Genomic DNA, 920,520 nt, shown 5'->3' on the forward strand with positions numbered 1-920,520 from the left:
GGTCACACTCACGCAGGTAGGCGACCTGGTGGCGGCGCAGGATCCGGGAGATCGTGCGGGCCGGCACGCCGACGATCGTGGTCAGGACATCGGGCCCAGCTCGGTGGGTGGCCCGCGCGGCCAGCACGCGCTCCTCAAGAGCCGGACTGGTCTTGGTGGGAGTCGTGTGTGGTTTCGAAGAGCGGGTCTCCAGGCCTGCCAGCCCCTCGGCTGCGTACCGGTCCAGCCACGTGCGCACGCACTTGCGGGACACCCCCATCGCCGCGGCGATCTGGGACTGGGGCCAGCCGGCCTGATGACGTTGCACGATCAGCAGCCGACCGTGAACGGTCAACCGGGCACTACCGTGGGACATGGAACCTCCGTGGTGGATGTGGGCCTTCGACAAGCCACACCCCACCCGGAGGTTCCCCTCACGTCAACACCCCCGAACTGCCACCAACGTCCTGGCCGGGTACACCTAGAGCCTGTTACGAAAGTCGTTTGAGCCATCCGTTGATCACGGTGATGTGGGTGGTGGCGGTGAAGCGGACGGCGAGTTTGTCGTAGCGGGTGGCGAATGCGCGGTGGTGTTTGAGCTTGTTGATGCCACATTCGACAGCGTGGCGGTCCTTGTAGGCGCTGGGGTCGAACGCGGGTGGGCGACCGCCTTTGCTCTGGACCGTTCCCGCTTTGGTGGAGGGTGGGGCATATTCCGCGGGTTCCTGAACTTGGGAGGAACCGACGATGGGATCGACACGGAGGGCGTTCACGGAGGAGTACAAAGCCTCGGCGGTAGAGTTCGTGATCAATGACGGGCGCTCGGTCGCCGATGTGGCGCGCAGTATCGGCGTGCATGAGATGACCTTGGGGAAATGGGTGAAGAAGGCGCGAGACGCGCAAGATGGTGAACCGGTCCGGCCGTTGAACGAGGACGAGCGGGCCGAGCTGGAACGGCTCCGCTCGGAGAACCGACGGTTGAAGATGGAGGCTGAGTTCGCAAAAAAAGTTGCGGCCTGGTTCGCGAAAGACCAGCAGTGATCTTTGCTGGCTCTTCCCAATCGAGGGTGGGTGGGTGACGGCGCGGGCTGAGCGTTGAGGAGCCTTGTCGCCGCGAGGATGTGGGTGTCGAATCCCATCCAGCAACAACAAGGCCCATGTCTGACGCTACCTCAACGACGCCCGCCTGCCCGCCGGTCACCAGCCCGGATCTGACCACCTTCGCTCGGGTTGACGCCCTCGGGCTGCGGGTCGACGCCCAGCAGATCTGGCCGGACAAGGCGATCCTGTTCTGCTCGCTCGTCACCGTCGATGACCGATGTCCCCGCTGCGGCGCTGGGGGCCGGGTGCACGACCAGGTGCTACGCCGGTTCACCCACCTGCCCGTGGGCCGACGGCCGACGTGGCTGTCGGTCCGGGTGCCCCGGTTCCGCTGCGATGGGTGTGGGCGGGTGTGGCGGCATTCGCTGAAGACGGTGGCCCGACCGCGGTCGAAGCTGACCAGGGCCGCGGACTGGTGGGCCCTGTGCCAAGTCGTGCTCGATCACACCCCGATCAGCGGTGTCGCCGCCGTGCTGGGCATCAGCTGGGACACCGCCCACATGGCCGTGACCGACGTCGGGACCCAGCTCCTCATCGACCACCCGGGACGGCTCGACGGCGTCGAGGTCGTCGGCGTCGACGAGCACGCTGTGCGCCACGAGGCGCTGTTGTTTCGGATGGAGGTGAGAGACCTGCATCGCCCCGCTGTCGTAGCAGTGGGGTGAAGCTGGCGGCAGCCTGACTTCGGGGAACGCCGGGGTTGGGTGGGAGCAGCCGCGACAAAGTCAGGACGGTCCAGCACTACCGGATGGGCCGGGTCTGGTGAGCAAGACGGGAAGGTGTACGAGAGGAACCGGTGTCGTAAAGCCTCTTGATCGTCGACCAGCTCGAACCCGGTGGATGCGGGCTGGAGTGCGGTGCGTAACCGCCGTGGGGGTCGTCAGCCAGACGGCCGTCGGGGTGGGGAACTGTCGGAACGGTGAATGTGTCGGGTCCGGCAGGTCGTGGTGAAGGTCTACGGCGTAGCCACGACGATGCCGCAGGGGCAAAGCCGGGCGCCTCGCCCGTCAACCGAACAGCAGTGAACGTGGGAACCCTCCGCACTCCGTTCCCCACCACCTTGGTGGGGATAGGCGCGTTGCCGGCCGAAGGGTGTGGGTGGGGGCGGAGCCGTCGTAGTACTCCGAGGTCGGGAAAGCCGACCGCATGGGAAAGGGCGGCAGCGAGAGGAAGCAGGAAGGAACTGTGATGTCCGAAGACGCACCGGTGAATACCGGTGCCACTGGGTGGCCGAGCGATGCTCGCGCCTTTCTGGCGGTACGGAGGATGCAGACCAAACTGCATGGTTGGGCGGCCGCGGATCGCGGCCGCCGGTTTGATGATCTGTACAACCTGGTCTGTGACCCGGCGTTTCTGACGATGGCGTGGGAACGCGTCGCTGGGAACAAGGGGGCACGGACACCGGGGGTGGACCGGGCCACGGTGGCCCACGTTACCTCCGGGATGGGGGTCGAGGCGTTCCTGCGGCAGGTACGGGACGAGTTGAAGTCCCGGACCTTCCAGCCGGTGCCGGTGCGGCAGGTGATGATCCCGAAGGCCAGCGGCAAGCTGCGCAAGTTGGGCATCCCCACCGTCACCGACCGGGTGGTGCAGGCCGCCTTGAAGCTGGTACTGGAACCTATTTTCGAGGCGGACTTCCAACCGTGCTCGTACGGGTTCCGCCCCAACCGGCGCGCTGCTGACGCGATCGCCGAGATCCACCACTTCACCAGCAAACGGTATGAGTGGGTGTTGGAGGCCGACATTGAGGCGTGTTTCGACATGATCGACCACACCGCGTTGATGGACCGCCTGCGAGCGAGGGTTTCGGACAAGCGTGTGCTGGCGTTGGTGAAGGCGTTCCTGAAGGCGGGGGTGCTCACCACGGTGGGTACCACCGAGGGAACGGTGACCGGCACCCCGCAGGGCGGAATCTTGTCTCCGTTGCTGGCCAACATCGCTTTGTCCGTGTTGGACGACGAGTTCGCACGGCGCTGGACCCAGGAGATGGGAACGGCGAACCAGCGGAACCGGCGCCGCTATCACGGCGAGGCGACCTACCGGCTCATCCGGTACGCCGACGACTTCGTGATCGTGGTCAAAGGCGAACGGGCTGATGCCGATCAGTTGCGCGAGGAGGTGGCAGTCGTGTTGGCCCCGATGGGGCTGCGACTGTCGCCGGACAAGACCCGAGTGGTCCACATCGACGACGGGTTCGACTTCCTCGGCTTCCACATCCGACGGATGCGGAAACGCGGGAGCCACAAGTCGTTTGTGTACACCAAGCCGTCGACGAAGGCGATCGCCTCGATCAAGGCACGGGTGAAGGCCATGACGTACAGAGCAACCCTGCACCGCGACCCGGGCTACCTGATGGCCTACCTGGGTCGAGTGTTGCGTGGGTGGGCGAACTACTTCCGGCACGCGTGGCCAAACGAGCCTTCAACGCGGTCGATTCCTACACGTGGGAACGGATCACGTCGTGGCTACGGAAGAAGCACCGTCGTATCGGATGGCCAGAGCTCCGGCGCAGGTACTGTCTGCCGGGCAGTTGGCGGCTCGCCCACGACGGGGTCAGGTTCAAGGGCGCAGCCAGCGTCCCCATCGTCCGGTACCGCTACCGCGGCTACCAGATCCCGACCCCGTGGACCCCATCGACCGTCACAAGCTGACCGACCCCCTCACGTGGAGAGCCCGGTGCGGTGAAAGTCGCACGCCGGGTTCGGCGGGCGGGCTGTGGAAACCCACCACGGGTAACCGTGGCAGGGCGCCACAGCCCGACCCAACTGGCGACACACCCGCAAGGGCGACAAGTACGTGACCGTGATCATCGACCTCACCCCGATCCGGGACGACACCGGCCCCGCCCGGCTGCTGGACCTGGTCGAGGGTCGCTCGAAGAAGGCGTTCAAGACCTGGCTGGAGGCTCAGACCGACCAGTTCCGGGCCCGGGTCGCCATCGTGGCGATGGACGGCTTCACCGGCTTCAAGACCGCCGCCGCCGAAGCCGTCCCCGACGCCACCGCCGTGATGGACCCCTTCCACGTGGTCGCGTTGGCCGGCGACAAGCTGAACGCCACCCGACAACGCGTCCAACGTGAACTCACCGGCGGCCGCGGCCGAGCCGATGATCCGCTCTACAAGGCCCGACGTACCCTGCGCACCGGCCGGGCGCTACTCACCGACAAGCAGAAGGCCCGCCTGTCAGCACTGTGGGCCATCGATGAAGCAGTCCCCCTCGAGGTCACCTGGCTGACCTACCAAGACATCATCGACGCCTACCGACACCCCGACGCCGACGTCGGGAAGAAGCTGCTCACCTCGGTGATCGACCGGATCAAGACCGCTGTCCCGGCCGGGCTGGAAGAGCTCGCGCAACTCGGCAGGACACTCGAAAAGCGACGCGACGACATCCTGGCGTGGTTCGACCACCCCGGCTCCAGCAACGGACCCACCGAAGCCATCAACGGCCGGCTCGAACACCTCCGCGGCATCGCGCTCGGCTTCCGCAACCTCGTCAACTACCGGCTCAGATCACTCCTCGAAGCAGGCGGATTCCGACCCCTCATCCACTCTCTTTCGTGAAGAGCCGGATTCTCGGCCCACCAGCCTGTCTGCGCAGCGCTGCCGGGCCAGCCTCCCTGCCGTTGGGACCGCCTCCCTGCCGTTGGGACCGCCCCCCTAGCGGCGCAACGGCAGGGCGGTGCGAATCGAGCAGGGGGGCGTGGGCAGGGGCAGGGTGGCGGTGACACGGGCAGGGTGGCGGCGTGCGGTCACGTCCGCCGGGTGCGACGGGTGAGGGACGAGTACGGTGGGGGCATGCCAGTGAGCAGGGCCGCCATCATCGGCTGGGGCGACGTCGCCACCGTTCATCGTGAAGCCATCGACGCCATCGCCGGGGTCGAGCTCGTGGGGATGGTCGACACCGATCCGGCACGACGCGAGGCTGCCGAGCGTGACCTCGGCGTCCCCGCCTTCGACACCGTCGATGCGCTCGTGAATGCCGTCGACCCCGACGTCGTGCACGTCACCACGCCGCACGATCAGCACGTGTCCGCCTCGCTGGCGGCGCTGGCGCTGGGCGTCCACGTGGTGCAGGAGAAGCCGATCGCCGCGTCGCTGGCCGATGCTCAGCGCCTCGTCGACGCCGCCCCGGGCGCGCGGGCGAAGATCGGCATCTGCTTCCAGAACCGCTACAACGTGAGCAGTCAGGAGCTGCGCCGGTTGCTCGACTCGGGCGCGCTCGGCGCCGTCCGGGGGGCGTACGCGTCGGTGGTGTGGACGCGCACCGCCGACTACTACGCCGCCAAACCGTGGCGCGGCAGCCGCGCCCGGGCAGGCGGTGGCCTCCTCATCAACCAGGCCATCCACACTCTCGACCTCGTGCAGTGGTTCCTCGGCGACGTGGTCGACGTCAAGGGACACGTGGCGCAGAACAAGTTCGGCGACGTCATCGAGGTGGAGGACACCGCCGAGATGCTGTTCACCCACGCGAGCGGCGTCCAGAGTTCGGTGTACGCCACCCTCACCGCGCCCCAGCACCGGGCCGTCGAGATCGAGCTCGACTGCGAGAACGCCTACGTGAGTCTGCGCAACGGCCTGACCGTCACCTGGGCGGACGGCCGCGTCGAGACCTTCGACGAGCGTCGTGCCAATTCCGGGGGGCGCTCGTACTGGGGCGTCTCGCACGAACTCCTGATCCGCGACTTCTACACCCGCGTCGACGATCCGGAACCCTTCTGGATCGGGCCGGCCGAGGCCATGAAGAGCCTCGAGATGCTCAAGCGCACTTACGAGGTCTCCGGCTTCTGACGCACGCCGGCGCTGCGCGACTGGCGCCTGCGCGGTCACTGCATCCCGGCCTCCTGCACTTGGCGGAGCGCCGTGAGGGACGCCTCATCGCCCTCGGTCGCCGGCTCCGGCCCGCGGCCCCACAGCCACAGCGCCAGCTGTTCGGCCGTGCCGGTGGCCGACGCGGCCGGCGCCGCGGCGTCCCGCTCGGCCATGAGCAGAACGCCCGGCTCGTCGTATTCCTTGCCCGACTCACCCGTGCCGCGCCAGCGGCCACCTTGGACGACCAGCGTGGCGTCGGCGTCCGTCGCCACCAGGGCGACCGGTTTCGCGACCGGGGTGAAGGTGAAACCGGGGAGCGTGCCCCACCACGCCCACATGACGTCGAAGGCGTGCCGGATCGCACCGAGGGCGACCTCGACACCGATGCGGGTGGGGTCGAGCCCGGCGGCCACCTCGGCGTCCACGCGGTGCATCGTCGCCTCGAACGCCTGCATGCGGCGCGTCGCGCCGACGCTCTGGTCGCTCCCGAGCCAGAACCAAGCGGGTTCGTCGTCCGCCCGGCCCGCCAGCGCCTCGGCCAGGGCGTTGGTCTCGGCGGCGAACAGGTCCAGCAGCGCGGCGCGGTCCTCCGGCCGCGCGGGGCCGGCCGCCTCCGCCGCTTCGACGTCGGCGTCGCTCTGGGCGCCCGTCGTCAGGATGCGCGTCCAGAAGCCGTGCACGTCGGTGAGGTGCCACAGCAGGTCGTCAACGGTCCAACCGGGGCACGTGGGGACGGGGGAGTCCGGATCGGACTCGGCCACAACGGCGGCGAAGCGGGCCGACTCGTCGGCCAGGACGCTAGCGTGATCGATCATGGGCCGATCCTCGCACCCGGCTCCGACAGTTCGGTGGACCCCGCGTCCGGGTCCCCGAGACAACTGGCGGTCAATCGCCGCCGAGCCCCCTCCGGGCGCTGTCGTGACGCACTAGGGTGGACACCGAACCACGAGCAAAGGAGCGGGCATGGGTGACACGGTGCGACTGGGCATCATCGGGCTGGGAGCCGAGGGCGGCATGTACGCCAAGCTCATCAGCGAGGGCAAGGTGCCCACCATGACGATCGGCGCGATCTGCGACATCTTGCCCGAGAAGAAGCAGGCGGCAGACGACCTGGGGGTGCCGTTCTTCACCGACTACACCGAGATGGTCGCCTCCGGCGAGGTGGACGCCGTGGTCACCACGGTGCCGCACTACCTCCACCCCGAGATGGGCATCCATGCGTTGGAGCACGGCGTCCACGCCTTGGTGGAGAAGCCGGTCGGCGTCTACACCAAGCAGGCGCGCGAACTCATCGATTTCGCCGCCAGCAAGCCCGACCTGCAGTTCGGGGTCTTCTTCAACCAGCGCACCAACCCGCTCTACCAGGACCTGCGCGAGCTCATCAGCTCCGGTGAGCTGGGCAAGCTGCGGCACACGAGCTGGACCATCACGACCTGGTGGCGCCCGCAGCCCTACTACGCCCAGTCCGCGTGGCGCGCCACGTGGGGTGGCGAGGGTGGCGGCGTCCTGGTGAACCAGGCACCCCACCAGCTCGACCTGTGGCAGTGGGTGTGCGGGGTGCCGAGGTCGGTGTTCGCCAAGGTTGGCTACGGCTTCCGGCGGGACATCGCCGTGGAGGACGAGGTCAACGCCCTGGTCGACTTCGGTGAGGGGGCCACCGGCTCGTTCATCACCTGCGTGCACGACCTGCCAGGCACCGACCGCCTCGAGATCCTGTGCGACCGGGGCAAGGTCGTCGTCGACGACTCGAACACGGTGACGATCACCCGCCTCGTCCAGGACGAGAAGGAGCTCTCGGCGAGCATGGACGTGGACGCCGTTCGCCGGCTGTTCACCGGGCAGCTCGACCGCGCCGAGCTGATGACCACCGAGACGAAGGACTACGGCTCGGTCTGGGGCGCCCAGCACGCGGAGGTGTTGCGGAACTTCGCCGCGGCCGTGCGGGGCGAGGAGGAACTGCTCGCGCCCGGCGCGGACGGCATCCACGGCGTCCGTCTCGCGAACGCGATCCACCTGTCGAGCTGGCTGGGCCGTGAGGTCTCGATCGAGAACTTCGACGAGGACACGTACCTGAGCGAGCTCAACGCGCGGATCACCGCCGAGGGCACCTTCGAGACGAGGAGCTGAACCATGGCCACCCTGGGCGTGATGATGATGATGCTCAAGCAGCAGGTCGCGGATGAGGGGATGTTCGCGGTGCTGCAACGCATTGTCGCGATGGACCTCACGGCGGTCGAGGTCTCCCAGATTCCGATGGACGCCGCCACCACCGCCGATCTGGAGCGCGGCGTCCGCGAGCTCGGCATCGACGTGGGTGCCCTGTCGGTCGCGCTCAAGCCGGGTCGCGTGGCGACCGGCGACAACCTCGAGGAGAGCTACGCCAAGATCGTCGACGATTGCGGCCGGCTCGAGACGCGGTTCGTGCGCATCGGCATGATGCCGTTCGAGGCCATGATGGCCAAGGACGCCGCGGAGGCCTGGGCCGCCGAGTGCCAGAGCGCCGCCGAGCGGCTGGCCGCCGACGGCATCACCCTGTGCTACCACAACCACCACGTCGACCTGACCCGGTTCGACGGCGAGCTGCTGTTCGACCTCGTGCGTCGGGTGGCGCCTGCGTTGAACTTCGAGGTGGACCTGCACTGGGTGCAGCGCGGCGGCATGGCCCCGTTGGACATGCTCAAGCGCTACTCCGGGGTGTGCAAGATCATCCACGTGAAGGATTTCCGGGTCACCCCCGTGCCGGCCTCGGCGATGGAGTTCTTGAGCGCCGGGGACTTCGCCGGCTGGCAGAGCGCGTTCAACGACATCGTGCAGTTCGCCGAGGTGGGCCAGGGCAACATGAACTGGCCCGAGCTGTTGCCGGCTGCCGAGGCCGCCGGCGCGGAGTACTTCTTCATCGAGCAGGACGACACCTACGGCCGCGACCCGTACGACTGCATCGCCGACTCCCGTCGCTACCTCGCCTCCATCGGCTACTGACCCCGGGCCCGCGGTGGCCGACACCGCTCGCTGATTCCCCACATTCATCGAATGTGGGGAATTTGCCTGTTCGGACGCGTTGCGGGCGATGGTGAATTAGTCCCACGCGGCATTTCTCGTGTCCCCTCTGGGGGGCCTTTTCGCCCCCCTCCGCGCGGCGTAGTGTTCAGTCATCGCCCGGACGGGGCCGTGTGCATGCGCTGATTGAACAGCGCGGGGGGAATGACATGAATACGTCTGTTGCGCGTCGTTTTGGTGCGCCCGAAAAGCGCCGCCGCCGGTGGGCCGTGGCCTTGATCTGCGGTCTGCTCGGCCTCGGCCTGGTGCTGGGCGGGTTCTACGCGTGGCGCACCTGGGCCTCGGTCAGCGCCATCTCGCGCAATCCCGAGCTGTTGCCCCTGGCGGACGCGGGGGGCGCGGCGGCCCCGGCCGGGGCAGCCGATGCCGCCGACCCGCCCCGCCCGGCGCCCGACGCGTCCGAACCCGGGTCGCTCACCTACCTGCTCATCGGCAGCGATGCCCGCAACGAGGACGAGCGGGGCCGCAGCGACGTGTTGATGCTGGCCCACCTGACGCCGGCGCGGGACCGGTTGTACCTCATCTCGTTTCCCCGCGACCTGTGGGTCGACATCCCGGGGTATGGCGAGGCCAAGATCAACGCTGCCTTCGCGCACGGGGGCGGGGCGCTGGCCGTCCGCACCGTGGAGGGGCTGGTCGGCGTCCGGACCGACCATGTCGTGATGATCGACTTCGACGGATTTGCGGGCCTGACCGAAGCGCTCGGTGGGGTGACGGTGGACAACACCATCGCGTCGTCGTCACGGGGGTACTCCTGGCCCGCCGGCCCCATCACCCTCCGCGGGGACGAGGCCTTGGCCTACGTCCGGCAGCGCTACGAGCTGCCCCACGGCGACCTGGATCGGGCGGCCCGGCAGCGCGCCGTGGTCACCGCCGCGCTCGACCAGTTGTTCTCCTCCGGGACGTTGGCCAACCCGAGCCGCTTCAACGACGTGGCGGGGCTGCTGGGGCAGTACGTCACCGTGGATGCCGGGCTGACGAACTCCGAGCTGCTCGCCACGGCCATGAGCCTGCGGTTGGGCGGGGCGACCGACATCGTCAGCCTGCAGGCCCCGGTCTCCGGGCTGGGGACGTCGGCCGACGGCCAGTCCATCGTGGTGATGGACGAGGCCGGCATGGCCGACCTCGCCCGGGCGATCCAGACCGAGTCGCTGGACGCCTACCTGGCCGCGCGGGCCTGACACCGGATCAGCAACCGCCGGGCCAGGGGCAGTCCTGCGCGAGCGCGTCGTCGAAGAACGGCTGGAGCTCGGCGAGGGCGTCGGCGTCCAGCGGGTCACCCACGTATTCACCGAAAGTCAGCCCCGTGTAGACGGCGCGGCCCTGACGGACGCTGACGCTCAGCGACCCGCCCGGGGCGTCCGCCCACGTACCGTCGACCTCCGCCTGCGTCCACCAGCTGAGGCCGATCGCGTCGTCGCCGAGATCGTTCAGCTCGGCGAGTGCCCACTGGTCGCGCCACCCCGGCGTCTGCTCATCGCGGCTGCACGCCTCGTCGGAGTACTCATACGATCGCACCTGGTCCAGGAAGTCGATGGCCGCCTGCTCGGTGCGGAACACCAGGACGGACTCGTCCCAACCCATCCCCGCGGGGCCGCGGGCCTGGATGTGGCGGCCCGCCTCGACCTCGACGAGGGCGCCCGGCGCCTGGTCGCAGAACCGCACCACGGGCGACTCCTCCTCCCATGCCGTCACCTCGTCCGTTGCCGGGGTGCCCTCGTGGAGCAGACGGAACCCCCCGAGGTCACCGAAGTCGGCGGGGAAGATGCCGTTGTCCGTGTAGTCCGGCCAGGCGGGGGTGGCCGATGCGGGCGGGTCGGCGGGCGGCGTCTGGTCGCCGGCCGGCGTCGTGGCGGACGTCGGCGACCCCGGGGTCGGCGTCGTCCCGGGCGACGTGCTCGGGGTGGGCGAGGGCGATGCCGTCGTCGTCGCCGTGGGCGTCGGCGAGACCTCGCTGACCGGGACGCCGCGCTGGGTGGTGTTCTCCAGCAGGGAGCCGATGCCGAAGGTGGCACCGCCCAGCAGGACGACGGCGGCCAGGCCGCCCGCGATCGTGCGGTTGCGGCGCACGGTCCGACCGCGCTGGAGGACGCTGGCGGTGAGACGGTCGGTGTCGGGTTCGGCTCCGTCGTGGGCGTACCACAGCTCGTTGCGAAGTTCGTTCTCGTTGATGGGGCTCATGACTTGCTCCTGGTGGCTTCGGCGGCGTCGTTCCGGCTGCGGAGCCGGCTGAGCGCGCGGGAACAGGTGGACTTGACGGTGCCGACGCTCACGCCGACGTGCTCGGCGACCTCGGCTTCGGAGAGATCCGCGTAGTAGCGCAACACGACGATCGCGCGTTCGCGGGCGCTCAGGTGGGAGAGTTGGTCGACGATGAAGTCGCGATCCTCGGTGGCCGAGAACGCGGCGGCGGCGTGCGCATCGGGTTGCCAGTCGCCGAGATCGGCGCTCACCGTTTCGTAGCGCTTGCGGCGCCAACGGTCCGTCGCGAGATTGACCATGATGCGGCGCGTGTAGGCCCAGGCGGTCTGTGGCTCCACACGCCGCCAGTGCAGCCAGGTGCGCAGGAGTGCGTCCTGGAGCAGGTCATCAGCCCCGTCGCGGCTGCCGGTCAGCAGGTGGGCGACGTGGCGCAGCGACCCGCCATGGGTCGCGACGAACGCGGAGAACTCCTCCTCGCGCGTCGTGGTGCTGGTTGTCATGCACACAAGGACGGCGCGGGTGCGCCGCGGGTTGCACGAATCTTCACAGACGCCCCGCGAGGTCGACGGCAGGCCACGCCCCCATGCTCGCCGGGCCGACCACGGGTTGGCAACCGGTGGCCTTCGCCCGCCCGGTCACGCACAATGGGAGCGGTCCGACACCAGAAGGGGTTTCCCGACATGCCCAAGCACCACGTCGTCATCATCGGCTCCGGCTTCGGTGGTCTCTTCACCGCCAAGGCGCTCCGTTCGGCGGACGTCGACGTCACCATCATCTCCAAGAGCCCCGAGCACCTGTTCCAGCCCCTGCTCTACCAGGTGGCGACCGGCATCCTGTCCGAGGGTGCCATCGCGCCCTCGACCCGCGAGATCCTCAAGCGGCAGAAGAACGTGCGCACCGTGACCGGTCTGGTGACCGACGTCGACGTCGCGAACAAGGTCGTCCACTACCGCTTCCACGACGCGCCCGGCACGCTCACGTACGACTCGCTGATCGTCGCCGCCGGCGCCGGGCAGTCGTACTTCGGCAACGACCAGTTCGCCACGTTCGCGCCCGGCATGAAGACGATCGACGACGCCCTCGAGCTCCGCGCCCGCATCTTCTGGGCGTTCGAACACGCCGAGCAGGCCACCGACCCCGAGCAGCGTCGCATGCTGCTGACCTTCGTGGTCGTCGGTGCCGGGCCCACCGGCGTCGAGATGGCGGGTCAGATCCGCGAGCTGGCCTCCCGCACGCTCGTCGGCCAGTTCCGGCGCATCGATCCGCGCGAGGCGCGGGTCGTCCTCATCGACGGCGCGCCGCAGGTGTTGCCGCCCTTCGGGCCCTCGCTGGGCGCCAAGACGCAGAAGTCGTTGGAGGAGGCGGGCGTCGAGGTCATCCTCAACGCCATCGTGACCGGCGTCGATTCGACGTCCGTCACCTACCAGCCGAAGGACGGCGCGCCGGTCACCATTCCGGCCGCTGCGAAGGTCTGGGCCGCCGGCGTCCAGGGCAACGCCATCGGACGGACCATCGCCGAGCAGGCCGGCGCGGAGGTCGACCGCTCGGGCCGCGTCGTCGTCCAGCCCGACCTGACCCTGCCCGGGCACCCCGACGTGATGGTGATCGGCGACCTCGCCTCCGTGCCCGGCGTCCCGGGCGTCGCCCAGGGCGCGATCCAGGAGGGGCAGTACGCCGCCCGCCGCATCGCCAACCAGGTGGCCGGGACGCCGGACGGCGAACCGTTCAAGTACCACGACAAGGGATCCATGGCGACGATCGCCAAGTACGAGGCGGTCGTGAAGATCGGCCGCATCGAGCTGACCGGCTTCATCGCCTGGGTCATGTGGTTGATCCTGCACCTGTTCTACATCGCGGGCTTCAAGGGCCGCGTGACCACCCTGCTGCACTGGGCCATCTCGTTCCTCGGCACCGGCCGCACCGAGCGCGTGACCACCAACCAGCAGATGGTCGGACGCCTCGCGCTCGAGCAGCTCGGCCAGCGCGTCACCGGGCGGCTGCTCAAGGGCGAGAACCCCCGCTCATCGGAGAAGCGCACCACGCGGTGACGCCCCGCCCGGCGACCCGCGGGCGGGTCGCCGAGCCGGGCGTCCGGGTGCGGCGTCAGGCCGTCAGGCCGGGCTCACACCGGGCGCTTCTGCGGACCGTTCTGCGCCGTCATCGCCGGGTCGGACACGACCACGTCGCCGAGCGCCTCGTCGATCGCCCGCATGGCGTCGGCGGGGATCTCGACGCCGGAGGCCTTGACGTTCTCGGTGACCTGCTCGGGCCGGGAGGCGCCGATGATCGCTGCGGCGAGGTTCTTGTTCTGCAGCACCCAGGCCACGGCCAGCTGCGCCATGGAGAGGTCGAGCCCCTCGGCGATCGGCTTGAGTTTCTGCACCCGGCCGAGCACGTCGTCGTTCATGAACCGCTTGATCATGTCGGCGCCGCCCTTGGTGTCGGTGGCGCGCGAGCCCTCCGGCAGATCCTCGCCCGGCACGTACTTGCCGGTGAGCACCCCCTGCGCGATGGGCGACCACACGATCTGGCTCACCCCCAGCTCCTCGCAGGTGGGCACGACCTCGGACTCGATGACGCGCCACAGCATCGAGTACTGCGGCTGGCTGCTGATGAGCTGGATGCCGAGGTCGCGGGCCAGCTCGTGACCGGCGCGGATCTGGTCGGCCGTCCACTCGCTGACGCCGATGTAGAGCGCCTTGCCGGCGCGCACGACGTCCGCGAACGCCTGCATGGTTTCCTCCAGCGGCGTCTCGGTGTCGAACCGATGCGCCTGGTAGAGGTCGACGTAGTCGGTCTGCAGCCGCTGCAGCGAGCCGTCGATGGACTCCATGATGTGCTTGCGGGACAGGCCGCAGTCGTTCGGCCCCTTCGGCCCGGTCGGCCAGTAGACCTTCGTGAAGATCTCCAGCGACGCCCGGCGCTCGCCCTTGAGCGCCTCGCCGAGCACCTCCTCGGCGACGGTGTTGGCGTAGACGTCGGCGGTGTCGAAGCTCGTGATGCCGGCGTCCAGCGCGGCCCGGACGCACGCCGTCGCCGCCTCGTTCTCGACCTGCGAGCCGTGGGTGAGCCAGTTGCCGTACACGATCTCGGTGATCTTCAGCCCGGAGTTGCCCAGGTAGCGGTACTTCATCGTCACTCCTTGTGGTGGGGAAAGGTTGCTGTGGACAGATGGGGTGGGGGCAGGTTGACCCCACCATGTCTACCACCGGCGCCTGACAGTGCGCCCCGATGCTCTCGGCCGAGCCCCGCCGCATCCGGACAAGCAGGTTTGCCCGATCAGTGACAATCGCGCCGTGACCGAGCACGTCTGGCCCGTGAACCTCCCCCGCACGCCTGTGCTCGTGCTGCGGGGGCAGCGTTTCGACGCCGCTCACCCGGCGGTGATGGCGATCCTCAACCGCACGCCGGACTCGTTCTGGGCGAGTTCCGGCAGCCAGGGGGTGGACGAATCGCTCGCAGCGCTCGACGCCGCCGTGGCTGCAGGGGCGGATCTGGTGGACGTCGGGGGTGTCCGGGCCGGGCAGGCCGGTGACTGGGTGGACGCCCGGACCGAGATCGGGCGCATTCAGCCCCTGCTCGCGAAGGCCAGGGAGCGACACCCGGATCTCGTGCTCAGCGTCGACACGTGGCGCAGCGAGGTGCTGGCCGCCGTCGCCGATCTGGGGATCGACCTCGTGAACGACACGTGGGCGGGCCACGACCCCGATCTGGCGGCGGCCGCAGGCGACCTCGGGGCGGGTTACGTCGTGTCGCACACCGGGGGGCTGCCGCCGCGGACGGATCCGGTCGCCGTCTCCTATGGCGAGGATCCGGACGCCGTCGTCGCGTCCGTCATCACCGGGCTGCGGGAAGGAGCGCGCCGGGCGATGGACGCCGGCGTTGCACCCGAGGCGGTGCTTGTGGATCCGACCCTGGATTTCGGCAAGACGACCCGCCACTCGTTGCGCGTGCTGCGCGCCACCGCACAGATCGCCTCGCTCGGCCACCCGGTGCTCCAGGCCATCTCGCGGAAGGACTTCGTGGGGGAGACCCTTGGCCTGCCCGTGGCCGATCGGCTGGAGGGGTCGCTGGCGGCGACCGCGGTGGCGGCCTGGCTGGGGGCGACGGTGTTCCGCACCCACGACGTTGCGGCCACTCGGCGCACTCTCGACATGGTCGCGTCCGTGCGGGGTGACCGACCCCCGGCCCGGGCCGAACGGGGTGAGCCATGAGCGGCCCGAGCGGGTTCGAGAGCTGGATCGACCGCCAGATCCGGGAAGCGATGGAACGTGGCGCGTTCGATCACCTGCCCGGTGCGGGCAAGCCCCTGCACCTTGACGACGACCCCGACTGGTGGGTCAAGAACAAGATGCGCGCCGAGAACCTCGAACCGGTGCTGACCGGGCCGGCCGCGCTGCGCCGCGAGGTGGCCGACATCCAGAGCGCGCTCGCCGACGCCCGTACCGAGGTGGAGGCCCGCGAGCGCTGCGAGGACCTCAACGGTCGTATTCGTGCGTACTACGCCGCCCCCCAGCGCGGCCGGCAGCTGGTGGTGCGGCTGGTCGACGTGGACGCCGAGGTGGCGCGCTGGCGCCAGAGGCGGTCCGGCTGAGCGCCGGCGGGTGGCCCGGCGAGCCGCCTGCCACTGCGGTCGGATGGTTGAAGGTGCAACTTCAGACCCAGGTCGCAGCAACCAGCTGGCTGGTAAATGGTTTCCAGAACTAAAATTGCTCGGTGAGCACGACCACTTCCCCACGCCCAACCCTGGAGCTGTCACCCACCGCCATCACGGCCGGTGCCCTCTCGTCCGTCACCGCCTCCGTCCTCGGCTCGACCCTCGGCACGGCGGGCACGCTCGCCGGTGCCGCCATCGGATCGGTGGTGGGTGCCGTCGCGACCGCGCTCTACTCCTTCGGCATCCGGCGGACGCACTACTCCGTTTCTTCCATCTCCGACCGCTTCCGCGGTGACTCTCCCGACGCGGGTGTCGCCGACGTCGCACCGGCCGGCACCACCGACGCCGACATGGAGGCAGCGCACTTCCAAGGGGATGTGCCGGACGCCGTCCTGTTCACCGGTCTCAGCTCCGGGGTGCACCCGGACGCCCCCGCTCTCGACGGTGTCGCGCCCGGGCTGGTCCCGACCGGTCCCGATGGCGCGGTCGGCGAGCCCGCCGGCATCGGCCCGACGGCCACACGCGGCGGATCGGAGGAGCGAACGGGTGCGGATACAGGCGTGGCCCCGGGTGCGGAAGCGACCGCCGCCGGTACCAGCCGACGCTCGGGGCTGCGCTGGGCGGCGGCGGGGGCGCTCGCGTCCGCCGGTGTGGCGTTCGTCGTGGGCCTGGGGGTGATCACGGGCGTCGAGGCCAGCACGGGCCGAGCGCTCTCCGGCGGCGAGGGCACGACGGTGGGCAACGTGACGACGGTCGAGAGGGCCGAGACCTCCGACGCTGCGACCGGGGCGTCCGATGCGTCGACGCCGGCGCCCACCGCCACGCCGACCGAGCCGACACCCGCCGCCACGGCCACGCCGACCGCCACGCCGTCACCGACGGCCCCCACTCCGACGGCAACCCCCGTTCCGACCGCGACACCCGCGGCGGCCGGGTCGACGCCGTCGGCCGTGAGCATGGCGACCAACGAGGCCGTCCCCACCCCCGCCACGCCTGCGCAGTGACCGTCGCCGGTCAGGCCCGCGCCGGGGCGTCCGCGTCCGGCAGGGTGTGGCGGTAGGTCCACGAGGTGAGGGCGGTGCCCAGCATCACGATCAGCACCCCGACGAAGATGTGGAGCGACACCTGGTGGGTCTCACCGAGCGCGACCTGGATGCCCACGGCTGCGGCCAGCGCCACGGCGAGGGTGAGGTTCACCGGCCCGGCGGAGCGTCGGAGCGCCACGTACACCAGCGCGTTGGCCACGCACACCGCGAGGGTCACCCAGGCACCCCAGACGTGGTAGGGGCGGAACTGCGCCTGCCCACCCAGGAACGCCGAAGCCCACCCGGCCTGGCCGAGGAGGCAACTCAGGGCCACCGTGACGCCCGAGCGCAGCGCGATGAGGTGGGGGTGGGGCAGACGCGGCATCGGCATCACCCCATCGTGGCAGATGCCTGGTCGCCCGGGCAGTGGGCGTTAGCATGGGCGCCGTGACCCCCGCGACCGACGCCTCCGCCACGGCACCCACCAGCCGGACCACCCCGGACGCCCCCGGGCGCCGTCGGTTCTCGCCGGCCCGGGCGGGTTACGCCCTGCTGGCGCTGCTGGCGCACGCGGCCGTCGGGCTGGCGTGGCTGGTGACGGCCTTGGCTGTGATGGGGTCCTTGGGCGTGCTGCGGCGGATCGCCATGAATTCCGAGTTCGCCTGGGACACGGGGCGGTTGCCACAGCCGTGGGTCATCGTGGTGGGGATCGTCGCGATCCTCGTCAGTCACCTGTTCTTGCGGTGGGCGATGCGCGGGGCCGGCGGCGGTCACGCCGCCTGGGGGCCGTCCGTCATCGCCTGGTGCGGGGCCTTCCTCGGCGTCGCCCTGGGTGCCTATTTCTGGATTCCGCCCGTGGTGGTGGGGGAGCAGGTGGGGCCGGCCTCGGGCGAGTCGACGCCGTGGGGCATCCTCGGCTGGGTGGCGCACTACGCGCGCCTCGCGTTGCCGGCGGCGGTGGGCCTCGTGACGCTGGTGTTGCTCCTGGTCAGCCGCAATTCTCCGCTGGTGGTGCTGTGGCGTTGGTGGCGCTCGCGCCCGCGGCGTCCGTTCGGCCGACGCGCCGAGCGAGCCTGAGCGCGCGCGGGCCCGCACCGCCCGCCGGCGAACGGATCCCGAGGGCTTTCCCGCCTGTACACAAGGCGTTCACCCCGGCATGATCGGCTGCAGGGACGCCCCCGACCCGCGACGCCGCATCACTCATCCGGAGGAACCATGAACCGCACCCGACGCGCCGTGGCCCTGGCCGCGACGCTCGGCCTGCTCGGCGCCGGCAGCATCGCCGGCTCGGCCCAGGCCGCGACACCCGTCGACGCCATCAGCGAGGGCCTCACGCCCGTCACGCTGCTCAACTTCAACGACTTCCACGGCCGCATCGACGACGGCCTCGCCCTGACGGGCGTACTCGGCAAGAACTTCGCCTGCACGATCCAGACGGCACGGGCCACGTACGGCGCCGAGCAGACGGTGCTGCTCTCCGCCGGTGACAACGTCGGGGCGTCGTCGTTCGCCTCCAACATTCTCGGCGACCTGCCGACGCTGGAGTACCTCAACGCGCTGGGCGTCACCGCCTCCGCCGTCGGCAACCACGAGTTCGACCGCGGCTTCCCCTGGTTGCAGGGTGAGGCGATCCCGGCCGCCGGGTTCCAGTATCTGGGCGCGAACGTCTACGAGCGGGGCACGACCACCCCGGCGCTCGAGGAGTACCGCCTCACCGAGGTGAACGGGGTGATGCTCGGCATCATCGGTGCGGTCACCGACGAGACGCCGTCGTTGGTCGGGCCCGACGGCATTTCATCGATCGAGTTCGGCGACCCGGTCGCAGCCGTCAACCGGGTGGCCGCCCAACTCTCCGACGGCAACGCGCTGAACGGCGAGGCCGACGTCCTCATCGCCGAGTACCACGACGGTGCCGCCGTGGCGACGAGCCTAGGCGCAGCGGAGGACGCCACCGAGATCTTCGACCGCATCGTCAACGACACCTCCCCCGCGGTCGACGTCGTCTTCAACGGCCACACCCACCTCGCCTACCAGTGGGACGGCCCGGTGGAGTCCGGCACGCGCGTCATCAGCCAGTCGGCCAGCTACGGCGCGCGGCTCGGCGTCGTCCAGCTCGGCTACAACGCCGAGACCGGCGAGGTGGAGGAGTACATCGCCAGCCAGCTCGCGACCGCGCCCGTCACGCCCGCCTGCGAGGCCGACCCGACCTATGCGGCGGCTGCCGAGATCGTCGACGAGGCCGTGGCCAACGCCAAGGAGATCGGCACGCAACCGGTGGCCGAGATCAGCGCCGACATCACCACGGCCTACGGCGACGCCCAGGTCGTCCAGGGTGTCTACTGGGGCACGACGCGCGATGATCGCCTCCGCGAGAGCGCGTTGGGCAACCTGGCTGCCAACGCGTGGGCGTGGGCGGCCAACCAACCCGGCCGGACTGGCGCCGACATCGGCATCATGAACCCGGGCGGCCTGCGGGCCGATCTCTTGTTCGATCCTTCCGACGCCGAGGGCGACGGGGTGGTCACCTACGCCGAGGCTGCCGCGGTGAACCCCTTCGCCAACACGCTGCAGAGCATCGACGTCACGGGTGCCGTGTTCCGCCAGGTGCTCGAGCAGCAGTGGCAGCCGGCGGCGTCGTCGCGTCCGTTCCTCAAGCTCGGGCTCTCGGACAACGTGCGCTACACGTACGACCCGGACGCCGCCGCAGGCAGCCGCATCCTCGATGTGTGGGTCGACGGCGCGCCGCTGGACGAGGCGGCCACCTACACCGTGGCGGCGGGCAGCTTCCTGATCGGCGGCGGGGACAACTTCACCGCGCTGCAGCAGGGGACGCAGGTGCGTGACCTCGGCCTGATCGACATGGATGCGTTCATCAACTACCTGGCGGCGCAGGACGTGGTGGAGCCGTCGTTCGAGAAGAACGGCGTGGCCGTCACCGACGGCGCCCTGCCGGTCGCGCGCGGCGAGCAGGCCACGGTGCGCGTCGATGGGGTCGACCTGACCAGCCTCGGCGCCCCGGCCAACACGGAGTTCGACGTGGTGGTCGACGGCTTCACCATCGGGACAGCCGCCATCACGACCGCGCGGACGCCCGGCGTCCCGACGCGCGACGGGGCGGCCACCGTCACCCTGACGGTCAACCCGGCGTACGTGGCCGACACCGTGCAGCTCGTCGCCAAGCCATCGGGGACGGTCGTGACCCTGCCGCTGGCGGCGCTGCCCACGGCGTCGTTCTCCGACGTGACGCCGGCCACGCAGTTCCACGACGAGATCGCGTGGCTGGGCGGGGCCGGGATCGCGCAGGGCTGGCCCGACGGCACGTTCCGCCCGGTGACGGCGATCCATCGTGACGCCATGGCGGCCTTCCTGTACCGCCTCGCCGGGAGCCCCGAGTTCCCCGTCCCGGCCGAATCGCCGTTCAGTGACGTGCCGACAACCCACCAGTTCTACAAGGAGATCGCGTGGCTGTCGCAGCGCGAGATCGCCAACGGCTGGAGCGACGGCACCTTCCGCCCCGACCTGTCGATCGGCCGGGACGCCATGGCGGCCTTCCTCCACCGCGCCGCGGGCAGCCCCGCCTACACGCCGCCGGCGACCTCGCCGTTCAGCGACGTGACGGTCGACTCGGAGTTCTACACCGAGATCGCCTGGCTGCACTCGACGGGGATCACGACCGGTTGGCCGGACGGCACCTTCCGCCCGACCGATCCGGTGAACCGTGACGCGATGGCGGCGTTCCTCCACCGCTACGTCGCCGAGTTCGGGGTGCCCGAGCTGGGCTGACGTCCATCCTCGCCTCCGGGCGACACGCCGCGGGGCGCCTGGTCACCTGACCGGCGCCCCGCTTCGCTGCGTGTGACAAGGTGGGATGCATGGAAACGCGACGGATGGAACGGCTCGGGCTCGAGACCTCGGTCATCGGCATGGGTTGCTGGCAGATCGGAGGCAGCTGGGGTGAGGTCGGGCAGGACGACGCGCTCGCCACGCTGCACGCGGCGGCGGACGCCGGTGTCACCTTCTTCGACACTGCGGACGTCTACGGTGACGGCCGGAGCGAACAGCTGGTGGGCCGGTTCGTGAAGCAGCGGCCGGCGGGGTCGGTTGTCGTTGCCACGAAGATGGGGCGGCGCGCCGATCCGCACGAGGCGTCCGCGTACACCCTGGACGCCTTCCGCCGCTGGATCGACCGCAGCCGGGAGAACCTCGACGTGGCGGTGCTCGACCTGGTGCAGCTGCATTGCCCGCCCTCGGAGGTGTTCGCCTCACCGCAGGTGTTCGAGGCGCTCGAGACCCTCGTCGCGGAGGGCCGGATCCGCGCCTATGGCGTCTCGGTCGAGCGGTGCGACGAGGCACTGACCGCCCTGGAGCACCCCGGCCTGGCGAGCATCCAGATCATCGTCAACGCCTTTCGCCACAAGCCGCTCGAGCGGGTGCTGCCCGCCGCGGCGGAGGCGGGCGTCGGCGTCATCGCCCGCGTGCCGCTGGCCTCGGGCCTGCTGAGCGGACGCTACGACGCCGACACCACGTTCGCCGCGGACGACCACCGCAGCTTCAACCGCCACGGCGAGCAGTTCGACCGGGGCGAGACGTTCTCCGGCGTGCCCTACGACGTCGGCGTCGCCGCCGCCCAGGAGTTCTCGGCGTTGGCGCCCGAGGGCGTCACCCCGGCGCAGTTCGCGCTGCGCTGGCTGGTGGACACCCCCGGTGTCAGCGTCGTGATCCCGGGGGCGCGCAACCCTGAGCAGGCGCGGGCCAACGCCGCGGCCGGCTCGCTGGCCCCGGTCACCGACGCGCAGCGCGCCGCCGTGGCTGCGCTGTACGAGGAGCGGATCGCCGAGCACGTGCACGCGTCCTGGTGAGGCGGATCAGCGTCGCCGCCAAGCGCCCTCCAGGCCCGTGGGGGTGAACCCGAGGGCGTCGTTGATCGCCAGCATGTGGGCGTTCTCCGCCGCGTTCCAGGTGTGGACGCGCAGGGCGTGCGGGTTGGCCCGTCTGAGCCGCAGCAGGTTCGCGGCCTTCACCAGCATGCCGAGGCGGTGGCCGCGGTGGTCGGGGTGCACCAGCGTGCCCTCCTGCCAGACCCCGGCCGGGTTGTGCCCGGGCCACTCCACCAGGGTGAACGCGACCAGCTCGCCACTGCCGCGGTGGCGGGCCGCCGAGGTCACCCACCCGCGCTCACGCGCCAGCATCCGCTGCTCGGCCGAGCGCAGACGGGCGACATCCCAGGCCTGCGCCTCGCCCAGCTCCTCGGCCATCGGGACGTCGGTGCTCATGCGGCCCTCCAAGAGGGCGCGCCCTTCGGCGAACGCATCGGGGGCCGGGCCGTCCCAGCCCACCAGCTCGTAGTCGTCCTCGGAAGCCACGCGGGCCATCTCGGCGTGCCGTTGTGCCGCGGTGAGGGCGGCCTCGTCGAGGGTGAGGGTGGATGGGCGCTCAACCTGTTCGAGGGTGAAGCCGTGACGGAGCAGGAAGGCGTTGGAGGGTCGGCGCGGGTCGACCGCCCCCGTTCCGGAGGAGGCAGCGACGCCGTCGTCACCGTCGGGGCCGAGCCCTGGTTCGAAGGCCCAGGCCAGCAGCGTGGTGCGTCCCTGGGCGGCCAGGGCGGCGGCGGCGGTGTTCAACAGCGCCGTCCCCACCCCGCGGCGGCGCGCTGCCCGGGTCACCGTGAGGTCCAGGCTGGCGGTGTCCGGGTCCTCCCGCAGGGGCTGATCGGCACCCACGTACCCCAGCACCGGGTCGCCGACCTCCCCCGCACCGTCCAGCGCCACCCACACGTCCTGGCTCCAGTAGGGCGACCCGCGCAGGCTGAGGACGCGGGCGGCGACGCTGTCGTTGAAGTCGTCGTGCCCGTAGAGCTCACGGCAGGTCGCGCCGTCGAGCGCGGCCATTGCCTCCACCCACGGGTGTGCGGTGTCGTCACCCGGCGCGGGCGTGGGGACGGGCTTGATCGTGAGCATGGTCGGACCTTTCGGGCGCTGGGCAGCCTTTCAGGATGGCGGACCGCGCGGTGGGGCGCAAGCGAGCGGGTCAGGAGCCGACGGCGTCCGGGGCCGTCAGCGCCGCACGCACCGCGGTGAGGGTCTCGGAGGTGCCCGCATCGACCGTGAGGGCGGCCAGTTCGTCGGCGCGGGTGGCGCCATGGTTGACGATCACCACCGGCGTGCCCGCCTTGGCGGCGTGGCGCGCGAAGCGCAGGCCCGACATCACGGTGAGCGACGACCCGGCGACCAGCAGCACCTCGGCGGCGTCGACCAACGCGTAGGAGCGGGCCACCCGCTCGCGCGGCACGTTCTCCCCGAAGAAGACCACGTCGGGTTTGAGCACCCCGCCGCAGCGCAGGCACGGCACCACGACGAAGTCGGCCGGGTCGGCGATGTCGGCGTCGCCATCGGGGCGCAGCTCGGCGGTGCCGGCCGGAATCTGGCCGGTGACCTGTGGGTTCGCGTCCTCCAGCCGCTCCTGGAGGGTGCGCCGCGGCGTCAGGTCGCCACACTCGAGGCACGCGACGCGCTCGATGAGGCCGTGGAGGTCGACCACGTCGGTCGAGCCGGCCGCAGTGTGCAGGCCGTCGACGTTCTGCGTGATGATCGGGACGCCCAGCGCCGCCAACGCCGTGTGCCCCGGGTTGGGCGGCGCGGCGCCGAAGCTGCGGTAGCCCTGCATCGACCGGGCCCAGTAGCGACGCCGGGCGTCGGCGTGCCGGATGAACTCGCCGTACTGGATGGGACGGGTCGGGCGCGCATCCGGGCCCCGGTAGTCGGGAATGCCCGAGTCGGTGCTCAGCCCTGCGCCGGTCAGCGCCACCCAGCGCCGCCCGGCCAGCAGGTCAACGATGCTCGCGACCTGGCCCGGAGTGGGGTGGGGCTTGGGCGTGGGCACGGAGCCGAGCCTACCGACCCCCGCTCTGCGCCAGCAGCCTCATCGCGCTCGCCGCGTGGCTGGGGCTGACCTGATCTGCGGCGTCGTACCGGTACAGTTCCCTCGAGCGCCGCCTGGTGAATTGGGCCGCTTCTGTCGTGACGCGTCGAAGGAGGGACGGCCATGCCCGACACCACGCCCCAGAGCGCGCTGCTCGGCGCCCTCGCGGCCGCGCTGATCGGCGCGTTTGCGGCGCACTTCCTGGCCCCCGATCCACGCCTCGGCCCCACCGAAACCGGTGACCCGGCGTTGGCGGCCGATCTCGCTGCCGTGGTCGGGGAGGGCCGCGGGATGTCCTCGGTTGCCGTGGCCCGCGTCGAGGGTGACGCGGTGCGTTACGCCGCAGCGGGTGACACCACCGGCTCAGCGGCGGACGGCTCGCCGGAGGACGGCCGCGACGCCTTGTTCGAACTCGGCTCGGTCACGAAGACCTTCACCGGGCACCTGCTCGCCGACGGGGTGGCGCGCGGTGAACTGGAGCTGGACGCGCCGCTCGCCACCTATCTGCCCGAGCTTGCCGACACCCCGGCGGGGGCGGCGACCCTGGAGCAGTTGGCGAGCCACACGAGCGGGCTGCCCCGCGTGCCCGGCGAGCTGGTGCGTTTCCGCGGGGCGCTGGGGACGGGCGACCCCTACCGCGACTGGACGGTGGACCGCGTGGTCGACGCCGCGCGGACTGCCCCGACCACGGCCGTCGGCGAGGAGAACTACTCCAACTTCGGCGTCGCGCTGCTGGGCATCGCAGAGGCGCGCGCCGCCGGCGTCCAAACCTGGTCGCAGCTCGCGGAGGAGCGGCTGTTCCAGCCGCTCGGGATGGACGACACGACCGTCGTGGAGGCCGGGGAGTCGGAGCCGGACGGGCTCGTGTGGCCGCGGACGGCGAACGGGCGGGCGGTGCAGCCGTGGACCGGCGACGGCTTCGCCGCCGCCGGGAGCGCCACGCGCACCACGACGGGCGACCTGGCGCGGTTCGCCACGGCGGTGCTCGACGGCACCGTGCCGGGCGCCGGGGCCGTCGAGCCCGTCGTGACCGGACCCGATCACGGGCGCGGGCTCGGCTGGAGCGTCGACACGAGCCAGACCCCCGTCCTCCTCAGCCACGGCGGCGCCACCGGCGGCACCTCCACCCACCTCGTGCTCCAGCCGGACGCCGACCGCGCGGTCGTCGTGCTGGCCGCCACCGACGCGGACGTGGGCCCGATCGCCCGCCATCTGCTGCTCGACCCCACCCAGAGCGTGCACTTCGGGCCCAACGCGGCGGGGGTGGCCAGCGTGCTGGCCGCGATTCTGGTGCTGCTGCTCGTCCTTCTCAGCCTCAACCAGCTCCCGAGCCGGGTGGGCGCCCTGGCGGCGGTCGTCATGGCAGCCGCGGCGGGCGTCGCCCTGACGCTGCTGGGGCCCTGGCAGTGGGCCCTGCGCTGGGCGATCGGTTTTCTCCTGGGGGCCCTGGTGGGGGCGGCCTGGCTCGCGGTGCTGCGGGCCCCGTCCGCGCCGTGGCTGCCGCAGCGGCGGCCCTACCAGCCCGTGGTGGCCCTCGCCCTGGCCGCGGCGGGCAGCGCCATGCTGGGCTGGCTGCTCGTCTAGCGCTTGGGGACGCTCCGGTCGCCGGCCCGCGGGCCCGGCATGCCAAGATGGCCCCATGCGTGCGCTGGCGAAGATGCGGCCCGGGGCGGGGCTCGAACTGGTCGAGCGGCCCGAGCCGGAGGCGGGGGACTGGGAGGTGAAGGTCCGCGTCCAGCGGGCCGGCCTCTGCGGCACGGACCTCCACCTGCAGCAGTGGGACGACTGGGCGGCGTCCCAGATGAACCTGCCGCAGACGATCGGCCACGAGTTCTACGGCGAGATCGTGGCGGTCGGCCGCGAGGTCAAGGAGCTCGTGCCGGGCGACAAGGTCTCCGGCGAGGGGCACATCGTCTGCGGTTACTGCCGCAACTGCCGCGCCGGACGCCGCCACCAGTGCGTCCGCACGGTCGGGCTCGGCGTGAACACCGACGGCGCGTTCGCCGACTACGTGGTGCTGCCGGTCGAGAACGTGTGGAAGCACCCCGACTGGGTCGATCCCGAGCTCGGCGCGTTGTTTGACCCGCTCGGCAACGCCACCCACACCACCCTGCAGTGGCCCCTGGTGGGGGAGGACGTCTTGGTCACGGGTGCGGGGCCCATCGGCGTCATGGCCACGGCGATCGCCAAGCACGCCGGGGCACGCCACGTCGTCGTCACCGACCTCTCGCCGGAACGTCTCGCGCTCGCCGAGCGCGCCGGGGCCGATCTGACGGTCAACCCCCGCACCACCCGGCTGCGGGAGGCCCAGGCCCAGCTCGGCATGCGGGAGGGGTTCGACGTCGGCCTGGAGATGTCCGGCGCGCCGGCCGCGGTGGCCGAGATGATCGACAACATGAACCACGGCGGCAAGATCGCCATGCTGGGGCTGCCGGCGTCCGGCTACGCGGTCAACTGGGGCCGCATCATCACGCACATGCTCACCGTGAAGGGCATCTACGGCCGCGAGATGTTCGAGACCTGGTACCTGATGACGTCCATCCTGTCGACGTCGCCCCAGCTGAAGGACGCCGTCCGCTCGGTCGTCACCCACCGCTTCGCCGCAGAGGACTGGGAGGACGCCTTCGCCACGGCCCGCTCGGGCCAGTGCGGCAAGGTGATCCTCGACTGGAGCTGACCCGCCGACCCCCGCCCCGGCCCCGGGGAATCCCTGTGAGAGGAAATCATGACCGACGCATTCGCAGCCCACGTCCGCGCCACGCTCGACGAGATCGACGCCGCCGGGCTCACCAAGCGCGAGCGAGTGATCACCACTCCGCAGGGCGGGCAGATCGGCGTCAGCACGGCGGATGACCGGGTGCTGAACTTCTGCGCCAACAACTATCTCGGCTTGGCCGACGAGCCGTCCGTGGTCGCCGCCGCGCGGGAGGGCCTGGACGCCTGGGGCTTCGGCATGGCGTCGGTGCGGTTCATCTGCGGAACGCAGGCGCCCCACCGCGCCTTGGAGAACCGGCTCAGCGCGTTCCTCGGCACCGACGACACGATCCTGTTCTCGAGCTGCTTCGACGCCAACGCCGGCGTCTTCGAGGCGCTGTTCTCGGCGGAGGACGCGATCATCTCCGACGAGCTGAACCACGCCTCCCTCATCGACGGCATCCGGCTGTGCAAGGCGCAGCGGTTCCGGTACCGCAACGCCGACATGGCTGACCTGGCGGCCCAGCTGGAGGCGGCGGCGTCCGCCCGCTTCCGCATCGTCGTGACCGACGGCGTCTTCTCGATGGACGGCGCCTACGCCCCGCTGCGCGAGATCTGCGACCTCGCCGACGCCCATGACGCGCTCGTGCTGGTGGACGACTCCCATGCCGTCGGGTTCGTCGGCGAGGGCGGTCGTGGGACGTCGGAGCTGTTCGGCGTCGCCGACCGGGTCGACCTGCTGACCGGCACGCTCGGCAAGGCGCTCGGTGGGGCGTCCGGGGGGTACGTGAGCGGCCGGGCGGACGTGGTCGAGCTGCTGCGTCAGCGCGCGCGGCCCTACCTGTTCAGCAACTCGGTCGCCCCGAGCGTGGTGGCCGGCTCGTTGGCGGCCCTCGACCTGGTGGACGCCTCCGCCGACGCCCGCGCGCGCCTGCGGGAGAACACCGAGCTGTTCCGCTCGCTGATGACCGAGGCGGGTTTCGACCTGGACCCGTTCACCGCCGGCCCGCAGGGGGCCCCGGCCGCCGGGCGGGTGATCCCCACCGACGTGCCGCCGCACCCGATCACTCCGGTGATGTTCCCCGGGGAGGACGGGGCGCGGCTGGCGGGCCGGGTCGCGGAGCACATGCTGGCCCACGGGGTCTACGTGATCCCGTTCAGCTTCCCCGTCGTGCCCCGCGGCAAGGCGCGGATCCGCGTCCAGCTCTCGGCGGCGCACACGGGCGACGACGTCCGCGCCTGCGTGGACGCATTCGTCGCCGCCCGTGCGGCGTCCCAGGAGACGGAGTAAGCCTCAGCCCTGCGGCCGCGGCGTGCCGAGCTTGCTGACCGACCGGTTCATGAACGCGGCCATGGCGTCACGGCGCACGGGCTCGGTCGGGCGGAAGGAGCCGTCCGGGTAGCCCGTGGCGATGCCGCGCTGGGTCAGCCAGGCGATCTCACGGTAGAACTGGTTCGAGCGGGCGATGTCGTTGTAGGACACGGTGCCCGTGCCCGAGGGCCGGTTGTACATGCGGTAGAGGTAGGCGGCCATGGCGTCGCGGTTCGTGGTCGCGGCGGGGCGGAACGTGCCGTCCGGGTACCCCTCCGCGACACGCGTGGCGGCGAGCCAGGCGATCTCCTTGTAGTACATGTGCGAGGTGGGCACGTCGGAGAACGGGGAGGTGGCCGGGGGCGTGTAGGCCGGCGAGCCGGCCATGCGGTAGAGGAAGGCGGCCATGGCCTCGCGCGTCACCGGTTCCCACGGGCGGTAGGTGCCGTCCGACCAGCCGGTGGAGATGCCGGTGGTCGCCATCCAGCGGATCTCCGGCTCGAACTGCAGCCCGATCGGCACGTCGCGGAAGCGCGGGTAGCGGGTGGTGTTCATCAGCGTCTGGACGCGGGAGCGGATCGTGCCCATCCGGGAGTAGACGTACCGCCCCGGGCAGGAGGTGGCGTTCTCGTCGCGGTGGCCCGAGATGGCGGGCAGGAAGGTCGAACCGCCGTCCTGGCCGCCCGAACCCCACGTGCTGCCGTAGGGGTTCACGTTGTGCATCTGGAGCTTCCAGGCGATGACCTGGTTCATCGTCTCGATCATGGCCGACGACGGCGTGGCCGTCTCGTAGTTGCCCATGAGCGAGATGCCGAAGACGCGGCGGTTGGTGACCCCCCAGGCGTGGCCGCCGGCGATGGGCTGGTTGACGCCGCCGCCGCGCCCCTCCCAGGCGCGGCCGAACTTGTCGACCAGCACGTTGTAGGCCGTGTCGTTCCAGCCGCGCCCGTTGACGTGGAAGGCCTGGATCGAGCGCAGGATCGCGGGCACCTGCGCGGAGGTGTAGCTGTTCGTGCCGGCGGTGTGGTGGATCATCGCGCCGGTGACCTCGCCGCGGGAGTAGCCGTAGCGGACGAGCGACTCGTCGGCGCCCCAGGCGGCCCTGCTCAGGATGCGCGGGTTGTCCCACGCGTACGAGGAGGCAGTGGCGGACGCCGTGGCGTCCGCGGCGGTGACCACCGAGGAGTACACCTGCAGCTCGGCGCCGACCGGCTCGCCGTCGGCCGACACCACGATCGCCTCGACCTCGTCCTTCGACGAGATGATGACCGGCTCGCTGCTGACCGTGCCGCTCTGACCGTCGTCGGTGGGGTCGATCTGGATCTGCTCCCAGGCCTCGGGCTGGCCGTCCGCGGTGCTGCGTACCCACAGCGAGGCGGGGTCGGCGTCCGCGGGCAGGATGAGCGCGGCAACCGCAACCTCGTCGGTGAGGGGCTGACTGGCCGTCTCCACGGCCAGGTCGGAGGTCGTCTCGAGCTCGGACGCCACCTCCTCCGGCAGGTCGGACAGCTCGGACAGCTCGGCGGAGGGCAGCTCGGCCAGAGCCACCTCCGTGCTGCCCACCTCGGGCGCAGGGGTGGTCACCGGCGGTGCGGCGAGCGCCGTCGGCGCTCCCACGAGGGTGAGCGCGAGGGCGAGCACGGGGATGTGGGTACGGAAGGGCATCGGTCAGCTCCCGGACGGTTGGGGGATCCGCGGAATTACGGCACGCCCACTATGGCTCATCATCCGGCTTGGTTGAACCCGATTCTCGGCCAATCTTAAGGAAAGGTTGAGACTTCACTTTCAAGCCTCGGGGAATTCATGGTGACGGGTCATCGGGCCTTGTCGCGACGCCTTCGGGGAGCAGTGTGGGGGTCGGGTGGCGCGGCGCCAGCTCACGTGACGCACCGTGTCGCCACGTGGCGCACTTCAATCCACGTGGCGCACCCCGACACCACGTGGCGCAGCGCGGCTCACAAGGCGGCCCGTGCACGGCCCGCCGGGTGAGCTCCCCTGCGCCACGTGCATGTCAGCTGCGCCACGTCGCCCGTCCGCCTCCAACGGTGGCGGAGGATCGGGCCACGTTCTGGGCTCCTGCGATGGTGGCGGGCGGCGTTCTAGGTTGGGTCACCGAGCGAGGGGAGCGGACGATGGAGTACGCGAAGTTGGGCAACACGGGTCTGGACGTGTCTCGGATCTGTTTGGGCACGATGGGGTTCGGGGACCCGGAGAAGTGGATCCACTCGTGGGTGCTCCGCGAGGACGACGCCCGCCCCGTGGTGAAGCACGCCGTCGAGCAGGGGATCAACTTCTTCGACACCGCCAACGTCTATTCCCTCGGCACGAGCGAGGAGATCCTCGGCCGGGCCCTGGCCGACTACGCCGATCGCGACGAGATCGTCATCGCCACCAAGCTGCACGGCCGCATGCACGAGGGGCCGAACGGTGCGGGCCTCTCCCGCAAGGCCGTGTTGAGCCAGATCGACGCCAGCCTGCGCCGCCTCGGCACCGACTACGTCGACCTCTACATCATCCACCGCTGGGATCCGGAGACCCCGATCGAGGAGACCATGGCGGCGCTCGACGACGTCGTCCGCTGCGGCAAGGCCCGCTACCTGGGGGCGTCCGCGATGTGGGCGTGGCAGTTCGCGTCCGCCCTGGCCGCCGCCGACCTCAATGGCTGGACGCCCTTCGTCTCGATGCAGAACCACTACAACCTCCTCTACCGCGAGGAGGAGCGCGAGATGCTGCCGCTGTGCCGCTCCCGCGGCATCGCGTCGACGCCGTACAGCCCGCTTGCGTCCGGACGCCTCACGCGCGACCCCGGCACGAAGACCGAGCGGTCGGAGTCGGACGCCGTGCAGCGCAGCAAGTACGACGCCACCGCCGAGAAGGACGGCGAGATCATCGCCATGGTTGCCGAGATCGCCGCGGCGCGCGGCGTGGAGCGGGCCCAGGTGGCGCTCGCGTGGCTGCTCGCGAAGGATCCGGTCGTGGCCCCCGTCGTCGGCGCGACCAAGCTGTCCCACCTCGACACGGCGATCGGCGCCCTCGACGTCGAGCTGACCGAGGACGAGATGGCGGCCCTGGAGGAGCCGTACGTGCCGCACCCCGTCGTCGGCCACCAGTGAGCCGGCCCGGGCGTCCGGCACGGGCGCGGCCGATCCTCGCGTTCGCCCTGGGAGCCGGGGCCTGGTTCGGCGTCCGCACCGCGCTGGCGTCCGCACCGGTACGGGCGCTCGGGCGGGTGGCTCCCCGCTGGCGCACGCCGTTGCTGCTGCTCCCGCCGGACGCCACCCGGCGCCCACCGCGCCGCGGCGGGCTGGCGGCGGTGCTGCCCCGTCTGCTGCCGCCGGGCCTCGGTGTCCCGACGATGTTCGACGACCCGGGCGCCGGCGTCCGCGTGGGGGGCTACCTCTACGATCCGCCCACGCGGAATCGGCCGTCCGGGGCGGTGCTCTGGTTGCACGGCGGCGGCATGATCACCGGCGGGCCCTGGATGAGCCATGGCGTCGCCAACCGGCTCGCGCGCGAGCTCGGCGTCCTCGTGATCGCGATCGACTACCGGCTCGCTCCCGAACACCCGTTCCCCGCCGCGCTCGACGACGCCATGACGGCCCTTTGCTGGCTGCACGACCACGCGGAGGAGCTGGGTCTCGACCCGGCGCGCATCGCGGTTGGCGGCGAGAGCGCCGGCGGCGGGCTGGCCGCCGTGCTCGCCCAACGGGCCCACGACGAGGGCGTCCCGCTGGCGTTCCAGGTGTTGATCTACCCCATGCTCGATGACCGGACGGTGCTGGCCGACCCGGCGGGGCGGGGCGAACTGGTCTGGACGCCGGCGCAGAACCGGATCGCGTGGACGTGGTTCCTCGGGCACCCGCCCGGCCGGGCCGAGCCCCGGCCGTACGCCGCGGCGTCCCGACGCGAGGACCTCACCGGGCTGGCGCCGGCGTGGATCGGCGTCGGCGATCTCGACCTGTTCCACGACGAGGACGTCGCGTACGCGCACCGACTCGAGCAATCCGGGGTGCCGGCCGAGTTGGTCGTGGAGCCAGGCATGCCCCATGCGGCCGACATGCTCCCCGTGCCGGGGGCGCGCGCGTTCACCCGGGCCTGGACGGCAGCGCTCGCGCGCGCCCTGCGCGCGTGAGACTGGCCCCGACGCCGAAGCGTCGGGGCCAGTCCGGAGTGCCTCACACGGAGGTATCTCAGAAGGCGGCGCCGGCCGCCTCCGCGCGCTGCGTGGCCTTTGCGGAACGGTCGAGCGCGTCCTGACGCACCTCGGCGCCACGCCCGGTCACCTGCTCGGCGCTGCGCTCGGTCACCGTCTCGGCCACGCGCCCGTTCGCGCGCTGCGCGGAAACGGCCGGGCCGGTCGGTGCCCCCATGGCGGTGAACTGGCCGCCCAGCTCGCCCCGGACCCGGTTGCCCGCGCCGACCGGAGCCGGATCGTTGCCGGTGCCGGTCAGGCCGCCCCGAATGATGTTGCCGACGACCCAGACCCCTCCGGAGGTGTTGTCCACGGTGACGTTGCCGCCGAAGTAGTTCGACCCGTCGCAGTTGGACAGGGCGCCGTGGGAGAGGTCACCACCGAGCTGCACGCCCGTCTGGTTGCCCCGCCACGTGGCCGGACCGTAGACCTCCGAGTCGCAGACGACCGAGCCGACGGTGTTGCCGTCGACCTGCAGGGCCCCCTCGATTACCGCGTCGTAGACGTCGGTGTACTCCGTCCGGATGCCCTGGACCTGGCCGGCGACGGTCGAGGAGGAGAGGTCCAGCGCGCCGCCGGTGGAGCGCACGCGATCGGCCAGGTGCGATTCATCGATGATGATGAAGCCGGTGCCGGTGGTGTCGTTGACCGTGGTGACGGCGCCCGCCACGGTGCTGCCGTCCAGCACGTTGCCGAAGCTCTGGCGCGCGGTGAGGGCGCCCTCCAGGGTGGAGTCGACGGCCTCCAGGTAGCCGTCGTCCCGCACGACGGTGTCACCCGACACGGTCACCCCGGTCATCACCAGGTCGGCGCCGCTCTGGACGCGGACGTTGCCCTGGATCACGGTGCCGTTGAGGTAACAGGCCTGGCCGGCCGGGACGACGAGGTCGCCCGGAATCGTGACGGCGCCGCCCTCACCCACGCAGCGGGTCGTGAAGGCGGCAGAACTGGTCTGGGTCGTGAGTCCGATCGAGGTGAGGGCGAGCAGGCCGGCAGCGGCGATGGACAGGCTCTTCTTCATGTGATTCCTCCAGTCAGGGGGCCGCCGACGCGGACCCACACCACGACCCGAGCGCATCAGGATGGGAGGCAACGCGACGAACGGTTGGCGAGCAGCCGAGGTCCACCCTGCCCGGGGTTGGTGGCGACGGTCAAGGGGTTCAGGACGTCGCTCCTCTGACCAACGGGTGTCACGCGGGTGAAGTCCCGGGGTCAACCATCGCTCCGGAATTCACCACATGGCGCCCTGGGTCCAGTTCGACGGGTTGTGCACCCGGCAGCATGACCTCGGCGACCGACCCCTCGGGCACCGTGACCTCCGCGCGGAGCACGTCCCCGTCGGCCTCCCAGCGCACCGCGATGCGCCCCTGCGGGGAGTCGAAGGACGCCTCGGCCCACGTGATGCCGCCACCCGGCACGGGTGCGACGGCGAACCGCGTCCACCCCGGCTCGAGACGCCGCAGGCCCGCGATGTGGCTGTGGAAGAAGTCGATCACGCCACCCTTGCTGTAGTGACTGAGCGAGGCGGACGCGATGCCCTCGGGGTCCACACCGTCCCAGTTCTCCCACACGGTCGTCGCGCCGCGCTCGGGCATGATCAGCCAACCGGGGTAGTCGCGCTGACCCAGCACGCGGTGCGCGAGGTCGGCGTGGCCCGCGTCGGCCAGCGTCGGCAGCAGCCACGGCGTGGTCAGGAAGCCGGTGCCGAGGTGGTCGTCCGCCTCGTGCACCAGCTCGACGAGCCGGGACGCGGCGGCCGCGCGATCGGCGTCCGGTACCAGGCCGAGGGTGAGGGCGCGCACGTAGTTGGCCTGCGACTCGTGGGTCAGGCGGCCGTCACGCCAGTACTCGGTGCGCCAGGCGTCGGTCACCCGCTCGGCCAGGGCGGCGTGCTCGGCCGCGGCGTCGGCGTCCCCCAACACGGTGGCGACCTGGGCCATGAGTCGCGCGGTCCAGGCGTAGTAGGCGGTGGCGACGATGCCGTGGTCGTCCATCGGGCTCCACTGGCCGCCCGGCTCGAGCCACTCGCCCCAGTGGAACCCGGCGTCCCATAGGTAGCGCTCGTGGGGTTGTGTCGGCCCCGTCCGGGCGTGGTGGCGGAACCGCTCGGCGACCTCGCTCACGTGGGCGAGCCAGCGGCGCATCGCCGGGTAGGTGCGCTCGAGAACGCCCACGTCGCCGTAGGCCTCGTACAGCCGCCACGGGACGATCGCGATGGCGTCGCCCCACCCCGCGGACCCCTCGAAGCTGATCGGCAGCGTGCACGATCGGGACGTCGTCACCGATGACGATCTGGTACTGGCCGCCGGCCTGCACCACGGTGATGACACCGTCGAGATCCTTGATGGCCTGCGTGGCGGCCTTGCCTTCGTCGCGTAGGTCGAGCCGCAGCCGGGTGGCGCAGTGCTTGGCCGAGCGAATGTTCTCCTTGCCGCCCACCTTGGCGACGATGTCGGACGCCAACGTGTCGTAGTCGACTGCCATGTCGACCCCCTTTCGATCCGCTCCCCGGGCACAAAAAAAGCCCGGGACGACGCATCGTCCCAGGTCTTGCCTCTGCGGCGAGGAGAGTAACAACCCTGAATGAACCAACTGGCTCGCGAAGAAAGTAACCCATGGCGCCACCCCACGGCAAGCATGGGGTGGGCAATGCGTGGCAACCGACGACCCGGGGAGAGCGACTCGGGGTCCCCGGTCGGGGGTCCCCTAGCCGGCGGAGGAGCCGCCCACTCTGGCCTTGTCGAGACCTCCCTGCCAAAGCGACCGCCTCCCTGCCAAAAGCGACCGCCTCCCTGCCAAAGCGACCGCCTCCCTGCCTATGCGGCCGCCGTCCTGCCGTTCGTGCTGCGACCCTGTCGCTCGTGCGCAGGAACCCCCGGTGTCTGGTGCGGCCTCCCTGCCTATGCGGCCCCCGCCCTGCCGTTCGCGCTGCGACCCTGTCGCGCGTGCACCACCCTGCCGTCGCAACGGCAGGGTGCTGGGCTTCTGGCGGGGAGGCGGCGAGAAGGGCAGGGTGGCGGCGAGAAGGGCAGGGTGGCGGGGCCAAGAGCGAGGCGGTCAGCGCAGCGGGGCAGTGGCACTGGCAGGGTGGCGGCGCGACGGGCAGGGGGGCGCCAAGGTCGGGGCCGCTGGCTCCGGGTGGCGGGGCAGCGTGGCGGTGGCCCCCACGGCGGGGTGGCCGTCGGGGCTCGTCCGCCCGTGGTCGGACCGGGGGGCGGCAACGTCCGACCGGGGCGGGTCGTCCAGTCGGCAGCGACAGGGGAGGATGGGCCCATGCAGGCCAGCCGATCCGAGGGTGCCAGCGACCCCGCTGAGCGCGACGCCCATCGCCCCGACATCGGGGGGGACGCCCACGACCGCGACGCCCACGCCCACGACCGCGACGCCCACGCCCACGACCGCGACGCCCACGACCGCCACCTCGTTGGCCCCAACGACCACGACCCCGGCGTCCCGGACGCCGAGGATCCCGGCCAGCACGCGATCGTGATCCGCGGATTGCGCAAGACGTATCGGCGCGGACGCGTCGCAGCGGTTTCCGATCTGGATCTCACCGTGCCGCGCGGCGGCGTCCATGCGTTTCTGGGGCCCAACGGCTCGGGCAAGACGACCACGCTGCGGATGCTTCTCGGCCTGACGCGGGCGGACGCCGGCACGATGACGATTCTCGGCACGCCGGTGCCGGACGGGCTCCCCGACGTCATCGACCGCGTGGGTGCGATCGTGGAGCAGCCAAAGCTGTTCCCCACCATGAGCGGCCGCGACAACCTCGTCGTGTTGGGGCGTGGCATCGGGCTGCCGCGGCAGCGGGTGGACGCGGTGATCGATCAGGTCGGTCTCGGGCCACGGGCGAAGGACCTCGTCCACGGATACTCGCTCGGCATGCGGCAGCGCCTGGCGATCGCCGCGACACTGCTGAAGGATCCGGAGGTGCTCATCTTCGACGAACCCACCAACGGGCTCGACCCGGCCGGAATGCACGAGGTGCGCGTCACGCTGCGCGGGTTGGCGGAGGCGGGGCGCACGGTCGTGATCTCGAGTCATCTGCTCGCCGAGGTGCAGCAGGTGGCCGACACGGTCAGCATCATCGGACGCGGCCGGTTGCTCCGCGAAGGCACCGTGGCGGAACTGCTGACGTCGTCCGGCCGGGTGCAGGTGCGCGTCCGGCCCGTGGAGGACGCCGCGCGCGCGCTCACCGACGCGGGTTACATGGTCGCCCTCGATGGTTCCGACCGTGTCACCGTCAGCCACCCGGACGCCGCCCCGCGGCCGGACGCCATCGCTCGCACCCTGGGTGAGGCCGGGCTGTGGCCCACCGAGTTGATCCGGGCGACGCCGAGCCTGGAAGACGTGTTCCTGGCCCTCACCGCGCGCGAACACCTGACGGCCACGTCCGGCCAGGGCATCGTGTTCCCCGGCGACCCGAGCGGGGCACGGGAGGGAGCGGCATGAGGCACGTCATCGCGGCCGAGGCGCTCCGGTGGTTGCGCCGGCGGGGCCTGTGGGCCACCGTTGCCGTGTTCCTCCTGCTCGCCGTGATGAGCGGCGTGGCCATGGCCGCGAGCGCCGAGCCACCCGACGAGGCCACCGTGGCCCAGGCCAAGGTTGACTACGCCTCCTACCTGGCCGACTGGAACGAGAATCACCAGGAGTGGTACCAGGACTGCCTGGACGCGACGCCGGAGGATGAGAATCCGCAGGCCATGTGTGCGGAGACACTCGCGGCCCCCGTGAAATCTGACTACGTCCCCGCCCCGCTCGCATGGGCGGACGGGATGCGCAGCGCGGCGATCTTTGCGGGAATCCTGGGCGGGATGCTCGCCATGCTGGTCGCGGCGAGCTTCTGGGGGGCGGAGTTCCGGCACGGCACCATCGCCACCTGGCTCACCTTCGTCCCCGACCGCACCCGCGTCTGGACCGCCAAGAACGTGGTCGCGGTACTGATGTCCGCCGTGGCAGCCCTGGTGATGAGCGCGGTGGTGCTGGGCGTGACCACCATCGGGTTCGTCATGTTCCAGGGCCCGGCATCGGTGGGCGATTGGGGCCCACCCCTCGGCATCGCCGCCCGCGGACTTGGGTTCGCCGCGCTGGCCGCGCTGATCGGGGCGGCCATGGCCGTGCTGTTCCGCAACACCGTCGCCGCGGCCGCTGTGCCGGTGGCCTACCTGGTGCTGACGTCGATGTTCGGCGCAGTCACCTACGTGCCCGGCCTGGAATTCCTCGCCACCCTGATGCCCGAGACCAACCTGATGGCCTACCTCGCTCTGGGCACCACCTACTGGGTGCCGGCCCTCGAACCGGGCGAGGGCATGGTGGAACGTCACCTGCCATTCGCCCACGGTCTCACCTATCTGCTGGTGCTGACCGGCGCGCTGGCGGTGGCGTCCCTGATCGCGTTCCAGCGCCGCGACGTGGCCGAGTGACGCCTCAGCTGCCTTGGTCGTCGTCGGTAGGCACGTCGGCCACCGGGGCGGCGGGCTTGCCCGAGGGCGTGCCGTCGGCGCTGATCTGTCCGGTCGGGCCCTCCGCCACCGGGGCCGGACGGTCGGCGCCGCGCCGGATGCGGTCCAGCACCTCGCCGAACCGGCCCCGCAGGTAGGGGATGCCCCAGCGGTCCATCTGCAGACCGCCGCCGCGACCCCACAGGTTGCCGGGCACGGGATCGGGCACCCTGGTCGGGCGGGCTTCGAGCACGACGATCGACCACGGTTCGACCGTGTACTCGCCCGTGACGTGGAGGGCGTCCTCCTGCGACCAGCAGTTGAACTCGGACTCCGCCCACGGCGCCGTGTCGATGATGCGGTACCAGTCGTGCTGGGTGTCCTCGTCCTCGGTCCACTCCGCCAGGTCGAACCGGGCGGGCTGGTCGTACATGTTGATGAGCACCCAGAAGTCGTCACCGTTCGTCGCGCCGGAGTCGATGGCGACGGCGATCTGACGGTCGCCCGGCGAGGGCGGATCGTTCAGGTCGGTGCTGAAATACACGTAGGCGACGTTCTCGCCACCCCGCTCGGTGTCGCCCCAGGTCCGTTGCCGGAACGTCTCCTGCGACTGCCGCAGGTGCGCCACGAAGCGCGCGAACACCAGCAGCGGGTTGACGCCCTCGGGGGCGTCCGTGATGCCCATGGCGTGGTTGTAGCCGGTCAGCTCGGGGTCACGCGGGTCGACCGGGACGCGCATCGGCGCGTTCGAGGCGGCCTGGGCCCAGTTGTTCCAGATCCCGACCGTGTTGAGCGACCACGGGTTGTTGTTGCCGTTCTGCGAGCGGCCGTACTCGTCGCCCGAGACCACCATGGGGACGCCGCGCGCCAGCAACGTCAGGAGCCAGAAGTTGCGCCACCGCGTCCGGCGCAGGGCCAGGTCGCCGCCCGAATCCCACGACAGGTTGTTGTCCGAGCCACCGTCGGAGGGCCCGAACGGGAACGGCTGGTCATTGTTCTTCTCGTTGTAGGCCACCAGGTCGAACATGGTGAAACCGTCGTGCGCGGTGACGAAGTTGACCGACTTCTGCGGGCCGTCGTTGCTGTTGAAGTGCAGGTAGTCGCCGTTGAAGAACGCCATGAAGTCGTCGGTGTTGGCGTCGCCCTTGCAGTAGGCGCGCATCGCGTCGCGGAACCGCCCGTTCCACTCGCCCCAACCGGAGGGGAAGTTGCCGACCTCGTAACCCCACAGGTCCCACGCCTCCGCGATGACCTCGAACTCGTTCTCGGCGGCGAGCCGGGCGACGTCGTCCAACAGCGGGTGGTTGGAAAAGAAGCGGCGTTGGGCCACCCAGTCCTCGGCCTGCGCGGACTCGGGGCGGCGTCCGAGGACGGGCGCGAGGTCGAACCGGAAGCCGTCCACGCCCATGGTGTCGTGCCAGTGCACCAGCGAGTCGAGCACGAGGTTGCAGGTGATCGTGGAGCTGAAGTTCATCTGGTTGGACGTGCCGGTCGCGCCGTCGATGAGGCCGCCGTCCGAGGTCAACACGTAGTACTCGGTGGTGGCGAAGCCCCCCAGCGTGGTGAAGCCGGCGGCGTCCAGCTCGCCGTTCCAGTTGCCACCCTCGGCGGAGTGGTTGTACACCACGTCGAGGAACACCTCGATCCCCGCCTCGTGGAAGGCCAGCACCATCTGCTTGAACTCGCGGGTGGGGCCGCCCAAGGACTTGTCGTGGGCGTAGTCGCGGTTGGGCGCGAAGAAGGCCAGGGTCTGGTAGCCCCAGTGGTTGGTGGTGCCGTTCTGGTCGCCCACCTGGTCGGAGTCGGTCTCGTGGACGGGCAGCAGCTCGATGACCGTGAGCCCGAGCGCCTTGAGGTAGGGCGCCATGAGGGCCGCGCCGGCGTAGGTGCCGCGCAGCTCGTCGGGGATGTTGGGCAGGCCGGCAAACCCGGGCACGCCGGCCAGGAGGTCACCGAGCTTGGCCGAGCTGGGGTGCATCGTCAGGTTCTTGACGTGCGCCTCGTAGATCGCGTTGTCCTCCTCCGGGTGGCGGGGGTGGACGCCGATGCTGGTGTCATCCTCGATCACCACGCCCTTCGGCGCGTAGCGCGCCGTGTCCACCTCGCGTCCCGGGCGGCCCCGCCATTCCACCGGGCCCGAACCGAACACGCCGCGGTCGCCGCCGGCCTCCTCGACCCGGGCGCTCATGGTGTTGTGCGTGACCTCGCGCGCGTAGGGGTCGAACAGCACCTTGTTGGGGTTGAAGTGGTTCAGCTCCTCGTCCCGGTCGGAGACGAAACCGGCGGTGGAGCCGGGGGTCCAGGCCTCGTCGAAGGTCCAGTTCTCACCCCAGACGCGGAAGCCGTAGAGGGTGCCGTGCCGGGCGCCGTCCACCTCCGCGCGCCAGAGGCCGTCCGCCCCCTGGCCCATGGCGAACGTCGCGTGGGCGTCCGCACCCACGGCCTCGGGGTAGAACTCCAGCTGCACGCGGGTGGCGCGCGGTGCGGCGACGGCGAACGTCGTGGTGCCCTCGCTGCGGCGCAGGAGGGCGCCGAGGGGCCACTCGGCCTCGCTCCAGCGGGATTCTTGGACGGCACGGGGTGCAGGGCTCACGTCGGCCCAGAGTGCCATGTTCGACCAAGTCAGGCCAAGACGGCCCGCCGGGCGGAACGGTCACACCAGGGGCACGCGGTGGGTCCGCAGGTGGTCGAGCTCGGCGGAGAGGTTCGCCGTGGCGGCGTCCGCCCAGGCCTGGGCGGACGCCGAGCGGTAGAGCGGGTCGAGGGCCAACAGTCCTTGCAGGACGGCCGTGCGGCCCGCCACGAACGTCGGTTCGGCCACGGCGGCGTACTCCTGCCGCACGTCGCGCGCGTACACGTGGTAGCGGGCGGTGGGCAACGCGAGGACGGAGAGGTCGGCGTCCACGAGCGCGGCGCCGCGGACATCGCCGGGGTCGGGGTCGTGGGTCGCTGTGAGCAGCACCAGCCGTTGCACCTCGGCCACGTCGGCCACGGGCAGGTGCGGCGCCAGCAATGCGCCGGCCAACGCGGCGGAAGCCCGCTCGTCCTCGCCGGCCCTTCCCTCGTACACGGCGTCGTGGAACCAGGCGGCCAGCCGCACCCGGGGGTCGGTCGCGCCGAGGGCGTCCAGCGCGTGTAGGCACTGGGCCAGGTGACGCACGTCGTGGTAGCGCCGGTGGGGCTCGCCCCAACGGGTGAGCAGCGCGTCGCGGACGCCCGCCGTCGCAGGTGGGTCGGCGTCCCAGTGGCGACGGGCGGACGCCGCCGCCGCGGCCCGGCGGGGGCCCTTCTGGGCGGGCCGGACGCGCAGCCCGCCGGCGACCAGGCGGCGCAGGAGCTCGCGGGAGTCGACCGGGGTGGCGCCGGCGTCCACCAGGGCGGCGTGGCGCTCGGCGGGGGCGTCGTAGTGGTCGTGGTCGAAGGCGCCCGGGTGGAGCCCCGCCCGGCGGGCGAACAGGTGCAGCTCAGGCAGCGAGGCGTCCGACACGACGTGGCAGAACAGCGTGCCGTGCGCCGGCCAGCGGGGCGGGTCGATCCAGATCACGGGGAGTCCGGGCCGCTCAGGCCAGCGTGAGCTGCCACACGAGCGTGGCGGCACCCAGCAGCACGCCCAGGCCGGCGAGCGCCCCGATCTGGAGCCGCTCGCGGCCGCGGCCCCGCAACGCGATCAGCAGCAGCGCGACCACCGCGCCACCCACGAACCCGCCGAGGTGACCCTGCCACGAGATCCAGGAAGCGCCGAAGACGGTGATCGCCACGTTGAGACCGAGCCACATCAGCAGGCTGCGGACGTCGCCGCCCGCCCGGACGGCCAGCACCAGCAGCGCGCCGAGCAGGCCGAAGATGGCCCCGGACGCCCCCGCCGTCTGCGAGAGCGGATCGGAGAGGAACAGCACGAACACCGAGCCGCTCAGCGCTGCCAGGAGATACAGCGCGAGGAACCGGCCGCGACCCAGCGCCCGCTCCAGGCTCGGGCCGAGGAACCACAGCGCCAGCATGTTGAAGGCGATGTGCATCAGGTCCACGTGCACGAAGGCGCTGGTGAGCAGCTGCCACCACGCGCCGCCGGAGACGCCCGGCACGTAGGTGGCGCCCGAGGCCGCGCATGCCGCCCGGTCGAACCCCGGGTAGTAACTGTTGCCCGCCAGGCAGATGCTGGTCGGAGAGAGCGACAGGGTGCTGAACAGGGGGCTCCGGACGCCGCCGGTGAGGAATCCGACGACCCAGACCAGCACGTTGACCCCGATGAGCACGATGCTCGTGCGCGTCGGATCGGCCGAGCGGCGTCCGCCGTAGGGCAGCGTCGCCTGCCGCGTCTCGGCGGTGCCGCGGGCCACGCACTCGGGGCACTGGTGCCCCACGGGGGCCTCCACCATGCAGGCACCGCAGATCGGACGCCCACACCGCCGGCAGCCGACTCCGGCCGGGACGCCGGGGTGGCGGTAACAGGAGACGACGTTCATCCCGGCCTGCTGGGGCGCCAACGGGTACGGCTGGGGCGGGTACGGCTGCGCCGGCGGGTAGGGCTGCGCCTGCGGGTAGGGCGGCTGCGGCGCGCCCGGGGGGTAGGGCTGCTGGGGCTGCGGGGCGTGACCGGGGGTGGGCGGCGGCGTGGCGGAGTTGGGGAAGGAGGGCTGCGCGGCGCCGGCGTCCGGCGCGAGCCACTCGTCGGGTCGCTGGTTCGGGTCGGTCACGAGAACCACCTCCTGCCCGCCAGCTTAGAAGGGGCGTCCCACCGACCACGGGGGAGCCGGCGGGCGGCTGCCACCAGAAAGTAGCTGCAACCAGAAAGTAACCGTTCCGCGACCTCACCGTGCACCCGGCCTCGCTAGGGTGCCGCCCATGACCGACTCGCCTGCCGCTGCCCAGCCGGTCGTGGAGATGGAGCACGTCGACAAGTTCTTCGGCGATCTCCACGTGCTCAACGACATCAACCTCACCGTCCGTGCCGGTGAGGTGGTCGTCGTGATCGGACCCTCGGGCTCGGGCAAGTCGACGCTGTGCCGCACGATCAACCGGCTCGAGGGCATCAACTCCGGCACGATCAAGGTGGCGGGTGAGGTGCTGCCCGAGGAGGGCAGGGAGCTCGCCCGGCTACGGTCGCGGGTGGGCATGGTGTTCCAGTCGTTCAACCTGTTCGCCCACAAGACCGTGCTGGAGAACGTGACCCTCGGGCCGGTGAAGGTCAAGAAGTCCGGCACCGAGGACGCGAAGAAGCGCGGCATGGAGCTGTTGGAGCGCGTCGGGGTGGCGAACCAGGCCGCGAAGTACCCCGCCCAGCTCTCCGGGGGGCAGCAGCAGCGTGTCGCCATCGCCCGGGCCCTGGCGATGGACCCGATGGTCATGCTGTTCGACGAGCCCACCTCGGCGCTCGACCCCGAGATGGTCAACGAGGTGCTGGACGTCATGGTCGGCCTGGCCCAGCGCGGCATGACCATGATCGTCGTCACCCACGAGATGGGGTTCGCCCGCAAGGCCGCCGACCGGGTCGTGTTCATGTCCGACGGGCAGATCGTCGAGGAGGCCGACCCCGAATCGTTCTTCACCCGCCCGCAATCGACCCGTGCCCGGGACTTCCTGAGCAAGATCCTCACCCATTGACGCCCGGCGTCCCCCAGCCCCGGACGCCGCCGGCGTCCGGCCCCGCACTCCCGACGACACACCCCTGAGAGAGGACCGACCATGACCCGATCCACCACCTGGGCACTGGCCGCCAGCGCGGCCGCCTTCGCCCTGACCCTGTCGGCCTGTGGCGGCAGCGCGGCCGCACCCGGCACGGACACGACGGCCGGGGGCGACGCGGCCCCGTCCGGCCCGATCCGCATCGGCATCAAGTACGACCAGCCCGGGCTGGGCCTGCAGGAGGGCACGAACTTCACCGGTTTCGACGTCGAGGTCGCCACGTACGTCGCCGGGGAGCTGGGCTACCCCGAGGACCAGATCGAGTTCATCCAGGCGCCCTCGCCGCAGCGCGAGACCATGCTGGAGGGCGACCAGGTCGACCTGATCTTCGCCACGTACTCGATCACCGACACCCGCAAGGAGCGCATCAGCTTCGCCGGGCCGTACTTCATTGCGGGCCAAGACCTGCTGGTGCGCGCCGACGACACCTCCATCACCGGCCCGGAGACCCTCACCGGCAAGCGGCTGTGCTCGGTCGCGGGCTCCACCCCGGCGGAGAACGTCAAGAAGGAGCACCCGGACGTCGAGCTGATCGAGTACGACACCTACTCGCTGTGCGTCTCCGCGCTGGACTCCGGGGCCGTGGACGCCCTCACCACCGACAACGTCATTCTCGCCGGCTACGCGGCGCAGCCGCAGTGGGAGGGCAAGTTCCGCGTCGTCGGCAACCCGTTCAGCACCGAGCGCTACGGCGTCGGCGTGCCGAAGGGGGAGACCGAGCGGTGCGAGGCCGTCAACGCCGCGCTGGAGAAGATGATCGAGGACGGGGCGTGGCAGACCGCCCTGGACGAGACCGTCGGACGCTCCGGGTTCGAGCCGGACGACCGCAACCCGCCCAGCGTGGACGAGGACTGCGCCTGACCCTCGGTTCGGCCGACCGGCCGCCCCGCCCCTCGAGACCGGGTGCGGCCGGTTCGGTCCCTTCCACCCCCGGTTCGCGATAGGAGGCGACGCCCGTGGAGCGCCTGATGCAGATGCTCAGCGACTACAACGTGCTGGCGGCGTTCTGGACGACCATCCAGCTCACGGTCTACGGTGCCATCGGGGCGCTGGTGCTCGGCACGATCGTGGCCGTCATGCGGGTGTCGCCGGTGGCGGTGTTCAGCAGGGCTGCGGCCCTGTGGACCAACGTCATCCTCTACACGCCGCTCACGCTGATCGCGTTCTTCTTCGCGTTCGGAGTGCTCATCAAGATGAACATCCGGCTGCTCCCCGAGCCGCCGGCGACCCTGCTCGACCAGCACTTTGCGATGGGGGTGGTCGCCATCGCGGTGTACCACTCCTCGCTGGTCGCCGAGGCGCTGCGCTCGGGCATCAACACGGTGCCGCTCGGCCAGGCCGAGGCGGCGCGCGCCCTCGGGCTGGGCTTCGGGCAATCGCTGCGCGAGGTGATCCTGCCGCAGGCGTTCCGCGGCGCCATCGCGCCGCTGGGCAGCACGCTCATCGCCCTGTGCAAGAACACCACCGTCGTCGCCACCATCTCGGTGACCGAGGCGGCGGCCCTGATGAAGTCGATGATCGAGTTCTACTCCGACCTGATCGTGCCGATCTTCGTGATCATGGTGACCGGCTTCGTCATCCTCACCCTGCCGCTCGGCATGTTCTTCACCTGGTGGTCCAAGCGGGCGGCGGTGCTGCGATGAGCGCCCAGAACCTGCTGTTCGACCTCCCCGGCCCCCGGGCCCGGGCGCGGCACCGCGTGCTGGCCGTCGTCGGCGTCCTGCTGATCGCCGCCCTCGTGGCCGGCGCCGTCTACCTGCTCCGCAACGAGCTGCGGTGGGCGATGTGGCGTCCGTTCATCGACCCTGTGACCTGGACCGCCTACCTCCTGCCCGGCCTGCAGGCCACGCTCACCGCCGCGGCGATCTCGGTCGTGACCTCGCTCGTGGTCGGCCTGCTGCTGGGGGTGGGACGCCTCGCCGCGCAGCCGGTGGTGCGTGCGGCGTCCGGCGTGCTCGTGGAGTTCTTCCGCGCCGTGCCCGTGCTGATGATGATGGTGTTCGCGTACTACGCCTTCATCTACTCCGGCGTGCTGCGCGGCCAGGCGGCCTCGTTGGCCGGCGTCGTCGTCGGGCTGACGCTGTACAACGGCGCCGTGATCGCCGAGCTGGTGCGCTCCGGCGTCCACGCGCTGCCGAAGGGGCAGACCGAGGCCGGCCTGGCCGTCGGGCTCACGCCCGGCCAGACGCTGCGCTCGATCCTGCTGCCGCAGGCGATCCGGGCGATGCTGCCGGCCCTGGTCAGCCAGCTGATCGTCGTGTTGAAGGACACCGCGCTCGGCTACCTGATCGTCTACGCCGAGCTGCTGCAGCGCTCACAGAACCTGGCGGCGAACTACGGCAACATCATCGTGGCGTTCTTCGTCGCCGGCGTGATCTTCGTGCTCATCAACTGGGCGCTGGCCACGCTGGCCCACCGGCTCGAGGCCTGGCTCTCGACGCGCCAGGCCGGGCACGTGCTGCACGTGGCCGAAGGTGGCGCTGTGCTGACGGGCGACGAGACCCCCGCCGTGCGCTGAGCGGGTCTCAGTACCAGCCGTTGGCCTGCTTGAACGACCACGCGCTGCAGGGGGTGCCGAAGCGCTCCTTGACGTACTTCAGACCCCACTTGATCTGGGTGGCCGGGTTGGTCTCCCAGTCCGCACCCTCGCTGGCCATCTTGCTGCCGGGCAGGGCCTGCGGGATGCCGTAGGCGCTGGAGGTCGGGTTGTCGGCGAAGGTGTCCCACATCGACTCGCGCATGATGATGTTGTTGTAGCAGGTGAACTGGTCCTCACCCCAGCCGTAGGAGTTGGCCGCGATCTGGCGGGCGATCTCCTTCGGCTCCGTCGTCTCGGGGGTGTAACCCTGCGTCGCGATGAACGCCGCCCGCTCCGCGGCCTGGCGGTCGATCTCGGCCTGGCGCTCGGCCTCGATCGCGGCCTCGCGATCGGCGATGGCCTGCGCGGTGGCGGTGAGCTGGGCGCTGCGCGCGTCGGCGGCCGCGGCCGGGTCGGTGCGGTCGCTGCTGCGGGACGCGAGCTCTCCGGCCAGTCGGCTGTCCACCAGCTCGGACGCCGTCGCGTCCGCCTGAGCGGTCGTCGCCACGGCGGGCACCGGGTTGGTCGCACCCGCCGGGGCCGCGGTGAGGGTGGTGATGCCGCCCAGGGCGACGCACACGGCGCCGGTCGAGAGCAACAGGGTCTGGATTCCACGCTTCACACCTCCAGAGTGGCAGGTGAGAGTCCTCAGGAAAAATTAAGGAAGGTTGTTGCCGCCGCACGGGTGGGGCCGAGGTGCCACAATCTGCCCGTGAGTCTGCGCGAGGCGCCCGTGGTGGCGGAAGTGGTCCGGAACGGTTTCGTCGAGTCGGTGCACCACGGCATCGCGGTGGTGACGGACGCCGACGGTGCGGTGATCCGGGCCGTGGGCAACCCCGCGACGACCGTGCTGCCCCGCTCGTCGCTCAAGCCGGGGCAGGCCCTCGGCATGCTGCGGGCCGGCGCCCCGTTGGCCGGGGAGCACCTGGCGCTCGCGTGCGCGTCCCACTCCGGCGAGCCGGCGCACCTGGCCGGCGTCGAGGCGATGCTGGCGGCGTCCGGCCTGGGGGTGGCCGACCTGCAGAACACCCCCGACCTGCCTCTGGGCGAGGCGAGCCGGGCCGCGTGGCTGGTGGCCGGGCGCGGCAAGGAGTCGCTGGCCCAGAACTGCTCGGGCAAACACGCCGGCATGCTCGCGGCCTGCGTGGCGGCGGGGTGGCCGACGGCCGACTACCTCGGGGTGGCGCACCCCGTGCAGCGCCTCATCGTCACCACGGTCGAGGACCTGACCGGCGAGAAGGTCTCGGTCACAGCCGTGGACGGCTGCGGGGCGCCGCTGCACGGGTTCGCGTTCGCGGGGTTGGCGAGGGCGTTCGGGCGTCTCGCTGCGGCGACGGGCGGCCCGGAGCGGCAGGTGGCGGACGCGATGCGCGCGCACCCCGCCTTCGTGGGCGGCGACGGACGCCCGGACACCGAGCTGATGCGGGCGGCGCCCGGCGTGATCGCCAAGGAGGGTGCCGAGGGCGTCTTCGCCGTGGGGTTGCCGGACGGACGCGGCGTGGCCGTGAAGGTCGGGGACGGGTTCCGGGCCGGACGCACCGTGGCGGCCGCCGTGCTGCGGAGCCTCGGCGAGGACGCGTCGGCCTGCGACGCGCTCGGCCTCGTGCCCGTGCTGGGGCACGGCGAGCGGGTCGGCGAGGTGCGCGCCGTCGGGTTCTGAGCCGGGTGCCCCCGCGGTCGGGCGGCACGGACGTGAATTCCGACCGCGGTTCGATGGTGAGGGCGGGTGGGGCCCGTACGGTGGACGGGTGACGCGAAACGACGACGAGGACTGGCTCTACCGCCGCGGCCGCTATGCCGACGGCGACGCCGAGGCGACCCGCCGGCGCGACGACGGCGGCCGCGACCGGGCTCCGTCGCAGCGCGCGTCCTTCGATGGGGGGCGCAACCCCACTGCGCAGGATCCCTATGCTCAGGATCCCTTTGCGCAGGACCCGTACGGCCTGAACTCGGACTCACCGCCCGTGCGCGCCCCGAGGCCATACGCGCCGAACGCGTACGAGCAGGAGGTCGACGCGCCGGCCGTTCTCGGCGACGGGCGGGGGAGGGCCCCGCAAGCGGGGCGCAGCGGCGACACCCGGTACGGAACACCGACGCCCGTGGCGCACCACGGCTCGCGGGGCACCGCCGGGCCGGCCGGGCGACCGACCGGCGCGGGTGGGCGTCCACCCGGCATCCCGGGTCGCCCGCCGGGCCCGCCGCAGGGTTCGCGTCCGATGGCGACCGGCGGCTCGATGACCGCGGCGGCGTCGCGGGGCCGCGTGCGCCGGGGGAGTCGGCGACGCGTGGGGGTGACGATCGTGGCCGTCGTGCTCGCCTACCTCCTGGGCATCCCGCTGGTGACGTGGCCGTTCATGCCGCGCGTGGATGCGACTCCCGAGGGGGAACGGCCGGCCTCCCAGCCGGGGCAGGTGTTCGTGCTGGCCGGGTCGGACTCGCGGGCCGGCCTCAGCGAGGAGGAGCAGAACCGCCTCGGCACGGGCAACGATGCCGGGCAGCGGACCGACACGATCATGATGCTGTACCTGCCGCGCGACGGCCGGGCGGCGCTCATCTCAGTGCCGCGCGACAGCTTCGTGACCATCCCCGGGCACGGCAAGAACAAGATCAACGCGGCCTACTCCCTGGGAGGGCCCGAACTGCTCGTGGCGACGATCGAGCAGAGCACCGGCGTGCAGGTCGATGGGTACGCGGAGATCGGCTTCGGTGGCTTCGTGAACGCCGTGGACGCCGTGGGCGGCATCGAGATGTGCCCGGCCGAGGCCATCAACGACCGGGACTCGAACCTCGACATCCCCGCCGGCTGCCAGCAGATGGACGGGGTGACGGCGCTCGGTTACGTGCGCATGCGCAAGGCCGATCCGCGCGGGGACCTCGGCCGCGCCGAACGGCAGCGCGAGATGCTCGGTGCCCTGGCGAAGAAGACCGTGTCGCCCGCCACCGTGCTGCTGCCCTGGCGCTGGTGGGGGGTCAACCGGGCGCTGTCGCAGTCGGTCACGGTCGGCCGCGACACCGGCATCGGCCAACTCGCTGGGTTGGGGACCGCCGCCGTCCGCATCGCCGGCGGCGACGGCGTCCAACTGTCGGTTCCGGTGGGGAATGCCAACGCGCACACGTCCGCGGGGTCGAGCGTGTTGTGGGACGAGGCGCGCGCCAAGGAGATGTTCGCCGCCATGCAGGCCGGGCAGTCCGTGGAGTCGTTCGCCTGACCCGCAAGGCCGCGCTGCTCTCGTGGCTTGGGGCCAGACCTCAGGCGCCGGCGTCCCGGGGCGGCGCTGGGGGCGATGAGGGCTTGGGGGGCATCGGAGCCGTGGAGCAGCGCTCGGCGAGGTGGGTCACGATGGGTTCCCGCGTCGGCGCGTCCCGATCGGTCAGCAGGGAGAGCACCGCCTCGGCCGTGCGGCGTCCGAGGTCGCGGTGGTCGATCCAGACCGACGTGAGCGCCGGGACGACGAGGTCGCACAGGGGCGCGTTGTCGTGCCCGACGACCGAGAGCTCGGCCGGCACGGCCACCCCCGCCAGCGCCGCCGCCCCGATCAGCGCGGCGGCCACATCGTCGTCGTAGGCCACGACGCCCGTGGCGCCGGCGTCCGTCACCTCGGCCAGGGCCGCCACCGCCTCCGTCGCCGACGCCGGGGTGTCCACCACCACCAGCTCGCCGCAGCCGGCGTCGCGGGCCTCCTGCTGCGCCGCCGTCGCACGAAGCCCGGCCAGGCCGGCCAGCCGCGGGTCGCCGGGCCGTGCGAACGCCAGCCGGCGGTGGCCGAGCCCGGTCAGGTGACGCACCTGGTGGCGCGTTCCCTCGACCAACCCGTAGGCCGCCTCGTCGACCGCGGCCGTCGGTGCGACCACCCGGGTGATGGTCAGGGTGGCCAACGCGCGCGACTCCTCCTCGGAGAGCGGGACGGGCTGGACGACCGCGTCCGGGTCGACCACCTCCCACAGCGGCCGCACGGCGGGTGCTGCGGTGATGGTCTCGGTGACGACGGCGTAGCCCGCCTCACCGAGCAGGCGGGTGAACTCGGCCAGGTGGAGCCGCATCGCGTGGCCCATCGGCCAGTCCGGGAGGCGGTAGAGCACCACGTGGCTGGCGCCGCGGGCCAGGGTTTGCGCGCCCCGGTGGGGCCGGTAGCCCAGGCGCTCCGCGGTGGCCCGCACCCGGTCCTGCACATCGGGTGAGATCGACTGGCCCGGCGTCCGGTTCAAGACGAAGCCGACGGTGGCCCGGGAGACGCCGACCTCGTCGGCGATGTCGCGGGCGGTGATGCGGCGAGCCATGGGGGTCCTTTCACGCGGGGTGTGCAACCGGTTGGCCGCTCCCGCCCCCCATTCTGCCTTCGCCCACTTGCACGCGCTAGTTTGCCGTGTTACCTTTTCATCGATTCAACTAGCACGCTCTAGTGAGGAAGTCCCGATGATGTGGCACGCATCCTTTGTTGCTCCGGCCGGCACGTCTGCCCCGGATGACCCCGCGGCATGGTTCCGCCTCGCCTTCGTGGTGGACGAGGCCCCGATCCGCGCCACCCTGGCCGTCACCGCTCTCGGTGTGGTCGAACCCTGGCTCAACGGCGCCCGGGTCGGTGACGAGGTGCTCGCCCCCGGCTGGACGTCCTACCGCCACCGGATCGTCGTCAGCACCCATGACGTGACCGATCGCATCCACACCGGTGAGAACGTGCTGGGCGCCGTCGTCGGCCAGGGCTGGGCGCGCGGACGCCTCGCCGACTGGGATGCCCCCGGCAGCAAGTTCAACCTGTTCGCCGACCGCGCCGCGGTGTTCGCCGAGCTGGAGCTCACCTACGCCGACCGCACGGTGCGCGTCCTCTCCGACGACTTCCGCGTCACCCGCGAGGGCCCTCTCCTCGCCGACAGCATCTACGACGGTGAGGTCTACGACGCGAGGCGCGAGCTGACCGGTTGGTGCGAACCAGGGTACGAGGACGGAACCTGGGCCCCGGCCGAGCGCGTCCCCGTGGACCTCGGCCGGCTCGTGCCCCGCACGTTCGAACCGATCCGCGTGGTCGAGAACCTGGCACCCGTGGCGATCACCACCTCGCCGTCCGGGCGCACGGTCGTCGACGTCGGGCAGAACATCTCCGGGTGGGTGCGGCTGCGGGTCGAGGGCCCGCGGGGCACCACGATCACGCTGCGGCACGCGGAGGTGCTCGAGCACGGCGAGCCCGCCTACGCTCCGCTGCGCTCGGCCCGCGCCACCGACAGCTACACGCTGCGCGGCGGCGGGGTGGAGGAGTGGGAGCCCCGGTTCACCTACCACGGCTTCCGCTACGTGGAGGTGGAGGGCTGGCCGGGTGAGCTGGCGGCGTCCGACCTGACCGCCCGCGTCGTCCACAGCGACATGCCGCGCCTCGGCCACTTCACGTCGTCCAGCGATCTCCTCAACCGCTTCCACAGCAACGTGGTGTGGAGCATGCGCGACAACTTCGTCGGCCTGCCCACCGACTGCCCTCAGCGCGACGAACGCCTGGGCTGGACCGGCGACATCCACGCCTTCGCCCCCACCGCCGCGTTCTTGTACGACGTCCGCGGTGTCCTCGGCTCGTGGCTGGACGACCTCGCCGCCGAGCAGGCCGACCGCGGCTTCGTCCCGTGGGTCGTGCCGGACTGCTTCGCCTACGACTCCTCGCCCACGGCCCTGTGGAGCGACGTCGCGGTCGGCCTGCCCTGGGCCCTTTACCGCGCCTACGGCGACCCGGCCATCCTGGAGCGCCAGTACGACTCGATGGTGGCGTTCATCCGCCAGGTCGAGGGGCTGCTGGACGCCGACGGCCTGTGGTCGTCCGGCTTCCAGTTCGGCGACTGGCTCGACCCGGACGCCCCCGCCGACCGGCCGACCGAGGGCAAGACCGACCCGCATCTGGTCGCCCAGGCGTTCTTCGCCCGCATGACGCGGATCATGGCCGACACCGCCGGCGTCCTGGGGCGCGACGCGGACGCCGCGACGTTCACGGCACTGGCCGAGCGCGTCCGGGCGGCGTTCCGCGCCGAGTACGTGACGGCGCACGGCCGGCTGGTGAACGAGTCGGCCACGGCGTACGCGCTGGCGTTGAGCTTCGAGCTGCTGGACGCCGACCAGGTCGAGCGGGCGGGACGCCACCTGGCGCAGATCGTGGCGAAGGACGGCTTCCGCATCGCCACCGGTTTCGCCGGGACGCCGTTGGTGATGGACGCCCTCACCCGCGCCGGGCAGGTGGACACCGCCTATCGCATGCTGCTGTCGACCCAGAGCCCGTCGCTGCTGCACCCCGTGACGCTCGGGGCCACCACGATCTGGGAGCGCTGGGATTCCCTGCTGCCCGACGGCACGGTCAACCCGTCCGGGATGACCTCGTTCAACCACTACGCGCTCGGCGCGGTGGCCGACTGGCTGCACCGCATTGTCGCCGGGCTGGCGCCGGGGGAGGCCGGTTACCGGACGCTCGACGTCGCGCCGCAGCCCGGGCCGGGGCTCGACCACGCCTCGGCGCGGCTCGAGACGCCGCACGGTCCGGCGTCCGCCGGTTGGCGGCGCGAGGGCGACACCGTGACCGTTGACGTGCTCGTCCCGGAGGGCTGCACCGCGCGCGTCGTGCTGCCCGACCACCCGGAGGGCGTCGTGCTGGACGTCGGTGCTGGCGAGCACAGCTGGACCTACGCGATCCCGGTGGTGTCCGCCGTCGAGCTGTCGATGGATTCCACCCTGGCCGACGTCGGCGCCGATCCCGATGCCTGGGGGCGCGTCCGCGCCGCGCTGGACACCTACCTGCCCGGCATCCCCATCGACCCGACCGACCCGCAGGCCGGGTCGGTCACGCTCGCGGGGCTGCTCGGCTTCATCCCCGGTGTGCCCGCCGGGCTCGAGGACGCCCTCCGCGCCGCCGTCGCCGGCGACGAAACCAGCTCCTGACCCGACCGCTCCCCACCCCGAACCACCGCGGCGGTCCGCGCCGCCCGACCCATCCGCACGGCGTCCACGCCGCATCACGAGAGGAACCTCAATGAAGAAGATCCGTTCCACCACCGACAGCCTGGGCGTCGAGAAATCCGTGCGGCCGGGCAACTACCTGGCCGACGCCTTCGCTCAGGTGGCCATGAACTCGATCACCGGCCTTGTCGGCCTGCTCGTGTTCGTCTACACCGACAAGGTGGGCATGGCGGCCGGCACCGCGGGCCTGGCGATCTTCCTCGCCAAGATCGTCGACGCGTTCACCGACCTCGTCATGGGCCCGCTGGTCGACCGGACCAACACCCGCTGGGGCAAGGCCCGGCCCTGGTTCCTGTGGATGGCCCTGCCTGCGGCCGTGGTGGTTCCGCTGCTGTTCACCGTGCCGAGCGGCGCCTCGGACGGCACTCAGCTCGCCTGGGCGCTGGGCACGAACATCTTGGCCACCGGGGTGGTGGCGACCGCGCTCGGCATCCCCTACGCCGTGCTGATGGTGTACGCCACGAAGAGCTCCCAGGAGCGGGGGTCCAGGGGGCTGTTCCGCGCCATCGCGGGTTTCCTGGCAGGGGCGGTGCTGTCCATCTTCGCCGTGCCGTTGTCCAACATGCTCGGCGGTGACCAGGCGGCCTGGCAGAAGCTGGGCATCGCCTTCGGTGTGATCGCGGGGCTGGCGTCCCTCATCGTCTTCCTCGGCACCCGCGAGCGCAACGAGGTGGCCGCCGAGTCGTCGACGGAGGCGGCGCCCCCGGTCCGGGAGGGCCTGTTGTTCCTGCTGCGCAACCCCTACTGGGTGAAGCTGCTGATTTTCGGTCTGCTCGCCAACATGGTGTGGGGTCTCGGCGGCGCGTCGGGTGTCTACTGGGCCAAGTGGGTGATGGGGGATGAGAACATCGTCGCCCTGCTCGGCACCGTCGGGCTGCTGCCCTACGTTGTCGGCTTCGCCGCCATCGGCCCGCTCAACAAGCGGTTCGGCCTCACCAATGTGCTGCGCTGGAGCCTGGTGCTCACGGTCGTGTCGTTCGTGATCCGTTCGCTCGCGCCCGCCAACCTGACCGTCGTGCTCGTCGGCGGCGCGCTCGGTGGGCTCGGTGGCATCGCCATGATGGTGAACACCATCGTGCTGGTGTCGCTCATCGCGGAATGGAACGAGCTGAAGTTCGGCCACAACCTCGCCGGCCTGAATGCCAGCGCCAGCAACTTCGGTGGCAAGATCGGCGCCGGCGTGGGCGCGGCGATGATCGGCTGGATCCTGGCGGCCACCGCCTACGACCCGTCCCTGCCCGCGCAGGAGACCCCGGCCTACCTGGGCATCCTTGCGTTCTCGATGTGGATCCCCGGACTGCTGGCGCTGATCCAGTGGCTGCTGCTGTGGCGCTTCGACCTGGAGAAGATCTACCCGGGCGTCATTGCCGAGCTGGAGGAGCGTCGTGCGGCAGCCCGGGCGGACGCCGCCGCCGTCGCAGCGGAGTGACGCCGCCCCGGCACTGGTGAGGAGCGAGGACGCCCGGCCGTCACCGGGTGGGACCGGCCAACGGGCGTCTCGCGCGGGGTACACCTCGCTCCCCTGGGGCCGCGGGGCTCCCTTGTCGTAGCGCTGCTCCCCGGCTTGGGACACTTCGCTCCCCGAGCATGGCGATGCTCTCGCAGCACAAAGGGCAGCGCTACGGGCGGGGAGCGAAGTGGGGTTCAAGCGGTCACCTGCGGCTGACGACGGCGTCCTCACCCCAGGACGTCGGCCAGGTCATAGGCCGGGGCGCGCTCGATCTGGTCGAGCAGGCAGGATTCCGGGTCGCGGTCGGGACGCCAGCGCCGGAAGGTCACTGCGTGGCGGAACCGGGCTCCCTCAAGCTGGTCGAAGGCGACCTCGACCACCAGCTCGGGGCGCAGCGGAACGAAGTCACGGACGCCGGCGCGGGTCAGCTGCGCCGGTGCGGGCGCGGCGTCCGCCTCGGATCCGGTGAGCACCAGGGGGGCGAGGGCGTCCACCAACTGGGCGCGCGCGGCGTCCGGCAACGCGCCGATGCCGCCCACCGGCACGAGCACCCCGGAGGTGTACAGCCCGAGGTGCAACGAGCCGACCCCGTGGCCCGACCGTGAGCGGCCGTAACCGATCACGACCGCCTCAGCCGTGCGCTCGTGCTTGACCTTCAGCATCGTTCGACGGCCCGGGGCGTACGGAGAGGCGGTCGGCTTGGCGACCACCCCGTCCAGCCCGGCGCCCTCGAATCGCTCGAACCAGGCCCGGGCCTCGGCCGCGTCGTTCGTCGTGCGGCTCAGGTGGACGCCGGCGTCCGCCATCCCGCCCACCACCTGGGCCAGCGCGTCGCGGCGGGTGGCCTGGGGCAGGCTGGTGAGGTCGACGTCGGCCAGCGCCAGGAGGTCGAAGCAGACGAGCTCGGCGGGGGTCAGCGCGGCCCGCTCGACCACCCGCTTCCGGGCGGGGTGGATGCGCAGGCTGAGGGCCTCCCAGTCGAGACGCTCCGCCCCCGTCGCACCTGTGCGGACGATCAGCTCGGCGTCCAGCACCACCTGCGGCGGCAGGTGGCGACGCGCGGCGTCCGCCACGTCGGGGAAATACTCGGTGAGGCGTTTGCGGCTGCGGCTCCACAGGTCGACGTGGTCGCCGTCGCGGGCGACGATGCAACGGAAGCCGTCCCACTTGGGCTCGTACGCGAATTCTCCGGGGCGGCCCTCCGGGATGTTCGGCACCGACCGCGCCAGCATCGGCTCGATCGGCAGGGCGAGGGGGAGGGCCATCAGGAGATGGGGGCGTCGGCGTCCGTGGATCGCCGGACGACCAGGGTGGGCGTCAGCACGACGTGTTCGCGGGGGCGCTCCGGATCGTCGGACTCGGCCAACAACAACTCCATGGCGCGCGTGCCGATCTCGTGGCTGGGCTGCGCGATGGACGTGAGCGGCACGGCGGCGCCGGCCGCGAAGTCGATGTCGTCGTACCCCACGAGCGCCATGTCCTGCGGCACGCGGACGCCGGCGCCGAGCAGCGCCTGCAGCAGGCCGAGGGCAACGAGGTCGTTGGCGGCGAACAGGGCGGTGGGGCGTTCGGCGGCAGGCCGGTCCAAGAGGCGGAGCCCCGCCTCGCGTCCACACCGCAGGTGCAATGAGCTGACCTCGAGGTGCTCCAGGCGCACGCCGCGCTCACCCGCGGCGCGGCAGGCGCCTTCGAGCCGGTCGGCCACCTGGGGGAGGGAGGACGGCCCACCGACGAAGCCGACGTGGGTGTGGCCGAGGTCGGCGAGATGGGTGAGGGCGAGCTGGCCGCCGAGCACGTCGTCGACCGAGACCGACGAGAAGCGTCCGCCGGTGTGGTCGCGGTCAACCAGCACGCCGGCGATGCCCAGCTGGCGCATGCGGGTCAGGCGCCCGGTGACGTCGCCCACCGGGCTGACGAGAATGCCGCGGACGCGCTGTTGCTCGAACAGCTCGAGGTAGTGATCCTCGCGGGAGGGATCCTCGGCCGAACTGCCGGTGAGGATCGAGATGGCGTGCTCACCGGCATACTGCTCGGCGCCCTCGGCGATGTCGGTGAAGAAGGGGTTGGCGGGGTTCAGCACCAGCAGACCGACCGTGCGGCTCAGGCCGGCGCGCAACTGCCGGGCGGCCTCGTTGCGCACGAACCCGAGCTCGGCGATGGCGTCCAGCACCTTGACGCGCGTGGCTTCGGCGACCTTCTCGGGGCGGTTGAGGACATTCGACACCGTGCCCACGGACAAACCGGCGTGCGCGGCCACGTCCTTCACGCTGACAGCCACGAAGCCTCCCTTGAACCGATCCAGCTGGGGTGAGCGTACCTGACGCGGGGGTGCGGGTGGCGCGTGACCAGGGGGGCGCCGACACGCTGCCTCCGGTCCCGAACTCCGGTTCGGAGCTGGAGTTTGAGACCGAAGTGAGCGTGTCGCGGCACCCCTGGGCGGCGGGGTGCATCATGTGGGCGGTGCGGTGCGCACCGTCGAGAGGGGAGGGACGCGTGGAGGCCCTGCAGATCGTGGTGGCGCTGGGCGTGGCCCTGCTGGTCGGGAGCGTGGTGGCGCGGCGCACCGGCATCGCCTCCCCGATCACGCTCGTCGTGGCCGGGTTGGCGCTGGCGTTGGTGCCCCAGCTGCGCGGCATCGAGTTGCCGGCCGAGGCCGTCCTGGTGCTCTTCCTGCCCATCTTGTTGTTCTGGGAGGCGCTGACCTCGTCGGGACGCCTGCTGCGCCGGTTCTTCCGTGGCATCCTGCTCTCCGGAATCCTGCTCGTCGTCGTGACCGCCGCCGCCATCGCCTGGGTGGCGCACCTGCTGGGCCTGCCCTGGGAGACGGCCTGGATCATCGGCGCCGCCCTTGCACCCACGGACGCCACCGCCGTCGCCGCCCTCGGCCGCGACCTGCCGAGCCGGACGGCCGGCGTCCTGAAGTCGGAGTCCCTGATCAACGACGGCACCGCGCTGGTGCTCTACGCCCTGGCCCTGTCGCTGACGACGCACGAGGAAGCGATCACGCCCGGGCACGTGACGGTGCTGTTCTCCGTCTCGTTCTTCGGCGGCCTGGCCGTGGGGCTGGCGGGTGGGTGGCTGCTGTTCCAGATCCGCCGTCGGCTCACCGATCCGCTGCTCAACGCCGTGTTCATCGTGCTGACGCCGTTCATCCTCTATCTGGTGGCCGAGGAGATGGGGGCCTCCGGGGTCCTGGCCGTGGTCGCCTGTGGTTTGCTCTGGGTGCGGATGTCGCCCCTCGTGGTGAACGCCCAATCGCGCCAGCACGCGACACCGTTCTTCACCCTGACCACCTTTCTGCTCAACGGCGCTCTGTTCGTGCTGATCGGGCTGGAATTGCCCATCGCCGTGGGGGGACTCTCCGCAGCCAGCATCGGCACCGGCATGCTGGTGACGGTGGCGGTGTACGTCGCCATGACAGCAGTGCGGTTCGCCTTCCTCGTGACGAGCGCCTACCTCATCCGGTTCCTCGACCGACGTCCCCACCAGCGGACGCTGCGCACCACCAATCGCGCCCGTGTGGTCAGCACGGTGGCCGGGTTCCGCGGCGCGGTGTCGCTGGCCGTCGCCCTGTCGGTGCCGCTGGCGGCCGACGGTGTGGGCGTCTGGCCCCACCGCGACATGATCGTGTTCGTGGTGGCGGGCGTCGTGGTCACCTCGATCGTGCTCCAGGGTCTGGCCCTGCCCGCGGTGGTGCGGTGGGCCCGGTTGCCACAGGACACCTCCGCCGAGGACGAGCTCGCCCTTGCCCGACGCGTCGCCAGCCGTGAGGCGTTCGACGCGTTGCCGTCCCTGGCCCGGGAGCTGGGCATCGCGTCCGAGGTCATCGACGACGTCACCGCCGAGATCCGCACCCATCTCGAGCAGATCGACCCCGAGGACGAGGAGTTTCGCACCCGGGTCGCCGACGCGCACAGCCAGTACCGGGCCTTGCGCGTGGCGGTGATCGGGCACAAGCGCGCCACGGTCGTCCGGCTGCGCAACGAGGGCACGATCGACGACGCCGTGCTGAGACAGGTGCAGGCGAGCCTCGATCTGGAGGAGGTGCGCCTCACCGGCTCCGGCGCGGTGGAGTGACCGCCACGATGGGCGGACGGTTGACACCGGGAGGCGCATCGCCTAGGCTGCCCATGAATCGTTTCATGGAATGAACCATCGGAATGAGCCACGACGCCAAAGGGGGACGAATGGCCCGCATCTGCTTCCGCTCCCAGGTCAACCCCGCGCTGCTCGACGCCTACAAGGACGCCCACGCGGCGGTCTGGCCCGCCATGCTCGAAGCCCTGCGCGACACCGGCTGGCGCGACTACTCCCTCTTCCTCGACGACGACGGCCTGTTGATTGGCGTCGTCGAGGTGGACGACAGCCTGGACGCGGCGCAGCGCCGGATGGCTGCCACGGAGGTCAACGCCGCCTGGCAGGCAGAGATGGGCGCCCTCTTCGCCGATGCCGACGCGCCTCCCGACGAGGGGTTCGTCACCCTGCCTGAGGTGTTCAACCTCGACGCACAACTCACCGCCGCCGGTCTGCCGACCCACGCCAACTACCCGCCCGCCACCACGTCGACCAGGACAGGAGCCTGACATGACTTTCACGACCGACCAGCTCGCCCAGCTCGAGAAGCTCGCCATCGAGGTCCCGTCGTGGGCCTACGGCAACTCCGGCACCCGCTTCCGCGTGTTCGGCACGCCGGGCACGCCGCGCGACCCGTGGGAGAAGATCGCGGACGCCGCCAAGGTGCACGAGCTGACCGGGCTCGCCCCGGCCGTCGCCCTGCACATCCCGTGGGACAAGGTCGACGACTATGACGCGCTGAAGCAGCACGCCGCCGACCTCGGCGTGAAGATCGGCACGATCAACTCGAACACGTTCCAGGATGACGAGTACAAGTTCGGCTCGCTCGCCAACTCGGACGCCGGCGTCCGGCGCCGCGCGATCGACCACCACCTCGACTGCATCGAGGTGATGAAGGCGACCGGCTCGACCGACCTGAAGATCTGGCTGGCGGACGGCACCAACTACCCGGGCCAGGACGACCTGCGAGCCCGCCAGGACCACATGGCCGAGGCGCTCGCCGAGATCTACGCCCAGCTCGGTGACGACCAACGCCTCGTGCTGGAGTACAAGTTCTTCGAGCCGGCGTTCTACCACACCGATGTGCCGGACTGGGGCACCTCGCTCGTCCAGTGCCTGGCGCTGGGTGACAAGGCGCGGGTCTGCCTCGACACCGGCCACCACGCGCCGGGCACGAACATCGAGTTCATCGTCATGCAGCTCCTGCGGCTCGGACGCCTCGGCAGCTTCGACTTCAACAGCCGGTTCTACGCCGACGACGACCTGATCGTGGGTTCGGCGGATCCGTTCCAGCTCTTCCGCATCATGTACGAGTGCGTGCGCGGTGGTGCGCTGGACGCCGACTCCGGCGTCGTGTTCATGCTCGACCAGTGCCACAACCTCGAGCTCAAGGTGCCCGGCCAGATCCGCTCGGTGCTCAACGTGCAGGAGATGCTCGCCCGGGCGCTGCTCGTCGACCGCGAGGCACTCGGCCAGGCGCAGCAGGACCACGACGTGCTGGCCGCGCACGGCGTCTTCATGGACGCCTTCTCCACCGATGTGCGGGCCGACCTGGCCGCGTGGCGGGAGTCGAAGGGCCTGTCGGCCGACCCGATGGCGGCCTACGCGGCGTCCGGTTACCAGGAGAAGATCACGGCCGAGCGCGTCGGCGGCACGCAGGCGGGCTGGGGCGCCTGAGGCAGCCCTCGCGGACGGGAGACACCATGACGCACCACGCCTTCGCGGCGGCTGATCTCGGCGCCTCCAGCGGGCGGGTGATGCTGGGCCGGTTGGAGGACGGCCAGATCACCCTGGAGGAGATGCACCGCTTCGAGAACGGGCCGGTCCGCTCGCGCGACGGCGCGCTCCATTGGGCGTTCGACGAGCTCGCGGCGGCCGTGCGGGAGGGGTTTGCCCGAGCGCTGGCGGCCGAGCCGGAGCTGGCGAGCGTCGGCATCGACACGTGGGGCGTCGACTACGGCCGCCTGGACGCCGAGGGGCGCCTGCTCGAGCAGCCGTGGTGCTACCGCGACGGGCGCACCGACGGCGTCCCCGAGCGGTTCTTCGCCGACTTCCCGGCCGATCGCCTCTACGCCGAGACCGGCGCCCAGGTGCAGCAGTTCAACACGGTGTTCCAGCTGGCCGCTTCGGGTGCTGAGGGCTGGGATGAGACCGAGACGTTGCTGTTCATCCCCGATTTGCTGAATTATGGGCTGACCAGTGTGGCCGCGTCGGAGGTCACCTTCGCCTCCACGGCGGCGGTGCTCGACGTGGCGGCCCGGCAGTGGTCCGAAGCGGTGTTGGCGCACCTCGAGTCCCGCTACGGGGTGCCCGCCAGCCGCGTCCTGCCGGCGCTCGTGGAACCGGGGACGGTGCTGGGCCCCACGGCCGATGGGGTGCTGGCCCGGCCGGTGCCGGTGGTGGCGGTCGGGTCGCACGACACAGCGTCCGCGGTCGTGTCCGTGCCCGCCACGACCGAGCGGTTCGCCTACATCAGCTCGGGCACATGGTCGCTGGTGGGTCTGGAGCTGGCCGCACCCGTGCTGACGCCGGAGAGCGCGGCGGCGAATTTCACCAACGAGCTCGGCGTCGACGGCACGGTGCGCTACCTCAAGAACGTCATGGGCCTGTGGGTGCTCCAGGAGTGCGCCCGCACCTGGCGCGAGGCCGACATCGAGATCAGCTGGGCCGAGCTCGTCGACCTGGCGGCGGACGCCCCTGCGCTCGCCTGCGTCGTCGACATCGATGACCCCCGGTTGCTCAAGCCGGGCAACATGCTCGGACGCCTCACCCAGCTCGCCCGCGAGACCGGCCAGTCGCTGCGGCCCGACCCGGGGGCGGTGGCGCGGTGCATCCTGGATTCGCTGGCGCTGGCCTATCGGGACGCGATCCGGTCGGCCTGCGCGCTGTCGGGCCACGCGGTCGACGTCGTGCACATCGTCGGGGGCGGATCGCAGAACCAGCTGCTGTGCCAGCTCACCGCCGAGGCGACCGGCCTGCCCGTCGTCGCGGGCCCGGCGGAGGGCACCGCGCTGGGCAACCTGCTGGTGCAGGCGCGGGCCGTCGGCGCCATCGAGGGCGGGCTGGACGCCCTGCGCCGCGTGGCGATCGCGTCCTCGGACGTGCGGCGCTATCGGCCCGGCGTCCTGCCGATCCCCGCGCACCGCTGGGACGAGGCCCGCAGCCGTTTCTGACCGGCGCTCGTTGGTCGGTGCCGGCGGTCACGGCGCCGGGACGGTGACCTCCCGGTCGCGTTTGGCGACCCGGCCGCCGCGTTTGAACGACACCCACGAGCGGACGGAGTCGGCGCTCAGACAGAGCAGGACGAGGACGCCCACCGAGCTGGTGAGCACCGAATCCAGGTTGGCGCGGGCGACGCTGACATCGATGAGGTCGCTCACCGTGGTGACCGCGATCAAACTCATCACGATGAGCTTCGCCCAGCGGCGGCGCAACAGGATGAGCGTGCAGAGGCCGAGGAGCAGCAGCATGAAGGCGACGGCCGCGAGGTTGACGGCGAGTTCGATCTCGTCGTCGGCGGCCAGGGTGCGTCCGGCGCCGGTCACCCACCACCAGACTCCGAACCAGACGGTCTGACCGAGCAGGAGGGTCAGTGCCACGATCAGGGGCAGGGGGGGGACGCCGTGGCTGCGGGCGGGTCGGTGGGCGGGGAGGCGGGTCGGCTCCTCGCGGCGGGTCTCGGCGCCGTGGACGTTGAGGATGGGGAGGTCACCGTCGGTGCGGATGCGGTCGCCGCCGCCGTTGCGGGCGTGGTAGGAGGTCGAGAAGTCTTGGATGACGTCGATTCCCACCTCCGGGTCGGCGTAGCGCACCGAATTGACGATGTAGTCGCGCTCCAGGTCGATGTTCTCGTCGATCTTGTGCGTGAACTGGCCGGTGAACATCGACAGCCCGACCGACCGGTCGAAGGTGCCGGCCGCGAGCCACTCGACGCCCCGCCCGCCCGGCAGGAGCCAGCCCGGCGGCGTCCGCCAGAACCGGACGTGGTGGCGCTGGGAAACGGTGTTGTCCACCTCCTGCTGGTTGGCGAAGGCATGGCGCTCGCCGAACAAGAACAGGCTCGACACCGGCGCTTCGGGATAGGAGCGCCGCAGCAGGGCGGACGCGATCATGCCCCCCGCGGACCGGACGGTGATCTCGTCGGCCAGCACCCAGCCGGCGCCCTGCAGGGCCGCGTGGATGTCGCGCTCGTCGCCGTTGAGGGCGAGGTTGATGGGGTCGCCGAGCAGGCCGTCGCCAGTGCGGGTGCGGCCGATGAAGTACTCGGGGACGTACAGCAGGGTGAAGAACTGGTGCAGGCGGGGCAGGGCGAGATAGGTCAACAATGCCCAGAACACGACGAGGTAGAGCAGCCGCGACCACGACAGCGAGATGCCCTGCACGAGCAGGACCGCTGCGAACCACAGGGTGAGCACCATGGCGACGGCAATGAAGAACGAGTCGACCACCCGGTGCACGGACACGCGACGCTCCGCGCTCACCTTCTGCGGCGCCACCTCGCCGTAGGACGGTGGGCGGGCGGGAACGGGGTACCGGGCGACCACGCGTCCATCATGCCGGATCCCTGGGGGCCGGACGCCGGGGCGGCCTTGTGTTCGCTGCGGGTGAGGCGCGGGGGGAACCCCCGCCGTCCCCGCGAGACGCGCCCTGTTTAGTGGGGAATGGGGACGGGTGATCGAAAAGTTGTCCACAGATCCTAGTGATCTCCCTGTGATGGAAGGAAAAGTGTCGGCGGCTGCTTGTAGCGTTCTCGGTATGGAACAGGAGGAGTGCGCGGGGTTGGGCGACGCCGAGCTGGTGTCGCTGATCGGGGGTGCGGTGGACGCGCTGACCGCGGACCGGCTGCGCCTTCGTTCGGACGCCGAGCAGCTGGTCCTGCTGCTGGACGGGTTGCGTCTGGCCGGGCGGTTGCATGGCTGGATCGCCAGGTTGGCGGCCCAGGTGGAGGAGGATTCGGTCGCCTGGCGCGAGCACGGCACGTCTGCGTCGACGTGGTTGATGGACGCCGCTCGGCTGACGCGCGCCGAGGCGGCGCGACTCATCGGCAGCGGGCAGCGGCTGGCGCGGTTCGTCGAGGTCGGGGCAGCCGTGGGGTCGGGCACGGTGTCGCCCGGTCAAGCCGAGGCCATCACCGCCGTGTTGGAGGCGCTGCCGGAGGACATGCCGTGCGCGCTGGTGGATGAGGCGCAGGAGATGATGATCGGCTTCGCGGCGACCCACAACGCGACCGAGCTGCGCCGGCTGTCCGGGCGCTTGCTGGAGCTGCTGGCACCGGAGATCTGTGAGGAGCGGGAGGCTGCCAGGCTCGAACGCGAGCACGCGATGGCGATGCGTGCCCGGCACCTGACCTTCACCGACGACCATCGGGGGTCGGTGCTGATCAAGGGTTCGCTGCCGGTGGGGCAGGCAGAGCCGCTGGTGGCGATGGTGGACGCCTGGGCCGAGGCGCAACGCCGCGGGCTGGAGGCGCTCGATCCGGCCGCGACGCCGGTGTCGCCGGCCATGCGCCGGGCGGACGGTCTGATCGCGATGGTGGACGCCCTCGCGCGGACGCAGCTGTCACCCAAGCACGGCGGAGACAGGCCGCGGGTGGTCGTCACCCTGACCTGGGAGGATCTGCGCCGCGCCGCCGGCATGGCGACGGATGGCGGACCACTGCCGGGGCAGGTTGCGGCATGCGGCGTCCGCCCGCTGCGGGGGAGGCTGGTGGGCTCGGGCGTGCCCATCGACGCCGGCACCCTGCGGCGCTGGTTGTGCGACTGTGAGGTGCTCCCTGTCGTGCTCGGCGGCCGCTCGGAGGTGCTCGACCAGGGCCGCGCCAAGCGGCTCGTGACCGACGAGCAGCGGGTGGCGCTGGCGGTGCGCGACGGTGGCTGTGTCTTCCCCGGTTGTCCGGCTGCGCCGCAGGCGTGTCACGCGCACCACATCGTGCCCTGGTGGGCCGGGGGTCCGACCGACCTGTCGAACCTCGTCCTCGTGTGCCCCCATCACCACGCCACCGTCGAGCCGAGCCATGATCCCGACGCAGACCGGTGGCAGGTGCGCCTGCCCGAACACGGCCCGGCCGAGGTGATTCCCCCGCGACGCGTCGACCCCACCGGCCGCCCGCGACGGCACGCCCGGTTCCTCACCCCGCTGCGGACGTGAGGGGCACCCCAGCGTGCCGCACGGGTGTGGGTGAGGGACAGCTTGGCCTGGGCGTTTCAGGTGTCGAGGGCCAGGGCTCGCCGCACGAGGGGCACGAGTTCGGGTACGGCGAGGTCCAGGTGCTCGACCTCCGCCAAGGTAAACCAGCCGATCTGGTCGTGCTCGTGGGGGGCCATGTTCATCGGCTCGCCCGACCAGGCGCGCGCCACGAAGGCGTGCGTCTCGGTGCCGGGCACGTCGACCGGCACGCGGAGAAGTTCCAGCTGGGTGGCCACCACGCCCACCTCCTCGGTCAGCTCCCGGCGGGCGGCGTCGGAGGGGTCCTCACCCTCCTCGAGGTGGCCACCGGGGAGGTCCCACACGTCGGGGTACCAGCGCCGGTCGGGGTGGCGGTGAACCAGCAGGGCGGTGTCGTCGCGGACGAGGACGCAGAACGCGACGCGGTGATCCATGGGGCCATCCTCGCCGGGGGAGGGTTCGGCGACAAGCGATGCAGAGGAGGGTCTCGACCGGGCCGGGAAGCTGTGATAGATTTTGTGACAAGAACAACATCTCACACGCGCTGGTGGGGAGAGGGTGGCATGTCCGTCGGATCGCTGGGAGCGCAGGTGCGTCGCGGGCGCATCCGCGACCTGCTTGCGTCCGGGGGCTCGCTCGATCTGAGCTGGGCCGCCGATGAGCTCGGCGTCAGCGAGATGACCATCCGGCGTGACCTGCTGGAGTTGGAGCGTCAAGGGCTGGCGCGCCGCGTCCGCGGGGGAGCCGTGGCCGTGGCGCCGGAACTGTTCGAACGCCGCGCCGCCCAACACCACACGGCCAAGCTGCGGATCGCCATGAAGCTGCGCACCCTGCTGCCGGCCCAAGGCGTGGTCGCGATGGACTCCTCCTCCACCGTCCACCGCTTCGCCCTCGAGATCGCCGCCCCCGAGATCACCGTCCTCACCCCCGGGATCGAGACGTTCCAGGCTCTGCGCGGACGGGTGGGACGCGCGTTGCTCACCGGCGGGGAGTGGGAGGAGGCCACCGGGTCGTTCATCGGCCCGCTTGCCGTGCGCGCGGTCGACGCCCTGCACGCGGACGTCACGTTCCTGTCCGCCTCGGGCCTCGATCCCGAGCGCGGCGCGCTTGAGTCCACTCTGGAGAACGCCGAGGTCAAGCGCGCCCTGCGCCGCTCCAGCGCCACTGTCGTGCTGGCCGCGGACGCCTCCAAGCTCGGCCAACCCGCCGCCGCCCTCGCCCTGACGCTGGCCGAGATCGACGTCCTCGTCACCGACCTCGACCCGGCCGACCCGGTCCTCGACCCCTACCGCGCCCATCTGGACCTGCTGTGACCCCGGCCAAAGAACTGCCACTCACCGAGCAATCACTCAACGAACAGTCACTCAACTAATCAGTCACCGAAGAAGGAGCCATGAGCGACCTCCCCGTCGTCAACACCCATGTCCACGTCCCGCCCAACTTCTCCGCGTTCGGCACGCCGACGGAGGTGATCGAGGCCGCCGTCGCCCAGGGCGTCCGGGCGCTGGGCATCTCGAACTTCTACGACCAGCAGGTCTACGCCCGCTTCGACGCCGAGGCCCGCGAGGCCGGCATCGTGCCCCTGTTCGGTCTCGAGTTCATCACCCTCGACCCGGCGTTGGAGGCCGACGGCGTCCGCGTGAACGACCCGGCCAACCCGGGTCGCATCTACTTCTGCGGCAAGGGCATCAGCCCCTTCAAGGACAAGTCGGACGCCGCTGAGGCCACCGCCACCGAGATCCGCTCCGGCAACGACGCCCGCGCCGAGGCCATGGTCAGCCAGCTCACCGAGCACTTCACCCAGCACGGCGTCCCCACCGAGCTGGACGCCGCCACCGTCGCGGCGGCTGTCGCCGAACGTGGCGACGTGCCCCCGGAGTGGGTCTCCCTGCAGGAGCGTCACGTCGCGCGCGCCTACCAGGAGGTCATCGCCGATCTGCCCGAGGCCGAGCAGGCCGACGCGGTGGCCCGCGTCTACGGCGCACCCGCCAAGGCCCACCCCGGTGACGCCGTCGCCACGCAGGGCGAGATCCGCAGCCGCCTCATCAAGGCCGGCACGCCGGGCTTCGTGCCCGAGGTGCCGCTGTCGTTCGAGGACGCCTACGCCTACGTCCTGGCCATGGACGGCATCCCCACCTACCCGATCCTGGCCGACGGTGCCCCCGAGCTGAGCCCCTTCGAGTGGCCGCCGGCCACGCTGGCGTCCCACCTCGTCGAGCGCGGCGTCTACGCCGCCGAACTCATCCCGGCCCGCAACCGCAGCGAGGTGGTCACCGCCTACGTCGAGGAGCTGACCGCCCACGGCATCATCGTCATGGGCGGCACCGAGCACAACACGCTCGACCGCATTTCGCTCGACCCGGCCTGCGCCGACGGACCCCTGCCGGACGCCGCCCGCGCCGCCTTCTTCGAGGCGACCTGCGTCGTCGCCGCCCACCAGCACTTGGTGGCGCAGGGGGAACCCGGCTACGTGGACGCCACCGGCGGCATCGCCACCGGCACGGCCGCCGACGCCGCAGCACGCCGCGCCGAACTCGCCGAGCTGGGTGCCCAGCTCATCGGACGCTGAAGGGAATCCGCCATGACGCAGACCACCGACACCACTCCCACTGACACCACTCACCCCGACATCACCCGCGCCCACCGTGATCACCGGCTGACCGCCGAGCTCATCGAGCTCTCGAACCGCTTCGGCGCCGACCCGGCCTACGTGCGGGCCGGTGGGGGCAACAGCTCGGTGAAGATCGACGGCATCCTCCACATCAAGTCCTCCGGCACCCCGCTCGCCACCCTGACAGCCGACGACCTGGTGCCGCTGCGCAACGACGTCCTGCTCCAGGCGCTCGCCTCGGACGAGGAGGTGGAGGGCGACCCCGTCCGCGCCGCCGCCCAGAGGGCCCAGGTCGGCAACCCGACGCGGCGCCCCTCGGTGGAGATCCTGTTCCACGCCCTCATCGACGATCCGCTGGTGCTGCACCTCCACCCGGTCACGGCCAACGCCCTCACCTGCAACGAGGACGGGGAGTCGCTGGCCGCGGAGCTGTTGGGTGACGATGCCGTCTGGGTGCCCTACATCGATCCCGGGGTGCCGCTGGCCGTTGGGGTCCAGGAGGCGCGCGCGGCCTACACACAACGCATGGGCAACAAGCCGCCGAAGGTGACCCTGCTGGGCAACCACGGCATCATCGTCGCGGGCGCCAGCGCCGCGGACATCACGGCCGAGACCAAGCGCGTCACCGCGCTCATCGCCGGTGCCATCGACGCCGCCGACCCCGTGCCCGCGGCGCCCGAGCAGGACGCGGCCCGGACGGCGTCCGTCATCAACGCCGTGGTTCCGCGCCTGCGCGGCCTGCTCGGCTCGGACGCCGGCCCGGCCGTGGTCACCGCCGACACGTCCGACCTCGCCCGCTCGATCACGGCCGAGGACGCGATCGTGACCGGGGGTCCGATGATCCCCGACCAGATCGTCTACGCCGGCTCGTTCCCGCTCGTCGTCGACCTGCCGGACCCCGAGGCTGCGGCCGACACCCTCGCGACCGCCCTGGCGGCCCATCGCGCCGAACACGGCCGCGACCCCGTCGTCACGGTGCTGCCGGGCATCGGCGTGCTCGGCGCCGGAACCGACCTGGCCAAGGCTGACAACGCCCTGCGCGTGTACCTCGACCACGCGGTCGTCGCCCGCGACGCCGACCGCATCGGCCGCGTCCGGGCCATGGACGCCCGCGAGCGCCGCTTCATCGAGACCTGGGAGGCCGAGGCCTACCGTCAGGCCCAGGCCGCCCAGGGCGCGGTCGGACGCCTCGCGGGCCGGGTCGCCCTGGTCACCGGCGCCGCCCAGGGCTTCGGCCTCGGCATCACCGAGGCGCTGCTGGCCGAGGGGGCGTCCGTCCTGCTCGCCGACCTCAACATCGAGCTGGCGACCGCCAACGCCGAGCGATTGGCGTCCGAGCACGGCGCGGGGCGGGCCCGCGCGGTCGCGATGAACGTGGCCGACGCCGACTCCTGCGAGGCGGCGGTCGCCAAGGCCGTCCAGATCTACGGCGGCATCGACCTGCTCGTGTCGAACGCCGGCATCGTGCGCTCCGAGGGCGTCATGAGCCAGCCGGTGGCCGACTTCGATCTGGTCACCAACGTCAACTACCGCGGTTACTTCCTGTGCGTGCGGGCCGTGGCGCCCGTCATGGCGGCCCAGCGCGGGGCCGATCCGTCGCGCTGGCTCGACATCGTCGAGGTCAACAGCAAGTCGGGCCTGGAGGGTTCGAAGCGCAACTTCGCCTATGCCGGCAGCAAGTTCGGCGGCATCGGCCTCACCCAGAGTTTCGCGCTCGAGCTGGTCGAGTACGGCATCAAGGTCAACGCCGTGTGCCCCGGCAACTTCCTGGACGGGCCGCTGTGGTCCGATCCCGAGCGGGGGCTGTTCGTCCAGTACCTCGCCGCAGGCAAGGTGCCCGGCGCCACGACGGTCGAGGACGTGCGGCGCTTCTACGAGGCAAAGGTCCCCATGGGCCGCGGCTGCACCCCCGCCGACGTGGCCCGCGCCATCGTCTACATCGTCGAACAAACCTACGAGACCGGCCAGGCCGTGCCCGTCACCGGCGGCCAGAACATGCTCAACTGAGGAGATCGTCATGAACCAGACCCCTACGGGCACGCCCGCCCAGCCGATTCCCGCCACCCAGCACGCCGTGCAGATCGTCGGCGTCGACGAGATCGTCGTCAACACCGCCAAGCCGGTCGACCCGGTCGGGCCGACGCAGCTGCTGCTCCAGGTCGAGGCCTGCGGCATCTGCTTCTCCGACACCAAGCTGCTGCACGCCTTCGAGACCCACCCGCGCAAGGTCGACGTCGTGTCCGGCCTCACGCCCGCACAGCTCGCCGAGATCCCCTCCTACCACCCCGGTTCGGCGCCGACGGTGCCCGGGCACGAGCCCGTGGGCCGCATCGTGGCCATCGGGGACGCCGTCGAGCACTTCTCGGTCGGCGACCGCGTCCTCGTGCAGGCCGACTGGAAGCACCTCAAGACCGCCCGCTCCAACGGGGCCTTCGGCTACAACTTCGAGGGCGCCCTGCAGGAGTACGTCGTCATCGACGAGCGGTGCGTCGTCTCTCCCGACGGTGAGGAGTTCCTGCTCCACGTCGCCGAGGAGCCCTCGGCCGCCGCCGTGGGGCTCATCGAGCCCTGGGCCACGGTGGAGGCCGCCTACGCCGCAGCCGAGCGCCAGGGCCTGCAGCCCGGCGGTCGCCTGCTCCTCGTGGCCGACGCCGACACCGAGACCTCCGGTGCCCACGCGCTCAGCGAGGCCGCCGGATGTGAGGTGACACTGGCGACGGCCGACGGGCTCGACCTGATCGCCGGCCAGACCTTCGACGACATCATCTACTACGGCTCGGACGCCGCCACCCTGGGTGAGCTCGGCCAGCTGCTGGGTCTGCGCGCCATCCTGAACGTGGTGCTCGACGGGGCGAGGATCGACGGGCCCGTGCAGGTCGACGTCGGCCGCGTCCACTACGACTACATCCGCTACTGCGGCACCACCGGCTCCGACCCGGCCGAGGGCTACACCTGGCTCCCGGCCACCGGCGAGATCCGGGCCGGGGACGCCGTCGCCGTCGTCGGCGCCGCGGGTCCGATGGGGCTCATGCACACCATGCGGGCCGTGACGCTGGGATCGGAGGGGATCGACGTGGCCTCCGTCGTCGCGACCGACCTCAACGACGACCGGCTGGCGCACCTGGCGTCCGAGATCGATCCGGTCGCGGCCGAGCGCGGCGTGAAGGTCAGCTACGTCAACACCGGCGAGGAGCAGCTCCAGCCGGGGTTCGACTACCTCGCCTGCATGGTGCCCGTGCCGGCGCTCGTGGCCCAAGCCGTCGAGCTGGCCGGCCCCGGCGGCGTCGTGAACGCCTTCGCCGGCATCCCGGCTGGCACCTTCGGCGAGGTCAATCTGCAGCACCTCATCGAGAACCGGGTGTTCCTGTTCGGCACCTCCGGGTCGGACGTGAAGGACATGGCCACCGTGCTGCGCAAGATCGAGGCCGGCATCGTCGACACCACGATCTCGCTGGACGCGGTCTGCGGCATCGCCGGCTTCGACGACGCCATCAACGCGGTGATGAACCGCACCTCGGGCGGCAAGATCATGGTCTTCCCGCAGCTGCACGACCTGCCGTTCACCCGGCTGGTCGATCTCGCCGGAATCCGGCCCGACGTCGCCGACAAGCTGGCCGACGGCCGCTGGACCGTCGAGGCCGAGAAGGCGCTGCTGGGCCGCTGAACACCGGCCGGGCCACCCCTGGTCCACGCCACCTCGGTCCACGCCACCTCGCTCCCCGGCCTCCGCGCCGCTCTTCCTGCACGAAGGGCACCGCGGCGGCCGGGGAGAGCGGTGCGCCGGCTGCAGGGCGCGCGCTGCGCCGCCGACCATGAGAATTTGCGGCCCAAACTGCTGTGAACAGGCTTTTTCCCCTCGCTCGTCATGAGGGGCGCTAACATCACCTCCTGTGGGTGATCCCTACGCCACAAAGACAGCAACTGCAGGACGCAGGCCCACCCGCTCGGCGTCCTCACCGGGACGTCGAGGAGGATGTCATGAGCTCCCTGCACACCATGGGGCAGCAGCAGGACCGCCGCAGCTGGGCCGAGCCGTACAAGATCAAGGTCGTCGAACCGCTGCGCACCACCACCCGCGAGGAGCGTGAGGCGGCCATCGCGGACGCCGGGTACAACACCTTCCTGCTCCCCAGCAAGGACGTCTACATCGACCTGCTGACCGACTCGGGCACCAACGCGATGAGCGACCGGCAGTGGGCCGGCATGATGCTGGGCGACGAGGCCTACGCGGGCTCCGGCAACTACTACCGGCTCGAGGACACGATCCGGCGCTTCTACGGCTACCGCCACGTGGTGCCCACCCACCAGGGCCGGGGCGCGGAGAACCTGCTGAGCCAGTCGCTGATCTCGCCCGGCCACCACGTCCCCGGCAACATGTACTTCACCACCACGCGCTTCCACCAGGAGAAGGCGGGCGCGACCTTCCACGACATCATCGTCGACGAGGCCCACGACCCGACTCTCGACGCCCCGTTCAAGGGCAACGTCGACCTCGCCAAGCTTGCCGCGCTGATCGACGAGGTGGGCGCCGAGCGCATCCCGTACGTGTGCGTCGCCGCCACGGTGAACATGGCCGGCGGGCAGCCGATCTCGATGGCGAACATGCGCGCGGTGCGCGAGCTGACGCAGCGCCACGGCATCGCGATCTACCTGGACGCGACCCGCGCCGTCGAGAACGCCCTGTTCATCCGCGAGCGCGAGGAGGGCTACGGCTCCACCTCGCTGGCCGACATCCTGCTGGAGTTCTGCTCCTACTCCGACGGCTGCACCATGAGCGGCAAGAAGGATCCGCTCACCAACATCGGCGGCTGGCTCGCCACCAACGACGAGGCCCTGTTCGAGGAGGCCCGCAACCTCGTCGTGGTCTACGAGGGGCTGCACACCTACGGCGGCATGGCGGGCCGCGACATGGAGGCCATGGCCATCGGTATCACCGAGTCGGTCGAGCTCGCCTACATGAAGTCGCGCGTCGGGCAGGTGCGCTACCTCGGCGAGCTGCTCGACCAGTGGGGGATCCCGTTCGTCCGCCCGGTCGGCGGGCACGGCATCTTCCTGGACGCCCGCGGGTTCTATCCGCACCTGGACCAGGAGCAGTTCCCGGCCCAGACCCTCGCCGCCCAGCTCTACCTGGAGGCCGGCGTCCGCGCCATGGAACGGGGCATCGTCTCGGCCGGCCGGGACGCCGCCACCGGCGAGAACCACCACCCGAGCCTGGAGCTGGTGCGCCTCACCATCCCGCGGCGCGTCTACACCCAGGCGCACATGGATGTGGTGGCTGAGTCGGTCAAGGCCTGCTACGACGACCGGGAGGCCGCCCGGGGCCTGCGCATGACCTACGAGCCGAAGTACCTGCGCTTCTTCCAGGCCCGCTTCGAGCCGCTCGGCTAAGGGTGCTCCCTATCCTGTGGGGGTGCGACGCCGAGCAGCATCCGGGCATCCGGCACGGCCCGGTGGCGCCGGTGTGACGCCGTCGCCTCCCAGCCACGCCGAAGCGGTGGCGGACGCCCTCGCCGCCCGGCTGGCGGCGCGCGTCGCCGCGTGGGTCGTCTGCGGAGCGCTGGTGGTGGTCGTCTTGGCGTCCGGGATCGGCGTCGCGGCGGGTGTCCGCGAGGCCGCCGCGGGCCTGGTCGTGGGCCTGGTGTTGCTGGCAGCCGTCGCCGTGGTGGCCAGGCGCCTGGGGCAGCGGGCCGCCGCAGAGCCGGTGCCCAGCCGCGTGCGTCCGGGTGACACCTGGGGCATGGGGTCGGACCGGGCCACGCTGACCTCCTGGGCGGCCGTGACACTCATCTTCGGCGGCCTCCTGGCTCTGATGGGGCCCCACCTGCCGCCGTCGGCGCTGCTCGCGACCGCCCTGCTGGGCCTGGCGGTCCTGGCCCTGCTGGTGGCGACCGGGTTGCCGGGCATCCTCATCAGGCGCCGCAAGTGGCAGCTGCTGGATGACGCCCTCAGCGCCCACCCCGTCCAGGCGCGGCAGTTCGACGAGGAGCGGCGTCGCCGGGGCGAGGCGCCGCGCTGAGCGTCCCGCTGGGCACACTGGTTCTGCTGGGTGCACTGTCCTGCTGGGTGCACTGTCCGGCTGGGTGCACCGATGCGCGGGTGTCGTCGAGGTGATCCGTCGCCGTGCGGGCACCGGCTGAGTCGGGCGCCGCCACCGGCGGCGTCAGATCACGTCCTCCATGAATGCCTCGAAGTCGCGCACCGCGTTCGCGGTGAGGTCGTCGGCGAAGAGATCGGCGATGATGTCGGGGGAGATCGTGAAGACGCGCACACCGATGTCGGTGAGGGTGACGAGGTGCTGCGCCGACTTGATCGACGCGGCCATGATCATCGGGCCCGAGCCGTCCTGGGGGATGGCGCGGGTCATGTGCGCGATCTCGTCCGGCGCATTGCGTCCGGCCCGGAACATGCGGTTGAAGTAGGGAGCGATGTACTTGACGCCCAGGGCCGATCCGATCAGAGCCTGCTTGGCGGAGTAGACCGCCGTCATGAGCACCGGGATGTCCTGGTCGCGCAGCCGCGAGATGACCTCGGCCCCGACGGGCGTGACGGGCACCTTGATCGTCGATCCCGGAGCCGCCTCGCGGATCTGCATGGCGCTGCGGTACTGCTCCTCGACCGTGGCACCCCACGTCTGGAAGCAGATCTCGCGGGCGCCGTTGTCGCGCGCCCAGTCGTAGATGGTCGGGATGTCGGCGACCCGCTGACCCGCCTCGCGCAGCAACTGCGGATTGGTGGTCACCCCGGAGAACATGCCGGTGCGCAGCCACGGTTCGGCGGCCGCCCGATCGGCGGAATCGATGTAGAGCCGGATGGCATGCGGGTTGTCGAGGGTGACTGGCTGGTGGGGCATGAGCTACTTTCGAAACGTTTGTGAGTGTCAGCATTACGAAAGTAACATGACAGAGCCTCGGCCGGCAAGGCCGGGGCAACACACGCCGTGACGCTGCCGGACGCCGGCGCGCCTCGACCGGGCCACGGGCCCGGTGGCGGGGGTGCCCGGTGGATACACCCCGCGGACGATCTTGGCGGACGGAGCAGCACGCGGCGCAATCCGGAAGGACGTGGCGCACCCCTGAGCGACGTGGCGCGCTGCTGAGCGACGTGGCGCGCTCCAGAGCGACGTGGCGCAGTGCAGCTCACGTGGCGGGCCGCGCACGGGCCGCCGCGTGACGTCCGCTGCGCCACGTTGTTCCGAGGTGCGCCAGGTCGTCCCGAGGTGCGCCAGGTCGTCCGGGGAGTGCGCTCGGGCGTCCCGAGATGTACCGCGTCCTCCCGCGCGTTGCCGCGGTGGGTGGGACGAGCGGGACCCGGCGGGGCGGCTTGCGACCGGTGGGCCTGGATGTCGACTCCGTTGCGCCTCCGGGCCGCAAGCGCTACGATCGCAAGCCAAACGAAAGGTGGGCGGGATGCCTGTGGTGGATCGCCGGGGGCGCGAGGCGCACATCCTGGACGTCCTGACGCGCGACGGCGTCCTCTCGGTGGCCCAGCTCGCCCGGGAACTCGAGGTTTCCGAGGTCACGATCCGTACGCAGTTGCGGGATCTCGAGTCGCGCGGGCTGCTCACCCGCACCCACGGTGGCGCCCAGTCCACCTCGGTGCACAACGTCCTGGAGCGCCAGCGCCTCCGCGAGGCCGAGAAGGACCGCATCGCCCGGGCGGCGGCTGAGCTCGTCCGTGACGGCGACCGCATCATGGTGGAGGCGGGCACCACGACGTCGCGCCTGGTGGCGCACCTGGGCCAGCGCCGCGGCGTCCAGATCGTCACCAACTCGACCCTCGTCTTCGCCCACGCCCGCCACAACACCGCGCTCACGGTGATCCTCACCGGTGGCACGTTCCACCGCCCGAGCGAGTCCCTCGTGGGGCCCGTGGCGCTGCGGGCCATCCGGGACTTCCACGTGCGGCTGGCCTTCGTCGGCACCGATGGCTTCACGCCCCGCCGAGGCCTCACGACGCAGTTCGCGGAGGGGGCTGAGGTCATCGCCGCCATGGGTGCGCAGGCGGATGAGACCTGGCTGCTCGCCGACTCCTCCAAGTACGGCGCCGCCGGGTTCGTGCGCGTGCTGGATCTCGCCGACCTGGCAGGCATCGTCACCGACAACGCCCTCACGGGGGACGCCCGCAGCGCCGTCGGCGACGTCGTGCGCGACCTGCGCGTCGTCTGACCCGGGCGCCATCCCATGCTGACCGGGCGTCAGCCCGGGTCAGGAGACCGGTCTGTCCGCTCGGTGTCGGTGGCCCCCGGCGGGCGGTCGCGGAGCACGTCGATTGGTCAGCAACTCTTGCCGCCCACCGCGTTGGTGCCTTAGGATTGCACTTGACGATCAATCGTAAGTGAATCGAAAGCGTCGTGGATGCGGGGCATCGTCCCGCACGACGAGAAGAAGGAGCCAACGATGGCCCAGATCATCGTGATGCCCGCCCTGGGCAACACCGTTGAGTCGTGCCTCATGTCCGTGTGGTCGGTCTCCGTGGGCGACACCGTCGACGAGGACACCAACCTGTGCGAGATCGAGACCGACAAGTCCACGATGGACGTCCCCGCCGGCGTGTCCGGGACGGTGTTGGCGCTGCTGGTCGAGGAGGGCGACGACGTCCCCGTCAAGAGCCCGATCGCCGTCGTCGGTGGCGCCGACGAGAACGCCGAGGCGGTGCTGGCCGAGCACGGCCTCGCCCCGCAGACCACCGGTGAGGGCGGCGAGGTCGATGAGGGTGGTGAGGACGACCTCACCCCGTCCGCCGACGAATCTGGCTCCGGCTCCGCCACTTCCGGCAGCTCCGACTCCAGCAGCTCCAACTCCACCGCCGCCCGGTCCGCCGCGTCCGGCCGCGACAGCAACCGCCCCGGCGGCTCGGAGACCAGGACCGACGCCCACGGCGCCCCCGCCGAGGCCAGCGACGAGGAACTCGCCGCCGGCGTGCCCGAGGTCACCGGCGAGGGGGGCGAGGTGGACGAGGACGGTGAGGATCCCCTCGCGCCCTCGGTCGATGCCGACGCCACCCAGGGCTCCGGCTCCACTCAAGGCTCCTCGGGCTCCGCCGCAGGCGCTCCCAGCGGCGCCGCCTCTCCGCGGGCCCGTCACCGGGCCGAGGCCGAGGGCGTCCGCCTCGAGAATGTCGGCGAAGGCACGGGCCCGCACGGCCGCATCATCGAGCGCGACGTCGAAGCAGCCCTGGCCGCCGGCCCCCGGCCCACCGCCGGCACCAAGGGCGAGGACCTCTCCGGCGTCGCCCAGGGCACCGCGATTGGCGGCCGAGTCGGCCAGGCCGATCTGGCCGCGTCCACCGCGCCGACGCAGCCTGCCGCCCCGCAGCCCGCCAAACAGCAGCCGGCCGCCCCGCAGTCGGCCGCCCAGGCTGCACCCGCGGCCGGTGAGTACACCGAGACTCCGCTCAAGGGCGTCCGCAAGATCATCGCCGAGCGCATGATCAACGCGCTCGCCACCTCGGCCCAGCTCAGCTACGACGCCTCCGCGGACGCCGCCGGGTTGCTGGCGCTGCGGAAGAAGTTCAAGGCGTCCCCGCCGGAGCTCGGCTACAACGGCATCACGCTGGGCGACCTGGTGTGCTTCGCGACGGTGCAGGTGCTGCGCAACCACGCGAACCTCAACGCCCACCTGGTCGACGGCGCGCTGCGCACGTTCACGCCGGTGCACCTCGGCCTCGCGGTCGACACGCCCCGCGGTCTGCTCGTGCCGACGATCCGCAACGCGGACGGCCTCAGCGTCCGCACGCTGTCGGACACCACCAAGGAGCTCGCCGGCCAGGCCCGCGAGGGCAAGATCGACCCCGCTCTGCTCAGCGGTGCGACGTTCACGGTCAGCAACCTCGGCAGCTTCGGCATCGAGAGCTTCACCCCGATCGTCAACGTGCCGCAGACCGGCATCCTCGGCGTCAACACGATCACCAACCACGCCGTGCTCACCGACGACGGCACCGTGGGCGTCCAGCAGCGGATCAGCTTCTCGCTGACGGCCGACCACCAGGTGGTCGACGGGGCGGACGCGGGCCGGTTCCTGGCCGACCTCGTGCGAGCCATCGAGCACATCGACCTGACGGTCCTGGGGTGAGCGGGGTGGGTCATTACGACGTCATCGTCATGGGCGGCGGCCCCGGCGGCTACATCGCCGGGGAGCGGCTGGCCCACGCCGGGTTGAAGGTGCTCGTCGCCGAGGCCCAGGCCCTCGGCGGCACGTGCCTCAACGTCGGCTGCATCCCGACCAAGTCGCTCCTGAACGGCGCCAAGCTCTACGCCCATGCGCTGTACGGCGAGAAGTTCGGCGTCACCGCCACGGGCGTCTCGTACGACTGGGGCGCCATGCAGGCCTGGAAGACCACGACGGTCGACACCCTCGTCGGGGGCGTCGGGGCCATGCTCAAGCGGCTCAAATGCGAGGTCGTGACGGGCCACGCCACGCTCATCGGGCCCGGTGAGGTCGAGGTGGACGGCACCCGTCACACCAGCGAGCACGTCATCATCGCCACCGGTTCGGAGCCCGTCATGCCGGCCTTCCCTGGCACGCAGGGCAACCCGAAGGTCATCGACTCCACGGGCATGCTGGCCGTCGAGCAGGTGCCGCAGCGCCTCGCCGTCATCGGCGGCGGCGTCATCGGTGTGGAGTTCGCCTCGCTGTTTGCCGCGCTCGGCTCGCAGGTCACGGTCATCGAGATGATGGACGAGATCTGCCCCTTCATGGACGCCGACGTGGCCGCCGCGCTGCGCAAGGGCATCGAGGGCGACGTCACGTTCCACCTCGGCTCGACCGTCACGGCCGTCGACGACGCCACCGTCGTCTTCACCGCACGCAACGGTGAGGAGCAGCGCGTCGAGGCCGACCTCGTCCTCATGGCCGTCGGACGCCGCCCGCTCGTCTCCGGGTGGGGTGCCGAGGAGGCCGGCCTGGACGTCTCGCGCTTCGGCGTCGTGGTGGACGACCAGATGCGCACCAACCTGCCCAACGTCTGGGCCGTCGGTGACGTCACCGGACGCAGCCTGCTCGCCCACGCTGCCTACCGCATGGGTGAGATCGCCTCGGCCCACATCATCGACACCGCCGCGGCCACCAAGGCGGGTCAGGTGATGCGCTGGCACACCATCCCCTGGGCGGTGTACTCGCTGCCCGAGGCGGCCGGCGTCGGCCTGACGCAGGCGCAGGCGTCCGAGCGCTACGGCGAGATCCTGACGGCGACCGTGCCGTTGGCACTCAGCGGCCGCTTCGTCGCCGAGAACGGCGTCAAGGCGCCCGGCCTGGTGAAGGTGGTGGCCGACGCCGCCACCCGCACCGTCCGCGGCGTCCACATGCTCGGCACCTACGCGCCCGAGACCATCTGGGGCGCGGTCGCCGCGCTCGAGACCGAACTGAGCATCGACGACCTGCGCCAGGTCGTCTTCCCGCACCCGACCGTCTCCGAAGGCATCCGCGAGGCCGTCTGGGCCGTGCGGGGCTGACCGAACCACTTGTAGAGGAAGAGAAACCATGACCAAGTCACTCGTCGTCAACCCGGCCGACGTGCGCGCGGCGTCCGTGATCAGGACGCCGGACATCCCCGTCAACGCCTACGAGATGGACTTCGCGCCCGAGAAGCGGCGTCACGGCGCCGACGGGCTGACGAACATGCTGCACGACATGATCGTCATCCGGACCTTCGAGTCGATGCTCAACTCCATCAAGACCACCGGTGGGTGGCAGGGGATCGAGTACAACCACAAGGGGCCCGCCCACCTGTCGATGGGCCAGGAGGCGTCCGCCGTCGGGCAGGCCGCCGAGCTGACGGCCGACGACTTCGTGTTCGGCAGCCACCGCAGCCACGGCGAGATTCTCGCCAAGAGCCTGTCGGCCGCCCGCACGATGGACGCCGACCGCCTCTCCGGCATCATGGCGGGCTTCCTGGACGGCGACACCCTGCGGCACGCCGAGAAGGTGGACCACACCGACGCGGCCGACCTCGCCGAGAACTTCATCCTGTTCGGCACGCTGGCCGAGATCTTCGCCCGCCGCGACGGCTTCAACCGGGGCATGGGCGGCTCGATGCACGCCTTCTTCACCCCGTTCGGTTCGATGCCCAACAACGCCATCGTCGGTGGCTCCGCGCCGATCGCCCAGGGCTCGGCGCTGTTCAAGCGGATCAACGACAAGCCCGGCATCGTGATCGCCAACATCGGCGACGCCTCCATGGGGTGTGGCCCCGTCTGGGAGGCCATGATGTTCTCCGCGATGGACCAGTTCCGCCAGCTCTGGCGCGAATCCGACGGTGGCAACCCGCCGATCCTGTTCAACTTCTTCAACAACTTCTACGGCATGGGTGGCCAGACCGACGGCGAGACGATGGGCTACGACCTGCTCGCCCGCGTCGGCGCCGGCGTCAATCCCGAGGCCATGCACGCCGAGCGTGTCGACGGCTACAACCCCCTCGCCGTGGCGGACGCGATCCGCCGCAAGAAGGAGATCCTCGAGTCCGGACGCGGCCCCGTCCTGCTCGACACGATCACCTACCGCTTCTCGGGTCACTCGCCCTCGGACGCCTCGAGCTACCGCACCAAGGACGAGGTGGCGCTGTGGGAGGAGGTCGACTCGATCACCACCTTCGCCGACCTGCTGGTCTCCAAGCGCGTCGTCAAGAAGGGCGACGTGGACGACATGTTCGCCTCCGTCGCCGACAAGCTCGGCCACGTGCTGAAGCTCGCCATCGACGACGACGCCTGCCCGCGCGTGGACGCCCAGTTCATCGAGTCGGTCATGCTCAGCAACGGCAACGAGCCCACCATGGACGCCGACCGCGAGCCCGAGTTGTTGACGCCGCTGGAGGAGAACCCGCGCGTCCAGGCCATCGCGAAGAAGGTGCGCACCGCCACCGACGAGAACGGCAAGCCCGTCTCGAAGGTGAAGATGTACCAGTTCCGCGACGGCCTGTTCGAGGCGATGGCCCACGGCTTCGCCACCGACCCGACCATGGCGGCCTGGGGCGAGGAGAACCGCGACTGGGGTGGCGCCTTCGCCGTCTACCGTGGCCTCACCGAGCTGCTGCCGTACCGGCGGCTGTTCAACTCGCCGATCTCCGAGGCGGCCATCGTGGGCGCCGGCGTCGGCTATGCCCTGAGCGGCGGCCGGGCCGTCGTCGAGCTGATGTACTGCGACTTCCTCGGCCGCGCCGGCGACGAGGTGTTCAACCAGATGGCCAAGTGGCAGTCGATGTCGGCCGGCATCCTCACCATGCCGCTGGTGCTGCGCGTCAGCGTCGGCAACAAGTACGGCGCCCAGCACAGCCAGGACTGGTCGGCGCTCGCCGCCCACATGCCCGGCCTGAAGGTCTACTTCCCGGCCACCCCGACCGACGCGAAGGGCATGCTGAACCTCGCCCTGCGCGGCACCGACCCGGTGGTGTTCCTCGAGTCGCAGCTGCTCTACGACAAGGGCGAGGAGTTCGAGGCGGACGGCGTCCCCGAGGGCTACTACGAGACCCCGGAGGGCGAGCCGATCGTGCGCCGCGAGGGTTCGGACGTCACCATCGCGACCCTGGGCGCCACGCTCTACCGCGCCATGGAGGCGGCCCAGGAGCTGGAGGAGAAGCACGGCGTGTCGGCCGAGGTCATCGACCTGCGGTTCGTCGCCCCGCTCAACCTCGAGCCGGTGGTGGCCTCGGTGCGCAAGACCGGCCGGCTGGTGCTGGCGTCCGACGCCGTGGAGCGCGGCTCGGTGCTGCAGACGATCGCCAACCAGGTGCAGACGGTTGCGTTCGACGCGCTGGACGCCCCGGTCACCATCGTCGGCGCCCGCAACCATGTGACGCCGGCGCCCGAGCTGGAGGACCTGTTCTTCCCCCAGCCGAGCTGGATCATCGACGCCATCCACGAGCGCATGCTGCCCCTGAAGGGCTACACGCCGACCTCCAACCAGACCGAGGGTGAGATCCTGCGCCGCTCCCGGCTGGGGGTCTGACCCTGGCCTTCTGGACCGCCCACCCGGTGGAGGTCGTCGCGGCGGTGCTCGCGCTCGCCTTCATCGGGGCGGTGGTGCAGGGGGTGCTCGGCTTCGGCCTGGGCGTCGTGGCCGCGCCCTTCGTGGCGTGGCTCGCGCCCGAGGTGCTACCCGCCGCCCTCGTCCTGGCCTCGTTGCCGCTGCCCTTGCTGACGCTGGGGGGCGAGTGGCGCGCCACGGACTGGCGGGCGTTGGGCTGGGCGTTGGTCGGACGCCTGCCCGCCACGCTGGTGGGGGTGTTCATCGTCGCCGTCGTTCCCGTGGCCGGGCTGCAGATCCTGGTGGCCGCGTCGGTGCTGCTCATGGTGGGGCTGACGCTGTTCCGGGTCGAGGTGCCGCGCACCGGCGTCACGCTGGCCGGGGCCGGCGTGCTGTCGGGCATCACCGGCACGACCACCGGCATCGGCGGCCCGCCCATCGCCATCGTGCTGCGCAACGACGAGCCCGCCGTGGCCCGCGCGACCATGGCCGCCTACTTCATGATCGGCTCGCTGCTGACCCTGGGCGCGCTGGCCAGCGTCGGCCGGGTGTCGGGGGTGCCGCTCGCGGCCGGGCTGGCGATGCTGCCGGCGTCCGTGCTCGGCTTCGTCGTGGCCCTGGGGGTGCGCCGCCACGTGACCGGCGCCCGGTTCCGGGGCGCCGTGCTGGCCGTGTCGAGCATCGCCGCCGTAGCGCTGCTGGTGCGGGCCCTCTCGGGCTGACCCCTCTCACGTGGCGCACCCCGAGCTCACGTGGCGCACCGCGAACCCATGTGGCGCACCGCGAACCCACGTGGCGCATCCCGAACCCACGTGGCGCAGCGCCGCTCACGTGGCGGCCCGTGCAAGACCCTCCACGTGAGCTCCACTACGCCACGTGCTGGTGAGGTGCGCCAAGTGACCGCACATGGCGCCACGTGATCCCCAAGGCCCGGGGCCCGGCCGGCCATCCCGCGGCCACCACGGAGAGGAGCCAGCAGCCAAGGGGGCACGGGCGGCTTCGATGAAAACGCGACAGTGAGTGCGCACTCACTCCGGCAAGCACGCTCACGACGCGACGTGGGCGAAATCGAGTGTCATCTTTTCGTCGGGCCTGTCTGTTTCCTGGTCGTCGAGGGTGCTCCGCCCCGGCCGAGGTCTGTTGGGCCTTCACCGCTGGCTAGGGTGAGCGGCATGTTCGACGTCGCGATCGCAGGGCTCGGCCCCGCCGGGTGGTCGCTGGCGTCCGCCTGCGCCGCCCGGGGGATTTCCGTGCTCGCCGTCGCCCCCCACCCCGACGCCCCGTGGACCCCCACCTACGGGGTCTGGGCCGACGAGCTCGGCGACCTACCGGCGAGGGTGGTGCGCGCCCGGGTGGAGAACCCCGAGCTGCGCGCCCACGGATCCCACCCGCTGCGGCGGCCCTACGTCGTGCTCGACAACCCGGCCCTCCGTGACGCCCTGCCCCTGACCGGCGTGGACGTGCGTGCCGCCCGGCTCGACGACGCCGGTGTGGCGGCCCTGTGCCGCGAGGCGCGCGTGGTGGTGGACGCCCGCGGCGCCCGCCCCGACGGGTACCCCGCCGACGACCCCGCGCCCGCCCAGACCGCCTGGGGCCTGGTGCTGGACGCCGACGCCGCGGCCCCCGCCCTGGCAGGAGCCGAGGCCCTGCTCATGGACTTCCGCACCGACTGGGCCGAGGATCCTCAGCACCCCCGCGGCCCGGCCACATTCCTGTATGCGATCCCCGTCGGCGACGGCGGCGTCCTGCTGGAGGAGACCTGCCTCGCCGCCGCCCCCGGCCTGCCCACCGCCGAACTCAAGGAGCGCTTGGCCCGCCGCCTCACCCGCCGCGGGGTCGCCCCCGCAGCCCTGACCGAGCCCCGGGCGCGCGAGGTGGTCCGCATCCCCATGCGCGGCCGCGGCTCGCCTCCCGCCCCAGGCGTCCTGGCCCTCGGCACCGCCGGCCGCGGGGGACACCTCGTCACCGGCTACTCCGTTGCGCACAGCCTGCGCACCGCAGCACCGCTGGCCGACGCCGTTGCCCGCGCCGTCGCCACCGGGCGCCCGCCCCGCCCCGTCGACCCACCCGGGCCCGCCGACCTGTTCCGCGAAGCCGGGCTGCGCGCCCTGCTGCGCCTCGACGTCGCCGGCACCCTGCACCTGTTCGACGCCTTCGGCCGCCTGTCCCGCGCCAGCCAGGCCGCGTTCCTCTCCCGGGACGCCGCCGCGCTCGACCTCGCCCGAGCCATGTGGGGCATGTTCACCCGGATGCCGCCCGCGGGGCGCCGCGAGCTCATCCACGCCACCCTTGGCCGGTGAGCAGGCAGAAGGCCGGGCCGTTGGGCAAGCAGCACGCCGGGTCGGTGAGCAGCCAGCGGATCTGCCGCAGGGGCTGGTCAGCCACCGATCGGGATGATACGTTTAAGTGAGTCCACGACACGCGGCACGCAGCGGTGCCCGCCGAAGGAGAACCCGATGACCGATCTGCCCTACCGCGACCCCAGCCTCAGCACGGCCGAGCGGGTCGACGACCTGATGTCCCGCCTCTCGGTGGAGGACAAGGCCGGCCAGCTCACCCAGTACTTCTACATGGCCAGCTTCGGCGAGCTGCCCGTCGATTTCGACTTCGAGGCCCTGCCGCCCGAGGCGCAGTCGTTCGCCAAGCAGCCGCTCATGGTGAAGGACGCGATCGCCGCGGGCAAGGCCGGCTCGGCCCTGTTCGTCAAGGACGCGGCCACCGCCAACATCCTGCAGCGCAAGGCGGTCGAGGAGAGCCCGCACGGCATCCCGCTCATCTTCGGCTACGACGTCATCCACGGCTTCCGCACCATCTTCCCGGTGCCGATCGCGCAGGCCGCATCCTGGGATCCCGAGGCCGTCGAGGCCGGCCAGCGCATCGCCGCCCGCGAGGCCCGCGCGGTGGGCATCCACTGGGCGTTCGCCCCGATGGTCGACATCGCGCGCGACCCCCGCTGGGGCCGCATCATCGAGGGTGCCGGCGAGGATCCTTGCCTCGGCTCGGCCATCGCCGCCGCCCAGGTGCGCGGCTTCCAGGGCGGCGTCAAAGGCAACGCCATCGGCGACGAGAGCATCCTGGCCGGCCCCAAGCACTTCGCCGGTTATGGCGCCGCCGTCGGCGGCCGCGATTACGACGACGCCGACATCTCCGACTCCGAGCTCCGCAACGTCTACCTCCCGCCCTTCAAGGCGGCCGTGGACGCCGGCGCCGCGAACCTGATGAGCGCCTACATGGACCTCAACGGCGTCCCCGCGTCGGCCAACCGCTGGCTGCTCAACGACGTGCTGCGCGACGAGTGGGGCTTCACCGGCTGGGTCGTCTCCGACGCCAACGCCATCCGCTCGCTCGAGACCCAGCACCACGCGAAGGACCTCACCGACGCCGGCGCCCGCGGCCTGCACGCCGGCAACGACATGGAGATGTGCATGTTCGACCCGGCGTTCAACCGCCTGCCGGACGCCGTCGCCGCCGGCTTGGTCAGCGAGGAGGAACTGGACGCCTCGGTGCGCCGCGTGCTCACCGCCAAGGTCGAGCTCGGCCTCTTCGAGCACCCCTACGCCGACGAGGACGCCGTGGCCGCCGTGCTGGACGCCGCCGAGCACCGCGACGCCGCCCGCGCCTCCGCCGAGAAGACCCTCGTGCTGCTGCGCAACGAGGGCGCCGCCCTGCCGCTGGACGCCGACGCGCTCGGCTCGATCGCGGTCATCGGCGAGCTCGCCGACTCCCCGCGCGACACCCTGGGCCCGTGGGTGTTCGACCACGACACCGACGAGGCGGTCAGCATCCTGGCCGGCATCAAGGAGCGCGCCGGTGACGGCGTCACCGTCGAGCACGTCCCCGGCGTGAAGGTGGAGCCGCGGCACTTCCCGTCCATGTTCGACCGCATGGATCCGACCACCCCGCAGACCCCCGAGGGCCACGACGACGACGCCGAGCTCGCCCGCGCCATCGAGCTGGCCGAACGCTCGGACGTGGCGGTCGTCGTGATCGGCCAGCGCCAGAACCAGATCGGTGAGAACGCCTCGGCGGGCACCCTGGAGCTGCCCGGACGCCAGCTCGAGCAGCTGCAGGCGCTGGTTGCCACCGGGACGCCGGTGGTCGCGCTCGTGATGTCGGGGCGTCCGCTCGACCTGCGCTGGGCCAACGAGCACGTGCCGGCGATCCTGCAGGTCTGGTACCCCGGCACCCGCGGCGGCGAGGCGGTGGCGTCCGCGCTGTTCGGCGACGTCAGCCCCGCCGGACGCCTGCCCATCACCTGGCCGCGTCACGTCGGCCAGGTGCCGATGTACCACAACCACTACCGCACCTTCCAGCCCGAGGCGCAGGGGCAGCGCTACTGGGACGAGGAGTCGACGCCGCTGTACCCCTTCGGCCACGGCCTGTCGTACGCCGCGTTCAGCTATGCCGACCTGCGGACCCCCGGGACGGTTGCGGTGGGGGAGACGGCCACGGTGTCGGTGGCGGTCACGAACGACTCCTCGGTGGACGCCGAGGACGTCGTGCAGCTCTACGTGCACCAGCGCCACGGCACCTCGACGCGGCCGATCCGGGAGCTGAAGGGCTTCCGGCGGGTGCACGTGCCGGCGGGGGAGACGGTCACGGTCGAGTTCGAGCTCGGCCCCGACCAGCTCCGCTACTGGAGCGCCGTCACCCGCGAATGGGTGCAGGACGCCACCGTGCTGGATGTGTGGGCGGGCGGCTCGTCGGTGGCGGAACTGGCGACCACCCTCGAGATCACGGGGTGAGCAGCCGGGTGAAGGACAGCGACGCCAGCTGCCACCGCTCGTCGGTGCGCACGTAGACCTCCGTCGTCACGAACGGGTTCGTCACCTCCTCACCGCCCACGACGGCCACGAGCCGCAGGGTGGTGAGGAGGACGGCAGTGTGATCGCTGAGGAGGGGGACGGTCACCGACTCCACGTCGACAGTCTTGTACTGGATGTCGCCGCGACGGATGACCTCCAGCTCCTGATCCTTGGTCATGGTCGCGCCCATGTGGACGAAGACCGCGTCGTCATGGACGCCTTCGGCCAGGGCGTCCGCGTCGCGCTCGGACATCTGGCGCCACGTCCGGGCCGACAGTTCGATGATCTCCTGCTGGGTCGTCACGGTCGCCATCCTCTCTTCGAGCACTGGGGACGCCTCGTGGCGGCCCGGGTGGATGCCAGCCTACGGCCGCCGGGGGCGCCGGGGGCGCCGGGGGCGCCGGGGGCGCCGGGGGCGCCGGGGGTGACGTCGAAACCCCTGGCATCTGTGGGACGACTGTTGACAGACCGGGCCGCGGGCGGGTCTAATGAACGCGGGCACTGAAACCTTTAAACGCGGTTCTCGACGAGGAGAAACATGACCGACAGCAACGATCCCTCGAAGGGGTCCACCGATCCCTGGAAAAAGTCCGGCGACGCTTGGGATCGCTCGACGAATCCATGGGAGCAGCCGGTCGACCCGGCCCCCCACGTCGCCGCCGTGGGCGTGCCCGGTGCGGTGGCCGCCCAGCCCGGCACCGTGGTCGACATGGTCGAGCCCGACGAGCCCGGCACGTCCGCCAAGTACACCGGCGGCTCGAAGTACCGCTCCTACCTGTTCATGTACGCCCTCGCCAGCCTCGGCATCTTCGCCATCTGGGGCTCGATGGGCGGCATCATCCTGCCCAACCACGTGCAGCTCGTCGAGTTCGGCAACTTCTTCACCGGGGCGGACGCCGGCGTCGACCTCGCCGCCCTGCAGAACCTCCGGGCCGCCGTGGAAGCGGGTACCGCCACCCCGACCGCCGAGGAGCAGCGCCTGCTCGGCCTGCTCGCCGGCTTCGACGCCGCCCGCGCCCAGGGTCTGGCCACCGTCACCGCCGTCGGCGTGTTCGTGACGATGTTCATCCAGCCCATCGTGGGTGTGCTGTCGGACCGCACCCGCTCCCCGTGGGGGCGTCGCGCGCCCTACATCGCCGGTGGCGCCGTCATCGGGGCGCTGCTGCTCATCGCGCTCCGCTACTCCAGCTCCATCGTGCTCATGGCCATCTTCTGGGCTCTCGCCCAGGTGGTCATCAACTGCGCCCAGGGCCCGCTGACGGCCACCGTCGCCGACCGTGTCGTGCCGGAGAAGGTCGGCTCCGCGTCCGCCATCTCCGGTCTCGGCCTCATGGCGGGTGCCGTGCTGGGTTCCGTGGCCGCCGGCATGCTGTTCGGCGCCATGGGGCTGGACGCCTACTACCCCTTCGCCATCGCGTTGGCTGCGGGCGCCATCTTGTTCGTACTGGTCTGCCGGGACCGGTCCTCGACGGACCTCCACAACGAACCGCTCAACATCGGCCAGTTCTTCCTCTCCTTCCTGATCCCGCTGCGCGACCCCGACTTCCGGTGGGTGTGGATCGCGAAGATCGTGATGATGTTCGGCTACACCGTCGGCACCGCCTTCGCGTTCTACATGCTGCAGGGCTACATCCAGCCGGCCCTCTCCCCGGAGGAGGCGACCGCGACGGCCCCGCTGCTGTCCCTGGCGGGCTTCCCGTTCATGCTGGTCGCGATGGTCGCCGCGGGCCGGTGGTCGGACCGCATCATGCGCCGCAAGCCCTTCGTGTTCTGGGCCTCGATCATCGCCGCGGCCTCCTACCTGGTGCCGATCTTCTGGCCCGCCCTGCCGGCCCTGTTCATCCAGGCCATCATCGGCGGCGCAGCCATGGGTACCTTCCTCGTGGTCGACCAGGCGCTGTTCATCGACGTCATCCCCGACAAGCGCACCGCCGGCCGTGACCTCGGCATGGGTGCCCTCGGCGGCAACCTCGGTCAGGCCCTCGGCCCGATCGTGGGCGGCTGGATCGTCGCCTGGTCCGGCTACCAGATGGTGTGGATCGCCGCCGTGGCCATCGTGCTCGTCGCCGCCTTCGCCATCCTGCCCGTCAAACGCGCCAAGTAGCCCCACGCGCCGTCCGACCACCACAGCCCACCCCACCACAGCCCCCCCCACCACAGCCCACCCACCGAGCCCGTGCCCGCGGCACCCCGCCGCGGGCGTCCACCCCTGACCCGTTCCACGCACAAGGAGAGAACAGATGAACGACGTCCCCGTGACCCGCAAGATCGCCCTCACCGGTGGCCTGAACTTCTGGAACACCCAGCCGATCCCTGAGGCGGACCTGCCGAAGATCCAGGTGTCGGACGGCCCGCACGGCCTGCGCATGCAGGACACGGAGGTGTCGGGGGACCACGTGGGCATGGGCGGGTCGGCGCCGGCCACCTGCTTCCCGCCGGCGGTGGGGCTCGCGTCCACCTGGAACCGTGAGCTGGCCGGCGAGGTCGGCGCCGCGCTGGCCGAGGAGGCGAAGGCCCTCAACGTCGGCGTCCTGCTCGGACCCGGCATGAACATCAAGCGCGACCCCCGCTGCGGCCGCAACTTCGAGTACTTCAGCGAGGATCCGTACCTCACCGGCGAGCTGGCCACCGCGTTCGTCCAGGGCGTGCAGGGCGCCGGCGTCGGCACCAGCCCGAAGCACTTCGCCGCCAACAACCAGGAGACCGACCGCCTGCGCCGCGACAGCCAGATCGACGAGCGGCCCCTGCGCGAGATCTACCTCAGCGCCTTCCGCAAGGTGGTCACGCAGGCGCAGCCGTGGACGATCATGTGCTCCTACAACAAGCTCAACGGCACCCAGGTCAGCAACCACCGCTGGCTCCTCACCGATGTCCTGAAGAACGAGTGGGGCTTCGAGGGACTCGTCGTCTCCGACTGGGGTGCGGTGGTCGACCGCGTGGGCGCCCTGAAGGCCGGCCTCGATCTCGAGATGCCCGCCAACGCCGCGGCCGAGCGCGCCACCGTGGCGGCCTACGAGGCCGGAGACCTCGACGAGGCCACCATCGACGGTGCCTACCAGCGCGTGGCCCGCATCGTCCGCAAGGCCGTCGACTCCCTGGCCGACGCCCCCGACAGCTTCGACGAAGAGGGCCACCACGCCCTCGGACGCCGCGCCGCCGAGCAGGCGATCGTGCTGCTGGCCAATGACGGCGTGCTGCCGCTGGCGAAGGACGCCGACGTGGTCGTCATCGGCGAGTTCGCCCGGACGCCGCGCTACCAGGGCGCCGGCTCGTCGCGGGTCAACCCGACGAAGGTGGACAACACGCTCGACCGGATCAACGAGCTGGCCGGTTCGGACGTGCCGTTCGCTCCCGGCTTCTCGACGCAGCCGAACAAGCCGGCGCCGCAGAACGCGCACGCAGAGGCCGTCGAGCTGGCGCGCGGCGCGGGGACGGTGCTGCTGTTCCTCGGGCTGGGCGAGGCCCACGAGTCGGAGGGTTACGACCGCGACGACATCGACCTGCCCGCCGAGCAGCTCGCGCTGCTGGACGACATCCTGGCCGTCAACGACAACGTCGTGGTGGTGCTGAGCAACGGCTCCTCGGTGCTGCTGCCGTTCCGCGCCAAGGTGCGCGCCATCGTCGAGGGCTGGCTGCTCGGCCAGGCCGGCGGCCCGGCGCTCGCCGACGTGCTGTACGGCGAGGTCAACCCGTCCGGCAAGCTCACCGAGACGATTCCGGAGCGCCTCGAGGACGTGCCCAGCTTCTACAACTTCCCCGGTGACGTGAACGGCGTCCGCTACGGCGAGGGCCTGTTTGTCGGCTACCGCGGCTACGACAAGGCCAACCGCGACGTCGCCTACCCGTTCGGCCACGGCCTAAGCTACACGTCGTTTGCCTACGCGGACGTGTCGGCGACGGCGTCCGGCAACGCCATCACCGTGGAGGTGACGGTGACGAACACCGGCGAGCGGGCCGGCCGCGAGGTCGTCCAGGTGTACGTGTCGAAGCCCGAGTCCGAGGTCGTGCGCGTGCCGCGCGAGCTCAAGGGCTTCGCCGACGTGACGCTCGAGCCCGGGGCGTCCGAGACGCTCACCATCGAGATCCCGGCCGAGGAGCTCGGCTACTGGGAGGTGCGCGACGCCGCGCACGTCATTGAGGGCGGAACGTACGTCGTCGAGGTCGGCGCGTCGAGCCGCGACCTGCGGGGCCGCGCCGGGGTGGAGCTCGAGGGCGACGCCCCCGTGCGTCCGCTGACGATGCAGTCGACCATGGGCGAGGCGCTGTCCGTGCCCGGCTTCGCCGATCGGCTGCAGGCCATGATGGCCGACCTGTTCGGTACGGGGGACCAGGACGGCGAAGGGCTCGGCAGCGACGCCATGCGGATGATGCAGGACTTCCCGATCCGGGGCATGGCCGGCTTCACCGGGCGCGAGCCCGAGGAGCTGCAGGCGATGCTCGACGAGGTGAACGCCAGCCGCGCGTCGGGCGCGGATCGCTGACGTGCCCCCCACCGTTCGGGGCGTGCTGCGCGACGACTTCCTCTGGGGCGCGGCCACGGCCGCGCACCAGATCGAGGGCAACAACGTCAACGCCGACTTCTGGGCGGCGGAGCACGCCGGGCTGCCGCACCTGAAGGAGCCCAGCGGGGACGCCTGCGATTCCTACCACCGCTTCGGCGAGGACATCCGGCTGCTCGCCGAGGCGGGGCTGAAGGCGTACCGGTTCAGCATCGAGTGGGCGCGCATCGAGCCCGAGCGCGGCCACGTCAGCCGGGCCGAGCTGCTGCACTACCGGGACATGATCGACACCTGCCACGCGTTCGGTGTGGAGCCGGTGATCACGCTGCACCACTTCACGAGCCCGCACTGGTTCGCGGCGGCCGGCGGTTTCATGGCCGCCGACGCCGTGGAGCGGTTCAGCGCCTACGTCGCGGCCGTGTGCCCGATCCTGCACGACGTGAACTGGGTGGTGACCGTCAACGAGCCGAACATCCTCGCGCTGTTCAGCCGCATGACGGCCACGCCGGAGGGGGCGGCGTCCGAGGGGGCGGCGTCCGAAGCGAACGGGGCAGGGGAGGCCGGGTCGGACCAGACCGCGACCGTGGCGATGGCGCAGCTCCCGATGCCGTCGCTGGAGTTCGCGGCCCGCATCGGCGAGGTCCACCGGGCGGCCGTCCAGATCGTGCGCGAGCGGACGGACGCGAAGGTCGGCTGGGCGATCGCCGCGCAGGCGTTCACGCCCACCGAGGGCAACGAGGCGGTGTTCGAAAAGGTCTTCCACGCGTGGGAGGGCGCCTACTACGAGGCCAGCGCGGGCGACGACTTCGTCGGGATCCAGGCGTACACGAGCCAACCGGTGGACGCCAACGGCCCCGTGCCCCACCCGCCGAGCCCGGAGAACTCCCTCGCCGGTTGGGCCTACCGCCCGGACGCCCTGGGCATCAACGTCGCCCGGGTGTGGGAGAAGTACGGCCTGCCGATCTTCGTCACCGAGAACGGCATCGCCACCGACGACGACACCCGCCGCATCGCCTACACCACCGGTGCCCTGCAGGGCATGAAGGACGCCGTCGCCGACGGCGCCGAGGTGCTCGGCTACACCCACTGGTCGCTGCTCGACAACTACGAGTGGGGCAGCTACACCCCGACCTTCGGGCTCATCGCGGTGAACCGGGCCGGGGACTTCGAGCGGACGCCCAAGCCCTCGCTGGCGTGGCTCGGCCGGGTCGCGGCGTCCAACGGTGAGGATCTCGGCTGAGGGCTGAGGGCTGAGGGCTGAGGGCTGAGGCTGGGGCTCAGGCCCGCAGCCCGGCGAGCGTCGCCTCGACGCGCCGGGCGCGGGTCTCGGGCCGCTTCGCGCCCTCGATGGCCTCGGCGGCCTCGCGCCGCTTCGTGTAGCTCCACGCCTCCCAGGTGCGCTGCAGGGCGGGCTCCGCGGCGAACGCCTCGGCCAGCTCGGCGGGCACCTCGACCGTCCGTTCGGCCGTGTCGAGGGTGATGTTGAGGGTGTAGGTGCGGCCAGCCTCGACCCCGGTCAGCGCCTTGTTGGCCTTGCTCAGCCCGATGAGGAAGCACCCACCCATGGGGGCGATGGAGGTGCGCAGCGTCGCGTCGCCCACGGTGACCACCACCTTGGGGCGCTTGCCGCCGCCGAGTTCGGCGATGACCGACTCGGGCACCCGGAAGCCGGTGTTGGACGCCGTGATCGCCTCGGCGGTCAGCTCGATCTGCATGGCGCGTGGGGCTCAGGCGCCGACGTCGTGGGTGTGGTGCACGAGGTCGTGCGCGAAGTACTGCCCGAGCGTGGCGGCGGTGAACACCGAGCCGTTCGAGCGGACGCCCTGCCAGTTCCACTGGTCGCCGACCGGCTCCGACCAGGCCTTCTGGGCCGCGGCACCGCGCTCCTTCACGAGAATCGCGGTCACGTGCCCGTTGGCCTGCCAGTACTCCTTCTCTGCGGCGGCCGCGTCGGCGTCGAAGTCGTCGAAGCGGGCGCCGGCCCCGACACTGTCGAGGATGAGGCGCAGACGGTCGCCCATCACCTCCATCAGGTCGGCCACGTGCTGGGCGTACTCGATGGTGGACCAGGTGCGCGGCGCGGGGCGCAGGGCGGCGTCTGGCCGCTCGACCGCGACGGTGAACCGCTCGGTGACGTCGGCGATGACGGCGGGGATCTGCTCGGGGGCCAACGCGCCGGCGTCGAAACCGCACTCGGGGCAGGGGCGGTCGAGCACCCACGTCCAGTCCTTGGCGTCCGGGGTCGTGGGTTCGGGCGGGGTGGTCTGCTCGGTCACGGGCCGAGCCTAGCCGCGGCGGCGCCCTGCGGCATGATGCAGCCATGGACGAACGTCGTGCCCCGCTGCGGTGGGGGATCCGCGGGCGCATCACCACGGTGGCGACCCTGCTCGTCGGGGTGGCCCTGCTCCTCGGCATCGGGGTGTTCGCCAACGTCCTGTTCCGGGTGCTCGCCAACCAGCTGCAGGCGTCGGCCATCTCCCAGGCCGGCCTCGTGGCCCGGGCCGTCGCCGATCGCGGGCCGGCTTCCGTCCGCGGCACCGACGTGACATCGGCCTTCGACGTCCAGGTGGTCGACCCGTACGGCAACGTCGCCTACACCACCAGCGACAGCACGCCGCTGGCCGCGCTGCGACCGCTGCCGGGTGGGGTGCTCGCCGAGGGCGGCGGGGGCTGGTGGTGGCCGTTCGTGGCGGAGGAGGCCCCCATCGTCGCGGCGCAAGGGGTCGAGTACGACGGGGCGCCGTGGGCCGTTCTGGTGGCCACGCCCCTGGGCCGGCCGCACGAGACGGTCTCGATCACCGTGGGTGTGCTGCTGGCGTCCCTGCCGCTCGTGCTGGCGCTGGTGGCCGTCGTCGCGTGGTGGGTGGTGGGCCGCGCGCTGCGGCCGGTGGAGGATCTCCGCGCCCAGGTCGAGGCGATCGGCGCGACCCGGCTGGGCGAGCGCGTGCCGGTGCCCGACTCGCGCGACGAGATTGCCGCGCTGGCCGTCACCATGAACGCCATGCTGGCCCGCCTCGCGGCCGCCCGCGAGGCCCAGCTGCTCTTCGTCGCCGACGCCAGCCACGAGTTGCGCTCGCCGGTGACCGCGCTGAGCGGGGCGCTGGAGCTCATCGGGGACGGGTCGGACGGCCAGGTCGTCGGCGACCTCGTGCCGCTCATGCGCTCCGAGACCGAGCGCCTGGGGACGCTCGTCGCCGGCCTGCTCTACCTCGCCCGGGCCGACGCCCAGCCGGCGCCGACCCGGGTCGACGTCGACCTCGACGACCTCGCGCTGGCCGAGGTGACCCGGCTGCGGGCGGGTTCCGGGCCCCGGTCCGGGGCGGGAGCGGGCATCGAGGTGCGCGGCCACATCGCGCCCGTCCGGGTGGTGGGGGATCCGGAGGCGCTCACGCACCTGCTGCGCAACCTCGGCGACAACGCGGTGCGGCACGCCGCGAGCCGCGTGGTGGTCGGCGTGGGTGCCGCCGACGCCGTCGCCACCCTCACGGTCGAGGACGACGGGGCCGGCGTTCCGCCCGCCGAGCGGGGCCGGATCTTCGAGCGCTTCGTCCGGCTCGACGCGGCGCGCTCCCGCGACGCGGGCGGCGCGGGCCTCGGGCTCGCGATCGTCGCCGAGATCGCCCGCTCCCACGGGGGCACGGTGCGGGTCGACGACTCGCCAAGCCTGGGGGGTGCCCGGTTCACCGTGACGGTTTCGTGACAGTGAGTGCGCGCTCACTCGCGCGCTGAGGCGGGACAAGGCGCGGGTGCGCGATCGAGTGTCACGTTTTCCTCGCTCGGGCCCGATCACGGGCACCCCAGCGGTGGGCAGCGGCGCGGAGGGTCAGCCGTCGTCGCGCAGCCGGTAGCCCACGCCCCGCACCGTTTCGATCGAGGTTGCGCCGAAGGGTGCGTCCACCTTCCTGCGGAGGTAGCCGATGTAGACCTCGACGACGTTGGGGTCCCCGTCGTAGGCGCTGTCCCACACGTTCTGCAGGATCTGCGTCTTGCTCAGCGCGGCGTTCGGGTGCCGCAGCAGGTATTCGAGCAGCGCGAACTCCCTCGGGGTGAGGCTCACCGGGGTGCCATCCCGGGTCACGGTGTGGGCGCCCGGGTCGAGCTCGATGCCCGCCGCGCTGACCGTCACCGGACGCTCTGGCGTGCCGCGCCTCTGGAGCGCACGCAGCCGGGCCTTCAACACGACGAGGCTGAACGGCTTGGTCAGGTAGTCGTCGGCGCCGAGGTCGAAGGCGTCCTCCTGGTCGTACTCGCCGTCCTTGGCGGTGAGCATGAGCACGGGGGTCCACACTCGCCGGCTGCGGAGGTGCTTCAGCACGTCGTAGCCGTTGAGTCGCGGCAGCATGATGTCGAGGACGATGACGTCGTAGGAGCCCTGCGTGGCGGCCACCAGTCCCTGGGCACCGTCGCGCTCCACGTCCACCACGTGGCCCTCGCCCGTCAGCCCGCGGCGCACGACCTCCGCGATGGCCGGGTCGTCCTCCACGACGAGCACCCGCATGGTTCCCTCCTCAGCAACGCTGCCCCCATCCTGCCGGGTCAGGGCCCGGCGCGCGCCTGAGCGCGCGCTGAGAGCGGCGCCCGTCCTTCGCGTTCTCTCAGCCGGCGCGAGGCACCCTCTCTGTGTTGATCGTCCCGAAAGGAACTCCCGTGAGCACCCAGACCCCCCACCCCACGCAGCACCCGTACCCCCAGCAAGACCAGTACCCCCGGCAGGACCAGTACCCCCAGCAGGGCCAGTACCCCGAGCAGGGCCAGTACCCCCAGCAAGGCCAGTACGCCGGGCCGACCGCGTTCCAGGCGCCTATCCCATCTCCGGCTCCGGCCCCCACCGGCTCCGGGGCCTCCCGCGGCGGATGGGCGCGGCCGGCGGCAATCGGGCTGGCGGCGGGGGCGCTCAGCTCCCTGCTGACCATCGGCGGCATGCAGACACTCGCGCCGGTGGCCACCACCGCGCCGACCGCGGCGGCCCCCGCCGCCGTCTCGGGCAGCGCGTCGACCACCGGCTGGGCGGCCGTGGCCAGTGCGGTGGCGCCGAGCGTCGTCTCGATCGGTGTCACCACCGCCCAGGGTGCGGGCGCCGGCTCGGGCGTCGTCTGGGACGCCGCCGGGCACGTCGTCACCAACGCGCACGTGGTGGCCGGTGCCGGCACCGGCGCCACCATCACGGTCACCCTCTCCGACGGTCACCGTTACGACGCCGACGTGGTGGGAACCGACCCGACCACCGATCTGGCCGTGCTCCAGCTCCGCAACGCCCCCGACGGGCTCACCCCGATCGACCACTCCGCCACCCAGGTCGGGGTGGGGGACGCGGTCATGGCCATCGGCAACCCGCTGGGGCTGGCGGGCACGGTGACGACCGGCATCGTGAGCGCCATCGACCGCCCCGTCGCCACGTCGGCGTCCGAGGTGGGCAGCAGCCAGCCGGTGGTGACCAACGCGATCCAGACTTCCGCGGCCATCAACCCGGGCAACTCCGGCGGCGCGCTCGTGAACGACGCCGGCACCCTGGTGGGCATCAACAGCTCGATCGCGAGCCTCACCCAGGGCTCGGGGCAGGCGGGCAACATCGGCATCGGCTTCGCGATTCCCACCGCCGAGGTCGACCTGATCGTGCCGCAGCTCATCAGCACCGGCACGGCGCAGCACGCCTACCTCGGCGTGGGCAGCCGGGACGCGGTGGCCACGACCGACGGTGCCTCCGTGACCGGCGCGGGCATCGAGCAGGTGGTCGGCAACGGCCCCGCCGCGTCAGTGCTCCAGCCCGGTGACATCGTGACCGCGATCGATGGCGCGCCGGTGACCGGCACCTGGTCCCTCATCGGCCACGTCCGGGCGCTCCCGGTCGGTCAGCAGGTGATGGTGTCGTTCGTGCGCGGCTCCCAGCCGATGTCGGGCCAGGTCACGCTGGGTCAGAACCCGAACAGCTGACGCGGCACTCTCAGGCGTCGCACTCGAAGCGCTGGTCCATCTCGAGGGCCGGGAACGACTCCTTGGGGAACGCGATCAGCTTGGCGGGCACCCCCGCGACGGTCGAGTGCGCCGGGACGTCCTCCAACACGACGCTGCCCGCCCCGATCTTGGCGCCCTCGCCGACGCGGATGTTGCCCAGCACCTTCGCGCCGGCGCCGATCATCACGCCGCGGGCGATCTTGGGGTGGCGGTCGCCCCCCACCTTGCCGGTGCCGCCCAGGGTCACCTCGTGCAGCATCGAGAAGTCGTCCTCGATGACCGCCGTCTCGCCGATCACCACGGACGTGGCGTGGTCGAACATCACGCCGCGCCCGATGCGGGCACCGGGGTGGATGTCGACCGCGAACACCTCCGAGATGCGACTCTGCAGGAACAGGGCGAGCGCCTGGCGGTCGCTCACCCAGAAGTGGTGCGCCATCCGGAACGACTGCACGGCGTGGAAGCCCTTGTAGTACAGCAGGGGCTGGCTGTAGCCGCGCGTCGCGGGGTCGCGGGTCACGACGGCCTGCAGGTCGGCCAGCACCGACTCCTCGATCCATGGGTCGCCGTCGAAGGCCTGGTGGGCCAGGTCGAGCACCGTGAGGGCCGACATGGTGGCGCCCGACAGCTTGTGCGCGAGCAAGCTGCCGAGCGCCCCCATCAAGCTGTTGTGCCGCAGGATCGCCTCGTTGAGGAAGCCGGCCAGGCACGGTTCCCGCTCCGCGTCCCGCGCCGCCTCGGCGCGGATGGCGGGCCAGATCTGGTCGTCGGGGACGGGCTGGGTCATGGCGGTTCCTTCATCGGATCGGCGGGCGCGCCCCAGCCTAGACTCATCCGGCCCGACGCCATCAGGCCCGACGCCATCAGGCCCGGACCGAACAGGCCCGGACCGTTCAGGCCCGGACCCCTCGGGCCCAGCCTCATCCGGCCAGCGCGTCGATCTCCTCCAGCAGGCGGGCCCGGGTGGCGGCGTCCGCCACGTGGCGCACGACCGCGTTGCGAAGGCGCCCCCAGTCCTCCTTCTGGACCGCGGTGAGCATCTGCTGGAGCTGGCCGAGGCTGACGTCCGCCGCGATCAGGCGTCCGCGCAGCCCCTCGGCGGTCACGACCACCTCGAACGTGCTGGACGCCGTCGCGGTGCCACCCGCCCCGCTCGCCGTGGCCGTCACCGTGTGCCGGCCGAGCGTGAGGGCGGACGCCTCGATCGACCCGGACGTCACCGCCGCGCCGTCCAGGGTGACGGTCACGTCCGTGGCGTCGGTCGTGCTCGCCGCCACCGCGAACCGCTCCCCGCGCTCCACCGTGCTGCCGTCGGCCGGCGCCACGACGGTCACCGTCGGGGCCGGAGCCGGGGCGGGGGCCGGGGCCTGCTCCCGGGCCGTCAACCACCCGCCGAGCGCGCCCGGCCGGTTCGTGATGATGCCGTCGACGCCGGCGTCGGTGAGCCACGCCCAGTCGGTGGCGGCGTCGGCGGTCCAGGCGAACACGGCGACTCCGGCGGCGTTCAGCTCGCCCACCAGCGACGGTCGGTTGCGCAGCGCGCCGAAGGAGGGGTTGTACGCCACCACGCCGAGGTCGCGGCTGACGGCGACCGGATCGGCGTCGAGCTGGCCGCGCAGCAGGCCCAGGCGGATCGACGGGTCGTGCGCGCGTGCCGCCCGCAGGACGGCCTCGTCAAAGCTCTGCACCAGCGTGCGGTCGGCCATGCCGGCCGCGCGCACCGCGTCGAGGGTGCGGGCCACCTCGGCGGGCGTCTCGGGGCCCTTGATCTCGAGCAGCAGGTCGCTGGTGGAACGTGCGGTGACCTCCAGCGCCTCGTCGAGGGTCGGCACACGCTGCGCGGCGAACGCCGCGTCGAACCACGAGCCGGCGTCGAGGCCGGTGAGGGCCGGCCCGGTCAGCCCACTCGCACGCCCGCTGCCCGGCGTCGTGCGGTCCACCGTGTCGTCGTGCATGATCACCGGGACGCCATCGGCGGAGGTGTGCACGTCGGTCTCGACCCAGGCGGCACCCGCGCGCGCCCCGGCCACCAGGGCGGCGAGCGTGTTCTCGGGGTTCACGGCGCTGTAGCCGCGGTGGGCGGCGATCGCCGGGAGCTCCCCGTCGCCCTGGTTCAACGTGGCGGGTTCGATCTCGGTGACGACCACATTGTCGAAGCTGACGGTGGAGCCGTCGGCGACCAGCCCTTGGACGCCGTCCGCCGTGCGTTGCACCCGCCCCTCCAGCACCGGTGCGCCGTCGAAGAACCAGCGCACCTGCGTGCCGCGCACCTCGATCGACACGGCCACGTCACGACCGACCCCGGCGTCGGTGGGCGCGGACGCGGTGAAGGGGACGTTCCACCCGTTGGACGGCGTCCGCTGGGCGATCTCGATGCCGTTGGCCGCGGTGGACGTCGTGCGCATCACGGCCTGCCACCAGGGCACCGCGCCATCGGCGGGGGCGTCCACCAGCACGCCCGCCCAGCGGGTCGCGTTGGCGACCTGCTCGAACCGGACGTCGGCGTCCAGGCGGTAGTTGGTGAGGTTCTCCCCGAAGGTCATGCGCGAGATCTGGCCGCCGCTCACCACCAGCCGGCCGTCGACGACCGACCAAGGCCCGGAGACCGCCCGCCAGCCCGCCGGCACCTGGCCGTCATCGAAGTTCTCGCTGATCACGACATCGCCCGGCGCCGCCTGCGCGGTGGGCGCGGCGAGGCCGAGACCCAGGGTGGACGCCCCGAGCAGCGCGGCGAGCGCGCCGGCGGTGAGGCGATGGGGGGAACGGGGCATGGGGGGCTCCTTCGACGACGGCGGATCAATGCCGCGTCGACGCTAACCGCCCGGTGTGACATTCCGGGGCCCCCGGGGTGACGCGACGGCGGCACCCGCACGAACGTCCGCGCCCTCAGACCCCGGCCAGCTTGGCGTACAGGTCGCGCATCATCAGCGCGCAGTCGAGGCGGTGCCACACCCGCACCGTCCGGCCGGGCACCGGCGCGTCGGAGTACGAGCCGTCGTCGTTGATCGCCGGCATCGGTAGCACCGCCGACTCCGACGAACTCGGCCACGCCTCGAAGCTCGACTGCAGCGCGGTGAGCAGCACCAGCGGCGAGTCGCCGAGGATGTAGGTCTCGCCGATGTCGAGCCCGAAGGAACGGATGCGCTCCTGCAACGATTCCAGCACGCCCACGAGGTCGCGCCCGACCGGCCCGGTCAGGTGCGCCTTCATCTCGGTGAAGGACGCCAGCGTCTGCCGGTAGGACGTCCGCGGCACCTGCCACACCTGGAGGTCGGAGTCGTTGAGCACCACCTGCGCGGCGATCGGGTCGATGGCGGTGTTGTACTCCGCGGCCGGTGCGCCGGGCGGCGACTCGACGCCGGGGTGCTCCGCGCCGCCGATCCACACGGCGGTCAGCTTGCCCGCGATCGTCGGGTCGAGCAGCCAGGCGGACGCCAGCTCCGTCAGCCCGGCGCCCAGCGTCACGTACAGCGGCCGGGGGTCGTCGGCGTGGACGGCCGCGATGATGGCCCGGGCGCCGGCCGAGTCGTGCGGCGTCCGCCGATCGGTGAGCGCGACGTTCGAGCCCGCCACGACGGGCACGTCCCCGCGCCCGACGCGGCCGAGGTAGTCCGACGCCAGCGCCGCGGCGTTGTCGGCGGTCGTCTCGGACGGGTCGAAGGCGTCTCCCTCACGCAGGTGCGAGCCGATCACGGTCACCAGCTCCGTCGAGGGGCTCAGCGCGTGGTGCACCAGCTGGAACAACCCGTCGGGGTCGCCCGAGTAGTCGTTGTCGGAGACGATGCGCAGCCGGCCCTCAGCCATGGTGACCCCCCAGCAGCGCGTCGATCTCACCCTCGAGCCGGTAGCGTTCCTCGACCCGGGTGGGGGTGTCGTACACCTTCGCGAGCGACTCCGCGGGCGTCCATTGCTGCCACGGCATGGCGCCGGTGCTGATGAACCCCACCCAGTCGGCGTGCATCTCGTTGGCCAGCTCCTGCGGCGCGTCCGGGCCCGAGGAGGTCTCGACCTGCGGGGCGTCCAGCAGGTCGAACGCGAACGGGATCTCCGCGCAGTGCGCCACCAAGCCGTTGCTGGCGTTGGGCCAGCGGAAGTCGTAGGCCCAGCTGGACGCCGCCCCACCGGACGCCCGCGCCGCCAGGAACCGCACGAGCGGGCCGCGGAACATCTTGTCCGTCATCAGCTGGCCCACCAGCAGCGGGCCCGACAGGTCGGGGTGGGCCGCCACGTGGGCGTCCGCCACCGGCCCCACGACGCTGCCGCGCAGCAGGTCGGGCACGTCGGCGTCCCCGAACAGCGGCGCCATCATCTGGCCGATGAAGGTGAACTCGTGCGCCACCGTGCCCATGACGAGCGGCACGTCGGACGCCGCGACCGCGGCCACCGGATCGGTGAGGGTCGCGTCGTCGAGGTACGGGATGAACGTGATGCCGCCGAACGCCGGGCCGGTGAGCATGGCGTCCACGACCTCTCCCGGCGGCAGGCCGGCCCCGGCGGGCGGCGCGGCCATCGCGTCGGTCGCGTCGAGGATCGCGTCCTCGCTCACGCTGCGGAACCCCGCGAGGGTGGGTTCGACGCTGAGCGCCGCGGCCAGCCGCTCCGAGCGCTCGCGCGCCTCGTCGGCGGGCAGTGGGTCGAGCGCGCCGGAGTGGCTGATCGCGCCGCTGAACAGGCCGGACGCCGGCGGGCAGGCGAACATCGCCAGCACCGAGCCGCCACCGGCGGACTGGCCCGCGATCGTCACGCGCCCGGGGTCACCGCCGAAGGCCGCGATGTTGTCCCGCACCCAGGCCAGGGCGGCCGCCTGGTCGAGCAACCCCCGGTTGGCCGGCGCGCCCTCGATGAAGCCGAACCCGTCGAACCCCAGCCGGTAGCTCACGCTCACCGTCACCACGCCGTCCCGGTTGAACGCCGCGCCGTCGTACCAGGGGCTGCTGGGGGAGCCGGCCTTGTAGCCGCCGCCGTGGATCCAGACGAGCACCGGCAGGGCGTCCTCGCCGCCCGGCGCGGGCGTGAACACGTTGACGTTGAGCGTCGCGTCACCCGGGTACGAGGGCTCGGGGATCGACGTCACCTCCGCGAACGGGCGCCGCTGCGGGGTCGGGCCGGGCTCGACGGCGTCGCGGACGCCCTCCCACGGCTCGGGCGGCACCGGGGCCGCGAACCGCAGCTCGCCCACCGGCGGCGCCGCGAACGGGATGCCGAGGAAGGCCGCCGAACGCTCCCGCCCGGCCCCGCGCCACACCCCCCGGACGGCGCCGTGGGTCGTCCTCACCACGGGGGCATCGGCGGTGGTGGTCGAGTCGTCAGTCATGGGTGGCCTCCAGGTCGAGGGTCAGGGGTTCGGCGGATCCGGTGCGCACCGTCACGGTGATCGCGCCCGGTCCGGTGGGGCGCACGACGGCCAGCGCCCGGCCGTCGAAGGTGCGCCACGTGTCGGCGTCGAAGCGCTCGGCCGTCTTCGGGTTGGCACTGCACATCCCCGCCAGGACGCCGGCGCCGCTCACCTCCACGGTCACTTCGGCGTCCGCCGCGGTGGCGAGGACGCCGTCGGCGTCGCGCCACTCCAGGGCGACGAAGGCGAGATCGGTGCCGTCGGCGCGGAGGGTCGTGCGGTCCGCGGACGCCGTCAGCACGGCTTCGCCGGCGGTGACCAGCTCGGTGCGGCCCACCTGCTCGCCCCCGCGGTACGCCACGGCGGTGAGCGTCCCCGGGCTGTAGGTGGTCTCGAGGGTGGCCTGCATCGGACGGACCTCGCCGACGGGGCCGCGCGCGACCTCCGCCCCGTTGCACAGCAGCGCGACCTCGTCGGCGTCGGCGTACACCTCGATGACGACCGGGCGGCCCTCCGAGCCGGGCCACGTCCACGACGACACCGAGTCCGACCACGACCACGGCGAGGCCATGGCGATCTCCCGGCCGTGGTGCTCGGGGCGGAGCACGGCGATGGACGGCTCGGTGCGCAGCCCGAACACGATCTCGCGGTAGAAGCTCACCGGGCGCCGCCAGCCCGTGATGTCGAGGTCGCCGCACCAGGCCGTCAGGAACGGGTACTCCCGCTCCAGGGCGGGCGTGGCGTCCGGGTCGTCGGCGTAGGAGGTCGCGCCGATGCCGACCTCGCCGAGGTAGTCCCATCCGGTCCAGGTGAAGTCGCCGATGACGTGCGGGTGCTCCAGCACCATCGGCCACAGGTCGCCGATGCGCTGCGGGAACGTCTCCGAGCCCACGAGGACGCGGTGCGGGAACGTCTCGGCGTCCAGCGCGTAGCGGCCCTCGGCGTAGTTGAGCCCCAGCACGTCGAGGGCCGCGCTCGACTCCGCGGTGCGGCGGGTGACGTTCTCGCCCGAGCCGAGCGCGTTCATCCCGTCCCCGGGGTCGGACGCCGCCCCGGCCATCAGCTCGTTGAGCCCGCCGGGGGTGTTCTTCGCCTGCTCGGCCAGCTCGTCGAGCACCGTCAGAGCGGCGTTCACGCCGTTGGTCACCAGCCGCGTCGGGTCGAGCGCGCGCACGTGCTCGGCCATCTCGCGGGCGAGGACGGCGCCGTGCGGCATGCCGACCTCGGCGATCTCGTTGCCGAGGGAGTACATGATGACGCTGGGGTGGTTGAGATCCTTGGCCACCATCGACGCGAGGTCGTCGCGCCACCACTGCGGGAATTCCATGGCGTGGTCGTAGGGCGTCTTGAAGCGCACCCACATGTCGAAGGCCTCGTCCATGACGAGCATGCCGAGGCGGTCGCAGGCGTCCAGCATGGCCGCCGACAGCGGGTTGTGCGCGGCCCGGACGGCGTTGAAGCCGGCCGCGCGCAAGAGTTCGATGCGCCGCTCCTCGGCGCGGGGAATCGCGGCGCCGCCCAGGGGGCCGTTGTCGTGGTGGATGCAGGCGCCCCGCAGCAGCACCGGCTCGCCGTTGATGAGCAGCCCGAGCCCTGGGTCGGCCGTCACGGTGCGGATGCCGAACGTCGTCGTCCGGGTCGCCCCCTCACCGCCGGACCCCGGCGTCAGGGTCGTGTGGGCCGTGTAGAGCCGCGGTGATTCCGGCCCCCACAGCGCCGGGTCGGTCACGACGAACCGCTGCCGGACCCGTTGCGGGCGGCCCGGCGGCAGGGTCACGGGCGTGGCGTCCCGGTCGACCTCGACGCCGTGGGGGTCGACGAGCACCGTCGTGAGCGTGGTGGATGCCGTGGTCAGCCCGGCGTTGGTCAGCTCCGTGGCGACCTCCACGGTCGCGCGCGGCGGAGCATCGCCCGCCCCGGCCGGGATGTTCTCGAGGCGCAGTGTCGTCACCCGGACGCCGTCCGGCAGCACGTGCGCGGGGGCGTCCACGTGGCAGAACACGCCGCGGTGCAGGCCGGCGCCGGAGTACCAGCGCGAATCCTGGCCCGTGCGGGTCTCGACCCGCACCCGGTTGGGCTCGCCGTACCGCAGGAACGGGGTGGCATCGACGAAGAAGCGGGCATAGCCGTCGGCCCAGTTGCCGGCGAACTCCTCATTGACGAACACCTGGGCGTGCCGCATGGCCCCGCCGAACTCCAGGCGCACCACGCGGCCCTCCCAGGCCGCCGGCACGTCGAAGGTCTTCAGGTAGGTGTGGTTGCCCGGCGGGTAGTAGGCGTTCGCGCCGGCCGCGGGGGGGTCCGGCGTCCGCTGCGCGTCGCGCAAGGCGTCGTGGGGCAGGGTGACCGGCGTCGGCTCGACCGCTGCGGCGTCGAAGGCGGCGAACGGGCCCTGCGGCGCCCGGACGGCCCAGCCGTCGTTGAAGGGGATACGCATCGGGAGCCGTCCTACGTTGGAGGGGAGCCTGCGTCACACCGTGAAACACATGCGTGCTGTGACATGCCCGCTGTGACGTGTCAGCACGCTACCGACTCCCGCGAGGCCCCGCAAGCAAACGGGGGCGGACGGTGACCCCGCCGCGCGGAATCCACGCGGTGGCGTGCATCACGTGAGCCCGAGACGACCCGCCACCAGCGCGCTGACCTGCTCGGCCTCGGCCAGGGTCGGCATCTCGCAGAAGACCCGCAGCACGGGCTCGGTGCCCGAGAAGCGGATCGTTACCCAGCCGTCATTGGCGAAGTAGACCTTGCACCCGTCGTCCCAGCGCACGCGGCTGATCGCATGGCCGAAGTCGGGCAGATCGTGGTCGGTGAAGAGGCGGTGCTCGAGCTCGGCCTTGCGCTTTCCGGCGAAGGAGTAGGCCGCCTCGACCATCTCGAGCCGGCCGTAGGTGGCCAGGATGTCGGCGTAGAGTTCCGACAGCTTCTTGCCGGACGCCGCCACCATCTCCAGCAAGAGGCTCCCGGCGTAGACGCCGTCCTTGCCGGCGATGTGACCGCGGACGGTCAGGCCGCCGGAGGACTCGCCGCCGATCACCGCGTCCGTCTCGTCCATCTTCGCGGAGATCCACTTGAAGCCCACCGGCACTTCGTGGCACACCTCGCCGTGGGCCTGCGCGACCCGGTCGAGCAGGTGGGTGGTCGACATGTTGCGCACCGCCGGCCCGTGCCAGCCCTTGGTGGTGAGCAGGTAGTGGTACAGCAGCACCAGGATCTGGTTGGGGTGCAGGAACGCCCCCGTGTCGTCGATGATGCCGAGGCGGTCTGCGTCCCCGTCGGTGGCGATGCCGAGATCGGCCTTGCGCTCCAGCACGGCCTGCTTGAGCGGCTCCAGCGTGGCGGCGGTGGGGGAGGGCATGCGTCCGCCGAACAGGGCGTCGTGGCGGTCGTTGATGACGTCCACCTGGCAGCGGGCGGTCATCAGGACGGTCTGCAGGCTGGTCTGGGCGACGCCGAACATCGGGTCCAGCACGATGTGGAGGTGCCGGTGCCGGATGGTCTCCATGTCCAGCTTCTCGATGATGGCGTCCAGGTACCAGTTGAGGGACATCTGCACGGTGAGCAGCGGATGGTCGGCCACGGCCTCCGGGGCCACGGCGACGATGTCGGCCTCGCCGAGCGCGTTGGCCCGGGCGGCGATCGCGTCGGTGACGGCCACCTCGGCGTCGCGGCCGCCTTCGGTGAACACCTTGATGCCGTTGTAGAGCGCCGGGTTGTGGCTCGCCGTCACCGCCAGGCCGTAGGCGCAGCCGAGGTTGCGGACCGTCCACATGAACATGGGCGTGGGGGCCGGGCGTTCGATCAGGGTGACGGGGATGCCGTTGCCGAGCAGCACCTCCACGACCCAGCGGGACGCCTCGAGTGACAGGAACCGCCGGTCGTGGCCGACCACCACGCCCGATTCGTCCACCCCCTCGGCCGCCATGCGATCGCACAGGGCCTGGGTGATGCGTCGGACGTTGGCCCGGGTGAAGCCGTCGCCGATGATCTCGCGCCACCCGCCGGTGCCGAAGTGGATCGTGCCTGAGTCGGTCATGGCCCCAGCCTAACGGCGGCGCGCCACTTTGGAAAGAGTCTATCCAAAATGGGTCAGGCGCCCTACGATGGGGGGGTGGAGAACGCACAGACTGACCTCACGACCGCGGTGTTCATGGCGCGCGGCCTCGGCACCCGGATGCGCAAGGAGGCCGCCGGCGTCGAGCTCAGCTCAGCCCAGTCCGGCATGGCCGACCGCGGCCTGAAGAGCATGATCGACGTCGGACGCCCCTTCCTCGACCACGTCATCGGCGCCGCCGCCGACGCCGGGATCAGCGACGTCGTCCTCGTCATCGGCCCCGAGCACGAGGAGATCCGGCGCTACTACGGCGAACTCCCGCGCCACCGCACCGAGATCCGTTTCGCCGTCCAGGAGCGTCCCCTCGGCACGGCGGACGCCCTCCTCGCCGCCCGCGAGGCGGTGGGTGACCGGCAGTTCCTGTTGTTGAACTCCGACAATCACTACCCGACCGAGGCGCTGGCCGCCCTGCGGCGGACGCCGGGCCACGGCCTGGTCGGCTTCGACCCCCGGGGTCTGACCGAACGCGGCAACATCCCCGCCCAGCGGGTGCGCGCGTTTGCGCTCATCGAGGCGCGCGACGGTCAGCTCGTCGACATCGTCGAGAAACCCGATGACGCGACGCTGGCCCGCCTCGGCGATGCACGCGTCAGCATGAACTGCTACGCGTTCGCGCCGTCGATCTTCGATCACGCGGCGGCCGTCCAGCCCTCCTCGCGCGGGGAGTACGAGCTCACCGACGCCGTCCGCGGGGCACTCGCCGCCGGCGAACCCTTCGCCGTCATCGAGAGCGATGCCGGCGTCCTCGACCTCTCCCAGCGGGGGGATGTCGCCGCCGTGGCGGCGGCGCTGGCCGGCCGGGAGCCGGTGCTGTGACGGCCTGGTTCTCCCCCGGCCGCATCGAGGTGCTGGGCAAGCACACCGACTACGCCGGCGGGCGTTGCCTGGTCATGGCGCTCGATCGGGGCGTGACGGCCACCGTGACCGACGGGCCGGGTCGGGCCCTGACGGCCACGAGCGGCTCCCTGCCCGGCGAGGTCGACCTGCGCGACGGCGCCTCACTGCCCGCCGGGCACTGGGGCCACTACCTGCGCACCGTCGTGGGACGCCTGGAGCACAATTTCGGCCCGGTCCGGGGCGGGCACGTGGCCATTGACGCCACGTTGCCGCTCGCCAGCGGCATGAGCAGCTCGTCGGCGATGATCGTGGCCACCGCGCTCGCGCTCGCCCACCACAACGGCTTCCCGGCCACGGACGCCTGGGCCGCCACCCTGACCTCTGACGAGGCCCTCGCCACCTACCTCGCCTGCGTGGAGAACGGCTCGGGTTTCGGCCCGCTCACCGGCCTGCGCGGCGTGGGCACCCGGGGCGGTTCGGAGGACCACACGGCCATGATCTGTTCGCAGCCCGGCACGCTCGGCCTGTTCGACTTTGCCGGGCTGGTGCCCGTGCGGGAGCGGAGCATCCCGCTCGACCCGTCGCTGCGCTTCGTCGTCGTCATGAGCGGCGTCCTCGCGGAGAAGACCGGCTCGGCGCTGGAGCACTACAACCGCTCCTCGGAGCTGGCACGGGCGCTCACGCAGGCCTGGAACGGCGCGACCGGACGCGAGGACGCCAACCTCGGCTCGGCGCTGCACGCGGTGCCGGACGCCCGCGCCCGCCTCACCGCCCTGGTGCGCGACGACGCTGAGCTGACCCGCCGGCTGCAGCAGTTCCTCACCGAGTCGGAGGACCTCATTCCGGCGGCCGCCGAGGCCCTGGCCCGGGGCGACCTGACGCGCTTCGGTGAGCTCGTGGACGCCTCCCAACAGGGCGCCGACGCCGGCCTGGGCAACCAGATCCCCGAGACGCGTCGATTGGCCGGGTCCGCGCGCGAGCTCGGCGCGCACGCCGCGTCCGCCTTCGGCGCCGGGTACGGGGGCAGCGTCTGGGCCCTGGTCGACGCCGAGGACGCGGACGCCTTCGCCGCCACGTGGTTCGAGCGTTACCTCGCGGCCTTCCCGCAGCACGCGGACGGGGCCAGCGTGCTGGTCACGGAGCCCTCCGCTCGGGCCCGGCCGGTGGCGGGTTGGACCGTGGCATGATGCCCCGGTGAGCGACCACCCGCCGGCCAGCGCCGATCCCTCCTCGGTGCGCCAGTGGAACGAGCGGGTCGTCGTCGCCACGTTCACCGACGGTCAACCGCACCGCGTCTCCGACACGGCTGCCGCCACGGGCCTCACGCCCGCGTCGGTACGCGCCGTGCTGGGCACCCTCGGCGCGAAGGGGTGGATCGCCGCGCGCGACCCCGCCCCGGCCGGCCTGGGGCGTCCGGCCCGCACCTATCAGCTCGCGACCCCCGACGCGGTCGTGCTCGGGGTGGACCTCGGCGGCCACGCGGTGCGCGTGGTGAGCGCCGATCTCGCGGGGCAGGTGCAGGTGGTGGGGGAGGCCGCCGTGCCGCCGGGTGACGTCGACGGCACGCGCGCGGTGATCGCCGAGCTGCTGGTCGGCGTCCCGGTGGAGCGCGTGTGGACGACCGGCCTGGCCGTCTCCGGCGCCCTGGGGGCGGACGGCACGCTGGTGCGATCCCTGGCGCTCGGCCATCTGGCGAACAGCCGGCCGGCGGAGGTTTTCGCCGACGTGCTGCCCGGCGACGTCCTCACCTGCCACGACACCCGGTCGGCCCTGTGGGCCGAGCACGAGTCGGGCGCTGCCCGGGGCGTCCGCGACGTGATGCTCGTCAGCCTGGGCCGCCGCCCGTCGATCGCCCTCCTGCTGGACGGGCAGCTGTACGTCGGTGCCCACGGCAGCGCGGGCGAATTGTCGCTCAACGAGCTGCTGCCCGCCACGAGCAGCGACCACGCCGCGGCTCCCGAGACAGCCCGCGCCTTCCTGGCCGGCATCACGCCGCAGATCGCCTACGCCGTCGGCCTCGTCGACCCCAGCCTCGTGGTGGTCGGCGGCGCGCCAGCGTCGGTGTTCGCGCCGAGCCTGCCGGGTTTCGGTGCGGCGCTCGCGTCGCGGCTCCAGTCGCCACCGGAGGTGGTGGCGTCCGCACTCGACCAGTTCGCCGCGGCGACCGGCGCGTGTCTGTTGGCCCGCCGACGGGTGTTCGCCGTGCTGCTGCACGCGCCCGACGGCGTCGCGGCGCTCACCCAGGAGGGCTTTCTCGCGGCAGCCCGGCCCTGAGCCCCTCACCGACCGAACCGGTCAGTGCTCCTGCAGGGCGCCGCGCTCGATGTCGCGCCCGGCGTAGTCGATGCGCTCGACGTAGACGGTGCCGCTGCGGGCATAGGGCCCGACGACGCGCCCGGTGAAGGACTCGGCGACATCGCTGGAGAGGTACCGGCCGTCGGTCCGGCCCACGCCCACCCACTCCCCGCCGTCGAACACCTCGGCGCGGAGCAGGTCGCAGCCCACGGTCACGCCCAGCTGGCCGGACGCCGCGGGCTTGGCCACGATCCGCAGCCGGACGACCGGGTCGGCGTCCGCGCGCGTGTGCGTCCAGGACTGCCGCAGCAGGTTGGCCGCCATCGTCGCGGTCACCTCGGAGCCGTCGACCTCCACGTCGAGGTGGAAGTTCTCATCAAAGCGCATGCTGAGCCCACCGACCCCGTCGGAGACGTCCAGGGTGACCTCCACCGTCATGCCCTCAGTGCACTGCCGCACTCCCAGGAACACCGGGCGGAACGCCTCCATGCCCTCCCCGGCGCCCAGCAGCCGCGCCCAGCCCGGCCGGGTCGCCAGGTCGGCCACCTCGCGGGGGAACTGTCGCACGGCGATGATCTCGGGGTCGAAACCGTCGAGAGCCGCGGGCGCGTCGCTGGGGAACGTGAACGACCGCTCCACCGCATCGTGCCGTTCCCCGAGGTGCACGGGCTCGGCGTGCGGCCAGTCGTCCTGCCAGGTGACCGGGGTGAGGAACGTCTCGCGGCCCATGGGCGCGAACGCCCGGGTCATCGAGCGCGGCCGCGTGCCGAGCAGCACCATGGCCCAGCCGCCGTCGGGGGTGCGGACGAGGTCACCGTGGCCGGTGTTCTGCGCGGGGCGGTCGGAGCCGCGGGCGGTGACGATCGGGTTGTGCGGGCAGGGCTCGAACGGGCCGTCGATCGCCGGGCCGCGGGCGATGGTGACGCTGTGCCCGCGCTCGGTGCCGCCCTCGGCGATCATCAGGTACCACCAGTCGCCGATGTGGTAGACGTGCGGTGCCTCGGGGAACATCCCCCCGGTGCCCGACCAGAGGTGCTTGGGCTCGGACAGCGCCGCGCCCGTCTGCGTGTCGAGCTGCACCTGCGTAATGCCTTGGTGGGTCAGCGTGCCGTCGTCGGCCAGGGTGAAGCCCGACATGGTGACGTGGCAGACGCCGTCCTCATCCCACGCGATGTCGGGGTCGATGCCGAGCACGTCCATGACGACGCCGTCGCTCCACGGCCCCTCGGGCCGCTCGGCGGTGAACAGCACATTGCCGCGTCCGCCCATCATGTCGGGGATCACGAGCCAGAAGCGGCCATCGTGGTGGCGGATGGTTGGGGCCCACGCCCCGCCGCCGGTGCGCGCCTCGTGCGAGCCGAGCTGGCCCTCGCGCACCGCGACGTGACCGATCAGCTCCCACTGAGTCAGGTCGGTGGAGTGGAAGATCGGAATGCCGGGGTAGTACTCGAAGGTGGAGTTGGCGAGGTAGTAGTCCTCACCCACCTGCACGACGCTGGGGTCCGGGTGGAAGCCGGTGATGATCGGGTTGCGGATGTCCATGGTCACGTCCTTTGCGGGATCGGGTCACCGCGGTCCGGGTGGGCGGCGGGGACGGTCGGATGGCTCAGCGCACGCCCTTGATCGGGAACACGAGGAAGGCGGCGAAGATCGCGAGCACGATGGCCCACGGGAACAGCGCGACGTAGCCGATGTTGGCGATCAGGACCGCGTTGACGATGGGGGCGAACATCTGGGGCACGTTGTTGGCGATGTTGATGACACCGAGATCCTTCGCGGCCTCCTCGGGGTTGGGGAGGATGTCGACGACCAGCGCCACGTCCACGGCCATGTAGGCGCCGAAGCCAATGCCGGCGAAGGCGGCCAAGAACAGGATGCCCATGACGTTCGGCATCAGGATGGGGAAGACACAGCCGACGGCGACGAAGAACGGCGCGACGAACACGAAGATCTTGCGGCGGCCGAGCTTGTCCGACAGCGGCCCGGCCAGGAACGTGGCGGCGATGGCGAAGCCACTGTTCACCATCTGCTGCAGCGCCATGATGGGGCCGGCCTCCTCCGTCGTGAGGCCCACGTACCCGGTGAGGATGTACAGCATGTACCCGACGATGCCCATGTAAGAGAGGAACATGACGAAGCGCTGCGCGAAGGCCCAGCGGAAGTCGGCGCTGCGGAAGGGGCGTCCGAAGCCCTTGGCGAACTCGAGCCAGCTGAAGGCGGGCAGCGCCATGCCCTTCGACGACTGATCCTGATTCAGGAACACGAGCAGGCCGACGAGGACGATGACGGCGATGCCGAAGACGGCGTAGCCCAGGCCGAGCTGGGTGACCATGAAGCCGGCGCCGACGACGCCAACCATGGTGCCCAGCGTCATGCCGACACCGAAGAAGGCCGACGCCGTGCCGCGGTAGGTGGGCGCCAAGCGGTCGGCCACCAGGGCGCTCATCGGGCCCTGGACCGAGTTCAGCGAAACCTGGGCGAGCACCCACATGACCGCCACCAGGGCGACGTTGACGCCGATGTGTGGGATGAGGGTGAGCATGATGCCGCCCAGCACGGCACCGCCGAGCATCCAGGGCGCGCGGCGTCCGAGCCTGCTGCGCGTCCGGTCCGACAACGCCCCGACGATCGGCTGGACGAAGAGCGTGGCGAAGCTGGAGAGCGAGGTGACGATCGCAAGGTTCGTCTCGCGGTTCGCCGGGTCGAGGTTCTCGACCTGGATCGGCAGGAGCACCGAGCCGGCGGCCAAGTAGCACGCGAACAACGCCGTGGACGAGATGAGGATCGACCACACCAGTTTCTGCCGGGCGGGCCCCTCAAGATAGGTGCTGGGGTTGTCCGCGGGGGATTCGACCCCACGGGGGGAAGGAACAGGTGAGCTCACGACGATCCTCGAAGACCACGTCCGGTCACGGCTCCGATTGCTGTGACCACGCTGTGACGTATAAGTCCGACGAGTGTCACGTTAGTCGCGGTCATCCGGCGGTGTCAACGGGCGACGAGTGGCTCACCACGCGGCCGGGTAGCCGTCGGCCCGCGGTTCGGACGCCGCGACGAGCGTGCCGTCCTCGCGCCGCCAGATCGCCTGGCCGCGGCCGAAGGTGGCGGCGCTCGCTGCGACCCGGGCCGCGTGACCGCGCGCCGCGAGGTCGGCCACGACCGCCTCGCCCGCGGCCGCCTCGACCTCCAGGCGGCCGGTCTCGGCGTCGAAGAACCAGCGGGGCCGGCCGAGCGCGGTCTGGGGGTCGTCGCCGCCGTCCACCGTCGCGAGCACCACCTGCACGTGCCCCTGGGCCTGCATGTGCCCGCCCATGACGCCGAACGGGCCCACGGGCTGGCCGCCGCGGGTCAGGAACCCCGGGATGATCGTGTGGAACGGACGCTTGCCCGGCGCCAGCTCATTGGGGTGCCCGGGCTCGAGCGAGAAGCCCCAGCCCCGGTTCTGCAGCGAGATGCCGGTGCCCGGCACCACCACGTGGGAGCCGAAGCCCGCGAAGTTGGACTGGATGAAGCTCACCAGCTGCCCCTCGCCGTCCGCGACCGACAGGTAGACCGTGTCGGAGCCCCGCGGGTCGACCGCGACCGGCGGCACCGCCCGCTCGCCGATCAGGGCCCGCCGCCGGTTCACGTGGGCGTCGCCGAGGAGCTCGGCCACCGGCACGTCGGCGTGCTGGGGGTCCGCCACCAGGGCGTGGGTGTCGGCCAGGGCGAGCTTGACGGCCTCCACCGCCCGGTGCCAGGCGGCGGGGCGCGGGGCGCCGTCGGGTCCGGGGGCGAAGGGGAGGACGTCGTCGGCGTCGAAGCCCTCAAGTACGCGCAGCGCGATCAGGGCTGCGATGCCCTGGCCGTTGGGCGGGATCTCCCACACCTCGTGGTCGCGGTAGGCCGCCGAGATGGGCGTGACCCACTCCGAGCGATGGGCGGACAGGTCGGTGGCCGCGAGGTCGCCGCCGCTGGCGGCCGCGAACGCCACGATGCGTTCGGCCAGCTCGCCGTCGTAGAACGCCTCGCCCCCGGAGGCGCCGATGGCGCGCAGGGTGGCGGCGGTGGCGTCCGAACGCCAGAGCGCGCCCACCCGCGGCTCCCAACCGTCCGGGGCGAAATGGGGCAGGAAGCCGGACGCCGAGGCGTCCGCGGCGTCGCGCAGCCGCCCCCGCACGGCGGCGACGGTGCGCCCCCAGGCCCAGGCCACCACCGGCGACAGCGGGAAACCCTCCTCAGCCAGCCGGGCCGCGGGTTCCAGCAGGGCGGCGAAGTCGAGGCGTCCGAACCGGCCGTGCAGGTCGGCCCACGCCCGCACCGCACCCGGCACGGTCACGCTGGGCCAACCTAACCGCGGCATCGCGGTGAGGCCCGCGTCCCGCAAGCGGCCGGCGTCCGCGGCCGCCGGTGCCCGGCCCGAGCCGTTGAGGCCGTGCAGCGTCCCGCCGTCCCAGACGAGGGCGAAGGCGTCCGACCCGATCCCGTTGCTGCACGGCTCGACCACGGTGAGCGCGGCCGCGGTGGCGATCGCGGCGTCCACCGCGTTGCCGCCCTCCTGCAGCACCCGCAGCCCCACTTGCGCGGCGAGTGGCTGGCTGGTGCACACCGCGCCGTGGCGAGCGAACACCGGCACCCGGCGTCCCGGGAGGGCGAGGGCCTCAAGGTCCATAACAGTGTCTCCTCGGTGCTGGCGGCGGACGCCCGCGGACGGTCGTTGGTCTCACTCCATCACATCAGACGGGCGGGTGGCTGATCACGTCTACGATCCCTTGTCATGGCCACGACCGACGATCTCGACGCCCTCGGTGCCCTGCCGCGCCGGCGCCTCGACCCGGTCGAGGTCGCCGCCGAGCACCACGCCACCCTGCTGCCCGAATTCGCCGGCCTGCGCACCGCCCGCATGCTCGAATCGCCGTTCGCGTGCTTCCGGGGCAGCGCGGCCCAGATGGCGTCCGACCTGGCCCGGACGCCCTCCAGCGGCACCGCGGTGATCAGCTCGGGGGACGCCCACCTGTCGAACTTCGGGTTCCACGCTGCCCCCGGGCAGGCGTGGCTGTTCGACCTGAAGGACTTCGACGAGGGCGGGCTCGCGCCGTGGGAGTGGGACGTGAAGCGCCTCGTGGCGAGCGTGGTGCTGGCCGTGCGGGGCAGCGGCGGCTGCGAGGAGGTGGCCCTCGACGCCGCCCGCGTCACCGCCCGGGCGTACCGCAAGACGATCCGGCGGCTGCACCAGATGGCGCCGATCGACCGGTTCCACCAGCGCATCTCTGAGCGCGACCTGGAGCGGCTGGCGTCCACCCGGGACCAGCGCCGCCGCCTCACCAGCCCCGCCGCGCGGGCCGGGGCGCCGGCGTCGGCCCAGACCCTGGAGAAGTTCACCGTCTCGGTGAGCGGAGGGCGGCACCGGCTCGTCGACCAACGACCGCTCGCGCGCCACACCGACCACCTGGCCCTCGCCGATGTCGAGCGTCTCTGGAAGTCCTACCTCGCCACCACGCGGGAGGACGTCCGGCAACTCCTGAGCGGCCACCGCGTGGTCGACCACGTGCTGCGCCTCGTCGGGGTCGGGTCGGTGGGGGAGCGCTGTTTCATCGTTCTGCTCGAGGACGACCACGGCGACCCCCTGCTGCTGCAGCTGCGGCGGGCGACGCCCACGGTGCTCGCCCCGTGGGGCGGTGTGGAGCAGCGCCTGGGCGCCCTGGGATCCCCCACCGGCGACGGCGCCCGCGTCGTCGCCGCCCAACGCGTCCTCCAGGCCCACCCGGACCCCTTCCTGGGCTGGGTCGCCGACACGACGGGGGAGCACTACTGGCGCCACGTCCGCGAACTCAAGGGCTCGGCCGACCTGTCGCGCCTCGACGCCGAGGGGATCGCCGCGACGGCGCGGGTCTGCGCCGCGCTCGTGGCCCGGGCCCACGCCCAGTCGGCCGGTTTGGACGCCATCGCGGAGGTCTGCGCCCGCGGCGGCAAGGGGCTCGACCGCGTCTTCGCCCGCTTCGCCGGCCGCTACGCCGACCTGGTGGTCGCCGACCACGCCGCCCTGGTGCGCGCCGCGGCCAGGGGTGCCCTGCCGGTCGCGGACGCCTGAACGGCCGCCCGGTCGGCCTAGCCCGGGCGCTGCGTCGCCGCGAGGGCGTCCTCGGCGGACGCCAGCGCCTGCGTGGCCCGCTCGGCGGCGCGGGCGGCCCGCTCCCGGCGGGCCAGCGCCAACCGCACCTGCCGCTGGGCCTCGGCGAGGTCGGCCTCGGTCTGCTGCACGTCGGCCTCGGCCTCGGTCAGGCCCGCCGTCGCGCGATCGAGCGCTGCTCGGGCGTCGTCGCGCGCCTGCACCAGCTCCGGTGGCGGGGGAGCGGGCCGGGGCGGGGGAGCGGGTGGGAGTGGCTCGGGCGGTCCCGACTGCTGCAGCGCCGCAGCGTCCTCGGCGCGGGGGGTCTCACCGGCGGCGGCCAGGGCACCCAGGGCGGCGGAGAGATCGATCTCGCCGAACCCACCGTAGGTCAGCGGCCGGGCCAGGCGGCCCTCGGCGACCGCTCGGGCGGCGTCGGGATCGGCGAGGGCGGCGCGCAGGGTGGCGCGCACCTCGTCCAGGGCCGGGGCGGCCGCGGTGAGGCCCAGCGCGGCCAGGTGGGCCACGAGGTCGGCGATCACCCGCGCCTCCAGCGCCGAGCGGCGGCCGGACAGCTCGCGGACGCGTGCGGCGTCCAGCGCCGACTGGGCCCCGCGCAACTCCTCGCCGAGGGTCAGCCACTCGCGCAGCGACACCAGGGACGCCCGGGCCGCCACGTTGACGTACCAGGCCGACAGCGTGGGACGCCGCAGCGCGCGGAGGGCCGTGGCCAGCTCACGGTCGCCGGCACTCCGCGCCGCCCGGGCGGCCGCATCCCGCGCCGCGGTGAAGTCGGCGGGATCACCCGCGTACAGGCCGTCGGCGAGCTCGATGAGCCGGGCGGCGTGGGCGAGCTGCGCGGTCTGGGCGGCTGGGTCGCGCGCGCCCGCCGCGTCCGGTGTCAGTCCCACTCCCAGGTCATGGCGTGCACGCCCGGGGAGGTGTCGGCGCGCACGAACTGCGCCTCGTTGTCGGTGAGCTCGAGGTCGGTGAACTCGGTCGGTTCGGCGCCCATCGTCGCCGAGTAGCCCCCCCGCACGCGGCGGGGCAGCTCGTGCGGGTCGAACCGGGTGCACAGGGCGACCGTTCGCACGGGATCCATCGACGAACGGGTCAGCCGGAACGACGGGGCCGACGTGGGGGCGAAGAGCACGCGGTACTCGCTCAGGACGTGCTCGCCGCGCTGCACGACGCGCGGGGCCAGCATCTCGGCGACGATGAGATGGCGCTCGGGCACCTCGACGACCTCGCCGACGCGGCAGCCGAACGTGGCCTCCAGGGTGGGCACCCCGCTGTCGCCGTCGGCGTCCTGCTCGAACACCAGGGGCCAGCGGTGCAGGCCGTTGCGGTCGGCGCGCCACAGGATCCGGCCCTCCTGCATGGCCTCGGTGCGGTCGGCGTTGATCGTGAGCCGGTCCACCATCGAGACGCGCGCCAGCTGGCCCTGCATGTCGATGCCGAGATCCGCGATGATCTGGGTCACCAGCTCGCCGACGGGCATCACCGACTGCCAGGGGAACAGCTCCCGACGGGTCCGCCCGTCGGCGGTGTGGGTGTGGCGCGTCAGGTGACCGGACGGCAGCTCCAGGATGTCTTCGAGCGCCACCAGCGTGTGGTAGGAGCGGGCCCGCGTCGGGAGTGAGCGCCCCGACTGCCAATAACTCAGCGTGGCGATGCTCACGGGCACGCCCATCTCATCGAGGCGGGAGCGCAAGCGCTCCAGCGAGAGGCCGCGCGACTGGACGGCTGCGGTCAACACCTCCGCGAACGACGACCCGGGGCGATTTTCGGCATTCACCCCCTCATTGTGACGCGTGCTGCCGCTCCACGCGAGATGAAGTTGCCGTCACTCGGCGCGATCAGAGCCGCTCGACCAGCCCCCACTCATAGGCGCGGACGACGGCCTTGAGCCGCGAGGTCACCTGCAGTTTCAGCATGATGGCCGAGACGTGCGATTTCACCGTTGATCCTGAAACCCGTAGTTCCTCGGCGATCTCGCCGTTGGAGTAGGCGTCGCACAGCAGACGCAGGATCTGCAGCTCGCGCGGGCTCAGCCCCACCTCCTCGGCCGTGCGTTGCGGACGCCGCCCGTTCGGCTGGCGCTGCACCAGGCGGGTCATCGGCCCCGGCGAGACGACGGAGGACCCGCGCATCACGGCGCGGACCGCCTCGGCGAGCCCGCCGGGGGAGGTGTCCTTCAGCAAGAACCCGTTCGCACCGGCGCGGAGCGCCTCCTGGACGGCTTCGTCCTCGTCGAAGGAGGTGATGACGAGGATCTTGGTGCCGGGGAGGCGGCGGCGCAGTTCGGCGGTGGCGCCGATGCCGTCGAGGCGGGGCATGCGGACGTCCATGATCACGACATCGACCGGTTCCGCAGTGATCGCGGACACCGCGTCGGCACCATTGGTGAGTTCGTGGACGATGTCGAACCCACCGGCCCGCAGGTAGGACGACAGGGCGGAACGGACGATCGCGTCATCGTCGACGATCGCCACCGTGATGCCGTCGGGGACGGTGGTCATGGCCCTCATTCTCCCCCGATCGGCAGTTGTGCGCGCAGGATCCACGTGCCGGACACCGGAGTCACCTCGAGTTCGCCGCCGAGAGCCTCCACGCGTTCGGCGGCGCCGAGGAGCCCGAGCCCGCGCTCGGCGCCGTCGCCGTGGGGTGTCCGCTGCCGGTTGGTGAACACGGCCTCGACGAGATCGTCGTGGGTTTCGATGATGAGGCGGCATGGGCCGGGCGCGGCGTGCTTGACCATGTTCGAGGTGGCCTCCACGACGAGCTTCGCCAGGGTTTCACGGACCGATTCGGGCAGGCCGTCCAGGTCGGCCTCCAGGCTGGTCGACAGAATCAGACCGTGGCCGGCCAGCTCCCGCCGGCGTGACTCGATCACCTCCGTCACCGGCATGGTCCGCCACGGCGAGGCGTGGGTGTCGGCGTCGAACGCAGGATCGGTGCGGCGCAGGGTCTCGAGCATGCCCCGCAGGTCGCGGACGGAGCGGCGTCCGGTGGCGATGATGAAGTCGAGGTCGGCGACGAGTTCGGCGTCGCCGGCCGAGCGCAGCTTGATCTGCTCCGCGCGCATGATCATCGTGCTGGTGGCGTAGGCGACCGTGTCGTGGAGGTCGCGGGCGATGCTGCGGCGCTGCGCCTGCAGGGAGGCGAGGCGGCGCTCCTCCGCGTCGGCGCCCTGCAGCCGCAACCGGCCGATGGAGCGGCCGGCGCCCCAGGCGCCCAGCATGAGCGCGCCCAGCACGAGAATGGACTGCACGGCATCGTCGATGGTCAAGGAGATCTGGAACGACAGGGCGGCCAGCAACACGGTGTACCAGATCGCGCACAGGTCGCGCAGACGCCGCAGCCCGCGCACCCCCGTGGACACGACCGGGATGTAGACGCTGAGGGCGGACACGGGCAGGCTCTCGCCGTGGAGGAGGACCAGCACGACGAGCGCCGCCCCGGTTCCCAGCGCGCCGATGACAGGCCAGCGGCCGGACGCCCCGGCGAACAGGGCCAGCACCACCTCGACGACGATGTGCTGCCCGGTCGGCGTCGCGCCCGCGCTGAACAGTGACAGGCTGAGCAGCACCAGGGCCACCAGCGACTCCGGCACCCCGGCCGACCCCAGCGTCCCCACCCACGTGGGCAGGCGGCGCCGGCCCCCCGCCTCCTGCGACATGGCGGCAGTCTCTCACGGCGCTGACGGGAACCGACTTGTGGCGAACGGACTCGTGGTCAACCGGTGGTGATGGGGCCGTCCCGAAGGGTGTGGTTTCCGCGCGGTGGGTGGTACTTAGGTGCCGGCCGGCGGGGTACTTTCTGCCGATGCGCGCCGGCGGACGATGGCCTAGCGTGGTCTGCGTGTCCACCCCCCGCACTGGCGCAAAGCAGTCGGTGAAGGGCGCCCCCGATCTCATCGTGGTCATAGCGGTCGTGACCGGGATCGTGGGAGGCGCCCTCATCGGCCTCTGGGTCGGTGATGCCCGGACCTTGGGGGCGGTGGGCGCACTGGCCGGGTTGGTCGCGGGATTGGCGTTGCCTGTCCTGTCGCCCCAGAACAGGGGACGCCCCGCGACCCCCGGCCGCCACCATCTTCTCGAGCGCAGGTACCCCGCGCACGGCTCCGCACCACGTTCTCCCGCCCGGCCCGCGACCGAGGCTGATCACACCGCCCGCCCGCGCTGAGCCCGTGCTCCGCCGAACGTCAGTCCGCGCGCGGCGTCCTGCGCCCGCCGCGTCCTGCTGCGCCCGGTGTGTTCAGCGCGCGCAGAGCACCGGGATCAGGTTGCACATCCACGGCGGCAGATCCATGGTCTCCTGGACCGACGACACCAGACCGGCGTTCAACAGCCCGAACGCGACTGCGGCGGCGAGTGTTCTCTTCATGGTGGGTCCCCCTCCGGATTCACGCGGTGCGATTTCAGTTCAACACCGTGGTGACCATAGTAGGTTTCACCGATGCCGGTGTCACTCGCGTCCCGCAGCGGGGGCCGTGCCACCCGCCGCCCCACGCTCCGCGGTGGGGCGTGGGTCACTCGACGCAGATGCGGGCGAGGAAGTCCTCGACGTTCTCACGCAGGCGGGCGATGCGGTGCTCGGTGGACACGGTCTCGGGCATCGTGCCCCCGCCCACCGAGCGACGCAGCCCCCGCACGTAGAGCGAACAGGCGAGATCGGCGCAGATGTAGGTGCCCACAGTGTTGTGGTTGACGCCGGCCCGGCCCGCTCGGCGCGCCACCATGAGCACCGCGCCCTGCGTCTGGTGTTGCGTCCAGCAGAGGTTGCACAGGGCGCGACGGCCGTGCGGACGGTTCTTGGGCAGGCGGAGCACGGCGCCCACCAGTCCGAACGAGGTCTCGGCGACGAAGTAGCCGCGTTCGGGCGTCTGCGGGTCGGTCCAGCCCAGGTAGTCCAGCGAGTCCCACAGCGTCGCGTCGTACCACCACGGCAGGTGCAGGCGTTCGCGCTCGGCGTCCGTCGCGTTCACGAAGCTGGCGAGGATCGTCTCCCCGGCCAGCGACTTCATGGTGCCGTTTCTACCCCACCGCGGACGGTCCCGGGGGGTGCCCCGCCGCAAACTTCAGGGGGAGATGGGTGGGAGCCGCCGGGGGGAACGGTTCTGGGGCGTCCTCGCGCGCCGATATCCTTCTCGGAGGAGGGCTGTTGATCCAGATGCAGGACGAGCAGGTGCCGCCGGACTCCGACCGCGAGCGGCAGATCTTCGTGACCCTCTCGACCGTCTTCGCTCTCGTCTCGGCCATGGTCGGCCTCGGCCTGCTCGGCAGCCCCGTCGACGTCGTCGCGAGCGGGGCGCTGGCCTCGGACGCGACGCTCGTCGCGCCCGCCCAGTGGGCGTTCCTGCTGTGGCGTCCCATCTACCTCGGCATGCTCGCCTACGCCGTCCTGCAATGGCTGCCCGGCCAGCGGACGCGCCCCCTCCACCGCGAGATCGGCTGGCAGGCGGGCTGGTCGATGATCCTCGCCGGGGCGTGGGTGTTGGTGACCCAGCGCGGCTGGCTCTGGATCGGTGTGCTCTTCCTCTTCGCCATCGTGTTCGTGCTCGCCCTGGTCAACCTGACGCTCGCCTCCGGGGCGGTCGAACGGCGCCGGGCCGGCAGTTGGCTCGCCGTGGACGCCACGTTCGGCGTCTACCTCGGGTGGGCCAGCATCGCCACCATCGCGATGGTGACGGCGACCCTCAAGAGCGTCTACATCACCTACGGCAACCTCGATCCGCTCGTGGCCGTCATCGTGCTCCTCATCGGGGCGGGCGTCGGCGTCCGGCTCGCACTCCACACCAAGGCCTCCCTGACGATCCTGTTCGGGTTCGTGTGGGGGTTCGTCGCCATCGCCTGGGGCCGCCTCGCCGGGCCACTGGAGTCGCCGTTCGTCGCGGGGGGCGCCATCCTCGCCGCGGTCGTGGTGACGGGCGGCACGCTGGCGGTCGGCTGGGCCGGTCGGCGCAGCGCCGCGGGCATGGTGGCCGTCGCCGAGTAGGCGCTCAGCCGCCCCCGTCGGACGGCGAGGGACGCGACCGGTTCGCCTTGGTCTGTGCCCGGTGGCGTTTGGCGGTGAGCCGACGTTCCACCGCCCCGCGGCCGGGACGCGTCGCCCGGCGGGCCGGCGGGGGTGGCGCGAGGGCGTCCCGCAGCAGGGTGGCGAGACGGCCGCGGGCGGCAGTCCGGTTGAGCCGCTGCGACCGATGCTCGGAGGCGTCCACCGTGAGCACCGTGCCCGTCAGCCGCGAGGTGAGGCGCCGGAGCAGCCGGACGCGTTGCGCGTCGGTGAACGGGCGCGCGGTGGCCAGGTCGATCGAGAGCTGCACCCGGGAATCCGTCGTGTTCACGCCTTGGCCACCCGGCCCCGAGGAGCGCGCGAAACGCTCGCTGAGATCTGCGGCGGGGACGACGAGACCCTCCGGCACCCCGGGCCCGGGCGGGATGGTCAGGTCGGACATGGCGCCAGCCTAGGCCCGAGGCGCCCCCGGTGTCCGCACCGCGGGCCGGAGGTGGCCGCGCCGTTGTCCACAGGGTTGTCCTCAGCTGGGGATGAATGACACCGGTGTAAGTCGGCCCGCCGCCGCGGGGCCGCCACTAGAAGGGATCCTCGCCGCGCAGCGCGGCGTGCAGCATGTCGCGCAGGCCGGCGTCGGTGAGGCCGGAGCCCTCCAGCCGACCGTCGGGCAGGGAGCGGAGGAGCCCCACGTGGGCGCGGCCGGCGTGGACCACCGCCGTCGCCACCCCGGTGCGGCCGTGATGGCGCAGCGCGAGGGAGGCGACGCCGCCGTCCTCGTCGAACGGGGCCGGCCACGCCGTCAGCGAGGCAAACGCGTCCGCGCCCCACACGACGGGCGCGTGCTCCGCCCCCGGGGCGTCCTCGGGATTGGCCAGTGCTCGCAGGTACTCGGCGGCGCCCGCGGCGGTGGTGGCGCCGAAGGCGTGCAGCCCGTTCGGGTCGACGTCCTCGATCAACACACCCCGGCCGTGGTGGGCGTAGGCGAACACCCACCGCGCCCCGGCGTCGCCCTCACGAGACAGGTGCAGCACCGTCTGGGCGGTGCGCCGCAGCATGAGCACCCCGGTGATCTCCCGGCACGCGGTGAGGCGCAGCTCCCCGGTGGGGGAGCCGTCCGCGGCCTCGGCGGGTCCGAGCGCGACCATCGAACGGGCGATGAGCCCGCGCAGCGCGATGCCGCCGAGCTGGGCCGCGGTGAGGTCCTGCGCGTCCAGCCACGGGGTGGGGGACGGTTGCTCGTTCTGGAGTCCGTCGAGCGCGACGATCTCCTCATCGGTCAACACCACGACGTCGCGCGGCACGTCGGGCGGATCGGCCAGGACGGCCAGGGCGGCGTCCGCGTCGGCCCGGCTCCAGGTGAAGCCGGGCGGCGGCAGCGCGTCCGGCGCGGTGGTGGCGGTGAGCAGGCGGGTCACGAGAAGAGTCCCTTGGCCCAGGCAGCCACCCGGGTGGCGGCGTCCGACACCCCCGACCCCACCGCGGCGGCGGCGTCCCCGGCCCGGCGCCCCGCGTCGTGCAGGAAGGCGCCGATGTCCTGGCGGTGGTCGTACACCAAGTTGCCGAGCGACCAGGCCCCCGCCACCACCCCCGCGCCCACGGCCACCGCCACGAGGGCCGTCGCCGCGACGGGGGCCAGTGCCGCGCCGGCTCCGAACGCCAACGCGATGGTCGCGGCCCCGCCGGCGATGGAGAGCGCCCCGGCAATCCGGTCTCCGGTGCCGCGCCAGCCGTCGTGCGTGGGGTCGATCAGCTCCTGCGCGCCGCCGGCGATGGCGAACAGGCCGCCGATCGGCCCCAGCCAGCGGCCGACCGCTCCCAGTGGCCCACCCAGCCGGGCGAGCTGGTTGGCGAGGAGGCCGTTGCGGCCGAGTGCCGTGTCGACCATGTCCCCCATCACGAACACCCGCGCCGATGCCGCCGCGGTGTTGACCTCGGCGAGGGCATCTGCGGCGGTGTGGATCCGCATGAGGTCGGTGACCTTCTTCAGGGTCAGGGCACCCTGGACCGGCTTCTTCAGCGCCGAGACCCACTCCGCCGCCGAGGCCAAGGTGGCCAGCGCGAGGGCACCGCTGGCGATGCCGCCGTGGTCGGAGGCCTGCGCCTGCTCGTCGGCGTGGTGGCCCAGCGCGTCGGCCGCCTCGGCCAGCACGCGTGACGTCTCCGCCAGGCTCGGCGCGTGCTGGCCCGCCCACTGGTGGCGGAAGCGGTCGGCGTCCGGCCCCTGCCAGGCCCCGCGGGCGATCACCGGGCCGAGGGTGCGGGCCACGCCCTCGAGCGACCGCGCGGCCGCCCGGGCGTCACCGGCGAGGTGGCGCAGCGACTCCACGTCGGCGCCGACCATGACGGTCATGTACTCCCCCCTCCACCGGCCCGGGCGGACCGTCAGGCAGGACGCTAGTGCCGTCGAGCCGACCTGCCCCGAAATTTCTTGCTGGCCTGTGGACAACCCGCTCCCCGCCCCGGCGGATTGTGAATTGGACCCGAGAAAATGGCGCCATGGCACCCTTTCCTCGGGTCCAAACGGTCGAGACGGGGCCCGGACGCCACCGCTCCCGCCTTGTGCGGTTCCCACAAGTGGACGCGGCCCATCGTTGGGTTTCGCCCGGTGGACTTTGGTGACTTCCTCGAAACGCGGCCGTTCGTGTCGCACGGCGCCCCCGCGCGTGGGAGATTGCGATACGGCCCCGGAACGGCGGGGTCCGCCGACCGTGCCCTCAGGGAGGTTCCGTGTTCCAGCGCATCGCGATCGTCAACCGCGGGGAGGCCGCCATGCGGCTCATCCACGCCGTCCGCGACCTCAACGCCGAGCGTCCGGACGCCCCGCCGATCACCACGATCGCGCTGTACACCGACGCCGAGCGCACCGCGATGTTCGCGCGCGAGGCCGACGAGGCGTACGCCCTGGGGCCGGCCTCCGAGCGGCCCTACCTGAACCACGACCTCCTCGCCGACGTCCTCACCCGGGCGGGGGCGGACGCCGTGTGGGTCGGCTGGGGCTTCGTCGCCGAGGACGCCGCGTTCGCCGATCGCGTCGCCGAACTCGGCATCACGTTCATCGGCCCCTCCGGCGACGCCATGCGCAAGCTGGGCGACAAGATCGGCAGCAAGCTCATCGCCGAGGAGGTCGGCGTCCCGGTGGCGCCCTGGAGCCGCGGCGGCGTCGACTCCCTCGAGGACGCCCTCGCCGCGGCCGACCGGATCGGCTACCCGCTCATGCTCAAGGCCACCGCGGGCGGCGGCGGCCGCGGCATCCGCCGGGTCGACTCGGCCGACGACCTCTCCGACGCCTACCAGCGCACCCGCGACGAGGCCGAGCGCGCGTTCGGCTCCGGCGTGGTGTTCCTGGAGAAGCTCGTGACCGGCGCCCGCCACGTCGAGGTGCAGCTCATCGCCGACGGCCAGGGCACCGCCTGGGCGTTGGGCGTCCGCGACTGCACCGTGCAGCGCCGCAACCAGAAGGTGATCGAGGAGTCGGCCTCGCCGCTGCTCACCCCCGCCCAGACCGACGAGCTCAAGGCGTCCGCCGAGCGGCTCGCCCTGGCCGTGGACTACGCCGGCGCCGGCACCGTCGAGTTCCTGTACCACCCCGGCGAGCAGCTGTTCGCCTTCCTGGAGGTCAACACCCGCCTGCAGGTGGAGCACCCCATCACCGAGATCACCAACGACTTCGACCTCGTGAAGGCCCAGATCCGCGTCGCCGCCGGTGAGCGCCTCACCGAGCGGCCCGACGAGACCGGCCATGCCATCGAGGCCCGCCTCAACGCCGAGGACCCCGACCGCGACTTCGCGCCGGCCCCCGGCCTCATCACCCGCCTCGACCTGCCCGTCGGCCCCGGCATCCGCGTCGACACGGGTGTCGCCGAGGGCGACACGATTCCCGCCGACTTCGACTCCATGATCGCCAAGGTGATCGCCGTGGGCCGCACCCGCACCGAGGCGCTCGGACGCCTGCGCCGCGCCCTCGCGGAGACGACCGTCCTCATCGAGGGCGGCGCCACGAACAAGAGCTTCATCCTCGAGTTGCTGGGACGCCCCGAGGTCGTCGGCCCGCGCGACGGCGAGCAGGACGGCGCGGTCGGCTGGGCCGACACCGGGTGGATCGACCGGGCCCGCGCGGCCGGTGAGCTCGTCGCGGACGCCCATTCCGGCGTCGCGCTGGTGGCCGCGGCGATCGAGGCCTACGACGAGGCCGAGCAGCTCGAGGTGGCCCGCCTGCTCGAGACGGCCCACGGCGGACGCCCCCAGGCCGCGCACGCGTCCGGGCTGTCGGTGGACCTGAAGCTCCGGGGGGAGTCCCACACCCTGACCGTCTACCGGACGGGGCCGCACCGGTACCGGGTGCGCGTCGGCGACGTGACGACCGACGCCGAGGTGGAGCGCCTCGACGACGTCCACGGCCGCCTCACCGTGGGCGCGCAGCGGTTCCGGATCGTCACGCAGACGCACGGCCCGGTGCACCTCATCGAGGTGAACGGGGTGACCCACCGCGTCTCCCGCGACGAGGGGGGCGTCCTGCGCTCACCCGCCCCGGCGCTCGTCGTCGCCACGCCCGCCCCCGTCGGTGCCGAGGTGGCTGCCGGTGCACCCGTGGTGGTGCTGGAGTCCATGAAGATGGAGACCGTCATCGCGGCTCCGTTCGCCGCCCGCGTCCGGGAGCTGCTCGTGATGACGGGCAGCCAGGTCGAGTCCATGGCGCCGCTGGTGCGGCTGGAGCCGGTCGGGGAGGGCGAGGAGGAGGCCGCCACGCCCGCCGCCCGGGTGGAGCTGCCGGCCGCGGCGTCCGACCCGAGCGTGGCCGCCCGCCCCACGCAGCTGCGGGAGGAACTCGCCGCGCACCTCATGGGTTACGACGCCGACCCCACCGTGGGCACCCTCGCGGCCTACCTCGCCGCCCGTGAGCGGGCGCTCGCCGAGGGTGCCGGCGTGGCCGCCGACGTGGTCGCCGGGGAGATCGAGCTGTTCGCCCTCTTCGCCGATCTCGCCGAGCTGAGCCGCAACCGGCCCGCCTCGGAGCAGGCCAACACCGAGCTCCGCATCCACTCCGACCGCGAGCACTTCCACGGCTACCTGCAGAGTCTGGACGCCGCGCGCGCCGACCTGCCGCAGCAGTTCGTGGACCGTCTGCAGCGGGCGCTGGCCCACTACGGCGTGAGCGAGCTGGACCGGACGCCGGCGCTGGCGGACGCCGTGTTCCGCGTCTTCCTCGCCCAGCAGCGCGTGGCCGAGGACGTCCAGGTGGTGCTGGCCATCCTCGACCGGTGGATCGCCGAGCCCGCCCCCGAGGCCGCGGTCGCCACGTCGGCCCGCGCCCAACTGGAGCGGCTGGTGCGGGCGACGCAGCGGCGCTTCCCGGCGGTGGGTGACCTGGCCCGCTCGGTGCGGTTCCGGTGGTTCGACCAGCCGCAGGTGGACGCCGAGCGCGAGGCCGTCCTTGCCGGGGTGGACGCCGAGGTGGCCGACCTGGCCGCCCACCCGGTCGCCGCCGACCGCGTGGAGCGCCTCACCGCGCTCGCCGCGATCCCCGAGCGGCTGGTGCCGCACCTCGCGGAGCGGCTGACCGCGGGCCTCCACCCGCACGAGCCGCTGCTCGAGGTGCTCCTGCGCAAGCACTACGGCGAACACGAGTTGACCGACGTCAACGCCACCGTCGTCACCGGCCCCGGTCACGGCGCGGGTCGGCCGCTCGTCACCGGGGCGTACCTGCTGGAGGGTCAGGCCTGCCAAGTGGTCACGACCGCCTGTGGCGCCGACGAACTGGGCCCCGACGGGCCCGTCGCGCGCTTGGTGGCCGAGCAGCTCGCCGCCCGCGCTGGCGGGGAGGACGCCGTCGTGGAGATCTACGTCGCGTGGCCGCAGCGACCCGACCATGCGGAGCTCTCGGCCCAGCTGCAGCCGGTGTTGTCGGCCTGGGCGTGGCCCGGCGGGCTGCGGCGCTGCGTGATCGCCACCTGCGCCCCCAACGGTGACGTGGACTACTTCACGTTCCGCCCCGCCCAGGGAGGCGGCCTGGCCGAGGACGTCCGGATCCGCGGCGTCCACCCCATGATCTTCCGCCGGCTCAACCTGTGGCGGCTGCGGGAGTTCGACGTGACCCGGCTGCCGGCGCCGCGCGGCGTCCTGCTGTTCGACTGCGTCGCGCAGGCGAACCCGTCCGACCGGCGGCTCGTCGCGATGGCTGAGGTGAGCCAGCTGGCCGCGGTGCGGGACGCCGACGGGCGCCTGATCGGCCTGCCGCACGCCGAGCGGGCGGTGGAGAACTGCCTGGAGGCCATCCGCCGGACGCGGGCCGCCCGCGGCCCCGCCGGCAGCACCCTCGACATGAACCACGTCTGGGTCACCGTGTGGCCCGAGATCGACCTCGAACTGAGCGACATCGCGGCTCTGCAGCACAAGATCACCCCGCTGTCGGACGGCGCGGGCATCGAGGAGGTCGTCGCGCAGGGCACGCTCGCCCGCCCGGGGGAGGCGGCCGTGCCGGTCGCGGTGCGGTTCCACGCCCGGGCCGGCGGCGGCGTCACGGCGTCCGTCGAGCCGCCGCCCAGCGAGCCGTTGCGTCCGCTCGACGACTACGCGGCCAAGGTGCTCCGGGCGCGCCGGCGGGGGCTGGTGTACCCCTACGAGCTCTCCCAGACCCTGGCGGGGCCGGGCGGGTCGTTGGAGGAGCTGGACCTCGACGCGTCCGTCGCGCCCGGCGAGCCCGACCGGCTGGTGCCGGCCGAGCGGAGCCCGGGTCGCAACAGGGCCGGCATCATCGTCGCCCGCGTCAGGACCGTCACCCCGCTGCACCCCGAGGGCATCACGCGGATCGTGCTGTCGGGCGACCCGACGCGCGGGCTGGGCGCGGTCGCCGAGCCGGAGTGCCGCCGGATCATCGCCGCGCTCGACCTGGCCGAGGCCGAGGGCGTCCCGCTGGAGTGGTTCACGCTGAGCTCGGGCGCCCGCATCTCGATGGACTCCGGCACGGAGAACATGGACTGGGTGGGCGCGGCGCTGCGCCGCATCGTGGAATTCACCCAAGGGGGCGGGGAGATCAACGTCGTGGTGGCCGGCATCAACGTCGGCGCCCAGCCGTACTGGAACGCCGAGGCGACGATGCTCATGCACACCAAGGGCATCCTGGTGATGACGCCGGACTCGGCGATGGTGCTGACGGGCAAGCAGTCACTCGACTTCTCCGGCGGCGTCTCGGCGGAGGACAACTTCGGCATCGGCGGGTACGACCGGGTGATGGGGCCGAACGGGCAGGCGCAGTACTGGGCGCCGGATCTCGGGGCGGCGTTCGCCATCTTGATCCAGCACTACGAGCACACGTGGGTGGCGCCCGGTGAGTCGGGGCCCCGGCGGGCGCCGACGTCCGACCCGGCCGACCGCGACGTGTCCGACCACCCGCACCACCTGGCGGGCTCGGATTTCACCACCGTGGGCCAGATTTTCTCCGCTGAGCACAACCCGGAGCGCAAGAAGGCCTTCGACATCCGCACCGTGATCGCCGCGGTGTGCGACGCCGACCACCCCCGCCTGGAGCGCTGGGCGGGTATGGCGGACGCCGACACCGCGGTGGTGATGGACGCCCGCGTCGGCGGCCACGCGGTGTGCGTGCTGGGCATCGAGTCCAAGCCCGTGCCGCGCGCGGGATTCCCTCCCACCGACGGCCCCGACACCTACACCGCGGGCACGCTGTTCCCGCGCTCCAGCAAGAAGGTGGCGCGGGCGATCAACGCGGCCTCGGGCAACCGACCACTGGTCGTGCTGGCCAACCTCTCGGGCTTCGACGGCTCCCCGGAGTCGATGCGCAACCTGCAGTTGGAGTACGGCGCCGAGATCGGCCGGGCGATCGTGAACTTCGACGGGCCCATCGTGTTCTGCGTGATCTCGCGCTACCACGGCGGCGCCTTCGTGGTGTTCAGCAAGCAGCTGAACCCGTCGATGACGGTGCTGGCGATCGAGGGGTCCTACGCCTCGGTGATCGGCGGGGCGCCCGCGGCGGCCGTGGTGTTCGCCGGCGACGTCCGGACGCGCACCGCCGCGGATCCGCGCGTTGCCGATCTGGAGGCGCGGCTACGGACGGCGCGCGCGGAGGACAAGGCGGCGCTGCAGGTCGAGCTGGCCGACGCGCGCAAGGTCGTCCGGGCGGAGAAGATCAGCGAGATCGCCGCCGAGTTCGACCGGGTGCACAACATTCACCGCGCCGTGGAGGTGGGGTCGGTGGATCGCGTGATCACCCCGGCCGAGTTGCGGCCCGCGATCATCGCGACCATCGAGGGGCACCGGGGCTGAGCCGGCCTGGGGGGCTGGCCGCGGGCGGGGGCGTCCGGCCGCTACGCTGCCGCCATGCCGACGCCCGCGCACGCTGCTGATTCCCATGACCTGATCCGCATCAGCGGGGCGCGGGCGAACAACCTCAAGGACGTGAGCCTGGAGCTGCCGAAGCGGCGGCTGACGGTGTTCACCGGGGTGTCGGGCTCCGGCAAGAGCTCGCTGGTGTTCGACACCATCGCCGCCGAGAGCCAGCGGATGATCAACGAGACCTACCCGGCGTTCGTGCAGGGCTTCATGCCGACGTTGGATCGGCCCGACGTGGACTCCCTCGACGGCCTCACCACCGCGATCATCGTCAGCCAGGATCGGCTCGGCGCCAACGTGCGATCGACCGTCGGCACGGCGACGGACGCCAACGCGCTGCTCCGCGTCCTGTTCAGCCGCCTCGGTGAGCCGCACATCGGCCCGCCCCAGGCGTACGCCTTCAACGTGCCGTCGGCCACCGGCGGGGGAGCGATCACCGTCCAGCGCGGTGAGAAGACGATCGCGCAGAAGGCGTCCTACACGGTGGTCGGGGGCATGTGCCCGAAGTGCGAGGGCATCGGGCACATCTCCGACGTCGACCTGGCTGCGATCTTCGACCCCGAGAAGTCGCTGGCCGACGGGGCCCTGCTGGTGCCGGGCTACTCGATGGACGGGTGGTACGGCCGCATCTTCGCCGGCTCGGGCTTCTTCGACATGGACAAGCCGGTCGGCCAATTCGGCAAGCGCGAGATGCACGACCTGCTGTACAAGGAGGCCACCAAGATCAAGGCCGAGGGCATCAACGTCACCTACGAGGGCGTCCTGGTGAAGATCGGCAAGTCCATGTTCAACCGCGACCCCGACGAGCTCCAGCCGCACATCCGGGCGTTCGTGCAGCGGGCTGCGGTGTTCAAGACCTGCCCCGAGTGCGACGGCACGCGCCTGACCGAGGGGGCCCGGTCGTCCCGCATCGAGGGGCTGTCGATCGCGGACGCCTGCGCGATGCAGGTCTCCGACCTGGCTGCGTGGGTCGCGTCGCTGTCCGCACCGGCGGTGGCCCCGCTGCTCTCGGGGCTACGGGACCTGCTGGATTCGTTCGTCGAGATCGGGTTGGGTTACCTCAGCCTCGACCGGGCCTCGGGCAGCCTGTCGGGGGGCGAGGCGCAGCGGATCAAGATGATCCGCCACCTGGGCAGCGCGCTCACCGACGTCACCTACGTCTTCGACGAGCCGACGATCGGCCTGCACCCCCACGACATCGCCCGCATGAACGACCTGCTGCTGCGGTTGCGTGACAAGGGCAACACGGTGCTGGTGGTGGAGCACAAGCCCGAGGCGATCGCGATCGCCGACCATGTGGTCGATCTGGGGCCCGGTGCGGGCAGCGGCGGCGGCGAGGTGGTGTTCGAGGGCACGGTGGCCGGGCTGCGGGCGTCCGACACGCTGACCGGTCGCCACCTGGACGACCGCGTGTCGCTGCGGGAGCAGGTGCGGACGCCGACGGGCGCCCTCGAGATCCGGGGTGCCAGCACCCACAACCTGGCCGACGTGGACGTGGACATCCCGCTGGGGGTGCTCGTGGTGCTGACGGGGGTGGCCGGGTCGGGCAAGTCGTCGCTGATCGCCGGTTCGGTGGCGAAGCGGGAGGGCGTGGTGGTGATCGACCAGGCGCCGATCAAGGGCTCGCGGCGCTCGAACCCGGCCACGTGGACGGGCGTGCTCGAGCCGATCCGCAAGGCGTTCGCCAAGGCCAACGGGGTGAAGCCCGCGCTGTTCAGCGCCAACTCCGAGGGCGGTTGCGGCGTGTGCAACGGGGCGGGGCTGATCTTCACCGAGCTGGGCTTCATGGAGACCGTCACGTCCACCTGCGAGGCCTGCGAGGGGACGGGGTTCCAGGCGTCGGTGCTGGAGTACACGTTGGCCGGGCGCTCGATCCACGACGTGCTGACCATGCCGGTGGCCGAGGCGCTGACGTTCTTCGCCGACGGCGAGGCCCGGACGCCGGCCGCCACCAAGGTGCTGCAGCGGCTGTGCGACGTGGGTCTCGGCTACCTGACGCTGGGGCAGCCGCTCACGACGCTGTCCGGCGGCGAGCGCCAGCGGCTCAAGCTGGCGGCCCGGATGGGGGAATCGGCCGACGTGTACGTGCTGGACGAGCCGACCACCGGCCTGCACCTCGCGGACGTGGCGCAGCTGCTCGGGTTGCTGGACCAACTCGTCGACGCCGGCACGTCGGTGATCGTCATCGAGCACCACCAGGCCGTCATGGCCCACGCCGACTGGATCATCGACCTCGGCCCCGGCGCCGGCCACGACGGCGGGCACGTGGTGTTCACCGGCACCCCGGCCGAGCTCGTGGCGTCCGCCTCGACGCTGACGGGCCAGCACTTGGCGCAGTACGTCGGCGCCTGAGGCCCGCGGCGTCCCACGGCCGTGACCGTGTGTCCACCCTGCGGTGGGGGCGCCTCCCTGCCCTTCGGACCGCCTCCCTGTCCGTGAGGTCGCCTCCCTGCCCGTGGGGCCGCCTCCCTGCCCGTGGGGCCGCCTCCCTGCCCGTCGGACCGCCTCCCTGCCCGTGGGGCCGCCTCCCTGCCCTTCGGACCCCCTCCCTGTGCGAAACGCACGGCCCTGCCGTTGCAGCGCTGGGGAGGAGGGCTTCGAGCAGGGTGCCGTCGACAACGGCAGGGAGGCGAGCTGAACGACAGGGGCGTGGCGCCCTGGCGAAGCGTGGCTCTCCGGCGTGGGGCACTTCCCCCGTCCGCCGTAGCGGTGCTCTTCCGGCACGGGGAGCCCCGCTACGGCAGGTTAGCGAAGTGGTCCCGGATGCGGGGCCGCGGCGGGGCCACAGAGCTGAGATCGGGCCAGCGTGATCGGAGCCGCCTGGCCCCCGAGCGGGATCGGCGCGGGTCAGGCTCCCGGCTGGATCGCCGCCAGCTCGGCGTCGATGGTCTCCGGGCCGAGGATGCCGACGCGGGTCGAGCGCACCACGCCCTCGGCGTCCACGAAGTAGTGCACGGGGATGCCGCGGACGCCGTACAGCGCGGAGAGCTGGCCGTCGGCGTCCGGGATCTGGCCGAACGTCAGGCCCATGCGCTGGGCGTAGGGGGCGACGGTGGCGCCCGGTTCGCCCATGTACACGGCGAGGATCTCCGCACGCCCGTCGTGGGCGGCCTCGATGTCGGGCGCCTCGACGCGGCAGGGCGCGCACCACGTGGCACCGAAGGTCAGCCACACCGGGGTGCCGCGCAGGGACGCCAACGACACGGTGCGGCCGTCCAGCGTGGTCGCCGTGAAGTCCGGCGCCTCTTGGCCCACCGTCGGGGCGGGCCGGGCGTTGGCGCCGGGGTCGACGCTGGCCGAGGACGGGGCGGGTGGCAGCAGCAGCCACACCGCGAGCACCACCACCGCCACGAACCCGGCCAGGTAGAGCAGCCCAGGGACGCCGCCGCGCGCGGAGCCGCTCCCCCCTGCGGCACCTCGCCCGGCATCGGTCACGCTTGCACCGGTCACACCGGCATCGGTCACACCGGCATCTCTCCCCCCTCCATCGGCCGGGCCCGCATCGGTCACACCGCGACCACCCGGCGGCCGGGCCACACCGGCCCGCGACCCGGAGTCCGCACCCTTGCGAGTCGGCATCAGGCGTAGGCGTGCAGCCCGCCGAAGAACAGGTTGCCGTAGTAGGTGAACAGGATGGCCACGAAGCCGAGGATCAGCAACCCGGCGGATCGGTTGCCGCGCCAGCCACGGGACACCCGGGCGTGCAGGTAGGCGCCGTAGATGAGCCAGGTGACCAGAGAGGCGGTCTCCTTCGGGTCCCAGCTCCAGTAGCGGCCCCACGCGATGTCGGCCCACACGGCCCCCAGGATGATCATGATGGTGAGCATCGGGAACGTGATGACGACGGCGCGGTAGCCGATCTCGTCCAACAATTCCTCACTGGGCAGGCCGCGCAGCTTCAGGTGCGGGCGGATGAGATAGAACACCGCCGCGCCGAACGCGACCGCCGCCGCGCCATACCCCAGGATGGCCGTGGCGACATGCAGCGTGAGGAGCAGGTGGTTGTCGAGCGCCGGCATGAGCGGCACGGCCTCGGAGCCCACCGTGGCGGCGTACAGCAGCATCAGCACCGGCAGCGGCAGGATCGCCAGCGAGAGCGTGCGCAGCCGGTAGCGGTGGTTGAAGAACACGTACGCCAGCGTCATGCCCCAGGCGAACGAGCAGGCGAACTCGTACTGGTTCGCGAACGGCGCGTGCCCCGTCGCGAAGGTCCGCGCCGCCAGCCCGACGGTGAGCAGCACCAGCGAGATCTCGATGGTCCGGTCGGTGTACCACCCGAGCCCACGGCTGGGCGACTCCACCACGGCGGGGGACGCCGCGAGTCGCTCCGGTTCCGCCCCACCGGCCCCGGACGCCCCCACGAGCGCCGCCTCCTTGGCCGCTGCCTTTCGGGCCGCGGTGTTGCGGGTGAGGACGATGACGACGTTGCTGACCAGCGCCAGGGTGAGCAGCACCGTGGCCGCGGCGAGGCAGATGCGGGACAGTTCGAGCATGGCGGTTACCTCCTGGGAGCGTCGGCCGGGTCGGCCAACTGGGCGGCGAGGGTGCGGATGGAATCCTGGAAGACCGAGTCGTGCCGGTCGGGGGACGCGAAGGTGACGGTGGTGGTGCCGTCGTCGTTGGGGGTGACACGGGTCCACACGCGGTGGTGACGCAGGAACATCGTCCAGCAGGTGCCGATCATGATCAGGGCCGCGCCGATCCACACCCACAGCGCCCCCGGATCGCGCGACACCATCAGGCCGGTGTACTGCGCCTCGCGCTCGAACGTGAAGGTCAGGTCGGCGATCGTCGCGGTGGCACCGGGGGTGAGGAGCTGCGTGTCGATCGGGGTGTTGTCGGCGTCCAGGGCGTACACCTCGAGCTGCGCCTCACCGGGGCGGATGTCCGGCGTCACCTGCCCCGATGCCGGGGTGATGACGTAGAACACGAGGTTGCGGTCGGCCAGCTCGACGCGTCCGTAGCTGTACAGCTCGTCCGGCGTGGCGTACTGGAGCGGGATGCCCCCCTCGTGGACGACCGCGCCGGCGGCGTCCGTCACCGCGAACATGGCCGCGATGCCGAACGAGGCCTGGTTGACCGAGTAGCCGCCCCACCGGAGGGGGGTGTTGACCCGGACGTCCTGGTGGGCCACCTCCACCCCGTCGTGCCACAGCACCAGCTCGGAGACGTAGTCGGCCGGGCGACCGTCGGGGTGGTAGGTGTCGGAGAACGCCCGCGCCTCGACCGCCAGCCCCGTGTCGTAGCCCACGGCGCGCGTGGTGCCGATCGTGACCGGAAAGTTGTTCAGCTGCAGCCCGAACTGGCCCGTGATGAGCACGCCGGCGAGGATCACGACGAACGCGGTGTGCGCGATGATCGTGCCGACCGGGGCGAAACGGTTCTGGTCGGCGTAGAGCCGCCCCGGGGTGGTCTCGTCGGCCAGCACCCGGAACCGCCTGCCGAGCAGCCGGGCACGCACCTGCTCGATCGCCTCGTCGCGCCCGACGGGCAGGACGGCTGCCACGCTGAGGCGCGCCCGGTCGAAGAACGTGTCGCGCACGTGGACGCGCGTGTTCATCGACTGCTGCCACAGCAGCGGCATGCGGTGCGTGGTGCAGGCGATGATCGAGAGCACGAGCAGCGAGACGACCGTCACGAACGCCGGCGAGCTGAACATCGAGAAGATGCCCAGCACGGCCAGCGGAGTCGTCCAGCCGCGGAACGTGGGGCGCACGGTCTCCAGCCAGGACGCCATGAGCTCCGGGTCGCTGCGCACACCGTCGGGCGCTTGCGGGAACAGCACGCCCAGCAGCGTCAGCACCATCATCGCGAGGATCAGGAACAGGCCGAACCGCTTGTTGTGGAACAACCGGTAGATGCGGCGAGCGACCTCGCCGACCGAGATGTCCGGTTCCCTGCCGTGGGGGCGGCGCACGACGAGATCGTCGGCGGTGTCGTCCACCGCGCGGTCGACCGGGTCGTCCGGGTCGACCGGCTGGCGTCGGGGGGAGGTGTCGATGCTCATCGCGTCCCCCTCACGGCGTGGTGGCCGGGGTCGGTTCGGACGCCGGCGGCGTGGGCGTCGGCGACCCGACGGCCTCGCTCGCCAGCAGGCGCTCGCGGTGCTCCTGGGCGGACGCCGCGATGCCCGATCCGGGTGCCAGCTCACTCACCCTCTCCCAGGCCGCCACAGCCCCCGTGACGTCCGGCGGATCCTGCGCCATGCGCGCGAAACCGAGGTTGAACCACGGGTGCGGGCTGATGGGTGAGATCTCCGCGGCCCGCTGCCACTGCGCCTCGGCGTCCGCGACGCGGTTCACGTTGAAGTACGCCACGCCGAGCACCAGGCGGGAGTCGAGGTCGTTCGGCTGCTGCTCCACGAAGCGCTCCAGCCAGGTGGCCGACTCGGCGAACTGCTCGCCGCGGAAGTAGACGTCGGCCAGGGTCCGCATGCTCACCACGTCGGACGGATCGGCCTCGACCTTGGCGGTGAGAGCCGCCACCTGGGCCTCGTCCAGCGCCGGGGTGGTCGGGGCTGCCGCCGGCATCGCCGTCGTCTGGGCGATGTCGGGGTGACCGTCGGGCAACTCGGCCGCGGCCGGTGCCGGGTCACCCATCGTCCAGACGGCGAAGCCCAGCCCCACCGCGAACGCGAGGCCGGTCAGCATCAACAGCGCCTTGCGCGGGCGTCGCCGCACGCTCGAGCGCGTGGGTGGATCGGTCGTCGTCGCGCCGTCTGCGGCGGAATCGGCGGGGTCATCGACAGGGATGGCCTGGCCTTCGGCGACCGGTTCGTTCGAGGATTCTCGGACCATCATTCCCCTCCGTACCGGATGTCCCTCCAGTCTCGGCGAGCGGGTGTGGGCGAACCATCCCGCCGGCGGCATGATTCCGGCACAGCGGGGTACAACGAGGAGGACCCCACCCCTACCCAACGGTAGGGATGGGGTCCGGACGGGAGCCCGGGTCCGAGGCGGGCTTCCGGCTCTAGGGGGTCGCCGAGGCCGTCTCGGGGGCGGCCGGACGGGTCGGCGTCGGCGAGGCGGGCGGCGGGGTGTAGGGCGGCACCGGGGCCGGTGTCGGAGCGCCGGCGGCCGGGTAGGTCTGGCCCAGCAGGGCCAGCTGGCCGCGGCGGGCGGCGTCCGTGGCGTCGGCGAGCAACCGGTTGGTGTACGCCGGGGCGTGGAAGCCGTGGCTGTTCTCGCTGACCACGTAGTCGACGAAGAACTGCGCCTTGCGCTGGTAGGCCCAGGCCTCCTCGATGCGTGCCTGGTCGGTGCCGTTGGTGCGGGCCGTCTCGATGTCCCCGATCAGCTGGACGAGGGCGTCGAAGGCGGTGTCCTTGACGTGTTCGTAGCGCTCCTGGATGCCGCCGACGCGCTCGCGCATCTCCTGCTCGGTCACCGCGTGGCAGGTCAGGCAGCTGGAGTTGATGGACGCGTCCGAGCGCATCGGGCTGGCGACCTGGTGGTCGGTGATCTTCATCGCGCCCTCGCGCTGGTACGGCATGTGGCAGTCGACACACGTGACGCCGGACTGGGCGTGGACGCCCTGGCTCCACGTCTCGAAGTCGGGGTGCTGCGCCTTCACGACCGGGGCGCCGGTGAGGCGGTGGGTGAAGTCGGAGAACTCGTTCTCGTCGTAGTACTGCAGGGCGTCGTCGGCCGTCAGGCCGTGGTCCCACGGGAAGGTGAGGGTCTTCCCCTCGCCGGCGAAGTAGTACTCCACGTGGCACTGGGCGCACACGTACGCCCGCATCTCCTGGGCGGTGGCCTGCGTGTTGACGTCGTAGTCGCGGATGCCCTGGCCCGCCTTGTACTCCTTGATGCCCGCCACGAACGCGGGGCGGGTGACGCGGAGTTCCATCGTCTTCGGGTCGTGGCAGTCGATGCAGGCCACGGGGTGCTGGGCGAACTGGGTGGCCTCGTTGTAGGGCGTCCGGTTCATGATGGCCCACCCCTCGTCGGGGTCACCGTCGCCCATGGTGTTCACGATCTCGGGCAGGGAGGCGTGGCAGTTCAGGCAGGCGCCGGGCTGGTTGAACTGCGTGACGCGCTGCACGAGGCGCTGGTCCTCCAACATGTACGCGTGGCCGCGGGGCCGGTTGTACTCGACGGAGAACGCGTAGCCCTGCCACATCGTCACCATGCGGGGGTCGTTCTCGAGCTTGCTCTGGGTCTTGACCGTGCGCGGATCCTCGGCGGTGGGCTCCCGGGTGACGGTGTTGGCCGGATCCATCTCCTGCGTCCGCAGCCAGCCCTCGTACTGCAGCGGGTAGTTCTGGCCCCACACCTGCGGGTCGTACGTCTCGTCGGTCAGCTCGACGACCTGGAAATAGGGCTGCTGCGCCTCCGTCTGGCGCGTGAAGATGTTCACCAGCAGCGCCAGGACGCCGACGGCGATGACGCCGCCCAGCACGATGACCAGGGCGAGCAGACCCCACTTCGGGCGTCCGCTGCGCGGAGTCGACTTCTCATCAGTGGCGGCGGTGGCCATCGTCATCAGTCCCTTCCGTGACCGACGCCCGCGTGGCAGGACAGGCAGTCGATCTGTTGGTCATCGGTGCGCAGGGCGCGGATGTCGTGCGTCATCGTGTCGTGGCACGTCAGGCAGGCTTCCTGGGTGATCTGCCGGTTGTGGTCGCGGATGTGCATGTTCATCGGGTAGTCGCCCGTCGTGAACTTCAGGGCGTGCCAAAAACCGTTGTCGGCCTTGTTCACGTAGTAGTAGACGACGTTGTCGTGGGGGGAGTGGCAGTCCTGACACGTCGCGGCATTGGCGTGGACGCCGCGGCTCCAGCGGTCGTACTGGCCGTTCATGGCGTGGCACTGGTTGCAGGTCTCGGCCTCGTGGCCGAAGTAGTTCAGGCCGCCGGCGTAGCCGAACGTGAAGATGAGGATGCCGACGAGGATGCCCGTGAGCCCGGCCACCAGCGGCAGGAACCAGCGCCAGGACGCACCGATGGCGTCCCGGATCCAGCCCAGCGTCGCTGTGACGGCCCTGCGCATGGCTCCTCCTCCCGTCGACAGATGTCCCCTCCCGGCCATCCTTGCCCGCCCCCCGGGCGTCAACCATCCCGCCTGGGGTACAAAAGGGGCACAACGGAGATACAGCGGTCGGTGCCAGCGGTGCCAGCGGTGCCAGCGGCGTCAGGGGTGCCAGCGGCGTCAGGGGCGGCGGGGCAGACCGATCCCGTGCCGGACGACGTAGGTGGCGGCCTGGATGCGGTTGTCCATGTCGAGCTTGGCGAGCGCGTTGTGCACGTGGTTCTTCACGGTGCCCTCCGTGATCGACAGGCGCACGCCGATCTCCTTGTTCGACAACCCGTCGGCCACCAACCGCAGCACGTCCAGCTCGCGCTGGGGCAGGGCGGGACCCTCGGCGTCCGCCCGCTCCGGACGCGGCGGCGGCGTCCCCGCGCGCACCGCGGCGAGCAGGCGTCCGACCAGGGCCGGGGACACCGGGTTCTCGTTGCGCATCGCGGCGCGGATCAGGTCGAACAGCTCGGCGGGGGCCAGATCCTTCAGCAGGTAGCCGTGGACGCCGAGGCGGACCGCCTCCAGCAGGTGGTCGTCGTCCTCGCTGACGGTCAGCATGACGACGCGCGTCTCCGGCAGCGCCGCCAGGATGCGGCGCGCCGCCTCGATGCCGTCCATCACCGGCATCTCCACGTCGAGCACCGCCACATCGGGCTTCAGCGCCAGCGCCGCCTCGACCGCGAGCAGGCCGTTGCTCGCCTGCCCGACGACCTCCAGGTCGGCCTCCTCCTCGATGAGCTGGGCGATGGCGCGGCGGAAGAGGATGAGGTCGTCGGCCAACAGCACGCGAATGGGGTCGGGGGCCGTCATGCGCTCAGCGCCTCGGGCAGCACCTGCGCGGCGGGCACCGTGACGACGACGGTGGTGCCGCGGCCCGGCGCGGAGGTGACGGTGAGGCGTCCGCCGAAGCTCTCGGCCCGCTCGCGCATGGCCGCCAGCCCGTAGCCGTGGCCGTCCTGCGGGCACGCGGCCAGCGGGGTGAAGCCGCAGCCGTCATCGGTCACGGTGAACGTCGTCTGCGGGGCGGTGCTGCGCACGGTGAGGGTGGCGCGGGTGGCGTCCGCGTGTTTGCGGACGTTGCTGAGTGCCTCCTGGACGATCCGGATGACCTGCACCTCGGCGTCGGGGGTGAGGGCGAGGCCGGGGGCGTCGGCGTCCAGTGCGGTGGGGACGCCGGAGAGGCGGGTGTAACGCTGCAGGTAGCTCTCGAGGTGGTCGAGCAGGGCCGGGCGGGGCTGGTGGGAGTCCTTGAGGCCGAGGATGGCCTCGCGGACGTCGTGGTAGCCGTCGGAGCACAGTTCGGCGAGCTCGCCGATGTCACGCGAGAGGCGATCGGAGCCGCGCACCTCCGGGCGAGCGGCCAGCGCCTGCAGCTTGAGGTGGGCGACGCCCAGCACCTGGGCCAGCGAGTCGTGGAGCTCGCGGGCGATGCGGTCGCGCTCGGGGAGGGCGGCCGTGTGGCGTTCGGCGTCCACGCGGCGCTGGGCCTGGGCCTGGGCCAGCTCCTCCTCACGGAGCAACACCTCCGCGTGGGCGCGTCCGATCAGCCGGTACATGAACCAACCGAAACCGGCGGCGGCGACCACCATGACCAGCCCGACGACGTTGAGGCCGTGCTCGTGCCCCACGGTCTGAGCGACGAAGGGGTAGCCCGCGATCACGAGGGCGATGAAGACGACGGGGGCGACCATCCCGAGCAGGCGCAGGTTGCGCAACCGGTCCTCGGACGCGGTGCGGCGCGGGTGGTGCGGGCGCGCGGTCAGGTTCGGCGCCGACATCGCGACCTCCTCGAGTTGCGGTGTGCTGGCCGAGCGACCCCCGGACCGAGTCCCTCCCGCAGGAGTCTAGGAAGAATGGGGCGCGGATGCGGGCAATCCGTCGTATGGCAACGGATTTCGTCGGCCCCGCCCGATAGCGTCGGGTGCGACGGCACGGACGCCGAGAACGACACGAAGGAGTGGTCATGGCTCTGCAGCAGCTCGACACGGCACGGCACGGCTCCCTGCGGGGGGAGGTGGACGAGCGGGTGGTGGAGATCGCGGACACCGTGGCCACCCACCTGGGCACGGATCCGGACCTCTCGGTGCAGGTCGCGGCCTTCCACGACGGGCAGAAGGTGCTCGACGTCTGGGGCGGGCCGCACCTGGGTGAGGATTCCCTGATCGTGCCGGCCTCGGTGTCGAAGAACGCCATCGGTGTGGCCGTCGGACTGTTGGTGGAGCGTGGTGCGCTCGGGCTCGACGACCTGGTGGCCGACCACTGGCCCGAGTTCGCCGCCCGCGGCAAGGGGGCCGTGACCGTGCGGCAGCTGCTCTCCCACCAGGCCGGGCTGCCGTTCGCGACGGATCCTCCGCTGATTTGGGACGACCTGCTGGACCCCCACCGCGCCGCCCGGGTGTTGGCGGCGCAGCGGCCACAGTGGGCGCCGGGCAAGGCGTTCGGCTACCACGGGGTCACCATCGATGACCTGGCCGGGGAGCTGGTGTACCGCGTGACCGGCCAGACGTTGCAGGAGTTCCACGAGGCCGAGGTGCGGACGCCATTCGGCACCGAGTTCTTCCTCGGGCTGCCGGCGGGAGCCGAGGAGCGCCTGGTGGCGCCCCTGCCCATGATTCCGCCGGTGGCGGCCGGGGGCGCCGACGGCCCCGGCCCGGACCGCGGGCGGTTGTACTGGGTCGACCCGGTCGGGGACCCCATCGACATCGTCCGGGACGAGCGCTCCTGGCGCTTCGGGCACGCCGCGGTGTCCGCGACCGTGTCGGCGCGCGGCATCGCCGGGCTGCTGGCGTCCGCGGTGACGGGCGTGGGGGAGCGGCCCGCCCTGTGGTCGGCCGACACCGTGGAGCAGATGGCCCAGTTGCAGTGCCGCGGCTACGACGAGGTGTTGGGGCTGCCGGACCGGGCCCACTCGATCGTGTTCCAGAAGCAGTCGGGCACCTTCGCGTGGGGCGGCCCGCGCTCGTTCGGCCACGACGGGGCCTTCGGCTGCCTCGGCTGCGTCGACCCCGACACCGGCGTCGCGTTCGGCTACACCATCGCCCGCGGGCCGTGGCCCGGTGGTGCCGACCCTCGGGCCGTCCGGCTGGCCCGGCGCCTGGGGCTGCTGCTGGCGCGCTAGGGTCTGCGGGGGCCACGTGGCCAGAAGAGGGCCACGTGCCCGAAGGGGGCGAGCGTGACACCACGGCAGACGACACGCGGTGCCTGGCTGGCGGTCGTCGCGGTGGTGGCGGTGTCGCTCAACCTGCGCCCCGGTGCCACGGTGGTGGGGCCGCTCATGGCCGAGATCCTGGCCGATCTGGGCCAGGGGTCGACGTGGGGTGGCCTGCTCACCGCGATGCCGGGGTTGTGCTTCGCCGCGTTCGGGGCGCTCGCCGTCGGCCTGGCCGTCCGCGTCGGGCTCAACCGCGCCCTGTGGCTGGGCGCCGCGGTGACGGCCGTCGGGCTGCTGGCGCGGGCGTTCGTGCCGGACGCCGCCGCCTTTCTGGCGTTCACCGCGCTCGGTTACGCGGGGATCGCCGTGGGCAACGTGTTGCTGCCCGCGTTCATCAAGCGCCGATTCCCGGGGCACGTTGCGGGGATGATGACGCTCTACAGCTGCCTGCTCGCCGTGGGGGCGACGCTGGCCAGCGCGGCGGCGGTGCCCCTCGCGTCCGTGCTGCCGGGGCAGTGGCGCGGGTCGCTCGCCGTGTGGGGTGGGGTGGCCGCGCTCGCCGTCGTGCCCATGCTGGCGGTGGCGCTCACCGAGGGCTCGGCGCGCGTCCGTGGCCCGCGCCCCGAGCGTGGCCCCTCGCTCGTGCGGTCGCGGCGCGCGGTGGCCCTGGGCATCTTCTTCGGCGTCCAGTCCATGCAGGCCTACACCCAGTTCGGGTGGGCCGCGCAGCTGTACCGCGACGGGGGCGTCGACGCCGCGGACGCCGGGTTGCTGGTGTCGCTCATCGCGTCGTTCGGCATCGTGACCGGGCTGGTCATGGCCACGGTGGTGGAGCAGGTGCGTGATCTGCGCGGCGTGGTGGTCGCGCTCGGCGTCCTGCTGGTGGTGGGGTACCTCGGCATCCTCTACGCGCCCACGACGGTGCCGTGGCTGTGGGCGGTGTCGCTCGGGCTGTCCGGGGCGGCGTTCCCCATGGCGCTGGCGCTCGTCACCGCCCGATCGCGCGACCCGCACGTCACCGCCCGGTTGTCCGCCTTCGGCCAGAGCATCGGGTACGCCCTCGCGGCCCTCGGCCCGTTCGCGGTCGGCGTCATCCACGGTCGGACGGGCAGCTGGACCCTGCCCCTGTGGTTGCTCATCGGCAGCGCCGTGGTGATGGTCGCGGCGGGGTTGGTCGCCTCCGCGCCCGGCGACGTCGATGACGACCTCTCCGGTGTGCCCGGGCGTGCCCCCGGCCGCTAGGATTGACCCCGTGAGCCAGCAGCAGAACGTTCCCGGACGCGACCGGCGCGCGGTGCGCATCCCCGGCCCCCGGGGCACGCAGATCGTCTCCGGGGAACGGCACGTCGCCGTGGTCGGCGGTGGCATCGCCGGCATCGCGGCCGCGACGGTGCTGGCCGAGCGTGGGGTGCGCGTCACGTTGCTCGAGGCGTCCGAGAGGCTCGGTGGCCGCGTGGCCGCGTGGGAGCTCGGGGACGGGCGCACGATGAGCCGCGGCTTCCACGCGTTCTTCCGGCAGTACTACAACCTGCGCGCCCTGCTGCGACGCGCCGATCCCGGGTTGAGCCGCCTCCTGCCGGTTGAGGACTACCCGCTGCGGCGTCCGGACGGCGTCACCGACACGTTCGCCGGCCTGCCGTTGACGCCGCCGCTGTCGGTCGCGGCGTTCGCGCTCCGCAGCCCCACGTTCACGCTGCGCTCGCTGACGAAGGTCGACGTGCCGGCGGCGCTGGAGCTGCTCCAGGTGCGCTTCCCGGGCACCCACGAGCGCTACGACGGGGAGTCCGCCGGGGCGTTCCTGGATCGCCTGCGGTTCCCGCCCGCGGCGCGTGACCTGGCCCTGGAGGTGTTCGCCCGCTCGTTCTTCGCCGACCCGCAGGATTTCTCCGCCGGCGAGCTCGTGGCCATGTTCCACACCTACTTCATGGGGTCGGCGGAGGGGCTGCTGTTCGACGTCCCCGACGACGACTACGACACCGCCCTGTGGGGTCCGCTCGGGACGCACCTGGCCGCGCTGGGGGTGACGGTGCGGACGTCCGCGCCCGTCAGCGCGCTGGTCGTGGAGGAGGGACGCGCCGGCGTCCGCGTCGGCGAGGAGCAGGTCGACACCGACGCCGTCGTGCTGGCCACCGATCCGCGCGCCGCCCGCGCCCTCGTGGCCGGCCTGCCCGACGACGGGCACCTCGGCGCCTGGCAGGACGCGGTGGCCGCCACCCGCAACGCCCCGCCGTTCGTCGTGCTGCGGCTGTGGCTGGGCCAGCGCGTGGACGCCGAGCGCCCCGCCTTCCTGGGCACGAGCGGGTTCGGGCCGCTCGACAACATTTCGGTGCTGGAACGGTTCGAAGCGGGGGCCGCCGCGTGGTCGGCCGAACACGGCGGCTCGGTGGTGGAGCTGCACGCCTACGCGTGCGACGCCGAGGTGGCCCTGGAGCCGGCGGCCGCCGAACGAGTCGCCGACGCCCTGCTCGCCGAGTTGCACCGGGCGTTCCCCGAGACTGCAGCGATGAGCGTGGTGGAGCGCGAGCTGCTGGTGCGCGACGACTGCGTGGTCATCGGCCCCGACCAGCCGTGGGCCGAGCGGCCCGGCGTCCGGACGCCCGCGCCGCGGCTGGTGCTCGCGGGCGACTGGGTGCGCTGCGACCTCCCGGTGGCGCTCATGGAGCGCGCCGCGACCACGGGCTTCCAGGCCGCGAACGCGCTGCTGGACGGCTGGGGCGTGGCGGGTGAGGACGTCTGGACCGTCCCCCTCACCGGCGTGCTGGCCCGCTGATCGGTCCGTCGCGGGCTGTGCCGGGCGGCGTGCTCAGGCGCGGGCGCCTGCGGTGGGTGGCCCCAGGGTGAGGCTGCGGAGGGTCACGCCCAGTCTCTCCGCCGTCGGCACGCGGTGGCGTCCGGAGAACACGTCGTAGCCCGACGCCTCGATCCGATCCAGGATGCGCCGGTAGAGCACCAGCGCCGTGCCCACGCAACGCCGCGACGCCGGTGGCAGCATGCCCAGGCCGGGTTCCGCCTCGGTGTACAGGGCCCGGTTGCGCGCCACCTGTTCGGCCATCATGGCCTGCCAGGCCGCATCCGGACGCCGCCGCCACGGGTCGGCGCCGTGCCGGGCGAGGTCGTCCTGGGGGACGTAGACGCGGCCGCGGTCGAGATCCTCGGCAACATCGCGCAGGAAGTTCGTGAGCTGGAAGGCCAGGCCGAGCGCCCGGGCCGGGGCCTTGGCGTCCGGGGTGTACGGCTCGAGCACCGGCAGCATCATCTCTCCGATGACCGCGGCCGAGCCCTCCATGTAGCCGTCGCGCAGCTCCGGCCACGTGGCCCAGGTCGTGCGGGACAGGTCGAGCGCCATCGCGGCGAAAAACCGCTCGAAGCACTCCGGGTCGGTGCCGCGGCGCCGGATCGAGTCGACGATCGCCGCCATCACCGGCTCGTCGGCATCCCCCGCGGTCAGCGAGGCGAAGAAGTAGGACGCGAACGCCGACAACCGCTCTGCCGGATCGCCGGGCAGGTCGAGCGGCAGCGCCACCTTCTCCGGCTCGTCCACGATGTCGTCGGCCAGCCGGCACAGGGCGTACACGGTGTGCACGTCGCGCCGCTGGCCGGGCGGCAGCAGGCGTGCCCCCCACCAGTAGGTGGTGCCGTGGGCACGGGTCAGCCGGGCGCAGGCGGCGTAACCGGCGTTGAGATCTGCGCTCACCGCAGCAGCTCCCTCACTCGTTCGGCGGCGAGCTTGCCCGAGATCAGCACCATCGGAATCCCGACGCCCGGCGTCGTCCCCGAGCCGGCGAACACCAGCCCCGGCACGCGGCCGTCCACGTTCTTGGGCCGGAACGGCCCCGTCTGGCCGAACGTGTGCGCCAGCGCGAACGGCGTGCCCGCCGCCATGCCCTGGGCCTCCCAATCCGGCGGCGTCACCAGCTTCTCGGTGACGATGTCGGTGGGGTAGCCCGCCTCGCGGAGGAACTGCAGCATCCGCTCGCGCAGACCGGGGGTCTCCTTTGCCCAGTCGATCCGGCCGACCGCCAGGTTGGGCACCGGCTCGAGCACGTACAGCGTGTGGCAGCCCTCGGGCGCGGCTGCCGGATCGTCGATCGACGGGACGGCGACGAACCGCGACGGATCGGCCATCGGACGCCCTCGCACCAGCAGGTCGTCGAACGCCTCGTCCCACGCGGCCCCGAAGTGGATGTTGTGGTGGCCCACGTGCTCGGGCAATGCGCCGCGGACGCCGAGGTGCCACACCATCGCCGATGGCGAGAACGACCCCTTCCGAGCGGCGCGGGGGGCCTTGAGCTCGGGCAGCAGCTCGGCGTAGGCCGTCGGCAGGTCGGCGGTGACGACCACGGCGTCCGCCGCCACGACCTCACCGGACGCCAGCGACACCCCGGCGGCGGAGCCGTCGGCGTTGCGGACCACCCGTTCGACGGTCGCGTCGTAACGCACGGTGCCACCGGATTGGGCGACGGCATCCGCCATGCCGCGGGGCACGGAGTGCATACCGCCGACGGGGAAATAGGTGCCCTCGATGGAGTCCATGTGGGCGATCACGGCGTACAGGGCCAGCGCCTGGGCCGGCGCGAGCCCGGCGTACATGGCCTGGAAGCTGAAGGCCTTGTGCAACCGCTCGTCGTCGAACCAGCTGGCGATCTGCGGGCCGAGGCGTCCGAAACCGCGCAGGCCCAGCAGCTGGAGGGCGGCGACGGGGTGGCGCAGCAGGTCGAGCGGCGTGTCGAAGTTGGCATCGATGAAATGGGGCAGCTCGACGTCGTGGAGCGCCTTCAGCCACACCACGAAGCGGTCGAAGGCGGCCGCGTCCTTGGCGCCGCACTCCCTCTCGATCTCCGCCCGCATGGCCGCGTGACCGTGCCGGATCAGCAACCGCGACCCGTCGGCGTAGAACGTGTGGTAACCGGGGTCGAGCAGCTTCAGCTCGACGTGATCGGACGCCGTCCGCCCCACCGCGGCGAACGCCTCCTCCAACAGATTCACCATGGTGAACACGACCGGCCCGGTGTCGAACCGGAACCCGTCCTGGCTCCACGTGCCGTTGCGGCCGCCGGGCACGGAGGCCCGCTCCAGCACCGTCACCCGATGCCCGTCGCCGAGCAGGTGCAGGGCCGCGGCGAGCCCGGACAGCCCGGCCCCGACCACCACGACATGCGCCGGGCCGCTCATGCGTCCCGCCAGGCGATCGTGCGGGCGGCCTCGGTGAGCCCGGCCACGCCGGCCCGGGTCAGCGCGCCCTCGGCGAGGGCGGCCAGGGCCGCATCGTGGGCCTCGGAGATCAGACGCTCCACCTCGTCGGCCACGCCGAACGTCCGCAGCGCGGTGGCGAGCGCGGCGGCGTCCGCCTCGCTGAACTCCGGCGTGCCCAGCCGCGCCAGGCGGGCGGCGTCCGGGCCGGTCAGCCGGCTCTCGGCGAGACTCACCAGCACCGTCGCCTTGCCCTCCCGGAGGTCGTCCCCGGCTGGCTTGCCCGTGCGTTCGGGATCCCCCCACACGCCGAGGGCGTCGTCGCGCAACGCGAACGCCCGGCCGATGTGTTGGCCGTAGCGCTGCAGGGCCGCGCTGGCGTCCGGGCCGGCCTCGGCAGCCAACGCACCGAACGCGAGCGGTCGCTCGATCGTGTACCGGCCCGACTTGAGGCGCGCCACCTGCTCGGCGTGGGCGCGGTCGCGCCGCCCGGCGGCCGCGCCGGTCAGGTCGGCGCGCTGCCCGGCGATCAGCTCGACGCACAGGTCGTACCACAGGCCGCGCACCGGCCCGGGCAGGCCGTCGGCCAGCCGGTCGGCGAGCGCATGGGCGAGGTCGCCGAGCAGGATCGCCAGGTTGCGCCCGAATGCCTCGGCGTCACCGCGGGCGTCCGCAGCCCGGTGCCACGCCGCCGCCTGGACGTGCGCGGACGCATGCCCGCGGCGGGCGTCGGAGTCGTCCATCACGTCGTCGTGCACGAGCGCGAAGAGGTGCAGGGTCTCCAGGGCGGCCGCCACCCGCACCATCGTGGCGTGCGCGGCGCTCTCCGGCCGCCCGCCCGCCGCCACGAACCCCCAGTGCGTCATCGCGACGCGGATGCGCTTGCCCTGACCGACGAGGAGGGACCCGAGCCAGGCGGTCAGGTCGCCGGGAACGACGTCCACCCCGATGCCCGCCAAGTGGTGCTCCCAGGCGGCGGACAGGTCGGCGAGCTCGGTGCGCAGCAGCCGGTCGACCTCGGCGATGGTGGCCGCCAGGTCGTCGGCCCCGTCCGCCGTCGGGCAGGCGCGGTTGCGCACCAGCGGCACGAGGGCGGGTACCTGCAGCGCAGCCCAGGGGCTGTACACCTGCGGGGTGGCGAGGACGGCGGCGGCGAACTTGTCCCAGTCGATCCACGCCCACTCGGCCACCTCGGCGGGGTCCGGCGCGGGGATGTCGTCGATGACGAAGCCGGCGTAGACGGGGCAGATCTCGTTCTCGACGATCCCGGACGCGTCGGTGGCTCGGTAGCGGAACTCGGGCAACAGCGGGGTGAGCGGGCCGACGGCGAGCCCCAGCTCCTCCCGGATGCGGCGGCGGGCGGCGTCCTCGAGGCCCTCACCGGGACGGGGGTGGCCGCAGCAGGAGTTCGTCCACACGCCGGGCCACGTCTTCTTGCCCAGGGCGCGGCGGGTGACCAGCACCTCGCCGCGCGTGTTGAACAGGTAGGTGGAGAAGGCCAGGTGCAGGGGGGTGTCGGCGGTGTGAACCATCGTCCGGTCCGCCCGGCCGTGCGGGGTGCCGTCGTCCTCGACCAGGATGACATCGTCGGTCCACCCGGTGTCAGGTGGCGTCCGACCCGAGGTTGGGCCGGTGCGGGGCTCAGCCATGTGTCGTCCCGGTCTGTCGTAGGAGTCGTGCATTCTGGCCCAGATGATACCAGTGGGCCCAATATGTTCGCGGACGCCCCGCTGACAAGGCGTCCTTCTCGATCACCGCTGCCCGCGCTCCGGGTGCGGGGCGCCTGGGCAGCCATCGGGTCTGGCAGGCTTGGGGGGTGAGTTCCTTCTTCCCGACCCGTGACCACGCGGGGGACGCCTGGTTCCGCCTGGGCCGCATCGAGATGACCACGACGAACGTGGCCGTGCTCGTGGGGGCCGTCAGCATGCTGGTCACCTTGTTCGTGCCCGGGCTGGGCGCGGCGCTGGCGTACGTGCCGTCCCAGGTGCTGCTGGGCCAGGTGTGGAGCCCGTTCACGTGGCCGCTGGCGAACGGCTTCGACCTGTGGGGCGTGCTCTCCCTCTTCATGCTCTGGTACTTCGGCAACGACCTCGAACGCATGGTCGGGCGGCGCTCGATGCTGTGGCTGCTGGTCGGAATCTGGGGGTCCCTGACCCTGACCACGACGCTGCTGGGTCTCCTGGCCACCGACAGCATGCTGGCGGGGCTGCGGATGATCCAGTTCAGCGTGCTGCTGGTGTGGATCGCCGAGTACCCCCAGCGTCGCTTCCTGTTCAACATTCCGGCGTGGATCTTCGGGGCGGTGCTGGTGGCGCTGCAGGTCTTGCCCCAGCTCGCGGCCGGCCAGTTCGGCTCGCTGCTCAGCTTCCTGCTCAGCCTCGTGCTCATCGCCGTGGTGGCCCGGCGGGTGGGGCTGCTGGGGGAGCTCGCTTGGATCCCCGGGCGCGGGCGTCCGCGCGCGTCCCGGCCGGCGCCGGCGCCGAAGCCGTCGCGCGCGCAGCAGCGTCAGACGCGACGACGGGTGTCGGACGACGAACGGATGGACGAGCTGCTGGGCAAGATCAGCGCCCAGGGCATCCACGCGCTGTCGAAGTCCGAACGGGCCGAGCTGGAGAAACTTCGGGAGCGTCGCCGGCGCTGACCCCGGTGCCGCCCGACGTGCTGGTGCTCGTCGTGCTGGGTCTCAGCGTGCCTGGGCGTTGGAGTCGTCGGGCTGCAGGGCCAGCTCGCCGCGGCGAATGGCGAGCAGCAGTTCCCCCACACGCACCAGGCGGGGAATGGTGATGATCAGCAGGCCGCCGACCATGTTGGCCGGGATCACCCACGCGAACCAGGCGAGCCAGTCCGCGTAGCTGTAGTCCCAACCGGCGTGCATCGCCGCGAACATGATGATCGAGTTGAGCGCGCCGTGCAGCATCCCCATGCCCACCACGAGCATGCCGCTGATCAGGGCCATGACCATGCCCGCCACGTCATTGTCCGTGCCCTGCTGCATCCGCGTGATCAGAGTGATGGTCGACCCGGCGAGCACCGCGAGCGCCACCGCCGCCGGCCAGGGCCGGTCGACGACGTAGGCCTCTGCCGTGGAGATGAAGACGTCGTGGTAGTGGGGAAAGGCGATCACCAGCAGCCAGGTGAAGAACCAGCCGCCGGCGAGGTTGGCGAGCAGGGTCACCAGCCACAGGCGCGCGAGCTGGAGCAACGTGCCCTGGCCGGCGACGATCGCGTTGATCGGCATGAGGAACTCCTCGGTGAAGAGCTCGCTGTGGGCCATCTTCAGCGCGATCAGGCCGACCCCGAACGCCATGCCCGCCAGCAGCTGGGAGCCGGTGGCGTCCTTGACCAGCACCATCGCCATGATTCCGAGCCCGATGTCGATGCCGCCGAACAGCCCGGTGACCACCAGGGCCCGCCACGTGCGGTTGAGTCGTTCGGCGCCGGTCAGGGCGGTGTCGCGTGCCTCGGCGACCAGGGCGTCCTCGACGGGGGCGTCGGAGTCGCCGTACTCGCGGCGTCGTTGCTCGGGGTCGCCGTCATCGTGCAGCACGTTCAAGTCGGTCACGCCGCGGAGTCTAGGCCGCCGCGATGGGGGTGGGCGGCACCGATCCCACACGATTCCAGCACGGGATCACCCGGGAGGCGCGCGCAGGTGGCGTGAACGCCAACGTGTGCTGGAATCGTGTGGATTCGGCCCGGCCGGGCCACGAGGCTCTGGGTAGGCTCGGCGCATGACGACGACGCCGCGGATTCCGGGTCCGGCCCCGCTCTCGGTGCTGCGCGGCCTGTCGCGCCGCGGCTTTCTCGATGAGATGGGTCACCAGTGGCGCACCCACGGCGACACGTTCGCGGTGCGCCTGGGGCCGCAGTCGATGGTGCTGGTGGTCCACCCCGATGCCGTGCGTGACGTGCACCTCACCCGGCGCCGCAGCTTCGACAAGCGCAAGTCCTACGACGGGGTGCGCCGCTACCTGACGGGTGACGGTCTGATCGCGAGCACCGGAGAGTTGTGGAAGCGGCAGCGGAAGCTGATGGCGCCGTTCTTCACACCCCGTGCGGTGCAGACGTACGCCGACCTGATGCTCGCCGATGCCGACCGGGTCGTGTCCCACTGGCGGGGGTTGGCCGCCTCGGGGGTGACGGTGGACATGGGCGAGGAGATGATGGAACTGACGGCCTCCATCATCCTCCGTGCCGTGTTCAGCACGGCCGCTGAGGAGGACATCGTCCGGCTCAAGAGCCGCGTCGAGACCATGATCAGGTACACGACGCGGCGCGCCGTCCTCCCCGTTCCGGACTGGGCGCCGACCCCGGCCAACCGACGCTACCGGGAGGCGCGCGACGAGGTGCACGCCTACATCGACGACCTGATCGCGCAGCGGCGAGCCCGCGAGGCCGCCGGAGAGCCGGTGCCCGACGACCTCCTGGGCCACCTCATGGCGGCCCGTGATTCCGACGGCGGCGCGATGAGGGAGTCGCTGCTGCGCGACGAGGCGATCACGATGTTCTTCGCCGGCCACGAGACCACCGCCCGCACCCTCGCCGCCGCCTGGGCGGCGCTGGCGGCCCACCCCGACGTGGCCGACCGGCTCCACGCCGAGCTGGATGCCGAGTTGGGGGAGGGCCCGGTGACCCTCGAGGCGCTCAAGCGGCTGCCCTACACCTTGCAGGTCACCAAGGAGGTGCTGCGCCTCTACCCCGCGGCACCGTTCTACATGCGCGACGCCGTGGAGCCGGTGGAGATCGGTGGGTGGGATCTGACCCCCGGCACCGCCGTGATGCTCACCCCCTACTGGACCCACCGCCACCCCGATTTCTGGGGCGATCCCGAGCGTTTCGACCCCGACCGGTTCACCCCCGAGGCGGAGGCGACGCGGCATCCCCAGGCCTACTTCCCGTTCGCCACGGGCGAGCGGGTGTGCATCGGCAACCACTTCTCGCTGCTCGAGTCCCACCTGCTGCTCGCCGTGCTCGCGCGCCGGTTCGCGCCGGTCGTGGTGGGGGACCCGCCGCGCTGGCTGATGGCGGGCGTGCTGTCGCCGGAGGGCGGCCTGCCGACGGTGATCCGGGAGCGCTGAGCCGTGCTCAGCATCGACCCCGGGTCGGCGACGCCTCCCTTCGAGCAGATCAGGGCGCAGGTCACCGCGCAGCGCGCCTCCGGGGAGTTGACCGCGGGCCAGCGGTTGCCCCCGGTGCGCCACCTCGCATCGCAACTGGGGGTCGCCCCCAACACCGTGGCCCGCGCCTACCGCGAGCTCGAGGCCGCCGGGGTCATCGAGACCCGCGGCCGCCACGGGTCGTTCGTGCTCGGTACCGGGGCATCCGCCGAGAAGGAGGCCCGGGCAGCCGCCGAAGCGTGCGCGGCGCGCCTGCGTGCGCTGGGGCTGACCGCCTCGGACGCGATCCGCTTCGTCGAGGACGCGTTTGGGCCTAGGCTCGGCACATCATGACCGCCATTGGCTTCCTGCACACGTCACAACAGCACGTCGAGACCTTCGACGCCTTGGTCAACGAGGCGAACCCCGACGTCCAGACGATCCACCACGTCGCCGCCAACCTGCTCACCCTGGTGCGTCAGGCCGGTGCCGAATCCGTCGCCGACGAGGTCGCCGCCGAACTCGAAGAGCTCGCGGCCCAGGGCGCCAACGTGATCGTCGTCACGAGCCCCGCCATCGCTGGCGTCGCCGAGCGGGTGGACGTCGGCATCCCCGTGCTGCGTGTCGACCGTCCGGTGGCCTTCGACGCCGTCCGCGCCGGTCGCCGGATCGGCGTCGTGGCAGCGTTGGCCTCCGCCCTCGTGCCCACGACCGAGCTGCTTCAGCAGGAGGCGAAGGCCGCCGGCGTCGAGATCGAGATCGTGCCGGTCATCGTCGCCGGCGCGTGGATCTCCTTCGAGCAGGGCGAGGAGGACGAGTACGCCCGCGACGTCGCCAAGGCCACCATCGAACTCGCGGAGCGCACCGACATCGTCGTGCTCGCCCAGGCCAGCCTCATGGGCGCCACCCAGTACCTGCCCGACGACCTCCCGGTGCTGGTCAGCCCGCGGAAGGCCGTGGCGGTCGCCCTGGAGAAGGCCGGCGCATGACGCAGGCAGGGCCTCCCACCCAGCCGTTGTCGGTCGCCATTCGCGTGCCATGACCTTTCGCACGGGCGACCACGTCTCCTGGAACACCCCGCAGGGGAAGACCTCCGGCACGGTGGTCGAGAAGCGCACCTCGGATTTCCAGTTCGAGGGCCAGAAATTCACCGCGAGCGACGACGACCCGGCCTACGTCGTTGAATCCGACTCCTCCGGCAAGCAGGCGGCGCACAAGGAATCCGCGCTGTCGAAGAAGGCGTGAGCCGTGGCGACACCACCCAAGGGCGTGCAGGAGGCCGCGGCGCGGGCCGTCCGTTGGATTGACGAGGGCCGAGCCGGCCGCAATTTCACCGACGTCGGCCGTGACCGGGCGCACCAACTCGCCCACGGCGAGGACGTGAGCGATGAGGACCTGACGAAGATGAAGGCGTACTTCGCCCGCCATGCCGTCGACCGTGACGCCGAGGGCTTCCGTGGCGGCGAGGAGAGTTTTCCCTCGCCCGGGCGGGTGGCCTGGGATGCGTGGGGCGGCGACGCCGGCCGACGCTGGGCCGAGCGCGAAGCGGGCTGACGGCGACCGAGTCGCTCAGGCGTCGGTTCCGGCGAGGAGGCTGACCCTCCCGGTGTCATCGCTGCCGGGGGCCGACGCAATGGTCACGTGCGGTGTTGGTGGCACCGCGATGCCGCGCCTGCGACGGGAGTCCTGAGTTCGCCAGTGCCTGCCACTCCTCCCGCAGCCACCGCTGGGAACGTGGTCGAGCAGCAACGCGAGGGAGTGAAGTGGCACGGCCAGCAGCCTAGGAGGGCGCTCGGACGCGCACGACAGCACGCTGCCTGTGCACACTGGGGGTGGTTCCACTTCTGGGAGGTTGGCGTGTTGGACGCCCTCGCGGCACACCCGCTGCTCGTGTTGATGATCACGATCGCGCTCGGTGGCCTGTTCGGTCAGATCCCGTTCGGCCCGGTGCGGTTCGGCGCCGCCGGGGCGCTGTTCATGGGGCTGGTGGTGGGTGCGCTGGATCCGCGCTTCGGCCAAGGGCTCGAGCTGGTGAAATCGTTGGGCGTCGTGTTGTTCTGCTACACCGTCGGCCTGGCCGCCGGCACGACGTTCCGCTCCGACCTGCGCCGCCAGTGGCACCTCATGGTGGCGGGAACGGCGGGGCTGGTGGTCATGGCCGTCGGCGGCGCCCTGCTCGCGGCGGCTCTCGGGCTGACGCCGGCCCACGTCGCCGGGTTGTACGCCGGCGTCCTCACCTCGCCCGCCATCGACACCGCCATCGCGGTGACGGACGCCAGCCCCGACACCCTCGTCGGGTACGCGCTCGCCTACCCGACGGGCGTGGTGGTCGGGATGGTGCTGGTGGCCCTGTTGGTGGGACGCCGTTGGCCCGGACGCCGCGACGCCCCCTCGCTCGCCGAGGCGGGCCTGGTGGCGCGCAGCGTCCGCGTCGAGCGCGCGACGGAACTCACCGAGATTCCCGGCTACGCCGCGCAGGCGATCAAGCTCAGCTACCACGAGCGCGACGGCGACATCCGCGTGCTCGCGCCAGGGCAGGCGCTGCGGCCGGGTGATCGGGTGCTGTGCGTCGGCGCGCCGGACGACGTGGCGCGTGCCGCCGCCGTCCTCGGGCACACCAGCACTCGGAAGCTGACCCACGACCGCCGCGACGTCGACTTCCGCCGCTTCGTCGTCTCCAACCCGGCACTCTTCGGGCGCACCGTGGCCGACCTCAACGTCACCGGCGCGCTCGAGGGCATCGTCACGCGCGTGCGGCGCGGCGACATCGACATGCTCGCCCGCGACGACCTCATCCTCCAGCCCGGGGACCGCGTGCTCGCCGTGGTGCCGCGCGCCCAGCTCGAGGGTGCGGCGACGTTCTTCGGCGACTCCGAGCGGCGGGTGTCGCAGCTGGACGCCCTCTCCCTCGGCGTGGGCATCTGCCTGGGGCTGCTGGTCGGCTACGTGACCGTGCCGCTGCCGGGCGGCCTGCAGTTCGGGCTCGGGGCCGCGGCCGGGCCGCTTGTCGTCGGCATGGTGCTCGGCGCCCTGCACCGCACCGGCCCCGTCCGCTGGGACCTGCCCCACGCCGTCAACGCCACCACGCGGCAGGTGGGGTTCATGGTGTTCCTGGCCAGCGTCGGGCTGGCGTCCGGCACCTCGTTCGTGCAGGACGCGTTCACCCTGACCGGGCTGAAGGTCGTGGGGCTGGCGGGCCTGGTGCTCGTCCTCGGCGCGGCCGTGCTCGTCGGTGCCGGACGCCTCCTCGGCCTCTCCGCCCAACGCACCGCCGGCGCCCTGACCGGTTTCATCGGGCAGCCGGCGATCCTCGCCTACGCCAATAGCCGGGTCAACGACGAGCGCATCGACTCGGCCTACGGCGCGCTCTTTGCGCTCGGAACCATCGTGAAGATCCTGCTGGTGCAGCTCATCGTCGTGCTGTGACGTGGCCGCCGGACGGCCCCGAGGCGTTGCCGGCGGGCCACCTGGGGGGCGCCGCGGCGTCACCTGGTGGACGCCCGCGGCTGGCAGGTTCGCCCCGTGGGCACGCGGATCACGGTCGTCGGGTTGGGGTACGTCGGGCTGGCGGTGACCGTGCTGCTCTCACGGCGTCACGCCGTGACGGCCCTCGACATCGATCCTGGCCGCGTGGCTGAAGTGAATGCCGGAGTCAGCCCGTTGGACGACCCCGACCTCAGCGCCGCGCTGGCCGGGGGCGGCCTCGCGCTCACCGCCACCACGGACGCCGCGGCCGCCTACGCGGATGCGGAGTTCGTGGTCATCGCGACCCCCACCAACTACGACGACGAGATCGGCGCGTTCGACACGACCTCGGTGGAGGCGGTGCTGGAGGCGTCCGGGGTGACCCCGGGGGCGGCGGTGGTGGTGAAGTCGACGGTGCCGGTGGGGTTCACCGAGCGGATGCGCCGGCGCCACCCGGGGCGGGAGATCTTGTTCAGCCCGGAGTTCCTCCGCGAGGGGCGGGCGCTGGAGGACAACTTGAATCCAAGCCGGATCATCGTGGCCGACCCGGGGCCGGCGGCCGAACGGTTCGCAGGACTGCTCGCCGAGGCGGCGTTGAACGACCCGCCGGTGCTGGTGACGCGGGCGTCCGAGGCCGAGGCGATCAAGCTGTTCGCGAACACCTACCTGGCCATGCGGGTGGCGTTCTTCAACGAACTCGACACCTATGCGTTGCAGCGGGGGCTGGACACGCGGGCGATCATCGACGGGGTGGGGCTCGACCCGCGCATCGGCGTCCACTACAGCAACCCGTCGTTCGGGTACGGCGGCTATTGCCTGCCGAAGGACACCCAGCAGTTGTTGGCGAACTACCAGTTCGTGCCGCAGAACCTCATCCGGGCCATCGTGGATTCCAACACGACCCGCAAGGACGTCATCGCCCACGACATCGTGACCCGCGATCCGGGCGTGGTGGGCATCCATCGGCTGGCGATGAAGGCGGGGTCGGACAACATCCGCGAGTCCTCGGTGCAGGGCATCATGAAGCGGCTGAAGGCGAAGGGGATCCCGGTCATCGTGTACGAGCCGCTGATCGAGGAGGCGGAGTTCTTCCGCTCCGAGGTGGTCCGCGATCTCGGGGAGTTCAAGCGGCGCGCCGACCTCATCGTGGCGAACCGGATGACGGACGAGCTCGCCGACGTCGCCGAGCGCGTCTACACCCGCGACCTGTCCGGGAGCGACTGACCCGATCGGCCGGGCCCGAACCGGCTGGGGCGGCGTCCGGCGTGCGTGAGACGCCCGGTGGCGGGGCCGGACGGGAGAGTAGCTTGTGCGCCGCACGTTCGTCCCGAAAGGACCCCCATGTCCACCCAATCGGCCGCCCCGGCCCGGGAGCAGTTCTCCGGGCAGTACGGCTTCCTGATGTCCGCGATCGGCTCCGCCGTCGGCCTGGGCAACATCTGGCGCTTCCCCGGCGTCGCCTACACCAACGGGGGCGGCGCCTTCCTGATTCCGTACCTGGTGGCCCTGCTCACCGCCGGCATCCCGATCCTGATGTTGGACTACGCGCTCGGCCACCGCTATCGCGGTTCGGCCCCGGCGGTGTTCCGTCGGCTGGGCAAGAAGTTCGAGTTCGTCGGCTGGCTGCAGGTGGCCGTGTGCGTCGTCATCATGAGCTACTACGTGGTCGTGCTGGCCTGGGCTGCGTCCTACGTCGGATTCTCGACCACCGTCGCGTGGGGAGACGACCCGGCCGGCTTCTTCACCGGCGAATACCTGAACGTCAGCGATCCGGCCTTCACCCTGCAACTCGACTGGGCCGTGTTCTGGCCCGTGGTGGTGTTGTGGGTGCTCGTCTTCGCCGTCATGGCCGGACGCGTCAGCCGCGGCCTGGAGCTCGTCAACAAGTTCGCCATCCCGGCGCTGCTGCTGATGTTCCTCACTCTCGTGGTGCGCGCCCTGTTCCTGCCCGGTGCGCTGGAGGGGCTGAACGCCTTCTTCACCCCCGACTGGGCGGCGCTGGCGAACCCGGCCGTGTGGGTGGCCGCGTACACGCAGATCTTCTTCTCGCTCTCCGTGGCGTTCGGCATCATGCTCACCTATTCGAGCTACCTGAAGGCCCGCTCGAACATGGTGCCCACCGGCCTGGTGGCCGCCTTCGCCAACAGTTCTTTCGAGCTGCTGGCCGGGTTCGGGGTGTTCGCGACCCTCGGGTACATGGCGCACACCCAGGGTGTCGCCGTGGCGGATCTCGACAGCATCGCCGGCGTCACCTTGTCGTTCATCACGTTCCCGCAGGTCATCGGCACGATGCCCGGTGGGCCGCTGTTCGGCATCATGTTCTTCGGATCGCTGTTGCTCGCCGGATTCACGTCCCTGGTGAGCATTCTCGAGGTGATCGTGGCGGCCGTGCGCGAGAAGTTCGCGCTCAGTCGGCCGGCGGCCGTGGGCCTCGTGATCGGGGCGGGGGCCATCGGTTCGGTGGTGCTGTTCTCCACCACGAACGGTCTCAACGCCCTCGACATCGTCGACGCCTTTGCCAACAACATCGGCATTCTCACCGGCGCGGTGCTGGAATGCATCGTCGTCGTGTTCCTGGCCCGCAAGCTGCGCGAACTGCAGCTGCACCTGAACCAGGTCTCCACCCTGCGGCTGGGGGACTGGTGGCGCTGGGCCGTGGGCATCCTGAACCCGATCGTGCTGCTGTACGTCCTGGTCGTCACGGTCTTCCGGTACGCGACGGTGGGCTACGACCCGGCGTCCTACCCCGCGTCGTTCAACGCCCTGTTTGGGTGGGGCACCGTGGTGTTCATCCTCGCCGTCGCCGCGGTGGCCACGGCGATGACGTGGCGCACGCCGGTGGACCGGTTCACCCCGGTGCCTCTCGATGACCCGGCCCGCCCTGTCGGAAGGGGGGTGTCCGCATGACCCCCGTCGCGCTCGTCATGATGATCGTCGCGATCGTCATCATCTGGGGAGGCCTGGTGTTCTCCACCGTCTTCCTGATCGTCCGACCGCTCTCGGCCGAGCCGCACCCGCTCGACGACCACGACTACGACCGGTACCCGCCGGAGTACGAGGTCTAGGCTCCGGTGCCATGAGTGACGCCCGCACGCTGCTGGACGCCGCCCGGCGGGTCCTGTTCGTCCACGCCCACCCCGACGACGAGACCCTCGCCACGGGCGGGCTGATCGCGGCGCTGGCCGAGCGCGGCGTCACCATCGCCGTGCTGACCGCCTCCCGGGGCGAGCAGGGCGAGCTGGTGCCGGGGTCGGTGCCCGCCGGGGTGGACCTCGTGACCCACCGGGAAGCGGAGGTGGCGGCGGCGTGCCGCGCCCTCGGCGTCCGGCACCAGACCTTCTTGGGCGGTGTCGGTGCGCGCGGTGCCGGCCGCGAACCGCGTCGCTACACCGATTCGGGCATGGTGTGGCTGGACCAGGCGGAGACAGTGGCCGGCCCGGGTGCCTCCGCAGGGCCGGACGCGCTCAGCCTCGCCGACCCCGACGAGATCGCCGCCGACATCGCGGCCTACGCCCGCGGCTTCTTGGCCGATCTCGTCGTGTCCTACGACGACGGCGGTGGGTACGGACACCCCGACCACGTCGCCCTCGCGGCACCCAGCCGGGCCGCTGCGGCCGAGGTGGGGGTGCCGTTCCTGGAGGTCGCCTCGGAGCTCGGCGCGGCGGGCTGGACCGTGAGGACGCCCGAGCAGCTCGGACGCGTCCAGCAGGCGTTGAGTCACCACGCCAGTCAGGTGACGGTGGAGGGCGCGGATGTCGTCCACGTCGGCGGGCAGCGCCAGCCGATCCAGCTGGCGTTCACCCTGCGGGTGCCCGGCTCCTGAGCCGGTGGGCCGGGCCTGGGCGGGGCCGTCCACCGACGGTTGGCCGCCTCGCCACGGGCTCAGACCAGGGCGTCGCGCAGCACGTCGAGGGGCAGCGAGCCGAGATTCAGCGCGCGGGTGTGGAACTCCTTGAGGGAGAACTCCTCACCGCGGGCCTGGGCGGCGGCCGTGGCGTCCGCCCGGATCTGTTCCCAGAGGCGTTGACCCACCTTGTAGCTCGGCGCCTGGCCGGGCCAGCCGACGTAGCGGTTCAACTCGAAGCGCAGGGAGGCCTCGTCCATGTTCACGTTGTCGGTGAGGAGCTGCCAGGCCTTGTCGTAGTCCCAGGTGCCGCCGCCGTAGCGAGCGAAGGCGGGCTTGCCGAGGTGCACGCCGAGGTCGATCACCACCCGCGTCGCGCGGAGGCGTTGGGCGTCGAGCATGCCGAACCGGTCGCCCGGGTCGTCCAGGAAGCCGAATTCTTCCATGAGGCGCTCGGCGTAGAGCGCCCAGCCCTCGCCGTGGCCGGAGAGCCAGCACACCTGGCGGCGCCAGTGATTGAGTTCGTCGGCGTTGTGGACGGCCTGGCCGACCTGCAGGTGATGGCCGGGAACGCCCTCGTGGTAGACGGTCGTCTTCTCGCGCCAAGTGTTGAAGGCGGTGACACCGGCCGGGACGCTCCACCACATGCGGCCCGGGCGCAACCAGTCGTCCGTGGGGCCGGTGTAGTAGATGCCGCCGCTCTGGGTGGGCGCGATGCGGGCCTCGATGGTGCGCATGCGCTCGGGGATGTCGAAGTGGACGCCGTTGAGGGCCTCGACGGCCTCGTCGGCGGTGGTCTGCATCCAGCGCTGGAGGGCGTCGGTGCCGTGCAGGGTGCGGGTGGGGTCGGCGTCCAGGGCCGCCACGGCGTCGGCGACGGAAGCGTCCGGGCCGGCGATCTCGCGGGCCAGGGACTCCTGCTCGGCGGTGATCCGGGCGAGCTCCTCGACCCCCCAGTCGTAGGTCTCGTCGAGGTCGACCGTGGCGCCGACGAAGTCGCGCGAGGCGCGGGAATACCGCTCGCGTCCGGCGGCGTCGTCGGCTCGCGCGTGGGGGGCGAGCTCTTCGCGCAGGAAGGTGGCCAGGGTGCCGTAGGCGTCGCGCGCCGCGGCCGCGCCGTGGGTCAGATCTGCGACGAGGGCGTCGGCGGGCTCGGCGGCGTCCGGCCGGGCGCTGGCGATGAACGACGTGAAGAAAGAGGAGTCGGGGTCGGCGAGCCCGGTGGCTTCGGCGATGCCGAGCTCGACCTGACGGATCGCGGGCACCGTCCCGCGCCGCACGCCGTCGGCCAGGCAGGCGGCGTAACCGGAGAGCGCGTCGGGCAGGGCGGCCAGGCGCGCGGCGATGGCGGCCCACTGGTCGGAGGTGTCGGTGGGCATGAGGTCGAAGATGTCGCGCAGGCCCTGCAGCGGGGAGGCGATGTTGTTGAGGTCGGCGAGGTGGTCACCGGCCTCGTGACGCTCGAGCTCAAGGCCGAGGCGGTCCCTCATGGCGGCGACGGTGACCTCGTCCACGGCGTCGGCGGGGGTGAGCCGGTCGAGCGTGGCGAGGGTCTCGCGGTTGAGTCTGGCCAGGGCGTCATGGGCGTCGGGGGAGCAGTCGTCGAGGAGATGGTCGTGGCCGGGCACGCCCAGGTGCGTCGCGAGGATGGGGCTGAGCTCCACCAGCCGCGCGGTGTGGTCGTCGGCCAGATGGTCGATGGCGGTGCGTTCTCTCACTCCATGCACGCTACCGCGTCGGGGAGGGGAGACCCGGTGTCGGGCCGGTGTCGACGAGCCCAAGCGCCCAGTCGAGCACCTGCTCCGTGGGCAACGCCGCCAGCTCGCCTCGGGAGAACCACGCGGCGCGCAGCGTGGAGCCACCGACCTCGTCGGTGAGCTGCCCGCCCGTGATGGTGGCGCGGGAGAGGAAGCGCACCAGGCGCAGCGGGCCGTCACCGGGGGCGATGCGGTCGTCGGCAGTGAGGTGAATGACCGTCACCCCGAGAAGTTCAGCCGGCTCGACGTCGAAACCGGTCTCCTCGCGCACCTCGCGGATGGTGGCCTCGTGGATCTGCTCGTTCCACTCGACCCCGCCGCCGGGCAGACCCCAGTGGGGTTCGATGCCGCGTTCGGGTGCACCCTGCCAGAGGGTGAGCAGCACCATGCCGTCGCGTTCGATCCAGGCATAGGCGCCGAGCCGGGCTTCGGTGATCATGGTCCATCCTGACACCTCGTCCGGGGCGGGGTGACCCACCCCTGTTCATGGTCGCGTCCTTCCCCCGCTGTGCCCTTTCCCCGCTGTGCCCCTTCACCGCTACGCCCCCTGTCAGGAGTGCGATGGCCGGTCACCTCGCACGCTCGGGGTGGTTGCGCACTGGCTGGGGGGCCCGCGGGTGACGAGCCGTGGGCACCGGCACCCCGAGCAGCAGGGCGCGTTGGCGCACCATGGTGCTCACGAAGGCGGCGAACTCTGCCGGATGGTGGAGGACCCAGGCCGCAGCGACGCGCACCACCTGCCAGCCGTGGCGGCCCAGGTCCACGTCGCGGGCGCGATCGGCCTCGAAGGCGCTGCGCGAACCGTGGTGGGCGTAGCCGTCGATCTCGATCCCGAGGGAGAGGGAGCCGAAGGCGACGTCCAGCTGGGCGAACACGCCCGGGCTGCGCTCAACGGGAAGGTTGGCCGACCAGCCGGTCACGCCGCACGCACGCAGGGCGACGTGCCCGGCACGCTCGGCCGGCGACCACGGCTCGTCGCGCGAGTCGTGCAGCAAGGCGCGCACCGTGTGGTTGCCGCGGGTGGGGTGGCGGAGCAGGGCAGCCCAGAGGGCGCGCAGGGGAACGCGGCGCCGCAGGGCGTCGTCGAGGGAGGCGCCGTCGCCGCCGCGGGCCAGGTCGACAGCGGTCAGCGCCGGTGAGGTGCACCGCACGGCGGGGCCGGCGGCTCCGGTGGCAGCCGGGCCGAAGGGGTCGAGGGCGGTGTGGACGTCCTCGGGGTGGATGCGGCGGCGCGTGAGGCGGTAGCCGCGCGGCTTGCTCTGGATGCGGCGGCTGGCGGCCACCAACTCCTCACCGGGCTCGGGCTCGCGCCACCCCAGCGCCACGGCGGCCGACCGCTCCAGCAGGATCGCATCGGGGTCGGCGATGAGGAGCGCGAGCACCTTCACGCCGAAGCCGGCGGCGTGGCTGGGTGTGGTGTAGATGCCCCGCAGCACGGCGACCAGCTCGCCCCGCTGTCTGGCGGCACGGATGTGCCAGGCCAGCTGGGGATGGTTCCGCCCGACCACCACGCCGGATCCGTCGGCCAAGGCTTGCGCAAGAGCTTCCTTCACACCTGGCACATTCGGCCCGCTGGCCCGCCATCTGTCACCGTCCACAGGAAGCCAGCACAACCGGCGCAGTTGATCGTTTCAAGGGGTAGCGGGAAGCATCGTGCGCTGGATTCCTGTGGACAACCGGGGTCATCGGCACGGCGCCTCCCCTCGATGGCCCCCACCGGCGCGGCCGGGCGACTGTCCGGATCGGTCCGCACGGTCTGTCGTGGGCCAGCGTCGCCAGACCGTCAGGTGCCGCGGGATCAAGCGCCGCTTCCGCGGGGGGGTGTCAGACCGCGCGCCCGGCAGGTTAACGCTTGCCGAACGGCGCGCGCCCCCGGCGGCCCCTGCCGTGGCCACCTGCCACGATGGCCCCATGACCATGGTCTGGGCCCACCGCGGCGCGAGTGGCTACGCCCCCGAGAACACCCTGCCCGCGATCGAGATGGCCCTCGAACAGGGCGCCGACGCCATCGAGATCGACGTCCAGCTCACCCGCGACGACGAGGTGGTCGTGATCCACGACGAGACGCTCGAGCGCACCACCTCGGGCAACGGCTGGGTGGCCGACCACAGCCTCGAGGCCCTGCGTGCGCTCGACGCCTCCGCCGGCGACGAGCGTTACCGGGGTACCCGCGTTCCCACCCTGCAGGAGGTGCTCCACCTCGCCGGCGATGCGACGGTCAACGTCGAGCTCAAGAACACCCGCATGCGCTACCACGGCCTGGAGGAGCGCGTTCTCGCCATCGTCGCGGAGCTGGGGGCCGCCGACCGGGTGGTGGTCTCGTCGTTCAATCACTACTCCCTGCGTCACCTGCTCCACCTGGGCACCCCACTCCCGTTGGGCGCGCTGTACTCCGACCCCCTCTTCCAGCCCTGGAAGTACGCACGCCGGTTGGGTGCCACCGCCCTGCACCCGCCGCTGCGCGCGACGCGACGCAAGCTCATCGACGCGTGCCACGACCTCGGCATGCCGGTTCACGTCTGGACGGTCAACGAGCCCGACGACATCAAGAAGATGGCCAAGGTGGGCGCTGACGCCGTGATCACCAACTACCCCAATCTGGCACGGTCGATCATCGGGTGATGGTGCCGCGAGCGCCCCGGCCTGATCAGCGGTCCAGCCCGATGAACCGGCGCATGGGCTCCACGCCGGCCACGGAGATCGGTTCGCCGCGGACGAAGTCCTCCCGCAGGAGCAACAGGCGTCGGTTGGACGCGGCATCACCGCGCCGCGATTGCCACGTCACCCCGTTGTCCTTGTAGCCCAGTTTCTCGCTGACCCGCAGCGAGGCCGCGTTGTCGGCGAAGGCCGCGGACGTGATGAACTCGAAGTCCAGGTGGTCGAAGAGGAATGCGCACATGGCCTGCCGCATCGCCGTGCCGATCCCCCGGCCCTGGAAGCGCGAGCCCAGCCACGAGCCCGTCTCCCCGTAACGCAGGGTGAGGAAGTCCTGCGTCGCCACGCCCTGGACGCCGACCACCTCGCCCTCCCACCGCACGCAGAGGTCCAACGCCCAGGCGTCCTGCGACCACGTCGCCATGCCGCGCCACCACCACTGGAGATAGTTCAGCGGCAGCTCGTCCTCCGGTGCGTCCGTCCAGGGGAAGGCGAAGGGCATGAAGTGGCGGGGGTGGACGCCGCCCCGCACCACGTCGAGCAGGGTGAGCACCTCGGCGTCGCCGATCCCGCACAGCTCCAGCGGGCCGCACGTGATGCGCAGCCCCAGCGGGGGGAAGATCTCGGCCAAGCGAGGGTCGCTCATGGCCTGAACGTCCCACAACCCGCGCCACGTCGCAAGGCCGCGCTGCGTGGCAGGATGGCCGTGCCGCTCAGCCCGCTGCTGCGGGCTGCCTGCTCGATCTCGCCAGGAGGACCCGCATGAACGACATCTTCGGACGCCTCGACCCGCTGCCCGCCCGCGAGCATCCAGAACTCCTCGCCGAGCCCGTGGCCCGCGCGCTGGCCGGGCAGGCGCCCAGCGCCGTGGTCGCCCCGATCGACCCGCAGTTCGCCGACACCGAGGCGCTGTGCGCCGAGTACGGCATCCCGCTCGAGGCCAGCGCCAACGCCGTCGTCGTGCGCGGCACGCGGGCGGGGGTCGAGCGGTTCGCGGTCTGCATGACGTTGGCCCACCGCCGTGTGGACGTGAACGGCGTGGTCCGCCGCCGGCTGGACGCTCGCAAGGCGAGCTTTGCCCCCATGGACGTCGCGGTCGAGGCCACCGGAATGGAGTACGGCGGCATCACCCCGGTGGGGGTCCCGCAGGACTGGCCCGTCTGGGTCGATGCCGCCGTCGCGGAGGCCAACTGGTTGTGCATCGGCTCGGGGATCCGCGGCTCGAAACTCTTCCTGACCGCGACGGATCTCCTCGCGCTGCCGGGCGCCGAGCGCGTCGAGAATCTCGCCCGCGACGCGGGCTGACGCGCTCGGCGCGGGGCTCACCAGCCCCCGCCGCCACCGCCGCCGTTGCCGCGCCCGGCGCGGACCTCGTCGGCGTCCAGCTGTTCGGGCTCGCCCACGGGGCCGCCCTCGGCGATCATGCGCTTCTCGGCGGGAGAGGGGACGTCACCGTCCGGGTCGGTCGCCCCGCCGTCGGTCAACTCGTCGCTGGGGGCATCGGATTCGTCGTCGTCATCGTCCGAATCCTCATCGTCGGAGCCGCCATCCGAGCCGCTCTCATCGGAGTGCAGCATCTTCTGCGCCTTCTCGTCGGAGACCGGTCCGTCGACCTGGGTCTCGCCGAAGCCGGAGGAGATGTCGCCGCCGTCCTTCTTCTTCTCGTCCTGATCGCTCATGGGAGGTCCTTCCTGCATCGGTGAATCCGGGCGCAGCCCACCCTAGTCAGCGGATCGATGCCGGCACAGTCCCGGGTGTGACCAAGATACTTGTGGTGCAAGGTACCCGGTTGTACCGTGGTTCCATGAGCCGACCCGATCCACGCGCCACCCAGCTCCGCCGCGGTGTCGTCGAGCTCGCCGTGCTGGGGCTGCTCGCCGACGGGCCGCGGTACGGCCAGCAGATCGTCGACGAGCTCGCCGGCCTGCCGGGCCTGGCCCTCACGGCCGGCACGGTGTACCCCCTGGTCTCCCGCCTGCTCAAGGCGGGGGAGATCGCGTCGACCTGGCAGGAGTCCCCGGTCGGGCCGCCCCGCAAGTACTACCGCCTCACCGCGTCCGGGCGGGCCTCCCTGGCCTCCCAGACGGCCGCGTGGCGCCAAGTGCGCGATGCGGTCGATCACATCCTGAAGGAGTCCCGATGATCACCTCGTTCACCGATCTCACCCCGGCCACCCGTGGCGCTGCGCTCGCCTGGCTCGACGCCGCCACCGCTCCCCTCGACCCCGAGCTGGCGGACGCCGTCCGTGACGAGTTGGCCGCAGCCCTGTGCGCCGAACTGAACCCTGACGCCACCCCCGCGGACGTCGCCGCGTTCGCCGCAGCCGTCGGCCCGGTCGGCGGCGAGGAGGGTGACGATCGGCCCGGCACCCACCCCGGGGCCGGAACCTTCGCCGGCATCCCCTACGACGTCCGGCCCCCGACGGCCGATCGGCTCAAGCGTGCCTGGTGGAACCCGGCCAGCGACCGCCTCTGGAGCCCGCGTGTCTTCGGCGCCGGGTGGGATCTCAACGCCGGCGCACTCGCCGTCCGCCTAAGCCTGATCGAGCCCGATGCCGAGGACGAGCCCTTCACCCACACCCCCGACGCCGCGCTCACCGCCGGCGCCGCCGTGCCGCTGGCCCTGGCGGCATCGGTGGTGGCGCACTACGCCGTCCGTGGCCGGTCGCTCCCGGCCGAGCTGCCCGCCCACTGGAACCTCTGCGGCACGCCCGACCGCTGGACGCCGAAGCGCCGCGCCGCGACCACCGATCTGGCTCTCGCGGTGACCGCTGCCGGGGCGGCGGTGGCAGGGGTCGCGAGCCGCCGGCCCCGCCCGATGCGCGCCGGGACGCTCGCCGCCACCTCCGGGGCCGCTGCGCTGGCCGCCGGCCTCACCGTGGCACGCAGCCTGCGCGGTGGGTGGTGGATCGGGCCGGGCCTGGCCGCGCTGGTCCTCGGAGCCCCGGCGGCCGTCCTGGTCGGCCTCGCCCGCGCCGGACGCGCCGGTGAGCAACGTCGCGACCTCGGCCGAGGCGGCCTCGGCCGGCGGGGCGGCGCGGCGTGACGCGGGTCGTGTGGCGCCGCGTCGCCCTGTTCTACGGCATCGCCCTGGCGGGCCCCGTTGCCATCGCGCTCCTGGTGCTCGCGACCGGTCAGCAGTGGGGCGCCGGGCCGGTCACGATGCTGCTCGGGGCGGTCACGATGCTGGTCCCGCTCCTCGCGGGCTGGGTCACCGAGCGTGTGGCCGGACGCCCCCACCTCCTCACCCGGGGGTGGGCAGCGTTCAAGACGCGGCCCGGAATCGCGATCGCCCGCATCTTCGGGTGGGCCGCGCTGGTCTACGCCGCCGTCGTGGCCGCGCTGTTCGGCGTCGCGGCGCTGGGATCATCGCTCGCCGTGCCCGGCATGGGCCGGTGGGCCACCCCGGCCGAGGTGGGGGATGCCATCGCCGCCCTCGCCCCGGTGGGTTCCACCACCCCGCCCGAGCTTGCTCTGCCCGTCGGCGTCCTGGTGGCCCTCGCGATCGGCCAGGGCCTCCTCGCCGGACTCACCGTCAACGCCGTGTTCGCGTTCGGCGAGGAGTACGGCTGGCGCGGCGTCCTGGCCGAGGAGCTCGCGCCGCTGGGCCGCGTCCGGGCGACGCTGCTCACCGGCATCCTGTGGGGGCTGTGGCATGCGCCGCTGATCGCCCTCGGCCACAACTACGGTGCCGACTGGGGGTGGGGCGTCCCGCTGTTCTGCGCGATCACGGTGCCGTTGGCCTTCCTCCTCACCTGGGTGCGGGAGCGGTCGGGGTTCGTCTGGGCGGCCGCGATCGTGCACGGCGCGTTCAACGGGGTGGCCGGCATCTTCATGTTGGTGCTGGTGGACGCCCACCGGCTAGTCGCGCCGCCGGTCGGCTTGGCGGCGGCGCTGGCCCTGGGGGTGGTCGCGGCGGCGCTGTGGGCCGTCCCGAGGCGCTCAGGCGGGCAGGATCAGTCGGCCAGGCCGTAGAGCCGGTCGCCGGCGTCGCCGAGGCCGGGCACGATGTAGCCGTGCTCGTTGAGGCGCTCGTCGACGGCCGCCACCACGAGGGTGCAGGGGACGCCGACGGGGTCAACCAGGCGGCGCATGTTGTCGATGCCCTCCGGGGCGGCCAGCAGGCAGATGCAAGTGATGTGGTCGGCGCCGCGATCGACGAGGAACTGCACGGTGCCGCCGAGCGAGCCGCCCGTGGCGAGCATCGGGTCGAGCACGTAGCACTGGCGGCCCGAGAGATCCTTCGGCAGCCGCTCGGCGTACGTGAACGGCTCCAACGTCTCCTCGTCGCGCACCATGCCGACGAACCCGACCTCGGCGGTCGGCATGAGCTTCATCATGCCCTCGAGCATCCCGAGGCCCGCGCGCAGGATCGGCACGACCAGGGGCACCGGGTGCGACAGCTGGATGCCCCGCGTGGTGGTGACGGGCGTCGTCACCTCGACGGTGTCGACGCGCACCTCGCGGGTGGCCTCGTACGCGAGCAGCGTGACGAGCTCCTCCACGAGGGCGCGGAAGGTCGGCGAGTCGGTGTCGACGTCCCGGAGGAGTCGGACCTTGTGGGCGACCAGTGGGTGATCGGCGACGATGAGTTCCACAGGTGCATTCTTGCAGATGACCACCGTGCGAAGCGGGGCCGAGTCTGACACGATGGGCTGTGCCGGAAGGGGGCGCCATGCCAGATCGTGACGACGAGTACGACGCCGAGCTCGCCGAACGCGGTGACGATCGCGCCGGGCTCGACGACGTCGATCTCGATCCGTTGACCGACGCCGCCGACGACCTCGACGAGGACGATGACGACGACGACGTGGACGACGAGGACGAAGACGACGACTACCCCGACGACGCCACCGAGGACGAGATCGACCTGGTCGTAGCGCTCTACCGCGAGGAGGGCGTGCCGAGCGCGCTTGCGCTGCCGGTGGAGCTGGCCAACGATCTCGACGGGCTGATCCAGGAGCTGCGCCGCGTCCCCGGTGACGCCGGCGCGATCGGTGTCGTGGCGATCGAGAACGAGTTCTTCGTGTTCGTCCGCGTGCGCGGGAAGGTCGTGCAGGTGCTGCTGAGCGACTCCTTCGCGGCCAACGACTGGCCGGTCGCGCGGGACGTGGTGGACTTCCTGGCCCTCGACCTGCCCGAGGACGAGGACGACTCCGAGCCAATCGGCGACCTCGACCTGTTCGCCGACGTGGGCGTCTCCGAGCTGGAGATCGAGGCCTTGTGCGAGGACCTCGACTCCGAGCCGCTGGAGGTCGTCGAGGCGATCGTCGAGAAGCTCGGCTACGCCAAGCCCTACGACCGGGTGGCGGCCGAGTTCGACCTGTGACGGGCGGCCGCCGCTGGCAGCCGGCGATGGCGCGGGCGTTGGACGCCGCCCGCGCGGCCGGGGCGGCCGGTGACGTGCCGATCGGCGCCGTGTTGGTCGGCCCCGACGGCGTCGAGCTGGCCGTGGCCGGCAACGAGCGCGAACAGACCGGCGACCCCACCGCCCATGCCGAGATGCTCGTGCTGCGCCGGGCCGCGCCGGCACTGCGCGACGGGTGGCGCCTGGCCGACTGCACGCTCGTGGTCACGCTCGAGCCCTGCGCCATGTGCGCCGGTGCGCTGGTCAACGCCCGGGTGGGGCGGCTGGTGTTCGGCGCGTTCGATCCCAAGGCGGGGGCCGTGGCGTCCCTGTTCGACCTCGTCCGCGACCCCCGGCTCAACCACCGCGTCGAGGTGGTCGCCGGGGTCGAGGCGGACGCCTGCGCCGCGGTCCTGCAGGACTTCTTCGCCGGCCATCGCTGACTGCGACGGGAGACGTGGGCGGCGTCGGTCTCGCCGGCCCCCACGCCTGCCCGATTGGCCCCCACCGGGGATCGCGCGCTAGCCTTTTCCGCGGTGGCGTGTCCGAGCGGCCGAAGGAGCGCGCCTCGAAAGCGCGTGTGGGTTCTGCCCACCGTGGGTTCAAATCCCACCGCCACCGCCACGGGTGAAGGCCCTGAAGCCGCAGGTCAGACCGGGTTTCAGGGCCTTTCGCCTCTCACCGTCCGACCCGTTGCCCCTCGACCTCGATGGGCCGACGCCGGCGCCCGTCGTCGCCGGACTGTCACACGGCACCGATATCCTCCGCCCAAGGAGGGTCGCGATGAGCCTGGACGACATGTTGCTCTTCGGAGCCGCCGTGGTCGTCGCCGCGGCGCTCGCCGCCCGGCTGGGCTCGCGCCTCGGGTTGCCGTCGCTGCTGTTGTTCCTCGGGCTCGGCATCGCCCTGGAGGTGGTCGGCGTCCGCATGACCGACGCCGGCCTCGCCCACGCCCTCGGCTTCGCCGCCCTGGTGTTCATCCTGGCCGAGGGCGGGTTGACGACCCGCTGGGTCGACATCCGCGGCTCGCTGACCGTGGCAGGCCTGCTCGCCACGGTTGGGGTCGGCACCTCCATCGGGCTGGTGGCCCTGTTCTGTCACCGCGCCCTGGGGATCGACTGGCCAAACGCCGTGCTGATCGGCGCCATCACGGCGCCCACCGACTCGGCGGCGGTGTTCTCCGTGCTGCGCGGGCTGCCCCTCCCGGCGCGGGTGCGCGCGGTGCTGGAGGGGGAGTCGGGCCTCAACGACGCCCCCATCGTCCTGCTCGTGGCGGCGGCGACCGCGTGGTCGCTCGGCGAATTGCCCGAGGCCGGCCCGGCGGCCCTCGCCGGCACCATCATCCTGGAGCTGGCCGGGGGCATCGCGTTCGGGGCGGTGATCGGCTACCTCGGCGTCCGGCTGCTGCGCTCGGTGGCGCTGCCGGCGTCCGGGCTGTACCCCCTGACGATCATGGCCGTCGTCGTGCTCGCGTACGGCTTGGGCGTGGTGGCGCACGTGTCGGGATTCGCGGCGGTCTACGTCGCCGCCGTGCTGCTCGGCAACGGCCACCTGCCACACCGCAACGCCACCCGGTCGTTCGCCGAGGGTGTGGGCTGGATCGCGCAGATCGGCCTGTTCGTCATGCTGGGCATGCTCGCCAGCCCCGAACGGCTGACCTGGCGGATGGTGGGCGAGGGGCTGCTGATCGGCACGGTGCTCACCTTCGTGGTGCGGCCGATCTCGGTGGCCGTCTGCGCGACGTGGTTCAAGGTGCCGTGGCGCGAGCAGGCGTTCATCGCCTGGGCCGGGCTGCGCGGTGCGGTGCCGATCATCATGGCCACCGTCCCGCTGGCCGCCGGCGCACCCGGCGCCGAGACGATCTTCGAGGAGGTGCTGGTCTTCGTCGTCGTCTTCACGTTGCTCCAGGCGCCCAGCCTGCCGTGGGTCGCCCGCGTGCTCGGCATCACCGGGGACGACTCCGGCGCCGACATCGAGGTCGAGGTCGCCCCGCTCGACCGCGCGCAGGCCGATTTCATGACGATCCGTGTGCCGGAGGCCTCGCGGCTGCACGGCGTCACCATCAAGGAACTGGGGCTGCCGAAGTTCACCGTCGTCGCCGTGATCATGCGCGACGGACGCCCCATCTCCCCGGTGCCGCTCGACCGGATCTGCGAGGGGGACGAACTCATGGTGGTGGTGCCGGCGCGGCAGCGGGACGCCGTCGAGCACCTGTTCGGCGCCATCGGACGCGGCGGCCGGCTGGCCCGGTGGGCGGAGGAGTGGGACGACGGGGACTGACCCCACCACGTCAGCCCTCGCTGTTCACCACCGTGATCTGGGCGAGGCATGCCTGCTCGTCGGGCAGCGGCGCGCTGAACGTGACGCCCGTCGCGGCCACGGGCTGTTGGGCGCCGATGATGACGTCCACGGTGGCGTTGTCGCGACCATCGGCGCGGAACGGGATGTCGGTGAACGCCTGCCGCACGAGCACCACCTCGGGGGCCTGCTCGGAGCTGCCGACCACCTCGGAGACCTCATGGTCGGTGGTGGGGGCGTTCGTGGTGCGGTAGACGTTGAAGCCGTCGGCGCGCAGCAGGGCGGCGAGGCGGCGGGCCAGGCCGCTGGTCGGCGTCCCGTTCAACACCTGCACGTAGACGCGATCGGGCGTCAGCTCGGGGCCGACGTTGGTCACCACGCAGGCGGGCAGCGCACGTTCTTCGATGGGCTCGCGCACGGCGTCCCACGCCCAGCTGGCCGCCCACGCGACGAACGCGACGAGCAGCAGCAGCGTGACGGGCGTCTTCAGTGCCCGCACCACGGTCTGCGCGTCCATTCGGTCTCCCCTCGGCGTCGCGTCGGGCCAGCTTAGGCGAGTTCGAGGACGCGGGCGTGCACCGACTGGCGCTGCTGCAGCGCGGCGCGCAGGGTGCGGTGGAGGCCATCCTCGAGATAGAGGTCGCCCTGCCAGGCCACCACGTGGGCGAACAAGTCGCCGTAGAAGGTCGAGTCCTCCTCCAGGAGGGCCTCCAGGTCGAGCCACCGCTTGGTGGTGACGAGCTGGTCGAGCCGCACCTGTTGGGGCGCGATCTGGGCCCACTGCCGGTGGGTGTACCCGTGGTCGGGGTAGGGGCGCTCCTCACCCACGCGCTTGAAGATCACGCCTGACAGTCTAGGCCCATGCGCGGCGTTACCCTTGGGCCATGAGTGACGCCCTCGAGGCCATCCGGGCCGGTTACACGTTCGACACCCCGTCCGTCGAGCTCGGGGTGCTCGTCGACGACGGCGCCCCGGTGCCCGACGTGCCCATCCGGTTGTCACTGTCGATGTTGAACCGCCACGGCCTGGTGGCGGGCGCCACCGGCACGGGCAAGACCAAGACCCTGCAGCTGATGGCCGAGCAGATCAGCGCGGCCGGCGTCCCGGTGTTCGCCGCCGACATCAAGGGCGACCTGTCCGGCCTCGCGGCGCCGGGGGAGACCTCGGAGAAGCTGCTCGCCCGGACGCAGGCGATCGGGCAGGACTTCACCCCCCAGGCATGCCCGGTCGAGTTCTACGCCCTCGGTGGCGAGGGCGTCGGCATCCCGCTGCGCGCCACGGTCAGCTCGTTCGGCCCCTTGTTGCTGAGCAAGGTGCTGGGGCTCAACGACACCCAGGAGAGCACGCTCAGCCTGGTGTTCCACTACGCCGACACCCAGCGGCTCCTCCTGCTCGACCTCAAGGACCTCGGCGAGCTGCTGGCGTTCCTCACTTCCCCGGAGGGCAAGCAGGAGCTCTCGGGCCTGGGCGGGGTGAGCAAGGCGACGGTCGGGGTGATCCAGCGCCAGCTCAGCGCGCTCGCGGCCCAGGGCGGCGACACGTTCTTCGGCGAGCCGGAGTTCGACACCGCCGACCTGCTGCGCGTCGACGCGGACGGCCGCGGGCTCATCTCCCTGCTCGAGCTGCCCGACCTGGCGAGCCGGCCCGCGCTGTTCTCGACGTTTCTCATGTACCTGCTCGCGGAGCTCTACCAGGAGCTGCCCGAGGCCGGCGACCTCGACCGGCCCAAGCTGGTGTTCTTCTTCGACGAGGCGCACCTGCTGTTCGCCGACGCGTCCAAGGCGTTCCGCGCCTCGGTCGAGCAGACGGTGCGCCTCATCCGCTCCAAGGGCGTCGGGGTGTTCTTCGTCACCCAGACGCCGCGCGACGTGCCCGAGACGGTGCTCGCGCAGCTGGGCAGTCGCGTCCAGCACCAGCTGCGGGCCCACACGCCCAACGACGCGAAGGCGCTGCGGGCCACGGTGAACACCTACCCGAAGACGGAGTACGACCTCGCCGAGCGCCTTCAGGCTCTCGGCATCGGCGAGGCCATCATCACCGTGCTCAACCCCGACGGCGCGCCCACGCCCGTGGCCTGGACGCGCATGCGCGCACCCCAGGCGTCCATGCAGCCGTGGGAGGCCGCGACCATGGCGGCCGCCGTCGCCGCGTCACCGCTCCAGGCCACCTACGGCACCGCGGTCGACCGCGAATCGGCCTACGAGGTGCTGAAGGCCCGGCTCGACGCCGGCGCCCAGGCCGCGCGGCGCGAGGAGGAGGAGCGGACCCGCCGGCAGGAGCAGGAAAGGGCGGACGCCGCGGAGCGGGCAGCCGATCGGACGGCCGAACGTGCCGCCCCGCGCTCGCGGCGGCAGGAGAAGTCGCTGTTCGAGCAGATCACGTCCAACACGATGGTGCGCCAGATGGCCCGGACGGCCGCGCGCGAGATCACCCGGTCGATCTTCGGCACGGGTCGGCGGCGGTGACGGCGCCGGCAGCGGGGCGGCGCACCGTCCTGGTCACCGGTGGGACGCGCGGCATCGGCCGCGCCATCGTCGCCGCCCTGGCGCCGGGCTGGCGGGTGCTGGTCGGCGGCACGGACGCCGACGCCGTCGCCCGGGTGGTCGCCGAGGTGGCCGCGGAGTGCCCGGACGCCGCCGGTTTCGTCGCCGATCTGGCGGACGCCGACGCCACGGCCGCCGCCGCGGCGGGCATCGACCGGCTGGACGCCGTCGTCCACAGCGCCGGGGTGCTCGCGTACGGGCCGGTGGCTGAGGCGTCCCGGGAGGAGTGGCGCCGCGTCCTGGAGGTCAACGTCGTGGCCGTCGCCCACCTGACCGGGGAACTGCTCGGGGCGCTGCGGGCGGCGCGCGGCCACGTCGTCGTGATCAACTCCGGTTCGGGGTTCAACGCCGGGGCGGGCTCGGGGGTCTATGCGGCGTCCAAGTTCGCGGTGCGGGCGTTCGCGGACGCCCTGCGCGCCGACGAGCGGGGCCGGATCCGGGTGACGTCGGTGCACCCCGGCCGGGTCGCGACCGACATGCAGGTGGCGCTGCGCGAGGCCGAGGGCGAGACGTACCGCGCCGAGGACTACCTCACCCCCCAGGCCGTCGCCGACGCTGTCGCCGGCGTGCTGGCGTCCGAGGCGTCCGCGTCGGTGGACACCCTGTCGATCCGGCCGTCGGGGCTGGCGTCCGACTGAAGGGGCCTCCAACTACGCCGAACGCCCGCGCGGTGGCGCCGATGCGCCTAGGATCGGGGGGCAACAAGGCCGTTCCCACGGCGAACCCGCCCGCACATCGACGTTCCGCGTCTCCCCCGCCCCGCACCGCGAGGGGCGACGCCGAGGGCGTCCGCCCGGGTGGGGCCGAGGGACCAGACGAAGGAGTCTCACGTGGACAGACGCACGTTCCTGGCCCTCGCCGGCGGGGCCGGAGCCGCCGCGGGGCTGGCGGGGTGCACGCCCCTCATCGGCTCCCCGGAGGAGGGGAAGGTGATGATCTTCTCCCTCAACCAGACCACGGACCACCCGTCATACGCCGCGCTCAACGCGTGGAACGACGACCTGGCGGCGGTCACGGGTGAGCGGTGGGGGATCGACGTGTACGCCAACGCCACCCTGGGCGGCCAGCAGGAGGTGGTGATGCTGGTGGGCGACGGCGCGGTCGACATGGCCGTGATCTCCGGCACCGCCCTGGAGAATCTGAACCCCGACTACCGCACGATGAACCTGCCGGGCGTCTTCGACGGCATCGATCACCAGGTCGCCGTCACCAACAACCTCGCGATCATGGGCGAGCTGTACTCCTCCCTGGAGGAGTCGCACGGCATCACGGTGGTCGGCATGTTCACCCAGGGCGCGCGCAACCTGTACACGACTGCCCCCGTCGAGACGCCCGAGCAGCTTTCCGGCATGCGGATTCGCGTGCAGGAGTCCGACGTGGCGATCGACATGATCAACGCGATGGGCGGCGCGGCGACGCCGATGCCCTACGGAGAGGTGTACACGGCCCTGCAGTCCGGCATCCTCGACGGCGCGGAGAACAACGAGGTCTCCTACGTCACCCAACGCCACCTCGAGGTGGCGCGGCACTACACGCTGACCGCCCATCAGGTGGGGCTCGACTTCATCGTCGTGCACAGCGGCCTGCTGGCCGGCATGCGGCCGGCGGACGCCGAGGCCTTCCGGGCGTCGTGGCTGCGGGCATCCGCGAATCACACCCAGCTGTGGAAGGACGAGACCGCGGCGGCGACCGAGCAGATGCTCGCCGAGGGCGTCACGATCCACGAGATCGACCGCACGCCGTTCGTCGAGCGTCTGCAGCCCGTGGCCGAGCGCTACCTGACCAGCGACGTCGCCCGCAGTCTGTACGAACGCATCCGGCAGGAGGCCTGAGATGGAAGCAGTGAAGCGCGCGCTCGACACGGTGTTGGGGTGGTTCTGCATCGCCCTGTTCACCGCGCTCGTGGCGGTGGTGAGCTGGCAGGTGTTCACCCGCCAGGTGCTCGCCTCGCCCTCGACCTGGTCGGCGGTCGCCGCGCAGTACATCTTCGTGTGGCTGGCGCTGTTCGGCTCCGCCTACGTGTTCGGGGAGCGCGGCCACATCGCGATCACGTTCATCATCAACCGGTTCGGCCGCTCCGGACGCCGCGGCGTCGACATCTTCGTCCAGCTCTGCACGCTGGCCCTGGGGATCTTCGTGTTCGTCTGGGGTGGGCTGCGGGCCGTCGGCATCACGTGGGACCAGAACGTCTCGGGCCTGCCCTTCACGGTCGGCCAGATGTTGATCGCGCTGCCGGCCGCCGGCGTCCTGGTCGTGTTCTACGCGGTCTACTACCTGGTGGAGCTGTTCTCCGGGCGCGAGTTGGAGCCGGAGCCGGTCGATCCGGAGGGCAGCGTCCGCGGCATCGAGGATCTGGACGAGCCGTCGATCGCCCCCGCCCCACCCCGGGAGGACCCTCACCATCCGGGGCCGGTGACCGGCCCCGGCCGAGGCGGACGTGGGACGCCCCGCGACGCGTCCGGAGCCACCGCAGCGCCGAAGGAGAACTGACATGTCCGCCGCCCTGCTCGCGGGGATCATCCTCGTCGTCTGCATCGTCGTCACCCTGGCCCTCGGCGTCCCGATCTCGGTGTCGGTCGGGCTGTCGAGCTTCCTTGCGCTGGCCGCCGTGCTGGGCGCCGAGAGCGCCGTGTTCGTCGGCAGCCTGCAGATGTTCACCGGCATCAACTCGTTCACGTTGCTGGCGATCCCCTTCTTCATCCTGGCCGGATCGCTGATGAACTCCGGCGGCATCGCCGGGCGCCTGATCGACGCGGCGAAGGTGCTGGTGGGCAAGATGCCCGGCGGCCTCGCGGCCACGACCGTCGTGTCGAACGCGTTGTTCGGGTCGGTGTCGGGGGCGGCGGTCGCGTCGTGCGCGGCGGTCGGCAAGGTGATGATCCCCCGCATGGAGGCCGACGGCTACTCGCGTCCGTTCGCGACCGCGACCACCGTGGCGTCCGCCCCGTCGGGCATGCTGATCCCGCCGTCGAACACGCTGATCGTGTACTCGCTGGTGTCGTCCACCTCCATCGCCGCGTTGTTCATGGGCGGCTACGGGCCGGGCATCGTCTGGATGTTCGCCTGCTTGGCGGTGGTGGGGTGGTACGTGTTCCGCAAGCCGGAGCTGCGCGCCGCGAAGAGCCACGAGAAGCTGACCCTCGCGGTCGCGCTGCGGGCGCTGTGGCGGGCCGTCCCGTCGCTGCTGATGATCGTGATCGTGATCGGCGGCATTTTGACGGGCGTGTTCACCCCGACGGAGTCCGCCGTGATCGCGGTGCTGTACTCGCTGGTGCTGGGCTTCCTCTACCGCGAGATCACGCTGGCTGACCTGCCGGCCATCATCCTGGACGCCACCCGCACCACGACCATCGTCATGCTGCTCATCGGCGTCAGCTCGATCATGAGCTGGGTGATGAGCTACTCGAAGATTCCCGAGGGGGTCGCAAACGGCATCCTGGGCCTGACCGACAACCCGACGGTCATCCTGATCCTGATCATGGTGATCCTGCTGATCCTCGGCACGTTCATGGATCCGACCCCGGCGATCCTGATCTTCGGACCCATCTTCCTGCCGATCGTCTCCGAGCTCGGGATCCACCCCGTCCACTTCGGCATGATGATGGTGTTCAACCTGTGCCTCGGCACCATCACCCCACCGGTGGGCACGGTGCTGTTCGTCGGGGCCCGCGTTGGCGACATCGCGGTGGAGCCCGTGGTGCGCCAGCTGCTGCCGTACTTCGCGGCCCTGGTGGTCGGGCTCTTCCTGGTGGTGTTCGCTCCCGGACTGTCGATGTGGCTGCCGGAGCTGATGGGTCTGGTCTGACCTGCGCCGCTTCGGACGCCGCCCAGTTGGGCTGAGTGGGGGGCGGGGCTCACGTGGCGCAGCTGGCGACCACGTGGCGCAGTGGAGCTCACGTGGCGCAGCTGGCGATGACGTGGCGCAGTGGACCTCACGTGGCGCAGCTGGCGATGACGTGGCGCAATGGAGCTCACGTGGAGGGTCTTGCACGGGCCCCCAGGTGAGTGGCACTGCGCCAGGTGGAGTTGGGGTGCGCCAAGTGAGCAGCACGGCGCCACGTGGAGTTGGGGTGCGCCAGGTGAGCAGTACGGCGCCAGGTGGAGTTGGGGTGCGCCAGGTGAGCTGCATGGCGCGAAGTGGGGGTGCGGCGTCCTGTCTCACGACACCAAGTGGGTGGGAAGCCCCGTTGTCGGCGCCGTTTGACGGCGTCCCCGAGGGCGGCCCGTCTCGGAAGGGTGCCGACACGCACACTTCGGTCTCGAGTGCACCGGCGCCCCCGCCGTTGTGGCCGCCCCCCTGCTGATGCTGACGCCTCCCTGCCGTTGCCGTCGCGTCCCTGTTGTTGTGGACGCCGCCCTGTCCGCGCTGCTCCTCCCTGCTGTTGCAACGGCAGGGGGGTGGGTTTCGAACAGCAAGACCCGGAACAACCAGCAAGACCCGGAACAACCAGCAAGACCAGGACAGCTTGATGGATTCCGCTGCCTCGGCCGACGAAGGCCGACCGGCGGAAGGAGTCGAAGGAGACCCGTGTCGTCGAACATCTACCACGTGGCCGAGAGGGCGGGCGTGTCGGCGTCCACCGTCTCGCGGGCCCTGCGTGGTGATCGACGCATTCCCGAGGCGACCCGGCAGCGCGTGGAGCGGGCGGCGTCCCACCTGAACTACGTGCCCCGCATGGCCGCCCAGGTGCTCGCCGGCCAGGGGTATCGCACGCTGGGCATGGTGCTGCCCCACATCGAGGGCACCTACTACGCCGAGCTCGCCGTGGGTTTCGAGATGCGCGCCTCTGAGTTGGATCTCTCCGTCGTCGTGCTGCAGGCCAATCACCACGCGGCGATGTCGGGGGCGGTCCGGCGCCTGGTGGGGCAGTGCGACGGGCTCGCGTTCCTGGCCAAGAGTGCCGCCTCGGACGAGCTCGTCGCGGAGGTGGCGCGCACGCGTCCGACGCTGACCGTCGCGCGCACGCACATGCCCGGCATCACGTCCATCTACGCCGAATCGGCCGGGCCGAGCCAGCAGCTCACCGCTCATCTTCTCGAGCTCGGACGCCGCCGGCTCGCCTTCGTCGGCCCTGTCGACCCGGGCTCCGACATCGAGGCCCGCCACCGGGGCTTTGGACGCGCCCTCACCGCCGCCGGGCTCGCCGTGCCCGAACCGATCACCGTGCCCATGGACGAACCTGCCGGGCGCGCCCTGGCCCGGCAGCTCGTCGAGGAGGACCTCCCTTACGACGCCCTCGTCTGCGGCAACGACGAGATCGCGGTGGCCCTCGTCCACGAGTTGCAAGAGTTGGGCGTCGCCGTCCCGGATGACGTGGCCGTGGTCGGGTGGGACGACATCCGCGTCTCCCGCTACCTCCGGCCCGGGCTCACCACCGTGGCCCAGCCCCTCACCGAACTCGGCGGGTTGGCCGCCGAACACCTCCACCAACTCCTCCAGGGGCAACCCGTCCCGGAGAAGACGGTGCTCGACACCGTCCTGGTGCACCGCCAGTCGTGCGGATGCATCACCGCGAACCACCCACCTCTGCAGCAACGAAGCAACCACAGCAAGGGAGCGAGAACACCATGAAAACACGCAAGCGGGCCCTCGTCGGGCTCACCGTGGCCCTGGCCCTGTTCGGGACGGCCGCCTGCGGCCGCGCCGAGACGACCCCGGGCGACCAGGCGCCGGCCCAGGAGGTCACGGAGGGGGCGGCCACCGGCACGCTCACCGTCTGGGCCATGGGCGTCGAGGGCGAGGAGCTGCCCGGTCTGGTCGAGGGATTCAAGGCGGAGAACCCGGACGTGACGGTCAACGTGACGGCGGTGCCGTGGGATTCGGCGCACGACCGCTTCACCGCGGCCATCGCCGCCGGCACCACGCCGGACGTCGCCCAGGTCGGCACCACCTGGATGGGCGAGTTCGTGGGCCTCAACGCCCTCGACCCGACGCCCGACCTGATCGACCCCAGCATGTTCTTCGAGGGTGCCCAGAGCACCACCGAGGTCGACGGCACCTCCTACGCCGTGCCGTGGTACGTCGAGACGCGGCTCCTCTACTACCGCACCGACATCGCCGAGGCCGCCGGCATCACCGAGGCGCCCGCCACCTGGGACGACCTGAAGGCCATGGCCACCGCGATGAAGGGCGCCGAGGGCGTCCGCTGGCCCATCAGCCTGCTGCCCGGTGGCACCGGCTCGTGGCAGACGGTGCTGCCGCTCATGTGGTCCAACGGTGGCCAGGTCGTGAACGACGACCAGACGGCGTTCACGTTCGACACCCCGGAGAACGTCGAGGCGCTGCAGTACTACCAGTCGTTCTTCACCGAAGGGCTGGCCAACACCGCACCCACGTCCGGCACCACGGAGGCCGACTTCGTCTCCGGCGCCGTGCCGATGTTCATCTCCGGGCCGTGGATGATGTCCTCGGTCGAGAACCTCGGCGGCGAGGGCTTCGCCGACCAGTACGCGGTGGCTGAGATGCCGACCAAGGTGACGAACGCGTCCTTCATCGGCGGTTCCAACCTCGCAGTGTTCAGCGCGAGCGAGAACCGGGACGCGGCCTGGAAGCTGGTCGACTACCTCACCCAGGAGGAGACCCAGATCGAGTGGTTCGACATGACCTCGGACCTGCCGTCGGTCCAGTCCGCTTGGGACGACGCCGCCCTGCAGTCCGATGAGAAGCTCGCCACGTTCGGCGCGCAGCTCGAGACGGCCTACGCGCCGCCGGCGATCCAGACGTGGGAGCAGGTCGCGAACGCCTTCGATGCCGAGGTCGAGCGCGTCACGATCACGGGGTCGGACGCCGCCGCAGGCCTGTCCGCCCTGCAGCAGGAAGCCACCTCGATCGGCATGGGCTGATCGGAATGGCCGCCTCCGCTCCCGCAGCCGCGGGGGCCCCGCGCAAGCCTCGCTCGCGTTCCGTCACCCGGCGGAACGCGAGCGAGGCCCGGGCGGGCCTCCTGCTCGCGACACCGTTCCTGCTGCTCTTCGCGGTCTTCACCGTGTGGCCGGTGCTCCAGTCGATGTTCATGAGCTTCACCGACACCCGGATCACCGACATCAGGACGCCCTTCGCGGTGAACTTCGTCGCCTTCGACAACTACGCCCAGGCGCTCAGCGACCCGGTGTTTCGCCGGGCCGCGCTCAACACCGCGATCTTCGTGGTGGTCGGCGTCCCCCTCACCATGGCCGCCGGTCTGGCCGCCGCCGTGGCGCTCGACAAGGGCATCACCCGCTTCCGCAGCGTGTTCCGCATGGGCTTCTACACCCCGGTCGTCACGAGCATCGTCGCCGTCGCCGTCGTGTGGCGGTTCCTGCTCGAACCCGATCGCGGGCTGGTCAACAACGTGCTGGCCTGGGTGGGCCTCGACGGGCCGAACTGGCTCGGCGACACCCGCACGTCGCTGCTGTCCCTCATCGTCATGGCGGTGTGGCGCAACTTCGGCACCAGCATGATCATCTTCCTGGCCGGCCTGCAGGCGGTGCCGTGGTCGCTGCACGAGGCGGCGATGCTGGACGGGGCGTCCCCGTGGCGCCGCTTCCTCAACGTGACCCTGCCGATCCTGCGGCCCACCTTGTTGTTCGTCATGGTCACCACCACGATCGGCTATCTGCAGTTCTTCGAGGAGCCGTTCGTGATGACCCAGGGCGGCCCGCTCAACTCGACGCTGTCGGCGTCCATGTACACCTACCAGCAGTTCGGCTTCGGCAACTACGGCCTGGCCGGCGCGATGGCGTACCTCACGTTCCTCGTGATCGTGGTCGTGACGATCATCCAGTTCCGCATCACCCGGGAGTCATGATGCAGCGCACCCGTGCCCGAGCCTGGCTCTACGTCGTGCTGACGATCTTGTTGCTGATCGTCATGACGCCCTTCATCTGGATGGTTCTCGGCAGCCTCAAGTCCCAGGCGGAACTCCTCCAGGTGCCGCCCACGTGGCTGCCCGAGAATCCCTCGCTCGACAATTTCACCCGCCTGTTCGACCGGCTGTCGTTCGGCCGCTACTTCTTCAACTCCACCTTCGTGGCGGTGTGCGTGACGGCGGGCAACCTGCTGTTCTGCTCAATGCTCGGCTACGCCCTGGCCCACCTCAATTTCCCGGGAAAGAAGATCATCTTCGGCGCCGTGATGGGCACCCTGATGATTCCGGGCCTGGTCGTGTTCATCCCCCAGTTCGTGCTCGTGGTGAACCTCGGCCTGGCCGACACCCTGGCCGCGCTGATCCTGCCGTTCCTGGTGGGGCCGTTCGGCGTCTTCCTCATGCGGCAGTTCTTCCTCGGCCTGCCGCGCGACCTGCTGGAGGCCGGCCGCATCGACGGGGCGAGCGAGCTCGGGATCTTCTTGCGGATCTTCCTGCCCCTGGCCGGCCCGGCCATGGCGACCCTGGGGATCCTCACGTTCCTCGCGTCCTGGAACAACTTCCTGTGGCCGTTGGTGGTCGCCGCCACCGAGCGCACCTACACCCTGCCCGTCGCGCTGGCGTTGGTGTCGACGGGGCAGAACCAGACGGACTACGGCCTGCTCCTCGCGGGTGCGTGCGTCGTGGTCCTGCCGATCCTGCTGGTGTTCCTCTTCTTCCAGCGCTTCTTCATCGAGGGCATCGCCAGCACCGGCATCAAGTGATGCAGTCCTTTCGCACGCAGTCACATCAAAGGAGACAGACATGAGTGCACACCTCACCCGCCGCACCCTGCTCGGCGCCGCCGCCGGCGCGGGCGCAGCCATGGCGCTCGGCGCGACGCCGGCGTCCGCCAACCCCGGGGGCCGTGGCCGTCCGGGCCGCCACGACGCCCAGCTGATGCGGTGGGCGTCCGACACCTGGACCTCGATCGCCGCCATGGCCGACGAGAGCACCGGGTTGGTGGCCGACAACATCGACGCCGACCTGACGACGCGCAGCGGCTACACCTCGCCGACCAACATCGGCGGGTACCTGTGGAGCTGCGTCGTGGCCCGCGACCTGCGCATCATCAACCCCGGTGAGTGTCGTCGGCGGATCGCGCGCACGCTCGCGACGCTGGATCGGATGGAGAAGCACGAGCCCAGCGGCATGTTCTTCAACTGGTACGACGAGGCGACCGGCGACGTCCTGCGCGTCTGGCCCGACGACGGCAACGCGGTGCACCCCTTCGTCTCCAGCGTGGACATGGGGTGGCTCGGGGCGGCGCTCTACCTGGTCGCCCAGGCCGATTCGTCGAACCGCAAGGCGGCGCTGCGCCTGTACGACGCCATGCGGTGGGACATCTTCTACGACCGGGGCTGGTGGCGGCCCGGCGGTGCCAACTATGGCGGTTTCTGGGTGGAGGATCCCGGCCGCTCGGACGCCGGCCTGCTGCCGCCGACGACCGGTGAGGGTCCCGATCTGTGGTACCACGTGGGCCACCACTACGACACGGCGATCTCCGAGGCGCGCATGGTGAACTACCTCGGCATCATCCGGGGCCAGATCCCGCCCGAGGCCTACTTCGCCACCTTCCGCACCTTCCCGCCGGACTGGGACTGGCAGGAGATGCCCCCGGTCGGGCAGCGGGAGGAGTACGTGGGCATCCCCGTCTACGAGGGGGCCTACACCTACCGCGGCATGCACGTGGTGCCCGGTTGGGGCGGCTCGATGTTCGAGGAGCTCATGCCGGATCTGTTCGTGCCCGAGGCGGCCTGGGCGCCGAACAGCTGGGGCCAGAACCATCCGCTGCACGTGCGGGCCCAGCGCGAGCACGGTCTGGACGACGCCCGCTACGGCTACTGGGGCTTCTCGCCGTGCTCGAACCCCGCCGGCGGGTACCGCGAGTACGGCGTCGACGCCCTCGGCCTGAACCCGGACGGCTACTTCTCCGACCAGGAGCGCACCAACTACGACTGGCGCAACCCGCCCACGGCGTACGGCGACGGGGTGGTGACGCCCCATGCCGCCTTCCTTGCCATGATGTACGAGCGGGACGCCGCCATCGACAACCTCACGCGGTTGGAGGCGAACTTCGACGCCTACGGCCCCGGCGGCTTCCACGATGCCGTCGCCGTGCGCAGCGGCCAGGTGGCCCACCGGCACCTGTCGCTCGACCAGTCGATGATCATGGGGGCCCTGGGCAACGTGATCCGGCCCGACGGCATGCGGCGCTGGTTCGCCACCACCGAGGTGGAGCAGGCGCTGCGCCCCGTGATCGGCCTCGAGTCGTTCAGCGCGGAGGCCTGAGGTGAGCGCGAGGCCGACCGGAACCGCCACGCCCGCCTGGCGTGACCTGAACCACAACGGGCGCATGGATCCCTTCGAGGATCCGTCGCTTGGCATCGAGGAGCGGGTGGACGACCTCCTGCCGCGCCTCAGCGCTGAGGAACTGGTCGGCCTCCTGTTCCACACCGTCATCGAGTGCGGGCCTGATGGCTCCCTGCTGGAGGGCCCCGGACGCATCGCCAAGTCGGCCACCCGCGACGTCGTCGTGGGCAAGGCGATGAACCACTTCAACGTGCACGCGCTGGCCGACGCGCGCACGGCGGCGGCGTGGAGCAACCGGCTGCAGGAGCTGGCCTGCGAGCAGCCCCACTCGATTCCGGTGACCATCTCCACCGACCCCCGGCACGCGGCGGCCCAGAACGCGGGCACGTCGTGGGCGTCGGTGTTCTTCTCCCAGTGGCCCGACCCGATGGGGCTGGCGGCGCTGGACGACCTCGAGCTCATCGGCGCCTACAACGACGTCGTCCGGCGCGAGTACGTCGCGGTCGGCATCCGCGCCGCCCTGCACCCGACGGCGGACGTGGCGACCGAGCCGCGCTGGGGCCGGCAGCGCGAGACGTTCGGCCAGGACTCCGGCCGTGCCACCGCCTTCACCCGCGCAGCCGTCCGGGGACTGCAGGGGGACGCACTGGGGCCCGACTCGGTCAGCGCGACCACCAAGCACTTCCCCGGCGGCGGCCCGCAGGCCGGCGGTGAGGACGCCCACTTCCCCTACGGCCGCGACCAGGTGTACCCCGGCGGCCGGTTCGTCGATCACCTCGAGCCCTTCCGCGCCGCCATCGCGGCGGGGACGGCGGCGATCATGCCGTACTACGGGCGTCCGGTCGGGCTGAGCATCGACGACGAGGCGATCGAGGAGGTCGGCTTCGGCTACAACCGGCAGATCCTCACCGGGTTGCTGCGCGAGCAGCTGGGGTACGACGGCGTCATCCTGAGCGACTGGGAGCTCGTCAACGACAACCACGTGGGCGATCAGGTGCTGCCCGCCCGCGCCTGGGGCGTCGAGCACCTCGACCCCGCCGAGCGCATGCTGCGCCTGCTGGACGCCGGCATCGACCAGTTCGGCGGTGAGGAGTGCACCGACCTGTTGCTCGCCCTGCTGGCCGAGGGACGCGTCACGCGCGAGCGCCTGGAGGCGTCCGCCCGGCGGTTGCTGCGGGTGAAGTTCGCGCTCGGCCTGTTCGACGACCCGTTCGTCGACGTCGACGCGGCCCCGAGCCTCGTCGGGGCCCCGGACGCCGTGGCCATGGGGCTGCGGACCCAGGCGCGCTCGGTGGTGCTGGCCGCCGTGGGCGACGCGCTGCCGCTGCGCGCCGGGGTGCGGGCGTACTGCGAGGGGTTGGACGCCGCGGCGGCGGCCGGGCACGTCACGGTCGTCGAGCGACCCGAGGACGCCGACGTCGCCCTCGTCCGGCTCCGGGCGCCGTTCGAGCCGCGGTCCGACCTGTTCCTGGAGCAGTGGTTCCGCGCGGGGAGCCTCGACTTCCCGCCCGGCCTGGCCCACCGGCTCGGCCGGATCGCCGCCCACTGCCCCCTCGTGGTGGACGTGTCCGCCGACCGCCCGGCGGTCTGCACCCCGCTGCTCGCCGTGGCGGACTCCCTGACCGTGACGTTCGGCGTCTCCGACGCCGCCTGGCTCGATGCCGTCACCGGGCGGGTGCCGCCGGAGGGCCGCCTGCCGATCGACCTCCCGTCGTCGATGGACGAGGTCCGGGCGTCGGCCGAGGACGTCCCCGGCGACACCCCCCACGCGCTCTTCCGTGCCGGGCACGGGCTCCGACTCCCCACGAGGTGACCGCCATGCTGCCCGAAATTCCCTCCCCGACCACCGGGGCTCCGACGATCAGGGCGTCGTTCACGCCGGCCGGGGCGCTGGCGTCCCTCACGGCCGACGACCTGAGCCTCGTGCAGTACCCGGCCAGCGAGCACGAGGCCGGCCCCCACCAGGTGTGGTTGCGGGTGCGGCGCGACGATGGCACCGATCCGCTGCCGCTGACCGGGCCGGCGTGCGGGGGGCGGATCCGGCGCAGCGACGACGGTGTGATGCTGGCCGGCGACCACGGCGGCGTGGCCTGGACGCTGACCTGGCGGCAGCCCGCCCCGGGGGTGTTCGGGTGGGTGGTGGGCCTGGTCAACAGGGGTGCCGACCCCGTCGTGGTGGACGCCGTGTGGACCGTGGATGCCGCCCTCACCGAGCTGGACGCCCTGCAGCGCAGCGAGAACTACGTGGCTCAGTACCTCGACGTCACGCCGCTGACCGACGCCGAGGGGTTCGCGCTGGCCGTCCGACAGAACATGCCGGGCGCCGTCCACCCCTGGCTCGCGGTGGTGGCATCGGTGCCCGTGGTGGGGTGGTGCACCGATGCGCTCCAGTTGCGGGGGGCCGTGCCGGGTACCGGGCTCGACCTCACGCGCGACCTGCCGGCCGAGCGGCTCCAGCACGAGCACACGCTGCTCGGCCTGCAGACCGAGCCGGTCACGCTGGCGCCGGGGGAGGCGACGACGCTCTGCTTCGGCGGCCTCGCGGTGGCCGACCATCCCGAGCGCTCCTCCGACGCCGACCTGCCCGCCGTGCGCGCCGCGCTGGTGGACTCCCTGTTTGTGCCACCGCGGGAGGCGGAGCCCGAGGCTGGGGGAGCGGGGACGGACGAACGGGACGCGCCCCACGCCCTCGACACCCTCGACACGCCGGACCCCCTCGACCCCCTCGACACTGGCGAGGAACCCGTGGGGACCACGCTGTTCAGCCCCGTGACCTTCGCGCACGGCGAGGACGTGCCGGATGGGGAGTTCGCGGCCTGGACCGGGGGTGCCGAGCTCGAGGCGGACGCCAATGGCCGGCCCTGGGCGGCGCTGTCGGGCCGCCGCCACGTGGTGCGGGGAACCAAGGAGCACGCCGTGCTGCGGCCGCACGGGCACGTGCAGCGCGTCGCGGCCGGCCCGATGCCCACCGACCTCACGGTCGCCTCCACCGCCTGGATGGCGGGCACCTTCGCCGCGCAGGTGACGGTGGGGCACGCGTGCGCCGCGCCGCTGGTGTCGGTGCGCCGCAGCTACCTTGGGCTGACCCAGGCCGAGGGCGTCCGGATCTTCGTGCGCGACGGCGACGACTGGCGGCTGTTGGGCGTCCCCAGCGCGTGGGCGGTGGAGGACGAGCGGTGCACCTGGTGGTACCGCTGGGGCGGCCGGCTGCTGGTGGTGCGCTCGGAGCTGGGCCTGGCGGGGTTGACGGTGTCGATCGAGGTGGCGGAGGGCGACCCGCTCGACCTGCGGCTCTTCGCCCGGGCGAGTGGCGGCGACGTGATCCGCACCGAGGAGAGGGCCACCGCGCTCACCCACACCGTGGCGTTCGACGATGAAGCGGACCACCGGGACGCCCCCGCGGAGACCGGTGCGGCGTGGCCGACCGTCACGCTGGCGTCCGACGACGCCGGCGCCCAGCGGTTGAATCGCATGCTCCCCTGGTTCACGGACAACGCGCTGGTGCACTACCAGGCACCGCGTGGGCTGGAGCAGTTCACCGGCGGGGCGTGGGGCACGCGCGACGTGTGCCAGGGCCCGGTCGGTCTGTTCGTGGCGACCGGCCGGTGGGACGTGCAGCGCGCCGTGCTGCTCGCCACGTTCGCGGCGCAGCAGGACGACGGCGACTGGCCGCAGTGGTTCCAGTACCTGCCCGAGCATGCCGGGCCGGGGTACCGGGAGAGCCACGGCGACGTCGTGTACTGGCCGCTGCTCGCGCTGGGGGAGTACCTGATGGCGACCGGCGACGGCGGGATCCTGGACGAGGAGGTCGGCTGGGTGGCCGACGACGCGCTGCGGCCGGCGTCCAGCGTGCGCGCGCACGTCGAGGCGGCGCTGGGCCACCTCGCGGGCGAACGCTCCGCCGATCCGCGGCTGCCGGCCTACGGGCACGGCGACTGGAACGACGCGCTGCAGCCGGCCAGCCCGGCGTTGGCGCGCTCGCTGGTGTCGGCGTGGACCGCCACGCTGGAGATCAAGGCACTGCGCGCCCTGGCCGACGGGCTGCGGGCCGCAGGGCGGGCGTCCGACCCTGCGGTGGAGCAGGCGACGGTGCAGGCGTCCGCCACGGCCGACGCGCTGCGCGAGCGGCTCGTCGTGGACGGCGAGCTGTGTGGATACGCGGTGGTGAGCGACGACGGTCTGGAGCCGCTGGTGCACCCCGCGGACACCCGGACCGGGCTGCGGCACGGGTCGCTGCAGATGATCCATGCGCTGGCCGACGAGTTGTTGACGCCCGAGGAGGCCTCGGCCCACCTGGCCGTGATCGACGAACACCTCGACGGGCCCACCGGCATCTACCTGTTCGACCGGCCGGTGGAGTACCACGGCGGCGAGACCCACACGTTCCTGCGCGCCGAGGCGGCGTCGTTCTGGGGCCGCGAGATCGGGCTGATGTACATGCACGCGCACATCCGCTGGGTGGAGGCGCTGTTGCGCCTCGGCCTCGCCGAACGGGCCTGGGCCGCGCTGCAGCTGGTGCTGCCGGAGGGGTTGCGGGCGGCGGTCCCCGGGGCGGTGCCGATGCAGTCGAACTGCTACCACTCGTCGGTGGACGCCCTGTTCCCGGATCGCTACGCGGCCCAGGACGAGGCCGAGCGGTTGTTCGACCCGACGTTCGGTTTCGCGGGGGGCTGGCGGGTGTACTCGTCGGGCTCGGGGCTGGTGCTCCGGCTGGTGACCGAGGGATTCCTCGGGGTGCGGGTGGTGGCCGACGGTGTGGAGCTGGATCCGGTGCTGCCCGCGGCGCTGGACGGGCTGCTGGCCACCGTGCCCCTGGGGGATCGAGTCGCCCGCGTCCTCTACCGGGTGGGCGAGCCCGGCTGCGGCGTCCGCCGGGTGGAGGTGAACGGCCGCGTGGTGTTCCCGGCGGACGGGATCGCTCCGGTGGAGCGGCGGTACCGCGCCGGCGGCGTCCGAATCTCCCGCGAAGGCTGGGGTGCCGGTGACCTCGCCATCACGATCGAGGTCGGCGCGAGCTGACGCTGTCCCGCGCTCCACCGGGGCGCGTCGCACGATCACGTGGCGCAGTTCCCTGGCACGTGGCGCGGGGGAGCTCACGTGGCGGCCCGTGCAAGGCCCTCCACGTGAGCCGCGCTGCGCCACGTGAGTTGCGCTGCGCCAGGTGGCTCGAGAAGTGACTCGGAGGGCGCCGACACGCACACTCCGGACTCGAGTGCGCCGGCGTCCCTGCCGTTGCCGTCGCGGCCCTGCCGTTGGCGTCACGTCCCTGCCGTTGTGGATGCCGCCCTGTCCGTGTTGCTCCCCCCTGCTGTTGCAACGGCAGGGGGGTTGGTTTCGAACAGGGCGGCGACGCCGACGGCAGGGGGGCGCGGGTCACACGAGTTCCGTCACGTCACCGTCCATGACCAGAGCCTGCCCGTCGCGCAACCCCCAGAACGGCTGGCCGGCGCGCGCGTAGGCGGAGGCGACCTCGCCCAGCACCACCGATTCGGGATGGGTGGGCGTGTCGAGATGGGGCACGACGGGCCGATCGAGGATCCCCAGCCCGTCGAAGCGCACCTCGCTGTAGGCACGCTCGCAGTCGCTGACGGGGTCGCACTTCTCCAGGCCTCGTAGCGACGGCGCCAGCACGCAGGGCCCGGCGCTGAAACCGGCGTAGACGAGCCGGTCGTCTGCCAGCGCGTGGACGAGCGCCTCGTCGGCGCCCGAGCGGGCCATCGCCATGCGCAGCGTGAACACGTTGCCGCCACGCACCCACACGAAGTCGACCCCGGCAAGCCGCGCGGCGAGCTCGTCACTCCGGGTCACCCGCAGGTCCAGATCGACGGCGTCGAGGCCGAGCGAGCGCAGCGCGGCCACCTGCGCGGAGAGGTCCCGGCGACGCCGGTCCTCGTCGTGTCCGTCCAGCGCGTTCATGATCACCGCTCCGCGTCCGTCCCCACGCACCAGCCCGGTGAGGCGCTCGGGGTGGTCACCGAGTTGGTAGGAGGAGAGGTAAAGACGCATCGGCCCAGTATCCCCACGTCCGCCCGCTCGCGACGTTCACCTGGCGCATTTCACGTTCACGTGGCGCACGTCCTTGACACGTGGCGCGGGGGAGCTCACGTGGCGGCCCGTGCAAGGCCCTCCACGTGAGCCGCGCTGCGCCACGTGGGGTTCGGGTGCGCCAAGTGGCTCGAGAAGTGACTCGGAGGGCGCCGACACGCACACTCCGGTCTCGAGTGCGCCGGCGTCCCTGCTGTTGTGGGCGCCGCCCTGTCCGTGTTGCTCCCCCCTGCTGTTGCACGGAATGAATCAAGCTGTTTGGGACAGTTGGGTTGGGGGTTGGTTGATCCAGACGTGGTCTGGGGGTGTGGGGGTTTTCGGGGGTTTGGGGTGGCGGGTGGGGTGTTTGGCGGCGTAAGCGGTTTTGGTGGTGGTCCACAGGTCGTGGGTGGTGGGCCAGGTGCCGTCATGGACGCGGGCGGGGGTGTGACCGGCCAGGCCTGCGTGGTGATGGTGGTTGTTGTAGTGGTCGAAGAAGGCGGTGAACCAGGCTTGGGCCTGGTCGATGGTGTCGAACCGGCCGGGGTAGGCGAGGTCGTACTTCACGGTTTTGAAGACGGCTTCAGCGAACGGGTTGTCGTTGGACACTCGGGGCCGGGAGTGGGACGTGGTGATGTGCAACAACCTGAACATGTCGGTGAGGGTGCCGGCACGCATCGGGGAGCCGTTGTCGGCGTGGATGACCGCAGGAACGCAGTGTTGGTCGGTGAACGCCTTTTGGAACATGTCTTTGGCCAGGTCGGGCCGTTCGTGGTGTTCGACCCGGTGCGCGACCACGTAGCGGGAGTACAGATCGATCGCGACATACAGCTTGAACCAGATCCGTCCCGGGCCCTGCACGTTGGTGATGTCCCAACACCACACCTGCCGGGGCGCGGTCGCGTGCAGGCGTGGCGCATGACGCCGGCCCCTGACACCGGTCCGGGTCCGTTGTCGACGACGATCGGTGGACTGCCCGGCTCGCCGCATGATCCGGTGCATCGTGGCCAGCGAGCACAGGTACTCCCCGCGATCGAGCAGATGGTAGAACCCTTCCCTGATCGACATGTCGGCCACGTCCTCAGCGTTCAACCTAGCCACGACAGCTTCAGTCTCGGCAGGGGCGAGCCGCTGGGGATAGTTCCGCTCCGCGTGCGGCACCACCACCCCACCAGCCGGGTTCGGGTTGCGATACCGATACAGCGTGGACCGCGACACCCCGAGCCAGCGACATGCCTGGACCACGCTCACCCCAACCCCTTCGAGGGACGTGGCGGTATCGAGGGCAAACTCGAGGTATCGGAATCGGCCAGCCACGCCGGCCGGCCCGGCACCGGTGGAGGCTCCGGTTGGGTCTGGTTCTGATCCGCGTTCTTGGCCAACCCCTCCAAGAACGCGGCAGCTTTTCCCAAGATGTCAGCAGCCGCTCTGGACTGCTCCAACTCCACCTTGAGGCGTTCATTCTGCCGGCGGAGCCGTTCCAGCTCCTGCCGCTCCTCATACGTCAACACGCCCCTCCGATCCCCACGCGAACGAGCCGGGTCAGGCTCCGTGATCAACCCAGCCGCCCGCTGCTGCACCCACGAGTTCATCGTGTACGACGACACCCCGATTCGCCGACAAAACGCCACCCGACTCCCTCGTTCCAGACACTGGTCATACTCCAACAACAACGCCCAACGCTGCTGCGGGGTGAACTTGCTCGAACGAGACGGCCGGAACGGAACATCATCGTTATCCATCATCAATCCTCTCCACCACCCCGCTGTCCCACAACAGGCTGACACGCAGGGTGCAACGGCAGGGTGGTTGGTTTCGAACAGGGCGGCGACGCCGAGGGCAGGGAGGCGCCCGCGACGGCAGGGAGGCGGACACCCCGGGGGAGGGGGGTGCTGACAGGGTCTGGCGCGGCCCGGGATCAGGCCGTTGAATGGAGGCATGACTGAGTTCGAGCAGATGTTCCCCACCGGCGAGCCCAACGACGCCTACGCACAGTACTTCTCCGGTCAGAGCTACCTGGCCCCCTTGGCCAGCGGTGACGCCAACGTCAACAACGTGACGTTCGAACCCGGGTGCCGCAACAACTGGCACATCCACCACGGTGCCCAGCAGGTGCTCATCTGCACCGCGGGAACGGGCTGGTACCAGGCCGAGGGCGAGCCGGCGCAGGAGCTCCAGCCCGGCACGGTCGTGACCGTTCCGGCCGAGGTGAAGCACTGGCACGGCGCCGCGGCGGGCAGCTGGTTCTCCCACCTCGCCGTCATGGTGCCGAAGGACGACGCCTCCAACGAGTGGCTCGAGCCGGTCAGCGACGAGGAGTACGACGCCCTCTGACGCCACCCTCGGACGCCGGCCGCCCAGCCGCCCTCGGACGCCACCTGCAGTCGCCCCGCCGCCCCCGCCCCGGCAACCCGGTGCGCGCACGTCACCCTGATTGACCCGGTTCCGGCGCCGGGATAGCGTGGGTCGGCCATGCGTGACTTCCCGCCCGAGGTGGACGCCTCGGATTCTCCTCCCACTGCGAACCCCAGCCGCTTCCTCGGCCAGATGGCCGCCGAGCAGGCTGGGGTGCTCGCGTGGACGTCGGCGCTGCTCGTCGCGTGGCAGGTGCCGAGCGTGGTGTCGCCGTGGTTGCTGGGCCGGGCCATCGACACCGGCGTCATCGACCGCGACATGTGGGCCACGCTCGGGTGGGCGGGCCTGCTGTTGCTCGCGATCCTCATCGGGGCGGCCGGCGGCATCCTGCAGCACACGATGGTCGTCCGCAGCTGGCTCATCGCGCTCTACGCCACCCAGAAGCGGGTCGGTCGGACGGCGGGGCGGCTCGGGCACGTTCTCGGACGCCGCGTGCCGACCGGGGAGGTGCTGTCGGTCAGCTCCTCGGACTCCGACACCTTCGGCGCCACCCTCGAGGTGCTGGCCCGGCTGATCGGCTCGCTGGTCGCGTTCGGGTTGGTGTGTGCCCTCATGTTCACCACGTCGCCGCTGCTGGCAACGGTCGTTCTGCTCGTCTCGCCGCTGATGCTCGCGGCGTCCCTCCCCGTGCTGCGCCCGCTCAGCCGGGCCCAGCGCGCCGAGCGCACCCAGAACGCCGAACTCACCAGCCAGGCCACCGACATCGTCGCCGGCCTCCGCATCCTGCGCGGCATCGGCGGCGAGGCCACCTTCGGCGCCAACTACCGCACCCAGAGCCAGCGCGTGCGGTTCCTCGGCGCGGCGGTCGCCACGTGGCAAGGCGTGGTCGAGGCCATCTCGGTGCTGCTCTCCGGGGCACTCCTCGTGCTGCTCGTCTGGCTCGGCACGCACGAGCTCGCGGCCGGACGCCTCACCGTCGGCCAGCTGATCAGCTTCGTCGGCTACGCCCTCTACATGCTGTTCCCCCTCCAGACGTTCTTCGACTTCGCCCAGAAGTGGATCGCCGGCCGCGTCGCCGCCGCCAAGTCCGCCACCTTGTTCGCCCAGCCGTCGCCGTGGCGCCCCACCGGGAGGCCGGTCTCCGCCCACCCGACGCTGCGCGACGCGGCGTCCGGCGTCGTCGTCGAGCCGGGTCGGTTCCTCGGTGTCGTCTCCGCCGATCCGGACGCCGCCGCCGCCCTGGTCGATCGGCTCGGCCGCTACCTGCCGGCCGGCGCGCCGTCCGAAGAAGAAGAGGACGTCGACGAACTCACCGGACGCGCCCGCCGGCGCGCACTGGCCGCGCGCGCCACCCGTCGCGACGAGATCGCCCGGGCGGACGCCGAGCGTGCGGCCCAGGCCTGGGGGGTCACGGCGGACGGCCTCGACCTCGCCGACGCCGACTTCGCGAGTCTCCGCGAACGCATCCTCGTGTCCGACACCTCTTCGATGCTGTTCGCCGGCACCCTGCAGGAAGCCGTCGACCCGTGGGGCACCCACACGCGCGCCGAGGCCGAGGCGGCGCTCGTCGCCGCCTGCGCCGAGGACGTCTTCGAGGCCCTCCCCGGCGGGTGGCAGGGCCGGATCGACGAGCGCGGCCGCGGCCTGTCCGGCGGCCAGCGGCAACGGGTCGTCCTCGCCCGCGCGCTGGTGGCGGACGCCGACGTGCTCTGCCTCGTCGAGCCGACCTCGGCCGTGGACGCCCACACCGAGGCCCGCATCGCGCCCCGGCTCGCCGCGCACCGGCAGGGCCGCACCACGGTCGTCACGACGGTGTCGCCGCTGGTGCTCCACGCCGTCGACGAGGTGGCCCTGCTCGTGGACGGCCGCGAGGTGGCCCGCGGCACGCACACCGACCTCTGGCAGCGCGACGACTACCGCCGCATCGTGGCCCGTGGGGAGGAGGGTGACGATGACTGACCGCACCGCAGTGGTCGGCGCCGCCGACGAGCTGCTGCCCGGGTCCGCCGCGACCTGGCGGCAGGAGCCGGAGGCCGCGCGCATCCCCGCGTCCCTGCACGTGGACCGCACCCTGCCACCCCGGCACCGCCTCGACCGGTGGGTCGCACGGCACCGCGAGCGGCAAGACCATGCGCGCGCCGTGTTCGCCGCCTCACGCAACCCCGAGCGCGGGTTGCCGGTGGCACGCATGCGCAGCGCCCTCGGCTTTATCGGATCCCTGCTGGGCACCCGCCGGCTGGGCGTGACGGCCATGATCGTGTTCAACGCGCTGGCCGCCGTGGCCGCGCTGGTGATCCCGCGTCTGCTGGGCGATCTCGTCGACGACGCGACCGGCGGCGGCGCCACGCTCCGCGAGACCGACACGGTGCTGCTGTTCGTCCTCGGCGTCGTGCTGGCGCACGGGGTGCTCACGTTCGCGGCCCGGCGGGCGTCGGCGGTGGTGGGGTACGACCTCCTGGCGGCCGCGCGCGAGCATGTCGTCGAGACGGTGCTGCGCCTGCCGCTGGGCAAGGTCGAGGCGGCCTCGAGCGGCGACCTGATCACCCGCATCACGTCCGACGTCAACAAGATGAGCAACGCGGTGCGTTGGTCGCTGCCCAACCTCATGACGTCGGCCACGATGGTCGCCCTCACCGTGGTCGCGCTGCTGCTGAACTCGCCGCTGCTGACGCTGCCCTTGGTCCTGAGCGCAGTGATGCTGTTCTTCTCCGTGCGTTCCTACCTGAAGCGGGCCATCGCGGGCTACATCACCGAGTCGGCGACCTACTCGCGCATCAACGCGACCGTCACCGAGACGGTGGAGGGGGCGCGGACCGTCGAGGCGCTGCGCCTCGCCGCCCACCGCCAGCAGCGGCTGGACGACGACATCGCCGAGTCGTCCCAGGCCGAGCGTTACACGATGAGCCTGCGGAACCTGCTCTTCATCTGGCTCGACTTCGCCTTCCAGGTGCCGCTGGTGTTCGTGGTGCTCCTCGGCACGTGGGGCTACAGCGAGGGCTTGGTCACCGTGGGCCAGATCACCACGGCGGCCATCTACCTGCAGCAGCTCGTCTCACCGATGGACCGCCTCATCCAGGTGCTGGACCACCTCCAGGTGGGCATCGCGGCCACCTCGCGTCTGCTCGGTGTCGCCGAGGTGCCGGACGACCGCACGCCCGGGGAGGTCACGCCCGCGGCGTCCGATCTCGTGGGCCGCGACCTGCGGTTCGCCTACCGCGAGGGCCACGACGTGCTGCACGGCGTCGACGTGGCGCTGCGCCCGGGGGAGCGGTTGGCGATCGTCGGGCCCTCCGGCTCGGGCAAGTCGACGCTCGGACGCCTCCTCGCCGGCATCAACCGGCCGCGGACGGGCGCGGTGACGGTCGGCGGCGTCGACGTCATGGACCTGCCGCTACCCGTGTTGCGCGGCGAGGTGTGCCTGGTGTCGCAGGAGCACCACGTGTTCGTCGGCACGCTGCGCGACAACATCGTGCTCGCCCGCGAGGGCGCGGCCACCGACGCCGACGTCCGCGCCGCGCTCGCCGCGGTGGATGCCCAGGGCTGGACCGACCGCCTGCCCGACGGGCTCGACACCCGCCTCGGGCAGGGCCGGACGGGGCTGACGCCGGCGCAGGCCCAGCAGGTGGCCCTGGCCCGGCTGGTGCTGGCCGACCCGCACACGCTCGTGCTGGACGAGGCGACCTCGCTCATCGACCCGCGCACCGCCCGTCACCTCGAGGGCTCCATGGCTGCCCTGCTCAGCGACCGCACGGTCGTCGCCATCGCGCACCGCCTGCACACCGCGCACGACGCCGACCGCATCGCGGTGGTCATCGACGGCCGGATCGCCGAGCTCGGCTCCCACGACGACCTGTTGGCCGCCGACGGCGAGTACGCCCACCTGTGGCGCACCTGGCGGAGCTGAGCCCGTCGGGTCAACGGTCAGCGGTCGACGGAGCTGACGGCGACCGGTGTCAGCGGATGCGGACGGCGTGGATCTTCGCGTCGTAGCCGGCGAACACCATCGTGTCGCCGAAGACGCTGGGGGTGGACTCGATGTTGTTGCCGTCGGCGACGTCGAGGGTCGCGACGTCCTCCCCCGTCTGCGGGTCGAAGAGGTGCAGCACCCCGCCCGAATCGGGCAGGACGCCGTACTGCTGGCCGTCCTCCGCGGTCACCAGCACGGGCGAGCTCCACGAGTAGTTCGAGAGGTGGCGTCGCCACACGACCTCCCCGGACGCCTTGTCGAGGGCCACCATCGTGCCCTCGCGCGGCGCGGTCGTCCGGGCGATGTTGAAGAACACCAGGTCGGCGGTCGGGCCGCTGCCCATCATGGGGGACCCCATGAGGCCGCCGTTGATGGCCTGGAAGTAGGTGGGGATGTCGTACTGCCACACCTGCTCGCCGGTCAGGGCGTCGAGCTTGCGGATGTTCGTGATGTGCTCGCCGCCCTCGGAGCCGCGCCGGTCGACCTCGTTGCCGGTGTAGACGAAGACGCGGCCGTCGGCCTCCTCGTCGAGCACCAGGGACGCGTCGGTGTCGTCGCCGGCGTTGACCATCCAGACGATCTCGAGCGTCGTGGCGTCCCAGCAGAAGACGTTGCCGTCGTTGTCGGCGGCGAACATGAGGTTGCGGTAGGCGACCGCGGAGTTCTCGATGCCGAACTTGTCGCTCGTGCTGGCCGCGTAGCGCAGCCGCGTCACCTCGGGGTCGACCGACACCGTGCCGGCCGCCGGATCGTAGGCGGAGTTCAGCTTGACCTTGTAGATGAGGCCGTTCTCGGCCGGAGCGATGACGGTGTCGGTTTCGGCATTGACGAGGGCGGAGGAGTCGAACGCGCCCCAATCCGCCCGCGGCGCCGCGGGGTCGAGCCCGGAGAGGTGCCACACCTCCTCGTTGCGGATCAGGTCGAACACGCGCCAGCGCCACGGGCCGATGGTGCCGTTGGTGTCGTTCAGGCCCTGGCCGGCGTAGAGCAGGGGGTAGCCGCGCGGGTCGACCGACGCCGTGCCCTTGAATCCCCAGCCCACCTCGATGGGCGGACGCGTCGGCTCGCCCGTCGCGAGATCGAAGCGGTAGATCTTGCCCTCGAACACCGGGTAGATCACCTCGACGAACGCGTCGTCGTCGACGAACTGCTGCGCCAACCCCATGGCCACCTTGGTCTCCCGGGGCCACTGGACGAGCAGGGGCTGGCCGGTCCAACCGGCGCCGGGCCAGTAGGACCCCTCGCCGCGGATCGACCCGATCTGCTGCTCCCACACCGGCTCGAGCGTGTGCTCGGTGACGGCCGGCGTCCCGTACGCCCCACCGGTGCGCCACGGGTTGCCGCGGAAGGTGAGGACGCCCGGCAGCTGCGCGTATGTCGCAGGGTCGCCGAATGCGATCTCCTCGTCCGGCGCGTAGTCGGGAATCACCGCGCCGTCGCCGTCCAGCACCTCCCACGTCACCACGCCCGAGCCGTCGGCCATTGGCCGCTCCCAGCGGCCGTCGCCGAGATCGGTGGGGGGCTCATAGCCGGGCAGCGACTCCAGCGCGATCGACAGCGCGGCCGGGTCGGTCTCGGGGTCGACGGTGCGCGTCACCGGCGCCTCGGGGCGGTGGGGCCGATCGCCGGTCGCCACCACCGCGTCGGTCGAGCAAGCGGTCAACCCCGCGAGGGTCAGGGCGAGGCCGATCGCGGCCAGGCGGCGGGGCTGGTGCATCGCGCTCCTCGGGGGTCGGATCGGGGTTCGGGCTCGTGCCGGACGGGGGCGGCCCCCAGCCTACTTCTCCGTTAGCCTGCACCCGTGCCCACCCCGCCCACGAGCCCCGGAATGCGTCCGGACGCCCCCGCCCGGTGGGGCGTCCGGATGACGCCCGCCGTGCGGATGGGCGCGTCCATCGCCGTGGCGGTCGGGCTCTACGGGGTGTCGTTCGGGGCGCTGGCCGTGGCGGCCGGGCTGGATGTCTGGCAGGCCGTGGCGCTCAGCGCGCTGATGTTCACCGGCGGCTCCCAGTTCGCCTTCATCGGCGTGCTCGGCGGTGGTGGCACCCTGGGGGCCGCATTCACGGCCGCGTCCCTGTTGGGCGTCCGCAACGCTGTCTACGCGGTGCAGCTCAACGCGCTGCTGCGGCCACCGCCACGGGTGCGGCCCCTGCAGGCGCACCTGACCATCGACGAGTCGACGGCCACCGCCGTCGCCCAGGACGACCCCGACGAGCAACGCCGCGGCTTCTGGACGGCCGGCGTCGGCGTCTGGCTGCTGTGGACCCTGTTCACGCTGGTCGGGGCCCTCGCCGGTGAGGCCCTCGGGGATCCGACCGTCTGGGGGTTGGACGGCGCCGCAGTGGCCGCGTTCCTCGGCCTGCTGTGGCCCCGGTTGCGCGACCGCGACCCCGTCGTCACCGCGGTGGCCGCCGCCTTCGTGACCCTCGTCGCCGTGCCCTTCGTGCCGCCCGGCGTCCCGATCATCCTGGCCGCGCTCGTCTCGGCCGCGCTGTCGCTCGTCCACCACCGGAGGAACCCGTGACCGATCTGTGGGGCTGGCTCCTGGCCGCCTGCGCCCTCGCCTGGCTGACCAAGCTCTCGGGCTACCTGCTGCCCGAGACCTGGCTCGACCGGCCGTGGGTCCACACCGTCAGCACCGGCATGACGGCCGGGCTGCTGGCCTCCCTTGTGGTCACGAACACGGTCGTCTCCGGGCAGTCGCTCGTGGTGGACGCCCGCGTGGCGGCCCTCGCGGCCGGCGCCGTGGCGCTGTGGCTGCGGGCGCCCTACTTGGTCGTCGTGCTCGTCGGCGCGCTCGCCGCGGCGCTGGCGCGGCTCGCCGGCCTGTGAGGTCCCGGCGGGCGGGCCGGTGAAGCTCAGGAGGACGGGGGCACTGCCGGTACCGGTGCCACGGGGCCCTTTCCACGGGAGGCGCCGGGGCGGTTGACTGGACGTCGGAACGGAAAGGAGCACCTCATGACCGAGGTTGTCGTCGTCATCGGAGCCGGGCTCATCGGCCAGGCCATCGCCCGCCGCGTCGGAGCGGGTCGCCGCATCATCCTGGCCGACCTGCGCCAGGAGAATGCGGACGCCGCCGTCGAGACGTTCCTCAACCACGGCTTCGACGCCGAGGCGGCGACGGTGGACGTCTCGTCCCGCGACGATGTCGCCGCCCTGGCCCGCCGCGCCGCCGAGGCGGGCGCCGTCAAGGCCGTCATCCATGCCGCCGGGGTGTCACCGTCGCAGGCACCGGTCGCGGCGGTGCTCCACGTCGACCTCTACGGCACCGCCGTCGTCCTGGAGGAGTTCGGCGAGGTCATCGCGCCCGGCGGCTCGGGCGTCGTGATCGCCTCCCAGTCGGGGCATCGCCTGCCCGCGCTCACCCCGGAGCAGGATCGTCTGCTCGCCACCACGCCCGCCGACGAGCTGCTCGGCCTGCCCTTCCTCGCCGAGGACGCCGTCACCGACACCCTGCACGCCTACCAGCTCTCCAAGCGCGCGAACGCGCTCCGGGTGAAGGGCGAGGCCGTCCGCTGGGGCGAGAGGGGCGCCACGGTGAACGCGATCAGCCCCGGCATCGTCATCACCCCGCTGGCCCGCGACGAGCTCACCGGGCCGCGCGGCGAGGGTTACCGGCGCATGCTCGAGCTCTCCCCGGCCGGCCGCGCCGGCACCCCCGACGAGATCGGCGACCTCGGCGCCTTCCTGCTCGGGCCCCAGGGCCGCTGGATCTCCAGCAGCGACTTCCTGGTCGACGGCGGGGTCACCGCCTCCTGGTTCTACGGCCCGCTGCGCCCGCAGGAGTGAGCGGACGCCTCAGGCCGCCAGCGCCGCCACGGTGATCAATCCGGGCCGACGCCGCGGCGCGAGGCGTCCGGTGCGCGCGAGGTCGCCCCAGATGCCGCGCACGGTGCGGCCGGCGACATCCACGTCGCGCCACGTGCTGCCGGCGAGGATCGCCGAGCCGCGCCAGGCGTCCTCGTCGCCGAAGAGCAGCGGCAGGTCGATCGTGTGGGCGGCCCGGTACGGGTTGCGCGGCGGCCCCCAGTCGAGCACGTACTGGTAGCCGTGCCCGCCCGCGCGGTGGTGGCGGCGGCCGAACGCCCGCGCACCGCGTCCGTACACCACCTCGGTGAGCGACCGGACGGCCGCCTCCCGGACGCCGCGCCCCAGGCCCGGCACGGTCCCGGCCCGGCGCAGCGCCGGCACCTCGTCGGTGAACAGGGCCACCTCCCGCGCCGTCCAGCCCACCAGCACGTCGACGTCGTGCGCCACGTCCGACCACGCCTCGTCGCGCTCGCCCTCGGCGGGCAGCGGGTCGAACCCGTACTGGACGCCGAACGGCATCGCCGCCCGGAGGCCGAAGGGGCGGGCGGCGGCCTCGACATGGGCCTGGGCGGCCACGATCTCGTCGGCCGAGGAGTCCTCGTCGATGCCGGACGCCTCCTCAGCCATCGCCGCGCTCATCGCCGCCCGCTCCAGCGTGAGGCCGAACGGGGCGCTCGCGATGATGGCCCGCTGGAACAGCCCGCGGGTGCCCTCGGCGATCATCAGGTGCGCGACCGAATCCCCGCCCGCCGACTGGCCGAACAGCGTCACGTTGCCGGGGTCGCCGCCGAACGAGGCGATGTTGCGGTGCACCCACGCCAAGGCCTCGACCTGGTCCAGCAGCCCCAGGTTCGCCGGGCGCCACGCCTCGGCGCCGAGGTAGCCGAACATGCCGAGCCGATAGGTCACCGAGACCACCACCACCCGCTGCTCCATGACCAGCGGGTAGGGGTCGAAGATGCTGATGTCGCCGGCCCCGGTGGTGTAGGAGCCGCCGTGGATCCACACCATCACCGGCAGACGGTCCGACGGCGACGCGTCGATCGGCAGGGTGATCGACAGGTTCTGGCAGTGCTCGCTCACCGGTTGCGGCTGCAGCGTCGGCGGCAGGATGACGCTGGGTTGCTTGATCGGCACCTGCGGGCACGACGGCGACCAGCGCGTCGCCTCGAACGGACGCCGCAGCGTCGTCACCGGCCGGGGACGCTCGTGGCGGCCGGCCTTCGCGTACGGGATGCCGGTGGCCCGGGCGACACCCCGATCGGTCCAGCCGCGGATTTCACCGGCCGGGGTCGTCCACACCGGCGCGTCCAGCCGCGACGGCTCGGAGGCGTGCGCCGGGGGAGGGGGAATGTCCATCGTCAGCCTTCTGCGTGGTGCGGTCGAGAAGGGACGCGGCGTCCCGCATCAAGGCTAGCCAGCCTCGGCCGCCACCGGGTCACTCGCCTGGTTGCCCACCCAGCTGGCGAGCAGGCCGAGCGCTTGGGCGTCCGCCGTGCCCGGCTCGGCCATGTAGGCGTTGAGGGTGAGCCCTTCGTCGGCGGTGAGGGTCATGGCCTCGTAGCTGAGCGTCAGCGACCCGACGACGGGGTGGTGGATCCGCTTGGTGCCGGTGCGGTGCTGGCGGACGTTGTGCGCCGCCCACCGCTGCGCGAACGCGTCGCTGCGCGTCGAGAGCTCGCCCACCAAGTCGTGCAGGCCGCGGTCGTGGGGGTACTGGCCGCCGAGCGTGCGCAGCAGCGCGGCGGAGGCGTCGGCCACCTCGTCCCAGTCGGTGAAGAACTCCGGCGCCGCCGGATCGAGAAACACGAACCGTGCCACGTTCGGACGCCGCATCTCCCAGATCGGCGCGTACAGGGCCCGGCCGGGTGCGGCCGGACGCGTTGGCCGTGGCCGCCAGGTCGGCGAGGTGGGCGCGCTCGGCCTCGTCGAGCTGCAGGGCATCGGCCAGCGCGGTCAGAACCCCCTCGGAGACGCCGGCCAGGTTCCCCCGCTCGAGCCGCGTGTAGTAGTCGACACTCACGCCCGCGAGCATCGCGACCTCCTCGCGCCGCAGCCCACTGACGCGCCGATTGCCGCCCCACAGCGGCAGTCCGGCCCGCTCGGGGGTCAGCCGGTCGCGGCGGGTGCGCAGGAAGTCGCTGACCTCGGCCTTGGTGTCCATGCGTTCACCGTACGAGCCGACGCCTCCGCGAGGGAGGGTTTGCCAGTACCCCGATCGGCGGGGCCTTCCCCGCGCGGGCGGGCGGGGTGTGGAATGGAGGCATGTTTGGAGCTGTCATCCACGCCCCCGGCGACGTCCGCCACGAGGAGCGCACCGACCCCGTCATCGAACACCCCACCGACGCCGTGATCCGCACCGTCGCCGCCTGCGTCTGCGGCTCCGATTTGTGGCGCTACCGCGGCATCAGCGAGGTGACCGAGCCCACCCCGATCGGCCACGAGTACGTCGGCGTCGTCGAGGAGGTCGGCGGCGACGTCACCACCGTCGCGCCCGGCGACTTCGTCGTCGGCGGCTTCACCCACAGCTGCGGCACCTGCGCCGCCTGCCGGGCCGGCGCCACCTGCAACTGCCTCAACGGCGGCGGCTACGCCGGCTGCCAGGCCGAGAAGATCCGCATCCCGAACGCCGACGGCACCCTGCTCACGGTGCCCGGGCCGGTGGACGACGACCTCGTGCCGAGCCTGCTCGCCCTCTCCGACGTGATGTGCACCGGCTGGCACGGCGCCGTCAGCGCCCGCGTGGAGCCCGGCGCGAACGTCGTCGTCGTGGGCGACGGGGCCGTGGGGCTGTGCGCCGTGCTCTCCGCGGCGACGATGGGCGCCGGGAAGGTCATCGCGCTCAGCCGCCACGCCGATCGTCAGGCCGTGGCCACCGAGTTCGGCGCCACGCACATCATCGCCGAGCGCGGCGAGGAGGCGATCGCCCAGATCAAGGAGCTCACCGACGGCATCGGCGCGGACTGCGTCATCGAGTGCGTCGGCACACAGGACGCCCGCCTGACCGCCGTGGACGCCTGCCGGGTCGGCGGCGACATCGGCCTGCTCGGGGTGCCCCACGGCGATCTGCCGGTCGACCAGCTCTTCTGGCAGAACAAGGGCCTCAAGGGTGGCCCCGCCCACGTGCGCGCCTACCTGCCGCACCTGCTCGAGCTCGTGCTCAGCCGCCAGATCAACCCGGGCCGCGTCTTCGACCTGGAACTGCCGCTCGCCGAGATCGGCGAGGCCTACGCCGCCATGGACGAGCGCCGGGCCATCAAGACGCTCGTGCGCCCCTGAGCCCCCACCCTGAGCGGCGCTGGCAAAGTGATCCGGAAACGGATCACTTCGCCAGCGCGTCGCTCGGCCTCACCGGGTGGCGCGGTGCTGCCGGAGGTCGAGCACAGCGAGCAGCAGCGCACCGGTGAGGCACACCGTCACGGCCGCGAAGGCCGCGATGAAGGCGTCCGCCCAGTCGGCCAGGCCGACGGTCAGGAAGAACACCCCGGTGATCGCCGCGTTGCCCATGGCGGTGGCCGTGCGTTCGACGGTCTGCTTGAGGCCGGACGCCGCGCCGCCGTGGGCGGGCGGGATGTCCTGCATGCTCAGGGTCTGGTTCGCCGAGCCCAGGGTCCCCATGCCGAGGCCGATCAGTGCCAGGGGTGCCGCCAGCCACCAGAACGAGATGCCGGCGGCCCCGATGAGCCAGCCGACGACCAGGCTGAGCAGCGTGGCGCCGATCATGACGCTGATGGCGACCACGACGAGCCGGCGGCCGTGCTCCATGACGAAGCGGACGGTCCAGATCGCCGCCCAGCCCGACAGGATTGCGTTCGGCAGGCCGATCAGGCCCGCCGCCAGCGCGCCCACGCCCAGGCCGGACTGCAGGAAGAGCGCGACGACGACGAACGTGCTCGTCACGCCCAGGAACACCGCCCCCGAGACGGCGATGCCGTTGCGGAACGACCGGTAGGCGAAGAGGTCCAGGTCGATCAACGGCTCCCCGCCGCGCGCCGCGTAGCGGCGCTCCCACCGCGTCCACCCGAAGCCCAGACCCAGCGCGAGCGGCAGCAGCAGCCAGGCCCAGGCCGCGCGGGCCATGAAGGGATACATGAGGCCCAGAACGGTCAGCGTCGCCAGCGTGGTTCCCACGGGGTCGAGGTCGACGCGGCGGCGGTCGGGCCCGGCCGTCGCCCGCCGCGTCCGCTCGGTCTCGAAGGGGAACCACCGCCACGCGAGCACGATGCCGGCCAGGCCGACCGGCAGGTAGGTGAAGAACGTCCAGCGCCAGCCGGACGTCGGCCCCACGGCCTCGATGATCGCCCCCGACAGCACCGGGCCCACGGCCACGGACGCCGCCACCACCAGCCCGAGCAGCGCGAACGCCCGGGCACGCCCGCCGCCGGAGAAGTATTGCTGGATCATGCCGGTGACCTGCGGGGAGTACAGCCCGGCGCCCAGGCCCTGCACGAGCCGGGCCGCGTTCAGGGCCAGCGGTGAACCGGCCAGGCCGCACGCCAACGAGGCCACGACGAACACCGCCATGCCGACGCAGAAGAGCGAGCCGCGGCCGAGGACGTCCCCGGCCCGGCCGGCCGGGATGAGGGTGACACCGAGGGCCAGCGCATAGCCGGACAGCACCCACTGGATGTCGGACGGGCTGGCGCCCAGACCCTCCTCGATGGTGGGCAGCGCGACGTTGACCGACGACACGGCCATGAGCGACATGGCCATGGCCAGCAGCAACACGAAGAGGATCCGCCGCCGGTCGAAGGTGCGGGCCGTGCCGGGCACGTGGATCGCGTTGCGGTCGGTCATGCCGTCGTTCTATCACGCGGGTGGTGTCAGCACCCCCGCGACGTAGTGGTGGTCGGGGCCCTCCGGGGGCGGCAGGGCGACTGTTGCGGCCTCTGCGAGATCGGGCAGCGTCCGGGTGGACAGGCGTGCCGGCCCCTGCTCGACCTGCGTGACGACGAACAACGCCGTGGGCGTGGCGGCCGCCGTCAGCAGCCCCTCGCCGACGTCGACGCCGCTCACCGCGCCGTCGGCGCCGACGCGGCTCACCGTTTGGTAGTCGCGCGTCGGGCGGAAGGCCGGATTCATGAAGGTGTGGGTGACGTACAGGTCGCCCGCCACGTCGAGGAGCAGGCTCGGCGCGGGCGCATCCAGGGCCACCCGGGCCTCCTGGCCGGTGGTCGGCACGACCGAGATGAGCGCATCGCCCTCGACCTCCGCGTCGCCGGCCTGGCCGAGCGTGCCGGTGAGGTGGAGGGTGTCGCCCTGCACGACGGCGCCGCCGAAGGCCACGGTGTCGGGCCACTCCACCCGATCACGCTCGGCGAGCGTGGCGGCGTCCAGGGTGAGCAGGACGCCGACGTCCCGCGCGCGCCCCATCGTCCGCCCGAGGGCGTACACCACCTCGCCGTGCGCGACGAGGTGGGTCAGGTCGAGCTCGGCGAAGGACGCCTCGGCCACCACCGCGCCGGCGGTCGTGCGCCGCCGCACCTCGGCGGCGCCGTTGCGGGTGTTGGTGGTGACGACGTCGCCGTCCACCTCGACGATCGCGCGGATCACCGGTTCGTCGACCGCCAGCGCCGCGGAGGTGCAGGCGGCCGTGTCGTAGCGCACCAGCTCGGTCCTGCTGCGCTGGGCGTCGCCGTTGGCGGCGAGCCACACGTGGCCGTCGCCGCGGGCGATGACCTCACCCGGCGCCGCCTCCAGCCCCTGGTGGGGCAGGGACTGCTCCCCCACGACGGCGCCGTCGCGGACGAACACCACCGTGCTCGTCCGGGCGTCCTGGCTCGACCAGAGCAGCGCGGCGTCCCAACCACCCGCGGGGCAGCCGGCGTCGGCGGCCGCCGTCGGGGCGGCCGGCATGATGCCGCAGGACGCGGTGAGCGTCGCCGTCGCGAGGGCGACGGCGGCGCCTAGGGCGCGGGCGAGGGAACCCGGGGTGCTCATGGGGGCGTCCCCGTTCAGGACTTGCGCCAGAGCAGCGACACCTGGCTGTTGTTGACCAGCTCCATGGGGTGCACCGCCCCCCAGTAGGCCGAGGTGTTCAGGTCGATGCCGAAGTTGTCCTTGTAGGACGCCCACACGAGGTGGGAGCAGTAGAAGCTGTTGCGGGTGCCGGTGTTGAAGTAGTTCCAGTTGTAGGGCTTGCCGCGCTGGCCGTAGGCCCACCCGGCGGCCGTCGCGTCCTGGGCGCTCGAGGTGGCCTTCGTGGTCACGGCGTACGCCTGCGACTTCGTGGAGTTCCAGTTGTTGGAGCCGGTGACGACGCCGCCGGACACGGCCTCCACCACGGTGGAGGAGCTGTAGATGATGGCGGCGTGACCGGTGGGGATCAGGTTCTTGAAGGCGTCCGGGGTGACGAGGATGACGCCCTTGCGGGTCGGGTAGCTGCCGTAGGAGGCCAGCGGCGAGGCGGCTCCGGTACGCACGGACGCCTTCGGGTCGATCGAGACGGGCAGCGTGTCGGCGCGGGCCACCAGGGCGGCGGTGGTGGCCGCGTCGCTGGCGCTCATCGCGTTCGGTGCGGGGGCGGCATGCGCTGCGGCGGGGAGGGCCAGGGGGGCGGCCAGGGCCAGCCCGAGGCCGACAGTCAGCTTGGCGAGGAATTGCTTCATGGAGGGCTCCGTTCGGGTGTTCGCAGGTGGGGGACGTCGGCGGGACGACCTGCGAGCACGCTAGAACGGCTCCGACCGCAGCCGGAAGGGCTGCGGTCGGAGACTGGCTGAAAGCTAACGAGACGCCGGAACGGGGCTCACAAGGGCTGGCGACCCAGGGTGCCGACGAGTCGCTGACGGTAGTCCGAGGACTGCCGGTCGGCCAGGAACGCGCGGGTGTCCTCGAGCCGTTCGGCGAGCCCGAGCCGCTCGGCGGCCTCCTCGTTGTCGGGGTTCTCGAGGAAATCCTCGAGCGCCCCCACGGCCCGGTCGGAGCGACGGACGTCCTCGGCCTGCTTGGCGTCCAGCCGCGCGGCGTACCAGTCGCTGGACGCGATGGCGTCGCGCTCGAACTGGGCCCGGAAGGCGTCGTCGGCGAGCGTGAGACCGTCCGCCGTCGCCCCGTTCGCCATCACCTCGAGCAGCGCCCGCAGCGGCGGGATCGCAAACTCGACGGTTCCGTCATCGAAGTAGGCGCGCGCGACCCGCTCGTGGGTCTTCACGATCGTGGCCATCGATTCGGCGAAGGTGTCGACGTCCTGCAACTCCGGCTGCAGCATCTCCGGGGTGAAGACGACGTTGGGGTGCAGGAAGATGCGCCCGAAGTAGGTCGTCGCGAACGCCTCGTTCATGCGGTAGCCCAAGCGGCTCGCCGCGACGGTCGCCCCCTGGTGCTCGAAGTCCGTCAGGCGCTCGAGGAAACCGTGCTCGATGAGGTTGGCGGCCGTCCGCTCCTGGGGTGTCATGCGGCTGAACAGCTCGGGCACGAGCATCGAGAAGTCGTGGTCGATGCGCATCTTCGGGCCGATGTACCCCGCGGAGCTGAGCCAGCCGTCATAGCCGGTCAGCGCGAAGGACAGGAAGGCGGCGTTGAGGTCGAAGATGGCCGGCAACGCGTTGAACGGGGCCTTCGTCATGGCGCCCTCCGAGCCGGCGCCCGTCGTCGAGGGCGACTTGCCGGTCATCGAGCTGATGAACTCCATGAAGAGCTCCGGCAACTCCATGTAGTGCAGCGGGTTGTAGGTGCACAGCGGCGGGACGCCCGGCTCGGCCGGGTTGTTCCGACGCCCGGCGGCCACCACGTCCACCGGTGCCGGGCAGGGCTCCGAGGTCGGACGCCGCAGACCCATCGCCAGCGACGTGACGGCGCTCGCCGTGCCCGTGGGGTCGGTGAGGTCGGGCCGCGTCTGCAGGTAGCGCGGGTTCTTCGAGCGCTGGCCGTTCACCAGCCGCGGGTTGGCCGAGCACACGAAGTAGGTGGGCCCCTCACCCTCCGGGCGGTTCGCGACGTCGGCGATCAGGTCGGCCATGGGCTCGGTGAACTCGCTGAACGCCTGCACGTCCTGCACCATCGCCCGCGCGTCGTCGGACGTCAGCGGCTGGAAGTTCGAGATGAACGTCCCCGGCTCCGCCATGTCCTTCTCGGTCTGCTTGTCGTAGCCGCGGTGGATCGCGTCGTCGGGGCGCTGGAACAGCTTCATCTCGCAGTTCTGCAACACCTTGCGCGGGCGGTCGGACGCCGAGGCGTCCACGGTCGACACCGAGCCCGCGGGCACCACGACGGACGCCGTGATGTCGTCCTCGGTCTGCACCTTGTACGCAGCCGAGAAGTCCGGCCGCAGGCTGAACAGGCGCCAGCTGCCGTCGGCCTCGAAGCCGACGCGCAGGTAGTTCGCGACGATCTCCTCCCCGTCCAGCCGCAGGGCGTTGCCCTCGCGTCCGTTGAGCATGCGCACGCTGAAGTGCTCGCGCCAGTCCTCACCCCACTCGGGCCGGTGGAACCGCTTGACGGTGAACAACAGCTCCTTGATGTGCGCGGGGATGCGCTCGAGACGCTTGTTGTGCGCGTCGGAGAACGCGGACGAGGGCGTCATCAGCTTGATGACCGAGCCCAGGCTCCGCTCGGTGCTGAGGACGCCGCGGTGGTCGACGCCGTTGGCGGCCGCATCGGCGAAGCGCTGCGAGTAGTCCCGGTCGATGAGGGCCTGGACGGCGTCCATGTCCTCCTCGAAGTCGGACACGAAGCTGGTGCCGAACACGAACGCGTCGAGGATGGACTTGCTGATCTCGCTCTTGCCGCCGCCGGAGACCGTGGCCGGCTTGTGGCAGTGCGTCGGGCTGGGCGTGGTGCCGACGAGGTGCCAACTCGTCTTGTCCGTCTCCCGGTGCTTGGCGTGGATGCGGTAACCGTTCGGCAACAGGTAGTGGTGATTGGCGAGCAGCGGGATCTGACCCGCGCCCTCGGCCGTGTCCCAGCTGATCGTCTGGTCGCCCATGGAGAAGGTCGCCCGCGCGGGCACGATGGTGATGTGCGGCCAGTGCGCGTCCAGCGCGTGTCCTTCGGGCTGGAGCTGGAACCGCTCCGGATCCCGCGCCACGACGTCGGCGACCGTGTAGTCCTCGGGCGTGCGGTCGTCGGTCCAGGTCGTCCCCAGGTTGTAGGCCGGGAAGCACAGGGCACCGCCGGCGTGCTCCTCCTCCGCCGCACCCAGCAGGTTCGCGGAGTAGGAGATCTGGGTCTTGACCTCCTTCTTGCAGTAGCCGAAGTAGTTGTCGGCGATCACGGTCGCGATGACGCCGCGCTCGTCGCGGATGCACAGCTTGAACGCGCTGCCGTTGTTGTACAGCTCGTCCTCGGACTCCCAGCACTGCCCGTCGCGCTGCTGGCGCTCGGTGGCCTCGCTGACGTGCGGCAGGCCCAGCTCCTTCTTGGTCAGCTTCGTCAGGTGCGGCGCGAGCACGACCAGGCCGGTGTGGCCGGTCCAGTGCCGGGGGTCGAGGGAGGCGTCGTTCTCGGGGAGGTAGGGATCCCCGGCGTTGCCGAAGATCGCCTCGACGAAGTCGAGGTTGGAGACCAGGCCGCCGGGCACGATGAACCGCACCTCGAGGCGACGCTCGTGCATGACCCCGGGCACCTCGGGTTGCACCAGGGGGCGCAGCAGCAGGGAGACGAAACACTCGGCCGGCTGGTCGGTGGCGGACGTCCAGGGCAGGCGCATCCACTCGGCGGGGGCGTCGAAGGCGGCCTCGAAGATGCGCGAGGCGGCGTCCTTGCTGACGGCGATCTTGTCGTCGGGGATCGGCAGGCCGCCCTCGGCGATGTGGAAGACGCCGGCCGTGGTGCGGCGGTCGTTGGCCGGGTTGTGGAGGACGCCATTCACGAGGCGGTAGCTGGAGAGCAGGCTGGAGTTGAACTCGTCGGCGTCCAGGGGCAGGGACAGTTCGCGCGCCAGGCCCGGCTGGTCGAGCACGAGGGTGCGGCGGGGGAGCTGGGGCGAGCCGGAGGCGTCCGCCAGGTAGTCGTCGAGGAAGTGCTGGATGCGGCCGTCGGTGGGGGAGAGTCGCTCGGAGAGGCGCCGGGCCATCTCGCGCTGGCGGGCCAGCAACGGGGCCACGACGTGCTGACCCTCGTCCCCCTCGGCGTTCACCGGCGACTGGCCGATGAGGGCGAGGCGGAGGTTCAGGGCGGCGGTGGAAGCAGAGCTCATGCGTCCATCCTCCCTTCTCGGCGCCGGCTCCGGGCACCGTTGGGCGGATTGTCATCGAACAGTCACACGGGCCGCGGCACCGATGCCGCGAGCCGCGCGGCACCGGTGGTGCCGGGCGGGGCGACGGGTCTGGGAGGATGGACGCGTGCCCGGGCCGGCAGGCCGCGGGTGGGGGCCGGGAACGAGAGCAGGCGAGGACAGGCATGGCGGACGGACGCAGCATCGTGGTGTTCCACCCGACGTCGTACCGGGATTCGCGCCCCATCGGGGAGCGGTTCCGCGACGGCGACGTCGTCCTGTGCGACCTGAGCTGGTTGGAGCCCGACGAGGCGCACCGCCTGGTGGACTTCGTCGCCGGGCTGGTGTTCGGCCTCGGTGGCAACATCGACAAGGTGACCACGCACGTGCTCGTCCTGGCGCCCCCGGGGGTGACCGTGCTGGACGACGCCGAGCACCTCACGGGCTCCTTCTACAACCAGAGCTGAGTGACGCGGGGGAGCCGGGAATCCTTTCCTGAGAAAATTCCCCAAGGGGTGCTCGGCATGCCGGCCGAGCGGAGCAGGTGGGACGAGGGCGTGGCCCGGCCGTGGCAGGGGGCTGTGGCTAGGGGCTGTGATGGGAGCGGGGGTTGGCTGCTGACGCCCCGGGTGTCGAGGAGGCCCGGATTGCCTGAGAGATTCTTGGCGAACTCTTGCATCGCGTCGCCCGGCCCCGTACCGTCAGCGGAAACCGCCGCGACCGTGTGCCCCCGCACCGCAGCAGCCGCCGGACCGGGACTGCAGGGACGCACCGGAGCGGGACCTCGACGGAAGGATGACGACGATGAGCATGCGCAGGTTCGTGACCCGCACCACCGTGACCGCCGCGGCGACGGGCGGGCTGGTGTTGGGCGGCATGGTGGCCGCCCCCAGCGCGCAAGCATTCGACCTGGCGGTGTGGGATCGGGTGGCCCAGTGCGAGTCGACCGGCAACTGGGCGATCAACACGGGCAACGGCTACTACGGCGGGCTCCAGTTCTCGGCGTCGACCTGGCGCGCCTACGGCGGCGCCGAGTACGCGTCCTACGCCCACCAGGCGAGCAAGGCCCAGCAGATCGCGATCGCGCGGCGCACGCTGGCCGCGCAGGGGCCGGGGGCCTGGCCGACCTGTTCGCGACGCGCCGGCCTGACGCGTGACAACGGTGGGGCCGACCGCAACGCCGTGCCGGTCGACTCCGGCAGCGCGCCCAGCCGGGGCGTCGACCCCCCCCGGTGCCCGCACCGGCCCCGGCGCCGGCCACCGGCAAGCTCGCCGAGGACGGCAAGCTCGGCCCGGCGACCACCCGGGCGCTGCAGCGGTGGGTGGGCGCGAGCCCGGACGGCCGGTGGGGTCCGGCGACCACGCGGGCCCTCCAGGCGAAGGTCGGCGCGCGCGTCGACGGACGCCGCGGGCCCGAGACCACCCGCAAGACCCAGGCGTTGATCGGCCACCCGCAGACCGGCGTGTGGGGGTCGAGCACCACCCTGGCCCTGCAGCGCTACCTCAACCAGCAGGGCTGACCCGGACGCCCGCGGTGGCGGGCGGCATCAGGGCCGCCCGGAGCGATCCCTGAAAGCGGGCCCACCCCCTGTTGGCTCGACAGGGGGTGGGGGAGGATCGAGCCATGACGCAGTCACAGCCCCACCCGCACGACCCGCAATCGCCCGATCCGGAACACGGCCAGCAGCGGCGCCCCTCGGCGCAGACCGCTTGGCAGAATCCCGCGGACGCGCCGCCCCCGTTCCCGCAGCCGCAGTACACGCAGCCGCAGTCGACGCAGCCCCCGTTCGCGGCGGGGCACCCGGGCAACCTGTACGCGGGGCGTCCCCTCGCGGGGCGCCAGCCGATCGACGCCCAGGAGCGGACCTGGGCCGTGGTCGCCCACCTGTCCTCGGTGATCGCCTGGGCGGTCTCGGCGGGCTGGCTCAGCTTCGTCGGCCCGCTCGTCATCTACCTGCTGCAGAAGGACCGCTCGCGGTTCGTCCGCAACGCCTCGTCGGGGGCGTTCAACTTTGCGGTGAGCATGGCGATCGTGTCGATCCTCGGGTGGATCCTCACGTTCACGTTCGTGGGCGCGGTGATCGGCATCCCGATGATCGTGGTCGGCGGCCTGGGATCCCTGGTGCTCGGCATCATCGGCGCCCTCCGCGCCGCCAAGGACGAGCCCTACACCTACCCCCTGCAGATCCGCATCCTCTCCTGACCGCCCCTGGCGGCCGCGACACGCTCGCTTGTGTCTCAAACTCCAGGTTCGGTAGCGGAGTTTGAGACCCAAACCGGAGTGTGAGCCTGGAGGCGCGCGACGCAGGACCGCAGGCGCGTCGACAACCCATGCACGTGCCCGCGTTGTCGACGCGGCGCCCCGGATCTGTGTCGACAACCCATGCACGTGCCCGCGTTGTCGACGCCGGCCGGGCGAGCGTCGTCACTCCCTCAGCGCGGTAGATGCGTGCGCGGCGCCATCCGGGCACCGTGGCGCGGGTGGTGGTGGCCCGCGAGCTCCAGCAAGCGCTGCACCCGGTACCGCTGACCCAGGTACGGCTCCAGCAGTTCGAGCAGGGCGTCGTCGTCGATCTGCTCCCCGATGAGCGCCCAGCCGATGTTCCGCGCCACGTGGTAATCGCCGAAGGCCACGGCGTCCGGATCGCCGTGGGCGCGGGAACGGACCTCCGCCGACGTCCACACCCCGATGCCCGGCACCGTCCGCAGCCGGGCATCGGCGGCGCTGAACGAGCCGGCCAGCGTCCGCTCCAGCCCGGCGCTCACGGACGCCGCCCGCAGCACGGTGGTGCTCCGCGCATGATCGATGCCGAGGCGGAGCCACTCCCAACTCGGAATGTGCCGCAGCTCCTCGGGCGTCGGGGGGAGCCACAGGTCGATCTCCTCCGGAGCCCCGGGCGCGTGCGTCCCGAAGCGGCGCACCAGCCGCCGGAAACCGGCGAACGCCTCCTGGCCCGTCACCTTCTGCTCGATCACCGCAGGCACGAGCGCGGCCATCACGACCCCGCCCCGGCCGACGCGAAAGTGCGGGTGTGCCCGGTGCGCCGCGACGAGCAGCGGATGCCGCGGCGTGAAGCCCGTCGGGTCGTCGTCCGCCCCCAGCATCGCCGGCACGTGCTCCAGCGCCCAAGCCGCGCCCTCACCCCAGGCGGACGCCTCCACGACGCCCTCGCTGCCCCGCACCCGGACGGCCAGCGTGGCCGCACCCTCCGGCGTCCGCAGGCCGCGCCAGTGGTGCCGGACGCCGTCGGCGCCGGTGATGCGGTACGTCGGGTCGCCGGCGCCGCGCCGCCACGTCGACCACACCTGCCCCACCGGGCAGGGCCACGCGGGCGTCCAGATCCGGGTGGCGACCATCAGCGCGCCACGGCCGCGTCGCACGGGGGGACCGTCATGCCCACCATTGTGGAACACCCCCCGACGCCCGCGCGAGCGGGTATGATTGAGACGTCAATCAAATCTGGGGGAGCAAAGCATGAAGATCGGGATCATCATCGGGTCGATCCGGGAGGGACGCGCGGGGGAGTCGGTGGGCGCCTGGGTGTTCGAGGACGCCGAGAAGCGCGAGGGTGCCTCCTACGAACTCATCGATCTGAAGGACTTCGACGTCCCCCTGTTGACCGACCCCCGCCACCCGATGTCGATGGGCAAGTCCTACGACGACGAGCGGGTGCAGGCGTGGAGCGACGCGATCGACGCCTGCGACGCCTACGTGTTCGTGACCCCGGAGTACAACCACGGTGTGCCGGGCGCCTTCAAGAACGCCGTCGACGTCCTCGGTGGGGAGTGGATGGGCAAGGCCGTCGCGTTCGTCGGCTACGGCTCGGTGGGCGGCGTCCGCGCCATCGAGAACTGGCGCACCGTGCTCGCCAACTTCCAGATGTACGACGTGCGCCCCGAGGTGAACCTGAACCTGTTCACCGACTTCACCGACGGGCAGGCCACCCCCGACCCTCGGCACCGTGAGAACCTGGCCGGACTCTTCGACGCCCTCGAGGAGGTCGGCGGACGCCTCGCGTCCTGACCCGAGCCGGGCGGGCCGTCTGCCCCCGCGGTGCGGGGGCGCCGGGCGGGGTTACATTGCAGGGGTGATCCCCACGCTGACCCTCGCCCACGGCACGCCGATCCCGCAGCTGGGGTTCGGCACATACAAGATCGATCCCGCGGACGCCGAACGGGCCGTCTCGATTGCGCTCGAGCTCGGCCATCGTCACGTCGACACCGCGGCCATGTACGGCAACGAGCGCGATGTCGGACGCGCGCTCGCGGCGTCCGGTCTACCTCGTGATGAATTGTTCGTCACGTCCAAGCTCGACAATCCCCACCACGCGCCGGACGCCGCCCGCGCGGCCTTCGAGCGCTCGCTGGACGACCTCGGCCTCGACGTGCTCGACCTGTACCTCATCCACTGGCCGCTCGCGGCGACCACGGATTACGTGGCGACGTGGGAGACCCTGGTGGAGCTGCAGCACTCGGGTCGCGTCCGCGAGGTGGGGGTCTCGAACTTCCAACCCGCCCACCTGCGGGCCGTCATCGACGCGACCGGCGTTGTGCCGGCCGTCAACCAGATCGAGATCAACCCCTACCTGACCCAGGAGCCCCTGCGTGCGCTGCACGCCGAGCGCGGCATCGTCACGCAGGCCTGGTCGCCGCTGGCGCGCGGCCGGGTGTTGGACGATCCGGTGGTGCGGCGGGTCGCCGACGCATGCGGGCGGACGCCCTCCCAGGTCGTCCTGCGGTGGCACCTGCAGCGCGGCGACGTCGTGTTCCCCAAGTCGACGCACCGCGAGCGCATTGCGGAGAACCTGGACGTCTTCGGCTTCGAGCTGGACGCCGAGGCGATGGCCTCGATCGACGCCCTCAACCGCGACGAACGCAGCGGCAGCGACCCCGACGTCGTCGAGCTGGGCCGGGGGCGCTGACACACGGGCCAGCCACTTCGCTCCCCGGCCATAGCGGTGCTCTCGTTCCACGGCACCTCGCTCCCCGGCCGTAGCGGCCCCCTTCGTGCACGAGGAGCCCCGCAACGGCAGGGGAGCGCAGTGCCTCGGGGTGACCATTCAGCCCCCCCCCCCCCCCCCTCACCCCCCAGCCCCGCCACCCCCGGGCAGCCCGGCGCCCCGGGTGCCCAGCACCCACCCCCGCACCTCGGTGGAAATATTGGCCCGATGTCGCCGCGAAACGGTTGATCATTGCGTCAGACCGCCGCTACTGTGAACAAATGCTCGCACCGATCGCTGCTGACCGGGTTCACGAAACACTGGGTCGCCACCTGCTCATCGACGGCATGCCGTTGGTCCTCGATCTCACGGCCTCGCACGGCACCACCCTGGTGGACGCCGAGACGGGCACGGAGTTCCTCGACATGTTCACGTTCTTCGCGTCCAATGCCCTCGGCATGAACCACCCGGCGTTGGCGCAGGACGAGACGTTCCGCGACGAGCTGCTCGAGGCGTCGCTCAACAAGCCGAGCAACTCCGACATCTACACCGTCGCGATGGCCCGGTTCGTGGAGACCTTCGCCCGCGTGATGGGTGACCCCGGGCTGCCGCACTACTTCTTCATCGAGGGTGGGTCGCTCGCGGTGGAGAACGCGCTCAAGACGGCGTTCGACTGGAAGTCCCGCCACAACGAGGCCCACGGCCGCGATCCCGAGCTCGGCACGCAGATCATGCACCTCACCGAGGCGTTCCACGGCCGCTCGGGCTACACGATGAGCCTCACCAACACCGACCCGAACAAGATCGCCCGCTTCCCGAAGTTCGCCTGGCCGCGCATCGACACCCCCTACTGCGCCGACGGCCGCGACATGGACGCCGTCGAGGCCGCCACGCTCGCCCAGGCGGCTGCCGCCTTCGAAGCCCACCCGCACGACATCGCCGCGTTCATCATGGAGCCCATCCAGGGCGAGGGCGGTGACCACCGCTTCCGGCCGGAGTTCCTGCAGCGGATGAAGGCGCTCTGCCACGAGCACGACGCCCTGTTCATCCTCGACGAGGTGCAGACCGGTGGCGGCATGACCGGGACGCCCTGGGCCTACCAGCAGCTCGGCGTCACCCCGGACGTGATGAGTTTCGGCAAGAAGCTGCAGGTCTGCGGCATCACCGCCGGCGGACGCCTCGACGAGGTGCGTGACAATGTTTTCGCCGTGCCCAGCCGCATCAACTCCACCTGGGGCGGCAACTTGGCCGACATGGTGCGCTCGCGGCGCATCCTCGAGGTCATCGAGGCCGATCACCTCATGGAGCGCGCCCGCACCGAGGGCGTCCACCTGCTCGGACGCCTGCGCGAGCTCCAGGCGCGGCATGCCGGCGTCACCAACGCCCGCGGGCTGGGCCTCATGTGCGCGATCTCCCTGCCCGACACCGCGACCCGCGACGAGGCCATCCGCCGCCTGCAGACCGACGAGCGCGTCCTGATGCTCGGCTGCGGACGCCGCTCGCTGCGGCTCCGTCCGCCGCTCACCGTGACCCGGGCGGCGCTCAACCACGCGCTCGACGCCCTCGACCGCGTCCTGACCGCCATGGACCGGTGAGGAGGCCCGCCATGTACGACACCCACGCGCTGCGCGCCGCGTTCGCCCGCTCGCTCTCGGCGATGTACGGCACCGAAGTGCCGGCCTACACGACCCTCGTGGAGGTCTCGACGGCGGTGAACTCCGATCACCTCGCCGCCCACCCCGACACCGCCGAACGCCTCGGCCGCATCGATCGCGTCACGGCTGAACGCCACGGTGCCATCCGCGTCGGCACGGCGTCCGAGCTGCGCCGGGTCGCCCAGGTGTTTGCCGCCCTGGGCATGGAGCCCGTCGGCTTCTACGACCTGCGCGGGGACGCCGCGACCTCGCTCCCGATCGTGTCCACCGCCTTCCGCCCGACGACGCCGGAGGCCCTGGCGATCAACCCGTTCCGGGTGTTCACCTCGGTGCTCGTCACCGACGACCGGCGCTACTTCGACGCCAAGCTCACCCACGAGCTGGACGCCTTCCTCGGCTGCCGTGAGCTCTTCGACGACGCCGTGGTCGAGCTCGCGGCCCGCGCTGAGGCCGACGGCGGGTTGCCGGACGCCGACGCCGAGGAATTCCTCCGGCGCGCCACGGCGTGCTTCGAGCTCTCCGACGAGCCGGTCGACCGCCGCTGGTACGACAAGCTCGCCGAGATCTCCGGCGTGGCCGCCGACATCGGCGGCGTCACCACCACCCACATCAACCACCTGACGCCGCGCGTGCTCGACATCGACGACCTGTACGCCCGCATGACGGCCCTCGGCATCACGATGATCGACGAGATCCAGGGCCCGCCGCGCTGGGAGGGCCCCGACGTGCTGCTGCGCCAGACCTCGTTCAAGGCCCTGGCCGAGCGGCGCCGCTTCCGCGAGCCGGACGGGTCGGTCGTCGACGGGACGCTGTCGGTGCGCTTCGGCGAGGTCGAGCAGCGCGGCATCGCGCTGACCCGCGCCGGGCGTGACCGCTACGACCGCATGCTCGCCGAGGTGGACGCCCGCTCCGCCGGGCTCACCCCGGAGCAACGCAACGACGTGAAGCTGGACGTCTGGCGCACCCACCTGCCGGTCACCGAACAGGGCCTCGCCGACGCAGGGCTCGCGTACTTCACCTACAGCGTGACCCCGGGGGCCGAGGCCGGTGGCGGGACGGGGCCGGTCGGTGACACCACCACGCTGTCGGAGCTGGTCGCGTCCGGGGTGCTGGAGCGCACGCCGATCGTCTACGAGGATTTCCTGCCCCGCTCGGCGGCGGGTATCTTCGCGTCCAACCTGGACTCCTCGGGCAGCCGGGACGCCTCGCGCGAAGGATCCGCGCGCGACGAGGCCTGGCTCGCCGAGGCCATGGGACGCCCCGTGCACGACCCCCTGGCGCTGTACGCCGCCCAGCAGGAGGCGTCCATCGAGGCCGCCGCGGCCGCCCTGGGCACCACGATCATCAAGGAGAGCTGAATGCGGACCACCGCTGACCTGACCGCCCTGGCCCTCGGCGCCCTCGAGCGTCTGGGCGTCGACCCCGCGCGCACCACCCCGCTCGACGACCCGTCGGCCGGCCGGCCCGGCGACGCGGCGCACGGGCTCGTCGCGCGCTCACCGATCACCGGCGGGGCGCTGTGCGGCGTCCGGGTCGACGATGCGGACGCCGTGGCCGCGGCCGTCGCGGCGGCGTCCGATGCCTTCGTCGCCTGGCGCGAGACCCCGGCGCCCCAGCGCGGCGCGGTCGTGAAGCGCCTCGGCGAGCTCCTCACCGAGCACAAGGAGGATCTGGCCGCGCTCGTCACCATCGAGGCCGGCAAGATCCACACCGAGGCGCTCGGCGAGGTGCAGGAGATGATCGACATCTGCGACTTCGCCGTCGGGCTCAGCCGGCAGCTCTACGGGCGCACGATGCCCTCGGAGCGCGCGGGCCACCGGCTGCAGGAGACGTGGCAGCCGCTCGGGGTGGTCGGGGTGATCTCGGCGTTCAACTTCCCCGTCGCCGTCTGGTCGTGGAACACCGCCATCGCGCTCGTGTGCGGCGACCCGGTGGTGTGGAAGCCCTCGGAACTGACCACGCTGTGCGCCCTCGGCTGCGACGCCCTGCTGCAGCGCGCGCTGCGCGAGCACGACGCCCCCGCCGGGCTCCACGCCGTGGTGCTCGGCGAGCGCGCGGTCGGTGAGGCCCTGGTGGACGACCCCCGCGTCGCCCTGGTGTCGGCGACCGGCTCGACGCGCATGGGCCGCGAGGTGGGCCCGCGGGTGGCGTCCCGCTTCGGCCGCTGCCTGTTGGAGCTGGGCGGCAACAACGCCGTGATCGTCACGCCGTCGGCCGACCTCGACCAGGCGGTCAGCTCGGTTGTGTTCGGCGCTGCGGGCACCGCGGGGCAGCGGTGCACGAGCACGCGGCGGCTGCTGGTGCACGCGTCCGTGGCCGACGAGGTGGTCGGACGCGTCGCGCGCGGCTTCGACTCCCTGCCGGCCGGCGACCCGTTCGACGACGGCGTCCTGCTCGGCCCGCTGATCCACGACGCGGCGTTCGACGCGATGCAGGCCGCGCTCGACCGGGCGCGCGCCCAGGGTGGCGAGGTCGTCACCGGTGGCGAACGCATCGTGCCGGGGGACCAGCCGGACGCAGACGCCGACGCAGAGGCAGAAGCAGAGACCGGCGCGGACGCGGGCGGCGTCTGGGTACGCCCCGCGCTGGTGCGGCTGCCGGCGCAGGACGGCGTCATGCTGGCCGAGACGTTCGCGCCGATCCTGTACGTCGTCACCTACGAGGACTTCGACGAGGCCCTGGCGCTGCACAACGCCGTCCCCCAGGGGCTGTCGGGTGGGCTGTTCAGCAATGACGTCCGCGAGGCCGAGCGCTACCTCGGGGCGTCCGGTGCGGACACCGGCATCGCGAACGTCAATGCGGGCACCTCGGGCGCGGAGATCGGCGGCGCGTTCGGCGGGGAGAAGGAGACCGGCGGCGGGCGCGAGTCAGGCTCGGACGCCTGGCGCGCCTACATGCGCCGCGCGACCAACACGATCAACTTCTCCGGGTCGGTGCAGCTTGCCCAGGGCGTCGACTTCGGCTGACCCGGCCCCCTCACCCCCGGTCAGCGCGGCGTCACCCCGGGCCAGCGCGGCGTCATTCCGGAACCGTGACGACGACCCGGCCGTCCTCGACGCGCGCGTCGAACCGGGGCAGGCGGAAGTCGCCGTTCACGCAGGCGCCGGTGGCGAGGTCGTAGCCGAACGCGTGCAGCGGGCACCAGACGACCGCCTCGTCGCACTGGCCGTCCGCAATCGGGCCGCCGCGGTGGGGGCAGACCGCGCCGAGGGCGTGCACCGTGTCGTCGCGCATGCGGAACAGCGCGAGCTGCTCGTCGGCCACCACATACGTGCGGCCCTCCTCCACGGCCAGGTCGCCCAGGGCGCAGACGTCGATCTCGATGGCGTCGCTCATGCGTCACCGCCCCGCACCGGCACGAGCGGCAGCGCGACCAGGGGCAGCGCTGTGCGGAACTGACCCGGCGTGGCGGGGGCGTCCCGGTCGAGCCAGGGGTCGGCGTAGTTGTCCACCGACTCCTGCAGCCGCGCGTCCAGCCCGGCGCACACCCCGTCGCGGTCGGCGATGAGGATGGCCTGCAGCTCCTCCAACCCCACGCGGGGCACGAACGTGTAAGTGCGCTCCAGCCACTTCGCGTTCTCCCGGTAGTACTGGATGAAGCGCCCGGCGAGGAGGATGGCCTCCTCGCGCGAGTCGACGGTGACGAACAGGTCGCCCTTGCGGATGTGGGCGCCCGCGGCGCCGCCGATCCACAGCTCCCAGCGGCCACCCTCGACGGCGACGACGCCCACGTCCTTCACCAGGCTCTCCGCGCAGTTGCGCGGGCAGCCCGACACGGCCAGCTTGATCTTGGCCGGCGCCTCCAGGCCTTGGAAGCGGGTCTCCATGGCGATGCCCAGGCTGGTCGAGTCACCGGTGCCGAAGCGGCAGAACTCCTGGCCCACGCACGTCTTCACCGTCCGGAACGACTTGCCGTAGGCATAGCCGCTCGGCATGTCGAGGTCGGCCCACACCTTCGGCAGGTCCTCCTTGCGGATGCCCAGCAGGTCGATCCGTTGGCCACCGGTGAGCTTCACCATCGGCACGTCGTACTTCTCGGCGACGTCGGCGATGCGGCGAAGCTGCTCCGGCGACGTGACGCCGCCCTTCAGCTGGGGCACCACGGAGAACGTGCCGTCCTTCTGGATGTTGGCGTGCACCCGGTCGTTGATGAAGCGCGCGTCGCGCTCGTCCACGTAGTCGGGCCCCCACATCATCTTCAACAGGGAAGCCAGCCCCATCTTCGAGCGGGCGTCCGGCTGGCCCTCGGGGGCCAGCGCGGCGAACACCGACGAGACCGAACGCAGGTTCTGCTCTCGGATCGCCGCCATCAGCTCCGGCTTGCCCATCGGGACGCCCGGCACGTACCAGTTCGCCGAGGCGTCCACCGTGACGGCGTCGCCGGCGGCCCACGCGAGGATCGCGCAGACCTGCTCCTTGCACGACCCGCACCCCTTGCCGGCGCGGGTGGCGTCCATCACCGCACCCAGCGAGGTGCAGCCGTCGTGCACGGCCCCGACGATCGTGCCCTTGGTGACGCCGTTGCAGTTGCAGATCTGGGCATCGTCGGGCAGGTCGGCCACCGACTGCTCGGGCGCGGTGCCCAGGTCGAACAGCAACTCGGCGCGGGTCTCGGGCAGGTCGAGGCCCTGGTCGAACGCGCGGGTGAGGAACGGGACGCGGCTGGCGTCGCCGAGCATGGTGGCGCCGATCACCTTGTTCTCACGGACGATCACCGACTTGTACACCCCACGCTTCGGCTCGGAGAACACCACCTGCTCGTCCCCCTCGCGCTCGGGGGTTCGGACGCCCATGGAGGCCAGGTCGATGCCGGCGACCTTGAGCTTCGTCGTCGTCTTCGTGCCGCTGTAGCGGGCGGACGGGTCGGTGCCGGTGATGTTCGCGGCGAGCACCGCGCCCTGCTCCCACAGGGGCGCGACCAGCCCGTACACCTCGCCGCGGTGCTGGACGCACTCGCCGACGGCGTACACGTCGTCGTCGTCCACGGTGCGCATCAGGTCGTCCACCACGATCGCGCGGGCGACGGTGAAGCCCGAGATGAGCGCGACGGACGTCTCGGGCCGGATGCCGGCGGTGACGACCACCATGTCGCACGGAATCGGATCCTGGCCCTCCACCTGCACGGCCTGAATGCCGACGCGGGGCACGTAGTCGACCGCCACGGTGCGCGCGTTGGTGATGACCCTGATGCCCATGTTCTGCAGGATGCCGGCGAGCACCTCGCCGCCCGCGGCGTCCAGCTGTTGGTTCATGATCGTCGCCGAGCGCTGCAGCACCGTGACCTCGGTGCCCTGCTTGTGCAGCCCGTGGGCGGCCTCGAGCCCGAGCAGGCCGCCGCCGATCACGACGGCGCGGCGCTCGCCGCCGCGCGCGTGCTCGAGCATGGCGCGGGTGTCCTCGATGGTGCGGAAGCCGAAGACGCCCGAGCGCAGCTCGCTGTAGCGGTCGCGGATGCCCGGGATGTCGGGGATGAACGACCGGCTCCCGGTCGCGATGATGAGTTTGTCGTAGGACGTCTCGGAGCCGTCGTCGGCGTAGACGACCTTGGCGAACCGGTCGATCCGCTTGGCCCGGACGCCGGCGTGCAGCGTGATGCCGTTCGCCGCATACCACGCCAGCGAGTTGAGGAAGATCGAGTCGAAGTCCTCCTCGCCCGCGAGCACGTGGGAGAGCGCGATGCGGTTGTAGTTGCCGTGCGGTTCCTCGCCGAACATGGTGATGTCGAACAGGTCCGGCGCGCGCGTCAGGATCTCCTCGACCGTCCGGGCCCCGGCCATGCCGTTGCCGATGACGACGAGCCGCTGGCGCTCCATCAGTACTCCACCAGGCCCAGGTCGACGACGACGGCGCCGCTCACCCCCGCCGGGGCGGCAAGCTGGAGCTCCAGGACGGAGTCGCCCATCACGTCCTCGACCACGCGCAGCGGCACGTGGGTGTCCGCCTTCGCGCCGATGGGGAAGTAGCGCATGGGCTCACCGTCCTTCAGCAGCACGGCGAGCACGAGCTCGTCGGTGCTGTTGCCGCCGCGGAAGTACAGCGCCTGGGCCGTCGATCCCCCCGCCACGGTGTGGGTCAGCGGGGGATTAGCGGGGGCGGGGGCGTCCAGGCCGGCACCGGTGACGGTGCGCACGCCCTGGAGGAAGACGTTGGTCGATTCCATGCGGTTCATCGTGCTGGGTACGCGTTACGCGGCGGGGGCGTCCGTGTTGTGTGCGTGTTACGGGCGGCTCACACCCCGCCGGCGCGGGGAGTGATGCCGCCCCGGACGAGGACGCGGCGCACCGGCGACCCGCGGCGGCTAGGCTCACTGGCACACCCCTTCACCGCCGAGGAGAGGACCCGCCGTGGCCAAGCCGCGCACCATCGTGACCACCGATCCCGAGCTCGACGACCTGAACTCGATGCTGCGGTTCCTGCTGTACAGCAACGAGGTCGAGATCCTCGGGCTGGTGTACGCGTCGAGCCGCTTCCACTACGCGGGCGATCCGGACGCCGGCGTCGCGCCCCACCGCTGGCCCGCCGAGGGTGACCGGCTGCACATCGACGAGGCGGTGGACGCCTACGCGCAGGTGTACGACCGGCTGCGCGTCCACGCCGAGGGCTACCCGAGCCCCGGCCACCTGCGCTCGCTGATCGCGATGGGCAACGTGGCGCAGGAGGGCGAGTACGCCACCGACACCCTGGGTTCGTTGCTGATCCGCGAGGCGCTGCTGGCCGACGACCCGCGGCGGCTGTTCGTGCAGGTGTGGGGCGGGCCGGCCACGCTGGCGTCCGCGCTGCGCTCGATCCAGACCGAGTTCGAGGGCACGGACGGCTGGGACGCCCTGCATGCGCGCATCAGCGCCGCCCTGGTGATCACCGCGTTCTGGGAGCAGGACGCGTCCTTCGCCGAGTACATCCGCCCGAACTGGCCCGCCGTGGAATTCCGGGACATGGCGACCATGGCCTGGGGGTACGGGACGCGGCGCAGCGTGCTCGCCGAGCACCACCACTACCTGGCACCGGACTGGACGCGGCAGAACGTCTCCGAGGTCGGCCCGATGGGGGCCGCCTACCGGGTCTGGGGCGACGGGAAGTTCATGGCACCGGGCGACACGGAGGACTACTTCGGCCACGCGGGGAAGACCGCCGATGAGTTGCGCGCGCAGGGTTATGAGGTCTGGATCGACCCCGAGCCGGCGGGGGCCTTCATTTCGGAAGGGGACTCCTCGACGTTCGCGCTGCTCGTCGACAACGGCCTGCGCGCCCACGAGGACCCGACGTGGGGCGGGTGGGGCGGGCGACAGGTGCGCAGCGACACCGACCCGCACACCTGGACGAACCACCTGGTTCTGGGCCCGCCGGACGCCGTGCCGGAGCCGCCGGCGGCGTCCCTGGACGCGGGGCCGGACGGCGAGCCGCGGCGGGACTACGCGGCGGCGCGCTGGTGGGAGTTCATCCAGCGCGACTTCGCGGCGCGGCTGCGCTGGAGCGTCACCGAACGGTACGCGGATGCCAACCACCATCCCGTCGTGGCGGTGCAGGGGGATCTTGACCGGACGGTGTCGGCCGGGGACGAGGTTCGGGTGGTCGCGGAGGCGTCCGACCCCGACGGCGATTCGCTGAGCGCGCGCTGGTGGCAGTACCGCGAAGCCGGCACCTACCCGGGTGAGGTCTCCCTGGAGACCTCGTGGGGCGCGGCCGGGCTGACGTGCGCCTTCACCGTGCCGGAGGATGCCGAGGCGGGGCAGACCATCCATGTGCTGCTGGAGGTGAGCGACGTCGGCGCCCCGGCGCTCACGCGCTGGCAGCGCGTCGTGGTGACGATCGGCTGAGCCGCCCCGCCCGCGGGGACGGCGCGGGGCGCGCGGGGCGGGGGTCGGTCAGACGCTCGAACCCGGTTCGAGCCGGGCGCCGGCGTCCACGACCGATCCGCCGGAGATGCGGCTGTCGCGCCCGACCAGCGCGATGTCGGCGTCGCGGACGCGGGTGGCCGCCGGGGTGGCACCGACCTGGGCGCCGCGTCCGACCCAGGTGGACTCGTCCAGGATGGCGGTGCGGACGTGGGCGTCCCCGCAGACGCGGACGTGGGCACCGAGAATGCTGTCCCGCACCACCGCCCCCGCCTCGATGACGACGCCCGGGCCGAGCACCGAGCGCACCACCTCGCCGCGCACGACGCAGCCCGGCGACAGCAGGCTGTCGGTGACGTCGCCCTCCGCGCGGACCATCGCGGGCGGCAGCTCCGGCCAGCGCGAGCCGATGGGGTAGCCGGGGTCGTCGAAGACGTCGACCCGCCCGGCCAGCACGTCGCGGTGGGCCTGGTAGTACTCCTCGGGGCGGCCGAGGTCGCGCCAGTAGTGGCCGATCGGGTGCGCGAACGTCTTGCCGCGGGCGACCAGGGCCGGCACCAGGTGCTCGCCGAAGTCACCCAGCCGCGAGCCCTCGTCGTCGCACCCCTCGTCCGCGGCCTCGTCGTTGTCGTGCGCATGGGCCAGCTCGTGCCGCAGCCGGGTCAGCTCGCTGAGGAGCACCTCGGGGTCGTAGACGAAGATCTCGGTGGCGACGGTGCGCCCCTCGGGCTCGTCGGGCTTGTAGTCGAACCCCGTGACGCGGCGGTCGTCGCCGACCTGGACGACGGCCTTGGTGGAGGCCTGGGTCGCGGTCGCCTGCGCGGTGACGATGGTGCACTCGGCACCGCGTTCGAGGTGGTCCGCGATGACGTCCGCGAGGTCGAGCCGGAAGACGTGGTCGGCGCTCATCACGATCACGACGTCGGCCTCGAAGTCGCGGATCTGGCCGGCGACCTGGACGAGATTGTCGGCATTGCCGCTCGCGAAGCCCGATTCGCTGCTCGCCCGGCCCTGCTCGGGCACGAGCCGACGGTAGCCGCCGCGGGTGCGGTCGAGGTTCCAGGGCCGGCCGTGGCCGATGTGGTCGTCGAGCGTCGAGGCCAGGTAGGCCACCGAGACCCACACGTCGGCGATTTCCGCGTTGGCGAAGCTCGACAGGGCGAAGTCGATGAGCTTGTACGAACCGGCGAAGGCCAAGGCAGGCTTGGCGCGCTCCCGGGTCAGCACGTCCATCCGGCTGCCGCTGCCGCCCGCCTGCACGATGCCGAGTACCCGTCCGAAGCCACGCATGGGTTCCAGATTAGGCGGTTGCCCCTCACGGGGACGCCCCGCCGCCCGGACGCCGCCGCTCAGCCCCGCAGCTCCAGCAGCGCCTGGGGGATCTCCCCGGGGAGCTCGCTGGCCAGGTAACCGGTGGCCCCGTAGCGGGAGGCGAGGCGTCCGCCGACGGTGCCGTGCAGGTAGGACGCCCACACGGTCGCCTGCGCCGGGTCGGCACCCCGGGCGCACAGGCCGAGGATGGTGCCGGACTTCACGTCGCCCGAGCCGCTCACACCCAGGCCGGCGTTGCCCTCGTCGGTGCGCCACAGGCGGCCGTCGGGGGTGCCGATCCACGTGCTGCTCGACCCCGAGGTCACCACCGCGCCCGTCTTCTCCGCCAGGCGGAGCACGGCGGCGGCGGGGGTGTCCTCCACCTCGTCGGGGTCCTCGCCGAGGGTCAGGGCCAACTCGTTCAGGTTGGGCGACAGCACCAACGAGCCGAACCGGCCACCACGGGAGAGATCCTCGGTCAGCCAGGCCAGGGCGAGGGCGTCCAGCACCACGATCTCGGGCAGGTGGTCGGCGATGGCCTCGACCAATGCGGGTGCGCCGCGGGCGTCCAGCATGCCGGGGCCGACGAGCGCGGCGTCCACCTTCTCCGCGCAGGTCTCCACCGCGGCAGCGGCCGCGGGCGTCAGGTCACCCTGCGGGGAGTGCGGCGCCCCGCGCACCAGCGACTCCGGCATGGCCACCGCCAACGCGACGGCGACGGGCTCGGGCACCACGAGCTGCACCTTGCCGGCACCCGCGCGCATCGCCGCGCGCGCCGCCAGCAGCGCCCCGCCCGGGTTCGGCACACTGCCGCCCACCACGAGGGCGCGGCCGCGGGAGTTCTTGTTGTCCGCTCCGTGCGGCAGCGGCCAGTCGCGCAGGACGGCGGGCGTGACGACGGTGGCGGACCCGGCGATGTCGGGCATCAGGACGCCCCGGCGGCGCGGTCGGGGGCGTCGGCGTCCGGCTCGCGGGCCGCGCCCTCCTCGTGCGTGACGTCCGCACCACCCTCCTCGACGGCGGAGGTGTCGTCCCGCGTCACCAGGGTGAGCGCACCGTCGGTCAGCACGTAGCGGGTCATCGAGCAGTTCGCGATCGGCTCCTCCTTCTGCAGCGCGACCACGCGGGCGGCGTCCAGCCCCTCGATCACGTAGCGGAACGCCATGATCACGGCCTCATGGCTGAACAGCCACACCCGCTCGCCGGGGTAGCGGGCCTGCAGCTCGAGCAGCAGGCTGCGGATGCGCAGGACGACGTCGGCCCAGCTCTCGCCACCCGGCGGGCGGTAGTAGAACTTGCCGACGCGGTCGCGCCGGTCGGACTCCTCGGGGTGGTCGGCCTTGATGCCGTACCAGGTGATGCCGTCAAAGATGCCCAGCTCGCGCTCGCGCAGCCGCTCGTCGAGCAGGACGTCGATCGGGTGCTGCGCGAGGGCGCGCTCGGCGGTGGAGCGCGCGCGGCGGTAGGGGGAGCTGACGACGACCGTGGGGCGCTCGTCCTCCGGGAGGGACGCGACCCGCTCACCGAGGGCGTCCGCCTGGGCCTCACCCTCCTCGGAGAGGGCGATGTCCTCGTCGCTGTCGGTGACGTCGAGGCGGTGGGCCTTGGCGGCGATCGCGGCGCGGTCGGCGACGTTGCCGAGGCTCTCGCCATGACGGACCAGGACCAGCTCGACGGGGCCGTGGGCCGTGCCCTCGCTGGCGACCGTTTCGGGGCTCATGGGGGTTCCTTTCGGTGTCAGTGCTTGCCAGCACAGCCTAGGCATGGCGCGCCCCGGGCGGGTGTGTTCCGCGCGTCCCGGGGGGTTCGGATCAGGTGGCCGCGGGTTCCGGCGCGTCCTCGGGGGACGCGGCGGCCGCGAGAGACGCGTCGCGCCGGGCTGCCGCCCGCCGGGACAGGCGTTCGACCACGGGGCTCAGGAAGAGCACGAAGAGGGCGAAGTAGTTGATCTGCGGGGCGATCATCGCGATGACGAAGGCCAGTCCGAACAGCGCCGCGACGGCCGCGTTGGCCCAGACCCTGGCCCGGGGCAGCGGGTGGCCCGGCTCCTGGATCTCGGGGTGGGCGTGGACGTGCGCGACCAGCAGTGTGAGGACGACGGCGCTGACCGTCATGGTGCCGATGTAGAGCCCGATGACCGAACGTGTGCTCGGCAGGCTGTAGACCATCGCGCTGGGCAGTTGGAGGAAGCAGATCGTGAACATCCAGGCGAAGTTCAGCCCGACGAGGCGCCGGGTGTAGGCGCGCACGTGCTCGAACAATCGGTGGTGCTCGGCCCAGAACGACGCCACGACGCCGAAGCTGACGGCGAACCCGATCAGCTGGGGCAACCCCACCTCCAGCCACTCGCCGCCGGTCATGTGCTCGGCGGCCGCCTCCGGAATGGACTCCAGGAGGGGCAACACGAGCAGCGTCATCGCAATCGCGACGACCGCGTCTTGAAGAACTTGATGCGCTCGGCGCTGAAGAGCTCGGGGGTCCCGGAAGCGGTGGGGGCGGTGGCGTCGTCCATGGCCGGCAATCTAAGTCAGGAGGAGGGGGTCGGCCCAGAGCTGTCCACCGCCGTTCACGTCACCCCTTGTCAGGGGGTGCGGCGATTCGCCATGCTGGAGCTCCACCTGCGGAGGAGGCGGCCATGACCGGACGTGACAGCGAGGCATGGGCCGACGGGCCCGCCACGGACCAGGAACTCGGGATGGGCGGCGACACAGCGCCGGCCGCTCGCCGAACGGATGCGGATCTGCCCGACCCCCTGGTGGGTGATGAGGACGTCACCGCCGCGGATCAGGACGACGCCGAGGACGGCCTCATCGACGACGAGACCGGTCACGGCGACGGAGGCCCCCTCGGCAAAGAGGTCTGAGGGCTCCTCAGCGCCTCAGACGTCGCGGCGGAAGTCCGCCGTGCGCGTCTGGGCGGTGTCGGCCAGCGGAGCGGTGTCCGCGTGGCTGTCGGGAACCGCGTCGCGCCCGAAGCCGGCGTCGTCGACGCGGGCATTGTGGTCGGCGTGCGCGAAGCGCTCCAGGTACTCCGGCTGACGGCGCACGAACGCGGCGCGCTCCCCGGTCGGCGCCTCACCGCCCGGCAGATCGGCGTCCTCGCCGAGGCGGACGGTCTCGATCGTGAGATGACGGGCCTCCGGGGACAGCCCGGCCCACCAGGCTGCGTCGTCGTCGTGGCCGGGTTCGTACGCGGTGCTCATGCCGGCCAGTCTAGGACCGCGAGAACCCGCCGGGGGGCGCCGTCACCCTCCGGTACCCGGGGTGGGCGACGAAAACATGACACTCGATTGCACGACGGTCGGCCGCTGAGCGTGCCCGTGCGCACGCACATGAATCGAGTGTCATGTTTTCGTCGCGGCAGCCCCGGTCCTCCGCCGAGTCCCCGGCGCGGCGAAGAGGGGCCATCCCAGCCGAGATGGCCCTGATCCCCGCCGGTCCCGGCGCCAGCCCAGGCCGGGGGACTAGGGTCGATGGGGAAACCGACGAGAGGATGCACGATGCAGTACACCCAACTCGGCCGCACAGGTCTGACGGTCTCCCGGCTCGTTCTCGGCACCATGAACTTCGGCCCGCACACCGATGAGTCCGACGCCCACGCCATCATGGACGCCGCGCTCGACGCGGGGATCACCTTCTTCGACACCGCCAACGTCTACGGCGGCGCGGAGCATCGAGGCTGGACGGAGGAGATCATCGGCCGCTGGTTCGCCGCCTCGGCCCGACGCGACGAGATCGTGCTCGCCACCAAGGTGTACGGAGAGATGACCAAGCGACCCAACGAGTCCAAGCTCTCGGCGTTCAACATCCGCCGCGCCGTCGACGCCTCGCTGAAGCGGCTGCAAACCGACCACATCGACCTCTACCAAATGCACCACGTCGACCGGAACACGCCGTGGGACGAGATCTGGCAGGCCATGGACACCCTGGTCGCCCAGGGCAAGATCACCTACGTCGGCTCGTCGAACTTCGCGGGCTGGCACATCGCCGCCGCCTCCGAGGCGGCCCGCGCCCGGCACGGCCTCGGGTTGGTCAGCGAGCAGTCGCTGTACAACCTGACGGCCCGCACCATCGAGCTCGAGGTGCTCCCGGCGGCGCGCCACTACGGCCTGGGCGTCATCCCCTGGTCGCCGCTCGGTGGGGGCCTGCTCGGTGGCGTCCTCAAGAAGGCCGCCGAGGGCCGCCGCAGCGCCGAGCGGATGGCGAAGGAGGTGGAGGAGAAGCGTGAGCAGCTCCAGCGCTGGGAGGACTTCTGCGACGACCGTGGCCAGCAGCCCGGTGACGTGGCCCTCGCGTGGCTGCTCCACCAGGACGGGGTGACCGGCCCCATCGTCGGCCCGCGCACGATGGAGCAGCTCGAGGGCAACCTCCGTTCGCTCGACATCGAGCTGGACGACGACGCCCTGGCCGAGCTCGACGACATCTTCCCCGGGCCGGGTGGCGCCGCTCCGGAGGCCTACGCGTGGTGACCGCCCGCCGGGCCGTCGTGGTCAGCGGCTCGGGCCGGTACGCCGACCCCTGGCACCCCTTCGGCGAGACCTCGGCGGCGCTCGCCGAGATCGCCCGCGAGCTGGGGTGGGAGGCCGAGGTCCGGCCGAGCGAGCCGGCGTCCCTGCTCGACCTCGGCGGTGTCGACGTCGTGGTGGTGAACTCCGGCGGCGGCGATCCGGACGCCCCACCCGCGCCCGACGCCGCGTGGGCGCAGGCCCATGCGGCGCTGGGCCGGTTCGTCTCCGCCGGCGGCGGGCTGCTGGGCGTCCACACCGCGGCCAACACCTTTTCCGACTGGCCGGCGTGGCCGTCGGTGCTGGGCGGGCGCTGGGTGCGCGGGGAGTCGTGGCACCCGGAGCGGTCGCTCGCCACATTCGAGGCGGTTCCTGGCACGGCCAACCACCCCCTCCTGGCGGGCATCGACCCGCCGGTGGGGCTGCCCGCGCTGACGGACACCCCCTGCATCACCTGCTTCGACGAGCGCTACAGCCGGCTGACGCTGGCGGCGGCGTCCGAACCGGTGCTGCGGCACGAGTTGGGGGAGGCGTACGAGACGTGCGCCTGGACGCTCGGCCGCGTGGTGTACGACGGGCTCGGCCACGACGCCCGCTCCTATGAGTCCGCCGCGCGACGCCGGTTCGTCGCCAACGCGCTGCAGTTCGTCGCCGCCCGGTGAGGGTGCGTCGCCCGGCGGAGGGACAGGGGGCGGGCGTCACCCCCATTAGGCTGGAGCCATGGACTGGGACGACTGGAACGCAGCCCTCTTCGATCTGGACGGGGTGCTGACCCCGACCACCGATCTGCACCGGCGCGCGTGGGGCGAGATGTTCACCGCCTTCGGTGAGCGGCACGGCCTCGCGGAGCCGTACACCGAGGACGACTACTACGCCCACGTCGACGGCAAGCCGCGCTTCGACGGGGTGCGGGCGTTTCTCGCCTCCCGGGGCGTCCGGCTGGCCGAGGGCGGCGTGGACGACGGGCCGGAGGCCCAGACCGTCCACGGCTTGGGCAACGCCAAGCAGGAACTCTTCAACGACCTGCTCACCTCCGGTGGCATGGATCCCTACCCCGGCACCCTCGACCTGCTCGACGACCTGGCGGCGCGCGGGGTCGCGCGGGCCGTCGTGTCGTCTTCGCGCAATGCCACGGCGGTGCTCGCCGCGGCGGGGCTCTCCGACCGGTTCGCGTTCGTCGTCGACGGCAACGTCGCGGCCGAGCGAGGCCTGCCCGGCAAGCCCGATCCGGCCACCTTCCTCGCCGCCGCCACGCAGCTGGACATCCCGGTCGCCCGGTGCGTCGTGCTGGAGGACGCCCTCGCCGGCGTCGCGGCGGGCCGTGCCGGCGGGTTCGGACTCGTGATCGGCGTCGACCGCGGCGCGGGGGCGGACGCCCTGCGTGGCGCCGGGGCCGACATCACCGTCAGCGACCTCACGCAGTTGCTGGAGGATCGACGTTGACCCGTCACCCCGCCGGCCCCGACCCGCTCGACCGGCTCCGCTTCCCTGCCGACCCCTGGCGCCTCGTGGAGCGGGAGTACCGCTCCGACCACGATCACCTCGGCTGGTCCGAGACCGTGTTCGCCGTCGCGAACGGCTACCTCGGCATGCGCGGTACGCCCGTCGAGGGCCGGGACGCCCACACCCACGGCACGTTCGTCAACGGCTTCCACGAGACCTGGCCGATCCGTCACGCCGAGAACGCCTTTGGCTTCGCGCGCACCGGCCAGACGATCGTCAACGTGCCGGACTCGACCGTGATGAAGCTCTACGTCGACGACGAGCCGCTCGTGCTGTCGACCGCGGAGTTGGAGCAGTACGAGCGGGCGCTGGACTTCCGCGACGGCGTCCTGCGCCGCTCCATCGTCTGGCGGACGCCGGCCGGCAAGCGGGTGCAGATCACGGCCGAGCGCATGATCTCGATGACCGACCGCCACCTTGCGCTGATGGTGCTCGAGGTCACGCTGCTCGACGGCGACGCCCCGGTGGTGATCAGCTCCCAGGTGCTGAACCGGCAGGGTGGACGCACCGAGATGGATCCCACCGGGCAGGGGGCCATGAGTGACCCGCGCCGTTCCAGTGGCAACGGCCGCGTGCTGCACAGCGAGAACCACTGGCACAGTGAGCGCCGGATGCTGCTGGGGTTCCGCACCAAGAACTCGCAGATGACGCTGGCCGTCGGGGCCGACCACACGATCGACACCGACAACGAGTACGAGGCGCTCATGGCCACCGAGCCCGACGTGGGCAAGCGTGTCTACCGGGTGGACGCCAAGGCCGGCCAGACCATCCGGGTCACCAAGGCCGTGGCTTACCACACGTCGCGCGTGGCCCCCGTCCGGGAGCTCTTCGACCGCTGCCGCCGGACGCTGGACCGCGTGCGTGAGCGATCGGCGTCCAGCTACTTCGAGAGCCAGCGCGCCTGGTTCGACGAATTCTGGACCTACGCCGACATCGAGCTGCCCGGGCAGCCGGCTGAGCAGCAGGCCGTGCGGTGGAGCCTGTTCCAGCTCGCGCAGGCGGCCGCGCGCACCGACCAGTTGGGCATTGCGGCCAAGGGGCTCACCGGTGACGGGTACGAGGGGCACTCCTTCTGGGACACCGACATCTACGTCGTCCCGTTCCTCGCCTACACCCATCCGCGGCTGGCCCGCAACGCCCTGCGCTTCCGCATCGGCCTGCTCCCCGCGGCGCGACGCCGTGCGCGGGAGCTGAACCAGCGCGGGGCCCTCTTCCCGTGGCGGACGATCAACGGCGAGGAGGCGTCCGCCTACTACGCGGCCGGCACCGCGCAGTACCACATCGACGCCGACGTGGCGCACGCCCTCCTCACCTATGCCCGCGCCAGCGGTGATGTCGAATTCCTGCATGGAGATGGCGTCGAGGTGTTGGTCGAGACGGCCCGCATGTGGGCCGACCTCGGGTTCTGGCGCGAGAGCGACGAGGGGCGCTGGTTCCACATCCACGGAGTCACGGGCCCCGACGAGTACACGACGGTCGTCGACAACAACCTGTTCACCAACGTCATGGCCCGGGCGAATTTGCGCGAGGCGGCGTCCGTCGTGCACCAGCTCGCCGAGGACGACCCGGACGCCCACGCCCGCCTGTGCGGGCGGCTGGGCCTCGGATCTCACGAGGTGGCGGAGTGGGAGGCGTGCGCCGAGCGCATGGTGATTCCCTTCGACGCGCGTCAGGGGATCCACCCCCAGGACGAGCACTTCCTGAGCCGGGAGTTGTGGGACGTGCCCAACACCCCGGACGACAAGCTGCCGCTGCTGCTGCACTTCCACCCGCTCGTCATCTACCGGTTCCAGGTGCTGAAGCAGGCCGACGTGGTGCTTGCGCTGTTCCTGCAGGGCGACCAATTCTCCGCAGCGGAGAAGAAGGCCGACTTCGACTACTACGACCCGATCACCACAGGCGACTCGTCGCTCTCGGCCGCCGTGCAGGCGATCATGGCGGCCGAGGGCGGGTACCCCGACCTCGCGCTGCGGTACTTCTGGTCGAGCCTGTACGTCGACCTGGCCGATCTGCACGCCAACGCCGTCGACGGCGTCCACATCGCCGCGGCGGGCGGCACCTGGGCCGCGTTGGTGCACGGCTTCGCCGGCATGCGCGACCACGGCGGACGCCTCACCTTCGACCCGCGTCTGCCGGGGGAGTGGGAGGGGCTGCGCTTCAGCCTGCGGCTCCGGGGGCAACGGCTCGGGGTCGACCTGGCGCCGGACGCCATCACCTTCGACGTGACCGGTGACGCGCCGGTTCCGCTCGCGGTGCGCGGGGTGGCCCACGTCGTCGAGCCCGGGACGCCCCTGCGCGTGGCGTTGGCCGACCAGGGCCCCGTCCGCCGGGCACCGTCCGAGGTCGGCCCCGGCGTCCGCGCCGACGGGTCGACCATCGTGGCCAACGTGCCCACCGTGCCCGCCGACGAACCGGTCGTGCACGCCTGAGCGCTGCGGGGGGCCCTCGCTGTCGGCAACCCATGCACACGCATGGGTTGTCGACGGCACAGCGCAGATCTGCGTCGACAACCCGTGCACAAGCCCGGGTTGTCGACGCTGCGGCGCCCGGTCCGCCGTCGAGGTGCGATCACCGAAGCGGCTCCACAGCAACTGGAACGTTGTCGACAACGTTTGACAGCAATCGCTGCGACGGCCGACTTTGTTGCCTGGGTGAACACTCGCACGTCGACGCACCACTCCCGTGCCGTCACGAGAGAAAGCCGAAGTTCGCCGTAGAACTACATGCTGGGTTTGCTCGAGACTCGCAGCCCTGGCCACAGGGTTCCGCGTCGATGACACAAGCGGATTCGTCCGGTGCCATGGCGCGTCGACAACCCAGGCACATGTGGCCCTTGTCGTCGCCCAGGGGTGTGAACGTGTCGAGTACCCATGCACATGTCGGACTTGTCGACGCCGGCGGGCGCTGGGTGCCCGTCCGGAGCTGGCCGCCTCCCTACCGCATCTGGCGCCACCCCATCCCAGCCCGACGACCCTGCCGGTGCAACGCTGGGGTCGTCGGTTCCGGACAGGGAGGTGACCGGTCCGGCAGGGAGGTGACCGGTCCGGCAGGGAGGTGGCCACTCCGGCAGGGAGGCAACCACTCCGGCAGGGAGGCAGAGATCGCCGGCGGGGGTGGGGCGTCGCGGCTCTTGCCAGGTCAGCTTTGGGCGATGGCTGCAGCCCCACAACGCACCACGCCCCGGCCGAACCGAAGTTCGACCGGGGCGGGCCCTTTGGGAGGGCTCAGTATGCACCGCTGGAGCCGAGGACGGCCTTGGCGGTGCGGGCCATGATGGTCACGTCCTGCATGAAGCACCAGTTGTCGACGTAGTAGAGGTCGAGGCGCACCGTCTCCTCCCACGACAGGTTGGAGCGGCCGGAGACCTGCCACAGGCCGGTCAGCCCGGGCCGCACGTCGAGGCGGCGGCTCGTGTCCTGGTCGTAGCGGGCCACCTCGGTGGGCAGCGCGGGGCGGGGGCCTACGAGGCTCATGTCGCCGCGCAGGACGTTCCAGAACTGCGGCACCTCGTCGATGGAGAAGCGGCGGATGAACGAGCCCACCTTGGTGATGCGGGGATCCTTGGCCATCTTGAACAGGACGCCCGCGCCCTGGTTCTGCTGCATGAGCTCAGCCTTGCGCGCTTCGGCGTCCACGACCATCGAGCGGATCTTGAGGCAGTTGAACAGCTCGCCGTTGCGTCCCACGCGCACCTGGCTGAAGAGCACGGGGCCCCCGTCTTCGATCTTGACCGCCAGAGCGACCAGCGCCAGGATCGGCGACGCGAGCAGCAGGAACAGGGCGGAACCGACCACGTCGAAGAGGCGCTTGACCCACCGGCCCGCCTGCTGGGCCTGGGGCCGGTCGATCATGACCAGCGGCAGACCTGCGATGGGGCGCGGCGTGATGCGCTCGGCGCTGATGTCGGTCATGGCCGGGACGACCATCATCTCGACGTCCATCTGCTCGAGCTGCCACGCGGTGCGCCGGAAGCTGTTGCTGCCCTCGGGGAAGGCGCCCTCGGTGAACACGACGCCGTACATGTCGGTGCCGCGCACGATGTTGGCCACATCGTCGACGCGGCCCAGGACGGGCAGGCCGGCCGGGGTCTCGTCGACCGCGTCCGCCGTCAGCGCGCCCACGACGCGGTAGCCGAGCCAGCGCTCGCGGCGCAGGACGTTGGAGATCTCGTCCACCGACGTCGGCGAGCCGGCCACGATGATGGGCGATTGCAGGTGCCCGCGGCGGCGGGCGTTGTTCATCACCTGGCGGCGCAACAATCGTCCGAGCAGCAACAGCGGCACGCCGACGATGAAGAGCAGCAGGAAGAATCCGCGGGCGAAATCATTCTGGGTCAGGTAGCAGAACGTGCCGATCACACCGAAGAGCAGGGCACTGGCGCTGATGACGCGGCGGTACTCCTCGGTGCCGGACTGCAGCAGCTGGAGCCCGTAGGAGCCCATCACCCACAGGGTGACGAGCCAGCCGGCGGCGATGCTGGCGTAGTGCCAGCCGGTGACCTCGCCGCTCACGGTGTGGATGTACAGGTCCATCCCGAAGCGGCCGACAGCGGCCAGCGTCACGGAGACGGCGATGATGATGAGATCGATGGCAGCGAGCGCGGACTTGCGAAGTGCCTTGCTCGGCCACAGCAGGCGGGCGTCGAGCTGACGTAGCCAGCGTGACTGGCCCGACTTCCCCCGGACTGATGCGGTCGTCATGAAATTGGATTCCCCCCCAAAATTGAGAACTGCCCCCCAGCAACTCTCCGCGAACGATTCTTTCACGCACCCACTGGGGGAGCAAACTGTTTCCACCAGTTGGGCAGGGCGCGGCAACACGTGGCAACCGGGCCTGGATCTGTGGGACGGCGCCCGTCGGATTGACGGACGGTCCCGTCCGACAGCAAGCTTGGCTCGTCCCGCGCCACAGCGGAAGACCTCAGGCGGGTGACCGACGTCGCCGCTCGCTGAATCCCCCTGCGAGGCACGCCGCGCGTGTGAAAAGTGATGAATGTGAAGGAGCCCCCCCGTATGCACATCGGCCTGATCGGCACCCGCGGCGTCCCGGCCCGGTACGGCGGTTTCGAGACGGCGATCGAGGAGGTTGGCTCACGCTTGGCGGACGCCGGGCACCGGGTGACGGTGTTCTGCCGTCACGGCGACCCCGCCCAGCGCGAGCACAAGGGCATGGAGCTGGTGCACCTGCCGGCCGTGCGTCGTCGGAGCCTCGAGACGCTCTCCCACACGGCGTTGTCCCTTCTCCACCCGGTCATGGGGTCGCTCGACTGCGCCATCGTCTTCAACGCCGCCAACGCCCCGTTGCTGCCGCTCATCCGCGCGCGGCGCATCCCGGTGGCCACGCACGTGGACGGTCTGGAGTGGCGCCGCGCGAAGTGGGGGCCCACCGGGCGTCGCTACTACCAGCGCGCCGAGGCGCTGGCGGTGCGTTGGTCGGACGCCCTCATCGCCGATGCCCAGGGCATCGCGGACTACTACCGCATCGAGTTCGGTGCCGACACCCGCCTCATCGCCTACGGGGCCCCGATCCTGGCCGAGCCGGGGGCCGACCGGCTCGCGACCCTGGGCCTGGAGCCCGGTGAATACCATCTCGTCGTGGCCCGGTTCGAGCGGGAAAATCATGTGCTCGAAATCGTGCGTGGTTATGCGGCGAGTTCGGCGCGGCGCCCCCTCGTCGTCGTGGGTAGTGCACCCTACTCCGACGACTACACGAACGCCGTGCACGCAGCGGCTGACGATCGCGTCCAGTTCCTGGGCGGGGTGTGGGACCAGATTCAGCTCGACCAGCTGTACGGCAACGCTCTCACCTACCTGCACGGCCACTCGGTGGGGGGCACCAACCCCTCGTTGCTGCGCGCCGGCGGTGCCGGGGCGCCCGTCATCGCCTTCGACGTCCCCTTCAATCGCGAGGTCGTGGACGGTGATGGTGAGTTCTTTGCCGGATCCGAGGCCGTGGCCCGGCTCGTCGAGCAGGCCGAGGCCGATGTGGACGCCACCGTGGCTCGCGGGCACCGCCTGCGCGAGCGCATCGGGCGTTACGACTGGGATGTCGTGGCAGACGAGTACGAGGCGCTCTGCCGGGACCTGGCCGAAGGTCGGCTCCGCGGCAAGCGACCCTCGGGCAGGCGGCTGCTGAGCCCCGACGAGCTCGAACGCGCCTTCCCCAGCCGGCCGCACCCCGAGCCTGTCTGAGTCCTGATCCACCGTCTGTGTTTTCTGGGGTTGCCCTTGGCCGTCTTGAGATGTCTGAGAAGCGGAAGTAGTACGACCGGGAGTTCCTAGAGGGTGCTGTCCGGATCGTCGAAGAGACCGGGAACCTCATCGCGCGACCTGGGCGCGGTTGAGGGCACGCTGGGTAACTGGGTCGGGCCCGGGAGGCGCGTGGGGGGTCACCGCGAGCTGACGAGGGACCGCCACGGGGAGCTCAAGCGGCTCCATGCTGAGATTGCTGAGGGTGACGTCTTGGCGCACGGCGCGGGCATCCCGCTATTCGTCGGTGCCCCGCGCTTGTTGGAGAACGTGGGGAACGCTGGTCCCCTCGCGGCTCCTGCTGCTCGTGCTCTGGTACCTCTGGGGGCGCCCCGCCTGCCGTTCGGGTGCCGTGGAAGCTCCGAGGGTTAGGATGAGCCACTATGCGTGAACCGGAGGGCGACGGAGCCGTCGCCGCGCCTGCGGGGTCGGGGCAGGCCCACGGCGCCATCGTGGTGGTCAACTACGGCGCTTCCGCGCTAATCGCGGCCAATCTCACCCCGCAGGCCGTCCAAGCGAGCGGGTGTTTGGTCGTCATTACCGACAACTTCTCCTCTGCCGGGGAACGAGACGCCATCCAGCGCCTGTGCGCCGAACGGGGCTGGCATCTGGTCTCGAGCGCGGGCAACGATGGCTTCGGAGCTGGCGTGAACCGAGGCGTCGAGGCCGCGATTGCCCTGGGCGCGACCACCTTTGTAGCCCTGAACCCGGATGTGGAGGCGCGGGGGCCCACGCTCCGCCGGCTCGTCGAGCGCGTCGAGCAGTCCCCGTCCTGCATCCTCACGCCCATCATCAAGGACTCTTCCAAGCGCGTCGTGTTCGAGGGCACACAGGTGAACCGGGGGACCGGCGCGATCAGGAGGGGATGGCGCCCGGACGATGACGATCCTGAGTGGGCGAACTGGCTCTCCGGTGCGTGCCTCGTGTTCAGTGATCGCGTCTTCCGCGTGTTAGGCGGGTTCCGCGAAGACTACTTCCTGTACTGGGAGGACGTGGACTTCAGCCGGCGCGCAGCCGAGGCCGGGTTCAGCCTGTCCGTCGCTCGCGACGAGCAGGTGATCCATGACGAGGGGGGCACGCAGCGCAAGTCGGGGTCGCGCGCCAAGTCGGACCTCTACTACTACTACAACGCCCGAAACCGCCTGGTGTTCGCTGTGGACCACGTCTCCGGTGATCGGCTCCACTTTGCGTTGAGCACCCCGCGCGAGTCACTGGCGATCTGGCTGCGGGGTGGTCGCCGGCAGTTGCTCACCCAGCCGTCCGGGGTGTGGGCGACGGCCAAGGGCGCGGCGTCCGGCCTCCTCTACTTCGGGCGCACGCGCCCCCCACGCATGGCGCCCGATCGAGGTGTGTCGGCCGAGGCGTCCCGGACGATTCTCGTCGCCCATCCCAGCCCCGACCTCTATGGGTCCGACCGGGTACTGCTGGAGTCGGTGGCCGGCATGGTCGAGGCGGGACATCGCGTCGTTGCGGTCCTCCCACAGGATGGCCCCCTGGTTCTCGAGTTGCAGCGGCACGGTGCCGAGGTGGTCTTCTGTCCCGCGCCTGTCCTGCGCAAGAGTGCGCTGAGTCCGACGGGGTTCGCGCGCTTGCTGAAGGAGACCGCCGCCGCCCTGCCGCGAGCGCGGCGCGCCTTGCGCGAGACGAGCGCCGACGTCCTCTTCGTCAACACGATCACCAACTTCGTGTGGCTGGCGGTCGGTCGCAGCGCCGGTGTGCGCGTCGTGTGCCACGTCCATGAGGCCGAGCGGTCCGCCGCCACGCTCGTGCGCAAGGGCCTGTACGCCCCCCTACTGGTCGCTCACCAGCTCGTGGTCAACAGCAGCTTCGGCCTTCGCGTGATCGCGGACACGTGGCCGGCGCTGGCGAAGAGGGCCACGATCGTGATGAACGGCGTCCCGGGGCCGACGTCGCCGTCCCTGCCGCGCGCCGAGCTCGATGAGGTTCAGCTCCTGTTCATCGGCCGGCTCTCTCCGCGCAAGGGCCCGCAGGTGGCGCTGGAGGCGCTCCGAATCCTGCTGGGCGAGGGACGCCGCGCGCACCTGTCGATACTCGGAGCGGTCTTCGAAGGATATGAGTGGTTCGAGCGAGAACTGCGTGACTTTGTGGACGCCTACGGCCTGTCCGACAACGTGACGTTCCTCGGGTTCCACCCTGAGGTCTGGGAACACCTGGACTCGGCCGATATCGTCCTGGTCCCGTCGACGGTCGACGAACCGTTCGGCAATACCGCCGTCGAGGCGATGCTGGCGCAGCGTCCGTTGGTGGTTTCCGCCACGAGCGGTCTGCTCGAGGCGGCCGACGGATACGACACCGCGCGACGCGTACCGCCCTCCGATGCCCGCGCCATCGCCGGCGCGGTCGAGGACCTGCTCAAGCACTGGGGTGATGTCCGCCGGCAGACCGAGACGGACCGCGAACGCGCCTTGGCCAAGCACGCACCCAGTGTCTATCGGCGTGCCCTGGTCGCGTGCCTGTTCCCGAATTCCGCCGACCCCATGGAGGCAGCGCGCTATGTCGCCTGATCGTCAACCCCTGATCGACGCGGACGCCCCCTGGGGGAAGGTGCGGGACGCGCTCCGAGGCGTCCAGAAGAGCAATCGCAACGCCCCCGCGTACTCGCGCTGGGTGAACCGTCCCCTGGGCCGGATCTTCGCGGCGACGGCCTACAAGTTGGGCCTCTCGCCGAACGCCGTCACGGCGATCAGCGCCGTCTTCACGTTCACCGGCATCGGATTGCTGGCCTCGGCGAAGCCGAGCGTGATCGTCGGTGTCACGATCGCGGTGCTTCTGGTATTGGGCTACGCCTTGGACTCGTCCGACGGACAGGTCGCGCGTCTCCGCGGCGGCGGATCGTTGGCCGGGGAGTGGCTCGACCACGTCGTCGACTCGGTCAAGACCGGCAGTATGCACCTCGCAGTGGCCGTCATGTGGTTCCGGAACCTGGGTGGCTGGCCCGCGGAGAGCACACTCGTCCCGCTGGTGTTCACACTCCAGGCGACAGTCTGGTTCTTCGCGATCATCGCCACGGACCTCCTGATGCGCAACGCCGGTGCCAAGAACGTCACGCTGGCGGCGGAGGAGGGAAAACCCTCCACGCTGAACAGTCTCCTCGGAATCCCCGCGGACTATGGGTTCCTGTGCCTGATGATGGCCCTGCTGGGATGGTTCGATGTCTGGCGCTGGCTTTACGGGCTTCTCATGACGGTGAACGTCGCGATCCTGATGATCCAGTGCGTCCGGTGGTTCCGCAGGGTGTCAGCCGTCGGGCGGTAACGCTCAGCGCACCCAGAGGACCACGTCGGTCTCAGGTCCGTCCCACTGGAACCACTTCCGGTAGCCCGCATCCACGAAGACCGACTCGTCGGCGTCCCGCTCCGGGTCGCGCACCGACCACATCGCCCAGATGCGCGAAGGCGCGCCCCGTACCGATCCCGACGATAGGGCCTCGGACGTCCCGTCCAGCGAGGCCTCCTGCGCCGGGGTTTCCCTGAGGAGGAAGTCATCCACCCCGCGGAAGCCCTTCGGATACGCGATGGAGGCCATGCGGGCCGGAGGCGAGTCACCGAAGTAGACGCCGTCGCCAGCCCGTGAGCCCTCCACCGCGGCGGCCGCATCGCGGTAGTCGTAGCCGGCTTTGGCATGGGGCGTCCGTTGGGACACCATCACGGGCAGGGTCAGGGTGAGAAGGACGAGCGCGACGACCACCCTGCCTCTGGGAATCGCCACGAGCCCAGCGGCCAAGAGCAGCGCGAACGCCGGCGCGCCGAAGGAGAAGTAGCGGGGGTGGTACACGTTGCCACCCACCATAGACAACGCCGCCACGACGATGGTGGGCACCAAGACCCAAGGCAGCCCCCAAGCAGCCACGGTTGAGCCGACCGACGGGCGCCGCCGCGCGGACCATAGGCCAATCGCCACGACGAGCCAGGATAGGGTGCCGAGCGCAAGCGCAGAACCGAGCCACAGGAGGCGTGGAACCCAGTCGTCACCGGGGGTGTCACCCAAGGTGAACTGCTTCGTCGCGACGTCCACCAGCCAGGAGAGCGGTGTGAGGGAGGCTCGTTCGCCCAGCTGCCCCCGTTGGCCGGAGGCGCGCAGGATCACGGGTGCCCCGATCAGGCCTCCCGCTGCTGCCGCGAAGCACCACAGGGCCACCCGTCGCCACGGTGTGCGCAACATCAGGAGCGTGACGCCGTGGCCCACCACTAGGAACGCCATGTAGATGTTCACCGACACGCCCAGACCAGCCATCGCCGCATAGAAGACGAGGAGTGCGGGACGTCGGGAGTCCGTCCACCGCACCAGGAGGAGGGTCGTCAGGGTTGCCACCAGGGTCCCGAGGGCCCAGGAGCGCCCCTCGATGGCCATCCAGGTGGTCCTGGGCAACGCGATGAAGGCCACGGAGGCCAGGGCCGCTGATCCACGGGACAACCACGTCCGGGCGAGGAGGTAGAGCGTAGACGCCGTCGCTGCCGAAGCCACCAGGCTCGGCAGGCGGAGCGTCAACTCGCTGTTCGGGAGCACGTCCAGCCAGACCTTCACGGTGGCGTAGTACACGCCATGAACGGCGTCGATGTTGCCGGTGAGCCGGACCAGGTCCGGCCACGACCGCCCCACCGCGCTCAGGGTCGCAGCCTCGTCAGCCCACAGCGACGGGACGCTGATCCCTGGGGCCCACCACAGGGCCGCACACAGAGCCAGCAGCACAGCTCCCTGCCACTCATGGGCACTCCGGAAGCGGCTCGCGGTCCGCGTGCGCCACGTCATCGACGGCGACTCGTTCACGACCGGCCGGGGCCCTCGGCGATCGCCGCGTCGTACCAACGCTCGACCAAGGCGGGCAGACGATCCTTGGCCCACCGGTTGTGCCGGACGCCACGAGCGCCGCCCGCTTCCTCGAGTTTGGCGGCGACGTTCGCCACGATGTCGCCTTCCAGGTCGGCGACGAAGCCGTTGGGTTCCGCCAGGACCGGGGGACCCCCCAGCGGAAGACACACAACCGGGCAGCCCACCGAACTGGCCTCCGCTGCGACCCACCCGGCTTGATCGTGCATCGACGGGAAGAGCAGGGCGTCCGCGGTCTCGAAGGCGGCCAGAACCTCGGGGCGAGGGCGGTGCCCGAGAAACGTGACGCGCTCGACGATGCCCAAGTCCCGGGCCCTCTCCTCAAGGGCCTCACGGTCGTAACCGTCACCGTAGAGCACCAGGCGCCAGGCGTCCGGCTCCGTACGCGCCAACGCATCGAGCGCGAGCCGGACGCCCTTGAGGCCGATCAGGCGTCCGACGTAGACCGCCGTTCGAGGGCGGTCCTCGCTCTGCTGTCGGGGTTCTTCGGCGTCGATCCGGTCGAGGGACGCGTTGGGGTGGACTTCCACGGTGCCGAAGCAGGCGAACCGCCGGGCGACATCGTTATTCTGGGCCACGATGAGGGCCGCCCGGCGCGCCGCAGTCTCGCCCCACAACCGACGTGGAGCCGCGGTGACCACATCGCGCACCACCTCATTGACCACCCCGCGCCAGCCCAACCAGCGGCGGAGGCGCCAGTAGGGGATCAGGCTGGCGCCTCCGACAGGCCCCCAGATGAACGGCACGCCTCGCAGGTCGGTCAGGCCGGACGGCAGCCAGTCGTTGGCGAAGGTGACGTGGTGGGCGACGTCGAAGTCCAGGCTGGCGTGCAGGCGCTTTGCCGTCTTCGCGAGGAGGCGCTGCCACAGGGCGTAGTACCAGTACATGTCCCAATCGCGACGCCACTGTCGGCGGACCCAGTCCGGAAGATCGATGTGCACCATGTGGAGCCGCTCACGAAGGAGGGGATCCTGGTCGATGGCGGCCTGGGCAGACTCCGCGAACCTTCGCCTCGTGATCACCCACACTTCGGCGTGCTGACAGGCCGCAGTCGCGAAGCCCCACCCCGCGCTCGCCTCCGGTTCCTCGAGAGGTCCACAGGCGTAGGCCCCGATCACGACGCGTCTTGGATGCGCGGCAGCGTCAGGCACGGTGCGGTCTCCTTCGTTGCGGTGGTGCGCCCACCGCGTCGCGCCGTGGGGTGGACTTCACCGCCTATACTACGACCGAGATGGGTCCACCCCTCGTTGTAACACGGAGGTACTCCACGTGACCGAGCGTGCCCGCAGCATTGCGGTGGCCCTGGCCACCTATCATCGCCCCGCGAACCTGGTCCGGTTGGTTCCCAGCATCCTCGAGCAGTTCGACGACGTTGCTCGCACCTTCGAAGAGCGGGCCGAGTTTCGCGTGATCATCGTCGACAACGACCCGCAGGGCAGCGGTCGGGAGACCGCCCTCGCCACGGGGGACTCACGCGTCACCTATGTGATCGAGAGTTCGCCAGGCGTGACCAGCGCACGCAACCGGGCGCTCCGCGAGGCGGGGGATTGCGACTTCCTGGTCTTCATCGATGACGACGAAATCCCCCAGGACGGGTGGCTGGTAAATCTGTTGACGGCACAGAAGCGATATCGAGCCGATGTGGTGAGCGGGCCTGTGCACTCGGTCTTCGAGGGGCCTCTGGACCCGTGGGTAGAGGCCAGTGACGCCTATCTCCGCGCGCACCGCGCCGACACAAAGACCGGGGAACCGATCAAACGGGCAGCGACCAACAACCTGCTGCTGGACATGCGTCGCCTCCGGGAGTTCGGCGTAACTTTCGATGAACGGTTCGGCCTGACGGGTGGGGAGGACTCGTTCTTCACCGGCCAGCTCCATCAAGCCGGGGCGAAGATGGTTTGGTGCGCGGAAGCGGTCGTGGATGACTTGGTGCCATTGTCGCGAGCCAACCGGGACTACAACTTGCGCAGGCGGTACAGCCTCTCCAACGCGAGCGGCCGTGTCGACATCCTACTCGCTTCGCGAGGCCTGCCTCGGGTCAGGCGCCGTGTCGTTTGCGCGGCCCGCGGCGTCGGGCAGATCCTCTACGGCGCTGCGTTGACGGCGTCCGGCGTCGTGGGCCGATCCCTCAAACGGCGCGCCTACGGGGAGCGCTTCGTGGTTGGAGGAGCGGGCGCTCTGGCCGCCAGTCTTGCTGTCGCAGCCGAGCCGTATCGGCGCTGAGCGTGGGAGAGAACATGCAGCAGCCAGTGTCCGAACGTCGCCCGTCACGGCGATGGTGGATCAGCGGTGGACTCGCGGTCGCGGTCATGGCCATGGTGCTCGTGCCCTTCGTCCTGAACCAGCGCCCTTCTGGTAGCACTTCCCCCAGGGCCCCCGGCGGGTCCACGGGAACGCAGACCCCCGACCCCACACCTGCGACGAGCGGGGTCACCGGCACCTCATCCGATGCGCTGAGCCCGGCTCCCCAGAGCGTGGTTCCTCCTGTGTCCGGCGAGATGGCCCCGGTGGATCTCAAGGCCGCATCTCGTCGTCCGTCGGGTGTCGTCGTGGCGATTTCCTCGATCGAAGCTGTGGACGGCAATGCGATATTGCCCGGAGAGGTGGCGGCACCCGCCGTGCGTGTGACTATCGTCCTGAGGAACGAAGGGTCCACTCCTGTTTCGTTGGGTTCGGTTGTGGTGAACGGATACTCGGGGACCGAGAGAACTCCGATGGAGTCGCTCGTGTCACCGGGTGGCCAGCCGTTCGCCGGAAGCCTGCAACCGGGCGCCGAAGCCATGGGTGTCTACCTGTTCTCCATACCGGTTGCACAGCGGGGAGATGTGACGATCACGGTGGACCCGAAGGCCGGGGAGCCGGCGTCGGTCCTGCGCGGCGACGCCACTCGCTGAGCCTGTTCACCGGAACCTGGGGATGGGTGTCACCCCTGCGGGGAATAGCGCGTCCTGCCGACTGCTCTAAGATTGATCCAAGCGAGCGCGCGGGTTCCGCGCCTGTCTGCGCTGCTGCTCCAGCTCGGGGCTGGCGGATGCACGCATCCGATCGTGAAACAGGGGAAACAAGATGAAGTTGCGGAGCGCGCGCGCGTCGGCCTGGCTAGGTGGGGCACTCGCCTTCGGTCTCACATTCACCTCGTTCATCGGCGGGCTCTCGCCCGCCCCCGCGGTTGCTGCGGAGGCGCCCGGCCAGATCATCTACGACAGCGCGCCGGTAAGCGCGGACCCATTGCCGACCACTCAGATCGACGGCGTCGCCTGGGATCAAGTCATCTCCGGTGGCAAGGTTTTCGTCGGTGGTGAGTTCTCGAACGCACGCCCAGCTGGTGCGGCCCCAGGAACGAACCTCACCCCCCGCACGAACCTGCTCGCCTACAACCTCGAGTCGGGTGTGCTCGACTCGGCGTGGGAGCCCACGGTCAACGCGCCTGTCCGTACGATCAAGGCGTCCCCCGACGGGTCGCGCGTCTACATCGGTGGGCAGTTCACATCGGTGAGCGGCGTCACCCGGTACCGGGTGGCCGCCCTTGACCCGCAGACCGGTGCCGTCATCACCTCGTGGGCACCGCACGTGAACGGGCGCGTTGACGGGATCGCCGTCAAGGGCGACGTCGTCTACATGGTTGGTCAGTTCTCCGAGGTCGCCGGCGCACCCCGCAACCGGGTGGCTGCCGTCAGCGCCAGCACCGGAGCAGTGCTGCCCTTCGCGGCCGACGCCACCGGTGGGTACGGTGTCAAGGGCATCGTTGTCTCTCCCGATGGCTCCAAGGTTGTCATCGCGGGTGACTTCACGGCCGTGGATGGGTCGACGAACCCGGGCCGTGGCCTCGCCGCCCTGGACGCCTCGACCGGCGCGCTCATGCCGTGGCTGGCGAACAGCGTCGTGCGGAACGCGGATACGCGTGCCGGCATGTACTCGATCTCCTCCGACGGCGACTCGGTCTACAGCACCGGATGGGACTATGGAGGCGGCGCCGAGGACGGCTTCGAGGGCACGGTCCGCATGTCCTGGGAGGACGGCTCCATCGTGTGGCTCGAGGACTGCCACGGCGACAGCTACGATGTGGCGTCCTCGAATGACACGGTCTACTCGATCGGGCACGATCACTACTGCGGCAACATCGGTGGCTTCCCACAGACGCAGCCGTGGACCTTCTCGCACTCGGTTGCATTCACCAAGGCGCCCAGCGGCCAGCTTGTCACCGCGGATATCTACGGCTACCGAAGCTTCACCGGCATGCAGGCCCCCAGGCCCCTCAACTGGTACCCCCAGTGGGTTCCGGGGACCTACACCGGCCAGTCCCAGGCGGGCTGGACCATCGAGACAAACTCCGACTACGTAGTCATTGGCGGGGAGTTCCCCAAGGTCAATGACCTGACCCAGCAGGGTCTAGTGCGGTTCGCCACGCGGGCCAAGGCGCCCAAGAAGATGGGCCCGCGCACGCGCGGCGGCGCTTGGCCCCTCGGCGTCTCTTCTTACCGGCCGGGCGAGGCCCGGCTGGTTTGGAAGGCGAACTACGATCTGGACGACTCGGACCTGAAGTACGAGGTTTTCCGTCAGGACAAGGGCTTCGACGCCCCGCTCACCACATTCCAGCAGTTAAGCACGTTCTTCAAGATGCCCGCCCTGACTTACACCGACAAGGGCCTGGTGCCCGGCCAGACGTACAACTACACGGTCCGCGTGACCGACCCAGACGGAAACAGCACCCGGACCGACTGGATGCCGGTGACCATCGCGGCCAGCGACATCGCAACGCCCTATACCGACGCCGTGACGGGGTCGGCGCCGGTCAGCTATTGGCCGCTGAACGACGACTTGGCGACCGTGGCTTTCGACTGGGCGAACGGACAAGACCAGACGGTGAGCAACGCCACACGCCGTGTCCCGGGGCAGCAGCTGAACGCCACCAGCTTCGCGACGACCTTCGCCGGAAACAGCACGTCCTTTAGTGCGACAGGGAATGCTGTGACTGCGCCCCAGGTTTTCACCATTGAAGCCTGGTTCAACACCACGAGCACCTCCGGTGGCAAGGTAGTAGGCTACGGTTCTGCCAAGTCAGGCAATTCGGGTAGCTACGACCGTCAGGTGTACCTCAACGGCCAAGGGACGGTCTCCTTCGGGGTCTACCCCGGTGCCGCCAAAGTGGTATCCAGTGCGCCCGGCTACAACGACGGCCAATGGCACCATGTGGTCGCCAGCCTTGGCGCGGATGGGCAGACCCTGTGGATCGACGGCAGGCTCATTGGCCGTGACTCCACCGTGACCAGCGCCCAGGCTTACGACGGATACTGGCGCGTGGGCGGTGACAACCTCAGCGGATGGCCGAACCTGGGGACAACCACTTATTTGGCCGGCTCCATTGCCGACGTCGCCGTCTACGACCGCGTCCTCACGATGGACGAGGTCGACGCTCACCGGATCGCCTCCGGTCGCACCTCCGCCATCCCGCCGAGGCCCTCGGACGCGTACGGCGGCCTGGTGTACGACCTGCAGCCGACTTTGTACTGGCGTCTTGGCGAGTCGGCGGGTCCCACCGCGAACGACGCGGGACGCAACTGGTCCACCGGCACCTACGGCGGCAACATCGTTCGGTACGGCGTGCCTGGCGGACTGGCGAGCGTGACCGACACGGCCGTGGAGTTGACCGGATCGTCCTCGCGCGTGATCGGTGCCCAGAAGCTCACCGCCCCTGCGGCCTTTGCCGTCGAGACGTGGATCAAGACCACCAGCAGCACCGGCGGCCGGATCGTTGGCTTCGGGACCAGCGGCACGGCGACCCTCAGCACGCAGTGCGACCGTCACCTCTACATGGACAACCGCGGAATCGTGTCCTTCGGTGTGACCAGTGGCGGAGTGCGCAAGATCATCAATAGCAAGTCTGCACTCAATGACGGCGCCTGGCACCACTTGGTGGGTCAGCTCTCACCAGATGGCATGCAGTACTACGTGGACGGGATGCTGCAGGGAACGGATGCCACACAGACGGCCGACTCCTACCTCGGCTTCTGGCGGGTGGGGGGCGACAATACCTGGGCCGGCGACCGCTACTTCGACGGGTTCGTCGACGAGGTGGCCGTCTACCAGGCATCCTTGAGCGCCCCGCAGATCTGGGAGCACTACGACCTCGGGCGCACCGGCGTCCTGAACCAGCCGCCGGTGGTCTCCTTCACGCCCACGATGAGCAACCTCACACTGTCTGCGGACGCCTCCGCGTCCGCAGACCCCGACGGCTCGATCGTCTCCTACCAGTGGGACCTCGGCGATGGGAGCACGGGCAGCGGTCCGGTGCTGACCAAGGAGTACGCACAGCCTGGCATCTACCAGGTGACGCTCACGGTCACCGACAATCGCGGTGGCGTCGCGGTGCAGACCATTCCTGTGATGGCCAAGCTGCCTAACGTTCTTCCCACGTCGTACTTCGTTGCCGCTCCGCAGTTCTTGAGTGTCGACTTCGACGGCTCGCCCAGCACCGACTCCGACGGGACCATCGTGTCCCACGCGTGGTCCTTCGGCGACGGCACCGCTGCTACCGGGGCGAATGTGAACCACGTGTACTCCGCTCCGGGCACCTACGAGGTGACTTTGACGGTGACGGACGATCGTGGGGACAGCTCGATCTCGACGCAGTCGATCACCCTCGACCAGGCACCCAACCAGTTGCCCACGGCCACGCTCGCCACCTCCGTGGAGGGCCGGGCCCTGTCCGTGGACAGCGCTGGATCGCACGATCCTGACGGCACGCTCCAGTCGGTCGCGTGGGACTTCGGGGACGGGGGGACCGCATCTGGCCCCACGGCGACCCACACCTACGCCGCCGACGGCCGGTACACGGTCACCCTGACCGTCACGGACAACCGCGGGGGTGTGGCGACGGCCACCAAGCAGGTCGAAGCTCGGGGCTTCGTCGTGGTGGCGGCCGACTCCTTCAGCCGGTCTCTCGCGACGTCGTGGGGCAACGCCGACCAGGGCGGGACGTGGATGCCCACGTCCGGCACGGCGTACAGCGTCTCCGACGGTGCCGGGCGCCTCGCGCTGCAGCCCTCGTGGGTGCGGGAGGTTACTCTGCCCTCGGTGAGCTCCAAGGCGACTCGGACCTCGGTGGCTATCTCTTCCGATTCGGCGTTCAACGGGGGCGTGCAGTCCTTCACGGTGTTCGGCCGCCAGGTGGGGAGCTCCAGCTACGCGGCACGCGTCCGGATCGAGTCGGGCGGCATCCGGCTCTACATCCTGCGGGATGAGATGGCGCTGAGCGGTCGCAGCTACATGATCCCGAACTACGTCTATCAGGCGGGGGACGCCATCAACGTTCGCCTGGACGTGGTCGGCACCAGCCCGACCACCGTCGAGGGGCGGATCTGGGTGAATGGGACGCCGATGCCGACGACCCCGAACCTGTCAGCCACGGACAACACCGCCGCGCTCCAGGTTCCTGGTCGGGTCGGGCTCAAGGCCTCGCTCTCCAGCGCCGCGGTCAGCAACGCCACGATCTCGTTCCGGGACTACTCGGTGATGGACCCCACCCCCGCGCCCGCGAATGTGGCGCCGGTGGCGGTGTTCACGCCGTCGGTGACGGGTCTGTCGGTTGCGGTGGATGGGTCGGCGTCGTCCGATTCGGATGGTTCGATCGTGTCGTATGCGTGGGACTTCGGTGATGGCGCTTTGGGTACGGGTGCGACGGTGTCGCATGCGTATGCGGCGGCTGGGACGTTCCAGGTGAAGCTGACGGTGACCGATGATCGTGGTGGTGTGCACTCGGTTACCAAGCCGGTCACGGTGGTGGCTCCTCCGGCGAATGTGGCGCCGGTGGCGGTGTTCACGCCGTCGGTGACGGGTCTGTCGGTTGCGGTGGATGGGTCGGCGTCGTCCGATTCGGATGGTTCGATCGTGTCGTATGCGTGGGACTTCGGTGATGGCGCTTTGGGTACGGGTGCGACGGTGTCGCATGCGTATGCGGCGGCTGGGACGTTCCAGGTGAAGCTGACGGTGACCGATGATCGTGGTGGTGTGCACTCGGTTACCAAGCCGGTCACGGTGGTGGCTCCTCCGGCGAATGTGGCGCCGGTGGCGGTGTTCACGCCGTCGGTGACGGGTCTGTCGGTTGCGGTGGATGGGTCGGCGTCGTCCGATTCGGATGGTTCGATCGTGTCGTATGCGTGGGACTTCGGTGATGGCGCTTTGGGTACGGGTGCGACGGTGTCGCATGCGTATGCGGCGGCTGGGACGTTCCAGGTGAAGCTGACGGTGACCGATGATCGTGGTGGTGTGCACTCGGTTACCAAGCCGGTCACGGTGGTGGCTCCTGAGGTGCTGCCCATCGTCAAAGACTCCTTCGAGCGGACCGTGGCGGGTGGTTGGGGAACCAGCGATCTGGGTGGGGACTGGACCCTCAGCGGCGGATCGGCCGCCTTCGCGGTCGAGAACAGCCAAGGCGTCATCTCGTTGGCCCCGTCGCACAACCGTGAGGCCCGGCTGAACGGCGTCACCTCGACGGCGACCCTTAGCCAGTTCGACCTGACGGTGGACGAGGCCCCGGCCACCGCAGCCATGCATGTCACCCTGATCGGGCGCCAGGTGGGGTCGTCGTACTACGGTGGTCGGGTCCGTCTGGAGACGTCGGGCGCCGTCCGACTCTACGCTCTCCGCGGTGAGACCGCGCTGGCCAACAGCTATGTCCTGCCGGGTCGCACCTTCGTCGCCGGGGACCGCCTCCGCGTGAAGGTTCAGGTCAGCGGCACCCAGCCGACCGTCGTCAAGGTGAAGGCCTGGTTCGTGGACCAGCCGGAGCCGACGACGTGGCAGATCGATACCAAGGACTCCACCGCCGCCATGCAGGCGCCGGGGACCGTGGGGATCAAGGCGGTCGTCGGAAGCTCCTCGACCGTCCCGGTGACGCACGTTCGGATCGACGACCTGACGGTCAATCCGGTCTGATCCTTGTCGATGGCGCCTGGGTGGACTCCCTCCACCCAGGCGCAGCCGCATTCAGCAGTGCTACCACGGGGTGCAGAGCGTCCCGCATGCTGCGGTATGCACGACGGTAGGCCCACCGCGATCGACCGTGCGGATCCGCGATCGATTCGTCTCCAATGGCTGCGGCTCCCGAACTGCGGAAGCGATCGAACACCCTCACCAAGTCGGCGAGCGACCCGACCGTCAGGTTGCGGGCGCCAGTAACGCCGGCGGCCAAGCGGGCGAACTCCGTCAGGGTGAAGGCTCGAGATCTGCTGGAGCGGTCGAGCCCCACGACCTGGGAGCGGTGCGTCGACTCCATGGTCAGGATGAGGGTCGCCGAGGAGAGGTGGGCGGTCTGGAGGCGCCGACTGCGGTGACCGGTGGTGTCGGTGATTCCGTCACGAGCGAGGAAGGGCTCCATCCTGGGGTCGAGGGCGATGCCGTCAACCGCCTTCGTCCCTACACTGTGGATGTGCAGCCTTGAGCATGCTTCGACATCGAGCGCGGTGCGCAGGAGGTACTCGGCGGTCGGGGAGCGGGTCACGTTGGCTGTGCAGACCAGCAGTACGTGCTCCTTGTCCGCGCGTTCCGCAGTCACGTTCCACCACCTCCCCATGGCTCCAACACGTGCAACCCCCCCTGGTGCCAATAATGGACCGACGAGTACATGATAGGAACAGATCACATGAGCTTTCGCCAGGCCGTCTTCACACTCAAGGCACGGGCGGTGCGTCCACGCACATTACAGCTCTACCGCGAACTCCTCGCGAATCAGGCCAAGCCCGAGCATGAACTCGCGTGGCTGTCTCAGTCCCGTGCCAGGGCGATCGCGTCCTTTGCGATCCAGAACACGGCCTTCTACCGCCAGGTGTACTCAGAGCAGGGGATCACGACGTCCGACCTGGACGCGCCGGAGACGTGGACCCAGCTGCCGATTGTCGATCGCAGCATGATCAAGGACCGTCCCCAGGACTTCCAGTCGAACGAGTTCTCCCCAAAGACGGCCAGGCCAGCGCTCACCGGCGGCAGCACAGGGCAACCGGTCAAAGTCGCCCACGACTCCCGGGTGCCGACGCTGGCGCTGGCCTGGCGGATGTACTCCTGGTGGGGTGTCCAGCCGTGGGACGATCTCGCTCGTGTCGGGCGCTGGGGTTTCGGACGGTTGGACAACGTCAAGAACGTACTTTCCTGGTGGCCGACCAAACAGTTCTATCTCGATGCAGGCCTGATCGAGCCTTCGTCGATCGACGAGCTCCTCACGTGGGTGGCCAAGAACCGTCCGCCGCTCTTGGAGGGGTACGTCGGCGCTTTGACGGAGGTGGCCGCCCACCTGGAGCGGCGTGGTGACCGGCTGTCCGGCCTGACGGCCGTGGCGACTACGGCTGCACCGCTCACCGAGGAGACCCGCCTCCGGCTGCAGGATGCCTTCGGCGCGCCGGTCTACGACGAGTACCGGGCTGCCGAGGTCGGGTGGCTAGCAGGCGAATGCCGCGCGCAGGAAGGTCTGCACATCAATTCCGACATGCGCCTGATCGAGGTGTTGGACGACAACGACCAGCCCGTCCCGCCCGGAGAAGTCGGCAGCATCGTCATCACCGACCTGGCCAACCGGGTCTTTCCTCTCATCAGGTACAGGAATGGGGACCGGGGACGCCTGTTGGAGGGGGGGTGCAACTGCGGGCTTGGACTGCCCCGACTCGGCAAGCCGGAGGGACGAACGACAGACATGCTGCGGACGCCGAGCGGGAAGGCGCTCGGCCACCGACTCATGGCCATGTTCAGCGCTCAACCTGACGCCGTCCGCCTCTTTCAGCTTCACCAGGCGGCTGACTACTCCATCACCGTTCGGGTCGTCCTGAACGACCAGGCGGCTGGAGCCGCCCCGTTCGTGGAATCCGTGGTCGAGGGGTTGCGGAAACGTGTCGACTACGAGGTTCCTGTCCTGATCGAGTACGTGGACGCCCTGCCCTATACCGGCGGGAAGCTCAAGTACGTCATCAGCGAGGTCCCGTTCTGACGCAGGGTCTCGCGCATCTGAACGGGGTGTGGCCCCGCCTCCCGAGCCCGGAGGCGGGGCCACTCGCCCGCTGGAGGTGGATCAGTCAGCTCACCGTGAAGTCGTCGACCCGCACAGTGACGGTGGAGGCCGCAGAGGACCCGTAGTGGGTTTTGATACCCACCTGGCCGGCCGTCTGCAGCCCGGCCGCCGAGTCGGAAGCGCTAATCTGCCAGTTGGTGGGCTCGGGGGAGCCGACCAACCACGCCTTCACGCGTACCGCCGTGGGGGCGGTGCCGCTCACGTCCACCTTGACCCAGACCTGCTGGCCTGGGGCATAGCGAGCAAAGGGGCGGGCCGCGTCGGCCAGCGCCGTCTCGTCGCGCAGGGCGTACAGCAACGTCGAGCCGTCGGGGGCCACACGGAAGCGCGCCCCGTAGTAGGACGCACCCACGCGGCGTCCGATAACGGTGGTGCTGACCCCGGTTCCCGTAGGGAGCTTGTCTAGCGAGACCATCGTCTGCGCCGTGGAATCAGTGGACTTGTACGGCAGCAACGCCTCGCGGTTCGATTGGGGCGACAGAATGACGGTGCCCTGTCCGCTACTGACACCGAATGAAGTATTGCCACCGGAAACAGCCCAGTCGCCGCCCCAGCCGCCGCTCACCGTGCGCGAGAAGTCGTCCGTGGACCCGTCAACTGGGGTGACCGGCGCGGGGGCGGGTGCCGACGGGGCCGACACCCGAACGGGGGCGGTGACCGAGTGGGTGCCGCCAGCGTTGTCGGTGACGGTGAGAGTCACGGTGTAATCCCCAGCGGCGCCGTAGGCGTGCGAGGGCGTTGCGCCGGTCCCCGACGTTCCGTCGCCGAACGTCCACTTGTGGTTGACGATGATCCCGTCAGCGTCCGCCGACGAGGAGCCGTTGAAGGATACCGACAGGCCGTTGGTCGACGAGGTGAAGCGGGCGGTCGGTGCTTGGTTTGAGATGGGCTGGTCCAGCAACCCAATGACACGCGTGCCGGACGGGACTCCGGCAGCGGAGGCAATGGCGGTGGGAAGCGGCACTGCGACGCTTATCTGCTTGGCCCGATCGGTCGTGGTCTCGGGGTTCACCACGCACCCGTTGTGCTGAAGGTTGATCCAGCTTGAGTTCTTGGCGGTGAGGTCTCCCAAGGTCTTCAGGAACTGGAACCCGTTGTTGGCCAGCCCCCACCCTGCGAGGTTGAGCTCGGGGGAGGAGCTGCTCGCGCTGAACAGGTTGCCCTTGATGGTGAGGGCGAAGTCGTCCACCGGACGTCCGGTGGAGAGGTCCCGTCCGAACAACTGGAACCTCGTGCCGCACGCCATCACGTTGTTGGCGATGGTGATGTTTCTGATCTTGAGGGCGAAGTCAGCCGGAGCGTCCGCGGGCCGGTTCACCGAGCGATCGTCCTGCGGCATGTAAATGCCGATCAGCGTGTAGTCGCTGATCTTGTTGTTGTAGATGTCAACCGACTCAGAGTCGAGCAGATCGATGCTCTTGAGGCCGCCCTTGATTCGGTTGTTGACGATGGTGCCCCGACGCGAGATCTCGAAGTTGATCTGAGACTCGCCGTTGTTGGCGAGATCGTTTCCGGCGATGGTGATGTCAGAGTTGAAGCCGTCCAACCACAATCCGTTCGCGAGCTTGGTGCCCTCGATCGTGTTGTTGCGGATGACGCCCCCACTGGTCTTGGTGATCTTGATCGCGGCCGCTTGCGGCAGCGTCGGAAAAGTCTCGAAGTTGTTGTCCCTGAAGATCGAGTTCGTGATCGAGACCCCGGCGGCCTCGTTCATCCCCAGGCCAATCATCCCGTTACGCTCGACGACCACGTTCTTGATGGTCTTGTTGGCGCCGCTTAGGGCCAAGCCGATGCTCGCGTTGTCGGAGACGACCAGGTGCTCGAAGGTTCCACCGGCCGGGTCCATCACGACAGCGCCACGGCTAGACTGCGTTGTGGCATACCGTCGCACGCCGAAGCCGCGGAGGGTGACGTCACCCGAGATGTGCATTGCGTGGGTGAGGTCGCTGGCGCGCACCTCACGGCCGGACGGATCGGTCCCTATGATGAGCCGGCGATTCGCGGCGTCGGGGAAAAACGTGCCGCTGCGTACCTCGGCTGCGCTAGCGACCTCGGCCAGGGCTGCCCCACCAATGAACACCTGGGCGGGACGGTTCGCGTTCGGGAAATTGCTCCGAACACCGCCCGTGTAGTTCTGGGGAGAGAAGAAGGTGGACCAGGGAGCGACCCAGACCGACCCGGACTTGCTCCACCCACCGACCTGACTGGACCCATCGAACCAAACGGTCTCACCTGGGTAGTTCTGGATGGTCACCTTTTTGGTGATGTCCATGGACTCGTGATAGGTGCCGGCGCGCAGCACCACGGTGCCGCCCAAGGGCGTCTTGTCGATGGCGTGCGCGACCGAGCGCATGGGGCTAGCGACCGTCCCGGAGTTGCTGTCCGAGCCTGTGGAGCTGCTGACGTAGATGGCTCCGGCGGGGACACCGTATGCGGTGGATCCGAGCGTGGTTCCCCGAACAGGCTGCTCGGCGGCGTGGGCAGGGACTGTGGGAACGATGGTCGCCGCGGTCGTAGCGACGGTTACTGACAGGACAAGCGCGGCGGCGCGCTTGCGCGAGAGGAGGGAAGTACCCATGATGTGGAGTCCCAAGGAGTTGGCGACAGGGGGATTGGGCGGTGCAAGCCCGCCCCCCGGAATTTATCAGGGAAGACTCAGGGGTCTCAACTGATTCTCAGGTTTGTTGCCAAATTGTGGCCCCTCAACGCTCAGCCCCAACGTGACGGCCAGCACCTGCACCGCTGTCACATAGAGCGGACTGAAGAGGGCATCCCAGCACACCAACAGCGTCAGGATCACCAGCAACGCGGGTGCTTCCCCTTCGGCCAGTCGTGTTGCCAATCGGCTCACGATGACGGCAACCAAGGCAAGTCCCAGTGCGGCCCCCAGAGGCCCGCAGCGGAGCCACAGGTCCCCCAGCACGGAGTGGACCTCCATGCCACCACCGAACATGTACTTCTCAACGTAACCGTTGTCAGGTTCGTAGTTGAGGCTGGACATGCCGGTCTTGGCGATCCATACGTCGTGACTGTCAGGAATGATGCCCAACCCGTACCCCCAGGGAGACGCCTCTAGAAGGGCTCGCGTGGCGCCGAGCTCGGGGCGTCCCCCGAGGATGAGCGAGCCGGCCGCACGCATTTGTGCCTGACTCCTGGCCTGGGTCGCGGCACCCAGATAGCCCTCCAGGATGAAGGTCTGGATCAGCAGGTACATAGTCATGCCCAAGAATCCCAAGGTGACGAGGATCCGGAAGCGTCCGGTCCGGACCTTGAGGTGTGCCTGGGCCCACTGCCACACGAGAGCGACCAGGCCGACTGCGGCGATTGATGCCGCAGACCGGGAGTCGTTGATGATCGACAGGAGTGCGATGCCGAGCAGTGCGACCATTTCCGGGCGTCGAGCACCGCGGGCCCAGGCCGTGCCCAGAAGGATGAGGGTCACCGGGATGAAGAGGTCATACTTCCAGGGGTTGTCGCTGCTGAGGCCCAGTCGCGCCTGCCCGATCAGCATGCCAACACCAAACGTAACCGCCACCCAACCACGGTTCAACAGATGGCTGGCCCAAACCACGGTGCCTGCGCCGAGGACGATGCTCAGCACCATGAGCGACTGCGAGACGGCCAAGCTGGTGGACGAGATCCGCGCCCCCGTAGACATGAACTCCGCGGTTATCAAGCCACCTCCCACCGCCAGACAGGCCAGCGTCGCGAGCCAGCCCACCGCAGTTCTGCGGGCTCGTCGAAGCCACAGGGGCGAGAGAAGTAGGGGTACCGCGGCGGCACTCGACACCGGCCCGGCCAGCGGCAGGAAGGCGGCCACGGCGATCACTCCGAAGAGAGCTGCCCAACGGTCAAGCTCTCCCGAGCCGTAACGTAGCGCTGGGGTTGTCACGCTCTTACCCACAGTCGAGCGCGATGCCGGTGAATGTACACGGAGAAAGGGATGATCTGGCACACGATTACGCAGAAGCAGTTGCTCAGCACCGGGCCGACCACGCCCCAGCTCGGAGTCAGCAGGATAGCAAGAATTAGTGAGGACACGGCCATCGTCAAGGTCGGGATGACCTGGAAACGTATTCCCGGCTTGTCCATGATGAACATGCCCAGTGGGTACAGCGCCGCCTGGAGCACCACCATCAGCCCGAACGCAGCGACGATCTCGCCGCTGACGTGCAACGCGCCGTTGGTCGTGAAGGCGAACAGTGGATCGCGCACGAGCCATACCGCGCCGCATACGGCCGAAGCACCGGCGGCCATCAACGCACTGAACTTGTAGGGCCCCTGAGTGAGGGTTCCCTGCATGCGTTGACGCGCGAATCGCGGCCACAGCGCCACCCCGGCCGCACTGATCACCCCCAGAAAGGCGACGAATACCTGGAAGGCGGCGGCGTACACAGCCACGTCGTCAGCCGGAGCGTTCTGGGCAAGGACGTAGCGTTGAGCGGTCAACGACAGCGGCGCTGAGAGCATCTGGGCCAGCATCGGCCAGCCGACGTCCATCACGCGGGCTCCGGGCTGGCGGCGCACCTGCGCAAGTCGGAGCGCGGCCCACGACAAGACCCCGGGCAGGTGGCGGGCTGCGAAGGCGAGACCCAACATGGCAACCGCGAGTCCCCCGGCGTAGGCGCTGAGCGAAAGATACGGATAAGCCTCGTCACCAGTACGTATCAATAACCAGAGGATGGTCAGGTTGAGGGGTGCCAGCACCCCTTGGATGAGGACAGTCAGGTGGTTCTTTTGCAGGCCCAACAGGATGCGAATCCAAACGCCCAGCGGAATGGTCAGTCCCCACAGTGTCAGTCCGAGAAACACCACTAGAGGGCCTTGTTCGACGGTACCCGCTGTGCCGAGCAGGAGACGCCAGCCCCCGGAGAACAGGAGAAGCAGGTTGACCACAAATAGACAGGTGGCGAACGTAAAGGTGACCCGCCACACCGACAGGAGCGCCCGCCGCACAGGTTCCCGGTCATGGTTGGGGGATGTGGCGATGGCGTTCACGAGGGCCGCCCCCGATCCCAGGTCCTGGAACTGGAGCAGAGAAGGCAGGGCTGTGATGAGCCCATAAAGCGCAAAGTACTCAGGGCCGGCCTGGCCCAGAATAAGACGGGCTGCGAGGATCCCGAAGACGGCGGACGTGAGAGTGGTGAGGCCGCGGGCGCTCAGGGCCTTCAACACGATGCGCGCTACCTCGTTCGTCTCGGAGACGACGCCCTCCGGGTCATGCCCAGCGAATTTTGGCGGCGTGCGGAGGTCTCCCCATAGACTGCGCCGTGGTAGCGGGAGTCGGCCGAGGCCCTCACGGCGTTCACCACCAGGCCGAGCACGGGCGTCCGTGTAGTTGTGACAGCCTCGATGGCGTCACGGACCGCCCGAATCGGCGTCTTGCCGGCACGGGCGACGATGATGACCCCGTCGGTGGAGGACGCCAGCCAGAGCGCGTCACTGACAGGGCCTATGGGGGCGGTGTCGATGATGACCATGTCGTAGTCGTCGCGGGCCTCCGCGATGATGTCGGAGAGTTGGCCAGAGGAGATCAGCTGGCCGGGGTTCGGTGATTTGACCCCCCCGGTCAGCACCCACAGGTGCTCGTGTCCCCACTGCTGTACGGCCTCGGAAAGAGGGGCTTCCTCCAGCAAGACTGTGGTAAGACCGAGAGCCCCCTCCACCTGGAGCAGGTCGGAGACGCGCGGGCTGCGCAGATCAGCATCGATGAGTAGGGTGCGGCGTCCGGCGGCGGCGATCGACAAGCCCAGTCCTGCCGCTATGGACGTCTTGCCGTCGCTCGCCTCGGCCGAAGTCACGATCACGACATTGGTGGGTCGATCCACTGACACGAACTTCAGGTTGGCCGCGATGGCCCGGACGGCCTCCGCCACCTGCCCTGCTGGCTGCCCAAGGATCTCATGGGGCACGTCTTGGCCGCGCTGCAAGCGCGGAACCTCGCCCAGGGCGGGGAGATCGGTCAGCGCAGCAATATCGGCGGCATTGCGCGGACGGGACCGCAACTGCTCGCGCAGGAAGGCGATGGCCAACGCGAGGGCCAGACCAGCAGCGACCCCAACGATGAGGTACAGCCGGCGGTCGGGTGAGACATAGGAGACGGGGAGGGAGGCCGGCGCGATCGTCTCGAGGCGCACGGATGCGCTTCCGGCAACGGTGGGGGCGAGATCGTGGACGGCTTGCGTCAGCGAGGCCGTGACGGACTCAGCGATGCGTTGCGCCTGCTCGGGCGACTGGTCGCTCACGGCGATCTGCATGATCGTCGTGTTGAGGGGAGTGTCGATCGAGATCCTGCGGCCCAGTGCCGCTGCCGACTCTTGGAGGCCCAACTGGTCAACGACTGGCTGCAGGACGTAGGGGGATGCAGCGAGCTGGGCGTAGGTCTGCACGTTGTTCTGGACGTAGTTTGAGCCTTGCACCAGTTCAGATGTCGACCCGCCCTGCCTGGGGATTACCATCGTCGAGGCGTACGATTGGTAAAGCTTCGGTTGGGTCTCGGAGTATAGAAACAGCGAGGCGCCGCCGAGGATGGCCAAGATGAGGATTAGGCCAAGGTTTCGTCGGATGATGGCGAAGTACTCAGCAACAGACATGGCGCCGCCAGCCCTGACCCCGGCGGCCGGACCGCTCGCCCCCTGCTCGACCCATCATGTCCCCTTCTGCGAACCGCTCAGAACACTCTACCCGGACGGAGTATCTGCTCCGCGACCTCGACCCGGATCCACGGCGAGCAGATGACATGACTGGGTTGGTCGGCAGTACGTGGGGGTCGGCCACATCGATGTGGACCTGGTTGTTCATGACGGTCACCGGCGTGCTCGGGGGATCACCATAGGCGACGGTGTTGCTCCGCGCTTGCGTCTCAGCCGTGGGCACGAAGATTGCGCCGGTCTCCGGGGGATCCGTCCACGGATGGCCGTCAGCGCACGCCCGAGGGCTGCGGCATCGAGTTGGCCGTTAAACCGCTGCACCCACGCCACACCGACTTCCACCGCTAGCTGTGCGTTCACTTCGTTGCCGGAACGAGGACGGGTTGATCGAGCGACAGCACCGCGAGAACCGTCCCGGGGTTGTGCATCTCCGGGAAGGGGAGACCCATCAAGTCCACTTCGGTGAGAGTCTTCACGAAGTCGAATGCTCGATGTAGCCGGGCACATCACTGTCGATGGTGCAGTACTGCTGTGACTGGGGCGGCGTGCTGGTCTGGCATGGGGGTCGAGGCCTCCCAATGATGGGAGTTCTCACACCGGCCAGCCGGAAGACCTCGACGTGCCTCACGCTGCCTCCGGTCGTCATGATCCGCCCTCGTCCGCTCGCTTGGGCGGGCTGAGGCTGGGCGTCGTCGGCCAACACGTGGGACGCGAGCGGGCAGTGTTGGCGTGTCGTGACGTCGATGTCGACCAGCGGTGGCGTCGGTGCGGCTGCAAGGGAACACCGCGTGGCACCGCGGTCCGTTGCCTGGCCCACGAGCCGTTAGGCTGGCGCCCCACCCACCTGCTCGTCACGGTGACACCGCTACCGGTGCGCCGCGTGCGGCCACGAGCGGCTTCATGGGTATGAGCAAGGCCGCCGAACCTCGGGCGAAGAAACGCGGTGACCGCTGCTGCCAGGGCGCATTATGCTGCACGAGCAGCTCGCGCAGGCCGCCAAGGACCTGCAGCCTGACCTGCTGGGCACCTTCGGCAACGCGAGGCTGTCGGATCAGGCGGACGTGGTGTGCGGCGGACCTTGCGACGAGCTGGTCAACCCCCGCAATGGCTACCGCCATCGCAACCTCGACACCCGGATCGACGCCCTCGACGTGGCGGTGCCTACGCTGCGCCGGGGCGTAGCTCCGCGGCATCCATGATCTTGCCCTTCTGTAACCGCATGCATAGTCGGGGATGGATCGTTGGCACGCACGTCACGAAGACACCCCGCCGCTAGGGCGGGCCGTGTTCTATCAGCGATAAACCCACGCCACCGAGCCCCGCCCCCGCATCATCAACGACAGGGGCAGCCAGTCATACCGAGCCCGGGGACCAGCAACCCCGGCCACCGGGGTCACCTAGGAGGCAAAGGGGCGTCAGCGCGTCCCGAAATCGGCCGACGGCGCCACCGGGGTGGCGCAGTAGGTGAATTCTCCCTGCGCTGCGGCGTGGTAGCTGGCTGGCCGGCCGTCGACGGTGAGCACCAGCTGGCGTCCGGGCACGAGCGCCTGGGTGTACATCATGCCGGGTTGGGGGCAGCCGAGGCTGCCATCGCGCCACGTGACGTCGGCGTAGCCGGCCACCGTGACCTCATCCTCCGGGACGCCTGCCCGCGCGGCCTCGTCGGCCACCGCCTGGCGCACGTCCGCGTCGTCGGTGACGCCGGCCGGCACGGCCGTGGGCAGCGCGCCCGGATCGGGCGCGATCGTGAGGTCGGGCATGGGCGTGAACTCGGGGCGCACGGCGGTCTCCGTCGGGTCAGGCGTGGGCGAGGTGGTCGGGTCGGGCGAGACGCCCGGGTCGGGCGCCAACGTCACCGGGGCGTCCGGGGCCGGGGTGGTCGACGGCTCACCCGAGGCGCACCCCGTGAGGGCCAGGCCGCAGGCGAGCACGACGGCGAACGGGGTGGTCGGCTTGGCGCGGGGCGTCATCGGTGCCTCCTGTTCGTGGATCCTCCAGTGTAGGTCTGCGGGTTCCACGCAACGGCTGACGCCGGCGTTGCAGCCGCGTGGCCGGCGCCCTGAGGGAGGATGTGCTGAGGCCCCCTCCCGGGTGGGAGGGGGCCTCGGCGGTGTGGCGTTCAGCCCCGCACGGGGGTGGTCGTCACGGGTTGACGGTGATGAGCGTGCTGCCCGCCACCTCGCCGCCGTTGAGGTAGTTCACCTGACCCAGGTAGCGGCTGCCGGCGGTCAGTCCGTTCCAGGAGGCGGCCAGGGTGACCGGCGTGCCTTGGGTGACCTGGACCGGGGAGGGCGTGACCGTCAGGTTGCCAGCATCGGCATCCGTCAGGTTCCACACGTGCACGGGGGTCCGGACGGTGGCCTCGCCGCTGTAGACGTCGACGGCCGCCACGTAGGTGCCGGGCGCGAGGTCCCGCAGCGTCACCGACTCGGTCGAGTCGGCGTTGCCGCTCGAGCCGATGTTGGTGACGGTGCCGTTGGCGTTGTAGCGGTACACGTTGAGGTCGACGTCCTGCGCCGGGACCTCCTCGGTGTAGGTGGCGACGCGCGTCACCTTGGTGCCCTCGCCGACGGTGAAGAAGGCGTACCCGTCCAGCGGCGTGCCGTCACGGCGCACCGCGTTCACCGGAGTCACGGTGGAGGCGAGCAGGCCGTCCACGTCCGTGCCCAGCGTGCCGGTGAAGCCCGGCGTGACCGTCAGCTGCGTGGAGCCGTCGGCGATCGTCGCGGTGTTCTCGGCGGGCGCGGCGAGGGCGACCGGCTTGACGACGATCGGGCTGCGCACCGCGTTGAGCTTCGGCGAGTTCGGCACCCAGGTCAGCGACCCGAAGGTGTACTCGTCGAGCGCGGCGTCGGTGCGGGTGATCGTCACCGTGTACGTCGCGCTGCCGCCGGGGCGGACGACGAGACGGCTCGGGTTGACGCTCACCGTGGTGCCGGCCGGGGCGTCCACCTGGACGCGGTACTGCATGGCCGACTTGTTGACGTTGGTCACCGTGCGGGTGACCGTCTGGGTCCCGGCGAGCTGCCCGATGGAGATGCTCGGGTAGTTCAGGTCGCTCGGGTCCTTCTCGGGCAGCTGGTCACACACGCCGGCACCGCCGACGAGCTGCAGCTGGCCGATGCCGCAGGCGTAGGTGTACCAGTCGGTGACGTTGCTGTCGTATACGAGGCCGGGCTCGTACGACTTGGCGGGAACGACCTCGCCGGCGCCGTAGTTGAGCGGCGTCGCGTCGCCCTCGGCCCACTGGATGGGTTCGCCGGCGTCCGTGGTTTGACGGGCCGTCGTCATCATGGCCGACTTGATGGCCATCGGGCTCCAGTCGGGGTACTTCTGGGCCAGCAGCGTCGCCAGACCGGCGATGTGCGGGGCAGACATCGAGGTGCCCGACAGCGAGTCGAAGCGGGGCTCGGCCGTCTCCGGATCCTGGCTGTAGGCGGCAATCACGTCCACACCGGGGGCGGTGATGTCGGGCTTCAGCAGGTCACCGTCGCCGGCCAGGGCCGGCCCGTAGGACGAGAACCCGGCCATGCTCGGGGCGTCCACCGGATCTGTCGAGACGGCCGAGATCGTGGCCGTCGGGTTGGCGTCCGCGGCCTCGTAGGCCTTGATCGCCGCACCGTCGGTGGCGTTGACGTGGATGCTCGGCACCGCGTGGAAGTCAGCGTTGAGCGACTGGGCGTCGGTGACGTTCGTCTGGATCATGCCGATGCCGCCGGCGAGCGCCACGGCGGCGCTCTTGTCGACGCGGGCCACGGTGCCGCGATCGCAGATCACGATCTTGCCGGCCGCTGCGGCCGGGTCGAGGCTCGGCTGCTGGCCGGGGGTGGCGGTGTCGGCGTCCAGCCAGCACTCGCGTGCGGCAAGGGCGGACGCCCCCGGCGCGGCGATGTCGGCGGCGTTGACGAGCGGGGCCGGCCCGACGGCCTCGCCGACACCGACGCCGGAGTAGGTGGCACCGTTGCCGAGCGTAACGGTCTTCTCCGCGCCCCGGCTGTGGGTGGACGCCGCCACGGTCATCGTCCACGGCGCGTTGTGCGCCACCGAGGAGACGCCGACGGTGTCGCCCGAGTTGCCGGCCGAGGTGGAGACGAAGACGCCCGCCTCCGCGGCCGCCATGAAGGCGAGCTCGTCGGCAGTCACGACGTACTGGCTCGACCCGGAGACCGAGTAGTTGATGACATCGACGCCGTCGGCGACCGCGTCGTCAATGGCGGCGACCAGACCGGCGCTCGCTCCCGATCCCTGGCCGTCCGCCGTCTGCCACAGCGCCTTGTACACCGACACCTGGGCCATCGGCGCCATGCCGGAACCCTCACCCATGTTGGTGCCCTGAATCGTCATCGTGACGCCGTGGTTGCCACCGGCCGTACCCGCGGTGTGCGAGCCGTGGCCGTTGGTGTCACGCGGGCTGTTGAAGTCGTAGCTGATGTCGTTGCCGTAGTCGGTGCCGTAGTAGCGGGCGCCGACGATCTTGTTGGTGCAGTCGAACGTCGGGTCGTTCTCCGTCTCACACACGAACCCGGCGGGCGCCGCCGGGCCGGTGGCCAGCGGGGCGAAGCTCGGGTTGTTCGGGTCGATGCCGGTGTCGATGACGCCGATGACCATGCCCTTGCCCGCCTGGTCGTACCCGCCGAACTGGCGGGCCCAGACCCCGTTGCGCCCGGTCAGGCCCAGGTAATCGGGCGTGGTGACCGTGTCCGCGTAGCGGATCTCGTCCTCCCACACGTTGGCGACGCCAGCCGACTTCGCGAGCTCCGCGGCCTCGCCCGCCGTGAGCTGCGCGGTGAAGCCGTTGAAGGCGACGGTGAACTCGTTCGTCTTCGCCGTGTCGGTGACGCCGGCCTCGCGGAGCGCCTTCCGCTGCTCGTTGCGCAGGTGCGCCTCGTAGGCGCGCGCATTGCGGGAATGGACGTTGACCTTCTTGCCCTTGGCCGGCGCGGTGGCGCCGATGCCGGAGACGCCCCCGGAGTAGGTGGCGATCGGGTCGGCGTCCAGCTGAACGATGTAGGTCTTCTTGCTCTGGTCGAGCTTTAGCTCAGGGGCTGCCTGCGCGGTGAGGCCGAGCGGCGTCACCACGGTGAAGGCGGCCGCCAGTGCGGCGATGCGCACACCTCTGCGGGATGTCAGGCTCACGTGAACTTCTTTCAGTTGTGAACGGTCGGTCGGTTCGGCTGGGGGACAGGGAGCCGGACGGAGGCCCCTCGAGCCTGCGGTGATCTTGGCCCGGCACCGGTGCCGGCGTAAAGGTCTCCGCGCGATGGTTTACCTGAGTGTGACCTGAGAGGGCCATCGCAAGTTAAAGTGAAAGGCGTTGTGAATGCAGGTTTGTCGGTGGTGATGAAATTCATCTTCGCGCTTGGGGTGACTGGGAGGCCGCGCGTCAGGGGCAAGGTTCCGAGCCGGCGGCGCTCGATCTGCCGTCTCGCACCTGTGCCCCTGAGCCTGCCGGCCTGCCCGGGTCGGCGAGATGGCCCCGGCCTGGCGCGCACCTCCGGGATGCTGACTGTCAGGGGGGCGGGCGTCCCTGGGGACGGCCGTCGCCTGGATGACTAGGGATGCGGCAGATGTGGCCGCGGGCCGGCGGGGTGGCATTGGCGCGAGGTTCGGGGCGACGTGTCCGACCGGCCCGCTGAAGCGTGCGGCAGCCTCGACTGGTTCGTACAGTGTGGCGGAGGATACGAGATTCGAACTCGTGAGGGCGTGAACCCAACCCGGTTTCCAACCGAGCGCCATAGGCCTCTAGGCGAATCCTCCGCCGGACAGCGTACCGGACACCCTCGCCCCCTCTCCAATCGGGCCCCGGACGGGTCCCGCCGATGCCGCCGCCCCGGCCCCGCGTTCCGGCCCGCCCCGCCCGCCGTTTTGGACCCGAGGTTGTGGCGCCATGGCACCGATAACTCGGGTCCAAACGGGCGACACCGCCTCCCAGCTGCGCCAGCACCACCGCCCACGGCGGTAACCCACACGAACCCACAGTCCGATGTGGTGTTATCTCTTGACTCCGTGTCCGGTTGGGCGGCAGGATGCTGCGCATGGACCAACGGCGTCCACCTGGATCACACGCAGCCCCCGCTGCCCGACATGGAGGTCGACGTGACACTTCCTGACGCTCGCGCGAACAAGAACCTCGAGGGCCCCGGCGTCCGGGCCCGGGTTCAGCGCTTCGGCGGCTACCTCGCCGGCATGATCATGCCGAACATCGGCGCCTTCATCGCCTGGGGTCTCATCACGGCCCTGTTCATCCCGGCCGGGTGGTGGCCCAACGCCACCCTGGCCAGCCTCGTGGCCCCCATGCTGTACCTGCTGTTGCCGATCCTCATCGGCTACACCGGCGGACGCATGGTGCACGGCCAGCGCGGCGCGGTGGTGGGCAGCATCGCCACCGTCGGCGCCGTCATGGGGGGCATCACCGACTGGGCCACGATGACCGGGACGCCGATGTTCCTCGGCGCCATGATCATGGGACCGTTGGCCGCCTACCTGCTCCGCCTGTTCGACCGCGCGATCGAGGGCAAGGTGCCCGCCGGCTTCGAGATGCTCATCGACAACTTCTCCCTCGGCATCCTCGGCGGCCTCATGGCCATCGTCGGCCTCCTTGGCGTCGGCCCGGTGCTGGCGGCGCTGATCCTCATCCTCTCCGGGGGCGTCAACGCCCTCGTGGCGGCGAACCTGTTGCCGCTGGCGGCGATCTTCGTCGAGCCCGCCAAGGTCTTGTTCCTCAACAACGCGATCAACCACGGCATCTTCACCCCGCTCGCCGCGATCGACGTGCAGCAGCACGGCCGCTCCATCCTCTACATGGTGGAGTCCAACCCCGGCCCGGGCCTCGGCCTGCTGCTGGCGTTCCTCTTCTTCGGGCCGCGGGCGCAGCGCCCGACGGTGCCGGGCGCGATCATCATCCAGTTCTTCGGCGGCATCCACGAGATCTACTTCCCCTACATCCTCATGAAGCCGGTCCTGCTGCTGGCGACAATCGCCGGGTCGATGTCGGGCCTCTTCGTGGCCACCGCGATGAACGCCGGCCTCGCGGCCTCGCCCGCGCCGGGCTCGATCATCGCCTACTTCTTGGTCACGCCCGCCGGCGGGCACGTGGCCATGATCGCGACCGTGCTCACCGCCGCGGTGGTCTCGTTCCTGGTCGCAGCGGCCCTGTTCAAGTTCGGGCGCGGTGCTGACGAGGCGGACGCCGCCGCGGCCGCGGCCGCCCCCTCGGAGAGCCTGCCGGGCGCCGTCGCTGCGGACACGGGCACCGGCGCCTCGGTGGCCGGCTCGGACGTGCGCAAGCTCATCATCGCCTGCGACGCGGGCATGGGCTCCTCGGTGATGGTGGCCTCGACCATGCGCAAGCGCCTGGCCAAGTACGGCGTCGAGGTGGCCCACACCCCGGTCGACCAGATCCCGGCCGACGCCCAGGTCGTCCTCACCCATGAGGGCCTGGCCCCGCGGGCGGGCAAGGCGGCGCCGGCGTCCACCGTGGTCGTGCCGTTCAGCTCCTACATGGGTGACCCGGCGTTCGACCGCGTCGAGCAGGCCATCGCCGAGGGACGCGTCCTCACCCCGACCGGGTTGGCGGACGCCCCCGCCGCGGCCGGGGTCGCCGCCGGTACCCGCGAGGGTGCGACGGCCGCCACGCTCGGCACGGCTGCTGCGGGGGCGGCGTCCGCCGGAGCTGCGGCGCCGGCGTCCGCGCCCCGGAAGAGGCGGCGCAAGAAGCTGGACGCGGGCGTCCTGCCGCGGGAGAACGTGCGGCTCGGGCTGCACGCGGCCACGAAGGACGAGGCGATCCGGCTCGCCGGGCAGGTGCTCGTGGACGGCGGGGCCGCGGAGCCCGGCTACGTCGACGGCATGTTTGCGCGCGAGCTGCAGACCTCGACGTTCCTCGGCCAGGGCGTCGCGATCCCGCACGGCACCAACGAGGCGCGCACGCACATCCGGCACGCGGCGCTGGGTTTCCTGCAGTTTCCCGACGGCGTCGACTGGGACGGCAAGACGGCGCACGTCGTCATCCCGATCGCGTCGAACTCCGACGAGCACGTGAGCATCCTGTCGGCGCTCGCGAGCACGTTGGCCGACAAGAGCAACGCCGAGCGGCTGCGCACGGCGTCCAGTATCGACGAGGTGCTTGACCTGCTGACCCCCGACGAAGAGGAGTGAACACATGAAGGCACTGAGGTTCCACGCCCCCGGTGACGTGCGCCTGGAGGACATCCCGGAGCCGGTCTGCGGGCCGCGGGAGGTGAAGATCCGCGTCCGCAACTGCTCGACCTGCGGCACGGACGTGAAGATCCGCAACAACGGGCACGTCAACATCACCCGCGAGACGACGATGGGCCACGAGGTGGCCGGCGAGGTCGTCGAGGTGGGGCCGGACGCCGCCGGCGGCTTCGCGGTGGGTGACCGCGTGCAGTGCATCGCAGCCGTGCCGTGCGGGGAGTGCCACGAGTGCCGCAAGGGCTGGATGGCCGTGTGCGCCAACCAGACCTCGGTGGGTTACCAGTACGACGGTGGCTTCGCCGAGTACATGATCGTGCCCGAGGCGGTGCTGAAGGTGGACGGGCTCAACCGGATCCCCGACGACGTGGGCTTCGACGAGGCGTCCGCCGTGGAGCCGTTCGCGTGCGCGATCAACGCCCAGGAGCAGTTGGGCATCGAGCCGGGGGATTTCGTGGTCGTCTTCGGCGCCGGACCCATCGGGTGCATGCACATCCGCATTGCCCGCGGCGTACACGAGGCCGGCACCATCGTGCTGGTCGACATCAACGCCGAGCGGCTGGCGATGTCGGCGGCGGCGGTCTCCCCGGACGCGACGATCGACTCCTCGAGCGTGAACGTCGTGGAGGAGGTGATGCGCCTGACGGAGGGTCGCGGCGCCGATGTCATCATCACCGCCACCCCGGCGAACATCACCCAGGAGCAGGCCATCGCCATGGCGGCCCGCAACGGGCGGATCTCGTTCTTCGGCGGCCTGCCGAAGACGAATCCGACGATCGTGTGTGACAGCAACCTGGTGCACTACCGCCAGCTGCACATCCACGGGGCCAACGGGTCCGCGCCCGAGCACCACAAGCGGGCGCTGGGGTACATCTCCAGCGGTCAGATTCCGGTCAAGGACCTCATCACCCGGCACCTCCCGCTCGAGGAGGCACTGGACGCCTTCGACATCGTGGCCAAGGGTGAGGCCATCAAGGTCACTGTCGAGCCCTGACGTCTCTCGAATCGGTGGACCACCGGGCGGCCCGGACCGGGCTGCCCGCTGGTGCGTTCGGGCTCCGCCGCGTCCGCAAGGGCGAGGACGAACGGGGCGCTGACGGACAGGGCGGGGGTGCGCGGAACAGGGCGAGGACGATGGGCGCCGACGGACAGGGCGGGGGTGCGCGGAACTGGTGGTGCGCGTGGCGGTTGGTTCACTTCGCTCCCCCGGCGTAGCGACGCTCCTCGCGCATAGCGCTGCTCTTCCCCCTAGGACACCCCGCTCCCCGCCCGCAGCCGTGCTCTCCGTGCAGGAAGAGCGCGGCTACGGGCGGGGAGCGAGGTGAATCGTGGGCCTCGACGGGGCCGGCCACGACCGCAGGCACTCCTGACGCGTCGGCGATCCGTGCGCCGATCTGTCACCGTCCACAGCAGCTGAGGCAGAGCGGGAAGTTGTCCACATCCGTGGGATGAGGGGGTGTGCTGCGGCGTCCGAACTGCTGCCATGGGGCCATGGAACAGTTCGATCTGCGCACCACCGCGGCGTTCCTGGGCGAGGGATGGTCGTCGGCTGAGCTCGCGGGGGCAGTCCGGGCCGAGGAGCTCGACAAGATCCGACGCGGCGTCTACGGGCCCCGAGGACACCGGGACGCCGCCGCACGCCATGCCCTGGAGGCAGCTGCGGCCTGTGTCGTGCGGCACTCCGACAGCGTCGTCAGCCACACCTCCGCAGCCGTGCTGCACGGGCTGCCGGTGCGCCGCGCCGCCTTGGCCGAGGTCGATCTCACCCGGTGGGGGCCGGAACACGGCAAGAAGCAGGCCGGCATCCGGCTGCACCGCACCCGGGTGGAAGAGGACGAGGTCGTCGAGATCGGTGGCGTCCGGGTGACGTCGTTGGAGCGCACCCTCGTCGATCTCGGGCGCGTCGAGCCCTACGAATGGGGGGTCGTGGCTGCGGACGCCGCACTGCGTCGCCAGGCCGATCCGGCCGTGCTCACCGACTACGCGGCGCGGGGCAACCGAGTACCGGGCAACCGCCGACTCCTCGCCGTGCTCGACTTCGCCGACCCCCTCGCGGAGTCGCCCCTGGAGTCCATGAGCCGGGTGTCCCTGGCCCGAACTGACCTCCCCAAACCGGTCCTGCAGCACCAGGTGCTGGACGCGACCGGCACCTGGGTGGCGACCGGCGACTTCGGCTGGCCGCAGTGCTCCCTCATCGGGGAGGCCGACGGCAAGGGAAAGTACGTGGACGACCCGGGCCGAGGTCGGACGGCGGCCGACGTCATCGAGTTGGAGAAGCAGCGCGACCACCTCATTGAGGGCTGCGACTGGTGGGTCATCCACTGGGGCTGGGCCCTGGCGTGCGATCACGTCGCCCTGGGCGCCCGGTCGCGCCGGGCGTTCCGGTGGCGGGGTTCGATGGTGGCCTGAGTCCGTGCTGGGCGCTGCGGTCCGGGCCCCGTCCGGGGACCTCGCTCCCCGGACGCAGGACGGCTCCTCGCCCATGGTCCTGCTCTTCTCCCAGAGACCCCCAGAGTCACTTCGCTCCCTTGCCGTAGCGGGGCTCTCGTTGCAGGGAGAACGCCGCCACGGCAAGGGAGCGAAGTGCTTCCGGCGTCCGGTCCACACGCAGTGGGGTCAGGACGCAGTGGGGTCAGCCCAACAGCTTGGCCGCCAGCTCCTTGGCGTCGCGGCTGTTGCGCGCGTCGATGACCTGCGCGGCGGCGTCCTTGCACTGCTCCAGGGTCACCTTGCCGAGCTGGACGCCGACGCCCGGGATGGCGCCGGTCGCCATCGACAGCGACGTGATGCCGAGGCCGATCAGGATGCACGCGAGCAGCGGGTCGGCCGCCGCCTCACCACAGACGCCGACCGGCTTGCCCATCTTCTGGCCCGCCGCCGCCGTGTTGGCGATGAGCCGGAGCACACCCGGCTGCCACGGATCCGTGAGCTGCGCGAGCGCCGAACCCATCCGGTCGGCGGCCATCGTGTACTGGGTGAGGTCGTTGGTGCCGATCGAGAAGAACTCGACCTCCTCGAGGAACTTCTCCGGCAGCATCGCCACGGCCGGAACCTCCACCATGATGCCCGGCTTCAGGTCCCGCTCCCGGCACTTCTGGGCGAACTCATAGGCCTCGTCGACGGTGGCGATCATCGGCGCCATGACCCACGCCTCGGTCACCCCGTTGTCCTCGGCGGCCTGGGCGATGGCGTCCAGCTGCCGGTCGACCAGGCCGGGGTTCGTCCACCCGAGCCGGATGCCGCGGACGCCGAGGGCCGGGTTCTCCTCCTCGCCGTGATTGGCGAAGGGAACCGGCTTGTCGGAGCCGGCGTCCAACGTGCGCACGACGACCTTCTTGCCACTGAACGCCTCGAACACCTCGCCGTAGATCTTGGCCTGCTCGTTCACCGACGGCTCGGTCTGGGCGGTGAGGAAGCACAGCTCCGTGCGGAACAGCCCGACACCCTCGGCGAGGCTGAGGGACGCCTTGCGCGCGGCGTTGCCGTCCTGCACGTTGGCCAGCAGCTGGACGGCGTGACCGTCCGACGTCTGCGCCGGGCCGGACCATTGCCGAATCTCCTCGCGCAGCGCCTGGTCCTTGGCCACGAGCGACTCGGCCTCGGCGGCGTCCGGCTCGAGGGTCACCAGGCCGCTCGTGCCGTCGACGAGAATCGGGACGCCCTCGTGCACCTGGCGCAGCGCGGACGCCGCGACGATGCACGGGATGCCGAGCTGACGCGCGATGATGGCCGTGTGGCTCGTCGGCCCGCCGAGGCGGGTGACGAGCGCGCGGACCAACTTCGGGTCGAGGCCCGCGGTGTCGGCGGGGGCGAGGTCGTCCGCGCACAGGATGACCGGCGACGTCGGCTGCGGGACGCCCGGTTCCGGCAGACCCATGAGCTCGGCCACCACGCGGTTGCGGATGTCGCGAAGGTCGGTCGTCCGCTCGGCCATGAGGCCGCCCAGCTTCTCGAACTGCGCCACGAACGTGGCGATGGCCTGGGTGGTGCCGGCCTCGGCCGACGCCCCGCCGTTGATGGCCTTGATCGCCGCGCGATTCCAGCCGCGGTCGGCCGCGAGCTTCGCGGTGGCGCCGAGCACGTTGGACGCCGCCCCCGTGGCCGCGCTCGCGCGATCCTCGAACCGCGAGGAGACGACCGACGACGCGCGCTTGAACCGCTCGACCTCGGCCGGGCGGTCCTCTTCCGTGATCGGAGTGGTGTTGCTGGGCGGTACGGGGGCCGGTCGCGTCCAGGCTGCCGGGGCGTAGGCGTAGCCGGCGACCACGCCGGTCCCGCGCACGGTGGTGGGTTCCATGGTGTTCCTCCGCGATGAGATGGAAGTGGCTCTCTCGGATCATATCGGCCCACCGGGCTTGCCGGGCCCACACAATCTAGGTATACAAAATCGAAGGTTCGTGCCCGAACGGTTTGGATCGCAACGAAGGGGTTGGTCGGATCATGTACGCCGAAGAGCGGCAACACGAGATCGTCACGCGCGCCCGCGAGCTGGGGCGGGTGTCGGTGGCGGAACTGGCCACCCGCTTCCACGTCACCCCCGAGACCATCCGGCGCGACCTCGACACCTTGTCGGGCCGCGGGCTGCTCAGCCGCGTCCACGGCGGGGCCGTGCCCGCCGAGAAGCTGCGCCTGGCCGAGGCGCCCGTCGGCGCGCGGGACGCCTCGTCCACCGAGGAGAAGCTCGCCATCGCCCACCGCGCCATCGGGCTCCTGCCGCGGCGCGAGGGGCTGACGGTGCTCCTGGACGCCGGCACCACCACCGCCCGGCTCTGCTCCCTCCTCCCGCCGTGGATCAGCCTGGCCGTCACCAACTCGGTGCCCACGGCGGCGGCGCTCTCCTCCCGCGGTGACCTCGAGGTGGTGCTGCTCGGCGGTGAGGTGCGTGGCATCACGCAGGCGACGGTGGGTGCCGACGCGCTGCACACGCTCGGACGCCTCCGCGTCGACGTCGCCTTCCTGGGCACGAACGGCTTTTCGGTCGACCACGGCTTTTCCACGCCGGATCCGGGCGAGGCCGCGATGAAGCAGGCCATGGTGGCCTCGGCCCGGGAGGTCTACGTGCTCGCCGACTCCAGCAAGCTGGGCGTCGACCACCTCGTGCGCTTCGCGTCCGTCGATGACGTCGACCTGCTGGTCACCGATGGCCACCTGCCCGCCGGGGGAGCCGCCGAGCTGCGGGACGCGGGTCTGCGCATCGAGCTGGCGTGAGGGACGCCGTGACCCTCCGCCTCGCGGTCGCCCAGATCGCCGCGTCCACCGAGCCGGACGCCAACCTGGCGCTCGTGCGCGAGCAGGCTGGCCGGGCCGCCGCCCAGGGGGCGGAGCTGGTGGTGTTCCCCGAGGCCACGATGGCGTCGTTCGCGACGCGCTCGGCCGCCGTCGCCGAGCCGCTGGACGGGCCGTTCGCGACCGGGGTGCGGGCGGTGGCGTCCGAGCTGGGCGTGACGCTGGCCGTGGGCCTGTTCACGCCCGGCCGCCCGAGGGTGGGCGACGACGGGACGCCGCGCGTCCGGGCCCGCAACACCCTGCTGGTGACCGGGCCCGGCGTCGAGGCGTCCTACGACAAGATCCACCTGTTCGATGCCCTGGGGTTCACCGAGTCGCGGCACGTGGAGGCCGGTTCGGACGCGGTGGTCGTGGACGTGGCGGGCGTGCGCATCGGGCTGTCCATCTGCTTCGACGTGCGGTTCCCGGAGCTGTTCAAGCATCTGGCCGGGCGGGGCGCCGAGGTCATCCTGGTGCCCGCCTCGTGGGCCAATGGCCCCGGCAAGGCGAAGCAGTGGGAGGCGCTGGTGCGGGCCCGAGCCCTGGATTCGACGTGCTTCGTCGTGGGCGCGGGTCAGGCCGATCCGATGACGGTGGGGCAGGAGGTGGAGCCGGGTGCGCCCACCGGGGTGGGACACAGCCTCGTCGTGGGGCCGAACGGAGACGTGTTGGCCCGCGCCGACGCCGCGCCGGAGCTGCTGGTCGTCGACCTCGAGCCTGCCGACGTCGCCCGCGCCCGGGAGTCCCTCCCCGTGCTCGCGGGGGCGCGCTTCATGATCAGGCCTCCGCACGCCCCCGAGCCCTGAGGCGTCCGAGACCCTGAGCCCGACGATTGGGGCGGGCCCGCGGCGTCCGGTAGCATGGCCGTCGGGTCCCCGCGCGGTGGTACCTCGCCCAACCCCCCCCGGGCCGGAAGGCAGCAAGGGCAAGTGAGCTCTGTCAGGTGCGCGGGGGCTCTTTCACGTCCTGAGCCGGTCGCGTTTCAGCCGGATGAGCCCCAGCCGGGCCGAGCCCGGCCGGGGCAGCCGGTCACTCCACCAGCGTCGCCGCGGACGCGGCGATGCCCTCGGGATCGAGGCCGAAGTGGTCGAGGATCCAGGCGTCCGAACCGGTCGGCGCGAACGTGTCCGGCAGGCCGAGGCGCACCAGCCGCGCCGGAGCGTGCTCGGTGAGCACCTCGGCCACCGCGCCGCCCAGGCCGCCGGCGGCGAGACCCTCCTCCACCGTGACGAGGCCGCGCGTCTCGCGGGCAGCGGCGACCACCACGTCCACGTCGATCGGCTTGACCGAGCCCATCGACACCACCCGGGCGGCGATTCCCCGCTCGGCCAGCAGGTCGGCCGCGGCGAGCGCGCGGTGCAGCACCGTCCCGTTGGCCAGCAGGGCGACGTCGTCACCCTCGCGCAGCACGGTGGCCTTGCCCGGGGCGAACGCGTAGTCGTCGGGGTGGACGGCCGGCACCTTGGCCCGCGAGATTCGGACGTAGACCGGCCCGTCGTGGCCGACGGCCCAGCGCAGCGCCTGCTCGGTCTCCGCCGGATCGGCGGGCACCAGCACGGTCATGCCGGGCAGCGTGCGCATCCAGGAGACATCCTCGATGGAGTGGTGCGTGGCACCCAGGCCGCCGTAGGCGACGCCGGGGCTCTGCGCCGCGAGCACGACGTGGTGGCCGCTGTAGGCCAGGTCGGCCTTGACCTGCTCCATCGCGCGCGCGGAGAGGAAGCAGCCGGCGGCGGACACGAACGGCACCTTGCCGCCGTTCGCGAGCCCGGCGGCGACGCCCACCATGTTCTGCTCGGCGATGCCGACGTTGACCATCTGGTCGGGCAGCTCCTTGCGGAAGCCGCCGAGCTTCGACGACCCGACGGAGTCGTTGACGACCACGACCACGTCGCGGTCGGTCTGGGCGAGGTCGAGCAGCGTGGCCGCGTAGGTGTCGCGGCAGTCGAACAACTCGGTCACTTCGAGTCCTCCCGTCCGGCCGGGGCGGCCAGTTCGTCGAGCTCGGCCAGGATCGCGTCGATCTCCTCCGGGCTGGGTACGTGGTGGTGCCAGGCGACGTTGTCGGACATGAACGAGATCGGGTGGCCCTTGTGGCTGTGCGCGATCACCAGGGTCGGACGCCCCTCGCTCGGCCCGGCGGCGAACACGTCGAGGATCGCGTCGTGGTCGTGCGCGTCGATCTCGTGGACGGTGAACCCGAACGCCCGGCCCTTGTCGGCCAGCGGCTCGAGGCTCATGGTGTCGGCGACCGCGGCGCCCTGCTGGAGGCGGTTGCGGTCCACGACGGCGGTCAGGTTCTCCAGGCCGAAGTGGGACGCCGCCATCATGGCCTCCCAGTTCGAGCCCTCCTGCATCTCGCCGTCACCCAGCAGCACCACGGTGCGACGCGACGAGCCGTCCATCTGGGCGGCCAGCGCGGAGCCGACGGCGATCGGGAACCCGTGGCCGAGCGGCCCGGTGTTCGCCTCGACGCCCGCCACGTAGCGGCGGTTCGGGTGGCCGTTCAGCTTGGAGCCGGGATCCATGAACGTCATGAGATCCTCCGGCGGGAACCAGCCGCCCAGCGCCATGGCGATGTACAGCGCACCGGCGGTGTGGCCCTTGGACAGGATCAGCCGGTCGCGGTCGGCCGCCAGGGGATCGGCCGGGTCGACGTTGAGCTCGTGCAGCAGCAGCGTCAGCAGGATGTCGGCGATGGAGAAGTCGCCGCCGATGTGGCCGTTGCCCGCGTGGTCGATCATGATCGGGTCGCGGCGGCGCAGCTCGATGCCGGCGCGCTCCAGGAACGCGACGACCTCCGCGCGGGGGGCGTCCTTACCGATGCGGCCGAGGACGGGGGTCTCGAACTCCCAGCCGCTCCTCATCGCTCACCGGCCATCGAGCTGAGCAGGGCGTCCTGCACGATGCGCTGGGCGGCCAGCGCGTCCTGACGGGACTGGGCCTCGGCGAGGCCGTCGTCGTCGAGGGCGTCCAGCGCGCGGTGGATCGCCTTGAGGAACCGGATCGACAACGCGGCGTTCTCCACGGCGTCCTCGCGGAACGGGAACTGGTCGAGGTTCCACACCCCTTCCCACCCGTTCCTGCGCAGCACGTGGAAGAACTCGAACACCTCGACGAGGTGCAGCGAGCCGACCATCATGTCGTCGTCCCAGCCGCGGTAGTTGTCGTTGACGTCCATGCCCCACAGCAGGCCGGCGTCGATGAGCATCTGCGCCGATTCCGCGGGCGACTCCCCGCCGAACATGGCGTGGCCGAAGTCGAGCAGAACGCCGACGTTGTCGACCCCCATCTGCTGGATGCCGAGGATGGTCTTGGCCGCCGAGCCCCAGAACATGTGGGTGCGCGGCTCGCGGGGCTTGTACTCGATGACGAACTTGAGATCCGGGTGCCCGGACGCCAGGTCGCGCATGCCCTCGACCGCGAGGCGGTTCAGCTCGTGGTAGTCGACCTGGAAGGGGTAGTCGAACCCGTCCTGCCCCGGCCAGATCTTGACGTATTTGGCGCCCAGCTCGCGCACGACGTCGGCCGCCTCGTTCATGATCGCCAGGGCCGAGGCGCGCTTGGCCGGGTCCGGGTTGGTGAACGCGCCCTTGGCGTGCTCGCGCAGGTAGATGTCGGGCGTGATGCCGATGGCCTGGATGTCGTGCTCGGCGAGCTTCGCCTTCACGTCGTCCACCGACACCCCGTCGCTGAACGGGAAGTTGAGGTCCACCCAGCCGATGTCGCCGACCTCGGCGGCCAGGTCGATCTGCTCCAGCGTGCCGCGCGGCGGGCCGTACCCGTCCGTGGCATACCGGTCGACGTACGTGGCGAAGTTCCACAGCCCGGCTCCGAACTCCGGATAGCTCATGTCATCTCTCCTGTGTGGTGGTTGCGAGTGGTTCTGGGTGGGCGGGCACGCCGGCTCGGGTCAGGGCGTCGCGCCAGCGACCGCGGGTGGCGCGCCGGTCGTCGGCGCTGAAGGCGTCCGAGGGGTGGACGACGCGGGGGGCGAGGGTGGCGTCCGGGACGAGGCGGCTGCCGGCGGCGTCGAACGCGAGCGCGGCGGCTCCGATCGCCGAGATGTCGGCGTGGGAGGAGACCAACAGGGAGCGCCCCAGCAGGTCGGCCTGGATCTGCATGAGCGCGGCGGACGCCGTCGCCCCGCCCCCCGCGTGGAGCTGGCGCTGGGTGGCGTCCGGATCCATGGCCTCGACGACGTCGCACACCTGGTGGGCGACCGATTCGAGCCCGGCCCGGGCGATCTCGGCGCGGGTGGACGCGGCGTCCAGCCCGGTGAGCGTGCCCACCGCGCCGGCCTCCCACCAGGGGGCGCCCAGGCCGTTGAGCGCGGGCACGAACACCGCGCTGCGGCTGCCGGACGCCTCCGCGGCGAGCGCGCTGAAGTCGGCCCCGGGGCGGACGCCGAGGGTGCGGGCCAACCAGTCCATGCCGGCGCCGGCGTAGAGGATGTTGCCCTCCAGCGCCCACAACGGCGCGGGGGCCTGCCAGGCGAGCGTGGTGGCGATGCCATCGAGACGGGCGCCGGGGTCGTCGACGGGCAGCATGATGGACGACCCGGTGCCGTAGGTGGCCTTACCGACGGCCGCACCGGGCTCGAGGGCCCAGTGGCCGAACAGCGCGGCGTGGCTGTCGCCGAGCACGGCCAGGATGGGCGTCGCGTCGGGCAGGCCGGCGAAGTTCCGCGTGGTGCCCCACGGGCCGGTGGAGGGGCGCACGGCGGGGAGGATCGCGGGGTCGACGCCGAACAGGCCGCAGAGGTCGGCGTCCCAGTTGAGTCCGGCGACGTTGAGCAGCAGGGTGCGCGAGGCGTTGCCGGCCTCGGTGGCGTACGTCGCGCCGCCGGTGAGGCGGTCGAGCAGCCAGGTGTCGACCGTGCCGACGCGGAGATCGGCGCCGGCGTCCGCGTGCTGGGCGAACCAGGCGATCTTGGACGCGGAGAACATCGAGCCCAACTCGAGGCCGGATCGCTCCCGGACGAGGGCCTCGGTGGTCGGGGTCGCGAGGGCGCGGCAGGCGGCGTCGCCGCGCTGGTCCTGCCACGAGATCATGGGGCCGACGACGTCGCGGGTGCGGGCGTCCCAGGCCACCACCGACTCGCGCTGGTTGGAGATCGCGACGCCGAGGATGTCGACGGTGCCGGCCTCGTCCAGCGCCCGGCGGGCGGCGACCTCGACGCTGTGGGCGAGCTCGGTGGCGTCCTGCTCCACCCAGCCGGGCCGGGGCGAACCGATCCCGACGGGGCAGGACCCCGTGCCCAGCACGCGCCCCGAGGGCGTCACGACGAGCGCCTTGCTGCTGGTGGTCCCCTGGTCAAGCGCGAGGACGGATGGGACGCGCACGATCACCTCTGCATGGATATTCACCACTGAGTATTCTTTAATGCTAGGGGGTGGGTGGGGTGCCGTCAAGGGTTCCTGACCGGGCTCTGCCCGCCCCGCAGCCGCGGCCGAGCGGAGCTCGCCCGGCTGGGTCACGTCGCTCCCCGGCGGGGCGCGTGCCAAGATGGGCACGCTTTCCCCGGGTCGCCGGGGCTGGGAGGTGCGATGGACAGGCCGACACTGGGACGGCGTGCGGGTGCGGCGGTGGGCGTCGACCTGCGCCTCGTCACCAAGGTCGCGTGGATGTACCACGAGGAGGGGCGCAAGCAGACCGAGATCGCCGAGGAGCTCCACATCTCGCAGTCGCGGGTGTCGCGGCTGCTGAAGAGCGCGGTGCAGTCCGGCATCGTCCGCACGCTGGTGCAGCCCCCGCCCGGCGTCTTCACCGCGCTGGAGGGCGCGATCGAGAAGACGTTCGGCATCGCGGAGTGCCTGATCGTCGAGGCGCGGGAGAGCGAGCAGGCGATCACCAACGACCTCGGGCTGGCGGCGGCCGACTACCTCATGGCGTCGCTGCTGCCCACCGAGACCATCGGTCTCTCGTCCTGGAGCGCCACCTGGCTGGGTGCCACGCGGCACCTGCGCCCCTTCAAGGAGCCGGTCGCGGATCACGTCGTGCAGCTCGTCGGCGGCGTCGGCAGCCCGGCGGTGCAGACGCAGGCGACCCTGTTGCTCGACCGCCTGGCGCGCGCGACGGGCGCCGAGCCGCTGTTCCTGCAGACGCCGGGCATCGTCGGTGACGGCCGGGCCCGGGAGGTGATCATGGCCGACCCGGCCATCCGCCGGGTGGTCGACGTCTGGGACCAGCTGACCGTTGCCCTGCTGGGCCTCGGCTCCATCGACCCGTCACCGCTGCTGCGCGACAGCGGCAACGTGGTGCCCCGGGCCCTGCTCGACGAGATCCGCGACAAGGGGGGCGTCGGCGACATCTGCGCCCGCTACTTCGACGCCGAGGGCCGGCCCGTGGACGCCGACCTGGACGGCCGCATCGTCGGCATCAGCGAGCAGCAGCTCCGCCGCATCCCCCGGCGCGTGGTGGCGGCCGGTGGGCTCCGCAAGCTGCCGGCGATCCGGGGCGCGCTGCGTGGCCACTGGCTCGACGTGCTCATCACCGACAGCGAGACGGCCGCCCAGCTCATCGAGGACGCCCCGGACGCCTGAGCCGCCGCCCCACACCCGGCCGCGGCGCAGGCTCAGGAGAAGGGGATGCGCGCGTCGGCCGGCCAGTGGGCGCGCAACTGCTCCACCTGCGCCGCGACGCCGGGCCGCTCCTGCAGGAACTGAGCCAGCAGCTCCGGGCCGCGCGCTCGCGTCCGGATGCCGATCAGGGCGCTGACGAGCACGACCAGCCACACCGGCACCAGCACGAGGGCGCCCAGGAGGGCCAGGTCGGCGCCGCCGGTGCCCACCACCACGGCCAGCGCGGCGACCACCAGCACCGCCGACCCCGCGACGAGCAGCCAGGAGCCCCGGTCGGAGTTCAGGCCGCGGCGGCGCGGCCGGACCAGCCCGTTGGGCAGGGTCTCCGGGTGGTAGCGGCGCCGGCTCGCGAGCAGCACCACGAGCAGCAGGACGCCGAACGCGCCGAACACCACGCCCACGGCCCGGATCGGGCCGAGCCCGAGGGCGGCCACCAGCGCGCCGTAGCCCAGCACGAAGACGACCAGCACCCAGGCGCGCAGGTACTCCGCGCGCAGCAGGGCGAGGTGCGCCTGGGCGTTGCCGAGGTACGTCTCCTGCGCCACGGATCAGGCCTGGGGCTCGGCCAGGGCCGCCAGCACGTGCGGCCAGACCTCAGCCGCCGTGCCGGTGTGGGTCAGCAGACGACCTCGGGGCATCGACCAGGTGCCGTCGGCGTCGATGGTGAACAAGACGTCGTCGGCGTCCGCACCCTGGCTGCGGCGCACCCGCACCTCCAGCGGACGCTCCATCGCGTCGTTGGCGGCGTAGGCGTCGATGAGGAGCTTGAGCGGCTCGGTCAGGGGGATGTCGGGGCGCAGCGGGGCGACCTCGTGGACGCCGACCGGGCCGAGGGCGATCGTCACGGCGCCGACCGGGGCGGACGCGAGCACGGTCCGGGCCCGCACGTTGGGGCCCTCGACGGCGAAGGCCAGCCAGTCCGTGGCGCGGCCGAGCACGGCGCCCACCACCTGGGCCGGGCCGACGGCGTCCAACCGGTCACCGTCGGTGAGGGTGGCCAGGCCACGCACCAGGAGGGACTGGATGCCGGCGCGGCGCAGGTCGGCGTTCTCGAGATGATCGGCGAGGCCGAGGGCGCGCGCGCTGGTGGCGGCGGGGTCGCCCGGGGTCATGCCGAGGAGCTGGACGAGCTCGGTGTCGGTGACGAAGAAGCGGTCGGGTGCGTCGGTCACGGTGTTCACCTTAGGTGGGAGAGGGAAGGGTCGGGGGCGCAGCTTTGGGCATTTGGACCCGAGGAAATGGCGCCATGGCGCCATTTCCTCGGGTCCAAATGCCCCTGGGGTGGGGTCACCGGAACCAACCCGCGATGCGTTCGGTCACCGGCACGTCGCCGGAGAGGAGTTGGGCTCCGCCCCACAGCAGGCCGGCGCCGGCAACGGCCCAGCCGACCGGGGTGCCCACGGTGAAGAGGAACCCGGCGGCCCCCAGGCCGAGGGAGATGACGTCGTCCGCGGCGCCGAACCCGTCACCGTCCACGATGTTGTCGATCAACGACGCCCCGTCGAGCACCATGCCGACGCCGCCGGCAACGTCGCCGACCGTCCCGAGCACGTCCGCGGCGGCTCCCAGGCGCGACCCCGTCTCCGCCAGCTCGTCGGCGTGGGCCAGGGCCTGGGGGAGGTCGTCGAGGTCCGTGGCGCCGCTGAGGGCGTTGACCAGGCTGACCGACTGCATGAGGTCGCCGGCCCGGCCGTACCACTGCGCGAGCGGATCCAGCACGGCATCGCCCAGGAAGCTGGCCACATCGACCCCGTAGAAGCCCCAGTCGACTGCGGCGTGGTCGAGGATGCCGGTCAGGTCTGCTGGTCCCTCGCCAGGGCCGCCCCGGTCGAGGGGTGCGCCCGGGTCGGACGGCGAACCGTCCCCGCACGAGCCCCCGCCGAGGGTGCCGCCGGAATCGCTGGCCTGCTCCTGCTCGCAGGCCTCGGCCACCAGCGCGCGCCCTGCCTCGGCCAGCAGATCGCCCGCCTCGCCAAGACGCGGTCGGTGGCGCGTGGCCCACTCCGAACGGAAGCGGGTGGCGTCCGACCCCGTCCACGCGGAGCGGGCGAGCGCAGCGCTCAGGTCCACGCCCGTGCGCTCGAACAGCCGCCCGGTGTCGCCGAACTGCTTGCCGAGTGCCCTGAGTTGGGACACGTCGGCTCCGACCATCGTCATGGGGCTCACCTCCTGGGCGCCGACGCTAGGGCCACTCGGCCGGTGCCGCCATGGGGAGGACTCCCCAGGGTGGTGGGGAGGTGCGTGAAAAAACGTCGGTACCTCCCCGTAAGGTGGCCTGCGTGGTAGATGAACCGCTGGATCTGTTCGAGGGGGACGAGGGGGGCGCCCCCGAGCCCGCGCTCGTGCCCTTCGACCAGGAGGGCCCCGACCTGTTCGGCATGGAGCCCGACGAGCTGATCCTGCCCACCGAGCCGGAAGCGGTCGACGACCCCGAGACCGACGTCGAGTACGACACGATGGACGAGATCCCCATTGAGCCGCCGGACCCCGACGACGGTGAGGACGACGACGATCCGGACGCCGTGCCCGCGATTCCGCCCGCGCAGCCGCAGCCCCCGGTAGCGGCACAGCCGCCCACCCCGGCAGCAGCACAGCCGCCCACCCCGGCAGCAGCACAGCCGCCCGCCCCCGTGGCCCCGGCGGCGTCCGAACGGGAGTCCCGCCCCGAGGCGCCGCTGGCGCTGTATCGCCGGTATCGCCCGGACACGTTCGCCGACGTCATCGGCCAGGAGCACGTGACCGCGCCGCTGCAGCGCGCCCTGGAGAACAACCGGGTCAACCATGCCTACCTGTTCAGCGGCCCGCGCGGGTGCGGCAAGACGACGTCGGCCCGCATCCTGGCGCGGTGCCTGAACTGCGTCGAGGGTCCCACCTCGAAGCCGTGCGGGGTGTGCGCGAGTTGCCGGGATCTGGCGCGCGGCGGAGCGGGCAGCATCGACGTGATCGAGATCGACGCGGCGTCGCACGGCGGCGTCGACGAGGCGCGCGACCTGCGGGAGCGCGCGTTCTTCGCCCCGGTCAACAGCCGCTACAAGATCTACATCATCGACGAGGCGCACATGGTCACCAACGCGGGGTTCAATGCCCTGCTGAAGGTGGTCGAGGAGCCGCCGCCCCATGTGAAGTTCATCTTCGCCACCACCGAGCCGGAGAAGGTGATCGGCACCATCCGGTCCCGGACCCACCACTACCCGTTCCGGCTCGTCCCGCCCCGGACGCTCTCGGCCTACCTGGGCGAGGTCTGTGCCACGGAGGGGGTGCGGGTGGAGGACGCCGTCCTGCCCCTGGTGGTTCGCGCGGGCGCCGGTTCGGTGCGTGACTCGCTCAGCGTGCTCGACCAGTTGCTGGGCGGCGCCGGCGAGCAGGGCGTGACCTACGCGCAGGCCACGGCGTTGCTCGGCTTCACGCCCGACAGCCTGCTCGACGAGATCGTGGACGCCTTCGCCGCCGGCGACGCCGAAGGGGTGTTCGCGGCGATCGACCGCGTCATGGAGGTGGGGCAGGATCCGCGCCGGTTCGCGGAGGACCTGCTGCGCCGGTTGCGTGACCTCATCATTGTCGCCGCGGTGCCGGACGCCCTCGCCTCCGGCTTGGTCGACGTCGCCGGCGACCAGGCCGAACGCCTGACCACCCAGGCCGCGGGGATGGGCGCGGGTGAGCTGACGCGGGCCGCCGAGGTGATCGCCCAGGGGCTCACCGACATGCGTGGCACCACCGCCCCGCGCCTGCACCTCGAGCTGATGTGCGCCCGGGTCCTGTTGCCGGGGGCCGACGTGGACGCCCGGGGAATCCATGCCCGCCTGGATCGCGTCGAGCGTCGCCTCAACATGGCCGCCGGAACCAGCGCCCAGCGGGCGGAGTCAGCCGCGGTCGAGCCCACCTCGCCGCAGCCGAGCTCGGCGCCCCCCGCGGAGCGGGCAGCAAGCAGGGCCCCCTCGGCCGAGCCGGAACCCACGCCGCCCGCTCCCCGGCCGAGGACCGACGCCCAGCCGGCGCCGGCCCGTCCGATGACCGACGCCCAGCCGGCGCCGGCCCGCCCGATGACCGACGCCCAGCCGGCCCGCCCGGCGGCCGACGCCCAGCCAGATCGCCCGGCGGCCGACGACCCGTGGGCGGATCCGAGCGGCCCGTCGGCCGGCTCCGCCGACGGGCCCGCTGCGCAGCCTGCTGCCCGGGCCGACGCACCGCCGGTCTCGGGCACACCCACCGCCGGGGACGGCGAACCCGAGCTGGCGCGCGCGGAGGCGGCCGCGTCCGACCCCGGGACGGTCTCGACCGCCGACATCCGCTCCATGTGGCCCCATGTGCTCGACGCGGTGAAGAACCGGCGGCGGGTGACGTGGATCGTGCTGCGCGAGAACGCGCAGGTGCACGCGTTCGCCGACGACGTCTTGACCCTCAGCATCGACAACCCCGGCGCGCGCGAGAGCCTGGGGCGGGGCGGGAGCATGGACATCGTTCGCGAGGCCGTGCTCGAGGTGCTCGGCATCGCGCCGCGGATCGAGGCGATCGCGGGTGACGCCGAGCCGCCGTCGTCCACGCCCGCCCAGGCGGCACGACCGCGTCCGGAGCAGCCGACGCCGCGGCAGGCCGAGACCGAACAGGTCCAGGCGGAGCAGGCCCGGGCGGAGCAGGATCAGGCGGGGCGGGCGAGGGCGGAGCGGGCGCAGCGCGAGGGTGCGGCCCAGGCGCGCCAGAACATCACCGCGATGCAGCCCGGCCCGGTGGCGGAGGACGACGGTGAGGAGACGGCCTCGCGCGACGATGCCGACCTGGACGCCGACCCCCTCGGCAGCGAGGAACTGCTCGCGACCCAGTTGGGCGCCGAGCTGATCGGCGAGGAGACGCCGTGAGGCCATCCGCGACCGGCACGACCGCAGGTTTCGGACACGCCTCGCCTACGATGAACCCACAGCCGAACCCCACCGTGCTGATCCCCACCGAGCTGATCCCCACACAGCAGAACCAAGGAGAGTGACAGCCATGTCGATGTTCAACACCGAGGGCGGCGGGTTCGACATGAACGCGCTGCTGCAGCAGGCCCAGGCCATGCAGGAGCAGTTGGCCAACGCCCAGGCTGACCTGGCCAACCAGACGGTCACCGGCAGCGCCGGGGGCGACCTCGTGGTGGTCACGATGAGCGGGACGGGGGAGGTCACGCAGGTGACGATCGACCCCAAGGCCATCGACCCCGAGGACGCCGAGACCCTCGGCGACCTCATCGTCGCCGCCATCCGGGACGCGTCCACGCAGGTGCAGACCCTCGCGTCGGCGGCCATGCCCCCGATGCCGCCCGGTCTCGGTTTCTGACGCGTGTACGAAGGGCCGATCCAGAACCTGATCGACGAGCTGGGCCGCCTGCCCGGCGTCGGGCCGAAGAGCGCGCAGCGCATCGCCTTCCACATCCTGCAGTCCGACCGGGAGGACGTGGCCCGGCTCGCGGACGCGCTGCGCGAGGTCACCGAGAAGGTGCGGTTCTGCGAGATCTGCTTCAACATCGCCGAGGAGGCGACCTGCCGGGTCTGCCGCGACCCGCGCCGGGACCAGTCGCTGGTGTGCGTGGTGGAGGAGAGCAAGGACGTCCAGGCCATCGAGCGCACCCGCGAGTTCCGCGGGCTCTACCACGTGCTCGGCGGGGCGATCAGCCCGATCGACAACGTCGGGCCGGAAGATCTGCACATCGCCGAGTTGCTGCGCCGCCTGAGCGCGCCGGTGATCACCGAGGTCATCCTCGCCACCGACCCGAACCTGGAGGGGGAGGCGACCGCGACCTACCTGTCGCGCATCCTCGCCAACACGGGCATCACGGTGTCGCGGCTGGCGTCCGGCCTCCCCGTCGGGGGTGACCTGGAGTACGCCGACGAGGTCACCCTGGGCCGCGCGTTCTCCGGGCGACGAGCGGTCGGCTGACGATCGGGACGCCGACCCCGCGCCGGTTCCCCTCCGCCGCCACCCGTCCGGACGCCCCCGCCCCAACCGATAGCCTGAGGCCGTGATCCGACTCCTGGCGACCGACGTCGACGGCACCCTCATCCACAGCGACCACGTCACCATCAGCGCCCGCACCCGCGAGGCGTTCCTGGCGGCGTCCGAGGCCGGCATCGTGGTCACGGCCGTGTCCGGACGCCAGCCGTACTCGATCGCGGCCCTCGTGCGCGGCACCGCGCTGGAGGGGCCGGCGATCGGCAGCAACGGGTCGGTCGCCATGCACCTGTCGACCGGTGAGCTGTTCTTCGAGGAGATCCTCGACGTGGACGCCCAACGCACCCTCGTCGAGGCGATGCGGGCGCGGTTCCCCGGGGTGAGGGCCGTCTCGGTGCGCGACGGCGGCAACACCTACCTCGCCGAGCACGGCTACTCCGGCCCGCAGGATCCGGGAGCCCAGAGTGCGGCGTGGGAGGTCGTCCACCGCTTCGCCGACCTCGACGAGGTCCTGGCCGCCGGGTCGGTGAAGCTGGTGCTCAAGCACGACGACGTCGAGCCGCGCGCGCTGTTGGCTGCCGCCCGCGAACTCGCCGTCCCGGGCTGCCACCCCACCATCTCGGGCGCCCCCTTTCTTGAGGTCGCCCGGGAGGGCGTGACCAAGGCGTCCGGGTTGGCGTCCGTGTGCACCCACCTCGGCATCGACGCCAGCGAGGTGATGGTGTTCGGTGACAACGTGAACGACGTCGAGATGCTGCGCTGGGCCGGCGTCGGCGTGGCGATGGGCAACGCCACCCCCGAGGCACTCGCGGCGGCCGACCGGGTCACGCTGACCAACGACGCCGACGGCGTCGCCCAGGTCATCGAGGGCCTGCTCGGGGACGCCGCGCACGGCACTCCCCGGGCGTAGCGCCGCTCTCGTGGACACGCACGTCGCTCCCTTGCCGTAGCGGTGCTCTCGCTGCAGGGAGAGCAGGGCGCTGTGCGGGGAGCGAGGTGGTCGCGCTGAGGTCGGGCGGCTCGTACGACCCCGCCGCTTGGCGTCCGGGCGGCGCCGTTCGTAGAATGGGCGGGTCCGCACGGCGACGATGGGGCCATCACCCCGGAGCTGCCGGAAGAACGGCGTCGAGAGGCGCTCACTAGAACCGGCGGCGGACGAGTCTGAGCGGGGCTCCCCGCTCCCGACGCGCCACGGCCGTGGCGTCGACGGGGCAGAGTCCAAGGAGGGTGGTACCGCGGGTCCGCCGGAGCAGTCCGGTGCGCTCGTCCCTTCGTCCCACCCGAGCCGGACGCCCCGCGTCCGGGAATGACAAAGGAAACCCATGAGCAACCCGGCCGGCTATCGCGCCGTCGCCCCGCAGGTCGACCTGCCCGCGATGGAGCGCGAGGTCATCGCGCTGTGGGACGCGCAGCACACGTTCGAGGCCTCGCTCGCGCGGACCGCCGACGGCCCCACCTGGACGTTCTACGAGGGGCCGCCCACGGCCAACGGCATGCCCGGCACCCACCACATCGAGGCGCGGGCGTTCAAGGACGTCTTCCCGCGCTTCAAGACGATGCAGGGCTTCCGGGTCGACCGCAAGGCGGGCTGGGACTGCCATGGCCTGCCGGTCGAGCTCGCCGTCGAGAAGGAGCTCGGCTTCAACGGCAAGCCCGACATCGAGGCCTACGGCATCGCCCCGTTCAACGAGCGATGCCGGAGCTCGGTGACGCAGTACGTCGACCAGTGGACCGAGCTGACCCGCCGCATGGGCTACTGGGTGAACCTCGACGAGGCGTACTGGACGATGAACACCTCCTACGTCGAGAGCGTGTGGTGGTCGCTGAAGCAGATCCACCAGCGCGGCCTGTTGGTGGAGGACCAGCGGGTCGCCCCCTACTGCCCGCGCTGCGGCACGACGCTGAGCGACCACGAGCTGGCCCAGGGCTACGAGGAGACCGCCGACACCACGGTGTTCGTCCGGTTCCCGCTCACGTCCGGCCCGTACGCCGGCACCGCGGACCTCGCGATCTGGACGACCACGCCCTGGACGCTCGTCTCGAACACCACGGTCGCCGTGGGCCCCGACATCGAGTACACCGTCGCGGTGTCGGACGCCGGCGCCAAGCCCGTCGTCGTGGCCGTCGACTCGGTGACCAGCGCGCTGGGGGAGGGCTGGCGTCCGACCGACACCTTCACCGGCGCCGACATGCTCGGCTGGACCTACGAGCGCCCCCTCGATGTGATGGACCAGCCCGGCCCGGCCTGGTTCGTCGTGAACGAGGACTACGTCGCCACGGGCGAGGGCACCGGCCTGGTGCACCAGTCCTACCCGTTCGGCGAGGACGACTTTGCCTCCAGCCGCCGCAACGGCATCGCGTACGTGAACCCCATCGGCCCCGACGGCTGCTTCCTGCCCGGCAACGGCTTCGTGTCGGACGTGTTCTTCAAGACGGCCGACCCGCTGATCGTCGAGCGCCTCCGCGACACCGGCCTGTTGCTGCGCACGCTCGTGCACGAGCACCCCTACCCGCACTGCTGGCGGTGCCACACGCCGTTGATGTACTACGCCCAGCCGAGCTGGTACATCCGCACGACGCAGGTCAAGGAGGCGCTGCTCCGCGAGAACGAGGCCACGTCCTGGCACCCCGAGCACATCAAGCACGGCCGCTACGGCGACTGGCTCGACAACAACATCGACTGGGCGCTGTCGCGCAAGCGCTACTGGGGCACCCCGCTGCCCATCTGGCGCTGCGAGGACGATCACCAGGTGTGCGTCGGCTCGCTCGCCGAGCTGGGCGAGCTGGCGGGGGAGAACCTGTCGGCGCTCGATCCGCACCGCCCCTTCGTCGACGACGTCACGTTCGCCTGCCCCACCTGCGGCAAGCCGAGCGTGCGCGTCCCCGAGGTGATCGACGCCTGGTATGACTCGGGCTCGATGCCGTTCGCCCAGTGGGGCTACCCGTGGGCGCCCGGCTCGGCCGAGAAGCTCGAGCAGGCCTACCCGGCCGATTTCATCTGCGAGGCCATTGACCAGACCCGCGGCTGGTTCTACTCCCTCATGGCGGTCGGCACGCTCACGTTCGACGCGAGCAGTTACCGCACCGTGCTGTGCCTCGGCCACATCCTCGCCGAGGACGGCCGCAAGATGAGCAAGCACCTGGGCAACATCCTCGAGCCGATCTCGCTGATGGACACCCACGGGGCGGACGCCGTCCGCTGGTTCATGGTCGCGGGCGGCTCGCCCTGGTCGTCGCGTCGCGTCGGGCACACCACGATCACCGAGACCGTCCGCAAGGTGCTGCTGACCTACTGGAACGCCGTCAGCTTCCAGTCCCTCTATGCGCGCACGAACGGGTGGACGCCGGCGCCCCCGCCCGCCGACACGACGCTCGGGGTGCTGGACCGCTGGCTCGTCAGCGTCCGCAACGACCTGGTGGCGCAGGTCACCGACGCGCTGGAGCACTTCGACACCCAGCGGGCCGGCTCGCTGCTGGCCGACTTCGTCGATGACCTGTCCAACTGGTACATCCGCCGCAGCCGGCGCCGCTTCTGGGAGGGTGATCCGGGCGCGTTGTGGACGCTGCACGAGACCCTCGACGTCGTCACCCGTCTGATGGCCCCCATGGCGCCCTTCGTCACCGAGCGGGTGTGGCAGGACCTGTTCGTGGCCGCGGTGCCGGACGCCGCCGCGTCGGTCCACCTCGCCTCCTGGCCGGTGGCGGACGCCGCCGCGATCGACCCCGACCTCAACGCGTCCATGCGCACCGCGCGCCGGCTCGTGGAACTCGGTCGCTCGGCCCGCTCGGAGGCCCGCGTCAAGACCCGTCAGCCGCTGCAGCGGCTGTTGGTGCCCTCGGCGTCCTTCGCGCGGCTCGGCAGCGAGCTGATCGACGAGATCGCCGCCGAGCTCAACGTCGGAACCGTCGAGTCGTTCAGCTCGGCGGGCGACCTGGTCGACCACGTCGCCAAGGGCAACTTCCGGGCGCTTGGCCGCCGGTTCGGCAAGGACACCCCGCGCATCGCGGCGGCCATCGCGGCCGCGGACGCCGCGGCGCTGGCGTCCGCCCTGGCCGCGCACGGCGAGGCCACGGTGGACGTCGACGGCGGCACGGTGGTGAGCGCCGAGGAGGTGCTCATCAGCGAACGGCCCCGCGAGGGCTGGTCGGTGGTCAACGAGCAGGGCGAGACCGTCGCGCTCGACCTCGAGCTGACGCCGGCCCTCGTCGCCCAGGGGCTGGTGCGCGAGGTGGTGCGGTTGGTGCAGGATGCCCGCAAGGCGTCCGGGCTGGAGGTGTCGGACCGCATCGAGCTGGTGTGGAACGCCGACGCCGAGCTCGCCGAGGCACTACGGTCGGGAGCTGACGACGTCGCCCGCGAGGTGCTCGCGACGACGATGACCGAGGGCGAGCCCAGCGGTGACGTGACCACGGACGACGAACTGGGGTTGAGGTTCGCGATCCGCAAGGCGTGAGAGGAGCCGGCGTGGCCGATTCGATGGAGCGGCTCTTCCCGGGCCGCGTGTTCATCAGCACGGTGCTCGAGGCGCTGGACACCAAACATGTCATGACCGGCGAGGTCGCCCGCATCTTTCTGCAGCGGGCGGCCATGGCCGGGATCATCATCGGGGTCTTCTACCTGACGAACTTCTCCATCGTCTCCGTCTTCGCCGGGCTCGAGGTGGGCGGGGAGCCGCTGACCGGCGTCGGACGCCTCGTCGGCGGCCTCGCGTTCGGCTGGGCCCTGGTGTTCATCTACTACACCAAGTCCGAGCTGCTCACCTCCAACATGATGGTGGTCACCGTCGGCATGTACCACCGGCGCACCACGCTGCTGCGTTCGCTGCGCATCATGGGGCTGTGCCTGTTCGGCAATTTCCTCGGCGGCCTGGTCATCGCCCTCCTGATGATGGGCAGCACGCTGGCCGGAGGGGGCGTGGGGGAGCAGATGGCGTCCTCCGTCGCGCACAAGCTGGAGTACATCACCCTGGGTGTCGGGGGATGGAGTGACCTCTTCATCCGCGCCATCCTGTGCAACTTCATGATCAACATCGCCATGACGCTGATCTGGAACGGGTTCATCAAGGAGGACCTGACTCGGGCGCTGGCGATGATCACCGCGGTGTTCATCTTCGCGTTCCTGGGGTTCGAGCACTCGGTGGCCAACACGGTGCTGTTCACGATCGTGGGCCTCACCCAGGGCATCGACGTCGGGCTCGCCGCGGCCAACGTCGCGATCGCCCTCGTGGGCAACTACATCGGCGGCGGCCTGCTCATCGGGCTCTACTACGCGTGGGCCAATGACCACCGGCGCTATCTGCGCCTGCACCCCGAGCTCGCCGAGGAGCCTCCCGTCGCCCAGTGACGGGCGTCGAGGCGATCCTGGGGCATCGGCTCGGTAATCCCTGCGGGGTGCCGGGGGGTTCGCCATACTTCCCAGCGAGGAGCCGGCACCGAACGCCACACGATGCCAAACGACATACCGGCTTCAGAGTTGTGGAGCCACGCAAACCCAGCTATAAACAGATGACCCCACATTGACCCCGAGGGAGTGGACGTGGACCTGAATGTTCAGGAGCGGGGCGGTGGCCAGCGGCCGCCGTCCGCACGACGCGTCGTGACATTCACGGCGAATCCCAGCATCGACAAGACGGTCGCCCTCGGCGGCCCGCTCGCGCGGGGGGAGGTGCAGCGCGCGGTGTCGGTGACCGAGCAGGCCGCCGGCAAGGGGGTGAACGTCGCCCGCGTCGTGGCCGAGGCGGGCGTCGAGGCGACGGCCGTCCTCCCGTTCGACGACACGGCCTACCGGGCGATGCTCGATGCGGCCGTGCCCACGGCGATGGCGGTGGACGCCCCCGGCGTCCGCCACCGCCCCCGCACGAACACGACGATCACCGAGCCCGGCGGCACGACGACCAAGGTGAACGAGCCGGGGCCGACGCTCTCGGCCTCCGACCTCGACGCCGCCACCGCCCAGGTGGTGGCCGCCGCCGCAGGAGCCGCGTGGGTGGCCCTGTCCGGGTCGCTGCCGCCCGGCGCGCCGGACGACTGGTATGCCCAGCTGGCCGCCGCGCTGCGTCCGCTGGGGGCGAAGGTCGCCATCGACACCTCCGACGCGGCGCTGGACGCGGTGCTCGCCGCCCTGCCCGCCAGCGCGTTCGACCTGGTCAAGCCCAACTCCGACGAACTCGCGCAGCTCACGGGCGGGGACGCCGCCGCCTTCGAGGCGGCCGCGGCCGCGGGTGACCTCGCGGACATCGTGGCCGCCGCGAAGCGGCTCCACGAGCGCGGCATCACCCACGTGCTCGTCACGCTGGGCGGCTCGGGCGCGGTGCTCGTCAACGCCGCCGGCGCCTGGCACGCCGCGGCGCCGGCAATCCGGGTCGCCAGCACCGTGGGCGCGGGCGACTCCTCGGTCGCCGGCTTCATCCTCGGCGACGTGACCGGGCTCGACCCGGCCGACTGCCTGGCGCAGGCCGTCGCCCACGGTTCCGCGGCGGCGTCCCTGCCCGGCACCACCCTCCCGACCCCCGACGACCTGCCCCCCGGCCGCGTCGTCGTCACCCACCTCACCGCCTGACCCGACGAAGGGAAGTCCCCATGTCACTCATCAACGAACACCTGGTGCGGCTCGACGCCGACCTGGGTTCTCAGAAGCAGGACGTGATCGCGTCCCTGGCCCAGGTGGTCGCCGACGCCGGCCGCGCCGATGCCGCCGGCCTGACCGCCGACGCGATGGACCGCGAGGGCAAGGCCGCCACCGGGTTGCCCGGCGGCTTCGCCATTCCCCACTGCCGCTCGGCGGCGGTGTCGGAGGCGTCGCTGGCCTTCGCGCGGCTGTCGAACCCGGTCGACTTCGGCGCCAAGGACGGCCCGGCCGACCTCGTGTTCCTCATCGCGGCGGCGGCGGACGGCGACGCCGACCACCTCAAGCTGCTCACCAAGCTCGCCCGCGCGCTGGTGAAGAAGGACTTCCTGGCCTCCCTGCGCGCCGCCCAGAGCCCGGCCGACGTCGTCGCCCTCGTCGACGGTGTGCTCAACCCGCCGGACGCCGCCGCGTCCGGCGCCGCGGGAGGAGTCGCCGCGGCCGGTGCTGCGGGCGCCGCCGGGACCGGGGCCACAGCCGTGTCTGCCGCCACCCCGGATGCCGCCACCCCGGATGCCGCCACCGCGGGGGAGGCGGGGGCGGACCGTCCGGTCATCGTGGCGGTCACCGCCTGCCCGACCGGCATCGCCCACACCTACATGGCGGCCGACTCGCTGGTCGCGGCCGGGCAGGAGGCCGGGGTCGACGTGCAGGTCGAGACGCAGGGCTCCGGTGGCGTGACGCCGCTGCCCGCGTCGGTCATCTCGGGCGCCGTCGCGGCGATCTTCGCGACCGACGTCGGGGTGAAGGAGAAGGAGCGCTTCGCTGGCCTGCCGGTGATCGAGTCCGGCGTCAAGCGGGGCATCAACGAGCCCGCGAAGATGATCGAGGAGGCGCTGGCGGCGTCGAAGAACCCCAACGCGCGGCGCGTGTCCGGCGTGGCGGGGGCGTCCGACGGCGCCGGCGAGGGCGCCCAGCTCGGCTGGGGCAAGCGCATCCAGCAGGCCCTGATGACCGGCGTGTCGTACATGATCCCGTTCGTCGCGGCCGGCGGCCTGTTGATCGCGCTCAGCTTCCTCGTCGGGGGCTACGGCATCGCGCTGACACCCGACTGCGCCAACCTGCCCGCCTGGGCGGCCGGCGCCACCGCGGAGCAGTGCGCGTCCGCGGGCAGCTATGCCGCGCTGGCCTACGACCTGGGCCCGGCGGCCGGGCTGGGGCCGTGGCTGGGCGGCATCCTCAACCTCGTCGGCTCGGCGGCCTTCGGCTTCCTCGTGCCCGCCCTGTCGGGCTACATCGCCTACGCGCTGGGCGGACGCCCCGGCATCGCCCCCGGCTTCGTCGGCGGCGCCATCTCGGTGACGCTCGGCGCCGGCTTCATCGGCGGCCTGGTGACCGGCCTCATCGCGGGCCTGCTCGCCATGTGGCTGGCGTCGCTCAAGCCGCCGCGCTGGTTGGCCGGCCTCATGCCGGTGGTCATCATCCCGCTCACCGTCACGCTGATCGTCGGCGGCCTGATGTACCTCCTGCTCGGCGCGCCGCTGGCGGCCATCACCAACGGCCTGTACGCCTTCCTCGGCGGCATGACCGGCGGCTCGGTCATCCTGCTCGGCATCATCCTCGGCCTGATGATGTGCTTCGACCTCGGCGGGCCCGTCAACAAGGCGGCCTATCTGTTCGCCACCGCGGGTCTCTCGGCGCAGACCGAGGCGTCGTTCCAGATCATGGCCGCCGTGATGGCGGCCGGCATGGTGCCGCCGCTGGCGATGGCCCTGGCCACGACCGTCCGCAAGCGGCTCTTCACCGATCCCGAGATCGAGAACGGCCGGACGGCCTGGCTGCTCGGGGCGTCCTTCATCTCCGAGGGTGCCATCCCGTTCGGTGCCGCCGACCCGCTGCGCGTCATCCCCTCGATGATGCTGGGCGGAGCGGTGACCGGCGCGCTCACCATGGCGCTCGGTGTCGGCAGTCGGGCCCCCCACGGCGGGATCTTCGTGCTGTTTGCGATCGACAACCCGATCGGGTTCATCATCGCTATCCTTGCTGGCATGATCGTCGGCGCGGTCGCCGTCATCGCCGCCAAGCAGTTCTTTGGTGGCAAGAAGGCCGTGGCCGCCTGACGACCCGAATCTCTCGAAGGAGAAAAGCATGGCTAGCAAGACTGTCACCGTCGGCTCGTCCGTGGGCCTGCACGCCCGCCCGGCCGCCATCATCGCCGAGGCCGCTGAGGGCTACGACGACGAGATCACCCTGACGCTCGTCGGTGGCGACGACGACGAGGGCGTCGACGCGGCGTCGAGCCTCATGATCATGACCCTGGGCGCCGAGAAGGGGGCCGAGGTCGTCGTCGAGTCCGACAACGAGGAGGCCGTCGAGGCCATCGCCGCCCTCATCGAGAAGGACCTGGACTCCGAGTGAGCCCTGCCTGACCCGTTCGCCCACGGGGCCCGCTCCGATCGGAGCGGGCCCCGTGTGCGTCTCGGGCGTGCCGGGGTGCTCAGCGCTCGAGGTGGGGCGGGGGCTTGCGCTGGTCGGGGACGAGCTGGTTCAACACGATGCTGCCGATGATGGCGATGGCGATGAACAAGAACCAGTTCCCGAACATGATCGCGGACAGGATGCAGGCGGGCCACAGCAACGCCCGGCCCATCGGCAACCACTGGGCGATCTGCGGTGGCACCCGAGGGCCGGAGGTCACCACCTCGTCCCCATCGGGGTGCGGCCGACCCGCGGAGGCGACCGGCTGGCGCGTCGGCGTCCGGCCGGGCGTCGAACCGGGCACCAGGGACGCACCGGCGGCCGAACTGTCGAGATGCGGGCGGGGCTCGGGCAGGTCGGAAAACAGCGGGCCGAAGTCGGACGCGAAGCGTGCGGAGAGCGCCGCAGTCATCCGCTCGGCGAACTCGGTGTCGTCGAGGCGCCCGGCCTCGAAGTGCTCGCGCAACATCGCGGTGGCGGCGTCCCGATCGGCGTCGGAGAGACGCTGCGGGACGGGCTCGTGGCTCATGGCGCCCCAGTGTAGGACGACGGCGCGCGGGACGGCGGGGTGGCGCGACGTTCGCCGGCCCCGCGCCGTGGGATGAGCGGGCGTGCGGGCGGCGTCCGTGGCAGAGTGGATCCGGTTCGCAACACGAGGAGGTCGGAGCACCAGTGCGGGTCGTGCAGAAGTTCGGCGGATCCAGCGTCGCGGACGCCGCGAGCATCAAGCGGGTGGCGCAGCGCATCGTCGACGCGCAGGCGCAGGGCAACGAGGTCGTGGTCATCGTGTCCGCCATGGGCGACACGACCGACGAGCTGCTTGACCTCGCCCAGCAGGTGTCGCCGCAGCCGCGGCCCCGTGAGCTCGACATGCTGCTCACCGCCGGTGAGCGGATGAGCGCGGCGCTGCTCGCCATGGCGATCAACGATCTCGGCTACACCGCCCGGTCGTTCACCGGCAGCCAGGCCGGCGTCATCACCACCGAGAAGCACGGCGACGCGCGCATCATCGACATCACGCCCGGCCGCATCGAGACGGCCCTGGGGGAGGGTGACGTCGTCATCGTCGCCGGGTTCCAGGGCGTGTCGCAGACCACCAAGGATGTGACCACGCTGGGGCGGGGGGCGTCCGACACCACCGCCGTCGCGCTGGCCGCCGCCCTGGGGGCCGGCTACTGCGAGATCTACTCCGACGTGGACGGGGTGTTCACCGCCGACCCGCGCATCGTGCCGGGTGCGCAACGGATCCCCGAGATCAGCTACGACGAGATGCTCGAGCTGGCCGCGAACGGCGCCAAGATCCTGCACCTGCGCTGCGTGGAGTACGCGCGGCGCGAGAACGTCGAGGTGCACGTGCGCAGTTCGTTCTCGACCAAGCCCGGCACCTGGGTGAAGCACATCAGCGAGGAGGAGTCCGTGGAGAACCCCATCATCACCGGCATCGCCCACGACCGGTCCGAGGCCAAGGTCACGGTCGTCGGCGTGCCCGATCGCGTCGGCGCGGCCGCGGACGTCTTCGACACCGTCGCCGCCGTCGGCGTCAACATCGACATGATCGTGCAGAACGTGTCGGTGGCCGACAACACCACCGCGATCTCCTTCACCCTGCCGCAGGCCGACGGCCCGCGGGCGATCGCGGCGCTGGAGGCGGCCCGCGAGCGCATCGGGTTCACGTCGACCGAGTACGACGACCACGTGGGCAAGGTGTCCGTGGTGGGCGTCGGCATGCGCAGCCACCCCGGTGTGTCGGCGACGTGCTTCCGTGCGCTGGCCGCCGCCGACATCAACATCGCGATGATCTCAACCTCGGAGATCCGCATCTCGGTGGTCGTCGACGTCGACGACGTGGACGCCGCCGTCCGAGCCTGTCACACGGCGTTCGGCCTCGACAGCGAGGGCCAGGCCGTCGTGTACGCGGGGACCGGCCGCTGAGCAGCCCACGCCCCCTGGGCCCGTGGACGTCGGTCGGGCTGTGGCTGGTGCTGCTGGGGTGGCCGTGGCTGCTGCTGTTCGTGGTGGTGCGGCCCTCGCTGAGCGTGCTCGGTTGGGCCACCGCGTGGCTGTGGCTCTCGTGGCTCCTCGGCCTCGCGATCCAGGGCCTGTCCCGCTCGGTCAACCTGATGCTGGCGCGCAGCCTGTACCCGCTCGGCGTGGTCGCTGTGGTGGCCCTCGGCCTGCAGCTGCTCGTCTTCCCCGCCGAGGTGCTCTTCCTCTTCCCCACCACCTGGTACCCGTGGGTGCAGCTGGCCGCCGTGGTGGCCGTGGCGGTCGGGGTGGTGGCCCTCGTGGGGGTCGTACGCGACACTCTCCTGCCCCCGCGCCCGCCCCGCACGCTGGCGGACGCGCTCATGGCCGCCGCTGAGCCGGGAACCGGAGCGGCCGGGCGGCCGGGCGCGTGGGGACGCCGGCTGCGGCGTGAGCTGGCGGCGACGCTGCCCCACGGCGTCCCGTTGGTGGATCGGGTGCGCGTGGCCGTCGCCCACCGGGCGGCCGTGCTGCTCCGGTACGCGGCGACCGCGGCCGTGGTGCTCGTGTTCGGGGTCGTCGCGCTGGTGTGGGTGCGCGGGGCGTTCGCCGAGGGCTGGGTGGCGCTGCTGGTCGCCCTGGCGTTGGCCGCCGAGACGCGGCTCCACCGGTGGCGCCGCGAGGGGCTGCTCGACGGGTTCGCCGAGCCCGACCCCTGGGCGGGGCGGGGGCGTTACGACGCCTGGTGGGGGCTGTCCGCCGGGCTGGCCCTCGTCGTGACGCTGCGGACGACCGCGGCCATGGGAGGGCTGCGCGACGACCCACTGTGGTGGTACGGCGCCGCGGTGGTGCTCGCCGCTGTGGCCGCCGTCGTTCCGTTCCGCTGGGCGAACACCCATCAGGGCGAGATCTTCGCCGCCTGGCTCGAGCGTCACCCCGAGCGCGTGGCCGAGCTCGAATCCCTCCGGGCGAGCTGGCCGGAGGACTCCGACGCGCCGTTCGGGGAGCTGCCCGCTCAGGCGGCGCGGCGTCCGACCGATCGGCGGTAGTCGTCCAGTCCGCCCAGGAGGCGGTCGACGTCCGGTGTGGGCCGGACGACCAGGCGCAGGAACTGGCTGGTCAGGCCCAGCTTGTTGCCGCACTCGCGGACGTAGACACCGTGCTCGGCGAGGAGGAAGTCGCGCAGCTCCGGGCCCGACCAATGGTCCGGTAGCTTGACCAGGACGAAGTTGGTGCTCGTCTCGAACACCGACAACGAGCCGAAGGTGCGCAGCCGCTCGGCCATCGCGCGCCGGTCGCGGGCGGCCAGCGCCAGACTGTGACGGTAGGCGTCCCGGTGTTGACCCAACATCCCGACGACAGCCTCGGCCAGGGAGTTGAGGTTCCACTTCGGCAGGGCCTCACCGACGCGGCGGGCGAGCGCCGGGTTGGCGACGAGGTAGCCGAAACGGACGCCGTGCAGGCCGAAGTTCTTCCCGAGCGACTTGAGCACGATGACGTTGCTGCGCAGCGGCGCGACGTCGACGACGGAGCGGGCCTCCGCGTCGTCGACGAAGTCGATGAAGGACTCGTCGACGACCACGAGGTCGAGATCGGACAGTTCGTCGAGGAACGCGAGTCACCTGGTCGCGGGCCACGATGCCACCGTCGGGGTTGTTGGGCTGGCAGATGACGGCCGCCCGCGAACCGCGCTCGCGGATGAAGCGGGCGTAGTCGGCCAGGTCGAGGGCGAACCCGTCGGCCTCGCGCAGCGGGTACAGGTCGACGCGCTTGCCTGTCTCGAACGGCTGGTCGGTCCAACGGCCGAAGGTCGGTATCGGCACGGCGATGCTCTCGGTGACCAGGAGGTGGTCGATCCAGGTGATGAGTTCGGTGGAGCCGTTGCCCATCGCCACGGTCTGGGGGTGCAGGCCGAGCAGGTCGCTGAGCCGCCGGGTGGTGGCCGCGGCGTCGCTGGGGTAGTAGGTCAGGAGCTCGGGCAGCGCGGCGGACAGCTGGTCGAACATCGCCGGGGTGGGGAAGTAGCTGTTCGTCGGGATGCAGAAGTCGACGACGGTGCGCCCGGAGCCCGCCGCCTCCTGCACCTCGAAGAAGGAGGCGGAGTGGGCGGCACGGGTGAGGGAGCGGACGTTCATGCTGGTCTCCTTGGTGGTGGTGGTGGTGGTGGTGATGCGGCGGTCGTGGTGAATGCGTGTTGGGGGTGCGGCGTCGGGATGGTGCGGGCAGGGGTGGGCGTCAGGCGGCGCGGGAGGCGCGGCCGGTGGTGCCGGTGAGGTGATCGGTGAGCTTGCCCGCCACGTGGGCGGCGATGGCGGCCTGGGACTCCTCGGTTGATCCGCCGATGTGCGGGGTGAGGATGACGTTCGGCAGGCCCTGCAGGGCGGAGGCGAAGGCGTCCGAACGGCCCGACGGTTCGTCGGGGAAGACGTCGAGCGCGGCCCCGGCGAGCTGGCCGGACGCCAGCGCGTCCTGCAGCGCGGGCAGGTCGACGACCGGGCCGCGGCTGAGGTTGACGAGCAGCGCGCCGGGCCGCATCCGGCCGAGCTCGGCGGCGCCGAGGAGGCCGGCGTTGCCCGCCCGGCCGTCCACGTGGAGGCTGACGATGTCGGATGCCCCGAGCAGTTCGTCGAGCGTCCGGGTGGGCGTGGCGTGGCCGATCGGCTGGCGGTCGGCCAGGTCGTGGAACAGCACGCGGAGGCCGAGCGCCTCGGCGACGACCGACAGCTGGCTGCCGACGTTGCCGTAGCCGACGATGCCCAGGGTCCGGCCGCGCACCTCGCGGCTGCCCTCGGCGGTCTTGTGCCAGCGGCCCGCGTGGACCGCCCGGTCGTGGACGGTGAGGCGGCGGCTGAGGGCCAGCAGGTTCGCCACCGCGAGCTCGACCACGCTGCGCGTGCTGGCGTGGGGGGCGTTGAAGACGGCGATGCCGAGTTCGTCGGCGACGGCCAGGTCGATCTGGTTGGTGCCGACACAGAAGGCGCCGACCGCCTCCAGATGTTCGGCGCGCTGCAGGACGCGGCGGGTCAGGCGGGTGCCGGAGCGGATGCCGAGCACCCGGACGCCGGACAGCGCCCGCGTCAGGGCGACGTCGTTGAGCGCCTCGGCGCGGTGGTGGACGGTCAGGCCGGCGTCGCGGAGCGGGGGGATGGCGTCGGTGTGGACGTTGTCCAGCAGAAGTGCCTGGCCGGCGGTCCCGGGTCGGGGGGCCGTGTGGGTCATGTCAGTTCCTTCGCGGTGTCGGGCGACCCGTTCGGGGCCGTGAAACCACCGTGTCGGCCGCGTCTGTGGCCCTGCTGTGTGCCGGGGCGGGGGCGCGCTGTGACCCTGCGGGTGGTCGCGGGGCCACGCACGCTAGGGTGGGGAATGAAGACAGGGGAGCGCCCGCAGGGGCGCTGAGAGTGCGGAGCGCCGCAGACCCTCGCACCTGATCCGGTTCGCACCGGCGGAGGGAGTCGAGCTCTTCGGCCCACGGCGGGCCGACCCCTCCTACGAACGGGAGGACCATCGCATGACCGATCGCCAGCACCCCGGACGCCCCACCTCGCCCGGCTGGGGCCGCCGGACCGCGATGCTTCTGGTGCCGGGCCTGCTCGCGCTGGCGGCCTGTACCGGCCCGGCGGCCACCCCGACGCCGGCGGCGTCCGACACGGCCCCGACGCCCACCACGTCGCCGACGCCCACCGCGTCCGAGTCGACCACCCTGACCGTCGTGACGCACGACTCCTTCGCGTTGAGCCAGGAGCTGCTGGACGAGTTCGCGGCGCAGACCGGCTACACCGTCACCTACGTCGCGCCCGGGGACGCCGGCAGCCTGACCAACCAGCTGGTGCTGACGAAGGACTCCCCGCTCGGTGATGTGGTGTTCGGCATCGACAACACGTTCGCCGGGCGGGCGCTGGACGAGGACGTCGTCGTGCCCTACGTCGCCGAGGCCCTGCCGGAGCAGGAGGCGGCGACGTTCGCCGCGGACGACACCCATCGGTTGACGCCGATCGACTTCGGGGACGTGTGCATCAATGCCGATCTCGACTGGTTCGCCGAGCGCGGTCTGGGGGTGCCGACGACGCTGGAGGATCTGGCCGACCCCGCCTACCGGGATCTGTTGGTGGTGTCCAGCCCCGCCACCAGCTCGCCGGGCCTGGCGTTCCTCATCGCCACCGTCGAGTCCCAGGGTGAGGACGGCTACCTCGACTACTGGCAGCGGCTCCGCGACAACGGCCTGCTCGTCGCCCAGGACTGGACGGAGGCCTATACGGTGCAGTTCTCCGGCTCCTCGGGGCGGGGGCCGCGGCCGCTCGTGCTGAGCTACGCCACGTCGCCGTCGTTCGAGGTGGTGGACGGCGCCACGCACACCGGGGCGCTGCTCGGCACGTGCTTCCGGCAGGTGGAGTACGCCGGCGTGATCGCGGGGGCGCAGAACGAGATCGGCGCGCAGAAGTTCATCGAGTTCCTGCTGAGCGAAGCGGTGCAGGCCGACATCCCTGAGCAGATGTACATGTACCCCGTGCAGCGCTCGGTGGAGCTGCCGGCGGAGTGGGTCGAGTTCGCACCGCTCGCCCAGCGGCCCTACACGATGACGCCCGAGGCTATCACCGAGGGGCGCGACACGTGGATCCGTGACTGGACGACGACGGTCATCGGCTGAGGTGAGGCTGCGCGTCGGGCCGGCGCTGGGCTGGGGAGCTGCCGCCGGCGTCCCGCTGGCCTTCCTGGGGGTGTTCTTCGCGTGGCCGGTCGCCGCGCTGGTGGGGCGGGGGCTGTTCCCCGACGGCGCCCTCACGCTGGATGGGTTTGCCGCGGTGCTGGCGTCCCCGCGCACCGGCCGGGTGGTCACGACCACCCTGGCGCAGGCGGTGGCCGGGACGCTGGCGTCCCTCGCGCTCGGCCTGCCGGCCGCGTGGGTGCTGTACCGGACGCGGTTCCCCGGCCGCGGCATCGCCCGGGCCGTCGTCACCATCCCGTTCGTGCTGCCCAGCGTGGTGGTCGGCGTCGCGTTCAAGTCGCTGGTGATCAGCACCGGCCCGCTCGGGTTCCTCGGCCTCGACGGCAGCTTCGCGATCGTCGTCGCCGCCCTGGCCTTCTTCAACATCGCCGTCGTCGTGCGCACCGTGGGGGGGATGTGGGCGGGGCTGGACGGCCGTCCGGCCGAGGTGGCGGCCGTGCTCGGCGCGACGCCGCGACGGGTGTTCGCGACCGTCACCCTGCCGGCCCTCGCGCCCGCGATCGCGTCCAGCGCCGCGTTGGTGTTCCTGTTCTGCGCGTCGGCCTACGGGGTGGTCATGGTGCTGGGTGGCCCGGCGTACGGCACGATCGAGACCGAGATCTGGTTCCTCACCAACCAACTGCTCGACCTGACGGCGGCGGCCGCGCTCTCGGTGATCCAGCTGGTGGTGGTGACGATCAGCCTGGTGATCTCGGAGCGGCTGCAGAGCCGGTTGACCCAGGCGCAGCGGCTGCGCACCGGGGAGTCCGGCATCCCGCGCTGGCGGTGGCGCCGTGACGGCTGGGCGACGCTCGTCACCGGTCTCGTCGTGGTGCTCGTCGCGCTGCCGCTGGGCAACCTCGTGGTGCGCTCGCTGCGGACGGCGTCCGGGTGGGGCCCCGACCACTACGTCGCGCTGGTCGCTGGGCCGTCGGGGCCGCTCTCGATCCCGGTGGGTGATGCCATCGGCAATTCGCTGCGGACGGCTGTGCTGGCGACGGTGTTGGCGCTGGTGCTGGGCGTCCTGGTCAGCCTGGTGGTGTCGCGCCGGCCGCGCTCGCGGGTCGGACGCCGCGCGCTCGGCGTCCTCGACCAGGTGTTCATGCTGCCGCTCGGGGTCTCGGCGGTGACGGTGGGGTTCGGCTTCCTCATCACGCTCAACCGGCCGCCGCTGGACCTGCGGAGCTCGATGGTGCTGGTGCCGATCGCGCAGGCCATCGTCGCCCTGCCGCTGGTGCTGCGCGTGCTGCTGCCCGTGCTGCGGGCCATCGACCCGCGCCTGCGCGAGGCGGCGGCCGTGCTCGGTGCGGGCCCCGGCCGGGTGCTGGCCAGCGTCGACCTGGCGATGGCGTCCCGGGGGCTCGGGTTGGCGACGGGGTTCGCGTTCGCCACCTCGTTGGGGGAGTTCGGCGCCACGTCCTTCCTCGCGCGGCCGGACGCGCCGACGCTGCCGGTGGTGGTGTTCCGGCTGATGGGGCGTCCGGGGTGGGAGAACCAGGGCACGGGCATGGCGGCCGCGGTGCTGCTGGCCGTGATGACGGCCACGGTCATGGCGTTGGCTGAGAGGATGAGACCCATGGAGGCGACCACATGGTGACCGGGCTGACCGTGCGCGACGCCGTGGTGCGCTACACCACGACCGAGGGGGACACGCGGCGTCCGCCCAACCGCCGGCCGATCCTGAGCTGGGTGCCGCCGCCCCGGCCGAAGCCGGGTGCCACGCGCACCATCACGGCGGTGGACGGGGTGTCGCTCGACGTCGGACCCGGGGAGATCGTCGCGCTGCTGGGTGCCTCGGGCTCGGGCAAGTCGTCGCTGCTGCGGGCGATCGCGGGGCTGGAGCCGCTGGCGTCCGGATCCGTCGCGTGGGACGGGGCGGATCTCGCGCGCGTGGCCGTGCACAAGCGCAACTTCGGGCTGATGTTCCAGGAACCCGCGCTGTTCCCGAATCTCGACGTGGGCGCCAATGTGGCGTACGGGCTCCACGCGTTGCCGCGGGCGCGGCGGTCGTCGGTGGCCGCGGAGTTCCTCGAGCTGGTGGGGCTGCCGGGCTTCGCGCGGCGCCGCGTGACCGAGCTGTCAGGCGGGCAGGCGCAACGCGTGGCGCTGGCGCGCTCGCTGGCGCCGCGGCCGCGGTTGATGTTGCTGGACGAGCCGCTCTCGGCGCTCGACCGAGCGCTGCGGGAGCGGCTGGTGGAGGTGCTCGGCGAGGTGCTGCGCGCCACCGGGACGCCCGCGGTTCACGTGACGCACGACCAGGACGAGGCGTTCGCCTTGGCCGACCGGGTGGCCGTGCTCGCCGACGGGGCGCTGCTCCAGGTGGGCACACCCGCGGAGCTCTGGCGCCAGCCGGCCTCGGCCGCCGTCGCGCGGTTCCTGGGGTACGGCACGTTCCTCACCGACGCAGACGCTGCGACGCTCGGGGTGGGGCGGCCCGCCGCGTCCGGTCTGATGGGCCTGGGGCCGGCGAGCCTGGTGCTGGACGCCGGCGGCGTCCGCCTGCCGGTGCGCGCGGAGAACGTCCGCCGGGGATACGTGTCGATCAAGGTCGAGCTGCCCAGCGGCCAGGTCGCCGAGGTGCGTGCCCCGGAGGCGACGGGGCTGGACGCGGTGGGCGTCCGCCTCGATCCGGACGCCGTGGCGGTCGTCCGGGACGCGGACCCCACCGCCCGCTGAGGCGTGTGATCTGGCATTTGGACCCGAGGAAATGGCGCCATGGCGCCATTCCCTCGGGTCCAAATCGGCGTCGCGGGTGCCCGGCCGCGGTTCACCGGCAGGGCACCCCGCGCCGGTCGCCCCCGCCGTATGCTGAACCGGATGGCCATCGCGCGTCGGTGAGGCCTTCCCCACCACTGGGCCGGCGCTCCATCCCCCAGCGCAGGGGGGTGCCCGACGAGGCCGGGCGCGGGTGCCGGGGCCAGCACTCCAGGAAGAGGGAACACCGTGGACTTCGCCAGCACCGTGACGGGCTTCGCCGAGCCGACGATCGAGTACCGGCCCGACCAGCGGTGGTGGCTCGCCGAAGGCCTCCACACCGATGCGACGCTGCGCACCGAGATCGCCGCGATGCACCGCCTCGGCTTCGGCGGCATCGAGTTCCTGGCCATGGACGAGGAGGGGGTCGACCACGCCCGCTACGGCTGGGGCGCCGAGGAGTGGGTGCACGACTCGCAGGTGGTGGTGGACGAGGCCACCCGGCGGGGGATGGCGGTCAGCTTCACCTCGGGCACGAACTGGGCGAACGCGAACCTGCCGACCATCACGCCCGAGAGCCCCGCGGCGGCCAAGGAACTCAACGTGACGGTGGAGGAGGTCGCGGGTGGGGCCACGCGCACCGGCGCCCTGCGGCGCGTCGATCTGGCCGCGTTCTCGCCGTCGGTGCTGGGGCACCGGGGAGCGGTGTCGGAGCAGACATTCGTCGCTGTGGTGGCCGCGCGGGTGCTCGGCACGACCGAGCTGGGCAACGTGCTGGACGTCGACTCGGTCGTGGATCTCACGGCCGACGTGGTGGACGAGACGCTCGACTGGACGGCCCCCGAGGGCGACTGGCGGTTGTACGCCCACTGGATGCACGGCACCGGACAGACGGCGTCGCCGTCGGCGAGCGTCAACTACACCGTGAACTACCTCGACCGCGACGGCGTCGACGCCGTCACCGACTACTGGGAGCACGAGGTGCTGACGCCGCAGCTGCGCGCGCAGATCGCCGCCAACCCGCGCGCCCAGATGTACATGGATTCGATGGAGCTCACGGCCTACGGCGAGGGCGGAATGTTCTGGGGCCGGACGGTGGCCGAGGAGTTCCGGGCCCGCCGCGGCTACGACATCACCCCGTGGTTGCCGTTCCTGACCCGGCGGGTGGCGATGATGGCCTCCCAGACCATCTACCGCAACGAACCGGACGCGGCGCACGCCGGGGCGGTCGAGAAGGTGCGCTTCGACTACGTCGCCACCCTGACCGACCTCTACATCGAGAACATGCTGCGCCCGTTCGCGGCGTTCCTGCACCACCACGGCATGACGTTGCGCGCCGAGATCAGCTACGGGCTGCCGTTCGAGCTGACGCGTCCGGGGCCGGAGGTCGACGGCATCGAGACCGAGTCGCTGGAGTTCGGCGCGCAGATCGACGCCTACCGGCTGATGGCCGGCCCGGCGCACCTGTTCGGCAAGCAGTACAGCTCCGAGACGGGCGCCACGACACGCAACTACATGCTCGACCACCGGTTCTACGACCAGATCATTGCCACCCAGCTCGCCGCCGGCATCACCCGGACGGTCCTGCACGGCTGGGCCAGCCCCGCCGGTGCAAGGGAAACCACCCGGTGGCCGGGCCACGAGGGCATGTGGCCGGAGTTCTCCGAGCGGTTCGACACCCGCCAGCCCGGCGCCGAATTCTATCCGTGGTGGACGACGGCGCTGGCCCGGTGCCAGTTCCTGCTGCGGCAGGGGCGTCCGCGCATCGACGTGGGCATCCTGCGCACCGACCACTTCACCGACAACGTCTCGGGCATGCGGTTCGTCGACGACGACGGCACCCGGGTGGCCGACGAGGTCGCCTACGGCATGTGGTGGATGCGCAACCGGCAGAACCACTGGTGGGCCGACCTCGGCATGCAGGACGCCGGCTGGACCTACGAGTTCTTCGACGGCTCCCTGCTGCTGCGCGACGACGTGCGCTTCGCCGACGGGGTCGTCCAGCCGGACGGGCCGGGCTACCAGGCGCTGATCGTGTACCAGGACGCCCTCGATGCGGACGTCGCCCGGCGACTGCTGGGCTGGGCGCGTGCGGGGCTGCAGGTGTTGCTGGTGGACGGCAGCCGCGAGCTCGTGGAACTGCAGACCCGGCGCTACCGGACGCACGGGGCCGCCGCCGCGCGGACCCACGGCCTCGACGGGCGCGACGACGAGCTCACCGCGACGATCGCGGAGTTGGTGGCACTGCCGAGCGTGGCGCGGGTCGGCGACCCGGCCGACACGGTGGCGGCGCTGCGCCGGCTGGGGGTGACCGGCCGGGCGGAGTTCGTCGAGGACAACCGCAGCGTGCTGACTCACCTGCGCGAGGACGGCGACCTGCTCCACCTGTACGCCTACCACTTCCTCTACGACACTGGCGAGCCCGTCGACGTGGACGTCACCCTGCCGGGCTCGGGCCTGGTGCACCGGCTGGACGCGTGGAGCGGCACGACGCGTCCGCACGCCGGGGTGCGGGTTGAGCGCGCGGACGCCGCGGGTGACCGAACGGTCGTCACCCTCCGGCTCCACCCGGGGGAGACGGCGCTGCTCACGCTGGACCGGTCCGCGGACGCCGCCGCGTCCGAGCCGGCGGAGCTCGAGTGGGTCGCCGACCTGCCCACGTGGGACGTCACGGTCAAGAGCTGGGACGCGGGGCCCGACGAGACCATCACCGAGGATCGCGGCCTGGGCTACGTGAGCGAGGAGGTCCGGCCCACGACCACCGTGACGGTGATCGAGGTCGGGCCGACCACGCTTCGGCCCTGGCACGCGCTGCCCGGCGTGGGCGGGGAGGTGTCCGGGGTCGCGGAGTACACCGCCACGGTGCGCGTCGACGACGCCCAGCCCGGGCAGACGTTCGTGCTCGACCTGGGCTCGACCTGCGGTGGGCTCGGTTGGGTACGCATCAACGGCGGCACACCGGTGGGCGTCGACACGTCGCGCCCGGTCGTCCGCACCACGGAGCTGCGCGCGGGGGAGAACACCGTCACCGTGCGCGTGGCCAGCTCGCTCAACAACCGGCTTCTGGCGCGTGGGTACTACGACACCCTGCGCGACGTCCTGGGCAACTCCGAGGGCTGGGCGGAGCCGCGCATGCAGCAGACGCACGTCCGCGACCATGGCCTCCTCGGCCCGGTGCGGCTGTTCCGGGAACGTACCTGAGCGGACGCCGCCGGCTCAGGCTCGCCGTTGGGTCAGCCCGCGGGGCACGGGCCAGAGGCGGACGCGCGTCCCGGGCTGGGCGGCGCCGGCGATGGCGACGGCCCCGACCAACACCGTGACAGGCCCGAACAGGGCGAGCCACACCAGGGCGTCGGGCCAGGGCCACTGGCCCAGGAGTGTGGCCAGGAGCCACCCGGCCAGGTTGGCGAGGACGAGGAACGGCAGCGCGACCAGTGCGCGCGCCCAGAAGCCGGTGGGCCACACCGCGTGGGACCGTTCGGTGAGTTGGCCGGCCATGGGCTGCTCCTTTGCGATGCGTTGCGATCCGGGGCGTTGCGGGGCGGGGCGGCGTCACGGTGCCCCCGCGGGGGTGGGGCTCTCGAGGGCAGGGTAGCGGAGCTCCCGGGGGGCCAGGCGCTCCGAGCGCCACAGCTCTCGTGTCTGCCGCGAAACCTGACGGGCACGCCGGGCGTCGTATCAGGGTGAGACGCTGCTCGCTCCTGAGAGCGTCTCCACACGAAAGGGGCCTCTCATGTCCATCTCGATCCTTCGCCGGTTGGCCGTCGCCACCGCGTTCAGCCTCACGGCGGTGCTCGTGCCGCTCTCCGCGGCGACCGCCGACGCCGCCTCCTGCTCGGTCGTGTGGGGTTCGGTGCCGCGCAGTGCCGGCACCATGCAGCAGCAGAACCTCGTCGACGTCCGCTCGGGCCAGCACGCATGCTTCGACCGGATCGTCGTCGACCTGGCCGGGGGCACGCCGAGCGGCTACGCCGTCCGCTACGTCCCCGAGGTCCGTGCGCAGGGCACCGGCGATGTCATCGCGCTGCGGGGTGGCGCCCGGCTGGAGGTCACCGTCCTCGCCCCGGCGCACGACGACCGCGGGCGGGCCACGTACGTGCCGGCGAACCCCAACGAGCTCGTGGACGTCACCGGCCATGCCACGCTGCGCCAAGTGGCGTGGGGCGGTTCGTTCGAGGGGCAGTCCACCCTCGGCGTCGGCGTCCGCGCCCGGCTGCCGTACCGCGTGTTCGTCCTCGATGACGGTGCCACGAGCCGCCTGGTGATCGACGTCGCACATCAGTGGTGAGACGACGCCGCTCGCTTCCCACGCAGCGGCGCGCACGTCACTGGGCAGCGGTGCATCGGCCGAACTGCGCTGCGGTCGTCTCCACGGGAAAGCCGCTCCGACCGGGCTGTGTGCCTGGGTCGGAGCGGCTCTGTGGTGGTCGGGGTGACAGGATTTGAACCTGCGGCCTCTTCGTCCCGAACGAAGCGCGCTACCAAGCTGCGCCACACCCCGATGGCCCTCACGAGCCGACGAGCAGTCTAGCCGATCCGCGTCCTGATTCTCACATCGGGTCGGGCGCCGGGATCAGCGTCAGCAGGGTCGCCTCCGGCGGGCAGGCGAACCGGTAGGGCGCGAAGGGCGACATGCCCACCCCGGCCGACACGTGCACCTGGGCCGTCCTGTTGCCCACCTTGTGCCCGAACATGCCGCTGGCGTGCTCGCGGGGGAGGTCGCAGTTGGTGACCAGTGCGCCCTTGCCGGGCACGCACACCTGACCGCCGTGCGTGTGGCCGGCCAGGATCAGCTCGACGCCGTCCGCCGTCATGGCGTCGAGGATGCGCCGGTAGGGAGCGTGTGTGACGCCGAGGTTGAGCACCCCGGGTGTGGCTGGTCCGGCGACGGCGGGGTAGTCGTCGCGGTGGTGGTGGGCGTCGCCGGTGCCGCGGACGTGCACCGTCCGGCCCGCCACCTCGATCTGGGCACGCTGGTTGTCGACGTCGACCCACCCCACGCTCTCGAACGCGGCGCGAAGTTCGTCGGTGGGCAGGTCGGACGCCTCGCCTCCAGCGTCGCCCAAGGAGCGCCCCGAGTGGCCCAGCAGGTAACCCACGGGCAGCTTGAACCGCGGCCCCTCGTAGTCATTGCTCCCGAACACGAACACGCCGGGCACGTCGGTCAACCGGGCGAGAGACTCCATCAGGGGCCCGACCGCCTGGGGTGAGCTGATGTTGTCACCCGTCGTGACCACCAGGTCGGGCTCCAACCCGCCCAGGCCGCGCAGGAAGTCACGTTTGCGCGCCTGCGAGGGCACCAGGTGAATGTCCGACACGTGCAGCACGGTGAACGGATCGGCCCCCCGGGGCAGCACCGGCACCTGGTAACGGCGCACCCGGAAGTCATGGGCCTCGATCAGCGCGCCGTACGCCACGCAGGCCGCGCCCGCGCCGAGGACGCCCGCGGCTAGTCGCCCGATCATCCGTTGCCGCCCGGGGCGGCCGGGGGTTGGTCGCCCGGGGGCTGTGCGGGCGCCGGTTCGGCTGCGGGTGGTTCGGCGGGAGGCGCCGAGGTCGCTGCGGGGGCCGGGGCCGGGGCCGGCGCCGGCCCGCTGGACACGCGCAGGGTGATCGTCGACCACTGGGGCGCGGTGCCCCGGGGCGAGATGCCGAGGAACGTACCGGAGGGGCGGTCACTCTCGACCCGGGAGATGCGGGTGCCGAAGCCGGCCTCCTGCAGCCGCGCCCGGCAGGCGTTGACCCCCAACCCGGAACAGCTCGGCACGTCGATCTCGGGTGGGGTGTAGCGGGTCGGGGCCACGAACTCGCCGCGCTCGTACCCCTCCAGGGCGACCTCCATGGCCGGTTTCCACAGGTGGGCGCCGGCCTCGCCGCCCGAACTGCCGCGCAGCCGGATCCGACCGTTCTGAATGGGCGCGCCCTCGAGGGACGGTTCCCTGCGGCCCACGAAGCGCTCGGCCCGCTTGTCCACCGTGATCATGGCGGCGGTGGCGAGCTGGGGTGTGTAACCGAGGGTCCAGATCGTCGGCGCGTTGGTGTCCGTACCGGTCTTGCCGGCGATGCTGTAGCCGGGAATGTTGGCCGCCCGGGCCGTGCCGCTGCGGAAGGGGCCGCGCATGACGTCGGTGATGCGGTCAGCCACCTCGGGGGCCATCACCTGCTGGCAGTCGGCGCTCGGCACGTCGTACGTCTTGCCGTCGGGCCCGGTGACCGACTGGATGATGATCGGGTTGCACCGGGTGCCGCGGGCGGCGATGGTCGCGTACGCGTTGGCGAGCGAAATGGGGGAGACCTCCGCCGTACCCAGCGTCAGGGATGGGTTCTGGATGTTGATGACCCCGGGGCCCGTGTTCTCCGCGTCACTGATACCGAATCGCTGGTTGCCGGAGAGCTTGAGGCCCAGCTTCTCGGCCATCTTGGCTACGTCGCACAGGCCGACGTCCTGCTCCAGAGCGACGAAGAAGTTGTTCACCGAGTTGGTGGTTCCCGAGTACAGGTCGAACGACCCGCCGACCCCGTTCACCTCCCAGTCCTTCGCCGTCACCGTGCCGTCGCAGGTGCGGAACGTCTCGCCCGACCAGTCCTGGGACCGCTCCACCTGGTAGGTACGCCCGGTCGGCATGCCCTTCTCGATGGCCGCCGCCACGACGAACATCTTGAAGGTCGAGCCGCCGAAGTAACCCTCCGCACCGCCGAGGCTCGGCTCCATGGCGTAGTTCCAGTAGGTCTGGCCCGGGCCTTCACCCCTCTCGGGGCGGCTCTGCGCGATGGCCTTGATGAGACCCGTGCCCGGCTCGATGGTGGCGATGACACCAAGCACCGGATCGGTCGGGTAGATGTAGTTCGATACCGCAGCCTGCGCGGCGTCCTGGGTGCGGGGATCGATCTCGGTCTGGATCGTCAGGCCGCCCCGCTTGAGGAAGCGCTTCCTGCTGTCGGAGTCAGGCCCGAGGCTGTCCATCTGCAACAGCGTGCGGTACACGATGTCGCACAGCTGCTGGTACCGGGCCGCGTTGCAGCCATGCGGCGTCTCCGTCACCAGGGCGCGGTCGAAGCCCTCGGCCTTGGCGGCCTCCGCATCCTCCGGGCTGATGACCCCCTGGAACTGCATCACGTCGAGGACGTTGTTGCGCCGCTCCAGGGCGATCTTCTCGTTGCTGATCGGGTCGGTCGTCGCAGGGTTGCGGACGAGGCCCGCCAGCATCGCGGACTGGCTGAGCGTCAGGTCCTTGGCCGTGGTGCCGAAGTAGCGGCGGGCCGCCGCCCCGACGCCGTAGGCGCCGGCGCCGTAGTAGGACAGGTTGAGGTAGCGCTCGAGGATCTCATCCTTGCTGAGCTTCTGCTCCAGCGCGATGGCGTACCGGAGCTCGAGCAACTTGCGGGCGAACGTCCGGTCCCTAGCCGCGCTAAGCGCGTCCTCGTCGTTGTCGGCGACCGCCTTGTCGATCAGTGCCAACTTCACGTACTGCTGGGTCAGCGTCGATCCGCCTTGGGTGTTGCCGCTCGTGGTGCGGACGAGGGCGCGCAGCGTGCCGCGCAGGTCAAGTGCTCCGTGCTCGTAGAAGCGCTGGTCCTCAATCGAGATCTGGGCCTGCCGCATCGTGGGTGAGATTTCGTCGAGCGGAACGTAGACGCGGTACTCCTCGAAGAAGTTCGTCAACAGCGAGCCGTCGGCCATGAGCACGCGCGAGCCCTCAGCCGGGGGTGGCGTCTCCACCTCGGCCGGGATCGAGTCGAGCGCAGCGGCACCCAGCTTCGACACCTCCGACGCGACACCGGCGGTCGGCACGGCCAGGCCGGCGACGAGCACACCGCCCAGCACGCTGACGGCGAGGAACATCAGGCTCGAGTAGAGCTTTCGTCCCAGCGAAGGTTCACCCATGGAAACAGAGTACGTCACCCCACCGACGATTCCCCGGTGGGGCGCCGGCGAGCACGGCGCCGCCCCGGCGAGCGGGAGGCGGGGATTGGCGCAGGACCGACCGTCTACGACACAATGTAGGAGGTGCTGGACGGTGGTCTTGCGCAACGGATGCCCGCCCTCATAGAGTGCGGACACATGCGCGGTTCCCCCGGCCAGCGAGGTTTCGGCTCGGGTGGGCCGTGCCGGCAATGGACAGCCAGGTGGAAGGACGTGCGATGACGGTCCTGGAGACGGAGCACTGGACGCTCAAGGCGCGCTGCCGCGGGATGCAGGACCAACTGTTTCCCGAGGGGGCCGATCAGAAGCGGGCCAGAGCCGTGTGTTCCGGGTGCCCCGTCCGCTCCGAATGCCTCGCCGAAGCCCTCGACAACCGCATCGAGTGGGGGGTGTGGGGTGGCATGACCGAGCGGGAGCGACGCCAGCTGCTGCGCCAGCGCGCCGACATCACCTCGTGGCAGTCGGTGCTGTGCGAGACCAGGCCCGACGGCCACTGAGCTTTTCTGTCGGAGGCATCATCTAGGCTCGGGTCCATGACCAAGTGGGAGTACGCCACCGCGCCCGTGCTGGTGCACGCGACGAAGCAGATCCTCGACACCTGGGGCGCCGACGGGTGGGAGCTCGTCACCATCGTCCCCGGCCCCAACCCCCAAAACATGGTGGCCTACTTCAAGCGGCCACTGACCTCGGCATGAGCCCCACCAGGCGGCTGGCCGAGCTCGGGCTCACGCTGCCCCCCGTGGCCGCGCCCGTCGCTGCCTACGTCCCCGCCGTCGAGGCCGGTGGGCTCGTCGTCACCTCGGGCCAGCTGCCCACGCGTGACGGGGCCCTGGTGTCCGTGGGCAAGGTCGGAGCCGAGGTCAGCGTGGCGGACGCCGTGGCTGCCGCGCGGGTGGCGGTGCTTAACGCGCTGGCGGCCGCGTCCGCCGTGGTGGGCGGCCTGGACGCGATCGGTCGCGTCGTCAAGCTCGTGGTGTACGTCGCCAGCGCGCCCGACTTCACCGGGCAACCGCAGGTCGCCAACGGCGCCAGCGTCCTGCTGGGGGAGATCTTCGGTGCGGCGGGGGAGCATGCTCGCAGCGCCGTCGGCGTGGGCGTCCTGCCCCTGGATGCGCCCGTCGAGATCGAACTCACCGTCGCACCCGCCGGGTCGTAGTGGCTGGCCCCGGCCAGCCGCAGGCCATCGACGCGGCGCTCGGTGAGCTCTACCCGGATGCGGACTGCGAGCTCGACTTCACCTCCCCGCTCGAGCTGCTCGTCGCCACCGTCCTGTCGGCCCAGTCGACCGACCGCCGGGTGAACGCGGTGACGCCGGCGCTGTTCGCCCGTTACCCGGACGCCGCCGCGTACGCGGGTGCCGACGTCGCCGAGCTGGAGGCCCTGATCACACCCACCGGGTTCTTCCGGGCCAAGGCCGGGCACCTCATCGGCATCGGCGCCGCGCTGGATGAACGCTTCGACGGTGCGGTGCCCGGCACGCTGGCCGACCTCGTCACGCTGCCCGGTGTGGGGCGCAAGACCGCGAACGTGGTGCTCGGCAACGCCTTCGACGTCCCGGGCCTGACGCCCGACACCCACTTCATCCGGCTCGCCAACCGATTCGGCTGGGTCGCGTCCACCAAACCCGACGCCGTGGAGCAGGCCGTCGGAGAACTGTTCCCGCCCGAGGACTGGGTCCAGCTCAGCCACCGTGTCATCTGGCACGGACGCCGCCGCTGCCACGCGCGGCGTCCGGCCTGTGGCGTTTGCCCCCTGGAGGGGCTGTGCCCGAGCTACGGCGAGGGCCCGACGGACCCGGCCGTCGCGGCCACACTCGTCCGCGAGCCGCGCGGATGAGGCGTCTCGCCGCCCTGGCTGCGTGCGCGCTGGTGCTGAGCGGGTGCGCGGCGTCGGGCGCCACCGCTCCCGCCGCGTCCCCGCCGCCGCTGGCGGTGGCCCCCGAGCTGATCTCTCAGCGCGAGGCAGCAGGGATTCCTGACTGCCCAGCCACTCCGCTGGAGGCCGAGGCCGTGGCCGGCGGGTTGCCCGACGTGGTCGTCGGCTGCCTGGGCAGCGGGCGGCAGGTGAACCTGGCCGCCCTGCGCGGCACCCCGATGGTGCTCAACGTGTGGGCGCAGTGGTGCGGCCCCTGCCGCGCCGAGGCGCCCCACCTGGCGGAGTTCGCGGCGGAGGCGGCGGCGTCCGAACAGCCCCTGGTGGTGCTGGGCGTCGACTACGACGACCCCGAGCCGGCGCTCGCGCTGGAGTTCGCGGGGGGCGCCGGCTGGACGTATCCCCACCTGCACGATCCCTCGAAACGGATCGCCGGGCCGCTGCGCATCGACGGCATCCCCGTGACGCTCTTCGTCAACGACCGCGGTCAGGTCGTCTACCGGGTGGTCGGGCCAGTGGCGTCCACCCAGCAGCTGCGTGACCTGGCCGCCGCGCACCTGGGGGTGACGCTGTGAACGCGCTGCCCCCGGGGCTCGCGGCCCTGCGCGGCGTGCTGGCTGAGGCGGACGCCGGTGCCGGAGTGGTCGGCTCCCGGGCGACGGGCCGGGGCCGACGCGCCGCCGTCCTCATCCTGTTCTGGTGGGACGCCGACGTGCCGCCGGGGGGCGGCATCGACGGGCTGCGGCTCGCCCTCGTCGAGAAGTCACCGCGGCTGCGCTCGCACGCCGGCCAACTCGCCTTCCCCGGCGGCGGGGTCGACCCGGCGGACGCCGACGACGTGGCCGCTGCGCTGCGTGAGGCGGAGGAGGAGGTGGGCATCGCGCCGGTCGAGGTCGAGGTGCTGGGCGTGTTGCCGGCCGCGTCCGTCCGCGTCTCGGGCTACCGGGTGACGCCCGTGGTGGGCTGGTGGCGGACGCCGCGTCCGCTGCTGGTGGCCGACACCGACGAGATCGCGGCCGTCCACGCCGTGGCCGTGACCGAGCTGTTGGAGCCGGCGAACCGGGTCACCTGGGAGCACCCGCTGGGTTATGAGGGGCCGGCGTTCGTGGTGGACGACCTGTTCGTGTGGGGATTCACCGGTGACCTGCTGGCCGGTCTGGTGCGGGTGGCCGGGTGGGAGCGGTCCTGGGATCCGGCGATGCGCACCCCCGTTCCCCGCCGGTTCCTCCGCGACACCGGCCAGTAGCGCCGCCCGGCGTGGCAGGATCGACGCATGGAGCAGCCCCTCAGCGACCCGTGGTGGTCCGACGCCGTCGTCTACCAGATCTACCCCCGCTCGTTCTGCGACAGCAACGGCGACGGCGTGGGCGACCTGCAGGGCATCATCAGCAAGCTCGACTACGTGGCCGATCTCGGCGTCGACGTGGTGTGGCTCTCCCCGATCTATGCCTCCCCGCAGGACGACAACGGGTACGACATCGCCGACTATGAGGAGATCGACCCGCTGTTCGGCACCATGGGCGACTTCGAGGAGCTCGTGGCGGGGCTGCACCGGCGCGGCCTCAAGCTGGTGATGGATCTGGTGGTCAACCACACCTCGGACGAGCACGCCTGGTTCCAGAGCTCGCGCGACCCACAGTCGCCGAAGCGCGAGTGGTACCACTGGCGTCCGGCGCGCGAAGGCTTCGAACCGGGCACGCCGGGTGCCGAGCCCACCAACTGGGGGTCGTTCTTCGGCGGGTCGGCATGGGCGTATGACGAGGCGTCCGGTGAGTACTACCTCCACCTGTTCAGCCGCAAGCAGCCGGACCTCAACTGGGAGAACCCCGAGGTGCGCGAGGCCGTGTACGCGATGATGAACCGCTGGGTCGAGCGGGGCGTCGACGGGTTCCGCATGGACGTCATCAACCTCATCAGCAAGACCATGCCGCTCGCGGACGGCCACCAGCGGCCCGGAGAGCCGTACAGCTTCGAGGTGGAGCGGGTGGCGAACGGCCCACGCATGGTGGAGTTTTTGGAGGAGATGAACGCCGCGGTCGGCATCGACGCCCGGCAGCTGTTCACCGTGGGGGAGATGGTCATGTGCACGGCCGAGCAGGCCCGGATCTACACCAGCCGGGCCCATCCGCGGTTGGGCATGGTGTTCACGTTCGAGCACATGAGCCTCGACCAGGGGCCGGGCAGCAAGTTTGAACTGAAGCCGCTGCACCTGCCCGACCTCAAGACGAACCTCGCCCACTGGCAGGAGCAGCTCGGCGAGGAGGGGTGGAACTCGCTGTACTTCGAGAACCACGACCAGCCGCGCGTCGTGAGCCGGTTCGGTGACGACTCACCCGAGCACCGCGTGGCCGCCGCAAAGGCTTGGGCGACCGTGCTGCACCTGCACCGGGGGACGCCCTATGTCTACCAGGGCCAAGAGATCGGCATGACCAACGCCGGCTTCACGCGCATCAAGCAGTACCGCGACATCGAGTCGCTCAACTACTTCGCGGACGCCACCGCCGCCGGTGTGCCGGAGCAGACGGTGTTGGCGGGGCTGGCGTTGAAGAGCCGCGACAATGCGCGGACGCCGATCCCGTGGGGCGCCGGCCCGCAGGGGGGCTTCACGCGCGGGACGCCGTGGCTGCCGCTTAACGCCAACGCCGACACCGTCAACGTGCAGGCCGCGCTCGCCGCGTCCGACGGGGTGCGGGCCCACTACCAGCGGCTGATCGCGCTGCGGCACGAGCTCGAGGTGATCCAGAAGGGGCGCTTCGACCTGCTGCTGCCCGAAGACCCGAAGTTGTGGGTCTTCACGCGGACGCTGACCAGCGAGCAGGTGCTGGTGGTCGCCAACATGAGCGCGCACCTGGCCAGCGTGCCGGTGCAGCAGCTGCCCGACCTGCGTGACGCGGAGCTGCTGCTCGGGGGCAGCGGTGCCGACATCCAGACGCTGGAGCCGTGGGAGGCGCGGGTCTACTTGGTGCGCGGCTGAGCGGGGCCCTCGCCCGGGGTGTACACCGAGGCGGCGGTGGCACCGCTGCCGGAGCCATCGACGACGGTGGCTCCCGCGCCGGTGGTGCGGTTCGCGGCGCGCAACGGGTCGTGACCGGCGACGATGGCGCGGACGTTGGCCTGGCCACGGTTGATCGCGGTGGTGACGGCGTCCACGGACTTCTCGGCCTCGGCGACCGTCTTCTCCGCCCCCTCGAACTTGATCTTGGATTTGCCGATCAGGGCCAGGATGCCGGCGATGACCAGCAGAATCACCGCCATCGTGAGGAAGCCGAGGGTGAACGCCCACACGATGCTGACGAGGCCGGTGTACAGGGCCGTGAAAGCCAGGCCGCCGCAGATGAACAACAGGGTGACCGCCTGGAGGGCGAAGTAACCCGCGGCACCGAACAGGCCGGCCCCGATGCCGAGGCTCTTGGCCTGCGGGATCAACTCGGCCTTGGCGAGCTCGATCTCTCCCTTGACGATGGTCTGGACGTCCGACGTGATGTCGGCGATGACGTCACCGATCTCGGGCTCGGCCATGGCGGTCTCCTCCTGGTGTGGAACGCTGGTGGGCGGCGCAGCGCCCGACGCCATGCTAGCCCGCTCGCGTCCGGCGCGCTCTACAGGCGGATCGCGAGCCCGTCGTCGGGCGGGGTGATCGAGTCGTTCGGCAGGGCGGAGTGGTTGACCTCCGCGCGCCAGCACGCCACCTGGTAGGGCAGCAGCAGCGGCTCGGGGGGGGGGGCGGACGACTCGTACAGCTCCCCGACCTCGCGCATGAGCTGCGCCAGCCGGTCGGCGGGCAGGTCGGGGAACCGGTGGGCGACCATCTGCATGAGGTCGACCCGCGCAATGGGCACCCAGAGCCGGTGGTTGCGCCGCTCGACGGTGGGGAACCACGGCACGTCGGCCAGGGCGGCGACACTGTCGGTGCCGTAGTTGCCGGTCATGGCCTCCGGATCGACGTCCTGGAGCAGCGCGGCCAGCCGGCGGACCCACGGCACCGAGTCGTCACGGATCATCCACGACAGGGCCAACCGGCCCCCCGGGGCCAGCACGCGTGCGAGCTCGGGGAGGACGGCGTCGGCCTGGAGGTGCTGCAGCGACTGGTGGACGAACACGGCGTCGAAGGCGTGCGCGGCGAACGGCAGGCGTTCGGGGCGCGCGACGGTGGGCAGGGCCCCGGGTGCCCGGTGCACCAGGGCCCGCAGGCCGCCGCGGCTGGCGTCGCAGGCGACCAGGGCCGCACCGCTCCCGGCCAGCTGCTCGATCACGGGAGCTCCCGATCGGCCCAGCACGAGCGCCCGCGCCTGCCCGAGGGGACGCGGGACGAGCCACGTGAGGGCGGCGTCCGGGAACGCCGGGAGTCCGGGGCTGGTCATGGGCTCGATGGTAGCGAGCCGCCCGGCCGGGGCCTGTGCATGACCACGCACGGCTGTCCACAGGGCCCGGGCCGGTGACCGGATCGGCCGGTGGCGGCCGAATGTGGGGGTGTGGGAACTTCGAGCGCGCCCGTGGTGCTGGCGACGGCTGAGGCGGCGGTGGTCGACGCGGTCGAGTCGGTGGCGGCGGCGCTCCGGGTGGGTGTCACCGTCGTCACGACGCCGGACGCGGCCCTGGCGGCCTGGGCGGGGGCGCGGGTGGTGTTGGTGGGGCCCGACATCGCCCCGGCGCTGGCGTCGGAAGGGGTGAGACGCCGGCCGCGGGCCTACCTGCTGGGGTTCGATCCGTGGGGCGTCGCGCCGTGGTCGGTGGCGTTGGGGGCAGAGGTCATCGTGCTGCCGCAGGCCGTGGCGTGGCTCACCGACATCCTCGGCGCCGACGACGCCGACGCGTGCCCCGTGGTGGCGGTGGTGGGGGGCAGCGGCGGGGCGGGGGCGTCCACGCTGGCGGCCGGCCTGGCGCTGGCCGCGGCGGAGCGGGGCGTCGCGTCCGCCCTGGTGGACGCCGACCCGGTGGGCGGTGGCCTCGACCTGCTGCTCGGGGCGGAGCGGCTGCCCGGCCACCGGTGGGGCCGCATGGCGGGCGCGCAGGGCGAGGTGGGCGACGTGCGCGGGCTGCTGCCGCGCGTCGAGGGGGTGACGCTGCTCTCGATGGCGCGCGACGCCGGTGAGCTGCCGGGCGCCGGTGCCGTGGCGGCGGTGACGCGCTCGCTCGCGCGGCACCACGGCCTGGTGGTGCTCGACGCGGGCCGGACGCCGTGGCCCGCCGCCCGTGCGCTGGTGCGCAGCGCCTGGCCGACGATGCTCGTGGCCAGCGCCGGCGTCCGGGCCGTCGCGTCGGCACGGGCCGTGGTCACCGCGCTGGAGCTGGACGGGGCCGGAGTCGTGGTGCGCGCCGTGCCCGGGGTGCGGGTGCCGCCCGAGCTGGTCGCCGAGGCCCTCGGCCTGGAGCTGTGGGGTCAGGTGCCCTTCGACCGGGGCGTGGTCGCCGCCGCGGAGGCGGGGGAGCCCCCGTGGCTCGGCCGCTCGCGGTGGGGCCGCGCCGTGGCTGGGCTGCTGGAGACGGTCTTGGCGAGGGCCGGCGATGACGATCGATCTTGACGCCGTCCGGGCCCGGCTCAGCGCCGCGGGGTTGGGGGCCCGACCCGCCGAGGTGGCCGGTGTGCTGGCGGACCTCGGGCACGTGGTCAGTGATGGGGCCTTGCTCGCCACCGTGGACGCGTTGCGCCGCGAGAGCACCGGAGCCGGTCCGCTGGACGAGCTGCTCCGGCTGCCCGGCATCACCGACGTGCTGGTCAACGGCCCGCACGAGGTGTGGATCGACCGGGGCCGCGGCCTCGAGCGCAGCGCCGCCGCGTTCACCGACGACGCCTCCGTGCGGCGGCTCGCGGTGCGGCTGGCGGCGCTCGTTGGGCGCCGGCTCGACGACTCCTCGCCGTTCGTGGACGCCCGCCTGCCCGATGGCACGCGGGTGCACGCGGTGCTCGCCTGCGTCGCGGGGCAGACCTGCCTGTCGCTGCGGGTGCCGGCCCGTACCGCACTGACCTTGGCGGACTGGGAGGCCGGCGGCGGCCTGACGGCACAGGGGCGTGCGGTGCTGACCGGGCTGGTGCGGCAGCGCCGCGCTGTGCTGGTGACCGGTGGTACCGGTTCGGGGAAGACGACGTTGCTCGCCTCCCTGCTCGGGGTGGTGGACGCCGGTGAGCGCCTGGTCATCGTCGAGGACTCCCGCGAGTTGTGCCCCGACCACCCCCACGCCGTGCGGCTGGAGGCCCGCTCGGCCAACGCCGAGGGCGCCGGACGGGTGGGGCTCACCGACCTGGTGCGCAACGCCCTGCGGATGCGTCCCGATCGGATCGTGGTGGGCGAGGTGCGCGGCGCCGAACTCGCGGATCTGCTGGCGGCCCTCAACACCGGCCACGAGGGCGGGCTCGGCACGGTGCACGCCAATGCACCCGCCTCGGTGCCCGCCCGGTTGGAGGCGCTCGGCGCGCTGGGTGGGCTGGGCCGGCATGCGCTGCACGCCCAGGTCGCCGCCGCCCTGGACGCCGTCGTGCACGTCCGACGCGCCGGGGACGGTCGCCGCTTCGTCAGCACGATCGGTGTCGTTCGGGCCGGGTCGGACGGCCTCGTGCGGGTCGAGTCGGCCCTGACCTGGGACGACGCCGGCGTGGCCCGGGCGGGGCCCGCGGCGGCCGACCTGACCGTGCTGGCGGGGGCGTAGCGCCGTGGGCCTGGTGGTGGTGGCCGCGGGCGCCGCGGCGCTGGCCGCGTGGTGGTGGACACCCAACGGACGGGCACTGCGGGCCGGCGCCACCGTCCCCGGGGTGCGCGGTGGACGCGGCCGCACGCAGGTCGGACGCGGCGGCCGGCGGGCGCGGAGGCTGTTCGTCGGTGCCGTGGCGGTGGTGGGACTGGTGCTGGGCGTGGGTCTGGGGGTGGGGTGGGCTGGCGGGGGAGCCCTTGTCACCGTGGCGCTGGTGGGTGCCCTCCTGACCGGCACCGGGGCGCGGCTGACCAACCGACGCCGCGAGCGCCTGCGCCGAGTCGCTGCGCGGCGCGGTGTGGCCGCCGCGGCCGAGAGCGTCGCCGCGCTGATGCGCGCCGGCCGGATGCCGACGCAGGCGCTGACGCAGGCGGCGTCCGACTGCCCGGTGCTGCGAGAAGCAGCTGCCGAGCTGGCATCCGGCGGGGAGGTGGCCGACGCCCTACGACGCTCGGCGCTGGCGCCCGGGCAGGAGGGACTGCGCCAGCTCGCCGACGCCTGGCAGGTCGCGGTGCGCACGGGAGCGGGGTTGACCGAGGCGTGGCAGGCGGTGGCGGAGAACCTGGAGGCCGAGGAGGAGGTGGCGCGGTCGGTGCTGACCGAGATGGCCGCCGCCCGCGCCGCGGGCCGCGTGATGGGGGTGTTGCCCGTGGCCGGCGTCGGGTTGGCGTACCTGTGGGGTGGGGACCCGGCCGCCTTCTGGCTGGGCAGTGTGGGAGGTGCCGCCACCGCCGTGACCGGCGTGGCCCTCGGCTGCCTCGGGGTGGTGTGGACCGACGTGGTGGTCGAACGGGCGGGGGGACGATGACGGTGCTGGTGGGTGTCGCGACGCTGGCGTGGGGGCTGGCCGTGTGGCTGCTGATCCCACCGGCCGGGGCAGCACGGCTCCGCGCGGCGCCGCGGGCACCGGACGCCGGGCGCTCCCGGTGGGATGTGTGGGCGGCCGAGGTGCGCGCCCGCCTGCCCGAGAGCAGGGCGGAGCGACGCCGCCGCGAGGCGCTGATGGCCTCGGTGCCAGTGGTGTGCGGCCTCCTGGCCGTGTGTGTGGAGGCGGGGGCGCCGGCCCGCTCGGCCGTGGCGGTGGTGGCCGCAACCGTCGCGGAGCCGGTCGCCACCGAGTTGCACGGGGTGGGCCAGCGCATCGCGCTCGGCATCGATGAGCCGGCCGCCTGGGCGGCGCTGGCTGCTGTGCCCGGCTACCGCGCCGTGGCCCGGGACCTGGCCCAGGCCGTCGCGCGCGGCACGGGCGTGGCCGAGCTCTTGCGCCGCCACGCGCGAGAGGCGCGGCGTGACGCGGTGGGGGCCGCCCAGGCCCGGGCGCGGACGGCCGGGGTGTACAGCGTGATTCCGTTGATGCTCTGCTTCCTGCCCGCCTTCCTGTTGCTCGGGGTGGTTCCCGTGCTGGCGGCGATCCTCGGCTCGGCGCTCGGGTGAGGCCGATCCGCCCGGGTGGTCCGGGGTGCGGCTGGCCGCCATTGGATCCGCAGGCGTCGGTTCATCCACAGGCGTCGACCATCCCGCAGCGCCGTCCACAGGCGGATGAGGGCGGTGACGGTTTGGGGCGGCGGCGGCCGAATGTGGAGGGTGTGCCGCGCGGGGCGGTGCGAGGAGAAGGAGGAAACAACCATGGACGACCACAACAACTCCGGCGTCAGCACGCTCGCCGGCGGCACGGTGCTGGCTGACACGGTGCTGGCTGACGCGGTGGTGCACGAGACGGTGCTGCCCGAGACGGTGCTGCACGAGATGGTCTTGGCCGACGCGGGCGTCGTCAGTCAGGGCACGGACGGCTGCGCCCGCGACGAGCGGGGGCTCACCACGGTGGAGTACGCCGTCGGGCTGGTCCTGGTCATCACGATCGTCGGGCTGCTCATCACCGCCGCGAACCAGGGCTGGTTCATGGATCTGGTGAAGGTGCTCGTGCGTGCGATCTTCGCCGCGGTGACCGGTGTCGTGACGGGGTGAGGCCGGCGCGGGGCCGGCGTGGCGCCGGCCCCGCACTCGCCGCTTGACGCAACAAAGGAGGAGACGTGCACGACGTGACGACAGGGGCCGGTGGGCCACGGCGGGGAGGGTGCCGCCGCGGCCAGCGGGGCATGGTGACCGTGGAGGTGGCGTTGGCCAGCATCGGCCTGGCCGTTCTCGTCGGGGGCGGCTTCACCGTGGCCCACGCGGGGTTCCGGATGGTCGAGTGCCAGGTGGCCGCCAATGAGATCGCCCGGCAACAGGCCCGGGGGGACGCGGCGGCGGTGCGGCGCGCCACGGCGGACGCCCCGGAGGGGGCGTCGGTGGCGGTCCGCACGGTTGACGGGCGCGCCGAGGTCGAGGTCGGCTGGCGCGCCGCGTGGGGCCCGGTCGTCTGGCCGGTCGCAGCCCGGGCCGCGGTGATCGAGGAGCCCGGCCCGTGACCGGCCCGGGCGCGCGCGACGAGCGCGGGGCCGGCACGCTGCTGGTGGCCCTGGCCGGGGCGGCCCTGTGCCTGGTGCTGGCGGCGGCCGTGCTTGCGGCCGCGTTCGCCTACGCCCGGAGCCGGGTGGAGGGTGCCGCGGATCTGGCGGCGCTGGCCGGGGGGCGCTCCCAGGCGATGGGCCGGGAGGCGTGCCCCGCGGCGGAGGAGTCCGCGCGCGCGAACGGCGCGCGGATCACCGGCTGCACCGTGACGGGGGATGAGGTCGAGTTCGTCGTCGAGGTCAGCACCGCACTGCCGGTGGCCTGGGGGCCGTGGGATGCGCAGGTGCAGGGGCGTGCCTGGGCCGGCGTGGTGACGGGCGCCCCGGAATGAGCGCGGCCACCACCAGGGCGGCGGCGTCCTTGTCGAGCGGGTTGTTGCCGTTGCCGCACTTCGGGCTCACGACGCAGGCCGGGCAGCCGGTCTCGCAGCCGCAGGTGAGCAGGCGATCCAGCGTGGCGGTCCACCAGCGTTCGGCGGCGTCGAAGCCGGCGTCCGCGATGCCGGAGCCGCCCGGGAGGCCGTCGTGGACGAACACTGTGGTCAGGCCCGTGTCGGGGTGGAGGACGGTCGAGAGACCGCCGATGTCCCAGCGGTCACAGGGCACGAGCGCCGGCAGCAGGCCGATCGCGGTGTGTTCGGCGCCGTGCACCGCCCCGGGCAGCGCGGCGTCGGCGAACGGCAGGCGGGCGACCACGTCGGCGGGCAGCGTCCACCACGTGGCGCGCGTGGTCATCCGCCGAGGCGGGAACTCGAGCGGGTTCGAGTCCCACACCTTCCCGGTCTCGGCGTCGCGGCGCAGGTATCCGGTGACCTGCCCGGCGAGCTCGACGGTGCCGACGTGAACCGTCCCGAGGCCGAGCGGACGCGTCCGGTCGGTGGTGAGGATCCGCACGTCGGAGACGGACTGGGCCTGCGTGAAGTACTCCGGCCGCGCGGCCCGCACCAGCGCGACCCGGTCGTGTTCGTCGAGTTCGTCGACGACCCACGTCTCACCCTGGTGCACGTAGACGGCCTCGGGGTGCACCGTGCGGTCGGCGGCCGCCGGGTCGACCTGCCCGATGACGCGGCCGGTCGCGCGGTCCACCACCTCGACCGCCTTGCCGTGCATGGCGCGCAGGTCGATCGAGTCGACGGCCCGCTGGGCGTGCGTCCAGAACCATCCCGCCGGACGCCGGCGCAGCACCCCCTGCCGGGTGAGGGCGTCGGCCAGCTCGACGGTCCGGGGGCCGAACCAGGCGGCGTCCGCACCGGTCAGCGGGATCTCCTGGGCTGCCGCCGCCAGGTGGGGGCCGAGCACGAACGGGTTCTCGACGGGCACGATGGCGCGCTCCACCGGGGCGTCGAAGATCAGCTCGGGGTGGTCGACCAGATAGGCGTCGAGCGGGTCGTCGCGGGCGGCCAGCACGGCGAGCGCCTCGCGCCCGGAGCGTCCTGCCCGGCCCACCTGTTGCCAGAACGCGGCGAGCGTGCCGGGGAACCCGGCGGTCACCACCGCATCCATGCCGGCGATGTCGACCCCCAGCTCGAGGGCGTTGGTCGAGGCCACGCCACGCAGCCGACCCTCGGTGAGGGCCGCCTCGATGGAGCGACGGTCCGACGGCAGGTAGCCAGAGCGGTAGGACGCGATCGCCTCGGGCATGGGGCTGAGTTCCCGGGCGCGGATGGCGACCAGCTCGGCCTGGAGCCGCGAGGTGGTGAACGCGAGCGTCTGACCCTCCTGGCTCAGCTGTGTGAGCAGGGACGCTGCGGTCTCGGTGAGGTTTCTGTCGGGCCGCAGCAACACGATGTCGCGTGCCGGACGCGGCGAGCCGTCGGCCACCACGGGCACGACGTCGGGGTCACCGATGAGGGCGGCAGCGGTTGCTTCGGGCTCGGTCATGGTGGCCGAGGCCAGCACGAACACGGGGTCGGCGCCGTAGTGGTGGGAGAGGCGGCGCAGCCGCCGCAACACGGCGGCGAGGTGGGCGCCGAACAACCCGCGATAGCGGTGCGCCTCGTCCACGACCACGTAGCGCAACCCGCCCAACAGCCGGGCGTGACGGCCGTGGTTGGGCAGCACCGAGCGGTGCAGCATGTCGGGGTTGGTGAGGACGAGATCGGCGAAGTCGCGCGCGAAGCGGCGCTCGTCGTCGTCGGAGTCACCGTCCAGGGTCCCGGGTTTCCAGCCGCTCGGCCCGAGGAGGCGGCTGGCGCGGAGCTGGTCGTGCGCGAGGGCCTTGGTGGGGGCGAGGTAGAGCGCCGTGGCACGGCCGGTGAGGCGCAACCCGCCGGCGCGGGCCAGCGGCGGGCGTCCACCGGCCCCGGAGAGCGTGGCGGCCAGGATCGGCAGGAGGTAGGCCAACGACTTGCCCGAGGCGGTGGGCGTCGCGACGGCGACGTGGTGGCCGGCGAAGGCGGCCTCGGCGGCCTCGGCCTGATGGGTCCACGGACGGTCGATCCCCAGCTCGGCGCACGTCTCGACGACGCGCGGGTCGACCCAGGTGGGCCACGGGGCCGTGGCGCCTGCCGTGGCGGGGAGGCGGCGGGTGTGGGCGACGCGTGGGTCGGCGCTGAGCCAGGCCGGGATGCTCATGCCGTCGGCCCCTCGGTGGTGTGGGTCAGGCGGCCGGCGCACACGGTGGCGACCACGCCCACCGTGGGGCCGGGAGCCGAGTCGAGGACGGCCAGGTCGCCGGGCGCGCCCGGCGTGAGGCGGACGCCGTCCACCGATGCGGCCAGCGCCTCGCGCCACGACACGCACTGCTCGGGGTGCCAAGGCCCACGGGCGTCGTCACTGCGGCGCACCGCGGCGGCCATCGCCGCCCAGGGGTCGGGGCGTGCCACGGGGGCGTCCGAACCGAAGGCCAGGCGCGCCCCGGCGTCCAGCAAAGAACGGAAGGGGTACATCCGGCCGGTGCGTCCCGGCCAGACGGCCTCGGCGGCGTCCCGGTCGTCGGGGAGGTGCAAGGGCTGCACGCTGGCGGTGACCCCGAGCGCAGCGAACCGGTCGATGTCATCGGTGCAGAGCAGCTGCGCGTGTTCGACCGAACCCTGGGCGCCGGTCGCCGCGAAGGCGTCGAGCGCCGCGCGGTTGGCGCGATCCCCGATCGCGTGGACCGCCGCGCCGAGACCGGCGGCGTGGGCCCGACCCAGCAGGCGGGCCAACTCGTCCTCACCGACGTTGGCCGCGCCCGCCCAACCCTCTCCCGGCACCGCGTCCAGGGGGCTCGGGGCGTACGGGTCGCAGCACCATGCCGTCCGGGTTCCCATCGACCCGTCCGAGATCACCTTGAGTGGGCCCATCGTGACCAGGCCGGAGTCGTCCAATCGGTCACCGGTCCGCCACCCTGCTGCAATGACGTCGTCGAGGGCGTCGGGGTACACCGCGGCGCGGACGCGCACCGCGTCCCAACCGACCGCCGTGCGGGCGGGCCAGGCGCGCCACGCCGCGCCCAGCTCGAAGTCAACGATGCCGGTGACGCCGCGTGCGGCCAGGCGCCGGGCCGCGTTGCGCCAGTCGGAGGCTGTGGGATCGGCCCCGGGCAGCTCACCGATCCGGGGGAACACGTCGAACCACTCCTGCTCGGCCAGCACGCCCCGGCGGTGGCCGAGCCCGAGCGCGGACAGGGCAGCCGAGTTCAGCCAGCCGCTGTGCACGTCACCCGCGATGAGCACCACCGGGGTGCGCCCGCTGGCGGCGTCCAGGTCGGCCACCTGGGGGCGGGAGGGCCAGATGGCCAGGCGGTGCCCGAACCCGATCAGCGCGGGGACTGGATCGGCGTGTGCGAGGTGGCTTTGTTGGTCGACGCGGCGTGTCACTGCCTGCGCGACGCGCGCGCAGGCGTCCGCCGCCGACGCGGTTCCCGCCATCGGCAGCCAAGTGGTCGAGCGCACCCACTGCTCGGCGTGCACGTGGGCATCCCACAACCCCGGCACCACCCACCGACCCGCCGCGGCCCAAGTGGGCTCGCCCGCCGCGGCCAGACCGGGGCCCACCTCGGCGACCACCCCACCGCGGATGCGCACGTCGACGACCCCACCCGGGGGATCATCGGGGTCCAGTGGCACGGGGCGCACGTCGCGCACCAACAGGTCTCCCGTCACTGCGCCCTCCTTCCCCTCGCCTGCGGATCCGTCACCGGGGGGCGTGCCGTGACAGGCTGGAGCCATGGATCCTGCCGCGGACGCCGCCGCCCTCGCCCGCCACCTGACGGATGCTGGCTACACCCTAGATGCCGTCACCGACAGAATCGGCGAGGCGGCGACGGCGGCCTTGGCGCGCAACACGACCCTGGCCACGCGCGACGCCCTGGGCGACGCGAGCGACCCCCAGGCCGCGCTCGTGCGGGCGTTCCTGATGCAGGACGCCGTGCCCGCCGCCGCGTTGCGGGGCGCGCTCGGCAACCTCGACCGGTGGGCGGGGCAGGGTCTGCTCACGGTGGAGGGGGACAGCGCGCGCGCCACGGTCGAGATCCGCCCGTACGCCTCCGCCGGGTCAGCCGGGCAGACCGTCGCTCCGGGTGGGGGCAGCGGGCCGGGCGGCGCCGTGGACGGGTGGGTGGTGCACGACCAGATCCCCACCCTGGATGGCCGGATCGCCCCCAGCCGCCCCGACTTCGTGCTCGGTCTGTCGCCGGCGTCCACGGCCCTGGCCCAGATGACGGCGCGGCGTCCGGTGGGGCGGGCGCTCGATCTCGGCACGGGCTGCGGGGTGCAGTCGCTGCACCTGGCGGGGCACGCCGGGCGGGTCACGGCCACCGACCTCAACCCGAGGGCGCTGCGGCTGGCCCGGTGGACGGCTGGCTTGAACGGTGTCGACCTCGATCTGCGGGAGGGGTCGCTCTACGAGCCGGTCGCCGAGGAGACGTTCGACCTCATCGTCACCAACCCCCCGTTCGTGCTCGCCCCGCCCACCGACAAGCGGCTCGTCTATCGCGAGGGCAGTGAGCGAGGGGACGACCTGATGCGTCGGGTGGTGACCGAGGGCGGGCACCGGCTGGCCGCCGGCGGCATGCTGCAGGTGCTGGGCAACTGGGCGATCACCGACGACCAGGACTGGGCCGAGCGCCTCCGCGCCTGGGTCGAGCCGACCGGTTGCGACGCCTTGGTGTTGGAGCGCGAGCGGCTCGACCCGTACGCCTACATCGAGGTGTGGCTCGCCGACGCCGGGCTCGTCGGCACCGACGCGTACGGCCCGCGCTACGCGGCTTGGCTGGCCTACTTCCGCGCGCCCGGGATCGCCGAGATCGGGATGGGGTGGATCGTCCTGCACCGGCCGGTCGAGCCAGGGCGGGCACCGGACGTCCGCTGCGAGTCCTGGCCCCACGCCGTGCACCAGCCGGTGGGCGAGGCGTTCGAGCGGTATCCGGACGCCCTCGCGCTGGCCCGGTTGCCGGACGCGGCCCTGGCCGCCACGCGCCTGCGCCTGGATCCGCGCGTGGACGCCGAGACGCTCGGCCGGCCCGGCGCCGCCGACCCCGAGCACCTGGTGTTCCGGCAACGGTTCGGCCTCGCCCGCGCGGTCGAGGCCGACACGGCGCTGGCCGCGGTGGTGGGGGCCTGCGACGGCGACCTACCGCTGGGGGCGCTCACCGCGGCCGTGGCCCAGCTGCTCGCGGTGGACGCCGACGCGCTCGCCGCCGAGGTGCTGCCGCGGGTGCGCGACCTGGTGCGCGAGGGCTACCTGCTCGCCGCGCCGCCGGCGTCCGACGCGCTCAGTTGACGGGGCTGCTGCCCAGGGTGACGGTCTCGGTGTTGCGCACGCCGGACGCGTCCAGCCACGTGACGCTGACCCGGTCGCCGGGCTCGAGCGCGTCGAGCACCTCGGAGAGTTCGGCCTGGCTCGCGACGGTGGTGCCGTCGAGGGCGGTGATCCGGTCGCCCGCGGCGATCCCGACGACCTCGGCCGGGCCGTCGGCCACCACACCGGCCACGGTCAGGCCGCCCGCGCCCACGGAGATGCCCAGGTAGGCCCGGGCGCCGATCTGCACCGTGCCGGTCTCGGCGCCGTCGCGGATCTGCTCGATCACGGCCAGGGCGTCCTCGATCGGGACGGCATAGGCGGTGGTGGTGACGGTGGCGCCGGTCACGGCGCCCCGCCGCCCGCGCCCCCCGGGACCCCCGGGCCCGGCCGTGACGGTCTGGCCGCCCGCGGTGGTCATGCCGGCCACCTCGCCCTCGGCGTCGAACATGGGCCCGCCCGAGTCGCCGGGCTGGGCGCCGGCGTTGGTCTGGATGACCCCCGACAGGTCCTCGGTGCCCTCGTTGCCCGAGACGGTGACCGACTGCTCCAGGGCCGTGACCTGCCCGGACGCGGCCACGAGCTCTCCGCCGCCGTTGGCGTTGCCAACCGCCGTGAGGGCGTCCCCGACGGCCAGGGTGTCGTCGTCGAGCGTGACCGTCGCGAGCCCGGAGGCGCCCTCGAGTTGCAGCAGCGCGACGTCGGCCGTGGCATCGTGCCCGAGCACCGTGGCCGCGTAGGTGTCACCGGTGCTGGCGATGGTGACCTCGACGTCCGTGGTGCCCTGGACGACGTGATAGTTGGTGAGCACCTGGCCGTCGGACGTCAGCACCATGCCGGTGCCGGCACCCTCCCCGCTGGTGGTCGTCACCGTGATGAGCGCGACGCCGCGCGCCAGGTCGTCGTCCACCGTGCCGGTGAGCGAAGCGGTGGCGCCCGCACCGGTGCTGCCGCTGGCCGGGGTGGGGGCCGGGGCCGGATCGGTGGTGACGGAGGGGGTGGGGGTGAGCGTCGGGGTGGTGGCGGGGCGGGGGCTCACCGGGGCTGGGGTCGTGATGGCGACGGGTGTGGCAGAGGTGGCCGTCTCGGCCGCGGCGGGCGCGAGATGGGGGGCGATGGCGGGCACACCGAGGGCGAGCGCGGCGGCTCCGGCGATGGCGGCGATGGTGGTGCGTGGGTTCGACATGGCGGGGCTCCTCGGCGCAAAGTTCGATGTGCCCTCAGTCGACCGCTGGCACCTGTGCCTCACCTGTGCACCGCGTCCGAAGCTCATGTGAGCCGGGGGCGGAGGGGCTCCGACACGCCTGCTTCGGTCTCAAACTCCGCCTTGCAAGGCGGAGTTTGAGACCGAAGTGAGCGTGTCGCCGCCTCACCGGCGCCGCCGGCGCAGGCGCCGCCCCGCAGGCGCCGATGGCCCCCGTTGCCGAGGCGGCTGGGTCAGTTGAGAGGACTCTCCGCCGGGGTGATCTCCCCGGACTGCGCGCGTCCGCCCTGGGTCTCCCACGTCAGCGGCACGCCCGTGCCGGGGCGGATCTCGTCCAGTAGGTGCGCGAGGGCCAGGCGGGACGGCGTCGGACGGCGGTTCAACGTCAGGATGCGGTCACCGGCCGCCAGCCCCGCCCGCTGCGCCGCCGAACCGGGCTCCACGCGCTGCACCACCACGCCGTCGGAGTCGTCGGCCTCGACCACGATGCCGAGGTACGCCTTGGGGCCGATCACCACCGAGCCCGAGTCGTCCCCGGCGCCGATGCGCTCCACCACGTCGAGCGCCTCGGCGATCGGGACGGCGTACACCTGACGGTCCTCAACATCCTCGGCGCCGCCGGCGGTCGTCATGCCCAGCACCTCCAGGTCGGCGTCGTACATCGGCCCGCCGGAATCGCCCGGCCACGCCGGCGCGTTCGTCTGAACGAGGCCCGACAGGGTCTCCGGCGGATCCTCCGGCAACGGGCCGCTCACCTGGATCGAGCGGCCCAGCGCCTGCACGTTGCCGCGGTGGGCGGTGACATACCCCTGGCCGTTCGCGTTGCCCGCGGCCACCACCACGTCGCCGACGTCCACCGGGTCGCGGTCGATCGTGACCACCTCGAGGTCCCGCGCGCCGTCAAGGCGCAGGAGCGCGATGTCCGCCGTCGCATCGCGCCCGACCAAGGTCGCGTCGTAGCTCCGCCCGGTGGACGCGACCGTCACCGTGAGCGACGCGGTGGACCGCACCACGTGGTAGTTCGTGAGCACCAACCCGTCGGGGGTGAGCACCATGCCCGTGCCGGCCACGGAGTCGGCCGGCGTCTGCCCCGCGATGAGGACGACGCCGCGCTGCACCCGGTCGTCGACCGGGACGGGCCCGACCGTCTGCTCGGGCGTCGGGCCCTCGGGGTCGTTCCCGCTGGGCAACGGGACCGGCGTCATGACCGTCCCCGGCGCCACCGGGCTGGGAACCGGGGCCCGGCTCACCGCCCACGCCCGCAGCGACACCACCCCGACGAACGCCACCGACAGGCTGAGCAGCAGGGCCAGCACGGCCCGCGCGAAGACGGTCACGGTCGGCGTCCGGCGCGGCTCGGGACGCCGCACCACCGGCGGTGGCGGGGCGGGCCAGGGCGGGGTCACGGGCCCAGTCTAGGCACCGGCCACGTCGCGGCCGTGGCGTGGGACCTTGCCCGGAACCGCTAGCATCCGATTCTGGCGGGTGCCGGACGGCCTCCGCCCACCCAGAAGGAAAGCAGGACGTGGCCACCGCAGCGCATCGCCGCCTCGTGATCGTCGAGTCACCCACCAAGGCGCGCACCCTCACCCAGGTTCTCGGCACCTCCTACGTGGTCGAGTCGAGCCGCGGGCACGTGCGCGACCTGCCGACGGGCGCGGCCGAGGTGCCCGCCAAGTACAAGGGACAGAAGTGGGCGCGCACCGGCGTCAACGTGGAGGACGACTTCGAGCCGCTGTACGTCGTCTCCCCCGAGAAGAAGGCCACTATCCGCGACCTGAAGGAGAAGCTCAAGGGCGTCGACGAACTCATCCTCGCCACCGATGAGGATCGCGAGGGCGAGGCCATCGCGTGGCACCTGCTGCAGGAGCTCAAGCCGAAGGTTCCGTACAAGCGCATGGTCTTCCACGAGATCACGCCCGAGGCGATCCGCGCGGCGGCCGACAGCCTGCGCGACCTCGACACCGATCTCGTCGACGCCCAGGAGACCCGCCGCATCCTCGACCGTCTCTACGGCTACGAGGTCAGCCCCGTGCTGTGGAAGAAGGTCATGCCCAAGCTGTCGGCCGGCCGGGTGCAGTCGGTCGCGACGCGCCTGGTGGTCGACCGCGAGCGCGAGCGCATGGCGTTCCGCTCGGCCAACTACGCCGACCTCACGGCTCTGCTCGATGCGGGGCCGGACGCCGACCCGCGCCAGTTCAGCGCCCGCGTCAGCGCGGCCGCCGGGCTGCGCATCGCCGGCAGCCGCGACTTCAACGCCGGTGGTCAGCTCACCGCCAAGCAGGCGCTGCACCTCGACCTGGCGGGGGCCGACGCGCTGGCGTCCGGGCTGCGCGCGGCGTCCGTGGTGGTCGATGGGGTGGAAGCCAAGCCGTACACGCGGCGTCCCTACCCGCCCTTCCGCACCACGACGCTGCAGCAGGACGCGGGCCGCAAGCTCGGGTTCACCGCGCAGCGGACGATGTCGGTGGCCCAGGAGCTCTACGAGGGCGGTTTCATCACCTACATGCGTACCGACTCGGTGACGCTTTCGGGGACGGCGATCGCGGCGTCCCGGGCCCAGGTGACCGAGCTGTACGGGGCGAACTTCCTGCCCGAGAAGCCGCGCACGTACACCTCGAAGGTGAAGAACGCCCAGGAGGCGCACGAGGCGATCCGGCCGGCCGGTGACCAGTTCCGGACGCCGCAGGCGACAGGCCTGGCGGGTGATGCCTACCGCCTCTACGACCTGATCTGGAAGCGGACGATCGCCTCGCAGATGCGTGACGCCGAGGGCCAGACGGTGACGATCACGATGACGGCGAACCTGGGGGAGCCGGTCGAGGTGGCGAACGTCACCTCCGGCGAACTGGTGTCGGTCGGCGATGCGACGCTGACGGCGTCCGGGCGGACGATCACGTTCCCGGGGTTCCTGCGCGCCTACGTGGCCGGCACCGAGGAGGGCGACGACTCCGACGACGCCACCGCGCGGCTGCCGCAGCTCGCGTCCGGCGCCGCGTTGGCGGTGGAGGACGTGACGGCCGAGGCCCACGACACCCGTCCGCCGTCGCGCTACACCGAGCCGTCGCTGGTGGCGAAGTTGGAGGAGCTGGAGATCGGCCGTCCCTCGACGTACGCGTCGATCATCCGGACGATCACGAGCCGTGACTATGTGTACAAGAAGGGCTCGGCGCTGGTGCCGACGTGGCTGGCGTTCGCGGTGACACGGCTGCTCGAGGAGCACTTTTCGCGGTTGGTGGACTACCAGTTCACCGCGCAGATGGAGGAGATCCTGGACGAGGTGGCGGCCGGTGACGCCCAGCGCCTCGACGTGCTGAAGGACTTCTACTACGGCTCGGAGGGCTACGAGGGGCTCGAGAAGCTCGTCGGCGAGCTGGGTGACATCGATGCGCGGATGCTCTCGACGTTCCACCCGGTGGCCGGGCAGGACTCCGGCATCGCGGTGCGCGTCGGCCGTTACGGCACCTACATCGAGGACGCCGAGGGGCGCCGCGCGAACGTGGACGACGACCTGGCTCCTGACGAACTGACGGTCGAGAAGGCCCTGGAGCTGTTGGCGACCCCGGCCGGCATGGAGCGCGAGCTCGGCGTCGACCCCGACTCGGGGCACCGCGTCGTGGCCAAGAACGGGCGTTTCGGCCCCTACGTCACCGAGGTGCTGGACGAGGACGCGCCGAAGGCGGCCAAGCCGCGCACGGCGTCGCTGTTCTCCGACATGACGCTGGACGGGGTGACGCTCGAGGACGCGCTGCGGCTGATGAGCCTGCCGCGCGTCGTCGGTGAGATCGACGGCGAGCCGGTGACGGCCCAGAACGGTCGTTACGGGCCCTACCTGAAGAAGGGCACCGACTCGCGTTCGCTGGCCACGGAGGAGGAGCTGTTCACGGTCACGCTGGAGCAGGCGACCGCGATCTTCGCCGAGCCGAAGACCCGGGGACGCCGTGCCGCGGCTGGCCCGCTGAAGGAGCTGGGGGCCGATCCGGCGTCGGGGAAACCGGTGGTGGTGAAGGACGGCCGCTTCGGGCCGTACGTGACCGACGGCGAGTTCAACGCCACGCTGCGCAAGGTGGACTCGGTGGAGGACATCACCCTGGAGCGCGCCGCCGAGTTGCTGGCGGAGAAGCGTGCCAAGGGCCCGGCCCCCAAGAAGACCACCACCCGTCGCCGGACGACGAAGAAGTAGCCTCCGCGGCGGCGTAGGGGCGCCAGCGGGGCGCCAGCGGGGCGCCAGGGGGGCGCCGACACGCTCACTTCGGTCTCAAACTCCGCCTTGGGAGGCGGAGTTTGAGACCACATCGAGCGTGTCGCCGCTGTTGGGTCCGCGGACGTACGATGCGGCCATGACTGACGCCCTGCCCCGCGGAATCACCCACATCGGCATCACGGTGCCGGACCTGGAGGAGGCGACGCGGTTCTTCAAGGCCGGGTTGGGCGCGAAGGTGGCCTACGACGGTCTGACGCGCGACGACGAGCCGCGGTGCGGGGCGCAGACCGAGGAGCAGCTGGGATTGCCCCCGGGGGCCAAGATCCGCCGGCAGCGCATGATCGTGGCCGGAACCGGCCCGTCGCTGGAGCTGTTCGAGATCGAGGGCCCTCAGCGAGCGGCGGTCGGGTTGGCCGACCTGGGGCTCAACCACCTGTCCTTCTATGTGGATGACATCGAGGGCTCGCTGCGTCGGCTGGTGGACGCCGGCGGTCAGGCACTCTCTGCCGTGCACCCCAACAGCCGCTACGAGGACACCCCCGGCAACGGAAGCGTCTACGTGCGGGCACCCTGGGGGACGTTGATCGAGCTGCAGACGATCCCGTCCGGGCACTACTACCCCGACGACAGTGAGGCCGAGGTCTGGACGCCTCCGCGCGCGGGATAGCGCCGGTGACGCTGGTGGCGCCGGTCAGGTGACGGTGAGGCCGGCCCGCTTGCGGCGGTTGCAGGGGCCGCACAGCACTTGGAGATTCTCGGCGTTCGACGAGCCACCCCGGGAAACGGGGATGACGTGGTCGAACTGCAGTTCCACGTCGGAGCCGCAGGCGCGGCAGCGTCCACCGTCGCGGCTCCAGACGTAGTGCTTGACGTCGTCCGGGATCGCGGATCGACGTTGCGGGGGAGACGTCCTCGATTGAGCGACGCTCTGTTGGGCGTGACGGACGCGGCGCTCCTGCTGTTCGCGGCGCGTCACCAGCAGCGCGTGGACGCCCGCGGCGGTCAGGCCGTCGTTGTCCCAGTAGAAGCGGTTCTCGAACATCCAGTAGGAGCGATCACCCCAGGAGCCGATCTTGACCGGGTAGGTCTGCTGCTGGGACATGTAGCGGTTGAACTCGTCGCGCGTCATCAGGCCGACCTCGAAATTGCGCTGGGGTGAGGCGCTGAACACGACCCGACCTGAACTGCTCAAGAAGCGCTTCTCAAAGTAGATCTGTGCGTTCTCCTGGCGTCGCAGCGACACGGCGTCCCTCCGGTGGATTTCATCGATTCGTGGTTTGGAGAGCTTACCTGGGGGGTGGGTCGGGTGCTGGCCTGCGCCGACACGCTCACTTGGGGCTCAAACTCCGCCTCCGGAGGCGGAGTTTGAGCCCCAAGTGAGCGTGTCGCGGGGCCCGGTGCGCCGCCCGAGGGCCGCCAACACATGCTGGGTCAGCAGTGGCGCCAGGGGGACGCCGGCGCCCGGGTCGGCGTCCAACGAGACCCAGGCGATCTCATCGATCTCTGCGCAGGCCCGTGGCTCACCCGGCAGGGGAGCGGTGAAGACGTCGGAGGTGATCGTCCACCCCGGCTCGTTCGCCGCCGGCGCCGACCACGTGCCGAGCAGCGCGACGGCGTCCGCCTCGAGGTCGAGACCCACCTCCTCGCGCACCTCCCGCAGGGTCGCGGCGAGGTGGGTCTCACCGGCCTCGACCTTGCCACCGGGCAGCATGAACACCGACGTCCCCCGCTTGCGGACGACGAGCAACTCACCGGACGGATTCACCAAGGTGCAGGACACCACGAAGATGTGCACACCTCGACCCTAGACGGCGAGGAGGCGACCGGGTCACAGGACGGACGGGCACCCTCGTCGTCGAGGCGCCGGCACCGGCCGGTGATCGTCTCGCGAGGGCATCGTGATGATGGACGGGGCGCGTGGCGCACCTCGACGCCACCTGGCGCACCTCCACCCCACCTGGCGCACCGGCCACCCACGTGGCGCACCGGCCGCCCACGTGGCGCAGTGGAGCTCACCTGGCGGCCCGTGCAAGGCCCTCCACGTGAGCTGCACTGCGCCACGTGCGGTTCAGGTACGCCACGTGCACGGCACTCCGCCAGGTGGGGGGCCGCCACGGCGCTCGCCATCGTCGCCGAGCCACTCCCAGCAAGACGGCCCAGCGCACACCCCCCACGCCAACGGCCCCCACCCGAAACCGGGTGGGGGCCGCTCTGGCCAACCTCAGCCCCGGACGCGATCTGCGGGTCGCGCCCGGGGCAAGCAGGTCAGCCCTGGACGTTGGCCTGCACGCGCGAGGCGACGCCGGGGTCGATGGAGGTCCAGTACCACATGAAGCGGTCGGCAACCCCCTCGTCGGTGATCGCCTTGAGCTGCCCAGTCAGCGTTTCGACGAGCCGGTCGCGCGCCGCGTCGTCGAAGACCTCACGCACCAGCTTGCCGGGCTGGCTGAAGTCGTCGTCGTCCTCCCGCAGCGTGTACGCGGCGCGCACCATCGCACCGTCGGACTCCCAGCCCTCGGCTACCTCGCCCTGCCACTCGGAGTACGAGCGGCCGAAGGAGTTCGGGGCGTAGACGGGCTGGTCACCGCTGTGGTGGTAGGTCATGTTGCCCTCGAACATCCAGTGGTTGGCCCCCTCGATGCCGCCCTCGACACCGAGCGGCTGGTTGACCGGCAGCTGGTGGAAGTTCGTACCGACCCGGGCGCGGTGGGCGTCCGCGTAGGCGAACACCCGGCCGAGGAGCATCTTGTCGGGGGAGTACCCGATGCCCGGCACGATGTTCGACGGCGCGAACGCCGCCTGCTCGATCTGGGCGAAGAAGTTCGTGGGGTTCTCGTTGAGCTCCAGGACGCCCACCTCGTGCAGGGGGAAGTCCTCGTGCGGCCACACCTTGGTGAGGTCGAACGGGTTGATGCGGTAGGTCTTGGCCTCCTCGTACCCCATCACCTGCACCGACATCGTCCACTTCGGAAGCTCACCACGCTTGATGGCGTCGAACAGGTCGCGCCGGTGGTAATCGGCGTCGCCGCCGGCCACGGCCTCGGCCTCGTCGTTGGTGAGGAACTCCATCCCCTGCTGGGTGTGGAAGTGGTACTTCACCCAGAACCGCTCGCCCGCCTCGTTGACCCACTGGTAGGTGTGCGAGCCGTAGCCGTTCATGTGACGCCACGTTCGCGGCAGGCCACGGTCACCCATGAGATAGGTCACCTGGTGTGCGGACTCCGGCGACAGCGTCCAGAAGTCCCACTGCATGGTGGCGTCGCGCAGGCCACTGTCGGGCAGCCGCTTCTGGCTGCGGATGAAGTGCGGGAACTTCATCGGGTCGCGCACGAAGAAGATCGGGGTGTTGTTGCCGACGAGGTCGTAGTTGCCCTCGGTCGTGTAGAACCGCAGCGAGAAGCCGCGGACGTCGCGCCAGGTGTCGGGGGAGCCGAGCTCACCCGCGACGGTCGAGAAGCGCAGCAGCGTCTTCGTCTCGGTGCCGGGGGCGAAGACGGCGGCCTTCGTCCACCGCGACACGTCCTGCGTCACCGTGAACCGGCCGAATGCCCCGGCGCCCTTCGCGTGCGGACGCCGCTCGGGCACGTTCGCGCGGTTGAAGTGGGCGAGCGTCTCGACGAGGTGGACGTCGTGGAGCAGGAGTGGGCCGTTGGGTCCGACACTCAGGGAATGGGCATCGCTCTCGGCGGGTGCGCCGCCCGTGGTCTGCGAGTGCGTCATCGATGGGTCCTCTCGAATCGGGTCCGGCTGGCCGTGCGAACCAGCCCTCAACCAGTGAACACCCCCGCACCGACATTCCTTCCCCCTCGTGAGCTTAGGATGGCCTGCGTGCGGGGCATCTTCATCGTGTTCGAGGGCGGCGACGGCGTCGGCAAGTCGACCCAGGCCGAGCTGCTGACCGCCTGGCTCACGAGCCGGGGACGTGAGGTCGTCCGCACCTTCGAGCCCGGGGACGGCCCGGTCAATGCGCAGATTCGCCGCATCCTCCTCAGCCGCGCCACCGAGAACCTCTCACCGCGTGCCGAGGCGTTGCTGTTCGCCGCAGACAAGGCCCAGCACGTGGACGCCCTCGTCCGGCCCGCCCTCGCGCGCGGGGCCGTCGTCGTGTCGGACCGCTACGTCGACTCGACCCTGGCCTACCAGGGGGCCGGCCGCGTCCTGGAGTTGGCGGAGGTCGAACGCGTCAATCGCTGGGCCACCGACGACCTGCGCCCCGATCTCACCGTGTTGCTCGACCTCGACCCCACCCTCGGCCTGGCCGGCATCGCGGACGCCGATCGCATGGAGGCCGCCGGCGGGGACTTCCACGCCCGCGTCCGCGCCGGGTTCCTCGCCCTCGCGGAGCGCGACCCCGCCCGCTACCTCGTCCTGCCCGCGCGCGACTCCCGCGAGGCCATCGCGGACGCCGTCCGCGTGCGCGTCGCCGCACTGCTCGGCCCGGACGCGTCCGGCCGGGCGGCGTCCGACCCGAAACTGTCGGACGCCCCCGGCAGACTCAGCACATGAGCACATCGACGGTCACACCAACCGCCACGCCACCGGTCGGGGAGGGCGTCTGGGCCGAGCTCGTGGGGCAGGAGCGGGCCGTGGAGACCTTGCGGCGCGCCGTCGCGGGCGAGCGGCACGCGATGACCCACGCCTGGCTCGTCACCGGCCCGCCCGGTTCCGGGCGTTCCAACGCGGCGAAGGCGTTCGCCGCAGCGCTGCAGTGCGAGCGGGGCGGGTGCGGGGAGTGCCGCGCCTGCCGCACCGCGTTGTCCGGCGCGCACCCAGACGTCACGCTCGTGCGCACCGAGCAGCTCTCGATCGGTGTCGATGACGTGCGCGAACTGGTGCGACGCGCCGCGATGTCGCCCACCCTGGGGCGGGCCCAGGTGATCGTGGTGGAGGACGCCGACCGCGTCACCGAGCGCGGCGCGGACGCGCTCCTCAAGGCCGTCGAGGAACCCGCGGCCAGGACGGTGTGGGTGCTCTGCGCCCCCACCCCGGACGACGTGGTGGTCACCATCCGCTCACGGTGCCGCCGCGTGGAGCTGGCGACGCCCTCGGACGAGGCGGTCGCCGAACTGCTCACGCGCCGGGACGGCATCCCGTACGAGATGGCCGCCCACGCCGCCCGCGTGGCCCAGGGGCACATCGGGCGGGCCCGCGTGCTGGCCCGCAATGAGGACGCGCGCCGCCGCCGCGCGGAGGTGCTCCGCATCCCCGCCGCGCTGACGACGCTGGGGGAGTGCCTGCAGGCCGCGGCCAACGTCGTCGACGCCGCGAGCGAGGAGGCCGGGCAGGCGACCCAGGACGTGGACGCCCGCGAGAAGGCCGAGCTGTCCGAGGCGCTCGGCGTCGGCACCCGTGGCACCAGGCCCCGCAATGCGGCCGCCGCACTGAAGGACCTGGAGGAGCAGCAGAAGGCGCGCACGAAGCGGTTGCAGCGTGACGCGCTCGACCGGGTGCTCACGGAGTTCACCAGCTACTACCGGGACGTGCTGGCGCTGCAGACCGGCGGCACCGCGCGCCTGATCAACGCCGATCTGCTGACCGATCTGCAGGCCCTCGCCGGGCGCAGCACCCCGGTGCAGACGATTGGGCGGTTGGACGCCATCCTGGCTTGTCGCGAAGCTCTCGAGACCAACGTCGCCCCCCAGCTGGCGCTGGAGTCGTTGATGATCAGCCTGCATGCCCCCTGACCGGCCGTGTCGCTGCGGGGGATCGCCGCCCACGTTTGGGACGATGGAAAGGCTTCTGACCCGCAGCGAAGGACTTCCCCATGGCCGACGAACGCCACCCCGCCAGCCCGTACGAGCCCGGCGATGAATCGCACGTGACGTACGAGAGTGAGTATGCCGAGACGCCGCGTGAGCACCAGGACTCCGACGCCACCCAGGAATACGCCATGACCGATGCGTTCCGGGACGAGCGCGACGCCCACGCCGGCGCGCACGCGCACGGGACGTTCGAGGACGCCGCCCCACAGGGCGACGACCCCGACCATCGCGACCACGAGCCGCGGAGCCTGGACGACCAGCCCGTGTGGGACGACCGCGATGACACGTTCTACCGCAGCGAGGGGGGCGCCACGGCGGCGTCGGTTCCCGCGGGGGAGGGCGACGTCGCCCCGGCGGTTGCCGGTGCCGGTGCGGTGCCGCACGCGAGCAGCGAGTCTGTTCGCGCCGAGCGGGAGCGGCTGCAGGCGGAGCGCAACGCCCGGCGTGAGGCGCGGCTGGCCGCCCTGGCGCCCGCCCCCCAGCCCGATCCCGGGCTCGCCGCCCAGCGCTCGGAGGCGGCTGGTGTGGCACCCGTCGTCACGGAGCAGGTCGTCACCGAGCGCATCGTCACCCGCCGCAGCACGGACCGCTTCGGCCCCTCGCTCGGGCTGTTCCTGCTCCGCCTCGTCGTGGCGGCCATCATGGGCGTGCACGGCGTCCAGAAGTTGCTCAACCTGCCGGGCACGACGGCGATGATCGGCCAGACGATGATTCCGTACCCCTCGATCATGGCCATCGTGATCGGCGCGGCCGAGGTGGCCATCGCGATCGCGCTCGTGTTCGGCCTGATGACCCGGATCGCTGGCCTCGGCGTGCTGCTGATCGCGGGCGGGGCCCTCGCGTTCGTGCTGTGGGGCAGCTGGAACCCGTTCGTCCCTGGTGAATCCGGTTTCACCGGCGAGCTGGAGCTGCTGCTCGCGGCGGTCGGGGTGTTGCTGTTGTTCACCGGTGGTGGCGGCTGGGCTGTCGATCGCGGCTTCCGCGCCCGGCGTGCCGCCGAGCGCGAAGCGCGCGAGGTCTGATCCGGTGCCCGCGCTGCGGGCACGCACGAGCGCGGCCCTGGTGGCCGCGCTCGTCGCGGTTGCGGGGTGTACCGGCACCTCGCCCCAGCCGGCATCCCAACCCAATACCCCGGCCAGCCAGCAACCCACGCCCTCGGCCGAGCCCGCGGCATCCGCCCCCACGCCGGTGTGGGAGCCGTGTTCTTACGGTGAGTGCGCTGCGGTGGACGTTCCGCTCGACCACGCCGCCCCGGACGGACCCGCGATCACGCTGGCGCTGACGCGCGTCCCCGCCAGCCGGCAGCCCGCCGTGGGCACGCTGTTCGTCAACCCCGGCGGGCCGGGTGGTTCGGGCCGGACCTTCGCAGCCGGCTTCCCGACGGCCGGTCTCGAGGGCTACGACATCGTGGGCTGGGATCCGCGCGGGATCGGTGCCTCCACCCCGGCCCAATGCCCCTCTGGCGCGGCTGCGGACGCGTACCTGGGGCTCGACGGGTCGCCCGACAGCCCCGAGGAGGTCGACGCGCTGGCAGCCGGCAACGCGGCGTTCGCCCGCGCCTGCCGTGACCTGACGGGTGACCTGATCGACCACCTGTCCGTCCGTGACACCGCGGCGGATCTCGATCTGCTCCGCGAGGCCCTCGGCGAGGAGCGGCTCACCTACTACGGCGCCTCCTACGGCACCGCGATCGGCGCGGCCTATGTGGCGCTGTACCCCGACCGCGTTGGCCGGTTGGTGCTGGACGCCGGCGTCGAGCCGCGGCGTCCGCCGGGCGTGCCGCAGGCGTTCGCCTTTGAGAGCGGCTTGGCCGCGTTCTCGGCGTGGTGCGCGGCGTCCGGCTGCCCCCTCGGCCCGGACGCCTCGGCTCGCGTCGCTGCCCTGCTGGGCGACCTGGACGCCACCCCGCTGGCCGTGGGAGACCGCACCCTGACCCAGAGCCTCGCCACGAGCGGGATCGTGACGATCCTCGGTAGCGGCGAGGGCGGCTGGTCGACGTTGGCGGACGCCCTCGCCGCGGCCGAGGCGGGCGACGGCGCGCCGCTGCTGCAGGCGGCCGACGCCCAGACCGGACGCCGCCCCGACGGCACGCACACGAGCATGCTGGCCGGGTTCACTGCCACGTACTGCGCCGACGACGACGTGCGCTCCGCCACGCTCGCGCAGGAGCGGTGGGCCGACGAGCAGGCCGTGGCGCCCATCCTGGGTCACGCGATGGGCTCGCCGTTCCTGTGCGTGGGGTGGACGGCGGCTCCGGCCGAGCCGCTGCCCCTGCCCGCCACACCGGGGGGTGAGGTGGTGGTCATCGGCGCCCCCGGCGACCCGGTGACGCCATTCCCCTGGTCGCAGGAGCTGGCCGCGGCGTTGCCCGGATCGGTGCTCGTCGAGGCACCCGGCCACGGTCACGTGGCGTTCCGGCGCGGTTCGGCGTGCGTGGACGCCGTGGTCGTGGGGCTCCTGGCCGACGCGGCGGTGCCCGGCGAGGGAACGAGCTGCGCCTGACGCCCGTCGCCACCTCGCCCCGGTTTCACCCGGGGCGACCTCACGGCTATAGTTGTGCACCGGCCCGGCGGGCCGCGCCACCTTAGCTCAGTTGGTAGAGCGACGCACTCGTAATGCGTAGGTCAGCAGTTCGAATCTGCTAGGTGGCTCTCTTCATGCCCTCCCACGCGGTGAACCTGTTTGTCGCGGAACCGGCCCCGGCCGATCTGGACGCCGCCCGCCGGTATCGCGACCGGTTGCAGCCCCTGGCCGCGCCGGCCGGACCGGTCGCGTCCCCCGGGGAGAAGTTGTCGCCCTGAGGAAGGCGCGTGTCACCCTGAGACGTGCGACGTCCCGGTGCCCTCAGGGCACCGGGACGCCTCTCACGGCTGGGTGCCCCTCGGGGTTCCGTCACCGCCGGGACCGCCGCCGGCGGCGGGAGCGCTCGCAGCCTCCTGCTCGGTCGTGGTGTCGATGGGTACGTCGATGCTCATGGTGTACCCGTCCGCCACGCTGCCGCTGATCGTGGGCAGCTGCATGTCCCACCCGTCGGAGAACACGTTGTCCGTCGCGAGCGTGACGTTGGCGAAGTTGGCCGGCGACTCGGTGTAGCGGGAATCCTCGTACACCGCCGAGCACTCGTCCTCCGGCATGGCAATCTGCGAGGTGAGGACATTGTTGGTCGCGTCGGTGATGGAGGCGACATCGGGAAAGACCTCGAAATGCATGTGGGGCCAGCGTCCGTCATAACACCCGGGAAAGATCGTGGTGAAGGTCACGGTTCCCTCGGCACCGGCCACCTGGACGCCGCGGAGATAGGTTTCTTCGGTGACGGCGTCGGAATACATGGAGTACTGGCCCAAGGCGTCCGCCTGCCACAGGTACACAGCGGCACCGGTGAAGGGGGCGTCGTCGTTGGCCATGTCGATGATGTTCATCGTGAGGGTGACCGTCACCCCGGCGGCGACGCCGTTGCCGTCGATGCTCGACCGGATGTCGCTGCGCTCGACCCCGGTGATGTCGAGGACGTCGGGGCCGTTTGAGCCGTCCCCCGGGTAGGGGCCGGCCGTCTCGGTCGGCATCTCCTCATCGGTGCTGGACGCGGTCGTGCTCGCCGTGGCGTCCGGGGTGGTCGTGGTCTGCGCGGTGGACGTTCCCGCAGTGGTCGTCGTGGCCGTGGTGCCGCTCGTGCACGCAGCCAGGACGGTGGTCGCCGCTCCGGCGCCGATGACACCGAGGAAGCGACGGCGGGTGGCCAAGGTGGCGATGTCGAAGGTGAGCCCCTGGTCCACCAGCTCCTCCTGGGGGCGGGTGAGGCGGCGGCCCTCGTACGTGCGATCGGTGTCGGTGGTGGGCTGGCCCTCATGCTCGGAGGCCGGCGGGAACGGGCGGGTCGGTCGGGAGAACAGGGGGCTCATCACGGGTCCTTGTTCCTGTGGTGTGTGCTGACATCCCCCACGCTAGGGTGCGAACCTGCGCGCCGGCTGTGCGGCACCTGTGGATGCTCCGGGCAGGGCGGACGCCGCGCACGGCGGGCCCGCCCGAAGCCCGGCGGGTAGGGTGCAGAGCGTTGCCGCGAGCGTCCCGCGGGGAGCCGTGACCGGCGGCGTCCGAGGGATGGCTCGCATCGTCGCCCGAGGGGAAGTTCCGCATGGCCACGCCCGATTTCATCATCGACCTGCGCGAGAAGATCGGGACGATGCCGCTGTGGCTCTCGGGGGTGACGGCCTGCGTCCACCGTGAGACCGACGCTGGTACGGAATGGCTGCTGGCCCGCCGCGCCGACAACGGCTCCTGGACGCCGGTGACCGGCATCATCGATCCGGGGGAACACCCCGGCGATGCTGCCCTCCGCGAGGTCGCCGAGGCGGCCGACGTCGTCGCCGAGATCGAACGGCTGGTGTGGGTCGATGTGACGGACGTGGTCACGTACGCCAACGGCGACCAGACGCAGTACATCAACTTCACGTTCCGCTGCCGCTACGTCTCGGGCGAGCCGGCCCCGGCCGATGGGGAGAACACCGAGGTCGGCTTCTTCCCCGAGGACGCCCTCCCCGCGGTCGAGGGGCGCCACGCCGCCGTCCTCGCCGCCGCCATCCGCAACAAGCCGGAGTGCGGCCTCGGGCCACTCCCGAGCTGAGACCGGACGCCGCGCCGGGTCGGCGGCCGACCGCGGCGCCGTCAGATCCGTTCCAGGCACGCCTCGCCGCGAGCGAGGGCGTGGAGCATGGCGTCCCCGTCGGCGTAACGCTGCACCTCGCGGCGGGTCAGCGCCTCGATCTGCCAGAACGACCCCTCCTCCTTCATTCCCCAGACGTGGTCGCGGTTGGCGGCGACGACGAGGAAGCGGTGGGGCAGGCGGGTGGTCAGGCGGGCCCGTTCGTGGGCCCGGTTGGTGGCCAGGCAGCCGGCGAAACCGGCGGCGGCGAGCGGGGAGGTGTCGGCCGCGATCTCGGCGTCCACCCCGAGGACGTGGAATCCACCCACGCTGAAGCCGTTGCACTCGGCGAGGAAGGAGGCGTAGGAGCGGGGCAGGCAGACGCCCAGCTCCAAGCGCACGGCTTGGCGCAGGTGCTGGATCTGCGCGGCACAGGCGGCGGGACGCACCACGTCCCCGCTGCGCGCCCGGCGGCGCAGCGTCGCGAGATCGGTGGTGAACGTTCCCATGGCGGGATGCTAGGAGCGTCCGGGGCCGAATCGGCCGGCCCTCACACACCCGCCATGCGATTGTCACACCCCCGTCACACGGCCCTCTCGCCCGCTTGCGCGGGCGGGCCCGGCCGCCATTCCCCTCAGAGGTCGTGCACGCGCACCAGCAGGGCATGGTCGGTGCCCAGCTCACGGCCCTGCCCGGCCAACATCTCCGGCAGGAATTCGTCGGGGGAAGGATGGTCCGGGAGGTCGGCGAGATAGGCCCGGTGGGCCGCGAGCGAGGCGACGGCGGCGGCCACGTCGGCGTCCGACACGGCGATGCCGTGGCTCAGCGGGGAGCCGCCGGCGACCACGAGGCGGGAGACGTGCCACGGCTCGAGACCCTCCCGATCCACCAGCTCGCGGAAGACCCAGGGGTTGCCGGCGTCGCGGGCGCCGTCGACGGCGGCGAGGCCCGCGACGCGGTGGTCGGCCTGGTTGAGCCCCCAGGGTGCCTCGTCGGCCCACGTCGTGGTGAGCACGACATCGGGGCGGAACGTGCGCACCTCGCGGGCGACGTCGCGGCGCAGGTCGAGCGAGGGCTGCAGCACGCCGTCGGGATGGTCGAGGATCGTCAGGCGTTCGACGCCGACCGCGGCACACGCCTCGCGCTGCTCGGCCGCACGCAGCGGCCCCACCTCCTCCGGCGGCGCCTGCATGCCGGCCTCGCCGGAGGTGAACAACAGGTACGCGACCTCGATGCCGGCGCTCGTCCAGTGGTGGACGGCCGCGGAGGCGCCGTACTCGAGATCGTCAGGGTGCGCGACGACGCACAGCACGCGCCGGATTCCCTCGTCGGAGAAGCGTTCGATGCCCATGGGGCCACCCTAGATCAGGCCTCCGACAGTACGGCCTGGTCGAGACCTTCGACGAAACCGGAGTCGGACGCGGACTGTCGGAGGGCTGGTCTACCGTGGACGCATGACCCGCACCCTGCGCGCCACCGTCCTGGGCATCCTCGCCGCCGTCCTCGGGCTGCTCGTGTTCGCGGGTGCCCCTGCGACCGCCCGTGCCGACGAGGACAACTGGGCCATCAACCGGTACGACGTGACCGCCCGCGTGGACGCCGACGGGACGGCCCACGTCACGGTTGACCTCGATTTCGACTTCGCCGATGAGCCCGGCCACGGTCCCTTCGTGGCGCTCGTCGAACAACAACGCGTGGAGGGGAACCCCGACGTCTGGCGCAGGGTGAGCTACGACCTGGGCGAGGTGACCAGCAGCACCGGCGCTCCCACCGACGTCGAGACCTCGCACGAGGACGGCTCGCTGCTCGTCCGTATCGGGGATGAGGACGTGGAGGTCGGCGGCGTCCAGAACTACCGCCTCGAGTACACGGCGCGCGGGCTCATCGCGCCCCAGCAGGCGACGAGCGGGCTGGACGAGGTGAACTGGAACGTGGTCGGCACCGGGTGGCAGGTGCCGCTTCGCAACGTGAGCCTCACGCTCTCGGGGCCGACCAACATCCAACGGACGGCCTGCTTCTGGGGCTCCGGGTTCACCGAGCCCTGCACCCACGACGCCACCGCCGCCACGGCCACCTACAGCCACGACCTGCTGGAGCCCGGCGAGGGTCTCCAGGCCGTGGCAGGCTTCCCGTCTGGCACGTTCGTCGGAGCCGGGCCGGTGTTCGAGAAGCGCTACCACCCGGGCAACCTGTTCCCCCTCACCCCCGCCACCGGTCTCGTGACGGCCGCCCTCACGGTGCTGGGCGTGGGCGCGGTGCTGCTGCGGACGCGGCGGGGCGCCCGCGACGAGGCCTATCTCGGCCTGACGCCCGGCGTCCGGCCCGCGCCCGGCCAGGAGGCCGCCGTCGGTGCCGCGTTGGCCAAGGCGCCCGTGACCGTGGCGTTCACCCCGCCCAAGGGCGCGCGCCCGGGCGAGGTCGGCGTCCTGCTGGATGCCACGGCCGACGACGTCGACGTCACCGCCACGATCATCGATCTCGCCGTGCGCGGGCACGTCCAGATCAGCGAGGCCGGCCGGGGCTGGCGTTTCACCGAGCGTCGCACCGACGACCCCCTCACCGGCCCCGAGGCGCACGTGCTCAACACGCTGTTCTCCGCCGGCAACCAGGTCACGACGAAGGAGCTGGAGGACAAGCGCTACCACGACCTGCTGCCCGGCACCCGCGGGCGGCTGTACGCCCGGGTGACGCGCGACCTGCACTGGTTCGCCGAGCAGCCGAACCACAGCCGCACGATCGCCGCCTTCGCCGGGGTGGCCATCGCGGTGGCCGGCGTGATCCTCGGGGCGATCCTGGCGGTCGCCGCCGGCTGGGGTCTGGTGGGGCTGGCGCTGTTGATCACCGGTGTGCTCGTCATGGCGCTCAGCAATCGGTTCGGACGCCGCACCGCCGAGGGCTCCGCGGTGCTCGCCGAGGCCAAGGGCTTCGAGTTGTACCTGCGGACGGCCGAGGCCGACCAGATCCGCTTCGAGGAGGGCATCGACATCTTCTCGCGCTACCTGCCGTACGCCATCGTGTTCGGCGTCGCGGACCGGTGGGTGAAGATCTTCTCCGACCTGGCGGCCCGGGGTCAGTACACCCCGGACGACTGGTACATCGGCCCGTCCGGCTTCTTCTACGGCGCCTCGTTCGGCAACGCGTTGAACTCGCTGTCGGGCAACCTCAGCTCGGCGATGCAGGCCTCGGTCGCCAACCAGACGCAGGCGACGGCCGGCTCCTCGGGCGGGTCGGGGTTCTCCGGCGGCGGCGGGTTCGGCGGAGGCGGTGGCGGCGGCTGGTGAGGTGCCGGTTGCCGCGCCGGGCCCTCGACCGGGCCGCAGGGGCATGGCACGCTGGGCGCATGTGCCGCAACATCCGTCCGCTGTTCAACTTCGAGCCCCCCGCCCACCCCGAGGAGGTGGAGGCGGCCTCGCTGCAGTACGTCCGCAAGGTGAGCGGCATGACCAAGCCGTCGCAGGCGAACCAAGCCGCCTTCGATGCTGCGGTGGCCGAGGTCGAGGCGGCGACGCAACGGCTGCTGGACGCCCTGTCCACCGCCGCTCCGCCCAAGGACCGCGAGACCGAGGCCGCGAAGGCGCGTGCCCGCAACGAGGTGCGCTTCGGGACGCCGGCAGCGGCGTCCGCGTGAGGTCGGACCCGCTGGCTCCGGGCCCTGCGGGGCCGGGGGCGGGGGTTGGGGACGCGCCCGTCCCGCCCGATGTGTCGCGGCGTGCGCTCGAGGTGGCGCCGGAGCTGCTCGGCTGCGTGCTGTGGGCCGACGGCGTGGGCGTCCGGCTGGTCGAGGTGGAGGCCTACGAGGGCGCCGACGACCCGGCGTCCCACGCGTGGCGCGGGCCGAGCGGACGCAACGAGGTCATGTTCGGCGAGGCGGGCCACCTGTACGTCTACCAGATGCACGGCCACGCCTGCTGCAACATCGTCTGCGGGCCGACCGGTGTGGCGAGCGCGGTGCTCGTCCGCGCGGGTGAGGTCGTCGCCGGGGTGGAGCGAGCGCGCGAGCGGCGCCCGGGCGTCCGGGACGCGTGGCTGGCCCGTGGCCCAGGAAACCTGACCCGGGCGCTCGGCCTGGCCGCGGCCGACAACGGCGCGCCTTTGTTGGGCGGCGGACGCGTCCGGCTGGAGGCCGGGTCGCCGCCGACCGCAGTGGGCCGGGGGCCGCGCGTGAACGTGTCCCGGGCGTGGGAGCGCGACTGGCGCTTCACCGACCCGTCATCGGCCTCCGTGTCGGCCCTCAAGCTGCACGCCAACGCCCGGACCCCGCGGCCCGCCGGCCGCTGAGGGCTCACTCCTGGACGGAGGCGTCCTCCTGGACGGAGGCGTCCTTCATGGGACGGCACACGACCGTTCCGTCCTGAAACACGTGGCACTCGAACGTGGCTGCGTTGGCGGCCGTGGCGCCGAGCAGCGAGACGCCGGCGCCGATGAGCAGGGCGGTGGCCCAAGCGGTGATCCTCTTCATGGTGGGTTCCTTCCGGTGGTGTGCGTCACGAATCTCGTGACACCTCCCAGGAGGCCGGCAGGCCGGTCCGTGATACGCCGCCGCCCGACCGCGCATCCGGGTGTGGGTGGGGGCGTGACGATGGGTGGAGCGATCAGGTCCCGGCGTCTGGCTCGTCCGCGAGCCAGGTGTCGACCTCGGTGCGCCAGGCCTGCTTGTCGTGGTCGGCAGCGAAGCTCGCGTCGATGGAGGCACGCGCGAGCGCGGCGAGCTCGGCATCGGTGCAGCCGTGGACGTGGCGGGCGGTGGCGTACTGATCGTTGAGCCGGGAGAGGAACAGCAGGGGGTCGTCGGCGCCGAGCGCGACGCGGGCGCCGGCGTCCAGCAACCGGCGCAGGGGCACGGCCCCCAGGTCGGGGTAGACGCCGAGGTGCACGTTGGAGGCCGGGCACACCTCGAAGGAGACGCCCGCGGCCACGAGTTCGTCGAGCAGGGCCCGATCCTCCGTCGCGCGGACGCCGTGACCCAGCCGGGTCGGTTCGAGGTGGCGAAAGACCTGGCGCACGTGCTCGGGGCCGCGCAGTTCTCCGCCGTGGGGCACGCCGGGCAGACCGGCACGCCGGGCGATGCGGAATGCCCCGTCCCACTCAGCGGTGTCGCCCTCCCACTCGTCGTTGTTGAGGCCGAAGCCGCACACATCACCGGGGCCCTGGCCGGCGTGCCGGGCGGCGAGGCGGGCCAGCGTCCGGGCGTCGAAGGGGTGTCGGATGCGCGAGGCGGCGACGATGACCCCCACCTGCACCCCGGCGATGGCGGACGCGACCCGGGCCTCGTCGCAGATGATCTCGAGGGCGGGCTGCAGCCCGCCGACGGAGGCCGCGTACGAGGTCGGATCCACCTGGATCTCGAGGCGGCGCGACCCCTCCTCGGAGTCCTCGACGGCGGCGGCCCGGACGACGGTGCGCAGCGCGTCCTCGCCCTTCACCACGGCGCGAGCGATGTCGTAGAAGCGCTGGAAGCGGAACCAGCCGCGCTTGTCGGCCGGCACCTCGAGGGCGACGGAGTCCACGAGCGCGCTGGGGAGTTCGACGCCCTGGCCGCTGGCGAGCGTGACCAGGGTGGGAATGCTCATCGACCCGGTGAAGTGCAGGTGGAGGTGCGCCTTCGGCAGCCCGGTGAGCGTGCGCATCCGTCGATGCTACCCAGCCGCCGCCCCAGCGGGCAGGATGGGGGCATGACCCAGCAGATTCCCTTGACCGACTTCATCACCCGCCACGCCGAGGGCGCCGTCGTGGTGGACGTGCGCGAGGCCGACGAGTACGCGCAGGGCCACGTTCCGGGCGCGGTGTTCGCTCCGATGAGCGACATCACGTCCCACCTGGCCGACCTGCCGCGGGGCCGCGAGGTCTACGTCATTTGCGCCGCTGGCCGCCGCAGCCTCGCGATGGCCGAACTGATGGAGGCCAACGGCATCCTGGCGATCTCCGTGGACGAGGGCACCCAGGGCTGGGTCGCCGCCGGTCAGCCGGTGGTCACCGGGTCAGACCCGCGCTGATCCCCGGCGCCTGCGAGTCGCGCGCGGGCGTCCGCGCTGCTGATGGAGGGGTGGACGCCCTCGCCGCGGGCCAGGGGCACGGCCGTGACGACGAAGGAATCCTCGAACAGCTCGACCAGGGAGAAGCCGGTGTTGGCGTCCTGGCCGCGCAGGTCGGGGCTGAGGCCGACCTCCTGGGTGTAGGTCAGCGAGGACGCCATGGCCACCGGGACGCCCGCCACCGTGCCGAACCCCGTCTGGTGGAAGTGGCCCGAGAGGATCAGGCGGGTGTCGGTGCCGCGCACGACCTCGGCGAGGGCACCGGGGTTGCGGAGCGGCCACAGTTCAGTGGCGTCCTGGGGCTGGGGGAGCGGGCAGTGGTGGACGACGAGAACGGTGCCAGCCTCAGCGGGGTGCTCGAGCCGGGCCGAGAGCCAACTGAGGGCCTCATCGCTGAGCTGACCCGCCGGCGTCCCGGGGACGTTGGAGTCCACCGTCAGCACGCGCAGCCCGCGGAGGTCGTGCTCGCCCAGGATGAGACCTGAAGGTCCCACGCCGTCGCCGATCCCGAGGCCGGCCCGGAAGGCCGCGCGTTCGTCGTGGTTGCCGTTGCCCCAGATCACGCGGACGCCTGCCGTCGCCGCTGCGGCGCCGACCTGTTCGGCCAAGAAGGCGTAGGACGCCGGCGAGCCGTCGTCGGAGAGATCCCCGGAGAACACCCATGCGTCGCAGCGCACACCCCAGGTGGTGAGTACGTCCAGGGCGGCGGTGAGACGGGCTCGGGCGTCCACCACGCCGTCGATGCGGGAGCCGTCGCCGGTGAGGTGAAGGTCGGACAGGTGCGCCAGCACGTGGCGGGGCCGCGGCCGGGAGAGCGGGGGTTGGGGAGTCGCTGCGGACGCGGTGCTATCGGTGGACGCGGTGGTGGCGGGCGCCGGGCCCCGCGGGCTCGATGGTGTTCCGCCGGTGGCGGAAGGATCCAGGGGTGGTGGGGTCATCGTGTCCTCCTCAGTCACTGCCTCAGGGTAGGGGCTGGGGCTGACAATCGAGCGCGTCGAGGTGCACCGGACCCAGCCGATCAGGCAGCGACCTCGGGGCGGGCGGGTTTGTCGCACCGGCGGCGTCCGACAGCGGGGCCCATGCTGCGTTGGCGTCGAAGCCAGGGATGGTGTTCGGGTCCACAACCGGCAAGTCCGGATCCGGTGTGGGTGTCGCGGTTGCTCTGCCGGGGGTGTCGGCCCCACATGGCGCGCCCTGCGATCACGTGGCGCGCTCAGTGATCACGTGGCGCAGGGGAACTTACGTGGCGCAGGGGAACTCACGAGGCGCAGCGGAACTCACGTGGCGGGCCTTGGACGGGCCTCCAGGTGAGGCCCGCATCGCCATGTGAGGTCGGGGCGCGCCACGTGAGCTCAGGGTGCGCCACGTGAGGTCGGGGTGCGCCAGGTGCAAGGGGAATGCGCGACGTGAGACGAGCTGAGCTGATCGAGATCAGGCTGACTCCGGAGGAACCGACGGCCCTGCTCACACTCCGGTTCCTGCCTCAAACTCCGGCTCCAAACCTGGAGTTTGAGACCCAAGCGTGCGTGTCGCGGCCCCACCGGGGGCCGGTGCTCAGCCCTCCGCGGGCTTCTCGTCGTGGAGGCCGCCGATGGTGTCGCGGGCGTCGCCGCCCTGGGGCGGGGTGAACTCGTTCTCGAAGTCGGTGCCGCGGGCGCGATCCCAGCTGGCGCGGATCTCGTTCTCCGCGTCCTCGCGGGCGACCCAGACGGCTCCCTCGACGGACTTGCCGGGCTCGAGATCCTTGTACACCGAGAAGAAGTGCTCGATCTCCAGCAGCGCGAGGTCGGCGAGGTCGGTGAGGTTGCGCAGTCCCTGCTGACGGATGTCGGCGATCGGCACGCACAGCACCTTGTCGTCACCGCCCATCTCGTCCTGCATCCGGAACATGCCGATGGCGCGGCACTCGATGAGCGCCCCGGGGAACGTCGCCTCGGGCAGCAGCACCATCGCGTCGAGCGGGTCGCCGTCCTGCCCGAGGGTGCCCTCGATGAAGCCGTAGTCGTTCGGGTACTGCGTGGAGGTGAACAGCGTGCGATCGAGGCGGATCCGGCCGTTGTGGTGATCCATCTCGTACTTGTTCTTGGTGCCCTTGGGGATCTCGACGGTCACGTCGAAGCGGAGTTCAGGCTTCATCTTGGGACGTTCGAACGCGTGACGCATCGGGGTTCCTTCGGCTCGTGGGTCAGAACAGGTTTGAGCGTAGCGGGTGGCAGGATGGGGGTCACCCTCCCGGCGTCACCTCCGGGAGTGACGACAGGAGGTGCGCGTGGCACGTCGCCGGGGCTGGGTCTGGCCGACCGTCACCTGGATCGCCGTGCTCACGGTCGGCGTGGCCGTCTGGGTGGTCCGGTTCCCCGTGGCGCAGGCGCTCGACACCGACCCCCGGGTCGGCGTCGGCCACGTGGCGGCGCGTCCCGTGGCCGACGCCCCGCACGCCGTCCTCCCCGTCCTCCCCCCCCCCTCCGTCACCCCCACCTCCGACCCCGCCACCCCCGTCCCCACCACCCCCGTTCCCGATCCAGGCACCCCCGACCCAGACACCTCCAATCCCGCCGCCGTCGCGGCCCGGCTGGCCGCGATCCCCAACCCGGGCGGGGGCGACATCGTGGGCGTCGTGCTGGATGCCCGCACCGGGGCCGAGATTCACCGGATCGGCGACGGGGTGCGGACGCCGGCGTCCAGCATGAAGGTGCTCTCGGGGGTGGTGGCCCTCGACGTGCTCGGCCCCGAGACCCGCTTCGCGACCACGGCCCTCCTCACCGCCGACGCCGGCACGGTCGTGCTCCGCGGCGGGGGAGATCCGCTGCTCACCACGGCCCCGGCCCCCGCGGACACCCACCCCCAGCCGGCCTCGCTGCAGGAGCTGGCCGCGGCGACGGTGGCCGCGCTGCAGGCGCGCGGCATCAGCACGGTCGCCCTTGGCTTCGACGCCACGCGCTTCGGCGGCCCGGCCTGGAATCCACAGTGGCCCGACATCTTCGCCACCTCGGTGGCGCCCATCACCGCCCTGACGGCCGACCACGCGCGCCCCGACCCGGCGAGCGCCGTGCGCGACCCCGACCCGGCGCGCTTCGCCGCCACCCGCTTCGCCGAGGCCCTGAGGTCGGCCGGCATCGCCGTGACCGCCGTCAACCCCGCGGCCACGCCCGGTGATGCCGTCGAGCTCGCCCACGTGGAGTCCCCGCCGGTGCGCGCCCTGGTGGGGGAATCGCTGCTCCGCTCCGACAACGACACCGCCGAAACCCTCACCTGGCAGGTGGCGGTGGCGCGCGGCCGCCCCGCGACCCCGGCGGATGCCGCCGGAGTCCTGGCCGAGGAGCTCCAGCGCCTCGGGCTGTGGACCGACGGCATGGTGGTGCACGACGGCAATGGCATCGCCGGCACGAACCAGGTGAGCCCGGACGCGCTGGCCCGCGCGGTGGCCCTGGGCATCGCCCGCGACGACCTCCGCGCCCTCGCCACCGGGTTGCCCGTCGCCGGCGTCACCGGCACGCTCGCGGAGCGCTACACCGCGCCCGATTCCCTCGCCGGCCGCGGCGTCGTGCGGGCCAAGACCGGCACCATCCGCGGGGTCAACACCCTCACGGGGTACACGGTGACCGCCGACGGCCATCCGCTGGTGTTCGCGTTCATGGTGTCCGGCGGGGCGGGGCAGACCTCGGCCCGCGCCTGGCTGGACGCGGCGAGCGCGGCGCTCGCGTCCTGCGGCTGCTGAGCGCGTCGACCCGGCCAGGCCCGCCTACGCTGGGCGGCATGGGATCGGTTCCGCACGTCGACGCCGGCGCCGCCGTCGCGACCGGGGTGCGACTGATGCCCCCCGGCCCGGCCCGATCGCCGGCGCAGGCGCGCGCCCTCGTGTCCTCCTTGCGCCGGGCCGCCGCGGCGTCGGTGCAGCCCGTGGCCGACGTCACCCGGCTCGACGCCACCGCCGCGGGGCCCATGCGCATCGTCGACCGGGCCTCGTGGCTCCAGGCGAACGTGACCATGGCGGTCGCGATGGTGGCGGAGGCCTCCGCCGAGCACCGCGCGCCGCAGGGCCTGCGTGAGCGCCTCGCCGCCCGCGCGAACGGCGCCCAGCTCGGGGCGGTGCTGGCGGCGTTGGGCACCCGCATCCTCGGCCAGTGGTTGCCGTTCGCGCCGGAGCCGCAGCTCCTGCTGGTGGCACCCAACGTGGCCAAGGTGGAGGCGTCGCTCGGCGTCCGGCCCCGGGACTTCCGGCTGTGGGTCTGCCTGCACGAGCAGACCCATCGCCTCCAGTTCGCGCGCGCCCCCTGGTTGCGCGACCACCTGATCGGCGAGATGGCCCTGCTGCTGGCCGACGGGGACGCCGCCGCCGGGCCCGAGCGCCCGCACAGCCTCGTCGAGGCCGCGCTGAGCCCCGATCAACGCGTGGTGTTCGCCCGCGTCGGGGCCGTGATGGCCCTGCTGGAGGGGTACGCCGACGACATGATGGACCGCGTGGGTCCCGACGTCGTGCCCACGGTCGCCCACATCCGCCGCACGTTCGAGGCGCGGCGCCACCGCGGCGGCGCCGTCGCAGTGCTCAACCGTCTGCTGGGCATGGACGTGAAGCTCGCCCAGTACCGCGACGGCGCCCGCTTCTGCCGCGCCGTCATCGGTCGGGTCGGCGTCGACGGACTCAATGCCGCCTACGACGCCCCCGCGCACCTGCCGAGCGCCGCCGAGATTGCCGACCCCGCGCGCTGGGTGCGCCGCGTCCACGGCTGATGGCCCGGCGCGCCCTGGGGCCGGCCACGCTGCGCGTCGTGCAGGCGGTGGACGCCCTCGCCCCCGCCCCCTGGCTGGTCGCGTGCTCCGGGGGAGCGGACTCCCTGGCGCTCGCCTGGGCCGCCCACCACGTCGCGACCCGCCGCGGCACCCCCGCCCGGGCCCTCGTCGTCGACCACCAGTTGCAGGCCGGGTCGGACGCCGTGGCCGCCCGCGTGGTCGCCACGCTGGCCGCGTTCGGGCTCGATGCCCACGCCGTCCCCGTCGTCGTCGGCCACGACGGGGCCGGGCCCGAGGCGTCCGCCCGGGCAGCGCGCCACGCCGCCCTCGCAGCGGGCCTCGCCCCCGACGAACGCGTCCTGCTGGGCCACACCTTGGACGACCAGGCCGAGACCGTGCTGCTCGGCCTGGCGCGCGGCTCGGGTCTCGCGTCGCTGGGTGGCATGGCGGCCGCGCGGGACCATCTCAGCCGGCCCCTGCTCGGGTTGCGCCGAGACACCACGCGCGCCTGCTGCGACGAGCTCGGTCTCACGCCGTGGGACGACCCCATGAACGCCGACCGCCACTTCGCGCGCGTCCGCGTCCGCGACGTCGTGCTGCCCGTGCTCGAGGCCGAGCTCGGCCCGGGCGTCGCCGAGGCCCTGGCCCGCACCGCCCAGATCGCCCGCGCGGCGTCGGAGGAGTTGGACGCCCGCGCGCCGTTCCCCGACGCGCTCGCCGCAGACTGCGCCCACCTGGCCGGGCTCGCTCCCGGCCAGCGGCGCCGCGCGCTGCGCGCCTGGCTGCTGCGGATGGGTGCGGTCGAGGCGCAGGCCGTGCACGTGGCCGCGGTGGAGCGGCTGGTCACCGCCTGGCGCGGCCAACGCGGGGTCGACGTGCCGGGCGGCCGGGTGGCCCGCCGGGACGGGCGCCTGACCTGGACGCCCCGTTCCGCGTTAGGCTGAGCAGGTGAAGGCCTCCCAGATCCCCGCGGAACTGACCCAGGTGCTGTACACGAAGGAGCAGGTGGACGATCGCCTGCGCGACGTGGCGGCCGAGATCGACGCCGAGTACGGCGACAAGGACCTCCTCCTCGTGGGCGTCCTCAACGGCGCCGTCATGGTGATGGCCGACCTCTCCCGGGCGCTGCGCAGCCACGTGGAGATGGACTGGATGGCGATCTCGTCCTACGGGTCCGGCACCCAGAGCTCCGGCGTCGTGCGCATCCTCAAGGACCTCACCACCGACATCGAGGGCCGCCACGTCCTGGTGGTGGAGGACATCATCGACACCGGCCTCACGCTGGCCTACCTGATGCAGAACCTCGCTTCGCGCAAGCCCGCCAGCCTCGAGATCATGACGATGTTCCGCAAGCCGGAGGCGCTGAAGAACCCGGTGTCGGTGAAATACGTCGGTTTCGACCTGCCCGACGAGTTCGTCGTGGGCTACGGCCTCGACTACGCCGGTCGGTACCGCAACCTCACCGACGTGGGCACCCTCGCCCCCCACGTCTACGCCTGAGGCGGGGCAACCCCCGGCCGGGGGTTGGAGCACCGGCGAACGCGGTACTAGTCTGAGGGACACAAAAGGTCGGCCCGGCGCCGGCCCCGCAGTACGGGAGGTTATCGTGGCGCGTCGCGTGCCCATGGTCCGGCAGCCGTTGGCCTGCTGGTCGCGCCGCCACATCGACATGATGCGGGCGAACTCCGACCGCTGTCGCTGACGCCTTCTGCGTCGCGGACGCCGCCCCGAGCCCGCCGCCCCAGAGGCCCAGTCCCCCGGGCCGGTGCAGGCCGGGGATGCCACTCCACACCCGACGCTCGCGCACCGCGCTCTTCAGCACCGCACTCCCCAGCACCGCACTTTGACCTGACGAACGAACTCTCCACCCACCTGTCTACCCGAAGGCCACCACCATGCGTTTCACCAAGCCCGCCGCCGCCCTCGCGGCCACGTTCCTGTTCGCCCTCGCCGGCTGCGGGTCGCCCAGCAGCGATACCACGGCCGCGACCGCGGACGACGCCGTGATCTCGGTCGGCGTCGTCGGCGCCAGCTCACCGGAGTGGACCGTGTTCACCGACAAGGCCGCCGATCTCGGCATCGACGTCGAGATTCGCGACTTCACCGACTACACGACGCCGAACCCGGCCGTGTCCGACGGTTCGCTGACCGCCAACCAGTTCCAGCACCTGCTCTACCTGGCGCGCTACAACCTCGACAACAACGCCGATCTGGTGCCGATCGCGTCCACCGCGATCTATCCGCTGGCGCTCTACAGCAGCTCGTTCACCTCGGTCGACGCGATCCCCGAGGGTGCCCAGATCGCCGTCCCGAACGACGAGACCAACAAGTCGCGCGCCATCCACCTCCTCGCCGAGAACGGTTTGCTCACCCTCACCGAGGGCACCGGGATCATCGCCGCGGAGGAGAACATCGACACCGCGGCCTCACGCGTGAGCGTCGCTCCGATGGACGCCCAGCAGACCGTCACCGCGCTGCCGTCTATCGCCGGCGCGGTCGTCAACAACGACTTCGTCAACGACGCCGGGCTCGACCCCGCCGATGCCCTCGTCGAGGACGACCCCGCCGACCCCTCAGCGCAGCCCTACATCAACGTGTTCGTCGTCCGGGCCGCGGACGCCGACAACGAGCGTCTGGCCCAGCTCGCCACCATCTTCCACGACCCCGACTTCACAGCGGCGCTGGCGGAGCAGTCGGCCGACTCGGCCGTGATCGTGGACGAGACGCCCGAGGAGCTCCAGGCGATTCTCGCCGACGTCCAGTCCTCGCTGGCGGGCTGACCGAGGGCTCCCGATGGCTGAACCCATCATCGCGTTCGACGGCGTGCACAAGGTGTTCGAGGGATCGAACCGGGTGCACGCCGTCGACGACGTCTCGCTCACGATCGACGCCGGGGAGATCTTCGGCGTCATCGGGTTCTCCGGGGCCGGCAAGTCGACCCTCGTGCGTCTCGTGAACGGCCTCGAGCCGGTGACGTCGGGCCGCCTGGTCGTCGACGGCCACGAGGTGTCGGCCCTGTCGGAGAAGCAGCTGCGCGCCGTGCGGCCCGACATCGGCATGATCTTCCAGCAGTTCAACCTGTTCGGCTCCAAGACCATCGCGGAGAACGTCGCCTACCCGCTCCGCCTCGCGAAGTGGGACGCCGGACGCCGCGCCGCGCGCGTCGCCGAGCTGCTCGCCTTCGTGGGCCTCACCGACAAGGCGGACGCCCACCCCTCCCAGCTCTCCGGCGGTCAGAAGCAACGCGTCGGCATCGCCCGCGCGCTGGCGACCAGCCCGAAGATCCTGCTCGCCGACGAGTGCACCTCGGCGCTCGACCCCCAGACCACCCGCGAGGTGCTCGACGTCCTGCGCCGCGTCAATGCGGAGCTGGGGGTCACCATCGTGCTCATCACCCACGAGATGGACGTCGTCCGCTACCTGTGCGACCGCGTCCTCATCATGGAGAACGGCCGCGCCGTGGAGCTCGGCGACGTCTACCAGGTGTTCGCCCGCCCCCGCGCGCAGGTGACGCAGCGGTTCGTGGCGGCCACGATGCGCGACAAGCCGAGCGCGGACGCCCTGGGTCGCCTCGCGGCGACCCACCCCGGGCGCCTCGTCACCGTGCCGATCGTGGACGACGCCCACACCGACGCCGAGCGCAGCTCGGTCTTCGCCCGCCACGGCCTCGAGGCGCGTGTGATCTACGGCGGCATCATCGAGATCTCCGAGCGCCCGTACGGGTCGCTCACCTACGCCGTGACGGGCGCGGACACCGCCGTGGACGCCGCGCTGGCCGACCTCGCCGGTTCCGGCGGCTACACCGAGCACGACCGGGCCACGCTCCCGAACTCGGAGGGTCACCGATGAAGTTCGACTTCGCCGCGAACGGCGGCATCTTCCTCGAGGCGATCGGCACGACGCTCTACATCGTCGCCGTCGCGCTGGGCGTGGGCGGACTCGTCGGGCTCGGCCTCGGCGTGCTGCTCTTCGTGACGCGTCCGGGCGGCCTCCGGCCGAACGCGATCCTGTTCAACCTGTTGAACCTGCTCATCAACTTCTTCCGGCCCATCCCGTTCATCATCTTCATCGCAGCGATGGGGCCGCTGACGCTGGCCGTGGTGGGTTCGAGCATCGGCACCAACGCGTTCATCTTCCCCGCCGCGCTGATGGTGAGCTTCGCCTCGGCCCGTCTGGTGGAGCAGTCGCTGGTGTCGCTCGACCCGGGCGTCGTCGAGGCGGCCCGCTCCATGGGGGCGTCCACCTGGACGATCATCCGCACCGTCGCGATCCCCGAGGCGCTGGCGCCGCTGATCCTGGCCTACACGTTCCTCTTCGTCGCCGTGGTCGACATGTCGGCCCTGGCGGGCATCGTGGCCGGCGGCGGGCTGGGCGCGTTCGCGCTCAGCTACGGCTACCAGCGCTTCGACTGGGCGGTGACCTGGCTCACGGTGGCCGTCATCGTCGTGCTGGTGCAGTCGGTGCAGTATCTCGGCAACTGGTTGGCCCGCAAGGCGCTGCGGCGCTGAACTCTGCCCGCGCCCGCCGGGGGCGCGGGCGCGGTCAGGAGCCGGCGATCTCCCGCAGGGCGGCGAGATGGGCGTCCCAGGTGCGGCGTCCCTGCGCGGTGAGGGAGAACCACGTCCGGGGCCGCTTGCCGACGTAGCCCTTGCGGATGCGAACGATCCCGGCCTCCTCCAGCGCGGACGCCTGCCGGCTGAGCACGGAGTCGCTCACCTGCAGGTGGTCGCGAACGGCCGCGAACTCGATCTCATCGGTGGCGGCCAGGGCGGCGACCAGGGAGAAGCGGACCGGGTGGGTCAGCTGGTCGGCGAGGTGGTGGCGCGGGTGGGCTGCTGAATCGGAGGTCACTGCCGTGCCTCCCGCCAGGCGCCGGCGACCGTCACGATGGTGAGGGCCGCGATGGCGGCCAGGGTGAACCAGAGCTCGCCCTTCCACCACACGGTGGAGCCGATGATCGCTACCGCCCAGGTGATGCCCCAGGCCGTCATGGCGGTGCGCCACCGCTTTCCGAACCCCGCCTTCGTCGAGCGGGAGAAGACAGCCATCATGCCCATCAGGATCGCGAGCCACCCGGCCATGGTGACCATCGGCAACCAGATGAGGCGCTCGTCGGCCCGGGTGAGCAGGTAGACCGCGACGATGAACATGGACGACACCCCACCCAGCCCGAGCAGGCAGGCGATCTGCGGCCAGCCGGCCCCGGAACGTGCGGCGCTGCCCACGTGGGCGGCGCGGTCGAGCAGGTCACGGGCGCGCTGGGCGTCGAGCTCGCCCGCCCTGGCATCTCCGTCGGCGCTCATCGGGCGTCACGCCCACGGTGCTGCGACGCCACGGCCGCGGCCCAGCCGGCGCCCAGGGCGCTGGCGGTGCTCGACGCGATGACCATGAGTTGTGCCGAGCCCTGGACGGCGCCCACGACGAACAGCACGACGAGGACGGCGATGCCGAGGCCGAAGCCAAGGCCGGCCAGTCGCAGATTGCCCTGCTGGCGGGGGAGGGTGGTGCTGGTGGTGGCGGCGGTGGTGTTCATGGGAGGTCTCCTTCTGGATCGAACCGATGTCAGAACCCTAGCAACAACTTTCCAAAGCTGCAAGCACTTCCGAAGAGAATCTCGCGGCGGTCGTGTTGGGGGTGTGCAGTACGCTCAACCGCGCAACCCGACCGCCCACCGACAGGGAGTGGCATGAAAGCTCCTCGGCTGCTGCGCAGCCCGATCCTGTGGATCCTCGGCATCTTCCTGGTGCTCATGCTGGGCATGAACCTGCTGAACACGTCCAGCCGCTACTCGCTGACGCCGACGTCGGAGGTGATGAGCGTGCTGCGCAGCGACGAACCGCTGCGCGAGGTGGTGCTCGTGGACGGCGACCAGGAGATCCGCGTCGAGACGACGGACGGGGACCGCCTCCGCACCAACTGGGTGGGCGACCAGAGCCAGGACGTCATCGAGCTCCTCCAGCAGCGTCAGGCGGCCGGAACACTCGAGACCTGGACGGGGGAGAACCCCGATCGCAGCATCTGGTCGTTCATCTTCCTCGGGATCGTGCCGTTCCTGCTGATCGCGGGCCTGTTCATCTACATGATGAACAACGCCCAGGGCGGCGGACGCGGCGTGCTCGGCTTCGGCAAGAGCCGCGCGAAGGTGGCCAGCAAGGACACCCCGAAGACGCTCTTCGCGGACGTGGCCGGCTGCGAGGAGGCCATTGAGGAGCTCGGCGAGATCCGGGAGTTCCTCTCCGAGCCGGCCAAGTTCACCGCGGTGGGGGCGAAGATCCCCAAGGGCGTGCTGCTGTACGGCCCGCCCGGAACGGGCAAGACGCTGCTCGCCCGCGCGGTGGCCGGTGAGGCCGGCGTCCCCTTCTTCTCGATCTCGGGTTCGGATTTCGTCGAGATGTTCGTCGGCGTCGGCGCGAGCCGCGTCCGCGACCTGTTCGAGCAGGCCAAGGAGGCCGCGCCGGCCATCGTGTTCATCGACGAGATCGACGCCGTCGGACGCCACCGCGGCGCGGGCATGGGCGGCGGCCACGACGAACGGGAGCAGACCCTCAACCAGCTCCTGGTCGAGATGGACGGCTTCGACGTCCGGGGCGGCGTCGTGCTGATCGCCGCCACCAACCGACCCGACGTCCTCGACCCCGCGCTGCTGCGTCCGGGCCGCTTCGACCGGCAGATCCCGGTCGAGGCACCCGACATGAAGGGCCGGCTGCAGATCCTGCGCGTCCACGCCGCAAACAAGCCGATCGGCCCCGAGGTGGATCTCGCGTCCGTGGCGAAGCGGACGCCGGGGTTCACCGGTGCCGACCTGGCCAACGTGCTCAACGAGGCCGCCCTGCTGACCGCCCGGCAGAACCGGCAGTGGGTCACCAAGGAGAACCTCGACGAGGCGATCGACCGCGTCATCGCGGGCCCGCAGAAGCGCACCCGGGTGATGAACGAGCGCGAGCTGCTGATCACCGCCTACCACGAGGGCGGCCACGCGCTGGTCGCCGCCGCGATGCCGGGCAACGACCCCGTCCAGAAGGTGACGATCCTGCCGCGCGGCCGAGCGCTGGGCTACACGATGGTGATGCCGGACGCCGACAAGTACTCCCAGACCCGCGGGGAGCTGCTCGACCAGCTGGCCTACATGCTGGGTGGCCGGGCCGCGGAGGAGCTCGTGTTCCACGACCCGACCACCGGGGCGTCCAACGACATCGAGAAGGCCACCAAGGTCGCTCGCGCCATGGTCATGGAGTACGGCATGACCGAGAGCCTCGGTGCGGTCAAGTTCGGGTCGGGTGACCACGAGCCGTTCCTCGGACGCGACATGGGCAGCACGAGTGCGAACTACTCCGACGAGGTCGCCGCGTCGATCGACCAGGAGGTGGCCGCGCTCATCCAGACGGCCCACCAGGAGGCCTTCGACGTGCTCGACGAGAACCGCGAGGTGCTCGACGAGCTGGTGCGCCAGCTCTTCGAGAAGGAGACCCTCGACAAGGACGAGGTCGCCGCCATCTTCGCGCCGTTGAAGCGGCACCCGAAGCGCCCGGCGTGGACCGGCTCGCCGACGCGCGTGCCGAGCGACGTGCCCCCGGTCGACCCGCCCCCGCGCCCGACTCCGCCGGTCAGCCCGGTTCCGCCGCCGCAGGCGGTCGGCCCCGGTGCGTGGCCGCAGCCGGTTCCACCGTCCGGGGCGTGGCCGCAGGGCCCCTACCCGGGGCAGCAGGGCCCCTACCCGGGGCAGCAGGGCTCCTACCCGGGGCAGCAGGGCCCCGGCCCGCAGGGCCCCTACCCCCCGCAGGGTCAGCCCCAGCCGGGTTCCGGCCCGTGGGGCGCGCCGCCCCACGCCGGGCAGCCCGGCTCGACGCCGCAGCCGACCCCGCCGGGTCCGCCGCCCGGCACCTGGGGTGGCCCCGGCTCGGGGGAGGCCCCGCAGCCGCCGTCGTCCGACCAGGGGTTCGGCCGGCCGTCCGGGCCCGGCCCCCAGCCCCCGGCGACGGGCCCGGGCAAGGATCTCTGAGGTGGCGGTCGACACCGGCCGCGTCGAGGCCGCCGTCCGCGAGATCCTGCTGGCGATCGGGGAGGATCCTGATCGCGACGGCCTGCGCGAGACGCCCGCCCGGGTGGGTCGGGCCTATGCCGAGATGTTCGCGGGCGTGGGGGCGGACCCCGCCGAGCTGCTCGGCGCCACCTTCGACCTTGAGCACCAGGAGATGGTGCTGGTGAAGGACATCGAGGTGTGGAGCACGTGCGAGCACCACCTGCTGCCGTTCCACGGCGTCGCGCACGTCGCCTACATCCCGAGCCCGCACGGCCAGATCACGGGGCTGAGCAAGCTGGCCCGCCTCGTGGACCTGTTCGCGCGGCGTCCGCAGGTGCAGGAGCGCCTCACCTCGCAGGTGGCCGACGCCCTCGTCGACCACCTCCACCCCCAGGGGGTCATGGTGGTGTTCGAGTGCGAGCACCAGTGCATGACCATGCGGGGCGTGCGCAAGCCGGGGTCGAAGACGATCACGTCGGCCGTCCGGGGCGTCATGAACCACGCCGCGACGCGGGCCGAGGCCATGGGCCTCATCATCGGGTGACCCCGTGACCCGCCCGCATGTCATGGGGATCGTCAACGTCACCCCCGACTCGTTCTCCGACGGCGGTCTCTGGGCCACCCCGGACGCCGCCGTCGCCCGTGCGCACGCCCTGGTCGCCGACGGGGCCGACGTCATCGACGTCGGCGGCGAGTCCACGCGTCCGGGCGCGCCCCGCGTCGAAGCCGACACCGAGCTGGCGCGGGTGCTGCCGGTCGTCGCCGCGCTGGCGGCCGCCGGCGTCACGGTGTCGGTGGACACCACGCGGGCCACGGTCGCCGCCGAGGCGCTGGCCTCCGGGGCATCGGTCATCAACGACGTCTCCGGCGGCCTGGCAGACCCGGCGATGCTGGCCACCGTCGCCGAGGCCGGTGCGACCTACATCGCGATGCACTGGCGGGGGCCGTCGAGCACCATGGCCGCCCAGGCGTCCTACCCGCGCGGCGTGGCCGACATCGTCGACGAGCTGGCCGCCCGGCGCGACGCCTGCCTCGCCGCCGGGATCACGCCCGAGCGCCTGGTGCTGGACCCCGGCATCGGCTTCAGCAAGACCGCCGAGCACAACTGGGCGGTGCTGCGGGAGTGGGGTCGGTTCGAGGCGTTGGGGCACCCCCTGCTGCTCGCCGTCTCCCGCAAGCGCTTCCTGGGTGCCCTGCTCGGGGAGCCGGACGCGCCGCGTCCCCCCGAGGGGCGTGACGCCGCCACCGCCGCGCTCAGCGCCCTTCTTGCCCACCGCGGCCTGTGGGGGGTGCGCGTCCACGCCGTCCGCGCCACGGCGGACGCCCTCGCCGCCGCCCGGGCACTGGCGGGTGACGGCCATGGCTGAGCCGGTCACCATCACCCTCACCGGCGTCACCGCGACGGGTCACCACGGGGTGTTCGCCCACGAGCGCCGCGACGGCCAGGTGTTCGTCGTGGACGCCGTGCTGCAGGTGGAGCGTCCCCGGCTGGCCGACGAGCTGGCCACCACCGTCGACTACGGCGCCCTCGCCGCCGCGATCGTGGCGCGCATCGAGCGTGACCCGGTGGACCTCATCGAAACCCTCGCTGTCGAGATCGCCGACGCGTTGGCCGCGACCCCGCTCGTCGTCGCGGCCAGCGTCACCGTCCACAAACCGCAGGCGCCGATCGCCGTTCCGTTCGGGGACGTGGCCGTCACCGTCACCCGCCGGAGCGCCCCGTGAGCACATCGCCCCCCGCCGTGTCCGACACCCTGTCTACGCTCCGGCCGCTGCGCCGGGTGGTGTACTCCCTGGGCGGCAACGTCGGCGACGTGGCCGAGACCCTGCAGGCCGCCGTGACCCTCCTGGCCCAGACCGGGGAGTTCATCGTCACCGGCGTCTCGGCGGTGTACCGGACGGCGCCCTGGGGTCGCGCCGACCAGCCCGACTTCCTCAACATCGCGCTGCTCGCGGAGTCGACCCTGCCCAGCGCGGTGCTGCTGCAGCGCGGCCTCGCGATCGAGGATGCCCTGGGCCGGGAACGGACTGTCCGCTGGGGCCCGCGCACGATCGACATCGACCTGATCCGCGTCGGCGCCCGGATGCGCAACGATCCGCACCTCGTGCTCCCGCACCCCCGCGCCCACGAGCGCGCGTTCGTGCTGGTGCCGTGGTTGGACGCCGACCCGGCGGCCGAGCTGCCCGGTCACGGCTTCGTCGCCGATCTGGTGGCAGGGCTGGACACGTCGGGCGTCCACCGCGTCGCCGACGTGCGGATCGATCTGCCGTGAGCCGGCCGACCGTCGCTCCGACCTCCCCCGCGCAGGTGGTGACGGCCGCGGTGGCCGGCTTCGCGGTGGCCTGGGTGACGCTCACGACCATCCAGGGCCTGGGCCGGACGCTGCCGCTCCTGGGGGTTCCGGCGTGGGGGTCCGTGGTGCTGATCACCGCCGGGATCGTCTGGCTCGTGGTGCGCACCCGACGCGAGCTGCGGCGGCGGCCCGACACGCTCGAGGCGTCGGTGGCGCTGAACCGGTTGGTGCTGGGCAAGACGTCGATCCTCGCCGGGGCCGGGCTCGGAGCCGCCTATCTGGCGCTGGTGGTGCTCGTGTGGCCGGCGCTGCCTGCGCCCCTGGCCGTCGAGCGCCTGGTGCACGGCGGCGCGGCCGTCGCCGCGTGCCTGGCGTGGGCCGTGGCGGGTGTGGCGCTCGAGCGTTCGCTGCGCATCGATGAGGGTCGCGATGAATCCGCCAACACCCCCGGTGCCGGTGGGCCCGGTGACGGGGTGCCGCCGCTATCCTGACGGGCGTGACTGCCTCCCGCGCCGCCCTGACCCACCGCCGCCGCCGTGCCTTCCTGGTGACCCTCGTGCTGGGCACGGTGGTCTCCGTGGCCCTCCTGGCGGCCGCGACGTGGGTGCCGCTGTTGGCCGTCGCCGCGGTGGTCGTCGCGCTGGCCGCCGGCTGGCTGGCCACCGCCCTCGTGCGCGCCGAGGTCCGTGACGAGCGCGAGCGTGCCGCGGCCGAGGCGTCCCGCGAACGGGCGGACCACCGCGCCACGGTGCAGCGGCTGCACGCCGGTCAGCGCGAGGTGCTGGCCGTGGTGGACGCTCGCAACCGCACCCTGGCGGGCGATCTGAGCAGCGCGCGTGGTGAGGTCACGCAGACGCGCGGTGAGCTGACGCGGGCCCACGAGGTGCTCGCCGGGACGCGCGACGAGCTCAGCGGAGCCCGGGCGGAACTGTCGGACGCCCGCGTCGAGATCGGCCGGCTGGAGGACGAGAACACGACGCTCCGCCACGAGAACGGCGAGCTGCGCGAGCGCCTGACCCGCGCCCAGGTGGAGGACGAGTTCGCCGAGGTGCTGGCGCTGCCGCGTCGGCGGGCGTCCGGTGACCCGGCCGGGCTGGGCGACATGGGCGACCTGGGTGACATCGCCCGGTTGGCCACCCCCTTCGTCGAGGAGCTGCGCCGCAGGCACGCCAACTGAGCGCCGCGGCGCCGCTCACTTGTCGAGGTCGCCGGCGACCCATGGCAGCGACGCCAGTGCGACCGGCAGATCGGCGACCCGCGTGCCCGGCACCACCTGCGGCCATGCGCTGACGTTGGCGAAGGAGGGCGTCCGCAGCCGCAGCCGCCACGGCGTCTTCTCCCCGCGGCTGGTGACCTCGACGCCGGCGCGGCCCAGGGGGGCCTCGACCGTGGCCGTGAAGTCGCCCTCGGGCAGCTTGAGCACCTTCGGGAGGTGAGCGGTGAGCGGGCCGTCCGGCAGGCCTGCCAGGAGCCGTTCGACAGCGGCGGCCGACTCCGCCACCTCGGCGCACAGCCAGGCGAAGCGCGCCGCGGCGTCACCGTCGGTCGGGGCCGTCGGCGGCGCACCCAGGGCGTCGGTCCACGGCCCCTCGGGACGCGAGCGCCGTAGGTCGGTCGGGACGCCGCTGGCCCGGGCGACGGGGCCGGCGAGGCCGTGGGCGTCGACGGCCGCCCGGTCGACGACGGCGACGCCCGCCCCGAGGCTGCCCGCGGCCTCACGCAGGCGCCCGGCGAGGGCTGCTGCCGACGCCGCGGTGGCGCTTTCGGCGCGAGCCCACGCCGCGTCCGGGGCGCAGGCCACCCCGCCGATCCGCACCGCCATGGGGTGGACGCGGTTTCCGGTCAGCTCCCCCGTGCGGCGGCGCAGCTCCTCGCGCACCGGGTCGGTGGCCAGGTCGGGGTCACCCAGCCGCCAGCCGACGAAGCTGAGGTGGCCGAGGTGGCTGAGGATGCGGAAGTGCTCGGCCAGCAGCGCGCGCACCCAGACGGCGCGTGCGGGAACCTGAATGCCCAGGCCGTCCTCGACGAGGCGGGCGAGGGCGAGTTCGCCGAAGAACGGCGCCTGCCAGTCGTGCCGATTCGCCAGGCTCAGCGCCTGACGGAAGTCACGCGCGGTGAAAATCATTTCGGCGCCGCGATGCAGCGCCCCGGGTTGGGCATCGATCTCGACCACCGTGGCGTCCCGCTCCGTGAATGTTCCGCGCAACAGGCCCGCGGTGGCCGGGTGGGTCGGGCCGAGATCGATGATTTGGTGGTCGGGATCGTCCAGCCCACCGATACAGAACCGTCTCGAGTGCTCCGTCACCCGCATGATGTTAGTGCGTGGAAGATGTCCGCGGTGCCGAGCTTCCCTCCCGGTCCGGTTGACATTTGTTGGTGTGTGGTCACCCGGTCGAGACAAAGGCGCCGTCATGTTGAACTGCGCAGCGAGAAGCGGTACAACTTGAGTGTCAGTGCCCACCGTCGGCCCGGATCCCCGGGTAATCCGGCAGGCGACATTCCTGAAAGGACACCCATGGCTCAGCGCGTGCACATTTCCCTGACCGACGATCTCCTCGGCGACGACACCGTCGCCGACGAGACCCTGACGTTCGGTCTCGACAACACCACCTACGAGATCGACCTCTCCAGCGAGAACGCGTCGCAGCTGCGCGACGCCCTGGCCCCCTACATTGCGGCCGCCCGCAAGTCGGGGTCGGCGCGCAAGGCCGCCTCCGGCGGTGGCCGTCGTTCCGGACGCTCCGGCGGGAGCGCGTCGGCCAACGACATCCGCGTCTGGGCGCGCTCGCAGGGCATGGAGGTCTCCGATCGTGGCCGTGTGCGTGACGACGTGCGCCAGGCCTACGAGGCCGCCCACAACTGATTTGCCACCGCGACCGCACGCGACGAAAGGCCCCGGCTCTGCGCCGGGGCCTTTCGTCTGCCCGCGGCACCGGACGCCGGAGCTGCTGGCCCGGGTGCGGTGCATTGCGCCGGGGGCGAACAGGGAACACCGGGCGGGTGGTGCGGCGTTGTCTAGACTGAAGACGTCCCCGGACTCCGTCGGGGGCACCCCGACCTTGGTGGGTCGGAGGAGAAGGAGAGCTCATGTTCGACCGGTTCACCGACCGCGCGCGGCGCGTCATCGTCCTGGCCCAGGACGAGGCCCGCATGCTGAACCACAACTACATCGGCACCGAGCACCTGCTGCTGGGCCTCATCCACGAGGGTGAGGGCGTGGCCGCGAAGGCGCTCGAGTCGCTCGGCATTTCGCTGGAGGCCGTCCGCGCCCAGGTGGAGGAGATCATCGGGCACGGCGAACAGGCGCCCATGGGTCACATCCCGTTCACGCCGCGGGCCAAGAAGGTGCTGGAGCTGAGCATGCGCGAGGCGCTGCAGCTCAACCACCCCTACATCGGCACCGAGCACATTCTGTTGGGCCTGATCCGCGAGGGCGAGGGCGTCGCCGCCCAGGTGCTCATCAAGCTGGGCGCGGACCTCAACCGCGTGCGCAACCAGGTGCTGCAGCTGCTCAGCGGCTTCCAGGGCAACGCCGGGGGCGAGAAGCCCTCCACCGCGGGCGCGCCGGAGGCGCCGCCGCAGCAGGGCAACCAGACGATTCTCGACCAGTTCGGCCGCAACCTGACCCAGGCTGCGCGCGAGAACAAGCTGGATCCCGTCATCGGCCGCGAGACGGAGATCGAGCGCGTCATGACCGTGTTGTCCCGCCGCACCAAGAACAACCCCGTGCTGATCGGCGAGCCCGGCGTCGGCAAGTCGGCCTGCGTCGAGGGGTTGGCGCAGCAGATCGTGCGCGGTGACGTGCCCGAGACGCTGCGCAACAAGCAGATCTACACCCTCGACCTCGGCGCGCTGGTCGCCGGGTCGCGGTACCGCGGCGACTTCGAGGAGCGCCTGAAGAAGGTGCTGAAGGAGATCAAGACCCGCGGCGACATCGTGCTGTTCATCGACGAGATCCACACGCTCGTCGGCGCCGGTGCCGCCGAGGGTGCCATCGACGCCGCGTCCATCCTGAAGCCCATGCTGGCCCGGGGTGAGCTGCAGACGATCGGTGCCACGACGCTGGATGAGTACCGCAAGCACATCGAGAAGGACGCCGCGCTCGAGCGCCGCTTCCAGCCCATCCAGGTGGCCGAGCCGTCCATCGCGCTCACCATCGAGATTCTCCGGGGATTGCGTGACCGGTACGAGGCGCACCACCGGATCACGATCACCGACGGCGCGCTGACGGCCGCCGCCCAGATGGCCGACCGGTACATCTCGGATCGCTTCCTGCCCGACAAGGCGATCGACCTGATCGACGAGGCCGGCGCCCGGCTGCGCATCAAGCGCATGACCGCGCCGCCGGATCTGCGCGAGCTGGACACGAAGATCGCGGAGGTGCGTTCGGCCAAGGAGGCGGCGATCGACGGGCAGGACTTCGAGCGGGCCGCGAGCCTGCGCGACGACGAGAAGAAGCTGCTCGGCGAGCGCCAGGCCAAGGAGGAGCAGTGGAAGAACGGTGACTCCGGTGTGCCCGCGGAGGTCGGTGAGGAGGAGATCGCCGCGGTGCTCTCCAGCGCCACCGGCATCCCGGTCTTCAAGCTCACCGAGGAGGAGTCGAGCCGCCTGCTGAACATGGAGGCGGAGATCGGCAAGCGCTACATCGGGCAGGACGACGCGGTGAAGGCGCTGTCGCGTTCCATCCGCCGGACGCGGGCGGGTCTGAAGGACCCGCGTCGTCCGTCGGGCTCGTTCATCTTCGCCGGCCCCTCGGGTGTCGGCAAGACCGAGTTGACGAAGGCGCTGACCGAATTCCTGTTCGGTGACGAGGACGCGCTCATCACCCTCGACATGAGCGAGTACTCCGAGAAGCACACCGCGTCGCGGATGTTCGGCTCGCCCCCCGGTTACGTGGGGTACGAGGAGGGTGGCCAGCTGACCGAGAAGGTGCGGCGCAAGCCGTTCAGCGTGGTGCTGTTCGACGAGATCGAAAAGGCGCACCCCGACATCTTCAACTCGCTGCTGCAGATCCTCGACGAGGGGCGTCTCACGGATGCCCAGGGTCGCGTGGTCGATTTCAAGAACACGGTCATCGTCATGACCACCAACCTCGGCACGCGCGACATTTCGAAGTCGGTCAACCTGGGCTTCAGTCGCAGCGACGACCCGGTCGGCGGCTATGAGCAGATGAAGGCCAAGGTGTCGGACGAGCTGAAGCAGCACTTCCGCCCCGAGTTCCTGAACCGCGTCGACGAAATCGTCGTCTTCCACCAGCTGACCCAGACCGACATCGAGCGCATCGTGGATCTCATGGTCGCCGAGATCGAGGGTCGTCTGAAGGATCGCGACATGGGCATCGTGCTGACCGATGCGGCCAAGTCGCTGATCGCGAAGCGCGGGTTCGACCCCGTTCTGGGTGCCCGGCCGCTGCGTCGCGCGATCCAGCGCGACATCGAGGACATCCTGGCCGAGAAGATTCTGTTCGGGGATCTGCACCCCGGCGAGATCGTGGTGGTCGACGTGGCCGAGGAGGGCGCGGAGCTGCCGTTCACCTTCGCGGGTGAGCCGCGCGGCGAACTGCCCGATCACGCCCCGGCCGAGTTGGCCGGCCCGAACGAGGGCTGAGGGCGCGGAAGCGCTGGACGTCCGGGCATGACGAGGCCCCCGGCACCTGTGGGTGCCGGGGGCCTCGTCGTGGTCGGGGGACGCGGTGGGGCGCCCGCGAGGATCAGCCGTTGGCGGCGAGCAGCCCGAACGACACGATCATGAGCACCAGGAACAGCGCCATGACGGCGAGGTAGATCGAGGAGATGATGCCCAGCACCCACCCCACGGTGAGGCTGGTGCTCGGAGCGAACTGCCCGGCGGCGACCTCGCGGCGGGCCTTGTTGCCCATGACCCACGCGAACGGGCCGGTGACCGCCACGAACAAGCCGACGATGCCGAGAATCAAGATGGTGGTGGCCTGCGGGTGCTCGGGCTGTGCGTAACCGCCGGCGTAGCCCTGCGGGTAACCCTGACCGTAGGCCGGGGCGGGCTGGTAGCCCTGCTGCTGCTGCCAGGCCGCGGGCGCCTCGGGCTGCTGCCAGGCGCTGGAACCCTGCTGTTCCTCGGACGGCTGATCCGGCTCGGCGTAGAGCTGCTCGTCGTGGCGATCGCTGTAGGGGTTGGTCTCCGCGGGGCGGAAGGTCGGCGAGGCGTGCTCGTCGGCAGGACGGTCCTGCGGTTCGTTGCTCATGGTGGTGCAGACCCTTCAGTCGGAAGGCGCCCCCGGGGGCGGGGACGCTCGGCGTGGACGCCCCCAGCCTAACGGCCCGCGTGCCGGGGCGCGTGAAGGCGACCCGCGGCGGGGCGTCAGAGGCTGATCGTGCCGTCACCGCGGGAGCGGGCCAGCCCGTCGGTGATCAGGGACGCCAGCGCACGCTCGGCCTGCGCGGCATCGGCCGGCCACGCCGCCAGCAGCTGGGCGCGGGGGACGCCGGCGTCCGCCGCGCGCAGCACCCCGAGCAGGACGCCGCGGCACTGCCGGTCGGTGCCGGCGTAGGTCTGACCCCGGCGCGGTGGGCCGTCCCACGCCGGCCGGCCCGCCCGCAGCCACGCGCAGGCGTCCGCCACCGGGCACCGCTCGCAGGCCGGGGAGTCGGCCGTGCACACGAGGGCACCGAGTTCCATGGACGCCGCGGCCCAGGCCGCCGCCTGCGCGGGGTCGTCCGGCAGCCACGACTGGGCCCGCGTGACCTCGGCCCGGGTGAGCGAGGCGGGCGGAAAGGCCTGGCCGCCCTCGAGCCGGGCGAGCACGCGGCGCACGTTGGTGTCGAGGACGACGTGGCGCTGCCCGAACCCGAACGAGGCGACCGCCGCCGCCGTGTAGGCGCCGACTCCGGGCAGGGCCAGCAGGGCGTCGTGGTCGGCGGGCACCGCGCCGCCGTGGTGGTCGCGGATCGCCGTGGCCGCGGCGTGGAGCCGCTGGGCCCGGCGCGGGTAGCCGAGGCGACCCCAGGCGCGCACGGCGTCCGCCGGCTCGTCGTCGGCCAGCGCGGTGGGCGTCGGCCAGCGTTCCAGCCAGGCCGCGTACTGCGGCAGCACGCGTGCGACCGGTGTCTGCTGCAGCATGAACTCGCTGACGAGCACGGCCCACGGGCCGGCATCGGGCTCGCGCCAGGGCAGGGGACGGGCGTGGGCGGCGAACCACGCGATGACGCGGGCCGCGACGTCGGCGCGGTTCACTGGGCCGACAGCACCCGTTCGGCGATCGTGGCGAGACCGTCGCGCACCGCCCGGGCGACCTCGGGCGTCACCTCGTCGACCCCCAGCAGCTCGACCTGTGAGGCCGCATACACGCCCGCCAGGTCGCCGAACCGCTCCACGATGCGGGCGCTGACGCCAGCCGGCAGCTTGCGGATGCCGGCGAGCTGCCGGTAGCCCTTGGGGGCGAGCGGGGAGTCGAGGTGCACGGCATCGGGGAAGCCGAGTGAGCGGCCCACCAGCACCACGTCGAACAGTTCCGGGTCGTGCAGGGTGCCCAAGCCGGCCAGCAGCAGCGACTCGGACCCGTCGGGGACGTAGTCGCGTTGCACGAGGGACGCCAGCGGGGTGAGGTCCTCGGTGAGGTCGCGCAGCTGCAGCGAGACGAGGCGGCCATCGGCACCCAGGCCGCTCACGAGCGCGGTCGCCTCGTCGGCCACCCGGTTGATCATCTCGAACCGCTGGGCCACCTGCGCGAGGTCGCGGAGCGTGACGGCATGGGTCACTTCGCGCGCCGTGAGGCGATCCAGGGAGTCGAAGAGGCGGACGCGGTGGGCCGCCAGCGCGCCGATGGCCTGCGTGGCGCGGTCGATCAGCTGGTCGGGGCGCGGCACGAGCTCACGGCCGGAACCGGCGAAGACCGAGATCGTCCCCATGGACGCCGACACCGTCACCACCTCCAGGCCGGTCTCCAGGGCCACCCGCTCGGCCGTGCGGTGCCGGGTGCCGGTCTCGGTGGTCGGGGGGTCGGCGGAGGGGGAGAGGTGTACGGCCGCGGCCAGGATGCGGTCGAGCCCGGTGGAGAGCACGATCGCGCCGTCCATCTTCGCGAGCTCCCGCAGGGCGGTGGAGGTCAGGGGCACGTCGATCGTGAACCCGCCGGTGGAGAGGGCCTCGAGCGCGGGATTGCTGCCGAGCACCACGAGGGCGCCGGTGTGACCGTGGACGATGCGGTCGAGCCCGTCGCGCAGCACGGTGCCCGGGGCGAGCGAGGGCAGGACGCGGGGCAGGGGGGCGGTGCTCAGCGGTGCCACCTCCTCAGGGGGTCGGTGCCCGCCATCCTACCGGGCACCACGGCGCGGCCTGAGGGGGATGACGGCGCCCCCCTCCGGCGCCAGGGCCGCGCGGAGGGCGTCCGCCAGCGTCGCGACCTCGACCACCCGCAGGCCGCCGCCGGGCTGGACGCGGGCCGCCCCGGCGCCCGGCGGAACCAGGGCGAGGCCGATGCCCAGGCGGGCGGCCTCGTCGAGGCGACGGGCCAGACCGGGGACCGGGCGGATTTCTCCCGCGAGGCTCACCTCGCCCAGGGCCACGAGGCGCTGCACCGTCGACTCGTTGCGCACCGCCGAGGCCACCGCGAGCGCGGTCGCCAGGTCGCCCGCCGGGTCGTCGACCCGCCCGCCGCCCACCGTTGAGGCGTACACGTCACGCGTGTGCAGTTTCACCTGCCCGTGACGCTGCAGCACCGCCAGCGTCATGGCGAGCCGGCCCGGGTCGACGCCGGTGCTGATGCGACGCGGGCTCTGCAGGTGCGAGGGCACGACGAGCGCCTGCACCTCGGTGAGCAGCGGACGCCGGCCCTGCAGCGTCACCGTGGTGCACGTGCCGGGGGCCACCGCGCCGTCCGACGTGAACAGCCCCGACGGGTCACTCACCTCGCGGATGCCGTCGGCGGCCATCTCGAAGCAGCCGACCTCGTCGGCCGGGCCATAGCGGTTCTTGGTGGCCCGCACCATGCGGAACGTGCCGTGGGTGTCACCGTCGAAGGACAGCACCACATCCACCAGGTGCTCCAGGGTGCGGGGCCCCGCGAGCGACCCCTCCTTGGTCACGTGGCCGATGATGAGGACGGCCATCCCACGCCGCTTCGCGACGCGGACGAGGGCGGACGTCACCTCGCGCACCTGGGTGACACCGCCCGGCACCCCCTCGGTGCCCGGGGCGGTCACCGTCTGCACGGAGTCGATCACCAGCAGGGTGGGGGCGAGCTCCTCGACGTGCCCCAGCACGACGCCGAGGTCGGACTCCGCCGCGAGATACAGCTCGGGGTGCAGGGCGTCCGTCCGGTCCGCCCGCAGCCGCACCTGGGCCGCGGACTCCTCGGCGGTGACGTAGAGCGTCCGGCGCCCACCGGCCGCCCAGCGGGCCGCCGCCTCCAGCAGGAGGGTGGACTTGCCGACGCCGGGCTCCCCGCCCAGCAGCACGACCGAACCGGGCGTCAGGCCCGCCCCCAACACGCGGTCGAGCTCCCCGATCCCGGTGGGAATGCCGCGCGCCTCCTGGGCAGTGACCTCGGTGATGGGCCGCGCCGAGGTGGCGGGGCGGCTCGTCGCCACCCGGGCCGTGGCGGCGGGCGCCACCTCGCTGAGGCTGCCCCACGCCTGGCAGCGGCCGCAGCGCCCGGCCCACCGGGGGGTCTCCCACCCGCACTCCGAGCAGCGGTGGATCGTCGCGTTCTTCGCCATGCCCCCCACGCTACGGGGCCCCTGTGACAAAACGCGTCGGCGGGCGGCCCGTCCTGCCGGGCACGCCGGGCGGGGGTCAGATGGTGACGATGCCCTGGGGGCAGCGGAACGTGACCGCCTCGATGCCGGGCATCCCGTGGGGGGCGTCGAAGGTGAGGGTGACGCCGTCGAAGGTGTCGGCCAGATCGGTGCCCAGCCACTCGGCGACCCGCTCGGAGCTGCCGGAGAGTCGGATCTCGACGATCTCGACGTCGGCGGCGGGCAGGGCGCTGGGGCGCAGTTCGGGCTCGCTCACCCAGGAGACGAAGAAGGGGAGCTGGGAGTCGGCCATCAGGCCGCGGACGCCGATCTGCTCCCACTCCAGCCGACGGCCGTCCGGGAACTGCCGGCTGCCGTGGGCCGCCTCACGGCCGAGTCGACTCTCCACCGAGGCCATGTCGTCCACCTCGATGACCCAGGCGAACCAGCCGCCACCCATCTCGGTTCTCGCCCGCACGGCCTGGCCGAACACGGCCTTCTCGGCGGCGGGGTGCTCGAGCACCTCCACGACCTCGAGGTAACGATGACCCTGGATGGGGAGGATGTTGTTGCGCGTGCCGAAGCTCGGGTGGAAGCCGCCGTCACGGAAGGGCGTGCCGAGAGCGTCCTCCAGACGTGACACGGCCGCCGCGAGACCCTCGGGTCCAGCGGCGAAGGACAGGTTCGACAACCGCATGAGTTCATTGAAGACCATGCCCGGCTCCCCGCCAAATCGACGCCGAACCCCTCAGTGGGAAGGGGTGTCACGACGTGGAGACTTCTGATCGGTCACCCCGGTCGGGCCGGACGCGGCCGGCCCCCCGAGGTCGGCTCTATGCTGGGCGCGTGACGCACGAGCGCGAGACGAGCGACGGCCGCACCACGAGCCAGGACCCGCGGACGAGCGGTGATGCCGTGCCCCCACCCGCGCAGGAGTCGCCGGCCCCGCGGAGCCTGGTGGGCCTGTCGACCTCCTCGGTCTACCCGGAGACGACGGCCAGCTGCTTCGAGCTGGCCGGACGCCTCGACTACGACGGCGTGGAGGTGATGGTGGGCATCGACCCGGTCTCCCGCGACGTGGACGCCCTCGTCGACCTGCGCGACTACCACCAGGTCCCCGTCCTGTCCGTCCACGCCCCCACCCTGCTCGTCACGCAGGGGACGTGGGGCAACGACCCCTGGGAGAAGCTCGAGCGCTCGGCCGTCGCGGCCGGACGCCTCGGGGCCGACACGGTCGTCGTCCACCCGCCGTTTCGCTGGCAACGGGGCTACGCCAAGGGCTTCGTCGAGGGCGTCCGACGCCTGGAGCGCACGACCGGCATCATCTTCGCCGTCGAGAACATGTTTCCGTGGCGCGGCCCGGGCGGCAGCGAGGTGCGGGCCTATTCGCCGAGTTGGGATCCCACGGAACGCGACTACGACCACCTCACCCTCGACCTGTCCCACGCCTCCACGAGCCGGCAGTCCTCGCTGGAGCTGGTGGACGCTTGGGGCGACCGGCTGGCCCACGTGCACCTGACCGACGGGGACGGCACGGTCAAGGACGCCCACCTGTTCCCCGGTGAGGGCGATCAGCGGGCCGCGGAGTTGCTGGAAGGGTTGGCCGCGCGCGGGTTCGCCGGGCACGTCGTGCTCGAGGTCAACACCCGCACGATCGGCTCGCGCCGCAACCGCGAGGAGGCGCTGGCCGACGTGCTGGCCTGGACGCGCGCCCACCTGGGGCAGACGGTGCCCGCGTGAGCGTGCCCCCCGTCGATCCGGCCGGGACGCCGACGGCCGCGGCGTCCGGGCCCGCCGCGGTGGCGTTCCAACCGCAGGCGTGGCGTCCGGGCCTCGACGTGCTGTTGGTGCTCGGGTTCTCGTTGGGCCGCTCGGCGGTCTACTCGATCCTGTCGATCATCGAGAAGTCGACGCGCGACGTCCCGCTCAACCAGCAGACCACCACGATCAACAACTCCGTCACGCCCGACCGGAGCTGGCTCGACCTGGCCTACCAGGTGGCGGGCATCGGGTTCCCGCTCGTGGCCGTCGCGGTCGCCCTCTACCTGCTGCGGCTGACCGGCGACCGGGACTCGATCGGCTACGACCTGCGCCGCCCGGGCCCCGACCTGGCCCGCGGCTTCGGGGCCGCGGCCCTGATCGGCATCCCGGGGCTGGCGTTCTACGTCGCGGCCCGCGAGCTGGGCATCAACACCAACGTCGCTCCGGCGAACCTCGCGGAGAACTGGTGGACGGTGCCCGTGCTCGCGGGCTTCGCGGTGATGAACGGCGTGCTGGAGGAGGTCGTCATGCTGGCGTTCCTCCTGCGGCGCTTCGACCAGCTGCGGTGGTCGCCGTGGGTGGGCATCGCGGTCAGTGCGGTGATCCGCGGGGCCTACCACCTCTACCAGGGGTTCGGTGGCTTCCTCGGCAACATCGTGATGGGCCTGGTGTTCGGCTACCTGTACCGGCGGTGGGGGCGGGTGATGCCGCTGGTGGTGGCCCACACGATCCTCGACCTGGTGAGCTTCATCGGCTACGCGCTGCTCGCGCCGTATCTCGACTGGCTCTGAGACCGGTTCAGACCCCTCACTCGGCGGCGTCCGCCGCCACCGTGCCGGGCACCGCCGCGCGACGCTCGGCCAGGATGGCCTCGTTCTCGCGGACGACGTTCTTGCGCAGCGGGTACCAGAAGATCAGCACCAGCAGCGTGCCGAGCAGGAACAGCGCCGGCACGAGGTTGAACAGCATCCAGATGCCCTCGATGGTCTCGGGGGTCTGCTGGGCGGCGGTGGCCTGGTAGCCGATGGCCGTGAGGCCGATGCCGCCGAGCAGCGAGGACGCCGCCTGCCCCATCTTGCGGGCCCAGCTGTACAGGGCGTACACGGTGCCGTCGTCGCGCTGGCCGGAGCGGACCTCCTGGTAGTCGATCACGTCGACGATGAAGGCCCAGATGAGGAAGTTGAACACCGCCAGGCCGAAGGACGCGATCGCGAACAGCACCACGAAGACGGGGAAGGCGGGGCGCAGGAAGTAGTTGGCCAGCATGCCGCCGACATAGAGGGCCACGCCGACGATGCCCATCTCGGTCTTGCCGAACCGGCGCACGAGCGGGGCGGTGACGACCACGAGCACGAAGGCCGGCAGCGTCGCCGCCAGCGACGCGATCGATTGGAGCTGGCCCTGGCCGAAGTAGTCGAGGTAGAGGAACGAGGCGACCTGGCCGTTGAAGAGGTTGCCCAGCAGCAGGAGCAGGGCGGCCACCACGATGGCGAGCAGGGCGCGGTTGGTGAACAGCGAGCCCATCAGCTTGAAGAAGCCCATTCGCTCGCCGGCGGGCTTGGGGGGCACGACCACCCGCTCCTCGACGTTGAAGTAGAGCAACGCGTAGAAGACCACGGCCATGACGGCCATCAGGATCGCGGCCAGGCCGAAGCGGTCGGCCAGCACGTTCGGGCCGTCGAACACGACGAGCGGCATAGCGGTGGAGACCAGCAGGAAGGCGAGCTGGGCGCCGGTGGAACGCCACACGGACAATTCGGCCCGGTGCTCGGCGCGATCCGAAATCACCGAGGCCATCGAGCCGTAGGGAATGTTGATGGCGGTGTAGAAGACAGAGCCCCACAAAATGTAGAAGCCGATCATCCAGGCGAGCTTCGCGCCGTACGCCCAGTCGGCGATGAACGGCTGGAACAGCAGCGCCGAGCTGAGCGCGACCGGGATCGCGATCCGGCGGATCCACGGCTTGAACTTGCCGTCGCGGGCCGGGCGCATGGTGTCCACCAGCCGGCCCATGCCGACGTCGGTGAAGGCGTCCAGCACGCGGACGCCGGCGACCAGCGCGCCGATGTGCAGCGGATCGATGCCCACCACGCGGGTGAAGTACACCAGCATGAAGAAGGCCTGGATCATGAAGGTCATGTCGTTGCCGAAGTCACCGAACATGTAGCCGACCTTGTCCCGCATCCCGAAGGGGCGGACGTGGCGCCGCTCGGGGGCCACGGTGGAGCCTGTCTCAGTCATCTGAATCTCTCTCCTCGGGCCAACGTTGGCCCCGTTCAACTTTGATGTTTCGACCCTAGGAGATGTGCCGGCCCGAGCGCCCGCCCATGACTCGGGTTGCACGGTGCAAGTCCGCCGTCGACTTTCCTCATGCGTTTCAGTGGAGCGCTGGTGCGATTCAGCGAATCCGGGGGACGCCCCCGGCGTCGGTGGAACCCGGAGCAACCGGACGACGGTCCGGCGGTAGGCTGGCCGCCATGCGTGTTGGTGTTTTCGGTGCGACCGGCCAGGTCGGACAGGTCATGCGGACGCTCCTGGCGGAGCGCTCCTTCCCCGTCGACGAGATCCGCTACTTCAGCTCGGCGAAGTCGGCGGGCACCACCCTGCCGTGGCGCGACACCGAGATCATGGTCGAGGACACCGCCACCGCCGACTTCTCCGGGCTCGACATCGCCGTGATGTCGGCCGGGGCCACGATGAGCCGCGACTACGCCCCCCGGGTCGCCGCGGCCGGCGCCGTCGTCATCGACAACAGCTCGGCCTGGCGCAAGGACCCCGACGTGCCGCTGGTCGTCAGCGAGGTCAACCCCGAGGACGCCGAGAACCCGCCCAAGGGCATCATCGCCAACCCGAACTGCACCACCATGGCGGCCATGCCGGTGCTCAAGCCGCTGCACGACCGCGCCATCCTGACCCGGCTGACCGTGGCCACGTACCAGGCCGTCTCCGGCTCGGGGGTGAAGGGCGTGGCCGCCCTCGCCGACCAGATCGGCGCGATCGAGGACCCCCGGGTGCTGGCCCTCGACGGCTCGGCCCTCAGTGAGGGTGACCCGGCGCCCTACGTCGCACCCATCGCCCACAACGTCGTACCGCTCGCCGGCAGCATCGTCGACGACGGCTCGGGGGAGACCGACGAGGAGCAGAAGCTCCGCAACGAGTCCCGCAAGATCCTGCACCTGCCCGAGCTGGCGGTCTCCGGCACCTGCGTGCGCGTGCCGGTGTTCTCGGGCCACAGCCTGAGCATCCACGCCGAGTTCGCCGAGCCGATCACGCCCGAGGACGCCCGCGCCCTGTTGGCGGACGCCCCCGGCGTCGTGTTGGCCGATGTGCCGACGCCGCGCCGCGCGGCCGGCGCCGACCCCGTCTTCGTGGGGCGCATCCGGGCCGACCAGGCGGTGCCCGACGGACGCGGCCTGATCCTGTTCGTCTCCGGCGACAACCTCCGCAAGGGCGCCGCCCTCAACGCGATCCAGGTGGCCGAGCTCGTGGCGGCCCGGCTGGGGGCGGCGCAGCTGGGTGCGGCGCGGTGAGCACGCTCGCCGTCATCGGCACCGGTGTCATGGGCGAGACCCTGTTGGCCGGTCTACTCCGCTCGGGCTGGCACCCGACGGACCTGGTGGCCGCCGATCGCCGCGAGGCCCGCCGCCAGGAGATCGAGGGGCGCTACGGCGTCAGGACGCTCGACAACGGCCCGGCCACGGCGCTGGCCGACACGGTCGTCCTCGTGGTGAAGCCGCAGGACGTGGGCGAGGTGCTGCCCGAGATCGCGGAGTCGCTGCGCCCCGGCGCCCTCGTGGTGAGCCTGTGCGCGGGCGTCACCACGGAGAAGCTCGAGGCTGGCCTGCCGGACGGCACCCCGGTCGTCCGGGTGATGCCCAACACGCCCGCGCAGGTCTCGGAGGGGATGGCCGCGGTGTCGGCGGGGGCGCACGCGTCGGCGTCCGACCTCGACCAGGTGGTGGGTGTCATGGGGGCCGTCGGCCGGGCGCTGGTGGTCCCCGAGCGCTACCAGGACGCCGTCACGGCCATCTCCGGTTCGGGACCGGCCTACATGTTCTTCGTGGTGGAGGCGATGATCGACGCCGGGGTCCAGCTGGGCCTGCCGCGCGACACGGCCACCGCCCTGGTGACGCAGACCGTCTTCGGCTCGGCGAAGCTGCTCGTCGAGACCGGCGAGCACCCCAACCTGCTGCGGGAACGCGTGACGTCGCCCGCCGGCACGACCGCCGCAGCGCTGCGCCATCTCGAGGAGCGCAGCGTCAAGGCCGCGTTCATGGCGGCCATGGAGGCGGCGCGGGATCGCTCCGCCGAGCTGGGCCGCCAGGGCTGACCGGGCCGGTGCGGCCCCCTCGGACGCGGTTTTGCCGCCCGCGCCGGGGCCGGTAGGATTGGGCTTCTTGGCCGGCCACTGGGGCCGGCGATCAACTGGGATTTCACAGCCGTCCGGCGCGCCCGCGCCGCGGCACGAGGAGACACACGTGGGTTCGGTCATCAAGAAGCGTCGCAAGCGGATGGCGAAGAAGAAGCACCGCAAGCTGCTGAAGAAGACGCGCATCCAGCGCCGCCGCGCTGGCAAGTGAGGCCGTGCACCCCGCACTGACGTCCGCCCGCGTGGTGGTCGTGACGCGCGAGGGGTGCCACCTCTGCGACGATGCGCTCGTCGCCGTCGAGACGGTCTGTCGGGAGAGGGGAATCTCCTGGCAGGCCGTTGACGTGGATGCGGACCCCGAACTGCGGGCCCGCTACACCGATCACGTGCCCGTCACCTTCGTGGACGGCGCGCAACACTCCTTGTGGTTCGTCGATGCCGGACGCCTGCGCGAGGCTGTCGGATGAGCCCGCTATCCTGTGAGGCATGACCTCCACCGTCGTCCACGTCTGCCGTCACGGGCAGGTGGAGAACCCCGATCACATCCTCTACGGCCGCGCCGAGGGCTACGGCCTCAGCGCCCTCGGCCACCAGATGGCCGCGGCGCTGGGGGAGCACTTCGCCGACGTGCCGCTCGCCCACCTGCGCTGCTCGCCGCTGCAGCGGGCCCAGGAGACGATCGCGCCGATCGCCGCCGCGCACCCCGAGCTCGAGATCGTCACCGATCACCGCGTCATCGAGGCCGAGAACCTCCTCGAGGGTCAGAGCTTCGGCCGGTTCAACCAGCGTCTCGCGCTGCCCAAGAACCTGCGCTACCTGTGGAACCCGCTGCTCCCGAGCTGGGGTGAGCCCTATCGGGACGTCGCCACCCGCATGCGCGCAGCCATCGCCGACGCCGCCGTAGCGGCCGGTGAGGGGGGCCAGGCGGCCATCGTCGCGCACCAGTTGCCGATCTTCATCGCGCGCCTGGCGGCCGAGGGACGCTCGTTCGTGCACAACCCCATCACCCGCGAGTGCCGCCTCGCATCGGTGACCAGCTTCCACTTCCACGGCCCGCGCGTCGTCAAGGTGTCCTACGCCGAGCCGGCCGACCACCTGTACCCGCCGAAGGCACGGATCTTCCGGCCGGGCATGTGAGCGCAGCCACGGTGGGGCGACGCAGGGGGGCGCGAGCGGCGTCCGTGGTCGCGCTGGCGCTGCTGGCCGGTTGCGGGGCGGGGCCGACGGCGTCCGGTGGATTCGTGGGGGGTGACGGGTCGCTGACGATCGTGCCGGTCGAGCAGCGGCAGCCGGCGCCGCAGATCACCGGCGAGCTGCTCGACGGCACGGCCTTCGACTCCGCCGAGCTGGCAGGCACCGTGATCGTGTACAACGTGTGGGGCAGCTGGTGCAACCCCTGCCGCAAGGAGGCGCCGGCCCTGGTGGGGGCGGCGGAGGAGACGGAGGGCACCGCCGTCTTCGTCGGCCTCAACACCCGCGACCCCGACCCGGCCCAGGCGGAGGCGTTCGTGCGTGCCTTCGATGTGCCGTACGTCAATGTCTACGACCCCGACGGACGCGAGCTGCTGAAGTTCGGGGCGCAGCTGCCGGCCAGCGCGATCCCGTCCACGCTGGTGGTGGACGCGGAGGGGCGCGTCGCCGCGCGCGTCCTCGGTGAGACCACCCAGAGCACGCTGACCGGGCTCGTGGCCGACGTGGCGGCCGGCCGGTGACGCCGCTCGACCTCGGGGGCTGGTTCGCCTCCGCCGCCGGTGGATCGATGGTGCTGGCCCTGCCGGTGGCCGTGGTGGCGGGGGTGGTGTCGTTCTTCAGCCCGTGCGTGCTGCCGCTGCTGCCCGGTTACCTCAGCTACGCGACCGGGCTGGCCACGACGGAGGTCACCTCGGGGCGGGGGCCCCGCGGCCGCCTGCTGCTCGGCACCACCCTGTTCGTCGCCGGGTTCGCGCTCGTGTTCGTGAGCACCGGCGCGCTGTTCGGCGGGCTGGGCGCGCTGCTGTTGCAGTGGAGCCGGCCGCTGACGATCGTGGCCGGCGTCGTCTCGATCCTGCTCGGGCTGGTGTTCGCCGGGGTCGTCCGGTTCGGTCAGAACACCATCCGCATCTCGACCGCACCCGGTATCGGCATCGCCGCGGCGCCCGTGCTCGGCATCGTGTTCGGCATCGGCTGGACGCCGTGCATCGGCCCGACGCTCGCCGTCGTGCTGACGCTGGCGCTCAACGAGGGCACGGCGATGCGCGGGGCCGTGCTGGCGTTGGCCTACGCGCTGGGGCTGGGGCTGCCGTTCCTGGCCGCGGCGCTGGCGTTCGACAAGATGGCCACGACGATGGACTGGGTGAAGCGAAACCACGGGGTGCTGCAGCGCCTCGGTGGGGCGCTGATGGTTGCGGTCGGCGTCCTGCTGATCTCCGGGCTGTGGGACCGCCTGATGGGCGTGTTCCGGCAGTGGGCGAGCGCCTTCGGGTTGGTGATCTGATGGCGGGGCTGCGCTGGTTCTGGACGCAGTTGACCTCGATGCGCACCGCACTGATCCTGCTGTTCATCCTCGCGCTCGCGGCCATCCCGGGGTCGTTCATCCCGCAGCGACCCGTCAACCCGATCCGCGTGAGCGACTTCATCGCCGACAACCCCGGCCTGGGGGAGTGGTACGAGCGGCTCGGGCTGTTCGACGTGTACGGCTCGCCCTGGTTCGCGGCGGTCTACCTGCTGCTCTACACCTCCCTGGTGGGTTGCATCATCCCCCGAATCGCCGTGTACGCCCGCGCCGTGCGGACGCCCCCGCCGCGCACCCCGGCCCGCCTGGACCGCCTGCCCGCCCACGCCGAGGGTGTCACCACCGCTTCGGAACCGGACGCCCTCGCCGCGGCAGAGCAGTGGCTGCGGGCCCGCCGGTTCCGGACGCGGCGCGAGGAGGGCGCGGTGGCCGCCGAGCGCGGTTACCTGCGCGAGTTCGGCAACATCGTGTTCCACCTCAGCTTCGTGCTGCTGCTGGGCGGGCTGGCGTGGAACACCCTGGCCAGCTACCGCGGCGAGGTGATCGTCGTCGAGGGCCAGGCGTTCAGCAACAACCTCACCCAGTACGACGACTTCCGCGCGGGGGCGGCGTTCAACCCGACGCAGTTGCGGCCCTTCACGATCTTCGTCGACGCGTTCACGGCGTCCTTCGAGACCGGCCCGGTGCAGCGCGGCGCGGCGCGCGAGTTCCGCGCGGACGTCCGGACGGCCGACCCGGGGGCCGAGCCGCAGGCGTCCACCATCGAGGTCAACCACCCGCTGCGGGTCGACGGCACCAACGTCCACCTGATCGGTCACGGTTACGCGCCGGTCATCACGATCACCGATCCCCAGGGCAACGTCGCCACCTCCGGGCCGGTGGTGTTCCTGCCCCAGGACGGCAATTTCTCCTCCCTCGGCGTCGTCAAGGCGCCGGACGCCCGGCCCGAGTACCTCGCCCTCGAGGGCTGGTTCCTGCCCACCGCGGTGGTGGACGAGCAGGGCCCCCACTCGGTGTTCCCCGACGCGTTGGTGCCCGAGCTGTTCCTCACGGTGTGGGCCGGCCCGCCCCGGGAGGAGACGTCGGCGCCCGAGTCGGTGTACTCGATCAACAAGGACGACCTGGCGCAGATGACCACGGCCGAGGGTGCCCCCGTGGCGTTCCGGCTCGCGCCCGGCCAGATCGTCGACCTGCCGGACGGCTCCACGGTGGAGTTCTCGGACTGGCGACGCTGGGTGAAGCTGCAGGTGAGTTCCGAGCCGGGGTTGTGGCTGGCCGCGGTGTCGATCCTGCTCGCGATCGCCGGGCTGGGGCTGAGCCTGTACGTGCGGCCACGCCGGCTCTGGGTGCGGGTGGCGGACGCCGACGGCACCACCCGCGTGGTGGCCGGCGGGCTGGACCGCACCGACACGGCCCAGGGCCTCGGGGACGATGTGGTCGCGTTGGCCCGGGCGGCGGGCGTGGCCGAGCTGGCGGAGACCCCGGCGGTGACGGACACTGGTGCGGAGTTGTTCGGCAAACAGGGAGTGGGCTGATGGAGAGCTGGTCGAACTTGGCGATGGTGACGTCTTGGGTCATCTACCTGCTCGCCATGTGCGCGCACGCCGTGGAGTGGGCCTCGGCGCGCAGCGCGGCGCCTGCGGCGGAGCCGGTGCTGGTCGCGGCAGGATCGGGACGCGCCGCCCCCGAGCCGGAGCACGGCGCGTCCGAACCGGCCCGGTCCCCCTCCGAGCCGGTCCGCGTGGACCTGTTCGGTCGCATCGGGCTGGCGCTGACGTTCATCGGCCTGCTGACGCACCTGATCGGCGTCGTGCTGCGCGGGGTGGCGGCGGACCGCTTCCCGTGGGGCAACATGTACGAGTTCACCACCACGACGCTCCTGCTGGCGGCGGCCACCCATCTGCTCCTGGCCACCCGGTTCGGCATGCGCTGGCTGGGGCTGCCGGTGACGCTGCTGCTGACCGTGGGTCAGGGGCTCGCCGTGACGGTGTTCTACGTCGCCGTGGCGCCTCTGGTGCCGGCCCTGCACTCGGTGTGGTTCATCGTCCACATCATTGCGGCCGCCATCGCGGGCGCGGCCTTCAACCTGGGGGCGATCGCGTCGATCCTGTACCTGGTGCGCGACCGGGCCGAGCGGCGCGGACGCGTGGGGGGATATGTCGACAAGTTGCCGTCGGCGCGGGCCTTGGACGTCTTTGCGCACCGCATCCACGCCTTCGCGTTCCCGCTGTGGACCTTCACCATCGCGGCCGGCGCCGTGTGGGCCGACTACGCCTGGGGCCGGTTCTGGGGCTGGGACCCGAAGGAGACCTGGTCGCTGATCACCTGGGTCGTCTACGCCGCCTACCTGCACGCCCGCGCCACGGCCGGCTGGAAGGGGCGCCGCGCCGCGTGGCTCGCCGTCCTCGGCGTCGCGACGTTCTGGTTCAACTTCGTGGGCATCAACCTGCTGGTGACCGGCCTGCACTCCTACGCCGGCATCTGAGCCTCCCCTGTTCTGGCTGTTGGACCCGAGGAAATGGTGCCATGGCGCCACGTCCTCGGGTCAAGAGCCCAGCGCGGCGTGACACACTGGGACGGTGCGCCACTTCGACCTCTGTGTGATCGGGACCGGTTCGGGCAACTCCATCGTCGACGAACGGTTCGCCGACTGGGACGTGGCGATGCTGGACGACGGCGTCCACTTCGGGGGCACGTGCCTCAACGTGGGCTGCATCCCCACCAAGATGTTCGTGATCCCGGCCGACTACGCTCGCGCCCCCGAGGAGGCGGCCCCCCTGGGCGTCCACCTGGGCAGCCCCCGCGCCGACTGGCCCGCCATCCGCGACCGCATCTTCGGACGCATCGACGCGATCTCGTCCGGGGGCGAGTCGTACCGGCAGTTCGCCGACAACGTCACCCTCTACCGCGCCACCGGCCGGTTCGTCGGCGAACGGACCCTCGAGGTCGCCGGGGAGCAGATCACGGCCGACCGGGTGGTGGTGGCGGCCGGGTCCCGGGCGACCATGCCGTCCATTCCGGGTCTGGCGGACGCCGTGGCGGCGGGCCGGGCGCACACCTCCGACACCGTCATGCGGCTGGACCGGCTGCCGGCCAGCCTCGCCATCATCGGCTCGGGTTTCATCGCCGCCGAGTTCGCCCACGTGTTCGCCGCCTACGGCACGGCCGTGACGGTGCTGGCCCGCAGCGGCACCATGCTCCGCGATCTGGACGAGGACCTCTCCCGCCGCGCCACCCGCGCCATCGAGGGGTACACCGACTTCCGCGGCACCTTCAGCACGCAGCGAGTCGAGCTGGTCGACGGCGGCGTCCGCCTGCACGGCTCGGACGACGCCGGGCGGGCCTGCTCGGTGGACGCCGAGGTCGTGCTCGTCGCGACCGGCCGCGTCCCCAACAGCGACCGGTTGGACGCCGAACGCGGCGGCATCGCCGTCGGCCCGCGCGGCTTCATCGAGGTGGACGCCCACCAGCGCACCACCGCCGAGAACGTGTGGGCGCTCGGCGACGTGAGCTCGCCCTGGCTGCTCAAGCACGTCGCCAACCACGAGGCGCGCGTCGTGCAGCACAACCTGCTTCACCCCGACGACCCCGTGGAGTCCAACCACCACGCCGTGCCCCACGCCGTGTTCGGCCACCCGCAGATCGCCGCGGTGGGCCTGACGGAGGAGCAGGCCCGCGCCGACGGCCGCGACATCACGGTGGCCGTGCAGCCCTACGGCAGCGTGGCCTACGGCTGGGCGCTGGAGGACACCGACAGCGTCTGCAAGGTCATCGCCGACCGGCAGACCGCAGAGATCCTCGGCGCCCACCTCATCGGCCCGCAGGCCGCCACGCTCATCCAGCCGCTCATCCAGGCCATGGCGACGGGGCTGGACGCTCGCACGATGGCCCGCGGCCAGTACTGGATCCACCCCGCGCTCACCGAGGTGATCGAGAACGCGCTGCTGGCGCTCGACCTGGCCTGACCCCAGCGGGGCCGGCCGGCGCCCCGGGCGTCAGGACTCGACCCGGAGCTGCTCCTGCAGTTGCCGCGCGGTCGTCAACAGCTCGGGGCGGCTGTCGGGGATGGAGGCGTAGAAGATGGACGACGACTCCTCGCTGGTCGACACGATGAGGACGATGGCCGTCTCGCCGGTCTCGCGGAGGTTCGGGATGCTGAAGGTGAGGTGCATCTCGACCAGCCACGCGTCGTAGCCGTCGAGCGTCGTCGCCTGGTTCACCCTGTCCTCCCGCCCGACGCGGGCGTCGCCGTAGAACGAGCCGAGGATGCACCGGGTGACGATCTCGGAGCCCTCCTGCGGGCTGAAGAAGCCGTCCCCGGCGACGAGCTCGCCCACCAGCACGGAGGCCACCCAGCTGTGCACTCCGTCGTAGTTGGGCTCGACCGGGACCAGCTGGCCGTAGACGTCGCGGCCGAATGCCAGCCGGTCCTCCTGCTGCACCGTGCCCCACGGGCTGCCGAGAAGTGGGTAGGAGAGCTTGCCGCCCTGCACCCGTCCGGCCGGATTGATGTGCGGGGCGGGGGACTCCTCGTCGAGGGTCTGGGTGGGGCAGACGTCGAGCGTGGGGTTGGACGCCGGCTGCGCCCCGGTGAAGGGGTTGCCCACGATGCGGGTCAACAGCGTGACGCCACCCCAGAGCAGCGCGACGACCAGCAGCCCGACCAACACCAGCACCACCAACGGCCGACGGCTGGACGGACGCTGCTGGGTGATCTGGCCGTAGTCGTGGCTCAGCTGCTGCGCGGAATGGATGGGGAGGGAGCCCGGCTGCGGCCCCCCGCCGCCCCGGTACGACTGCCCGCCGGCGGCCTCCCCCCGGAACTGGCCGGTGGGGTCGGGGGTGACCATCGTGGTCCACGTCGTCCCGTCCCACCAGCGGAACATGCCTGGCTGGCCACTCGGATCCGGGTACCAGCCTGGCGCAGTGCTCATGCGGCGATTCTAGTCCGTGGCCCCAGCCCCGCCGGGGGCTGGGGCCGCGGGCGGCTCAGCCGAATCGGCCGGTGATGTAGTTCTCGGTCTCCTGCTTCTCCGGGGTGGAGAAGATCTGCTCGGTGGGGCCCATCTCGATGAGCTTGCCGGGCGCGCCGGTGCCGGCGATGTTGAAGAACGCCGTCGAGTCGGAGACCCGGGCGGCCTGCTGCATGTTGTGGGTGACGATGACGATCGTGTAGTTGGCCTTGAGTTCCTGGATCAGGTCCTCGATGGCCAGCGTCGAGATCGGGTCAAGGGCCGAGCAGGGCTCGTCCATCAGCAGCACGTCGGGGGCCATGGCGATCGCGCGGGCGATGCAGAGGCGCTGCTGCTGACCGCCGGAGAGGCCGGAACCGGGCAGGTCGAGCCGGTTCTTGACCTCCTCCCACAGGTTCGCGCCGCGCAGGGCCTTCTCGCACACCTCGTCCTGCTCCCGACCCGGCATGCGCTTGTTGTTGAGGCGGAGGCCGGCGAGCACGTTCTCCTTGATCGACATGGTGGGGAAGGGGTTGGGCCGCTGGAACACCATGCCGATCTGACGACGGACGTTCACCGGGTCGACCCCCGGGCCGTACAGGTCGTGCCCGTCGAGCAGCAGCTCGCCCTCGACGTAGGCGCCGTTGATGACCTCGTGCATGCGGTTGAGGGACCGCAGGAACGTCGACTTGCCGCAGCCGGACGGCCCGATGAAGGCGGTCACCGCCCGGGGCTCGATGACCATCGAGACATCCTCGACGGCCTTGAACTTGCCGTAGTAGATGTCGAGGTTCTTGGCTTCGATGCGCTTGGACATGGGTCTCCTTACTTGCGACCGGTCTTGGGAGCGAACCGCTTGGCGATGAATCGGCCGGCGAGGTTCAGCAGCATGACGATGAGGATCAGGGTGAGGGAGCCGGTCCACGCCCGGTCCCAGAACGGCTCGCGCGGGATGCCCGGGCGGGCGTAGGAGTCGAACACGAACACCGGCAGGGTCATCATCTGCCCTGAGAAGGGGTTCGTGTTCATGCTCTGGGTGAAGCCGGCCGCGATCATGAGCGGTGCGGTCTCCCCCATGATGCGGGCCAGTGCCAGGATCACGCCCGCGACGATACCGGAGACGGCCGTCGGGATGACGATGCGCATGATCGTCTTCCACTTGGGGACGCCGAGGGCGTAGGACGCCTCGCGCAGCTCGTTGGGGACGATGCGCAGCAACTCCTCGGTCGAACGCACCACGACGGGGATCATCAGCACCGACAGCGCGACGGCACCGGCGATGCCGTTGATGGTGCCGGGCCCGAACACGAGGGTGAACAGCGCGTAGGCGAACAGGCCGGCGACGATGGACGGGATGCCCGTCATCACGTCGACGAAGAAGGTGATCGAGCGGGCCAGCGCGCCGCGGCCGTACTCGGCGAGGTACACGGCCGTGAGCAGGCCGATCGGCACCGAGATCAGGGTGGCGATGCCGGTGATGATGAGCGTGCCCCACACGGCGTGGGCGGCACCGCCCCCAGCGCCGACGACGTTGCGCATCGAATAGGTGAAGAACTCCGGGTCGAGCCGGTTGATGCCGTGGGAGAGGGCGGTCCACGTCACCGAGATCAGCGGGAGCAGGGCCAGCAGGAACATGGTGACCACCACGTGCTTGGCCAGCCGGTCGACGGCGCGGCGCGACCCCTCCACGGCCAGGGAGATGATGTGCATGACGACGAGGAACAGCACGACGGCACCCACGACGATGAGGGCGATGCCGCCGGTGTCGAGGAGGGTGAAGACGAGCGCGCTGACGGCGAGGGCAGCCACGCCGACGGCGATGGTCACCCACGAAGGCAACTGGCCGGCGGTCAACGGGTTGTCGACGGGCGCCTGGGCGCTCTGGCGCGGTGCGGTGGCGGTGGACATCAGTTGGCTCCCGAGTACTGGGCCCGGCGCGCCACGATCCAGCGCGCGAGCATGTTGACGGCCAGGGTGATGACGAACAGGACCAGGCCCGAGGCGATGAGCTGGTTGATCCGCAGGCCGTAGGCCTCGGGGAAGCTGAGGGCGATGTTGGCGGCGATGGTGTTCGGGTTCTCCGCCGTCAGCACCTGGAAGTCGACGCGGTTCTGACCCGACAGGACGAGCGCCACGGCCATCGTCTCACCGAGCGCGCGGCCGAGGCCGAGCATGATGGCGGACACGATGCCGGCGCGGGCGAACGGGAGCACCGCCATGCGGATCATCTCCCAGCGGGTGGCGCCCAGGGCGAGGGCCGCCTCCTCGTGCAGGTTCGGCGCCTGCAGGAAGACCTCGCGGCACAGCGACGTGATGATCGGCAGGATCATCACGGCCAGCACGATGGAGGTGGTGAAGATCGTCCGGCCGGTGCCCGACGGCTGGCCGCTGAAGAGCGGGAACCATCCGACGTAGGTGGTGAGCCACACGTGGAGGGGGATGAGCGCCGGTGCCAGCACGAAGATGCCCCACAGGCCGAACACGACGCTCGGCACGGCGGCCAGCAGGTCGATGGTGTAGCCGAGGCCCTGCGCCAACCGGCGCGGCGCGTAGTGCGAGATGAACAGGGCGATCCCGATGGCCACCGGCACGGCGAGCACGAGGGCGCCGATGGCGGCCCACACCGTGCCGAACGCGAGCGGCAGCACCCAGGACCAGAACTCCCCGTAGCCCTGGGCGGCCAGCGTCGCGGGGTCAGTGGTGAGTGCCGGGAAGGCGCGCAGGACGAGGAAGGCCGCGACGAGGGCGAGGATCACCAGGATCGCGATGCCCGAGCCCGTGGACAGGCCCTGGAACACGCGGTCGCCGATACGCGGCTTGGTGGGGACGAGGCCGGCGCTCGCGGCGCTGCTCTCGGCCGCCGGGGCGGTGGAACTCACGGCTTCCTCCTAGACAAGGACGGGGGAATGAGGGGGAGCGGGTGAGTGCCCGCCCCGCGTGGAGCGGGGCGGGCACCCGGAGTGGGGTGGGCGGGGCGACGACTCAGGAGATCGAGTCGACGGCCGACTGCAGGCTCTGCTGCATGGTGGACGACAGCGGGGCGCTGCCGGCTGCCTCCTCGGCCGCGGCCTGGCCCTCGTCGGAGAGCATGTAGGTCATGTACGCCTTGACCAGCTCGGCCGTGGCGGCGTCCTGGTAGGTCTCGCACACCAGGGCGTAGGAGACGAGCGCGATCGGGTAGGCGCCCTCGGCGGTGCGGTTGAGCTCGAGCGCGTAGTCGTGCTCGGGGCGGCCCTCGATGCGCGGGGAGGCGTCCACGAGCGCGGCGGCGTCCTCGGCCGTCGGCCCGACGAACTCGGTGCCCGACTCCACGGAGGCGACACCCAGGCTGCCCGCCTGCGAGGCGTCCGCGTAACCGATGGTGTTGACGCCGTTGGTGACGGCGTCCACCACACCGGCGGTGCCCTGGGCGGACTCGCCGCCGAAGCCGGCCGGCCACTCACCGTCGGCCTCCTCGGTCCAGACGCTCGGGGCGGCCTGGTGGAGGTAGTCGGTGAAGTTCTCGGTGGTGCCGGAGTCGTCGGAACGGTGCACGGCGGTGATCGCGGCGTCCGGGAAGGTCACGCCCTCGTTCGTGGCCGCGATGGCCGGGTCGTTCCAGTTGGTGATCTGGCCGGCGAAGATGCCCGCGACGGTGTCCGGCGTCAGCTGCAACTCGTCGACGCCCTCGACGTTGAAGATGATGGCGATCGGGGAGATGTAGACGGGCAGGTTCAGGGCGTTCGAGTCGGCGGTGCAGCCGGCGAACTTGCCCGCGCCCATCTCATCGTCCTTGAGCGCCCGGTCCGAGCCGGCGTAGCCGACGGCCCCGGAGATGAAGCTCTCCCGGCCGGCGCCCGAGCCGTCAGGGGAGTAGTTCACGGTGACGCCGGGGTTCGCGGTCTGGAAACCGGCGATCCAGGTCTGCTGGGCGACGCTCATCGAGGACGCGCCGCGCCCGGCGAGCGTGCCCGACAGGGTCGAGGTCTGGGCGGCCGTCGTGTCGCCGCCGGCGGGGGCGGCGGAGGTGCCCTCGTTCGCGGCGCAGGCCGTCAGGGAAAGAGCGGTGGCGGTGAGGACGGCGAGCGGGGCGCCGATGGTGCGCATGGTCAAGGCAGTTCCTTCGTCTCGTTCACGGGGCTGTCTGCCCCGCGGACTGGTCGGTCCCAATCTCAGGTGTGACGCTAGGCACCGACCGTGACGAGAGTCGGCCGCCAAGGTGAACAGCGCGTGAACGAGCCGTCTCGATCCGGGCACGGGCTCGGCGAACACGGCGAAACCCGTTGTCAGTGGGCCGTGGGTGACCGCACCCGCGGGAGTGACAGGGCGTGGCAACTGATGGCTTCCGCGGGTCCGTCGCTGTTCAGGCGCGGGGCCGGTGGAACTCGGTGGCGACGACGGCACCGGCGGCGTCCAGGTGGATGATGATCGCCGCGGCGGTCTGCATCGCGCGGTTCTCCAGGCCGAGGGCCTCCAGCATGGTCGGCAGCACCGGCCGGTGGCCGCACACCGCCACCACGGTGCCGGAGGCCACCGCCTCGGCCGCCAGCCGCCGCATGAACGTGGTGACGCCCTTCGGGTTGTCCTCCCCGATCTCCTCGCTCAGCACGGTCCAGCCCTCGACCTCGAGGCCGGACGCCTTGCCGAACGGCGCGAGCGTCTGCATGCACCGCACCGACGACGACGAGGTGAGCCGGTCGACCCCGAACGCACGCAGCAGCGGGATCAGCGCCTTGGCCTGCTTGCGGCCCCGCGCCGTGACCGGACGTGCCTGGTCGCGGCCCGACCAGTGCTTGCGCAGCATCGCCTTGCTGTGCCGCACCACGAGGACGGCGGTCGTCGGCTCCGCGGCCAGGGCCCGGCGCACCACGTCTTTCTCGTGCTCATAGCTCATGCGGGCGAACGCGGCCCGGGGCGAGAGCCACACGACCTTGTCCACCTCCTTGTCCGGCTTCCGCTTCTTCTGCTTCTGCGGGCTGGCCAGCCAGTAGTGCACGACCTTCGCGCCGCCATTGATCTCGTAGCGCATCTGGTCGAGCGGCTGGTGGAGGTGGACCGTGACGCCGGTCTCCTCCAGGGTCTCGCGGGCGGCCGCCACGGCCTCGTACTCGTCGGGCTCCAACTTGCCCTTCGGCAGCGTCCAGTCGTCGTAGGCGGGGCGGTGGACGAGCAGCACCTGTGGCTCCTTGCCCCCGCTGCGCCGGAGGGTGACGGTACCCGCCGCCACGGTGACCTTCCTCGGACTCATCGTTGTTCTCCTCGTCGTGCCGGCAGCGTCGCCATGAGGTGCGACTGCAGATCGGTCAGGGCCTCACCCTCCGCGTCGGTCAACCGCGGCTCCCAGGCGGCGTCCCGCAGCACCCACACCGCGGTGCCGTCGTCGAAGGCGAGGTCGAACAGGCCGCCGATCTGGGCGACGTGGCGCGGGTTGGTCAGGGACACGAGCACCTCCACCCGACGGTCGAGGTTGCGGTGCATGAGGTCAGGGGAGCCGAGCCCGACCGCCGGCTCCCCGCCGTTGGCGAACCAGAACAGCCGGCTGTGCTCGAGGAAGCGGCCGAGGGTGCTGTGCACCCGGATGTGGTCGCTCAACCCGGGGACGCCGGCCCGCAGGGCGCAGATGCCGCGCACCCACACGTCCACCGGGACGCCGGCGGCCGAGGCGCGGTACAGAGCGTCGATGAGGGCCTCGTCGACCAGCGCATTGACCTTGACCCGGACGCGGGCCGGCCGCCCGGCGCGGTGGTGATCGATCTCGGTGGCGATCCGCTCCAGCAGACCCGTGCGGACGCCCTCGGGCGCCACCAGGAGGCGCCGGTAGTTCACCTCGGCGGTCATGCCCGACAGGTGGTTGAACAGCCGCGCCACGTCCTCGGTGATGACCGGGTTGGCGGTGAGCAGGCCCATGTCCTCGTACGTGCGTGCCGTCTTGGGGTTGTAGTTGCCCGTGCCGATGTGGGCGTAGCGGCGCAGGCCGTCCGGCTCGTCGCGGACGACCAGGCACAACTTGGCGTGCGTCTTGAGGCCCACCACGCCGTACACGACGTGGCACCCGGCCCGCTCGAGGGTGCGGGCCCACCCGATGTTGGCCTGCTCGTCGAAGCGGGCCTTGATCTCGACCACGACCAGCACCTGCTTGCCGGCCTCCGCGGCCTCCACGAGGGCGTCCACCACGGGCGAGTCACCCGAGGTGCGGTAGAGCGTCTGCTTGATCGCCAGCACGGCCGGGTCGGCCGCGGCCTGTTCCACGAAACGCTGCACCGAGGTGGCGAAGGAGTCGTACGGGTGGTGGAGCAGCACGTCGCGCCCGCGGAGTGCCTTGAACAGGTCGGCCGGCTGGGCCGTCTCGACGGCCGCGAGCTCGGGGTGGGTCTTCGGCAGGAAGGCGGGGAACGACAGGTCCTCGCGTTGCACCGCAGCGGCGAGCCCCATCAGGGCCGAGAGGTCCAGCGGGGCGCCCACGGCGAACACCTCGCGGGGGTCGACGTCGAGCTCGGCGACCAGCACCTCGCGCAGTTCCTCGGCCATGGAGTCGTCCACCTCGAGCCGAACCGGCGGACGCCCCACCCGGCGGCGCAACAGCTCCCGCTCGAGGGCGTGCAACAGGTTCTCGGCGTCGTCCTCCTCGACCTCCAGGTCCTCGTTGCGTGTCACGCGGAACGTGCTCCACGTCAGCACGTCCAGGCCGGTGAAGACGAGGTCGAGCTGGTGTCCGATCACGTCCTCGACGGGCACGAAGCGGCCGCCCCCGAGGTCGAGGAACCGGGTCAGGTTCGTCGGCACCTTGATCCGCGCGAACTGACGGGCGCCGGTGGTGGGGTTGCGCACCCAGACCGCGAGGTTGACCGACAGCCCGGAGATGTAGGGGAAGGGGTGGGCCGGGTCCACCGCCAGCGGGGTGAGGATCGGGAAGATCCGCTCCGCGAACAGGGTCTCCATGCGCGCCCGTTCGTCGTCCGTCAGGTCGGGCCAGCCGACGATCCGGATGCCGGCGTCGGCCAACTCGGGGGCCACGACGTCGGTGAAGGTGGCCGACTGGGCGTCCACGAGCTCACGCACGCGTGCGAGGATTCCCTCGTGCGCCTCGCGGGGCAGGATGCCGGACGCCCCCGCCACGGCCACGCCGGCGCGGATGCGACGCTTGAGGCCGGCGACGCGCACCATGAAGTACTCGTCGAGGTTGGAGCTGAAGATCGCGAGGAACCGCACCCGCTCCAGCAGCGGCACGCGCCGCGCGTCCCGCGCCAGGTCCAGCACCCGGGCGTTGAAGTCGAGCCAGCTGAGCTCGCGGTCGACGAACCGGCCCGGCGGCAGATCGGTGGGCGCCGCGCTCATCTGGTCGCCCCCGCGGGCGGCGACCCCGGGCCCGGTGTGCCGTCGGCCGGGCCGTACAGGGTGTCGGCGTGGTGGCGCGTGAACCCGGCTCGCTCGTAGAGCCGGACGGCGGTGGCGTTGGCGGCGTCCACGTAGAGAATGACGCGGGGCGACCCCGCCGCGGCCAGATGCGCCAACCCGGCACGCAGGAGGACGCCGCCCAGGCCGCGCCCGCCCGCGCGGGGGTGGACGCCGAGCACGTACACCTCACCCGTGCCGTCGTCGTGGCGTTTGGTCCAGTGGAAGCCGGCCACCCCCTCGTCGTCGACGGCGAGAAGGAGGCCCGCCGGGTCCCACCACGGCTCGGCCTGCCGCGCCGCCAGGTCGGATGCGGCGAAGTGCCCCTGCTCGGGGTGGCCGGCGAACGCGGCGGCGTTGGTCGCCAGGAAGCCCTGGGCATCGGCGGCGGTGTAGCCGCGCAGCGTCACCGACGAGGGCGCGCCCGGTGCGGGCGCGGCGGACGCGTCGGCCGGGGTCAACGGGCGCTCGAGCACCAGCAGGCTGCGCACGCCTCTCAGCCCGGCGGCGCGCGCGAACCCCTGGGCCGCCGCGGTGTCGCCGAACGCCCAGACGGCCGCCTCCGGGTGCCGCTGCCGGAGCGCGGCGAGCAGCGCGGTGCCCCGGCCGGCCCGGCGGTGCTCGGGGTGCACGACGAGCTGGCCGGTGGCGGCGGCGTCCTGCCACTGGGCATAGCCCACGACGGAGCCGGCGTCGGTCGCGAGCCAGTGGCTCACCCCCGTCGCGGGCCCGGCATGGCGGACGTGCAGCAGCGCCTCCTCGTTGAGGGGTGCCGCGCCGTCGACGCTCGTCGCGGCGGCGACGAGGGCCTCCACCTGACCGCGATGGTCGGGGCTCAACTGCGTCTCGGGCTCCACCCGGCCAGCCTAGGGCAGGTGTCGCGCCCGGGGTGTCGGAAGCCGACCGGCACCAGCAGCCCGGAGGGCCGGGATCCGGGAGCCGCGGGGCGGGATCAGTCGCGGCGGCGCGCGTCCGGGCTGAAGCGGTAGCCGACGTTGCGGACGGTGCCGATGAGGTACTCGTGCTCGACGCCCAGCTTGGCGCGCAGGCGGCGGACGTGGACGTCGACCGTCCGGGTGCCGCCGTAGTAGTCGTAACCCCAGACGTCGCTCAACAGCGTCTCGCGGGTGAACACGCGCCCGGGGTGCTGCACCAGGTACTTCAGCAGTTCGAACTCGGTGTAGGTGAGGTCGAGCGAACGGCCGTCCAACGAGGCGTGGTAGGCGGACTCGTCGATCGTGATGCCACCACTGCTCGTGATGCCGTCGCTGCGCGTGGCGAGCAGCAGCCGGAGGCGGGCGTCGTACTCGGCCGGGCCGGCGGACTCCAGCACGATGTCGCCGACGCCCCAGTCGGCGTTGAGGGCCGCGAACCCGCCCTCGGCGACGATCAGCAGCACCGGGGTGGCGCTGCCGGCGGCGCGCAGGAGGCGGCACATCTGGCGTGCGGTCGGCAGATCGGTGCGCCCGTCCAGCACGACGGTGTCGTAGCGGTCGGCCTCGGCCACCACGGCGGCGTCCGGGGGCATGAGCGTGAGATCGTGCGACAGGAGGGCCAGGGCTCCCACCGGGGGCTCGTCGGAGGTGCCGGCCAGGGCAGCGGGGCTCACGACGAGCAGGTGTCCCATGCGTCCCCCCAGGTGTCGGTCGAATCGGCAGCAGTCTAGTGCCGCGCCGCCGGGTCGGTTCCGGACGACCACATCGCGCTGTCCAGCACCAGCGTCACCGGCCCGTCGTTGACGAGCTCGACGCGCATGTGCGCCCCGAAGGTGCCGGTCGCCACCTCGGCGCCCCGCGTCCGCAGGGCGTCGGCGAACGCATCCACCAGCGGCTCGGACACCGGACGCGGCGCCGCCGCGTTCCACGACGGCCGCCGCCCCTTGCGCGCGTCCGCGTACAGCGTGAACTGGCTGACGACCAGGACGGGGGCGCCCAGCTCGGCCGCCGAGCGTTCGTCGGCCATGATGCGCAGGTGCCACACCTTGTCCGCCAAACGCTCGGCGTCGGCGTCCGTGTCGCCGTGCGTGACGCCCACCAGCACGCAGAGTCCCGGGGTGTCGATGGCGCCCACGACGCGCTCATCGACCGTCACGGCGGCGCGCGTGACGCGCTGGACGACCACCCTCACCGCAGCGCCCTCACCGCACTGGCTTCCGCAGCACTGGCTCCCACCGCACTGGCTCCCACCGCGGCGGCGTGCGGGTCATCGGCGCGGGCGCTCACTGGTAGGAAATGAAGTGCGGGGTCGGGTGGACCTGCGCGACCGTCTGGGCCGGGGTGAGCATCGGCACGTCCTCGTCCTCGAAGTTCTTCCAGCCGAGGACGGTGTGGGCCGGCAGATCGCGCTGGAGCACCTGCCAGGTGCTCTGCTTGGCCGCCTGGCCCCCCTGGCCGTCGACGTGCATCAGGTGCTGCACCTCGGGCCGCGAGACGTCCAGGCGTTCCCGGTCGACGATCATGCGGGTCTGGAACTGGTGCAGGGTGAGCACCTTCGGCGGCAGCTGGTTCTCGGCGATGAAGTCCGCGAGCCAGGCCGTCACCTCGTTGATCTCGTCGACGCCGACCTGGCCGACCTGCCGCAGGTGGCGCTGATCCGGCTTCAGCCGCCACTCCGGGTCGAGCGCCAGCCCGACGTGGGGGTGGAGCAGCAGCTCGCTGTACTCCTTCGCCTGGGTCAGGAAGTCCGTGCGGCCGGGCTGCAGGTCCAGCACCACGTAGAGGTCGTTGGCCTCGGCCGCCTCCACCCAGGGCAGCAGCGTCGCGATCGGCGTCCGGTAGGAGTAGTCGCCCTGCTCGCCGGCCGCCGCGGAGGCGACCGTGCCGATGATCTCGAAGGCGCCCATCACGTTGTCGTCCGGCAGCAGCTCGCGGTACTCCGCGACCAGCCGGTTGAGCCGCTCGACCGCCTGGGCCGGCGGCTGCTCGCCCATCATGCCGAGCGCAGGCGTCTCCGGGTGGCCGTAGAGGGCGATCATGCGGCGGGCCGGGAAGGGCGCGACGCCGCCGCCCGGGAACTCCGCGGCGGTGCGCGTCACCGCCACCTGGCCCGAGAACTGCGCGTCGGTGCCGAAGCCGTCGCCGAACGCGACGACCGGGCCGGTGTGGTCGCGGACGGCCGCCGTGGACGCCCCGTCCGCACCCGGGTGCGGCGCGATGAGCGCCGTTGGTTCCGCGATGCCGGCGGCGGCGAGCGTCACCAGTTCGGGAGTGGAGAGGTCGCCCCAGGCCAGGGCGAGGACGCCCGCGGGCTCGGCCGTGACGACCGGCAGGTCCTCCAGGTCGAGTTCGGCTGCGCTGGCCGGGCCGGGCACGACCGTCCGCTCCCCGACGGACAGGTCGGGCACGTAGGAGATGACCGTGCGGGTCTGCAGCCGGTCGAGCTCGGCCGCCAGCTCGGGGCCCTCGACCAGCAGCGGGACGCCCAGCTCGCGGGCCACGCCCGCGCCGGCCTCGGGCGACGCCGCCGTCGGCGCCGGCGTGGCGGACGCCCCTGGCGTGGCCGTGGTGTCGGCGGTCGTGGCCGCCGGGCTAGGCGTGGGGCTGGGGGAGGGGCTGGGGGTGGCCGTCGGCGTGGCCTCGGGCGACGCCGCCGCGGCGGCGTCCGCGGGCACCACCACGACCAGCGTCGCGGCGCCGAGCAATGAGCGGCTGACGGCGAGGGCGTCCCCGGCGGGCAGCACGAGGTCGCCCGCGGGGGTGGCGGCCCGCACCTGGTGGCGGTGGTCGGGCACCGCGGCGGTCTCGCCGGGGGTGACGGGGGCGGTGGGCACCTGGGCGGGGCCGCTGCACCCGGCCACCACCAGGGCGATTCCGGCCGTGGAGCCGGTGAGGAACTGACGTCGGTTGATCACCCCACCACCTTGTCACAGGCCGTCCACCGGGCCGTGGCTGCCATGCCGCCCGCCGCCGGGGCGCGGGTGGGTTGGTGTGTCATGGGAAGATGGCGACGCCCCGTCGCGTTGGGTGTGTGCAGACCACCGAAGGAGTTCCACCGTGTTCGAGATCCCGTCCGACCTCAACCCCGCCCTCGCCGGCCTTGCCTGGTTGCGTGGCCGCTGGGAGGGCACCGGCTACCGCGAGTGGCCGGGTGAGGAGAAGGTGCAGTTCGGCGTCCAGATCGACTTCGCCGACAACGGGAGCGACTACCTGCACTACCTCGCCCAGATGTTCACCCTCGATGACGAGGGACGGCCGCTGGCGCCGCTCACCATCGAGACCGGCTTCTGGCGCGCCTCGGCCGACGCCGAGGTCGACGTGGTCATGTGCAGCCCCGAGGGCTACTCCGAGATCTGGTTCGGCCAGCTCACCCCCGGCCGGGTCGACCTGACCACCGACGCCGTCGTGCGCTCCCCGCTCGCGACGGTGGAGTACACCGCCGGACGCCGCCTCTACGGCACGGTGGAGGGCAAGCTGATGTACAGCTTCGACCGGGCCACCACCGACGAGTCGCTGCGCCCCTACATGTGGGCGACGCTGCAGCGGGTGCAGGGCTGACGTGGGCGATCCCGTCATCGCCCACGAGGGGCCGGACGCCGGCGTCCCCCACCACTACGGCGATCCGCTGCGCGAGCAGCGCTGGCTGGAGGCGGGGCAGGCGCGCGTCGACCTGTCCCACCGCCCGGTGTTCGCGGTCACGGGGCCGGACCGGCTCACGTGGTTGCACGCGCTCACCAGCCAGCGGTTCGAGGGGCTCGCGCCCGGCGTGTGGACGACCGCGTTCGTCCTCGACCCCCAAGGCCACATCGAGCACGTGCTGGGCGGCGTGGACGACGGCGCGACTTTCTGGGCCACCACCGAGCCGGGGCACCTCGACGCGCTGCTGGCGTGGCTGGGGCGCATGGTGTTCGCGTCCCGCGTCGAGCTGGCCGACGCCTCAGCCACCCACGCGATGGTGCTGGCCGACGGGCCGCGCATCGTGGAGCGCCCGGCGCTGGCCGCGACGCTCGGCGAGCGGCGGGCCGGCACGTGGGCCGCCGAGGCGCTGCGGATCGCGGCGGGCCAGCCCCGCGTCTTCGTCGACACCGACGCCCGCACGATCCCCAACGAGGTGGCGGTGCCCGACGGCGACGCGCTCGGCGCGGCCGTCCACCTGCAGAAGGGCTGTTACCGCGGCCAGGAGACCGTCGCGCGCGTCCACACGCTCGGACGCCCCCCGCGCCGGCTCACGCTGGTGCACCTGGACGGGTCGGAGGAGCGGTTGCCGGCCGTCGGCGCCGACGTGCTGCTCGGTGAGCGCGTCATGGGCCGCATGGGCAGCTCGGCGTTCCACCACGAGCTGGGCCCCATCGGGCTCGCGCTGGTGAAGCGCGGCACGCCCGTCGACGCGGCGCTCACGGTGGAGGGCGTCCCGGCGGCCCAGGAGGTCGTCGTGGATCCCGAGGTGGGGCTCCACGTGCGACCGAACCTGCGCTAGGCGCCCGCCGGGCTCAGGCGTCCTTCTTGGCCCGGTTGCGCAGCTTGGCGCGCTCGTTCGCGTCCAGCACCGTCTTGCGCATGCGGACGGCGGCCGGCGTCACCTCGAGGCACTCGTCCCCACGGCAGAACTCCAGCGCCTGCTCGAGGCTGTGGACGCGCGGCGGGACGAGCCGCTCCAGCTCGTCGCCGGTGGAGGAGCGGACGTTGGTGAGCTTCTTCTCCTTGGTGGGGTTGACGTCCATGTCGTCGCCGCGGGCGTTCTCCCCGACGATCATGCCGGCGTAGACGTCCTCGCCCGGGGCGACGAACAGCACGCCGCGCTCCTGCAGGTTGAACAGGGCATAGGACGTGACGGAGCCCTGGCGGTCGGCGACCAGCGAGCCCGTGGAGCGGGTCTTGATCTCGCCCGCCCACGGCTCGTAGCCCTCGAAGACGTGGTTCATGATGCCGGTGCCGCGGGTGTCGGTGAGGAACTCGGTGCGGAAGCCGATCAGGCCGCGCGCCGGCACCGTGAACTCCAGGCGCACCCAGCCGGTGCCGTGGTTCACCATCTGCTCCATCCGGCCCTTGCGGGTGCCCATGAGCTGGGTGACGGTGCCGAGGTGTTCCTCGGGGACGTCGACCGTGAGGCGCTCGTACGGCTCGCTCAGGACGCCGTCGATCGTCCGCGTCAGCACCTCGGGCTTGCCGACGGTGAGCTCGAACCCCTCGCGGCGCATCATCTCGACGAGGACGGCGAGCTGCAGCTCGCCACGGCCCTGCACCTCCCAGGTGTCCGGGCGGTCGGTCGCCAGCACCCGGATCGACACGTTGCCGATGAGCTCCTGGTCGAGCCGCGCCTTGACCAGGCGGGCCGTGAGCTTCTTGCCGGCCCGGCCCGCGAGCGGGGAGGTGTTGATGCCGATCGTCATGGAGATCGACGGCTCGTCGACGTGGATCAGCGGCAGCGCCGCGGGCCGCGCCGGGTCGGACAGGGTCTCACCGATCGTGATGTCGGGGATGCCGGCGATGGCGACGATGTCGCCGGGCCCGGCCGACTCCGCCGGCACGCGCTCCAGGGCGTTGGTGATCAACAGCTCCGACAGCTTCACCGAGCTCACCGAGCCGTCGCGGCGCATCCAGGCCACCTGCTGGCCACGCTTGAGCTCACCCTCCACGACGCGGCACAGCGCGAGCCGGCCGAGGTAGGGGGAGCTGTCGAGGTTGGTCACGTGCGCCTGCAGCGGGGCGCCCTCGGTGTAGGTGGGGGCGGGGATGTGGTCGAGCAGCGTCGCGAAGAGCGGCTCGAGGTCCTCCGCATCCGGCATGCCGCCGTCGGCCGGCTGGGTGAGCGACGCCCGCCCGGCCTTGGCCGCGGCGTAGACGATGGGGAAGTCGAGCTTGTCGGCCTCGTCGTCGTCCACGAGATCCATGAACAGGGCGTACACCTCGTCGACGACCTCGCTGATGCGGGCATCGGAGCGGTCGACCTTGTTGATGACCACGATGATCGGCAGGTGCTTGGCCAGCGCCTTGCGCAGCACGAAGCGGGTCTGGGGCAGCGGGCCCTCGCTGGCGTCCACGAGCAGCAGGACGCCGTCGACCATCTCGAGGCCGCGCTCCACCTCACCGCCGAAGTCGGCGTGGCCCGGGGTGTCGATGATGTTGATCGTGACGGTCTCGCCGTCCGGGGTGCTGTGCTGCACCGCGGTGTTCTTGGCGAGGATGGTGATGCCCTTCTCGCGCTCGAGATCCATCGAGTCCATGACGCGGTTGTTCACGTCCTGGTTTTCGCGGAAGGCGCCGGACTGCCACAGCATGGCGTCCACCAGCGTGGTCTTGCCGTGGTCGACGTGGGCGATGATCGCGACGTTGCGCAGGTCGTGGCGCTGGGCCATGGAAGGATCCGATCGGGCGGAGACAAAGGACGATCCATCCTACGCGGTCCGCCGAGGGCCCCCGACCACCGGCCGCAGGGCTGGCACTAGGCTGGGCAGCGTGACGCAGTTCTTCACCGAGTCGTTCCGCTCGGAGTTCGAGAAGCAGGCGGGCCTCATGGGCCGCTTCAACCTCGGCGTGTTCGGCAAGACCGGGGTGGGCAAGTCGACGCTCATCAACGCCGTGTTCGGCGAGGAGGTCGCTGCCACGGGCATCGGCGCCCCCGTCACCCAGGGCTCGCACCTGTACGTCGGCGTCCACGGCTCCCTCGGCCTGATCGACACCCAGGGCATCGAGCTGGGCCGCGACGACCGGCAGCTGGCCAAGGAGGTGACGACGTTCGTCACCCAGCAGCGCAAGCTGCCGCTGGACGAGCAGATGCACGCCGCCTGGTACTGCGTCCGGGCGCTGGACCGGCGCTTCGAGGAGTCCGAGGCCGCGTTCATCCGCACCCTCGCCGGGCTCGACGTGCCCGTCATCGTGGTGTTCACCCAGGTGCCCGTGCGCGACGGCCAGTTCCACCCGGACGCCCTCGCGCTGGCCGACCACCTCGAGAGCCTCAGCCTGCCCATCGTGGCCGGCCGCCCGTTCATGACCCACGCGTTGAGGGACCAGTTCACCGGTCAGCCGTCCTACGGCTTGGTGGAGCTCGTCGATGCCACCTTTCTGGTTGTGCCAGATGCGGTCCACTCAGCGCTCGCGACGGCGCAGAGGGTGGATCGGACCGCGAAGGCGCGGCAGGCGAACAAGCACATAGCCGGCTCCGTGGCCGCCGCCGCGACCGCGGCGGCCGTGCCGATCCCGTTCAGCTCCGCCGCGGTGCTCGTGCCCATCCAGCTCGCGATGATGGCCCGCATCGCGCAGCTGCACAACGTGCCGTTCGACCGGGCGGCGCTGCTCGCCGTCGCCTCCACGTCGCTCGCCACGGCCACGGGACGCCAGGCCGCGACGAGTCTGCTGCAGCTCATCCCGGGGGCCGGGCAGGTCGCCGGCGGCGTCATCAACGCCTCGGTCGCCTCGGGCTTCACCCTCGCCATGGGGCAGGCGTGGCTCGCGGTCTGCCAGCGCGCCTCCACCGGCGGGCTGGACGACGTCAACGGGCTGTTGGACTCCGCGCTCGTCAAGCGCCTGTTCGACGAGGAGCTGCGCAAGCGCGTCCCCCACATCCGCCGCGAGCGCCCGGTGGGCGAGGACTAGGGGACGGGCGGCCGGGCCTCCGGCTCAGGCCGCGGGAACCTCCGCTGGCCGGGTGCGCACCGGAATGGTGAGGATCGCGCCGAAGAAACTCATCATGATCGTCTGGAACCCGATGATCATCAGCATGGCCGACGGGGTTGCCGCCCGAATGGCGGCGCGGGCGTCCAGGGGGCCAAAGCCCGTGGAGCCCCAGCCGACGACGTGCACGACACCGATCACGAGACCGAGCACGAACAACACCACCCCGATGATCACACCGCGCTCCAACGTCCACCCCTCGGCGACGGTGCGGTAGGTCGAGCTGGTGGGCAGGAAGCCCTCCCTGGTGGCGTACATCTTCGTCAGCCACCAGAACAGCAGCGCCTGGTACCCGATCACGCCGAGGGCCGAGGCGTAGACCAGCGTCGAGACGTCGAAGCCCACCCCGCCCACGACGATGGGCGTCACCGACAGGACCGCCGCCAGCCCGAAGCCCACCACGAGCGCGACGATGCCGGGGTACAGGAAGAGCCACCGCGGCGCGAACATGAGCAGGAACCGCAGGTGGCGCCACCCGTCGTGCCAGGAGCGCAGGTGCGGCGGACGGGAGCGGCCGTCCTTGGCCAGGGTCGTCGGCACCTCGACGATGTCGTATTTCGCCAGCGACGCCTTGACGACCATCTCGGACGCGAATTCCATCCCGGAGGTCTGCAGGCCGAGCGCCTGAATGCGTTCCCGGTTGAAACCCCGCAGGCCGCAGTGGAAGTCGCGCACGCCGGGGCGAAAGAAAAGCCGGCCGATTCCGGACAGGACCGGATTGCCGAGGTACTTGTGCAGCGGCGGCATGGCGCCCGGATCGATGCCACCGGCGAAGCGGTTGCCCATCACCAGGTCGTGACCCTCGCGGAGCTTCGCCACGAACGGCGCCAGGCCGGCGAAGTTGTAGGAATCGTCGGCGTCGCCCATGATCACGTAGGTGCCCCGCGCCGCATTGATGCCGCCGATCAGCGCGGCACCGTAGCCGCGCATCGGCACCGGCACCACCCGGGCGCCGTTGCGGCGTGCAATCTCCTGCGAGCCGTCAGTGCTGCCATTGTCCGCGATCACGATCTCGCCGACCACGTCGCTGCCCTCCAGATAGCCCCGGGCCTTCTGGATGCACACCTCCAGCGTCTCGGCCTCGTTCAGGCAGGGCATGACGACGGTGAGTTCGACGTCCGTGTTGTCGTTCTCGGTGACGAAGGGCATGAAGTCCTACCGACTTTCTCCGGCAGTGAACCGGTCCGGGCACGCGCAGTGGGATGTGGAGAGGGCGCGTTCGGAGCCTATCGTGGCCACCCCGGCGCGGAGGCGTTGACAGCTCGGTGTGCCGTGGGGAGGATCGCCCGGTGAGCGAGCAACCCCACGTCACCGCCGTGCTGTCCCTGTTCCGTCCCCCGGCCGACCTGCCCGCCCGGGTGGCCGACCTGCTGGAGCAGGTGGACGCCGTGGTCACCGTCGACGACGGCCCCGATGCGGACGCCTCGGCCGAGGTCCACGCGGCGCTCGCGGCCGCGGGTGCCGAGGTGATCGTGGTGGGGGCGAACCGGGGGATCGCGCACGCTCTCAACCTCGGCATCGAGCGGGCGCGCACCACTCGGAGTGACACCTGGGTGCTCACCCTCGACCAGGACTCCACCGTGCCCCCGGGTTACGTGGCCGCTGCGCTCGCCACGTTCGGTGCGGCCCAGGGGGCGGGGGTTCGCGTCGGCGCGGTGTGCCCGTGGTTCCTCGGGGACGCGCCCACCCCCGAGGAGGGCGCCGAGCACGGTTTCTCGCTCGCTTTCGACCCCATCACGTCCGCGCTGCTCATCGCACCGGAGGTGGTGGCCGCCTGCGGCCCCTTCCGCGACGACTACTTCATCGACGCCGTCGACAGCGAGTACACCTTGCGCATGCGCCGCCACGGCTGGGTGGTGGTGCGGGTGCCCGACACGCGCCTGGAGCACGCGATGGGGACGCCACGCCCGATGCGGCTGCTGGGGCGCCAGCTCACCCGGGGCGGCCGGCCCGCACACGTTCCCTACCAGCGTCCGTTCCGGATCTTCTACATCACCCGCAACATGATCGCGATGAGCCGCGAGTATGGCGCGCAGTTTCCCGGCTGGCTGGCCCGACGGTGGCGCGCGGAGATCCTGCACGGCGGGGTCCGGTTGCTGTGGGGCCCGCACCGGAGCCGTATCGCCCGCGCCCTGCTGGCGGGGGCGTGGGCCGGCGTCCGGGGTCGGTCAGGCCCGATCCCGCCCCGGCTGGCCCGCGCCCTCGCGGTGTGACGCCAGCACCTCGCGGGTCGCGGTGAGCAGCAGCCCGGCCATCACCACCTCGCTGGCGAACAGACCGGCGGCGGCCCCCACCGGGCCGACGGTGACGGCCAGCACCGCCACCAGCACCGAACCGCTCACGCCACCCAGGAGCGTCGAGCGCAGGATCACGGCCACCCTTCCGGCCGGGAACAGCACCAGCCGCGTGATGCCGGTGCGGACGGCGTTGACGGCGAACGCGAGGCCCAGCACGAAGCAGATCTCGCGGGCCGCGACGACGGCCTCGCCGAACAGCAGGGCCGACGCGAGCGGCCCTGCCGCCGTCAGGATCACCAGCCCCAGCACCCCCAGCAGGGCGTGGTAGCGCAGGGCGCGGCGCAGGCGGGCGCCGATGTGTTCGGGGCCCGCCTCGATCACCCACCGCTGGAAGATGTTGGCCAGCGCCCCCGGCACGAACAGCCCGTAGCGGTACAACTTGTCGGCCGACGCGTACGCGGCGGAGACGTCCGCGGCGGCGACCTGGTTGACCAACGGCAGCGGAAGGGCGGCGTAGCCGCCGGCCGCCAGCTCGTTGAGGGCCGGCACCACGTCGCGGCGCAGCAGGGTGCCCACCGAACGCAACGGGGGCCACGGGCCCGGTGAGGCGTGCAGGAGGCGTATCGAGAACAGCGTCATGCCGACCAAGGGGACGACGGTCGCCAGGATCGGGTAGACGTACAGCCACCCCGTGGCGACCATCACCGCCGCCGACACCGCCGCGGCGCCGACCCGCGGGAACGTCTCGTAGAGCGCGATGTGGTCGGCCCGGCCACTGCCGACCGCGAACCACGACAGCGACAGCGGCACCGTGGCGGTCGACAGGGCCATGAGCAGGGTCATCACCTGCCAACCGTCCCGCGCCGTGACCCAGGCGACGACACCGAGCACGGGCAGCACGGCCGCGGCGAGCGTCAGGCGCACGACCAAGCTCTCCCGGTAGAGGGTCGCGCGTGCCGCGTCCGTGGTGAGCGGGGGCACCCGGGCCGGGCCGATCGAGTGCCACCCGTACGAGATGACCAACCCGAAGAGCGCGCCCAGCGCCTCACCGGCGCCGATGCTCGCCCAGCCCGCCGGGTCGACGCGCCGGGCCAGCAGCGGCATGACGAGCAGCGGCGTCACCATCGACAGCAGCGGCAGCCCGCCGAAGCCGACGATTCGGCCCCACAGCGAGGGAGTCGGCGGTTCGACGTCGCTCATCGCGGGCGGGCCACCGCGTCCAGGCGGGCCACGATCTGGTCCACCGCCTTGTCGATGCGGCGGCTCACGAGGGCGTCGTCGTACCAGGCGCGGGTGCGTGCACGCAGTGCCGAGCCGCCGCGCACGGCGCGGACGATGGCGGCGGCCAGCTCCTCCGGTGCGGTCGAGGCGGCGACGAACCCGTTGACGTCGTCGGTGACGAGCTCCACGGCCGCGTTGCCGGGATCGGTGACGAGGACGACGGGGGTGCCGTGGCCGGCGGACTCCACGACGACCAGGCCATAGCCTTCTCGGCGGGACGGGTTCACCAGCACCGCGGCGTGGCCGACGATGCGTGTCAGCTCAGCCTCGCTGACGAAGCCGGGCAGGTCGACGGCGTCGCCGACACCGGCGGCCCGGATGGCCGCGGCGACGGCGTTCCGCTCCGGACCGTCGCCGAGGATGACCGCCCGCAGGTCGGGGATCTCCCGGCGCGCCACGGCGAGCGCGGCGGGGAGGGCGTCCACCCGCTTGTCCTGGATGTGCCGGCCGGCGTAGACGAGGTAGGGCGGGTCGTCCGCCTCCGGGACCGGGGTGACCTCGGTGTCGACGGCGACGAGGCCCGGGCTGACGATGGGCTCCCCGCGCAGCCCCTCACGGCGCAGCCGGCCGGCGCTCAGGCCACTGTGGCACGACGCGAGCGGGCTGAGCCGCACCGCCGCCCGCTGCAGAGCCCAGGCCACGGTGCCCAGGACGGGCCCGTTGTAGGCGACCCACTGGTGGCGCGGCCAGACCTCGAGGTAGTCGTACACCTGCGCCGTCCGCGTCCCGGCGAGGGCGGCGCGGGCGGCGAACACGTTGAGCACGGGCAGGGCGCTGACGATGACGGCGTCGTAACGGCCGCGGTGCCGCAGCAGGTGCCGGCCGAGCCCCGCGGCGAAGGTCGCGGCCGCGGCGGGGCGGCGGACGCCGTCGGCGTCGTACAACCGCAGGCGGCCGGTGACCGGGACGACCGCGAAGGACGCCGACGGCACGGAACCGTCCCACTGCCGGGCCGTGAGATAGGTGACGTCGTGGCCGTCGGCGGCCAGCAACTCGGCGAAGTGTCGATACTGCCGCTCACCCCCGCCCGTGGTGTGGGGGAACAGGCAGTCGTAGGCCACCGCGACGCGCATCGGGGTTTCCTCCCCTGAGTCCGAAAAAGCGTCGCGACTGTATCATCAGCGTCCATGGAGCAGCCCCCACGCCCCGCGCACGTCGGCATGGCGGTCGTCAACTACCACTCCGCACCGGACGTCGCCGGGCTCCTCGCGTCGCTGCCCCGCGGTGACGACGTGCGGCTCAGCGTCGTGGTGGTCGACAACTCCACCTCGGCGGAGGAGCTGGCGCGGTGCACCGTTGCGGCGCGGGAGGCGTCCGGCCTGGCGCTCGAGGTGGTGGACGCGGGCGCCAACCTCGGTTACGCCGGCGGGAACAACCGGGCCGTGGCGCACCTGTTGGCCCTCGACGACCCGCCCGGCGTGCTGGTCGTCGTCAACCCCGACGTCCGTTGGGTCGCGGGCAGCCTCGCCGAGCTCGCCGCCTACTGCCTGGCCCACGACGATGCGATCGTCTCCGTGCCGACCCGGCAGGACGGTCAGATGGGCACGGGCATCGTGCGGTACCTACCCCTGACCGGGTACTTCCGACCGGACGCGGCGGGGTCAACCCACCGCTTCGCCTATGCGGCGGGCCACTGCTTCGCCCTCACGGCTGATCGCTGGCGGGCGCTCGGCGGGCTGACCGAGGCGTACTTCCTCTACTGCGAGGAGATCGATCTCGCGCTGCGGCACCGCGCCGCGCAGGGACGACTCGCCACCTTCGACGCCGGCGCAGTGGAGCACGAGGGTGGTGGTGCCATCAACGGCGAAGCATCCGGCCGGTCCCTGACGTCGTACTTCCACGGCACTCGTAGCCGCGTGCTGCTCCACCGCCGGTTCCCGTCGCTGTGGCCCTCCCTGGCCCCCCTCGTGGTGCTGCGCACCGGTTGGGCGGTCTCCTTGCTCCTGACCGGCAGGGTGGCCGAGGGGCGCGCCGTGCTGCGCGCCCTGGCCGCCGGCCTGCGGGACCCGCGTCCCCGGCGCTGAGCCCGGGCCGGGTGGGGCTGCTCAGCAGCCCTCGATGCGGAACAACCGCGCCTCCGGGCCCTCGGCGTCGACCAGCACGAGGTGCGCGGAGGGGACGAGGTCGGTCATCCCCTTCCACTGGGAGGCCTCGTAGTTGTCGTGCACGTCCTGCTCACCGAAGTCGAGAACGTGATCGACACCCAGATCGTCCACGACCTCGCACACCCGGGGGTCAGCGGTGATGTCGCGCAGGTGGGCGTCCAGGTACTGCTCCTCGGCGCCCGGCTGGCCGAAGACGTGCTTGCGAAGAACCTCCCGGTCGGCGAGGGCGTAGGCCAGCGATGTGCCGGCGCGCGGGCTACCGGCGATGAGGGCGTCCGACGGTGTCGTGGTGTCGAGCCGCTCGAGCAGCGCGTACTCCTCGGGGCTGAGCAGGGGCGATTCCTCGGTGAGGAGGTAGGACTTCCGAGCTCGCTCGACCCCCTCGAGGGCATTGGGACCCTGGCCGGTGAGGGCGATCGCTGCGGTGGCCAGCACGGCCAGCACACGGGTGGGCCAGGCCCCTGGTCGCGGCCAACGAACGGCCAGCGCCGCGAGGGCGTCCCAGCACGCGACGGCGCCGGCCGTGGCGACGGGGATGGCCCCCGCCGGCAGCAGGGCAGCGAGCCGGAAGGAGTCGTTGTACCAAGGATTGGTGACGGCCTCGCGCACGGGGCTCTCGACGGGGAAGCCGGAGGCGAGCACGAACAGCGCCAGGGCGGCGCAGAACGGCCAGAGCGCCACTGCGCGGCGTGGGCGGCGGGCCAGGGCGATCCAGCCTGCGCCGAGGAGGAACAGCACGGGATAGGTGAACGGCAGGTGGGCCGGGGAGACGAGGAACCCCTCGCCGAAGGCCTGGGCCGGCGTCTGCCACGGTGGCCACCGCGACATCACCTCGTTGGTGCGCGAGAAACTCCACAGTTGGATGGTGAGGACGGTCAGCACGGCCACCACGAGTGCGGCGACGAGGGAGCGGACGAGCGTCCAGCGCGCCACCAGGCGGGCGCCGATGTGGACGAGTACGACGCCCGAGGCGAGGGCCCAGAGGGAGAGGAACGCATTGGGGTGGGCCAGGCCCAGGCCGGCGCAGGCGAGCAACACGCCCAGCACCTCCCGCGTCACCGGGGGGAGGCCACGCGTCCGCAACGCCACCACCAGCCACCCGAGCACCGCGGGCAGCAGCGCGTAGCCGAGCGCGTTGGGGTACAGCACGCCGAAGTCGAGCAGCAGCAGGGGGAACGCGCCGAATGCTCCGGCGAGAGCACCGGCCGCGACGAGGACGGCCGGCCGTCGTCCCAGCAGCGCTGCCGACAGCGCCAGGCAGGACGCGGGCCACACGAATGCGGCGATCGCGATGCTCGTGGCGTTCACCGCGACGGGCACGCTCGTGCCCAGGAGGCTCATCACCAGCGAGGGGACGACGTGCCAACCGTTCGGGTAGAACGGCGCGTCGGATGTCAGCCCGATGTGGAAGGGGGAGGCGTCGGCGGTCTCGACGATCCACCGGATGGTGTTGAGGTGCGCGATGCCGTCGAAGGTCTGCGACACGGCACCGGGGGCCACAAACGCCGTCAGGCAGTGGGCCGTGAGGGTGACGGCCGCGATGAGCAGCCCCACGCAGGCACCCCACCAGGCCGCGCCCCCGGCCGGCGCATCCGCCTCGGTGCCGGCCACCGAGGCGCCGCCCGGCGAGGACGATGTCGGGCCAGGGGTGAACCAGCTGCCCGTGACCCAACGCCGCACGGCGAGGGCGATGGCAGCGATCAAGACGGCGAGGACCAGGACGGGCAGGGGTGACCAGGCGATGCCGAGCCGGGGTGCCAGCGTGGCGGCGACCGCCCCGACTCCGATCGAGACGGCGGGGGCCACGAGCACGTGGTGGAGTGACCAGCGCCAGCCGGCGATCAGCACCAGGAGGCCGGGCAGCCAGTACCACGCCACCGCGAGGGCGACGGCGGGGACGGTGGCCAGCCAGCTCTCGGTCATGGCGCCAACTCTAGAGCGGATGCGTCCCGGTGCGCCCGCGCCGTCATTTGTGGGGATTCAGCGGGCTCCTACGTCAGGTAGGAGATTTGGTGGAATGATGGAGTCCATGAGTCCCCGTACGATCGGCGTGACCGAGGTCGCGCTGCGCGACGCCCACCAGAGTCTCATGGCCACCCGGATGGCCCTGGAGGACATGGTGGACGCCTGCGCCGACATTGACCGAGCTGGCTACTGGAGCGTCGAATGCTGGGGTGGAGCCACGTATGACTCCTGCATCCGCTTCCTCAACGAGGATCCCTGGCAGCGGCTCCGCACCTTCCGCGAGCTGATGCCCAACAGCCGCCTGCAGATGCTGCTGCGCGGCCAGAACCTCCTCGGCTACCGCCACTACGAGGACATGGTGGTCGAGAAGTTCGTCGAGAAGTCCGCCGAGAACGGCATGGACGTGTTCCGCGTCTTCGACGCCCTGAACGATCCCCGCAACATGGCGCACGCCATGGCGGCGGTGAAGAAGGTCGGGAAGCACGCCCAGGGCACGATCTGCTACACGATCTCCCCGCTCCACACGACCGAGGGGTACATCAAGCTCGCCGGGCAGCTCCTCGACATGGGGGCGGAGTCGATCGCGCTCAAGGACATGGCGGCCCTGCTGCAGCCCCAGCCGGCGTACGACATCGTCCGCGGCATCAAGGAGACCTACGGCGAGGACGTCCAGATCAACGTCCACTGCCACTCGACCACCGGCGTCACGCTCGTCAGCCTCATGAAGGCCATCGAGGCCGGCGCCGACGTGGTGGACACCGCGATCAGCTCGATGTCGCTCGGGCCGGGGCACAACCCCACCGAATCGCTCGTCGCGATGCTCGAGGGCACGGACTACACGACCGACCTCGACATGGACGCCCTCCTGCGGATCCGCGACCACTTCGCCGCCGTCCGTCCCAAGTACAAGGAGTTCGAGTCGGCCACCCTGGTCGACACCGACATCTTCTCCAGCCAGATCCCCGGCGGCATGCTCTCCAACATGGAGAGCCAGCTCCGCGCCCAGGGCGCGGGGGACCGCATCCGCGAGGTGATGGCGGAGGTGCCGCTGGTCAAGGCGGACGCAGGCCACCCGCCGCTGGTCACCCCGTCGTCGCAGATCGTCGGCACCCAGGCCGTGTTCAACGTGCTGATGGGGCGCTACAAGGTGCTCACCGGCGAGTTCGCGGACCTGATGCTCGGCTACTACGGCGAGTGCCTCGGCGAGCGCAACCCCGAGGTCGTCGAGATCGCGCACGCGCAGACGAAGAAGGAGCCCATCACCGAGCGCCCGGCCGACTTGCTGGAGCCCGAGTGGGACAAGCTGGTGGCCGAGGCGTCCGCCCTCGACGGGTTCGACGGATCCGACACCGACGTCCTGACCTACGCGATGTTCCCCTCGGTCGCGCCCGGCTTCCTCGCCTCCCGCGACGAGGGCCCGAAGAACGTCGGCAAGACCCCCGAGCAGCTCAAGGCCGAGGCCACGAGCAGCTCCGACGCCGGCCGTGCCGTGCAGGGGCCGATCACGTACAAGGTGTCCCTCGGTGGACGCGAAAACACCGTCACCGTCGAAAGGGCGTGACATTCCATGGCCAAGAAGCCCCAGCTCCCCTCCATGGCCGAGCAGGTGGAGACCGTCCACCAGCGTCGGCTGGCGGACCGCCTCGGCGGTGGTGAGGACCGGCTCCAGAAGCAGCGCGACAAGGGGAAGATGACGGCGCGCGAGCGCATCGACGCCCTGCTCGACGAGAACAGCTTCCAGGAGATCGGGCTGTTCCGCCGCAACCGGACGGTCACGTTCGGCATGGACACCGCCAACATGCCCGCGGACGGCGTCGTGACCGGCACGGGGGCCGTGTTCGGCCGCCCCGTCCACGTCGCGAGCCAGGATTTCACCGTCGTCGGTGGTTCTGCCGGCGAGACGCACAGCAAGAAGGTCGTCGAGATGATGGAGTCCGCGCTGAAGTGCGGCACGCCGTTCGTCTTCATCAACGACTCCGGCGGTGCGCGCGTCCAGGAGGGCATCGACTCCCTGTCCGGCTACGGCCAGGTGTTCTACTCCAACGTGAAGCTCTCCGGCGCGGTGCCGCAGATCTCGATCATCTCCGGCCCGTGCGCCGGAGGCGCCGCCTACAGCCCGGCGCTGACCGACTTCATCATCCAGACGCGCAAGGCCCACATGTTCATCACCGGGCCCAACGTGATCCAGCAGGTGACGGGGGAGAAGGTCAGCCAGGACGACCTCGGTGGCGCGGACGCCCACATGGGCGTCTCCGGCGTCAACCACTTCGTCGCCGACGACGACGCCCAGGCCATCCTGATCGCGCAGAAGCTGCTCAGCTTCCTGCCGCTCAACAACACCGAGGATCCGCCCGTCGTCGACCCCGACCCCTACGTGGAGCCGGACGACTCGCTGCTCGACATCGTGCCCGTCGAGGGCACGCGCGGGTACGACGTGCGCGAGGTGATCGCGAAGATCGTCGACCACGGCGACTTCCTCGAGGTGCAGGCCGGGTACGCGAAGAACATCGTGGTCGGGTTCGCCCGCATCAACGGGCGCAGCATCGGCGTCATCGCCAACCAGCCGAACGTGATGGCCGGCGTCCTCGACATCAACGCCTCGGACAAGTCCAGCAAGTTCATCCGGTTCTGCAACGCCTTCAACATCCCGCTGGTGACGCTCGTGGACGTTCCCGGCTTCCTTCCGGGGGTGGCCCAGGAGCACGGCGGCATCATCCGCCACGGCGCGAAGATGCTGTACGCGTACTCCGCGGCCACGGTGCCGAAGATCACCGTGGTGCTCCGCAAGGCCTACGGTGGTGCCTACCTCGCGATGTGCTCCAAGGATCTGGGGGCCGACCAGGTGTTCGCCTGGCCCACGGCCGAGATCGCGGTCATGGGGGCCGAGGGGGCGGCGTCGGTGGTGTTCAAGCGCGAGATCGACGCCGCGGAGGATCCGGCGGCGCGGCGCGCCGAGCTGGTGGAGGAGTACCGGACCACCTTCTCGACGCCGTTCGTCGCGGCCTCCCGCGGCCTGGTGGACGACATCATCAACCCGGCGGACACCCGCCGCAAGGTGGCGATGGCCCTGGAGATCCTCATCAACAAGCGCGAGCTGCGGCCGGCCAAGAAGCACGGCCTCGGGCCGGCGTGATCGGGGGAACGATGTCCGACGACGTCAACGCTGAACTGCTCGCCGCCGTCAAGGCACTCACCGAACGGGTCGAGAGCCTCGAGGGCGAGATCACGAGCATCAAGCTCATCAACGCGCAGAACGTGCCGGAGGAGGTGGTGGTCGCCATCGGCGCGGCCGTCGCCGCCTACCTCGGCCACCGGGCGAAGCGACGCCAGTCGCACTTCACGCGGTCGGTCTCCTGGCAGTCCACCACCCGCCGCTCGCAGCACGTCCACGCGCCGCTGCACCTGCGGTGATCCGTTCCCACCTCGCCGGTGCTCGCCGGTCACGCCCGGGCACCGTCACTCGAAAGGCACACCAGTCATGAAGTTGAAGGTCACCGTCAACGGGATCCCCTACGACATCGAGGTGGAGGTCGAGGAGGCCGAACGAGTGTCTCCCTCGATCGTCATCGGTGGGGGTGGCGGGATGAACACCCCGGTCGCCAGCACCGCGTCCGTGCAGGCCACGTCCGCCAACGCCGTCACCGCGCCGCTGTCGGGCTCGGTGGCGCGCATCCTCGTGGAGGAGGGCGCCGCGATCGAGGCCGGTCAGGTGCTGCTCGTCCTCGAGGCCATGAAGATGGAGACCGAGATCACCGCGCCGGGCGACGGCACGGTGGCGCGCATCCTCGTCAGCCAGGGCGACGCCGTCGCCGGCGGCGAGGCGCTGATCGAGCTCGGCTGAGTCGGCGGTCGCACCCGACTCGCACCCCAACGGGATCGAGCGCATCCCCCGCGACGACCTGTGCCCGCGGCACAGGTCGTCGTGTCGTGCGCGGGGCGGAGCGCGGCCGACGGACGGCTAGGGTGACGGATGGCCCCGGGGGCGGAATCGCCCGGGAACGCGCAGCTGACAAGGAGGCACTGCCATGACCGTGCGCGGTTGGAACGACTTGGTCGACGGGCTCGCCTACGGCGGCGACTACAACCCCGAGCAGTGGCCCCGCGAGGTGTGGGACGACGACGTCCGCCTCATGCGCGAGGCCGGGGTGAACCTGGTGAGCCTCGCGATCTTCTCCTGGGCGACGATCGAGCCGTTGGAGGGCCAGTTCGACTGGGCGTGGCTCGACGAGGTGATCGAGAAGCTGGACGCCGGGGGCGTCCGGATCGCCCTGGCGACGGCGACCGCGTCCCCACCGCCGTGGCTGACGGCCACGCACCCCGAGATCCTGCCCGTCACGCGCGAGGGGGTCGTGCTGCACCAGGGCGGACGCCAGGCCTACCGCATCTCCTCCCCGGTGTACCGGGAGTACGCCACGGCGATGACGCGGCGCATGGCGGAGCGCTACGGCTCCCACCCGGCGCTCGCGCTGTGGCACGTCGACAACGAGATCGGCTGCCACATCCCCGACGACTTCTCCCCGGACGCCACCGAGGCGTTCCGCGGGTGGCTCCAGCGGCGCTACGGCACGCTCGAGGCGCTCAACGAGGCCTGGGGCACCGCCTTCTGGTCCCAGCGCTACGGGTCGTTCGAGCACGTGCTGCCCCCGCTGCCCGCCCCGACCTTCCCCAACCCCACCCAGCAGCTCGACTGGCGCCGCTACACCTCCGACGTCCACAAGGAGTACTACCTCGCCCTGCGCGCGGTGCTCCGCGAGGTCACCCCCGAGGTGCCCATCACGACCAACTTCATGATCGGCACCGGCAACCGGCACGCCGACTACGCCGACTGGGCCCCGGAGACCGACGTCGTCGCCAACGACCACTACACGCGCTCCCACGACCCGGAGCGCCACGTCGAGCTGGCCTTCGCGGCCGACCTCACCCGGGGCGTCGCCGCCGGTGACCCGTGGCTGCTGATGGAGCACTCGACCTCGGCGGTGAACTGGCAGCCCCGCAACCGGGCCAAGGATCCGGGGGAGATGGTGCGCAACTCGCTGTCCCACGTGGCCCGTGGCGCCGACGGGGTGATGTTCTTCCAGTGGCGCCAGTCGCGGGCCGGCGCGGAGAAGTTCCACTCCGGCATGGTTCCGCACGCCGGCACCGACAGCGCGGTGTGGCGCAACACGGTGGAGCTCGGTGAACACCTGCAGCGCCTGGCGCCGGTGCGCGGCAGCCGGGTGGCCTCGAGCGTCGCCGTCGTGTTCGACTACACCAACCTGTGGGCCGTGGAGCTGGACAGCCACCCGACCAACGACCTCTCCTACCCCGACCTGGTGCTCGACTGGCACCGCGCGTTCTTCCACGAGGGCGTCCAGGTCGACGTGGTGCCGCCCCAGGCCGATCTGAGCGGTTACGACCTGGTGGTGGCGCCCAACCTCTACCTGGCCGACGACGAGCGGGTCGCGAACCTCACGGGGGTTGTCGAACGCGGGGGCGTGTTCGCCACCACCTGGTTCTCCGGCATCGTGGACGCCCACGACCACATCCACCTGGGTGGCCACCCCGGGGCGTTCGCCGACCTGCTGGGCATCCGCACCGAGGAGTTCTGCCCGCTGCAGCAGGGCGAGCGGGTCGGCGTCCTGCTCGACGGGGTGGACGCCGAGGGCGTCCGGTGGACAGAGCGGACCGAGCTGCGGGGGGCGTCGGCGCACGCCACGTACACCGACGGCGTCCTGGTGGGGCTCCCGGCGGTGACCGACCATGCCGTCGGCGACGGCCACGCCTGGTACGTAGGCACCGACCTGCCGGGAGAGGGCAAGCGCGCCCTCGTGCGGACGTGGTTGGCGCAGGCGGGGATCGAACCGGTGCTGGCCGATCCGCAGCCGGGGGTCGAGGCCGTGCGCCGCAGCGGTGAGGGCGGCTCCTTCCTCTTCGTCTTCAACCACACGCGCGGCGAGGTCCGCGTGCCCGCGACCGGCACCGAGCTGCTCACCGGCGCGCGCGTGTCCGGCGCGCTCACCCTGCCCGGCGGGGGCAGCGCGGTGGTCCACGAGGACGCTTGAGCCGGGCGGCGGCGGGCCGCCACGGGAGGGCCGGCCGGCGCGCCCGGGTCGAGGGGTGCGGCTAGGGTGGCGGGCATGGCCGGACCGCGCGATGCCCACGGTGACGACGAGGCGACGCGGGCGCGGCGCTGGCAGCTGCCCGACTGGTCGGTGATCGGCTCGCTGGTGGTGGTGAGCCTGCTGTCCTTCGGGGCGTTCTTCACCGGCGTCGGCTGGCTGGCGGGGCTGGCGTCCGGAGTGGCCCAGGTGCGGCGCACGGTGTCTGGCCGCTCGCACACCGTGGGCGACTTCGCCTCCGGCGCGCTCGCCGCCGTGCGCGGCAACTGGCTCGTGGCGCTCGGCGGGCTGGCGGTCGCGGCGCTGCTGTACATGAACGTGGTGTGGCTGACGGGTGGGTTCGTTCCCGGGGGCACGCTGGTGCTGGCCGTCGTGATCGCCATCGCCGCGGTGGTGTGGGTGGTGCTCGTGCGGGCCGCCGCCCTGTGGTCGCACGGCTCGGGCGAGATGGCCGGCGGCGTCCGCTGGGGTCAGCTCGTGCGGCGCGCGGCGCAACTCACCGTCGACGACCTCCCCGGCACCGCGGGCCTGTTCGCGGCGCTGGCGCTCACCGTCGGGTTCGTGTGGGTCTTCCCGCCGATCTTCATCCTCGTCCCCGGGCTGTGGGTGCTCGCCGTGACCGTCGTCGAGTCCCGTCGGCTGGGCGCGTGAACGCCCCGCTGCGCGTCGCCCTCGACGTCGACACCGGCGTCGATGACGCCTGCGCGTTGCTCCTGGCCGCGCTCCATCCCGGGCTTGACCTGCGGGCTGTGACCTGCGTGGCGGGCAACGCCGGCCTGGTCGACGTGACTCGCAACACCCTGACCGTCCTCGAGACGGCCGGACGCCGCGACGTGCCCGTCGGTGTCGGGGCCACCCGGCCGCTGCTGGAGCAACCGCGCGACGCCCGCCACGTCCACGGCGCCGACGGCATGGGCGATCTGGGCCTGCCCGCGCCCCGCGGGGGGCCGGATCGACGGCATGGGGTCGACCTGCTGCGTGACACGGCGGATGCCGCCGCCGACGCGGGCCAGCCGCTCACCCTTGTGCCGCTGGGGCCGCTGACCAACGTCGCGCTGTTCGCACGCCTGTACCCGGACGCCTTCGACCGCCTGGGCCGCGTGGTGTTCATGGGCGGCGGGGCGCAGGTGAGCAACGCCACGGCGGCGGCGGAGTTCAACGTGTTCCACGACCCGGAGGCGGCCGCCCTCGTGCTGGACGCGTGCGCGGAGCACCGGGTGCCGGTCACGATGTACGGCCTCGACGTCTTCTACGCCCCGCGCGTGAGCGCGGCCCAGGCGGCCCGGCTCGCGGGCCTCGGCACCCCGGTGGCGGCGCTGGCGTCCGGGTTGGTCGACTTCCAGTGCCGCCGCTTCGACGCCGCCGACGCCACCATCGGGGACGCCGGCGCGGTGGCCCTGCTCGTCGACCCGGACGCGGTGCTCACCCGCCGGCTGCCCGTGCGGGTGGAGCTGGCCGGCACGTGGACGCGCGGCCGCACCATCGTCGACCAGCGCGACTGGGGCGGCGACCTCGACCACGACCCCCACGGCCTCGCCCCGGCCCAGGTGGACGTCGCGCTCGAGGTCGACGGCCCCCGGCTGGCCGAGGTGTGGTTGGCCACGATGGCGTCCGCCGGCCCCGACGCCGTCCGGGCCTGAGCCCGGACCGGCCGGTCGTCGGGTCAGTCGCGGAACTGGCTGGCCTCGAACTCGTCGGGGTTCGGGAACAGGCGGTTGGCACGCTCGAGCCCGGTGAGGGCGTCCAGCTGGCCGGTGGTCAGCTCGAAGCCGAACACGTCGATGTTGCTGCGGATGCGCTCGGGGGTCGCGGACTTCGGGATCACGATGCGGCCCTGCTGGAGGTGCCAGCGGATCACCACCTGGGCGGGAGAGACGTCGTGGGCCTGGGCGATCGCCTCGACGGCCTCCTCGGAGAGGTCCTCGCCCTTGCCGATCGGGGCGTACGCCTCGACGGCGATCCCGGCCGCCCGGGAGGCGTCCTGCACCGCGGGCTGCTGATGGGTCGGGTGGATCTCGAACTGATTCACCGCGGGCGTGACCCCGGCGGTCTCCAGCAGGCGACCCAGATGATGGGGCAGGAAGTTGGACACGCCGATCGCGCGCACCGCGCCGTCGGCGAGCAGCTTCTCGAACGCACGCCACGTCTCGGGGGCGAGCCACCGCGTCGGCGTCGGCCAGTGGATGAGATAGAGGTCGACGACGTCGACGTCCAGCGCCTTCCGGCTGGCCTCGAAAGCGGCCAGCGCGCTGTCGTGGCCCTGGTCGCCGTTGCGGAGCTTGGTGGTGAGAAACACGTCGTCGCGCGCGAGGCCGGACGCCTTGAGCGCGGCACCGACGCCGTCCTCGTTGTAGTAGCCGGCCGCGGTGTCGATGTGGCGGTAGCCCGCCTCGAGCGCGGTCTCGACGATGCGCTGGGTCTCGTCGGAGTCGACCTGGAACGTGCCGAACCCGAGCTGGGGGATCCGGACGCCGTTGTTGAGTTCGATGGCGGGCTGGTCAGTCATGGACTCCAACCTAGCGCGGCCCTGCTCAGGGAGTTGCAATGCGGTGCACCTTGTGGTTGGCCGCTTGGGCCCGGGGGCGAATCGTCAGCTGGTCGATGTTGACGTGCGGCGGGCGCGCGGCGACCCAGCAGATCGCCTCGGCGACATCCTCGGCCACGAGCGGGTCGGGGACGCCGGTGTAGACGGAGTCGGCCCGTTCGGCGTCACCGTCGAAGCGGGTGAGGGAGAACTCCTCGGTGTGCACCATGCCCGGGGCGATCTCGCACACGCGGACGGGCTGGCCGCACAGCTCCAACCGCAGCGCACGCGCCAGCATGCGCTCGCCGGCCTTGGCGGCGTTGTACCCGGCGCCGCCCTCGTAGGCGGCCTCGGCCGCGGTCGAGGTGACGAAGACGACCGTGCCCTCGGCCGCCAGGAGCGCCGGCAGCAGCGCCTTGGTGACGCGGCCGGTGCCCAGCACATTGGTGGTGTACATCGTGTGCCACGCCTCGAGGTCGGCCTCGCCCAGCGGCTCCTGGCCCACCGCGCCACCGGCGTTGTTGACCAGGAGGTCGAGGTGCCCGCCCACCTCGTCGGCCAGGAGGGCGACGTCATCGGCGTTGGTGATGTCGCAGCCCACGGCGACCCCGTCGATCTCGGCGGCCAGCTCGTGCACCCGGGCGAACCGTCGGGCCGCGCAGAAGACGCGGTACCCGTCGGCGGCCAGGGCCCGAGCGGTGGCGGCGCCGATGCCGCTCGAGGCGCCCGTGACGACCGCGACGCGCTGCTCCGGGCTGCGCTGTTCGGGGGGTGCGGGCTGCGGGCTGCGCTGATCGGGGGTCGTCTCGCTCATGGCGGGAGTCTAGGGCCCGGGGCGGCCGGGGAGAGCGACGAAAAGGCGACACTCGATGCGTGGACGGACGCGCGATTGAGCGTGAACGCGCGAGTGAGCGCGCACTCACTGTCGGCTTTTCGTCGCGCCCCGCCGGGCACGGCACGGAAGCGGTGTCGCCACGGGGCGGGGCACGGTGGTGTGACGTGCGGACGGGGCTCCGGGGAGGGGGGGTTGGGCGGGGTGCCTCGCGGCGATCACCCCGGCCGGGCAGGATGACCCCATGGCTGCAGACGACCAGATCCTCGAGGTGCCCGGACCGGGCGGCGTGCGCACGGTGAAGCTGAGCAGCCCGGGCAAGGAGCTGTGGCCCGCCACGGAGCAGGGCCCGGCTGTCACGAAGCGCGACCTGGCCGGCTACCTGCTGTCCGTCGCCGAGCCGTTCCTCCACCTCAACGGCGACCGGCCGATGACGCTGCAGCGCTTCCCCGAGGGCATCGACGGGGAGGAGTTCTTCAGCAAGCGCCCGCCGCGGGGCGCCCCCTCGTTCCTCCGCACGGTCACCTGCACCTACCCGTCGCGCCGCCGCCACGACCAGCTGGTGTTCGACGAGCCGGCGTCCCTGGCGTGGGCGGCCCAGATGGGCACAATCACGTTCCACCCCTGGCCGGTGCGTACCGCGCACCTCGACCACCCCGATGAGCTGCGCATCGATCTGGACCCCCAACCCGGCCGCGGGTTCGCCGACGCCGTCACCGCGGCGCTGGCCCTGCGGGAGCTCATGGCCGAGGTGGGCCTCACGGCCTTCGCCAAGACCAGCGGCAACCGCGGCGTCCACGTCTATGCGCGCATCGCGCCGACCCACGAGTTCCACGACGTGCGGCACGGCGTCATCGGCATCGCCCGCGAGCTGGAGCGTCGCCTGCCGGAGCTCGTGACGACGAGTTGGTGGAAGGAGGAGCGGGGGGAGAAGGTGTTCGTCGACTTCAACCAGGCCAACCGCGACCGCACCATCGCCGGCGCCTACGCCCCTCGGCCGTTGCCCGGAGCTCCGGTGTCGATGCCGCTCACCTGGGACGCGCTGCCGGACGCCGACCCAGCCGCCTTCACGGTGTGGACCGTCCCCGCGTTGGTGGCCGAGCACGGCTGCGCGTGGGCCGGGATCGACGACCGTGTGGGCGACGTCGCCGCCGCCCTCGCGCTGTGGGACGCCGACGTCGAGCGCGGGCTCGGCGAGCTCAACTTCCCGCCCGACTACCCCAAGATGCCCGGCGAGCCGCCGCGCGTACCGCCGAGCAGGCGCAAGAAGGACCGGGCCGAGGAGGACTACCTCGCCCCCAAGGCCGAACGGGACGCCGAGTGGGGCACGCCCATCACGCCGCCGTACGGGCCGATGCTCGCGAAGCTCGTCAAGGACTTCCCGACCGGCGATGTGCTGTTCGAGCCCAAGTGGGACGGGTTCCGGACGCTGATCTGGCGCTCCGGCGACAACGTGGAGCTGGGGTCGCGCAACAGCAAACCGATGACCCGGTACTTCCCCGAGGTGGTCGAGGCCGTGAAGCAGAACTTCCCCGACCCGTGCTGCATCGACGGCGAGATCATCCTGGTGGACCCGGCCGCCGGCGACCGGCTGAACTTCGACCTGCTCCAGCAGCGCATCCACCCCGCCGCCTCGCGCATCGCCAAGCTCGCCGCCCAGACCCCGGCGTCCTTCGTGGCCTTCGATTTGCTGGCCCTCGGCAGCACGAACTACGCGGAGAAGCCGTTCCGGGAGCGCCGCGCCGCGCTCGAGGAGGTGCTGGCAGGCGTCCGCCCACCCATCCATCTCACCCGCGCCACGAGCGATCGCGAGGAGGCCCGCCGCTGGTTCGAGCAGTTCGAAGGGGCGGGGCTGGACGGCGTCATCGCCAAGCCGATGGGGGAGCCGTACGCCGAGGACAAGCGGGTGATGTGGAAGATCAAGCATGAGCGGACGGCCGACTGCGTGGTCGCCGGTTACCGGCTCTACCGCACCGAGACCGACGCGATCGGTTCCCTCCTGCTGGGCCTGTTCGACGACGTGGGGGAGCTGAACTCCGTCGGCGTCATTGGTGCCTTCCCGATGGAACGGCGCCGCGAGCTCTTCGCCGAACTGCAGCCGCTGGTGACCGACTTCCGCGGCCACCCCTGGGCGTGGGGCGAGCCCGAGGAGACGCGGGAGGACCTGCGCGACCAGTCCTTCCCCCGGACGCCGACCGCCGCGGCCCACTCGCGGTGGAACGCCACGAAGGACCTGTCGTTCACCCCGCTGCGGCCCGAACGCGTCGTCGAGGTGCGCTACGACCACATGGAGGGTGTCCGGTTCCGGCACACCGCGCAGTTCGTGCGGTGGCGGCCGGATCGCGAACCGTCCTCCTGCACGTATGCCCAGTTGGACGAGCCGGTGAGCTACGACCTGGCCGACGTGCTCGGCGGCGCTCCGTCACGCTGACGCGTCGGCGCCACCCACGTGCCTCGGCGTGCGCCACCCTGCCGGAATGCGCGCCACCCTGCCGGACGGCCACGACCCTGCCGTCGCAACGCTGGGGAGGTGCGGTTCGGACAGGGGGGCGGTGGCAAGGGCAGGGGGGCGGCGGCAACGGCAGGGAGGCGGCGACAGGACTAGGGAGGTTGGAGGGCAGGTTCGCGCCCGGACGCGACCCGGATCGGAACTTCCCGCGGCACAGCGCGGGGGATCGCCCGGCACGCCTGCCGCCGGCGGCGTCCGTGGCTAGGCTGGAGCCATGACCTACCAGTTGATCCTGCTGCGCCACGGCGAGAGCGAGTGGAACTCCAAGAACCTGTTCACCGGCTGGGTGGACGTGGACATCAACGAGAAGGGTGTCGGCGAGGCACGCAAGGCCGCCGAGCTGCTCAAGTCGGAGGACCTGCTGCCCGACAAGCTCCACACCTCCTTGCTGCGCCGCGCGATCCACACCGCCTACCTGGCCCTGGACGGCTGCGACCGGCACTGGATCCCCGTCCAGCGCTCCTGGCGGCTCAACGAGCGTCACTACGGCGGCCTGCAGGGCCTGGACAAGGCCGAGACCCTGCAGAAGTTCGGCGAGGAGCAGTTCATGCTCTGGCGCCGCAGCTACGACACCCCGCCGCCCGTGCTCGAGCAGGACGCCGAGTACAGCCAGTACCACGACCCCCGCTACGCCGACGTGCCCGCCGACGAGCGCCCCCAGACCGAGTGCCTCAAGGACGTCGTGGCCCGGATGATCCCCTACTGGGACTCCGACATCAAGGCCGACCTCGCCGACGGCAAGACGGTCCTCGTCACCGCCCACGGCAACTCGCTGCGCGCGCTGGTGAAGCACCTCGACGAGATCAGCGACGACGACATCGCCGGGCTGAACATTCCGACCGGCATCCCGCTGCTCTACGAACTCGACGAGAACTTCAAGCCCGTCACCCCCGGTGGCCGCTACCTTGACCCGGAGGCAGCGAAGGCGTCCATCGAGGCGGTCAAGAACCAGGGCAAGAAGTAGTCCCTGGGGGGCTTCGCCCCCCAGCCCCCCCACCGCTGGTGGCGTGGGGGCTTTGCCCCTAGCCCCCTACCGCTGGTGGCGTGGGGGCTTTGCCCCCAGCCCCCTACCGCTGGTGGCGTGGGGGGTGCGCCCCCCGCCCCCCTACCGCTGGTGGCGTGGGGGGGGCGCCCCCAGCCCCCCTACCGCTGGTGGCGTGGGGGGTGCGCCCCCCAGCCCCCCCTACCGCTGGTGGCGTCGGGGCTGCGCCCCCAGCTGGCGTTGGGGCTTCGCCCCACACACACCGCGGCCGCTCCCTGACGGGAGCGGCCGCGGTGTCCGTGCGTGGGTCAGGCGATGGACCAGTTGTCGCCCTCGGGGTGCAGGCCCGTGACGATGTAGATCACCCGGCTGCCCATGATCACCGCGTGGTCGGCGATGCGCTCGTAGTAGCGGCCCAGCAGGGCGCAGTCGACGGCCGCCTGGACGCCGTGGGCCCACTCGTCGCCCAGCAGCTCGGTGAACTGCATGGTGCGCAGGGTGTCCATCTCCTCGTCGTCGTCGGCCATCTTCTCCGCGTCGAGGATGTTGCGCTCCCGCAGCGTCCGGCCGGCGATCTCGGTCATCTCGGTGGCCAGCACGGCCATGCGCTGGAAGTTCGGCTCGATCGACTCGGGCACGGCGTGCTTGGGGTACCGCATGCGGGCAATCTTCGCGATGTGCGCCGCGAGGTCGCCCATGCGAGCCAGGTCGGCCACCATGCGCAGCGCCGCGACGATCGTGCGGAGCTCGCCGGCCACCGGTGACTGCCGGGCCAGCAGCACGAAGCAACGGTTCTCGACGTCGTCGTGCAGCCGGTCGAGGTCGGCGTCCTCGCTGATCACCTTCTCGGCGGCCGTGAGGTCGGCGTCCAGCAACGCCACGGTGGCGCCGTCCACGGCCGTCTGGACGCGGTTGGTCATGGACACGAGGTCGTCGACGACCTTGCTGAGCGCCTCGTGATAGGTCTCCCGCATGGGACGCGGATCCATCGTTGTCTCCTCCCGGCGGACCGACCACGATCAACGCCGAGCCCAACCCTAGGTTGGCTCGGAAACTCCGGCCCACGCACACATGAACTTATCGTGAACAGCCGGCCGGTTCCCGCCGACCGGCCGTGGCCGGGGGGCGCTTCGCCGCGCGGTCACCCGGGTCGTCGGCCCTATGATCGGCGGCGTGGACCCGCTTCTGACCGCCTGCCTCGGTGCCCTCGTCGGCGCCCTGGGGGGGTGGGTGGCGTCGTGGGTCGTCCGACACCGCGCCGACCCCGAACCCGTCCTTGAGGCGGATCCCGTCGGTGAGCTGCGCGAGGTCGTCGCGGCCCTCGAGTCGGCAGCGGTCGTCGTGGGCAGCGCCGACGACGTCCGCGCCACCAACGAATCCGCCGTCACCGAAGGGGTGGTGATCGGCGACCGGGTGGGCATCCCCGGCCTGCTCGATCTCGTGCGGCAGGTGCGGCGGACGGGGGAGCCAGCCTCGGTGCACCTCGAGGTCCCCCGTGCGGGACGCCCCCCGCGCCCCCTGGCCGCCCGGGTCCTGCCCCTCGGGGACGGGTTGGTGTTCGCCGTCGTCGACGACCGTGCCCCCGGCCTGCGCGTCGAGGAGGCCGCCCGTGACTTCCTGGCGAACTCGACCCATGAGCTCAAGACGCCGATCGGCGCGGTCATGTTGCTGGCCGAAGCCGTCGAACAGGCCGCGGACGACCCGGTCGCCGTGCGCCGCTTCTCGTCACGCATCCAGGCGGAGGCCTCCCGGCTCGGTCAGCTCGTCGCCCAGATCATCCAGCTCTCGCGTCTGCGAGGGGAGCTGCCGAGACGCCCCGATGTCGTCGACGTGGACGGTCTCGTCCGCCAGGCCCTCGACCGGAGCCGCTCGTTCGCCGAGCAGCGGTCCATCACCCTCACGACCGGCGGCGCGTCCGGCCTGCACGTCCTGGGCGACACCGCCCAGCTCGTCACGGCGCTCACCAACCTGGTGCAGAACGGGGTGGCGTACTCCGACCAGCGCGGTCGGGTCGTGGTCACCACCCGTCAGGCGGACGCCGGAGCCGTCGCGATCGCCGTCTCCGACAACGGCATCGGCATCGCCCCGGACGACCTCGAACGCGTCTTCGAGCGGTTCTTCCGCGTGGACTACGCCCGCAGCCGCGAAACCGGCGGCACCGGCCTGGGGCTGTCCATCGTCGCCGAGATCGCCGAGGGCCACCACGGCACGATCGATGTCTGGAGCAAGCCGGGCAGCGGGTCGACGTTCACGCTCACGCTGCCCGCAGCGCCCTCACCTGCCCCCACGCCCCCACCCGCTGCGGCGTCCGCCGCCGGAACGCCCAACCAGGAGGAACACCCATGACCGTGGTCCTGATCGTCGAGGACGAGGAGAGCTACCGCGAGGCCCTGGACTTCATGCTCACCCGCGAGGGGTTCGACGTGGTGACCGCGGCGGACGGCGCGGAGGGGCTCGCCCAGTTCGACCGCCACGGTGCCGACATTGTGCTGCTCGATCTCATGATGCCGGGTCTGTCGGGCACCGAGGTGTGCCGCAGGCTCCGGCAGAAGAGCTCGGTGCCGATCATCATGGTGACGGCGCGGGACGCCGAGATCGACAAGGTCGTCGGGCTCGAGCTGGGGGCCGATGACTATGTCACCAAGCCGTTCAGCCACCGCGAACTGCTCGCCCGCGTGCGGGCCGTCCTGCGGCGGGGCCAGGAGGGCGAGCTGCTGCCCGACGTGATCGAGGCGTCCGGCGTCCGGATGGACGTCGAACGACACGAGGTCTTCGTGGACGGCGAACCCGTGCGGCTCGCGCTGAAGGAGTTCGAGCTGTTGGAGATGCTGTTGCGCAACAGTGGCCGGGTCATGACGCGAGGCCAACTGATCGACCGCATCTGGGGTGCCGACTACGTTGGCGACACCAAGACCCTTGACGTCCACGTCAAACGACTGCGCGGCAAGATCGAGGCGGACCCGGGGCGTCCCGAGATCCTGCTCACCGTGCGCGGGTTGGGCTACAAGTTCAACGGCTGAGCCGCGCGCCGGCCCGGCCGTCGCCCCTGACCGCGACGGTCAGGGGGTGGTGGTGGGCGTGGTCGCCGGCACGGCAGCCGTGGTCGGCGCGGCAGGGCTGGCGATGGGCGTCTGCGTCGCGGTGGTCGGCGGCGCGGTGGGGGAGAGCGGGGCATACATCGCCTGGTCGAACGCCATGACCGGGGCGGTGACGGCGGCCTCCGCGCCGGACTCGAAGGTCAGCACGAACCGCGCCGTCAGCCCGGGGCTCAGATCCTCACCGCTCACCTGCACCTGCTCGCCCTCGGTCGACAACGCCACGAGGCGGTTCGCGGGCAGTTCCACGTCGTCGGCGCCGTACACCTCGAGCGGCGTGCCATCGGTGTCGTCCATGAGCACGGGGGTCACGTTGATGTCGGTCACGCGGTTGTCCACCGAGCTGAGCAGGCTGCCCGAGATGATGCCGCCGCCCTCGCCGTCGGCGACGATGAGGAGGTTGCGCACCAGGACGTCGCCGGCATCGACGTTCACCCCCTGGGCGGGGGTGTAGGGCTGGAGGGTCTGGACGGCGAAACCACATCCGCTGAGCAGCAGAGCGGCGCCGATGCCGGCGAGTGCGACGCGACAGGAACGGCGGGCGGTGGTGCTGCGGGGCATCGTGGCTCCTCGGGACAGGTTCAGACGTCGGCCACAGGATAACCAATCCAGCCCCCCACGTCGCCCCCCGCCACACATGTCGCGCGCCCGGGCATACGCCACGGTGATTTGTCAACCCTCCCAAGTGCCTCTGGCTAGTGTCTTTGATCGGGCTGCGGTCAGATCACCGTGCTACAATCGATCACGGGAAGGGGTCAGCGAATATGACTTTTACTGTCGGCGAAACGGTTGTGTACCCCAATCACGGTGCGGCCGTCATCGAAGACATCGAGACGCGGACGATCAAGGGTGAGGAACGCCTCTACCTCGTTCTGCGCATCGTGGGCCAGAACGACCTCGTCGTCCGGGTGCCAGCGTGCAATCTCGATCTGGTGGGGGTGCGGGACGTCGTGGACGCCGACGGCCTCGAGCGGGTGTTCGGCGTGTTGCGCGCGGCACACGCCGAGGAGCCGACCAACTGGTCGCGGCGCTACAAGGCCAACCTCGAGAAGCTGCACTCCGGCAACGTGATGAAGGTGGCCGAGGTCGTCCGTGACCTGTGGCGCCGCGAGCGGGAGCGTGGCCTCTCCGCCGGAGAGAAGCGCATGCTGGCGAAGGCCCGCCAGATCCTCGTGTCCGAACTCGCGCTGGCCGAGAAGGTCGCCGAGGAACGCGCCGAGGTGCTCCTCGACGAGGTGCTCGCCTCCTGACCATGGGTGAATCGCCGCACACCGCTGCACCGGTCGTCGCCATCGTGGTGGCGGCCGGTTCCGGTTCCCGCCTCGGCGGAGAGCACCCCAAGGCGCTGCGCGAGGTGGCCGGCGTCCCGCTGGTCGCGCGGTCGGTGCACCAGCTCGCCGCCGGCGGCGTGGGCGTGTGCATCGTGGTCGTCGCCGCCGGCACCGAGGACGCCTTCGAGGCCGCCCTCGGGGACGCCCCCGTGCCCTGTGCCATCGTGGCCGGGGGAGCGGAGCGGCAGCACTCGGTCGCCAACGGCCTCGCCCTGCTCGACCTGCACGGGGGGCTGGCCGGCGCCGAGGTCGTGCTCGTGCACGATGCGGCCCGCGCCTTCGTGCCACCCGACGTCGTCGTACGCGTGATCGCCGCGGTGCGCGCGGGGGCGGACGCCGTGGTGCCCGCCCTGCCGGTGGCGGACACGATCCGGGAGGTGACCGACGACGGCCCGTCGGCCCTGGTCGACCGGTCGTCCCTGCGGGCCGTCCAGACGCCGCAGGGGTTTGCGCGGGCCGTGCTGCTGGACGCCCATGAAGCGCTCGAGGAGTCGGGGACCCTGGTCACCGACGACGCGGCGGCCGCGGAGTACCTCGGCCACGAGGTGACCCTCGTGGCCGGGGCGCGGGAGGCGTTCAAGGTCACCGATCCGTTCGACCTCGTGATCGCCGAGGCGCTCGTCGCCCGGGGCCAGCTCTGATGCGGGTCGGCCTCGGCACCGACGTGCACACCCTGAGCGCGGGCGTCCCGATGTGGTGCGCCGGGCTCCACTTCCCGGACGAACCGGCCGGGCTCGCCGGCCACTCCGACGGCGACGTCGCGGCCCACGCCGCCTGCGACGCGCTGCTCTCGGCCGCCGGGCTCGGTGACCTCGGGGCCCAGTACGGCACGGCCGACCCGGCGTGGGCCGGGGCGTCCGGCGTCAGCTTTCTCGCCGAGACCGCCCGCCGGGTGCGGGCGGCGGGGTTCGAGATCGGCAACGTGGCCGTCCAGGTCATCGGCAACCGGCCACGGATGGCCGCGCGTCGGGCCGAGGCCGAGCGGGTGATGACGGACGCGCTGGGCGCCCCGGTCAGCGTGTCGGCCACCACCACCGACGGCCTCGGCCTCACCGGCCGGGGGGAGGGCGTCGCCGCGATCGCGACCGCCCTGGTGCGGGACGCCACCGACTGAGTGGGGGGACATGGCGATCGAGTTGCCCCTGGTCACGCAGCGGCTGACGCTGCGCGCGTTCCGGCCCGACGACGCCGGCCCGCTGCTGGCCGTCTACGACGACCCGGATCTTGCCCGCTACCTGCTCGACGAACCGTGGACGCCCGATGTCGCCCGTGAGCGGGTCAACCAGCGCCTGGGCCAGACGGGGCTGGACACCGAGTCCCGCACGCTCTGCGTCGCCGTGGAACACGGCCCCACCCTGATCGGTGACGTGACCTGCTGGCTCAACGACGCGACGGGCCGCCGCGCCGAGATCAGCTGGGTGCTGGCCACCGCATCGTCCGGCCACGGCTACGCGGCCGAGGCCACCACGGCGGTGCTGGACGCCGTGTTCGCGGCGGGGATCCACCGGGTGGAGGCCCAGATGGACGCCCGGAACGAGGCGTCCGCCGCGCTGGCCGAGCGGCTCGGCATGACCCGCGAGGCGCACCTGCGCCAGAACTGGTGGATCAAGGGCGAGTGGACCGACACCCTCGTCTACGGGCTGCTCGCCGACGATCGCGCCTGAGGCGTCCCGCCCGGCTCAGCGCACCTCGGTGGCGTCGGCGACGAAGCTGTTGCAGACCGCGAGGTCGGCGCTGCCGAGCCCACGGTTGAACCAGTCCTGCCGGGCAGCTCCGGTGCCGTGCCCGCCGTCGATGTTCGGCTGGCCGCTCAGCACGTCGTCGCCCAGGTTGTGGGCAAGCGCGCCGAGCCCGGCCAGCTCGGCCGAGCCCATCTGTTGGCTCTGCGCGACCGACGAGACGTACAGCCCGGCCAGGCAGTCGGCCTGCACCTCGGTGCGGCGGGAGAGTTCGAGCGCCGCCGACTCCGAGCGGGCCTGCTGCTCGAGCATCTTCTCCGAGACGAGCACGGCCGTCCGTGCCTGCACGGCGTGGCCGAACTCGTGCGCGATGATCATCTCCGCGGCGTACGGCGTGCCGGACACCTCGGCCGGGAAGGACTGCAGCAGGGGTTGGGCGTAGTAGATGCGCTGGTCACCGGTGCAGTAAGCGGCGTTGACCTCCCCGAAGTCGCCGCAGGCGGTGCGGATCGGGCGGTCGTAGACGGTCACCGGCGGGCGGGGCATGGTGAAGTCCGCGGCCTCCACCGGGGCGGCGAACACCCGCATCAGGCAGCCCATCTGGTCGTTCAGGTGGTCCTCCATGGCCGCGCGCCCGGCCGTCCGCATGTCTAGGTCGGTCATCGGACAGTTGGTGGGTGTGGGCACGCTCTGGTCGTAGACCGGGTTGGCCGTCACGAGCGACTCGGCGGCGTTCAAATTGCGCGGGCCCGGCACCGGCGGGGGGTTGAGGTCGGCCGCCGGCGGGCTGTAGCTCTCGTTCTCATAGCCCCCCACACCGCCGCTCGGGGTGGACGCGGAGCCCGAGCTGCCCGGCGAGGAGGGCTGTGCCGGCTGGACGAAGTCACGCAGCCCGGAGGACACGGTGGTGAACCCCCAGAACAGCAACACCAGCGTCAGCAGCGAACCCAGGCCGCCTCGGCGCCGGCGACGTGGGGGACGCCGCGGGGGCGCGGGCCAGCCGGGGGGCGCGCCGAACGGCACCCGCTGCACCTGCCGCGGCACCGGGCGCTGGCTCGGCCACGGCGCCTGGGCGGGCCAGGCCGCCTGCGGCCACGGCGCCGCCGGGCGGCCGGAGCCGCTGGGCGCGTACTGGGGCGTCTGCCAGCTCGGCTGTCGGCCCGACGGCCCGGATGGGTACTGACTCACGGCCCCAGCCTAACCAACGCGCCGAGGCGCCGGGCCGCGGCCCCGGCCGCAGAAATGTCGGGGTGGTGCTGTAGTTTCTCTGACGTGAGAAGCCTGCGTCCCCGCCGCCTCGTCGCGTCGCTGCCCCGCGTGACCGCGCGGCTGGCGGCCACGGTGCTCGCCGCCACGGTGCTCAGCGTGCTGGCCGTCGCGCCGCCCGCGCAGGCGGCGACGGTGGTGGAGTCCTACGAGGTCGCCGCCACGGTCGAGCCCGACGGCGCGCTGCGCGTCGAGGCGACGATCACCCCGGACGCCGCCCCGGGCGACCTGGTGCAGCGCTTCGCGACCACCCTGGCCGTTCCGGATCGCCGGGCCTACCACTTCACGGTGACCGACATCGCGGTGACGACGGCCGACGGTGCCGACGCCGGCGCCACGGTCACGCAGGAGGCGGGAGCGACGGTGGTGACGATCCCCAACCCCACCGCGCCGATCCGCCTCGGCTACACCGTGCGCGGGGCCGCCTTCGCCACGCAGGACACGACGACGGTGTCCTGGCGGCTCCTCCAGGGCCTGAACGTCGGCGTGACCTCCTTCGACGCGACCGTGGCCGCCCCGGGCCCGTTCGTGATGGTCGACTGCGCGGCCGGGCCGCCCGCCAACCCCGGGGCGTGTGGCTGGTACAGCGGCGGCACCCACGACCAGCAGGTGCCGGCCTTCCACGACGGTCCGCGCGGCCCGGGTGAGGTCGTGCAGACGGTCGTCCGGTACCCCGCCGCGGTCGTCGCCCCGAACGAGGATCTCGAGACGCTGTGGTCGCTCGACCGGGCCTTCTCGACGCGCCCCCTGCCGCTCGCGCTGGCCATCGGCCTGGGGCTGCTGGGGTTCGCCGCACTGTGGCTCGTGCACCGTCATCTGGGGCAGGACGCGGGTGGTGCGGACGCCGCCCCCCGCCCCGTCGCGACCTTCCGGCCCGTGGGGGAGGGGCAGAGCGCCTTCACGGTCGAGGAGCAGATTCGGCCCGGCCACGTCGGCACGGTGGTGGACGAGCGCGTCGACCCGGTGGACGTGGCGGCCACGGTGGTCGACCTCGCGGTGCGCGGTGCCCTGCTCATCCGCGAGCTGCCGCGGCCCACGCCGTTCGCCCGGACGGACTGGGAGTTCGTGCCGCGGGGCGGTGTGGCCGAGCTGCGGCCGTTCGAGCAGCGGATCCTGGCGGCCGTGACGCCGGGTGGACGGGTGGGACTGCTCTCCGAGGTGGGGCACGAGGTGGCCGGAGCCCTGGGCGACGTCCAGTCCGCCCTGTACGACGACGTCGTCGAGCGTGGCTGGTTCGTCCAGCGCCCGGACGAGACCCGGACCCTCTGGACGACGGGCAGCCGCATCGCCCTCGTCGTCGCCGTGCTCCTGACGGTCGTGCTCGTCGCCTTCACATCGTTCGGCCTGCTGGGTCTGGTGCTCATCGCGCTCAGCCTGGGTGCGGGCATCCTCGGTCAGGAGATGCCGGCCCGCACCGCGGAGGGCTCCTCGGTGCTGGCGGGGCTGGGGGTGCTCCGCGGGCAGCTGCTGACCCAGCCCACCCACGAGATGCCCCACGGCCACGAGGTCGATGAGCTGAGCGAGGTGCTGCCGTTCGCCATGGTGCTGGGCGGCACCGAGCGCTGGCTCGACGGTCTGGTGGCCACCGACATCGACGACGCCACCGACGAGGTCGACCTCGCCTGGTACCACGGCCCGCAGGGGTGGCAGCTCGCCGACCTGCCGGATTCCCTGCGCAACTTCGTCACGACCCTGGAGGGCACGCTCGTCGAGCGCTGAGTCCACCAGCCTGCGCAATGTCAACCAAAAGTTGACAAGAACGGAGGCGTGGCCGAGGGTGGAGCCATGAACAAGCGCTTGTGGTCCCTGTTCGCCGGCATCTCCTTTCTCACCGCCGCCGTGTTCCTCGCATCGCTGGAACAGGGCCTGGGATGGTCCCCGATCCTGGTCGCCGCCCTCTCCGCCCTGGCCCTCTTGGTGGGTGCGCTGATCGCACCGACGCGCTGGCGGACGTCCGAGGAGGACAAGCTGCCCCAGCAGGAGTGGGAGCTCCGCAAGCTCGCACAGGTCGTGGTCGCCGCGCTGGTCGCCGTGGTTGCGGCGTTCTTCTTCTCCGTGAGCCCGGGGCTGGCAGGGATGATGGGCATCGTCGCCGCGATCATGGTCGGAGCCCTACCAAGGCAGCGGGTCCGTGGGACAGACTCCTGATCCGTTGGCCGCGGTGGTCGCGGCCCGGGACGCCGCCCTGGCGGCCGACCGTGCCCTGGCCGCCGCCGTGCTGGACGCCCGCGGGGCGGGCTGCTCATGGGCCGAGCTGGGGGATGTCCTGGGCGTGAGCCGCCAGGCCGCGTTCAAGCGGTTCGGCCGCCCGGTGGATCCCGACTCGGGGCGGACGTTGGGCACGGGCCCGCACGTCGACCCCGCGGCCCTCGCCGAGGCGGTCTTCCGAAGCATCGCGGCCGCCGACTACGCGGCCCTGCATGCGGCCATGACCAGCCATTGCGCCCGCGAGCTGAGCCGCGGCCGGGTAGCTGGCGTGTGGCGTGAGGTGTTGGCGGCGGTGGGCGAGGTGGAGTCCTACTCGGGCCACGGCGTCCGCACTCTCGCCGGGGAGCTCCTTCCGCTGGAACCCCAGCCGGGCCCCCTCGTGGCCCGCTTGGTGCTGGAGCACGAGGCCGGCCGGATGGTCGGGCACGTGGCCGTCAATCACGCCGGCAAGGTCACCGGCGTTCTCGTCGCACCCCTGGAGCACGAGGACGCGATGGCCTTCTGAGGGAGGGCCGACGTCGTGTTCTCCGCGAACCGGCCGAAGCTCAGAGGGTGAGGCCCGGGTAGAGCGGGAACCGGTCGAGGAGTTCCTCGGCGCGCGCCCTCGTCCGATCGGCCAGACCGTCGGTGAGCGTGTACTTCGCCTTGCCGGGCTTGCCGGTGGAGGCCGTCACCGGCTCGGCCCCCGTCAGGACGCCCACGATCATGTCGGCGACCTCGTCGAAGTCGTCGGCGCCGAGGCCGCGGGAGGTGAGCGCCGGCGTCCCGATGCGGACGCCCGAGGTGTACCAGGCGCCGTTGGGGTCGGCGGGGATCGAGTTGCGGTTGGTGACCACGCCCGATTCGAGCAGCGCCGACTCGGCCTGGCGCCCGGTGAGGCCGAACGTGGTGGTGTCGATGAGCACGAGGTGGTTGTCGGTGCCGCCCGTCACCAGCCGTGCGCCGCGGCGCAGCAGCCCGTCGGCGAGCGCCTGGGCGTTGTCGGCGACGGCCTGGGCGTAGCTTTGGAACGCCGTGGTGCGTGCCTCGGCGAGCGCGACGGCCTTGGCGGCCATCATGTTCGACAGGGGGCCGCCCAGCACCATGGGGCAGCCCTTGTCGACGGCGTCGCTGAACTCCTTCGTGGCGAGCACGAGCCCGCCGCGGGGGCCGCGCAGCGACTTGTGCGTCGTGGTCGCGACGACGTCGGCGTAGGGGATCGGGTTCTCCTCGCCGGTGAACACCTTGCCGGCGACCAGACCGGCGAAGTGCGCCATGTCGACGAACAGCACCGCGCCGACGGCGTCCGCGATCTCGCGCATCCTCGCGAAGTTGACCCGGCGCGGGTAGGCGGAGTAGCCCGCCACGAGGATCAGCGGCTTGAACTCCCGGGCGTCGGCCAGCAGCTTGTCGTAGTCGATGAGACCGGACTCGGGGTCGGTGCCGTAGGAGTGCTGGGCGAACATCTTGCCCGAGATGTTGTGGCGGAAGCCGTGGGTGAGGTGGCCGCCGGCGTCCAGGCTCATGCCCATCACGCGCTGGCGGTTGAACTCGGCCCTGAGGTCCTCCCAGTCGCTCTCGGCGAGGTCGTTGACCGTCTTGGCGCCGAGCCGCTGCAGGGTCGGGGATTCCACCTTCGCGTTGAGGATGGCCCAGTAGGCCACGAGGTTCGCGTCGATGCCGGAGTGCGGCTGCACGTAGGCGTACTCGGCGCCGAACAGCTCCCGGGCGTGCTCGGCGGCCACGGACTCGACGGTGTCGACGTTCTGGCAGCCGGCGTAGAAGCGGTGGCCGATCGTGCCCTCGGCGTACTTGTCGGAGAGCCAGTTGCCCATGGTGAGCAGCGTCGCGAGCGAGGCGTAGTTCTCCGAGGCGATGAGTTTCAGCGAGCCGCGCTGGTCGGCCAGCTCGGCGCGGATGGCGTCGCTGATCCGGGGCTCCACGGAGGCGATGACGGTGAGGGCGTCGCTGAAGGCGCGGGACGCGGTGGCAGTGAGATCGGGCACGGAACGGACTCCTTCACGAGGGCGCGAGGCCTCCAATCTATTGCACACCCGCCGGGGGCGTGCCCGGCGACCACCCCGGCGGTGGGTGCGCGTGCTGGCGGTGGTCGGCCCTAGGCTGGGGGCCGACGGTGGCCCCGAGGAGTTCCATGTTCTGTTCGCACTGCGGTTCGCGCCTGTTGGAGGGCTCGAACCAGTGTCTGCACTGCGGCCGCATCGAGCCGTCGGTGCGGGTGGCGGAGCCCGCGCGTCCCGAGCTCGGCGAGGAGCGTCGGCGACGCCGGGCCCCGTGGGTGGTCGGCGCGCTCCTCGTGGTGGTGAATCTCGCCCTGGCGCTCGGGGTCGCCAGCCAGGCCTTCGTGGTGCCGGACGCCGCCCCCACCCCTGCCGGTCCGCAGCGCCCCGCCGAGCCGCCGACCGAGAAGATCCTCCCCGCCGCGGAGCGGCCGCTGGCCGAGGGCTGGGCCCTGTCCGTGGCCGAGTTGCAGCCGGAGGGGTTCGCGGCCCCGGTGTTCGTGTTCCCCGGCGAGCTCAACCCGGAGCGGGCCGATCTCGCCGTGGTCGTGTCGGCGTCGGACGAGGCGTCCTACGTGCGCGGGCTCAGCCTGACGCAGGGATCGGTGCTGTGGGTGGCCCGGCTGACCGGCCGCCTGGTCTGCAACCACGACCGGCTGGACGCCGTGGTCTGCGTGTCGTCGGATCGCAGCATCAACACCGTCCGGCTCGTCGACGGCACCGTCCTCACCACCCACACCGGCAGCGTCGAGGCGCCGCAGCAGGTGTGGGTCTCACCCACCGGCGGGCTGTTCGTGTTGTCGTACGTCGATCCCGGTGGCGAGGGCGTCCGCGAGCTGGGCGTCACGCTCACGCGGGTGGGGGACGACGGCGTCACGCTCGCGACGACGACCGGCACGCTGCCGTCGCGCGCGGGGGCCCCGGTGAGCCTGCACGGCGCCGGGCCGCTGGTCGCGGTGACGACGCAGGCGGACGCCCCGTACGGGCCGACCACCCCAACGCTGCTCCGCACCCAGTCCGACCTCGGGCGGGTGGGCGCGCTGGTGGACGGCCTCGACGTCACCGTGCTGCCCGACGGCCGCCTCGGCGTCCGGACGGACCTGAACAGCGCCACCCTCTACGACGCCAGCGGCAAGGAGCTGTTCCCCGTCGCGGCGCGCCTGGTGACGCTGCCGGGGCGCGACGTCCCCTCGGCCGAGACGCCCACCCTCGGCCTCGTCGCCTCCACCGACGAGACGGCGCCGCAGCCGCCGACGCTGCTCGGCGTCCAGCCCAACGGGGCGACCGCAGCGCTGGGCCAGGGCACCCCCCAGCTGGTCTGCGGTGGGCTGCTCGTGACGCACGACGCCGTCAGCCCGCAGCGCACCTTTCACGCCCAGGAGCGGGAGGGCGGGTCCGAGGTGTGGCAGGCGCCCCAGCATGGCGAGCTGGTCGACACGGCCTGCGACGGACGCCGCCTGCTGGCGCTGACGTGGGAGAACGAGATGCCGGTGCTGCGCGGATACGCCCTCACCACCGGCGACACGCTGTGGCAGGTGCCGTTCGAGCGGCGCAGCGTCGTCGCCGAGGTGCCGGGCCGGGGATGGCTGCTGCACGACCCGCAGGAGAACCGGATCGTCATCGTCCGCCCCTGAGATCGACCTTCGGCTGCCCCGGGCCGCGGGCGGGTCGACCTTGGCAGGACGCGGACCCCGGGGGCCGCCCGCTAGCCTCGAGGACACCACCTCGAGAAAGGTTGTCCATGTCGGACCAGACTCCTTCCCAGCCCACCTCGCCGAGAACACCCGCGCCGGAGCAGGCCGTTCCGGGGGGTTCCACGCAGGCCCCGGGCGTTCCCGGCGCCGGTGATCCGCGCGCGGGCGCCCCGTTCCCGCCCGGTGGTGCCGCGCCCGCCGTCGCGGGCGGGCGGCCTCCCGTCCCGCCGCCGTACGCCGCCGCGCCGCCGGCCCCACGCCGCGAGGGCGGGTTCAAGCGCGGCTTCGGCATCGGTTCGGGCGTCGGCCTCGGCCTGGGGGCGGCCGCCGTGGCGCTGAGCCTCGTCGGCGGCGTCATCAGCGTCGCCAGCATGGCGGCGTTCGCCGGCATGGCGTCCTCGATGGCGGGCGTTGGCCAGACGCAGCTCGAGACCATGAACACCGTGTGGGGCCCGGAGACGGCGACGAACACGCTGCGGGCGATCCCCATCGAGGGCACGATCATGGCGCACGGGTCCGACGGGCTCGGGCTGACCGGCGGCACGTACGGCTACGAGGTGGCCGACCTGCTCGACGACCTGACCGCCGAGGACGCGGGGGGCGTGGTGCTGCTGATGAACACCCCCGGCGGGTCGATCAGCGGTTCCGCGGCGATGTCGTCCGCCATGGAGCGCTACAAGGAGCGCACCGGCAAGCCGGTGTACGCCTACGTGCAGGACATGTCCGCCTCGGGCGGCATGTGGACGATGGCGGGGGCCGACGAGATTCTCGCCGACCATGGCTCGCTGGTCGGCAGCGTCGGCGTCATCATGGGCCCGATCGCCCAGTACACCGATGTGGTGGCCGTCGACGGCGGCATCTTGGGCGGTGGGGTCACCACCACCGGGGGCGTCACGCAGGAGTACATCACCGCCGGCCGCGGCAAGGACGTGGGCAACCCCTACCGCCCGCTGACCGACGAGGAGCGAGCCGACCTGCAGTCGTTCATCGACCAGGAGTACGCCGCGTTCGTCGACCACGTCGCCACCGCGCGCGACATCGCGCCGAGCGTCATCGTGGACGACCTGGGCGCGGCGATGCTCGGCACCGAGCGTGCCCAGGAGGTCGGCTACATCGACGGCGTGATGGGTCGCCCGGAGGCGTTCCGGCACTTCGCCGAGGCGGCGGGGCTGGATCCGGACGACACGAAGGTCGAGCAGTCGGCCGGGCCGGACATGTGGGGGTCGCTGTTCGGCATCGAGCGGGCCTTCGGCACCGCCCCGGCGGCCCAGCCGGTGGACGGCCAGCCCGCGCGGGTCACCTCGACGCTGTGCACGAGCTCGCGGACCCCGCTGGCCTGGGATCCCCAGGCGGCGGCGTCCTTCTGCGGCTGAGGCACAGAGCCGGCCCCCGCGGGGCGCGCCCCGTGGGGGCCGACACGCACACTGATGGCTCAAACTCCACCTTGCAAGGTGGAGTTTGAGCCAATAGTGAGCGTGTCGCGGGGCTCAGCCCCGGAAGCGGGCCAGCTCGTACAGCGCGATCGAGGCCGCCACGGAGGCGTTGAGGCTCTCGGTGTCGGCGCCGATCGGGATGGACGCGAGCACGTCGCAGTTCTCGCGCACCAGGCGGGCCAGCCCGTCGCCCTCGGAGCCAACCACGAGCAGCACCGGCCCGTCCGCTCCGGGGACGTCCGCGATGTCGATCTCGGCCTCGCCGGCCAGGCCCACCACCGTGAACCCCGCCTCGGCGTACTCGCGCAGCACCCGGTTGAGGTTGCCGGCCAGCGCGACCGGCACGCGCGCCGCGGCCCCGGCCGAGGCCTTCCACGCCGTCGCCGTCATGTGGGCCGAGCGGCGCTCCGGCACGATGACGCCCAGCGCGCCGAAGGCGGCAGAGGAGCGGATGATCGCGCCCAGGTTGCGCGGGTCGGTGATGGAGTCGCAGGCCACCACGATCGGGTCGTCGGTCTCCAGCGCCTCGGCCAGCAGGTCGCCGGGGTGGGCGTACTCGTACTCCGGCATCTGCAGGGCAACGCCCTGGTGCACGGCCCCGCCGGTCAGCCGGTCGAGCTCGCGGCGGGACGCCTGCAGCAGCGTCATCCCCTGCTCGGCCGCCAGCCGCAGGATCTCGGTGACCCGCGAATCGCGCTCGGTGCCCTCGGCGATGAACGCGCGGCGGATCGGCAGCCCGGCCTGCAGGGCCTCGTGGACGGGGTTGCGCCCGATGATCCACTCCGCGCCCGCACCCTTGGTGTTCTCTCGGACGCGCTGCTCCCCGGGCGGGGTGCGGCGCCCGCGCGGACGCTCGTCGGAGATGGGCGACTCGCTCGCCCTCCGTTTCCGATAGGCCTTGTGGTACGGACGATCCTCGGCCTTGGGGGTCGGCCCCTTGCCCTCCAACCCGCGGCGGACGCGTCCGCCCGACCCGGCGGTGCGGCCGGTGTTCCCGACGCCCTTGCCGCGCTTGCGGACGGCTCCCTTGCGCTGACTGTTGCCCGGCATCGGATCAGTTCCTCTCGAGGGACCAGCGGGCCCCGTCCTTGGTGTCGGTGACCTGCAGGCCGGCGGCCGCGAGGGCGTCGCGGATGGCGTCCGCGCTCGCCCAGTCCTTGCGGGCGCGCGCCTCGGCCCGTTGGTCGAGCAGGGTGCGGACGAGGGCGTCCACGACGCCGGTCAGGTCGTCGGCAGCGGACGCGGACGCCGCCGCCCACTCCGGGGCGTCCGGCGCGAGGCCGAAGACGGCCAGCATCGCGCGGACGTCGGCGTCCACCTCCGCGAGCGCGTCGGTGTCGCCGTCGGTGAGCGCCTGGTTGCCCTCGCGGACGGCGCCGAACAGCACGGCGAGCGCCCCGGGCGTGCCCAGGTCGTCGTCCATGGCGGCTGCGAACCGCGCCCAGCGATCGGTCGCGTCGCCGCCGGTCGCACCGACCCGGGGCGCGCGACCGGCGCCCAGCGTCTCTGCGGCGCGGGTGAGGAACGAGTCGATCCGCTCGAGCTGGGCCGACGCCTCGGCCAGGGACTCCTCGCTGAGTTCGATCGCGCTGCGGTAGTGCGGCCCGGCCAGGTACAGCCGGACGGCCCGGCCGCCGTGGCGGGCCACGGCCTCGTGCACGTCGGCGGTGTTGCCCAGGGACTTCGACATCTTCTCCCCGGCCATCGTCACCCACGCGTTGTGCATCCAGTAGGTGGCGAACGGACGCCCCGCCGCCTGGCTCTGCGCCATCTCGTTCTCGTGGTGGGGGAACCGCAGGTCGATGCCGCCGCCGTGGATGTCGAACGCCGGCCCGAGGTACTTGCCCGCCATCGCGGAGCACTCGATGTGCCAGCCCGGACGCCCCCGCCCCCACGGCGCGTCCCAGATCGCGGTCTCGGGCTCGCCGGGCTTGGCGCCCTTCCAGAGCGCGAAGTCGCGCGGATCCCTCTTGCCGCGGACGTCCACGTCGGCGTCCGGCTCCATCTCGGACGCCTTCTGACCCGACAGCGAGCCGTACGCCGGCCAGCTCGCCACGTCGAAGTAGACGTCGCCGGAACCGTCGGCGGGCGCGTAGGCGTGGCCCGCCTCGATGAGCTCGCCGATGAGGGCGATCATCTCGGGGATGTGCCCGGTGGCGCGCGGCTGGTAGGTGGCCGGGGCGTTGCCGAGCGCGGCCATCGCGGCGTGGAACTCGGCCTCGACGCGGTGCCCCAGCGCCCACCAGGGCTCACCGGCCTCCTCGGCGACGGCCAGGATCTTGTCGTCGATGTCGGTGACGTTCGCGACGAACGTCACGGCGTAGCCGGACGCCGTCAACCACCGGCGCAGGACGTCAAAGTTGACCTCCTTGCGCACGTGACCGAGGTGGGGGGCCTTCTGCACGGTCGGGCCACACGCGTAGATCGAGACCTCGCCCGGCACCAGGGGCCGGAACTCCGTCTTCGTCCGCGTGCGACTGTCGTACAGGTGGAAGCTCACGGCCCCATCGTATCGGTGCCCCGGAGACCCGTGTTTCACCCCACCACCGACCCCCCGCCGCGCATTTGGACCCGAGGAAATGGCGCCATGGCGCCATTTCCTCGGGTCCAAATGCCAGTCAGGGGGCGCCGCCGCCAGCCGTCGCGCCCCACGGGCGGGTGGGATCAGCCCTTCAGTTTGCGCAGCGCGTCGATGTCGAACACGGCGGGCAGGCTCTCGAAGTCCGGGTCGGACGCCGCGGCCTCCCACGGGTCGAACGGGGCCTCCTCCTCCTCCTCGTCGTCGGCGAACCCCTGGGACGGGTCGTAGGGGTTGAGCAGCGTCCGGGAGCCCGCGCCGACGAACTCGTTCGAGATCACCTCGTCGGGCAACACGGCGAGCACGTCGTGGATGTAGCCGTGCACCGCCTCCGTGAGCGGCACCTCACGCTGGGCGCGCTGGCTGGCGTACCACCGGTAGTCCAGCACCTCGTGGAAGATCTGGGCCTGCTCCCGCTTGCCCGTCAGCTCGGGCGGCACGGCGTGGACGACCGGCTGGAACGACTCGGTGAGCCAGCGGTGGGCGACGACCGACTCCTCGACGTGCCCCAGGCCGTAGCGCGCCCGATAGGTGTCCAGGTCGTTGAGCAGCCGCTGGGCCTGGTGCTCCTCGGTGTCGAGGCCGGTGAGCCGCAGCAGGCGTCGGCTGTGGTGGCCCGCGTCCACCACCTTGGGCTGGATCGTCACGCTCGAGCCGTCGCGGGCCGTGCGGATGTCCAGCTCCGCCACATCGAAGCCCAGCTGGTTGAGCCGGCGCACGCGCGACTCGATGCGAAACAACTCGTCGCCGGAGAACTCCTCGACACCCGTCAGCTCCCGCCACAGGGCGTGGTAGCGGCTCTCGATCTGCTGCACCAGCTCCAGCGGGTCGAGGCTCTCGTCGAGCAGCTTGCCGGCCTCCAGGTCGGAGAACTCGCCGAACAGGTTCACGATGGCGATGTCGAGGTCGTGGGCGCGCTGGCCGGTGGTGAGGACGTCGTGCATCTCTGCCGTTTCGGCGTCCACGAGGTAGGCGGCGAACTCACCCGCGTCGCGCCGGAACAAGATGTTGGACAGCGACACGTCCCCCCACAGGAAGCCGATCAGGTGCAGCCGGGCCAGGAGCACCACCATCGCGTCCAGCAGGCGCGACACCGTCTCGGGGCGGACCCCTGTGGAGAACAGCGACCGGTAGGGGAGCGAGAACTGCAGGTGCCGGGTGAGCAGGATCGGGTCGAGCGGCTGGCCGTCCGGACCCACCCGGTCCGTCACCACCGCCACGGGTTCGACGGCCGGCGCGCCCACCCGGTGCAGCTCCTGCAGGGTGCGGTACTCGTGCACCGCAGGGCTCTCCAGCACCTCCTTGGCGGCCAGCACACCGTCCCCCACCTGGATGAACCGCACCACGTGCCGCGAGATGCCGCGCGGCAGGGCGACGAGGTGCTCGGTCGGCCACGCCGCCAGGGGCACACTCCACGGCAGGGGGATGAGGCGGGCGTCCGGCTGGGCCGACAGGAAGCGAGGCACCTCCCCATTGTCGCACCGTGACCCGCGGCGAGGCATCAGCCTCAGGTGGCCACAACGAGCGGGGCCCGCGGCATGCGCCGCGGGCCCCGACCCGGTCAACGGGAGCGACTCAGGTGAGGCGATCGCCGGTGGCGTTGCTGAACACGTGCATCCGGTCGTAGTCCGGCTGCAGGCGCACGGTGTCGCGCTTGGTCAGCGGGTGGCGCGACTCCAGACGGGCGACGATCTGCGTCGCGGTGAGCTTCTCGTCCTCCGCCAGGCCGGCGAGCGTGCCGTACAGGTACGAGTCCGCACCCAGCTCCTCGACCACGGCGACGTCGACGCCGATGCCCTGGCCGTCCTCACCGGTGGTGAAGTGCTCCGGGCGGATGCCGAGGGTCAGGTCGGTCTCCCCCTTGGCCTTGGCCAGCACCTCGCGGCGCACGGGCACCACGTAGTCGCCCACCTGGACGCCGTCGGCGGTCGCCCGGCCCGTGATCAGGTTCATGGCCGGGGAGCCGATGAAGCCCGCCACGAACAGGTTGTTCGGCGAGTCGTACAGGTTCAGCGGGCTGTCGACCTGCTGCAGGACGCCGTCCTTCATGACCGCCACGCGGTCACCCATCGTCATGGCCTCGACCTGGTCGTGGGTCACGTAGACGGTGGTGACGCCGAGGCGGCTCTGGAGAGCCGCGATCTGCGTGCGGGTGGAGACGCGCAGCTTGGCGTCCAGGTTGGACAGCGGCTCGTCCATGAGGAACACCGAGGGGTGACGCACGATGGCGCGGCCCATGGCGACGCGCTGACGCTGACCACCCGAGAGGGCCTTCGGCTTGCGGGAGAGGAAGGACTCCAGACCCAGCAGCTTGGCGGCCTCCATGACGCGCTGCTCGCGCTCGGCCTTCGGCACGTTCTGCATCTTCAGGGCGAAGCCCATGTTGTCGGCCACCGTCATGTGCGGGTAGAGCGCGTAGTTCTGGAACACCATCGCGATGTCCCGGTCCTTCGGCGGCAGGTCCGTGACGTCACGGTCCCCGATGAAGATGTTGCCGGCGTTGACCTCCTCCAGGCCCGCGAGCATGCGGAGCGAGGTCGACTTGCCACAACCCGACGGGCCGACGAGCACCATGAACTCGCCGTCGCCGATCTCCAGGTTGAGCTTGTTGACGGCCGGATGCTCCGACCCCGGGTAGACGCGCGTGGCGTCCCGGAATGAAACTGTGGCCATAGGGGCCACCCCCCTTTCCACGGGCAGGTACGTGCCCGACGATCCGTAGTGGAAGGGCCGCAACCGTTGCGACCCGCTTCCATTGAACCACCCTGTGCCGATTTGCGCACTGCTTCGCCACGGGTTGTCCGCGCCGAACCCTCCTGGCGCGGCGGTCCCACGGTGGCCCGCAGGTAGGCTCGCGGCCGTGACCCAGCCCGATCCCGACCGCGTCGACCGCGACCGCGTCCCCCCCGACCTCGCCGCCCCCGGTGGCGGCCCGGGCGAGGGCGACGGCGACGGCGAGCAGGAGTGGTGGGCCGACCCGTCGATGCCGTGGCAGACCAAGCCGACCCGCGCCGACCTCGCCTGCCTCGTGGCGATGAGCGTGCTGGGGCTGTACTCCCTGGCGATGATTCCGCTGCGGCCCGTGCTGCTCACGTCCGCGCCCTTCCTGCTGGCCGGCCTCGGCTATGGCGCCGGGCTGGCCTACGTGGGAGCGCTGGCCGCGACGGGCAGCCCGTGGTGGCCGCTGGTCTGGGTCACGGGGACGCTCTTCTCGCTCGCGATCGCGTCGGTCTACTACTGGGCCGGGCGGCTGTGGGGCCGGCGCATCGTGGACGTGTGGTCATCAGCCAAGTCGCCGCGCACCCAGCGCCGGTGGGACAGGGCGTGGGACGTCACGCACCGGTTCGCCATCCCGGCCACCCTCGTGTCGTTCCTGCCGCTGCCCCTCCCCATGAACATCATCCTCGTCGCGGTCGGCGCGGCCGGCGTCCGGTTTCGGACGTTCGCGCCGGTGGCGGCCTTCGGCGCGCTGGCCGTGAAGGGAGGCTGGCTCGCGCTGGGGTACTGGATCGGTGAGCCCGCCGTCACCGTCGTCGAGACCTACGCCTGGGTGCTGTGGATCATCTCGGTGGTGCTGCTGGTCGCCATGCTCGTCAGCTACTTCTGGCGGCAGCGCACCCAGGGGGCCGGGCCGGCCTCCTGACCCGCGCACCACGCGTTCTCGACCAAAGTCGCGCCCGCCGCGACCTGCGGCGGCGGACGCCGGCGCCGCGGCTCCCTAGGCTGGTCGTCAGTGTCAGGGTGATGGCACCGCTGTTGCGGTGGTTGGATCCTGATCATCAGTCGGCTGGCTCTTAGGCTGGGTGCCGGGAGCTCCGTTGGTGGGGTGTGGCGTGCATGCGTTTTGCCGTCGACTGGTGGGAAGGAACCGGCCGGCGTGGCTTGATAGGAGCGTGGCATCGCCCCCACTGAGATGTGTCCGCCGACCGGTCCCGACCGTCCCTCCACTGATCAGGTGAAAGGAGGCAACCACCATGGTTGTCGTTGGTGCGGATGTACACAAGCAGACCCATACGTTCGTCGCGGTTGACGAGGTCGGCCGCCAGGTGGGGCAACTCACGGTGAGGGCCACCAGCGAGGGGCACGCGAAGGCGTGGGCGTGGGCGACGCGGGAGTTCGGGGGCGAGTTGGTGTGGGCGATTGAGGATTGCCGGCACTTGTCGGCCCGTTTGGAGCGGGATTTGTTGACGGTTGGGCAGCGGGTGGTGCGGGTGCCGCCGAAGATGATGGCTGAGCAGCGTCGGGTCGCGCGGACGAGGGGTAAGTCTGATCCGATTGATGCGTTGGCGGTGGCGCGGGCGTTCTTGCGGGAGCCCGAGCTGCCGGTGGCGTCTCATGATGAGGGGTCGCGGCGGTTGAAGCTGCTGGTTGACTACCGTGAATCGTTGGTGTCGACCCGGACCCGGATCATCAACAGTTTGTTGTGGCGGATCCATGAGCTCGACCCTGAACGGGCGCCGGCGCCTCGATCGTTGGATCGTCAGGTGACCCAGCGGGTTTTGCGGGACTGGTTGGTGGGGCTGTCGGGGTCGTGGCCGAACTTGCGTTGGCCGAGCTCGACGATGTGGTCGCGCTCACGGGTCGGGTCAATGAGTTGGAGCGCCGGATCGCTGCGATCGTGGTGGTGGCGGCGCCGTCCTTGGTGGCGTTGCCCGGGTGTGGAGTTTTGACCGCGGCCAAGCTGGTCGGGGAGGCGGCCGGTGTCGGTCGGTTCGTCACCGAGGCCAAGTTCGCTCGACATGCTGGGATCGCGCCGATCCCGGTGTGGTCGGGAAGGACGGAAGGGCGGGTTCGGTTGACTCGGTCTGGGAACCGGCAGTTGAACGCCGCTCTGCATCGGATCGCGGTCACCCAGATCCGGTTGGCTGGCAGCCTCGGGAAGACGTACTACGACAAGAAGAAGGCCGAGGGCATGTCCACATCCGAAGCCCTACGCTGCCTGAAACGACGCCTCGCCCGCATCGTCTACCAAGCCCTCAAGACCGACCACGAAGCGGCACTCGGGACTCACCTCCCGATGGCCGCTTGACATAGGAGAAACGCGTGACCCCCGCCGCCGCCCGCACGCCCGCCCGCCGGGCCCGCGCGACGTGGCTGGCGATGTTCGAGCCCGAGCGGTACCCGCCCCCGCGCCTGTCGGGGGCGTCGTTGGCGTGGCGGTACCTGCTCTGCCTGGCGTGGTTCGCGCTGACCGCGCTGGCCTACGCGCTCGCCCATCAGGTGGGCACGGGCACCGGGGATGCGGCCGCCCCGATCCCGGCCGAGGGTGAGCTGGCCGACCTGCGCCTCCCGGCGGTCGTCATGGCGCTCGACGGCGTCCTCGGCGTCGTCAGCCTGGCCATCATCCACCTGCGGCGCCGCTTCCCCCTCGCGATCTGCCTCGTCATCCACGGGTTCATGCTGATCTCCGCCACCAGCGCCCCGGTGGGCGGGTGGGCGCTCATCTCCCTCGCCTCACGGCGCCAACTGCCGCGCACGCTGATCGCCCTCGGCGTCGGTCTGGCGGTCGCGTTGGGCTCGTACCTGTGGCCGTGGTCGGCCGCCCTCAGCGCGCCGGTGATCGTGGCGGCGTTCGTCGGTCAGGCCCTGTTCGCGCTGCTCGGCGCGTACCTCGGCGTCCGCCGCGACCGGCAGGCGTCCTTCCACGCACGGGTCGAACAGGCCGACCGCGACCGCGAGTTCGCCGTCCTCGCCGAGCGCAACCGCATCGCCCGCGAGATGCACGACGTGCTCGCCCACCGCATCTCGCTGGTCTCCATGCACGCGGGCGCCCTCGCCTACCGCACCGATCTGCCGCCCGAACAGACCCAGGAGATCGCCCGGGTCATCCAGGAGAACGCCCACGCCTCGCTCACCGAGCTGCGCAGCGTGCTCTCGACGCTGCGCGAGGGGCCGAGCCTGCCCGGCGACGCGGCCCAGCCGGTCGCCCCCCAGCCCACCCTGGGCGACCTGCCCGGCCTGCTGGCGGACGCCCGCGCCCTCGGCCAGGTCGTCGACCTGCGGGGCACGCTCGCTCCCGGCCTGCCGCTCGTGCAGCAGCGCCACCTGTTCCGCATCGCGCAGGAGGCGCTCACCAACGCCCGCAAGCACGCCCCCCGGGCGCGCGTCGCGATGCTGCTGGAGGGCGCCCCGGCCAGCGGCGTCCACCTCCGGGTCACCAACGACGTGACCCAGGTGGGCGGTGGCGTCCCGGGGGCCGCCCTGGGGCTCGTGGGCGTCACGGAGCGGGTGCAGATGCTGGGCGGACGCGTCGACGCCGGCGTCCACGAAGGACGGTTCGTGCTCGACGCATGGCTGCCCTGGGACCATCGACGCTGAGACACCACACCAGGAGGAACCGTGACCGACACCATCCGCATCGTGCTCGTCGACGACGACCCGCTCGTCCGCGCCGGGCTCCGGCTGATCCTGGGGGGCGCGCCGTCGCTCAGCGTCGTCGAGGAGGCCAGTGACGGCCAGGCAGCCCTGGAAGTGGTGGCCCGGCAGCGGCCCGACGTCGTCCTCATGGACATCCGGATGCCGCGTCTGGACGGCCTAGCCGCCACCGCCGAGATCCTCGCGCGCCCGGATGCGCCCCGCGTCATCGTGCTGACGACGTTCGACTCCGACGACATGGTGTTGCGGGCCCTGCAGGCCGGCGCGTCCGGGTTCCTGCTGAAGGACACTCCGCCGGACCAGATGGTCGCGGCCATCGTCGCGGTGGACGCCGGCGAGACGATCCTGTCGCCGAGCGTGGTCGCCCAGGTCGTCGCCGTCGCCACCCGGGCGGCGGGGGACACCCGGGGTGACGAGGCCCGCGCCCAGCTCACCCAGCTGACCGAACGGGAGCGGGAGGTGGCCGTCGCGATCGGCCAGGGCAAGGCGAACGCCGACATCGCCGCCGAGCTGTACATGAGCGTGGCGACGGTGAAGGCGTACGTGACGCGCATCTTCTACAAGCTCGGTGTGGACAACCGCGTCCAGGTCGCGATCCGCGTCCACGACGCCGGCCTGGCCCAGTGAAGACCCACCGGTGAGGCCCCGCCCGGCACGGGTTTCCGTGGCAGCGGAAGGCAACCGGTTGGTGTGCGCCGCGCTGGGGCCTCACACTGGGAGGTGCCCCTCCCGCCCCTTCTCCGAAGCGAGTCACGCATGGACTGGACCCTCCTCGTCGGCTGGATCGCCACCGTCACCGGCGTGATCCTCGGCATCCCCCAGGCGTGGCGCATCGGGCGCACCCGTGAGGTAGAGGGCGTCTCGGTGTGGACGTGGCAGACCATCCTCGGCATCAACCTGGCGTGGGGCATCCACGGCCTCCGGACGGGTCAGGCGAACCTCATCGTGGTGAACGTCCTCAGCATCGCGGTCACGCTCACCATCCTGGTCCTGCTGGCCCGGGGCAACCGGCGCTCGGTCGCGGCGGTGCTGGCGCCCGGCCTGGCGATGGGCCTCGCGATGGTGGCCGTCGCCGTGCTGCTGGGCAGCGAGGCGTTCGGGCTGGTCGCGATCATCCCGGGCGTGTGGGGCCTGGTGACCCAGGGCATGGAGCTCGTGCGGGCCCCCAGCGTGGAGGGCGTCTCGGGGTTCTTCCTGGTGCTGGCCAGCGTCAACTTCGCCCTGTGGGGCACCTGGGGCTTCCTGGTCGGCGATCCGGCCCCCGTCATCACCAACGGTGTCGTGACGGTGGTCTCGCTGGTGAACCTGGCGCTCTACCTGAGCCGTGTGGTGCGTGAGCGCGGTGCGGCTCAGCCGGCGTCCGCCCCCGCGGGTGCGGTGGCCGGCGCCGACGCGGTCAGCACCGCCACGAGGAACTCCGACGAGGCCGAGAAGGGTCGCAGGTCCCACGTGGACCAGCGCTGCTCGACGGCGAGCCCCGCTGCCGCGGCGTCCGCCTCGAAGTCCGCCTGCGCGTAGCCCCGCGCGAGGCCGAAACCGACGACGGCGCGACCGCCCTCGGCCAGCCAGCCGGCGAAGCGGGCCAGCACCGGGCGGCGCGTGCCGGGGTGGAGGAACGTCAGGACGTTCCCCGCGCACAGGATGAGGTCGAACCGCTGCGGCCCCTCGGCCGGCAGCTCGACGGCGGCGAGGTCGCCCACCACGTAGGTCGGGCCGGGGTCGTCGGCCTCGGCGGCCTCGAGGAGGATCGGGTCGAGGTCGACGCCCACCACCGTGTGCCCCGCGCGGTGGAGGTGGCCGGCGTGACGGCCGGGTCCGCAGCCGGCGTCCAGGATGGTGGCCCCGCGCGGCGCCATGGCGTCGACGAGGCGGGCCTCGCCCACCAGGTCGGCGCCGGACGCCGCCAGCGCCCGGAAGCGCTCGACGTACCAGCGCGAGTGGTCGGGGTTGGCCGCGGTGGCGTCGGCCCAGCGGCTGCGCAGCCCGCCCGCGACGGCGGCGGCGGCGCGGACGCCGAGGGAGGTCGGGGCGATTGAGCGTGGATCCACGAGCCTCCGACAGGATTCGAACCCGCGACCATCCGCTTACAAGGCGGGCGCTCTACCAACTGAGCTACGGAGGCGTGACCCGGAAGGGTCCGCGGACCATTGTGTCACGGGTGCAGATCCAGTCCGCCAGCGCGCGGGGCCGGTGCTCGCGCCAGTGGGCGCGCTCCTGGGCGGCCCAGATCGCCCAGTGGGCCGCGAAGGTCTCGCCGTCCCGGCCGAGGGCGCGGGCGCGCCGCAGCGCCGGGGGCGCGCTGACCCACAGCCCGCCGGTGGCCAGCGCCCGGTTGGCCGGGGTGAGGGTGCCACAGCCCTCGACGATCAGGGCCTCCGCCGGGTCGAGGTCGACCCAGCCGGCAGCCCGGCCCCGCTCCCAGTCCCACCGCTCGAAGCCCGGACGCCGCGGGTGCAGGATGTCGCGCGCCACGGCGTCCGAGCCGGCGCGCAGACCCTCCCAGCCCGGGTAGACGTCGTCGAGACTGACGAGCCGTACCGGGCCGGGCCAGTCGTCGGCGAGCGCGCGGGCGAGGCTCGTCTTGCCGGCGCCCGAACCCCCGTCGATGAGCACGACCGGGCGCGCGGGCGCCGCAAGGGCGTCCCGGACGCGGGCCCAGCCGGCGGGTCTCACGGGTGCCCGGTACCGTCGGGATGCGCCGCGCCGTTGGGGTGGCCCGCGCCGTCGGCCAGGTCGGACGCCGTGGGGTGCGGGTCGGCGGCGTGCGTGCCGCCCCGGCGGGGGATGAGGTGCATCACGGCGACGATGACGGCACCCACCGCGAGGCCGGCGAGGAACGAGAAGAAGGTGTTGGTGAGCCAGCCGAGGAAGCCGCCCAGGGCGCCGGTCGCGTGCGCGACCTGCTCCTCGAGGTGGTGCACGAAGCCGTACGGGGCATGCCAGCCGAGCTCGTCGACGCCCACGAGCAGGATGTGACCGCCCACCCAGAGCATGGCGATCATGCCGATCCAGGACAGCGCGGTCAGCACGATCGGCATCCCCTTCACGAGGCCGTCACCGAGGCGTCGCCCGAAGCCACGGCCGTTCTCGATGAGGTGCAGGCCGATGTCGTCCATCTTCACGATGAGCGCCACGACGCCGTAGACGCCGATGGTGATCGCGATGCCGACGACGACGAGGATGATGAGTCGGGACCAGAAGGTCTCGTCGGCGACCTCGTTGAGGGCGATCACCATGATCTCGGCCGACAGGATGAAGTCGGTGCGGATGGCGGAGGCCACCATCGTCTTCTCGTGGTCGCCACCCTGGAGGGGGGCCGGCGTCACGGGGGCGTGCTTGTCGTGCCCGGAGACCTTCTCCCACAACTTCTCGGCGCCCTCGAAGCAGAGGTAGGTGCCACCCACCATGAGCAGCGGGGTGAGCACCCAGGGAGCCCACTGGCTGAGCGCGAGGGCGAGGGGGAGGATGAACAGCAGCTTGTTGCGCAGCGATCCGACGGCGATCTTCTGGATCATCGGCAGCTCGCGGGCGGGGTTGAAACCGGTCACGTAGCGCGGCGTCACGGCGGCGTCGTCGACCACCACTCCTGCGGCCTTGGCGCTGGCGCGGCCCGCTGCGGCGGCCACATCGTCCACGGACGCCGCGGCCAGGCGCGCCATCGCGGCGATGTCGTCCAGAAGGGCTGCCAGTCCGCCGGCCATCGGTGTCCCCGTTTCGTCCGTGCCCCCGCCGGGGCTCACTCCGCCGACGTCGTCGGCCCGCAGGTAGTCTGCCACGCCCGGCTCCGAGGGGCCGTGACCCACCCGGCGCCCGGGGCGTCAGCTCGCGGGACGCGCCGTGGCCAGACCGGGAGCGGAGAGGAACACCTGGGCGTCCCCGCGGAGCGTCACGTCGGCGTCCGCCGCGCCGAGGAAGGCCGCCTCGCCGCGGGCCAGGGTGAGGTCGCCGGCGGCGGAGGAGAGGTGGGCGTCCCCCCGCGTGACCAACGCGATGCGCGCGTGACCGTCGGCCGGGACGCGCAGCGAACGCCCGGAGGTCGCCTCGAGGCGCCACACGTCGAACTCGTCACAGTGCGTGGGGTAGTCGAAGACGCCGGGGGCGGTCTCGTCGCCGTGGAGCACCTCGGGGGTGCACCAGGCGAAGTCCACCACGCGCACGAGCTCGTCGACGGCGATGTGCTTGCTCGTGAGCCCGCCGCGCAAGACGTTGTCGGACGACGCCATGACCTCGATGCCCGTGCCGGCCAGGTGGGCGTGCATCACGCCGGCGGGCACGTACACCGCTTCGCCCGGTGCCAGGATCAGCCGGTTCATCAACAGGGCGGCGAGGATGCCGCGGTCGGTGCCGAAGACGGCCTCCAGCTCCACGGCGGTGCGGGCGAGATCACCCACGGGGCCCTCGTCGCGGGCGTGTTCGCGGGCGCAGGCCAGCACGTCGGTGACGATGCCCATGCGGTCACCCTCGATCGTGAGGACGTCGAGGAAGACCTCCTGCAGCGCCGCCTCGCCGCCGCGCGCGTTGAGCGGGCCGAGCAGCCGCAGGGTGTCGGCGCCGACGCCGAGCTGGTGGAACAGGTGCCAGGTGAGCAGCGGGCTGCGGAAGCCGAACAGGGTGTGGAACGGCTCCAGCGCCACGAGGATCTCCGGCTTGGGCCAGTCGTCGCGGTAGGTCCGGTGGGGGTCGTCCCGGGCGATGCCGGCGGCCTCCTCGGCGGCGAAGCCGCGCTCGGCCTCGTCGCGCGACGGGTGCGCCTGCAGCGAGAGGGCGTGGCGCGCCGAGAGGATCTTCATGAGGAACGGCAGCTGCGGTCCGAACGCGGCCTGCGAGGCCTCGCCGAGCGCGGACGGGTCGGCTGCCAGGGCGGCGTCCAACGTCGTGTCGCCCAGCCGCGCCGGAGCCGAGGGGTGGGCGCCGAGCCACAGCTCGGCCAGCGGCTGGCCGTCGGGCTCCTTCCCCAGGATGCCGGCGATGGCGTCGTAGGTGCCCCAGGGGTAGCGGATGAGCGTGCCCTCCAGGAACTGCATGCTGCCTCCGGCGTTGGATGGGGTGACGGACCCACCCATTGAACCTGCGGAGCCCCACGCGGGCAACCGCCCGCGCGGGTGACTCGGCGCCTTCGGTGAGGCGTCAACCGATCGATGGGGGAGAGCCAGTGAATGACAGCCGTGTGATTCGCCGGTACGCTGACGCCATGTCCGATGCCTTGCAGAGCAGCCCCACCGCTGGCGGCCTCACCAAGCTGGAGGCCGGCATCCTCGACTTCGAGGACGCCTGGTGGGCGGCCGACGGCACCAAGGACGCCGAGATCCACGCACGATTCGGGCTCACCCCGCCGCGCTACTACCAGATCCTCAACGCGCTGCTCGATCGAGAGGACGCGCTGGCCCACAAGCCCCTGCTGGTGCGCCGCCTGGCCCGCCTGCGGGCGTCCCGGCAGCAGAGCCGCTCGGCGCGGCACCTCACGGTGCGCGTCGGCGGCTGAACTTCCGGGCGCGGACGCGTCCCGTCGGCTGGCCCGTGACCGGGTGGACGTAGCCGCCGGCCACCAGGCCCGCATGGCGCTCCAGCGGGTTGCGCAGCGCCGGGTTGCCTGTCCGCAGCCACGACCATCCGGACGCCAGCGCGTAGGTCGGGAAGAACCAGACCCCGCCCACCGCGTACTGCCACGCGTGGCGTCCCTCGTGGCCCCACGTGCCGGGCACGCGCGCCTCCAGGGTCGCGATGTCGGACGCCGTGGCCACCACGTTGCCTACCGTGAAGGCCCCGGCCAGCGGGTACCGCAGCCGGTAGCCCTCGGCGACGATGATGCCCTCGGGCCCGCGACGCAGCCGGGCGCGGCCCGTGAGCGCCACCGCGAGCCCGAGCGGCGTGGTGAGGTTGAGCCAGTTCGCCGCGGCGCGGACGCGGTGGGTGGCGGTCATGGGCATGGGCCCATGGTGGGGGATGGGTCCGGATCGCTCAAGCAGCGGTCGGATCGTTTGCACTCGCCTGCATCGAGTGCTAAACATGGATTGGCACTCGACTGTGTTGAGTGCTACCCGTCCGGTGCGGTGAGACCTGCCGATCAGGTCGTCCGTCGCGGGCACCGATCCGGGCGAACCCAGACATCCGAAAGGATTGCCGACAGTGGCAAAGCTGATTGAATTCAACGTGGACGCGCGCCGCGGCCTCGAGCGGGGCATGAACACCCTCGCCGACGCGGTCAAGGTCACGCTCGGCCCCAAGGGCCGCAACGTCGTGCTTGAGAAGAAGTGGGGCGCCCCCACCATCACCAACGACGGCGTGTCGATCGCCAAGGAGATCGAGCTCGAGGATCCCTTCGAGAAGATCGGTGCCGAGCTCGTCAAGGAGGTCGCCAAGAAGACCGACGACGTCGCGGGCGACGGCACCACCACCGCCACGGTCATCGCCCAGGCGATGGTGCGTGAGGGTCTGCGCAACGTCACCGCCGGTGCCAACCCGATGAGCCTCAAGCGGGGCATCGAGAAGGCCGTCGCGGCGATTTCGGAGGAGCTCGCGCAGCAGAGCAAGCCGGTCGACACCAAGGACCAGATCGCGCAGACGGCGTCCATCAGCGCCGCCGACAGCAACGTGGGCGAGATCATCGCCGAGGCGATGGACAAGGTCGGCAAGGAGGGCGTGATCACGGTCGAGGAGTCCAACACCTTCGGCCTCGACCTCGAGCTGACCGAGGGCATGCGCTTCGACAAGGGCTACATCTCCCCGTACTTCGTCACCGACACCGAGCGCATGGAGGCCGTCCTCGACGACCCCTACATCCTCATCGTCAACAGCAAGGTCTCCTCGCTGAAGGACCTGCTGCCGGTGCTCGAGAAGGTCATGCAGGCGGGCAAGCCCCTGCTGGTCATCGCCGAGGACACCGACGGCGAGGCCCTCGCCGGCCTGATCGTGAACAAGATCCGGGGCACCTTCCGCTCCGTCGCCGTCAAGGCGCCGGGCTTCGGTGACCGCCGCAAGGCCATGCTGGGCGACATCGCGATCCTCACCGGCGGCCAGGTCATCTCCGAGGAGGTCGGCCTCAAGCTGGACGCCGTCACCCTCGAGCTGCTCGGCCGGGCGCGTTCCGTCCGCGTCACCAAGGACGAGACGACCATCGTTGACGGCGGGGGCGACTCCGACCAGATCGAGGGCCGCGTGGCCCAGATCCGTCGCGAGATCGAGAACTCCGACTCCGACTACGACCGCGAGAAGCTCCAGGAGCGCCTCGCCAAGCTGGCCGGCGGCGTGGCCGTCATCAAGGTCGGCGCGGCCACCGAGGTCGAGCTCAAGGAGCGCAAGCACCGCATCGAGGACGCCGTGCGCAACGCCAAGGCGGCCGTCGAGGAGGGCATCCTCGCCGGTGGCGGCGTCGCGCTGCTCCAGGCTGCTGCTGCGGCCAAGGGCAAGGTCGAGCTGACCGGTGACGAGGCCGTGGGTGCGCAGATCGTGTTCACCGCGTCCAGCGCTCCGCTGAAGCAGATCGCCGAGAACGCCGGCCTCGAGGGCGGCGTCGTGGCGGAGAAGGTCGCCGGTCTCGAGCCGGGCAAGGGCCTCAATGCCGCGTCCGGTGAGTACGTCGACATGCTCGAGGCGGGCATCCCCGACCCGACGAAGGTGACGCGCTCGGCGCTGCAGAACGCGGCGTCCATCGCGGCGCTGTTCCTCACCACCGAGGCCGTGATCGCCGACAAGCCGGAGAAGGCCCCGGCCATGCCGGCCGGTGGCGGCGACGAGATGGGCGGCATGGGCTTCTGAGCCCGAGGCACCGACAGCACCACACACCCCAGCCCGAGGGCGTCCCGCACACGCGGGGCGCCCTCGGTGCTGGGCGGGGCGCGTGCCCGGCAGCTGGTGGTGCGGGGAGGTGTTGGTGCGGGCGGCGGGCCCCCCGAAGTGGCTTTTGGACCCGAGGAAATGGCGCCATGGCGCCATTTCCTCGGGTCCAAACGCGCCCCGGTGAAGCGCTTGAGGCGCACGTGGCGCACCTTGAACCCTCGTGGCGCAGCTTGAACCCACGTGGCGCACGGGGACTCCACGTGGCGCAGCGCAGCTCACGTGGCGGCCCGCCGAGAGGCTGTCGCGTGGAGTTGGTTCTGTCGGTGGGTCGCGACTGTGGGTGGGGCGGTGCCGGGTCGATATCGATCTGTTGCGGCGCTGGGGGTGGTGCTTTGGAGCCGGCCGGGCCTGTGGCCAGCTGCTGGTGGTGATTTAGCAGGTGGCGGGTTGTGTGTGGAAGACCTTGAGGAGGTTCGCGGTCAGGGCGAACAAGGTGAGTTCGGTTTGTGCGGCGTGGTGGCCTCGTCGAACGAAGCGTGTGATGCCGCGATTGTGTTTCAGTTGCGCGAAGACGGGCTCGACCATGCCGGAGCGTTTCTTGTACAGCGCACGGCCGGTATCGGTTGCGATCCGTTGGTTCATTTCCATGAGCTGTTCGTTGCTGCTGCCCACACGGAGCCGTTTCCGGCGCCGGTAGGCCCGTGAAATGACGCCGTACACGGTGGTTCCCAAGAGGTCGGCGGCTTGTATCGCGGTGAGTTCATTTTTCTCGTAGCGGTTGAGGACGTCTTCGGCGTGTTGACCGTCCGCGGCCCGGGCGGCGAGTTTCTCGGCGGTGTTGTCCCGGCGCTTCCCGGCGGGAATGATTGGTGTGATGTGACTCAGGGCGGCATTGTCAGCGGAGTAGTAGCCGGCATCGGCCAGCACCACGGGAGTGGTGGGGGTGTGGCCGGTGGCTTGCTGGTAGCAGTCCAACGCCCGGCGGGTGACGGGGTCGAGCAGCCACACGTCGGTGGGTTCTTGGGCGGCGATCGCGGCCACGATGACCTGGCTGGCGGTCACCGCGACTTGGGCGTTGTAACACTGCCCATAGCCGGTCTTGGTGTGCATCACCCGACTGTCGGGATCGGTGATGTTCGCCCGGGACCGCGGCTTGCTCGACCGCGGGGCCGTGGGGGTGGTTACGGCGTCGGGGTCTGCCTGTGGCCCGGGGACGGCTCGGGTGAGCGCGGCTTGTTCGGCTTTCCAGGTCGGCCAAAGCCCGCCGGATCCGTTCCTGTCGTGACGCGCCGGGCCGGCGCAGGTCCGGATCGCCACCCGTCGTCGGGCCCTCGACAACCGGCTGTTGTGATTCCTCTGCGGCATCGACCAGTGCGGCTTCTTTGACCAACAACTCGGCCAGCCCTTGCGGGGTCCGTGATGCTGACAGGCTCGCGTTCGCGGCGATCTTGGTGCCATCGACAGCGAGGACGCTCATGTCGACCAGCCCGGCTCGGGCGCACACGCCCAACACCTGGCAGAACAGCCCGGTGAACGCTTGCGCGTGCCCGGCGCGCCACCGGCAGATCGTGGCGTGATCGGGAAACACCCCGCCAGCCACGATCCTGAACGCTACATCTTCTCGGCACCGTTTCTCGATCTTTCGGCTGGATAACTCTCCACACATGTACGCGTAACACAACAATGCGATCATCGTTGCGGGCGGATACGACGCGCCCCCAAGTCCATCAGTGCGCCGGTTCGTGAGGAACTCGGACAGGTCAAGTTCGCTCACAATGTCGAGGACGAAAAAAGCCAGATGGTCATCCGGCAGCCATTCGCGCATCGACATGGGCAGCAGCAAATCTTGGTCAAACGACACACCACGACGATATTTCACGGCCACACCATCAGGATATCAACAACACACCGCCACTACGCCCGCGACACGATAAAACGAATCCAACACGCCGAAAAGACCGATCAAGTCCACGCGACAGCCTCCCGAAGGCCCGCCACGTGAGCTCCACTGAGCCACGTGATCGCTCGCCGCGCCAGGTGTCGCCGGAGTGCGCCACGTGTGCCGCGCACCCCCGGGCCGTGCCACCTGACATCATGGGGCCCATGAGCGGGCTGCTGGAGGTGCGGATCCTGGGCGCCCACGACGCCGCCCCGGCCGAGGCGGGCGGGGCCGACCGGCTGGAGCTGGTGACCCTCGACGGCGAGGAGGCACTGTCGCCCGAGCCGCGCGAGATGGCCGCGGTGCGGTCGCGGACGACGCTGCCGGTGCGCCCCGTCCTCCGGCTGCGGGAGGGGTTCTCGACCGACGGCGGCGAGGCCGTCCGGCTGCGCGGGCTGATCTCCGCCTACCGGGACGCCGGCGCCGACGGCTTCGTGCTCGGCTTCGTCAACGGGCTCGGGGAGGTCGACGTCGAGGTGCTCGGCACCCTGCTCGAGGACACCCCGGGCCCCTGGACCTTCTCTCGCGCCGTCGACTCCTGCTTGTCCACCGACGACGCCTGGGACGTCCTGCGCCGCCTCCCCGGGCTCGACTCGGTGCGCACGGCGGGCTCGGCCCGCTCGCTGGAACACGGCTTGGACGACCTCGTCCGGCGCGCCTCGGCGGACGCCGCCGTGGCCGCCCTCGTCGTCGCCGACGGCGACCTCCACCCCGACCATGTGCCCTGGCTGGCGCGCGCGGGCGTCCGGCAGTTCCACGTGGACGACCAGGTGCGCCCCGGCGGTTCCCGCAAGGCGTGGGCCGACGAGGCGCTCGTCGGGTCTTGGCGTCGGCTCATCGACACCGAGGTCACCCACGCCCGCTGATCTCAGATGCTCGGGTGATCCGGATCGGTCGGCCCGGCTGCAGTCGGCAGGTCGGACGGCCCGGGTTCCAGGTGGACCACGGTGACCGTCTCGGGCAGGGCGCGGGCGACGGCCAGCTCGATCTCGTCGGCGAGGTCGTGGCTGCGCTGCACGGTCCAGTGACCGGGCACGACCGCGGTCACCTGCACGAAGCGCTGGCGTCCCGACTCGCGGGTGAGCAGCTCGGTGACGATGACGCGGGGGTCGTCGGCCATCGCCTCGTCGAGGCTGGTGCGGATGATCGCCACCTCCTCGGCGGGGAGGGCGGCGTCCAACAGCCCCACCGTGGAGCGACGCAGCAGGCGTGATCCGGTGAGCAGGATGTTGAGCCCGACGACGAGCGCGACGAGAGGATCCACCCAGTGCCAACCGGTCAGCAGCAGCAGCCCCATCCCCACGAGGACGCCGACCGACGTCCACACGTCGGTGAGCAGGTGGTGCCCGTCCGCCTCAAGGGTGAGGGAGCGATGGGCCTTGCCCTGGCGCACCAGCACGAGCCCCACCACGAGGTTCAGCACCGAGGCGCCCAGCGACAGCAGCAGGCCGATGCCGAGGGATTCCACCGGTTGGGGGTCGATGAAGCGGCCGATGGCGGTGGCGATGATGGCGGCCGCAGCGACGAAGATCAGCGCCCCCTCGACCAGAGCGCTCATGTATTCGGCCTTGCCGTGGCCGAAGTCGTGGTTGTGGTCGGCGGGTTTGTCCGAGAGCCGCAGCGCCCAGATGGCGACGGCCGCTGCGACCAGGTTCACCGTCGACTCCAGCGCATCGGACAGCAGGCCCACCGAGCCGGTCAGCAGCGCCGCCACGCCCTTGATGACCACGGTGGCGACCGCGGTGGCGAGCGACAGGTACAGGAACCGCAGCAGGAACGCCCCGCCCACCGGGGTCGCCGGGAGCGGTTGGGCGGACGCGGCGTGTGCCATGGGGAAGGTCCTTTCACTCGAGCCCGACAAGGGTACTCCGCCACTCCCGGCAGGATGGCCCGGACCAGGGGAGCCGGTTTCACACCGGGACGGTGGACTCCTCGACCTCGCCCATGTCCCACACCGGCATGTCGCCGACCCGGGTGGGGTCGGCCGCCCGTGCGATGAGCTCGGGAAGCACGGCGGGCCACACGGGGTCGGTCAGGTCGGCCAGCCCGGCCAGCGGCACCCAGGCGTGGCCGGCCAGGGTCAGTTGTTCGTCGGCGGTGTGCCCGGCCGTGTCGACCGTGAACCGGTCGGTGGTGAGGACGTAGAACGACTCGGTCTGCGCGCAGATCTGGTCGGAGTACCCGTGGACGGCCACGCGGCGCATCACCGGGCCGACGAGATCGTCGGCCCGCACGCCCAGGCCCGTCTCCTCGGCCAGCTCGCGGACGGCCGCGTCCCGCTCGGTCTCACCCGGGTCGAGCCCGCCCCCCGGCGTCGTCCACCAGCGCGAGCCGGGCAGCCCCGGGTCGGTGTCGGCGAACAGGAGCACCGCCTCGCCGTCGGTGACGACCACGCGGACACCTCGCCGCGTCCGACGCGGCCGGTCCTGGGGTGCGGTCGGGACGAACGTGCGGGTGCGGAAGGGCTCGCTCACCGCGGGTCTGGCCGCTCACCCCGGCGCAGGGCGTCGCCGACGGTCAACAGCGTGAACGCAACCATCACCCAGCACGCCAACCCGGCCCAGCCCAGGATCGCGTCGTACCAACGGAACGGGTCCCACGACCCGTAGGCCAGCAGGGTGCTGACGAGACCTGCGGCCAAGATCAGGAACACCCCGATGCTGAACGCCCGGGCGATGCGCTCCCGGCGGTGGTCGATGCGCTGAGCCAGCACCGACGCGACGACGTAGAGCGGCAGCGCCAGCACCGGCACCAGGCCGCCCACGACGAGGGAGATCAGGACGCCGGGGGTCACGGCCCGCGCCATGTCGGCCAGCGTCACCGGGCGCAGCGCCGGTGGGCCGGGTGGGGGCTCCCAGGGCGCCGGGGCGTGGGGCGGCAGCCACGTCGAGGACGGCCCGGGCAGGTGCTGGGTCGGCTGTGGCGCGGCGGCCGGGAAGGGCTGGTGCGGCGTCCGTACCGCCCCGGGGTGGGGACCCGTGGTGGACGCGTGTGCCGCACCCCACGCCGAGGGGGTCGGCGCGTGCGGCAGCCCCGGGGGCGGGCCGTCGACGGGTGCACCGGGTGGAAGGACACCGGGTGGAACAACACCGGGTGGAAGGGCACTGGGTGGGACGGCGCCGGGTGGAACACCATCGGGCGGGGCGGCATCGAACGACGTGGGGGGCGCCCAGGACGTCACGGGCGTGCTGGCCACGTCGAACGGCTCGCGGGGGTCGCGCTTGGGCGGCGCGGGCGGGGCGAGGGACGCCAGGGCGACGCCTGCGGCGTCCGCGGTGAAACCGGGCGTCGGGCGCAGGTCGGGCTCGCTGGGAGACGCGGGGGGGGGGGGCTCGGTGGGGAGCGGGGCGGCGTCCGGCGCGACGAACACCTCGGGCCGCGCCAGGGGGGCGTACTCGGGTCCGTCGGTCCAGCTGGCCATGGTTCCCATGCTAACCCGGTAGGCTTGGGGCGCCATCGAGACCGATCCAGGAGTTCTGACCATGCCGACAGGCCGCGTGCGTTACTTCGACGCCGAGAAGGGCTTTGGCTTCCTCTCCAGCGACAAGGGGGGCGACGACGTCTACGTCCGCACCACCGCGCTGCCCGAGGGAGTGACCACCCTCAAGCGCGGCCAGAAGGTGGAGTTCGGGGTCGTGGACGGCAAGCGGGGCCCGCAGGCGCTCTCGGTGCGTCTGCTGGACGCGCCCGCGTCCCTGTCGAAGGCCACGCGCAAGAAGCCGGAGGACATGGCCGTCATCGTGGAGGACCTGATCAAGATGCTCGACGGCATCGGCAACGGTTACCGCCACGGCCGCCACCCCGACGCCCGGCACGCCGAGAAGACCGCCCAGGTGCTGCGCGCCGTCGCCGCCGAGCTGGAGCTCTGAGCCATGCCGATACGTGCCCTGGAGCTGGACGCCGCCTGCGTCGAGGCCGTCGACCTGGCCCGCGAGGCCGCGATCGCCCAGGCGGGCGTCATCGCGGTGGGGGAGCACCTCGGCGTCCGCGCCGAGGATTCCCGCGTGGCCACCCACCTCTTCGCCTCCGAGCACCCCGGGTACACCGGGTGGCAGTGGGCCGTCACCGTGGTGCGCGCCGCCCGGGCGCGCGTGGTCACCGTGAGCGAGATCTGTCTCCTCCCCGGTGACGGCGCCCTGGTGGCCCCGGCGTGGGTGCCGTGGGCCGAGCGCGTCGAGGCGGGCGACGTCACGCCCGGCATCATGCGGCCGACCGCCGACGACGACCCGCGCCTGGAGGCCGGCTTCACCGGCGGTGACGCGGCCCGCGAGGCCGATCCGGCCGAGTGGCAGCAGACCCGCGCGGTGGTGGCGGAGCTGGGACTCGGCCGCGAGCGGGTGATGAGCGGGTACGGCCGCGACGAGGCCGCCGACCGGTGGATCGACGGCGACGGCGGCCCGCACAACCCGATGACCAAGCAGGCCCCGGGGCCGTGCCAGACCTGCGCCTACTTCGTGCGGCTCTCCGGCAGCCTCGGCCGCCAGTTCGGGGCGTGCGCCAACGGGTTCTCGCCGTCCGACGCCCAGGTCGTGTCCGTCGATCACGGCTGCGGCGCCCACAGCGACGCCGTCGAGCCCGAGCGCGGAGTCGACCTCCCGCGTCCGGTGTGGGACACGGTGACGACCGAGGAGCTCCTCTTCGACTGACGCCCGCAGGCACATCCGGCGTCCCGCGTGCGCGGCGTACGGTGGGTGGACACGGGCGGGTGCGCGACCGTGGCGGCCCTACAGTCCCGCCCATGTCGACCTCCACTGTCACGCCACCGTCCTCCGGGTTGGACCGGTGGTTCGAGATCTCCCACCGCGGTTCGACCGTCGCGCGCGAGGTGCGCGGTGGCCTCGTGACGTTCTTCACGATGGCCTACATCATTGCCCTCAACCCGCTGATCATCGGGACGACCGCTGACGTCAACGGCAACCTCATCACCGGTCAGCCGATGCTGGACGCCGCCGGCACCGTGATCGACGCCAACGTGGGCGCGTCGATCGGGGCGGTGGCGGCCGCGACGGCGCTGATCGCCGCCGTGATGACCGCGCTCATGGGCGTCGTGGCCCGCTTCCCGCTCGGTCTGGCCACCGGCCTGGGCCTGAACGCGATGCTCGCCTACGTGGTCGCCCCCCGGGTGACGTGGCCGCAGGCCATGGGGCTGATCGTGTGGGAGGGCCTGCTCATCACGATCCTGGTGTTCACCGGGTTCCGCGAGGCGGTGTTCCGCGCCGTGCCCCGGGCCCTGCGCATCGGCATCAGCGTCGGCATCGGCCTGTTCATCACCCTCGTCGGGCTGGCGGACGCCCGCGTGGTGACCGGGGGCGGCGGCACGCCGCTGCAGCTCGGCGCCACCGGCCAGCTCATGGGGTGGCCCGTCGCCGTCTTCGTGACCGGCCTGCTGCTGCTGATCGTGCTGTACGTCAACCGCGTGCGGGGCGCGATGCTGATCACGATCGTCGTCATGACGGTCGTGGCGGTGGCGATCGAGGCCCTCCGCACCGTGGGCTCGTCGGCGGTCGAGGGCAACACGTTCGGCTGGGCGCTGAACGTGCCGGCCGTGCCCGCCGAGGGGCTGTTCCGGCTGCCGGATCTGTCGCTGCTCGGCCGGGTCGACCTTCTCGGCGCCTTCGCCGGCGGCCCCACGGTGGTCATCGCCATGCTGATGACGGTGTTCGCGCTGCTGCTGGCCGACTTCTTCGACACGATGGGCACGATCGTCGCCGTCGGGGCCGAGGGGGGTCTGCTCGACGCGGACGGCAACCCGCCCCGCACGCGCGAGATCATGCTGGTCGACTCCCTCGGTGCCGTCGCCGGTGGCCTGGGTTCGGTGTCGTCCAACACGTCCTACATCGAGTCGGCCGCCGGCGTCGGTGAGGGGGCACGGACGGGGCTGGCGTCCGTCGTGACCGGCCTCGCCTTCCTGGTCGCGATGTTCCTGACGCCCCTGGTCAACATGGTGCCCTCCGAGGCGGCCGCGCCGGTGCTGGTGTTCGTCGGCTTCCTCATGATGAGCCAGGTCGTCCACGTCGACTGGGAGAACCCGGACGAGGGCATTCCCGCCTTCCTCACGCTGGTCCTGATGCCCTTCACCTACTCGATCACGGTGGGCATCGGCGCGGGCTTCATCGTGTACGTGCTCATCAAGGTCGTGCGCGGCCGGGCCTCCCAGGTGCACCCGCTGCTGTGGGTGGTCGCCGCCGCGTTCGTCCTCTACTTCGCCCAGGGGCTCGTCAACGCGGCGATCGGCTGAGCCGCCGGATCGTCAGGACGCCGTCGGTGTACCCCACCTGCTGACCCGCCAGGGGCGGCAGCGGCAGTTCCACCGGCTCGCCCAGCCCACCCCCCGGCCCGTCGTCGGCGTCCGTCGCCTCGCGCACGGCGTGGGCCGTGGCCACATGGTCCAGCCACAGCTCGACCAGTGCCCACGCGGCGCTGACGCGTCCGGGGGCGATCGGGCGGCGGTGGACGAGGTCGGTGACATCGCCGCGGGTCGGGACGCCCGGGCGGACGACGGGCGCACCGCCCACGGGGTGGCGGCTGAACGGCCCGAGCCGGTCGAGGTTGCCGACGTGGGCCGGCTTCGGCGGCGGCGGCCACGCGGCCGCCGCGAGCCCGAGCAGGGTGGCGGCGACGGCGTCCGAGCCGGAGAACAGCGCGAGCACGTCGTCGAGATCCACCGACCAGGTCGTCACCGTCGCCACATTGGGAGCCTACGCGCAGCCGGCGCGACGCCGCCCCCTCGCCCCGGACGCCGCCGCGCCGCGTAGGCTGGCGGGGTGAGGCAGCGCACCCGGAACGTCATCGTCACGTCCGCGCTGGTGGCGTTGCTCCTCATCGTGTGCATCGGCGCGTTGCTCCAGCAGCAGTAGGCTCACCCCGTGACCCGCGACCGCTCCCACCGCGACCGCTGCCCCCGCCGCGCGCGACTCGCTGCGGCCGTCGCCGCGCTCGCGCTGGTGGGGCTGGCCGTGCCGGGCGCCACGCCGCCCGCCGCGGCGGAGCCGACGATCACCCTGACCGACGCCGACGCCCCCCTCGGCCTGGCGACCGACCACGCCCGCAACCGGTTCTGGGTGCTCTCCGAGGAGTCCGGCACCCTGCGCCTGCACGCGTTCACCGGCGACGGGCAGGCCGAGGGAACGATGAGCGCGCGCGACCGGTTGGTGGACGGCCAGGCCCTCGCGTTCGTCGACGGCGAGGCCTACGTCGGTGACATCGGCGGCAGCCGCGGGGAGGTGGTGGTCTACCGGGTCACCGAGCCCTGGCCCGGCACCGAGATCAACCACGCGGCCGCGCTCACCCTGGCCTACCCCGACGGCGCCCACGACGCCGCGGCCCTCTTCGTGGACGCGAACCACCGCATCGGCGTCGTCACCCGGGGTGACGCCCCCGGCGTCTATCTCGCCGACGAGGGCGCAGCCGCGGGCCAGACCGCCGGGCTCACGCGGGTGGCGGACGCCCCCGCCGACGTCACCGACGCCACGGCCCTCGTCGACGGCCGCGTCGTGCTCCGCACGGCGACCGAGCTGGTCGCCCTCGACCCGGCGTCCTGGACGGAACTGGGCCGGGCGGGCATCGAGGGGGAGCAGAGCGGTCACGCCGTCACCGAGACGGTCGCGTCCGGCCGCGTCCTCACCGGGCTGGCGGACGACACCGCCCTCGTCGCCACCGACGTCCCGGGCCCCGCGCCGGCCGATCCGACCGCCGAGCCCACCCGCGAGCCGCCCGCGCCCGCCGCGTCCACCGACGGGGAGACCGAGGCAGAGAGCACCCGCACCTTCGCCCAGACCGGCACCACCACGGCGATCGTGGCGGCCCTGGCCGTGAGCGCTGTGGCGGCCATGGTGGTGCTGCTGCGGCGGTGACCCCGGCACGACCGGCCGCCTGGGCGATCACGGGGGCGGGCTGGTTGGCCGTAGGCTGGGGCCCGACCGAGGGAAGGAGCGCCGGGGTGAGCGACCTGATCGACACGACCGAGATGTACCTGCGCACCGTGTACGAGCTCGAAGAGGAGGGCGTCCCGCCCCTGCGGGCGCGCATCGCCGAGCGGCTGTCGCAGAGTGGGCCCACCGTCTCGCAGACCGTGCAGCGCATGGAGCGCGACGGCCTGCTCGTCGTGGCGGAAGACCGCCACATCCAGCTCACCGAGCTCGGACGCCGGCGCGCGACCAGCGTGATGCGCAAGCACCGGCTCGCCGAGGTGCTGCTCACCCGCGTCATCGGGCTCGACTACGAGCTCGTCCACGACGAGGCTTGCCGGTGGGAGCACGTCATCAGCGACGCGGTGGAGGATCGGCTGGTCGCGCTGCTGGACGACCCGGGGGAGTCCCCGTTCGGCAACCCCATCCCCGCCCGCCACGCCGTGGGGCTGCCCCCGGCGCCGGCCGAGGGGGGCGTGGTGCTGCTCGCCGACGTCCTGCCCCCGTCGGGGGCGGTGGAGGTCGTCGTGGCCCGCCTCACCGAGGCCGCGCAGGCCGACCCCGAGTTGATCGCCGTGCTGGCCGAGGCGGGCGTGCGCCCCGGCACCACCCTGGGGGTGGAGCGGACGCCCCAGCGGCTCCGGTTGACCGCGGCGGAGCGCGTGGCCGTCGACCCGGCGGTCGCGCACATGCTGTTCGTCCGCACCCCGTGATGGCGAAGCCCCCCATCGACTGGGCCGCCTATCTCGCCGCCTTCCACGCCCACCGCCCCGGGATCACCGAGCGGGTGCTGCAGCGCACCCTGTCCGGCGGGCACACGCCCTACCGGTGGCTGGCCCGCGCCGTGTCGCCGCGGGCCCACCGCGTCGTCGACGTGGCGTGTGGCACCGGGGCGATGGGCCGCGAGCTGGCCCGGCCCGACCGGACCGTCATCGGCGTCAGCCTGTCCACCGACGAGCTGCGCCTGGCCCGGCGGAAGACCCCTGGCCCCTGGCTGTGCGCCGACGCGCGGGCCCTGCCGCTGGCCGACGGCTCGGTGGACGCGGTCGTGAGCATGATGGGTGCCATCGTGGTCCAGCCCGTGGAGGAGTTCTTTGCCGAGGTGGGGCGGGTGCTGCGCCCCGGCGGGATGTTCGCGTTCATGGCGCCCACGGTCGTGCCGCTGCACCCCCGCGACCTCGCAACCTCGCTGGGGGTCGTGGCCCGGCTGCGCAGCCTGCCCCGGTTCCCGGGGCCGACCGAGATCACCGGTTACGTCCCCGCCCTGGTCGGCACCGGTCTGCGCAAGGTCGAGGACGCCCGCGAGCGCTACCACTTCGCGGTGCGCACCGCGCAGGATGCCGTCGACGTCGTCGATGCCCTCTACCTGCCGCTCACCACCGCCGAGCGCCGGGAGCGCGCCGTCGCCTGGCTGGTGGAGCGCACCGAGCGCGACGAGGACGTTCGCATCTCGATCGCCATGCGACGCTTCGTGGCGCTGAAACAGGGCACTTCGCCCGAGGCGACGCCTCCCGCGTGACCGGGACGCGACGCCGTGACGGAATACGGCAGGCGTCCGAGCCGTTGCACCGGTGACACCGATCGAGAGGAAACGGCGCATGGCCACCCTTGAACTGACCAGCGAGAACTTCGCCACCACCATCGAGAACAGCGACACCCTCGTCATCGACTTCTGGGCGGCCTGGTGCGGCCCGTGCCGCATGTTCGCCCCGGTGTTCGAGGCCACCAGCGAGAAGCACGGCGACGTGACGTTCGCCAAGCTCGACACGGAGGCGAACGGGGAGATCGCGGCGGCCCTGGAGATCTCGTCCATCCCGACGCTGATGGCCTTCCGCGGGGGCGTCCTGGTCTACCGCAACGCCGGCGCCATGAACGCCGCGGGGTTCGAGCAGCTCGTCAACGCCGTCAAGGAACTCGACATCGACGAGGTTCGCGCCCAGGCCGAGCAGGCCAAGGCGCAGCACGAGAGTGAATAGTTGAGCAAGTCCGACGGCCAAAAGACGGAAACCGTCTCGCGCGGACGTCCCCCGTGTGGGTAACATAGTTGATGCGGTCCCTGCCCATCCCCCCGGGCAGGGACCGCATTGCTGTTCCATCACCTCCCGAAAGCGGCGTCGTTCTGATGAGTTGCCGACCTGCGCGTCGCACGGGGTGCGCCCCGCGCTGACGTGGAGCGAGGTGGTGACGCCCCGCTTGGTGGTCTCGTCCATGATGATTTGGCGGCTGCCTGCCCGATGAGTTGGCGTCCAGCGGTGTGCCGCCGGTCGGACGCGGGTGGGGGCGCGGCCGCCCGGTGCGGCGGGCGCGGCATCGATGCCACCGCTACCGGCCGGACGCGGGGCCGGGGAGCGCGGGCCGCGAAGTCGTTCGGTGCCCGCCGCCGTCCGGCCGCAATTCGCCGTTGCGCGGGGGTGAGCGGAGGGAGGTCGGCTTTCGGTACGGTTGGTTGCCATGGCGACCAAGGACTCCGCGCAGGTGCCGCCCGACGAGGTCGATCGCGACCTCGAAGAGGTGATTCCCGAGATCAGCTACGACGCCCAACGCTACGAATCGCGTCCCGCCCGGCTGCGCCCGCGCGCGCGGCGTCGGCGGCTGGAGAAGGTCGTCCCCGCCCCGCCGTTCGCCGCCGACGGCCGCAACCCCGCCTACGTCACGTGGCTGGTCGAGCAGTCGATGTTGGGCGATGCGAAGATGATGGGCCGCCAGCTCACCGGCGACCACGCGATGTGGGCCAGCCCGTATGCGGCGCCCGACCCGCGTTCGGCCGTCGACACGGCGTCGGTCTGGTACACGGCCTACCCGCTGTCGCTCATGACGCGCCCCGGCCACTCGTTCCTCGCCGCGCTCGGGGCCGAGGATCTCTGGGCGGCCTTCGCCAAGATCGGGATCGAGGCCGTCCACACGGGCCCCGTGAAGCTCGCGGGGGGCATCTCGGAGTGGGAGCCCACCCCGAGCGTCGATGGTCACTTCGACCGCATCAGCATGGTCATCGACCCGCTGTTCGGCACCGAGGACGAGTTCCGCGCCATGTGCGAGGCCGCCGCGGCGCACGGCGGCACGATCATCGACGACATCGTCCCGGGTCACACCGGCAAGGGGGCGGACTTCCGCCTCGCCGAGATGAACTACCGCGACTACCCGGGCGTCTACCACATGGTGGCCATCCCCAAGGAGGGCTGGCACCTGCTGCCGGACGTGCCCGAGGGTCAGGACTCGGTGAACCTCGACAGCGAGGCGGAGCGGGCCCTGGCCGACGCCGGGTACATCATCGGCGCGCTGCAGCGCGTCATCTTCTACGAGCCGGATGTCAAGGAGACCAACTGGTCGGCGACGCGTCCGGTGTACGGCACCGACGGCGTCGAGCGCCGCTGGGTGTACCTGCACTACTTCAAGGACGGCCAGCCGTCGATCAACTGGCTCGACCCGACGTTTGCCGGCATGCGCCTGGTGATGGGCGACGCGCTGCACTCCCTGCTCGACCTCGGGTCCGGCGGGCTGCGGCTGGACGCGAACGGCTTCCTGGGCGTCGAGAAGTCGGTCGGCGGCATGCTGCCCGCGTGGTCGGAGGGCCACCCGCTGTCGCAGGCGGCCAACCAGCTCATCGGCTCGATGGTGCGCAAGGTGGGTGGCTTCACGTTCCAGGAGCTCAACCTCACCGTCGACGACATCAAGAACACCGGCGCGGTGGGGCCGGACCTGTCCTATGACTTCATCACCCGCCCGGCGGCGCAGTACGCGCTGGCGACGGGGGATTCGGAGTTTTTGCGCCTGATGCTGAACGAGTCGCTGCTCGCGGGGGTCGACCAGGCGTCCCTGGTGCACGCGCTGCAGAACCACGACGAGCTCACCTATGAGCTGGTGCACTTCGAGACCCGGCACGCCGACGACACCTACAGCTTCGGCGGGCAGGAGTTGACGGGCCGCGAACTGGCCGAGCAGATCCGCCAGACGCTGCGCGACCGGCTCACCGGCGAGGCGGGCCCGTACAACGCGGTGTTCACGCAGAACGGCATCGCGTGCACCACGGCGTCCGTCATCACGGCGACGTTGGGCCTCACCGACCTCAGCGCGCTCACCGACGCCGACGTCGCGACGATCCGCGACATGCACCTGCTCATCAGCATGTACAACGCCTTCCAGCCCGGGGTGTTCGCGCTGTCGGGGTGGGATCTCGTGGGCGCCCTGCCACTCGATCGCTCGCAGGTGAAGCGGCTCATCAGCTCCGGCGACACGCGCTGGATCGAGCGGGGCTCCTATGACCTGATGGGGTGGGTGCCGGACGCCGACCAGTCGACCGCTGTCATGCCGCGGGCGACGGCGTTGTACGGGCCCCTGCCCGAGCAGTTGGAGGATCCGGACTCGTTCGCGTCGCGCCTGGCCAAGATCCTGCGGGTGCGCAAGCGCCACGGCCTAGCGACCGGTCGCCTCGTCGCGGTGCCCGAGGTGGGCCACAAGTCCCTGCTCGTGATGGTCAACGAGCTTGCCATCGGCGCCACGCAGGTGACGGTGTTGAACTTCTCCGGTGAGCGGCTGTCGGCGCGGGTGCAGAGCAACGCCATTCCCACCGGCCGGGTCATCGACCTCACCACGCGCCGCAAGGTCGACGTGGTGGACGACCTGGGGGGCTTCACCGTGACCCTGCCGCCCTACGGCGGCGCGGCGCTGATCGTGAAGGAGGACCTGCCGGCCTCCGAGTGACGGCTCAGCCCCGCGCGAGCAGGGCCTCGATGGCCACGGCGAGCCCGTCGTCGTCGTTGGTGCCCGTGACGGCGTCCGCGGCGTCCTTCACCTCGGGCAGCGCGTTGCCCATGGCGACGCTGTGCCCGGCCCACTGCAGCAGGTCGAGGTCGTTGAGGTGGTCGCCGAACGCGGCGACCTCGCTCGCGTCGATGCCGAGGCTGCTGCACAGCCGGGCCAGGCCGGAGGACTTCGTGACGCCAGCCGCCGCGACCTCCAGGAACGACGCCCCCGAGATGGTCGGCTGCGTGCCCGGGATCGCCAGGTCGAGCGCCAGGGCGAGCAGGTCTTCGGGCGGGAGCCCCGGCTGGCGGAGGATGAACTTGGTCGACGGCGTCCCCAGCACGGCGGCGAGGTCGTTCTCGGCGTCCGGCTGGTCGAGCGGACGCCCGTGGTCGCCCGGATCCATCATGCCGGTGTAGCCGCGCTCGGGGACGAACACGAACCCCGCCTCGCGCACCGACACGCAGCGGACGCCGGGGTACACCGCGCGGACGGCGTGCAGCAGCTCGGTCTGCGCCGCCACCGCCAGCAGCTCCTCGAACAGCACCTCCTGCCGGCCAAGGTGGTACCCCACGGCGCCGTTGGCGCAGATCGCCGGGCCGCTCAGCCCGGCCTGCGCGGCGATCGGGGCCAACACCGGCGCCTGCCGCCCGGAGATCAGCACCACCGGCACGCCCGCGTCCTGCGCGGCCGCCACGGCGGCGCGGGTGCGGTCGCTGACCGTGTGGTCGCTGCGCAGCAGCGTGCCGTCGATGTCGCTCGCGATGAGCCGGACCCGGGGGTGCGCCATGCGGCCGACCCTACTGCCTGCCGCAGCGGCTCGGTCGCCGCGGGCCCAGCCCGGTGGGCAACCGGTGGGGGGTGTCGGGGCGTGGGGAACAATGGGTCCCCATGAGCTCCCCAGACCCCCAGCAGCCGGCCCGGCGGCACGCCCACGTCGTGACCGTGTCCGACCGGTGCGCCGCGGGCATGCGCGAGGACGCCTCGGGCCCGGCCGCCACGGCGGCCCTCGAGGCGGCGGGGTTCCGGGTCACCGGGTGCGTCGTCGGCGACGGTGAGGCGTCGGTGGCCACCGCCCTGGCGGAGGCGCTGGCGTCCGGCGCCCGGCTCGTGGTGACCTCGGGCGGCACGGGGGTCGGCCCGCGCGACCGGACGCCCGAGGGCACCGCCGGCCTGCTCGACCTGACGATTCCCGGCATCCCTGAGCTGCTGCGCAGCGCGTCCGGCGCTCCGCACGCGTGGCTGAGCCGGGGGCTGGCGGGGGTCAGCGGCGCCGCGCTGGTGGTCAACCTGCCCGGCTCGCCCCGGGCCGTGACCGAGGGGCTCGGCGTCCTGCTGCCCCTCGTGCCGCACCTGCTGGACCAGATCGACGGGGGCGACCACTGATGCCGGTCGTGCACACCGCCGTCACCGCCGAGGTGCTGGACGCCGACGCCCACCACGCGTGGGTCGTCGGCCCCTCGGCCGGCGCCGTCGTGGCCTTCCACGGCGTGATCCGTGACCACGACCCCGAGGCCGCCGGCGTCGTCACGGGCATCGACTACACCGCCCACCCGGACGCCCCGGCGATCCTGGCGCGGCTGGTGGAGGAGGTGCTCGCCACCCACGATGCCGGGGGCGAGGCGCGGGTGGCCGTCTCGCACCGGGTGGGGCACCTGGGCGTCGGCGAGCTCGCCCTCGTGTGCTGCGTCGCCAGCGCCCACCGCGCCGAGGCGTTCGGGGTGTGCGGTGCGGTGGTCGAGGCCGTGAAGGCGGGCCTGCCCATCTGGAAGCACCAGACCGAGGCGACGGGGCGCCGCGTCTGGTCCGGCCTCGGGTTGGCGGAGTCGTGAGGAGCCTGCCGCTGCTTTTGGACGGCCATGGGCGCGAGCACCGCGACCTGCGGATCTCGCTGACCGACCACTGCAACCTGCGCTGCACGTACTGCATGCCGGCTCAGGGCGTGCCGTGGCTGCCCAAGCCGACCCTGCTGACCCGCGCGGAGCTGTTCGTGCTGGCCGGCTGTGCGGTGCGCGCCGGCGTCACCGAGCTGCGATTGACCGGCGGGGAGCCGCTGCTGCGCACCGACATCGTCGCCGTGGTGGCGGGGCTGGCCGCCCTCGAGGGGCCGGCTGGGCGCCCCGAGGTGTCGATGACCACCAACGGCATCGGGCTGGAGCGGCTGGCGGCCGACCTGGCCGGTGCGGGTCTCGCCCGGGTCAACATCTCCCTCGACACGCTGCGCCGCGACCGGTTCGCCCAGCTGGCCCGCCGCGACCGGCTCGACGACACCCTGGCGGGCATCGAGGCCGCCCGGGCGGCCGGCCTGGGGCCGCTCAAGCTCAACGCCGTGCTGCTGCGGGAGGTGAACACCGACGAGGCCGTCGACCTGCTCGGCTTCGCCCTCGCGCGGGACGCGGAGATCCGCTTCATCGAGCAGATGCCGCTGGATGCGGGGCACACGTGGACGCGGGAAGGCATGGTCACCGCCGAGGAGACCCAGGCGCTGCTCGAGGCGGTCTACCACCTGACCCCGCTGCCGGGCCGGGGCGCCGCCCCGGCCGAGCGCTACGCGGTGCGGCCGCACGGGCGTCCGGACGCCGATCCGCTGGGGACGGTCGGCATCATCGCGTCGGTGACCCGCCCGTTCTGCGGCACCTGCGACCGGTTGCGGCTCACCGCGGACGGCCAGTTCCGCACCTGTCTGTTCGCCACGACCGAGACCGATCTGCGGACGCCGCTGCGCGCCGGGGCGTCCGAGGAGGAGCTGGCCGGGCTGATCCGCGCCGGGCTGGCCGCCAAGCTGCCGGGCCACGGCATCAACGACCCCGGCTTCCTGCAGCCGCCCCGGCCCATGAGCGCGATCGGGGGCTGATCGCAGGGGGTGGGCGGCAGGGCGCTCAGCGCGCGTAGAGCGTGACCTGGGCGGCCTTGACCACCAGCCACACCCGCCGGCCGGGGGTCAGCCCACCCTCCGCGGCGGCGGCGAGGGTGAGGTCGGCGGCGACGGGGGAGCCGTCGGCCAGCACGCACCGCAACCGCACCAGCGCGCCGCGGGGCTCGACGGTGGCGACCGTGGCCGCCCAGTGGTTGCGGGGGCTGCCCCCGGGCGGATCGGCGTGCACCGCCACCGCGGCGGGCGCGAAGCAGGCGAAGCCCGTCGCGCCAGGGGCCTGCGCGGCGTCCGGCGCGTTGCCCAGCTGGGAGCCCGGCCCTGGGCTCGGGTGGGGGCCCGGGTGGGGGCCCGGCCCGGACGCGAGCCCCGTCACGTGGTCGCCGCCCGGCAGGTCGAGCCGGTCGGGGGCACAAAGGCGGCCGGGCAGCAGGTTGACGTCCACGAGGTCGGCCACGAAGGAGCCCCGGGGCCGGGTCAGCCGGTCGACGACGGGGCCGGCGTCCACCACCCGGCCGTCCTCCACGAGGGCGAGCGCGTCGGCGAGGGCGAGGGCGTCGAGGGCGTCGTGGGTGACGAGCAGGGTGGTGCGGTGCTCGGCCCGCAGCCGCTCGCGCAGCAGGGAGCGCATCGCGGCCGCCACGGAGGCGTCCAAGGCGGCCAGGGGCTCGTCGAGCAGCACGACCTGGGGGTCAGTGGCCAGGGCGCGCGCGAGCGCGATGCGCTGGGCCTGCCCGCCGGAGACCTCCCAGGCGCGTCGCGCCGCGAGATCGCCGCACCCCACGGCGTCCAGCTCGGCCCGGGCGCGGCGCCGGGCCGCGGCGGGCCGGACGCCACGGGCGCGGGGCCCGAAGGCCACGTTGTCGAGCACGTCGAGGTGGTCGAAGAGCAGGGCGCGCTGCTCGAGCACCGCGACGCGGCGCCGGTGGGTGGGCACGTGGACGCCGGGGACGGCCACCAGCGTGTCGCCGAGGCGCACCTCGCCCGCGCTGGGGCGCAGTTGCCCCGAGACGAGTTGGAGCAGGGTGGACTTGCCGGCGCCGTTCGGCCCGACCACCGCGGTGATCGAGCCCGGCTCGGCGCTGAGCTGGAGGTCGGCGGAGCGGGTGGCGACCTGCGCGGCCACCGTGACGGCGGTCACGCGACGCCCCGGCGCGGCGTCCGGCGGGAGAGCCAGGCGGTGAGCGCGACGGTGACGGCGGCGACGGCCACGAGCACGAGGGAGAGCGCGAGCGCGGACGCGGTGTCGAGCTCCCGCACCTGGTAGATCTCCAGCGGCAGCGTCCGGGTCACCCCCTGCAGCGCGCCGGCGAAGGTGATCGTGGCGCCGAACTCGCCGAGCGCGCGGGCGAACGTGAGCGCGGTGCCGGTGGCCAGGGCCGGCGCGGTCACGGGCACCGTGACGTGCAGCAGCGTGTGGGTGGGGGACGCCCCCAGGCTGGCCGCGATCCGCTCGCGGGCGAAACCGGCGGTGCGCACCGCCCCCTCGACCGACGTGACCAGGTAGGGCATGGCGACGAACACCTGGGCCAGGACGACGGCGAGCGTGGTGAACCCGATCTCGATGCCGAGGGCCGACAGGGGCGCGCCCACGGTGCCGCGGCGTCCGAAGGTGATGAGCAGGGCGAGCCCGGCGACGACCGGGGGCAGCACCATCGGCAGCGTCACCAGGGTGCGCACCACCCCGGCCAGGGGTCCGTCGCTGCGTGCGAGCAGCAGCGCCAGCGGCAGCCCGAGGAGCACGCTCACGACCGTCGCGGCGAGGCAGGTGACCAGGCTGAGACCCAGGGCGTCCAGGGCGGCGGGGGTGGTGAGCAGCGCCGGGAGGTCGGCCCACGCCACGCGCAGCGGGATGCCGAGCAGGGGCAGGGTGAGGAACGCCAGCGCGGCGGCGGCGGGCAGGTACAGCCAGCGCGGCGTCACGGGAGCGTGAACCCGTGGGCGGCGAGGACGTCGCGCCCGTCCGGCCCGGTGATCAGGGCGACGAACGCGGCGGCGGCGTCCGGGTGGGGGGCGTCGTGGACGACCGCGATCGGGTAGGTCGTGGCCGCCTGCGCGGCGCCGGGGAGGGGGAGCGTCTCGACGGCGTCGCCGGCCGCCAAGGCGTCGGTGGCGAACACGATGCCGGCGTCGGCCTCGCCGGAGGCCACTTTGCCGCGCACGTCGGTGACCTTCTGTTCCTCCGACACCGGCCGCAGGGTGACGCCGGCGGCGTCCGCGATCGCGTGGGCGGTGGCCCCGCAGGGGACCGTGGGCGCGCACACCACGAGTCGCCGGCCCTCGAGCGAGACGTCCAGGCCGGTCACGGCGCCGGGGTTGCCGCGCGGCACGATGAGCACGGCGGTGTTGGCGGCGAACGTGACCGGCTCGCCCGCCAGCAGCCCGGCGTCGCGGGCGCGGGTCATGGTGGTGACGTCGGCGGTGGCGAGCACGTCGGCGGGGGCACCCGCGGCCACCTGGTCGACCAGCGTGGGGGAGCCGTCGAAGCTCAGCGTGACGGCCAGGGCCGGGTCGAGCGCGGCGATCTCGGTGAACGCGGCCGTCAGCGACGCGGCGGCGAACACGGTCACGGGGGCGGGGGCGGGGGCGTCGGACGGGGCCGCGGGGGCAGCGGGGGAGAGGCCGGCCGCGCAGCCGGCCAGGGCGGTGGCCGCCGCCAGCGCCGCGACGAGGATGGCCCGGCGGGCCCGCTGGGGGCGGCTCATCCGCCGGCGAAGGGGGGCAGGACGTCGACCAGCGCGGCGTGCGTCAGCGGCGTCGTCGGATCCTCGGTGTGGACGCCGTCGACCAGCACCGAACAGCGGGCCAGGACGCGCTCGAACCCGGCACCGTGGGCGTCGACCAGCCGCGCGCGCAGGGCGCCGAGCGTGGGTGCGTCGAGCGTCTCGGACGCCACCCCGGCGGCCTCGGCCGCGGCGGCGAAGTAGCGGACCTGGGGCATCAGGGCTCCTCGGGGATCGGGGCGGACGCCAGAGCCTCGGCCAGGCGGGCGGCGAGGTCGGTCGGGTCGGCGTCCGGGTGGGTGGCCAGCGCGCTGCCCCACAGGTGGGCGGCCACGGGCGCCATCGGGCGGGCCCCGGCGTGGGCGACCCGCCGCGTCAGGCGGAGCACCGCTCGCTCGTCGACGCGCGCCGCATCGAGCCCGAGGTGGGCGCAGGCGTCCTCGACGAAGGCCCGCCACGCCGCCGGCTCGGCCACCGAAGCCTCCCAGCGGGCGAGCTGCTCGGGCGTGTCGACGTCGTCGGGGCGCGCGGCACCGGGCGCCACCGGCAGCAGGGTCAGCCCGTCGAGCACGCTGCGCATCGAGCGGCCGGTCGGGTCGCCCGCGGCGGCGAAGGCGCGCCGCAGGGACGCGGTGCGGTAGAGGGCGGCCAGGTGCTGCGGGGTGCTGGTCGCGTCAGTGAGCACGAGCCCGTCGGCGTCCGGCGGCGCGGGGGGCAACGCCGCGCGCAGGCGGGCGGTGATCGCGACGGCGTCGGGGAGGTCGCAGGCCAGCGCGAGCGTCCAGGGGGCGGGCTCGGCCACGGCGTCGAGCCCGGCGAGCAGGCCGGCGGCGGGCCCGCCGAGCGGGGGCCGTTCGCGGGTGAGCCGGACCCCCGGGGGCACGGCGACGCCGCCGACGACCACGGTCGTGGCCGCCCCGGAGGCGGCGCGCAGCGCGCGGTCGAGCAGCCGTTCGCCCCCGACGCGCAGGTCGGCCTTGCTGACCCCGCCGAGCCGCGCACCGCGGCCGCCGGCCAGGATGACGGCGTCGTGGGGTGGCGTCGTCATGCGTCCTCCCGGCGCCAGTGGCCCGAGCGGCCGCCCTGCTTCTCGAGGAGGCGGACGTCAGTGATGTGGGCGGACCGGTCGAGGCCCTTCACCATGTCGACCACCGCGAGGGCGGCCACGGCGACGCTGGTCAGGGCCTCCATCTCGACGCCGGTGCGGTCGGCGGTCCGGACGGTGGCGGTGATGTCGACGCCGTGGTCGGCGATCGTGAGCGCGACCTCGCAGCCGTGGACGCCGATCACGTGGGCCAGGGGCAGCAGGTCGGGCGTCCGCTTGGCCGCCTGGATGCCGGCGATGCGGGCGACGGCGAGCACGTCGCCCTTGGGCACCTCGCCGGAGCGCAGCAGGGCCACCACCGCCGGAGCCACCCGCACGGTGCCGGCCGCCGTCGCCGCGCGGGCGGTGGGCTGCTTGGTCGTGACGTCGACCATCCGGGCGGCCCCGGCCTCGTCGAGATGGGTGAAGGGGTGCTGGGTCACGGGAGCCTCCTGATGGCGACGAGGTCGCCGACGGCGACGGCGGTGACGTCCTCGGCGACGGCGGCCAGGGCGTCCGCCGCCGCGAGCGAGGTGATCATGTGGGACGCCGACCCGTGCCGGTGGGCGGGCCGGACGAGCTGGCGTCCGGACGCGTCCACGTCGAGCAGCACAGGCACGAGCTGCCGGCGCCCCGCCGGGGACGACCACGCGGCGGCCGCGACGGCGGGCGTCCAGGCCGGGGTTGGGCGGCGGTGGAACCGGTCCAGCACCGGGGCGACGAAGGTCTCGTAGCTGACGGCGGCCGAGAGCGGGTTGCCGGGCAGGGCGATCACGGGCAGGCCGCGCCCCCCCCAGCGCGCCCAGCCCTGCGGCTTGCCCGGCTGCAGGCGCACGTGGCGGAACCGGGCCCCGGCGCGCTCGAGGACGATGCGGGTCACATCGGCGTCCCCGACGCTGACCCCGCCGGAGACGACGACGAGGTCGCAGGTGGCGGCCAGGCCGTCGAGCGCGCCGGCGAGCGCCGCGTCGGTGTCACGGACGGCCGGCAGCACGGTCGCCTCGCCGCCGTCGCGGGTGAGCGCGGCGGCCAGGAACGTGGCGTTGGATTCGAAGATCTGCCCCCGGCCCAGATCCCCGCCGGGTGGGACGAGCTCGTCACCGGTGGCGATCACGCCCACCCGCGGGCGCCGCACGACGCGCACGGTGGCGTGGCCCGCGCCGGCGGCGGCGGACAGGGTTCGGGCGCCCAGCCGGACGCCGGCGTCCAGCACCATGGCGCCTTGGCGGACGTCCTCGCCCGCGGCCCGCACGTGCTGGCCCGCCGCCACGGGGGCGTCGATGCGGACGCCCTGGGGCAGGAGGGTGGTCTGCTCGACCGGCACGACGGCGTCCGCCGCCGTGGGCAGCGGGGCACCCGTCATGATGCGGACGCAGGCGCCCGGGCCGAATGCGGGGTCGGCGGACGAGCCGGCCAGCACCTCGGCGTCGATGCGCAGCACGGTGGGTGGTGCAAGGTCGGCCGAACGGACGGCGAAGCCGTCCATCGCGGAGTTCGCAAACGCCGGGACGTCGCCGCGGGCCACGACGGGCGCGGCCAACGTGCGGCCGGCGGCCTCGCGGAGGGGCAGCTCGTCGACGTCGGCGGCGCCGAAGGGCTCGATCAGCGCGAGGACCTCGGCGAGGTACTCCTCGACCGTCAGCAGGGCCCGGGTGTTCGTCAGCGCCATGGGAGCGTGTGCCTTCCGCCGGGTGGACAGGTGTTCAGTATGCGGGTTGGGACGGGTCGACCTCGCGCACCCACGCGAGGATGCCGCCGGCGAGCACCCGGACGCGGGACGCCCCCGCCTGCGTCAGCGCGGCCGCGGCCGCCTCGGCGCGCGGCTGGACCTTGCAGTGCACGACCACGTCGGCGTCCGGGGCCAGGCCGATGGCGGTGGGGTCGGCGAGGACGTCGGCGAGGGGGACGCGCAGCGATCCCGGGATCGCGGCGATCGCCACCTCCGCGGGTTCGCGGACGTCGAGCACCACCGGCGGGGTTTCGGAGGTGAGCTCGGCGGCGAGGTCTGTGGGGGTGACGAGCGGGTGCTGGTGGGTGGGGGGCGTTGCAGGGGCGGGGGATGCTGTGTGGGCCGGGCGGGGGGCGAGGGGCAGGTGGGTGACGGTGGCGTCCGCCAGGTCGACGAACGCCACGCGGCCCAGCAGGGGCGTGCCGATGCCGCAGATCAGTTTGACGGCCTCGCCGGCCATCGTCGAGCCGACTTGACCGGTCAGGGCGCCCAGGACGCCGGCGTCCCCGCAGGTGGGCACGGTGCCGGGGGCGGGCGGGGCGGGGAAGAGGTCGCGCAGGTCGGTGCCGCGGTGGGGGGCGGGCGGGTCGGCCCAGAAGACCGACACCTGGGCCTGCAGGCGGTACACCGACGCCCACACGCAGGGCAGGCCGAGCGCGGCGCAGGCGTCGTTGACGGCGTAGCGGGTCTCGAAGTTGTCGGAGCCGTCGAGGACGAGGTGGGCGCCGGCGAGGAGTTCGGCAGCGTTGCCCGGGGAGAGGCGGGCGCGGTGGGTGATGACGTCGACGTCGGGGTTCAGCGCGCGCACGGCCGCCGCCGCGGAGTCGACCTTGGGCTGGCCGACGGCGGCGTCGGGGTGGATCACCTGGCGCTGCAGGTTCGTGACGTCGACCACGTCGTCGTCGATGATCGTGAGCCGTCCCACCCCGGCGGCGGCGAGGTAAAGCAGCGCCGGCGATCCGAGCCCTCCGGCGCCGATCACGGCCACGTGCGCCGCGCGGAGGCGGCGTTGGCCGAGCTCACCCACGGCGGGCAGCAACAGGTGCCGGGCGTACCGCTCAGTGGCCCCCCGATCCAGCGGGGGGCCGGGGTCGACGAGTGGGGGGAGTGGGGGGATGGGGGGGAGTGGAGCGTCGGGTGTCCCGGAGGTGGGTGTCGTGGGCTCGGTGGGCGTCACGGGCGTCCGCTCCGGTGGGCGGCGTCGAGGATCGCATCGTGCAGCGCGGCGGCGTCCACGCCGGGCATCCCGGCCCCGGCCAGGCCCCACAGGTGGGCGGCGACGGGAGCCAGCGGCCGAGTGGAGGCGTCCGCCACCTCGCCCGCCAACGACAGGATCGCGTCGACGTCCACGCGGGTGGGATCCAGCTCCAGCGCCGCGCAGACGTGGTCGAGCCACGGCTGCCAGAGCGCCTGGTCGACGGGTGGTCGGGTCACCCGGCCCACCCTAGTCACGCCCGGCCGGGTCGCCGGAGGCTCTCACCCCTCAGTTCGGCGTCACGAGGGGTGGGGAGTCTTGCTGGCGGCCCCGGGAGGATTCGAACCTCCGACACATAGTTTAGGAAACTACTGCTCTATCCCCTGAGCTACGAGGCCAGCGGTCTCGTGTTGACGATGAACAGTGTACGGCGAGCCCGAGGGCGGCCGGTCTGCGTGGTCCGGGACCCGACGGGAGAAGCAGGCGCCGAGGAAAAGTGAAGGGGCTACTCGTCCTAAAGTACGAGAAGTCACCCTTTTGGGGGACTGGTGCTCCGTGACGATAGGGCTATAGTTCTACCCACGAGAGCGACGCCAGGTTGTTGATGTCTCCTGGGGGTGGGTAGACGGCTTTTCAGCCCTTCGACCGGCGTCGCTCTCGCTCTGTGTTCTCAGCCCCCCTCGCCAGGCGAATCGTGGCAACCGGTGCGCCCGGGTGCGGCGTCCGGGCCTAGCCTTGAGTCATGACCAACGGACTCGACCGTGCACGCACCAAGATGCAGGACGCCGGCGCGTCCGGCGCCGCCATCGACGTGTTCAGCCACTACTACCGTCTCGTCGCGGAAGGGAGCGGGGGCTTCTACATCGAGGAGGACTCGATCGACCCCCTGCTCGAGCCGCCGCAGCTCGCGTCCGTGCAGGTGGACGCCGACGCCGCGCGTGAGGCACTCGAAAAGACCGTCATCATCAAGCTGAACGGTGGGCTGGGCACCTCGATGGGCCTGGACGGCCCCAAGACGCTGCTGCCCGTGCGCGGTGACATGACGTTCCTCGACGTGCTGGTCGAGCAGGTGTTGCGGGCCCGCCGGGAGACCGGTGCGCGGCTGCCGCTGTTGTTCATGAACAGCTTCCGCACCCGTGAGGCGACGTTGGCGCACCTGGAGCGCTACCCCGACCTGGCCGTGGACGGCCTGCCCGTCGACTTCCTGCAGGGCTTCGAGCCGAAGCTGACCGCGGACACCCTGGAGCCCGTGGAGTGGCCGGCCGACCCCGACCTGGAGTGGTGCCCGCCCGGCCATGGTGACATCTACACCTCGCTGGTCGGCACCGGGTTGTTGGACGCGCTGCTCGAGCGCGGTTTCCGCTACGTCAGCATCGCCAACGGGGACAACCTGGGCGCCGGTCCGAACGCCACGCTGGCCGGCTGGTTCGCGGCGTCCGGTGCGCCGTATGCCGCGGAGGTCTGCACGCGCACGGCGAACGACCGCAAGGGCGGGCATCTCGCGGTTCGCAAGGCGGACGGGCAGCTCATCCTGCGGGACACGGCGCAGACGCGCCCCGAGGAGATGGACTACTTCACCGACGAGCACCGCCACCCGTACTTCCACGCCAACAACCTGTGGGTCGACCTCGCGGCGCTGAAGAACCTGATGGAGGAGCGCAAGAACGTGCTCGGCCTGCCGCTCATCCGCAACGAAAAGACGGTCGACCCGAGCGACAAGGCGTCCACCCCGGTGATCCAGCTGGAGACCGCCATGGGCGCGGCGATCGAGGTGTTCCCGGGGGCGCAGGCGATCGCGGTGCCGCGCGACCGCTTCCTGCCGGTGAAGACGACCAACGAGTTGCTGCTGGTGCGTTCCGACGCCTTCGAGCTGGACGCCGACGCGCGCCTGGTCGCCGCGGTCGAGAAGCTGCCGACCGTGTCGCTCGACAAGCGGCACTACACGCTGCTGCCCGATTTCGACGCCCGGGTGCAGGTGGTGCCGTCGCTGGTCGGCGCGTCCTCGCTGACGGTGGAGGGTGACTGGACGTTCGCGTCCGAGGTCACTGTCGTCGGCGACGCGCATCTCGAGGACGCCGGCGCCCCGGCCACCGTCCCGGGCGGCGTCCTCGGGGACTGACCTCGTGACGGAACCCTGGCACCGCGCCATCGCGTATGCCCTGGTGGGGGAGGATCTGGAGCTGGGGCTCCAGGCGCGTCCCGATGTGCCGGCGCTGCTGAGGGAGTTGGCGTCGCGTGGCTGGACGGGCGGCCGGATCGCTGACTTGGCCCGTGGTGCTGCTGCGGCGGGGTGGCCGTTCGTCGTGCCGGACGCGCTGCGCCGCGGCCTCGGCGCCGCGCAGCTCCACGCCGCCATCGGCAGTGCCCGGACGGAGCTGGGATTGGACGTACTGGCCGTCCTGCCACCCTCGCGTCGCACGACCCTCACGGCCGACGAGCGGCGCCTCCGCGCCGACGTACCGCCGCACTGGTGAGGTGGCCCGGGTGGGCCGGGGCGATCTGGGTCACTCTGGCTGGCCGGGTTGTCTTGGCGGGCTTGGCCTCGGGGTGACGCGAGGCGTCCGAGGGGTTGGTGTCCCGGTGAGTCGGCGTCCGGGTGCTGTGAGGACACTGGGTCCGTACGTTGCGCACCGGGGACGCACGTGGCGCAGTGCAGCGCACGTGGCGCAGTGCAGCTCACGTGGCGCAGTGCAGCTCACGTGGCGCAGCGCAGCTCACGTGGAGGCCCTTGCACGGCCCGCCACGTGAGCTGCACTGCGCCAGGTGAAGCCACGCTGCGCCAGGTCAAGCAGAGCTGCGCCGGGTAAAGCTGGTCACGCGCGATGTCGATCGGGTCGGCGTCCCACCGGGGGCCAGGAGGGAACCGCCGAGTCGAAAAGCGGCACCGGGCCGGATTCGCACCGCGCCTCGGTGCTCAAACTCCACTTCATGGCTCAAACTCCGCCTCCGAACCCGGAGTTTGAGACCGAAGTGTGCGTGTCGCGGGGGAACCGGCGCAGCCGGGGCAGCGAAAACCCCGCCGCCCGGGGGGCGGCGGGGTTCGTGTGCGGTGGCTCAGAGGGCGCGGTTGGCCTTGAGCAGGTCGCGGATCTCGGCGAGGAGCTCGTCGGTGGTCGGGGCCGGGGCGACGGCGTCCGAGTCAGCCTTGAGGCGCGCGTCCGCGGCGGCCTTGACGGCCTGGTACGGCTTGATCACGAGGAAGTAGATCACGGCCGCGACGATCACGAACGAGATCACCGCGTTGAGGAAGATCCCCAGCGGCAGGCCGGCCGGCGCCCAGGCGCTGAAGTCCGGCACGCCGCCGAACATGCCGACGAAGCTCAGCAGGATGTTGGTGAACGTGGAGACGACCGTCGCGAACGACGTGCCGATGATGACGGCGGTGGCAAGCTCAATGAGGTTGCCCTGCATCAGGAAGTCCTTGAAACCCTTGATGGTTGTTTCACACCTCTCATGGTTGGGGGCAGTGCCTGGGTGAGGCGTGGGGCTGCCACACGAGAACAGTAGCGATCCGAGCGCAAAGGTTGCGAATTCAAGTGACATTATTGCGCAACAGATTCACAGAGCTTGCAGTCGCGGTGGGGGCGCAACCGCCGCAGGACTAGCCCCTTAACACCGCAGGACCCTGTGGCGCCTCAGCGCAGGGCGATGGCAACTCCGCCGGTCTGGGCGGCCACGGTGAGGCGGGCCGCCACGTCCGGCGTCACCTCCACGAGCGCCGCGCCGGCACCGGACGCCCCGAACGCCCCCGTCGCCGGAGCGGGCACCGCCACGACACGGACGTTCTGGGCCAGGGACTCGGCATCACCGCCGGTGCTGAACAGGTCGACCCGCGTGCCCGGCTGGACGAGCGGTGCGATCGCCGCGTCGGCCAGGGGCAGGGCGGCCACGACGAAGCCGTCCCGGGCCAGCCGTTGGCCCTCGGCCAGAGCCGTCGCGGTGATCGGCGTCCGTGCCGAGGCGGGCCCGTTCAGCGTCCGCCCCACGGCGGTGGCGGGGTCGAGCAGCACGTCATCGGGGAAAGTGCCCGGCGTCGCGGGCAGGGTGGTGAGGTCGGACGCGACCAGCACCGTTCCGCCCGGCAGGTCCCGGGTGGCGACCACCACGGACGTCAGCTCCGGTGGGCGGGGGGCCAGCACCGACAGGGTCGCCAGCACGGCGACCGCCGCCGCCAGCGCAGCCAGCGATCGGCGCCGCAGGTGCAGGAAGCGGCGCAGCGGCCAAGGAACCACCGCACGGGACATTCCGGGTCGTCTCACGCCCAGACATTAGGACGCCGGTGTCACGCCTTGTCCGAGCCGAATGGCTCCTGAGGGGTGTCCGGCCGTGGGGTCAGCGCGACCCACTCCCCGACGCAGGGGTCGACGTGGAGCCCGAGCCCGACGCCGAGCCCGAGCCGGACGCCTTGGCGTCACCGGTGCCGGACGTCGAACCCGACTTCTCCTTCGCGGACCCCGACGAGGCCGAAGACTCTGAGCCACCCGAGCCGCCCTCGGCCCCGGAACCCTTGGCGGCCTCGTTCTTGCCGCGGGTGCGGTTGTCGGTGGCGTAGAAGCCCGAGCCCTTGAACACCACGCCGACGGCGCTGAACACCTTGCGGAGGTTCCCGTCGCACTGCGGGCACACGGTCAGGGCGTCGTCGGTGAAGGCCTGGACGGCCTCGAGCTCGGCGCCACAGTCGGCGCAGCGGTACTGGTACGTGGGCATGGGCGCTTCCTTCGCGAACGGAACAACCGCCGATGATAACGAAGCCGGGCACCCTCGCCATTCCCGGTCCGCCCCGCCGGCAGGTGAGTCAGCCGCCCGCGGGTCGGGTCGGCACGAGCCCGTGTTCGGTGACGAGCACGTCGACCGTGACGTCCCACGGGTCACGGGGGAGAGTGTCGAGGACGGCCTCGGCGTCCAGCACCGCCGCCGTGACGCAGCCCGCGGCGGCGCTGGGCAGGGCGCGGTCGTACCAGCCGCCGCCGACCCCCAGCCGCACGCCCTCGACGGTCGCGGCCAGCGCCGACGTCACCACCAGCGTCACCGACCCCAACGACACCGACCCCAACGACACCGGCTCCAGCGCCACCGGCCTCTCCGACGCCGGCCCCGCGAGCCCAGCCGACGCAGACGCGTCCGGCCCCGGCTCGGGAATCCCGCGCCACCCGGGCACCAGCGTTCCCGGGCCGGCGTACCACGCCCAGGCGGGCGTGCGGCGTCCGCGCAGCAGGGGCAACAGCACCCGCACACCCCGGGCGTGGAGGGCGTCGACGAACTCGGTGGTGTCGGGCTCCGGCGGCACGGAGAGATAGCACGCGACGGCACTGTGACCGCTGGCCAGCTGCAGCAAATGGGTCAGGCGCGCCCGGTCCCGCGCCGCCCGCTCGGCGGGTGTCGCGCGCTCACGAGCTGCGCGGAGCTCGGCCCGCAGGGCGGCCTTCGACGGCATGCCCGCCGGGGTGGGCGTACCGGGGGCAGCGCCCGGGGCAGGGTTGCCGATCGGGTTGCCATTTGCCCGGGCTCGCCGGGTCGCTCCGCTCGGCTGCCCAGTCACCCGTTTATCGTAGTTTCATGGCCCTTTTCGGACGCAAGAAGACCTCGGAGCCCGACGCGGACGCCGCGCCGGCTGCCGAGACCCCTGCCGCACCTGTTCCCCAGATCACCCGTCGGTCGGTGACCGAGCAGCGCGCGTTCCTGCTCGACCAGGTCGGGGCGATCCGTCCGTTCGGCATGCAGATCTTTGACGTCCCCGGGCTCACGCTGTGTGAGGACATCCGCTCCGACCTCGACCTGCCGCTCGTCACGACGGCGCGCGTCGGCGGCTGGGCCGTCCGCGGCTCCGACCTCGTGGGGGCCACCCCGGAGGTGCCCAAGGAGCTCTACGTCGTCGACCAGATCGCCGCCGGCGAGGCGCCGGGCGCCCCGCTCGTCGCGGGCGCCGCGATTCGCATCGAAGAGGGCGGCATGATCCCCGAGGGGGTCGACGCGGTCGTGCCCGACGCGTACGGCGTCCTGGGTGAGGACGGCTACGTGCGCATCGGCACCGAGACCCGGCTGTACGACAACCTCCGCCGTGCCGGCTCCGAGCTGGCCGACGGGACGCCCCTGCTGGCGGCCGGCGACGTGCTGACGCCGCGGTCGGTGGCGGTGCTCGCCGAGGTGGGCCTCGACAAGGTGCTGGTGCGCCCGCGTCCGCGCATCGTGGTGTTCACGGTGGGCGACGGTCTCGTCGCGCCCGGCCAGGCGCTCACCCAGCCGCAGCAGCGTTACGACGCCGCCACCACGCTCATCACGGCGGCGGCCCGCGCGGACGGCGCCACGGTCTACCCGCTCGGCATCATCAGCAGCGACGCCCGCGAGATCCGCCAGACGATCGCCGACCAGCAGATCCGCGCCGACCTGATCGTCGCGGTCGGTGGCGGCGAGCTGATCCGCGAGGTCGCCGAGGGCATGGGCGAGCTCGATGAGGCCGTCGTGGCCCTCAACCGCGAATCGCGGTACGCGTTCGCCGCGCTGGGCAACGACCGGACGCCCATGGTGATCCTGCCCGCCGGGGTCGTCAGCGCCTATGTCGGTTACCACGCCTTCGTGCGTCCGGTGATCCACAAGCTCAACGAGTCCGACCCGCTCGCGGCCCCGCGCGTCGATGGCTTCGTCGCCGAGCGCCTCGAGGTGCCGGACGGCATCACGCAGTACATCCCGGCCGTCTGGTCGTCGGACCAGACGGTGCGCCCCGTGAGCGGCGTGGACTCCGAGCTGGCCTGGGACCTGGCGCGCGCCAACGTGCTGCTCGTCATTCCCGAGGGCTGGGCCGGGGCCGACGCGGGCTCCCAGGTGGAGTGCATCGTGCTCGACGACGCCGGCGCGCGGGGCGACGAAGCGGTCCGGTGACCCTCTTCGGGTCGCGCCGCTGGCCCGTCACGCTGCGGCACGGCCCGGTGCTGCTGCGCCCGCTGCGCCGCCGCGACGAGGCCGAGTACCACGCCGTCCGCGCGCTCAACACCGAGTGGACCCGGCCGTGGGACTCCACCCGACCGCCCGGGTCGTCCGGTCAAGGCATCACCTACGCCGAGATGGTGCGCAGCTTCGCCGCGGACGCCCGCGCCGGCCGTTCGCTGCCGTGGGCGATCATGTGGGCGCCGGAGGGGGAGCGCCCCCGCCTGGCGGGGCAGATGTCGATCACCGGCATCGTCCACGGCTCGGCGCGCTGGGGCATGGCCGGCTACTGGGTCGCCCAGGGGCTCGCGGGCCGCGGCATCGCCCCCACGGCGCTCGCCCTGGCCGCCGATCACATGTTCGAGGCCCTCGAGCTGCACCGCCTCGAGGTGGCCATCCGCCCCGAGAACACCAAGTCCATCCGGGTGGTGGAGAAGCTCGGGCTGCGGCTGGAGGGCATCCGGCCCGCCTTCATGCACGTGGACGGTGCCTGGCGCGACCACGCGGTCTACGTGCTGCACGCCGAGGAGGTCGAGCCCGAGGGGGTCATCGGACGCCTCGCCGGCCCCTGAGATCGCGCGCCAGCAGCGCCCCCGCTCTGACCTGCGTCCTGGATCGGACGGGACGCGGCGCGTCGCCCGGAGCGCCCGCCGAGCCGCCCCCTACCCTCGACGCATGGGTGTGGAGGGTCTGGTTTTCGGGTTCGTGGCGGCCTTCTGGCTGATCTACCTGATTCCGCTGTTCCTCAACCGCCGCGACAACGGGCTCATGGACGAGGTCGAGCCCGGCGACCCCTTCACCGGCACCGTCACGATCGTGCGTCGCGGCACCCCCTTGGACTCGGCGGAGGACGCCAACGCCGTCGTCTCGACGCCCCTCAACCGCCGGGCCGCGCTGCGTGAGCTGGCCGCCATCGACGCCGGCGCCGCCCGCCGCCGGCGCCGCGTCCTGACCTTCCTCGTGCTGGCCACGCTCACCGTGGTCGCGTTCGCCGCCTTCGGCCTCACCGCGTGGTGGGGGGTGCTGGTGCCGGTCGCCCTCGTGGTCGCGTTCCTGGGCGTGGCGCGCTTCTCGGCGCGCGCCATGCGGCGTGACCTCGACCGCCGTGCCCGCATCATCCGCGGCGCGGACGCCGAGGAGGACACGATCGCCCTCGTCCTCACCGACGAGGCCCCGGACGCCGACGACGCGTCGGTCGAGCTGTCGGTGCCCGTCGAATCCACCGGCTCGCTGTGGGATCCGGTGCCGATCACCGCCCCCACCTACGTCAGCCGCCCGCTGGCCCCCCGCACCGTGCGCACCATCGACCTCTCGATGCCGGCCCCCACCACGGCCGCCCTTCCCGTCACCGCGGACCTGCCTTCCGACGCTCCGGCGGAAGACACCCGCGAGGAAGCCGACCTGCGTCGCGCGGTCGGCGAATAGTCACCGGCCCTCACCACCCGGCCCCGAAGCACACCAGCGGCGGCGCGTCGGGCCCGAACGCCGCGACGCTCGCGGCGAGGGCGTCCGCCGGCGGGCTGCCGGACGCCAACCGCGCGTGCAGATCGGGCATGAGCCGCGCGGCGGCCTCGTCGGAGAGGGCCACGGGGGAGGCCAGCACGGTGCGGACGCCGGCGTGCAGCAGCGCCGTCGCCAGCCCCAACGGGTCATCGCCGGCACCGACCGCCCCCAGCTCGCAGGCCGACAGCACCACCGTGTCGGGCAGCGTCACCAGCCGGTCCAGCTCGTAGCCGAAGGCGGGGCCGTCGGCGAGGTCGACGTGGCTGAACAGCGGGTTGAGCGCGTGGTGATGGCCGTGGGCGGCGACGTGCACCACGTCGCTGCGCAGGGTGGCCGTACCCACCGCCATCACCGTGGCGTCCGGGCCGGTGAGCACCTCCGGGTCGCCCCAGTGGGTCGCGCAGGCGCCCACCTCGTCGGCGGCCCGGCGCAGCGACGGCCCGGCCACGAGCAGGGGGCGGGTCAGGGCGCGCCGCGCCGGGGCCCGGGCCCAGGCGGTGGCGCTGCGCGGCACGGTGACCGCCCGGTCGCGCAGGCTCGGGAGCAGCGGCCACGGCACCAAGGAGAACAGGCCGGGGGTGACCAGCACCACGCGGCGGGTGGTCACGCGGGCGAGTGCCGGGGCCAGCCAGCTGGCGTCCAGCTGGGCCAGCCGCTGGGCGAGCCCGGCCCGGACGCGGGGCGCGAAGGGGGCGGGGAGGTCGGCCGCCGCCACGTCGAGATCGGCCCGCAGCCCCGCCAGTTCGGACGCCAGCCCGCCGAGCGGCCCGAGCCGCACCAGCGTCCCCCCACCCGCGCCGTCCACCACGACGGCGTCCAGCTCGGCGTCGCTGACGAACAGGCACACCGACGTGGCGTCTGCGGCCGCGAGCGCGGCGCCCAACTCGTCCCGCGTCGCGACGGGCTGCGTCGCGCCGGAGCCGCCCGCCTGCCAGGCCCGCTCCCGGATGCGGCGGCGCAGCTCGCGCTGCCGGGCGGGGTCGCCGCCGAAGGCGTGCAGGGCGCGGAGCTCGGTCAGGTCGTCGGCCTGCGCGGCGTCCGTCGGTGGCCGGACGCCCACCACGCGGGAGGACGCCGCCCGCGTCCGCTCGGACCACTCGAGCACCAGGTCGACGTCGGGTCGCGCCAGCGCCACCGACAACCCCAGCTGTCCGAGCCGGGTCAGCGCGCCGGAGAGTGAGGTCTGCAGTTCCAGGCTGCCCAGGGTCGAGGCGAGGGCTTGGACGCCGTCGAGCGTGGTGCGCAGCGTGCGCAGGGCGTCGGCGCGGCGTCCCAGGGCGATCTGGCGTTGCGCGGCCACCGCGGCGGCCCACGGCTCGTAACGCCGGGGCGTCGACGGGGGCAGCGGCACGCGCCGGGCCTCCGTCAACCGCCCCTGGGCGAGCAGCCAGCCGCACCAGGCGATCGCGAGGCGGCGGGCCTCATCGGCGAGCCCGCGGGCGCGGAGCTCGGCCAGGAGGCGCTCGACATCGGGCAGCCGGCGACGGCCTGCCGCGCACGCGCAGACCGCGGCGGCGGCGTCCGCCCGCAGCCGGGACAGATCGGCACCCATGGCGGCGAACCGGGACGCCGCGTGGCGCGCGAGCCGCAGCCCCTCGGCCGGATCGTCGGTGACCACCAACCGGGCCAGCAGCAGCTCGGCGGATGCCGCCGCGCGCCGTGCGCGGCCCGCGCGGAACTGGTCGATGGCACGCCGCAGGTCGGCGACGGCGTCGTCGCGGAGCCCCGCCGCAGCCAGCACCTCGGCCCGGTCCTGCAGCCAGACGGCGTGCAGGGCCGGGGCCTGGCCCGCGAAGAATGAGGCCACGGAGTCCATGGCCGTGAGCGCGCGGACGTGGTCGCCCAGCAGGAAGGCGGCGTAACCGGCGTTGTGGCGGGCCTTGGCCAGCAGGGACGCGTTGCCCGTCCGCTCGGCGTGCGCGGCGGCGCGCTCGAAGTCGACCAACGCCCGGCGGGCGTCCGCCGCCTCGAGGCGGAGGTTGCCGCGGTTCAGCAGGTTGCGGCCCAGTGCCTCGTCGTCGGCGGCCAGGGTGCGGATGGCGGAGCTGAACTCGGCCAGGGCGTCCGAGGGCAGGCCCAGCCGCAGCAGCACGACAGCGCGCTGGCCGTGCGCCGTGCCGCGGGTGTGGTCGTCGACGCCCGCGAGCGCGAGGGCGTCGCGGCACAGGCCGTCGGCCAGGTCGAGGTGGCCGAGCTCCGCCTCGGCGTAGGCGAGGGTGGTGAGCAGCAGGGCGCGTTCGACGGGGGTGGGGTGGCGCTCCAGCCCCTGGCGCGCCCACGAGCACGCCCGGGTGTGGTGGCCGGCGTTGGTCGCCGTCCGCGCCCGGGCGTGCAATTCAGCAGCGCCCAGCATGCTCCTAGGGTGACACCAGCCCCGTCACGCGCGCCACCGCTTCGCGGGCCCGGGCGACCGGATCCTCGGGCAGGCGCCGGCCGTCGAGCAGCTCGGCGGCAATCCTGCCCGCCAGCAGCGGCGCGGCGAACGACGTGCCGCTCCACACGCCGAAGCCGGCGCTGAAGTCGTCCGGGTCGACCGATGCCCGCTTCCGGCCGAACGCCATCGACTCCGCCTGCGCCTGCATGCCGCCCTGGAACGTGGTCGGCATGGTGCTCACCACCGCCGCCCCGGGCGCGTGGGTCCGCACCCACGGGCCCACGTTGCTGAAGAGCGCGTCGCAGGTTCCGTTCGGGTTGAGCGCGCCGACGCTGACCAGTGGGGCCCAAGATGCGTCCGAGGAGTCGTCCCACGGGATCGGCCCGCCGCCGCCCTCCCACGGCCCGAAGGCCGCGGGGAAGCGGGGCCGCGCCGTGGCGTCGTTGCCGGCGGCGCAGACGACGACCACGCCGAGCGCCAGCAACCGCGCGAGCGACGACCACAGCGGGCCGTCGAACAGCGGGTCGTCCGGCAGCTCGTGGTAGTACCCAACCGAGAGGCTGAGCACGTCGATGAGCAGTCCGTCCGGGGCTCCCTCCCGGCCCCGGCGAACCAGCTCGGCGAGGTCGTCGAGCGCGTCGATGAGGTCGGCCTCCACCAGGGCCCCCTCGGCGGGCAGGATGCGCCACGCGTGGATGTCGGCGTCCGGCGCCGCCTGGTGCACCAGCCCGGCGCTGAACGTGCCGTGCCCGGCGTAGGCGTCCAACCCGCCATCCAGGGGCCCGACCGTGTCGGGGAGCATCTCGGGGCCGTGGGCGGCGTCGAGGCCGATCGGCAGGCCGTCGATGGTCCGGTTGCAGGTGACCACGTCGTCCAGCCACGGGTGTCGGCCACAACCCGAGTCCAGCAGCGCCACCACCGGACGCCGCCGCGTCAGCTTCGCGCGCCGGTGCGGCGGGCGGCCCACATAGGCGACCGGTTGGCGTCCGCCCCACCCCGGCGTGGCGTAGCCGCCCAGCGGCGAGGAGTGGGTGAACGGGCTCGATTCGGTGAAGGGACTGGACTCGGTGAACGGGCTGGAGTGGGTGAAGGGGCTGGATTCGGTGAACGGCGAGAGGGTGAGGATGTGGTTCAGCGACGCCCGCGCCGCCAGCTCGGGCTGGGTGAGGCGGACGTTCTGCAGGAGGTCCCAGGCGTCGGGAGCCTGGGCGGCCACGCCGGGGCGTGGCGCGATCTTCACCCGCTTGATGGAGCGCCACGGCCGTGGGTCGGGCTCGGCCTCGGGTTCGGGCTGCCAGGCGTGACCGATGGCCACGTCTCCCAGCGCGTCGATGCTGGCGGCGTCGTTGGCCGGGACGAGCAGGGTGTCGGGGATGTACGCGGTCGCGCGGACGTCCTGGCCGGCCAGGACGACGTCGCCCTGGGGGTCGAGGACCTTGCCGCGCAGGTCGTCCAGCAGCCCGCCGGGCAGGAGGGTGGGTTGACGGTCGAAGTCGTGCCAGGAGGTGGTCATGGTGCCTCAGATCTCGAAGAGGGTGGTGCGGAACTCGGCACCGGCGCTTTCGGGGGCGTCGGCGTCCGAGGTGGGGCTGACGACGAGCCGGGTGAGGCCGCGTCCGGAGCTGGGGACGTCGAAGCGGCCGTGGGCGTCGAGGGTGGCGGTGGTGGACGCCTCGCCCTGCACCACCGTGACCGTGCCGCCGGTGGCCGGGGTGACCCAGCCGTCGATCCGCTGCGCCCCGCCCTCGCTCGAGACCCGCACCAGCACGGCCAGCGACGCGGACCGGAACTCGATGAGGACGCGGCCCGCGTCGCCGGCCCCCGTGCGGGTACCGGCCAGGTGGTCATGGCGGTTGACGAGGGTGAGGAGTTCGTACTGGGCGTCCAGGTCCTCCATCGCGAGGGCCACGAGGATCGTCTCGGCCAGGTCGGGCGGGGGCGGATCCCACCGGTCCCACGCGCTGCGCAGGGTGGCGAAGAGGGGCTCGGGCGCGGGCGTGCCGGTCATGCGGAGGCCCCTTCCAGGAGAGAGCGGAGCTTGTCGAGGCAGCGGCGGCGCGTCGGGCCGATGCTGCCGATGGGCGTGCCGGTGGCCGCGGAGAAGGCCGCGTAGTCGGGCCGGTCGGCGAACGCGATGATGCGCAGCAGGCGTTGGCACCGGGCGTTCAGCGAGGACACCGCCTGCCAGAGCCGACGGGCCTCGAATCCGGCGATGGCGGCGTCCTCGGGGGTGGGTAGCTGGACAGGGGCCGTGGGGGCGAGTTCGTCGACGGGGATCTCGCGGGTCCGCGTCGAGCGCCACGCCAGGCGCCGGGCGGTGGTCATCATCCACCCGGTCACCGCTTGGGAGTCGCGCACCTGACCGGGGTCGCGCACCAGGCAGAGCCAGGCGTTCTGCAGGACGTCCTGCGCCGCCTCGGCCGAGAGCCCGTAGGAGCGGACGGTGTGCCACAGCACCGGGGTGAGGACGCGGACCAGTTCGTCGAGCGCCTGCCGCTCGCCGTTGGCCCAGCGCGCATGGGCGGACGCCGCGGCGTCCCAAGTGGTGGGGACGCCGTCTGCCCGGCTCGTGGGGGGCGCGTCCGACATGAGGTCATTGAACTCCACGTCGGTCAGGAGGCGACAGGGGTGGGCGGTGATACATGTGGTCGTGGGGGATTGGGGGATTGGGGGGATGGCGGGAGGACACGGCGGTTTTCGCCGCGGGGGGGCAGCTGGTAGGGTGGCACCCGCTCGATGAGCAGGGGGCTATGGCGCAGTTGGTAGCGCGTCTCGTTCGCAATGAGAAGGTCAGGGGTTCGAATCCCCTTAGCTCCACGTAATCGGATACGTTCGAACCCTGCCCCGCCTGATCGCGGGGCAGGGTTTGCTCGTTGTGTGGGCTTCAATCGCTGGCGGGATCGTGGCGATGAACTGCTTGGGTGTGATGGTCACGGTGTCGGCGTCTTCGAAAGTGATGCCGTCGAACAGGGCCTGGTTGAGCATGCGCCGTTCGCCGGGTTCAGCTCTAACGGCTCATCACAGCCAGGGTGCAGTCGCTGTCTGAACCCGCCGGTCTCAAGCAGACAGTGCGTCATGCAGTTCGTGAGGATCCGGAAATGGCGGCGCCTACTTTGCTGGGCTGGGCCGCCGAGAGGATGGACCTCAACCGAGCGGAAGCCCAGCCCGACACGCGCACCGAAGCCTCAGCACAGGTGCTCAAGGCGCTTGAGTTCGTTCTGAAGGGCACCTGCGCGAGCACATCTCCTTCGAGGCGGGTCTCCGGCGCCTTTGGCTACCCGCCCCACCGGCGACGTGGCCAATTCTACCTAGAAGAGGTAGACTGATCCTGTGCCAACGATGAACATCAAGGACCCGGAGGTGCGTGAGATGGCGCTCCGTCTGGCTGCACGGCAGGGGACCACCGCGACTGGAGCTGTCCGGCGGGCGCTGGTGGAGGCTCTGGAGCGCGAGGACGCCCAACGTGCAGGAATGGCGGACCGCCTCATGGAGATTGGGCGCCGTTCTGCGGCGCGGAGTGAGGCGTTCCTCACCGATGCCGATCTGTACGACGAGGAGGGGAGGCCTCGATGATCGTCGATTCCTCCGCGCTCGTCGCCATCTTGAAGGCGGAACCCGAGGCGTCCTCGTTCGCTCGCGCGCTGGAGGAGTCGAGCCACACCTCCATCTCGGCCGGCACGCTGATCGAGACCGGCATCGTCGTCGGACGGACTCGTCAGGAGGACCTTGACGAGCTACTGCGGGCCGCAAGTGTCGAGGTGGTTGCGGTCGATGCGCGTCACGCGGCGGCGGCACGCGACGCCTGGTACCGCTACGGACGCGGCAGCGGCTCGGCGGCCCGGCTGAACTTCGGCGACTGCTTCGCCTACGCCGCCGCGAAACTCACCGGAGAGCCTCTGCTCTTCAAGGGGGATGATTTCATCCACACCGACGTGCCACGTGCAGTGTGATGTGGCGCCGTGCCGGCGAACCCGGTGCCGATGGCGGTGCCGGTGTTGGACGCGCCGACGCTCAGGGCCAAGCCCAGGGTGGCCTCCCGCCCGCACCAGCAGGCGGAAAGGTGGATCAGCACGCTGTCCGCGCTGAACCCGAGGAGACCCAACAGCATCGCCAGCGCCACGGCCACCCAAGCCGCCGGAGACCTGGGAAAGGTCACGCCCGACCGGGCGTGAGCGGTGGATGCCAACCGGGTCGGCCGATCGGACATCCGCCGAGCTGAAGGCCCGCTCAGGTGGAGGCGCGTGGTACGGCGTGCGCCTGATCGGGCAGCGGCGGCGGCTCCGCGGCCTCGCCTGCCGCGAGTTGGGCGACGTGGGCGGCGAACTGGGTGACGAAGGCGTCCACGTCGGACTCGACGGTGGACAGGGCCGGGCAGGTGAGCGGCCCGAACGGGTGGTTGTCGACACCGATGACCGCGATCCGCGCCGGGACGGGAATGCCGGAGTCAGCTGCAGCCGCGAGCACCGCGAACGCCACCTCGTCGTTGAACGCGCAGATGCCGTCCAGTTCCGGGTGCGCCTCGAGCTCGGCGCGGAGGGCCGCGCCAGCCGCAGCCCGATCGTCCGGCACCTCGAACCGGTGGGGGAGGGGGATTCCCGCTGCCGCCGCAGCGGCGTTGGCCGCGCGGTGCCGGATCGTCGCGGTCGCTCCGAGCTCCGGCCGGGCGGGTGCCGCGAAGGCGAGCCGCCGGCGTCCGCGGGCAACCAGGTGTTCGACCTGCGCGGACGCGGAGGCGGCGAGGAAGGCGTCCAGGTGGGGGAAGGCTGAGGCGACCGGAACGGAGAACTGCTCCGACAGTTCGCCGATCAGCGGATCGCCGTCAGGAACCGACGTCAGCACCACCGCCGGGGCGAGGTCGATCGCCGTCTCGAGCTCCTCGGCCCCCAGCTGCCAGACGAGGTGCAGGCCGTGGTGGCGCGTGGCCGCGCCGAGGCTGGTGATGATGCCCGCGGCCACGAAGTCCGAGGCGTGTTCGAGCCCGGGGGTGAGCATCAACACCACGCTGCTCCGGGCGCCGCGCAGCAGCCGGGCGGGCCCGTAGGGCCGGTAGCCGAGCCGGGCGCTGGCGTCCAGCACCTTCTGGCGGGTGACGTCGGGGATCGATTGACGGGAGTCGCGGTTGAGGACGTAACTCACCGTGGCGCGCGACACGCCGGCCTCCCGCGCGACGTCGGTGCTGGTCACGCGACGCCGTGCGGGGTCTGCCCCTGGGCTGGACATGGCGACACCGTAGCGCACGAGTGGACCGTGCCGGGGTTGATTTGTGACACGTGCCAGTTGCGTCATTGACACGTGCAAGTAGAACCTCTTACGATCCTCGTGTTCGAGACGACGGGTGTCTCGACAGGTTCATCAGGAGGCCATCATGCGGCTCAGAATCGCCGCCGCTGCCGCCGGCACAGCTCTCGCCCTCGTCTTCGCCGGTTGTGCGTCCGGCACCGGGACGACGACCACCACGCCATCGGCCGAAGAGCCCCTCGCGATCTCGTTCATGACGGGATCGGCCGAGGGTGCGGGCAGCAACCACACCATGCAAGCGCTCGTCGACTCCTACGGCAACGGAGCGACCCTCGAGATGGAGCAGCTCGACGCGTCGATGGATCAGCGCATCCAGTTGCTCGCGTCGCAGGATCAGCTGCCGACCTTCTTCCAGATCGGGACGCCCTCCCAGCTGATCGAGCTCCACGAGGCCGGCTTCGTCGCCGACCTGGAGCCGGTGCTGGAGGAGCTGGGGGTGCTCGACAACCTGACGCCGTTCTCGGTCTCGGTGATCAAGGGGCTGTACGGCGGCAAGCTGCTCGGCCTGCCCCTGGAGGTCGGCGCCGAGGGGTTCTGGTACAACACGGAGCTGTTCGCCGAGCACGGCATCGAGCCCCCCGAGACGTTCGCCGACCTCGAGGCGGCGGCCGCCACGCTGCAGGCCGCGGGCGTCCAGCCCTTCGCGACGGCCGGCAACGCCGGGTGGCCGGTGACCCGCCTCATCGCGGGCTACCTGCACCGCGACCTCGGCCCGGACGCCCTGCGTGCGGTCGCCGACGGCGAGGCCTCGTTCACCGACCCGGAGTACGTGGCGGCCGCCCAGGTCGTCCGCAACTGGGCCGACGCCGGCTACTTCGGCCCGGCGCCGGGCGCCCTGGAGTACGGCCCGGCGCAGGACATGTTCCTGCAGGGTGAGGCGGCGATCTACTACAACGGCACGTGGGTGCTGTCGGACTTCACGAACCCCGAGGTCAACCAGATCGGCGAGGAGAACATCGGCTGGTTCCCGATCCCGGCGGTCGAGGGCGGCGCCGGTGAAGTCACCCAGACCCCGGCCAACGTGGGCCTGCCGATGGCGGTCAACGCCAAGACGCTCACCCCCGAGGTGAAGGAGTTCCTGAAGTACCTCGTTGAGAACTACGGCACGGTCGCGATGGAGGATCTGGACATCATCACCGGGTTCCAGACCGACGCGGTCTCCGATTCGCCCCTCGTGGCCGAGTCGGCGGAGACCATCTCGGGGCTCACCGAGTTCGTGCCGTGGTTCGAGGCGCTGCAGTCGCCCGAGGGCACGGCCGCCTCGCAGGAGGGTGGTACCGCGCTGGTGTCGGGCGGTCTGACCGCCGAGCAGTTCATGGAGCAGGTGCAGGCGGCCCAGTAGGGCCAGACGGCGGGCACGTCGTGGGGCCGGGGGAGCACCCCGGGCCCACGGCGGCCCGCCGTTCGCACCGGGCACACACCGCAGCCAAGGAGGTGGCATGGAGAAGGTTCTCGGCGATCGGCGCGCCATCTGGTTCTTCGTCGCGCCGGCGCTCGCGCTCTACACGGTGATCATGGTGGTGCCGATCCTCTGGTCGATCGGCTACACCTTCTTCGGCGGCAACCCGATCCGCGGGTTCTCGTGGGTGGGGTTCGAGAACTACACGACCGTGGCGTCCGACCCGCTGTTCTGGCAGGCCACCTGGTTCAGCGTGCAGTACGCGCTCGTCGCCACGGTGCTCCAGGTAGGTGCCGGCTTCGCGCTGGCGCTGCTGTACGTCTTCGTGCTGCGCCGGTCCTCGGCGCTGATCCGCACGCTGGTGTTCTTCCCGATGGTGCTGCCCACCGCAGCCGTCGCGCAGTTGTTCGTCAAACTGTTCGAGATCGTGCCGCAACCCGGGCCGGTCAACCTCGCGATGGACGCCTTCGGCTTCGACATGATGCACTGGCTGGGCCAACCCGGCCCCGCCTTCTGGATCATCGTCATCATGGACGTCTGGCGCTCCATGGGTTTCTACGCCGTGCTGCTGTACGCCGGCCTCGTCGCCATCCCCGACGACGTGATCGAGGCGGCTCGGCTGGACGGCGCCCACCGCCTGTCGCTCGTCCGGTACATCGTGCTCCCGGCCGTCCTGCCGGTCGTCATCTCCAGCCTGATCTTCAGCATCAACGGCACGATCAAGGTGTTCGACTCCGTGTACGCCCTCACCGGCGGCGGCCCCAACGGGGCGACCACCCCGCTCACCCTGCTGATGTTCCGCACCTCCTTCGCCTACGGCGAGTACGGCGAGGGCAGCACGATCGCCATGGCACTCACGCTGTTCTGCCTGGCGATCACCGTGGCAATCTTCCGCGGCGCACGACGGGACCTCACCTCATGACCGCGCTGACCTCGACGCACGGACGCCCCCGCGTGACGGTGGGGCGCCTGCTCGGCCTGGCCGGGCTCACGCTGCTCATCGCCATCGAGGTCGTCCCCCTCGTCTGGCTGTTCCTCTCCTCGGTCAAGGCGCCCACGGAGTTCTCCGGTAACCCCATGTGGGCGCTGCCGGAGGGTCTGTACTGGCAGAACTACGCCGACGCCTGGACGCGGGGCAACATGGCGCGCTACATCACCAACAGCGCCGTGGCCACGTTCCCGTCGATCGTCTTGTTGCTCCTGCTCGGCGTGATGGCCGGCTTCGGCCTGGAGGTCATGCGCTGGCGCGGACGCGACGGGGTGTTGCTGCTCTTCCTCGCCGGCCTCATGGTGCCGCTGCAGATGATCCTGCTCCCGCTGTTCGCGATCTACGTGCGCAGCGGCATCCTGAACACCCCGCTCGCCCTCATCGTGACCTACACCGCCACGGGCCTGCCCATGACGGTCTTCATCATGGCCGGCTACTACCGGTCGCTGCCGAGGGAGATCATCGAGGCCGCCGTGATCGAGGGGGCGAGCATCTACCGGGTGTTCTGGAGCATCTCCCTGCCCATGTTGCGCAATGCCATCTTGACCATCGCGGTCGTGCAGTTCCTGTTCTTCTGGAATGACCTGCTGTTCGCGATCACCTTCACGACCACCAATGACTCCCGCACGATCCAGGCCGGCCTGCTCAACTTTGTGGGCACCTATGGGCAGACCGAATGGGGGCCGACGTTCGCGTCCATCTGCATCTCGGTGGTCCCCACATTGCTCATCTTCCTGCTGCTCAACCAGCAGGTGATGAAGGGCCTCACCGACGGGGCGCTCAAGGGCTGAGAAAGGACGCGGCGCCCCCGATTCGACATCGGGGGCGCCGCGTTGTTTCTGGGTGCAGACCGACAGCTCAGTCGTAATCCTCGATGCGCCATTCGTCGCGCCAGTCGATGAACACCTGGTCATCCTCGAAGGTGAGGGGCAGCCACACGTAGTCGGCCTGGGCGGTGTCGATGGCCGCGAGCTCCGCCATGGGCGTCGCGTCGCCGCCCTCGGGGCGTCCGAAGTGCTCCTCGAAGGCGGCCAGCGCCGCGCTGCTGTCGTCGAGGTAGTGCGGCAGCCAGCGGTCGCCCAACGCGATGTACAGGTCCTTCTTGCCCGGATGCTTGAAGACCGATGAGATCTGGGCGTGGTAGGACGTGCGGGAGGCGTCGCCCCGGTGGGGGTCGCCGAGCACGGTGAAGGGGCCGTGGTAGGTGGGCGCGACGGCCACCTCCGACGGGTTGGGGTAGTAGCCCGTCGTGCCCGAGGTGAGCAGGTAGTGCAGGCCGTTGCGGGTGAAGTAGGACGGCGCCTCCCGCACGAACGGGGGCTGCAGGCGGGGGAAGTGGGTCGAGTAGTACCCCGTCACATCGGTGTAGTCGTCGGTCAGGTCGGCGCAGATCAGCTCCGAGTGCACGCGCCCGAAGTAGTAGTAGCCCTTGCCGTCGGCGGGGTGCGTCACGAGGTCGAAGTCGCCGGCGTTCATGCCGAGCGGCTTCAGCCAACTGCGCACCATCGTGTAGGGCCCCGTGATGGCGTCGGCCACCAGCACCGTCGAGCGCTGCGTGGGCTCCCCGGGTGTCATCACCTTCACCCAGCACACGAACTTCCGGGTGGTGGCGTTGTAGAGGATGTGGGGGCGGTCCAGGTACTGCTCCGGATGCAGCGGGGAGGTGGGGTCGTCCTCGTCCGGGGGAATGATCGTGCCGAGATCCTCCCAGTTGTACAAATCGGTGGAACGGTAGCACCGGACGCCCCAGTGCCAGATGCTGCCCCCCGGTGTCGTCTTCTCCTTGTTCTCCCCGTACCAGTAGTACACCCCGTCGACGGTGATGATGGATCCACCATGGGTGTGAATGCGTTCTCCCTTGGTGTCCAACCACACCTGCCCCGGAGTGATTGATTGCCTTTGTTCCTGCACCATCCCGTTCTCTCCTCTGATTCGCTGGCCGCAGCTGCCGATCAGTCTACTGGCACGTGTCACCAACAGGCCAGAGGTGAGCCTGTAAAAGGCGGCCCGTGTCGAAAGAAAATGTGCCGGGCCCGGGCCGCTCCCGTTCAGGCGAGGACGTGCACCTCGCCGACGCTCCACCACGCGGTGTCGCTCGAACCGGTCTGCCGCACTTGGACGTAGCGCACCTGCTGGGGGTCGAACTCGGCCAGCAGCACCGGCCCGTACCCCTGGCCGGTCGCCACCTTGGCCCACCCGTCGCCGTTCGACACATAGATCTCGTAGCCGCGCGCGTGGTCCCGTCCGGCCTCCATCGGGCCGGAGGTGATGACCTGCACGGCGCGGGCCGTGCGGGTGGCGCCCAGGTCGATCTGGAACCACTCGCCACCCGCAGTGGCAGCCCCGGACGCCCAGCGGGTCGTGAGCCGGTCGTCGATCCCGTTTGCCGGGTCGCCGTCGCCGACCGGTTGGGTGGTGGCCGTCCACCCGTGCTGCGGCATTCGCGTCAGGCGGGATGTCGTCTCCCGCGGTCCGAAGACGTCCACCTCGGCGATCGACCAGAAGTTGGACGCGGCCGGCAGCGTCTGGACGGCCCGGATGAAGCGTGCTTCGGACACAGGGAACAGCACGAGGTTGGCGGCGGCCAGGCCCTCGACGTCGGCGACCGTGCGCCACCGGACGCCGTCGTGCGACAACTGCACCTTGGTGGCCCGGCCCCGGTCGCCGGCGTATGGGCCGCTGTCGAGCCGTAGCCCGTTCACCCATCGGTTCGCCCCCAGATCCACCTGGAACCAGTGGCCGTCAGCCTGGGCGACCCCGCTCGTCCATCGGGTGGCCGGATCGCCGTCGAGCGCCGCGTTCGGGCTCGTGGCGTCGCCGCTGTGGGACGCCGCGGCCGTCCACCCCTGGCGCGTCAGCGGTGGCTCGGCGAGGCGGAGCAGCCGGAACTCGTGGATGGTCCACGGGTTGGCCTCCCACGCCACCTGCAGCGTGATGCGGAGGTGGCGCGCCGTCCGCGTCCCGAGCCAGACGTGGGAGTCGCCCGTCTGCCCGTTGCCGCGCGCGACGACATCGCTCCACGTGGTGCCGTCGTCGGAGGTCTGGACGATGTAGGCCCGTGCGAAGTCTCCGCTGTCGACGTCGGAGTCCAGGTGGATGGCGTTGAACGTGCGCGGTCGGCCGAGGTCGACCTGGAACCACTGGCCGGGTTCCTGCGGCACGCCCGTGGTCCACGCGGTGGACGTCGAGCCGTCGAGGGCCTGGGCCGGCGCGTGGCCGGCCGCCGTGTGCGAGGCCGACGCGGTGGTGGTGAGGCCACCGGCGAGCGGGAGGACGCCGCGTCCGGCGTTGAACACCGACACCTCGCCGATGGACCACCACCGGGGGGCACTCGCCGTGAGGCTGATGCGCACGTGGCGCGCCGACTGCGGTGGAAGGGTGATGGTGGTCAGCGCCGGCGTGCCGGCGCCCCGGGCGACGACTGGCCCCCAGGTCGTCCCATCCACCGACGTCTGCACCGCGTACCCAGCAGGGAAGTGGGAGGGGTACTCCATCTGGTTCAGCGTCACCTGGTCGAAGGTCCGGACCGCGCCGAGGTCGACGACGAACGACTGGCCGGGCGCCTGGTCGACCCCGGACATCCAGCGGGTGGCCGACTGGCCGTCGATCGCCTGCCGCGCGGTGTAGGCGTCATGGGTGTGGGACGCCGTGGCGGCCCACCCCGTCCGGGGCACGGCGTCACCCACCGTGGGGGAGAAGACGTAGGTGGCGATCGTGTCGCCGGGGAGGGTGTCGGTGAAGGCGCCATTAGGCGTGGCGACCCGCACGGTGGCCGGCGGCGTGTTCTCCACGGTGGTGATGTAGCGGGTGTCGGGGCGGTTCACGACGATCACCACCACCGTGCCGTCGGGGTTGCGAAAGGCCACGTTGGTGAAATTCCCGATGCGACCCGGGCTGTCGATCCGCTGGGCCCCGAGCTGCAGGTACCGCGAGAACGCCCCGTGGATGTAGTAATACGTGTTCAGCTCGAAGTTGCTCGGGTCGCCCGGCTTGGGCCAGATGACCGGGGGCGTGTCGGCGTCCGGGTCGGACCGGTTGACGGGCATGTCCTGCCACCAGCCCGGCCCGGCGTTGTACAACACCCCGTCCCGCATCGAGAACTCGAACATCATGCCCCAGCCGTTGTAGGAGCTCAGCCCGGCCCGGAGGTACTCGATCAGCTTGTTCGCGCCCTGGGTGATCTCGGTCAGGTGGCCCGATTCGGTGGGCCACTGCGCGTGGACGGCCTCGGCCGTCCACAAGGGTTGGCCGTCGTAGTTGTGGTAGCCGACGCCGTCCACGTCGTCACGCCCCTCTGGGGTCGTGAGCAGCTCGTCGACGACGCCGAAGGCGGTGTGCTGGTTGTCGTCGATGCCCCAGATCTGCGTCGTGATGCCTGCCGCCCGGAAGGCGTCCTTGAGGACGGCGGCGAATTCGGACCCCTGCTCGGGCGTCCAGCAGTTCGTGGGATAGGTGCGCGCGATGTCCGGCTCGTTCTGCAGGGACACGACCGAGATGGGGATGCCGAGGGCGCGGAAGGCCTCGATGTACTTGACGTAGTACTGGGCGAGCGCGGGGTAGTAGTCGACGCCGGAACCCGTGGCGGCGCCGTGGTGCACGGTGTGCCAGTTGGCCGGCATCGCGTGGCAGTGGGCGTTGTCGGGGGCCACGATGCTGTTGCTGGTCTTCATCCAGGCCGGCGGTGACCACATCGAGGCGAACAGGCGCACCTCCGGGTTGATGCGCAGGATGTCCTGGATCACCGCGATCTTGCCGTCGTCGATGTCGCGTTGGATCGAGAAGCTGGCGAGGGTGGGGTCCGGGACGCCGCCGTTGTCGGCGTACGTCCAGAACCCGGTGGTCTTGGCGGTGCGGCAGAAGTCGGCGCACCCGATCGTGGTGCGCATCAGATTGAAGTTGTTGCCGTTCGCCTCCGAGAACAGGGCCTGGAGCGCCGCCTCCCGGTTGGCCGGGCTCAGCCGCATCAGGTGGTAGATCGTCGTGTCCTCCAAGGTGGAGCCGAAGCCCTCCCACGACTGGTGGGTGATCGACGGGTCGACGATGAGCGTGGTCGTGGTGGCGTCCGTCACTGGGCCGAGCGTCTTGTCGGGCTGCGGGCTGAGCCGGTACGGGCCCTCGTCCTCGTTGTACGAGGTGTAGGTGACCGCGACCCTGCCGCCCGCGGCGGTGCTGGCGTCGGCGTCCGGCACGGGGTGGACGCAGCCCAGCACGGTGCCGAGGAGCGCACCGAGGGTGACCAGGGAGGCAACAGGCTTGAACTTCACGACGCTCCTTTGCGCGGGCTCGGTGATGAATGACCGCCACCGTGGGTGGCACGTGTCAGTGCTGAGTGTGGAGGGCAGGCGTGGCGCGCGTCAAGGGTGCTGCTGGTCGGGGTCGTCCGGGGTCTGTCGAGGCCGAAGGTCTCGTGGCCGGGCTCGACGGCCTCGTGGTGCTCCTCGGCCCTATGATGCGCCGGTGAACATTCCCGAGATCAACTACTGGGCCGTCCTCGCCGCGGTGATCGCGTCGATGGTGGTGGGCTTCGTCTTCTACCACCCCAAGGTCATGGGCAACCGTTGGATGGCGGCGGTGGGCCACACCGACGCATCGGTGAGCGCCGGACCCAAGCCGTGGGTGTACCCCTCGATCATGGTGGCCAGCTTCGTCACCGCGTGGGTGCTGGCCGGCGCGGCTTGGCTGGCCCAAGAGTTCTACGGCGGCTCGTTTCTCGTGAACGCCCTCGTCACGGCTCTGATTCTGTGGGTGGGGCTCACCGCCTCGCGCTTCTTCGTGCACGACGTGTTCGAGCCCCGTGGCCTCCGAGTGACGCCCTACACGCTGCTCAACGAGTTCGTGACGATCATGGCGATGGCCTTGGCCATCGGGTTGCTGCCACCGGGCTGAGCCCTCCGGGGCGGCGTCGAGGTGCCCGGCCCGCCTGAGCGCCGGGAACGACGACCACGTCCGGCCGCACCTGGAGGCACCACGGTGGGCACCCTGGTGATTCACTGGGCGTGTGGAGATCATCGAGGTCGACGAGCGGGACAGCTCGTGGGAGAACGACTGCCCGCGCTTCCGGGTCTACCTGCATGGCAGCGGTCCGGACGCCACCCACGGCTGGACCTCCACCCACGACCTCACCGACTGCGACCTGCTGCAGGCCCTCGACTGGGCGCAGCGCGAGGCGAACGGGCAGCTCACCTATGCCATCGCGTTGGTCGTGGACGACGGCGAGCTCGCCCGGCACGACCCGGAGCATGGCCGAGGTCTGGTCTGGCTGATCGGTCGTGATGGCAACGACGACCCGGGCGACGCTGACACGCGCGACCTTCGCCTGGCGGACGCCCAGCGGCGCATGCTCGCGCGGCGGCGCGACCCGGTGGGCGTCCCCGTGGCCGATCGGTGCTGAGCGCGGGCGCACCACGACCGTGACGCCCGAGGCGGCGTCCCGACCGCCCGGGATTGCTCTGGCACCGACGACGCTGCCAGACTGGCGGGGTCGCATCCCCGAGGTGAGGATCTCCTGTGACCGATCGCAGCAGCCGCTGACCCCGCGCTGACCCTGAGCGTCGCCTGCTGCCCGCGGGCCCGCGTCAGCGCCCCTGCTGACGATCGGAGACCCGCATGCCTCACCCCATCACCTTTCATCACGTCCGGCTGGTCTGGCCGGACAGCACCGTCCAATTCAACGATCTCACCACGAGCTTCTCCGACGGCCGCACCGGCATCGTCGGCGACAACGGTTCCGGCAAGACCACGCTCGCGCGCCTGGTGACGGGTGACCTCACCCCGACGTCGGGCACCGTCGACGTCGTCGGCGACGTCGCCCACCTGCCGCAGACCGTCACCACCACCCCGGGTGCGACGCTGGCGGACCTGCTCGGCGTCCGCGCCACGCTCGACGCGTTGGCCGCCATCGAGGGCGGTTCGGTCGACATGGCGCACTACGACACGGTCGGCTCCGACTGGGACCTGCCCGAACGCACCCACGCCGAGCTGGACGCCGTGGGCCTCGCCATCGAGCTCGACCGACCCGTGGCCGCGATGTCAGGAGGGGAAGTGGTGCTTGCCGCCCTCGTCGGCCTGCGGCTCGCGCGGACGCCCGTCGTGGTGCTCGACGAACCCACCAACAACCTCGACCGCCCCACCCGCCGAGCCTTGTACGACCTGGTGGGACGCTGGTCGGGCACCCTGCTCGTCATCTCCCACGACGCCGAGCTGCTCAACCACATGGACGCCATCGCTGAGGTCCGCGACGGGGCCGTCACCGTGTACGGCGGCACGTTCGACGAGTACACCGAGCAGGTGGCCACCGAGCAGGCTGCGGCGCAGCGCGCCGTCCAGACCGCGCAGGGCGCGCTGCGCGTCGAGCGGCGTCAGGTGGCGCTGGCCGAGCAGCGCATCGCCCGCAACGAGCGCATCGGCCGATCCCGCCGGGCCGAGGGTCAGGGCAAGGCCGCGGCCGACTTCTACCGCAACCGCGCGGAGAAGAAGTCCGGACGCCTGCGCGCCGAGGCGTCCGAGAAGGTGGAGGCCGCCCGGGCCGCCGTGGACGCCGCGGAGGACCGGTTGCGCGACGACGAGGGCGTCCGCATCGACCTGCCCGACCCGGGGGTCGGGGCGGGCCGGCGGCTGGCCGAATTCATCGTGGGGGACGTGGTGCACGCGATGGTGGGCCCCGAACGGGTCGCGCTCGTGGGCCGCAACGGGGCCGGAAAGACGCTACTGCTCGAGAGTCTGCTCGGTCGACGGGCGCCGTCCGGGCCGGTGGTGCCGCGGCTGCTGACCGACCGCGTCGGCTACCTGCCCCAGCGTCTGGCCGCGGCCGCCGGCACGACCGCCCTGGAACGGGTGGCGGCCTTGGCGCCTACCGTGCCCGCGGGAGAGTTGCGCAACCGGTTGGCGCGGTTCCGGCTGCGGCGCGATGACGTGTTCCGGCCGCTGAACACCCTGTCTGGTGGCGAGCGGTTCCGCGTCGAGCTGGCCGCCCTGCTGCTTGCCGAGCCCCCGGCGCAGCTGCTGGTGCTCGACGAGCCAACCAACAATCTCGACCGCCGTACCGTCGACGTGCTGGTCGAGGCGCTGGCGTCCTATCGCGGGGGCTTTTGGTGGTGAGCCACGACGACGATTTCCTCACCCGGCTGGGGGTCACACGTCACCTGGAGCTCGGCGACGGGGCCCTCAAGGACGTCGGCGTCGACCCGCCGGCCGGAGGTGAGGCCTGACTTGCCGGCCGCGACCCTGCCGCTGGCGCTGCGTCCCTGCTGTTGGCGCCGCCCCCCTGCCGCTGGCACCGCGACCCTGACGAGAACGCACGACCCTAGTGTTGCAGCGCTGGGGTGGTGGACGGACGGCAGGGCGGCGGCGTTGGGGGCAGGGAGACGGACTTACGGGGCAGGGTGGCGACGCGTCCCTGGCGCTGGAACCGCGACCCTGCCGCTGGCACCGCGACCCTGACGAGAACGCACGACCCTAGCGTTGCAGCGCTGGGGTGGTGGACGGACGGCAGGGCGGCGACGTTGGGGGCAGGGAGACGGACTCACGGGCAGGGTGGCGAGGCGTCTGCCAGGGAAGCGGCGTTAGGGGCAGGGAGGCGGACTTACGGGCAGGGTGGCGAGGCGTCCGCCAGGGGAGGCGGCCTTACCGGCAGGGCCCCTCAGCCGACGCCGCGCCCGCCGCCGCAGCCCACGCCGCACCCCGGCTCCCTACGCGCTGCCGCCCTCAGCCCGCCGCGCTCATTCGGCCCCTCAACCGGCCAGACCCCCAGCTACCTGGTCACGGCCGCGGTCGCCGGGCCGCCCAGTGGGCGAGCTCCCTTGTGTCGGGCCGGAAATCCTCGGGCGGGGCGTCGAGGTAGAACCAGCGCAGATCTCGGGATTCTTCGCTGCGGACGGCCACGGCGTCCGCCGGCGCCCAGGCGACGAAGCGCACGTCGAAGTGGCGGGTGGGCGGGGAGTTCTTGCAGGTGATGGGATGCACCGACAACTGCACCGGCTCGGGGTCGATCACCAACCCCTCGATGCCGGATTCCTCGGTCGCCTCGCGCAGCGCCGCCGCGAGCAGCGAACCGTCCTCGGGCTCGATGTGCCCCCCGAGCTGCACCCAGAGGCCGATGCGCGGATGGAGCGTGAGCAGCATCCGAGTACCGGTCGCGTCCAGCACGATCGTGGACGCCGTGATGTGACCCGGCGTGCAGGTGCGGGCGCAGGCGTCCGGGCGGGCCAGGAGCAACCCGACGTAGGCCTCGCGCAGGGCGGCCTGCTCCCACGTGGGTGGCTCCCAGGTGCGCAGGGTGGCCAGGACGTCGTCGTGGATCGGCATGCGCGCCATCCTTCCACGGCGCCTTCCCCCACGGCGTCCTCCTGCTCCACAGCGGCATTTGGACCCGAGCACATGGCGCCATGGCGCCATTTCCTCGGGTCCAAATGCCGGTCAGGGGTCGCCGTGGGGGATCGTCCTGCGGGTGTTGTGCTCCGGGGCGGCACGGGCCTAGGCTGGGCCTCCGCAGGTTTCACCGGATCCCTCTCCCAGGAGTTCGCAATGTCGCGTCCCCACCGTGTTCTCGCTACGTCGTTGGCCGTCGCGCTGGCCGTCGCCACCGCGTCTGCGGCCCTCCCGACGTTCGCCACCGCGGCGCCCGCCAGCCCGGCGCCCGCAGCCCCCCGAACCGTCACGCTGGTGGGCAACCTGCAGGACGAACTCGGCTGCAGTGAGGACTGGCAGCCCACCTGCGCGGCCACCGCGCTCACCCTGAAGCCCGACACCACCACCACCTACGCCGCGGACTTCGCCGTCCCGGCCGGCACGTGGGAGTACAAGGTGGCGCTCGACGGGGCGTGGGATGAGTCCCACCCGAGCACCAACCTGCCGCTCGTGCTGCAGGGGCCGGCGTCCCTGACGTTCAGCTACGACGACGAGACCCACGCCGTGGGCGTCCGGCCCGCCGAGCTCTCGGGCCCGGCCACGGACGCCGACGCGGCGCTCGCGCTCACCTCGCTGCGCGAGCCCGTGACGCGCGAGCAGTTCTACTTCGTGATGGCCGACCGGTTCGCCAACGGCGACCCCAGCAACGACACCGGCGGCCTGACCGGCGACCGGCTCGCCACCGGGTTCGACCCCACCGACAAGGGTTTCTACCATGGCGGCGACCTCGCCGGCATCAGCGAGCGGCTCGACTACATCGAGGGTCTCGGCACCACGGCCATCTGGCTCACGCCGAGCTTCAAGAACCGCCCGGTGCAGGGCAGCGGCGCGGACGCGAGCGCCGGCTACCACGGCTACTGGATCACCGACTTCACCCAGATCGACCCCCACCTCGGCACCAACGAGGAGATGAAGCAGCTCATCGACGCCGCCCACGCGCGCGGCATGAAGGTCTACTTCGACATCATCACCAACCACACCGCCGACGTCATCGACTACGCCGAGGGCCAGTACAGCTACCTCACCAAGGAGGCCGCGCCGTACACCGACGCCGCCGGCACCGTCTTCGACGACCGCGACTACATCAACCAGCCGTTCCCCGCCCTGGATCCGGCCACCTCGTTCCCGTACACCCCGGTCTTCCGCACCGAGGCGGACGCCGGCGTCAAGGTTCCCGCCTGGCTGAACGACCGCACCCTGTACCACAACCGCGGCGACAGCACGTGGTCGGGGGAGTCCAACACCTACGGCGACTTCGTGGGCCTGGACGACCTGTTCACCGAGCGGCCCGAGGTGGTCGACGGCATGATCGACATCTACTCCACATGGGCCGACTTCGGCATCGACGGGTTCCGCATCGACACCGTCAAGCACGTGAACCTCGAGTTCTGGCAGGAGTTCAGCCCGCGCGTCCTGGCGGCCGCCCGCGAGAACAACGAGGACTTCTTCATGTTCGGCGAGGTGTACGACTCGACGCCGTCCTACCTCTCGGAGTTCACCACCGCCGGCCAGCTGCAGGCAGTCATCGACTTCGGCTTCCAGGCCCGCTCGATCGGGTTCGCGCGCGGCAACGCCACCACCGAGCTGCGTTCGTTCTACGCCGCCGACGACTACTACACCGACCCCGACAGCAACGCCTACCAACTGCCCACGTTCACCGGGAACCACGACATGGGACGCGCCGCGATGATGCTCGCCGGCGCTGGCCACACCGGCGACGACCTCCTGCAGCGCGTCGAGCTCTCCAACGAGCTGATGTTCCTCACCCGCGGTCAGCCGGTGGTCTACTACGGCGACGAGCAGGGCTTCATCGGCTCCGGCGGCGACAAGGACGCCCGCCAGGACATGTTCGCCACCCAGGTCGCCCAGTACGCCGCCGAGCCGGTCGTCGGCGGGCCGTCCGGGGCGCGCGACCGCTACGACACCACCCACCCGCTCTACCGCCAGATCGCCGCGCTCGGTGACCTCACCGAGCGCCACCCGGCGCTGGCCGACGGCGCGCAGATCCACCGGTACGCCTCCAACGACGCCGGCGTGTTCGCGGTCAGCCGCATCGATGCGACCGAGAACGTCGAGTACCTGGTCGTCGCCAACAACGCCCCCACGGCGCAGGACGTGACCCTGGCCACCTACTCCCCGCGCATGATGTTCCGCGGCATCTACGGCACCAACGGTCGGCTCTTCAGCGACGCGGACGCCCGCGTCCACGTCACCGTCCCCCCACTGTCCGCCGTGGTCTATCGCGCCGCACGCGCCCTGGCCCCGCGCCAGGAGGCACCGGCCGTGGCCCTCACCACCCCGTCCGCCGGGGCTGTCGTGGGCGGCCGGGCCGAGGTCGCGGCGTCCGTGCCCGAGAACGCGTTCGTCCAGGTCACCTTCGCCCAGCGGCCCGTCGGCACCACCGACTGGACGGTGCTGGGCACCGACGACAACGCGCCCTACCGCGTCTTCCACGACGTGAGCACCCTCCCGCAGGGCACGCTCGTGGAGTACCGCGCGGTGCTGCGCGACCACGCGGGCAACGTGTCGGCGTCCTCGACCTACGGCATCGTCGGTGAAGCCACCACGCCCGGCGGCGACGGGGGCCCCGGCCCGGTCGGCCCCGTCGAGCAGCCCGGCGCCGTCTCGGTGCCCGGCAGCCACAACGCCGCGATGGGCTGCGCCGGCGACTGGCAGCCGGCGTGCGCCGAGGCCCAGCTCGCCCTCGACGCGAAGGACTCGGTGTGGAAGCGCACCTACGACGCCGGCACCCTCCCGGCCGGCGACCACGAGTACAAGGCGGCCATCGACAACGGCTGGGATGAGAACTACGGCGCAGGCGGCGTCCCCAGCGGCGCGAACATCACCTACACCGCCGACGGCGGGCCGGTGACCTTCTATTACGAACACGCCCGCCACTACGCCACCTCGGACGCCGAGGGCCCGATCATCACCGCGCCCGGCTCCCTGCAGAGCGAGCTGGGCTGCCCGGGTGACTGGGACCCGAGCTGCATGCTGCCCTGGCTGATCGACCCCGACGCCGACGGCACGTACACCTTCGCCACCACCGCGCTGCCCGCGGGGAACTACGAGGTGAAGGTCGCGCACGGCCTGTCGTGGGATGAGGACTACGGGGCCGGCGGCGAGCCGGGCGGGGCCAACATCGGCTTCTCCGTGCCCTCGGCCGGGCTGCTGGTGACGTTCAGCTACGACCTCGCGTCCCACGTCCTCACCGTGACCAGCGCGGAGGCGGGCGTCGCGCCCGACCTCACGTCAGCCAAGGCGCACTGGCTCACGCGGGATCTCATCGCGTGGCCGGCCGACGGGATCGCCGACCCGGCGCGCATGAGCTGGCGGATGCACTGGTCGCGCACCGGCGGGCTCGCCATCGACGCCGAGGACATCACGGGCGGACGCTCCGCCCTCCTCACCCTCGACCCGGCCGGCCTGCCGGCGTCGGTGCTCGAGAGCCACCCGCACCTGGCGGGTTACCTCGCGCTGCGCCTCGACCCGCGTGCGGCTCGGCAGGCCGCGGAGCTGCTGCGCGGGCAGGTCGCCGTCGGCATGTACGACGACCTCGGACGCCTGCGCGACGCCTCGGGCGTCCAGATCCCCGGCGTGCTCGACGCCCTCTACGCGGCGCCCGCGCAGCGAACCCGGCTGGGTGTCGCGTTCACCGGGCGCACCCCGCGGCTGACCGTGTGGGCGCCCACCGCGCAGCAGGTCACCCTGCTGACGTGGCCGGCCGGGGGTGACGGCGACCCGGTGCGCGTCCGCATGTGGCGCTCGGGTGACGGCACGTGGAGCGTCCGCGGCGCGGCCGACTGGGTGGGCCGGGAGTACGTCTACGAGGTGTCGGTGTTCGTGCCGGCGACCGGTGCGGTCGAGACCAACCTCGTCACCGACCCCTACGCCGTGGGCCTCACGCTGAACAGCCAGCGGTCGGTCGTCGTTGATCTGCGCGACCAGCGGTGGCAGCCCGAGCAGTGGCGCACGGCGTCTGCCCCGGCGCTGCGCGACGAGGTGGACCAGACGATCTACGAGCTGCACGTGCGCGACTTCTCGATGGCCGACCCGGACGTGCCGGACGAGCTCCGGGGCTCCTACCTGGCGTTTGCCGAGAACGGCTATGGGCGGCGTCACCTGGAGGCGTTGGCGGACGCCGGCCTGAACACCGTGCACCTGCTGCCGACGTTCGACATCGCGTCCATCGAGGAGGATCCGGCGCGGCAGACGACGCCAGACTGCGACCTGGCGTCGTTCGCGCCCGACAGCTCGGAGCAGCAGCGGTGCGTGACCGCGCAGGCGGACACGGACGCCTTCAACTGGGGCTACGACCCCTGGCACTTCATGACGCCGGAGGGGTCGTACGCCTCCACGGCCGCCGCGGCGGACGGCGGCAACCGCGTCGCGGAGTTCCGGACGATGGTGGGTGCGCTGCACGACTCCGGGCTCCGGGTGGTGCTCGACCAGGTGTTCAATCACACCGCCGAGTCGGGTCAGGGGGCCAAGAGCGTCTTCGACCGCATCGTGCCGGGCTACTACCACCGACTCAACGCGATGGGGCAGGTCGAGACCTCGACGTGCTGCCAGAACGTGGCGACCGAGCACGCCATGGCGCAGAAGCTGATGGTGGACGCCGTGGTGCTGTGGGCGCGCGACTACAAGGTCGACGGGTTCCGGTTCGACCTCATGGGGCATCACTCGCAGGCCAACATGGCGGCGGTGCGCGCGGCGCTGGACGCCCTCACCCCGGCCCGCGACGGGGTGGACGGCCGCGCCGTCACGCTCTACGGGGAGGGGTGGAACTTCGGCGAGGTCGCCGATGATGCCCGCTTCCCGCAGGCCCGGCAGGGGGCGCTCGATGGCACGTCGATCGCCACGTTCAACGACCGGCTGCGCGACGGCGTCCGGGGCGGCGGGCCGTTCGACGACGACCCGCGCACCGACCTGGGGTTCGCCTCGGGTGGGTCGAGCGCCAACGACACCGATCTGGTGCAGATCGGGCTCGCGGGCAACCTGCGCGAGTTCGGCCTGCGCAGCCAGGAGACCGGCGAGCTGACCACCGGGGCGGGCATCTCGTACAACGGTGACCCCGCCGGGTACGCGAGCGACCCGGACGAGATCGTCAACTACGTCGACGCCCACGACAACGAGACGCTGTTCGACATGCTCACCTACAAGCTGCCGGCCGACACCCCGATGGCCGAGCGCGTCCGGCTGAACAACGTGGCGCTGGCGACGACGTCGCTCTCGCAGTCGGTGAGTTTCTGGCACGCGGGCACGGATCTGCTGCGCTCCAAGAGCCTCGACCGCGACTCCTACAACAGCGGCGACTGGTTCAACCGGCTCGACTTCACGATGACCGACAACGGGTTCGGGCGTGGGTTGCCCCCGGAGGGTGCCAACGGGGGGAAGTGGGCGATCATGCGTCCGCTGCTCGCCGATCCGTCGCTGAAGCCGACCCCGGCCGACATCCAGACCAGCGCGGCGATGGCGGAGGACCTGCTGCGGCTGCGGTTCTCGACGGACCTGTTCCGGCTCGGTGATGCGGACCTGGTCGAGCAGAAGGTGTCGTTCCCCGTCTCGGGCACCGATGCCGGCGACCCGCAGGTGATCGTGATGCGCATCGACGACACGGTTGGCGTCGACGTCGATCCGCGGCTGCGGAACGTGGTCGTGGTGTTCAACGCGAGCGGCGCGGCGATCGAGCAGCCTGTGCCCGGGCTGGCGGGCGCGTCGCTGCGGCTCTCCGACGTGCAGGCCAACGGCGCGGACCCGGTGGTGCAGACCGCGACGTGGGACGCGGCGTCCGCCACCGCCCACGTCCCGGCCCACACCGTGGCCGTGTTCGTGCAGCAGCAGAGCTGACGCGGGCCAAGTCGCGTTTGGACCCGAGGAAATGGCGCCATGGCGCCATTTCCTCGGGTCCAAATGCCGCTCAAGGGGTACCGAGGGGGCCGAGGGGTGCGGGGCAGGGTCAGGGGAGCACGCCGGGCAGGCTCATCGGCGGCAGGCTGAGCACGCCCGGCACGGCGAGACCGCGGCCCAGCGGCGTGCCGGTGAGCTGGCCCAGGAACAGGCGCCACAGCCGGGGGCCCTCGGCGGCCGGTGCGAGCGCCATGGCCGCGGCCACGGATTCTGAGCTCTCGGGCGGCTGGAACGCCGCCAGCGGGTGCGGGCGGGGGTAGGTCATCACCGGCACGGTCGTGCCGGAGCGGCCGAGCAGGCTGCACACCTCGTCGATGGCGTCCCCGAGGCCGCCGAGCCGGTCGGCCAGGCCGCGCTCGGCGGCGTCCGCCCCCGACCAGACGCGGCCCCGGGCGACGGCGCGCAGGTCCTCGACGGCCATGCCGCGGTCGTGGGCCGCCTTGGCGGTGAAGTCGTCGTAGACGCGGTCGAGCCAGGCGTCCAGGATCGCCCACTCGTCGTCGTCGAACGGCCGGTCGGAGGAGAGGATCGCCGCGCGGGGCGAGCCGGCGATCAACGCATGGTTGACACCCACCTTGGCGAGCGCGTCGCGCACCACGAACTTGCCCGCCAGCACGCCGATCGAGCCCGTGAGCGTGCCCGGCGCCGCGACGATGCGCTCGCAGCCCATGGCCAAGTAGTAGCCGCCGGACGCCGCGACCGACGCCATGGACGCCACGACCGGCTTGCCCGAGGCCCGGAGCTGCAGGATGTCGCGACGCAGCGCGTCCGACGCCACGGCCGAGCCGCCGGGGCTGTCGATGCGCAGCACCACACCGGCGACGTGGTCGTCCTGCGCCGCCGCCCGCAGGACGGCACCGAGGGTGTCCGAGCCGATGCTCCGCTGGTTGGGCGAGGTGGACGCGTGGCCGATCTCGATGGCGCCGATGGCCTCGATCACGGCGATGCCCGGCTTGACCGACGGTGTGGGCAGCTGCGCCGCCAGCGCGTGGAACCGGCTCACGCCGTGGCGCTCCACGTAACGCAGCGTCGGCTCGGCGGCCGAGACGCGCGTCCGCAGCGCCGCATAGGCCTCGTCGCGGTAGCCCACGTGGTCGATGAGGCCGCGGGCGACCGCGTCCTCGGGGGTGAGCGGCGCGTCGGCCAGGGCGCGGCGCACCTCCTCGGCGGGCACGTCCCGGTCGGCCGCCACGTCGGCGACCAGCCGCTCGGTGAGTGAGTCGACCAGGCGGCCGAGCATCTCGGCGTTCGGCTCGGTCAAGCCGGTGCGGGTGAAGCGGTCGGCCGCGGTCTTGTACTCATACCGCTGCCCGAACTCCGGCTGCACGCCCAGCTTGTCGAACGCGCCGCGCAGAAACACCTGGCTCACGGTGAACCCCACCAGCCCCAGCCCGGAGGACGGCTGCAGCCAGATCTCGTCGAACGCTGCGGCGAGGTGGTAGCCGACGTTGCCCTCGCCCAGCTCGCCGAACGTGGGGCTGAACGCGAGCGTCGGCTTGCCGCTGCGCGCGAAGGACGTCACGGCCGCGCGCAACTCGTCGGACTGCGCGAACGTGAGCCCACCGCCGGGAAGGACGCCGACCAGTCCGACCACCGTGGCGTCGGTCTCGGCCTTGCGGAGGTGTTCGACCAGCGTGCGGAGCTGCGGCGTCCGCAGCCCGCGGATCGCGTCGATCGGGTTGTTCGGGGCGGCCTCCGCGACGCCGCGGCCGAGATCGAGCTCCAGGATCACCTGTTCCCCGGGGCCGCCCGGAATCTGGTCGGCCAGGGGCAAACGGGAGAGCAGCGCGTGCACGGCGGAGGGCAGCTTCATGGGGCCCAGCGTACGCGTGCCCCCGCCGGCCGGCAGGCCCGGGAGGCCCCCATCTCGACCGTCGCGCCGCGGGTGACAAGGGTCGATGTTAGGTTGGAGTGACATCGACCCAGGAGGACCCGTGCCCGTTCCCGACAGCATCGACCGCTTCGTCCTGCAGCGCTACCTCTCCGATCACCTCACCGGCGCCACGGCCGGCCTGGGACGCTTCCAGCGGATGGCCAAGGCGTATGGCGACAGCGAGATCGGCGCGGAGATCACCCAGCTCGCCGAGGAAATCCAGGAGGATCACGACCACGCGCAGCAGCTCATCGGGCGGCTGGGGCTGAACCAGCCGCGGATCATGCGTGCGCTCGCCGGCGCGGCCGAGGTGGTCGGACGCCTCAAGCCCAACGGACGCGGCCCCTTCGCCTCGCCGATGACGCCGCTCCTGGAGTTGGAACTGCTCCGCGGCGCGGTGAACGCCAAGCAGGGGCTGTGGGAGACGCTGGAGCACTATGCCGATGAGCTGGGGCTCGATCCCGCCGAGTACCGGCGCCGCGTCCACAACGCCGAGGACCAGTTCTCCCGGCTCAAGGAGCTGCACGCCCGCCTCGTGCCGGACGCCCTACGCCCGGGCCAGGCCGGGGTGCTCTGAGCGGTTCGGGCGCGCGCGGTGCGCGGCCACGGGGTGTTGTTGGTGCCGGTTCCCGCGTTGGAGCCGTGGGTGGCGTGGCGCACGGCCCAGTACGACGCCGCCTGGGTGTCCGACGATCCGGCCTTCGCCCACGCGCACGTGACGGTGTTGGCTCCCTTCCCCGTCGACCGGACGGACGTGGCGGCCCGCGTAGCCCGGGGCGTCCCCCCGTTCTCCTACCGCCTGGCTCGGATCGGCGTCTTCCCCGACGGCGTGATCCACGCCGTACCTGAGCCGGCGGACGGCTTCCGTGCCCTGACGGACGCCTGCCGCGCGGCTCTCCCCGACGTGGCGCCGTACTGGGGCCGCGTCCCGGACCCCACCCCGCACGTGACGCTCGACCGCGTGGGCGAGGGGGTCTCCGCCGCCTCGACGCGGGCACTGCTGGGCGCCGCTCTGCCCGCATCCTGCCGCGCCGACAGCCTGGTGCTGACCTGGTGGGAGGCCGGCGCCTGCCGCGTCCTGGAGCGCTTCGAACTGGGTCGGTGGGCCCACTGACGTTGCCCCGGGCCTCACTGTCTGTGAGGCGCGGTCGAGGGAACAGCGACCGGCCCCGAAATCGGTAGATCTCGGGGCCGGTGGGGGAGCGCTTCGGGTCATGACAGCGCGACGAACACCTCGTCGGTGAACAGGCCCGGGGTCACGCGCAAGCTACCGGCATCGCCTTCTGGGATCAGGAAGACCAGGTTTCCGGTCACGGTCGCTCCTTCGTAGAGCTCATTGCTGTCCACCGCGTCCGGCGCGACAGCCGGGTTGTCCCAGGAACCGATGACGTTGCCGCTGGCGGTCACGTACTCGACCGTGACCATCATCGGGGTCTGTGCCTCCGCGGCGACGCGCGTGATGGTCACGTTCGCCAGCGCGTACGTTTCTCCCGCCGGCGGCTCCACGTTGAACTCGTTCTCGGCCAGGACCTGGTCGGTCGCCGCGGCGTCGAACGAGTTCACCACGACGCTCCACTCGTCGTACGCGATGGCGGTACCCAGCGGGTAGGGGTTCTCGCGCGTGCCTTCGTCGCTGGACTGGGCGGCCGCCTCCGTGGTGGTCGTGCCCGCCTCGGAGGTGGCGGCCGGAGGCGCAGCAGTGACGGCGCCCCCGCTCGCCTCGGTGAACGCGTTGCTGATGGCAACGAGTGTCGCGAGCGCGCCGGCGATCGTGCCCACGATGGACACGATGAGCGCGATGATGGCGAGCACCTTCTTCTGGTCGCGCAGGAAGAAGGTCACAATCGCGAGGATGAAGGCGATGGGCAGCAGGATCCACCCGATCACCATGGCACCGGGGACGAGGGCGAAGATGAACCCCGCGATGGCAATGACCAAGGCGATGAGCCCGAGCGTGCCCTTGCGGGCCGGCCCCGGTGCTGCGGCAGCCCCGCCAGGCCCGGGGGGATAAGTGCCGGGCTGGAATCCGCCCTGGGGGTGCTGATAATTCTGCGCTGGCGGCTGGTTGTACGGCTGGTCGGGGGGCGGTGGCGTCTGGTTGGTCATGGGGTTCTCTCTGTGGTTCGGGCTGGCCGTCATGCTTCGGCAGCGGCAGAATACGGCTGGCGGCGAGGGTGTGGCCGAAGGCGGAGTGGCTTCGGTTGGCAATGATGCGAAATCGTTATCGTTCACTTTCTATTTCAGCAATACGGTGATTGAGTGCGCGCGAGCATGCCTGGTGGGGGAGGCCGCTCCGCTTCCGTGGGGCGTCCGGAACTAGGCTGACCGGGTGAACCTGTACGGGCGCCTGCTGATGCTCCTCCTCCGGTGGCGGCGCCGCGCGCCCGTGGGGTTGTGGGACGCGGTGGTGACGCGGTTCCGCGTGGTCCCGACCGATCTGGACCTCATGGCCCACATGAACAACGGCAAGTACCTGACGCTCATGGATCTGGGCCGCATGGACCTGATGCTCCGCTCCGGGTTCTGGGGCACGGTGCGCGCCCAAGGGTGGTACCCGGTGGTCGCGGGGCAGACGATCACCTACCGGCGTTCGCTGCGGCTGGGGCAGCGGTTCGAGCTGCACACCAAAGTGCTCGGTTTCGACGAGCGGTGGATCTTCGTCGAGCAGACGTTCCGCCGGGGTGAGGTCGTGCATGCCCACGCCGTGGTGCGGGCCCGGTTCCTGAAGGAGTCGGGCGGGTCGGTCGAGCACGACGAACTGTTCGCGCTGGTCGGGGACCGGCCGGCCCTCGACCTCCCAGCCTGGCTGGTCGACTGGACCGAGTCGACCAAGATCCCCGGCTGAGCCGGGAGAGCTGTCTGCATGGGAGTCGTTCTGCTGGCGCTGGGGTCGCGTGGCGACGTGCAGCCCATGGCGGTGCTCGCCGGGGCCCTCCACCGCCGCGGAATCGACGCCCGCGTGGTGGCCCTCGCGGAGTACGCCGATCTGGTCGCCGACCACGGGGCCGGCTTCGTGCCCGTGCCGGGCCGGCTCGCGGACGCCCTCACGCGCACCCCCGCCGCCGAGTGGCTGGCCCGGACGCCGGCCGGGCAGGCCCGCCTGCTGCAGCAGTGGGTCGCGCGGCTGGCCGAGGGCCTGACCTCGGCGACGCTCGCCACGGTGCGACGCGACGATCTCGTGCTGACCGGCGTGCTCACCCGAGGCCTGGCCCAGGCGCTCACCGAGGCCCACGGCGTCCGCATGGCCACGGTGGTGTTCACGGCCCAACCGCCGACCCTGCAGCGGGAGAGTCACTTCTTCCACCGCTGGTTCACCGGGTGGACGCCGTATGACCGTGCGGGCGTCCGGCTGAGCTGGCTGCTCTCGACCAACGTGGGTCAGGCCGTCACCCGAACGGTGCGTCGGCGTCTGGGCCTGCCGGGGCGCGACGTGCTCCGCGAGACGCGGGCCGCGGACGCCCACCCCACCCTCGTCGCGGCCAGCCCGGTGCTGGTGCCACCCGCCCCTGACTGGCCAGGCGGCGTCCACCAGACCGGGTGGCTCGCCCCGGGGCCGTCCGCCACCGAGTTGGACGCCGACCTCACCGCGTTCCTGGACGCCGGTCGACCCGTGTTCGTCGGCTACGGGTCGTTCAGCGACTTCGCCGGCGAACGCGACCTCGGCCTCGTGGTCGCCGCGGCGGAGGCCAGCGGTGTGCGCGTGGTGACGCCGGCGATCCCGGGGGTGTCCGCCGGCAGCATCTCCCCCCAGGTGTTCGCCACCGGCCCCGTCCCCCACGACCGGCTCCTGAACCGCATGGCTGGCGTCGTCCACCACGGTGGGGCGGGCACCACCCACGCCGGCCTTGCGTCCGGGCGGCCCAGCGTGGCCGTCCCCTTCGGCGTCGACCAGCCCTACCACGCGTGGCGGTTGCACCGGCTCGGCGTCGGCCCCGCGCCCGTCCCCATCCACCGCCTGACCGCCGCACGTCTGGCGCGCCTCCTGGACGCCCTCACCTTTGGCGCGTACGATGCCCGGGCCGCCGAGGTCGGTGGCAGGCTGCGTGCTGAGGACGGTGTGACCGCGACGGTCACGCTGCTGCAGCGGCGGGGTCTGCTGCACTGACCAGGCCTGCTGGACTGACAGGGGAGGGTGCGATGCCACGCAGCGTGGTGGTCGTGGGCTCGGCGAACGCGGACCTCGTCCTCGAGGTCGGGCGCCGGCCGGCCGCGGGGGAGACCGTGCTGGGCTCGGACGTCGTCACGACCCCGGGCGGCAAGGGCGCGAACCAGGCGGCCGCGGCGGGTCGCGCCGGGGCGGACGCGACCCTGGTGGGGTGTGTCGGCACGGACGCCTCCGGCGACCTGCTGGTCGGCTCGCTGGAGGGCGCCGGCGTCCGCACCGACGCGCTGCGCCGGGTGGACGCTCCCACCGGCACCGCCGTCATCGTGGTGACCCCCGACGGGGAGAACGCGATCATCGTCGCGCCCGGCGCGAACCGGCAGGTCACGCCGGCGCTGGTCGCCGATCTCGCGGACGTGTGGCGCGGCGCCACGGTGGTCGTCCTCCAACTGGAGATTCCGCTCGAGACCGTCGCCCACGTCGCGTCGGCGGCGTCGGCGGCCGGCGCCCGGGTGGTCGTGAACCTCGCCCCGGCGGCGGACGTCGCCCCCGAGGTGCTGGCGGCGGCCGACCCGCTGGTGGTCAACGAGTCGGAGGCCGCCTTCCTGCTCGGCACGACCCCGGGCGCCCTCGCCACGGATCTCGACGCCGCCATCGCCGACCTCCTGGCCCGCGGCCCGCGCAGCGTCGTGGTGACGCTGGGTGCCGCCGGGGCGTGGGTGGCCGAACGGGACGGCCGCCCCCAGCACGTACCCGCCCTGGCGTGCACGGCCGTCGACACGACGGGGGCGGGGGACGGCTTCGTTGGGGCGATGGCCGCCCGGCTCGCGGCCGGTGACTCCCTGGCGGACGCCGCGCGGGTGGGGGCGCGCTTCGCCGGGCTGGCCGTGCAGCGGAAGGGTGCCCAGGCCTCGTACCCGACGCCCGAGGAACTGCACGCCCCGCGCCGCTGAGCAGCGCGGTCCCACGCAGCGGGCGCCTTCGCGCGGCCGTAACACGACTGTGGCAGCGTTCCTCCGTCGGCTCCGCCACCCCCGTGCGGAACCCTGTGTGAAAGGAATCGCCCATGGAGGCGTTGCAGTCGTTCCTGAACGAGGTCAGTGGGTTCATCTGGGGGCCGTTCTTCCTGATCCCGTTGCTGTTGGGCACCGGGCTGTGGCTGACGATCCGCCTGGGCGGCCTGCAGTTCCGCAAGCTGTTCTCGGCCCTGCGGCTCGCCCTGATCGACCGGCGGGACGCGGGCACCGATGCCCGCGACGGCGACATCTCCCAGTACCAGGCCCTCACGACCGCGCTGGCCGCCACCGTGGGCACCGGCAACATCGTCGGCGTCGCCACCGCCCTGTCCCTGGGCGGCCCGGGGGCCCTGTTCTGGATGTGGGTGACCGGTCTGCTGGGCATGGCCAGCAAGTACGCCGAGGCGTTCCTCGCCGTGCGGTTCCGCCACCGCGACGTCTCCGGTGAGATCTCCGGTGGCCCGCAGTACTACCTCAAGGACGCCGTGGGTGGAAAGTTCGGGACGTTCCTGGCCACTTTCTTCTCCATCGCCGCCATCATCGCCACGTTCGGCATCGGCAACGGCACCCAGGCGAACTCGATCGCCGGGAACGTCGAGAACAGCTTCGGCGTCCCGACGTGGATCACCGGCGTCGTGCTCGTCGTCATCACCCTCGCCGTGCTCGTCGGCGGCATCAAGTCCATCGGCAAGGTGACTGCCGCGTTCGTGCCGTTCATGATCGTGATCTACGTCGGTGCGGCCCTGGTGATTCTCGGCATGAACGTCGCGGCCATTCCGGCGGCCTTCGCGCAGGTGTTCGGCGACGCGTTCACCGGCAGCGCCGCGACCGGCGGCTTCGTCGGCTCGGCGATCATGCTGGCCGTCCAGATGGGTGTGGCGCGCGGCATCTTCTCCAATGAGTCCGGCATGGGATCGGCGGCCATCGCTGCGGCCGCCGCGCAGACCACCCATCCGACGCGCCAGGGCCTGGTCTCGATGACGCAGACGTTCATCGACACCCTCATCGTCGTCACGATGACCGGTCTCGTCCTCATCATCACGGGCACGTGGACGGGCGGCAGCGCCAACGCCTCGACGCTGACGTCCCAGGCCTTCGACGCGGGGCTCGGCGTCGGCTGGGGCCACTACATCGTCACGATCTCCCTGGTGATGTTCGCCTACTCGACCATCCTCGGCTGGTGCTACTACGGCGAGCGGAACGTCGAGAAGCTCATCGGGCGGGCGTTCGTCATGCCCTACCGGATCGTGTTCTCGTTGGCGGTGTTCCTCGGCGCCACGCTGTCGCTGGACCTGGTGTGGACGTTCTCCGACATCGCCAACGGCTTGATGGCCACCCCGAACCTCATCGGCCTGCTGCTCCTCTCCGGGCTCATCGCCCGCGAGACGAAGTACTACCTCGACAACGACCCGCACCTGCGCGCCGATCGGGAGCAGGTCGACACGTTCATGGCCGGCCGCCCGGGCGCGATCGATGCCCACTGGGACGACATCAAGCACGACGCCGGGCACCGCTGAGCCGCCCGGCCCGGGGGGGGCGGCGGTCAGTCCTGCGGCGCGGGCCGCACCGCGATGACGAGCGCCCACACCGCCTGCACGAGCAGCATCCCGACGGCGAACCAGCCGATCGGACCGCCCGCGACCGCCACCCGGCAGTCGCCGTGGTAGCAGGTGCCGCTGTTCAGGACGGCCACGGTGACCGCGGCGGCGAGGGCGGCCAGCGCGAGCAGGACCCACCCCCAACTCACCCGCGCCTGCGCCGGGCGGATTCCCCGCGGGGGCTGCGGACGCCCCATCGGCAGGTCGGTCGGGCGGCGGAGCGAGGTGGTGGTCACGGTGGCCTCCTGGGCGCTGGGGGTGGATCGGACACGACACCGGTGAATCTAGGCCCGCCCCCGGGGCGGCCGCGTCCGCCATCGGCAGCGACCTGCTGCGACGCAGGGATGAGCCGGGCGACGCTCAGGCCAGACCCACGTCGAGCACGGTGCGACCGCGGACGGGCTCAGCCAGCCGATCGGCCATGGCGGCCACGGTGATCCGGGACGCCGCCGCCCCGCACGCCCGCGCCGCGGCCACCACGTCGAAGCCCTGCGGGGTCGTGAAGAACCGCCGGAACAGTTCAGGCTCGGCCGCCCCGTGCTCCAGGCCGGCGAAGATGCTGCCGCCGTGGTCGTTGAGCACGACGACCTGCAGGTCGGCCTCGGGCTCGGTGTCACCCCGCACCAGCCCGCCCACGTCGTGCTGGAACGACAGGTCACCCAGCACGAGCCGCACGGGCTCACCCAGCCCGGCCGCCAGGCCGTGCGCCGTGGAGACCAGCCCGTCGATGCCGGCCAAACCGCGGTTGGCGGCGACCCGGGTGGCCCGCTGCGCACCCGGGACGCACCGGTCGAACGCGCGCACCGTGGTCGACGAGCCCAGCACGAGCCAACCCGGCGCGTCCCACAGCGCGCGGGCGGCGCGCTCCCTCGGGCCGGGTACGAAGGCGCGGGCGGTGGCGGCGTCCGCCTCCTGCCATTCCTGAAGCCAGACCGTGTCGGACGGGGTCGGCGGGCTCACCTCGAGGGCGGGGGTCACCACGGCGGCGGTGCCGGCCACGTCGGTCCAGCGGGCGGTGGGGGAGACGACGACGATCTCGACGTCGCGGCGCGCCAGCAGGGCCGACACCGGCCGGCTCAGCGTGGGGTGGCCGAACACCACGATGCGCTCGGCGCGGGCGGCCCGGCCGTCGGCGGTGGCGTCCGCGAGCACCGAAACCGGGTGGGTCAGGGCACCGGGCAGCCGGGCGCCCGACGACGGTTCGGCGAGCAGCGGCCAGCCGGCCGCGACGGCCAGCCGGGCGGCGTCCGGGCCGGCACCGTCACCGGCCACGGCGAGCGTGCGGCGCCCGGCGGGCAGCGCCGGTTCGGGGGCGGACGCGACCGGCGCGACCACGGCCAGGGGTGGTGGCGGATCGCCGGGCGCCCATGGCCCCGGCGGCACGAGGGGTTCGGCGAAGCCCACGTTGACGTGCACCGGGCCGGGGTCGCGCGTCAGCGTGCCCAGCGCCGCGGCCTCCGCGCGGGCGGCCAGGCCCCGAACGGCCGCCGGATCGGTGCCGGCGGGCAACTCGACGGCCGCCCGGGTGGCCGCACCGAACAGGCCGGTCTGGGTGGTGGTCTGGTTGGCCCCGGTGCCGCGCCAGGCGTGGGGCCGGTCGGCCGAGAGCACGAGCAGAGCGACGCCGCCGTGCGCGGCCTCCAGGACGGCGGGGTGCAGGTTGGCGACCGCGGTGCCGGAGGTGACCACGACGGCGACCGGACGCGGCGTCCCCCGCAGGGCGGCCGCCTTCGCCAGACCCAGCGCGTAGAACCCCGCCGTCCGCTCGTCGGCCCGCACGTGGGCGCGCAGCCAGCCGGCGGCCTCGGCGTCCGCCACGGCATAGGCGAGGGGGGCCGAGCGCGAGCCGGGGCAGACCACGACGTCGCGCAGCCCGGCGGCCACGAGCCCGGCGACCAGGGCCCGGGCCAGGTCGGTCGCGCTCACTGCAGCACCGCCGCGAGGTCGATGCCGGCCAGCCGCGCGACGCGCCCCAACCGCTCGTGCCACCGGGCGGTGAGGGCCGGGTCGGCCGGGGGAATGCGGTCGGGCGTCACGCGCACGATGGGCAGGTACCCGTCGGTGGGCAGCAGCGGCTCCGACGTGACGGGCGTGGCGAACAGCTGCACGGTGGCCAGGCCGGAGGCCAGCCCAATGCCCGGCAGCGCGGCGGCCAGCGCGACACCCGCAGCGATGCCGACCGAGCTCTCCAGCGCCGAGGAGACCACGACGGGAATCCCGATGTCGTGGGCCAGCCGCAGGCACGCGCGGACGCCGCCGAGCGGCTGCACCTTGAGCACCACCACGTCCGCGGCGTCCAGCCGTTTGACCTCGTACGGGTCCGCCGCGCGTCGGATGGACTCGTCGGCGGCCAACGGGACCCCCACGGCGCGCCGCAGCCGAGCGAGGTCGGCCACGGCCGCGACCGGTTGCTCCGCGTACTGCAGGCCGCGCGCGGCCCGGTCGAGGGCGGGGAGCGCACGCTTGGCGTCGTCCAGCGACCAGGCGGCGTTGGCGTCCACCCGCAGGTGGCCGGCGGGGCCCAGGGCGTCACGGACGGCCGCCACCCGATCGAGGTCGTCGGCGAGGCTCTGGCCGGCCTGGGCCACCTTCACCTTCGCAGTGCCGCAGCCGGAGCGGGCGACGATACCCCGGGCCGTCGCGGCGTCCACCGCCGGCACGGTGACGTTGACGGCCACCCGGTCGCGCAGCGGGTCGGGGAAGGCCTGCGTCGCCGCCTCGACCGCCGCGCGCAGCCAGGGCACGCAGGTGGCGTCGTCGTACTCCCAGAACGGCGAGAACTCACCCCAGCCCGCCGGCCCGCGCAGCAGGACGCCGTCGCGCGATGTCAGCCCGCGGAACGGCAGGGTCAGCGCGGTGGAGTAGACGGCGATCACGGCCGCGCCACCGGGGAGAGGGCCTCGTACATCGGCAGGAACTTCTGCGCGGTCTCGGCGAGCTCGGCGCTGGGCGAGGACGCCGCCACTACGCCACCGCCGGCGAAGAGGCGCACCGAGCGGCCGTCCGGGGCGACCTGCCCGCAGCGCAGGGCGAGCGCGAACTCACCGTCGCCCGCGGCGTCCACCCAGCCGACCGGGCCGGCGTAGCGGCCCCGGTCGAAGCCCTCCAGCTCGGCGAGCAGGGCGGCCGCCACGTCGGTCGGTGCCCCGCAGACCGCCGCGGTCGGGTGCACCAGCCCGGCCAGCTCGAGCACGCCCAGGGTGCTGCCCGGGTGCAGGGTTCCGGACACGTCGGTGGCCAGGTGCCAGATGCGCGGTTGGCGCAGGACGGCCGGCCCGGCGGCGGTCACGTCGGCCACCTGCGCCAGCGGGTCCACCACGGAGCGGGCGGCGAAGGCGTGCTCGGCGCGGTCCTTGGGTGAGGCCGCCAGCGCCGCGGCGGCCGCGGCGTCGGCGTCCGGATCGCCCGTGACGGGGGCCGACCCGGCCAGCACCCGCGAGCGGACGCGGCCCTCGTGCAGCGCGACGAGCAGCTCCGGGCTCGCGCCGACCAGGCCGTCGACGTGAAACGTCCAGGCCTCGGGGTTCGCCTCCTGCAGCCGGGCCACGACGGCGGGCACGTCCACGGGGTCGGGGGCGACCGCCTCGAGGTCGCGGGCGAGCACGACCTTGGCCACCTCGCCGCCGCTGATGCGGCGCACCGCCTCGGCCACCGCGCGCCGGTAGGCCTCGCGCGAGAGCTGGCCCGGCCGCACGTCGAGCTCCTCGAACTCCGCGGGCGCCGAGGGTTCGGGGAGGACGTCCTCGGCGGTGGTCAGCACGCCGCCGGCCCACCGGCCGACCACCTCCGGAACGATCAGGGTGGACGCCTCGGCGGACTCGGCGGCGAAGGTGAGGGTGACGAAGGCGACCAGCTCGTGCGGGTCGGCGTCCGCCGCGGCGGCGAAGCGTCGGAACTCCCGGGCGAGGGTGGCGAACCGATCAGGCCCGGCGGCGGTGGCGCGGAACCGTTCGCCCCAGCCGAGCAGCGCCGTGAGATCGTCTCCCGCGCCGGTGGCCCAGACCAGCGGGACGCCGCGCCGCACGGACGTGGCGAACGGCTCGCGGCGGCGGGCGCGCGCCGGCCGCGTCGATCCCGTTCGCCCCGTGGTCACGAGGGTGAAGGTTACCCGGCGCCGTGCAGGGGCGCGGCTAGGGTGGTCCACCATGGAGAACCCGTTCGATCCGTCCCGTTGGCGTGCCGTCGAGGGCTTCGACTTCACCGACATCACCTACCACCGCGCCGTCAACGCCGCGGGGGAGGATCTGGGCTGCGTCCGGGTCGCGTTCGACCGGCCCGAGGTGCGCAACGCGTTCCGCCCGCACACCGTCGACGAGCTCTACCGCGCCCTCGACCACGCCCGCATGACCAACGGGGTGGGCACCGTGTTGCTGACCGGCAACGGGCCCTCACCCAAGGACGGCGGCTGGGCGTTCTGCTCCGGCGGGGACCAGCGGATCCGGGGCCGCGACGGCTACCGCTACGAGGCCGACGGGGCGGACGCCCGCGCGGCGGCCGAGCAGCGCCGCGAGCAGATCGACCCCGCCCGCGCCGGACGGCTCCACATCCTGGAGGTCCAGCGGCTGATCCGCACCATGCCGAAGGTCGTCATCGCGGTGGTGTCGGGCTGGGCCGCGGGTGGGGGGCACTCGCTCAACGTGGTGTGCGACCTCTCGATCGCGTCGCGGCAGCACGCGCGCTTCATGCAGACCGACGCCAACGTCGGCTCCTTCGACGCCGGCTACGGCTCGACGCTGCTGGCCCGGCAGGCCGGCGACAAGCGCGCCCGCGAGATCTTCTTCCTGGCCCGGGAGTACTCCGCGGCGGACGCCGAGCGCTGGGGCATCGTCAACGAGGTCGCCGACCACGCCGAGATCGAGGAGCTCGCCCTGGAGTACGCGCGGATCATCGCCACCAAGTCGCCCCAGGCCCTGCGCATGCTGAAGTTCGCCTTCAACCTGGCCGACGACGGCCTGGCCGGGCAGCAGGTGTTCGCCGGGGAGGCGACGCGGCTGGCCTACATGACCGACGAGGCCGTCGAGGGCCGCGACGCCTTCCTGGAACGTCGCGACCCCGACTGGTCCGCCTTCCCGCACCACTTCTGAGCGCCGCGATGAGGGGTCTGCGCTGGGGACGCGGCGGCGTCGACGCCGACGCCGTGCGCGGCTTGTACCGTCAGCTCGAGGACTGGCGGGGCGACGTGCTGCTCATGGCGCCGACCCGCGCCGAGTTCGAGGCGTCCGCCGCCCGGATCGACGGGGAGCTGGCCGGTGTGGACGTCGTGCTGCGCACCTCGGGCTCCACCGACGGCACCGGGCGGCTCGTGGGGCTCTCGCGGGCCGCGCTCACCGCGTCCGCGCGGGCCACGATCGACCGGCTGGGAGGTGTTGGCCGGGGGGTGGGCGGGCAGTGGGTGACGTCGCTGCCGGTGCACGCGGTCGCCGGGTTCCAGGTGGTGCTGCGCAGCGTGCTGGCCGGTCATGAGCCGGTCGTGTGCCCCGAGCTGCGGGCCGCCCCGCTGGCCGCGGCGGTCGCGCGCCTGACTCGCGGGGTGCCGCACCACCTCTCCCTGGTGCCGACCCAGCTGCACCGGCTGCTCGCCGAGGCGCCCGACCTCGTGGCGGGCTTCGACGCCGTGCTCGTCGGCGGCGCCGCGCTGGCCCCCGACCTGGCCGACCGCGCCCGCCGCGCCGGCGTGCGCGTGGTCACCACCTACGGCATGACGGAAACCTCCGGCGGCTGCGTCTATGACGGCGTGCCGCTGCCGGGCGTGCGGGTGCGCACCGAGGGGGGCCGCGTCCACGTCGCCGGTCCGGTGCTCGCGACCGGTTACCTCGACGCGGGCGACCGATCGGCCTCCTCGGCAGCACCGTTCCGCACGGACGCCGAGGGCGTCCGCTGGCTCGTCACGGGAGACCGGGGGAGCTGGGACGGCGAACGCCTGGTGGTGCGGGGCCGGGCCGACGATGTCATCATCTCCGGCGGCGTGAACGTGGATCCCCACGTCGTCGAGACGGCCCTGGCCCGCGCGGGGGGAGCCTGGGTCGTCGTCGGCGTCCCGGACGCGGAGTGGGGTCAGCGGGTGGTGGCCGTCACCACGGGCGACGCCGACCTCGCTCGGGCGCGGGCCGCCACCGCACACCTGGCCCCGGCTGAGCGGCCCAAGGCGGTGCTGCGCACCGACGCCTGGCCGCTGCGCCCCTCCGGCAAGGTCGACACCCGCGCCGTGCGGGCGTGGGCGCAGCAGGCCGAGCGTGCTCGGGCGTAGCCTGAGACGCGGCCCCGCCCCCGCGGCGCGGAGGGCGCCGGACGGCCCGTGACGAGGGAGGACGCCATCGCGACGCAGCGCACCGATCGGACGCGGCGCCGCGCCCTGGTCGCCGGAACGGTCGGCAACCTCGTGGAGTGGTTCGACTGGTCGGTCTACGCCTTCTTCGCACCCTATGTCGCCGACTCGTTCTTCGCGGGGGAGGATCGGGCGACCCGCCTGCTCGCCGCCTTCGCCGTGTTCGCGGTTGGCTTCTTCTTCCGTCCGCTCGGGGCGGCCGTGCTGGGCTCGTACGCCGACCGCCACGGCCGCCGGGCGGGGATGACCCTGGCCATCGCCATCATGGCCGGCGCGAGCGGGCTCATCGCGGTGCTGCCCACGCCGGCGACGCTCGGCGTCGCCGCGCCCGTGCTGCTCACGCTGGCCCGGTGCGCCCAGGGCTTCTCCGCGGGCGGGGAGTTCGGCACGTCCTCGGCCTTCCTCGTCGAGAACGCGCCGGCCGGACGCCGCGCCTGGGCCGGCTCGTGGCAGCAGGTGTCGGTCGGGGCCGGCACGCTGCTCGCCTCCGCCCTCGCCGCGGCGATGTTCGCCACGCTGCCGGAGAACTTCCTGATGGCCTGGGGATGGCGCATCGCGTTCGGCGTCGGCGCGGTGCTCGGTCTGCTGGGGCTCTGGCTGCGCGTCAGCGTGCCGGACACCGAGGCGTTCGCCCAAGTGCGCGCGAGCGGGCAGGTGGAGCGGCGCCCGCTGACCGCGGTGCTCCGCGAGCACCCCCGCGCCGCCCTGCGTGTCGTTGGGCTCGTGGCGGCCGGCACGGCGTTGGTGCAGTTCTGGTTCGTCTCGCTGCCCTCGATCATGACGCTGCACACCGGCGTTCCGGTCGCCGCCGCCCAGCTCGCCGCGGCCCTCGGCCTGGCGCTGTTCACGGTGCTGCAGCCGTTCTCCGGTGCCCTGTCCGACCGCATCGGACGCCGACCGATGCTGCTGTTCTTCGCGCTCGGCTCGGCGGCGACGTTCGTGCCGCTGACGGGCCTCATCGGCACGTCCGCGGCGAGCGTGGCGCTCGCCGCGTCCCTCAGCGCGGTGTTCCTCGCCGCCTACGCGGGTTCGCTCGCCGCGGTGATGGCCGAGCAGTTCCCGCCGCAGGTGCGCACCGCGGGCATCTCCCTGCCCTACGGCGTGGCGGTCGCGGTGTTCGGCGGGCTCGCGCCGGTGCTGGCGACGGCCATGGTGATCGCCGGCACGTTCTGGGTGTTCCAGGCCGTCGTGATCGCGCTGTGCCTGATCTCGGCCGTTGTCTTCTGGCGCATGCCCGATACCCGCGACGCCACCCTGTGACCCTCCCGCCCGGGTGAACCGCCCGCGGGGGCCGTGGCGTGCAGGACGCCGCGCGGGTCAGGCCCGCTCGTAGGCCTCGCGTGCGGCTCGGGCCGCCCGGTGCACGCCGGAGCGCTCGGCGAGAAAGCCCCCGGCCGCACCCACGACGGGCAGGTTGCTGAGGGCGCGGGCGAACAGTCCGCCGCGCTGCCGCTCGCCGAGGGAGGAACGCAGCCGGTACAACCGGCCGGCGACGTCGCGGACGAGCCCGGCCGTCGCGCCGATTCGGCCCACGACGCCGCGCCGCGCCGCCTCCTCGCGCTCCGCGCCCTCCCCACCGTCCGCCGCGTCGGCGTCGATGTCTCCCGCCAGGACGGCGTCGATCTCCTCCGGCGTCGCCTCGGCACCGAGGGCCACCTGCGCGGCCACCCGGATCTGTTCGCGCTCCGAGGCGCCCAGCTCCTTGCCCACCGCGCAGGCCATGATGATCTGGCCGGCGGCACCGATGGCGTCCACGACCCCCAGCGCCGAACCGATGCGACCCGTCGCGCTCGGCACCGCCGCGGCACTGGCCGCCGCGATCGAGAGCCGCGTGCGCCACCAGGCGATGCGCTTGTCGGCCGAGAGCTTGCTCCAGCCGCGGGCCGCCGGGTGCGTCCGTCCGGTCACCAGCCGGGCTCCGAACCGCGCCGCGCCCAGCCCGAGCCGTGCCGCGCCCACGACGGTGCCGACGGCCGCTCCCACCGCTCCGCGCAGCAGGCCGCCCTTCTTCGCCGCGTCGTCGCCGTTCGTCGTCGCGTCATCGGCGGCCTCGCCCGCTGTGTCGGTGACTTGGTCGCCGTCCTCGGCGAGATCGGCGTCGTCGGGAACCGGCTCGTCGCTGCGCACCAGGGCGTCGTAGAGGCGGTTGAACTCGCGGGTGGCGAAGGCCACCGTCTGGATCACCGTTGCATTGCTCACGCGCGCTCCTGTGGTGGGACGGGGGTCGGGCGGGTCGAGCTCCCACCCTAGTGGGGCCTGCGGCGGGGACGCCAGCGGCGCGGTGACGTTCAGCGGCTGGGGTCGGCGCGACGTAGGCGCGTGGAGTTGGAGACCACGAACACGCTCGACAGGCTCATGGCGAACCCGGCGATCAGGGGGTTGAGCAGGCCGAGCGCGGCCAACGGGATCGCCGCGACGTTGTAGGCGAACGCCCAGACGAGATTGCCGCGGATGGTGCGCAGCGTGCGGCGGGCCAACACGATCGCGTCCCCGATCACGCCGAGGTGGCGGCGGACGAGGATGATGTCGGCCGACTTCATCGCCACATCGGTGCCCGAGACGACGGCCAGGCCCAGGTTCGCCGAGGCCAGCGCCGCGGCGTCGTTGATGCCGTCACCGACCATCGCGACGACGCGGCCCTCCGCCTGGAGCCGTTCGATCACGGCGGTCTTCTCGGTGGGGAGCACGCCGGCGATGACCTCATCGACCCCGACGGCGTGGGCGACTGCCTCCCCGGCGGACGCGTTGTCGCCCGTCAGCAGCACGGTGCGCAGGCCGAGTGCCTTGAGCCGCGCGATGGCCTCGGCCGCGGACTCCCGGAGCCGGTCGGTCAGCACGACGGTGCCGAGCACCACCGCGTCCACGGCCACCAACACCGGCGTGCACCCCTCCTCCTCGGCCGCGGCCACCACGGCGGTCACCGCCTCCGGAACCGCGACGTCGTGCTCGGCGAGCAGCGAGGCATTGCCCACCAGCACCCGCTGACCGGCCACCGTGCCGGACGCCCCCCGGCCTGGCACTGCGCGCACCCCGTCGGCCGGTGCCGCGTCCACCCCCACCTGCTCGGCGTGGCGGCCGATCGCGCGCGCGATCGGGTGCTCGGAGCGGGCCTCCACCGCCGCGGCGGCCGCCAGGACGGCGGCGGCGTCACCCCCCGCGGCCGGAACCACCTCGCGCACCCCCATCTCCCCGGAGGTGAGCGTGCCCGTCTTGTCGAGCACCACGGTGTCGATGACCCCGGACGCCTCGAGCGCGTCGGGGCCCTTGATCAGGATGCCGAGCTGGCCGCCGCGCCCCACGCCCGCCATGAGCGCCGTCGGCGTGGCCAGGCCCAACGCGCACGGGCAGGCGATGATGAGCACGCTCAACGCTGCGCTGAACGCCGCGCGCGGCCCGCCACCGACCGCGAACCAGGCGACGAGCGTCACGAGTGCGATCACCAGCACGGCGGGCACGAACCACGCGACGATCCGGTCCACGTGCGTCTGGACGCGCGACTTGCGCGCCTGGGCCTGCTCGGCCGTCGCCGCCATCTGCGCGAGCTGGGTGTGCGCGCCCACCCGGTCGGCCCGCACGATGAGCGCGCCGGTGGTGTTGATGGTGCCACCCAGCACGACGTCACCCTCGGTGACCTCCCGGGGCACGGGCTCGCCCGTCATCATCGAGGTGTCCAGCGCGCTCGAACCCAGCACGACCGTGCCGTCGGTGGCGATCCGCTCGCCCGGCAGCACCGCGAACCGGTCGCCCACCACCAGCTCGCCGATGCCGATCACCGACTCCACACCGTCGCGCACCACGCGCACCGTGGTCGGGGCCAGGCGCCCCAGCGCGGAGAGCACGCTGCGCGCGGAGCGTTTCGAACGGGCCTCCATGTAGCGGCCGCCCAGGAGGAACGTCGTGACCGCGGCCGCCACCTCGAGGTACAGGGAGTCCGCCCCGGCGGGGGCGATGCCGTAGCCCAGCCAGTAGCCCGAGGCGTCCGCTGAGCCGGTCACCACGGCCACCAGCGACCAGGTGAACGCGGCCAGGATCCCGAGCGACACCAGCGTGTCCATGCTCGTCGCACCGTGGCGCAGGTTGCGCCAGGCCGCCTTGTGGAACGGCCATGCGCACCAGAACACGACCGGCAGGGACGCGACCAGGAGCACCCACTCCCACCCGGGGAACCGCATCTGGGGGGCGAGCGCGAGCACGATCGCCACGTCGCCCAGGGGGACGGTGAGGAAGGCGGCCACGATGAGCCGGTTGCGCAGCAGCCGGACGCGGTCGGTGTAACCGGTCGACTCACCCTCGCCCACCGGGCTCGCGCCGTAACCGGCGGCCTCGACGACCGCGACCGCCTCTGCGGCCCGCTCGGGTGCCAGGCCCAGCACGACCGCGCGTTCGGTGGCGTAGTTGACCGTGGCGGTCACGCCCGGCATCTTGCCGAGCCTCTTCTCGATCCGGGCGGCACACGCCGCGCACGTCATGCCGGCCACGTCCAGCTCCACGCGTTGGTCGAGGCCGCTCGTCGGCGCGGCCGGGGCGGCCGGGTCCGCGTGCGTGGAGGCGGGGGCGGCCGGGGGAGTGCCGGTCATCGCTCGGGGGGCCGCAGCGCGGCCGCGCGACGCTCGCCGGCGTCCCGACGGGCCAGTTCGGCCAGCATGTCGTTGTAGGCGTCGAAGGAGTCGTCCTCACCCGCGTCGGCCGCCGTGTCGATCCGCTCGGCGTCCGCGGTGTCGGAGCGGAACCACTGCGCTGCCAAGGACACCAGCACGATGAACAGCGGCACCTCGCCGAGGATCCAGGTGGCCTGGCCGGCGGTGCTCTGGTCGGCCATCAGGTCGGGCAGCCAGGGCATGGCCAGCGTCTGGTAGAAGTCGGCGCCGATGAGGGCGCCGGAGCTGAGGATGCCGACCGCGAACATCGCGTGGAACGGCATGATCGAGATCACGAGCGCCAGCTTGATGAGGTGGGGGACCTCCCAGGCCGTCTTGTCGTGGCCGATGATCAGGTTGAAGAACAGATAGCCGGTGGTCGCGAAGAACAGCAGCATCAGCTGGTGGGCCCAGTGGTAGCGCATCAGCCACGGGAACAGCGGTGTGAAGTACACCAGGAACAGGCTGCCGACGTACGCCAGCCAGGCAACCGGCGGGCTGGTGGCCAGCTGCCAGGCCCGGTTCTGCTCGATCGCGACCAGCAGACCGCCGGGGCTCGTCGGCGCCGGGTCGGGCCCGGCGGCGGCGTGCGCCAGGCTGAGCGGCGCCCCGAGCACGGCGAGCACCGGCACGAGCATGTTGACGGTCATGTGCACCACCATGTGCCAGCTGTACATGACCGTGGAGTACTCCCACAGCCCGCTGAGCGCCAGATAGGCGAACAACAGCCACGCCGCGCACCAGGCCACGAGGCGTCCGAGGGGCCAGCGGACGCCGCGCAGCCGGGCCCGGCGCATGCCCCACAGGTACCAGCCCACCGCCGCCAGCCCCAGCACCACCCACAGGAGGTTCGGACGCCCCAGCCCCAGCAGACGTTCGAGGGTGGGGGCCACCGCCACCTCGTAGCCGAGGTAGTTGATCTGGATGTTCTGCGGCTCCAGGAACCGGGGGGTCGGAATGTGGTTCTCCGCGGCGGCGAAACCGAGCGCGAGCACGACCAGCACCACGTCACGCGTCACCGACCACAGGGCCCGGGCGGGACGCGTGGCGTCCAGCTCGCCGGTGAGCTGGCGCACCAGCCAGCTCACGAGCAGGGCGCCGAGCACCACGAACAGGCCGCCGATGCCGAGCCCGTAGAGATGGTCGGTGAGGCGTTGCCCGGCCAGCTGCTGCCACGCGACGACGAGCAGGCCGGCGCCGGTCAGGGCCACCAGGGCGGGCACGGACCGGTGGTGGCGGGCGACTGCCTCCGGGGTGCCGGCGACCAGCGCGGCGAAGGCGCCGGTGGCCAGCGGCACGAACGCCAGGGTCAGCACGACCGTGGCGTCCGTCGCCCAGTCGTGGTTCAGCCCCACCGTCACGTTGCCGGTGACGGCCACGAACAGCTGGGACAGCACCCCGGCGGCGAAACCGAGCGCGAGCGCACCGGTGTCGCGCCGGGTGTAGCTGACGAGCACGATGCCCAGCGCCACGAACGCGTTCGAGAGCCACGCGAGGGCGGAGGGGGTGGCGCCGAGGAACGTCCACCAACTGGCGGGCGTGAGCACCGTCCCCATCGGCACACCGTTGACGTAGGCGGGGTTGGTCACCGTGTTGAGCAGCGCCGCGGCGAACCAGACCTGCGCGGCGCGGCCCGCCACCCGCACCAGGCGCTCGTCGCGGCGGTGGACCAGCCGGGCCAGCACCGACCCCAGCGACACGAGCGCCGCGAGGCGTCCGGTGAGATCGGCGAGCAGCGAGGCCATGCCCGTGACGTGGTCGGCCTGGATGCGCGCCGGCAACGGCGGCCGGTCGCCCAGCACCAGGCCCAGCCACCACACGAAGACGTAGGCCACCACGGCGGCACCGGCGACGCTGCCCAGCATCGCCGGGCTCGGCAGCGCGGGGGTGCGGCGGCTGGGATGCGCTGCGGTGTGGGGCACCTGCGACTCCTCGGTCGGGTTCGGACGCGGGCGGGGGAGCCCCGAGTCTACTCCCGCCCGGGCACCCGGCGTCGCTAGGCTGGGTTCGCGCCGCGGCCGCGGCCACCAAGCGAGGAGGGCATCGTGCAACTGGGACTCATTGGGTTGGGCAAGATGGGCGGCAACATGCGGGAGCGTCTCCGCCGGGCGGGCCACACCGTCGTCGGGTTCGACACCAATCAGGAGATCTCCGACGCCACCGACCAGGCCGACATGGTGGCCCAGCTCACCGACAGCCCCCGCGTCGTGTGGGTGATGGTGCCGGCGGGGAAGATCACCGACAAGGTGCTCGAGGAGCTCGCCACCCACCTCGGCGAGGGCGACATCGTCATCGACGGTGGCAACAGCCCCTACACCGACGACGCCCGCCACGCCGAGCACCTGGGCAGCAAGGGCATCCACTTCATCGATTGCGGCGTCTCCGGCGGCGTGTGGGGCCTCGAGAACGGCTACGCCCTGATGTGCGGTGGCCCCGAGGAGGCCGTCGAGACGGTCATGCCGATCTTCGAGGCGCTCAAGCCCGAGGGCGACTTCGGCTTCGTCCACGCGGGCGACGCTGGCGCCGGCCACTTCGCCAAGATGGTGCACAACGGCATCGAGTACGGCCTCATGCAGGCCTACGCCGAGGGCTGGGAGCTGCTCGAGAAGGCCGGCATCGTCACCCACGTGCCCGAGGTGTTCGAGAGCTGGCGCGAGGGAACCGTCATCCGCTCGTGGTTGCTCGATCTCATGGTGCGCGCCATGGACGCCGACCCGCACCTGGCCGCCATCGAGGGCTACGCCGCGGATTCCGGCGAGGGCCGGTGGACCGTCAACGCCGCCGTCGACCTCGGCGTCCCGGTGCCCACCATCTCCGCGGCGCTCTTCGCGCGCTTCGTCAGCCAGCAGGAGGACAGCCCCACCATGAAGATGGTGGCGGCCATGCGCAACCAGTTCGGCGGCCACGCCGTCCGGGCCGAGGAGCCGAGCGACGTCAGCGTGCCCGTGGGCGACGCCTCCCCGCAGGACGCCGGCGCCGCCACGACGGCGGAGGTCGCCAACCCGAACTGAGCTCACGCCCGGTGCTCGAGGATGCCGATGGCCTCCATGAGCGCGTAGGCCGTGACGGGGCCCACGAACACGAAGCCGGCCTTCTTCAACGCGGACGCCAGCGCCCGGGACGCCGCTGACTGGCTGGGGCGGTCCGGGCCCGCGTCGGACTCCTCCGTCGGGTCGTCGGGCCGGAACGACCAGACGAGCTCGGCGAGGTCGACCCCGGTCTCTCGGAGCGCCACCGCGGCGCGGGCGTTCGTGATCGCCGCCTCGATCTTGCGGCGGTTGCGGACGATGCCCGCGTCGCCCAGGAGCCGTGCGACGTCGGTCTCGTCGAACCGGGCGACGACGTCGGGATCGAACCCGGCGAACGCATCCCGGAACGCGGGCCGCTTGCGCAGGATCGTCGCCCAGCTCAGGCCGGACTGGAACCCCTCCAGCACGATGCGCTCGTAGACGCCCGCCGCGTCGGTGACGGGGAGACCCCACTCGGTGTCGTAGTAGTGGCGCAGGAGGTCAGTGGCCTCGGCCCACGCAGGTCGCTTCATGCCCAGACATTAGGCCGCGCCTGTCACCCCTGGTCAGCGCCGGGTGACGGGGAATCGGGGCCGGCGTCCTCGGCGTAGGCCCCGGGTCGGTCGACGATGAGCACCGCGCCCTCGTGGCGGTTCTTCAGCTCCGCGGGCGCCAGCGCGCGCGCCAGGTGGTAGACGGCGACGGTCACGATCGTGCCCAGCGCGATGCCGCCGAGGGTGAAGCCGCCGCCGAGATCGAGGGAGACGTTGCCCACACCGATGATGATGCCGGCACTGACGGGCACCAGGTTGAGCGGGTTGCCGAAGTCGACGCCGTTCTCCTTCCAGATCTTGGCGCCGAGCAGGCCGATCATGCCGTAGAGCACCACGGTGATGCCGCCGAGCACCCCGGGCGGCGTCGCCGACACGATCGCCCCGAACTTGGGGCTGAACCCGAAGCCGATGGCCACCAGGGCCGCCACGACGTAGGCCGCCGAGGAGTACACCCGGGTGGCCGCCATGACGCCGATGTTCTCGGCGTAGGTCGTCGTCGGGCCCGCGCCCACGGCCGTCGCGAGCACGGACGCGGCGCCGTCGGCCCCGATGGCCCGGCCCATGACCGGGTCGAGATCCGCACCCGTCATCTCGGCCACCGCCTTCACGTGGCCGGTGTTCTCCGCGATGAGCGCGATCGTCACGGGCAACGCGATCAGCGCGAACGCCAGGTCGAACGTGGGCAGGTGGAAGCCCACCACGTTCGTGGTCGCCCCCAGCTGCCACGTGGCCAGGTCGGTGACCGGCGGCAGCCCGAACCAGTCGGCCGCCGCGACGCCCGACCAGTCGACCCGCGGCTGCGTCACGAGCTCACCGGCGTCGTTGGGGGCGGTCACCGGCCCGAACATGAGATCGAACAGCCAGCTCAGCACGTAGCCGGTGATGAGTGCCAGGAAGATCGCGATGCGGCCCGCGAACCCGCGCAGCCCCACGCTCAGCACCACCACGACGAGCATCGTGATCAACGCGACCCACTGGTCGCGCGGCCAGTAGGCGCTGGCCACGACCGGCGCGAGGTTGAATCCGATCAGCATCACGACCGCTCCGGTGACCACCGGCGGCAGCCAGCGGTGGATGACCCCGGAACCGGCGACGTGGATCACGACGCCGACGACGGCCAGCGTCACGCCCACCCAGAGCATCGCGCCCGTCACGTGGCTGGGGTTGCCGCCGGCCGCGTAGATCGCCGTCGCGACGCCCACGAAGGACGCCGAACTGCCGAGATAGCTCGGCACGCGGCCGCGGACCAGGGTGAGGAACAGCAGGGTCGCCACCCCCGACATCATCACCGCGAGCTGGGGGTTGAGGCCCATGAGCAGCGGGAAGACGAACGTGGCGCCGAACATGGCCACCACGTGCTGCGCACCTAACCCGATCGTCCGGCCCCAGCTCAGTCGTTCGTCCGGCGCCACCACCGCCCCCGGCCGGAGGTTTCCGTCACCGTGCAGCTTCCACAACGCCATCGCGCCCGCCTCCGCCTTCGTACCCCGTCTGAGCCGGCCCACCAGGAGCCGACCGCAATCTAGTGGTCCCCGGGTGGGGGTGGTTCACCCTGTCCACGGCGACCCGCTCAGGACTGCCAGCCGACGTCCTCCCACGCGGTCGTGGCGAACCCGCCGGCGCCGACGTTGGCCAGCCGGTTCCGCACCGCCACGACCTGGGGTTCCTGGTACAGCGGGATCGTCGCGACGTCCTCCCACAGCAGCCGCGAGAGCTGGTTCGCCTGGTCGACGCGACGCACCACGTCGGTCTCGGACGCCACCTTCACCACGTGCTCGGCCAGCGCCGGATCGGCCGCGGCGGGGAGGTGGGCCAGCGGGAACGCACCCACCGTGTGCTCCACCGGCACGATGTCGACGTCGGCAGCGGCGGCCGCCGCCGCGTCCGCGGTCTCGACGGCCTCCAGCCGGACGCCCAACGCGCCCCACTGCTCGGCCAGCAGCTCGAATTCCGTCGCCGCCCCCGGATCGTCGGCCGGCACGGCCATCGTCAGCGCCAGCACGTCACCGTCCCTCGCCAGCCCGCCCGCACCGGTCAGCGTCCAGCCCGCCGCGGCCAGTTCGGCGCGGGCGCGTTCGGCGTCCCACCCGAGCCCCGTCGCCAGGGCCTGGTCGGCGTAACCGGGCTGGTTGGGCAGCAACAGCGGGTCGGACCACACCCGCACGGGTGCGGCCAGCCCCGACACCTCGGTGCGGGCCAGAGCGTCACGGTCCGTGCCCAGCAGCAGCGCCCGCCGCACCGCCGCCTCCCCGAGCGGCCCGTCGCGGTCGAGACGCAACAGGCGGCCGGTCGGGGCGGGTGCCTGGCGCACGGTGGCATCGGTCGCCCCCCGCACCTTCTCACCGACCGCCTCGTCGGCGCCCACGTCCAGCAGGTCGAGCTCGTTGTTGCGGAACGCGGCGGGGGCGACCGCATCGCCGAGGGTGCGGAAGACGATGCGCGTCAGCCGCGGCGCATCACCCCACCACTGCGGGTTGCGCTCCAGGGTCACGACCCCCTGGTGTGCGTCCACGTGGGTGATCGTGAACGGCCCGGCGTGGCGCGCCGGGTCGAACGATGACCAGGCGAACGCCTCGGCGTCCGTCACCGTGGCTGCCCGCAGCACCCCCGGGGCCAGCGGCTCGGCCCAGTCGGGCACGTGGCCGTCGAAATCCACGACGACGGTGTGGGAGTCGCCGCCCTCGGCCACCGCGGTGACGTCCGCCCAGCGTCGGGTGGCGGACGGGGTGACGCCCGGCGTCCGCCCGGACAGGGCGTGCCACGTCGCGATCCAGTCCTCGGCGGTCACCGGGGCGCCGTCACCCCAGCGGGCGGCCGGGTTGAGGTGCAGCGTCACGCGCGTGTGACCCGCGTGGCTCACCTCGGCCGACGCGAGCACGTCGGGGTTGGGGGTCGCCCGGCCCGCCGCGTCGAGCACGAACGTGGGGCTGGTGAGCGGCCCGGTGAGGGCGCGCAGATCGGCGGTGGCGCCGTCCGGGTGGTCGGGGTTCCACTGGGCCGGGATGTCCCGCAGCCGCAGCCGCAGGGTGCCGCCGTCGCTCAGCGTCTCGCGTGCCGTCGCGTTGATGTCGGCGGGCGCGTCCGCGGTGACGGTCGGCTCCGGGGTGGGCGGGGCGTCCGGCTCGCCGGAGCAGCCGGCGAACACGGCAGCCAGGAGGGCACCGGCCACTGCGACGCGCCACGGGGGCATGGCCGGACCTCCAACAGATCAATCACACGGTGGGTGGGCGCCCCACGCTACCGGCCGGGACCCGGCCATCGGACGCGGCCAGATCACGGTTTCATCGCGGTTTGGGCACGACGCCCCCGCGCTCTGCTCGGCGCCCCCGCATGCTCAGATCCAGCTGCGCAGCCACATCCGAGCCAACCAGTCGGGGTGGGGCAGCAGCTGGTCGGTCAGGACGGGGTAGAGGTAGGCGAAGTTGGCCACCACCAGCCCGACGGCGACCCCGGCGATGATGCCACCGCGCCGGCGTCCGGGCCCGTCGACCGGGCCGACGACCAGCCCCAGCACCATCGCCAGGGCGATGCAGGTGAACGGAATGATGGTGATCGCGTAGAAGAAGAACGTCGGCCGGTCGGTGGAGGCGAACCACGGCAGATAGGTGGCCAGGGCGCCCAGCACGGGGACGCCGAAGCGCCAGTCACGCCCGGCGACCCACCAGACGATCGCCACGACGAGGGCGATCGCCGCCATCCACCACAGCACTGGGGTGCCCATGCCGCTGATGACGCGCAGGCAGTTGTCCGGGCCCAGGCACCCGTCCGTGCCGGGCGCGATGTCGTTCACCGCGTCGATCCCCGTCGGGCGCAGCATGAGCAGCCAGCCCGCGGGGTGGGCGTCGTAGGGGTGCGTCTGTTCGCGGATGTAGGAGCCGGTGTGGAAGTTGAAGATGTCGCGGTGGTAGTTCAGCAGGGACGCCAGCCCCTGGCCGAACGCCGAGACCCACGGGTCGTCGGGGTGGTCGGCTCCCCAGCCGCGGCCCCAGCCGCCGGTGGTCTGCAGCCAGCGCGTCCAGGTGGCCAGGTAGGTGAGGGCGGCCGTGACCACCATCGCGACGAAGGCGGGCAGGCCGTCGAGCACCAGCGCCAGCCACGACCGGAACCCCGCGCCCGCGAGCCGCCGGGCCCCGACGTCCCACAGCACCGACACGATCCCGAACACCGCCAGCACGAAGATCGAGTTCCACTTGCACGCCGCGGCGCAGCCGAACAGGACGCCGGCCGTCCACCGCCACGGCCGCCACCACACCATCGGGCCGAACGTGCCGGCGAGCGACGTGAGCCCCCGGCGCTCCATCGCGTCGGCGAGGCGGTGGCGGGCGTGGTCCCGGTCCGCCACCACCGCGGCCACCGCCATGACGAGGAACGTGGCCTGGAAGATGTCGAGCAGCGCGATGCGGCTCATGGTGAACGCCAGGCCGTCGAAGGTGAGCAGAATGCCCGCGGTCGCGCCCACCAGCGTCGAGCGGGAGACGCGGCGCGCCAGCCGGATGGTCGCGGCGACCAGCAGGGCACCGAACACCACCGCCACGATGCGCCAGCCGAAGCTGTTCATGCCGAACAGGTACTCACCGAACGCGATCAACCACTTGCCGAGTGGTGGGTGGACGACGAAGGAGGCCCGATCGCTCAGCCCGGAGAGGTCGCCGGTGAGGATCTGGGCGTTGGCGCCCTCCGCCCACGTGCCCTCATACCCGTACTGCAGCAGCGACCACGCCTCCTTGGCGTAGTAGCTCTCGTCGAACACCAGCTTGTTCTCCGGCCGCGCCACGTTGACCAGCCGGAGGAAGAACGCCAGCGCCGCGATGCCGATCGTCACCCCCCAGGACGCGAGCTCGTCGGTGGGCTGCCAGGCGCGCAGTCGCTCGATCGCGGCCGGACGCCGACGCTCCGGCAGGGTCGCGCCGGCCAGTGCGTCGGCCGGTGGGACGACCGGTGCCGAGGTGCTGCTCACCGGGCCATGCTAACCACGGGGCACCAGCCGCGGGTGGCGGACGCCCGCGGCCCGGGCGCTGTCGGTGGGGTGGGCCATACTGGGCCGGTGACCTCCTCCCAGACCCCCGACGGGCTGCTCGTGCTGGCAGCCACCCCCATCGGGGACGCCGCGGACGCCAGCCCGGCGCTGGTGCGCGCGCTCACCGGGGCCGATGTCATCGCGGCGGAGGACACCCGACGGCTCCGGGACCTGTGCCGCCGGCTGGGGGTCGAGTTCTCGGCCCGCGTCGTGTCCTACTTCGACGGCAACGAGGCCTCCCGCGTCGGTGGGCTGCTGGACGCGTTGTCCGACGGTGCCACGGTGGTGGTGGCCACCGACGCCGGCATGCCCAGCGTGTCCGACCCCGGGTTCCGCATCACGGCCGCCGCCATCGAAGCCGGGGTGCGCGTCACGGCCGTTCCTGGCCCCTCGGCCGTGCTGACCGCGCTCGCCCTGTCGGGGTTGCCCACCGATCGCTTCTGTTTCGAGGGCTTCGCCCCGCGCAAGGCGGGGGAGCGGGCGCGCCGGCTGGCGGGGTTGGCGTCCGAGGAGCGGACGATGGTGTTCTTCGAGGCCCCGCACCGGCTGGCCGACTTCCTCGCCGCCGCCCGCGACGCCTTCGGTGACGAACGCCCCGCCGCCGTGTGCCGCGAGCTCACCAAGACCTACGAGGAGGTCGTTCGCCTGCCGCTGGGCGAGCTGGCCGCCTGGGCCACCGGCACGGTGCGCGGCGAGGTCACCGTGGTCGTCGCCGGGGCGTCCGGCCCCGCGATGACCGAGGCGGACGCCGTCGAGGCCGTCCTCGCCCGCGTCCGCGACGGCGAGCGGATTAAGGACGCGGTGGCCCACGTCGCGGGGGCCGCCGGCCTGGCCAAGGGCGATCTCTACGCGGCCGCCGTCGCCGCCCGGAAGGAGAACGCGTGACCGACAAGCCGCTTCCCCAGGCCCCCGAGGCGCTCCCGGTGCCCACCACCGATGCGCACACCCACCTCACCACCACCGCGCGGGCGACCGGCCTGGCCCCTGCCGACGCGTTGGCGCACGCCCGGGCCGTCGGCGTCCACCGGGTCGTCGACGTGGGGTACGACCCGGCGTCATCCGCCGCGGCCCTGGCGCTGGCCACCGAGCACCCCGAGGTGGTGGCGACCGTCGCGATCCACCCCCACGACGCCGTCGAGCTGGGGGAGGGGCTCGATGAGGCGCTGCGGGAGGTCGAAGCGCTGCTGGGCGCCCCCGGTGCCGTGGATGCCACCGCCACCGGGGCCCGCGGCCGGATCCGTGGCGTGGGGGAGACCGGCCTCGACCATTACTGGGTGAAGGACCCCGCCGAGCGGGCGCGCCAGCGCGACGCCTTCGCCACCCAGATCGGTTGGGCGCACGCCCACGACCTGGCGCTCGTCATCCACGACCGCGACGCCCATGCCGACCTCGTCGACGTGCTGGACGCCCAGGGCTGGCCCGCCCGCGTCCAGATGCACTGCTTCTCCGGCGACGCCGCCTTCGCCCGCCGCTGCCTGGACGGCGGCGCCCACCTCTCCTTCCCCGGCACCGTGACCTTCAAGGCCAACGAACACCTCCGCGAGGCGCTGCGCCTCACCCCGCTCGACCGCCTCCTCGTCGAGACCGACGCCCCCTACCTCACGCCCGCGCCGCTGCGCGGGCGTCCCAACGCCAGCTACCTGCTTCCGCACACCGTGCGGTTCATCGCGGATGTGCGCGGCGTCGACCTCGCCGAGCTCTGCGCCCAGCTGGACGCCAACGCCACCGCCCTGTTCGGGGACTGGGGCACTGCTGCCGAGAACACTGCTGTCGAGAACACTGCTGTCGAGAACACTGCTGTCGGGCGCACTGCTGACGGCGCAACCGGGGGAGGGCGGGGCTGATGCTGTTGGATCCGCGCACCATCCGCGAGCTCGCTGCCTCGCTCGACCTGCGGCCCACCAAGCAGCGTGGCCAGAACTTCGTCCACGACCCCAACACCGTGCGCCGCATCGTCGCCGCCTCGGGCATCGGCGCCGACGACGTCGTGCTCGAGATCGGCCCCGGCCTGGGCTCGCTCACGCTCGGGCTGCTCGAGGTGGCCCGCCACGTGAGCGTCGTCGAGATCGAGGACGCCCTCGCCCAACGCCTGCCCCGCACGGTCGCGGAGCGGATGCCCGAGGCGGCCGAGCGGCTCACCGTCGTCGCGGCGGACGCGCTGCGCGTCGACACCCTGCCCGATCCGCAGCCCACCGCGGTGGTGGCCAACCTGCCCTACAACGTCAGCGTGCCGGTCATCCTGCACGTGATGGAGCGGTTCGACTCCGTGACCCGGGGCCTGGTGATGGTGCAGCTCGAGGTCGCCGACCGCCTGGCCGCCCCGCCGGGCAGCCGCACCTACGGCGTCCCCAGCGCCAAGCTCGCCTGGTATGCCGAGGCCCGCCGCGTCGGCACCGTGCCGCCCACCGTGTTCTGGCCGGTGCCGAACGTCGACTCCGGTCTCGTCGCGCTGACCCGCCGCGAGCCGCCGGACACCACGGCCGCGCGCCGGGACGTGTTCACCGTGATCGACGCGGCCTTCGCCCAGCGGCGCAAGATGCTGCGCGGCGCCCTGGCCGGGCTGTTCGGTTCGTCGGCGGACGCCGCCGCCGCGCTGGAGCGGGCCGGCGTCGACCCCCAGGCCCGCGGCGAGGTGCTGGGCGTCGCCGACTTCGCCCGCATCGCCGAACAGCTGCCCCCCAGCCGCTGACGGGGCCCCGATTCGGCCCCCCTGTTCCCACCCGGGGTGCGCGACTGGTAGGAAAGGCCCATGACTCCGCTGAGCACCCTCGCCCCGGGCAGTGGCTGGGTGAAGGTGCGCGCCTCGGGCAAGGTGAACCTGGCCCTGCGCGTCGGGGCTCCCCGGGAGGACGGCTACCACCCGCTCGCCACGGTCTTCCAGGCGCTGAGCCTGTTCGACGACCTGGGCGTCCGGGCCGCGGCACCCGGTCACTACTCGGTGCGCGTCGCGGGCGCGCAGGCCGATCGGGTGCCGACGGACGCCAGCAACCTCGCCGTGCGCGCCGCCCGCCTGCTGGCCGAGCACCACGGCGGGGCGCAGGAGCGCGGCGTCGAGATCGTGATCCGCAAGACCATCCCGGTCACCGGGGGCATGGCGGGTGGGTCCGCGAACGCCGCGGCGGCGCTCGTCGCGTGCGCCGAGCTCTGGGGCATCGACGTCTCGCCCGACGAGTTGGCCGGCCTGGGCGCCCAGCTCGGGGCGGACGTGCCGTTCTCCCTGCGCGGCTCCACCGCCCTGGGCACCGGACGCGGCGACGAGCTCGTCCCCGTCCTCAGCCGCGGCAGCTACCACTGGGTGCTCGCCCTGCCCGAGTTCGAGCTCTCGACGCCCGCGGTGTTTCGCCGCTTCGACGCCCTCTTCCCCGGCGCGCCCGCGGCCCCGCCCCCGGTGCCGGAGGCGTTGCTCGAGGGGTTGGCCTGTGGTGACCCGGCCCGCGTGGCCGAGCATCTCGTCAACGACCTGCAGCCCGCGGCGCTCGACCTGCAGCCGGCCCTGGGGGATCTGCTGGACGCCGGGCTGGAGCGGGGCGCCCTCGCCGGCATCGTCTCCGGTTCGGGGCCGACGTGCGCCTTCCTCGCCCCGCACGAGGACGCCGCGGTTCGGTTGTCGGTCGCCCTCGGCGGGCTGGGGCTGTGCCGCGAGGTGCGGCGGGCGTCCGGCCCCGCTCCGGGTGCCCGATTGCAGGCCGGCTGAGCCGAGCCGCGGCACGATCCGGGTGGAAGTAACGCCCTTGTAACCCGCCGATCCCTATTGTGATCCCATGGCGCTGTTCGACACCTACCCGCAGGGGCGGGCCTGGGACGAGATGATCGACCGCGAAGGCGGCCCGCGCCCGCAGTACGAGGTCATGTTCGACACGCTCAGCAGGCTCGGCCCCGAGCACCTGGCGTCCCGCGCCGACCAGCTCGCGCGCAGCTATGTCGACCAGGGTGTGACCTTCGACTACGCGGGCGAGGAGCGGGCGTTCCCGCTGGATCTCGTCCCCCGGATCATCCCGGCCGAGGACTGGGACGTCATCGACCGCGGCGTGCAGCAGCGCGTCCGGGCCCTGGAGTCCTTCCTCGACGATGTGTACCTCCGCGAGGGCGGCCTGCCGCGTGTGGTCAGCGACGGCATCCTGCCCCACGAGATCATCGTGTCCTCCCACCACTTCCACCGCGCGGTCGCCGGCATCCGCCCCCACAACGGGGTTCGGGTCCACGTGTCGGGCATCGATCTCATCCGCGACGAGCAGGGCACGTTCCGCGTGTTGGAGGACAACGTGCGTGTGCCCTCCGGCGTCAGCTACGTCATCAGCAACCGCCGCGCCCTGACCAACACGTTCCCCGAGGCGTTCAGCACCCTGCGGATCCGCCAGGTGCACGACTACCCGCGGACGCTGCTGCGCGCCCTGCGCGCCGCGGCGCCCGACGGCAACCCCAACCCCACCGTGGTCGTGATGACCCCGGGCGTCTACAACTCGGCCTACTTCGAGCACTCCCTGCTGGCCCGCATGATGGGCGTCGAACTCGTCGAGGGGCGCGACCTCATCTGCACCGGTGGCACCGTCCGCATGCGGACGACCCGGGGCGACCAGCAGGTCGACGTCATCTACCGCCGCGTCGACGACGACTTCCTCGACCCGGTGCACTTCCGCTCCGACTCGCTCCTCGGCTGCCCGGGCCTGCTCAACGCCGTCCGTGCCGGACGCGTCACGATCGCCAACGCGGTCGGCAACGGCGTGGCCGACGACAAGCTCGTCTACAGCTACGTGCCCGATTTCATCTCCTACTACCTGGATGAGGATCCGATCCTCCCCAACGTCGACACGTTCCGGTGCAACGAGCCCGCCGCGCTGAGCCACGTCCTTGCGAACGTGGACAAGATGGTGGTGAAACCCGTGGACGGCTCCGGTGGCAAGGGGCTGGTGATCGGCGAGACGGCCGACCGAGCCACCCTGGACGCCCTCTGTGACCGGCTGCGGCACGATCCGCGGGGCTGGATCGCCCAGCCCATCGTGCAGCTCTCGACCGTGCCGACCCTCATCGACGGCGACCTGCGCCCCCGCCACGTCGATCTGCGCCCGTTCGCCGTCAACGACGGCGAGACCATCACTGTGCTGCCCGGCGGCCTCACCCGCGTGGCGCTGCCCGAGGGCCAGCTCGTCGTGAACAGCTCCCAGGGCGGCGGGTCGAAGGACACCTGGGTGCTCGAGCCGGACGCGTCCGCCGCCGAGCCGGTGGAGGAGGACTCCCTCGAGACCAAGGAGGTCATCGTGATGACGCCGCCCGCCGTCTACACCGAGGGCCCCGTCCGGTCGGTGAAGGAACAGACGAAGCAGCAACAGCAGGCCGAGCAGTACCCGCGGAGCGGGGCCGCAGCGGCGGGGGTGGCGCCGTGCTGAGCCGGATCGCCGAATCCCTGTTCTGGATCGGCCGCTACGTCGAGCGCGTCGACGGCACGGCCCGCCTCGTCGACGTCGTCCGGCTCGACCAGCTGGAGGGCGGCTACGGTGCCCACGGCCAGTCGGTCGGCAGCGTCCTCGGCGTGCTCGGCGGCGAGGTGGGCGACGACTTCGTCAGCTACGACGCCCTGCGTGAGAACCTCGTGTTCGACGCCGCCAACCTCAGCTCGATCACCGGCTCGTGGAACGCCGCGCGCGACAACGCCCGCCGCGCCCGCGAGACCGTCTCGACCGACCTGTGGGAGGCCATCAACACCGCCTGGCTGCGGTGGGGGAGGTTGGGCCCGCCCGACGGCACCGCCCGTCACCTCGCGTGGGCGCGCGAGCGTGCCATCCTGGTCGCCGGCATCGCCGACTCCACGATGAGCCACGACGACGCCTGGGACTTCCTGGTGCTGGGCCGCTACCTCGAACGCGCCGACATGACCGCGCGCATCATCAGCACCGGAACGTTGCCGACCGGCGCGCTGTCGTGGCAGTCGGTGCTCAGCTCCTGCGGCGGCAACCAGGCCTTCATGCGCAGCGCGTCCGGGCTGTTCACCGACCGTGCCGTGGCGACGTTCCTCGTCCTCAACCGCGAGTTCCCGCGCTCCGTCCTCCACGCGCTCGTGCAGGCCGAGGACGCCCTCACCCGCCTGGAACCCGAGCACCTGAACGTGGGCTTCGGCAACGATGCCCGGCGGCTGCTCGGCCGGATCCGCACCTCGCTGGAGTACCGCCTGCCCGAGAACGTCATCAACGAGCTGCCCCAGCAGATGGTGCGCGTCCAGCAGATGGTCTCCGCCGTCGCGGACTCCGTCGCCCACCGCTACTTCCCGAGCGAGGCCGAGCAGACGTGGATGGAGGAGATCCGATGAGCACCCGGCGCTACCGCGTCGTCCACACCTCGACGTACGCCTACACCGGCCCGATCAGCGCCTCGCACAACGAGATTCGCATGACGCCGCTGACCGAGGAACACCAGGTGACCCTCGAGAGCCGGTTGCGCATCCGGCCCCTGACCTGGAGTCATACCTACAAGGACTACTGGGGCACCAGCGTCACGGCCCTCGAGACGGCCGGGCTGCACGAGTCGCTCGAGCTCGAGGCCATCTCGACCGTGGAGTGCTCGGACGCCGACCGGCCGCAGCCCGACACGTCGTGGGAGGAGCTGCGCTCCGAGGAGACGCGCGACCGCTGCTGGGAGTGGCTCTCCTTCCGCGCCCGCACGGCGCTTCCGGACGACCTGCTCGCCTGGTTCTCCGAGCAGGTGGAGGGCCTCGACCCCGTCGCGGCCGTCGCCCGCGCGGTCGACCTGATCCACGAGCATCTCGCCTACGAGGCCGGCGTCACCGTCGCCACCACGAACGCCGCCGAGGCGTGGGAGGCGCACAAGGGCGTCTGCCAGGACTTCGTCCACATCACGCTCGGCGTGTTGCGCCACCTCGGCGTCCCGGCCCGTTACGTCTCGGGGTACCTCACGCCCGACTCGGACGCCCCCGTCGGCGAGGCGATCGTGGGGGAGAGCCACGCGTGGGTCGAGTGGTTCGGCGGGGCTTGGCTCGGGATCGACCCCACCAACCTGCGCGCCGTCGGCGTCGACCACATCGTCGTGGCGCGCGGCCGCGACTACGACGACGTCGCACCGTTCACCGGGGTCTACCTCGGCGACGAGGAGGGCGAGCTCTCCGTCGAGGTCACCGTCACGCGGTTGAGCTGAGCGGCGCGTCGTCCACATCGGCCTCGGACGCGTCCGCGGGGAGCTTGAGGGACGGACGGGAGTCGAGGCCCCGCAGGCCGTTCCAGGTGAGGTTCACCAGGTGCGCGGCGACCTCCGGCTTCGTCAGCGACGTCGTCTCGCGGGCGTCCACCCACCACTGGCCGGCCAACGCCACCAGACCCACCAGCATCTGGCTGTACAGGGGCGCCGTGTTCGGGTCGAACCCGCGGCGGGCGAACTGCGCCGCCAGCAGCCCCTCCACCCGGCTCGCGATGCCCGACAGGATCGTCGTGAACGTGCCCCCCGCCGAGTAGGGCGAAGAGTCGCGGCTGATGATGCGGAACCCGTCCGGGTTCTCCTCCAGATAGTCGAGCAACGCGAGCGTGCCCAGCTCGATCAGCCCCCGCGGGCTCACATCCGGTCGTGAAATGGCGTCATGGATCGAGTCGTGCAGCGTCCGAACCTCGCGGTCGACGACCACGGCGTACAACCCTTCCTTGCCGCCGAAGTGCTCGTAGACGACCGGCTTGCTGACCCCGGCGTGCGCCGCGATCTCCTCCACGCTGGTGCCTTCGAGCCCCTTCTCCGCGAACAGCCCGCGCGCCACCTCCACCAACTGCTCACGCCGCTCGGCCCGCGTCATGCGGACGCGGCCGCGTCGCGTCCTGCCGGGGTGGGGAGCGTTCGTCACCCCCCCATTCTCTCGCGTCGAGGCAAGCCAGCGCCAATGGACCGACCCGGGGCCGCTAGACTCGACGGGTCCGCGGGATCGCGGGCGAACCCCGGTTGGTCTTTCGGCAGGGCCCGCCTGACTTTGAATCAGGATCAGCGCAGTAGGTTCGACTCCTACCCGGGGTGCTGGATGCCGCACTGCGGGCCTGGTGAGCAGGGCAGCCTTCCGCTCCCCTCGGGTTCCCGCTCGGCCGTGTGGTGCCGGGTCGCAAACGCCGACGTTGACCCAAGCCGGAATTCAGCATTCGTGACATGGCGCGTTCACCAGAGCTCGCAGTGGCTTACCCCTAGGCTGGGCAGGCGTGGGCGCTGGGCGATCGCGCTGGCCGGTATCAGGACGACCATGGAGCAGGGTCGCAAAGGAGGAATTATGGGTGCTGTGGCGGGATGGTACGACGACGGCTCGGGGCGTCCGCGGTGGTGGGATGGCGAGCAGTGGACGGATCGCTATGCAGATCAAGAAGGTGGTGTGGCCGGTGCGAGCGGCGCCGCCCGGACGATGATGGGCAACCTGACCGAGAAGCGCGATCCCGCCCAGGAGCCCGACAATCTGTGGTGGGCTGTTGGGAAACCCGTCAGCGGGATCGGGGGCGGGCGGTACCGCCTCACGCAGGACTACCTGATCTTCGAGAAGGGTGTGCTCTCCACGCGGAGCCAGCAAATCCGGGTTCACGAGATCTTTGATGTAGACGCGACGCAGACGATGACGCAAAAGGCCCGGGGAGTGGGATCCGTCGCGCTCTGGGCTCAACGGCCCGGCGGTTGGGAGCGCGTCGTCTTGGAGGACATTGACAATTTCCGCGAAGGCGTCAGCGTGATCAACCAAGTCGCAGACGCGGCCCGTCAGCGGATGCTGACGCGACAGAACACCCAACACCTCAACTACAACGGCAGTACGCCGCCGGCGTCTGCTGGGCCCGCACCGGCAGCCGCGCAGCCCACGGTCTCAGCAAGTACGGGGCTGAATGATGAGATTGCCAGACTCGCTGATCTGCATGAGCGAGGCATTCTTGACGATGCTGAGTTCGCCGCAGCCAAGCGCAAGCTGCTCGGTCTGTAGGAGACTGAATCGGCAGCTGTTGATAAGGGGGGCGCGGAGCGGGCGGACGCCGGCCTGGTACCTGTCCGACGGCTTGCGAGGACATCTGCTCCGGGCTCCGCGTCGTCGACCGTCGCAGCGGGCTCCGCGGTGACCACGCTCGTCGGTTCTCGTGCCGGCTTCGATGAGCCTGAAGCGCCAGGAGTTTGTCACTGGCGGGCCGCCAGCGCGTCCGCCGCTGCGGCGCGGACGCCGCCGGTGACGATGATCTGGGCCAGGTCGGCGACGCGCTCGACGAAGGCGCCGTGGGCGACCAGGTCGTCAGGCAGGGAGGCCTCGGCGATGGCGCGTGCGTGGGACGCCACGTTCGTCGCGCCCTGAGCGACGGCCCGCAGAGCGTCGGCCTTGGGCTCGATCATGGCCGCGGCGACGGGTCCGGGGTCGAAACCGGCGGGCGGGCAGACGCAGCAGATCCACCCCGCGACGGTGAGCGCCAGCTGGTGGGGCATGCGTCCTCGGTCCAGGGCCGCCACCGCCGGGATCGGCACGCGCTGGACGAGCTTCGTCGAGCCGTCGGAGCCCACGCGGGCCGTCTTGTCGCCGAGCACGGTGTTGCTCCAGCGGGCGAAGAGTTGCTGCACGTAGGCGTCCGCGTCGAAGCCGGTCGGCTGGTCGATCGACGGCAGGTATTCCTGCATCAGACAGGCGCGGACGCAGTCTTCGATGAACGGCTGCTGACGCGATGCCGGGATGGTGTCGCGCCGGTACAGCCCGCCGAGATAGGCGATGAGGGAATGTCCGCCGTTGAGCAGGCGCAGCTTGACCTGCTCGTACTTCTCGACCTCGTCGGTGAAGATGACGCCGGCGGCCTCCCAGCGGGGGCGTCCTGCCCGGAAGTCGTCCTCGATGACCCACTGGGAGAACTTCTCGGCCGGAACGGGGCTGGCGTCCTCGACCCCCAGCACCCGAGCCGCAGTCGCACTCGTCTCGTCGGTCGGGGCGGGCACGATGCGGTCCACCATCGCGTTGGGGAACGACACCGAATCACCCAGCCAGCCCAGGAAGTCCTCCGACGCCTCCGCCTCCTGTGCGAATTGCGTCACGGCCGCCCGGGTGGTGTGGCCGGCCGCGAGGAGGTTGTCGCAGGAGAGGACGCTGATGGGCGCGCCGTTCTCGGCGTGGCGGCGCATGAGGCCGAACGCCAGTTGCCCCAACGGCGACGCCGGCGCGCGGGAGGCGAGGTCGCTCGCGACGTCGGCCGCGGCCAGGTCGAGCAGCCCGGTGCGCGGATCGAGGTGGTAGCCCGTCTCCGATATGGTCAGCGTGATGATCTTGTGGGCCGGGTCGGCCGCGGCGGCGAGAATGTCGGGCCCGTCCTCGGCCGCCACGAGCAGGCGGCGGTGGACGTCCACCACGCCCACCTCTTCAGCAGCGGGGTCGAGGGTGACGACGCTGTAGAGGAAGTCCTGCTCCTGCAGCGCGGTGGTGACCCTGCGTGAGCGGTTCGCGATGCCCAGGATGCCCCACTCACCGGGCTCGGCCGCCAGCGCCAGCGCCGTGTTCACGGCGGCGTGGGCGCGGTGGAAGTTGCCGAGGCCGAAGTGGACGATGCCTGTTTGCTGCGGGGCGCTCGCACCGATGAGGTGGGCCTGCGGGAGATTGGCACGGGACAGGCGTGTCATGGGCGGTTGCTCCTTGAACGGGTGCGGGCAGCGTAGCGGCTGGGCGCCGGGAAGCGGGGGACGGCAACGGCCGGCGTCCACCAGGGACGCCGGCCGTTGCCGGTGCGAGCGGGTCGTTCAGCGACGGTCGTCGCGCACGGTGCCCTCGGCGCCGTCAACTTCGATGTGCTCCTTGGCGACGGTGTCGGTGACGGTCTGGTTCTCGGTGACCGTCTCCTTGCCGATGCTGACTTCCTCAACCGCCACGGTCTCCTTGGAGACGACCGGGCGCTCCTCGCGCAAGATCACCTCCTCGACGACCTCGGTGGCGTTCGGGTCGATGGTGCCCGCGCTGGCGGTCCCGTCGACGGCGTTGCGCTCCACGACCAGGCGCTCCTTGGTCACCGGGACGGTGATGGTCTGCTCCTCGGTGGTCGTGTACTTGCGCAGACGGGCGCGGCCGGCCTCGGTGGTCTCGGTGCCCACGTTGAGGCGCTCCTCGGACGCGGTCATCGACTGGGTGTCGACGTCGCGGTCGCGGACGTCACGATCGGCGACGACGTCACGGTCGGCGACGACGTCACGGTCGTTCACGGTGCCAGCCACGGGGGCCGTGGTGCGGTCGCCGCGGACGCCCTCGTAGTAGCGGTAGAGCTCCGCCTCCTCCGACTCGGAGATGTGGCCATCGGCGTCAACGCGCGGGGCGTCCTTGATGATGTCCTTGGAGTGAGCCAGCACGAGGTCATCGCCGTCCCAGCGGTGTCCCTCAAGCGGAGCGAAGCTCTGCGAGGTGCCGAAGAAACCGGTGTTGAGGGTGACCCACGTGGGCTCACCGGTCGCGTCGTCGAGGTAGACCTGGCCGACGGAGCCGATCTTGTCACCCGAGGGATCGAAGGCGGTCGCCTCGGAGAGGCGGGCGAGCGTTGCGTCGTTCATGATGTCCTTTCGGTATCGGAACCAAGGTTCTTACGAAGGTAAGGCAACCTTGTGCAATCGACCCTACTAGGTGGACGCAAGGTTGCGCACATCAAGGGTGACAGGCTGGTGGCGAAAACGTGAACGCTGGCATTTGCACCCCCACAAGCCCTGGCACCCCCTGTCGTCGGTCGCCCGGGCGTCGCGGCCCGCATCGTTACCAGAGGTGGGTGATGCCGACCGCCGAGGAGAGGCCCCCGTCGGTGTCCCCTTCGGTAGGCTTCGGCGAGACCCGCCGGCGTCGACCGGCGCACCGCAACGCACGAGGAGTGTCATGACCGAGCAGGTGAGTGGGCAGGTGGCGGCGGTCGTCATCCTGGCGGCGGGAGCTGGGACGCGCATGAGGTCCACGAGGTCAAAGCTGCTCCACGCCGTCGCGGGTCAGTCGCTGCTCAGCCACGCCGTGGACGCCGCGGACGCCCTCGCGCCCCAGCGGCTCGTGGTGGTGGTCGGCCATGAGCGCGAACAGGTCGCCGCCCACCTCGCCGAGATCGCCCCCCATGCGCTGACCGCGGTGCAGGAGCAACAGCGGGGCACGGGTGACGCCGTGCGGTGCGGTCTGGCCGCACTCGAGGCGTCCGAAGGTGAGGTGGTCGTGACCATGGGTGACGTTCCGCTGCTCACCGGTGAAACCTTGGCCGAACTGGTCTCCCAGCACCGCGCCACGGGTGACGCCGTCACGATCCTGTCCTCCGAGCTGGACGACCCCACGGGGTACGGACGCATCGTGCGGGACGACGACGGTGATCAGGTGGCCGCCATCGTCGAGCAGCGCGACTGCACCCCCGAGCAGGCGACGATCCGCGAGATCAACGCCGGCATCTACGTGTTCGACGGGCCCGTGCTGCGCGACGGGCTGGCCTCCCTGACGGCCGACAACGATCAGGGTGAGCTGTACCTCACCGATGTGGTGCGCTTCGCCCGGTCCGCGGGGCGGGGCGTCCACAGCCACGTGTTGGAGGACCGCTGGCAGACCGAGGGCGTGAACGATCGCGTCCAGTTGGCCGCGCTCAACCGCGAGTACAACCGCCGCATCGTGGAAGAGTGGCAGCGGGCGGGCGTGACGGTGGTGGACCCGGCCACGACGTGGATCCACGCGAGCGTCGACCTCGGCACCGACGTGACGCTGCTGCCCGGCACGAGCCTCGAGGGGGCCACGACCATCGCCGCGGGCGCGACGATCGGGCCCGACACCACGCTCACCGACGTCGAGGTGGGGGAGGGGGCCACGGTGATCCGGACCCACGGCTCGCTCGCCGTCATCGGCGATGGCGCGACGGTCGGCCCCTATTCCTTCCTGCGGCCGGGGACGCAGCTCGGCGTCCGCGGCAAGATCGGAGCCTTCGTCGAGACGAAGAACGCCGTGATCGGCGACGGCGCGAAGGTGCCGCACCTCACCTACTGCGGCGACGCGGAGGTGGGGGAGGGCGCCAACATCGGCGCCGGCACCATCTTCGCGAACTACGACGGGGTCTCGAAGTCGACCACGGTGATCGGGCGGCACAGCTTCGTCGGCAGCAACAGCGTGCTCGTCGCACCCGTCACCGTGGCGGACGGCAGTTACGTCGCCGCGGGTTCGGCGCTCACCGACGACGTCGATCCCGGACAGTTGGCCATCGCCCGGGCCCGGCAGCGTAATATTCCGGGCTGGGTGGAAACCCGGCGCGGCGACACCCGGACGTGGCAGGCTGCGCGCGAGGCGATCAACAACGAAGGGGCCTGACGAGTGACGGGCATCAAGCGACAGTCCGAGAAGCACCTCATCCTCGCCTCGGGGCGGGCCTACCCGGAACTGGCCGAGGAGGTGGCGTCCCTGGTCGGGGTCGAGCTCGTTCCCACGCGCTCCCTCACCTACGCCAACTCCGAGATCTACGTGCGCTTCGAGGAGTCGGTTCGCGGCGCCGACGCCTTCGTCATCCAGAGCCACTGCGCGCCCGTCAACGAGTGGCTCATGGAGCAACTCATCATGGTGGACGCCCTCAAGCGCGCCTCCGCGAAGCGCATCACGGTGGTCGCGCCCTTCTACCCCTACGGGCGGCAGGACAAGAAGCACGCCGGACGCGAACCCATCTCGGCCCGCCTGATCGCCGACCTGTTCAAGACCGCCGGCGCCGACCGTCTCATGTCGATCGACCTGCACGCCTCGCAGATCCAGGGCTTCTTCGACGGACCCGTGGACCATTTGGTCGGGCTCCCCGTGCTCGTCAACTACATCACCGAGCACTACTCGCTCGAGGACCTCACCGTCGTGAGTCCGGACGCCGGCCGCGTCCGCCTGGCCGACCAGTTCACCGACCACCTCGGCGCGCCCCTGGCGATCATCCACAAGCGCCGCGACCCGAACAAGGCCAACGAGGTGGCCGTGGGCGAGGTCGTCGGCGACGTGGAGGGCCGCGTCTGCCTGCTGGTGGACGACATGATCGACACCGCCGGCACCATCTGTGCCGCCGCCCAGACGCTGATCGACCACGGCGCCAAGACCGTGATCGCCGCCGCCACGCACCCCATCCTCTCCGGCCCGGCCGCCCAGCGGCTCAACGAGTCGGCGTTCGAGGAGATCATCGTGACGAACACGCTGCCGATCTCGGAGGAACTCAACATCCCCAAGCTCACTGTGTTGTCCGTCGCTCCGCTCATCGCCGAGGCGATCAAGCAGATCTTCGAGGACGGCTCCGTGGCCAGCCTGTTCGACGGGTCGTTCCACTGAGCTGAGTTCGGAACTGGGAATGGGGCTGGACGGGAACTGGGCCGGGCTCACTCGGGCCGGGCTCAATCTGGCAGGGCTCAGCCAGGGCGGAGAACGGCTCGCTGTGCAAACAGACGCTGGCGGTCGAACTCCGGTTGGGGGCTCAAACTCCACCTCCGAAACCGGAGTTTGACGCCCAAGTGTGAGTGTCGGCGCCGCACGGGGTAGGATGCTCGGGTTGCTTGGCGAGGGGACGCGGTCCCGTGATCGACAAGGCGTGGGCCCGATGGCCCGCCCTCCCTTGCCGGGCTCGTCGTTCCACGCAAGGTTGAGGAGAAACCATGGCCAACAACGAGATCAAGCTCGCCGCCGAGGCGCGCAACGAGTTCGGCAAGGGTGCCGCGCGCCGCATTCGCCGCGCCGCCAAGGTGCCTGCCGTCATCTACGGGCACGGCACCGATCCGGTCCACATCACGCTGCCGGGTCACGAGACCCTGCTCGCTCTGCGCACCGCCAACGCGCTGCTGTCCATCAGCATCGACGGCGCCGCGGACCAGCTGGCCCTGCCCAAGCAGGTGCAGCGCGACCCGATTCGCGGCTTCATCGAGCACGTCGACCTCGTCGTCGTGCGCCGCGGTGAGAAGGTGACCGTCGACATCCCGATCGTCGTCACCGGTGCTGACAAGGAGGACCGCATCCTCGTGCTCGACCAGCAGAGCATTTCGCTCGAGGTCGAGGCCACGAACATCCCGTCCGAGATCGCGATCGACGTCTCCGCATTTGAGATCGGCGACAGCCTCTCCGCGGGTCAGCTCGAGCTGCCGCAGGGCGCCGTGTTCCACGGCGAGGCCGACGACCTCATCCTCTCGATCGCAGCGGCGCCCACCGCGGACCAGGTCGCCGCCGAGCTGGACGCCGCCGTGGCGGACGCCACCGACGAGGAGAAGGTCGCCGCGCAGGAGGAGGCCGCCGCCACGGCGTCCACCGAGGAAGAGGCCGAGCAGAACGAGGCCGACGCCGAGGCCGCCGAGGGCGACGCGGAGTAAGCATTGTCCACCTGGCTCGTGGTCGGGCTCGGGAACCCGGGCCCGACCTACGCGTTCACGCGGCACAACGTCGGCTTCATGGTGGTCGACGAGCTGGCCGCGCGGGCGCGCTCGTCCTTCACCTCCCCGCGCGGCATGCGCGGGGAGGTGGCCGAGACACGCCTCGCCGCCTCCGGGCTGGGGGGTGTCGGCGCGGACGCCCAGCGGGTCGTGCTGCTCAAGCCGCGCACCTTCATGAATGACTCCGGGATCGCCGTGGCGAAGGTTTGCGCGTTCTTCAAGATTGCTCCGGATCATGTCATCGCCGTCCATGACGAGCTCGACCTCGACTTCGGGCAGCTCCGCCTGAAGTCCGGTGGCGGGGACAACGGGCACAACGGACTGAAGTCGCTCCGCGCCCACCTCGGCACCGGTGACTACCCGCGCGTCCGCTACGGCATCGGACGGCCCCCCGGTCGTCAGGACCCCGCGGCCTACGTGCTCGCGCCGATCCCCACCTCGCTCCGCGAGGACTATGAGGTCGAGACGTCCCGCGTCGCGGACGCCGTGGAGACCCTGATGCTCTCCGGGCTCGCCGACGCGCAGAATCGCTTCAACTCCTGAACCGGCCCGCGGGGCCGGTCGACGGCAGCGCTGAGGGGCATCACTGACCCGGCAGCTGTCGCTCTGTTCGATGGCCATGACCGAGACGTCTCAGGTCCGGTACCGATGGTGCTGCTGCACGACGCGCTTGCCGTTTGAACGAACCGGGCTGTGGAACACGGGGTGACCGCGCCCGTCGAAGTCGATGAGCCAGTTGCGCTCGTCGGGGAGGTTGGGGTTGGGCTCCACCAAGTGGTGGTGGTGCGGGCACACCAGGACGCCGTCGGCCACATCGGTTCTGCCGGATCGCCACCAGGGATCGAGGCCGTGGTGTGCCTCACAGTCCGAGGGCGGCCGGTCGCACCCCGGGAACGAACAACCCCGGTCCCGCACGGCCAACACCACCCGCTGCGCCGGCGTGAACAGCCGCTGGGAACGCCCCAGGTCCAGCGGGAGCGACTCCCCATCCAGCACCAGCGGGAGGAGACCGGCACTGCAGGCGAGGTGACGCACCTGCGCCGCTGTGACCAGCTCGTCCGATTCCACCAGGGACGCAGCCCCGAGGGCAGCGCGCAGGGCGTCGTGGTCGAGGGTGACCACCACGCGCGTGTGGTCCCCACCCTTCACGGGGCCGCCGGCGCAACCGGCGTGATGGGTCAAGCAGAGCATGAGGCTGTCGGCCAGCGCTTGGCCGGGGGTGGTCTCGACACCCATGGCGGCGTCCGCGCAGCGCTGCCCGCTGGCCAGCGCCGCGAGATGCTGCTTGAACAGCTCGCCGTTGACCGCGTCGAGCTTGCCCCAGAAGCGGAGCCCCCCGTCCTCGGGGTCGGTCTTCCACCCCACATGACGGTTCCTGTGCTGGGATCGTTCTGCCCGCTCGAGACTGGCGCGATCGTGCTCCGCCACGACCTCGGGTGCCACGACCGCCACGGCGTGGTGGACCAGCCTGCGCAACGCGGGCGGGTTGAATTCATCCGCCAACTGCACCAGGTGCTCGGCGACGGCCTCCACCTGGCTTCGATCGAGCCGGTCAGGCAGGTGCTCCAGGCCGGTGGCGATGGCGGCGGCCTGCTCCGTGGAGATGCGCCCCGCGCGCAGGGCGTCTCCGACAGGTGCGTGGTCGTCCAGCAGGCCGGCCAGGCGGACGTCCGCGCGGGCCTGCCGCGCTGAGTGCGTCGTTCCCGCGGCGAGCCAGGACGCCGTGGGCACGCTGTGGGTACGAAGGGTGAGCTGGCGCCGCTCCGCCTCGGCGACCAGCCCCAGCCACCGGCCGCGCAGCGCCGACGCGGCGGCGCCGACCGCGGACAGCTCGGCCAGGAGGACCTCGTCGGGCAGCGACCACGGCGCCGGCTCGGCTGCCCCCGCCAGGCCTGTGACCCGGCCCGGCTGTCGGTCGTCCGTGGTCGCCAGCGTCTCCTGGTCGGAGCGCGCGAAGAGATCGGCGACGGCCCCGAACCAGTCCGACTCCAGGACCGCGGGCGCCGACGCATCCACCATGCCCCACCACTCAGGTTCGGGCAGGTCGGTCACGGGCCGCACCCCCCGTGTCGCCGCGATGGTCGTCATGGCTCCAGTATAGAACAAGTAATCGAAAAATGGAAGGGAGCTGTCGACCTCCCTCACGCGGTGTCGGCCAGACGCCCAGCGCTGGGGTGAGAAGGGCCTTCCCCTGGCCGGAGCACACAGTTACTCTGACGCCACCCCCGCGTCACCCCCCCGCGACAGGAGCGCCGCATGCCTTCCATCACTGACTGGATCACCGCTGTCACCGCGATCCTCGCGCTTCTCGCAGCGACCTGGGCCGGTCGAACAGCCGGTCGGCTCTACCGCATCGAGAGTGGCAGGGATGCTGCCGCGGCCCGGCGGGCCGAGCGGGAGCAAGCGAGCGCTGTGAACGCGTGGTGCGTCGTGACGAACGCTGAGGATGACCGCCGAGACGGGTTGTTGGTCAGCAACGCGTCCGATTCCCCGGTGTACAACGTCCAGGTTGTCGCGAGGGATCGACGGGGGAGCGAGCAGTTCCCGCTCACCCTCTTCGTGCTACCGCCGGGAAACTACGTCGCGCTGGAGGAGCATGTCTACCACTGGACGTTCCCCCAGGCCGCTGCAGATGTCAAAGGTGCCATTCGGCCGGTGACGAAACACGAGACGTGGCGGGTGATCCGTCTCAGCTTCACGGATGCGCACGGCATCGCCTGGGTGCGCGACGATCACGGTCGCCTCACTTCGGGAAAGGAGGCGCAGCGGCGCTGAGCCCGGCCCTCCTGGGCAGGTCAAGGCTTCGGTGTGGCGCCCTACACTGTTGCGGTGGATCTTTCCGAGCTGATCGAGCTCGTCGCGTCCGAACCCACCCTGGCTGACCTGGTGGACGTCGCGCGCGCGGGGGCCGAGCCGACGGGCGACGTGACGTGTCCGGAACCGGTGCGCCCCCTGGTGGCGGCGGCGTTGGCGCGGGACGCGCGGCGTCCGCTGCTGGTGGTCACGTCGACGTACCGCGAGGCTGAGGCGGCCACGGATGCGCTCCGTTCGTTGCTCGGGCCAGACGACGTCGCCTACTTCCCCGCCTGGGAGACGCTGCCCCACGAGCGCCTCTCGCCGCGCTCCGACACCGTGGGCCGGCGCCTGGCCGTCCTGCGCCGGTTCGCTGGCACGTCGGAGCTGCCGCCGCCGCGCGTGACCGTCGCGCCCGTCCGGGCGGTGCTGCAGCCCCAGGTCGCGGGGCTGGGCAAACTGCGTCCGGTTCGCCTGGCCGTGGGTGAGGACCACGACGTGGACGCCGTCGCGCAGGCCCTCGTGGACGCCGCCTATGTGCGCGTCGACCTCGTCGAACGCCGGGGCGAGTTCGCCGTGCGTGGCGGCATCGTCGACGTGTTTCCCCCCACCGAGGAGCACCCGCTGCGGGTCGACTTCTTCGGCGACACCGTCGAGGAGATCCACCCGTTCGCCGTGGCCGACCAGCGCAGTGACGACGAGCAGCGCCGCGAGGTCGTCGCCTCGCCGTGCCGCGAGCTGCTGCTGGACGACGCCGTCCGCGCCCGCGCGGGCGAGCATGCCGCCAACCTCGCCATTCCGCAGCAGTTGCGCGAGCTGTTCGAGCGCATCAGCGAGGGGCACGCCGTCGACGGCATGGAGGCACTGGCCCCCGCGCTCGTCGACCGCATGGAGCTGCTCGTCGATGTGGTCGACCCCGCCACCCTCGTGCTGGTCAGCGACCCCGAGAAGGTGCGCACCCGCGCGGCAGAACTGCACGAGACGTCGCAGGAATTCCTCGCGGCGAGCTGGTCGGCGGCCGCGGCCGGCGGCAAGGCGCCCATCGACCTCGGGGCCTCGGCCTACCGACAGCTCGGCGACGTCCGGTCGGACGCCCTGGCTGGCGGCCTGGGCTGGTGGACCCTGTCGGCGTTCGCCGACGACCCGGACAGCAGCCGCGTCCCCGGCACGGTCAACGAGCCGTTCCGCGGTGACGTGGAGGCGGCGGTGGACGCCATCGCCGCGGCGGCGGCGTCCGGGCAGCGGGTGGTGCTGGTGGCGGACACCCCGGGGCGCGCGTCCCGGATGAACGACATCCTCGCTGAGCACGACCTCGCGGGGAAGGTGGAGGTGATCGAGGCCGAACTCGGCCGCGGCTTCACCCTCGAGGCGCTGAACCTGTGGGTGGTGACGAGCGCCGACCTGTCGGGGCAGAAGGGCGTGGAGAAGGCCGCCCGGCAGATGCCGGCGCGGCGCAAGAACACGATCGACCCGCTCGAGCTCACGGCGGGCGACCACGTCGTCCACGACGCCCACGGGGTGGGGCGCTACGTCGAGATGGTGCAGCGCACGATCGGCGGGGCCACGCGGGAGTACCTGGTCATCGAGTACGCCGCCAGCAAGCGGGGCCAGCCGGCCGACCGGCTGTTCGTGCCCATGGACGCCCTCGACCAGATCACCCGCTACGTCGGTGGCGAGGCCCCGACGCTCGACCGCATGGGCGGGGCGGACTGGAACAAGCGCAAGAGCCGCGCCCGCAAGGCCGTCCGGCAGATCGCTGCGGAACTCATCAAGCTGTACGCCGCGCGGCAGGCGTCCGAGGGCTACGCGTTCGGCCCCGACAGCCCGTGGCAGCGCGAGCTGGAGGACACGTTCTCCTACGTCGAGACGCCCGACCAGATGGCGGCCATCACCGAGGTGAAGGGCGACATGGAGCGCGTCGTGCCCATGGACCGCCTGGTGTGCGGCGACGTCGGCTACGGCAAGACCGAGATCGCCGTCCGCGCCGCGTTCAAGGCCGTGATGGACGGCAAGCAGGTCGCGATCCTCGTGCCCACGACCCTGCTGGTGCAGCAGCACCACGCCACCTTCGCCGACCGGTACGCCGGCTTCCCCGTCACCCTCGGCGCCCTGAGCCGGTTCCAGACCGCCGCGGAGTCCAAGAAGGTGGTGGACGGCCTGGCCGACGGCTCGGTCGACGTCGTCGTGGGCACGCACCGGCTGCTGTCCGACCAGGTCGTGTTCAAGGATCTCGGCCTGGTGATCGTCGACGAGGAGCAGCGCTTCGGCGTCGACCACAAGGAGGCGCTGAAGAAGATGCGCCTCAACGTCGACGTGCTGTCGATGTCGGCCACCCCCATTCCCCGCACCCTGGAGATGGCGGTCACGGGCATCCGGGAGATGAGCGTCATCGCCACGCCGCCGGAGGAGCGTCACCCGGTGCTGACCTTCGCCGGCCCGTGGGAGGAGGGGCAGGTGCGCGCGGCGATCCGGCGCGAGCTGGCCCGCGAGGGGCAGGTGTTCTACATCCACAACCGCGTGCAGACCATCGAGAAGACGGCCGCCCGCATCCGCGAGCTGGTGCCCGAGGCGCGCGTGGCGGTGGCCCACGGCCAGATGAACGAGAACGCCCTCGAGCAGGTGATGGTCAACTTCTGGGAGCGCGAGGCCGACGTCCTGGTCTGCACCACGATCGTGGAGGCAGGCCTGGACATCTCGACGGCCAACACCCTGCTCATCGAGCGCGCCGACCTGCTCGGCCTCTCGCAGTTGCACCAGCTGCGCGGACGCGTCGGCCGCGGCCGGGAGCGGGGGTACGCCTACTTCCTCTACCCGCCGGAGAAGCCGCTCACCGAGACGGCCCACGACCGGCTGGCCACGATGGCCGCCCACACCGACCTGGGGGCGGGCATGGCGATCGCCCTGCGTGACCTCGAGATCCGCGGTGCCGGCAACCTGCTGGGGGAGGAGCAGTCGGGCCACATCGCCGACGTCGGCTTCGACCTGTACCTGCGCCTGGTGGGGGAGGCGGTCGCCGAGTACCGCGGCGAGGACGTCGAACCCGAGCCCGAGATGAAGATCGAGCTGCCCGTCGAGGCCCACCTGCCGGGTGAGTACGTCGAGTCGGAGCGGTTGCGCCTCGAGATGTACAAGCGCCTCGCCGCGGTGCGCTCGGAGGCCGAGCTGGACGCCGTCCGTGAGGAACTGCTCGACCGGTACGGCCCCCTCCCCAAACCCGTCGAGAACCTGCTGGCCGTCGCGCGGTTCCGGCTGCTGTGCCGGGCGGCGGGGCTGAGCGAGGTGCTGAGCGCCGGCACGATGGTGCGGTTCTCCCCGGTCACGCTGCCGGAGAGCCGGGACATGCGTCGGCAGCGGCTCTACCCGGGCTCGCGCGTCAACCGGCAGACCGAGCAGCTGTTCCTGCCGCGTCCGCGGACGGCGCCCGTGGCCGGTCAGCCGCTGGTCGATGCCGACCTGATCGCCTGGGCCACCGAGGCCGTCACGGCGCTGCTCGCCCCCGAGGTCGCGGCCAGCCGCGCGTAGGCAGCGCTAGGGTCGCGGGTGTGACCGACTCCACGCACAGCGACGAGGACGCGCCCCAGCCGGCTTCGGAGCCATCGCCCGAGACCACCGGACGCGGCTGGCTCACGCGCCGGCTGTTCCCCGACGGCGCGGAGCCCGACCCCCGCTTCACCCTGGCGAACGAGCGCACGTTCCTCGCCTGGATGCGGACGTCGCTGGCCCTGCTGGGCGCGGGGGTGGCGTTGGAGGCGTTCGCCGCGGACGTGTTCCCGCACCTCATCCGGCACCTCGCCGCGCTGGTGCTCGTGGGCACGGCGCTGGTCGCGTCGCTGTCCGCCACGTACCGCTGGCACCGCGTCGAGACGGCGATGCGGCGGGGGCGTCCGCTGCCGGCCCCGTCCTTGGCGCTGTTGCTGGCCGTGGGGTTGACGCTGACGTCCTTCGTGCTGCTCGGCCTCGTGCTGGGCGCCGGGGCCTGACGTGACGGGCCGCGCCACCGCCGCGCCGCGGCACGACGACCCGGGGCTCCAGCCCGAACGCACGACGCTGGCGTGGACGCGGACCACGCTGTCGTTGCTGGTGGTGGGGGTGTTGATGGTGCGGCTGCTCGCGCTCGCGCACGTGCCGGTGGCGCCGGCGGTGGTGGGCGTGGTGGTCATCATCGTGATCGTGCTGCGGGACCAGTCGCTGCGCCATGCCAAGGCCGTGCGCGGGCTGGTGCACGCGGGCATGCCGACGGCGCCGACCTCGGTGCTCGCGGTGGGTGGGGGAACGGCGCTGCTCGCCCTCGGGGTGCTGGCCGCGTTGGTGTGGGCCGCCCGGTAGGATCGCCAGCGACAACCAACCCAGGAGGATCGCCATGTCGCCCCTCGCCCGCGCCCGCCGCGGCTCCACCCGCCTCACGCACGGCCTCGTCGCCGCCGGCGCGTTCGCCGCGCTCACGCTGACCGGCTGCGCCCCGTCCGCGGCCAATGCCGCCGTCGTCGAGGGGGTGCGCATCCCCGATGTGGCGGTGCGCGAGGCGACCCCGGTGGTGGCGGCGATCCTGCAACGGGACGCGGCGGTGGCCTCCCGGCAGGCCGTGTTCGACCTGACGGTCGGCGAGGCGTCCGCGATCATCGCTGATCGCAACGAGGTGGACGTCACGGACGCCGAGCTCAGCGCCGTGCTGAGCCAGAGCCCGCGCTACGCCGCCGCCGCGCAGACCGAGGAGGGGCGGGACTGGGTGCACAGCGTCGCCCGCGCCTTCGTGGTGATGGACAAGGTGGGGCGGGAGGAGTTCCTCGCCGAACTGGGCGACATGGACATCGAGATCAACCCCCGCTACGGCACCTGGGACGGCACGCGTTTCACCCTCGCCGACGCCAGCCTGGCGCGGGTGGCACCCTCGGCGCAGGTTCCGGGCTGACCGGTTCGGCCGTGTCGGACGCCTTCGCCCGCCTCGTGGCGGTGATGCACACGCTGCGGGAGCGGTGCGGGTGGGACGCCGAACAGACGCACCGTTCGCTGGTGACGCACCTGGTGGAGGAAACCGCCGAGGTCGTGGAGGCCGTCGAGGCGGGCGACGACGCGCTGTTGCGTGAGGAGTTGGGTGACCTGCTGCTCCAGGTGGTGTTCCACGCGGAGATCGCGGCCGAGGAGGGCCGGTTCGCCATCGACGACGTGGCCGACGGCATCGCCGACAAGCTGGTGCGGCGCCACCCCTACGTGTTCGCCGATGCGGCCGCGCCGGAGGATTTGATGGGCTCCTGGGAGGAGCGCAAGCGCGCCGAGAAGGGCCGGACCTCGGCCCTGGACGGCATCCCGGGGCCCCTGGACCCCCTGGCCCGGGCGGGCAAGGTCGTGGCCAGGGCCCGCCACCACCGCGTCGAGGTCGAGTTGCCCGCCGAGCCCGTGGATGCCGACGAGGTCGGCCAGGCCGTGCTGACGCTGGTGGCCCGCGCCCAGGCGTCCGGGGTGGACGCCGACCAGGCGGTGCGGGCGGCCGTCCGGGAGCTCGAGCAGAGCATCCGGGCAGCTGAGGCGTCCGCCTGATTCGGCCAACCGGACGCCGCAATCACCGGTAGGCTGGACGCGTCCTGCACACGTTGAAAGTGAGAAACTGTGGCAAGCATCGAGATCGTCAACGCCCGCGAGATCCTGGACTCCCGCGGCAACCCCACCGTCGAGGTGGAGGTTCTCCTCGACGACGACTCCCAGGGTCGTGCGGCCGTTCCGTCCGGCGCCTCCACCGGCGCCTTCGAGGCCGTCGAGCTGCGCGACGGTGACAAGTCGCGCTACGGCGGCAAGGGCGTCCTGAAGGCCGTCGAGAACGTCAACGAATCCATCGCCGAAGAGGTCATCGGCTTCGACGCCACCGACCAGCGCGAGATCGACGCCGCCATGCTGGAGCTGGACGGCACCCCGAACAAGGCCAAGCTGGGCGCCAACGCCATCCTCGGCGTGTCGCTCGCCGTGGCGCACGCCGCGGCCGAGTCGGCCAACCTGCCGCTGTTCCGCTACCTCGGTGGCCCGAACGCGCACGTGCTGCCCGTCCCGATGATGAACATCCTCAACGGTGGCTCCCACGCCGACTCCAACGTCGACGTGCAGGAGTTCATGATCGCCCCCATCGGCGCGCCGAGCTTCGTCGAGGCCGTCCAGATGGGCGCCTCGGTGTACCACGCGCTCAAGAAGGTGCTGCACGACCGCGGCCTGGCCACCGGCCTGGGCGACGAGGGTGGCTTCGCGCCGAACCTCGACAGCAACGCCGAGGCCCTCGACCTGATCGTCGAGGCGATCAAGGCGGCCGGCCTCAAGCCGGGCACCGACATCGCGCTGGCGCTCGACGTCGCCGCGTCGGAGTTCCACGACAACGGCTCGTACAACTTCGAGGGCGCCAAGAAGAGCTCCGACGAGATGATCGCCATCTACGCGGAATGGATCGCCAAGTACCCGCTGGTCTCCATCGAGGATCCGCTGGACGAGGAGGACTGGGACGGCTGGAAGAAGTTCACCCAGGAGCTGGGCGAGAAGATCCAGATCGTGGGCGACGACCTGTTCGTCACCAACCCCGAGCGCCTGCAGCGCGGCATCGACACCGCCACCGCCAACGCGCTGCTCGTCAAGGTCAACCAGATCGGCTCGCTCACCGAGACGCTGGACGCCGTCGAGCTTGCCCACCGCAGCGGCTACCGCTGCATGATGTCGCACCGCTCCGGTGAGACCGAGGACGTCACGATCGCCGACCTGGCCGTCGCCACCAACTGCGGCCAGATCAAGACCGGTGCCCCGGCCCGCTCCGAGCGCGTCGCGAAGTACAACCAGCTCATCCGCATCGAGGAGACCCTCGAGGATGCCGCGGTGTACGCCGGCAGGTCCGCGTTCCCGCGCTTCAAGGGCTGATCCGGCAGATCAACCACCGAGGCGGCCGGTCCCTGTGGGGGCCGGCCGTTTCGTGCGTCCGGCTCCACGTCCGGCGTCTGGGCGAGTGTCGCGCCCTCACCGGACGCCGGCGTCCGCCTACGCTGGAGGGCGCAACCGGTGAGAGGGGGGATCCATGGCGCGCGACGCACGACCGGCCCGTCGGCCGGCGGGCCCCGGCCGCGGATCGAAGCGACCCGGTGCCCCCGGACGCCGCCTGTTCGGCGCCACCGCCGCGCCGCAGGCCAGTTCCCCGACGCCGCCCGCCACCACCGGGACGCCCCGCGCAGGCCGGGCCGCCACCGCGCTGGCCGCCACCCGGCGGTTCGGCCGCGCGGTGCGTCCGAAGGGGCAATGGCACGTGACGCGGCGCGCGCTGGTGCTGTTCGCCGTCCTCGTCGTGCTGGGCCTGTCGTTCGCCGGCTCGCTGCGCGTCTACCTCGTCCAGTCGAGCCAGCTGGCGATCGCCCGGGAGCAGATCGTTCAGCGCGAGGCTGCCGTCGACGACCTGACCGCGCGGTTGGGGCGCTGGGAGGATCCGGCCCACGTCGTCGCCCAGGCCCGCGAGCGGCTCGGGTGGGTCATGCCCGGCGAGGTGGGCTACCGCGTGATCGACACCGACGGGGAGGTGCTGACCGGCGGCGTCGAGATCCAGGGCGTGGAAGGTGGCACGTCGCACGGGCTGGAGGCGCGGTGGTGGGACCATCTGGCCGGCTCCATCGCCGCGGCCGACGCTGCCGAGCCCACGCTCGTCGAGGCCCCTGCGGCCGAGCCGTCGCGCTGACCGGGCTGCGCGGGCCGTCCCCCGAGGCCGGGCTGGGCGGCCAGCGGCTACGCTGATGCGGTGCCACCCTACGAGCCTGCCTCCGCCGACGATGTCGCCGTCCTGGCGGCCCAGCTCGGACGCGCCCCGCGCGGCATCGCCGGCATCGCGTGGCGCTGCCCCTGCGGCAAGCCCGGCGTGGTGGCCACGGAGCCCCGGCTGAGCGACGGCACGCCGTTCCCCACCACGTACTACCTCACCTGCCCGCGCGCGGTCGCCGGCTGCTCCACCCTGGAGGCACAAGGGGTGATGGCACAGATGACGGCCCGGCTCGCCGAGGACGCCTCCCTGGCGGAGGGCCACGCCCGCGCCCACGAGGCCTACCTGGCCGATCGGGCCGCGCTCGGTGACGTGCCGGAGATCGCCGGCACCAGCGCCGGCGGCATGCCGACGCGGGTGAAGTGCCTGCACGTGTTGGTGGGCCATGCGCTGGCCGCCGGCCGCGGCGTGAATCCGCTCGGCGACGAGGCGCTGGACGCCCTCGGCGCGTTCTGGACCAACCCCTGTTTGGAGGATCCTGCATGACCACCCCCGACCGTGTCGCAGCCATCGACTGCGGCACGAACTCCGTCCGGCTGCTCGCGGCGCAGGCGTCCGACGGCGGGTTCACCGAGCTCGCCCGCGACCTGCGGCTGACCCGTCTGGGCCAGGGCGTGGACGCCACCGGGGAGTTCCACCCGGACGCCCTCGCCCGCACCTTCGCCGCCTGTGACGACTACGCGGCCCAGCTGCGCGGATTGGGCGTCGAGCGGCTCCGGTTCGTGGCCACCTCCGCCGCGCGGGACGCAGGCAACCGCGACGCCTTCTTCGACGGGGTGGCCGAGCGCCTCGGCGTGACGCCGGAGGTCATCTCGGGTGAGGAGGAGGCGTCGTTGTCGTTCACCGGCGCGTTGACGGCCCTGCCGGACGCCGACGCGCCCGCCCTCGTCATGGACATCGGCGGCGGTTCCACCGAACTCGTCCTGGGCGGCGCCGAGGGCATCGCCGCCGCCACGTCGCTGGACATGGGGTCGGTGCGCCTCCGGGAGCGCTTCCTGCCCGGTGACCCGCCGAGCGGTGACGAGATCACCGAGGCCATCGACTACTGCGACGACCTGCTGGACGCCAGCGGCATCGACTTCGCGGCAGCGCGCACCTGGTTCGGGGTCGGTGGCACGGCCACGTCGTTGTCCGCCCTGGCCCAGGAGCTGCCCGCCTACGACCGCGCGCGCGTCCACGGCTCGGTCGTGTCGCGTGCCGACCTCGACGGGCTGGCCGGACGTCTGCTCACCACCCCGGTCGCCGACGTGCTCGGGCTCCCGACGATGCAGCCCGGCCGCGCCGACGTGATCTGTGCCGGGGCGTTGATCTGCTCGCGCGTCGGGCAGCGCGTCGGCGTCCACCTCACCGTGAGCGAGGCCGACATCCTCGACGGCCTCGTCCTGGGCCTCCTGCGCGGCTGAGGGCGCCCGCAGTCGCGGTGCGTCAGTGACAGACTGGGCGCGCAGGCCCCCGTAGCCCAAGGGCAGAGGCAGGCGGCTTAAACCCGCCCGAGTGCGGGTTCGAATCCCGCCGGGGGCACCCCAGGCCCAGGCCCAGGCCCAGGCTCAGGCCCGGGTGCGGGGTGACAGGGTCAGACCCCGCCGCTGAGATGGCGAATGACGTCGGCGGCCGGGCCGGTGGGGGCGTTGCGCCACCCCGTCCCTGCCCACAGGTGCAGCCGGTCGGCGTCGCCGGCGTCGGCCGCGGCCCGGCGCAGTGCCCGGGTGAGGTGGTGGACGGCCGGGTAGCCACCCGGCCCCTCGGGGTGCCGGTCGGTGAACCCGTTGCGCAGCGCCCGGGCCGGCCGACCCGTGAACGCCCGGGTGAGCACCGTCTCGGTGAAGGCAGGATCGCCCAGTGCCCGCTTGTGCGTCGCCGAGGTCCCCGCCTCGTCGGTGCGCAGCAGCAGGGTTCCGACGGCGACGGCCTCCGCGCCGGCGTCCAGCAACGCGCGGACGGCGTCCGGCCCGTCGACGCCGCCGGCGGCGACCACCGGAAGATCCCCGTGGGCGAGCACCTGAGTGACGAGGGCCGCGGTGGGCTGCGGCGGGGGGACGCGGGTGGGGTCGAAGGTGGCGCAGTGCCCACCCGCGGCCGGCCCCTGCACCACGAGGCCGTCCACGCCGGCGTCCCGGGCCAGCCGCGCCTCCCCCGGGGTGGTGACACTCGCCAGCACCCGGGTCCCCACCCGCTGCAGCGCCGCGATGTCGGCCGGATCGGGGAGGCCGAACGTCAGCGACACGACCGGGACCGGCTCGGCGAGCAGCAGCGCAAGCTTCTCGCCCCACCGGTCGTCATCGGCGAACGGCGTCGGGTCGAGCTCCAGGCCGTACGCCTCCGCCTCGGCCCCCAGCTCGTCGGCGTAGGTGGCGAAGGCGGCCTCGTCCACCGGATCGTCGGCGGGGACGAACAGGTTGACGCCGAACCCGGCGCCCAGCGGGCGGAGCTGGTCGATCTCCGCAGCCAGGGCCTCGGGCGACTTGTATCCGCCCGCGAGAAACCCGAAGGCCCCGGCGGAGGCGACGGCGTGGGCGAGCGCGACGGTGGAGGGGCCGCCGGCCATCGGCGCGGCGACGATCGGCAGCCGTGAGTCCAGGAGCGGCGGGGTCATGGGGTCCTTCTCTTCCGGGTCGGTGGCGGATGGGTGGTCGCGGGCGTGGGGTCGCCGTCGTCAGAGGAGGGCGGTCCCGCGGAACAGCGTCGTGGTCGCGCCGCCGACCCAGACGTCACCGTCGGCGTCCGGGGTGATCGTGATGTCCCCGGCCCGGCCGAGCCGGGCGCCCTGGGTGACGCGGTAGGGGCCGCGGACCTCGCCGGTGCCGACGAGCCACTGGCCCACCGAGGCGTTCATCGACCCGCACACCGGATCCTCGGCCACCCCGACGCCCGGGGCGAAGGTGCGCATCTCGAAGGCGTGCGCGGAGCCCTCCGGGTGGGCGCCGATCGCGCCGACCATCGCATCCGGGATGAGCGACAGATCGGGGTCGAGGTCGAGCACCTCCTGCGCGGTTGCCAGCCGCACGACCGCCCAGCCGGGGCCGTTGTCCACCCACTGGTGGGCGAGCACCTGGTCGGCGCGGACGCCGAGCGCAGCGACGATCCGTGCCAGGTCGGCGGCGTCCAGCTCGCCGCTGCGCAGGGTGGGCGGCGCGGCGAAGGACACGATGCCCCCCTCGCGTCGAATCCGCACCAAACCGGCCGGCACCTCCTGCACGATCGTGTGGGCGTCGCGGGGGGTGCCCCCGTGCTCCAGCCAGGCGTGCGCCGAGCCGAGGGTGGGGTGCCCGGCGAAGGGCAGCTCCCCGCCGGGGGTGAAGATGCGCAGCCGGTAGTCGGCGGCGTCCGTGGTGGCGGGGAGCACGAACGTGGTCTCGGAGAGGTTCGTCCACCGGGCGACCGCCTGCAGCGCGTCCTCGGACAGGCCCTCGGCGTCGAGAACGACCGCGACCGGATTGCCGCGATACGGCTGGGCGGAGAACACGTCGACCTGGGCGAACGGGCGCGGACGAGGCATGGTGGCTGGACCTTTCGGCGGGGTGCGGAACACCGCTGGGGCAAGGATAGGGGCCCGCCGCAGGGCGGTGGTGGGAGTGGCGACGGTGCATGGGGACCCCCGGGGGGATGCCCCGGAGCGTGGAGAGCAGATCGTGCGCGTGACGAGCGGTGCGGTGGACTGCTGCCCCAGGTCGAGGGGAAGCCGGGGACGACGGGGTTGGGTCCCGGAGTGGAATGCCGGGGGTCTGGGTAGCGTTGTCTACAATGAGTTCACGATCCTGACCGATGAAAGGCCAGACATGCGCAGTTCCAACCCCGTGTTCGCACGCAGCGAGCAGTTCGCCACGCAGCAGCAGACCTATGGGCAGCAGGGCTACGGCCAGCCCACCTACGACGCCCAGCCGCAGGGTTACGGCCAGCCGTACGGCGCGCCGCAAACCCCGCCGCCGGCCGGCGTCATGACCATCGACGACGTCATCACCAAGTCCGCCATCATGATGGGCTCGGTGTTCCTCGTCGCGGCGCTGACCTTCCTGTTCCTGCCCATCAGCCTGGTCACTCCGGTCGCCCTGGCGTCGGGCCTCATGACGTTCGTCGTCGTGCTGTTCGTGTCGTTCCGCCGCCAGATCAGCCCGGCATTCGTGGGGCTGTTCTCGATCGTCGAGGGCGTCTTCGTCGGCGCGTTCAGCGCCATGTTCAACTACCTCTACGACGGCATAGTCGTCCAGGCCGTGCTCGCCACGTTCGTGGCGGCTGCCGCCACCCTGGCCGCCTACAAGTTCCTGCGCATCAAGGTGACGAGCCAGTTCCGCAAGATCATCACGATCGGCACCTTCGCGTTCGCCGGCCTCGTGCTGGTGAACCTCGGCCTCGCGCTGTTCGGTGTCGACACCGGCCTGCGCGGCATCGGTGCGGCGGCCGGCCCGCTGGCCTGGATCATCTCGATCGTCGCCCTGTTCCTCGCGGTGGCCAACCTCATCATGGACTTCGACTACATCGAGCAGGGCGTCCGCAACCGCCTGCCGGCGTCGGAGTCGTGGCGCGCGGCGTTCGGCCTGACCGTCACGATGGTCTGGCTGTACACCGAGATCCTGCGCGTGCTCAGCTACTTCCGCAGCAACTGAGCTGAGCGTTCCCGGTACGCAGACGGCCCCCGCACCCTCGTGGTGCGGGGGCCGTCGGCGTTCGCGCCTCAGCGCGTGCGCCACCCGTGCAGGACGGCCTTGGCGTGCTTGCCGAGCAGGGCGCGGGAGCCGTTGATCCAGTCGACGTCGCGCAGGGCGTCCACCGGTACCCAGCGGGAGCCGGACGTCGTCCCGCCGACGTCGTGGACGACCGGATCGGCGGGGTGGTGGCAGTGGGCGGCATAGATGAGGCGGACGGCGTGGAAGTCCTCGACGACGCCGGTGGGGGAGTGACCGATCCAGTGGTCGGACTGGAGATCGAGGAAGCGGACCACCTCGATGTCCTGGCCCGTCTCCTCGAACACCTCTCGCTGCACGGTGGCCGCCGGGTTCTCGCCGGGATCGATGCCGCCGCCGGGCAGGCCCCACATGCCGGGGACGGCGGTCCGGTCGGAGAACTCGGTGGCGAGCACCCCGCGGTCGGACACCACGATCGCGTAGGCGGCCAGCCGTTGGCGGACGACGGGGTCCACGACCGGCTCGTCCTTGCGGAGGGTCGTCCGGGTGCGTTGCGGGCCGCGGGGGGTGATGGGGCGTCGGTGCGGCATCACCAGGAGGGTGACGGTCAGGTCGTCCACCATGCCGGTGGCGCTCAGCGGGCGCAGGACGCGGTAACCCTCCTCCCAGGCCAGCTGGTAGGGGTCCTGCCCGTGGCCGAGCAAGGTGCTGAGGGCGGGGTTTCCACCCGGAACCTCCACACCCACGATCTGCACCCGTCCCATCTTGGCGCGCCCGTGCGGCTGAACCAAACACCTCCGGGCGGCGTGGTGCCACCCGCGCGGGGCATGGTGTCGTGCCGCGGCGAGCAGCTATGCTCCGAGCACTGAGCCCGACCGAGGAGGACAACGGTGCAGTTCAATCGCAATGCCCGCCTGGATTCGTCGCAGGTGCGCTCCTCCGGGGGCGGCGGCCGCAGCGGGCGCGGCGGCGGCATCGCCGTGGGCGGCGGCGCGAGCATCATCATCGTGATCCTCGCCCTGTTGTTCGGCTTCAACCCGGGCGACCTGCTGGGCGGGGGCACGGGCACGACGACCGGCACGAGCGGCTCCACCGGCACCGGCTCGGGGGCAGGCACGACCGACGCCTACGCCGACTGTGAGACGGGGGCCGACATCGAGGCCAACCCGGAGTGCCGGTGGGTGGCCTACACGAACTCCATCCAGGCCTACTGGACGCAGGCGCTGCCGGGCTACCAGGTCACCGAGACGCGCACCTTCAGCCAGGGCGTGCAGACGGCCTGCGGCCAGGCCACCTCCGATGTCGGCCCGTTCTACTGCCCGGCCGACCAGTACGTGTATCTCGACACGTCGTTCTTCGAGGGATTGTTGGCGCAGCTCGGGGCCGAGGGTGGCTACGCCGCCGAGGCCTACGTGATCGCCCACGAGTATGGCCACCACATCCAGAACCTGACCGGGACGATGGAGCAGGTGCAGCGCCAGGGGCAGACGACCGGCCCGGATTCCCCGGCCGTGCGGCTCGAGCTGCAGGCCGACTGCTACGCCGGCGTGTGGTTCCGGTTCGCCGACAACGACCCCGACGGGCCCATCGCGCAGATCACCCAGGACGACCTCAACCGGGCCATCGACGCGGCCGAGACGGTCGGCGACGACCACATCCAGGAAACCATGCAGGGCACGGTCACGCCCGAGAACTGGACGCACGGCAGCTCCGAACAGCGCAAGCAGTGGCTGTGGACGGGGTACGAGACCGGCGACCCGAACCGCTGCAACACGTTCTCCGCGGGGGCGATGGGCTGACGGTCCGCCGCCGGACGCCGCGCCCGGCCGGTCAGCCGGGGAGCCAGTCAGCCGGGGAGGGGCCTGCCCGTGAGATCCGTGGTCACGGTGTCGCTGCCGATCGTGCAGTGCAACCGCGGCGCGGTGGTGCCCTCGCGGCGGTCGACGAGGCAGCTCCACGGCTGGTCGTAGGTGTAGGCCCCGGCGTCGCGGCGGGCGTCCACCACCTGCCACACCACGTCGGGGTCGACCAGCGCGGGGTCGAAGGGCCGCAGCGTGGTCGCCTCGGTGCGCTGGGTCACGATGACCGGCGTGCGGGCCGGGCGCTGGTGCCGGGTGATCGTGCCCGGCTCGTCGCCGACGACATCGGCGTACACCCCGAGGTCGGAGCCGAAGCCGAGCTGCAGCACGCTGCCCCGCCGGCCCACCGCGGCCTCGTAGGCGGTGCGGACGCCGTCGCCCGAGGTGAAGTCGAGCGTCGGCACCAGCGTGCCGTCGGGGTGGAAGAACACGGTGCGTGACTCCGGGTTGGTCGTCACGGTCATGGAGACCTGGCCGCCGGAGTACTCCACGATCTGGAGCTCTTGCCCCGCGTCGGACCCCGACACCGCGACGCCCGCGCGGAACAGGGCGCCCACGTCGTCCAGGGCGTAGTCGTCCGGCACGAACGTCGCCTGGTCGACGTTGTGGATGTCGGACTGCACCGGCGCGATCGTGCCGTCGCGGTAGGCCCACGTCTGGGCCACGCCGTCCTCCACGACGGCGACGGACGCCTCGGTGCGCGACACCGACACCATGATCGCGCGGCGCGCGCCGGACGCGGCCAGCAGCTCGTCCACCACCGCGCGAGCGACGCCGGGCTCGGTGAGATCGACCGTGGCCTCCGCCGGCGAGGGGGACGCGGACGGTGTCGGCGACGCGGTCGCGGGCGGCGGTGGGGTGCTGGGGCTCGGCGCCGGGGAGGCCAGGGGAGCGCAGGCGGCGACGCCCACCACCGTCGCCACGGCGACGGACAGCGGGACGGCCACCGCCGTGGCCCGAGTGCGGCCCGGACTCCTCACCCCTGGGAGCCTACTCGCGCCCCCGAGCAGCCGACACGGGCAGGTGCCTGTCCCACCAGTCGAGGATCTTCTCGAACCGCTGCCGCCGGTGCCACGGCGTGCCCGAGCGCGACAGCTCGTGGTTCTCGCCGGGAAAGACGAGCAGCTCGGCCTCGACCCCGTGGCTCTTCAGCGACGCGTAGTAGCGCAACCCCTGCGCGAGGGGGCAGCGCAGGTCGAGCTCGGAGTGCACGACGAACGTCGGCGTTTGCACCTGGTGGGTCAGCAACGTCGGCGACTGCCGGTTCTGCTGCTCGAGGTCGGCACCGTTGTACTGCGGCATGAAGAACCAGCCGATGTCGGACGCCCCCAGGAACGACGCCGGGTCGAGGAACCCACGCTCCACGATCGCCCCGGCGAACCGGTGGTCGTGAGCGATGATCCAGGCCGTCAGGTAGCCGCCGTAACTGCCGCCCATGATGCCGACGCGGTCGGCGTCCAGGCCCGGGACGGTCGCGGTCGCGTGGTCGAGGAAGCCGAGGACGTCGGTCATGTCCAGGTCACCGAAGGCGTACCGGATCGCGGCGCCGTGCTCCTCGCCATAACCGGCCGCGCCGCGCGGATTGCAGGCGACCACCGCGTACCCGGCCGCCACGAACACCTGCCACTCGTCGAAGAAGGTGCTCGGGTAGCTGGCGTAGGGCCCGCCGTGGATGGTGAGCAGCACCGGGTGCGGCCCCTCGCCCTCGGGCACGAGCGTCCAGCCGTGCACGGGGTGGCCGTCCGGTGAGGTGCTCACCAGCTCCCGCGGCTCGACGATCGTGGTCGCCTCGCGCAGGCCGGCGGCGAAGTCGGTGAGCAGGCGGACGCCGCCGCCGTCGATGCGTGCCACCTCCCCGGGGGTGTCGACGTCGGTGACCGTCGCGACGACGGCGTCCGACCCGGGTACCGGCTCGGCCCACAGCACGGTCGGGTGGCCCTCGTGCAGGGTGGTGACGGTGCCGTCGGCCCTCACGCGGAGCAGCGTGGACGTGCCGCGCTGCGCGGCGATCACGAGCACCGCGTCGTCGCCGACCGGAACCGGGGCGCTGGCCAACTCGACCGTCGCCGGATCGGTGAGGCGGCGCGGCTCCCCGCCGTCGACGGGGGTGGCGTACAGCGCCTGGTTGGTGGCGACGAAGTCGAGCCCGGACTCGCCGAGGTCGCTGCCCAGGCAGAACAGGGTGGCGCCGTCGCGGGAAGGGGTGGCGTGGTCGAACGTGAGCCGCGCGTCCACGGCCACGGGCTCGACCGGGGCCGGCGTGTTCGCGTCGTCGGGTTTCGGGGCGGCATCGGCGAGCCGGACGCGGTGGATTCCCGTGCGCAGCGTCTCGTCCCGGTCGGCCTCCCGGGCGGAGGTGAAGAGGATCGACGCACCGTCCGGGCTGAAGACCGGATCGGTGGCGTCGAAGGCGCCCGTGGTCAGCTCGGTCGCCGTGGGGACGGGCGAGAACGGTGTGTCGGCATCGACGGCCGCGGCGGCGCGTCCGACGGGTGTGATGGGCGGCTCGGCGTCCGGGTCGGGCACGTCGACGACGAACAACCGGCGGCGCCGGTCGGTGGACCAGCCGAGTCCGTTGGCCTGGATCTGGTTGCCCGCGAGGTGGCGGGGATCCTCCTGGGCGGGGGAGACGCCGTCGACGGTGCCGTAGCGGCCCTCCTCGGCGACGCGGGCGACGAACGCGATGCGGCCGGCGTCCGGCGACCAGCAGAAGGCGCCCACGCCCATCGGGGCGGTGGTGACCTGGGCGGCCTCGCCGCCGTCGGTGCGGACGACGAACACCTGCGGGCGGCCGTCGGCGTCGCCGCGCAGGAAGCCGAGGAGCCGGCCGTCCGGGCTGAACCGGGGGGTGGCGTCGTTGACGCCGCGGGTGAGGCGGCGGGGCGCGTCGGTGCCGCTGAGGTCGACCCGCCACAGCTGGCCGACGTAGGCGTCGGCGGCGAAGCTGGGCCGGGTGGCGGCGACGACGGCCCACGTGCCGTCGGGGTGGACGGCGGGGGCACAGGGGGTCAGGAGCAACTCGAGCTGGTCAGGACGCATGCCCGGAAGCCTACGGGCACCCGCCGCACCTGGGATTTGGACCCGAGGAAATGGCGCCATGGCGCCATTTCCTCGGGTCCAAACGCCATGCGGGCGGCATCCCCATCCCATGCGGGCGGGATCCCAATGCCACTCAGGCGGGGTCGAGCTCCCCGCGCTCGGCGAGGTCGGCGACGATGCGGGCGTGGAACGCCTCGTCGATGCGGAACCAGCGCCGCTGCACGAGGTACGCGGCCACGACGAGCAGCATGGGGATGACCATCATCATGATCCGCATGCCGAGCAGGCCCCCGGCCGACACGTCGTCCGGCGTCGCCGCCGCGTTGATGCCGGTCAGGATCACGGTGGCGCCCACCACGGCTGTCGCGAGCGCGCCGGCCACCTTGTTGATGAACGGCTGCAGCGCGAAGGTGACCGCGGTGTTGCGGCGTCCGGTGCGCCACTGGCCGTACTCGATGCAGTCGGTCAGCGCCATCATGACGAGCAGCACGATGAACGCGTTGGCGACGAACAGCAGCAGCCCGGCGATGCCGATGGGCACGATGTTCATCGGCGCGAAGAAGAACAGCACGTAGCCGGCCACGCACATCGCCATGGCGGTCGTGAACAGCTGGCGGCGGGTCAGGCGCCGGCGCAGCAGCGGGAACAGCGCGAACCCCAGCAACTGCGCCACCCCCAGCACCGCCGCGAACGGGGTGTACATGCCCGGGTCGCGGTAGGCGTAGGTGAAGAAGTAGACCCCGAAGGTCGTGGTGGTCACGTACCCCGTCGTGAACAGGATCATCGTGACCGACGTCACCACCAGCTGGTCGTTGCCCAGCACGATGGACGCCAGCTCGCGCAGCGTCGTGCGCTGCTGCGGCAGGACGTGGGCGGGCTGCCTCACCCCGACCAGCGTGACCGCCTGGAACGCGATGGTGGCGAGCACGGCCACCACCATGAAGGTCGTCCACGCCCCGGGGCCACCGCCCAGCGCCGCCGTCGCCGGGATCACCGAGGTGACGGCGGCGAACAACCCGATCGTGGCGAAGACCTTCGTGAGCGAACCGATGCGCTCCCGCTCGCCGGGATCCAGGGTCAGCGCCGGCAGCAACGACCAGTAGGGGATGTCGTTGGTCGTCCACGCCAGCCCCCACCCCAGGTAGACCACCGCGAAGAACGCGACGAACGCCGGCCCCCGCAGCCCGAGATCGGTGAACAACAGCACCGCGAACACCGACGACGCCACGATGCCGGCGGCGATCCACGGCTTGTAGGGCCCCCAGCGCGTTCGCGTGTTGTCGACGATGCCGCCCATGATGATGTCGGTGAACGCGTCGAACAGGCGCGCCGCCAGCAGGATGCCGTTGACGGCCCACATCGTCACATCGTCCAGGTCGAGCACCTCGGTGAGGAACACGATCAGGAACATCGTGACCATCGTGTAGACGAAGTCGCGCCCGAGCGTGCCCACGGCGAAGGCCCACGTGGTCCGCCGCGCCGAGGTCATGCGAGCAAGGTAGCGCCTCGCGGCTCACCACCAGGCGAAACAGGCCACCAACACGGCACAGAACCCGATCTCGATCAGGCCGATCTGTGGGGGCGTCAACGCCGGGACGCGGCGCGGCACCACCGCGGCGCGGGCGGTGGCGGCGGCGAAGAACACCGCCCACCAGACGGGCAGGACGCCGGCGGACGCCAACCCCGCGGCGAGCAGCGTGGCAGCCCCGTGCCAGGCCAGGGACGCCGCCAGGTACGCGCGCGAGCCGCGCTCGCGGATGGTCGTCTTCACGTACCAGACGGTGCCGAAGAAGTAGGCGAACGACCCCAGCACCGCGACCAGCGTCGCGCCCGCGTCGGGGGCGCTCGGCCAGGCGAACGGGTCGGGTTGGGCGGCCACGGCGGCCATGACGGACGCCGCCGCGACGGTCAGCGCGCCCCCGGTCACCGACCGCTCCCGCCGCCGGGCCGCCAGGACGAGGGCGGGGGCCAGCAACGGCACGAAGGCGACGACCCACCTCGCCAACGACGCCCCGGTGAGCGCGAGCGCCATCAGCCCGAACGCCGCCGCGACGGCCGCCGAGACCACCAGTGGACGCACCCACGCGGGTCGGCGTCCGGGCGGGGTGCTCAGACTTCGGGGGATTCGGGCTGTTTGAGGGAGCGGGTCACGAGGTAGGTGCGGTCCCGGGCCTCGATGGTGGTGACGCCGACGTGGCGCCGCAGGGCGGGCAGGTAGGGCAGGTGGCTGTTGAACACCAGCCACAGCTCACCACCGGGGCGCAGCACGTCACCGGCGCGTTCGATCATCTCCAGCGATGGGGTGGAGTCCTTGGCGGCGCCGCGGTGAAACGGCGGGTTGCTCACGATGAGGTCGGCGCCGCCGGCCGGCGTCCGCCCGAAGCCGTCCGAACGGCGGGTGCCGACGCTGACGTGGTTGACGGCGGCGGTCATCCGCGTGGATTGCAGGGCCTGCTGGGAGACGTCGATGCCGGAGACGGCGAAGCCACGGACGGCCAGCCAGGCGGCGATGATGCCCGAGCCGCAGCCGAAGTCGATCGCGATGCCGCGCGTGGGGGGCGGGGTCGGCCCGGTGGGTGGGGGGAGGATGCGGCCGAGGGTGCGCAGCAGCAGGTGGGTGCCGTCGTCCAGCCGGTTGGTGTGGAAGACGTTGCCGCGCGCGACGACGGTGAGGTCGACCTCGGGGAGGTGGCGGCGCATCGGCCAGCGTGGGTGGACGGGGTGGGCGCCGGTGGCGTGGATCACGCGGGACTTCTGGCGTCCGAGGCTGGCCCGCACGTCGTGGAATGCGCGGCCGAGGGCGTCGTTCTGGGCGGGGGTCATGTGCTTGGTGCGTCCGCCGGCGACGACCCGGCCCGCGGGTCGGAGCCAGCAGGCGAGGGTCTCGGCGGTGTCCTCCACCGCGGACACGGCCCTGGGGAGCCGCCACAACACGGTGTCGGGCACCCAGTCCTCCGAGCCGAGCCCGTCGAAGACATGGGCGCGGGGGAGCTGGGCCTGGTCGCGGACGTCGTCGCACCAGGCGCGGACGTCGGCGCCCTGGCGGACGGCCTCGCGCGTCAGGGCGCCGTCCACGTCGTCGAGCACGAACACGCGCCCGCTGAGCGGCCCGGCCTCATCAAGGATCAGTGAAGCAACCGGGTCCACGCTCATACGACCGAGTGTAGTAGAGGTGACGAAAAAGACGGTTGCGGTTGCCTTCGTTTGGCCGTGGCTCCGTGCCCGGGCCTGTCCACCTGATGGAAGGTCACGCGGGTTTCGCGGCGGCCGGGGCGAACCGACTACCGTGGGCCCCGGGTCACACGCCCGCCGGGTTGCTCCCACCGGCGGCCGACGGGACCCGCGCACAGAGGCGTGGCGGAGCACGAAGGAGTGACCTGTTCAGATGACCGAGACGAAGTACGTCTACGACCTCAGCGAGGGAGACATCTCGCTGAAGCCCCTGCTCGGTGGCAAGGGTGCCAATCTCGCCGAGATGGCGAAGATCGGGGTGCCCGTTCCGGACGCGTTCACCGTGACCACGCAGGCGTGCGTGGCCGCCATGAACAACGGCGGGGACTGGCCCGAGGGGCTCGACCAGCAGGTCGCCGACGGCCTCGCGCGTCTGGAGGAGCGCACCGGCAAGAAGCTCGGCTCGGCCGAGAACCCGCTGCTCGTGTCCGTCCGGTCCGGCGCCGTGTTCTCCATGCCCGGCATGATGGACACGATCCTCAACCTGGGCATCTCCGACGAGACGGTGGACGCCGTCGCCGGGCTCGCCGACAACGAGCGCTTCGCGTGGGACTGCTACCGCCGCTTCATCCAGATGTACGGCGAGGTCGTCGAGGGCATCGCCCCGCACGTCTTCGAGGACGCGCTGACCGAGATGAAGGAGCGCAAGGGGGCGGAGCTCGACACCGATCTCTCCGCCGACGACCTGCGCGAGCTCACGGCCGAGTTCAAGGATCTCGCCAACGAGGCTCTGGGCGGCCACTGGACGACCGACCCGCGCGAGCAGCTCCTGCGTGCGGTGAACGCAGTCTTCAAGAGCTGGCTCAACCCGCGCGCCGAGGTGTACCGCAAGAGCCAGGGCATCAGCCGCAACCTCGGCACCGCCGTGAACGTGCAGCAGATGGTGTTCGGCAACCGCGGTGAGACGTCCGCGACCGGCGTCTGCTTCAGCCGCAACCCCTCCACCGGCGGCAAGGAGCTCTACGGCGAGTTCCTCACCAACGCCCAGGGCGAAGACGTGGTGGCGGGCATCCGCACGCCGCGCAACCTCGCGGAGATGGAGGAGGTGCTGCCGGAGGCGTTCGCCGAGCTGCTCGCGACGATGACGAAGCTCGAGCAGCACAACAAGGACATGCAGGACATGGAGTTCACGATCGAGGATCGCAAGCTCTACATGCTGCAGACCCGCAACGGCAAGCGGACGGCCGCCGCCGCCGTCAAGACGGCCGTCGACATGGTCGAGGAGGGGCTGATCACCACCGAGGAGGCCTTGCTGCGCGTCGAGCCGGCGCAGTTGGACGCCCTCCTCCACCCGGGCATCGACCCCGAGCACGGGCAGACCGCGATCGTGAAGGGCCTGCCCGCGTCACCCGGCGCGGCGGTGGGGGCGCTCTCGTTCAACGCCGACGACGCCGCCGAGCGGGGCGGCAAGGGCGAGAAGATCATCCTCGTCCGGTACGAGACGACGCCCGACGACATCCACGGCGTCATGGTCGCCCAGGGCGTCCTCACCGCGCACGGCGGCATGACCTCGCACGCGGCGGTGGTGGCGCGCGGCATGGGCATCACCTGCGTCGCCGGTGCGCCCGGCATCAAGATCGACCCCGTCGGGGAGAAGGTGTCGATCAACGGCACCACCTACGGCCGCGACGACGTGCTCACCCTGAACGGATCGACGGGCGAGGTGTTCGCCGGCGCGCTGGAGCTGGTGCCGCCGGACATCAACGAGGACTTCCAGAAGGTGGGTGCGTGGGCCGACGAGGCCCGGCGCCTCGGCGTCCGCGCCAACGCGGAGAACTTCGAGGACGCCTCGAAGGCCCGCGAGCTCGGCGCCGAGGGCATCGGCCTGGCTCGCACCGAGCACATGTTCATGGCGGCCGACCGGCTGCCCGCGGTGCGCAAGATGATCCTCGCCGACAACGAGGACCAGCGGGCCGCCGCGCTGGCCGAGATCCTCCCGATGCAGCAGAAGGACTTCGAGGCCATCTTCACGGCCATGAAGGGGCTGCCGGTCACCGTCCGGTTGCTCGACCCGCCGCTGCACGAGTTCCTGCCCAACCTCGTCGAGCAGAGCCTGCTCGTGCAGAAGCTGGAGCTCACGGGTGGCGACGCGTCCGAGCTGGAGGCCGAGCGCGTCACGCTCGCCCAGGTCAAGAAGTTGCACGAGCAGAACCCGATGCTCGGCACCCGCGGCTGCCGGCTGGCGATGCTGTACCCGTCGATCCCCGACATGCAGACGCGCGCGATCATCCGGGCGGCGCTCGCCGTGCAGGAGCGCGAGGGCGAGACCGTCGGCGTCGAGATCATGATTCCGCTGGTCGCGTTCGAGTCCGAGCTGCGCACCCAGCGCCAGATCGTGGTCGCGGCGGTGGAGGACGAGCTCGCGAGCGCCGGGGCGACGCTGGACTACACGGTGGGCACGATGATCGAGATCCCGCGCGCCGCCCTGGTGGCCGACGAGATCGCGAACGAGGCCGACTTCTTCAGCTTCGGCACCAACGACCTCACCCAGACCGGCATCGGCATCAGCCGGGACGACGCGGAGGCCGGCTTCCTCGGGGCCTACGTGGACGGCGAGGTCATCGCGGCCAACCCGTTCGCCTCGCTCGACACCTCCGGCGTGGGCCAGTTGGTGGAGATCGGGGTCGAGAAGGGCCGCCAGACCAAGGCGAAGCTCAAGACGGGCGTGTGTGGCGAGCACGGGGGTGACCCGGCGTCGATCGAGTTCTTCGACGCGGTGGGGCTCGACTACGTGTCGTGCTCGCCCTTCCGGGTGCCGATCGCGCGCCTCGCGGCGGCCCAGGCGGCGCTGCGCGCGAAGCGGTGAGCTGAGCTCAGCGAACCGAGGGGCCCGGACGCGCGGCGTCCGGGCCCCTCGTCGCGCACGGCTCAGTAGCCGTCGGCAGTGCCCCCGTCGAGCACCGCCCGGGTGCCGGAGAGGCCGAGCCGGGTGGCGCCGGCGGCCACCATCGCCGTGGCGGTCTCCCAGTCGCGGATGCCGCCGGAGGCCTTCACCCCGAGCCGCCCGCCCACCGTGGCGGCCATCAGCTCGACGGCGTGCACCGAGGCGCCGCCGGTGGGGTGGAAGCCGGTGGAGGTCTTGACGAAGTCGGCGCCGGCGGCCTCGGCGGCCCGGCAGGCCGCGACGATCTCCTCGTCGCTGAGCGCCGCCGACTCGATGATGACCTTGAGCACCGTCGGGGCGGGGGCGGCTTCGCGGACCGCCCGGATCTCGGCCTCGGTGTGGTCGGCGTCGCCGGCCTGGAGGCGGCCGATGTCGATCACCATGTCCACCTCGTCGGCTCCGTGGGCCACGGCCTCGGCCGCTTCGGCCGCCTTGGTGGCGGCGGTGTGCTTGCCGGACGGGAAGCCGCACACGGTGGCGAGCTTCACCTCGGCCAGGTCGGCGTCCACCGGCAACATCGAGGGGGACACGCAGATGGAGTAGGTGCCCAGGTCGGCCGCCTCGGCAGCCAGGGCCGCGACATCGGCGGGGGTCGCCGTGGGAGCGAGCAGCGTGTGGTCGACGAGGCGGGCGAGTTCGGCGCGGGTGGTCATGGGTCCTCCAGGGTCGGCGTGTGCACCCCCATTCCACACGATTCCAGCACACGATGCGTCGAACAGGCCCCCAAGGGCCTTCGCACGCATCGTGTGCTGGGATCGTGTGGAAGATCCTGCGCTGGAATCGTGTGTCCGTGGCGATCCGGGCTGAGCCGGATCCAAGGCCCGCGGGAGGGCGCGCCTAGGGTGGGGGCGTGACCCATGTTTCTGCCACCCGACTCCTGCCCGCCGCGACCGTGGCCCGGCTCACACAGCTGGTCCACGCCGAGGGGGCCACCACCCGGGCCACCTTCTCCCCGCTGGACGCCAGCGCGCTCGCCGAGATCCCGCAGTCGACGCCGGCGGACGTCGCCCAGGCCTGCGCGGTCGCACAAGCAGCTCAGCCCGAGTGGGCCGGGCTCGGCCCGGCGGCGCGGGGGAGGCGGCTGGTGGAGTTCCACGACCTGCTGCTGGCCCATCAGGCGCCGCTGGCCGATCTCATCGTCGCCGAGACCGGAAAGGCGCGCCGGGATGCGATCGAGGAGATCTTCCACGTCGCCATGACGGCCCGCTACTACGGCCAGCACGCGGCCCGCATCCTGCGTTCGGAGCGCCGGCCGGGCCTGTTCCCCGTGCTCACGCGCATCGACGTCCACCACCACCCCAAGGGCGTGGTCGGGGTCATCTCGCCGTGGAACTATCCCCTGACCATGGGCTTCAGCGACGGCCTGCCCGCCCTCGCGGCCGGCAACACCGTGGTCGCCAAGCCCGACGCCCAGACGATGCTCAGCGCCCTGGCCGGTCTGGAGTTGCTGCGCGAGGCCGGCGTGCCCGAGGGCGCCTGGCAGATCGTCGCCGGCCCCGGTGACGTGATCGGTGGTGCGATCATCGACCACACCGACCACGTGTGTTTCACCGGCTCCACCCCCACGGGCCGGCTCGTGGCCGCCCGCGCGGGGCAGCGGCTCATCGGCGCATCGCTGGAGCTGGGCGGCAAGAACCCCATGATCGTCTGCGCGGACGCCGACCTGGACGCCGCCGTCGACGGTGCCCTGCGGGGCTGCTTCGCCAACGCCGGGCAGCTGTGCGTCAGCTTCGAGCGGATCTACGTGGCGCGCGAGGTCTACGCCGACTTCCGCGACCGGTTCGTCGCGGCCGTCCGCGCGCTCGACCTGCGCGTCGGTCTGGCCTGGGAGCCCGATGTGGGCACCCTCACGAGCGAGGCGCAGCTCGCCAAGGTGTCCGACGCAGTGGAGGATGCGCGGGTCAAGGGCGCCACGGTGCTCACGGGCGGCCGGGCGCGCCCCGATCTGGCGCCCTGGTCCTACGAGCCGACCGTCCTGGAGGGCGTCCGCCCCGGCATGGCGTGCTGGCGCGAGGAGACGTTCGGGCCCGTGGTGGCCCTGTACCCGTTCGACGGCGAAGACGAGGCGGTCGACCTGGCCAACGACTCCGTCCACGGGCTCAACGCCTCGGTGTGGACCGCCGACCAGCGTCGCGGCCGCGCCCTGGCGAGCCGGATCCGCACCGGCACCGTCAACGTCAACGAGGCGATCGGGGCCACGTTCGCGTCCATGGCCGCGCCGATGGGCGGCATGCGGGATTCGGGTCTGGGCCGGCGGCAGGGGCCCGAGGGGCTGCTCCGGTTCACCGAGACCCAGGCGGTCGGCACGCAGCGCGGCCTGGGCCTCGGCACGCCCGCCGGGCAGACCAAGGAGCAGTTCGCGGCCACGATGACGAAGGGCCTGCGGCTCCTGCGCGCGCTGCGCAGGTGACGAGCGTCAGTGTCAGCCGGGGTCCGTGGGGCGTCGTGACCCGCTCACCACAGGAGCCCAGCAGCTCCGCTCACGAGGGAAGCTCGCTCACCAGGACGTCGATGGCGGCGGCGTCGGCGGGGCTCGGGGCCTCCGAGCCGGTCTTGCCGCTGCGCGCGGTGGCGTAGGCCAAGGCCTGGCGGAGTCGTTCGGGCTCGGCGGCCCCATCGATCTCGGCCATGAGGTAACCACCCATCGCGGCGGCGCCGCGTCCGATGGCCGTGACGGTCGCGGTGACCTCCGAACGCGCGTACCACCGGCCGTGGGGCGTGGCGAGCAGCGCGCCGTCGGCGGCCAGGGTGACCAGCACGCGGGGCAGCCCCGCGTCGGTGAGGGCGTGGATGTGCCGGGCGGCCGTGGTCACCCGATCGTCGCCATCGAGGCCGGTGAGGTCGATGCCGGTCACCTCGGCGAACTGGCGCATGTTCATGGTGAGCAGGTCGGGGGCGTCCGTATCGGCGTGGGACACCACCGAGTCGAGGCTGCCGCCGGAAGTCTGCACGGCGACCTTGACGCCGACGCCGTGGGCGGCGCGCCCCATCCGCACGTAGAGGTCGGCGGGCGACCCGGGGGGCAGCGACCCGCACAGCGCCAGCCAGTCGGCACCCGGGCTGGACGCCATGATCGTGCTCACCATGGCGGTCACCGATTCGGGCGCCAGTGGGTGACCCGGCTCGCGGATCAGCGTGGACAGCCCGCTGGTCACCATCGTGAAGTTCGTGCGGGCCAGGTGACCGATGGGGATGGTGCGGAACGGGATGCCGGTGGCGCGCACGGCGGCGACCAGCGGGTCGTTGCTGGCGGCGGGAAAGATGGCGAGCGTGGGGCGTCCGGCCCGGTGCACCGTGCCGGAGAGCTGCACGCCGCGGCCCCCCGGGTGCGCCGAGCTGGAGACCACGTGGTTGACCACGCTGGTCTCCAACGGGCCGGCCAGCAGCGCCGTCCGGTCCAGGCTCGGGTTCGCGGTGAACGTCACGATCACATCGGACACGCTAGTGGGGCAGCCGCGCGTCGGCCGGACGCGGCCGGTGCACGGACACGGCGTGTCGCCCCTCGGACACGTCCCTGGCCTCACGCCCCGCGGGGCAGGCGGACGGTGAACGTGGCGCCGCGGACGTGACCGGACTCGACGGCCACGGTGCCCCCGTGCGCGGAGACGACCGCAGCGACGATGGCCAGGCCGAGCCCGGTGCTGGAGGTGCCGCTGGCACGCACCCGGGCGGTGTCGGCGCGGGTGAACCGCTCGAACAAGGTGGCGCGGACGGCGTCCGGGATGCCGGGGCCGTCGTCGGCGACGCGGATCACCACGTCGTCGCCCTCGACCGTCAGGCTGGTGTGTACCGACGTGCCGGGCGGCGTGTGGGTGCGGGCGTTGGCGAAGAGGTTGACGAGCACCTGGTGCAGGCGGTGGGGGTCGGCCACGGCGGTGACGGGCTCGTCGGGCACGCTGACGGCCCAGTCGTGGTCGGGGCCGGCCGCCTGGGCGTCCGACACGGCGTTGACGACCAACTCGGTGAGGTCGACCGTGGTGCGCTGGACGTTCGGCCCGGAATCGAGCCGGGCCAGCAGCAGGAGGTCCTCGACGAGCGTCGACATGCGCGCCGACTCGGAGTCGATGCGGGTCAGGGCGTGTGCGGTGTCGGGGGGCAGCTCGTCGCGGTGGCGGCGGGTCAGCTCGGCGTAACCCCGGATCGCGGCCAGCGGGTTGCGCAGTTCGTGGCTGGCGTCGGCCACGAATTGGCGCACCTTCGTCTCGCTGCGCTGGCGTGCCGCGAGCGCCCCTTCGACGTTGTCGAGCATGTGGTTGAACGCGAGGCCGACCTGGCCCACCTCGCTCCGCGCGTCGGTGTCCGCCGCTGCCACCCGGACGCCGAGCGCCACGTCGCCGGAGTCGAGCGGCATGGACGACACCTGGTGGGCGGTGCCGGCGAGCCGCGCCAGCGGCACGAGGCTGCGCTCCACGACCTGGCGGGCGGCGAGAAAGGCGATGAGGATGGCCAGGGCGGTGAGCAGCGCCGCGGCGGCCACGATGGAGACCATGGAGGCGGTCAGCTCAGCGGTGGGCAGGCCGATGGCCACCCGCGAGTCGCCGGAGGCCAGCACGACGATCCGGTAGCCACCGACGCCGTCGACCGTCACGGAGCGGGGCGTGCGGCCGGTCTCGAGCGCGGTGAGTTGCGTCAGCGCGGCGTCGGGCAGCGCGGCGCGGCTCTGGTCCTCCTGCACGTACCCCACGACCTGGCTGCCGTGGACGGCGAACACCAGCAGGCCCTCGGTCTGGCCGGGGCCACCCGGGCCGGGCCGGATGCGGCCGTCGTTGTCGGCGTCACCGAAGTCGCGCGTCGCGTAGGAGGCCAGCCGTTGGTCGAGCTGGTTCTCCAGGATCTGGTGCATGGCCAGCGCCGTCAGCGCGGAGAGGAAGACGGCGATCACGGCCACCAGCGCGGTGGTGCGCAGCACCAGTTGCCGGGCCAGCGTGCCGCGCCCCAACGGTGTGACGCGGGCCGCGCGGCTCATGCCCCGGCCGGCTTCAGCACGTAGCCGGCGCCCCGCAGCGTGTGGATCATGGGGTCCCGGCCGGCGTCGACCTTCTTGCGCAGGTAGCTGATGTAGAGCTCCACCACGTTGGCCTGGCCGCCGAAGTCATAGTTCCAGACGCGGTCGAGGATCTGCGCCTTCGAGAGCACCCGGCGCGGGTTGCGCATCAGGTAGCGCAACAGCTCGAACTCGGTGGCGGTGAGCTGGATCTGTTCGCCGGCCCGGGTCACCTCGTGGGAGTCCTCGTCGAGCACCAAGTCGCCCACGACCAGTTCCGGCCCCGGACGCGCCGTCGTCGCGCCCGAGCGACGCAGCAGCCCGCGGAGTCGTGCGATCAGCTCCTCGAGGCTGAATGGTTTGGTCACGTAGTCGTCGCCACCCGCGGTGAGGCCCTGCACGCGGTCGTCCACCGCGTCCTTGGCCGTCAGGAAGATCACGGGCACGTCGGGCTGCTCGGTGCGGATGCGTCGCATCACCTCCAGGCCGTCGAAGTCCGGCAACATCATGTCGAGCACGATGGCGTCGGGTCGCGCGTCGCGCGCGGCCTGCACGGCGCCCGTGCCCGACGCGGCGGTCGTCACGTCCCACCCCTCGTAGCGCATCGCCATGCTCAGCAGCTCGGTGAGGCTGGGTTCGTCGTCCACGGTCAGGACGCGGATGGGGGTACCGTCGGGACGGGTCAACTGCTCGCGCTCAGTGCTGCTCATGGCTCCATCCTGTCCGTTTCCTGTGGGTGGCGGCTGGGCACCCGCTGTGTGTTTGCTGTGGATGGGTCGGCGCCTGCTCGGGTGGGCTCGGGTCAGCCGGTGGTGAAGTCGGTCAGCCGATCATCGGGACGCCGCGACTCCACCAGGTGCCCGCTCACGTGGCCCGGACGCCGGCGTCCGCCCCCACGCGCACCCCCCGGCGCGATCAGCGCATCGACGAGGGCGTCCACGGCCTCGGACGGGCCCTGGGCGTCCACCCTCACCCGGCCGTCGGCGAGGTTCTCGGCCGAGCCGACGACCCCGAGCCGCGCCGCCTCGCCGGCCACCCACCAGCGGAAACCGACACCCTGGACGAGGCCATCGACCCAGACGACCGTGCGGACGACCCCCACGTCAGGTGTGCAGGTAGCCGAGGAGGTGATTGCGCTCGTCGGTCAGCTGGTCGATGCGGTACTTGACGACGTCGCCGATGGACACCAGGGCGGCCAGCTCGCCGTTGACGACGATCGGGATGTGGCGGACGCGCTTGTCGGTCATGACGTGGGCGGTCTCCTCGATCGGGTCCTCCGGCGTACCGGTGACGACCTCGCCGGTCATCAGCTCGCGCACGGTGGCGTCCACGATGCCGTGGCCCGAGGCGGCGAGCCCGCGGACGACGTCGCGCTCGCTGACGATCCCGTCGATGTGGTGGCCGTCGGCCGAGACCACGACCGCGCCGATGTTGTGCTCGGCCATGAGGGCCACCAGGTCGGCGACGCTCGCGTCGGGGGAAAGGGTGACGACGGCGTTGCCCTTGCTCTTGATCACGTCGGAGAGCTTCATGCCGGGACGGTACCCCCGCCCCGGCGCGACGCGCCAGCACCACGGGCGGTGCGTGGACGAAGTTTGGCGCCCCGCCGCCCGTCGGGGAGGATGGGACCCCACGCGAAACGGCTCGAGGAGGCAGCGTGCCACGCTCACGCGCGACCGCTGGGGTGCGCTCCGGCATCGACAGCGACACCGGCCAGCGGTCGGTCGTGCCGCCGATCTACCTGTCGACCAACTACCGCTTCGCCGGGCTGCGCCAGCCGGGCCCGTTCGACTACAGCCGCTCGGCCAACCCGACACGCTCCCTGCTGGCCGACGCGCTCACCGAGCTCGACGGCGGGGCGGGCGCGGTGGTCACCGGGTCGGGCATGGGGGCGATCACCACCGCCCTGTTCGCCTGCGTGCCCACCGGCGGCACGGTGGTGGCCCCCCACGACGCCTACGGCGGCACGTGGCGGCTGCTGGACGCCCTCGCCTCCCGCGGTCAGTTCACGCTGGAGCTCACCGACCTGACGGCGCCGGACGCCGCCGCTCGCGTCCGCGAGGTCGCGCCCGACCTGCTGTGGATCGAGACGCCCTCGAACCCGCTGCTCGGCATCTCCGACCTCGGTGCGCTCGTCACCGCCGCCCACGCGGTGGACGCGCTCGTCGCCGTCGACAACACCTTCTGCTCCCCCGCGGTGCAGCAGCCGCTCGCCTGGGGCGCCGATGTGGCCGTGCAGTCCTCGACGAAGTACCTCAACGGGCACTCCGACGTCATCGGCGGCGTCGCCGTGGCCGCGGACGCCACGCTGGCCGAGCAACTGCGCTGGTGGGCGAACTGCCTCGGCGTCACCGGTGGGGGTTTCGACTCCTACCTCACCCTGCGGGGGCTGCGGACACTCCATGTGCGGATGCGCCAGCACCTGGAGAACGCCGCGGCCTTCGTGGCCGCCGTCTCGGGGCACCCGGCCGTCGACCGCCTCTACTACCCGGGGTTGCCCGATCACCCCGGCCACGCGCTGGCGGCACGGCAGATGGACGGCTTCGGCGCCATCGTGTCGCTCGAGGTCACCGGGGGAGAGCCGGCCGTCGCCGCACTGGTGAACGGGCTGACGTGTTACAGCCTGGCCGAATCGCTGGGGGGCGTGGAGTCGCTGGTGTGCCACCCGTCGTCGATGACACACGCCGCCATGCCGCTGGACGTGCAGGCCGCCGCCGGGCTGCGCCCGGGCCTGGTGCGCTTCAGCATCGGCATCGAGGACGCCGACGACCTGGTCGCCGACGTCCTCGCCGGGTTGGACCGCGCCGCGTCCCTCTGACGCTTCCGGGAATCGCATTTGGACCCGAGGAAATGGCGCCATGGCGCCATTTCCTCGGGTCCAAATGCGTCTCCACGGGGCCAGCACCCCCGGGGGCAGGGCTCAGCGGGGCGGGAACTCCTGGTGGGCCTGGTCGGCGATGGACGTCATCATCGCGAGGTCGACGCCGGCGCCGATGGCGCCGCCGAGCACCGGCACGAGCCGCCCGGCGCGGGAGAAGATCCGCGTGCCGGCGGTGCGCAGGATGCGGAAGCCGACGGCCTTCTGCACCACCATGAGCGCGGCGCGCGGCAGCGAGCTGCTGGCGAACGCGACGGCGGCGCCGCCGGTCACCGGCAGCCCCGCCCGGGACAGGATGTCGGTGCTGTTCGACCCCACGAGGGTCAGCAGGACGGCCGTCCGGATGCGGTCGTCGGAGAGGTCGTAGCCGCGCAGGTGCGCGGTGGCGGCCGTCATGCGGGTGGCCAGCACGTAGAACTGGAACACGTTGGCGGGCACGGCGACGAGCATGGTCGCGAAGCCCCCGAGGTTGGTGATGAAACCGCCGGCGCCGGCAAGGCGCTGGTGCTGGCCGCGGACGCGGCGGATGGCCTTCTCCACGTCGCCGTTCTCGCGGGCCAGCGCGTCGCGGGCCACCTTGGTCGCGGAGTCGAACGGGCCGACGCCGTCGATGCCCACGCCGGTGAGCTGCTGGATCAGCTGCGAGATCGAGTCGCTGGTGCCGTCGGGATCGTTGGCCTCGTCGAGCGCCGAACGGGTGACCGCCACGTTCTCGCGGCGAAACAGGTCGAACAGGCCCATGGCCGTCCCCTCTCTTGCTCGCGCGCGGTCAGGCGCCGCGCGTGCGGGCACAGCCTGTCGCATCACCGGGCCGGATTCAACCTCTGGCAAGGGGGGACCGGGGTGGAACCGGGGTCTCAGCGCCGCGCGACCAGGGCCCGTCCCAGCAGCGCGAGGTTCGCGGGCTTCTCCGCGAGGCGCCGCATGAAGTACCCGTACCAGTCGGTGCCGTAGGGCACGTACACCCGGACGCGGTGGCCGACGGCGGCCAGGCGGCGCTCCTCGGCGGGCCGGACGCCGTACAGCATCTGGAACTCGTGGGCGTTCGGCGGCCGGTCCACCAGCTCCAGGTACCCCAGCGCCGCCTCGATGAGCACCGGGTCGTGCGTCGCGATCATCGGGTGGCCCTCGCCACGCAGCAGGATGCGCAGGCACCGCAGGTACGCCTGCCGGATCGCCGGCGTCGTGGCGTGCGCCAGGGACGCCGGCTCGTCGTAGGCGCCCTTGCACAGGCGAATGCGCGATCCGGGGCCCGACAGCCGGCGGCAGTCCTCGGGCGTGCGGTGCAGCATGGCCTGCAGGACGCCGCCGGTGGCGGGAAAGTCCTCCCGGCACGCCGCGAGCAGCCGCAGCGTCGCGTCGGTGTCGCGGTGGTCCTCCATGTCGATCGTGACCGTGGTGCCCACCGCGTCCGCGGCCGCGCAGATGCGCCGCGCGTTCTCCAGGGCAACGCGTTCACCGTCGGGCAGGCCCAGCCCCAGCGCGCTGGCCTTGACGGACACCTCGGCGTGGCTCGTCAGGGACGCCGCCCCGAGCCGCTCGAGCAACGTCAGGTACTCCGCCACCTGGGCCTCGACCGCCTCGGGACGGTCGGCGTACTCACCGAGGTGGTCCACCGTGGCGTACAGCCCGGCGTCGCGGAGCCGCGCCACGGTCGCGATGGCGTCGTCGGTGGTCTCCCCGGGCACGAAGCGGTCCACGACCGCCCGCGCCGGGGGGAAGCCGAGCGCGAACTCCTTCACGCGGTCGTTCTTCGCCAAGGCGTTGAGCAGACGGTTCATCGGGTCCCCTCCAGCGGTGGTGGGTGTGGTGTCAGTCCTCGGGGTTGGCGCCTTCGAGGGCGTCCGGGTTGTCGAGGGCGGTGCGGTAGGCCTCGGTGTCGAGCCGCTGGCGTCCGGCCGTGGGGTCGCCGGTGGGGAAGCGGGTGGGGTTGGCGGCGATGTAGCGGTCGTGGGTGGCGTGGGCGTCGTCCAGGAGGGTCAGGAGCTCCTGCTCGTCGTGGATGAGCTGCCGGCCCTTGGGCGGCAGCGCCAGGAGGGCGTCCTCCTCCTCGAGCAACCGGAGGTAGTTCTGCTCGCGCACCGCGGCGTCCGCCTCGAAGGACGTGTCGAGGTACTGCCGGGCGTGGCGGCGGGTGTTCTTGATGGTGGTGAGCGCCTTGCCCTTGGGGGAGAACAGCGACGCGATGATGACGATGACCAGGGCGCCGACGATCACCAGCAGCGACAGCTCGGTGGTGACCTCGACGACGTGGACGGGCTCACCGCCGTTGATGAACGGCACGTTGTTCTCGTGGAGGGCGTGCAGGATGAGCTTGACGCCGATGAACGCCAGGATCGCGGCGAGGCCGTACTTGAGGTAGATCAGGCGGTCGAGCAGGCCGTCGATGAGGAAGTAGAGCTGGCGCAGGCCGAGCAGCGAGAACGCCACCGCGGTGAACACGAGGTAGGTCACCTGGGTGAGGCCGAAGATGGCGGGGATCGAGTCCAGGGCGAACATGATGTCGGTGCCGCCGATGGCGACCATGACGAGGGCCATCGGGGTCAAGACCTTGCGGCCGTTCTGGACGGTGAAGACCTTGTCCTGGTCGTAGTGGTCCGACGTGTGCATGAACCGCCTCGCGAGGCGGATCACGATGTTGTTGGCCTCGCCGGACTCCTCGTCGTCCTCGTCGCCCTCCGGCTTGAGCAGGTTGCCGGCGGTGACGAGCAGCACGAGACCGAACAGGTAGAACACCCACGCGAAGCTGTTGATGGCCACCGCACCCAGCAGGATGAACGCCGTCCGGAACACCAGGGCCACCACGATGCCGAACATCAGCACCTTCTGCTGGTAGGCGCGGGGCACCTTGAACGAGCTCATGATGATGAGGAACACGAACAGGTTGTCCACCGACAGGCTCAGCTCGGTGATGTACCCCGCGTAGTACTGGACGGCGTAGGTCCCCCCGAGGTGGAACCAGATCCACAGGCCGAACGTCAGCGCGATCATCACGTACAGCGCCGTCCAGCGCGCGGCCTCCTTGATCGTCGGGACGTGCGCCTTGCGGACGTGGAAGACGAAGTCGTAGGCGAGCAACGCCGCGATGAGGACGATCGTGCCGCCCCAGACGAGCGGGGAAACGACGGGCATGGGCGTGACCTTTCCGGTGCCGGTGCGGACGACGCCCGTACCGCGACCCACGTCGAGCGGTCACGGCGTCTGTCCGCTGCAGGGAGTGTAGCCCTCGGGCCGGACCGCTGGTCGGCGGGCCGTCCCGAGGGCGAACGGGGGCGTGGGCAGGCGGTCGCGGGGGGCGTCAGCGGGACGCGGTCAGAGGCGCGCCTGCCACTTCTCCGCCCAGACCAGCTCGTTCGGCGTCCCCCGGAACGCGCTCTTGCCCTCCAGCTTGTCGAGCGTGGCGAGCACGTTGGCCTCGTTGGGGTGGTAGGCGTTCACGTAGCACTTGACCATCGTCGCGTCATGGAGGTGGGTGGTGAAGTTGTGGCTCACCATGAACGTCGGCACCTCCCAGACGTACCACGGCACCTCGTTGCTCATCGCGGTCTTCCACTGGATGCGGTAGTTGTTCTGCGCGCCGTAGCCGATGACCTCGGCGAGCACCAGGGCGGCGTCCGTCTGGTCGCGGTAGGCGAGGGTGGCCCCCTTGACGCGGGTGGCGCCGTCGTTGACGGTCACCTCATAGCCGCGCCGCGTCAGCTCGGCGATGTAGAAGTTCAACATCTCGGGCTCGCCACCGCCGGTGATGCCCCCAACCTCGCCGGTCAGGTGGTACAGGCGGATGCGCCGGTGGTCGGTGGGGTTGAGCGGCAGCTGGTCGAGGGTGTTCTTGACCAGCGTGACGCCGAGGTCGGCCGCCTCGTTGCGCATGCGGAGGTGCTCCTCGCAGCCGACGACCTCGAGGTCGGCCGGCGTCCGCAGCAGGGTGCCGTCGGCCTGCTTCTCGTGGAGGCGGAGCTTGGCCTTGAGGCCCAGCACGCGACGGTTGGCGTCGTCGAGGCGCTCGCGGGTGATGACGCCGTTCTCGACGCCTGCCTTCATGAACCCGAAGTCCTCCTCGAGGTTGTTGAAGAACAAGAAGGCGTCGCAACCGGCGGCGATGGCGGCGGGCACGTAGTCCTCCCGCCGCATGGCCGAGGTCATGCCGAGCATGTGGGAGGCGTCGGTGATGACGGCGCCGTTGAAGCCGAGCTCGGTCTTGAGCAGGCCGTTGAGGAGCTCGGGGGCGAGGGTGGCGGGCAGGATGTCGGCGTCCGCCAACTCGGGGTTGAGTTTCTGGGAGTAGTACGGCAGCGCGATGTGGCCGGCCATGACCATCTCGACGCCGTTGGCGATGTGGGCGCGGTAGACCTCGCCGAAGGAGGCATCCCAGTCGGCGGGGGAGAGCTCGTTGACGCCGAGCACCAGGTGCTGGTCGCGCTCCTCGGTGCCGTCACCCGGCCAGTGCTTCACACAGGTCAGGACGCCGGACTCTCGCTGCCCCTCCACGAACGGAATCGTGTACTTGATGACATCCTGCGCCGTCGTGCCGTAGGCGCGGGTGTTCACGATGGTGTTGCGCCAGTTGACCAGGATGTCGACGCACGGGTCGAAGTTGAGGTTCGCACCGATGGCGTTCATCTCGCGCCCGGAGACGTACCCCGCGTTGCGGGCCACCTCCACCGAGCCGGACGCCTCCGTCTGCGCACCAGACGCGATGTAGGTGCCATCGCTCATCGCGCCATTGCCGCCGGAGTCGCAGTTGGCCGCGATGAGCAGGGGGATCTTCGAGGCGCTCTGGAGCCGGTTGAGGAGGTCCTGCACCTTGTCGGAGGAGCCACCGTGGTAGCGGGCGATGCCGATGTGGAACTTCTCGATGATCTCCTCGGCGGTGTAGTCGTTGCCCGAGAAGCTGTCGGTGCCGAAGAAGAACAGGTTGGTGAAGAGCTGCCCGACCTGCTCGTCGAGCGTCATGGCGGCGAGGGTGTCCTCGACCCAGGCGATCTGGGACTCGTCGAGGTGGTAGGGGCTGGCGGTGAGGTCAACGCGTTCGGGCATGGTGGGTTCCTCTTCTCACTTCAGGGTGGGGACGGTCACTTGACGGTGGGGACGGGCACGCGGCGCTCGCCGGAGATCGTTTCCCACGGCACCTCGCTGGGCAGGTAGCTGTTGAATTCCTCGATGAGCATGGTCTGGTAGTCGCCGGCGAAGGTGCCGGCCAGGAACCGCGGCAGGGCCTCGGCGGTGAACCGCCGCCAGGCGAAGGTCTCGTTGCCGGGCAGGATCGGGTAGTAGAGGCAGCGGGCCTTCGCGGCGGCGTCCCGATCACCCGGGGCGTCGCCGATGAGGAGGATCTTGTCCGCGTCGTACTTGCCGGTGGCGGCGTACTGCACGTGCTCGGCCTTGCTGCCCATCTCCTGGCCGGCGATGACCTTCATGTACTTGGCCAGGTCATGGGCGTTCCACTCGTAGGTGAGCGCGTGGAGGGGGGTGGCCGAGACGGTCATGGCGTCCACGTGGGGTTGCATCGCCTCGAAGGCCTCGCGGACGCCGGGGAACGGACCGCAGCCGTGCACCATGTCGGCGATCGCCACGTTCACGGCGTTGCCCCAGCGGATCGCCCGGTCGATGGTCGGCGACGGGTGGTCGGCGGCGTAGGCGGCGATGCCGACGTCCGAGAGGGGGTAACCGGGGGCGGCCAGGAAGGCGTCCAGCTCGGGGTAGGGCGGGATGGTGATGCCGCGCTCGGCGACCTCCGTACGGTCCCGCAGCAGGTCGAGCACCTGCTTGAGGGCCACCCAGCGGTTCAGCCCGCGGGTGACCGAGCCGAGGTTGACGAACAGGGCGGTCTGGCGGGCGAGGGTCGACACGGGCTGCAGATCCCAGTGCTTGATGTAACAGGGGGTGAAGCACTCGGTGTGCTTGATGTCCATCGCGTCCATCGCGCACCCGTCGGAGTCGATCCCGATGAAGTGGTCCTTCGTGGGCGCGAAGTCCACGAGCGGCTGGGCGGCGTCCGGGTGCTGCGTCATGGCTGTTCCTCCGGTGGGTTCATCGTCGGTGATGGATCATGGGTAACACAGCGTTCGGCCGCCCCGCACGGGGGTTGCACTGCGTTGTACTTCGGCAACGATTCAGTGGCCCCCGAGCAGAGGAAACCGGCTGCAACAAGGGCGGATGGCGGGGCGCGGTGGAGCGTCCCGCGTGGTGCCCGGACGCCTCAGCCGGGCAGCGCCCAGTCGATCGGATCGGCACCCTGGGCCACCAGCGCCTCGTTGGCGCGGCTGAACGGCCGCGAACCGAAGAACCCCCGGTCCGCCGACATGGGGGAGGGGTGGGCCGATCGGAGGCACGGGGTGTCGCCGAGCCGGGGCGCCAGGCTCTGGGCGTCGCGGCCCCACAGGATCGCCACCAGCGGGCCACCGCGGCCGGCCAGGGCGTCGATGGCGCAGTCGGTGACCTCCTCCCAGCCCCGACCGCGGTGGGACGCGGACGCCCCCGGCCGCACGGTGAGCACCCGGTTCAGCAGCAGGACGCCCTGGCCGAACCAGGCGGTGAGGTCGCCGTGGGGTGCCGGTGTGATGCCCAGGTCGGCGTGCAGCTCGCGGTAGATGTTCTGCAGCGAGCGGGGGATCGGCCGGACGTCCGGCGCCACCGAGAACGACAGGCCCACGGGATGCCCCGGGGTCGGATACGGATCCTGACCGACGATGAGGACGCGCACGTCGGCGAGCGGGCGGGTGAAGGCGCGCAGCACGTGCTCCCCGGCGGGCAGGTAGCCGCGCCCCTCGGTCACCTCGGTGCGCAGGAAGTCGCCCATCGCCGCGACGGTGTCGGCGACCGGTGCGAGGGCGTCAGCCCAGTCGGGGGCCACGAGGTCGGCGAGCGGGCGCGGAGTCACGACGCCCACGGTAGCGGCCGGGGCGGCGTCCGCCTGACGGAATGTGTCGGTCGGAGCGGTTACGCTGACCTGCGTTGGAAAGGACCACTGCCTTGTCGCTGCTCGCCACCCTGGGTCGTCTCCTCGCGACGCCCGCCACCCAACCCGCTCCACCCGCGGTCGCTCCGCAACCCGTCGTGGTCGAGGCCCCCGCCGAGCCGACCCCCACCCCGGTCCCGCTCGAACCCCACGTCCCCGCCGGCCTCACGATCGCCACCGGCTACGTCGTGCGGTTGCTGGTGCTCGGCGTCGGGGTCGTCGCCGCCTACCTCGTGCTGGGTTACTTCTCGGCCATCACGGTGCCGGTGGCCATCGCGATCCTGCTGACGGCCATGTTCCACCCGCTCACCGCACTCCTCAAGCGTGCGGGGTGGCCCCCCGCGCTGGCGTCCATCACGTCGCTGCTCGCGATGCTGGTGATTGTGGTGGGCCTGTTCGTCTTCGTCGGCCAGCAGGTCATCAGTGAGTGGCCGACCCTCGTCACGCAGGCGACCGCCGGCTTCCAGACGTTCCTGACCTGGGTCGGGTCGCTGCCGTTCGGGATCAACGAGGCGCAACTCCTGGAGTGGTTCAACCAGGGGGTTGCCTGGCTGCAGACGCAGGCCTCGACGGTGGCGTCCACCGCGGTGCAGGTGGGTGGGCAGTTCGGCAGCTTCGTCGCCGGCCTCGCCACCGCGCTCGTCGTGATGTTCTTCTTCTCCTACCAGGGGCGGCGAATCTTCGAGGCGATCATCGGCCTGCTCGTTCCCCGCGTCTACCGGGGCCCCGCCGACCGGGCGGCGCTGCGCGGGTGGACGTCCCTGGTGGCGTACATGCGCTCGGCCGTGATCGTGGCGGCGGTGGACGCCGCGGGTGTGGCCCTGGTGGCGTTCCTGCTCGACGTCCCCCTGGTGGCCGCCCTGTTCGCGTTGACGTTCTTCCTGTCGTTCATTCCCATCGTCGGCGCGGTGACCGCCGGCGCGTTCGCGGTCGCGCTGGCACTGGTGACGCACGGCTGGGTCAGCGCCGTCATCATGCTGGGCGGCGTCATCGTGGTCATGCAGTTGGAGAGCACGTTCCTCCAGCCGCTGGTCATGGGCTCCGCGGTGAACATCCACCCGCTGGGTGTCCTGCTCGGCATCATCGCCGGCGGGGTGGTCACCGGAATCCTGGGTGCGCTGCTCGCCATTCCTGTCCTGGCCTTCACGGTCGCGTTCGTCCGCGCCCTGCGCAACCCCGAGGAGCGGGACCGACCCCAACCCGGGCCCGTCGCCACCCGGCCCTGAGCGGCAGGCCGCCGCGCGGTCCCGCGGACGGGGGCGAACCCGGCCACAGGGGTTTCCACAGTGGGAGGTCGCTCTTATCATTCTATTATGAGCGAGCCTGATCTGTCCGACATCCTCTCCGAGCTGGCCGCCGGCCGCATCGACGCCGAGGAGGCGTCGCGGCGCATCGACGCCGCCCGGCGGGGGGCCGAGGGCGCCGTCGGACCCGAGCCGGAGCCCGAACCCGCCGGGCCGACCGGGGTGAAGGGCACCCAGCGGGTCAGCGTCCGGGCGGTCGGCCGCAAGGTGCGCGTGATCGCGGATGCCGGCGTGGCCACCGCGTCGGTCGACGGCGAGCACGTGCTGCGCCGCGCCGGCGACGTGTTGGAGGTCACCTCCGACGGCGACCTCGGGCCCAAGCTGGAGGGGCTGAGCATGCTGCGCCCGCCGCGCAGCTTCGACGATCTGCGCGCGATCAGCCTGGCGAAGGGGCTGACCGTGCGGGTCAACCCGGCCATCGAGGTCGACGTCGAGGTCACGGCCGGCAGTCTCGCCACCGAGGGCGTCCCGTTCCTCGGGCGGGTGCGGGTCACCGCCGGCGGCGCGCGGCTCACCGGGGCACGGCGCATCGTCGATGCCCTGGTGCAGGCCGGGTCCGCGCACGTCAGCGGGCCCCTCAGCGCCGGCCGCTCCCGGGTCAAGGTCGAGTCGGGGTCGCTGCAGCTGGGGCTGACCCGCGGCGCGAACGTCACGGTGCGCGGGGAGGCGCAGGTGGGACGCATCCAGTGGCCCGGGGACGCGGGGGCGCTGAACGAGCTCGTCGTGGGGCACGGCTCGGCACGGCTCGACCTCGAGGTCGTCATGGCGAGCGCCACCGTCACCACGGGGGAGGACGACCGATGAGGACGCCCCACCGGCCGCTCACCACCTGCCCCGTCTGTTCCGGCGATCTCGTCACCACCCGGCTGGGGTGCGGTTCCTGCGGCACGGAACTCGTCGGAGAGTTCGGCTCCTGCTCGTTCTGCGCGCTCGATGACGCGCAGCTCGACCTGCTGCGGGTCTTCCTCGTCTCCCGGGGCAACCTCAGGGAACTGGAGAAGCACCTCGGGGTCAGCTACCCGACCGCGCGGGCGCGGTTCGCCGACCTGCTCGAGGCCCTGGGCCTGGCCGACGACGCTGCCCACGAGGACGGCCGGGCGTCGGATTCGGCGCACGAGGAGGGCGGGCCGGCGGTCGGATCGGGCGGCGAGCCCGAGGCGGACCTGCGCCGGCCGGCCGAGCCGGCCCGGGCCGCCGAGCCTGCGCCGGCGGCGTCCACCGCTGCGGGATCGGCGCGCGACCAGGTGTTGGCCCAGGTGGCCGCGGGCACGCTGGCGCCCGACGTGGCCGCCGACCTGCTGCGCCGGCTCGGGTGAGCGGTCAGCCGGAGTAGGGCTCGAAGTCGACGACCGTGACCTCGATGGTGGCGCCGGTGGGGGCGGTGTAGGAGACGGTCTCGCCCTTCTTCGCGCCCACCACGGCCGCGCCGAGGGGGGACTGGGGGCTGAACACCTCGTGCTCGGTCTCGGTGACGCCCATTAGCTCGCGGGAGCCGAGGAGGAAGGTGTCGGTGTCCTCTTTGTCGCCGTCGTAGTAGATGGTGACGGTCATGCCCGGTGCCACCTTCTTGGCCTTTTCGGAGGGCTCGCCCACCTTCGCGTCGCGCAGCATCGCCTCGAGCTGACGGATGCGGGCCTCCTGCTGCCCCTGCTCCTCGCGCGCGGCGTGGTAGCCGCCGTTCTCGGAGAGGTCACCCTCCTCGCGCGCCTGCGCGATCTTGCGGGAGACATCTTCGCGCCCCTCGGCCTTCAGGTGGTCGAGTTCGGCGACGAGCTTGTCGTAGGCCTCCTGGGTGAGCCACACGGTCGAATTCTGTTCTTCGGGCATCTGACCAGCCTACACGGCAGGGGGGAGGGGTCAGGGCGTGACCCTGCAGGCCACCACGGAGGCCGAGGTGGCCCGGCGGAACGTGCGGATCGTCTCGTGCACCGTCACGAGCCGTTCGCTGCCGGGCTCCATCACGATGTCGATCTCCCCCACGGTCTCGGTGCCGATCGCCTGCGCCCGCACCGAACACACCCCGGTCACGGCCGGGTCCGGGCGTTCGACGGTGATCTGCACGTCCACCTCCGTGTCGGAGCGGACGTCGTAGGCGACGAGTTTCGCGTCGATCGCGGGGTTGGCACCGTGGATCGCCGCCCACAGCAGCCACGGCGTCCCGATCGCGACGAAGAGTGCGGCCACGACGATCCACGTCCACCGGGGCAGCGCAGCGGGAGGGTAGCGCCGGGCAATCCGCTCGGCATCGGTCTCGGTGGGGCTGGTCACGGTGCCATCGTGCCACGGGATGGGAGTGGGTTCCGCGCGGGGGTGGTTTGGGCCCCGGGAGTGGCGGGCGCCACAATGACTGACATGTCTTCTGCCTCCCGCCGTGTGGACGCCGACGGGCAACCGTTGCGCCTGATGGCCGTGCACGCCCACCCCGACGACGAGTCGAGCAAGGGGGCCGCCACCGTCGCCAAGTACGTGGACGAGGGCGTCGAGGTGCTCGTCGTCACCTGCACCGGGGGCGAGCGCGGCGACATCCTCAACCCGAAGATGGACACCCCGGAGAACTGGGAGAACATCGCGACGCTGCGCAGCGCCGAGATGGCGCGCGCCCGCGAGATCCTGGGCGTCGAGCAGACGTGGCTCGGGTTCGTCGACTCCGGCCTCCCCGAGGGCGACCCGCTGCCGCCGCTGCCCGAGGGGTGCTTCGCGCTCGTGCCGCTGGAGGAGTCGGCCGCGGCGCTGGCGCGGGTCATCCGCACCTTCCGGCCGCACGTGGTGACGACCTACGACGAGAACGGCGGGTACCCCCACCCTGACCACATCCGCACCCACGAGGTCACGATGGCCGCGGTGGACCTCGCGGCCGATTCCGAGGCACCCCAGGAGTTGGGTGAGCCCTGGCCGGTGGCCAAGGTGTACTACCACATGACGTTCCACCGGAGCCGGGCTGTGGCGCTGGACGCCGCGATGCACGACGACGGGCTCGTCTCGCCGTACGCCGATCGCCTCAAGGACTGGCCGGACGATCCGGTCCAGGCCGCGCGGCTCACGACCTTCGTCCCGTGCGCCGACCACTTCTCGGTGCGCGACGACGCCCTGCGCGCCCACGCCACCCAGATCGACCCCGACGGCTTCTGGTTCGCCGTGCCCCTGGCCACCCAGCAGAAGGTCTGGCCGACGGAGGACTACCAGCTGGCGAAGTCCCGGGTCGCGACGAGCCTGCCGGAGGACGACCTGTTCGCCGGGATCGAGACGCACGAGGTGGATAGGGTGGACACGTGGTTCTACTCGATCTGACCCCGCTGCGCCTGACGTGGCCGCCGCTCGCTCCCCTGGTCGGCACGTTGCCGACGTGGACGCCGTTGGCCCTCGCGGTCATCATGATGATCGTGCTGGTGCTGTTGTGGCTCTCGATGCGGCGTCACATTCGCATCGCGCGCAGCGACGCCCCGGACGACAGCGTCGACGCGGGAACCGTCATCGCGCACCGCGAGGGGGGTGACGACCCGGGCGCCCCGGGGGCGTCCGCGGGCGACGAGCGCGCACCGCAGGCCTGACCGACCCACCCCGCACCCGTCGGGAGCGCCCGGCGTGACCCCACGAGTGAGAGGGCAACGATGACGAATCGGCTGTCGACAGCCACGTCCCCCTACCTGCTGCAACACGCGAACAACCCCGTCGACTGGTGGCCCTGGGGTGAGGAGGCGTTCGCGGAGGCACGGCGCCGCGACGTGCCCGTGCTCGTGTCGGTCGGCTATTCGGCGTGCCACTGGTGTCACGTCATGGCGCACGAGTCGTTCGAGGACGCCGACGTCGCGGCCCTCGTCAACGCGTTCTTCGTGCCGATCAAGGTCGACCGTGAGGAGCGGCCCGACGTCGACGCCGTCCACATGCGTGCCACCCAGGCGCTCACCGGGCACGGCGGCTGGCCCATGACGGTGTTCGTCACCCCCGAGGGGGAGCCGTTCTTCGCCGGCACCTACTACCCGCCCGAGCCCGCGCACGGCCTGCCGTCGTTCCGTCAGCTCGTCACCGCGCTCGGCGACGCGTGGCGCGACCGCCGCGACGAGGTGACCGCGTCCGCGTCCGCCATCGTGGCGCAACTCGAACAGATCAACGCGCTGCCGCCCGCCGACACCCCGCCCCCGGTGTGGGATCTCCTGGACGCCGTGGGCGCCGATTTCGACGTCATGCACGGCGGCTTCGGGGGGGCGCCGAAGTTCCCGATGCCGCTGCTGGTGGACGCGCTGCTCGTGAAGGGGGAGCCCGGGCTGTTGGACCTCGCGCAGCGCAGCCTGGAGGCCATGGCCCGGGGCGGCATCCGCGACCAGGTGGGGGGTGGGTTCCACCGCTACGCCGTCGACGCCGCCTGGGTGGTGCCGCACTTCGAGAAGATGCTGTACGACAACGCACTGCTGCTCGGCACCTACGCGCGCGGTTGGCGTCGGACACCGCAGCACGAGGCTCCGCTGCGGGGGCTGTTCGAGCGGGTGGTCCGCGGCATCGTCGGCTGGCTGGAGCGCGAGATGCTGCTCGAGGGTGGTGGGTTCGCGGCCAGCCTGGACGCCGACTCCGCCGACATCCGCGGCATGGCCCACGAGGGCATCTACTACGCGTGGAACCCCGAACTCCTCGCCGATGCGCTCGGCGAGGAGGACGCCGCGTGGGCGGCGGAGGTGTTCCACGTCACGGCGGGAGGAACCTTCGAGCACGGTCTGTCGACGCTGCAGTTGCGTGGTGCGCCGGACGCCGACCGCCTCGCCACGGTCGCTGAACGCCTGGCGGAGGTGCGTCGCTCCCGGTTCGCCCCGCCGCGCGACGACAAGGTCGTGGCCGCCTGGAACGGGTGGTTGGTGGACTCCCTCGTCACCGGTGCGCTCGTGTTCGGCGAGCGGCGTTGGTTGGAGCTCGCCCGTGGTGCCGCGGAGTACCTCTGGAGCGTGCACCACACCGACGCCGGGTTGGTGCGGACGTCGCTGGCCGGCGAGCCGTCCCCCACGGTGGGGGTGGCGGAGGACCACGGCGCGGTCGCGCTCGCCTTCGGCCGCCTCGCGGGGGTGCTGGGTGACTCGGTGTGGCTCGACCGGGCCGTCACGGTGCTGGAGGAGGCACTGGCTCTCTTCGGGGCCGACGACGGTGGGTTCCACGACGCCGTCGCCGGCGAGCTCTTCTCCCGGCCGCGGGACGTGACGGACAACCCGACGCCGTCGGGCACCATGGCGCTCGTGGCGGCGCTGCGGCTCGTGGGAGAGCTGTCCGCCCGACCGGACCTGCTGGCCCGCGCGGACGCCGCCGCCGCGACCACGTGGGGCACGGTGGCCGCGGCGCCCCGGTTCGCCCCGGCCGCGCTCACCGACCTGCTGATCGCCGACGAGGCACGCCAAGGGCTGCGCCCGGCCGTGGCGGTCGTGGTGGACGCCGACGGCGATCCGCTCAGCGACGCCGCGCGCGCCGTGGCGCGCATGGCGCCGGCCGGCACGGTGCTGCTGGTGGGGCGTCCGGGCACGGCGGGTTTCGCGCACCACTTCGAGGGGCGCACTGTGTGGGACGCGGGCGACCGTGCGGCTGCCGTGCCGGGGGCCGGCGCCGAAGCCATCGGCGCGGCGGGCAAGCTGACCCGCGCCACCGTGGGGCCCGACGGCCAGGTGGCCGCCGAGCAGGCCGGCGCTGAGGACGCCGACAACGAGTATGCCGAGCATGACGTGGTGCCGTTGGCCCAGACCACGTACGTGTGCCGCGGGGAGGTGTGCTTCGCGCCGGCGACGACGGTGCAGGACCTGCGCGCCGCCCTGTGGAGCCGCGCCTGACATGGGCTACTTCTCGGCCGAGCCACCGGAGCAGCCGTTCCGGCTGTTCGGGCCCGCCCATCTGGCAGCGATCGGGGTGGTGAGTGCTGGGCTCTGCGCGCTGCGCGGCGCGAGGCGGCTGTCACCGCGGGGCCGGCGCCGCGTCCGCACCGGCCTCGTGGCCGCGCTGTGGGGCCAAGAGGTGTTCTACCACGGCTGGCGTGCCGCGACCGGGCGCTGGACGCCGCAGGAGATGCTGCCCGTGCACGTCTGCTCCGTCGCGGTGTGGGGCGGGGGAGTGGGCGCCCTCACCGGGAACCGCGCGCTGCGCGACTACGCCTACTACGTCGGCGTGATGGGCGCGACCATGGCGGTGCTCACCCCTGACCTGGACCGGTACGGCCCCCGCAGCGTCCGGTTCGCGCAGTTCTTCGCCTCGCACGGCCTGTTGGTGGCGGTGCCCGTGTACCTCTGTGTCGCCGAGGGGTACCGGCCCACGTGGCGCGGGGCGGGCCGCACGATGGCGCTGCTGGCCCTCCAGGGGGTCGTCGCCCACCGCATCAACCGGGCCGTGGGCAGCAACTACGTGTTCGTCAGCCGCAAACCCGAGTTCGCCACGGCACTGGACGCCCTGCCGCCGTGGCCGGCATACCTGCCCCTCATGTACGCCGCGGCCGCCGCCGGGGTGGCCGCGCTGACCGTCCCCTTCGCCGGACTGCCGGGACGCCCATGACCCCGGACCTGCTGCCATCGCCCCCCCCGGACCCCCCGGAGGAATCCCCCATGGCTGCGTCACCCACCCGCGTCCCCGTCGCGGACGTGGTGCGCATCGCGCGCGCCCTCGCGGAGCTGCCCTGGCCGGTGCCGGTCGACGCGATCACGCCGCAGCTCGCCGCCCTCGGCTGGCGGCCGGTGCGTCCGGGCATGTTCACCTACGTCACGGGGCTCGGCGTCACACCGGACGTGGCGTCGGCGTCCAAGGCGCGCGGAGAGCTCGCGACGGTGAGCCTGAACCTCGTCGACCGGGCCGACGACGCGTCCGCCGAACGGGAGCGCTTCATCCAGGACACCAGCGGCGGCTACGTCCTCGCGCTGAGCGAGGAGTTCGGCCCCGCCACCCCTGCGCCCTTCCCCCGCCAGCACGCCGAGTCGTCCTGGGATCTCGACAGCGGGGCGCGTCTCACCCTGACCGCCACCCCCGCGATGATCACCCTGGCGGTCGACAGCCCGGTGATGCGGGCCGCCCGGCGCGCGGCGGGGCGTCCCGAGCAAGCTGGCGGCGACGCCCACGCGAGGTGAACCGGTGGCCGGTCTCGTCCTGATCCTGATGGCCGTAGCCCTGGCTGCCGTCACCCTTCCGCTGTGGCTCGGACGCCAGCGCGGCTGGGTCGCCACCCGCTACGTGCTGCGCGGCTGGCTCCCCCTGGCCCTGCTGCTCGGCAACGGCGCCCTCGCCGCGCTCGGGCTCGGGCTGATCCTGATCGAGGCGGACGCCCCCCGCCCGATCATCACGGCCCTGCTGGTGCTCGTTCCCGCGGCCGTCGTCGCGGGCATCGTCACGCTCCTCGTGGGCGCGCCGCGCGTCGCGCTGCCGCGGTGGATCGCCGCCCGCCGCGCTGCCGGGGACCTGGTGCGCATCCCCGACCTGCCCCCGGCTCTCTGGGGCCGCGGGCTGGACCGGGACGGCTCGGGGCAGCGCCTGCCCCCCACCGGCCACCGGTCGGAGGAGGTGTCCGGTTGGGAGGCCGAGCTCCGACGCACCGGGTGGATCGAGTTTGGCTTCGACCAGCGCGTCCACCGGCGAGGCACCCTGCTGCTCGCCGTTGTCGTCGCCGCCTTCGCCGCCGCCGGGTTCGGCGCGCTCTTCGGGACGGACCAGACCGGGGCGGGGGTCGCCCTGCTCGTGCTGGCAGGGGTGCTCGCCTTGGTGTTCGCGATGAGCCGACGGATGACCGCGCAGGCGGCGACCCCGGTCCGCGTCAGCCGGGACGGCATCGCCCTTCTGGGTGAACTCCTCACGTGGCCGGAGGTGGGCGCCGTGGGCGTCCAGGCGGGCCAGCCGTTCTCGCAGGTGGTGCTGACGGTCACGCCGGACGCCCACCGCCGCGTCGCGCCTGCCCTCGGACGGGTCGGGGCGCTGCGCGGCGATCACGGCCCCGTGCCGGAGCTGCGTCTGCCGATGGCCACCGTGGCCAACCCCTGGCTGCTCGGCCTCTTCCTGGCCCGCGTCCACCGGCGGGTGGCGGGGGACCCGGAGGCGTTCGCGATGCCCGGGGTGGCGCGGCGCACCTGGATCCGTCCGGACTGAGCGCCGGCGACGCGCGGGCTCAGCGCAGGATGACGAGCGAGATCGCGGCGAAGTGGCACAGGGCCGCGACGATCGTGCAGGCGTGGAAGATCTCGTGATAGCCGAACCAGGTGGGGGAGGGGTCCGGCAGCTTGCGGGCGTAGACGACGGCACCGGCGCTGTAGATCAGGCCACCCAACAGGATGAGGGAGACGATGAGCGGGCCACCGGCCGTCCAGAACGGCACGAGCCAGCCGACGGCGACCCAGCCCATGAGCAGGTAGAGGCCGGTGTAGAGCCAGCGGGGGGCGTGCATCCAGCCCAGCTTGAACGCGATGCCGGCGGCCGCGATGCCCCAGATCAGCACCAGCAGCGCGGTGCGGCTCCAGCCGGTGAGCAGCATCAGGGCCAGCGGGGTGTAGGTGCCGGCGATGAACACGAAGATGTTCGCGTGGTCCATGCGGCGCAGGAAACCGCCGACCCGGGCCGTCCACGTGCCGCGGTGGTAGAGCGCCGACGTCGCGAACAGCAAGGTGGCCCCCACGAGGTAGATCGCCAGACCGATTCGCCCGATGAGGGACGGGGTCACGACGAGGAGCACCAGACCGGCGAGCTGGATCAGCGGGGCCATGCCGAGATGCAGCCAGCCGCGCAGCTTCGGCTTGATGGGAGCGGGGATGTCCATCGGATCGCCCTTACTTGACTTGGCGTAACTTACGGTCACGTAGGTAAGGGTAGGCCGCCCGATTCGCGGGCGCAAGAGCGTCCGCGCGGGTTGCCGCCGAGGGTCGAGGTTGTTCGGGCTCGCGAGCCCCTGCCGACGCGGACGGCGCCCCGAACCGGTGGGTTCGGGGCGCCGTAGATGCAGGGCAGGACGGGTTCACTCCTGCTCGCGGCCCTCCCCGGTGTAGGCGAGGGCGGTCTCGAGGTCGTAGGCGGACTCGCGGTGCTCCGACAGGTCGATGCCACCCTCCTCGTCCTCCGCGGTGATGCGGAAGCCGATCGTCTTGTGGATCGCCCAGGCGATCAGCGCCGTGAGCGACACCGTGAAGACGGTGGTGACCAGCACGGCGACCACCTGGGCCGTCATGATCGCGAGGCCACCGCCGTAGAAGAGCCCGGCGCGGCCGTCCTCGAGCGGCACGGCGAGCAGGCCGATGGACAGGGTGCCCCAGAGGCCGGCGACGAAGTGGAGGCCGACGACGTCGAGCGAGTCGTCGATGCCGACGCGGAACTTGAGGTTGACCGCGAAGCAGCAGATGATGCCGGCCACCGCGCCGATGGCGGCGGCGCCGAGCGGCGTCACGAACGCGCAGGCGGGGGTGATGGCGACGAGGCCCGCGACGATGCCGGAGGCGGCGCCGACGGAGGTCATGCGGCCGTCACGCAGCTGTTCGGTGAGCAGCCAGGCCACCATGCCGATGCCGGGCGCGATGAGGGTGTTGACCCAGATCAGCCCCGCCTCGGCGATGGTGCCCGCGGCGCCGCCGTTGAACCCAAACCAGCCGAACCACAGGATCGCCGCGCCCAGCATCACGAACGGGATGCTGTGGGGGCGGTGGATGCCGGCCGAGAATCCGGTGCGCTTGCCGATCATCAGGGCCAGCACGAGGGCGGCGAGGCCCGCGGCCATGTGGACGACGAGGCCACCGGCGAAGTCGAGTGCCTCGCCGACCACGGAGCCGATGGCGCCGTCGGCGCTCAGCAGGCCGCCGCCCCACACCATGAAGGCGAGCGGGCAGTAGACGAGCGTGACCCAGACGGGGACGAACACCATCCACGCCTTGAAGCGGGCCCGGTCGGCCACCGCGCCCGAGATCAGGGCCACGGTGATGATCGCGAAGGTCGCGCCGAAGCCGACGCCCACCAGGTCCTCCCCACCGATCTGGGTGAGGCCGAAGTGCGAGATCGGGTCGGCAAAGATGCCGGCGATGCTGGTGCCCCCGCCGCTCATCGAGTACCCCCAGAGCAGCCAGACGAGAGCGACGAGGCCCATGGCCGCGAAGCTCATCATCATCATGTTGATGGCGGAGCGGGCCCGGGACAGTCCGCCGTAGAAGAAGGCGAGGCCGGGCGTCATGAAGAGCACCAGGCCGGCGGATACCATGACCCAGATCGGGGAGGCGGCCTCCCAGATAGCTTGCGTGTCCATGCTCGTTGCAGAACCTTTCTTGTCTGTGCGTCGCGGCGAGGCGTCGCGTCGAAACAAGCACAACGGACTCCCATTGCAGCGATGATTCCGAACTGCGTCAGTTGTGTTACAACGTCACACGGGCTTGAAAATGCCGCGCGGACGCCCCCGGTGCGGGGGTGCCGCCCGGTTCACGGGGCCGGGCGGTACGCTGATCGCCATGGCGTGGACGCAGCGGGCCCGGGACTGGGTCGACCGCCTGCACCCCGCGGGGTTGCTGTACTCCACCTACGAGCAGCGCCTGCTCGCCGAGCTCGACCGGGAGCGGCTGCCCCAGCACGTGGCCGTGCTGGCGGACGGCAACCGACGGTGGGCGCGGCTGAATGCGCCGGGGCGTCCGCTCGAGGTCGGCTACCGCGCCGGGGCGCGCAAGCTGATGGATTTTGTCGGATGGTGCGACGAGGTGGGCATCCGCGTGGTGACGCTGTGGGTGCTGTCCACCGAGAACCTCCTGCGCGACGGTGCTGCGGTGGGCCCGCTGCTGGGCGTGATCGAGGACCTGTTCACCGACCTGGGTGCGACGGGCCGCTGGCGCGTGCGACTGGTGGGGGACGCGAGTCTGCTGCCCGAGCCCATGCAGGCGTCGCTGCGGGCGTGCGAGGCGGAGACGGCAGGTTCGCACGGGCTCACCGTCAACGTGGCCGTCGCCTACGGCGGACGCCACGAGCTCCGCGACGCCGTGCGCAAGCTGCTGGCGTCCGAGATGGAGAAGGGCACCGCGCTGGGGGAGATCGCCGGGTCCCTGGAGATCGACGACATCGCCGAGCACCTCTACACCGCCGGCCAGCCGGACCCGGATCTCATCATCCGCACGTCGGGGGAGCAGCGGCTCTCGGGCTTCCTGATGTGGCAGTCCGCGCACAGCGAGTTCTACTTCTGCGAGGCCCTGTGGCCCGACTTCCGCCGCGTCGACTTCCTGCGCGCCCTGCGCAGCTATGCCAGCCGCGAGCGGCGCTACGGGCGCTGAGCCGCTGCGCTCGCCCGGCGCTGCCGGATCGCCCGGCACGGTGCGGGTGACGCGCACGTGAACTCCGATCGAACCCGCGCGTGTCGGCGTCCGCCGCGCCGGGGCGACGCCTACTGTCGGGGCAGGACCTCCCGAACACCGGGGGATCCGACGAGAGGGGACCCATGACTGTGCTTCCCCCGCGGGGCGCTCTCGGCTGACCGATCTGGTGTGGCCGGGCGGGTGGTCCGTCGCGGCCCTGAGCAGAAGGACGCACGTGACCGACATCGCCACGCAGCCCACAACCAGCAGCGCCACCGCCACCCGGGTGAGGACCCACGTCATCGACACCTCGGTGTTGCTGTCGGACCCCAACGCGCTGATGTACTTCGCCGAACACGCCGTCGTCGTTCCGCTCGTCGTCATCACCGAGCTGGAGGGCAAGCGCCACCACCCCGAGCTCGGCTGGTTCGCCCGCAAGGCCCTGCGCTTCCTCGACGACCTGCGCATCACCTACGGACGCCTCGACGCGCCCGTGCCGGTCAACGACGCCGGGGGCGTCCTGCACGTGGAGTTGAACCACACCGATCCGGAGGTGCTGCCGCCCGGGTTCCGGCTGGGGGACAACGACAGCCGCATCCTCGCCGTCGCCGCCAACTTCGCCCGGGAGGGCCGCGACGTGGTGCTCGTCACCAAGGACCTCCCGCTGCGCGTCAAGGCCGCCGCCGTGGGCCTCGCCGCGGAGGAGTACCGCCACGAGCTGCCGCCCGAGGTGGGCTGGACGGGCATGACCGAGCTGGAGCTGGCCGCCGCCGAGATGGACGAGCTGTACGACCACGGCTCGGTGCGGACGCCGGCGCTCGCCTCCCTGCCCTGCCACACCGGCGTCGTCGCGCGCGGGGGTGGGTCGACCGCGCTTGGACGCGTCGGCGCCGACCGCGTCCTGCGCCTGATCAAGGCCGACCGCGACGTCTTCGGGCTGCACGGCCGCTCCGCCGAGCAGCGGGTGGCGTTGGATCTGCTCTCCGACGACGCCGTGGGCATCGTGTCGCTGGGTGGACGCGCCGGCACCGGCAAGTCGGCGCTGGCGCTGGCGGCCGGGCTGGAGGCCGTGATGGAGCGGGGGCTGCACGAGAAGGTCATCGTGTTCCGCCCGCTGTATGCCGTCGGCGGCCAGGAGCTCGGCTTCCTGCCCGGCTCGGAGGGGGAGAAGATGTCGCCCTGGGGCCAGGCGGTCTTCGACACCCTGGGTTCGGTGGTGCACCGCAACGTGGTGGACGAGATCGTCTCCCGCGAGATGCTCGAGGTGCTGCCGCTCACCCACATCCGCGGCCGCTCGCTGCACAACGCGTTCGTGATTGTCGACGAGGCGCAGTCGCTGGAGCGCAACGTGTTGCTCACCGTGCTGTCGCGCATCGGGCAGAACAGCCGCGTCGTCCTCACCCACGACGTCGCCCAGCGCGACAACCTGCGGGTCGGACGCCACGACGGCATCGCCGCCGTGGTCGAGAAGCTCAAGGGCAACCCGCTGTTCGGCCACGTGACGCTCACCCGTTCGGAGCGGTCGCCGATCGCCGCGCTGGTGACCGACCTGCTGGAGGACATCGCCTTCTGAGGTCACGCCCCGGCGGCTGTCGGGCGGGCTGTTCGGTTCGGCCCGCCGACCGTGCGAGGGGCGTCTGGGGTGGGCGTGGCAGGATGCACCCCATGGCTTCCAACCCCCGCGCCCGCGCGGCCGGCAACGCCCGCGCCAACGCCACCGGTATGAGCATGGTGGTGGCGCTGCTGGTGCTGCTCGTGCCGGTGGTGCTCATCTCGCTGGTGTTCACGCGCAACCCGGAGCCGCCGATCCCGGTGGTGGCCTACGAGCCCGTCGCTGAGCGGGCGGCGGAGGCGTCCGCCTTCACGATCTGGGCGCCGACGAACCTGCCGGAGGGCTGGCGCTGCACGCAGGCGTCCTGGCTGCCGGCGGGCACGGCCGGGCGGGCCGAGGCGGTGGTGGGGGACACGTGGTCGCTGGCGTTCCTGACCCCGGACGACCGCTACATCGGGCTCGACCAGCGCGCCGCCGCCCCGGAGCTCTTCGTCGAGGAGCGCACCCGCGAGGGCACGCCTGACGGGGAGTCCGTCGTGAGCGGGCAGGCGTGGACACGGTACCTGTCGGACGACGGGCGGACGCGGTCGCTGGTCCGCGCTGACGACTCCGTGGTCGTCGTCAGCGCCGACCTGCCCTACGAGGCGCTCGAGGCGTTCGCGGGCACGCTGGCGCCAGTGGGCTGACCGGCGCCGAGGGTTCGGCCCGGAAGCCGGGTCAGGACCGCACTGAGATGTGCACGTGGTCGAAGTGGTTGGCCGTGGCCGAACCGCGGTCCTCCATGCCGCGCCAGCCGCGGTCGGGGTAGGACGCGTTCCAGCTCTGCTGGCGGTAGATGATGTAGCTGACGTTGAACGTCGCGGCGTTGTCGGCGAAGAAGCGGGCCAGCTCCCAACCCATCTCCGCGTTGGCCGACGACTGCCAGTTGGGGATCATGAGGTCGACCGCGCGGCCGTTCGGGTGGTCGGAGGAGTAGCTGGACGAGGCGCGCCAGCCGCCGATCGAGCGGATCTGCGGGTGGTTGGCGACGACGTGATCGACGATGCGCTTGGCGCTCGGCGTCAGCTTGTCGTAGCCGGTGATGGCCACGCCGGTCGCCCCGCCCCCACCGCCGGAGGCGTCCGGTGCCGTTGCGGACACGTACGGGCTGTAGACCCAGCGGGCGACGCCCTGGTGGATGATCTCGGTGCGGTTGTTGGCGGTGTTCCCGGTGGTGGGCAGCGCGGTGCCGCGCGAGACGGAGCCGACCACCGCGCCGTCCGCGGCCGAGGTGGCGCGCACGTTGAGGGAGTTGACCGTCACGTACACCGTGCCGTTGGCGGCCGGCGGGGCGGGGGCGACCGGCGCGGCGGCTGTGACGGCCACGGTGTAGCGCGTGGCGATCCAGCGGTTCTGGCCGCCGACGATCACCTCGGTGTAGGTCGCGGTGGTGGCCCCCGCGGTGTCGACCACCGAGCCCTTGGGGAGCACCGTGTCCCACGACGCCGAGGCGTTGCCGGCGCTGCGCAGGTAGAGGTTGGCGGTCGTCCGCACCTGGCCGGCCGCCGGCGTGGAGGTGACGGGGGAGGCGCTGAGGTAGTTCGTGGAGATCCACGCGGCCGACCCCTGCCAGACGACCTGCGTCCAGCCGCCGCTGGTCGTGCCGGTGGTGCCGAGCGTGGTGCCCCGGGGGGCCACGCCGATGACGCCGTGGCCCGTGCCCGGGCCGCTGCGGACGTTGACCGCGGCCGTCGTGGTGGCCTCACCGGTGGCGGACGCCGACGTGGCGGCCAGGGCGACGGCGTTGCTCGTGGCAGCGGTGGAGGCGGACGCGGCGCGCAGGAAGTTCTGGGACACCCAGCCGGTGACGCCTGCCTTGGTGGTCACCTCGTACCAGCCGCCGGAGGTGGAGCCGGTGGCGGTGACCGTCTCGTTGGCGGCCAGGACTGACCGGACGGGATTGGCGGTGCCGGGGCCGGAGCGAAGATTGACCGCGGTGGTGGCCGTCATGGGTGACGAACCGGCCGCGGGGTTGGCGAGCACGAGGCCGCCGACGCTGAAGAGCGCGAGGGTGGCGGCGCCGCAGGCGGTGCGGTTGAGGAGGCGAAGGGCGTTGGTCACGGGGGGAACTTTCGTCGTCGCTGGCGGGGGAGGCACCGGGGAAGTCCGCCCGTGTCGAACGGGTGCCACCAGTAGTAGACGATGCTTTCCTGAGATTTTCAAGGCCTGGACGCAGCAGTGAGCGCTTGCGGGAGGCCAGTCTGGAGGAGCGGGTGAGAGTTTCTGGGTCGATTCTCAGGCGGCGCGGACGACCCAGGACGTGGTCGCGTCGCTCACCCAGCCGTGGCATGTGCCCCAGACGTGGGGCGGCAGGAAGCCGGACGCGAGGTCGTCGGCGTCCACGACGTGTCCGCCCGTGAGGGTCGCGGCCCGGAGGCGTTCGTCGGCGTCGGTGAGGGTCACGGGTAGCGACGCGATGCGCCCGGAGAGGGCGTTGGCGAGCAGGGTGCCGAGGGCGTCGGGGGAGAAGGCGGGGGCGACGACCACGAGCGGGCGGGCGCCCCGGCGGGCGCGCTGGAGCAGGCTGAGCAGCTGGTGGTCCTCGGTGATGGGGGCGTCGGTGACGAGGACGACCGGGTCGCGCCGCGTCGCGAGACCCGAGGCGTCCAGGAACGCGCCGTGGGTGCCGGCCGGCAGCGTGGGGGAGCCGGGCCGACGCGCGATCAGAGCGGGGTCGGCCTTGGGGTGGACGGCTCCGGCGCGGAGGTCGTCCTCGGTGGTGTAGGTGGGCTGGGGGGAGTCGTCCAACCGGGGGGTCGGGCGGGGGGGCGGTTCGCGCAGCGCCGTCGCGGCGTGGCGGGCCCGCCGGCGGTCGTGCCACCAGCCGAACCAGACCACGGCGATCCCGACGACAAGGATCACCGGTATGCCCCACCAGGGAGGAATCACCCGGCCAAGCCTAGGTGTCGCCTGCGGGGCGCCGTCCGGTCACGTGGCGGTGGCTGCTTCCCACGGGCCACCCGAGGTGGTCGGGGCCGGCGCCGGCCGTCACGAGGCTCCGGCGCGGCTGGATAGACTCACCGGCGAGGGCCTATAGCTCAACTGGCAGAGCAGCGGACTTTTAATCCGCGGGTTCTGGGTTCGATCCCCAGTGGGCCCACCAGATCGCCGTTGTTCAAACCGACGACATTCCCGGTTTGAGGTCCAGACTCCGCCGCGCCCTGCTGTCGAGCGAGCGCGGCGCGCTGGACGTCCGGGTTGAACAGGATGTTGAACGGCTCGCCGGGCTGTCCGTCCACGGTGTCGTCGGGCATGACGATGAGCTTGTCGAAGAAGGCTTGGTTGGCCAGGCGGCGTAGTGAGTCGTCAATGCTCATGTAGATCGCGTGGCAGTCACCGGCGAGGGCGAGGCAGTCTTCGAGGTGGGCTTTGGCTTGGTCGTACTCGATGTCGCCGGCGTTGATCTGGGCGTCGAGGAACGCGAGGCGTCGGGCGATGCGTTCTTGTTCCTCGCCGAGCAGGTCGAGCGGGATCATGCCGGCGTAGTGGGCTTGGAGCAGCTTCTTGCGCTCGTCGCGCAGGCCGTCGCGTTCGGCGGTGTAGGCGTGGCGCTCGTGGCGGGCGGTGGCGTGGAGTCGGTCGAACTCTCCGGTGACCAGCTCGCGGAGCGCGGTGATGATGTGGCTGGGTATCTGCACGCGAAGGTAGTAGTCCTCGACGGCGGCTTCGATGTCGGGCACGAACATGGACTTGCGTTCGCAGGTGGTGCGCTTGGAGTGCCGGCCTGCGCACAGGAAGTAGGGGTAGATCACTCCTTGGCTGCTGCGGGCGTTGGACAGGATCAGCCGGGAGCCGCACTCTCCGCAGAAGATGCTGCCTTTGAGGTAGTGGTCGTGGGCTTGGGTCTTCTCCCCGGAGGTCTGGTGCGCGGTGAGGACGGCCTGCACCCGGTACCAGACTTCGGTGGCGACCAGCGGTTCGTGCAGCCCGTCGTAGGTGGCGCCCCGGAAGCTGACCTGTCCCTTGTAGTAGGGGTTGGTGAGCATTTTCTGGATCGTGGACAGCGCCGGGGCCTTCGATGGCCGTTTCGGTGTGGGTACGCTCGTCAGGCCGCGGTCGATCAGTTCTTCGTGCAGGGTGATGGTCGAGTAGTTCCCGGTGGCGTAGGCCTCGAACGCCCACTTGACCAGCGCGGCACGGTCGGGGTCGGGCTCGACCACCCGCATTTCGCGGCCCAGCTCGTCGCGCTTGCGGACGTTGAGGTAGCCGATGGGTGCCTTGCCGTTGGTGCCGCCGGTGAGTGCCTTCTGGTTCATGCCCTTGGCGACCTCGTTGGCGAGGTTGCGGGAGTAGAACTCCGCGATGGTGGACATGATGCCGTGCAGCAGCATCCCGCTTGGCGTCTCGTCAATGTTCTCCGTGGCCGAGACGAGCATGACCCCGGCCTCTTTCAAGGCCAGGTGAATCGCCACGTCGTCGGCGCGGTTGCGGGCGAGTCGGTCGACCTTGTGGACGATGCAGTAGGCGACCTGGTGGGTCTTGACGTACTCGATCATCCGCATCAGCTCGGGTCGGTCGGCCTTGCGGGCGGACTCTCCGGCATCGACGAACTCTTCAGTGATGATCGCGTCGAGTTCCCGTGCTTTGCGGAGGTTCGCTTCACGTTGGGCGGGGATCGAGAAGCCTTCGTCTCGGCCGCCGCGTTCGGCTTGTTCCTTGGTGGAGACGCGCAGGTAGGACACCGCCAGGCAGGTTGTCTCGCCGACATAGGCGAGTACGGCCGGCGGTGCGACTTGGGTGATGGTCATGGGTCGTGTTTCCTTCCCCAACAGGTGGGGCCAACACGAGCGGCGGCGACCGCTCGCGCGGTGCGACTCGTTGGAAAACACGACCCGGAACGCTCCGTGCGGAGCGTCCTGGGTAAGCCTCGAAGGCTGAACAGGACTTGCGCACCACGGCCACACCGGAGTGTGACCGCTGGCTTGGTACGTCTACGACTCTACCTCGTCGGCGGCCTTGTGCCGAGGGTTCGGCGGTGGTGTCTGCTGGTTGGCGCGCTCGGCGTCGGCGCGGGCGAAGGCCATGCCGATGAACAGTTGCGCGAGCTTGTGCAGATCGGGCGTCGCGCGCGGTTCAGCCTCGACACGGTACGTGCGCATCCGCGCCGGCGGGGACTTGCGGGGCTTGCTCACTGAACTTCCCCTGTCATCGGATCGACACCGGCGAAGAAGGCGTCTTCGGCGGCCTGTCGGGTGGCGACTTCATCGAGGACGTAGCGCACGAAGTCTTCGTCGCGGTCGGTGATCGGCACCTCTTCGACCGGCTCGGCCGGTGCCTCGCCGGGCCAGGTGGTCTGCCGTGTGGGTCGGTCGCGGTCCAGGCGGGTGCCGCTGGTGGCTACCCAGTCGCGGAGGCGCTGGCGGGCGTCGGCGAAGTCGCGGTGCCAGCCCAGCGGCGCGGAGCCGTTCTGCTCGGGGTCGTAGGCGCATAGCCAGTGCAGGTGCAGCGCGGACAGTTCCCAGAGCAGTTCGGGGTGGCGGTGCCACATCGGCGGGATCACGCTGGCCGGAAGGCCGTAGGCGTGGCGCAGCCAATCGACCCAGCGGTTCAGTTCCAGCAGCTCGGCTTCCAGGTCGCCGGCCAACAGTAGGTTCCAGTTGATCGGCTTCGGCGGTCCCGGCAGGTCGTTGCCCGGATCGAACGCCGGACGGTCATCGAAGTCGTCCGGCATCTCCGGTCCCGGCGTGGGGGTGTCGATGGGGCTCATCTCGACCCTCATATTCCGATCGCCGGCGCGGCGGCCGGTCGGCTCGGTTCCGGGCTGGTGAACGCCGAGACTTCCCGCGCGGGCGCCGCCTGCTCGGTGGCGTTGCGTCGGGGCGTGCGGTCGACCTCGTAGCGGGTGCGGGCCAGGTCGTGACCCAGGCGGGTCGCGATGAACTCTTCGCCTTCGTGCCGCTGGCCGTCGCGTTCGTAGGAGTATTCGCGCACGCGCCCGTCGGCGATGAAGTTGTCGCCCTTGGCGAGCTTCTGGTGCCCGAACTCGGCGGCGGCCTTGAACGCGATCAGGTCGTGGAAGGTGGTCTCCAGCTTGGTGAACGAGTTGTCGGCCTCGCGCCGGTAGTGCTCCAGCCCGAACTTCATGTAGAGCCGTGCGTCACCCTTCTCGGTGAAGCTCAACTGCGGCTCGGAGGCGACGAACCCGGACACGGCCTGCTGAGTCTGGATCGACATCGGAGTGCTCCTATCTGCTCACGCGGCCCGTCTTGCTAGGGCCGCTGTGGCGGGAAGGTGCGCGACCGTCTCCGAGTCAGGAGTCGGTGCGGCGCAGGAGTGCTTCGATCTCCTTGCGGTCGCTGGCGAGTTGCCCTGCGTCTGAGCGGCTGGGCCACGGGTGCAGGTCGGTGACGATGGGTGGCGCGGAGCGCAGCAGCACGACTCCGGTGCCGAAGGGCAGTCGGCGGATGCGGTCGGGTGGGAAGATCGGGACACGGCGCACGGACCTTTGGTTGGAGCGGGTGCCGTGATCGCCCAGCGTCACGGAGTCGGTGTATTCGTCGCGTTCCCCGACCAGGGCGGAGAGGTCTTGCAGATCGCGGGAGTTCGACGCGCCACCGAGGATGACTTTCACGATGCTGGCGTCCCAGATCGCGTTGGCTTGGTGCTCGTTCCACTTGTCCCGCGCCTGCGCGAGCGACTGCAACACCGGCATGGTCGTGATGCCCGACCCGCCGCCTTCGGCCATCAGCGTAGGCAACGACGGGAGGGGTAAGAGGTTGGCTATCTCGTCCAGCGCCAGCAGCATCGGCGGATCGAGACGCGCACCGGGCGAGCGTGCGGCGAGACGGCGGGCAGTCTCGATCAGGTCTTCCGCCAACGCCGCCACCAGAGCAGCGGACGCTCCGGCACCCGATCCGGTAGCCAGCAAGAACAGCGTGCCCTTGTCCCGGATGAACGCCTCGGGGTCGAAGCCCTCGCCCTCGGCTGGCGACACGGCATCGAGCACGCGCGGGTCGGCCAGTGAGCCGAGGGCGAGGGAGACGCCTTGCCAGATCGAGTCGCGGGTGCGGGGGTCGGAGTCGATCATCGCCTCCAACGACTCAGCCCACCCGGTCGCGGCACGGGTGGAGCCAGTCAGGATCGCCACCGCATCCGCGGCGGCGGTCGGGTCGAGGGTCCAGCGGAACAGCTCGGCGGGTGGCCGGTTGTCGATCGCAGCCGCGTGCAACAGCGCCTGCAAGGCGGCGCGGGTCTTGCCTTCCCAGAACCCGCCGGAATCGACCCCGCCCGCAGAGAGGCCGGTGCCGGCGGCGAGGCCGGTGGCGCGGATCATCGCGGTCTGCGGCGACTCGCACCCCCGGATCGGTGACCACCGCAGCCCGGCGGGCAGTCCCTCGGCCAAGTGCTGGGGGTCGAAGATCGCAACCGGTCCGATGCGGCGTCGGGCGCGCATGGTCGCGGTCAGGTTGTCGGGCCGGGTGCTCGTGACGACGACGGCGCCGGGTGCATCGAGGATCGCCGGGATCACCAGGTGCAGACCCTTGCCGGAGCGGGGCGGGCCGATGACCATGATCGAGTCCTCCACCGACGCCCACACCCCCACCCCTCTCGACGCGCCGAGCCGGTAGCCGACATCGTGCGGCTTCGGGTCGGTCAGGCCGGGGCGCAGGTTCCCGGCCCGGCGCAGCAGCGCCTTCTCCGACGCCGCGGCGGAGACTTCGTAGCGGGTCGCGATCCCGGCCATCCGCCGCGGGTCTTGCTCGGCCCGATGCGTGAAGCGCCGCACCCGTACCCACACGAACACCACCAGCGCGACAAGGAGCGCGAGCATGGCGCCGGTGACGACCCAGTAGACGACCGGGTTCAGGCCGTCCGCATCGAGCGCGGCGCCGGGGTCGCCGGGATGGAACAGCACCCCGACCCCTGCCGCGAGCCCGCCTTCGGGCTGAGTGGTGCCGGTGAGCCAGGCGGTGATGGTGCCGGCGGCGCGGAGGACGAGCGCGACCCCGAAGAGGGCGACCAGGCCGATCATGGCGGCGTTGGTCAGCTCGTCCCCGAACGATCCGGTCTGCCGTCCCTCGGTCATGGCAGCCGCCGGATCACCGCCGCGCCCGAGATGCGCCCGAGCAGCAGCACCTCGACCCGCCCCGCCGCCTGATCTGGGATCGGGTTGGCGGGGTCGATGAGGGCTCGGGCGGTGCCGGTGTGCGCGGCGTCGGTGTGGCCGGTGATGACCGCGACCGCGACATCCTCACCGGGCACGAACCCGTCGCCCTCAACCTGATGGAACACCGGCAGGCCCGGCGTGGGCTTCGCCTCGACGGCCAGCTCGGGTTCGGGGGGGGCACGGCGGGGTCGTGCGGTGATGAGGTCGGTGAATACCGAGCCGTCTGCTTCGCGGACCTCGACGCGGATGGGTCGGGTGCGGTCGTTGCTGGCCTGGTCGATGATCTGCGGGAACGACTCGCGCCGCCACGGCGGCGCCCACTGAGGCGGCGTCAAGGGTGCGCCGTCGAGGGTGGCAGTCAGAATGCCGTCCTCATGCACAGTGAGAACGACGGTCGGAATGCTGACAGGCTGGTCGGGTTCGCTTCGCTTCATGCCCGGCAGGTGCACCCGCCGAATCGCTAGATCATCCGGGTCGTGGTGTCGAACAAGGCCAACTCGTCAGGATGCATCTGATGCTGCACGACAAAGGAACGCTCTTTGATCCTCCACAGCCCTTGACCGGTACCTAGGCCAGGCAAGAGGTGCTGTTCGGTGCCGGTCAGGCCGAGGGTCTTGGCGGTCAGGGAGAGCTGGTCAGACTCCTGCCGGTAGATCACCCTGGTCTCGGCGTTGGCGAGCAGGCTGTTCGCCAATGAGCGCATGGCCGAGCCTTGATCGCCCACGTTGTCGAGGTCGCTCAACTTGTGGAAGACGAGCATGTTCGCCAGCCCGTAGTGGCGGGCGAGCCGCCATTGCGCGTCCATGCGGCGCAGCAGGGCGGGGTGGGCCATGAGCCTCCAGGCTTCGTCGTAGATCATCCAGCGTTTCCCGCCATCGGGGTCCATCAGCGCCGCTTCCATCCACGCCGACGCGCAGGTCATCAACACCGACAACAACGCGGCGTTCTCCGCCACCCGGCTGAGGTCGAGACTCACCATCGGCAACGACGGATCAAACTTCACCGTCGAGGGGCCATCGAACAAACCAGCGAGGTCGCCACCGACGAGCCGACGAAGCGCGTGCGCGACCAGCCGCCCGTCTTCGGCCAACCGCCGATCCTCGTCGGCAGATGGGGTGAGGAGGCGATCCACGACCATCGGCAGGATCGGCACCTCAGCGTCCCGCACCGCCGCGGTGAGAGCGGTGTCGATGGCGGTGTGCTCCAACGGCGACAGGTCCCTGCCGAGCACGGTCTCCGCGAGCGCGCCCAGCAACTCACGACGCCGCGACGCCAACGTGGGGGCCAACTCCCGATCCGACAAGCCAGACGGCCGGTGGCCTTCATCGAGCGGGTTCAGCCGGGTGCGGAGCCCGTGGCCGAGAACGATGGCCTTACCGCCGACTGCCTCGGCGACGGCGGTGTGCTCGCCCTTGGGGTCGCACGCGATGTAGACCCTGCGACCGAACGGCAACGACCGCGTGTAGAGCGACTTCGCCAGCGATGATTTCCCCGAACCCACAATGCCGGCGAGGATCATGTTCGGCGCGGTGATGATGCCCCGCCGGTACAACTCCCACGGGTCATAGACGAACGATCCGCCGGAATACATGTCCTGCCCGACGAATACCCCTTGGCTGCCGAGGCCGCCTTCGGCGAGGAACGGATACTGGGCCGACAACACGGCGCTGGTGTCTTGATGGCGTGGGAGCCGGAACCGGCCCGGCGTTCGCAGCATCGCGGCTCCGGGTTCGCCGGCCTTCGGCAGATACGTCGTGGCCCGCCGCTCCGCCCGCTCTGCCTCCACCTTGGTGTGTGGTCCACCACTCCGCCAACCCCGTGCCCGAGTCGGGCAGGGTGCGTTCGAGGACTTGCAGGGTTGCGATCCGGCCCGAGCGGCACACCGTCGCCAACGCCCGGCCCCAGGTCGTGACGCGGCGTTCCTGCTCGCCCGGGTCCAACAAGACGAACGCCGGGTGGGCCACTTCGCACACGACCGTGAGGGTGGCGGCGTGGGGGTCGTGGATCATGCACGCCCCGGTCTCCGGGTCGATGAACTCTCGCAGCCGCGCCGCGTCGCCGGGCAGGGCGAGGGTGCCGGCGGGCCGGGGCCGGACGATGCGGCGGCGGTAGAGCAGTTGTCCGCCCGTGACGCGCCACAGCCACCAGAAGGTGACCGGCAGCCACTCCACGACCGGGCGCCCGCCGACAGGTATCCAGGTCAGCGCGGCGCAGAGCACCCAGATCGGGGCGGTGTAGGCGAGCAGCATCCCGCCGCCGGCGTAGAACGCACCGATCAGGGTGAGGCCACCGATACCGAGGGTGACGAGCTGAGCGACCGACAACCCCAACAGGACGCCCCGACGGGTGAGGCGGCTGAACTTCACCGGCACCAGCTCGCCCGGCGCAGCGGTCTCTTTCGCGTGACTGGCCATCGGTCACTCCTTCGTCGGCTTGGGCGCGGGCGGGGTCGAACTGGCCGGGCGCGGGCTCGGTGGAGCGGTCGGCGCCGGCGTCGAAGGCGGCGGTGGGGCGCTGGCCTGTCCGGCGCCGGCGGCGGCCGTCTCGGCCTCACCCGCCAACGCCGTCCCTGCCTTCGGCCCCGCGGTCGCGGCACCCTTCACGACCTGCGCACCGACCACGACCGCAGCAGCCGGACCCGCCGCCGCAGCACCCGCCCCCGCCCCTGCTCCGGCGCTGGCCCCGGCACCGGCACTCCCACCCGCGCCAGCTCCCGCGCCGGCAGCACTTGCACCGCCGCCGCTTCCAGCGGTCGGGGTGGGCTTCGGCGGCGCACCGGCACCGCCTCCCGAACCGCCGCCGCCGCTGCCGCTGGTTTGGCCGTCGAGTACCTTCTTCGGCCCGTCACCGGACGGCTTCGAGGGAACGGGAATGGGCCGGTTCAGAGCGCGCTTGGCGTCGTCCTCGGCGTCGGCCTGCCCGTAGTAGTCGGTGCCGACGAACGCGAGGAACCGATACGTCAGATACGGGGCGAACCCCGCCAAGGCCATGAGCACGATCCCGGACAACGGATCGGACACCGAGGCCAGGTCGACGTCGATGGGTGCGGCGACCTGGGTGATCGCCACGAGGAAGATCACGACCAGCACGAGCTTCGACAAGATCAGCGCGATGACGAACATGGCCCACTTGCCGACCCAGCCGCGTGCCGCATCCCACGACGACCCGGAGAACGCCAACGGAGCCAGGGCGACTGCCACGAGCAGCAGCGACTTGCGGATCAGCAGCGACAGCCACACGATCGCCGCCGATGCGATCGCCAGGCCGGCGAGGAAGATCATGATGATCGCCCCGACACCGGGTGCGGCGATGGACAGCCCGGACAGGGCCAGGACGAGGGCGGCGATCTTGTCGCCCATCGTCTCCGTGGTTTCGCCGGCGGCTTGGATGATGCCGACGCAGAGCTGGTCGGTGATTTCCAGCAGCAGCGCGGTCAGGGTGATGACCACGAAGGAACCGAGCACGGATTTCCCGAGGCCGAGCGCGGCGCGGGTGAGGGCGGTGGGGTCGCGGCGGATCATGCCGGTGATGAGCTGAAGTGCGAAGAACAGCAGCATCACGAACACGGCGATGCCGAACACGAGGTTGAACACCGACACGAAACCGGGCCGCTGCACGTCCACGAGCGTGGTGGTGTCGAAGACCGTCCAGACGGCCTCGAACAGCCACCCGGCCGCACCGCCCATCGCGCTGGCCAACCAGTCGAACGGGGCTGACACCAGCGTGGCGGCGGCTTCGCCGGCCACGTCGCAGACGGTGGAAATCACCGGGACATCGCAAATGCCCATGACAAGACCTGCCTTCCTCGCGGACTGCGCTCAGACGGCTTGACCGACGCCCCAGAAGAAGTTCACGAGCGCGACGCTCGCGCCGCAGATGATCGCCGCGCCGCAAGAAACGAGGACGCCGATCTTTCCCCGCCCCGCGAGATGCGGGTTGCTGGAGTTGGCGCCGTAAGCCCACACGACCGCCGAGACGATCAAGGCCAGGACGGCCAGGATCAGGCCCACCGTCATCACGGCACCGACGATGGTGCGGAGCTGTTCGATACCGGGAAGGCCGGTGCCATTGGGGTCGATGTCGATCACGACGGTTCTCCATTCACGTTGAGGGTTGCTTCTGCCCACAGGTGCACCCCGCCCACCAGCACCCGGCCCCGCCCAGACATGGCGAAGGCCCGCCCCCGGAAGGGGCGGGCCAGGCGGTGAAGGGGTCAGAGTCGTTGGCCGAGTGCGATGAGCCAGTTCATCCACGCCACCCCGCCACCGGCTAACACGGCGGCGCCGAGGGCGACGAGCACCCCGACTCTTCCCTTGGCGGCGGCGGAGTAGTTGCCGTGTGCGGCGGCGATCGCCCAGCAGATCGCGGACACGATGAGCATGAGCACGGCGATGATGAGCACGAACATGAACAGCGCACCGACGACCTGTTTCAGATCACCGATCCCCGCCAAGCCGTCGAAGTCCGGGAACACGTCCATCACGCACCTGCTTTCACGGTGACGTGCAGGTGGTCGTAGTGGCCGCCGGTGACGTTGCCGGGGTCGTGCATTCCGCCGCCGTTGTAGGGCCGCCACCCCTGATCGTCGCGGGCGAGAGACCAGATTTTGCCTTGCCAGATCAGGTACTCGACGCCGAGCACTTCGGCGTTGTCTTTCATCCAGTTGGTGACCTTCCATCCGGCTTCCAACTGGCCCGGTGTCGGGTAGTGGCCGATGGCGTTGCCGAAGGTGATGTCGCACGCCCGCCCGAGCGGGTGCTCCGACTTGGTGCCGGGGCGCGGTGAGTAGCAGCCCCAGCCGGTGTCGGGGAACGCGGCTTTGGTCTGGGCCATGAGGTGCGCGAGCCGCGCGGTGATTTTCCCGTTGCTGGTGGGGTCGTCCACCATCTGATCCGGGTCACCCGTCAACGGTGTGGGCGCGCCGGCCGTACCGGTCTGGCAGCCCGCGGCCGGGCCGGTCGCTGCTTCGGGGAGGTTTGCCGCGCCGTGGTCGTTGAGCCACTTGGCCGGGTCGATGGCTTCGGCGTTGGTGCCGCCGGGGCGGACCTCGAAGTGCAGATGCGCGCCCGTGCTCATGCCCGAGGAGCCGACATCGCCGATATGTTGCCCGGCGCTCACGCGGTCGCCGGCGTGGACGAGGATGCCGGCCTGCCACATGTGCGCGTAGGCGGTCGCGACGGTCTGGCCGTCGATGGTGTGCTCGATGACGATGAGGCCGCCGTAGCCGCCGCTGTATTCGGCGACGGTCACCGTGCCGTCTGCGGCGGCGAGGATCGCGGTGCCGTCCGCGGCTCCGAGGTCGAGGCCGGTGTGGAACGACTCTTGTCCGGTGATCGGGTGGATGCGCGGGCCGAAGTCGTCGGTCTTGACCCAGGTTCCTTCCGGTAGCGGGAACACCACCCGGGATGACTCGGCCACGCCGACGACGGGGCCGCCGCGCCCGCCGGTGCGGGTGAGGGCGTCGAGGATTGCATCAGCCACGGGTGCGTAGTTGCGGTACCTATCGGGGAAGGCGCTGACCTCGACCGACTGGGCGGCCTCCCCGGGGTCCATCTGTTCCCAGCCGGGGATGTCGAGCAGGCCGCGCGGGCTCGGGTAGTTCGGGCCGGCCGGGCCGCCGAAGAACGTGGCGGCTTGGTAGTTCGGGTCCATGAGGTCGGCGACGGTGCCCCACCCCGATTGCGGGCGCATCTGGAACAATCCAAGAGAGTCGTGGTCGCCGCCGTTGCCGTCGTTGGGGTAGTTCGCGGACTCGGGGTAGGCGCTGGTGTTGCTGAGCATCCGCAGCGTGGACTCAGTGAGCGCCGCCATCAGCGCGACCTTCACGCCAGGCCGGCCTACCCCGTCGATCCGGCCGCCGACCGTGATGATCGTCGCGGCGTGGGTGAGCTGTCGCTTGTTGAGGGTGAAGGTGTAGCCGTCCGCGGTCGTCACGGTGAGGCTGTCGGGGACGTTGCCGACCGAGAGCGATCCGGCGGTGGTGCAGGCGGCGATGGCGGCGGGGTTCATCAGCATCCCGATCGTCAGCAGCAGCATCGCCGGGCCGAAGAACAGCGCGGCAAGCGCGAGAACAGCGAACTTCTTGAACACGAGACGCCCGTCCTCATCGCAGCGGGTTGTCGAGCTGGGACAGCCGCAACAGGTGACAGGTCGGATAGGCCGGGGCGCAGACGATGAACACGGTGAACGACACCGGATGCTCGCTGGACACGGCCTCGCCGTTCCACAGGCCGTCGCGGTGCCGGGTGCCCTCGATCGTGAACGCCGTCGTGCCGGGCGCGATCTGCCCGGGTTGCGCCTGCGCCACGGCATCCGCCCACGCCACGGGCACGACCGCCTGGTCGATGGTGAGGTGTTGGCGGGTCTCGTGCTTGCGCAGCTCGATCCACGCCTCCCGTGTCGGCAGGTACGTCGCGAGGTCGGAGGCGAGGCCGGCTTGTTCGGTGCCGGACGGGTCGCCGACATCGAGGATCGCGGCGGTGTAGTCCAGGGGCATGAGGCCGCTGGTGGTGTCCCAGGCGAAGATCGCCTCCGCGACGTTGCGGGCGAAGGTCTCTGGGTCCGGGGATTGCGGGACGGACGGAAGCCGGGGGGACGACGGCCCCGGCGTCGCCGGCGCGTGTGTCGGAGACGGCAGGGGTTTCTGGGTCGGAGTGGTGGTGGTGCGGGGGCCGAGGATGAGGCCGTAGATGCCGACGCCGGCGAGGATCAGCAGCACGAGGCCGGCGGCGATGAGCGCAATCAGGCGACCGCGCGGAAACGACGAAGTGGAGAAGGTCTTCATGCCCGTCAGGTGCACCCCGACCGCCAGCCGGGAACAGCCGAGGATCGTGAATCAGAGTGCGCGCAGGTGCGGAGTTGCGGTTTCTTGTTGCCGTGCGGCGTGGAGGTCGGTGGCGAACTGGCGGGTGCCTTCGGCGGTTGCGTAGAACGCTTCGGCCTGCTCGTCGGTGAGCTGGGCGGCGAGCTCGTCCAGGTCGTAGTGCAGCCACCACGAGTCGAGTTCGGTCCAGGTCAGCACGAACGCCCGCACCGCATACCGGGCATCCGGCACCACCGGTGCGGCCGGCTGAGGCTTCTTCGCCCTCTTCTTCTTGCCCTTCTGCTCCTTCGTCTGGGCGTCCACACGGGCGAGGGCTTGTTCGGCCAGGTCGTGCAGATGAGCGTCGTCGGCTGCTTGGTGGATGTCGCGGATGCGCTGATACACCGGATCGACCGGCCCGCCGGCCTCGATCTTCACCAACCCGGCCTGCGCTTCGGTCTGTAGCGGTTCGGGGGTGGCGGGGTCGGTGGCGAGGTTTTGCAGGTAGCCGATCCTGTCCATCGTCTTGTAGGAGGGGGCGCCGGGGATCATCGCGGCGGCCTGCTCGCGGACCTTGCCCTGCGGGGTCAACGGGGGTGGAAAGTTTCCACCCCCGTTCCACCGGGGCTGATTCTCCGTCGAGAACTGCGTCGCCTGGTCGCGGCGGGCGGCGTCCTCGGCCATGAGTTCCTTGATTTCGCGGTAGAGGCCGGCGGCTTCCAGTGGGGAGAGGGTCTTGTGGAGCTGGTTGTCGTCCTGCTCGGCCAGCAGGTGCCCCAACCTGTCCGAGATGGATGAGCGCACCCAGACGTTGACGGTGCGCCAGCCGAGCTGGCGGATCGCCGCGAGCCGCCGCACCCCGCACACCAGCAGCCCGTCCGGGGTGATGGTGATGGGTTGCAGCAGACCGTCCCGCTCGATCGACGCCGCGAGCGCGTCGAGGTCACCGAGGTCTCGGCGGTGGCGGCGGCCGACCTGGATTGACTCGACGGTGCGGTCGAGTTCGATGTGCCCTGTCGCGGCGGTCATCACGCCCCCCTGCGTCGGGTGTGGGGTGCGGTGTGGCTGATGGTCGCCACGAGGCCGTCATCGCCGAGCAGTACGGGCAGGCCCTCGCCGATCAGCAGCCGCAGCAGGATGCCGCGTCCTTCGCCGGTCGCCCCGTAGCCGGGAGTGGCGCGGCCCAGCAGCACCCGCAGCAGCACCGTCCACGAGGCGGCGGGGACATCGAGCAGGGCGCGGGCGTGCCGGTCGCGGCGCAGCGCCTCATAGGTGCCGGTGCGTGACCCGATCCGGGCGAGGGCTTCGCAGACGTGCTCGATCGCCGGGCGGGCGGTGCCCTCGGGCCAGCCCAGCAGCATGAACAACAAGATCGCGTCTTCCACCGCGCCGGTCACCGACGCCGACTCACCCACATCCGCGTCCGGCTCATTGTCGTGGTGGTGGGGGTCGGTGACGTGGAACGCCGGGTGATAATCCGACAGGGTGTTCTCGCGTTCGGAGAGGCGTTCGGGGTCGTGGAAGCAGGAGACGTGCGGACGCCGCGCTTGATGCACCGAGCACAGCAGCCCTTGGCCGCGCTCTTCGGCGATGCAGGTGATCCTTACCGCGTGCGTGACGACACCCCAGGGGTCGTCGGCCTCGCGGGCGGCGCGGGTGCGCATCACGTCGAACGCCGCCGACACAGCCTCCCACGGGTCCAGGCCGTGCTTGCGCGCCAGCGGCGCGTACTTCTCCGCCGCATAGCTCATCAGTTCGGCGGCTACCGGGTCGTGCTCCCACGCTCCGGAGCCGGCGTCGTGGAGCCGGTTCAGTAGGGCGCGCAGGCCCTCACCGCTGGTGTAGTCCTCACCCGCAGGATCGGTCGCCGTCGTTGTGGTCGTGGTCATGATCGGGGCACCTCCTGGCAGGCAGGTGCGCCGGTCGCTCCTGGCGACCGTCACCCCGCCGTGCTGGGTGTCCATGACTCATCACCACCCCGTTACCTCATCCCGACCCCGGACCGTGCCGGACCCTCGACGTGCTGGCCGCGACGACCGAACGCCGACAACGGCGGCAACCGCTTCGCCCGCTCCGACACCGACCGCACCCCCGCCACCAGGGACGAGCGGAACCGGCGGCCCTGTTCGCTGTTGAACTCGATCCCACGCCCCGCCAGCGTTCCGCTGGAACGCACGAGCAGATCGGTCGGGCGCACCCACTCCACGCCCCGGCCGCGCACCCGATCCATGCGCTCCCGCACCGCGTCGCGGCGAGACGTCTGCTGCTTGACCGCATCCGGCGTCGCCCCCAGCTCGACTGCCTCGTTGTCGGGCTTCGGCGTCTGTTCGGGTTCGATGCGGCGGGGTGGTTGCTCGCGCATCAGGTCATCGGTGCTCATGGTGTCGCTCCCTCCAAGACGGCCCGTGGTTGCTCGGGTTCATCAACGTGGTGCGCGCCGGCGAACCAGCGACCCACCGTCGAGGGATGCACATCAAGCGACCGGGCGATCTTCTTGTTCGACCACCCCGACTCCCGCAACTCAACCGCCCGCACCCGACGATCCGGCACCTCGGCAGGAACGAGACGCGCCAGCTCCGGTGTCGGTGACTCTGTGGGCATGACTTCGAGCGCGACCGGCTCGCGCGATTCGGCGGCATCGGTCGCGGGTTGGGTGGTGGTGCGGATGAGGACGACGGTCAGATGGGTCGAGGCGAGCAGCACCACGGGCGGGACGGCCGCGACCGCCGCCGCCAGCCCAGCGGGTACGTCGGCGTCCGCAGCGACGATCGCGTGCAGCGCGTTCGCGGTCACCGACACCGCGGCACCGCCGATCAGCAGCGTCCACGGATACCAGGCCGCCCGCTCACCCGCGAGCGCGACCACAGCGACCGTCGAGACGACGATCACTCCATCGACGATCAACGGCCAGGCCCACGCCTGCCCGTCCCCGATGCCGGCCCGGCGGGCCAGATCAGCCAAGGCGGTGAAGGACAGCCAGAACGCGCCGGCCGCGATGAACACGGTCCCGACGACCGAGGTGATGACCGCCCACTTCCGGCCCCGCCACCCGGTCACGACAACCCCCGCGACGCTGACACCCGCGGTCCGCGATCACAGCGAGCGAACCCATCGCCAGATGAGCCAAGCGCGGCGGCGGGTTCGCGCTGGCGGGCTCCCGCGCCGACGCTTCGGTAGGCGCTATGGACGGTGCGGGTGATTTCCCGCTCGCCGAAGTCCGACTGCGCCGTGCTCACCATCGCATCCACCGCATCAGAGACGGGCACGCCACCTTCGGCAAGACGGCACGAGGCCCAGAACAGTTTCAGGTTCCGGTCGGTCGCCTGCCGGCCCAGCCACGAGGCAAGCCGCTCCGCATCCGCGCCGTCACGATCCCGAGCGGGCTTGGCGTGATGGGTCGGGGTTGGGCGCGGGTCGAGGAAATCCCGCAGGCGTGCAGAGTCCACCGGCGATGCCGGGCCGAGGCGTTCGACCACGATCCTGTAGCGGGTCGGGATGCCGTCGATCATCCGCACCGAGGGCGGCGCCACGATGTAGCCGCCATCGCCACGGAAGTCGATACCCGCGCTGCCGGCCTGCCAGGATCGTTGCTCTATATCGGGGATGGCCGGGAAGTAGGCGTGCTGCCCGCCGGTCGGGGTGTCCACCAGCAGACCCCAGCCCTTGACCAGCCCAGCGTTGCCGGCGCGGACGAACGCTTCCATGCCGTTGGCTGGGCCGTGCATATCGACATCGACCACGACCAGGCCCGACGCGGCACCGGTCGGGATACCGATATTCGCCCACGGACTCCGCCGCCACCACTCCCGCACCTGCCTCCGGTCGGTCGTGGCATCCAAGTGACCGTGGCGAGTTGTCGGTGTCTTGCCACCCGGCGCGCACGGGAACACCGGCACACCGCCCTCAGCAAGCAGTATCGCCGCATGAGGCAGCCGCCAGCCACGGCCCGCCTTGGCGAGCACGTCCAGCGCATCCGGGCCAGCCATCACAGCCCCCGTCCCGCCAATGCCAACGCACCCGCTGGCTGGCGCTCGGGCAATGGTGCCGCCGACCGAGACGACGCCTCCGAAACGGGGGCGTCGCGGGTGAGGCCGGGCGGGGTGCCGTTGGAGACTTAGAAGGTGTCGAGCTGGTCGAGGATGCCCAGCGCCGTCTTGCGGACCCGCTCGCCGGTGGCCTTGATGACCTCCGCTGGCTCGGTGTCCTTGACCGAGGACGCCCACCCCGCGACATACGGGATCGTGTATCGGCTGGTGTCCAGCCCGTGCGCGGCACCGATCATCAACGCCACGGACTCGGCTTCCACCTCGGAGATGCCACGGTGCTGGCGGGCGTCCTCGTCCTTGGGGTCGTGCATCAGCGCATGGGCCAGCTCGTGTACCAGCGAGGCCACCTGGTTCACCTCGGTCACATCGGTACGCACCGACACCTGCCGCGTCCTGAAATCGGTCAGGCCGTCCGCGCCGCCGATCTGCCCGGCATCCGACACCCGCAGCACCTCGAACCCCAGCGCCTCGACCTGCGCCGTCAAGCCGTCCCACAACCCCGCCGGTGCCTCGCCGTCCAGCAGCTTCGGCGCGGGCGTCTCCGGGATCGGATCGCCCTCGGTCTGCGTCACATCCCACACGTACGCGGGCCGTGCACCCACCATCCGGGTGCGCACGACCTCATTGACCTTGTGCTTCTCCCGCGGCCCCAACCTGCGCCACGACGACGGATCAGCCGGGTTCGATGAGGCAAACCGGCCGGTAACCGGGGCGAAGATCATGTAGCCCTGCTGGCCCTTCTGCACCTGCCGGCCGAGCTGCTGCCACTGGCGATACCCGGCCACATGCGACGGCATCGGAGTCGGCACCTTACCGGCCTCGAACGCGGCCTCGTGCTGGACCCAGATCAGCAGCGTGTTGTTGAACGAGCGCGACCGGAACCGCGCCGCGAACTCCAACGCCCGCACCCAGTCCTCACCGGACACCAGCGTCTCGACCGCGCCAGTCAGCCGCTCATGCAGCTCATCGAGCTTCGCGTCCCGCGCAGCTCGCGCTTCCTCCGTCACAGCCATCGTCTGACCTCCCTTCGCGAAGACCGCCGAAGGGCGGCCGTGCGACTGTGAGGTACGCCGGGAAGATCAAGAGACGGCACGGATCAGGACCGAGACGGTGACCGACAGGCTCCGTGATGAACCCGGCGAGTCTCTACCGGACTACCTGACCAGAGCTGGCTTGGGGGCGGGTGGCGGTGATCCTGCGGTTATCACCGGGATCGCTGCGCGTTTCACCCGGTCGCCTGCGGAGCCGGTCTACGGCTCAACGCTCGATATCCACTGGGGGTAACCCCCACACTACGGCGAAACTGGTGTGCGGCGAAGTCAGGATCGCTCCACCCCACCTCCTCAGCGATCGTGGCGATCGACGCATCCGTGGTGCGCAGAAGCGCCGCCATCCGCTCCGTCCGCAACATCGTCAGATACGCGATCGGTGACTTCCCGAACGCCTCCACGAACACGCGACCAACCTGCGACTTCGACAGGTGCACCTCGCTTGCCAGCTCGGTCACCGACCACCGCCGCTCCGGCTCGGCTCGCAGCAACTCAGCGGCCCGGCGCGCCTCCGCCCGGAGCGGGCTGAACCGTCGAGTCCGTGGCAAGGTCGGGCACGCAGTGGCTCTCTGCGTAGGAGAGGTTCGGACCGGGGAGGTCTTGATAAACGGCGCGATCACATGCGCGATGCTGAACCAAAGGGCCTGCATCCGATAGAAGTTCGCCACCGGCTCCTGCTCGACACTCAACGCGACCAGCTCGTCCAACCACGGCATCAACATCCCTGCCCGGTCCTCACCGATCCGCAGAATCTGCGCCGGCTCGGTGTACACCATCTCCGCGAACTCCTGCGCGTCAAGCCGATCCTGCAGGAGGCTGGCGTGCTGCCAGAACACCTGGTCGAGCACATAGTCCGTGTCGGCGTAGATCGTGGTCACCGTGATGTGGCCTTCGGGCTCGCTTCCGCACAGTGTGTTCGCGCCGAGCAGCACCACGTCGCCGACATTCACCGGCTTCTGACCGAACTCACTGAACAAGACCGCACTCCCATCGCGGACGACGATGACCTTTACGCAGTCATAGGCGACCGGCCCGACCGGGCGATGGACTGTGCGAGTGCGAGCGAGCAGGGGATCGCAGGTGGGAAGGCTTAGCGCAGGACGCTCGATGGTCCTGCTCGGCGGCACATTCTGCGGATGGAGTCGATCAGCGGCAAGCGTCGGTATGGCGCTGTCGCGCGAGCCCTTCGAGAAACAACGTCACACCACGCCGGCAGGCACCCTCCGGATCGTTGGCCTTTCCGGTGGCCTCGCCAAGCGCTTGCGAGACTCGCGAAGCGGTGGGGAAGCGAGTCTGGTCGCCGATCACGGCGGTCAGCGCAGGTTCGATGTTTGCCCACCATCCGGCGTCATTCTGCTCATCAGGCTCGCGTGATCGCTGGGTCGCGATGGTGGCTCTGGCTGTGCCATGAACAAGTGAGACAAGCGCCGTCAGCGTGTGGTCCATCTCGATGTCGGTCAGGCCGATGCCGTCGAGTGCGCGCAGTTCGGCCTCGTACTTGGCCGACGCTCCGGGGCCTGGCACGGGTCGGCCCGGAGCGGCGTCGGTGATCCACGGGTGCTCTTGGCAGCTTGTCCAGTTGGCATCGGCGATCGCCGAGATCCGTGCGCGCCAGTCTGCGTCGTCCGGTACCCCGGTCTTGGCGTAGGTCGATCCCGCGACGTGATCGAGCATGAGCTCGATGAGTTCCGCGCGTCCGCCGATGTGCGGGTATAGCGCCATCGCGGTCACTCCTGCCTCCGCAGCGAGGCGACGGATGGTCACCGCGTCGAGGCCTTCCTTGTCGGCAAGGTCCACGGCGAGGGCGGTGATGCTCTGCTTGCTGATGCCGCTGCGCGTGCCAGCCGGCGACTCCTTCCACAGCAGGCCGAGGAGCTTCAGCTCATCGACTCCGGTTCGCTTCGCCATCGTCCGACTCCTAACTCTACGTTGTATAATACATTGTAGAGCATGACAGAGAGGATCGGCATGAGCAGCAACGAGAGCACGCGAGGCGCGATCATCGCGCAGGGCGTGCGGAAGTCGTTTCCGGGCGCGGACCGACCGGCGCTCGACGGCGTCGATCTGCGGGTGGATGCCGGCCGGGTCTGCGCCCTGCTGGGAGCGAACGGCGCCGGCAAGACGACCCTGGTACGGATTCTGACCACGTTGACCCGCAAGGATGCAGGCACGGTCACGATGGGCGGGGCCGACGTGGATGGCGACCCGGCACGAGTGCGGGCCGCGATCGGGGTGGTCGGCCAGTACGCGGCATTGGATGAGGTGCTGTCAGCTCGGGAGAACCTGGAACTGTTCGCCCGACTGATAGGGCTGACCCGTGCGAATGCTCGCAGGAGGACCGACGAGCTGCTGCACCAAGCAGGTCTCAGCGAACATGCTGACCGCCGAGTGTCCGGCGTCTCCGGGGGTATGCGCCGCCGCCTGGACCTCGTGACCTCGATTATTACCCGCCCGTCGATCCTGCTCATTGACGAGCCGACCACCGGGCTTGATCCGGTCGCACGTCGCACGATCTGGGATGCCGTGCGTGCTCTGGTGTCAGACGGAACCACCGTGCTTCTCACGACCCAGTACCTCGAAGAGGCCGACGAACTCGCCGACGACGTGGTGATCCTCCGTGAAGGCGCAGTGCTGGCGACCGGAACACCGAAGGACCTCAAAGCCCTCGTGGGTGAGCCTCGGATGGAGTTGCGCGAACCCACCCTCGAAGACGTGTATCTGCATCTGCACGAAAGGAACCGGGTGGCATGACCACGACAAGCATCGACATCGCCCCGCGCAACCGTGGGCGCCTGTTGCAGGAGTCGTTGATCCTGACCGGACGAGCCGTCAGGCATTGGCGTGCACGCCCCGTCACATTCAGTATCCAGCTGCTGTTTCCAGTCATGGTCATGCTGCTCATGGGCGGGCTACTCGGTGGCGCCATCGCTGGCACGACCGGCGACTACATCGTCTTCGTCGTGCCCGGCATCCTCGCCTTCACGGTGCTGTCCGGCATCGAGACAACCATAAGTGCAGTCACGAACGACGCGGCCAAGACGGTGACGGATCGGTTTCGGACGCTCCCCATTTCACGAGGCTCCGTACTGCTCGGGCGCGTGTTCGCTGACATGCTCACCGCCATCGTCGAACTCGCCGTCGTCACGGCGGTCGGGCTCGCACTGGGCTGGCGACCGGACAACGGGCTCGACTTGATCGTCCTCGCCTATCTTCTGCTGCTCTGGCTCCGATTCGGCCTGCTCTGGGCCGGGGTCTGGATCGGACTGAAAGCGGGCACCCCCGAAGCCGCAACGACGGCGCAGCTTGCGATCTGGCCGGTTGCGTTCCTCTCCACTGTGTTCGTAGACCCCCGCACGATGCCGTCTTGGTTGGGAGCGATCGCCGAATGGAATCCACTCTCGGCTACCGCCTCAGCCGCTCGCGAACTGTTCACCGGCGGGCAGACGCAAAGGCTCACGATCGCCGCCGACCACGCGGTCCTGTTCGCGTTCCTGTGGCCCCTGATCCTGGCAGCACTGTTCATCCCCTTGTCGATTCGCGCATACCGGAGGCTTTCATGATGACTGAAACCCATGACGTAATCCGAGTCCGGGGGGCACGGCAGAACTCCCTCAAAGACGTTGACCTCGACGTGCCGAAGCACCGCCTGGTCGTGGTGACCGGCGTCTCCGGGTCGGGGAAGTCGTCGCTGGTTTTCGACACGATCGCGGCGGAGTCGGCCAGGCAACTCAACGAGACGTTCTCCGCATTCGCGCAAGGTCGTCTCCCGAGCTACGCGCACCCAGACGTAGACGTGCTGGAGAACCTGTCCGCAGTGATCGTGGTCGATCAGCAGCGTCTCGGCGGTGGCCCTCGCTCGACGGTGGGCACGATCAGCGATATCGGCGCACGGCTGCGGCTCCTGTTCTCCCGCCTCGGCGAACCATCCGCGGGGTACTCCCACGCCTACAGCTTCAACGACCCGGCGGGAATGTGCCCGAACTGCCAGGGTCTCGGCGTCGCGGCCGCGGTGGTCGAGTCCGAACTAGTGGACGACGACCGCTCACTCAACGCCGGCGCGATCACCTTCCCGACCTTCAAGCCGGGAACGTGGCTGTGGAAGGCCTACGCCAAGTCGGGGTTCTTCGACCCGGACATGAAGGTTCGCGACTACACCCCGGAGCAGCGCGAGCTGTTCCTGCACGCACCGGCAGGCCAGCACACCCCGCCTGCGGGCATGGACGCGGTGGGCACCGCCTACGAGGGACTGGTCACGCGCTTCAACCGCATCTACCTACAGCGGGAACCCGAGTCGTTCAAGAGCGCCCAGCGCACCGCGTTCGAGCGGATCGTCGCACGGGCGGCGTGCCCGGAGTGCGGTGGCAGCCGATTGGCGGAGCCAGCACGGGCGAGCCTGATTCACGGCGTCTCGATCGCGGACTGCAATGCGATGCAGGTCAGCGATCTCGTGACCTGGGCAGACGGCATCGACGGCAAGGCGGTCGCCCCGCTCGTCGCGAGCCTGCGCGTCCATCTGGAACGCATGATGACCCTCGGGCTCGGCTATCTCAGCCTGGACCGCGCGACCTCGACCCTCTCCGGCGGCGAGGCGCAGCGGATCAAGATGGTCCGTCACCTCGGCAGCGCCCTCGCGGACATGCTCTATGTGTTCGATGAGCCCACGGTCGGCCTGCATCCGCGCGACGTGGCCTCACTCGGGCGGATGCTGCAAGCTCTCCGCGACCGAGGCAACACCGTGCTCGTGGTCGAGCACGACCCCGACATCATGGCCCTCGCCGATCACCTCATCGACCTCGGCCCCGGAGCCGGCACCGCCGGCGGACACATCATCTACCAGGGCGACTACGCCGGGCTCACCCGAGCCGACACCCCCACAGGGCGCGGGCTGAGGGAGCACCAGAAGGTCGAGCGGGTCCGACGCGAGCCGACGGGATGGATCGAGATTCGCGACGCCAACGCGAACAATCTCCACAACGTCAGCACGCGCATCCCGCGAGGGGTGATGACTGTGGTGACCGGCGTCGCGGGCTCAGGAAAGTCGAGCCTGATCCTCGGCAGCCTCCCTCCGGTCGAGCCGGAGACCGTGGTCATCGACCAGCGGGCGATCCGTGGTTCCCGGCGATCCAACCCGGCTACCTTCACCGGACTGCTGAATCTGATTCGCGACGCGTTCGCCAAGGCGACCCGGCAGCCGATCGGTCTGTTCACTCCGAACTCTACGGGCGGATGCCCGGAGTGCGAGGGCAACGGCGTCATCTACACCGACCTGGCTTTCATGGAAGGCGTGCTCACCCGCTGCGAGGTCTGCGACGGACGCCGCTTCACTCCCGAGGCCCAGGCTCATACGGTCGAGGGAAAGAGTATCGCCGACGTGTTCGAGATGAGCGTCGCCGAGGCCCTGGGCTACTTCGTCCAGCCGCCCATCCTGCGTATTCTCGAACGCCTCCGCGACGTGGGACTCGAATACCTCACGCTCGGCCAGATGCTCTCCACCCTCTCCGGCGGTGAACGTCAACGGTTGAAGCTCGCTGCGGAACTCGGCACGCCCGGCCGAACGATCATTCTCGATGAGCCGACCACCGGCCTGCACATAGCCGACATCGCGCGACTCATCACCCTGCTCGACCGTCTCGTGGCTACCGGCTCGACGCTCGTTGTCATCGAGCACAACCTCGATGTCATCGCCGCCGCCGACTGGATTATCGATCTCGGCCCCGAAGCCGGACACGATGGTGGCCGCATCGTCTACGAAGGCACCCCGGACGAGATGACCGCGACGGCAGATACCCACACGGCGACGCACCTGCGACGCCACGTCCGGTCGGCGGCACCCGAAGACTAAATAGACTGGCCGGCACTCCGTGGCAATCACTCGCGCTGCATCCTGAGAAGGGACTTAGCGCGGATGAGCGCAGTCAGGGCTTGAAGTGGCAGCACACCGTTGCCGAGGGCGGCAATCTGCTGGTTCTGCGTCAGCCCATAGTCGGGGTGGGCGACCCAGCCGGCCGGGAGTCCCATTAGCCATTCCACGAACTCGGGCGCCGGTCGCGGCCCCTCGCCCGTGTTCAGGAGTGCGGGGGCTGGTGCTTCTCGTCCGGTGATGTGTTCCCATCGGGCGATGGCTCGGGCGTATCGTCCCCAACGGTGAAGATGCCGTCGATCAGGCTCCACAGGGTCTCCGGTTCGGCTTGCTTGTTCGGCGAGCCATCCGGTCCGTGAAGCGCGAAGTCGATGAGCTGATGGCTCAACGTGATCGTGCCCCGCCGAGCCCGAACGTGATCGACGGTCTCCCCTCCGCGCTTGGCATCCGTCGCTACCGGTGTCCGAAAGAGTGCGGTGGGCGACGATGAAGACGCGGAACCGGGGGTGTGGTGCGCCGATGACGGAAGCGGGTAGCCCGACCCATCGTGCATCCATCCCAGGTCGGCCAGGTCTCCGAGAACGGCGCTTATGTGGAAGTGCGCATAAGCGCCGTTATGTGGAGCGGGTGGTTATGCCGACCGGATCGCCGGAGGCCTGGGGCCTCGGCGTGAACGATGCCTCCGGTCGGCATAACCGCGAGGTCGTCAGCGGTCGGTGAGGAACGCGATGAGAGCGTCCGACGCCTGGTAGCGCGCTGGTGGCCTGTCGCCGATCGCGGGGAGTCGGTCCAAGCTCCGGCGCTTGAGCTCCAGGTCGGCGTGGAGATAGGCCTGGGTCGTCTGGATGGTGGCGTGTCCGAGCCAGAGCGCGATGCTGGCGGTGTCGATCCCGGCGTGCAGGAGCATCATCGCGCAGGTGTGCCGCAGGGTGTGCGGAGTGACGTTCTTCTCTCCCAAGCTTGCGCAGCGCACGGATGCGACCTGGACGTGCCGGGCGAGGAGTTTCGCGACCGCCGCCCGACTCAACGCCGTCCCGGTGCTCGTGGGGAACAGCGGCGTCGCAGGGATGCCGTCGAGTTCGCTGAGCCAGGCGGTCAGCAGTCGGACGGTGGGTTTCTGAAGCGGGATGACCCGGCGCTTGCGTCCCTTGCCGAGGCAGCGGAGCTGACTGTGCGGGCCGATCTCGATGTCCCCGACGTGCAGGCTCGTGAGTTCGCTGACGCGGAGCCCGGTCTGGATGCCCAGGTGCAGCAGGAGCCGGTCGCGCCTGCCGATCCAGGTGGTGGTGTCGGGGGCGGCGATGAGCGCTTCGGCCTCTGCCCGGGTGAGGAAGGACACGATGGTCGTCTTCGTGCGTTTCGCGGGGATCGCCAGCACCTGGCCGATCACCGCGATCGCATCCGGTGCCCGGTAGCTGGCGTAGGTGAAGAACGACCGCAACGCCGCCCGCCTCGCGTTGCGCGTCGAGGCGGAGTTGCCGCGCTCGTCCTCCAGGTGCTGGAGAACCCCGCCGACCAAGTCGGCATTCAGGTCCGCCAGTCTCAACGCCGACGGGGCGGTCCCGGTGCGGTGCTGGGCGTAGAGGAGCAGGAGCCGGAAGGTGTCGGCGTAGGCGGCTTTGGTGTGGACGCTCGCGTTCATCTGCCCGTCGAGCTTGTCGGTGAAGAACCGCTGCAACAGCGGCGCAAGATCACTCATCACCGCCCCCGATCGCCGGGAGGCGGGCGCCGAGGGCTGCGGCCAGCTCGGGGGTGTTCTGCAGATACCAGTAAGTCGAGACGGGGCTGACGTGCCCGAGCCAGGCCGAGAGGACCGGCATCATCTGCTCGACGTCACCACCGGCGCGGATGTGTCCGATGAGGGTGTTCGTCGCGAACGAGTGCCGGAAGTCATGCAACCGTGCCGCTGCCTCGGTCGCGGTGCCGGTCATTCCCGCCAGAGCGCGGATCTGACGGAACGCCTGCCCGCAGGTCGAGGTCGCCAGCCGGTCACCGCGCCGGGTGACGAACAACGCCTCGGTCCGCCGGGCGGGGAAGCGCTTGTTACGTAGCCGCTGATACTCGCCGATCGCGCTCATCGTGGTGGCGTGCACCGGCACGATCCGGGACTTGCCGAACTTCGACTCCGTCACCCGAACCCATCCGCCATCACCATCCTCATCCGAGGTGATGTCCGCGTCGTCGAGACCGCGGGCCTCGCTGATCCGCAGCCCGGTCACCGCCAGCAGTCCGAGCAGCGTCTGCCAGGTCGCGGCGCGAACCTCTGGTGTCAACCGGCCCGCCGCGCGCAGCAGCGCGTCGATCTGCTCCGATGTGTAGATATGCGGACGCGGGCGGTGGTTCACGTAGGGCCTCCCATCGAGCACGGGGACCTCGGTGGCCGGATCGAACGAGGCGATGTGCTCGGCGAACTGCCGGACCGTGTTCAACCGGGCAAGCACCGTGCCGCGGGAGAACCGGGCCGCCCAGGAGACCGCGAGGTCGTGACGGATCGTGGTCTCGCCGGCATCGTCCATGAAGTCCACGAACTCGCCCAGAACCCTGCCCGGGACGGCGAGCATGAACCCGAGGGCCCGCCTGGTCGTCAGATAGTCGTCCAGCAGGTCCCGTAAGACGCTCATCGTGCCCACCTGCTCGCAGCCGCCGCCGTCGGCCATTCGGGGACGAGCTGTGTCAGCCGTGCGTGGTCGACCTTGGTATAGATCGCGGTGGTTCGTAGTTGGGCGTGACGTAGCAGCCCCTGGACCTCTTGGAGCGTCGCGCCGGAGGCGAGCATCCCGGTGGCGAAAGTGTGCCGCAGTCGATGCGGACCGAACTCGGTGATCCCGGCCCTGGCGCAGGCCATCCGCACGATCTTCCCGATCCCGTTCGGCGCGACCGGGCGCACCGGCTCGAACATCGTCAAGAACACCTCGTCATACCCGGCCCGGCCGCCACGACCGTGCAGCACGTACTCCTCCAGAGCGCGCCCCACCTCCTCCGGTAGCGGCAACTCGTCAGCCCGGTCGCCCTTGCCCCGGACGCGGATCGTGCCGGTGCGCCAACCGATATCGCCCAGCCTGAGCGCGGCGATCTCTCCAGAGCGGAGACCGAGCCCCGTGAGCAGCAGCAGGATCGCCCGATCCCGCAACCCCTTTGGCGCTTGCAAGTCGAGGCTGTCCAGTAGCTCCTGGACCGTGCCCTCGGGCACCGGGTCCGGGATCGAAGACAGGCGCCATCCGGCAGCGTTCGGAACGACCCCGGCCAAGTCCTGCCCGACCCTGCCCGTGCGGTGGCAGAAGCGCAGGAATGAGCGCAGCATCACCAACTGCTTCCGCAGCGTCGACGGCTTCTGCCCTCGCTTCGCAGCGAGGTTCACCCACTCCATCACCGTCGCAGGCGTCAACGCTCGCAGCGACTCCTCGGCCGGCGCGGGCAACCAGGCCAGGAACCCGACGACCCGATCCGCGTATACCCGCGCGGTGCTCTCCGTGACCGACCGCTCCCGCAACAGCCAGTCCTCGAACTCCTCCAACACCTGCTGAGCATCGCCGCGGCGACGTTCCCGATACTTCGACATCGTGATCCTCCTTGATCTGTGCCGGTCAGCCGGTTTGACTGCCCGGTCAGATCAAGCGAACCGTGCCGACGCGCATCGCGGTTATGCGGAATCAGCTCCGGCCGATGCCTTGCGTGGGTCCTTGATCCGTTCGCGCCAGATCACGACGATCATCACGAAGTACACGGCCAGTCCCACTGCGCCGACCACGATCGCGATGATCGGGTGGAGCCCCCAGAAGACCTCCTCGTCGCGCACCTGTCCGAACACGCCGATGATCAGCACGCATCCGAACAAGAACCCGACGAGCCAGTTCACGACGTACCACCGCCATCGCCGTGCAGGTGCTGTCTTCCCGGCGAAGCTCGCGGCATACTCACTCGCCGGACCGAACGCTGCGACCGGGTCCTCACCCGTCTCGGCGATGTGGCTCTCGACCTGCGCGATCGCATCCCCGATCACCTCGCCCGGGACATCCCGCAACCGCAGCGCGAACATCAGCTGCTGTGTGTACTTCTCAACCGTTGTCATGACCAACTCCGTTCCCTTCGCCCTGCAGAAGCAACGACGTCCGCTCCGTGAACCTCTGCCACTGCGCCCGCTGCTGCCCCAAACGCTCGCGGCCGGCGACCGTGATCGTGTAGTACTTCCTGCCAGGCCCACCCTCGCCCTGACGCCATTGCGATGCGAGAGCGCCGTCTCGTTCGAGACGGTTCAAGACCGGGTAGAGCGTTCCACCCTTGATCGTCCCCATCCCCGCCTCGGCCAACCGCGCAGCAATGAGATACCCGTAGGTCTCGCCCTCGGACACCACAGCCAACGCCATCGTCTCCAGCACCCCACGAAGCCAATCCCCAGGCCAACTGTCATCCATATCTAGATACTCGCAGGCACTAGATGGTCTGTCAATCTAGCTACGAGTCTGCATAACACCGAGGCCCACATAACGGCGCCGGCTGCCCTGAGAGGTCGAGCTGCGTTGTCTCCCAGACCCCACGGGTCGAGTTCCAAGTTGCGAAGGGTTGCAGGGTCGGGGGTTGCATCGTCGGGGTTGCGGTGCTCATCGTCGTCTCCTTCCAAGGGTGTGCGGACGGCCATCGTGGAGAGCAGGCCACGCACGTTCTCGATGACGACCAACTCAGGTTGCAGCGCCTCAATCGCTGCTGCCATATGCGCCCACAGGCCCGAGCGGGTGCCGGGCGCGAGACCGGCACGTCGGCCGGCGACCGATACGTCCTGGCAGGGAACCCTCCACACAGCACATCGACGGGCTCAACGTCGCGCCAGTCGATGGTGGTGATGTCGCCCAGGTTCGGGGCGTCGGGCCAGTGAGGGGAGAAGATGCGGGCGACGGGCTTGTTGATTTCGGAGAACCAGATCGTCTCCGCACCGAGGACGTGCTCTATGGCGAGGTCGAGTCCGCCGTACCCGGAGAAGAGCGATCCGACTCTGAGCGGGCGGTCGTGCTGGGTGGGGTCGTGCATGAGGGCTCCGGACGATGAATGATTCCCGGCCGAACGCCGTTGATGGAGTCGTTGCCGGGCTGGTCACCGGGCAGGTGCACGCGAACCACGAAACACTCGCCGTCGATCAGTGGCACACCGAAGCCATCGCCTTCGCCGCACACCTTCGAGTACCGCGACGTTGACCCACGCCGAGCCGGCCACCGCCGGAGTCGTCCGGCCCCGTCTGAGCTACCACACGTCTTTCTGTAGAGGCGCGACCGCGCATTATCGCGGCCGAGTGCGGCGGGGTTCGGCCCACCTTGCGGGCACGGAAGGGAGGCCCGGGGTGACGGTTTCGATGCGCGTGATGACGGCGGGCGATGGTTACAAGTACCTGCTCCGTTCGGTCGCGGCCGGCGACGGTGACCGCTCCCTCTCGACGCCGTTGACCCGCTACTACGCCGAGGCGGGGAACCCGCCCGGGTTCTGGATCGGCCAAGGTCTCGCCGCCCTCGGGCACGGCGAACTGACGACCGGCTCAGAAGTCTCCGAAGCACAACTCGAGCTGCTGATCGGGTCCGGTCGTGATCCGATCACCGGCGACCCACTCGGCAAGGCGTACCCGACGTTCGCGCCCGTGGCCGAGCGGGTCGAACGCCGCACCAAGGCCCTCGACGCGAGTCTGGGTCCGGCGGCGCGGGCGGTCGAGACGGCACGGATCGAGGCCGAGGAAACCGAACGCGGAACCCGGCGTGCGGTGGCGGGATTCGACTTCACCTTCTCGGTACCCAAGAGCGTGTCGGCGTTGTGGGCGGTCGCCGACGCCGGGACGCAAGCGTTGATCGCGGACGCGCATCATGCGGCGGTTGCAGAGCTGGTTGCATTCCTCGAACGCGAGGTTGCAGTCACCCGCACCGGCGCGGACGGCCCCGAGGGAACGGTTGCCCACGTCGATGTCCTCGGCGTGGCCGCAACCACGTTCGACCACTACGACAGCCGGGCGGGCGATCCGCAGTTGCACACCCACGTCGTCATCAGCAACAAGGTCAAGACCGCCCAAGACGGCAAGTGGCGCGCCCTCGCAGGGCGTCCGATGCACGCCGCGGTCGTCGCGGTCTCCGAGCTCTACAACGCCGCCCTGGCCGACCAGCTCACCCGCACCCTCGGCATCGAGTGGGAGACCCGCGACCGTGGCCGGGACCGCAACCCCGCATGGGAACTCGTCGGCGTCACCGAAGAACTGATCGGTGAGTTCTCCACCCGGTCACGGCACATCGAGGCCGAGAAAGACCGCCTCATCGCCGAGTACGTCGCCACGCACGGCAGGCAGCCATCCGCCCGGATCGTGTTGAAGCTCCGCGCCCAAGCGACCCTGGCGACGAGGCCCGAGAAGCACATCCACTCGCTCGCAGAGTTGACCAGCCAATGGCGGGAACGCGCCGGCCGGGTGCTCGGGCGGGACGCGACCGGCTGGGCACGCAGCCTCACCCACCATGCCGCCGAGGATGCGGCTCGGGTGTTGCGGGCCGACGACGTGCCGCTGGATGTCGTGCGCGAGGTCGGGCTGTCGGTGATGGCGGTCGTGAGCGAGAAGCGGTCGACGTGGACGAGATGGAACCTGCACGCCGAAGCCTCCCGCCAGTTGATGGGCTGGCGCTTCACCACGATGCTGGATCGGGAGGCAATCACTGGGCTCGTGGTCGATGCCGCCGAACAAGCCTCGCTGCGCCTGACTCCGTCCGAACTTGCGTCCAGCCCGGTGCAGTTCCGCCGCGCCGATGGCACCTCGCGGTTCCGGCCACACGCCTCAGCGCTGTTCTCATCCGAAGCCCTGCTCGCCGCCGAAGACCGACTCCTGAATCGCGCCGACACTCTCGCCGGGCCGGTGGTGTCGTTGGAGACCGTCGAGCAGATCACCAGCCGCCCCGACCCACGAGGCCGGATGCTCGGCGAGGATCAGGCCGCAGCCCTGGCCGCGATCGCCGTCTCCGGCCGCGCCCTCGACGTGCTGGTCGGCCCCGCCGGTGCAGGCAAGACCACCGCCATGTCGGCGTTGCGCCGCGCATGGGAGAAGGAGCACGGCCCCGGCTCGGTGGTCGGACTCGCGCCGTCCGCCGTCGCCGCGCAGGTCCTCACCGACGATCTGGGCATCGACACGGAGAACACGGCGAAGTGGTGGCAGAACCATCTCATGCTCGGCACCACGTTCGAGGCGGGGCAGCTCGTCATCATCGACGAGGCGTCCCTGGCCGGCACCGCTTCCCTTGACCGCATCACTGCCGAGGCCGAGCAGGCTGGCGCGAAGACTCTGTTGGTGGGTGACTGGGGGCAGCTCCAGTCGGTTGACGCCGGTGGCGCGTTCTCGCTGCTCGTCCATGCCCGCGACGAAACCCCTGAGCTACTCGACATCCACCGCTTCGCCCATGAGTGGGAGAAGACCACATCGCTCCAGCTCCGCCACGGCCGCGCGGAGGCGATCGACACCCTCGCAGGCCACGATCGCATCACCGGCGGCGACCAAGAAGCCATGATCGACGCCGCCTATGGCGCGTGGCGGCGCGACCTCTCTGATGGGCGAGCGTCGATCCTCGTGGCCGAGACCCACGAGACCGTCACCGCCCTCAACGCGAGGGCGCGGGCAGACAGGATCATCGACGGCACCGTGCACGGCACCCGTGAAGTCGGTCTGCATGACGGCACCGCCGTTTCAGAGGGCGATCTGGTCATCACCCGTCACAACGACCGGCGCCTACGCAACGGCCGCTCCTGGGTTCGCAACGGCGACCGCTGGACCGTCACCGGAGTTCACGCGGACGGGTCGGTCAGCATTCGCCGGGTCGGCCGCTGGCTTCGAGGCGGGATCGTCCTGCCCGCCGACTATGTGGCCGAACACCTCGACCTCGGCTACGCCATCACCGCCCACCGCGCCCAGGGCGTGACGACCGACACCGCGCACGTCATCGCCAGCGCGACCACGACGCGGGAGAACTTCTACGTCGCCATGACCCGCGGTGCCGCCGGGAACTATGCCTATGTCGTGCTCGACCGGCCCGACGACAGCCACGCGGTGCCGCACCCCAGCGACAACCCGGACGCCACCGTAAGGTCGGTGCTCTACGGCGTGATCCAGCACATCGGCGCTGAACTGTCCGCGCACGAGGCGATCACCGCCGAACAGGAACGGTGGAGCAACATCGGCCAGCTCGCCGCCGAGTACGAGACCATCGCCCAAGCCGCCCAGCACGACCGCTGGGCCACTCTCCTTGCCGCTGCCGGGCTCGCTGACGAGCAGGTCGATGCCGTGCTCGACTCCGACGCCTACCCAGCACTATCCGCAGAGCTGCGGCATGCCGAAGCCAACCACCACGACCTCGACACCCTGCTGCCGCGCCTGATCGCGGCACGCAGCCTGGACGACGCCGACGACATCGCTTCGGTGATCCATGCCCGTGTCGCTCGCGCTACCGTCCGGCCTGCCGGGTCCGGCCGCACCCGCAAGCCGCCCCGGCTGGTCGCCGGCCTCATCCCATACGCGGGTGGACCGATGGCCGTCGATATGCGCCAAGCCTTGGACGAGCGCCACGAACTGATCGAAGCCCGCGCCGACGCCGTTCTCACCGGCGCGCTTACAGACAAGGCACCGTGGACAGCCCAGTTCGGCCCGGCACCGAAGGACGCGAAGCAACGCACGGCCTGGCGGCGCGCCGCCGTCATCGTCGCGGCGTACCGGGACCGCTACCAGATCACCGACGACCGAACCCCACTCGGCCCGGCACCGCAGAGCAGCCGGCAGAAGATCGACGCCACTCGCGCCCGCGCCGCCCTCGACCACGCACGCGCCATCACCAACGACGAGCCTCAGCCCGAACCGGCCAGGCCAGCCAAGGTGTGGCCCGCGCGAACTCTCTGATCTGGCGACCGCGTTTCAGCCGGCCTGTGGTGCGGCGTGGCGGCGGCTGATGGCCCGGTACTTGCTCGGCGTGACCCCGACACTGCGGCGGAACTGCCGTGCCGCGAAGTCAGGATCACGCCACCCCACCTCATGGGAGATCGCCGCAATCGAACCATCCGTTGAACGCAGCAGACCCGCCATCTGCTCTGTACGCAGCATCGTCAGATAGGCGATCGGTGACTTCCCGAACGCCTCCACGAACACCCGGCCCACCTGTGACTTCGACAGATGCAGCTCGTCGGCCAGGTCGGTCACCGACCAGTGCCGCACCGGATCGGCCCGCAACAACTCAGCGCCCCGCCGGGCCTCGCTACGGATCGGCGAGAACCGGCGATGCCGCGGCTGGGTCGGCCACCCGGTCGCCCGTTGCGTGGAGGACGTGCGGATCGGTGAGGTCTTGATGAAGGGGAAGATGATATGGGCGATGGAGAACCAGAGCGCCTGCATCCGATGGAAGTTCTCGACGGGTCGCGCCTCAATACTCAGGGCGACCAGCTCGTCCAGCCACGGCATCAACTGCTCCGCCCGGTCCTCACCAAGACGGAGAATCTGCGTCGGCTCGGTGTAGATCGTGGCCGCGAACTCCTGCGCGTCGAGCCGGTCTTGCAGGAAGCCGACGTGCTGCCAGAACACCTGGTCGATCAGGTAGTCGGTGTCGGCGTAGATCGTCGTCACTGTGATGTGCCCCTCGGGCTCCGACCCGCACAGCATGTTCGCGCCCAGCACGATCACGTCACCAACCTTGACAGGCTTCTGCCCGAACTCAGAGAACAAGATCGCTGACCCGTCCCGGACGACGATGATTTTCACGCAGTCGTGGGCGAGCGGCCCGATAGGCCAATGGAGCCTGCGAGTGCGGGCCACCAGCGGGCTGAACGTGATGGACCGCGCATCGCCGATTAACGCGTGCGCCGCCATGAGTCATGTCCATGTGTCTCAGGTGTCGCGACGAAGCAGCACGACCGTGTAGCTGACGACGGCGAGCAGCGCCCACCCCGCTAAGACGATCGCGGCGATCGCGGGCGGGAGTTCGGTGACGTCGTAAGCGGGAGTGCCGAGCAGGCTCATCGCGGCCTGGTCCGGTAGGAACTTGATGCCCTGCGGCCACTGGAAGACTCCCGTTGCCACAAGGATCGGGATCAGAATGAGCACCGTGAGGGACGTGGTGGTGTTCCGAGTCAATCCGGCGAGCCCGAAGGCGACGACCGACATGAGGAAGTAGGCGATGACCCATCGCCCGAGGTCGAACAGGTCGCCTGCAGGATCGAGGCCGGCGTGGAGGCCCACGATCAGTCGGGCTGGGAGCAGCACGATGACGGCCGCTGGAATGGTGATGGCCGCCAGCGCGAGCCACTTCGCCGTGGCGAGCCGCCCACGGAGGGGCGTGGCAGTGAGGGTCACGCGATGTTGCCCCGACGGATACTCACTTCCTGCTGCGTAGACAGCGATGATGAGGAACCCGTAGATCGGCGCGAACATGACGGCGGGGAACGCGGACAGCGGTGCTGGCTCGGCTCCGAATCCGAACCGGACGACTTCGGTGGCCGCGATCACCGCGAAGGTGAGGTTGGCGATGAGGGTGATCGTCATGCCAAGGATCGTCGCGGGGTGGGTGGTCATCTTCGTGACCTCCGCGTGAAAGACATCGCGGAGTCGAGGCGTGGGGGCGGCTTGGAGTAGCGTCATCGGGCGTCCCTGCGCTGGAGCATCCATGCCGCGACGGCAACCGTGGCGATAGCCCAGACGATCAGCACGATCGCGCCGTGCTCAGGGCTGGCCGTCAGCGGTGGCGGGAAGCCCGGCTCTACCAGAAGGTTCCGGCCGGCGCTCGTGGGGACCAGCGCATCGACACCCGGAGCGATGGACGAGACCACTTGAGTCATGGTCAGCCCGAGCATCAGGCCGCAGACGATGATCCCGGTGAGCGTACGTCGGGCGATGAGGGTCAGCGCGAAGCCGATCAGAGTGAAGGTCACGATGAAGAGTTGGAACCGGCCGTATGCCGCGAAAGCCTCCGGTTCCCAAAGCAGGGCAGGGTTCCAGTCCTTGACCACGACATACATGTACGCGGCCGAGGTCAACGTGAGCAGGATCCCCACGCCCAGCGCCACGAGTGCCGTTGCGATGGTCTTGGCGCAGATCAGCCGGAGGCGCGACGGCACCGCGAGCACGCTGACACCCAGGTGACCTTGCCGGAACTCGGCCCCGGCTATGAGCGCGCCGATGACGAAACAGAAGATGCCGATCTGCAACGGCCAAGTTGTGAGGTCCCACACGAGCGAAGCAGCAGATTGGGACTGCCCATCGAAGAGTTCGATCATGCCGTCCGGCGTGATCTTCGCCATCGCGTCGGTGTAGAGCGGAAGCTGAATCTGGATAATCACGGCATTCAGGAGAAGGATGACGCCGATCGCCAGCCATGTGCTGCGCAGGGTGAAGACCTTGGTCAGTTCAGAGCGAACGATGCTGAACATGTCGATCACCAGCTCTGCCCGGGCTGCGTGCCGGTCAAGGAGAAGAACGCCTCTTCCAGCGAGGCGTGCCCCGCGGTGACCTCGCTCAGCGTTCCGGTGGCCACGATGCGAGCCTTGTTGATGATGACGATGTCATCGACAGTCTCGGCGGTCTCGCCCATCAGGTGGCTCGACAACAAGACGGTGTTGCCCTGCTCGGCGTACTGGCGCAAGAAGGTGCGGACGGTACGGATGCCTTCGGGGTCGAGCCCGTTGACGGGCTCATCGAGCACCAGGATTCGTGGCTCGCCAAGGAGCGCGGCGGCGAGACCGAGGCGCTGTTTCATGCCGAGCGAGTACTTCTTGACTCGAATGTTCGCGGCGTCTGTCAGCCCTACGGTTTCGAAGACTTCGGCGATTCGTCTACTGGGGATGCGGTTGGATTGCGCAATCCAGCGCAGGTGATCCACGCCACGCCGCTCAGGGACCGCAGAGGCGCCATCGAGCATCGCACCGACCGTCCGCAAAGGCTGAGCGAGGCTCTGATAGGGCTTGCCGTCGATCAGCGCGTGTCCGGCGGTGGGCCTGTCGAGTCCGAGCAGGATGCGAAGCGTGCTGGACTTGCCGGCGCCGTTGGGGCCGAGGAATCCGGTGACCCGGCCGGGCTGGGCGGTGAAACTCACCTCATCGACGGCCGTCTTTGATCCGTACTTCTTTGTGACGCCGTGTATCTCGATCACGCGCTACTCCTTCACCGTGGAACTGGGAACCTTGTTCCCTTCCACCGTGCCCGGAGGTCACGTTGCGTCGTGTCGTCCGAAAGTAGACAGTTGTGCGTGCTCGGGGTTCAGCGGCTCTCGTGCAGGAGGCCTGCCTGGTGAGCGAGCACCGCGAGCTGTGTCCGGTCGCTCACATCGAGTTTCATGAACAGCCGTCGAAGGTAGGTCCGCACGGTCGGCAGGCTCAGGTACAGCTCGTCAGCAATCTGCTGGTTCGAGTTTCCCGATGCGACCAGACGGACGACCTGCAACTCTCGCTCGCTGAGCCGGGTCTCGGCAAAGGCGTGCGGTGATTGGCGCGGCTGTGCCGCGAACTGATCCATCAGTCGCGCCGTGACTTCGGGCGCCAGCGAGCTGTGGCCGGCATGGACAGCACGAACCGCGGCCAGCACCTCGGCAGATGAGGCATTCTTCAGCAGGAACCCCGCCGCCCCATCGCGGATCGCCTCGCTAACGTACTCGTCCAGATCGAAGGTGGTCAGCACGATCACGCGCGTCTGGGTGCCCGCGATCCCGCGCACAACGTCCAAGCCGCTTCCGCCGGGCATCTGCACGTCCACGAGCGCGACATCGGGTTTCAGGATCGGGATCATGCGCAGCGCGTCGGCCACGGTTCCGGCCTCGTCCAGCACCCGGAACCCCTCGGCGCGGTCGAACAGCCGCCGGTACACGCGCCGGAAGTCCTTGTCGTCGTCGGCCAGGAACACCCGGATCGGAGCCGTCACAGAACCACCCCCAACGGCAATCGAGCCAACACCCGGGTGCCGCCATCGAGCCGGCTCGTCACCGTCAGCTCTCCACCGGCCTCATCCACCCGCTCCCGCATCCCGAAAAGCCCACTGCCTGGCCGGACCGATGCCGGAAGACCCGCGCCATCATCGTCGACGCGCACCGCCAGCGTCGCACCCTCCGGCCACACCGCGATCTCGCAATGACTGGCACCAGAGTGCCGAACGATGTTGCTCAGTGCTTCCTGCACGACGCGCACCGTCACCCGATCCGTTGCCGGCGACACCTCGGGAAGCTCGATGCGCGCGGTCACATCAAGCCCGCTCGCTCGTGTGGCCGTCACCAACCGCGGAAGCACCAAGGCAGCGGCGCCCGTCTCGACTTCATCCAGACTGCCTCTACCTGCTCGGAGAGCGCGCACGAGCGCCTGCACATCCTCCAACGCGCCACGCGCACGCTGCTCGATGTCGGCCAGGCTCTCGCGAAGCTCCTGCTCATCAGAACCAGGCAAATTCCTCGCCACGTCAGCCTCGGCACTGATGACCGTCAGCGCATGGCCGACAACATCGTGCACCTCCCGCGCCATCGTCGCCTGCGCCTTCACTCGCTCAAACTCAGCCGCCTGCTCCACAACCTTGCGGGTGGCCGCCAAGCGTCGTGCCTCGACATGCCCCAGCAGCCAGGCCGCTCCCAGCGCGCCGACGGCGATCACCGCACGCTGAGCTATTTCGCTGCCGGCCGAAGTCATCGCCAACACGCCAGAGCAGAGCACGAGCACGACCGCAACCGGGCCCGCCGTCCGTGTCCGGCCACCACGCAGGGTCAGCGGGTACAGGCACCAGGCAGCCGCAATCATGGGATCGGTACTTGCGCCGACCACCCATCCCGCCGCCGTAGCCACCAACGCTGTGAGCGTCGCCACAAGCGGCCACCGCCAACGCAGTAGCACCGCCGCGACCACAGTTGCGGCTAACCCGATCACCGCAGGGAGATTTCCCGTCGAATCGGTTGCCAGTGGTAGCACCCAGAACATGACGACGACCAACGTCGCGACACCAGCGTCCACGAACCACGACAGCGCAGACCCGCCCGCTGGTACGTGTCTGCCAAGGTCGCTCACGCCCTCAATTGCACCACAGTCACCTGGATAGGCCCGCCCAATAACATCGGCTGTGCACAGACCACGATCCCAGTCGCGGCGGACGGGTCGGCGGGACCGGCGAGAATCAGAACGACCACCCTGGCCTCTGGCCTGACTGGCGCGCGGGACGCATGTCCTGTGCGATCCTCGGACGGTCGCTGCTCCGGTGGTCTGCCTCGTCTCGGTCGAGCAGAGCGATCACATCGCCGGTCTGAGTGACGACAGAAGCGATACCTTGCTTGATGAGTTCGTTCGTGCCGTTGCTGACGGCGCTGGTCACGGGACCGGGTACCGCGCCGATGCCCCGACCGAGGCCGTCCGCGCTGAACACGGTCGTCAGCGACCCGGATCGCACGCCGGCCTCCGGGATCACGACCCCACCCGAGAGCGCAGCCATCAGCCGGTTCCGCGCGATGAACCGGTCGCGGCTGGGCACAGCACCCGGCGGGAGTTCGCTCACGAGCAGGCCGGTGTCGGCGATACGATTCAGCAGCTCGGTGTGCGCGGCCGGGTAGCGGCGGTCCAAGCCAGTCGCCAGCACAGCGATCGTCTGACCGCCGGCGGCAAGCACGCTCCGGTGCGCCGCACTGTCGATGCCGTACGCGCCTCCGGCGATGACCACCCGCTCCTCATCGGCCAGACCCGTCGCAAGTTCGTTGGTGACGTGCTCGCCGTAGTGGGTGGAAGCGCGAGCGCCCGTGATCGTGACCCGATCACTCAGCGCCGTCGCCAAGAACGACGTTGCGCCCTGTGTCCACAACACATACGGGGCACGGTCGCCCAGCTCGTCCAGCCCGGCGGGCCACTCCCGATCCGCCGGAATCAGGGTGTCGAACCCGAGCTGCTTGGCCTCGGCGACACGTTCGAGCGGGTCGGGCACGATCCGTTGCCGCAGTCGCTCGCGCCACAGCAGAACGTCGGCGCGGGCCAGGCCGGTCACGTCGTGGTCGGATTCGACCAGGCTCAGGGTTGCTATGCCGCCGTGGCGCCCCAGGATGTACCCAGTAGTGGGGTCGTTCGGTTCGGCGATCATCGACAGCACGATCCGCGCCATCCGTTCGCCCTGCACCTTCTCCGCCAGCGTCGCCATGATCGGTGTCCTTCCACTCCAAGGTCACCGACGAGGTGCACCGCCGGGTGTCACCGATTGGGTTTCCCTTCGTCGCAGCTCAGACGTAAAGTTGAAGGTGAGGCGGCTTTCTCCTTCACAGTGGGCCGTTCGCGGCAGGCCTTCGGGCACTCTTCAACGCACCGTCTCGCAGAGACGCCTGCGTAGAAGAGGAGCATCCGATGATCCGCCTACTGATGATCGCCAGCATCCATATCCGCGACTTCATGCGCCGCTACATGCCGAGCAACATCTTGCTCGACCGCATCCGTACGCGCCGCGGCCTCAAATGGGGCATCCCCGCCGTGCTGCTGGCAATCCCATACTTCGCCGTCGCCCACTGGTGCACCACGATCATCGGCAACGACGGCCCCGGATGGCTCAATCTGGCTCTTCACACTTCCGGTGGGGGTGGCGGGGTGAGTCCGCCGCCGATGAGGAGCATGCGTAGCCGGTAGTTGTCTCGGTTGCGGAAGCCGCGGGCGATGCGGCGGTGGAGTTCGATGAGCCCGTTGATGCTCTCGGTGCCGCCGTTGCTGGCGCGGCCGGTGTCGAAGTAGGCCAGGAAGGCGTCCCTCCACTGCTTGAGGGTGCGGCCCAGCTTGGCGATCTCGGGGATGGGACACGTGGGGAAGCTGGCGACGACCTGTTCAGCGAGTTGGCGGCCTCGAGCGGGGTCGGGGTGGGCGTACGCGGCGCGAACACGTTGGGCGCACTGCCAGGCGATGTGGACGGCGTCGTGGCGCTCGTCGGCGGCGATGGCAGCGGCCAGGCGGGCCTGTTGCTTCTCGGTGAGCCGCTCGGCCGCGCAGCGCAGGATGTTCCGGATCCCGTACAAGGGGTCGCCGGAACGGCCACGGTGACCGTGGATCTCCTGCTGCACGCGGCGGCGAACCTCATCGACCGCCCGGCCGGCGAGGGCGACCACATGGAAAGCATCCAGGACAGCGGTGGCGTCGGCGAGTTTGTCGTCGATGGCGTTCTTGTAGCCGTGGAACGGGTCCAGGGTGGCGACCTCGACCCCAGCCTTGAACGCCGTGCCGCGTTGGTCGAGCCATGTCTTGTACACGGTCCCGGAGCGGCCGGGTACGAGGTCGAGCAGCCGGGCTCGGACGCGTCCGTCCTTGTCACGGGTCAGGTCGACCATGCCGGTGAGCTCCTTCGGGCCGCGCTTGCGGGGACTCACGTGGTGCCACAGGTGTTCGTCCACCCCGAGGGTGGTCACGCCGGCGAACCGGGCCTCGTCGTCGGCCAGCGTCGCCAGGATGGGTTGGATCGAGCCCCATACCGTCTTCCACGCCACCCCCAGCTGCCGCGCGAGTCCGTGGATGGAGGCGTGCTCGCGGCGGACCTGCTCGATCACCCACCGGCACGCCCGGGTGGTCAACAGCCCGCGCGGGCGGGCTATCTGCTCGTCCTGCTCGGTGAACACCCTGGTCGGGCACGCCGGCTCCAGGCACCGCCACGTGCGTTTGCGCCACCGCAGCCGGGTCGGCCGGGCGAAACACGGGATGTCCACCAGCGTGGTCGTGCGTCGGCCGCGACTCTCAGCGACTACCCCACACGACGGGCAACCCACCACCGTGGACGCCGACTCCATCGTCACCACCAGCACGTCGTGGACCTTGTCGACGTCGACAACGTGCAAGCCGTCCAGGCCGACCAGCAGGTCGCAGTGGTCACAGTACGAAGGGGTCGTGGCAGCGCAGCAGCACCCCGTAGGCTCGGACACGTCGAGGCCTTCCGGTCAGGTTGAAGAGACGCTTCCGATCCTGAAGGCCTCGACCCCCAACCACCATCACCCCGCGCTCGGGCGTGTCGCGCTCACCCCCACCTCAAGGTTGAAGAGCCCTCAATCTCGTGGTCCTGGTCTGCGTGTGGAGCGCCTTCAAAATGCTGTGGATCGGCCCCGTCAGCCTGGTCCACCTGCTCCGAGCCAAGGCGAGCGAGCACCGTGCCCGCCGCGACGATATCCGCCACAACCACGACGAGCCAGTGCAGACCGGGGTCATGTGATGGGTCGATATGTGAAGAAGACCACACGGCGCCGCCGAGAGGATCGGAACCTCACCGTCCGAGCTGAGCACCGCGGCCCGCCAGATATGGACAAGCACTGTCAACTGCTCATCAGGTTCACGCCGCAAAACACGGGCGGGTCAAGAGTTTACGGGCTCTTCCGATTTGAGGGTGTAGCGGGAGCCTGTGTTCGGCGGGCAGGTGGGTGGCGCGTCGGTGCCGTGCTGGGGGTCGGGGTCCCCCGAGGATGGAGGTTCCTACACCGATCCACCAGGAAGACCCCGACGTGTCCTACGCTACCTTCGCGCGCCCTGACCTGACCACGTTCGCCGGCTTGGACGGGCTCGGTTTGGAGGTGGTCGGCCAACGCGTCGAACCTCAGCGGGCCGTGCTGGCCTGCCGGATCGTGGAGCCTGACCAGTGGTGTCACCGGTGCGGGTGCGAGGGTGCCCCGCGCGACACCGTGACGCGTCGGCTGGCGCACGAACCGCTGGGCTGGCGGCCCACCACCCTGGAGGTCACGGTGCGCCGCTACCGGTGCGGCGACTGTGGGCATGTGTGGCGCCAGGACATGACCAAGGCTGCCGAGCCCCGCGCCTTGTTGTCCCGCCGCGCCCTGCGGTGGGCGCTGGAAGCGCTCGTGATCGCACACCTAACGGTGGCCCGGATCGCTGAAGGGTTGGCGGTGTCATGGGACACCGCGAACAATGCGGTGCTGGCCGAGGGACAGCGTGTCCTGATCGCCGACCCGACACGGTTCGACGGCGTGCGGGTTCTTGGCGTGGACGAGCACGTGTGGCGGCATACCCGCAAGGGCGACAAGTACGTCACGGTGATCATCGACCTTACTCCCGTTAGGGATGATACTGGTCCCGCGCGTCTGCTCGACATGGTCGAGGGACGTTCCAAGCAGGCGTTCAAGACGTGGCTCGCCACCCGGCCCAAGGTGTGGCGGGACGGAGTCGAGGTCGTGGCCATGGATGGTTTCACCGGGTTCAAGACCGCCACCACCGAGGAACTCCCTGACGCGGTCACCGTCTTGGATCCGTTTCACGCAGTCAGATTGGCCGGCGATGCCCTCGACCAGTGCCGGCGCCGGGTCCAACAGACCCTGCACGGCCACCGAGGCCGTGCTGATGATCCGCTCTACCGGGCCCGTCGCACCTTGCACACCGGCCTGGATCTGCTCACCACCAGGCAGAAGGCCCGGCTGGAAGCCTTGTTCGCCGGCGATGAGCACGTCGAAGTCGAAGCTACCTGGGCGGTCTACCAACGGATGATCGCCGCCTATCGCGAACCCAAGCCCGCTGAAGGGAAGGCCCGCATGCAGGCCGTCATCGCCGCCCTCAGCAGCGGTGTCCCCGCCGCGTTGACCGAGCTCGCCGTGCTGGGCCGCACACTGAAGAAGCGGGCCCCTGACATCCTCGCCTACTTCGACCGGCCGGGCACGTCAAACGGTCCCACCGAAGCTCTGAATGGCCGGCTGGAACACCTCCGCGGCAGCGCCCTCGGCTTCCGGAACCTCACCAACTACATCGCCAGATCCCTCCTCGAGACCGGCGGATTCAGACCGCGACTACACCGTGGTTTGGGATGAGCCAGTTTACGACCGCCGCCAGGACGTTGGGCCGACCCCGACCGGTGCGGTCGAGCGGCTTTGCAAGCGCGCGGGCGGTCCACCGGGTCCGTCTCGTCTCGTCTCGGGCTCATACACCCTTGATGGCCGCTCAGGTGGCCGACGCGCGGCGAGTCCGGCCTGAAACGTCTGGGGCAGCCGATAACGTTAGTGTGGAAACGCTGTCGAGAGGAGCGAGTAGGTGGTAGTCCGGTACATGGGTACGAAGCGCCACATGGCCGACCATGTACGCGACGCCATCGCTGAGCTGAATGCTGAAGGGCGCGTTGTCGATCTCTTTTCGGGTATGGGCAGCGTGGCTGAAAGCCTCCAAGAGACCGCCTCGGTCGTGACCAATGACGCGATGAGCTTCACCGCTGCCTTGTCGCGGGCACGCTTCACAGGGTCTGACCGCTCTACGACCTCGGCTGAGGTCATAGAGCGTCTGCTGCCTGGGTATGAAGCCCGACTTCGCGAGTTGGAATCGACGTATGCCATCGAGTTGAAGAGCGAGGCCGCGGCGCTGAATGGTTCGCGGACTGACCTGCTCGACTACATGGACAAGGCGCAGCATGTGGGCAACTCCGCCGCCCATCGCCGTTCCGCCAAGGTCGCCGCGGAATCGAGTGGGTCGGATCACTATGAGTTGGCAAGTCTCTACTTTTCTGCGGGATACCTCAGCCTCCGGCAAGCGATAGAGCTCGATGCGACAAGGGCTGCTATCGACACTGATTCACATCTAGAAGACCGGGACTGGATGCTGGCGGCTTGGATCGCTGGCGCGTCGGTTCTTATCAACGCGCCAGGGCATACTGCTCAGTATCTTCGTCCGAACTCCAATTCCGCTCATACCCGAATTGTGCGCACATGGTCTCGTTCTATCTGGGACGAGTTTTCCAGCGCACTTGATACAGTTTCTCAGGTTGGCTCCGAGGCGTGGCGGCAGCGAAACTCGGTCTACGTCGGAGACGCTCTCGATCTGGTTAGCGCTGGGGAGCTCCGCGATATTGGGACGGTCTACGCGGACCCGCCTTACACGAAAGATCAGTACAGCAGGTACTACCACGTCTATGAGACTCTATACCGCTACGACTTTCCAGACTCCAGTGGTGTGGGGCGGAATCGATCAGACCGCTTCACTACAGGATTCTCCCTAAAGACCGCTGTCGTATCATCTTTCCATGACCTCTGCCGCAATGTCTCTAGAATGCGCGTGCCTCTAGTTATCAGCTACCCGTCAAGCGGCCTGCTGGGCGAGGCCGGCATAACGGTCTCAGAGATCGCGCTACAGTACTTCGAGAAAGTCAAGACCCAATCCTACGAAGCGAATCATTCAACAATGGGTGCCTCAACCGGGGCATCCAAGAAGTCGGCAACGGAGAACCTGTATGTCTGTCTCGTCTGAAGCAGAAGAACTCGCGGATGCGTCTCAGAACATAACCGCCGAACTGCGGGAATTGAACGTAGCCGACGTTGTGCCGAACGCTCAGAACCCTCGCCTGGACTTCCCCCAAGACGAGTTGGACCGGCTGACTGACTCCATCGATCTGGAAGGCGTACTTGTTCCCATCGTCGTCTACCCGAAAGATGACAAGTACGTTCTAGTTGATGGTGAACGTCGGTTCAGGTGCGCCCGAGATCTTGGTCACAGTAGGATTCCTGCTCTCATTACCACTGAACGCAGCGAGCGCGAAGTGCTCCAGCAGATGTTCAACATCCACCTCATCCGCGAACCTTGGCGCGATATTCCGACCGCCAAGGCCCTCCAACGACTCGCTAAGGAGATAGCGGAGACCGAGGGGCAAGAGCCCAACGACAACGAGTTGCGTGACCTCACTGGCCTGTCTATCGAGCGAGTACGACAGCTCCGCTACGTAGTTACTCTTCCAGATCAGTGGCAGGACTACATCCGAGATGAGACGATACCCCTCAACTTTTTCTGGGAGCTAAAGAAGAACGTCATTGACGCTCTGCGTAACAACAGACCCGCGATCCTCGATGAATACGGCGAAGACCGTGTGAGCAGCGCCTTCGTTCAGAAACGTCTGGACCAAGTCATCACAGACACCGTCAGCTTGCGCAAGGTTTCACCCATCATCAAGTTCGCGGCTCAGGACGCTGAGTCGAATGGCACCGGCACCTCGACGCTCGACAGCTCGATCCGCGACCTCATCGAGAGGCCGGAAGCGACCATCGATGATGCCTACGAAGAGACCGTTCAGATGATGGTTGAGGTGGACAAGCTCGGCCGTCGCACTTCGAGCATGGTTGCTGTGTTTGCGCGCCTCCTTACCAAGACGGCCGGGACGCCAGACAACGAGGAAGTTCGTCGTCTCGGTCGTGATCTTGTTCAGCAGGTTGCGGCGCTGATCGACGCGGATGAGCAGCACAACTGAGGTCGAGGGCGCGCTCGTGGAAGAGATCATTGACGAACCATCGCGCGGCCGGCCCGTTGGAGTGTCCGACGTCGCGGCTGCCGCTGAGCGTGTTTATGGGGCTCATCCCAAACCACGGTGTAGTCGCGGTCTGAATCCGCCGGTCTCGAGGAGGGATCTGGCGATGTAGTTGGTGAGGTTCCGGAAGCCGAGGGCGCTGCCGCGGAGGTGTTCCAGCCGGCCATTCAGAGCTTCGGTGGGACCGTTTGACGTGCCCGGCCGGTCGAAGTAGGCGAGGATGTCAGGGGCCCGCTTCTTCAGTGTGCGGCCCAGCACGGCGAGCTCGGTCAACGCGGCGGGGACACCGCTGCTGAGGGCGGCGATGACGGCCTGCATGCGGGCCTTCCCTTCAGCGGGCTTGGGTTCGCGATAGGCGGCGATCATCCGTTGGTAGACCGCCCAGGTAGCTTCGACTTCGACGTGCTCATCGCCGGCGAACAAGGCTTCCAGCCGGGCCTTCTGCCTGGTGGTGAGCAGATCCAGGCCGGTGTGCAAGGTGCGACGGGCCCGGTAGAGCGGATCATCAGCACGGCCTCGGTGGCCGTGCAGGGTCTGTTGGACCCGGCGCCGGCACTGGTCGAGGGCATCGCCGGCCAATCTGACTGCGTGAAACGGATCCAAGACGGTGACCGCGTCAGGGAGTTCCTCGGTGGTGGCGGTCTTGAACCCGGTGAAACCATCCATGGCCACGACCTCGACTCCGTCCCGCCACACCTTGGGCCGGGTGGCGAGCCACGTCTTGAACGCCTGCTTGGAACGTCCCTCGACCATGTCGAGCAGACGCGCGGGACCAGTATCATCCCTAACGGGAGTAAGGTCGATGATCACCGTGACGTACTTGTCGCCCTTGCGGGTATGCCGCCACACGTGCTCGTCCACGCCAAGAACCCGCACGCCGTCGAACCGTGTCGGGTCGGCGATCAGGACACGCTGTCCCTCGGCCAGCACCGCATTGTTCGCGGTGTCCCATGACACCGCCAACCCTTCAGCGATCCGGGCCACCGTTAGGTGTGCGATCACGAGCGCTTCCAGCGCCCACCGCAGGGCGCGGCGGGACAACAAGGCGCGGGGCTCGGCAGCCTTGGTCATGTCCTGGCGCCACACATGCCCACAGTCGCCGCACCGGTAGCGGCGCACCGTGACCTCCAGGGTGGTGGGCCGCCAGCCCAGCGGTTCGTGCGCCAGCCGACGCGTCACGGTGTCGCGCGGGGCACCCTCGCACCCGCACCGGTGACACCACTGGTCAGGCTCCACGATCCGGCAGGCCAGCACGGCCCGCTGAGGTTCGACGCGTTGGCCGACCACCTCCAAACCGAGCCCGTCCAAGCCGGCGAACGTGGTCAGGTCAGGGCGCGCGAAGGTAGCGTAGGACACGTCGGGGTCTTCCTGGTGGATCGGTGTAGGAACCTCCATCCTCGGGGGACCCCGACCCCCAGCACGGCACCGACGCGCCACCCACCTGCCCGCCGAACACAGGCTCCCGCTACACCCTCAAATCGGAAGAGCCGTTTATGGGCTCATCACAATCCACGGTGTAGCTGGGGTCTGAATCCGCCTGTTTCGAGTAGCGATCTGGCGATGTAGTGGGTGAGGTTGCGGAAGCCGAGGGCGCTGCCGCGGAGGTGTTCGAGTCGGCCGTTGAGGGCCTCGGTGGGCCCGTTCGACGTGCCGGGCCGGTCGAAGTAGGCGAGGACGTCGGCGGCCCGGTTCTTCAGGGTGCGGCCGAGGGTGATGATCTCTGTCAAGGCGCGGGGGACTCCGCTGCTGATGGCGTCGATGAGGGCCTGCATGAGCGTGCGCCCCTTCGCGCGGTCGGGTTCTCGGTAGGCGGTGATCATCTTCTGGTAGATGGCCCAGGTGGCTTCGACCTCGACGTGTTCATCGCCGGCGAACAAGGCCTCCAGGCGGGTCTTCTGCCTGGGGGTGAGGAGGTCCAGGCCGGTGTGCAGCATCCGACGGGCGCGGTAGAGCGGATCACCAGCACGACCCCGGTGGCCATGAAGGTTTTGTTGGACCCGCCTGCGGCAGCGGTCGAGGGCGTCGCCGGCCAGACGGACGACGTGGAACGGATCCAACACCGGCGTGGCGTCGGGGAGTTCTTCGGTGGTGGCGGTCTTGAAGCCAGTGAACCCATCCATCGCTACGACCTCCACCCCGGCCCGCCACGTCTGGGGGCGGGCGGCGAGCCACGTTTTGAAGGCTTGTTTGGAGCGGCCCTCGACCATGTCCAACAAGCGGGCCGGTCCGGTGTCATCCCTGACCGGAGTGAGGTCGATGATGACCGTCACGTACTTGTCGCCCTTGCGGGTGTGCCGCCAGACGTGTTCGTCGACGCCGACCACGCTCACGCCGTTGAACCGCTCGGGATCATCGATCAGGGCGCGTTGGCCCTCGGCGAGGACGGCGTCGTTGGCGGTGTTCCACGACACCGCGAGGGCTTCGGCGATCCGGGCGACGGTCAAGTGTGCGACCACGAGGCCTTCCAGCGCCCACCGCAACGCGCGGCGGGACAGCTTGGAGCGTGGTTCGGCAGCCTTGCCCATGTCCTGGCGCCACACGTGTCCACACTCACCACAGCGGTAACGGCGCAGCGTCACCACCAAGACGGTCGGTCGCCAGCCGAACGGCTCGTGGGCCAACCGGCGGGTGACCGTGTCGCGCGGGGTCCCCTCGCACCCGCACCGGCGGCACCACCGGTCATCATCAACGACCCGGCACGCCAGCACGGCCCGCTCACGTTCCACGTGTTGACCAACGGCTTCCAGGCCGAGCTCGTCGAGGCGGGTGAACGTAGTCAGGTCGGGACGAACGAAGGTAGCGTTGAACACGTCGAGGTCTTTCGGATGGAAGGCGTAGGAACCTCCATCATCGGAAGACCTCGACCCTCACCACGGCACCGACGCGCCGTCCGCCCTCACCTCGCCGCTACACCCTCAACTGTGATGAGCCGGTTTGGGCCGTGTCCTGTTGCGGTGGCCGTTCTGGGTGATCTCACCCGTGGGTTTGGCCATCGCGTGGTGGTTGGCGAACCAGCGGCTGGGAACGCCCTCCACATATGCCTTTTGGATCGCTTTTGGAGGAACGGGAGCTTGGGTAATGTCGGCCTTGTGGCTCGGTGCGCTTTGGTTGCGCAGTGCCGTGAGGTGCCGGCACCCACGTGAACGTGGCGTCTGACCTGGAACTGTCTTGGGGCGTGACCGAGAGGACGAGGAAGAGTATCGGGCCCACTGAGACCCCGCTGCGGATGGGCATCGGAGGTCGGGGTTAGGTCTTCCCAAGGGAAACCCCGGTGAGTACGCAACCCGGGCTGAGGCCTGTAACGCCGACCGCGTGATCGGACGTTCGCTGCGACTCGACGGGAACCCAGGTGGAGGCCCAGAGCTGCTGCTCCCAAATCGGGCTCTTCACAGTTGCGGGGGGGGTGAGGGCGACACGCCGTGAGCGGGGGTGACCTCGGGGTGGGGGTCGAGGCCCTCAGGATCAGGAACGACCAAGAACCCATTCCACGAGGACCTCGACTGTGCCTGATCCTATGGCGTGTGCCTGGCACGCCAATACTGACGATTCCTGTTACTGCGCCAACTGTGACTTGTTGGTCGGCTTGCCCGGTCTGCACGTGGTCGGGGTGGACCGGGACGACGGCGGCGTGTTGAGGGTCACCGTGGAATCAGCGGTGCCGGTGATGGGCTGTCCCGCCTGCGGCGTGGTGGCACACAGTCACGGCCGCCGTACCGTGGCGCTGGTTGATACCCCCGCGTTCGGTGCACCGACCAAGTTGTTGTGGCGCAAGCGGACATGGGAGTGCATCGAGTCCTCGTGTCCGATGGGGGTGTTCACCGAGCAGGATCCCGCGGTCGCGGGCGAACGATCGGTGCTGACCACCAGGGCGTGCGTGTGGGCGATCGGACAGATGCGCCGCGAGCACGCGTCGGTGGCCGGGTTGGCCCGCCAGCTGGGAGTCGCGTGGAACACCGTCTGGACTGCGATCGGCCCGCTGCTCGCTGCGAAGGCGGCCGACGAGTCCCGCTTCCACGGGGTCACCACCTTGGGGGTGGACGAGCACCTGTGGCACCACGTCAGCCCACGCAAGCGTGGCCCCAAGGAGTTGACCGGCATGGTCGATCTCACTCCTGACAAGGACGGAAACATTCACGCACGTCTGCTCGACCTGGTACCCGGCCGGTCCGGGACCGTCTACAAGACCTGGCTGAAGGCCCGGGGGAAGAAGTTCCGCGCCGGGGTGGAGGTGGCGACCCTGGACCCCTTCCGCGGGTACAAGAACGCCATCGATGACCAACTCGACGACGCCACCGCCGTCCTGGACGCCTTCCACATCGTGAAGCTCGGCACCAGCATGGTTGATGACGTGCGACGGCGCGTCCAGCAAGACACCCAAGGCCATCGCGGACGATCCGGCGACCCCCTCTACGGGATCCGCAACGTGCTGCGTGCCGGGGTGGAACACCTCACCGAACGCCAACATGCCCGCCTGGCAGCAGCGTTCGACGCCGATGAACGTCACCTGGCAGTCGAGGTGGCATGGCAGTGTGCCCAACGACTCAGAGCCGTCTACCACCAAGAGACCCCCCAAGCCGGACGGGCCCTCGCCATCAAGGTTGTCGACGGCTTCGCGAGCTGCCCGATCCCCGAGGTCGCCCGCCTCGGCCGTACCCTCAAACAATGGAAGGACGCGTTTTTGGCCTACTTCGACACCGACGGCGCCAGCAACGGCGGATGCGAAGCAGTCAACGGGCTCATCGAACTCCACCGCCGCATCGCCCGCGGCTTCCGCAACCGCGAGAATTACCGCCTCCGCATGCTCCTGATCGCCGGCGGACTCGACCCCTCACCCCCACCGCAACTGTGAAGAGCCCCAAATCGTCAGCAACAGGCGCGAGACGTGTGGACTGCGCACATGGACCCGCAACTATGACCGACGAAGCCATGGACCGATTCACCCGCGAGGATCTGCGCGCCGTGATCGCCGATTTCGGCGGGCGTTTCGCGGGGCGACCGGGGAACAGTCACGCCCGCGGCATCTCAGGGCGTTTCGGAGCCCGTGAGGTAGAAGCGAACCCGGTCGGTTGTCCAGGTCGCGACGCCCGTACCGAAGAAGTCTTGATCCTCTGTCCAGATGGGACAGTTCAACACCATCGCCGCCGCCAAGATCGGCCAATCCCCGGCGTCCCTTGTCTCGATACGCGCGAGGGCCTCCTCGCGAACCGCCACGTACACAGATTCTTCGAGTGGGTGAATGATCGCCTCGAACTGGTCCAGCACCGCCAGCGGAACCGCAGGATCGATGCCGCGCTGCTGAAGCAGATCGGGAAGGTAGCGACGCGCATCCTCGAAGCACTCAGCAGGCGAGAAGAACTCCACCGCATCGACATGGGCCAGTACGAGCTCACGCACCGCAGAGCCCAAGACGAGCCGAATCAAGATGTTGGCGTCAACAACGATCGCTCGGGCAGCACTCACGCTTGCCCCGCACGAGCCGCCTTGAACTCCGCCACCACCTCATCGGGCTGGACTCCGTGCTTAGTCAACAGCTCATCCAACGCCTGCGCAGCAGACCTCAGCGAGGCGATCTCGGCTTCCCGATCCGTTGGCGTCGGGATGAACCAACCCACTGTTACGCCATGACGCGTCACCGCAACGGGCTCGGCCGACGCAATGAAGTCAGCCAGACCGGCTCGAAACTCCCGCACTCCAACAACCTGTGTCACCGCCACCACCTCCGTGTATCTATGTGTACACAATAGGTGCCCAGTGGGCGGATGGCAAGATCAGCCGTGTGTCCGGTCATCGGCATTGTCGCTCGGCCACGATCACCGGCTCGAACCCGACAGATCCCGGCAGCCATCGACACGCAGGAGGTCTTCACATGAGAACCATGATCCAGGAGATCTCGCACTACACCTACTGCGTCAGCTGGTCGACGACGTCGTAGACGACCTGCAACGCAACGGCGAGCAGGTCCGTGAGCCTTTGTCCTCCTCGCCTAGGGTGGGTAAGTTTGGACACGCCACTCGGTGGTTCACCGCCGACCGGAAGGATGCGCATGTCCCCCTCACCCTTCTCACGTCGAACCTTCATGGCGCTGTCCGGAACGGGGCTGGCATCACTCGCGACTGCCGGTTGCGCACCGGGCGCCACCCGTACCCCCGCGGCCGGAGACGGTTCGTCGGTGCGCGTCGTTTGGTGGGGGAACGACAAGCGGACGGAGCTGACACAAGAGGCTCTCGACTCGTTCTCGGCATCCCACCCGGGTGCGGCGATCGCGCCCGAGCCGACCGAGTGGGGTGGCTACTGGGACAAGCTGGCCACCCAAGTCGCAGCGCAGGACGCCCCCGACCTCATCCAGATGGACGAGAAGTACCTGCTGGAGTACGCGCGCCGGGGGGCACTCGCCGACTTGGCGGCCGTCGACACCACAGCGTTCGCACCCGGCACCGTCGAGTTGGGAGAGGCCGACGGAACCCTGTATGCCATCAACGCCGGCACCATCGCCCCGGTGCTGATGGCGAACCCGGAGCTGTTCGACCAGGCCGGCGTGCCCCTCCCCGACGACGCCACGTGGACGTGGGATGACGTCAAGCGACTCGCCATCACCCTCACCACCAACCTGCCCGCAGGGAGTTATGGCCTCACCGACTTCAGCGGCCGTGACGCCGCCTTCCGGGTGTGGGTGCGCCAGAACGGCGTCGAGACGTTCACCGATGGCCAGCTGGGGTTCGGGCCCGAGGTGGCCGCCTCCTTCTTCGCCATGGCGAAGGATCTGATGGACTCGGGGGCCACCCCGCCCGCCAGCCAATCCACGGAGGACGTGTCCGCGCCCGTGGCCCAGCGGCTGTTCTCCACGGGCCTGACCGCCATGGCGATCTACTCCTCCAACCAGATCACGGCCTTCGACGCCGCCACCGGCAAGGATTTGAGGCTGCTGCGGCTTCCGAGCCGCGATGGGACCCCGGCTGGGGCGCGGCTCGCCTACCAGGCGTCCATGTACTGGTGCGTCATGAGCCAGGCGAAGAACCCCGAACGGGCGGTCCAGCTGGCCTCCTACCTCGTCAACGACGAGGCCGCTGGCAGGATTCTGCTCACCGAGCGCGGCGTCCCGGCCAACACCCAGGTGTTGGCTGCCATCCAGAACGACCTGTCGGCGTCCGACAAGAAGGCGATCGCCTACCTCGACTCGCTGGAGCCCCACCTGGCGCCCACCCCGCCCCTGACGCCGCAGGGTGCGTCCTCCTTCGAGGACGTCCTCATCCGCCACGGCCAAGACGTCCTGTTCGGGCGCGCGACGCCGCAGGCCGCGGGGGAGTCCTTCGTCAACGAGATGCGGACTGCGATCGGCTAGGCCCGCGCCGGAGCGCCTCGCGCCAGGTACGACGCAAGATGCGGGGGTCTGGACGCCGCTGGCTTCAGCCACGCGCCGCGGCAGCGAGGAAGTCAACAAGGCGCGCTCGACGGGGAGGAAGGCCTCGACTTCTGCGGCCCGCGCTTCAGGGGTGTCGAGCACGGCGCGGGTGGAGCGGTCACCGGGGCGACCAGGTAGTCGTCCTCGGCAGCCTGGAACGGGTGGTCAACTCGCCGAGAAACTACCTTCAGGCAAGTCGCGGGCATGACCCCACCGTCCTCGACCACCCGGAGCTCGCGAGTCTGGGCACCCTTGGGCGACGCCGAGACCGAGATGGTGAGGAGAACGGGGCCGATCACGACGCCCTGCGTGCGGCTTTCCTTCGCAAGCGCGTTGATCGCGACCGGAGCGATTTAGCCCCGGCCGTTTGAACCGTCAGCGCGATCCGACGGTCGTGCACGCGACGCGTCTAGGGCCGCGGCGGGCGTGCTGACCGCGCCGACCAGGACATCAGGGGCCGGTGCGGCGACCGTTGATGAGCATGCCGACGTGGAGAACAGTGCGGTGGAGGCGGCGAAAGCACCCTCCGAGAGCAACCCGGTCCGACGAGGAGGGGATCGAGCCGATTTTCGACCAGGAGCGGCACAGGGGTCGGGCCTGAGGTCCCGCAGGTTGTCTCACCCCCCCGCCGGGGTGCGCGAACGTGCAATCGGCGTCTTGGGTGTCAACCGCGGCCAGAACTGGCAAGCACATCGCCCAGCGGGGCGCACATGGTGTGCCACGAGCAGGGCCCGGGGCGTTGCGGCGTCCTGGGCTCCTGCGCTGCGACGAGCCGGTCACTGTGCCGACCAGCTCCCGTCAGCCGCGAGCGTCGCGCCGGTGACGAAGGCCGCGTCATCGCTGAGCAGGAAGCAGATGCACGCGGCCAGGGACTCTGCGGAGGCGAGGGACGGCATCCTGGCGCCCATGAGCGGGCCGATCACCTGCGCACCGCGGGCCGAGGCCACGTTCTTCTCGCTGGCGGTGATGACGGCGCCGGGCGCAATGGCGTTGCAACGCACATCGTCCGCGGCGTACATGACCGCGGTGCTCCGGGTGAGGCCGATGACGGCGTGCTTGGACGCCGTGTATGCGGCGCCGCCGGCCGCCCCACCCAAAGCGGCCATGGAACCGAGGTTCACGATGGAGCCGCCGCCGTCGAGCAGCAGGGGCATCGCCGCGCGGGTCATCCGCACGGTTCCGCCCACGTTGATGTCCATGACGCGCGCGAAGGCGGCATCGGTGACCTCGGCGATCGGCTCGAAGCCGTCCATGATGCCGGCGTTGTTGACCAGACCGTCAAGGCGGCCCTCGCATGCGCGCACGGCGGCCTGGACGTCGTCCTCGCTGGTCACGTCGCAGGTGACGGTGACGAGGCATTCGGGATCGGGCGCGGCCGCGAGCTCCGCCAGGGCATCGGCCGTCCGGTCGGCCGCGATGACGCGGGCGCCCTCGGCGAGGAGGCGTTGCGTTGTCGCCAACCCGATACCGGATGCGGCACCCGTGACGAGAATGCTGCGCCCGGCAAAACGGCCGGCGATCGGATCAGCCCCAGCGGTGGAGATGACGCGGGGGGCATCCGCGGGGAGAGTGCGTGGCGAAGTCGTGGGGGTCATGGTTGCTCCTTGGATTGCGAGCCCGGTGATTCCGGGGGAATGACTCCATGGTGGGTCGCCGCGAGCGATGCGGCGTCGTCGGAACGCGGTCAGATCGGCTACTGCGATCGCAGTACTTCCTGCGGTGTCGTGCTGGGAGGATGGGCGGGTGAACACCACTCCTTCTGCTCGGTTCGAGCTGGTGGTGACCCTGATTGCGGGGGCCGCGCTGGCCGTCGGGCTCCCGGTCCAGGCGATCCAGCAGGCACCCGTGAGCGCCCAGCTGGCGCTGCTCGTTGCGGCCGCTGGCTGGCTGGTGGCCCGGCGTTGGCCCTGGCCGGGCCTGCTCCTGGTGATGGCGGCCCCGATTCTGGCCGCGTCGGGGGGGTGGACCCCGATTCTGACCTGGACGGTGGTGGTCTTCGCTGCCCTGTGGTGGTCGCGGCGTGGGTTGTCGGCGCTGCTGCTCGGCTTGGCGACCGGTTCGGCCAGCTACCTGGCGTTCGCCCTCGCGGAGGGGGTGTGGGTCGGGAATCTGCTGCTCCTGGCCTTCTCGGTGTGCGTCGCCGCGTCAGCCGTGGGCGGTCTCTTGCGTGCGCGCGCTGACTTTGTGCGTGAGGCGGAGCTGCGCGCGCAGCAGGAGGCGCGGGCGCGGGCGTCCGAACTCGATCAGCGCGTCGCAACGGAGCGACTGCGCATCGCGCGCGACCTGCACGATTCCGTCGGCCACCAGGCGGCGGTGGTCAGCATGCACCTCGGCGCCGCCGAGGTCCACGCGGCCGCCGGAGCACCCGCCGCCGAGGTGACGGCCGACCTGCGTCAGGCGCGCGCCGGCGTCCAGAGCGTGCTGCTCGAGATGCAGCGGATTCTTGAAATCCTGCGCGTCGCGCCCGAGGACTCACTGGGTCCCCTCGCCGCCCACGGGCACGTGGCTGACCTGGTGGCGTCGTTCACCGCAGCGGGTCTGCCGCTCCGGGCATCGGTGGCGGACGCCCCCGCCGGCCAGGCCGTGGACGCCGCGACCGCGGTGTACCGGGTGGTCCAGGAGGCGCTCACCAACGCGCAGAAGCACGGCGCGGGAGAAGTGACGCTCGATGTCGCGACCATCGGGGACGAGGTGGTCGTGTCGGTGCAGAATGGCCTCCGCGACGGTCCGGCCGGCGCGGGTCGGCTTGCCGGAGAACGGGCCGGCTTCGGCCTGACCGGCATGCGGGAACGATTGGCGTCCGTGGGAGGCTGGCTCAGGACGGGCGTCGAGGACGGACAGTTCCGGCTCGAGGCACACGTGCCCATCGACGCGGGGAGGTCGCGATGATCAGGGTCGGAATCGCCGACGATCAGGAGATGATCCGGCTGGGGCTCCGCGCGATCCTGTCGGCGCAGCCGGACATGGAGGTCGCGGCGGAGGCGGCGGACGGGCTGTCCGCCGCACGCTTGGCCGCCCATGGTGGGCTCGACGTGCTGCTGATGGACATCAGGATGCCTGGCATCGACGGGGTCGAGGCGATCCGCCGGATCCGCCGCGATCTCCCGGGATCCGCGCTGCGCATCATCATCTTGACCACCTACGGCCATGATGAGAACGTCCTCAACGGACTGAAGGCGGGCGCCAACGGATTTCTCGGGAAGGGCGTCGGGCCGGACGAACTGGCTGACAGCATTCGCGAGGTCGCCGCGGGCGGAGGGGCGCTGTCGGCGGCGGCAGCCCACGTGCTCATTGGCCACGTGGGGGAGTCCCGCGACGTGGTGGCTGACCCCGCGCTCGTCCGCCTGTTCGACGAGCTCACCACACGCGAGCGCGAAGTGGTGCAGGCTGCGGTGAACGGGCTCGACAACGCGCAGATCGCCCGGGACTTCTACCTATCGCCCCTCACGGTGAAGACCCACGCCAACCGGGCGATGACCAAGGTGGGGGCTCGTGATCGCGCTCAACTCGTGAGCCTGGCGTTCCGGGCGGGTTTCCGGCCCGGAGACTGATCATTCCGGCTGCGCCCTCTACGACGAGCGCAGTAGTCCTGATCGCTGCGCTGGGCCGATGGCGGACGCCTCGGTGCGCGGGAAGCTCGTGGGGTCAACGACAGCCCGAAAGGAACTTCATCATGAACCCCCTCCCTCACGTGCCCTCGCACAAGCCGTCCGTCTCGCCCGTGTGCGTCGTCACGGGCGGGGGCAGCGGCATCGGCCTGGCCACCGCCCACCGCATGCGAGGCCACCGCGTGGTGCTCGCGGGCCGAACCGCCAGCACGCTGGAGTCTGCCGCAGACCAGCTCCAGCTCGAGGCCTCAGTCCGCCGGGCCGGTTTCGCCCCCCAGGTCCTCGACCTGGCCCACGACGTCGCCTTCGCAGCCTCCTCGCTGCCGTTGGGCATCAGCCTGAGCAGGAGCACCACATGAGCAAGCCCACCACCCACAGCCGGACTATTCCGCGGAATAGTGGCCATTCCGGCCGGTCGGTCGATGCCCTGTTGTCGGACTTCGGCCACCAGCTGCCCCGCCAACCTGAGGCGGCTGCGCCCGCGCACGACCCGACGCCGCTGTTCCGCCCGGCGAACCGGCGCGGCCCCCTGCGCCGCAACCAAGGGTGGGCGCCGTCCCTGCCGCCGGTGGCCGGTTGGCGGATGACCTCAGACCAGGCGCCCGCGTTGTGGCCGTTCGTGGCCGGCCCCGGCTTGCCCCCGACCGGCGCGCAGATCGGTGTGGACGACTTCTCCGGGGGAGCGTTCTACGCCGACCCGGTCGGCTGGACCCTCGATGACTCGATTCCGGTCACCAACACCAACGTGTTCTGCTTTGGTGACCCCGGCCGCGGCAAGTCCGGCACCACCAAGGCGTTCGTGCTGCGCATGTCCGACTTCGGCTACAAGACCCTCATCCTGGGCGACATCAAGGACGAGTACGAGAGCCTGTGCCACTGGTTTGGTGTCGAACCGATCGCCGTCGGCCAGGGCCTGCGCGCGCGTATCAACCCCTTGGACTTCGGGCCACTCATCCACGGGTGGGAGAACCTCACCCCAGCCGAAGCACGAACGCGGGCGACCGTCGTGTTCGGCCGCTGGGGCACGCTGGTGCGCGGTCTGGTCGGGTCGCAGAAGGTCGGCGACGTCCACGTGCCCTACGGGCCGACCGAGGCGCGCGTGGTCGACCAAGCCTTGCGCACCCTCACCGGCTACGCCGACGGGCAAACCCGCCTGACCGAGACGACCCTGCCCGAGTTGAGCAAGTTGATCGAGGACCCCAGCGACGAGCTCGTCAACGAGTGCCGCTACGCCAACCGGCGCCAGTTCCTGGACGACACCCGCCTGCTGCGCGATGCCCTCAACCGGCTCGTCCGTGGCGTCCTGGCGGGCATCTTCGACGCCCGCACCACCATCGACGTCGACTGGACCGCCCCCATCCAGTCCCTGTCCCTGTCGCGGCTCAAGCCGCTGGGCGATGAAGCGGTCGCGATCGCGCTGGCGTGCACCAGCTCGTGGGGCCGCGGCGTCCGGGAAGTGTCCGACCCGAACCAGCTCAACATCACCATCCGCGACGAGGTGTGGCTCCAACTCCGCCTCGGCCCGGACGCCGTGAAGAGTTTCGACGCCGACCTGCGCCTGTCCCGATCGGAGGGGTCGGTGCAGTGGTGCAACATGCACCACCCGGCCAACTTCGAGGCCATCGCCGATGCCGGCTCACAGTCCTCGATGATCGCCCGCGACCTGGCCAAGCTGGCCTCCACGACGATCTACCACGGCATCGACGACCCCGACGCCGTCCCCACCAGCCTGGGGCCGGTCGCCCACCACGCCATCACCGAGTGGGCCTGCCAGAACAAGGGCCGCGCCCTGTGGAAGGTCGGCGATCGCCAGTTCCGCGTCCAGACCGTCCTCCACCCCGCCGAACGCGCCCTGTTCGACACCAACGAAGCCCTCGCCGGGAAAGGTCCAGAGCACGGCCCGATTCCTGACGGTCTCGCACGCGAGCCTGAGTGGGCACGAGGCGGCCTGTCATGAAGACCTTCATCGTCGGCATCCTCACCCTGGGCCTGCTGGCCACCGCAGGGCCGTTCGCGGTCGCGGTGCTCAGCGTGGTCCTGCTCGTGCCCACCGCCGACAAGGCCAGCCACGACTACTGCCTCGCCACCCCCGTCATCACCACCCCCGAAGACACCACCCCCAGTGACGACCAGACGCCGGCGGTGGAGGGGACGGAGGTTCCGTCGGTGAGTGGGCTGAGTGCCCGCACCAGCGGGGCGACCGACGGGTTCGCGTTGCCGCCGGCCGATGACAGCCTGCGCCGGGCGAGCCTGCGCAACCCGCCCACCGAGATCCCCGCCGACATCCTCGCCCTCTACCAAGCCGCCGCGGCCGCCTACAACCTGCCCTGGACACTCTTGGCGGGGATCGGGATGGCCGAGACCAACCACGGACGGCTGAAGGCGACCAGCTACGCCGGCGCGAAGGGGCTGATGCAGTTCATGCCCGCCACCTTCGCCGCCTACGGCGTCGACGGCGACGGCGACGGCGACGGGGACGCCCACATCCTCAACGACGCCGACAGCATCTTCTCCGCGGCGAACTACCTGAGGGCCAGCGGCGTCCACAACGGGCCCGACGGCGTCCGCGGCGCCCTGTTCGCCTACAACCGGGCGCACTGGTACGTCAACGACGTCCTGTTCTACGCCCACGCCTACGGCGGGGGAGCGGTCCCCGGGACACCCGGCCGAGGGTGTGTGCCGAACGTCGGCATCATCGACGGCGAGATCCCCCAGTCCGACCGCGACGTCGGTTCGGAATACCGGCTCACGGTGGCCACCATCATCGTCAAGCGCGCGGTCGCCGCCATGTTCCCGACCATCACCACGATCGGCGGGTGGCGGTCCAGCTCGAAGATCTCGGTCAGCGACCACCCCCACGGCAAAGGCCTGGACGTGATGATCTCCAACTACCGCGACCCCGCCCAGATCGCCCTGGGTGATGCGATCTGCGACTGGCTCATCGCCAACCACGAAGTCCTCAAGATCAAGTACCTCATCTGGCGCCAACAGTCCTGGAGCCCGCAGCGGCCCTACTGGCGGCCCATGGCCGACCGCGGCTCGGACACCGACAACCACTTCGACCACGTCCACATCAGCGTCCTCGAGTAACCCCACCCCGTCCAGCCCTAGATAGGGAGTCCGTTCATGCAGCAGCAACGCCGCCACAACCCCTACCCGCTCACCTGGGAGATCCCCCTCGGCGTCCTCCTCGGCGCCGTCCTGGTGCTGTTCTACGGCCTGCACGCCGGTCGCGGGCTCGCGACCTGGCTGGCCGGGTACGGCTGGCACTGGCCGACCCCGACCGCCCTGGTTTCCAGCATCCCCGGCGTGGTGGCCGGTGACCCGCACGCCGGGCTGGCCGACGGCGCCCTGCCTGCCGGGGCGACCGCCCCGGTGTTGGTGTGCATCATCGTCGCCGAACTCGTCCTGCTGGCCGGGATCACCATCCTCACCGTGTGGGGGTGGGCGCGGTGGGGGCCGGGCCGCATCCTCGGCATGGCCACCCCCACCCAAGTCGAGAACGTCCTCGGCGTGAGCCGCCTGCGCAAGGTCCGCCACGTCATCCGCCCCGACCTGTACCCCAAGAAGCGAGCACTCCGATGAGCATGATCACCCACCATGAAGCCAAGCCACGCCGCGTCCGGTTCGACCCCCACCACGTGGGGTGGCGGATCGGCCGCGCCCACCACCCGCGTGCCGGGGACCTGTGGTGCCCGTGGGACCGCACCTGCGGGGTGATCGGCCCCCAGGGCTCGGGCAAGACCCTCGACATCCTGGTCCCCGCCCTGCTCACCGCCCCCGGTGCAGCGTTGGTGACCCTCACCAAACCGGCCGACCTGCTGCTGTCGTGGCAGGCCCGCACCCGCGACGGCCGGCCCTGCCACGTCCTGGACCCGTTCGGCGCCGTCCCGGGCCTGCCTGAACTGGTGTGGAACCCGATCGACGGGTGCGTCGACCCGCTGGTGGCGGAACGCCGGGCGAAGGCGTTCACCGCCGGCACCGTCAAGGCCGGCGCCTCCGGCAGCGGCGACGCCGCAGCCCGGTTCTACGCCGCCGAGGCCGCCAAGGTGCTGCAGGGCTACTTCCACGCCGCCGCGCTCACCGGGCAGACCCTCGACGTCGTCCTGCGCTGGGTCGCGAACCCGCTGGCCACCCAGGAGCCAGCTGAGATCCTGCGCGAACACCCCGACGCCGCCCCGTTCTGGCACGGCCTGCTCACCGGCGCGCTCACCGGCGACGACCGCACCGCCGGGAACACGATCACCACCGTCCAGCAAGCGTTGACCTTGTTCTTCCAGCCAGACATCCGCCGTCGCTGCATGCCGCGTCCGGGGCATCCGGCCACCGACATCGCCGACATCATCCGGCGCGGGGGCACCATCTACCTGCTGGGACGCGAGGACCCCTACGCCAGCGCCAGCCCGCTGATGACCGCCCTGGCCGAACACGTCCTCGACACCGCCCTCGCCCTCGCCACGGCCAGCGAGCACAACAAGCTGTGCCCGCCGATGCTGGCCTGCCTCGATGAGCTGCCCTCGACCGCACCCCTGCCCACCCTCCGCATCCGGATGGCCAACGAACGAGCGTTGGGCATCTCGTTCATCTGGGCTGCACAGACGTGGCGGCAGCTCGCCGCCCTGTTCGGCGAGCAGGAAGCCCGCGCCCTGCTCGGCCTGACCAACGTGCTGGTCATGTTCGGCGGCAGCAAGGACGGCGGGTTCAACCGAGAGATCTCCGAACTCGTCGGCAGCGTCCGCGTCGCCCGCACCACCTGGCAGACCAGCGGCAAAGGTGGACGCAGCATCAGCGGGGAGGACATGGCCATCCTCAAACCCGAGGAAGTCCGGCAGATCCCCACCAAGCAGGCCCTCGTCGTCCCCGAGAACGCACCCCCGATCATCGCCAAACTGTCGCGCTGCATCGAGGGCAAGACCGGACGCCAACTGTTGGCCGAACTCGACGCCACCCGCACCATCGTCGAGCGTGCGCGTGCTGACGAGGTCTCCATCGAGGCCCGCCAACTCGCCGCGCTGGCCAACGCCCGCCGTCACGCGCTGACCGAGGCGGCCGACCACGATGGATAGGACCCCGGACAAGTCGCTGGTGTGGGCGTTCCCCACCCCCGACACCCCCCTGTTGGCCGTCGCCTACCGCGACCTCTACCTGGCCGCAGAGGGCACCGCCCAGCAGAAGGAGATGCTCGGCGACCCGGCCCTGCTCCCGCGCCCTTGGGACCCGGCCACCTGCCAGGACCCGCTCCTGCGCCAGGAAGTGTGGGACTGGCTGGAGGAGTTCGTGGTCTGGTTCAACCGCGAGTACGTGTGGGACCCCAACGCCGGCATGATCCCCTCCTGCTGGCCCCAGCACCCCCACCTCGTCCACGAGATTGCCGTGCTCGCCGACCAACGCCGGCGTGCCGGCATCGCGACCACCAGCGACCTGCTCGAGGACGGGCACCGCTACGCCGTCCCCGCCTTCATCGACCGGATGAAAGCCCGCCTGAAGAACCAGTGCGACGACAACCACCCCAGCTGGCCCGCCCGCGGCCGCCACGCCCGCCTCCTCAACGAAGCCGACACCCGCCTGCGCGCCTACGGCAGCGACGTCACCACCCTCACCCAGCAACTCGCCGAGCACCACCGGGCCGCCCTCCTGGCCGAACCGACAGCGCGCCCCAACCTCCGCCTGGTCGACGGCAGCCAGGTCGACCCCGACACCGGGGAGATCCTCCGATGACCCACCAGCCAGACCAGCAGCTCGACCTGCTCGACTTCATCCCCTACACCGACGGCGGTCGGCAAGGCGCCCCACCACCGCCCCCCGAGGTCACCCAGTGCCGGTGGTGCCACCACAGCGAACCCAACGGACTCCTGCTCCGCAACAACCACACCCCCGACAGCTACCGCGCGATCCAGACCACCTGGTGCATCGCCATGGACCTCACCCTGAGCCACCTCATCTACTGGCAACGACGCATCCACGACCAGGACGCCACCCCGCCCAGCCGGCGCCGCCCAAAGCACGAGGAGGACCCCCGCCAGGGCATGGCGCGCAGCATGGAACGCGCCCTGGTCGTGTGGCAGCACCGCCGCGACGAGCTCGACGCCCAACTCGACGCCCTCGACATCCCCCGACTCCACCGAACCGAAGAGGCACCGGCCGTCATCGAGCACGTACCCACCCGGCAACCGCCGGCCGTACCCATCCCCGAACAACGACGCCACCAGCCCCCGGCGCCGTCACCCTGACCCGTTCCCAGACGCCATCCACTTCAAGCATCAATGGTGGGGTTGACCCATCAAAGGTGGGGTTGATACTTTAGGGGTGGTGGTTGCCCCCCCCCGAGGAGTGGGGGAGCGTGCGTACCGGAAAGCGTCAGCGGCGCCCGCGACAATCGAGACGACCAAACAGGCGAGGAAAGGCGGACGTGGTGAGCCAGGACTTCGAGTACGTGACCATCGGCCCCAGTGACGAGTTCAGCGTCGGGACGTCTCCCGATGGGGAGCCCGGCATCCTGATCGAGCAGACGGCGTTCGAGGAACCGGATCGGTGGCTGTGCTTCGGTGAGGGGTTCGATGACGTGCGGCGGATGCGCGAACTGGCCGCTGCCCTGCACGACCTGGCCGCCCGCGCCGAGCGGGGGGAGTGGCGGACGGCATGAGCGCCGAGAACGAACCCGCGGCCGACCCGGGCCAGTTCCTGCGCGAGGTCGCCAACGCCGATGAGGGCTGGTCGGAACGTTACGGCGGTCCGGAAGGGATCGCCCGCTGGACCCTGAACCTGCAGGACGCCCTCAAGGAACAGGCCAGCGACCTGGCAGCGGTCCGAACCGCCGCCATCCGGGAGATGCTGACCACCCGCTCCCTGGCCGACATCGCCCAAGCCCTCGGCGTCAGCAAGCAAGCCGTGTCCAAGGCCGCCAACAGCCCCACCTGGACCGACCCCCGTTGGTGACGTGGCTGGCCACTACGAGGCCAGCAACCAAGGCGGACGCCCCCCCGGGGGCGTCCGCCGGCGGGCTAGCCTTGAGGTGAGGGGCCGGTGGCCGGTGTCTCCCGGGGGTGGGTTAAGACAGGCCGCCGGCTCCCCCTCATGCGCGTAGCCGTTTGCGTCTCCGGGCCACCGAAGCAGCTGTTCGACCCAACAGCTGGGCCACCTGTCGAGCAGTCAGGTCGGGACGCAACACCACCGCATCCTCTTCCGGGGTGAAGGTTCCCGATCGGGTCGCAGCCACACGATCCGCTGCCGCGACAGCTCGAGCAGCAGCGTTGATCTTGTCCCGCTGCGTGTGGCTGTAGATCACCGCACGACGCTTGTTCCGGTCCCGGTTCTCCTCCGCATACACACGGTCCCGAGCCACCGCAGCAGGGTTCCGTCGACGCCACCGCTTCATCACCACCGCACGCACCGACCGGCCCACCAGCTCGGCCACCTCAACATCACTCGCAGGGCCGTCCAAGAGGGCAAGCTCGTCCGGAGTCCACCTCTGGCGACTCACAGCAACACCCGCCGGACGAACAGACGCACTGCACAGCGGACCACGATCGGCTCCTCGGAATTGGGGGCGTCAGCCAGAAGAGACACCAACAGGGTAGGCCCATCAACGCAAACGCCGCGCGAGACTGGGTGCGAGCCAACACTGACCGTCAGTCGCTCATCGCGGCATGACGCGCGTTTGCCAGCGCTCTGTCCGGGCATGAAGCGACTCTCCCGGCCTTGTGGCCGGGAGAGTCTGCTGCTGGCGGGTTGGTGCTATCGCTGGGGGGCGGGGGTGGGGGTCTGTGGGGGGACCGGGACGGGGTCGGGGCCGGCCGCGATCGAACTCGCCCAGGCCGTCAAGCACCGCCGGAGCGGTTCGAAGACTTCGTGCAGGATGTCAGCAGGATGCCGGCGAGCAGGGGCAGGCGGTCGCGTCGGGTCACGCCGACACGCTACCCGGACGTCGGCGGTCCACCGGTCCCATCAGGCGGGTGAGGGTATTCCACTTCTCGGTTGGCCTCCCGGCTCTCGCTCCGCTCAACACTCGTGCCCGGGCCTCGCCGAGAAGAGGATTACCCTCACTCAAGCGGTCACCCCTGGGCGGGGGTGCTGACAGTGAGCGACGAATCCTGCGGCCCACTCGCCGACAGCGGCCGCAGCACGCCCAGCAGCACCAGAACCAGGACCATCTGCAGCACCCCTGCCCCGCCCCACAGGGCGTGCGCCCAGGCGAACGCGTTGAGCACGAGGCATTCGCCGCCGATCCAGCCGACCATGACGAAACCGGCCAGCGCGTGCGCGAGCGCCAGCCATTGCGGCCGGCGCAGATGCACGTACACCGCCGCCCACTGCCACCCGCCGACCACCACCCCGAGCAGCACCGCCGCGAGCACGTACTGCCCGGCGAACGGCGTCGGGTCGAGCGCCGGGGCGTACATCTCCGACCCGAACACCAGCGTGAAGAACCCAATCAGCGTCGACACGATCTGGAAGATGGCGACGCCCAACAGCGTGCCCTTGACGGCCTTCATGATTCTTCCCCCTGCGTCGCTGCGTCAGTCACGTGCGTGGCCCTGAAATGTTCAAGGTGGATGCCCAATAGTCGCCTCGCCTCAGCTTCCGCCCGCTGCTCCCCAGCCAAGGTAAGGATCGCCAGCACGGGCCCCCAGAACGCCAGTGCGGTGGCTTCGGGATTGGCCGGCCGGAAGGCACCCGCATCGATGAGCCGGGCAAAGATTTGCGATTGGAACGCGAGCGGCTGGGTGACGACCAGCTGGCGCAGGAGGGTCCCGGCCGCAGGCGTGCGGTACTGCTCCAGCGTCAGCAGCCGGCGCAGCGCCACGAACTCCTCGTCGTGCAGCCACATCTGCAGGAACCCCTCGGCCACCGCGGTCAGGTGGCCCAGGTCGATGGTCGCGTAGGTGGACGCCGCGGCGTCTGGGTCGTCGACGCTGACGCCAAGGGCTTGGGCGGTGGCGGCGACGCGCTCCTCGGCGCGTTCCAAGACCCCCTCGAGCAAGGCCTGCTTGCTGCGGAAGTGCTTGTAGACCGAACTTTCCTTGATGCCGACGTCTGCGGCGAGGTCCCTGATCGAGGTGCCCGCGTAGCCGTGCTCGGCGAGGCGGATCTGCGCGGCGTCGAGGAGTCCTGAACGGGTGTCGCGTCGCATGGCGCCTCCGGCTTGGCTAACGGTCGTTAGCCTATCGGATGTTGACGGGTTTCACGCAACCCGTGCGGCATCGGTCGAACTGCCAGAAGGATGGACCCATGGGAATGGGATGGGTCGGCTACCGCCGCGACCAGGAATTCGTCCAAGCAGCGCTGCGCGACCCCGACGTGCTCATGGACCTGCTCGACGACGAGGACGAGGACAACTCCACCGACCTCGACAAGGCGTGGCACGGCATCCACTGGCTGCTGACCGGCAGCGCCGAACCGGACGCCGGCGTCGGCTCGCAGGTCATCTTCGGCGGCGAGCCCCTCGGCGAGGAGGTGGGCTACAGCCCGTTCCACCTGATCCTGCCCGCCGACGTCGCGCGCGTGGCCGCGTTCCTCGAGGGGGTGGACGCCGACACCTTGCGTTCCCGCATGGACCCGGCCGCCATGTCGGCTGCCGACCTGTACCCGGACATCTGGGACCAGGAGTACCTACTCGACCAGTACGTGCTGCCGTACTACGAAGACCTGCGCGCGTTCTACCGTGCTGCAGCTGCTGCCGGTCAGGGCGTGTTCCACGCAATCGTGTGACAGGGAACCGGCGGTCGCCGCGTGCGTCGTGGCGCCGGACCGGCACGATTCCCAACGATCCCGTCTCGGTCAGAGCACCAGCACTCACCAGCGAGAGCCTCAATGACTGCGGTAGTTGCCCCTCCAATAGCCGTTGCCCGTCTTGGTGAGGACAATCTGGTCCAGTTCCTCAGGTGAGGGCTTGCGATCGATCATGTCCTCGATCTTCTTACGCGTGAGCTTCGCGGCTCTTTGCTGATGGATTCCCCAGTACTGCACCTCGCGGACAGTTCCGTAGGGGTCACTTGCGTGGTGAGGGTCAACCGCTTGGCTATGTCAACCCCACTTGGCCCCGGAATGACGGCCAGAAATGGACCCACCTTGCGCGAGACCAGCGACAGATGATCGCGTTGGGGATCAGGCCAGGTCAGCCCATCCGTGAACGTCACACTGGCCATGATCGTTGGCGCCGGTAGCCAGGACAGTGCCGTCCGCACGAAGGCCGAGCGTGTGCTGAGCGCCTGCGGCGACTGCGACGATGTCGCGCCATTCCTGGGTGTTGCACTGACCGTAGGCGTTGGACCCCGCGGCCGCGACCGTCCCTGTCCGGGCGAGGCCCACACTGTGGTGGCTGCCTGCTGCCACCTGGGCGATGGAATCCCATGCCGTGACTTCGCGAACACCACTGGCCTTGGCTCCCGCTGCAATCACTCGGCCATCGGCGGTGAGACCGAGGGAGTGCTGGTAGCCGGCCGCCACCTGCACGACGTCCTGCCAGGCGTGGACGTTGAGCTGCCCGGCGCGGTTGTTGCCTGCAGCCAGGACGCGGCCGGCGGCCTGGAGGCCGAGGCTGTGCCAGTCACCGCAGGCAACCGACCTCACCTGCTCCCACTCATCGACGGCGATCTGGCCCTCTGCGGCGCGGCCGGTGGCGACCACGTGACCGTCTGCGGTGACACCGAGGGAGAAGCGCCACCCGGCAGCGATGGCGCGGACGTTCGCCCAGTCGCCGACGTTGCACTGGCCGTGGGTGTTCCATCCTGTGGCGAGCACAGTGCCATCAGCTCGCAGGCCGAGGGTGTGTGATTTGCCGGTGTTGCTGAAGGCGTGGACGTTGCCGACGGCGACGGCCACCACATCCGACCAGCCGGCAACCGAGCATTCGCCGGCTGCACCGTTTCCCGCGGTCAGGACCGTGCCGTCGATGTTTCGGCCGATCGAGTGTCGGCACCCCGCAGCGATCGGCCCTCTGCCGTCGGGAAATGGCGTCAGCATGTCCCCAGTCTGTCGTTCATCGTGAGTCACGGCACGCGGCTAGATCCGGATGGCCGCAGGGCACGCTATCTGCGGCAACCAGGTCATCCGGGATGGCGCGGCCCTACTCGTCCGCCGATCTTGCCGTGGAGATCACGTCCAGGTCGCGCGCGGCATAGCGGTGATGCTCCCACTCCTCCTCCAGGATGGTCCGAAGACATGAGAGGACCGTCTCTTCGTAGTCTGGTGCGTGGGGATTCTTCCGAGGCTGAGCCAGGACCTCCGGAGTGGCAGCGGCGAGGAACTCGCGGACCATCATCTGCCGGTCGCCGCGGGCCTCCATGACCTCCGCCAACGAGGGCGCCTGAGCGGAGAATACGTCGCCGTCGTAGGCGTCGCTGTCGTTGTCGTCGTTGGGCAGGCCCGCCGGGTGGTACGGCTGCGCTTGCCCGAGGATGGCCCTGCCGAGCCAGGTGTCGGTTGCCATCACGAGGTGGCGAAGCGTCTGGGCCAACGACCACTCGCCGTCGATGGAGACGTCGATGGTGCCGGCAGGCATCGCCGTGGCGCGGACGAGGGTCACCGCCCAGGTCCGTTCGAGTGCTGCCCACGCGGCGCGCAGGCCTTCGGGGTCCTCGGCCGTGCGCAGCTCCCGCCCTGGGAAGCGCCGGTTCAGCTCGGCGTCGACCAAGGGCACAACGTTGACACCGTTAACCAGGAGGTTGCTGTCGCCCTCCAGCAGCCAGGGGGAGTCGATCTCCATTCCGGCGACATCGCTTCCACGGACGACGACGTCTCCCAGGTCGCAGCCCACGAATCGCGATCCCCGCAGACTCCTGCTCTCAAAGATCCTGTCCCGTAGGACCTCCTGTTCGCTGGCGCTCATGGGACAAATCTGCCACAGGGCGCCGTCGGAACAACGCGGACCGCATCATGTATGTCGGCGAGCGTAGGCCGTCCTCCACGCGGCAGAAGCGGACGTTCTCACCCCGCCCTTCTGGGTTCCTACTGACGGCTCGAGCGGTTCCACACCACGTGCCCAACGAGGGCAAGGACAGCGAGGCCGCTCGTCACGTACAACGGGGCAGACCACGGTGAATGATCACCCCCGCTAACGAAGAACGTGTCGGCCAAGGCCATGCCCGGACCGAAGTTCGCCCAGAAATAGGCTGGGGCTCCCAAAGCCAGCAGAACCAGGAACGGGACCCCCACCACACTGGCCCGCCCCTCGGGCCGCCTCCAGGCGCCGACTAGCAGCGCGATCGCCAGCAGGGGCCCGACCGCCAGGAAGGCAATGACCATCCCGGCAGCCATGGATTCGCCAGTCGCGGCCACGTCCGCGTATATCTGGTCGAGACCGACGCCGGGGACTGCAGCCTGCGGATTCCACACGAGGATCTGGACCGCGGCGAGCAGCGCGTAAGCAACCACCGCCCCCGTTCCGATGAGCGCGACGGCCCTCGCGCTCAGGCGCCGCGTGGAGTTCATTGCTGGGGTCATGCCTTGCTCTTTCCCGGGACATCGGTTCGCCGTCCGGCGCTGTCGTCGACTGTATGCGCCGGCCTGGCCACGGTCCGACCCGCAAGCACCAGCCGCGGCAATTCCGGATGTCCGCAGCAGCGCGGGGATGGTCCGGTTCTGGCGCGCTACGGGTTGCCCGGCATGATGGGGTCATGCCCCGAGCGCGTGTGATGGTGACGGCCGCCGGCATGCTGGGTGTCGTCCTCGTCGTAGCGGCCGGTTGGGCGTGGCCGTGGCCCCGATTCGCCGCCACGACCGGGCCACACCCGATCGGCACTACGACGTTGGCCTGGACCGATACCTCCCGGCCGGAGATCACCAGCCGGGACGCCGCCCGCCGCCGTACCCTGGTCGCTCAGGCTTGGTATCCCGCCGCGCCGGGGGCGTCTGGACCGCGGGCACGCTACCTCGCCGACACCGCCTTCACCGATGCCATCGCCCGCCTGTTCGGGGTGCCGAGCTGGCTACTGGCCGGGGTGTCAGCTGCAGTGACGCCCACCCTGCTTGAGGCTGCCCCGGCAGAGGGACGGCACCCGGTCATCATCGCGTGCACCGGGCTGTCGGGCTCCCGGTCGTTGAGCACGTTCCAGGCCCTGGAACTCGCCTCCCACGGCTACATCGTGGTGGCCCTCGACCAGCCCGGCGCCTCCGCCGCGGTCACCCTGCCCGACGGCTACGTGGCACCCGTGCTGGGGCTGAAACCAGTCTTCGACCCGCTGCTTTACCAGGGCATCGAACCCACCACGCCAGCACCCGAGGTGAACGGCCACCCTCTGCCCACCGGGATCGCCACCTACCTGGCCGCCGACGTGTCCTCCGCGCTCGACCACCTCACAGACCTCGCGAAAGCTCCCAACGGGCTCGGCCCGCACCTCGACCTGGACCGCATCGGCGCCACCGGGGTCTCGCTCGGCGGGACAACGGTCGCGGAGGCGTCCGCCCGCGACCACCGCATCCGCGCGACCCTCATCCTAGAGGCCCCCCTCACCCAGGCCGCCACCGAGCGGGGGATCCCGCAGCCCGTGATGGTCATCACCCGTGGTGCGGACGCCATGCGCCGCGAACGCGACGCTGCCGGCGGCTGGACCGAGCACGAGATCCACGTCCACCAGCAGACCCAGCGGGCCGTCATCGACAAGGCGCCCGGCGAGGGCTGGTTCGTCCGCATCGACGGGCTCTCCCACATCGACTTCACCGACCTGCCCGCGTGGACGCCCCTGCTCCGACTGACAGGCTGGTCCGGGCCTCTCGACGGCCGCCGAGGCCACCAGATCATCAACGGCCTGGGCCTTACCTTCTTCGACCACACATTGCGTGGCGCCGCCACCACCCCCGACACCGAGGCCCGCCCCAGGCCGGAGGCCATCGTCGAACCGCACCGCTGACCACGACTGACAGGGTGAGGGAGGCCGCCGATGAACGAAGGCCCGACACCGGATCACCCAAACCGTGCAGCAAGGCCCGATGTCCGGCCAGACCAAACCACGGCAGGGCTGTCCCGGTGGGCAAGGGCTCACCAGCGGTGACGTCTTCGCACGGGGCCAACTAGGTAGCGATGGCGATAGCGGTGGCGGCAGGATGGCGCGCGTGGTCGAGGTGAACTGGAAGGGGATCGCCCGGACGGCGAAGGCGCTGGGCGGCGAGGGCACGAACTACCTGCTCCTCAAGACGAAGCAGCAGGTCGACGAGGGCACCCTGGACGCCGCCCTGCCTGCTGTCGAGGAGGGCCCGGACAACGGGGGCTGGTTCCTCGGCCCGCAGGGCTGGATGCTGCTCATCGAGGGCCCGGACGAGCAGGTCAACCCATGGATCGTGCAGCTCGCCGACCGTCTGACCGCCGCCGGGATCGAGGGGACCTTGACCGGGGCCGGGGTCGCGGCACCACCGATGTGGTGCCGCGGAGACTGGGACTCGCGCGGGCTACACGCCAACCTCGCGCTCCAGCCGCGGGCCGACGCCCGCGCTCTCGACGTGGGGCTGGGCTGGCTGACCGGTCATGGTGGCAAGGTCTTGGTCAGCACCGGCTGAGGGTATGCCAACTTCTGGGTCGCCGCCGAGGCAGCCCGCGGCATCCTGATCGAGGACGCCGAGCGCCGCGGATCCGGGTTCTCGACCAACTACAACCAGGCGAGGCTGGAGGTCAGCCACCTGATCGTCAATGACTGGGGCCTCGAACTCATCCGCGCGGCGGCCGACTGGCGGTGGCGCGACATCGTCGCCGACTTCCGGGAAGCCCTGGTCTCGGCCCCCCTCGACCGCGTTTCCTACGCGTCGGTCTCGCATCAGGGGATGGGCACGCTGCTCAACGCCGACATACCGGGCATTGAGTCGGATGCCCGGTTCGCCTACCGGAGCTATCCGGAGCGGTGGGACGAGGTCGTCCTCCAGCCGTGCGGCATCCAGATCCTGACCGACCGCCACCTCGAGGCTGCCAACGACCTGTCCGGGTGGCGGACCACCCGGCTCGACGACAGCCACGTCCTGGTCGAGGCCCGCGACCTCGAACCCTGGTACGCCACCAGACGGCGACCCCACGAGCAACTCGACCCCCAGCTCATGGCCCTAGCCCGCCACGACTTCGGCGCCATGATCCTCACTCTTGAGCGGGCCAAAGCACTGGGCTTGACGGCTTGAGGACCGACTGCCCCCTGGTCAGCGATGGCGAAGACCGGCTGCGCGCTTGCATCCCACACGATTCGGTGCGTCCGGTTTCGGACGGGGTGCCTCTCGAGTCGGTGCGCGCAGAGTGACGCTCCTGCCGGCACACGAGTGCTGGTGGGCCGGAATGGTTCGTCCTGGTCATCCCTTTCCGCCATCCGCAGTAGTGGGCGGGACCGCTCCACACGAACACGGGCCGGACCCTGAGGGCCAGGCGGAGCCGACTCGGACCAAACCGCCCCCCTTATCGGCGTTTGGCTAGTCCCCTCCCAAGGACAGCCGTGCAAACCCCACGGCGAGCGCTGCGGCGGTCGGTGCCATGGCTGCGCGCTCGAAGCCGGTACCGAGGAGCTGCACCGGGATGCTGAGAGCGGACGCAGCGGCAAGCACGCCCATGGCCACGCGCTCGGCGCGTGGTGTCCGGCCGGTCCGCGTCGCGTTGCGCGCGACGAGCATCACAACCGGGACTTGGGTGATGAGACTGGCCGTGGCGATCTCCCGACCTCGGCGAGGGTCCTTCACCCGGCCACCAGTGACGTCGGTGTGAGACAGTGCCCCGATGAGCACCGCCAGGTGAGTCGCGACGGTCACCCCCACGCCCGTCGAGGCCAGAACGAGGCCGACATGAAGAGGGACCAAAGAGCGGAACTTGTCAATGACGGTCATGTCGAATCCTCTGATTCTCGCGGTCGCCTCTGGGATCGTGCCTGTTCACCATAGTTCGGCAAGGCGTCGCGCCTTGCCTGACGACAGGCTGCCATCGCACACCGCTGATGAGCGTGCGTGCGCCACGGGTACCGGAAAGCCACAGGCTACCCTCGCGCACAGTGCGGCAAAGTAGTGCGTCTGTCGGCTCACGTTCCTGACGCCATGTAGGCGGCGAGGATGTAGTTGGGGTGCCGGTCGAGGTTGTTGCGGGCGCGGTCGTAGCGCATGGTCGTGCGTGGGTCTGCGTGGCGGGCGGCGATCTGCACGTCGCGGAGGTCGACGCCGGCGTCGAGCATGGTGGTGACGAAGGTGTGGCGCAGCATGTGCGGGTGCATCCGCGCCGTCGTCACACCCGCCGCTTTCGCAAGAGCGCGGAGGCGTCGGGTGGCGGAGTGACGGTCCATCCGGGTTCCGCGTGTGCACCGCAGGATCGGTCCGGTGGTGCGGCCGTCGACGGCGCGCTCGACAGCTCGCTGCACGGCGGGCGGTAGCGGAGTCTGGACGACCTTGCCGCCCTTGCCCCGCACCCGAAGGACGCGGTGGCCGTGCTCTTCGCCAAGGTCTTCGATGTTCGCTCCGCAGGTCTCGAAGATCCTCAGGCCGAGGAGCCCAAGCATGGCGACCAGGGCGAAGTCGTTGACGTTGCCGGAGTTCTTGCCCGCGGTGAGCATGGCCTCGAATTGCAGGTGGGACAGGCCCAGGGTGGGGGATTCGGGTGGCACGTTCGGCCGCCTGACGTGCTCCGCAGGCGACGCGGGAATGATGCCGTCGATGGCACAGGTGCGGTAGAAGCCGATCACCACAGACAGCCGGCGGGAGATCGTTGAGGCCTTGAAGCCGCGGATCTCTTGCATCCAGCGAACACAGAGCTCGATGTGCGCCCGCTCGGCCCTCAACGGGTCGAGGCGGTGTTCCGCGCACCAGCGCAGGTAGATCCGCAGGTCGGACTCGGTGTGCGACCGGGTGAGGCCCTTGTATCGGGCCAAGTGCGCGGCGACGGCCCGCACGAGTGGATCCGTGGCGACGTCGAACAGGATGGGGTGAAGCAACGGCGGGGGGCTGTGGCCGGACATGACACCTCCATGACTCGAGAACCCGACGGGGCAAATATGACCGCGGTCATGTTTCTTGTTACTCTAAGTTCATGAGTGCGAGTGAGCGCGTGACGCGCCGTAAGGAGACGACCCGGCAGCGGATCGTTGAAGCTGCGCTGGATCTGTTCTTGGCGCAGGGGTTCGAGCAAACGTCGGTGGCGCAGATCTCAGAAGCCGCAGATATCGGCAAGGGGACATTCTTCACATACTTCGCGACCAAGCAGGATGTGTTGTCCTTTCTTGGCGAGCAGGTCATGGCTGCCATGACGCTTGCGGACGCCCCGGGGGCTGGTGCGGCGGTGAGGCTGCAGCGGGTCTTCGGCGCTGCGGGTGACTGGTTCGTGGAGCACGAGGCGTCGGCGCGGCAGATGTGCATTGCCCGGATGTCGTCGTTGGGTCAGCGAGATGTGGCGTCGTCGCGGGGGCCGTTGTTCTCCCTGCTGGGGTCTGTCGTTGACGAGGGGATCGCGTCGGGTGAGTTCCGTTCGGTGGATCGCGACGCTGCGGTGACGATGATCGCATCGGCGTACTTCGCGCCCGTGGCGCAGTGGACGTGGGAAATGGAGGGCCCTGCCCTACCCCAGCGGTTGTCGGCCCAGCTGGACCTGGTGCTGGCGGCGCTGGTGTCCTGATGACTGTTTCGGCATCCCGGCGTGTGGTGGTGGCGTTGTGCGCGGCGACGGTGGGCATGTGCGCCTCGACGCTGCAGCAGACACTGCTGGCGACCGCGACCCCGACGATCATCGGCGAGCTGGGGCACCGCGACGCCTACGCATGGGTGTCGGGCATCTACCTGCTCGCCTCGACGCTGGTCCTGCCGTGGGCGGGTGTCGTCACCGATCGCGTCGGAGCTCGCCCGATGTACCTGGCCGGGATGGGCGTGTTCGGCCTGGCCACCGTCGGGGTGTGTCTCTCACACAGCATGGGCATGCTGTTGGTCTTCCGTCTGGTGCAGGGCGTGGGGGCCGGGTTGCTGGTCCCTGCAGCCTTGGCCGTGGTGGGGCTGCTCGACGATGATCGTGCACGGGGCCACGCCTTTGGCCTGATGGGCTTGGCGCAGGTGCTGGCGAATGTGGTCGGTCCGTTGTGGGGTGGCTGGGCCACCGAGTTCATCGGGTGGCGTTGGGGCATGGCCGCCACGGTCCCGTTTGTCGTCGCTGGGTGGGCTCTGGCGTCGATGTCGATGCCGACCGCGGCCCAGCCGGCGGGCTGGTGGCGGGTGCGGCACGGTGACATGGCGCTGCGGTCGGCCGGGTCCTCCCTGGCGGGGATCCTTGCCATGGCGTTCCTTCTGGGCGGGGTGATGGTGTCGGTGGTCACGTTCCTGCCCTGGGCGTTGCAGGCGGTGCACCATCTGGACGCATCGGCGATCGGCCGGCGGTTGCTGCCGATGCTGTTGGCTTCCGCGGTCGGCAGCGTGCTCGGTGGAACCCTCGCGTCACACCGTCGAGCCGTGACGGGATGCTGGCTCCTGCTGCTCGCCGCCTGCGCCGTGGCGGCCCCCGGCAATGTCACGGCCTTGACGCTCGGCGCAGCCGGCGTCGGGCTGGGCTGCGGTGCGGCCCTGCCGGCGCTCCTCACCCGAACCCAGACAGCCGCCAGTGCCGGGCAGGTTGCTGGCGCCTCATCCCTGGTCCAACTGGCCCGCCATGCCGGCGCGGCCCTGTTCCTACCCATCCTCGGCCTCTGGCCGGCCCACACACTTGCACCCGTCGCCAGCGCGGGCCTTCTCATCTCGCTCTCCGCGGCTGCCGTCGGTGGCCTCGTCATCTCCTGGAGGACCTCATGACCATCCCGTTCATCGACGCGACCCTGGCCACCGGCGGTGGCAAGGCCGCCAACCTCGGCGAGCTGCAACGCGCTGGATTCCCCGTCCCCGACGGATTCATCATCACCGCCGACACCTACCGCAACGCAGTCGCCGACCTGGACCTCGACGTGCTGCTCGCGCAGGGTCCGGACGCTGTCCGAGCGGCGGTGGAGGCCCAGCCCGTCCCCGCCCACGTCGCCCAAGAGATCACCAACCGACTGGCCACGTGGGGCGAGGGAACAGCAGTGGCCGTACGGTCCTCCGCCACAGCCGAGGACCTGCCCGACGCGTCCTTCGCCGGGCAGCAGGACACCTTCCTCGGCGTCGTCGGTGCTGAAGCCATCCTGGATGCCGTGCGCCGCTGCTGGGGCTCGCTGTGGACCACCCGCGCCGTCGACTACCGCCAACACAACGCCTTCGACCACCACACCGTCGCCCTCGCCGTCGTCATCCAGCGACTCGTCGACGCCGACACCTCTGGCGTCCTGTTCACCCGTGACCCGATCACAGGCAGCGAGGAGACACTCATCGACGCCTCCTGGGGGCTCGGGGAGAGCATCGTCTCCGGCGCCGTCACCCCCGACCAGTACCGCGCCACCACCGCCACGGTCCTCGAACGCCACCTCGGCGCCAAGCAGACCCGCATCGACCGCCACGGTGCCACCACCCGCACCACCAACGTCGCACCCGCCGACCAAACCCGGCTCTGCCTGACCGACACCCAGGTGCTCGAGCTCGCCCGCCTTGGGCAGGCCGTGCAGAACCACTACGGCATCGACATGGACCTCGAATGGGCCTACACGGGCAGCACCTTGTGGCTCCTCCAAGCTCGCCCCATCACCACCACTGCATCTGCGCCTGCCGAGACCCGGCAACCCCCGACGACCACCGTGTCCGGGCGCCGGATCGGGAAGGCGTCCCGCACCTTCCACACCGACCTCGTCGAGCACTACCCGGGCCCCTACCCGCTCGACCTCGCCGCGATCATCCCCATGCACCGCCAACTCCAAGCCGGGATGAGCAGCATCGGCATCACCTCCACCCCCATCGACCAGCTCATCGCCATGGAACCCGACGGGACGCTCACTGCCGCGTACCCAGACGTCCACCTCAGCTGGCGCCTGGCCCGGCTCCTCCGCTACCAAGCCCCCGACCCGGCCGGATGGCCCTCCGTGGAAGCCACCTATCGCAGGCAACTGGCTGCCGTCCTGCCCGCGGAACTCACCGCCGTTCCCAACCAGCACCTGCTGACGCTGCTCGACCAGGTGCTGGCGCTCGTGAGCGACATCGCCCGCGCGAGGTTCCTCGACTACGTCGGCCCCGCCCAACTCACCGCCCTGCGGCTGGGCCGCTACCTGGCCCTGGCCAGGCGGCGGGACCTCGACGCCTACGACCTACTCGGCGACCTCGAGTACACCACCGTGACGATCGACAAGGACCTCCACCGCCTCGCGGCCCTTGATCCCGAAAGCCCCGCCTACCGCGACGCCTACCAGCAATTTCTCGACCAGCACGGCGCCCGCACCACCCAGCTGTACCTTCCCTTCTCCCACCGCTCGTGGCGCGAGGACCACACCAGCCTCGACGCAACGCTCGCCGCCGTACGCCGCGCCCCACAGCGACCCAACGACACCGCCTCCCACCAGGATCTGGTCGACGAGATCACCCGAAGGCTCCCCAGCCCGGCCCGCCGCGGATTCGTCCGCACCCTGTGCGCCTGGCGGGACGGACACGTCGCCCGGGAGGCATCGGTCTACCTCATCGAGGACGCCTACGTGATCGCACGCCGAGTCACCAACGAGATCGCCGCCCGGCTCCACCATCGACAAGCCCTCGACACGCCAGAGCACCTCAAGTACCTCACCCTGCCGGAGATCGCGACGGCGCTCACCGAACCTGCATCGACTCAGGAAACACGCGCGACCGCCAGCCAGCGTGAGGCTGACCGACCGCACGCGGCTGCAGCTTGGTGGGCGCGGGCCGACCAGCCCGCGGACACCAGACTCGCCGGGGCCGCCGGCAGCCCGGGCCAGGCCACCGGCCCAGTACGAGTCATCACCGGGCCTCAGGACTTCGACCAGCTCCAGCCCGGCGACATCCTCGTGTGCCACCACACCGACCCGTCATGGACACCCCTGTTCGGCCTCGCCGCCGCCATCGTCGCCGACACCGGAGGGCGTCTCTCCCACGCCGCCATCGTCGCCCGCGAATACGGCCTCCCCGCAGTCATGGGCGCCGCAGGAGCCACAACCACCCTGACCAACGGCCAAATCATCACGATCAACGGCACCACCGGCACCATCACCATCTGACATCTGCAGCATGCGAGGCTCGCGGCAGAGTCGAACGCCAGCCGGAGGCTACGTCCTCAGCGCGGCAGAACAGGGCGTTCTGTCGGCCAGGACTGAGAGCCGGCACGAAGTCATGGCGCAGCCAAGATTGCCAACCCGGGCAGGGTGCGCGGCATTACAACCGTCTCCAGGAGCCCGTCCTGTGCGCGATCTACGAGCGCATGTTCCGGGCGGCCGCCTCAGGGGTTGATGGTGGCTCCGGCGAGCAGGATCGCCCAGTACACCGTTGTGACCAGCCCCCAGATACCGGCTGCATAGCTGATGGCCAAGGCGAACAAGGCCAAGGTTCGTCCACGGCCCCCGCGGGACTTGATCTGTTGAAGGGCCACGTGGCCAGCGCCGACGGCGAAGATCGCCAAGGTGACCGAGCCGAAGCCGACGATCTGTCCAGCCACGAGGATCGCGAGGACGAAGGCGACGACAGCGAGCACGTTCAGTTTCTCGGCGTTGCCCGACTCGGGCCGGTGCACGGGGGTGGAGGCATCGACGCTCATGAAAGGGAGGCTACTGCCTCCCGTTTCCAGCGGCGAGAGCTGGCGGCATCTCCTCACCGCAGGACTTCGCCCATCCAGTCGGATCCTCTGCTGCAGGCGGTGATGCGGTTCAGTGAAACTCCAGGACGGATTGTTGCGACGCTCAAGTCGTCCGATGATCGCGTCGGTTCACTGACCCGCCGCGACCCGGCGTCCGGGTCGCTCATGCCCGTACGCGCGGCTTTGAGGTGGGAAGACCACATCCTTGTCACCGAACCCCGGTGGGAGAACAGACCTGACGGCGGCAGAACAGGGCGTTCTGTCGGCCAGGACTGAGAGCCGGCACGAAGTCATGGCGCAGCCAAGATTGCCAACCCGGGCAGGGTGCGCGGCATTACAACCGTCTCCAGGAGCCCGTCCTGTGCGCGATCTACGAGCGCATGTTCCGGGCGGCCGCCTCAGGGGTTGATGGTGGCTCCGGCGAGCAGGATCGCCCAGTACACCGTTGTGACCAGCCCCCAGATACCGGCTGCATAGCTGATGGCCAAGGCGAACAAGGCCAAGGTTCGTCCACGGCCCCCGCGGGACTTGATCTGTTGAAGGGCCACGTGGCCAGCGCCGACGGCGAAGATCGCCAAGGTGACCGAGCCGAAGCCGACGATCTGTCCAGCCACGAGGATCGCGAGGACGAAGGCGACGACAGCGAGCACGTTCAGTTTCTCGGCGTTGCCCGACTCGGGCCGGTGCACGGGGGTGGAGGCATCGACGCTCATGAAAGGGAGGCTACTGCCTCCCGTTTCCAGCGGCGAGAGCTGGCGGCATCTCCTCACCGCAGGACTTCGCCCATCCAGTCGGATCCTCTGCTGCAGGCGGTGATGCGGTTCAGTGAAACTCCAGGACGGATTGTTGCGACGCTCAAGTCGTCCGATGATCGCGTCGGTTCACTGACCCGCCGCGACCCGGCGTCCGGGTCGCTCATGCCCGTACGCGCGGCTTTGAGGTGGGAAGACCACATCCTTGTCACCGAACCCCGGTGGGAGAACAGACCTGACGGCGGCAATAGCGTGCGTCAGCTGCCGGAGTCAGTTCGGAGGAGGACCCGCCAGTGACCCTATAGACCACCCGGGACAGGGGTTGACTCTCAGGTAACCCGAAGCCCGACTCTTGAGTTATGAGTGACGATCTCCTCAACGTCGGGCCGTTCGCCAAGCGCGCAGGGCTTAGCGTGCATGCGCTGCGCCACTACGACGCATTGGGCCTGCTCAAGCCCACCGAAGTCGACCCCGACACCGGCTACCGCCGCTATTCCACCAGCTTGTTCACGACGGCAAGGCTCATCGCCGATCTGCGCTGGCTCGACGTGCCCCTCCCCGACGTTCGCGACATCGTCGCGGCACCCTCCTCAGACCGGGCGCGGGCGTTGCTCGAGTCACATGCCGACCGCCTTGTTCGCACCCGCAAGCATCTCGATCAGCAGATCGCCCAGTGCAGTGCCTACGCCTCCGAAGGAGTACCTATGCCCACTGTCGCCACCACCGTTGTTCCGGTCCAGCTGAAGATCCGCGTCGCCGACAAGGACAGAGCACGGCGCTTCTACGAGGACGCCTTCGGCCTAGCAGCACAGGTGATCCGCCACACGGAAGACGCGGACTACGACGGCTACCTGTTCGGCGACTACGGCCAGCCAGGCTTCTTCCTGCTACTCCTGGTCGACGACACCGACTTCGACTGCCCCGGACGCAGCACCCTCGGCCTGCTCGTACCCGACCTCGACACCATTCACCACCAAGCTCTCGCAGCCGGGGCGACCGAAACAGTACCGATCACTGACGCCGAAGGGATGCCCCGCGCCAGCGCAGTCACTGATCTCGACGGCAACTGGGTCTGGCTCTACCAGGGATAAAGCCTCCCTGAGCCATCCTCCCAGGACGCTCGAATCTCGGCATGTGCGCGAGGTCACGACCATCGGCAGACCAGATCCGCTGGGCGGGCGGCGAAGTCGTGTCAGCGGTTGGTCTTGATGACCTCGATGGCGCACTGTGGGCCGGTGGATCTGGCGAGGCGGCGATCTCCGGTGAGCAGGGTCACCTGCAGTGCTTCGGCGAGGGCGACGTAGGCGGCGTCGTAGATTGTGAGGTTGTCCCGCAGTTCCCAACAGCGAGCCAGCAGGGGGGCATGGCCCACGCGTTGGAGCGGCAGTTCCCGAAGGTCATCCAGAGCGAACCCGACTCGACGTGGGTCCAGGTGGCCGCCGCGGGCCAGTCCTCGCCACACAGAGGCCACCTCGAGATCGATCAGTGCCGGGGCGGCGAGTTGTTCCCCGTGCAGCCGATGCCGTGCCGCGTCACCGTCCGGGCCGTCGTCGAGCAGGGCGACGGCCAGGACGCTGGCGTCAATGACGAGCACGGTCGAACCGCAACGCGCTCACCGCGTCAGCCAGCGACAGCGAACCGCCGGCCCGACCGCCCGCACGGGCGAGCACCTCGTCCACAGTCGGTTGGGCCGCCTCAGCGATCAACCTGGACCGTAGATACTCCTGCAAGGACTGGTGCGCCGCACTCGCCCGCTGCCGCAGGACCGAATGCGTGTCCTCCGGTACGTCCTTGATCTGGATGTTCGGCATAGAGCCATTATGGCGCCAAGGGCGCCAATACGGAAGCTGTGCTGGGTGTGTGATCACGGTCAGGTCCACCGACGTGCGAACGTCCGCTACTGGGCAGTTGAGTAATCACACGCCCGTCGGCGGAGTCGAGCACACCCGATGGGCGCCCAGGGGGATGAGGGCCGCTTGGCCGCTTGCTCGGACGTCCAACAGGGTGTACTCCGTAGACGGGGTGACCGCGTGGGACTCTTGAGCGTAAACTAACCTCCAAGTGGTTTCTATTGGACGGTATTGCCGGGAGGTCTAGACATGCGTGGACGGGTTTACGGCTACGCGCGAGTCAGCTCGAAGGACCAGAACCTGGAGCGACAGCGCGAGGCACTCGCCGGCGTCGACGTGCTGGTCGAGGAGCAGCTCTCTGGCAAGAGCGTCGCCGATCGCGAGAAGCTTCGCACGCTGATGGCGTTCGCCCAGGCGGGGGACACCATCCGGGTGAAGTCGATCGACCGGCTCGCCCGTGACACCCGGGACCTACTGCGGATCGTGGACGAGCTGGCGGCCAAGGGCGTCGCGATCGAGTTCCTGGACTCGCCCATGCTCAACGTGTCCACCAAGGAAGGGCGCGCGATGCTGACGGTCTTCGCGGCATTCGCCGAACTCGAGCGCGAGGCCATCCGCGAGCGGCAAGCCGAAGGGATCGCCCTCGCGAAGGCCGCAGGCAAGTACCGCAAAGCCCCAAAGCTCACCGCCGAGGGAATAGCTCAGGCACGGTCGCGAATCGAGCAGGGGGTGCCGAAGGCGCGGGTAGCGAGAGACCTCGGAGTGAGCCGACAGACGCTCTACTCGGCGCTGGAAGGAAGGGGTACCTACGCGGTTTAGCAGAGCTGCTTGGCGGCATCGGACCGCCGGACGTGGTTACGCATGCTGCCGACCCAGCGCTCACTGCTCTACGGCTATGCGTTAGCTGGGGGCCACGCCATTCGGTATGTGCGGGTGCGGTTGCTGATGGCCAGGTGCATGTCTGCAACGGCTGCGGCCGATTCAGGATGCTTGTCTCGCTTGTCCCAACTCCTGAGTTGGACCTCTCCAAGCGAATTCGAGGCCTCCGCGGAGGGGGACTGCTGCAGGCCGCCGTACCGTGGCGCAGGTATGAAGAGCCCCATAGAGACGTTCGTTTGCCCGCCCGGATCACCGCCTGGATCGCCCGCTGCTTCGCACGCTTGGCCTTCTTGCGGGACAACTTCCGCGCCGACGTCGACGTCCTGGCGGGTGGGGGTTCACTGATCCGACGGACCCGGACCGGGTCACCCTGGAACGAGCACCGCCTTGCCCTTCGCCGTGTGGTGCGGCGGCAGCCGATCCGCGGCGTCGAGCAGCACCACTTCGCTGGCACACTGCGGACAACGACCCACCACCCGGTACTGCACTGGTGGCACGACCACTCGCCTGTTCAGTCGTCGAGGGGGAGCGTCGGGAGGGCGTCGACGATCTTCATCGTCTCCACCGATACCCGCGTCACCCGCTTGATCAAGTCCACGATGTAGCGCGGGTCGCCGTGCTCGCGACCCCAGTCGTTCGGGTCGTTCACGATCCCGGAGGCCTTGTCCGTCTTGACCTGATAACGGGCTCTTCCGATTTGAGGGTGTAGCGGGAGCCTGTGTTCGGCGGGCAGGTGGGTGGCGCGTCGGTGCCGTGCTGGGGGTCGGGGTCCCCCGAGGATGGAGGTTCCTACACCGATCCACCAGGAAGACCCCGACGTGTCCTACGCTACCTTCGCGCGCCCTGACCTGACCACGTTCGCCGGCTTGGACGGGCTCGGTTTGGAGGTGGTCGGCCAACGCGTCGAACCTCAGCGGGCCGTGCTGGCCTGCCGGATCGTGGAGCCTGACCAGTGGTGTCACCGGTGCGGGTGCGAGGGTGCCCCGCGCGACACCGTGACGCGTCGGCTGGCGCACGAACCGCTGGGCTGGCGGCCCACCACCCTGGAGGTCACGGTGCGCCGCTACCGGTGCGGCGACTGTGGGCATGTGTGGCGCCAGGACATGACCAAGGCTGCCGAGCCCCGCGCCTTGTTGTCCCGCCGCGCCCTGCGGTGGGCGCTGGAAGCGCTCGTGATCGCACACCTAACGGTGGCCCGGATCGCTGAAGGGTTGGCGGTGTCATGGGACACCGCGAACAATGCGGTGCTGGCCGAGGGACAGCGTGTCCTGATCGCCGACCCGACACGGTTCGACGGCGTGCGGGTTCTTGGCGTGGACGAGCACGTGTGGCGGCATACCCGCAAGGGCGACAAGTACGTCACGGTGATCATCGACCTTACTCCCGTTAGGGATGATACTGGTCCCGCGCGTCTGCTCGACATGGTCGAGGGACGTTCCAAGCAGGCGTTCAAGACGTGGCTCGCCACCCGGCCCAAGGTGTGGCGGGACGGAGTCGAGGTCGTGGCCATGGATGGTTTCACCGGGTTCAAGACCGCCACCACCGAGGAACTCCCTGACGCGGTCACCGTCTTGGATCCGTTTCACGCAGTCAGATTGGCCGGCGATGCCCTCGACCAGTGCCGGCGCCGGGTCCAACAGACCCTGCACGGCCACCGAGGCCGTGCTGATGATCCGCTCTACCGGGCCCGTCGCACCTTGCACACCGGCCTGGATCTGCTCACCACCAGGCAGAAGGCCCGGCTGGAAGCCTTGTTCGCCGGCGATGAGCACGTCGAAGTCGAAGCTACCTGGGCGGTCTACCAACGGATGATCGCCGCCTATCGCGAACCCAAGCCCGCTGAAGGGAAGGCCCGCATGCAGGCCGTCATCGCCGCCCTCAGCAGCGGTGTCCCCGCCGCGTTGACCGAGCTCGCCGTGCTGGGCCGCACACTGAAGAAGCGGGCCCCTGACATCCTCGCCTACTTCGACCGGCCGGGCACGTCAAACGGTCCCACCGAAGCTCTGAATGGCCGGCTGGAACACCTCCGCGGCAGCGCCCTCGGCTTCCGGAACCTCACCAACTACATCGCCAGATCCCTCCTCGAGACCGGCGGATTCAGACCGCGACTACACCGTGGTTTGGGATGAGCCAGATTGGCCGGCGATGCCCTCGACCAGTGCCGGCGCCGGGTCCAACAGACCCTGCACGGCCACCGAGGCCGTGCTGATGATCCGCTCTACCGGGCCCGTCGCACCTTGCACACCGGCCTGGATCTGCTCACCACCAGGCAGAAGGCCCGGCTGGAAGCCTTGTTCGCCGGCGATGAGCACGTCGAAGTCGAAGCTACCTGGGCGGTCTACCAACGGATGATCGCCGCCTATCGCGAACCCAAGCCCGCTGAAGGGAAGGCCCGCATGCAGGCCGTCATCGCCGCCCTCAGCAGCGGTGTCCCCGCCGCGTTGACCGAGCTCGCCGTGCTGGGCCGCACACTGAAGAAGCGGGCCCCTGACATCCTCGCCTACTTCGACCGGCCGGGCACGTCAAACGGTCCCACCGAAGCTCTGAATGGCCGGCTGGAACACCTCCGCGGCAGCGCCCTCGGCTTCCGGAACCTCACCAACTACATCGCCAGATCCCTCCTCGAGACCGGCGGATTCAGACCGCGACTACACCGTGGTTTGGGATGAGCCCGGTAACCCCACTCGTCCACATCGCCGGCCGGGTCCTCTAACAGATTGCCCTGACTGGGGCCATCGGCGGCCCGCTCGTACGTCCACCGTGCGAAGAACAGACCCGGGTTCCCAGCGCCCCCTAGGACCAAGTCCGGTAGGGCGTTGGTGACCAGACACTGGAATGGGGCGTTTGAGCCAGGACCCGGAACCCAAATGCCGAGATTCTTGGCGGGAAACGCGGGGATGATTCGAGGGAGCAAGGATGGGGCGGCATTGAAGAACCGATCGTAGTAGAGCCAAGTTCTAGTGAACGGACGATAGGCAGCGACGCCTACGCGATCCTCGGAGAAGTATCCAGCCACGCCCTTCTTCGCCTTTGTCATTAGGTCGGTTGACCAGCTGATCTTGGCGGGATCACGTTCTAGGTCATCTATGGCCAGCTGCGTGTTGTAGGTATCAATCATGGAGCGCATGTTGTTCAGTACTCTCTGCCGAGAGAAGTTGTAGCACCATGCATCCCGATTGGTCTTGAGCCCGGCGGACTGCACTTTGAAGACTGCTAATGGACGTCCTTGGGGAGCTGCCAAGGGAGTGAAGGCTTGGTAGGAATCGCTTCGCTGGTTGATCCAGTCGCCGTCCGCGTTGGGTGTCACCTGTCGCCACAGACCATCGTCAAGGGAAGCCGTGGCAACCTCCTGAAGTTTCTCCTCACGAGTCCGATAGTCGGCAACCTCTCGATACGCCACCCGGAACGAGTCGCTAGGACGCTTGATGGCCAAGAACACGGCCACACCGGCGCGTGACCCCATGCCGAATACTTTGCCACCCTCCCGTCTTGAGGTCTCGCCTGCCGTGCGCTGATTTCCCTTCAGATTCAGGACCCACACTGCTGCACACTCGGAAGCAAGTGTTCTTCTAACGCCCGTCGCAGCAGCCCCATCGATCCAGCTGTTGTTCGCCACGAACACCAAGACGCCAGTGTCCCCCAGACGGTCAAGGGACCATCGAAGTGCGCGGAGGTAGGAGTCGTACATGTTGCCCCGAGCGTTGCCCGCACCCTGCGCCAGGAAGGTCTCTGCAATCCTTCGGTCCAAGCTTGGGTAGCTCAGGTTGGCGTTGTCGTCATTGGCAGAGTCTTGCTTGGCTGAGTAGGGGGGGTTGCCAACAATGATACGAATAGGGGCCGCGAGCTGGGATTCGATGCGCTCGCTATTCACGGGGATGAGCGAGGTGTCCGCCCGGTCGCCGTCCTCGGTAATCTGGAAGGTGTCGGTAAGGGTGGCGCCCGGGAAGGGCTGGTAGGAGTGGTCGGCAGCTTCCGGTTCGTTCGCGATTGCGATGGCTTGGTAGGTGGTTTCGATGTTGACGCAGGCGATGTAGTAGGCGAGGAGCATGATCTCGTTTGCCCACAGTTCGCTGGTGTACTTGCGGGCGAGGTCTTCGGGTCGGATGATGCCGGACTGGAGGAGTCGTACGATGAAGGTGCCGGTGCCGGTGAATGGGTCGAGGATGTGCACGTCCTGGTCGGTGAGGCCGTAGCCGAATTCTTGGCGGCAGACGTCGTCGGCGGCGCGGAGCATGAAGTCGACGATCTCGATGGGCGTGTATACGACGCCGAGGCTCTCGGACTGTTTGGGGAAGGCCTTCTTGAAGAACTGTTCGTACAGGTCGTTGACGACCTGTTGGCGGCCGCCGGCGCTTTGGATGCCTTCGGCGCGGCGGCGGACGGAGGCGTAGAACTTGTCGAGTTGGGCGGTTTCGGCGTGGAGGCCGTGGCCGGCGAGGGCGTCGACCATCTTCTGCATGGTGATCGAGACGGGGTTGTGGGCGGCGAAGCTGTCGTGGGCGAAGAGGGCTTCGAACACGGGGCGGGTGATGAGGTGTTGGGACAGCATGTCGACGGCGGCTTCGAGGGTGATGCTGTCGTTGAGGTTGTCCCGCAAGCCTTGGTGGAATGCTTCGAACTCGCCCTGCAGCCGCTGGTCGGCGGTCTTGAGGATGGTGGTGATGCGGGCGGTCTGGTTGGCGTTGATGTGGACGACGTCGTCGGCCCACTGGTCCCAGTACTCCCGGTCGCCGACCTTCTTCACGATCCGGGCGAGGATGGAGTCCTTCCAGTCCTGCAGGGCGAACAGCGGTAGCTGCACGCCGGGCTTGGTCGGCTTGTCGGTGCCGCCCTCGGTGTCGGTGGCGGCGTGGTTGCCGATGAAGTCGATGGTGACCTTGCCGTTGGTGGACTTGTCCAGGTCGATGGTGTTGATCATCGCGTTGAACCGGTCATCGTGCGAACGGAGGGCGTTGAGAACGTCCCAGACGACCTTGAATCGCTTGTTGTCCTTCAAGGCTTCTTCGGGGGCGAGGCCGGCGGGGATGGCGACGGGGAGGATGACGTAGCCGAACTCCTTGCCGGGTGCCTTGCGCATGACGCGGCCCACGGACTGGACGACGTCGACCAGGCTGTTGCGGGGGTGGAGGAACATGACCGCATCGAGGGCGGGCACGTCGACGCCCTCGGACAGGCAGCGGGCGTTGGTGAGGACGCGGCACTCGCCATCAGGGATGGGTGCCTTGAGCCAGGCGAGCTTCTCGCCGCGGATCATGGCGTTCATGCTCCCGTCGACGTGCTGGACCTCACAGGTGGGGCCCTCGTCGTCGCCGGTGTTGGTGAGGGTGTCGACGACTTGAGGGAACGCGTCGGCGAACGCTTGGGAGGCGCGGATGTTCTGGCTGAACGCCACCGCGCGCTTCATGGGGGTCGGGTTGGTGCCGAAGTCGCCGTCCTGGGTGCGTTTCGCGAGGCCGTTCCAGCAGCCGACGATCTTGGCGGCATCATCCAGGGCGAGCTCGTGGTCGACGGTGGCGAGGGATTCCTGCAGGCGGGGGGCGATCGCGCCGTTCTCCACGACGAGGATCATCACCTTGTAGTCGGCCAGCAGGCGCCGTTCGACGGCTTCGCCGAACCCGAGCCGGTGGAACTCCGGTCCGAATGTGGCCTCATCGTCCATCGAGGTGAGGACGGCGGAGGCCTCGTCGGCCTTCTGCTTGACCGCCTCCCCATACAAGCGCGGGGTGGCGGTCATGTAGAGCCGCTTGGCGGCGGGCAGGTAGGTGTTGTCGTGGACGCGGGTGAACGCCGACTCGTCTGCCTCGCCGGCCAGCCGGACGCCGGTGGTGCGGTGCGCCTCATCACACAGGACCAAGTCGAAGTCCGTACCCGCGAGTTGTTGGGCTTGGGCGACGACGTCGATGGACTGGTAGGTGGAGAACACCACCGTCATCTGGCGGCCGCGGAGTCCGACCTGACTCATCTCGTGCACGAGGCGGGTGGCGTTGGTGGTGGGGAGGGGGATGTCGTGGGTGCTGATGTCCTCGGCTGCCTTGGATGCCTTGGTGTCCGAACACACCACGAACGGGCGGATCGTGGTCTGGGTTTGGGCCATCCACTCCCGCAACGTCTGTGACACCAACGCGATCGAGGGGGCCAGGAACAGGACGCGCAGGGAGCCGCCGTTGTCGGCGCACATCTGCTCGGCCAGCTTCAGCGACGTGAACGTCTTGCCCGTTCCGCAGGCGGAGATCCACTGGCCGCGGTCGTGGGTGGTGAACCCGTCGTGGATGGCGGTGAGGGCTTCCTTCTGGTGAGGGCGCAGGCTGTAGCGGACGGCCTTCTTCAGCTGGACCTCGAGCTGGTCCTTCGACGCCCACATCCAGTCGATCGGTGACTCGGAGATCTCCGGGAGGCCGATCCGCTGCACTGGGATCGTCTGGTTCGCCAGGGCGTCGGAGGCAGTCTTGGACCACTTGTCGGTGGTCGAGATGATGATCCGGTTGTCGAACGTGATGCCGTCCCACACCTTGCCCGAGGCGGTGAAGAACGAGTCGATGTCACCCTTCTGCAGGTAGTGGTTGGGGGAGAAGAACTTGCACTGCACGGCCGTCCACAAACCCGTGTCGGCGTTGCGGGCGACCAGGTCGATGCCCGAGTCGTGGGTGCCCTCACGGTGGTCCCAGTCCGGCCAACGTACGACCAGGTCGTAGGTTGCCGACAGGGTCGGGTCGAGGTGGAAGTAGTCGACCATCAGGCGTTCGAACTTCTCGCCCTTGGCCACATTCGTCGGGGCCTGCTGGAAGTCCTCGATCACGTCATGGATCGTCGTCTTCGTCGCCACGCTGCTCCCTCACACATCAACGGCTCGCTCACACCGTACCGACGTGGTGGCCGCCGCGCCGCCTCCGCGTGGGAGATCGCCGAAGTCACAGCGTCCGGCGAGGGGTGGGGGCTGGTGGTCGACTCGCGGACCCACCCCTAGGAGGCGCTCGACCACCAGCCACACTCGACACTACGTGGTGGCCGTGGGGCGGGCGGGGGCTGGCGCATGTGGTGGCGGCCGTGCCTCGCGCCATCCTGTGGTGGAGATGGCCTAGTCTCAAGGCATGTCCACCCCCACGGATTTGTTGAAGTACACCCGTTGGCTGCGCCTGGCCGCTCTCGTCGTAGCTGCGATCGCCACCTTCGTGGCCGTCACCCTCGGGTACACATTGGTCAACGCTGGGCACGCAGCGCCTGCCGTCGTGATTGCCCTGGTGGCCGGCTTGGTGGCCGGCGCATGGTTCGCGCTGTTCTTGCTGCAGCGATTGAAGGGGCGTCTGGAGGAGGGCGCCTCGATCTCGCTGGAGAAGTGGGCGAAGGCCACAGCGTGGATCCGCCTCCTCATCGCCGCGTGGGCTGCGTTCATCGGGCTGGCCGTGGTCGCCGTCCTCACCCAGACGCCGGCGACGGCCGCCCAGGAACTGACCTCGCCGTTGCTGCTGTTCGTCGCGTTCGGAGCCCTGTACGGGCTCCTCGGCGGAGGCTTGAACGACTACCTCGCTGTCTGGGATGAGGAGACGACCCCGCCTGCAGCTGGGTCGACGTCGACTGTCGCCTGAAGCGCTCCGATCATGAGAATCCCGACCGTGTACCGCCCCTACCGTGGGCGCCTGCACCTCCGCATGCCCTACCGGAAGGACAACCGATCCTGGCTGAAGGACCGGCTGGGGGACCGGATTCGCCCCGAGTGGGTTCACGCCACGGAGAGTCACCCAGGACGGTGGGAGATCGCGCGTAACCACCTGCAGCCGTTGGTCGAGGCGCTGGTCGAACGCTGGGGAGCTGTCGACGTGACGCTCATCTACAGCACCACCGAACAGTGCGACACCAGGTGCCAGAATGCCCGCGGCGACGACTGCACCTGCTCCTGCCTGGGCCTCAACCACGGCCACGGCTTCGCCGGGCAGTGGACGCAAGTCGGGGACACCACATTGGTCCAGCACGAGTACACCAAGGTCACCCGCCGCATCACCGGCTGAAAGCCCGAAGGCGTGCTTTACAGGGCCGGTGAGATGAACAACGTGAGCCAGTCGCTATTGGCCGGATCTGCGTGCACGTGGCGAATCCAGCCCAGCGTGGCCCAGAACCCGTCAGCGTCCTTCTTCGCGTAGGCGACCAGTCGACGGCCGGTGTGGCGCCAGCGGAGGGTCTCGGCCAACGCGCGACCCACGCCTGATCCGCGCTGCGCCTCATGCACCTCCAAGAAGACGATCTCCAAGCCAGACGCGCCGACGTCGGGGACGTTGTTGTAGTCCGGGTTGATCCCCACGTCGTCGTCCACGAGGACCCGGGCGACCTCAGAGCTGTCCCGGTAGGCCCGGTAGACCCGTCTCCTCTCGTCGACGGGCTGTGCCACCAGTGATCGGTGAATCCTTCCCCGTGCGGAACCTCGACGAAGGGGAGCCAGCAGAGTTCCTCACCGATGGGGCAGCTGAGTTCCACGAGCTCGATGGGGTCGAGGGCGGGGAGGGCAGCAACCAAGTCGCGGACCATCTCCGGGTTGGTGGTGGTCAGGGTGGTGAGGATGGCGGTGAGGGCCTGGGCCCGCTCGTCGCCGGTGGGGTCGAGGGCGGGGAGGGCAGCAACCAAGTCGCGGACCAGCCACGGGGTGGTGGTGGTGGTCAGGGTGGTGAGGTGTGGAGTTGATAGCTCGGTGGCGGCGTTGTGTGGCCGCTATGTGACGGTGATCGACGATGGCCGCTGCGGCTTCGACGACGTCGTCAGCGAGGCGCTGTCGCTGGTCCGGTCGTGGCCAGGTTCTCACGCAGTTGGGCGAGCTGTGCGGCAAGAGAGCTCGCTGCATCCTCTGTGAGCTGCAGGTTAGCGGGCTCATTGAGGGCGACGATCGATGGCCATGCGGCGTCGAGGGCAGTTCGTCCCTGATCGGTGATGGTGAGGTGAGATGGTCGACCACGGCCCTCGGTACTGCCGCGGATGAGGCCGCGGCGCTGGAGCTTGTTGACGGTAGCGGTAAGCGCTTGAGGGCGAATATGGAGTTGGCGCGCGATCTGCGCCTGCGTGATCCCAGGGTCATCGGTTGTGCACGCCAGCACGCCGAACTCGGCCGTGCTGATCCCCGCGGCTCTGGTTGTCCGCTCGAGATGACGTGCGGCTTCACGCGCAGTTTGCTGCAATTCCCACAGCACCAAGACAAGGTTGGGGTCACCTCCTGATCGGAGCGCCGCCTTCATGGCGTGCCGCGATAGCGACGCTGTCCCCACGCACCCGCGACGCTCAGCAGAGGTCGGGCCAGGGCTTGCGCTGGTCGATGACGCAGAGCGTTGATTACTCGCACGGGACCAAGGGACTCACGGATCGCTGCGCGGGCCCGGGGTGATATAGAACGCTGGTAGCGGGCGAGTGCGGAGTATAACGGGGCGCCATCCAGATGCTCGGTGATGGCATCAACGAGGTCGGCGGCATCACAGATGGCCGTCGACGCACCCCGACCGCCGGTCGGTGGCATCGCGTGGATCGCATCTCCGAGCCCTGTGACACTGCGAGGCGTCCAATCTGCGATCGGTCCGGATGGGTTTGCCGCCCGGAACCTGAACGCTGCAACACGTTCGAGGTCCGAGGCCGACACGTGCTCGGTTAGCCAGGGCGACCATCGCGTGAGCAACGCGCCCGCCTGCTGGACCAGGTCACCTGCCGATGTGTGTCGGGTGCCCCTGAGGCTCTCGCTGCGGTTAATCGTGCCCCAGATAAGAGCTGGCCCGCCGGTCAAAGCCGCAACTGTCGGGTCGGTCGCAGCTCGCGAGGGGGGGTTGTAGATCGAGAGGAAGACGCCGGTGCCGTCGGCCCCGAACGCCAAGGCCGGACCCCGGCGCAGGTAGGTCGGCGGGGCGTCTGTTCCGAGCGGTGCCCATCCCGCAATACCGGTGAGACCAAGATCGCGGGTGGGCGACGTGCCGAGGAACGAAGAGATGACCGTCGAATTTGCGCCGTCGGCGGCCACCACAAGGTCACCATCAACAACGGAGCCATCTGAAAGCGTGACCGCTGCACCCGTGTCATCCTGTGCTACATCGCGCACTGTCGATCCAAATCGGATCGAGGCGCTGATGTCCCTCGCAAGCAGGACTCTCAGCACTTGGCGTTGCGCCAAGATGCGGTCCTGTCCGGTGGGTTCAGCCGCGACCACGATCGGACGCAATTGGGAGTCCGCGATGGTGAACTGCTCGAACGCGCTCCCGGTGTCTGATACCAGCCGGATTTCTTCCATCAGCGCCCCTGGGATCAAATCTGCGAGTGCGCCGCAGGCTTCATCGTTGAGGCTAATGCGATACCCGCCCGTCTCCGCGGCAGCGACATCCTGCTCTACAACTACGACCTCAGCCTTCCCCAAGAGTCCGTGTGCCAGCGCGAGACCACCCATACCTGCCCCACACACGATGATCCTCATGCCGCAAGAGTATCAAGAGGTTGATTCCCGCTCGATGGTTCTTGCATATCTGGCCGGATGACCAAGCATCTCGTGAAGGTACAGTTTTGTGAGACATCCGCTCGGGTGGCGGGCGGATCGTCTCGGGCCGGGGCAGGTTTGTGGGGTTCCTACAACCGACGAGCGTTCTGGAGGGGCTATGGATGCCCGTGAGTGTTGCTGGGTCGGCTCAGGATCGTTCCTGGAGAACCGGCCCCCGTTCCCGGAGGGCGTCGCGGCGGGGTTCAGTGGCCGTGCGGGCCGGATTCTTCGGGTGTTGGGGGAAGTCCGCCGAGGCGGCGCAGCTCGTTGATGTTGGCGTTGAGCGTGGCCATGGCTTGGGCGGTTCCGTCGGTGGTGCCGGGGGTGTGCGGCTGATCCGCTGGTCGGGTGGCGGGTGTGGCGGCGAGGCTGCCGACGTGGAGGAGCGCGATCCCGTGCCGGACGGCAGTATCGGTGGGGTTGGGGGCGGTGGTGAGGGTGTGGCTGATCGCGGCTTCGGTTTCTGGGTTGTGCCCGGTGAGGCTGTCGATGATCCATTGGTGGACGGTGGGGATCTCGGTGGTGAGGTCGAAGTCGTCCACGGTGGGTTGGGGGAGGCGCGGCTGCTGGATGACGGTGCGGGCGTGGTCGTGGCCACGGGAGAGGATGGCGTCGCACACGCCGACGGTGGCGGCTTGGAGGTAGACGGCGGCGAAGGCGGGTCTGGTGAGGACCTGGCGGGTGGTGTCCTGGCCGAGCGCGTCGGCGATGCCGTACTCGGTGGGTTGGGTGAGCCGGGTGGCCCAGCTGGTGCGGACGGTGGTGTAGATGTCGTGGCTGTCGAGCCAGTCGGTGGTCATGCGCGTGACCCCTTTCTGTTCTGTCTTAGGGGAGGGGGATGAGGGTGGCGGCGAGCCAGCCGAGGAGGAGCCAGGGGCCGTAGGCGTGGCGGCTGCCGGGCTGGCGGGGTCGGGTGAACGCCCACCCGGCGGCGGTGAGGGTGCCGAGGAGGAACGCCAGCCAGGTGGCTGAGGCGCTGAGGGGGGCGGTGGTAAGCCCGATGAGGCCGGCGAGGCGGACGTCGCCGTAACCGAGCCCACCCCGACCGGCCTTGTTCAGGACCCAGAACAGGCCGTAGCTGACCGCCCAGCCGAGCGCTGCGGCGGCTGCGAGCAGCCACGCGCCGGTCAGCGCGGCGGTGGTCACGACGCCGAGGACGCTGGCGATGAGGGTGAGCATGGTGGTGCGGTAGGGCAGGCGGTGCACGTCGGCGTCGACGGCAACCAGCCACGGTGCGGCGATCGCGAGCGGGTACAGGTGGAGCAGGTGGACGGCTTCACCGGTGGCGGTGTAGCGCAGGGTGAGCGCCCCGAGGACGCCGGCCAGGGCGAGGGGTACCCATCGGCGGGGGCTGGGCTCGGGCCAGGTTTGGGTGGTCTCTTCGGGGTAGCGGTAGGTGAGCGTGGTGAGCCGTCGGCGCTGGTACTCACCCAGCAGGACGCCACTGATGGTGGCGGCCGCCGTGGCGGTGAGGGTGGGGGCGTCCATGGGGTGTGCTCCTGTGGGGGTTGGTCTGAGGGTAGGTCAGCGACCGCGTCCGCGCGGGTCGTGTCCGGGGGGGGTCGGGATGCGTTCGATGGTCGGTGGGGGGGCTGGGGGCGGGTCGGTGGGGGTTTCGTGGGTCTCTTCTGCGGGGGTGAGCCGCTGCTTGACGTCGTGGAGGCGGGCGAGCTGGCTGTCGGCGGCACGGCGGGCGTTGGTGTTCCACGCGCGCACGTGGTCCTTGAGGGTGCCGCGCAGGAAACCGGCGGGCAGGCCGAGCCGGTCGCCGAGGGCTTGGACGCCGTCCTCCCACCGGTCGGGGGGCTGGGCGGCGAGCACGGCCACGGCTCCGAGGGCGGCGTCGGGGGTGGGCAGGTTGCTGATCCGCTCGTTGATGAGCACGTCGGCCAACGGTCCGGCCTGGGTGAGCGCGTGGTTGAGGGCGGCGGCTTGGCCGGTGGCCAGCAGTTCGGCGGGATCTGTGCCGGGGTTCAGGATGGCGTAGCGGGGGTCGAGGCCGTGGGGGGTGAGCATCCAGTAGTCGCGTTCGGCGGCGAGGCGTCCGGCGAGGTCGGCGTCGGTGGCGATGATCGGGGTGCGGTCGAGGTTGGCGAGTTGGGTGGCTTGCAGGTTGGTCAGGCTGGTGCCGAGGGGGGCCAGGCCGATGTAGCGGCCGTGGCTGGCGAGGGTGATGGCGTGGGCGTCCATGGGGCCTTCGGCGAGCACGGGGATGCGGGTGGGGTCTGCGGTGAGGAGGTGGGTGGCGCCGTAGAGCTGGTTGCCCTTGTGGAACAGGGGAGTGTCGGGGGTGTTGAGGTACTTGGGGGCACGCTCGTCGGTGCTGGTGGGGTTGCGGCGTCCGACGAACCCGAGCACGCGGTGGTCGGGGTCGAGGATGGGCAGCATGACCCGGTCACGGAACCGGTCGATCAGGTTCCCGTTGCGGGCGGTGCTGGCGACGCCGGCGGTGAGCATCTCCTGGTTGGTGATGCCGTGGCCACGCAGGTGGTCGACCAGGTTGGTCCAGCCGGCCGGCGCGAGTCCGGGCCGCAGGTCGGGGTGGTCGTGGACGTCGACGCCGAACCGGGCAGGCCGAGGCCGACGCCGCGGACCGCTACCTGCCCCGGGCCCCGCTGCCCCGGGCGGCACGCCCCGATGAACTCGCCGCCGTGATCGCGTTCTGCGCGAGCCCCGAGGCGAGCTACCTCACGGGCACCGACATCCTCTGTGACGGCGGCGTGGCAGCGGGTCGGGGACGCCGGGGATCGGGCGCGCAGCACAGCGCGCGTTCGCGCTGCCGTGAAGAGGTGTCACCTCGTCCCCTCGGGGACTGCGCACTTGCCGGGTGACGGCCCACCTCCAATCCTCGAGCGAATACCACGGACGCAGTACACCCATCCGGTGCGCACGAAGGATGTGCCGAGGGCCACACAACGAAAAAATTGTTCACATCGAGGCGATGGCAGATGTCGCCCACCAGAAAGGAATGCACCATGAATGAAAACGAGCACCCGTCCGAGCAGTTCGAGGTCGAGGGCGACAACCTGCTGACCAAGGTCCGCGAACTCATCCACGAGGGCAATGTGCGTCGCATCATCCTGAAACGCGACGGCGACACCTTGCTGGAGATCCCCCTGCAGACCGGCCTGGCGGTCACCGTTCTCACCGCCGCCATGGCTCCCGCCCTGGTCGGCATCGGTGCCATCGCGGCCGTCGTGTCCCGGGTGACGCTGGTGGTTGAGCGGGACGAGTCGGCCCCCGATCCGGCCGAGTCGGGCGAACTCCCGCAGAACTGACGCGGGCACACAGCGGCGGGACGTCACCGTCCCGCCGCTTCGCCGTCCCTCTCGATCCGATCGCCCGACGGTGAACCGTCACGGTGATGAGGCAGCTCGAAGTCCATGCTCTGCACGTCGTCGCGCTGCGACCAGCTCACCCCGGTGCTGCCTTCGGGAATCACCAGGTCGATGGACGTCGGCGCGTCCACCCTCACGCGGACGGTGCCCGCCCCGTCCCGCTCCCAGCGCACCGCGATGCTGCCGTGCGGCGTGGGCACCACCCCCTCAGCGAAGCGGAGATCGCCGGGCACTGGGTCCACGCCGGCGGACGCGAAGCCCGGGCTCAACGGGGATACGCCCAACACCCAGCGGGGGAAGTGTTGCAGCGGGACGCTGCCCCAGCCGTGGCAGTCGCTGCGATGGCTCACCGCGTCCTCGGCCCACGTGGTGAGGTTCAGCTCGAGCATCTCCTGCCACGGCGTCCAGTCGACCACCTCGTGGGCACCGGCGATCCGCGCGGCGTCGAAGAGGCTGTGCGACATCGCGTATGAGCACCGGGTCAGGGTGGCGTCCCCGACGGCTCGGCAGAGGAGGTCGCGCGCGGCCGGTCCGCTGATCGCGCCGGCAAGCACCGCCCAGACCTGCGCGTGCTGGCTCATGGGGACGCCGGAGTCGGAGTCGCGGTAGTACCCGGTGGACGGGTCCCAGGCCGAACTGGCGTTGATGCGGGCGATAACGTCCTCGGCGCGCGCCCGGTACTCGGCGCTTGCGCCCGGTTCGCCACAGGCGTCGGCGATCCGCTCGGCGCTGCGCAACGCGGTGGCGTACTGGAAGGTGAGGATGGTGTTGGCGCGCCGCTCGCCCAGCTCGGGGACGCCGCGACTGGCGCGCCAGGCGTCCGTCCAGTCCACGAAGTTCCAGATCTCACCGTCCGGGTGGGTGTCGGGGCGGTCGGGAGGGGACAGGACGAAACCGTCCTCGGTGAGGGCCGCGTCGAAGACCGACAGGATCGCGTGCACGCGGGGCAGGAAGGGCCGGGTGAAGGACCGGTCTCCCACGTGGTCGAGGTGGTCGGCGAGCATGAACACCCAGAAGAGGGAGAAGCCGGGAATGACCTGGGGAATGATGCCCGGGGCATTGCTCCGGGTCAGACCCTCGGGATGACCGGACGCCGCGAAGTCGCTGATCGCCCGGCGCACCAGCCGGTCGTCGGAAGAGATGTGGAGGGAGAACAGGGCCTGCGAGCGCGTGTCCATGGCGTACTGCAGCTGCTCGTAGAAGGGGCAGTCCTCAAAGGTGTCGTGCATGCAGTTGCGAAGCGTCCGAAGGCTCGTCTCCCACAGCCGGGCGTGGAGGGGAGAGGACGACCGGAACGACCCGGTGACCTCCAGCGGGTAACCCGTGCGCGTCAGCATCACGCCGCGGAGGGTGAGGGGTTCGTCCCCGGTGGTGACCCGGACGCGCAGGTACCGCACGGTCCGGAACCAGAAGGGGCGCCAGAGCTCGGGGGCGTCCGGGCTGCCGTGGCCGGCGACCCGGTAGTGGTCGGGGTCGGCGTGGAGGTCGCCGGTGCGGGCGTCCGTCCGATCGCCCTTGCGTCGGAGCCAGGGGAGGTCGATCGGCTCGCCCTCGTAGCACTCGGCGGCTGTCAAGGTCAGCTCCGCGCCGGCTCCACCGGACATGGCCGCGGAGACGAACGCCGTGGTGAGGACGCCGACGTCGAGGTCGACCTCCACCTCCCGGTGGGCCGGCACCGTGACCGGCCGCCCCCCGAGCAGGGCTTCCCAACCGGGGTCGTCGCCACGGGTGCGCGCGATACCCGCCCAGGGGCACGGCTCGAGGGCCAGGGGCGGCACCGGCCGGGGCAGGACGCACATCGCCGCGTCGCCTGGGGGGCGCGGTGCCGGCACCGGAACGGCCCAGGCGCGGTCGTCAAACCCCGCATCGAGCCACCCATGGTGCTCCAGCGTGGCGTCGACACGTTCCTGGATTCCGAGGAACACCGTGTTGACCCCCTGCAGGAAGGTCCGCCCCGGGCACGGGCTGCATCGCCAGCGGAGGGCGTCCGCGGCATCGGCACCTCCGGGCAGGGGTCCGCTGACCGACAGCCCGGGGGCGGCGCCCCGCCGCAGCGACGCGTTGCCCGGGACGTCCTCCCGATAGGTCAGCACCTCCAGCGCCAGGACGTTGCCTCCGGTGGTGAGGTGAGGAGCGACGTCGACGGTGTCGGCGAACCAGTCCGCCGGGCCGGGCTTCAAGGGGCCGACGGCGACGAGCGTCCCGTTGACGAAGAGGCGGTAGCGGTGGACGGCCGTGATCAGCAGGGGCAGCGCGGCTCCCGACGCCCCGGCCCACGTGAACTCGCTGCGGAACCGAGCCAGCCGAGCCACCGAACCGGAGTCGGTGGGGTCGTGGGGCAGCCAGAGCCAGGGGAGGTCCATGCAACTTCTTCCGGACGGAGGGCGGTGCCCGGCCCGGGTGACCCGGGCCGGGGCGGAGGAGCGTCGACGCGGTGCCGCGTCAGCCTTTCAGCCCTCCCGCGAAGCCCTGGATGATGGAGCGCTGCATCAGGAAGTAGGTGATCAGGATCGGCAGGATGCTGATCACGATGCCGGCGAAGATGAGGTTCCACTGGGCGCCGAACTGGCCGACGAACCCGTAGACGGCCACCGTGATCGTCTGCTGGTCCGAGCCGGACAGGTACAGCAGCGGCGTCAGGAAGTCGTTCCACGTCGCCACCGCGGTGAGCACGGCCAGGGTGCCGGTGATGGGCCGCATGAGGGGGAAGACGACGGACCAGAACGTCCGGAACGGGCTGGCCCCATCGATGGCGGCCGCCTCCTCGAACTCGGTGGGCAATGCTCGCAGGAAGCCGGCGTACAGGAAGATCGAGAAGGGCATCGAGCCACCGACGTTGACCAAGATGACGCCGGCCAACGATCCGAGCAGCCCCAGGTCCCGAATGGTCTGGTACAGCGGCAGCAGGCCGAGTTGCGCCGGGAGGAGCAGGCCGGCGAGGAAGCCGAAGTAGGCGACGTTGCTCCAGCGGGCACCGGCCCGCGAGAGCGGGTATGCGGCGGCCGCGGAGATGATGACGACCAACACGACGGTGATGGAGGTCACGATGAAGCTGTTGACGAGCCCGCCGCCAAGACCGCCCTGATTCCACGCATCGATGAAATTGGCGAAGGTCGGCTGGGCGGGCGGGGCGATCAGCGAGCTGGGGTCGCCGGGGGCCTTGAAGGCCAGGCTGAACAGCACGTATATGGGGAACAAGAAGATGAGTGCGGTCAGGATCATCACGGCCTCGAGAATGGCCGTGCGCCACGTGTAGCGATACATGTCAACCCTCCTGCTTCGAGAGCAGCCGGTACTGAATGACGGAGGCCACGGCGACGAACACGGTCAGCACCACGCCGAGGGCCGCGCCGTAGCCGAAGCGGCCGAGCTGGAAGGCGTTCTGGTAGATGAGCGTCGAGATCGTGTTGGACGCCCCGCCGGGCCCGCCCTTCGTCATCGTGAACACCTGGTCGAAGATCTTGAACCCACCGATGACGGACAGCATCACATTGATGGTGATCGCGGGGGCGAGCATGGGGCGGACCACGTGCCAGGTGCGGCGCACCGGGCCGGCACCGTCGATGGCGGCGGCTTCGAGCACCTCCTCGGGCACTCCTTGCAGGCCGGCGAGGAAGATCACCATGGAGTAGCCGACGTTCTGCTAGATGATGACGATCATGATCGACCACACCACGAGGTCGGCGTTGCCCAACCAGTCCTGCCTGAGGGCGCCGAGACCGACCAGCTCCAGCACCTGGTTGATGGCGCCGTTCGGCGCGAAGAGGTTCTGCCACAGGAAGCCGATGGCGATCGACGTGATCACGACGGGGGCGAAGAACAGCACGCGCAGGATGTTGCGCGACTTGATCCGCGCGTTCACGCCGAGGGCGATGAAGAAGCCGAGCAGGTTCTGCACGATGGTGACCACGACCGTGATCAGCACGGTGTTCTTGACCGCGGTCTGGCCGTACGGATCGGTGAAGATGAGTACGTACTGCCGCAGGCCCACGAACTGACTGTCGGTGCTGACGCCATCCCAGTCCGTCAGGGAGTAGGCGCCGCCCTGCACGCTGGGGATGATGACGGCGAAGATGTAGAGGGCGGCTGCGGGGAGCATGAGCCACCACACGGCGGCGGCCGCACTACGGTGCCGGCGTCTGCGTGGCCGTGCGGCGGGTTCGGTGAGGGGAGTCTCGGTCAACGACGCCATCGGGGTGGGCCTTTCAGTCTCGACGGTGAGAGGGGGTGCGCGGTGCGACGCCCGGAGAGGAGCATCGCACCGCGCGGGGGAGGGAGGTCAGCCCGTGAAGGCCGTGTCCATGGTGGCCAGCGCGTCCGCGACGGTGGTCCGATCGCCCAGGAGCTGCTGGAGCTGGTCCTGGTAGACCTGGTTGACGTTCGCGTTCGGCCACAGCTGATCCGGGTAGGGCGCGGTCTTGCCGGTCTGCGCCTGGTCGGCGACCCCGGAGAGGACGGCGCTGGGGGTGTAGCCCTCGAGCGGGATGCTGGGGAAGTTGGAGCCGACGTCGACGGCCGTCTGCAGCCCCTCCTGCGACATGTAGTAGTCGATCAGCTTGAGGGCCAGCTCGGGGTTCTCGGCCTTGGCGTTCACGCCGTACCCCGCGCCCAGACCGACCGGAAGCACCGTGTCGGCGGCATTGTCGGTGGCCGGGAACGGGGCCGTCACGAACTCGGCGCCCTCCGGGGCGGCCTCCTGGATCGTCGAGATCTGCTGGCTCACCGTGACGATGCCGAGGGCCTCGCCCGTTGCGACCTGCTCGTGGGCGACCTCGATGCTGGTGCCGAGCGGGCTCTCTCTGAAGCAGCCAGCGTCCCGCATCGCGAGGTACTGCTCGAGCGCGGTGCTCCATTCCGATCCGGCGAACGTGGCGGTGCCGTCCGTCATGTCCTGCGCGAACGTCGACCCGGGCTCGTAGACCAGCGTGGACGTCAGCGCGTACACGTAGTGGGAGAAGTTGCCGCCCGCCAGCCCGGCCAACGCGTACGCGACCTTGCCGTTGGACTGCGCGGTGGCGCACAGGTTCATGACCTCGCTCCACGTGGTGGGCGGGGTGGCGCCGACCTCCGCCATCGCCGCCGAGTTGTAGATGGCGGGGATGATGCCGGAGTTGTTCGAAGCCATGAGCACCTTGCCGTCGGCCGTCATGACGCTCTTGTTCGAGTCGCTGAACTCAGAGACCCACTCCTGGTCCGACAGGTCGGCCAGGTAGTTCCCCTTCGCGAGGGTCTGCACCGTGATGGGGTTGCCGTTGCCCGGGAACACCGTGACCACGTCGGAAGCGGTGCCCGAGACGAGCTCGGTGTTGATCTGGGTGAGAATGCCGGGCCAGGGGAGGCCGACGTGGTTGACGGTGACCCCGGGGTTGTCCGCTTCGAACTGCTCGATGAGCGCCGCGGCGGTCGCATCATCACTCCAGCCCGACCACGTCAACTCCTGGCTCCCATCGGCACCTGCCGACCCCTGAGAGCCGGACTGCGTCACGGACTGGGGGCCGGCCGCACACGCCGACGAAAGTCCCAGCACCATCACGGACAGGGCGGCGACCGAGAGTGTCGTCTTCTTTCGCATGACTGCTCCGTTGAAATCGAGGAATCGCCGCAGCTCCTGCTCCGGCGCTGGCTCACCCCCCCGGCCTCCGTGGCCCGGTGGTTGGCTCATCACCCACGCTAGAGGGCTGGCTCCCTTTTCGTCAACCGATTCACGTAAATCGGTTGACGGAAATTTTGGAGAGGTGGGGCCGCGTTCGGGAGGGCGGTCAGCGAGGTGCAGCCGTGCTGCGTCGCACGCGCAGCGCGGGGCTGAAGCACTCGTGCTTGGCCTCGGTGCGGCCGTTGATCCGTTCCAGCAGCAGGGAGATGGCGACGCGTCCGACGTCCGTGCCCCGGTGGTCCACCGTGGTCAGGGAGACGAGCGGGTGGCCGGCAAGTTCGATGTTGTCGTAACCGACGACCGACAGGTCGGACGCCCCGAGGCCCAGGTCGGCTGCCGCGCGCAACACGCCGAGCGCCATGGCGTCATGGCCGGCGAAGATCGCGGTCGGCGGATCGTCGGAGCCCAGGAGGCGACTCGTCGCGGCGACGGCACCACGTTCGGTGCTGGGGGCGTACTCCACCACGGGTCGCAGCCCCGCGGCGCGCATGCGCTCCACGTACCGGTCCCGCCGAAAAACGTGCGGAGCCTCCGCGGTGGGTGGGTCGATCGTGAGGTGCGTGATCCGGGTGTGACCCAGACCGAGCAGGTGGTCCATGACGAGATCGGCGCCCGCCGCGTCGTCACTGACGACGGTGTCGAAGGCCTGGGGGCGGCTGTGGCGTCCGAGCACCACCATCGGCGTGTGCTGGGCCAGCGTCTCGATCGCCTCGGTGGGCATGTCGGAGGCGATCGCGATGATGCCGTCCACCTGCCGGTCGACGAGTGATTCGAGGATCTCCGTGGCGCTGAGGCGGCCCAGGCCGGGGACGATCACCAGTTGGTAGGGCGAGCCGGCCAGCTGCTCGGCCGCCCCCTCGACGACGAGGGTCTGCAACTCCTGGCCCAGGTGCGGTGTCTCCAGCCCGATCGTGAAGCTCTGGCCCCGCATGACGCGCGCGGCGACCCGAGGGCGGTAGCCCAGCTGGGCGATGGCCTTCTCGACGCGGGCCCGCATGGCGGGGCTCACGCCGTAGGCATCGCGGATCACCTTGGACACCGCACCCTTCGACACGCCGGCGGCGTTGGCGACGTCCGTCATCGTCGGGCGTCGGGGCGGCAGGGCCGTCCTCTCCTGGGTCATGAGCTCCTTCACTGGTTGGTCGGCGCCGTCACCCCGGGTGGACGCTGCTTCGCGGCAACCCTAGTTCGGTGGCCATGTGTGTGCGGGAGGACACGCGTGTGGTGCCCCCGTGAGGCGGCGCCGTCCGTGCGCCATGGCGTCAGCCGGTTGATCGCGTGCGGCAGCACGGTAGAACCAGGCTCGCTCCACGTCAACGACCCGCGGCATCTTCTGTGAACCGGTTGATGACGCGGGCCGGGGCACGCCTACGCTGTGCTCGCGGTGACGTACCCCGGTTCACAGCACGAGCGGCTCGCCGACAGCGGCGACCGCGGAACACGGTGGGTACGGAAGGTCTCCGCCCATCCGGCACACGTTCAAGGAGGAACTGATGAGGACGGAAGAACACGCGGTGCATCGACATCGCACGCGCACCCGGGCAGTGGTGGGGGGCGGCCTCGCCGCATTGATGGCCGTCTCGGGGGCCGCGCTGGCGACGCCGCCGGCCCAGGCGGCGCCCGCGGTGGCCTGCCCGTGGGCGGACCCCACGAAGTCACCGGAGGAGCGGGCCAACCTGCTGCTCGACGCGTCCACGCTCGACCAACAGATGCGCTGGCTCAGCGAGGTGACCGCCAACGACCCCAGCATCACGGTGACCCCGACCGCCGGTGGGCTGGGGCAGCCCAACGGGCCCTCGGTGACGTATGCCCCGTCGGTCGCGTGCGTGAAGTTCAATGGCGACACCGACGGCCCCTGGGGCATCGCCTACGTCGGCGGTACCACGGCCTTCCCGGTGCCCGTCTCCCAGGCCGCGAGCTGGAGCCTGGACCTGACGGCACAGAAGGGCAAGGCCATGGCCGACGAGGCGTGGCGCAAGCAGTACGACGCCCTGTTCGCCCCCGGAATCGACATCGTGAGGCACCCGTGGAACGGCCGGAATGCCGAGTATCTGGGGGAGGATCCCTATCTCGCCGGCAAGATCTCGGCGGCGTGGGTCAACTCGCTGGACGACAACCCCGGTCAGCCGGTCGCCGCGGTGCTCAAGCACTTCCTCGGCAACACCCAGGAGCTCGACCGGGCGGCGAGCTCGTCCAACATCGATGACCGCACGCTGCGTCAGGTCTACGGCCTGCCCTACGAGATCACGATGAAGGAGAGCGACCCCGCGGGCGTGATGTGCGCCTTCAACCAGCTCAACGGCGTCTGGTCGTGTGAGAACCCCGAGCTGTTGACCCAGTACCTCCGCAACGAGCTGAACTTCGAGGGCTTCGTTCTCACCGACAATGGGGCACAGAAGTCCACCGCCGCGTCGCTCGACGCCGGGCTGTCCCAGGAACTGGGGCTGCCGTACTGGTTCACCCCGGACCGGCTGCACGCGGCGTTGGACGCGGACGAGATCACGGAGTCCCAGATCCGCGAGGCCGCCTTCCGGGTGCTGCGCGAGAAGTACGACAAGGGGCTCCAAGATCACGACCTCCCCACCTCCGGGCGCTGGGAGGACCAGCGGACGGAGGAAGCGAACGCGATCGCCCGCGAGATGGCCGACCAGGGTTCGGTGCTGCTCAAGAACGACAAGCAGACCCTGCCACTGAAGCTGCGCAACAAGACGATCGCCGTGATCGGCCCGACGGCGTCCAACACCCCGACCAACGGCATCAGCGCCAAGTCGGTGTGCTCGTCGCTCCTGTTCGGGGTGGCAGGGACCGGCCTGGCCGTGGACTGCGACCCCGTCGCACCTCTGGACTCGATCACCCAGCGGGCCGCTCAGGACGGGAACACGGTGACGTTCAACGACGGCAGCGATCTCGCTTCCGCCGCCGCGACCGCTGCGGCCGCTGACGTCGCGATCGTCTTCGGCCACAACCAGGCGGGGGAGTACTTCGACCTGGACAGCCTGAACCTACACAGCAACGGGGATGCCCTCATCGCTGCGGTGGCGAAGGCGAACCGCAAGACGGTCGTCATTCTCGAAACGTCGGGGGCCGTCCTGATGCCGTGGCTCGACCAGGTGCCGTCCGTCCTCGAGGTCTGGTGGCCCGGTCAGGCGGGTGGCGACAGCATCGCCGCCCTTCTCTTCGGCGACGTGAACCCGTCGGGCAAGCTCCCGGTGACGTTCCCCAGGCGCCTGGAAGATCTGCCCACGGGCGTTCCGGAGAACGACCAGTATCCCGGCGTGTTCGCCGACGGTTCGACGACGCGGCCGGCCGGCTCGGACGAGATCCGGCAGGTCAACTACTCCGAGGGGTTGCAGGTCGGCTACAAGTGGTACGACGAGCAGGGCATCGAGCCGATGTTCGAGTTCGGCCACGGCCTGTCCTACACCACCTTCGGCTACGACAAGCTGAAGCTCACGACGTCAACCAGCAAGGACGGCGTGGTGCGCACCAAGGTGCAGTTCACGGTGACGAACCGCGGCAAGGTCGCGGGCACCGAGATCCCGCAGGTCTACCTGACGTTGCCCAACGGAGCGCATGAACCCGGCAAGCGCCTGGTCGGCTTCGACCGCATCACGCTCGCTGCGGGGCAGAGCAAGCAGGTGGAGCTCATGATCGACTCCACCGATGCCAACCACCCGTTCTCGGTGTGGGAAACCAAGGGGCGCGTCGGCTGGCGCACCTACAACGGCAAGTACGGCGTGTCGGTTGGCTCGTCCTCGCGTGACCTGCCCCTCTCGGGCACCATCCACGTCACGGGCGTGTCCCGAGGCAAGAACAAGTAGGAAACCCGGGGGGCGGCGAGGATCAGCATCCTCGCCGCCCTCCGGCGTCCTGTCACCAGGTCGCCACAGCCGTGAACGGTTGTCACCCCATCCCCCACCCGCAAGGAGAACGTGTCATGCTTCGCCGCACCCCCACCGGGCCCTCGACCACGACGGTGATGGTGGGCATGACAGCCACGCTGGGGGTGACGGCGCTGTTGGGGGCGTCCGTCTTGTGGGGGGACCCCGGGCTCCGCGCGGCGCCGGCGACCACCGGCGCCCCGGCGCGTCACCCCCTCACGTCGACCGACTTCATCAAGGCGAACGGGACCGTCCTGCGGACGGATTCCGGGGCCGGAGCGGCCATCAACCTCCGCGGAACCAATCTCGGCGGCTGGCTCGTGCAGGAGGACTGGATGTCTCCGCTCGGCGAGTTCGCGCTCGATCGCGGCGGCTGGACGGTGACGGCGTCCACCGGCTCCCACGCCTCCGCCACCGTGGACGGGGAGCAGGCGACCCACTGGTCCACATCCGGCCCCCAGCGTGCCGGTGACCAGATCCGCGTCGACCTCCGTCAGCCGACCTGGGTCAACCGCGTCACCCTCGGCACCGACCGGGTGGGCGAGCACCCCCGCCGCCTCGCGGTGGAGACCTCCTCGGACGGTCAGACCTGGACCAATGTGGCGCAGCAGGGGGGCACGGATCAGGAGACGGTCGTGCGCTTCGGGCTGCAGAAGACCCGCTTCCTGAGGCTCGTCGCCGTGGACCTGGACGCGGCGCCCTGGTCGATCAGCGAGCTCAATCTCTTCAACGATCCCGTGGCGCACGACGCCGGCTGGACGGCGCAGGCGTCCGCGACCGCCACCGGGACGACGCCCGCCGCCGCTGTCGACGGCGACCCGACCACCGCCTGGCAGTCCGGTGTTCCGCAGGCGCCCGGCCAAGCCCTCACTATCGACATGCAGCGAGTCATCCAGATGGACCGGCTCCTCCTGGACGCCGGCAGCGCGGCCCCGGACGACTTCGCGCGCAGCTGGGAGATCCTCACCTCCACCGACAACGTGACCTTCGAACACGCCGCCAGCGGCTTCGGATCCGGGCGGACGACGCTCGTGGACTTCCAGGGGTGGAAGTGGGGCCGCTATCTCCGCATCGTCAACCACGCCACCGCGCCGCAGTGGTGGTCGGTCGCCGACGTCGCGGTCTACACCGGCAACCAGATGGACCGCGCCGGCTGGCAGATCTCGGCGTCCGAGGGGCAGGCCCCCGAACGCGTGATCGACGGCGACGTCGGCACTCGCTGGTCCACCGGCTCCCCCCAGCGGGACGGCCAGCACATCACCGTTGACCTGGGTGCCCTGACGACGCTGAACAGCGTGGCCCTCGAAGCGGCCGAGAACATGCCGGACGAGGGCGACTGGCCCCGTGGGTACCGCGTCGAGACGTCTCGGGACGGTGCTACGTGGACCACTGCGGCGAGCGGGCAGGGCACGTTCCGGGCCACGTCCATCGCCTTTCCGGCCCGCGCGACGCGCTACCTGCGCGTGGTGCAGACCGGCACGGCGGCGCAGTGGTGGTCCATCGGCGAGCTGACGGCCGGCCTCTACAGCGACGACTACGCGCTCCACGACACGCTGACCCAACGGCTGGGGACGGACGCGGCGCAGCGCGTCCTCGACACCCATCAGGCGACCTGGATCACCGAGGCCGACCTCGACACCATCGCCGGGCTCGGGCTCACCTTCGTGCGCGTCCCGATGGGCTGGACCACCTTCGTGAACCCAGACGGCTCCTGGAAGGCCCAGCCGTTCGACCGGCTGGACTGGATCGTGAGGGAAGCCGGCGAGCGAGGGCTGTACGTGCTGCTGGACCTGCACACCGTGCCCGGGGGCGGGTGCCCGTGGGCGAGCTGCGGCAAGGTCGGGCCGAGCCCCAACGGCTTCTGGGGATCCTCCGACGCACAGCAACTGTCCGTCGACATCTGGACGGCCGTGGCAGCGCGCTACCGCGGCAACCCGGCGGTGGCTGGCTATGACCTGATCAACGAGCCCCTCATCGACATGAGTGAGGACGCCGACGACGTCCGGCAGAAGAACGACCTGTTCGACCGGCTCTACGACGCCGTCCGCGCCGTCGACCCAGACCACGTGGTGGTGCTGCCCGCCTTCTTCGACCTCAACGCCATCGCCCACCCGCGTGAGTACGGGTGGACCAACGTCATGTACCAGTTCCACCCCTACGACATGTCGGCCCCCAAGGACTGGGCGGCGCAGGAGCGTCTGGTCGCGAACGAACTGGACGCCATTCCCGACCGGCACGCCGCCGTCGGCGTCCCCCTGCTCAAGGGCGAGTTCTCGCTGTACCACAACGACGACCTATGGGCCCGCTTCCTGGCGGGCATGAACGCCCAGGGCGTCTCCTGGTCGAACTGGGCCTACAAGGTCAAGGGCTCGGCCGAGTCCGGCTTCGCCTACTGGGGCCTCCACCACGGCAACGCCCACCCCGTGCCAGTGCACAACAGCGACAGCGAGGCCACCATGAAGGCCAAGCTGCGGGCGTTCGGGACGGAGAACTTCACGGCCAACGCTGCCTTCCACCGGACGGTCGCGCGGTACGCGACGGGGCGCGCCTCGTACGCGCCGGTCGAGATCCCGCACTCCGGCTGGCGGGTGACCGCCTCGTCATCCCCCGCGGGTCTGGAACCGGAACGCGGCATCGACGGCTCCAACGACGAGGGGTGGTACACCGGGGCGGACATGGCCGGAGGAGAGTGGTTCCAGATCGACATGGGCACCGTGCACCCGGTCGCGATGGTGACGCTCCAGACGCCTCGGCGCTCGCCCCGCGACTACCCGCGCGGCTTCGACATCGAGGTGTCCACCGACGGCATCTCGTGGCAGCGCGTCGCGCGCAGCGTCGCCTTCGGATGGAAGCGTCCGATCGCCATCGAGCCCACCACCGCGCGGTACCTCCGGATCACGCAGACCGGTGCAGCGCCCCAGTGGTGGAGCATCGACGACGTCGCGGTCTACGCGTCGTACTGAAGGCTCGGGGGAGCGGCTCCGGCCTAGACGGAGGCCCCCTCGACGAGGCGCAGCGCCGACGCGGACGGCGTCGGCGCCTCACCCTCCAGGCCGAGCGCGCGCAGGACGCTCGCCGCACCCGTGGCCGCGGCATCGCTGAGGTCGTACTCGAGGGTGGTCAGTCGGGGCACGGTCACCTGCGACACGGGCGTGCGGTCCATTCCGATGACGGCGACGTCGCCCGGTACGTCCCAGCCCCGCAGCTGCGCGGCGTTCATGAGGCTGATCGCGACGTCGTCGTTGTAGCAGGCGATGGCGATGCCCGGCGGCCGGAGCCGGTCGAGAGCACCGAGGGCCTCGTCGATGTGGATGGCCAGGCCCACCACCTCGATGTCGGGCAGTCCTGCCTCCAGGGCGGCCTGGCGGACGCCGTCCTCGCGGGCCGCGCCGAACGGATCCTGGCGGGAGTCGGCGAGGTGGGCGAACGCGAGCCGTCGGTGGCCGCGGGAAATGAGGGTCTCGGCCTGGAGGCGTCCGATCAGCGCATCCTGACCCGCCCGTGCTGCACTGGGCGGATCCACCGCCACAACTCCGTTCCGGGCCAGCACAGCCCGTTCGGCCGCGCGGAAGGGAGTGAAGGCCAGCACCGCGGCGGGCTGCATCTGCGAGACGAGTCGGTCCAGGACGTCCACACTGGCTGTCGTCACACCCAGCACGAGGGTGAACCCCTGCGCGGCGAGGGTGGCCGTCAGGCGCTCGAACCAGTCTTGCAGGTTGCCGCCGAACGTCGTGTTCGGGATGAGGGCGAGCACGAAGTCGCTGGAGCCGCGCCGCAACGCACGGCCAGCGGCCGAGGGCTGGTAGCCCAGCTGGCGGGCGGCCCGGGTCACCTTCTGCGCGGTCTGCGGGGCGAAGCGGTCGGCGTGTCCGTTGAGAACCTGGCTCACGGTGGCGCGAGAGACGCCGGCCAGGACGGCGACGTCGTTGCTTGTCGCGCGAGCACGGTCAGCCTGCGTCACGGCGCCACCCTACCCCTGCCGATCGGGCGGCAGCGGGGTGATGATCAGCGGGCGGGGGCACCTTGGCCAGCCGTGAGCGAAACGGTGGCGGTGCCGAACGAAGCGCCCTGGGCGTGGCCGACTCCGCGATCTCGTTGCCGAGGGAATCCTGGATGACCGAGGGCCGGCCCGGTCCTTGGCGATCATCGCGTCGGCGTCGCGACGCCACTCGTCGCGGAATCGGTCCGATCCGTCGCCGGCGGTCACCTCACGGCCGTCCACGAGCACACGGGTGTCGCCCTGGAGGCCCTGGAAGAGACTGCGCCCGACGGCGCCGGCGTGCGCGGATCGTTGCTCGCCGATCATGGCGTCGTGAGGGACGACGACGGGCGTGTCCATCGACTCCGGAGTGCGTCGGAAGGTCCATCCGGTGTGGAACATGGTGCTGGTCATGGCAGGCGATGTCCTCGAAGAGGGGTGGGGGAAGGGGCAGGGGGCTCCGACCGTGAGGGTGCTGCTGCTGGCGTGGACGCCGGCGGCGAGGTCCCGCTGGATGGCCGGGATGTGCTTCTCGAGCGTGTAGAAGAAGCTCAACCCGAGCATGGCCACGCTGACCAGCAACGGCATCAGGGAGTAGAGCTGGATGATGGCGGATTCAGCCGCCGCCGATTGCTGGCCCAGCGTGCCGTCGTAGCCCACAGCGGCCATGGCGAAGCCGACGAGGGCGGACGCGAGCCCGGAGCCCACCTTCGAGGCGAAGCTGGACAGGGAGTTGGTGACCGCGTCGATCCGCTTCCCGGTCTTCCACTCGCCGTACGTCATGGCCTGGATCATGAAAAATGCGACCAGCATCGTGATCACCGTCGTGAACGAGCCGAGCACCTGGCCGATGACGACCATGGGCAACGAGCGCGGGGCGAGGAAGACCATGAGGTACCCGACGATGGCGAGCACGAGGCCGATGCGCGCGAAGTTCATCGCCCCGATCGTGCGGACGGCGAGGGGGAACAGCAGGTAGACCACGGGCACGAGGATGCCCGCGGCGGACACCAGCGACATGAGGCCGACGTTGCCGAGGATGTAGTGAAGTAGTAGGTGCCGACGATCGCGCTGGCGGCGATCACGATGTTGGCCAGCAGCACCATGGCCGTGAAGATGAAGACAAACTTGTTCTGGAACAGGGCCCGGACCGTGGCGCCCAGGCCAAGGCGCTCCTCGGTGACGCGATCGGTGTCATCCTCGGGCAACTCCTTCACGGTGAAGAAGCGGATGAGCCCGATGATCATGAACGGAATGCCGTAGACCAGTGCGATCATCGTCCAGCCGCCGGGCTGGGTGCCCCAGGATGCCATCAGCTGGGGCAGCATGATGCTGCCGATCGCGGCCATGAAGATGATCAGGACGCCCTGCCGCGACAGGACCTTCGCGTGCTGCACCTCGCCGCGCACCGAGCGCTTGAGGTACACCGCTTCGGAGGCGTTCAGGAAGGTTGCGCACACGGAGTTGATCAGCGCGTACAGGACGAAGATGTACGTGGCCTGCCAGAACGTGCTCATCGCGGGCGTCGAGAAGATCGCCACGGTGAGCAGCCACAGCGGAATGATGAACAGCTCGTAGGGCCGCGCCTTTCCCCAGCGGGTGTTCGTCCGGTCGATGATGACGCCCGCGACGAGGTCGGTGAAGCCGTCGAAGAGCTTTGCGGCGAGGAACAGGACGCCGACGAGGCCCGGGGCGAGCCCGACCACGTCCGTGGAGTAGAACGTCAGCTGGAGCAGGACGATGACGTTGAGGGCGAGCGCGATGCCGCGGGTGGAGAATCGCAGCGAGAACGCCTTCGGCAGCGTGGTGTCCGTGGGGATCGCCGTCTGCAGGTCTGCGCCCACCAGCGTCTGCGCTGAGGCCGTGTGTCGTTCGGTCATGTTCTTCCATCTCTTCATCGAGCAAGCAGAGCCGCGTTATCACGTGGTAACGCCAGTGAAGCACGCGCATTACCACGTGTCAACCGTCGCCACCCAGCCCGAATGGGGGTGACGAGCGCGTTCGACGTCGACTGGCTGGCCCGCCGATGAACTCACTGGGGGGCAGGCGACTTCTCGTGCTCGGGCAGGGTCAGGGCTGGGGTGAGCAAGAGGCCCAGCAACGCGGCCGCTGGGATGACGATCAAGGCCCAGCGCAGGTCGACTGCTTGCGCCACCAGCCCGATCAGCGGCGGGCCGACGAAGAAGCCGAGACGCATGAGCCACGTCACGAAGGTCAGGCCGTTGCCCTGCAACATTCCGGGGAGTTCGTCGGCGGCGTGCATGGTGCCCGGGATCGCCGTGGCGATGCCCCAGCCCGCGCACGCGAACCCGAGGATCGTCGTCGCTGGGGTGGGTAAGACCACCGCGACAGCCATGCCCAGCGCGGCGATGATGAATCCCTGGGTGACGGCCCCGCGCGCACCGATGCGGTTGGTCAGCGCGTCGCCGGTGAAGCGGCCGATCATCTGGGCCACCTGCAGCGCCACGAAGGCCATCCCCACCCAGAACGGTTCGACGGTGAACTGGCTGTCCATGTACACCGCTCCCCACGAGGCGCCGGAGTCCTCGATGAGGCCGGCCGACGCGCCCAGCAGGCCCAGGGCGATCAGGCGGGGCAGCCATCGACGCGGGATGCCCTTCGTCGGGGTGGCCGCGCCTTCCTCGACGGGGGAGGCGTCCGGTCCACGCAGCGCCAATGATCGCGCGACGAGCGCCAAGGCGCCGAAGAGCACCGAGGCGACAGCCGTCTGCACCCAGATCGGCACCCCACCCTGCAGGGCGATCGACCCCAGGAAGCCACCCACGACGGCGCCCACCGACCACCACCCGTGCAGGCCGTTGAGGATCGAGCGCCCGTAACCCTTCTGGACGCGCAGCCCGTGGGCGTTCATCGCAATGTCGGCGATGGAGTCCATGGCTGCCATGCCGCCGATGCCCGCGGCGAGCATCACCCAGTGTGAGGCGTTGCCGGAGAGGTTGAGGCATGCCAGGCCGATCAACGTGGCGGCGAGCCATACCCAAGGCGAGTGGAAGCGACGCATGAGGCGGGCGGTGAACAGGCCGGTGATGAGGCCGCCCAGCGGTCCGAGCGCAATGACCGCGCCCCACCCGAAGTCGCCGAGCCCGGTGATCTGCTTGAGCTCTGGGTAGCGAGGGAGCAGAGACGCCCAGCCGACGCCGTTGAGGATGAACATCAGCGTCACGGCCCAGCGGGCGCGCGTGAACTCGGCAGAAGGGTGCACCAGAAGGACGTTACCGATCTTCGCGGTGCTGTTCCCGGTGGTCACCCGCCGAGTTGGCCCCGGCGCGGCCATTGCCGTGCCGACGAGGGGCTGGTTAGGGTGCAGCATGGCTACCTGGACGATGAAGCAGCTCGCGGCGAAGATGCGTGGGCTCGACATGGCGATGCTCTCCACCCACACCTCGCGCGGGCACATCGCCAGCCGCCCGATGAGCAACAACGGCGAGGTCGACTATGACGGCTCGTCCCACTACTTCACGTGGGCGGAGTCGCGCATGGCGAAGGACATCGAGCGGGACGCGAAGGTCTCCATCGAGTTCCAACACGGCACGGGTGGGGACTTCCTCTTCGTCCAGGTACAGGGCACAGCTCAGCTGCTCACCTCCAAGAATGCGATGAAGGACCACTGGCACGCCGAACTCGACCGGTGGTTCACCGACGGGCTGGACACCGAGGGCCTGGTGATGATCCGGGTCGACGCCTCCCGCATCAGCTACTGGTCCGCCGACGGCGACGGCCAGATCACTCCCTGACCACGGCGCCGCCGGCGTGGCCGTTCGATCCACATCACGTCGCCCACCAGGAGAACAACCATGACCAGTTCGCCCGGAAAACCCATCTGGATCGATCTCGGGGTGCCCGACATCGAGGCCGCGAAGCGCTTCTACTCGGCCGTGTTCGGCTGGACCTACAGCGACGGCGGGGAGGAGTTCGGGCACTATCACCAGGTGTTCGTCGGCGGGGCGCTGGTCGGTGGCATGATGCAGCACCCGGACGCCACCCAGAACCAGCCGGTGTTCTGGAACGTGTACTTCGAGACCTCCGACACCCAGGCCACCCTGGCGCAGGTGACCCAGCACGGCGGGCAGGTGCTGGTGCCCGCCATGGGAGTGGGTGACCAGGGGACGATGGCGATTGCCGGTGCACCGTCCGGCGCCCAGTTCGGCCTGTGGCAACCCGGCACCCTGGCGGGCTTCGAGCCGGGCACCCACGGCACAGCCGTCTGGTTCGACACGCCGTCGCTGAACTTCGCTGCTGATGTCGCGTTCTACCAGTCGGTGTTGGGGTGGGACATCCGCTGCGCCGACGACGACCCGTCCTCCGGCTTCGCCACCGTCGGGCCCTACGAGTCGGCCACCATCGGGCTGTTCCACGGCACCGACATGGTGGGCCCGGACGGGCGGTCGACGTGGCGCGTGTTCTTCGCCGTGGACGACATGGACGCCGCCGTGGCGGCGATCGAGGCCGGTGGCGGTCAGGTGACCGACGGACCCGAGGACGTGTCCGAGGGCACGCAGCGCCAGCTCTGCGCGACCGCCGTGGACCCTGACGGAGCCGTCTTCCTGCTGCTGCAGACGGTCACGCGCTAACCCCCGGCCCCCCGTTTTTCGTCCACCAGCGTTCGCGCAAACGCATCGGGGTCGCGGACGCCCAGGGTGGCGGCCGGGTGCACCAGGACGCCGGTCGGGTCGAGGACCGCCACGGGTTCGTGGAAGCGCACGCACACCCCCGCGTCCGCGTTGGGGGTGAACGACACTCCGTGGTCGGCGAACGACAGGTGCGCCGGCCCTGCCGTCTTGAGCCAGCTGTAGTCACCGGTCAGGTGGGTGGAGGCCACGTTGGTGCGCGGGGTGACCAGCCGCCAGGGCCCGTAGGCCACGTACAGCCAGGACGGCCCCAGCTCGATCGTGCTGGTACGAGGGGTGACCCCGACCAGGCGTCCCGGCACCACGTGGGACGGGGCGAACACAAACGGGTGGGTCTGGACGTGCTCGGCAGCGGTCGCGACGGCGCCGGTCACCAGCCCGCGCAGCGCGGCCAGCGCGAACGGGCGATAGGGCTGGAGGGCCAGGCCAGGGACGCCCTCGGCGCGCATCGTCGCCCGGCTGCCCCCGCCCGGCGCGGGGAGGACGTCGTGGCTCAGCCGCACCGGCACGGGGCCGACCTGCACCGTCCACGCCCAGGACCGCAGTCGTGGGTCCACCCGGTCGACCCGGAAGCGGACGCTCACCCCACCCGGCCCGTACACCCGCCCCGTGCCACCGACGCCCAGCACGTCCGTGTCGGACGCCGTGGCCGCGATGTGGGGAGCCCAGTGGGGCCATGTCGCCGGTGTCAGGTAGCGCCGCCACACCTCGTCGGGTGACGCCGGCCCGCGGGCGTCGAGGATCACCCGGTCAGCGTAGCCGTCGTCGGCGCCGTCTCGACCAGGCTGGCGTCCCAGGTCGGGGCGCACCACTGGCGCGGCGCACGCTTGCCTTGGCAGGCTGGAGAACAGACCCCAACCCCGAGAGGTTCCCCATGCACCGTCGCATCCCCACCGTCGACCGTCTCGTCACCGTGTCGGTGGCGCTCGCCGCGTCCGTCGCGCTCGCCGCGCCGGCGTCCGCCGCACCCGTCGCGGCGCCTGCCGCGCTCAACCCGAACACCGTGGAGGTTCACCTCCAGCAGCAGATCAGAGAGGCCGCGCGCGAGGCGGGCATTCGTACGCGGCTCACCCCGCCCGGGCGGGCCACTCCTGGCACGCGTGCCATCGACGCCGGGCTGGCCAGCATGGTCTCCGACGGGGCCATTGGCGTGACAGGTCGCCTGGAGACCCCGACGCTGTCGTGGCGCGGCGCCGCGGGGCAACGCGACCTGGACCGGGGCGCGCCGGCGGGGGTCCAGGCTCGCTTCCGGGCCGCCAGCATCACCAAGCCCATGATCGCCACCCTGGTGTTGCAAGAGGTGGAGAAGGGGGTCTGGTCCCTCGACACCACCGCCAACGCGATCATCCCCGGCCTGTTCCCCGACCATCCCGATGTCACGCTGCTTCAGCTGCTCAGCCACACCGGTGGGGTGCCCAACGGCACGTCCGAGCTGCTCGCCAGCCAGGTCACGGACTGGGACTCGTGGGACCAGTTCATGGCCGCCATCAGCCGCGACTACACCGGGCAGGAGCACATCGACGCGGTGAACGCCGTGCCGTGGACGCCGGCCGGAGAGTTCCTCTACTCCAACGCCGGTTACGTCGCGCTCGGCATGCTGCTGGAGGCGCAGAACGGACGTCCGGTCGCCGAGCTGCTTCGCGACCGGGTGTGGCGCCCCGCCCGCATGCTGCACACCTCCTACCCGAGCGACTCCACCCTGCGCGGCCCCGTGCTGGCCGAGGACGCCTGGATCGGGACCGGCTGGCTGGAGCTTGAGGACTTCGACCCCGACTTCTTCCTCTCCGCCGGCGCCGTTGTCAGCACGACCGAGGACCTCAATCGTTTCACCCGCGCCCTGGTGCAGGGCCGGCTCGTCGACCGGTCGTTGGTCGACGTGATGGTCACCCCGGTCACCGAAGAATCCATCGAGTACGGCCTGGGCGTCTACCGCTTGCCCGACCCCTGCGCGCTGCCGGGGGAGGCCTTCCTCTACGGCCACGACGGCGCCAGCTTCGGCACGCTCAGCATGACGCTGACCTCCGAGGACGGCACCCGGCAGCTCAGCCTGGCCGCCACGGGGCGTGACCTCACCGACGTGGCGGGCCGTTGGGCCATGGGGGACGCCCTCGTGCCCATGCTGCGTGCGTCCTGCCCCAGCTGAGGCAGCGAGCGCGTTCTGCGCAGTCGTGCCGCCGTCACTGGTGGCGCTGGCCCTCGTCGCGCCCGGCGGGGCTCACCAGCTCGTTGACGCTGCGCAGGACGCCGCCGGGCAGGACGCCGTTCGGCAGCGCGAGGTCGTCGCTGCCGACGATGCGGAACGTGTGGACCTCGCCGGGCAGGAGCGTCACCAGGCCGGTGTCGGTGTGCGCGTCCGGCGCCAGCTTGTCCGGAAGGAGGCAAACGTCGCGCACCACGACGTCGGCGCTGGCGTCCAGCAGCCAGTCGTCGCCGTCGCGGCGCAGCGACGTCGTCCAGGTGGGCGGGGTGAGGGCGCTGTCCCGCGGCTCTGCGAAGAACCAGGCATCGCGGACGCCGCCGGCATCGGCCACCAGCACCTCGCCCGCCGGGTCTGCCGACGTGACGAGCTCGCCCGGCACCGCCTGGCGGGACGCCGAACGGGGCCTGACCGTCGCCTCCAGCTCGCGCTCGGCCACCGTCTGGCCCCGGAAGGTGATGCGGCGCAGCCGCACGATGGCCCGCCACGGGTCGGCGGTGTCGTTGACCAGGCACACCTCCAGCCCGGCGTCGACGGGCTGCATCGTCACCAGACGGGGTGCGAAGGCGTTCCGCATCGCGTGGAGGAGAGGCTTGGGCCGGCCGTCGCCGTCCACCGCAGCCCACGACGTCACCGGCCAACAGTCGTTCAGCTGCCACACCACGGCTCCGGTGTTGAGGGGGTGAAGCGACCGGAAGTGGGTGAGGGCGGCGCGCACGGCGGCGGCCTGGTTGTGCTGCATGGCCCAGTGCCAGTCCTCCATGGCGACCGGGACGCGAACATGGGGCACCAAGCCCTTCGTCAACTTCACCGCGCCCTCGAACGCCTTCTGGTGGGCCAGCATCCCCGGCGACTCGGGGGTGAGCGGGTCGTCGTGCACGGCCCGCGTCAGCGTCGTCCAGGCCGGCGGGCCCTGCCAGCCGAACTCGGCCACGAAGCGGGGCCGGACGGCGCGGTACCCCGTCCAGTCGCGGACGTTCCACATCTCCCACAGGTGGGTCGAGCCGTGTGCAGGGTCGTTCGGCGGCGCGTCCGCACCGTCCGGGCTGAACGGGCTGCCCGGCGTGTAGGGCAGGTGGGGCGCGTACTGCGCGACGAGGGCGGGCAGCAGGGTCCGGTAGTACCCCTCCCCCCACGTCTGGCCGTCGAGCACGCCCTGCCACCCCCAGGCTTCGTGGCCCATCAGGCACTCGTTGTTGCCGTTCAGAGCCACCAGCGACGCGTGGTGGGCGATGCGGAGCAGGTTGTCGCGCACCTCGGCTACCACGTTGGAGCGCAGCGGCTCCTCCTCCGCGTACGCCGCGCAGGCGAACAGGAAGTCCTGCCACGTCAGCACTCCGCGCTCGTCGCACAGGTCGTAGAAGTCATCGCTCTCGTAAAGGCCGCCACCCCAGACCCGGATGAGGTTGACGTGCGCGGACACGGCTTGGTCGATACGTGCGGCGTACCGCTCGCGGGTGACGCGGTGGGGGAAGGCGTCGTCGGTGATCCAGTTGACCCCCTTGACGTAGACGGGTTGTTCGTTGACGACCAGCGCGAAGGGGGCTCCGTCGGCGTCCGGGGTCGTGTCCCACCGCACGCTGCGGAACCCGACCCGGCGGGTGACGGCGTCCACCACCTGCAGGCCGTGGCGCAGCTCGACCGACACCGGGTACAGCCGCGGTTCCCCGTAGCCCACGGGCCACCAGCGTTCGACGTCCGGCAGGCGCAGCGACGCCTCGACGGCGGCACCCGTGACCGGGACGGCCAGCTCCTCGTCGGCGAGCCGGACCACCAGCTCCAGGCCGGCGGCCGCCAACTCCTCGCCGGTGCTCTCGACGCCCACGCGGACGGTCAGCACACCGTCGTCGCCCTCGAGCGTGGCGGTCGTGCGGGCATCGGTCAGCCGCGCCGTCCAGCTCTCCAGGCGCACCGGTCGCCACAACCCCGACGTCGCGGTCACCGGGCCCCAGTCCCAGCCGAAGCTCGACGCCATCGTGCGCACGGCGTTGTAGGGGAGGTCGTTCGCATGGGGGCGCGGCCCAAGGGCCATGGCCTGGGCGTTGGCGTGCCGCACGGGGCTCGCGAAGGTCACGACCAGGGTATTGGTGCCCTCGCGCAGCAGACCCGTCACGTCGTGGCACCACGTGCGGTGCATGTTGTCCGCGCTGAAAAGGTGCTCGCCGTTCAGGGCGACCCGGGCCACTGTGTCCAGCCCCTCGAAGACGAGTTCGTGACGCTGATCGTCACCCGGAGGGGCCCAGAACTCGGTGGTGTACTCCCAGTCGCTCAGGCCGATCCAGGCCGTCCCCGCCTCATGGTCGTCGAGGTACGGATCCGGAATCAGCCCCCCGGCGAGCAGGTCGGTGTGGACGCAGCCCGGCACGCGGGCCGGAACAGCGACGCCAGCGATTCCCGCCGGAACGGGGCCGCGCAGAGCCCGGACGCTCCAGCCGTCGTGCAGGTCGAGCCGCGCGACGGCGGTGGGCACTGACCTGCCCGGGGGCGGGGAGACCGGTGCCGGCTCGGGGGGCGTGGGCGGAGGCGGTGTCACGGCGAAGCCCTTCTGAGCCTGGATGGTCGGATCTTGCCACGGAGATCAGGGCGGAGGTGCTCCTGCCGGCTCGACCCCGGGCTCAGCCGCGCCCGGCCGCGTGGTAGGCCTCGGTGAGTTCCTCCGCCATCTGCTGCCCGCTGTCGGCCCACCACTGGTCGGCGGCGGGGCGCCACTCGGAGACCTGCTTGCGGCCCTGCACGATGTCGGCCTCCAGGGCGTTGAACATCTGGGCGGACGACGCGAAGTCGCTCTCGACCGTCTCGGAGTAGAGGTAGACGGCGTCGTTGCGGAAGGCGTCCGGCACCAGCTCGCGGATGCTGGCGTCCAGCTTGCGCGCCGAGTCCTCGTGCCCGGGCAGGTAGTTCGCGATGCGGCAGTCCGCGATGTAGCGGATGCCCAACGCGCTGTTGGCCGCTCCGGTGGAGGTGGCGATCGGGTCGGTGCCCTCGAAGGTGTAGTCCGCGCCCTCCTGGCCCATCTTGACGTCGAGGTACTCCTGCGTCCCGAAGGGGGCGGCGAAGTAGTTGGCGACCTTCAACAGGGTCTCCACCCGGTCGGCGGCGTTGCGGTTGATGCCCGCGCGGCCGTAGGAGGGGAAGCTCATCCACAGGTGTCCGGTTCCGTTGCCGTCGAAGGCGGGGATCTGGCAGACGTCGATGTCGAACCCCTCGGGCGGGTCGGCGAAGTATTGCGACCAGGCGGAGAACGAGTCGGGGTTGAAGTAGGCCGCCCCGGTGGAGAACCAGACCTTCGTGTTGGGGCTGGCGAACGCGTCCGGGTTCATCAGCCCGGCCTCCGCCCAGCGGCGTTGGGCCTCGAGCGCCTCCTCCATCTGCGGTGCGGTCCACCAGCTCTGCATGGTGGTGCCGTCGTACTGCCAGAAGTTCGGGATGCCCAGCATGTTCTTGATGTACTGGCCGGGGACGATCGTGGTCGCCCAGCGCCCGCCGCGCGGGTCGTTGAGCTGCTGGGCCAGGGAGAAGAACCCCTCGAAGTCGTCCCACTCGGGCGCCACGCCCTGGGCCGCCAGCAGGTCGTCGCGCCGGTAGAGCACGCCGGAGGACATGGCGCCGCGCGGGCTGGGCAGGCCGTAGAGCCGGCCGTTGTACCGGCCCGCCTCCCAGCAGTCCGACGGGATGGCGGCGAGGTTCGGGTAGGCCAAGATGGCGTCCCCGGCCAGGTGGTCGGACAGATCGAGGCACGTCGCCTCCACCATGCGCGGCATGTCCGGCTGCTCGGCGAGGAAGAACATGTCGGGCAGCTGCCCGCCGGCCAGCGAGGTCGCGAACACCGTCGCGTACTCCCCGGAGGGCACCTGCTGGATCTCCAGGGCGGAGCCCAGCTTGTCGTTGAGGTTCGCCCACGCCGTGTTCTGCGGCGGCTGGGCCGTGACGGGGGAGAAGGTCTGGGTGAGGATGCGCACCGGCTGGCCGTCTCCGGGTGCCTCCGGAACCGAGACCGTCGGGTCGGCCGGGTAGGAGAAGAAGGTGTCGGGGATGTCGGCGTCCCCGGCGATGTCGGGCTCCGGGCCCTCGGGGGCGCGGAAGGTGGGGGCCGCCACGGGGCCGTCCGATCCCGCGCCACCGCCGCCGGTGGTGCCGCCCGGTGCGGAGTTGCCACCGCAGGAAGCGAGCAGCGGGCCGCCGGCGGCGAGGGCGGCGAGCGTGCCACCGGTGGACAGGACGGTGCGTCGGCTGACGGGGGACATGGGCGACTCCTTGTTGGACGGGGCGCGTCAACCCTTGACGGCGCCGGTGAGCATTCCGGACGTGAAGTGTTTCTGGAGGAACGGGTAGACGAACAGGATCGGTGCGATGGCGATGAGGAGCATCGCCATCTGCAGGGCCGGTTGCGGCGGCAGCACGTCCCCCGCCACGCCCACATCACCGGCGGAGAGCTGGGCGTTGTCGAGGACGTAGGTGCGCATGACGAGGGTGAGGGGCCACATGCTCTGGTCGGAGAGGTAGATGAGGGCACCGAAGAAGGCGTTCCAGTAGCCGACCGCGTAGAAGAGACCGATCACCGCGAGCACCGGCCGCGACAGCGGCAGCACGATCCGCGAGAAGATCGACCAGTCCGACGCCCCGTCGATGCGCGCCGACTCGTACAGCTCGTTCGGGATGTTCATGAAGAAGGCGCGCAGCACGATGATGTTGAAGGCGCTCACCATGCCGGGCAGGATCAGCGCCCAGTAGGTGTTCAGCAGGCCGAGCGTCCGCACGGTGAGGTAGCTGGGGATGAGCCCCGGGGTGAACAGGAGGCTGAACAGCACCAGGAGCAGGACGGGCCGGTGGCCGAAGCTGCCCGGGCGGCTCAGTCCGTAGGCCATCATCGCGCTGGCGGTGAGCGACAGCAGGGTGCCCACGGTCGTGACACCGATGCTCACCATCAGGGCGCGCGTGACCACACCCCCGGCCAGGACGGAGCGGTAGGCGTCCAGGTTCAGCCCGTCGGGCCACAACACGAACCCGCCGGCCTGGTTGATGTGTTCGGAACTCGACACCGAGGTCGACACGATGCCGAGGAACGGGATCAGCACGCTGAGCACACAGGCCAGCAGGACGATCCCGGTGATGACCCGCTCGCCGGGCCCGGGGGCGATCTGACCGTTCTCGAGGCGACGGTGATGGCGGCTCATGACTTGTACACTCCCGCCTCGCCGAACAGGTGGGCGACCTTGTTCGCCCCCACCACCAGCAGCGTCCCGATGACGCCCTTGACCAGGCCGACCGCGGTGGCCTCGCCCCACGCATTGCCGGCGATGCCGTGGTTGAAGACGTAGGTGTCGAGCACCTCGCTCGCATCGAGCCCGACGGCGCGCTGCTGCAGGATGATCTGCTCGAACCCGACACTGAGGGAGTCACCCAGGCGCAGGATCAGCAGCAGGATGATGATGCCGCGCAGCCCGGGGAGGGTGACGTGCCAGAGCTGGCGCAGGCGCCCCGCGCCGTCCACCTGGCTGGCCTCGTAGAGCGACGGGTCGATCGAGGTCAGCGCGGCCAGGAACAAGATGGTGGCCCACCCCGTGTCCTTCCACATCACCTGGCTGGTGAGGAGGCCGATGAACAGATCGGGGTTGCCGATGATGTCGAACGTCTCCATGCCCTGCTGGCGCAGCCACGTGTTGATGAGTCCGCCGCCGCCGAGCACCTGCTGGAAGATCGCGACCACCACGACCCAGCTCAGGAAGTGGGGGAGGTAGAGCACGCTCTGCACGACCCGCTTGATGCGCTGGCTCAACATGCTGTTGAGCAGCAGGGCGAGCAGGATCGGGGCGGGGAAGACGAGGACGGTCTGGACGAGCGTCAGCACCAGGGTGTTGCGGACGGCGTTCCAGAACGCCGGATCCCCGGTGACCATGAGCTCGAAGTTCTCCCAGCCCACCCAGTCCGACCCGGCGATGCCGAGGTAGGGACGGTAGTCCTTCCAGGCGATCACGTTGCCCGCGAGCGCGGCGTAGTGGAAGACGACGAACACCAGCAGCGCCGGCAGCATCATCCAGACGAGCGTCCTGTCCCGCGCGAGCCGACGCCACCAGGGCAGGCGGGGCCTGGCGTTGGTCGTGCTCGGTGTGGCTGCCAACCTCCACCCCCTCGTGTCGGGCGCGCGTGGCCCATCTGGCCACGGGACCAAAGGTTAGGGGTCGCTGCCGCCACCCCGGCACACCCCTAGGGGGGTGGCATCACGGCTTGTCGCGGGCGTAAGACGCCCGGCGAGGCGGCACGCGCCCGTCGATGGGGGGCAGCGCCGGGGGCTTGGCGTCCGGCCGGGCGTGCTCCAGACTGGGACGGTGACCGAACGCAACTGGGCCGGCACCGTGACGTACCGCGCCCGCGCCCTGCGGGAACCCACCTCCTGGGACGAACTCGCCGACCTCGTGGCCACCGAGCCGCGGCTGCGCGTCCTCGGCAGCCGGCACTCGTTCAACGAGTTGGCCGACACCGAGGGTGTCCTGGTGTCGCTCGCGAAGCTGGCCGACGAGCCGGCCACGGTCGCCGGCTCGACCGTGCGCGTTCCGGCCGGGATCCGCTACGGCGACCTGGTGCCGGCCCTGACCGAGGCCGGGGTGGCGTTGGCGAACCTCGCGTCCCTGCCGCACATCGCGGTGGCCGGTGCGGTCGCGACCGGCACCCACGGCTCGGGGGACGCGATCGGCTCGCTGGCCACGCAGGTCAGCGCGCTCGACCTGCTGACGCCGAGCGGCCCCGTGCGGCTGACCCGCGGCGACGCCGACTTCGCCGGCGCGGTGGTGGCGCTCGGCGCGCTCGGCGTGGTCACCCACGTCGAGCTCGACGTCGAACCCCACTACGAGGTGAGCCAGACCGTCTTCGAGGGCGTCACGTGGGACGCCGCGCTGGCCGACCTCGACGCGCTGACCGGCGCGGGCGACAGCGTCAGCCTGTTCTGCTCGTGGGACGACCCGGCGCGCGTCGACCAGGTGTGGGTGAAGTCCCGCGCCGGACGCCCGGCGCCCGATCTCGCGTCCTTCGGCGGCCAGCCCGCCGACGGGCCGCGCCACCCCGTCACCGGCATGGACCCGGCCCCCTGCACCCCCCAGGGTGGCGTCCCCGGCCCGTGGTACGACCGCTGGCCGCACTTCTCGCTCGACCACACGCCCTCGGTGGGGGAGGAGATCCAGAGCGAGTACCTCCTGCCCCGCGCGGACGCCCCCGCCGCGCTGGAGGCGCTGCAGGGTCTCGCAGAGCTGTTCTCCCCGCTGTTGCACGTCGGCGAGCTGCGCACGGTCGCGCCCGACGATCTGTGGCTTTCCCCGGCGTACGGAACGCCCACGATCGGCCTGCATTTCACCTGGCGGGCCGTCCCGGACTCGGTGGGCGCCGTCCTGCCCGCGATCGAGGCGGCGCTGCCGGACACGGCCCGCCCCCACTGGGGCAAGGTGTCGACGCTGGCACCCGACGCCGTCCGCGCCCGCTTCCCGCGCTGGCACGACTTCGCCGCGCTGCGGGCCCGGCTCGACCCGGAGCGCCGGTTCGTCAACCCCCACCTGGCCCGGCTGGGGCTGTAGGTCAGTCGGCCAGCACGACGTAGAGCTGCCGGGGGCCGTGGACGCCCTCCACGCGGGCCAGCTCGATGTCCGAGGTCGCCGAACCACCGCTGATCCACGTGACCGGCCGCCCGGCGCGGATCGCCGGCGCCAGCCGCGCCACCCCCTCGGGCACGGCGCTGACCACCTGGTCGACGCGCACCACGCACACGTGCCGATCGGGCACCAGGCTGAGCGCGCGCCGCCCCTGGTCGGGGCCGTGGTCGAGCGCGATGGTGCCCGAATCGGCCATCGCCACCGCGGCGGCGGTCACGACGGCGTCCACCGCGTTGAGTTCGGACGCCGTGAGCGGCGGCTCGTCTGCGGTGACGGCGGCGACGGCCTCGATCGCGGCGCGCCACGCGCCGTCCAGCCCCGGGGGCAGCACGACGCTGCTCGCCTCCATCTCGGCGAGGGCGGCGACGATGGCGTCCGGCACGGCCGCGGCCGGGACGCGGACGATGCGCGCGCCGTAGTCCTCGATCTTCTCCACCAGATCGGCCACCACGTCGGCGGTGCCCAGCGGCCGGCCGTACTCCCAGTCGACCGGCACGTCGCGCACCGGGTCGGGCTCGTCGACGTCGGCGAGGGCCCGGCGGACGCGGGCCAGGATCTCCGCGCGCGCGGTGGTCATGCCCGATCCTCCGTGGCGGCGTCCGCGCTCCCATCGACGGGCGGAGCGGCGGGCGTCCTCGCGGCCCACCAGGCCCGGAACGTCTGCGCGGGCGGCGCGTCGACGTCGCGGGCGCGCAGCCAGCGCCCGGCGATCGGCAGCGGGAGGCGTCCGATGACGCGGTTGCCGAGCCATCGGTCGCCGAGCACGGCACCGCCGGCGCGGCTGGCGAGCTGTGCCTTGGCGAGGTTCCGGCCGTCGGCCATCACCCAGCCGATCGCCGAGAAGGCCGCCTGCTCGGCGGTGGGGTGGTGCTCGGTCTTGTGCTCGACGACCTTGTGGCGCAGGTGGACGAGGATGTCGGTGAACGGGATGCGCACGGGGCACACGTCGTTGCAGGCGCCGCACAGGCTGGACGCGTAGGGCAGGGCCTGGTCGACCTCGGACGCGACACCGCGCAGCTGGGGGTTGAGGATCGCTCCGATGGGGCCGGGGTAGGGTGAGCCGTACGCGTGCCCGCCGACCCGCTCGTACACGGGGCAGATGTTGAGGCACGCGGAGCAGCGGATGCACCGCAGCGCCGCGCGGCCCTGCGGGTCGGCCAGCACGTCGGTGCGGCCGTTGTCGAGGAGGACGACGTGCAGGTCCTGCGGCCCGTCACCCGGCGTGACGCCCGTCCACAGCGAGGTGTACGGGTTCATCCGCTCGCCGGTGGACGAGCGCGGCAACAGCGTCAAGAACACCTCGAGATCGGCCACCGTGGGCAGGATCTTCTCGATGCCGATCACGCTCACCAGCGTCTCGGGCAGGGTGAGGCACATCCGGCCGTTGCCCTCGGACTCGACGATGACCACGGTTCCCGTCTCGGCGATGAGGAAATTGGCCCCCGAGACGGCCATCTCGGCCCGCAGGAACTTCGCGCGCAGGTGGGCCCGGGCGGCCTCGGCGAGCTCCTCGGGATCGTCGGTCATCGTGGGCGGTGCCGGGGTGCCGTAGCGGCCCATCTCCTCGGCGAAGATCTCCCGCACCTCCCGCCGGTTGCGGTGGATCGCGGGCACCAGGATGTGGCTCGGCCGGTCGTGGCCCAACTGGACGATGAGCTCGGCCAGGTCGGTTTCCCACGCGGCCACGCCGATGGACTCGAGGTGCTCGTTGAGATCGATCTCCTGCGTGACCATCGACTTGATCTTGACCACCTCGTCGACGCCCTTGGCGAGGGCGATCTCACCGACGATCCGATTGGCCTCCGCGGCGTCCCGGGCCCAGTGCACGGTGATGCCCGCCGCTGTCATCGCCTCCTCGGCCTGTAACAGGTAGGTGTCGAGGTGCCGAGCGACGCGGGTCTTGATCTGGGCCGCCGCGGTGCGGAGCTCCTCCCAGTCGGCCACCTCGGCGGCGCGTTCGGCCCGCTTGCCGCGGATGTGCGTGGTGGCCCGGGCGAGGTTCTGGCGCTGCTCGGCGCGCTGCAGCTGCTCCCGGGCGGCCTTCGGGAACGCCGGCATGCCGAGCCACGTGCCGGGCGGGGGCGCCGGCGTCCGCCGTTGCGCCGGGGCGCTGTTCGGGCTCATGCCGCGTCCGCCCGGGTGTGGGCCAGCACCTCGGCGAGGTGAATCGGCCGGACGGCCGCGCCGTCGCGGTGCAGCACCCCGCCGATGTTCATGAGGCAGGAGTTCTCCCCGGCCACCACGAACTCCGCGCCCGTCTCGACGACGTGGCGGGCCTTGTCGGTCGCCATCGCGATGCTGACGTCGGGGATCTTGATGCTGAACGTGCCGCCGAAGCCGCAGCACTGATCCGCGGCCGGCAGCGGCACCAGCTCGAGACCCGCCACGGCCCGGAGCAGGCGCGTCGGCCGGTCGCCCAACCGGAGGAACCGGGCGCCGTGGCAGCTCGGGTGGTACGTCACCCGGTGCGGAAAGTAGGCCCCCACGTCGGTCACCCCCAGCACGTCGACGAGGAACTCGGTGAAATCGAGGGTGCGGGCGGCGGTCTGCGCGGCCTGCTCGACGAGGCGGGCATCGCCGGTGCGGCGGGCCAGCATCACGTGTTGGTCCCGCACCGACGCCACGCAGGACCCCGACGGCGCGACGATGTGGTCGTACCCGGCGAACGAGCGGACGTGGTTGCGGACGGAGGCGACGGCGGCGTCGAAGTAGCCCGTGTTCGTCATGATCTGCCCGCAGCACGTCTGGCCGGGTGGGAACTCCACGACGCAGCCCAGCCGCTCCAGCACCGTCACGACGGCCTTCGGTGTGTCCGGCGTCAGGGTGTCGGCGATGCACGTGGCGAACAGGGCCACGCGCAGCCCCGCACCGGGGAGTCCGAGCATGGTGAGCCTTTCGTCGGGGACGTCTGTGCCACCACCGTAGGACGTCCGGACGCGGCGCGGGCGCGGCAGGCCGAAACGTCGACCTGCCGCCGCCGCGCTGGGGTGGGTGCCGGCGTCAGCGGTCCTTGAGCAGGTGCGCCATCTGCTGCGCGAGCAGGTCGACCGCACGCTCGGGCGCGATGCGGGTGAGCAGGTCGAGCCCGCGCGCGTCGTTGCCGATGAACACCCGGTAGCTGCCGCGCTCGATGCCGCGCAGGATCGTGGCCGCGGCGTCCGCCGGCGACGTCGTCTTCGCGGCCGTCGCCTCGCCCTCCGGTGAGGGTTCCTGCCCCGGGATGGACACCCCGCTGTTCGCCGTGATGTTGGTGCCCACCGCGCCGGGGAACACCACGGTGACCTTCACCCGGCTGCCGTGCAGCTCGGCGCGCAGCCCCTCGGTGAGGAGCTTCACCGCTGCCTTGGACGCACCATAGATGGTCTGGCCGGGCACCGGGACGAAGCCGCCCATGCTCGACACGTTGACCAGGGACGCCGCCGGCCGCTCGACCAGCAGCGGCAGGAACGCCTGCACCATGTGCACGACACCGTAGAAGTTGACGTTCATCACTTTCGCGATGTCGGCGTTGGTGAGGTCGCCGAACCGGACGAAACGCTGGATGATGCCGGCCACGTTCACCAGACCGTCCACCTGGCCGTGCGCGGCGAGCACCGCCTCGGGCAGCGCGGCGACCGCGTCGGCGTCCGTCACGTTGACCTCGTGGGTGCTGAGCCGGTCGACGCTCAACGCGCGGCTGGCCGTCTGGGCGAGGCCCTCGGCGTTGAGGTCGACAGCGGCCACGCGGGCGCCCTTGGCGAGCAGCGCCCAGACGAGCTCACGGCCGATGCCGTTGCCGCCGCCGGTGACGAGGAAGACCTTGTCGCGGACGTCCATGACTCACTCCTTCGTGCCGTCGGCGAGGTGCCGCGCGGCGATGTGGCCGAACACACACGCCGGGCCGAGCGTGGAGCCCGGGCCGGGGTAGGTGTGCCCCATGACGGACGCCGAGCAGTTGCCCGACGCGTAGAGCCCCTCAATGACGGAGCCGTCCTCCCGCAGGACGCGGGCGTGCTCGTCGGTCAGGACGCCACCCTTGGTGCCGAGGTCGCCCGCGACGATCTCGACAGCCGTGAACGGGCCGCGCTCGATCGTGCCGAGGTTGTTGTTGGGCCGCACCAACGGGTCGCCGTAGTAACGGTCGTACACCGAGTTGCCGCGGCCGAAGTCCTGGTCGATGCCGGTGCGGGCGAATCCGTTGAACCGCTCGACGGTCGCCTCGAGCCGCGCTGCGTCGATGCCCAGCTTGCCGGCCAGCTCGCCCAGGGTCGGCGCGATGCGCCGGATGCCGGCCTTCGTCCGCGCCGTGGTGACCCGGGGGTCGAGGGCGTAGCTGCGCATGTACTTCACGGCGTGTCGGACGTCGGTGACCATCCAGTAGCGGCCCGGCACCTCCTCGGCATGGTCGCGCATGTGGTGGCCGAGGTCGACGTAGCTCTCCGACTCGTTGGCGAACCGGTCGCCCGCGGCGTCCACGATGATGCTGTGGGGCACGGAGCGCTCGCTGACGAGGAACGCCGGGCCGTGGTCGCCGACCGGTGGGATGGAGCCGCCCCACCAGGCGTCCTCCATCAGGTCCACCGCAGCGCCGATCTGCTGCGCGGCCTCGATGGCGGTGCCCAGGTTGCCCTTCGACCCCGAGGACGCCGACCCGTCGATGCCCTGGTGCTCCTCGCGCCAAGCCTCGTTGTGGTCGAAGCCACCGCCGCCCAGCACGACGCCCTTCGTGGCGCGGACCGTGACCTCGCGCCCCTCGTGGCGCGTGCGGACGCCGACGACGCGGTCGTCCTCGACGAGGAGCACCTCGACGGGCGCCGACAGCCACAGCTCGACGCCGAGGCGCTGCGCGACGTGCAGGAACGAGCTCATCAGCGCCGCGCCCATGCCCACCTGGTGCTGGCGGCGTGCGAGCATCGCGACGAGGCGTCCCACCACCTGGGCGCCGCGGATCATGCCGCCCGGGGTGGACCACGCGCGCTGCAGCAGCCAGAAGTCGTCGGTCTTCACCGGGGCCGGGACGCCGTCCTGGCCGCGCGAGGACTTCCACCACGCGCCGATCTGGCCGATGTCGAACGGCTCCACCTCGATGGCGCGCCCCACCTTGCCGCCGGGGAGCTCGGGGTAGTAGTCGGGGTAGTCGGCGCCGCGGGCGTAGCGCATGCCGAGGCGCTCGGTGAGGTCCACGAAGCTGCCGATGTTGTCGACGAACGCCTCCTTGCGGGCGCGGGAGGTCGCCGGCCCGGCGTCCCCGATGGTCTCCTCGAGGTAGGCGAGGGCCTCCTCGCGGCTGTCGCCCGCGCCGTCGCGCTGCATCAGCGGGTTGTTGGGCAGCCACAGGCCGCCGCCCGACATCGCGGAGCTGCCGCCCCACCGGTCGGTGGACTCGCACATCAGCACCGACAGGCCGGCGTCGGCCGCGGTGACGGCCGCGGCGAACGCTGCGGCGCCCGATCCGACGACGACCACGTCGTAGCTGTGCTCGGTCGCGTCCTGACCGGTGGTGCGGGACTTCTCGGTCTGCATCGCCCTCTCCTCCCATCCGGACAGCGATGTCCGGTTGCGTTAGGCTCCCAGCATGCCCCAGCCCGATCCGCCCCGCAACCGCGGGCCCGCGGCCGCCGGGGCGAACCGCGCCGCGCTGGTCGAGGCCGCCCGGTCGCTGTTCGCCCGGGAGGGCTACGCCGTGCCGCTGAGCGCCATCGCGCGCGCGGCCGGGGTGGGCCAGGGCGTCCTCTACCGGCACTTCGGCAGCCGGGTTTCCCTGGCGCTGGCGGTGTTCGGGGAGAACATCGACGAGCTCGAGGCCCTGGCCGGGCGCCACACCGACCCCGACGGCCTCGGCGTCCTGGTGGCACGCATGCTCGAGCAGACGTTGGCGAACGCCGCGCTCGTGGACGCCGTGGTGCACGGCCGCGTGGAGCAGGACTGGGACGGCGACGAGCGCGTGGGCGCCGTGCTCGTCCGGCCGCTCGCCCGGGCGCGCTCGGCAGGCCTGGTGCGGCCCGACCTCACCGTCGCGGATCTGTTGCTGTTGGTCCGGTGCGCGCACGGCCTCATCGGCACCCAGCAGCGCCCCGGTGCCGCGCGGGCCGGCGTGCTGCGGTTGGCGCGCCTCGTGGACGCCCCCCTCGGCGACGCCGTGGCCGCGCAGTGGGGCTCCGGGGACGGCCTCGGTCAGGACGATTCCTGACCTCAGCCCCCACCCGGGACGCGGCGGAGGGACTTCGGCCAAGAGCGCTACGCTGGAGGGCAGAACACACACGTGCTCCGGGGTCGGTGCAAGTCCGAACCGGCGGTGACAGTCCGCGACCCTCGTGCGGCGCCCAGGCGGCGGCGAGGTTGAACCGGTGGAATTCCGGTACCGACGGTGAAAGTCCGGATGGGAGGCAGCACGAGCGGCGTCCGTCGCGTGCGCGCACTGGGTGCGCGGCCGCGGTGGCGTCCCGTCCTCCCGTCTGCGTCCCCGTGGCCGACGAGGAGAAGGTGCGGGCAGGTGCGACGACGGCAGGTGAGCCCGGGGGTGCTCGGGGCGTCCCCGTGGCTGTTCGGCGCCTTGCTGCTGGCCGGATGGTTCGCCGTCGCTCGGTGGGGCGGGTTGCCCGCCTACGTGCTGCCGAGTCCGGACGCCGTCCTGGCCCGCCTGGTGGCCGACCTCACCAACCCGACCCTGTGGCCCTACCTCGCGGCGACCGTCGCCGAGGCGGTGGGCGGCTGCGTCATCGGTGCGGCGGTGGCGCTGCCGCTCGGCATCGCCATCCACCGTTCGCGACTGTTGGATGCCGCCGTCTCGCCGTTCCTGGGGGCCACCCAGGCCATCCCCGCCATCGCCCTCGCACCCCTGCTGGTGCTCTGGGTCGGCTACGGGCTCGGCCCGGTCATGTGGCTGTGTTCGTTGCTGGTGTTCTTCCCGATCCTCGTCTCGACGGTCACGGGGCTCAAGCTCGTGCCCGCGTCGGTGGTGGACGCCGCCCGCCTGGACGGCGCCGGCAGCCTCGCCCTGCTCGCCTCCATCGAGCTGCCCATGGCGCTGCCCAACCTGCTGGCCGGCCTGCGCAACGGGTTCACCCTGTCGGTGACCGGCGCGGTCATGGGGGAGATGATCATGGGCGGGCGCGGGCTGGGGCAGCTGCTCACGGCCCAGCGCGACGCCCTCGACACCACCGGCATGTTCGCCACCATCGCCCTCCTCGTCGCCCTCGCCATGGGCCTCTACGGCCTCATCCGCGCCATCGAGCTCCGCTCCGCCGTCATGGCGGACCTCACCACCCCCCGCTGACAGCCCACCTTTCACAGCCCACCTTTCACAGCCCACCGAAGGAAGCCGCCCGTGCACACTCCCCGTCACCCCGCCCCCGCCCCCGCCCGGATGCTCTCCCGCCGCACGGCGCTGGGCGCGGGCCTCGCCGGTGCCGCCGGGCTCGCGGCCCTCGCGTCCGGCTGTGCCCGGACGCCGGCGCCGACGTCGGGGCCCCCCGCGGCGACGATCGGGCTCACCTACATCCCCGACATCCAGTTCGCGCCCTTCTACGTCGCCGAGGCCGAGGGCCTCTTCGCGGACGCCGGCGTCGCGGCCGAGCTGCGTCACCACGGCGCCCAGGAGGGCCTGTTCACCGCGCTCGCCGCAGGCCAGGAGCAGTACGTCATCGCCGGGGGCGACGAGCTCGTCCAGGCGCGTGCGCAGGGGGTGGACGCCGTCGCCATCGCCCAGTACTACCGCCGCTACCCGGTCGGGGTCATCGTGCCCGACGCGTCCCCCGTGGTCGCGCCCGGCGACCTGCGCGGCCGCAGCGTCGGCGTCCCGGCGCGGTCGGGGGAGACGTGGTTCGGGCTGCAGGCGTTGCTCGCCGAGTCGGGTCTCACCGAGGCGGACGTCAGCGTCGTCGAGATCGGCTACACCCAGCAGGCGGCGCTGGCCACGGGGCAGGTCGAGGCAGTGGTCGGCTTTGTGAACAACGACCAAGTACAATTCATCAATGCGGGCATTCCCACCCGGGTGGTTCCCCTCACGGCCAGCGGGGAGGTGCCCCTCGTGAGCATCGTCCTGGCCACCACCCGGGCCGAGCTGGACGCCCGCGGGCCGGTCGCCACGGCCGTCGCGACGGGGATGGTGGCAGGCGTGGCACAAGCGGTGTCGGCCCCCGCGTCCGCCATCGAGGCGGCGCGCGCGCACATGCCCACCCTCGGCGAACCGGGGGCCGAGGCGGCCGCCCGTGCCACCCTGGAGGCAACTATTCCCCTGTGGACCGATGACGCTGGGCTCGTCGAGGGGGCGCTGGACCCGCAGGCATGGGATGCTATGACCACCTTCATGTGGGAGCGCGGCCTCATCGCGGCGCCGGTCGACCCGGCCCTGGCCATGACGAACGACCACGTGAGCAGCTGATCGCCGAGCGCGAGGGGAGGGGCATGACCCGATGAGCATGCTCGCGACCCCGGAGGCGCCGTCGTCGCCCCCCGTTCCCACCACGTCGCGGGTGGTCATGACCGGGTATCGCGCGTGGATCGACCGGGCCGTGGCGCTGTGCGCCCTGGGCACCGGGCTCGCCGCCCTCGTGCTCGCGACGACGACGCAGCTGGCCTACATCAACACCGTGTGGCTCGTCGTGATCGGTGGCGGGATCTTCGCCTCCAGCATCCTGTTGCCGATCTACGCCTGGTCGAGCCGCGGCGTCCGCGTGCCTGCCACCGTGTTCGCCCTGTCGGTCATGGTGGGGCTGTGGACGTGGACGTCGTCGTGGCGCGACCCCTCCGTGACCGCGCTGGACGCCCCGTTCCTGTGGATGGTGATCGGTGTCTCCACCGTGGTCATCTCGATCGCGTGGGGTGACACCGTGGCGGTGGTCCACAACCTCTTCTGCTCGGCGGCCTACCTGATCGCGCGCGTCAGCAACAGCGGCGGCGCGGTCTCGGCCCTGGTCGCGCTCCAGGACACGCTGATCGTCGCGCTGCAGCCCCTGGGCCTGCTCCTGCTGTTCTCGTTCGCGCGCAAGCAGGCGGCCGACCTGGACGCCTGGGTCGCGGCGTCCAACCGGCTGGTGGCGGACGCCGCGCTGCGCACCGCCCTCGTGGGGGAGCGGGCCCGCCTGGACGGGGTGATCCACGACGAGGTGATGACGACGCTGGTCTCCGCCGGCCGGGGCGACGGCACCCATGACGCGTCGCTGGCGGCCCAGGCCCGCCACGCGCTCGCGAGCCTGGACGCGGAGGGGAGCGAGGACATCGGGGCCGACGCCTTCCCCCCGGCCAACGTGGGGCGTCTGCTGGAGGACGTGGTCGGCAGTGCCTGCCCGACGGCGACCCTCGGCCTCGACATCGACCCGATGGCCCCACTGGTGCCCCACAAGGTGGTGCGCACGCTGGCGCGCGCCGTCCGGGAGGCGACCATCAATGCCGAGAAGCACGCCCAGGCCGCCCGCGTCCGCGTCGACGTGCGCATCTCGGCCGGCCGGCAGGGACGCGTCGACGTGGCGGTGCTGATCGCCGACGACGGCCGCGGCTTCGACCCGGCCCTCGTGAGCAGCCGCCGCCTCGGCATCCGGGTCTCGCTGGTCTCGCGCATGGAGTCGGTGGGCGGGACGGCCCGGGTCGAGTCGGTGCCCGGGGACGGGACGCGCGTCGCCCTCGAGTGGTCGGGTCACCCGGACGAGCGACGGCGCACGAGCCGGGCCGTCGCGGGCCGCGACCACCCGATGTTCGAGCGCATCGACGTGCGCCCCATCGGACGCCTCACCGTCGGCTTCATCGTGCTGTTCGTCTCCGTCGGCGTCCTGGAGATCTTCGCGAGCGCCGTGCCCGTCGCCACGGCCCTGACCGTCGGGCTCGTCGCCCTCTCCACCCTGCTCGTCATCTCGGGTTTCGGGCGGCGCCAGCCCGCCTGGCGGGCCTGGGGGGCGACCGGCGTCGGCATCGCGATCGGCCTGCTCGGCGCCCAGGCGATGGTGGGCGTGGACCGCGGTCACGCCGACTGGTGGGTGGCCTCCCTTTGCATTCTCACCGTGCTCGTGCGTGCGGGCGGGCACCGACTGGCGGCGTGGTTGCTGGCGCTGGCGACGGCAGCGATCGTGATGGTCGCCGCGATGCCGGGCGGCAACCCGCTCAACGAGGTCGCCCTCGCGCTCAACCCCGCCGGTTGGCTCGCCATTGTTGAAATGTTGGCGCTGTGGATCGTGAAGGTGCAGCGCGACATGGACGTCGCCCAGCGTGCCGTCGACGAGTCGTCGGCGCACAGCGCCGCGTCGTTCGGCAAGCTCGTGCTCCGTGAGGTCTGGTTGACCGACTTGCGGGATCAAGTGGACCCCATGCTGAGCAAGATCGCGGACCCGGCCGGGGTGCTGGGCCCCGACGACCGCGAGGCGTGCCTCGCCCTGGAGGGCACGCTGCGCGACAACATCAAGGCCGCCAACCTCACCGGCCCGGCCCTCAGCGCCGCCATCATGGAGGCCCGCCTGCGCGGCGTGCAGGTGACGCTGGTCGACAACCGCGGCTCCCGGCTCCCCGACGCGGCCCGGCGGGCGGTGCTCCGCCACCTCGAGGGGGTGGTGCGCGACGCGCGTTCGGGCAAGATCGTGGCGCGTACGGCGCCGGAGGGATACGAGGAAGCCGTTACCATCGTTGAAATCAACGACCACGGGTCACGCATGACCCGCATCGACAACGAAGGAATGATTGCGGTGAGCCAGGCATGACGCCCCCCGCCCCCACGCCCCCCGTGCGCCCCCCGCGCCCCCCATCCCCCCTGCGCCCCACGCCCTCGACCCCGGCCACACCCCCGGCGGATCCCGCCGCCGCGAGCCAGCCCATCAAGACGGCCATCATCGACGACCACGAGGCCATCCGCGTCGGCATGGGCCACGCGCTGGCCGGCGCCCGGGGCGTCCAGTTCGTCGGCGGCACCGAGACCGTCGAGGGGTTTCTCGACGGCGACTACGCCGATGTCGACGTCGTGCTGCTCGACCTGCAGCTGGGCGACGGGTCCGATCCGAAGGACAACGCCGAGACGCTGCGCGCGGAGGGCTTCCGCGTGCTGGTGTACTCGATCGCCGACAACGTTCGGTTGTTGCGCCGGGCGCTGGCCGGCGGTGCGGACGGCGTGTGCCGCAAGGCCGACCCGATCAGCGAGACGGTCGACGCCATCGTCGCCGTCCACTCCGGGCAGCAGGTGATCAGCCAGGAGATCCTGTCGGCCATCGAGGGCGACGCCACCTACGTCGCGGCCGCGCTCGGCCCCCGCGAGCGCGAGGTGCTGAGCCTGTACGCGGCCGGCCTGGAGATCCCCGAGATCGGCCGGACGCTCTACATCACCGAGAACTCGGTGAAGGAGTACCTCAAGCGCATCCGTGCCAAGTACACCCAGGTCGACCGGCCCGCGGCGTCCAAGCTGGAGCTGTTCCGCCGCGCCGTCGAGGACGGCATCGTGCCCCCGGTGGAACCCCAGGTCTGAGCGTTTGGACCCGGGGAAATGGCGCCATGGCGCCATTTCCTCGGGTCCAAACGCCAGCTGGGGGGCAGGTGACGCGCGCCGGCCCGAGGCGTCAGAGGCGGCGCAGGAAGTCGGGGTCGTCGTCGGGCGCGATCGGCGGACGGCCCGGGGCGCCGCCCGGCAGCGCCGGGCCGGGGCGTCCGAGCAGGAACCAGCAGACCGCACCGACACCCGGGAGGCAGATGATGGCGGCCACCCACAGCCAGCGCGGCATCCGGCGGATGGCCCGTGCGTCGGACTGGAAGGCCTCCACCAACGCGTAGACCGTCACGGTCACGACGAGGAGAACCAACAGGACGCGCGGCACGCACCCACTCTAGGCCTGCCCCCAAGGCGCGGCGTGGGACACTGGGCGGCGGACAAGCGACGCAGGATGCGGGAGGTCGGTGCATGGCGACGGCAGGACAGTGGCTGGAGGGAGCCCGGCTGCGCACCTTGCCGGCGGCGGTCGCCCCCGTGGTGGTGGGATCGGCGGTCGCGTTGTGGGCCGGGGGTTGGCGTCCGGGGCACGCGGTGCTGGCCCTCGTCGTGGCCCTCGCGCTGCAGGTGGGGGTGAACTTCGCCAACGACTACTCCGACGGCATCCGCGGCACCGACGACGCCCGCGTCGGCCCGCAGCGTCTCGTCGGCTCCGGCGCGGCCCCGGCGGCCGTGGTGAAGGCCGCGGCGTTCGGCTGCTTCGGCGTCGCCGCCCTCGCCGGGCTGGCCCTCGTCGTCCTCACCAGCGCTTGGTGGCTGCTGGCCGTGGGCGCGGTGTGCATCCTCGCCGCCTGGTTCTACACCGGCGGACGCCGCCCCTACGGCTACGCCGGGCTGGGCGAGTTGTTCGTCTTCGTCTTCTTCGGGTTGGTGGCCACGTGCGGCACCACCTACGTCCAGCTCGGCGAGGTGCCCGCCGCCTCGGTGTGGGGCGGTGTGGCCTGCGGGGCGCTGGCGGCGGCCATCCTGGTGGCCAACAACCTGCGCGACCGCGCCGGGGACGCCGTGGCCGGCAAGCGGACCCTGGCCGTCCGGCTCGGCGAGCGGTGGACGCGCTGGCTGTACGTCGCCCTCGTGGGCGTCGGGGTGTTCGCGGTCGTCCAGGTGGCGGCGACGAGCACCTGGTGGGCGTTGCTCGGGCTGGTCATGGTCGTGCTGCTCGCCGGCCCGGTGCGGTTGGTGCTCCTCGGAGCGGTGGGGCCGGAGTTGGTCCGCGTGCTCAAGCTCACCGGGCTGGGCGAGCTGGCCGGCGCCCTCGGCGTCCTGCTGGGCTGCCTGGTCGGCGCCCTCTGAGGGCCGGACGCCCTCAGGCCCCGTCCTGCGCGCGCAGCCAGCGGCGCAGGTGCCAGGTGGCGCGCACGTCGTCCTCGTTGTACTCCAACACGCGGACGCGCGCCAGGGCACGGACGTCGGCGTCCTCGTGGCCGACCGCGTCGGCGTGCCAGCTCTGGCTGTTGAGGCCGCCCGGGTCCTCGTCACGCCAGGCGAACCCGGTCACCGCGGACGCCACCACCTTGAGCCCCAGGCCGTTCGCCCCGAGGTAGTGCTCGCGGACGACGGCGAACAGGTCCACGAAGCGCTGCGCCGTCAGCTCCCGCACCCAGGCGCCCAACGCCGCGTCGGGGGCCCGGCCGGCGAGCCGCGCGATGCGCAACACCTCGTAGTCGGAGTAGTGGTACACGGCCGCGTCCCGACCCTGGGTCAGCTCCTGCAGCCACCGCCAGGCGGACGCCGCGAGGGCCGCCTCCCCGGTGTCGTCGAGCGGCTCGAAGGTGCTGAAGTGCACGTACCGCGGGCCGGCGCCGGCCGCGGTGTCGTCCACCCAGAACCCCCACAGGTACACGCGGTCGTCGGCGGAGGTCTCGATGTCGATGTCGATCTCGAGGTCGTGGCGCGGCAGGTCGAGCGGCTCGTCGTTCGTGCGCTCCAGCTCGACGCCGGCGTCCATCATCTGGGCCCGGCGGTGCGCGCGGCGCAGGCGCTCCTCGCCCCCGGTGCGGTGGCTGACGCGGGGCAGGTACGCCTCGAGCAGCGTCGGCAGGTCGGCGGTGGCCAGTTCGCCCACGGTGGTGATGCCGAGGCGGCGCAGCGTCCGCACCTCGTGCACGTCCAGCGGGGCCTTGTTGATCCGCAGCGACACGTCGTCGGCGTCCAACTGGGCCTGGCAGTGGGGCTGCCACACGCAACCGCGGCACTCCGGGGAGACGATCGGCGTGAGCAGGGTGGTCTGCCCCGAGGACGCCAGCGCCGCCTCGGCGAGCCGGACGCGGTAGGCGTGCTCGTCGTCGTAGCGGGCCAGGGTGGAGATCAACGGTTCCTCGGCGGGCACCTCCACGTTGCGGGTGCTGGGCGGCACGCACCGCGCCGCGAGATCGAGCCACGTGATGACGGGCGCCACGTCGGCCCGCATCCCCTCGGGCTCGGTGTTCACCTGGTCGATGCCGATGACACCCGCCCACGGCTCGTCCGCGGCGAGGCCGGCCGCCTCCAGCAGGCGCCAGTGGTGCGCGACCTGCAGGGCCGCCTTGAGCCGCGTCCCCCATCGGAACCGCCGCCCCGGCAGCTCGAGCGGTGTGCCGGGCGCGGCCAGCCGCGAGACCACCAGCGGCGGTGCGTCGGCGTCCGCCCGCTCGAGCACGCGGTGGAACTTGATCTGCACCGGGTGGTACCCGCCCTCGCCCCGCACGAGCAGCGACGGGCGCCCGGTGCGGTGCGCGGCCTCGTCGGCGGGCAGCAGCCCGCCGATCACCACGTCCGCCCCCGACTCGAGTGCGGCGAGGCATGAGCGGGTCGCCTCCTCGCGCGAGGCGGTGCGGGTGGCGCGCAGGTCGAGGACGCGCACGTCCGCCGCTCGGAGCCGGGCCACGACGTCGGCCTCGATCGCGTCCGCGTCGCGGAAGAACGGCGGGTCGGGCCGGGCGATGCTGGGCGCCACGAGCGACGGCGTGAACGCGTTGACGGTCTTGAGCGGGCAGCTGCGCGCCGCGTAGGCGTCGAGGACGAAGGACACGGCCGGTGTTCCCTACGCCACCGCCCGGTGGAGGGCGACGATGCCGCCCGAGAGGTTTTTCCACTCCACGTCACGCCAGCCGGCCTCGGCCATGAGCGCGGCCAACGCCGGCTGGTCCGGCCAGCCGAGGATCGACTCGGCGAGGTAGTCGTAGGCGCGCGGGTTGGACGAGAACACCCCCGAGAGCGCGGGCAGGGCCCGGACGATCCACTCCCGGTAGACCGTGCGGAACGCCGGGTGGGTGGGTGAGGAGAACTCGTTGATCACGACGACGCCGCCGGGGGCGGTGACCCGCCGCATCTCGGCGAGGGCGGCGCGGGTGTCCTCCACGTTCCGCAGCCCGTAGCTGATGGTGACGGCGTCGAACGTGGCGTCGGCGAAGGGCAGCTGCAGCGCGTCGGCGTTGACGAAGCCGAGGTCGGGCTGGCGCCGGCGGCCCTCGGCGAGCATGCGGTAGGACAGGTCGGCGGGCACGACCAGGGCGCCGGCGTCGGCGAGCGGACGCGACGAGGTGCCGGTGCCCGCCGCCAGGTCGAGGATCACCTGGCCGGGCCGGGGATCCAGCGCGCGCACCGTCGCGGTGCGCCAGAGGCGCTGCAACCCCCCGGTCATCAGGTCGTTCATCAGGTCGTAGCGGCCCGCGACCCCGTCGAACATGGCGGCCACGTCGGCGCGCCGCTTGGCCAGGGTCGCCCGGGCATCGAACTTCTCCACGCCGTCGATCTTCTCACGTCCGCCCCGCCGGGTCGGACCGGGGTTGGGCGGTGGGGGAGAATCGGCGCCATGGCGTCCCGTTCTGTCGTCCTCACCGCGTCCGGCATCAGCAAGACCTTCGGTGAGGTCCCCATCGTGTCCGACTTCTCCCTCACCGTGCACGCGGGCGACGCGGTCGCGTTGACCGGCCGCAACGGAGCGGGCAAGTCTACCATCCTGCGCATGCTGATCGGCGCCCAGAAGCCCGACACGGGGCGCGTCGAGTTCGAGGGCATCCGGATGAGCGAGACGAACCCGGAGATCCGCCGGGGCATGGCATCCGTGATCGACGACCTCGACTTCTTCCCCGACCTCTCGGTCGTCGAACACCTCGACCTCATGGCCCGCGCCCATGGCGTCCCGGAGCCGGACGCCCACGTGGACGCCGTGCTCGCCGAGGTGCAGCTCGTGCCCCAGTCCGGCCAGCTGCCCGGCACGCTGAGCTCCGGCCAGCGCCGACGCCTCGCCCTCGCGACCGCGTTCGTGCGGCCACGCCGACTGCTGGTGCTGGACGAGCCCGAGCAGCGCCTCGACGTCGAGGGCGTCGCCTGGCTGGCGGACCGCCTCGTCGAGGAGCGCAAGCGCGGCCTGGCGATCATCATGGCCTCCCACGAGCCGCACCTGGTGGACGCCGTCGCCACCCGCCGGATCCACGTCGTCGGCCCCGAGCCGGCCGGGGTGGCCGCGGAGGCGCCGGGCGCGGGGGAGGCCGACGCGTGAGCAAGAAGCAGCGCAAGCGCTCGGCGTCCACCGTCGCCGAGGCAGCGCCGGTGGCGACCGAACCGGAGGAGACCGTCGCCGACCACGCGGGCCGGGACTGGAACTTTGCCTTTCTGCCCGACGCCGAGCCCGAGTGGGTCGACGAGGCCGCCCTGCACGGCCTGATGAAGGACTGGCGCCACGGCAGGGCCACGCGGACGATCGGCCAGGTCCTCTCCGATGCCTACTTCGCCGTCTTCACCATCGTGCTGCTGGGCGCCATGATCGTGAACGCGATCGTCGGCAGCCAGCACGCGGCGGCGTCCTGCACCACGGCCGACTGCGCGGTCGGCCGCACGCTGATCCCGTGGGGGGTGTACTTCGCGCTGTGCGCCCTCACCCTGGGCGTCGCCCGCCTGTTCGGCCCCGTGCTCGCCTCGGCGGCCGAGGGGTTCTGGCTCATGGAGGCCCCCATCGGACGCGCCCGCCTGCTGCGGCCCCGGTTGTGGGGCGTGATCGTGCTGGCGGGGCTCCTCACCGCCGCCCTGCAGGCCGTCGTGGCGGCGCTCGCCGGGGAGCCCGGCCACCTCGTCGCGGCCTTCGCCGCCGCGACCGGGTTGTCCTGCGCCGGGCTCATGGCGTGGGCCGCCGCCGCGCAGTCGGGGGACCGGCGGCGCCCGCTGGCCCTGGTCCGGGCCGTCGCGGCGCTCGGCGCCGTGGTCGCCCTCACGGCGATGGTGGCGGTGTCGGCGGGCTGGGTGGCCGCCGGCCGGTTCGCGGTGCCGGACGCGGCGGTCTGGGTGCTGGCCGGTGCCGGTGCGCTGTTGGCGCTGGGGTGCGGAACGCTGGCCCACCGCCGGCTGGACGTCATTCCCCGGGCGCGGCTCACCAGCGGCGGGTCGCTGGTGAGCAGCATGCAGGGCGCGATGTTCGCCCTCGACTTCGGCCTGGCCCGCGACATCTTGGTCGAGCGCGAGGCGGCCGCCCGCGGGCACGTCCGCCCCACCCGGGGCCGGGGCACCGAGGTCTTCGCCCTGGTGTGGCGCGACGTGCAGCGCCTCGCGCGCTTCCCCCGCCCGCTGTTCGGCGTGCTGGGAGCGGCCCTGGTGCCGTACGCCCTGGACGCCATCGGCCTCGGCCTGGCTTCCCCCCTGCTGGGCGCCATCGCGCTGATGGTGGCGCTGATCCCGCTGTTCGGCGCCCTGCGCGTGCTGTCGCGGACCAGCGGGCTCGCCCGGACGCTGCCGTTCTCCACCCGCCAGATCCGCCTCGCGACCTCGGTGGTGCCTGCCCTGCTCGCGGCCGTGTGGTGCGCGCTGGTGACGCCTTCGATGGCCGGCATCCTCGGCGGGGTGGCCCGGGCACCGCTGGAGGCGTCCCTCGCGGCGCTCGCGACGGCGGCGGCCGGGTTGCTGGGGGCCATGCGGTGGCAGACGGCCCGCCCCGTCGACTTCCAGGTGCCCATGCTGGCCACCAGCTCGGGCGCCGTGCCGCCCACCTTGATCTTCAACCTGCTGCGTGGCTTCGACATGGTGGCGCTCGTGACCGCCCCGCTCCTGCTCGACGTGGCGCCCGTGTGGGCGGTGGCGCTGGCGGCCGTGGTGGCGGGCTTCCTCACCGCCGGGATCAACACCGCGGAGATGACCGAGGAGGCCGCCGAGCAGCGCGCCGCCCTCGAGGAGGAGCGCAACCGGGCGAAGGGCAAGGCGTCCCGGCCCGCGGCACGCCCCGGCGGAGGGCCGGCCGGGAGCACGCCCCGACCCCGGCCCACCGGGGCCACGGCGGCGGGGCAGCGCCGGGCCACGGCGCGTCGGAAATAGCCAACGCGCAGGTGATCAAAAAGGCCGCGTGACAGGCCGCGATGCCGCCCGGAGGGGCAAATGGCGATTGTCGGACCAACTGCCTAGACTGACCCCCGGACCGATGGCAGGGCGAGCGTGGGAGGGTGACGGATCGATGACGCAGGAGGACTCCGCCGCACCGGTTCGCTCCGGGGATGCGGTCGAGGCCGATGTGATCGTCGTCGGTGCCGGCCCCGCCGGCTCGACCGCGGCCACGTGGCTGGCCCGCCGGGGTCTCGACGTGGCCCTGCTCGAGAAGGCACGCTTCCCCCGCGACAAGGTGTGCGGGGACGGGCTGACGCCGCGGGCCACCAAGCAACTCGTCCGCCTCGGCGTCGACGTGAGCGAGGCCGCGGGCTGGAAGCACAACGTCGGCCTGCGCACCTACGGCGCGCGGCGTGAGCCCTTCCACTTCCCGTGGCCCGAGCTGGAGTCGTTCCCGAACTACGGGCTGACCCGTCCGCGCGCGGACTTCGACCACCTGCTCGCCCGGCTCGCCACCGACGCCGGCGCCCACCTGTACGAGGACACGACGGTGAGCGAGCCGATCCTGGCGGGGGAGCGCATCGTCGGCGTCCGGGCCAAGGACGGCCGCACGTTCCGCGCGCGGGTCACGCTGGCCTGCGACGGCAACTCCTCCCGCCTGGCCCTCGGGATGGGGCTGGAAAAGAACCGCAAGCGCCCGATGGGCGTCGCGGTGCGCACCTACTACCGCAGCGAGGCCCGCACGCACGACGCGTGGATGGAGAGCCACCTGCAGTTGTGGGACGGCGAGCCCGGCCGCTCCCACCTGTTGCCCGGTTACGGCTGGGTGTTCGCCCTGGGCGACGGCACGGTGAACGTGGGCATGGGCACCGTGAGCAGCACGGCGTCCAGCCAGAAGGTCAACTTCCGCGACCTGCTGAACACGTGGGTCCGCAACACCCCGCCGGAGTGGGGCTTCACGCCCGAGAACCAGATCGGCGGCGTGGGCTCCGCGGCGCTGCCCATGAGCTTCAACCGCAAGCCGGCCTACGGGCGCGGCCTCCTGCTCGTCGGGGATTCCGGCGGCATGGTGAGCCCGTTCAACGGCGAGGGGATCCCCTACGCGATGGAGGCCGCCGAGATGGCGGCCGACGCCGTGGCGGACGCCCGCAGCCGCGGCTTCGGCACGCCTGCGGCCGAGCGCGCGCTGGAGGGCTACGCGTCGCGCCTGTCGGCCGAGTGGGGCGGCTACTACCGCCTCGGGCAGGTGTTTGTTTCCCTCATCGAGCGTCCCGAGGTGATGGCCCTGTGCACGCGATACGGTTTGCCCAGACCCACGTTGATGAAGTTCACGATGAAGATGCTGGCCCACCTGTACGACACCGACGACGGGGACTGGATGGACAAGATGCTCACGTCACTGTCGAGAATGGCGCCGTCCGCATGAACGTCGACCGGAAGGGACACCCGCTGTCATGAGCCCCTACATTCCGATTCTCGGGGTGCTGTTCTTCTCGGCAGCCCTGCTCGGCGTGATGATCCTGCTCTCCCTCGTGGTGGGCCCCAAGCGCTACAACAAGAGCAAGTACATGCCGTACGAGTGCGGCATCGACCCGACGCCCAAGGCGGCCGGCGGTGGCCGCTTCCCGGTCAAGTACTACATCACCGCGATGATGTTCCTGGTGTTCGACATCGAGATCGCCTTCCTCTACCCATGGGCGGTCGCGTTCGATCAACTGAGCATGTTCACGATCCTGACCATGATCGTCTTCCTCCTCCTGCTCTGCATCGCGTACTACTACGAGTACCGGCGCGGCGGCATGGAGTGGGACTGAAGGCGCCTGAGAGGAAACGGACAACCATGGGTATCGAGGACGCGCTTCCCGAAGAGGGCGTGCTGACCACCACGGTCGAGGCCGTCGCGGGCTGGATGCGCCGCACGTCGTTCTGGCCGGCCACGTTCGGCCTGGCCTGCTGCGCCATCGAGATGATGACCTACGGCGCGCCGCGCTTCGACGCCGGGCGCTGGGGCCAGGAGGTGTTCCGCGCGTCGCCGCGCCAGGCCGACCTGATGATCATCTCGGGCCGGGTGAGCCAGAAGATGGCGCCCGTCCTGCGGCAGGTGTACGACCAGATGCCCAACCCCAAGTGGGTCATGGCCATGGGGGTCTGCGCCAGCTCGGGTGGCATGTTCAACAACTACGCCGTGGTGCAGGGCGGCGACCACATCGTGCCGGTGGACATCTACGTGCCCGGCTGCCCGCCGCGGCCCGACATGCTGATCGACGGCATGTTCAAGTTGCGCCAGATCGTGCTCAACGACCCGATGGGCAAGCACCGGGCCAAGGTGTTGGAGGATCTCGAGGAGCTCGCGCTCGTCGCGCCGGCCACCATCGAGCAGAAGGGTCTCCTGCGATGAGCGGTCAGCCCACCCCCGGCGCCAACCTGCCGGGCGAGGAGAAGACGGTCGACGAGCCCGTTGCCGACAACGGCTCGGCGCCCGGTGCGGGCCTGGAGCGTGAGGACGCCCAGCCCAGCGAGCAGCCGGTCGTCGCCCCGGCGACGCGCCGCGGCATGTGGAGCGACGGCTCGCCCGACACCTCCGGCTACGGCGAGATCGTCCGCGAGGTGTGGCGGCCCACGGCCTCGCCGCGCCCCCTGCCGGGCGACCACGAGCGCGTCGTCGCGCGCCTGGAGGAGCTGGAGGGTGATCCGTTCACCCTCGTCGTGTTCGACCGCGGCGAGTTGACCGTGCACGTGCGCCGCGAGCGGCTCCTGGCGGTGCTGGAGCACCTGCGCAACGACGCGGCGCTGCGCTACGAGCTCTGCGCCAGCGTGTCGGGCGTCCACTACCCCAACGATGCCGGCGCCGAGCTGCACAGCGTCTACCACCTGGGGTCGTGGACCCACAACCGGCGGCTGCGGGTGGAGACCACCTGCCCGGACGCCGACCCGCACGTCCCCAGCGTCTGCAGCCTCTACCCGGCCGCCGACTGGCACGAGCGCGAGGCCTGGGACATGTTCGGCATCGTCTACGACGGCCACCCGTCCCTGACCCGCATTCTCATGCCCGACGACTGGGTCGGTCACCCGCAGCGCAAGGACTACCCGCTCGGCGGCATCCCGGTCGAGTACAAGGGCGCCGTCGTGCCGCCCCCGGACCAGCGGAGGACCTACCGATGAGGCACCAGCGAAACCAGCAGCGAGGTGTGGAGTGAGCACAGCAGCGAGCACGGACTACTACGCGGCCCCCGGTGAGGAGCCGACCACTGGCACGGTCTACACGTCCCAGGGCGGCGACTGGGCCGAGATCGCGCAGGAGCAGGCGGAGCGTGGCGACGAGACGCTCGTCATCAACATGGGCCCGCAGCACCCGTCGACCCACGGCGTGCTGCGCCTGATCCTGGAGTGCGACGGCGAGACCGTGCTGAGCGTCCGACCCGGCATCGGCTTCCTGCACACCGGCATCGAGAAGAACATGGAGTACCGCACCTGGGCGCAGGGCTCCACGTTCGTGACGCGCATGGACTACGTGGCCCCGCTGTTCAACGAGGCGGCCTACTGCCTCGCCGTCGAGCGCCTGCTGGGCATTGAGGACAAGATCCCGCAGCGCGCCAACGAGATCCGGGTGCTCATGATGGAGCTCAACCGCATCGCGTCCCACCTCGTGGCCGTCGGCACCGGCGGCATGGAGATCGGCGCGCTGACGGTGATGACGATCGGCTTCCGCGAGCGCGAGATGATCCTGGACTTCTTCGAGGCCGTCACGGGCCTGCGCATGAACCACGCCTACATCCGCCCCGGGGGCGTCGCCAACGACCTGCCGGAGTCGGGCCTCGCCCAGCTGCGCGACCTCATCAAGTGGCTCGAGGACCACCTGCCCGAGTACGCGCTGTTCTGCAACGAGAACCCGATCTTCCAGGGCCGCATGATGGGCGTCGGCCACCAGGACCTGACCGCCTGCATGGCGCTCGGCGTCACCGGCCCGATGCTGCGCGCGACCGGCCTGCCGGCCGATCTGCGCAAGGCGCAGCCGTACTGCGGGTACGAGACCTACGACTTCGAGGTGTGCGCCTGGCGGCCCGAGGACGGCTGGGCCGGTGCGGACGCCTACGCGCGCTTCCGCGTCCGGCTCGATGAGATGTGGCAGTCGCTCAAGATCGTCCGGCAGTGCGCGGAGCGGCTGGAGCAGTCCGTCGGCATGCCCGTGATGGTGGACGACCTCAAGATCGGCTCGCCGGCCGACCTGGCGGTGGGCCCGGACGGGCAGGGCAACAGCAACGAGCACATCCGCCACATCATGGGCGAGTCGATGGAGGCCCTCATCCACCACTTCAAGCTGGTGACCGAGGGGTTCCGCGTGCCCGCCGGGCAGGCCTACGTGCCGATCGAGTCCCCGAAGGGGGAGCTCGGCTGCCACGTCGTCTCCGACGGGGGCACGCGGCCGCACCGCGCCCACATGCGGGATCCAGGGTTCAACCACCTGCAGTCCGTGCCGATCCAGTGCGAGGGCGGCATGATCTCCGACGTCGTCGTCGCCGTCGGCTCCATCGACCCCGTCATGGGAGGTGTCGACCGGTGAGCGGTTCGAATGAGTCAGTGCGAGCGGACGCGAGCGCAAGCCACGGCGGCGTCCGGGGACACGAATTCCAGAGCTGGTTCCCGGAGTCGGGCTCGGTCGACATGGCCGACACGAGCACGAACATCACCGAGGAGACCATCGCCGAGATGCGTCAGCTCGCCGAGCGGTACCCCCAGGCGCGCTCGGCGCTCCTGCCGATGCTGCACCTGGTGCAGTCCGTGGACGGCCGGGTGTCGCCGGCCGGCATCCAGGCGTGCGCGGAGGTGCTCGGCATCACCGCCGCCCAGGTCTCCGGGGTCGCGACGTTCTACACGATGTACAAGCGGCGCCCCGGCGGCAAGCACCACGTCGGCGTCTGCACGACCGCGCTTTGTGCGGTGATGGGCGGCGACATCCTGATGGACGTCGTGGAGCAGAAGCTGGGCATCGGCGAGGGCGAGACGACCCCCGACGGCCTGTTCAGCCTGGAGCGCGTCGAGTGCAACGCGGCGTGCGACTTCGCGCCCGTCATGATGGTCAACTGGGAGTTCATGGACAACATGACCCCCGAGTCCGCGAACCGGCTGATCGAGGATCTCGCCGCCGGGCGTGTCGTCCATTCCACGCGCGGTGCGGAGCTGGTCGGCTGGAAGGAGACCGAGCGGGTGCTCGCCGGCTTCCCCGACGGTCGGGCCGACGAGGGGCCGGCGGCGGGGCACGCGTCCCTGCTCGGCCTGGACATCGCGGCCGATCGCGGGTGGAGCGCACCCCCCGCTCGCGCGGTGCAGGCGTCCGAGACGACCCAGGAGGAGGCGCAGTGACCGATCTGCTGACCCCCGTGCTGTCGGCCAACTGGGCCGACGAGCGCGCGTGGAAGATCACGAACTACGAGCGCACCGGCGGCTACCAGGGGTTGCGCAAGGCCCTCGGCCGCACCCCGGCCGACGTCATGGGCACGGTGAAGGACGCCGGGCTGCGCGGTCGCGGCGGGGCCGGCTTCCCGACCGGCATGAAGTGGAGCTTCGTGCCGCAGGACAACCCGAACCCCAAGTACCTCGTGGTGAACGCCGACGAGTCCGAGCCCGGCACGTGCAAGGACATGCCGCTGATGATGGCCTCGCCGCACACGCTGGTGGAGGGCGTCATCATCGCCAGCTACGCGATCGGCTGCGAGGCCGCCTTCATCTACGTGCGCGGCGAGGTGGTCCACGTGGTCCGCCGGCTGCAGCAGGCGGTGCGCGAGGCCTACTCGGCGGGGTACATCGGCAAGAACGTGCTCGGCTCGGGGTACTCCCTCGACGTGGTCGTGCACGCCGGCGCCGGCGCGTACATCTGCGGCGAGGAGACCGCGTTGCTCGACTCGCTCGAGGGACGCCGCGGCCAGCCCCGCCTGCGCCCGCCGTTCCCGGCGGTGGCCGGCCTGTATGCGTGCCCCACGGTGGTCAACAACGTCGAGTCGATCGCGTCGGTGCCGAGCATCATCGCCAACGGCGCGGAGTGGTTCGCCTCGATGGGCACCGAGAAGTCGAAGGGCATGACCCTGTACTCGCTCTCCGGGCACGTGCAGCGTCCCGGCCAGTTCGAGGCGCCCCTGGGCATCACGCTGCGGCAGCTCATCGAGCTCTCCGGCGGCGTCCGCGAGGGCCACGAGCTCAAGTTCTGGACGCCGGGCGGCAGCTCGACGCCGATCCTGACCGCGGAACACCTCGACATCCCGCTCGACTACGAGGGTGCCGCCGCCGCCGGCACCATGCTCGGCACCAAGGCCCTGCAGGTCTTCGACGAGACCACCTCGGTGGTGCGCACCACGCTGCGCTGGGTGGAGTTCTACAAGCACGAGTCGTGCGGCAAGTGCACGCCGTGTCGCGAGGGCAGCTGGTGGCTGGTGCAGCTGCTGCAGCGCTTCGAGGCCGGCACCGCCGTCGAGGGCGACATCGAGAAGATGCTCGACCTGTGCGACAACATCGGTGGCAAGTCGTTCTGCGCCCTGGCGGACGGCGCCGTCGCCTGCGTCACCAGCGCCGTGAAGCACTTCCGCTCCGAGTTCGAGGCCGGCTACACCACGCCCGCGTGGGAGCTGTTCCCCTACGAACGCAGCGCCCTGTTCGCCGCACCGAAGGGAGCCCACGCATGAGCGTCGAGGCCAAGGCGGCCGAGGTCGCCACCAGCGACCTGATCAGCGTCTTCATCGACGGCACCGAGGTGCAGGTGCCGAAGGGCACGCTCGCCATCAGGGCGGCCGAGATGATCGGCGTCGACATCCCGCGCTTCTGCGACCACCCGTTGCTCGACCCGGTCGGCGCGTGCCGCCAGTGCATGGTCGAGGTGCCCGACATGGGCAACGGACGCGGCATGCCGAAGCCGCAGGCGTCCTGCACCCTCGAGGTGGCGCCGAACATGCAGATCAAGACGCAGGTGAGCAGCCCCGTGGCCGACAAGGCGCAGACGGGCATGCTCGAACTGCTGCTCATCAACCACCCGCTCGACTGCCCGATCTGCGACAAGGGCGGCGAGTGCCCGTTGCAGAACCAGGCGCTCAGCCACGGCCCCGCCGAGTCGCGGTACCTGGGGGTCAAGCGGACGTTCCCGAAGCCGGTCGCGATCTCGGCCCAGGTGCTGCTCGATCGGGAGCGGTGCGTGCTGTGCGCGCGGTGCACTCGGTTCTCCGAGCAGATCTCCGGCGACCCCTTCATCGCGCTCGTCGAGCGCGGCGCGCTGCAGCAGGTCGGCTTCTATGAGGACAAGCCGTACGACAGCTACTTCTCCGGCAACGTCATCCAGATCTGCCCGGTCGGCGCGCTGACCAGCGCCGACTACCGCTTCCAGGCCCGGCCGTTCGACCTCGTGTCGACACCGGTGACCTGTGAGATCTGCGCCTCGGGTTGCCAGCTCCGCACCGACCACCGGCACTACCAGGTGAAGCGGCGTCTCGCGGGCAACGCCCCCGAGGTCAACGAGGAGTGGAACTGCGACCGTGGCCGGTTCGCCTTCCACTCCGGCCGCCTGGCCGACCGGCTGACCAGCCCGCTCGTCCGCGACGGCGGCGTGCTGCGGCCGGCGTCCTGGCCCGAGGCGATCGACGCCGCGGTGGCCGGGTTGCGCCGCGCGGGCAGCAGCGTCGGTGTGCTCACGGGCGGACGCCTCACCCTCGAGAACGCCTACGGCTACGCCAAGTTCGCCCGGGTCGTGCTCGGCACCAACAACGTCGACTTCCGCTCCCGGCCCCACTCGTTGGAGGAGGGCCAGTTCCTGGCGCACGCCGTGGCCGGACGCACGGTGGGCGAGGGCGTCACCTACGCCGACCTGGAAAACGCGTCCCAGGTGATCTGCGTCGCGTTCGAGCCGGAGGAGGAGAGCCCCATCGTCTTCCTGCGCCTCCGCAAGGCCGTGCGCAAGAAGAAGCTGAAGGTCGTCACCGTCGCCCCGTTCGCCAGCAACGGCGCGGAGAAGCTGGGTGCCCACCTGGTGCCGACGGTCCCCGGGACGGAGGCCGAGGTCGTCGGCAAGCTGGACGCGGACGCCGACACGGTGATCTTGGTCGGCGAGCGGGCCGCCTCCTCGCTCGGGACGTTCACGGCCCTGCTCGAGCTGGCCGGTCGCTCCGGCGCCCGCCTGGCCTGGGTGCCGCGGCGGGCGGGGGATCGCGGTGCCGTCGAGGCCGGCTGCCTGCCGAACCTGCTGCCCGGGGGGCGTCCCGTGACCGACGCGAGCGCCCGGGTGGACGTGCAGGCCGCGTGGGCGGTGCCGACGCTGCCGACGACGCCAGGCCTGGACGCCGGCGCGATGCTGCATGCCGCCGGAACCGGCAGCCTGGCCGCGCTCGTGGTGGCCGGCGTCGAGCCGACGGACTTCGCGGACGCCGAGGCGGCCCGGGCTTCCCTCGAGGGGGCCGGTTTCGTGCTGAGCCTGGAGACGCGGCTGTCCGAGGTCGCGGAGCGGGCCGACGTGGTGCTGCCGGTCGATCTGATCGAGGAGCAGTCGGGCACGTTCGTGAACTGGGAGCACCGCGAGGGGCGCGTGAACCGGGTGAACCGTCAGGCGCGCTCGGCCATGATTGACCTGCGGGTGCTGGCGATGCTGGCCGACGCGCTGGGCTCCGACCTCGGCGTCCGCCGGGCGAGCGGGGCCAAGGCGGAGCTCACCGAGCTCGGCGTCTGGGAGGGCGAGCGCGCCGCCGCACCCGCGGAGGCAGCCGCCTCCGGCGTGGGCACGGGCCTCGTGCTCGGCTCGTGGCGCCTGCTCATCGACGGCTCGGCCGGCAATGACGGCTCCGAGGCGCTGCTCGCGACCGCCAAGCGGCCCGTGGCGCGCCTCAGCGAGGCGACGGCGTCCGGCCTCGGGCTGGCCGACGGCGACCAGGTGACGGTGGCGGCGGGCAACGGCGTGTGGGAGCTGCCGCTGGTCGTGACGCCCTCGATGGTGGACGGGGTCTGTTGGGTCCCCGGGAACGTGGCCGGTGTCGGTCTCGGCGAACTCGCCGTGACGCCCGGTGAATCGGTGCAGGTGAACGGAGGTGCGGCATGAACCCCCAGGACATCTCGATCTTCGGCAATGATCCGTGGTGGATCGTGCTGATCAAGGTGATCGGCGTGGTCGTCCTGCTGTTGACGTGGACGATCTTCAACGTCTGGTACGAGCGGCGGCTGGTCGCCAAGATGCAGCACCGCCTCGGCCCGATCATGAACCCGACGTGGCTCGGTGGCCTCGGCCAGGCGCTCGGCGACGGCCTGAAGCTGATGTTCAAGGAGGACTTCGCGCCGGGCATGGTCGACAAGGTGCTGTTCTCCATCGCCCCGCTGCTGGCGGGTGTGACGGCGTTCACCGCCTGGTCGGTCATCCCGCTGGGCGGCGAGGTGAACATGTTCGGCGTCGCGACGCGCCTGCAGGTCACCGACATGCCCGTCTCCGCGCTGCTGATCCTCGCAATGGGGTCGGTCGCCGTGTACGGGTTCGTGCTCGCCGGCTGGAGCTCCCAGTCGCCCTATTCGCTGCTCGGCTCGCTGCGCAGCTCGGCGCAGATGATCTCGTATGAGATCTCCATGGGCCTGTCGTTCGTGGCGGTGTTCCTGTACTCCGGCACCATGTCGACCTCTGAGATCGTCGCGGCGCAGGCCCGCCCGCTGATCGGCGAGGGCTTCCTCGGGCTGCAGCAGTGGTACTGGCTGCTCCTGGCGCCGTCGTTCATCATCTACGTCATCTCGATGGTCGGCGAGACCAACCGGGCGCCGTTCGACCTGCCCGAGTGCGAGTCCGAGCTCGTCTCGGGCCACCTGACGGAGTACAACGGCTTCCGCTACGCCATCTTCTTCCTCGCCGAGTACATCAACATGGCGACCGTGTCGGCGGTGGCGACCACGCTGTTCCTCGGCGGCTACCACGCCCCGTGGCCCCTGGCGCTGATCCCGGGCATCGACTCCGGCTACTGGGGGCTGCTCTGGTTCATGCTGAAGGTGCAGCTCCTCATCTCCTTCTTCGTGTGGCTGCGCGGCACGCTGCCGCGGTTCCGCTACGACCAGTTCATGGCGCTGGGGTGGAAGTGGTTGATCCCGATCTCGCTGGCGTGGATCATGCTGATCGCGCTCGTGCGGGGTCTCATGAACCACGGCCTGCTGCAGGGCCCGGTGGTGTGGATCATCATCGGTGCTGCGGCCCTCGCGTTGGTCGCCCTGTTCTTCCTGGGGGGCAACGACGAGGAGCGCGACCTGGAGGACATTCCGGCGGGCGAGGTCGACGCCTTCGCCGGCGGGTACCCCGTTCCGCCACTGCCCGGCCAGGAGCTCCCCGAGCTCGCCGGCGTGGTGCGCGGTGAGCCGGAGCCCGACACCGTGGCGCCGGTGGCGTCCGACGACTACCGAGAGGGACAGTGATGGGACTGTTCGACGCGTGGGCCGGTTTCGGCGTCACCTTCAAGACCATCTTCCGCAAGACCTTCACGCAGGGCTACCCGCAGAAGGGACGCGAGAAGGTCACCGCGCCGCGCTTCCACGGCAGGCACCAGCTCAACCGCTGGCCCGACGGGCTGGAGAAGTGCGTCGGCTGTGAGCTGTGCGCGTGGGCGTGCCCCGCCGATGCGATCTACGTCGAGGGCGCGGACAACACCGAGGCCGACCGCTACTCCCCGGGGGAGCGCTACGGCCGCGTCTACCAGATCAACTACCTGCGCTGCATCCTGTGCGGCCTGTGCATCGAGGCCTGCCCGACGCGGGCCCTCACGATGACCAACGACTTCAAGCTCGCGGACACCTCGCGGGAGAAGATGATCTACACCAAGGACCGCCTCCTCGCCCCGCTGCTGCCGGGCATGGAGGAGCCGCCGCACCCGCGCCGCCTGGGTCTCGACGAGAAGGACTACTTCCTCGGCCTGCCCCCCACCGGCGTCCCGGACACGCGGACCGGTCCCGTCGAGGCGAAGGGGGCCACATCGTGAACCCGGCCATGGTTCCGCTCGTGACGGGGGCGGAGGTGACCTTCTGGATCGCGGCGCCGATCGCGATCCTCGGTGCCCTCGGGCTCGTCTTCGCCCGCCGCGCGGTGTACGCCGCGCTCGGGATGGCGGTGTCGATGATCAGCCTCGCCGTGCTGTACGCGTCGATGGACGCGCCGTTCCTGGCGATGATCCAGGTCATCGTCTACACCGGTGCGGTGATGATGATGTTCCTGTTCGTGCTGATGATGGTCGGCGTCGACACCCCCGACTCGGTCGTCGAGACGCTCAAGGGTCAGCGCTTCCTCGCCATCCTCGCCGGCATCGGCGCGGCCGCCCTGCTGGTCTTCGCGGTCGGCGGGGCGGTGGTGAACCCGCCGGTCACCACGATCGAGGCGAACGCCGCGCGCGGCGGCAACGTCGAGGGCCTCGCCGAACTGCTGTTCGGCCGCTACGTCTTCGTGTTCGAGCTGACCTCGGCCCTGCTCATCAGCGGCGCCGTGGGCGCGATGCTGCTGGCACACCACCAGCGCGTCACGCCCAAGAAGCGGCAGCGCGAGATGGCCGCGGATCGCATGGCCGCCTACCGCACCAGCGGCGAGCACCCCGGCCCGCTGCCCAACTCTGGCGTGTACGCCCACACCAACGCCATCGGCGCCCCGGCGCTGCTGCCCGACGGGTCGGTCGCCGAGAAGTCGCTCTCGCAGACCCTCATCCTGCGCGGGGCCTCGCTGGACGCCCCCGCCCTGGCCAAGGTGACCAACGAGACCTTCGCGGCCATCGAGGCCGTCGCGGACGACGACGAGGACGAGGAGTGAGCCCGGTGATGAACCCCGAGAACTACCTCATCCTCGCGGCGATCCTGTTCTCCATCGGCGCGGTCGGCGTCCTCGTGCGCCGCAATGCGCTCGTGGCCTTCATGTGTGTGGAGCTCATGTTGAACGCGACCAACATCGTGCTCGTCGCCGGTTCGCACATCCACGGCGGCCTGGACGGGCAGGTGGCGACCTTCTTCGTGATGGTCGTCGCGGCCGCCGAGGTCGTCGTCGGCCTGGCGATCATCGTGTCGATCTTCAAGACCCGCCGCTCGACCTCGGTCGACGACGCCAACCTGCTGAAGCTCTGAGGTGGCTGACGTGATCCTTCTCGAGACCATCGTCGAACCGGTCGCGGCGACCGGCATGTACGCCCACCTGTGGCTCATGATCGCCGTGCCTGCGCTCTCGGCGGCCGTGCTGCTGCTCGCGGGCCGGGTGTCGGACGCCTGGGGCCACCTGTTGGCGACCGCCGCGGTCATCGTCTCCTTCGGGGTGGCGCTCGCGGTCTTCACCTCGATGCTGATCAACGACCCGGGCGTGCGACGCGTCTCCCTGCCGCTCTACACGTGGTTCAGCACGGGGGAGTGGGAGTTCGGCGTCGGGTTGCTGGTGGACCAGCTCTCGATCCTGTTCGCCCTGCTCATCACGGGCGTCGGCAGCCTGATCCACATCTACGCCATCGGGTACATGGCCCACGACGCCCGTCGCCGTCGCTTCTTCGCCTACCTCAACCTGTTCATCGCCGCCATGCTGGTGCTGGTGCTGGCCGACAACTACCTCGTGCTGTTCGTCGGCTGGGAGGGGGTCGGTCTGGCGTCCTACCTGCTGATCAGCTTCTGGCAGCACAAGCCGGCCGCTGCGGCCGCCGGCGTCAAGGCGCTGGTCATGAATCGCGTCGGTGACCTCGGCATGCTCATCGCGATCTTCACGATGCTGGCCCTGTTCGGCTCCAGCTCGTTCGCCGTCGTGAACGCCGGTGTCGCGGAGGCGCCCGGCTTCTGGGTGACGGTCATGGGGTTCGCGCTGCTGCTCGGCGCGTGCGGCAAGTCCGCCCAGGTGCCGCTGCAGGCCTGGTTGCTCGACGCGATGGAGGGCCCCACCCCCGTGTCGGCCCTCATCCACGCCGCCACGATGGTCACCGCGGGCGTCTACCTGGTCGTCCGCAGCCACGCGATCTTCGAGCTCGCACCGATCGCCCAGACCGCCGTCGTGGTGGTCGGCACCGTCACGCTGCTCGCGGGCGCCTGGATTGGCTGCGCGCAGGATGACATCAAGAAGGTGCTCGCCGGTTCCACCATGAGCCAGATCGGCTACATGATGCTCGCCGCGGGCATCGGGCCGGCCGGCTACGCGTTCGCCATCTTCCACCTGCTCACCCACGGCTTCTTCAAGGCCAACATGTTCCTCGGGGCGGGCTCGCTCATGCACGGCATGCACGAGGGTGTCGACATGCGCCGTTACGGCGCCCTGCGCACCGCGATGAAGGTGACGTTCTGGACCTTCGCGATGGGTTACCTGGCCATCATCGGGTTCCCGCTGTTCTCCGGCTACTTCAGCAAGGACCACATCATCGAGGCGGCCTTCGAGCACAACCTGGTGGTCGGCCTGTGCGCCCTCATCGGCGCCGGCATCACCGCCTTCTACATGACGCGGCTGATGCTCATGACGTTCTTCGGCGAGCGCCGCTGGGACGAGGGCGTGCACCCCCACGAGTCGCCCAAGGTCATGACGATCCCGCTGATCGTGCTGGCCGTGTTCAGCGTCGGCGCCGGCATCGTGATGAACAACTGGATCCAGGGCTGGCTGGAGCCCGCGCTGGGCGTCCACCCGCACGAGCTGAGCCTGGTTCCGACCCCGGTCGGCCTGCTCACCATGGCCGTGGTCGCCGTCGGCGTCGCGCTGTCCTGGTTCGTGTTCGGACGCGGCCCGATCCCGCGCGTCGCCCCCGCCACCCGCAACCCGATCACGCTCGCCGGCCGCAACGTGCTCTTCGCCGATCAGGCCAACGGCCTGCTGTTCACCGGCCCGACCGTCGCGACCGCCCACGCCGTGGACGTGACCGACCGCGTCGGGATCGACGGTGCCGCCGACGGCACCGGACGGGCCTTCGGTGGCCTGTCCGCCATGGTCCGGCGGGTGCAGTCCGGGTACGCGCGCAGCTACGCCCTCATGATGCTGTTCGGCGTCCTCGCCGTCGGTGTCGTGCTGATCCTCAGCCAGCTCGGCTGAGACAGGAGTTGTCATGACATTCCCTTGGCTCACCTTCCTGGGGCTGCTGCCGCTGGTGGCCGGCCTGCTGCTGCTCCTGCCCATGGGCAGGGGGGCGGCGCGCACCCTCGGCTTCGCCGCCAGCATCGCGACCCTCGCCCTCGGCATCGCGGTCGTGTGGATGCACGCCACCGGCGTCACGCTGGCCGAGCAACTGCCGTGGATCCGCGCGTTCGGCGCTTGGTGGGCGCTCGACCTGGACGGCATGGGCGCGGCCATGGTGCTGCTCACCGTGGTCCTGGTGCCGCTCGTCCTGCTGGCGGAGTGGGATCTGCCGGGGGCCCGCTGGAGCGCGCAGGCCTACTTCGCCCTCGTCCTGATCCTCGAGGGCCTGGCGATCTTCGTGTTCACGGCCACCGACCTGCTGCTCTTCTACCTGTTCTTCGAGGCCACCCTCATCCCGGTCTACTTCCTCATGATCGGCTTCGGAGGGCCGCAGCGGGGCCGCGCAGCGGTCAAGTTCCTGATCTTCAGCCTGGCCGGTGGTCTCATCATGTTGGCCTCGGTGGTGGGTCTGTACGCCGTGAGCGCGTCCGCGGGGCAGCCGTCCTACCTGGTCGCCGACCTGGCGACGCTCGACCTGTCGGGCGATGTCGGCCGCTGGCTCATGGCGGGCCTCCTCGTGGCCTTCGTCGTGAAGGCACCGATGGTGCCCGTCCACACGTGGCTCCCGGATGCCGCCGAGCAGTCCACGCCCGGCACGGCCACGCTGCTGGTCGGCGTGCTGGACAAGATCGGCACGTTCGGCATGATCCGGTTCTGCCTCACCCTGTTCCCCGAGGCCAGCCAGTGGGTCGCGCCGTTCATGACGTGGTTCGCCGTGCTGTCCATCCTGTGGGGGGCGCTCGGGGCCCTCGCGTCGCGCAACCTCATGCGGCTCGTCGCCTACACCTCGGTGAGCCACTTCGGCTTCATGATCCTCGGCATCTACAGCTTCACGACGACGAGCCTGAGCGGGTCGATGTTCTACATGCTCAACCACGGCTTCTCGACCGCGGCGCTGTTCCTGGCGGCGGGGTACCTCATCAAGCGGCGCGGCACGGCCGACATCGCCGCGTACGGCGGCGTCCAGAAGGTGGCGCCGGTCGCCGCCGGCGTCCTGCTGCTGGCCGGTCTCTCGGCCCTCTCGCAGCCCGGAATGTCGACGTTCGTCAGTGAGTTCATGGTGCTCAGCGGCTCCTGGACCCGCAATCCCATCGTCACGCTCGTCGCGCTGCTCGGTGTGGTGCTGGGGGCGGCCTACGTCCTGCGGCTCTACCGCATCACCATGACGGGGCCGTTGACCACCGACGCCGGTGCCGCGTTCACCGGCCGTGACCTCACGGGGCTGGAGCGCTGGATCATGGTGCCGATCATCGGGATCCTGCTCGTGCTGGGGTTCGTCCCGGCGCCCGCGGTCGCCCTCGTCGAACCCACCGCCGTCACCACCCTGCAGCATCTGGGCATGACCGACCCCGCGCCGGTCGTGGAAGGAGTCGCACGATGACCGTCCTCGAGTTCGCCGCGCCCGTGCTGGAGTGGCGCGCCCTCGCGCCGATCCTGCTCGTGCTGGCCGCCGGCTGTCTCGGCATCCTGTTGGAGGCGGTGCTGCCGCACCACCTGCGGTTCGTCGCGCAGATGTCGCTGGTGCTCGCCAGCGTCGTGTTGTCGCTCGCCTTCCTCGTCATCAACTGGTTCCGGGGCATCTCCGGGGTGTTGGCCATGGGGTCGATCACCCTGGACGGGCCGGCCTACTTCCTGTGGGGAGCCCTGCTCGTGTTCGGGGCCCTGGCGTTCATGGTGTTCTCCGAGCGCCGGGTCAACGGTGGGGTGACCGCGTTCGCGGCGTCCGCGGCCGCGGTGCCCGGGTCGGTCGAGGAGGCCGAGTCGGCCCGCGCCGGCCGCGAGCACACCGAGGTCTTCCCGCTCGGCCTGTTCGCCCTCGGCGGCATGATGGTCTTCCTCGCCGCGAGCGACCTCATCACGCTGTTCGTCGCCCTCGAGGTGTTCTCCCTGCCGCTCTACCTGATGTGCGCGATGGCGCGTCGCCGCCGGCTCCTCAGCCAGGAGGCGGCCCTGAAGTACTTCCTGCTCGGCGCTTTCAGCTCCGGGTTCTTCCTCATGGGCATCGCACTGCTCTACGTCTACTCCGGCTCGTTCGACCTCGCCGCGATCCACGACGCGGTCACCGCGTCCGTGTTCGGCGAAGGGTTGCTGATCGCCGGGCTGGCGCTGCTGGGCGTCGGCCTGCTGTTCAAGATCGGTGCCGTGCCGTTCCACAGCTGGACGCCCGACGTGTACATGGGTGCTCCGACGCCCGTCACGGGCTTCATGGCCATCTGCACGAAGCTGGCGGCCGTGGGCGCCCTGCTGCGCGTGTTCTACGTGGCGCTGGACGGGGAGCGGTGGACGTGGCAGCCCCTGCTGGCGATCATCGCCGTGCTCACCATGGTGGTCGGCATCACCGCCGCCCTGACCCAGACCGACATCAAGCGGCTGCTGGCCTACAGCTCGATCGCGCACGCCGGGTTCATCCTCACCGCCGTCGTGGGCGCGAGCCAGATCGTGCCCGCGGGCCAGGCCACCTCGGCGGCGTCCATCATGTTCTACCTCGCGGCCTACGGTTTCGCGACCATCGGGGCGTTCGCGCTCGTGACGATGGTGCGCAACCCGGCGGGCGAGGAGAACGGCCTGGCGGGCTGGGCAGGTCTCGCCCGCAAGAACCCGGCCGTGGCGGGTCTCATGGCGCTGTTCATGCTGAGCTTCGCCGGCATCCCGCTCACCGGTGGGTTCATCGGCAAGTGGGCCGTGTTCACCGCGGCCTGGCGTGGCGGTTACTGGTGGCTCGTGATCGTCGCCGCGCTCGCGAGCCTCGTCGGCGCCTGGTTCTACCTGCGGGTCATCGTCGTCATGTTCGGTCAGGAACCGGCGAAGGGCACGTTCGTCGGCTCGGCGAGCGCGTGGACGTGGATCCCGGTCGTGGTCGGTGCCGTGGCGACCCTGTGGCTGGGCATGCTGCCCGATTCGGTCATGCAGCTTGCTACGTTTGCAGGGACGTTCCTGCGCTGAGCCGGAAGTCCTGCCGATCAAGGAGTCACGTGACGTCCATCACCCATCCGGGGGCCGACCCGGCGTTCGAGGCTGAAGTCCGCGAGCGCCTCGACGCGATCGAGGCTGCCTTGCACGCCACGGCGCTGGCCGACACCCCGTTCGTGACGGAGGTCTCCCGGCACCTGCTGGCGGCGGGCGGCAAGCGGTTCCGGCCGCTGCTGGTCGTGCTGGCCTCGCAGCTCTACGCCGACGCGGCGCCCGCTGACGTCGTCAAGGCGGCCGTGGTGATGGAGCTGACGCACGTCGCATCGCTCTACCACGACGACGTCATGGATTCGGCCGACGTTCGCCGCGGCGTCCCCAGCGCCAACAGCCGGTACGGCAACGAGGTCGCGATCCTGGTTGGCGACTACCTGTTCGCCCGCGCGAGCTCGACCGTTGCCCAACTCGGCACCGAGTACGTCGCCCTGCAGGCGGAGACGTTTGCGCGTCTCGTCCAGGGTCAGATCGCGGAGACGCGCGGGCCGGCTGCGGGGGAGGACCCCCTGGCCCACTACCTGAGCGTCGTCGCCGACAAGACGGGTTCGCTCATCGCCGCCTCGGCCATGTTCGGGGCCATGGTGGCCGGGTCGCCGCGCGAGGTCGTGGCGGCGCTGGCCGCCTACGGCGAGGAGATCGGCCTCGTCTTCCAGCTCAGCGACGACATCATCGACATCGCCTCCGACACCTCCGGCAAGACGCCCGGGACCGACCTCCGCGAAGGGGTCGCCACCTTGCCGACGCTGCTGCTGGGGGCGTCGGAGGATCCGGCGGACGCCCGCCTGCGCGACCTGGTGTCCCGGCCGTTGTCCGATGACGCCGAGGTGGCCGAGGCCCTGGCCGGGCTGCGGGCCCACCGCGTGATGGACGACGCCCGTGCCGAGGTGGAGCGGCGCGCCGAGTCGGCCCGGGCGCACGTGGCCGTGCTGCCGCCCGGCGAGGCCCGGGACGCGTTGGTGGCGCTCTGCGACACCGTCGTCCAGCGGTCGTCCTAGGCCATGACCGCTGCCGCGGTGGACGCCGTCGCCCTGGCCGCGGCCGTGCGCGCGGGAGAGGTGTCCGCGCGGGAGGTGGCCGAGGCGGCCCTCGCCCGGGGAGAGGGGCTGAACCCCTCCCTGGGGGCGTTCGCCGCGTTCGCCGCGGAGCGGGCCCTGGGGCAGGCCGACGCGGTCGACGCCGCGGTGGCCTCCGGCACCCTGGGCGACGCCCCGCTGGCCGGGGTGCCGTTGCCGATCAAGGATCTCGTCGAGGTCGCTGGCGTGCCGTTCGCGGCGGGCAGCCGCGCGCTGGCAGGCACTCTCGCCGGCGCGACGGATGTCTCGGCCGCGCGGCTGGAGGCCGCCGGGGCGGTGACCGTGGGCAAGACGGCCACACCGGAGTTCGGCTTCCCCTGCTACACCGAGCCGGACGGCGCCCCGCCGGCGGTGACGCCGTGGGATCCGACGCGCATGGCCGGCGGGTCGAGCGGTGGCGCGGCCGCGGCGGTGGCGTCCGGCATCGTGCCGATCGCCCACGCCTCCGACGGGGGCGGCTCCATCCGCATTCCGGCGTCGTGTTGCGGGCTGGTCGGGCTGAAGCCGTCGCGCGGCCTCGTCGACACGATGCCGTCGCGGTTGCCGGGCCCCGGCCTGGTGAGTGATGGCGTCCTCACCACCACGGTGCGCGACACGGCGTGGGCCCTGGACGTGCTCGCCCCCGGCCACCACTTCTTCGCCGGCCTGGACGCCGCCGGCACCGACCTGAGGATCGGCGTCCTGACCGAGCCGGTGATCTCCGACGCCGCCGCCGTCCACCCGGCCTGCCTGGCCGCGGTCGCGGAGGTCGCCGAACTGCTGGGCGCGCTGGGGCACCGCGTTGCGGAGGCGCCCCGCCCGTTCGCCGCGGACCGGTGGGCCGCCTTCGACGCCGTGTGGACGACCGGGGCGGCCTCGATCCCGCTGCCGCCGGAGGCCGACCCGGCGCTCACCCCCATGACCCGCTGGCTGCGCGCGCGGGGCCGCGCCGTGACCGGGGTGGAGTACGCCGCCGCCCTGGGGGAGATCGCCCGGCTGGAGTGGGACGTCGACCGGGCCTGGGGCGCCTTCGACGTCGTCCTGACGCCCACGCTCGCCCAGCCGCCCCTGCCCGTCGGGGCGCTGCGCAACGACGCCGACCCGGCGGCCGACTTCGCCGCCCAGATCGACTTCACCCCGTGGACGTCGATCGCGAACCTCACTGGGCGTCCGTCGGTCAGCCTCCCGCTGGTGCGGGCCGAGGTGGACGGGGTCGTGCTCCCCATCGGCGTCATGCTCACCGGACGCCGCGGTGCCGACGCCACCCTGCTGCTCCTCGCGGCCGAGCTCGAACTCGCCCTGCCCTGGCCGCGCACCGCGCCGGGTTTCTGAGCAACGGCCCTCCCGCGGAGCGCCGGCCCCGGGCGACCGGCTGCCCGTGGTCGCGGCGCGGGCGGGCGATGGGGCACCGCTAGGCTGATCCGGTGCGCTACGTCTCCACCCGCGATGCCTCCGGCGGCCCCGGACTGCCGTTCTGCGACATCCTGCTGGCCGGTCTCGCGCCTGACGGCGGGCTGTACCTGCCCGAGACCTACCCGCAGCTGGACGCCGCCACCCTCGCGGCCTGGCGGCGCGTGCTCACCGAGCAGGGGTACGCGGCGCTGGCCGCCGAGGTGCTGGCGCTCTACATCGACGACATCGACCGCGACGATCTGGACGCGCTCTGCGCCCGCGCCTATGCGGCCGACACGTTCGGGTCGGACGCCGTCGTGGGCCTGACCGACCTGGGCGGCGGCGTCCACCTGGGCCACCTGAGCAACGGCCCGACCGCGGCGTTCAAGGACATGGCGATGCAGCTGCTGGGCGAGCTGTTCGAGTACGAGCTGGAGCGCCGCGACGAGACCCTCACCATCCTGGGCGCCACGAGCGGAGACACCGGGTCGGCGGCGGAGTACGCCATGCAGGGCAAGGAGCGTCTGAAGGTCTTCATGCTGACCCCGGCCGGGCGGATGAGCCCGTTCCAGCAGGCGCAGATGTTCAGCCTGGACGACCCGGCGGTGGTCAACATCGCCGTCGACGGCGTCTTCGACGACTGCCAGGATCTCGTCAAGGCCGTCAACGCCGATCTCACCTTCAAGGCCGAGCACCGCATCGGCGCGGTCAACTCCATCAACTGGGCCCGGTTGGTCGCCCAGGTCGTCTACTACGTGGCGCTGTGGCTGATGGCGACCACGCGGGACGACCAGCGCGTCACCTTCGCCGTGCCGTCGGGCAACTTCGGCAACATCTGCGCCGGCCACATCGCGCGTGCGATGGGGCTGCCCATCGACACCCTCGTGCTCGCGACCAACGAGAACAACGTGCTGGCCGAGTTCTTCGCCACGGGCGTCTACCGCGTGCGCGGCCGTTCCGAGACCCACGCGACCTCCAGCCCGAGCATGGACATCTCGAAGGCGTCCAACTTCGAGCGGTTCGTCTTCGACCTGCTCGGCCGCGACGCGGCGGCGGTGACGGAGCTGTTCGCCCACCGGCTGCCCTTGACCGCCGAGTTCGACCTCTCCGGCACGGAGGCCTTCGCCACCCTCGCCGACCGGTTCGGGTTCGTGGCCGGCACGTCGAGCCACGCGGACCGGCTGGCCACGATCGCCGCCGAGCACGCCCGCTCCGGCGTCGTCATCGACCCCCACACCGCCGACGCCGTCGGCGTGGCGCGGGCGCTGGCGTCCGCCCGCGGGCTCACCGAGCCGATCATCGCGCTGGAGACGGCGCTGCCGGTGAAGTTCTCCGCGACCATCGTGGAGGCGCTCGGCACCGACGTCCCTCGTCCCGAGCGCTTCGCCGGCATCGAAGATCTGCCGCGCCACGTCATCGACCTGCCGAACGACGCTCCGGCGCTCAAGGCCCTGATCGCGGGCACCTGACGCCCGCAGCCCTCGCAGCCCTCTCGGCCCCGAGCGGCGGGGGCTTGGGTAGGGTCAGACCATGAGCCTGCTCGCCGAGCCCGCTGCCCGCTTCGCCGCGCTCGTGCCCACCCCGGTGTCGGCGACGCTGACCGAGGGGGTGTGGGAGCTGCCCGAGCACCCTGGCGTGACCGGGCCGGCCGCCTGGGCCCGGACGGCCTGCCGCATGCTCGCGTCCTGCGGGGCCGAACGCACCACGGACGCCACGGAAGCAGCCGGCGGTGCCCTCACGCTGACGAGGGTCGATGAGCTCACCGATGGCGCCTACCGGCTCGAAGTGACGGCGGGCGGCGTCACCCTCGCAGCGGGGGAGGAGGCCGGTCTCGTGCACGGCCTCCAGACCTTTCTGCAGCTGCTCGACCCCGGTTTCGGGTTGCCGACGGCCCGCCCGGGGCTGCCGCGCACCGTCGCCTGCTGCCGCATCGAGGACGCGCCGCGCCACGCCTGGCGCGGCGCCCACATCGACGTCGCGCGGCACTTCCACCCGCTGCCGTGGCTCTTCGCCTTCGTCGACACCCTGGCAGCGCACAAGTTCAACGTGCTCCACCTCCACCTGACCGACGACCAGGGGTGGCGCTTCGAGGTGCCGAAGCACCCGCGCCTCACCGAAGTCGGCGCCCACCGCCCCGGCACGATCTACCCGGGCATGACCGAGCACGACGGCATCCCCCGGGGCGGGTTCTACACCCAGGACCAGCTGCGGGCCCTCGTCGCGCACGCCGCCGAGCGCGGCATCACGATCGTGCCGGAGGTGGACGTGCCCGGCCATGTGCGCGCGCTGTTGGCCGCCTATCCGGAATACGGCTGGGGTGAAGGACTGCCGATCGCGACGCACTTCGACGTGCTGGACGAGGTGCTGTGGCTCGATGACAGGGCCCTCGCCCTCGTCGAGGACATCTACACCGACCTGCTGGCGGTGTTCCCCAGCGAGATCATCCACATCGGGGGCGATGAGTGCCCGACGACCCAGTGGCGCGACAACCCGGAGGCGGACGCCCTCGCGGCCTCCCGCGGGCTGGGCGGCGTCGAGGAGCTCCAGGCGTGGTTCACCCGCCACCTGCGCGACTGGCTGGCCGCCCGCGGCCGCCGCACCCTGGGGTGGGACGAGATCGTCGAGGGCGACGACATCGAGGACGTCGTCGTCATGAGTTGGCGTGGGGTGGAGCCCGGCCGCGCCGCGCTTGCCCGCGGCCACGAGGTCGTCATGGCGCCGTGCCCGTTGCTGTACTTCGACTACCACCAGTCCGATGGTGAGGACGAGCCGCTCGCCCGGAACCCGGCGCGGAGGTGGGAGGACGTGGTCGCGTTCGACCCGGCCGAGGGGGTCGCCGAGGCCGATCGACCCCGCCTGCTGGGCGTCCAGGGGCAGGCCTGGTCGGAGTTCTTCACCACGGTTGAGCACGTCGAGTACATGGTCTGGCCGCGCCTGTGCGCCCTGGCGGAGGTGGCGTGGAGCGGCCCGGCCGATCCGGCGGCCTTCGAGCCCCGGCTCCGGGCCCACGTCGAACGCCTGGCCGCCAAGGCGGTGAACCACCGTCCCCTCGACGGCCCCCACCCGTGGCAGGCGGGCGGTACGGGGCCGTGGCGACGGCGCCCGCCCCGGTGACCAGGCCCCGGTGACCAGGCCCCGTTGACCGGGCCCCGTTGACGCGCCCCCCGGTGGCTCCGGCTCGCAGCCTCGCCGTCAGCGGGGCGTGCGTGCGGTGTCCAGCAGCGGGCCCACGGACGCCCCGGGCGTCAGGACGCCCTCGCGCACGAACCCCTCGGGCCGGTCGGTGAGGTGGTCGATGAGCAGGGCGCGGTGCGTGGCGAGGGCGTCGGCGTGGGTGTCGTCCCGGGCGAGGTCGTGAAGCTCGGTGGGGTCGGCCACCAGGTCGAACAACTGCTCGTGCCCATCCCCGGACCACCACACGTACTTGTGGCGCGCGCCGACCACCCACTGCATCGACTGGCCGAGGATCGTGTGTTCGCCGAAGAGGGGGGTGCGCCACGCGTCCGGCTCCGCGTCCGACCCCGCCCCGCCGCCGTCGGCCGCGAACAGGCGCAGCGCGGAACGTCCCTCGACCGTCGGCGGCACCGGCACGCCGGCCAGCTCGAGCAGCGTCGGCATCACGTCGCGGAGCTCGACCAGGCCCCCGACGCGCGTCCCCCGGGGGACACCAGGACCGGCGAGCAGCAGGGGGACGCGGCTGGACCCCTCGTAGGCGTAGCCCTTGCGCCACATCCCGTGGTCGCCCAGCATGTCGCCGTGGTCGGAGACGAACGCGATCGCCGTGTCGTCGGCCAGGCCGAACTCGCCGAGGATCTGCAGCAGGCGTGAGATCTGGGCGTCCACGTGCGAGATGAGGCCGTAGTAGGCCGCCCGGGCGCGGTGGACGGCGCGGTCGTCGAAGTGCGCCACCAGCGCCTCGGTGTCGCCCTCCACGCGATAGGGGTCGAGCAGCGCGCGCCAGTCGCCCTGCACCGGCGGGGTGAGTTCGGCGTCGGCGTACAGGTCCCACGCCCACTGTGGCGGGTCCAGCGGCGCGTGGGGCCGGTGGAACGAGAGGTAGAGGAAGAACGGCGCCGTCGGGTCGCGTCGATACAACCAACGCTCGGCCTCGGTCACCAGCCAGTTCGTCGGGTGGAGGCGTTCCTCCTTGTCCCAGGGCCGTGCCGCCATCGAGTTGCAACCCAGCCCGTGGTCGAGGTAGTCCTCCCGCGCAGTGGCGCCGGGCTGGTCGCGCAGCCACGGCACATAGTCGTCGTACTCCTCGATCGGACGCCCCCGCCGGCGGGAGTGGTGGAGGTAGCCGTCGTGGAGGAGGACGTCGTCGAAGCCGATCCGGACGCGCTCGGGCCAGTAGTGCATCTTGCCGATGGCCTGGGTGTGGTACCCCGCGGCGGCGAACGCGCGCGGCAGCGTCTCCCCGACGTTGAAGGGGGCGCCGTCGGCGTAACCCACCCGGCCGTGGCTCTCGGGGGTGAGGCCGGTCATCAGCGCCATGCGGGCGGGCACGCACGTCGGCGTCGCGGAGTACGCCCGATCGAAGGAGACTCCCTGCGTGGCCAGGCGGTCCAGGGCCGGGGTCGAGACGTCGGGGTGGCCGCTGGAGCCCAGACAGTCCGCGCGCCACTGGTCGGCACAGATCAGGATCACGTTGGTTCGCGGGGGGTCGTGGGGCACGGTTCGGGCCGGCGGGGCGGGGTCGGGCATCGTCTCACTCGTCTCTGGTCGTGGAGCCCGGCGTGAAGTCCCAGACGAACTCGTGACGCCGGAACGGGGTGTCCATCTGCTCGGTGGCGCGGGCGACGACGATGTCGGCCAGCCGCCCGAACCCGTCCGCGGTGCCGTAGAGACTGATGGGGCCGAGGTGGTTGTGGGCGTTGTCGGGGATGTCGCCGATCGCGATGATCTCCAGGTCGTCGGGCGACGTGATGCCCTGGCTGAGGGCGGTCGAGCGCAGGGTCTGGGCCAGGTACCCGGTGGAGCAGATGACCGCTTCGGGCCGCGGTCGCTCGGCGAGCAGCGCGTGGCAGTGATCGGCGACCTCGTCGCGGCTCCAGCCGCTCAGGTGGACGCGGCCCTCGGCGTCCGCGTCGCCGGCGTCCGCAGCGCCGAGCCGGAAGCCGGCCAGACGCGACGGCCCCCGCCATGCGTCCGAGAACGGCCGCACCGTGAGCAGGTGTACGCGGTCGTGGCGCGCGCGCAGGCGGGCGTACGCGGCGCGGGTGGCGGCGACCGGGGAGGAGCTGATGACGTCGAACCGGTCGGCGCTCGCCTCGGTGGCAAACACCACGAGCGTGGCGCCCCGGTCGGCCAGGTCGTTGACCTTGGCCAGGCCGGTCTCGTCGAAGTCGGTGGAGGTGATGAGGGCCACCCCGGGGGTGTAGCCGAGGAGGAACTCATACCAGGTCTCATCGACGAGGGCGAGCGTCGAGAAGCCCTGCGGATGCGCGCGGCGCTGCACCTCCTGGGCCACGCGCGCTGTCCAGGGATCCTCGGGTGAGCCAAGGGCGAGCACGATGGTGGTGGAGTACCCGCGGCGCATGGCCTGCGCGTGGCTGTTCGGGACGTAACCGAGGGCCGCTGCGGCCTCGTGGATGCGCCGGGCCGTCTCGGGGGACGCCGGCGTCCGGCCGGAGCGGCTCCCCGACAGCACGAACGAGACCGTGGCCGTGGAGACGCCGGCCGACTCGGCCACGTCGATCAGCCTGGCTCTCTTGGCCATCCCGCCCGCCCTTTCCCGGCTCGGTGTGGATTCGCGTGTCCTGGTGGAGAGTAACCGCTCAGCGCGAGCCCGGCTGCCCCGCGTCGAAGTAGGCCCGCGTCGCTCCCGGCAGCTCCGGCACGCGGCGGGTCGAGCCGTCGGTGCGAATCGACTCCACGCCCAGGCATGCCGTGGCCACCGCCTCGCGCGCGGCGACGGTGGAGACGTCGGTCGCGCCGCCCTCGCGGACGAACCGGACGAACTCGGCAGCGAGGGAGGCGTCCGCGCCGCCGTGCCCGCCGTCGCCCCGAGCGATGACCTCGACCCGATCCGGCGTCCGGGCGCTGGAACGCCGGGACGTCCAGACGTGAATCTGGTCCCCACCCTCATCGCCGATGTTCTCGATGCGGCCCGCGTCGCCGATCACGGTGTAGTTGCGCCAGTAGTCGGGGGTGAAGTGGCACTGCTCGTAGGAGGCCAGCACCCCATTGTCGAGGCGCAACGTGAGCAGCGAGATGTCCTCCACGTCCACCACCGGGTTGAGGTCGGTCTGTGCGGTCGGCGGCCAGTTGTTGGGGGAGTACCAGTCCCACATCAGCCGGTCGGAGTTGTCACGTCGCTCGGTGATGTCCCCATAGACCATCAGGTCGCCCATCCCCGAGACCTCGCGGGTGTACCCGCCGGCCAGCCAGTGGATCACGTCGAGGTCGTGGGCGCCCTTCTGCAGCAGCAGCGAGTTCACGTACCTGCGGTCGGCGTGCCAGTCCTTGAAGTAGAAGTCTCCACCGGTGCCGACGAAGTGGCGGCACCACACGGAGCGGACACGGCCGATCTCCCCGCTGTCGATGATCGCCTTCATCTGGCGGATCACGGGCATGTGGCGCATGTTGTGCCCCACGTAGAGGCGCGACCCCGTGCGCTGAGCGGTGGTGAGCAGCGCGTCGGCGTCCTCCAGCCGGGTCGCCAGCGGCTTCTCGCAGAACGTGGCCAACCCGGCCTCAAGGCTGGCGGTGGCGTGTACGTGGTGCAGGTGGTCCGGCGTGAGCACCATCACGGCGTCCAGGTTCTCGGCGAAGAGATCGGCCAGATCGTCGACGAGGCGGACGCCCTCCCCGAGCGCCGTGACGGCTTCGCTGCGTGCTCGCTCCGAGGGGTCGCACAGGGCGACGATGCGGCTGCCCTCCCCGGGGCGGTGCGCCTGGCGCGCGATGCTGCGGCGCAGGCCGAAGCCGATGACACCGATGCGGAGGTCGGTCATGGGGTCTCCTTGTCGAGGAGTTCGTCGAGGATGGGGCCGGGGGCGGTGCGGAGCCCGCCACCGGGGCCGTCGGTGGCGAGCAGCGTGACCTCAATGTCCTGCGTCACGAGCGGGGCCGGCACGTACAGCGTCTGCTGGGGGCCCCGTCGCCAGTAGCGGCCCACGAGTTCGTCGCCGACCCACGCGAACCCGCGCGTGTGGGCCCGGAGGTCGAGGAAGACGTCGCGCCCGGCCGTGGTGTCCAGCGCATAGCGGGCCACGGCGAGCCCGTCGGCGTCCTGCTCACGGATCGCCAGGGCGGCGACGCTGGTGCCGATGCGGTCCAGCGCCAGCGGCCACGCCTCCCAACCCATGACGAACCGCGTCCCGAACCAGGCGCCGCGCAGCACCCCCTTGCGCTCCCCGAGGAGCGGGCCGAAGTTGATCCGGCCCAGCGATTCGACGACCAGGTCCAGCACCAGCTCGCCGCGCTCCGCCGTGATGTCGAGCGCATCCGGGGTGCCCTCGTCCCGCTCGGCAATGCCGACCAGCCGTCCGTCGACGAAGACGTGCGCACGGTCCCGCAGGCCGTACAGGCGCAGAGGGACGCTGCCACCGGGGTGGTCGACGCGGGCGCGGAGCAGCAACAGGCCGCGCTCCAGACCAAGGTCCTCGAACGACGGCGGGAAGGGCGAGGGGCCCTCGGGCAGGCGTAGGCCGGGCACGGCACCGAGCGTGGCGCGCGCCAATGAGACGAGGTCGTCGAACGTCAGCGTGCCGCGTGCGACCTCGCTCAACTCGGTGGCAGGGGCGGGCGCCGGTTCGGCCACCAGGTCGTCCGGGATCTCGGGAATCGGAAGGTGGCGGGCGATGACCTCGCGGAAGGCGTGGAACTTGGCGGTCAGCGTGCCGTCCTCGGCGATGGCGGCGTCGTAGTCGTAGCTGGTCACCGTGGGTCGGAGCACGCCGTCATGGTTGCAGCCGTTCCACAGCCCGCTGTTGGTGCCGCCGTGGGCCATGTAGAGGTTCACGTCCATGCCGTGATCGAGCATGGCGGCCAGCTCGGCCGCGGCATCGGCAGCCGGGCGGGTGTGGTGCGGCTCGCCCCAGTGGTCGAACCACCCGTTCCAGAACTCCATGCACAGAGCCGGCGTGTCGGGGTACTCCGCGCGGAAGGCAGCCAGGTACTCAACCGCCCGGGATCCGAAATTGATGGTGGGCGTGGCACCCGCCACGGTGCCGCCGAGCAGGTACTGCAGCGTCGGGCCGTCGCTCGTCATGAGCGGGACGTGGATGCCGCGCCGCAGGAGGCCGTCGCGCAGGTGCTCGAGGTGGGCGCGGTCGTCGCCGTAGCTGCCGTACTCGTTCTCGACCTGGACGGCGACCACGCGGCCGCCCTCGGGGTACTGCCGCGCCGCGACAATTGGGATCAGGACGTCGAACCACGCGTCGACGGCGGCGAGGTAGGCAGGGTCGGAGCAGCGCAGGCGCAGGCGCGGGTCGGCGAGGAGCCAGCCCGGCAGGCCACCACCCTCCCACTCGGCGCAGATGTAGGGGCCGGGGCGGACGATCACGTCCAGGTCGGCGGCCGCGGCGGCGTCCAGGAAGGCGCCGAGATCACGCGGGCCGTCGATCTCGGCGCGGCCCGGGGCGGGCGCGTGGAAGTTCCAGGCTACATACGTCTCGACCGTGTTGGCGCCCAGCGTGCGCAGGCGCCGCAGCCGATCGGCCCACAGCGCCGGGTGGACGCGGAAGTAGTGCAGGGCACCGGAAACGATGCGGTGGGCCGCACCGTCGCGCTCGAACCCGTGGTCGGTCACCGTGAACATGTCTCTCCTGGGCCGGATGGGCCGGTGGGGCACCCCGCAGGGCGCCCCACCGGAAGGGATCAGAACCTCGTCACTCGCGGTACTCGATGTTCATGATGGTGAGGGCGGCGTCGGCGGGCAGCGTCGGGTTCGGCGCGTAGTCGTCCTCACCCGGCACCGGGAAGTTCGTCCAGTGCTGGCCGTTGATGACGGCCTTCCAGCCGGCGGTGGCCGTCGCGATGAACGGCGCCTCGTCGATCAGGATCTCCTGGGCGCGGATGGACAGCTCGCGGGCGCGGGCGTCGTCGGACCCGGGGGCGATGCCGGCCAGTTCGGTGACGATGGCGTTGTACTCCTCGTTCTGCCAGCGCCCGTAATTGTTGATCGCCTGCTCGCCGAGGGGGACGTAGGTCTCCTCGCCGAGGGAGTTGAACACCTGGTAGGGCGTCGACCCACCGGTCGGGCTGGACGAGAGCATCCCGAAGTTGCCGGTGGTGGACGCCTCGGAGAACGGTGCGTCGGCCATCTGGTTCACGGCCACCTCGAGCCCGAGGTTGCGCTGCCACTGGTCGGCGAGGATGGTGCCGGTGCGGACCCACTCGTCATAGGGCTGGTACACGTCGTAGCGCAGGCTGTGGCTCTGGCCGTCCGGGCCCACGAGCTGCCCGTCGGACACGGTCCAGCCGCCGGCCTGGAGCTCGCTTTGGGCATACTCCGGGTCGTAGCGGTGCTCGGAGTTGGGTGCGAGCTGGTCGGCGTACACGACCGGGTCGAGCGCCGCCTCGCTCGGGACGCCGTAGCCGACGGCCACGATCTCTGCCGCGGTCTCCAGATCCACCGCCGCGCGGAGCGCCCGGCGGACGTGGACGTCGTTGTAGGGGGCCTGCTCGACGTTGAAGATGAGGCCGTCGGCGGTGCCGACGGGGTAGAAGCCGTAGAAGTTGGTCTCGGGGGCGAGGTCCACGAACTCCTGCTGGGCGTTGGCCCAGCCGAACGTGCCGTAGTCGACCTGCCCGGAGATGATCTGCGACTTCGTCGCGTCGCCGGTGATGGCGTGCATGTTCAGCTGGTCGAGACCCTTCGACTCGCCACCCCACCAGTCGTCACGGATGTCGAACGTGATCTGCTGGGGGCTGAACTGCGAGACCGTCGCGGGCCCGGTACCGACCGGCTCGGGGTTGGTCCAGGTGCGGACGTCCTGGTTCTCCCACACGTGGGCTGGCACGATGCGTCGCGTGGAGAAGCCCACCAGGTCCTGGAAGGACTGCTCCTCGTACGTCACGACGACGGTGTGCTCGTCGGGGGTCTCGACCGAGGTGAACGGGTAGGACGCGGGGGTCTCGCCGGAGAGGACCAGATCCCACGTGAACTTCACGTCGGCCGAGGTGAACGGCTCACCGTCGGACCAGGTGACGTCGTCGCGCAGGGTGAACGTCAGTTCCGTCCCGGCGTCGTTGAACTCCCACGACTCGGCCAGGTAGGGCATCATCTCGCCGGCGGCGATCCGGTTGACGCGGATGAGCGGCTCGTAGATGTAGGCCGTCCCCGGGGTGACGCTGACGCCGGTGGGCGAGAACAGGTTGAAGTTCTGGTTCCAGGTGGTGCCTCCCCAGCCCACCTGGTTCAGCACCCGGGGTGCGTCTCCTTCCGGAGAGCTGCCGGGGCCGCCCTCGGTGGAACAGGCCCCGAGGGCCAGACAGAGGGAGGCCGCCATGGCTCCCGCGATCACTTTCTTCATGGTCGGTGCTCCCCATCGGTCGAGCGGGCTCTGGTGGGTGCTTCCACCCCGTCGTAGAGCCAGCACTTCACCTGCTGCTCGCCGACGGTGAACAAGGGGGGCTTCTCCGCCGTGCAGCGGTCCATGACCGCCGGGCAGCGCGGGTTGAAGCGGCATCCGGAGATGGCCTGCGAGGGGTCGGCGGGTTCGTCGACGTCGGGGGTGTCGCCGGGCTCGGCCGGCTTCGTGCGGGAGGGGTCCGGCGCCGAGGCCAGCAGCAGCTGGGTGTAGGGGTGCCGGGGGTTCGAGACGACCTCCTCGGTCGGCCCGCTCTCGACCAGCTCGCCGGAGTACATGACGCACATGCGGTCCGACACGTAGCGGGCGCTCGCGATGTCGTGGGTGATGTACAGGATCGTGACGCCCCGCTCGCGCCGGATGGCGTCCAACAGGTTGAGGACGTCGAGTCGGATGCTGACGTCCAGCATCGACGTGGGCTCGTCGGCCAGGATCACGTCCGGCTCCACCGCCAGCGCGCGGGCGATCGAGATGCGCTGACGCTGGCCGCCCGACAGGGAGCTGGGGAAGCGGTCGATGTAGTCCTCCGCGGGGGTCAGCGCCACCATCTCCAGCAGTTGCAGGATCTGGGCGGTGACCTCGGACCGTGTCAGTTCGGGCTTGTGGATGCGGATCGTCCGGCCCAGGATGTGCCGGATGGTCTTCAGCGAGTTCAGCGATGCGAAGGGATCTTGGTAGACCAACTGGACGTGGCGGTAGAAGGAACGCTTCGGCCGCCCGGTGATGCGCTCACCGTGGAAGCGGATCTCGCCCTCGTCGGGGGCGAAGATGCGGGCGAACGCGCGGGCGAGGGTCGTCTTGCCCGAGCCCGATTCGCCGACCAGCGCCACGATCTCGCCGGCGTGCAGGTCGAGGCTCACCTTGTTGCAGGCGCGCACCTCGACGGCGTGGCCGGCGGCGTCCTTGCCGTCGAAGATGATGCTCAGCTGGTCGGCGCTCAACACGGGGCCGGAGCCGGTGGTCCGGGTCATGCGATCACCTCCGTGGCCGGTCGGGCGGTGGGCAGGGGGGCGACGCCGCGCTCGGCCGCGCGGACGTGGCACGCAGCGAGGCAGGGGCCGATGTCGAGCAGCTCGGGCCGCACCGCGGCGCAGGCGGCGACCGACTCGTCGCAGCGGGGTTCGAAGGCGCACCCGGCGGGCAGCTTGCGCAGGTCGGGCGGCGAGCGGGGGATGCCGTGGCGCTCCCGACGGGGTTCGGTCAGCGAGGGGAACGCGTTGCGCAGCCCGCGGGTGTAGGGGTGTTGCGGGTCGTCGGCGATCTGACGTGCCTGCCCGATCTCCACGATGCGGCCGCCGTACATGATGGCGATCCGGTCGGCCATTTCGAGCAGCAACGACAGGTCGTGGGTGACGAACAGGACGGCGAAGCCGAGCTCGTGCTGCAGGCGCAGGATCTGGTTGAGGATCTGACGCTGCATGACGACGTCGACGGCGGTGGTCGGCTCGTCCATCACGATGAGGTCGGGGTCGCAGGCCAGCGCCAACGCGATCAGTGCGCGCTGCCGCATGCCGCCGGACAGCTCGTGGGCGAACTTGCCCATCGCCTGCGGCGCGATGCCCACCATGGCGAGCAGGTCGGCGGTCCGCTGCCTGATCTGGGCCCGGTTCAGGCTGCGGTCGTGCGCCCTGAGGGCGTCCGCGAACTGGGCCTCCAGGCGGGTGACCGGGTTGAGGCAGGCCATGGCGGACTGCATGACGATGGAGATGTCCGACCAGCGGTAGCGTCGCAGCGCCTTCTCGTCGGCCGCGATGAGGTCGACCCCCTCGCTGTCGCCCGCGTCGTAGAAGCGTACGCTGCCCTTGGGCGTCACCGCAGGTGCCTGCTGCAGCCGGGTCACCGCCGTCAGCAGCGTCGACTTGCCCGAGGCGGACTCCCCGGCAATGCCGAGGATCTCCCCGCGCTCCAGCGTGAAGTTGATGTCCGCGCAGGCACGGACGTTGCCCTCGTCGGTGAGTCCGAGGTACACCACGTCGAGGTCGCTGACCTCCAGCAGGCGCGTCATGCGGTGACCTTTCGTCCGTTGGCCCTGGCCAGATCCGCGTTGAAGCGGCGGGTCCTGGCCGCGAGGCTCGAGTTGAGCTTCGGGTTGGTGATCTCGTCCAGGCCGAAGTTGATGAGCGCGGTGGCGAAGCCGATGATCGCGATGCACAGGCCGGGCGGCAGGAAGTACCACCACTGGCCCCGCAGGATGGCGCCGGAGGACTGGGCCTGGGCGATCATCGTGCCCCACGTGATGCCCGAGGTGTCACCCAGGCCGAGGAACGCCAGGGACGACTCGGCGAAGATGCCGCCCACGAGGGCGGACAGGAACATCGCGGAGATGACGCCGCCCAGGTGCGGAATCACCTCGACGAGGATGATGCGCCACGTCGACTCCCCGGTGGTGCGCAGGGCCGACGTGAAGTCCCGGTTGCGGAGGCTCAGCGTCTGGGCCCGGATGGAGCGGGCGCCGCCCGGCCACCCCAGCAGGCCGATGACCAGGGCGATCAGGATGTACCCGGCGTTCTGGACGTAGCCCGCGATGATGAAGAGCAGGGCGAAACCCGGCAGGGTCATCAGGACGTTCACGATCGCGTTGATGGTGCGGTCGGCCGTGCCGCCGAGGTACCCGGACGTGGTGCCCACCACCACCGCCATGACCGTGGCGATGGTGCCGGCCAGGGCGCCGACGACCACCGAGCCGCGAGCCCCCACGACCAGTTGGGCGAACAGGTCCTGCCCGGTGTTGTTCGTGCCCAGCCAGTGGTCGGCGGACGGGGGAGTGGCGATCGCTCCGTAGTCCACCGCCCGGGGGTTGAGCCCCAGGGCCGAGATGAGCCAGGGCCCGAAGATCGCCACGAGGACGAAGAAGGCGAGGATGGCGAGGCCGATGACGACCTTGGGGTTGCGCAGGAGCCGGTCCATGGCTGAGACCTCCCTCGTCCGCGGATCCAGCAGCACGTACAGCGAGTCGGCGATGAAATTCGCCACCAGCACGGCGAGCACGATCATGAGGAAGATGGCCTGCATCAGGGGGTAGTCCTTCGTGGTGATCGCCTGGAACAGCAGGTACCCCATGCCCGGGTAGGTGAACACGATCTCGGTGAGGACGACGCCGCCGATGATGCCGCCGATCGAGGAGGCCAGGCCGGTGATGTTCGGCAGCATCGCGTTGCGTGCGGCGTAGCGGAAGATGACGCGTCGCTCGCTGATGCCCTTGGCCCGGGCGAGCGTGACGAAGTCTTCGCTGATCGTCGTGACCATCATGTTGCGCATCGCGAACAGCCACCCCGAGAAGCCCACGAACACCCCGGTGAGGATGGGCAGGGTGGCGTAGCGGAAGACCGACAGCAGGAACCAGACGTTGTTGATCTGGAACGGCACGTTGGGGCTGTACCCGCCGGAGGAGGGGAACAGCCCGAGCGTGAGGGAGAAGACCCACAGCGTCAGCAGCGCCACCCAGAACGACGGCATGGACGAGAAGAACTGGGAGATCGGTGTGAGCCACAGGTCCAGCCGCGACCCGGGCCGGTAGCCGACGATGATGCCGAGCGAGGTGCCCACCAGCCAGGCGACGAGGGTCGAGACGCCCACGAGGAACAGCGTCCACGGCAACGCACCCAGGATCAGCTCGAGCACGGGGACCGGATAGCGGGAGACCGAGAGGCCGAAGTCGAGGGTGAAGATGCTGCCGAGGTAGTTCCAGTACTGCTCGAACAGGTTCTGGTTCGGGTCGCCGTACAGGTTGCGGATCGACTGCAGCACCTCGGGGCTGAGCGTGGTGCCGGTCTGGCGGGTGATCTGGAGCGCCAGCGTCTGGGCGGGGTCGCCCGGCATGGCGCGCGGCACGAAGAAGTTGATGGTGAGAGCCACCCATGCCGTGAGCAGGTAGAACCCTGCACGCTTGGCAAGGAAGCGGCCGCCCCGGCTGCGGCGCGGTTCGGGCATCTGGGCGAGCGGGGTCTCGGGCACGTTGGCCCGTGGCTCCGGGGCGAGCCTCGACGTCGAGGCGGGGCCGGATGCCGAGGGGTTGTTCGCCGTCATGGCTCTCCTCTCCCGGCGGACTAAAGGTTTAGCCAGCTAAAGGTTTAGTCACCGTAGCAGGGCTGCTTCACCCGAAGGAAGGGTGCGTTGCCAAACCGTGACCTTCGTGTGGCGACCGCAGCCGCCGCCTTGGGTCGATGTGATAGCAAAGGGCCATGAGTGCGCCGATCGAGGACTATGCCCTGCTTTCCGACCTGCACACGGGGCCCCTGGTCTCGCGGCACGGCAGCATCGACTGGCTGTGCCTGCCCCGGTTCGACTCCCCGGCGGTGTTCACCGCCCTGGTCGGGACCCCCGATGACGGCCACTGGCAGCTCTGCGTCGCGAACGCCGAGCCGGAGCAGCGGCGCTACGTCGGCCACTCACTGGTGTTGGAGACGACGTGGCGCGGCGAGAGCGGGGTGGTGCGCGTCACCGACTTCATGCCGCCGTCGTCCGACCACGCCGATCTGGTGCGCCACGTCGAGTGCCTGGAGGGTGAGGTCGAGGTGCGCCACGACCTCGTGCTGGGGTTCGACTACGCACGCCGCAAGCCCTGGAGCCGCATCACCGAGCACAACGGCGAGCGGGTGTGGCGGTTCGTGGCCGGCGAGGACGCACTCAACCTGCACGGCCCGCTGCTCGAGGCCAGCGATGACGAGGCGTGCATCGGCGACCTGGACGCGGGGGGCCCGATGCGCCACCTGGCCGGGTCGTTCGCGCTCGCTGCGGGGGAGTCCGCGTGCTGGACGCTGACGTGGGCGCGCTCCTACGACCCCATGCCCGATCCCGTGGCGGTGGAGGCGGCCCGTGCCGAGACCGTCGAGTTCTGGGAGGGCTGGATCCGTGAGGCCACGGCCCACGACGACGACCACCCCTACGCCGAGGCCGTGGCCCGCTCGCTGGTGGTGCTGCGTGGTCTGACCCACTCGCGGACGGGCGGGCTGGTGGCCGCGCCCACGGCGTCCCTGCCGGAGCACTTCGGCGGGGAGCGGAACTGGGACTACCGCTTCACGTGGCTGCGCGACGCCGCCTTCACCATCGAGGCGCTGCTCGACCACGGGGAGACGGACAGCGCCGAGCTGTGGCGCCAGTGGCTCATCCGGGCCATCGCGGGGGACGCCGAGGACGTCCGCATCATGTACGGCCTCAGCGGTGAGCGGCACCTGCCGGAGGAGGAGTTGGACCATCTCTCGGGGTATGAGAACTCCCGCCCCGTGCGCATCGGCAACGGCGCGGCCGACCAGTACCAGTCCGACGTCGTGGGGGAGGTCATGCTCGCGCTGGCCAAGCTGCGGCGGGCGGACAAGGAGTCCGACCCGAGCTGGGCCATGCAGAAGAACCTCGTGGCCTTCCTGCTCGACAACTTCGACCGTAAGGACCACGGCATCTGGGAGATGCGCGGGGACCTGCACCACTTCACCCACGGCCGCGTGATGATGTGGGCGGCGCTCAACTGCGCCATCGAGGCCGTCGAGGAGTACGACTTGCCGGGCGACGTCGACCTGTGGCGCGAGCGCCGCGCCGCCCTGCACGACGAGATCTGGGAGCGGGGCTTCGACCGCGAGCTCAACTCCTTCACCCAGACGTATGAGAACAACGAGGTGGACGCCTCACTGCTGCAGCTGCCGCACGCCGGCTTCGTCGCCTACGACGACCCGGCCATGCTCGGCACCGTGGCGCGCATCGAGTCCGATCTGGCCTCCGATGCGGGATTCGTGCACCGGTATCGCACCGGCGCGGGCCTCGACGGCCTGGAGGGGGACGAGTACGCGTTCATCATGTGCACGCTCTGGCTGGTCGAGCAGTACGCCTGCTCCGGGCGCCGGGAGGACGCCAAGGCCATCATGGATCGCGTGCTCGGCGTGGCCAACGATCTCGGGCTGCTCGCCGAGGAGTACGACGAGGAGGGCGGACGCCTCGCGGGGAACTTCCCCCAGGCCTTCAGTCACCTGGCCCTCATCCGCGCCGGCGACGCCCTGGACGGCCGCAGCGATCCGCTCTGACCTCGCCGCTCTGGCCTCTCTGCTCTGACCGCTCGGAGGTCCCGACCCGGTCGAGCTGAGCCGCGGCCCGCCCGGACCACGCGGTCGTTCCAGGCGCGGGGTGATCTGGGCCGCGGGGGGAGCTGAGCGGTCGGAGGAACCCACGCGGCCTCGCCACGTTTCGCCTCGGCGACCTGGCGCACTGCATGGCCACTTGGCGCGCCTTCTCCTCACGTGGCGCAGCGGGGCCCACGTGGCGGCCCGTGCGCGGCCCGCCACGTGAGCTGCGCTGCGCCGCGTCGGGTCGACGTGCGCCACGTGAGCTTGAGGTGCGCCACGTGGCCGTGGCCGAGCTGCGCCACGAGAGCTCCACCGCGCCACGTCAGGGGGACGTGCGCCACGTGGCCTTGAGGTGAGCCACGTGGAGCCGCAGGGATGAGGCGGCTCAGGATCGGGACGCGATGGCGATGACGCCCACCGGGTCAGCACACGGTGTCAGCACACGGCGCCACGCCCGCCGGGTCAGCACACGGCGTCAGCACACCCCGGCTGCGGAGTCAGGCGACGGTCCAGGTGTCGGGGCCGGTGATGAGCTCCTGCAGCGCGGCGGAGCGGTCATCGGGCATGTGCACCTGACGCCGGGCCTCGTCGTCGAACACCGGGCGATCCACCGAACGGAAGATGCCGATGGGGGAGCGCGAGAGGTCCTGGTTCGCGGTGAGCTGGGCGAGCTGGAAGGCGACGGACGGGTCGTCGGCCGACGCGTCGTGCACCACGATGTCGCCGGCGTCCACCTCGGCGGTGGGCCGGACGATCAGCGTCCCGTCGCCGGAGCGCACCACGGCCTGCTCCCCGCCGGCGAACGTCACCGGCTGGCCGTCCACGAGCGGGACGACGGCTGGCGAGTCGGGCTCCTTGAGCCCGGCGAAGGCGTCGTCGTTGAAGATCGGGCAGTTCTGGTAGATCTCCACCAGCGAGGCACCGCGGTGGTTGACCGCCGCCGTGAGCACCTCGGTGAGGTGCTTGCGGTCGGAGTCGATCGTGCGCGCCACGAACGTCGCCCCGGCACCCAGCGCCAGCGCCACCGGGTTGAACGGGGCGTCGACGGATCCGGCCGGGCTGGACTTCGTCACCTTGCCGGTCTCCGAGGTGGGGGAGAACTGGCCCTTGGTCAGCCCGTAGATGCGGTTGTTGAACAGCATGATCGTAATGTTCACGTTGCGTCGCAGGGCGTGGATGAGGTGGTTGCCGCCGATGCTGAGGGCGTCGCCGTCACCTGTCACGACCCAGACGGCGAGGTCGTCGCGCGCCAGCGCGACGCCGGACGCGATCGCCGGCGCGCGGCCGTGGATCGAGTGCATGCCGTAGGAGTCGACGTAGTACGGGAAGCGCGAGGAGCAGCCGATGCCCGAGACGATGACGGTGTTCTCCCGCCGGACGCCGAGCTGCGGCATCAGCGACTGGAACGCCGCCAGCACGGCGTAGTCGCCGCAGCCGGGGCACCAGCGCACCTCCTGGTCGGAGACGAACTCCTTGCGGTTGATCGGGGTGAGTGCCAAGGGCACCTGGGCGAGTCCGGTCACTGGTTGCCTCCCAGGGAGTCGATCTGGTCGATGAGGTGCGGAGCGAGCTCGGCCGGGCTGATCGGCAGGCCCCGCACCACGCTGAAGCTCTTCACGTCGACGAGGTACGTCGCACGCAGCACCGTGGCGAGCTGGCCGAGGTTCATCTCGGGCACGATGACGCGGCGATAGCGGCGCAGCACCTCGCCGGTGTTGGCCGGCATGGGGTTCAGGTGGCGCAGGTGGGCGGTGGCCACGGCGCGGCCGGCGTTGCGGACGCGGGTCGCGGCGGCGCCGATGGGCCCCCAGGTCGAGCCCCAGCCGAGCACGAGGACGTCCGCCCCGCCCGAGGGATCCTCGACCACCAGGTCGGGGATGTCGCGCACGATGCCGTCGACCTTCGCCTGCCGCAGCGCGACCATCTTCTCGTGGTTGTCCGGGTCGTAGCTGACGTTCCCGGTGCCGTCACCCTTCTCGATGCCGCCGATGCGATGCTCGAGGCCGGGGGTGCCGGGCACGGCCAGCGGGCGGGCGAGGCGCTCGTCGCGGGCGTACGGCAGGAACGTGCCGTCAGGCCCGTTGGGCTCGGTCGCGAAGCCCACCTCGATCGGCTCGATGGACGCCAGGTCGGGGATCAGCCACGGCTCGGCGCCGTTGGCGAGGTAGCCGTCGCTCAGCAGGATCACCGGCGTGCGGTAGCGCAGCGCGATGCGCGTCGCCTCAATGGCGGCGTCGAAGCAGTCGGCGGGCGACTGGGCGGCGATCACCGGCAGCGGCGCCTCGCCGTGCCGGCCGTAGAGGGACTGGAACAGGTCGGCCTGCTCGGTCTTCGTGGGCATGCCGGTGGCCGGGCCGGCCCGCTGCACGTCCACGACCACGAGCGGCTGCTCCAGCATGATCGCGAGCGAGATCGTCTCGCTCTTCAGCGCCATGCCGGGCCCCGACGTCGTCGTCACGCCCAGCGCGCCCGCGTAGGACGCCCCCAGCGCAGCCCCGACCGCGGCGATCTCGTCCTCGGCCTGGAACGTGGTGACGCCCTGGTTCTTTGCCTTGCTCAGCTCGTGCAACACGTCGGACGCCGGCGTGATCGGGTAGGCGCCCAGGAACAGCGGCAGGTCGGCCTTCACGGCGGCGGCCATGAGGCCGAGCGCCAGGGCGCGGTTGCCACTGATCTGCCGGTAGGTGCCGGCGGGCGCGGGCGCGGCGGGAATCTCGTAGCGGACGGCGAACGTCTCGGTCGTCTCCCCGTAGGCGTGGCCGGCGAGGAAGGCCGCCTTGTTCGAGTCGCGGATCTGCGGCTTGGCGGCGAAGCGCCGGTCCAGGAACTCCAGCGTGTGCGCCTCGGGGCGGCTGTAGAGCCAGGTGAGCAGGCCGAGGGCGTACATGTTCTTGGCCCGCGAGGCCTCCTTGCGGCCCAGCCCGAACGACTCGACGGACGCCACGGTCAGCCCGGTGAGGTCGAGGGCGTGGAGCTGGTAGTCGGCCAGCGACCCGTCCTCGAGCGGGTTGGACTGGTAGCCCACCTTGGCGAGGTTGCGCTTGGTGAACTCGTGGGAGTCGGCCAGCAGGACGCCGCCGCGCTTGAGATCGCCGAGGTTGGCGCGCAGCGCGGCGGGGTTCATGGCGACCAGCACGTCGGGCTTGTCGCCCGGGGTCTTGATGTCGGCACCCGCGAAGTGGAGCTGGAAGCTGGAGACACCGGCGATCGTGCCCTGCGGTGCCCGGATCTCGGCCGGGAAGTTGGGCAGCGTCGCGAAGTCGTTGCCCGCGTTCGCGGTGTCGGAGGTGAACCGGTCGCCGGTGAGCTGCATGCCGTCGCCGGAGTCGCCGGCGAAGCGGATGACCACGCGGTCGAGCGTGTGGACTGGTGTGGACACGGGTGTGACGTTCCTTCTCAGGTGGTGGTTCGACGGGTGAACGCACTCGACGGGCCAGCTTACCCGCTGCTCGCGGCGCCCGGCAGTGGGGGGTGGGTCAGATCGACCACTCGGCCTCGGCCGCCTCGGCGGCTGCCTTCTCGGCGCGGCGCTGGCGGGTCTCGCGCAGGGCCATCACCACGATGAGCGTCATCCAGACGGCGAGGAACGCCCAGAACCCGACGGTCAGGCTGTCCCCGGTCATGCCGCCCGCCTGCAGCAGGGTGCGCAGGTTGGTCATGATGATGAGCCCGCCGACGGCGATGCCCATGATGCGCGGGGGCACCTTCGACACCAGCCACGCGGCGATCGGCGCGGCCACGACGCCGCCGATGAGCAGCGCGATCACCAGTCCCCAGTCGATGCCCAGCAGCCCGAGGTGCACGAGGAACGCGACGGACGCCGACGCCGACACGAGGAACTCCGACGTGCTCACCGAGCCGATCACCGTGCGGGGTGACGTCTTGCCGGCGCTCAGCAGCGTCGTCGTCGAGATCGGCCCCCACCCGCCGCCGCCGGTGGCGTCCACGAAGCCGCCGACCAGGCCGAGCGGCACGAGGAAGGCCTTGCCGTGCGGCGAGCGCCGGGCGTGCGCCACCTGCGGCGGGCGGAACACGTAGCGCAGCAGGATGTACATGCCCAGGCCGCCGAGGATCATCGCCATGAGCGGGCGCGTGGCCTCCGTCGAGAGCTGCGCCAGCACCGTGGCGCCGAGCACGGCGCCGATCGCGCCCGGCACGCCCATGCGGGCCACCAACTGCCAGTCGACGTTGCCGAGCTTCCAGTGCGACACCCCGGAGGCGATGTTCGTGCCCACCTCGGCGATGTGGACGGTGGCGCTCGCCATCACCGGCGTCAGCCCGGCGAGCAGCAACAGCGAGGTCGAGGTCGCGCCGTACCCCATGCCCAGCGCGCCGTCGACGAGCTGGGCGCCGAACCCCACCAGCGCGATGATGAGCAGCTGACGCATCAGATGACCCAGGTGAGGGTCTGGTCCGGCTCGATGGTTGCCGCGTCGCTGAACGACGTTTCGCCGCGCACCATGCCCGCGGCGAGCGTGCCGCCGGACTGCGGGTCGATCACCAGGAACGAACCGGTGCGCCGGGAGCGGGTGTAGTCGTCGGCGGCGATCGGAGCGGCGAGCCGCAGCCGGATGCGGCCGATGTCGTTGAGCTCGAGGGTCTCGGTGGCCTGCGGCGTGAGCGTGTCCAGGTCGAGCCGGCCGTGGATGTCGCGGACGATGCCCTGCACCGTGCGCGTCCCGTGCTTGACGAGCACCTTCTGCCCGACGCGCAGGCCGCGTTCGGCCAGCCACGCCACCATGCCGTCGAGATCCTGGGTCGGCTCGGGGGCGTCTGCCGCCGCGGCGATGAGATCGCCGCGGGTGATGTCGATCTCGTCGGCCAGCCGGATGGTCACCGACTGGGGCGCGAACGCCTCATCCAGCGGGCCGTCGTGGGTGTCGATGCCGGACACGCGGGTCCGGCGTCCTGCGGGCAGCACCACCACCTCGTCGCCCACGGCGACGACCCCGGTGGCCACCTGCCCCGCATAACCGCGGTAGTCGCGGAACTCCGGCGCGGCGTCCTGGGGGCGCAGCGCGAGCTGGACGGGGAAGCGGAAGGGCAGCTCCGTGATCTCGGACGCCGCGGGTGCGGCCTCCAGCAGCTCGAGCAGCGACGGGCCGTCGTACCACCCCATGCGCTCGGAGCGGTCGACGATGTTGTTCCCCACCAGCGCCGAGGTCGGCAGCGTGACGAGGTTCGGCACACCGAGGTCGGCGGCCACGCCGGCGATCTCGGCGGCCACGCGCTCGTAGGTCGCCTCGTCGTAGTCGACCAGGTCGATCTTGTTGACCGCCACGATGATCGTGGGCACGCGCAGCAGCTGGCCCACGGCCAGGTGGCGGCGGGTCTGCTCCAGCACGCCCTTGCGGATGTCGACGAGCAGCACGAGCACATCGGCGGTCGACGAGCCGGTCACCGTGTTGCGGGTGTACTGCACGTGGCCGGGGCAGTCGGCCAGGATGAACGTGCGGTTGCCGGTGGCGAAGTAGCGGTAGGCGACGTCGATCGTGATGCCCTGCTCCCGCTCGGCGCGCAGGCCGTCGGTGAGCAGCGCCAGGTCGACGTGGCCCAGCCCCTTGGCCCGGCTGACCCGCTCCACGGCGTCCAGCTGGTCGGCGAGCACGGCCTTGCTGTCGTAGAGCAGGCGGCCCACGAGCGTGGACTTGCCGTCGTCGACCGAGCCGGCCGTGGCCAGGCGCAGCAGCGTCCCGGTGGCGCCGGCGAGGCCGGACGCCGCGGGCTGCTCGGCCGCTCCGGCGGCGACCGTGGTGTCATTGGTGAGCGTGGTCATCAGAAGTACCCCTCCTTCTTGCGGTCCTCCATGGCCGCCTCGGTGAGCCGGTCGTCGGCCCGGGTGGCGCCACGCTCGGTGATGCGCGTGACGGCCACCTCGGCGATCACGTCGGCGATGGTGGCGGCGTCGGACTCGACGGCGCCGGTGCAGCTCATGTCGCCCACCGTGCGGTAGCGGACGCGGCGGGTCTCGACGGTCTCGCCCTCGCGGGGCTCGGTGACGTCGCCGACCGCGAGCCACATGCCGTCGCGGGCGAACACCTCGCGGTCGTGGGCGTAGTAGAGGTTCGGCAGCTCGATGTCCTCGGCCTCGATGTAGCGCCACACGTCGAGCTCGGTCCAGTTCGACAACGGGAACACCCGCACGTGCTCGCCCGGGCGGTGGCGCGGGTTGTAGAGCGTCCACAGCTCGGGGCGCTGGTTGCGCGGATCCCACTGGCCGAACTCGTCGCGCAGGCTGACGACGCGCTCCTTGGCGCGCGCCTTCTCCTCGTCGCGCCGGCCGCCGCCGAACACGACGTCGAAGCGGTGCTCGGCGATGGCGTCCAGCAGGGGTTGGGTCTGCAGCGGGTTGCGGGTGCCGTCGGCGCGCTCGAGCAGGCGGCCGTCGTCGATGTAGTCCTGCACCGACGCGACGACCAGCCGCAGGCCCAGGCGCTCCACTGTGGCGTCGCGGTACGCGATGACCTCGCCGAAGTTGTGCCCGGTGTCGACGTGCATCACCGGGAACGGAACCGGCGCGGGCCAGAACGCCTTGACCGCCAGGTGCAGCATCACCACGGAGTCCTTGCCGCCGCTGAACAGCAGCACGGGGCGCTCCAGCTCGCTGACCGCCTCGCGGATGATGTGGATGGCCTCGGACTCCAGCTCGCGGAGGTGGGAGAGGGTGCGGGTCGTCATGCTTCCTCCGGGTGGGTGTCGGTGACGTGCAGGCCGCACTCGGTCTTCGCCAGGCCGGCCCAGCGGCCGGCGCGGGGATCCTCGCCGGGGGCGACGGGGCGCGTGCACGGCTCGCAGCCGATCGAGGGGTAGCCGTCGGTGAGCAGGAGGTTGACCGGCACCTGGTGGCGTCCGGCGTAGTCGAGCAGTTCGTCGAACGTCCAGGCGGCGATGGGGTTGAGCTTCACCATCTGGTGCGCGTCGTCCCACTCCACGAGCGGGGTGTCGGCGCGCAGGGGGGAATCCTCGCGGCGCAGGCCGGTGACCCACGCCTCGTAGCTCGCGAGCTCGCGGTTGATGGGCTCCACCTTGCGGATCGCGCAGCAGCGCGTCGCGTCCCGCTCGTAGAGCCGGGCGCCGAACTCGGCGTCCTGCTCGGGCACGGTGATGGCCGGCATGACGTCGACCAAGTTAACGTCGAGGCCGTCGGCCACGGCGTCCCGGGTGCCGATCGTCTCGGCGAAGTGGTAGCCGGTCTGCAGGAACAGCACGTCGACGCCGGGCGCGTGCCGGCTCACCAGGTGGGGCACCACGGTGTCGCCGGCCATGGAGCAGGCGACGGCCAGGTTGCGGCCGAAGGTTTCCGCGGCCCAGGCCAGCACCTCGTCGGCCGTGGCGTCGGCGAAGCGCTCGGACGCCTCGCGGGCCAGGGCCTCCAGCTCGGCGGCCGAGCGGACGCGTCCGGGGCCGTGGGGGGCGGGGGCGATCACGGCGGTCATCGCAGGGCCTCCTCGTCGGCGCGGTGCACCCAGTGGGCGAAGGACTCGCCGTCGTCGGATTCGGAGGCGAAGCGGCGCACCACGCGCTCCACGTAGGTGGGCATCTCCTCCGCGGTCACCTTGAGGCCGCGCAGGGTGCGGCCCAGACCGGCGTCGTCGCGGTCCACGGACGCCAGCCCGCCGCCCAGGTGCACCTGGAAGGCGAACTCGTCGCCGCCGTCGGCACTCTTGGCGATCTGGCCCTTCAGCCCGATGTCGGCGGTCTGGATGCGGGCGCAGCTGTTCGGGCAGCCGTTCACGTTGAGCGTGATCGGCACGGCCAGGTCCAGCTCGCCGAGGTTCCGGTCGAGGGTCTCGATCGCGGCCGTCGCCGTGTCCTTGGCGTCGACGAACGCGAGCTTGCAGAACTCGATGCCGGTGCACGCCATCGTGTTGCGGCGGAACGCCCCGGGCGTCGCCGTGAGCCCGATCGTCTCCACGCGGTCACACAGCGCGCGGACGCGGTCCGGCGGCACGTCGAGCACGAGTACCTTCTGGTGCGGGGTCAGCCGAACGCGGTCGGAGCCCGCGGCGGCCACGGCGTCCGCCAACTCGGTCAGCGCCGTGCCCGACATGCGCCCGACGGTCGGGGCGAAGCCGACGTAGTGGTTGCCGTCCTTCTGGGTGTGGACGCCGACGTGATCGGCCGCTCCGCCGGTGGCGACCGCGGCCGGGCCCTCGGGGAGGACGTAGCCGAGGTACTCGTCCTGCAGCACCTGGCGGAACTTCACGGGCCCCCACTCCGCGAGCAGGAACTTCAGGCGCGCCTTGTTGCGCAGGCGGCGGTAGCCGTAGTCGCGGAAGATCCTGACGACGCCGTGCCACACCTCGGGCGCCTGCTCGGCGGTGACGAACACGCCGAGGCGCTCGGCCAGCCGCGGCGCGGTGGACAGCCCGCCCCCGACCCACAGGTCGTAGCCGGGGCCGAGCTCGGGGTGCACCACGCCCACCAGCGAGATGTCGTTGATCTCGTGCACCACGTCGAGGCTCGGGTGGCCCGTCACCGCCGTCTTGAACTTGCGCGGCAGGTTCGACAGCTCGGGATCGCCGATGTAGGTGTCGACGATCTCGCGGATGACCGGCGTCGGGTCGATGATCTCGTCGGCCGCCACGCCCGCCACCGGCGAGCCGAGGATCACGCGGGGGGTGTCGCCGCAGGCCTCGGTGGTCTGCAGGCCGACCGCCTCGAGGCGGCGCCAGATCTCCGGGACGTCCTCGATGGCGATCCAGTGGAGCTGGATGTTCTGGCGGTCGGAGATGTCGGCGGTGTTGCGGCCGAACTCCGTCGATATTCCAGCGATGGTGCGGAGCTGCTCGAGGTTCAGCTGCCCGCCGTCGAGCCGGACCCGGAGCATGAAGAACTCATCGGAGAGCTCGTCGGGGCCCAGCGTGCCGGTGCGGCCGCCGTCGATGCCCTGCTTGCGCTGCGTGTACAGGCCCCACCAGCGGAACCGGCCGTGCAGGTCCTCGTTCGGGATCGACGCGAAGCCCTCGCGGGCGTAGGTGGACTCGATGCGCGCGCGCACGTTGAGCGGGTTGTCGGCGGCCTTGAACTCCTCGTTCGGGTTCAGCGGTGCGGGGCCGTCAACGAGCCACTGGCCGTTGCTGCGTCCCTCGCGGGGCGGGCGCACCTGCGCGCCCGGGAGGGCGGTGTCGTGGGGCATGGTTTCCTCTGGTCAGGGGCCCCGGCCCACGTGTCAGCGCACACGGGCATTCTGGGGCCCGGGCGTGGTGATGGGGGAGCGGGCGCGTCAGGAAACGCGACACAGCGAGGAACGAACGCGCAGGAAATCCACATGGGCCCGCCCCACCAGGGGGACGGCCCCACGGGCACGGTTCACTGCGGACACGGCGTCAGCGTAGCTCGCCCGGCCCAAGGAGCGGAATCGGTGCCCACGATGCGGGCGGACGCTCACCGTGCGGCCAGGCTCCGGGAGATGCCGGCGGGCGGCCCCGCTCAGGTCAGCTCCTCGGTCATCGCCGCGGCGGACGCCGTCGCTCTGGGCACCTCGGTGTCCCACTCCAGCGCGTCGAAGGGGCACTCCTCGATGCAGATGCCGCAGTACATGCACAGCGACCAGTCGAGGGTGAAGCTGTCGAGGACGTGGTGCGTCCGCTGCCGCGGGCCGGGCGGGGAGTCGGGCAGGGGCTCGGTGTGGCTGCTGATGCCGATGCACCAGGTGGGGCACTCCCGCGCGCAGATCATGCACGAGGTGCACCGGTCGGTGACCAGCCGGATGCGGGCGTGGGTCATCGTCGCCCCCGCACGCGCCCGCCGGCGACCGACGCGGCGATCTCCTCGGGCTCGGCCGGGGAGCCGGTGCGCTCGCCCCAGATCGCGGGGTCGGGCACGCCGGGGGGAACCATGCGGCGGCGTCCGGCGGCCACCACGTCGCCCGGCTCCTTCGCGCCCGGCCAGGGTCGGACGGCCCGCGCGGCCAGAACGGCGTCCCGGAGCAGGGGGTGGCCCGCGGTGCCGGGGCGCAGCAGGAGCGGGCGGGGGTCGCCGCCGGCGAACGCCACGCCGAAGAAGTCCGCCACCTCGCGCTCGTGCCAGGCAGCCCCGGCCCACACCGCGCGGACCGACGCGAGCGTCCCGCCGCTGCGCGGCACGCGGGTCTCGAGGCGGACGCCGTCGGCGTCGGGCTCGGGTGCGGCGCGCAGCATGATGCGGATCGCATCCTCCCGGCCGATCTCGTCCACCGCGCCGAGCCAGTCGAACCACCGGATCCCCGCGGCGTGCAGGGCCGCGGCGGCCTCCGCCCAGTCGGCGGCGGCCACCGCACGGATCTCGTCAGCCACGAGCCACCCCCGCCGAGGCCGCGTGCACCTCGGCCAGGGCCGCGTGCACCTCGACCAGTGCCGCGTCGAGAGCCGCCGGGGTTGGGGGGCAGCCGGGCACGTAGCGATCCACGGCCACGAGCTGGTCGACGCCCTTGGTCACCACGGGGGAGTCCCAGTACGGCCCGCCGGCCGACGCGCAGGCGCCGAACGCCACCACCGCGGCGCCGGGGTGGGCGGCCACCGTCGCGGCGACCAGCGGCGCGACGGCGTCGGTCACCGTGCCCGCGACCACGAGGGCCACCGCCGCGTCCGGGCCGGGCGCGTCGAGGCCGGCCCGGCCCGCGGTGGCCGCCTCGGTCTCCACGACGCAGCACGCGAGCCCGAGCACACCGACGGCCAGGCTGCCGTCGCCGAACCAGTCCCAGTAGCGCACCCGCCCAGCCTGCCATGCCGCGGGTGTCGGCGACGAGCGCCGCCCCACCTGCCACGCCCCCGCCTGCCGTGACCGGCAGGGGCGTGACGCGCCAGTAGGCTCACCCCGTGCGTGCTCGGCTGGTGTCTTCGGTGGCGGACGCCGCCCGCGTCCGCTGGGCGGACGTGACGGAGGCCATCCGGCTCGCCCCGGTGCGGCTCGGGCTGCTCGGCACGATCTTGCTGGCGCTCGGGTCGCTGACCCCCGCCTACCTGCCGCAGGCCAGTCCCTTCTGGCCCACGATGCGCGCCCTGGGGCTGGACACGTGGTGGGCGATGGCGTTCGGCACGGCCCTGGTCATCGTCGCCGTCGGCTGCCTGATCGTGGCCTGGCTCCGGCTGCGGCCCGCCATCTACGTCGACGTCAAGCACTGGGCGGTGCTGGCCTGGTGGTCGCTTCCGCTGCTCGTCGCGCCGCCCATCTTCAGCCACGACGCGTACAGCTACGCCGCGCACGGCTGGTTGATGCACAACGGCCTCAACCCGTACGAGACCTCCCCGGCCGTCCTGCCCGGCGGGTTCGCCGACCAGGTGGCGTGGGTGTGGCGCTTCACCCCCACCCCGTACGGTCCGCTGTCGCTCGAGATCTCCCACTGGCTCGTCGATCTCGCGGGGCTGAACCCCTACTACTCGGCCGTGCTGATGCGGCTGCCCGCCCTCGTCGGCGTCGCCCTGATCGTGCACTACCTGCCGCGGATCGGCCGCCAGATGGGCGTGCCGCCGCGCGACGTCGCCTGGTTCGCGACCATCAACCCCCTGCTCGTCATCGACTTCGTGGGTGGCGCCCACAACGACGCCCTCATGGTCGGGCTCGTCGTCCTCGCGCTGCACCTGGCATACCGCGGCTGGTTCTGGCCCGCGCTGCTGGCCGCCGGCGTGGCCATGTCGGTGAAACAGCCCGCCCTGCTGGCGGCCTACCCCCTGGCGGTCATCGGCTCGGGCTGGGCGTCGTGGCACTGGCGCGACGTGCTGGCGTTCCTGCCCCGGCTCATCGCGGCGTTCGCCGTCGTCATCGGCGTGTTCGTGGCCATCTCGCTGGCCACGGGGCTCGGCTTCGGCTGGATGAACGCAGCCGGCGTCCCCGGCATGATCGTCACGCTCGCGCCCTTCTCCCTGCTCGGCTGGCTGCTGCAGCAGGGGGCGGACGCCCTCGGCCTCGACCCGACCGGGCGTGCGTTCATCGGCGGCGCCCAGGCCGTCGGCACGGTGCTCGCGCTCCTGTGCCTGGCGTGGCTGGCTGTCACCCGTGCCCGTACCGAGCCCGTCCGGTTTCTCGCCTGGGGCTACCTCGCCGTCGCCATCTTCGGGCCGGCCATGCACCCCTGGTACCTGTTGTGGGGCGGCGTGCTGCTGCCGCTCACCCGGCCCTCGCGGCGGCTCTGGCGGGTGGCGGCGGTCGTCACCGCCATCGTGCTCGTCTACGGCGCCGCCAACCTGGCGTGGCGCAACGACGCCGTCGCGCTCGCCCTCGCGGCACTGGCCGCCGCCGGACTCTGGCTCACCGTCCGCCACCAGAACAGGAGAAGAACATGACCGACGAACTGCTCGTCGAGGTCGCGGACGGCGTCGGACGCCTCACCCTCAACCGGCCCCGGGCCCTGAACGCGCTCACGGCCGCCATGATCGCCGGCATCCACGCCGCGCTGGACGCCTGGCGCGACGACCCGGCCGTCGAGCGGGTCGAGCTCACCGGCGCGGGGGAGCGCGGGCTGTGCGCGGGTGCCGACGTGCGCGCGCTGCGCGACGCCGTGCTCGCCGAGGAGCCGTGGCTGGGCTTCCTGGCCGACGAATACGCGATGAACGCGGCCATCGTGAGCTTCGGAAAGCCATATGTGGCCCACCAGCGCGGGTTCACGATGGGCGGGGGGCTCGGGGTCTCCGCGCACGGCACCCGCCGGATCGCCTACCCCGACTCGGTGTTCGCGATGCCCGAGACCATCATCGGCTTCATCCCCGACGTGGGGGTGATGTGGTACCTCGCCCACGCCCCGGGCCAGCTCGGCACGCACCTCGCCCTCACCGGCGCGAGCATCAACGGCACCGACGCGGTGCTCGTGGGGCTGGCCGACGAGGTGGCGGGTGAGGCGCCGGCGTCCGAGTTGGAGTGCGACCGCGCCTGGATCGACGCCTGTTACGCCGGCGATGATGCCGCCGCGATCGTGGCCCGCCTCGAGGCGCACGAGCACCCCCGCGCGCGGGCCGCGGCCGCCGACCTGCGGCAGCGTTGCCCCCTGGCGGTGTGCGTGGCGCTGGAGGCGCTGCGCCGCGTCCGGTCGATGGGCTCGGTCGAACGGGTGCTCGCCCAGGATCTCGTCCTCGGCCGCCACCTGCTCGGTCGCCCCGACTTCGCCGAGGGCGTCCGCGCCCAGCTCGTGGACAAGGACAGGACGCCGCGCTGGCAGCACGCCCGCATCGAGGACGTCGGCCGCGCCGAGGTGCTGGCCTGCTTCGAGGCCTGACGCCGCACGCGGAGTGCTCAGCCCGACGAGGGCACGGCGTAGTCGACCACCACGGGCGCGTGGTCGCTCATCCGGGCCTCCGGGCTGGACGCCCGGTCAACCCCCGCGGCGAGGGCCCGGCGGGCCAGGCCCGGGGTCGCGAGTTGGTGGTCGATGCGCCACCCGACATCCCGCGCGAACGACTGGCCGAGCCAGCTCCACCACGAGTAGGGGCCCTCGGCGTCGGGGTGCAGGCGCCGCACCACGTCGTGCAGCGTCCGCGGCCCGAGGATGCTGGCGAACCACTCCCGCTCCTGCGGCAGGAACCCCTCCGAGCGCTGATTGGAGCGCCAGTTCCGCAGATCGGCCCGCGTGGGCGCAATGTTGAAATCACCCATCACCAGGAACTCGCGCCCGGACGCCGCCGCCTCCAGCCGGGAGCGCCGCAGGTGCGCCCCCAACGACGCGAGGAACGACGCCTTGCGCCGGTACTTGGCCGGGTCGGCGTCCGGCCCCGCCCACGTCGCCCCCTTGGGCACGTAGACCGAGCCGACCCGCAGAGCCAACCCGGGCAGGTCGAGGTCGGCCTCGACGTAGCGGCCCTCGGGGTCGCTGCGGTGGCCGAACCCCATGCGGATCGCCGAGGGCGCCACGGTCGTGAGCAACGCCACCCCGTTGCGCCCGGCCAGCCCACCGGGGTGGAACGCGACATGGTAGCCGTCGAACACCCCGGCCGGCACCTGCTCGGGCGTGCAGCGCATCTCCTGCAGGCCGACGACGTCCGGGCGGCGCTGGGCCAGCCACGCCTCGAAACCTCGGCGCTGCGCGGCCCGGATGCCGTTGACGTTGAACGAGGCGACGCGGAGGGGGGCGGCGTCCACCCCGCTCAGCGGTAGTTGGTGAACTGGACGGCGAAGTCGTAGTCCTGGTCGCGGATCAGCTTCTGGACGGCCTGCAGGTCGTCGCGCTTCTTGCTGCTCACGCGGAGCTCGTCGCCCTGCACCTGGGTCTTGACGCCCTTGGGGCCCTCGTCGCGCACGAGCTTCGCGATCTTCTTCGCGTTCTCGGTGCTGATGCCCTCCTGCATGGACGCCGTGATCTTCCACACCTTGCCCGACAGGCGGGGCTCGCCGGCGTCGAGGGCCTTGAGGCTGATGCTGCGCTTGATCAGCTTGCTCTGGAACACGTCGAGGACGGCCTTCACCCGCTCCTCCCCGGACGCCTCCAGTTCGATGAGGTCGCCCGACCAGCGGATCGACGCGTCCGTGCCCTTGAAGTCGAAGCGTTGACCGACCTCCTTCGCGGCCATGTTGAGCGCGTTGTCGACCTCCTGACGGTCGTACTTGCTGACGACGTCGAACGAGCTGTCGGATGCCATGGGTTCTCCTTCGATTGGGCGGGGGACGGGGACAGTTGCTACAGTTGGGCCCCGCTGAGCGATCAGCACGGCAGGTTGCCCGAGTGGCCAAAGGGAGCGGTCTGTAAAACCGTCGGCACAGCCTACGTAGGTTCGAACCCTACACCTGCCACCCGCACGGCCCCGGAGTTGCTCCGGGGCCGTGTTCCACGTCTCGAGGGGGTCGCGCATGCACCTGGTCCGGCCGCTGCCGATGGACGCCGCCGCGCTGCCCGCCGGCGTGGGCGTCCGGCCCCTCGAACCCGCCGATCTGGACGCCGTCGCCCGGCTCTACCTCGCCTCCTATCCCGCTGGCGTCGCCGTCGCGTCGCTGGCCGAGGCCGGCGCCGAGATGGAGGCGGTGTTCGCCGGTGACTTCGGGGCGCCGATCGCGGCCGCCACCCTGGTGGCGCTGTCCGCCGGCGAGGTGGTCGGCTGCATCCAGACCGTTCTCGACCCGCCGTGGGATGCCCCCGAAGGCCCCTTCGTCATCGAGCTGTTCGTCCACCCCGATCACCGTCGGCGCGGCATCGGGGAGGGGTTGCTGGCCGCCGCGGCGTCCGCCCTGTGGCAGGCCGGGCACGTGAGCGTCGGGTTGAACGTCGAGCCGGTCGAGGCGATGGCTGCGTTCCGCATCTACCAGCGGCTCGGGTTCCGCGCCCTGGGGTGAGGTGCCCCCGATTTGGGCCCGCGCCGCTGCAGCTGGTAGGTTGTTCGTCGCTGTCTGGCCCCTATAGCTCAGTCGGCAGAGCGTCTCCATGGTAAGGAGAAGGTCTGCGGTTCGATTCCGCATGGGGGCTCTGTGTCCGCCGGGGAGACCCGGCGGGCCACGTCCGTCGGGGAGACCCGGCGGGCGGGGGCGGGATAGCTCAGACGGTAGAGCAAGCGGCTCATAATCGCTGTGTCACGGGTTCAAGTCCCGTTCCCGCTACGAAACCGAGCGACACCCACGACCACGAGAAAGCGAGGGGTTGAGATGGCCAAGAAGTCTGGCGACGTCCGGCCCAAGATCACGCTGGCCTGCACCGAGTGCAAGGAGCGCAACTACATCACCAAGAAGAACCGGCGCAACGACCCGGATCGCCTGGAGCTGAAGAAGTTCTGCCCCAAGTGCAAGACGCACACGGCGCACCGCGAGACCCGCTGAGCCACACGAGCACCACACGGGCCGTCCTCCCACCGGAGGGCGGCCCGTGTGGCGTTTCGGCGGCGTCCCGGCGCGCGCCCAGTCCCGTGTCGCGGGATCAGCCGCGCGCGAGGGCGAGGTAGGCGGCCTCGAGCCGACGGCCGATGTCGCTCCAGGCGAACCGCCGGGCGTGGACGCGGGCGATGACGCCCATCCGCTGCCGGAGCCGGTCGTGGGCCAAGAGGCGGTTGAGGGCCGCGCCCCAGGCGACGGGGTCGCGGTCGTGCATGAGGTAGCCGGTCTCCTCGTGGACGACAACCTCGCGCAGCCCACCGGTCGAGGACGCCAGCACCGGCACCCCGCTCGCGGCCCCCTCGAGGGCGACCAGCCCGAACGTCTCGGAGTGGGAGGGCACCAGGAGGGCCTGGGCGTGGCGCATCAGAGCGGCGAGCCGTGGCCGGGACTGGGCGCCGACGAAGTGGACGTGGTTGCGCATGCCGAGCGCGTCGATGAGCGTCTCGACCTCGGCCCGGTAGTCGGCGAAGTCGGCCGAGACGTCGCCGGCGACCATCAGGTCGGGCCGGGCCGCGGCGGGGATCTCCGCCATCGCGCGGATCGCCAGGTCGCCCCCCTTGAGCGGCTGCAGCCGGGCGGCCATGAGCATGTAGCCGGCCTGGGAACCGCACCAGGGGCAGGCGGGGTGCTCCTCACCGGTCGCGCACGGGCGGAACATGTCCAGATCGACGCCGGGAGGGATCACGAGGACGCGCTCGGGATCCGCGCCGCAGCGCTCCACCACGGTGCGGGCCTCGGCGGTGCTCACGGCGATGATGGCCGCCGACTCCCGGGCGCAGCGCGCCTCGCCGGCCACTCGGTCCGGTGACTCGGGGGGTTCGCCGTCCGACAGCGGGGAGCCCGGCAGCGCGGCCACGGAGTGGAAGCTCTGCACGTGCGGGACGCCCCACGCGGCGGCCACGGGCAACGCCGCGACGCCGCTCATCCAGTGGTGGGACTGGACGAGGTCGTACGGCTCCAACGTGGCGAGGCCGGCGCTGAAGGCCGCGGTGTGGGCGTCGATGGCGCTCTTGGCCAGCGGCTCGGCCGGGCCGGCGTCCAGGTGCAACAGCCGGACGCCCGCGCCCAGCTCGGTGACATCGGGCTGCCCGGGGGCGGAGCGGCGGGTCACGAGGTCGACGTGGTGGCCGAGATCGGCGAGCGCCTGGGCCTGGCTGAGCTCGACGACGTTCATGCCTCCCGCGTCACCGGCGCCGGGGGCGTCCGCGGGCGAGGTGTGCATCGACACGAACAACAGGCGCAGTCCCACGGCCGTGACCCTACCGCCTCCCCGCGGGTCGAGAAGCCTGCGTGACCCGGGCCCTCGACGCGTTCAGGGCCGCTGGCGTCGACAGGGCGGGCTTGTGGATGGGTTGTCGACGCGGATCGCCCCGTGGGCGACGAGAAGGCCGGCTTGTGCATGGGGTGCCGACGGGGATCGCCCCGCGCGTGACGAGGAGGCCACGTGGTGCACCGGTTGGCGTCCCTCGCAGTGTCGCCTCCCTGCCGTTCGCGTCGCCACCCTGTCCTGGGCGCCGCCGCCCTGCTGGGATGCAACCCCCCTGCCGTTGCAACAGCAGGGGGGGTTGGACCCCGACAGGGGCGCGGCGCGAACGGCAGGGAGGCGACACCAACGGCAGGGAGGCGACACCAACGGCAGGGAGGCGACACCAACGGCAGGGAGGCGACACCAACGGCAGGGATGCGACACCCGCAGCAGGGTCCCGGGCCGGACCCACCCAGTGCCGGCACAGCCCCCGGAGGGACGGCAGGGCCGCGACGCCCCAGGTTGGGTGAGCTCCACGGCGGGCGCCGGGCAGGTTGGCTACCCTGCATCCATGCGGATCTCCGAAGCCCACGTGGGGCGGACGTACCCCCCGAGCGAGCCCTACCTCGTCAGCCGGGAGAAGATCGCCGAGTTCGCCGCCGCGATCGGCGGCGACGACGCGGCCTACACCGGCCCGGACGCCGTCGCCCCGCCCACGTTCGCGGCCGTGCTGGCCGCCCGCGCCTGGCAGTCGATGTTCGCCGATCCCGAACTGGACGTCGCCCTGCACCGCACGATCCACGGCGACCAGCGCTTCACCTGGACGCGCCCGCTGCGGGCCGGCGACGAGGTCGTCGCCACCCTGGGCATCCAGAGCGTCCGGATGCGCGGCCGCTCCGCGATCATCGGCGTCGGCGTCGAGCTGGCGGTTGACGGTGAGGTCGTGTGCACCTCGACCTCCACCCTGTTCCAGACCTGGCCCGAGGAGGCGTCCGCATGAGCGACTTCACCGACTGCACGGTGGGCACCGAGCTGCCTCCGCTCGAGCTGAGCTTCACCCGCGCCGACCTGGTGCGCTACGCCGGGGCGTCCGGTGACTTCAACCCGATCCACTGGTCCGACCGCGCGGCCGCCGAGCTGGGGCTCGACTCGGTCATCGCGCACGGTCTGCTCACCATGGGGCGCGCGCTGCGCGTCGTCACCGACTGGGTGGGTGACCCGGCCCGCGTCCGGTCCTACTTCGTGCGCTTCACCAAGCCGGTCGCCGTCCCCGACACCGACGAGGGCGTCGTCGTCCGCGTCACCGGCACCGTCACGGCGGTGGACGACGGTGTCGCCACCGTCGCGATCGAGGCCGTGTGCGGCGAGACGAAGGTGCTGGGGGCGGCCAAGGCCGAGGTGTCCGTTGCCTGAGCTGCTGGCCGACCACACCACGCTGCGGGTCGGCGGGCCGGCCCGGCGCTGGGTCGAGGCCACCACCACCGAGGCGCTCGTGGCCGCCGTCAGCGAGGCGGACGCCGCCGGTGAGCCCGTGCTGGTGCTCTCGGGCGGCTCGAACGTGGTGGTGGGCGATGCCGGCTTCGACGGCACCGTCGTCCACGTCGCGACGCGCGGCGTCCGGATCGACGGGGGCAGTTTCTGCGCGTTCGACGAGACGACACCCGGCGGTGGGGCGGCTGCGGCGTGCGGCGGCGTCCTGGTGGAGGTGAACGCGGGCGAGGGCTGGGACGCCTTCGTCGCGTGGACCGTGGCGCAGGAGTTCGTCGGCATCGAGGCGCTGTCGGGCATCCCCGGGGCGGTGGGTTCGACGCCCATCCAGAACGTGGGCGCCTACGGCCAGGAGGTCAGCCAGACGATCTGGCGCGTCCACACGTGGGATCGCGTGGAGCGCACCCACCGCAGCTTCGCCAACGCCGACTGCCGCTTCGACTACCGCCACAGCCGCTTCAAGGCCGAGCCGGGGCGCTACGTCGTGTTGTCGGTGACCTTCCAGTTCCTGCAGGGCCACCTGGGCGCCAAGATCGGGTACGCCGAGCTGGGCCGCACCCTCGGCGTGGATCTCGGGCACCGTGCCCCCCTCACCGCCGTGCGCGAGGCCGTGCTCGCCCTGCGGCGCGGCAAGGGCATGGTGCTCGACCCGGCCGACCCCGACACCTGGAGCGCCGGTTCGTTCTTCACGAACCCCGTCGTGGACGCCGACGCCGCGGCCCTGCTGCCGCCCGAGGCGCCGCGCTTCCCCCGTGCCGACGGCATGGTGAAGACCTCAGCCGCCTGGCTGATCGACCGCGCCGGTTTCGGCAAGGGGTATGGGACGCCGCCGGTCACCCTGTCCACCAAGCACACCCTCGCCCTGACCAACCGCGGGGGGGCGACGGCGGCCGATGTGGTGGCGCTGGCACGGGAGGTGCGCGACGGCGTCCGGGCCCGCTTCGGGGTCACCCTCGTGCCCGAACCGGTGTTCGTGGGGGTCGGGCTCGACTGACCGGGCCGGTTCGACTCCGCCACCCAAGTCACGTACACTCAAGGTCTTGGTGGTTTCCCCGCCAGCACGAGCTTGCCCGAAGGGCGGCTCGGGTGGGGGCGTCATCGAAGGGCAATAGCTCAATTGGCAGAGCAGCGGTCTCCAAAACCGCAGGTTGGGGGTTCAAGTCCCTCTTGCCCTGCTCGGGTCGCCTGGTGCGGCCCGTTGCTTTACGTACCGAACAGGTGAGGACGCGGTCAGTGACACCGAGGAGTGATGCTTCCCAGGAGTCCTCGTCGTACCCTGAGGAGCCGAACCTGCCCGGCGAGATGCTGGCGGAGGACCTGGGCGATCCGGGGGCCTATGAGGTTGCTCCTGACGAGGCCGAGGCCGAGGAGCTCACCGATGACGAGCGGGGGAGCGGTGCCACGGCGTACGAGCCGGTGGACGCCGCCCAACTGAGCGCAGCCGAGAGCGCGGCGGCCCGGGCGCGCAGTTCGCGTCCGAAGCGGCGTGGTGCGGAGGTCGAGCCGGTGGCGGACGCCCCGCGCGGCCGTCGCGCCGCGGCCACGGGCACCGCCGTCTCGACGCAGCGCACCACTCCGGCGCGCTTCGTCGCCGAGTCCGCGGATGAGCTGCGCAAGGTGGTCTGGCCCACGTGGCGCCAGGTGCAGGACCTCTTCTGGGCGGTGCTCGTGCTGGTGCTGTTCGTGATCGCCTTCGTGGGGCTGCTGGACTTCGCGTTCGGCTGGCTCCTGCTCAGGCTGTTCGGCTGATACGACGGAAGGTGATGGAACACATGACAGAGTCGCAGTCCTCGGACGCGTACGAGGACGTCGAGATCGATCTCGGCGCCCTCGACGACGCCGAGACCCCGGAGGCCGACCTCGAGCTGGATCTGGACCTCGACTTCGGCGGGGACACCGCCGAGCCGGAGGACGACCTGGCTCTCAACTTGGGTGAGGACGAGCCCGAGGGCGACGCCGAGGCCGATGAGAACGACGGGGTGGACGACGAGGCCGCGCTGGAGGAGTTGCGCAGCACGCTGCGCACCCAGGCGGGGGACTGGTACGTCATCCACACCTACTCCGGCATGGAGAACCGGGTGAAGCAGAACCTCGATGCGCGCATCACCACGCTCGGCATGGAGGACTTCATCTTCGAGTCCGTGGTGCCGACCGAGGACGTGGTCGAGACCCGCAACGGCCAGCGCAAGAACGTCACCCGGACGTCCCACCCCGGCTACGTGCTGGTGCGCATGGACCTGACCAACGAGTCGTGGTCGGCCGTGCGGCAGACGCCGTCGGTCACCGGCTTCGTCGGCCAGGGCGTCAACCCCGTTCCGCTGACGCTGGACGAGGTCGAGCGCATGCTCGCGCCGTCCGTTCTCGCCAAGGCCGCCGCAGCCGCCGCCGGCCAGGCCGCTCCGAAGAAGCGCAAGGTCGAGGTCGCCGACTTCAACGTCGGTGACTCCGTCATGGTCGTGCAGGGCCCGTTCTCCGGGGTGCACGCCACCATCACCGAGATCAATGCGAACAACCAGCGCCTCAAGGCGCTGGTCGAGATCCTGGGGCGGGAGACCCCTGTGGACCTCACCTTCGCGCAGGTCCAGAAGGGCTGACGCCCGGGCCGAACGCATCTGTTCGCACGGCTCGTCCCCTCCGGGGCGGGCCACCCACACCAGGTACGGCGTCCCGGCCGTGCCGTGAACCCAGCAAGGACCCAACATGCCTCCCAAGAAGAAGGTGGCAGCTCTCGTCAAGGTCGCCTTGAACGCGGGCGCAGCCACTCCGGCGCCGCCGGTCGGTACCGCTCTCGGCCCCCACGGCGTCAACATCATGGACTTCTGCAAGCAGTACAACGCTGCCACCGAAGCCATGCGCGGCACGGTCGTCCCCGTCGAGATCACCATCTACGAGGACCGGACGTTCACCTTCATCACGAAGACGCCGCCCGCAGCCGAGCTCATCAAGAAGGCCGCCGGCCTGAAGGGCGGCTCCGGTCGTCCGAACACCGAGAAGGTGGGCAAGCTCACGCGCGACCAGGTGCGCGAGATTGCCAGCACCAAGCTCCCCGACCTCAACGCCAACGACATCGACGCGGCCATGAAGGTCGTCGAGGGCACCGCCCGGTCGATGGGCGTCACCGTCGAGGGCTGAACCCACCCACGGGTCGAGACGACGCGTCCTCGCGTCGTGCGACCCACCCACGTGGCAGGGCCAGCGCGGCCCGCACCACATCTGGTTTGAAGGAAAGGAACCAGCCATGAAGCGCAGCAAGGCCTACCGCGCCACCGCCGAGACTATCGACGAGGCGCAGCTCTACACCCCGGAGGAGGCGCTCTCCCTCGCGAAGGAGGGTGCGTCCGCCAAGTTCGACGAGACCATCGAGGTCGCCATGCGCCTCGGCGTCGATCCCCGCAAGGCCGACCAGATGGTCCGCGGCACGGTCAATCTCCCCAACGGAACGGGCAAGACGGCACGGGTCCTCGTCTTCGCCACGGGTGATCGGGCGGCCGCCGCCGAGTCCGCCGGCGCCGACGAGGTCGGCGCGGATGAACTCGTCGAGAAGGTGGCCGGCGGTTACCTCGACTTCGACGCCGTCGTGGCCACCCCGGACATGATGGGCAAGGTCGGACGCCTCGGCCGCGTCCTCGGCCCGCGCGGCCTCATGCCGAACCCGAAGACGGGCACGGTGACCATGGATGTCGCCAAGGCCGTCACCGACATCAAGGGCGGCAAGATCGAGTTCCGTGTCGACCGGCACGCCAACCTCCACTTCATCGTGGGCAAGGCGTCGTTCTCGCCGGAGCAGCTCAAGGAGAACTACTTCGCGGCGATGGACGAGATCCAGCGGCTCAAGCCGTCCGCGGCGAAGGGCCGTTACCTGCGCAAGGTGACGATCTCCTCCACCATGGGGCCCGGCGTCGCCGTCGACCCCGCCCGGCTGAAGCCTGCCGACGCCTTCTGAGACGGACGCCAGCCCCGGGTAGTCCCGGCGGTCGAGCCACCGGAGCCGCGCGCGGCGTCCGACGTGCAGCGCCCCCACCCTTCGCGGGTGGGGGCGCTGTGCTGTCCGGGCGGCCCAAGGACTTCCGTCCCTGGATGGTGCCGCTCCCCGGGGTTGATGATGTCCCCCGGGGTGGACGGTGCTCCCCGGGGATCGCCGTGCTCCCCGCCATGGAGTGGTGCCCCCCGACCCCGGCGACTCCGCTCCCCGCGCTCCGCGGCGCTCCTTCTGCAGCGAGAGCGCCGCGGCCGATCCTTGGCCCAAGCGTGATGACCGGCAACAGGGTGTTGGCTGGGAAGCCGTCGTCGAGTCGTGTGTGTCCGCGGTCGGGACCGCGTGCATCTGGCAGCGACCTCTGCCGGGACACGAACCGAGGGAACCCGCTACCCCCGTCTGCCGGAGCCCGCGGACTTTGCTTCCCTCCTCTGACGTGGCGGGGCTCGTCGTGCACAAGGGCGACGCCACGTGCGGGGAGCGAGGCGGTGCGGGGACGAGAGCATCGCCACGGGCGGGCAGAGAGGTGGGCGAGGAGAGACGTGGTTCGGGGTCAGAGCAGGGCGTTGGTCGGCGCCCCAGGGTGTCGGCTTGGACGCGGGGGTCGACACTGGCTCCCACGCGGGCAGCTGGCATGGGGCAAGGCGGCGATTTGGCATGGGCGAGGGGACGCGCTAGAATACTTCCTCGGGCCTGCGGGAGACTGCGGGGCCAGCGGAACGGCTCATGGATCTCTCGGGATCGGAGCGCGTCGGACGGGGTGAAAGCCCCGATTTGACAGGCAGGGCCGGGAAGCGTAACTTAGATACGGCGCCCCGAGGGGAGGCCGAAAGGCTAAAACCGAGGTGTGTGGTGGAAGTTTGAGAACTCAACAGCGTGCTTAGGTCAATGCCAGTTGGTCTGCCTATTTTGTGGGGTGGATCGCTAAATATGCACAATTTTGTGTGCCTCGTCGTCTTGCTGCCCTGTGGGGTGGTGGGGTGATGTCTCTTTGAGATTAATTTGATGACCGGCCTCTATTTGGGGGGTTGGTTGGTCAGGTTTTGCTCGTCATTGTTTTTCGATGGAGAGTTTGATCCTGGCTCAGGACGAACGCTGGCGGCGTGCTTAACACATGCAAGTCGAACGGATCACTCTTCGGGGTGGTTAGTGGCGAACGGGTGAGTAACACGTGAGCAACCTGCCCTTCACCCTGGGATAACTGTGGGAAACTTCAGCTAATACCGGATATTACCTGTCACTGCATGGTGGTGGGTGGAAAGATTTTTTGGTGGGGGATGGGCTCGCGGCCTATCAGCTTGTTGGTGGGGTGATGGCCTACCAAGGCTTTGACGGGTAGCCGGCCTGAGAGGGCGACCGGCCACACTGGGACTGAGATACGGCCCAGACTCCTACGGGAGGCAGCAGTGGGGAATATTGCACAATGGACGGAAGTCTGATGCAGCAACGCCGCGTGCGGGATGAAGGCCTTCGGGTTGTAAACCGCTTTCACCGCCGACGAATTGAAGACGGTAGGCGGAGAAGAAGCACCGGCTAACTACGTGCCAGCAGCCGCGGTGATACGTAGGGTGCGAGCGTTGTCCGGATTTATTGGGCGTAAAGAGCTCGTAGGTGGTTTGTTGCGTCGGGAGTGAAAACACGCCGCTTAACGGTGTGCTTGCTTTCGATACGGGCAGACTTGAGGAAGGTAGGGGAGAACGGAATTCCTGGTGGAGCGGTGGAATGCGCAGATATCAGGAGGAACACCAGTGGCGAAGGCGGTTCTCTGGACCTTTCCTGACGCTGAGGAGCGAAAGCGTGGGGAGCAAACAGGCTTAGATACCCTGGTAGTCCACGCCGTAAACGGTGGGCACTAGGTGTGGGACCCATTCCACGGGTTCCGTGCCGTAGCTAACGCATTAAGTGCCCCGCCTGGGGAGTACGGCCGCAAGGCTAAAACTCAAAGGAATTGACGGGGGCCCGCACAAGCGGCGGAGCATGCGGATTAATTCGATGCAACGCGAAGAACCTTACCTGGGTTTGACATGCACCAGACGCATTCAGAGATGGATGTTCCCTTTGGGCTGGTGTGCAGGTGGTGCATGGCTGTCGTCAGCTCGTGTCGTGAGATGTTGGGTTAAGTCCCGCAACGAGCGCAACCCTCGTCCTATGTTGCCAGCGCGTAATGGCGGGAACTCATGGGAGACTGCCGGGGTCAACTCGGAGGAAGGTGGGGATGAGGTCAAGTCATCATGCCCCTTATGTCCAGGGCTTCACGCATGCTACAATGGCTGGTACAAAGGGTTGCGATGCCGCGAGGTTGAGCGAATCCCGTAAAGCCAGTCTCAGTTCGGATTGGGGTCTGCAACTCGACCCCATGAAGTCGGAGTCGCTAGTAATCGCAGATCAGCATTGCTGCGGTGAATACGTTCCCGGGCCTTGTACACACCGCCCGTCAAGTCATGAAAGTCGGTAACACCCGAAGCCGGTGGCCCAACCTTGTGGGGGGAGCCGTCGAAGGTGGGATCGGTAATTAGGACTAAGTCGTAACAAGGTAGCCGTACCGGAAGGTGCGGCTGGATCACCTCCTTTCTAGGGAGCCCATTGTCTATCGGGTCTGACTGGCCCGGAGGCGTCCTGCTTTCTCGCCCGTGTGTGGTGGGGGTGGGGTGGGTTTTTGATTGTGGAAGCATTGATCGAGTGCTCTTGCCTGGTGGCTGGTGCGCGTCTGGTACTGCTCGGCCCTCTGTTTGGGGGGTGTGGGTGTGGAAGGGTGTGTGTTGGTTGTGGGTGGGGGTGTGTGCGCGCTGTTGGGTTCTGGAATTTCCACTGTGTCGTCCCTGGTGTTTTTGGGGGCGGGTGGGGTTTCAAACCAAAATTTTTGCTGTCTGTCAGCTTGTCTTGCATCGGTTGGTGTGGGGTGGTTGGTGGGTGGTTGTTGTTTGAGAATTGTATAGTGGACGCGAGCATCTTGTAGTTTTTGTTGATCGTTTTTTTGGTGACAAGCTACTAAGGGCGGTCGGTGGATGCCTTGGCATCAAGAGCCGATGAAGGACGTTGCAACCTGCGATAAGCCATGGGGAGTTGGTAAGCGAGCTTTGATCCGTGGATGTCCGAATGGGGAAACCTCGAAAGTACCGGAGTCATGTCCGGCGACCTCACTCTGAATGTATAGGGGTGTTGGAGGGAACGCGGGGAAGTGAAACATCTCAGTACCCGCAGGAAGAGAAAACAATTGTGATTCCGTGAGTAGTGGCGAGCGAAAGCGGATGAGGCCAAACCTGGTGTGTGTGAGAGCTGACAGGCGTTGCATGCTGGGGGTTGTGGGACCTGCTTCACTGGGCTGTCATCTGGTGGGCGAGTGATAAAAGACATGCGAAGTTGAAGCCTCTGGGATGGGGCACCATAGTGCGTGATAGTCGTGTAGGCGTAAGTGTGTCTCTCGTGGCAGTGTTCCCAAGTAGCACGGAACTCCTGGAATTCTGTGTGAATCTGGCGGGACCACCCGTCAAGCCTAAATACTCCTTGATGACCGATAGCGGACAAGTACCGTGAGGGAAAGGTGAAAAGTACCCCGGGAGGGGAGTGAAATAGTACCTGAAACCGGCCGCCTACAATCCGTCGGAGCCTCCTTGTGGGGTGACGGCGTGCCTTTTGAAGAATGAGCCTGCGAGTTAGGGGTGTGTGGCGAGGTTAACCCGTGTGGGGTAGCCGTAGCGAAAGCGAGTCCGAAGAGGGCGTTTGAGTCGCATGCTCTAGACCCGAAGCGGAGTGATCTATCCATGGCCAGGGTGAAGCGACGGTAAGACGTCGTGGAGGCCCGAACCCACTTGGGTTGAAAACCGAGGGGATGAGCTGTGGATAGGGGTGAAAGGCCAATCAAACTCCGTGATAGCTGGTTCTCCCCGAAATGCATTTAGGTGCAGCGTCGCATGTTTCTTGCCGGAGGTAGAGCACTGGATGGTCTAGGGGGCCCACAAGCTTACCGAAATCAGCCAAACTCCGAATGCCGGTAAGTGAGAGTGCGGCAGTGAGACTGTGGGGGATAAGCTTCATAGTCGAGAGGGAAACAGCCCAGATCACCAGCTAAGGCCCCTAAGGGACTGCTAAGTGGAAAAGGATGTGGAGTTGCGAAGACAACCAGGAGGTTGGCTTGGAAGCAGCCACCCTTGAAAGAGTGCGTAATAGCTCACTGGTCAAGTGATTCTGCGCCGACAATGTAGCGGGGCTCAAGCAGTCCGCCGAAGCTGTGGCATTCACGCGTGTACTTGGGACTTTGTCTCTAGGTGTGTGGATGGGTAGGGGAGCGTCGTGTGTCCGGTGAAGCGGCGGGGTGACCCAGTCGTGGAGGGCATGCGAGTGAGAATGCAGGCATGAGTAGCGAATGACGGGTGAGAAACCCGTCCGCCGATTATCCAAGGGTTCCAGGGTCAAGCTAATCTGCCCTGGGTGAGTCGGGACCTAAGGCGAGGCCGACAGGCGTAGTCGATGGACAACCAGTTGATATTCTGGTACCGGCGAAGCAACGCCCGTGCTGAGGCTAGTGATACTAAGCACGCGAGATTGCCCGTCGATCCCTTCGGGGGTTGTGGGTGGTTGAGTCTGTGACCTGAGCTGGTAGTAGGCAAGCTGCGGAGGGACGCAGGAAGGTAGCCCATCCCACGCGATGGTTGTCGTGGGCTAAGATGGTAGGCCGGCGCATAGGTAAATCCGTGTGCTGTGTGGCTGAGAGTTGATGGCACTGGGGGTTTCGGCTTCTGGTGTGGGTGATCCTATGCTGCCTAGAAAAGCTTCGTGAGCGAGTTGTGAGCCGCCCGTACCCTAAACCGACACTGGTGGATAGGTAGAGAATACTGAGGCGATCGAGAGAATCGTGGTGAAGGAACTCGGCAAAATGCCCCCGTAACTTCGGGATAAGGGGGGCCTGAACCGTGAACCCACATTGCTGGGGGTAGCGGGGAGGGTCGCAGAGACCAGGCCCAAGCGACTGTTTACTAAAAACACAGGTCCGTGCGAAGTTGTAAGACGATGTATACGGACTGACTCCTGCCCGGTGCTGGAAGGTTAAGGGGAACCGTTAGCCGTGAGGCGAAGCGGTGAACTTAAGCCCCAGTAAACGGCGGTGGTAACTATAACCATCCTAAGGTAGCGAAATTCCTTGTCGGGTAAGTTCCGACCTGCACGAATGGAGTAACGACTTGGGCGCTGTCTCCACCACGAACTCGGCGAAATTGCACTACGAGTAAAGATGCTCGTTACGCGCAGCAGGACGGAAAGACCCCGGGACCTTTACTATAGTTTGGTATTGGTGATCGGTACGACTTGTGTAGGATAGGTGGGAGACTGTGAAGCATCAACGCCAGTGGGTGTGGAGTCATCGTTGAAATACCACTCTGGTCGTTCTGGTTATCTAACCTCGGACCCTGATCGGGTTCAGGGACAGTGCCTGATGGGTAGTTTGACTGGGGCGGTCGCCTCCCAAAAGGTAACGGAGGCGCCCAAAGGTTCCCTCAGCCTGGTTGGCAATCAGGTTTCGAGTGTAAGTGCACAAGGGGGCTTGACTGTGAGACAGACATGTCGAGCAGGGACGAAAGTCGGGACTAGTGATCTGACGGTGGCGTGTGGAAGCGCCGTCACTCAACGGATAAAAGGTACCCCGGGGATAACAGGCTGATCTTGCCCGAGCGTCCATAGCGACGGCATGGTTTGGCACCTCGATGTCGGCTCGTCGCATCCTGGGGCTGGAGTCGGTCCCAAGGGTTGGGCTGTTCGCCCATTAAAGCGGCACGCGAGCTGGGTTTAGAACGTCGTGAGACAGTTCGGTCCCTATCCGCTGCGCGCGTTAGAGTCTTGAGAAGGGCTGTCCCTAGTACGAGAGGACCGGGACGGACCAACCTCTGGTGTGCCAGTTGTACCGCCAGGTGCATGGCTGGTTGGCTACGTTGGGAAGTGATAACCGCTGAAAGCATCTAAGCGGGAAGCACGCTTCAAGATGAGGACTCTCACCACCTTGAGTGGGTAAGGCCCCCTGGAGACCACGGGGTTGATAGGCCAGATGTGGAAGCACAGTAATGTGTGGAGCTGACTGGTACTAATAGGCCGAGGGCTTGTCACACCACCAAAAAAATTTGTGTTGGCATTGACTTGTGTGTGTTCACGTCCACTGTACGATATCTGGAACAACAACCCCTGACGTTTGGGTTGGTTGGCCCGATTGTCCCCCACACCTGGTGGGTGTGGGATGAAAAATTCAAGATTGTTTCGGTGGTCATGGCGAAAGGGAAACGCCCGGTCCCATTCCGAACCCGGAAGCTAAGCCTTTCAGCGCCGATGGTACTGCACTCGTGAGGGTGTGGGAGAGTAGGACACCGCCGAACAACCTCTTTACAGGGGGGGAACGGGGGAACGGTCACCACAGGTGACAGTTTGCCCGTTCCCCTCCCTTCTTTTTTGCGCTCACACACCCGTCGGAGTTAGGACGGCCAGCTTGCGCTCCAGCGTCAAACCTGCCGGGGGGAGCGCGCGGCCCGGGGGTCTGACCGCACGGCTGCATCGAAGGTAAGTCACGGGAGGCTTTGGGGCATTTGTTGGTGTCGGGGATGGGTGCCGGCGTCCCCGCGACATCTTGTGCCAGGGGCCGGGGCGGCGGGGGGATACTGCGCGCCATGGACGGTGCGCTTGGGAATCCGCGCGAGCAGGTAACCGGCGGGGGAGCCAAACGCTGACGCAGCCCTGGAGCTACGCGTGCCCTACGCGGGGGCGCTTGGATGGCGCGTGCTCCTCCGGGGAGGTGCGGTGTGCTGGTCATGCCGATTGGCCCGCATGGGAGTCCAGGCCGCAGCAACCGGCAGGCCTGTACTGGCCGTGCTGGGCGCACTTTCGATCGTCGCTATGGCCTCGTTCTCAAGCGTGTTTGACAACGGGTTGCCTTCTGGCTGGCCGATCGCGTCTGCCTGGGTGGGAGGACAACGGTGGTGGCGAGGCTGCGGACGAAGATGTCCGGTTCGGCCCGTCTCTCGCGACGCGCCCAGGACACCCCGGAGCAGCGGCGTGGGTGCTCCCTTACTACTCGGCGGACCGTGGGGTCACTTGGCGCACCTTCTCGCCACCTGGCGCTCCGCAACTCACGCGGCGGCCCTTCCACGCCCCGCCACGTGAGCTGCGGTGCGCCACGTGGGGTTGGGCTGCGCCACGTGAGCCGAGGTGCGCCACGTTGAGCCCCCGTGCGCCCGGTCGAGCGTCGGAGGTGCGCGACGTGGGGTTGGGCTGCGCCACCTGGGGTTGGGCTGCGCCACGTTGAGCGCGAGGTACGCCGCGTGGAGCGCCGGCGCCGGGGGTGCGCCAGGTGAGATCCAAAGGTCAGTTGGGCGTCGGGGGTGCTGGGGTGAGGACAGAGTTCATGGGTGTCGAGGTGCCGCCGACGGTGCGCAACGGTGTCTGTGATGCCGAACGGGGCCGTGACGCGGAACGGTGTCCTGATGCCGGGGTGATTTGAGCCGCGGGCCGGCTGTGGCCTAAGCTGGTCGTTGAAGCCGAAGACCGCTGGTGGTCGCGTCCGAGAGGGCTCGATGCAAATCCCGCGCAGGTGAGCACGACACGTCAGCTGCATGCCAGCACGTCCCGTGGTTGCCTCGCGCACCACGGGTTTTTTCATGTCGGAGGCTCAACACCAGAAGTAGTGGGAAGGAGACCCATGGCGAGGCCGGACAAGGCAGCAGCCGTCGAGGAGTTGAAGGAGTCCTTCACCTCGGCGAACGCGGCCGTTCTGACCGAATACCGTGGCATCACCGTCGCGGGGCTGCAGGAACTGCGGCGCTCGTTCGCGAACGATGCCACTTACGCCATCGCGAAGAACACTCTGACCCAGATCGCTGCCCGTGACGCGGGCATCGAGGGCCTCGAGGAGTACCTCACCGGCCCCACGGCGATCGCTTTCATCACCGGTGACGTTGCCACGGTGGCGAAGGGTCTGCGCGATTTCGCGAAGGACAACCCGCATCTGGTCATCAAGGGTGGCGTCATGGACGGTCGTGTCCTCGGCGCCGATGAGGTCAAGAAGCTGGCCAACCTGGAGTCGCGCGAGGTTCTGCTCGCGAAGCTCGCGGGTGCCATGCAGGCGAACCTCAGCAAGGCTGTCTACCTCATCGCTGCTCCGCTCTCCCAGGCCGCTCGCGTCCTGGGTGCGCTCGAGCAGGCGGCGGGGGAGAACCCCTCCCTGATCGGTGGTGCCGGCGAGGCCGCCACTCCCGATGCCGACCAGGTGCCCGACACCGCCGAGGACGCCTCGGCACCCGACGCAGCGCCCGCTGCCGAGGCACAGGACGACGCGGCCCCGGTCGCGGAGTAAGAAAGGAACGCCCAACATGGCGAAGCTCACCAACGACGAGCTCCTTGACGCCTTCAAGGAGATGACCCTGATCGAGCTCTCCGAGTTCGTCAAGCTGTTCGAGGACGCCTTCGGCGTCACCGCCGCCGCCCCGGTCGCCGTGGCCGGTGCGGCCGCTCCGGCCGCCGGTGGCGCCGGTGGGGATGCGGGTGCCGAGGAGGAGGTCTCCTCCGAGGTCGACGTCATCCTGGAGTCCGCTGGCGACAAGAAGATCCAGGTCATCAAGGAGGTGCGCGCCCTCACGTCCCTCGGTCTCAAGGAGGCCAAGGACCTCGTGGAGGCCGCCCCCAAGCCGGTTCTGGAGAAGGTCGCGCGCGACGCGGCCGCCAAGGCCAAGGAGCAGCTCGAGGCTGCCGGCGCCTCCGTCACCATCAAGTGACACCGGCGTCGATCCTCGATCGACACCAGCGAGGGCCCGCGGGAATTTCCCGCGGGCCCTCGTCGTTTGTTCCCGGGCGCTCGCCCGGTGACGCGCCCCCGGTGGGGGCCGGGGTCAGGCGTCCACGCGGGCGGGCAAGGACGCGGAGGCCGGGCCGGTGAACACCAGGCGCTGCTGCGCGGCGTAGCTCACGGTGAACAACAGCGCTTCGACGACGACCTTGGCCACCAGCAGCGAGACGCCCCACTCCGTGACGAGCAGCGTCATCAGGCAGGCGTTGGCACCCAGCAGCGCTGCGGCGAGCACGGCGTAGCGGCCTGCCGCCCGCGTGGCCGGGCCCGCGTGACCGAACACCAGATCGCGGTTGATCGCGAAGTTGGCCGCGGCGCTGACGACCCGGGCGCCGAGGATGGCCGCCACCAGTGGCGCACCCAGCCGGCTCAGGAGGAGCAGGGCGACCACATCAAGGGCGTACCCGGCCAGGGACGACGCCGCGAAGCGAAGCAGGGGGGCGTAGATTCGCAACGAATCGACGACCGGACGGAAGTGGGACGACTCGTTGGCGTCCAGGTAGATCGTCTGGATGGAGGTCTGGTGGATCTCCACCCCGGCCCCACGGGCGCGCAGGAGCAGGTTGAACTCGTACTCGAACCGATCGCCCGGCACCGACTGGAGCCACCCGAGCACCTCGGCGGGGTAGGCGCGCAGCCCGGTCTGGGTGTCGTTCACCCGCGTGCCGGTCACGGCGCGGAACAGCCAGCGCGTGACGGTGTTGCCGAGCCGGCTCCTCAGGGGAACCGGCGGGCCGGACGCGGCGGTGAACGAGCGTTCACCCAGCACCATGGACCGGGTACCGGGCCGCACGAGGGACGCCACCGCCGCGATGTCGGACGGGGTGTGCTGACCGTCGCAGTCCGCGCAGACGACCGTCTCACCGGGGGCATGTTCCGCCGCCCAGGCGAAGCCGCGCTTGAGGGTCACCCCCTTGCCCCTGTTCGTCGCCGCGCGCTCGACGTGCGCGCCGGCGTCCGCCGCCACCTGGAACACCCCGTCGTAACCGGGGCCGGAACCGTCGTCCATGACCAGCACGCGGGCGTGGGGGAGCGCGGAACGCAGGTCGCGGACGAGGTGCACCAGCCGCAGATCGGGCTCGTAGGCTGGGATGAGCACGATCACCGCTCAGCCCGCCACGTAGATGATGTCGGACGTGCCCCGCTCCTGGCCCTTGCCGAGGGGGTCGTTGACCACAGCGTCGTCGAACACCATCGTGGAGCTGCCGCCGCCGTCGAGGTTGTAGGCCACCGTCGCCCCCAGGTCGGCGAAGAGGGCCGCGAACTCGGTCATGGTCATCCCGCGGCTGTATCCCGACGAGCGGCCGTCGACGACGACGGCGACGAGGTGGTTCGCCTCGACCATGCCGATGCCCGTGCGGGGCTGGTTGCCCTGGATGGAGTGGTTGCCGAAGTTGGTGTCGACCTCGACCTCGTCGATGCCGTCGATCACGACACCCTGGTCGAGCAGGGACGGGCCGAACGACCACGTCTGCCAGACGCCGTCGGCGACCAGCGCGTCGGCGTTCGTCGCCGTCTCGTCGTAGGGGACGAGCGTGCCGTCGCCGTACAGCGCCAGCCCCGTGCGGGCGCCAGCGTCCCGGAAGGCCACGCCGTTGCGGATCACGATGCCCGTGTCCCGGAACCCGTAGTAGTCGCCGTTCACGGCGAACACGGCACCGTTGTCGGCCGCGATGACGGACGGATTCTCGATGATGTTCTCGCCGTACGTGTCTTCCGCGAAGGCGGTGCGCACTGCCGTCGCGTCGGAGAGCAGGATGTCCGCGACGAACCAGGTGATCGTGTCGCTGCCACTCCCGGAACTGTGCTGGGTGATGCTGACGGTGGCGTTGCCCCCGGCGTAGCTCAGCCCACTCACCGTGCCCGTCTCGTCGGTGACGGCGGCGGACGTGTCGTTGCTGCTCCACGCGGTGGACGCCGACGTCACCTCCGCGTGCTCGATCACGAAACGGTCCAGCGCCCACGTGGCGCCCGCGCCGAGCGTGAACAGGCCACCGAGCCCGAACAGCGATCGGCGGGAGAGGCGGCCGGACGGGCCCGGCGTGGCGGTGCTGGTCGCGGACGCTGGCGTCCGGGTGTCGATGTCGCTCATGGACACCAGTGCAGCGCCCGGATCTGTGGGGTCCCTGTGCGGGTCATGAGGGTGCTCGGTGAGGGGTCGAGAGGGCGGCCGTCTGGTGTGGACGGGGCTCACAGACCCGACAACCGCCGCTCACAGAGAGGGCACAGGAACGGGGTCCGTAATGGAAGACATCAACCGAACATGACTCGTCAGGAGCCCCTCGTGACCACCGCCATCGCCCTCCACCTCGCCCTCGACATCATCGCGATCCTCGTGCTCGCGGTCGGTGTCTACTTTCCACGCCACCACCGCCGGGACCTGCTGGTCTCCTACATCGGTGTCAACCTGGGAGTGCTCGCGGTCAGCTCGATCCTGCTGACGACGTCGGTCGGTGCGGGCGTGGGGCTCGGACTGTTCGGCGTCCTGTCCATCATCCGCCTGCGCTCCGACGAGCTGGCCCAACACGAGATCGCGTACTACTTCGCAGCCCTCGCCCTCGGCCTCATCGGAGGCCTGGGCACCGACCTGGTCATCTCGGCCGTCCTGATGGCGCTCATCGTGGCGACGTTGTTCCTCACCGACCACCCGGCCGTCCTCCGCGGATGGTCGCGCCAGGTGCTGGTGCTCGACCGCGCGATTGCGGACAGGACGGGCCTCGTCGCCGCCCTGGAGCAGCGCTTGGGGGCACGGGTGCTCAGCGCCCAGACCATCCGCCTCGACTTCGTGAACGACACCACGACCGTGGACGTCCGCTTCCGCGCCGCCGCTCCCGCGGTGGGCATCGAGGCCGGTCGGGCCGAGGGCCTCGAGGAGGCGACCCGATGACCGCCGTCTGGCCGACCACCGTGCCTGTCGGCGGCGAACGTCGGGGCTGGGCCGGGGGCGGACGCCGCAGCGCCGACGACCTGCCCGCCATCGGTCTCGCCGAACTCAACGCCTCGGCCGCCCTCCTCACCCGCGTGGACCGCAAGTATGTGCTCGCCGAGGCCGACCTTCCGGCCCTGTGGGCGTGCCTCCCGCCGGACGCCCGCGTGCTGGAGATCGACCACGCCCGCGCCTTCGCGTACCGGTCCACCTACCTCGACACCGCCGGCCTGGACGCCTACCGCGCGTCCGCCCACGCCCGGCGGCGACGCTGGAAGGTGCGGACACGGTCCTACGCCACGGGGGAGTCCTTCCTCGAGGTGAAGACCCGCCGGGCCGCCTCGACCGTCAAGGAGCGCATCGCGCTGCCCACGGTCGACCCGCTCGCGGGGGAGGGGACACCCTTCGTGCAGAGCCGCCTCGCCGGCGCCGGCATCGCGGTGGACGCGGCCGCGCTGCACCCCACCCTGGTCACCACCTACGAGCGGACGACGATCCATCTGCCGGGCAGCGGTTCCCGCGTGACGCTCGACTCGGGCCTCGTCTGGGAGCTCCCCGGCGGGGAGGCCCGACGCCACTTCGCCGGCCGCGTCATCGTGGAGACCAAGTCGGGCAGCACCCCGTCGACCCTCGACCACGCTCTGTGGCGCCTCGGGCACCGCCCGGCGCGCATCTCCAAGTACGCCGTCGGCCTCGCTCTCCTGCGGCCCGATTTGCCGGCCAACCGCTGGCACCGCCTGCTCACCACGCTGGCCCCCGCCGGGTGAGGGGCGGCGTCCACCCGGGTGGTCGGGTGGACGCGCCGCGGGGCGTGTTGCGGAACGCCGCAGAGGCGCTAGCATCGTGCGCGTCGACAGCGTTCTTCCGGCCGGCAGCGTAGGCGCGTCCGGGTTTGCGTGGCGCATCAGCTACGGCTACCATGGTGTTTTGCCCCATTTGACGACCCGTGGCAACTTGACGCGGGCCGTTTCGCATGCAAGGAACCGGCTTGCCGGGACTCTGTGGAAGGACCTATCTTGGCCGCGTCGCGCACTGCGTCGAAGAACACCAATGTCATTTCCCCCAGCGGGCGAATCTCGTTCGCGAAGATCCACGAGCCGCTGGAGGTCCCGAACCTCCTCGACCTGCAGCTCGAGTCCTTCGAGTGGCTGATCGGTAGCCAGGCCTGGCGGGCGAACGTCGATGCGGCGCTCGCGGAGGGCCGTACCGACATCAACACCAAGTCGGGCCTGGAGGAGATCTTCGAGGAGATCTCGCCGATCGAGGACCTGTCCGAGACGATGTCGCTGAGCTTCCGCGACCACCGGTTCGAGGATCCCAAGTACACCGTCGAGGAGTGCAAGGACCGCGACGTCACCTACGCCGCCCCGCTCTTCGTCACCGCCGAGTTCATGAACAACGACACGGGCGAGATCAAGAGCCAGACCGTGTTCATGGGCGACTTCCCGCTCATGACCGACAAGGGCACGTTCGTCATCAACGGCACCGAGCGCGTCGTCGTCAGTCAGCTCGTGCGCAGCCCGGGCGTCTACTTCGAGCAGACCCCCGACAAGACGTCGGACAAGGATGTCTTCACCTGCAAGATCATCCCCAGCCGCGGCGCCTGGCTCGAGCTCGAGGTGGACAAGCGCGACATGGTCGGCGTCCGCCTCGACCGCAAGCGCAAGCAGAACGTCACGGTGCTGCTCAAGGCCCTGGGCTGGACCAACGAGCAGATCCTGGAGGAGTTCGGCGAGTACGAGTCGATGCGGCTCACGCTCGAGAAGGACACCACGACGACGACCGACGAGGCCCTGCTCGACATCTACCGCAAGCTGCGCCCGGGCGAACCGCCGACGCGCGAGGCGGCGTCCGCGATGCTGCAGAACTACTACTTCAACCCGAAGCGGTACGACCTCGCCAAGGTGGGTCGCTACAAGATCAACAAGAAGCTCGGGCTGGAGCAGCCGTTCGACACCCAGGTGCTGACGATGGAGGACGTCGTCTCGGCGATCCGCTACGTCGTCGCGCTCCACGAGGGCCGCACCGAGCTGGCCGACGTGCCGATCGAGACCGACGACATCGACCACTTCGGCAACCGCCGCCTGCGCACCGTGGGCGAGCTGATCCAAAACCAGCTCCGCATCGGCCTGGGGCGTCTCGAGCGCACCGTCCGTGACCGGATGACGACGCAGGACATCGAGGCGATCACGCCGCAGACCCTGATCAACATCCGCCCGGTCGTCGCGGCGCTGAAGGAGTTCTTCGGCACCTCGCAGCTGTCGCAGTTCATGGACCAGAACAACCCCCTGGCCGGTCTGACGCACAAGCGGCGTCTCTCCGCGCTGGGCCCGGGTGGTCTGTCCCGTGACCGCGCCGGCATGGAGGTGCGCGACGTCCACCCCAGCCACTACGGCCGCATGTGCCCGATCGAGACCCCCGAGGGCCCGAACATCGGCCTCATCGGTTCACTGGCGTCCTTCGCGCGCGTCAACGCGTTCGGCTTCATCGAGACGCCGTACCGCAAGGTGGTCGACGGGGTCGTCACCGACCAGATCGACTACCTGACCGCCGACGAGGAGGACCGCTACGTCGTGGCCCAGGCGAACGCCCGCCTGAACGACGACGGCAGCTTCGCCGAGGATCGCGTGCTCGTCCGGCTGCGCCACGGCGACGCCGACGAGGTGACGCATGACGAGGTGCAGTACATGGACGTGTCGCCGCGCCAGATGGTGTCGGTCGCGACCGCCCTGATCCCGTTCCTCGAGCATGACGACGCCTCGCGCGCCCTGATGGGCGCCAACATGCAGCGCCAGGCCGTCCCGCTGATCCGCAACGAGGCCCCCTTCGTGGGCACCGGCATGGAGTACCGCGGGGCGATCGACGCCGGCGAGGTGACGGTCGCCGCCAAGGCGGGCGTCGTGACGTCGGTGTCCGGCGATCTCATCGACGTGATGAACGACGACGGGACGCAGACGACCTACCGGCTCGCGAAGTTCGTTCGCTCCAACGCCACGACGTGCATCAACCAGCGCCCGCTGGTGGCCGACGGTCAGCGCGTCGAGGTCGGCCAGCCCCTGGCCGACGGTGCGTGCACCGACAACGGTGAGATGGCGCTCGGCCGCAACCTGCTGGTCGCGTTCATGCCGTGGGAGGGTCACAACTACGAGGACGCGATCATCCTCAGCCAGCGGCTCGTGCAGGACGACGTGCTCACCTCGATCCACATCGAGGAGCACGAGATCGATGCCCGGGACACGAAGCTGGGCCCCGAGGAGATCACGCGCGACATCCCGAACGTCGGCGACGACATGCTCGCTGATCTCGACGATCGCGGCATCGTCCGCATCGGCGCCGAGGTCGGCACCGGCGACATCCTGGTCGGCAAGGTCACGCCCAAGGGCGAGACCGAGCTCACCCCGGAGGAGCGCCTGCTGCGCGCCATCTTCGGCGAGAAGGCGCGCGAGGTGCGCGACACCTCGATGAAGGTGCCGCACGGTGAGACCGGCACGGTCATCGGCGTGCGCGTCTTCGACCGCGAGGAGGGCGACGAGCTGCCCCCCGGCGTGAACCAGCTGGTGCGCGTCTACGTGGCGCAGAAGCGCAAGATCTCCGACGGCGACAAGCTGGCCGGACGCCACGGCAACAAGGGCGTCATCTCCAAGATCCTGCCCGTTGAGGACATGCCGTTCCTCGAGGACGGGACGCCGGTCGACATCGTCCTCAACCCGCTGGGCGTGCCGAGCCGCATGAACGTCGGCCAGGTGCTGGAGACGCACCTCGGCTGGATCGCTCACAGCGGCTGGGACATCGCCGACGTGGACGCCCCCTGGGCCGAGCGCCTGAAGGACGTCGGGCTCGAGCACGTGGAGGGCAACGCCCGCCTCGCGACCCCGGTGTTCGACGGCGCGAACGAGTCCGAGATCGGTGGCCTCCTCGAGCACGGTCTGCCGCAGCGTGACGGGCTCCGCCTCGTCGACGGTGGGGGCAAGGCGCAGCTGTTCGACGGTCGCTCCGGCGAGCCCTACCCCGAGCGCGTCGGCGTCGGCTACATCTACATGCTGAAGCTGCACCACCTGGTGGACGACAAGATCCACGCGCGCTCCACCGGCCCCTACTCGATGATCACGCAGCAGCCCCTGGGCGGCAAGGCCCAGTTCGGCGGCCAGCGGTTCGGCGAGATGGAGGTGTGGGCCATGGAGGCGTACGGCGCCGCCTGGGCCCTGCAGGAGTTGCTGACCATCAAGTCCGACGACGTCCCCGGCCGCGTGAAGGTCTACGAGGCGATCGTGAAGGGCGAGAACATCCCCGAGCCCGGCATCCCCGAGTCGTTCAAGGTGCTCGTCAAGGAGATGAAGTCGCTCTGCCTGAACGTCGAGGTGCTGTCCTCCGACGGCACCGTCGTCGAGCTGCGGGACTCCGAGGACGACTTCCACCGCGCCGAGGAGTTCGGGATCGACCTGTCGCGTCGCCCCGGATCCGACTCCTTCGCCGACATCGAAGAGGTCTGACCACACCCGGGGGGCTCCGCCCCCCCGGGCACCCCCTCACCCGGGGGGCTTCGCCCCCCGGGAACCCCCCGCAGGGGCTTCGCCCCCGCCCCCCCGGTGGAAGCCCTTCGGGCTCTCACCTCCTGCAGGAGCTTCGCTCCTGCACCGTCCGGGCCAGCGGCCACTGGCCTGAACAGTTCCCCTGACAGGGAAGAAAGAGAAGAAACGTGCTGGACGTCAACTTCTACGACGAATTGCGCATCGGGCTCGCCACCGCGGACCAGATCCGCGAGTGGAGCCACGGCGAAGTCAAGAAGCCCGAGACGATCAACTACCGCACGCTCAAGCCCGAGCGTGACGGCCTGTTCTGCGAGAAGATCTTCGGCCCGACCCGGGACTGGGAGTGCTACTGCGGCAAGTACAAGCGCGTCCGCTTCAAGGGCATCATCTGCGAGCGCTGCGGCGTCGAGGTGACCCGCAGCAACGTGCGCCGCGAGCGCATGGGGCACATCGAGCTGGCCGCCCCCGTCACGCACATCTGGTACTTCAAGGGTGTGCCCAGCCGGCTGGGCTACCTCCTCGACATCGCGCCGAAGGACCTCGAGAAGGTCATCTACTTCGCCGCCTACATGATCACCTCGGTGGACGAGGACGCCCGCCACCGCGACCTGTCCAGCCTTGAGGCCAAGGTCGAGGTCGAGCGCAAGCAGCTCGCGTCCCGGCGTGACGCCGACATCGAGACGCGCATGCAGAAGATCGAGGAGGACCTCGCGGCCCTGGAGGCCGAAGGCGCCAAGGCGGACGCCAAGAAGCGCGTCCGCGACGGTGGCGAGCGCGACGTCAAGGCGATCCGCGACCGCGCCCAGCGCGATCTCGACCGGCTCGATGCCGTCTGGCAGCGGTTCCGCACCCTGAAGGTCCAGGACCTCGAGGGTGACGAGATCCTCTACCGCGAGATGAAGAGCCGCTTCGGCAAGTACTTCGAGGGCTTCATGGGTGCCGAGGCGATCAAGCGTCGCCTCGCCGACTTCGACCTCGAGGCCGAGTCCGAGAACCTGCGCACGATCATCCAGACCGGCAAGGGCCAGCGCAAGACCCGCGCGCTCAAGCGCCTCAAGGTCGTCTCGGCGTTCCTCAGCACCACCAACAGCCCCATCGGCATGGTGCTGGACGCCGTCCCCGTCATCCCGCCGGACCTGCGCCCCATGGTGCAGCTCGACGGTGGCCGCTTCGCGACCTCCGACCTGAACGACCTGTACCGCCGCGTCATCAACCGCAACAACCGCCTCAAGCGGCTGCTCGACCTCGGCGCACCCGAGATCATCGTCAACAACGAGAAGCGGATGCTCCAGGAGGCCGTGGACTCGCTGTTCGACAACGGACGCCGTGGGCGTCCGGTCACCGGCCCGGGCAACCGGCCGCTGAAGTCGATCTCCGACATGCTGAAGGGCAAGCAGGGCCGGTTCCGGCAGAACCTGCTCGGCAAGCGCGTCGACTACTCGGGCCGTTCGGTCATCGTGGTCGGCCCGCAGCTCAAGCTGCACCAGTGCGGGCTGCCCAAGAACATGGCCCTGGAGCTGTTCAAGCCCTTCGTGATGAAGCGGCTCGACGACCTCAACCTGGCGCAGAACATCAAGAGCGCGAAGCGTATGGTCGAGCGCCAGCGTCCGGTGGTGTGGGACGTCCTCGAAGAGGTCATCTCCGAGCACCCCGTGCTGCTCAACCGCGCGCCCACGCTGCACCGCTTGGGCATCCAGGCGTTCGAGCCGCAGCTCATCGAGGGCAAGGCGATCCAGCTGCACCCGCTCGTCTGCACCGCCTTCAACGCCGACTTCGACGGCGACCAGATGGCCGTGCACCTGCCGCTGAGCGCGGAGGCGCAGGCCGAGGCCCGCGTGCTGATGCTGAGCACGAACAACATCCTCAAGCCCGCCGACGGCCGGCCCGTGACCCTGCCCACGCAGGACATGATCATCGGTCACTACTTCCTCACGACCCTGCGTGAGGGCCAGCAGGGCGAGGGGCGTTCCTTCATCAGCAAGGACGAGGCGCACATGGCGTTCGACGCCGGTGACCTGGCGATCAACGCGCGCATCACCCTGCGCGTGCGGGACGCCGTGCCGCCGGAGGGGGTCGAGGCTCGCGCCGATGGCTCCTTCCTGCTCGAGACCACGCTGGGCCGCGCCCTGTTCAACGAGGCCCTGCCGGCCGACTACCCCTACGTCAACGGGTCGGTGGGCAAGAAGCAGCTCGGTCACATCGTGAACGACCTGGCCGAGCGCTACCAGAAGGTCGACGTCGGTCGCACCCTCGACCGGCTGAAGGACATCGGCTTCAAGTGGGCCACCCGCTCGGGTGTCACCGTCTCGATCGCCGACGTGCAGACGCCGCCGAGCAAGCCCGAGATCCTCGCGACCTACGACGCGAAGGCCACGAAGATCACCCGCCAGTTCGAGCGCGGCAAGGTCACGGAGGAGGAGCGCCAGCAGGAGCTCGTCCAGCTGTGGACCGACGCCACCAACGAGCTGACCGCGGCCATGGAGGCGAACTTCACGACCGACAACCCCATCTTCATGATGGTCGAGTCGGGCGCCCGAGGGAACATGACGCAGATGCGTCAGATCGCCGCCATGCGAGGCCTGGTGGCCAACCCGAAGGGCGAGATCATCGCGCGACCGATCAAGTCGAACTTCCGCGAGGGTCTGTCCGTGCTGGAGTACTTCATCTCCACCCACGGTGGCCGCAAGGGCCAGGCCGACACGGCGCTGCGCACCGCTGACTCCGGGTACCTGACGCGTCGCCTGGTCGACGTCAGCCAGGACGTCATCATCCGCGAGGAGGACTGCGGCACCGAGCGTGGCCTGACCAAGGCCATCGTCGAGGAGGGTCGCGACGGCCGCCCGGTCACCGCCGGGGACGTCGAGACCGCCGTCTACGCCCGCACGCTGGCGTCCGACATCGTCGGCCCCGACGGTGAGGTGCTCGTGGCCGCCGGCGTCGATCTCGGCGACGTCGAGATCGCCCGGCTCGTCGAGGCCGGCGTGACCGAGGTCAAGGTGCGCTCGGTGCTGACCTGCGAGTCGGCGCTCGGCACCTGCGCCCAGTGCTACGGACGCTCGCTGGCCACCGGCAAGATCGTCGACGTCGGCGAGGCCGTGGGCATCGTCGCGGCGCAGTCCATCGGCGAGCCCGGCACCCAGCTGACGATGCGCACCTTCCACACCGGTGGTGTGGCCGGTGACGACATCACGCAGGGTCTGCCCCGTGTGCAGGAGCTCTTCGAGGCCCGGACGCCCAAGGGCAAGGCCCCCATCGCCGAGGCGGCGGGCCGCGTCCAGATCGAGGAAGCGGACCGCTCCCGCAAGCTGGTCGTCGTCCGCGACGATGGCGAGCCGGACCTGGAGTACCCGCTGCCGCGCCGCGTCCGCCTCGAGTGGGAGGACGCAGCGGGGGAGCGTCACGTGATCGCCGACGGCGTGCACGTGGAGGCCGGCCAGCAGCTCACCGCGGGCATCAGGGATCCCCAGGACATCCTGCGCGTCAACGGCCTGCGCCGGGTGCAGGAGTACCTGGTGGACGAGGTGCAGGCGGTGTACCGCACGCAGGGCGCGCCGATCCACGACAAGCACATCGAGATCATCATCCGGCAGATGCTCCGCCGCGTGACGGTCATCGAGTCGGGGGAGACGACGATCCTGCCCGGCGACCTGGTCGATCGCAGCTTCTTCGAGGCCGCGAACCGTCAGGCCGTCACCGAGGGCCGCCAGCCCGCCCAGGGTCGTCCGGTGCTCATGGGCATCACCAAGGCGTCGCTCGCCACCGAGAGCTGGCTCTCGGCGGCGTCCTTCCAGGAGACGACGAAGGTGCTCACGGACGCGGCGATCCACGCGCGGTCGGACAGCTTGGTGGGTCTCAAGGAGAACGTCATCCTGGGCAAGCTCATCCCGGCCGGTACCGGTCTCGATCGGTACCGCAACATCCGGGTGGAGCCCACGGCGGAGGCGCGCGCCGCGGCGTACGACCTGAGCTACGACCCGTACGACTACGACATGGCGAGCAGCGGTTCGGGATCTTTGGACGACTTCGATCTCGATCTCGGCTGATCCGTCCACCACGGGGCCCCGCACGAACGTGCGGGGCCCCGTTGTCGTCCCCGGCGTCCACGAGTGCCCCGAGGTCGAGCACAGTGATTGACACGCTGCCCTCGCGGGTGCCACGGTGCGCGTGCAGCTTCCACGGGCGGTTGCCGGTGGACCAGAGGAACCTGAAAGGTGGCTCGAGACATGGAACGCACGGTGAGGGGGCGGGGTGCGCGCAACGCCGCGTGGATGCTCGCTGCTGTGCTCGTCGCGGTGGGCGCTGTCGTCCTGGTGGTCTTCTTCTTCCAGCCGTGGCGCACCTGCGTCGATGACGAAGCTCCGGCCGCGTGCCCGGGGGGCATCGAGGCGGTCTACCGGGGGGTGGGGCTGTCGATGATGGGACTCGGTTTCCTCGTCTGGTTCTTCTCCACGTTCCTGCTCGCGCCGCGCACACCGCGGTGAGGGTGTCCGCACCGCAGGAGGATGCGGAGGTGGGCGGACGCGGCCGGCAGGTGAAGGTATCGGCTAGGATGGTGATGTCCTCGGCTAGTCATGCCCCGCCGTCCGATTTGGGTTCGGATGGGGCTAACCACTAGTCTGGATTCGTTGTGTTCGGTTGTCCGGACCACCCAGGCTGTGCGTGCCACCCCCCGTGGGTCGCTGCGCACGCCGCACGATCCACAGCGATCCGGCGCGCTCGACTCCCGAGCGGGTCGCCGCCGGGGAAGCAGATGTCACCCCGGGCACACGCCAGTGCCCAGGAACGCGAACGAAAAGGATTACCAGCCGGTGCCCACCATCCAGCAGTTGGTCCGCAAGGGCCGCACTGACAAGGTCAGCAAGAACAAGACGCCTGCCCTGAAGGGCTCCCCGCAGCGCCGTGGCGTGTGCACGCGTGTGTACACCACCACGCCCAAGAAGCCGAACTCGGCGCTCCGCAAGGTGGCGCGCGTCCGTCTCAGCTCGGGCATCGAGGTCACCGCGTACATCCCCGGTGTCGGCCACAACCTGCAGGAGCACTCGATGGTGCTCGTGCGCGGCGGCCGTGTGAAGGACCTGCCGGGCGTGCGCTACAAGATCATCCGCGGCTCGCTCGACACCCAGGGTGTGAAGAACCGCAAGCAGGCTCGCAGCCGCTACGGCGCGAAGAAGGAGAAGTAATGCCTCGCAAGGGTCCGGCCCCCAAGCGGCCGATCGTCGTCGACCCGGTCTACGGCTCGCCGCTGGTCTCCCAGCTCGTGAGCAAGATCCTGCTCGACGGCAAGAAGACCACCGCCCAGAACATCGTGTACGGCGCCCTCGAGGGCACCCGCACGAAGTCCGGCGTCGACCCCGTCCAGACGCTCAAGAAGGCGCTCGACAACATCCGCCCCGCGGTGGAGGTCAAGAGCCGTCGCGTCGGTGGCGCCACCTACCAGGTGCCCGTCGAGGTCAAGCCCGGCCGTGCCACCACGCTTGCCATGCGCTGGCTGGTCGGCTTCTCCCGGCAGCGTCGTGAGAAGACCATGACCGAGCGCCTCATGAACGAGCTCCTCGACGCCAGCAACGGCCTCGGCGCGAGCGTCAAGAAGCGCGAGGACACCCACAAGATGGCCGAGGCCAACCGCGCCTTCGCCCACTACCGCTGGTGATCTGACCCGTTGCTCTCCCTCGCCCCGGCGAGGGGGAGCAACGCTGCTGCCCGAGTCGAACGACCGGCGTTTCACCTGTCGGCCGACCAGCTTTTCGAAACAAGAGGGGAACCACATCCGTGGCCATCGACATCACGACCAACCTCGCCAAGGTCCGCAACATCGGCATCATGGCCCACATCGACGCGGGCAAGACCACCACGACCGAGCGCATCCTGTTCTACACCGGCATCAACTACAAGATCGGTGAGGTCCACGAGGGTGGCGCCACGATGGACTGGATGGAGCAGGAGCAGGAGCGCGGCATCACGATCACGTCCGCCGCGACGACGTGCTTTTGGCATGACCACCAGATCAACATCATCGACACCCCCGGGCACGTCGACTTCACCGTCGAGGTGGAGCGCTCGCTCCGCGTCCTCGACGGCGCCGTCGCGGTGTTCGACGGCGTGGCGGGTGTGGAGCCGCAGAGCCAGACGGTGTGGCGCCAGGCCACCCGCTACGGCGTGCCGCGCATCTGCTACGTGAACAAGCTCGACCGCACGGGCGCGTCCTTCGACTACGTCGTCAAGACGATCAAGGAGCGCCTCAATGCCACCGTCGCCGTCCTGCAGCTCCCCGTGGGCGCCGAGGCCAACTTCCAGGGCGTCGTCGACCTCGTCGGCCAGCGCGCCCTGATGTGGCGTGGCGAGACCGCGATCGGTGAGGACTACACCGTCGAGGAGATCCCGGCCGACCTGGTGGACGCCGCCGCCGAGGCCCGCGAGGAACTCATCCAGGTGCTCGCCGACAACGACGACGAGTTCGCCGAGGAGTGGCTGCTCGCGGAGGACTCCGGCGACGAGCTGACCGTCGAGTCGATCAAGGCCGCCATCCGTCGGTGCGTGCTCAGCAACGCCGTGACCGCCGTCGTGTGCGGCACGTCGTTCAAGAACAAGGGCGTCCAGCCGATGCTCGACGCCGTCATTGACTACCTGCCGTCCCCGCTGGACGTGCCGGCCATCGACGGGTTCAAGCCCGGCGACGAGTCCGTCGAGCTGCACCGCAAGCCGAGCAACGACGAGCCGCTGAGCATCCTGGCGTTCAAGATCGCGGCCGACCCCCACCTGGGCCGACTCACGTACGTCCGCATCTACTCCGGCGTCCTCAAGGCGGGCCAGCAGGTCATGAACGCCACCAAGGGCAAGAAGGAGCGGATCGGCAAGATCTACCAGATGCACGCCAACAAGCGTGAGGAGATCGACGAGATCGGCGCTGGCATGATCTGCGCCGTCATGGGCCTGAAGGACACGACGACCGGTGAGACGCTGTGCGATCCGCAGCACCCGATCATCCTGGAGTCGATGGACTTCCCGAACCCCGTCATCGAGCAGGCCATCGAGCCGAAGACGAAGTCGGACCAGGAGAAGCTGTCGACCGCCATCCAGCGGCTCGCCGAGGAGGACCCGACCTTCCGCGTCCACACCGACGAGGAGACCGGCCAGACGATCATCGCCGGCATGGGCGAGCTGCACCTCGAGGTGCTGATCGACCGCATGAAGCGCGAGTTCAAGGTCGAGGCGAACATCGGCAAGCCGCAGGTCGCCTACCGCGAGACCCTGCGACGGGCCGTGGACAAGGTCGAGTACACCCACAAGAAGCAGTCGGGTGGTTCCGGCCAGTACGGCAAGGTCATCATCGCGCTGGAGCCGCAGGAGGCCGGCGCGGGCTACGAGTTCGTCAACGGGGTGACCGGTGGTCGCATCCCGCGCGAGTACATTCCGGCGGTCGACCAGGGCATCCAGGAGGCCATGGCCTTCGGCCCGCTGGCCGGCTACCCGGTGGAGGACATCAAGGTGACGCTGCTCGACGGCGCCTACCACGACGTCGACTCCAGCGAGCTCGCGTTCAAGATCGCCGGTTCCATGGTGTTCAAGGAGGCCGCCCGCAAGGCCGATCCGGCCCTCCTCGAGCCGCTCATGGCCGTCGAGGTCACGACGCCGGAGGACTACCTCGGCACCGTGATCGGCGACATCAACTCCCGCCGTGGCTCCGTCCAGGGCATGGAGGAGGTGCACGGCAACCAGGTCGTGCGCGCGCACGTTCCGCTGTCGGAGATGTTCGGCTACGTCGGCGACCTGCGTTCCAAGACGTCGGGGCAGGCGTCCTACTCCATGGAGTTCCACGCCTACGGCGAGTGCCCGAAGTCGGTCGCCGAGGAGATCATCGAGAAGGGCCGCGGCGGCAGCAGCGACTGAATCGCTGCCGACCCGGCCACCCGCGCCGCGGGGGAGGGGGCTCGCCGAGGCGAGTTTGACTCTCCCGCAGCGCTGCACGAAACTTGGGAGGGTCCGCCTTGTGGCGGACCGACCCGAGCAACGGGAACCATCCCAGCAAGACCAAGAACTAGGCGCCGCACGAACCGCGTGTGGCGGCACAGGAAAGAGGAGCCCCAGTGGCAAAGGCCAAGTTTGAGCGGACCAAGCCGCACTGCAACATCGGCACCATCGGGCACGTCGACCACGGCAAGACCACGCTCACGGCGGCGATTACGAAGGTGCTCCACGACAAGTACCCCGAGCTGAACGCCGTCTCGGCCTTCGACCAGATCGACAAGGCCCCCGAGGAGCGTCAGCGCGGCATCACGATCTCGATCGCGCACGTCGAGTACCAGACGGAAGAGCGCCACTACGCGCACGTCGACTGCCCGGGTCACGCTGACTACGTCAAGAACATGATCACCGGTGCCGCGCAGATGGACGGTGCGATCCTCGTGGTCGCCGCCACCGACGGCCCCATGGCGCAGACGCGCGAGCACATCCTGCTGGCCCGCCAGGTCGGCGTCCCCGCGATCGTCGTCGCGCTCAACAAGTGCGACATGGTCGACGACGAGGAGCTCATCGAGCTCGTCGAGATGGAGATGCGCGAGCTGCTCAGCGCCCAGGAGTTCGACGGCGACAACCTGCCGATCGTCCGCGTCGCTGCCTTCCCCGCGATGAACGGCGACGAGAAGTGGGCCGACTCGATCCTCGAGCTCATGAACGCGGTGGACGAGTACATCCCGCAGCCGGAGCGCGACACCGAGAAGCCCTTCCTCATGCCTGTCGAGGACGTCTTCACCATCACCGGTCGTGGCACGGTCGTCACCGGCCGTATCGAGCGCGGCATCGTCCGCACCGGCGAGACGGTCGACATCATCGGCATCCGTGAGGCCAAGCAGCAGAGCACCATCACCGGTGTCGAGATGTTCCGCAAGATCCTCGACGAGGGTCGTGCGGGCGAGAACGTCGGTCTGCTGCTCCGCGGCACGAAGAAGGACGACGTCGAGCGCGGCATGGTCATCTGCAAGCCGGGTTCGGTCACGCCGCACACCGACTTCGAGGCCAACGTCTACGTCCTCACCAAGGAGGAGGGCGGCCGTCACAAGCCGTTCTTCAGCAACTACTCCCCGCAGTTCTACTTCCGCACGACGGACGTGACCGGCGTGGTGCAGCTGCCCGAGGGCACCGAGATGGTCATGCCCGGTGACAACACCGGCATGACGGTTCACCTCAACAAGCCGATCGCCATGGAAGAGGCGCTGAAGTTCGCCATCCGCGAGGGTGGCCGCACGGTCGGCGCCGGCAACGTGACCAAGATCCTCAAGTGATCCGACGCGTCGGTTCGCCGGCGCGACGTCCACGGATCTGGTGACACCAGGCCACCACGGGCCCGCACTCCCTTCAGGGGTGCGGGCCCGTTGGCGTGCCGGTGCCGGACGCCCTCCGCGTTCTGCACCCAGTTCGCGCAGGCGACGCGGGCCTCTGATCGCACCGAAAGGGCAGGCGGCGCACCGACAGGTCACACGTGGCGCAGTGCCCGTCACGTGGCGCAGTGCCCGACACCTGGCGCAGTGTCCGTCACGTGGCGGGGCTTGCACGGGCCTCCAGGTGAGCTCCGCTGCGCCGGGTGGGGCCACGCTGCGCCACGTGGGGCTCTGGGTCTTCGCGCCGGGGCGAGGCGGGCGCGACGAAAAGGCGACAGTGAGTGCGCACTCATTCCGGGCTTCACGCTCACGGTGGTGCCGGACGAGAATCGAGTGCGGTCTTTTCGTCGGTCACCGGCAACCTCGGGGTGTGGTGCTCCCGCCAGGTGGCGGCCTTGGCTGTCACCCGGCGGGGTAACCGGAGATTGTTGCCCCCTACGCCGCGTAGTAGTAAAATCTTGAAATGTCCGGAGGCTCCGTGGGGAGCCACTACGAAGCGAAGAACCCATGAATCTCAAGCCGTTGAAGACCGCGGGCATCGTGTCGACCATCATGGGCATCTTGTTCGCGCTCACCGGCGCTGTCGTCTGGGGCGTTGTCACCTCCCAGCTGGCCGCCGAGCGCATCACGGTGCCCGACGACGCCGCCTTCATGCAGGGGGCGACCGTGGCCGACCCGCTGTCGGCGCTGGCGCAGGCCGACATCATCAACCACCACGCCATGGAGGGCTCCGAGGGCCGCACCTACGCCGAGCTGGGCACCCTGGCGCGTGAGGCGCGTGCCGCCGGTGACACCGAGCTGGCCGACGAGCTGACCGCCCAGCGCACCTCGGTGATGAACGCGTCGTTCCTGCGGGCGTCGCTGTTCACCTCCGTGCTGTCCTACGGCGTCTGCCTGTTCGCCATCGGTGTCGGCCTGACGCTGCTGGTGCTGGGCTGGGCGCTGATGTCCTTGGCCAAGAGCCTGGCGTCCGGGGCCACCGCGCTCACCGGCGGGACCACCGCCACCCGCACCGGCGACACCGGCGGGGCGACCCGCGCCTGACCTTGCGGCCGCGCCACCGGTCGTCCGCGTGCTGACCCAGCGGCACCGGCCCTCTTCGGGCCGGTGCCGTTCGCCGTTCCCGCACGGGGGCGAACGGGCTCGACAGGAGCACCGCTAGGCTCCGGGGCGTGAGCATCCACGCCGAACATCCCTTCGCCCCGCCCCCGGAGCAGCGCGATGCGGCACGCCGCTTCCGCGGCCGGCTGGTGTCGCCGGTGACGCTGTTCCTCACCGGTGCCGGGGCGCTCCGCGCGGGGCTGACCGTCAGCTCCGTGGTGGTGGTGCTGGGTGAACCCGCCCTCGTGGTGGGGTTCGTCGACCCGGCCTCGGAGTTCGCGCTGGCGCTGGGGGATCATTTCACCGTGACGATCCTCACCCCGGCGGATCGAGCGCTGGCGGACGCCTTCGGTGCCGTGGCGCCCGCGCCGGGAGGGCCCTTCCGCCTCGCCGAGTTCAGGGACACGGCGTGGGGGCCGAGGCCGGCGGCGTCCCGTTCGTGGCTGGGCGCAACGGTCAGGCAGCGGCGCCCGCTCGGCTGGGCCGAGGAGATCGTGGCCGAGATCAACCACGTCGACATCGCCGACAGCGGTGCCGGCGAGGCGGGGAGTGCGGACGCCGGCAGCGCGGAGGATCCCGTCGCGCACCTACGCGCCCGGTACCGTCGCTTGGCCTAGGTCTCGCAGGTCGCGAAGTCGTCAGGTCGCGCAGGTCACGCGCCTTGACTGGGTCGAGCGGGTCACGACTTGGTCACCGTGGCCGCCGCCCCTGTGAGTCCGCGTCGCGGCAGGTCTAGGCTGGATGCTGCACCGTGGCACGATCCCCCCACCGTCGAGAGGCCCGCCATGCACCGTCGTTTCGCCGCAGCCGTCATCACCGCCTGTCTCGCCCTGGGCGCTTGCGCCGGACCCGGGGGTGCGGACGCCGAGGGCGGCCCGGTCACCCTGCGCATGGCCTGGTGGGGCAACGATCTGCGCAACCGGATGACCGAGGAGGTCATCGCGCTGTTCCACGAGCAGCACCCCGACATCCGCGTCGAGCTGGAGCCCGGCGAGTGGAGCGGCTACTGGGATCGTCTGGCCACCCAGGCCGCCGGCGGTGACCTCCCCGACGTCATCGCCATGGACGAGTCCCAGATCGCGACCTACGGCAACCGGGGCGTGCTGCTCGACCTGGCGAGCCAGTCAGCCAACCTCGACCTCTCCGCGATGGACGCCAACGTGCTCGAGACCGGCATGGTCGACGGCGTGCTGGCCGGTGCGCCGGTCGGCGTCGGCATCTATTCCGTGGCCGTCAACCCCGACGTGCTCGCGGCGGCAGGTGTCGAGATGCCTGACGACACCACGTGGACGTGGGACGACCTGCGCGAGATCAGCGCCCAGGTCACGCAGAACTCCCCGGAGGGCACCTACGGGTTCGACCGGCTGGGCCTGGCCGCGGTCGAGCTCGGCTACTTCGCACGGCAGCGCGGCGAGGAGGTGTTCCCCCGGGAGGGCGAGACCCCCGTCTCGGTCGAGACCGCCCTGCTCTACCTCGATCACGTCGACCGGTTGGAGGCCGACGGGGCCGTGCCCAGCGCCACGGTGCAGAACGAGGACTTCGCGATCCCGCTGGACAGCAGCATGTTCGGCACCGGCCAGGCCGCGTTCCACCTGCTGTTCCACACCCAGATGCAGGCGTTCGCCAACGCGGCCGGCACCGAGATGCGACTGCTGCGCCTGCCGGCGCTGGAGGCCGGTGAGCCGCACATGGCGAACAAGGCCTCCATGTACTGGTCCATCGCGGCGCGGTCCGACCACCCGGAGGAGGCCGCCACCCTCGTCGACTTCCTGCTCACCGACACCGACGCTGCACGCGTCCTGCTCGTGGAACGGGGCGTCTCGGCGATCCCCGCCATCCAGGACGAGGTGGAGCCCCTGCTCGACGCCAACGGGCAGACCTCACTGCAGTTCGCCCGGGCCATGCAGGAGGAGGTCATCACCCCGCCGCAGGTGACCCCGGCCGGCGTCGGCAACTACTCCTCGGAGTACACCCGCATCATGCAGACCTACATGTACGACCAGGTGGATCGCCAGACCGCGGCCCAGCAGCTCGTCGATCTGGCCCGGTCGGTCGGCAACGGCTGAGGCGAGACGCGGGTGCACGTCGCGCTGACCGGTGCCGCCGGCCGGGTGGCCAGCGGGATCCGTCCGCTGCTGCTGGCCCGCGGTTGGGAGCTCGTGCTGCTCGACGTGGACGCTCCGGCTGAGCTCGCCTCCGGTGAGCGGTTCGTCGCCGCCGACGTGCGGGACGGCTCGGCCCTGCGCCGGGCCTTCGCCGGCGTGGACGGCGTCGTCCATCTCGGCGGCGTGCCCAGCGAGCGGTCCTGGGACGTGATCCACGACGTCAACGTGCTCGGCACCCGCGCCGTCCTGGAGGCGATGGTGGACGCCGGCGTCCACCGGTTGTTCCACGCCAGCTCGGTGCACGCCTCCGGCTTCGAGCCGGCGGACGCCCCCACCCTCGCGGCGCCATCCGACAGTTTCTACGGGGTGGGCAAGCTCGCCGCGGAGGCGATGGTCTCGGTGTACGCCGACCGATTCGGGCTCAGCGCGGTGTCGGCGCGCATCGCCAGCTACGGGCCGCAGCCGGCGAACGTCCGGGCGTTGGCGATGTGGCTCTCACCCGGCGATGCGGCACGGCTGGTGGCTGCGGCGCTGACGTGGGACGGCCCCGGGCACGCCGTGGTGTGGGGCGTCTCGGCCAACACGCGCAGCCCGCTCGACCCGGAGCCGGGGCGGGCGATCGGCTATCACCCGCTGGATGACGCGGAGGCCCACGCGCACACCGTGGCCCCGGCGGGCGAGGAGCCCCTCGACCGGCTCGGCGCGGGGTTCTGCGTTCGGCCGCTCGGCATCCGGGGTGGACGCTGACGGGAGCGGGCTCCGCCGCCCGGGGCAGGCTCACCAGCGGGGGAGGGCTCACCAGCGGGGGAGGGGGCCCGTCACGCTCGTGACGCCGAGCGCCTCGGCGTAGCGTTCGTCCTGCCGGTGTTCGCGACCGAGGTCGAGGTAGGCCCGGTGCAGGCGCTCGACGACGGCCCGATCGAGCTCGACCCCGAGCCCAGGGCCGTCGGGCAGGCGGACGGCCCCGTCGACCAGGGCCAGCGTGCCGGGCGCGACGATGTCGTCCGCGGCGTTCCAGGGGTAGTGGGTGTCGGCGGCGTGGTCGACGTGGCTGGCGGCGCAGACGTGCGTCATCGCCGCGAGGCTCACGCCGAGGTGGGAGTTGGAGTGCATGGACAACCCGAAGCCGAGGGCGTGGCAGGCGGTGTCCAGCGCGAGCGTGCCCCGCAGGACGCCCCAGTAGTGGTGGTCACCCAGCACGATCGAGACCGAACCGAGGCGCAGGGCGGGCGCCAGGTGCTCGGTCAGCACCACGCACATGTTGGTGGCGAGCGGGATGCCGGTGGCGCGGGCGACCTCGGCCATCGGCTCCAGCCCGGCCACCGGATCCTCCAGGTACTCCACGACGCCCAGCAGCTGGGCGGCGGCCGCGACGGCCGTGGGCACCGACCAGGCGGCGTTCGGGTCGAGCCGCAGCGGCATGGCCGGGAAGCGGCGCCGCAGGGCGTGGATCGTGGCCACCTCGACCTCCGGGGCGAAGACGCCGCCCTTCAGCTTCAGCGACGCGAAACCGTGGGCCGCCACCAGCGCCTCGGCCTGGGCGACGATGCCCTCGGCGTCCAGGGCCTCCCCCCACGCATCGGGGGTGACCGCACCATCGGCGTCCGGGTGCCCGGCGAGTTTGTAGAAAAGATAGCCGGCGTACTCCACGGACTCCCGTCGTGCGCCGCCGAGCAGGTCGACCACCCGGACGCCCAGCAGCCGGCCGGCCGCGTCGTGGCAGGCGACCTCCAGCGGGGCGTGGACGCGGCGCCGGTCGAACGCCGGCGCCGGGATCGGGGCGATGCCGAGGGACGCCTCCGGGCTGCGGTCCGACCAGCGGCGCCAGGCGGCGTCCGGGGCGGTGTCGACGTCCGCACCGGTGAGGCACGCGTCCACCCGATCGGCCAGCCGGTGGACGTCGAAGACGCTCGTGCCCAGCAGGCGCGGCGCGATCAACGTGAGCCAGTCGAGCTGCCAGGCGTGCCCGGCGCACTCCCCGAGCCCCGTCACGGTGCCGCCGCGGCCGTCGGCCACGTCGATCTCGACCAGCGCGCGCAGCACGTGGGGCTCGTGGACGCCCGCGGCGTTCAGCAGGGGCGGGTCGGCGAAGGCCAACGGGGTGATGCGGATGGCACCGATCGTGCCGCGGTCCACGGTGCCTCCCTGGGCGTCCGGCTGTGACCCATTGAAGCACACGCCCCAGTAAGCTGGTTCCTCATGACCGAGACTCCCACGACGCCGCGGCTGCGCATCGCCCCCTCCCCGACCGGTGATCCGCACGTCGGGACGGCCTACATGGCGCTGTTCAACCTCGCCTACGCCCGCGCCACCGGTGGCCGCTTCGTGCTCCGCATCGAGGACACCGACCGCGCCCGCTACGTTGCCGATTCCGAGGAGCAGATCTACGCGACGCTGCGCTGGCTGGGCCTGCCGTGGGACGAGGGCCCCGACGTCGGCGGCCCCTACGAGCCCTACCGGCAGTCCGAGCGGCTCGACACCTACCGGCCCTTCGTGGAGCAGCTGCTCGCCGACGGCCACGCCTATCACTGCTGGTGCTCCGCGGAGCGCCTGGCGGACATGCGGGCCGAGCAGGCGGCGTCCAAGCAGGCCACGACGGGCTATGACCGCCTGTGCCTGGGCAAGACGCGCGAGGAGCGCGCGGCGCTGCCCGGTTTCACCGACACCCCCGTCGTGCGGATGCGCATCCCCGACGGCGTGGCGACGACGTTCACCGACCTGATCCGCGGCGAGGTGAGCGCCCCGACGCCGGACGACCAGGTGATCCTCAAGGCCGACGGGTTCCCCACCTACCACCTGGCCGTGGTGGTGGACGACCACCTCATGGGCATCACGCACGTGGTGCGCGGCGAGGAGTGGATCAGCTCGACGCCCAAGCACGTCCAGCTCTACCGCTGGCTCGGTTGGGACGTGCCCGCGTTCGCGCACATGCCGCTGCTGCGCAACACCGACAAGTCCAAGATCTCCAAGCGCAAGAACCCCGCCGCCCGGCTGCTGTGGTTCCGCGAGCAGGGCTTCCTGCCCGAGGCGCTGCGCAACTTCCTGCAGCTGCTCGGCTACCCCCCGGCCGAGGACGACGCCGAGGTCGCGAGCTTCTCCGAGTTCGTGGCGGGCTTCGCCTGGGACAAGGTGAACACCGTCGGGCCGGTCTTCGACCTCGACAAGCTGAGCTGGCTGAACGGCCACTACATCCGGGCGTTGTCGCCCGAAGAACTGGCCGACCGGATCGTGGAGCACCTCGTCTGGACGGGGGAGTGGAGCGACCCCGACGACGCGCAGGTCGCCACGCTGCGCGCCGCCACCCCGCTCATCCAGGAGCGCCTCACGCTGCTCTCGGAGGCCCTCGGCAAGCTGCAGTTCCTCTTCACCGCCGACGCCGAGCTGGCCGGGGACCCGGCCGCGGTGGCCAAGCTGCCGGCCAACGCGGCCGACGTGCTGGACGCCGCCGTGGATGCCCTCGGCTCGCTCGACGCGTGGGACGACGCGAGCATTCAGGCCGCGCTGCGCGCCCGGCTGGTGGAGGAGCTCGGCATCAAGCCCAAGGTCGCGTTCGGCCCGGTGCGCGTGGCGGTGACGGGCTCGAACGTCTCCCCGCCGCTGTTCGAGTCAATGGCCATCCTGGGTCGGGAGTCGAGCCTGGCCCGGCTGCGCGCCCTTCGGTCCCGGCTGTGAGCGTGCTCGCCGTCTTCGGCGGGCGCAGCGAGATCGGCGTGGAGGTCGCGTGCCGGCTCGCCGGCACCGCCGCGGTGGTCGTCCTCGCCGTCCGGCCCGGCTCGGACGTCGGCGCGGCCGTGGCGCAGGTGCGCGCGGCAGGGGCGTCCCGGGTGGAGGTCGTCGACTTCGACGCCGACGACGTGGCCGCCCACCGCGGCGTCGTCGCGGCGATCGAGCAGCGGTTCGGGCCCATCGCGACGGCGGTCCTGGCCTTTGGGATCCTCGGCGACCAGGCGCGGGCCGAGCACGACGAGGCGGAAGTGGCCCGCATCCTCACCACCGACTTCACCGCGCAGGCCTCGCTGCTGACCGTGCTGGCCGACACCCTGCGCCCCCGGGGGGCGGGCACCATCGTGGCGTTCTCCTCGGTCGCCGGCGTGCGGGTGCGTCGGGCCAACTACGTCTACGGCTCGGCCAAGGCCGGGCTGGACGGCTTCGCGTCCGGCCTCGCCGACGCCATGCACGGCTCGGGGGTCGACCTCGTCATCGCCCGCCCCGGCTTCGTCATCGGACGCATGACGGCCGGGATGCGGCCGGCGATCTTCTCCTCCACCCCGGCGCAGGTCGCCGACGCCGTGGCCCGCCGGGTGCGTGACGGCGGGCCCGTGGTCGTGTGGATCCCCTGGCAGCTGTGGGTGCTGTTCGCCGTCGCCGCCCACGTGCCGCGCACGCTGTGGCGCAGGATGCCGCGATGACCGCCTGTTCGATCGCCTGGGAGGGTCTGCCCGCCTTCGGCACCGCCACGGTGGCACAGTTCTGGGTCGCCCTCGAACAACCCGGCCCGTGGGGTCGCGAGGCGCTGACCGAGTCGCACCTCGACCCAGCCCTCGGCCGGGCCGTCGGCGACGAGGCCGCCGCTGCTGGCGGCCGTGTGCTGCTGATGCGTGCCCCGGGCCACCACGCCGTGGAGGAGGGATTCGCGTCGCGGCGCGTGTTCGTCGCCGGCGGGCTGGCCGGTGATCCCTGGCTGCTCGAGGGGGTGGCGCTGGCCCCGGACGCCGTGCTCCGGCTGCCCTGGGACGACCTGGCCGTCGGTGACCGCGACGCCGTGCTCGCGGCCTGCCCCTGGTTGCGTCCGGCGCGCCACCCCGTCCTGCTGGTGTGCACGAACTCCAAGCGCGACGTCTGCTGCGCCCTCCGGGGCCGCCCCGTGGTGCAGGACGTCACCGCCCGGTACCCCGGCCAGGTGTGGGAGTGCTCGCACACCGGCGGCCACAGGTTTGCGCCCACCGGGGTGGTGCTGCCCCTGGGCCAGCTGCTGGCCCGGCTCACGCCCGGCCTGGCCGCGCAGGTGCTGGACGCCGCCGCGTCCGGCCAGTTGGCCGCCGCGGCGCTGACGCCCGCCCACGACCGGGGACGCTCCCACCTGCCGCCGGCGTGGCAGGCGGCCGAGTCGTGGGTGCGCGCCGAGGCGGGCATCACCGATCCGGCGGCGCTGTGGTGCGAGCCGGACCCCGAGGAGCACACCGTGGTGGTGCGGCACGTCGACGGCCGGGGCTGGGCGGTGCGCGTCAGGCCGCGCGAGGGCGGCCCGCTGCCCGACTCCTGCGGCAAGGCACCCAAGCCGAGCGCCTGGTTCGCCGTGGAACCGCGCGGCTGAGCTGCGGGACGCCGGCCGGGCCGCTGCACGGTACGGGCGAGCGATCTGTGATACTGGAGGCCCTACCCTCACCGTTAGGCCTAGCCATGAGCCCTTCCACGTCCTCGCCGCAGCCCGAGGCGTCCCCGCGCCGCGCGATCACGTTCCTGCCCGACCACCCGCGGGTGCGCACGGTGGTGATTCTCGGCGCGGCCCTGATCATCACGTTGTTCGGCATCGAGTACGTGGCCCGGGCGGCGTCGGTCGCCTCCCCCGTGCTGATCCCCGCCGCCATCGCCGTTCTGCTCGCCGGGCTGCTCATGCCGGTGCAGGTGCTGTTGAACCACAGGCTCAAGCTGCACCGCTACCTGGCCGCCATCGTGACCCTGGTGGCGGCGTTGGGCACCGTCGGGGCCATCATCTACTTCGCCGGGGCCCAGCTGGTCGAGGGCATCGCCGGCATCGTCTCGACCGCTTCGCTGGAGCTGGACGCGATCGAGCAGTGGGTCACCGACTCGCCGCTGCCCATCGATGCCGACCAGATCGGCGACCTCCTCGACCAGGCCGTGGCCTGGGTGGGCGACAACCGGTCGACTCTGGCCGAGGGCGCCGTCGACACGGGGATGGGCCTGGCCAGCGGCCTGTTCAGCACGTTCCTGACCCTCTTCAGCACCTTCTTCTTCCTCGCCCAGGGCGACCGGATCGCCGCATGGCTGATCCTGCTGCTGCCCGAGCGCTGGCGGCGTCCCGCCTACGAGAGCGGGCGGCGCGGCTGGGTGACCCTGGGCACCTACACGAAGATGCAGATCGTGATCGCGGCCGTGGACGCCCTCGGCATCGGTGTGGGCGCCTGGATCCTCGGGGTGCCGTTCGTCATCCCCATCATCGCCCTGACGTTCCTGCTGTGCTTCATCCCCGTGCTCGGCGCCCTCGTGTCGGGCGCCCTCGTGGTGCTCATCGCGCTCGCCACGCAGGGGTTCGTCACGGCGCTGATCATGCTCGTCATCGTCATCGCGGTGCAGCAGCTCGAGAGCGACGTGCTCAGCCCGGTGCTCATGGGCAAGGCGGTCAAGGTGCACCCCATCGCCGTCCTGCTGGGTGTCTCGGCGGGCAGCTACGTCATCGGCCTCGTCGGCGCGCTGTTCGCCGTGCCGTTCATGGCCACGGTCAACGTCATGGCGAACTATCTGGCCGGGCGGGACGCGTTCCCGGTCCTCGACGAGGGCGGCTCGGCGCTGACCGACTCGGTGCGCACCCTGGCCGGGGATGTGGACGACATCGACACGCCCTCCCGGGTCGGGGAGGCGACGCCCATGTGGATGACGAAGGCCCGCCGCGACGCGATGCGCCACCCGGATCCGGACGACGACGAGGACTGACGCCGCCGCGGGCGGCCGGGCGCAGGAGGTCAGGCCACGTCGGCGCGGAAGGCCGCGAGGATCTCGGTGGACGCCTCGACGGCGGACAGCTCGCCGCCCTCGACGGCGCGCTCGAGGTCCTTGGCGATCGCCTTCACGGCGGGGGAGCGGCGCAGCGACGTGGTGAGGTCGTCGATCACGAGCGACCACATCCAGGCCCGCTGCTGATCGGCGCGCCGCTGGTTCAGCGTCCCGGAGCTCTCCAGCTCGGCGCGGTGGTCGAGCACCGCCTGCCACACCTCGTCCATGCCCTCGCCGGTGAGTGACGACGAGGTCAGCACCGGGGTGCGGCGCTCGTTCGGGTCGGAACGGATCAGCCGCATCGCGATCTTCAGCTCGCGGGCCGACACCCGGGCCTCCCCGGCGTTGTCGCCGTCGGCCTTGTTGACCGCGATGACGTCCGCGAGCTCGAGGATGCCGCGTTTGATGCCCTGCAGCTGATCGCCGCTGCGGGCGAGCATGAGCAGCAGGAACGTGTCGACCATGCCGGCGACGGCCACCTCCGACTGCCCCACGCCGACGGTTTCGACCCAGATGGTGTCGAACCCGGCGGCCTCCATGATCAGCATGCCCTCGCGCGTGGCGCGGGCCACGCCCCCGAGATGGTTGCCCGACGGGGAGGGGCGGATGAAGGCGGCGTCGGTCTCGGCCAGGTCCGCCATGCGCGTCCGGTCTCCCAGCACCGAGCCGCCGGAGCGCGACGAGGACGGGTCGACGGCCAGCACCGCGATGCGGTGCCCGCGCTCGATGAGCCGCACCCCCATCGCGTTGATGAACGTCGACTTGCCGGCCCCGGGCACCCCCGAGATGCCCACCCGCACCGCGTTGCCCGTGTGGGGGCGCAGCAGGGTGAGCAGCTCGCGGGCGGCGTCGCGGTGGTCGGGCCGGGAGCTCTCGACGAGCGTCAGGGCCCGCGCCACGTGGGCGCGGGACCCGGCGACCACCTGCTCGGCCAGGGTCGCCGGGTCGAGGCGCTGCCTCATGCCTCGGCGCCCTCCAGCCGCTCCATGAGGATCTCCAGCAACTCGTGCGCCGACTCCGGGATCTTGGTTCCCGGCGGGTAGATCGCGTCCGCGCCGTGCTCGCGCAGCTCGGCGAAGTCCTGGCTCGGAATGACGCCGCCGACGACGATCATCAGGTCCTCGCGGCCCAGCTTGTCCAGCTCCTCGCGTAGCGCCGGCACCAGCGTCAGGTGCCCCGCGGCGAGCGAGCTCACGCCCACCACGTGGACGTCCGCCTCGATCGCCTGGCGGGCGACCTCCTCGGGCGTCTGGAACAGCGGGCCGACGTCGACGTCGAAGCCGAGGTCGGCGTAGGCGGTCGCGATGACCTTCTGGCCGCGGTCGTGACCGTCCTGGCCCATCTTGGCGACCAGGATGCGGGGCCGGCGTCCCTCGATCTCCTCGAACTTCTCGACCAGCTCACGGGTCTCCTCGACCGACGCGCTGGTTCCGGATTCACGGCTGTACACACCACTGATCGTACGGATCTGCGCGGTGTAGCGCCCGAACTCCTGCTCCAGAGCGTCGCTGATCTCACCCACGGACGCCTTCGCGCGGGCCGCGTCGATGGCCAGCTTGAGCAGGTTGCGCTCGGCATCGGTCGGATCGGGGTTGGCGGCCGCCCAGGTGAGCGTGCGCAGGGCCTCCTGCGTCGCCTCCTCGTCCCGCTCGGCGCGGAGCCGCTCCAGCTTCGCGATCTGCTGGGCGCGCACCTGCGCGTTGTCGATCTTCAGCACGTCGAAGGTGTCCTCGTCGTCGACGAGGTACTTGTTGACGCCGATCACGGGCTGACGCCCGGAGTCGATGCGGGCCTGCGTGCGGGCCGCCGCCTCCTCGATGCGCATCTTCGGGATGCCGGCCTCGATGGCCTTCGCCATGCCGCCGGCCTGCTCGACCTCCTCGATGAGCGCCCACGCCTTGGCCGCCAGCTCCGCGGTCAGCCGCTCGACGTAGGCCGAGCCACCCCACGGGTCGATCGGACGCGTCGTGCCCGACTCCTGCTGGATGAACAGCTGGGTGTTGCGGGCGATGCGAGCGGAGAAGTCGGTCGGCAGGGCGATGGCCTCGTCGAGCGCGTTGGTGTGCAGCGACTGGGTGTGGCCCTGCGTGGCGGCCATGGCCTCCAGGCAGGTGCGGGTGACGTTGTTGAACACGTCCTGGGCCGTGAGCGACCACCCCGACGTCTGGCTGTGGGTGCGCAGCGACATCGACTTGGGGTTCTTCGCGCCGGCGTCCTTCACCAGGCGCGCCCACAGCATGCGCGCGGCGCGCATCTTGGCCACCTCCATGAAGAAGTTCATGCCGATCGCCCAGAAGAAGCTCAACCGCGGCGCGAACTTGTCCACGTCCAGCCCCACGCTCTGGCCCGCCCGGATGTACTCGATGCCGTCGGCCAGCGTGTACGCCATCTCGATGTCGGCCGTCGCGCCCGCCTCCTGCATGTGGTAGCCGGAGATCGAGATCGAGTTGAACCGCGGCATGTTCGCGCTGGTGAACGCGAAGATGTCGGAGATGATCCGCATCGAGGGCAGCGGCGGGTAGATGTAGGTGTTGCGGACCATGAACTCCTTGAGGATGTCGTTCTGGATGGTCCCGGCCAGCTGGGCGGGCTCGACGCCCTGCTCCTCGGCCGCCACGACGTAGAGCGCGAGGACGGGCAGCACGGCGCCGTTCATGGTCATCGACACGCTCATCTGGTCCAGCGGGATGCCGGAGAACAGCTGGCGCATGTCGAGGATGGAGTCCACGGCCACGCCCGCCATGCCGACGTCGCCGGCCACGCGGGGGTGGTCGGAGTCGTAGCCGCGGTGGGTCGCCAGGTCGAACGCGATCGACAGGCCCTTCTGGCCGGCGGCCAGGTTGCGGCGATAGAACGCGTTGGACTCCTCCGCGGTCGAGAAACCGGCGTACTGACGGATGGTCCACGGCCGGTTCACGTACATCGTCGCGTACGGGCCGCGCAGGAACGGCGGGATGCCGGGCCGGGTGTCGAGGAAGTCAAGGCCGGCGAGATCGGCGTCGCCGAACAGCGGCGGCACGGTGATCAGCTCGGGCGTCTCCCACTCCGCGCCCGCCGCGCCCAGGTTGGCGACGGCGTCCGCGTACAGCGACGCCGCGTCCGTGCCGGGCGCGCCGTCACCGAGGTCGACGGAATCGAAACGAGGAATCATCGGGACACTCCCAGCAGGTCGAAGGTGGAGTCGAGGAACTCGACGACGTCCATCCCGAGGGCGATCGTGCCGTCGATGAGGCCCTCGGGCACCTCACCGGCCTCCTTGAGCTGACCGGCGAGGTACACCCGCTCGACGCCGGCGTCCTTCAACGCCTGCGCGACGGGCACCGCCTGGTCGGCGTAGACCTTCGGCGAGCTGCACAGGATGACCAGCTTCGCGCCGGCGTCGGACGCCTGCGCAGCGATCTCCTCGGGCGTGCCGCCGTGGCTCTCGGCGAACCCGAGCCCGCCGACCAGCACCACGTTGGACGCGAAGCCTTGCCGGGCGCCGAAGTCGCGTTGGGCTCCCAGGCAGGCGAGGAACACCTGGGGCGGCGCCCCGGTCTTCTCCTCGTGCGCCCAGGCGGCCTCGCGCAACGCCTCGAACACCTCGGCGTCGCGGATCTGCTCCAGGCCGTTGAGCGCGGGGGCCTCGGGGCGCTCCTTGGCGGCGTAGGGCTTCTCCCCGGCGAGCGGGAACATGCTCACGCCGGTCAGCTCGATCGCGCGGGTGGCGAGACCGCGGGACCGGGCCTCGTTGGTGGCGCCGATGCGCCGGGCGACGTCACCGGAGGCCAGCGCCTCGGGCATGCCCCCCGCGGCTTCGATCTCCTGCACCACCGTCCAGGCGGCCCGGGCGAGCTCGTCGGTCAGCGACTCGACGAACCACGAGCCGCCGGCCGGATCGGCGACGCGGCCGAGGTGGCTCTCCTCCGCCGCGATCACCTGCACGTTGCGCGCGATGCGGCGGCTGAACGGCGTCGGCAGGCCGTTGGCGTGGTCGAACGGCAGCACGGTGATCGCGTCCGCCCCGCCCGCCGCGGCACCGAAGGTCGCGATGGTGGTGCGCAGCATGTTCACGTGCGGGTCGACCTTGCTGAACATGCGCGGGCTGGTCACGGCGTGGATCGTCGCGCCGCGCGCCGGCTCGGGGACGCCGCACTCCTGCGTCACGCGCGCCCACAGCCGGCGCAGGGCGCGCAGCTTGGCGATGGTCGCGAACTGGTCGGCGGTGGCGGCCACGCGGAACTCGATCTGGGACGCCGCCACCTCCGCGTCGATCCCGGCCTCGTCGAGGTCGCGCAGGTACGCGATGCCGGTGGCGATCGCGAACGCCAGCTCCTGGGCGTCCGACGCGCCGGCACCGTCGTAGGGCAGCACGTCGACGGTCAGCGCGATGACGCCGGGCAGGTTGGCGGTGGCCTCGGCCACGTAGGTGCGGTGGGCGCTGAGGTCGGGCGCCGTGCCGTGCAGGGCGGCGTGCTTGAGGCCGTCGATGCCGAGGTTGCCCTTGACGACGGCGAGGTCGCAACCCGAGCCCTTGAGCACGGACAACAGGGCGTCGGCGGCGGCCGCCTGGTCGTGCAGGCTGGTGACCCGCACCGCGGCCAGGTCGAGCTGCACGTCGGCGAGGACGCGGCCGAGGGCGTCCGCGGGCACCGCGTCGGGGTCGACGCGCAGCCACACGCTGGTGGCGCCCCGCTCGAGGTCGTCCAGGATCGCCTGGCGCGTCACGGCCACGTCGGGATCCTCGTGCAACTGCCGGACGCCCCACGCGACGGCCTCGCCCGTCCGGGCGACCGCACCGCGGGTGAACGGCATAACACCGGGGTACCCCAGCTCGCCGGCCCAGTCGTCGCGGGTGTACAGCGGCGCGATGGCGATGCCGTCCAAGGTCGTCGTCGTGAGTCTCTTCAGGCCCTGCTCGGTGGAGAGCTCCTTGCCCTCCGGGCGGCCGCGGTTGAGGACCTTGAGGACCTCCGCCTCCCACCGGTCCTCGGTGGCGGCATCGAACGCGCCCGCCAGCGTGAGCTGCTCGGGGTCAACCGACATGGGTCACTCCCTGTTCGTCGTCTGATCGGTCATCGGACCCAGGGAGGGCCCGGTCTCCACCCACCCTAGACCGGTTGGCTCCGGCGCGGGCCCGCCCCGACGGTTCCGCCGGATTGGTCGGACGGGTGGACGGGCCACCCCGTGCGACGGCATCGTGGGACCAGGCCGCCCAGCCCCGGCCGCGGCACGAAGGAGCAACCCCGGTGAGACGGATGCTGGTCACGGACCTGGACGGAACCATCGTGTTCGACCGCGCCGTGCCGCCCGCGACCAGGGCGGCCCTCGACCGCTGGCGCGCCGCCGGCCACGTGCTGGTGGTCGCCACCGGGAAGTCGATCTTCGCGACCGACGACGTGTTGGGGCCCTCGGGGGTCACGTTCGACCACTGCGTCTGCTTCACCGGGGCGGTCATCACCGATGCCGGGTACCGGGTGGAGGACGCCCGCTTCCTGCCCCCGGACCTCGTCCACGCCGTGTACGCCGACCTCCGTGACGCACCTCACGTCGCGACCTTCGCCACCACCCTGGCGGACGACCACCTCCTCGCCGACAACGCCGGCCGTGTCGACTCGATCCTCGCGCGGTACACCCCGCTCGCGGAGGAGGACCTCGCCCGGCACGAGTTCGTCGGGATCCCCCTGCTCGTCACCGACGACACGGCGCGCGACCAGGTTGCCGCCCACCTGGTGGCGACCTGGGGTGACCGGATCGCGCTGCACCGCAACCAGGACTTCCTCGACATCGTGCCGCCCGGCTCGGACAAGGGCAGTGGCCTGCGCCGTCTGCTCGGGCGGCGGTTCGCCGGTGAGCCGGTGGAGGTCTGGACCCTCGGTGACTCCTGGAACGACATCGCCATGCACACGGTGGCCGACCACCCGGTGTGTTTCAGCTACTCCCCGGACGAGGTCAAGGCCGTGTGCGAGCGCGAGGTGGCGCGCGCGGAGGATCTCATCGACGACCTCCTGGGGGGCTGACGCCGCTGCCTCAGCCGTGCGTGCGCTCGAACTCCGCCATGAAGTCGACGAGGGCGCGCACGCCCTCCAGCGGCATGGCGTTGTAGATGCTCGCGCGCATCCCCCCGACCGAGCGGTGGCCGGCCAGGTTGGTCAGGCCGGCGTCCGCGGCCCGGGCCACGAAGGTGGCGTCGAGCGAGGGGTCGGCCAGGAGGAACGGCACGTTCATCCACGACCGCGCATCGCGGTCGACCGGGTTGGAGTAGAAGCCCGAGGCGTCGATGAAGCCGTACAGGGCGTCCGCCTTGGCGCGGTTGCGTTCGGCCATGCCGAGCAGGCCACCCTGATCGGTGATCCAGTCGAGCACCAGGCCCAACAGGTAGATCCCGAACGTCGGCGGAGTGTTGACCATCGAGTCCGCCCCGGCCTGGACGGTGAAGTCCCACACGGTCGGCGTCTGCGGCCGGGCGCGGCCCAGCAGGTCGCGTCGGACGACGACGACGACCAGCCCGGAGGGCCCCATGTTCTTCTGCGCGCCCGCATAGATCACACCGAACCGCGACACGTCGACCGGCCGCGACAGGATCGTCGAGCTCATGTCGGCCACCAGCGGCACCGGCCCGGCGTCCGGCACGTAGCCGAACTCCACGCCGCGGATGGTCTCGTTGGGGGTGTAGTGCAGGTAGGCCGCGTCGGGGGACACGGTGAACGAACCCTCGCGCGGCGCGCGGACGAAGTGGTCGGCCGACTCGTCGGCCACCACGCGGACGCCGGCGTACTTCTCGGCCTCCGCGGCTGCCTTGACGCCCCAGTCTCCGGTGAGGAGGAAATCGATGCTGTCGCCGGGGGCGGTCAGGTTCATCGGGATCGCCGCGAACTCGCCCATGGCCCCGCCCTGGAGGAACAGCACGGCGTACTCCTCAGGGATGCCCATCAGCGCCCGCAGGGCCGCCTGGGTGGCCTCGGCCGCCGCCACGAAGGCCTTGCCGCGGTGGGAGACCTCCATCACCGACATGCCCGAGCCGCCCCAGTCGAGCAGTTCGTCGCGGGCCCGCTCGAGCACCGCGAGCGGCAGCATGGCGGGGCCGGCCGAGAAGTTGTGGGCGCGCATGGGCCGATTGTTCCACCGATGGTGGGCGGCGGCCCCGGCAGGTTCGCCCTGCGGAAGACCCCGGACGTCAGCCCTTGCCGCGGGTGACGACGAAGCGCCGGACCTGGTGCCAGCCGAAGGTCCGCAGGTAGTACAGGGCCATTGCCGGTGCGGCGCCGAGGCCGACCGTGAAGAGCGCGAGCGGCCCGAACGGCACCCACGTGCCCACCACGAAGGTGGCGATCGCCCAACTGCACGCACCGGACAGGGCGGCGCACAGCACCGCCAGCCCCCAGGGGACGTGCCGCCACGGCCCCTCGACGGGGTGAGGCAGCCGGCGGAGCAGCGCGACCAGCCGGACGGCGGCGAACACGTTGGCCACCAGGGTGGCCAGCACGGCCCCCATCGCGCCCCAGAGGGTGATGAGGGCCAGGGTGAGGGCGATCTTGACCACCAGGTTCTCCACGTCCACCCGCATGGTCGCCGCCGACTCACCGGCCACATTGGCCCACAGCCGCTGCACCATCACCAGCAGGAGGGCGCCGTGCGCGACGAGCACGGTGGCGGCCACCCACCCCGGCAACGGGGTGCCGAGATGGAGCCACGCGGTGACGCCGAACAGCGCGGCCGGGGCGCCGACGACGATCCAGCCGGTGACCGCCTGCACCCAGATGCGCTGCAGGCGGGCGGCCTGCTCGGCGGCCGCCACCTCGCCCAGGGAACCGATGCCGTTCCCCATCATGGTGCGGATGGGCGACATGGCGTTCTGCGGAATGTTGCGCAGCGTCGTGGCGAAGTTCTGACCGACGCCGAACGGAGTCATGTCCGCGGGCGCGAAGCGCCCCACGAAGAAGGCGTCCCCCTGCGCGGAGAACGAGGTGACGATGCCGGACACCTGAATCTTCCAGGCGTAGCGGAAGAAGTCGACCAGCTCGCGGCGGGGGATGAAGCCGATGCCCCGGGCGTCCAGCAGGGGCAGGGCACCGGGAATGACGATCAGGGTCGTGAGCGCCTGCTGGGCGATGAAGGCCCAGGCGATGCCGGCCAGCCCGGCCCCCGTCTCCACCGTGACGACCATGCCGATGGCGTAGGCGACGTAGCCGGCGAGGTCGGCGACCGACTGGACGGCGAACCGGTTGCGGGTGTGCAACACCTGGGTGAAGAGGCCGCGCACCTGGGCCACCGCGACGATGACCATCATCACCCGGAGCAGCAGCGTCGCGCCCTCGGGGTCGGGGTCGGTCGCCGGGAAGAAGCGGACGATCTGCGGGGTGAACCAGAACACCAGCAGCGTGATCGGCACGAACACGGTGAGGACCACGACCTGCAGCGTCGTCAACAGCCGGGTCGTGGCTGCCGCGTCCCCGCGGCCGGCGTGGATGCCGAAGTGCCGGTTGGCGCTCGGCCCGATGCCGCCGTCCAGGCTCGCGAGCATGAACTGGAGGGCCATCACGAGCAGGTAGATGCCGTAGATGCCCTCGCTCACGCCGTGGATCACATAAGGCGTCAGCGCCAGGTTGAACACCAGCGGCGCCATCTGGGGCAGGGCCTGCCACAGCGTGCCGGCGATGAGGGTGCGCCGCGAGCTGGGCCGGGCCGCGGGGGTCGGGCCGGGATCGGGGGCCTCGGCGGCCCGCGTGTCGCGGGGGCCGGGGGTCTCGGGAGGCAGCGTCACCGCGCGGCCCCCGCGCGGGCCAGGAAGTCGCGCATCCGCACCGCGTTCGTCTCGACGCCGAACTCCGTCACCACGGCGTCGCGCCCGGCTGCACCCCAGGCGGCGCGCCGCGCGGGGTCGGCGGCCAGCTCGGCGAGGGCGTCGGCCAGCAGGTCGGCCCGGCCGGGCGCCACGAGGCGGCCGGTGACGCGGTCGGTCACGAGGTCGCCGATGCCCGCGATGGTCGTCGTGACCACGGGCAGGCCGGTTGCCATGGCCTCCATGAGCACGACCGGCAGCCCCTCCTGGAAGCTCGGCAGGCAGAACACGTCCGCGCCGTGGTACTCGGCGAGGATGTCGTCCTGGCCGACGGGGCCCACGAGGGTGACGCGGTCGGTGAGGCCGCGACGCCCGATCTCGGCGCGCAGCACGGGCTCCAGCTCTCCGCCGCCGACGAGGCGGGCGTGGGCGTCCACGCCGCGCTCGACAAGCCGGGCGATGGCATCGATGAGCACCGGGGCGCCCTTCTCGGGCACGAGTCGGCCGACGCTGAGGATGCGGAACGGACCCTCGGCGGCGCGGCTCGCCCCTGTGGGCGGCACGAACCGATCGGTCTCGACCGTCATCCGGACGATGTCGAGCTTGTCCCAGTCCTGCGTGCCGACCAGCCGCATGAGCTGGCTGCGCGTGAAGTCGCTGATGCAGGCCACCCGTGCGGCGTCGCGCACCTTGCCCGCGAGGTCGAACCGCTCCACGGCCTCGAACTCGGTCGGCCCGTGCATGGTGAAACTCCACGTGTACACGCCCTCGCCCTCCTCGGCGTTGCCGAGCGCGACCGCGAGGCGGGCGATGTCGGCGCCGTTGTTGGCGAAGTGGGCGTGGACGTGGCGGATGCGGTGCGCACGGAGCTGGTCGAGCAGCACGCTGGCCTCCGCGAGGTAGGCGAGCTGCCGACACCGCGAGGCGGGGCGCGCCTCCCCGCTCCGCAGCGCGCGGGCGGACGCCGCAGCGAACGCCCGTGGCGCACGACGCACCGCAGCGGCGTTCGAGCGCAGGGCCGCCGGCACGTCGGCCTGGAGGACGACCGTGGCGTCGGCCTCCTCGCGCATCAGCTGCGTGCGCAGCTGGGCAGGATCGGGGCGGCGCACGCTCACGGTCAGCACGCGTACACCCTGGGCGCGCAGGCCGACGATCTCGCGTTCGATGAACGTGTGCGACAGGGCGGGGTACTGGCTGACGAGGTAGGCGACGGCCAGGTCGCCGGAGGTCGGCGCGGTCATGCGGCGGCTCCCCGCGTCGCGGGCTGGGCGCGGAGGGGCCGGCCGGCGCCGGAGCGACGGCGCGTCAGGGCGCGCGCCAGCAACCCGAGCGCGAAGGGCGTGTCCACCACCACGTAGCGGTGGAACAGGCGTCGCGGCTCCTGTACGAGCCGGTGGACCCATTCGGCACCCACCTTCTGCAGCAGCGGGTGGGCGCGCGAGACGGAGCCGGCCGCCATGTCGATCGCACCCCCGCACCCGAGGAACCAGGCGTCGGGCAGCGCGCGGCGCAGCACCTGCGCGACCCGCTCCTGCTTGGGGAAGCCGAGTCCCACGAACACGATGTCGGGCCGCGCGGCGACCACCTCGGCCACCACGGGGATGAGGGACGCCTCCTCCTGCTCGAACCCCAGCGGGGGGCTGAGCACGCCCGCCACCTTCAGGCCCGGGTGATGCCGGACGAGGCGGCGGGCCGCCTCGGCGCCCACACCCTCGGCGGCACCGAGGAGGAAGACCGACTTCTGTTCGCGGGCGGCCATGTGGGAGAGGCTCCACAGCAGGTCGGAGCCGGCCACGCGCTCGGGCACGGGGTCACCGGCGATCCGGGAGCTCCACACCAGGGGCATGCCGTCGGCGATCACGACATCGGCGGACGTGATGAGGTCGGCCAGACCGTCGGCGTGCACCCGGGCCATGATGTCGACGTTCGGGGTGACGATGAGGCCGCCGCGACCCGCGTCGAGCTCGGCCGCCACGCGTCGGACGACCGCGTCCTCGGTCAGCTTGTCGAACGGCAGCCCGTCGATGAGGACGCGATCGGTGCGAGGCGTGCGGCTGGAGTCATCGCGCTCCCATCGGGCGCCGGAGCGGGCCCGCCGCTGGGCGGCGAGACGGGTCACCGCGTACACGACCGCACCCACGATGCGCCGCGGGTCGCGGACCAGCAGGCCGAGCAGGGCTCGGGCGGTGCCACCCGTGGAGGAACGGGTGTCCACCCCCGGCAGCTCGGCCTCGCCGAACTCGGCGTTGCCGCGCGCGATGCGGGCCCGCACCTTGACCAGGTCGCGCCAGCGACGCGGCGTCGCGACCGTGAACGTGCCGGGGGTGGAGACGCGCTCGTGGGGGGCGAACAGGCGCTGGACGAAGAGGTCGTCGCTGGTGAGCTCCGGGAAGGCTCCGAAGCGTCGGCGGCCGGACTCCGAGAGGGCGTAGACGCCGAGGCCCACGAGCCCCTGGGTGGCGTACGGCAGCCGGGCGAAGATGTCGTAGAACGCGCGCACGGCCCAGCTCGAACCGGCGGTGTCGAAGACGATGCGGGGTGCGGCGACCCGCGGCGCAGGGCCGGCCAGGGCGTCGCGCAGGGCCGGCAGGGCATCGGGGCTGAGTTCGATGTCGGCATCGAGGTACACGCGCGGGAAGGCGGTGGCGTGCTCGTCGCCGAGGTTCAGGGCGTGGACCTTCGAGGCGAGGTCGGTCTCCACCACGATGAGGCCGGGCAGGCTCTCGGCGTGGGCGCGGGCCGCCGCGGCGGTCCCGTCCTCACACCCGTTGGCGACGACGACGATCTCGGCCTCGCGCCCGATCGCCGTGCCGCCCAGGGCCGCGAGGCACCGGTCGATCGAGACGGCTTCGTTGTGCGCCGGAATGACGACGCTCAGTGCGCGGTTCATGCACCCTCCTGGTGGCTGTGCGGAACGGGTCGCGCCGCGGGGCGGCGCCGCCGGAATGCGACGAGGAGCCGTGCGGCGAGGGGAACTCGGGTGAGACGCGCCTTGGTGCGGGCGCGCAGGTCGCTGCGGTCGAGGCGGCCGGCGGTGCCGAGCAGGCGCCGGCCGGTGCGCAGATCCCCGGCGGCCAGGGCGGCGTCGCCGCGGGTGTGCAGCCGGTCAGGCGAACCCGCCGCGATGCGCGCGGCGAGATAGGCGTGCTCGTCGGCGGTCAGCCCGGCACCCAGCAGACCGGGCAGCGCCGCGACCATGCGCTCCTCGTCGGCCCACATCCCCTTCTGGCTGCTCGACAGGCTGCCGGGGGTGGAGCGGTGCAACGCGGTGGGCTCCATCTGGAAGGCCACACGCCAGCCCGCGATGATCGCGCGGATCCAGTACTGCCAGTCCTCGCAGCGCTCCAGCTCCTCGTCCATCGGGCCGATCTCGGCCACCATCGGGCGGGGAACGAGCGTGTGGATGGGGATGATGTTGCGCTCCAGCACGGCTCGCCGCTGGGCGTCACGCGGCAGGGGGGAGAACCCGAGGACGCGGTCGCGCCGGATGCCCTGCTCGTCCAGCACCAGCGCCTGCGAGGCCACCCACGAGCGAGGCGGCGCCGCGTCCAGCGTGGCGAGCGCCCGCGCGACGTGGTGGGGGAGCAGGACGTCGTCGGCGTCACAGAGGACGACGTGACTGCCGGTGGCGGCGGCCAGGCCGGCGTTGCGCGCGGCCGACACCCCGGCCCGGTCCTGCCGGACGAGCACGACCCGCTCGCCGTGGGCGGCGGCGATGGTGGCCGTCGCGTCGTCCGAGCCGTCGTCAACGACGACGATCTCGACGTTGGGGTGGGTCTGGGTGAGGGCACCGGTGAGCGCCGCCCCCACGGTGGCGGCTGCGTTGTGGGCCGGCATGACCACGCTCACGCGGCGGTCGTCCGCGACGGGCGTCCGGGCCGGGGCCGCGGCGTGCCTGCGCCGGGCCGCCAGCGCACGGCCGACACCGGGCAGGCCCAGGATGCGGGCGTTGCGGCGTGAGCGGGCGTCGTCCGGATCCAGCCGGGCGGCGAGGCCGAAGTGCTCCGCCGAGGTGGCGGCGTCCCCGGCCGCCAGGGCCTCGCGCGCGGCGACGACGTGGCGCTGCCAGGATCCGAGCGCCCGGCGCTCGGCCAGGTGCGCACGCTCGGCGGGGGTCAGGGCATCGCCCACGTAGTGCTCGAGGCGCTCCATCATCTGGTCCTCCGCGTCGAGCATCTTCGCGGTGTCGGCGCTGAGGCTCGTGGGCAGGAGCCGGTACAGGGCCGTCGGGGTGGTCTGGAAACGGATCTCCCAGCCACGGAAGACCGCGCGCGCCCAGTACTGCCAGTCCTCACACCGGCGCAGCGTGCCGTCGATCTCGCCGAGATCCTCCAGCATCGCCCGTGGGTACAGGCCGAAGATCGAGACGGGGTTGCGGCGCAGGATCATGCTGCGCAACCGTTCGGGCGCGACCGCACCCTCGGGCAGCACCCGCTGCCAGCCGATGCCGTCGGGGCCGATCGTGTATGCATCAGACGTGACCATGGCCTTGTCGCCGGGCCGGAGCATGGCCAGCGCCAGCTCGACGTGCCGGGGGAGCCACAGGTCATCGGAGTCGAGCCACGCCAGGTGGTCGCCCCGCGCGGCGCGGATCGCGGTGTTGCGCGCGGAGCCGCAGCCGGCGTTCGGCTGGCTGATGACGCGGACGCGGTCACCGAAGGCGGACGCGATGGCCGCGGTCGCGTCGGTCGACTCGTCGTCCACGACGATGACCTCGAGGTTGCGGTGCGTCTGGTTGAGCGCGCTGCTGAGCGCGCCCGCGATCGTTCGCTCGGCGTTGTAGGCGGGCATGATGACGCTCACCAGGGGTTCCATGGCGGATGTCCTTCCCCGGCCGTGGGCGGCCGGATGGCGGGGGAACGGTCGGTGCCGGGGGGGGGGTCAGGGGTGCACGGGGACGGGCGCGGACGCCTCGTCGGCGTCACGGGAACGCCTGCCCAGGGGGCGCGCGGGGACGCCGCCGACGATTGTCAGCGGCTCGATCCGTCCGCGGACCACCGCGTGGGCGGCCACGACACAGCCGTCGCCGATGCGGGCGCCGGGCAGGACGGTGACGCCGGCCCCCAGCCACACGTCGTCGCCGATCTCGACGCCGTCGCCGTGCCACTCCTGCTCGACGATGGGGCGGTCGGCTCCTGTCCCATGGTTGCTGCCCACGATCGTCACCCCCTGGGCGAGCAGGCAGCCACGGCCGATGCGGATCGGCGCGCCGGCCGTCCTGATGTTCGCGAACTCCCCGACGTAGGTGCCTTCGCCGATCTGCAGCGCGGAACCGGTCAGGCCGCCCCCGTCCTCGACGGACAGGGTGGACGGCCCGAAGACCGCCACGCCGGTGCCGAGCCGCAGACGGTCGAGCCGGCCGCGGACGCGAACGTCCCGCGCGATCAGGGCGCCGGGATGGTCTCCGCGGGCCCGGTGCAGGTGCGCCAGGGCGAGCGCGCCGTCACGCACATCGCGCGCGACGCCCTTGGCCACTGAGGTCAACCAAACGACATTCACCACATTTCCTCCCCCCATTGAAAAAGATTAACAGCGTGCTGGGGACAAACCTGTCACCCGTTCGGTGGACCCCGCGGAGGCGATCTCGCGTGCACGGGGCACCTCACGCGCCAGCAGGATGCCGCGTCCGGCGATACCGCCGATCATCCAGATCAACAAATTGGGGAATACATACGGATTGGGGCTGAGCATCGTGGGGAAGATCCACACGAGCAGGGCCGACCAGGCGACGGCCTTCCAGGCGCGCGACTCCGCGGTGGCGGGGATCGCGAGGGCGGAGCGCACCGGACCCAGCAGCATCGCGAGCCCCCACGCGATCGCCGCAGGAATGCCGGTCTCGGCGGCGCGGGACAAGAAGACGTTGTGGACCTCGATCGTCACCGTGGTGATGGGGTAGTCGTCGGCCTGGCGGACCCACAGGACGTTTTCCTCGACGAACCGCAGCCAGCCGATGCCACCCCAGGGGTGCTCCGCGATGACGCGCAGCGCCGCCTCGTTGACGTAGTCGCGGTCGTAGAGCGACCGGGTGGTGGTGAGCCGGTCGACCAACGCCGCCAACAAGTCCGGGAGCACGGAGGTGACCAGCACCAGGGCGCCGACCCCCAGGGCGACCGCCCACGGGGCGAGCCGGCGGACGCGCGGCTCCACCACGGCCCACACGATGAGTCCCAACAGGGCGGCCAGCCAGACCGAGCGGGTCATGGAGACGACCACGCCCACGCTGGAGGCGACGATGCCCAGCCAGGCCATCGCGCGCCACCAGCCCCGGTCGCGCAACGCTCCGAGGATTCCCAGGGCGAGGGTCAGGGCGCACGCCATGCCGAAGGCCTCGGAGTTGCCGAACGGGCCGACGACGCGCTCGCCGGCGTCCGCATACCGGGCGAGGTAGCGCGGGAACAGCAACGCGGTCGTCCCCACCAACTGTTGCAGGCCCATCACCACGAGGTAGACCCCGAGGACGCTCCCCACCCGGCTCACCAGGAGCCGGCGCAGAGGCGTGGTGAACGTGAGGCAGCCCGCCACGAACATCGCGAACGGCATCACGATGCGGTCGATGAAGCCGAACAACTGGTAGTCGTCGCCCAGCGACCCGGTGCCCAGCCACGAGAACAGCGTCGCCACGACGACGAACGCCATCGCCGCATAGACCGGACTCCAACGCAACCGGTCGCGCCCGCGATGGAGGGCGAGCAGCAGCAGACCCACCAGGAGCAGCGGCCGGTCGGGGCTGACGGGGAGCCCCATCTCGCTCCCGTAGCCGGAGAAGACCGACGCGATGAGTCCGGCCAGGATCACCCAGACGTGCAGCGGGATGCGTTCCGGGGAGTGTGCGCGGCCCACCGCCGCCTCAGCCACGGTCCTTCTCAAGTGTCACGGGGTCGTCCGTGGTGGTGGCGATCGGGTCGGACGTCACCGCAGGCGCTGCGGACCGGCGGCGGGCCGCAGCGGTGGCCAGCCCGAGCCCGACGAGAGCGCCCAGGACGAGGCCCACCAGGGCGCCCCGCTGGACGGAGCCCGCTCGGCTGGAGTTGACGACCGAGGCCGCGCGCACCAGCACGAGATCGGCCGCCTCGGAGTCCTCCGAGACCTGGCGCACGTAGAGCGCCCGCAGCCCATCGACGCGCACCTGGGCCATCTCGCGGTTGGTGATCGCCGAGTTGAGCTCGGCGCGCACACCCTCGAGTTGTTCGCGGGGTGTGGCGAGGGCCTCCAGGCGTGCCACCTCGGCGTCATAGGTGTTGAAGACGGCCGTCGTGGTCCGCAGGTCGTCCTGCGCCTGCCGGTACTGCTCGTAGGTGGCCTCGGCGGAGCGCTGCCCGTCGCTGTCGTTCACCGTGGTGATGAGGGTGTCGGCGGTGTCGCGGGCCACGCTGAGGGCCAGCTGCTCGTCGGTCGACTCGGCCTCGATCCGCAGCACGTTCGACTCGGGAATGTTGGACGCCGCCAGCTCCACCCCCTCGGGCACGGAACCGGTGGTCACCCCCGTGTCGTTGACGTAGCGGGCGTAGTTGGACGCCAGCTCCTCGGCGGCCAGCGGGAACCCCGCGATCGCACCGGAGCTGAGGTCACCCATGCCCACGCCGACGCGGGACTCGGCCGTGTACGTGACGGGCAGCGCCCACCCGACCAGCGCGCCCACGAGGGCGCCTGCAACGGTCGCGGCGAGCGCCGGCAGCCAGTGGCGGCGCAGCGCAGCGGATGGCCCGGATGCTTTGGAGGTGGATCCGAAAGACGCACCGGTGCGGTTCGTCCACCGCTCTTCTTCATGCTCGATCATGCTCATAAATATCCCCAGGACGGTGAAAGTGTTGCCTTTCGAGTCTGCCACAGGCCAGGTGCGGATTCGGCCTGAAAAGTGTCCCCCACAAGGGCGACCGAGGGCGGCCACCGCGCACTCGCGGTTGCCGCGGTCGACCGCCGTGCAGCACTGGCGCACCCGTCATTTCCCGCCGACTGATGGCATCGGGCGAGACCGGGCGCAGCGATGTCCGGTGGTGGGGCGGCGGGGGCGCGTCGTCGCCCCCACCCGTTGCCGGACGTCACGGGGAATTACTTGGCCCTGCGATGGGAGGGCCCGTACGCTGAGAGCACGCTGAGAGCTCTCTCAGCTTCGGACCGCACCGAAAGATCCCCCATGACGACACGTTCCCCCCTGCCCGCCTGCGCGGCGCTGCTCGGCCTGGTCGCCTCCTTCGCCCTGGTCGTGCCCACCCCGGCCGCGGCCGCCCCGGCGGACACGGCGATCCGTTGGTCGCCGACGTCCTTCTGGACGTCCAGCGTGGCCGATGCGCCGCTGGACCCCCGCTCGGCCGAGATGGCCCAGAACCTGGCGCACCAGGTGACCAGCCGCTACGACGGCGTGGCGGCGTTCAACGCCCACCAGTACTCCACGTCGCTGTCCCTCGCGGACGCGAACACGCCCCGCTACGACATCGCCTTCGACGACTGCCAGCGCAAGGGCTGGACACCCCGGGAGCTCTACGAGGGCCCCGCCCATTTCGCCGACGTGCCCGTGCCTGCGGACGCCGTCGCCTCCGCGGGCACCGACAAGCACGTGACGATCTACGACCCCGAGGCCGACAAGGTCTGGGAGTTCTGGGTGTTCGAGCGGACGGCCACGGGCTTCTCCGCCTGTTGGGGCGGGCGCATCGACGACGCCTCGTCCGACGACGGCGTCTTCCCCGCCGGTTTCGGGGCCTCGGCCACCGGGCTGCCGCTGATGTCCGGCGTCATCACCTTCGACGACCTGCGACGCGGACACATCAACCACGTCATGACGATCGGCCTGCCGGAGGTCGCGCACTGGACCGATGTGTCCTGGCCCGCGAATCGCAGCGACGGCAGCGGCTGGGGCATCATCCGTGAAGGGCAGCGCATCCGCCTCGACCCGAGCGTCGACCTCGACTCCCTCGACCTCACGCCCATCGGGCGCATGATCGCGGAGGCGGCCCAGACCTACGGGTTCGTGGTGGCCGACCAGTCCGGTGCCGTGTCGGTCTACGCGGAGTACGCCGGGCCCTGGACGGGGTCGGACCCCTGGTCGAAGCAGCTCGGAACGACGCCCACGTACTTCGTCATGCGGAACTTCCCCTGGGAGCGCACGCAGGTCATCGCGAAGGACCACGGCAAGACGACGCCGGCGCCCCAGGCCGTGGCCCCCGTGCCGGTTCCCACGCCCACGCCCACGCCGACCCCGACGCCGACTCCCACGCCGACGCCCACGCCGACCCCGACCCCCACGCCGACGCCCGCGCCGACCCCGACCCCCACGCCGACCCCGACGCCGACTCCCACGCCGTTCGCGGGCGCCGTCGGGGTGCGATGGACCGCCTGCGACGCGGTGCTGGTGGACGCCTCCGCGCTCGCCACGGACGCCCGGGTCACGATCGCCTGGGGTTCGAACTGGACGCGCATCGGGGGAGGGCGCACCTGGTGGTCCGGCTCGAAGCCCGACCTGGGTGCGGTGCGCGTCACGGTCACCGACGCCCAGGGGCAGCAGTCCGAACCGGTCTCGTTCCAGCGTTCCTGTTGAGCGCTCTGGACGCCCCCGGCGCACGTCGCCGGGGGCGTGCAACCCGGACGGGCAGGATTTGCCCGGTCCGGGCGTCCGTGACACACTGTTCGGGTTGCTTTGACGCAGGTTGCGGCAAGGCCGTCGTGGGTGCGCCCGCGGCGGGACCCGCAGGAGAAGCCACCCCGAGCAAGCCGGGCGGTTGTCGCCGGGCCCTACCAAACCGATCGAACGTGAGGTTTGCGCGGCCCAAGAGGCGCGACACGCCCGACCGCGGGGGTCGCAGTGACAAGGGGTTTCTCAACCGAGAGGCCCACCGAGGGCGGGGCGGATGCACCCCGGCCACGACAACACGAAGGATTTCCATGGCGGGACAGAAGATCCGGATTCGACTCCGGGCCTATGACCACGAGGTCATCGACACGTCGGCGAGGAAGATCGTCGACACGGTCACCCGTACCGGCGCCCAGGTCGCCGGCCCGGTGCCCCTGCCGACCGAGAAGAACGTGTACTGCGTGATCCGGTCGCCGCACAAGTACAAGGACAGCCGCGAGCATTTCGAGATGCGCACCCACAAGCGGCTCATCGACATCCTCGACCCCACGCCGAAGACGGTCGACTCGCTCATGCGACTCGACCTTCCGGCCGGTGTGGACATCGAGATCAAGCTTCCGTGAGGTCCGCTGCCATGAACAACGAACGCACCGTCAAGGGCATCCTGGGCTCCAAGCTCGGCATGACCCAGCTCTGGGACGCCGACAACAAGCTCGTCCCCGTCACCGTCATCCAGGCGGGCCCCTGCGTGGTCACGCAGGTCCGCACGCCGGAGGCCGACGGCTACAACGCCGTCCAGCTCGCTTTCGGGGCCGTCAAGCCGAAGAACGTGAATCGGCCGCAGACCGGCCACTTCGAGGCCGCCGGGGTCACCCCGCGCCGCCACCTCGTCGAGCTCCGCACCGCCGACGCGTCCGAGTACACCCTCGGCCAGGAGGTCGGGGCGGACGCCTTCGCCGCCGGCGAGGTCGTCGACGTCACCGGCGTCAGCAAGGGCAAGGGCACCGCGGGTGTCATGAAGCGTCACGGCTTCCACGGCCTGCGCGCCAGCCACGGTGTGCACCGCAAGCACCGTTCGCCGGGCTCCATCGGCCAGTCCTCCACGCCGTCCCGCGTCTTCCCCGGCATGCGCATGGCCGGCCGCATGGGCGTCGACAAGGTGACCGTCCAGAACCTCACCATCCACGCGGTGGACGCCGAGCGCGGCCTCCTGCTGGTCAAGGGCTCGATCCCCGGACCCAAGGGCGCCCTCGTGGTCGTCCGCACCGCGTCCAAGAAGGGAGCATGAGCATGAGCGCCCAGACCGTGAAGGTCCTCGGCACCAGCAAGAGTGCCGACCTGCCCGCCGAGATCTTCGACGTGCAGACCAACGTGCCGCTGATCCACCAGGTCGTGGTGGCCCAGCAGGCCGCCGCCCGTCAGGGCACGCACGCCACCAAGACCCGCGGCGACGTCCGCGGTGGTGGCGCCAAGCCGTGGCGCCAGAAGGGCACCGGCCGCGCCCGTCAGGGTTCGCGCCGCGCCCCGCAGTGGACCGGTGGCGGCATCGTCCACGGGCCGCAGCCGCGCTCCTACGCGCAGCGCACCCCCAAGAAGATGGTGGCCGCCGCACTGCGTGGCGCCCTGTCCGACCGCGCCCGTGAGGGTCACGTCCACGTCGTCGACAGCTTCGGCACGCAGACGCCCTCGACCCGCACCGCGCTCCAGGCACTTCAGGCCGTGACCGGCCGCCGCCTGCTGGTCGTGCTGCACCGGGACGAGGACGTGGCGTGGCTCAGCCTGCGCAACGTGGCAACCATCCACCTGCTCACCTGGGACCAGCTGAACGCCTACGACGTGGTCGTGGCCGACGACGTGGTCTTCAGCGTGCAGGCGCTGGACGCCCTTGTGGCGGCCCGCGGCGCCGGCCGCACCGAGGCCGCTGCCACCGAGACGGACGCCGAGGAGGCCGAGAAGTGAGCACCCCGCTGAAGATCAAGGACCACCGCGACGTCCTGCTCGCGCCGGTCGTGAGCGAGAAGAGCTACGGGCTTCTCGACGAGAACAAGTACACGTTCCTCGTCGACCCCGGAGCCAACAAGACCGAGATCAAGATCGCCGTCGAGAAGGTGTTCGGGGTCAAGGTCACGAACGTCAACACGATCAACCGGAAGGGCAAGACCCGCCGGACGCGCTACGGCACGGGGCGGCGTCCCGACACCAAGCGCGCCATCGTGACGGTGGCCGAGGGCGACCGCATCGACATCTTCGGCCAGGCGTGAGCCGGCCCGACGACAAGGACGATTGAGCATGGCTATCCGCAAGTACAAGCCGACCACCCCGGGCCGTCGTGGCTCGTCGGTGTCGGATTTCGCAGAGATCACGCGGTCGACCCCCGAGAAGTCGCTGACCGTCCCGGTCAAGAAGACCGGCGGTCGCAACAACCAGGGTCGTATCACCACCCGCCACATCGGCGGCGGCCACAAGCAGGCCTACCGCATCATCGACTTCAAGCGCTACGACAAGGACGGCGTCCCGGCCAAGGTCGCTCACATCGAGTACGACCCGAACCGCACGGCGCGCATCGCCCTGCTGCACTACGCCGACGGCGAGAAGCGCTACATCATCGCCCCCCACGGCCTCGGCCAGGGTGCGTCGGTGGAGGCCGGTGAGGGTGCCGACATCAAGCCGGGCAACAACCTGCCGCTGCGCAACATCCCGGTGGGCACCACGGTGCACGCCGTCGAGCTCCGCCCCGGCGGCGGCGCCAAGATGGGTCGCTCCGCGGGTGCGGGCATCCAGCTGGTGGCCCGCGAGGGCCGCTTCGCCACGCTGCGGCTGCCCTCGGGTGAGATGCGCATGGTGGACGTTCGCTGCCGCGCGACCGTCGGCGAGGTCGGCAACGCCGAGCAGAGCAACATCAACTGGGGCAAGGCCGGCCGCAACCGCTGGAAGGGCGTCCGCCCGACCGTCCGTGGTGTGGTCATGAACCCGATCGACCACCCGCACGGTGGTGGCGAGGGTCGCACGTCCGGTGGCCGTCACCCGGTGAGCCCGTGGGGCAAGCCCGAGGGGCGCACCCGCAACAAGAACAAGGCGAGCAACAAGCTCATCGTCCGCCGTCGCAAGACCGGCAAGAAGCGCTGACCGGGGAGTAGGAAGAGATGCCACGCAGCCTCAAGAAGGGCCCCTTCATCGACGAGCACCTGGCCAAGAAGGTCGATGTGCAAAACGATGCGGGCAAGAAGAACGTCATCAAGACCTGGTCGCGCCGTTCGATGATCAGCCCCGACATGATCGGTCACACCATCGCGGTGCACGACGGTCGCAAGCACGTGCCGGTGTTCGTCTCCGAGGCCATGGTGGGGCACAAGCTGGGCGAGTTCGCCCCGACGCGCACCTACCGCGGTCACGTCAAGGACGACAAGAAGTCGCGACGCCGCTGAGCGCCGTAGAGAAGGAATGGATTCAATGAGCAACAACACCACGCGGCCGAGCCGCCGCGCTGCGCTGCTCGGGGACCGTGCCGGCTCGTACGCCATCGCGCGTCACGTGCGGATGTCCCCGACGAAGGTGCGCCGTGTCGTGGACGTCGTCCGCGGCATGGGCGTCACCGACGCTCTCGCCGTCCTGCAGTTCCAGCCGCAGGCCGCCGCCGAGCCGGTCGCCAAGGTGGTCGCGTCCGCGGCCGCCAACGCCGAGAACACCGAGGGGCTGCGGGTCGATGACCTGTTCATCTCCACGGCGTTCGTGGACGAGGGCGTCACGCTGCGCCGCATCCGCCCGCGGGCCAAGGGCTCCGCGAGCCGGATCCTGAAGCGTGGGTCCCACATCACTGTCGTTGTCGAGCCCAAGGGCCAGAAGGGAGCCTGAGCATGGGTCAGAAGATCAACCCCCATGGCTTCCGCCTGGGCGTCACCACCGATCACACCACCCGTTGGTACGCGGACAAGAACTACGCCGAGCTCGTGAACGAGGACGTCAAGATCCGTGACTTCCTCACCAAGAACCTCGAGCGCGCCGGTATCAGCTCCATCGAGATCGAGCGTCGCTCCGAGCGCGTCACGATCTTCCTGCACGCCGCGCGTCCGGGCATCGTCATCGGCCGCAACGGCGCCGAGGCGGAGCGCATCCGTGGCTCGCTGGAGAAGCTGACCAACAAGCAGGTGCAGCTCAACATCCTCGAGGTCAAGAACCCGGAGATCGACGCGCAGCTCGTCGCCCAGGGCATTGCCGAGCAGCTGGGTGCCCGTGTGGCGTTCCGCCGTGCGATGCGCAAGGCGCAGCAGACGGCGATGCGGTCGGGCGCGCTGGGCATCAAGATCCAGTGCTCCGGTCGTCTCGGCGGCGCCGAGATGAGCCGCTCGGAGTTCTACCGCGAGGGCCGCGTGCCGCTGCACACGCTGCGCGCCGACATCGACTACGGCTTCTTCGAGGCCCGCACGACGTTCGGTCGCATCGGCGTCAAGGTGTGGATCTACAAGGGCGACGTCTCCGGGTCGCGCGCCGAGCGCGCCGCCCAGAAGGCCGCCCGTGCCAACGCCGGCGGTGGCCAGCGTCGTCCGGGCCGTGGTGGCCCGCGTCGTGACGACCGTGGCCCCCGCGGCGATCGTCCCGAGCGTGGCGGACGCCGCCGCGCCGAAGCCGCTGCCGAGGCCCCCGTGGCCGAGGCGGCGCAGACCGAAGGAGCGTGACCATGCTGATTCCGCGTCGCGTCAAGCACCGCAAGCAGCACCACCCGAAGCGTGACGGGATGGCGAAGGGCGGCACCAAGCTGGCCTTCGGCGAGTTCGGGATCCAGGCGCTGGAGGGGTCCTACCTCACCAACCGCCAGATCGAGAGCGCCCGTATCGCCATGACCCGTCACATCAAGCGTGGCGGCAAGGTGTGGATCAACGTCTACCCCGACCGCCCCATGACGAAGCACCCCGCCGAGTCCCGCATGGGCTCCGGCAAGGGCTCGCCCGAGTGGTGGGTCGCCAACATCAAGCCGGGCCGCGTGCTCTTCGAGCTCTCCGGCGTCTCGGAGGACGTGGCCCGCGAGGCCATGCGTCTGGCCATCCACAAGCTGCCGTTCAAGGCGCGCTTCATCAAGCGGGAAGCAGGTGAAATCTGATGGCCGAGGCTGTCACTGCCGCCGATCTGCGTGGCCTGAGCCGCGCCGACCTCGACGCCAAGGTGCGCGAGCTGAAGGAGGAGCTGTTCACGCTCCGCTTCCAGTCCGCCACCGGGCAGCTCGAGTCCCACGGTCGCCTCCGCGAGGTCCGCAAGGACATCGCCCGTGTCTACACGGTGATCCAGGAGCGCAACCTCGGCATCGTCCCCGATCCCGACGCGAACTGAGGAACTGAACAGACATGAGTGAAACTGTCGAGCGGAGCACGCGGCGGAAGGTCCGTGAGGGCCTCGTCGTGAGCGACAAGATGGACAAGACCATCACGGTGGCCATCGAGCAGCGCGTCAAGCACGCGCTGTACGGCAAGGTCATGACGCGCACCCTGAAGCTGAAGGCCCACGACGAGGAGAACTCGGCGGGGACGGGCGACCGCGTGCGCATCATGGAGACCCGGCCGCTGTCGGCCACCAAGCGGTGGCGCCTGATCGAGATCGTCGAGAAGGCCAAGTGACGCCCGGGGGCACTGGCCCCCGGCGTCTCGCACCGGCACCGTTCCTGACGAGCTGACCCCGGCTTGGAAACCCGACCAGCAACGACCAGGAACACGCCGCCCACGGGCGGCAGGTGCCCCGTTCCGCCAGGCCCGCGAGGGAACCGGCGAAACAGAGGAGAAGAAGAAATGGTTCAGCACGAGCGAAGCTCGTACCAGCCCCATCGGCGAGGTGTGAAATGATCCAGCAGGAATCGCGACTGAGGGTCGCCGACAACACGGGTGCGAAGGAACTGCTCTGCATCCGCGTGCTCGGTGGCTCCAAGCGCCGCTACGCCGGCCTGGGCGACCGCATCGTCGCCACGGTGAAGGACGCCATCCCCGGCGGCAACGTGAAGAAGGGCGAGGTCGTCAAGGCCGTCATCGTCCGCACCACCAAGGAGACCCGTCGTCCCGATGGCTCCTACATCAAGTTCGACGAGAACGCCGCGGTCATTCTGCGGAACGACGGCGAGCCCCGCGGCACGCGCATCTTCGGCCCGGTCGGCCGTGAGCTGCGTGACAAGCGCTTCATGCGCATCATCTCGCTCGCCCCGGAGGTGATCTGACATGACGAACTCGCTGCACGTGAAGAAGGGTGACACCGTCAAGGTGATCGCCGGTGACCAGAAGGGCGCCGTGGGGGAGATCATCAAGGTCTTCCCGCAGGAGAACAAGGTCATCGTCGAGGGCGTGAACATCATCAAGCGCCACACCGCGGCGAACCCCAACACCCGTCAGGGCGGGGGCATCGTCGAGACCGAGGCGCCCATCCACGCCAGCAACGTCCAGCTCGTGTACGAGGGCACTGGCCGCAACGCCAAGACGACGCGCGTCGGTTACGACCGCGTCGAGGTGACGAAGCGCCGGCCCGACGGCACCGAGTACACCACCCAGCGGAGCGTTCGCGTCGCCCGCAAGACCGGGAAGGAGATCTGAGATGACCGACACCGCCACCCAGGCCCCGGTCAAGGACCTCCCGCGCCTCAAGAAGAAGTACCGCGAGGAGATCCGCGAGGCCCTGAACTCCGAGTTCGACTACGCCAACGTCATGCAGATCCCCGGCCTGGTCAAGGTCGTGGTGAACATGGGCGTCGGCGAGGCCGCGCGTGACTCCAAGGTCATCGACGGCGCGATCCGCGACCTCACGGCCATCACCGGCCAGAAGCCGCAGGTCACCAGGGCCCGCAAGTCCATCGCGCAGTTCAAGCTGCGCGAGGGCATGCCGATCGGCTGCCACGTCACCCTGCGCGGTGACCGCATGTGGGAGTTCACCGACCGTCTGCTCAGCCTGGCGCTGCCGCGCATCCGCGACTTCCGCGGCCTGTCGACGCACCAGTTCGACGGCAAGGGCAACTACACCTTCGGCCTCACCGAGCAGGTCATGTTCCACGAGATCGACCAGGACCGGATCGATCGCGTGCGCGGCATGGACATCACGTTCGTGACGTCGGCCGAGACGGACGCTGAGGGCCTGGCCCTGCTGCGCGCCCTCGGATTCCCGTTCAAGGCTGCCGAGAACGACCCGCGCAGGAACGTCGCCCGCCGGCGCGCCTACACGGGCTCGAAGAGCCAGATCAAGAAGCAGCTCAACAGGAGGTGAACTGACCCATGGCGAAAACTGGACTCAAGGTCAAGCAGAGCCGCAAGCCCAAGTTCGCGGTCCGCGCGTACACCCGGTGCAACCGCTGCGGGCGTCCGAAGTCGGTCTACCGCAAGTTCGGGCTGTGCCGCATCTGCCTGCGCGAACTCGCCCACCGCGGCGAACTGCCGGGCATCGTGAAGTCGTCCTGGTAATCACCGCGACTCGCTCCGCTCGTTACCGCGGGGAGGAACTCGCTCCGCTCGTGCGACTCAACTGAAAGCCCCGGCGCTGACGCGCCGGACCCCGGGCCTGGCGGCCCGGGGTGCGCCGCTCGCGGCGCACTCACAACCAACGGGAAGGTCCCGGCCGGGTGTACCCGGCGGGAAACCCCTCGAGAAAGGGCAACCGCCCATGACCATGACCGATCCGATCGCAGACATGCTGACGCGTCTGCGGAACGCCAATCAGGCGTACCACGACTCCACGTCCATGCCGCACAGCAAGATCAAGGTGGGTATCGCCGAGATCCTGCAGCAGCAGGGCTACATCACCGGCTTCGAGGTGCTCGAGCCGGCCGAGGGTGAGGTCGCGAAGACCCTTCGCGTCACCCTCAAGTACGGCCAGAACCGCGAGCGTTCCATCGCGGGCCTGCGCCGCATCAGCAAGCCCGGCCTCCGGGTGTACGCCAAGAGCAACGCGCTGCCCAAGGTCCTCGGTGGCCTCGGCATCGCGATCATCTCGACGAGCCAGGGCCTGCTGACCGACAAGGAAGCCAACTCCAAGAGCGTGGGCGGGGAAGTCCTCGCCTACGTCTGGTGAGCGAGAGGAGCTGAGAACATGTCCCGAATCGGCAAGCTCCCCATCGCCATCCCCAGCGGTGTCGAGGTGACCCTCCAGGGCCAGGACGTCGCGGTGAAGGGCCCCAAGGGCTCCCTGAGCCTGACGGTGGCCGAGCCCATCAGCGTCGGCAAGAACGACGCCGGTGAGATCGAGGTGACCCGCCCGAACGACGAGCGCGAGAACCGTGCCCTGCACGGCCTGACCCGCACGCTGGTCAACAACATGGTCATCGGCGTGACCGAGGGCTACGAGAAGAAGCTCGAGATCGTCGGCGTCGGTTACCGCGTGATCTCCAAGGGCCCCAAGCAACTCGAGTTCAACCTGGGGTTCAGCCACCCGGTCGTCATCGACGCGCCGGAGGGTGTCACCTTCACCGTGGAGCGCCCGACGGCGTTCTCGGTGCAGGGCATCGACAAGCAGGTCGTCGGCGAGGTCGCGGCCAACATCCGCAAGATCCGCAAGCCCGAGCCGTACAAGGGCAAGGGTGTGCGGTACGCGGGCGAACGCGTCCGTCGCAAGGTCGGAAAGGCTGGTAAGTGACCATGGGCATCTCCCTGTCCCAGAACAAGGGCATGGCCGCCCGGACCAAGGCGCGGCTGCGCCGTCAGGCCCGCGGTCGGAAGAAGATCTTCGGCAGCGGCGACCGTCCGCGCCTCGTGGTGACGCGCAGCGCGCGCCACATCGTGGCGCAGGTGATCGACGACACCCAGGGCGTCACCCTGGCGTCGGCGTCCACGATGGAGGCCGACCTTCGTTCCAGCACCGGCGACAAGAGCGACAAGGCCAAGCAGGTCGGCGCGCTCGTGGCCGAGCGGGCGAAGCAGGCGGGCGTGGCGAACGTGGTGTTCGACCGCGCCGGCAACCAGTACCACGGGCGGATTGCGGCGCTGGCTGACGGCGCACGCGAAGCCGGCCTCGGATTCTGATCGAAGCGGAAAGGAACAAAATGGCGAACGAGAACGCCTCGAACCAGCGCGGTGGCCGCGCTGGCGGTGGCGAGCGTCGCGGCCGCGACGATCGCCGGGGTGGGCGCGACAACGCAGCCCGCGAGGAGAAGAGCCAGTACCTGGAGCGCGTGGTTGCGATCAACCGCGTGGCCAAGGTCGTGCAGGGTGGCCGTCGCTTCAGCTTCACCGCGCTCGTCGTGGTGGGTGACGGTGAGGGCACCGTGGGCGTCGGCTACGGCAAGGCCAAGGAGGTGCCCGCGGCGATCGCCAAGGGCGTCGAGGAGGCGAAGAAGAACTTCTTCCGCGTCCCCCGCATCCTGGGCACGATCCCGCACCCCGTCCAGGGGGAGAAGGCGGCCGGCGTGGTGCTGCTGCGTCCGGCGTCCCCGGGTACCGGCGTGATCGCCGGCGGCTCGGCCCGCGCGGTGCTCGAGTGCGCCGGCATCCACGACGTGCTCGCGAAGTCCCTGGGCAGCGCGAACGCGATCAACGTGGTGCACGCCACGGTGAGCGCGCTCCAGCAGCTCGAGGAGCCGGAGCAGGTCGCGCGTCGTCGTGGCCTCCCGGTCGAGGACGTGGCCCCGGCCGCTCTGCTCAAGGCTCGCGAGGAGGGTGCTGCCTGATGGCCACGCTCAAGGTGACCCAGATCAAGAGCGCGAACAGCGCGAAGAAGAACCAGGCCGAGACGTTGCGCACGCTCGGGCTGAAGAAGATCGGCGACGTCGTGGAGAAGGAGGACCTTCCGCAGTACCGCGGCATGGTCAACACTGTCATCCACCTCGTCTCCGTCGAGGAGGTTGAGTGACATGGCGCTGAAGGTTCACCACCTGCGTCCGGCCCCCGGGGCCAAGACCGCCAAGACCCGCGTGGGTCGTGGCGAGGCGTCCAAGGGCAAGACCGCCGGCCGTGGCACCAAGGGCACCGGCGCGCGCAAGAACGTCTCCCCGGCGTTCGAGGGCGGGCAGATGCCGCTGCACATGCGGTTGCCGAAGCTCCGCGGCTTCCAGAACCCGTTCCGGGTCGAGTACCAGGTCGTCAACGTGGGCAAGCTCGGCGAGCTGTTCCCCGACGGCGGCTCCGTGACCGTGGCTGATCTCGTCGAGATCGGCGCGGTGCGCAAGGGTCACCTGGTCAAGGTGCTGGGCTCCGGCGACCTCAAGGTCGCCGTGCAGGTCCAGGCCCACGCCTTCACGGGTTCGGCCAAGTCCAAGATCGAGGCCGCCGGCGGCACCGCCACCGAGGTCTGATCCCAGGGTCGCAACGACACCGCACACGGCGGGCATCCACTCCGGATGCCCGCCGTGTCTGCGTTTCGGCCCCGCCGAGGGGGCGCGACATGCTCGCTTGCGTCTCGAACTCCGGTACCGGTGGCGGAGTTCGATGCCTGAAGTGGAGTGTGACCACGAGGACACCCAGTGATCTGGACGCCGCAGGCGGCTCGGGGAGGTCCCCGCACTCCCAACAGATAAATATTCGTTACTGACTTGTCACTCGAAATGGCCGCCATCGTGAGCGAAGTGGTCTAGATTGTCAGCGACCGGGAGGCCCCACCGAGGGGGCGCGGGCGAGGAAGGGACCGAAGATGATCCGCAGGGATTTCCTGAAGCTAGTGGCGGGTTCGGCCGCCGTGGGTGCCGTCGGCGCCAGCGTCGCCGGCTGTGGCGGCGGCCAGACCAGCAACGGCGGCGCGACGGGCAGTGGGGGTGAGGGGACGGCGCCGTCCCTGACCTACGGCCTCATGAGCGCCCCGATGACGTTCGACCCCTCCCGTGGCGAGTGGGGCAACCGGCTGCCGTACTACCAGTTGCCCTACGACACCCTGCTGTGCGCGACGCCCGAGGGAGGGATCGACCCCTGGCTGGCCACCGAGTGGAGCTACGACGACACCGAGACCGCGCTCACGCTCACGTTGCGCGACGATGTCACCTTCTCCGACGGCGCCACGCTGGACGCCGCGGCCGTCCAGGCCAGCATGGAGCGGTTCCGCACCGGTGGAGGCCCCGACCAGGGCTACATGCGCTACGTCGACTCCGTCGAGGCGCCGGACGCGACGACGGTGGTCGTGCACCTGACCCAGCCCGACCCCGCCTTCCTCAACTACCTGACCCGCACGGCGGGCCTGGTGCTGAGCCCCAACGCGGCAGAGAACGCGGACCTTGACACCAACCCCGTCGGCTCGGGCCCCTACACCCTCGACGCCGGCGCCTCGGTCTCGGGCACGTCGTACGTCTTCAACCGGCGCGAGGGGTACTGGAACCCCGACGCGCAGCACTACGACACCATCACCCTGCGCGTCTTCAACGACCCGACGGCCACCCTGAACGCCCTGCGGGCCGGCGAACTCAACGCCGCCAAGCTGCAGACCGCGGAGATGTTCGGCCAGGCCCAGCAGGCGGGGTGGACGCTGAACGAGAACGAACTCGACTTCTCCGGCCTGCTGCTGCTCGACCGAGCCGGCACCATGGCGCCGCCGCTGGGTGACGTCCGGGTGCGCAAGGCCATCAACATGGCCGTCGATCGCGAGGCCTTCCTCCAGGCGGTCGTGTTGGGGTACGGCACGCTCACCGAGCAGGTCTTCCCGCCCACCTCCGCGGCCTACGACGAGGCGCTGGACTCCACCTACGGGTACGACCCGGAGGGTGCCCGTGCGCTGCTCGCCGAGGCCGGCTACCCCAACGGCTTCAGCCTCGAGATGCCGAGCTCGGCCCTGCTGGGCACCACGACGTTCAACCTGCTCCAGCAAGCGCTCGGCGACATCGGGATCACGGTCACCTATGTCGACCCGGGCCAGAACTTCATCGCCGACCTGCTCGCACCGCGCTTCGCGGCATCGTACATGTCGCTGGAACAGAACCCCGACTGGCAGCTCACGCAGTTCATGGTGAGCGAGGACGCGGTGTTCAACCCGTTCCACTACGCCGACGACCAGGTCAACGCCTGGCTGGAGGAGTACCTGCAGGCCGACGAGGCTCGCCGCGACGCGATCATGGGCGAGCTGAACGCCTACCTGGTCGACCAGGCCTGGTTCGCGCCGTTCTTCCGGATCACCGGGGTGGTGGCGTCCGACCCCAACACGCAGGTCACGATGCTGCCGACGAACACCTTGCCCAACATGTACGACATCCGCCCGGCCTGACCGGGGGAGAGCGGTCACCATGGCGCGTTTCATCGTGAGACGGGTGCTCTCCGGGGTGGTGTTGCTGTTCGCGATCACCACGTTGGCGTTCATCCTGTTGTACGCCGGCAGCGGCGACATCGCCCGGCGCATCGTCGGGCAGACGGCGACCGCCGAGCAGGTGGCGGCGCGCGCCGCCGAGCTCGGGCTGGACCGCCCGGTTCTGGAGCAGTACGTCAGCTGGCTCGGCAACGCGGTCACCGGCAATCTCGGGCGCTCCTGGTTCTCCGGGCAGCTCGTGCTGGACGGGGTGGCGAGCCGCATGGCCGTCACGCTGTCGCTCGTGATCGGCGCGACGATCATCTCGGCGCTCCTGGCGGTGGCGCTCGGTGTGTGGGCTGCGCTGGCGCGCGGGGTGGTCGACCGGGTGATCCAGTTCCTCACCGTGCTGGGCATGGCGGTTCCGGGCTTCCTCGTCGCCGTCGGGCTCGTGTTGGTGTTCGCCCTCCAACTCGGCTGGTTCCGGGCCACGGGGTTCACGCCGTTCGCCCAGGATCCCGGCGGATGGGTGCGTTCGGTCACGCTGCCGATCGCCGCGCTGGCCGTCGGCGGGGTCTCCGCCGCGACGCAGCAGATCCGCGGCTCGGTGATCGACGCCCTCCAGCGCGACTACGTCCGCACCCTGCGCAGCCGCGGTCTCGACACGCGCAGCGTCGTGTTCAAGCACGTGCTGCGCAACTCGATCGGCCCCGCCCTGGCGATCCTCAACGTGCAGTTCGTCGGCATGCTCGGCGGCGCCGTGATCGTCGAGCAGGTCTTCGCGCTCCCGGGCCTGGGGCAGTTGTCGGTCGCGGCCACCCTCCAGGGTGACATCCCGATCGTCATGGGCCTCGTGCTCGCCACGGCCGCCATCGTGGTGGTCGTCAACCTCGCGATCGACCTGGCGCAGGCGTTCCTCAACCCGAAGGTGAGGCTGGCATGAGCGACACCAAACCCACGATGCCGATCCCGGTGACCAAGCGTTCGCAGGGACTGTTGCGGCGCGTGATGAAGAATCCCGTCGGCCTCGTGTCCCTGGGGTTCATCCTGCTGATCTTCGGCCTCGCGCTCTTCGGCGGGCTGCTCGCCCCGCACGATCCGAACCTCTCCGACGCGCGGCTGATCCTCGCACCCGCGTCCGCGGACCACCCGCTGGGCACCGACCCGTCGGGACGCGACGTCCTCAGCCGCCTGCTGGTGGCGACGCAGATCTCGCTGTTCGCCGCGACGCTGGCCCTGGTCGTCGCGCTCGTCATCGGCGTCCTGGCCGGCCTGGTGGCCGGTTACTACAAGGGCTGGATCGACGGGGTCTTCGGTTGGATCACCGCGCTCACCATGGCCATGCCGGGCATCATCATCCTGCTGGCCGCACGTACCATCATCGGCCCGTCGGTGTGGCTGGCCATGCTGGTGTTCGGCGTCCTGATGTCGCCGTCGTTCTACCGACTCGTCTACGCGTCGGTCAGCGCGGTGCGCGAGGAGCTCTACGTGGACGCCGCGCGCGTCTCCGGGCTCTCCGACGGGCGCATCATCAGCCGCCACATCCTCGGTGTCGTCCGGGCGCCCATCATCATCCAGTCCGCCATGATCCTCGGCATCGCGGTGGCCATCCAGTCGGGGCTGGAGTTCCTCGGCCTGGGCGACACCCGCGTCCCCACGTGGGGCGGCATGCTCTCCGACGGCTTCGCCGCGATGTACCGCGCGCCGATCCTGATGCTCTGGCCGTCGCTGGCCATCGGTCTCACCTCCATCGCGCTCACGCTGTTCGCCAACGTGCTCCGCGACGAGCTGGAGCGCAGCGGCGGGATCCTGCGCCGCCGCAAGAAGGGCGCGCAGGCGGCCGAGAAGCGGTCGCGCCAGGGCGATCCGGTGCTCGTGCACGGCGAGGACGCCCACTCGGCACGGCGCACCGGTGAGGTGTTGCTGGACGTCAGCAACCTCCACGTCGGCTACGACCAGCCCGACGGCAGCCTCGTCGAGGTGGTGCGCGGCGTCGATCTCACGATCCGGCGCGGCGAGGTCCACGGGCTGATCGGTGAGTCCGGTTCGGGCAAGTCGCAGACGTCGTTCGCCATCCTCGGGCTGTTGCCGAGCGGCGGCCGGGTGGTCGACGGGTCGGTCGTCTTCGAAGGGGTGCAACTGGCGAACGCGGACGCCGACGCCTACGCCACGGTGCGCGGCACGCGGATGGCCTACATCCCCCAGGAACCGATGTCGAACCTCGACCCGATGTTCACGATCGGCAGCCAGCTCACCGAACCGTTGCGCAAGACGCAGGGCATGGACAAGAAGGCCGCGACAAAGAAGGCGCTCGCGTTGCTCGCACGCGTCGGCATCCCCGACCCCCAGCGGACGTTCGACGCCTATCCCCACCAGATCTCCGGCGGCATGGCCCAGCGCGTCCTGATCGCCGGGGCGGTGTCGTCCGACCCCGACCTGCTCATCGCCGACGAGCCGACGACCGCGCTCGACGTCACGATCCAGGCCGAGGTGCTCGACCTGACCCGGGACCTGCAGCAGGACTACGACATGGCCGTGTTGTTGGTCACGCACAACTTCGGCGTCGTCGCCGACCTGTGCGACCGCGTGTCGGTGATGCGCGAGGGCAAGATCATCGAGACCGGCCCCGTCCGCGGCATCTTCGCCGACCCCCAGCACGCCTACACCCAGTCGCTGCTGGACGCCATGCTCGAGGACTCCGCCCCGCGTCCGCCACTGACCCAAGGAGCGCGCTCGTGACCACGCCGCTGTTGGACGTCCGCGACCTGGACGTCATCTATCCGGCCCGGGGCGGCGCCAAGCCGTTCCACGCCCTCAAGAAGGTGTCGCTCGACATCCTGCCCGGTGAGACGGTGGGCCTGGTGGGGGAGTCGGGCTCCGGCAAGACCACCCTCGGCCGGGCCGTGCTCGGCCTCGCCCCGGTGAGTGCGGGCAGCATCGCGTTCGACGGACGAGACATCTCGCACCTGAGCCGGCGCGCGCGGCGTCCGCTGGCGCGCGACCTGCAGGTGGTGTTCCAGGATCCGTACAGCTCGCTGAACCCGTCCATGACCATCGAGCAGATCCTCGCCGAGCCGCTCACCGCCAACGGCGTGGAGGGCAAGGCGGCACGCGACCGCGTCCGTGGGTTGCTGGACCGGGTGCACCTGCCGGCCGACGCCGCGAACCGCCTGCCGAAGGAATTCTCCGGTGGCCAGCGGCAGCGGATCGCGATCGCGCGGGCGCTGGCGCTCGACCCGAAGCTCATCGTGTGCGACGAGGCCGTCTCGGCGCTCGACCTCTCCACGCAGGCGCGGGTGCTCGACCTCTTCATCGAGATCCAGGAGGCCACCGGCGTCGCCTACCTGTTCGTGACCCACGACCTGGCGGTCGTGCGCCACGTCAGCCACCGCGTGGCCGTGTTGTACCGCGGCGAGATCGTGGAGTCGGGCCCGGGTGCGCAGGTGACGCTGCACCCGGAGCACCCCTACACCCAGCGGCTCTTCATGGCAGCGCCCGTACCCGACCCCGACCGGCAGCAGCAGCGCCGCGAGGCCCGGCGGGAGCTGCTCGCCGCCCAGGCCTCGGGTGCGCCGGGTGGGGGAGCCACGGCCGCGCAGTAGGCTGCGCCCGGGAGGCAGACATGTGCGGACGGTTCGCGGCGTCGGCGAGCACGGAGGACATCGTGGCCACCTTCGCGATCGACGAGGTGGTCGACCTCGTCGCACCCACCTGGAACGCCGCGCCCACCGACCCGGTGCCCGCCGTGGTGGAGCGCCTGGACGCCGACGGCGCGGTGCTGCGCAAGCTCGTGACGCCGCGGTGGGGCCTCGTGCCGTCGTGGGCGAAGGATGCCCGCGGCGGTGCCCGCATGATCAACGCGCGCAGCGAGACGGTGGCGACGAAGCCCGCGTTCGCGCCGTCGTTCGCCCAGCGCCGCTGCCTGATCCCCGCCGACGGCTTCTATGAGTGGGAGACGGTGCCGCCGGCGTCCGGACGCGGCCGCCCGGCCAAGCTGCCCTGGTTCGTCCGGCCGGCCGACGGCGGCCCGATGGTGATGGCTGGCATCTACGCCTTCTGGCGCGACCGCACGCTCGGTGCGGACGCCCCTTGGCTCACGACGTGCTCCATCATCACCACGCAGGCGACCGACGCACTCGGCACCCTGCACGACCGGATGCCGATGGTCGTGCGGCCCGACGACTGGGACGCGTGGCTCGACCCGCGGCAGGACGACCCCGCCGCAGCGCTCGGCCTCCTCGCCGTCGACGAGGGTGCCGACGTGAGCGTCGTCCGCGTGGGGACGGCGGTCAACCAGGTGCGCGCCGACGGCCCGGAGCTCCTCCACCCGGCCACCTGAGCCGGCGTGCGGAGAGGGGCTGGCTCCGCTGACGGAGCCGATGTGGGGCGCGTCACCGATGATTGGTAGAGTCTGCGAGGTTGGGCGAGGTGCCCAATGAGGTGCTCACGAAGAGGAACCGGATGCTCTCCGCCTTCACCAACGCGTTCAGGACTCCCGACCTGCGTCGGAAGATCCTGTTCACGATCGGTATTCTCACGGTCTTCCGCGTCGGATCGGTCATCCCGGCGCCGAACGTGAACCTCCAGAACATCGACACCTGCCGCATCCAGGCCACCACCGGCGATGCGGCCGGCATCTACTCGATGATCAACCTCTTCTCCGGCGGCGCGCTGCTCCAGTTGGCGATCTTTGCGCTCGGCATCATGCCGTACATCACGGCGTCCATCATTCTGCAGCTGTTGACGGTGGTGATCCCGCGGCTGGAGGCCCTCAAGAAGGAGGGCGGCGCCGGCCAGCAGAAGATCACGCAGTACACCCGGTACCTGACCATCGTGCTCGCTGTCATGCAGTCGACGGCCTTCGTGACGATGGCCGTCACGGGCCAGCTCTTCCAGGGCTGCGCGCTGCCGGTGGTCTACGACGCGACGCTGTTCCCCATCATCGTGATGATCCTCACCATGACGGCCGGCACCGGCATCGTCATGTGGCTGGGCGAGCTCATCACCGAGCGCGGCGTCGGCAACGGCATGTCGATCATGATCTTCACCCAGATCGCCGCCGCCTTCCCGGCGCAGACCTGGGGCATCGCGCTCAGCCGCGGCACCACCGAGTTCATGGGCGTGACGCTGCCCAACTCCGCGGGCTGGATGGCGTTCCTGGTCGTGCTCGCGGTGGGCTTCGTGGTGATGCTCGGTGTGTTGTTCGTGGAGCAGGCGCAGCGGCGCATCCCCGTCCAGTACGCCAAGCGCATGGTCGGACGCCGCCTCGTCGGGGGCAGCACCACCTACATCCCGCTCAAGGTGAACCAGGCGGGCGTCATCCCGGTCATCTTCGCCTCATCGATGCTGTACCTGCCGATGATGATGAGCCGGTTCTTCCCCGACAACCCCGTCTCGCAATGGGTGGGGTCCAACCTCATGCCCGGTCAGAGCCTGTGGTACAACCTGCTCGAGTTCGTGCTCATCATCGCGTTCGCCTACTTCTACGTCTCGATCACCTTCAACCCCGAGGAGGTGGCGGACAACATGAAGAAGTACGGCGGGTTCATCCCCGGCATCCGGGCCGGCAAGCCCACTGAGCGCTACCTGGCGCACGTGCTCAGCCGCCTCACCGCCCCCGGGGCGCTGTACCTCGCGGTCATCGCCATGATTCCGGCGATCGCCTTCATCCTGCTCGGCACGGCGGGCCAGTTCCCGTTCGGCGGCACGTCGATCCTGATCGTCGTGGGCGTGGGTCTCAACACGGTGCAGCAGATCCAGAGCCAGCTCCAGCAACGCAACTATGAAGGGTTCCTGCGATGAGGCTGTTGATCACGGGGCCGCCGGGGGCGGGCAAGGGCACGCAGGCAGCGAGCATCGCCGTCCGCCACCAGATCCCCGCCGTCTCGAGTGGCGACATCTTCCGCGACAACATCAAGCGCCGCACCCCGCTGGGGGAGCGCGTGGTGGAGATCATCGAGCGCGGTGACTTCGTGCCCGACGTGATCACCTCCTCGCTCGTCATGCAGCGTCTGTGCGAGCCCGACTGCTGGCGGGGTTGGCTGCTCGACGGCTACCCCCGCACGCTCGGCCAGGTCGAGGCGCTCGACATCGTGCTGGAGGAGACGAAGACGAAGCTGGACGCCGTGATCGCCCTCGAGGCCGATCCGGACGCCCTCGTCGCGCGCATGATGCACCGGGCCCAGGTGGAGGGGCGTCCGGACGACAACGCGGACGCCATCCGTCACCGCATCGAGGTCTACCGGGCGGAGACGGCCGACGTGATCGGCGTCTACCGCGAGCGCGGGCTGCTCGTGGAGGTGGACGCCGTGGGGACGATCGAGGAGGTCCGTGACCGCATCTCCGACAGCCTCGACGCGCACCTGATGCCGTGATCGGGCGGCGCGGGATCGAGACGAAGACGCCCGACCAGCTTCGCCTCATGCGGCGGGCCGGGATCGTGGTGGCGGAGGTGCACGCGCGTCTGTCCGCCGCAGCGGCCCCCGGGGTCACCACCGGCGAGTTGGACGCCCTCGCCCGCGAGATCATCGCCGCCCACGGCGCAGAGTCCTCCTTCCTCAACTACGGCGCGGCTTGGGGCCACCCGCCCTACCCGGGGGTCACCTGCATCTCGGTGAACGAGGAGATCGTGCACGGCATCCCGGGCGAGCGCGCGCTCGCCGAGGGTGACCTGGTGTCCGTGGACTTCGGGGCCGCCATCGAGGGGTGGCACGTCGACGCCGCGCTCACCTTCGGGGTGGGCGAGTTGGCGGAGGCGGACGCCGCCCTGTCGGACGTCACGCGCGAGGCCCTGTGGGCCGGCATCGCCGAGGCGCTGCTGGGCCGCCGGATCGGCGACATCGGCGCCGCCGTCGCGGCCAGCGTCGAGGCGGGTGGTCCGCAGTACGGAATCCTGGAGGACTACACGGGCCACGGGATCGGCTCGGCGATGCACCAGCCGCCTGACGTGCCCAACACCGGACGCCCCGGCCGCGGCCCCAAGATCGTCGCCGGCATGGCGCTGGCGATCGAGCCCATGGTGACGCTGGGGGCGACCGAGGGCGTCACCCTGGACGACGACTGGACCGTGGTGACACCGGACGGCTCCCGCGCCGCGCACTGGGAACACACCGTGACCGCGACGCGGGACGGTCTGTGGGTGCTCACCGCGGCCGACGGTGGGGAGGCCGAGCTCACCGCTCGGGGCCTGCCGTTCGCCCCGTTGGCTGACTGACCGATTCGCCGCAGATTGCGGCGTCGTGGACGCGGGGCGGCAAAGATTTTGCCGCGCGGCGGGCAGACCCGTGTTAGACATGGGGTGTGCTGACCGACCTGGAGATCGCCCAGTCCGCTCGCCCGCGTCCGCTGACCGAGATCGGTGGACGCCTCGGCCTCACCGAGGACGACCTCGAGCCCTACGGACGTCACGCCGCCAAGGTGGAGCTCGCCGCCGTCGGGGCTCGGCGCCCCCGGGGGCGCTACGTGGTCGTCACGGCGGTGACGCCGACGCCGCTCGGGGAGGGCAAGACGGCGACGGCGGTGGGGCTGACGCAGGGGTTGGGCCGGCTGGGGCTCGAGGCGTCCGTCGCCCTGCGGCAGCCCTCGCTGGGGCCGGTGTTCGGCATCAAGGGTGGGGCCGCCGGCGCGGGCCACAGCCAGGTCATCCCGATGGAGACGATGAACCTGCACCTCACCGGTGACTTCCATGCGGTGACGGCCGCGCACAACCTGCTCGCGGCCATGGTGGACAACCACCTGCACCACGGCAACGCCCTGGGCCTCGTGCCGCACTCGATCACGTGGGGCCGGGTGCTCGACATGAACGACCGCGCCCTGCGCCACATCGTGGTGGGGCTGGGCGGGCGGTTGGACGGGGTGCCCCGGGAGACCCGCTTCGACATCACGGCAGCATCGGAGGTCATGACGCTGCTCGGCCTGGCGACCTCCCTGGACGACCTGAGGGCACGGCTGGGCCGCATCGTGGTGGGCTTCGACGGCGACGGCCGGCCCGTGACCGCTGAGGCCCTCAAGGCGGCGGGCGCCATGGCGGTGCTGCTGGCGGACGCCGTCCGCCCCAACCTGGTGCAGACGCTCGAGGGTCAGGCGGCCCTGGTCCACACCCGGCCGTTCGGCAACATCGCCACCGGCAACAGCTCGATCGTGGCCGACCACGTCGGGCTCGGTCGCTCCGACGTGGTGGTGACCGAGGCAGGGTTCGGCGCGGACCTCGGCTATGAGCGGTTCGTCAACGTCAAGTGTCGGACGTCGGGGTTCCGGCCGGACGCCGCCGTGGTGGTGACGACGGTGCGTGCGCTCAAGGTGCACTCCGGCGCGCACCGGGTGGTGGCGGGACGCCCGCTCCCCGCGGAGCTGCTGGCCGAGCGGCCCGACGAGGTCGCCGCCGGTCTGGCGAATCTCGACCACCACCTCGACATCGTGGCGTCCACCGGCGTTCCCGCGGTGGTGGCGATCAACGCCTTCCCCGGCGACCACCCCAGCGAGCACGCGGTGATCGCCTCCCGGGCGGCCGAGCGGGGCGTCCGGTGCGCGGTGTCGACCGCGGTGGCGGACGGGGGTGCGGGAGCGGTCGACCTCGCCGAGGCGGTGTGGGAGGCGTCCGCCGAGGCGTCCGAGCTGCGGTTCCACTACCCGGTGGACGCGGGCGTGGAGGCGAAGCTGGGCGCCCTCGCGCGCGACGTGTACGGGGCGGGTTCGGTGGCGTTGGCACCCGAGGCGTCCCGCCAGGTGGCCCGGTTGGAGGAGCTGGGGTACGGCGCGCTGCCGGTGCTGGTGGCCAAGACGCACCTCTCCACGACGGCGCGGCCGCAGGACCGTGGCGCCCCCACCGGCTGGGAGCTGCCGATCCGAGAGGTGCGGCTGGCCGCGGGGGCGGGTTACGTCTACGCACTCGCGGGGGACATGCAGACGATGCCGGGGCTGGGGTCGACGCCGGCGGCGACGCGCATGGATCTCGGCCCTGACGGCCGCGTCACGGGTCTGTTCTGATCGGCCGGGGGGAAGGGCCGACCGGCTACCATGGCGGCGTGCCCGAACTCCCGCGCTCGTCCAAGTACGTGTCCATGCCGCACGCCGCGCTGGACGCCGACGAGCGCAACCGGCTCGTCGCGCGGTTGAACGAGGCGTACGCCGACGGGGCCGTGGGCAGTGATGCCTACCACGCCCACCTCGACCGCCTGTTCTCCGCCTCGACGCTGGGGGAGGTGGTTCCGGTCGTGCAGGATCTGCCCTCGGTGGCCACGCACGAGACCCCGGCGCTCGTCGAGGTCGGGACGACTCCGCCCGGGGAGGTCGCGCCGGCGTCCGCGCCGCGGCCGATGACCACGGTGCTGCTGGCCGCAGCTGGCGGTGTCGCGCTCATGGTTCTGGTCGTCCTGGTGCTGCTGATCCTGTTGTGAGGACGCCGTCGGCTGCACGGTGATGCGTCGCCCTGCCGGGGCGGATGGGCGCGGCGGCGGCGTCCGCGGGGGGGTGTCCGCGGGGGAGGCGTCCCTGCCGATTTGAGCCGCCCTGGGGTCCGGAGTAGTATGGACTGTCGGTCACCTGCGTCCAGGTGGCGATGCGTCCCGTCGATTCCAAGGAGATCATGGCCAAGAAAGAAGGCGCCCTCGAGATGGAGGGCACCGTCGTCGAGGCTCTGCCCAACGCGATGTTCCGGGTGGAACTCGGCAATGGGCACAAGGTGCTGACGACGATCAGCGGCAAGATGCGGCAGCACTACATCCGCATCATTCCCAATGACCGTGTGGTCGTCGAGCTGTCCCCCTACGATCTCACGCGCGGTCGCATCGTCTACCGGCACAAGTGATCCGCGCTACACCCGTAGCGCACGTCCGTCCCCGTTCGAGCACGGCCCTCGGCCATGCCCGGACACAGCAGAGAAAGTAGCTCGATGAAGGTTCAGCCGAGCGTCAAGAAGATCTGCGACAAGTGCAAGGTGATCCGCCGGCACGGTCGCGTGATGGTCATCTGCGACAACCCGCGCCACAAGCAGCGCCAGGGCTGACGCCCCTGGTGCGGCCGGGCACGTAGGGCCGCACGTCGTCCACCCACCCGGGTGCGTCGACACAACTGAAGAACGTGACTGCAGACCCAGCCGGGGCGGGGGAGTGACCCCGCACGCCACGCCGGCTGGTTCCACCCTCGGTGCGAAGGCCGAGGCCCGCGCTCAGGCGCGCGGGACGCGTCACGCCACACACCTTCGCGGCCCACACCGGGCCGTACAACGAAAGGACACGCCTGATGGCACGTCTCATCGGAGTCGATCTGCCGCGCGAGAAGCGCACCGAGATCGGCCTCACCTACCTCTTCGGCATCGGACGCACCCGGGCCAAGGAAATCCTCGCCGCCACCGGCGTCAGCGGCGATGTCCGCGTGAAGGACCTGACCGACGACCAGCTCGTCGCGATGCGTGACTTCATCGAGGCGAACTACGAGACCGAGGGTGACCTCCGTCGTACCGTCGCCGCCGACATCCGCCGCAAGATCGAGATCGGCAGCTACCAGGGCCGCCGTCACCGGATGGGCCTCCCGGTCCGCGGGCAGCGCACCCGCACCAATGCGCGCACCCGCAAGGGCCGCAAGAAGGCCGTCGCCGGAAAGAAGAAGGCCCGCTGACGCGGCGCCTGAGGCAGAAGGAGATCTGACACATGGCTACCGCAGGCCGTACCAAGGCGCAGAGCGCCGCTTCGGCGAAGAGCAAGGTTCGCCGCAAGGAGAAGAAGAACGTCACCGCCGGACAGGCGCACATCAAGAGCACGTTCAACAACACGATCATCTCGATCACCGACGCCAACGGCGCCGTGATCAGCTGGGCGTCCGCCGGCACCGTCGGCTTCAAGGGCTCCCGCAAGTCGACGCCGTTCGCCGCCCAGATGGCGGCCGAGGCCGCCGGGCGCCGCGCCATGGAGCACGGCATGAAGCGCGTGGACGTCTTCGTCAAGGGCCCCGGCTCCGGCCGTGAGACCGCGATCCGCAGCCTCGGCGCGCTGGGTCTGGAGATCGGCCCGATCTCCGACGTGACCCCCGTGCCGCACAACGGTTGCCGCCCGCCCAAGCGCCGTCGCGTCTGAGCCCGAGAAAGAGAAGGACACACCATGGCCCGTTACACCGGACCCATCACCAAGAAGTCCCGCCGGCTCGGCACCGACCTGGTGGGCAACGACAAGGCGTTCGAGCGCCGCGCCTACCCCCCGGGGCAGCACGGCCGCGGCCGCATCAAGGAGTCGGAGTACCTGCTCCAGATGCGCGAGAAGCAGAAGGCGCGCTTCGCCTACGGCGTTCTCGAGAAGCAGTTCCGCCGCTACTACGAAGAGGCCGTGCGCAAGCAGGGCAAGACCGGTGAGGTGCTGCTGCAGATCCTCGAGAGCCGTCTCGACAACGTCGTGTACCGCGCTGGGTTCGCCTCGACGCGGCGTCAGGCCCGCCAGCTCGTGGTCCACGGCCACTTCCTGGTGAACGGCAAGAAGGTCAACATCCCGTCCTACCGGGTGTCGCCCTACGACATCATCGACGTCAAGCCGAAGTCGCTGAACTCCGACGTGTTCGTCATCGCGCGCGAGCTGCACCACGAGCGCAGCGTGCCGGCGTGGCTCACCGTGCGGCCGAACCGCATGCGGATCCTCGTCCACCAGCTGCCGACGCGTGACCAGATCACGATCGACGTCTCCGAGCAGCTGATCGTCGAGCTCTACTCGAAGTGACCCCACGCGCCCGGGGTGGCCGGTTCGTCCGGTCACCCCGGGCGTCCGTGGCGCACCAACCCCGACTTCCGGGCCCGGCAGGGTGCCGAGCCCACTGGACGCCGTCAAATAGCGGGCGGCGGAGAGGAACCACCACATGCTGATTGCACAGCGCCCCACCCTGACCGAGGAGGTCGCCGACGACTACCGCTCCCGGTTCGTCATCGAGCCGCTGGAGCCGGGCTTCGGCTACACCCTCGGCAACTCCATGCGCCGCACGCTGCTGTCGTCCATCCCGGGCGCGGCCGTGACGAGCATCAAGATCGAGGGCAACGCCCACGAGTTCTCCACCCTGCCCGGGGTTGTCGAGGACGTGACCGAGATCATCTTGAACATCAAGCAGCTCGTGCTGTCCTCCGAGGAGGACGAGCCGGTGGTCATGTACCTGCGCAAGGCCGGTGCCGGCGCCGTGACGGCGGCCGACATCGCGCCGCCGGCCGGGGTCGAGATCCACAACCCCGATCTGCACCTCGCCACGCTCGGTGAGGGCGGCAAGGTGGACATGGAGCTGGTCGTCGAGCGCGGCCGCGGCTACGTCTCCGCCGTCCAGAACAAGGGTGTGGACTCCGAGATCGGCCGCATCCCCGTCGACTCGATCTACAGCCCCGTGCTGAAGGTCACCTACAAGGTCGAGGCCACCCGCGTCGAGCAGCGCACCGACTTCGACCGCCTGATCATCGACGTGGAGACCAAGCAGGCCATCACGCCGCGCGACGCCGTGGCGTCCGCCGGGCGTACCCTCGTGGAGCTCTTCGGCCTGGCCCGCGAGCTGAACGTCGACGCCGAGGGCATCGAGATCGGCCCGTCGCCCGTCGACGAGCAGTTGGCCGCCGATCTGGCGCTGCCCGTCGAGGAGCTCAAGCTCACGATGCGCAGCTACAACTGCCTCAAGCGCGAGGGTATCCACACCGTCTCCGAGCTGGTGTCGCGCTCGGAGCAGGATCTGCTCGACATCCGCAACTTTGGCAGCAAGTCCATCGAGGAGGTCAAGCTCCGTCTCCACGAGATGGGCCTCTCCCTGAAGGACAGCGCTCCCGGCTTCGATCCGCTCGCCGCGCTCGGCAGCTACGACGAGGTCGAGTACGCCGACGACGACACCGACGACCAGTACTGATACCGCGAGGAGATTGAACCACCATGCCCAAGCCCACGAAGGGTCCCCGTCTGGGCGGTAGCCCGTCCCACGAGCGGATCATCCTGGCCAACCTCGCCAGCCAGCTCTTCGAGCACGGCCGCATCACGACGACCGAGGCCAAGGCCAAGCGCGTCCGTCCGCTCGCCGAGAAGCTGATCACCAAGGCGAAGCGCGGCGACCTGCACAGCCGTCGCATCGTGCTGCGCACGATCACGGACAAGGGCGTCGTGCACGTCCTGTTCACCGAGATCGCGCCGAAGGTCGCGGATCGCCCCGGCGGTTACACGCGCATCACCAAGATCGGCAACCGTCAGGGCGACAACGCCCCGATGGCCGTCATCGAGATCGTCGAGGAATCCCTCGAGGAGTCGCGCAAGAACAAGGCGAAGGCGTCCGGGTCGCGTCCGGCTGCCACCCGTACGGACGCCAAGCCCGCGCGTACGCGGGCGGCCGCGGCGTCGGCCGCTGCGGCTCCGGCGGAGGAGGCCACGGCCGAGGAGACCGTGGCCGTCGACGCCCCGCAGACGGAGGCCACCGAGGACGTTGCGGTGGAGACCGCGGCTGTCCAGGAGGCCGAGGCCCCCGAGACGGACACGGCCGTGGCCGACACCGGCGCCACCGCTGCAGACGCTGAGGTTGCGGACGTCGAGCCTGAGGCCGACAAGGCCTGACGGCTCAGCACGCGCGTCGGACGCCCGGTTCTCCCTGTGGGGGGCCGGGCGTCCGGCGTTGTGCACGTGCCGGGTCGGGGCGGGCTGGGTTGGCGCGGGCTGGGTTGGCGCGGGCTGGGGTTGGGGACGGCTGGGGCTGGGGAGGGCTGGGGTGGGGGACGGCTGGGGCGGGGGAGGGCTTTCGCGGTGCGGGGGGACGGGCGTGGCACCCTCCCGGACGTACGTGGCGCACTGGGGCCGTACGTGCCGCAATGGACGCACGTGGCGCAGTGGAGCTCACGTGGCGCAGTGGGGCGCACGTGGCGCAGTGGAGCGCACGTGGCGCAGTGAAACTCACGTGGAGGGCCTTGGACGGGCCGCCACGTGAGCGGCAGTGCGCCACGTGGGGTGAGAGCGCGCCACGTGGGTTCTGACCGCGCTGGCGCCCGGGGGGCGGAGCGCGCCTCAGGAGGCGTCCATCATGGGAGGAGCGACGCCGGCTTCGCGCGGGCGCAGTCAGGGTCAGGTCCGGTCTGGTGGCATGCATCGGGCGGGCCGAGGTCGAGGCGAGGACGGTAGCGCCACCAAACCGGGGCGGCTGGCGGCGTCCGATCAACCAGACCAGGCGGTGACCCGGGGTCACATCCGGCCAAGGTACGCGAGATGCTCAAACGACGGTTCAGGGCTCAAACTCCACCACCGATCGTGGAGTTTGAGCCCTGAGTGTGCGTGTCGCCGCCCGCGGGGTGGGCGGGGCGGGGGGGGGGGCGGGGTGGGTCAGGCGGCGTGACGGCAGCCCCAGGGCTGTAGCCCGCGCTGGGCGTAGAGGCGGTTCGCCACCGTGATCTGCTCCTCGCGGGATGCCTGGTGGGGGTAGGCCGCGAAGTCGGTGCCGTTCACCGAACGCCAGGTGCCGAGGTTGAACTGCAGACCGCCGTAGTAGCCGTTGCCGGTGTTGATGTTCCAACGTCCGGTGGACTCGCACTGCGCGATGCGATCCCACATCGCCGCGCGGGAGAGGTCGATGCCGGCGCCGGAGCTGGGAGCCGGAGCAGCCTCCTCAGCGGCCGGAGCCGGGGCGGCCGTGGTGCTTGCGCTGGAGGACGAGGACGAGGACGAGGCCGCGGCCGTCCGCTCGCTGGAACGGGAGGTCACCTCGCTGGTGCGGGGCGCGGCAGTCGCCACGGGGGCCGGCGCCTTCGTGCCGACGAGCACGACCTTCGTCACGGGCTCCTTGGTCACCTGCTCGCCGACGAGCGCGATGCCCTCGACCTCGCCGGCGACGGTGGTGGTGCGGTAGGTCTCGACCTTCTCGCCCTCGACGCCCTCGGTACGGACCTTCGTCGTGCCCTTCTCCAGCGTCGGGTCGTTGACGTTGGTGGTCTCGAAGGCTAGCGTCACCTTCTTGGTCCAGTCGATGCTGCTCACCTGCGAGACCGTGACCGTGTCCCCGGCCGCGAGGGGCGAGCCGAGCTCCGGCGTGACGCGGTCACTGGCCTGCAGCTCCACCCCCGCGGCGACGAGCGCGGCGGCCACGGAAAGGCGCTCCACCTCGACGGTGGACGAGAGACCGTGCGCGGAGACCGTGACGGGGCTCACCGGCGCCGGCGCCGGCGTGGCCACCACGCTCGTGAAGGCGGACGCACCTGGCGTTGAGACGGCCACGGCGGTCCCTCCACCGACGAGGACGACAGCGCTCGCGGCAGCGGCCACCAGCTTCTTCGAGACAGGCACGACACAGACTCCTGAGGTGAGGAAAATCGACGTGTCCATCGTGCCGCGGTTTCTTAATGAAAGCCACTGGATTCTCAGGTTTCCATCAGGTTGCCGTCCGCCGGGGAGACGCGGTCAGGACGCCGCACGTGCGGCGGGGCCGGCACCCACGATGGGGTGCCGGCCCCGCCGGGACATGCCGCGTCGGTCAGAAGGAGACCTTGGCCGCGCGCGCGGCCTCGAGGCGCTCGGCCACGTTGGCCCAGTTCACGACGTTCCACCACGCCTTGACGTAGTCGCCCTTCACGTTCTTGTACTGCAGGTAGAACGCGTGCTCCCACATGTCGAGCTGCAGGATCGGCAGCTGCCCGACCGGCAGGTTGCCCTGCTGGTCGAAGAGCTGGTTGATGTTGAGGCGCTGACCCAGCGTGTCCCACACCAGCATCGACCAGCCGGAGCCCTGGATGCCGTTGGCGACCTCGTTGAACTGCTTCTGGAAGCCCTCGAACGAGCCGAAGAACTCGTCGATCGCGGAGGCGACCTCGCCGGTGGGCTCGCCGCCGCCGTCGGGGGACATGTTCTTCCAGAACACCGAGTGGTTCACGTGGCCACCGAGGTGGAACGCGAGGTCCTTCTCGAGCTTGTTGATCGGGCCGAACTCGCCGTTCTCACGGGCCTCGGCGAGCTTCTCGAGGGCGGTGTTCGCGCCGGTCACGTAGGTCTGGTGGTGCTTGCTGTGATGCAGCTCCATGATCTGGGCCGAGATGTGCGGCTCCAGCGCACCGTAGTCGTAGTCGAGGTCAGGAAGGGTGTACACCATGGGTTTCGTCCTCTCGATGGGTGGCGTTGTCGGGGACAACAGCTCCTGTCCCGAGCCTATGCCGTGCCGCCCCGTGCGCAACACCCCAGAGCAAGGCCCCCGCCAGGTCACCGGTCCCGGGTGAGCGCGAGGGGGCCGGCCCGGACGGGCCGACCCCCTCGGGCCACGGTGGTGGGCTCAGCGCCGGTCGTCCCGCGCGCCGTCCACGGTGTCGTTGAACGCGCCGGCCACACCTTCCTTGGCGTCGTTGACGGCGTCCTTGGCCTGGCCGGCCAGCTGGTCCTTCTTGCCCTCGGCCTCGAGCTGCTCGTTGTTCGAGGCGTCGCCGATGCCCTCCTTGACCTTGCCAACCGCCTGCTGGGTCTTGTTCTTGATCTCGTCACCCAAGCCCATGATGGGGCTCCTTTCCGTCGGTGGATGGTGGACCCACGCTAGCCATTCACTCCCCGCTTGCCAAGGGTCGTGTCACGGCGAATACGCGGAACCCCTTGGCGGACGCCGTGCGCGCGCACGCCCAACCCTGGTCGACCAGCCAGCGCTGCAGCGAGTCCGCCCCCAGGTTGCGGCCGACCACCAGGCGGGCGACGCCCCCGTCGGCGAGCCGCGGGAGCCACTGCAGCAGCAGATCGTGCAGGGCCTCCTTGCCGATGCGGATCGGGGGGTTCGACCAGATCTCGTCATAGCGGGCGTCGGCGTCCGCCTCGTCGGGCTGCAGGGCGCGCACCCGGTCACCCACCCCGTGCGCGGTGGCGTTGAGAGCGGTGAGCCGCAGCGCGCGCGGGTTGACGTCCACGGCGTCCACCTGCGCGTGCCGGCTCGCGGACGCCAGCGCCACGGCCACCACGCCGTAGCCGCACCCCAGGTCCAGCAACCGCCGCGCGGACGCGGACGGGGTGTGGGTGCGCAGCAGCACCCCCGTGCCCAGATCGAGGCCGTCGGCGCTGAAGACGCCGTTGGCGGTGGTGAAGTCCCACGAGGTGTCCCAGAAGCGGGCGGTGACCGTGCGCCGGAGCTCGGGCCCCTCGGGGGGCAGGAAGTAGTGGGTCATGGGTTCTCCTCGGGTCGGTCGCGTCGCGCCCGGGCCGCGAGCTGACGGGCGGCGAGCTGGTCGTCCGGGGGGTACCCGACCTCCTCGAGCACGAGGCCGTGGGGGGGCAGGACCGTCACGTCCCCGGCCCGGTGGGGGGCGTCCACGAGCGCGGCCAACCATGCCGCGTCGCGGCGCCCGGTGCCAACCGCGACCAGCGCCCCGACCACCGAACGCACCATCGAGTGGCAGAAGGCGTCGGCCCGCAACTCCACCCTCACGGTGCCCGCGAACTCGCCCGTACTTTCGCGGCGCACCGCGCAGGTGTGGACGTCGCGGATCGTCGTGGCCCCCTCGCGGCGCTTGCAGAAGGCCGCGAAGTCGTGCAGCCCGACCAGGGCGGCCGCCGCCCGGGCCATGGCGTCGGCGTCCAGCGGGCGGTCGACGCGCACCACCATGCCGCGGTGCAACGGGTCCACACCTGCGTCGGCCAGGCGGAACACGTAGCGCCGCCAGAGCGCGGAGAAGCGCGCGTCGAACCCGTCGGGGGCCACGGTGACGCGGCGCACGACGAGGTCCGCGGGCAGCACCCGGCCCAGTCGGTGGCCGAGCTGGGCGGCGAGCGCGGCCTCGCCGGGCGCAATGGGGTCGGGGAGCGCGGTGGGCTGGGGGAGCGCGGTGGGATCGGGCAGATCGAGGTGGGCGACCTGGCCGCGGGCGTGGACGCCGGCGTCGGTCCGTCCGGCCACCGTCAGGGTGGCAGGGGTCTCCAGCCGCAGGATGCGGGTGATCCAGCTCTCGAGTTCGCCCTGCACCGTGCGCAGCCCGGTCTGGGCGGCCCAGCCGTGGAAGGCGGCACCGTCGTAGGCGAGGTCCAGGCGGAGGCGGGTCACAGGGGGACGCCGCCCGTCGCGTCGGCGTCGGGCCGCCGGACGCGGTGAACCAGGTCGCCGACCACGGGTGGGGCGTCCGGCCCGGGGGGCGGGGGGACGCGGGGGGGGGACGCCGCGGGTTCGGCCGGAGCGGCAGGGAGGTGTGCCGCGTCCGCGCGGACGTAGGTGAGGTCGTACACCGTGCGGCCGGCGGCCAGGCCGCGGGCCTCGTACTTGGTGAGCGGACGTTCGGCGAACCGGGGCGCCCAGCCACCGTCGGAGGCGTGCGCGTTGACCAGGCCGGGGGCCGCGTCCAGCACCGCGCGCATGGCCTCGGCGTAGTCGGCCCAGTCGGTCGCCAGGCGCCAGGTGCCGGACGGGGTGAGTCGTGCGGCCACGAGAGCGGCGAAGTCCGGGCTGACGAGGCGTCGCTTGTGGTGGCGGGGTTTGTGCCAGGGGTCGGGGAAGAAGGTCCACAGCTCGGTGAGGGACGCAGGGGGCACCAGCACGGTGAGGCCCTCGACGCCGTTGGCGAGCACGATGCGGACGTTCTCGACGCCCTGGCGGGCGATGCGGCCGAGCGTGGACGCCACGGCCGGCTGGAACACCTCGAAGGCCACGATGTTCCAGTCGGGGTGGGCCTCGGCGAGGGCAACCAGCGCCTCACCGCGTCCGGAGCCGATCTCGACGGCGAGGGGGGCGCGGCGTCCGAAGACGGCGTCCCAGTCGACGTGGGCCTCCGGGTGGACCGACGTGGAGGTCACGCGCGGGGGGATGTCGACGACGAGGCGTCCGGCGTGGGAGTCCCACGCCTTCTCCTGGGAGGGGTTCATGCGGGCACTGCGACGCACGTAGGAGACCACCTCGCGGTGGACGCGGTGTTCGGAGCGCGGCACGGCCGTGAGCCTACCCGCGGGCTACGCTGGGGGCACGTCGCCGGGCGGGTGCCCGCGTCGGGGAGGGAGCGATCATGAGGGCCGTCCTGAATCTTGTCTGGCTTGTTTTCGGAGGGTTGTGGCTGGCGATCGGCTATTTCTTCTTCGGCGTGCTGGCCTGTCTGCTGATCGTGACGATTCCTGCAGGCGTGGCCTCCTTCCGCATGGCGGCGTACGCCCTGTGGCCGTTCGGCAAGACCGTCGTGTCGAAGCCGGGCTCGGGCACCGGCGCCGCACTGCTCAACGTGCTCTGGTTCATCGTCGGGGGTGTCTGGCTCGCCGTGGGGCACGTGACGACCGCGGCCGCGCAGGCGGTGACGATCATCGGCATCCCGCTGGCGATCGCGAACATCAAGATGATCCCGGTGACGTGCTTCCCGTTCGGGAAGATGATCGTCGATTCCGACGCCATTCCGGTGGGCTACGAAGCGCAGTTCTCGATCTGAGGCGGGCTGCCCGTGGGGGTGGGCTCCCACCCTGGGTGGCAGCGGCGTCGGGTCGGTGACGGCGGGGGCCGTCTCGGTCGCGGGCTGCTGCGCGAGGCGCGCGGAGGCCTAAGCGCGTATTCTCGCGTCCATGAACGACGACGCCGCCGACGGCCCGGCCGCCCTGCGGTTCGCGTCGTTGATGCGGCGGATCCACGCAGCTCTGCCGGGCCCGGTGCGCCGCGTCGTGCCCAAGACCTTCATCGGCTACGCGTTGATCAACGGCAGCGCTTTCCTGCTCGACATGGCCTTCCTGGCGCTCATCAGCCAGTTCCTGACGCTGCCGTACGGGATTCTGTTCTCGGTCGGGTACGCGCTGGCCTCGGTGTACGCGTTCATCCTGAACCGCTGGCTGAACTTCCGTGAGCACGGCGACCTGGGTAAGCAGACCGGCAAGTACGTCCTCGTCATCGTCAGCAACTACCTGATCTGGATCGTCGGCTTCGCCTCCCTGCTGGACCTCGCCGGGCTGCACATCATGGTCGCTCGCGTGATGACGGCCTGCTGCGAGGGCATCTACATCTACCTGATGCTGCGGCTCTGGGTGTTTCCGCGCGGCCGGGTCGACGAGGGCTTCGTGGCACCCGAGGGGGCGGACTCCGAGGCGTCCGACGCCCCCGGCCCCCCGCGCGGGGCCGGGCCGCGCTGACCGGTCGTTGGCTCATACTCCACTTTCTGCCTCAAACTCCGTCACCGGAACCGGAGTTTGGGGCAGGAGCGTGCGTGTCGGCGCCCTCAGGGGAGGAGGTGTGGGGGCATCAGCTCATAGCCGTGGAAGGTCCGGTGGAACGTGCCCGAGCCGTGGGCCAGGCCGCGCAGGTCGATGGCGTAGCGGGCGAGCTCCAGCTGGGGTACCAGCGCGCGGACGACCACGGTGCGGCCGTCGGCGTCCTGGCCCTGGAGCTGCCCGCGGCGTGCGGACAGATCGGTCATGATCGCACCCATGTACTCCTCGCTGACCGTGACCTCCACGAGGTCGACCGGCTCGAGCACGGCCGTGACCGTCGGGTCGGACGCCGCCTCCTTCAGCGCCGCGCCGGCGGCCATCTGGAACGCCATGTCGGAGCTGTCGACCGCGTGGGCCTTGCCGTCGAGCAACGTGACCCGGACGTCGACCATCGGATACCCCGCGACCACCCCCCGCTCCAACTGCGCCCGGGCGCCCTTCTCCACGCTGGGGATGAACTGGCGCGGCACGGCGCCACCGACCACCTTGTCGACGAACTCGAAACCCGCCCCGCGCTCCAGCGGCTCCACCTCGATGGTGACCACCGCGTACTGACCATGCCCGCCGGACTGCTTGACGTGCCGGCCCTGCGCGGACGCCTTGGCCACGAACGTTTCCCGCAACGCGATCTTCACGTCCTCCTGCACGACGTTGACGCCGTAGCGGTCCTTGAGGCGCGCCAGGAGCAGGTCGGCGTGCGCGGGCCCCGTCGTCCACAGCACGAGTTGGTCGGACGCCCCCCGCGCGAGCCGCACGTCGGTGTCCTCCACCGCGAGGCGCTGCAGCGCGGTGGCCAGCTTGTCCTCGTCGTTGCGGGACGCCGCGCGGATCGCCAGCGGCAGCAACGCCTCCGGCGTGCGCCAGTTCGGGACGACCACCACATGGTCGGGGTCGGACAGGGTGTCACCCGTCCCGGCGTGGGCCAGCTTCGGCACCATGACGATCTCGCCGGCGATCGCGTGGTCCTTTGCCACGAGTCGGCTGCCGACGGCGTGCTGGATCTGACCGATCCGCTCGGCGCTGTCGTGGTCGGGATGGGTGGCATCCTCCGCGCCGGCGAAGAACGATCGGTGCCCCGAGACGTGGACGGAGGCGTCCGCACGCAGGGTGCCGGCGAAGATGCGCACCATCGACAGCCGCCCGGCGAAGGGATCCGTCGTGGTCCGGATCACCTGGGCGACCAGCGGCGCCTCCGGATCGGTGGGGGGCGGGCCGGCCTCCTCGCCGGTGAGCTGCACGGTGGTGGGGTTGGGGTGCAGGCTCGGCGTCGGGAAGCCGAACTCGATGAGGCTCAGCAGCTCCTCGGTCCCGACGCCGCTCGACGCCACGACGGGCACCACGGGGAAGAGATTGGCGCCCGCGGTGGCCCTCATCAGGTCACCGAGCAGGTACTCCCGGCCCGGGTCGTCACCCTCGAGGTACCGGTCCATGAGCTCATCGTCCTCCGCCTCCTGGATGAGGCCTTCCATGAGGGGCCCGCGGTGGGTCTCCACCAGCTCCGCGTGACGCTCGTCGCCCTCGACCAACACCGGGTCGCCGCCCCCCGCGTAGTCGCGGAACCGGTGCGACAAGACGCCCACCGTTCCCGTCACGGCCTGCGCCCCGGGGCCTGCGCCGCCGCTGCGGACCGGCACGTGGGTGGGCAGGGCGCCCGCCCCGAGGGCGTCCTTCAACTCCTCGACCACATCGTCGAAGCTGCCGCGCGCGGCGTCCATCTTGCTCAGCGCGATGATGCGGGGCAGGTGGGCGGCGGCGCACTCTTCCCACAGCACCCGCGCGGCACCATCGACCCCGTCGGCGGCGCTGACGACGAAGATCGCGGCGTCCGCCGCCCGGATGCCGGCGCGCAGCTCGCCGACGAAGTCCGGGTTGCCCGGGGCGTCCAGCAGGTTCACCACGACGTCGCCCGTGACGAGCGAGGCGAGGTAGAGCTGGGAGAGGCGCTCGGCGTCGCTCTTCTCCCCGCGGTAGCCGGCGACGCGGGCGCGCAGCAGGTTCTCGAACAGCGACGTCTTGCCCGATCCCGCCGTCCCGACCAGCACCACGTTGCGCACGTCGTCGGGATCGTTCACCTGGATCTCTGTGTTGTTCACCCTCGAACTCATGGCCGACACAATGCCACCATTCACGCCCCCGCGGGGCCACGGCGAGCGTGTCTCCTACGATTTGTAGTGCGGGCGGGTCGTCGTGGGCCGGACGCCTCACGGGCGCCTCCCACTCCGGGAGCCTCTGACGCGCACGGCGACGCGGGGCACCGCGCGGTTTTGACCCGCTCGCCCGGCGCGGATAGACTTGCTCGCTGTTGCGCATGCGTGCGCCCTGCCCGGGGTGCGCCGCGCACGATCCGAATTGTCAACTCTTTAACGGAAGATGGTCTGTGTCCGTGTCTACGTACAGCCCCAAGCCTGGTGAGATCACCAGGAACTGGCAAGTCATCGATGCCACCGACGTCACGCTCGGTCGACTGGCGGTGACCGTCGCGACGCTGCTCCGCGGCAAGCACAAGGCCACCTTCGCCCCGCACGTCGACGGCGGCGACTTCGTCATCGTCGTCAATGGCTCCAAGGTCGCCCTCACCGGCAACAAGGCCACCGACAAGCTCGCGTACCGCCACAGCGGCCGTCCGGGCGGCCTCAAGGCCGTTCCGATGGGCGAGCTCATCGCGAAGGACCCGCGCAAGGCGATCGAGAAGGCCGTCTGGGGCATGCTCCCCAAGAACCGTCTCAGCCGCCAGGTCCTGAAGAAGCTCAAGGTCTACTCCGGCCCCGAGCACCCGCACGCGGCGCAGCAGCCGCAGCCGTACCAGATCACCCAGATCGCCCAGTGACGCGAGGAACCACCGTGACCGACACCGTTACCGAAGAAGCCGTCGAGGCCACCCCGTTCACCGAGGGTGACCGCGAGATCTCCTACCGCTCGGAGGCGACGCCCACGTCCGCCGCCCCCGGCGAGCGCCCGGCGCTGATCGCCCCCGGGGCGGCCACCGGCCGCCGCAAGGAGGCCATTGCCCGCGCCCAGCTCGTGCCGGGCTCCGGGGAGTTCCGCATCAACGGGCACACGCTCGAGGAGTACTTCCCCAACAAGCTGCACCAGCAGACGATCAACGAGCCGTTCGTGACGGCCGGGGTCGAGGGCGCCTACGACGTCATCGCCAAGATCGTCGGCGGTGGCGTCACCGGCCAGGCCGGCGCGCTGCGCCTGGCCATCGCCCGCGCGCTCAACGCCGTGGACGCCGAGGCCAGCCGCCCCGCGCTGAAGAAGGCCGGGCTGCTCACCCGTGACGCGCGGGTGAAGGAGCGCAAGAAGGCCGGCCTCAAGAAGGCGCGCAAGGCGCCGCAGTACAGCAAGCGCTGACCGTGGCGCGTCTCTTCGGAACCGATGGGGTCCGGGGCAAGGCGAACGTCGACCTCACCGCAGAGCTCGCTCTCGAGCTCTCGGTGGCGGCCGCGCACGTCCTCGGCGAGGCCGGGGTTTTCGAGGGTCACCGTCCGGTGGCTCTCGTTGCGCATGACCCGCGCGCTTCCGGAGAGTTCCTCGAGGCGGCGGTGGTCGCAGGGCTGGCGTCCGCAGGGGTGGACGTCGTCCGTCTCGGGGTCGTCCCCACGCCCGGGCTCGCGTTTCTGGTCAACGAACTGGACGCCGACCTCGGGGTCATGCTGAGCGCCAGCCACAACCCGATGCCCGACAACGGCATCAAGTTCGTGAGCCGTGGCGGGGTCAAGCTGGACGACGACCTCGAGGACATGATCGAGGCGCGCATGCACCAGACGTGGGTCAGGCCGACCGGTGCGGCCGTCGGACGCGTCACGACGCGTCACGAGGCGGTGGAGGCCTACGTCGCCCACCTCGTCTCCTCGTTGGGCGACGCCGGCAGCCTGCACGGGTTGAAGGTGGTGCTCGACTGTGCCAACGGAGCGGCCCACATGACGGGTCCGGCCGCCTTCGAGGCCCAGGGTGCCGAGGTCATCACGATCCACGCCTCGCCCACCGGCCTGAACATCAACGAGCAGTCCGGCTCCACGCACCCGGAGGGCCTGCAGGTCGCGGTGCTCCACCACGGCGCCGACCTCGGTTTCGCCTTCGACGGGGACGCGGACCGGTGTCTGGCCGTCGACGCGACGGGGGAGATGGTGGACGGCGACCAGATCCTCGCCATCTTGGCCCTCGCCATGAAGGACTCCGGCGCGCTCCACTCCGACACGGTGGTCGCGACCGTGATGAGCAACCTGGGTTTCCTCCAGGCCATGCGTGCCCGCGGCGTGCGCGTCGACCAGACGAAGGTGGGCGATCGCTACGTCCTGGAGTCGATGAACGCCAACGGGTTCACTTTGGGCGGAGAGCAGTCCGGGCACGTGATCATGAGCCAGTACGCCACGACCGGCGACGGCGTGCTCACCGCTTTGCACGTGGCGGCGCAGGTCGTGTCCAGCGGTGCGACGCTGGCGGATCTGGCCGGCGTCATGACGCGGTTGCCCCAGGTGATGGTCAACGTTCCCGGGGTGAACAAGGCACGGGCCGGCATCGATCCCGAGGTGACGGCCGCGGTGACCCAGGCGGGCAGGGAACTGGGCGACACCGGCCGTGTCCTGCTGCGTCCTTCGGGCACGGAGCCGTTGGTGCGCGTTATGGTCGAGGCAACCACCGAGGAGCGGGCGACCGAGGTGGCCGAGCGGTTGGCGGGCGTCGTCCGCGACCGCCTCTCCCTCTGACCGCCCTCGTCCCCCCCGGAGGTGCCCATGCCGCGTGAGCGGACCCTGTTGCCCACGGTCGTCGGTGCGCTCGCCGCGACGCTCGTCGGCGCTTTCGTGCTGACCAGCGGACTCATCGCCACCCAGCACGCCTTTCGCTTCGAGGGGCAACTGCCGGCGTTGCTGCCGTTCTTCGCCTGGGGGGCGGCCGCGGGGGTGGGGCACCTCGCCAACCTGGGTCGGACGCTCCTGCCCCGGTGGCGTGCCGCCTGGGGATATGCGTCGCTCGTGCCGTACGCCGCGCTGATGATGAGCGTGGCCGTCGTGCCCGGGCTGGAACTGCCCTGGTGGACGGCGCTGGTCGCGGCCGTCTGCGCGGCGGCCCCCTTCGGCGTCGTGGCGTTGCGTTCGGACCCGAGCCTCACGGTGACGCCGGTGCGTGACGCCGACGATGCCAGCCTCCGCGGCACCTTCCTGACCGGTGTCGCCCTCATGCTGTTGGCCTATGCCGTCGCGGGGCCCGCGGTGGCCGGCGCCATCCTCTCGGTGCTCCTGGCCGTGGCGCTGGGCATCGCCGCCATGATGACCCACGGCATGGCGCGCGCCTCGCGGACGTGGCGCATGCGCCACTGGATGGCCCTCACCTGGGGGTCGCTGGTGATCTGGGTCAGCGCGATCCTGCGCGGGCTCACGACATTCTTCGACGATTCTTGGTTCGTTTTCACCGTGGTCGTGGCCGCGGGTGTCCCTCTCATTCTCTGCAACAGATCCGAGGTACGCCGTCACGGCTGACACCCCCGTCCGATCAGGCAGTGACAGGGGGGAGTGCTCCCCGCCGCGCGCCGGGAGGCGCGCCATTCGCCGGCATTCACATCCATCACAGTGGCCCCCCGAAAGGGTGAAAAGAAGGATTTTTCGCCGCAAGCCACGGCCATCGCTTGCGTGGGCGGGTGTGGTGGCTATGGTGTTCATTGTGCCGGTCCACAGATCGGCGCGTGGCGCGCGCCCATCGCCGCTCGACCCACCCTCTCGCGGGGTGTGCGCCCCAACCCAACCTCGTGTCAGGAGACAGTCATGACCACATCCCCCCGCCCTCACGACGGCGCCAACCGCGCCCCGGAGGCCGCAACCGCCGCCTCCACCCGCACCGTGGACACCGATGGCGCCTCGCGCGTCGAGCGGCGTCCCGCGCGTGACGACCACGCCGTGCAGGAGGCGCTGATCGGCACCGACCGTTCGCGCCGCACCCCGAACATCTCGTGGGGCTCCATCTTCGCCGGCGTCGTGACGTTCCTCGGGCTCACGGTTGTGCTGAACATCGCCAGTGCTGCCATGGGTCTCGACGGCGTCTCGGGCGTCGCCACCGGCATCTGGTCGCTCATCGCCCTGGCCCTCGCGCTCGCCGTCGCGGGTTACGTCGCCGGTGCGCTGGCCGTCCGCGGTGGTCTGCTCCACGGCTTCCTCACCTGGGCCACCTCCATCCTCGCCGTTCTCGTGCTCGCGGGGTGGCTGGGTGGCGCGCTGCTCGGCGCCGTCGGCAACCTGGCCGGGGTCGTCTCCTCGCAGGTCGACGTGACCGCGCAGCAGGTGGAGGACGCCGCCACGCAGGCCGACCAGCAGGTCGACCAGCAGCAGGTGGAGCAGCAGGCCGCGCAGACGGCCGAGCAGGCCTCCACCGCCGCGTGGTGGACCTTCGGTGGCGCACTGCTCGGTGCCGTCGGCGCCGCAGCTGCCGGTGCCGCCGGCTCGCGCAGCGTCATCAACCGCGAGACCGAGCTCACCACCGCCGACCGCCGCTGACGCGGCACCCACCCCGCGCGGGTGGGAGGCACGTTCCCGCGGGGGCGCCACCGACCGGTGGCGCCCCCGTCTGCGTGCCCGTTCGTTCACGCCGGCCCCGGGAACCACCGGACGCGCAGCGCAGCGACGGGGGGCGCGGGACCGCTCCACCCCTGGACGGGGCCTGCTCATGCGCGGGGACGAACCGGTCGCGCGCCGGCCCGGTGCCGCGTCGGGCCGTCCTAGCATGGCCTTGGGCCGCGCGAGGGCGGCCACCAGGACAGGACGGTGCGATGACCCTTGGCGGTGCGGGGGCCCGTGGCGGTGCGGGGGCCAGTGGCGGTGCGGGGACGCAACCACCCACCCCGGACGGCCCCCTGGCGGCCGTCGTGGCACGCCGGCGGCGCTGGTGGCCGGGCCCCGGCTGGGGCAGGTCGGCCCGGCTGCTCTCCGATTGGCTCCGCCCGGCGCCGGTCAGCGTGGCGCTGGCCGTTGTCGTCGTCCTCGTCGGGACGCTCGGCCGGGCCGTGGGTGGGGAGGCCTTCGCGGCGCTGGCCGTGCACGCCGCCGAGCCGGCCCGGTGGGCGGCCTGGCTCACGAGCACCGTCTGGACCCCCTCGTTGCCCTCCAGCCTGGTCGACGGGTTGCTCGTGGTTGCCGTCGGGGCGCCGGTCGAGCGCTTCCTCGGCCGCACCCGCTTCCTGACCGTGGGCCTGGCCGCGTCCGTCCTTGGTGTGGGCGTGCTCCATGCCGTCCACCCCCTCATCGCCCTGCTCGACCGGCCGTGGGCCGAACACCTGGCCGGGGCCCCGGCGGGTGGGCCGCTCGGCGTCGTGGTCGGGGCGCTGGCGGCCGCGAGCATCCGCATGGACGCGTTGGCCCGGCGGCGCATCCACACGGTCTTGTTCGTCTGGCTCAGCGCCCTGGTGGCCTTCGGCGGGGGTGCCGACGACATCGCCCAATGGGGCGCCGCCCTGGCGGGGGTGGGCCTGGGCCTGCTCGCCTGGCGCGGCAGCGCGCCGGAGCGCTCCCTCGTGGGCACGCGCCACGATGCCCGGACGATCCTCGACCTGGTGGTGGTGGCCGTGACGGCCGGGACGCTGTTGTCGGCGTGGTCGCCACTCCCGGTGGGGCCACTCGCGGCGGCGCGGTTCGCCGTCGACTCGCCGCTCGCCGACCCGGTGACCGTCACCACCACCTGTCTGGAGCCGGACCGCCTCGTGGAGTGCGCCGGTGTCACCTACGCCGCCCGGACCCACGGCCCGAGCGCCGCCGCCCTGGCCGCCCTGCCACTCGTGCTGCAGCTCGTGATGGCCGGCGGGCTGCGCCTCGGCCGGCGGGCCGCCGCGCTCGGCACCATCGTGCTGCAGTGCGGCATGGCCATCCTCGCCGCCGCTCACCTCGCCGTCATGCGGTGGATGTTCGAACAGACCGGCACCGACACCGCACCGCTGCTCGGCCTGGCCGACGACGGGACGCCGTCGGCCCGCCTCATCGTCCCCCTCGTGGTGCCGCTCCTGCTGGCGATCCAGGTCGCGCTGCACCTGCGCAGTTTCGGCGTGAAGACCCGGCCCGGCACCTTCCGACGCTTCTGGGGGTGGGTCGGCATCGCCGTCGCCGCCGGCCTCGTGATCGTGTGGGGCGCGGGCCTCGCGGTGGCCGACCAGTTTCTGCCGACGGCCACCGCGCCGCTCCTGTTCGCCGACTACGCGGTGCGCCTGCTGCCGACGGGGGCCCTGGCCCTGGTCACCCCCACGCTCGAACCGGACTCGGCCGTGGCCGTCGCCGTGGCGGAGTGGGTGCCCGTGGCCGTCTGGGTGGTGGTGACGGTGGCATGGTTCCGCGCCCAGGGTTCGGCCCCCGCGATTCGGCCCGGGCAACGGGAGGATCTGGCCGCCCTGGTGCGGCGCGAGGGCGCCGGTTCGCTCGGGTGGATGCTGACGTGGCCCGGCAACGACGTCTGGCTCAGCCCTGACGGGCGCTCCGGCTTCGCGTACCGCGTGGGCAGCGGCGTGGCCCTCACCGTCACCGACCCGGCGACCGCGCCCGACGACCTGAGGGACGGTCTGGTCGACTTCGCCACCGCCTGCACGGCCCAGTCGTTGGTGCCGGCTCTCTACTCGGTGCACGCGCCCACGGCGGACCAGGCACGGGCCCTCGGCTGGGCAACCGTCCAGGTGGCGGAGGAGGCCGTGATCGACCTGGGCGGCGTCACCTTCTCCGGCAAGGCCTTCCAGGACGTCCGGACGGCGCTCAACCGGGCCACGAAGGAGGGGATCACCGACCTGTGGACGACGTGGGACGGCTGCACCCCCGGGCAACGCGACCAGGTGCGGGCCATCTGCGACGCCTGGTTGGCCGACAAGGCGCTGCCCGAGATGGGGTTCACGCTGGGCGGGGTCGCCGAGCTGGACGCCGAGACGCGCCTCGGGCTGGCCGTGGACGCCGAGGGCACCGTCCACGGGGTCACGTCGTGGCTCCCCGCCCACCGGGGCGGTGCCGTGGTGGGGTGGACGCTCGACGTGATGCGCCGTCGCGAGGGCGGGTTCCGCTCGACCATGGAGTTCCTCATCGCGCGCGCGGTGCTGACGGCGCAGGGGTTCGCGTTCGTCTCCCTCTCCGGCTCGCCCCTGGCCCGCAGCGGTGGTTCCGCCCCGGGGGAGGGCCCTGCCGCGTCGGCGACGCGGCTGGAGGGCGTCCTCGAGGTGCTCGGCACCCTGCTGGAACCGGTGTACGGCTTCCGCTCCCTGCTCGCGTTCAAGGCCAAGTTCGGCCCCCGCTTCGTGCCCCTGTACCTTGCCGTGCCCGACCTGCTGGACGCCCCCACCGTGGGGCTTGCCATCGCGCGGGCCTACCTCCCCGACCTCGGCGCCGCGGACGCGGCCCGCTTCGCCCAACGGCTGGTGAACCGTGACTGAGCTGCTGAACGGCATCCCGCTGCTGACGGGGTGGGCGGCACCGACCGCCTGGGCGCTGACCGTCCTCGTCGTCACCCTGCTGGGCTGGACGCGCACGCGCCACCTCGGCGCCGCGGGTCGCGCCGCCGTCCTCGGCGGCGGTCCGGTGGTCGGGCTGGCGTCCTGGGTGGCGGTCGACGTCGTGTGGCGCCCCGTCGCCGACGGTCTGGGGTGGTTCGTCTGGCTCTGGGTCGGCATCGTCGCCTTGGTCGTCCTCCAGGCCGTCGTGGTGCCGCGCCGCTCCCGGGCGGGGCGGCGACGCCGCCGGCTCGATGGCGCCCTGGGATCCCTGGCGGCGGTCGCGGCCGTGTTGGTGGCCGCGCTGCTCGCCGTCAACGCACACTTCGGTGCCTACCCCACGCTCGGGGCCGCCCTGGGCCTGACGGTGGAGTCGGGCACGTTGGCCGACCTGCCGCAATCCGCGCCCGAGAGCGCCAGCAGCCGGCCCCCCGGGCCGCTGTTGGCGAGCTGGACGCCGCCGGCCGACCTGCCGGCGACCGGCCAGGTGGTCGAGCAGGCGATCCCGGCCAGCGACCCACGCTTCGCGCCCCGACCCGCCCTGGTCTACCTGCCGCCGGCCTACCTCACGGCCGACCGGCCGCTCCTGCCGGTGCTGGTGCTGCTGGCGGGCCAGCCGGGGGAGCCCCGAGACTGGTTCACCGCGGGCAACGCGCAGGCGAGTCTGGACGCCTGGGCGCAACGGCACCACGGGCTGGCCCCGGTGGTCGTCGTCCCCGACCCCCTGGGGTCCAACACCGCCAACCCCGTGTGCAGCGACGCGCACCTCGGCAACGTCGCCACCTACCTCCAACGAGACGTGCCGGCCTGGATCGAGCAGAACCTCCAGGTGGACACGGATCGCAGCCGGTGGGCCATCGGCGGTCTGTCCAACGGCGGCACCTGCGCCCTGCAGGTGATCACGCGCGACCCGCAGGCCTACCACAGCGCGCTGGTGCTCTCCGGCGAGCTCCACCCCACCCTCGGCACGCCCGAGGAGACCATCGCGGTGGCCTTCGGCGGGGATGCGGACGCCTACGCCGACAACGATCCCCTGACCCTGCTGGGGCGAAGGTTGTACTCCGGCACCGCCGTGCTGTTCTCCGCCGGCGTCGACGACGAGACGTACCTGCCGGCGGTGCAGCAACTGGAGGCGGCGGCGAAGGCGGCCGGCATGACGACGGAGCTGCGGACCTACCCGGGCGGGCACATGTGGAGCGAGTGGGCCACGGCGTTCGCCGACCAGCTCGACTGGCTCGGCGTCCGCCTGGGCCTCACCAGCTGACCCGCCCCGGCGTCAGACCTTGCGGATCCGAATCCAGTCGATGTCGTGGTCGGCGTCCTTGCGCAGGATGACCGTGGCCCGGCCGCGCGTGGGCAGGATGTTCTGCTCCAGGTTGGGGCCGTTGATCGTGTCCCAGATCCGCTCGGCGTAGGCGCGCGCCTCCGGTTCGTCCAGCGCGGCGTAGCGGGTGAAGTACGATCGCGGGTCGCGGAACGCCGTTTCGCGCAGCCGCATGAACCGCTGCAGGTACCAGGCGCGCAGGTCGTCGGCGGCCGCGTCCACGTAGACGGTGAAGTCGAAGAAGTCGCTCACGGCGAGCGCCATCGAACCGTCCGGACGCCGCCGCGCCGGCTGGAGCACGTTCAGGCCCTCGACGATCAGGATGTCGGGTTGGCGCACCACCGTGGAGCGGGCGGGGTCGATGTCGTAGCGCAGGTGGCTGTACACCGGGACGGACGCCTCGGGCACGCCCGACTTCACGTCCATGACGAAGCGGAGCAGCGCGTTGCGGTCGTAGCTCTCCGGGAATCCCTTCCGGTCCATGATCTGGCGTCGCTCGAGCTCGGCGTTGGGGTGGAGGAATCCGTCGGTGGTCACCATCTCGACGCGGGGGCGTCCCGGCAGCTGGGTGAGCAGCTCGCGCAGCAGGCGGCTGGTGGTCGACTTGCCGACGGCGACCGAGCCCGCCACGCCGATGACGAAGGGGGTGCGGCCGACGCCGAGGCGCAGGAAGTCGTGGGTGCTGGCGTAGAGGCGTCGGGTGTTCTCGACGTAGTGGTTGATGAGTTCGGTCAGGGGCAGGTACACCTCGCTCACGGTCTGCAGGTCGATGGTGTCGAGGCGGGAACGCACGCGGCGCAGCGTCTCCTCGGAGAGCTCCACCGGCAGGGAGCTGGACAGTTCTGCCCACACCTGCCGATCGGCACGGACGTAGGGACCGAACTCGTCCAACGGAGCTGCTGGGCGGGGCATGTCCGGCTCGGTGTGCTCCGACGCTAGGCTGGCGACCATGTGCGGCATTATCGGGTATGTGGGGCCTCGCGAGGCGCAGAAGGTCGTGATTGACGGGCTCCGGCGCATGGAATACCGCGGCTACGACTCGGCGGGAGTCGCCGTGGTGGCCGACGGTGAGGTCGGGATCGCGAAGAAGGCGGGCAAGCTCGCCAACCTCGAGGCCGAGGTCGCCGCCTCACCCCTGCCCGCCGCCAGCTTCGGCATCGGACACACCCGCTGGGCCACGCACGGCGCCCCCACCGACGCCAACGCGCACCCGCACCGGTCGGCGTCCGGCCGGGTGGCCCTGGTGCACAACGGCATCATCGAGAACTTCGCCAGCCTGAAGGCCGAGCTGGAGGCGGCCGGGGTGGAATTCACCTCCGAGACCGACAGCGAGGTGGCCGCCCAGCTCGTCGGCCGCGAGGTGGACGCCGGTGCCGACCTCGCCGACGCGTTGCGAACGGTCAGCCGCCGGCTCGAGGGGGCCTTCACGTTGGTGGCGCTGGATGCAGAGCAGCCCGACCGAATCGTGGCGTCGCGGCGCAACAGCCCGCTCGTGGTGGGCGTCGGCGACGGTGAGATGTTCGTGGCCTCCGACGTCGCCGCGTTCATCGAGCACACCCGCGAGGCCGTCGAGCTGGGGCAAGACCAGATGGTCGACGTGACCCGGGACGGCTACACCGTCACCGACTTCGACGGGCACGTCGCCCCCAGCAAGCCGTTCGTCATCGACTGGGACCTGTCGGCCGCTGAGAAGGGCGGCTTCGACTGGTTCATGCGCAAGGAGATCTTCGAGCAGCCGAAGGCAGTGGCCGACACGCTGCTCGGCCGCTTCGACGAGAACCACCGCCTCACCCTCGACGAGGTGCGCATCAGCGAGACGGAACTGAAGAGCATCGACAAGGTCGTGATCGTCGCGTGCGGCACCGCCTACTACGCCGGCCTGGTCGCCAAGTACGCCATCGAGCACTGGACGCGGGTGCCCTGCGAGGTCGAGATCGCCTCCGAGTTCCGCTACCGCGACCCGATCATCGACCCCCGCACCCTGGTGGTCACCATCTCGCAGTCCGGCGAGACCGCCGACACGCTGATGGCCGTGCGGCACGCCCGCGTGCAGGGCGCCAAGGTGGTCGCGATCTGCAACACGAACGGCTCGACGATTCCGCGGGAGTCGGACGCCGTGCTCTACACCCACGCCGGCCCCGAGATCGGCGTGGCGTCGACCAAGGGCTTCCTGACGCAGGTGGCGGCGTGCTACCTCCTCGGGCTGTTCCTCGCCCAGGTGCGCGGCACCAAGTTCGGCGACGAGATCGCCACGGTGATGACCGAGCTGGAGTCGATGCCCGCCAAGATCCAGCAGGTGCTGGACGCCTCCCAGCAGGTGCTCGACCTGGCCGAGGAGCTGCACTCGGTGCGTTCGGTGCTCTTCCTCGGCCGCCACGTGGGCTACCCCGTGGCGCTGGAGGGGGCCTTGAAGCTCAAGGAGATCGCCTACCTGCACGCCGAAGGCTTCCCGGCCGGCGAGTTGAAGCACGGCCCGATCGCCCTGGTGGAGCCCGGGATGCCGGTGTTCGTGATCGTGCCGCCCCGGGGCCGCGACCAGCTGCACGACAAGGTCATCTCGAACATCCAGGAGGTGCGGGCCCGCGGGGCGCGCACCATCGTGCTGGTCGAGGAGGGCGACGACGAGGTGAATCCGTATGCCGACGTCACCCTGCGGCTCCCGCAGACGTCCACGCTGCTGCAGCCCCTGCTGGCGATCGTGCCGTTGCAGCTGTTCGCCTGCGAGGTGGCGACCCTGCTCGGCCACGACGTGGACCAGCCCCGCAACCTCGCAAAGTCCGTCACGGTCGAGTGAGCGTGCCCACGTGATCCTGGGCATCGGGGTTGACGTCTGCGCGATCGACCGGATCCGGGACGCCTGCGCGCGGCCCGGGTTCGTCGACCGTGTGTTCACCCTCGCCGAGCAGCGCGGCAGCGAGCAGACCCTCGCCGGCCGGTTCGCCGCGAAGGAGGCCCTGGCGAAGGCGCTGGGCGCGCCGCTGGGGCTGCGGTGGTCGGACTGTGAGGTGCTCTCCGACGAGACCGGTCGCCCGTCACTGGTCGTCACCGGCACGGTCGCCGATCGGGCCGACGAGCTCGGGGTCAGTCGGCTGCACGTCTCCATCAGTCACGACGCCGGCGTCGCGGTGGCCATGGTCGTCTGCGAGGGCTAGGCCCGGCGCGGCGGGCGTCTCAGACGCGACGCCCCGCGGCCACGAGCGGCCGGACGGCGCGCTCGCGCGCCAGGTCGAGCGCCGTCCGGTAGTGCCCGACCAGCTGGTGGCACACGCCGCGCCACGTGCGGGGCTCCATGGCGACCCGGGCGGCCTCACCCATCGCGCGACGTTTTGCGTCGTCGCCGAGCAGGTCGGCCACGTGGGCCCGGAGGCCGGCCAGGTCACCCGGCGCGTACAGCCAGCCGGTGCGGCTGGGGTCGATCAGGTCCACCGGGCCGCCGGACGCCGGCGCCACGGCGGGGACGCCGCTGGCCATGGCCTCCTGGATGGTCTGGCCGAACGTCTCCAGTTCGCCGGGGGTCACGAACACGTCGAAGGACGCGACCGTGCGGGCCAGCTCCTCGCCCCGCAGCTGCCCGGTGAACACGGCGTGGGGGAGGGCGGCCTCCAGGGCGGCCCGCTCGGGGCCGTCGCCGACCACCACGGTCGTCGTGTCGGGCAGGTCGGCCAGCGCCGCCAGGTCGGCCACCTGCTTCTCCGGCGCCAGGCGTCCGACGAACCCGACGATGCGGCGTCCGGCCGGGGCCAGCGAGGCCCGGAGGGCGTCGTCGCGGCGTCCGGGGCGGAAGAGGTCGGCGTCGACCCCCCGACCCCACCGGGCCAGGTGCGTGACACCGAGGCCCCGCAGCTGCGCGATGCTGGCCGCGCTGGGTGCCAGGGTGAGGGTGGCGGTGGTGTGCGTGGTACGCACCCGCTGCCACAGCAGGGCCTCCAGCGCGGGGACGCCGTAGCGCGCGGCGTAGCCCGGCACGTCGGTCTGGTAGACCGCCACGGACGCGACGCCGAGGGCGTCCGCGGCCAGGGCGCCGCGCAGGCCGACGTTGATGGGGGAGGCCAGGTGGACGACGTCGGGGGCGAACTCGGCCAGCGTCTGCTCCAGGACGAACTGGGGCGTGGCACACAGCCGCACCTGCTGGTAGCCGGGCAGGGGCACCGACGTCATGCCGACGACCGGGACGCCCCGGTAGTCCTTCGGCGCGCCGGGGGCGTCCGGCGCCAGGAGCAGCACCTGGTGGCCGTGGTCGACCAGATGGTCGAGCACACGGAGCACGGAGTTGACGACGCCGTTGACCTCGGGGAGGAAGGACTCGGTGAGGATCGCCACGCGCATGCCTCCATGGCAGCAAGGCAGGGTGGCGTCGCGGCGGGGGTTGCGTGACGCGTCAACGACAACCCGGTGAACGATCGCCGCCCCGTCGACGCCCCCCGCGCTCGCGTCAGCGGTGGAGCGTGACGAGTCCACCGCTCGTCGGCCGGGTGGGCATCTCGCGCCAGGAGAAGTCGAGGCCGTCGGGCAGGATCTCGACGCCGGGCTCGCACAGGGCCGCGATCGTGGTCGCCAGCGAACTGACGGCGATCTTCTCGCCCGGGCAGCGGTGGGTGGTCTCCACGTCGCTGCCGCCCTGGGGGATGAAGGTCACGATCTGCTCGAAGTCGACCCCCAAGAAGCGTTCGGGGTCGAACTCGTCGGCGCGCTCCCACGAGGGCCCGGTGTTGGTGTTGAGGATGTCGATGAGCAGCCGGTCGCCCTCGGACACCTTCTCGCCCTCGAACTCGAAGTCGGTCCGCGCGAAGGCCGGCAGCACCGGCACGAACGGGTAGTAGCGACGCACCTCCTGGGCGAACGCAGTGGCGAGCGGGCCGTCGACCAGGGTGCCGCGCTCGGCGGTCTCGGCCTGGATGCGCTCCCGCCACTCGGGCCGCTCGAACAGCGCCTTCGTCGCGAACGCGGCGAAACGTGCCACGGCGATGTGCGGCCGGAAGGTGTTCTGCATCTCCAACCCCGCCGTCTTCTCGTCCAGCAGGGTGCCGTCGAGCTCGCGGAAGGTGGCCCACGCGTGCAGCGACGTGCCCGGCTCCGCGTGGCGCTTGCCGGAGCGCTGCTCGCCGATCACCTGCGCGCACCACCGGTTCGTCAGGCGCCGGTTCACCCACGCCTTCGCGTGGTCGAGGTTCGGGTGCGCGAAGCCCTCCACGATCTCCCCCAGACGGGTCGCCTGCACATCGAGGTCGGCGTCGCGGCCCTCGATGCCCGCCCAGCGCAGCGAGGCGCGGCCGTAGGCGATCACCATCGAGTCGTAGACACTCTCGGGGTGCTTGGCCCAGCGCTGCATGGCCTCGCGCACCTCGGCCTCGATCATGGGCTTGATGCGCTCCACCTGCGCGTCGTCGTAGCAGACCGCCACGAACGTCTTCTTGCGGTGCAGGTGCGCCTCGTCGTCGAGGGAGTGCACCGAGCCGTTGCCGAACAGCGAGCCCTGGATGGGGGCGGGCATCGCCCCCGACCGCTTGACCTTCGATGCGTCGTAGAACAGGCGGACGCCGTCGGCGCCGCGCAGCAGCAGGGCGGGCTTGCCCATGACGCGCAACCACAGCGGCCGGTCGTCGTCGGCGTGCGTGACCTCGCGACGCCGCTTGCCGGTGAACAGGTACCCCTCCCGCAGGAACGGAACGATGTCGTCGCGGGGGAACGGGCAGGCTCGGCTCGTCATGGTGAGTCCTCTCGGGCGTCGATGGGCTCGATGCTAGTCGTTCGGCCCCGACGCACGGCACTCCATGAGGGTGGCGGCCCGGCTCCGCCCGGCGGCGGCATGAGGGTGGCGGCCCGGCTCCGCTCGGCGGCTGCGTGGGGGGGCCGGCACGGCTCGCGCCGGGTCGCGGCGCTACGATGGACCCACTCGCGCAGCCTCCCACCGAAGGCAGCTTCCCACCGAAGGACGACCCGATGCACGGTGCTGCCCCCGAACTGGCCGTCGCCACCCTGGCCGACGGGCGGCGGCTCGCCGTGCGCACCCTGACGCCGGACGAGGCACCCCGGGCGCTCGAGATCGTCCAGCGTGCCTTCGCCGCGCGCCCCCGGATCGGCGCGCGCGCCCAGGCGTTCTCCGATGATGCGGACGGCTTCCGCCGGGTGGCCGCGTCCGGTGGCGCCTTCGCCGCGACGCTGGACGGCGAACCCGTGGGCGTCACCCTGGTGACCCATCGCGACGACGGCTCGGTGCGCATCGGGCGCGTGGGCGTCCTGGCCGAACACCGCGAACAGGGCGTCGCCACCTTCCTCATCACCGTCATCCTCGACCTGCTGGCCTCGCGCGGCGAGGCCGAGGTGCACCTGCTGGCCCGCCGCGAGTACCCGCACCTGCGCCGCTGGTGGGAGCAGCACGGCTTCACCGTCGACGGTGACGAGGGCGACTGCCACGTGATGCGCCGGCCGCTGCCGGTGAGCGTGGCGGTGCCGGACGCCGACGCCATGCGCGCGCTCGGGCAACGCCTGGCCGGCCTGTTCGCGCCCGGTGACCTCGTCATCGCCACGGGTGATCTCGGCGCCGGCAAGACGACGCTGACCCAGGGCATCGGCGCCGGGCTCGGCGTCGAGGGTCCGGTGATCTCGCCGACATTCGTGCTCGCCCGCGTCCACCGCTCGGTGACCGGCGGGCCCGACCTCGTGCACGTGGACGCCTATCGGCTGGGCTCCTTCGCCGAGTTGGACGACCTCGACCTGGACGCCTCGCTGCCGGCCTCGGTGACCCTCGTCGAGTGGGGCGCCGGGGTGGCCGAGCAGTTGGCGTCCGACCGCCTGCACATCGACATCCGCCGCGGCCTGGACCCGACGGACGAGACCCGGTGGGTGTTCCTCACCCCGTTCGGCACCCGCTTCGACCGCGCGGCGCTGGCCGCCGCCGCGAAGGAGAACCCATGACCGTCATCCTCGGCCTCGACACCTCCACGTCCGTCGTCGCCGGCCTGGCCGTGGGCGACGCCGCGCCGCGCGTCGCCGTCGTCGACGACACCCGCGCCCACGCCGAGCAGCTGATGCCCCTGGTGCGGGAGCTGCTGGGTGGGGCGGGCCTCGCTCCAACGGATCTGACCGGCATCGTCGTCGGCGTCGGGCCGGGGCCCTTCACCGGGCTGCGGGTGGGCGTCGTGACGGCCCTGACGCTCGGCGAGGTGCTGGGGGTGGCCGTCCACGGCGTGTGTTCGCTCGACGTGGTGGCCGCCCAGTGGGCCGCGAGTGGTGCCCCGGACGAGTTCGTCGTGGCCTCCGATGCCCGTCGGCGCGAGGTGTACTGGGCCCACTACGCGCGCGGAATGCGCGTGTCCGGCCCGCACGTGAGCGCGCCCGACCGGGTGCCGCCACTGCCGTTGGCCGGCCCCGGGGCCACCCTGGTGGGTGAGGCGTCCGGGCCGACGGTGCTGGACGGCGGCGTCCTCGCCGCCCGCGGCCCCACGCTGCCGGACGCGGGCCGTGAGCCCCTGTATCTCCGGCGTCCCGATGCCGAGGTGCCGGGAGCGCCGAAGTCGGCCCTGCCGCAGCCGCGGGTGGCGTTCGGGATGCGGCCGTGAACCCGCGGGGTGGCGTGGGCGCGCCGACCATCCTGCCCGCCGGTCGGTCCGACCTGGGTGCCATCACGGCGCTGGAGGCCGAGGCGTTGGGCGGGGCCTGGAGCCGGGAGTCGTGGGCCGAGGAGCTGGATTCGCCCCGCACGGGGGTGCTCGTGGCGCGGGCCGCGGGGGACGTGGTGGGGGTGGTCGCCCTGCGCCACGTCGAGGATGTGGCCGATCTCGATCGCGTGATCGTCCGGCCCGACCATCGACGCGGGGGGCTCGGCCGGCGTCTCGTCGGCGCCGGCCTGGCGTGGGCCCGGGAGGTCGGCGCCGAACG

813 protein-coding genes, 14 tRNA genes, 3 rRNA genes, 1 other RNA gene, 16 pseudogenes and 2 riboswitches (2 of these 849 cut by a window edge) are annotated in these 920,520 nt (G+C 71.2%); of the genes and pseudogenes, 479 read left to right on the forward strand and 368 right to left on the reverse strand.

From position 1 onward, the window contains the following. A protein-coding gene (locus tag PCC79_RS00760) for an IS481 family transposase (protein WP_342372715.1) crosses the window boundary here: on the reverse strand, positions 1-355 show its beginning. Its footprint begins 605 nt before the window's first position; only the first 355 of its 960 coding nucleotides appear in the window; the start codon lies at positions 353-355; the stop codon falls past the left edge of the window. A 115-nt stretch (positions 356-470) separates the two neighbouring features. Further along, positions 471-752: a hypothetical protein gene (locus tag PCC79_RS00765; protein WP_232550244.1), complete on the reverse strand. Its 282-nt coding sequence runs from the start codon at positions 750-752 to the stop codon at positions 471-473. Between the two features lie 31 nt (positions 753-783). Between PCC79_RS00765 and PCC79_RS00770 the strand changes: the two genes are divergently transcribed. From PCC79_RS00770 to PCC79_RS00790, 5 genes and pseudogenes are all read left to right on the forward strand, one after another. Continuing rightward, positions 784-1,020, forward strand: coding sequence for a transposase (locus tag PCC79_RS00770; RefSeq protein WP_232550243.1), 237 nt, complete (start codon positions 784-786; stop codon positions 1,018-1,020). Between the two features lie 116 nt (positions 1,021-1,136). Beyond that, positions 1,137-1,745, forward strand: a complete 609-nt coding sequence (locus PCC79_RS00775; RefSeq protein ID WP_342372716.1) for a transposase family protein — start codon at positions 1,137-1,139, stop codon at positions 1,743-1,745. A 523-nt stretch (positions 1,746-2,268) separates the two neighbouring features. Continuing rightward, positions 2,269-3,765 carry a group II intron reverse transcriptase/maturase gene (ltrA, locus tag PCC79_RS00780; protein WP_232550288.1) on the forward strand — a complete coding sequence of 499 codons (1,497 nt, stop codon included), beginning with the start codon at positions 2,269-2,271 and terminating at the stop codon, positions 3,763-3,765. A gap of 81 nt (positions 3,766-3,846) precedes the next feature. Next, a pseudogene (locus tag PCC79_RS00785) lies at positions 3,847-4,644 on the forward strand (ISL3 family transposase); the annotation flags it as partial. A 234-nt stretch (positions 4,645-4,878) separates the two neighbouring features. Beyond that, complete coding sequence (locus PCC79_RS00790; protein ID WP_232548653.1) at positions 4,879-5,871, forward strand: Gfo/Idh/MocA family protein; 993 nt, start codon at positions 4,879-4,881, stop codon at positions 5,869-5,871. Between the two features lie 35 nt (positions 5,872-5,906). Here PCC79_RS00790 and PCC79_RS00795 read toward each other — a convergent pair whose 3' ends face one another. Next, positions 5,907-6,707, reverse strand: a complete 801-nt coding sequence (locus tag PCC79_RS00795; protein WP_342372717.1) for a maleylpyruvate isomerase family mycothiol-dependent enzyme — start codon at positions 6,705-6,707, stop codon at positions 5,907-5,909. A gap of 148 nt (positions 6,708-6,855) precedes the next feature. Between PCC79_RS00795 and PCC79_RS00800 the strand changes: the two genes are divergently transcribed. From PCC79_RS00800 to PCC79_RS00810, 3 genes are all read left to right on the forward strand, one after another. Beyond that, positions 6,856-8,019 carry a Gfo/Idh/MocA family protein gene (locus PCC79_RS00800; protein WP_232548655.1) on the forward strand — a complete coding sequence of 388 codons (1,164 nt, stop codon included), beginning with the start codon at positions 6,856-6,858 and terminating at the stop codon, positions 8,017-8,019. 3 nt (positions 8,020-8,022) lie between these two features. Then, complete coding sequence (locus PCC79_RS00805) at positions 8,023-8,871, forward strand: sugar phosphate isomerase/epimerase family protein (protein ID WP_342372718.1); 849 nt, start codon at positions 8,023-8,025, stop codon at positions 8,869-8,871. Between the two features lie 287 nt (positions 8,872-9,158). Next, a complete protein-coding gene (locus PCC79_RS00810; protein ID WP_232548657.1) occupies positions 9,159-10,130 on the forward strand; it encodes an LCP family protein in 972 nt (323 codons plus the stop codon). 7 nt (positions 10,131-10,137) lie between these two features. Here the strand turns inward: PCC79_RS00810 and PCC79_RS00815 are convergent, their stop codons facing one another. Beyond that, positions 10,138-11,130, reverse strand: a complete 993-nt coding sequence (locus PCC79_RS00815) for a hypothetical protein (protein WP_232548658.1) — start codon at positions 11,128-11,130, stop codon at positions 10,138-10,140. Continuing rightward, positions 11,127-11,651 carry a SigE family RNA polymerase sigma factor gene (locus PCC79_RS00820; protein ID WP_232548659.1) on the reverse strand — a complete coding sequence of 175 codons (525 nt, stop codon included), beginning with the start codon at positions 11,649-11,651 and terminating at the stop codon, positions 11,127-11,129. Before PCC79_RS00820 ends, PCC79_RS00815 begins: the two co-directional genes overlap by 4 nt. A 180-nt stretch (positions 11,652-11,831) precedes the next feature. Here PCC79_RS00820 and PCC79_RS00825 point away from each other — a divergent pair, with 180 nt between their 5' ends. After that, complete coding sequence (locus tag PCC79_RS00825) at positions 11,832-13,199, forward strand: NAD(P)/FAD-dependent oxidoreductase (protein WP_232548660.1); 1,368 nt, start codon at positions 11,832-11,834, stop codon at positions 13,197-13,199. A gap of 74 nt (positions 13,200-13,273) precedes the next feature. Here the strand turns inward: PCC79_RS00825 and PCC79_RS00830 are convergent, their stop codons facing one another. Further along, entirely contained in the window at positions 13,274-14,284 is a 1,011-nt protein-coding gene (locus PCC79_RS00830; protein WP_342372720.1) for an aldo/keto reductase family protein, read from the reverse strand. Positions 14,285-14,447: 163 nt separating this feature from the next. On the opposite strand from PCC79_RS00830, the gene folP (PCC79_RS00835) reads away from it, so the two are divergent. The 3 genes from folP (PCC79_RS00835) (at position 14,448) to PCC79_RS00845 (ending at position 16,812) form a co-directional block, all read left to right on the forward strand. After that, entirely contained in the window at positions 14,448-15,365 is a 918-nt protein-coding gene (gene folP, locus PCC79_RS00835) for a dihydropteroate synthase (RefSeq protein ID WP_342372721.1), read from the forward strand. Continuing rightward, positions 15,362-15,745, forward strand: a complete 384-nt coding sequence (locus tag PCC79_RS00840; protein WP_232548663.1) for a DUF1992 domain-containing protein — start codon at positions 15,362-15,364, stop codon at positions 15,743-15,745. The genes folP (PCC79_RS00835) and PCC79_RS00840 overlap by 4 nt, the downstream gene beginning before the upstream one ends. Positions 15,746-15,867: 122 nt before the next feature. After that, a complete protein-coding gene (locus tag PCC79_RS00845; RefSeq protein ID WP_232548664.1) occupies positions 15,868-16,812 on the forward strand; it encodes a hypothetical protein in 945 nt (314 codons plus the stop codon). 10 nt (positions 16,813-16,822) lie between these two features. On the opposite strand, the gene PCC79_RS00850 is transcribed toward PCC79_RS00845, so the two are convergent. Next, positions 16,823-17,224, reverse strand: coding sequence for a hypothetical protein (locus tag PCC79_RS00850; RefSeq protein ID WP_232548665.1), 402 nt, complete (start codon positions 17,222-17,224; stop codon positions 16,823-16,825). A 56-nt stretch (positions 17,225-17,280) separates the two neighbouring features. On the opposite strand from PCC79_RS00850, the gene PCC79_RS00855 reads away from it, so the two are divergent. The 3 genes from PCC79_RS00855 (at position 17,281) to PCC79_RS00865 (ending at position 21,692) form a co-directional block, all read left to right on the forward strand. Further along, on the forward strand, positions 17,281-17,910 hold the full coding sequence (locus PCC79_RS00855; RefSeq protein WP_232548666.1) for a hypothetical protein: 630 nt from the start codon (positions 17,281-17,283) through the stop codon (positions 17,908-17,910). A 138-nt stretch (positions 17,911-18,048) separates the two neighbouring features. Beyond that, complete coding sequence (locus PCC79_RS00860) at positions 18,049-20,616, forward strand: 5'-nucleotidase C-terminal domain-containing protein (protein WP_232548667.1); 2,568 nt, start codon at positions 18,049-18,051, stop codon at positions 20,614-20,616. A gap of 89 nt (positions 20,617-20,705) precedes the next feature. After that, positions 20,706-21,692, forward strand: a complete 987-nt coding sequence (locus tag PCC79_RS00865) for an aldo/keto reductase (protein ID WP_342372722.1) — start codon at positions 20,706-20,708, stop codon at positions 21,690-21,692. Positions 21,693-21,698: 6 nt separating this feature from the next. Here the strand turns inward: PCC79_RS00865 and PCC79_RS00870 are convergent, their stop codons facing one another. Beyond that, entirely contained in the window at positions 21,699-22,790 is a 1,092-nt protein-coding gene (locus tag PCC79_RS00870) for a GNAT family N-acetyltransferase (protein WP_342372723.1), read from the reverse strand. A 70-nt stretch (positions 22,791-22,860) separates the two neighbouring features. Then, positions 22,861-23,712, reverse strand: a complete 852-nt coding sequence (locus tag PCC79_RS00875) for an NAD-dependent protein deacetylase (protein ID WP_342372724.1) — start codon at positions 23,710-23,712, stop codon at positions 22,861-22,863. Positions 23,713-23,874: 162 nt separating this feature from the next. On the opposite strand from PCC79_RS00875, the gene PCC79_RS00880 reads away from it, so the two are divergent. Genes PCC79_RS00880 through PCC79_RS00890 form a run of 3 tightly spaced genes read left to right on the forward strand, consistent with a single transcriptional unit; the run spans position 23,875 to position 27,736 of the window. Next, the gene (locus PCC79_RS00880; protein ID WP_342372725.1) at positions 23,875-25,335 is read left to right on the forward strand and encodes a serine hydrolase domain-containing protein; all 1,461 of its coding nucleotides are present in this window, start codon (positions 23,875-23,877) and stop codon (positions 25,333-25,335) included. A 55-nt stretch (positions 25,336-25,390) separates the two neighbouring features. Then, positions 25,391-26,428 (forward strand): L-threonine 3-dehydrogenase, encoded by a 1,038-nt coding sequence (tdh, locus tag PCC79_RS00885; protein WP_232548672.1) that lies wholly within the window; start codon positions 25,391-25,393, stop codon positions 26,426-26,428. Between the two features lie 48 nt (positions 26,429-26,476). Further along, complete coding sequence (locus PCC79_RS00890; protein WP_342372726.1) at positions 26,477-27,736, forward strand: glycine C-acetyltransferase; 1,260 nt, start codon at positions 26,477-26,479, stop codon at positions 27,734-27,736. 3 nt (positions 27,737-27,739) lie between these two features. On the opposite strand, the gene PCC79_RS00895 is transcribed toward PCC79_RS00890, so the two are convergent. Next, the gene (locus PCC79_RS00895; RefSeq protein ID WP_342372727.1) at positions 27,740-29,422 is read right to left on the reverse strand and encodes an S-layer homology domain-containing protein; all 1,683 of its coding nucleotides are present in this window, start codon (positions 29,420-29,422) and stop codon (positions 27,740-27,742) included. 467 nt (positions 29,423-29,889) lie between these two features. Between PCC79_RS00895 and PCC79_RS00900 the strand changes: the two genes are divergently transcribed. Both PCC79_RS00900 and PCC79_RS00905 read left to right on the forward strand, forming a co-directional pair. Further along, entirely contained in the window at positions 29,890-30,870 is a 981-nt protein-coding gene (locus PCC79_RS00900) for an aldo/keto reductase (RefSeq protein WP_342372728.1), read from the forward strand. Continuing rightward, positions 30,867-31,889: an alpha/beta hydrolase gene (locus PCC79_RS00905; protein ID WP_232548676.1), complete on the forward strand. Its 1,023-nt coding sequence runs from the start codon at positions 30,867-30,869 to the stop codon at positions 31,887-31,889. The genes PCC79_RS00900 and PCC79_RS00905 overlap by 4 nt, the downstream gene beginning before the upstream one ends. A 58-nt stretch (positions 31,890-31,947) precedes the next feature. Here the strand turns inward: PCC79_RS00905 and PCC79_RS00910 are convergent, their stop codons facing one another. From PCC79_RS00910 to PCC79_RS17365, 3 genes and pseudogenes are all read right to left on the reverse strand, one after another. Continuing rightward, on the reverse strand, positions 31,948-32,970 hold the full coding sequence (locus tag PCC79_RS00910; RefSeq protein WP_232548677.1) for a hypothetical protein: 1,023 nt from the start codon (positions 32,968-32,970) through the stop codon (positions 31,948-31,950). A 169-nt stretch (positions 32,971-33,139) separates the two neighbouring features. After that, the gene (locus tag PCC79_RS00915; RefSeq protein WP_232548678.1) at positions 33,140-34,231 is read right to left on the reverse strand and encodes an alpha-L-rhamnosidase C-terminal domain-containing protein; all 1,092 of its coding nucleotides are present in this window, start codon (positions 34,229-34,231) and stop codon (positions 33,140-33,142) included. 121 nt (positions 34,232-34,352) lie between these two features. Beyond that, a pseudogene (locus PCC79_RS17365) lies at positions 34,353-34,433 on the reverse strand (hypothetical protein); the annotation flags it as partial. A gap of 789 nt (positions 34,434-35,222) precedes the next feature. Here PCC79_RS17365 and PCC79_RS00920 point away from each other — a divergent pair. Together PCC79_RS00920 and PCC79_RS00925 are read left to right on the forward strand one after the other, a co-directional pair. Then, positions 35,223-36,401 carry an ABC transporter ATP-binding protein gene (locus PCC79_RS00920; protein WP_232548679.1) on the forward strand — a complete coding sequence of 393 codons (1,179 nt, stop codon included), beginning with the start codon at positions 35,223-35,225 and terminating at the stop codon, positions 36,399-36,401. Continuing rightward, positions 36,398-37,372, forward strand: a complete 975-nt coding sequence (locus PCC79_RS00925; RefSeq protein ID WP_342372729.1) for an ABC transporter permease subunit — start codon at positions 36,398-36,400, stop codon at positions 37,370-37,372. The genes PCC79_RS00920 and PCC79_RS00925 overlap by 4 nt, the downstream gene beginning before the upstream one ends. Before the next feature lie 4 nt (positions 37,373-37,376). On the opposite strand, the gene PCC79_RS00930 is transcribed toward PCC79_RS00925, so the two are convergent. From PCC79_RS00930 to PCC79_RS00940, 3 genes are read right to left on the reverse strand one after another with little or no spacing between them, the layout of a single operon-like run. Beyond that, positions 37,377-39,983: an alpha-amylase family glycosyl hydrolase gene (locus PCC79_RS00930; RefSeq protein WP_232548681.1), complete on the reverse strand. Its 2,607-nt coding sequence runs from the start codon at positions 39,981-39,983 to the stop codon at positions 37,377-37,379. A 60-nt stretch (positions 39,984-40,043) separates the two neighbouring features. After that, positions 40,044-40,934, reverse strand: a complete 891-nt coding sequence (locus PCC79_RS00935) for a DUF4031 domain-containing protein (protein WP_232548682.1) — start codon at positions 40,932-40,934, stop codon at positions 40,044-40,046. A 16-nt stretch (positions 40,935-40,950) separates the two neighbouring features. Then, positions 40,951-42,084, reverse strand: coding sequence for a rhomboid family intramembrane serine protease (locus PCC79_RS00940; RefSeq protein ID WP_232548683.1), 1,134 nt, complete (start codon positions 42,082-42,084; stop codon positions 40,951-40,953). 148 nt (positions 42,085-42,232) lie between these two features. On the opposite strand from PCC79_RS00940, the gene PCC79_RS00945 reads away from it, so the two are divergent. The 4 genes from PCC79_RS00945 (at position 42,233) to PCC79_RS00960 (ending at position 45,590) form a co-directional block, all read left to right on the forward strand. Continuing rightward, positions 42,233-42,991, forward strand: a complete 759-nt coding sequence (locus tag PCC79_RS00945; protein ID WP_232548684.1) for an amino acid ABC transporter ATP-binding protein — start codon at positions 42,233-42,235, stop codon at positions 42,989-42,991. A gap of 81 nt (positions 42,992-43,072) precedes the next feature. Continuing rightward, entirely contained in the window at positions 43,073-43,933 is an 861-nt protein-coding gene (locus PCC79_RS00950; RefSeq protein ID WP_232548685.1) for a glutamate ABC transporter substrate-binding protein, read from the forward strand. A gap of 95 nt (positions 43,934-44,028) precedes the next feature. Beyond that, a complete protein-coding gene (locus PCC79_RS00955) occupies positions 44,029-44,715 on the forward strand; it encodes an amino acid ABC transporter permease (RefSeq protein WP_232548686.1) in 687 nt (228 codons plus the stop codon). Then, complete coding sequence (locus PCC79_RS00960) at positions 44,712-45,590, forward strand: amino acid ABC transporter permease (protein ID WP_232548687.1); 879 nt, start codon at positions 44,712-44,714, stop codon at positions 45,588-45,590. The genes PCC79_RS00955 and PCC79_RS00960 overlap by 4 nt, the downstream gene beginning before the upstream one ends. A gap of 7 nt (positions 45,591-45,597) precedes the next feature. Here the strand turns inward: PCC79_RS00960 and PCC79_RS00965 are convergent, their stop codons facing one another. Further along, positions 45,598-46,272, reverse strand: coding sequence for a hypothetical protein (locus tag PCC79_RS00965; RefSeq protein WP_232548688.1), 675 nt, complete (start codon positions 46,270-46,272; stop codon positions 45,598-45,600). Positions 46,273-46,362: 90 nt separating this feature from the next. On the opposite strand from PCC79_RS00965, the gene PCC79_RS00970 reads away from it, so the two are divergent. Beyond that, positions 46,363-47,310 carry an asparaginase gene (locus PCC79_RS00970; protein WP_232548689.1) on the forward strand — a complete coding sequence of 316 codons (948 nt, stop codon included), beginning with the start codon at positions 46,363-46,365 and terminating at the stop codon, positions 47,308-47,310. A gap of 88 nt (positions 47,311-47,398) precedes the next feature. Continuing rightward, positions 47,399-48,859 (forward strand): LCP family protein, encoded by a 1,461-nt coding sequence (locus tag PCC79_RS00975; RefSeq protein ID WP_342372730.1) that lies wholly within the window; start codon positions 47,399-47,401, stop codon positions 48,857-48,859. Between the two features lie 40 nt (positions 48,860-48,899). On the opposite strand, the gene PCC79_RS00980 is transcribed toward PCC79_RS00975, so the two are convergent. Next, entirely contained in the window at positions 48,900-49,928 is a 1,029-nt protein-coding gene (locus PCC79_RS00980) for a LacI family DNA-binding transcriptional regulator (RefSeq protein ID WP_232548691.1), read from the reverse strand. A 136-nt stretch (positions 49,929-50,064) separates the two neighbouring features. Here PCC79_RS00980 and PCC79_RS00985 point away from each other — a divergent pair, with 136 nt between their 5' ends. After that, positions 50,065-52,554 carry an alpha-L-rhamnosidase gene (locus PCC79_RS00985; protein WP_232548692.1) on the forward strand — a complete coding sequence of 830 codons (2,490 nt, stop codon included), beginning with the start codon at positions 50,065-50,067 and terminating at the stop codon, positions 52,552-52,554. Between the two features lie 91 nt (positions 52,555-52,645). Continuing rightward, positions 52,646-54,061 carry an MFS transporter gene (locus tag PCC79_RS00990; RefSeq protein ID WP_232548693.1) on the forward strand — a complete coding sequence of 472 codons (1,416 nt, stop codon included), beginning with the start codon at positions 52,646-52,648 and terminating at the stop codon, positions 54,059-54,061. Between the two features lie 248 nt (positions 54,062-54,309). On the opposite strand, the gene PCC79_RS00995 is transcribed toward PCC79_RS00990, so the two are convergent. Together PCC79_RS00995 and PCC79_RS01000 are read right to left on the reverse strand one after the other, a co-directional pair. Then, on the reverse strand, positions 54,310-55,347 hold the full coding sequence (locus PCC79_RS00995) for an ATP-dependent DNA ligase (protein ID WP_232548694.1): 1,038 nt from the start codon (positions 55,345-55,347) through the stop codon (positions 54,310-54,312). Continuing rightward, positions 55,347-56,360 (reverse strand): LacI family DNA-binding transcriptional regulator, encoded by a 1,014-nt coding sequence (locus PCC79_RS01000; protein ID WP_232548695.1) that lies wholly within the window; start codon positions 56,358-56,360, stop codon positions 55,347-55,349. The genes PCC79_RS00995 and PCC79_RS01000 overlap by 1 nt, the downstream gene beginning before the upstream one ends. A 215-nt stretch (positions 56,361-56,575) precedes the next feature. Here PCC79_RS01000 and PCC79_RS01005 point away from each other — a divergent pair, with 215 nt between their 5' ends. The 4 genes from PCC79_RS01005 to PCC79_RS01020 all read left to right on the forward strand — a co-directional run bounded on the left by PCC79_RS01005 (position 56,576) and on the right by PCC79_RS01020 (position 61,329). Then, the gene (locus tag PCC79_RS01005) at positions 56,576-58,159 is read left to right on the forward strand and encodes a Na+/H+ antiporter (RefSeq protein ID WP_232548696.1); all 1,584 of its coding nucleotides are present in this window, start codon (positions 56,576-56,578) and stop codon (positions 58,157-58,159) included. A 110-nt stretch (positions 58,160-58,269) separates the two neighbouring features. Next, positions 58,270-58,665 (forward strand): L-rhamnose mutarotase, encoded by a 396-nt coding sequence (locus PCC79_RS01010; protein WP_342372731.1) that lies wholly within the window; start codon positions 58,270-58,272, stop codon positions 58,663-58,665. A 1-nt stretch (position 58,666) separates the two neighbouring features. Then, a complete protein-coding gene (gene rhaI / locus PCC79_RS01015; protein WP_232548698.1) occupies positions 58,667-59,833 on the forward strand; it encodes an L-rhamnose isomerase in 1,167 nt (388 codons plus the stop codon). Positions 59,834-59,859: 26 nt separating this feature from the next. Beyond that, positions 59,860-61,329, forward strand: coding sequence for a rhamnulokinase family protein (locus PCC79_RS01020; protein WP_342372732.1), 1,470 nt, complete (start codon positions 59,860-59,862; stop codon positions 61,327-61,329). A gap of 27 nt (positions 61,330-61,356) precedes the next feature. Here PCC79_RS01020 and PCC79_RS01025 read toward each other — a convergent pair whose 3' ends face one another. Further along, positions 61,357-62,700, reverse strand: a complete 1,344-nt coding sequence (locus tag PCC79_RS01025; protein WP_342372733.1) for an LssY C-terminal domain-containing protein — start codon at positions 62,698-62,700, stop codon at positions 61,357-61,359. 211 nt (positions 62,701-62,911) lie between these two features. Between PCC79_RS01025 and PCC79_RS01030 the strand changes: the two genes are divergently transcribed. Beyond that, positions 62,912-64,303 carry an HNH endonuclease signature motif containing protein gene (locus tag PCC79_RS01030; protein ID WP_342372734.1) on the forward strand — a complete coding sequence of 464 codons (1,392 nt, stop codon included), beginning with the start codon at positions 62,912-62,914 and terminating at the stop codon, positions 64,301-64,303. A 56-nt stretch (positions 64,304-64,359) separates the two neighbouring features. Here the strand turns inward: PCC79_RS01030 and PCC79_RS01035 are convergent, their stop codons facing one another. Next, positions 64,360-64,755 (reverse strand): NUDIX hydrolase, encoded by a 396-nt coding sequence (locus PCC79_RS01035; protein ID WP_232548702.1) that lies wholly within the window; start codon positions 64,753-64,755, stop codon positions 64,360-64,362. 129 nt (positions 64,756-64,884) lie between these two features. On the opposite strand from PCC79_RS01035, the gene PCC79_RS01040 reads away from it, so the two are divergent. The 6 genes from PCC79_RS01040 (at position 64,885) to PCC79_RS01065 (ending at position 72,948) form a co-directional block, all read left to right on the forward strand. Further along, entirely contained in the window at positions 64,885-65,634 is a 750-nt protein-coding gene (locus PCC79_RS01040) for a DeoR/GlpR family DNA-binding transcription regulator (protein WP_342372735.1), read from the forward strand. An 80-nt stretch (positions 65,635-65,714) separates the two neighbouring features. Continuing rightward, the gene (locus PCC79_RS01045) at positions 65,715-66,890 is read left to right on the forward strand and encodes a hypothetical protein (RefSeq protein ID WP_232548704.1); all 1,176 of its coding nucleotides are present in this window, start codon (positions 65,715-65,717) and stop codon (positions 66,888-66,890) included. Between the two features lie 12 nt (positions 66,891-66,902). Next, entirely contained in the window at positions 66,903-68,939 is a 2,037-nt protein-coding gene (locus tag PCC79_RS01050; RefSeq protein ID WP_342372736.1) for an SDR family NAD(P)-dependent oxidoreductase, read from the forward strand. Positions 68,940-68,949: 10 nt separating this feature from the next. Beyond that, positions 68,950-70,596, forward strand: coding sequence for an alcohol dehydrogenase catalytic domain-containing protein (locus tag PCC79_RS01055; protein WP_342372737.1), 1,647 nt, complete (start codon positions 68,950-68,952; stop codon positions 70,594-70,596). Positions 70,597-70,910: 314 nt separating this feature from the next. Then, on the forward strand, positions 70,911-72,320 hold the full coding sequence (locus PCC79_RS01060; protein ID WP_232548707.1) for a tyrosine phenol-lyase: 1,410 nt from the start codon (positions 70,911-70,913) through the stop codon (positions 72,318-72,320). A 22-nt stretch (positions 72,321-72,342) separates the two neighbouring features. Next, positions 72,343-72,948 (forward strand): hypothetical protein, encoded by a 606-nt coding sequence (locus tag PCC79_RS01065; protein WP_342372738.1) that lies wholly within the window; start codon positions 72,343-72,345, stop codon positions 72,946-72,948. 144 nt (positions 72,949-73,092) lie between these two features. Here PCC79_RS01065 and PCC79_RS01070 read toward each other — a convergent pair whose 3' ends face one another. Next, a complete protein-coding gene (locus tag PCC79_RS01070) occupies positions 73,093-73,782 on the reverse strand; it encodes a transaldolase family protein (protein ID WP_232548709.1) in 690 nt (229 codons plus the stop codon). A 556-nt stretch (positions 73,783-74,338) separates the two neighbouring features. On the opposite strand from PCC79_RS01070, the gene PCC79_RS01075 reads away from it, so the two are divergent. From PCC79_RS01075 to PCC79_RS01105, 7 genes are all read left to right on the forward strand, one after another. Beyond that, on the forward strand, positions 74,339-75,097 hold the full coding sequence (locus PCC79_RS01075; RefSeq protein WP_232548710.1) for a DeoR/GlpR family DNA-binding transcription regulator: 759 nt from the start codon (positions 74,339-74,341) through the stop codon (positions 75,095-75,097). 231 nt (positions 75,098-75,328) lie between these two features. Continuing rightward, complete coding sequence (locus tag PCC79_RS01080) at positions 75,329-77,002, forward strand: dihydrolipoamide acetyltransferase family protein (RefSeq protein WP_342372739.1); 1,674 nt, start codon at positions 75,329-75,331, stop codon at positions 77,000-77,002. Continuing rightward, on the forward strand, positions 76,999-78,381 hold the full coding sequence (gene lpdA / locus PCC79_RS01085; RefSeq protein WP_342372740.1) for a dihydrolipoyl dehydrogenase: 1,383 nt from the start codon (positions 76,999-77,001) through the stop codon (positions 78,379-78,381). Before PCC79_RS01080 ends, lpdA begins: the two co-directional genes overlap by 4 nt. 28 nt (positions 78,382-78,409) lie before the next feature. Next, on the forward strand, positions 78,410-80,869 hold the full coding sequence (locus PCC79_RS01090; protein ID WP_342372742.1) for an alpha-ketoacid dehydrogenase subunit alpha/beta: 2,460 nt from the start codon (positions 78,410-78,412) through the stop codon (positions 80,867-80,869). Positions 80,870-80,895: 26 nt separating this feature from the next. After that, complete coding sequence (locus PCC79_RS01095; RefSeq protein WP_232548714.1) at positions 80,896-81,609, forward strand: sulfite exporter TauE/SafE family protein; 714 nt, start codon at positions 80,896-80,898, stop codon at positions 81,607-81,609. A 450-nt stretch (positions 81,610-82,059) separates the two neighbouring features. Then, on the forward strand, positions 82,060-83,187 hold the full coding sequence (locus PCC79_RS01100; RefSeq protein WP_342372743.1) for a lycopene cyclase family protein: 1,128 nt from the start codon (positions 82,060-82,062) through the stop codon (positions 83,185-83,187). A 156-nt stretch (positions 83,188-83,343) separates the two neighbouring features. Then, positions 83,344-85,632, forward strand: a complete 2,289-nt coding sequence (locus tag PCC79_RS01105) for a glycoside hydrolase family 3 N-terminal domain-containing protein (protein WP_342372744.1) — start codon at positions 83,344-83,346, stop codon at positions 85,630-85,632. Here PCC79_RS01105 and PCC79_RS01110 read toward each other — a convergent pair. After that, positions 85,622-85,996: a nuclear transport factor 2 family protein gene (locus PCC79_RS01110; RefSeq protein ID WP_232548717.1), complete on the reverse strand. Its 375-nt coding sequence runs from the start codon at positions 85,994-85,996 to the stop codon at positions 85,622-85,624. The genes PCC79_RS01105 and PCC79_RS01110 overlap by 11 nt on opposite strands. Positions 85,997-86,230: 234 nt before the next feature. On the opposite strand from PCC79_RS01110, the gene PCC79_RS01115 reads away from it, so the two are divergent. The 3 genes from PCC79_RS01115 (at position 86,231) to PCC79_RS01125 (ending at position 91,431) form a co-directional block, all read left to right on the forward strand. After that, a complete protein-coding gene (locus PCC79_RS01115) occupies positions 86,231-87,796 on the forward strand; it encodes an MFS transporter (protein WP_342372745.1) in 1,566 nt (521 codons plus the stop codon). Between the two features lie 136 nt (positions 87,797-87,932). After that, complete coding sequence (locus PCC79_RS01120; protein WP_342372746.1) at positions 87,933-90,173, forward strand: glycoside hydrolase family 3 C-terminal domain-containing protein; 2,241 nt, start codon at positions 87,933-87,935, stop codon at positions 90,171-90,173. A gap of 1 nt (position 90,174) precedes the next feature. Next, positions 90,175-91,431, forward strand: a complete 1,257-nt coding sequence (locus PCC79_RS01125; protein ID WP_342372747.1) for a glycoside hydrolase family 1 protein — start codon at positions 90,175-90,177, stop codon at positions 91,429-91,431. Between the two features lie 37 nt (positions 91,432-91,468). Here the strand turns inward: PCC79_RS01125 and PCC79_RS01130 are convergent, their stop codons facing one another. Together PCC79_RS01130 and PCC79_RS01135 are read right to left on the reverse strand one after the other, a co-directional pair. Beyond that, on the reverse strand, positions 91,469-91,906 hold the full coding sequence (locus PCC79_RS01130) for a YdeI/OmpD-associated family protein (protein ID WP_342372748.1): 438 nt from the start codon (positions 91,904-91,906) through the stop codon (positions 91,469-91,471). A 12-nt stretch (positions 91,907-91,918) separates the two neighbouring features. Next, positions 91,919-92,467 carry a DinB family protein gene (locus PCC79_RS01135; RefSeq protein WP_342372749.1) on the reverse strand — a complete coding sequence of 183 codons (549 nt, stop codon included), beginning with the start codon at positions 92,465-92,467 and terminating at the stop codon, positions 91,919-91,921. Positions 92,468-92,511: 44 nt separating this feature from the next. Between PCC79_RS01135 and PCC79_RS01140 the strand changes: the two genes are divergently transcribed. Continuing rightward, positions 92,512-93,891, forward strand: a complete 1,380-nt coding sequence (locus PCC79_RS01140; RefSeq protein ID WP_232548723.1) for a HAMP domain-containing sensor histidine kinase — start codon at positions 92,512-92,514, stop codon at positions 93,889-93,891. A gap of 123 nt (positions 93,892-94,014) precedes the next feature. On the opposite strand, the gene PCC79_RS01145 is transcribed toward PCC79_RS01140, so the two are convergent. Then, complete coding sequence (locus PCC79_RS01145; RefSeq protein WP_232548724.1) at positions 94,015-94,689, reverse strand: response regulator transcription factor; 675 nt, start codon at positions 94,687-94,689, stop codon at positions 94,015-94,017. 149 nt (positions 94,690-94,838) lie between these two features. Here PCC79_RS01145 and PCC79_RS01150 point away from each other — a divergent pair, with 149 nt between their 5' ends. Next, complete coding sequence (locus tag PCC79_RS01150; protein WP_342372750.1) at positions 94,839-96,122, forward strand: S1C family serine protease; 1,284 nt, start codon at positions 94,839-94,841, stop codon at positions 96,120-96,122. 10 nt (positions 96,123-96,132) lie between these two features. On the opposite strand, the gene cysE is transcribed toward PCC79_RS01150, so the two are convergent. The 6 genes from cysE to PCC79_RS01180 all read right to left on the reverse strand — a co-directional run bounded on the left by cysE (position 96,133) and on the right by PCC79_RS01180 (position 105,514). Then, the gene (gene cysE / locus PCC79_RS01155) at positions 96,133-96,930 is read right to left on the reverse strand and encodes a serine O-acetyltransferase (protein WP_232548726.1); all 798 of its coding nucleotides are present in this window, start codon (positions 96,928-96,930) and stop codon (positions 96,133-96,135) included. 133 nt (positions 96,931-97,063) lie between these two features. Next, a complete protein-coding gene (locus tag PCC79_RS01160) occupies positions 97,064-98,914 on the reverse strand; it encodes a glycerophosphodiester phosphodiesterase (RefSeq protein ID WP_342372751.1) in 1,851 nt (616 codons plus the stop codon). 115 nt (positions 98,915-99,029) lie between these two features. Beyond that, a complete protein-coding gene (locus tag PCC79_RS01165; protein WP_342372752.1) occupies positions 99,030-99,947 on the reverse strand; it encodes a nucleoside hydrolase in 918 nt (305 codons plus the stop codon). Beyond that, on the reverse strand, positions 99,940-101,457 hold the full coding sequence (locus PCC79_RS01170) for a carboxylesterase/lipase family protein (protein WP_342372753.1): 1,518 nt from the start codon (positions 101,455-101,457) through the stop codon (positions 99,940-99,942). Before PCC79_RS01170 ends, PCC79_RS01165 begins: the two co-directional genes overlap by 8 nt. Beyond that, entirely contained in the window at positions 101,450-103,915 is a 2,466-nt protein-coding gene (locus PCC79_RS01175) for a glycoside hydrolase family 2 TIM barrel-domain containing protein (RefSeq protein WP_342372754.1), read from the reverse strand. Before PCC79_RS01175 ends, PCC79_RS01170 begins: the two co-directional genes overlap by 8 nt. A gap of 168 nt (positions 103,916-104,083) precedes the next feature. Then, positions 104,084-105,514: a phosphoglucomutase/phosphomannomutase family protein gene (locus tag PCC79_RS01180; protein ID WP_342372755.1), complete on the reverse strand. Its 1,431-nt coding sequence runs from the start codon at positions 105,512-105,514 to the stop codon at positions 104,084-104,086. Between the two features lie 114 nt (positions 105,515-105,628). Here PCC79_RS01180 and PCC79_RS01185 point away from each other — a divergent pair, with 114 nt between their 5' ends. From PCC79_RS01185 to PCC79_RS01195, 3 genes are read left to right on the forward strand one after another with little or no spacing between them, the layout of a single operon-like run. Then, positions 105,629-106,408: a nucleotidyltransferase family protein gene (locus tag PCC79_RS01185; RefSeq protein ID WP_269779348.1), complete on the forward strand. Its 780-nt coding sequence runs from the start codon at positions 105,629-105,631 to the stop codon at positions 106,406-106,408. Next, on the forward strand, positions 106,405-107,616 hold the full coding sequence (locus PCC79_RS01190) for a galactokinase family protein (protein ID WP_232548733.1): 1,212 nt from the start codon (positions 106,405-106,407) through the stop codon (positions 107,614-107,616). Before PCC79_RS01185 ends, PCC79_RS01190 begins: the two co-directional genes overlap by 4 nt. Positions 107,617-107,623: 7 nt before the next feature. Beyond that, positions 107,624-108,703 carry an ROK family transcriptional regulator gene (locus PCC79_RS01195; RefSeq protein ID WP_232548734.1) on the forward strand — a complete coding sequence of 360 codons (1,080 nt, stop codon included), beginning with the start codon at positions 107,624-107,626 and terminating at the stop codon, positions 108,701-108,703. Positions 108,704-108,724: 21 nt separating this feature from the next. Here PCC79_RS01195 and PCC79_RS01200 read toward each other — a convergent pair whose 3' ends face one another. The 3 genes from PCC79_RS01200 to PCC79_RS01210 form a co-directional block, all read right to left on the reverse strand. Next, on the reverse strand, positions 108,725-110,266 hold the full coding sequence (locus PCC79_RS01200; RefSeq protein WP_232548735.1) for a glycoside hydrolase family 43 protein: 1,542 nt from the start codon (positions 110,264-110,266) through the stop codon (positions 108,725-108,727). A gap of 64 nt (positions 110,267-110,330) precedes the next feature. Next, the gene (locus tag PCC79_RS01205) at positions 110,331-111,608 is read right to left on the reverse strand and encodes an MFS transporter (protein ID WP_232548736.1); all 1,278 of its coding nucleotides are present in this window, start codon (positions 111,606-111,608) and stop codon (positions 110,331-110,333) included. A gap of 123 nt (positions 111,609-111,731) precedes the next feature. Further along, the gene (locus tag PCC79_RS01210) at positions 111,732-113,375 is read right to left on the reverse strand and encodes a gamma-glutamyltransferase family protein (protein WP_232548737.1); all 1,644 of its coding nucleotides are present in this window, start codon (positions 113,373-113,375) and stop codon (positions 111,732-111,734) included. A gap of 105 nt (positions 113,376-113,480) precedes the next feature. Between PCC79_RS01210 and PCC79_RS01215 the strand changes: the two genes are divergently transcribed. Beyond that, a complete protein-coding gene (locus PCC79_RS01215) occupies positions 113,481-114,794 on the forward strand; it encodes a DUF2252 domain-containing protein (RefSeq protein ID WP_342372756.1) in 1,314 nt (437 codons plus the stop codon). Between the two features lie 17 nt (positions 114,795-114,811). On the opposite strand, the gene PCC79_RS01220 is transcribed toward PCC79_RS01215, so the two are convergent. The 6 genes from PCC79_RS01220 to PCC79_RS01245 form a co-directional block, all read right to left on the reverse strand. After that, entirely contained in the window at positions 114,812-115,723 is a 912-nt protein-coding gene (locus PCC79_RS01220) for a hypothetical protein (protein WP_232548739.1), read from the reverse strand. Beyond that, entirely contained in the window at positions 115,714-116,610 is an 897-nt protein-coding gene (locus PCC79_RS01225; RefSeq protein ID WP_232548740.1) for a hypothetical protein, read from the reverse strand. The genes PCC79_RS01220 and PCC79_RS01225 overlap by 10 nt, the downstream gene beginning before the upstream one ends. Before the next feature lie 61 nt (positions 116,611-116,671). Continuing rightward, positions 116,672-117,334: a response regulator transcription factor gene (locus PCC79_RS01230; protein ID WP_232548741.1), complete on the reverse strand. Its 663-nt coding sequence runs from the start codon at positions 117,332-117,334 to the stop codon at positions 116,672-116,674. A gap of 5 nt (positions 117,335-117,339) precedes the next feature. Further along, entirely contained in the window at positions 117,340-118,494 is a 1,155-nt protein-coding gene (locus PCC79_RS01235) for a sensor histidine kinase (protein WP_232548742.1), read from the reverse strand. Between the two features lie 578 nt (positions 118,495-119,072). Next, on the reverse strand, positions 119,073-119,201 hold the full coding sequence (locus PCC79_RS01240; protein WP_269779329.1) for a hypothetical protein: 129 nt from the start codon (positions 119,199-119,201) through the stop codon (positions 119,073-119,075). A gap of 145 nt (positions 119,202-119,346) precedes the next feature. Then, a complete protein-coding gene (locus tag PCC79_RS01245) occupies positions 119,347-119,841 on the reverse strand; it encodes an FBP domain-containing protein (protein ID WP_232548743.1) in 495 nt (164 codons plus the stop codon). A 137-nt stretch (positions 119,842-119,978) separates the two neighbouring features. Between PCC79_RS01245 and PCC79_RS01250 the strand changes: the two genes are divergently transcribed. Continuing rightward, the gene (locus tag PCC79_RS01250) at positions 119,979-120,812 is read left to right on the forward strand and encodes a hypothetical protein (RefSeq protein ID WP_232548744.1); all 834 of its coding nucleotides are present in this window, start codon (positions 119,979-119,981) and stop codon (positions 120,810-120,812) included. 4 nt (positions 120,813-120,816) lie between these two features. Here the strand turns inward: PCC79_RS01250 and arfB are convergent, their stop codons facing one another. The 3 genes from arfB to PCC79_RS01265 all read right to left on the reverse strand — a co-directional run bounded on the left by arfB (position 120,817) and on the right by PCC79_RS01265 (position 123,180). Continuing rightward, on the reverse strand, positions 120,817-121,272 hold the full coding sequence (arfB, locus tag PCC79_RS01255) for an alternative ribosome rescue aminoacyl-tRNA hydrolase ArfB (protein WP_232548745.1): 456 nt from the start codon (positions 121,270-121,272) through the stop codon (positions 120,817-120,819). Positions 121,273-121,408: 136 nt separating this feature from the next. Continuing rightward, positions 121,409-122,245: a hypothetical protein gene (locus tag PCC79_RS01260; protein WP_342372757.1), complete on the reverse strand. Its 837-nt coding sequence runs from the start codon at positions 122,243-122,245 to the stop codon at positions 121,409-121,411. Further along, positions 122,242-123,180 (reverse strand): hypothetical protein, encoded by a 939-nt coding sequence (locus PCC79_RS01265; protein WP_342372758.1) that lies wholly within the window; start codon positions 123,178-123,180, stop codon positions 122,242-122,244. Before PCC79_RS01265 ends, PCC79_RS01260 begins: the two co-directional genes overlap by 4 nt. A 377-nt stretch (positions 123,181-123,557) precedes the next feature. On the opposite strand from PCC79_RS01265, the gene PCC79_RS01270 reads away from it, so the two are divergent. Together PCC79_RS01270 and PCC79_RS01275 are read left to right on the forward strand one after the other, a co-directional pair. Then, the gene (locus PCC79_RS01270) at positions 123,558-129,107 is read left to right on the forward strand and encodes a carboxyl transferase domain-containing protein (RefSeq protein WP_342372759.1); all 5,550 of its coding nucleotides are present in this window, start codon (positions 123,558-123,560) and stop codon (positions 129,105-129,107) included. Positions 129,108-129,161: 54 nt separating this feature from the next. Further along, the gene (locus PCC79_RS01275; protein WP_342372761.1) at positions 129,162-131,525 is read left to right on the forward strand and encodes an excinuclease ABC subunit UvrA; all 2,364 of its coding nucleotides are present in this window, start codon (positions 129,162-129,164) and stop codon (positions 131,523-131,525) included. A gap of 495 nt (positions 131,526-132,020) precedes the next feature. Here PCC79_RS01275 and PCC79_RS01280 read toward each other — a convergent pair whose 3' ends face one another. The 8 genes from PCC79_RS01280 to PCC79_RS01315 all read right to left on the reverse strand — a co-directional run bounded on the left by PCC79_RS01280 (position 132,021) and on the right by PCC79_RS01315 (position 139,971). Continuing rightward, the gene (locus tag PCC79_RS01280) at positions 132,021-132,623 is read right to left on the reverse strand and encodes a TlpA disulfide reductase family protein (RefSeq protein WP_342372763.1); all 603 of its coding nucleotides are present in this window, start codon (positions 132,621-132,623) and stop codon (positions 132,021-132,023) included. Positions 132,624-132,751: 128 nt separating this feature from the next. Next, entirely contained in the window at positions 132,752-133,666 is a 915-nt protein-coding gene (ccsB, locus tag PCC79_RS01285; RefSeq protein WP_342372764.1) for a c-type cytochrome biogenesis protein CcsB, read from the reverse strand. 5 nt (positions 133,667-133,671) lie between these two features. After that, positions 133,672-135,180: a cytochrome c biogenesis protein ResB gene (locus tag PCC79_RS01290; protein WP_342372765.1), complete on the reverse strand. Its 1,509-nt coding sequence runs from the start codon at positions 135,178-135,180 to the stop codon at positions 133,672-133,674. A 10-nt stretch (positions 135,181-135,190) separates the two neighbouring features. Further along, the gene (locus PCC79_RS01295) at positions 135,191-135,970 is read right to left on the reverse strand and encodes a hypothetical protein (protein ID WP_342372766.1); all 780 of its coding nucleotides are present in this window, start codon (positions 135,968-135,970) and stop codon (positions 135,191-135,193) included. A 172-nt stretch (positions 135,971-136,142) separates the two neighbouring features. Then, complete coding sequence (locus PCC79_RS01300; protein WP_342372767.1) at positions 136,143-137,657, reverse strand: ammonia-forming cytochrome c nitrite reductase subunit c552; 1,515 nt, start codon at positions 137,655-137,657, stop codon at positions 136,143-136,145. Beyond that, positions 137,657-138,163, reverse strand: a complete 507-nt coding sequence (nrfH, locus tag PCC79_RS01305; protein ID WP_232548755.1) for a cytochrome c nitrite reductase small subunit — start codon at positions 138,161-138,163, stop codon at positions 137,657-137,659. Before nrfH ends, PCC79_RS01300 begins: the two co-directional genes overlap by 1 nt. 159 nt (positions 138,164-138,322) lie before the next feature. Continuing rightward, complete coding sequence (locus PCC79_RS01310; protein ID WP_342372768.1) at positions 138,323-139,003, reverse strand: response regulator transcription factor; 681 nt, start codon at positions 139,001-139,003, stop codon at positions 138,323-138,325. Next, on the reverse strand, positions 139,000-139,971 hold the full coding sequence (locus tag PCC79_RS01315) for a sensor histidine kinase (protein WP_342372769.1): 972 nt from the start codon (positions 139,969-139,971) through the stop codon (positions 139,000-139,002). The genes PCC79_RS01310 and PCC79_RS01315 overlap by 4 nt, the downstream gene beginning before the upstream one ends. A gap of 185 nt (positions 139,972-140,156) precedes the next feature. Here PCC79_RS01315 and PCC79_RS01320 point away from each other — a divergent pair, with 185 nt between their 5' ends. From PCC79_RS01320 to PCC79_RS01330, 3 genes are read left to right on the forward strand one after another with little or no spacing between them, the layout of a single operon-like run. After that, positions 140,157-141,311, forward strand: coding sequence for a serine hydrolase domain-containing protein (locus tag PCC79_RS01320; RefSeq protein WP_342372770.1), 1,155 nt, complete (start codon positions 140,157-140,159; stop codon positions 141,309-141,311). Between the two features lie 54 nt (positions 141,312-141,365). Continuing rightward, positions 141,366-142,586, forward strand: coding sequence for an MFS transporter (locus PCC79_RS01325; RefSeq protein WP_342372771.1), 1,221 nt, complete (start codon positions 141,366-141,368; stop codon positions 142,584-142,586). Between the two features lie 10 nt (positions 142,587-142,596). Continuing rightward, positions 142,597-144,114, forward strand: coding sequence for an FAD-dependent oxidoreductase (locus PCC79_RS01330; protein ID WP_342372772.1), 1,518 nt, complete (start codon positions 142,597-142,599; stop codon positions 144,112-144,114). Between the two features lie 33 nt (positions 144,115-144,147). On the opposite strand, the gene PCC79_RS01335 is transcribed toward PCC79_RS01330, so the two are convergent. From PCC79_RS01335 to idi, 3 genes are read right to left on the reverse strand one after another with little or no spacing between them, the layout of a single operon-like run. Next, on the reverse strand, positions 144,148-145,038 hold the full coding sequence (locus PCC79_RS01335) for a phytoene/squalene synthase family protein (protein WP_232548761.1): 891 nt from the start codon (positions 145,036-145,038) through the stop codon (positions 144,148-144,150). Beyond that, complete coding sequence (gene crtI, locus PCC79_RS01340; RefSeq protein ID WP_232548762.1) at positions 145,035-146,516, reverse strand: phytoene desaturase family protein; 1,482 nt, start codon at positions 146,514-146,516, stop codon at positions 145,035-145,037. Before crtI ends, PCC79_RS01335 begins: the two co-directional genes overlap by 4 nt. After that, positions 146,513-148,183 (reverse strand): isopentenyl-diphosphate Delta-isomerase, encoded by a 1,671-nt coding sequence (gene idi, locus PCC79_RS01345; RefSeq protein WP_232548763.1) that lies wholly within the window; start codon positions 148,181-148,183, stop codon positions 146,513-146,515. The genes crtI and idi overlap by 4 nt, the downstream gene beginning before the upstream one ends. Before the next feature lie 167 nt (positions 148,184-148,350). Here idi and PCC79_RS01355 point away from each other — a divergent pair, with 167 nt between their 5' ends. Continuing rightward, entirely contained in the window at positions 148,351-149,175 is an 825-nt protein-coding gene (locus PCC79_RS01355) for a hypothetical protein (RefSeq protein ID WP_232548764.1), read from the forward strand. A gap of 42 nt (positions 149,176-149,217) precedes the next feature. On the opposite strand, the gene PCC79_RS01360 is transcribed toward PCC79_RS01355, so the two are convergent. After that, entirely contained in the window at positions 149,218-150,096 is an 879-nt protein-coding gene (locus PCC79_RS01360; protein WP_232548765.1) for a formate/nitrite transporter family protein, read from the reverse strand. A gap of 166 nt (positions 150,097-150,262) precedes the next feature. Here PCC79_RS01360 and PCC79_RS01365 point away from each other — a divergent pair, with 166 nt between their 5' ends. The 10 genes from PCC79_RS01365 (at position 150,263) to PCC79_RS01410 (ending at position 158,915) form a co-directional block, all read left to right on the forward strand. Further along, positions 150,263-151,609, forward strand: a complete 1,347-nt coding sequence (locus tag PCC79_RS01365) for a cytochrome P450 (RefSeq protein ID WP_342372773.1) — start codon at positions 150,263-150,265, stop codon at positions 151,607-151,609. 3 nt (positions 151,610-151,612) lie between these two features. Beyond that, positions 151,613-151,981: a GntR family transcriptional regulator gene (locus tag PCC79_RS01370; RefSeq protein WP_342372774.1), complete on the forward strand. Its 369-nt coding sequence runs from the start codon at positions 151,613-151,615 to the stop codon at positions 151,979-151,981. Then, a complete protein-coding gene (locus PCC79_RS01375) occupies positions 151,978-152,616 on the forward strand; it encodes an aspartate/glutamate racemase family protein (protein WP_342372775.1) in 639 nt (212 codons plus the stop codon). The genes PCC79_RS01370 and PCC79_RS01375 overlap by 4 nt, the downstream gene beginning before the upstream one ends. Positions 152,617-152,665: 49 nt before the next feature. After that, positions 152,666-152,872 carry a DUF2945 domain-containing protein gene (locus PCC79_RS01380; protein ID WP_342372776.1) on the forward strand — a complete coding sequence of 69 codons (207 nt, stop codon included), beginning with the start codon at positions 152,666-152,668 and terminating at the stop codon, positions 152,870-152,872. A 3-nt stretch (positions 152,873-152,875) separates the two neighbouring features. Next, positions 152,876-153,181: a hypothetical protein gene (locus PCC79_RS01385; protein ID WP_342372777.1), complete on the forward strand. Its 306-nt coding sequence runs from the start codon at positions 152,876-152,878 to the stop codon at positions 153,179-153,181. A 342-nt stretch (positions 153,182-153,523) separates the two neighbouring features. Next, positions 153,524-155,053: an aspartate:alanine exchanger family transporter gene (locus PCC79_RS01390; RefSeq protein ID WP_232548844.1), complete on the forward strand. Its 1,530-nt coding sequence runs from the start codon at positions 153,524-153,526 to the stop codon at positions 155,051-155,053. A 96-nt stretch (positions 155,054-155,149) separates the two neighbouring features. Continuing rightward, a complete protein-coding gene (locus PCC79_RS01395; protein WP_342372778.1) occupies positions 155,150-156,316 on the forward strand; it encodes a nucleotide sugar dehydrogenase in 1,167 nt (388 codons plus the stop codon). 117 nt (positions 156,317-156,433) lie between these two features. After that, positions 156,434-157,999, forward strand: coding sequence for a sodium-dependent transporter (locus PCC79_RS01400; RefSeq protein WP_232548771.1), 1,566 nt, complete (start codon positions 156,434-156,436; stop codon positions 157,997-157,999). After that, complete coding sequence (locus tag PCC79_RS01405; RefSeq protein WP_232548772.1) at positions 157,996-158,157, forward strand: methionine/alanine import family NSS transporter small subunit; 162 nt, start codon at positions 157,996-157,998, stop codon at positions 158,155-158,157. Before PCC79_RS01400 ends, PCC79_RS01405 begins: the two co-directional genes overlap by 4 nt. Positions 158,158-158,168: 11 nt before the next feature. Further along, the gene (locus tag PCC79_RS01410; RefSeq protein ID WP_342372779.1) at positions 158,169-158,915 is read left to right on the forward strand and encodes a PIG-L family deacetylase; all 747 of its coding nucleotides are present in this window, start codon (positions 158,169-158,171) and stop codon (positions 158,913-158,915) included. A 59-nt stretch (positions 158,916-158,974) separates the two neighbouring features. Here the strand turns inward: PCC79_RS01410 and PCC79_RS01415 are convergent, their stop codons facing one another. From PCC79_RS01415 to PCC79_RS01425, 3 genes are all read right to left on the reverse strand, one after another. Beyond that, positions 158,975-160,654, reverse strand: a complete 1,680-nt coding sequence (locus tag PCC79_RS01415) for a DUF885 domain-containing protein (RefSeq protein ID WP_342372780.1) — start codon at positions 160,652-160,654, stop codon at positions 158,975-158,977. Positions 160,655-160,664: 10 nt separating this feature from the next. Continuing rightward, positions 160,665-161,132 (reverse strand): NUDIX hydrolase, encoded by a 468-nt coding sequence (locus tag PCC79_RS01420; RefSeq protein WP_232548775.1) that lies wholly within the window; start codon positions 161,130-161,132, stop codon positions 160,665-160,667. 130 nt (positions 161,133-161,262) lie between these two features. Beyond that, on the reverse strand, positions 161,263-162,246 hold the full coding sequence (locus PCC79_RS01425) for a hypothetical protein (protein ID WP_232548776.1): 984 nt from the start codon (positions 162,244-162,246) through the stop codon (positions 161,263-161,265). Between the two features lie 358 nt (positions 162,247-162,604). On the opposite strand from PCC79_RS01425, the gene PCC79_RS01430 reads away from it, so the two are divergent. Further along, positions 162,605-163,315 carry a glycerophosphodiester phosphodiesterase gene (locus PCC79_RS01430; protein ID WP_342372781.1) on the forward strand — a complete coding sequence of 237 codons (711 nt, stop codon included), beginning with the start codon at positions 162,605-162,607 and terminating at the stop codon, positions 163,313-163,315. Positions 163,316-163,340: 25 nt separating this feature from the next. Here the strand turns inward: PCC79_RS01430 and PCC79_RS01435 are convergent, their stop codons facing one another. Continuing rightward, positions 163,341-163,994, reverse strand: a complete 654-nt coding sequence (locus tag PCC79_RS01435; protein WP_342372782.1) for a GNAT family protein — start codon at positions 163,992-163,994, stop codon at positions 163,341-163,343. 116 nt (positions 163,995-164,110) lie between these two features. Between PCC79_RS01435 and PCC79_RS01440 the strand changes: the two genes are divergently transcribed. After that, a complete protein-coding gene (locus tag PCC79_RS01440; RefSeq protein WP_232548779.1) occupies positions 164,111-164,653 on the forward strand; it encodes a YbaK/EbsC family protein in 543 nt (180 codons plus the stop codon). A 17-nt stretch (positions 164,654-164,670) separates the two neighbouring features. On the opposite strand, the gene PCC79_RS01445 is transcribed toward PCC79_RS01440, so the two are convergent. After that, entirely contained in the window at positions 164,671-165,027 is a 357-nt protein-coding gene (locus PCC79_RS01445; protein ID WP_232548780.1) for a hypothetical protein, read from the reverse strand. Positions 165,028-165,152: 125 nt separating this feature from the next. Between PCC79_RS01445 and PCC79_RS01450 the strand changes: the two genes are divergently transcribed. Genes PCC79_RS01450 through PCC79_RS01460 form a run of 3 tightly spaced genes read left to right on the forward strand, consistent with a single transcriptional unit; the run spans position 165,153 to position 167,322 of the window. Then, on the forward strand, positions 165,153-165,491 hold the full coding sequence (locus PCC79_RS01450) for a PadR family transcriptional regulator (protein WP_232548781.1): 339 nt from the start codon (positions 165,153-165,155) through the stop codon (positions 165,489-165,491). After that, positions 165,488-166,393, forward strand: a complete 906-nt coding sequence (locus tag PCC79_RS01455) for a DUF1648 domain-containing protein (protein ID WP_342372783.1) — start codon at positions 165,488-165,490, stop codon at positions 166,391-166,393. Before PCC79_RS01450 ends, PCC79_RS01455 begins: the two co-directional genes overlap by 4 nt. After that, positions 166,390-167,322, forward strand: coding sequence for a CPBP family intramembrane glutamic endopeptidase (locus tag PCC79_RS01460; RefSeq protein ID WP_342372784.1), 933 nt, complete (start codon positions 166,390-166,392; stop codon positions 167,320-167,322). Before PCC79_RS01455 ends, PCC79_RS01460 begins: the two co-directional genes overlap by 4 nt. Here PCC79_RS01460 and upp read toward each other — a convergent pair. Then, a complete protein-coding gene (gene upp, locus PCC79_RS01465; RefSeq protein ID WP_342372785.1) occupies positions 167,304-167,945 on the reverse strand; it encodes a uracil phosphoribosyltransferase in 642 nt (213 codons plus the stop codon). The genes PCC79_RS01460 and upp overlap by 19 nt on opposite strands. A 77-nt stretch (positions 167,946-168,022) precedes the next feature. Here upp and PCC79_RS01470 point away from each other — a divergent pair, with 77 nt between their 5' ends. The 4 genes from PCC79_RS01470 to PCC79_RS01485 all read left to right on the forward strand — a co-directional run bounded on the left by PCC79_RS01470 (position 168,023) and on the right by PCC79_RS01485 (position 170,974). Further along, positions 168,023-168,676, forward strand: coding sequence for a tRNA adenosine deaminase-associated protein (locus PCC79_RS01470; RefSeq protein ID WP_342372786.1), 654 nt, complete (start codon positions 168,023-168,025; stop codon positions 168,674-168,676). A 26-nt stretch (positions 168,677-168,702) separates the two neighbouring features. Then, entirely contained in the window at positions 168,703-169,137 is a 435-nt protein-coding gene (locus PCC79_RS01475; RefSeq protein WP_232548846.1) for a nucleoside deaminase, read from the forward strand. A gap of 92 nt (positions 169,138-169,229) precedes the next feature. Further along, a tRNA-Ser gene (locus PCC79_RS01480) sits at positions 169,230-169,318 on the forward strand. Positions 169,319-169,477: 159 nt separating this feature from the next. Next, a complete protein-coding gene (locus PCC79_RS01485) occupies positions 169,478-170,974 on the forward strand; it encodes a potassium/proton antiporter (protein WP_342372787.1) in 1,497 nt (498 codons plus the stop codon). Between the two features lie 10 nt (positions 170,975-170,984). On the opposite strand, the gene PCC79_RS01490 is transcribed toward PCC79_RS01485, so the two are convergent. Next, a complete protein-coding gene (locus PCC79_RS01490) occupies positions 170,985-171,509 on the reverse strand; it encodes a LytR C-terminal domain-containing protein (RefSeq protein ID WP_342372788.1) in 525 nt (174 codons plus the stop codon). A gap of 32 nt (positions 171,510-171,541) precedes the next feature. Continuing rightward, complete coding sequence (locus PCC79_RS01495; RefSeq protein WP_232548788.1) at positions 171,542-171,835, reverse strand: type II toxin-antitoxin system VapB family antitoxin; 294 nt, start codon at positions 171,833-171,835, stop codon at positions 171,542-171,544. Between the two features lie 41 nt (positions 171,836-171,876). Between PCC79_RS01495 and PCC79_RS01500 the strand changes: the two genes are divergently transcribed. From PCC79_RS01500 to PCC79_RS01555, 12 genes are all read left to right on the forward strand, one after another. Beyond that, positions 171,877-173,457, forward strand: a complete 1,581-nt coding sequence (locus tag PCC79_RS01500; RefSeq protein WP_232548789.1) for a helicase HerA-like domain-containing protein — start codon at positions 171,877-171,879, stop codon at positions 173,455-173,457. Continuing rightward, a complete protein-coding gene (locus PCC79_RS01505; RefSeq protein ID WP_232548790.1) occupies positions 173,454-174,173 on the forward strand; it encodes an SDR family oxidoreductase in 720 nt (239 codons plus the stop codon). Before PCC79_RS01500 ends, PCC79_RS01505 begins: the two co-directional genes overlap by 4 nt. 192 nt (positions 174,174-174,365) lie before the next feature. After that, complete coding sequence (locus PCC79_RS01510) at positions 174,366-175,367, forward strand: TRAP transporter substrate-binding protein (RefSeq protein WP_232548791.1); 1,002 nt, start codon at positions 174,366-174,368, stop codon at positions 175,365-175,367. Position 175,368: 1 nt separating this feature from the next. Beyond that, entirely contained in the window at positions 175,369-176,025 is a 657-nt protein-coding gene (locus PCC79_RS01515; protein WP_232548792.1) for a TRAP transporter small permease, read from the forward strand. 1 nt (position 176,026) lies between these two features. Then, positions 176,027-177,340 carry a TRAP transporter large permease gene (locus PCC79_RS01520; protein WP_232548793.1) on the forward strand — a complete coding sequence of 438 codons (1,314 nt, stop codon included), beginning with the start codon at positions 176,027-176,029 and terminating at the stop codon, positions 177,338-177,340. A gap of 723 nt (positions 177,341-178,063) precedes the next feature. Continuing rightward, positions 178,064-179,107 carry a LacI family DNA-binding transcriptional regulator gene (locus PCC79_RS01525; protein WP_342372789.1) on the forward strand — a complete coding sequence of 348 codons (1,044 nt, stop codon included), beginning with the start codon at positions 178,064-178,066 and terminating at the stop codon, positions 179,105-179,107. Next, entirely contained in the window at positions 179,104-180,378 is a 1,275-nt protein-coding gene (locus PCC79_RS01530) for a sugar ABC transporter substrate-binding protein (RefSeq protein ID WP_342372790.1), read from the forward strand. Before PCC79_RS01525 ends, PCC79_RS01530 begins: the two co-directional genes overlap by 4 nt. Before the next feature lie 5 nt (positions 180,379-180,383). Further along, complete coding sequence (locus tag PCC79_RS01535) at positions 180,384-181,322, forward strand: carbohydrate ABC transporter permease (protein ID WP_232548795.1); 939 nt, start codon at positions 180,384-180,386, stop codon at positions 181,320-181,322. After that, a complete protein-coding gene (locus tag PCC79_RS01540) occupies positions 181,322-182,143 on the forward strand; it encodes a carbohydrate ABC transporter permease (RefSeq protein WP_342372791.1) in 822 nt (273 codons plus the stop codon). The genes PCC79_RS01535 and PCC79_RS01540 overlap by 1 nt, the downstream gene beginning before the upstream one ends. Positions 182,144-182,183: 40 nt before the next feature. Beyond that, on the forward strand, positions 182,184-183,710 hold the full coding sequence (locus PCC79_RS01545; protein WP_342372792.1) for a glucoamylase family protein: 1,527 nt from the start codon (positions 182,184-182,186) through the stop codon (positions 183,708-183,710). Positions 183,711-183,774: 64 nt separating this feature from the next. Then, complete coding sequence (locus tag PCC79_RS01550; protein ID WP_342372793.1) at positions 183,775-185,544, forward strand: glycoside hydrolase family 3 protein; 1,770 nt, start codon at positions 183,775-183,777, stop codon at positions 185,542-185,544. Positions 185,545-185,549: 5 nt separating this feature from the next. Then, positions 185,550-188,750, forward strand: coding sequence for a hypothetical protein (locus tag PCC79_RS01555; protein WP_342372794.1), 3,201 nt, complete (start codon positions 185,550-185,552; stop codon positions 188,748-188,750). 354 nt (positions 188,751-189,104) lie between these two features. Here PCC79_RS01555 and PCC79_RS01560 read toward each other — a convergent pair whose 3' ends face one another. Together PCC79_RS01560 and PCC79_RS01565 are read right to left on the reverse strand one after the other, a co-directional pair. Then, positions 189,105-189,737: a Type 1 glutamine amidotransferase-like domain-containing protein gene (locus PCC79_RS01560; protein ID WP_342372795.1), complete on the reverse strand. Its 633-nt coding sequence runs from the start codon at positions 189,735-189,737 to the stop codon at positions 189,105-189,107. 288 nt (positions 189,738-190,025) lie between these two features. Next, entirely contained in the window at positions 190,026-191,006 is a 981-nt protein-coding gene (locus PCC79_RS01565; RefSeq protein WP_342371676.1) for an IS3 family transposase, read from the reverse strand. A gap of 687 nt (positions 191,007-191,693) precedes the next feature. On the opposite strand from PCC79_RS01565, the gene PCC79_RS01570 reads away from it, so the two are divergent. The 3 genes from PCC79_RS01570 to PCC79_RS01580 all read left to right on the forward strand — a co-directional run bounded on the left by PCC79_RS01570 (position 191,694) and on the right by PCC79_RS01580 (position 196,014). Beyond that, a complete protein-coding gene (locus PCC79_RS01570; protein WP_232548801.1) occupies positions 191,694-192,089 on the forward strand; it encodes a cupin domain-containing protein in 396 nt (131 codons plus the stop codon). 138 nt (positions 192,090-192,227) lie between these two features. After that, positions 192,228-194,069, forward strand: a complete 1,842-nt coding sequence (locus PCC79_RS01575) for an ABC transporter ATP-binding protein (protein WP_342372796.1) — start codon at positions 192,228-192,230, stop codon at positions 194,067-194,069. Beyond that, positions 194,062-196,014 (forward strand): ABC transporter ATP-binding protein, encoded by a 1,953-nt coding sequence (locus PCC79_RS01580; protein ID WP_232548803.1) that lies wholly within the window; start codon positions 194,062-194,064, stop codon positions 196,012-196,014. The genes PCC79_RS01575 and PCC79_RS01580 overlap by 8 nt, the downstream gene beginning before the upstream one ends. 49 nt (positions 196,015-196,063) lie before the next feature. Here PCC79_RS01580 and PCC79_RS01585 read toward each other — a convergent pair whose 3' ends face one another. Continuing rightward, on the reverse strand, positions 196,064-197,794 hold the full coding sequence (locus PCC79_RS01585; RefSeq protein ID WP_342372797.1) for a PQQ-binding-like beta-propeller repeat protein: 1,731 nt from the start codon (positions 197,792-197,794) through the stop codon (positions 196,064-196,066). An 84-nt stretch (positions 197,795-197,878) separates the two neighbouring features. Here PCC79_RS01585 and PCC79_RS01590 point away from each other — a divergent pair, with 84 nt between their 5' ends. From PCC79_RS01590 to PCC79_RS01600, 3 genes are all read left to right on the forward strand, one after another. Continuing rightward, the gene (locus tag PCC79_RS01590) at positions 197,879-198,601 is read left to right on the forward strand and encodes an AzlC family ABC transporter permease (RefSeq protein WP_342372798.1); all 723 of its coding nucleotides are present in this window, start codon (positions 197,879-197,881) and stop codon (positions 198,599-198,601) included. Next, positions 198,598-198,909 carry an AzlD domain-containing protein gene (locus PCC79_RS01595; RefSeq protein ID WP_342372799.1) on the forward strand — a complete coding sequence of 104 codons (312 nt, stop codon included), beginning with the start codon at positions 198,598-198,600 and terminating at the stop codon, positions 198,907-198,909. Before PCC79_RS01590 ends, PCC79_RS01595 begins: the two co-directional genes overlap by 4 nt. 126 nt (positions 198,910-199,035) lie before the next feature. Further along, positions 199,036-199,866 carry an SDR family oxidoreductase gene (locus PCC79_RS01600; RefSeq protein WP_342372800.1) on the forward strand — a complete coding sequence of 277 codons (831 nt, stop codon included), beginning with the start codon at positions 199,036-199,038 and terminating at the stop codon, positions 199,864-199,866. A 9-nt stretch (positions 199,867-199,875) separates the two neighbouring features. Here PCC79_RS01600 and PCC79_RS01605 read toward each other — a convergent pair whose 3' ends face one another. The 3 genes and pseudogenes from PCC79_RS01605 to PCC79_RS01615 form a co-directional block, all read right to left on the reverse strand. Continuing rightward, positions 199,876-201,246, reverse strand: a complete 1,371-nt coding sequence (locus PCC79_RS01605) for a carboxylesterase family protein (RefSeq protein ID WP_342372801.1) — start codon at positions 201,244-201,246, stop codon at positions 199,876-199,878. 54 nt (positions 201,247-201,300) lie between these two features. Continuing rightward, positions 201,301-201,723, reverse strand: a complete 423-nt coding sequence (locus PCC79_RS01610; RefSeq protein WP_342372802.1) for a hypothetical protein — start codon at positions 201,721-201,723, stop codon at positions 201,301-201,303. Between the two features lie 130 nt (positions 201,724-201,853). Further along, positions 201,854-202,051 (reverse strand): annotated as a pseudogene (locus PCC79_RS01615) (helix-turn-helix domain-containing protein); the annotation flags it as partial. A 101-nt stretch (positions 202,052-202,152) separates the two neighbouring features. On the opposite strand from PCC79_RS01615, the gene PCC79_RS01620 reads away from it, so the two are divergent. Next, entirely contained in the window at positions 202,153-203,166 is a 1,014-nt protein-coding gene (locus PCC79_RS01620; protein WP_232548810.1) for a zinc-binding dehydrogenase, read from the forward strand. A 69-nt stretch (positions 203,167-203,235) separates the two neighbouring features. Here PCC79_RS01620 and PCC79_RS01625 read toward each other — a convergent pair whose 3' ends face one another. The 4 genes from PCC79_RS01625 to PCC79_RS01640 all read right to left on the reverse strand — a co-directional run bounded on the left by PCC79_RS01625 (position 203,236) and on the right by PCC79_RS01640 (position 210,022). Next, on the reverse strand, positions 203,236-204,684 hold the full coding sequence (locus tag PCC79_RS01625) for an MFS transporter (protein WP_232548811.1): 1,449 nt from the start codon (positions 204,682-204,684) through the stop codon (positions 203,236-203,238). A 12-nt stretch (positions 204,685-204,696) separates the two neighbouring features. Beyond that, a complete protein-coding gene (locus PCC79_RS01630) occupies positions 204,697-205,827 on the reverse strand; it encodes a hypothetical protein (protein WP_342372803.1) in 1,131 nt (376 codons plus the stop codon). A 14-nt stretch (positions 205,828-205,841) separates the two neighbouring features. Continuing rightward, a complete protein-coding gene (locus PCC79_RS01635; RefSeq protein WP_342372804.1) occupies positions 205,842-206,495 on the reverse strand; it encodes a YiiX/YebB-like N1pC/P60 family cysteine hydrolase in 654 nt (217 codons plus the stop codon). A gap of 137 nt (positions 206,496-206,632) precedes the next feature. Then, a complete protein-coding gene (locus PCC79_RS01640; RefSeq protein ID WP_232548814.1) occupies positions 206,633-210,022 on the reverse strand; it encodes a hypothetical protein in 3,390 nt (1,129 codons plus the stop codon). A gap of 203 nt (positions 210,023-210,225) precedes the next feature. Between PCC79_RS01640 and PCC79_RS01645 the strand changes: the two genes are divergently transcribed. The 4 genes and pseudogenes from PCC79_RS01645 to PCC79_RS01660 all read left to right on the forward strand — a co-directional run bounded on the left by PCC79_RS01645 (position 210,226) and on the right by PCC79_RS01660 (position 212,243). Then, complete coding sequence (locus tag PCC79_RS01645) at positions 210,226-210,507, forward strand: cell division protein SepF (RefSeq protein ID WP_342372805.1); 282 nt, start codon at positions 210,226-210,228, stop codon at positions 210,505-210,507. A 409-nt stretch (positions 210,508-210,916) separates the two neighbouring features. Beyond that, positions 210,917-211,159: pseudogene (locus PCC79_RS01650) on the forward strand (transglycosylase family protein); the annotation flags it as partial. Positions 211,160-211,272: 113 nt separating this feature from the next. Further along, a complete protein-coding gene (locus tag PCC79_RS01655; RefSeq protein ID WP_342373648.1) occupies positions 211,273-211,560 on the forward strand; it encodes a hypothetical protein in 288 nt (95 codons plus the stop codon). Between the two features lie 104 nt (positions 211,561-211,664). Then, complete coding sequence (locus tag PCC79_RS01660; RefSeq protein WP_342372806.1) at positions 211,665-212,243, forward strand: DUF4870 domain-containing protein; 579 nt, start codon at positions 211,665-211,667, stop codon at positions 212,241-212,243. Positions 212,244-212,473: 230 nt separating this feature from the next. Here PCC79_RS01660 and PCC79_RS01665 read toward each other — a convergent pair whose 3' ends face one another. Continuing rightward, a complete protein-coding gene (locus tag PCC79_RS01665; RefSeq protein ID WP_342372807.1) occupies positions 212,474-213,421 on the reverse strand; it encodes a DNA-3-methyladenine glycosylase 2 family protein in 948 nt (315 codons plus the stop codon). Positions 213,422-213,515: 94 nt separating this feature from the next. On the opposite strand from PCC79_RS01665, the gene PCC79_RS01670 reads away from it, so the two are divergent. From PCC79_RS01670 to PCC79_RS01690, 5 genes are all read left to right on the forward strand, one after another. Further along, complete coding sequence (locus PCC79_RS01670) at positions 213,516-214,064, forward strand: NADPH-dependent FMN reductase (protein WP_232548818.1); 549 nt, start codon at positions 213,516-213,518, stop codon at positions 214,062-214,064. A gap of 64 nt (positions 214,065-214,128) precedes the next feature. Then, positions 214,129-214,962: an aldo/keto reductase gene (locus PCC79_RS01675; RefSeq protein WP_232548819.1), complete on the forward strand. Its 834-nt coding sequence runs from the start codon at positions 214,129-214,131 to the stop codon at positions 214,960-214,962. A gap of 299 nt (positions 214,963-215,261) precedes the next feature. Further along, complete coding sequence (lat, locus tag PCC79_RS01680) at positions 215,262-216,575, forward strand: L-lysine 6-transaminase (protein ID WP_232548820.1); 1,314 nt, start codon at positions 215,262-215,264, stop codon at positions 216,573-216,575. Positions 216,576-216,586: 11 nt separating this feature from the next. After that, positions 216,587-217,993 carry a 2-oxoadipate dioxygenase/decarboxylase gene (locus tag PCC79_RS01685; RefSeq protein WP_342372808.1) on the forward strand — a complete coding sequence of 469 codons (1,407 nt, stop codon included), beginning with the start codon at positions 216,587-216,589 and terminating at the stop codon, positions 217,991-217,993. Next, positions 217,994-219,601 (forward strand): L-piperidine-6-carboxylate dehydrogenase, encoded by a 1,608-nt coding sequence (locus tag PCC79_RS01690; protein WP_342372809.1) that lies wholly within the window; start codon positions 217,994-217,996, stop codon positions 219,599-219,601. It abuts the gene before it with no gap. Positions 219,602-219,653: 52 nt separating this feature from the next. Here PCC79_RS01690 and PCC79_RS01695 read toward each other — a convergent pair whose 3' ends face one another. From PCC79_RS01695 to PCC79_RS01705, 3 genes are read right to left on the reverse strand one after another with little or no spacing between them, the layout of a single operon-like run. Continuing rightward, on the reverse strand, positions 219,654-219,971 hold the full coding sequence (locus PCC79_RS01695; protein ID WP_342372810.1) for a Rieske (2Fe-2S) protein: 318 nt from the start codon (positions 219,969-219,971) through the stop codon (positions 219,654-219,656). Beyond that, positions 219,968-222,448 (reverse strand): nitrite reductase large subunit NirB, encoded by a 2,481-nt coding sequence (nirB, locus tag PCC79_RS01700; protein ID WP_342372811.1) that lies wholly within the window; start codon positions 222,446-222,448, stop codon positions 219,968-219,970. The genes PCC79_RS01695 and nirB overlap by 4 nt, the downstream gene beginning before the upstream one ends. After that, the gene (locus PCC79_RS01705; RefSeq protein ID WP_232548825.1) at positions 222,448-222,795 is read right to left on the reverse strand and encodes a hypothetical protein; all 348 of its coding nucleotides are present in this window, start codon (positions 222,793-222,795) and stop codon (positions 222,448-222,450) included. The genes nirB and PCC79_RS01705 overlap by 1 nt, the downstream gene beginning before the upstream one ends. A 184-nt stretch (positions 222,796-222,979) precedes the next feature. Here PCC79_RS01705 and PCC79_RS01710 point away from each other — a divergent pair, with 184 nt between their 5' ends. Continuing rightward, entirely contained in the window at positions 222,980-224,449 is a 1,470-nt protein-coding gene (locus tag PCC79_RS01710; protein ID WP_342372812.1) for a DUF1593 domain-containing protein, read from the forward strand. Positions 224,450-224,497: 48 nt separating this feature from the next. Here the strand turns inward: PCC79_RS01710 and PCC79_RS01715 are convergent, their stop codons facing one another. The 4 genes from PCC79_RS01715 to PCC79_RS01730 form a co-directional block, all read right to left on the reverse strand. Then, positions 224,498-225,757 carry a glucose-1-phosphate adenylyltransferase family protein gene (locus tag PCC79_RS01715; RefSeq protein WP_342372813.1) on the reverse strand — a complete coding sequence of 420 codons (1,260 nt, stop codon included), beginning with the start codon at positions 225,755-225,757 and terminating at the stop codon, positions 224,498-224,500. A 59-nt stretch (positions 225,758-225,816) separates the two neighbouring features. Next, positions 225,817-226,704 carry an NAD(P)H-hydrate dehydratase gene (locus PCC79_RS01720; protein WP_342372814.1) on the reverse strand — a complete coding sequence of 296 codons (888 nt, stop codon included), beginning with the start codon at positions 226,702-226,704 and terminating at the stop codon, positions 225,817-225,819. Continuing rightward, the gene (locus PCC79_RS01725; RefSeq protein WP_232548829.1) at positions 226,704-227,498 is read right to left on the reverse strand and encodes a histidine phosphatase family protein; all 795 of its coding nucleotides are present in this window, start codon (positions 227,496-227,498) and stop codon (positions 226,704-226,706) included. The genes PCC79_RS01720 and PCC79_RS01725 overlap by 1 nt, the downstream gene beginning before the upstream one ends. A gap of 91 nt (positions 227,499-227,589) precedes the next feature. After that, positions 227,590-228,195, reverse strand: a complete 606-nt coding sequence (locus tag PCC79_RS01730) for a TMEM175 family protein (RefSeq protein ID WP_342372815.1) — start codon at positions 228,193-228,195, stop codon at positions 227,590-227,592. A 218-nt stretch (positions 228,196-228,413) separates the two neighbouring features. On the opposite strand from PCC79_RS01730, the gene PCC79_RS01735 reads away from it, so the two are divergent. Further along, a complete protein-coding gene (locus PCC79_RS01735) occupies positions 228,414-228,641 on the forward strand; it encodes a hypothetical protein (protein WP_232548831.1) in 228 nt (75 codons plus the stop codon). Positions 228,642-228,656: 15 nt separating this feature from the next. On the opposite strand, the gene PCC79_RS01740 is transcribed toward PCC79_RS01735, so the two are convergent. Next, entirely contained in the window at positions 228,657-228,980 is a 324-nt protein-coding gene (locus tag PCC79_RS01740; RefSeq protein WP_342372816.1) for a hypothetical protein, read from the reverse strand. Between the two features lie 297 nt (positions 228,981-229,277). On the opposite strand from PCC79_RS01740, the gene PCC79_RS01745 reads away from it, so the two are divergent. Genes PCC79_RS01745 through PCC79_RS01760 form a run of 4 tightly spaced genes read left to right on the forward strand, consistent with a single transcriptional unit; the run spans position 229,278 to position 234,214 of the window. Then, the gene (locus PCC79_RS01745; protein ID WP_342372817.1) at positions 229,278-230,246 is read left to right on the forward strand and encodes an aldo/keto reductase; all 969 of its coding nucleotides are present in this window, start codon (positions 229,278-229,280) and stop codon (positions 230,244-230,246) included. After that, positions 230,243-230,944, forward strand: a complete 702-nt coding sequence (locus tag PCC79_RS01750) for a ThuA domain-containing protein (protein WP_342372818.1) — start codon at positions 230,243-230,245, stop codon at positions 230,942-230,944. Before PCC79_RS01745 ends, PCC79_RS01750 begins: the two co-directional genes overlap by 4 nt. Before the next feature lie 58 nt (positions 230,945-231,002). Next, positions 231,003-231,725 carry a beta-phosphoglucomutase family hydrolase gene (locus PCC79_RS01755; protein ID WP_342372819.1) on the forward strand — a complete coding sequence of 241 codons (723 nt, stop codon included), beginning with the start codon at positions 231,003-231,005 and terminating at the stop codon, positions 231,723-231,725. Beyond that, on the forward strand, positions 231,722-234,214 hold the full coding sequence (locus PCC79_RS01760; RefSeq protein WP_342372820.1) for a glycoside hydrolase family 65 protein: 2,493 nt from the start codon (positions 231,722-231,724) through the stop codon (positions 234,212-234,214). The genes PCC79_RS01755 and PCC79_RS01760 overlap by 4 nt, the downstream gene beginning before the upstream one ends. 795 nt (positions 234,215-235,009) lie before the next feature. Here PCC79_RS01760 and PCC79_RS01765 read toward each other — a convergent pair. Continuing rightward, positions 235,010-236,485 (reverse strand): sugar transferase, encoded by a 1,476-nt coding sequence (locus PCC79_RS01765; RefSeq protein ID WP_342372821.1) that lies wholly within the window; start codon positions 236,483-236,485, stop codon positions 235,010-235,012. Between the two features lie 312 nt (positions 236,486-236,797). Between PCC79_RS01765 and PCC79_RS01770 the strand changes: the two genes are divergently transcribed. The 3 genes from PCC79_RS01770 to PCC79_RS01780 all read left to right on the forward strand — a co-directional run bounded on the left by PCC79_RS01770 (position 236,798) and on the right by PCC79_RS01780 (position 241,309). Further along, positions 236,798-237,976, forward strand: coding sequence for a DUF1972 domain-containing protein (locus PCC79_RS01770; RefSeq protein ID WP_342372822.1), 1,179 nt, complete (start codon positions 236,798-236,800; stop codon positions 237,974-237,976). A gap of 512 nt (positions 237,977-238,488) precedes the next feature. Beyond that, positions 238,489-240,558, forward strand: coding sequence for a glycosyltransferase (locus tag PCC79_RS01775; protein ID WP_342372823.1), 2,070 nt, complete (start codon positions 238,489-238,491; stop codon positions 240,556-240,558). Then, a complete protein-coding gene (locus PCC79_RS01780; protein WP_342372824.1) occupies positions 240,548-241,309 on the forward strand; it encodes a CDP-alcohol phosphatidyltransferase family protein in 762 nt (253 codons plus the stop codon). Before PCC79_RS01775 ends, PCC79_RS01780 begins: the two co-directional genes overlap by 11 nt. A 3-nt stretch (positions 241,310-241,312) precedes the next feature. On the opposite strand, the gene PCC79_RS01785 is transcribed toward PCC79_RS01780, so the two are convergent. Beyond that, entirely contained in the window at positions 241,313-242,803 is a 1,491-nt protein-coding gene (locus tag PCC79_RS01785) for a glycosyltransferase family 39 protein (protein WP_342372825.1), read from the reverse strand. A 14-nt stretch (positions 242,804-242,817) separates the two neighbouring features. Continuing rightward, on the reverse strand, positions 242,818-243,825 hold the full coding sequence (locus PCC79_RS01790) for a glycosyltransferase (protein WP_342372826.1): 1,008 nt from the start codon (positions 243,823-243,825) through the stop codon (positions 242,818-242,820). A gap of 325 nt (positions 243,826-244,150) precedes the next feature. On the opposite strand from PCC79_RS01790, the gene PCC79_RS01795 reads away from it, so the two are divergent. The 3 genes from PCC79_RS01795 (at position 244,151) to PCC79_RS01805 (ending at position 251,815) form a co-directional block, all read left to right on the forward strand. Then, positions 244,151-245,104 (forward strand): glycosyltransferase family 2 protein, encoded by a 954-nt coding sequence (locus PCC79_RS01795; RefSeq protein WP_342372827.1) that lies wholly within the window; start codon positions 244,151-244,153, stop codon positions 245,102-245,104. Between the two features lie 284 nt (positions 245,105-245,388). After that, the gene (locus PCC79_RS01800) at positions 245,389-245,775 is read left to right on the forward strand and encodes a hypothetical protein (RefSeq protein ID WP_342372828.1); all 387 of its coding nucleotides are present in this window, start codon (positions 245,389-245,391) and stop codon (positions 245,773-245,775) included. 769 nt (positions 245,776-246,544) lie between these two features. Beyond that, the gene (locus PCC79_RS01805; RefSeq protein ID WP_342372829.1) at positions 246,545-251,815 is read left to right on the forward strand and encodes a PKD domain-containing protein; all 5,271 of its coding nucleotides are present in this window, start codon (positions 246,545-246,547) and stop codon (positions 251,813-251,815) included. Here the strand turns inward: PCC79_RS01805 and PCC79_RS01810 are convergent. Next, entirely contained in the window at positions 251,802-252,434 is a 633-nt protein-coding gene (locus PCC79_RS01810; protein ID WP_342372830.1) for a hypothetical protein, read from the reverse strand. The two genes, PCC79_RS01805 and PCC79_RS01810, sit on opposite strands and share 14 nt — an antisense overlap. 87 nt (positions 252,435-252,521) lie before the next feature. Here PCC79_RS01810 and PCC79_RS01815 point away from each other — a divergent pair, with 87 nt between their 5' ends. Further along, on the forward strand, positions 252,522-253,853 hold the full coding sequence (locus tag PCC79_RS01815) for a hypothetical protein (RefSeq protein ID WP_342372831.1): 1,332 nt from the start codon (positions 252,522-252,524) through the stop codon (positions 253,851-253,853). Positions 253,854-253,938: 85 nt separating this feature from the next. Here the strand turns inward: PCC79_RS01815 and PCC79_RS01820 are convergent, their stop codons facing one another. From PCC79_RS01820 to PCC79_RS01835, 4 genes are all read right to left on the reverse strand, one after another. After that, positions 253,939-256,287 (reverse strand): PKD domain-containing protein, encoded by a 2,349-nt coding sequence (locus tag PCC79_RS01820; RefSeq protein ID WP_342372832.1) that lies wholly within the window; start codon positions 256,285-256,287, stop codon positions 253,939-253,941. A gap of 291 nt (positions 256,288-256,578) precedes the next feature. Continuing rightward, entirely contained in the window at positions 256,579-257,754 is a 1,176-nt protein-coding gene (locus tag PCC79_RS01825) for a hypothetical protein (protein WP_342372833.1), read from the reverse strand. 68 nt (positions 257,755-257,822) lie between these two features. Then, a complete protein-coding gene (locus PCC79_RS01830; protein WP_342372834.1) occupies positions 257,823-259,109 on the reverse strand; it encodes a lipopolysaccharide biosynthesis protein in 1,287 nt (428 codons plus the stop codon). Between the two features lie 8 nt (positions 259,110-259,117). After that, a complete protein-coding gene (locus PCC79_RS01835) occupies positions 259,118-260,527 on the reverse strand; it encodes a polysaccharide biosynthesis tyrosine autokinase (protein ID WP_342372835.1) in 1,410 nt (469 codons plus the stop codon). Between the two features lie 1,025 nt (positions 260,528-261,552). Here PCC79_RS01835 and PCC79_RS01845 point away from each other — a divergent pair. After that, positions 261,553-261,783: a transposase gene (locus PCC79_RS01845; protein ID WP_342372836.1), complete on the forward strand. Its 231-nt coding sequence runs from the start codon at positions 261,553-261,555 to the stop codon at positions 261,781-261,783. 216 nt (positions 261,784-261,999) lie between these two features. On the opposite strand, the gene PCC79_RS01850 is transcribed toward PCC79_RS01845, so the two are convergent. The 3 genes from PCC79_RS01850 to PCC79_RS01860 form a co-directional block, all read right to left on the reverse strand. Then, a complete protein-coding gene (locus PCC79_RS01850) occupies positions 262,000-262,554 on the reverse strand; it encodes a hypothetical protein (protein WP_342372837.1) in 555 nt (184 codons plus the stop codon). Between the two features lie 172 nt (positions 262,555-262,726). Continuing rightward, a complete protein-coding gene (locus tag PCC79_RS01855) occupies positions 262,727-265,720 on the reverse strand; it encodes a S8 family serine peptidase (protein WP_342372838.1) in 2,994 nt (997 codons plus the stop codon). Between the two features lie 533 nt (positions 265,721-266,253). Continuing rightward, positions 266,254-266,341: transfer RNA gene (locus PCC79_RS01860), tRNA-Ser, on the reverse strand. A gap of 339 nt (positions 266,342-266,680) precedes the next feature. On the opposite strand from PCC79_RS01860, the gene PCC79_RS01865 reads away from it, so the two are divergent. From PCC79_RS01865 to PCC79_RS01875, 3 genes are all read left to right on the forward strand, one after another. Further along, a complete protein-coding gene (locus PCC79_RS01865; RefSeq protein ID WP_342372839.1) occupies positions 266,681-268,741 on the forward strand; it encodes a PTS sugar transporter subunit IIA in 2,061 nt (686 codons plus the stop codon). A 4-nt stretch (positions 268,742-268,745) separates the two neighbouring features. Next, complete coding sequence (locus tag PCC79_RS01870; protein ID WP_342372840.1) at positions 268,746-269,792, forward strand: zinc-dependent dehydrogenase; 1,047 nt, start codon at positions 268,746-268,748, stop codon at positions 269,790-269,792. Positions 269,793-270,289: 497 nt separating this feature from the next. Continuing rightward, positions 270,290-271,207 carry a hypothetical protein gene (locus tag PCC79_RS01875; RefSeq protein WP_342372841.1) on the forward strand — a complete coding sequence of 306 codons (918 nt, stop codon included), beginning with the start codon at positions 270,290-270,292 and terminating at the stop codon, positions 271,205-271,207. A 223-nt stretch (positions 271,208-271,430) separates the two neighbouring features. Here PCC79_RS01875 and ptsP read toward each other — a convergent pair whose 3' ends face one another. Continuing rightward, a complete protein-coding gene (ptsP, locus tag PCC79_RS01880) occupies positions 271,431-273,095 on the reverse strand; it encodes a phosphoenolpyruvate--protein phosphotransferase (RefSeq protein ID WP_232549060.1) in 1,665 nt (554 codons plus the stop codon). Between the two features lie 143 nt (positions 273,096-273,238). Here ptsP and PCC79_RS01885 point away from each other — a divergent pair, with 143 nt between their 5' ends. The 3 genes from PCC79_RS01885 to ffs all read left to right on the forward strand — a co-directional run bounded on the left by PCC79_RS01885 (position 273,239) and on the right by ffs (position 275,026). Then, complete coding sequence (locus PCC79_RS01885) at positions 273,239-274,006, forward strand: DeoR/GlpR family DNA-binding transcription regulator (protein WP_342372842.1); 768 nt, start codon at positions 273,239-273,241, stop codon at positions 274,004-274,006. An 8-nt stretch (positions 274,007-274,014) separates the two neighbouring features. Further along, entirely contained in the window at positions 274,015-274,869 is an 855-nt protein-coding gene (locus tag PCC79_RS01890; RefSeq protein ID WP_342372843.1) for a carbon-nitrogen hydrolase family protein, read from the forward strand. A gap of 60 nt (positions 274,870-274,929) precedes the next feature. Beyond that, positions 274,930-275,026, forward strand: an RNA gene (gene ffs, locus PCC79_RS01895) — signal recognition particle sRNA small type. 66 nt (positions 275,027-275,092) lie between these two features. On the opposite strand, the gene PCC79_RS01900 is transcribed toward ffs, so the two are convergent. Genes PCC79_RS01900 through PCC79_RS01915 form a run of 4 tightly spaced genes read right to left on the reverse strand, consistent with a single transcriptional unit; the run spans position 275,093 to position 279,432 of the window. After that, positions 275,093-276,025: a transketolase family protein gene (locus PCC79_RS01900; RefSeq protein WP_232549063.1), complete on the reverse strand. Its 933-nt coding sequence runs from the start codon at positions 276,023-276,025 to the stop codon at positions 275,093-275,095. Further along, the gene (locus tag PCC79_RS01905; protein ID WP_342372844.1) at positions 276,022-276,930 is read right to left on the reverse strand and encodes a transketolase; all 909 of its coding nucleotides are present in this window, start codon (positions 276,928-276,930) and stop codon (positions 276,022-276,024) included. The genes PCC79_RS01900 and PCC79_RS01905 overlap by 4 nt, the downstream gene beginning before the upstream one ends. Further along, a complete protein-coding gene (locus PCC79_RS01910) occupies positions 276,927-277,916 on the reverse strand; it encodes a TIM barrel protein (RefSeq protein WP_342372845.1) in 990 nt (329 codons plus the stop codon). The genes PCC79_RS01905 and PCC79_RS01910 overlap by 4 nt, the downstream gene beginning before the upstream one ends. 1 nt (position 277,917) lies before the next feature. Beyond that, on the reverse strand, positions 277,918-279,432 hold the full coding sequence (locus PCC79_RS01915) for an FGGY family carbohydrate kinase (RefSeq protein ID WP_342372846.1): 1,515 nt from the start codon (positions 279,430-279,432) through the stop codon (positions 277,918-277,920). A gap of 180 nt (positions 279,433-279,612) precedes the next feature. Here PCC79_RS01915 and PCC79_RS01920 point away from each other — a divergent pair, with 180 nt between their 5' ends. Next, positions 279,613-280,608 (forward strand): sugar-binding transcriptional regulator, encoded by a 996-nt coding sequence (locus tag PCC79_RS01920; RefSeq protein WP_342372847.1) that lies wholly within the window; start codon positions 279,613-279,615, stop codon positions 280,606-280,608. A 32-nt stretch (positions 280,609-280,640) separates the two neighbouring features. Here PCC79_RS01920 and PCC79_RS01925 read toward each other — a convergent pair whose 3' ends face one another. The 3 genes from PCC79_RS01925 to PCC79_RS01935 form a co-directional block, all read right to left on the reverse strand. After that, the gene (locus PCC79_RS01925; protein ID WP_232549068.1) at positions 280,641-281,192 is read right to left on the reverse strand and encodes a hypothetical protein; all 552 of its coding nucleotides are present in this window, start codon (positions 281,190-281,192) and stop codon (positions 280,641-280,643) included. A gap of 3 nt (positions 281,193-281,195) precedes the next feature. Beyond that, positions 281,196-281,819: a hypothetical protein gene (locus PCC79_RS01930; protein ID WP_342372848.1), complete on the reverse strand. Its 624-nt coding sequence runs from the start codon at positions 281,817-281,819 to the stop codon at positions 281,196-281,198. A 115-nt stretch (positions 281,820-281,934) separates the two neighbouring features. Beyond that, positions 281,935-282,804, reverse strand: a complete 870-nt coding sequence (locus PCC79_RS01935; protein WP_342372849.1) for a hypothetical protein — start codon at positions 282,802-282,804, stop codon at positions 281,935-281,937. Between the two features lie 299 nt (positions 282,805-283,103). Here PCC79_RS01935 and PCC79_RS01940 point away from each other — a divergent pair, with 299 nt between their 5' ends. From PCC79_RS01940 to PCC79_RS01980, 9 genes are all read left to right on the forward strand, one after another. Continuing rightward, complete coding sequence (locus PCC79_RS01940; RefSeq protein WP_425325660.1) at positions 283,104-285,500, forward strand: DNA polymerase III subunit gamma and tau; 2,397 nt, start codon at positions 283,104-283,106, stop codon at positions 285,498-285,500. 136 nt (positions 285,501-285,636) lie between these two features. Next, positions 285,637-285,957: a YbaB/EbfC family nucleoid-associated protein gene (locus PCC79_RS01945; protein ID WP_232549194.1), complete on the forward strand. Its 321-nt coding sequence runs from the start codon at positions 285,637-285,639 to the stop codon at positions 285,955-285,957. 3 nt (positions 285,958-285,960) lie between these two features. Continuing rightward, a complete protein-coding gene (gene recR / locus PCC79_RS01950) occupies positions 285,961-286,557 on the forward strand; it encodes a recombination mediator RecR (protein WP_232549071.1) in 597 nt (198 codons plus the stop codon). Positions 286,558-286,639: 82 nt separating this feature from the next. Next, positions 286,640-287,479: an HAD family hydrolase gene (locus PCC79_RS01955; protein WP_342372851.1), complete on the forward strand. Its 840-nt coding sequence runs from the start codon at positions 286,640-286,642 to the stop codon at positions 287,477-287,479. Between the two features lie 412 nt (positions 287,480-287,891). Next, complete coding sequence (gene ileS, locus PCC79_RS01960) at positions 287,892-291,023, forward strand: isoleucine--tRNA ligase (RefSeq protein ID WP_342372852.1); 3,132 nt, start codon at positions 287,892-287,894, stop codon at positions 291,021-291,023. An 11-nt stretch (positions 291,024-291,034) separates the two neighbouring features. Continuing rightward, the gene (locus PCC79_RS01965; RefSeq protein ID WP_232549074.1) at positions 291,035-291,913 is read left to right on the forward strand and encodes a formate/nitrite transporter family protein; all 879 of its coding nucleotides are present in this window, start codon (positions 291,035-291,037) and stop codon (positions 291,911-291,913) included. A 198-nt stretch (positions 291,914-292,111) separates the two neighbouring features. Beyond that, positions 292,112-293,128 (forward strand): hexose kinase, encoded by a 1,017-nt coding sequence (locus PCC79_RS01970; RefSeq protein ID WP_342373578.1) that lies wholly within the window; start codon positions 292,112-292,114, stop codon positions 293,126-293,128. Positions 293,129-293,148: 20 nt separating this feature from the next. Then, positions 293,149-295,254: a fructose-specific PTS transporter subunit EIIC gene (locus PCC79_RS01975; RefSeq protein ID WP_342372853.1), complete on the forward strand. Its 2,106-nt coding sequence runs from the start codon at positions 293,149-293,151 to the stop codon at positions 295,252-295,254. A 28-nt stretch (positions 295,255-295,282) separates the two neighbouring features. Then, the gene (locus PCC79_RS01980; protein WP_232549077.1) at positions 295,283-295,552 is read left to right on the forward strand and encodes an HPr family phosphocarrier protein; all 270 of its coding nucleotides are present in this window, start codon (positions 295,283-295,285) and stop codon (positions 295,550-295,552) included. 79 nt (positions 295,553-295,631) lie between these two features. On the opposite strand, the gene PCC79_RS01985 is transcribed toward PCC79_RS01980, so the two are convergent. Continuing rightward, a complete protein-coding gene (locus tag PCC79_RS01985) occupies positions 295,632-296,141 on the reverse strand; it encodes a DUF1707 SHOCT-like domain-containing protein (protein ID WP_232549078.1) in 510 nt (169 codons plus the stop codon). A 143-nt stretch (positions 296,142-296,284) separates the two neighbouring features. Between PCC79_RS01985 and PCC79_RS01990 the strand changes: the two genes are divergently transcribed. After that, a complete protein-coding gene (locus PCC79_RS01990; RefSeq protein WP_232549079.1) occupies positions 296,285-297,544 on the forward strand; it encodes an aspartate kinase in 1,260 nt (419 codons plus the stop codon). A gap of 47 nt (positions 297,545-297,591) precedes the next feature. Next, a complete protein-coding gene (locus tag PCC79_RS01995; protein WP_342372854.1) occupies positions 297,592-298,626 on the forward strand; it encodes a hypothetical protein in 1,035 nt (344 codons plus the stop codon). Here the strand turns inward: PCC79_RS01995 and PCC79_RS02000 are convergent. Then, complete coding sequence (locus PCC79_RS02000) at positions 298,593-299,159, reverse strand: aminotransferase class I/II-fold pyridoxal phosphate-dependent enzyme (RefSeq protein ID WP_342372855.1); 567 nt, start codon at positions 299,157-299,159, stop codon at positions 298,593-298,595. The genes PCC79_RS01995 and PCC79_RS02000 overlap by 34 nt on opposite strands. Positions 299,160-299,247: 88 nt before the next feature. Further along, a pseudogene (locus PCC79_RS17370) lies at positions 299,248-299,583 on the reverse strand (aminotransferase class I/II-fold pyridoxal phosphate-dependent enzyme); the annotation flags it as partial. Between the two features lie 31 nt (positions 299,584-299,614). Between PCC79_RS17370 and PCC79_RS02005 the strand changes: the two are divergent. Further along, complete coding sequence (locus PCC79_RS02005; RefSeq protein WP_342372856.1) at positions 299,615-299,764, forward strand: hypothetical protein; 150 nt, start codon at positions 299,615-299,617, stop codon at positions 299,762-299,764. A 48-nt stretch (positions 299,765-299,812) separates the two neighbouring features. Here the strand turns inward: PCC79_RS02005 and serA are convergent, their stop codons facing one another. After that, positions 299,813-300,796, reverse strand: a complete 984-nt coding sequence (gene serA, locus PCC79_RS02010) for a phosphoglycerate dehydrogenase (protein WP_342372857.1) — start codon at positions 300,794-300,796, stop codon at positions 299,813-299,815. 142 nt (positions 300,797-300,938) lie between these two features. After that, positions 300,939-301,045: riboswitch (TPP riboswitch) on the forward strand. A gap of 40 nt (positions 301,046-301,085) precedes the next feature. On the opposite strand from serA, the gene PCC79_RS02015 reads away from it, so the two are divergent. The 4 genes from PCC79_RS02015 (at position 301,086) to PCC79_RS02030 (ending at position 308,174) form a co-directional block, all read left to right on the forward strand. Then, a complete protein-coding gene (locus PCC79_RS02015) occupies positions 301,086-302,222 on the forward strand; it encodes a thiamine ABC transporter substrate-binding protein (RefSeq protein WP_342372858.1) in 1,137 nt (378 codons plus the stop codon). Between the two features lies 1 nt (position 302,223). Continuing rightward, a complete protein-coding gene (locus tag PCC79_RS02020) occupies positions 302,224-303,876 on the forward strand; it encodes an iron ABC transporter permease (protein ID WP_342372859.1) in 1,653 nt (550 codons plus the stop codon). After that, positions 303,870-304,955, forward strand: coding sequence for an ABC transporter ATP-binding protein (locus PCC79_RS02025; protein WP_342372860.1), 1,086 nt, complete (start codon positions 303,870-303,872; stop codon positions 304,953-304,955). Before PCC79_RS02020 ends, PCC79_RS02025 begins: the two co-directional genes overlap by 7 nt. A 267-nt stretch (positions 304,956-305,222) precedes the next feature. Beyond that, a complete protein-coding gene (locus PCC79_RS02030; protein ID WP_342372861.1) occupies positions 305,223-308,174 on the forward strand; it encodes a glycosyl hydrolase in 2,952 nt (983 codons plus the stop codon). A gap of 15 nt (positions 308,175-308,189) precedes the next feature. On the opposite strand, the gene PCC79_RS02035 is transcribed toward PCC79_RS02030, so the two are convergent. After that, positions 308,190-308,471, reverse strand: a complete 282-nt coding sequence (locus PCC79_RS02035; protein WP_342372862.1) for a hypothetical protein — start codon at positions 308,469-308,471, stop codon at positions 308,190-308,192. A 235-nt stretch (positions 308,472-308,706) separates the two neighbouring features. Between PCC79_RS02035 and PCC79_RS02040 the strand changes: the two genes are divergently transcribed. Beyond that, a complete protein-coding gene (locus PCC79_RS02040) occupies positions 308,707-309,261 on the forward strand; it encodes an AMIN-like domain-containing (lipo)protein (RefSeq protein ID WP_232549088.1) in 555 nt (184 codons plus the stop codon). Between the two features lie 136 nt (positions 309,262-309,397). Here PCC79_RS02040 and PCC79_RS02045 read toward each other — a convergent pair. The 3 genes from PCC79_RS02045 to PCC79_RS02055 form a co-directional block, all read right to left on the reverse strand. Further along, positions 309,398-309,474, reverse strand: a tRNA-Pro gene (locus PCC79_RS02045). Positions 309,475-309,523: 49 nt separating this feature from the next. Next, the gene (locus PCC79_RS02050) at positions 309,524-310,438 is read right to left on the reverse strand and encodes a metallophosphoesterase (RefSeq protein WP_232549089.1); all 915 of its coding nucleotides are present in this window, start codon (positions 310,436-310,438) and stop codon (positions 309,524-309,526) included. Continuing rightward, the gene (locus PCC79_RS02055) at positions 310,435-312,858 is read right to left on the reverse strand and encodes a transglycosylase domain-containing protein (RefSeq protein WP_342372863.1); all 2,424 of its coding nucleotides are present in this window, start codon (positions 312,856-312,858) and stop codon (positions 310,435-310,437) included. The genes PCC79_RS02050 and PCC79_RS02055 overlap by 4 nt, the downstream gene beginning before the upstream one ends. A gap of 257 nt (positions 312,859-313,115) precedes the next feature. Here PCC79_RS02055 and PCC79_RS02060 point away from each other — a divergent pair, with 257 nt between their 5' ends. The 7 genes from PCC79_RS02060 to PCC79_RS02090 are packed head-to-tail and all read left to right on the forward strand — an operon-like array spanning position 313,116 to position 317,743. Continuing rightward, entirely contained in the window at positions 313,116-313,394 is a 279-nt protein-coding gene (locus PCC79_RS02060; RefSeq protein ID WP_232549091.1) for a WhiB family transcriptional regulator, read from the forward strand. A 36-nt stretch (positions 313,395-313,430) separates the two neighbouring features. Then, positions 313,431-313,592: a DUF4177 domain-containing protein gene (locus tag PCC79_RS02065; RefSeq protein ID WP_232549092.1), complete on the forward strand. Its 162-nt coding sequence runs from the start codon at positions 313,431-313,433 to the stop codon at positions 313,590-313,592. Then, the gene (locus PCC79_RS02070; protein WP_342372864.1) at positions 313,589-314,053 is read left to right on the forward strand and encodes a RidA family protein; all 465 of its coding nucleotides are present in this window, start codon (positions 313,589-313,591) and stop codon (positions 314,051-314,053) included. The genes PCC79_RS02065 and PCC79_RS02070 overlap by 4 nt, the downstream gene beginning before the upstream one ends. Next, on the forward strand, positions 314,053-314,733 hold the full coding sequence (gene nth, locus PCC79_RS02075) for an endonuclease III (RefSeq protein WP_342372865.1): 681 nt from the start codon (positions 314,053-314,055) through the stop codon (positions 314,731-314,733). The genes PCC79_RS02070 and nth overlap by 1 nt, the downstream gene beginning before the upstream one ends. Beyond that, entirely contained in the window at positions 314,730-315,344 is a 615-nt protein-coding gene (locus PCC79_RS02080) for a TlpA disulfide reductase family protein (protein WP_342372866.1), read from the forward strand. The genes nth and PCC79_RS02080 overlap by 4 nt, the downstream gene beginning before the upstream one ends. Beyond that, positions 315,341-316,015 carry a CoA pyrophosphatase gene (locus tag PCC79_RS02085; RefSeq protein ID WP_342372867.1) on the forward strand — a complete coding sequence of 225 codons (675 nt, stop codon included), beginning with the start codon at positions 315,341-315,343 and terminating at the stop codon, positions 316,013-316,015. Before PCC79_RS02080 ends, PCC79_RS02085 begins: the two co-directional genes overlap by 4 nt. 27 nt (positions 316,016-316,042) lie before the next feature. Beyond that, positions 316,043-317,743, forward strand: coding sequence for an alpha-glucosidase (locus PCC79_RS02090; RefSeq protein WP_342372868.1), 1,701 nt, complete (start codon positions 316,043-316,045; stop codon positions 317,741-317,743). Here PCC79_RS02090 and PCC79_RS02095 read toward each other — a convergent pair. Both PCC79_RS02095 and PCC79_RS02100 read right to left on the reverse strand, forming a co-directional pair. Then, positions 317,725-318,288 carry a phage holin family protein gene (locus PCC79_RS02095; RefSeq protein ID WP_232549098.1) on the reverse strand — a complete coding sequence of 188 codons (564 nt, stop codon included), beginning with the start codon at positions 318,286-318,288 and terminating at the stop codon, positions 317,725-317,727. The genes PCC79_RS02090 and PCC79_RS02095 overlap by 19 nt on opposite strands. A gap of 80 nt (positions 318,289-318,368) precedes the next feature. After that, positions 318,369-319,130 (reverse strand): class I SAM-dependent methyltransferase, encoded by a 762-nt coding sequence (locus tag PCC79_RS02100; RefSeq protein ID WP_342372869.1) that lies wholly within the window; start codon positions 319,128-319,130, stop codon positions 318,369-318,371. Positions 319,131-319,241: 111 nt separating this feature from the next. On the opposite strand from PCC79_RS02100, the gene ssd reads away from it, so the two are divergent. The 7 genes from ssd (at position 319,242) to PCC79_RS02135 (ending at position 324,238) form a co-directional block, all read left to right on the forward strand. After that, positions 319,242-320,291, forward strand: coding sequence for a septum site-determining protein Ssd (gene ssd, locus PCC79_RS02105; RefSeq protein WP_232549100.1), 1,050 nt, complete (start codon positions 319,242-319,244; stop codon positions 320,289-320,291). Beyond that, complete coding sequence (locus PCC79_RS02110) at positions 320,275-321,414, forward strand: TadA family conjugal transfer-associated ATPase (protein WP_232549101.1); 1,140 nt, start codon at positions 320,275-320,277, stop codon at positions 321,412-321,414. Before ssd ends, PCC79_RS02110 begins: the two co-directional genes overlap by 17 nt. A 4-nt stretch (positions 321,415-321,418) precedes the next feature. Continuing rightward, on the forward strand, positions 321,419-322,264 hold the full coding sequence (locus PCC79_RS02115) for a type II secretion system F family protein (RefSeq protein ID WP_232549102.1): 846 nt from the start codon (positions 321,419-321,421) through the stop codon (positions 322,262-322,264). After that, a complete protein-coding gene (locus tag PCC79_RS02120) occupies positions 322,261-322,890 on the forward strand; it encodes a type II secretion system F family protein (protein WP_232549103.1) in 630 nt (209 codons plus the stop codon). Before PCC79_RS02115 ends, PCC79_RS02120 begins: the two co-directional genes overlap by 4 nt. 192 nt (positions 322,891-323,082) lie before the next feature. Continuing rightward, complete coding sequence (locus PCC79_RS02125; protein ID WP_232549104.1) at positions 323,083-323,421, forward strand: hypothetical protein; 339 nt, start codon at positions 323,083-323,085, stop codon at positions 323,419-323,421. 65 nt (positions 323,422-323,486) lie between these two features. After that, on the forward strand, positions 323,487-323,864 hold the full coding sequence (locus PCC79_RS02130; RefSeq protein ID WP_232549105.1) for a hypothetical protein: 378 nt from the start codon (positions 323,487-323,489) through the stop codon (positions 323,862-323,864). Continuing rightward, the gene (locus tag PCC79_RS02135; RefSeq protein ID WP_232549106.1) at positions 323,861-324,238 is read left to right on the forward strand and encodes an Rv3654c family TadE-like protein; all 378 of its coding nucleotides are present in this window, start codon (positions 323,861-323,863) and stop codon (positions 324,236-324,238) included. Before PCC79_RS02130 ends, PCC79_RS02135 begins: the two co-directional genes overlap by 4 nt. Here PCC79_RS02135 and PCC79_RS02140 read toward each other — a convergent pair. Together PCC79_RS02140 and PCC79_RS02145 are read right to left on the reverse strand one after the other, a co-directional pair. Then, a complete protein-coding gene (locus PCC79_RS02140; protein WP_342372870.1) occupies positions 324,147-326,480 on the reverse strand; it encodes a DEAD/DEAH box helicase in 2,334 nt (777 codons plus the stop codon). The two genes, PCC79_RS02135 and PCC79_RS02140, sit on opposite strands and share 92 nt — an antisense overlap. Continuing rightward, positions 326,477-327,991: an amidohydrolase gene (locus PCC79_RS02145; protein ID WP_232549108.1), complete on the reverse strand. Its 1,515-nt coding sequence runs from the start codon at positions 327,989-327,991 to the stop codon at positions 326,477-326,479. The genes PCC79_RS02140 and PCC79_RS02145 overlap by 4 nt, the downstream gene beginning before the upstream one ends. A gap of 64 nt (positions 327,992-328,055) precedes the next feature. Here PCC79_RS02145 and PCC79_RS02150 point away from each other — a divergent pair, with 64 nt between their 5' ends. Continuing rightward, entirely contained in the window at positions 328,056-329,609 is a 1,554-nt protein-coding gene (locus PCC79_RS02150) for a DUF7059 domain-containing protein (protein WP_342372871.1), read from the forward strand. Here the strand turns inward: PCC79_RS02150 and PCC79_RS02155 are convergent. Both PCC79_RS02155 and PCC79_RS02160 read right to left on the reverse strand, forming a co-directional pair. After that, a complete protein-coding gene (locus PCC79_RS02155; RefSeq protein WP_342372872.1) occupies positions 329,602-330,813 on the reverse strand; it encodes a S1C family serine protease in 1,212 nt (403 codons plus the stop codon). The genes PCC79_RS02150 and PCC79_RS02155 overlap by 8 nt on opposite strands. Before the next feature lie 251 nt (positions 330,814-331,064). Then, complete coding sequence (locus PCC79_RS02160; protein WP_232549111.1) at positions 331,065-332,237, reverse strand: S1C family serine protease; 1,173 nt, start codon at positions 332,235-332,237, stop codon at positions 331,065-331,067. Positions 332,238-332,356: 119 nt separating this feature from the next. On the opposite strand from PCC79_RS02160, the gene topA reads away from it, so the two are divergent. Both topA and PCC79_RS02170 read left to right on the forward strand, forming a co-directional pair. Then, positions 332,357-335,014: a type I DNA topoisomerase gene (gene topA, locus PCC79_RS02165; protein WP_342372873.1), complete on the forward strand. Its 2,658-nt coding sequence runs from the start codon at positions 332,357-332,359 to the stop codon at positions 335,012-335,014. Between the two features lie 157 nt (positions 335,015-335,171). After that, complete coding sequence (locus tag PCC79_RS02170; protein ID WP_342372874.1) at positions 335,172-335,702, forward strand: VOC family protein; 531 nt, start codon at positions 335,172-335,174, stop codon at positions 335,700-335,702. Between the two features lie 24 nt (positions 335,703-335,726). On the opposite strand, the gene PCC79_RS02175 is transcribed toward PCC79_RS02170, so the two are convergent. The 3 genes from PCC79_RS02175 to PCC79_RS02185 form a co-directional block, all read right to left on the reverse strand. Then, positions 335,727-336,227: an HNH endonuclease signature motif containing protein gene (locus PCC79_RS02175; protein WP_342372875.1), complete on the reverse strand. Its 501-nt coding sequence runs from the start codon at positions 336,225-336,227 to the stop codon at positions 335,727-335,729. Between the two features lie 147 nt (positions 336,228-336,374). Further along, a complete protein-coding gene (locus PCC79_RS02180; RefSeq protein WP_232549115.1) occupies positions 336,375-336,830 on the reverse strand; it encodes an NUDIX hydrolase in 456 nt (151 codons plus the stop codon). 470 nt (positions 336,831-337,300) lie between these two features. Next, positions 337,301-338,755 (reverse strand): catalase, encoded by a 1,455-nt coding sequence (locus tag PCC79_RS02185; protein WP_269779420.1) that lies wholly within the window; start codon positions 338,753-338,755, stop codon positions 337,301-337,303. A gap of 108 nt (positions 338,756-338,863) precedes the next feature. Between PCC79_RS02185 and tmk the strand changes: the two genes are divergently transcribed. The 6 genes from tmk to PCC79_RS02215 all read left to right on the forward strand — a co-directional run bounded on the left by tmk (position 338,864) and on the right by PCC79_RS02215 (position 343,598). Continuing rightward, complete coding sequence (gene tmk, locus PCC79_RS02190) at positions 338,864-339,541, forward strand: dTMP kinase (RefSeq protein ID WP_232549116.1); 678 nt, start codon at positions 338,864-338,866, stop codon at positions 339,539-339,541. After that, positions 339,538-340,719: a DNA polymerase III subunit delta' gene (locus PCC79_RS02195; RefSeq protein ID WP_232549117.1), complete on the forward strand. Its 1,182-nt coding sequence runs from the start codon at positions 339,538-339,540 to the stop codon at positions 340,717-340,719. Before tmk ends, PCC79_RS02195 begins: the two co-directional genes overlap by 4 nt. 80 nt (positions 340,720-340,799) lie before the next feature. Further along, positions 340,800-341,819: a DoxX family membrane protein gene (locus PCC79_RS02200; RefSeq protein ID WP_232549118.1), complete on the forward strand. Its 1,020-nt coding sequence runs from the start codon at positions 340,800-340,802 to the stop codon at positions 341,817-341,819. 202 nt (positions 341,820-342,021) lie between these two features. Beyond that, positions 342,022-343,299 (forward strand): alpha/beta fold hydrolase, encoded by a 1,278-nt coding sequence (locus PCC79_RS02205; protein ID WP_232549119.1) that lies wholly within the window; start codon positions 342,022-342,024, stop codon positions 343,297-343,299. Positions 343,300-343,375: 76 nt separating this feature from the next. Beyond that, positions 343,376-343,448 (forward strand) — tRNA-Thr (locus PCC79_RS02210). Beyond that, entirely contained in the window at positions 343,443-343,598 is a 156-nt protein-coding gene (locus PCC79_RS02215; protein ID WP_342372876.1) for a hypothetical protein, read from the forward strand. Before PCC79_RS02210 ends, PCC79_RS02215 begins: the two co-directional genes overlap by 6 nt. 63 nt (positions 343,599-343,661) lie before the next feature. On the opposite strand, the gene PCC79_RS02220 is transcribed toward PCC79_RS02215, so the two are convergent. Next, on the reverse strand, positions 343,662-344,696 hold the full coding sequence (locus PCC79_RS02220) for a 3,4-dioxygenase subunit beta (protein ID WP_232549121.1): 1,035 nt from the start codon (positions 344,694-344,696) through the stop codon (positions 343,662-343,664). 233 nt (positions 344,697-344,929) lie between these two features. Here PCC79_RS02220 and PCC79_RS02225 point away from each other — a divergent pair, with 233 nt between their 5' ends. After that, positions 344,930-345,418: an NUDIX hydrolase gene (locus tag PCC79_RS02225; protein ID WP_342372877.1), complete on the forward strand. Its 489-nt coding sequence runs from the start codon at positions 344,930-344,932 to the stop codon at positions 345,416-345,418. Between the two features lie 41 nt (positions 345,419-345,459). On the opposite strand, the gene PCC79_RS02230 is transcribed toward PCC79_RS02225, so the two are convergent. Continuing rightward, entirely contained in the window at positions 345,460-345,945 is a 486-nt protein-coding gene (locus PCC79_RS02230; RefSeq protein ID WP_232549123.1) for a hypothetical protein, read from the reverse strand. A 125-nt stretch (positions 345,946-346,070) separates the two neighbouring features. After that, positions 346,071-346,787 (reverse strand): PIG-L deacetylase family protein, encoded by a 717-nt coding sequence (locus PCC79_RS02235; protein ID WP_232549124.1) that lies wholly within the window; start codon positions 346,785-346,787, stop codon positions 346,071-346,073. Between the two features lie 103 nt (positions 346,788-346,890). Here PCC79_RS02235 and PCC79_RS02240 point away from each other — a divergent pair, with 103 nt between their 5' ends. From PCC79_RS02240 to PCC79_RS02250, 3 genes are all read left to right on the forward strand, one after another. Continuing rightward, positions 346,891-348,717 carry a DUF2207 domain-containing protein gene (locus PCC79_RS02240; RefSeq protein ID WP_342372878.1) on the forward strand — a complete coding sequence of 609 codons (1,827 nt, stop codon included), beginning with the start codon at positions 346,891-346,893 and terminating at the stop codon, positions 348,715-348,717. 59 nt (positions 348,718-348,776) lie between these two features. Then, the gene (locus PCC79_RS02245) at positions 348,777-349,064 is read left to right on the forward strand and encodes a DUF2277 domain-containing protein (RefSeq protein WP_232549126.1); all 288 of its coding nucleotides are present in this window, start codon (positions 348,777-348,779) and stop codon (positions 349,062-349,064) included. A gap of 71 nt (positions 349,065-349,135) precedes the next feature. Next, positions 349,136-349,714, forward strand: coding sequence for a DNA-3-methyladenine glycosylase (locus tag PCC79_RS02250; protein ID WP_332836189.1), 579 nt, complete (start codon positions 349,136-349,138; stop codon positions 349,712-349,714). 4 nt (positions 349,715-349,718) lie between these two features. Here the strand turns inward: PCC79_RS02250 and PCC79_RS02255 are convergent, their stop codons facing one another. Further along, on the reverse strand, positions 349,719-349,895 hold the full coding sequence (locus PCC79_RS02255; protein WP_232549128.1) for a hypothetical protein: 177 nt from the start codon (positions 349,893-349,895) through the stop codon (positions 349,719-349,721). 133 nt (positions 349,896-350,028) lie between these two features. After that, positions 350,029-351,063 (reverse strand): adenosine deaminase, encoded by a 1,035-nt coding sequence (locus PCC79_RS02260; protein WP_232549129.1) that lies wholly within the window; start codon positions 351,061-351,063, stop codon positions 350,029-350,031. A 45-nt stretch (positions 351,064-351,108) separates the two neighbouring features. Here PCC79_RS02260 and PCC79_RS02265 point away from each other — a divergent pair, with 45 nt between their 5' ends. Then, entirely contained in the window at positions 351,109-351,429 is a 321-nt protein-coding gene (locus tag PCC79_RS02265; RefSeq protein WP_342372879.1) for a rhodanese-like domain-containing protein, read from the forward strand. On the opposite strand, the gene PCC79_RS02270 is transcribed toward PCC79_RS02265, so the two are convergent. Next, entirely contained in the window at positions 351,396-352,406 is a 1,011-nt protein-coding gene (locus tag PCC79_RS02270) for a metallophosphoesterase (protein ID WP_342372880.1), read from the reverse strand. The two genes, PCC79_RS02265 and PCC79_RS02270, sit on opposite strands and share 34 nt — an antisense overlap. Before the next feature lie 685 nt (positions 352,407-353,091). Then, positions 353,092-353,604 (reverse strand): annotated as a pseudogene (locus PCC79_RS02275) (inorganic diphosphatase); the annotation flags it as partial. Positions 353,605-353,737: 133 nt separating this feature from the next. Between PCC79_RS02275 and dacB the strand changes: the two are divergent. The 7 genes from dacB to PCC79_RS02310 all read left to right on the forward strand — a co-directional run bounded on the left by dacB (position 353,738) and on the right by PCC79_RS02310 (position 360,707). Then, entirely contained in the window at positions 353,738-355,186 is a 1,449-nt protein-coding gene (gene dacB / locus PCC79_RS02280) for a D-alanyl-D-alanine carboxypeptidase/D-alanyl-D-alanine endopeptidase (protein ID WP_342372881.1), read from the forward strand. Between the two features lie 38 nt (positions 355,187-355,224). Then, entirely contained in the window at positions 355,225-356,199 is a 975-nt protein-coding gene (locus tag PCC79_RS02285) for a zinc-dependent metalloprotease (RefSeq protein WP_342372882.1), read from the forward strand. Beyond that, positions 356,199-357,143 (forward strand): tRNA lysidine(34) synthetase TilS, encoded by a 945-nt coding sequence (gene tilS / locus PCC79_RS02290; protein ID WP_342372883.1) that lies wholly within the window; start codon positions 356,199-356,201, stop codon positions 357,141-357,143. Before PCC79_RS02285 ends, tilS begins: the two co-directional genes overlap by 1 nt. A 4-nt stretch (positions 357,144-357,147) precedes the next feature. Then, positions 357,148-357,699 carry a hypoxanthine phosphoribosyltransferase gene (gene hpt, locus PCC79_RS02295; RefSeq protein ID WP_232549135.1) on the forward strand — a complete coding sequence of 184 codons (552 nt, stop codon included), beginning with the start codon at positions 357,148-357,150 and terminating at the stop codon, positions 357,697-357,699. A gap of 395 nt (positions 357,700-358,094) precedes the next feature. Beyond that, positions 358,095-358,979: a MetQ/NlpA family ABC transporter substrate-binding protein gene (locus PCC79_RS02300; RefSeq protein WP_232549136.1), complete on the forward strand. Its 885-nt coding sequence runs from the start codon at positions 358,095-358,097 to the stop codon at positions 358,977-358,979. A gap of 13 nt (positions 358,980-358,992) precedes the next feature. Next, entirely contained in the window at positions 358,993-360,048 is a 1,056-nt protein-coding gene (locus PCC79_RS02305) for a methionine ABC transporter ATP-binding protein (RefSeq protein ID WP_342372884.1), read from the forward strand. Next, a complete protein-coding gene (locus tag PCC79_RS02310) occupies positions 360,045-360,707 on the forward strand; it encodes a methionine ABC transporter permease (protein WP_232549138.1) in 663 nt (220 codons plus the stop codon). The genes PCC79_RS02305 and PCC79_RS02310 overlap by 4 nt, the downstream gene beginning before the upstream one ends. A 34-nt stretch (positions 360,708-360,741) precedes the next feature. Here PCC79_RS02310 and PCC79_RS02315 read toward each other — a convergent pair whose 3' ends face one another. The 3 genes from PCC79_RS02315 to PCC79_RS02325 are packed head-to-tail and all read right to left on the reverse strand — an operon-like array spanning position 360,742 to position 361,732. Next, on the reverse strand, positions 360,742-361,050 hold the full coding sequence (locus PCC79_RS02315; RefSeq protein WP_232549139.1) for a winged helix-turn-helix domain-containing protein: 309 nt from the start codon (positions 361,048-361,050) through the stop codon (positions 360,742-360,744). Then, complete coding sequence (locus PCC79_RS02320) at positions 361,047-361,502, reverse strand: hypothetical protein (RefSeq protein ID WP_232549140.1); 456 nt, start codon at positions 361,500-361,502, stop codon at positions 361,047-361,049. The genes PCC79_RS02315 and PCC79_RS02320 overlap by 4 nt, the downstream gene beginning before the upstream one ends. Continuing rightward, positions 361,499-361,732 (reverse strand): hypothetical protein, encoded by a 234-nt coding sequence (locus tag PCC79_RS02325; protein WP_232549141.1) that lies wholly within the window; start codon positions 361,730-361,732, stop codon positions 361,499-361,501. Before PCC79_RS02325 ends, PCC79_RS02320 begins: the two co-directional genes overlap by 4 nt. Before the next feature lie 153 nt (positions 361,733-361,885). On the opposite strand from PCC79_RS02325, the pseudogene ftsH reads away from it, so the two are divergent. The 7 genes and pseudogenes from ftsH to PCC79_RS02360 form a co-directional block, all read left to right on the forward strand. Beyond that, positions 361,886-364,018 (forward strand): annotated as a pseudogene (ftsH, locus tag PCC79_RS02330) (ATP-dependent zinc metalloprotease FtsH); the annotation flags it as partial. A 181-nt stretch (positions 364,019-364,199) separates the two neighbouring features. Continuing rightward, on the forward strand, positions 364,200-364,763 hold the full coding sequence (folE, locus tag PCC79_RS02335; RefSeq protein ID WP_332836186.1) for a GTP cyclohydrolase I FolE: 564 nt from the start codon (positions 364,200-364,202) through the stop codon (positions 364,761-364,763). A gap of 4 nt (positions 364,764-364,767) precedes the next feature. Then, the gene (gene folP, locus PCC79_RS02340; RefSeq protein WP_342372885.1) at positions 364,768-365,586 is read left to right on the forward strand and encodes a dihydropteroate synthase; all 819 of its coding nucleotides are present in this window, start codon (positions 364,768-364,770) and stop codon (positions 365,584-365,586) included. Next, complete coding sequence (gene folB, locus PCC79_RS02345; protein WP_232549143.1) at positions 365,579-365,944, forward strand: dihydroneopterin aldolase; 366 nt, start codon at positions 365,579-365,581, stop codon at positions 365,942-365,944. The genes folP (PCC79_RS02340) and folB overlap by 8 nt, the downstream gene beginning before the upstream one ends. After that, positions 365,941-366,492 carry a 2-amino-4-hydroxy-6-hydroxymethyldihydropteridine diphosphokinase gene (folK, locus tag PCC79_RS02350; protein ID WP_342372886.1) on the forward strand — a complete coding sequence of 184 codons (552 nt, stop codon included), beginning with the start codon at positions 365,941-365,943 and terminating at the stop codon, positions 366,490-366,492. Before folB ends, folK begins: the two co-directional genes overlap by 4 nt. After that, entirely contained in the window at positions 366,489-367,004 is a 516-nt protein-coding gene (locus tag PCC79_RS02355; RefSeq protein WP_342372887.1) for a DUF3180 family protein, read from the forward strand. Before folK ends, PCC79_RS02355 begins: the two co-directional genes overlap by 4 nt. Before the next feature lie 5 nt (positions 367,005-367,009). Further along, positions 367,010-367,690, forward strand: coding sequence for a hypothetical protein (locus tag PCC79_RS02360; RefSeq protein WP_342372888.1), 681 nt, complete (start codon positions 367,010-367,012; stop codon positions 367,688-367,690). 15 nt (positions 367,691-367,705) lie between these two features. Here the strand turns inward: PCC79_RS02360 and PCC79_RS02365 are convergent, their stop codons facing one another. Then, complete coding sequence (locus PCC79_RS02365) at positions 367,706-368,818, reverse strand: NADH-quinone oxidoreductase subunit D (protein ID WP_342372890.1); 1,113 nt, start codon at positions 368,816-368,818, stop codon at positions 367,706-367,708. 210 nt (positions 368,819-369,028) lie between these two features. Between PCC79_RS02365 and PCC79_RS02370 the strand changes: the two genes are divergently transcribed. Together PCC79_RS02370 and PCC79_RS02375 are read left to right on the forward strand one after the other, a co-directional pair. Further along, positions 369,029-369,376 carry a histone-like nucleoid-structuring protein Lsr2 gene (locus PCC79_RS02370; RefSeq protein WP_232549148.1) on the forward strand — a complete coding sequence of 116 codons (348 nt, stop codon included), beginning with the start codon at positions 369,029-369,031 and terminating at the stop codon, positions 369,374-369,376. A 224-nt stretch (positions 369,377-369,600) separates the two neighbouring features. Next, complete coding sequence (locus PCC79_RS02375; protein ID WP_232549149.1) at positions 369,601-372,120, forward strand: ATP-dependent Clp protease ATP-binding subunit; 2,520 nt, start codon at positions 369,601-369,603, stop codon at positions 372,118-372,120. A 103-nt stretch (positions 372,121-372,223) separates the two neighbouring features. Here PCC79_RS02375 and PCC79_RS02380 read toward each other — a convergent pair whose 3' ends face one another. The 5 genes from PCC79_RS02380 to PCC79_RS02400 form a co-directional block, all read right to left on the reverse strand. Next, entirely contained in the window at positions 372,224-372,733 is a 510-nt protein-coding gene (locus tag PCC79_RS02380; RefSeq protein WP_342372891.1) for a hypothetical protein, read from the reverse strand. Between the two features lie 116 nt (positions 372,734-372,849). Further along, positions 372,850-373,722: an A/G-specific adenine glycosylase gene (locus PCC79_RS02385; RefSeq protein ID WP_232549151.1), complete on the reverse strand. Its 873-nt coding sequence runs from the start codon at positions 373,720-373,722 to the stop codon at positions 372,850-372,852. After that, entirely contained in the window at positions 373,719-374,774 is a 1,056-nt protein-coding gene (gene disA / locus PCC79_RS02390; RefSeq protein ID WP_342372892.1) for a DNA integrity scanning diadenylate cyclase DisA, read from the reverse strand. The genes PCC79_RS02385 and disA overlap by 4 nt, the downstream gene beginning before the upstream one ends. 27 nt (positions 374,775-374,801) lie before the next feature. Continuing rightward, positions 374,802-376,205: a DNA repair protein RadA gene (gene radA / locus PCC79_RS02395; protein WP_342372893.1), complete on the reverse strand. Its 1,404-nt coding sequence runs from the start codon at positions 376,203-376,205 to the stop codon at positions 374,802-374,804. Positions 376,206-376,281: 76 nt separating this feature from the next. Then, the gene (locus tag PCC79_RS02400) at positions 376,282-376,920 is read right to left on the reverse strand and encodes a VOC family protein (RefSeq protein ID WP_342373579.1); all 639 of its coding nucleotides are present in this window, start codon (positions 376,918-376,920) and stop codon (positions 376,282-376,284) included. Positions 376,921-377,069: 149 nt separating this feature from the next. Between PCC79_RS02400 and PCC79_RS02405 the strand changes: the two genes are divergently transcribed. Together PCC79_RS02405 and PCC79_RS02410 are read left to right on the forward strand one after the other, a co-directional pair. Then, positions 377,070-377,963, forward strand: coding sequence for a sugar phosphate isomerase/epimerase family protein (locus tag PCC79_RS02405; RefSeq protein ID WP_425325648.1), 894 nt, complete (start codon positions 377,070-377,072; stop codon positions 377,961-377,963). Beyond that, a complete protein-coding gene (locus tag PCC79_RS02410) occupies positions 377,960-378,775 on the forward strand; it encodes a CPBP family intramembrane glutamic endopeptidase (protein ID WP_342372894.1) in 816 nt (271 codons plus the stop codon). The genes PCC79_RS02405 and PCC79_RS02410 overlap by 4 nt, the downstream gene beginning before the upstream one ends. 16 nt (positions 378,776-378,791) lie before the next feature. Here PCC79_RS02410 and PCC79_RS02415 read toward each other — a convergent pair whose 3' ends face one another. Beyond that, positions 378,792-380,225, reverse strand: a complete 1,434-nt coding sequence (locus PCC79_RS02415) for an MFS transporter (protein WP_232549155.1) — start codon at positions 380,223-380,225, stop codon at positions 378,792-378,794. Between the two features lie 236 nt (positions 380,226-380,461). Here PCC79_RS02415 and PCC79_RS02420 point away from each other — a divergent pair, with 236 nt between their 5' ends. From PCC79_RS02420 to PCC79_RS02465, 10 genes are all read left to right on the forward strand, one after another. Further along, positions 380,462-381,514, forward strand: a complete 1,053-nt coding sequence (locus PCC79_RS02420) for an aspartate-semialdehyde dehydrogenase (protein ID WP_425325649.1) — start codon at positions 380,462-380,464, stop codon at positions 381,512-381,514. Beyond that, positions 381,511-382,314, forward strand: coding sequence for a pyrroline-5-carboxylate reductase (gene proC / locus PCC79_RS02425; RefSeq protein ID WP_342372895.1), 804 nt, complete (start codon positions 381,511-381,513; stop codon positions 382,312-382,314). Before PCC79_RS02420 ends, proC begins: the two co-directional genes overlap by 4 nt. Before the next feature lie 148 nt (positions 382,315-382,462). Beyond that, positions 382,463-382,564 carry a 30S ribosomal protein bS22 gene (locus PCC79_RS02430; RefSeq protein WP_002550589.1) on the forward strand — a complete coding sequence of 34 codons (102 nt, stop codon included), beginning with the start codon at positions 382,463-382,465 and terminating at the stop codon, positions 382,562-382,564. Positions 382,565-382,568: 4 nt separating this feature from the next. Next, the gene (locus PCC79_RS02435; protein ID WP_232549157.1) at positions 382,569-382,820 is read left to right on the forward strand and encodes a glutaredoxin family protein; all 252 of its coding nucleotides are present in this window, start codon (positions 382,569-382,571) and stop codon (positions 382,818-382,820) included. 19 nt (positions 382,821-382,839) lie between these two features. After that, positions 382,840-383,490: a histidine phosphatase family protein gene (locus PCC79_RS02440; RefSeq protein ID WP_342372896.1), complete on the forward strand. Its 651-nt coding sequence runs from the start codon at positions 382,840-382,842 to the stop codon at positions 383,488-383,490. A gap of 44 nt (positions 383,491-383,534) precedes the next feature. Next, positions 383,535-384,065, forward strand: coding sequence for a TlpA disulfide reductase family protein (locus PCC79_RS02445; protein WP_342372897.1), 531 nt, complete (start codon positions 383,535-383,537; stop codon positions 384,063-384,065). 47 nt (positions 384,066-384,112) lie between these two features. After that, a complete protein-coding gene (locus PCC79_RS02450; RefSeq protein WP_342373582.1) occupies positions 384,113-384,826 on the forward strand; it encodes a cytochrome c biogenesis CcdA family protein in 714 nt (237 codons plus the stop codon). Continuing rightward, entirely contained in the window at positions 384,826-386,379 is a 1,554-nt protein-coding gene (resB, locus tag PCC79_RS02455) for a cytochrome c biogenesis protein ResB (RefSeq protein WP_342372898.1), read from the forward strand. The genes PCC79_RS02450 and resB overlap by 1 nt, the downstream gene beginning before the upstream one ends. Then, complete coding sequence (ccsB, locus tag PCC79_RS02460) at positions 386,379-387,329, forward strand: c-type cytochrome biogenesis protein CcsB (RefSeq protein ID WP_232549161.1); 951 nt, start codon at positions 386,379-386,381, stop codon at positions 387,327-387,329. Before resB ends, ccsB (PCC79_RS02460) begins: the two co-directional genes overlap by 1 nt. Before the next feature lie 94 nt (positions 387,330-387,423). Next, positions 387,424-388,809, forward strand: a complete 1,386-nt coding sequence (locus tag PCC79_RS02465; protein WP_342372899.1) for a mycothione reductase — start codon at positions 387,424-387,426, stop codon at positions 388,807-388,809. A 30-nt stretch (positions 388,810-388,839) separates the two neighbouring features. On the opposite strand, the gene PCC79_RS02470 is transcribed toward PCC79_RS02465, so the two are convergent. From PCC79_RS02470 to PCC79_RS02520, 11 genes are all read right to left on the reverse strand, one after another. Further along, the gene (locus PCC79_RS02470) at positions 388,840-389,778 is read right to left on the reverse strand and encodes a DUF2510 domain-containing protein (protein ID WP_232549163.1); all 939 of its coding nucleotides are present in this window, start codon (positions 389,776-389,778) and stop codon (positions 388,840-388,842) included. Positions 389,779-389,833: 55 nt separating this feature from the next. Continuing rightward, positions 389,834-390,613, reverse strand: a complete 780-nt coding sequence (gene pstB / locus PCC79_RS02475; protein WP_232549164.1) for a phosphate ABC transporter ATP-binding protein PstB — start codon at positions 390,611-390,613, stop codon at positions 389,834-389,836. Between the two features lie 8 nt (positions 390,614-390,621). Continuing rightward, positions 390,622-391,704 carry a phosphate ABC transporter permease PstA gene (gene pstA / locus PCC79_RS02480; RefSeq protein WP_232549165.1) on the reverse strand — a complete coding sequence of 361 codons (1,083 nt, stop codon included), beginning with the start codon at positions 391,702-391,704 and terminating at the stop codon, positions 390,622-390,624. Next, positions 391,704-392,675 (reverse strand): phosphate ABC transporter permease subunit PstC, encoded by a 972-nt coding sequence (gene pstC, locus PCC79_RS02485; protein WP_232549166.1) that lies wholly within the window; start codon positions 392,673-392,675, stop codon positions 391,704-391,706. The genes pstA and pstC overlap by 1 nt, the downstream gene beginning before the upstream one ends. A 103-nt stretch (positions 392,676-392,778) precedes the next feature. Beyond that, positions 392,779-393,882: a phosphate ABC transporter substrate-binding protein PstS gene (gene pstS / locus PCC79_RS02490; RefSeq protein ID WP_342373583.1), complete on the reverse strand. Its 1,104-nt coding sequence runs from the start codon at positions 393,880-393,882 to the stop codon at positions 392,779-392,781. Between the two features lie 256 nt (positions 393,883-394,138). Beyond that, positions 394,139-395,023, reverse strand: a complete 885-nt coding sequence (locus PCC79_RS02495) for an NUDIX hydrolase (protein ID WP_232549167.1) — start codon at positions 395,021-395,023, stop codon at positions 394,139-394,141. Continuing rightward, positions 395,020-397,110 carry an RNA degradosome polyphosphate kinase gene (locus PCC79_RS02500; protein WP_342372900.1) on the reverse strand — a complete coding sequence of 697 codons (2,091 nt, stop codon included), beginning with the start codon at positions 397,108-397,110 and terminating at the stop codon, positions 395,020-395,022. Before PCC79_RS02500 ends, PCC79_RS02495 begins: the two co-directional genes overlap by 4 nt. Next, entirely contained in the window at positions 397,107-398,024 is a 918-nt protein-coding gene (gene mshD / locus PCC79_RS02505) for a mycothiol synthase (protein WP_342372901.1), read from the reverse strand. Before mshD ends, PCC79_RS02500 begins: the two co-directional genes overlap by 4 nt. A gap of 95 nt (positions 398,025-398,119) precedes the next feature. Continuing rightward, on the reverse strand, positions 398,120-398,794 hold the full coding sequence (locus tag PCC79_RS02510) for a winged helix-turn-helix transcriptional regulator (RefSeq protein WP_269779422.1): 675 nt from the start codon (positions 398,792-398,794) through the stop codon (positions 398,120-398,122). Positions 398,795-398,829: 35 nt separating this feature from the next. Next, positions 398,830-399,294, reverse strand: a complete 465-nt coding sequence (gene dtd / locus PCC79_RS02515; RefSeq protein ID WP_232549170.1) for a D-aminoacyl-tRNA deacylase — start codon at positions 399,292-399,294, stop codon at positions 398,830-398,832. A 91-nt stretch (positions 399,295-399,385) separates the two neighbouring features. Further along, positions 399,386-401,017 (reverse strand): twin-arginine translocation signal domain-containing protein, encoded by a 1,632-nt coding sequence (locus PCC79_RS02520; protein ID WP_232549171.1) that lies wholly within the window; start codon positions 401,015-401,017, stop codon positions 399,386-399,388. 142 nt (positions 401,018-401,159) lie between these two features. On the opposite strand from PCC79_RS02520, the gene PCC79_RS02525 reads away from it, so the two are divergent. Further along, complete coding sequence (locus PCC79_RS02525) at positions 401,160-401,660, forward strand: FABP family protein (protein ID WP_232549172.1); 501 nt, start codon at positions 401,160-401,162, stop codon at positions 401,658-401,660. 1 nt (position 401,661) lies between these two features. Beyond that, positions 401,662-402,579 carry a folate-binding protein gene (locus PCC79_RS02530; RefSeq protein WP_342372902.1) on the forward strand — a complete coding sequence of 306 codons (918 nt, stop codon included), beginning with the start codon at positions 401,662-401,664 and terminating at the stop codon, positions 402,577-402,579. 13 nt (positions 402,580-402,592) lie between these two features. On the opposite strand, the gene typA is transcribed toward PCC79_RS02530, so the two are convergent. Beyond that, positions 402,593-404,458 carry a translational GTPase TypA gene (gene typA, locus PCC79_RS02535; RefSeq protein WP_232549174.1) on the reverse strand — a complete coding sequence of 622 codons (1,866 nt, stop codon included), beginning with the start codon at positions 404,456-404,458 and terminating at the stop codon, positions 402,593-402,595. Positions 404,459-404,558: 100 nt separating this feature from the next. Between typA and PCC79_RS02540 the strand changes: the two genes are divergently transcribed. Beyond that, positions 404,559-405,695: a GTPase family protein gene (locus PCC79_RS02540; RefSeq protein ID WP_232549175.1), complete on the forward strand. Its 1,137-nt coding sequence runs from the start codon at positions 404,559-404,561 to the stop codon at positions 405,693-405,695. A gap of 24 nt (positions 405,696-405,719) precedes the next feature. On the opposite strand, the gene PCC79_RS02545 is transcribed toward PCC79_RS02540, so the two are convergent. Continuing rightward, on the reverse strand, positions 405,720-406,922 hold the full coding sequence (locus PCC79_RS02545) for a glycosyltransferase family 2 protein (RefSeq protein WP_232549176.1): 1,203 nt from the start codon (positions 406,920-406,922) through the stop codon (positions 405,720-405,722). 140 nt (positions 406,923-407,062) lie between these two features. Here PCC79_RS02545 and PCC79_RS02550 point away from each other — a divergent pair, with 140 nt between their 5' ends. Then, positions 407,063-407,986 carry a glycosyltransferase gene (locus PCC79_RS02550; protein ID WP_232549177.1) on the forward strand — a complete coding sequence of 308 codons (924 nt, stop codon included), beginning with the start codon at positions 407,063-407,065 and terminating at the stop codon, positions 407,984-407,986. Here the strand turns inward: PCC79_RS02550 and PCC79_RS02555 are convergent. Together PCC79_RS02555 and PCC79_RS02560 are read right to left on the reverse strand one after the other, a co-directional pair. After that, positions 407,942-409,210 carry a hypothetical protein gene (locus tag PCC79_RS02555; RefSeq protein ID WP_342372904.1) on the reverse strand — a complete coding sequence of 423 codons (1,269 nt, stop codon included), beginning with the start codon at positions 409,208-409,210 and terminating at the stop codon, positions 407,942-407,944. The two genes, PCC79_RS02550 and PCC79_RS02555, sit on opposite strands and share 45 nt — an antisense overlap. Next, entirely contained in the window at positions 409,207-410,364 is a 1,158-nt protein-coding gene (locus PCC79_RS02560; protein ID WP_342372905.1) for a glycosyltransferase family 4 protein, read from the reverse strand. Before PCC79_RS02560 ends, PCC79_RS02555 begins: the two co-directional genes overlap by 4 nt. 54 nt (positions 410,365-410,418) lie before the next feature. Between PCC79_RS02560 and PCC79_RS02565 the strand changes: the two genes are divergently transcribed. Then, positions 410,419-411,315, forward strand: coding sequence for a glycosyltransferase family 2 protein (locus PCC79_RS02565; protein WP_342372906.1), 897 nt, complete (start codon positions 410,419-410,421; stop codon positions 411,313-411,315). A 21-nt stretch (positions 411,316-411,336) separates the two neighbouring features. Here PCC79_RS02565 and PCC79_RS02570 read toward each other — a convergent pair whose 3' ends face one another. Continuing rightward, a complete protein-coding gene (locus PCC79_RS02570; protein WP_342372907.1) occupies positions 411,337-413,319 on the reverse strand; it encodes a DUF6541 family protein in 1,983 nt (660 codons plus the stop codon). Between the two features lie 106 nt (positions 413,320-413,425). On the opposite strand from PCC79_RS02570, the gene PCC79_RS02575 reads away from it, so the two are divergent. The 7 genes from PCC79_RS02575 to PCC79_RS02605 all read left to right on the forward strand — a co-directional run bounded on the left by PCC79_RS02575 (position 413,426) and on the right by PCC79_RS02605 (position 421,099). Further along, the gene (locus tag PCC79_RS02575; protein WP_342372908.1) at positions 413,426-414,922 is read left to right on the forward strand and encodes a methylmalonyl-CoA carboxytransferase subunit 5S; all 1,497 of its coding nucleotides are present in this window, start codon (positions 413,426-413,428) and stop codon (positions 414,920-414,922) included. A gap of 6 nt (positions 414,923-414,928) precedes the next feature. Continuing rightward, positions 414,929-416,494: an acyl-CoA carboxylase subunit beta gene (locus PCC79_RS02580; protein ID WP_232549183.1), complete on the forward strand. Its 1,566-nt coding sequence runs from the start codon at positions 414,929-414,931 to the stop codon at positions 416,492-416,494. An 11-nt stretch (positions 416,495-416,505) separates the two neighbouring features. After that, positions 416,506-416,772, forward strand: coding sequence for a hypothetical protein (locus PCC79_RS02585; protein ID WP_232549184.1), 267 nt, complete (start codon positions 416,506-416,508; stop codon positions 416,770-416,772). Positions 416,773-416,839: 67 nt separating this feature from the next. Next, complete coding sequence (locus PCC79_RS02590) at positions 416,840-417,202, forward strand: biotin/lipoyl-containing protein (protein ID WP_232549185.1); 363 nt, start codon at positions 416,840-416,842, stop codon at positions 417,200-417,202. A gap of 184 nt (positions 417,203-417,386) precedes the next feature. Further along, positions 417,387-419,402: a beta-galactosidase gene (locus PCC79_RS02595; RefSeq protein ID WP_342372909.1), complete on the forward strand. Its 2,016-nt coding sequence runs from the start codon at positions 417,387-417,389 to the stop codon at positions 419,400-419,402. A 75-nt stretch (positions 419,403-419,477) separates the two neighbouring features. Beyond that, positions 419,478-420,110 carry a hypothetical protein gene (locus PCC79_RS02600; protein WP_342372910.1) on the forward strand — a complete coding sequence of 211 codons (633 nt, stop codon included), beginning with the start codon at positions 419,478-419,480 and terminating at the stop codon, positions 420,108-420,110. Continuing rightward, positions 420,107-421,099 (forward strand): nucleoside hydrolase, encoded by a 993-nt coding sequence (locus tag PCC79_RS02605; protein WP_232549188.1) that lies wholly within the window; start codon positions 420,107-420,109, stop codon positions 421,097-421,099. Before PCC79_RS02600 ends, PCC79_RS02605 begins: the two co-directional genes overlap by 4 nt. Before the next feature lie 23 nt (positions 421,100-421,122). Here PCC79_RS02605 and PCC79_RS02610 read toward each other — a convergent pair whose 3' ends face one another. Next, positions 421,123-421,965 (reverse strand): aldo/keto reductase, encoded by an 843-nt coding sequence (locus tag PCC79_RS02610; protein ID WP_342372911.1) that lies wholly within the window; start codon positions 421,963-421,965, stop codon positions 421,123-421,125. Positions 421,966-421,990: 25 nt separating this feature from the next. Beyond that, positions 421,991-422,797, reverse strand: coding sequence for an SDR family oxidoreductase (locus PCC79_RS02615; protein WP_342372912.1), 807 nt, complete (start codon positions 422,795-422,797; stop codon positions 421,991-421,993). A gap of 262 nt (positions 422,798-423,059) precedes the next feature. On the opposite strand from PCC79_RS02615, the gene PCC79_RS02620 reads away from it, so the two are divergent. Together PCC79_RS02620 and PCC79_RS02625 are read left to right on the forward strand one after the other, a co-directional pair. Beyond that, the gene (locus PCC79_RS02620; protein WP_342372913.1) at positions 423,060-425,246 is read left to right on the forward strand and encodes an ATP-dependent DNA ligase; all 2,187 of its coding nucleotides are present in this window, start codon (positions 423,060-423,062) and stop codon (positions 425,244-425,246) included. 292 nt (positions 425,247-425,538) lie between these two features. Next, positions 425,539-426,288, forward strand: a complete 750-nt coding sequence (locus tag PCC79_RS02625; RefSeq protein WP_342372914.1) for a phosphoglyceromutase — start codon at positions 425,539-425,541, stop codon at positions 426,286-426,288. A gap of 326 nt (positions 426,289-426,614) precedes the next feature. Here PCC79_RS02625 and phoU read toward each other — a convergent pair whose 3' ends face one another. Then, entirely contained in the window at positions 426,615-427,280 is a 666-nt protein-coding gene (gene phoU, locus PCC79_RS02630) for a phosphate signaling complex protein PhoU (protein ID WP_232550038.1), read from the reverse strand. Positions 427,281-427,479: 199 nt separating this feature from the next. Between phoU and PCC79_RS02635 the strand changes: the two genes are divergently transcribed. Continuing rightward, a complete protein-coding gene (locus PCC79_RS02635; RefSeq protein ID WP_342372915.1) occupies positions 427,480-428,652 on the forward strand; it encodes a HAMP domain-containing sensor histidine kinase in 1,173 nt (390 codons plus the stop codon). Beyond that, entirely contained in the window at positions 428,649-429,326 is a 678-nt protein-coding gene (locus PCC79_RS02640) for a response regulator transcription factor (protein WP_232550032.1), read from the forward strand. The genes PCC79_RS02635 and PCC79_RS02640 overlap by 4 nt, the downstream gene beginning before the upstream one ends. 39 nt (positions 429,327-429,365) lie before the next feature. On the opposite strand, the gene PCC79_RS02645 is transcribed toward PCC79_RS02640, so the two are convergent. Next, on the reverse strand, positions 429,366-429,962 hold the full coding sequence (locus PCC79_RS02645) for a hypothetical protein (protein WP_342372916.1): 597 nt from the start codon (positions 429,960-429,962) through the stop codon (positions 429,366-429,368). Between the two features lie 203 nt (positions 429,963-430,165). Here PCC79_RS02645 and PCC79_RS02650 point away from each other — a divergent pair, with 203 nt between their 5' ends. The 4 genes from PCC79_RS02650 to PCC79_RS02665 are packed head-to-tail and all read left to right on the forward strand — an operon-like array spanning position 430,166 to position 432,396. Then, positions 430,166-430,651 (forward strand): CarD family transcriptional regulator, encoded by a 486-nt coding sequence (locus PCC79_RS02650; RefSeq protein WP_342372917.1) that lies wholly within the window; start codon positions 430,166-430,168, stop codon positions 430,649-430,651. 2 nt (positions 430,652-430,653) lie between these two features. Further along, positions 430,654-431,373 carry a 2-C-methyl-D-erythritol 4-phosphate cytidylyltransferase gene (gene ispD, locus PCC79_RS02655; RefSeq protein ID WP_232550029.1) on the forward strand — a complete coding sequence of 240 codons (720 nt, stop codon included), beginning with the start codon at positions 430,654-430,656 and terminating at the stop codon, positions 431,371-431,373. Beyond that, positions 431,373-431,846, forward strand: a complete 474-nt coding sequence (gene ispF, locus PCC79_RS02660; protein WP_232550028.1) for a 2-C-methyl-D-erythritol 2,4-cyclodiphosphate synthase — start codon at positions 431,373-431,375, stop codon at positions 431,844-431,846. Before ispD ends, ispF begins: the two co-directional genes overlap by 1 nt. Before the next feature lie 10 nt (positions 431,847-431,856). Next, on the forward strand, positions 431,857-432,396 hold the full coding sequence (locus PCC79_RS02665) for a GNAT family protein (protein WP_342372918.1): 540 nt from the start codon (positions 431,857-431,859) through the stop codon (positions 432,394-432,396). A 15-nt stretch (positions 432,397-432,411) separates the two neighbouring features. Here the strand turns inward: PCC79_RS02665 and PCC79_RS02670 are convergent, their stop codons facing one another. Continuing rightward, positions 432,412-433,599: a neutral zinc metallopeptidase gene (locus PCC79_RS02670; RefSeq protein WP_342372919.1), complete on the reverse strand. Its 1,188-nt coding sequence runs from the start codon at positions 433,597-433,599 to the stop codon at positions 432,412-432,414. Between the two features lie 84 nt (positions 433,600-433,683). Here PCC79_RS02670 and PCC79_RS02675 point away from each other — a divergent pair, with 84 nt between their 5' ends. The 3 genes from PCC79_RS02675 to PCC79_RS02685 all read left to right on the forward strand — a co-directional run bounded on the left by PCC79_RS02675 (position 433,684) and on the right by PCC79_RS02685 (position 436,390). Next, a complete protein-coding gene (locus tag PCC79_RS02675; protein ID WP_232550025.1) occupies positions 433,684-435,396 on the forward strand; it encodes a DUF2207 family protein in 1,713 nt (570 codons plus the stop codon). A 66-nt stretch (positions 435,397-435,462) separates the two neighbouring features. Further along, positions 435,463-435,825 carry a hypothetical protein gene (locus PCC79_RS02680; protein ID WP_342372920.1) on the forward strand — a complete coding sequence of 121 codons (363 nt, stop codon included), beginning with the start codon at positions 435,463-435,465 and terminating at the stop codon, positions 435,823-435,825. After that, the gene (locus PCC79_RS02685; RefSeq protein WP_342372921.1) at positions 435,809-436,390 is read left to right on the forward strand and encodes a hypothetical protein; all 582 of its coding nucleotides are present in this window, start codon (positions 435,809-435,811) and stop codon (positions 436,388-436,390) included. Before PCC79_RS02680 ends, PCC79_RS02685 begins: the two co-directional genes overlap by 17 nt. Positions 436,391-436,430: 40 nt before the next feature. Here the strand turns inward: PCC79_RS02685 and PCC79_RS02690 are convergent, their stop codons facing one another. Continuing rightward, positions 436,431-437,870, reverse strand: coding sequence for a glycine hydroxymethyltransferase (locus PCC79_RS02690; RefSeq protein WP_342372922.1), 1,440 nt, complete (start codon positions 437,868-437,870; stop codon positions 436,431-436,433). Between the two features lie 146 nt (positions 437,871-438,016). On the opposite strand from PCC79_RS02690, the gene PCC79_RS02695 reads away from it, so the two are divergent. Together PCC79_RS02695 and PCC79_RS02700 are read left to right on the forward strand one after the other, a co-directional pair. After that, entirely contained in the window at positions 438,017-439,516 is a 1,500-nt protein-coding gene (locus tag PCC79_RS02695; RefSeq protein ID WP_232550021.1) for a zinc ribbon domain-containing protein, read from the forward strand. 107 nt (positions 439,517-439,623) lie between these two features. Continuing rightward, positions 439,624-440,949 (forward strand): S49 family peptidase, encoded by a 1,326-nt coding sequence (locus PCC79_RS02700; protein WP_342372923.1) that lies wholly within the window; start codon positions 439,624-439,626, stop codon positions 440,947-440,949. 114 nt (positions 440,950-441,063) lie between these two features. Here PCC79_RS02700 and rlmB read toward each other — a convergent pair whose 3' ends face one another. The 4 genes from rlmB to PCC79_RS02720 all read right to left on the reverse strand — a co-directional run bounded on the left by rlmB (position 441,064) and on the right by PCC79_RS02720 (position 446,260). Further along, positions 441,064-442,059 (reverse strand): 23S rRNA (guanosine(2251)-2'-O)-methyltransferase RlmB, encoded by a 996-nt coding sequence (gene rlmB / locus PCC79_RS02705; RefSeq protein WP_232550019.1) that lies wholly within the window; start codon positions 442,057-442,059, stop codon positions 441,064-441,066. A 4-nt stretch (positions 442,060-442,063) separates the two neighbouring features. Next, positions 442,064-443,509, reverse strand: a complete 1,446-nt coding sequence (gene cysS / locus PCC79_RS02710) for a cysteine--tRNA ligase (protein WP_416046588.1) — start codon at positions 443,507-443,509, stop codon at positions 442,064-442,066. Positions 443,510-443,673: 164 nt separating this feature from the next. Beyond that, positions 443,674-445,089, reverse strand: coding sequence for a DUF4032 domain-containing protein (locus tag PCC79_RS02715; RefSeq protein WP_232550018.1), 1,416 nt, complete (start codon positions 445,087-445,089; stop codon positions 443,674-443,676). A 73-nt stretch (positions 445,090-445,162) separates the two neighbouring features. After that, positions 445,163-446,260, reverse strand: coding sequence for a sn-glycerol-3-phosphate ABC transporter ATP-binding protein UgpC (locus PCC79_RS02720; protein ID WP_342372924.1), 1,098 nt, complete (start codon positions 446,258-446,260; stop codon positions 445,163-445,165). Positions 446,261-446,447: 187 nt separating this feature from the next. On the opposite strand from PCC79_RS02720, the gene PCC79_RS02725 reads away from it, so the two are divergent. From PCC79_RS02725 to PCC79_RS02745, 5 genes and pseudogenes are all read left to right on the forward strand, one after another. Next, positions 446,448-447,230, forward strand: coding sequence for a DedA family protein (locus PCC79_RS02725; RefSeq protein WP_232550016.1), 783 nt, complete (start codon positions 446,448-446,450; stop codon positions 447,228-447,230). A 331-nt stretch (positions 447,231-447,561) separates the two neighbouring features. After that, positions 447,562-448,616, forward strand: a pseudogene (locus PCC79_RS02730) (IS110 family transposase). A 14-nt stretch (positions 448,617-448,630) separates the two neighbouring features. Continuing rightward, positions 448,631-449,905 carry a sensor histidine kinase gene (locus PCC79_RS02735; protein ID WP_232550015.1) on the forward strand — a complete coding sequence of 425 codons (1,275 nt, stop codon included), beginning with the start codon at positions 448,631-448,633 and terminating at the stop codon, positions 449,903-449,905. Positions 449,906-449,926: 21 nt separating this feature from the next. Further along, on the forward strand, positions 449,927-450,589 hold the full coding sequence (locus PCC79_RS02740) for a response regulator transcription factor (RefSeq protein WP_342372925.1): 663 nt from the start codon (positions 449,927-449,929) through the stop codon (positions 450,587-450,589). A gap of 129 nt (positions 450,590-450,718) precedes the next feature. After that, positions 450,719-450,823, forward strand: a pseudogene (locus tag PCC79_RS02745) (PQ-loop domain-containing transporter); the annotation flags it as partial. A gap of 488 nt (positions 450,824-451,311) precedes the next feature. On the opposite strand, the gene PCC79_RS02750 reads toward PCC79_RS02745, so the two are convergent. From PCC79_RS02750 to manA, 5 genes are all read right to left on the reverse strand, one after another. Next, positions 451,312-452,010 carry a class I SAM-dependent methyltransferase gene (locus PCC79_RS02750; protein WP_232550013.1) on the reverse strand — a complete coding sequence of 233 codons (699 nt, stop codon included), beginning with the start codon at positions 452,008-452,010 and terminating at the stop codon, positions 451,312-451,314. Position 452,011: 1 nt separating this feature from the next. Beyond that, positions 452,012-452,084: transfer RNA gene (locus PCC79_RS02755), tRNA-Thr, on the reverse strand. Further along, complete coding sequence (locus tag PCC79_RS02760; protein WP_342372926.1) at positions 452,075-452,635, reverse strand: cobalt ABC transporter; 561 nt, start codon at positions 452,633-452,635, stop codon at positions 452,075-452,077. The genes PCC79_RS02755 and PCC79_RS02760 overlap by 10 nt, the downstream gene beginning before the upstream one ends. Beyond that, entirely contained in the window at positions 452,632-453,738 is a 1,107-nt protein-coding gene (locus tag PCC79_RS02765; protein ID WP_232550011.1) for a DUF808 domain-containing protein, read from the reverse strand. Before PCC79_RS02765 ends, PCC79_RS02760 begins: the two co-directional genes overlap by 4 nt. A 42-nt stretch (positions 453,739-453,780) precedes the next feature. Further along, the gene (gene manA / locus PCC79_RS02770; RefSeq protein ID WP_232550010.1) at positions 453,781-454,986 is read right to left on the reverse strand and encodes a mannose-6-phosphate isomerase, class I; all 1,206 of its coding nucleotides are present in this window, start codon (positions 454,984-454,986) and stop codon (positions 453,781-453,783) included. A gap of 167 nt (positions 454,987-455,153) precedes the next feature. On the opposite strand from manA, the gene PCC79_RS02775 reads away from it, so the two are divergent. Beyond that, positions 455,154-455,444 carry a DUF3263 domain-containing protein gene (locus PCC79_RS02775; RefSeq protein WP_232550009.1) on the forward strand — a complete coding sequence of 97 codons (291 nt, stop codon included), beginning with the start codon at positions 455,154-455,156 and terminating at the stop codon, positions 455,442-455,444. Here PCC79_RS02775 and PCC79_RS02780 read toward each other — a convergent pair. After that, complete coding sequence (locus PCC79_RS02780; RefSeq protein ID WP_232550008.1) at positions 455,422-455,889, reverse strand: hypothetical protein; 468 nt, start codon at positions 455,887-455,889, stop codon at positions 455,422-455,424. The genes PCC79_RS02775 and PCC79_RS02780 overlap by 23 nt on opposite strands. A 199-nt stretch (positions 455,890-456,088) precedes the next feature. Between PCC79_RS02780 and groL the strand changes: the two genes are divergently transcribed. Next, positions 456,089-457,717, forward strand: coding sequence for a chaperonin GroEL (gene groL, locus PCC79_RS02785; protein ID WP_232550007.1), 1,629 nt, complete (start codon positions 456,089-456,091; stop codon positions 457,715-457,717). A 453-nt stretch (positions 457,718-458,170) separates the two neighbouring features. Here the strand turns inward: groL and PCC79_RS02790 are convergent, their stop codons facing one another. After that, a complete protein-coding gene (locus tag PCC79_RS02790; protein WP_342372927.1) occupies positions 458,171-458,848 on the reverse strand; it encodes a transposase in 678 nt (225 codons plus the stop codon). A gap of 412 nt (positions 458,849-459,260) precedes the next feature. Continuing rightward, positions 459,261-459,569: pseudogene (locus tag PCC79_RS17375) on the reverse strand (transposase); the annotation flags it as partial. Between the two features lie 272 nt (positions 459,570-459,841). On the opposite strand from PCC79_RS17375, the gene PCC79_RS02795 reads away from it, so the two are divergent. Then, the gene (locus PCC79_RS02795; RefSeq protein ID WP_232550006.1) at positions 459,842-460,543 is read left to right on the forward strand and encodes a copper homeostasis protein CutC; all 702 of its coding nucleotides are present in this window, start codon (positions 459,842-459,844) and stop codon (positions 460,541-460,543) included. A 2-nt stretch (positions 460,544-460,545) separates the two neighbouring features. On the opposite strand, the gene PCC79_RS02800 is transcribed toward PCC79_RS02795, so the two are convergent. From PCC79_RS02800 to PCC79_RS02810, 3 genes are all read right to left on the reverse strand, one after another. Beyond that, a complete protein-coding gene (locus tag PCC79_RS02800) occupies positions 460,546-461,508 on the reverse strand; it encodes a cation diffusion facilitator family transporter (protein ID WP_232550005.1) in 963 nt (320 codons plus the stop codon). 79 nt (positions 461,509-461,587) lie between these two features. Beyond that, positions 461,588-462,151: an NUDIX hydrolase gene (locus PCC79_RS02805; RefSeq protein WP_332836210.1), complete on the reverse strand. Its 564-nt coding sequence runs from the start codon at positions 462,149-462,151 to the stop codon at positions 461,588-461,590. After that, positions 462,148-463,098, reverse strand: a complete 951-nt coding sequence (locus PCC79_RS02810) for a hypothetical protein (RefSeq protein ID WP_342372928.1) — start codon at positions 463,096-463,098, stop codon at positions 462,148-462,150. The genes PCC79_RS02805 and PCC79_RS02810 overlap by 4 nt, the downstream gene beginning before the upstream one ends. A gap of 61 nt (positions 463,099-463,159) precedes the next feature. On the opposite strand from PCC79_RS02810, the gene PCC79_RS02815 reads away from it, so the two are divergent. The 3 genes from PCC79_RS02815 (at position 463,160) to PCC79_RS02825 (ending at position 465,915) form a co-directional block, all read left to right on the forward strand. Further along, positions 463,160-463,546, forward strand: a complete 387-nt coding sequence (locus PCC79_RS02815) for a cold shock domain-containing protein (RefSeq protein WP_342372929.1) — start codon at positions 463,160-463,162, stop codon at positions 463,544-463,546. A 3-nt stretch (positions 463,547-463,549) separates the two neighbouring features. Next, positions 463,550-464,323, forward strand: coding sequence for a DUF3027 domain-containing protein (locus tag PCC79_RS02820; RefSeq protein ID WP_342372930.1), 774 nt, complete (start codon positions 463,550-463,552; stop codon positions 464,321-464,323). A gap of 92 nt (positions 464,324-464,415) precedes the next feature. Further along, positions 464,416-465,915 carry an NCS2 family permease gene (locus PCC79_RS02825; protein ID WP_342372931.1) on the forward strand — a complete coding sequence of 500 codons (1,500 nt, stop codon included), beginning with the start codon at positions 464,416-464,418 and terminating at the stop codon, positions 465,913-465,915. Here PCC79_RS02825 and PCC79_RS02830 read toward each other — a convergent pair. Continuing rightward, entirely contained in the window at positions 465,896-466,366 is a 471-nt protein-coding gene (locus PCC79_RS02830; RefSeq protein WP_342372932.1) for a hypothetical protein, read from the reverse strand. The two genes, PCC79_RS02825 and PCC79_RS02830, sit on opposite strands and share 20 nt — an antisense overlap. A gap of 177 nt (positions 466,367-466,543) precedes the next feature. Here PCC79_RS02830 and PCC79_RS02835 point away from each other — a divergent pair, with 177 nt between their 5' ends. From PCC79_RS02835 to treS, 5 genes are all read left to right on the forward strand, one after another. Continuing rightward, entirely contained in the window at positions 466,544-467,530 is a 987-nt protein-coding gene (locus PCC79_RS02835) for a hypothetical protein (protein ID WP_342372933.1), read from the forward strand. A gap of 86 nt (positions 467,531-467,616) precedes the next feature. After that, on the forward strand, positions 467,617-468,297 hold the full coding sequence (locus tag PCC79_RS02840; protein ID WP_332836209.1) for a metal-dependent transcriptional regulator: 681 nt from the start codon (positions 467,617-467,619) through the stop codon (positions 468,295-468,297). After that, complete coding sequence (locus PCC79_RS02845; protein ID WP_342372934.1) at positions 468,297-469,103, forward strand: class I SAM-dependent methyltransferase; 807 nt, start codon at positions 468,297-468,299, stop codon at positions 469,101-469,103. Before PCC79_RS02840 ends, PCC79_RS02845 begins: the two co-directional genes overlap by 1 nt. Positions 469,104-469,182: 79 nt before the next feature. Beyond that, complete coding sequence (gene trxA / locus PCC79_RS02850; protein ID WP_232549998.1) at positions 469,183-469,560, forward strand: thioredoxin; 378 nt, start codon at positions 469,183-469,185, stop codon at positions 469,558-469,560. Between the two features lie 475 nt (positions 469,561-470,035). Beyond that, positions 470,036-472,282: a maltose alpha-D-glucosyltransferase gene (gene treS, locus PCC79_RS02855; protein ID WP_342372935.1), complete on the forward strand. Its 2,247-nt coding sequence runs from the start codon at positions 470,036-470,038 to the stop codon at positions 472,280-472,282. A 4-nt stretch (positions 472,283-472,286) separates the two neighbouring features. Here the strand turns inward: treS and PCC79_RS02860 are convergent, their stop codons facing one another. Continuing rightward, positions 472,287-473,114 (reverse strand): HAD family hydrolase, encoded by an 828-nt coding sequence (locus PCC79_RS02860; RefSeq protein ID WP_232549996.1) that lies wholly within the window; start codon positions 473,112-473,114, stop codon positions 472,287-472,289. Positions 473,115-473,215: 101 nt separating this feature from the next. On the opposite strand from PCC79_RS02860, the gene PCC79_RS02865 reads away from it, so the two are divergent. From PCC79_RS02865 to moaA, 3 genes are read left to right on the forward strand one after another with little or no spacing between them, the layout of a single operon-like run. Further along, complete coding sequence (locus tag PCC79_RS02865; protein WP_342372936.1) at positions 473,216-473,710, forward strand: MogA/MoaB family molybdenum cofactor biosynthesis protein; 495 nt, start codon at positions 473,216-473,218, stop codon at positions 473,708-473,710. Beyond that, positions 473,710-474,156, forward strand: a complete 447-nt coding sequence (locus tag PCC79_RS02870) for a molybdenum cofactor biosynthesis protein MoaE (protein ID WP_342372937.1) — start codon at positions 473,710-473,712, stop codon at positions 474,154-474,156. Before PCC79_RS02865 ends, PCC79_RS02870 begins: the two co-directional genes overlap by 1 nt. Next, positions 474,153-475,178, forward strand: a complete 1,026-nt coding sequence (gene moaA / locus PCC79_RS02875) for a GTP 3',8-cyclase MoaA (RefSeq protein ID WP_342372938.1) — start codon at positions 474,153-474,155, stop codon at positions 475,176-475,178. The genes PCC79_RS02870 and moaA overlap by 4 nt, the downstream gene beginning before the upstream one ends. A gap of 25 nt (positions 475,179-475,203) precedes the next feature. On the opposite strand, the gene PCC79_RS02880 is transcribed toward moaA, so the two are convergent. From PCC79_RS02880 to PCC79_RS02925, 10 genes are all read right to left on the reverse strand, one after another. Further along, positions 475,204-476,337: an ABC transporter ATP-binding protein gene (locus PCC79_RS02880; RefSeq protein ID WP_342372939.1), complete on the reverse strand. Its 1,134-nt coding sequence runs from the start codon at positions 476,335-476,337 to the stop codon at positions 475,204-475,206. Further along, a complete protein-coding gene (locus PCC79_RS02885) occupies positions 476,334-477,119 on the reverse strand; it encodes an ABC transporter permease (protein WP_342372940.1) in 786 nt (261 codons plus the stop codon). The genes PCC79_RS02880 and PCC79_RS02885 overlap by 4 nt, the downstream gene beginning before the upstream one ends. Continuing rightward, the gene (gene modA / locus PCC79_RS02890; RefSeq protein ID WP_342372941.1) at positions 477,116-477,901 is read right to left on the reverse strand and encodes a molybdate ABC transporter substrate-binding protein; all 786 of its coding nucleotides are present in this window, start codon (positions 477,899-477,901) and stop codon (positions 477,116-477,118) included. Before modA ends, PCC79_RS02885 begins: the two co-directional genes overlap by 4 nt. Next, positions 477,898-478,137 (reverse strand): MoaD/ThiS family protein, encoded by a 240-nt coding sequence (locus tag PCC79_RS02895; RefSeq protein ID WP_342372942.1) that lies wholly within the window; start codon positions 478,135-478,137, stop codon positions 477,898-477,900. The genes modA and PCC79_RS02895 overlap by 4 nt, the downstream gene beginning before the upstream one ends. Beyond that, entirely contained in the window at positions 478,137-478,967 is an 831-nt protein-coding gene (locus tag PCC79_RS02900) for an NTP transferase domain-containing protein (RefSeq protein ID WP_342372943.1), read from the reverse strand. The genes PCC79_RS02895 and PCC79_RS02900 overlap by 1 nt, the downstream gene beginning before the upstream one ends. After that, positions 478,964-479,446, reverse strand: a complete 483-nt coding sequence (gene moaC / locus PCC79_RS02905; protein ID WP_342372944.1) for a cyclic pyranopterin monophosphate synthase MoaC — start codon at positions 479,444-479,446, stop codon at positions 478,964-478,966. Before moaC ends, PCC79_RS02900 begins: the two co-directional genes overlap by 4 nt. Next, positions 479,443-480,672, reverse strand: a complete 1,230-nt coding sequence (gene glp, locus PCC79_RS02910; RefSeq protein ID WP_342372945.1) for a gephyrin-like molybdotransferase Glp — start codon at positions 480,670-480,672, stop codon at positions 479,443-479,445. The genes moaC and glp (PCC79_RS02910) overlap by 4 nt, the downstream gene beginning before the upstream one ends. A 34-nt stretch (positions 480,673-480,706) precedes the next feature. Beyond that, complete coding sequence (locus PCC79_RS02915; protein WP_342373584.1) at positions 480,707-481,849, reverse strand: ThiF family adenylyltransferase; 1,143 nt, start codon at positions 481,847-481,849, stop codon at positions 480,707-480,709. A gap of 56 nt (positions 481,850-481,905) precedes the next feature. Continuing rightward, on the reverse strand, positions 481,906-482,166 hold the full coding sequence (locus PCC79_RS02920) for a DUF6457 domain-containing protein (protein ID WP_232549986.1): 261 nt from the start codon (positions 482,164-482,166) through the stop codon (positions 481,906-481,908). A gap of 83 nt (positions 482,167-482,249) precedes the next feature. After that, positions 482,250-482,325, reverse strand: a tRNA-Arg gene (locus PCC79_RS02925). Between the two features lie 344 nt (positions 482,326-482,669). Here PCC79_RS02925 and PCC79_RS02930 point away from each other — a divergent pair. Both PCC79_RS02930 and PCC79_RS02935 read left to right on the forward strand, forming a co-directional pair. Beyond that, positions 482,670-484,046: a UTP--glucose-1-phosphate uridylyltransferase gene (locus tag PCC79_RS02930; protein ID WP_232549985.1), complete on the forward strand. Its 1,377-nt coding sequence runs from the start codon at positions 482,670-482,672 to the stop codon at positions 484,044-484,046. 4 nt (positions 484,047-484,050) lie between these two features. Beyond that, positions 484,051-484,401, forward strand: coding sequence for a hypothetical protein (locus PCC79_RS02935; protein WP_232549984.1), 351 nt, complete (start codon positions 484,051-484,053; stop codon positions 484,399-484,401). 580 nt (positions 484,402-484,981) lie between these two features. Here the strand turns inward: PCC79_RS02935 and mscL are convergent. The 4 genes from mscL to PCC79_RS02955 all read right to left on the reverse strand — a co-directional run bounded on the left by mscL (position 484,982) and on the right by PCC79_RS02955 (position 487,361). Next, the gene (gene mscL, locus PCC79_RS02940) at positions 484,982-485,362 is read right to left on the reverse strand and encodes a large conductance mechanosensitive channel protein MscL (RefSeq protein ID WP_232549983.1); all 381 of its coding nucleotides are present in this window, start codon (positions 485,360-485,362) and stop codon (positions 484,982-484,984) included. A gap of 200 nt (positions 485,363-485,562) precedes the next feature. Then, positions 485,563-486,186 carry an SAF domain-containing protein gene (locus PCC79_RS02945; RefSeq protein ID WP_342372946.1) on the reverse strand — a complete coding sequence of 208 codons (624 nt, stop codon included), beginning with the start codon at positions 486,184-486,186 and terminating at the stop codon, positions 485,563-485,565. A gap of 73 nt (positions 486,187-486,259) precedes the next feature. Beyond that, positions 486,260-486,634: an FmdB family zinc ribbon protein gene (locus tag PCC79_RS02950; RefSeq protein WP_342372947.1), complete on the reverse strand. Its 375-nt coding sequence runs from the start codon at positions 486,632-486,634 to the stop codon at positions 486,260-486,262. Positions 486,635-486,722: 88 nt separating this feature from the next. Then, positions 486,723-487,361: a 5-formyltetrahydrofolate cyclo-ligase gene (locus tag PCC79_RS02955; RefSeq protein WP_342372948.1), complete on the reverse strand. Its 639-nt coding sequence runs from the start codon at positions 487,359-487,361 to the stop codon at positions 486,723-486,725. A gap of 122 nt (positions 487,362-487,483) precedes the next feature. Between PCC79_RS02955 and glp (PCC79_RS02960) the strand changes: the two genes are divergently transcribed. The 3 genes from glp (PCC79_RS02960) to PCC79_RS02970 all read left to right on the forward strand — a co-directional run bounded on the left by glp (PCC79_RS02960) (position 487,484) and on the right by PCC79_RS02970 (position 490,273). Next, the gene (gene glp, locus PCC79_RS02960) at positions 487,484-488,803 is read left to right on the forward strand and encodes a gephyrin-like molybdotransferase Glp (protein WP_342372949.1); all 1,320 of its coding nucleotides are present in this window, start codon (positions 487,484-487,486) and stop codon (positions 488,801-488,803) included. Then, the gene (locus PCC79_RS02965) at positions 488,800-489,420 is read left to right on the forward strand and encodes a GNAT family N-acetyltransferase (RefSeq protein ID WP_232549978.1); all 621 of its coding nucleotides are present in this window, start codon (positions 488,800-488,802) and stop codon (positions 489,418-489,420) included. Before glp (PCC79_RS02960) ends, PCC79_RS02965 begins: the two co-directional genes overlap by 4 nt. A 103-nt stretch (positions 489,421-489,523) precedes the next feature. Next, positions 489,524-490,273, forward strand: a complete 750-nt coding sequence (locus tag PCC79_RS02970) for a hypothetical protein (protein WP_342372950.1) — start codon at positions 489,524-489,526, stop codon at positions 490,271-490,273. Between the two features lie 10 nt (positions 490,274-490,283). Here PCC79_RS02970 and PCC79_RS02975 read toward each other — a convergent pair whose 3' ends face one another. Genes PCC79_RS02975 through PCC79_RS02990 form a run of 4 tightly spaced genes read right to left on the reverse strand, consistent with a single transcriptional unit; the run spans position 490,284 to position 495,314 of the window. Next, positions 490,284-492,704 (reverse strand): CHAT domain-containing protein, encoded by a 2,421-nt coding sequence (locus PCC79_RS02975; RefSeq protein WP_342372951.1) that lies wholly within the window; start codon positions 492,702-492,704, stop codon positions 490,284-490,286. Between the two features lie 4 nt (positions 492,705-492,708). Further along, on the reverse strand, positions 492,709-494,238 hold the full coding sequence (locus tag PCC79_RS02980; protein ID WP_232549975.1) for a S8 family peptidase: 1,530 nt from the start codon (positions 494,236-494,238) through the stop codon (positions 492,709-492,711). A gap of 6 nt (positions 494,239-494,244) precedes the next feature. Beyond that, a complete protein-coding gene (locus PCC79_RS02985) occupies positions 494,245-494,733 on the reverse strand; it encodes a hypothetical protein (RefSeq protein ID WP_232549974.1) in 489 nt (162 codons plus the stop codon). Further along, positions 494,730-495,314: a sigma-70 family RNA polymerase sigma factor gene (locus PCC79_RS02990; protein ID WP_342372953.1), complete on the reverse strand. Its 585-nt coding sequence runs from the start codon at positions 495,312-495,314 to the stop codon at positions 494,730-494,732. The genes PCC79_RS02985 and PCC79_RS02990 overlap by 4 nt, the downstream gene beginning before the upstream one ends. A gap of 155 nt (positions 495,315-495,469) precedes the next feature. Between PCC79_RS02990 and PCC79_RS02995 the strand changes: the two genes are divergently transcribed. From PCC79_RS02995 to PCC79_RS03010, 4 genes are all read left to right on the forward strand, one after another. Beyond that, a tRNA-Ala gene (locus tag PCC79_RS02995) sits at positions 495,470-495,542 on the forward strand. A gap of 522 nt (positions 495,543-496,064) precedes the next feature. Next, entirely contained in the window at positions 496,065-496,298 is a 234-nt protein-coding gene (locus PCC79_RS03000; protein WP_342373585.1) for a type II toxin-antitoxin system VapB family antitoxin, read from the forward strand. After that, complete coding sequence (locus PCC79_RS03005) at positions 496,295-496,675, forward strand: type II toxin-antitoxin system VapC family toxin (protein ID WP_342372954.1); 381 nt, start codon at positions 496,295-496,297, stop codon at positions 496,673-496,675. The genes PCC79_RS03000 and PCC79_RS03005 overlap by 4 nt, the downstream gene beginning before the upstream one ends. Before the next feature lie 9 nt (positions 496,676-496,684). Then, complete coding sequence (locus PCC79_RS03010) at positions 496,685-496,897, forward strand: hypothetical protein (RefSeq protein WP_342372955.1); 213 nt, start codon at positions 496,685-496,687, stop codon at positions 496,895-496,897. A 55-nt stretch (positions 496,898-496,952) separates the two neighbouring features. Here PCC79_RS03010 and PCC79_RS03015 read toward each other — a convergent pair whose 3' ends face one another. Next, the gene (locus tag PCC79_RS03015; protein ID WP_342372956.1) at positions 496,953-497,945 is read right to left on the reverse strand and encodes a LacI family DNA-binding transcriptional regulator; all 993 of its coding nucleotides are present in this window, start codon (positions 497,943-497,945) and stop codon (positions 496,953-496,955) included. 145 nt (positions 497,946-498,090) lie between these two features. On the opposite strand from PCC79_RS03015, the gene PCC79_RS03020 reads away from it, so the two are divergent. The 3 genes from PCC79_RS03020 to PCC79_RS03030 all read left to right on the forward strand — a co-directional run bounded on the left by PCC79_RS03020 (position 498,091) and on the right by PCC79_RS03030 (position 501,201). After that, positions 498,091-499,365, forward strand: coding sequence for an ABC transporter substrate-binding protein (locus tag PCC79_RS03020; protein ID WP_232549545.1), 1,275 nt, complete (start codon positions 498,091-498,093; stop codon positions 499,363-499,365). 97 nt (positions 499,366-499,462) lie between these two features. Continuing rightward, the gene (locus tag PCC79_RS03025) at positions 499,463-500,344 is read left to right on the forward strand and encodes a sugar ABC transporter permease (RefSeq protein ID WP_342372957.1); all 882 of its coding nucleotides are present in this window, start codon (positions 499,463-499,465) and stop codon (positions 500,342-500,344) included. Further along, positions 500,341-501,201: a carbohydrate ABC transporter permease gene (locus tag PCC79_RS03030; RefSeq protein ID WP_342372958.1), complete on the forward strand. Its 861-nt coding sequence runs from the start codon at positions 500,341-500,343 to the stop codon at positions 501,199-501,201. The genes PCC79_RS03025 and PCC79_RS03030 overlap by 4 nt, the downstream gene beginning before the upstream one ends. Positions 501,202-501,268: 67 nt before the next feature. On the opposite strand, the gene PCC79_RS03035 is transcribed toward PCC79_RS03030, so the two are convergent. Both PCC79_RS03035 and PCC79_RS03040 read right to left on the reverse strand, forming a co-directional pair. After that, entirely contained in the window at positions 501,269-502,324 is a 1,056-nt protein-coding gene (locus tag PCC79_RS03035; protein ID WP_342372959.1) for a family 43 glycosylhydrolase, read from the reverse strand. 134 nt (positions 502,325-502,458) lie between these two features. Then, complete coding sequence (locus PCC79_RS03040; RefSeq protein ID WP_342372960.1) at positions 502,459-505,674, reverse strand: discoidin domain-containing protein; 3,216 nt, start codon at positions 505,672-505,674, stop codon at positions 502,459-502,461. A gap of 193 nt (positions 505,675-505,867) precedes the next feature. Here PCC79_RS03040 and PCC79_RS03045 point away from each other — a divergent pair, with 193 nt between their 5' ends. From PCC79_RS03045 to PCC79_RS03055, 3 genes are all read left to right on the forward strand, one after another. After that, entirely contained in the window at positions 505,868-506,296 is a 429-nt protein-coding gene (locus tag PCC79_RS03045; RefSeq protein ID WP_342372961.1) for a DUF1761 domain-containing protein, read from the forward strand. A gap of 112 nt (positions 506,297-506,408) precedes the next feature. Further along, positions 506,409-506,801 carry a hypothetical protein gene (locus PCC79_RS03050; RefSeq protein WP_342372962.1) on the forward strand — a complete coding sequence of 131 codons (393 nt, stop codon included), beginning with the start codon at positions 506,409-506,411 and terminating at the stop codon, positions 506,799-506,801. A gap of 215 nt (positions 506,802-507,016) precedes the next feature. Next, positions 507,017-508,507: an ATP-binding cassette domain-containing protein gene (locus PCC79_RS03055; protein WP_342372963.1), complete on the forward strand. Its 1,491-nt coding sequence runs from the start codon at positions 507,017-507,019 to the stop codon at positions 508,505-508,507. 660 nt (positions 508,508-509,167) lie between these two features. On the opposite strand, the gene PCC79_RS03060 is transcribed toward PCC79_RS03055, so the two are convergent. After that, positions 509,168-509,713, reverse strand: coding sequence for an NUDIX hydrolase (locus PCC79_RS03060; RefSeq protein ID WP_342372964.1), 546 nt, complete (start codon positions 509,711-509,713; stop codon positions 509,168-509,170). A 219-nt stretch (positions 509,714-509,932) separates the two neighbouring features. Between PCC79_RS03060 and pulA the strand changes: the two genes are divergently transcribed. After that, positions 509,933-515,665: a pullulanase-type alpha-1,6-glucosidase gene (pulA, locus tag PCC79_RS03065; RefSeq protein WP_342372965.1), complete on the forward strand. Its 5,733-nt coding sequence runs from the start codon at positions 509,933-509,935 to the stop codon at positions 515,663-515,665. 109 nt (positions 515,666-515,774) lie between these two features. On the opposite strand, the gene sppA is transcribed toward pulA, so the two are convergent. Continuing rightward, on the reverse strand, positions 515,775-517,538 hold the full coding sequence (gene sppA / locus PCC79_RS03070) for a signal peptide peptidase SppA (RefSeq protein WP_342372966.1): 1,764 nt from the start codon (positions 517,536-517,538) through the stop codon (positions 515,775-515,777). A gap of 121 nt (positions 517,539-517,659) precedes the next feature. On the opposite strand from sppA, the gene PCC79_RS03075 reads away from it, so the two are divergent. Next, complete coding sequence (locus PCC79_RS03075) at positions 517,660-518,175, forward strand: hypothetical protein (RefSeq protein ID WP_232549557.1); 516 nt, start codon at positions 517,660-517,662, stop codon at positions 518,173-518,175. 42 nt (positions 518,176-518,217) lie between these two features. Next, positions 518,218-518,712: a 2'-5' RNA ligase family protein gene (locus tag PCC79_RS03080; RefSeq protein ID WP_332836198.1), complete on the forward strand. Its 495-nt coding sequence runs from the start codon at positions 518,218-518,220 to the stop codon at positions 518,710-518,712. Positions 518,713-518,810: 98 nt separating this feature from the next. Here the strand turns inward: PCC79_RS03080 and PCC79_RS03085 are convergent, their stop codons facing one another. Then, the gene (locus tag PCC79_RS03085) at positions 518,811-519,830 is read right to left on the reverse strand and encodes a hypothetical protein (protein ID WP_342372967.1); all 1,020 of its coding nucleotides are present in this window, start codon (positions 519,828-519,830) and stop codon (positions 518,811-518,813) included. A 97-nt stretch (positions 519,831-519,927) separates the two neighbouring features. Here PCC79_RS03085 and PCC79_RS03090 point away from each other — a divergent pair, with 97 nt between their 5' ends. From PCC79_RS03090 to PCC79_RS03105, 4 genes are all read left to right on the forward strand, one after another. Next, positions 519,928-520,443, forward strand: coding sequence for an acyl-CoA thioesterase (locus PCC79_RS03090; protein WP_342372968.1), 516 nt, complete (start codon positions 519,928-519,930; stop codon positions 520,441-520,443). A gap of 18 nt (positions 520,444-520,461) precedes the next feature. Next, complete coding sequence (locus PCC79_RS03095; protein WP_342372969.1) at positions 520,462-521,703, forward strand: glycosyltransferase; 1,242 nt, start codon at positions 520,462-520,464, stop codon at positions 521,701-521,703. A 32-nt stretch (positions 521,704-521,735) separates the two neighbouring features. Then, entirely contained in the window at positions 521,736-522,653 is a 918-nt protein-coding gene (locus tag PCC79_RS03100) for a ribokinase (protein ID WP_232549562.1), read from the forward strand. A gap of 113 nt (positions 522,654-522,766) precedes the next feature. Beyond that, a complete protein-coding gene (locus PCC79_RS03105) occupies positions 522,767-524,233 on the forward strand; it encodes a sodium:alanine symporter family protein (protein WP_342372970.1) in 1,467 nt (488 codons plus the stop codon). Positions 524,234-524,259: 26 nt separating this feature from the next. Here PCC79_RS03105 and PCC79_RS03110 read toward each other — a convergent pair whose 3' ends face one another. From PCC79_RS03110 to PCC79_RS03125, 4 genes are all read right to left on the reverse strand, one after another. Further along, positions 524,260-524,550: a hypothetical protein gene (locus tag PCC79_RS03110; protein WP_342372971.1), complete on the reverse strand. Its 291-nt coding sequence runs from the start codon at positions 524,548-524,550 to the stop codon at positions 524,260-524,262. A gap of 124 nt (positions 524,551-524,674) precedes the next feature. Further along, the gene (gene menD / locus PCC79_RS03115; RefSeq protein ID WP_342372972.1) at positions 524,675-526,240 is read right to left on the reverse strand and encodes a 2-succinyl-5-enolpyruvyl-6-hydroxy-3-cyclohexene-1-carboxylic-acid synthase; all 1,566 of its coding nucleotides are present in this window, start codon (positions 526,238-526,240) and stop codon (positions 524,675-524,677) included. After that, positions 526,237-527,190, reverse strand: coding sequence for an o-succinylbenzoate synthase (locus PCC79_RS03120; protein ID WP_342372973.1), 954 nt, complete (start codon positions 527,188-527,190; stop codon positions 526,237-526,239). Before PCC79_RS03120 ends, menD begins: the two co-directional genes overlap by 4 nt. Then, positions 527,187-528,407 (reverse strand): chorismate-binding protein, encoded by a 1,221-nt coding sequence (locus PCC79_RS03125; RefSeq protein ID WP_342372974.1) that lies wholly within the window; start codon positions 528,405-528,407, stop codon positions 527,187-527,189. Before PCC79_RS03125 ends, PCC79_RS03120 begins: the two co-directional genes overlap by 4 nt. 52 nt (positions 528,408-528,459) lie before the next feature. Here PCC79_RS03125 and PCC79_RS03130 point away from each other — a divergent pair, with 52 nt between their 5' ends. The 3 genes from PCC79_RS03130 to PCC79_RS03140 are packed head-to-tail and all read left to right on the forward strand — an operon-like array spanning position 528,460 to position 531,899. Continuing rightward, positions 528,460-529,398, forward strand: coding sequence for a 1,4-dihydroxy-2-naphthoyl-CoA synthase (locus PCC79_RS03130; protein WP_342372976.1), 939 nt, complete (start codon positions 528,460-528,462; stop codon positions 529,396-529,398). An 8-nt stretch (positions 529,399-529,406) separates the two neighbouring features. Then, the gene (locus PCC79_RS03135; RefSeq protein ID WP_342372978.1) at positions 529,407-530,561 is read left to right on the forward strand and encodes an AMP-binding protein; all 1,155 of its coding nucleotides are present in this window, start codon (positions 529,407-529,409) and stop codon (positions 530,559-530,561) included. Between the two features lie 48 nt (positions 530,562-530,609). After that, the gene (locus tag PCC79_RS03140) at positions 530,610-531,899 is read left to right on the forward strand and encodes an MFS transporter (RefSeq protein ID WP_232549570.1); all 1,290 of its coding nucleotides are present in this window, start codon (positions 530,610-530,612) and stop codon (positions 531,897-531,899) included. A gap of 57 nt (positions 531,900-531,956) precedes the next feature. Here PCC79_RS03140 and PCC79_RS03145 read toward each other — a convergent pair whose 3' ends face one another. The 3 genes from PCC79_RS03145 to PCC79_RS03155 all read right to left on the reverse strand — a co-directional run bounded on the left by PCC79_RS03145 (position 531,957) and on the right by PCC79_RS03155 (position 537,198). Continuing rightward, entirely contained in the window at positions 531,957-532,838 is an 882-nt protein-coding gene (locus PCC79_RS03145; protein ID WP_232549571.1) for a hypothetical protein, read from the reverse strand. Positions 532,839-532,927: 89 nt separating this feature from the next. After that, a complete protein-coding gene (locus tag PCC79_RS03150) occupies positions 532,928-535,108 on the reverse strand; it encodes a heavy metal translocating P-type ATPase (protein ID WP_425325661.1) in 2,181 nt (726 codons plus the stop codon). A 104-nt stretch (positions 535,109-535,212) separates the two neighbouring features. Next, entirely contained in the window at positions 535,213-537,198 is a 1,986-nt protein-coding gene (locus PCC79_RS03155) for a cytochrome c oxidase assembly protein (protein WP_342372980.1), read from the reverse strand. 123 nt (positions 537,199-537,321) lie between these two features. On the opposite strand from PCC79_RS03155, the gene gnd reads away from it, so the two are divergent. Further along, positions 537,322-538,287, forward strand: a complete 966-nt coding sequence (gene gnd / locus PCC79_RS03160; protein ID WP_232549573.1) for a phosphogluconate dehydrogenase (NAD(+)-dependent, decarboxylating) — start codon at positions 537,322-537,324, stop codon at positions 538,285-538,287. Between the two features lie 2 nt (positions 538,288-538,289). Here gnd and PCC79_RS03165 read toward each other — a convergent pair whose 3' ends face one another. From PCC79_RS03165 to PCC79_RS03180, 4 genes are all read right to left on the reverse strand, one after another. Further along, entirely contained in the window at positions 538,290-538,817 is a 528-nt protein-coding gene (locus tag PCC79_RS03165) for a DNA-3-methyladenine glycosylase I (protein ID WP_232549574.1), read from the reverse strand. Positions 538,818-538,840: 23 nt separating this feature from the next. Further along, positions 538,841-540,301 (reverse strand): uracil-xanthine permease family protein, encoded by a 1,461-nt coding sequence (locus PCC79_RS03170; RefSeq protein WP_342372981.1) that lies wholly within the window; start codon positions 540,299-540,301, stop codon positions 538,841-538,843. Between the two features lie 107 nt (positions 540,302-540,408). Further along, entirely contained in the window at positions 540,409-542,028 is a 1,620-nt protein-coding gene (locus tag PCC79_RS03175) for an ABC transporter substrate-binding protein (RefSeq protein WP_342372982.1), read from the reverse strand. Between the two features lie 144 nt (positions 542,029-542,172). Further along, complete coding sequence (locus PCC79_RS03180) at positions 542,173-543,738, reverse strand: dolichyl-phosphate-mannose--protein mannosyltransferase (protein WP_342373586.1); 1,566 nt, start codon at positions 543,736-543,738, stop codon at positions 542,173-542,175. A 144-nt stretch (positions 543,739-543,882) separates the two neighbouring features. Here PCC79_RS03180 and rsmI point away from each other — a divergent pair, with 144 nt between their 5' ends. The 7 genes from rsmI (at position 543,883) to PCC79_RS03215 (ending at position 550,998) form a co-directional block, all read left to right on the forward strand. Then, a complete protein-coding gene (gene rsmI / locus PCC79_RS03185) occupies positions 543,883-544,740 on the forward strand; it encodes a 16S rRNA (cytidine(1402)-2'-O)-methyltransferase (protein ID WP_232549577.1) in 858 nt (285 codons plus the stop codon). After that, positions 544,737-545,699, forward strand: coding sequence for a TatD family hydrolase (locus PCC79_RS03190; protein WP_232549578.1), 963 nt, complete (start codon positions 544,737-544,739; stop codon positions 545,697-545,699). The genes rsmI and PCC79_RS03190 overlap by 4 nt, the downstream gene beginning before the upstream one ends. Beyond that, entirely contained in the window at positions 545,699-546,544 is an 846-nt protein-coding gene (rsmA, locus tag PCC79_RS03195; RefSeq protein WP_342372983.1) for a 16S rRNA (adenine(1518)-N(6)/adenine(1519)-N(6))-dimethyltransferase RsmA, read from the forward strand. Before PCC79_RS03190 ends, rsmA begins: the two co-directional genes overlap by 1 nt. 60 nt (positions 546,545-546,604) lie before the next feature. Further along, the gene (locus PCC79_RS03200; protein ID WP_232549580.1) at positions 546,605-547,549 is read left to right on the forward strand and encodes a 4-(cytidine 5'-diphospho)-2-C-methyl-D-erythritol kinase; all 945 of its coding nucleotides are present in this window, start codon (positions 546,605-546,607) and stop codon (positions 547,547-547,549) included. A gap of 67 nt (positions 547,550-547,616) precedes the next feature. After that, positions 547,617-549,239 (forward strand): circularly permuted type 2 ATP-grasp protein, encoded by a 1,623-nt coding sequence (locus tag PCC79_RS03205; RefSeq protein WP_342372984.1) that lies wholly within the window; start codon positions 547,617-547,619, stop codon positions 549,237-549,239. After that, positions 549,233-550,156 carry an alpha-E domain-containing protein gene (locus tag PCC79_RS03210; protein WP_232549582.1) on the forward strand — a complete coding sequence of 308 codons (924 nt, stop codon included), beginning with the start codon at positions 549,233-549,235 and terminating at the stop codon, positions 550,154-550,156. Before PCC79_RS03205 ends, PCC79_RS03210 begins: the two co-directional genes overlap by 7 nt. After that, a complete protein-coding gene (locus tag PCC79_RS03215; RefSeq protein ID WP_342372985.1) occupies positions 550,153-550,998 on the forward strand; it encodes a transglutaminase family protein in 846 nt (281 codons plus the stop codon). Before PCC79_RS03210 ends, PCC79_RS03215 begins: the two co-directional genes overlap by 4 nt. Here PCC79_RS03215 and PCC79_RS03220 read toward each other — a convergent pair. Beyond that, positions 550,982-551,641 carry a TetR/AcrR family transcriptional regulator gene (locus tag PCC79_RS03220; protein ID WP_232549658.1) on the reverse strand — a complete coding sequence of 220 codons (660 nt, stop codon included), beginning with the start codon at positions 551,639-551,641 and terminating at the stop codon, positions 550,982-550,984. The two genes, PCC79_RS03215 and PCC79_RS03220, sit on opposite strands and share 17 nt — an antisense overlap. Before the next feature lie 136 nt (positions 551,642-551,777). Here PCC79_RS03220 and PCC79_RS03225 point away from each other — a divergent pair. Both PCC79_RS03225 and PCC79_RS03230 read left to right on the forward strand, forming a co-directional pair. Further along, positions 551,778-551,856, forward strand: a tRNA-Gln gene (locus PCC79_RS03225). A 244-nt stretch (positions 551,857-552,100) separates the two neighbouring features. Further along, positions 552,101-552,790, forward strand: coding sequence for an SHOCT domain-containing protein (locus PCC79_RS03230; RefSeq protein WP_232549584.1), 690 nt, complete (start codon positions 552,101-552,103; stop codon positions 552,788-552,790). A gap of 188 nt (positions 552,791-552,978) precedes the next feature. On the opposite strand, the gene PCC79_RS03235 is transcribed toward PCC79_RS03230, so the two are convergent. Then, positions 552,979-554,451, reverse strand: a complete 1,473-nt coding sequence (locus PCC79_RS03235) for a mannitol dehydrogenase family protein (RefSeq protein WP_342372986.1) — start codon at positions 554,449-554,451, stop codon at positions 552,979-552,981. Between the two features lie 117 nt (positions 554,452-554,568). Further along, positions 554,569-555,366: a YsnF/AvaK domain-containing protein gene (locus PCC79_RS03240; protein WP_342372987.1), complete on the reverse strand. Its 798-nt coding sequence runs from the start codon at positions 555,364-555,366 to the stop codon at positions 554,569-554,571. A gap of 313 nt (positions 555,367-555,679) precedes the next feature. On the opposite strand from PCC79_RS03240, the gene glmU reads away from it, so the two are divergent. From glmU to pth, 4 genes are all read left to right on the forward strand, one after another. Further along, positions 555,680-557,128, forward strand: coding sequence for a bifunctional UDP-N-acetylglucosamine diphosphorylase/glucosamine-1-phosphate N-acetyltransferase GlmU (glmU, locus tag PCC79_RS03245; RefSeq protein WP_342372988.1), 1,449 nt, complete (start codon positions 555,680-555,682; stop codon positions 557,126-557,128). A 3-nt stretch (positions 557,129-557,131) separates the two neighbouring features. Beyond that, positions 557,132-558,112, forward strand: coding sequence for a ribose-phosphate diphosphokinase (locus PCC79_RS03250; protein ID WP_332836195.1), 981 nt, complete (start codon positions 557,132-557,134; stop codon positions 558,110-558,112). 320 nt (positions 558,113-558,432) lie between these two features. After that, a complete protein-coding gene (locus PCC79_RS03255; RefSeq protein WP_342372989.1) occupies positions 558,433-559,137 on the forward strand; it encodes a 50S ribosomal protein L25/general stress protein Ctc in 705 nt (234 codons plus the stop codon). A gap of 3 nt (positions 559,138-559,140) precedes the next feature. Continuing rightward, positions 559,141-559,740 (forward strand): aminoacyl-tRNA hydrolase, encoded by a 600-nt coding sequence (gene pth / locus PCC79_RS03260; protein WP_342372990.1) that lies wholly within the window; start codon positions 559,141-559,143, stop codon positions 559,738-559,740. 90 nt (positions 559,741-559,830) lie between these two features. Here pth and PCC79_RS03265 read toward each other — a convergent pair whose 3' ends face one another. Further along, entirely contained in the window at positions 559,831-561,285 is a 1,455-nt protein-coding gene (locus PCC79_RS03265; protein WP_342372991.1) for an HNH endonuclease signature motif containing protein, read from the reverse strand. A gap of 168 nt (positions 561,286-561,453) precedes the next feature. On the opposite strand from PCC79_RS03265, the gene PCC79_RS03270 reads away from it, so the two are divergent. The 11 genes from PCC79_RS03270 (at position 561,454) to PCC79_RS03320 (ending at position 571,276) form a co-directional block, all read left to right on the forward strand. Then, positions 561,454-561,972, forward strand: coding sequence for a hypothetical protein (locus PCC79_RS03270; RefSeq protein ID WP_342372992.1), 519 nt, complete (start codon positions 561,454-561,456; stop codon positions 561,970-561,972). A gap of 54 nt (positions 561,973-562,026) precedes the next feature. Next, positions 562,027-565,512, forward strand: coding sequence for a transcription-repair coupling factor (gene mfd, locus PCC79_RS03275; RefSeq protein WP_342372993.1), 3,486 nt, complete (start codon positions 562,027-562,029; stop codon positions 565,510-565,512). Positions 565,513-565,532: 20 nt separating this feature from the next. Continuing rightward, entirely contained in the window at positions 565,533-565,970 is a 438-nt protein-coding gene (locus tag PCC79_RS03280) for a YidH family protein (protein ID WP_232549593.1), read from the forward strand. Position 565,971: 1 nt separating this feature from the next. Further along, positions 565,972-566,316 (forward strand): DUF202 domain-containing protein, encoded by a 345-nt coding sequence (locus tag PCC79_RS03285; protein ID WP_342372994.1) that lies wholly within the window; start codon positions 565,972-565,974, stop codon positions 566,314-566,316. A gap of 34 nt (positions 566,317-566,350) precedes the next feature. Continuing rightward, a complete protein-coding gene (locus PCC79_RS03290) occupies positions 566,351-566,899 on the forward strand; it encodes a hypothetical protein (protein WP_232549595.1) in 549 nt (182 codons plus the stop codon). A 44-nt stretch (positions 566,900-566,943) separates the two neighbouring features. Beyond that, entirely contained in the window at positions 566,944-567,525 is a 582-nt protein-coding gene (locus PCC79_RS03295; protein ID WP_342373587.1) for a MazG family protein, read from the forward strand. Between the two features lie 69 nt (positions 567,526-567,594). Beyond that, a complete protein-coding gene (eno, locus tag PCC79_RS03300) occupies positions 567,595-568,875 on the forward strand; it encodes a phosphopyruvate hydratase (protein WP_342372995.1) in 1,281 nt (426 codons plus the stop codon). Positions 568,876-569,029: 154 nt separating this feature from the next. Continuing rightward, positions 569,030-569,677 carry an FtsB family cell division protein gene (locus PCC79_RS03305; protein ID WP_232549597.1) on the forward strand — a complete coding sequence of 216 codons (648 nt, stop codon included), beginning with the start codon at positions 569,030-569,032 and terminating at the stop codon, positions 569,675-569,677. Between the two features lie 60 nt (positions 569,678-569,737). Beyond that, positions 569,738-570,241 (forward strand): DUF501 domain-containing protein, encoded by a 504-nt coding sequence (locus PCC79_RS03310; protein ID WP_232549598.1) that lies wholly within the window; start codon positions 569,738-569,740, stop codon positions 570,239-570,241. Beyond that, positions 570,238-571,158 carry a Ppx/GppA phosphatase family protein gene (locus tag PCC79_RS03315; RefSeq protein WP_232549599.1) on the forward strand — a complete coding sequence of 307 codons (921 nt, stop codon included), beginning with the start codon at positions 570,238-570,240 and terminating at the stop codon, positions 571,156-571,158. Before PCC79_RS03310 ends, PCC79_RS03315 begins: the two co-directional genes overlap by 4 nt. 45 nt (positions 571,159-571,203) lie before the next feature. Next, a tRNA-Leu gene (locus tag PCC79_RS03320) sits at positions 571,204-571,276 on the forward strand. A 52-nt stretch (positions 571,277-571,328) separates the two neighbouring features. On the opposite strand, the gene PCC79_RS03325 is transcribed toward PCC79_RS03320, so the two are convergent. Continuing rightward, the gene (locus PCC79_RS03325) at positions 571,329-572,348 is read right to left on the reverse strand and encodes an NAD(P)H-dependent flavin oxidoreductase (protein WP_232549600.1); all 1,020 of its coding nucleotides are present in this window, start codon (positions 572,346-572,348) and stop codon (positions 571,329-571,331) included. A 60-nt stretch (positions 572,349-572,408) separates the two neighbouring features. After that, entirely contained in the window at positions 572,409-573,251 is an 843-nt protein-coding gene (locus PCC79_RS03330; protein WP_342372996.1) for a PhzF family phenazine biosynthesis protein, read from the reverse strand. Positions 573,252-573,531: 280 nt separating this feature from the next. On the opposite strand from PCC79_RS03330, the pseudogene PCC79_RS03335 reads away from it, so the two are divergent. Further along, positions 573,532-574,338, forward strand: a pseudogene (locus PCC79_RS03335) (Bax inhibitor-1/YccA family protein); the annotation flags it as partial. Between the two features lie 86 nt (positions 574,339-574,424). Here the strand turns inward: PCC79_RS03335 and PCC79_RS03340 are convergent. Next, a complete protein-coding gene (locus tag PCC79_RS03340) occupies positions 574,425-575,129 on the reverse strand; it encodes an NUDIX hydrolase (RefSeq protein ID WP_332836197.1) in 705 nt (234 codons plus the stop codon). Between the two features lie 135 nt (positions 575,130-575,264). Here PCC79_RS03340 and ypfJ point away from each other — a divergent pair, with 135 nt between their 5' ends. Further along, the gene (ypfJ, locus tag PCC79_RS03345; protein WP_232549602.1) at positions 575,265-576,173 is read left to right on the forward strand and encodes a KPN_02809 family neutral zinc metallopeptidase; all 909 of its coding nucleotides are present in this window, start codon (positions 575,265-575,267) and stop codon (positions 576,171-576,173) included. 47 nt (positions 576,174-576,220) lie between these two features. Here ypfJ and PCC79_RS03350 read toward each other — a convergent pair whose 3' ends face one another. The 5 genes from PCC79_RS03350 to PCC79_RS03370 all read right to left on the reverse strand — a co-directional run bounded on the left by PCC79_RS03350 (position 576,221) and on the right by PCC79_RS03370 (position 582,425). Beyond that, on the reverse strand, positions 576,221-577,213 hold the full coding sequence (locus tag PCC79_RS03350) for a hypothetical protein (protein WP_232549603.1): 993 nt from the start codon (positions 577,211-577,213) through the stop codon (positions 576,221-576,223). Positions 577,214-577,223: 10 nt separating this feature from the next. Beyond that, a complete protein-coding gene (locus PCC79_RS03355) occupies positions 577,224-579,272 on the reverse strand; it encodes a S9 family peptidase (RefSeq protein WP_342372997.1) in 2,049 nt (682 codons plus the stop codon). Between the two features lie 133 nt (positions 579,273-579,405). After that, positions 579,406-580,761, reverse strand: a complete 1,356-nt coding sequence (locus PCC79_RS03360) for a glycoside-pentoside-hexuronide (GPH):cation symporter (protein WP_342372998.1) — start codon at positions 580,759-580,761, stop codon at positions 579,406-579,408. A gap of 24 nt (positions 580,762-580,785) precedes the next feature. Continuing rightward, the gene (locus PCC79_RS03365) at positions 580,786-581,397 is read right to left on the reverse strand and encodes a YwiC-like family protein (RefSeq protein WP_342373588.1); all 612 of its coding nucleotides are present in this window, start codon (positions 581,395-581,397) and stop codon (positions 580,786-580,788) included. Further along, positions 581,382-582,425 carry a class I SAM-dependent methyltransferase gene (locus PCC79_RS03370; RefSeq protein ID WP_342372999.1) on the reverse strand — a complete coding sequence of 348 codons (1,044 nt, stop codon included), beginning with the start codon at positions 582,423-582,425 and terminating at the stop codon, positions 581,382-581,384. The genes PCC79_RS03365 and PCC79_RS03370 overlap by 16 nt, the downstream gene beginning before the upstream one ends. 232 nt (positions 582,426-582,657) lie before the next feature. On the opposite strand from PCC79_RS03370, the gene ppdK reads away from it, so the two are divergent. After that, on the forward strand, positions 582,658-585,309 hold the full coding sequence (gene ppdK, locus PCC79_RS03375; protein WP_232549607.1) for a pyruvate, phosphate dikinase: 2,652 nt from the start codon (positions 582,658-582,660) through the stop codon (positions 585,307-585,309). A 62-nt stretch (positions 585,310-585,371) separates the two neighbouring features. On the opposite strand, the gene deoC is transcribed toward ppdK, so the two are convergent. Further along, a complete protein-coding gene (gene deoC / locus PCC79_RS03380; protein WP_342373000.1) occupies positions 585,372-586,040 on the reverse strand; it encodes a deoxyribose-phosphate aldolase in 669 nt (222 codons plus the stop codon). Between the two features lie 197 nt (positions 586,041-586,237). Between deoC and PCC79_RS03385 the strand changes: the two genes are divergently transcribed. Further along, complete coding sequence (locus tag PCC79_RS03385; RefSeq protein WP_232549609.1) at positions 586,238-587,797, forward strand: succinic semialdehyde dehydrogenase; 1,560 nt, start codon at positions 586,238-586,240, stop codon at positions 587,795-587,797. 70 nt (positions 587,798-587,867) lie between these two features. On the opposite strand, the gene PCC79_RS03390 is transcribed toward PCC79_RS03385, so the two are convergent. The 5 genes from PCC79_RS03390 to PCC79_RS03410 form a co-directional block, all read right to left on the reverse strand. Beyond that, positions 587,868-588,827 carry a 1-phosphofructokinase family hexose kinase gene (locus PCC79_RS03390; RefSeq protein ID WP_232549610.1) on the reverse strand — a complete coding sequence of 320 codons (960 nt, stop codon included), beginning with the start codon at positions 588,825-588,827 and terminating at the stop codon, positions 587,868-587,870. 80 nt (positions 588,828-588,907) lie between these two features. Next, positions 588,908-590,353, reverse strand: a complete 1,446-nt coding sequence (locus PCC79_RS03395; RefSeq protein ID WP_232549611.1) for a sensor histidine kinase — start codon at positions 590,351-590,353, stop codon at positions 588,908-588,910. Further along, a complete protein-coding gene (locus tag PCC79_RS03400; RefSeq protein ID WP_232549612.1) occupies positions 590,350-591,081 on the reverse strand; it encodes a response regulator transcription factor in 732 nt (243 codons plus the stop codon). The genes PCC79_RS03395 and PCC79_RS03400 overlap by 4 nt, the downstream gene beginning before the upstream one ends. A gap of 92 nt (positions 591,082-591,173) precedes the next feature. Continuing rightward, the gene (locus PCC79_RS03405) at positions 591,174-591,473 is read right to left on the reverse strand and encodes an acylphosphatase (protein WP_232549613.1); all 300 of its coding nucleotides are present in this window, start codon (positions 591,471-591,473) and stop codon (positions 591,174-591,176) included. 1 nt (position 591,474) lies between these two features. Then, complete coding sequence (locus PCC79_RS03410) at positions 591,475-591,903, reverse strand: CBS domain-containing protein (RefSeq protein ID WP_232549614.1); 429 nt, start codon at positions 591,901-591,903, stop codon at positions 591,475-591,477. A gap of 125 nt (positions 591,904-592,028) precedes the next feature. Here PCC79_RS03410 and PCC79_RS03415 point away from each other — a divergent pair, with 125 nt between their 5' ends. After that, positions 592,029-593,189, forward strand: a complete 1,161-nt coding sequence (locus tag PCC79_RS03415; protein WP_342373002.1) for a trans-sulfuration enzyme family protein — start codon at positions 592,029-592,031, stop codon at positions 593,187-593,189. 102 nt (positions 593,190-593,291) lie between these two features. Here PCC79_RS03415 and PCC79_RS03420 read toward each other — a convergent pair whose 3' ends face one another. The 6 genes from PCC79_RS03420 to PCC79_RS03445 form a co-directional block, all read right to left on the reverse strand. Then, entirely contained in the window at positions 593,292-593,990 is a 699-nt protein-coding gene (locus tag PCC79_RS03420; protein WP_232549616.1) for an EcsC family protein, read from the reverse strand. A gap of 116 nt (positions 593,991-594,106) precedes the next feature. Next, positions 594,107-595,030, reverse strand: coding sequence for a proline dehydrogenase family protein (locus PCC79_RS03425; protein ID WP_342373003.1), 924 nt, complete (start codon positions 595,028-595,030; stop codon positions 594,107-594,109). Between the two features lie 31 nt (positions 595,031-595,061). Beyond that, on the reverse strand, positions 595,062-596,381 hold the full coding sequence (locus tag PCC79_RS03430; RefSeq protein ID WP_342373004.1) for a TerC family protein: 1,320 nt from the start codon (positions 596,379-596,381) through the stop codon (positions 595,062-595,064). Between the two features lie 180 nt (positions 596,382-596,561). After that, on the reverse strand, positions 596,562-598,286 hold the full coding sequence (locus tag PCC79_RS03435) for a glycoside hydrolase family 3 protein (RefSeq protein WP_342373005.1): 1,725 nt from the start codon (positions 598,284-598,286) through the stop codon (positions 596,562-596,564). A 35-nt stretch (positions 598,287-598,321) separates the two neighbouring features. Then, positions 598,322-599,260 (reverse strand): HAD family hydrolase, encoded by a 939-nt coding sequence (locus PCC79_RS03440; RefSeq protein WP_232549620.1) that lies wholly within the window; start codon positions 599,258-599,260, stop codon positions 598,322-598,324. 188 nt (positions 599,261-599,448) lie between these two features. Further along, positions 599,449-600,129: a uracil-DNA glycosylase gene (locus PCC79_RS03445; protein WP_342373006.1), complete on the reverse strand. Its 681-nt coding sequence runs from the start codon at positions 600,127-600,129 to the stop codon at positions 599,449-599,451. Between the two features lie 92 nt (positions 600,130-600,221). Here PCC79_RS03445 and PCC79_RS03450 point away from each other — a divergent pair, with 92 nt between their 5' ends. From PCC79_RS03450 to PCC79_RS03460, 3 genes are all read left to right on the forward strand, one after another. After that, positions 600,222-601,433: an AI-2E family transporter gene (locus PCC79_RS03450; protein ID WP_342373007.1), complete on the forward strand. Its 1,212-nt coding sequence runs from the start codon at positions 600,222-600,224 to the stop codon at positions 601,431-601,433. Positions 601,434-601,520: 87 nt separating this feature from the next. Next, positions 601,521-602,315 (forward strand): hypothetical protein, encoded by a 795-nt coding sequence (locus tag PCC79_RS03455; protein ID WP_342373008.1) that lies wholly within the window; start codon positions 601,521-601,523, stop codon positions 602,313-602,315. Next, complete coding sequence (locus PCC79_RS03460) at positions 602,312-602,827, forward strand: DUF2089 domain-containing protein (protein WP_342373009.1); 516 nt, start codon at positions 602,312-602,314, stop codon at positions 602,825-602,827. Before PCC79_RS03455 ends, PCC79_RS03460 begins: the two co-directional genes overlap by 4 nt. A gap of 4 nt (positions 602,828-602,831) precedes the next feature. Here PCC79_RS03460 and greA read toward each other — a convergent pair whose 3' ends face one another. Then, positions 602,832-603,338: a transcription elongation factor GreA gene (gene greA / locus PCC79_RS03465; protein WP_342373010.1), complete on the reverse strand. Its 507-nt coding sequence runs from the start codon at positions 603,336-603,338 to the stop codon at positions 602,832-602,834. Between the two features lie 30 nt (positions 603,339-603,368). Next, entirely contained in the window at positions 603,369-603,779 is a 411-nt protein-coding gene (locus PCC79_RS03470) for a DUF4307 domain-containing protein (protein ID WP_232549626.1), read from the reverse strand. Positions 603,780-603,854: 75 nt separating this feature from the next. Here PCC79_RS03470 and mca point away from each other — a divergent pair, with 75 nt between their 5' ends. From mca to PCC79_RS03500, 6 genes are read left to right on the forward strand one after another with little or no spacing between them, the layout of a single operon-like run. Beyond that, entirely contained in the window at positions 603,855-604,799 is a 945-nt protein-coding gene (gene mca / locus PCC79_RS03475; RefSeq protein WP_425325650.1) for a mycothiol conjugate amidase Mca, read from the forward strand. After that, positions 604,781-605,059: a hypothetical protein gene (locus tag PCC79_RS03480; protein ID WP_342373012.1), complete on the forward strand. Its 279-nt coding sequence runs from the start codon at positions 604,781-604,783 to the stop codon at positions 605,057-605,059. Before mca ends, PCC79_RS03480 begins: the two co-directional genes overlap by 19 nt. A gap of 60 nt (positions 605,060-605,119) precedes the next feature. Beyond that, positions 605,120-607,309, forward strand: a complete 2,190-nt coding sequence (locus tag PCC79_RS03485; RefSeq protein WP_342373013.1) for a thioredoxin domain-containing protein — start codon at positions 605,120-605,122, stop codon at positions 607,307-607,309. Position 607,310: 1 nt separating this feature from the next. After that, positions 607,311-608,021 (forward strand): TIGR02206 family membrane protein, encoded by a 711-nt coding sequence (locus PCC79_RS03490; protein ID WP_342373014.1) that lies wholly within the window; start codon positions 607,311-607,313, stop codon positions 608,019-608,021. Positions 608,022-608,071: 50 nt separating this feature from the next. Next, positions 608,072-608,587, forward strand: a complete 516-nt coding sequence (locus PCC79_RS03495) for a DUF6301 family protein (RefSeq protein ID WP_232549631.1) — start codon at positions 608,072-608,074, stop codon at positions 608,585-608,587. Between the two features lie 4 nt (positions 608,588-608,591). Beyond that, positions 608,592-609,596, forward strand: a complete 1,005-nt coding sequence (locus PCC79_RS03500) for a hypothetical protein (protein WP_232549632.1) — start codon at positions 608,592-608,594, stop codon at positions 609,594-609,596. A gap of 19 nt (positions 609,597-609,615) precedes the next feature. Here the strand turns inward: PCC79_RS03500 and trhA are convergent, their stop codons facing one another. Continuing rightward, positions 609,616-610,260, reverse strand: coding sequence for a PAQR family membrane homeostasis protein TrhA (gene trhA / locus PCC79_RS03505; protein WP_269779559.1), 645 nt, complete (start codon positions 610,258-610,260; stop codon positions 609,616-609,618). 195 nt (positions 610,261-610,455) lie between these two features. Continuing rightward, entirely contained in the window at positions 610,456-611,727 is a 1,272-nt protein-coding gene (locus tag PCC79_RS03510) for an ammonium transporter (RefSeq protein ID WP_232549634.1), read from the reverse strand. 199 nt (positions 611,728-611,926) lie between these two features. On the opposite strand from PCC79_RS03510, the gene PCC79_RS03515 reads away from it, so the two are divergent. The 3 genes from PCC79_RS03515 to PCC79_RS03525 all read left to right on the forward strand — a co-directional run bounded on the left by PCC79_RS03515 (position 611,927) and on the right by PCC79_RS03525 (position 614,992). After that, positions 611,927-612,733: an isoprenyl transferase gene (locus tag PCC79_RS03515; RefSeq protein WP_342373015.1), complete on the forward strand. Its 807-nt coding sequence runs from the start codon at positions 611,927-611,929 to the stop codon at positions 612,731-612,733. A 256-nt stretch (positions 612,734-612,989) separates the two neighbouring features. After that, positions 612,990-614,327 carry a PhoH family protein gene (locus tag PCC79_RS03520; RefSeq protein ID WP_342373016.1) on the forward strand — a complete coding sequence of 446 codons (1,338 nt, stop codon included), beginning with the start codon at positions 612,990-612,992 and terminating at the stop codon, positions 614,325-614,327. Positions 614,328-614,419: 92 nt separating this feature from the next. Further along, positions 614,420-614,992: a DUF4245 domain-containing protein gene (locus PCC79_RS03525; protein WP_342373017.1), complete on the forward strand. Its 573-nt coding sequence runs from the start codon at positions 614,420-614,422 to the stop codon at positions 614,990-614,992. A 31-nt stretch (positions 614,993-615,023) separates the two neighbouring features. Here the strand turns inward: PCC79_RS03525 and PCC79_RS03530 are convergent, their stop codons facing one another. Then, the gene (locus PCC79_RS03530; RefSeq protein WP_342373018.1) at positions 615,024-616,406 is read right to left on the reverse strand and encodes an SH3 domain-containing protein; all 1,383 of its coding nucleotides are present in this window, start codon (positions 616,404-616,406) and stop codon (positions 615,024-615,026) included. A 174-nt stretch (positions 616,407-616,580) separates the two neighbouring features. Continuing rightward, a complete protein-coding gene (locus PCC79_RS03535) occupies positions 616,581-617,234 on the reverse strand; it encodes a hypothetical protein (protein WP_342373019.1) in 654 nt (217 codons plus the stop codon). Between the two features lie 138 nt (positions 617,235-617,372). On the opposite strand from PCC79_RS03535, the gene PCC79_RS03540 reads away from it, so the two are divergent. Continuing rightward, a tRNA-Lys gene (locus tag PCC79_RS03540) sits at positions 617,373-617,448 on the forward strand. Positions 617,449-618,049: 601 nt separating this feature from the next. On the opposite strand, the pseudogene PCC79_RS03545 reads toward PCC79_RS03540, so the two are convergent. From PCC79_RS03545 to PCC79_RS03640, 20 genes and pseudogenes are all read right to left on the reverse strand, one after another. Next, positions 618,050-619,093 (reverse strand): annotated as a pseudogene (locus PCC79_RS03545) (recombinase family protein); the annotation flags it as partial. Between the two features lie 380 nt (positions 619,094-619,473). Beyond that, positions 619,474-620,052: a hypothetical protein gene (locus PCC79_RS03550; protein ID WP_425325651.1), complete on the reverse strand. Its 579-nt coding sequence runs from the start codon at positions 620,050-620,052 to the stop codon at positions 619,474-619,476. Positions 620,053-620,060: 8 nt separating this feature from the next. Beyond that, positions 620,061-620,519: a single-stranded DNA-binding protein gene (locus tag PCC79_RS03555; protein WP_342373020.1), complete on the reverse strand. Its 459-nt coding sequence runs from the start codon at positions 620,517-620,519 to the stop codon at positions 620,061-620,063. 76 nt (positions 620,520-620,595) lie between these two features. Continuing rightward, a complete protein-coding gene (locus PCC79_RS03560; RefSeq protein WP_342373021.1) occupies positions 620,596-622,371 on the reverse strand; it encodes a TraM recognition domain-containing protein in 1,776 nt (591 codons plus the stop codon). Then, positions 622,368-622,901 carry a hypothetical protein gene (locus PCC79_RS03565; RefSeq protein WP_342373022.1) on the reverse strand — a complete coding sequence of 178 codons (534 nt, stop codon included), beginning with the start codon at positions 622,899-622,901 and terminating at the stop codon, positions 622,368-622,370. The genes PCC79_RS03560 and PCC79_RS03565 overlap by 4 nt, the downstream gene beginning before the upstream one ends. A gap of 11 nt (positions 622,902-622,912) precedes the next feature. Continuing rightward, positions 622,913-624,115 carry an ATP-binding protein gene (locus PCC79_RS03570; protein WP_342373023.1) on the reverse strand — a complete coding sequence of 401 codons (1,203 nt, stop codon included), beginning with the start codon at positions 624,113-624,115 and terminating at the stop codon, positions 622,913-622,915. Then, positions 624,015-624,866, reverse strand: a complete 852-nt coding sequence (locus PCC79_RS03575) for an SCO6880 family protein (protein WP_425325652.1) — start codon at positions 624,864-624,866, stop codon at positions 624,015-624,017. The genes PCC79_RS03570 and PCC79_RS03575 overlap by 101 nt, the downstream gene beginning before the upstream one ends. A 3-nt stretch (positions 624,867-624,869) precedes the next feature. After that, positions 624,870-626,219: a conjugal transfer protein TrbL gene (locus PCC79_RS03580; RefSeq protein WP_342373024.1), complete on the reverse strand. Its 1,350-nt coding sequence runs from the start codon at positions 626,217-626,219 to the stop codon at positions 624,870-624,872. Between the two features lie 51 nt (positions 626,220-626,270). After that, the gene (locus tag PCC79_RS03585; RefSeq protein ID WP_342373025.1) at positions 626,271-626,540 is read right to left on the reverse strand and encodes a DUF6112 family protein; all 270 of its coding nucleotides are present in this window, start codon (positions 626,538-626,540) and stop codon (positions 626,271-626,273) included. A gap of 125 nt (positions 626,541-626,665) precedes the next feature. Next, complete coding sequence (locus PCC79_RS03590) at positions 626,666-626,932, reverse strand: DUF6112 family protein (RefSeq protein ID WP_342373026.1); 267 nt, start codon at positions 626,930-626,932, stop codon at positions 626,666-626,668. After that, positions 626,932-628,542 (reverse strand): M23 family metallopeptidase, encoded by a 1,611-nt coding sequence (locus PCC79_RS03595; protein WP_342373027.1) that lies wholly within the window; start codon positions 628,540-628,542, stop codon positions 626,932-626,934. The genes PCC79_RS03590 and PCC79_RS03595 overlap by 1 nt, the downstream gene beginning before the upstream one ends. A gap of 13 nt (positions 628,543-628,555) precedes the next feature. Next, positions 628,556-629,236 (reverse strand): hypothetical protein, encoded by a 681-nt coding sequence (locus tag PCC79_RS03600; RefSeq protein ID WP_342373028.1) that lies wholly within the window; start codon positions 629,234-629,236, stop codon positions 628,556-628,558. A gap of 51 nt (positions 629,237-629,287) precedes the next feature. Next, complete coding sequence (locus tag PCC79_RS03605) at positions 629,288-630,283, reverse strand: ParB N-terminal domain-containing protein (protein WP_342373029.1); 996 nt, start codon at positions 630,281-630,283, stop codon at positions 629,288-629,290. Further along, a complete protein-coding gene (locus PCC79_RS03610) occupies positions 630,283-631,143 on the reverse strand; it encodes a hypothetical protein (protein ID WP_342373030.1) in 861 nt (286 codons plus the stop codon). Before PCC79_RS03610 ends, PCC79_RS03605 begins: the two co-directional genes overlap by 1 nt. 92 nt (positions 631,144-631,235) lie before the next feature. Then, a complete protein-coding gene (locus PCC79_RS03615; protein ID WP_342373031.1) occupies positions 631,236-631,634 on the reverse strand; it encodes a hypothetical protein in 399 nt (132 codons plus the stop codon). Further along, positions 631,631-632,311 (reverse strand): DUF2637 domain-containing protein, encoded by a 681-nt coding sequence (locus PCC79_RS03620; protein ID WP_342373032.1) that lies wholly within the window; start codon positions 632,309-632,311, stop codon positions 631,631-631,633. Before PCC79_RS03620 ends, PCC79_RS03615 begins: the two co-directional genes overlap by 4 nt. Then, positions 632,308-633,240 (reverse strand): bifunctional DNA primase/polymerase, encoded by a 933-nt coding sequence (locus PCC79_RS03625; protein WP_342373033.1) that lies wholly within the window; start codon positions 633,238-633,240, stop codon positions 632,308-632,310. The genes PCC79_RS03620 and PCC79_RS03625 overlap by 4 nt, the downstream gene beginning before the upstream one ends. A 128-nt stretch (positions 633,241-633,368) precedes the next feature. Continuing rightward, positions 633,369-634,313, reverse strand: a complete 945-nt coding sequence (locus PCC79_RS03630) for an ArdC-like ssDNA-binding domain-containing protein (protein ID WP_342373035.1) — start codon at positions 634,311-634,313, stop codon at positions 633,369-633,371. Between the two features lie 212 nt (positions 634,314-634,525). Beyond that, entirely contained in the window at positions 634,526-635,326 is an 801-nt protein-coding gene (locus tag PCC79_RS03635) for an AraC family transcriptional regulator (RefSeq protein ID WP_342373036.1), read from the reverse strand. A 169-nt stretch (positions 635,327-635,495) separates the two neighbouring features. Next, complete coding sequence (locus tag PCC79_RS03640; RefSeq protein WP_342373037.1) at positions 635,496-636,257, reverse strand: TetR/AcrR family transcriptional regulator; 762 nt, start codon at positions 636,255-636,257, stop codon at positions 635,496-635,498. A 60-nt stretch (positions 636,258-636,317) separates the two neighbouring features. Here PCC79_RS03640 and PCC79_RS03645 point away from each other — a divergent pair, with 60 nt between their 5' ends. The 3 genes from PCC79_RS03645 to PCC79_RS03655 are packed head-to-tail and all read left to right on the forward strand — an operon-like array spanning position 636,318 to position 640,191. Continuing rightward, positions 636,318-637,100, forward strand: a complete 783-nt coding sequence (locus tag PCC79_RS03645; protein ID WP_342373038.1) for an ABC transporter ATP-binding protein — start codon at positions 636,318-636,320, stop codon at positions 637,098-637,100. Beyond that, on the forward strand, positions 637,097-637,909 hold the full coding sequence (locus PCC79_RS03650; RefSeq protein ID WP_342373039.1) for an ABC transporter permease: 813 nt from the start codon (positions 637,097-637,099) through the stop codon (positions 637,907-637,909). The genes PCC79_RS03645 and PCC79_RS03650 overlap by 4 nt, the downstream gene beginning before the upstream one ends. Further along, complete coding sequence (locus PCC79_RS03655) at positions 637,843-640,191, forward strand: excinuclease ABC subunit UvrA (RefSeq protein ID WP_342373040.1); 2,349 nt, start codon at positions 637,843-637,845, stop codon at positions 640,189-640,191. The genes PCC79_RS03650 and PCC79_RS03655 overlap by 67 nt, the downstream gene beginning before the upstream one ends. 223 nt (positions 640,192-640,414) lie before the next feature. Here the strand turns inward: PCC79_RS03655 and PCC79_RS03660 are convergent, their stop codons facing one another. From PCC79_RS03660 to PCC79_RS17380, 7 genes and pseudogenes are all read right to left on the reverse strand, one after another. Next, positions 640,415-640,597: a hypothetical protein gene (locus tag PCC79_RS03660; RefSeq protein WP_342373041.1), complete on the reverse strand. Its 183-nt coding sequence runs from the start codon at positions 640,595-640,597 to the stop codon at positions 640,415-640,417. 318 nt (positions 640,598-640,915) lie between these two features. Beyond that, positions 640,916-641,908, reverse strand: coding sequence for a tyrosine-type recombinase/integrase (locus tag PCC79_RS03665; protein ID WP_342373042.1), 993 nt, complete (start codon positions 641,906-641,908; stop codon positions 640,916-640,918). After that, a complete protein-coding gene (locus PCC79_RS03670; RefSeq protein WP_342373044.1) occupies positions 641,901-642,830 on the reverse strand; it encodes a tyrosine-type recombinase/integrase in 930 nt (309 codons plus the stop codon). The genes PCC79_RS03665 and PCC79_RS03670 overlap by 8 nt, the downstream gene beginning before the upstream one ends. Further along, a complete protein-coding gene (locus PCC79_RS03675) occupies positions 642,827-643,768 on the reverse strand; it encodes a tyrosine-type recombinase/integrase (RefSeq protein ID WP_342373046.1) in 942 nt (313 codons plus the stop codon). Before PCC79_RS03675 ends, PCC79_RS03670 begins: the two co-directional genes overlap by 4 nt. Positions 643,769-643,849: 81 nt before the next feature. Then, positions 643,850-644,278, reverse strand: coding sequence for a hypothetical protein (locus PCC79_RS03680; RefSeq protein WP_342373047.1), 429 nt, complete (start codon positions 644,276-644,278; stop codon positions 643,850-643,852). Beyond that, a complete protein-coding gene (locus tag PCC79_RS03685; RefSeq protein ID WP_342373048.1) occupies positions 644,265-644,621 on the reverse strand; it encodes a PadR family transcriptional regulator in 357 nt (118 codons plus the stop codon). The genes PCC79_RS03680 and PCC79_RS03685 overlap by 14 nt, the downstream gene beginning before the upstream one ends. A 2-nt stretch (positions 644,622-644,623) precedes the next feature. Beyond that, positions 644,624-645,231 (reverse strand): annotated as a pseudogene (locus tag PCC79_RS17380) (DNA cytosine methyltransferase). A 307-nt stretch (positions 645,232-645,538) separates the two neighbouring features. On the opposite strand from PCC79_RS17380, the gene mobF reads away from it, so the two are divergent. Continuing rightward, the gene (gene mobF / locus PCC79_RS03690; RefSeq protein WP_342373049.1) at positions 645,539-649,102 is read left to right on the forward strand and encodes a MobF family relaxase; all 3,564 of its coding nucleotides are present in this window, start codon (positions 645,539-645,541) and stop codon (positions 649,100-649,102) included. A 15-nt stretch (positions 649,103-649,117) separates the two neighbouring features. On the opposite strand, the gene PCC79_RS03695 is transcribed toward mobF, so the two are convergent. The 7 genes from PCC79_RS03695 to dprA all read right to left on the reverse strand — a co-directional run bounded on the left by PCC79_RS03695 (position 649,118) and on the right by dprA (position 655,336). Beyond that, entirely contained in the window at positions 649,118-650,062 is a 945-nt protein-coding gene (locus tag PCC79_RS03695; protein WP_342373050.1) for a helix-turn-helix transcriptional regulator, read from the reverse strand. Positions 650,063-650,080: 18 nt separating this feature from the next. Then, positions 650,081-650,764, reverse strand: a complete 684-nt coding sequence (locus tag PCC79_RS03700; RefSeq protein ID WP_342373051.1) for a hypothetical protein — start codon at positions 650,762-650,764, stop codon at positions 650,081-650,083. A 62-nt stretch (positions 650,765-650,826) separates the two neighbouring features. After that, a complete protein-coding gene (locus PCC79_RS03705; RefSeq protein WP_342373052.1) occupies positions 650,827-651,627 on the reverse strand; it encodes a hypothetical protein in 801 nt (266 codons plus the stop codon). Next, entirely contained in the window at positions 651,624-652,337 is a 714-nt protein-coding gene (locus tag PCC79_RS03710) for an ABC transporter ATP-binding protein (protein ID WP_342373053.1), read from the reverse strand. The genes PCC79_RS03705 and PCC79_RS03710 overlap by 4 nt, the downstream gene beginning before the upstream one ends. A 107-nt stretch (positions 652,338-652,444) precedes the next feature. Beyond that, positions 652,445-653,101, reverse strand: coding sequence for a response regulator transcription factor (locus PCC79_RS03715; protein WP_342373054.1), 657 nt, complete (start codon positions 653,099-653,101; stop codon positions 652,445-652,447). Continuing rightward, entirely contained in the window at positions 653,098-654,225 is a 1,128-nt protein-coding gene (locus PCC79_RS03720) for a sensor histidine kinase (RefSeq protein WP_342373055.1), read from the reverse strand. The genes PCC79_RS03715 and PCC79_RS03720 overlap by 4 nt, the downstream gene beginning before the upstream one ends. 106 nt (positions 654,226-654,331) lie before the next feature. Beyond that, positions 654,332-655,336, reverse strand: coding sequence for a DNA-processing protein DprA (gene dprA, locus PCC79_RS03725; RefSeq protein WP_342373056.1), 1,005 nt, complete (start codon positions 655,334-655,336; stop codon positions 654,332-654,334). A gap of 200 nt (positions 655,337-655,536) precedes the next feature. Between dprA and PCC79_RS03730 the strand changes: the two genes are divergently transcribed. After that, entirely contained in the window at positions 655,537-655,812 is a 276-nt protein-coding gene (locus PCC79_RS03730; RefSeq protein ID WP_342373057.1) for a hypothetical protein, read from the forward strand. Here PCC79_RS03730 and PCC79_RS03735 read toward each other — a convergent pair. Next, on the reverse strand, positions 655,749-657,002 hold the full coding sequence (locus PCC79_RS03735) for an ISL3 family transposase (protein WP_342372161.1): 1,254 nt from the start codon (positions 657,000-657,002) through the stop codon (positions 655,749-655,751). The genes PCC79_RS03730 and PCC79_RS03735 overlap by 64 nt on opposite strands. A gap of 212 nt (positions 657,003-657,214) precedes the next feature. Here PCC79_RS03735 and PCC79_RS03740 point away from each other — a divergent pair, with 212 nt between their 5' ends. From PCC79_RS03740 to PCC79_RS03755, 4 genes are all read left to right on the forward strand, one after another. Then, the gene (locus PCC79_RS03740; protein ID WP_342373058.1) at positions 657,215-657,370 is read left to right on the forward strand and encodes a hypothetical protein; all 156 of its coding nucleotides are present in this window, start codon (positions 657,215-657,217) and stop codon (positions 657,368-657,370) included. A 286-nt stretch (positions 657,371-657,656) separates the two neighbouring features. Further along, complete coding sequence (locus PCC79_RS03745; RefSeq protein WP_342372507.1) at positions 657,657-658,967, forward strand: ISL3 family transposase; 1,311 nt, start codon at positions 657,657-657,659, stop codon at positions 658,965-658,967. A gap of 253 nt (positions 658,968-659,220) precedes the next feature. Then, a complete protein-coding gene (locus PCC79_RS03750) occupies positions 659,221-660,390 on the forward strand; it encodes a DNA adenine methylase (RefSeq protein ID WP_342373059.1) in 1,170 nt (389 codons plus the stop codon). Then, positions 660,374-661,381, forward strand: coding sequence for a ParB/RepB/Spo0J family partition protein (locus PCC79_RS03755; protein WP_342373060.1), 1,008 nt, complete (start codon positions 660,374-660,376; stop codon positions 661,379-661,381). The genes PCC79_RS03750 and PCC79_RS03755 overlap by 17 nt, the downstream gene beginning before the upstream one ends. Positions 661,382-661,483: 102 nt before the next feature. Here the strand turns inward: PCC79_RS03755 and PCC79_RS03760 are convergent, their stop codons facing one another. After that, positions 661,484-662,794: an ISL3 family transposase gene (locus PCC79_RS03760; protein WP_342372507.1), complete on the reverse strand. Its 1,311-nt coding sequence runs from the start codon at positions 662,792-662,794 to the stop codon at positions 661,484-661,486. Between the two features lie 146 nt (positions 662,795-662,940). Then, entirely contained in the window at positions 662,941-664,248 is a 1,308-nt protein-coding gene (locus tag PCC79_RS03765) for an ISL3 family transposase (RefSeq protein WP_342371612.1), read from the reverse strand. A 773-nt stretch (positions 664,249-665,021) separates the two neighbouring features. Here PCC79_RS03765 and PCC79_RS03770 point away from each other — a divergent pair. Next, positions 665,022-666,287: an ISL3 family transposase gene (locus PCC79_RS03770; protein ID WP_342373061.1), complete on the forward strand. Its 1,266-nt coding sequence runs from the start codon at positions 665,022-665,024 to the stop codon at positions 666,285-666,287. 173 nt (positions 666,288-666,460) lie between these two features. Here the strand turns inward: PCC79_RS03770 and PCC79_RS03775 are convergent, their stop codons facing one another. Continuing rightward, positions 666,461-666,898 carry a PIN domain-containing protein gene (locus PCC79_RS03775; protein WP_342373062.1) on the reverse strand — a complete coding sequence of 146 codons (438 nt, stop codon included), beginning with the start codon at positions 666,896-666,898 and terminating at the stop codon, positions 666,461-666,463. Beyond that, a complete protein-coding gene (locus tag PCC79_RS03780; protein ID WP_232549645.1) occupies positions 666,895-667,146 on the reverse strand; it encodes a hypothetical protein in 252 nt (83 codons plus the stop codon). Before PCC79_RS03780 ends, PCC79_RS03775 begins: the two co-directional genes overlap by 4 nt. 461 nt (positions 667,147-667,607) lie before the next feature. Here PCC79_RS03780 and PCC79_RS03785 point away from each other — a divergent pair, with 461 nt between their 5' ends. Further along, complete coding sequence (locus PCC79_RS03785) at positions 667,608-668,777, forward strand: ABC transporter substrate-binding protein (protein WP_342373063.1); 1,170 nt, start codon at positions 667,608-667,610, stop codon at positions 668,775-668,777. Between the two features lie 836 nt (positions 668,778-669,613). Here PCC79_RS03785 and PCC79_RS03790 read toward each other — a convergent pair. Then, on the reverse strand, positions 669,614-670,432 hold the full coding sequence (locus PCC79_RS03790) for an SDR family NAD(P)-dependent oxidoreductase (RefSeq protein WP_342373064.1): 819 nt from the start codon (positions 670,430-670,432) through the stop codon (positions 669,614-669,616). Positions 670,433-670,580: 148 nt separating this feature from the next. On the opposite strand from PCC79_RS03790, the gene PCC79_RS03795 reads away from it, so the two are divergent. The 11 genes from PCC79_RS03795 to PCC79_RS03845 all read left to right on the forward strand — a co-directional run bounded on the left by PCC79_RS03795 (position 670,581) and on the right by PCC79_RS03845 (position 679,381). Beyond that, complete coding sequence (locus PCC79_RS03795) at positions 670,581-671,726, forward strand: sensor histidine kinase (RefSeq protein ID WP_342373065.1); 1,146 nt, start codon at positions 670,581-670,583, stop codon at positions 671,724-671,726. Beyond that, positions 671,723-672,388, forward strand: a complete 666-nt coding sequence (locus PCC79_RS03800; RefSeq protein WP_342373066.1) for a response regulator transcription factor — start codon at positions 671,723-671,725, stop codon at positions 672,386-672,388. The genes PCC79_RS03795 and PCC79_RS03800 overlap by 4 nt, the downstream gene beginning before the upstream one ends. Positions 672,389-672,510: 122 nt before the next feature. Next, positions 672,511-672,804 (forward strand): SDR family NAD(P)-dependent oxidoreductase, encoded by a 294-nt coding sequence (locus PCC79_RS03805; protein ID WP_232549651.1) that lies wholly within the window; start codon positions 672,511-672,513, stop codon positions 672,802-672,804. Next, positions 672,801-674,402: an ATP-binding protein gene (locus PCC79_RS03810; protein WP_232549652.1), complete on the forward strand. Its 1,602-nt coding sequence runs from the start codon at positions 672,801-672,803 to the stop codon at positions 674,400-674,402. Before PCC79_RS03805 ends, PCC79_RS03810 begins: the two co-directional genes overlap by 4 nt. Next, on the forward strand, positions 674,399-675,535 hold the full coding sequence (locus tag PCC79_RS03815; protein ID WP_232549653.1) for a lytic transglycosylase domain-containing protein: 1,137 nt from the start codon (positions 674,399-674,401) through the stop codon (positions 675,533-675,535). Before PCC79_RS03810 ends, PCC79_RS03815 begins: the two co-directional genes overlap by 4 nt. 36 nt (positions 675,536-675,571) lie before the next feature. Further along, a complete protein-coding gene (locus PCC79_RS03820; RefSeq protein WP_342373067.1) occupies positions 675,572-676,030 on the forward strand; it encodes a hypothetical protein in 459 nt (152 codons plus the stop codon). Further along, the gene (locus PCC79_RS03825) at positions 676,027-677,511 is read left to right on the forward strand and encodes a type IV secretory system conjugative DNA transfer family protein (protein ID WP_342373068.1); all 1,485 of its coding nucleotides are present in this window, start codon (positions 676,027-676,029) and stop codon (positions 677,509-677,511) included. Before PCC79_RS03820 ends, PCC79_RS03825 begins: the two co-directional genes overlap by 4 nt. After that, positions 677,504-678,163, forward strand: a complete 660-nt coding sequence (locus PCC79_RS03830; protein ID WP_342373069.1) for a hypothetical protein — start codon at positions 677,504-677,506, stop codon at positions 678,161-678,163. Before PCC79_RS03825 ends, PCC79_RS03830 begins: the two co-directional genes overlap by 8 nt. Next, on the forward strand, positions 678,160-678,675 hold the full coding sequence (locus PCC79_RS03835; protein WP_342373070.1) for a hypothetical protein: 516 nt from the start codon (positions 678,160-678,162) through the stop codon (positions 678,673-678,675). The genes PCC79_RS03830 and PCC79_RS03835 overlap by 4 nt, the downstream gene beginning before the upstream one ends. A 182-nt stretch (positions 678,676-678,857) precedes the next feature. Further along, positions 678,858-679,088, forward strand: a complete 231-nt coding sequence (locus PCC79_RS03840) for a hypothetical protein (RefSeq protein ID WP_232550274.1) — start codon at positions 678,858-678,860, stop codon at positions 679,086-679,088. Then, on the forward strand, positions 679,085-679,381 hold the full coding sequence (locus PCC79_RS03845) for a hypothetical protein (RefSeq protein WP_166233269.1): 297 nt from the start codon (positions 679,085-679,087) through the stop codon (positions 679,379-679,381). Before PCC79_RS03840 ends, PCC79_RS03845 begins: the two co-directional genes overlap by 4 nt. A 136-nt stretch (positions 679,382-679,517) precedes the next feature. On the opposite strand, the gene PCC79_RS03850 is transcribed toward PCC79_RS03845, so the two are convergent. From PCC79_RS03850 to PCC79_RS03860, 3 genes are all read right to left on the reverse strand, one after another. After that, positions 679,518-679,859 (reverse strand): hypothetical protein, encoded by a 342-nt coding sequence (locus tag PCC79_RS03850; protein WP_342373071.1) that lies wholly within the window; start codon positions 679,857-679,859, stop codon positions 679,518-679,520. A 637-nt stretch (positions 679,860-680,496) separates the two neighbouring features. Next, positions 680,497-680,937, reverse strand: coding sequence for a hypothetical protein (locus PCC79_RS03855; RefSeq protein ID WP_232550282.1), 441 nt, complete (start codon positions 680,935-680,937; stop codon positions 680,497-680,499). Then, positions 680,934-681,575, reverse strand: coding sequence for a helix-turn-helix domain-containing protein (locus PCC79_RS03860; protein WP_342373072.1), 642 nt, complete (start codon positions 681,573-681,575; stop codon positions 680,934-680,936). Before PCC79_RS03860 ends, PCC79_RS03855 begins: the two co-directional genes overlap by 4 nt. Positions 681,576-681,673: 98 nt before the next feature. Between PCC79_RS03860 and PCC79_RS03865 the strand changes: the two genes are divergently transcribed. Continuing rightward, positions 681,674-682,153 carry a YfbM family protein gene (locus PCC79_RS03865; RefSeq protein ID WP_342373073.1) on the forward strand — a complete coding sequence of 160 codons (480 nt, stop codon included), beginning with the start codon at positions 681,674-681,676 and terminating at the stop codon, positions 682,151-682,153. Positions 682,154-682,549: 396 nt separating this feature from the next. Here PCC79_RS03865 and PCC79_RS03870 read toward each other — a convergent pair whose 3' ends face one another. The 3 genes from PCC79_RS03870 to PCC79_RS03880 form a co-directional block, all read right to left on the reverse strand. Continuing rightward, positions 682,550-683,407: an RCC1 domain-containing protein gene (locus PCC79_RS03870; RefSeq protein ID WP_232550286.1), complete on the reverse strand. Its 858-nt coding sequence runs from the start codon at positions 683,405-683,407 to the stop codon at positions 682,550-682,552. A 103-nt stretch (positions 683,408-683,510) separates the two neighbouring features. Beyond that, positions 683,511-684,272 (reverse strand): DinB family protein, encoded by a 762-nt coding sequence (locus tag PCC79_RS03875; protein ID WP_232550287.1) that lies wholly within the window; start codon positions 684,270-684,272, stop codon positions 683,511-683,513. A 119-nt stretch (positions 684,273-684,391) separates the two neighbouring features. Further along, complete coding sequence (locus tag PCC79_RS03880) at positions 684,392-684,886, reverse strand: hypothetical protein (RefSeq protein WP_342373074.1); 495 nt, start codon at positions 684,884-684,886, stop codon at positions 684,392-684,394. Positions 684,887-685,059: 173 nt separating this feature from the next. On the opposite strand from PCC79_RS03880, the gene PCC79_RS03885 reads away from it, so the two are divergent. The 3 genes from PCC79_RS03885 (at position 685,060) to PCC79_RS03895 (ending at position 687,541) form a co-directional block, all read left to right on the forward strand. Continuing rightward, a complete protein-coding gene (locus PCC79_RS03885) occupies positions 685,060-686,292 on the forward strand; it encodes an alpha/beta hydrolase family protein (RefSeq protein ID WP_232550218.1) in 1,233 nt (410 codons plus the stop codon). Between the two features lie 202 nt (positions 686,293-686,494). Continuing rightward, positions 686,495-686,935 (forward strand): hypothetical protein, encoded by a 441-nt coding sequence (locus PCC79_RS03890; RefSeq protein ID WP_232550217.1) that lies wholly within the window; start codon positions 686,495-686,497, stop codon positions 686,933-686,935. Positions 686,936-687,196: 261 nt separating this feature from the next. After that, positions 687,197-687,541 carry a hypothetical protein gene (locus PCC79_RS03895; protein WP_232550216.1) on the forward strand — a complete coding sequence of 115 codons (345 nt, stop codon included), beginning with the start codon at positions 687,197-687,199 and terminating at the stop codon, positions 687,539-687,541. Positions 687,542-687,823: 282 nt separating this feature from the next. Here the strand turns inward: PCC79_RS03895 and PCC79_RS03900 are convergent, their stop codons facing one another. Next, positions 687,824-688,231, reverse strand: coding sequence for a hypothetical protein (locus tag PCC79_RS03900; protein WP_232550215.1), 408 nt, complete (start codon positions 688,229-688,231; stop codon positions 687,824-687,826). Between the two features lie 188 nt (positions 688,232-688,419). Then, a complete protein-coding gene (locus PCC79_RS03905) occupies positions 688,420-689,346 on the reverse strand; it encodes a tyrosine-type recombinase/integrase (protein WP_232550214.1) in 927 nt (308 codons plus the stop codon). Positions 689,347-689,435: 89 nt separating this feature from the next. On the opposite strand from PCC79_RS03905, the gene PCC79_RS03910 reads away from it, so the two are divergent. From PCC79_RS03910 to PCC79_RS03920, 3 genes are read left to right on the forward strand one after another with little or no spacing between them, the layout of a single operon-like run. Continuing rightward, positions 689,436-689,999 carry a TetR/AcrR family transcriptional regulator gene (locus PCC79_RS03910; protein WP_342373075.1) on the forward strand — a complete coding sequence of 188 codons (564 nt, stop codon included), beginning with the start codon at positions 689,436-689,438 and terminating at the stop codon, positions 689,997-689,999. Further along, positions 689,999-691,156 (forward strand): MFS transporter, encoded by a 1,158-nt coding sequence (locus PCC79_RS03915; protein WP_342373076.1) that lies wholly within the window; start codon positions 689,999-690,001, stop codon positions 691,154-691,156. The genes PCC79_RS03910 and PCC79_RS03915 overlap by 1 nt, the downstream gene beginning before the upstream one ends. Continuing rightward, positions 691,153-693,489, forward strand: a complete 2,337-nt coding sequence (locus PCC79_RS03920) for a PEP/pyruvate-binding domain-containing protein (RefSeq protein WP_342373077.1) — start codon at positions 691,153-691,155, stop codon at positions 693,487-693,489. Before PCC79_RS03915 ends, PCC79_RS03920 begins: the two co-directional genes overlap by 4 nt. Positions 693,490-693,707: 218 nt before the next feature. On the opposite strand, the gene PCC79_RS03925 is transcribed toward PCC79_RS03920, so the two are convergent. Further along, a complete protein-coding gene (locus PCC79_RS03925; RefSeq protein ID WP_232550210.1) occupies positions 693,708-694,022 on the reverse strand; it encodes a DUF4190 domain-containing protein in 315 nt (104 codons plus the stop codon). A 437-nt stretch (positions 694,023-694,459) separates the two neighbouring features. Further along, positions 694,460-694,774 (reverse strand): DUF4190 domain-containing protein, encoded by a 315-nt coding sequence (locus PCC79_RS03930; RefSeq protein ID WP_232550210.1) that lies wholly within the window; start codon positions 694,772-694,774, stop codon positions 694,460-694,462. Between the two features lie 398 nt (positions 694,775-695,172). Here PCC79_RS03930 and PCC79_RS03935 point away from each other — a divergent pair, with 398 nt between their 5' ends. Beyond that, positions 695,173-695,904, forward strand: a complete 732-nt coding sequence (locus PCC79_RS03935) for a MerR family transcriptional regulator (protein ID WP_232550209.1) — start codon at positions 695,173-695,175, stop codon at positions 695,902-695,904. Positions 695,905-696,005: 101 nt separating this feature from the next. Here PCC79_RS03935 and PCC79_RS03940 read toward each other — a convergent pair whose 3' ends face one another. Together PCC79_RS03940 and PCC79_RS03945 are read right to left on the reverse strand one after the other, a co-directional pair. Beyond that, the gene (locus tag PCC79_RS03940; RefSeq protein WP_232550208.1) at positions 696,006-696,407 is read right to left on the reverse strand and encodes a type II toxin-antitoxin system VapC family toxin; all 402 of its coding nucleotides are present in this window, start codon (positions 696,405-696,407) and stop codon (positions 696,006-696,008) included. Then, on the reverse strand, positions 696,394-696,624 hold the full coding sequence (locus PCC79_RS03945; protein ID WP_232550207.1) for a FitA-like ribbon-helix-helix domain-containing protein: 231 nt from the start codon (positions 696,622-696,624) through the stop codon (positions 696,394-696,396). The genes PCC79_RS03940 and PCC79_RS03945 overlap by 14 nt, the downstream gene beginning before the upstream one ends. Positions 696,625-696,912: 288 nt before the next feature. Here PCC79_RS03945 and PCC79_RS03950 point away from each other — a divergent pair, with 288 nt between their 5' ends. After that, positions 696,913-697,482: a recombinase family protein gene (locus PCC79_RS03950; RefSeq protein WP_232550206.1), complete on the forward strand. Its 570-nt coding sequence runs from the start codon at positions 696,913-696,915 to the stop codon at positions 697,480-697,482. Between the two features lie 571 nt (positions 697,483-698,053). On the opposite strand, the gene PCC79_RS03955 is transcribed toward PCC79_RS03950, so the two are convergent. Next, positions 698,054-698,191: a hypothetical protein gene (locus PCC79_RS03955; RefSeq protein ID WP_342373078.1), complete on the reverse strand. Its 138-nt coding sequence runs from the start codon at positions 698,189-698,191 to the stop codon at positions 698,054-698,056. Between the two features lie 130 nt (positions 698,192-698,321). On the opposite strand from PCC79_RS03955, the gene PCC79_RS03960 reads away from it, so the two are divergent. Both PCC79_RS03960 and PCC79_RS03965 read left to right on the forward strand, forming a co-directional pair. Further along, on the forward strand, positions 698,322-699,671 hold the full coding sequence (locus PCC79_RS03960; protein ID WP_425325653.1) for an ISL3 family transposase: 1,350 nt from the start codon (positions 698,322-698,324) through the stop codon (positions 699,669-699,671). 3 nt (positions 699,672-699,674) lie between these two features. Beyond that, positions 699,675-700,211 (forward strand): annotated as a pseudogene (locus PCC79_RS03965) (transposase); the annotation flags it as partial. Here PCC79_RS03965 and PCC79_RS03970 read toward each other — a convergent pair. Next, positions 700,145-704,365: a DEAD/DEAH box helicase gene (locus tag PCC79_RS03970; RefSeq protein WP_342373079.1), complete on the reverse strand. Its 4,221-nt coding sequence runs from the start codon at positions 704,363-704,365 to the stop codon at positions 700,145-700,147. The pseudogene PCC79_RS03965 and the gene PCC79_RS03970 overlap by 67 nt on opposite strands. Before the next feature lie 265 nt (positions 704,366-704,630). Between PCC79_RS03970 and PCC79_RS03975 the strand changes: the two genes are divergently transcribed. Continuing rightward, the gene (locus PCC79_RS03975; RefSeq protein WP_232550238.1) at positions 704,631-705,125 is read left to right on the forward strand and encodes a hypothetical protein; all 495 of its coding nucleotides are present in this window, start codon (positions 704,631-704,633) and stop codon (positions 705,123-705,125) included. Between the two features lie 12 nt (positions 705,126-705,137). Next, the gene (locus PCC79_RS03980) at positions 705,138-705,545 is read left to right on the forward strand and encodes a hypothetical protein (RefSeq protein WP_232550237.1); all 408 of its coding nucleotides are present in this window, start codon (positions 705,138-705,140) and stop codon (positions 705,543-705,545) included. Between the two features lie 17 nt (positions 705,546-705,562). On the opposite strand, the gene PCC79_RS03985 is transcribed toward PCC79_RS03980, so the two are convergent. The 6 genes from PCC79_RS03985 to PCC79_RS04010 form a co-directional block, all read right to left on the reverse strand. After that, positions 705,563-705,922 (reverse strand): hypothetical protein, encoded by a 360-nt coding sequence (locus PCC79_RS03985; protein ID WP_232550236.1) that lies wholly within the window; start codon positions 705,920-705,922, stop codon positions 705,563-705,565. Positions 705,923-706,286: 364 nt separating this feature from the next. Further along, on the reverse strand, positions 706,287-706,757 hold the full coding sequence (locus tag PCC79_RS03990; RefSeq protein WP_342373080.1) for a MarR family winged helix-turn-helix transcriptional regulator: 471 nt from the start codon (positions 706,755-706,757) through the stop codon (positions 706,287-706,289). Next, positions 706,754-707,971 carry an NAD(P)/FAD-dependent oxidoreductase gene (locus tag PCC79_RS03995; protein WP_342373081.1) on the reverse strand — a complete coding sequence of 406 codons (1,218 nt, stop codon included), beginning with the start codon at positions 707,969-707,971 and terminating at the stop codon, positions 706,754-706,756. Before PCC79_RS03995 ends, PCC79_RS03990 begins: the two co-directional genes overlap by 4 nt. Positions 707,972-708,234: 263 nt before the next feature. Next, positions 708,235-708,831 carry a hypothetical protein gene (locus PCC79_RS04000; protein WP_342373082.1) on the reverse strand — a complete coding sequence of 199 codons (597 nt, stop codon included), beginning with the start codon at positions 708,829-708,831 and terminating at the stop codon, positions 708,235-708,237. A gap of 25 nt (positions 708,832-708,856) precedes the next feature. Beyond that, the gene (locus PCC79_RS04005; RefSeq protein WP_342373083.1) at positions 708,857-709,519 is read right to left on the reverse strand and encodes a prepilin peptidase; all 663 of its coding nucleotides are present in this window, start codon (positions 709,517-709,519) and stop codon (positions 708,857-708,859) included. A 36-nt stretch (positions 709,520-709,555) separates the two neighbouring features. Continuing rightward, positions 709,556-710,662, reverse strand: a complete 1,107-nt coding sequence (locus PCC79_RS04010) for a toprim domain-containing protein (protein ID WP_342373084.1) — start codon at positions 710,660-710,662, stop codon at positions 709,556-709,558. Between PCC79_RS04010 and PCC79_RS17385 the strand changes: the two genes are divergently transcribed. After that, entirely contained in the window at positions 710,647-710,862 is a 216-nt protein-coding gene (locus PCC79_RS17385; protein ID WP_425325662.1) for an SDR family oxidoreductase, read from the forward strand. The genes PCC79_RS04010 and PCC79_RS17385 overlap by 16 nt on opposite strands. A 144-nt stretch (positions 710,863-711,006) precedes the next feature. Beyond that, complete coding sequence (locus PCC79_RS04015; RefSeq protein WP_232550266.1) at positions 711,007-711,309, forward strand: DUF4342 domain-containing protein; 303 nt, start codon at positions 711,007-711,009, stop codon at positions 711,307-711,309. Between the two features lie 23 nt (positions 711,310-711,332). On the opposite strand, the gene PCC79_RS04020 is transcribed toward PCC79_RS04015, so the two are convergent. From PCC79_RS04020 to PCC79_RS04045, 6 genes are all read right to left on the reverse strand, one after another. Next, positions 711,333-713,732 carry an alpha-L-rhamnosidase C-terminal domain-containing protein gene (locus PCC79_RS04020; RefSeq protein WP_232550265.1) on the reverse strand — a complete coding sequence of 800 codons (2,400 nt, stop codon included), beginning with the start codon at positions 713,730-713,732 and terminating at the stop codon, positions 711,333-711,335. A 79-nt stretch (positions 713,733-713,811) separates the two neighbouring features. Then, positions 713,812-714,633, reverse strand: a complete 822-nt coding sequence (locus PCC79_RS04025) for a carbohydrate ABC transporter permease (RefSeq protein ID WP_342373085.1) — start codon at positions 714,631-714,633, stop codon at positions 713,812-713,814. 1 nt (position 714,634) lies between these two features. Next, entirely contained in the window at positions 714,635-714,994 is a 360-nt protein-coding gene (locus PCC79_RS04030) for a sugar ABC transporter permease (RefSeq protein WP_342373086.1), read from the reverse strand. A gap of 18 nt (positions 714,995-715,012) precedes the next feature. Continuing rightward, positions 715,013-715,561: a sugar ABC transporter permease gene (locus PCC79_RS04035; RefSeq protein WP_342373087.1), complete on the reverse strand. Its 549-nt coding sequence runs from the start codon at positions 715,559-715,561 to the stop codon at positions 715,013-715,015. Positions 715,562-715,648: 87 nt separating this feature from the next. Then, positions 715,649-716,941, reverse strand: a complete 1,293-nt coding sequence (locus PCC79_RS04040; protein WP_342373089.1) for an ABC transporter substrate-binding protein — start codon at positions 716,939-716,941, stop codon at positions 715,649-715,651. A 187-nt stretch (positions 716,942-717,128) separates the two neighbouring features. Next, positions 717,129-718,145: a LacI family DNA-binding transcriptional regulator gene (locus tag PCC79_RS04045; protein WP_342373090.1), complete on the reverse strand. Its 1,017-nt coding sequence runs from the start codon at positions 718,143-718,145 to the stop codon at positions 717,129-717,131. 370 nt (positions 718,146-718,515) lie between these two features. On the opposite strand from PCC79_RS04045, the gene PCC79_RS04050 reads away from it, so the two are divergent. Next, positions 718,516-720,843, forward strand: coding sequence for a beta-glucosidase family protein (locus PCC79_RS04050; RefSeq protein ID WP_342373091.1), 2,328 nt, complete (start codon positions 718,516-718,518; stop codon positions 720,841-720,843). A 116-nt stretch (positions 720,844-720,959) separates the two neighbouring features. Continuing rightward, entirely contained in the window at positions 720,960-723,866 is a 2,907-nt protein-coding gene (locus PCC79_RS04055) for a discoidin domain-containing protein (RefSeq protein WP_342373092.1), read from the forward strand. Positions 723,867-723,889: 23 nt separating this feature from the next. Here the strand turns inward: PCC79_RS04055 and PCC79_RS04060 are convergent, their stop codons facing one another. The 3 genes and pseudogenes from PCC79_RS04060 to PCC79_RS04075 form a co-directional block, all read right to left on the reverse strand. Continuing rightward, on the reverse strand, positions 723,890-724,864 hold the full coding sequence (locus PCC79_RS04060) for a LacI family DNA-binding transcriptional regulator (RefSeq protein ID WP_342373093.1): 975 nt from the start codon (positions 724,862-724,864) through the stop codon (positions 723,890-723,892). Between the two features lie 9 nt (positions 724,865-724,873). Further along, positions 724,874-726,780 (reverse strand): annotated as a pseudogene (locus PCC79_RS17390) (MFS transporter). 134 nt (positions 726,781-726,914) lie between these two features. Beyond that, a complete protein-coding gene (locus tag PCC79_RS04075; RefSeq protein WP_342373096.1) occupies positions 726,915-728,105 on the reverse strand; it encodes an MFS transporter in 1,191 nt (396 codons plus the stop codon). 106 nt (positions 728,106-728,211) lie between these two features. Between PCC79_RS04075 and PCC79_RS04080 the strand changes: the two genes are divergently transcribed. Continuing rightward, complete coding sequence (locus tag PCC79_RS04080) at positions 728,212-728,637, forward strand: pyridoxamine 5'-phosphate oxidase family protein (RefSeq protein WP_232549956.1); 426 nt, start codon at positions 728,212-728,214, stop codon at positions 728,635-728,637. A gap of 60 nt (positions 728,638-728,697) precedes the next feature. After that, on the forward strand, positions 728,698-729,474 hold the full coding sequence (locus PCC79_RS04085; protein WP_232549955.1) for a VOC family protein: 777 nt from the start codon (positions 728,698-728,700) through the stop codon (positions 729,472-729,474). Here the strand turns inward: PCC79_RS04085 and PCC79_RS04090 are convergent. Further along, complete coding sequence (locus tag PCC79_RS04090; RefSeq protein ID WP_342373097.1) at positions 729,471-730,277, reverse strand: SRPBCC family protein; 807 nt, start codon at positions 730,275-730,277, stop codon at positions 729,471-729,473. The two genes, PCC79_RS04085 and PCC79_RS04090, sit on opposite strands and share 4 nt — an antisense overlap. A gap of 128 nt (positions 730,278-730,405) precedes the next feature. On the opposite strand from PCC79_RS04090, the gene PCC79_RS04095 reads away from it, so the two are divergent. Next, positions 730,406-731,674 (forward strand): serine hydrolase domain-containing protein, encoded by a 1,269-nt coding sequence (locus PCC79_RS04095; protein WP_342373098.1) that lies wholly within the window; start codon positions 730,406-730,408, stop codon positions 731,672-731,674. A gap of 34 nt (positions 731,675-731,708) precedes the next feature. On the opposite strand, the gene PCC79_RS04100 is transcribed toward PCC79_RS04095, so the two are convergent. From PCC79_RS04100 to PCC79_RS04115, 4 genes are all read right to left on the reverse strand, one after another. Beyond that, positions 731,709-734,261, reverse strand: a complete 2,553-nt coding sequence (locus PCC79_RS04100) for a glycoside hydrolase family 2 protein (RefSeq protein ID WP_232549952.1) — start codon at positions 734,259-734,261, stop codon at positions 731,709-731,711. Between the two features lie 82 nt (positions 734,262-734,343). Further along, positions 734,344-735,972: an extracellular solute-binding protein gene (locus PCC79_RS04105; RefSeq protein ID WP_342373099.1), complete on the reverse strand. Its 1,629-nt coding sequence runs from the start codon at positions 735,970-735,972 to the stop codon at positions 734,344-734,346. 27 nt (positions 735,973-735,999) lie between these two features. After that, the gene (locus PCC79_RS04110; RefSeq protein ID WP_342373100.1) at positions 736,000-736,902 is read right to left on the reverse strand and encodes a carbohydrate ABC transporter permease; all 903 of its coding nucleotides are present in this window, start codon (positions 736,900-736,902) and stop codon (positions 736,000-736,002) included. Further along, positions 736,899-737,846 carry an ABC transporter permease gene (locus tag PCC79_RS04115; protein ID WP_232549949.1) on the reverse strand — a complete coding sequence of 316 codons (948 nt, stop codon included), beginning with the start codon at positions 737,844-737,846 and terminating at the stop codon, positions 736,899-736,901. The genes PCC79_RS04110 and PCC79_RS04115 overlap by 4 nt, the downstream gene beginning before the upstream one ends. A 208-nt stretch (positions 737,847-738,054) precedes the next feature. Here PCC79_RS04115 and PCC79_RS04120 point away from each other — a divergent pair, with 208 nt between their 5' ends. After that, positions 738,055-739,290 (forward strand): D-arabinono-1,4-lactone oxidase, encoded by a 1,236-nt coding sequence (locus tag PCC79_RS04120; RefSeq protein WP_342373101.1) that lies wholly within the window; start codon positions 738,055-738,057, stop codon positions 739,288-739,290. Position 739,291: 1 nt separating this feature from the next. Here PCC79_RS04120 and PCC79_RS04125 read toward each other — a convergent pair whose 3' ends face one another. The 5 genes from PCC79_RS04125 to PCC79_RS04145 form a co-directional block, all read right to left on the reverse strand. Beyond that, positions 739,292-739,942 (reverse strand): LutC/YkgG family protein, encoded by a 651-nt coding sequence (locus tag PCC79_RS04125; RefSeq protein WP_342373102.1) that lies wholly within the window; start codon positions 739,940-739,942, stop codon positions 739,292-739,294. Beyond that, entirely contained in the window at positions 739,939-741,489 is a 1,551-nt protein-coding gene (locus PCC79_RS04130; protein ID WP_342373103.1) for a lactate utilization protein B, read from the reverse strand. Before PCC79_RS04130 ends, PCC79_RS04125 begins: the two co-directional genes overlap by 4 nt. Next, entirely contained in the window at positions 741,486-742,250 is a 765-nt protein-coding gene (locus tag PCC79_RS04135) for a (Fe-S)-binding protein (RefSeq protein ID WP_342373104.1), read from the reverse strand. Before PCC79_RS04135 ends, PCC79_RS04130 begins: the two co-directional genes overlap by 4 nt. Before the next feature lie 115 nt (positions 742,251-742,365). After that, complete coding sequence (locus PCC79_RS04140; protein ID WP_342373105.1) at positions 742,366-743,181, reverse strand: SDR family NAD(P)-dependent oxidoreductase; 816 nt, start codon at positions 743,179-743,181, stop codon at positions 742,366-742,368. Positions 743,182-743,184: 3 nt separating this feature from the next. Further along, positions 743,185-744,867 carry an FAD-binding protein gene (locus PCC79_RS04145; RefSeq protein ID WP_342373106.1) on the reverse strand — a complete coding sequence of 561 codons (1,683 nt, stop codon included), beginning with the start codon at positions 744,865-744,867 and terminating at the stop codon, positions 743,185-743,187. 52 nt (positions 744,868-744,919) lie between these two features. Between PCC79_RS04145 and PCC79_RS04150 the strand changes: the two genes are divergently transcribed. The 5 genes from PCC79_RS04150 (at position 744,920) to PCC79_RS04170 (ending at position 750,784) form a co-directional block, all read left to right on the forward strand. After that, positions 744,920-745,534, forward strand: a complete 615-nt coding sequence (locus PCC79_RS04150; protein ID WP_342373107.1) for a helix-turn-helix domain-containing protein — start codon at positions 744,920-744,922, stop codon at positions 745,532-745,534. A gap of 69 nt (positions 745,535-745,603) precedes the next feature. Beyond that, positions 745,604-745,740, forward strand: a riboswitch (FMN riboswitch). 97 nt (positions 745,741-745,837) lie between these two features. Then, positions 745,838-746,620, forward strand: coding sequence for an ABC transporter permease (locus tag PCC79_RS04155; RefSeq protein ID WP_342373108.1), 783 nt, complete (start codon positions 745,838-745,840; stop codon positions 746,618-746,620). A gap of 51 nt (positions 746,621-746,671) precedes the next feature. Continuing rightward, positions 746,672-747,727, forward strand: coding sequence for an ABC transporter substrate-binding protein (locus tag PCC79_RS04160; protein ID WP_342373109.1), 1,056 nt, complete (start codon positions 746,672-746,674; stop codon positions 747,725-747,727). Positions 747,728-747,758: 31 nt separating this feature from the next. Next, the gene (locus PCC79_RS04165) at positions 747,759-750,029 is read left to right on the forward strand and encodes a sensor histidine kinase (RefSeq protein WP_232549939.1); all 2,271 of its coding nucleotides are present in this window, start codon (positions 747,759-747,761) and stop codon (positions 750,027-750,029) included. Continuing rightward, entirely contained in the window at positions 750,026-750,784 is a 759-nt protein-coding gene (locus PCC79_RS04170; protein WP_342373110.1) for a response regulator transcription factor, read from the forward strand. The genes PCC79_RS04165 and PCC79_RS04170 overlap by 4 nt, the downstream gene beginning before the upstream one ends. A 91-nt stretch (positions 750,785-750,875) precedes the next feature. Here the strand turns inward: PCC79_RS04170 and PCC79_RS04175 are convergent, their stop codons facing one another. Beyond that, positions 750,876-751,130, reverse strand: a complete 255-nt coding sequence (locus PCC79_RS04175; RefSeq protein ID WP_232549937.1) for a PLDc N-terminal domain-containing protein — start codon at positions 751,128-751,130, stop codon at positions 750,876-750,878. A gap of 83 nt (positions 751,131-751,213) precedes the next feature. On the opposite strand from PCC79_RS04175, the gene PCC79_RS04180 reads away from it, so the two are divergent. After that, positions 751,214-752,095: a 1,4-dihydroxy-2-naphthoate polyprenyltransferase gene (locus tag PCC79_RS04180; protein ID WP_342373111.1), complete on the forward strand. Its 882-nt coding sequence runs from the start codon at positions 751,214-751,216 to the stop codon at positions 752,093-752,095. 13 nt (positions 752,096-752,108) lie between these two features. Here PCC79_RS04180 and PCC79_RS04185 read toward each other — a convergent pair whose 3' ends face one another. Further along, positions 752,109-753,812 carry a TM0106 family RecB-like putative nuclease gene (locus tag PCC79_RS04185; protein ID WP_232549935.1) on the reverse strand — a complete coding sequence of 568 codons (1,704 nt, stop codon included), beginning with the start codon at positions 753,810-753,812 and terminating at the stop codon, positions 752,109-752,111. 12 nt (positions 753,813-753,824) lie between these two features. After that, positions 753,825-754,526, reverse strand: coding sequence for a demethylmenaquinone methyltransferase (locus tag PCC79_RS04190; protein WP_332836206.1), 702 nt, complete (start codon positions 754,524-754,526; stop codon positions 753,825-753,827). A 60-nt stretch (positions 754,527-754,586) separates the two neighbouring features. On the opposite strand from PCC79_RS04190, the gene PCC79_RS04195 reads away from it, so the two are divergent. From PCC79_RS04195 to PCC79_RS04295, 21 genes are all read left to right on the forward strand, one after another. Next, positions 754,587-755,285 (forward strand): ABC transporter ATP-binding protein, encoded by a 699-nt coding sequence (locus PCC79_RS04195; RefSeq protein WP_416046585.1) that lies wholly within the window; start codon positions 754,587-754,589, stop codon positions 755,283-755,285. After that, on the forward strand, positions 755,282-757,084 hold the full coding sequence (locus PCC79_RS04200) for a DUF6297 family protein (RefSeq protein ID WP_342373112.1): 1,803 nt from the start codon (positions 755,282-755,284) through the stop codon (positions 757,082-757,084). Before PCC79_RS04195 ends, PCC79_RS04200 begins: the two co-directional genes overlap by 4 nt. Before the next feature lie 136 nt (positions 757,085-757,220). Beyond that, positions 757,221-758,516: a geranylgeranyl reductase family protein gene (locus tag PCC79_RS04205; protein ID WP_342373113.1), complete on the forward strand. Its 1,296-nt coding sequence runs from the start codon at positions 757,221-757,223 to the stop codon at positions 758,514-758,516. A 28-nt stretch (positions 758,517-758,544) separates the two neighbouring features. Then, complete coding sequence (locus PCC79_RS04210; RefSeq protein WP_269779632.1) at positions 758,545-758,904, forward strand: NADH-quinone oxidoreductase subunit A; 360 nt, start codon at positions 758,545-758,547, stop codon at positions 758,902-758,904. Positions 758,905-758,930: 26 nt separating this feature from the next. After that, positions 758,931-759,488: an NADH-quinone oxidoreductase subunit B gene (locus tag PCC79_RS04215; protein ID WP_232549931.1), complete on the forward strand. Its 558-nt coding sequence runs from the start codon at positions 758,931-758,933 to the stop codon at positions 759,486-759,488. Then, positions 759,485-760,252: an NADH-quinone oxidoreductase subunit C gene (locus PCC79_RS04220; RefSeq protein ID WP_269779631.1), complete on the forward strand. Its 768-nt coding sequence runs from the start codon at positions 759,485-759,487 to the stop codon at positions 760,250-760,252. The genes PCC79_RS04215 and PCC79_RS04220 overlap by 4 nt, the downstream gene beginning before the upstream one ends. A 127-nt stretch (positions 760,253-760,379) precedes the next feature. Beyond that, positions 760,380-761,651, forward strand: coding sequence for an NADH-quinone oxidoreductase subunit D (locus PCC79_RS04225; protein WP_232549967.1), 1,272 nt, complete (start codon positions 760,380-760,382; stop codon positions 761,649-761,651). 101 nt (positions 761,652-761,752) lie between these two features. Next, complete coding sequence (nuoE, locus tag PCC79_RS04230; protein ID WP_232549966.1) at positions 761,753-762,451, forward strand: NADH-quinone oxidoreductase subunit NuoE; 699 nt, start codon at positions 761,753-761,755, stop codon at positions 762,449-762,451. Beyond that, positions 762,448-763,764 (forward strand): NADH-quinone oxidoreductase subunit NuoF, encoded by a 1,317-nt coding sequence (gene nuoF / locus PCC79_RS04235; protein ID WP_232549930.1) that lies wholly within the window; start codon positions 762,448-762,450, stop codon positions 763,762-763,764. Before nuoE ends, nuoF begins: the two co-directional genes overlap by 4 nt. After that, positions 763,761-766,154 (forward strand): NADH-quinone oxidoreductase subunit G, encoded by a 2,394-nt coding sequence (locus PCC79_RS04240; RefSeq protein WP_342373114.1) that lies wholly within the window; start codon positions 763,761-763,763, stop codon positions 766,152-766,154. Before nuoF ends, PCC79_RS04240 begins: the two co-directional genes overlap by 4 nt. Continuing rightward, positions 766,151-767,497 carry an NADH-quinone oxidoreductase subunit NuoH gene (gene nuoH, locus PCC79_RS04245; protein ID WP_232549928.1) on the forward strand — a complete coding sequence of 449 codons (1,347 nt, stop codon included), beginning with the start codon at positions 766,151-766,153 and terminating at the stop codon, positions 767,495-767,497. The genes PCC79_RS04240 and nuoH overlap by 4 nt, the downstream gene beginning before the upstream one ends. Next, a complete protein-coding gene (nuoI, locus tag PCC79_RS04250; RefSeq protein ID WP_232549927.1) occupies positions 767,497-768,057 on the forward strand; it encodes an NADH-quinone oxidoreductase subunit NuoI in 561 nt (186 codons plus the stop codon). Before nuoH ends, nuoI begins: the two co-directional genes overlap by 1 nt. Before the next feature lie 8 nt (positions 768,058-768,065). Further along, on the forward strand, positions 768,066-768,872 hold the full coding sequence (locus tag PCC79_RS04255) for an NADH-quinone oxidoreductase subunit J (RefSeq protein ID WP_269779639.1): 807 nt from the start codon (positions 768,066-768,068) through the stop codon (positions 768,870-768,872). 8 nt (positions 768,873-768,880) lie between these two features. Then, positions 768,881-769,180 carry an NADH-quinone oxidoreductase subunit NuoK gene (gene nuoK / locus PCC79_RS04260; RefSeq protein WP_232549925.1) on the forward strand — a complete coding sequence of 100 codons (300 nt, stop codon included), beginning with the start codon at positions 768,881-768,883 and terminating at the stop codon, positions 769,178-769,180. Between the two features lie 55 nt (positions 769,181-769,235). Continuing rightward, positions 769,236-771,101, forward strand: a complete 1,866-nt coding sequence (gene nuoL, locus PCC79_RS04265) for an NADH-quinone oxidoreductase subunit L (RefSeq protein WP_232549965.1) — start codon at positions 769,236-769,238, stop codon at positions 771,099-771,101. Between the two features lie 13 nt (positions 771,102-771,114). Continuing rightward, a complete protein-coding gene (locus PCC79_RS04270; RefSeq protein WP_342373115.1) occupies positions 771,115-772,626 on the forward strand; it encodes an NADH-quinone oxidoreductase subunit M in 1,512 nt (503 codons plus the stop codon). Then, positions 772,623-774,188: an NADH-quinone oxidoreductase subunit NuoN gene (nuoN, locus tag PCC79_RS04275; RefSeq protein ID WP_342373116.1), complete on the forward strand. Its 1,566-nt coding sequence runs from the start codon at positions 772,623-772,625 to the stop codon at positions 774,186-774,188. The genes PCC79_RS04270 and nuoN overlap by 4 nt, the downstream gene beginning before the upstream one ends. Positions 774,189-774,226: 38 nt before the next feature. Next, positions 774,227-775,204, forward strand: coding sequence for a polyprenyl synthetase family protein (locus tag PCC79_RS04280; protein WP_425325663.1), 978 nt, complete (start codon positions 774,227-774,229; stop codon positions 775,202-775,204). A 3-nt stretch (positions 775,205-775,207) separates the two neighbouring features. Then, a complete protein-coding gene (locus PCC79_RS04285) occupies positions 775,208-776,593 on the forward strand; it encodes an amidase (RefSeq protein WP_232549922.1) in 1,386 nt (461 codons plus the stop codon). Between the two features lie 92 nt (positions 776,594-776,685). Beyond that, positions 776,686-778,122 carry a threonine synthase gene (gene thrC, locus PCC79_RS04290; RefSeq protein ID WP_232549921.1) on the forward strand — a complete coding sequence of 479 codons (1,437 nt, stop codon included), beginning with the start codon at positions 776,686-776,688 and terminating at the stop codon, positions 778,120-778,122. A gap of 61 nt (positions 778,123-778,183) precedes the next feature. Then, complete coding sequence (locus tag PCC79_RS04295; protein WP_342373117.1) at positions 778,184-779,767, forward strand: beta-N-acetylhexosaminidase; 1,584 nt, start codon at positions 778,184-778,186, stop codon at positions 779,765-779,767. A gap of 78 nt (positions 779,768-779,845) precedes the next feature. Here the strand turns inward: PCC79_RS04295 and PCC79_RS04300 are convergent, their stop codons facing one another. From PCC79_RS04300 to PCC79_RS04335, 8 genes are all read right to left on the reverse strand, one after another. Next, complete coding sequence (locus PCC79_RS04300) at positions 779,846-781,357, reverse strand: arylsulfatase (protein WP_342373118.1); 1,512 nt, start codon at positions 781,355-781,357, stop codon at positions 779,846-779,848. Positions 781,358-781,361: 4 nt separating this feature from the next. Next, the gene (locus PCC79_RS04305; RefSeq protein ID WP_232549918.1) at positions 781,362-782,372 is read right to left on the reverse strand and encodes a LacI family DNA-binding transcriptional regulator; all 1,011 of its coding nucleotides are present in this window, start codon (positions 782,370-782,372) and stop codon (positions 781,362-781,364) included. Positions 782,373-782,430: 58 nt separating this feature from the next. Next, positions 782,431-783,609, reverse strand: coding sequence for a Gfo/Idh/MocA family oxidoreductase (locus PCC79_RS04310; protein WP_342373119.1), 1,179 nt, complete (start codon positions 783,607-783,609; stop codon positions 782,431-782,433). Continuing rightward, positions 783,606-785,417, reverse strand: a complete 1,812-nt coding sequence (locus PCC79_RS04315) for a beta-galactosidase (protein WP_342373120.1) — start codon at positions 785,415-785,417, stop codon at positions 783,606-783,608. The genes PCC79_RS04310 and PCC79_RS04315 overlap by 4 nt, the downstream gene beginning before the upstream one ends. A gap of 70 nt (positions 785,418-785,487) precedes the next feature. After that, positions 785,488-787,134: an ABC transporter substrate-binding protein gene (locus PCC79_RS04320; protein ID WP_232549915.1), complete on the reverse strand. Its 1,647-nt coding sequence runs from the start codon at positions 787,132-787,134 to the stop codon at positions 785,488-785,490. Next, positions 787,131-788,162, reverse strand: a complete 1,032-nt coding sequence (locus PCC79_RS04325; protein WP_342373121.1) for an ABC transporter ATP-binding protein — start codon at positions 788,160-788,162, stop codon at positions 787,131-787,133. The genes PCC79_RS04320 and PCC79_RS04325 overlap by 4 nt, the downstream gene beginning before the upstream one ends. Further along, positions 788,159-789,196, reverse strand: coding sequence for an ABC transporter ATP-binding protein (locus tag PCC79_RS04330; protein ID WP_232549913.1), 1,038 nt, complete (start codon positions 789,194-789,196; stop codon positions 788,159-788,161). The genes PCC79_RS04325 and PCC79_RS04330 overlap by 4 nt, the downstream gene beginning before the upstream one ends. After that, positions 789,193-791,217: an ABC transporter permease subunit gene (locus tag PCC79_RS04335; RefSeq protein WP_342373122.1), complete on the reverse strand. Its 2,025-nt coding sequence runs from the start codon at positions 791,215-791,217 to the stop codon at positions 789,193-789,195. The genes PCC79_RS04330 and PCC79_RS04335 overlap by 4 nt, the downstream gene beginning before the upstream one ends. 155 nt (positions 791,218-791,372) lie before the next feature. Here PCC79_RS04335 and PCC79_RS04340 point away from each other — a divergent pair, with 155 nt between their 5' ends. Further along, positions 791,373-793,202, forward strand: coding sequence for a glycoside hydrolase family 15 protein (locus tag PCC79_RS04340; RefSeq protein ID WP_342373123.1), 1,830 nt, complete (start codon positions 791,373-791,375; stop codon positions 793,200-793,202). Between the two features lie 536 nt (positions 793,203-793,738). Here the strand turns inward: PCC79_RS04340 and PCC79_RS04345 are convergent. From PCC79_RS04345 to PCC79_RS04390, 10 genes are all read right to left on the reverse strand, one after another. Then, positions 793,739-794,764: a 2-oxoacid:ferredoxin oxidoreductase subunit beta gene (locus PCC79_RS04345; RefSeq protein ID WP_232549909.1), complete on the reverse strand. Its 1,026-nt coding sequence runs from the start codon at positions 794,762-794,764 to the stop codon at positions 793,739-793,741. Then, complete coding sequence (locus PCC79_RS04350; protein ID WP_342373124.1) at positions 794,761-796,620, reverse strand: 2-oxoacid:acceptor oxidoreductase subunit alpha; 1,860 nt, start codon at positions 796,618-796,620, stop codon at positions 794,761-794,763. Before PCC79_RS04350 ends, PCC79_RS04345 begins: the two co-directional genes overlap by 4 nt. 97 nt (positions 796,621-796,717) lie before the next feature. Then, on the reverse strand, positions 796,718-797,629 hold the full coding sequence (locus tag PCC79_RS04355) for a sulfite exporter TauE/SafE family protein (RefSeq protein WP_342373125.1): 912 nt from the start codon (positions 797,627-797,629) through the stop codon (positions 796,718-796,720). Beyond that, complete coding sequence (locus PCC79_RS04360; protein WP_342373126.1) at positions 797,629-799,017, reverse strand: sulfate adenylyltransferase subunit 1; 1,389 nt, start codon at positions 799,015-799,017, stop codon at positions 797,629-797,631. The genes PCC79_RS04355 and PCC79_RS04360 overlap by 1 nt, the downstream gene beginning before the upstream one ends. Then, positions 799,017-799,919, reverse strand: coding sequence for a sulfate adenylyltransferase subunit CysD (gene cysD / locus PCC79_RS04365; protein ID WP_342373127.1), 903 nt, complete (start codon positions 799,917-799,919; stop codon positions 799,017-799,019). The genes PCC79_RS04360 and cysD overlap by 1 nt, the downstream gene beginning before the upstream one ends. Then, complete coding sequence (locus PCC79_RS04370) at positions 799,916-800,677, reverse strand: phosphoadenylyl-sulfate reductase (RefSeq protein ID WP_232549904.1); 762 nt, start codon at positions 800,675-800,677, stop codon at positions 799,916-799,918. Before PCC79_RS04370 ends, cysD begins: the two co-directional genes overlap by 4 nt. After that, complete coding sequence (locus PCC79_RS04375) at positions 800,674-802,380, reverse strand: nitrite/sulfite reductase (RefSeq protein ID WP_232549903.1); 1,707 nt, start codon at positions 802,378-802,380, stop codon at positions 800,674-800,676. Before PCC79_RS04375 ends, PCC79_RS04370 begins: the two co-directional genes overlap by 4 nt. Positions 802,381-802,673: 293 nt before the next feature. Next, the gene (locus tag PCC79_RS04380; RefSeq protein ID WP_232549902.1) at positions 802,674-802,970 is read right to left on the reverse strand and encodes an NADH-quinone oxidoreductase subunit I; all 297 of its coding nucleotides are present in this window, start codon (positions 802,968-802,970) and stop codon (positions 802,674-802,676) included. Next, positions 802,967-803,518, reverse strand: coding sequence for an NADH-quinone oxidoreductase subunit C (locus PCC79_RS04385; RefSeq protein WP_232549901.1), 552 nt, complete (start codon positions 803,516-803,518; stop codon positions 802,967-802,969). Before PCC79_RS04385 ends, PCC79_RS04380 begins: the two co-directional genes overlap by 4 nt. Continuing rightward, positions 803,511-803,933, reverse strand: a complete 423-nt coding sequence (locus PCC79_RS04390) for an NADH-quinone oxidoreductase subunit B (RefSeq protein ID WP_232549900.1) — start codon at positions 803,931-803,933, stop codon at positions 803,511-803,513. Before PCC79_RS04390 ends, PCC79_RS04385 begins: the two co-directional genes overlap by 8 nt. Before the next feature lie 107 nt (positions 803,934-804,040). On the opposite strand from PCC79_RS04390, the gene mptB reads away from it, so the two are divergent. Together mptB and PCC79_RS04400 are read left to right on the forward strand one after the other, a co-directional pair. Further along, complete coding sequence (mptB, locus tag PCC79_RS04395; RefSeq protein WP_342373128.1) at positions 804,041-805,504, forward strand: polyprenol phosphomannose-dependent alpha 1,6 mannosyltransferase MptB; 1,464 nt, start codon at positions 804,041-804,043, stop codon at positions 805,502-805,504. Beyond that, the gene (locus PCC79_RS04400; RefSeq protein WP_342373129.1) at positions 805,501-806,430 is read left to right on the forward strand and encodes an enoyl-CoA hydratase/isomerase family protein; all 930 of its coding nucleotides are present in this window, start codon (positions 805,501-805,503) and stop codon (positions 806,428-806,430) included. Before mptB ends, PCC79_RS04400 begins: the two co-directional genes overlap by 4 nt. Before the next feature lie 17 nt (positions 806,431-806,447). Here the strand turns inward: PCC79_RS04400 and PCC79_RS04405 are convergent, their stop codons facing one another. Both PCC79_RS04405 and PCC79_RS04410 read right to left on the reverse strand, forming a co-directional pair. Continuing rightward, on the reverse strand, positions 806,448-807,290 hold the full coding sequence (locus tag PCC79_RS04405; RefSeq protein ID WP_232549897.1) for an exodeoxyribonuclease III: 843 nt from the start codon (positions 807,288-807,290) through the stop codon (positions 806,448-806,450). 5 nt (positions 807,291-807,295) lie between these two features. Then, entirely contained in the window at positions 807,296-807,787 is a 492-nt protein-coding gene (locus PCC79_RS04410) for a YajQ family cyclic di-GMP-binding protein (protein ID WP_232549896.1), read from the reverse strand. A 69-nt stretch (positions 807,788-807,856) separates the two neighbouring features. Here PCC79_RS04410 and PCC79_RS04415 point away from each other — a divergent pair. The 5 genes from PCC79_RS04415 to rpmG all read left to right on the forward strand — a co-directional run bounded on the left by PCC79_RS04415 (position 807,857) and on the right by rpmG (position 808,952). After that, positions 807,857-807,938 (forward strand) — tRNA-Tyr (locus PCC79_RS04415). 57 nt (positions 807,939-807,995) lie between these two features. Then, complete coding sequence (locus tag PCC79_RS04420) at positions 807,996-808,475, forward strand: GNAT family N-acetyltransferase (RefSeq protein WP_342373130.1); 480 nt, start codon at positions 807,996-807,998, stop codon at positions 808,473-808,475. 57 nt (positions 808,476-808,532) lie between these two features. Further along, a tRNA-Thr gene (locus PCC79_RS04425) sits at positions 808,533-808,605 on the forward strand. 58 nt (positions 808,606-808,663) lie between these two features. After that, positions 808,664-808,736, forward strand: a tRNA-Met gene (locus tag PCC79_RS04430). Positions 808,737-808,781: 45 nt separating this feature from the next. After that, positions 808,782-808,952, forward strand: a complete 171-nt coding sequence (rpmG, locus tag PCC79_RS04435; RefSeq protein ID WP_232549894.1) for a 50S ribosomal protein L33 — start codon at positions 808,782-808,784, stop codon at positions 808,950-808,952. Positions 808,953-809,049: 97 nt separating this feature from the next. On the opposite strand, the gene PCC79_RS04440 is transcribed toward rpmG, so the two are convergent. Next, positions 809,050-810,255, reverse strand: a complete 1,206-nt coding sequence (locus PCC79_RS04440) for a glycosyltransferase (protein ID WP_232549893.1) — start codon at positions 810,253-810,255, stop codon at positions 809,050-809,052. A 568-nt stretch (positions 810,256-810,823) separates the two neighbouring features. On the opposite strand from PCC79_RS04440, the gene PCC79_RS04445 reads away from it, so the two are divergent. From PCC79_RS04445 to rplL, 13 genes are all read left to right on the forward strand, one after another. Further along, entirely contained in the window at positions 810,824-811,252 is a 429-nt protein-coding gene (locus PCC79_RS04445) for an FAS1-like dehydratase domain-containing protein (RefSeq protein ID WP_342373131.1), read from the forward strand. Further along, complete coding sequence (locus tag PCC79_RS04450; protein ID WP_342373132.1) at positions 811,249-811,665, forward strand: MaoC/PaaZ C-terminal domain-containing protein; 417 nt, start codon at positions 811,249-811,251, stop codon at positions 811,663-811,665. The genes PCC79_RS04445 and PCC79_RS04450 overlap by 4 nt, the downstream gene beginning before the upstream one ends. Continuing rightward, positions 811,658-812,734, forward strand: a complete 1,077-nt coding sequence (locus PCC79_RS04455) for a UDP-N-acetylmuramate dehydrogenase (RefSeq protein WP_342373133.1) — start codon at positions 811,658-811,660, stop codon at positions 812,732-812,734. Before PCC79_RS04450 ends, PCC79_RS04455 begins: the two co-directional genes overlap by 8 nt. Positions 812,735-812,842: 108 nt before the next feature. After that, a tRNA-Trp gene (locus PCC79_RS04460) sits at positions 812,843-812,915 on the forward strand. Between the two features lie 58 nt (positions 812,916-812,973). After that, entirely contained in the window at positions 812,974-813,489 is a 516-nt protein-coding gene (gene secE, locus PCC79_RS04465; protein WP_232549889.1) for a preprotein translocase subunit SecE, read from the forward strand. A 23-nt stretch (positions 813,490-813,512) separates the two neighbouring features. Next, positions 813,513-814,334, forward strand: coding sequence for a transcription termination/antitermination protein NusG (nusG, locus tag PCC79_RS04470; RefSeq protein ID WP_342373134.1), 822 nt, complete (start codon positions 813,513-813,515; stop codon positions 814,332-814,334). A 106-nt stretch (positions 814,335-814,440) separates the two neighbouring features. Then, positions 814,441-814,872, forward strand: coding sequence for a 50S ribosomal protein L11 (gene rplK, locus PCC79_RS04475; RefSeq protein WP_232549887.1), 432 nt, complete (start codon positions 814,441-814,443; stop codon positions 814,870-814,872). Between the two features lie 106 nt (positions 814,873-814,978). Beyond that, on the forward strand, positions 814,979-815,683 hold the full coding sequence (gene rplA, locus PCC79_RS04480) for a 50S ribosomal protein L1 (RefSeq protein ID WP_342373135.1): 705 nt from the start codon (positions 814,979-814,981) through the stop codon (positions 815,681-815,683). A 1,093-nt stretch (positions 815,684-816,776) separates the two neighbouring features. Then, a 16S ribosomal RNA gene (locus PCC79_RS04485) occupies positions 816,777-818,287 on the forward strand. 407 nt (positions 818,288-818,694) lie between these two features. Then, positions 818,695-821,810, forward strand: a 23S ribosomal RNA gene (locus PCC79_RS04490). Between the two features lie 145 nt (positions 821,811-821,955). Then, a 5S ribosomal RNA gene (gene rrf, locus PCC79_RS04495) occupies positions 821,956-822,072 on the forward strand. Together the 16S, 23S and 5S rRNA genes form the textbook arrangement of a ribosomal RNA operon. A 1,316-nt stretch (positions 822,073-823,388) precedes the next feature. Next, positions 823,389-824,042, forward strand: coding sequence for a 50S ribosomal protein L10 (rplJ, locus tag PCC79_RS04500; protein ID WP_232549028.1), 654 nt, complete (start codon positions 823,389-823,391; stop codon positions 824,040-824,042). A gap of 16 nt (positions 824,043-824,058) precedes the next feature. Continuing rightward, a complete protein-coding gene (rplL, locus tag PCC79_RS04505) occupies positions 824,059-824,460 on the forward strand; it encodes a 50S ribosomal protein L7/L12 (protein WP_342373136.1) in 402 nt (133 codons plus the stop codon). A 114-nt stretch (positions 824,461-824,574) separates the two neighbouring features. On the opposite strand, the gene PCC79_RS04510 is transcribed toward rplL, so the two are convergent. Together PCC79_RS04510 and PCC79_RS04515 are read right to left on the reverse strand one after the other, a co-directional pair. Next, positions 824,575-825,630 carry a GtrA family protein gene (locus PCC79_RS04510; protein ID WP_342373137.1) on the reverse strand — a complete coding sequence of 352 codons (1,056 nt, stop codon included), beginning with the start codon at positions 825,628-825,630 and terminating at the stop codon, positions 824,575-824,577. A gap of 9 nt (positions 825,631-825,639) precedes the next feature. Further along, the gene (locus tag PCC79_RS04515) at positions 825,640-826,623 is read right to left on the reverse strand and encodes a phosphodiester glycosidase family protein (protein WP_342373138.1); all 984 of its coding nucleotides are present in this window, start codon (positions 826,621-826,623) and stop codon (positions 825,640-825,642) included. Between the two features lie 192 nt (positions 826,624-826,815). Here PCC79_RS04515 and PCC79_RS04520 point away from each other — a divergent pair, with 192 nt between their 5' ends. From PCC79_RS04520 to PCC79_RS04580, 13 genes are all read left to right on the forward strand, one after another. Next, entirely contained in the window at positions 826,816-827,418 is a 603-nt protein-coding gene (locus tag PCC79_RS04520) for a DUF4956 domain-containing protein (protein WP_232549024.1), read from the forward strand. Next, positions 827,415-828,224: a polyphosphate polymerase domain-containing protein gene (locus PCC79_RS04525; RefSeq protein WP_342373139.1), complete on the forward strand. Its 810-nt coding sequence runs from the start codon at positions 827,415-827,417 to the stop codon at positions 828,222-828,224. Before PCC79_RS04520 ends, PCC79_RS04525 begins: the two co-directional genes overlap by 4 nt. A gap of 249 nt (positions 828,225-828,473) precedes the next feature. Beyond that, positions 828,474-831,947, forward strand: coding sequence for a DNA-directed RNA polymerase subunit beta (gene rpoB, locus PCC79_RS04530; RefSeq protein WP_232549022.1), 3,474 nt, complete (start codon positions 828,474-828,476; stop codon positions 831,945-831,947). Positions 831,948-832,153: 206 nt separating this feature from the next. Next, entirely contained in the window at positions 832,154-836,029 is a 3,876-nt protein-coding gene (locus PCC79_RS04535) for a DNA-directed RNA polymerase subunit beta' (protein WP_232549021.1), read from the forward strand. A 180-nt stretch (positions 836,030-836,209) separates the two neighbouring features. Then, positions 836,210-836,467, forward strand: coding sequence for a hypothetical protein (locus tag PCC79_RS04540; protein WP_232549020.1), 258 nt, complete (start codon positions 836,210-836,212; stop codon positions 836,465-836,467). A 327-nt stretch (positions 836,468-836,794) separates the two neighbouring features. After that, a complete protein-coding gene (gene rpsL / locus PCC79_RS04545; RefSeq protein WP_040157907.1) occupies positions 836,795-837,166 on the forward strand; it encodes a 30S ribosomal protein S12 in 372 nt (123 codons plus the stop codon). Continuing rightward, on the forward strand, positions 837,166-837,636 hold the full coding sequence (gene rpsG, locus PCC79_RS04550) for a 30S ribosomal protein S7 (RefSeq protein WP_232549019.1): 471 nt from the start codon (positions 837,166-837,168) through the stop codon (positions 837,634-837,636). The genes rpsL and rpsG overlap by 1 nt, the downstream gene beginning before the upstream one ends. 119 nt (positions 837,637-837,755) lie before the next feature. After that, the gene (fusA, locus tag PCC79_RS04555) at positions 837,756-839,873 is read left to right on the forward strand and encodes an elongation factor G (RefSeq protein ID WP_332836184.1); all 2,118 of its coding nucleotides are present in this window, start codon (positions 837,756-837,758) and stop codon (positions 839,871-839,873) included. A gap of 197 nt (positions 839,874-840,070) precedes the next feature. Further along, complete coding sequence (tuf, locus tag PCC79_RS04560) at positions 840,071-841,264, forward strand: elongation factor Tu (RefSeq protein WP_232549018.1); 1,194 nt, start codon at positions 840,071-840,073, stop codon at positions 841,262-841,264. 603 nt (positions 841,265-841,867) lie between these two features. Further along, complete coding sequence (locus tag PCC79_RS04565; RefSeq protein ID WP_232549017.1) at positions 841,868-842,404, forward strand: hypothetical protein; 537 nt, start codon at positions 841,868-841,870, stop codon at positions 842,402-842,404. Positions 842,405-842,532: 128 nt separating this feature from the next. Further along, a complete protein-coding gene (locus tag PCC79_RS04570) occupies positions 842,533-843,078 on the forward strand; it encodes a flavin reductase (RefSeq protein WP_232549016.1) in 546 nt (181 codons plus the stop codon). A 168-nt stretch (positions 843,079-843,246) separates the two neighbouring features. Further along, entirely contained in the window at positions 843,247-844,527 is a 1,281-nt protein-coding gene (locus PCC79_RS04575) for an ABC transporter substrate-binding protein (protein ID WP_342373140.1), read from the forward strand. A gap of 12 nt (positions 844,528-844,539) precedes the next feature. Next, positions 844,540-845,313, forward strand: a complete 774-nt coding sequence (locus PCC79_RS04580) for an NAD-dependent epimerase/dehydratase family protein (RefSeq protein WP_232549014.1) — start codon at positions 844,540-844,542, stop codon at positions 845,311-845,313. A gap of 48 nt (positions 845,314-845,361) precedes the next feature. Here the strand turns inward: PCC79_RS04580 and PCC79_RS04585 are convergent, their stop codons facing one another. Next, positions 845,362-846,702 carry an enolase C-terminal domain-like protein gene (locus tag PCC79_RS04585; RefSeq protein ID WP_342373141.1) on the reverse strand — a complete coding sequence of 447 codons (1,341 nt, stop codon included), beginning with the start codon at positions 846,700-846,702 and terminating at the stop codon, positions 845,362-845,364. 141 nt (positions 846,703-846,843) lie between these two features. On the opposite strand from PCC79_RS04585, the gene gltX reads away from it, so the two are divergent. The 4 genes from gltX to PCC79_RS04605 all read left to right on the forward strand — a co-directional run bounded on the left by gltX (position 846,844) and on the right by PCC79_RS04605 (position 851,238). After that, complete coding sequence (gltX, locus tag PCC79_RS04590; RefSeq protein ID WP_425325664.1) at positions 846,844-848,238, forward strand: glutamate--tRNA ligase; 1,395 nt, start codon at positions 846,844-846,846, stop codon at positions 848,236-848,238. Next, positions 848,235-848,975, forward strand: coding sequence for an SDR family NAD(P)-dependent oxidoreductase (locus PCC79_RS04595; RefSeq protein ID WP_342373143.1), 741 nt, complete (start codon positions 848,235-848,237; stop codon positions 848,973-848,975). Before gltX ends, PCC79_RS04595 begins: the two co-directional genes overlap by 4 nt. Next, positions 848,972-849,880 carry a sucrase ferredoxin gene (locus tag PCC79_RS04600; RefSeq protein WP_232549012.1) on the forward strand — a complete coding sequence of 303 codons (909 nt, stop codon included), beginning with the start codon at positions 848,972-848,974 and terminating at the stop codon, positions 849,878-849,880. The genes PCC79_RS04595 and PCC79_RS04600 overlap by 4 nt, the downstream gene beginning before the upstream one ends. Positions 849,881-849,966: 86 nt before the next feature. After that, positions 849,967-851,238, forward strand: coding sequence for an AI-2E family transporter (locus tag PCC79_RS04605; RefSeq protein WP_232549011.1), 1,272 nt, complete (start codon positions 849,967-849,969; stop codon positions 851,236-851,238). A gap of 29 nt (positions 851,239-851,267) precedes the next feature. On the opposite strand, the gene meaB is transcribed toward PCC79_RS04605, so the two are convergent. The 3 genes from meaB to mutA are packed head-to-tail and all read right to left on the reverse strand — an operon-like array spanning position 851,268 to position 856,323. Continuing rightward, on the reverse strand, positions 851,268-852,260 hold the full coding sequence (gene meaB / locus PCC79_RS04610) for a methylmalonyl Co-A mutase-associated GTPase MeaB (protein ID WP_232549010.1): 993 nt from the start codon (positions 852,258-852,260) through the stop codon (positions 851,268-851,270). Beyond that, entirely contained in the window at positions 852,257-854,449 is a 2,193-nt protein-coding gene (scpA, locus tag PCC79_RS04615; RefSeq protein WP_232549009.1) for a methylmalonyl-CoA mutase, read from the reverse strand. The genes meaB and scpA overlap by 4 nt, the downstream gene beginning before the upstream one ends. Continuing rightward, complete coding sequence (gene mutA, locus PCC79_RS04620) at positions 854,446-856,323, reverse strand: methylmalonyl-CoA mutase small subunit (RefSeq protein WP_232549008.1); 1,878 nt, start codon at positions 856,321-856,323, stop codon at positions 854,446-854,448. The genes scpA and mutA overlap by 4 nt, the downstream gene beginning before the upstream one ends. A gap of 212 nt (positions 856,324-856,535) precedes the next feature. Between mutA and PCC79_RS04625 the strand changes: the two genes are divergently transcribed. Further along, on the forward strand, positions 856,536-857,297 hold the full coding sequence (locus tag PCC79_RS04625; protein ID WP_232549033.1) for an HAD-IIB family hydrolase: 762 nt from the start codon (positions 856,536-856,538) through the stop codon (positions 857,295-857,297). A 10-nt stretch (positions 857,298-857,307) separates the two neighbouring features. Here the strand turns inward: PCC79_RS04625 and serC are convergent, their stop codons facing one another. From serC to PCC79_RS04665, 8 genes are all read right to left on the reverse strand, one after another. After that, positions 857,308-858,387, reverse strand: a complete 1,080-nt coding sequence (serC, locus tag PCC79_RS04630; RefSeq protein WP_232549007.1) for a 3-phosphoserine/phosphohydroxythreonine transaminase — start codon at positions 858,385-858,387, stop codon at positions 857,308-857,310. A gap of 67 nt (positions 858,388-858,454) precedes the next feature. Further along, on the reverse strand, positions 858,455-860,041 hold the full coding sequence (locus PCC79_RS04635) for a lipopolysaccharide biosynthesis protein (RefSeq protein WP_232549006.1): 1,587 nt from the start codon (positions 860,039-860,041) through the stop codon (positions 858,455-858,457). Next, a complete protein-coding gene (locus PCC79_RS04640) occupies positions 860,038-861,300 on the reverse strand; it encodes a glycosyltransferase (protein ID WP_232549005.1) in 1,263 nt (420 codons plus the stop codon). The genes PCC79_RS04635 and PCC79_RS04640 overlap by 4 nt, the downstream gene beginning before the upstream one ends. Next, positions 861,297-862,949: a WecB/TagA/CpsF family glycosyltransferase gene (locus PCC79_RS04645; protein WP_342373144.1), complete on the reverse strand. Its 1,653-nt coding sequence runs from the start codon at positions 862,947-862,949 to the stop codon at positions 861,297-861,299. The genes PCC79_RS04640 and PCC79_RS04645 overlap by 4 nt, the downstream gene beginning before the upstream one ends. Then, a complete protein-coding gene (locus PCC79_RS04650) occupies positions 862,946-864,874 on the reverse strand; it encodes a glycosyltransferase family 2 protein (protein WP_232549003.1) in 1,929 nt (642 codons plus the stop codon). The genes PCC79_RS04645 and PCC79_RS04650 overlap by 4 nt, the downstream gene beginning before the upstream one ends. A gap of 66 nt (positions 864,875-864,940) precedes the next feature. Then, positions 864,941-865,558: an acyltransferase gene (locus PCC79_RS04655; protein WP_342373145.1), complete on the reverse strand. Its 618-nt coding sequence runs from the start codon at positions 865,556-865,558 to the stop codon at positions 864,941-864,943. Positions 865,559-865,585: 27 nt separating this feature from the next. Beyond that, entirely contained in the window at positions 865,586-866,914 is a 1,329-nt protein-coding gene (locus PCC79_RS04660; RefSeq protein ID WP_342373146.1) for an O-antigen ligase family protein, read from the reverse strand. Then, complete coding sequence (locus PCC79_RS04665) at positions 866,907-867,836, reverse strand: hypothetical protein (protein WP_232549000.1); 930 nt, start codon at positions 867,834-867,836, stop codon at positions 866,907-866,909. The genes PCC79_RS04660 and PCC79_RS04665 overlap by 8 nt, the downstream gene beginning before the upstream one ends. Before the next feature lie 357 nt (positions 867,837-868,193). Between PCC79_RS04665 and PCC79_RS04670 the strand changes: the two genes are divergently transcribed. From PCC79_RS04670 to rplQ, 39 genes and pseudogenes are all read left to right on the forward strand, one after another. After that, a complete protein-coding gene (locus PCC79_RS04670) occupies positions 868,194-869,591 on the forward strand; it encodes a hypothetical protein (protein ID WP_342373147.1) in 1,398 nt (465 codons plus the stop codon). 344 nt (positions 869,592-869,935) lie between these two features. Further along, a complete protein-coding gene (gene rpsJ / locus PCC79_RS04675; RefSeq protein WP_232548998.1) occupies positions 869,936-870,247 on the forward strand; it encodes a 30S ribosomal protein S10 in 312 nt (103 codons plus the stop codon). Positions 870,248-870,258: 11 nt separating this feature from the next. Beyond that, positions 870,259-870,912, forward strand: a complete 654-nt coding sequence (gene rplC, locus PCC79_RS04680) for a 50S ribosomal protein L3 (RefSeq protein WP_232548997.1) — start codon at positions 870,259-870,261, stop codon at positions 870,910-870,912. 2 nt (positions 870,913-870,914) lie between these two features. After that, positions 870,915-871,571, forward strand: a pseudogene (rplD, locus tag PCC79_RS04685) (50S ribosomal protein L4); the annotation flags it as partial. A gap of 8 nt (positions 871,572-871,579) precedes the next feature. Beyond that, positions 871,580-871,885 carry a 50S ribosomal protein L23 gene (gene rplW / locus PCC79_RS04690; RefSeq protein WP_232548995.1) on the forward strand — a complete coding sequence of 102 codons (306 nt, stop codon included), beginning with the start codon at positions 871,580-871,582 and terminating at the stop codon, positions 871,883-871,885. Between the two features lie 28 nt (positions 871,886-871,913). Continuing rightward, complete coding sequence (gene rplB, locus PCC79_RS04695) at positions 871,914-872,750, forward strand: 50S ribosomal protein L2 (protein WP_232548994.1); 837 nt, start codon at positions 871,914-871,916, stop codon at positions 872,748-872,750. Between the two features lie 17 nt (positions 872,751-872,767). Further along, positions 872,768-873,049, forward strand: a complete 282-nt coding sequence (gene rpsS, locus PCC79_RS04700; RefSeq protein WP_232548993.1) for a 30S ribosomal protein S19 — start codon at positions 872,768-872,770, stop codon at positions 873,047-873,049. Positions 873,050-873,074: 25 nt separating this feature from the next. Further along, positions 873,075-873,476: a 50S ribosomal protein L22 gene (rplV, locus tag PCC79_RS04705; RefSeq protein ID WP_232548992.1), complete on the forward strand. Its 402-nt coding sequence runs from the start codon at positions 873,075-873,077 to the stop codon at positions 873,474-873,476. 2 nt (positions 873,477-873,478) lie between these two features. After that, positions 873,479-874,297 carry a 30S ribosomal protein S3 gene (gene rpsC / locus PCC79_RS04710; protein ID WP_232548991.1) on the forward strand — a complete coding sequence of 273 codons (819 nt, stop codon included), beginning with the start codon at positions 873,479-873,481 and terminating at the stop codon, positions 874,295-874,297. A 2-nt stretch (positions 874,298-874,299) separates the two neighbouring features. After that, positions 874,300-874,719, forward strand: a complete 420-nt coding sequence (gene rplP, locus PCC79_RS04715) for a 50S ribosomal protein L16 (protein ID WP_232548990.1) — start codon at positions 874,300-874,302, stop codon at positions 874,717-874,719. Next, positions 874,719-874,946, forward strand: a complete 228-nt coding sequence (gene rpmC, locus PCC79_RS04720; protein ID WP_232548989.1) for a 50S ribosomal protein L29 — start codon at positions 874,719-874,721, stop codon at positions 874,944-874,946. Before rplP ends, rpmC begins: the two co-directional genes overlap by 1 nt. Positions 874,947-874,960: 14 nt before the next feature. Next, a complete protein-coding gene (gene rpsQ, locus PCC79_RS04725) occupies positions 874,961-875,230 on the forward strand; it encodes a 30S ribosomal protein S17 (protein ID WP_232548988.1) in 270 nt (89 codons plus the stop codon). 218 nt (positions 875,231-875,448) lie between these two features. Further along, the gene (rplN, locus tag PCC79_RS04730; RefSeq protein ID WP_232548987.1) at positions 875,449-875,817 is read left to right on the forward strand and encodes a 50S ribosomal protein L14; all 369 of its coding nucleotides are present in this window, start codon (positions 875,449-875,451) and stop codon (positions 875,815-875,817) included. A gap of 1 nt (position 875,818) precedes the next feature. Further along, a complete protein-coding gene (rplX, locus tag PCC79_RS04735; protein WP_232548986.1) occupies positions 875,819-876,187 on the forward strand; it encodes a 50S ribosomal protein L24 in 369 nt (122 codons plus the stop codon). Between the two features lies 1 nt (position 876,188). Continuing rightward, positions 876,189-876,851, forward strand: coding sequence for a 50S ribosomal protein L5 (rplE, locus tag PCC79_RS04740; protein WP_342373149.1), 663 nt, complete (start codon positions 876,189-876,191; stop codon positions 876,849-876,851). Between the two features lie 8 nt (positions 876,852-876,859). Next, positions 876,860-877,045 carry a type Z 30S ribosomal protein S14 gene (locus tag PCC79_RS04745; protein WP_232548984.1) on the forward strand — a complete coding sequence of 62 codons (186 nt, stop codon included), beginning with the start codon at positions 876,860-876,862 and terminating at the stop codon, positions 877,043-877,045. A 199-nt stretch (positions 877,046-877,244) separates the two neighbouring features. Further along, entirely contained in the window at positions 877,245-877,652 is a 408-nt protein-coding gene (gene rpsH, locus PCC79_RS04750; RefSeq protein WP_232548983.1) for a 30S ribosomal protein S8, read from the forward strand. An 18-nt stretch (positions 877,653-877,670) separates the two neighbouring features. Continuing rightward, positions 877,671-878,213 (forward strand): 50S ribosomal protein L6, encoded by a 543-nt coding sequence (rplF, locus tag PCC79_RS04755; protein ID WP_232548982.1) that lies wholly within the window; start codon positions 877,671-877,673, stop codon positions 878,211-878,213. Between the two features lie 2 nt (positions 878,214-878,215). Beyond that, on the forward strand, positions 878,216-878,599 hold the full coding sequence (gene rplR / locus PCC79_RS04760) for a 50S ribosomal protein L18 (protein WP_232548981.1): 384 nt from the start codon (positions 878,216-878,218) through the stop codon (positions 878,597-878,599). A 20-nt stretch (positions 878,600-878,619) separates the two neighbouring features. Beyond that, positions 878,620-879,243 (forward strand): 30S ribosomal protein S5, encoded by a 624-nt coding sequence (gene rpsE / locus PCC79_RS04765; RefSeq protein ID WP_342373150.1) that lies wholly within the window; start codon positions 878,620-878,622, stop codon positions 879,241-879,243. Next, positions 879,243-879,425, forward strand: a complete 183-nt coding sequence (gene rpmD / locus PCC79_RS04770) for a 50S ribosomal protein L30 (RefSeq protein ID WP_232548979.1) — start codon at positions 879,243-879,245, stop codon at positions 879,423-879,425. The genes rpsE and rpmD overlap by 1 nt, the downstream gene beginning before the upstream one ends. 1 nt (position 879,426) lies before the next feature. Continuing rightward, positions 879,427-879,867 (forward strand): 50S ribosomal protein L15, encoded by a 441-nt coding sequence (gene rplO / locus PCC79_RS04775; protein WP_232548978.1) that lies wholly within the window; start codon positions 879,427-879,429, stop codon positions 879,865-879,867. Positions 879,868-880,202: 335 nt separating this feature from the next. Beyond that, the gene (locus tag PCC79_RS04780; RefSeq protein ID WP_342373151.1) at positions 880,203-881,756 is read left to right on the forward strand and encodes an ABC transporter substrate-binding protein; all 1,554 of its coding nucleotides are present in this window, start codon (positions 880,203-880,205) and stop codon (positions 881,754-881,756) included. A 19-nt stretch (positions 881,757-881,775) separates the two neighbouring features. Next, a complete protein-coding gene (locus PCC79_RS04785; protein ID WP_342373152.1) occupies positions 881,776-882,717 on the forward strand; it encodes an ABC transporter permease in 942 nt (313 codons plus the stop codon). Next, positions 882,714-884,513 (forward strand): dipeptide/oligopeptide/nickel ABC transporter permease/ATP-binding protein, encoded by a 1,800-nt coding sequence (locus tag PCC79_RS04790; protein ID WP_342373154.1) that lies wholly within the window; start codon positions 882,714-882,716, stop codon positions 884,511-884,513. Before PCC79_RS04785 ends, PCC79_RS04790 begins: the two co-directional genes overlap by 4 nt. After that, complete coding sequence (locus tag PCC79_RS04795; protein ID WP_232548974.1) at positions 884,510-885,376, forward strand: ATP-binding cassette domain-containing protein; 867 nt, start codon at positions 884,510-884,512, stop codon at positions 885,374-885,376. Before PCC79_RS04790 ends, PCC79_RS04795 begins: the two co-directional genes overlap by 4 nt. A gap of 20 nt (positions 885,377-885,396) precedes the next feature. Beyond that, positions 885,397-886,113: an SOS response-associated peptidase gene (locus tag PCC79_RS04800; RefSeq protein WP_232548973.1), complete on the forward strand. Its 717-nt coding sequence runs from the start codon at positions 885,397-885,399 to the stop codon at positions 886,111-886,113. Between the two features lie 122 nt (positions 886,114-886,235). Continuing rightward, positions 886,236-887,576: a preprotein translocase subunit SecY gene (gene secY, locus PCC79_RS04805; protein ID WP_342373591.1), complete on the forward strand. Its 1,341-nt coding sequence runs from the start codon at positions 886,236-886,238 to the stop codon at positions 887,574-887,576. Then, positions 887,573-888,148, forward strand: a complete 576-nt coding sequence (locus PCC79_RS04810) for an adenylate kinase (RefSeq protein WP_232548972.1) — start codon at positions 887,573-887,575, stop codon at positions 888,146-888,148. Before secY ends, PCC79_RS04810 begins: the two co-directional genes overlap by 4 nt. Beyond that, positions 888,145-888,987, forward strand: a complete 843-nt coding sequence (map, locus tag PCC79_RS04815) for a type I methionyl aminopeptidase (RefSeq protein WP_342373155.1) — start codon at positions 888,145-888,147, stop codon at positions 888,985-888,987. The genes PCC79_RS04810 and map overlap by 4 nt, the downstream gene beginning before the upstream one ends. Before the next feature lie 86 nt (positions 888,988-889,073). Continuing rightward, positions 889,074-890,759, forward strand: coding sequence for a formate--tetrahydrofolate ligase (locus tag PCC79_RS04820; protein WP_342373156.1), 1,686 nt, complete (start codon positions 889,074-889,076; stop codon positions 890,757-890,759). A 38-nt stretch (positions 890,760-890,797) separates the two neighbouring features. Then, positions 890,798-891,169 (forward strand): DUF1707 domain-containing protein, encoded by a 372-nt coding sequence (locus PCC79_RS04825; protein WP_342373157.1) that lies wholly within the window; start codon positions 890,798-890,800, stop codon positions 891,167-891,169. Positions 891,170-891,357: 188 nt separating this feature from the next. Next, complete coding sequence (gene infA / locus PCC79_RS04830) at positions 891,358-891,579, forward strand: translation initiation factor IF-1 (protein ID WP_232548968.1); 222 nt, start codon at positions 891,358-891,360, stop codon at positions 891,577-891,579. An 84-nt stretch (positions 891,580-891,663) separates the two neighbouring features. Then, positions 891,664-891,777 (forward strand): 50S ribosomal protein L36, encoded by a 114-nt coding sequence (gene rpmJ / locus PCC79_RS04835; protein WP_002514836.1) that lies wholly within the window; start codon positions 891,664-891,666, stop codon positions 891,775-891,777. 236 nt (positions 891,778-892,013) lie between these two features. Continuing rightward, positions 892,014-892,388, forward strand: coding sequence for a 30S ribosomal protein S13 (gene rpsM / locus PCC79_RS04840; protein ID WP_232548967.1), 375 nt, complete (start codon positions 892,014-892,016; stop codon positions 892,386-892,388). Positions 892,389-892,420: 32 nt separating this feature from the next. Then, complete coding sequence (gene rpsK, locus PCC79_RS04845; protein WP_232548966.1) at positions 892,421-892,843, forward strand: 30S ribosomal protein S11; 423 nt, start codon at positions 892,421-892,423, stop codon at positions 892,841-892,843. A 24-nt stretch (positions 892,844-892,867) separates the two neighbouring features. Further along, positions 892,868-893,473 carry a 30S ribosomal protein S4 gene (gene rpsD, locus PCC79_RS04850; protein WP_232548965.1) on the forward strand — a complete coding sequence of 202 codons (606 nt, stop codon included), beginning with the start codon at positions 892,868-892,870 and terminating at the stop codon, positions 893,471-893,473. A 136-nt stretch (positions 893,474-893,609) separates the two neighbouring features. After that, a complete protein-coding gene (locus PCC79_RS04855; RefSeq protein WP_232548964.1) occupies positions 893,610-894,626 on the forward strand; it encodes a DNA-directed RNA polymerase subunit alpha in 1,017 nt (338 codons plus the stop codon). Positions 894,627-894,649: 23 nt separating this feature from the next. Then, entirely contained in the window at positions 894,650-895,318 is a 669-nt protein-coding gene (gene rplQ / locus PCC79_RS04860) for a 50S ribosomal protein L17 (protein ID WP_232548963.1), read from the forward strand. A 756-nt stretch (positions 895,319-896,074) separates the two neighbouring features. Here rplQ and PCC79_RS04865 read toward each other — a convergent pair. From PCC79_RS04865 to trmB, 6 genes are all read right to left on the reverse strand, one after another. Continuing rightward, a complete protein-coding gene (locus tag PCC79_RS04865; RefSeq protein ID WP_342373158.1) occupies positions 896,075-897,031 on the reverse strand; it encodes a resuscitation-promoting factor in 957 nt (318 codons plus the stop codon). Between the two features lie 187 nt (positions 897,032-897,218). Further along, positions 897,219-897,830 (reverse strand): superoxide dismutase, encoded by a 612-nt coding sequence (locus PCC79_RS04870; RefSeq protein ID WP_342373160.1) that lies wholly within the window; start codon positions 897,828-897,830, stop codon positions 897,219-897,221. A gap of 177 nt (positions 897,831-898,007) precedes the next feature. Continuing rightward, on the reverse strand, positions 898,008-898,223 hold the full coding sequence (locus PCC79_RS04875) for a CsbD family protein (RefSeq protein ID WP_232548961.1): 216 nt from the start codon (positions 898,221-898,223) through the stop codon (positions 898,008-898,010). 46 nt (positions 898,224-898,269) lie between these two features. Further along, positions 898,270-898,878: a class I SAM-dependent methyltransferase gene (locus PCC79_RS04880; RefSeq protein ID WP_232548960.1), complete on the reverse strand. Its 609-nt coding sequence runs from the start codon at positions 898,876-898,878 to the stop codon at positions 898,270-898,272. Further along, positions 898,875-899,750 carry a tRNA pseudouridine(38-40) synthase TruA gene (gene truA, locus PCC79_RS04885; protein WP_232548959.1) on the reverse strand — a complete coding sequence of 292 codons (876 nt, stop codon included), beginning with the start codon at positions 899,748-899,750 and terminating at the stop codon, positions 898,875-898,877. Before truA ends, PCC79_RS04880 begins: the two co-directional genes overlap by 4 nt. After that, positions 899,747-900,625: a tRNA (guanosine(46)-N7)-methyltransferase TrmB gene (gene trmB, locus PCC79_RS04890; protein ID WP_342373161.1), complete on the reverse strand. Its 879-nt coding sequence runs from the start codon at positions 900,623-900,625 to the stop codon at positions 899,747-899,749. Before trmB ends, truA begins: the two co-directional genes overlap by 4 nt. A gap of 74 nt (positions 900,626-900,699) precedes the next feature. On the opposite strand from trmB, the gene PCC79_RS04895 reads away from it, so the two are divergent. Further along, positions 900,700-901,110, forward strand: coding sequence for a YccF domain-containing protein (locus tag PCC79_RS04895; protein ID WP_232548957.1), 411 nt, complete (start codon positions 900,700-900,702; stop codon positions 901,108-901,110). A gap of 130 nt (positions 901,111-901,240) precedes the next feature. Next, on the forward strand, positions 901,241-901,798 hold the full coding sequence (locus PCC79_RS04900) for a GtrA family protein (protein WP_425325654.1): 558 nt from the start codon (positions 901,241-901,243) through the stop codon (positions 901,796-901,798). Between the two features lie 86 nt (positions 901,799-901,884). Here PCC79_RS04900 and PCC79_RS04905 read toward each other — a convergent pair whose 3' ends face one another. Beyond that, positions 901,885-903,981: an elongation factor G gene (locus PCC79_RS04905; RefSeq protein WP_342373162.1), complete on the reverse strand. Its 2,097-nt coding sequence runs from the start codon at positions 903,979-903,981 to the stop codon at positions 901,885-901,887. A gap of 278 nt (positions 903,982-904,259) precedes the next feature. Between PCC79_RS04905 and rplM the strand changes: the two genes are divergently transcribed. The 7 genes from rplM (at position 904,260) to PCC79_RS04940 (ending at position 912,582) form a co-directional block, all read left to right on the forward strand. After that, positions 904,260-904,703, forward strand: a complete 444-nt coding sequence (gene rplM, locus PCC79_RS04910) for a 50S ribosomal protein L13 (protein ID WP_342373592.1) — start codon at positions 904,260-904,262, stop codon at positions 904,701-904,703. Between the two features lie 14 nt (positions 904,704-904,717). Further along, entirely contained in the window at positions 904,718-905,230 is a 513-nt protein-coding gene (gene rpsI / locus PCC79_RS04915) for a 30S ribosomal protein S9 (protein ID WP_232548953.1), read from the forward strand. Between the two features lie 2 nt (positions 905,231-905,232). Further along, on the forward strand, positions 905,233-906,585 hold the full coding sequence (gene glmM, locus PCC79_RS04920; RefSeq protein WP_232548952.1) for a phosphoglucosamine mutase: 1,353 nt from the start codon (positions 905,233-905,235) through the stop codon (positions 906,583-906,585). A gap of 27 nt (positions 906,586-906,612) precedes the next feature. After that, positions 906,613-907,356 (forward strand): hypothetical protein, encoded by a 744-nt coding sequence (locus PCC79_RS04925; protein WP_232548951.1) that lies wholly within the window; start codon positions 906,613-906,615, stop codon positions 907,354-907,356. 282 nt (positions 907,357-907,638) lie between these two features. Next, positions 907,639-908,364: a hypothetical protein gene (locus tag PCC79_RS04930; protein WP_232548950.1), complete on the forward strand. Its 726-nt coding sequence runs from the start codon at positions 907,639-907,641 to the stop codon at positions 908,362-908,364. Between the two features lie 272 nt (positions 908,365-908,636). Further along, complete coding sequence (locus PCC79_RS04935; protein ID WP_342373163.1) at positions 908,637-911,261, forward strand: DUF2156 domain-containing protein; 2,625 nt, start codon at positions 908,637-908,639, stop codon at positions 911,259-911,261. Then, positions 911,254-912,582: an alpha/beta hydrolase gene (locus PCC79_RS04940; RefSeq protein ID WP_342373164.1), complete on the forward strand. Its 1,329-nt coding sequence runs from the start codon at positions 911,254-911,256 to the stop codon at positions 912,580-912,582. The genes PCC79_RS04935 and PCC79_RS04940 overlap by 8 nt, the downstream gene beginning before the upstream one ends. A gap of 12 nt (positions 912,583-912,594) precedes the next feature. Here PCC79_RS04940 and coaA read toward each other — a convergent pair whose 3' ends face one another. Beyond that, the gene (coaA, locus tag PCC79_RS04945; RefSeq protein ID WP_342373593.1) at positions 912,595-913,554 is read right to left on the reverse strand and encodes a type I pantothenate kinase; all 960 of its coding nucleotides are present in this window, start codon (positions 913,552-913,554) and stop codon (positions 912,595-912,597) included. 37 nt (positions 913,555-913,591) lie between these two features. Between coaA and glmS the strand changes: the two genes are divergently transcribed. Together glmS and PCC79_RS04955 are read left to right on the forward strand one after the other, a co-directional pair. After that, positions 913,592-915,436: a glutamine--fructose-6-phosphate transaminase (isomerizing) gene (gene glmS, locus PCC79_RS04950; RefSeq protein WP_342373165.1), complete on the forward strand. Its 1,845-nt coding sequence runs from the start codon at positions 913,592-913,594 to the stop codon at positions 915,434-915,436. A gap of 10 nt (positions 915,437-915,446) precedes the next feature. Next, positions 915,447-915,794, forward strand: coding sequence for a holo-ACP synthase (locus PCC79_RS04955; RefSeq protein ID WP_342373166.1), 348 nt, complete (start codon positions 915,447-915,449; stop codon positions 915,792-915,794). Positions 915,795-915,813: 19 nt separating this feature from the next. Here the strand turns inward: PCC79_RS04955 and PCC79_RS04960 are convergent, their stop codons facing one another. Both PCC79_RS04960 and PCC79_RS04965 read right to left on the reverse strand, forming a co-directional pair. Beyond that, entirely contained in the window at positions 915,814-916,968 is a 1,155-nt protein-coding gene (locus PCC79_RS04960; RefSeq protein ID WP_342373168.1) for a glycosyltransferase family 1 protein, read from the reverse strand. A gap of 106 nt (positions 916,969-917,074) precedes the next feature. Beyond that, positions 917,075-918,349: a cytochrome P450 gene (locus PCC79_RS04965; protein ID WP_342373169.1), complete on the reverse strand. Its 1,275-nt coding sequence runs from the start codon at positions 918,347-918,349 to the stop codon at positions 917,075-917,077. 233 nt (positions 918,350-918,582) lie between these two features. Here PCC79_RS04965 and tsaE point away from each other — a divergent pair, with 233 nt between their 5' ends. The 3 genes in view from tsaE to PCC79_RS04980 are tightly spaced (each overlapping or abutting the next) and all read left to right on the forward strand, a layout consistent with a single transcriptional unit that may run on beyond the window. Further along, positions 918,583-919,557, forward strand: a complete 975-nt coding sequence (gene tsaE, locus PCC79_RS04970; RefSeq protein WP_332836181.1) for a tRNA (adenosine(37)-N6)-threonylcarbamoyltransferase complex ATPase subunit type 1 TsaE — start codon at positions 918,583-918,585, stop codon at positions 919,555-919,557. After that, entirely contained in the window at positions 919,554-920,201 is a 648-nt protein-coding gene (gene tsaB, locus PCC79_RS04975) for a tRNA (adenosine(37)-N6)-threonylcarbamoyltransferase complex dimerization subunit type 1 TsaB (RefSeq protein ID WP_232548943.1), read from the forward strand. The genes tsaE and tsaB overlap by 4 nt, the downstream gene beginning before the upstream one ends. Next, positions 920,198-920,520, forward strand: the 5' portion of a protein-coding gene (locus tag PCC79_RS04980) for a GNAT family N-acetyltransferase (protein WP_232548942.1). Its footprint extends 163 nt past the window's final position; only the first 323 of its 486 coding nucleotides appear in the window; it begins with the start codon at positions 920,198-920,200; the stop codon falls past the right edge of the window. Before tsaB ends, PCC79_RS04980 begins: the two co-directional genes overlap by 4 nt.

It is taken from the genome of Propioniciclava soli (genome assembly GCF_038502305.1).
Lineage (GTDB): Bacteria > Actinomycetota > Actinomycetes > Propionibacteriales > Propionibacteriaceae > Propioniciclava > Propioniciclava soli.

Coding starts and splice junctions, on each gene's coding strand:
- PCC79_RS00775 (WP_342372716.1), top strand. CDS start 1,137: ATGTCTGACGCTACCTCAACGACGCCCGCCTGCCCGCCGGTCACCAGC.
- ltrA (WP_232550288.1), top strand. CDS start 2,269: ATGTCCGAAGACGCACCGGTGAATACCGGTGCCACTGGGTGGCCGAGC.
- PCC79_RS00790 (WP_232548653.1), top strand. CDS start 4,879: ATGCCAGTGAGCAGGGCCGCCATCATCGGCTGGGGCGACGTCGCCACC.
- PCC79_RS00795 (WP_342372717.1), bottom strand. CDS start 6,707: ATGATCGATCACGCTAGCGTCCTGGCCGACGAGTCGGCCCGCTTCGCC.
- PCC79_RS00800 (WP_232548655.1), top strand. CDS start 6,856: ATGGGTGACACGGTGCGACTGGGCATCATCGGGCTGGGAGCCGAGGGC.
- PCC79_RS00805 (WP_342372718.1), top strand. CDS start 8,023: ATGGCCACCCTGGGCGTGATGATGATGATGCTCAAGCAGCAGGTCGCG.
- PCC79_RS00815 (WP_232548658.1), bottom strand. CDS start 11,130: ATGAGCCCCATCAACGAGAACGAACTTCGCAACGAGCTGTGGTACGCC.
- PCC79_RS00820 (WP_232548659.1), bottom strand. CDS start 11,651: ATGACAACCAGCACCACGACGCGCGAGGAGGAGTTCTCCGCGTTCGTC.
- PCC79_RS00825 (WP_232548660.1), top strand. CDS start 11,832: ATGCCCAAGCACCACGTCGTCATCATCGGCTCCGGCTTCGGTGGTCTC.
- PCC79_RS00830 (WP_342372720.1), bottom strand. CDS start 14,284: ATGAAGTACCGCTACCTGGGCAACTCCGGGCTGAAGATCACCGAGATC.
- PCC79_RS00840 (WP_232548663.1), top strand. CDS start 15,362: ATGAGCGGCCCGAGCGGGTTCGAGAGCTGGATCGACCGCCAGATCCGG.
- PCC79_RS00850 (WP_232548665.1), bottom strand. CDS start 17,224: ATGCCGATGCCGCGTCTGCCCCACCCCCACCTCATCGCGCTGCGCTCG.
- PCC79_RS00860 (WP_232548667.1), top strand. CDS start 18,049: ATGAACCGCACCCGACGCGCCGTGGCCCTGGCCGCGACGCTCGGCCTG.
- PCC79_RS00865 (WP_342372722.1), top strand. CDS start 20,706: ATGGAAACGCGACGGATGGAACGGCTCGGGCTCGAGACCTCGGTCATC.
- PCC79_RS00870 (WP_342372723.1), bottom strand. CDS start 22,790: ATGCTCACGATCAAGCCCGTCCCCACGCCCGCGCCGGGTGACGACACC.
- PCC79_RS00880 (WP_342372725.1), top strand. CDS start 23,875: ATGCCCGACACCACGCCCCAGAGCGCGCTGCTCGGCGCCCTCGCGGCC.
- tdh (WP_232548672.1), top strand. CDS start 25,391: ATGCGTGCGCTGGCGAAGATGCGGCCCGGGGCGGGGCTCGAACTGGTC.
- PCC79_RS00890 (WP_342372726.1), top strand. CDS start 26,477: ATGACCGACGCATTCGCAGCCCACGTCCGCGCCACGCTCGACGAGATC.
- PCC79_RS00895 (WP_342372727.1), bottom strand. CDS start 29,422: ATGCCCTTCCGTACCCACATCCCCGTGCTCGCCCTCGCGCTCACCCTC.
- PCC79_RS00900 (WP_342372728.1), top strand. CDS start 29,890: ATGGAGTACGCGAAGTTGGGCAACACGGGTCTGGACGTGTCTCGGATC.
- PCC79_RS00910 (WP_232548677.1), bottom strand. CDS start 32,970: ATGAAGAAGAGCCTGTCCATCGCCGCTGCCGGCCTGCTCGCCCTCACC.
- PCC79_RS00920 (WP_232548679.1), top strand. CDS start 35,223: ATGCAGGCCAGCCGATCCGAGGGTGCCAGCGACCCCGCTGAGCGCGAC.
- PCC79_RS00925 (WP_342372729.1), top strand. CDS start 36,398: ATGAGGCACGTCATCGCGGCCGAGGCGCTCCGGTGGTTGCGCCGGCGG.
- PCC79_RS00945 (WP_232548684.1), top strand. CDS start 42,233: ATGACCGACTCGCCTGCCGCTGCCCAGCCGGTCGTGGAGATGGAGCAC.
- PCC79_RS00950 (WP_232548685.1), top strand. CDS start 43,073: ATGACCCGATCCACCACCTGGGCACTGGCCGCCAGCGCGGCCGCCTTC.
- PCC79_RS00960 (WP_232548687.1), top strand. CDS start 44,712: ATGAGCGCCCAGAACCTGCTGTTCGACCTCCCCGGCCCCCGGGCCCGG.
- PCC79_RS00980 (WP_232548691.1), bottom strand. CDS start 49,928: ATGGCTCGCCGCATCACCGCCCGCGACATCGCCGACGAGGTCGGCGTC.
- PCC79_RS00985 (WP_232548692.1), top strand. CDS start 50,065: ATGATGTGGCACGCATCCTTTGTTGCTCCGGCCGGCACGTCTGCCCCG.
- PCC79_RS00990 (WP_232548693.1), top strand. CDS start 52,646: ATGAAGAAGATCCGTTCCACCACCGACAGCCTGGGCGTCGAGAAATCC.
- PCC79_RS00995 (WP_232548694.1), bottom strand. CDS start 55,347: ATGGCCCTCCCCCTCGCCCTGCCGATCGAGCCGATGCTGGCGCGGTCG.
- PCC79_RS01010 (WP_342372731.1), top strand. CDS start 58,270: ATGGCCCGCATCTGCTTCCGCTCCCAGGTCAACCCCGCGCTGCTCGAC.
- rhaI (WP_232548698.1), top strand. CDS start 58,667: ATGACTTTCACGACCGACCAGCTCGCCCAGCTCGAGAAGCTCGCCATC.
- PCC79_RS01020 (WP_342372732.1), top strand. CDS start 59,860: ATGACGCACCACGCCTTCGCGGCGGCTGATCTCGGCGCCTCCAGCGGG.
- PCC79_RS01030 (WP_342372734.1), top strand. CDS start 62,912: ATGGAACAGGAGGAGTGCGCGGGGTTGGGCGACGCCGAGCTGGTGTCG.
- PCC79_RS01035 (WP_232548702.1), bottom strand. CDS start 64,755: ATGGATCACCGCGTCGCGTTCTGCGTCCTCGTCCGCGACGACACCGCC.
- PCC79_RS01040 (WP_342372735.1), top strand. CDS start 64,885: ATGTCCGTCGGATCGCTGGGAGCGCAGGTGCGTCGCGGGCGCATCCGC.
- PCC79_RS01045 (WP_232548704.1), top strand. CDS start 65,715: ATGAGCGACCTCCCCGTCGTCAACACCCATGTCCACGTCCCGCCCAAC.
- PCC79_RS01050 (WP_342372736.1), top strand. CDS start 66,903: ATGACGCAGACCACCGACACCACTCCCACTGACACCACTCACCCCGAC.
- PCC79_RS01055 (WP_342372737.1), top strand. CDS start 68,950: ATGAACCAGACCCCTACGGGCACGCCCGCCCAGCCGATTCCCGCCACC.
- PCC79_RS01060 (WP_232548707.1), top strand. CDS start 70,911: ATGAGCTCCCTGCACACCATGGGGCAGCAGCAGGACCGCCGCAGCTGG.
- PCC79_RS01070 (WP_232548709.1), bottom strand. CDS start 73,782: ATGCCCCACCAGCCAGTCACCCTCGACAACCCGCATGCCATCCGGCTC.
- PCC79_RS01075 (WP_232548710.1), top strand. CDS start 74,339: ATGCCTGTGGTGGATCGCCGGGGGCGCGAGGCGCACATCCTGGACGTC.
- PCC79_RS01080 (WP_342372739.1), top strand. CDS start 75,329: ATGGCCCAGATCATCGTGATGCCCGCCCTGGGCAACACCGTTGAGTCG.
- PCC79_RS01090 (WP_342372742.1), top strand. CDS start 78,410: ATGACCAAGTCACTCGTCGTCAACCCGGCCGACGTGCGCGCGGCGTCC.
- PCC79_RS01100 (WP_342372743.1), top strand. CDS start 82,060: ATGTTCGACGTCGCGATCGCAGGGCTCGGCCCCGCCGGGTGGTCGCTG.
- PCC79_RS01105 (WP_342372744.1), top strand. CDS start 83,344: ATGACCGATCTGCCCTACCGCGACCCCAGCCTCAGCACGGCCGAGCGG.
- PCC79_RS01115 (WP_342372745.1), top strand. CDS start 86,231: ATGACCGACAGCAACGATCCCTCGAAGGGGTCCACCGATCCCTGGAAA.
- PCC79_RS01120 (WP_342372746.1), top strand. CDS start 87,933: ATGAACGACGTCCCCGTGACCCGCAAGATCGCCCTCACCGGTGGCCTG.
- PCC79_RS01130 (WP_342372748.1), bottom strand. CDS start 91,906: ATGCAGATCGAGCTGACCGCCGAGGCGATCACGGCGTCCAACACCGGC.
- PCC79_RS01140 (WP_232548723.1), top strand. CDS start 92,512: ATGGACGAACGTCGTGCCCCGCTGCGGTGGGGGATCCGCGGGCGCATC.
- PCC79_RS01145 (WP_232548724.1), bottom strand. CDS start 94,689: ATGCGGGTGCTCGTCGTGGAGGACGACCCGGCCATCGCGGAGGTCGTG.
- cysE (WP_232548726.1), bottom strand. CDS start 96,930: ATGACCCAGCCCGTCCCCGACGACCAGATCTGGCCCGCCATCCGCGCC.
- PCC79_RS01160 (WP_342372751.1), bottom strand. CDS start 98,914: ATGCCCCGTTCCCCCCATCGCCTCACCGCCGGCGCGCTCGCCGCGCTG.
- PCC79_RS01165 (WP_342372752.1), bottom strand. CDS start 99,947: ATGGCTGAGGGCCGGCTGCGCATCGTCTCCGACAACGACTACTCGGGC.
- PCC79_RS01170 (WP_342372753.1), bottom strand. CDS start 101,457: ATGACTGACGACTCGACCACCACCGCCGATGCCCCCGTGGTGAGGACG.
- PCC79_RS01175 (WP_342372754.1), bottom strand. CDS start 103,915: ATGCGTATCCCCTTCAACGACGGCTGGGCCGTCCGGGCGCCGCAGGGC.
- PCC79_RS01180 (WP_342372755.1), bottom strand. CDS start 105,514: ATGACCGACTCAGGCACGATCCACTTCGGCACCGGCGGGTGGCGCGAG.
- PCC79_RS01185 (WP_269779348.1), top strand. CDS start 105,629: ATGGCGCGCGGCCTCGGCACCCGGATGCGCAAGGAGGCCGCCGGCGTC.
- PCC79_RS01200 (WP_232548735.1), bottom strand. CDS start 110,266: ATGGACATCCGCAACCCGATCATCACCGGCTTCCACCCGGACCCCAGC.
- PCC79_RS01210 (WP_232548737.1), bottom strand. CDS start 113,375: ATGGACCTTGAGGCCCTCGCCCTCCCGGGACGCCGGGTGCCGGTGTTC.
- PCC79_RS01215 (WP_342372756.1), top strand. CDS start 113,481: ATGGCCACGACCGACGATCTCGACGCCCTCGGTGCCCTGCCGCGCCGG.
- PCC79_RS01230 (WP_232548741.1), bottom strand. CDS start 117,334: ATGACCACCGTCCCCGACGGCATCACGGTGGCGATCGTCGACGATGAC.
- PCC79_RS01235 (WP_232548742.1), bottom strand. CDS start 118,494: ATGTCGCAGGAGGCGGGGGGCCGGCGCCGCCTGCCCACGTGGGTGGGG.
- PCC79_RS01240 (WP_269779329.1), bottom strand. CDS start 119,201: ATGAAGAGAACACTCGCCGCCGCAGTCGCGTTCGGGCTGTTGAACGCC.
- PCC79_RS01245 (WP_232548743.1), bottom strand. CDS start 119,841: ATGAAGTCGCTGGCCGGGGAGACGATCCTCGCCAGCTTCGTGAACGCG.
- arfB (WP_232548745.1), bottom strand. CDS start 121,272: ATGTCCGACCTGACCATCCCGCCCGGGCCCGGGGTGCCGGAGGGTCTC.
- PCC79_RS01265 (WP_342372758.1), bottom strand. CDS start 123,180: ATGACCGTCATGGTCGGCGCCGACGTGGAGTCGCTGCGCCACCTCGCC.
- PCC79_RS01275 (WP_342372761.1), top strand. CDS start 129,162: ATGCCGACGCCCGCGCACGCTGCTGATTCCCATGACCTGATCCGCATC.
- ccsB (WP_342372764.1), bottom strand. CDS start 133,666: ATGCTCGAACTGTCCCGCATCTGCCTCGCCGCGGCCACGGTGCTGCTC.
- PCC79_RS01290 (WP_342372765.1), bottom strand. CDS start 135,180: ATGAGCATCGACACCTCCCCCCGACGCCAGCCGGTCGACCCGGACGAC.
- PCC79_RS01295 (WP_342372766.1), bottom strand. CDS start 135,970: ATGGTCCGAGAATCCTCGAACGAACCGGTCGCCGAAGGCCAGGCCATC.
- PCC79_RS01300 (WP_342372767.1), bottom strand. CDS start 137,657: ATGACGATGGCCACCGCCGCCACTGATGAGAAGTCGACTCCGCGCAGC.
- nrfH (WP_232548755.1), bottom strand. CDS start 138,163: ATGCGCAGGGCCGTCACAGCGACGCTGGGCTGGATCCGGGACGCCATC.
- PCC79_RS01310 (WP_342372768.1), bottom strand. CDS start 139,003: ATGACGGCCCCCGACCCCATTCGCGTGCTGTTGGCCGACGACCTCATC.
- PCC79_RS01315 (WP_342372769.1), bottom strand. CDS start 139,971: ATGTCGGCGCCGAACCTGACCGCGCGCCCGCACCACCCGCGCCGCACC.
- PCC79_RS01320 (WP_342372770.1), top strand. CDS start 140,157: ATGGCTCTGCAGCAGCTCGACACGGCACGGCACGGCTCCCTGCGGGGG.
- crtI (WP_232548762.1), bottom strand. CDS start 146,516: ATGAGCGGCCCGGCGCATGTCGTGGTGGTCGGGGCCGGGCTGTCCGGG.
- idi (WP_232548763.1), bottom strand. CDS start 148,183: ATGGCTGAGCCCCGCACCGGCCCAACCTCGGGTCGGACGCCACCTGAC.
- PCC79_RS01365 (WP_342372773.1), top strand. CDS start 150,263: ATGACGACGACGCCGCGGATTCCGGGTCCGGCCCCGCTCTCGGTGCTG.
- PCC79_RS01375 (WP_342372775.1), top strand. CDS start 151,978: ATGACCGCCATTGGCTTCCTGCACACGTCACAACAGCACGTCGAGACC.
- PCC79_RS01380 (WP_342372776.1), top strand. CDS start 152,666: ATGACCTTTCGCACGGGCGACCACGTCTCCTGGAACACCCCGCAGGGG.
- PCC79_RS01390 (WP_232548844.1), top strand. CDS start 153,524: ATGATCACGATCGCGCTCGGTGGCCTGTTCGGTCAGATCCCGTTCGGC.
- PCC79_RS01400 (WP_232548771.1), top strand. CDS start 156,434: ATGTCCACCCAATCGGCCGCCCCGGCCCGGGAGCAGTTCTCCGGGCAG.
- PCC79_RS01405 (WP_232548772.1), top strand. CDS start 157,996: ATGACCCCCGTCGCGCTCGTCATGATGATCGTCGCGATCGTCATCATC.
- PCC79_RS01410 (WP_342372779.1), top strand. CDS start 158,169: ATGAGTGACGCCCGCACGCTGCTGGACGCCGCCCGGCGGGTCCTGTTC.
- PCC79_RS01420 (WP_232548775.1), bottom strand. CDS start 161,132: ATGATCACCGAAGCCCGGCTCGGCGCCTATGCCTGGATCGAACGCGAC.
- PCC79_RS01430 (WP_342372781.1), top strand. CDS start 162,605: ATGACCATGGTCTGGGCCCACCGCGGCGCGAGTGGCTACGCCCCCGAG.
- PCC79_RS01435 (WP_342372782.1), bottom strand. CDS start 163,994: ATGAGCGACCCTCGCTTGGCCGAGATCTTCCCCCCGCTGGGGCTGCGC.
- PCC79_RS01440 (WP_232548779.1), top strand. CDS start 164,111: ATGAACGACATCTTCGGACGCCTCGACCCGCTGCCCGCCCGCGAGCAT.
- PCC79_RS01445 (WP_232548780.1), bottom strand. CDS start 165,027: ATGAGCGATCAGGACGAGAAGAAGAAGGACGGCGGCGACATCTCCTCC.
- PCC79_RS01450 (WP_232548781.1), top strand. CDS start 165,153: ATGAGCCGACCCGATCCACGCGCCACCCAGCTCCGCCGCGGTGTCGTC.
- PCC79_RS01455 (WP_342372783.1), top strand. CDS start 165,488: ATGATCACCTCGTTCACCGATCTCACCCCGGCCACCCGTGGCGCTGCG.
- PCC79_RS01470 (WP_342372786.1), top strand. CDS start 168,023: ATGCCAGATCGTGACGACGAGTACGACGCCGAGCTCGCCGAACGCGGT.
- PCC79_RS01475 (WP_232548846.1), top strand. CDS start 168,703: ATGGCGCGGGCGTTGGACGCCGCCCGCGCGGCCGGGGCGGCCGGTGAC.
- PCC79_RS01485 (WP_342372787.1), top strand. CDS start 169,478: ATGAGCCTGGACGACATGTTGCTCTTCGGAGCCGCCGTGGTCGTCGCC.
- PCC79_RS01490 (WP_342372788.1), bottom strand. CDS start 171,509: ATGGACGCGCAGACCGTGGTGCGGGCACTGAAGACGCCCGTCACGCTG.
- PCC79_RS01500 (WP_232548789.1), top strand. CDS start 171,877: ATGAGTGACGCCCTCGAGGCCATCCGGGCCGGTTACACGTTCGACACC.
- PCC79_RS01515 (WP_232548792.1), top strand. CDS start 175,369: ATGGAAGCAGTGAAGCGCGCGCTCGACACGGTGTTGGGGTGGTTCTGC.
- PCC79_RS01520 (WP_232548793.1), top strand. CDS start 176,027: ATGTCCGCCGCCCTGCTCGCGGGGATCATCCTCGTCGTCTGCATCGTC.
- PCC79_RS01530 (WP_342372790.1), top strand. CDS start 179,104: ATGAAAACACGCAAGCGGGCCCTCGTCGGGCTCACCGTGGCCCTGGCC.
- PCC79_RS01535 (WP_232548795.1), top strand. CDS start 180,384: ATGGCCGCCTCCGCTCCCGCAGCCGCGGGGGCCCCGCGCAAGCCTCGC.
- PCC79_RS01540 (WP_342372791.1), top strand. CDS start 181,322: ATGCAGCGCACCCGTGCCCGAGCCTGGCTCTACGTCGTGCTGACGATC.
- PCC79_RS01545 (WP_342372792.1), top strand. CDS start 182,184: ATGAGTGCACACCTCACCCGCCGCACCCTGCTCGGCGCCGCCGCCGGC.
- PCC79_RS01550 (WP_342372793.1), top strand. CDS start 183,775: ATGGATCCCTTCGAGGATCCGTCGCTTGGCATCGAGGAGCGGGTGGAC.
- PCC79_RS01555 (WP_342372794.1), top strand. CDS start 185,550: ATGCTGCCCGAAATTCCCTCCCCGACCACCGGGGCTCCGACGATCAGG.
- PCC79_RS01560 (WP_342372795.1), bottom strand. CDS start 189,737: ATGCGTCTTTACCTCTCCTCCTACCAACTCGGTGACCACCCCGAGCGC.
- PCC79_RS01570 (WP_232548801.1), top strand. CDS start 191,694: ATGACTGAGTTCGAGCAGATGTTCCCCACCGGCGAGCCCAACGACGCC.
- PCC79_RS01575 (WP_342372796.1), top strand. CDS start 192,228: ATGCGTGACTTCCCGCCCGAGGTGGACGCCTCGGATTCTCCTCCCACT.
- PCC79_RS01580 (WP_232548803.1), top strand. CDS start 194,062: ATGACTGACCGCACCGCAGTGGTCGGCGCCGCCGACGAGCTGCTGCCC.
- PCC79_RS01585 (WP_342372797.1), bottom strand. CDS start 197,794: ATGCACCAGCCCCGCCGCCTGGCCGCGATCGGCCTCGCCCTGACCCTC.
- PCC79_RS01600 (WP_342372800.1), top strand. CDS start 199,036: ATGACCGAGGTTGTCGTCGTCATCGGAGCCGGGCTCATCGGCCAGGCC.
- PCC79_RS01605 (WP_342372801.1), bottom strand. CDS start 201,246: ATGGACATTCCCCCTCCCCCGGCGCACGCCTCCGAGCCGTCGCGGCTG.
- PCC79_RS01610 (WP_342372802.1), bottom strand. CDS start 201,723: ATGCGGCGTCCGAACGTGGCACGGTTCGTGTTTCTCGATCCGGCGGCG.
- PCC79_RS01620 (WP_232548810.1), top strand. CDS start 202,153: ATGTTTGGAGCTGTCATCCACGCCCCCGGCGACGTCCGCCACGAGGAG.
- PCC79_RS01625 (WP_232548811.1), bottom strand. CDS start 204,684: ATGACCGACCGCAACGCGATCCACGTGCCCGGCACGGCCCGCACCTTC.
- PCC79_RS01630 (WP_342372803.1), bottom strand. CDS start 205,827: ATGAGCACCCCGGGTTCCCTCGCCCGCGCCCTAGGCGCCGCCGTCGCC.
- PCC79_RS01635 (WP_342372804.1), bottom strand. CDS start 206,495: ATGAAGCAATTCCTCGCCAAGCTGACTGTCGGCCTCGGGCTGGCCCTG.
- PCC79_RS01640 (WP_232548814.1), bottom strand. CDS start 210,022: ATGAGCTCTGCTTCCACCGCCGCCCTGAACCTCCGCCTCGCCCTCATC.
- PCC79_RS01645 (WP_342372805.1), top strand. CDS start 210,226: ATGGCGGACGGACGCAGCATCGTGGTGTTCCACCCGACGTCGTACCGG.
- PCC79_RS01660 (WP_342372806.1), top strand. CDS start 211,665: ATGACGCAGTCACAGCCCCACCCGCACGACCCGCAATCGCCCGATCCG.
- PCC79_RS01670 (WP_232548818.1), top strand. CDS start 213,516: ATGAAGATCGGGATCATCATCGGGTCGATCCGGGAGGGACGCGCGGGG.
- lat (WP_232548820.1), top strand. CDS start 215,262: ATGCTCGCACCGATCGCTGCTGACCGGGTTCACGAAACACTGGGTCGC.
- PCC79_RS01685 (WP_342372808.1), top strand. CDS start 216,587: ATGTACGACACCCACGCGCTGCGCGCCGCGTTCGCCCGCTCGCTCTCG.
- PCC79_RS01690 (WP_342372809.1), top strand. CDS start 217,994: ATGCGGACCACCGCTGACCTGACCGCCCTGGCCCTCGGCGCCCTCGAG.
- PCC79_RS01695 (WP_342372810.1), bottom strand. CDS start 219,971: ATGAGCGACGCCATCGAGATCGACGTCTGCGCCCTGGGCGACCTGGCC.
- nirB (WP_342372811.1), bottom strand. CDS start 222,448: ATGGAGCGCCAGCGGCTCGTCGTCATCGGCAACGGCATGGCCGGGGCC.
- PCC79_RS01705 (WP_232548825.1), bottom strand. CDS start 222,795: ATGGAATCGACCAACGTCTTCCTCCAGGGCGTGCGCACCGTCACCGGT.
- PCC79_RS01715 (WP_342372813.1), bottom strand. CDS start 225,757: ATGCGTGGCTTCGGACGGGTACTCGGCATCGTGCAGGCGGGCGGCAGC.
- PCC79_RS01720 (WP_342372814.1), bottom strand. CDS start 226,704: ATGCCCGACATCGCCGGGTCCGCCACCGTCGTCACGCCCGCCGTCCTG.
- PCC79_RS01725 (WP_232548829.1), bottom strand. CDS start 227,498: ATGAGCCCCGAAACGGTCGCCAGCGAGGGCACGGCCCACGGCCCCGTC.
- PCC79_RS01730 (WP_342372815.1), bottom strand. CDS start 228,195: ATGACGCTGCTCGTGTTGCCCCTCCTGGAGTCCATTCCGGAGGCGGCC.
- PCC79_RS01735 (WP_232548831.1), top strand. CDS start 228,414: ATGACCGGACGTGACAGCGAGGCATGGGCCGACGGGCCCGCCACGGAC.
- PCC79_RS01740 (WP_342372816.1), bottom strand. CDS start 228,980: ATGAGCACCGCGTACGAACCCGGCCACGACGACGACGCAGCCTGGTGG.
- PCC79_RS01745 (WP_342372817.1), top strand. CDS start 229,278: ATGCAGTACACCCAACTCGGCCGCACAGGTCTGACGGTCTCCCGGCTC.
- PCC79_RS01755 (WP_342372819.1), top strand. CDS start 231,003: ATGGACTGGGACGACTGGAACGCAGCCCTCTTCGATCTGGACGGGGTG.
- PCC79_RS01765 (WP_342372821.1), bottom strand. CDS start 236,485: ATGACGACCGCATCAGTCCGGGGGAAGTCGGGCCAGTCACGCTGGCTA.
- PCC79_RS01770 (WP_342372822.1), top strand. CDS start 236,798: ATGCACATCGGCCTGATCGGCACCCGCGGCGTCCCGGCCCGGTACGGC.
- PCC79_RS01780 (WP_342372824.1), top strand. CDS start 240,548: ATGTCGCCTGATCGTCAACCCCTGATCGACGCGGACGCCCCCTGGGGG.
- PCC79_RS01785 (WP_342372825.1), bottom strand. CDS start 242,803: ATGACGTGGCGCACGCGGACCGCGAGCCGCTTCCGGAGTGCCCATGAG.
- PCC79_RS01790 (WP_342372826.1), bottom strand. CDS start 243,825: ATGGTGCACATCGATCTTCCGGACTGGGTCCGCCGACAGTGGCGTCGC.
- PCC79_RS01815 (WP_342372831.1), top strand. CDS start 252,522: ATGAGCTTTCGCCAGGCCGTCTTCACACTCAAGGCACGGGCGGTGCGT.
- PCC79_RS01820 (WP_342372832.1), bottom strand. CDS start 256,287: ATGCGCTCGGTCGCGCACGCCATCGACAAGACGCCCTTGGGCGGCACC.
- PCC79_RS01835 (WP_342372835.1), bottom strand. CDS start 260,527: ATGTCTGTTGCTGAGTACTTCGCCATCATCCGACGAAACCTTGGCCTA.
- PCC79_RS01845 (WP_342372836.1), top strand. CDS start 261,553: ATGCTGCACGAGCAGCTCGCGCAGGCCGCCAAGGACCTGCAGCCTGAC.
- PCC79_RS01850 (WP_342372837.1), bottom strand. CDS start 262,554: ATGACGCCCCGCGCCAAGCCGACCACCCCGTTCGCCGTCGTGCTCGCC.
- PCC79_RS01870 (WP_342372840.1), top strand. CDS start 268,746: ATGAAGGCACTGAGGTTCCACGCCCCCGGTGACGTGCGCCTGGAGGAC.
- PCC79_RS01875 (WP_342372841.1), top strand. CDS start 270,290: ATGGAACAGTTCGATCTGCGCACCACCGCGGCGTTCCTGGGCGAGGGA.
- ptsP (WP_232549060.1), bottom strand. CDS start 273,095: ATGGAACCCACCACCGTGCGCGGGACCGGCGTGGTCGCCGGCTACGCC.
- PCC79_RS01885 (WP_342372842.1), top strand. CDS start 273,239: ATGTACGCCGAAGAGCGGCAACACGAGATCGTCACGCGCGCCCGCGAG.
- PCC79_RS01905 (WP_342372844.1), bottom strand. CDS start 276,930: ATGAGGAGCGGCTGGGAGTTCGAGACCCCCGTCCTCGGCCGCATCGGT.
- PCC79_RS01910 (WP_342372845.1), bottom strand. CDS start 277,916: ATGAGCTATCCGGAGTTCGGAGCCGGGCTGTGGAACTTCGCCACGTAC.
- PCC79_RS01920 (WP_342372847.1), top strand. CDS start 279,613: ATGGACAGGCCGACACTGGGACGGCGTGCGGGTGCGGCGGTGGGCGTC.
- PCC79_RS01935 (WP_342372849.1), bottom strand. CDS start 282,804: ATGACGATGGTCGGAGCCGACGTGTCCCAACTCAGGGCACTCGGCAAG.
- PCC79_RS01940 (WP_425325660.1), top strand. CDS start 283,104: ATGGACGAGATCCCCATTGAGCCGCCGGACCCCGACGACGGTGAGGAC.
- PCC79_RS01945 (WP_232549194.1), top strand. CDS start 285,637: ATGTTCAACACCGAGGGCGGCGGGTTCGACATGAACGCGCTGCTGCAG.
- ileS (WP_342372852.1), top strand. CDS start 287,892: ATGAGCAACCCGGCCGGCTATCGCGCCGTCGCCCCGCAGGTCGACCTG.
- PCC79_RS01975 (WP_342372853.1), top strand. CDS start 293,149: ATGTCACTCATCAACGAACACCTGGTGCGGCTCGACGCCGACCTGGGT.
- PCC79_RS01980 (WP_232549077.1), top strand. CDS start 295,283: ATGGCTAGCAAGACTGTCACCGTCGGCTCGTCCGTGGGCCTGCACGCC.
- PCC79_RS01985 (WP_232549078.1), bottom strand. CDS start 296,141: ATGAGCCACGAGCCCGTCCCGCAGCGTCTCTCCGACGCCGATCGGGAC.
- PCC79_RS02005 (WP_342372856.1), top strand. CDS start 299,615: ATGCAGAAGTCGACGACGGTGCGCCCGGAGCCCGCCGCCTCCTGCACC.
- serA (WP_342372857.1), bottom strand. CDS start 300,796: ATGACCCACACGGCCCCCCGACCCGGGACCGCCGGCCAGGCACTTCTG.
- PCC79_RS02015 (WP_342372858.1), top strand. CDS start 301,086: ATGACCGATCGCCAGCACCCCGGACGCCCCACCTCGCCCGGCTGGGGC.
- PCC79_RS02025 (WP_342372860.1), top strand. CDS start 303,870: ATGGTGACCGGGCTGACCGTGCGCGACGCCGTGGTGCGCTACACCACG.
- PCC79_RS02035 (WP_342372862.1), bottom strand. CDS start 308,471: ATGGCCGGCCAACTCACCGAACGGTCCCACGCGGTGTGGCCCACCGGC.
- PCC79_RS02040 (WP_232549088.1), top strand. CDS start 308,707: ATGTCCATCTCGATCCTTCGCCGGTTGGCCGTCGCCACCGCGTTCAGC.
- PCC79_RS02050 (WP_232549089.1), bottom strand. CDS start 310,438: ATGATCGGGCGACTAGCCGCGGGCGTCCTCGGCGCGGGCGCGGCCTGC.
- PCC79_RS02055 (WP_342372863.1), bottom strand. CDS start 312,858: ATGGGTGAACCTTCGCTGGGACGAAAGCTCTACTCGAGCCTGATGTTC.
- PCC79_RS02060 (WP_232549091.1), top strand. CDS start 313,116: ATGACGGTCCTGGAGACGGAGCACTGGACGCTCAAGGCGCGCTGCCGC.
- PCC79_RS02065 (WP_232549092.1), top strand. CDS start 313,431: ATGACCAAGTGGGAGTACGCCACCGCGCCCGTGCTGGTGCACGCGACG.
- PCC79_RS02070 (WP_342372864.1), top strand. CDS start 313,589: ATGAGCCCCACCAGGCGGCTGGCCGAGCTCGGGCTCACGCTGCCCCCC.
- PCC79_RS02080 (WP_342372866.1), top strand. CDS start 314,730: ATGAGGCGTCTCGCCGCCCTGGCTGCGTGCGCGCTGGTGCTGAGCGGG.
- PCC79_RS02090 (WP_342372868.1), top strand. CDS start 316,043: ATGGAGCAGCCCCTCAGCGACCCGTGGTGGTCCGACGCCGTCGTCTAC.
- PCC79_RS02095 (WP_232549098.1), bottom strand. CDS start 318,288: ATGGCCGAGCCCGAGATCGGTGACGTCATCGCCGACATCACGTCGGAC.
- PCC79_RS02100 (WP_342372869.1), bottom strand. CDS start 319,130: ATGACCAGCCCCGGACTCCCGGCGTTCCCGGACGCCGCCCTCACGTGG.
- PCC79_RS02110 (WP_232549101.1), top strand. CDS start 320,275: ATGACGATCGATCTTGACGCCGTCCGGGCCCGGCTCAGCGCCGCGGGG.
- PCC79_RS02120 (WP_232549103.1), top strand. CDS start 322,261: ATGACGGTGCTGGTGGGTGTCGCGACGCTGGCGTGGGGGCTGGCCGTG.
- PCC79_RS02125 (WP_232549104.1), top strand. CDS start 323,083: ATGGACGACCACAACAACTCCGGCGTCAGCACGCTCGCCGGCGGCACG.
- PCC79_RS02140 (WP_342372870.1), bottom strand. CDS start 326,480: ATGAGCATCCCGGCCTGGCTCAGCGCCGACCCACGCGTCGCCCACACC.
- PCC79_RS02150 (WP_342372871.1), top strand. CDS start 328,056: ATGGATCCTGCCGCGGACGCCGCCGCCCTCGCCCGCCACCTGACGGAT.
- PCC79_RS02155 (WP_342372872.1), bottom strand. CDS start 330,813: ATGTCGAACCCACGCACCACCATCGCCGCCATCGCCGGAGCCGCCGCG.
- PCC79_RS02170 (WP_342372874.1), top strand. CDS start 335,172: ATGACTGACGCCCTGCCCCGCGGAATCACCCACATCGGCATCACGGTG.
- PCC79_RS02185 (WP_269779420.1), bottom strand. CDS start 338,755: ATGACGCACTCGCAGACCACGGGCGGCGCACCCGCCGAGAGCGATGCC.
- PCC79_RS02195 (WP_232549117.1), top strand. CDS start 339,538: ATGAGCACATCGACGGTCACACCAACCGCCACGCCACCGGTCGGGGAG.
- PCC79_RS02200 (WP_232549118.1), top strand. CDS start 340,800: ATGGCCGACGAACGCCACCCCGCCAGCCCGTACGAGCCCGGCGATGAA.
- PCC79_RS02220 (WP_232549121.1), bottom strand. CDS start 344,696: ATGAGCCCCCTGTTCTCCCGACCGACCCGCCCGTTCCCGCCGGCCTCC.
- PCC79_RS02225 (WP_342372877.1), top strand. CDS start 344,930: ATGGCCACGCCCGATTTCATCATCGACCTGCGCGAGAAGATCGGGACG.
- PCC79_RS02230 (WP_232549123.1), bottom strand. CDS start 345,945: ATGGGAACGTTCACCACCGATCTCGCGACGCTGCGCCGCCGGGCGCGC.
- PCC79_RS02235 (WP_232549124.1), bottom strand. CDS start 346,787: ATGGGCATCGAACGCTTCTCCGACGAGGGAATCCGGCGCGTGCTGTGC.
- PCC79_RS02240 (WP_342372878.1), top strand. CDS start 346,891: ATGACCCGCACCCTGCGCGCCACCGTCCTGGGCATCCTCGCCGCCGTC.
- PCC79_RS02245 (WP_232549126.1), top strand. CDS start 348,777: ATGTGCCGCAACATCCGTCCGCTGTTCAACTTCGAGCCCCCCGCCCAC.
- PCC79_RS02255 (WP_232549128.1), bottom strand. CDS start 349,895: ATGAAGAGGATCACCGCTTGGGCCACCGCCCTGCTCATCGGCGCCGGC.
- PCC79_RS02260 (WP_232549129.1), bottom strand. CDS start 351,063: ATGCGCACGCTCACCGGGCTGCCGAAGGCGCACCTCCACCTGCACTTC.
- PCC79_RS02265 (WP_342372879.1), top strand. CDS start 351,109: ATGACCCAGCAGATTCCCTTGACCGACTTCATCACCCGCCACGCCGAG.
- PCC79_RS02270 (WP_342372880.1), bottom strand. CDS start 352,406: ATGACCCCACCACCCCTGGATCCTTCCGCCACCGGCGGAACACCATCG.
- PCC79_RS02285 (WP_342372882.1), top strand. CDS start 355,225: ATGGGATCGGTTCCGCACGTCGACGCCGGCGCCGCCGTCGCGACCGGG.
- tilS (WP_342372883.1), top strand. CDS start 356,199: ATGGCCCGGCGCGCCCTGGGGCCGGCCACGCTGCGCGTCGTGCAGGCG.
- PCC79_RS02300 (WP_232549136.1), top strand. CDS start 358,095: ATGCGTTTCACCAAGCCCGCCGCCGCCCTCGCGGCCACGTTCCTGTTC.
- PCC79_RS02305 (WP_342372884.1), top strand. CDS start 358,993: ATGGCTGAACCCATCATCGCGTTCGACGGCGTGCACAAGGTGTTCGAG.
- PCC79_RS02310 (WP_232549138.1), top strand. CDS start 360,045: ATGAAGTTCGACTTCGCCGCGAACGGCGGCATCTTCCTCGAGGCGATC.
- PCC79_RS02320 (WP_232549140.1), bottom strand. CDS start 361,502: ATGAGCGCCGACGGAGATGCCAGGGCGGGCGAGCTCGACGCCCAGCGC.
- PCC79_RS02325 (WP_232549141.1), bottom strand. CDS start 361,732: ATGAACACCACCGCCGCCACCACCAGCACCACCCTCCCCCGCCAGCAG.
- folB (WP_232549143.1), top strand. CDS start 365,579: ATGGCTGAGCCGGTCACCATCACCCTCACCGGCGTCACCGCGACGGGT.
- PCC79_RS02370 (WP_232549148.1), top strand. CDS start 369,029: ATGGCTCAGCGCGTGCACATTTCCCTGACCGACGATCTCCTCGGCGAC.
- PCC79_RS02375 (WP_232549149.1), top strand. CDS start 369,601: ATGTTCGACCGGTTCACCGACCGCGCGCGGCGCGTCATCGTCCTGGCC.
- PCC79_RS02380 (WP_342372891.1), bottom strand. CDS start 372,733: ATGAGCAACGAACCGCAGGACCGTCCTGCCGACGAGCACGCCTCGCCG.
- radA (WP_342372893.1), bottom strand. CDS start 376,205: ATGGCGAAGAACGCGACGATCCACCGCTGCTCGGAGTGCGGGTGGGAG.
- PCC79_RS02400 (WP_342373579.1), bottom strand. CDS start 376,920: ATGCGGTTGTCGAACCTGTCCTTCGCCGCTGGACCCGAGGGTCTCGCG.
- PCC79_RS02415 (WP_232549155.1), bottom strand. CDS start 380,225: ATGACTGAGACAGGCTCCACCGTGGCCCCCGAGCGGCGCCACGTCCGC.
- PCC79_RS02420 (WP_425325649.1), top strand. CDS start 380,462: ATGCGTGTTGGTGTTTTCGGTGCGACCGGCCAGGTCGGACAGGTCATG.
- PCC79_RS02440 (WP_342372896.1), top strand. CDS start 382,840: ATGACCTCCACCGTCGTCCACGTCTGCCGTCACGGGCAGGTGGAGAAC.
- PCC79_RS02450 (WP_342373582.1), top strand. CDS start 384,113: ATGGTGCTGGCCCTGCCGGTGGCCGTGGTGGCGGGGGTGGTGTCGTTC.
- resB (WP_342372898.1), top strand. CDS start 384,826: ATGGCGGGGCTGCGCTGGTTCTGGACGCAGTTGACCTCGATGCGCACC.
- ccsB (WP_232549161.1), top strand. CDS start 386,379: ATGGAGAGCTGGTCGAACTTGGCGATGGTGACGTCTTGGGTCATCTAC.
- PCC79_RS02470 (WP_232549163.1), bottom strand. CDS start 389,778: ATGAGCACTGCGCCAGGCTGGTACCCGGATCCGAGTGGCCAGCCAGGC.
- pstB (WP_232549164.1), bottom strand. CDS start 390,613: ATGTCCAAGCGCATCGAAGCCAAGAACCTCGACATCTACTACGGCAAG.
- pstA (WP_232549165.1), bottom strand. CDS start 391,704: ATGTCCACCGCCACCGCACCGCGCCAGAGCGCCCAGGCGCCCGTCGAC.
- pstS (WP_342373583.1), bottom strand. CDS start 393,882: ATGCGCACCATCGGCGCCCCGCTCGCCGTCCTCACCGCCACCGCTCTT.
- PCC79_RS02495 (WP_232549167.1), bottom strand. CDS start 395,023: ATGAGTCCGAGGAAGGTCACCGTGGCGGCGGGTACCGTCACCCTCCGG.
- PCC79_RS02500 (WP_342372900.1), bottom strand. CDS start 397,110: ATGAGCGCGGCGCCCACCGATCTGCCGCCGGGCCGGTTCGTCGACCGC.
- PCC79_RS02510 (WP_269779422.1), bottom strand. CDS start 398,794: ATGGGACACCTGCTCGTCGTGAGCCCCGCTGCCCTGGCCGGCACCTCC.
- typA (WP_232549174.1), bottom strand. CDS start 404,458: ATGGCCCAGCGCCACGACCTGCGCAACGTCGCGATCATCGCCCACGTC.
- PCC79_RS02545 (WP_232549176.1), bottom strand. CDS start 406,922: ATGCCCTTCGTCACCGAGAACGACAACACGGACGTCGAACTCACCGTC.
- PCC79_RS02555 (WP_342372904.1), bottom strand. CDS start 409,210: ATGAGCGACGTCGAACCGCCGACTCCCTCGCTGTGGGGCCGAATCGTC.
- PCC79_RS02560 (WP_342372905.1), bottom strand. CDS start 410,364: ATGCGCGTCGCGGTGGCCTACGACTGCCTGTTCCCCCACACCACGGGC.
- PCC79_RS02565 (WP_342372906.1), top strand. CDS start 410,419: ATGGAGCAGCCCCCACGCCCCGCGCACGTCGGCATGGCGGTCGTCAAC.
- PCC79_RS02570 (WP_342372907.1), bottom strand. CDS start 413,319: ATGACCGAGAGCTGGCTGGCCACCGTCCCCGCCGTCGCCCTCGCGGTG.
- PCC79_RS02575 (WP_342372908.1), top strand. CDS start 413,426: ATGAGTCCCCGTACGATCGGCGTGACCGAGGTCGCGCTGCGCGACGCC.
- PCC79_RS02580 (WP_232549183.1), top strand. CDS start 414,929: ATGGCCAAGAAGCCCCAGCTCCCCTCCATGGCCGAGCAGGTGGAGACC.
- PCC79_RS02585 (WP_232549184.1), top strand. CDS start 416,506: ATGTCCGACGACGTCAACGCTGAACTGCTCGCCGCCGTCAAGGCACTC.
- PCC79_RS02590 (WP_232549185.1), top strand. CDS start 416,840: ATGAAGTTGAAGGTCACCGTCAACGGGATCCCCTACGACATCGAGGTG.
- PCC79_RS02595 (WP_342372909.1), top strand. CDS start 417,387: ATGACCGTGCGCGGTTGGAACGACTTGGTCGACGGGCTCGCCTACGGC.
- PCC79_RS02600 (WP_342372910.1), top strand. CDS start 419,478: ATGGCCGGACCGCGCGATGCCCACGGTGACGACGAGGCGACGCGGGCG.
- PCC79_RS02610 (WP_342372911.1), bottom strand. CDS start 421,965: ATGACTGACCAGCCCGCCATCGAACTCAACAACGGCGTCCGGATCCCC.
- PCC79_RS02615 (WP_342372912.1), bottom strand. CDS start 422,797: ATGAGCGAGACGACCCCCGATCAGCGCAGCCCGCAGCCCGCACCCCCC.
- PCC79_RS02620 (WP_342372913.1), top strand. CDS start 423,060: ATGGCTGCAGACGACCAGATCCTCGAGGTGCCCGGACCGGGCGGCGTG.
- PCC79_RS02625 (WP_342372914.1), top strand. CDS start 425,539: ATGACCTACCAGTTGATCCTGCTGCGCCACGGCGAGAGCGAGTGGAAC.
- phoU (WP_232550038.1), bottom strand. CDS start 427,280: ATGCGGGAGACCTATCACGAGGCGCTCAGCAAGGTCGTCGACGACCTC.
- PCC79_RS02640 (WP_232550032.1), top strand. CDS start 428,649: ATGACCGTGGTCCTGATCGTCGAGGACGAGGAGAGCTACCGCGAGGCC.
- PCC79_RS02645 (WP_342372916.1), bottom strand. CDS start 429,962: ATGCCCCGCAGCACCACCGCCCGCCGTTCCTGTCGCGTCGCACTCGCC.
- PCC79_RS02650 (WP_342372917.1), top strand. CDS start 430,166: ATGACTTTTACTGTCGGCGAAACGGTTGTGTACCCCAATCACGGTGCG.
- ispD (WP_232550029.1), top strand. CDS start 430,654: ATGGGTGAATCGCCGCACACCGCTGCACCGGTCGTCGCCATCGTGGTG.
- ispF (WP_232550028.1), top strand. CDS start 431,373: ATGCGGGTCGGCCTCGGCACCGACGTGCACACCCTGAGCGCGGGCGTC.
- PCC79_RS02665 (WP_342372918.1), top strand. CDS start 431,857: ATGGCGATCGAGTTGCCCCTGGTCACGCAGCGGCTGACGCTGCGCGCG.
- PCC79_RS02680 (WP_342372920.1), top strand. CDS start 435,463: ATGAACAAGCGCTTGTGGTCCCTGTTCGCCGGCATCTCCTTTCTCACC.
- PCC79_RS02695 (WP_232550021.1), top strand. CDS start 438,017: ATGTTCTGTTCGCACTGCGGTTCGCGCCTGTTGGAGGGCTCGAACCAG.
- PCC79_RS02700 (WP_342372923.1), top strand. CDS start 439,624: ATGTCGGACCAGACTCCTTCCCAGCCCACCTCGCCGAGAACACCCGCG.
- rlmB (WP_232550019.1), bottom strand. CDS start 442,059: ATGCCGGGCAACAGTCAGCGCAAGGGAGCCGTCCGCAAGCGCGGCAAG.
- PCC79_RS02715 (WP_232550018.1), bottom strand. CDS start 445,089: ATGCCTCGCCGCGGGTCACGGTGCGACAATGGGGAGGTGCCTCGCTTC.
- PCC79_RS02720 (WP_342372924.1), bottom strand. CDS start 446,260: ATGGCCACAGTTTCATTCCGGGACGCCACGCGCGTCTACCCGGGGTCG.
- manA (WP_232550010.1), bottom strand. CDS start 454,986: ATGCAGTTCCTGGAGGGCACGCTCATCCGCTACCCCTGGGGCACCTAC.
- PCC79_RS02775 (WP_232550009.1), top strand. CDS start 455,154: ATGTCCGATGCCTTGCAGAGCAGCCCCACCGCTGGCGGCCTCACCAAG.
- PCC79_RS02780 (WP_232550008.1), bottom strand. CDS start 455,889: ATGCCCATGACCGCCACCCACCGCGTCCGCGCCGCGGCGAACTGGCTC.
- PCC79_RS02790 (WP_342372927.1), bottom strand. CDS start 458,848: ATGCACACCAAGACCGGCTATGGGCAGTGTTACAACGCCCAAGTCGCG.
- PCC79_RS02795 (WP_232550006.1), top strand. CDS start 459,842: ATGAGCGGGCTGCTGGAGGTGCGGATCCTGGGCGCCCACGACGCCGCC.
- PCC79_RS02800 (WP_232550005.1), bottom strand. CDS start 461,508: ATGGCACACGCCGCGTCCGCCCAACCGCTCCCGGCGACCCCGGTGGGC.
- PCC79_RS02810 (WP_342372928.1), bottom strand. CDS start 463,098: ATGGCCAGCTGGACCGACGGACCCGAGTACGCCCCCCTGGCGCGGCCC.
- PCC79_RS02815 (WP_342372929.1), top strand. CDS start 463,160: ATGCCGACAGGCCGCGTGCGTTACTTCGACGCCGAGAAGGGCTTTGGC.
- PCC79_RS02820 (WP_342372930.1), top strand. CDS start 463,550: ATGCCGATACGTGCCCTGGAGCTGGACGCCGCCTGCGTCGAGGCCGTC.
- PCC79_RS02825 (WP_342372931.1), top strand. CDS start 464,416: ATGTCGACCTCCACTGTCACGCCACCGTCCTCCGGGTTGGACCGGTGG.
- PCC79_RS02845 (WP_342372934.1), top strand. CDS start 468,297: ATGGCGAAGCCCCCCATCGACTGGGCCGCCTATCTCGCCGCCTTCCAC.
- trxA (WP_232549998.1), top strand. CDS start 469,183: ATGGCCACCCTTGAACTGACCAGCGAGAACTTCGCCACCACCATCGAG.
- treS (WP_342372935.1), top strand. CDS start 470,036: ATGGCGACCAAGGACTCCGCGCAGGTGCCGCCCGACGAGGTCGATCGC.
- PCC79_RS02860 (WP_232549996.1), bottom strand. CDS start 473,114: ATGGCGCACCCCCGGGTCCGGCTCATCGCGAGCGACATCGACGGCACG.
- PCC79_RS02865 (WP_342372936.1), top strand. CDS start 473,216: ATGAGCTCCCCAGACCCCCAGCAGCCGGCCCGGCGGCACGCCCACGTC.
- PCC79_RS02870 (WP_342372937.1), top strand. CDS start 473,710: ATGCCGGTCGTGCACACCGCCGTCACCGCCGAGGTGCTGGACGCCGAC.
- modA (WP_342372941.1), bottom strand. CDS start 477,901: ATGAGCCGCCCCCAGCGGGCCCGCCGGGCCATCCTCGTCGCGGCGCTG.
- PCC79_RS02895 (WP_342372942.1), bottom strand. CDS start 478,137: ATGCCCCAGGTCCGCTACTTCGCCGCCGCGGCCGAGGCCGCCGGGGTG.
- PCC79_RS02900 (WP_342372943.1), bottom strand. CDS start 478,967: ATGACGACGCCACCCCACGACGCCGTCATCCTGGCCGGCGGCCGCGGT.
- glp (WP_342372945.1), bottom strand. CDS start 480,672: ATGGCGCTGACGAACACCCGGGCCCTGCTGACGGTCGAGGAGTACCTC.
- PCC79_RS02930 (WP_232549985.1), top strand. CDS start 482,670: ATGACCAACGGACTCGACCGTGCACGCACCAAGATGCAGGACGCCGGC.
- PCC79_RS02950 (WP_342372947.1), bottom strand. CDS start 486,634: ATGCCCACGTACCAGTACCGCTGCGCCGACTGTGGCGCCGAGCTCGAG.
- PCC79_RS02955 (WP_342372948.1), bottom strand. CDS start 487,361: ATGCCGTCGAAGGCCGCCCTGCGGGCCGAGCTCCGCGCAGCTCGTGAG.
- glp (WP_342372949.1), top strand. CDS start 487,484: ATGGCCCTTTTCGGACGCAAGAAGACCTCGGAGCCCGACGCGGACGCC.
- PCC79_RS02970 (WP_342372950.1), top strand. CDS start 489,524: ATGGGTGTGGAGGGTCTGGTTTTCGGGTTCGTGGCGGCCTTCTGGCTG.
- PCC79_RS02975 (WP_342372951.1), bottom strand. CDS start 492,704: ATGCTGGGCGCTGCTGAATTGCACGCCCGGGCGCGGACGGCGACCAAC.
- PCC79_RS02980 (WP_232549975.1), bottom strand. CDS start 494,238: ATGACCACCTCCTGGCACGACTTCGACCGTCAACCCACCCTCCTGCCC.
- PCC79_RS02985 (WP_232549974.1), bottom strand. CDS start 494,733: ATGACCGGCACGCCCGCGCCCGAGCCCCTCTTCGCCACCCTGCGCAGC.
- PCC79_RS02990 (WP_342372953.1), bottom strand. CDS start 495,314: ATGTCGGACGCGCCCCCCACGAGCCGGGCAGACGGCGTCCCCACCACT.
- PCC79_RS03000 (WP_342373585.1), top strand. CDS start 496,065: ATGAACATCAAGGACCCGGAGGTGCGTGAGATGGCGCTCCGTCTGGCT.
- PCC79_RS03005 (WP_342372954.1), top strand. CDS start 496,295: ATGATCGTCGATTCCTCCGCGCTCGTCGCCATCTTGAAGGCGGAACCC.
- PCC79_RS03015 (WP_342372956.1), bottom strand. CDS start 497,945: ATGTCCAGCCCAGGGGCAGACCCCGCACGGCGTCGCGTGACCAGCACC.
- PCC79_RS03020 (WP_232549545.1), top strand. CDS start 498,091: ATGCGGCTCAGAATCGCCGCCGCTGCCGCCGGCACAGCTCTCGCCCTC.
- PCC79_RS03025 (WP_342372957.1), top strand. CDS start 499,463: ATGGAGAAGGTTCTCGGCGATCGGCGCGCCATCTGGTTCTTCGTCGCG.
- PCC79_RS03030 (WP_342372958.1), top strand. CDS start 500,341: ATGACCGCGCTGACCTCGACGCACGGACGCCCCCGCGTGACGGTGGGG.
- PCC79_RS03035 (WP_342372959.1), bottom strand. CDS start 502,324: ATGGTGCAGGAACAAAGGCAATCAATCACTCCGGGGCAGGTGTGGTTG.
- PCC79_RS03055 (WP_342372963.1), top strand. CDS start 507,017: ATGCCTCACCCCATCACCTTTCATCACGTCCGGCTGGTCTGGCCGGAC.
- PCC79_RS03060 (WP_342372964.1), bottom strand. CDS start 509,713: ATGCCGATCCACGACGACGTCCTGGCCACCCTGCGCACCTGGGAGCCA.
- pulA (WP_342372965.1), top strand. CDS start 509,933: ATGTCGCGTCCCCACCGTGTTCTCGCTACGTCGTTGGCCGTCGCGCTG.
- sppA (WP_342372966.1), bottom strand. CDS start 517,538: ATGAAGCTGCCCTCCGCCGTGCACGCGCTGCTCTCCCGTTTGCCCCTG.
- PCC79_RS03095 (WP_342372969.1), top strand. CDS start 520,462: ATGGGAGTCGTTCTGCTGGCGCTGGGGTCGCGTGGCGACGTGCAGCCC.
- PCC79_RS03100 (WP_232549562.1), top strand. CDS start 521,736: ATGCCACGCAGCGTGGTGGTCGTGGGCTCGGCGAACGCGGACCTCGTC.
- PCC79_RS03105 (WP_342372970.1), top strand. CDS start 522,767: ATGGAGGCGTTGCAGTCGTTCCTGAACGAGGTCAGTGGGTTCATCTGG.
- PCC79_RS03130 (WP_342372976.1), top strand. CDS start 528,460: ATGGAGAACCCGTTCGATCCGTCCCGTTGGCGTGCCGTCGAGGGCTTC.
- PCC79_RS03135 (WP_342372978.1), top strand. CDS start 529,407: ATGAGGGGTCTGCGCTGGGGACGCGGCGGCGTCGACGCCGACGCCGTG.
- PCC79_RS03150 (WP_425325661.1), bottom strand. CDS start 535,108: ATGACGTGCGCGGCGTGTGCCGCCCGGATCGAGAAGAGGCTCGGCAAG.
- PCC79_RS03165 (WP_232549574.1), bottom strand. CDS start 538,817: ATGAAGCGACCTGCGTGGGCCGAGGCCACTGACCTCCTGCGCCACTAC.
- PCC79_RS03170 (WP_342372981.1), bottom strand. CDS start 540,301: ATGGCGTTGTGGAAGCTGCACGGTGACGGAAACCTCCGGCCGGGGGCG.
- PCC79_RS03175 (WP_342372982.1), bottom strand. CDS start 542,028: ATGCCCCCGTGGCGCGTCGCAGTGGCCGGTGCCCTCCTGGCTGCCGTG.
- rsmA (WP_342372983.1), top strand. CDS start 545,699: ATGCTGTTGGATCCGCGCACCATCCGCGAGCTCGCTGCCTCGCTCGAC.
- PCC79_RS03200 (WP_232549580.1), top strand. CDS start 546,605: ATGACTCCGCTGAGCACCCTCGCCCCGGGCAGTGGCTGGGTGAAGGTG.
- PCC79_RS03205 (WP_342372984.1), top strand. CDS start 547,617: ATGGCGCTGTTCGACACCTACCCGCAGGGGCGGGCCTGGGACGAGATG.
- PCC79_RS03215 (WP_342372985.1), top strand. CDS start 550,153: ATGAGCACCCGGCGCTACCGCGTCGTCCACACCTCGACGTACGCCTAC.
- PCC79_RS03220 (WP_232549658.1), bottom strand. CDS start 551,641: ATGACGCGGGCCGAGCGGCGTGAGCAGTTGGTGGAGGTGGCGCGCGGG.
- PCC79_RS03230 (WP_232549584.1), top strand. CDS start 552,101: ATGGGTGCTGTGGCGGGATGGTACGACGACGGCTCGGGGCGTCCGCGG.
- PCC79_RS03235 (WP_342372986.1), bottom strand. CDS start 554,451: ATGACACGCCTGTCCCGTGCCAATCTCCCGCAGGCCCACCTCATCGGT.
- PCC79_RS03240 (WP_342372987.1), bottom strand. CDS start 555,366: ATGAACGACGCAACGCTCGCCCGCCTCTCCGAGGCGACCGCCTTCGAT.
- glmU (WP_342372988.1), top strand. CDS start 555,680: ATGACCGAGCAGGTGAGTGGGCAGGTGGCGGCGGTCGTCATCCTGGCG.
- PCC79_RS03255 (WP_342372989.1), top strand. CDS start 558,433: ATGGCCAACAACGAGATCAAGCTCGCCGCCGAGGCGCGCAACGAGTTC.
- PCC79_RS03265 (WP_342372991.1), bottom strand. CDS start 561,285: ATGACGACCATCGCGGCGACACGGGGGGTGCGGCCCGTGACCGACCTG.
- PCC79_RS03270 (WP_342372992.1), top strand. CDS start 561,454: ATGCCTTCCATCACTGACTGGATCACCGCTGTCACCGCGATCCTCGCG.
- PCC79_RS03290 (WP_232549595.1), top strand. CDS start 566,351: ATGTCGCCCCTCGCCCGCGCCCGCCGCGGCTCCACCCGCCTCACGCAC.
- PCC79_RS03295 (WP_342373587.1), top strand. CDS start 566,944: ATGCACACGCTGCGGGAGCGGTGCGGGTGGGACGCCGAACAGACGCAC.
- PCC79_RS03305 (WP_232549597.1), top strand. CDS start 569,030: ATGGCGCGCGACGCACGACCGGCCCGTCGGCCGGCGGGCCCCGGCCGC.
- PCC79_RS03315 (WP_232549599.1), top strand. CDS start 570,238: ATGACCACCCCCGACCGTGTCGCAGCCATCGACTGCGGCACGAACTCC.
- PCC79_RS03325 (WP_232549600.1), bottom strand. CDS start 572,348: ATGACCCCGCCGCTCCTGGACTCACGGCTGCCGATCGTCGCCGCGCCG.
- PCC79_RS03330 (WP_342372996.1), bottom strand. CDS start 573,251: ATGCCTCGTCCGCGCCCGTTCGCCCAGGTCGACGTGTTCTCCGCCCAG.
- PCC79_RS03355 (WP_342372997.1), bottom strand. CDS start 579,272: ATGCGTCCTGACCAGCTCGAGTTGCTCCTGACCCCCTGTGCCCCCGCC.
- PCC79_RS03360 (WP_342372998.1), bottom strand. CDS start 580,761: ATGACCTCGGCGCGGCGGACCACGTGGGCCTTCGCCGTGGGCACGCTC.
- PCC79_RS03370 (WP_342372999.1), bottom strand. CDS start 582,425: ATGAGCGTGGACCCGGTTGCTTCACTGATCCTTGATGAGGCCGGGCCG.
- ppdK (WP_232549607.1), top strand. CDS start 582,658: ATGACCGAGACGAAGTACGTCTACGACCTCAGCGAGGGAGACATCTCG.
- deoC (WP_342373000.1), bottom strand. CDS start 586,040: ATGACCACCCGCGCCGAACTCGCCCGCCTCGTCGACCACACGCTGCTC.
- PCC79_RS03395 (WP_232549611.1), bottom strand. CDS start 590,353: ATGAGCCGCGCGGCCCGCGTCACACCGTTGGGGCGCGGCACGCTGGCC.
- PCC79_RS03400 (WP_232549612.1), bottom strand. CDS start 591,081: ATGAGCAGCACTGAGCGCGAGCAGTTGACCCGTCCCGACGGTACCCCC.
- PCC79_RS03410 (WP_232549614.1), bottom strand. CDS start 591,903: ATGAAGCTCTCCGACGTGATCAAGAGCAAGGGCAACGCCGTCGTCACC.
- PCC79_RS03420 (WP_232549616.1), bottom strand. CDS start 593,990: ATGGGCCTGTTCGACCTGTTTCGCCGCGAGAACGTGGCGGTCACCCGT.
- PCC79_RS03425 (WP_342373003.1), bottom strand. CDS start 595,030: ATGAACCGTCTGCTCAACGCCTTGGCGAAGAACGACCGCGTGAAGGAG.
- PCC79_RS03430 (WP_342373004.1), bottom strand. CDS start 596,381: ATGCCCGTCGTTTCCCCGCTCGTCTGGGGCGGCACGATCGTCCTCATC.
- PCC79_RS03435 (WP_342373005.1), bottom strand. CDS start 598,286: ATGCCCGAACGCGTTGACCTCACCGCCAGCCCCTACCACCTCGACGAG.
- PCC79_RS03440 (WP_232549620.1), bottom strand. CDS start 599,260: ATGACGCAGCACCCGGACGCCGCCCAGCCGCTCGTGGACTTCGCGCCC.
- PCC79_RS03455 (WP_342373008.1), top strand. CDS start 601,521: ATGAGCGAGCCTGATCTGTCCGACATCCTCTCCGAGCTGGCCGCCGGC.
- PCC79_RS03460 (WP_342373009.1), top strand. CDS start 602,312: ATGAGGACGCCCCACCGGCCGCTCACCACCTGCCCCGTCTGTTCCGGC.
- greA (WP_342373010.1), bottom strand. CDS start 603,338: ATGCCCGAAGAACAGAATTCGACCGTGTGGCTCACCCAGGAGGCCTAC.
- mca (WP_425325650.1), top strand. CDS start 603,855: ATGACTGACATGTCTTCTGCCTCCCGCCGTGTGGACGCCGACGGGCAA.
- PCC79_RS03485 (WP_342373013.1), top strand. CDS start 605,120: ATGACGAATCGGCTGTCGACAGCCACGTCCCCCTACCTGCTGCAACAC.
- PCC79_RS03490 (WP_342373014.1), top strand. CDS start 607,311: ATGGGCTACTTCTCGGCCGAGCCACCGGAGCAGCCGTTCCGGCTGTTC.
- PCC79_RS03495 (WP_232549631.1), top strand. CDS start 608,072: ATGGCTGCGTCACCCACCCGCGTCCCCGTCGCGGACGTGGTGCGCATC.
- trhA (WP_269779559.1), bottom strand. CDS start 610,260: ATGGACATCCCCGCTCCCATCAAGCCGAAGCTGCGCGGCTGGCTGCAT.
- PCC79_RS03510 (WP_232549634.1), bottom strand. CDS start 611,727: ATGGACACGCAAGCTATCTGGGAGGCCGCCTCCCCGATCTGGGTCATG.
- PCC79_RS03515 (WP_342373015.1), top strand. CDS start 611,927: ATGGCGTGGACGCAGCGGGCCCGGGACTGGGTCGACCGCCTGCACCCC.
- PCC79_RS03525 (WP_342373017.1), top strand. CDS start 614,420: ATGGCTTCCAACCCCCGCGCCCGCGCGGCCGGCAACGCCCGCGCCAAC.
- PCC79_RS03550 (WP_425325651.1), bottom strand. CDS start 620,052: ATGAGCCCCATCGACACCCCCACGCCGGGACCGGAGATGCCGGACGAC.
- PCC79_RS03555 (WP_342373020.1), bottom strand. CDS start 620,519: ATGTCGATCCAGACTCAGCAGGCCGTGTCCGGGTTCGTCGCCTCCGAG.
- PCC79_RS03560 (WP_342373021.1), bottom strand. CDS start 622,371: ATGACCGAGGGACGGCAGACCGGATCGTTCGGGGACGAGCTGACCAAC.
- PCC79_RS03575 (WP_425325652.1), bottom strand. CDS start 624,866: ATGGCCAGTCACGCGAAAGAGACCGCTGCGCCGGGCGAGCTGGTGCCG.
- PCC79_RS03590 (WP_342373026.1), bottom strand. CDS start 626,932: ATGGACGTGTTCCCGGACTTCGACGGCTTGGCGGGGATCGGTGATCTG.
- PCC79_RS03600 (WP_342373028.1), bottom strand. CDS start 629,236: ATGAAGACCTTCTCCACTTCGTCGTTTCCGCGCGGTCGCCTGATTGCG.
- PCC79_RS03605 (WP_342373029.1), bottom strand. CDS start 630,283: ATGACCGCCGCGACAGGGCACATCGAACTCGACCGCACCGTCGAGTCA.
- PCC79_RS03610 (WP_342373030.1), bottom strand. CDS start 631,143: ATGACCACGACCACAACGACGGCGACCGATCCTGCGGGTGAGGACTAC.
- PCC79_RS03615 (WP_342373031.1), bottom strand. CDS start 631,634: ATGAGCACCGATGACCTGATGCGCGAGCAACCACCCCGCCGCATCGAA.
- PCC79_RS03625 (WP_342373033.1), bottom strand. CDS start 633,240: ATGGCTGGCCCGGATGCGCTGGACGTGCTCGCCAAGGCGGGCCGTGGC.
- PCC79_RS03630 (WP_342373035.1), bottom strand. CDS start 634,313: ATGGCTGTGACGGAGGAAGCGCGAGCTGCGCGGGACGCGAAGCTCGAT.
- PCC79_RS03640 (WP_342373037.1), bottom strand. CDS start 636,257: ATGGCGAAGCGAACCGGAGTCGATGAGCTGAAGCTCCTCGGCCTGCTG.
- PCC79_RS03645 (WP_342373038.1), top strand. CDS start 636,318: ATGAGCAGCAACGAGAGCACGCGAGGCGCGATCATCGCGCAGGGCGTG.
- PCC79_RS03650 (WP_342373039.1), top strand. CDS start 637,097: ATGACCACGACAAGCATCGACATCGCCCCGCGCAACCGTGGGCGCCTG.
- PCC79_RS03665 (WP_342373042.1), bottom strand. CDS start 641,908: ATGAGTGATCTTGCGCCGCTGTTGCAGCGGTTCTTCACCGACAAGCTC.
- PCC79_RS03670 (WP_342373044.1), bottom strand. CDS start 642,830: ATGAGCGTCTTACGGGACCTGCTGGACGACTATCTGACGACCAGGCGG.
- PCC79_RS03675 (WP_342373046.1), bottom strand. CDS start 643,768: ATGTCGAAGTATCGGGAACGTCGCCGCGGCGATGCTCAGCAGGTGTTG.
- PCC79_RS03680 (WP_342373047.1), bottom strand. CDS start 644,278: ATGACAACGGTTGAGAAGTACACACAGCAGCTGATGTTCGCGCTGCGG.
- PCC79_RS03685 (WP_342373048.1), bottom strand. CDS start 644,621: ATGGATGACAGTTGGCCTGGGGATTGGCTTCGTGGGGTGCTGGAGACG.
- PCC79_RS03695 (WP_342373050.1), bottom strand. CDS start 650,062: ATGGCGGCGCACGCGTTAATCGGCGATGCGCGGTCCATCACGTTCAGC.
- PCC79_RS03700 (WP_342373051.1), bottom strand. CDS start 650,764: ATGACCACCCACCCCGCGACGATCCTTGGCATGACGATCACCCTCATC.
- dprA (WP_342373056.1), bottom strand. CDS start 655,336: ATGGCGACGCTGGCGGAGAAGGTGCAGGGCGAACGGATGGCGCGGATC.
- PCC79_RS03730 (WP_342373057.1), top strand. CDS start 655,537: ATGATCCGCCTACTGATGATCGCCAGCATCCATATCCGCGACTTCATG.
- PCC79_RS03750 (WP_342373059.1), top strand. CDS start 659,221: ATGGCCGACCATGTACGCGACGCCATCGCTGAGCTGAATGCTGAAGGG.
- PCC79_RS03755 (WP_342373060.1), top strand. CDS start 660,374: ATGTCTGTCTCGTCTGAAGCAGAAGAACTCGCGGATGCGTCTCAGAAC.
- PCC79_RS03790 (WP_342373064.1), bottom strand. CDS start 670,432: ATGACCCCCACGACTTCGCCACGCACTCTCCCCGCGGATGCCCCCCGC.
- PCC79_RS03800 (WP_342373066.1), top strand. CDS start 671,723: ATGATCAGGGTCGGAATCGCCGACGATCAGGAGATGATCCGGCTGGGG.
- PCC79_RS03805 (WP_232549651.1), top strand. CDS start 672,511: ATGAACCCCCTCCCTCACGTGCCCTCGCACAAGCCGTCCGTCTCGCCC.
- PCC79_RS03810 (WP_232549652.1), top strand. CDS start 672,801: ATGAGCAAGCCCACCACCCACAGCCGGACTATTCCGCGGAATAGTGGC.
- PCC79_RS03815 (WP_232549653.1), top strand. CDS start 674,399: ATGAAGACCTTCATCGTCGGCATCCTCACCCTGGGCCTGCTGGCCACC.
- PCC79_RS03820 (WP_342373067.1), top strand. CDS start 675,572: ATGCAGCAGCAACGCCGCCACAACCCCTACCCGCTCACCTGGGAGATC.
- PCC79_RS03825 (WP_342373068.1), top strand. CDS start 676,027: ATGAGCATGATCACCCACCATGAAGCCAAGCCACGCCGCGTCCGGTTC.
- PCC79_RS03830 (WP_342373069.1), top strand. CDS start 677,504: ATGGATAGGACCCCGGACAAGTCGCTGGTGTGGGCGTTCCCCACCCCC.
- PCC79_RS03835 (WP_342373070.1), top strand. CDS start 678,160: ATGACCCACCAGCCAGACCAGCAGCTCGACCTGCTCGACTTCATCCCC.
- PCC79_RS03845 (WP_166233269.1), top strand. CDS start 679,085: ATGAGCGCCGAGAACGAACCCGCGGCCGACCCGGGCCAGTTCCTGCGC.
- PCC79_RS03855 (WP_232550282.1), bottom strand. CDS start 680,937: ATGAAGGCCGTCAAGGGCACGCTGTTGGGCGTCGCCATCTTCCAGATC.
- PCC79_RS03860 (WP_342373072.1), bottom strand. CDS start 681,575: ATGCGACGCGACACCCGTTCAGGACTCCTCGACGCCGCGCAGATCCGC.
- PCC79_RS03865 (WP_342373073.1), top strand. CDS start 681,674: ATGGGAATGGGATGGGTCGGCTACCGCCGCGACCAGGAATTCGTCCAA.
- PCC79_RS03870 (WP_232550286.1), bottom strand. CDS start 683,407: ATGCTGACGCCATTTCCCGACGGCAGAGGGCCGATCGCTGCGGGGTGC.
- PCC79_RS03875 (WP_232550287.1), bottom strand. CDS start 684,272: ATGAGCGCCAGCGAACAGGAGGTCCTACGGGACAGGATCTTTGAGAGC.
- PCC79_RS03880 (WP_342373074.1), bottom strand. CDS start 684,886: ATGACCCCAGCAATGAACTCCACGCGGCGCCTGAGCGCGAGGGCCGTC.
- PCC79_RS03885 (WP_232550218.1), top strand. CDS start 685,060: ATGCCCCGAGCGCGTGTGATGGTGACGGCCGCCGGCATGCTGGGTGTC.
- PCC79_RS03895 (WP_232550216.1), top strand. CDS start 687,197: ATGGGCACGCTGCTCAACGCCGACATACCGGGCATTGAGTCGGATGCC.
- PCC79_RS03900 (WP_232550215.1), bottom strand. CDS start 688,231: ATGACCGTCATTGACAAGTTCCGCTCTTTGGTCCCTCTTCATGTCGGC.
- PCC79_RS03905 (WP_232550214.1), bottom strand. CDS start 689,346: ATGTCCGGCCACAGCCCCCCGCCGTTGCTTCACCCCATCCTGTTCGAC.
- PCC79_RS03915 (WP_342373076.1), top strand. CDS start 689,999: ATGACTGTTTCGGCATCCCGGCGTGTGGTGGTGGCGTTGTGCGCGGCG.
- PCC79_RS03920 (WP_342373077.1), top strand. CDS start 691,153: ATGACCATCCCGTTCATCGACGCGACCCTGGCCACCGGCGGTGGCAAG.
- PCC79_RS03925 (WP_232550210.1), bottom strand. CDS start 694,022: ATGAGCGTCGATGCCTCCACCCCCGTGCACCGGCCCGAGTCGGGCAAC.
- PCC79_RS03930 (WP_232550210.1), bottom strand. CDS start 694,774: ATGAGCGTCGATGCCTCCACCCCCGTGCACCGGCCCGAGTCGGGCAAC.
- PCC79_RS03935 (WP_232550209.1), top strand. CDS start 695,173: ATGAGTGACGATCTCCTCAACGTCGGGCCGTTCGCCAAGCGCGCAGGG.
- PCC79_RS03945 (WP_232550207.1), bottom strand. CDS start 696,624: ATGCCGAACATCCAGATCAAGGACGTACCGGAGGACACGCATTCGGTC.
- PCC79_RS03950 (WP_232550206.1), top strand. CDS start 696,913: ATGCGTGGACGGGTTTACGGCTACGCGCGAGTCAGCTCGAAGGACCAG.
- PCC79_RS03960 (WP_425325653.1), top strand. CDS start 698,322: ATGGAGGTTCCTACACCGATCCACCAGGAAGACCCCGACGTGTCCTAC.
- PCC79_RS03975 (WP_232550238.1), top strand. CDS start 704,631: ATGTCCACCCCCACGGATTTGTTGAAGTACACCCGTTGGCTGCGCCTG.
- PCC79_RS03980 (WP_232550237.1), top strand. CDS start 705,138: ATGAGAATCCCGACCGTGTACCGCCCCTACCGTGGGCGCCTGCACCTC.
- PCC79_RS03990 (WP_342373080.1), bottom strand. CDS start 706,757: ATGAAGGCGGCGCTCCGATCAGGAGGTGACCCCAACCTTGTCTTGGTG.
- PCC79_RS03995 (WP_342373081.1), bottom strand. CDS start 707,971: ATGAGGATCATCGTGTGTGGGGCAGGTATGGGTGGTCTCGCGCTGGCA.
- PCC79_RS04000 (WP_342373082.1), bottom strand. CDS start 708,831: ATGACCACCGACTGGCTCGACAGCCACGACATCTACACCACCGTCCGC.
- PCC79_RS04005 (WP_342373083.1), bottom strand. CDS start 709,519: ATGGACGCCCCCACCCTCACCGCCACGGCGGCCGCCACCATCAGTGGC.
- PCC79_RS04015 (WP_232550266.1), top strand. CDS start 711,007: ATGAATGAAAACGAGCACCCGTCCGAGCAGTTCGAGGTCGAGGGCGAC.
- PCC79_RS04020 (WP_232550265.1), bottom strand. CDS start 713,732: ATGGACCTCCCCTGGCTCTGGCTGCCCCACGACCCCACCGACTCCGGT.
- PCC79_RS04025 (WP_342373085.1), bottom strand. CDS start 714,633: ATGTATCGCTACACGTGGCGCACGGCCATTCTCGAGGCCGTGATGATC.
- PCC79_RS04030 (WP_342373086.1), bottom strand. CDS start 714,994: ATGGTGATCTTCCTCGCCGGCCTGCAAGGAGTGCCCGAGGAGGTGCTC.
- PCC79_RS04035 (WP_342373087.1), bottom strand. CDS start 715,561: ATGGCGTCGTTGACCGAGACTCCCCTCACCGAACCCGCCGCACGGCCA.
- PCC79_RS04040 (WP_342373089.1), bottom strand. CDS start 716,941: ATGCGAAAGAAGACGACACTCTCGGTCGCCGCCCTGTCCGTGATGGTG.
- PCC79_RS04045 (WP_342373090.1), bottom strand. CDS start 718,145: ATGACCCAGGAGAGGACGGCCCTGCCGCCCCGACGCCCGACGATGACG.
- PCC79_RS04050 (WP_342373091.1), top strand. CDS start 718,516: ATGAGGACGGAAGAACACGCGGTGCATCGACATCGCACGCGCACCCGG.
- PCC79_RS04055 (WP_342373092.1), top strand. CDS start 720,960: ATGCTTCGCCGCACCCCCACCGGGCCCTCGACCACGACGGTGATGGTG.
- PCC79_RS04080 (WP_232549956.1), top strand. CDS start 728,212: ATGGCTACCTGGACGATGAAGCAGCTCGCGGCGAAGATGCGTGGGCTC.
- PCC79_RS04085 (WP_232549955.1), top strand. CDS start 728,698: ATGACCAGTTCGCCCGGAAAACCCATCTGGATCGATCTCGGGGTGCCC.
- PCC79_RS04095 (WP_342373098.1), top strand. CDS start 730,406: ATGCACCGTCGCATCCCCACCGTCGACCGTCTCGTCACCGTGTCGGTG.
- PCC79_RS04105 (WP_342373099.1), bottom strand. CDS start 735,972: ATGTCCCCCGTCAGCCGACGCACCGTCCTGTCCACCGGTGGCACGCTC.
- PCC79_RS04110 (WP_342373100.1), bottom strand. CDS start 736,902: ATGAGCCGCCATCACCGTCGCCTCGAGAACGGTCAGATCGCCCCCGGG.
- PCC79_RS04125 (WP_342373102.1), bottom strand. CDS start 739,942: ATGACCACCGCGCGCGCGGAGATCCTGGCCCGCGTCCGCCGGGCCCTC.
- PCC79_RS04130 (WP_342373103.1), bottom strand. CDS start 741,489: ATGAGCCCGAACAGCGCCCCGGCGCAACGGCGGACGCCGGCGCCCCCG.
- PCC79_RS04135 (WP_342373104.1), bottom strand. CDS start 742,250: ATGCTCGGACTCCCCGGTGCGGGGCTGCGCGTGGCCCTGTTCGCCACG.
- PCC79_RS04140 (WP_342373105.1), bottom strand. CDS start 743,181: ATGGACGTCCGCGACAAGGTCTTCCTCGTCACCGGCGGCGGCAACGGC.
- PCC79_RS04145 (WP_342373106.1), bottom strand. CDS start 744,867: ATGCAGACCGAGAAGTCCCGCACCACCGGTCAGGACGCGACCGAGCAC.
- PCC79_RS04150 (WP_342373107.1), top strand. CDS start 744,920: ATGCCCCAGCCCGATCCGCCCCGCAACCGCGGGCCCGCGGCCGCCGGG.
- PCC79_RS04165 (WP_232549939.1), top strand. CDS start 747,759: ATGAGCATGCTCGCGACCCCGGAGGCGCCGTCGTCGCCCCCCGTTCCC.
- PCC79_RS04170 (WP_342373110.1), top strand. CDS start 750,026: ATGACGCCCCCCGCCCCCACGCCCCCCGTGCGCCCCCCGCGCCCCCCA.
- PCC79_RS04180 (WP_342373111.1), top strand. CDS start 751,214: ATGGCGACGGCAGGACAGTGGCTGGAGGGAGCCCGGCTGCGCACCTTG.
- PCC79_RS04205 (WP_342373113.1), top strand. CDS start 757,221: ATGACGCAGGAGGACTCCGCCGCACCGGTTCGCTCCGGGGATGCGGTC.
- PCC79_RS04210 (WP_269779632.1), top strand. CDS start 758,545: ATGAGCCCCTACATTCCGATTCTCGGGGTGCTGTTCTTCTCGGCAGCC.
- PCC79_RS04215 (WP_232549931.1), top strand. CDS start 758,931: ATGGGTATCGAGGACGCGCTTCCCGAAGAGGGCGTGCTGACCACCACG.
- PCC79_RS04220 (WP_269779631.1), top strand. CDS start 759,485: ATGAGCGGTCAGCCCACCCCCGGCGCCAACCTGCCGGGCGAGGAGAAG.
- nuoE (WP_232549966.1), top strand. CDS start 761,753: ATGGCCGACACGAGCACGAACATCACCGAGGAGACCATCGCCGAGATG.
- PCC79_RS04240 (WP_342373114.1), top strand. CDS start 763,761: ATGAGCGTCGAGGCCAAGGCGGCCGAGGTCGCCACCAGCGACCTGATC.
- nuoH (WP_232549928.1), top strand. CDS start 766,151: ATGAACCCCCAGGACATCTCGATCTTCGGCAATGATCCGTGGTGGATC.
- nuoI (WP_232549927.1), top strand. CDS start 767,497: ATGGGACTGTTCGACGCGTGGGCCGGTTTCGGCGTCACCTTCAAGACC.
- PCC79_RS04255 (WP_269779639.1), top strand. CDS start 768,066: ATGGTTCCGCTCGTGACGGGGGCGGAGGTGACCTTCTGGATCGCGGCG.
- nuoK (WP_232549925.1), top strand. CDS start 768,881: ATGAACCCCGAGAACTACCTCATCCTCGCGGCGATCCTGTTCTCCATC.
- nuoL (WP_232549965.1), top strand. CDS start 769,236: ATGTACGCCCACCTGTGGCTCATGATCGCCGTGCCTGCGCTCTCGGCG.
- PCC79_RS04270 (WP_342373115.1), top strand. CDS start 771,115: ATGACATTCCCTTGGCTCACCTTCCTGGGGCTGCTGCCGCTGGTGGCC.
- nuoN (WP_342373116.1), top strand. CDS start 772,623: ATGACCGTCCTCGAGTTCGCCGCGCCCGTGCTGGAGTGGCGCGCCCTC.
- PCC79_RS04285 (WP_232549922.1), top strand. CDS start 775,208: ATGACCGCTGCCGCGGTGGACGCCGTCGCCCTGGCCGCGGCCGTGCGC.
- PCC79_RS04295 (WP_342373117.1), top strand. CDS start 778,184: ATGAGCCTGCTCGCCGAGCCCGCTGCCCGCTTCGCCGCGCTCGTGCCC.
- PCC79_RS04300 (WP_342373118.1), bottom strand. CDS start 781,357: ATGCCCGACCCCGCCCCGCCGGCCCGAACCGTGCCCCACGACCCCCCG.
- PCC79_RS04305 (WP_232549918.1), bottom strand. CDS start 782,372: ATGGCCAAGAGAGCCAGGCTGATCGACGTGGCCGAGTCGGCCGGCGTC.
- PCC79_RS04310 (WP_342373119.1), bottom strand. CDS start 783,609: ATGACCGACCTCCGCATCGGTGTCATCGGCTTCGGCCTGCGCCGCAGC.
- PCC79_RS04315 (WP_342373120.1), bottom strand. CDS start 785,417: ATGTTCACGGTGACCGACCACGGGTTCGAGCGCGACGGTGCGGCCCAC.
- PCC79_RS04320 (WP_232549915.1), bottom strand. CDS start 787,134: ATGAAGAAAGTGATCGCGGGAGCCATGGCGGCCTCCCTCTGTCTGGCC.
- PCC79_RS04325 (WP_342373121.1), bottom strand. CDS start 788,162: ATGACCCGGACCACCGGCTCCGGCCCCGTGTTGAGCGCCGACCAGCTG.
- PCC79_RS04330 (WP_232549913.1), bottom strand. CDS start 789,196: ATGACGCGCCTGCTGGAGGTCAGCGACCTCGACGTGGTGTACCTCGGA.
- PCC79_RS04335 (WP_342373122.1), bottom strand. CDS start 791,217: ATGACGGCGAACAACCCCTCGGCATCCGGCCCCGCCTCGACGTCGAGG.
- PCC79_RS04340 (WP_342373123.1), top strand. CDS start 791,373: ATGAGTGCGCCGATCGAGGACTATGCCCTGCTTTCCGACCTGCACACG.
- PCC79_RS04355 (WP_342373125.1), bottom strand. CDS start 797,629: ATGCGTCAGCTGCTCATCATCGCGCTGGTGGGGTTCGGCGCCCAGCTC.
- PCC79_RS04360 (WP_342373126.1), bottom strand. CDS start 799,017: ATGACCACGCTCACCAATGACACCACGGTCGCCGCCGGAGCGGCCGAG.
- cysD (WP_342373127.1), bottom strand. CDS start 799,919: ATGACGACCCGCACCCTCTCCCACCTCCGCGAGCTGGAGTCCGAGGCC.
- PCC79_RS04370 (WP_232549904.1), bottom strand. CDS start 800,677: ATGACCGCCGTGATCGCCCCCGCCCCCCACGGCCCCGGACGCGTCCGC.
- PCC79_RS04375 (WP_232549903.1), bottom strand. CDS start 802,380: ATGCCCCACGACACCGCCCTCCCGGGCGCGCAGGTGCGCCCGCCCCGC.
- PCC79_RS04380 (WP_232549902.1), bottom strand. CDS start 802,970: ATGACCCACGCCCGCATCCGGCTGGTCACCGACCGGTGCACCTCGTGC.
- PCC79_RS04400 (WP_342373129.1), top strand. CDS start 805,501: ATGACCGACGAACTGCTCGTCGAGGTCGCGGACGGCGTCGGACGCCTC.
- PCC79_RS04410 (WP_232549896.1), bottom strand. CDS start 807,787: ATGGCATCCGACAGCTCGTTCGACGTCGTCAGCAAGTACGACCGTCAG.
- PCC79_RS04420 (WP_342373130.1), top strand. CDS start 807,996: ATGCACCTGGTCCGGCCGCTGCCGATGGACGCCGCCGCGCTGCCCGCC.
- rpmG (WP_232549894.1), top strand. CDS start 808,782: ATGGCCAAGAAGTCTGGCGACGTCCGGCCCAAGATCACGCTGGCCTGC.
- PCC79_RS04445 (WP_342373131.1), top strand. CDS start 810,824: ATGCGGATCTCCGAAGCCCACGTGGGGCGGACGTACCCCCCGAGCGAG.
- PCC79_RS04450 (WP_342373132.1), top strand. CDS start 811,249: ATGAGCGACTTCACCGACTGCACGGTGGGCACCGAGCTGCCTCCGCTC.
- nusG (WP_342373134.1), top strand. CDS start 813,513: ATGACAGAGTCGCAGTCCTCGGACGCGTACGAGGACGTCGAGATCGAT.
- rplK (WP_232549887.1), top strand. CDS start 814,441: ATGCCTCCCAAGAAGAAGGTGGCAGCTCTCGTCAAGGTCGCCTTGAAC.
- rplA (WP_342373135.1), top strand. CDS start 814,979: ATGAAGCGCAGCAAGGCCTACCGCGCCACCGCCGAGACTATCGACGAG.
- rplJ (WP_232549028.1), top strand. CDS start 823,389: ATGGCGAGGCCGGACAAGGCAGCAGCCGTCGAGGAGTTGAAGGAGTCC.
- rplL (WP_342373136.1), top strand. CDS start 824,059: ATGGCGAAGCTCACCAACGACGAGCTCCTTGACGCCTTCAAGGAGATG.
- PCC79_RS04515 (WP_342373138.1), bottom strand. CDS start 826,623: ATGAGCGACATCGACACCCGGACGCCAGCGTCCGCGACCAGCACCGCC.
- PCC79_RS04525 (WP_342373139.1), top strand. CDS start 827,415: ATGACCGCCGTCTGGCCGACCACCGTGCCTGTCGGCGGCGAACGTCGG.
- PCC79_RS04540 (WP_232549020.1), top strand. CDS start 836,210: ATGGAACGCACGGTGAGGGGGCGGGGTGCGCGCAACGCCGCGTGGATG.
- rpsG (WP_232549019.1), top strand. CDS start 837,166: ATGCCTCGCAAGGGTCCGGCCCCCAAGCGGCCGATCGTCGTCGACCCG.
- PCC79_RS04565 (WP_232549017.1), top strand. CDS start 841,868: ATGAATCTCAAGCCGTTGAAGACCGCGGGCATCGTGTCGACCATCATG.
- PCC79_RS04575 (WP_342373140.1), top strand. CDS start 843,247: ATGCACCGTCGTTTCGCCGCAGCCGTCATCACCGCCTGTCTCGCCCTG.
- gltX (WP_425325664.1), top strand. CDS start 846,844: ATGGCGCTGTTCAACCTCGCCTACGCCCGCGCCACCGGTGGCCGCTTC.
- PCC79_RS04600 (WP_232549012.1), top strand. CDS start 848,972: ATGACCGCCTGTTCGATCGCCTGGGAGGGTCTGCCCGCCTTCGGCACC.
- PCC79_RS04605 (WP_232549011.1), top strand. CDS start 849,967: ATGAGCCCTTCCACGTCCTCGCCGCAGCCCGAGGCGTCCCCGCGCCGC.
- meaB (WP_232549010.1), bottom strand. CDS start 852,260: ATGAGGCAGCGCCTCGACCCGGCGACCCTGGCCGAGCAGGTGGTCGCC.
- scpA (WP_232549009.1), bottom strand. CDS start 854,449: ATGATTCCTCGTTTCGATTCCGTCGACCTCGGTGACGGCGCGCCCGGC.
- mutA (WP_232549008.1), bottom strand. CDS start 856,323: ATGTCGGTTGACCCCGAGCAGCTCACGCTGGCGGGCGCGTTCGATGCC.
- PCC79_RS04625 (WP_232549033.1), top strand. CDS start 856,536: ATGCTGGTCACGGACCTGGACGGAACCATCGTGTTCGACCGCGCCGTG.
- serC (WP_232549007.1), bottom strand. CDS start 858,387: ATGCGCGCCCACAACTTCTCGGCCGGCCCCGCCATGCTGCCGCTCGCG.
- PCC79_RS04640 (WP_232549005.1), bottom strand. CDS start 861,300: ATGACCGCGCCGACCTCCGGCGACCTGGCCGTCGCCTACCTCGTCAGC.
- PCC79_RS04645 (WP_342373144.1), bottom strand. CDS start 862,949: ATGAACCGCGCACTGAGCGTCGTCATTCCGGCGCACAACGAAGCCGTC.
- PCC79_RS04650 (WP_232549003.1), bottom strand. CDS start 864,874: ATGGAACCCCTGGTGAGCGTCATCATGCCCGCCTACAACGCCGAGCGA.
- PCC79_RS04665 (WP_232549000.1), bottom strand. CDS start 867,836: ATGATCGAGCATGAAGAAGAGCGGTGGACGAACCGCACCGGTGCGTCT.
- PCC79_RS04670 (WP_342373147.1), top strand. CDS start 868,194: ATGACGACACGTTCCCCCCTGCCCGCCTGCGCGGCGCTGCTCGGCCTG.
- rpsJ (WP_232548998.1), top strand. CDS start 869,936: ATGGCGGGACAGAAGATCCGGATTCGACTCCGGGCCTATGACCACGAG.
- rplC (WP_232548997.1), top strand. CDS start 870,259: ATGAACAACGAACGCACCGTCAAGGGCATCCTGGGCTCCAAGCTCGGC.
- rplB (WP_232548994.1), top strand. CDS start 871,914: ATGGCTATCCGCAAGTACAAGCCGACCACCCCGGGCCGTCGTGGCTCG.
- rpsS (WP_232548993.1), top strand. CDS start 872,768: ATGCCACGCAGCCTCAAGAAGGGCCCCTTCATCGACGAGCACCTGGCC.
- rplV (WP_232548992.1), top strand. CDS start 873,075: ATGAGCAACAACACCACGCGGCCGAGCCGCCGCGCTGCGCTGCTCGGG.
- rpsC (WP_232548991.1), top strand. CDS start 873,479: ATGGGTCAGAAGATCAACCCCCATGGCTTCCGCCTGGGCGTCACCACC.
- rplP (WP_232548990.1), top strand. CDS start 874,300: ATGCTGATTCCGCGTCGCGTCAAGCACCGCAAGCAGCACCACCCGAAG.
- rpmC (WP_232548989.1), top strand. CDS start 874,719: ATGGCCGAGGCTGTCACTGCCGCCGATCTGCGTGGCCTGAGCCGCGCC.
- rpsQ (WP_232548988.1), top strand. CDS start 874,961: ATGAGTGAAACTGTCGAGCGGAGCACGCGGCGGAAGGTCCGTGAGGGC.
- rplN (WP_232548987.1), top strand. CDS start 875,449: ATGATCCAGCAGGAATCGCGACTGAGGGTCGCCGACAACACGGGTGCG.
- rplX (WP_232548986.1), top strand. CDS start 875,819: ATGACGAACTCGCTGCACGTGAAGAAGGGTGACACCGTCAAGGTGATC.
- rplE (WP_342373149.1), top strand. CDS start 876,189: ATGACCGACACCGCCACCCAGGCCCCGGTCAAGGACCTCCCGCGCCTC.
- PCC79_RS04745 (WP_232548984.1), top strand. CDS start 876,860: ATGGCGAAAACTGGACTCAAGGTCAAGCAGAGCCGCAAGCCCAAGTTC.
- rpsH (WP_232548983.1), top strand. CDS start 877,245: ATGACCATGACCGATCCGATCGCAGACATGCTGACGCGTCTGCGGAAC.
- rplF (WP_232548982.1), top strand. CDS start 877,671: ATGTCCCGAATCGGCAAGCTCCCCATCGCCATCCCCAGCGGTGTCGAG.
- rplR (WP_232548981.1), top strand. CDS start 878,216: ATGGGCATCTCCCTGTCCCAGAACAAGGGCATGGCCGCCCGGACCAAG.
- rpsE (WP_342373150.1), top strand. CDS start 878,620: ATGGCGAACGAGAACGCCTCGAACCAGCGCGGTGGCCGCGCTGGCGGT.
- rpmD (WP_232548979.1), top strand. CDS start 879,243: ATGGCCACGCTCAAGGTGACCCAGATCAAGAGCGCGAACAGCGCGAAG.
- rplO (WP_232548978.1), top strand. CDS start 879,427: ATGGCGCTGAAGGTTCACCACCTGCGTCCGGCCCCCGGGGCCAAGACC.
- PCC79_RS04780 (WP_342373151.1), top strand. CDS start 880,203: ATGATCCGCAGGGATTTCCTGAAGCTAGTGGCGGGTTCGGCCGCCGTG.
- PCC79_RS04785 (WP_342373152.1), top strand. CDS start 881,776: ATGGCGCGTTTCATCGTGAGACGGGTGCTCTCCGGGGTGGTGTTGCTG.
- PCC79_RS04790 (WP_342373154.1), top strand. CDS start 882,714: ATGAGCGACACCAAACCCACGATGCCGATCCCGGTGACCAAGCGTTCG.
- PCC79_RS04800 (WP_232548973.1), top strand. CDS start 885,397: ATGTGCGGACGGTTCGCGGCGTCGGCGAGCACGGAGGACATCGTGGCC.
- secY (WP_342373591.1), top strand. CDS start 886,236: ATGCTCTCCGCCTTCACCAACGCGTTCAGGACTCCCGACCTGCGTCGG.
- PCC79_RS04810 (WP_232548972.1), top strand. CDS start 887,573: ATGAGGCTGTTGATCACGGGGCCGCCGGGGGCGGGCAAGGGCACGCAG.
- infA (WP_232548968.1), top strand. CDS start 891,358: ATGGCCAAGAAAGAAGGCGCCCTCGAGATGGAGGGCACCGTCGTCGAG.
- rpmJ (WP_002514836.1), top strand. CDS start 891,664: ATGAAGGTTCAGCCGAGCGTCAAGAAGATCTGCGACAAGTGCAAGGTG.
- rpsM (WP_232548967.1), top strand. CDS start 892,014: ATGGCACGTCTCATCGGAGTCGATCTGCCGCGCGAGAAGCGCACCGAG.
- rpsK (WP_232548966.1), top strand. CDS start 892,421: ATGGCTACCGCAGGCCGTACCAAGGCGCAGAGCGCCGCTTCGGCGAAG.
- rpsD (WP_232548965.1), top strand. CDS start 892,868: ATGGCCCGTTACACCGGACCCATCACCAAGAAGTCCCGCCGGCTCGGC.
- PCC79_RS04855 (WP_232548964.1), top strand. CDS start 893,610: ATGCTGATTGCACAGCGCCCCACCCTGACCGAGGAGGTCGCCGACGAC.
- rplQ (WP_232548963.1), top strand. CDS start 894,650: ATGCCCAAGCCCACGAAGGGTCCCCGTCTGGGCGGTAGCCCGTCCCAC.
- PCC79_RS04870 (WP_342373160.1), bottom strand. CDS start 897,830: ATGGTGTACACCCTTCCTGACCTCGACTACGACTACGGTGCGCTGGAG.
- PCC79_RS04875 (WP_232548961.1), bottom strand. CDS start 898,223: ATGGGCTTGGGTGACGAGATCAAGAACAAGACCCAGCAGGCGGTTGGC.
- PCC79_RS04880 (WP_232548960.1), bottom strand. CDS start 898,878: ATGACCCACTACTTCCTGCCCCCCGAGGGGCCCGAGCTCCGGCGCACG.
- PCC79_RS04895 (WP_232548957.1), top strand. CDS start 900,700: ATGAGGGCCGTCCTGAATCTTGTCTGGCTTGTTTTCGGAGGGTTGTGG.
- PCC79_RS04900 (WP_425325654.1), top strand. CDS start 901,241: ATGAACGACGACGCCGCCGACGGCCCGGCCGCCCTGCGGTTCGCGTCG.
- PCC79_RS04905 (WP_342373162.1), bottom strand. CDS start 903,981: ATGAGTTCGAGGGTGAACAACACAGAGATCCAGGTGAACGATCCCGAC.
- PCC79_RS04925 (WP_232548951.1), top strand. CDS start 906,613: ATGCCGCGTGAGCGGACCCTGTTGCCCACGGTCGTCGGTGCGCTCGCC.
- PCC79_RS04930 (WP_232548950.1), top strand. CDS start 907,639: ATGACCACATCCCCCCGCCCTCACGACGGCGCCAACCGCGCCCCGGAG.
- PCC79_RS04935 (WP_342373163.1), top strand. CDS start 908,637: ATGACCCTTGGCGGTGCGGGGGCCCGTGGCGGTGCGGGGGCCAGTGGC.
- coaA (WP_342373593.1), bottom strand. CDS start 913,554: ATGCCCCGCCCAGCAGCTCCGTTGGACGAGTTCGGTCCCTACGTCCGT.
- glmS (WP_342373165.1), top strand. CDS start 913,592: ATGTGCGGCATTATCGGGTATGTGGGGCCTCGCGAGGCGCAGAAGGTC.
- PCC79_RS04960 (WP_342373168.1), bottom strand. CDS start 916,968: ATGCGCGTGGCGATCCTCACCGAGTCCTTCCTCCCCGAGGTCAACGGC.
- PCC79_RS04965 (WP_342373169.1), bottom strand. CDS start 918,349: ATGACGAGCCGAGCCTGCCCGTTCCCCCGCGACGACATCGTTCCGTTC.
- tsaE (WP_332836181.1), top strand. CDS start 918,583: ATGCACGGTGCTGCCCCCGAACTGGCCGTCGCCACCCTGGCCGACGGG.
- tsaB (WP_232548943.1), top strand. CDS start 919,554: ATGACCGTCATCCTCGGCCTCGACACCTCCACGTCCGTCGTCGCCGGC.